Raw genomic sequence first — 907850 nt, 5'->3', positions numbered from 1 at the left:
CGGCACGTCGGGCGCGTGGGACTTGGCGATGAGGGCGTTCGTGTTGGCCGGGTTGCCCACCACGAGGACGCGGATGTCGTCGGCCGCGCCGGCGTTGATGGCTTCGCCCTGGGGCTTGAAGATGCCACCGTTGGCCTCGAGCAGGTCGCCGCGCTCCATGCCCTTGGTGCGGGGGCGGGCGCCGACGAGCAGGGCGATGTTGGTGCCGGAGAACGCCTGCTTGGGGTCGTCGAAGATGTCGATCCCGGAGAGGAGCGGGAAGGCGCCGTCGTCGAGCTCCATCGCGGTGCCCTCAGCCGCCTTGACCGCCTGCGGGATCTCGAGGAGCCGCAGCTTCACCGGGGTGTCCGGGCCGAGGAGCTGACCGGACGCGATGCGGAAGAGCAGCGCGTAGCCGATCTGGCCGGCCGCACCGGTGACGGTGACGTTGACAGGGGCTTGGGTCATAGCGGGTTCTCCAGCTTGAGACGACTATGGCTAGTACCGCGACTCTAGTACTCGCCGGTGCGTTCGTTCGGGTGCGTCCAGTCACTCTCCGGCGGGTGTCGTGACGTTGGCGGCGAGCCGGCCCAGGAGTGTGGCCAGGGTCGCGATTTCGTGGTCGGTGAGGCCGGTGCGCATGCGGTTGTCGTGGGCGACGGCGGCTTCGGCGAGGCGGTGGAAGGTGGTTTCGCCATGGTCGGTGAGTTCGACGTGGTGGACGCGGCGGTTTTCGGGGTCGCGGGTGCGGGTGAGCAGGCCGGCGGTTTCCATGCCGTTGAGGTGGTGGGTGAGGGTGGCGCCTTGGATGCCGACGGCGTCGGCGAGTTCGCGTTGGCTGGTGTGCTGGTGGGTTTTGAGGGCGATGAGGATCTGCCAGATGGGCTGGGAGCCGCCGACGGCGGCGAGGGCTTGGTCGAAGGCTTGTCCCGCGGCCTTGGCGGTGCGGGCGAGGACGACGCCGATGGGGGCGGTGGTTGGTCGGGGCACGGGGGCACCGTAGCGCAGATTGATCGATGACTAAGCGTTTGACATCTAACGATTAGAGTTCTAATGTTTGTCTCGTCAAGCTGCTCCACTGGCCACGGGAGGGATCATGGGCACCGCCGAAGAGATCATCGAGCTAGGGAACCGCTGGGTCGCCGCCGAAACGGCCGGGGACACCGCCACGCTCGCGGGGATGGCCACGCCTGACTTCACGCTGGTCGGCCCGTTGGGTTTCGTGCTGAACCGCGACCAGTGGCTGCAGCGCTACGAAGGCGGCGGGCTCGTCACGCGCCGGCTGGACTGGCGTGAGGTCGAGGTGCGTGAGCACGGTGACTCGGCGATCGCGGTCGGCGTGCACGACCAGGAGGCGACTCACCGGGGCAACGCGGTGGACGGCCGATTCCGTTCGACGCACGTGCTGGTGCGCGAGGACGGCCGGTGGTTGCTGGCGGGGATGCACCTGAGCCCGATCGGCGCGCCGCCGGCGTTCGCGCGTGGGGGTGCGTGATGGCGGAGCTGAACCACACGATCGTGTGGGCGACGGATCGGGACGCGTCGGCGGAGTTCCTCGCGGGCGTTCTGGGATTACCCGTGGGTGCCGAGACTGAGCCGTTCCTGCCGGTGGTGCTGGGCAATGGGGTGACGCTGGATTTCGCGCAGGCGAATGAGGTGGCCGGTCAGCATTACGCGTTCCTGGTGAGCGAGGCGGAGTTCGACGCCGCGCTGGCGCGGCTCACCGCTTCCGGCACCGCGATCTATGCCGATCCGTTTCATCGCACGGCGGGGATCAACGGGATGTTCGGCGGGCGCGGATGCTACTTCGACGATCCGGACGGGCACAACATGGAGCTGCTCACGAAGGCCGGTTAGCAGCGCCGGCTGGTGCGGGCTGGGTCGCGTCGACGTCGAATACGCGGCCCAGGGCGACGACGCCTTCGTCGAGGTGGCTGAAGCTGGAGACGACGGCGCGGGTTTCGGCGTCGTCGATGCGGTCGACGACGGGGGTGCCGTCGTCGCGGATGAGCTTGTCCGCAGGCGTGGTGTTGGGGTGGCGGACGGCTTCGCCGACGAGGTCGATGTTGGCGAGCACGCGGCCGGCGAAGAGGTCGAGGCGGTCGGCGACGGGTCCGTCGAGCTGGCCGGGCTGGGCGCGGGCGGCGACGTGGCGGGCGCGGAAGGCGATGGTTTCCAGGGTGGTGAGCACGTGCCAGCCGTAGTCGCGCCGTGCGCTGCGGAGGTTGATGGGGTGGGTGAGGGGCTCGATGGTTTTGCGGACCTGTTCGACGGCTCGGTCGAGGTCGCGGGACATCTCGATGATGTTCACGTTGTCACGGCCCGAGAGCAGGGTGCCGGCCGACTCGACGAACTCGTGGAGTTCGTCGAGCACGGTCGCGATGTCGTCGAGCATCACCGAGCGGGTGCGGACCGGGACGATGACCACGGCGGCGAGGAGGCCGGCCGCGGCGCCGACGGCGGTTTCGGCGACGCGGATCCAGAGGACTTGGATGCTGAAGGTGCCGAGCAGGCTGTAGAGCAGGCCGAGCATGCTGGTGACGAAGAAGGCCATGAGGAACTGCGAGACGCGGGACATGTAGACCATGCCGAAGACGCAGACCATGATCAGGGCCAGGATCGCGATGGTGTTGCCGCTGACGAGCAGGGCCAGTGCGACGCCGCCGACGATGCCGATGAGGGTGCCGCCGGTGCGGCGGACGCCTTTGACGAAGCGGGCGCCGGCGCTGGAGGTGCCGACGAAGACGACGAAGACGGTGAGCACGGCCCAGTACCAGCGCTGGTTGGAGATGAGCTGGCCGGCGAGGACGGCGAGCCCACCGCCGATCACGGCCTGGATGGCGCTGCGGGTCTGGTTGTCGTAGGCGAACGCCTTGGTGGGTTCGGGTTCGTCTTCTTCGTCGTCGAGGGAGTAGTCCACTGTGGCCTCGCGGCCGGCGACGCGCTGGGCGCGGTCGTCGGCGACGGCGAGCTCGGCGATGGCGCGGCGGACGCCGTCGCCGGGGTGGGCTTTTTCGTCGATGCGGCTGCCTTCCACGAGCATGCGGCTGTATTCGCCGGTCTCGCTGATCAGGGGCAGTTCGCGGGGGTCGCGTTCCATCAGGGAGCGGAACTTCGCCAGCCGGGCGACGAGGTCGTCGGCCACGCCTTCGGGCATCGGGTGGGAGCAGGTGCGCTGCACGGTGATGGTGAGCCACTGCACGGCGAGTTCGACCTCGATGGCGCGGCGGCGCAGGAGGTCGGCGTTGCGGGCGTCGACGACGTCGGGGGCGTTGTCTTCGATGAGCAGGACGGATTCGTGGAGGCGGGCCAGGGCGGTGCGGATCTGGCGGTTGCTGCGGTCGCTGCCGGAGGAGGCGATGTAGGCCTCGGTGGCGCGCACGGCGGCGGCGACGCGGGCGCGGAAGGCGCGGCGGATGCGGATGAACTCGGTTTCGGCGTTGCGGCGCAGCAGGACGAATCGCACGAGGGCGTTGGCGGCGACGCCGGTGGCCATGGCGATGAGCAGCTGCGGGGCCTGGGCAAGGTGGGCCTGCAGGAACATGGGGAAGAAGAACAGGAAGAACGACATGGAGCCCAGGGCGGTGCCGCGGGGGCCGAAGCGCTGCACGTAGACCGCGACGAAGATCAGCAGGACGAAGACGATGCTGTCGAGTGGCGGGTAGGCGGCGCCGATGGTGGCCAGGGTGATGGAGCAGGCGCCGACGACGATCGCGAGGCAGAGTGTGACGGCTTGGCCGCCGCTGGTGGGGTCGTTGACGGTGAACGCGCTCATCATCGCGGCGATGGCGGCGACCAGTGATGTGGTGAGCGGGAAGTGCAGGGGCTGCAGCGCGAGGATGGCGATGATGATGCCGAGCACGGCGGAGCCGGCCAGCCGGAGGCGGACGAGGCCGGGATCGGCTGCCGCCAGCCGGTCGAGGGTGGCGTCGCGGAGGTCGGCGATCATCGGGCGAGCAGCTCCCATTGGGCAAGGGTGACGCGGCGGCGGTTCGCCGCCGTGACACGCAGACGGTAGTGCTCGCAGGCGGCGGGGCGGTCGAGGACGAACGGGCGGGTTTGGCGGCGCCAGCGGAACAGCTCGTCGTCGCGGCGGTCGAGCACCGTCCAGTGGCGGGCGTCGGCGGAGCCTTCCAGCACCCACGCGGTGGGGTCGCCGTCGCGGCTGCCCGAGGTGAGCGTGTACATCGTGACTTCGCGGGGGGTGCCGTGCACGGAGAACTCGACCACGGGGGTGCGGGTGGTGAAGGTGGCTTCGGTGCTGCTGGTGTCGTCGACGAGGAGCGCGGCGGGACCGTCGGGGCTGTAGGCGGTGCCGACGAGGTCGGTCAATGGCTCGGGCCGCTTCGGTGTGACGGGTTCGGTGCCCCAGGTGCCGGGTTCGCTGCGCACGTCGAACTCCAGCACGGCGCCGCGGGCGAGCACCGCGTGGGAGATGCTCGCCGAGTGGTGGGGCCGGCCGTCGATGGTGAGGCCGTGGACGTAGGGCGTGTCCGCCGTGTCCCCTGAGCCGGCGGCGCCGGGGGCGCGGATCACGAGGTCGTGGCCGTTCTCCAGGTGCAGGGTCGCCTGGCGGAACAGCGGCGCGCATACCACGTAGCGCGGGCTGCCGACCGTGAGCGGGTACAGGCCGAGCGCCGCGAAGATGTACCAGGCGGACATCTCGCCGTTGTCCTCGTCGCCCGGGTAACCCTGGCCGAGCTCGCTGCCGAGGTAGAGGCGGCGCAGGACCTCGCGGACGGTGCGCTGCAGCTTGGCGGGCGCGCCGGCCAAGGCGTAGACGAACGGGATGTGGTGCGAGGGCTGGTTGGAGTGGCCGTACTGGCCCATTCGCACGTCGCGGGCTTCGGTCATTTCGTGGATGAGGCCGCCGTAGGAGCCGGGTTTGCGGCCGGTTTCGGGGGTGGTGAAGAACGTGTCGAGCTTGGCTTCGAGGCCGGCGGGGCCGCCGTGCAGCGCGGCGAGGCCGGGTCCGTCGTGGGGCACGGAGAACGCGGTGTTCCACGCGTTGGTCTCCACGAAGTCGCCGCCCCACGCTTCGGGGTCGTAGCCTCGTGCCGGGAAGTGGCGGCCGCCGTCGGGGGTGCGGCCCTGGAAGAACCCGATGCGCGGGTCGAAGTGGTGTACGTAGTGCTGGGCGCGCTGGCGCAGGTAGGCGGCGTTGTCGGCGCGGCGGCGCGCGCGGGGGCCTTCGCTTTCGCGGGCGAGCGCGTCGGCGAGGTTGGCGAGGCCGAAGTCGTTGAGGCAGCCTTCCAGCGCCCAGGACAGGCCTTCCTTCGTCGAGGTGGGGGTGTAGCCGAGGAACGGTGAGGTGTCGAGGCCTTTGCGGCCGACGCCGGCGCGCGGCGGGGCGACGGTCGCGTTTTTCAGGGCGGCGTCGTAGGCGGACTCGACGTCGAAGTTGCGCACGCCTTTGAGGTAGGCGTCGGCGAAGGCGACGTCGGAGCTGGTGCCGGTCATGAGGTCGGCGTAGCCGGGGGAGGACCAGCGGGCGATCCAGCCGCCTTCGCGGTACTGCTGCACGAAGCCGTCGATCATGCGGCCGCAGCGCTCGGGGGTGAGCAGCGCGTAGGCGGGCCAGGTGGTGCGGTAGGTGTCCCAGAAGCCGTTGTTGACATACAGCTCGCCGTCGACGATTTTCGCGCCGGTGCGCTTGCGGGTGCTGAACGCGCGGCCGCGGGCCACGGGGCTGGCGTGGCGGATGCCGTCGGGTGTGTTCTCGTGCGCGCGGTTCGGGTAGAGGTGGAGCCGGTAGAGGTTGGAGTAGAACGTGGTTAGCTCGTCCTCGCTCGCGCCTTCCAGCTCCACGCGGCCGAGCACGTCCTGCCACTTCTCCCGCGCGTGGTCGCGGACCTCGTCGAACGTGGTGCCGGCGGGGATCTCCAGCTCCAGGTTGCGCCGTGCCTGCGCGAGGCTGATCAGCGACGTCGCGATCCGCAGCGTCACCTCAGGCGCGGCGAACTCCAGGTGCCCGGCCACGCGGCGCCAGAACGGGCCGCGGCCCCCACCGGAGGCGGGCACGTCGGCCTGGGCGTAGACGAACATCCGCCGCGCGCCCGTGGACAGGCGGCTGCGCACCCACGTGTGCCCGGTGACGACTCCGGTCGACGGGTGCACCCGCAGGCCGCCGCGGTTGCGGGCGTTGTCGAAGACCACCCAGCCGGCGCCGTCGGGGAAGGTGAAGCGGAACATAGCCGCGTGGTCGGTGGGGGCGACCTCCGCCGTGACGCCGTTGCGGAACCGCACGCCATAGTGGTGTGGCCGGTCGGTCTCGTCGGCGTGGGCGAAGGTGAGCGCGCGGCGCCGGCGGTCGGTCTCGACGGGACCGGTGCCGGGCATGAGGTGGAAGGTGTGGCGGTCGCCCATCCATGGGCTCGGCTGGTGGCTCAGCGCGAACGCCTGCAGCGCCGGCTCGTTCGCCGCGGTGTTGTGCCGGTGGTAGGAGTAGAACCAGTCCAGCGACCGCGCGTCGGTGACGGGGGTCCAGAAGTTGAACCCGTGCGGCACGGCCGTGGCCGGGAACGTGTTGCCGCGCGAGAACCCGAAGCCGGAGTGCGAGCCACGGGTGGTGCGCACGTGGTCGACCGGGTCACCGGTGCGCGGGTGGTGCTCGCCGAGGCGCACGTCGTCGAGCCAGCCCTTGACGTCGCGTTCGCCCGGCGCGTCGGTGAGCAGCACGATCCGCCGGACCCGCCGCCCGGCGAACGCGCCCAGCGGCCGGCGCACGAGGTTCCACTGGTCGACCAGCAGCGTCTTCGCGTGGCCCTGCTCGGTGGCCGAGAAGCCGGCACGGCTGCCGTCGTCGAACTCCACGTCCAGCGCGACGAACGTGCTGCGGTAGGAGGGGACCTCCGCGTCCGACGCCGGGAAGACCACGTAGGACAGTGCACTGTGGGCGGTGACCTCGACGTCGGTCTCGAACAGCACCGTCCGCCCCACTCCGCTGTAGCGCAGCGCGCGCACGCCGGTGAACCCCACCCCCGGTTTCGCGGTGGGGGACCGGTCGGGCCCGCTGTCCACGCGGACACCGGAGGCGACCGGCTGCGGGTCACCCGCCTCGAACGATGAGAAGAACCCGGCCCTGGTCACGCGCACACGGTAGTCGCTGCGCCACGGGTCGGCCCGGCGTGGCCGGGCACCACTGATTCGGCGAATTGCCGGTCGACGTCTTCGAGTGCGCCGGATCAGGAATTCGAATTGACATTCCCGCTATTTTGTGGCGACCCGATTTCGCGAAGGCAGGCCACGAAATTCCTTTTCCGGCAACGGGATGGATGTCTCAATGCTCATCGGGCTATTTCCCGTTCGTGGACTTTTCGCGCGGCTATGGTCGGATTTCATGGAATGGATTTTTCACTCGGCCGAAGAGCTCGCGGCGGCCTTGCGGGCCGGCGAGGTCACCTCGGTGGAACTGACCGACGAGGCGATCTCCCGGATCGAACGGGACGACCCGGTACTCAACGCGATCTGCGTACCGGACTTCGACCGGGCGCGGGTCGCCGCGCACCGCGCCGACCAGGCACTGGCCCGCGGCGAGGACCGGCCCCTGCTCGGAATTCCGGTCACGGTCAAAGAGTCCTACGACATCGCCGGGCTGCCCACGACCTGGGGCCTGCCACAACACCGGGACCATGTGCCGGCCGAGGACGCGGTACAGGTGTCGCGGCTCAGGGCCGCCGGTGCGGTGGTGCTCGGAAAGACCAATGTGCCGCTGGGGCTGCGGGACGTGCAAACCTTCAACGAAATCCACGGCACCACCAACAACCCGTGGGCTCACGATCGCACGCCGGGTGGTTCCTCCGGCGGATCGGCGGCGGCACTGGCAGCCGGATTCGGCGCACTGTCCATCGGCTCCGACATCGCCGGTTCCCTGCGCACCCCCGCGCACTTCTGCGGCGTCTACGCACACAAGCCGACTCTCGGACTGGCGGCCGGCCGCGGCATGGTCGCGCCGTCCGCGCCGGCCCTGCCCGTCGACCTCGACCTCGCCGTCGTCGGACCGATGGCGCGCACCGCCCGCGACCTGGCGCTCCTGCTCGACGTCATGGCCGGACCCGATCCGCTGACGTTCGGTATGGCGCACACCTTGACGCTGCCGCCCGCCCGCCACGAGCGGCTCGGCGACTTCCGCGTCCTGGTCCTCGACGAGCATCCGCTCATCCCGACCGGGTCCGCGGTGCGGGCGGGCCTGAACCGGGTGACCGACGCGTTCGTCGACGGCGGCGCCCGCGTCGAACGGCACAGCCGCCTGCTGCCTGATCTGACCGAAGCCGCGATGATCTACACACAACTGCTGGTTTCGAGCTCCGTGGCCGGGCTTTCGGACGAGGCGTACGAGCAGCGGCTCGCAACGCGGCGTCGTGAAGAACAGAGCCTCGACGCGGCGCGGCTCCGCGGTCTGACCTCGACCCACCGCGAGTGGCTCGAGGCGGACAACCGGCGCGAACTCCACCGCCATCACTGGCGGCAGTTCTTCGCCGAGTTCGACGCCGTGGTGTGCCCGATCACGCCGACTCCCGCGTTCCCGCACGACCACAACCCCGATCTGCTGGAACGCCGGATCGACATCGACGGCGTCCGGTACCCGTACCTCGACCAGCTCGTCTGGGCCGGCCTGGCCACCATGCCCGGCCTGCCCGCCACGGCCATCCCCACGGGCCCGTCTCCGGAGGGCCTGCCGGTGGGGGTGCAGCTCATCGGCCCGATGTTCGAGGACCGCACCCCGCTGCGGCTGGCCGAACTGCTCGAAGCGAGGATCGGCGGCTTCCGGGCACCGAAGCAGGGCGGCCGCCCGGGCACGACGGCATGATCACCCACCGGCGAGCTCGCTGACCGGACCCGGGTAAGGGTGTGGCCCCGCAGGAAACCCTGCGGGGCCACACCGGCACCGGAACCGGACTACAGCTTCGCGCACTGCCCGGCGGCCGGGCCGCGGACGGTGTTGGCGAGGTCGTGGTCGGTCGGGGCGGGCGTGTTGCCCGTGCAGGCCAGCGGCCCGCCCACGGTGCTGCTGGTCAGCACCGGCCCGTGGTTGCCCGTGAAGGTCGCCGGGCCGCCGATGTCGGTCAGCTCGACCGAGACGGACCCGGTCGTGCCGGTGATCGCCACCGGGCCCGACACCTTCGTGCGGTTCAGCACGACCTGGCCCGCACCCGTCGCCGCGAGCGGACCCGAGATCGACCCGCCCCGCACCACCAGCGACGCGCCGGAGGACACGGTCACCGGACCCGACACCGTGGCGCCGTCGAGGCACACCGTGCCGCTCGACACCGTCAGCGGCCCCTTCTGCGCGCCCGTCAACGTCTTCGTGCACGACGCGTCCGGCCGGCCCAGCAGCTCGAACTCCGCCAGCGACGCCGGACCACCGGTGCTGTCGGTCACCGTGAGCCGGTAGTAGGCGTAGTGCGCCGGATTGGCCACCGCGAACGCCCGCGTCTGCTGCCGCCACGGGAACGTCTGACCGGTCTGCTGGTCGGCGACCGCCCACGTCTTCCCGTCGTAGGAACCCTCGAGCTGCCAGCTCTTCGGGTCACCCGCGCCCTTCGGCGAGGTCAGCGTGTAGTGCGTGACCGCCTCGTCCGTCGAGTTCAGCTGATACGTCACCGCGCCGGTCACCTTCGCCTCGGTGCGCGAGGAGTTGTCGATCAGCGCCGCCGCGCTCGAACCGTGCGAAGTGGACAGCGTGCCCTTGCCGGCGCCGGTCTCGTCGTGCAGCGGCGTCGGCACCGCGTCGCCCGTGGTGATCGACTTCGGCGCGTCGTTCGCACCCGAGCCCCAGGCCGAGGGGTTCGGGCCCATGTCGAAGTCGAGCGTCGCCCCGTGGGAGAGCACGTCCTGCGGCAGCGACGTCGACGTCCAGGCCTTGCCGTTGATCTTCAGGCCCTGCACGTAGACGTTCTTCGCCGAGTTCTTCGGCGCGTTGATCACCACGTCACCACCCGGCAGGTGCAGCGTCGCCTTGGTGAACAGCGGTGACCCGATCGCGTAGTCCGGGCTGCCCATCTGCAACGGGTAGAAACCCAGCGCGCCGAACACGTACCACGCGGACATCTCGCCGTTGTCCTCGTCGCCCGCGTAACCCTGGCCCAGCTCGCTGCCCGAGTACAGCCGCGAGAGCGCCTCACGCACCTTGGCCTGCGTCTTCGACGGCTGACCCGCGTAGTCGTACATGTAGAGCAGGTGGTGCGACGGCTGGTTCGAGCCCCCGTACTGGCCCATCCGCACGTCCCGCGCCTCGCGCATCTCGTGGATCACCGTGCCGTAGGACCCGGTCATCGTCGCGGTCTCCTGGTCGGCGAAGAACGCGTCGAGCTTCTGCGCCAGCTTGTCCTTCCCGCCGTAGAGGTTCGCCAGGCCCTGGCCGTCCTGCGGCACGGTGAACGCCATGCCCCAGCCGTCGGTCTCCGTGTAGTCGCCGCCCCACGCGCGCGGGTCGTACTGCGCCGCGGTCTTGGTGAACTTGCCGTTCGCGTCCTTGCCCTGGAAGAACCCGAGGCTCGGGTCGAACAGGTTCACGTACTGCTGCGCGCGGCTGGTGAAGTACTGGTAGTTCTCCAGGTACTCCGCCTTGCGCGGGTCGCTCGCCGGCGCTTCGTCGTAGAGCTTCTTCGACAGGTTCGCGATGCCGAAGTCGTTCACGTAGCCCTCGATCGCCCACGAGAAGCCCTCGCTGGCGGTGTTGGGCGTGTAGCCGAGGAAGATCGACTGGTCGAGTCCCTTGCGGCCCACCGCCGAGTTCGGCGGCGTCACCGTGGCGTTCTTCAGCGCCGCGTCGTAGGCCGACTTCACGTCGAAGTTCGTCACGCCCTTGAGGTAGGCGTCGGCGAACGCGACGTCGGAGCTCGTGCCCGTCATCAGGTCCGCGTAACCGGGGGAGGACCAGCGCGCGATCCAGCCCGAGTCGCGGTACTGCTGCACGAACCCGTCGACCATCTTCCCGGCCATGTCGGGCGTGAGCAGCGAATACGCCGGCCACGTGGTGCGGTAGGTGTCCCAGAACCCGTTGTTGACGTAGATCTGGCCGTCGACGATCTTCGACCCGGTCTGCGTCGCGGTGTCCGCGCCCGCCTTGGCGGCCACCGGGCTGGCGTACTTGTAGGCCGGGGCCTGCGGCGTCCCGGTGTTCTCGAACGCCTCGTTCGGGTAGAGGAACAGCCGGTAGAGGTTCGAGTACAGCGTCTCCAGCTGGTCCTTCGACGCGCCCTGCACCTCGATCACCCGCAGCTGCTTGTCCCACGCCTGCTGCGCCGCGTCCCGCACGGAGTCGAACGTGGCCGTCGGCGCGATCTCCTGCTCGAGGTTCTTCTTCGCCTGCTCCACGCTGATCAGCGACGTCGCGATCCGCATCGTCACCGTCTTGTCCGCGCCCGCGGCGAACCGCAGGTAGCCCGTGACGTTGTCGCGGCCCTGGCCGGTCAGCTTCGCCCCGGCGCTCACCGGCTTGTCGAAGCTCGCGTAGACGAACATCCGCCCCGCACCCGCCGACAGCCCGCTCTTCGCGTCCGAGTACCCGGTCAGCGTGCCCGCGGCCGGGTCGAGCGTGAGCCCGCCGGAGTTGTTGACGTTGTCGAAGATCAGGCTCGAGTCGTTGCCCGGGAAGGAGAACCGCATGACCGCTGCGTGGTCGGTCGGCGCGATCTCCGCCTTGATCCCGTTGTCGAACGTCACGCCGTAGTAGTGCGCCCGCGCGACCTCGTTGTCGTGGGAGAACGCCAGCGCCCGCGCGTCGCGGTTCGCGTCCGGCACCCCGGCCGCCGCCGACGGCATCACCTGGAAACTCTGCCGGTCACCCATCCACGGGCTCGGCTCGTGGCTCGCCGAGAACGCCTGCAGCTGCGGCCGGTTGTCCGCGTTGTTCTGCGTCGAGTAGTTGTACAGCCAGCTGTCCGAACCCGCGTCCGTGACCGGTGTCCAGAAGTTGAACCCGTGCGGCACCGCCGTGGCCGGGAAGTTGTTGCCCCGCGAGAACGTGCCGTTGGCCATCGTGCCGCGCGTGGTCAGCACGTTGTCGCTCGGCCGCTGGCTCACCGGCTGCGTCGGGGTCGCCGAGATCTTCACGTCGTCGAGCCAGCCCTGGAACGCGCCCGGCCCGTTCGGGTTGTCGTAGCCCACGAGGATCCGGTCGATCGTCTTGCCCGCCGCGACCGTCCCGACCGCCGAACGCACCAGGTTCCACTGGTTCGCGTAGAGGATCTTGCTCGCACCCTGGCCCTGCGGCGTGAGCGGGAACCCGTACTGGTCCGTCGCCCCCAGCCCCGACAGATACGTGCCGTCGGTGAACGCCAGGTCGATCGCGACGTTCGTGCTCGGGTACTTCAGGTCGTTGCCCGTGAGCTGCGGCTGCACCTTGTAGGACAGCTCGGTGGTCGGGACCACCGGCAGGTTCACGCCGAACACCTTGTTGTAGGAGTACCCGTGCCCGGCCGCGGTCTGCGTGCCGGCGTAGCGGAACGCCTTCTTGCCCGTGAAGCCCACGCGGTTCTTGTTCGTGTAGCCGCTGGTGGGCCCGGAGTCGACGAAGCTGCGCATGTTCGGCAACGGCGGCGGCGGGGCGTCGTCGTTGGCCAGCAGCAGCTCCGACATCTGCAGGATGTCGTCACCGTGGTTGCGGGTCACGTCGAGGCGGTAGTAGCGGTACGCCGCGCTCGGCGCCGCCAGCTTGTACTGGTGTTCCTGGAACCGCGCGTCGAACGACTGGCCCGACTGCTTGTCCAGGTCCGTCCACTGCTGCGCGTCGTTCGACCCCTGCAGCGTCCAGTCCTGCGGATCACGGCCGGGGAAGTCGTTGGCCGAGGTGAGCGCGTAGTGCGTGATCGCCACCGGCTCCGACAACGTCAGCTGCGCCCACGCCGTGGGCTCCCACGAAAGCCACTTCGTGTCCGTCGCGCCGTCGGCCAGGTTTGCCGAGACCTCACCACCGTCGGTGTTCTCGCTGCTCGCGCTCGCCTCGGTCACCTTGCCCCGGATGTCACCCGGGATCGTGGCCCCGTTCGCGCCGTTGACCCCCGAGGTCCGCGGCTGCCCCGCGGCATCGGTGTCAACGGTGTCCTGCCACGTCGGCTGCGGATCGGACGGCTCGAACGAGGACGAGAAATCCGGCGGAGGGGCGTCCGCCTCGGCGGTCGAGGTCGCCGGCACGGCGACCAATCCGGCCGCCGCCACGACCGCGACCAGCGCGGCGCGGACGGGTCTGGCGCTTCGGGGCATCGTTGCTCCCAGCTTGTCGGGGCGGGTCGGGCGCGCGCCCGCGCGGGAACCCTCCCGGCGGCGGCGCTACGGAAGGGAAACCCGTGTGTGACATCGATGTCAAGATCCGGCGGGCAAACCTGGCCGGAAACGGACAAGGCCGGACGTAGCCGCTGGCGCATCCGGCCTTGCGGCGCCGCCGGGGAGCGGTGCGCGGCCGGGTGGCGCTCCGGCCGCCGGCGCGTCAGAACCCGCGGAGCACCCCGTCTTCGTCCGCCGACGACGTGAACTCCTCCCAGTCCATGTTGGCCAGCGAGATGTTGTTCTCGATCGACCACAGGCGCTCCGCGATCACCCGCAGCCGCCCGTTCTCGTGCGGGCTCACCCGCACCACCAGCAACGGCAGCTCCGCCGACGCGAGCGCCGTGCGGTCCGCCAGGATTAGCAGCGCCCACTCCGGCGCCAGCGCGACCAGCTGGTCCGCGGTCGCGTCGCGGTACGCCGGGTCGTCGACCACGTGCAGATTCGGCAGGAAATCCTCTTCGGTCGGGGTCGTCACGGCGGTGCGGACCGCGTCCCACCCCGCCGGGTCGGCGAAGTCCGTGCGGATCAGCAGGCTGGTCTGGAGGTCGGGCAGTCGGTCCATGGTGATCAGTGAACCGCAGCCGCGCAGCCGAGCCGGCACCGTGGTCGGGCCGGATGCGCCACCCGGACTCACACCAGGGTGCGCGGCCGGGTGGCGCATCCGGAAATCCCGCACGCCGGATGCCCGCCGCCGGTATAAGGGGAGCATGCCCCCTGAAGCGATGGACCAGGCGGCGGCCGACGACGCCGCGCGTCGCCGTGCCGAGGCCGCGCTGGCCGAAGGCGACCCGACGGGGTGGTTCGAACCCCTCTACGCCGCGGCCGAAGCGGGGCAGGCCGTCGTGCCGTGGTACCGGGGCGAACCGGGTCCCGAGCTCGCGGCCTGGACGGCGGCGAACCCCGGCGAGGGACGCAGCGCGCTGGTCGTCGGCTGCGGCTTGGGCGACGACGCGGAACTGCTCGCCGACTCCGGCTACCGGACCTCGGCCTTCGACGTCTCACCCAGCGCGATCAAGGCCGTGCTCAACCGCTTCCCCGACACGCGCGTCTCCTACCGCACCGCCGACCTGCTCGACCCGCCCGCCGAATGGCACCACGCCTTCGACGTCGTCGTCGAGATCCTCACTGTGCAGTCCATGCCGAAGTCCGTGCGCGACGCGGCGATCGAGTCCGTGGCCGGTTTCCTCGCCCCCGGCGGCACGCTCGTGGTCGGCGCGTTCGCCGAGGAGAGCATCGACCTCGCGATCTGGGCCGGCCCGCCCTGGCCGCTCAACCGCGCCGAACTCGACTCCTTCGCCCGCGACGGCGTCAAACCGGTCTCCGTCGACCGCGTCCGCGACGGCAACCGCTGGTGGGCCACCTTCACCAGGCAGGCGTGAGATGAACCCGACCCTCGAACGCTGGTTCACCGAGCACGTTCCGGGCGTGCGTCCGGCCGACGTGCTGACCGCGCTGCTCATGGCGACCCAGCTCGGCCACGAAGTGCCGGAAGACGTGCTGGACGCGTGGGGCCGCGAGGTCGTGACCAGCCGCCGTGTCATCGACCAGTCCGAACCCGAGTTCATCAACCAGGCCCGCCGGCACGGCTGGTCCTGGGAACGCATCGCCGAACGCCTCGGCCTGCCCAGCGCCGAAGCCGCCGAACACCGCCAAGCCGTGCTCGAAGGGGAGCTCGACCGCACACACCCGCAGAACCTGCCTGGTGCCTGGCGCGCCTAGCGTTACGGTCCGTCTGTGCTCTCGTTTTGTGACTCTCCGTACATCAAGCCGCCACAATCGAGTCTTCTTACGCACTGACAGTGAATTCCGCGGCCATCCGTGACGCATGATCGAGCGAGACCCCTCGATCAACCCACCTGAGCCCCCGGGCTCGGGCGAAAGGTGCGCGGCACCCGTGTCCCACGTCCTCACCCGGCCCGAGCGTCGGCTCCTCCACAGCCGGTTCGCGGCACCCTTCGTCGCGGCGGCCCCGGACCCGATCCGGCCCTACCTGCGGCTCATGCGCGTCCAGGCCCCGATCGGAACCTGGCTCTGGCTGCTGCCCGGCAGGTGGACGCTGGCGCTCTCGCCACTCGAGGGCTGGGCACTGGTCGGGGACCTCGTGCTCTTCGGCCTCTCCGCGATCGCGATGCGCGCGTCGATCTGCACGGTCAACGACCTCGTCGACCGCGACATCGACGCCCAGGTCGAGCGCACCAAATCCCGCCCGCTGCCCTCGGGTGAGGTCAGCGTCGCCGCGGCGCTCGTGTTCGCCGCCGTCCAGCTGGTCATCACGCCGGCACTGCTCATCCCCACCGGGTGGCCCGCCGCGCTGGCCAGCTTCCCGCTTTTCGTCGTCTGCCCGTATGTCAAGCGCGGCACCAGCGTCCCGCAGGTGTGGCTGGGAATCACGACGGTCAACACCCTCACGATGAGCGTCCTGGCCCTGATGCGGGACCCGGAGCAGGCCCGCAAGCTCGCGACCGAACCGGAGGCGGTGCCGCGCGCGGTCGAGGAGCTGCTGCGCTACACCGCCGTGATCCACTTCGGGATGCGGCGCGTCGCCACCGAGGACCTGGACATCGCCGGCACCGTCATCCGCGCCGGCGAAGGCGTGATCTGCCCGCTGCAGTCCGCCAACCGCGACGAGACGGCCTTCCCCGACCCCGACGTGCTCGACCGGACCCGCGACGCCCGCAAGCACGTCGCGTTCGGGTTCGGGATCCACCAGTGCGTCGGCCAGCCGCTGGCCCGCGCTGAGCTGCGCGTGGCCCTGCCCGAGCTCTTCCGCCGGTTCCCCGACCTGCGCACCACCGTGCCGATGGACCGGATCGCTTTCCGCGACCGCGCGATCGTCTACGGCCCGGTGCGACTGCCGGTCACCGGCACCGCTCGGAGGTAGGGCGCGGCTAACAGGACTCCAGGAACCGCTTCAGCACCCGCGTCCCGAACCGCAGCCCTTCCACCGGCACCCGCTCGTCGACGCCGTGCGCCATCGCGCGGTACGGGAAACCTTCGGGCAGCGACAGGGGAGCGAAGCCGTAACACGCCATGCCCAGCTTGGAAAACGCCTTCGCGTCCGTGCCGCCACCCAGGCAGTACGGCACCACCACGGCGTCGGGATCCTCACCACGCAGCGCGGCGGCCATGGCGTCGAACCACGGCGAGTCCACCGGCGCCTGCACGGGCGGCTGGTGCGCCACGAACTCCCGCGTCACCCCGGGACCCAGCAGCGAGTCGAAGACCTCGAACAGCTCGTCCTCCGCGTCCGGCAGCACCCGCACGTCGACCTGGGCCGTCGCGGTCGACGGGATGACGTTCACCTTGTAGCCGGCGGACAGCATCGTCGGCGTGGTGCTGTTGCGGACGGTCGGCACGACCAGCGAACCCGCCGGACCCAGCCGCGTCACCGTCGCGTCCACCGCGGCACCCGAAGAAAGGTCGACCGGCACGCCCAACGCCGCACCCGTGCGGTCCAGGAACGCCCGCACGGTCGGGGTCAGCCGCACCGGCCAGCGGTGCCCGGCGATCCGGTGCAACGCGTCGGCGAGCATGGTCACGGCGTTCTCGTCGTTGGGCCGCGAACCGTGCCCCGCCCGGCCGCGCGCCGTGAGCTTCAGGTGCGCGGTGCCGCGCTCGGCTGTCCCGACCGGGTACAGCCGCACGGTCCGCCCGTCGGCCGCCGGCACGTGGTAGCTGTAGCCACCCGACTCGCTGATCGCCGCGACGCAACCCTCGAACAGCTCCGGGTGCCGCTCGACGAGCCAATGCGCCCCGAAGTCGCCCTTGTCCTCCTCGTCCGCCACGAACGCCAGCACCAGATCCCGGCGCGGCCGCAGCCCCGACGCGACGGCGGACAGCACCATCGCGCAGAAGTCCTTCATGTCCACCGCGCCCCGGCCCCACAGGAACCCGTCGCGCACCTCACCGGAAAACGGCGGCACCGACCAGTCCGCCGCGTCCGCCGGCACCACGTCCAGGTGCCCCTGCACCAGCAGCGCCGGCAACGCCGGATCGGCACCCGGGATCCGCGCGATCACGTTCGCCCGCCGCGGCGCCGACTCCACGATCTTCGCCGGAACCCCGTGCCGCCCCAGGAATTCCGCGACGTACTCCGCCGCCTCCCGCTCGCCCTCGGAGTCCCCGCCACCGCGGTTGGTCGTGTCGAACCGGATCAAGTCGGCACACAGCCCGACGGGATCAGCCAGGTCAGCCATAAATACCCTGCACCGCCCCCGCCGCGATGGCCGTGACCACCTTGAACGCCTTCATCGCCTCGGTCATGCTCGGCGCGTCGAACCCCACGCGGCGCGTGCCGATCTGCTCCACCGTCGGGATCACCGCCGTCGCCTGCGCCAGGTGGCTCGCGTCGAACTCCACCTCGATCCGGTGCCGCCCCGGCAGCCGCTCCACCTGCCCGGCCCGCACGCACGAGTCCAGCGCCGCCGCGGTCAGCAGCTCCGCCGTGCGCGCCGGCGGCAGGCAGATCGCCGCGTACCGGCTCACACATTCCTTCACCGGCACCAGCTCCGCCTCCGGAGCGTAGTCACGGGCGTCTTCGCACGCCTGGTCGTCACCGCTGACCAGCAGCACCGGCACGCCGTACTCCGCGGCCAGCGCCGCGTTGAGCCGGCCCTCGCTCGCGGGCACGTCGTCCAGCCACACCCCGGTGATCTGGTTCTCCAGGTACGTGTGCGACAGCACCCCGTCGAACCCGGCGCCCGCGTGGTAACCGAGGAACACCACACCGTCCACACCGGAATCGATGCCCTGCATCATCGACAACGGCTTGTGGCGGCCCGTGAGCATCCGCGCCCGCGGATCGAGCTCCTCCAGCAACAGGTTCCGCTGCGACGAATGCGCCTCGTTCACCAGGACGTCGGACGCGCCGGCCTCGAACAACCCCGCCAGCACCGCGTTGACGTCGCCGGTGAACAACCGCCGGAACCGCTGCCAGGGCTCGGTGCCGGGCACGACGTCGTCGGTCCACGTGACGCCCGTGGCGCCCTCCATGTCCGCCGAGACCATGATCCGCATGCGGGCACTCTAGTCATCCTACGTCCGGCCCGCGGCGGAACACCCGAGGTCACGCACGGTGACGACACCCCGCACATAACGATCGGACACGCACAGTTGTCGGAACATATTGCGCCCTTCCCTCGGTATGTGGTTACTTTTCGGCTCTGGGGCTAGACGATGGGGTGGTCTTCAAGTGCGGATCAAGCACGTTCGGCGCGGGGTGAACCGCGCCATCGCGGTTCTGGCCGCGGGAACCATGGCGATTCTGCCGCTGGCGGGCACCGCCGCGGCGCAGCAGCCGGCGCAGCCGAAGGTGCTGCGGGTGGCGCTCACGACCGGGATCGACCACCTGAACCCGTTCACGGCGTCGCTCGCGGCGTCGACGCAGGTCGGCCGATTCATCTACGAGTTCCTCACCATCCCGAGCGCGGACAAGGCCGAAGCCTCGCCCGCGCTCGCGGAGTCGTGGACGACCTCGCCCGACAAGCTCACCTGGACGTTCAAGATCCGCCAGGGCGTGAAGTGGTCCGACGGGCAGCCCGTCACCGCCAAGGACGCGGCGTACACGTTCAACCGCATGCTCACCGACGAGACCGCGCGCACCGCGAACGGCAACTACGTCACCAACTTCCAGAGCGTCGCCGCGCCGGACGACACGACACTCGTCATCAAGACCAAGGCCGTGCAGGCCACCATGGACCTGCTCGACGTGCCGATCGTGCCCGAGCACATCTGGGCGCAGATCAAGGACCTCAACGACCCGAAGACCGACGACCTGTCTGTGGTCGGCGTCAGTGACGGGCCGTACCAGCTCACCGAGTACAAGCAGAACGAGTACGTGAAGTTCACGGCCAACACCGCCTACTGGCGCGGCGCGCCCAAGGTCGACGAACTGCAGCTGCTCGTGTTCAAGGACGTCGAAGCCGCCGTCAACGCCCTCAAACAGGGCGAGGTCGACGTGATCAACCGGCTCACCCCGACCCAGTTCGACGCCCTCAAGGGCCAGCCGAACATCGCCACCAACCAGGCACCCGGGCGCCGCTACAACGAGATCAACATCAACTTCGGCGTCGAAGACGTGAACAACAAGCCCATCGGCAACGGTAACCCCGTGCTGAAGGACCTCGCTCTGCGCCAGGCCATCGCGCAGAGCATCGACACCAAGACCATCGTGGACAAAGTCATGGGCGGCTACGGCCAGCTCGGCGGCGGTGTCATCCCGCCGATCTACTCCGCCTACCACTGGGATCCCGCACCGGCCGAGGCCCGCAAGTTCGACCTCGCCGCCGCCAACAAGACCCTCGACGACGCCGGCTACCTCAAGGGCAACGACGGCATCCGCGTCGCCCCCGGTGGCGCGCGCCTCGAGCTGCGCCTGACCGGCCACGCCAACCGCGCGTTCGACCAGCGCACCGCGCAGTACGTCGCCGGCTGGCTGCAGCAGATCGGCATCTCGGTCAAGCAGGAACTCGTCTCCGACGAGGAGCTCAACGACCGCACCACCGCCGGCAACTACGACCTCGCGATCTCCGGCTACGCCACCAACCCCGACCCGGACTACGCGCTCGCGCTGCACACCTGCGCCGCGCGGCCCAACACCGAGGGCAAGGGCGCCACCACCGACACGTTCTTCTGCGACCCGGCCTACGACGGGTTCTACAAGCAGCAGCTCACCGACACCGACCCCGTCACCCGCGCCGGCTACGTCAAGCAGGCCCAGGCCCGCCTCTACAGCCAGGCCGTGAACGTGGTCCTCGACTACGACAACTCGCTCGAGGCCTACCGATCCGACAAGTTCTCCGGCTTCCAGACCCAGCCGCAGCCCCAGGGTTCGATCCTGGAGCAGACCGGCTACTGGGGCGTCTACGGCGCCGTCCCCGCGGGCACGCAGACCGCGGCCGCCGACGCCGGCGGCTCGAACACCGTGCTGTGGATCGTGCTCGGTGTCGTCGTGGTCGTCGTCCTCGTCGGCGGCGGGATCATGATCGGCCGGCGCGGCAAAGCCGCGGACGACCGGGAGTAGCACCTCTTGACGCAGTCACTCATCACCGACCAGGCCGCGGTTCTCGTCGACCCCGACGAGAACCGCGGCGGGACCGGGACCACCCGGTTCGTCCTCACCAAGATCGCCGAAGCCCTCGCCAGCATCCTCCTGGTGATCGTGCTCGGGTTCCTGCTGTTCCGGCTCCTGCCCGGCGACCCCGTCGCGTTCATGGTCCGCGAACGGCCCACCGACCCCGCCCAGATCGCCGAGCTGCGCGAACGCCTCGGCATCGACAAGCCCGTGCTCACCCAGTTCTGGGACTACTTCACCGGCCTGTTCCGCGGCGACTTCGGCGAGTCCTACATCGAACGCCGGCCCGTGCTCGACATGATCGGCGAGCGCCTCTGGCCCACCGTGCTCCTCGTCGGCAGCGCCACCGTGCTCGCCGTCGCGATCGGCCTGTGGCTCGGCATCCGCGCCGCGTGGAAGCGCAACAGCTTCTTCGACCGCGCCCAGACCGGCATCGCGCTCACCCTGTGGTCGGTCCCGCAGTTCTGGCTCGGCCTGCTGCTGCTCGTCGCCACCGGCGGCCTGTTCCCCAGCCGCGGCATGCACTCACCCGACGCCGCGCCTGGTGTCCTCCCGCAGACGCTGGACGTGCTGCACCACCTGGTCCTGCCGTGCGTGACCCTGCTCGTGGTCTTCTACGCGCAGTACATGCTGGTGATGCGCTCGTCGCTGCTGGGGGAGATGGACGCCGACTACCTCACCACCGCCCGCGCCAAAGGCCTGCGCGACGACCTCGTGCGCCGCCGCCACGCCGTGCCCAACGCGCTGCTGCCCACCGTGACCCTGGTGTTCATGCAGTTCGGCATGGTCGTCTCCGGCGCCGTCACCGTCGAGGCCGTGTTTTCCTGGCCCGGCCTCGGCCAGCTGACCTACGACGCCATCCACGGCCCCGATCTGCCCGTGCTGCAAGGCGTGCTCGTGGTCCTCGCGAGCGCGGTGGTCCTGATGAACCTGTTCGCGGAACTGCTCTACCGCGTACTCGACCCGAGGGTGCGCACCGCATGACCGCCTCCGCCTCCGCTCCCGCCGAAACACCGCGCGCCATCGCCTGGCGCCGTCGCCGCGCCGCGGTCGCCCGCACCTGGCACGAGTTCGCCACGCAGAAGGGAGCGCTCGCCGGGTTCTGCCTCCTCGCGCTCACGGTCGTCGTCGCGATCCTGCTGCCGCTGATCAGCGACTCCGACGGCCTCGACGTCACCAAGGCCACCGGCCGGCCGCTGAGCCCGCCCGACGGGCAGTTCTGGCTCGGCACCGACATCGACGGCCGCTCCGTGCTGCTCATGACGATCTGGGGCACCCGCCTCTCCCTGCTCGTCGGGTTCTCCGCGACCGTCCTCAGTGTCCTGATCGGCACGATCGTCGGCATCGCCGCCGCCCACTTCGGCGGCTGGATCTCAGCGATCCTGCTGCGGTTCACCGACTTTTTCCTGGTGCTGCCGTCGCTGATCCTCGCGATCGCGCTCTCGGCCGTGCTGCCCCAGGGCACCCGCACGATCATCCTCGCCATCGGCCTCACCGCCTGGCCCAGCACCGCCCGGCTCGTGCGGGCCCAGACCCTCACCATCGAAAGCCGCCCCTACATCGAACGCTCCCGCGCACTCGGCGGCGGCCACCTGCACGTGATCGGCCGCCACGTGCTGCCCGGCGTGCTGCCGCTCGTGCTCGCCAACACCACCCTCGTCGTCGGCAACGCCGTGATCGCCGACGCGACCCTGGCGTTCCTCGGTGTCGGCGACCCCAACGCGATCTCCTGGGGCGCCATGCTCGAGACCGCGCTCAACAGCGGAGCCGTGACCCGGGGCGCCTGGTGGAACCTCCTGCCACCCGGCATCGCGATCGTGCTCGTCGTGCTGTTCTTCACCCTGGTCGGCCGCGGGCTGGAGACGGTGCTGAACCCGAGGCTCAAAGGACAACGCTCGTGACCGCCCTGCTCGAACTCAAGAACCTCGGCGTCACCTACCGCACCGGCGGCGGCGAAGTCCCCGCTGTCCGCGGCGTCGACCTGCGCCTCGAAGCCGGCGGCACGCTCGGCGTGGCGGGGGAGTCCGGCTCGGGCAAGTCCACCGTCGCCATGAGCGTGCTTCGCCTGCTGCCCCGCAGCGCCACGGTGACCGGCGAGATCCTGCTCGACGGCGAAGACGTCACCACCATGCGCTGGGCCCGCCTGCGCGCCGTCCGCTGGGCCGAGGCGTCGGTCGTGTTCCAGGGCGCCATGCACGCGCTGAACCCCGTGCGCCGCATCGGCGAGCAGATCGCCGAACCCCTGCGCCTGCACCCGCCCGAGACCGGGGCGCTGAGCGAAACGCAGGTGAAAACCCGGGTCGCCGAACTCCTCGAACAAGTCGACCTGCCGCCCTCGCGCGCCGGCGCCTACCCCCACGAGCTGTCCGGCGGGCAGAAGCAGCGCGTGATGATCGCGATGGCGCTGGCCTGCTCACCGCGCCTGGTCATCGCCGACGAGCCGACCACCGCGCTCGACGTGATCGTGCAGGCCCAGGTACTGGCCCTGCTGTCGAAGCTCGTGGCCGAACAGGACATCGGGCTCGTCATGATCAGCCACGACCTGTCCGTGCTCGCCGCCACCTGCGACCGCATCGCCGTGATGTACGACGGGCAGCTCGTCGAGGAACGTCCCAGCGCCGAGCTCATGGCCGACCCGCACCACGAACACAGCCGTGCGCTCGCCGCCGCGTTCCCCACCGTCGGCGACCCCGTGTCCCGCTTCGCCCCGGCCACCGGCACGCCCCTCCCGCCGGAACCCGAGCACCGCGCCGGGCCCGGCGACACCCCGCTGCTCGAAGCCGAGAACCTCCACGTGAGCTTCCGCGACCGCACCGGCAAGCGCATCCACGCCGTCAACGGCGTCGACCTCGCCGTGCGCCGCGACGAGATCGTGGCCCTGGTCGGCCAGTCCGGCTCCGGCAAAACCACCCTCGCCCGCACGCTGCTCGGCCTGCAGAAAGCCGACTCCGGCGCGATCCGCCACGCCGGCAAACCCCTCCCCGCCGGCGGCGCCGCGCTGCGCGCCTACCGGCGCAAGGTCCAGCTCGTGCTGCAAGACCCCACCAGCGCGCTCAACCCCGCCCACACCGTCTACGAAGCCGTCGCGGAAGGCCCTCGCATCCACGGCCTGCCCGCCGAACGCGACACCGTGCTCAACGCCCTCGAAGCGGCGGAGCTGCGGCCCCCGGAGAAGTTCCTCGACCGCCTGCCCCACGAGCTCTCCGGCGGCCAGCGCCAGCGCGTGGTCATCGCCGGCGCGCTGGTGCTCGAACCCGCCGTGCTCGTGGCCGACGAACCCGTCGCCTCGCTCGACGCGTCCGTGCGCGGCGAAATCCTCGCCCTCCTGCTGCGGCTGCGCCGCGAGCTCGGCCTCGCCGGGCTCGTGATCACCCACGACCTGGGCCTGGCCTGGAACATCGCCGACCGCGTCGCCGTCATGTACCGGGGCGAGCTCGTCGAAACGGGCACCGTCGAACAGGTCCTGCTCGACCCCCAGCACGAGTACACCCGATCCCTGCTGGCCGCCCTGCCCGGCGGCACGGCCCAGCGCGCGACCACCGGCAGCTGAGCGTTCCGGGCCACCTCCGGAAAACCGACCCCAACCACCCACGGGCGGAAGATTCACCCGGACCGCGCGCCGGCCGCCCGAACAGGTGCGCGAAACCGCATCGGAGCGGGAGCCCGTGCGGTGAGGCGAAGATTCACCCGGTAATCTCCTGGATCGAAATGGCGACCACCACCGACTCCGCGCAGCCGTCCGCGATCAGCGCCCCGGACGCGCGATTCCTCACGCCCTCGCGGTTCCCGTACCGCACGATCGCGATGGGCACCATCGGAACCACGCTGCTCATGCTCGCCGCGCTCGGCGCCGGCGGGATCCTGATCCGCGACCCCGTCCTCGGCCACGGGCCCCTCTCGTGGATCCGCTACGGCCACGGCCGCGCGCTCGCCAACGCACTGCTCTACCTCGGCTTCGCCCTCGTCGTCTGGGCCTGGGTCCGCCTCGGCCGCTACGTGCTCGCCGGCCGCATCGGCAGCAAGCCCATCCTCGTCGCCGCCCTGTGCTGGATGGCGCCCCTGCTCGTGTCGCCGCCGCTGTTCACCCGCGACGTCTTCTCCTACCTCGGCCAGGGCGCGCAGCTGCTCTACGGGCTCGACCCGTACGCCAACGGCCCCGCCGAGCTCGACGTGCTCCCCAACGTGGTGCAGAACGTCCACCCGCTCTGGCAGACCACACCCGCCCCGTACGGGCCGCTGTTCCTGCTCATCTCCAAGGGCATCGTGTCCATCACGCAGGACAACATGATCGCCGGCGTGATCCTCACCCGCGTCGTGCTGCTCGTCGGCCTCGGCATGACCCTGTGGGCGCTCCCGCGGCTCGTGAAGCACCTCGGCGGCAAGCTCCCCGTGGCGCTGTGGCTCGCGGTCGCCAGCCCGATGATGGTCATCCACCTCTTCGGCGGCCCGCACAACGACCTCATGATGCTCGGCTTCCTCACTACCGGCGTCCTCGCCGCACTCGAGCGCAAGTACATCGTCGCCGTCGTGCTCGTCACCGTCGGCATGCTGATCAAACCGACCGCCGCCGTCGCCCTGCCCTTCCTCGTGTGGATGTGGGCCGCGAACATGACCGGCGAGTCGAAGGTCAAGAACTTCTTCAAGGCCGGCGCCGCGTCCGTCGGGCTCTTCCTGCCCGTGTTCGTCGCCGGCACCTGGGTCTCGCTGGGCTCGCTCAACCTCGGCTGGTGGTCGGGCCTCGCGGCGCCCCAGCTCATCGCCAACTGGCTCAACTTCCCGACCGGCATCGGCGAAGCCGTGTACAACCTCGTGCACCTCGTCGCCAACGTCCAGTCGTCGCCGTTCGTCACCGTCGCGCGCGCGATCGCCATGCTCGGCCTCGCGGCCTTCGGCATCCGCCAGTGGTGGCTCGCCCGCGAAGGCGGCGCCAAAGCCGTCTACCGCGCCGCGATCACCCTGCTCGCCGTCGCGATCCTCATGCCGCCGACCCTGCCCTGGTACCTCACCTGGGGTTTCGTGCTCATCTCCGCGTTCCCGTGGGAACGCCGCAACCTCTCCGCCGTGGTCGCCGTGTCGGTCTTCGTGACCCTCGTGTACTACCCGACGGGCGAACAGGCGCTGTACGACTGGTGGTTCATCGCGATCGTCGTGGTCGTGAGCCTCTACGCGGCGGCTTCCCTGCTGCGCCCGGACCCGCTGGGCCTCATCTCGGCGTGGCGGCGACCGCGGGAAGACAAGTTCCTCCCCGCGGCGCCTGCCGCTCCCGCCGCTTCCCAGGACTAAGGCCGCGCCAGCGCCTCGGCGAACACCGGGGCGACCTTTTTCAACACGGACTGGCCCGCCCTGTCGACCCAGTCCGTGTTCTTGAACACGAGCGACTCGGCACGGTCGCCCGTGCCGAGAACAAGCACGCAGATCCGCACCCCGATGCGTTCGGTCGGCGCTGCGCAGAACCCATACTGCGCATCCGCCACCTTCGGCGCCGGGAACTCGCTGACCGACTTGAAATCAAGGTCCTGCACCGTCACATGGCCACAGGCGAGCGCCTTCTTCACGCCATCCACGATCTGGGCACCGCTGTAACCGTCGTACTCGGCGACGAGCTGCGCGATTTGGCCGTCGCCCCCGCTCGAATAAGCCTGCGCACCCTGCTTGGCCTTCGCGTCCCAGGGTTGCGCCGCGCCGCAGGCGTTCACCAGCTGCAACGGAGTCCTCGGACCTATGACGTATTCGAGCGGTTCCCTCCACTCGTCCTGCCCGACCTTGGCGAGCTCGTCCTCGGTCGGTAGCAACCGTTCGAGAGTGGGCGGGTGAACCACCGATGACGGAGGCGCACTACTCGACACGGGTGGCGGCTTCGGCACCGCGCTCACCGGCGTCTGCGCCGCACCGGACGAACACCCCGCGACGATCACCGCGAGACCGGACACCACCGCTGTTTTCCACAAAATACGTCTGTGCACGCACCAAGATCGCCGATCACCGGGTGATCGTTAGCCGCCGTCGTCACACCGTTACGAGAACGACCAGCCGTGCCACGAGCGGACGGTCGTGAGGACCACCGCGTGTTCCGGCGGGTGCTCGGCGTACTGCGGGTACTTCGCCACCAGCCACGACACCGGCTCGGCTCGCGCGCCCGGATCCAGCACTCGCGCGACGCCGTCCGCGCGGGCCCACCACAGCTGGGACCAGTCGTCGGAGTAGGCGTCGACCAGGAAGGACACCGCCGGGTTCTCCGCGATGTTCGCCAGGCGGCGCAGCGCGGTTGTCGACTTGGGTTTGTGGTCGACGGCGAAGGCGACCGAATCGCCGGACACCGCGAACGTCACCGGGACCAAGTGCGGCACGCCGGCAGCCGAGGCCGTCGCCAGGCGGGCCACCCGGGCGTCCAGGAACCGGGTGCGGGCCTCGTCAGCGGAAAGCCGCATGATCAGTCCAGCGCGGGGGAGTCGAGGGTCAGCGTGCCCAGCTCCGTGTCCAGCGAAGCCCGTGCGCCCAGCGGGAGCGTCGGCGAGGACGCCACGTGGCCGAAGCCGAAGTCGCCCAGCACGGGGATGTCCAGGGGCGCCAGGCGGTCCAGCACCAGCGCCCGGATCTCGGCCGGGTCCCCGCACGCGGCCCACGAGCCCAGCACCACGCCCTGCGCGCCGGCGAACCAGCCCGCGCGCAGCAGCTGCGTCAGCATCCGGTCGATCCGGTACACGCTCTCGGTCACGTCCTCCAGCAGCACGATCCCGTCCGCGGCCGACGCCTGCTCCGCCGTGCCGAGCCCGGCCGCGAGCAGCGACAGGTTGCCGCCCACCAGCACGCCCGAAGCGCGGCCCGCCACGAGCACGTCGGCGGCCGGCGCGTGCAGCACGCGCGTGCGCTCCGGTTCGAACAGCGTGCGCCGCAGGTGCTCGGCCGCGGTCTCGTCGAACAGGACCGAAGCGGGCATCGGCGAGAACAGCGTGTCCAGGTCCAGGTGCGCGGCCACGGCTCGGTGCAGCGCCGTCACGTCGGACGACCCCGCGAGCACCTTCGGGCCGGCCGCTCGCAGCGCCGTCCAGTCGATCAGGTCCAGCATCCGCTGCGCGCCGTACCCGCCGCGGGCCGCGAGCACGCACGAGACCTCCGGGTCGAGCCACGCGGCCGTGAACTCGGCCGCCCGCATCTCGTCCGGCGCCGACAGGTAGCCCGACGTCGAGCCGTGCACCGCCTCGCCGACCCGCACCTTCACGCCCCAGCCACGCAGCACCGGCAGCGCCGCGTCGAGCAGGTCCGGCGCCACGGGACCGGACGGTGCCACCAGCGCCACCGTGTCCCCGGGCGCCAGCCGCGGTGGTCTCATCGGGACAGCTCCAGCTTCGGCACGTCCGGCGTCGCGAACCCGAACACCTGGCCGTAGAACGACAGCTCGGCCTCCAGCGCGGTCACGATCGTCTCGGCCCGCCGGAACCCGTGCTGCTCACCGGGGAACCGCAGGTAGGCGTGGTCGACGCCGCTGCCGGCCAGCCCGGCGACGAACCGGTCCGCCTGCTCCGGCGGGCAGATCTGGTCCTCCAGCCCCTGCAGGAACAGCACCGGCCCCGCCAGCGAACCCGCGTGCGTGATCGGCGAACGCTCCCGGTAGCGCTCCTCGGTCTGCGGGTACGGCCCGACCAGTCCCACCAGGTACTGCGACTCGAAGTCGTGCGTCTCCCCGCCGGCGCCGGTCCAGGTGGCGAGGTCCAGGATCGGGAACTTCACCGTCGCCGCCGCGTATGTGCGGGTCATCGTGATCGACGCCGCCGAGGTGAACCCGCCCGCGCTGCCGCCGCGGATCCCCAGCCGTGCGCCGTCGGCGGCGCCCTCGGCCACGAGCGCCTCGGCCACCGCCACGCAGTCGCCGACGTCCACTACACCCCACTGCTCGCGCAACCGCTCCCGGAACGCCCGGCCGTAACCGGTGGAGCCGCCGTAGTTCACGGCCACCACGCCGATGCCGCGGCTGGTGAAGTACGCGATCGTCAGGTCCAGCGCCGCGTCGCTGCGCCCGGTCGGCCCGCCGTGCACGTGGACCAGGAACGGCGGCTGCTCACCCTCGGGACCGGTGAAGTCCGGGTTCCGTGGCGGGAACACGAACGCCGGGATCCGCGAACCGTCCGCCGCGGTGAACACGCGCTCCTGCGGCACCGGCAGGTACTCCGCCGGCGGCAGGTCGGCCGGCTGCGGCGTCAGCGCCGTCCACGTGCCCGCCTCGAAATCCACGCGCACCACGGCGCTCTCGCGGTCCGCGCCCCCGGCGATCCCCACGACGCCACCCGGCACCGCGGCCAGCCCCGACGTCGACCACACGCTCAGCTCCGGCACCACCGGCGTCACCGAACCGGCGTGCTCGTCGAGCACCGCCAGCCCGTCCGGCGTGAGGACAGCGTGCCGCCCGCCGCCGAGCGGGGCGAACCAGCTCGGGCCGAGCTTCCACATCGCACCGCCGATCTCCTGCTCCACCGGCGCCAGGTTCACCACCGACCCGTCGAGCCCGACGCGATGCAGGTTCCACCAGCCATCCGGGTCCAGCAGCGCCAGCAGCCGGTCCGGCGTCTCCCACTCCAGCTGGCAGATCGCCACGTCGGCGCCACCGGCCAGCACGCGGGCCGCACCGAACACCCCGTCGCCGTCGACGGGCGCGACGAACAGCTCCGTGCCGTCCCACGGCATCGCCGGGTGGTCCCACGCGAGCCACGCGGCGTGCGCGCCGTCGGGCGAGAGCTGCGGAGCGGTGAAAAACCGGTGCCCCTCCACGAGCACCCGCTCGGCGCCGCCCGCGAGGGGGATCGCCACGAGCTCACGGGAGATGTCCGTGCGGTGTGGCCCGGTGCTGCGTTCGCGCACCGCCCACACCTCACCGGCGCGGCCCGCGCGGAGATCGCCGTACCGCACGCCCTGCGGCGCGGCCGGCTCCGCCGTCAGCGGCCTCACTTCACCGGCTACCGACGCGTACACCCGCTGATCGGCCCAATGGGTGAAAACCACGACGTCGCCGATCGCGACCCACGGGCGGCCGCCGTACTCGTGCACCCGGTTGCGCACGTTCCACGGCGCGGGCAGCACGTCCTCGACCCCGTCACCCGGCACCGCCCGCACTAGCGCGACACGGCCGCCTTCGGCCGGTCGGGCCTCGGCCCACCACAGTTCGTGACCCACGGTCGCCAGCCACTGCGCCCCACCTCCCGTGGCCGCCACGTCCGCCGCCGAAACGGGTGAGGTCCAGGTTCCGTATGCAGAGATCTGTGGCACCCGGAAAGCCTAACGGCGATCCGCTGCGTGTCCGCACCCGCACGCACCGCACCGAAATCCCGGTCAACCAGGGGCGGCGGATGCCGATCATGCGCCCGTGGCCTAGGGTCGGGGGTGCTATGTCTCGCGTAATCCACGTCTTCCGCAAGCCCGACCGGTTCGTTGCCGGAACGGTCGGCGAGCCCGGCGATCGCACGTTCTACCTCCAGGCGTCGGAAGATGTCAGGACGATCAGCGTGACGATCGAGAAACAGCAGGTCGTCGTCCTCGCCGAACGCCTCGGCTCCCTTCTCGAGGAGGTCGCCAGCCGCTTCGGCGCCGACGTGCCCACCGACGTACCCGACGACCAGCTCGACGTCGACCCCCTCACGGTCCCCGTCGAGGAGGAGTTCCGCGTCGGCACCATGGGCCTCGGCTGGGACGCCGACTCCAGTGCCGTCGTGATCGAGCTCCTCGCGATCACCGAGGGTGAGGTCGACGAAACGGTGGTCCTCGACGACACCGAAGAGGGCCCCGACGCCGTGCGCGTGTTCCTCACCCCGGTCGCCGCCCGCGGGTTCGCCGAGCGCGCCGACCGCGTGGTCAACGCCGGGCGCAAGCCCTGCCCGCTGTGCGGCGAGCCCCTCGACGCGACCGGGCACATCTGCCCGCGGCAGAACGGCTACCGCCGCGACGTCGACGTGGCCGAGGACTGAGGGCACCGGTGGCCAGCACCCCGCCGGAACCGACGGACCCCGCCGCGCGCGATTTCGTCACGCACGGCCGCATCGACGTCGAGGGCCGGCTCGTCGACGCCTCCAACGTCACCCTGTTCTGCGCGATCGAGCTCGACGGCGTCACCGGCCGCGTGGTCTACAAGCCGGTGTCGGGGGAGCGGCCGCTGTGGGACTTCCCCGACGGCACCCTCGCCGGCCGTGAGGTCGCGACCGCGATGATCGCCGACGCGTCCGGCCTCGGCGCCATTCCGCCCACCGTCCTGCGCGACGGCCCGTTCGGGCCCGGCATGGTCCAGCTGTGGGTGGAGACCTCCGAGGACGACGACGTCGTCGACGTCTGCGCGCCCGAGGAGGTCCCCGAAGGCTGGCGCACCGTGCTGCACGCCCACGACCGCCTCGGCGACCCGGCGGTCCTGGTACACGCCGACCACCCCGGGATGCGTGAGCTCGCCGTGCTCGACGTCATCGTGAACAACACCGACCGCAAGGGCGGGCACCTGCTCGCCGGCACCGACGGCCGCGTCTACGGTGTCGACCACGGCATCTGCCTGCACACCGACCCGAAGCTGCGGACCGTGCTGTGGGGCTGGATCGGCGAGCGTCTCGGGGACCAAACCGCGGAGAAGCTGCGCAAGCTGCGGTCCGACCTCGACGGCAAGCTCGGCGCCGACCTCGGTGAGCACATCACCACCTTCGAGGTCCGCGCGCTTTCCCAGCGCACCGACTTCCTGCTCGCCGAAGGTGTCTTCCCCGAACCCGGCGACGACTGGCGCGCGATTCCCTGGCCGCTCTTCTGAGCGACTCGCTGGACGCGGCGGCCCGCGCACGGCTCGTCGACCGGTTCGGCGCGGGCGTCGGCCCCTGGTGCGACGCGCTGCCCGAACTCGTCGCGCGCCTCGCGCAGCGCTGGAACCTCACGGTCCGGGAAGAGCGCCCGGGCAACACCGGCCGGACGCTGCTGTGCGACAGCCCTGATGGTCCCCGCGTCCTGAAGCTGTGCCCCGATCCCGGGATCGCCCAGGCCGAGGCCACGGCGCTGCAGGCGTGGGCCGGTCTGCCGCGGGTCGTGCAGCTGCTCGACACCGACCTCGGCGCGGGCGCGATCCTGCTCGAAGGCCTCGTGCCCGGCACCACCCTGACCGGCGCCGACGTCCCGTGGGACCAGGTCCGCGACCTGCTCGGCCGGCTCCACGGGGTCGCCGCGGACGGCCCGTTCCCGACCCAGCTCGAGCGCGTCCACACGATGTTCGACCTCGCTGAACGCCGCTTGCGCGGCAGCACCGCGGAAGCGCATCTGCCGGTGGACGTCCTGCACGCCGGGCGTACCTGCGCCGAAACCCTCGCCACGACCGGCCCGGTCGCCCTCGTCCACGGCGACCTGCACCCCGGCAACGTCCTCGACGCCGGCCCGGCCCGCGGCATCGTCGCGATCGACCCCCGCCCGTGCGTCGGCGACCCCGCCTTCGACGGCGTCGACTGGGCGTTCGTCCCGCTCGCCGACGGCGGCACGCTCGCCGACGGCCTCGCCGAGTTGCCCGACCCGGGCCGCACCCGCGCGTGGTGCGTCGCGCTCGCCCCGCTCATCGCGATGGGACCCCTGCGCCGCGCCGGTCCGACGTCCTTCACCGACTCGGTCCTCACCCTCTTGCGATAGGTGTGGCGCTCGTCACTGTCCGGCTCCGGGTTCAACCGTCACGACCTCGGGCCCGTGTCGCGGGATGCCGGGCGAGCACGCGCCGGCTCCCGCTGCCGAAGGACTGACATAACCGCAACGAAGGCTCCCGGCGCGATGACCCGCGAGATGCGCATGGTGCACACCGCGCTGCGCCGCGAGTTCGGCCTGATGCCGAAGCTGATCGCCGGCGTCGCCGAAGGGGACACGGCGCGCGCCGCGCTCGTCGCCGACCACCTCGAGCTCGTCGGCACGATCCTGCACCACCACCATCACGCCGAAGACCTCGAGATCTGGCCCCACCTGCTCGAACGCTGCCCCGCCGAAGTCGCGCCGCTCGTGTACGGCATGGAGCGCCACCACGAACGCATCGCGTTCCTGGCCGTCGACCTCACCGACGCTGTCGCGGCCTGGCGCGCCGAGCCGAACCCCGCACGCCGCGACGCCGTGCTGGCCGTGCTCGACCCGCTGATCACTGTGCTCTGCTAGCACCTGGGCGCGGAAGAGGACTACGTGCTCCCGCTCATCGAACAGCACATCACCGCCGCGGAGTGGGCACGATGGTCGCCCAGGGCGCGGCCGAACTCCCGCCCGAGAAGCTCCCGCTGGTGCTCGGGATCATGATGTACGAAGGCGACCCCGGCGCCGTGCAGGACGCCCTCGCCAACCTGCCCGCCGAAGCCCGCGACACCGTCGCCGAACTGGCGCCACGCCGGTACGCCGACGTGGCCGAAACCCTCTACGGCACCCGCACCCCGCCGAAGGAATCCACGCCCGCCCGCTGAACCGGCCCGGCACGCCCACTTGTCACGGCCACAGGAGCGGCACCGCCTTCTCCAGCGCCCAGCCGATGACCACGAACCAGCCGGCGATCCACACGAACGCCGGGATCGACGTGAGCTCCGCGAGGCCGGCCGCGTCGTCGGTGTGGTGGCGCAGGCCGTGGCGCACCCGGTTGGACACGAGCGCGCCCAGCCCGCCGATCTCGCTGGTGAGCAGCAGCCACGCCTCGCCGTACGCGACGGCGTTCTGCACCCACCCCGGTGCCGTCCGCCAGACGGTGAAGGTGACCATCCCGAGCGCGACGACCGCGACGAAGGTGATCAGGTCACGCGTGACCACCAGCACGAGCACCATCACCAGTGTGGTGAGCGCGAGGACGGCGGGCGCGTAGCCGTGGCGCAGCAACCCGGCGGCCCCGAGCCCGGCCAGCGACGGCATCGCGTACCCGGCCACGCTCGTCAAGGTCCGCGACCACGGCGACGGCGTCCACGACCACGTGGCGCCGCTGTCGGCGCTGGTGATCGCGATCCGGTACACCCCGCCGCCGGTGACGACGCTGGCGAGCGCGTGTCCGCCTTCGTGGAACACCGTCCCCAGCACGTTCGCACGTCCGATCAGCAGATCTTTCTCGCTCGCCAGGAACGCGAACGTTCCCGCCGACACCGCGGCCGCGAACAGGCCTGTCACCAGCACCATCCACTGTCCGGGCGCTTCGACCGTGCCGGTCAGCGACCCGAAGAAGCCCCCACCCGCCATGACCTCGACCTCCCCGGAGAACGGCAGGAACCCGAAGAATCGCACGTGGGTACGACATTTCCGGCCCACCGCGGCGTGGCCGGAGCTCGTCAAGGATTGTGACCCGACCGGCGTGGCGGCACGACGTGGACACCCGAACCGCACTACGGTGCTCGGCCGTGCGCTCACATTCGTACGACGACGTGCTGTCGGGTCCGCGCAAGCGGAAGATCCCCGAGATCCCGGCCGAACCCGGCCTGGTGGTCGAAGATCCGGCCAGCGGCTACTGCGGCGCGGTCGTGAAGATCGAGTACGGCAATGTCGTGCTCGAGGACGCCAAAGGTCGCCACCGCGTGTTCCCGCTCGGCCCGGCGGCGTTCCTGCTGGAGGGCAAGCCCGTCACGCTCGTGCCGGTCCGCAAGGCCGCCGCGCCCGTCAAGCGGGTGTCGGCGTCGGGGTCGGTGAAGGTGCAGGGCTTGCAGGCCCGCGTCGCGCGGGATTCCCGGATCTGGGTCGAGGGCAAGCACGATGCCGAGCTCGTCGAACGCGTGTGGGGCCACGACCTGCGCGTGGAAGGCGTGGTCGTGGAGCCGCTCGACGGCGTCGATGTGCTGGCCGAGAGGATCGAAGAGTTCGGCACCGGGCCCGGCCGCCGCCTCGGCGTGCTCGTCGACCACCTCGTCAAGGGCAGCAAGGAGTCACGGCTGGTCGCGCAGGTTCGCGATGAGCAGGTGCTCGTGACCGGTCACCCGTACGTGGACATCTGGCAGGCCGTGAAACCCGAGGCCGTCGGCATCCGCGCGTGGCCGGAGATCCCGCGCGGCACCGAGTGGAAGGTCGGCATCTGCGATGCGCTCGGCTGGGGCGAGACCTATGAGGGCTGGCAACGGGTCCTGGCCGCCGTGAGCAGTTTCCGCGACCTCGAGACGCCGCTCATCGGCGCCGTCGAACGCCTCATCGACTTCGTCACCGAGCCTGCTGAATGAGCCCGGAGTGAGCCCGGTATGCCCGGTTTCAAGCAAGGTCACGCGTCGGTCACGTCGAGTCACTTGCCCGGTGCGAACCGGCGCGATCTGAGAGCATGAGCCCATGGCAGTAGCGTTGATCTGGCTGATCATCGGCATCGTCCTGATGATCGCGGAAGTCATCTCCGGCGACTTCGTGTTGATCATGCTCGGCATCGCCGCGCTGCTCGGCGCCGGCTCCGAAGCGATCACCGGCAACATCTTCATCGACGTCGCGGTGTTCGCCGTCAGCTCCGTCGCACTGCTGGCACTGGCCCGCCCCGCGCTCAAGCGCCGCTTCCTCGCCGGCTCCCACACGCCCACGGGCACGGACGCGCTCATCGGCGCCCGCGCCGTCGTGGTGTCCACAGTGGATTACGACGCCGGGCAGGTGAAGATCGGGGGAGAGATCTGGTCAGCGCGCGCGGTGCACGAGTCACACCCGCCGATCGCGCCGGGCACCAGCGTCACCGTCGTCGAGATCTCCGGCGCCACCGCCGTGGTGGACATCGTGTCGTGATCGCGAGAACTCCGGAAAACGGTACTAGGTAAGGGGAAACGCTCTTGTCGACAATTGCGATCGTCGTGGTCGCGCTCCTGGTCTTGTTCGTCATCATCACGGTGGTCAAGGCGATCATGGTGGTGCCGCAGGCCCAGTCGGCGGTGATCGAGCGACTCGGCCGGTTCCGCACGGTCGCCTCGCCCGGCCTGACGTTCCTGGTGCCGTTCCTGGACAAGGTCCGCGCCCGGATCGACCTGCGCGAGCAGGTCGTCTCGTTCCCGCCGCAGCCGGTGATCACCGAGGACAACCTCACGGTCAACATCGACACCGTCGTGTACTTCCAGGTCACCGACTCGCGTGCCGCGGTGTACGAGATCTCCAACTACATCATCGGTGTCGAGCAGCTCACCACCACCACGCTCCGCAACGTGGTCGGCGGCATGAGCCTGGAGCAGACGCTGACCTCCCGCGATGCGATCAACAGCCAGCTGCGCGGCGTGCTCGACGAGGCCACCGGCCGCTGGGGCATCCGCGTCGCGCGGGTCGAGCTCAAGGCGATCGACCCGCCGCCGTCGATCCAGGACTCGATGGAGAAGCAGATGCGCGCCGACCGGGAGAAGCGCGCGATGATCCTCACCGCCGAAGGTCAGCGGGAGTCGTCGATCAAGACGGCGGAAGGCCAGAAGCAGAGCCAGATCCTCTCCGCGGAAGGCCAGAAGCAGGCCGCGATCCTCGCGGCCGAGGCCGAGCGGCAGTCCCGCATCCTGCGCGCGCAGGGTGAACGCGCCGCCCGCTACCTGCAGGCCCAGGGCCAGGCGAAGGCGATCGAGAAGGTTTTCGCCGCCATCAAGGCCGGCCGGCCGACGCCCGAGGTGCTCGCCTACCAGTACCTGCAAACCCTGCCCCAGATGGCGCAGGGCGACGCGAACAAGGTCTGGATGATCCCGAGCGACTACGGCAAGGCCCTCGAAGGCTTCGCCCGCGCGCTCGGCGCCCCCGGCGACGACGGCGTGTTCCGCTACGAGCCGCCGAAGGACGACACCCCCGAACGGCCCGACCTCGACGACGACGAGGTCGCCGGCTGGTTCGACACCTCGACCGACCCGAAGGTCGCCGAGGCCGTCGCCGCCGCGGAAGCCGTGGCGCGCAAGGAGGTGCCGAGCCCGCTCAACCCCGCGCCGCCGCGCCGCGCCCTCGGCGGAGCCACCCCGGCACCGGAAGCCGCGGCTCCGGCCGCACCGGCGGAGGAAGAGCCGGCCGCCCCGCCGGCCCCGGCCACGCCGCCGCAGCCCAGCACGCCGCCTCCGGGTGTCCAGCAGCAGAACCCGCCGTCGCTCCCGCAGCCGCAGCCCCCGACCACGCCGCCGGGTGGCCCGTACCAGGGCCCGCCGCAGCAGTTCGGCGGGCAGCAGGGTCAGGGCCCGGGCAGCGGGCCGTTCCCGCAGCAGGGCCCGTTCGGCGGACCCCAGGGCGGGCCGCCGCAGCAGCGCCGCTGACGCACCCCACGGACAAAGAGGGGGCGCTGCACCGGAATTCCGGTGCAGCGCCCCCTCTTTCGTTCCTAACGGCGGGCGTAGACGCTCACGTCGTCGATGTTCGCCTTCGACCGGTCGGGCAGCGCGATCACACACAGGATCGTGACCACCGCGGACAACACGATGTAGATCGACACCGAGTACGGCGTGCCGGTCAGGTGCAGCAGCCACGTCGCCAGCAGCGGCGCGGGACCGCCCGCGAACACCGACGCCAGCTGGTAACCGAGGCCGGCGCCGCCATAGCGCAGGTGCGTCGGGAAGCTCTCGCCGATCAGCGCGGCCTGCGGCCCGTACTGCATCGCGTGCGCGACCAGCGACACGATCACCGCCACGAAGATCAGCACATGCCCGCTGTGGCTCAGGACCGTGAAGTACGGGAACGCGATCACCGCCGTGAGCACGGAGCCGCTCAGATACACCCGTTTTCGGCCGATGCGGTCGGACAACTGGGAGAACACGGGGATCAGGACCAGCTCCGCCAACGCGCCGACGAGCACCGCGTTGAGGACGAAGGTCTTGCTGAACTCAGGGCGCTGCACCACATACACGAGCACGAAGCTGGTGAACAGGTAGAACGGCATTTGCTCGCTGAAGCGCAGACCGGCCGACAGCAGGATCTCCCGCCAGTGGTGGCGCACCGCGTCCTTCACCGGCGCCTTCGACGTCTTCTTGTTCGCCACGACCCCCGCGAACATCGGAGTTTCGAGGATCCGCAGCCGGATCACCAGGCCGATGACCACGAGCACCAGGCTCAGCAGGAACGGGATCCGCCAGCCCCACGAATCGAAGTCCTCCTGCGACAGCGTCGCCGACAGCAGCGTCATGCCACCGGTTCCGAGCACCAGGCCGACCGGCACGCCGACTTGCGCGAAACTCGCGAGCAGCCCGCGCCGGCGTTGGTCACCCCATTCCATCGCGAGCAGTACCGATCCGCTCCACTCACCACCGATCGCGATGCCCTGCACCAGGCGCAGCAGCACCAGGATGAGCGGCGCCGCGATCCCGATCGACGCGGTCCCCGGCAGCATCCCCACGAGAGCCGACGACAAGCCCATCAGCAGCAGCGTGACGATGAGCGTCGCCTTGCGCCCCAGGCGGTCGCCCCAGTGCCCGAAGATCGCCGCGCCGACCGGCCGTGCGGCGAAACCCACGGCGTAGGTCGCGAACGACTGCATCACGCCCGCGTAGCCGGTCGAGGCGGGGAAGAACAGGTGGGGGAAGACAAGTGCAGCGGCGGTGTTGTAGAGGAAGAAGTCGTACCACTCGATCGTCGTGCCGATCGACCCGGCGAGCGCCGCCCGCCGCACCTGCACTCGACGGTCTCCGGAGGACGCTGCGACTGACTTGGTGACTTCGTTGTCGCCTAGAACCATGATGCACACCTCTCGTGACGGGCGTCACTCAATAGTGTGAGGCACTTGCCCTGGTTCGGCGATTCCTGCCGAACGATGCGGGAAGCTCGTTTCGTCCCGTCACCCTTTGTGGTCGTATTTCGCCGAAAGCCACGGTCTGCGATTGTTCCGGAAAACTTCTCGACGGCATGTCGGGAACCTGCGAACGGCTCCGTCCCCGCAGCGAACACAGACCGAGCCGCACCGAGGAGACCCCCATGGACTGCAGCGAGATCACCGAGATCCTCAACCGCCCGCACAGCCAGGAGCTACTGGCGCGCGACCTGACCCGCCTGGCCTACGTCGCCCAGGACGGCACGCCGCGCAACGTGCCGATCGGGTTCGCCTGGAACGGCACCGAGATCGTCATGTGCACCACCAAGAACGCGCCGAAGCTCCCTTCGCTGCGCGCCAACCCGATGGTCGCGCTCACGATCGACACCGAGGTGCACCCGCCCAAGATCCTGCTCATCCGGGGCCGCGCCGAGCTCGACGTCGTCGACGGGATCCCCGAGGAGTACCTGCAGATGGATGGCTCCTACGAGATGACGGCCGAGCAGCGGGTGGAGTGGGAGGCCGAAATCCGCTCGCTCTACGACGGCATGGTCCGGATCGTCGTGACGCCGACCTGGGTGAAGCTCATCGACTTCGAGACCACCCTGCCCAGCGCTGTCGAAGAGCTGGTCAAGCAGCGCGCCGAGCGTCAGCAGGCCTGAAAGATTTCCGCCGCGGGATGTCGGGAATCCGCGAACGGCTGCGTCCCCGTACCGAACCCGGCCAGAATGGGCCGAATTACACCGAGGAGAACGACGATGGCCAAGTACCTGCTGCTCAAGCACTACCGCGGCGCGCCGGCCGCGGGCAACGACGTGCCGATGGACCAGTGGACCCCGGAGGAGGTCACGGCCCACGTGCAGTACCAGCGCGACTTCGCGGCCAAGCTCCAAAGCACCGGCGAGTTCGTGGACAGCCAGGCGCTCTCGCAGGAAGGCACGTGGGTCAGCTCCGGCGGCGAGGGCCGGCCGCCGGTCACCGACGGGCCGTTCGCGGAGACCAAGGACCTCATCGCCGGCTGGGTGATCATCGACGTCGAGTCCCACGAGCGCGCGGTCGAGCTCGCCGGCGAGCTGTCCGCGGCACCGGGTGCGGGCGGCAAGCCGGTCCAGGAGTGGCTCGAGGTGCGCCCGTTCTACGGCGAGTGCCCCGCCATCACCGAATGACGGCGCTGGTGGACGAAGCCCTGCTGCGGACCCTCACGCCGACGGTGATCGGGATCCTCGGCCGCCGCCGAGCCGATTTCGCGGCGGCCGAGGACGCGGTGCAGGAAGCCCTGGTGGAGGCCGTGCGCGTGTGGCCGGACAACCCGCCGCGCGACCCGAAGGGCTGGCTGGTCACCGTCGCCTGGCGCAAGTTCCTCGACGCCGCGCGCGCCGACTCCTCGCGCCGCAACCGCGAGCTGCGTGCGGACGAGGAGCCGGAACCGGGCCCGAGCGAGGCCGCGGACGACACGCTGCAGCTGTACTTCCTGTGCACGCACCCGTCGCTGACCCCGGCTTCGGCCGTCGCGCTCACGCTGCGCGCGGTCGGCGGGCTGACCACGCGGCAGATCGCGCAGGCCTACCTCGTGCCCGAGGCGACGATGGGCCAGCGCATCACCCGGGCCAAGAAGACTGTGGCGGGGGTGCGCCTGAACCAGGCCGGCGACGTCGGCACGGTTCTGCGGGTGCTGTACCTGGTCTTCAACGAGGGCTACTCGGGCGACGTCGACCTCGCCGCCGAGGCCATCCGGCTCACGCGCCAGCTGGCCGCCCGGATCGACCACGAGGAAGTGTCGGGCCTGCTCGCGCTCATGCTGCTCCACCACGCCCGCCGCCCGGCGCGGATCAGCCGCGACGGCCGGCTGGTCCCGCTGGCCGAGCAGGACCGCGGCCAGTGGGACACGGGCCTGATCGCCGAGGGCGTCGACATCCTGCAGGCGGCGCTGGCGCGCGACCGGCTGGGCGAGTTCCAGGCCCAGGCCGCGATCGCCGCGCTGCACGCCGACGCGCAGGCGGCCGAGGAGACCGACTGGGTCCAGATCGTCGAGTGGTACGACGAGCTGGTGCGCCTCACCGACAGCCCGGTGGCCCGGCTCAACCGGGCCGTCGCGGTCGGGGAGGCCGACGGTCCCCGCGCGGGCCTGGCCGCGCTCGCGGAGCTCGACCCCGCCCTGCCCCGCCACACCGCGGCTTCGGCGTACCTCCACGAACGCGACGGCGACCCGGCCACCGCGGCCCGGCTCTACGCCGAAGCCGCCGCGGCCGCACCCAACCTGGCCGAACGCGACCACCTCACCCGGCAGGCCGCGCGCCTCAATTCCCGGCTGCGCGAGTGAACCCGGCCGGGATCTCGTCGTAGCGCGCGGCGCTGTCCCGGGCCAGCTCGGTCGGCACGGGAGCCTCGTCGAACAGCCTGACGAACTCGCGCGCGTACCCGGTCGAGCCGGTCAGCTTCTTCTCGGCACCCTTCTCGACCACCTCGACCGAGCACACCCACCCTGGCGAAGCTCCCCGCGGGTTGACACGTAGGAATTCTCCTACCTATTGTTTCCGGCATGACCGTCTCCCGCATCCAGTTCGTCACCGTGCCGGTAGCAGACCAGGCGAAAGCCCGCGACTTCTACATCGAGAAGCTCGGGTTCGAGGTCGTCGTCGACCGCAACGGCCCGGCCGGCCGGTTCGTGATGGTGGCGCCGAAGGGCGCGCAGACCGGACTGGTGCTCGTCGACTACCCGATCTCCGGCGTCACGCTCACCGGCCCGCTGCACTTCCAGCTCGACACCACCGACCTCGACGCCGACGTGGTGACGTTGCGCGCCAACGGGATCGAGGTGCCCGAGCCACAGGCGATGCCGTGGGGACGGGCGACCTCGTTCCACGACCTCGACGGCAATGGTGTCGGCCTGCTGGAGCCCTCGGCCTTCGGCAACCGGCCGCGCTGAGCGGCGTGCCCGTCAACGACGACGTCTTCGCCGCGCTCGCCAACCCCGCGCGGCGCGAGGTGCTGCGGCTGCTGCTGGAAGGCCCGATGGCCGCCGGTGATCTGGCCGTGCGCTTCGACATGCGCCGGCCCAGCCTGTCGGAGCACCTGCGCGTGCTGCGCGAAGCCGGCCTGGTCACCGAGCAGCGCGCCGGGCGCAACCGCGTCTACTCCCTCGAAGCCGCGCCGCTGGAGGAAGTGACGACGTGGCTGCACCCGTTCGAGCAGTTCTGGCGCACCAAGCTCAGCAACCTGCGTGACCTGCTCGACGAGGAGGACCTGTGACCGAATCCGGGCCGGATCCCGAAGACCCGACGGCCGTGCACGTCGACCAGTTCCTGCCGCACCCCGCGCGCAAGGTCTGGCGCGCGCTCACCGAACCGGAGCTGCTGGAACGCTGGCTCACGATGCCCAACGACATCAAACCCGTGGTGGGACACCGGTTCGAGCTGCTGGCCCAGCCCGTGCCGGCGGCCGGGTTCGCTGGCGGGCCAGTGCAGTGCGAGGTGCTGGTGGCCGACCCCGAACGCGAGCTGAGCATCAAATGGGGTCCGAAGTGGACGGTCACGTGGCGGCTCGTGCCGGAGGGCACCGGCACTCGGCTGTTCCTCAGTCACGAGGGCTTCGACCCGGACGACGAGTTCGAGCGCGTGTCCCGCCGGATCATGGGCGGCGGCTGGCGCTCGCACGTGCCGCGAGCCCTGGAACGCGTGCTCAGCGCGCTGCCCGGCTGAACCCGGCTACGATCAGGCACCGTGACGGAGTCCAAACCGCTGCGCGCCGACGCCCGGCGCAACCGGGCCAAAGTGCTCGAAGCCGCGGAGACGGTGTTCGCGGCCAAAGGCACGGGCGCCCCGACCGAAGAGGTCGCCCGCGAGGCGGGCGTGGGCGTCGGCACGGTGTTCCGGCACTTCCCGACCAAGGAGGCACTGCTCGAAGCGGTGCTCTACGCGCGGCTGCACCGCTTCGTCGACGAGGCCGAGGCGGTCGTCGCGCAGGACTCAGCCGACCCCGGCGCCGCGTTCTTCACGTTCCTGACCAGCTGGATCGAGATGTCCAGCGCGAAGAACGCCTACTTCGAAGCCCTCAGCGCCGCCGGCGTCCACGTGCCGAAGGCCGGCTCGGACGTCGCCACCCGGTTGCTGGAGGCACTCGGGGTGCTGCTGCGGCGCGCGCAGGACGCCGACGCGGTGCGCGCCGACCTCGCTGTGGCCGAGCTGATCCCGGTGATCATCGGCACGGCCAAGGCCGCCGAGCACATCGGCGCCGACTGCGCGCTGCGCGACCGCGTGGTCGCGATCCTCTTCGACGGCCTGCGCCCGGCCCTGTCAGCTGCGCACGCGCCGCGCGTCGGTGCCTGATCCACGAGCGCCTGACTCGCGAGCGCTCGAGCCGAATGACTCCAGCATCGGGCGTTTCGGGCTCATCGTGTCGCCGGACGACTCGCCGCGCAGGCGGCGCTGCACCCACGGCCACGCGTGCTCGCGGCTCCAGCGCAGGTTCTCATCGCGGCGTTCACGGGCCGACAGGCGCGGCCGCGGGCCCAGCTCGGCCGAGGTGAGGTCGTGGGGGATCCCGAGCACACCGAGCACCGCGATCGCGATCTCGAGGTGGCCGCGGGAGTTGAGGTGCAGGCGGTCGGGTGCCCAGAGCCGCCGGTCGCGCAGCTGCCGCATCGACCACATGTCCACCAGCAGCGTGCCGTGGCGGGCGGCGATGCCGCGCACGTTCTCGTTGTAGATCGCGACGCGCCCGCGCATCTGCCGGAACAGCGCGTCCTCGACCCCGTCGACGCCGGTGAACAGCAACACCCGCGCACCGGTCCCGCGCAGCCGGGCGACGGCGAGCTCGTAGGAGTCGGTCAGCGCGTCGATGTCGACCTTCGGGCGCATCAGGTCGTTTCCGCCCGCGTAGAGCGTGACCAGGTCCGGTTCCATCGCGATCGCCGGCTCGACCTGCTCGGCGAGGACCTGGGACAGCAGCTTCCCCCGAATGGCGAGGTTGGCGTAGCGGAAGTCCGGCTCACGGCCGCCCAGCACCTCGGCGACGCGGTCGGCCCAGCCGCGCACGCCGTTCGGCGCGGCGGGATCATCGTCGCCGACACCTTCGGTGAAGGAATCGCCCAGGGATACCAAGCGGTTGGTCATAACGGGAAACCCTAATGCAGCCCGAAACGTCCCTTGATCGGCTCCGGTGTCACAGAGTGACGAGATTCGCTGAGATTTCTCCACGGATGGATGAACTTCTCGGGGTCTCCGTCCGTTGTTGCGAGTGTGAAGTCACGATCAGGTCACCGTCGCTCCCGGCACGGCGCGCTGGCACTCGCCATCGTCGCTGGTGCAGGCCTCGCCGGCGGCTACGTCACCGTCCAGAAGGGTTCGACAGCGTCCGCCGAGGGGCACGCCGACGCGGCCGAAGTCGCGCACACGCGGGCGGGCGCCGCCGGTCAGGGCTCGTCTGCCCAGCCGAACCCGGCGCCCAGCAGCACCGCGCCGGCGCTGCCGCCGAGCGTGATGCCGTTCAACGCGAAGCTCACGTCGAAAGACATCCCCGTCGAGGGCGGCGGCGTGCGCAGCGGGGGCTGCAGCGGTTCGCTGATCGCGCCGGACTGGATCATCACGGCCGGGCACTGTTTCCACGACCTCGACGGCACCCGCGCCGGCGGCGCGCCGCACTACCACATGACGGTGGCGGTCGGGAAGATCAACGACGAGGACCCGCGCGGGCACGTGGTGCAGGCCGTGGACGTGCGCCAGTCGCCGGTCAACGACCTCGCGCTGGTCAAGCTCAGCGCCCCGATCACCGACATCGCGCCGCTGACGCTGCCGACCGGTCCGCCGAAGGTCGGCGAGGACGTCGACTTCGTGGGCTGGGGTTCGCTCTCGGCCACCGTCGTCGCACCGGCCGACCACATGAAACGCGGCCACTTCGAGGTCAGCGAGATCCGCCACACCGAGCTCGACATGAGCCCCCGGGAGGCGCGCACCGTCGAGAACAGCCCGTGTCACGACGATTCGGGCTCACCGTTTTTCATCCCCGAGGGCGACCAGAAGGGCCGGCTCGTGGCGGTCGAGGACAACGGTCCGGACTGTCCCCAGCCCGGCGTGGAGACCACCGCGCGCGTGGACACGATCCTCGACTGGATCCACGAGCAGATGAGCTGAGTCAGGCGCTGAGCTGCCGGGCCCGGTGATCGGCGACGTTGACCCGCGTGCCGCACCGCGTCGAGCAGAAGCGGCGACGGCCGTTGCGCGAGGTGTCCACGAACGCGATCCCGCACCCTTCCCGCGCGCACAGGCCGAAGCGGTCGGGTGCTTCGCACACGAGGTGGGCGAGCCCGCCGGCCGAGTGCGCCTGCACGCGTTCCACCGCGCCCGCGTCTTCACTCGCGTAGTGCAGGTGCGGCGGTTTGCCGTCGTGGCCGGAGATGTGCGGGCGCACAGCCGCGGTGGCGAGCAGCCGGTTCACCAGCTCCACCTGGTCGCCGTTGCCGGCCGCGAAGACTTCACGCAGCCGCCGGCCCCAGCCGAGGATCCGGGCGCCTTCGTCGTCGGTGAGCCCGGTCAGTGTCATGCCGTGGGCGCGGCAGGTGTCCAGCACGTCGTCCGCCGAGACACTGTCGTCCTGGACCAGCGTGGCCAGCGCCGCGGCCACCTGAGCGCCGGAGCCGCCGTAAGGGTTGAAGTGCACTGACTCATTACAGCACGATCGGGGTATGGATGAGAACCGTTGCCCGCGTTGTGGCTGGCCGCTGGCCGAACTGCCCCCGTCCGCCGTCGTGCCCGCCTCGCGCGGCAGCCGGGCCGACTACGTCCGCTGCCTGTGCGGCAGCTGGGTCGCGCGGCTCGATGGCGTGGTGGTCGGCTCGACACGGCCGGCTACCAGTGGGCGGGCCGGCTGAGGCGCTCGGCGAGTCGGGTCGTGGCGTCGCCGCGGGCGGCGTTGACCTGCGACTGCGTGAGGAACAGGCACGCGGTGAGGTCCGCGCCGCGGACGTCGGCATCGCGCAGGTCCGCCCCGATCAGGTCGGCCTGGCGCAGATCGGCGCGGCGCAGGTCCGCCGCGATGAGGTAGGCGCCGCGCAGGTTCGCGCCCCGCAGGTCCGCGTTCGCGAGCTTGGCGCCCATGAGATCGGCGCCGCGGCGGTCCTTCTTCTTGCCCCGCACCCCGGCGCGCACGAGCCGGCTCGTGGCCTGCAGCAGCACGTCCACGCGGGTGCGCTGCTCGGCGACGTCCACTGTGAGCAGGGTGTCCGGATCGGTCAGCGTCAGCTGTCCGGTCTCGGCGAGCGCGGTGTCAAGGTCGGCGTGCAGCTCTTGCGTGACGTCGAGCGACCGGGCTTCGGTGAGGTACCAGAGCAGCTCGTGCAGCTGCCGCATCACGGGCAGTGCGGCGAACATCTGCTTCGCGCCACCCGGTTCGCTGCGCCAGTCGCGCCCGGCGAAGGTGATCTGCGAGATCTTCTGCCCGGCGCCGAAGCAGTCGTAGACGGTGCAGCCGGAGAACCCCTTGTCGCGCAAGCGGTCGTGGATGCCACAGCCGAACTCCGGCTCGAGGTTCGGGCACGGGTCCCCGGCCGCCTTGTCCATCGCGAAGTCCGCGGAACGAGTGAAGGTGAGGGCGACGCAGCACAGCCCGAAGCAGCTGCCGCAGTCGGCGGTGAGCGAATCGTGGTGGGGCAAGTGTTCTCCTGGCCGGCGGGGTTCCTCACCAGCGTATCGGCGCCGCACTTCCCGCTCGCCGCGGCGGCGAGGTGGTGTAGAGCCATTTGTGCCAGGGATCGGCGTCGGGGTCCGCGCCGGAGCGGACCACCGCCGCCATCATCGGGTGGTTGTCCACATCGACCAGGGACAGCACCTCCGCGAAGCCGCGCACGCGGGCGGCGCGGTAAGCCGCCAGCAGGAGTTGGTCCACGTAGCGGTGACCACGCTGCTCCGGCAGGACACCGATGAGCACGATCGTGCCCGCCCCTGGATCACCGTCCCGTTGGGCCAGGCCCACGAACCCGACCGGGACACCCCCGGTCGTCTCGGCGTACAGCCACGACTGGGCGTCCGCGGCGGAAGCGCTGTGATCCAGGAACGTGGTGGCCCACTGCTGGGGCTGGTGCCGGCCGAACACCAGGGCGTCGGTCCGGTCCAGGGTCTGGGCCACACACCGCCCGATCACGGATACGAACGCCTCCCGCCCGATCCTCGACATCGGCTCCAGTCGCAGTCCGACGGGCTCGAACAGCGCTTGGCCGGTATCGGCCCACCGGAAGCCCTCCTTCTCCTGGAACACCTCGAACCCGCACGCCTGCGCAACGTCACGGCGAGCGGCGTGGTCGGAGCTCACCGCAGCGTTGACCGGCAGGTAGACCGAGACTCCCCGCGGGGCCGAGTCCACCGCCGCGGTCACCGCGGCCCGCGCGGCACCCAACCCGCCCTCTGCCCAGGACAGCCGAGCCACCGCGTACTCGAGGGGCTCGCGCTCGAAGATCTCCGCCCGCCCCAACACCGCCGACGCCTGTTCCACACCGTCGCGCTCCACCACAAAACGCGCGATCGGCCTCAACGTCGATCCCGGACTGACCCGCGAGGGATCAAGTGCGACCCGGCGAACCTCGCTCACTGGACAACCCCCGTCTCCTGATACGCCGGCCAGAACTATCCACGATTCGGCGGCCGCCCCTGCCGTCAGGGCGCCCGGCCGGCCGGTTTATCCGGGGAAGTAGGCGGCGACCATGTCGAGGGCCGGTTCGACCAGGCGGGCGTTGCGGCCCGCCGCGGCCGCCGCGTGCAGCTCCTGGCGGCCGACGGCAGTGGCGAACGCCCGCGTGGTCAGCTCCTGCACAGCCAAGCTGGGGCAATACGCCCACGCCGACGGCTCGAAACCCGGCGCCGCCGGGAGAACAGCGGCTGGGACAGGGCCGGGTGGTCGCAGCGCCCCGGCCGCACGTCAGTCAGCGCTGGTGTCGTCGGGGAACCAGCTGGCGGCGACGAGGTCGACGGCACTGCGTTCCGGGGCGCGGGCGGCGTGGTCGTAGGTCTGCTGGGTGGTGTCGATGCTGCTGTGGCCGACGTCGGCCTGGACGTGAACCAGCTGGGCGCCCGCTTCGACGGCGGTGGTGACGTAGAAGTGGCGCAGCGCGTGCGGGTGCATGGCGCCGGCGATGGGTTCGAGGTCGGTGCCGCCCGTGGCGGTGATGCGGCGGAGCAGCTGCCAGATTGCCTGGCGTTGGTAGCGGTTGCCGGTGCGGGTCTGCAGCAAGGGCGACGGCGGGGCGTGGCGCGCCTGGGTGCGGCGTTCGACCGTGGTGTCGCGTGAAGCCGCTGCGGTGTCGCGGGCGGAGAGGTAGCTCATGAGCGCGTTCTCCGCCGGGACGCTGAGGTAGACCACGCGCGTCTTGCCACCCTTGCCGAGCACGCGCAGTGCGCGGCGGCCTCGGGTGACGTGCAGGTCGGAGCGGTCCAGCCCGCACAGTTCGCTCACGCGCAGCCCGAGCGTGAACAGCGCCACCACGGCCACCGCGCGCGCCGTGTCCAGCGGGCCGGCCCCGCGCCGGGGTGTGCCGGCGGCGGTGTAGAGGGCGCGGACCTGGCGCGTGGTGAGCGTGACGGTGCCGGACGTGCTGCTCGCGGCTGTGGCGAGGCCGAGCCGGCGGCGGTTGAGCGCGGCGGGATTTCCGGTGACGAGGCCGGTGTCTGCGAGGTAGCCGTAGAGCGCCTTGACGGTGGCGAGCATCCGGTCACGCGTCGCGGGGGCGGCGTCGGCGGTGGCGAGGGTGTCGAGCCAGCTCTTGACGTCGGCCGAGGTGGCGCCCATCGGGTCGAGGCCGCGGGTGGCGCACCAGCGGAACCAGTGGTGCGCGCGCAGGCGGCCGCGGGGTGCGGGCGGGGGAGCGGTGACCGACGCGGGGCTCGGGGTGAGCCGGAGTGCGTCGGCGTAGTGGAGGACGGCGGTTCGCCAGGCGTCGAGGTGCCGTCCCGGTTCGGCCCACTCGGCGAGGTCGGCCGCGGTGACAGGGAGGCCGAGTCCTTCAGCGTAGGTGCGGCGGGTGGCCTGGTTGCCGTAGCCGGCGAGCCACTCCGCGATCGCGTCGAGCAGCGCGGCGGGGTCTTCGACGCCCGGCCAGACGTCGTGGGCGGGCGGGAGGGGGTACCCAGTTTTCGAGCCGGTTTCGAGGCTCACGATCTCACTCACAGCTGCTGGTTCCGTCACTCTCCGTCGACCGATCATCGTCTCGAGCAGCTTAGCAACAAAAGCTCTGTTCTGTAGCTGACCTAGATATTGAGTTAGATAACTACAACATCAGTTATGGGTTAGATAACTCATCGGATAGGCTTCAGTGGTGACTGAAGGAGCTGCAATCGAGGACCGGACGACCGCGCTGTGCGGGTTCCGGCAGTGCCGGGCACCGTTGCCGCCGCCGGGACCGCGCGGGGGCCGGCCGTTCGAGTTCTGCCCGGACCGCCGCTGGCCCGGGGATCGCACGTGCAAGCAGCTCGCCGCCGCCGATCAGGCGCTGCGGGAAGCGCTGGGCGACTCGGTCTCACACGCCGGCCTGACGGACGCGGCCGCGGAGTTCGTCCGCGCCGCAACGGAACTGGGCGGGCCGCTGCAGACGCTGCGCAACGCCCTCGACAGCGTCGCCGCCCGCGCACAGGACGAGGTGACCTCCGCTCTCACCCGCGCCGAAAGCGCCGAAGCCCGCGCCACCGAAGCCGACGGCCTGCGCCAAGCCGCCGACGCCCGCGCGCTGGAAGCCGAACAAACCACCGCCGCCGCTCAGGCCCACGCCCAGGAACAGGCCGACCTGGCGAAAGCCGCCCAGGAAACGGCCGCGGCAGCGGTGAAGGCCCGCAAGACGGCCGAGCTCGACCAGGCCCGCGCGGAAGCCGCCGCCACCGCCGCGGCCGAACGCGCCGACCAGGCCACCACCGACACCCGTACTGAACGCATCCGCGCCGACGCCATGGCTGCGGAGCTCGCTCAACGCTCCGAGCAGCTCGCCGTCCGCACCACCGAACGCGACGCCGCGCTCACCGGCCTGGCTCAGGCCCGCGCACGCGAAGAGGAGGTCCGGCGGGACCTCACCGGCCGGCTGGACCAGGCCACCGAGGCGCTCACCACCACCCGGGCCACCGTCGGGGACCTGGAGCAACGTGTGGACGCTGCCCATCAGCGCCAGCGCACGGAATCGGCCGCGTCGGCCGAAACCCTCGCCGAGGAACGCCGCCGGTCGGCCGTCCTGGCCAGCCGGCTGGACGCGGCTCAGGAGCAGCTGACCCGGGCCGCGGAGCACCACGCCGGCCTGCGGTCCCGGCTCGAACGCGTGCACCGGCTCGCGCTGGCGACTCCCACCGAGAACACCGACCTGCGCGCGGATCTGCTCGCGGAACTACTCGATCTGCCCGGAGAAACCCCTCAACCGCGACCGTGAAGTTTCACCCACGCGCTGCTCGCCCACGGTGGGGTTCCGGTGTGCCGGCGTGGTGGCTGACGGCGTTGGACAGCCGGTTTCCCTTGAGCGGCCAAGGGAAAACGCGAGCCGCACGCCAGTCCCGCACCGCGGAAGCAGCCGCCCGGAAGACCCGGCGAAGTCCTCGCCGAGGTCTCCTGACGTGCGCGTTCGTGCCTTGCGGCCGCGACGACGCGCGCGGGACATTGGCCGCGGGGAATCGGACACGGCAGGGAGAACGTGATGACCGGACCGTCAGCACAGTCACAGACCGATCCGACCTTCTACCGCAGCCCCGGTGACGCGATCGCGGCGCCGCCGGAGAAGCTCGCGTATGTCGTGGCGTTCGACCGGACGGCCGCCAAACCGGATGCCCTGGCGACGGTCGATGTGGATCCCGACTCGGGTACCTACGGCAGCGTCGTCGGCTGGTCGGAGCTGCCGACCACCGGCGACGAGCTGCACCACTTCGGGTGGAACGCGTGCAGCAGCGCGTTCGCGCACACCGGACACGACACCGATGGCCTGCGCCGCCGGTTCCTGCTGCTGCCCGGGCTGCGTTCCTCGAACATCCACGTGTTCGACACCGAGCCCGACCCGCGGCAACCCGTGCTGCACAAGACGGTGACCGCGGCGGAGCTGGCCGAGAAGGCCGGGTACTCCCGTCCGCACACCTCCCACTGCGGGCCCGACGGGGTGTACCTGTCGTGCCTCGGCGCTGGGGAAGGCTCGGGCGGCCCGGGCGGCATCGCGCTGCTCGACCACGACACGTTCGACGTGGTCCGCGCGTGGGAGACCGATCGGGGGCCGCAGTACCTGGCCTACGACGCGTGGTGGCACCTCAACCGCAACACCCTGATCACAAGCGAGTGGGGCACGCCCTCGATGATCGAGGACGGGCTCAATCCCGAGCTGCTGCTGGCCCAGAAGTACGGGCACGCGCTGCACTTCTGGGACCTGGCCGAGGGCCGGCACCGCCAGCGCGTCGACCTCGGCGAGCAGTACCAGATCGTGCTCGAGCTGCGCCCGTCACACGATCCCGAGGCCACGTGGGGGTTCGCCGGCGTGGCGGTGTCCACTGAGGACCTGTCGGCATCGGTGTGGCGCTGGCACCTCGAGGGCGACACCTGGGTGGTGGACAAGGTGATCACCGTGCCCGCCGAGCCTGCGGATGCCGCGGACCTGCCGCCGGCGCTGCGGCCGTTCGGCGCCGTACCGCCGCTGATCTCCGACATCGGCCTCAGCGTGGACGATCAGTTCCTGTACGTGTCGTGCTGGGGCACCGGCGAGCTCAAGCAGTTCGACGTCAGCGACCCCGCTCGGCCCCGTGAAACCGGCTCGGTGCGCCTCGGTGGCATCACCGGGCGGGTTCCGCATCCGGCCGCGCCGTCGCTGCGGCTGGGGGGCGGTCCGCAAATGGTCGAGGTCAGCCGCGACGGTCGCCGGATCTACGTGACCAACTCGCTCTACGGCTCCTGGGACGACCAGTTCTACCCCGACGGCGTCGGGGCCTGGATGGCGAAGCTCGAGACCGATCCGGCCGCCGGCGGGGGCCTGCGCGTCGATGGGAAGTGCTTCCTGCACGGTGACGACTTCCGGGGCCTGCGCCCGCACCAGGTCCGGTTGTCGGGCGGCGACGCCTCGTCGGACTCGTACTGTTTCCGCTGACCGGAGCCCGCGACCGCCCGGCTTGGTCAGCCGGCGGTTTCCGTGAAGGGGGCGTTGCAGAGACTGCAGGTGATCGGCCCCAGCTCGAGGATCGACCGGGCCGCGCGGATGCGGCGCGGCTTGTCGCAGCTGCACACCGCGGCCACGTAGTTCGGCCCACCGCGGTGAGCACCGCGGCCGTCCACCGGTGCGATCACGACCGGTGCCGGGGTCGGCACGACGACATCGGGCTGGTCGGGATCCGTGGGCAGTGGCTCCGGAGCGTGAGCTCGGACCGCGACCTCCTGCTCCGTGTGCCGCCACACCGTCAGCGCCCGTTCGAGAACGCGCAGCGAATCCGCGTAAGCGGCGATCGTCGCGGGCAAGGCGGTGGTGGCCGACCAGCCGATCCGGTCCGCCTGCTCGGCCCGCACACCCAGCTCGTGGGCGAGCGCCGCGAACCGCTTGTTGTGGTAGCGCCCGTCGCTCACGTCCACGATGTCCCGGGTCGCGGCCAGGCCGTGCGCGGCTTCGTGCAACGTGGTGGCCAGGATGTCCGCGGCGGGGCGGCGCAGGCCTTCCGCACCGAGGAAGAACTCGGCGCGCGGATCCTCGCCGGGGCCGACGTGCCAGCGGGAGCGGGCGAAGTGACCGTGGATCTCGGTGGTGGTGCCCATCGTGCCGGACGCCAGGACGAGGATGGCTTCGGGCACGTCGGGGTGGCGGCGGCGGATTTCCACCCACAGCTGTTCCATCGCGTGCATGACGCGGGTCGTCGGGCCGAGCTCGGGGGTCACGCCGCGATCTTGCCGCTTAAGCGGTAATCGGGCCACCGAGGCCGTCGAGGACGCGGGCGAGACCGGCGTCGAACGCGGTGTCCGGGTCGGGGTGGGAGCCGAGGTCGACCGCGCGGGCGAGGGTGGGGTAGCGGCCGGTGGCCAGCATGCGCCGCAGGTAGGGGGCGGACGCGCGTTGCCACTGCGCTTCGTCCTGACCGGACTCGCGTTCGCGGCGCAGCTCGGTGATCTCGCTGCGCACGGCGCCGGTCACATAGGAGTGCACGGCGTGTACCGCGACGAGCGCGTCGTCGATGTCGCCTTCGTCCGCGGCGGCGAGCGACGCTTCGAGGTAGGCCAGCGCGTTCGGGCCGAGCCCCGAGCGGCCGCCGAGCAGGTCGGCGAACCATTCGTGCCGGTGTGCCGCCGTGCGGACCGCGTGGGCGAGTGCCCGCAGGCCCGCGCGACGGCCGGTGCTGGGCTCGGGTGCACCTGACGATGCGCGGAGCCGAGGACTGGTTCACGACCTCAGGCGTCGCGTTCGACGCCCCGGCGACGGCCAGGAAACAGCTGCAGGACCTCTACGCGGGCTGGGCCCCGGAGTTCCTGGAGCTGGTCGCCGCGGCTGAAGGCCCGATCACGCGGCTGCCGATCGCGGCGCTGCCCGCGGGCCTGAGGTGGAATCCGGTCCCGGGCTTGACACTGCTGGGCGACGCGGCGCACCTGATGCCGCCGTTTGCCGGTGCGGCCGCGAACCTGGCGATGCTCGACGGCGCCCGGCTCGCCTTGGCGCTCGCGTCGGGACAAGACGTGCGCGGTTTCGAGGAGGAGATGTTCGCCCGCGCCGCCGAGGAGGCGCGGGACTCTGCGGCGAACCTGGAGAAGTTCCTGTCGCCGCGCGGCGCCCAGGGGGTGCTGGAGCTGATGCGGTCCCTGGGCGCCGTGGACGTGTCAGCTCAGGTGCTTGATGACCTCGGCGAACGCGGCGAGGTGCGGTTCGAGCACGCTGATGTAGGTGGTGCCGAAGGTTTCGCGGTAGCGCTCGAGCCGCTCGGCGATCTCGCGCGGCGAGCCGGTGAGCACGCCGGGCAGCTGGGCGAGCTGCTCGTCGGGCAGGCCGCTGGCCTGGCGGGTGATGCCGAGGTCGAGCTCCTCGACGCTGTCGCCGACGGCCGCGACGAACAGGTTCAGCTCGATGTCGCCGAAGCGGTCGCCCGCGGCGTCACGCAGCACCTGCACGCGGTGGGCGAACGCGTCTTCCGGAGCGGTGCCGGGGGTGACGCCGGCCATGATCGAGAAGCTGAAGATGTCGGCTTCGCGGCCGCCGAGCGCCACCATGCGGTCGCCCGAGCCGGACAGCATGATCGGCGGCACGGGCGCACCCGTTTCTGCGGCGAGCAGTTCGCGCGTGGCCTTGAGCGTGGACTCCAGCTTGCGGATGCGCTCGCCGCCGGAGCCCATCGGTACGCCGGCGGCCTCGAACTCGTTCGGCATGTAGCCGGTGCCGAGGCCGAGCTCGAGCCGCCCGTCGGTGAGGCGCTGCACGTCGGCGACGTCGCGCGCGAGGTAGGCGGGGCTGAGGACACCGGCGTTGAGCACGTAGGTGCCCAGGCGGATGCTCGTGACATCGGCTGCCGCGACCAGCGCGGGGAACGGCGAGGCCAGGCCGAGGTGGTCGGGAACCTGGAGCACGTCGTAGCCGCGGTCCTGCACCTCACGGGCTCGGGCCCGCCAGTCCGTGCGGGAGCCGACGTTGAGCAGGGAGACCCCGAAGCGGAAGGGCTGGTTGGTCATGGGGGCGGATCCTTCGCATGCGGCGGCTCACACGTACGCCACGCTAGTCCCGTTCAACGCCATGATCGAGATCACGAGATTCCGGGGCCTTACCGGTGACGCGGGGCTCTCGCACGTGGTCGAGGACGCGCCCGAGCTGGTGGACGAACTGCTCGCGCTCGGTCGCGGGCAGGGGCGCGGTGAGCTCGTCCTGCACGTCGTCGAGGGTCCGGGTCATCGCGGCGAGGTGGGTACGCCCTTCGCCGGTGAGCGTGACGACGTTGCGGCGCCGGTCGGCCGGGTCGGGCGCGCGCAGCACCCGGCCGGCGACCTCGAGCTCGCCGACGGCTTCGACGACGTAGCTGCGGTCGATGCGGCAGCGCCGTCCGAGCGTGGCCTGGCTCGCGGGGCCGAACTCGTCGAGCGCGGCGAGCAGCGCGTAGTGGTAGCGGCGGTACCCGGCGGCGTCGAACGCCTCGCCCACCAGCCGCGTGACCTGCGTGGCGAGCTGGGTGACGAGCCAGCTGGGCCGGCTGCGCAACAGGGTGGGGACACGGTCGTCCGCCGGAGTGTCCATGGTGGAAGCGTAACAAGGATCGTTGGTTGCACCCACGATCATCTGGTGCCGCCGAGCTCACGAGTCCGTGTCCGTGATCCTTATCGGTGGCAACGCCGGAAGCGGAGAGGAGCGTCGCAGCGGGAGGCTGCTCCAGAGGGCGCCCGAGCCGTGGGAGGCGAGGGCGGTGATGACCGCCGGGGGAGACGGCGAGGCCGAAGCCCGTGGAGAGCTGGAAGCGGGCGAGGGCGCGGCCGAGGACGGGGCCGGGGTGAGGGCGGCGACGAGCGCGGTCGCGCTGCCGGCGTAGATGATCTCGCCGAGCGTGCAGACCACGGACACCGTGGCCGCCAGAAACCCAGAGGTAGGACGCGGCGAGTACCACGCCGGCGAGAGCGAGCACGGTCCGCCGGGAGAAGCGGGACAGCAGGACGGTGAGCGGAACCTGGAGGGTGACCACCAGCACGGTGTTGGCCACGAAGATGGCCGCCGACCAAACCGGGGATGCGTGCAGCTGTGTCACCAGGACCAGGGGAAGCGCGATTTCGGGGACGTTGAGGCAGAAGACGTAGACCACGTTGGCGGCGAGCAGCACGCGCATCCGAGGCCCGGGCCGCTCGGCCCGGGCCTCGGTCGGGGTGGCGGCCGGCTGCGCGCGGACGTGGACCGACCAGGCCAAGGCCGCCGCGGCGAAATAGGCGAGCCCGGTGACGGCTGCCAGCGCCTGCAACGCGGTGGTGCCGCCCGTCAGGCATGCGGTGGCGAGAAGTGCGCCCGCGCCCTCGCCGGCGTTGCGCAGCGCGCGGCCGCCCGCGAGCGCCGCGTCCCGCTCCCGGCCGTGGGAGACCGTGGCCACGAGGGCGGCGTGGGCGGCCGGCCAGGCCTGGTCGCCGATGCCGAGGAAGAGCGCCGCCGTCACGAACAGCCAGACCCCGCGGGGGCGGCCAGCAGCAGCGCCACTCCCAGCACTCGCACCAGCATCGACGCCGCCACGACTGTGCTGCGCGCGCCCCGGTCCAGCCATCGGCCGACGGCGGGCAGGTACACCAGACCCGCGACGGCGCCGACCGTCATGGCGATGCCGGTGACCGGCGGGGAGAGCCGAAGCACCGTCACGCCGTAGAGCAGCAGAAAGGGCCGCAGCAAGCCGGTGCCGAGCGCGTCCACGGCCAGGGCGACCGCGCAGCGCGGACCTCCGGAGGCACGGACGAGGGAGCCCGGCTGGATCTTGGTGGTGGTAACCATGGCACCACCGGTGCGTTCGGCCATCGGGATCGCCGCGTCGGTTGACGGACACCGTCAACCGACGCGGTCGCCGGCCGTCCGACCAGTGAGAATGAGGGGATACGTTGAGGATCGGCATCGGCGCCCTGCCGTCCGGGCGACTGCGGTTCGCTGCCTCCCCGCTCGCCGAGCTGACCGCGATGCTGCACGTGCTGGCCGAACCCGGGCATCACCCGCAGCTCGCCGGCTGGGCGGGCGACGTCTGGGCCGGGCTGCGGCCGGAGCTGGCCGAGCGGCTCAGGGCGGCGGAGTTCCTCTGGGCGTTCCTCACGGGCCGACTTCCTGGTCCCCGCGCGGCCGCGGCCGACCCTCGCCGAGGAGCTGGACGAGGTGGACCGGATCGAGGATGAAACCTATGTGACCGCCGCGCTCGTCACCACGTGCGGCAGCAACCGGGTCCATTTCTCCGCGCCGTCACCGCTCGCCGACGCGACGGCGCGCGAGCGGGCGCTGGAGCTGGCCCAGGCCCGCGGCGCGCTCCAAGAGGCCTTCGCGGAACGCCTGCTCGCGGACCCCGCAGCCGTGCGGGCGCGGGTGCGCCACACCCGCGAACAGTGCGCCGAGGCCTTCTTCGACGCCGCCTGGAGAGACGTCGCCGGGCAACTCGCCACCGACCTGCGCCTGAAGAGCGACCTGTTGAAGCGCCAGGGCCTCGGGGCGGCACTCGCGTCGGTCTCCAGCGCCGTCACCCTGGCCCCGGACGGCAGCTGCATCATCGTGGACAAACTGCAGGACAACGCGACCGCTGCCCGCGACACCGGGATCACCTTCCTCCCCAGCGTCTTCGGCCGGCCGCACCTGGTGGCGGTCCACGCGCCGGGTGGCAGCCGGTGGTGCAATACCTCGTCGCCGAGGCGAAGTCAGCGGAGCCGGTCTCGCCGGCAACGGTCACGCTGCGGCTCGAAGCACTCGCGCATCCGGTGCGGCTGCGGTTGCTGCGCACCCTGGCCCGTGGCCCGCACACCACCGGCGAACTGGCCCACGCCTGGGAACTTTCACCCCCCGAGGTTTCCCGCCACCTCGCCGTCCTGCGCCGCGCGGGCCTGCTCACGACCCGCAGGCACGGTCGTTACGTCCGCTACACCCTCAACCTGCCCGACCTGAGGACGCTGGGGGCCGACCTACTGGCGGCCGTGCTGCGCTGAGCGGCTTCGGGCCGGGGTGATCGCCGGGAGCGAACCGCGCACGCCGTGAGCGAACGGCGCCCCCACGACCTCGCCCGCGCTCCTACGTTCGGTGCGGACAGGATCTCGCGCCGAGTGAGGAGAAGACGATGACGCTGACGGTGGTTCCCGCGATGCACGCGGCGGGGCAGCAGGCGAACGAGTCGGTGTACGAGCAGTTGCTGCGCGACCGGATCGTGTTCCTGGGCACGGAGGTGACCGACGAGGTGGCGAACCGGATCACGGCGCAGCTGTTGCTGCTCGCCGCGGACGACTCCGAAAAGGACATCACCTTCTACCTCAACTCGCCAGGGGGTTCGGTCACGGCGGGGATGGCGATCTACGACACGATGCAGCTGGTGAAGCCGGACGTGGCCACGTGGGGGCTGGGATTCGTGGCGTCGATGGGGCAGTTCCTGCTCTCGTCGGGCACGCCGGGCAAGCGGCACCTGCTGCCGAACACGCGGATCGTGATGCACCAGCCGTCGGCGGGGATCTCGGGGGCGGCGACGGACATCGCGATCCAGGCCGAGGTGTTCGGGAAGATGAAGCGGCGGATCGCGGAGCTGACCGCGGCCCAGACGGGGCAGCCGGTGGAGCGCATCACCGCCGACGCCGACCGCGACCGGTGGTTCGACGCCGAGGAAGCGCTGGCCTACGGGTTCGTGGACCACATCGTGGGCGCGGAGCGGGTCGCCACCGCCTGAGCGGTGTGGACCGCCGCCGGTATCACCCTTGCCGTGTGGTGTCACGCCCCGGGCGCGCGGTGACGATGGTGACCGGAGCGGGCACGGGCCCGTCCGGTCGCCTTGTGGCACGGCTCGGGGAGGAGCACCTTGGTGATGCGGTCGTCGAAACGAGTCTCGTGTCGTAGACGGTTCGTGCTCGCGCTGATCGCGGGCGTGGTCGTCGCGGGCTGTTCGGCCCCGGCGGGGAAGCCGGCGAGCGTCCCGGCGACCGACGGTCCGGTGGCCCAGCAGCTGAAGGATTCGGTGAGTGACGCCGGAGCGGTCGTCCACCTCCAGGCGTTGCAGCGGATCGCCGACGAGAACGGCGGCAACCGGGCGTCGCCGGGCCCGGGTTACGACGCGAGCGTCGACTACGTGGCCGGTGTCCTGCGTGCTGCCGGTTACCAGGTGGCCACTCCCTTTTACGAGGGGTCCGGGCGGGGCACGATGCGCAACGTCATTGCCCAGACCCGCACCGGCAGCCCCGACCATGTGGTGATGGTCGGGGCTCATCTGGATTCGGTGCAGGACGGTCCGGGCATCGTCGACAACGGTTCCGGCGTCGCGGCGCTGCTGGAGATCGCCAAGCGCCTGGGTCCTTCGGCGGCGTTGCGCAACACGGTCCGGTTCGCGTTCTTCGGCTCCGAAGAGGACGGTTCCCAAGGCTCGAAGGCTTACGTGAACGGGCTTTCCACCGAGGGCCTCGGCAAGATCATGCTCTACCTCAACGTGGACATGATCGCTTCGCCGAACGGCGGTTACTTCGCACAGGGCGGGGTGGGTGACGACCCGTCCGCGTCGGGCCCGCCCGGTTCGGCCACCGTCGCCGGGGTCCTCGCCGGCCAGCTTCAGCAGACGGGGGTGGAGCCGGAGCTCATCGAGTTCGTCGGCGACGACGAATCGGCGTTCGTCGAAGCCGGCATCCCGTCGGGTGGCGCGGAAAACGGTGACCGCAAACGGAAGTCCGATGCGCAGGCCCAGGGTTGGGGCGGGTCGGCCGACGAGCGGTACGACCCGTGCTACCACCAGAGCTGCGATCGCCTCGACAACGTCAACCGGGTGGTGCTCAGCCATTACCTCGACGCGATCGCCGGGACCGTCGCCCACTTCGCGACGGCGGAGACCCCGAATCTCCGGTGACGCGGCCGGGGTCGTCGACCACGGGTGCGCTCGACGGCCCCGTGCTGAAACCGGCCGGCCCGCGGCTGGTGACCTTCGGCGACGTGGCCTGGGAAATCTCCACCTCGATCGGGCGTGATGTCCGCTATCGTCCGGTTTCGGCGGACGATAGCGGGTGGCTCGCGTCCGATCGAGGCGCGTGAAGTACGCGCGCTCGACGGCGGCGACGGGTGGCTGGGCGCGGTGGACCGCGCCGGCGGGGGAAGGGAGCACGTGATGTTCACGGTGTCCGGAGTGGTGCTGGTGGTCGCGATCGTCGCGGCGGGATTGATCGCGGGGTTGTTCTACTCCTACGCGGTGTCGGTGATGCCGGGCCTGGCGCGCGCGGACGACCACACGTTCGTGACGGCGATGCGCGAGATCAACATCGCGATCGTCAACGGCTGGTTCCTGCTCACGTTCCTCGGCGCGCCCCTGCTGGCGGCGGCCGCAGTGGTGCTGGACCTGGTGGCCGGAGGGCGCGGGGCGCTGCCGTGGCTGATCGCCGGGTTCGTGCTGCTGCTGGCGATGATCGTGATCACGGCCGTGAAGAACATTCCGATGAACAACGCGCTGGACCGTGGCACCTCGGCGCTCGCCGAGCTGCGGGCGCGGTTCGAGACGAGCTGGGTGCGGTGGAACCTGGTGCGCGCCTTCGTCTCGGCGGCCGGGTTTGCGTGCCTGCTCGGGGGGTGGCTGGCGCGCGGGACCGGCTGACGCGCTGCCCAAACCGGTCCCGCGCTGGTCAGTCGGCGAGGCGGAAGTACAGGTCGGTCTCCCACTTCGTGGCGTCGGGTTCCACGCGCGGGTCGGTGCGGTAGACCTCGAGGCGCCCGGTCCAGTGCTCGCCGTCGGCGCCCTGGGTGCGGTCCCAGCGCACGCCTTCGGCCGTACCCCAGCCGAGGACTTCGGCGGTGGCGGCGGCGAGTCCGTCGGGCGCGCCGTGGTGGGTGGCCATCACGTACTTCCCGCCGGGCACGACGTCGTTGAGGTACTCCTCGCCCAGCTCGACCGGCGCGGCGACCGGCACGCCGGCTTCCACTGTCAGGCTGGCCATGTCCGGCCCGAGCACGAGGTAGCGGAAGAACGGCGCGCCCGCCGGCGCGACCCCGCGTTCGGCGAGGGCACCGACGATGGCGGCGATGCGGTGCGCGACCTCGCGCAGCCCGTCGAAGCCGACAGTCGCGCGGTAGCCGACGTAGGGCTGGTCTTCGCGCTCCACAAGGGACGGCATGGGGTTCTCCTCGTGTCCGGGTCAGCCCAGCATCGGGCGGACTTCGATGGTGCCGTACGCGGCGGCGGGATGGCTGGAGGCGATCTCGACGGCCTCGTCGAGGTCGGCGCAGTCGATCATGACGAAGCCGCCGATCTGTTCCTTGCTCTCGGCGAACGGGCCGTCGGTCAGCAGGACGTCGCCGCCGCGCACCCGGACGGTGGTGGCGGTGGCGGGCGGGTGCAGGCCTCCGCCGCCGACGAGGATGCCGCGGGCGAGCAGGTCGTCGGACCAGCCGCCGCAGCCGGCGATCTTCTGCTCCTCGGTGGGCTCTTCTCCGGCGATCATGAGCAGGTAACGCATGAGCGGTCTCCTAGGCGTGGGTGAGGACTTCGGTCAGGCGGGTGGCGAAGGGGCCGGGTTCGCCGGCGAACCCGCCGTGGTCTCCGGGGAACTCCACGGCTTCCTGCCCGAGCGCGCGGGCCAGCTCGAGCCCGGAGGTGTGGGCGGGAGTGCCGGCCGCGGCCTTGCCGACGGCGACGATGAGGTGGGTGCCGGTGGCGCGCAGGGCGTCGAGGTCGGGTTCCCAGGCGCCGATGGCGGCCATGAGGTGGCCGAAGAAGAACGCGAAGTTGCCCTGCATCCGTTTGCCCTGTTCGATTTCCTCGGCCGACGGGTTCGCCGGTGGCGGCGGCACGTCGAAGCCGGACGCCGCCATGAACGCGCCGAGCGCGGCCTCGACGCCCTGCTCGCGGTAGAGCGCCGGGACGTCGGGGAAGTCGGCCAGCATCTCGCCGAGGTAGCGGCTGATCGGCGGCTCGTGCGCGACCAGGGTCGTCACCTCGCCCGGGTGCCGCCGGGCGTGCTCCAGCATGGTGATCGCTCCGCCGCTGTTGGCGAACACGTGCGCGGGCCCGCCGCCGAGCTCGGTGAGCAGGCGGTGCACGTCGCCGGCGTGCTCACCGACGATGTCGTCGCCGGCTTCGCCGGCGATCGGGCTGCGAGAGAGGCCGCGCGGGTCGAAGGTGACCACGGTGTAGCGGCCGGTCAGGTGCGGGCGCAGGCCGGTGAACGCCGTGGCGTCGGCAGGGCCGCCGGGCACGAGCAGCAGCACGGGGCCGTCGCCGTCGACGTCGTAGGTCAGCTCGGCGCCGGGTACACGCAGGGTCTTGGTGATCATCGCGGTCCTTCCGGTTCACGGGTCGGTTTGTCCAGCCGACGAACGGGCGGCGCCGGGACCGACACCTCCGCGCCGGAAATTTCGGCGAGCCTGCGCCGCAGGTAGCCGCGCTCGGCGTCGGTGCGCGCGAGGTCGAGCGCCTCGGTGTACGCGGTGTGGGCTTCGGCGGTGCGGCCGAGGCGGCGCAGGAAGTCGGCGCGGGTGGCGGGCAGCAGGTGGTAGCCGGCCAGCGTGCCGCGGGCGGTGAGCTCGTCGGCGAGTGCGAGGCCGGTTCCGGGCCCGAACGCCATCCCCGCGGCGACCGCGTGGTTCAGCTCCACGACGGGGGTGGGCAGGTGGCGGCGCAGCTCGCGGTAGAGGCCGGCGATCTGGGCCCAGTCCGTGTCGGCGGCACGCGCGGCCGTGGCGTGGCACGCGGCGATCGCGGCCTGCACCTGGTAGGGCCCGGGGTTGTGGCGGCGCAACGCGGCTTCCAGCAGGGTGGTGCCCTCGGTGATCGCGGCGGCGTCCCAGCGGCCGCGATCCTGTTCCTCCAGAGGCACCAGCTCCCCGTTGCCGGCGACGCGGGTGGCGCGGCGGGCGTGCTGCAGCAGCAGGAGCGCGAGCAGGCCGCTGGCCTCGGGTTCGTCGGGCATCAGGTGCGCGAGCACGCGGGCGAGGCGGATCGCTTCGGCGGCGAGGTCGGGCCGTTGCAGGTCGGGTCCGGCGCTGGCGGTGTAGCCCTCGTTGAACAGCAGGTACAGCACGCCGAGCACGGCCGCGGTGCGTTCGGGCAGCAGGTGCGCGGGCGGCACGCGGTACGGGATGCCGGCGCTGCGGATCTTGCGTTTCACCCGCACGAGCCGCTGCGACATCGTGGCCTCGGGCACGAGGAACGCGCGGGCGATCTCGGCGGTGCTGAGCCCGGCCAGGGTGCGCAACGCGAGCGCGACCTGTGCTTCGACGGCGAGCGCCGGGTGGCAGCAGGTGAAGATGAGGCGGAGGCGATCGTCGGGCACGGTTCCGTCGTCGGTCGGTGGTTCGTCGGGGACGATCATGCGCGCGGCCTCCCGGAGCTTGCCCGCTCCTACGGCGTCGCGGCGGATCCGGTCGACGGCTCGGTTGCGGGCGGCGGTGGTGAGCCAGGCCCCGGGTCGGGTTGGGATGCCGTCGCGCGGCCAGGTGCGCACGGCGAGGGTGAAGGCGTCCTGGGCGCACTCCTCGGCGAGGTCCCAGTCGCCGGTGACCCGGATGAGGGTGGCCACGACCAGCGACCACTCTTCCCGGAACGCCTGCGCGACGGCGGCCTCCACCGCGGCGTCCCGCCCGTGCTCCTCCACCCGTGCTCCCTCCGGTGCCGGCTCGTATCCGCTCGACGAGCGGGCATGAGCGAAACCGACACCCGGGTGCGAACCTAATCCGGGGGACCGACAGTCTCCAGGCCTTCAGCGGCGCTCGACGAGCAGCGTCACCCCGTCGAGGATGCGGGCGAGGCCGAAGCGGAAGTGGTGCTCGGGGTTGGACGCGGCGTCGTGCGCCTGCCCGGCGGCGGTGCCGACGCGGCTCGCGCGCGGGAAGTTCGCGCCGTCGGCGGCGGGGATTTCGGCGAGGACGGGCGCGCTGCGTTCCCACCACTCGGCGTCGGTCAGGCCGGTGCGGCGCGCGAGCCGGACGGCGTCGATCGAGCCGCGCGCGGTGCCCTGCACGAGCCCGATGACGAGGCCGACGACGGCGTCGAGCTCCAGTTCGTCGAGATCGAGGCCGTCGAGCGCGCTGAGTTCGCGTTCGTACTTGGCGAAGGTGTTGGGCCCGAGCGGCGGGCGGCCGGTGGTGATCTGCAGCAGCCAGGGGTGGCGGTGGTAGAGGCGCCACAGGTCCTCGGCCACGGCGGTGAGCGCGTCGCGCCAACCGGTCGAGGGCAGTTCCGCGGTGAGCTCGCCGTGGGCGCCGTCGAGCATCAGGTCGATCAGCTCGGCGTGTCCGGGCACGTAGGTGTAGAGCGACATCGGGGCGACCCCGAGCTCGTCGGCGACGCGGCGCATGGTCACCGCCTCGAGCCCGTCGGCGTCGGCCAGCCGCGTCGCGGTCGCGACGACGTCGGCCACGGTGAGCTTGGGCTTCGGCCCGCGCCGTGGGGGTCCGGGGACGCCCCAGAGCAGCTCGATCGTCCGCCGCGGGTCGCCGCCGCCGGTGTACTCCGTGCTCATCCGCGTCATTCTGCCCTGCATTTCCTCGTACGTCGTACAGAGTTCTGGTAATGTCGGCGGACGGCGGACGAGACCGACGGGAAGGGGAGTCGTGGGGAGCGCATCGCCGGGGGAGGCCGTCGTGGTCGAGCCGGGTTTCGTCGTGTTCTGGCACCCGGACGGCACCACACCGGCGGGACCGGGCGAGCTCGGTTCGCTCGACGTGGTGCTGCGAGACGGTCTGCGCACGGTTCCGGCGCGGCGGGTCCCGGTCGCCGACGCTGTCGAGCTGCTGCCCGAGGTTTCCGGCGACGCGTCGGCGGAGTTCTGGTCGGTCGCCGCGCAGGCGGGGATGCGCCTGGCCGGGGCCGGGTGGACGGGGCCGCTGGCGCCCGAGGAAGAACAGTGGCTGCGCCGGCTCGCCGACGCGATGCCGCCGCACGCCCACGCCACCCCGCTGCCCGGTGACCCGGCCCGGTTGCCCGAGCCGTTTCCCGTGCTACTGCGGTTCCTGCGTGACGTCGCCGGCCTCGCCGCCGCCACGCGGCTGTCGCTGCGGCTCGAATCGGACGACCTCGACGGCGGCCGGTTCCGCGCTGTGGTGCAGGTGCACCGCGACACCGTCGTCGACGCCGACGAACTGTGGCGGACGGGCGCCGAGGCGGTCCGCCACGAGGTGCTGCTCGTGTTGCGGCGCTGCGCCGAAGTGTGGCCGCCGCTCGCCCCGCTGCTGGCCGCGCCCGTGCCCGCGGAGGTGGCGCTGCTCGACGACGACATCCGCGAGCTGCTCGGTGCCGCCGCCGGCCGGCTGGCCGACCTGGGCGTCGCCGTCCACTGGCCCGCCGACCTGGCCGGGCTCACGGCTCGCGCGGTCGTCCGTCCTGGTGCCGCGCCGGACGACGTGCCGGCCTTCTTCGGCGGCGGCCGCGCGTTGGAGCTCGACTGGCAGCTCGCCCTCGGTGGCACCCAGCTCTCGGCGGCCGAGCTGGACGTGCTCGCGGAGGCGCACCGGCCCGTCGTACGGCTGCGGGACCGGTGGGTGCTGCTCGACCCGGCGTCGGCGAGCCGCGCCCGGGAGCGGGCGCTGAAACCCCTCGCGCCCGTCGACGCGCTGGCCGCCGCTCTGGCCGGCACGACCGAAGTGGACGGTGCCGAGGTCGAGCTCGTCACCGGCGGCTGGCTCGCCACGCTGCGGTCGCGGCTCGCCGAGCTACCGGGCCCGATGCCGCCTCCGGCAGGGTTGACGGCGAACCTGCGCGACTACCAGCTGCGCGGCCTGCACTGGCTCGACACCGTCACCTCCCTGGGCCTGGGCGGCTGCCTCGCCGACGACATGGGCCTGGGCAAGACGCTCACCCTCATCGCCCTGCACCTGCACCGCGCCACCGGCCCGACGCTGGTGGTGTGTCCGGCGTCGCTGCTGGGCACGTGGGAGGCCGAGATCCACCGCTTCGCCCCGGGCGTCGCCGTCCGGCGGTTCCACGGCGGCGCCCGCTCGCTCGACGACCTCGACGGCTTCGTGCTCACCACCTACGGCACGCTGCGCGCGGATCCGGCGCGGCTGGCCGCCGTGGCGTGGGACCTGGTGGTGGCCGACGAGGCCCAGCACGTGAAGAACCACCGTTCCGGCACGGCGAAAACGCTGCGCACGTTGCGCTCATCCGCCCGGGTGGCGCTCACGGGCACCCCGGTGGAGAACACGCTGTCCGAGCTGTGGGCGATCCTGGACTGGACCACGCCGGGCCTGCTCGGCACGCTCACGGACTTCCGTGCCCGCTGGGCGAAACCCGTCGAATCCGGTGCCGATCCCGCCGCGGCCGAGCGGCTTTCCCGGCTGCTGCGACCGTTCCTGCTACGGCGGCGCAAATCCGACCCGGGGATCGCGCCCGAGCTGCCCGCGAAGACCGAAACCGACCGGCCCGTGGCGCTGACCGCCGAGCAGGCCGCGCTGTACGAGGCGGCCGTGCGGGAACTGCTGGCCGAGGTCGGCGCGAGCGACGGGATGGCGCGCCGCGGCCGCATCGTCAAGCTGCTCACCACGCTCAAGCAGATCTGCAACCACCCCGCCCACTACCTGGCCGAAGGCGACGACGCGCCGCTGTCCGGCCGGTCCGGCAAGCTGGAGCTGCTGGACGAGCTGCTCGACACGATCCTCGCCGAAGACGGCGCGGTGCTCGTGTTCACCCAGTACGTGGTGATGGCGAGGCTGCTGCAACGCCACCTCGCGGGTCGTAAAATCCCCAGCCAGTTCCTGCACGGCGGCACCCCCGTTCCCCGGCGTGAAGAGCTGGTCCGCCGATTCCAGGACGGCGCCGTGCCGGTGTTCCTGCTGTCGCTGAAGGCGGCCGGGACGGGCCTCACGCTCACCCGCGCCGACCACGTGGTGCACTACGACCGCTGGTGGAACCCGGCCGTCGAGGACCAGGCGACCGACCGCGCCTACCGGATCGGGCAGAGGCGTCCGGTGCAGGTGCACCGGCTCGTTGCCGAGGGCACGGTCGAGGACCGGATCGCCGCGCTGCTGCGAGAGAAACGCGCGCTCGCCGACGCCGTGCTCGCCGGTGGGGAAGCGGCGTTCACCGAGCTGACGGACACCGAGCTCGCGGAGCTCGTGCAGCTGAGGAGACCGGCATGACCGACCGGGTCCAGGGGTTCCCGGCGTTCCCCGCGCGCGAAGGCCGCGGTCCGTTCGCGCGCACGTGGTGGGGCCGCGCGTGGCTGCGGGCGATGGAGGACACCGCCCTGGATCTGCGGCAGCTGCGGCGCGGCCGCCGGTACGCGGTCGCGGGCCTGGTCGGGCCGATCACCGTGAGCCCCGGCCGGATCGCCGCGACGGTGGACGACACCGACGGCGGCCCGTTCCGCACGAGCGTGCACCTGGCGGAACTGTCCACAGCAGACTGGGACCGGCTGCTCGGCCGAGCCGCCGACCGGGCCGGGAACCTCGCCGCGCTGCTCGACCGGCACCTGCCGCCCGAGCTGGCCGACGACGTGCCGCTGCTGCCGGGCATCGGCGATCTCGACCCGGAGTGCGACTGCCCCGGCTTCGAGCTGCCGTGCCGGCACGCGGCCGCGCTGTCGTTCCAGGTGTCGTGGCTGCTCGACGCCGACCCGTTCGTGCTGCTGCTCGCCCGCGGCCGCACCGAACGCGAGGTCCTCGACGAGCTCGGCCATCGCACCACCCGCCCCTCCGAGGGCATCCTGGCCGCCGACGCATACGCGCGGGTGGTGCCGCCCGTGCCGGATCTGGCCGACTTCACTCCCGTGCCGCGTTAGGCGTGGGTGCCGCCGTCGATGCGGATCTCCGTGCCGGTGATGAACTCGCCGTCGTCGGACGCCAGCATCGCCACGACGCCCGCGACCGACTCCGGGCGCCCGACCGGGTTGCCGACGGGCGTCGCGAGATCCGTCGGCAGGATCGGCAGGAGCTTGCCGAACAGTGCCCAGTCGACGTCCTGCGGCATCCAGGTGCCCGCGTTGTCGGTGATGCCGCTCTTCACGCTGCCCGGCGCGACGCTGACCGCGCGCACGCCCTGCTTGCTGTACTCCAGCGCCAGTGAGTGCGTGAACGCCTGGATCCCGCCCTTGCTCGCCGCATACGCCGCCATGTAGGGGTGGGCGAACGCCGCGGAGGTGGAACTGAAGTTGATCACCACGCTCTTCCCCGTGGCGATCAACGCAGGCAGCGCCTCGCGCGTGACCAGGAACGTACCGGTGAGGTTCACCGCGACGATCCGGTTCCAGAACTCCAGCGACGTCTCATGCGTGTGGGAGGCCTGCAGGATCCCGGCGGCGTTGACGAGCACGTCGAGCCCGCCGAGGTGCTCGACCGCGGCCGCGGTGCCCTTCACCACCGACTGCTCGTCGCCGACATCCATCACGAACGTCTCGAGGCGCGGGTCGCCGGCCAGCTCGGCGGTGCCCGCGATGGTCTCCGCGGACACGTCGGTGGCCACCACCCGCGCCCCCTCCTCCAGCAGACGCAACGTCGTGGCGCGGCCGATGCCGGAACCGGCACCCGTCACGAGGATCCGGCGACCGTGCAAGCGAGTCATCTTGCTCCGTAGTGTTGGCTTCGGCTGCGCCGAAGCGTGCGCGATCGCCTTTGAGCCGGTTTCCGGACAAAGCGGTCGGACCGGCCGGGGGGCCGATCGCACCGCTCTGTCCGGAAACCGGCGCGATCTCGCCGTTACGGTACCGAGTTCACCACTGCCTGCCACGGCGCAATTTCGCCAGTTCCGGCATCGACACGTGCCCGATCCGGTACCGCACGGGGTCTTCGTCCGGTGCGTCCTCGGCCCACAGGGTGTAGCGCACCAGCTCCCAGCCACGCGGGTCGATCACGAGTGCGGCGGAATGGACGCCGTCGCGCTGCGAGTGCTCCGACAGGTCGGCCAGCGCCGGCGTGATCACATCACCCGGAAGGACCTCGCGTGGCAGGGTTTCCGTGCGTTTGCCGGCCGCGCGAGGAGTCGTGCCGAACGCCGGCCCTTCCTCGAACGCGAGCACGGTCCAGTGCGGCACGGGCGGCCGGCCGAAGTCGTCGACGATCCCGCGGAACCCGCCTTCCCACAGGAAGACGTGCATGCCGGCCGGGTCGTGCCAAAGGTAGAAGGGGGAGTACTGGTTCAGCACCGAGCCGTCGACGCCGCGCTCACGCACCCCGTACGCCTTGAGCCCCAGCCCGCGGAACTCGTCCAGCAACGGCCCGCGCTCACGCACCCTGCGGTGGATGATCTGCATGCCGTAGTCGGCGGGCAGGGTGATCTCGTAGTGCATGGCGTGCACGGGTGACCTCCGATCGTCGAAGTCCACACTAGGAGGACGGGGCATGCCGGCGTACGGGTTTGTGGGAGCCGGGGAGATCACGGCAGCGATCGTCGAAGGACTCAGCGGTGAAGGGCTCAGCGGTGACGCGCCTGCGGTGTTCCTGTCGCCGCGCGGCCGGCAGGTCGGGCAGGAGCTGGCGACGCGGTTCCCGAACGTGGCTGTCTGCGCGAGCAACCAGGACGTGCTCGACGCGGCTTCGGCGATCGTCCTCGCGGTCCGGCCCGCCGCGGCCCGGGAAGTGGTGGCAGAGCTGGAGTTCCGGCCGGACCACGTGGTGCTCAGCGCCGTGGCGGGCGTGCCGCTGGCGACGCTGCGGGAGTGGACCGCACCGGCCGCGCGCGTCGTGCGGACCATTCCACTGCCACAGGCAGCCCGCCGGCAGAGCCGCACCGCGCTGTTCCCGGACCACCCCGTCGCCCGGGACCTGTTCGAGCCGCTCGGCGGGGTGAGCGTCCCGCCCGACGAGCCGACGCTCGACGCCTTCAGCACCGCGACCGCCACCTTCGCCGCGCACCTGGACTACCTGGCCACCATCGCGGGCTGGCTCGCCGGCCACGGCGTCGAACCCGGCGTCGCCGACGCCTACGTGACGCACTTGTTCGCACAACTGGGCCAGTCGCTGGGCACCGCGTCACTCACCGAGCTGACCGCGAAACACACCACACCGGGCGGGATCAACGAGCAGCTGATGACCGCGTTGCGCCACGACGACGTGCCCGGCTCGGTGCGCCACGCCCTCGACGCGGTCCTGGCCCGGCTGCGCGAATGACTCAGCTTTCCTTGCGCGCCAGCAGATAAGCCTGCGGCGTCTTCTCCCGCGGCCCCATCTCGCGGACCAGCCGCGCCTCCACCGTGAAACCAGCGTCGGTGAGCAGCCCGGCGATGAAGTCCGGGTCGAGCCGGTAGGCGTAGAGGGAGATGTCGTGACCGTAGCTGTGGGTGAGGTGCCGGCGCTCGGCGCCGACCTGGAACGCGGTCAGCAGCCGCCCGCCCGGCTCGACCACGCGGGCCAGCTCCGCGACCAGCACCGGCAGCTTTTCGGGCGGCGTGTGAATCAGCGAGTACCACGCGAGCGCACCCGCCAGCGACGCGTCGGCCAGCGGCAGCGCGGCCATCGACCCGACCTCGAACTCCAGCCCCGGATGCGCCTCGCGCGCGACCTCGACCATGCCGGGGGACAGGTCGATCCCGAACGCAGCCAGCCCCCGCCCCGCCAGGTACCCCGTGATCCGGCCCGGACCGCACCCCAGATCCCCGACGCGCGCGCCGACGCCGACGAGCTCGGCGAAGGTGTCGAGCATCGCGCGGTCCCACGGGCTCGCGGCGAGATCGTCCTTCAACAGGTCGGCGTAGGACACCGCGACGATGTCGTAGGCGGTGCGGGTGGCGGACACGAAGTCGGTTTCGGAGGCGGTCATGACCGTGGACGCTAGCGCGCCGACCGGCCCCGTGTCCGCCGTATGTCCACCAAACCCGGCGCCGCCTACACCCGCGCGCGGTCGATGATGGCCGAGGTGTCCGTACCCGCCGGCAACGTGCCGAACGCGAGACCCCAGTCACCGGCGAACCGCGACGCGCAGAACGCGTCGGCCACCGCCTGGTCACCATGGCGCACCAGCAAGGAACCCTGCAGCACCAACGCCATCGACTCCACCACACGCCGCGCGCGGAACTCCACGTCGTCCAGATCGGACAGGTCCTTCTTCAGCCGGCCCACGGCGTCGTCCAGCCGCGCGTCGGCACCCGCGGCCTGCTCGACCTCGGTGAAGAACGCCGCCACCGACTCCGGCTGACGGCCCATGGCGCGCAACGCGTCGAGCGCCGCCACGTTCCCCGAACCCTCCCAGATGGACATCAGCGGGGCCTCGCGGTAGAGCCGCGGCATCCCGGATTCCTCGACGTACCCGTTGCCACCGAAGCACTCCAGCGCCTCAGCCGCGTGCATCGGCGCCCGCTTGCACACCCAGTACTTCGTGACCGCCAGCCCGAGCCGCCGGAACGCCTGCTCCTGCGCGTCGTCCGGCCGGTCGCCCGCCGCCGCGAGCCGCATCGCCACCGTCGCGGCCGCGTCCGACTCCACCACGAGATCGGCCAGCACGTTCGCCATCAACGGCTGATCCACCAGCGCCTTGCCGAACGCGTGCCGATGCGTCGCGTGGTGCACCGCCCGCACCGCACCCAGCCGCATCCCCGACGCACTGCCGAGCGCGCAGTCGAGCCGCGTGTTGTTCACCATCTCGATGATCGTGCGGACCCCGCGCCCCTCCTCACCGACGAGCCAGCCCACCGCGTCCTCGTACTCGATCTCCGACGACGCGTTCGACCGGTTGCCCAGCTTGTCCTTCAGCCGCTGCAGCCGGATCGGGTTTCGGCTGCCGTCGGGCAGCGCGCGGGGGAGCAGGAAACACGACAGCCCGCCCGGCGCCTGCGCCAGCGTGAGGAACAGGTCCGACATCGGCGCGGAGGTGAACCACTTGTGGCCCATCAGCCGGTAGGAACCGTCGGCGACCGGGCGCGCGGTCGTGGTGTTGGCCCGCACGTCGGAGCCGCCCTGCTTCTCCGTCATCGACATGCCCGCGATCAGCCCGCGCTTCGTGCTCGGCTCCCGCAGCCCGAAGTCGTACTCCGTCGCCGCCAGCAGCGGCTCATACACCGCCGCCAGCTCCGGATTGGCCCGCAACGCCGGAACCGCCGCGTAGGTCATCGAAATCGGGCACGTGTGCCCGGCCTCCACCTGACCCCACACAAACAGCTTCGCCGCCCGCGCCGCGTGCGCCCCGGCCCGCTCGTCGCGCCACGGCGCGGCCTGCACCCCGTGCGACACGGCGACGCTCATCAGCTCGTGCCAGTACGGGTGGTACTCGACCTCGTCGATGCGGTTCCCGTACCGGTCGTGCGTGCGAAGCACCGGCTCGTTCTCGTTGACGATCCGGCCCCACTCCTGGGCCTGCTCACTCCCGGCGAGCCGGCCCAGCTCGTGGACCTCCTCGGCCGCCCAGCCCGCGTCCGCGCGGTCGAGCGCCTCGAGCAGCGCCGGATCCTGCGCGACGTCGTAGACCAACGGCGGCACCTGGTTGGTGACCTCATGCGTGGCGGACATCGGAACCTCCCAAAGACCGGACGACAAACGTCCGCAACTCGACGACATCACTCACCGCACCGCCTCGCAGCGGCCCGATCAACACCTCCGCCGCGGCACCCACTAGCGCCGCCGCGGTCAACACTGAATCCTGCGCGGGCAACGCACCCGAGGTCACCCCGGCGGCCACGTGCTCGGCCACCACATCCCGGAAAGCGCGCCGGAACTCCAGGCGCTCCGCGTCGATGAGCGCGTCCACCGGCTCGGCCAACAGCGCGTACGCCAGCCGCGGCGCCTTCAACGCGCGCGCCGCGAACGTCTCGAACACCGCCGCCACCCGCTCCGCCGGCTCACCCGGCCCCGCCGACGCCTCCCGCACCGCCTCGACCTCCCGCGTCACGACCTGGCGGAACACCCGCACGACCAGCTGGGCCTTGGTGGGGAAGTGGCGGTACACCGTGCCGACGGCAACCCCGGCCCGCTCCGCGACGGCCGCCACGGAACAGCCCGCGTAACCGTGCTCGGCCAGCTGCTCCACCGCCGCGGCGACGATCGAGTCGCGCAACGCGTCGAGCCGCTCCTGCACCTTCGGAGTCCTGCGGTAGGGCACGGCAAGAAGTGAACCATTGATTCATTACTTCAGTCAACCGCAGCGTTCACCCAGCTCACGGCTTCTCGATGAGCGCTGACCCCGTCGTGCAGCCCCGCGCCTGCAACGCCAGGAGAGCCGCCACCAGCCGATCGGCTCGCACGGCCCGGTCCTCGCAAAAAAGTGCTCAGCGGATGACCACTCATCCGTGCTTGGCTGGGACCCCGACAAACCGGACATCGCGAAAGGGACCAGCTCATGCTGCGAGGAATGGCCACCCTGAACTTCTCCGCCGACGACCTGCAGGCCGCCCAGGCCTGGTACACCGACATCCTCGGCACCGAGCCCTACTTCGCCCGCCCCGGCTACATCGAGTTCCGCCTCGGCGACCGCGAAGCCGAGCTCGGCATCATCGACCGCAACTACCTGCCCCCGGCCCCCGAGGGCCCCGCCGGCGCCGTCCTGTACTGGCACGTCGACGACCTCACCGGCGCCCTCGATCGCCTCCTGGCCCTCGGTGCCAAGGAACACGACGGCATCCGCGAGCGCGGCCACGGCTTCGTCACCGCCTCGGTCGTCGACCCGTTCGGCAACGTCCTCGGCATCATGTCCAACCCGCACTACCTCGAAATGCTCGCCACCGGCTGAGCCTTGCGGCCCGGGCACAGGGGAGTGGCTCAGGCACCCGGACAGCTTGTGGTCGAGGAACTCACCGATGTCCGACAGCTCGCGCCGGAACCCGAAGTTCTTCACCCCACCGAACGGCATCCGCGGCGAATCGAAGCAACACGAGTTACATCCGGTCCATTACGAGCGCGTTCGGCCACTGGCCGGAATCTCCGATACGCGCACCTGAATGGTGTGGGGAGCAGTGCCGATCCACCTTACTTGACATAATGTACATTATCGGCACTAGGCCGACCTGCAGAAGGAAGCTCGGAGAGGGGCTCCAGGAGGCGGATTCGAGCGGCTTGAGCACCGCAGACGAGAGAGCGTCCCGGGAAGCCTGCCAGGGTCACCGATCCGCGCCCGACTCAATCGCCCATCGCGGGACAGCTCCCGAGCAAGCCTCCAGGGCGTCATCAGGAGATCCAGAGGCTTCGGCAGAGAGATCCCCGAGTTCAAGGCTTCAAGGCTGCCCCGATACGCCCTCTAATTCGTCACCGTGACGAATTGAACGCGACTGGCAGGACATCGAAAGCGCGCAACCAACAAGCGCACTGGAGCAATCAACGGCAGCTCGGCCCTCGGCAAGCCGCCCCGGGCAGCCACGGGCAACCACTCGAACAGATGAACGATCCCTCGCCAACACCGCACAGCACAGCCAGAAACTCGCCAAACCGGCCATACGAGCCGAGGGCACGAAACCGAGGGAACCGTTGTCCCCCAAGGGGATTCAGCCCCTCCGCACCCACGTTTCATGCATAATCGCCATTATGCAGCATACCGGACCAGTATCCGGATGCCAGAACTGTCGGTGCTGTGCTGTACAAGATCCAGATGCTGGTTTCCGAGGCACAGCAAGCGTTCTTCGCGGCACGGCGGCCGCGCAAGGACTCGCCGCACACCACTGCCGCCTATCGTCGTGACCTGGCCGGGATCACCACTCTCCTGCTCCAGGAGCTCGGGTGCGCGCCCGAGGAGCTGGACGTCGGACATCTGACAGCGCCCGCGCTGCGGACGGCGTTCGGCGCGTTCGCCGACGGGCACGCGAAGAGCTCGGTGCTGCGGGCGTGGTCGACGTGGAACCAGTTCCTCACCTTCTGCGTATCCGACGGGCTGCTGGCGGGCAACCCGATGGGCGCGGTCGCCCGGCCCAAGACTCCCCCGCTGGTGCCGAAACCGTTGCGGGGTGAGGAAACTCCGGAGCGGTTGCTCGCGGCGGCGGCCGACGGTGCGCGGCGCGCGCGGGATCCGTGGCCGGAGCGCGACGTGCTGGTGCTGGCGCTCGGGCTGGTGGCGGGGTTGCGGGCGGCGGAGATGCGGGCGCTGACGCCGCGTTCGGTGGTGGGCCGTGACGGTGAGCTGCGGTTGCACGTGTCGGGCAAGGGCAGCCGGGACCGGTCGATCCCGGTGCAGCCGGTGCTGGCGAAGCTGATCGAGGACTACGGGAAGTCGTGCCGGCGGCGGTTTCCGCAGCTGCGATTCCCGGCGGCGGAGCCGTTGCTGCGCGATCGGGCGGGTGAGCCGATCGGGCGTGGGGCGCTGGAGTATCTGGTGAAGTCGTGTTACCGGTGGGCGGGGTTGCACGACCGGGTACCGGTGGGGGCGAACCTGCACGCGTTGCGGCATACGTTCGCGACACGCTTGGCGGAGGACGGGGCCACGGCGTCGGAGATCATGACGTTGCTGGGGCACGCGAGCCTGGCCACGAGCCAGAACTACATCGAGGCGACGGGGCGGGAGCAGCGGGCCGCGGCGGCGAGCAACCGGACGTACCGCGCGCTGGACGGGCTGGGCGCGGGCGAGGCGGGCTGAGGGTTCAGTGGGTGGCCATGTACTGCTCGCGGAGCACGTGTTTGCGGATCTTGCCGGAGCCGGTGAGGGGGAACTCGGTGACGAACTGCCACACCTTGGGTGTCTTGTGCGGCGCGAGGTGTTTGCGGACGTGGGCGAACAGCTCTTCCTCGCCGGCGTCGGCGCCGGGGCGCAGGAGCACGAAGGCGCCGACTTGTTCTCCCCATTCCGGGTCGGGGATGCCGACCACGGCGACGTCGGCGACGGCGGGGTGGTCGAGCAGGACGTGTTCGATCTCGCGGGGGTAGATGTTCTCTCCCCCGCGGATGATCATCTCTTTGACGCGGCCTTCGATGGTGAGGTAGCCGCGGTCGTCCATGCGGGCGAGGTCGCCGGTGTGGAGCCAGCCTTCGGGGTCGATGGCGGCGGCGGTTTCTTCGGGCATGGCGTGGTAGCCGGTCATCACGTGGTAGCCGCGGGTGCAGAGCTCGCCGGTCTCCCCGGTGGCGGCGGTTTCGCCGGTGAGGGGGTCGACGATCTTCACGGCGCAGGCGGGCAGGGCGCGGCCGAGGGTTTCGGCGCGGTCGTCGGCGCTGTCGGCGGGGGTGGTCATGGTGATGCCGGGCGAGGCTTCGGTCTGGGCGTAGATGATGGACATCGGCACGCCGAGGGTGGTTTCGATGCGGCGGACGAGGGCGGGTGGCACGGTGGCGCCGCCGCTGAGGGCGTAGCGGACGGAGCTGAGGTCGGTCTTGGGGAAATCGGGGTGGCCGAGCAGGGCGAGCAGCATGGTGGGCACGCCGCCGAAGACCACTCCCCTCTCCTGTTCGAGGAGGGCGAGCTGCAGCGCGGGGTCGAACCAGGGCATGAGGACCTGGGTGCCGAGGGTGGCGATCGGGGCGAGGGTGGCGAGCACGCAGCCGGCGGTGTGGAACAGGGGCATGGGGTTGACGAAGTTCTCGCCGGGTCGCATTTCCAGCGTGCGGGCGTAGGAGAGCCGGGCGTTGTTGGTGATGCCGCGGTGGTGCAGCACGGCGCCTTTGGGGGTGCCGGTGGTGCCGGAGGTGTACTGGATCTGGGCGGGGTCGCCGGGTTCGACGGTGGGCAGGGCCTGGGTGGGCAGCCCGGAGGCGCGGAAGGCGCGCCAGTCTTCGAACCGGATGGTCTCGCGCAGGTGGGGCAGGTCGGGGCGGACGTGGTCGAGGATGGCGGCCATGGGGGTGCCGCGGTATTCGCCGACGAGGAACACGCCGGAGGCGCCGGATTGGCCGAGGACGTGGCGGAGTTCGGCTTCTCGCAGGGCGGGGTTGACGGTGACGAGTGTCAGGCCGGCGAGGGCGGTGGCCATTTCGAGCAGGACCCATTCGGGGATGTTGTTGGCCCAGGCGGCCACGCGTTCGCCGGGTTCGAAGCGGCCGAGCAGGGCGCGGGCGGCGTCTTCGGCTTCGCCGAGGAGCTCGCCGTAGGTCCAGCGGCGGCGTGCTGCGGGGTCGGGCAGGCCTTCGACGAGGGCGGGTGCGTCTGGGGCTTGGTGGGCGGCTTCGCGGAGCAGGTCGCCGACGGTGAGTTCGCGGACGGCGTGGAGTTCGGTGGCGGGTGTGAACGCGGCCTTCGTCACGGGCGTCTCCCTCGCTCGGCCGGCGCGCGGCTTCGCTGCCGGCAGTCCCCCGGGGACATTCCGGACTCTAGTCCGCCCGGCGGGCCGGCGGAGCGGCTTGAATTCACGGCGGAGCCACTTGATTCACAGGGCAGGTGCGTGAAATCTCGGTGGGCCGGCTTGAATTCTCAGCGGAGCTGTTCGAGGTCCTTCGCGGCGTGCACGATTTCTTCGGCGAGGCGGCGCAGTTCGTCGGCGTCGGCGCCGTCGTGGGTGGCGGTGGCGATGTCCTCGGCGGCGCAGCGCAGCTGGAAGAGGCGGTCCTGCAGGGCGGCGATCTCGGTGTCGGAGAGCACGACGGCGTCTTCGGGCAGGCCGCTGCGTTGCAGGGCGGTGCGGCGTTCGTAGGCGCGCTGGCGGCAGGACTGGCCGCAGTAGCGGCGGCGCCGGCCGACGTTGCCGCCTTCGGGCAGGCGGCGGCCGCACCAGCCGCAGTGCTTGGGTGCGTTGTTGCGGCGTGGTACGACCAGTTCGTCGCCGGTCATCGGGTGCTCGGCCAGTTCCCTCACCCGCCAGACCCTAGCTGGCCATCGTGTTCTCATGCCGAGGCCATGCCGGTGGAGCACACTGTGGGGATGCGCCCACCGTTTCCGTACCTGGCCGATCCGCTCCCCCGTGCGTTCGCCCACCGTGGGTGGCATCTCGACGAGCTGGCGGGGATGGAGAACTCGCTGCCGGCGTTCAAGCGTGCGGTCGAGGAGGGGTACCGGTACGTCGAGACGGATGTGCACGCGACGTCGGACGGTGTGGTGGTGGTGCACCACGACGACACGCTGGACCGGACGACCGACGGTGGCGGGTCGATCGCGGCGCAGACGTGGGAGCAGCTGAAGGGGGTCAAGGTCGGCGGGCGGGCGACGTTGTCGCGGCTGGAGGACGTGCTGGAGGAGCTGCCGCTGGCGCGGTTCAACGTGGATGTGAAGGCGAACAGCGCGGTGGAGCCGTTCGTGCGGGTGCTGGAGCGCACGGGTGCGTTCGACCGGGTGGCGGCGGCGTCCTTTTCGGACTCGCGGCTGGCGCGGCTGCGGCGGTTGGCGGGGCCCAAGCTGTGCACGGCGATGGGGCCGCGGTCGGTGCTGATGGTGTGGGCCAATGGCTGGGTGCCGCCGTTGCCGCTGAGCCGGTTGGCGGGTGGGTTTCTGGCTCAGGTGCCGGTGAAGCAGGGGCCGTTGACGGTGGTGGACCGCTCGTTCGTGAAGGCGGCGGAGCGCGCGGGGTTCGAGGTCCACGTGTGGACGATCGATGAACCGGCGCAGATGCGGGAGCTGCTGGACCTGGGTGTGCACGGGCTGGTGACGGACCGGCCGGACCTGCTGCGCGACGTGCTCGTCGAGCGGGGTGCGTGGCAGCAGGCCGGCTGAGCCGCGGTTTTACCTGGGGCGTTTACCCTGCCACGCGGCCTTCCACGTGAGGGGGCCGAGGCGGCCGGAGTCCTTGATGCCGTTGGCGCGTTGCAGGCCGAGCACGGCGGTTTTGGTTTTGTCGTAGTAGCAGCCGGTGCCGGTGAAGCCGTAGCCGAAGGCGTTCATGCGGAGCTGGAACGTCTTGAGGGCGGGTGCGCAGTCCCCGTAGGCGTAGACGACGCCGGGCCAGGCGGGCATGGCGCCGGGGGGCGCGGGTGGGGTGGGCTGGGGCTTCGGGGGCGGCGGGGCGGGCAGGCCGGTGCCGCCCATGTAGGCGGATTCGTCGTAGGACGGGATGCGCTTGCTGCGGGCGTCGGCGTCGCCGGTGAGCTTGAGCATCCCGGCGCACTGCCAGGGCTGCCAGCCGCGCATCCGGTAGAGGTAGAGCGCGCGGTAGTCCTGTTCGCGCGGGCTGGCCTGGTCGGGGCGCCCTTGGCCGCCGACGCTGCGCCAGGTGGGCAGGTCGAACTGGTAGGCGCCGTAGTAGCCGTTGCCGGTGTTGATCGTGTAGCGGCCGCTGGCCTCGCACATGCGGAGCTTGGCCCAGGAGCTGGACGTGGGGTCCGCGGACGCGGCGCCGGCGACGGCGAGCTGCAGCCCCAGGACGGCGGCCGCGAGGAGCACGATCCTCACGGCACCGCGGTGAGCAGTGCGAACGCGGTTGGTCATGGGTGCACAGTAAGCACGCGACCCATTGACCACAAGAGTCACACCACGCTCACGAGTCTCACACAAAGCGGTAAAGAATCACGTGAGCGACACGCTTCGCGCGCCGTTTCGAGAGCCGTTCGGCCCAGTGCGGATGATCGGCGGGCGACAAACCGGACACGGTTTACCCGTTCGGCGGTGTCGCGCGCGGCCGCACCAGTAGTGTGCCGCCTGACCTGGAGATTCGCGACCGCGGAGGAGCCGTGGATGACGCTGGCCGAGACCCGTGACAAGAAGCGGGAACGGTGGGGCTGGTACTTCTACGACTGGGCCAACTCGCCCTTCTATTCGTCGGTGACGACCGTGTTCGGCGCGCTCTACATGAGCACTGTCGCGGCGGCGGACGCGAAGCAGAACATCACCCTTAACGGGGACAAGGCGTGCGTCGACGCGTCCGGTGTGGACGACAAGCTCCACAACTGCGACGTGTCGTTGTTCGGGCTGCATTTCCCGGCCGGTTCGACGTGGGGTTACCTGCTGTCGGTGGCGACGGTGGTGCAGGTGCTGGTGCTGCCGATCGCGGGCGCGGTGGCGGACCGCAGCCGGAACAAGCGGCGGATCCTGGGCTGGTTCGCGTGCCTGGGCGCGCTGGCGTCGGCGCTGATGTTCTTCATGGCCGGCTCGAATTGGCAGCTGGGTGCGGCGCTGTTCATCGTCGCGAACATCGGCTACGGCGGTTCGCTGGTCGTGTACTACTCGTTCCTGGTCGACATCGCCGAGCCCGACGAGCGTGACGACGTGTCCGCGAAGGGCTGGGCGTTCGGTTACCTGGGCGGCGGGCTCGCGCTCGCGTTGCAGCTGGCGTTCTACCTCAGCCGCGACGCGCTGGGCGTGGACACGGGTACCGCGGTGCGGATCTGCTTCCTGACCTCGGGCCTGTGGTGGACGGTCTTCACCATCCCGGTGCTGCGGGCGCTCCCCCGCGTCCACACGCCGGTGGCGGTGGAGCGTGGCGTGTCGGTGCTGCGGGCCGGGTTCCGGGAGCTGCGGCGGACGGTCGCGGAGGCGAAGGCGTTCCCGCTGACGCTGGCGTTCCTGGGCAGCTACCTGATCTTCGCCGACGGGATCTCCACGGTGGTGGCGGTGTCGGCGCAGTACGGGAAGGACGAGCTGCGCTTCTCCGACGAGGTGCTGATCGTCACGGTGCTGGTGATCCAGTTCCTCGCCTACGTGGGCGGGGTGCTGCACGGGCTCGTGGCGCGCCGGCTGGGTGCGAAGCGGACGATCCTGGGCAGCCTGGTGCTGTGGGTCGTGGTGCTGGCGGGCGCGTACTTCATCCAGCCGCAGCAGCCGCTGCAGTTCTACGCGGTCGCGGTGGGGATCGGGCTGGTGCTGGGCGGCACGAACGCGTTGTCGCGGTCGCTGTTCAGCCAGATGATCCCGGCCGGGAAGGACGCGCAGTACTACTCCCTCTACGTCGTGGGCGAGAAGGGCACGTCGTGGCTGGGTCCGCTGGTGTTCGCGGCCGTCGGGCAGGCGACGGGCTCGTTCCGGCTGGCGATCGTCGCGCTGGTGATCTTCTTCGTCCTCGGGTTCGTCTTCGTGGCGCTGGTGCCGGTGCGGCGGGCGATCGTGGCGGCCGGGAACCGTCCGCCCGCCGTGCTGTGAGCGGGCGGGCCGGGGCCGGATAGGGTCGATCGTCGTGACTGCCCTCGAAGAAGCCGTTCCCGACGATCCCACCGACGCGCTGTCCCCGGTCCCCGCCGCGCGCGCCCGGGGCGGCCGCCTGAAGTTCTGCTACGGCCCGATGGACTGCGGGAAGTCGACGCTGGCGCTGCAGATCGACCACAACCACGCGCGGCAGGGCCGGCGCGGGCTGGTGCTGGTGCGCCACGACCGGTCCGGGGCGCCCCAGATCAGCAGCCGGATCGGGATCACGCGCCGCGCCACGGAGGTCGGCACGCGCACGGACGTGCGGGACCTGGTGCGCGAGCGCTGGGCCGCCGGGCAGCACGTGGACTACATCATCGTCGACGAGGCGCAGTTCCTCTCCCCCGCGCAGGTCGACCAGCTGGCGGAACTGGCCGACGAGGCCGGCATCGACGTGTACTGCTTCGGTATCGCCACCGACTTCCGCAGCCGCCTGTTCCCGGGTGCGGGCCGGCTGTTCGAACTGGCCGACGAGCTGCAGCCGGTGCAGGTCGAGGTGCTGTGCTGGTGCGGCCTGCCGGGCCGGTTCAACGCGCGCGTGCGGGACGACGAAATACTCCGTGAGGGTGACACCGTTGTAGTAGCAGATACCGAACAGTCTGTAGTTGAATCTTCAGCTTCGGCACGTTCCGATGCTGAATCCACTACGGTCCGTTATCAGGTATTGTGCCGCCGACACTTCCGGTTGGGTGACTTGGGCCCCGCCACGGCCCACCACGGTCAGTTACGGTTGTCGTGAACGGAGCGCCAGTAGCCCAACTGGGGGATATCCGCACTTGGAAGGCGGTGTCTGCGTCACGCCGGAGCGCGAAACCTGTCCCAGTAGAGGAAGCTGATGCCGAAGGGTGACACAGCTCATCGTGAGCAACGACATGGTTACCGGGGAATCCCCCGGACGCCGCGTTCGTTGCATAGGGTGAGCAACACCCTGGCTCCACCCGGAGCTGACTGAAAGGACCCCATCATGGCCGACCGTGTTCTCCGTGGAAGCCGGCTGGGAGCGGTCAGCTACGAGACCGACCGCAATCACGACCTCGCTCCACGCCGCACCGTGCGCTACGCGTGCCCCAAGAACCACGAGTTCGAGGTGCCGTTCTCCGACGACGCCGAGATCCCGACCGTCTGGGAATGCCGCTTGCACGGCAGCGAGAGTGAGATCGTCGACGGCGGGCAGCCCGAGCAGAAGAAGACCAAGCCCCCCAGGACGCACTGGGACATGCTTCTGGAGCGCCGCTCCATTCCCGAGCTCGAGGACCTGCTGAACGAACGTCTCGCCGAGCTCAAGGGACGCCGGACCAGCCGGTCCGCGTGAGTCTCGGCCAGTAGCTGGCTACCACCCATCCCCCGATCGATCGGCCCCCGTGACCTCCCTCCACGGGGGCCTTTCGCATGTCCGGGGGCGGTTACTCCCGGGCACCATCCGCCTTGTCCCGAGGTCAAGGCGGATGGTGCCCTGATGACCCTTTCGCACACTTCACCGTGGTCGGGCATGGTGCCCGTCGACGACACCGCACTGTTCGTGACCGATACCCGCGGCCCCGGTCGTCCTGTTGTTTTCCTCAATGGCTCTTTCGCCGCCCAGCGGTCGTGGCGGCGCGTGATCGCCGAGCTCGGCCCCGGCTGGCGGCGCATCACCTACGACGAACGGGCGCGCGGCCGGTCGAAGCGCTCGGCGGACTACTCCTTCGAGGGGTGTCTTCGCGACGTCGACGCGGTTGTCGAGGCGACCGGGGTCGACCGGCCTCTCCTGGTCGGCTGTCCTACGGCGCCGCGCTCGCAGTGCACTGGGCCGATCGTCACCCGGACCGGGTCGCCGGCGCGGTCTCGCTCGACGGCGCAGTGCCGTGGGGGCACACCGGGGAGGAAGGCCGGGAGCAGATCCGGCGCATCTTCCGCAAGATGCGCCGGATCTGCCGCTCGCGCGTCCGTTCGGGCTGGCCGCGTCGATGAGTGCCGCTCAGCACGCCGAGGTCAACATTGAGATCAACGAAGTCTGCGCGGCCCTCGAACCGGTCCTGGACCGGCTGACCTGTCCGGTGCGCTACGTTCTCGCCACGGGCGCGAACCTCGGTGGCGGCGCGGAGGAGATGCGGGCCTCTCTCGATCCGGTCCCCAACCGGAACCCGAATCTGCGGGTCAGCGCGAAGGTCGGGAGCAACCACACGCAGATCCTGCGCAAGGACTTCCGGGCGGTCGCCGCCGCCGTGCGGGAGACCGCCGACGCGCACGGTCACCAGGTGCGCTGAGGCGATGACGGACGGGGTGACCATCGGCCAGGCAGCCGCGTTCGCCGGCATCACGATCAAAACGATGCGGCACTACCACAAGGTCGGCCTGGTCGACGAGCCCGCGCGCGACAGCTCGGGCTACCGGCGATACGGCTCGGCCGAGCTGTTGCGGCTGGTGCAGGTCCGGACGTTGGCCGCCGCCGGGATGCCGCTGGCCGACATCGGCCCGCTGCTCGACTCCGACGCCGCGTCGTTCGCCGCCGCCCTCGTCGACGTCGAGCAGCACCTCACCGAGCGGATCGCCGAGCTGACCGAGCGCCGGGACACGCTCCACCGGCTCGCCTCCGGCGACCGGACCCTGCTGCCCGACCGCGCCGTGGCCATGCTGGAGGGAATGCCCACCCTCGGCTTCACCCCCTACGATGTGCAGACCGCCGGGAGTCCTTCGTGCTCGCCAAGGCCCTGGTCCCCGAAGGTTTCGACGAACACCTCACCGACATCGAACACGCTCTGCAAGACCCGCGCTTCGTCGAACTGACCAGGCGCACCGTCGAGCTGGCCGGCTGGGAGCCCGACGACCCTCGCGTCGCCGAACTGGCTGCCGACCTCGCCGAGCACTACCTCGCCAACCGAGCGCAGCTGAGTATCGTGACCGGCCTGCAAGCGCGCACCGAAGCCGCGACCCGGTACCGGCTGGTCGCCCACCACCGCGAACAGCGCGAATCGGCAGCGGCCCGGCTGACGGCGCTCCTCGAAGCCCGACTCCTCGCCGCCGGCGTCCACATCCCCAGGCCAGGCGCGCGCTGAACCCTCACCCGATGTTCTGCGCGATCATCGGGCTTCCCGGGTACTGGCGCAGGTCAGTGGCGGCCGAGCAGACGCTTGACCTGCTCGAGCCGCCGCTTCACGCCCCACTCCGCGACACGGAAGAAGGCCTCGCGCATGATGTCGCCGCTCATCTTCGACTGGCCGATCTCGCGGTCGGTGAAGGTGATGGGGACCTCGACGATGTCGAAGCCCGCGTCGGCGGTGCGGCGGGTGAGGTCGATCTGGAAGCAGTAGCCGTGGGAGGCGATCTCGTCGAGCTCGAGCTTCTCCAGCACCGGGCGGCGGTAGGCGCGGAAGCCGGCCGTCATGTCGGAGACCTTGAGGCCCAGCGCGATGCGCGAGTACAGGTTCGCGCCGCGCGAGAGCAGCTGCCGGCTCAGCGGCCAGTTGACTGTGCTGCCGCCGGGTACGTAGCGCGAGCCGATGGACAGGTCGGTGTCCGCGACGGCGTCCAGGATCCGCGGCAGGTCCTCCGGGGCGTGCGAGCCGTCGGCGTCCATCTCGACGAACGTGGCGTAGCCCTGCGCCAGGCCCCAGCGGAACCCGGCGATGTAGGCCTTGCCCAGCCCGGCCTTCTCCCTGCGGTGGAGCACGTGGACGCGCTCGTCGGCGGCGGCCCGCTCGTCGGCGAGCTCACCAGTGCCGTCCGGGCTGCCGTCGTCGACGACGAGCGCGTGGACGTCCGGGAGTGCCTTGTGGAGCCGGTCCAGAACCGGGCCCAGGTTCTCCCGCTCGTTGTAGGTCGGGATCACCACCAGCACCGGCTCGATTCCTTCGGCCCCCCGCGGCGCCTGCGCCATCCGTCTCCTCCGAATCCGGCGGTTCAGCCCGCCGCGTCCCCTGATGTCGTGCCGGCGCTCGCGCGCCGAGTGCGAAAACGGAGTACGAACCCGCCGGCGACACCGGCGATCGCCAGTGCCAGCAGTCCGTACTCCGTCCACGCACCGAGTCGATCCGACAGCGTAGTCTGCGTCCGCAACGGCATGCGGCCGACCAGGGCGTCTGCGGTGAAAAGGCCGGTTGAGCTGGTGATCGTCCCGTCCGGGGCCACCAGGGCGCTCACGCCGGACGTCGCGGAGACCACAACAGCCCGGCTGTGCTCGACCGCGCGCAGCCGCGACATCGCCAGCTGCTGGTAGCTCATCTCCCCCGGCCCGTACCACGCGTTGTTGGTGGGCACGACGAGCAGTTCGCCGCCGTCGGCGGTCGCTTCGCGCGCGGGGTAGTCGAACGCGGTCTCGTAGCAGATGAACACGCCGACCTTGGTGCCCGCGACCGACAGGGCCGCGTTGCTGCCGTCGCCCGTGCGCATGTCGGCGGTGTCGTCGACGAACGGGGTGACCAGCCGCGCGATGTCGCGGGCGGGCACGTACTCGCCGAAGGGCACGAGCTGCTGCTTGGCGTAGCGCTGGCCCTGCCCGGTCTTCGGGTCCCACACGATCGCGGAGTTCTGGGCGGTGCCGTCGGGCAGCCGGTAGAGCGCGCCGATGATGGCGGGCACCCCGTAGGAGTTCACCATCTGGTCCACGGCCGGGTCGTCGCCGTCGACCGCGGTGGCGGTCTCGGGCCACACGAGCAGGTCGGGCTTGGGCACCTTGCCCGCTTGGATCTGCCCGAGCAGCTTCGCGCTCTCGGCGAGGTGGTTCTGGCGCAGCACGTCCCGCTGCCCTTCGAGCGCGATGCCGATGTCGGGCGCGTTGCCCTGCACGGCGGCAACGGTCAGCGAGCCGTCCTGTGCGCCGGTGGCGACCGTCGGCCACACGGCGAGCCCGGCGACGACCGGCAGGAACGTGAGCACCAGGGGCGCGATGAGCCGGCGGTCACGCAGCTTGCGCTGTTCCCACCAGCGGGCGGCCAGGGCGGCGAGTCCGAAGCCGCTGAGCACCACGGCGAGCCCGACGAGCGGCGCGCCGCCCACCGAGGCCAGCGACAGGTACGCACCTTCGGGCTGGCTGAACGCGACGCGGCCCCACGGGAAGCCGCCGAGCGGGAACCACGCCCGCGGCGTCTCCAGCGCGACGAACACCAGCGCCCCCCACAGCGGCGCGAGCGGCAGCCGGGACACGACGCGGATCAAGACCCCGGCGAGTCCGAAGTAGAGCGACAGCGCGCACGACAGGCCCAGCCACGGCCACGGCCCGAACTCGCGGCCGAGGAAGTCCTGCAGCCACACCAGCAACGCGAGGAAGAACGCCACGCCGTAGACGAAGCCGTAGCCGAACGCGCCGCGCAGCGACCGTCCACGAAGGACGAGCGCGAAGCCGGCGAACGCGATCGGCGCGAGCCACCACAGCGGTCTCGGCGCGAAGCTGAGGTAGTACAGGTAGCCCGTGGCGCCGGCGGCGACGAGCCGGACCAGCCACGCGCGGGAGAACCGCGGTCGTTTCCGCCGCTTGGAGGTCGTTTCGTGCGGAGCGCCCGGTTCGGGGTCCGCGACAGTCACTGCCACGCCCCGAACTCTAGGAGGCGGAGGTGAACTGGTCGTAGATGACCGTGCCCCCGCGCACCGTCCGCAGGCACTTCGGCAGCGGCGCGCCCGGGTCGAGGCGCGGCAGCGGCGGCACCCCGGAGCGCGGATCGGTGGACCAGCGCTGCACGCGGCTGTCGGCCGTGGCGACGACGAGGTCGGTCGCGTCCCAGATCGCGTAGTGCGCCGGCGCACCGGGCACGAGGCTGCCGGTCACCCCGTCGTTGACGCCGGCGGCGCGATGGCCCGCACGGGTGTGGGCGGTGAAGGCGGCGCGCGCCGAGAGCCGGGCGGCCGGAGTGTGGTGGTGCACGGCCGCGCGGACGGCGGCCCACGGGTCGAGTGCCGTCACCGGGGAGTCGGAGCCGAAGGCGAGCACCACCCCCTCGGCGGCCAGGGCGGCGAACGGGTTGAGCCCGGCGGCGCGGTCGGTGCCGAGGCGCTCGGCGTACATGCCCGCGTCGCCGCCCCAGGCGTCGTCGAACAGCGGCTGCGCCGAGGCGACCACTCCCCAGCCGGCGAGGGCGCGGGCTTGGTCGGCGGTGACCATCTCCAGGTGCTCGAGCCGGTGGTGGCGGGCGGCGAGCGCGCGCTGGCCCACCTCCTTCTCGGCGAGCCGGAAGCCTTCGACGACCTCCGCGACGGCCGCGTCGCCGATCACGTGGAACCCGGCCTGCAGCCCGGCCTCGGTGCACGCGGCGAGGTGCTCGCCGATGCCGGCGGCGTCGGCGTAGAGGGCGCCGGAGGTGCCCGGCTCGTCGGCGTACGGGCTGCTCAGCGCGGCGGTGTGGGAGCCGAGCGCGCCGTCGACGAACAGGTCGCCGGCCACGCCGTGCGCACCGAGGGTGCGGGCGGTGTCGAGGCCGCCGAGCTCGCCCCAGTAGCCGACGACCTCGGGCAGGCCGGGTTCGGCGGCGAGGGTGAGCAGTCCCGTGAAGTCGTCCTGGCCGGCGATGTCCGGGCCGCCGCACTCGTGCACGCCGACGATCCCGCGCGCGGCGGCCTCGGCGAGGAACGCGCGCTGCGCTGCGGTGCGCTGCTGCGGGGTGATCGCGGCGCGCGCGGCCGCGCGGACCTTGTGGTGGGCGTCGCGGGTGAGCGGTCCGTCGGCGGAGAAGCCTTCGCCGACGCGGGCTTCGGGGGCGAGGTCGATCAACGCGGTGGACACGAGCGCGGAGTGCACGTCGACGCGGCTGAGGTACACCGGCGTCGGGCCGGCGGCGGCGTCGAGCTCGGCGCGGCTGGGCAGGCGCGGGTCGGTCCAGGCCGACTCGTCCCAGCCGTGCGCGAGCAGCACCCGGCCCGGGGCGGTGGCGACGGTGGTGCGGACGGCGGCCAGCAGCTCGCCGGCGCCGCGCACGCGTGTGAGGTCGAGACCGGTCAGGTGCAGGCCGGTGGCGGTGGCGTGCACGTGGGCGTCGACGAACGCGGGGGCGACGAACGCGCCGTCGAGGTCGACCACCATCGCGTCCGGGTGCAGCGCGCGGGCGGGGGCGTCCTGGCCCACCCAGACCACGGTGCCGCCGGAGACGGCGAGCGCCGTCGCGTCGGGGGAAGACGGGGTGTAGATCCTGCCGCCGAGCAGGAGCGTCGTGCTGTCGTTCGTCACGGTGTCGAGTCTCCCCCGCGTCCCGTCCGCCGACCGCCCGGGGTCGGTTTTCCTCACTCCGCGTGAACACGATTTCGCCCCTATGAGCCAGGTCACCTGAACGGGCAGGCGGATCGGCACGTGCTTGGTCCGTGAGGGAGCGCCGCCGCCAGGTGGCCGCCGAAGGGGACGCGCGGTGCGGGTGACCGGCCGGGCGGGAGACAGGGGACTTCGATGCACCAGATCGTCGCGAGCCCGGTGACCGGGCTCATCCAGGCCGAAGACATCACCGACCTCGTCGCCGTGACCGAAGGCGAGGTGCTGCTGCCGGGCGAGCACGGGTACGCCGCCGAGTGCGCCGCCTTCAACTTCAACAACCCGCTCGAACCCGCGCTCGTCGTCGCCGCGGCGTCGGCAGCCGACGTGCAGAACGCCGTCCGGTTCGCGCGGCGCCGATCACTGCCCGTAGCGATCAAGGCCACGGCTCACCAGGTCGCGGTTCCGGCGCACGGCGCGGTGCTGATCACCACGAGCGGAATGACCGGCGTGACCGTCGACCCGCGCCGGCGCACCGCCCGCGTCGAGGCCGGTGCCCGCTGGCAGCAGGTCCTCGACGCCGCCGCCGAGCACGGGCTGGCACCGCTGGCCGGGTCCGCGCCGGGCGTCGGCGTCGTCGGCTACACGCTCGGCGGCGGCCTCAGCCCCGTGATCGGGCGGACCCGCGGCTACGCCGCCGACCACGTGCGGCTCATCGAAGTCGTGACCGCCGACGGCGCGCACCGGACCGTGACGGCCGAGACCGAGCGCGACCTGTTCTGGGCGCTGCGCGGCGGCAAGGGCAACTTCGGCGTGGTCACCGCGCTCGAATTCGACCTGTTCCCCGTGACCCGCTTCTACGGCGGCGGCCTCTACTACGCGGGCGAGGACCTCGCCGCGGTGCTGCACGCGTGGCGCCAGTGGGTGCCGCTGCTGCCGGAGGAGGCCACGACGTCGGTGATGGTGCAGCGGCTGCCGCCGGTACCCGAACTACCCGACGTGCTGCGCGGCGCGTTCGTGGTGCACCTGCGCTTCGCCCACCTCGGCTCGCCCGCCGACGCCGAACGGCTCCTCGCGCCACTGCGCGACGTCGCCCCGGTGCTGCTGGACCTGGTGGAGGACAAGCCGTTCAGCGCGATCGGCGAGATCCACCTCGACCCGGCCGACCCGCTCCCGTACTACGACCGCACCACCAGCCTGCGCGAGGTCACCGCCGAGACGATCGACACGCTCGTCGAGCTCACCGGACCGGACTCGGACTGTCCGCTGCTGGGTGTCGAGCTGCGTGCCCTGGGCGGCGCGCTGGACCGCGAGCCCGCGGCGCCGAACGCGGTGCCCGTGCGCGGGGTGCCGTTTCTGCTGTTCGCGCTCGGCGTCGGCGGCCCCGAACGCGCCGGGCAGCTGCGCGTGGCCCTCGACAACGTTGTCGGTGCGCTGGAGCCGTGGTCGGCCGAGCGGCAGTCGCCGAACTTCCTCTCGGTCGACGAGGGCTCGTCGGCCGCCGCGGTGCGCGCGATCTACGGGCCGGAGCGCTACGACCGGCTCGCCGCGGTGAAGCACGTCTACGACCCGGGCAACCTGTTCCGCGTGAACCACAACATCCGTCCGGCCGCCTGAGAACGCGTGCCGCAGCGGCCTCGACCGCTGCGGCACGAACAGTCACCGTGCAAGAAGATTTACGTCGTGAGAACGTTATGGCAGGATAATTTAACGCGTTCCCGACGAATTGAAGCACGAATGACTGGAGTACAGATGACTGCGATCCAGGAACCTGTGCCGCCTGCCGCCCACGACCAGCCGTACGAGTACGCCCGCACCGAGCTGGTGGAACCGGACTGGCGCCGCTTCCCCGGCTGGCACGACGTGACCGACGCGGAGTGGCGCGACGCCCAGTGGCAGCGGGTGCATTGCGTGCGCAATGTCAAGCAGCTGCGCGCGCTGATGGGTGATCTGCTCGAGGAGCGGTTCTACGAGGACCTGCTCGCCGACCAGCGGGAAATGGCCACGATGTCGATGCTGCTGCCCCCGCAGATGCTCAACACGATGGCCGCCTCCGCCGGCAGCGACCCGGTGAAGGTCACCGAGGCGTTCTACGCCGACCCGATCCGCCGCTACATGCTGCCCGTGCGCAGCGACCGCGACCTCGCGTGGCCCAGCCACCCGCACTCGGAGCGCGACTCGCTGCACGAGGCGGAGATGTGGGTCGCCGAGGGCCTCACGCACCGGTACCCGACCAAGGTGCTCGCGGAGATGATCTCGACGTGCCCCCAGTACTGCGGGCACTGCACGCGCATGGACCTCGTCGGGAACTCGACCGAGCAGGTCGAGAAGCACAAGCTCACGCTCAAGCCGGTCGACCGCCAGGACGCGATGATCGACTACCTCAAGCGCACCCCGGGCGTGCGTGACGTCGTGGTCTCCGGCGGGGATGTGGCCAACGTGCCGTGGCCGCAGCTCGAGTCGTTCCTCATGCGCCTGATGGACATCGAGACCGTCCGCGACATCCGCCTCGCCACCAAGGCACTCGCGGCGCTGCCGCAGCACTGGCTGCAGCCGAAGGTGACCGAAGGCCTCGAGCGCGTCGCCGTCACCGCCCAGCGGCGTGGGGTGAACCTCGCCATCCACACGCACGTCAACCACGCGCAGTCCGTGACGCCCCTGGTCGCCGAAGCCGCGCGGACGGCGTTGGAGGTCGGCGTGCGCGACGTGCGCAACCAGGGCGTGCTCATGCGCGGCGTCAACGCCACCCCCGCCGCACTGCTGGACCTGTGCCTCGCCCTGCAGGGCGAGGCGAACATCCTGCCGTACTACTTCTACATGTGCGACATGATCCCCAACGCCGAACACTGGCGCGTCGCCGTGTGGGAAGCCCAGGAACTGCAGCACGCGATCATGGGCTACCTGCCGGGGTATGCGACCCCGCGCATCGTGTGCGACGTGCCCTACGTCGGCAAGCGCTGGGTCCACCAGCTCGCCGACTACGACCGCGAGCGCGGCATCTCCTACTGGACGAAGAACTACCGCACCGGCATCGAGCACGCGGACCCGGAAGCGTTGCAGCGGCAGTATCCGTACTACGACCCGATTTCCACGCTGCCGGAGAGCGGGCGGAAGTGGTGGGCTGAGCAGAACGGCTGAGTTCTCCACGTTCTCGGAACCAGGTGAGCCCTGACCGCCCGAAATCGGGACTCACCTGGTTTCTCGGAAACCACCTGAAAAATCACACGTCTGCGCCCTTGCGCGTCATCGACGGCGACGAATGCCGACCGGTGAATCAACACGTTGCCGTACAGACAGACCCCGGCACCGCCAATACGCTCCCCCACGCGGCACGTTCACGCTCGGGGAGGGCAACGACATGCTCGATGCCAAGCAGCACCAGGGCAAGTTCGGAGAGGACTACGTCCGGGTGCTCGCCTCGGCCGCCGGGTTGCTCGTGCTGAAAGAAGATCTCGACGTCGACGGTATCGATCTCGGATTCCGTGCCACCGGGCAGTACGGAAAAGTCTTCTCGCCCACCATCGAGGCACAGATCAAGACATGGTCGGCCCCGCGGCAATCGTCGGGGAACTTGATCTACCGTGGCCTCAGCGAATGGCAATTCAACAAGCTCGCCGGACCCGACTTCTCGATCCCCCGGTTCCTCTTCGTGATCTGCGTCCCGTCCGACAGTGCCTCCTACGCCGCGTCCCTGACGGAGGGCGTGCTGTTACGCCACCTCGGCTACTTCGTCTCCCTGCACGCCGAACAGCCGATCGCGAACCCCGACAAGCACAAGAAACGCCCGGTCAAGGTTCCCACCGCCAACGTGCTGACCGCCACCACGCTGCGCCGGCTCACCGAGACTCGATCGGTCTGGTGAGCCACAGGTGCCAACGCCGCTGAACGTCGCCGACATCATCAGCTACCTCGCCCAGACGGGCTGGGAAGAACAGGATCCGCACGACCTGCGGGGAACGAGCACCTGGCACCACCCCGACGACTTCGAGGTATCAGTGCCCATCCGCGACGGCATGGGCGACGGCGAACGCAGGGTCCGCGAGATCCTCAGGTGCCTGGCGGAGGTGGAAGACCGCCCGATACCCGACGTCACGCAGGAAATCTCCCGTCCCGACCTGGACAAGCAGCTCTTCCGCACCTTCCCGGCCGAACACGACTCCGGTTATACCTCACTGGAATCCGGTCTTCAGGCGGTGAAGGGCGTACGTGACCTTCTCGCGACGGCGGCCCGGACAGCGCTGCAGGGACCGCACTTTGCGTTCGCCGGGCGGTCACCTGCCGCAGTCGGTGATCTCGTGCGGGCCGCGGAACTCGGGCCTGCCAGGGCGGGCAGCTACGTCATCGAAGTCCGGTTGGCGGCGAACGCGACGGCCCGGGCAACGCCGGAGGAGCAGTTTGACGGGCGAATGGTGCTCGTACAACTCCACGAAGCTGTCGCGGCGGCCCAGACCGCCGTGCTGACCGACCGGCCGGCCGCCTTCGACGAAGCCGTCACCGCCGGCGTCTCAGCCGATCTGTGCACCGCGTTGAGCGGCCTGTCCGGTTCCGGCGGCGAACCGTTCGAAGTCACGTTCCGGTGGGCTCGCGCTCGGCCTCACGACGCACCGACGTCGGCGCTGGCATTCCCCGCTCACGCGGAACCACTGTTGAAGGCGGCGGCAGCCAGGTTGCGCGGACTCAACGCGTCCGGCCCGGCCTCGGTCGCCGGGACCATCAGCGGGCTGCACGACGACGATGCCGGCGGCGACCGGTGGCGCATCAAGGTGGCCGGCACCCTGCGAACCGAACACGACCGCCAGTCACCCCGGAAATCGGTTTGGGTCCGTCTGCCCGACCAGAACACCTACGACCGCGCGATCGCCGCTCATCGCGAGCACCGCCAGGTCAGCGTGTCCGGCGAACTGTCCAGCACGACCGGCCGGGTGGAGCTGGTACCCGGCCGGGACCTCGAGATCTGAACCGATCCGAATCCGGAGGACGACCGTGGCAACCGAGATGACCGTACGCGACCAGGTTTCGCTGTTCACGCTGATGATGGTGGCGCGGCCGGTGACGAACCGGGAGCTGCGCGACCTCGCCGGCCTCGAGATCACCGCGGCCGTCCGCGCGCGGGCCAATCAGGAAGTCGAACTCATTTCGACCACGAAGCGCGGGGCGGTCAACACTCATCGGCTCACGGCAGAGGGCCGAAGCTGGTGTGAGTCGGCGCTCGCGGCCGGCCGCCCGGACGGTGCGAAGTTCCCCGCGGGCGCCCTCTACGCCGCGATGGAGACCGTCGGGCAATTCCTCGCGCGATCGGACATCAAGTTCGGCGAGTTCTTCAAGCCCGATCTCGAGGGCTGGATCCGCGCGGTGTACACGGAGCTGACGGTGCGCCGACCGCCGGGGAGCTGGGTCAAGCTATCGACGGTCCGCCCCTGGCTCGAAAACATCCCAAGGGAGGTGGTCGATGCCGAGCTCGATCGGATGATCGAGCAGCCCGACGTGCGGCTGATGGCCGAACTGAACCGGAAGTCGCTGACCGACGAGGAGAACGACGCAGCGGTTGACATCGGAGGACAGGCACGTCACCTGCTGAAGATCGAGGCAGAGTGAACGGGGAGCTGGAAGCCCTCAGCCGGCTGCACCTCGGCACGGCGCCGACGCAGGACGAGGTGTGGGACTCGGTCTCGCCATACCATGTCGAAAGCCTCCACCCCCACGTATCACGGCGGCTCCTCGCGGCGATGGCCGTAGTCAGCGACGATCGCGCTCCGACCGCGGCCGTGATCCAGGGCGAAACCGGGGCCGGGAAGACCCACCTGCTCAGCTGGACCCGTGAGGAGATCCAGAGCCGAGGCGGGTTCTTCTTCTACATCAAGCTCGTGAACGGCCACGACTTCTGGCGCAGCGCCACGGGCAGCCTGGTCGACAGCCTCTACCGCAAAGACGAGGGAGGACAGGAGCAACTGCTGCACCTGCTGCGCGAACTTTCGCGAGCGGCGGGGCTCGATGACGCGACGTGTGGCGCCGTCACTGGCGAACGCGACGTGACGCCTGCCGACCTCGACACCTTCATCGGTGGGATCCGCCGGCTGGACCGGCAAGTGGGCAACGAGGCTCGCGACACCGCTCGCGCGCTGGCACTGGTCGCTGCCGCACGGGACGATGCCGTGGCGGCCGGCACCTCGTACTTTGCGCTCAACGATGACGAGCTGGGCCAGCGCGCCGTGTGGGGTTTGCCTTCCGGCGCGACCCCGGCCCAGCGTGTGCTGCGCGATCTGACCCGGCTGTTCGCCCTCGTCGGCCCGTTGGTCTTCGCGTTTGACCAGCTCGACAACCTCGTGGCCGTGTCCGAGAGTTCGTCGCTCACCACGCCTTCGTCGGGCGAGCGCCGGGCCGCCAGGCGCCTGAGCGGGGACATCGCCGACGGGCTGATGGACCTTCGGGAAGAGACCCGCCGCACGCTGATGGTTGTCGCCTGCCAGCCGGACACCTGGCACAAGATCTCTCAAGCGGCCATGGGCTCGGCGCTGGACCGGTTCGATCTCCTTCCGGAACTCGGGGCGATCCCGGACAATGCAACGGCCGCCGCGATCGTCGCGAGCCGTCTGCGCGAGACCTACGCGTCGACTGGGTTCACCCCGCCGTGCCCGACTTTCCCAATCACCACGACCGCACTCGCGGAAGCGCCGCGGCGCTATACGGTCCGCCGGCTCCTGCAACGGGTGGCCCAGCACGTCAAGTCCTGCCTGGATTCCGGGCACGTGGTCGAACTGACCACGCTGAGTGACACGAAGGCGGCCGCCACTACGGTCAGCATCGCATCGGTCAGCGAGGACCGTTCCGGAGACGAAGCGCTTACCGAGCGGTTCGAGGCGCTGCGGAGCGAGGCGGATCCGGAGATGCCGCTCGACAAGGCAACCGAAGACCGGCTCATGCCTGGCCTGGTGAGCGCGGGGCTCAAGTGCTTGATGACCGAATTCGCGGTGGACGAATCCCGGTTTGTGGTCGAGGCCGGCTTCGGGCGCAGGGCCGCGCTGCACGCACAGTTGCGGCTCGTCCTCGACGAGGCAATCGAGAACGACGTCCGGTGGTCCTTCCGTGGCGTAGCCACAGGCAACGCTCTCTCCGCGCAGTCGCAGATGCGCAACGCGATGACCGAGGCCGGGCTCGAGCCAGGTGTGGTGAGCCGGCACCTGTCGCTGTTGCGCAACACCCGCTATCCATCGGGCCGCAAGACCGGGGAAATCAAGGCCGATTTCGAAGCCCGAGGGGGCCGGTCCGTCCCGATCAGCGGTGACGATCTGCGGACGTTGGCGGCATTGCGGCGGATGCTCGACGAGGGCATGCCGGGCTTCGGCGGATGGCTGCGACGGACACGGCCCGCCTCCCGGACCGAGGTGTTCTCCTCGCTCGTCGCCCAACTGCACCAGTATCTCGGCGATCCCGGCGGCACAATGAATCCGGAGGAGCCTCTCGAGGAGTCAGCTTCTCGGCATGCCGAGGACTTCGCGCCGACCATCACGTTCGGCACGAGCCGGCGAGGTGGTCGGTTCTTCGACGCTTCTCTGGAGCAGCTCCGGATGCACACAGTGGTGATCGGCGCTGCCGGTTCGGGGAAGACCGTGCTGCTGAAGCGGATCGTGGAGCAGTGTGCGCTGCGCGGCGTTTCGAGCATCGTCCTTGATCCGAACGACGATCTCGCCCGGCTCGGCGATCCCTGGCCGACATCGCCGCCGGCGTGGCACGAAGGCCAGGCTGCCGAAGCGGAGCGGTACTTCTCCAGCACCGAGGTGGTCGTGTGGACACCGGGCCTCATCCGTGGCCATCCGCTGTTCTTCAACCCCCTGCCCGACTTCGGTCCGGTCCTCGACGACGCGGACGACTTCAGAGGGCTGCTCACCTCGACGGTGAACACCCTCGCACCGCACGTCGGCATCCGCGGCGCCTCTGCCCGGGCCACCCAGCAGCGGGGCGTCCTGCGCCGCGCCCTCGTCCACTACGCCCGTGAGGGCGGACGAAACTTGAGGGGCCTCGTGGAACTGCTTGCCGAACCGCCGAGTGACATGGTGAACGCGCGGACCCGCAAGCTGGCCGACAGTATGGCGGACACACCCTCGAAGCCGCGCTCGACACGGACCCGCTCCTCGACGACTCGGGCCGGTCCGTCGACCCGGGTGTCCTCCTGACGCCGTCGCCGGGCAACCGGGCTCGGGTTTCGGTGATCAGCTTCGCCGGGCTGTCGGGCGACGCACCGACACAGTTCGTCAACCGCCTGCAGGCCGCCTTGTTCTCGTGGTTCAAGGCACACCCCGCCACGGGCGGCACGCTGGGCGGCCTGCTGATTCTCGACGAGGCGCAGAATTTCGTGCCGTCCGGTGCGTCCAACCCCAGCACTGACAGCACGGTGGACCTGATCCGTCAGGTCCGGAAGTATGGTCTGGGAATCGTGCTCGCGTCCCAAGCGCCGAAGGGAATCCACAACCAGGCGTTGGGGAACACGGCCAACCAGTTCGTCGGCAGGGTCACGGCGGCCGCCCAGGTGGAGGCCGTCAAGGCGATGGCAGCCGCGCGGAACTCGATCATCGGTGAGCCCGGTTCCCTCAGCCGCGGCAGCTTCTACGCCGCTGGCGAGGGAACCGCTTATGTCCGGATCGACGTACCCCTCTGCCTCAGCCACCACGACGGACCGCTGACCGAGGACGAGGTTGTCGAGCGTGCACGTCGCGCGCCCGACAACCTCTGAGTCCCGTCAGGCTCGGGTCACGGACGCGGATCCAGCCACCACCGCGCCTTGTAGATCTGCCCACCGTGCAGCTCCAGAGCGTGCTGCGGCCGGTACAGGTCCACCGTGTCGGTGCACCAGGGGCAGGCGTTGCCCGGCTGGATGGCCGAGGTCACGACCTGCCCGGTGACCGGGGCGTCGCCGATGCTCTTGACGTCGGGGCGGTCGATGGTGGCCTGGCCGGCGAAGTCCTTGGTGAACGTGTGGGCCGAGAGCGAGTACTGGAACACGCCAGCGACGGTGGTGACCCACAGGCGGTCGGCGTTGCCGCGGACCGGGTAGACGTCGTGGCCGTAGGAGGTGGGGCCGGCGGGCAGGGGCGTGTCCACGACCTTGCCCAGCGTCGGGGCCGCCGGGGTGCCGGCGACGTCGAGTCCGACGAGGTCGCCGTTGCCGACGGCCCAGAGCAGGCGCGTGGTGGGGTCGTAGTAGACGCCGTGGGCGCCGGGCAGGTCGAACTGGGCGTAGGTGGTGGAGCGGTTGCCCTGCGAAGCGGTGTAGACGCGGACGAAACCGCCGTTGCTGGCGGTCACCGCGACGTTCCCGTCGGGCAGCAGCTCGGCGCTGTGCGGGTTGTTCGAAGCGCCGACGTTCGCGGCCCAGTAGGAGCCGGTGCCCTGCGGGTAGGACACGACCGCGGCCAGGCCGTAGGAGTCGGTGGTGAGCAGGTACTGCTGGGTGCCGAGGTGGCGCAGCTGGGCCTCGTCGGGCAGTCCCCACGCGGTGGTCAGGTCCGCGAAGCCGTTGGCCGCCGTCGGTTTCCACGTCCACAGCGTCTTGGCCGCGCCGAAGGCGGCGTCGGTCGCGTCGAGGATGTCGATCTGGTCGAAGCCCTGCTCGGTGATCACGATCGGGGTGCCCGATCCCGCGGGTGCGGCGTCGGCCACCGACGGGACCGCGGCCACCAGTGCCACGACGGCCACCGCGGTTTCCACCATCGCCGCCACCGCCGAGAATCTGCGCATCCGTCCTCCTGGGTTCGCCGCGACCAGCACGCCAGAAGGCGACGCGATCGCCGAGATGGGTGTGACAAACCCACCCGATCATCGCGGGAAGAAGTGGTGTCGCCGCGTGCGCGAACACGGCATGAACACGAAGAGGAAGGTCCGGCTCACCTGTACGAGTGAGATCTCGAGGCCGGGGGACGGCGGGAAGGAAAACACACTCCCCCCGCCACTATCAACTTATAACGCAGCCCGGGGCTTGCGGCAAGACCCGGGTCATGCCGCACAATCGCGATCCTGAAGCTGCGACCTGCGAAAACGCGGCAGAAATGGTGAAGGGGATCTGTGTCGGCCGAGGGGTACGAACAGGAATTGCAGTCCGAGCGCGCGTACGTCGCCGGGCTTTACACGCGGCTCGACGGGGAACGGGCGCGGGTGAAGGGCGAGTACGAGGCGGCGCTGGGGGAAAACGGCGGGACGCCCATGGAGCGCGACGTCCGCGTGCGCGCGCTGGGCAGGGAGGTGCGAAGGCTGGACGTGGTGGACAACGGCCTGTGCTTCGGCCGCCTGGACGCGCTCGACGCCGACGTGTCCTACATCGGCCGCATCGGGTTGTTCGACGAGGAGGACGAGTACCGGCCCGTGCTGCTCGACTGGCGGGCGCCCGCGGCGCGCCCGTTCTACACCGCGACCGGGGCGAACCCGGAGAACGTGCGCCGGCGGCGCCAGTTCCACACGCGCGGGCGGCGGGTCATCGAGTTCACCGACGAGGTGCTCGGCCGGCCTGCCTCCGGCGAGCACAGTGACGCCGACGCCGACGACGCGGCGCTGCTGGCGGCCGTCAACGCGCCGCGCGGCGAGGGCATGCGCGACATCGTGGCGACGATCCAGGCCGAGCAGGACGAGATCATCCGGCTCGACCATCCCGGCGTGCTGGTGATCGAGGGCGGCCCGGGCACCGGGAAGACCGTGGTGGCGCTGCACCGCGTCGCCTACCTGCTCTACACGCAGCGCGAGCGGATGGAACGCCACGGCGCGCTGGTCGTCGGGCCGAACCCGGCGTTCCTGAACCACATCGGGCGCGTGCTGCCGTCGCTGGGCGAGACGGACGTGGTGTTCACGACCACCGGCGGTTTCGTGCCCGGCCTGCACGTGACCGCCGAGGATGGGCCGGAGGCGGCGCGGCTGAAGGGTGAGCTGAAGATCCTCGACGTGCTGGCCGCCGCGATCGCCGACCGGCAGCGGACGCCGGAGGAGCCGGTGCCGATCACGGTCGGCGACGTCACCGTGCGCATCGACGCCGAGACCGCGCAGTGGGCCGTCGAAGAGGCGCGCGCGAGCGGGCTGCCGCACAACGAGGCCCGCGACGTGTTCACCGAGATCGTCACCTACGTGCTCACCGAGCGAGCGATCAACCGCATCGGCCGCGGCTGGCTGGGCCGCGACGACCGCGAGGAACGTGACGACCTCAAGCGCACCCTCGTCAAGGACCTCGCCGGCAACCCGCGGTTCGTCGCCGCCGTCGACGAGCTGTGGCCCATCCTCACGCCGCAAGGCCTGCTGGCGTCGCTCTACGAGTCACCGGAGCGGCTGCGCGCGGCCGGCGCCGACGCGGCGCTGCTGCGTGAAGACGGCGAGGCCTGGACGGTGTCGGACGTGCCGCTGCTCGACGAGCTCGTCGACCTGCTGGGCCGCGACAAGGCCGCCGACGCCCGGGCCGAGCAGGCCGCCGAGCGGGAGCGCAGGACCCAGGCCGCCTACGCTGCCAACGTGCTCGACTCGCTCATCGAACGCGAGGACCTCAACGACGACGTCGGCCTGCTCGCCAAGGACCTGCTCTACGCCGAGGACCTCGCCGACCGGTTCACCGAACGCGACACCCGCGACCTCGTCGAACGCGCCGCCGCCGACCGCGACTGGACCTACCGCCACGTGGTGGTCGACGAGGCCCAGGAACTGTCCGAAATGGACTGGCGCGTGCTGATGCGCCGCTGCCCGGGCCGCTCCTTCACCGTCGTCGGCGACCTCGCGCAACGCCGCTCGGCAGCCGGGGCGACGTCGTGGGCCTCGATGCTGGAGCGCTACGTGAGCGACCGCTGGGTGTACCGCTCCCTCACGGTCAACTACCGCACGCCGGCGGAGATCATGAGCGTCGCGGCCGCGGTGCTCGCCGGGTTCGCCCCGGGGATCCGGCCACCGGAGTCGGTGCGCGCCAACGGGGTCCAGCCGTGGTCCCGGCCCGTCACCGAGGCCGAACTGCCCGCCGCGGTGGAGGAGTTCGCGCGGGAGGAGGCCGGGCGCGAGGGCACCAGCGTCGTCATCGGGCCCGCGGACGTGCCCGGCGCGGTGCCGGCCGCGGAGACGAAGGGGCTGGAGTTCGACTCCGTCCTGGTCGTCGACCCGGACCGCATCCTCGACGACGGCCCCCGCGGCGCCGCCGAGCTGTATGTGGCGCTCACCCGCGCGACGCAGCGCCTCGGCGTCCTGCACCGCGGCCCGTTGCCGGTGGCGCTGACGGGACTCACCGAACTGGCGGCGCCGGCTACGGCAGGACGTCAGCCGTAACCGATGATCAGCCCGGTCCGGTGGGCCGCGCCATCACCTGGTGTGGCCCACCGGCTAGCCAGGTGGACGTGGCGCGGCCTTCGGCGCCGCGATGCGCGCCACCCAGCGGACGATCTCGTTCTCGTCGTTGGTCGGGCCGATCGCACCCGGCTCTTCGACGCGGCGCAGTAGTTGCGGGAGCCGCTGACCGGAGCAGAAGATCACCGGCCCGTGGTAGAGGCCGCGCTCGCGGATGTAGGCCAGGTCGTCGACGCCCCTGAATGGGTCGCCGTCGCGGGTGAAGTCGGAGAGGACGACGTCGGGTTCACCATCACGCAGTGCCGCGGCGAAATCCGAGGTGCGGTCCGTCGCGGTCGTCACGGCGGCCCCGGCGTTCGACAGCCGCTCGATCACCCGGCGGTTGCTGACCGGGTTGTCGTCGATCCACAGCACTCGCAAGCCGGCGAGATCGACGTCGTCGCCGGTCGCCGTCAGGGGTTGCCGCGGTTGTGACCACGGCGCCAAGTACGCCGGCTCCGGCGGGGACAGCGCGGGGCCACCGGTCAGCGGCTTGCGCAGGAGCGGCCGGAACCGGTCCGAATTGACGGGCCCGTCGAGGCTTTCGAGCAGCGCGACGAAGTCGCGGTCCGCGACCAGCAACGGGAACTGGGCCGGCAGCTCGCGTTCCAGCTCGGCAAGCGACTCCGTGAGCGACCGCTGTGCGGGGTCGGGCGGCCGGAGTCGCTTGTCCGTGAACAGTTCCCGCCAGTCGTGGCGATCCTCGGCGTCGCCGTGCCGGACCTGCGCGCGGAACTCGTGGTAGCGCAGGAAGTCCCGGATCGGGTCCGCCTCACGCGGGTTGACCAGAATGCCGTAGAAGGCCGGGTAGAAGTGCTGCAGCAGCACGACCCGGACGAGGTTGGCGACGCCGAGCTCGTCCCACGACCGGTTCAGGTGGTACTCCAGCACGAAACTGTTGATGAGCCGCTTGATCCGCCGCGGGTTCCGCCGGAACGTTCGATGATCACGCTCTTCATCGACTCGTCGAACAGGCCCGCGGTTCGCGACATCTCCAGGTAACCGTCGACGAGCCGCAGCGCCGACGCGGTGCTCGGCGGCGGAATCCGGTAGTTGATCTGGATGATCTTCTCCAGGTACTCGACCGCGCCCGCCGGCTCGTCGTCGGCCGCCGCGCCTTGCACGGCCTTCCACAGCACCGCCTGGTCGCAGGCCAGCACGAACACGACACCCGGCACGTCGAGGTACAGCTTGGTCGCTTCGCACACCTCGACGATGCGCTCGGCCGCACAGCGGTCGAGGTCGTCGACGAACACCACCAACAGGCGGCGGTCGCCCGCTTGCGCACCCTTGGCCAACCAGGCCGCGAACAAGTCGCGCAGCACACCCTTCATCTGGTTGCGGGACCGGGCATCGAGCGAGAGCGCCCGCCAGATCTCGTCGACCAGCCGGCCGAGGCCGAACACGCTGCCCGACACCAGCGCGGCCGCACGCAGCACCCCCAGCAGGTGGGTCCGCCGCTGGATCGACCGCACGGCCCGCCGCACGAGGTTGCGATCGAAGCGCAGTAGCACGGACTTGATCAGGCCTTCGAGCGCGCTGGCCTGCCCCGACGTCCACGCGTTGAACCACACCACCGCTACCGCCGGCTCGGCGGCCAGCGTCGACTCCAGTTCGCGCATCAGGCTGCTCTTGCCCATGCCCCAGGCGGCATCCACGGCGAGCGCGAACGGCGCGGCGTCGCGCGATGCGACGATGAGGTCGGCGAGGCCGCGCGCGACCCGGGTCGTCTCCAGCAGGTCGGCGCCGTCGCCTTCGCGCAGCGGCGCGTCGTTGAGCACCACGAACCGGTCGACGCCCGGGCCGTGCGCGTCGAGGCTGTAGCCGTAGGCGTCGAACGCGGGCGTGGCCATGGCGTCTGTTCTAGACCATCACCTGGCCGCCGTACCACCAACAGGCCGGCCGGCAGCGAATACCCGACCGGCGCGCGTCCGGCCGTTACCGATCCGCCAGCAGCACTCCGACGGCCAGCTCGAAGACCTCCCGCAGCTGCCCGAACAGCGGCGGCCCGGTCGTCGGGTGATCTGGGCCGTGATGGACACCGCCACGCCGCCGCGGCCGTCCGGGGTGGCGGCGGTGAAACTGGGTGTAGCCGAGGGTGTTGCCGGTGTGGCCGTAGACGCGGCCGTAGCGGGTGTCGTAGCGGAAGAGGGCCAGGCCGGCTGCGTTCGTGCCCGGGCCGGAGGGTTCGGAGCCACCCGGGCGGACCGGAACCGGGCGTCGCGGGTCTTGTGGTCGATCAGGTCGCCGCCGACGTAGCCGCGGATGAAGCGCACGAGGTCGGCCGGGGCGGACACCATGCCGCCGGAGGCCCAGCTCCAGCCGGCCGCGACGGCGCTCGTCACGTCTTCGGGCGGGCCCGCGACGGTGGTGTCGTAGCCGTGCAGCGCCGGTTCGGGCAGGTCCGGACCACGCGGGAGGCTCGTATCGCGCAGGCCCAGCGGCTGCAACACGCGCTGCCGGAGCACGTCCTCGTACCGCCGGCCGGTGGCGGCCTCGCACATCAGCGCGACGAGGATGTTGTCGGAGTTCGAATACTCGTAGCGGCTGCCCGGGCGGAACAGCAAATCGGGATCGGTGGCGTACGACAGCAATTCCTGCGGCGGCGGCGGATCGTGCAGATCCGCGACCAGCGTGTCGCGGAACTCGGTGGTGCCGCTGAAATCGGGAATGCCGCTGGTGTGCCCGAGCAGCTGGCGCAACGTCACGGCCGACCACTCGCGGGGCATCCCGCGCGCCGTCCGGCCCACCGTGGTGTCGAGCGACAGCCGGCCGCTGCTCACGAGGGACAGCGCCGTCGCGCCGCTGAACGCCTTGGCCACGCTCGCGACCCGCATGCGGTCACCCGCGCGTGGGTCGCGGCGGGCACCGAGCTGGGGAACTCCGGCCGTGTAGAGGGAAGTGCCCGGCCCGCGGCCGATAGCGACGACGACCGCCGGCGGTCCGTGGGGGCTTTCGTGCAGCCGCCGGATCGCCGCGCGCAGCGAGTCCTCGACGCGGGGGCGCCCGGTGGCTGTGGCGGGGGCGGCTGTCCACACGGGACCGCCCGCCGCGGCGAGGGTGGCTTGGGCGAGAATCGCGCGCCGGGAGATCACCATCGCACCACGGTAACCGCGGGAAATGCGCGGCCCTAACGTTTCTTCGTCGCCCGGAAATCGGCACGGCGGAGAATCGTTCCCTCTTCCCCCGGTGCGCATTCCGCGCGTCCACGCCCCCGGCGGTGAATTACGGGCCGGGCCAGCGGTGCGCTTCCCCGCGCGCCGGCGGCCCGGACACCGCTCACGCCATCTCGGGCACGTTCAGGTGCGCGATGGCGAGGTCGAACTCGCGGACGTCGAGCCGTTCGGCGCCCGCTGCGGCCAGGGTGGCCGCGCGCAACGAATTGGCCTTCTCGGCGGTGCGGCCGAGCGCCTCGGCGCTGTCGTAGCCGATCGAGGCCACGCACCGGCCGCTCGTGCGGTCCACCAGCAGGCTCGCGCTGCAGAACCCGTCGAACTCGGCCAGCCCTGGCAGCGTGGTCATCTTGAACACGTCGATTACGGCGTCCACCTGCTCGGGCGCCACCTTCAGCCACGTGCCCCGCACCGCCGCGCCGGCACCGGAATGGTGATCACGGTGCAGCAGCGCGATCTCCCACTCCTCCACCTGCGGCGGCCCACCGAACATCTCCGCGACCTGCTCCCGCAACACGGTCATGGCCTGCGCGCTCTCGCGCATGAACTCGGCCGAGCGCCACGCCGTGGTCACGATCGTGCGGCTGTCCTCGCGGCCTACGAGCATCGACAGTCCCACGTTGCCCTCGGTGGCCAGCGCCGCGGGCATGACGATGTCGCGCACGTGCGCAACCGCGTCCTCCAGCGACGCCGGCTTCAGCTGGATCGTCGTGGTGCGAGCGAACACGATCCACCTCCCGCCGGTCGTGGCGGCGCCCCGGTGACGCCACCGGTCCTCTCACCCTCCCCCTGGGCGCGGCGGGTCACAACGCCGCGAATTTCACGGCGCACCCGGGTCAGAAAGCGGCGGTGCCGTTCGGCGTGCCGAGACCGGTCGGGCCGTCGTAGCCCGCCGGCGGTGCAGAGATACGAACCCCCACACGAGCCGTTGCTGCCGGAGGTCACATCGAACCGGCCATCGGGGCGCGCCGGCCGTGGCGGAGTTCCCGGCCAGCGCATACACCGCCGCGACGACGGGGGATAAGGGGAAATTCCACACCGCCATTCCCGGATGGCTCGCGTTAAAGGATTGGTCCAGACAACTGTTACCAAGGCGTGACGCGCGGGTCGCCGACCGGCGGCTACTTTGTTGTGACTTACAACAAATCTGTGTCTGTGAATCACCGACGGAGGTGTCACGGCGTGAACCGGACCTCGGACCGCAGCCTTCGATCCCCCAGCCTTCGGTCCCGCAGTCCCCGATCCCACGGCGCGCGATGGCGCAGGGCGCTCGCCACCGCCGCGCTGCTGGCGGGAGCCGGGCTGGTCGCCGCTCCCCCGGCCTCGGCCGCCGGCGACTACACGCAGGCCGTGGCGGCGGCCGGTGCACAGCAGGTGCAGCTCACCTTCACCCCGGTAAGCCCGGCGCGCTACGTCGACGTGCACTACACCGGCGGGCCCGGCGCCGGGCAGCAGAACGTGCGCATGAGCGAGGGCGGCGGCACCTGGCGCACCACCGTCGGCGGGCTCGGCAGCGGCAGCGTGCTCGACTACTGGTTCACCTACGAGAAGAACGGGCCTCAGTTCGACACCCCGCACTTCACGTTCACCCAGGGTGGCGGCACGCAGGCCGGCTGCCCGGCGCAGCCCGACGTGCCCGACTTCGGCCCCAACGTGCGGATCTTCGACCCGAGCATGTCCGCCGTGTCGATCCAGGCGCAGCTCGACGCCGACTTCAACGCCCAGAAGGACACGCAGACCGCCCAGTTCGCCGACCGCCGCGTGGCGCACCTGTTCAAGCCCGGCACCTATGCGGTGCACGACGACGTCGGCTTCTACACCTCCGTCGCCGGCCTCGGGCGCGACCCCGACGACGTGACGATCAACGGCGACGTCACCGTCGACGCGTTCAACGCCTCCGACCAGGGGGTGGCGCTGCAGAACTTCTGGCGCTCGGCCGAGAACATGGCCGTGAACCCGTCGGGTGGCAACGACCGGTGGGCCGTGGCGCAGGCCGCGCCGTTCCGCCGGATGGACATCCACGGTGGGCTGCAGCTCTACCCGGCCAGCTTTGGCTTCGCCAGCGGCGGCTACATGGCCGACACCCGCGTGTCCGGGCAGACCGCGTCGATCTCGCAGCAGCAGTGGTACACGCGCGATTCGGCGTTCGGCAGCTGGGACGGCGGTGTGTGGAACATGGTCTTCTCGGGCACCACCGGTGCACCGGCGAACACGTTCCCGAACCCGCCCGAGACGACGCTGGCCACCACGCCCGTCTCGCGCGATGTGCCCTACCTCTACCTCGACGGCGCGAACTACCGCGTGTTCCTGCCCGCCCTGCGCACCAACGCGTCGGGCCCGAGCTGGGCCGGCGGCTCCACGCCGGGGACGTCGCTGCCGATGAGCCAGTTCCGCGTGGTCAAGCCTGGTGACACCGCGGCGTCGGTCAACAGCTCGCTGGCCGCCGGCTGCAACCTGTTCTTCACCCCCGGCGTGTACCACCTCGACCAGACGCTGAACGTCACGCGCGCGGACACCGTCGTGCTCGGCATCGGCTACCCGACGCTGGTCCCCGACAACGGGGTCGACGCCATGCACGTCGCGGACGTCAACGGTGTGCGGGTGAAGGGCCTGCTGTTCGACGCCGGCACCACGAACTCACAGTCGTTGCTGACCGTCGGCACGGCCGGGTCGCACGTCGACCACGCGGCGGACCCGACGACGCTGCAGGACGTGTTCTTCCGCGTCGGCGGTGAGGTCGCGGGCAAGGCCACCACGAGCCTGGTCGTGAACAGCGACGACACGATCATCGACCACACGTGGGCCTGGCGCGCCGACCACGGCAACCCCGGCACGGTCGGCTGGACCACCAACACCGCCGACACCGGCCTGCTGGTCAACGGTGACGACGTGCTCGCGACCGGCCTGTTCGTGGAGCACTACCAGAAGTACCAGGTGATCTGGAACGGCCAGCGCGGACGGACGATCTTCTTCCAGAACGAGATGCCCTACGACGTGCCGGACCAGGCGTCGTGGAACGCGCCCTCGGGCGTTGCCGGGTACGCGGCCTACAAGGTCGCGGCGAATGTGACCTCGCACGAGGCGTGGGGACTGGGCAGCTACTGCTTCTTCGACCCCAACCCCGCCGTGTCGAGCTACCACGCGTTCGAGGTGCCGAACACGCCCGGCGTGCGGTTGCACAGCCTGCTCACGGTGTCGCTGAACACCCGGGGCAGCATCACGCACGTCGTCAACGAGACCGGCGCGGCGACTCCGTCCGGCACGGTGCCGGTGAACGTGGTCAGCTACCCGTAGCGGCGCGCGACGGGAACGAGGGCTCTTCGCCGGCGTCGCTCCGGCGAAGAGCCCTCTTCGTGTGCGAGTGTCGAAGTGCCCTTCGGCCGTTCGTGTAACGGGTGACGAGAGGGAAGGATCGAGCCATGAAGCAGTACCTGCTCAGCGTCTACCAGCCCGACGGACCCACGCCGCCGGCCGAACAGCTCGACACGATCGTGGATCGGCTGGACGCGCTCAACGCCGAGTTGAAGGCCGCCGGCGCGTGGGTGTTCTCCGGCGGCCTGCACGCCCCCGGCTCGGCGACGGTCGTGCGGGCCGAGGACGGTGACGTGCTCATGACCGACGGCCCGTTCACCGAGGGCAAGGAGCACCTGGGCGGGTTCACGATCGTGCGCGCGCCGGACCTCGACGCCGCGCTCGGCTGGGCCGGGCGGATCGCCGAGATCACCACGCTGCCGGTGGAGGTCCGGCCGTTCCAGGGCGAGGCCTGAGCGTGTCCACTGTGGACGCTCTGGACCGGGTGTTCCGCGCGGAGTACGGGCGGACCGTGGCGGTGCTGGTGAAGGTGTTCGGGGACGTCGACGTCGCCGAGGAAGCGGTGCAGGAGGCCTTCGCGGTGGCCGCGAGCCGCTGGCCGGCCGACGGACTGCCGCCGAGCCCCGCGGGCTGGCTCGTGACCACGGCTCGTCGCCGGGCACTGGATCGCCTGCGCCGCGAGGCCTCGCGCGCCGACCGGCACGCGCAAGCCGCCCTTCTGCACGCCGGCCCGGAACCGCTCGAGGAGGGCCCCGTGCGTGACGAACGGCTCCGCCTCATCTTCACCTGCTGCCACCCGGCCCTCGCCCCGCACGCCCGGGTCGCGCTCACCCTGCGGTTGCTCGGCGGTCTGACGACGGGCGAGATCGCACACGCGTTCCTCGTGCCGGAACCCACGATGGCGCAGCGCATCTCCCGCGCGAAAGCCAAGATCCGCGACGCCGGCATCCCGTACCGCGTCCCCGCCGACGCCGACCTGCCCGGCCGCCTCGGTGCCGTGCTGGCCGTGGTGTACCTGATCTTCACCGAGGGCCACACGGCGACGTCCGGTCCCTCGCTGGGCCGCCCCGACCTCGCGGCCGAGGCGATCCGGCTGGGCCGGGTACTGGCTTCGCTGATGCCCGACGAGCCTGAGGTGCTGGGGTTGCTGGCGCTGATGCTGCTGGTCGAATCGCGCCGTCCGGCTCGCACGGGTCCCGGCGGCGCGGTCGTGCTGCTGCCCGACCAGGACCGGGGCCGGTGGGATCGGGCCCTGGTTTCCGAGGGGCAGGACCTCGTGCGCCGCTGCCTGCGCCGTGACCGGCCCGGGCCCTACCAGCTGCAGGCCGCGATCAACGCCGTCCACAGCGACGCGGCCACCGCCGGGGAGACTGACTGGCGCCAGATCGTGCGACTCTATGACCACTTGCTGCTTTTGACGCCGACCCCGGTGGTGGCGCTGCACCGCGCGGTCGCCGTCGCGGAGGTCGACGGGCCGGAGGCGGCGCTGGCGCTGGTGGACTCCGTGGATCTGGACGGCTACCACCTGCTGCACGCTGTGCGGGCCGACCTGCTGGCGCGCGCGGGCCGGCGCGGCGAGGCGGTGGCCGCCTACGACCGGGCGGTGGAGCTCGCGGAGAACGCCGCCGAACGAGCCCTGCTGGCAGGCAAGCGAGCCACCCTCGTCGAGGAATAGCCCGCCGCGGACTGCCCCGCCAACGCTGACTGTGGTCGGCGCAGGTACAAGGGAGGCCGGAGCGCCGAGCGCCGAGCTCCGGCAGCGCGAGCCGGAATGACCACTTCGTCCGGCGGGAGCACGCCTGCGGACCGCTACGCGTGGCGGACCGCGTGCAGGGCGGCTCGGCGCCAGGCCGCCGCCGTCATCGGGGCCACGAGCGGGCGGGCGCCCGGCACCGTCATCGGGTACAGGTCGGCCGCCGCGACCGTGATGTCCCACGTCGGCAGCGCCAGTTGGTGGGCCCAGGTGGCCTCGACGATGGTGCGGATGGCCTCGTCGCCGCCGGTCGTCAACGCCGGGGCCAGGGCCGCGTCGGCGGCGGGTGTGAGGGTGCGGCCGGCGAGGAGGCGTTCGGCTTCGCGGCGCAGGCGGGTTTTCGCGGCGGGGACGGAGAGGTCGTGGGCGGGGCTGTCGGCGTAGACGTCGCGGGCGAGGTCGCGCACGAGGGCCTGGCGGTCGGCGCCGGCGAGGACCTGTTCGACGAGCTCGGCGCGGGCGTCGGGGGTGCAGTCGATGCCGAGGTCGCGCACCACGTCGGCGGGGTCGCCGGCGGGGTGGAGGACGTTGAGCAGCGCGTAGCGGCCGAGTTCGGTGCGCAGGCGGCCCGGTTCGCGGACGGCGGGGTCGCCGGGGCCGACGAGCTCGGTCAACCGGACCGGCACGGGCAGGTCCGCGAGCGGGCCCTGGTCCCCGGCGGGGGCGGCGACCAGCAGCAGCGAGTCGGTGCAGCCGGCGCAGTGGTCGGCGATGCGGCGCAGCTGCGGGGTGGCCGTGTTCCACTGGAAGTACCACAGCGCCCGCAGGGTCACCGGGGTGAGCCGCGCGCGGCGGGCGCCGACGACGCGGAAGCCGTTCTCCGCCAGCCAGTCCATTGTGGACATGATGCGGCGGGCGGCGATCGCGTCGGGTTTGAGCAGCAGGCCGTGGCCGCTCGCGAAGCGTCCGACGTCGCCGGTGAGGGCGCGCAGGTGCTCGAGCGACTCCTGGAAGTAGTGTCGGCCGCGTAGCGGGCGCGCTTGTCCGCGTCGCGGGTCAAGGCCTCGTGCGGCCGCTGTCCGTCCTTCTCGTGCCCGTTCATGGCATCCGCTCCCTTCCGGGTGGTGACCAATGTCCCAGTGCGCGACCGGGGAAAACCCCAAAGCCGGGCTCGCTCGCTAGACTCGGGCGGCGATGCGACGATTCCGGTGGTGGTGGGGAGCCCTGGTCCTCGCCTGCGTGGCTGTGCTCGCGGGCTTCTTCGCGTTCTCCGGCCCCGGGCTCAAACCCGGCCAGCCGCTGCCGCGCAAGGGGCCGCCCGGCACGGGCCCGCTGACGGTGGTGGCGATCGGCGACAGCACGGTGTCCGGTGAGGGCGCCGGCGACTACACCCCCGACACCGACGGCCGCAACGGCGACTGGTGCCACCGGTCGGTCAACGCGTTCGTGCAGAAGGTACGCATTCCGGACGTCACGGCGCGGGTGAACCTGGCGTGTTCGGGTGCGCCGGCGGAGCAGGTGTCGCTGGGTGGCGTGAAGCAGTGGGGTGAGCAGTCGCAGGCGCAGCAGCTGGCCGCGGTCGTGAAGAACCACCGGGTGGCCGCCGTGGTGATCGCGATCGGCGCCAACGACGACCCGAAGTTCTCCGCACAGGTGTCCGAGTGCTTCAAGGCGTGGTTCTCCGCGGGTGGGCCGTCGTGCAACGTGGCGCTGCAGAAGACGTGGCAGTCCAAAGTGGACGCGATGGTGCCGAAGGTGGTCAACGCCGTCGGCGATGTGAAGAAGGTGCTGGCGCAGGCGGGTTACGTGCCGGCCGACTACCAGCTCGTGCTGCAGTCCTATGCCACGCCCGTCGCCACGGACGTCCCGCCGGGATTGCAGAACCTCAACGGCTGCCCGTTCCGCACCGACGACCTGCTGTGGATCTCGACCACGGGCATCACCACGCTCTCGGCGGGCCTCAAGCAGGCCGCCGTGCAGTCCGGCGCGCGGTTCCTCGACCTGGCGCGCGCGGGTGAGCACCACGAGGCCTGCAGCGGCGGGGCGAACCCGGCTTCGGAGTGGTTCACGCGTCTGACGCTGCACCTGAACGATCTGGGCCAGACGGACCGGGCGCAGCACGCGCTGCAGGAGTCGTTCCACCCCAACGCCGCGGGGCACGCAGCGATCGCCGACTGCCTGTCGGAGTTCCTCGCCGGGCGCGACGGGAACGCCGCGTGCCTGTCCGGGCCCGACGGCAAGCTCCACGCCGTGCCCGAGGTCGCCGACCGCTGACCCGGCAGCGCTAGAGGTCGAGCGCGGCCCGCAGCGCGACGTCGATCTGTTCCTGTACTTCCTGGTCTATCTCGGCGATGCGCTCGTCGAACCACGGCCGGTACAGCCGCGTCAGGTTGAGCGTGGACACCCAGTACCGCGCGTCGACCGCGACGCCCAGGATGTCCTGCGGGTCGCGGTCGAGCAGTTCCGTGCCGAGCAGCCAGGGCCGCTCGGACTCGTTCACCCCGTCCGACGACAGGAGCACCACGGTGCGTTCCCGGGCCGGCTCGGTCGGGGGGTGGTACGTCCAGACCTCACCCCTGCGCACGCATGTCCTTTTCCGCCGCCGTCCGTTCCGCCTCGTCCGCCTCGGCCGCCGGCGCGGCCGGCACCTGCTGCGGCGTGTAGCCCGTGCGTACCGCCTCCCGCCGGGCCGCCTTGGACAACCAGGACGAGACCGAGATCCCGTGCGCTTTCGCAGCTCGTTCGGCGAACTCGAGCGCACCACTGTCGAGAGAGAGGGTGACCTTACGTGTTGCCATACCTTTTATCGTACCAGCGCTCGGGCTTGCAGGCGCCACAGCGAAATCACCTCCGCGGCCAGCCTTCCCCGCCGGGTTCGAGGTGACCGGCGAGGCCGTGCGGAAGTCACGCAGCATACGGGCTGCCGGGATCGTAGACGCCTTTCTCCAGGTCGGACACCGGCCGGCCGGGCAGCCACGGCGGGTTGCAGACGACGAGGTCCGCTCGCCCTCCGGGGTAGAGGCCGGGGCCGGGCACGTCGATCCGGCCGGCGAGGCCCAGCCGCGCGGCGTTGCTGCGGGCGCAGATCAGGGCACGGGGGTTGCTGTCGGTGGCCGTGACACGGGCGACGCCGCGGCGGGCGAGCACGGAGGCGAGAACGCCGGTGCCGGCGCCCAGGTCGAACGCGGTGCGTGTCCGCGCGGGCAGGGGCGCCTGGGCCACGAGGTCGACGTACTCGCTTCGAGGCGGGGAGAACACGCCGTAGTGGGGGTGGATGCGCGCGCCGAGCGCCGGGATGAGAACGCCGCGGCCGCGCCGCTGGTGTGCGCCGAGGACGCCGAGCAGCTCTCGCCCAGCGCGCACGCCCGGGCCGTTTGCGGCCCCGTACGCCTGGCGGCGAGCCTCCCGGATGTCCGGAGCGCGCGCAAGTCGAGGTGGTAGTCCGCGTCCACAGCGACGAGCACCTGGCTCAGCACGCGGGCGCGGTGCCGGCGCGCCTGGCGGTGGCGGTGGAAGGTCTCGGCTGGGTCGTTGAGGGAGGGCGGTGGTCGCCGGTCGAGGCGACGGCCCATGGCCGTGAGCAGGCGCCGGGCGTGAGGGAAGTCGCCGCGTCAGAGCAGGGCCGTGCCCTCGCCGGCGTGGCGGCAGGCGAGGGCGGCGGTGCAGCGGTTGTCGGCGGATACGAGCCGCGACGGCGGCTGGGTCGGGGGCATCTCGGGCTCCTCGTGATCGGACGTGCGGGTACACGACGAGCACTTCGGTGCACGAGCGAGAGAACCCCTGACCGGGCCGAGGGTTGAGAAAGCGGGGTGGATCCGGCTATCGCCTCGGCGCCGAAGTGCGCGAGGAGCGGTCGCCGAGCACCATGCCGAGTGTCACGAGGAGCCTTTCGCGAGAAGAGGGGCCAGCGTAGCGATCACGTGCCGCGGTGGGTGATCAGGCGGTCGCGACCGCCTGGATGGCCCGCAGGCGCCCATCGGCGAGGGCGCGGGCGAGGTTGGCCGCCTTCGTCAGTGAAGGCGGGGACGAAGGTGTGCAGGCCGAGCGGGTTCGGCGGTTGGGCGAGGAAGGCCTGCATGACGGTGGCTGCGGTGTCGGTGTGGTCGGTCCAGCGGCGGACGGTGAAGCCGGCCGACTCCACGGTGGCGCGCAGGTCGTCGGCGCTGATCAGGTGGCTGTGGGCGGGCCGGTCGGCCCACGGCAGGGGGTGGTCGAGCGGCCCGGGCGTGCCCGCGGTGATGTCCCAGATCGCCAGGCGCCCGCCCGGCGCGAGTACCCGGTGGGCTTCGTGGTAGAGCGCGGGCTTGTCGGCGACGTTCATCTGGACGTGCTGGCTGAACACCGCGGTGAACGCGGCGTCGGGGAAGGGCAGGCGGGTGACGTCACCGTGGTGCACGTCGATCCCGGTCAGGCCGACGAGCCCGTTGAGCCACTGGGCGGTCCGGCAGTACTCCTCGGTCAGGTCGACGGCGGTGACCCGGCAGCCTTAGCGGTCGGCGAGGAAGCGGGCCGTGCCGCCGATGCCGCTGCCCGCGTCGAGCACCGTGTCGGTCGCGGTCACTGCCGCCAGGTCGGCGAGGGCGCCCGTGGCGAGTCGGCCCATGGTGTGGAAGTCCTCGAGCCCGGCGAGGTCCGCGGGGGCCAGGTGGTCGAGGTCCTGGCCGGCGGCCACGAGTGCCTGCTCGATATTGGGCCGGGACAGGCCGGTGGAGTACTGGGTGTCGATTTCGGTCATGAGCACGCCTTTCACCCGGGACGCATTGGTATCTCCTAGATAGTATCTATAAGATAGCTTTTGTGGATGTCGAAAGCCGAACCCAGACCTACGGGCACTACTGCCTCATGGCGCAGACCCTCGACCAGCTCGGTGATCGGTGGACCCTGCTCGTCGTACGCGACCTGGTCCACGGGCCTCGCCGGTTCACCGACCTCGTGGACGTGCTCGCCGGCATCACGCCCACCACGCTCACCCGGCGGCTGCGCGAGCTGGAGCAGCGCGGAATCCTCGTCGCCGACCGTGAGCCGGGCCGGCGTGAGGTCTGGTACCGCCTGACGCCCGCCGGGCGAGACCTCGTCCCGACACTGGAGCAGCTCGCGCTCTGGGGCCTGCGCAACGCGGTGCGGCCACCCGGCCCCGCCGAGCCCACCCACCCGGAACACCTGCTGTGGGCGCTGCGAATCATGCTCGACGACGTCGGCGCCGTCATCGAACCCGCGCGCTGGCAGGTTCGCGTCGCCGGCGGGGAGAGCTTCGTGCTCGGGTTCGACGGTGAGCGCTGGACGCTGAGCCGCGGCGAGACCGAAGACCCGGCCGTGACCGTCACGACCACGCGGCCGGCGCTGGCGAAGTTCCTCACCGGCCCGCCCGCGGCCCGCGAGACCGAGTTCACCGACCTGTCGGTGGCCGGCGAGGACCGGGCCGTCCGCACGATGCTCGACTCGATCGCGGTGTTCCCGCTCGGCCCCGGCCGGCAGTGGCCGTGACTCCCCGGCCAGGCCACCGACGGGAGGTGGTGGTGCCCTCGCCGGGAAACGAAGGCACCACCACGATCCCTACAACGTCGGCGAACGCCCCTCGAACGGCGTCGACAGCACCACCGTCGTCCGGGTCGACACCTTCGCCGCTTCCCGGATCCGGCGCAGCAGGTCTTCCAGCCCGAGCGGCGAAGCGACCCGCACCAGCAGGATGTACGACTCGTCCCCCGCGACCGAGTAGCAGGACTCGATCTCCGTGATGTGCTGGATGCGCTGCGGGTAGTCGTCGGGAGCGGCCGGGTCGTTGGGGGTCAGCGAGATCAGCGCGGTGAGCGGGAGGCCGATCTGCTCGCCGTCGAGGCGGGCGGTGTAGCCGAGGATCACACCGCGCTGTTCCAGCCGTCGCACACGCTGGTGCACGGCCGACACGGACAGCCCGACGCGTTCGGCGAGGTCGGTGAAGCTGCGCCGGCCGTCGGCGGCGAGCTCCTGCACGATGGCCTGGTCGAGTGGCTCGAGGGGGCCGCTCATGCGTCGAGCACAACAAGATCGTGCGGCCGCGTGTTCACGGCCTCGACGCCGGTCTCGGTGACCACGACGATGTCTTCGATGCGGGCGCCCCAGCGGCCCGGCTGGTAGATGCCCGGCTCGACGCTGAACGCCATGCCCGGCTCCAGCGGCAGCGTGTTGCCGCCGATGATGTAGGGCTCCTCGTGCACGTCGAGGCCGATGCCGTGGCCGGTGCGGTGGATGAAGAACTCGCCGAAGCCGGCGGCGTCGATCACCTCGCGCGCGGCGGCGTCGATGGACTCGGCGGTGGCGCCGGGGCGCACGGCGTCGACCGCGGACTGCTGGGCCTGCTGCAGCACGGCGTAGGTCGAGGCCACGTCCGCGTCGCGCGGTTCGCCGACGGCATAGGTGCGGGTGGAGTCGGAGTTGTAGCCCTCGGGCAGCGGGCCGCCGATGTCGACCACGACCACGTCGCCGCGTGCGATCACGCGGTCGGAGACGTCGTGGTGGGGGCTGGCACCGTTGGGGCCGGAGCCGACGATCACGAAGTCGGCCACCGTGTGGCCCTCCTCGACGATCGCGGCGGCGATGTCGGCGCCCACCTCGGCCTCGGTGCGGCCGGCGCGCAGCCATTCGCCCACGCGGGCGTGCACGCGGTCGATCGCGGCACCCGCGGCGCGCAGCGCGGCGATCTCGGCGGCGTCCTTGCGCATCCGCAGCTCGCGCACGACCGGCCCGGCCAGCGTCTGCTCGGCGTCGCCGAGCGCGGCGCGCAGGGCGAGCACGTGCAGCGCCGGGGTGAAGTCGCTGACGGCGACGCGGCGGGCCTTGCCGAGCCGGTCGGCCACGAGCCGGTAGGCGTCGTCGCCGTCGACCCAGGTGAGGACCTCGACGCCGAGCTCGGCGGTGGGCACGTCGGCGTAGCCGGGGGCCTCCAGCTTGGGCACGACGAGCGCGGGCACGCCGTCGGCGGGCACCACGAGGGTAGTGAGGCGCTCGAACGAGCCACCCGCCTGGCCGAGCAGGTAGCGCAGGTCGGAGCCGGGGGCGATGAGCAGGGCGTCGGTGTCCGCGGCGGCGGCCGCTTTCGCTGCGCGGTCGAGGCGGGCGCGAAGCGCGGCGGCGTCCGGGGCGGGCGTGTGGAGGGATCGGCGCGACATGCGGCTGAGCCTAGTACCGGCGCGCGCGGGCGCCCGTCACCCGGGCGGGGCCGGAGTTTCGAACAGCGGCGGCAACCCCGTGAGCATCAACGCGGACCAGACCACATGGGTCAGCAGCGGCGCCTGAATGCCGCCGGTGGCGCGCCGTTGCAGCCCGAACAGCGTCCCCATCACGATCGACGCCAGCACCAGCGCCGGGTTGCGAGTGGCCACGGTGGACAGTGCGTAGACCGCCGTCGAGGTCGCCACCGGCGCGCGCGTCACGGAGCCTTGCAGGGCGCCGCGGAAGAAGACCTCCTCGGCGGCGCCGGTGATCAGCGTCGTCGCGTAGACGGCGGGCCCGGAACCGCGGTCGGCGTAGGCGAGCACCCCGGCGATCGCCCGCGACAACGGCGGGATGCGCCGGGCGACGAGCGCGGCGCCGTAGAACGCGCCGAACGCGCCGGCGGCGACCGCCACCGGCCCCGCGACCGGATGGCGCGAGGTGCCCCGCGGCGGTGGTCCCGCCGCCAGGCCGCCCGCTACCCAGGCGGCGGCGACGGCGCCCGTGCGCCCGTGGAAGCGGGCCGAACCCGGTGGCGTCGAGAGCGACCAGCCCAGCAGGCCGGTGCCGGCCGCGGTGACCAGCCCGAGCAGCGCGCGCCGCATCACGCCGCCCGCGCGCGTTCGGCCAGTGCCGCCAGAGCCGCGGAGTCGTAGTCCATGGGTTCGAACGGTACGACGGCGCGGATCGCGGGGTCGCGCACGACCACCTCGTTGGCCATGGAGTCGATGAGCGTGCGGCCGGTGGCCACGTCGACGTCGGTCACCAGCGCGAGCCAGTAGGACGACAGCCGCGGCGAGAGCAGCGGCACGGGCACGATCAGCGGGTTGCGGCCCTCGATACGGGCCAGCCGGCGGAGCATGTCCAGGTAGGCCAGCTGTTCGCTGCCGCCGATCTCGAAGGTGCGGCCTTCCGCGGCCGGCGAGTCGAGCACGCCGACGAGGTAGCGCACGACGTCGGTGATCGCGATCGGCTGGGCGCGGGTGGCGGCCCAGCGCGGAGTGATCATCGCGGGCAGGTGCTCCACGAGCTGGCGGGTGATCTCCCACGAGACGCCGCCGTGGCCGATCACGATGCCGGCGCGCAGCACGGTCACGGGCACGCCGGTGCCGGCGAGCAGGTACTCGACCTGGCGGCGGCTGCGCAGGTGGGCGGACAGGTCGTCGGAGTCGTCCCCGAGGCCGCCGAGGTAGACGATGCGGCCGGTGCCGGCGGTGCGCGCGGCGAGGGCGAACGCGCGGGCCGCGGCGGCGTCGCGGCGTTCGAAGTCGCGGGCGTCGAGGGCGTGCACCAGGTAGTAGGCCACGTCGACACCCGCGAGGGCCTTTTCCAGGGATCGGGTGTCCTCGACGTCGCCGTGCACGGCGCTCCCCGCGCCGCGGTAGGCGGCCGGCTCGCGGGTCATCGCCCGCACGTCATGGCCCCCTTCGGCCAGTGCTTCGGCGAGCCGGCTCCCGACGAACCCCGACGCCCCGGTGACGAGTACGCGCACGCCCCACTCCCCTTCTCCCCGTTTCCGGCAGGGGTACCCGGGACGCGGCGGTGGAAACCGGGCGGCGCGTCAGGCGGGGTACTGCGCGGGTGGACGTGGCAGGCTGGGCGCGTGACCGGACCACTCGCCCTCCTCGACTCCGCGAGCCTCTACTTCCGCTCGTACTACGCGCTGCCCGACTCGATGACCGCGCCCGACGGGACGCCGGTCAACGCCGTGCGCGGGTTCACCGACACGCTGGCGCGCATCCTCACCGACCGGCGCCCGGCACGGCTGGTGGCGTGCCTGGACGCGGACTGGCGGCCGAAGTTCCGCACCGACCTGCTGCCCAGCTACAAGGCGCACCGGGTCGCGGTGCCGGGACACGGCGAGGGTGAGGCCGACGTCGAAGAGGTGCCCGACACGCTCACGCCGCAGGTGCCGGTGATCCTCGACGTGCTGGCCGCGTTCGGGTTCGCCACGGCCGAGGCGGCGGGTTACGAGGCCGACGACGTGATCGGCGCGCTGGCCACCCACGAGCAGGACGCGCCGGTCGAGGTCATCACCGGCGACCGTGACCTGTTCCAGCTCGTGCGCGCGACGCCGACACCGACGTCGGTCGTGTACGTGGGCAAGGGCTGGGCGAAGGCCGAGGTGCTGGGGCAGGCCGAGATCGCCGAGCGCTACGGCGTGCCGGCCGACCATGCGGGCCCCGCCTACGCCGACATGTCCGCGTTGCGGGGTGACCCGTCCGACGGGCTGCCCGGCGTGGCCGGGATCGGCGAGAAGACCGCGGCGAAGCTCATCACGCAGTTCGGCTCGCTGGAGGAGCTGATCGTGGCTTCGCAGTCGGGCGACTCGCGGCTGCCGCTGAAGACGCGGCTGCGCCTCAAGGACGCCGCCGACTACCTCGCCGTGGCCCCGACCGTGGTGCGGGTGGCCGTGGACGCGCCGGTGGTGCAGTCCGGTTCGGACGCCGTGCCGGCGAGCCCCGCGGATCCGGACCGGGTCGCGGAGCTCGCCGAGCAGTGGAACCTCGGCCGCTCGGTCGAACGGTTGCTGGCGGCGCTGCCGAAGGCGTGAGCGCGGCTCAGAAGTACGTGCCACACCACGGCCGCGTGCCGGTGGCGAACAAGGTGTCGGCGCGGGCCGGCGCCGCCGGGTCGACCACGGTGATCCGGCCGGCCTGCGCGAGAGTCGAGGCACGCCACTCGCCGAGGTAGAGCATGGCGAGGGTGTCGGCGTCGAGGCGCAGGTCCGCGCCGGCGTCGGTGTGTCCGGCTCCGTCGGGGCCGACGCGGTAGCGCCCGCGGTTGGCCGGCAGCAGCCGATCGTCCACTTCGAACACGACGGGTTCGCCCGGGCCGTAGGTGCGGGCGGCGAGGGCGCCGGCGACGTCGACCAGCCGCAGCCACAGGTCGTCCTCGACTTCGGTGGTGCGCGCGCGGCGCGGGTCGGTGAGCAGCACGGAGAGGGGTTCGTCGACCGGTCGGAAGCGGCTGCTCACGGTGGCGACGAGGTCGATGGAGAGCAGGAACCGCCACAGCGCGGCGATGGCCTCCGGGTTCGCGCCCTGCAGGTCGCGGACTTCCAGCAGCACACCGCGTTCGGGATCGGCGGCGGTGGACTGGTCCACGCTCTTGAACATCGCGAACGCGTCGTCCTCGCCGTTCGGTCCGGTGTGGACGGCCACCCGGTACCCGCCTTCGCGGCTCAGGCGGCGGTTGAGGGCGATGGGCCACCAGAGGCTGGGGCGGGCGATCATGCCCGGCCGGTGCAGGCCGATCCGTTGGTACAGCGCGGGAAGCTGCGCGCGGGCCTCGCCGGTGTCGAGCAGCCGGACGGCACCGCCGGCTTCGGCGCCCTCGCGCAGCCGCGCGGGGTGGTCGATGCGGACGGTGGCTCCGGAGGTGGCGATGCCGTAGCCGAAGCGGCCGTAGATCACGGCCTCGCTGGCGTGCAGGCAGGCCAGCGAGGTGCCGCGTTCGGCGAGGTCGTTCAGCTGCGCGCTCATCAGTGCCGTGACGACGCCGCGGCGGGTCCAGTCGGCGCGCACGCCGACCCCGTCGACCGCGGCGGCGGGCAGGACCGCGCCGCCGGGGACGGCGATCGTGGTGGCGAAACCGCTGGTGATCCCGATTGGACGGTCGTCGGCGAACGCGCCGAACTTGCCGGGTGCGGCCCAGGAATCGCCGATCTGCGCCCACGTCTCGTCCGAAAGCTGGGGGCTGTGCAGTGCTTGCCCCAGCAGGTCGAAGGTGGGCCGGCGCTCGTCGTCGGTGATCGGGCGTACCACGAAGTCGGTCATGCCGCGATCCAACCAAGCCCGCGCCGCGGGTGCCACGCGTTTTACTTCCGCGGCGCCCCGGTCAGCGCGGGTGGACGAAGTGGTGCGCGACGCGGGAAGCGACGGCGACGGTGAAGCCGGGGAAGGTCGACAATCTGTCTTCGGCCTGCTGGGTCGTGCAGTGGGTGCCCGTGCCGTCCGTCCGCTGGCTGTTCGTGAGGGCACGGCGAGTGGCCGTCCGGGCGGGGGCTACTTCGGGGCGTCGACGCGGTAGTCGCCCGCGGTGCCGGTGACCGTGATGGGCACGTGTTTCTGCTCGCCCGCGATGTCGACGACGCACTGGAAGGTGGAGCCGTCGGTGACGGCCTGGCGGTCGGGGCAGCTGACCTCGCCGACGCCGTCGATCTTGTAGGTGTCGGCGAGGATCTTGGCGACGGCGGCGTCCATGGCCTTGGCGTCGAACACCCGACCGGGCCCGGTGGCCGACGCCGGCGTCGCGCCCGAGCTGCCCGCCGAGCTGTCGGAAGGCGTGGTGTCCGAAGGCGTGGTGGACGGTGTGACCGTGACGGTCTTGACGGGCGCGGCCGGGTCGGCCTTGGTCGAACAGCCGGTGGCGACCAGCAGTCCGAGGCCGCACAGACCCAGCACCAGCACGGCGCGCATTCCCGCTCCTGTCCCCCGATGCCCGGTTCAGGGCCCTTGGTCAAGGTCAGAAGAAAGTACCGCACCACGACGCGCGGCGCGTGCCGAACAAGGTGTCCACGTGCGACACCGCGGTGTCGTCGAGGACTTCGACGCGGCCGGTGCCGGCCAGGGCCGAGGCGCGCCACGCTCCGAAGTAGAGCATCGCGAGCGAGGTGACGTCGAGGCGCAGCGCGGGAGCGGCGTCGGTGCGGTGGGCGCCGTCGGGGCCGACGCGGTAGCGGCCGTCGTTGGCGGGCAGCAGCGGATCGGTCACTTCGAGGACGACCGGCTCGCCCGGGCCGTAGGTGCGGGCGGCGAGTGCGGCGGGCACGTCGATCACCCGCAACCACGTCTCGTCCTCGACGCCCTTGACCTTCACCGCGCGCGGGTCGGTGAAGAGCAGTTCGACGGGTTCGTCGAGCGGGCGGACGATCACGGAGATGTCGTCGACGAGGTCCACCGACAGCAGGAACCGCCACAGTCCGGCGAAGGCGGCGGGGTTGGTGTAGTGGAACTCGAACACGGTGAGTTTCTGCCGGTCGGCGTCGCCGCGTTCGACGTGGTAGACGAGGTAGCCGTCGACGCCGTCCGGGCCGCGGTGGACCGCGGTCTCGACGGGGCTGTCGGAGCGGCGGGCCTGGTTCTCGTTCATGGGCCAGTAGTGCGCGGGCCGGGTGATCATGCCGGGGCGGACGGTGCCGGTGGCGCCGTAGAGATCGGGCCAGTGCAGCACGGCCTGCTCGAGGCCGAACACGCTGACCTCGCCGCCGGCCGGTGCTTCCGGGCGTAGCCGCGCGTGGCGGCGATCGACGACGAGGTTGCGGCTCAGGGTCGAGACGCCGTAGCCGTAGCGGCCGTAGATCGCGCCTTCGGTGGCGTGCAGGGATGCCAGCACCACGCCGCGATCGGCAAAGTCCTGCAGCTGCGCGGTCTGCAGGGCGCTGAGCACGCCGCGGCGCGTGCGGCCGGCGCGGACACCGACGCCGGTCACGGCCGCGAGCGGCACGCGCGCGCCGCCGGGGAGGAGAACCTCGTGGTCGGCGGCGCGCACGGTGCCGATCAGCTCGGGGTCGAACGCGGCGAACACGCGCGACTCCTGCAGAGCCTCGCTGATCCGCTCCCACTCCTCGTCGCTGCCGGCCTTGACGTGCAGCGCGCTCCGGAACAGGTTCCAGGCCCCGCGCTGCTCGTCGGCGGAGGACAGGAGCCGTACGGTGTGGTCGCTCATGCCGGGATCATCCTGTGGCCCGCGGGGTGCGGGCCACCGATTTACGCGGCGTCACTTTTCACGCACGGTCACTGCGCCGGTCATGGGGCGGCGGGCGGCGAGACCTCGTAGTTGCCGTCGCTGCCCTTGACGGTGATCGGGACCTGCTGCGGTTTGCCGTTGATGGTCGCGGTGCACGTGAACTTCGTGCCGTCCTCGACCTTCTGCTCGGCCGGGCAGGTGACGCCGGTGACGCCTTCGATCTTGTAGGTGTCGGTGAGCAACTTCGCGACGTCGGTCTGCATCTGGGCGTTGTTGAAGACCTCGGTCTTGAAGAAGCCGGGGGCGACGAACCCGAGGATCGCGACCACGGCCACCACGACGATGAGCGCACCGATGCCGATGAACAGGCCGCGCTTGGACTTCGGTTCTTCACCGGGGTCGCCGACGGTCTGGGTGAGGGCGGTGGCCTGCCCGTAGTCGTACTGGTTGCCGGCGGGCTGGCCGTAGGGCTGCTGGGCCTGCGGGCCGGTCTGCGGCTGGCCGTACAGCGGCTGCTGCTGCGGGCCGCTCTGCGGGTATCCGCCGCCGGGCTGCTGCCCGTACTGCTGGGGCGGCTGCTGCCGGTTCGGGTCGTAGGGCTGCCCGTACTGCTGCGGGGGTGGCTGCTGGCCCCACTGGGGCTGCTGCGGCGACTGGGGCTGCTGCGGGGGCTGCTGCTGTGGGGGGTAGCCGCCGGGCTGCTGGCCGTACTGGGGCTGCTGCTGGGGCTGGACCCACTGCGTCGGCTGCGAGTCGTAGGGCTGCTGGGGCTGCTGGGGCTGCTGGCCGTACTGCTGCGGGTTGTAGGGCTGCTGTTGCTGCTCCTGCGGCCCGCTCGGCGGGTAGGCGCCGCCCGGCTGTTGCCCGTATTGCGGCTGCTGCCCGTACTGGGGCTGCTGCTGCGGGTCGTTGCCGCCATACGGCGTGCTCATCGTTCGCCTCCGCCTTGATTGCCTGGGGTAGTGATCTCCTCGGGAGAGGTCGCTGCCCACGATGTCGAGCGCGATCCAACCACAGGTCGGGGCCGAGCACACGCGTCCACGCGCACCCTGTCCGAGCGGTGACCTCGACCTGCCCGTGAACGCCCTGCGGCCGAGGCACGCTCTTCAGGCAATTCAGTCACGCCCCACCGGCCGCGACGACGCCGCGGCGCAGGGCGCGCACGGCTTCCGCGGCGGCGGCGCCGACCGGGTCGGCTTTGCCGAGGACGTCGCGGATCTGGTCGAGCAGGTCGATCACCTGGCGTGACCAGCGGACGAAGTCGCCGGCGGACAGTTCCTGGCCGTTGGTCTCGGCGGCGGTGAGGACCTTCTCGAGCGATTCGCCGCGGGCCCACCGGTACACCGGCCACGCGAAACCGGCGTCGGGTTCGCGGGTGCGGTCGAGGTGGTGGCGGCGTTCGTCCTCGGTGAGGTCGACCCACAGCTTCGTGGTCTCTTCCCAGGCTTTGGGCACGGCGCCGCCGGGCAGGCGCGGCTCCCCCGCCGTGTCGCGGCGGGCCTCGAACACGAGCGTGGAGACCACCGCGGCGAGCTCGGCCGCGCCGAGGCCTTCCCACACGCCGTGGCGGATGCACTCGGCGGCGAGCAGGTCGGACTCGCTGTAGAGGCGGGCGAGGCGGTGGCCGTGTTCGGTGACGCGGTCCTCGCCGGTGCCGGGGCCGAGGTAGCCGCGTTCGCCGAGCAGCGCGAGGATCCGGTCGAACGCGCGGGCCAGGGAGTGGGTGGTGGCGGCGACCTTGCGTTCGAGCTGCTCGGTTTCGGCCTGCAGGCGCTGGTAGCGCTCGACCCAGCGCAGGTTGGCCTCGCGTTCGGCCAGGCCGTGGCAGGGGTGGGCACGCAGGGCGCGCTGCAGGGCGTTGAGCTCGGCGTCGTCGCCCTGGCTGGTGCGGCGGCGCTGGCGCCCGGGCAGGGCGATGCCGGAGTCGCGCAAGGCCGAGGCGATGTCGCGGCGCGTCTTGGGCGAGCGCAGCTCGAGGTGCTTGGGCAGGCGGATGTGGCCGAGCGGCTCGACCGGGGCCGGGAAGTCGGCGACCGACAGGGGCCCGGACCAGCGGTCCTCGGTGACGACCACGGGCCGCGGCTCGCGGATCGGGTCCAGCCCGGGGTCGACGACCACGGCCAGCCCTGCGCGGCGTCCGGCGGGTACGGCGATGACGTCGCCCTTGCGCAGCTTCTCCAGCGATTCCGCGGTGCCGGCGCGGCGGGTGGCGGTGTTCTGCCGGGAAAGCGTCTTCTCGCGGGCGGAGATCTTGGCGCGCAGCTCGACGTATTCGAGCATCTCGTCGAACTCGCCGGTGACGGCCTTCGCGTAGCCCTTGAGGGCTTCCTTGTTGCGGTCGATGCGCCGGGAGGTGCCGACCACGGACCGGTCGGCCTGGAACTGGGCGAACGACTGTTCCAGCAACTCGCGCGCGGAGTCGGCGCCGACCTGGGCGACGAGGTTCACGGCCATGTTGTAGCCGGGCCGGAACGACGAGCGCAGCGGATACGTGCGCGTGGAGGCGAGGCCTGCGACCTGCTTGGGGTCGACGCCGGGCTGCCACGCGACCACGGCGTGGCCTTCGACGTCGATGCCGCGGCGCCCGGCGCGGCCGGTGAGCTGCGTGTACTCGCCGGGGGTGAGGTCGACGTGGGCTTCGCCGTTGTACTTGACCAGCCGTTCGAGCACCACGGTGCGGGCGGGCATGTTGATGCCCAGCGCGAGGGTCTCGGTGGCGAACACGGCCTTGACCAGGCCGCGGAGGAACAGTTCCTCGACGGTCTCCTTGAACGCGGGCAGCAGGCCCGCGTGGTGGCCGGCGAAGCCGCGTTCGAGCGCTTCGCGCCACTCCCAGTAGCCCAGCACGCTCAGGTCGCCCTCGGGCAGGTCGGCAGTGCGCTCGGCGACGATGCGGCGGATCTCCTCGACCTGCTCGGGTCCGTTGAGTCGCAGGCCGGAGCGCACGCATTGCGCGACGGCGGCGTCGCAGCCGGCGCGGGAGAAGATGAACACGATCGCGGGCAGCAGCCCGGCCGAGTCGAGACGTTCGACGACGTCGACGCGCGAGGGCGGGCGGAAGCGTTGCGGGCGGGGCGCGCCGCGGCGGCCTCCGCGGTTGCCGCGCATCGAGGCGGGGGCGAAGCGGCCGAGCTCTTCGGCGCGGCGCAGCAGGCCGGGGTTGATGCTGAGCTCGGCGTTCGGGTCGGCTTCGTCCTGGCCGGCGAACAGGTCCATCAGGCGGTTGCCGATGAGCATGTGCTGCCACAGTGGCACGGGCCGGTGCTCGTCGACGACGACGGTGGTGTCGCCGCGGACCTCGACGAGCCATTCGCCGAACTCCTCGGCGTTGCTCACGGTCGCGGACAGCCCGACGACGCGGACGTGTTCGGGCAGGTGGAGGATCACTTCCTCCCACACGGCGCCGCGGAAGCGGTCGGCGAGGTAGTGGACCTCGTCCATCACGACGTAGCCGAGCTCGGGGATGGCGGAGCTGCCGGCGTAGAGCATGTTGCGCAGCACCTCGGTGGTCATCACGACCACCTGCGCGTTGCCGTTGATGGAGGTGTCGCCGGTGAGCAGGCCGACGGCGTCGTTGCCGTAGCGGGCGACGAGGTCGGCGTACTTCTGGTTGGACAGCGCCTTGATGGGCGTGGTGTAGAAGCATTTGCGGCCTTCGGCGAGCGCCAGGTGCACGGCGAACTCGCCGACCACGGTCTTGCCGGCGCCGGTGGGCGCGCACACGAGCACGCCGTGGCCGTCTTCGAGGGCCTCGCAGCCGCGGATCTGGAAGTCGTCGAACTCGAACGACACCTCGCCGGCGAAACGCGTCAGCTGGGGGTACTTGGCGCGGCGGCGTGAGACCGCATAGGCCTCGGCCGGGGAAGGTGAAGGGCTAGTGGCCACGTGCCCAGGGTTCCACACGGCACCGACAGTCCGCACGCGGCGTGCCGACCGGTGTGTGGCCGTGCGGTTACGGGGCGACGACGGTGAGTGCGCCGGGCACGCAGGTGGCGGAGATGGGGGTGGTGCCTTGGGATTCGCCGTCGGCGTAGGCGGGCCAGCCGGAGGTCGCGCCGGTTTCGATGCTCAGCTTCCGGGTGCGCAGGGTGTGGACGGCAGGGTGCTCGAGGTGGGCGCCGGTGCGCAGGCCGGGTAGCAGGCGCAGCAGCTGCAGGCGGCCCGCGGCGCCGATGACGGTGACGTCGAAGAGCCCGTCGTCCGGGATCGCCTGGGGGCAGATGGGGACGCCGCCGCCGTAGTAGGGGGTGTTGCCGACGGCGACGAGGGTGGCGTCGAGCTCGAGGGTGCCGGCGTCGGTGTGGAGGCTGACGGGGCGGGGGCGGAAGGCGGCGAGCTCGGCGAGGATCGCCACGTCGTAGCGGCGGGGTCCGGCGGGCCAGCGGAGGTTGTTGGCGCGCGCGTTGACGGCGGCGTCGAAGCCGGAGCACAGGACGGTGGCGAACCAGGCACCCGCCGCCGCACCCCTCTCGACCCGGCCGAGGTCGAGGCGGCGGCGGGTGCCGGCTCGCAGGGCTTCGGCGAGGGTGTCGGCCGCGGTGAGGGCGTCGGGTGGGGTGCCGAGGGCGCGGGCGAAGTCGTTTCCGGTGCCGGAGGGGACGAGGCCGAGGGCGACCTCGTGCTCGGCGCAGAACTGCACGCCTTGGTGGGCCGCGCCGTCACCGCCGAGGACGATCAGCACGTCGAGGCCCTCGGCGTGGGCCGACCGCATGAGGGTGCGGGACTCGTCGACGTTGGTGGCGACGAGGACGTCGAGCCGGTCCACGGCCGGGCGCAGCCGGTCGGCCACCGTGTCCGCAATCCGGCCGGCGGCTCCGTGGCCGGAGGCCGGGTGCACGGCGAGTGCCGCGTTGAGCCCCATCCGGTGGCTTAGGTGATGTCGTCGGTCGAGTGGCTGCGCGGTGCGGTCGCGGGCTCGTCTTCCTCGACGGTGCTCGGCGTGTAGTCGAACGGCGCGGCCTCGTCGTCGGACAGTTTGTCCCAGCCCTCGTCCTGGCGGACCTTGTCGAGCTTGCGGTCGTGGAAGCGCGTGATCTGGATGGCGATCTCGAACAGCACGGTGAGTGCCGCGGCGAGGCCGAGCATCGAGAACGGGTCCGAGCCCGGGGTCGCGAACGCGGCGAACACGAACAGAGCGAACAGGATGCCGCGGCGCCAGCGTTTGAGCTGCTGGTATTTCACGACCCCGACCAGGTTGAGCATCACCACGATGAGCGGGAGCTCGAAGCTGACGCCGAAGATGACCAGCAGCGACAGGATGAACGAGATGTACTTGTCCGCCGTGAGGGCGGTGACGAACTGGTCCTGGCCGAAGCCGGCGAGCAGAGCCAGCGCGTGGGGCACGAGAAAGTAGGCGAGCACGGCGCCGGCGGCGAACAGGGCCGAGGCGAAGCCGACGAAGGTCAGCGCATACTTGCGTTCCTTCGAGTACAGGCCCGGGGCGATGAACGCCCAGAACTGGTAGAGCCAGAACGGGGAGAGCACCACGGCGCCCGCGGCGACACCGACCTTCAGGCGGACCATGAAGATCTCGAACGGCTGCGTCTGCAGGAGCCGGCAGCCGCCCATGTCTCCGCCGAACCGCTGCGAGGGGGGGATCGCGCAGTAGGGCCCGTTCATGATGTTGCCGAGCGACGGGATCGGGCCGAGGTGCTGTTCGAACCAGATCCAGCCGAAGATGCCGCCGATGACGATGAACAGCAGGGCGAACCCGAGCCGGCGCCGGAACTCGTAGACGTGCTCGATAAGCGTCATCGTGCCGTCGGGGTTTTTCCGGCGGCTGCGCTTACCCCGCTTGCCGGGGACCGCGCCTGTGCCGTTGGCGGCTTCCGCCACTGGTCGTTCCGTTCTCGTCGTAGCCCGCCGGAGCGCGCTGCGTGTTCAGCGCGCTCCGTGGACCAGGGACCGGGTGGTGAAGGGCCTCAGCTGGCGTTCTTCTGCGGCTGGTCGGCCGCCTGCTGCTTCTTGAGCTCGTCGAGCTGGCGCTGAAGGTCGGCGACCTGCGGGTCCTGCGGCGCCGGGGTGGCGGCCGGCGGGATCTGGCGGGTTTCGGCCTGCTCGGCCTCGTCGATCTTCTCGCCCGTGAGGTCCTTGGTCTCGGCCTTGAAGATCTTCATGGACTTGCCGATGGAGCGAGCCGCGTCGGGAAGCCTCTTGGCCCCGAACAGCAGAACCACGACGAGCACCAGGATGATGATGTGCCACGGCTGCAGCGCGTTCATGGCGGTGGCCTCCTTGTTTCTTTAGTCGTTGCCGATGTTACTGGTTTCCGGTGCGTCGCGGCGCTGCGCCACGGCCACGCGAAGTGCTGCGGACCGGGCGCGGAGGAGTCCGGTCCGGTCCTGGGTGTTCGTAGCCACCATGCTCAGGGTGCGGCGGAACTGGCGCAAGACTCTGATCGTCCGTACTGCCAGGAGAATCAGGACGAGCAGGCCCGCCGCGAGCACTACGTAAGTGGGCAGGTACGACACGTGGGTTACCTTAACGGCCGTAGGTTGACGGTAGGTGACGGGATCGGGCCACCGCGTCGGCCGCTCGTCGTCGAACCGCGTCAGCCAGTGTGACCGGGCTCTCCACCTGCGCGTCTCCGGCCAATCCGAGGACCAAACGGACCATCCAGGACTCGTCCGCATAGCGCATCCGGATGCGCAGCCGGCCACCGTCGAGCTCCGCGAGCTCTTCGCACGGGTAGTACTCCGCGACCCAGCGCGCGTCGGGTTCGAGCACGAGCTCGGCCTCGCACTGGTCGGGCCGCGCGGAGAACACGCCGTCGGACAGGTCGGTGGGCCGCGCGTGCGCCGGGGGCGCCGCGGGTTCGTCGAGCACGGTCAGCTCGTCGATGCGGTCGAGCCGGAACAGCCGCACGTCCTCGACGCGGCGGCACCAGGCTTCGAGGTAGCCGACGGCCTGCACGATGAGCAGCCGCATCGGGTCCACGGTGCGTTCGGTCATCTGGTCCTTGGACGCGGTGTAGTAGCGCATCCGCAGGGCCCGGCCGGCCTGCAGCGCGGCCGCGACCTCCTCACGCGTCTTCGCGGCGCGCTTGCCCTCGCGCACGCCGCCACCGACCACGACGCCGGCCGGCTGGGCCTGGCCCGCGGCGGCCTCGATCTTGGCGATCGAGCGGCGTACGGCGTCGCCGTCGACCACGCCGGGGGTGTCCGCGAGCGCGCGCAGGGCCACGAGCAGGGCGGTCGCCTCGCTGCCGGTGAGGCGCAGGGGGCGGCTCATGCCGGCGTCGTGGGTGACGACGATGGTGTCGCCTTCGAAGGACAGGTCGATGAGGTCGCCGGGGCCGTAGCCGGGCAGGCCGCACATCCACAACAGTTCGAGGTCCTTGCGCAGCTGGCGTGGCGTGACGTCGAAGTCGTGGGCGGCCTCGTCGACGCGCACCCCGGGGCGCGCGAGCAGGTAGGGCACGAGCGCGAGCAGGCGCGGCATGCGTTCGGTGGAGCCGCTCATCGGCCGCTCCCCCGCTCGGCGCGGGCGAGGACGGCTTCGAGGCGGTGCTGCACGGATTTGGCGAGCACGTCGGGTTCGAGCACGAGCACGTCGGGTCCCTGGGCGGCGATCCAGTCGGCGGCGGACTCGGGGAAGTACAGGCCGATCTCGATGAGATCGCCGTCGGTGCCGTCGATCGTGTCGCGGCCGACGATCTCGCCGCGGCGTCGCACGCCGGCGGCGCGTCCGTCCGCGACCCAGAGGCGGGCCGTGGTGACGGGGCTGGCTTCTTCGCTACCGCCGGTGACGGACACGAGCTGCAGCAGGTTCACGCCCTCGGGCCGCGTCACCGCGCCCGGTTCGCCGATCGGGGTCACTTTGCCGGTGACGCGGGAGAGCCGGAAGCAGCGGGTGGCGCCGCGGTCGCGGTCGTGCCCGACGACGTACCAGCGGGCGCGCCAGGAAACGACGCCCCACGGTTCGAGCTCGCGCATGCGGCGTTCCGGGGAACCGCTGCGGCGGTACTCGAAGCGCACGGCCTGGCCGCTCTGCACGGCGGCGAGCAGCGGCCCGAACGCCGGTTCGGCGCGCACGCGGGGCTCGATCACGGTGGGTGCCTGGTCGTCGACCTCGACGCCGGCGGCGCGCAGCTTCACGAGCGCGCCCTGGGCTTGCCCGGTCAGCTCGGGTGAGTCCCACAGGCGCACGGCGAGGCCGACGGCGGCCGCTTCGTCGGGGGCCAGGTCGATCTCGCCGAGCTCGTAGTCGCGGCGGGCGATGCGGTAGCCCTCGACGGGGTCGAAGGCGGAGTTGCGGCCGGTCTCCAGCGGAATGCCGAGCTCCCGCAGCTCCGTTTTGTCGCGTTCGAACGTGCGGAAGAAGGCCTCGTCGCTGGCCGCGTCGGCGTACCCGGGCACGATTCCACGGATCCGCTCGGCGGTGAGGTACTGCCGGGTGGACAGCAGGGCGAGCACGAGGTTGACCAGCCGTTCGGCGCGTGCGGTGGACACCCGTACAACCCTAGCTCTCCTCGTCCGCCCCGATCGTGAGGTTGCCCGAACGCGTCGCGGCCCTAGCCTGGAAGCATGGCTGAACGTGTACTGCTGGTGACCGGAGCGTCGCGAGGGATCGGGGCGGCGACGGCCAGGCGCGCGGTCGCGGCGGGGTTCCGGGTGACGCTCGTGGCGCGGAAAGCCGAGGCCGTGGCCCCGCTCGTGGCCGAGCTGGGCGGGGAAAACGCACTGGCGCTGGCCGCGGACGTCACCGACTGGCCGAGCGTGGCGGGCGCGGTCGAGGCGACGCTGGCGCGGTTCGGGCGGCTGGACGCGGCTTTCGCGAATGCCGGGATCGGCATGGGCGTGTCGTTCTTCGGCGACGGCGGCGCGGAGCCCGAGCAATGGCGGGATCTGGTGCTGACGAACGTCTACGGCCCCGCGATCACGGCGCGTGCGGTGCTGCCGGCGTTGGCGGACACGAGCGGTCATCTCGTGCTGACCGGTTCGATCGCCGGCCGGTACCCGCGCAAGGGGAGCCTGTATTCGGCGACGAAGTGGGCGGTGAGCGGGCTGGCGGCGGGGATCCGGGAGGAGGCCGTGGGAACCGGGGTTCGGGTGACGTTGGTGCAGCCCGGCATCACCGACACCGACATCCTCACCGACGAGCAGCGGCGCAAGCCGAAGCTCGAGGCCGACGACGTCGCCCGCGCGGTGCTTTACGCGCTGGAGCAGCCGCCGACGGTGGACGTCAACGAGATCATGGTGCGCCCGACCGGGCAGGTCCTCTAACGCTGCAGCCGGGCGACGCGGCCGCCGGTGCCACTGGCCCAGCAGGCGCCCAGCGGTGTGCAGTCGACGGTGTCGAAGCTGCCGGTGTCGAACCGCGTCCAGTGGCGGCCGCCGTCGGGGCTGAGGTCACTGCCGCCGGGGCCGACGGCGATCACCGAGCCGCCGAGCCACGCGAGCCCGGAGCGGTAGCCCGCGGGGTACTGCGCCGGGGTGCGCCAGGTGCGGCCGCGGTCACCGCTGAGCGCGACGGCCGGGCCGGGCGCGGTGGGGTTCGCGAAGTCCCCGCCGATCGCGACGCCTTGCCATGGGGTGCGGAACGCGAGTGCGAACACCCCGGCGGACGTGCTGCTGGGCAGCGGAGTGTCGGCGACGGTCCAGTGGTGCCCGGCGTCGCCGCTGTGCAGCACGCGGGCGCGGGCGCCGCCGCCCATCGCGAGCCACGCGTCGAACGGCCCCGAGGTGGCCACGCACTGGCCGCTCGCCGCGAAGCCCGCTTCACCGGGCAGCGCGGGCGGGAACGCACTGTCGGGGATCTGCCGCCAGGTGCGGCCGCCGTCCGCGGTGGCCTGCACGTGGAACTTCCCGTCGACGGGGTCGCTCATCGCGAGGCCGCGCCACGGGTCGAAGAAGGCGAGGCAGTCGTAGAACGCGGCCGGGTCGGGGTTGGCGAACGTCTGGCGCCAGTGTCGGCCGGCGTCGTCGGTGCGGTAGACCCGCGAGTCCCCGCCCGGGCCGATGGACAGCACCACGGCGTGGTCGGCGTCGAAGGCCTCGATGTCGCGGAACTCGAGCGCCTCCGTGCCGGACGGCCCGACGGGGCTCCAGGTGCGGCCGCCGTCCGTGGTGCGCAAGACGGTCCCCTGCGTGCCGCTGACCCACGCCACGCGCCCGCTGACGGCCGAAAGCCCCCGGAACTGCGCCGTGACCCCGGCCGGGGCGAGCTGCCACGACGGGAGCCGCTGAGCCGCGCCCGCCACCCCACCGGCCACCAGCGGCAGCACCGCACCCAGCAGAACCACCAACGCCCGCACGACCCGCATGCGGCCGATCTTGCCGCACCCGGACGGCGACTTTCGTCGGGAACACCGGAGGGGCCGTCCCGATGTGGGACGGCCCCTCCGGCGATACGTCTTACAGCGAGCTGATCAGGCGTTCCACCCGCTCGTCCACCGAGCGGAACGGGTCCTTGCACAGCACGGTGCGCTGGGCCTGGTCGTTGAGCTTGAGGTGGACCCAGTCGACGGTGAAGTCACGCCCGGCGGCCTGGGCGGCGGCGATGAAGTCGCCGCGCAGCTTCGCGCGGGTGGTCTGGGGCGGGGTGTCCTTGGCGGCTTCGATCTCGCCGTCGTCGGTGACCCGCTTGACCAGGCCCTTGCGCTGCAGCAGGTCGAAGATGCCCCGGCCGCGGCGGATGTCGTGGTAGGCGAGGTCGAGCTGCGCGATCCGCGGGCTGGACAGGTCCAGGTCGTGCTTCGCGCGGTAGCGCTCGACCAGGCGGTGCTTGATGGCCCAGTCGATCTCGGTGTCGATCTTGGCGAAGTCCTGCTGCTCGACGGCCTCGAGGGCGCGGCCCCACAGCTCGACCACACGCTCGTTGGCGGGGGTGGAGCCGTTCTCCTTGAGGTGCTGCACCGCGCGGGCGTAGTACTCGCGCTGGATGTCGAGCGCCGAGGCCTCGCGTCCGCCGGCGAGGCGGACCTGGCGGCGGCCGGTGAGATCGTGGCTGATCTCGCGGATCGCCCGGATCGGGTTGTCGAGGGTGAAGTCGCGGAACTGCACGCCCGCCTCGATCATCTCGAGCACCAGGTTCGCCGACCCGATCTTGAGCATCGTGGTGGGCTCGGCCATGTTCGAGTCGCCCACGATCACGTGCAGGCGCCGGTAGCGCTCGGCGTCGGCGTGGGGCTCGTCTCGGGTGTTGATGATGGGGCGCGAGCGCGTGGTGGCGCTGGAGACGCCCTCCCAGATGTGCTCCGCGCGCTGCGAGAGGCAGTACACGGCGCCGCGCGGGGTCTGCAGGACCTTGCCCGCGCCGCAGATGAGCTGGCGGGTCACGAGGAAGGGCAGCAGCACGTCGGCGATCCGGGAGAACTCACCGGCGCGCGTCACGAGGTAGTTCTCGTGGCAGCCGTAGGAGTTGCCCGCGGAGTCGGTGTTGTTCTTGAACAGGAAGATGTCGCCGCCGATGCCCTCGTCGGCCAGCCGGCGCTCGGCGTCGACCAGCAGGTCCTCGAGGATCCGCTCACCGGCTTTGTCGTGCGTGACCAGCTGCGTGAGGTCGTCGCACTCGGCCGTCGCGTACTCGGGGTGCGAGCCCACGTCGAGGTAGAGCCGGGAGCCGTTGGACAGGAAGACGTTCGACGAGCGTCCCCAGGACACGACCCGCCGGAAGAGATACCGCGCGACCTCGTCGGGCGAGAGCCTGCGCTGACCGTGGAAGGTGCACGTGACCCCGAACTCGGTCTCGATGCCAAAGATCCGCCGCTGCATCTCACCAGAGTAGGCGCTGCACCCCCTTGAGCGGTGCGCCGTTCGGGCGGCGACACGCGGTCGGTACGTTGCGGGTGGTGAGAAATCGCGCGAATCCGGCGACGGCGCAACGCAGCCCACGCCGCACGGAGAAGAGGTCGACGACGGTGTTGCACCAGCTCAGCCGCCCGTTCCGGAAGGTGGGGCGCACCGATCGGGCGCTGATCCGCCGTAGCGCGGCCCTGCCGAGGACCCGGGCCGACGATGTTCTCGGCGGGCTTTCGAAATCCGCGAACAAGTCGCGGCTGTGGTGGGTTGTGGCCGTCGCGCTGGCCGCCCGCAAGGGTGCGACGCGCCGGGGAGCGCTGCGCGGGATGGTCGCCATCGCCGGGGCGAGCGCGGCCGCGAACCTGCTCGGCAAGCCGCTGTTCCCCCGCCGGCGCCCAGCCGAGGACGAGGTGCCCGAGCACCGGCGGCTGCGCAAGCGGCCCACGTCCTCCTCGTTCCCCTCCGGCCACGCGGCCTCCGCGGCCGCGTTCGCCACGGCCGTCGCGATGGAGTCACCGAAGGCCGGGCTCGTCGTCGCGCCCCTGGCGGGCGCCGTGGCCTACTCACGGGTCCACACCGGTGTCCACTGGCCCAGCGACGTCGGCGCCGGCCTGGTGATCGGCGTCGGCGTCGCCGCGCTGACCCGGCACTGGTGGCCGCTGCACCCCGACCTGCCCGCCCGCACCGCGCACACGGCCGAAGCACCGGAGATGCGCGACGGCGAGGACATGCTGGCCCTGGTCAACCCGCACTCCGGCGTCGACGGCCAGGACCCGACCGAGGACGTCCGCTACGCCTGGCCCAAGGCGACGCTGCTCTACCCCGACCCGCACCAGGACCTGCGCGAACAGCTCGCCGCCGAGATCGACGCCCGCGGCGGCTCCGTGCGCGCGCTGGGCGTCGCGGGTGGTGACGGCACGGTCGCCGCGGTCGCGTCCGTGGCCGCCGAACGCGGCCTGCCGCTCGCGCTCATCCCCGCGGGCACGCTCAACCACTTCGCGCGTGACGTCGGCGTGCGGTCGATGCCCGACGCCGACGCGGCCACCGAGGCCGGCAACGCCGTCGGCATCGACCTGGGCGAGGTCGAGGTCCACGGCGCCGGCGAGCCGGAGCACCGCTGGTTCGTGAACACCGCGAGCCTCGGCGGCTACCCCGAGATGGTGCGGCTGCGCGAGAAGCTGCAACAGAAGCACCCGAAGTGGCCTTCGGCCGCGCTCGCGCTCGCCCGTGTGCTGCGCCGTGCGAAACCGCTGCCGATCCTACTCAACGACGAGCCCGCCGAGGTCTGGCTGATCTTCGTCGGCAACGGCACCTACTCCCCCAAGGGCTTCGCGCCGTCACGGCGCCCGGCTCTGGACACCGGCCTGCTCGACGTGCGCTACCTGCGGGCCGACCTGCCCTACTCCCGCGCCAGGTTCCTGCTCGCGATGGTGACCAACAGCCTCAACGCCAGCCACGTCTACCAGCAGCTGGACCTACCGGAACTGCGCGTGAAGCTGCTCGGCGGAAACCGCCGCGTGGCCACCGACGGCGAGGTCGGGCCACTCGGCAACGAGTTCACCTTCCGCGCCCGCCCCAGCGCCCTGACGATCTACCGCAACCCCGACAACCGGGTTTGAGCTGCGCTTTACCCGTTCACAAGCGAATCCACCGCGGCTCGTCCCTAGCGTGATCACGTCAGGTGCGGGCGGCCCTGTCCGCTTCCGTTCACGGCAGGGACTTTGTGCGTTTGTACGACGACCTCAACGACTCCGTCGGCGTCCTCGACGGCCACCCCGCCGCCATCGCCGCGAACACACCACGCCACTACCTGCCGACGATGACGTTCACCGCACCGATCTCCGCGCTCCTCGCAGCCGGCGCCGGTACCCCCACCGACGTCGCCACGGCCCACCGCATCGCCGACGCGCTCCACCGCCGCGGCCAGGAAGCTGTCGTCCACGCCGAACACGGCTTCAACCACACCTGGCACATCGCCCGCGCGACCCTGCCCTACCTCCTGGCCTTCGCCGACCAGAACTTCCGCAGCCCCACGCCGACCTCCTGAGAAGCGCCGAAAGCAGTGCCGTCAAAAGCACTGTGGGCCGCCCGGAAACCCGGACGGCCCACTCGCACAACCACGTCACTCCTTGGCGGAGCCACCGTCCGAGTCACCCTCGGCCGGCTTCTCGGCCTCGTCCTCCGCCGGCGGCTCGGGCAGCAACGCGTCCAGCGCCGCCCCCGTCAACCGGCGGAACGCCCGCCGCGGCCGCGCCCGGTCCAGCACCGCCACCTCGAGCTTGATCTGATCCGGCTGCGCCGCCCCGTTGCCGTTGCCCGACGCCGCGACCGTCGTCCGCAAGCCCTCGATCGCCGTCGCCAGCGCCGTCGCCAGATCGTGCTCCGGGTCGACGGTGTCCTTCAGCTTCGTGCTGATCGGCTCCGTCTGCCCACCCATCACCACGAACGGCGACTCGTCGAAGATCGACCCGTCGTAGGTCAGCCGGTACAGCTGGTCCTCCGACTGGTTCGCCCCGACCTCGGCGACACACACCTCCACCTCGAACGGCTTCAGCTGCTCGGTGAAGATGCTGCCCAGCGTCGCCGCGTAAGCGTTCGCCAGCGCCCGCGCACTCACGTCACGCCGGTCGTATTGGTAGCCCTTCAAGTCCGCGTGCCGGATCCCCGCCACCCGCAGGTTCTCGAACTCCGAGTACCGGCCCACCGCGGCGAACCCGATCCGGTCGTAGATCTCCGACACCTTGTGCAACGTCGCCGACGGGTTCTCCGCCACGAACAGCACCCCGCCGGAGTACTTCAGCACCACCACGCTCCGGCCGCGCGCAATGCCCTTGCGCGCCAGCTCGGAACGCTCCCGCATCAGCTGCTCGGGAGAGGCATACAACGGCATCGTCACGGTGTCGGCTCCACGTTCTCCGGTGTACCGGCGGTCGAAGGTTCAGCGTTCGGGAAAGTCACCGGCGATCAGCTCGGCCGGTGGTGCGTGCGCTCGGCGCGGCCGGCCACCACGGCCTCCGCCACCGCCGCCGTCTGCTCCGACGGCAGCTGCACCGCACCGGTCTCGGCGGTGATCGTGACGACGCTCGGGAAAATGCGCCGCACCAGGTCCGGCCCGCCACTCGCGGTGTCGTCGTCCGCGGCGTCGTACAACGCCTCCACGGCCGCCCGCACCGCCGCATCAACATCCGCGTCAGGGTCGTACAGCTTCTTCAGCGCCGACTTCGCGAACAGCGAACCCGAACCGACACCCGCATACCCGGCGTTCTCCTCGTAGCGCCCACCGGCGGCGTCGTACGAGATGATCCGGCCGGCGCGCTTCGCGTCCTCGGCCTCCAGGTCGTAGCCCACGAACAACGGCACCACGGCCAGGCCGGCCATCGCCATGTCCAGGTTGGCCTTCACCATCCCGGCCAGCTTGTTCGTCTTGCCGTCCAGCGACAGCGACACACCCTCGATCTTCTCGTAGTGCGCCAGCTCCACCGCGTACAACCGGACCATCTCCACGGCCAGACCCGCGGTACCCGCGATCCCCACCGCCGAGTACTCGTCCGTGACGTGCACCTTCTCGATGTCCCGGCTCGCGATCAGGTTCCCCGACGTCGCCCGCCGGTCACCCGCGATCAGCACACCCCCGGCGAACGTCAGCGCCACGATCGTCGTCCCGTGCGGCACCGCCAGCTCACCCACCCCGGACGACGGCACCCGCCGCGCCGGCAACAGCTCAGGCGCCTGCGCCCGCACGAAGTCCGCGAACGACGACGAAGCCGGCGAGAAGTACGAAGCAGGCAGGCCGGGTCCCGAAAAACCCGCCCGAGGGAAGGTGTTGTCCATACGTGCTCTTGGTTCCCATCTGTATCGGCTGAAGAAACAACGCTGAGGCCGCGTGCTGACACCGCGCCGAGGCGAAACCGTGCCAGAGCAGAACTCTGCCGTAGCAAACTCTGCCGCGCAGTATGTCGCCCCGCACCGCCGAACTCGTGCAGCGGCACGCCAACCGACAACCGCCCCCGGAAACCCGAGGGCGGCTACCGGCCGCGAACGACTACTCGCCGCCCTTCTGCACGTAGGCGCGAACGAAGTCCTCGGCGTTCTCCTCCAGCACGTCGTCGATCTCGTCGAGGATCGTGTCGACGTCCTCGCCGAGCTTCTCGCGCCGCTCCTGGCCCGCCGCTCCGGTGGCTTCGAACTCCTCGTCGGAGTCCCCACCGCCGTGCTTCTCGATCTTCTCCTGCGCCATATCGCCTCCCGGTGTGGCCGATGATTCCTAGCCTACCCAGCGGCCCCGACATTCGGGGCAACGCCGCGGTCCCGATCAGCCCCGTGCCGGTTCGGACTAGTCCGAACCGGTGATCGCCTCGACCAGCTCCTCGGCCGTCGCCGCCGCGTCCAGCAGCTTCCCGACGTGCGCCTTCGTGCCCCGCAGCGGCTCCAGCGTCGGGATCCGCACCAACGACTCCTTGCCCACGTCGAAGATGACCGAATCCCACGACGCGGCCGCGATCGACGTCGCGTACTTCTCCAACGCCCGCCCCCGGAAGTACGCCCGCGTGTCCGACGGCGGAGTCGTGATCGCCGCCTGGACCTCCTCCTCCGTGACCAGCCGCTTCATCGACCCACGCGTGACCAGCCGGTTGTACAGGCCCTTCGCCAGCCGCACATCCGAGTACTGCAGGTCCACCAGCCGCAACCGCGGCGCACCCCACGCCAGCTGATCCCGCTCCCGGTACCCCTCCAGCAGCCGCAGCTTCGCCGGCCAGTCCAACCGGTCCGCACACTCCTGCGGATCCCGCGCCAGCGCGTCGAGCACCTCGCCCCAGACCCGCAGAACCTCCTTCGACGCCTCGTCCGCACCCGTGCGCTCGAGGTTCGCCGACGCGATCTCGTGGTAAGCGAACTGCAGGTCAAGCCCCGAGAACTTCTTCCCGTTCGCCAGCTCGACCTTCACCTTCAATGTCGGGTCGTGGCTGATCTTGTGCACCGCCCGCACCGGCTCGTCCAGCTTCAGCTCGTCGAACCGGATCCCCGACTCGATGAGATCCAGGATCAGCGCCGTCGTACCCACCTTCAGGTAGGTCGAGTACTCCGACAGGTTCGCGTCACCGACGATGACGTGCAGCCGCCGGTACTTGTCCGCGTCCGCGTGCGGCTCGTCGCGCGTGTTGATGATCCCGCGCTTCAACGTCGTCTCCAGGCCGACCTCGACCTCGATGTAATCCGACCGCTGCGAAAGCTGGAAACCGGCCTCTTCGCTCTGCTGGCCGATTCCCACGCGTCCCGAACCCGTCACCACCTGCCGCGACACGAAAAACGGCGTCAACCCGGCGATGATCGCCGTGAACGGCGTCGACCGCGAACACAGGTAGTTCTCGTGCGTACCGTAGCTCGCACCCTTGCCGTCCACGTTGTTCTTGTACAGCTGCAACGGCGGCTGACCGGGCACGGACGCCGCCTTCAGCGCCGCCTCCTCCATCACCCGCTCACCGGCCTTGTCCCAGATCACCGCGTCCCGCGCGTTCGTGACCTCAGGCGCCGAGTACTCCGGGTGCGCGTGGTCCACATACAGGCGCGCACCGTTCGTCAGGATGACGTTCGCGGCGCCCAGGTCCTCCACGTCCGGGTCGTGCCCCGGCCCGCCCGGACCCGTCAGGTCGAACCCGCGCGCGTCGCGCAACGGCGACTCCACCTCGTAGTCCCACCGGGCCCGGCGAGCCCGCGGAATGTCAGCAGCCGCCGCGTAGGCGAGCACAACCTGAGTCGAGGTGAGCACCGGGTTCGCCGTGGCGTCCCCGGGCACGGCGATGCCGTACTCGACTTCGGTTCCCATGATCCGACGCATACCCACCACCCTACGGGGTAAGGCCGTGCGACGATGCCCCCATGCCAGGCAGTGACGAACTCGTTGCCCTCTATGACCGCGCCGGCCACGTCGTGGGCCAGGCACCCCGCTCCCGCGTCCGCGCCGAAGGACTGTGGCACGCCGCCGGCGTGGTGCTCGTCCGTTCGGGCGACGGCGAGTCCGTGTACGTCCACCTCCGCACCGCGGACAAGGACATCTTCCCGTCCACCTGGGACTGCTGGGCCGGCGGAGTCGTCGCCGCGGGCGAAACCCCCGCAGACTGCGCCCGCCGCGAGCTCGCCGAAGAGCTCGGCGTCCACGGAGTGGAACCGCGACCCTTGTTCACCAAGATCTACGACCAGGACACCGTCCGCTGCCACAACTTCGCCTACGAAGTCCGCTGGGACGGCCCTATCCAACACCAAGCCGAAGAGATCGTCGAAGGCCGCTGGCTCTCCCTGACCGAACTCCGCGCCTGGGTCGACGATCCCGAAAGCCCCTTCATCCCCGACGGCCGCGAAGGCATCCAGGAGTGGTTCCGCCGCTACGGCTGAGCAACCAGCTTCGCCACGATCCTCGGCAGCAACCGCTTCGCCGCGTCCGCCGCCCGCGCCGGCGTGCTCGCCGCCACACTCAACGCCGACACCAGCTCACCCGTCGCCAGCAGCACCGTGCAGGTCGACCCGTCGCACCACGCCCGCTGCTGCGAAACACCCGGCTGCGGCGGAATCTCGAGCACCTGACCGGCACAGTCCGCGGCAGACACCACATCCGCGCCCGACCCACCCGCGTACGCCGTCACCTCGTGCGTGATCCCCGAACCACTCGGATACACCCAGCTCGCCGACCGCCGCTCCCCCTGAGCCAGCCCCGACAGGCACCCCGACGCCTTGCCCGGCCCCGGCGCCACACCCTCCTCCGCAACGTCCTCATCGGACAGCAACGCCGCCGAAGCCGCCGCAGCGGCCAGGACCCGAGGATCGGGCGAAGGCGACGCGGAAGTGCTCGGCGGCGCGACATGCGGCGGAGTCACCGGCGCGGACGACGCCGCGTCGCTCACGGGTGTCGGGTCGTCGTAATACGTCTCGAGGTCATTGGGCCGGTTGCCGCACGCGGTCGTGAGCCCTGCCAGCGCGACCGCCGCCACCGCGAGCACCTGCCGATGACGCACCTGCCGCCCCTCCGGAAGATCCGAGAACCGCGGCCCACCCGCCGGGCCCGCGCTGCAGCGAGGGTAGTGCAGCCCCTCAGTCCCACCCGAGGTGGGACCGGTGCCGCCAGTACTCTTCCGGCTCCTCCGCCAGACCCGCCAGCTCGGCCACCTCGTCCGCGACCGGCGAAACCCGCGTGGCGGCCAGGTTCGACGCGAGCTGCACCGTGCTCGACGGCCCCACCAGAGCCGCCGAAACCCAGTCGTTCGCCAGCACCGCGGCCACCGCGACCGCGTCCGGACCCACGCCGTGCGCGGCGGCGATGCGCCTCAGTGGCTCCGGCGCCTCCACGACCAGACGCCCGTTGGCCAGCGTCTCCTTGACCAGCACCCGTTTCCCCGCCGCGTGCGCCTCGGCGAGCGCCCCGCCGACCGACGGCTCCAGGACGTTCCAAGTGGACTGCACCGACGAGAACACCGGCCGGCCCGCGGCTTCGAGCTCGAACGCGCGCCGCACGGCGTCCGCCTGCGCCGGCCCGGACGTGGAGAACCCGATCTCGACCCCCTGATCGGACAACCCCGCGAGCGCGTCGATCAGCGCCGCGTCGGAGAACAGTGGACTGTCCACAGTGAGCGAATGCACCTGGTACAGGTTCACGTGGTCGCCCAGCAACGCCCGCGTCTCGGCCCACTGCTCGGCGAACCGCGCCGCCGAGTGCTCCTTGACCTCGTGCACCGGCGCGTCGAGCCGCCACTCGCCGACGTAGCGGTAGCCCCACTTGCTCGACACCATCACGTCGGCGTGGCCGGTCTCCGCGAGCCAGCTCGCGAGGAAGTCCTCGGCCAGCCCGTAGGAACGCGCGACATCGACCCAGCGCACCCCCGCCGCGTAAGCCGCGTCGAGCACCTCGTGGGTCGCGGCGCGCATCGCCGGCACGTCCCGCGTCCCCGGCAGCTCCCGGCCCAGGTTGATGTACGCGGGCCGGCCGAGAGCGGCGAGCCCGACCGCGATGCGCTCCATTCGGTGTCCTTGTCTGTGCGGGTTTTGGATGGTGAGTGGAATGCGCTGCCGACCATGGATTTTTTGGAGGATGGCCATCTGTATAGGTCGTTATACAGTTTGTTTGTGTCGGAGGATGGCGAGCCATTGTCCGGAGTTCTGGGCTTGGCGGTGGAGTTTTTCCAGCCGCGCGGCGGGTGCCCGGACATAGCCTTTGCCGAAGACGGGGGCGATTTGGCGGAGGCTGGCGCCTTCCTCTCGGGCGGCGAGCAAGGCCCAGTCGGACGCGTCGGCGCAGGCGGCGGAGGCGCGGCGCAGCTCCCCCAGCAGGTCGATGAGGTCGTTGGCGTTCAGCTCCCCCGCCTGGACCGCGGCCGCGGTCGTCTCCAGCCAGGTGAGGACGTCGGCCTCGGTGATCGGGGCGCGCGGGCGCGGTGTGTCGTCGGTGCTCACAGCCCGGAAGTATAGGGCGTTATACACCAGAGTTCGGTGACATGGCCGAAAACCGCTGGCCTCGCGGCGTGGCGGACCGTTGACTCACCGGTGACGACAAGGAGGAGCATGGCCGAGAGGCTCGGTATCGGTGCGCGGTTCGTCGCACTGGCAGTGGTGTGGGGCGCGAGCTTCCTGTTCGGTGTTGTCTGCCCCGCCTCCGGCAGGGCGTGCGAGATCGCCTTCGAGCCGATCTCGCACGTGGAGTAGCTGAACCCCAGGCGGATGAGCAGGGTGAGCGTCGCATTTCGTCCAGTCTGGCCAGTATCTTCAACGCGACCACGCCATTGCTCACAATGGCAGATCGGCGCCCCGCGGGTGGTACCGCCTCACTCACACTGTCGAGTCGACCCATCAGCGAGATCGCGCCGGCAAGCCGGCTCAAAGGCGATCTCGCACGCCCCGGCGGAGCCGGGGCAGACAACACAGTGGCGTTCGGGCAGGCCGGCTTCGCGACGGTGCTGCTCTCTTACTGCTGGCGCCGGTGGTGGCGAGCCAGCCGATGCGCCTCAGCGCCGCCGTTGTCTTCAGCATGCTCGCGCTCGGCGTGCTGGCAACGGGGATCGCCTGCGTATGGAACACACGCGTAGTAGCGCCCTGAGGCGCCACCCACGCATCTTCGGTGACTTACCTCACACCGGTGGTCGGCGTGGTGCTCGGCGTCCTCGTCCTTAACGAGCCCATGCACTGGAACGAACCCGCAGGCGCCGCGCTCGTGGTGCTCTGAATCCTCGCCTCGCACGGGAAACTCGCGCCCCGTCGCGGTGTCGTGAAGGCCTGAGAAGAAAGCGTGGGGCCGCCGGCGAACCGGCGGCCCCACGCTTCGAACCGATTACAGGTACTGACCCGTGTTCGTGGCGGTGTCGATCGCCCGCCCCGAGTCCTGGTTCTTGCCGGTGACGAGCGTGCGGATGTAGACGATCCGCTCACCCTTCTTGCCGGAGATCCGGGCCCAGTCGTCCGGGTTCGTGGTGTTCGGCAGGTCCTCGTTCTCCGCGAACTCGTCGACGATCGCGTCCAGCAGGTGCTGCACGCGCAAGCCGGGCTGCTGGGTCTCCAGCACCGACTTGATCGCCGACTTCTTCGCCCGGTCCACGATGTTCTGGATCATCGCGCCCGAGTTGAAGTCGCGGAAGTACAGGACTTCCTTGTCCCCGTTGGCGTAGGTCACCTCGAGGAACCGGTTTTCGTCGCTCTCCTCGTACATGCGCTCGACGGTGTGCTGGATCATCGCGTCGAACGTGGCCTTCTGGTCCCCGCCGAACTCCGCCAGGTCGTCGGCGTGGATCGGCAGGCCTTCGGCCAGGTACTTGGAGAAGATGTCCTTCGCGCCTTCGGCGTCCGGACGCTCGATCTTGATCTTCACGTCGAGCCGGCCCGGCCGCAGGATCGCCGGGTCGATCATGTCCTCACGGTTGGAGGCGCCGATGACGATGACGTTCTCCAGCCCTTCCACACCGTCGATCTCCGACAGCAGCTGCGGCACGATCGTGGTCTCCACGTCGGAGGACACGCCCGAGCCACGGGTGCGGAAGATGGAGTCCATCTCGTCGAAGAACACGATGACGGGAGTGCCCTCGGAGGCCTTCTCCCGAGCCCGCTGGAAGATCAGGCGGATGGACCGCTCGGTCTCGCCGACGAACTTGTTGAGCAGCTCGGGGCCCTTGATGTTCAGGAAGTAGGACTTCCCGTCCGCCTTGTCGCCCCGTGCCTGCGCGACCTTCTTGGCCAGGGAGTTGGCCACCGCCTTGGCGATGAGCGTCTTCCCGCAGCCCGGAGGCCCGTAGAGCAGCACGCCCTTCGGCGGCCGCAGCTGGTACTCCTGGTAGAGATCGGCGTGCAGGAACGGCAGCTCCACCGCGTCGCGGATCTGCTCGATCTGCCTGCTCAGGCCACCGATGTCCTCGTAGCGGACGTCGGGCACCTCCTCCAGCACCAGGTCCTCGACCTCGGCCTTGGGCACCCGCTCGTACGCGTACCCGACCTTCGTGTCCACGAGCAGCGAGTCGCCCGGCTTGAGCGGCTGCTCGGCCAGCGGTTCGGAGAGCAGGACAACCCGCTCCTCGTCCGCGTGCCCCACCACGAGGGCACGGGGAATGCCGCCCTCGTCCTCGGGTGCGAGCACCTCACGCAGTGCGCACACCTCACCGGTGCGCTCGAAATCGCCGCCTTCGACAACGGTGAGTGCCTCGTTGAGACGCAACGCCTGACCACGGCGCAGCGACGAGATCTCCACGGCCGGCGACACCGAGACCCGCATCTTGCGGCCCGCGGTGAAGACGTCCACCGTGTTGTCCTCGTACGAGGTGACGAAGACCCCGTAGCCGCTCGGCGGCTGGGCCAGTCTGTCGACCTCCTCGCGCAGGGCAAGCAGCTGACCACGCGCCTCGCGCAGGGTCTCGACCAGTTTCGTGTTGCGCTCGGTGAGCTGGCTCACCCGTTCGGACGCCTCGGCGAGGCGCTGTTCGAGAACTCGGTTCTGCCGCGGCGAATCGGTGAGTTTGCGACGCAAGAGCGCCACTTCCTCCTCGAGAAAACGGATCTGCCGGGCTTGTTGCTCCGCCGTAAGCCCAGCTCCGCCTGTTGCTGAAGGGTCGGCCTCCTCGCGCCGACCTCCGGGAAGGTCATGATGCATCGGGCACCTCCTCGGAGTGCTTTTCATTCCACGGTACCGGCGATCACCGACAAGAAAAGGCCTTTCCGCATCACAAGATCGGCGCGTCGCGATTTCCGTACCCGCTCAGCACGGTCGTCACGGATGCGCAAGCGGCCGATTCGGTGCCCGGACACCGGAGGCCGTCACGCCGTGTTCCACCAGGCGGAAGCGAGCACGGTGCAGGTACCCCGCGGACCCTGCCGCCAACCCTGGTTTCGCCGGATTCCGGCCTGAGCGCACGGATCCCGGGCGGCCTGGCTAGCATCCCCCCGGGTTCACCTCACCCGGTGGCCAGGTCAGCACGCGAAGGAACGCTAGGGGGCAGCACACATGACCTACCCGCCGCAGCAGCCCGGTGGTCACGGCCAGCAGGGCGGTGGCTACGGAGGCTACGGGCAGCAGCCGAATCCCTACGGACAGTCCCCTCAGGGCCCAGGTCAGCCCCAGTCCGGCCCCCAGCAGCAGCCCGGCTACCCCGGCGCGCAGCCCTACGGCGGGCAGCCACAGCCGGGCACCTGGCCCCCGCAGGGCGGGTACCCGCAGTCCGGTCCGCAGCAGCAGCCGGGCTACCCGGCGCAGCAGCCCCCGCCCTTCGGGCAGCAAGATCCGTACGCCCAGCCGCCGCAGTTCGGGCAGCAAGATCCCTACCGGCAGCAGGACGGGCCCCAGCAGTACGGACAGCAAGATCCGTACCAGCAGGGCGGAACGCAGCAGTTCGGGCAGTCCGAGGGCTTCCAGCAGGGCGGTTTCGGCGATCAGTACGGCCAACCGGGTGGTTATCAGTCCTTCGGCGGCTACAACGAGCAGCCTCCGAGGAAAAAGAAGACCGGCCTGATCGTCGGGATCGCCGTCGGCGTGGTGGTCGTGGTGGGTGCCGCGATCGGTCTCGTGATCGGGCTTTCGGGTGACGACAACGACAAAACCGACATCGCGGCCCCGCCGCCGCCGGGTGTGACCAGCCAGGGTGGCGGCGCGCCGAACACCGGCGCGCCGACCCAGCCCGGCACGAGCACCGGTTCGACCCCGTCGACGGGGTCGGCCTCGGGCAGCAACTCCCCCGCGCCCGGCGGGAAGCAAAGCGCGCAGGAGCTGTTCCAGGCCGCCGCGACCGACTTCACCAGCGGCGACGGCTCGGCGCTGGCCGGGCTGGCGTGCCGCAGTATCTACAGCGGTGGCGCGGTGGACATCCCGAAGACCGACATCCAGCTCACGGGCGCCGCACAGGAGAACGGCGACACTGCGTCCGTGCGGTACAAGGCCACGCAGGGCACGAGGACGGCCAACGGGACGATGACCTCCAAGCGCGAGGCCGGCGTCTGGTGCCTGGTCGACGCCCAGGCGGACAAGCAGTGAGACCCCGGCGGTGAGTGGCAGACTCACCGCCGGGCTCGTCGTGCTCGGCGCTCTCGTGGCCGGCGCGGTGCTCGGTCTGGTTCTGGTCGCACCCGCCGGGCCCTCGGCGCCACCGCCCGCCGCGGCTTCGCCGCCGGCGAGCATTCCCACCGCTTCTTCGTCCGCGAGCGACGCGGACGTCGCCGCGACGAACGTGCTCGCCAACGCCATCGTCGACGCCATCAAGGGCGGTGACGCCACGGAGTTCGGCCGGCTCACGTGCGAACCGCAGACGTCCCAGGCGCTGGCCGAACTGCAGTCCCAGTGGGACGCGGCGGGACCGCTCACCGTGGCCCTGGCGGGGCCGCCGACCGTCGCCGGCGATTCGGCCGGCGTCACCGTGCAGGTGGCGGGCGCAGGCGGGCGCAAGGACACGCCGTTCCCGATGCACCGGGAAAACGGCCGGTGGTGCGTGCCGGGCTAGACCTCAGCCCTTGCCCTTCGCGGGCCGGCGCGACACGCGCGGCGACACCGTTCCGTCGGCAAGGCGGCGGGCGGTGAGCAGGAAAGCCGTGTGCGCCACCATCCGGTGGTCCGGCCGCACCGCGAGGCCGACGACGTGCCAGGGGCGCATCAGCGTCTCCCATGACTCCGGCTCGGTCCAGCACTGCTGGTCCCGCAACGACTCCGTCACGCGGGAAAGCTGTGTGACGGTCGCCACATACACCGTGAGCACGCCGCCCGGCACGAGGTGCGCGGCGACGTTCGGCAGCTGGTCCCACGGCGCGAGCATGTCGAGCACGACCCGGTCGACCTCACCGGTGTGCGTGGCCAGGTCGGCGACGGTGAGCGTCCAGTTGTCCGGCTTCTCGCCGAAGAACTTCACGACGTTGCGCTCGGCGTGTTCCGCGTGGTCGTCGCGGATCTCGTAGGAGGACACATGCCCGGCGGGGCCGACGGCGCGCAGCAGCGAGAGTGTCAGCGCGCCCGAGCCGGCGCCGGCTTCGAGCACGCGGGCGCCCGGGAAGATGTCGCCCCACATGACGATCTGCGACGCGTCCTTGGGGTAGATCACCTGGGCGCCACGCGGCATGGAGAGCACGTAATCCGGCAACAGGGGGCGCAGCGCGAGGTAGTTGCTGCCGCCGGCCGAGGTCACCACGGAGCCCTCGGGGAGCCCGATCAGCTCGTCGTGCGCGAGCGCGCCGCGGTGGGTGTGGTACTCCCCGCCCTCGGCGAGCGTGAGGGTGTAGTGCCGGCCCTTCGAGTCCGTCAACTGAACCCGGTCTCCTGCGCGAAACGGTCCGCTGACCGACAACTTCTTCCTCCACCTCACACGCGAAACGCTGGCGCCAGATCCTCGCAGGTCGTCCGCGCGGGTCGCCGGTCGGGTGCACTCTCAGTGAGCGCGGCGGCCGCGCACGAGCGCGGCCCGGAGGTCTTCGCGGCGCAGCACGCCGGCGGGGCGGCCCTCGTCGTCGACCACGAGGAACTGCCACGCGGGGGTTTCGCGCACTCGTTCGGCGATCTCCTCCCCCGGCTCCGAGGCCAGCAGCACCGTCTCGGCCCGGATCGGTTCGGCCGCGAGCTCCGCCGGGGCGTTCGGGTGCGTCCCCGCCAGCTGCTCGGCGGCCTGCTCGTCGAGCAGCCCCGCGGCAACCCCGTCGGCCCGCACGAGGACCACCCCGCGGCCGGCCGACGCGGCGAGCGCGTCGGACACCGGGCTTTCCGCGGGCAGCTGCAGAACAGGCCGGACCAGCTCGGTCAGCTCGAGGCCGTCGGGCCAGCTGCGCCGGGCCTCGGCCGCGAGCTCTCCGCGGGCACCCAGGATCACGAACCACGCCGTGACCACGCAGACACCGAGCCGCAGCCAGCGGTCCTCGCTCTGGGTCGCCAGGCCCCACAGCGCCCACACGATCAGGCCGGTCGCCACCACCGCGCCCCCGGCCACGGCCGCGCGCGTGCCCTTGGCGCGCATCCCCGTCGCGGCCCAGACGCCCGCGCGCACGAGGCGGCCGCCGTCGAGCGGCAGCCCGGGGAGCAGGTTGAACACGCCCACCGCCAAGTTCGCCACGGCGCACTCCGCGACCAGCAGCCACACGGCCCCGTCGGGCGGCACGGCGAGCATCAGCAGGGCACAGAACCCGCCCAGCACCAGCGACACCGCCGGCCCCGCCGCGGCCACCAACCCCTCCTGTCCGGGCCGGCGCGGCGTCCGCGCGACCTCGGACAGCCCACCGAGCAGGAACAACCGCAACCGGCGCACGGGAATCCCCAACCGCAGCGCCACGAGACAGTGCCCCAGCTCGTGCGCGAGCACCGACAGCCCCAGCAGCACCGCGAATGCGGCCGCCAGCAGCCACGACGTCGGCGTCGACGCGTCCGGCAGCAACCGCCCCACCAGCGGCGCGTACAGCACCACGATGATCAACGACCCGATCCACCACGACGGCGCCAGCAGCACCGGCACCCCGGCCACCCGGAACAGCAACAGCCCGCCGTCGCCGGGCGTGACGCGCCGGGACGGCCCGGCACCGTGCTGTCGGGTCGCGGCCATGCGCGCAAGAGTAAAGGGCGAAGTGTGGGAAGCGGGTGATCTGTGTCTTTGGCCCCGACTCCGTCGGGGCGTGCGAGATCGCCGCGAAGCCGGCTTCCCGATTGTGCGGTCGGATCGGCCGGGGGCCGATCGCACCGCACAATCGGGAAGCCGGCGCGATCTCGCTGGTGGGTCGCCTTCGCGGGGTGAGTTGGGTGGGAACGCGCGGTTGGTCGGGGGCCGGGCGAGGTGGGCTTGGTCGCGAGGTCGGGCTTGTCGGAGTTGGTCGCGAGACCGGGCGTGTCGGACATGTTCACGAGAGCAGACATGGCGGCCGTGGTCGCGAGAACCGCGCGTGTCGGACTCGGCTGCAAGAGCGGGCAGGCTCGGTCGCGAGACCGGGCGTGTCAGACATGTTCACGAGAGCAGACATGGCGGCCGTGGTCGCGAGAACCGCGCGTGTCGGACTCGGCTGCAAGAGCGGGCAGGCTCGGCCGCAAGAGCTGGCATGTCAGGTTTGGTCGCAAGACCGGGCGTAGCGGACCCGGTCGCGAAATCAGGCACGGCGGCCTCGATCGCGAGACCGGGCATGTCGAGCTCGGCCGCAAGAGCGGGCGGACTCGGTCGCGAGGTCTGGCGTGTCGGAGTTGGTCGCGAGGCCGGGCATGTCGAGCTCGGCCGCAAGAGCGGGCGGACTCGGTCGCGAGGTCTGGCGTGTCGGAGTTGGTCGCGAGGCCGGGCAGGTCGGATTTGGTCCGGCCGGGCACATCAGGCTTCGTCGCAAGGCCGAGCACGGCGCGCTTCGTCGCAAGGCCGGCCGAGTCAGCCTTGGTCCGGGCCGGGCACACCGGGTTCGATCCTGGGGCCGGGCGTGTCGGATCGCCACGCGGCCCGGGCGTGTCGGGGTTCGGCAGGAGGCCCGGCGTGGCGGACTCGGTCGCCGGACCGGGCGCATCGGAGTTGGTCGCGGCGCATGGCGAGCTTCGTTGATGGGTGAAAGCGGCACGCACTACGAACTCGGATCTACCTTTGGCCGCCCCCACAGCCAGCCGGATCGCTTCAAACCACTTCCACCGCGCGGCGACCACCTCGCGACCGCACCCTCCCTCCCTCCCATGGCCACCAGACAAAGGCGACCCGGCAGCGAGATCGCGCCGGTGTTTCGGCTGGGCGGTGCGATCGGCCCCCGGCCGATCCGACCGCCCAGTCGAAACACCGGCCTCGAGGCGATCTCGCACGCCTCGGCGGAGCCGAGGCAGACGACACAGCGGAGCCGGGGCAAAAGATTCTGTCGGTGCCCAGCGTTACGCTCTGGCCATGCCCGACACCGCTACGGTCACCACCCCACCGGGAACCGGTGACGCGCCCGTCCGCAGGCGGCCGGCGCTGTCGCCGTCACGTGCCAGCGATTTCAAACAGTGTCCGCTCCTCTACCGATTCCGGGCCGTCGACCGGCTGCCCGAGGTGCCCACGAAGGCCCAGGTGCGCGGGACGCTCGTGCACGCCGTGCTGGAACGGTTGTTCGGTCTGCCCGCGGGTGACCGCGTGGCGCCACGGGCGAAGGATCTGCTGGCGCCCACGTGGGCCGAGCTCTCCGCCGCGAGTCCGGAGTGGACCGAACTGTTCACGGATGCCGAGGCGGGCGAAACCGACAAATGGCTCGCTTCGGCGGAGAAGCTGCTCGACGCGTACTTCGAGCTGGAGGACCCGCGCCGGCTGGAGCCGGAGGCGTGTGAGCTGCACGTGGAGATCGAGCTGGGCTCGGGGGTGCTGCTGCGCGGGTACATCGACCGCGTCGACGTGGCGCCGACCGGCGAGATCCGCGTGGTGGACTACAAGACCGGGGCCGCGCCGCGTGAGATCGGCGAGGCCAAGGCGATGTTCCAGATGAAGTTCTACGCCGTGGTGCTGTGGCGGCTGCGCGGCGTCGTGCCGCGGCAGCTGAAGCTGATGTACCTCACCGACGGCCAGTCGCTCGCCTACACGCCCGACGAGGCCGAGCTGGTGCGGTTCGAGCGCACCCTGGAAGCCATCTGGCAGGCGATCCTGAAGGCCGGCAAGACCGGCGACTTCCGGCCCAACCCGGGCAAGCTGTGCTCGTGGTGCGACCACCAGGCGCACTGCCCGGAGTTCGGCGGCACCCCACCGGAATACCCCGGCTGGCCGGAACCCGACGCCGGCGAAGAGACCGCACTGGACCGGGCCGACTGATGGCCGACGCGTTCTACGTCCCCCTCGGTGACGAGCGGTATGCCGCGACCGAGCACACCAGCGGCCCCTGGGCACCCGGCGCGCAGCACTTCGGCCCGCCGTCGGCGCTGCTCGCGCGCGGGCTGGAGCGGCTCGAAGCGCCGCACCCGGCGCTCATCGCGCGCGTGACCATCGAGATCCTCGGGCCGGCGCCCGTCGCGGAGCTGGACCAGCGGTCGTGGATCGAGCGGCCCGGCCGGTCGGTCGAGCTGCTGCAGTCGGAGCTGTCCGCGGACGGCAAGCTGATCGCGCGGGCCAGCGCGTGGCGGATCGCGACCACCGACACGACGAGCGTCGCGACCGACGCCGGTCCCCTGCTTCCCTCGGCGGAGGTGGGCACGGAGACCACGTTCCCCGCAGACTGGCGCGGCGGTTACCTCAACGCCGTCGAGTGGCGGGCGGTGCGCGGCAGCATCTCGGCGCCGGGCCCGGCCGCCGTGTGGGGCCGGCAGCGGATCCCGCTCGTCGACGGAGAGGAGCCCACCGGGTTGCAGCGGCTGTTCGCGGTCGCGGACTCGGCCAACGGCGTGTCCCACTTCCTGCCCACCGCCGACTGGTGGTTCATCAACTCGGAGCTCACGGTCCACCTGCGCCGGGCGCCGGAGGGCGAGTGGATCGGGCTCGACGCAGTGACCCTGGTCGGGCCGCACGGCATCGGCACCGCCACGAGTACCCTGCACGACGGCTCCGGCCCGGTCGGCGCCGGTGCGCAGGCTCTGCTCGTCCGGCCGCGACAGGCCGGGGGCGGATAACCGCGCGCCCGCGCCCCGGATCCAATAGCCTTCGCGGAACGATCGACAAGGGAGCGCTCCGGCATGCAGATCACCTCGGTGGTCAACCAGAAAGGCGGGGTCGGCAAGACCTCACTCAGCGTGGGCGCGGCCGCGGCGCTGGCCGAACGCGGCCGGCGCGTGCTGCTGATCGACCTCGACCCGCAGGGACACGCCACCACCGAGATGCTCGGCCTGGCCGAGGCGTCCGGTGACGCACCCACGCTCGCGAAGGCGCTCACGAAGCTCTGGAAAGGCCCGATCGAGGAGCTCGCGGTGCCGCACCCGCGCAGCAACCTCGGCCGCGGCGGCGCGTTCGACGTGATCCCGACGTCGCCGGGCATGTTCGATCTGATCCGCCGGCTGGACTCGTTCCGCGTGCCGGGCTGGCAGCTCGCACGCGTGATCCAGTTCGCGAACTACGACCACGTGGTCATCGACTGCCCGCCCGCGCTCGACGTGCTCACCAACAACGCACTCGCGGCGTCGCACGGGATCCTGGTGCCGGTGCAGCCGGACAAAACGAGCATCCGTGCGCTGCGGCTGCTCGGCGACCAGGTGCGTTACGTGGAACAGACCACCGGCCGCACGCCCATCGCGTGGTACGGGATCGTGCCCGGGCTCTACCGCCGCCCGATCTCCCACTACGCGGCCGCGGCGCTGCAGGAGATGTACAGTTTCGGCATCCCGATGCTCTCGCACGTGCCGCTCGGCGTCGTGATGAACGAGGCCGCGGCCAACGGCGTGCCCGTCACCACGTACGCACCGGAAACCCTGCAGGCCCTGTCGTTCCGCGAGATCGCCGAAACCCTCGACGGCTACCTCGCCCAGAACCCCGGCCCGACCGAGGTCCCGGCCGACGACGAGTTCGTCTTCGAGGACTTCATCTCCGAGGTCGCGATGACCCGCAATGCCAACGACAACGGCGCCCGCAAAAAACTCTACGACCTAATGCCGAAACGCCCGAGCCGGCCGCGCTGAGGTCTCGGCTCCGCCTCGACTCGCGCTGTGTTTTCTGTCTCGGCTCCGCCGAGACGGCGAGATCGCCGCGAAGCCGGTGTCTCGAATGGACGGTGCGATCGGCCGGGGCCGATCGCACCGTCCATTCGAGACACCGGCGCGATCTCGCGGCGTGGTCGGCTGCAAAGCCTTGCTCCGGGACCAAAGTCGCTACGGGACGGACCGAAGTCGGCTCGGACCGGTCTGCCCGCCCTGGCGGAGCCGGGGCGGGCAGACCGCGGAAGCTACGACCGAACTACAACCGGCAGGAGCGGATGTCGGAGGCGAGGATCGCCTTGGCGCCGACCTCGGCGAGTTCGTCCATGATCTGGTTGACCTTCTTGCGCGGCACCATGGCGCGCACGGCGACCCAGTCCTCGTCGGCGAGCGGGGCGACCGTCGGCGACTCCAGGCCCGGGGTGATGGCGATGGCCTGCTCCAGCAGCGTGCGCCGGCAGTCGTAGTCGAGCATCATGTACTGCTGCGCGAACACGACTCCCCGCAGCCGCGCGGCCAGCTGGTTCTTCGCCTTCGCCGAGTCGCTGCCCGCGCGCTGCAGCAGTACGGCTTCCGACACGCAGATCGGGTCGCCGAAGGCCACCAGGTTGTGCTGGCGCAGGGAGCGGCCGGACTCGACCACGTCGGCGATCGCGTCGGCGACGCCGAGCTGGATCGAGATCTCGACGGCGCCGTCGAGGCGGATCACGTCGGCCTCGACGCCGTGACGCGCCAGGTCCTCGCGCACGAGCCGCGGGTACGAGGTCGCCAGGCGCTTGCCCTGCAGGTCGGCCGGCTTCCAGTCCTGGCCGGCCGGGGCGGCGTAGCGGAACGTGGATCCGCCGAAGCCGAGCGCGAGCATCTCGTCGACCGGCGCGCCCGAGTCGAGCGCGAGGTCGCGGCCGGTGATGCCGAGGTCGAGCTCGCCGGAGCCGACGTAGATCGCGATGTCCTTGGGGCGCAGGAAGAAGAACTCGACCTCGTTGACCGTGTCCAGCACGGTCAGGTCCTTCGAGTCATGTCGCTTGCGGTAGCCCGCCTCGGAAAGCATCTCGGCCGCCGCCGCGGCGAGGGCTCCCTTGTTAGGCACGGCAACACGCAGCATTTCGTTCTCTCCTCGATCTCCGGTGCGCGAACGCGTCACAGGTAGCGGTACACGTCCTCGGTCGAGATCCCCCGGCCGAGCATGAGCACCTGCACCCGGTACAGCAGTTGCGAGATCTCCTCCGCGAGGCGGTCGTCGGACTCGTGCTCGGCGGCGATCCACACCTCGCCGGCTTCTTCCAGCACCTTCTTGCCCTGTGCGTGCACCCCGTCGTCGAGGGCGACGACGGTGCCGGACCCGTCGGGACGGGTGCGGGCGCGCTCGGCAAGCTCCGCGAACAGCTCATCGAAGGTCTTCACGGTCTGCAGATCCTTCCATCCCGCACGGGCGGGCGCTGCCCCGGGTGACCCCGATGCCGCAGGAGTCACACTCGCGGCAGCAACGCGGCCAGCGTGGCAACGTCGACGCCCGCGAGCGACTCGCGGAACACCCGCCGCGGCCCCGCCGGGACCGCCACGTCGTTCGGGATCACGAGCACCGAGCAGCCGGCGCGCTCGGCCGACTCCGCACCCGGCGGCGAGTCCTCCACCGCGACGCACCGCTCCGGCGGCACGCCGAGCAGCTCGGCGGCCTTGAGGTAGGGCCTCGGGTGCGGCTTGTTCAGGCCGTCGACCTCGTCACCGCACACCGTGACGTCGAAGAACTCGCGGCCGATCGTCTGCAGCGCCAGCTCCGTCAGCGCGCGCTCGGTCGACGTGACCAGCGCCGACGGGATGCCGGCGGCCTTCACCGCGGCCAGCGCTTCGCGCGCGCCGGGGCGCCACGGCAGCGCGTCGTCGAACAGGCCCGCCGTGCGCCGGCGGATCCACGCACCGGTCTCGGCCACCGACTCCGGCGTGACCTCCTGCGCGGTGACCTCCAGCAGGTAGGTGGCCGTGGCGTCCATGTTGGACCCCACGAGCGTCATCCGCTGCTCCTCCGACAGCGTGCCGCCGAGCGCTTCCGCGCACTCGTACAGCGCGACATCCCAGAGCTTCTCGGAATCGACGAGCGTGCCGTCCATGTCCCACAGGACGGCGCCCAGTCCGTCCGAAGAGGACGGTGCAGTCACGGTTTTCTCCTTGTCGGTGCGTCGGCGGGTGGCCGGACGGACAGCCGCGGCACACCCGCGCGAATCCGCCCCGAAAGGGTGGGTTTGCGTCGCGCCGGCGGCGGCCCCGGACCGTCCACCGGGGGAACCGAGCACGACGGCGGGCCGGATCGTCTCCAGTATCCCATCCGCATCGCGCCGACGGGCGCGGGTGCGGCGCGCCGTCCACAAGGCGCTGAGCTGCGGCTCCCCGGCGTGTCCCGCACACCGGGACCCGTACGCCGCCGGCGGGCGGCGGTGGTGACGGCGCGCGGTCGGACATGCTGCACAGGTTACGGGCGAAGGGTCGTAGGCTGGGAAGGTGAGTGAGCCAGTCGACGAGACCCAGCGACCCGGAGACCCGGATCGCGCCCGCCCGGAATCGAAGCGCCCCCTGATGGTGGTGGCCTTCGAAGGCTGGAACGACGCTGGTGACGCGGCCAGCCGCGCGATCGAGCATCTGCAGCTCAACTGGGACGCCACCCCCCTGGCGGAGCTGGAGCCGGACGACTACTACGACTTCCAGGTCAGCAGGCCGACCATCAGCATGGTCGACGGCGTGACCAGGCAGGTGGAGTGGCCGACCACGCGCCTGTCCATCTGCCGGCCCGAGGGCCTCGACCGCGACGTGGTGCTGGTGCAGGGTCCCGAGCCGAACATGCGCTGGCGCGCGTTCTGCGCGGAGCTGCTGGAGCACATCATGCAGCTCGACGTGGACACGGTCGTCGCGCTCGGCGCTTTGCTGGCCGACACCGCGCACACGCGGCCCGTCCCGGTCACCGGGACCGCCTACGACAAGGACACCGCGAGCCGGTTCCGCCTCGAGCTGAACAACTACCAGGGGCCGACCGGGATCGTGGGCGTACTGCAGGACTACTGCGTGCAGGCCGGCATCCCCGCCGTGTCGATCTGGGCGGCCGTGCCGCACTACGTGTCGCACCCGCCGTCCCCCAAGGCGACCCTGGCGCTGCTGCACAAGCTCGAAGACGTCCTCGACGTCGAGATCCCGCTGGGCGCGCTGCCCGAGCAGGCCGAGGAGTGGCAGCGGACCGTCAGCGAGATGGCCGACGAGGACGAAGAGATCAGCGAGTACGTCCGCAGCCTCGAAGAGCGCGGCGACGCGGAAACCGACTTCACGATGGAGGAGGTGTCCGGCGACAAGATCGCGGCCGAGTTCGAGCGTTACCTGCGCCGGCGCCGCCCGGGCCAGGAAGGCGGCGGCTTCGGCCTCCGCTGACCAGCTTTTCAGCCGGAATGGCCCCTGCCGCACTCGCGGTGGGGGCCTTTCCCGTCTCAGGGCTCCGCTCAGCGACGCCAGCGGGCGGCGAACGCGCGGGCCGGGTTCGAGACGAGCATCGCCTGCACCACGTCTTCGCCCAAAGCTCGGACCAGCCGGGGCCGCAGCGTCGTGAGCAGGTACGGGATGCCGGGGCCGCCGCCGGAGGACAGCCGGGCCGCGGCGGTGGTCGTGTCGCCGCCGAGGAGCAGCTGGCCGGTGTGGCCGGAAGTCGCGAGCTCGAACAGCAGGTCGGTGACGCGCCAGTCGGTGGCGTGGTTGGCGCGCGACGGGCCGTCGAAGCCCAGGAAGACACCGGTGTCGGCGACCTCGCGCAGCACGCGCAGGTCGGGGTTGCGGTTGAGGTGGCCCAGGATCACGCGCGACGGCGGCACGGCCAGCTCACCGCACAGCAGGTCGGCGACCTCCCGGGCCGCGGTGCCCAGTTCCAGGTGCACGGCGATCGGCGCGCCCGTCTCCTGGTGGGCCTGCGCGGCGGCGACCATCGTCCAGCGGGCGTGCCGGTCGACGACGTGGAAGCCGCCCGCCACCTTGATCAGGCCCGCCCGGGGTCCGGTCCGCTCGGCGTCCGGGTCGTCGCCGGCCGGGATGCCGTCGAGCAGGTCGGCCACGAAGATCTCGGCCAGCCGGTCGGAGACGCGGTCGAGGACGTCGGCCGGGTAGTGCTCGGCGCGGTGGAAGCCCGTCGCGGCGACGACGTGCACGCCGGTCGCCTCCGAAAGCGCGGCCAGGTCGGCCGCGCGGCGGTTCAGGCCGAACGGCGTCCACTGGACCACCGTGCGCCCGCCCGCGGCCGCGAACGCGCGCAGCTCGGCCCCGGCGGCCGCCGCGTCGTCGAGCTCCTGCCCGGCGAGCTGCCGGGAGGCGAAGAACAGGTGGTCGTGCGCGTCGCACACTTCGAGCGACGAGGGCGCGACGTCACCGCGGACGGTGCGGACCCGGGGTTCCCCGGTCACGCGGTCAGCAGCTTCCGCAGCGGCACGGCTCCGCGGGCGCGGCGGCTCCACTCGCGCGGGTAGCCGAGCGACACCTCCTCGAACCGCACGCCGTCGGCCGACGTCGTGCGCGGGATGTGCAGGTGGCCGTACACGGCGAGCTCGGCGCGATAGCGCAGGTGCCAGTCCTCGGTCTCCGTGGTGCCGCACCACAGCGCGAAGTCCGGGTAGTGCAGCGGCGCGGTCGGGTGGCGGTGCAGCGGCCAGTGCGACACAAGGATCGTGCCGTGCTCGGCCGGGATGGCGTCGAGACGGTCGGTGCTGACCTTCAGACGCTCGGTGCACCAGGCCTGGCGGCTCGGGAACGGGTCGGGGTGCAGGAAGTACTCGTCGGTGCAGACGACACCGGCCTCGCGCGCCTGCGCGAGCACCTCCTCGATCGTCTTGCCTTCGGCGGCCGGCGTGCGCCAGCTGTAGTCGTAGAGCACGAACAGCGGCGCGATCGTCAGCGGCTTGGCGCCGTGGTCCCACACGGGGAACTCGTCCTCGGGGGTCAGCACGTCGATCTCCCGGCACTGCTCCACGAGGAACTCGTAGCGGGCCTGGCCGCGCAGCTGGGACTCGTCCTTCGGCGTGGTCCACAGCTCGTGGTTGCCCGGCACCCACACGACCTTGGCGAACCGCTCGCGCAGGGTGGCGAGCGTGTCGCGGATGACGGACGAGCGCTCGGCGACGTCACCGACCACGAGCAGCCAGTCTTCCGGCGAATCCGGCACGACGCGGTCGAGGATCGGCCCGTTGCCCTCGTGGGTCACGTGGAGGTCGCTGGTGGCGAAGAGAGACGGCACTCCTCCACCGTAGCCATTTCCCGACCGGCAGATCGCCAGAACCGCCCCTTACGCCACCCCAGCAGCACCAGTCCGGCCACGACGTAGACGCCGGCCTGCACGTCGAGCAGCACCGCCGGACCGGTCCCGGCCACCAGCGCCCCGGCGAGCAGCGACCCGAGGGCCTGCCCCGCCGCGACCACGGCGAACACCGTGCTCAGCACCCGCCCGGCGCGTTCGGGCGCCGCCACGCTCTGGACGTGGGCCAGCAGCCCGGCGCCTGCGACCACCGCGGGTCCGCCGGCCGCCGCGAACAGGCCCACGTAGACCCCGAGCGCGGTCGTGAGGGCTGCCGCGTTCCAGATCAACGCCGACACCAGCCCGGTCGCCAGCGAGCCCCACGCGAGCAGCGTCGCGCCCCCCACCCGCCGGGCGAGCGTCGCCACGGCGAAGCCCGCCGCGAGCCCGCCGATCGCCTGCACGCCGCGCAGCAGGCCGGCGTCGGCCTCGCTGCCGCGGAGCACATCCAGTACGAAGACCACGAACAGCACCAGGAACATCCCCTGGGCCACGGACACGAGCACCGTCGCGATCCCGGTGGCCCGCAGCCGCGGGTCCCGCGTGAGCTCCCGCAGCCCGGCCAGCCACGCGGTGACGACCGGTTCCCGGCGTGGCTCCCGGACCCGCGGCGCCACCGGTCCCGGAAACGGGCGCGCGAGCAGCACCGCCGCGACGGCCAGCGCGCCGAGGTACCCGAGCACCACGCGGTCCAGCCCGCCCCAGCCGAGCAGCACGCCGCCGGCCCAGCCCCCCGCGAGCCGGGCGACGCTGCCGTTCACGCTCATCAAGCCGTTGGCGCCGGTCACCTCGGCGACGCCGACCAGCTCCGGCACCAGCGCGTTGCGCGCCGGTTCGAACACCGACGCCAGCCCCGCCTGCGCGGCCATCACCAGGTACACGAGCGCGACGGGGATGCCGTCGCCGGCGAGCAGCGGCAATGCGACCACCGCCTGGCCGACACACACCACGGCGAGCACGACCCGGCGGTCCCACCGGTCCGCGACAACCCCGGCGACCGGGCTCAGCAGCACCGCCGGCAGCAGGCCGAGCACCACGCTGAGCGCCGTCGTCGCGGCCGAGCCGGTGGTCGCGAAGAGGAACACCGGCAGCGCGACCTGCAGCATCCACTCGGCGGACTCGCCGAAGAACGCCGCCAGCCAGAGCCGCACGAACGTGGGCACGCCCAGCAGCTGTCTCACGACACCGGCTCCCCGTCCGGCCCGAGCCGCAGAAATGAGCGCAGGCCGACGTGCACCGGCAGGGCGCCTTCCGGCGCGTCTTCGCGGATGGCACCGACGTAGGGGCGGACCAGCCCGTCGACCGCCTGCAGCAGCCGGTCGAGCTCCGCCGGCGTCACCTGCAGCGTGTACGAGCTGAAGCCACCGACGGCGCGCCAAGCCGGGTCGAGCGTTTCGAGGGAGTCGAGGAAGCGCCGCGTGAGGTCCTGTTCCTCCGCGAGCTGCGTACCCACCACGGCGAGCTGCGCCCGGTTGAGCGCCGGGTCGTCGCCCAGGTCGCCGAGGTCGAGGCCGACCTGCAGGGCGCGCCAGGGCCGCTCGCGCCCGTCGGTGGCGTCGGCGCGCTCCACGAGGCCGTGCTGTGCGAGCCGGCGCAGGTGCCAGCTGCAGTTGGACGCGGTGGAGCCGACGGCCTCGGCGCATTCGCTGGCCGTGCGGGGCCCGACGGCCATCAGGTGGTGCAGCAGCGCCGAACGCAGCGGGTGCGCCAGGGCGCGCAGCAGCTCGGCGTCGTCGACGCGTTTGCGCGGCGGCAGCTCGGCCATCTGTCCTCCGAATATCTGAAACAGTTACTTCGAAACTATCCTTTCAGAGTTGCAGCCGCCCGACCTGCCGTCAACGGGCTTCGCTACCATCACGGACAGTTACTGTGTCGTGCAGTCGTTGTCTCTGCCAGCCACTCCCGCGCCGAGGACGGTCTGTTGCCCCACCAGCGAGAACTCGCCACCGCCGCCGCACTGGCGCTCCCCCGGTTCGTGAGCGCAACGGTCCGCTTCCACACCGCGGTCGCCGACCGGCTCGGCGTGACCCCGGCTGAGCTGCACTGCCTGCAGCTCGTGCACAGCGGCGCCACCGACTCCCCGACGGAGCTGGCTCGGCTGCTCGGGATGACCACCGGCGCGTTCACGCGGATGCTCGACCGGATGGAGCGCGCCCGGCTCGTGGAACGCGTGCCCGACCCGGCGGACCGCCGGCGGCTGCGCGTGCGCGCGCTGCCCGACCGCATGGCGGAGCTGACCGAGCTCTACGCCCCGCTCGCCCAGCGATTCGGTGAGCGCCTGGCCGGGTTCGACCGCCGTCAGCTCACCGCGCTGGTGTCGTTCCTGACCGAGGGCGAGACGGCGGCCGACCTGGCCACGCGGCAGGTCGACAAGGCCGCGCGGCAGCCCCGCGAAATTCGGGGTTGACTAACCCTACTGGTGTTGCGTTAACCTCTCCTCATCATGGACAGCTGAGCCCAGCCCTTTTCCCGCACCGAGGCAGCTCCCGGTCGAGCCCCGCTCCCGCGAGCCACGAGTCCCGTCGGGGAATCCGCTGTACAGACCAGGGCCGGTGATCCCCCATGTCTTTGTCCCTCAAAGCCACCGACGTCGTGTTCGGCTACGGCGCCAGGACCGTCCTCGACGGCGTCTCCGTCACCGCGTCGGCCGGGCGCCGCCTCGGGCTCGTCGGCGAGAACGGCACCGGCAAGTCCACGCTGCTGCGGCTGCTCGCCGGCCTCGAACAGCCACGCTCGGGCGAGATCGTCCGCGGCGACGACGTCGGCTTCCTGGTGCAGGAGCTGCCGTTCCCGGCGTCGGCGACCTTCGGCGATGTCCTCGACCACGCGCTGGCCGACATTCGTTCGGCCACCGCACGGCTCGACGCGCTCACCACGGCGATGACCGACCGGCCCGACGACGCGAGCGCGCTCGACGAGTACGGGAGGCTCCTGGAGTGGGCGCAGGCCCACGACCTCTGGGACGCCGACCGCCGCGCCGAGCTGGTGTGCGACGGGCTCGGGCTCGGCGCGCTCGGGCGCGACCGGCGACTCGGCGAGATGTCGGGTGGGCAGCGGTCCCGGCTCGGAATGGCGGCACTGCTGATCCGCCGTCCCGCCACGATGTTGCTCGACGAGCCGACCAACCACCTCGACGACACCGCGATGGAGTTCCTGGAGCACCACCTCGTGGAGCTCTCCGGCATCGTCGTGCTGTCCTCGCACGACCGCGTGTTCCTCGACGCGGTGTGCACCGACATCGTCGACCTCGACCCGGCGCCGGCCGACCGGCTCGTCGGCGGGGCGACGCGCTACGGCGGTACCTACAGCGACTACCTCGACCAGAAGCGAGCCGAACGCGCGCGCTGGGAGCAGCGCTTCGCCGAGGAACAGGACGAGCTGAAGGAGCTGCGGGAGTCGGTCGTGATCACGGCGCGGCGGGTCGCGCACAACCGCGCGCAGCCCGACGGAGACAAGAACCTCTACAACTTCAAGGGAGGGCGGGTGCAGAAACAGGTGTCCCGCCGCGTCCGCAACGCTCAGCTGCGGCTCGACGAGCTCGAACACGACCAGGTGCGCAAACCGCCCGCACCGCTGCGGTTCCGGGCGCGGCTCACGGCCACCGCGTCAGGCGAAGGACCGGCGATCTCGGTGCGGAACCTGGACGTGCCGGGCCGGTTGACCCTCGACCGGCTCGACGTCAGCGGCACGGCGCGGCTGCTCGTGACCGGCGGCAACGGCGCGGGCAAGTCCACGCTCCTGTCAGTGCTGGCCGGCCGGCTGGCACCCGCAAGCGGGGCCGTCCACTTCGGACCCGGGCTGCGTGTGGGGTTGCTGGAGCAGGACGTGGTGTTCCCCGATCCGGAGCGCGTGGCCCACGAGGTCTACCGCGCCGAACTCGGGGATGACGCGCCGCCGTTGTCCCGCTTGGGTTTGCTGTCCTCACGGGACCTCGGCCGGCCCGTCGGCGAGCTGTCCGTGGGCCAGCGGCGGCGCCTCGCGCTCGCGGTGCTGCTCGCGGACCCGCCGGACGTGCTCCTGCTCGACGAGCCGACCAACCACATCTCTCTCACGCTGGCCGAAGAGCTCTTCGCCGCCCTCGACGACGCCCCGGGCGCCGTCGTCATTGCTTCTCATGATCGGTGGCTGCGCCGCCGCTGGCAGGGCGACCACCTGGAGCTAGCGGCCGTTGAAACCGCGGCCGTATAGGTCGTTATACACTAATGGGGCGCCCCGAGCTCGAACGCCCGGATCAAGGTGCCCCAGCTTCGGCGACCACAGCGCGAGATCGCGCGCGAAGCCGGGGCAGAAAATTCAGACGATGCCGAGGAGGGCGTCGACCGCGATGCGGATCAGGCCGGGCGCGGTGGCGTCACTACCGTCGCGGCGAAGGGCCGCGTCCGCCCACGCGTCGATGGCAGCCAGGGCCTTGGGGGTGTCGAGGTCGTCGGAGAGGTGGTCGCGCAGGCGTGCGAGGGTCTCCGTCGCGTCGGGACCCGCGGGCAGCGCCACGGCCTCACGCCAGCGGGCCAGGCGCTCCTGCGCTTCGACCAGCAGCGCGTCGGTCCACGGCCGGTCCTCGCGGTAGTGGCCGGCGAACAGCGCGAGCCGGATGGCCGAGGTGTCCACGCCGTCGGCGCGCAGCCGCGAGACGAACACCAGGTTCCCGCGCGACTTCGACATCTTCTCGCCGTCGAGACCGATCATCCCGGCGTGCACGTAGTGGCGCGCGAACGGGTGCTCCCCCGCCACGGCCTCGGCGTGCGCGGCGCTGTACTCGTGGTGCGGGAACCGCAGGTCCGAACCACCACCCTGCAGGTCGAACCCGAACCCGAGCCGGTTCACCGAGATCGCGCTGCACTCGATGTGCCAGCCCGGCCGCCCGGCACCCAGCTCCGACTCCCACGACGGCTCGCCTTCCCGCTCGACACGCCAGAGCAGCGCGTCGAGCGGGTGCCGTTTGCCCACGCGGTCGGGGTCACCCCCGCGCTCGGCGAAGAACTTCGCCATCGTCTCCTCGTCGTAGCGCGACTCGTACCCGAACCGGCCGCTCGCCGCGTGGTCGAAGTACACGTCCGGGTACTCCGCGTCGTCCACCCGATAGGCACTGCCGTTGGCCAGCAGCTTCGCTGCGACCTCCACGATCTCCGGGATCGCCGCCACCACGCTCACGAACTGCCGCGGCGGCAGCACGCGCAGCGCCTCCATGTCCTCGCGGAACAGCGCCGTCTCGCGCATCGCGAGCACCACCCAGTCGTCGGAGTCACGCTCGGCGCGCTCCAGCAGCGGGTCGTCGATGTCGGTCACGTTCTGCACGTAGTGGACCTCGTGCCCGTTGTCCCGCCAGATCCGGTTGACCAGGTCGAACGCCAGGTAGGTCGCCGCGTGGCCGAGGTGCGTGGCGTCGTAGGGCGTGATGCCGCAGACGTACATCCGGGCGGTGGCTCCCGGAGCCGTCGGGCGGATCTGCCCGGTCGACGTGTCGTGGAGCCGAAGCGGGCGAGGCGTGCCCGGCAACCGGGGCACGTCGACGGAGGACCAAGTCTGCATGACTCAACTGTAACGGGACAGACGGACTGTGTTTTCTGCCTCGGCTCCGCCGAGGCGTGCGAGATCGCCTCGAGGCCGGCGATCTCGCTGCCGGGTCGGCCACCTAGAGCTCTGCCATCCGCTGCTGCGTCTCGTAGCCGCACTCCCCCTCACGACGCTCAGCAGCGCGCGGCGTTGTGGCGATCGTCTCGAAGAGGAATCCGAGCTCCCGGTAGAACAGCACGCGCTGCAGCCGGTCGAGATCGGCTTCGCTCAAGCGCCGGTGGCGGTGCGCCAGCTCGGCGACAGCAGGCCGATCTCGTCGTAGCGGTGCAATGTGGGGCACGGTGATCCCCGCGAACGCGGCGACTTCGGTCACCCAGTAGCCCATCTCCCCCGCGTTTCCTGTCCCCGCCGACGATGGCGCCTTACGTCGCTTGAGGGTCAAGCACGAACAGCCGGGTCAGCATCCCAAGCGGTTCGGCGCCGCACATTCGCGGCGACACGGTGGGAAGACTCGTTGGTCTCGAACGCGCTGTAGAAGAGCATCCGCTCCCCTGGCGCGAACAACGCCGTCCACACCCGTACGACCACCGCCGCCAGGCCGCGGCCGCGGTGCGACCCCGCCGTCTGCACGCCGACCTCCGCGGCCTCGGCGGTGAGGCGGGCGCAGTGAGCCAGGCTCACGACCTGGCCTCCGTCGGCGAGAGCCGCCCAGGGGCCGCACTCACCGGCCAACAGCAGCTTCCAGCCGCCCGCTGTCCAGCGCTCGGGCGCGCAGGCCGGCGTAGTCCGCCCACGGGCGTGGGCGGCGCGGACGGGCCCAGGTCACCGCGCTCGCGCACGAGCGTCGGCCCCGCCGGAGCCACGGGCGCTTCCGCGGCCGCCGGCAGCAGCCAGCTCCGAGCCGCCGTCACGGCCGTCGGCCGGTCCGGCGCCTCGTGCCCGGCGATCAACTCCGAGCGCCCGTCGCAGGTCGTGATTACCGCGAACACCGTGCCCGCCGCGAGGCCGGTGTCGTCGCGGCCCCAGATCGCTTCCACTTCCAGACGCAGCTTCCCCAGCGTGTCCATGCCACCGCAGTCTGGCCAACACGGGCACTCACGCGCGCCGGATTCGCCCGCTCTCCAGAACCGACATCACCCCCCCGTTACCTTTTTCGTGGCTCTCGATCAGGGAGTTGTGGTCGCCGGGTTCGGCATGACTGACGCCCCCAGTCGTAGGCATGATCCGGGGGGTGGTGTCACCGGGCCTGGTGGCATCGAGGGACCGCTGATAGGGACACGGCCGCCGCAGGGTAGGTCTCGTCGTAACGTGGGTGCCGGCCATCGATGCCAGACCGGTGACCACGTCGCGGCGAACGAACGGCATGGTGGATGAGCAGCAGTTTCGGGGTGTTCCTCGGCCTGGATGTCGGCAAAGGTGGCCACCACGCGGTCGGCCTGGACCCGGACGGGAAGCGGCTGCATGACGGGCCGCTGCCCAACACCGAACCGAAGCTGCGGGCGCTGTTCGCCAAGCTCGCCCAGCACGGAACGCTGCTGGTCGTGGTCGACCAGCCGGCCACGATCGGGGCGCTGCCGGTCGCGGTCGCACGCGCGGCAGGGCATCAGGTGGCCTACCTGCCCGGACTGGCGATGCGCCGCATTGCCGATCTCTACCCGGGCCGGGCGAAGACCGATGCCCGGGACGCGTTCGTCATCGCCGATGCTGCCCGCTCGCTGCCGCACACGCTGCGGCCGGTCGACGTCGGCGACGACGCCTTGGCCGAGCTGGATGTGCTGGTCGGGTTCGATGACGACCTGGCCGGCGAGGCCACCCGCATCGCCAACCGGATCCGTGGTCTGCTCACCGGTATCCACCCCGCCCTCGAACGCGCCATCGGACCACGGATCAGCCACCCGGCCGTTCTGGAACTCCTCTCCCGCTGCGGCGGACCGGCCGGCATCGCCAAAGCGGGCCGCCGCAAACTCGCCGCGATCGCCAAAGTCCACGCACCCCGCATGGGCGACGCACTCGTCGACGCAATCATGACCGCTCTCGACGAGCAAACCGTCACCGTTCCAGGCACCGCAGCCGCAGACACCGTGCTGCCCCGGCTCGCGGACAGCCTGAAAACCGTGCTTCAGCAACGCAAAGCCGTCGCCGAGCAGGTCGAGGGGATACTCGATGCGCACCCTCTTGCCGGGGTCCTGATCTCGATGCCCGGCATCGGGGTCAGGACCGCAGCCCGCATCCTGCTGGAGATCGGTGACGCCTCGAACTTCAAGTCCTCCGGGCACTTGGCCGCCTACGCGGGCATCGCCCCTGTCACCCGCAGTTCTGGGTCTTCGATCAAGGGCGAACATCCCGCGCGAACCGGCAACCGCAAGCTCAAACGCGCCTTTTTCCTCGCCGCGTTCGCCGCCCTGGCAGACCCGACCAGCAGGACCTACTACGACCGCAAACGCGCCGAGGGCAAGAAACACAACGCAGCACTCATCTGCCTGGCCCGCCGCCGCTGCGACGTCCTCTACGCCATGCTGCGCAACGGCACCCACTACCGCCACCCCGAACCCGCTCCCACCACAACCGCGGCTTGACAACCACATAGGACACCCCCCGCGAATCGCCCGGCCCCCTCCCCACCTGATCTCCGAACGCAACCACAGCGCGAGATCGCGCCGGCTTCCGGATGGGGCGGTCGGATCGGCCCGGGGGCCGATCGCACCGCCCCATCCGGAAGCCGGCTCAAAGGCGATCTCGCACGCCCCGGCGAAGCCGGGGCCAAAAACACAGCCAGAGACTCAGCGCCTGGTGCGAAGGTAGTCGCCGACCACGGCGGCGCCCAGGCCGTCGAGGTCGGGGGCCACCACGCGGCCGCCGGAGCGGCGGGCGATGGTGTCCACGAACGCTTCCAGCCGGGGGTCCTCCCCGAGCCGGAACACCGTGACCGAGGCGCCCATCTTGGCGATCCGGTCCACTTCGGACAGTGTCTTGTAGATCGTGCGCGGGTCCGGCGGGTAGTCGAACACCGCTTCACCGTCGGGTTCGAGGTGGGCGGTCGGCTCGCCGTCGGTCACCATCAGCACCACGGGCTGCGCGTCGGGGTGGCGGCGCAGGTGCTGGCCGGCCAGCAGCAGCGCGTGGTGGGCGTTGGTGCCCTGCTCCCACGTGCCCTCCAGGCCCACCAGCTCCGGCAGGTCCACCTTCATCGCGTAGCGGCCGAAGGTGATCAGCTGCAGCGCGTCGTTGCGGAAGCGGGTGCTGATCAGCTGGTGCAGCGCGAGCGCGGTGCGCTTCATCGGCAGCCAGCGGTCCTCCTGCACCATCGACCACGACGTGTCGACCAGCAGCGCCACGGCCGCGCGCGACCGGTGCTCGGTCTCGACGACCTCCACGTCCTCGACGTCTAGTGTCACCGCGCGCGAGCCGAGCGACGTCGAGCGCAGCACCGCGTTGCGGACCGTGCGCGGCACGTCCCACGGCTGCATGTCCCCGAACCGCCACGGACGGCTCGAGCCCGTGGGCTCACCCGCGGCACCGGCGGACTCGGTCTCCCGGTCGCCCGTCTTGCCGCGCAGCGAGTTGACCACATCGGACAGTGCCGTCTCGCCCAGGCGCCGCAACGCCTTGGGCGACAGGCGGAGCGTGCCGTCGGCCGCGCGTTCGAACAGGCCCTGCCGACGCAGCTCACGCTCCAGTTCGGACAGTCGCCGCGCGTCGACACCGGCGTCGGGACCCAGCTGGCGCTGCAGCGCGTCCATGTCGATGTCCTCGAGCCGCGCGCCCGGGTAGGACTGGCCCAGCTGCTCGGCCAGCCCGTCGAGCTCCGCGAGGTCCTGCATCGCCTGTGCGCCCTCACCCAGGCCCAGCGGGTCCTGGCCGCGGAAGCGTTCCGAGCCCGCCCAGTCCTCCCCCGGCCGCAGCGCCTGCAGCGCGGCGTCCAGAGCGGACAGCTGCTGGGCGATGCGCGGGTCGCCGAACGCCTGCTGCGACAGCTCCGCCAGCTCGGCACGCTGCTCGGCCGACATCGAGTTCAGCATCCGCTGCGCCGCGGCCGCGCGTGCGGCCAGCGCGTCGATCAGCTCCTCGACGTTGCGCGGGTTCTCCGGGAAGAACTCGCCGTACCGGTTCATGAACTCCGCGAACCGCTCGTCGATGTCGTCGGCACCCTGCGCGTGGGCCTGCAGCAGCGCGTTGAGGTCGGACAGCATCTGGTTGACCTGCTCGACGTCCTCGGGCCCGGCGTTCTGCAGCGCCTGCTTCATGCCCTGGAACCGCGCGTCGAGCGCCTCGCGGCCGAGCAGGTCGCGGATCTGCTCGTACTTCTGCCGTCCCTCCGAAGAACGCCAGTCGTACTCGCTCAGCTCGCGCACGGCCGCGGCGGTGCCCGGCGGGAGGGCGTCGAGCTGCGCCTCGCGGAAGCGCGCCTCGTCGTCCGGGTCCGGAAACAGCTCACGGCGCTCGGCGGTCAGCGCCTCGCTCAGCAGCTGCTGCACCTCCTGCAGCGTGCCGTCGAGCCGATGACGGCGCTGGATCTCCGAACGCCGCTGCCACAGCCGCCGCGTGAGCTCGTCGAGCCCCGACGTGCGCTCGGTGCCGCGGCGCAGCAGCTCCTCCAGTGCCGAACGCGGCGACGCGCCGGCCATCACGTCGCGGCCGATCTCGTCGAGCGCATCGCGCAGGTCCGCCGGCGGCGCCAGCGGATCCGGCCCGTCGTGCCACGGGCCGTAGGAGTATCCCTCGGGAATGAGCGGCATTACTGGCCGTACACCGTGGTGTTCTCGTCGGAGTCCTTCGCCAGCCGCCGGGCGAGGAACAGCGACTCCAGGGCCAGCTCCACCGCGGCCGCGATACGACCGGCCGGCTCGTCGGAGGACACCCCGGCACGCTGGGCGACCTCGTGCAGCACCGGCAGCTCCGGCAGGGCGGCGAGCACGTCGCGGGCCGGCACGCGCTCGCCGGTGGCCACCAGGTGGCCGTCGGCGACGGCGTCGGACAGCGGACGCAGGTCCAGTCCAGCGAAGCGCTCGCGCGCGGTCTCCGCGACGGCCCGGCGCATCAGGTGCACGAGGTGCTCGACCTCGCGGCCCTCCTCACCAGGTTCGAACTCAATCTTCCCGCGCAGCACGGCGGGCACCGCTTCGAGGTCGACCGGCCGCGCGACGGCCGGGTCCTCCCCCGTGAGCGCCGCACGGCGCAGCGCCGCGGCGGCGACCGTTTCGGCGGCGGCCACGGCGAAACGCGCCGACACGCCGGAGCGCTGGTCGATCACCGGCGACTCGCGCAGGTTGCGCACGAACCGGGCCAGCACCTCCAGCAGCGGCTCGCCGACCTCGGCGACGAGGTGCGCCTCTTGCTTCACCACGGCGACTTCGGCTTCGACGTCGAGCGGGTAGTGCGTGCGGATCTCCGCGCCGAAGCGGTCCTTCAGCGGCGTGATGATGCGGCCGCGGTTGGTGTAGTCCTCGGGGTTGGCGGTGGCGACGAGCAGCACGTCCAACGGCAGCCGCAGCGTGTAGCCGCGGACCTGGATGTCGCGCTCCTCCATCACGTTGAGCAGCGCGACCTGGATGCGCTCGGCGAGGTCGGGCAGCTCGTTGATCGCCACGATGCCGCGGTGGGCGCGTGGGACGAGCCCGAAGTGGATCGTCTCCGGGTCGCCGAGGCTGCGGCCCTCGGCCACCTTCACCGGGTCGACGTCGCCGATGAGGTCACCGACGGACGTGTCCGGCGTCGCGAGCTTCTCGGTGTAGCGCTCGCTGCGGTGGCGCCACGCCACGGGCAGGTCGTCGCCCAGCTCCGCCGCGCGGCGGATCGAGGCGGGGGTGATCGGGTCGAGGGGGTGCTCGCCGAGCTCGGAGCCCTCGATGACGGGGGTCCACTCGTCGAGCAGGCCGGCGAGGGTGCGCAACAGGCGGGTCTTGCCCTGGCCTCGTTCGCCGAGCAGGACGACGTCGTGGCCGGCGAGCAGCGCGCGCTCGAGCTGCGGCAGGACGGTGCGGGAGAAGCCGACGATGCCGGGCCACGCGTCGCGGCCTTCCCGAAGGGCGGTCAGCAGATTGTCGTGGATCTCCTGCGCGATGGGGCGCGGGGTGTACCCGGCGGCGCGGAGCTCGCCCGCGGTACGGGGAAGTGAGTCTGGGACAACGGTCACGGCATCGACGCTACTTACCGTTTCGGCGTACGTCGACGTGGAGCGACTCCAGCGTGGGCGATCGTCCACGAAGGGCGGGCTACCGGTAAAATAGGGCGTCGTGTGCCGTCCCAGTGCGACCCTCGCCGTCTGGTCCTCCGCGTGGCTCAACGGAGCCGCCGCTTCCGACGATGTGCTCGACGCCCTCGCTGCCTGGGGCGAAGCGCACGACGTCGTCGCGGCCGACGCCCCCGCCGCCGAAGCCTTCGAGCTCCCGCTGGCGTTCCATCGCGCCGCCACCCCGGTCCAGCTGCTCATGGCGCTGCGCGCGCAGAGCGTGAAGATGGCGCAGCTCGTGCTCCCCGTGCCCGGCGACGTCCGCGGCCTCGGCGGGGGCGGGCCGTTCGCCGAAGCGGCGCTGCGCTGCGGTGACGCGGTGGTACTGACCGAGCTCGGCTTCGGTCTCGTGCCCGAGCCGATCGCGGAAGGCCTGATGCGCTGGACGGTCTACTCGGTGCCCACCCCGGTTCCGCTGGAGTACCAGTCGCTGCCCGACGCCGAACACGGGCTCACGGACGCGATCCGCGCCAGCGCGGGTGCGTTGCAGGCGCTGGACGTGGCCAGCGACCGCCCCGGCGTGCGCGCCGAGCTGTCGGCGCACCTGCGGTCGCGACCGCAGGTGGAGTGGCCGGCCGGCACACCCGCGCGGGCGCTGCGGGTGCTGCAGCGCGCGGAGGAGATCTCCGCGATCCTGGCGATCGCCCGCACCGACGACCCGGGTGGCGCGCTGTCCGCTTCGGCCGCCAGCCGTCGAGCCGAAGCGTTGCGGCCGTTGTCCGACGCCGTACGCACGGCTCGCACGGCGTCGGTCAACGAAGCGGTGCGGGTGTTCGCGGAGCAGACCGACCGGCAATCGTGAGGTTCTCCACGGTCAGCTGACCGCGAACGCGCACCCCGGCCTCAGCCGATAGCGAACAACGTGCTTTTTGCCCGCGTTGCCCGGTTTTCCCGGGCAACGCGGGCTCTTCAAGATCAGCGGGCGGGACGCTTCGCCGGCTCGCAGCACCCGACCGAGCAGGGCGCGCCGTTGACCGAGCAGCCGGCAGCCGAGAAGGGCGAGAGCTTGCGGGCCGGCGCGGCGGAAACGTGCTCCCGCACCAGTTCCACCACCAGCTCGGCGAAGCGCGGGTCCACGTCAGGCGTCGCGGCGCGGGCGAAGGCCATGCCGTGTTCGGCAGCGCGCTCGGCGGCTTCGTTGTCGAGGTCCCAGATCACCTCGAGGTGGTCCGAGACGAAGCCGATCGGGCTGACCACTACGGACTTCACGCCGTCGGCGTGCAGCGCGTCGAGGTGGTCGACGATGTCCGGCTCCAGCCACGGCACCTGCGGCGGCCCCGAGCGCGACTGCCAGACCACGTCGTACTCCGCGATGCCCGCCTCGGCGGCCACCAGCCGCGCCGCTTCGGCGATCTGGCGGGAGTAGCGCCGGCCCCCTTCGGCGGGCGGACCGGACGCGACGTCGGCGCTCACAGGCACGGAGTGCGCGGTGAAGACCGTGCGCGTGTCCGGGCGGTCGCCGAGGCGCGCGTGGGCGGCGCGCACCGCGTCGGCGATCGCGGTGACGAACAGCGGGTGGTCGAAGAACTGGCGCAGCTTCACGATCTCCGGCGCGTCGGGACCCACGGCTTCGCGGGCACGCACGATGTCCTCGTCGTACTGGCGGCACGCGGAGTAACCGCCGTAGGCGCTGGTGGGGAACGCGAGCACGCGCCGCACGCCGTCGGCCTTCATCCGCGCCACGGTGTCCTCCACCATGGGCTGCCAGTTGCGGTTGCCGAAGTACACCGGCAGGTCCAGGCCCTCGGCCGCCAGCTGCTTCTCGACGGCCGCGATGGCCGCGCGGTTGAGCCGGTTGATCGGCGACACCCCGCCGAAGTGCTGGTAGTGCTCGGCGACCTCCAGCAGCCGCTCGCGCGGCACCCCGCGGCCCCGGGTGACGTTCTCCAGGAACGGCATCACCTCGTCGGGCCCCTCCGGACCGCCGAACGAAAGCCATAACAACGCGTCGTAACCCACGGTTTCCATCTTGCCCCTGTGGCGGCGCCCACGACGGAGCGGGCTCATTGTGTACTGACCTATCCAAAACCTGGTACGGTGTCCTCATGCCCCGGCCACGCGAGTTCGACGAGACCGAAGCCCTCGAAGGCGCCATGAACGCCTTCTGGGCTCGCGGCTACGAGGCGACCTCGACACAGGACCTCTGCGCCGCGACCGGGCTGGGCCGTAGCAGCGTGTACAACACCTTCACCAGCAAGGAAATCCTGTTCCGGCGCGCGCTCGAGCACTACATCGAACTCGGCGTCCGTGGCCGGGCCGCCGTATTGGAACAAGCGGATGACGGTCTCGACGCGATCCGCCGGCTCCTGGCGTCGGTGATCGACGACGAGCTCACCCACGGCCGCCGCGGCTGCCTGGTGGTGAACACTGTCGCCGAGTTCGGCACCGGGGACCCCGAGATCACGGCGCGCGTACAGGCCGACACCGCCGCGCACCTGGCCTCGCTCGCCGAGTGCGCCCGCGTCGGCCAGGCCGACGGCAGCATCACCCGCGACCGGGATCCGCGTGACATTGCGGAGTTCGTGCACAGCACCGTGAGCGGGCTACGGCTGATGTCGCGCCGCGGCGCGGAACGCCCGGCCATGACGGCGGTCGCCGACATCGCCGTCGCCGCGCTCGCCCGTCGCTGACCCAAGCCACCTCAATCGCCATCCGCCATCGGCGTCGGTGTGTCATGAGCCAGTTTTGTAACACTCGATCCAAAAAGGAGAGACGAACCGTGCCCCTGGCCGTCTTCGTGCTCGGGCTCAGCATCTTCGCCCTCGGCACCTCGGAGTTCATGATCACCGGCCTGCTGCCCGGGATGGCGGCCGACCTCGGCGTCAGCATCCCCGACGCCGGCCTGCTCATCTCGGCGTTCGCCGTCGGCATGGTGGTCGGCGCGCCGCTGCTGGCCGTCGGCACGCTCAAGCTGCCCCGTCGCACGACCCTGCTCGCGCTACTCGTGGTGTTCGCGGGCTCGCACGTCGTCGGCGCGCTCGCACCGGGCTACCGCCTGCTCTTCGCGACCCGGATCGTGAGCGCCCTGGCCTGCGCCGGGTTCTGGGCCGTCGCCGCGGCGACCACCGTTTCGCTCGTCCCCGCCGCGCGCCGGGGCCGGGCGCTCGCGGTGCTGGTCGGCGGGCTGACCCTGGCGAACATCGCCGGTGTCCCCGCCGGCACCCTCCTCGGCCAGCACGCGGGCTGGCGCACCGCGTTCTGGGCGGTGGCGGCGCTGACCGTGGTGGCCGTCGTCGGTGTCCTCGCGTTCGTGCCGCGCACCGTCGCGGACTCCTCGGCCCTGCGGGTGCGGACCGAGCTGCAGGTCTTCCGCAACGGGCGCGTGTGGCTGGCGCTGGGCGTGATCGCGCTGACGCAGGCCATGGTCTTCGCGACGTTCAGCTACCTCGCGCCGTTGCTCACGACGACCGACGGCCTGCCGTCTTCGTGGGTCCCGCTCGTGCTGGTGCTCTTCGGCGCCGGTGCGCTGATCGGCATCCTCGCGGGTGGCAAGCTCGCCGACGCCCACCCGTTCTCGACGCTCTACGGCAGCCTGGGGCTGGCCGTCGTCGCGCTCGTCGCGCTGGCGGTCACCTCGGACCTGATGGTGGCCGTGATCGCGGTCCTCGTGCTCGGCGGCGCGGCCTTCGCGGCCAACCCGGCCCTCAACGTCCGCGCGTACTCGGTCGCGGGCGGATCGTCCACCCTGGTCGGCGCCAGCACCACGTCGGGCTTCAACGTCGGCAACACCGCGGGCCCGTGGGTCGGCGGCGTCGCGATCAACGCGGGTCTCGGCTTCCCGAGCGTCGCCTGGGTGAGCGTGGGGCTCGGCGGGCTGGCGCTGGCCGCCCTGACGTTCGCCGTGCGCCTGCAGCGGTCCGACGACGCGCGCGTTCCGGCGCTCTCCCCCGAAGAACCGGTGACCCAACCGGCCGCGCGGTGAAACGGCGAACGGCTCCTGCGAAAACTTCGCGGGAGCCGTTCGCCGTAAGGAAAGAACTCATATGCCGAGCGCGTGCACGCCGCCGTCGACCATGATCATCGAGCCGGTGGTGGCGGGCAGCCAGTCCGACAGCGCGACACAGACGGTCTTGGCCGTCGGGTCCGGGTCGGAGCTGTCCCAGCCGAGCGGGGCACGCTCGTTCCAGCCGTCTTCGAGCTCGTTGAAGCCCGGGATCGACTTCGCGGCCATCGTTTTCATCGGACCGGCGCTGACCAGGTTCACGCGGATGCCGCGCGGGCCGAGGTCCCGCGCGAGGTAGCGGTTCACCGACTCCAGGGCCGCCTTCGCGACGCCCATCCAGTTGTAGGCCGGCCACGCCACGCGCGCGTCGAAGTCCATGCCGACGATCGACGAGCCGCGCGAAAGCAGCGGCAGCGTCGCCACGGCCAGCGACTTGAACGAGAACGCCGACACGTCCACGGCGATCTTCACGTCGTCGCTCGGCGCGTCCAGGAACGGCGCGCCCAGGCAGGTCTGCGGGGCGAAGCCGATCGAGTGCAGCACGCCGTCGAGGCCGTCGACGTGCTCACGCACGCGGTCGGCCAGCGAGTCGAGGTGCTCGGAGTTCGTCACGTCCAGCTCGAGCACGGGCGCCGGCTTCGGGAGGCGCTTGGCGATCGTCTTCACCAGCGAGAGCCGGCCGAAGCCGGTGAGCACGACCTCAGCGCCCTCCTGCTGCGCGATCTTGGCCGCGTGGAACGCGAGCGAGGCGTCGGTGATGACGCCGGTGATCAGCAGCCGCTTGCCTTCGAGCAGTCCGGGCAAGGGGTTCCTCCAGTCTTGGGTGATATCGCTTGTGGTGGTCGCGGTAGTCGGGCAGGTCAGTGGCCGAGGCCGAGGCCACCGTCGACCGGCAGCACCGCGCCGTTGACGTAGGCGGCGTCGTCGGAGGCGAGGTAGCGCACGGCGGCGGCGATCTCGGCCGGCTCGGCGTAGCGGCCGGTGGGCACGTTGGCGAGGATCTCCTTCTTGCGGTCCTCGCCGAGCGCGTCGGTCATGTCGGTGCGCACGAAGCCGGGCGCGATCACGTTGGACGTGATGTTGCGCGAGCCGAGCTCCCGGGCGAGCGAGCGTGAGAAACCGACGAGGCCGGCCTTCGACGCGGCGTAGTTCGCCTGGCCCGCCGAGCCCGAGAGGCCGACGACCGACGAGATGAAGATGAACCGGCCCCAGCGGGCGCGCAGCATGCCGCGCGACGCACGCTTGGCGACCCGGAACGCGCCGGTGAGGTTCGCGTTCACCACGCGCTCGAACTGCTCCTCGCTCATGCGCATCAGGAGCGTGTCGTCGGTGAGCCCGGCGTTGGACACGAGCACCTCGACGGGGCCCTGGTGCTCCTCGACCAGCTTGAACGCGGCGTCGATCTGCTCGGCGTCCGTGACGTCGGCTTCTACCCCGAAGAGCCCTTCCGGCGCGCCGGAGCCGCGGTGGGTGACGGCCACCTGGTGGCCCTGCTCGGCGAGGTCCCGGGCGATCGCCAGACCGATACCCCGGTTGCCGCCGGTGACCAAGACCGACCGTCCCACTGCACGTCTCCCTCTGCTCGGTGTCCCTGTCGCGAACGCGTCGGGACGAGGCTATCGGCCGTGCGCGGCGTCGCCGCACCCGGCGCCACCTCCGCGACCGGGCCGGGCGCGGAAGTCCAGAGCGGAGGTTAGGGCGCGGCGCGCCGGTCCGTTTGCGCAGACCAGAGGGTTCCTACAAACCGGGGGAAGGCCGGGCGTGCGATCCGCACAAAACGTGATCAGGATCGCCGGTCCCCCGGCCCGCCGAAAAGGCCGGAACTCGCCTAAGGCCAGGTAAGGAACGGCGCCGCGACCTTGCCGCGCGCGTACTCCGGTGGTCACCGTGAGTCGCGACACAGGAGGTCAAGGATGACAACCCGGATCCCCACCCCGGCGACCCGCGAGGGCGAGCGCCGAGTCGTCGGCAACGTGCTGCGCGGCTCCATCGGCAATCTCGTCGAATGGTACGACTGGTACGCCTACTCGGCGTTCACGATCTACTTCGCCAAAGCGTTCTTCCCCGGCGGCGACGCGACAGCCCAGTTCCTGAACACCGCGGCCGTGTTCGCGGTCGGGTTCCTGATGCGCCCGCTCGGCGGGTGGATGCTCGGACGCTTCGCCGACCGGTTCGGGCGCCGCAGCGCGCTCGTGCTCTCGGTTTCGATGATGGCGTTCGGCTCACTGCTCATCGCGGCGACGCCGGGCTACGCGTCCATCGGTGTCGCGGCGCCGATCCTGCTCGTGCTCGCGCGGCTGCTGCAGGGCCTTTCCGTGGGGGGTGAGTACTCGACCTCGGCTACGTATCTGTCCGAAGTGGCCACTCCCGGCAAACGCGGGTTCTACTCCAGCTTCCAGTACGTGACGCTCGTCGGCGGGCAGCTGCTCGCGCTCGGGCTGCAGCTGATCCTGCAGAGCGTGCTCACCGAGGCGCAGATGGGCGACTGGGGCTGGCGCATCGCGTTCGTGGTCGGCGCCGTCGCGGCCGTGGTCGTGATGGCGCTGCGGCGCAGCATGGACGAGTCGGCCAGCTACGAGCGCGCAGCCGCGGAATCGCGTTCGGGCAAGCAGGCCGGCGAACGCGGCACGCTGCGCACGCTCGTGAAGTACCCGAAGGAGATCGCGCTCGTCGTCGGCCTCACGCTCGGCGGCACGGTCGCCTTCTACACCTACGCGACCTACACGCAGAAGTTCCTCGAGAACACCGCCGGCATCCCGCGCCGCACGGTGACGTGGATCCTGTTCATCGCGTTGCTCGTGTTCGCGCTCCTGCAGCCGGTGGCCGGGCGGCTGTCGGACCGGATCGGACGGCGGAAGCTGCTGATGTTCTTCGGCATCGCCGGCACCGTGCTCACCGTCCCGATCATGACGACCATGGCGCACACGAAGCAGCCGGTGTTCGCCTTCCTGCTACTGCTCGGCGCGCTCGTGATCGTCACGGGCTACACGTCCATCAACGCGATCGTGAAGGCCGAGCTGTTCCCCACGCGGATCCGCGCGCTCGGCGTCGGCCTGCCGTACGCGCTGACCGTGGCGATCTTCGGTGGCACGGCGGAGCTCATCGCGCAGGCGCTGAAGAAGGCGGGGCACGAGTCGCTGTTCTTCTGGTACGTCGCGGGCTGCATCCTCGTCTCGCTCATCGTGTACGGGACAATGCGCGAAACGTCGCGTTCGTCCGCCCTGGAACGTGACGAAGACTGAGCGGGAGGACGGCCGTGCGCGTGCTGCTCGTGGAGGACGACACCGGGGTCGCCGGTGCGCTCGCCGAGACGCTGCACGCGCGCGGCCACGCCGTGACCAGCGTCGGCCGCGGTGCCGACGCGCTGCACCGGCACCGTGAGGCCGACCTGCTGCTGCTCGACCTCGGCCTGCCGGACCTCAACGGGCTCGACGTGCTGCGCAAGATCCGCCAGGTCTCACCCGTGCCCGTGATCGTGCTGACCGCGCGCGGCGACGAGCGCTCCGTGGTCCGCGGCCTGCGCCTGGGTGCCGACGACTACCTCACGAAACCCGTGCGGCTGGCCGAACTGCTCGCCCGGATGGACGCCGTCGTCCGCCGGGCAGGCGTGCGCGACACCACGGCCGACGACGCCGTGGTGCGGCTCGAAGACGTCGAGATCGACCTCGGCGGGCGCCGGGTCCTCGTGGCGGGCCGGGACATCGGGCTGACGACGAAGGAATTCGCGGTGCTGGCCGTGCTCGCCACGCGACCGGGCACCGCCGTGAGCCGGCAGCAGCTGATGGACGAGGTGTGGGGCGACGCGTACCTCGCCATCTCGCGATCGCTGGACGTCCACATGACACAGCTGCGCGCCAAGCTCGACCGGCCGGGCCTGCTCACCACGATCCGCGGCTTCGGCTACCGGCTGGGCCGGGGCTGAGCGGTGCGCACCCGACTGCTCGTCGTGCTGGTCGCGCTCGCGCTGCTCGTGGTGGCCGCCTTCGCCGTGCCGCTGCTGGCGAGCACGGCGGAGCAGCGCACGCAGCAGCTGGTGATCTCCCGCAGCAGCGACGTCGACCGGTTCGGCGTGCTGGCGCAGCAGGCGGTCGACGCGCACGACCCGGCGGCGCTCGACGCCGAGGCTGAGCGGTACTCGGCGCTCTACGGCGAGGCCGTGGTGGTCGTCGACGCGCAGCGCGCCCCGCTGGTGCAGACGGGCGGGCTCACGGCCGCCGCGCCGGAGGTGCGCGCGCTCGTGGAGGCGACCATGCGCAACGAGCCGGCGCCGCGCGTCGAGCGGCTGAGCCCGTGGTCGGCCGGGCCGGTGCTGTTCGCGCGCCCGGTGGGTTCGGGCACGCGGGTGGCCGGCGTGGTGGTGCTGCGCGCTTCCGTGGCCGCGGCGGCCACCGACGTCGCCGCCCGCTGGAGCGCGATCGCGGCCGGGGCGCTGCTCGTGGCCGCCGTGTTCGTCCTGCTGGCGGTGTTGCTGGCCCGGTGGATGGTGCGGCCGCTGGTCGAGCTGGAGACGGGTGTGCTCGCCGTCGCGGGCGGCCACCGCGCGCAGGTGCCCGAGAGCTCCGGGCCGCGCGAGCTGCGGGCATTGGCGGCTTCGGTGAACCGCATGTCCGACGCCGTGGCCGAAGCCGCCGATCAGCAGCACCGGCTCGTCGCCGACACCTCCCACCAGCTGCGCAACCCGATGGCCGCGCTGCGGCTGCGCGTCGACTCGCTCGCCTGGGCCGAGGCCGAGCAACCGGCGTACCGCGCGATCGTCGCGGAGGTCGAGCGCCTCGAACGCATCCTCGACGGGCTCCTCGCGCTCGCCACCGCGGAGTCCACCGCCACCCGCATCGCCGCCGGCGCGGACGGCGCCGTCGGTGAACCGGCCGACCTCGCCGCCGTGATCGCCGAACGCGTCGACGCCTGGCGTCCCGCCGCCGACGACGCCGGCGCCACCCTGCTCCCCTGCCCCGGCCACGTCTCGCCAGTCCTCGTCCACACGCCCGAGGGCGAGCTCGCGCAGCTCCTCGACGTGCTCCTCGACAACGCCGTCCACCACGCCGGTCGCGGCGCCACCATCTCGGCCACGTGGGAGACCTCGCGGGGCGCCGCCACCGTCGTCGTCACCGACGACGGCCCCGGCCTGCCGGCCACCGACCTCGCCCGCGCGACGGACCGCTTCTGGCGCGCCGGCGGCGACGGCGCACCCCGAGGCACGGGCCTCGGTCTTGCCATCGCGCGCGAGCAAACCCGTGCCCGCGGCGGCACACTCGAACTGCGCGCCAACGCGCCGCGCGGGTTGCTGGTTCGCGTGACACTGCCGGCGGTGACGTCGTGACGATCACGCGCCGCACCGCGTTGCTGGGCGGACTGGGCGGGCTCGGCCTCGCACTGGCCGGGTGCGCGCCCGCGTATCGCGGCCCCGAGCGGTCTGTCACGATCGCCGCCGGCGAGCAGGGCGGGTTCTACCTGGCGTTCGCGGAGGTGCTCGCGGCCGAGGTGAGCCGGGCGGAGCCGCGGTTGCACTGCGCGGCCGTGCCGACCGAGGCGAGTGTCGCGAACGTCGAGCGCGTGCGCGACGGAACGGCCGATCTGGGACTGGTGCTCGCGGACGTCGCGCAGTCGGCGCTCGCGGGGCAGGCGCCGTTTCCCGCGCCGGTGCCGTTGCGGGCGCTGGGCCGAGTCTATGAGAACTACCTGCAGCTCGTGGTGCGCGCGGACGATCGCCTCGCGCGGCTGCGGGACCTGGCCGGCCGGCCGGTGTCCGTCGGCGCGGGCGGATCGGGCGCCGCGCAGCTGGGCGAGCGCGTGTTCGCCGCGGCCGGCGTGTCCGTGGTGGCGCAGCACCTGCCGCTGGCGGACGCCATCGCGGCGCTGGAGAGCCGCCGCATCGACGCGCTCCTGTGGTCGGGTGGCCTCCCCACCCCCGCCCTGGCCGAGCTCAACCGCACGACACCGCTGGCCCTGTTGCCGCTCGCGTCGGTGATCCCCGCGCTGCGCGCGAAGCACGGGCCGGTCTACGAACAGGTCCAGGTCCCCGCCGGCGCCTACGCGGGAGTCGGGGCGCCGGCGACGATCGGGGTCGCGAACCTGCTCGTCTGCGCCCCGCGGCTGCCCTCGGACGTGGCCGCCGCGGTGGTGCGGGTGCTCGCCGGCCGCGCGGCGGATCTGGTGCCGGCGCAGGCCGTCGGGACGCAGTTCCTCGATGTGCGCACGCTCATCGGCACCCAGCCGGTGCCGCTGCACCCCGGGGCCGCCGACACGTACCGGGCGCTCCACGGCTGATCCGCGCTCGCTAGATTGGTCGTGTGACCCCACCGTGCCGACCGCTGGTCGAGATGCCCTTGCGCGTGCGCTACCACGAGTGCGACGGCCAGGGGATCGTCTTCAACGCCCACTACCTGGCCTACGTCGACATGGCCTCCTTCGAGGTCGAGAAGGCGCTGTTCGGCTCGCACGAAGCGTTCCTGGCCACCGGGATCGACGTCGTGGTCGCGGAGTCGAACCTGCGCTACCGCGCGCCGTGCCGCTACGACGACGACCTCGTGGTGTCGGTGTTCCTCACGCACCTCGGGACCACGTCGATGATCTACGAGGCGGAGATCCGCCGCGGCGGCAAGCTCACCACCGAGGCGAAGATCCGCTACGTGTTCATCGACCCCGTGACCCTGCGCAAGACCGAGCCACCCGCCGCCGTGCGCGACGCCTATGCGGCCCACCTGCCCGCACCCACCGCTTCCTGACGTTTGCCCGAGGTCCGGCTATGTTCCGCGTACTCTTCTACCACCCCGAGATCCCGCCGAACACCGGCAACGCGATCCGGCTGGCCGCCAACACCGGCTGCGAGCTGCACCTGGTCGAACCACTGGGGTTCACGCTCGAGGACAAGCAGCTGCGCCGCGCCGGGCTCGACTACCACGACCTCGCGCGCGTCCGCGTGCACGCCGATCTCGCCGCCGCGTGGCACGCGTTGCTGCCGGCCAAGGTCTACGCGTTCAGCGCCAAGGCCACGCGCCTCTACACCGACGTGGCCTACGAACCCGGCGACGTGCTGCTGTTCGGACCGGAATCCGCCGGCCTGCCCGATGACGTGCAGCACTCGGCCGAGATCACCGACCGGGTGCGGCTGCCGATGGTGCCCACGAGCCGCTCGCTCAACCTGGCCAACACCGCGGCCATCACGATCTACGAAGCCTGGCGGCAGAACGGTTTCGGCCGGCCGCCAGGCTGAAGCCCGCTACGGGAGTCTCTGCCCGATCAGCAACGCGGCCGCCGCCCCGATCATCAGCACCAGGGTGCCGATCACGACCCACGGCTTGCTCGCGTCGGCGTTCTTGAGCTCGTAGCCGATCTGCTCGCCGAGGTCGGCGTAGACCTTCTTCAGCTCGTCGGCGCTCGCCGCCTTGTAGAAGTCGCCGCCGGACAGCCGCGCGATCTCCTTCAGCGAGTCGTCGTCCACCCGCACGTCCTGCGGTTTGCCCTCGATGTCGACCGAACCGTGGGTGGTGCCGAACGAGATCGACGAGATCGGCATCTGCGCCTGCTTCGCCGCCTGCGCCGCGGTGTACGCGCCGCGCGGGGCGTAGAGATCCTCCGGCACGGTCTGCTTGCCGTCGCTCATCAGCACGATGCGCGCGGGCGGCGGACCGTCGGCGCCGCCGACCACGGCCGAGAAGCTCTCGATCGACTGCATGGCCGCGAAGATGCCTTCACCGGTCGCGGTGGACTGCGCGAGCTTCAGGTTGTCGATCGCCTTGACCACGCCGGCGCGATCGGTGGTCGGGTTGACCAGCACGGTCGCGGTGCCGGCGAAGGAGATCAGCCCGAGGTTCACGCCCGGGGTCATGTTCTCGGCGAACTGCTTGGCCGCGTCCTGCGCCGCCTTCAGCCGGTTGGGCGCGACGTCGGTGGCTTCCATCGACAGCGACACGTCGATCACCAGCACGACCGTGGCGCGGTTGCGCGGCACCTTCTGCTCGGCCGTCGGCCCGGCCAGCGCCACGGTGAGCACCAGCAGCGAGAACACGATCAGCACCGCCGGCACGTGCCGGATCCAGCCCTGCGTCTTCGGCGCGATCTTGTCGAGCAGCTCCAGGTTCGCGAACCGCATCACGCGCTTGCGCCGCGCCCGCTGGGCGAGCACGTAGGCCACGGCGACGGCCGCCACCAGGATCAGCAGCAGGAACCACCACGGAGAAGTGAACCCGGCCAGGCTCATGCGACACCGCCCGACCAGCGGCGCTTGCGCGCGACCACGAACCGCACCATGTCCGCGATCCAGTCGGAGTCGGTGCGCAGCACCAGGTGCGCCGCACCCGCGCGGCGCAGCCCGGCCGCGACGTCCTGCCGGTGGGCGTGCGCCGCGGCGCCGAACTCCTTGCGCAGCAAGGCGGAAGCGTGCACTTCGCGCTGTTTCCCTGTCTCCGGGTCGGCCAGGACGACGGTGCCCACGTCGGGCAGGTCCACGTCGCGCGGGTCGAGGACTTCGATGGCGATGAGCTCGTGGTGCCCGCCGAGCGCGCGTAGCGGCCGCTGCCAGTCGGTGGGTCCCAGGAAGTCCGAGATCACCACGCCCAGACCGCGCCGCCGCGGCGGACGGCGAAGCTGCTCCAGCGCGTCGGCGAGGTCGCCTCGGACGCCCTCGGGCGCCCGAGGGGTCTCGGCCAGCCGCCGGATCAGGCCGCGCGCGTGGGCGAGCCCACCGCGCGCGGGGATTCGGGTCACGCCCTGGCCGTTGGACACGAGCGCGCCGATGCGGTTGCCGCCTCCGCCGGTGAGGTGGGCGACGGCGGCCGTCGCGCAGACCACCAGATCGCGTTTCTCGCACAGCGCGGTGCCGAAGTCGAGGCTCGCGGACATGTCCGCGACAACCCACGTCTCCAGCTCCCGGTCGGCCACCGTCTCGCGGATGTGCGGCGTGGTCGTGCGGGCCGTGACGGCCCAGTCCATCCGCCGCACGTCGTCGCCCGGCTGGTACGGCCGTGCCTCGCCCGGCTCGGAGCCGGGGCCCGGCACGAGGCCGAGGTGGTTGCCCTGCAGCAGGCCGTCGAGCCGGCGGCGGACATCGAGCTCCAGCGTGCGCAGCCCCGCCTCCAGGCGGTCGCCGCGCAGCACCGGGGGCGCCCACCCGGGACGCTGTTCCTTCTGCGCCTTCCCTGCCACGCCGACTACCTGACGGGCGCGCCCGCCGGCACCGGTCCGGCCCCGCCCTGCGGCCGGGCCGAGACCTGCGGCAGGGGCACCGTCTGCAGCACGCGGGTGATGATGTGGTCCACGGGCACGCCGTCGGCCAGCGCGTCGTAGGACAGGACGAGGCGGTGGCGCAGCACGTCGGGCACCACGTCGACGACGTCCTGCGGCAGCACGTAGTCGCGGCCGCGCACCAGCGCGAGCGCGCGGGCGGCGGCGATGATGCCGAGGCTCGCGCGCGGCGACGCGCCGTAGGAGACCCAGCCGGCGACGTCGGCGAGGCCGTGGTCGTTGGGCGTGCGGGTGGTGAGCACGAGGCGCACCACGTAGTCGACCAGCGCGTGGTGCACGAACACCTGCGACGCGACGCCCTGCAGGCGCACCAGCTCGCTGGGGCTGAGCACCTCGTGGGGCACCGGCGGCGTGACGCCCATCCGGTAGATGATCTCGCGCTCTTCCTCGGCGGTGGGGTACTCGACCACGATCTTGAACAGGAAGCGGTCGCGCTGCGCCTCGGGCAGCGGGTACACGCCCTCGTTCTCGATCGGGTTCTGCGTGGCGAGCACGAGGAACGGGTCGGGCATCGGGAAGGTCTGGCCACCGATCGACACGTGCCGCTCGGCCATCACCTCCAGCATCGCCGACTGCACCTTCGCCGGCGCGCGGTTGATCTCGTCGGCGAGGACGAAGTTGGCCACGACCGGGCCGAGCTCCACGTCGAAGCGCTCGGCGCCCTGGCGGTAGATGCGCGTGCCGAGGATGTCGGCCGGCACGAGGTCGGGCGTGAACTGCACCCGGGAGAACGACCCGCCGACCACCCGCGCGAAGGTCTCCACGGCCAGCGTCTTCGCGACACCGGGCACGCCTTCCAGCAGCAGGTGCCCCTTCGCCAGCAGCCCGACGAGCATGCGCTCCACCAGCCGGTCCTGGCCGACGATGATGCGCTTGACCTCGAACACGGTGCGTTCCAGCAACTGGGCGTCCCGCGCCGGCGTGCCGGGCTGCTGCCCGTTCCCGCCCTCGGCGTAGCCGGGCTCGGTCACTCTGCCTCCTGTGGTTCTGCTTTCTCCGGGCTCGCCCGCGACCGTACTGCTTCCCGGTGGTCGTAGTCCGCGCGGCACGCTGGCCCGTCACGGTAGCCAAGCGCATCAGCGGTGTGACAGCTGTGAAGACCGTGTCAGCGGTGCCGGCGCAGGTCGCGCGGCGTGTCGAAGTCGTCGCTTTCGCCCGATTCGGCGATCCCGGCGGGGCCTGGGTGTGCCACACGCCGCGCAGCCCGTCCCCCGCCGGGCTCGACGAATACGGCACCATCGGCGCACCGGCCGCGCCGAGCCGGCGGTCCACTGTGGATATCCCGCCGGGCTCCCGTTGGTCCACACCGGACAGTCGCCGGGCCGGCGAGCACGAACTCCCCACGCACACCACCCGCTCGCGCTAGCGTCTGCGCATGGACGATCCCCTGCTGGCCGCCTACGACACCGAGGTCCGCGCAGCCGAGCTCACGACCGCCGAGCCGGGCACGACCCTGCTGCGCGACGGACCCGTGGCCCGGATCGTCGGCGCGCGGCGCGGCCAGGTCGTGGGCTTGCCCGACCTCGGCGTGACCGGGGCGGCGCTGGCGGTGCTCATCGAGCGGCAGGTGCGGTTCTTCGGCGCACGCGGCGAGGTGTTCGAGTGGAAGACGCGCGCCCACGACCGTCCCGCCGAGCTGCCCGATCGGCTGCTCGCCGCCGGGTTCGCCGCGGAGGAGACGGAGACCGTGCTCATCGCACCGCTGTCCGCGATCGCCGCCTCCGCGCCGCCATCCTCGGACGCGCTGGTCCGCGAAGCCACCGGCGCAAGGGATCTGCGCCGGATCGCGGAGCTCACGGCCGCCGTGTTCGGCGGCGACGAGCAGGCCGTGGCGCGTGAGCTGCTCGCCCGTGCGAGCGAGGACCACGGCACGACCGTGCACGTCGTGGCCGAATCCGACGGGCGGCTCGTCTCCGCCGCACGCCTGGAGCTCGTGCCGGGCACCACGTTCGCGGGCCTCTGGGGCGGGGCGACCCTGCCGGAGTTCCGCGGCCGCGGGCTCTACCGCGCCCTCGTCGCACACCGGGTGGCCGCCGCGCGCAGCCGCGGGGTCCGGTACCTGCAGGTCGACGCGCTGCCGCCGAGCCGCCCGATTCTCGAGCGCCTCGGCTTCACCGCGGTGACCACGACGACGCCGTATGTACGCAATCCCGGTTGAGGTTTGTTTTTCTCCGTCCCGACAATCCCGCGTTTTCTTTTCACCATGCGTTTTTATCGAGTCGCCAATAGGGGTCCGGTGATCAACACCCGCTCACCTGCGACGCCACCGCCACCCGAACCGCGGCCGCCATCCACGGCGTTTTCCCGCGCCCGCTGGACGCCGAGAGCTTTCCGGCCACGTGCGGCACTTCACGGCCACGGGTTTCCTGCCACCACCGGACCGACGGCGCAACGACGAAGCACGGGGCGAGGAGGTGAATACCGCTCCGGAAGGGCGGGCGCTGGTTCAGCGCCGTGACCACCACGAGGCCTGGTGCCCTCGGGCCCGCTCGGCCTGGAGCTCGACCTCGGCGAGCCAGCCGAGGTACCAGGGGTCGAACGTCATCCGGCCGCGGCCATCGGCCCGCGGTCCGATTCCGCCGTCGGAGGCCTCGCAGTCGAACCACAGCGCGCCGCGGTCGGGGCCGGTCACCACGAGGAGGTCGTAGTGGCCGCAGCCCCGGTGGCAGAGCGGCAAGGTGCCGTGGGTGCCGGCCTCGTTGCTGGCATCGAGCGAGCGGGACAGCTCGGGCCATCGCTCCCGCGGGATCGTCGTGAAGTCCGGCCGTTCGGCGTGGTGGAAGAGCTCTCGGTGCGGGAACTCCGCCCGCGAGTCCACGCCGTCGCCACGCCGGTCGCCGACGGCGAACTCCCAGCGCCGGCCGGACCGGCGGAAGCCCAGCAGCCCGTAGCCCGGACCCGCCCCACTCGCGCCGACCTCCACGAGGAAGCTCCGGTACGGCTCGGGCAACGACGTGCCGAACTGCTCCTCGACTCCCTCAGCCTCGGGTTCGCGCAGCGGTGGAGCCAGCCGGAACCCGTGTGCGCTCGCGCCGAACACCGAGCGCGAGTCCCGCCGCTTCGCCAGCCGGCCGCGGACTCCGTCCCACGTCACGAGGGACGAGCGTAGGACCTCAGCCGATCAACCGAGTCGCATACGGCATGATCCCGCCGTAGCGCACCGCCGTCACCCGCACGTACGAGCCGGACTGCGGAGCCTCCACCATCTGCCCGCCGCCGAGGTACAGGGCGACGTGGTGGATGCCGCCCGAGCCGCCCCAGAAGAGCATGTCGCCGCGGCGCATCTGGGAAAGGGGGACACGGCGGCCGGAGGTGTACTGGTAGCCGCTGTAGTGCGGCAGGGCGCGCACGCCGGCGAAGGCGTAGATCATCAGGCCGGAGCAGTCGAAGCCGATCTTGCGGTAGTCGCCGTACATGTCGGCGACGCCGCCGTCGTGGATGCCGCGGGTGGGGCCGCTGCCGTTGCCGCCGCCCCAGGCGTACGGGCGGCCCAGCTGCGACAGCGCCCGGGCGATCACGGACTCGATCGACGAGCCCGCCCCGGGTGAAGGCCGGCCACCGCCACCGGAGGAGGGACGACCGCCGCCGCCCGAGGAGGCCAGTGCCGCCTGGCGGGCGCGTGCCTCGTCCTCACGCTGTTTCTGCGCGACCCAGTCCTGGTAGCGCTGGCGCTGGCCCTGCAGGCCGTTGACCTTGGACTGCGCCGCGTAGAGCTGCTGCTCCACCGAGCTCTTGCTCGCCTGCAGCTGCTGGTTCTGCGACGTCTGGGCCTGCTGCGCCTGCACGGCGTCGGCCTGGGCGGCGTCGGCGCCGCTCTTCGCCTGGCGCGCGGCTTCCTGCTTCTGCTGCGCGACGTCGAGGGCCTTGCGTGCGGCGGCGTCCTTGTTGGACTTGTCCGTCTGCGCCTGCTGGAGCCGGTCGAGAGCGTTGAGCCGCGAACCACCGATGGAGTCGAGGATCTGGGCGCGGGCCAGCAGGTCCTTGGGGCTGTCGGAGGTGAGGTACGCCGAGATGGAGCCGACCGTGCTGCCCTGCTCGAAGCTGGCCGCCGCGAACTCCTTGAGGTCCTGGCGCGCCTTCTCGATCGCGCCCGCCGCGGCGTCGGCCTGCGTGCGCGCGGACTTCGCGGCGTCCTCGGCCTGGCTCGCGGCGTCCTGCGCCGACTGCAGGTCGACCAGGGCCTTCATGGCCTGTTCCTGTTTCAGCTCGACGTCGTCCTGCAGCGAGCTGAGCTTCTGCTCGGCCTGTGCGAGCTGGTTGGTGAGCTTGCCGACTTCGCCGGCCTTCTCGTTGGCCGCGGCCTTCGACGAGTTCAGCTCGGAGTCGCTCGGGTTGGGCGGAGGCGGCGGCACCGCCAGGCCCGTGCCCGCTGCTCCGAACAGGACCACGAGGGCGAAGGAGCCGACAGTGAGACCACGCCGCAAGACCCGCCCACGCCGGACCACCACGACCAGCCACCTCCCGCTCACCAGCGCCTGCCAGCAGTGATCACACCGCGTGCCACTGCAGTCACACCACTATCACAAGCCTCAGGCGGAACTCACACACCGTAGACACCAATTCCCCTTATCGGGGGACCCTCGAGGTTCGGCGTGTCCGAATGGCCCAGCTCACTCCGCGTGCCGTCTTGAAGTGAATACAGGACACGCGTACTGTTTGGGGCGACGGACGAAGTGTGCCATCCCGATTCCGGTCCTACGGTGGGGGTGCGCAAGACTCGGTCGCGGTCTTCCCGAGGACCGCGAAACACACACCGAACTGACCCGGGGCCCGCACCCGCGACGGCGCGGGTCCCCGCCACTGGAGTTAGACGTGACTGCACCTGCCAGCAAGGACAGCTTCGGCGCCAAAGACACGCTGAAGGTCGGAGACAACTCGTACGAGGTCTTCCGCCTGAACAAGGTCGAAGGCGCCGAGCGCCTGCCCTACAGCCTGAAGATCCTGCTCGAGAACCTGCTGCGCACCGAGGACGGCGCGAACATCACCGCCGACCACATCCGCGCGCTCGGCAGCTGGGACCCCAGCGCCGACCCGTCCATCGAGATCCAGTTCACGCCCGCGCGCGTGATCATGCAGGACTTCACCGGCGTTCCCTGCGTCGTGGACCTCGCCACCATGCGCGAGGCCGTCACCGACCTCGGTGGCGACCCCGACAAGGTGAACCCGCTGGCGCCGGCCGAGCTGGTCATCGACCACTCCGTGATCATCGACGTGTTCGGCCGCGCCGACGCGTTCGAGCGCAACGTCGAGATCGAGTACGAGCGCAACCGCGAGCGCTACCAGTTCCTGCGCTGGGGCCAGGGCGCCTTCGACGAGTTCAAGGTCGTCCCGCCGGGCACCGGCATCGTGCACCAGGTCAACATCGAGCACCTCGCGCGCACGGTGATGTCCCGCAACGGCCAGGCCTACCCCGACTCCTGCGTCGGCACCGACTCGCACACCACGATGGTCAACGGCCTGGGCGTGCTGGGCTGGGGCGTCGGCGGCATCGAGGCCGAGGCCGCCATGCTGGGCCAGCCGGTGTCGATGCTCATCCCGCGCGTGGTCGGCTTCAAGCTGACCGGCGAGATCCCGACCGGCGTGACCGCCACCGACGTGGTGCTCACCATCACCGAGATGCTGCGCAAGCACGGGGTGGTCAGCAAGTTCGTCGAGTTCTACGGCGAGGGCGTGGCCTCGGTGCCGCTGGCCAATCGCGCCACCATCGGCAACATGAGCCCCGAGTTCGGCTCCACCGCGGCGATCTTCCCGATCGACGACGAGACCATGCGCTACCTCAAGCTCACCGGCCGCTCGGCCGAGCAGGTCGCGCTCGTCGAGGCCTACGCCAAGGAGCAGGGTCTCTGGCACGACGCGGCCCACGAGCCGGTCTACTCCGAGTACATCGAGCTGGACCTCTCCACGGTCGTCCCGTCGATCGCCGGCCCGAAGCGCCCGCAGGACCGCATCGAGCTCTCCGACGCGAAGTCCTCCTTCCGCAAGTCGGTCCACGACTACGTGGACGACGACCAGCGCACCCCGCACACCAAGGTCGACGAGGCTGTCGAGGAGTCCTTCCCGGCGAGTGACCCGGCTTCGCTCTCGTTCGCCGACGAGGACGCCGAGCCGGTCCATTCGGCCGCCAACGGCGCGGCGGGCCGCCCGTCGAAGCCGGTCACCGTGACCTCGGCCGAGCGCGGCGAGTTCGTGCTCGACCACGGCGCCGTGGTGATCGCCTCGATCACCTCGTGCACCAACACCTCGAACCCGTCGGTGATGCTGGGCGCGGCGCTGCTCGCGCGCAACGCGGTGGACAAGGGCCTCGCGGTCAAGCCGTGGGTCAAGACGTCGATGGCGCCGGGCTCGCAGGTCGTCACCGACTACTACAACAAGGCCGGCCTGTGGCCGTACCTGGAGAAGCTGGGCTACCACCTGGTCGGCTACGGCTGCACCACCTGCATCGGCAACTCCGGCCCGCTCTCGGACGAGATCTCGGCCGCGATCCAGGAGAACGACCTCACCGCCGTCTCGGTGCTTTCGGGCAACCGGAACTTCGAAGGCCGCATCAACCCCGACGTGAAGATGAACTACCTCGCGTCGCCGCCGCTGGTCATCGCCTACGCGCTGGCCGGCACGATGGACTTCGACTTCGAGCACCAGCCGCTGGGCGTCGATCAGGATGGCGCCGACGTCTTCTTGAAGGACATCTGGCCGACGCCGCAGGAGATCCAGGAGACCATCGACTCCTCGATCACGCAGGAGATGTTCACCAAGGACTACGCCGACGTCTTCGACGGCGGCGAGCGCTGGAAGGCGCTGCCCACCCCGGAGGGCAAGACCTTCGAGTGGGACTCCGAGTCCACCTACGTCCGCAAGCCCCCGTACTTCGAGGGCATGCAGGCCGAGCCGGCGCCGGTCACCGACATCTCCGGCGCGCGGGTACTGGCGAAGCTGGGCGACTCGGTCACCACCGACCACATCTCCCCCGCCGGCGCGATCAAGGCCGACACCCCGGCCGGCAAGTACCTCACCGAGCACGGCATCGAGCGCAAGGACTTCAACTCCTACGGCTCGCGCCGCGGCAACCACGAGGTCATGATCCGCGGCACCTTCGCCAACATCCGGCTGCGCAACCAGCTGCTGGACGACGTGCAGGGCGGCTACACGCGCGACTTCACCCAGGACGGCGCCCCGCAGGCGTTCATCTACGACGCCGCGCAGAACTACGCCGCGCAGGACATCCCGCTGGTCGTGCTGGGCGGAAAGGAGTACGGCTCGGGCTCGTCGCGTGACTGGGCGGCCAAGGGCACCTCGCTGCTGGGCGTGCGCGCGGTGATCACCGAGTCGTTCGAGCGCATCCACCGCTCGAACCTCATCGGCATGGGGGTCATCCCGCTGCAGTTCCCGGCCGGTGAGTCGGCCGCGTCGCTGAAGCTGGACGGCACGGAGACGTTCGACATCTCCGGCATCACCAAGCTCAACGACGGTGAGACCCCGCGCACAGTGCACGTCACGGCCACCAAGCAAGACGGCACCAAGGTGGAGTTCGAAGCCGACGTCCGCATCGACACCCCGGGCGAGGCGGACTACTACCGCAACGGCGGCATCCTGCAGTACGTGCTGCGGAAGATGACCAACGCCTGACCTGCCCAGAACACGCGCGAAGGCCGCTCCGGAGTTTCCGGGGCGGCCTTCGCCGTTGTTGAACCGGGTTACCGGACGACGGCGCCGGACTCAGGATCGAGCTTCAGCGGTTTCGCCTTCGGGTGGGAGAAGTCGAACATACCGGTGAGCGGCGCCGCCAGGGCGTCGAAGGAGCCGTCGCCGATGCGGCCGAGGTGCCAGTTGTCCTCGATGAACCGAAGCACCGACGTCTGGTCGGTCATCGTGTGGTCCACGTGGTTCACGCGGCTGTAGGGCGAGATCACGAGCAGCGGCAGGCGCGGGCCGTAACCGCAGCGGTCGGCGTACCCGCCGAGCCGCACGGGATGCGAGGTGCAGATCGCGGAGTCCTGAGCGGAGTCGTGGGAGCCGTTCACGATCTTCGAGGGCACGTGGTCGTACCAGCCGTCGGAGTCGTCGTAGGCGAGCACGATCGCGGTGTCCCGCCAGTGCGGCGACGCCTGGATCCGGTTGATCTCGGAGACCACGAACGCCTGCTCGTCGAGCGAGTCGGAGTAGCCGGCGTGTCCGTCCTGGTAGGACGGTGCCTTGAGGAAGCTCACCGCGGGCATGGTGCCGGCGCCCAACGCTTCGTCGAAGTCGCTCACGTCGTACTGGTGGTTGGCCCGGTCGGGCTGACCGACGGCATGCGGCGAGCTCGGCGGGAGGTGCTTCGCGTTCGCCGTCGACTCGTAGTACTGGAACGGCTCGTGGTGCGGGCTGTAGTCCACCACGGCCTGGTCGCCGACGTTCGCGTGCTGCGTGCCGCAGACCGCGTAGCCGCCGGCCGAGCCCGTGGGCTTGAAGCCACCCTCGAACCAACCCCACGTCACGTGCTTGGCGTTGAGCAAGTCACCGACGTTGCGCCCCTCGAAGGCACCGAGGTTGTCGGTCGCGGTGTGGTTCTTGTCGGAGCAGTCGTCGAACGCCGGGTCCGGGTCGGTGATCATCGTGCCGACACCGTGCTCGTCGGGCGAAGCCGCCGTGTTCGGGTCGACCTTCGGCTCCCCCGTGACCGAGTCCACGGGCTGCAGGCCGTGGGTCTGGCCGGAGATCAGGTTGATCGCCCCGGGGCTGGACGGGCCGAACACCGCGTCGAACGAGTTGTCGTTGAGCGCGTAGTGCTGGGCGTAGTTCCACATCGCGGTCACGGTGTTGCCGTCGAAGTAGTCCATGACCAGGCCGGGTTCACCGAACAGCACGGGCTGGCCCGTGCACTTGTCCTTCTCGGTGTTCTCGACGAACTTGTCCATCTTCCCGCCGTTGAAGGCGGCCTGTTCCTTGTTGTAGTCGTGGGCCTGGTCGCACGTGAGGGCCTGGTCGGGGTCGAGCCGCTTCGGGTTGTAGGCGTTGGGGTTGTCGGTGAGCAGCTTGTGGTCGAGCCCGTTGACATTCGGAGTGTGGGGCGCGGCGTGGAACGGCGTGCCGTTCTCGTTGGTGGCGTTCGGGTAGGTGCCGAAGTAGTGATCGAAGGCGATGTTCTCGCCGAAGATCACCACGACGTGCTTGATCGGCGTCGCGGTGGCGAAGCTCGCCGCGTCCACCGCTGCCTCCGGTACCGCCGGCGCCGCCGAACTGCTCGCGCACGCCGCCGCCAGCAGCGCCGCCGCGCCCAGCGCGCCCGCGGCGAGCGTGGTCCTGCTCCTGCTCCTGCCCACGACCTGCCCCTTCCCGCTCATCCCAGCAACACCCGGCCGTAGTGGTCGGCCGGGTCCGTCACGCCGGGGAGCAGGTAGAAGTACCCGCCCCCGAACGGCGAGACGTAGTCCGTGAGCGGCTCGCCTTCGAGCCGCTTCTGCACCGCCTCGAACTGCCGCTCGAGCTCGCGCTGATAACACGTGAACACCAGGCCCATGTCGAGGTTGCCGTTGGTGTCCACGCCGAGGTCGTAGTTCACCGCGCGGCGCAGGATCCGCTCGCCGTCGGTGCGCGGCGTGCGCGGGTCGGCGAGGCGGATGTGGCTCGTCAGCGGGATCACGGTGCCCACGGGGTCCTCGGCGTAGCGCGGCACGTCATGCTCCTGCCCGCCGTCGAGCGGGGCGCCGGTGTCGCGGCGACGGCCGATCATGCTCTCCTGCTCCGAGAGCGACACGCGGTCCCAGAACTCCACGAGCATCCGGATGAGCCGCACCACCTGGTAGCTACCGCCGTCGTCGGTCCACACCAGACGGTCCAGTTCGGACGGCTGCGGGTTGGCCGTGCCGTCCTTGAACCCCAGCAGGTTGCGCGGCGTGCCGGCCGGGCGCGGAGGCGAGGTGAACCCGTCGATCTTCCAGCGCACCTGCATGCCGCCACGAGTGGCACGGGTGATGTCGCGCAGCGCGTGCAGCACCGTGTCGGGCTCCGAGGCGCCGAGCACGAGGCTCAGGTCGCCGTGGCACCAGCGGTCTTCGAGGGCGTCGTCGGGGAAGACCGGCATCGGCTTGAGCTTCGCCGGCTTGCGAGCGGCCAGGCCGTAGCGGTCGTCGAACAGCGAGGAACCCACGCCGACGAGCACCGACAGCTCCCCCGCAGGCACCTCGGGTCCGAGTACTCCGGAGTCGGCGGGCGGGCCGGTGATGCCGAGTGCGGCCAGTGCGCCACCGGCGGTGAGGAACGCGGCGCGACCGGTCAGCTCGCGCAGCAGCTCCGTGAGCTCGTGGCGGTTCTGCGCGACCACGTCGAACGCCGCGACAATCGTGTGCCGCACCGGTTCGGCGAGCACCGCGGCCTGGCGCGGGCTGTGGAACGGCACCGGTCCGGGCTCCGCTGTGGACGCACCGCCGGCGAGCCCCATGAGCCCGGCTCCCGCCCCGGCGGCCGCGGCGCCGCGCAGGAACGTCCGCCGCCCGAGGGTCACGAGATCCTCCTCGGCTCCGCGATCGCGGCGATGGGCGCGAGCCGCTCGGTGAGCTCGGCGACGTCGGCGTTGATCTTCTCGCGCCGCGCGCGGTCGAGAGCGGTCAGCGCTTTCCCCTGCCCCGCGCGCAGGTCGCGCTCGGTGCGGTCGAGCCAGGCGTCGAGATCTTCGAGCCCGGAAAATCTCGTGGTGAGCAAGGGGCGCAGCACGTCGAGTACGGCGCGGGTGCCCGTGACGTTGGCCTGTGCCGTCGCGAGCGTGCTGCCGCTGCCGTAGTCGGTGCGGCCGGTGAGCTCGAACTGCAGGGTGTTCTCCATGATCTCGTGGGCGCGCAGGCCCAGGTCGTTCTGGTCGATCTGCGTGTCGCCGAACCCCGCGCGCAGGTCCTGGACGTCCGCGTCCAGCCGCGTGGCCACAGGCTCCAGCGCGGACAGGATTTCGTTGTGCCACAAGCCGTTCTCGAGCCGGTGAAAACCGGTGAACCCTGGATCGGGAACACCGCCGGCCAGACCCGCGGTCGTGCCGTTGATCGCGCCGTCGGCGTCACCGAACGCGTCGTAGGCCGCGCCGAGCCGCTCGTAGGTCAGGTGCGCCGTGAGCCACGCCCGCTCGGCCGCCGCCCGGTCTCCACTGTGGACGGTCCGCGTCAGCTGCGCGGTCTGTCCCGCGAGTGCGGTGAGCCCGTCGGCCACGTACGCGTGGTACTTCCTCAACGGCTCCAGCAGGTCCGCGTAGGTCACCGGCACCACCGCCGGTCCCGGGCGCTGTGCGCCGCCGCTGATCCGCACGGCCGGCCCGAGGAACGGCGTGCCGTCTTCCGGGGCGCACCGCAGCGCGTAGGCACCGCCGGCCAGGCTCACCGGCAGGGACCGGGTCGTGCCGGATCCCACTCCCTCCAGCTCCCCGAACACGGTCCCCGTGGCGGGATCGACGAGCTCGACCTCCATCGTGACCGCGGCGGTGTTGCGCACCCGCAACGTCTGCGGCCCAGGAGCCGGCGCCACCCAGCTCCCGCCGCAGTCCGACCGGGACACCGTGATCGGGCCGGTCTCGGCCGGCGCTCCGGAGCGTCGGGCCGGTCTCGGCCGGCGCTCCGGAGCGGCTGACAGCGATCACGATCCCGGCGGCGAGGACAACGAGAGCGGCCAACGCCGCCCCGCGCCAGGCGCCCCGATGCCGCACCGACAACTCCCCTCAGGTGAACTTCAGGCGAACACCTTCACGTATTCGCACACACCTGACAAGAGGGTTGTCCCGTTATGCCCGCTTTTCGGAGGGAAGGACACTCCGGTGGCCGTGTCCCCCCGAAGCCGGTCGCCCTACCGCCGGGACAAGACGAAGACCGGCAACGGCCGCCCGGCCGCGACGCGTTCCATCTCGTAGCCTGGCCAGAACGCGAGCAGCTCGGACCACATCCGGTCGTACTCCGCGCCTTCGAGCTCGCGGGCCTTGACCTCAACGACCTGCGCGCGGATCCCGACTGTCGCTTTGGGATCCGCGCGCAGGTTGTAGGTCCAGGCCGGGTTGTTCGGCCGGCCCCAGTTCGAGCCCGTGAGCACGAAGTCGTCGCCGTGCGGGAAGTACAGCAGGTTCGTGCTGCGTGGCAGCCCGCTCTTGCGCCCGGTCGTGGTCAGCCGCAGCGACGGCAGGCCCGCGATGCCGACCAGGCTCACCCGCCCGCCGAAGAAGCGGTGCAGCTTCTGATCGGTCCAGATGATGCCGCGCGAGAGCGTCATCACGAAGGGCCGGGTGCCGAGCTTGCGAGCGAAGGGCTCGAGGGGGTTACGCACGCACAGATCTTGCCAAACTCACCCCGAACCGCTCCTTCGAGTCCGTCCACCAGCGCTCGACGGCGAACCCGGCGGCGGCCAGCTCCGCCTCGACGCCGGTGCGCCGGAACTTCGCGGAGATCTCCGTGCGGATGTGCTCGCCCGCCGCGAAGTGCACCTGCAGGTCGGCGCCCGGGATGTCGACGGTGACCTCGCGCCGGGCGCGCAGCCACATCTCGATCCACTCGTCCTCGGCGTTCCAGTGCGAGACGTGTTCGAAGGCGTCGAGGTCGAAGTTCGCCCCCAGCTGGGAGTTGATGACCCGCAGCACGTTGCTGTTGAAGGCGGCGGTGACGCCGGCCGCGTCGTCGTAGGCGCGCTCCAGCGTCTCGCGGTCCTTCACCAGGTCGGTGCCCAGCAGCAGCCACTCGCCCTCGTCGAGCACCTCCCGCACCGAGTGCAGGAACATGGCGCGCTCGCCGGGCAGGAAGTTGCCGATCGTCCCGCCGAGGAACGCCACGACGCGCGGCGAGGTGCCCGGCAGGAGGTTCAGGTGCTGGGTGAAGTCGCCGACGACACCGCGTACCTCCAACTTCGGATAGTCCGCCGCGATCGCCTCGGCGGCTTCGGCCAGCGCCGACTCCGACACGTCCAGGGGCACGAACGACTCGAGCGTGCCGTGCTCGGTCAGCGCGTCGAGCAGCAGCCGCGTCTTCTCGCTCGACCCGGACCCCAACTCGACGAGCGTGTGCGCGTCGGTGAGCCGCGCGACGTCACCGGCTCGCGCCGCGAGCACCTCGCGCTCGCTGCGGGTCGGGTAGTACTCGGGCAGCTCGGTGATCTTCTCGAACAGCTCGCTGCCCTCGGCGTCGTAGAACCACTTGGGCGGCAACCACTTCTGCTCCGCCGTCAGGCCCGCTCGCACGTCCGCGCGAAGCTCGCCCGCGACGTCGCGGCGATGGCTTTCGAGATCCACTTCCGTCATGAGTTGGTGCTCCGATCCAGGGTCAGGGGAAGGAGTTCGACGCCGGCCGCGGTGACGCGCACGGCGTGATGGTCGGGAACGGGGGTCCAGGCCGGGTCCGGGTCGCACGGCTCGGACGCCAGCACCACACCACCGGCCGCGGACCGCACCGACAGCGCGTGCGTCCACGTGGTGCCGATCAGCGTGGTGCCGTCGGTCAGCAGGAAGTTCAGCCGGGAACCCGGGGCCGCGGCCTCGACCTCGGCGATCAGGTCGGTGACGGCGGCCAGCGGGTCGGCTCCGTCCCGGAGCCGCGCGCGCAGCAGCGCCCACAGCAGCGCCGCGTCGGTCGGCGCCTCGAGCGTGAGCAGCTCGGTGACGTCGAGGGACTTCGCCAGCCCGGCCATCGAACCGGGCCAGCCGCGGACCACGCCGTTGTGGCTGAACAGCCACCGCCCGTCGGTGAACGGCGCCGCGGCCGCCTCGGTCACCGGCATCCCGGTGGTGCCGTTGCGGACCGCGGCGACGAACGCCGTGGTCGAGACCGAGGCGGCCAGCGCGGGCAGCGTCTGTTCCGTCCACAGTGGAGACTGACGCCGGTAGCGCTGCGGCGCGCCACCGAGCTCGGGGTACCAGCCGAGGCCGAAGCCGTCGGCGTTGACCGAGCCGCCGCCGCGCATGTCGAGCGGTGCGTACGACTGTACGAGCAGCGCGTGGGGCGCGGCGAACATCAGCTCGGCAGGCGAAATGGGCGCGCCGAGGTACGCGAGGTGCCGGCACATGCCGTTCAGCTCACCTCGCCGGGCCGGGGGTCACGGGCGCAGCGGAAGCCGGAGAAGATCTGCCGCCGGATCGGGTAGTCCCAGTTGCGGAACGTGCCGCGGATCGCCGCCGAGTCGGTGCCGAACGAACCACCGCGCAGCACCTTGTGATCCGGGCCGAAGAACACCTCCGAGTACTCCCGGTACGGGAACGCCGCGAACCCCGGGTAGCCGTGGAAATCGGTGCTCGTCCACTCCCACACGTCGCCGATCAGCTGGTGCACGCCCAGCGGCGACGCCCCGGCCGGGTACGCGCCGGCCTCGGCCGCGCGCAGGTGGCGCTGCCCGAGGTTGGCGTGCTCGGCCGTCGGTTCCTCGTCGCCCCAGGGGAAACGCCGCGAACGGCCAGTCGCCGGGTCATGGCGCGCGGCCTTCTCCCACTCCGCCTCGGTGGGCAACCGCTTGCCCGCCCAGGCGGCGTAGGCCTCGGCCTCGTAGTACGACACGTGCACCACCGGCTCGTTCACCGGAACCGGCTCGTGGACGCCGAACCGCGTGCGCCACCAGCCGCTCGGCTCGCGGTGCCAGAAGCGCGGCGCCGTGATGCCGTGGTCGTGGCGGTAGGCCCAGCCGGGCTCGCTCCAGAACCGCCGCTCGTCGTAGCCGCCGGACTCGAGGAACTCGACGTAGGCCCCGCACGTGACCGCACCGGTGTCGAGGAAGTACGCCGGCACGTCGATCTCGTGGGCCGGGCGCTCGTTGTCCAGCGCCCACGGCTCGGCCGTGGTCCCCATGGTGAAGCGGCCGGCCGGCACGAAGACCTCGGCGGGCAGCCGGCCCGCCGACGCCGGCGGCTCCGGCGCGTGCAGCACCGGCTCGCCCTTGCGCAGCTGGTGGGTGGCCAGCATGGTCTCGTCGTGCTGCTGCTCGTGCTGGGTGATCATGCCGAACGCGAACGCGCTCTCGGTGAGCCGGCTGCCCTCCAGCGGCGCGGTCTCCAGCACGTCGAACGCCTTCTCGCGGACCTCGCGCACGTACGCGCGGGCCTCGGCCGGGCCGAGCAGCGGCAGGGCCGGCCGGTCGGCGCGCGCGTGCTGGAACGCGTCGTAGAGGTCGTCGATGTCCGGGCGCAGTGGCTCGCGCCCGCCCACGTCGCGGACCAGCCACAGCTCTTCCTGGCTGCCGATGTGCGCGAGGTCCCAGACCAGCGGCGACATGAGCTTCGAGTGCTGGCGGACCAGGTCCTCGTCGTCGACGGCGTCGGTGAGGACGACGCTGCGCGCCCGCGCCCGGGTGAGGGCCTCGGCCGCGTGGGCCCGCAGGTTCTGCGGGCTCAGCTCCAGTAGCGGGTTGTGCTCCGGGGTAACGCTCATCGCTCCTGACTCCTCGATCCGTTCACGCGTGTGCGCACGCTCTCGGTGATCTCCGTGATGGTTGCGGCCGGCAGGCCCGTGGTGGACAGCTCGGCGATGCCGAGCTCCACGAGCTTGCGCGCGACGGCGGCGATGGCCTCATCGGCCAGGCCCCGCGTCGCGGCATCGACCCAGCGGTCCGCCACCGGCGCGCACAAGCGGCGCACCTCGTCCACTGTGGACGGACGGGCGAGCAGGGCCGAGACGAGGGCGACCGGGGTCAGCCACTCGCCGGGCGGCTGGGCGTCGAGGTACCGGATCTCCAGGTACCCGTGGGGCCGCACCGGGGTGAACATCGTGGTGAGGTGGTAGTCGAGGTCCTCCGCCGTCGGACGGCGCAGCACCCCGGCCGCACCGCGGCCCTCGATCCAGTCGGCGAACGTGAACCCGTCCGGCGCGTCCCACGGCCGCTCGCCGCGGGGCAGCACCATCAACGGCGTGTCCATCATCCGCCGGCCCCAGTCGGCGGCGGGGTCCGGACCGGGCTCGGCCGAGCGGGTCCGCACCGGCTCGGTCTCGAGCACCGCGAGCCAGCGCGCGGACTCGAGGCCGGTGTCGCGGCCGGCGTGCACCCGGGAGTTGGCGAACGCGGCCAGCAGCGGCGGACCCATCACGTGGGCCGCCTCCCAGCGCGCCGCGACCTGGTCGGCTTCACCCGTGTCCACGCAGATCTGCAGCCCGGCGGTGCTGCACATCATGGTGATCCCGCCTTCGCCGATCGGCTCGAACCGGCGCTCCATCGCGGCGTAGCGAGGAGTGCGCAGGGCGCGCCGGGGCGGGCGGTGGGCGTCGATGCCCGACTCGCCGAGCACGAGTCCGTGCCGGGCCAGCAGGCTGACGAGATGGGAGAGGTCGGCCGAGACGGCTGCGTGCAGATCGGGCAGCGAGGCCTGAGGAAGAGCGGAGATCTCCACCTGGCACCCGGGCTCGAGACTCACGGGGGAGCCTGCCGGAAGCGGGGTGGCCGGACTGTCGGGGCGCAGTGTCCGCGGGGTGTGCGGGCCGAGCGCCGTGGCCAGGGCATCGGGATCGAGCGGGCGGGCCGGGTCCTCGGTGTGGTGCACCGTGAACTCCAGTTCCACGCCCAGCAGTCTCGGTGGGCCGTGCTTGAAACACACCGAGGCGACGTACGCCTCCCCGGCCGCGCGGTCCGAAAGCACCCGCGCGGTCAGGTTCGACGCACTTCCGGACTTCTCCGGAAAATCGTGCACCGCAGTCATCGTTCGCCGTCCGAGTCAAGGAGGTCCGCGGGGTGGGACCTCTCGGCTTCGGACGCTACACGGAGGGTCTGACAAAATCAGGTGCCCGCGAGCGCAGGCGAGAATCACAAGACTCTCGTAAGGACTCCTGACCTGGGAGTTTGTCCTGAAGTTCCCGCCCGTTGCTCCGTCCGGATGATCACGGCAGGGCAGGTTCGGTGCCCAATCCGAGCTCCGCGGCCGCGGACTGCACGGCCCCGATCACGAGGTGCAACGCCGGGCGCCGGATCTCCGTGCGCCGGTAGGCGATCGACACCGTGCGCAGCAGCGGCGTCGTCAGCGTGACCACGTCGATGCCCGGCGGCCGCAGCAGCCGCAGCCCGAGGTCCGACACGAGCGTGACCCCGAGGCCTGCGCCCACCATGGCCATGGCCGTGGACTGCTCCTCGACCTCGTGGTTGATCTTCGGGGAGAAGCCGTGGCGGTGGCACGCCATACGCATCGCCCGGCCGAAGTGCGACTTCGGGCTCGCGAGGATCCACGGGTGCTCGGCCAGCTCGTCGAGCGACACCGAGCCGGCGGGGAACGCGCCGGCGGGCACGGCCGCGTGCAGCCGTTCGATGGCCACCACCGCGCGTTCCAGCCCGTTGTCCCACCGCGTCGGCGCGTCGGAGTAGTCGATCACGAACGACAGGTCGAGCGTGCCGTCGCGCACCGCCTCGGCGGTGTCCTCGGGGGCCAGCTCGCGCGTCTTCAGCTGGATCCCCGGGTATTCGGCGGCGAGCGCGGTCAGCGCCGAAGGCAGCAGCCCGGACGCCACCGACGCCCACACCCCCGCGGTCAGGCGCGCGGACATCGAGCCCTGCGCCTCCTCGAGGGCGAGCGTCGCGCGCTCGACCGAGCCCAGGATCTCCTCGGCGTGCTCGGTGAGCAGCACGCCCAGCTCGGTGAGCTGGACGCGCCGGCCGAGTCGTTCGAACAACTTCGCACCCACGTCCCGTTCGAGCTGCGCCAGCTGCTGCGACACGGCCGAAGCCGTGTAGTGCAGCGACACCGCGGCAGCGGTGACCGTCCCCCGGCGCCGCAGCTCCCGGAGCATCCGCAGGCGGTGCAACGAAAGCTCCATACACGAACCCTAAACAACTTCGTGCAGCTTCGTTAACTGGACGCGAAGGGCCTTGCGACCGCACCCTCGAAAGCGACGGCCGACCCGGGCTGTCCAGACCCCCCTGGAGGTGAGTGGCCAGATGCTTCCGCAGAACGCCGAACCGTTGATGAGGCTGACGTGGACCGACCCCGTCACCGGCGCGCACGGCTACCTGGTCGTGCACAGCCTGGTGTCCGGCGTCGCCACGGGCGGCACGCGGATGCGGGCGGGCTGCACCATGGGCGAGGTCGAGGACCTCGCCCGCGGGATGGCGAACAAGACGGCCACGTTCAACCTCCCCGTCGGCGGCGCCAAGGGCGGCATCGACTTCGACCCCAAGGACCCCCAGGCCTTCGGCGTGCTCACGCGGTTCTGCGAGTTCCTGCGGCCGTGGCTCGACGCCAGCTGGGTTACCGCCGAAGACCTCGGCGTGCCGCAGCACCTCATCGACTCCGTCTTCGAGCAGCTCGGGCTGGAGCAGTCGTACCACGCCGCGATCCACCGGTCGGCCGATCCCGAGCGCACGCTGCGGCGGGTGCAGGCCGGGCTCAACGCCCCCGTGCCCGGTGGCCTGCTGCTGGGTGACGTGATCGGCGGCTACGGCGTGGCGCAGGCCTGCCTGGGCGCCGCCTCGGCGTGGGGCTGGGAGGCGGCCGAGACGACCGTCGCGATCCAGGGCATCGGCACCATGGGCGGCGGCGCCGCGTGGTACCTGCACGAAGCCGGCGTGAAGGTCGTCGCCGTGGCCGATGCCGCGGGCACGCTGTACGACCCCGAGGGCCTCGACGTGCCGGCGCTGCTCGACCTGCGCGACCGCTTCGGTGAGGTGGACCGCTCGCGGCTGCCCGAAGGCGTCCGCACGCTGCCGCGTGAGGCGGTCGTGGCGACCGACGCCGACATCCTCGTGCCGGCCGCGATCTCCTACGCGCTGCGCGTGGACAACGAGAACCTCGTGAAAGCCAAGGTCGTGGTGGAGGCCGCGAACGCGGCGACGACACCCGAAGCCGAGGCTTCGCTGTCCGCGCGCGGTGTCGCCGTGATCCCGGACTTCGTCGCGAACGCGGGTGCCGCCGCGTGGGCGTGGTGGCTGCTGCTGGGCGAGGTGGGCGCGGACCCGGCCGACTCGTTCCTGCGGCTGCGCACGGAGATGCAGGCGAAGGTGGCGCTGCTGCTCGCGGAGTGGCACCTCGACCGCGTGCCGCCGCGCGTGACCGGCCTGCAGTTGGCCGAGACCACTCGCGCCGCCCGGGCGGCCGAGGCGCAGGCGAACCAGGGGGCGCCTGCCCTTCTCATCCCGTAAGCCGCCGCCCCTCCGGACCGGGGGTCGCGCGGTGCCCCGGGACGGGGCGGGGCACCGCGCGGAACTTCCCGGTGTTCAAGCGCTTCAGGAAGCTGACGACCGGGCGAACCGGTCGAGGGCCCCGACGAGGACCTCGCTGATCGAGCCGGTGGCCGTCGTGTGCCCGGAGTCGCCGACGAGCAGGAGCTCCGCGTCCGGCAGCGCCCGTTCCAGCAGCCACGGCGTGCCGGCCAGGTTGCCGAGGTCGAGCGAGCCCTGGACCAGCGTCGCCGGGATCCCCGCGAGCCGGTCGGCGTCGCGCAGGATGGCGCCGTCCTCACTGAAGCAGCCGTTGGCGAAGTAGTGCGTGACGAGCCGCGCGAACGCCAGCCGGTAGGCGGGGTCGGTGAACCGCGACGCCGCCGGTTCGATGGAGAGCATCGCGTCTTCCCAGTCGCACCAACGGCGGGCGGCCGCTTCGTGGACGGCGGGGTCGGGATCCATGAGCAGCCGGTGGTAAGCCCGGGCGAGATCGCCGCCGCGCTCGGCCGCCGGCACGCCGTCGCGAAACTTCGCGAACGCCGCTGGGAAAACCGCGCCCAGACCACGCGTGAGCAGGTCCAGCTCGGCCTGCCGGTCGGTGGCCAAGCCGAGGAGCACGAGCTCGCTCACGCGCTCCGGGTGCCGCTCGGCGTAGAGCAGCGAGAGCGCCGAACCCAGGACCCGCCGAACAGCAGCCAGGTGTCGATGCCGAGCGTGGTTCGCAGCAGCTCCATGTCCGCGAGCAGGTGCGGGGTGGTGTTGGCCGACAGGTCGGCGACGGGCTCGCCCGCGTACGGCGTGCTGCGCCCGCAGCCGCGCTGGTCGAACAGCACCACGCGGTAGCGGGCGGGGTCGAAGAACCGCCGGTGCGCCGGCAGGCAGCCGCCGCCGGGGCCGCCGTGCACGACGAGGGCGGGCTTCCCGACGGGGTTGCCGCACTCCTCCCAGTACACGGAATGGCCGTCGCCGACGTCCAGCATTCCGGTGCGGTACGGGGAGATCTCGGGGTGAAGTCCAGGCACGGCACGTCCTTTTTCGACGGAGCCTTCCGGCAGTTCCTCGAGCAGGTCAGAGCAGGGCCGCGGCCAGCTCCCGGAGCGCGCCGCACAGCTGAGCGGGAGTGGCGGGGCCGAGGTGGATCACCGCGTCGGCGCCGGTGCCGACGGTGTGGCTGAGGTAGCGGCCCCAGTCGGTGTCGGCGTAGTGCAGGGGTTCGTCCACGCACAGGCGGCGACCGACATCGTCGCGCCGGGCCACGTACAGCTCGCCGCTGCCGTGGACCGGGCGCTGCACGAGGCTGAGGACGTCGGCGAGCTCGGGCTCCAGCGGGTACGCGTCCTCGCCGCGGCGCGCGGCGTCGGCCAGGTCGGAAACGCGGACCGAACGCGGGACTCCGCCGCCGGCGCCGACGGCCGGCAGCTGCTCCACGAGGGTCTCGACCAGTCGCTGACGGTCGATTTCCTGCACCCCCACGTGCTCGCCGTCGGACACGGCGAGCACCGCCTGCAGCCCGCTCGCGGCGACGAGCACGCCGTAGGTGCGCCCGCCCGTGGCGACCCAGCCGTAGTACTCCTCGGCCGGCCGCGACAGCAGCGGCAGCCAGTCCAGGAAGTCGACGGTGGCGCGCCCGCGCCGGTCGACGAGGCCCGCCACGGCGAGCGCCTCGTCGACCCGCTTGGCGGCCTCCTCGCGTTCGAGGTCCGACAGCCACACCGGTTCGGGGCGCAGCGTCACGTGCAACGAGCCGACCTGCTCGCGCTCGGCGAGCGCCGCGAGTGCCTCCAGCGGCACGTCGACCCGTCCGGCCACGGCCGTCACTCGCCGATGACCGGCGGGATCGTCCGCTGGTCGGTACCGAAGAGGGCGTCGGGATCGGGCTCGACGAGGAAGTCGGGACGGCGGTGCTCGGCGTCCTCCTCCTCTTCCCCGCGGCGGCCGGCGGCACCCGCGGGTCCCATCGCCGTCCCGCGGCTCGCCGAAGCACCACGTGCGGCCGCGGCTTCTTCGGCCGCGATGGCGTTGAGACCACCGACGCCCGACCGCGCACCGGCACCGCCCCGCAGCGCCCGGCCTTCAGCCGCGCCGGCTTCGCCGCCGGTACCGCCGCCGAACCGGCCGCCGGACGCGCCCCGTCCCGCCGTGCCTCCGGAATCGCCGCCGATGAGGCCGGCCGGGCCGGACGTCGGGGTCTGGCCGGGGTCGTTCGGGAGAAACGCCGTGCCGCCCCGGGTGGAGGTCGGGTCCGGCAGCGTCGAGGTGCCCGGCGGGACCACCGTGTTCGTGCCGCCGGTGCTGCTCTGCGTCGTGGTCGTGTCCGGCGGGTGGTGCGTACCGCCGGAGTCGCCCGTGCCGCCGGTTCCCCCGGTGCCACCCGTGCCACCCGTGTGGCCGGTGCCGGTGTGGCCACCCGTGATGACCTGATCGCCGGTGCCGTGGAACCCGGTGGCCGAGGTGTGCCCGCCCGTCCCGGTCCCCGTCGCCCCGCCCGTCGTCGTGCTCCCGAGCGAGCCCGGGATGCTCACGTGCCCCGGCGGCGCCGGCGTGGACAGCCGGATCGCCGCGCCGTCGGACTCCAGCGTGCCGTACTGCGTCGGCAGCACCGACTTCGTGCTCGTGGTGAGGCCGTTGTACTGGTCCATCACGCGCACGTTGGTGTCGTTGGCGGCGTTGTACTTGTTCAGCTTGTCCTGGTACGAGTTCTGGTCGTGGGCCGCCATGAACGGCCCCGCGATCGGGATCGCCGCCTTCAGCCCCGTCGTCCACGGGCTCGGCTTGTCCGGCTTCGGTGGCACCTCGACCACGGCGTGGCTCGAGTCCTCGAAGCTGCTCGCCTGCAGGTCCACCGACGCGTTGGTCATGTCGAGCGGGTCCGCCGTGTCCGCGAAGGCCTTCTCCAACGGCCCCGCGCCCGCGTTGGCGGCATCGGCGCCGTTGCCCGTCCAGGACTTCGCCATGCGGTCCTGGAGGTCCTTGATGCTCTGCGCCCGCTCCAGGTACGCCGACGACAGCTCCTGCACCTGCGTGGCCGCGGTCCGCAGCCCCGAAGTGTTGCCGTTTCTGAAGTTCTCGTAGATCTGCTTGCCGTCCACCTAAGCCCCCTTGAGTGTGCCGACGACGGCGCCCGCCACGGTTTCCGCGACCTGGCACGAATCCTGCTCGCCCTGATAGCCCTGAGCCGCCACGGTGACCGCAAGGTCGTCGGCGAGTCCGACCCAGAGGTTGCAGTTTCCGCGGGCCCTGCGGTCGCTGAGATCGCTGAACACCGCGGGGTAACCGGCCACCGAGGGAGCGGGGTCCACGAAGCCGAGTTGTCCCGCGTCCTTCGCGCGGTACACGCCGGCGAGGCCACCCATCCCCTGGTCACGGTTCCCCGTGCCGATGATGATCTGGACGCTGAGCCCTTCGGCACCGATCTGCCAGCCACAACCGGGCCCCGCCTCGGCGAACGGCCCGGTCACGGTCGCTTCGCCCTGCGCCGGATAACGCAGCGGGGCCAGCACACTCTCCGGCACGAGCGCACAAGGTTTGCCCAGGTACGCGGCCGGATCGAGCGGATCCGTCACCTTCGGCGCACGGGAGTCGGAGGCACTGCTCGGGCCGGCTCCGCGGTACCCGCGGTGGGTGTCGAACACCCGGCCGCCACCCCGACGGCCATGACCACGAGCGCGGCACACGCCGCCCTCGCGCTGGTTCCCCTCATCGTGCCTGGCCGAGCTCGGCGTTCGCCTGGTCGGTCGCCACGGTCTTGTCCTTGGCCGCCTTCAGCTTCGCGAGGTAGCCCTGCACGTACTGGCGCATCGAATCGTTCTGCTCCTGCAGCGCGCGCAACGAGTCGCCACCAGTGGTGGCGTAATCACTGCTGGCGGGGTCCTTCCCGGGAGCTTTCAGCGCCGTGACGATGTCCGCGATCTTGCGGCCGTCGGCCGTGATCTTCGTGAGCTGGTCTTCCCACAGCCCGATCACGGCATCGAGCTCGGCGGGCTCCATCTCGAAGGTGCCTCCGGCCCCACCCCCGCCGCCGTACACGGGGCCACGGCCGGAGACGTCGCCGAAGACGGTTTGGGCCGCGCGGCCCGCTTCGCCGATGATCAAGGCCCGTTCCTCTCCCCAGTCTCACTCACCGTGATGGCGCACAGCGTAGTCACCGGCCACGTCTGTGTCAGCAGAACGTGGCCGAGGTGAGACGAAGAAAGAAGCGACCCGGTTCCGGCGACTCCACGTCACAGTACGTACGTACGGATTGCGAGAACCCCGTCCCAGATGTCAGGATTCCAGGATGCCACGGGTCAGCCAGGATCACCTCGACGCACGCCGGCGCCAGATCCTCGACGGTTCGCGCGTGTGCTTCGCCCGGTACGGCTACGAGGGTGCCACAGTCCGCCGCCTCGAGGAGGCGACGGGTCTGTCCCGCGGAGCCATCTTCCACCACTTCCGCGACAAGGAGTCGCTGTTCCTCGCGCTTGCCGAGGACGACGCCGTGCGGATGGCCGACGTCGTGGCCGAACAGGGCCTGGTGCAGGTGATGCGCGAGCTGCTCTCCGGCGACAGCGAGCACCCCGCCGACTGGCTCGGTACGCGGCTCGAGGTGTCCCGGCGGCTGCGCACCGACCCGGAGTTCCGCGGCCGCTGGGCCGAGCGCTCCGAGCAGCTGACCACCGCGACGCGCGAACGGCTCATGCGCCAGCGCGGGGCAGGCAATCTGCGCGACGACGTGGACGTGGACGTGCTCACCGCGTTCCTCGAGCTCGTGCTCGAAGGTCTGGTCTCCCACCTCGCGATGGGACTGCCCGGCGACGACCTCGGCCCCGTCCTCGACCTGGTCGAGGAGACCGTCCGGCGCCACCGGCCCGGGACCACCCGATAGGCGCTCACACTGCGCCGCGGTCACTTTCGTGTTGAATGTGGCCGTGGAGATCCTCGACGCGCACGGACAGGCCCTCGCCCTCTTCGACCGGGCCGTGCACGAAATCGGACCCGGTGACTGGGCTCGCGGCACGCCCTGCGCCGACTGGTCCGTGCGCGACCTCGTGAACCACCTCGTCGTCGAACAGCTGTGGGTTCCGCCCCTGCTCGACGGCGCCACCCTCGACGACGTCGGCGACCGCTTCGACGGCGACCAGCTCGGAGACGACCCCGTCGCCGCCTGGGAGACGTCGGCGGCCACGGCGCGCGAAGCGTGGCTGGTGCCCGGCGTGCCGCAGCGCACCGTCCACGTCTCCTTCGGGCTGATCCCGGCCGAGGAGTACGGCTGGCAGATGTCCATCGACTTCGCCGTGCACGCCTGGGACCTCGCGATGGCACTCGACAAGCCGAACCCCATCCCGTCGGACCTGGCGGCCCGCCTGCTCGAGGTCGTGCGGCCGTGGGTCGACGACTGGCAGGGCATCGGCCTGTTCGAGCCGCCGGTCGCCGTCGGGCGGACCGCGAACGAGGCGACGAGGCTCGTGGCGCTCCTGGGCCGGCAGCCGCGCTGAGCCACACCGCTTCACCCGGCTCTCACCCGTCCGGCGTCCGGAGCACGTTAAGATTGTCGGCATCGTCGCAGTACAAGCCGATTCCCTGACTAGGAGTGACTCCACACGTGCGCGCCGCGCAATCGCCCGGTGACAGTACCGGGCCGGGTCGACAACCCGGCTGCCCGCTAGCCGCCCACTTCCCCGTCCCGGACGGTGCGGCATGACCCACGTCCTGCTCTCCGTGGCCGGTGTGCTGGTCTTCGTCCTCCTCACGATCGGCACCGGCCTCGCCGTCGCCGCCGAGTTCTCGCTGACCGCCCTCGAGCGCAGCACCGTCGACGCCGACGTGCGCCAGGTGGGCGACCGTCGCTCGCTCGCGGTGCAGAAGGCGCACCGCACGCTGAGCTTCCAGCTCTCGGGTGCCCAGGTCGCGATCACCCTCACCACGCTGATCACCGGTTACCTCGCCGAGCCGCTCATCGGCGAGCTCGTGCGGCCGATCTTCGACGCGGTGGGCGTGTCCGAGGCCGTCGCGGCCGGCGCGTCGATCGCCGTCGCGCTGGTGGTGGCCACGTTCCTGTCGATGATCCTCGGCGAGATGGTGCCGAAGAACATCGCGATCGCGCGCCCGCTGCGCACCGCCCGCGCCGTGACCGGCTACCACTCTCGGTTCTCCGCGCTGTTCCGCTGGCTCATCACGCTCATGAACAACAGCGCCAACTTCGTGGTGCGCAAGTTCGGCGTCGAGCCGCAGGAAGAGCTGCGGTCCGCGCGCTCGCCGCAGGAGCTCGGGTCGATCGTGCGCTCCAGCGCCGAGAGCGGGAAGCTCGACACTTCCACGGCGGAGCTGCTGGACCGCTCGCTGCGTTTCGGCGAGCGCACCGCCGACGAGCTCATGACCCCGCGCGTGCAGGTCGAGTCCCTGACCGTGGACGACACGATCAACGACCTCATCGAAATCTCGCGCCGCACGGGGTTCTCCCGTTTTCCGGTCTACCGCGAGGACCTCGACGACGTGCAGGGCGCTGTGCACGTGAAGCAGGCCTTCGCGGTGCCCGGCGACGATCGCGCCACCGTGCGCATCGGCTCGGTCATGCGCCCCGTGCCGACCGTGCCCGAGTCGCTCTCGGGCGACGACCTGCTCAACCGCCTGCGCGACTCCCGCTACCAGCTCGCCATCGTCGTCGACGAGTACGGCGGCACGGCCGGGCTGGTGACGCTGGAGGACGTGGTCGAGGAGATCATCGGCGACGTTCGCGACGAGCACGACGACCGCGAAGCCCCGGCGTCGCAGCAGGTCGGCTCCGACAGCTGGCTCGTGTCGGGCCAGCTGCGCGCCGACGAGGTCAGCGAGGTCACCGGCTTCCGCATGCCCGACGGCGACTACGAGACGATCGCCGGCCTGATCCTCGAACGCCTCGGCCGCATCCCCGCCGAGGGTGACGCCACCGTCGTCGACGGCTGGCGGCTCACCGTCACGAGCATGGACCGCCACCGCATCGCCGAGGTCGAGGTGCGGCCCGTGGAACCCGGTCCGGGCCAGAACGCCGACCAGGACCCGGGCGCCGCGCGGGAGAAGACCGCCGCGCCACACCAGGTCACCGAACGCGAGGTGGTCGCGTGAACGACTGGCTGAACATCGCCCTGGTCGTGGTGCTGCTGCTCGCCAACGCGTTTTTCGTCGGCGCCGAGTTCACGCTGATCTCCTCGCGCCGCGACCGCCTGGAAGCGTTGCTGGATCAGGGAAAGACGCGCGCGAAGATCGTGATCAACGCCAGCAAGCACGTGTCGCGGATGCTCGCGGGCGCGCAGCTGGGCATCACCATCTGCTCGCTGCTGCTCGGCCGGCTGGGCGAACCCGCCGTGGCGCACCGGCTTTCCGGGTTCTTCGACCTGTTCGGCCTGCCCCAGCAGCTGCTGCACCCGATCTCGTTCGCGATCGCGCTGGCGTTCATCACGATGCTCCACGTGCTGATCGGCGAGATGGTGCCGAAGAACCTCGCCATCGCCGAGCCCGAACGGCTCGCGCTCTGGCTGGTGCCCGCGCACGTCGCGTGGGTGAAGCTCGCGAGCCCCGTGATCTGGTTCCTCAACCTCGTCGCCAACGCGTTCCTGCACCTGGTGAAGGTGGAGCCGAAGGACGAGCTGGAGACGGCGTACACCTCCGACGAGCTGGCCGAGCTGCTCAGCGAGTCGCGGCGCGAGGGGCTGCTCGAACACTCGGAGCACCAACGGCTTTCGCAGACGTTGTCGTCGGTCGCGAAAACCGTGTCCGACGTGCTCGTGCCCACCGCGCAGCTGACCACCCTCCCTTGTGGACCGACGCTCGGCGACGTGGAACGCGCGGTGTCCGCGACCGGGTTCTCGCGGTTCCCGGTCTGCACCGACGACGGCATGCTCACCGGCTACATCCACGTGAAGGACGTGCTCGACCTCGTCGGCCAGAGCGCGAACACTAGCGTGCCGGACTCGAAGACCCGGCCGCTCACCGAGCTGCGCGCCGACGCGCGGCTCGACGTGGCGCTCTCGGCCATGCGCAAGGAGGGCAGCCACCTCGCGCGGGCGCTCGACGCCGCGGGCAAGGCGGTGGGTGTCGTGGCGCTGGAGGACCTCGTCGAGGAGTACGTGGGCACCGTGCGCGACGGCACGCACGTGACGGCATGACCGGCCCGCTCGTCCTCGCGGAACCGGACTGGCAAGCACGCCAGGCCGAGCACGTCGAGCGGATGCGGGCGTGGACGGTGCCACACCAGGAACGCCGGGCGCGGGGCGAGAAGCACCCCGTGCTCGACTTCCTGTTCACGTACTACTCGTACCGGCCCGGGCACCTCGAACGCTGGCAACCGGGCCCGGGTGTGGTTCTCGCGGGCCCGGCCGCGCGGCGCTTCCTCGACCGGCCGGCCTTCGTCGAGACGGCCGCCGGCGTGACGCTCGACCCGGCCGCCTTCACCGAACGCCGCGTCCGGACGGCTGAGTTCGTGTTGCGGCTGCTCGACGCCACGGCGAGCCGTTCCCCGCGGCTGAGCTGCTTCGGCCTGCACGAGTGGGCCATGGTCTACCGCGAGCCGGCGGACTCCGTGCGGCACTCGCAGGTGCCGCTGCGGCTCGGCTCGGCCGGCACCGACACGGTGGTCGAGTCGCTCGAGATCCGCTGCGGACACTACGACGCGTTCCGGTTCTTCACCGACCCGGCGCGGCCGCGCAACACCCTCGAGCCCGTCCGCGAGAACCAGGTCGAGCTGGAGCAGCCGGGCTGTCTCCACGCGAACATGGACCTCTTCAAGTGGGCCTACAAGCTCGACCCGTTCGTCCCGGCCGAGCTGGTGGCCGACTGCTTCGAGCTTGCCTCCGACGTCCGGGAGCTCGACATGCGGGCCAGCCCGTACGACCTTTTGGCCTACGGCTACTCTCCTGTGCGCATCGAGACGCCCGAAGGGCGGGCCGAGTACGCCCGCGCGCAAGGCGGCTTCGCGCGCCGGGCGGCGCCGCTGCGAGCTCGGCTCATCGCGCTCTGCCGTCACCTGCTCGGCGGAACCTGGTGAATTGTGTACAGACCGTGCAACTCTGAGTCACAATATTCACCCAGGGTCGCTGGCCTGTTAGGGTGATAACGGTTTGATTGCATAGCAGCGCGTGCGCGCACATCTCGAAAGGACAACGATGGGGCGACACACACTGGCCGAAGAGCCGGTGCCGCACCCTCTCGATCCGCCGAAGCGCCAGCAGGGCCGCAGCGAGACGACGGGCTCACACCGGATCGTCGCCGCGAAGGCTCCGCGCCGCCGGATCGCTGGTTGGCCCATCGCCTGTGCCGGGCTCGTCGTCCTGGTCGCGCTCGGCGTCTTCGGCTGGAACTGGGCCGACAGCGTGCTCAACAACCGCGCCGAGGCCCAGGCCGCCAGCTGTGGCGGGAACCGGACCACCGTCAGGCTCGTCGTGACCCCGCAGATCGCGAAGCCGGTCGAGGCCGCCGCGAGCCGCTGGGACGCCGATCTGACCCCGGTGCACGGTGCCTGCTTCCAGGTCGACGTCACGACCAAGCCGTCGTCGGTGGTCCTCGACGCGCTGACCGGCAAGACCGACCTCTCGACCATCGGCGGCCTGCCCGACGGCTGGATCCCCGAGTCGTCGTACTGGGTCACGCAGCTGACGAACGCCAAGCCCGAGCTCATCGGCTCGCCGGCGATGCCGATCGGCTCCGGCCCGCCCGCCGACTACCCGTTCGTGGGCCTCGCGGCGGCGTCCGTCGGCGACACGGCCACCGACGAGAACCAGCAGCGCGCCACGCAGAGCTTCCGCGCGTTCCTCAAGGAACCCGCCCAGCTGGCCGACTTCGCGGCCGCCGGTATCCGGGCGGCGTGACCCGCGTCAGCCGAAAACACCGAAACGGCCGGTCCCGAGAGTTTCCGGGCCGGCCGTTTCCGTACGCCAGGCGGCGCGGCTCAGCCGAAGGTATCGGGATCGGCGCCCGTGCGGGTGCCGTTGTCGAGCTCGGCCAGTGCCGCGAGGTCGTCGTCGGCGAGCTCGAAGTCGAACACGGCGAAGTTCTCGCGGATCCGCGCCGGCGTCGCCGACTTCGGGATGGCGATCGTGCCCATCTGCAGATGCCAACGCAGCACGAGCTGGGCGGGCGTCTTGCCGTACTTGGTCGCGAGCGCCGTGACCACGCGGTCGCCCAGCAGCCGGCCCCGTGCGAGCGGGCTCCAGGCCTCCGTGGCGATGCCGTGCTCGGCGTGGAAGGTGCGCAGCGGCAGCTGCTGCAGCCACGGGTGCAGCTCGACCTGGTTCACGGCCGGGACCACGTCGGTCTCGTCGAGCAGCCGGCTCAGGTGCGTGATGCCGAAGTTCGACACGCCGATGGCGCGCACCCGCCCGTCGCGGTAGAGCTGCTCCAGCGCCCGCCAGGTCTCCACGTAGCGGTCGCGGCGCGGCTGCGGCCAGTGGATGAGGAACAGGTCGATCTGCGCCAGCCCGAGCGCGGCAACGCTGTGGTCGAAGGCGCGCAGCGCGTTGTCGTACCCGTGCTGGTCGTTCCACAGCTTCGTGGTCACGAAGAACTCGTCCCGCGGCAGGCCCGAAGCGCGGATCGCTTCGCCGACCTCGGCCTCGTTGCCGTACATCGCGGCGGTGTCGATGCTGCGGTAACCCGCTTCGATCGCGGCGCCGATCACCTTCCCGGCCTGCGCGGCGCGGACCTGGTAGACGCCGAAGCCGAGCTGCGGGACGGTGACGGAGTTGTTCAGGGTGAGCAGGGGCGGGTTGGCCATGAAGGCGGATCCTCACTGCGGTGTCCTGGGGTGACCTCTCCCGATCCTTCCACTCCCGTGGCCCCTGGGCTCGTCACCCCGCCGCACGATCGGGTCAGGCACTCGCCCGGGCCCGCAGGTACTCGGCCGTTTCCGGGTTCGCCGGGTAGAAGGACTCGATGACCAGCTCGGCGACCGTGACGTCGAGCGGGGTGCCGAACGTCGCGACCGTGCTGAAGAACGTGAGCTCCGTGCCCCGGTGGAGGTAGCGCAGCGGGACGAAGATGTCGCCCGGTCCGGGCACCTCGACCTCGGGCACCGGCTGGTCGCACGGGTACTCCCGCAGTTCGGCCAGCAGCTCGGCGAGCCCGGCGTCGGCCGTCTGCTCGACCTGGCGGCGCAGGCGGCCCAGCAGGTGGGCCCGCCACTCCCCCAGATTCAGCACGTTCGGGGCCATGCCGTCGGGGTGCAGGGTCGCGCGCAGGACGTTCGCGGGCGGTGCCAGCAGGTCCGGCGCCACGCCCGCGACCAGCACGCCGAGGCTCGCGTTGGCGTCGACGAGGTTCCAGCCGCGGTCGACCACGGCCGCGGGGTACGGCTCGTGGCCGGTGAGCAGCTGGCGGACGGCGTCGCGCACGGCCGTCAGTTCCGGCGCGCCCAGCTCGGTCTCGCCGTACGCGGGGGCGTAGCCGGCGGCCAGCAGCAGGCGGTTGCGTTCGCGCAGCGGCACTTCGAGGTGCTCGCCGAGGCGCAGCACCATCTCGCGGCTCGGTTTCGAGCGGCCGGTTTCGACGAAGCTCAGGTGCCGGGTGGAGATGTCCGCGGCGATCGCGAGGTCGAGCTGGCTGATGCGGCGCCGGTCGCGCCACTCCCGCAGAAGCTCGCCGACCGCGCGCCGCGCAGGGGCTTTCACCGAAGTCGTCACGCCCCCGACGCTACGGGGCCGGCCGCGCTCAGGCCATTACCTCGCGGGTAATCGCCGGAGGCGGCGTGGGCCGGGTGGGGCCGTTACCTCCGGCGTAATCGACGAACCGCGCCCGGCGCAGCAGTCTTGGTGGCATCAGGACGGCGAACTCGTTGTCCGCCAAGCAAAGGGAGCTTCCCCGTGTCCGACGTGACGAGCACTGTCGAGCAGTACATCGCGATCTGGAACGAGACCGACGCCGAGCGCCGGCGCGCCCTCGTCGCCGAGGTTTTCACCCCCGACGCGTCCATGACCGATCCCCTGGGCTCGGTGACCGGCCACGACGGCATCGACGGGTTCATCGGCGGCGCGCAGGCGCAGTTCGCCGGGCTGACCTTCAGCCTGCCGAAGGCCCCCGACGCCCACCACGACCTGGCGCGGTTCCAGTGGTACCTCACGGCGCCGGGCGCCGACGAGCCGCTGGCCATCGGGTTCGACGTCGTCGAACTGACCGACGGCCGGATCGCCAAGGTGCACGGGTTCCTGGACAAGATCCCGGGCTGAGGTCGCGGGCGGGAGTGCGGCGGGCTCGCGATCGACCGGGTCCGCCGTTGCTCCACAGTGGACGACCGATGGGGCGTCGCTCACCGGAACGGCGTGTCCGCGGCGGGAAATCCGGCGGTCGCACGAGGTCCGGACCACTACGAAGGCCGCCGGGAAAGCTCGTGCTCCGGAGGTCTGAACCATCCGGCCCCGGCCCGGTGAGCACCGGGGCCGAGGTCCTCCCCACTCTGTCCGTACCCCGTGGGGCGCCTGAGAGTTTCACCCGCGTGGATACCCGGGTTTGCACCGTCGGCGGAACCGGCTGGTGGTGTCCAGCGGGCCCACTTTCCAGAGGCGTCTCGTCCGCGCGGTCCAGGGTGCCTGAGAGGTTCCGGGGAGGACTTGCTCCTTCGGCGCCGAGCTCGTGGATGCCGGCTCGGTCTCTCCCGCGCGGGTTCGTCGACCGCGCAGTCAGAATACCTTGTCCTCGCGGGCGGTGATCACCCGGTGCGGCGGGAGTTGCGGCGCTGGGTGAGCTCGTCCGGGACGACCGATTCGATCACGCCGCCGTCGGCGCGTTCGGCGGGGAACTCGTGGATCGTGCCGCTGATCTCCTGCATCGCACCGCTCACGGCGATGCCGAACACGCCCTGCCCGCCCTGGAGCAGATCCACGATCTCCTCCGGCGAGGTGCACTCGTACACCGTGGTGCCGTCCGAGAACAGGGTGACCTTCGCGAGGTCGCGCACGCCGCGCACGCGCAGGTGCTCCACCGCGACCCGGATGTTGTGCAGCGAGACCCCGGTGTCCAGCAGCCGCTTCACGACCTTCAGGACCAGGATGTCCTTGAACGAGTACAGCCGCTGCGAGCCCGAACCGTGCGCGGTGCGGATGCTCGGCGCGACCAGCTTCGTCCGGGCCCAGTAGTCGAGCTGGCGGTATGTGATCCCCGCGATCTGGCACGCGGCGGGGCCGCGGTAGCCGACGAGCTCATCCGGAAGGGAGGCGTCGGGGAACAGCTCACCCTGCTCGCCATCGGCGGCACGAACGGGCGGCCTCTCCGGACTACCAGCCTCGACCACGCAAGCCTCCCTTCGCCCGACCTGGCGGCCGGCGAACGACACCGGTCGAGCCCAGGAGCGGGATCGGCCGGGGAGAACCGCCACGATCGTGCTCCGGTCGGAGAATCACATCGTGGCGATTTACCGCCTTCGACGGTAAGGCCGCGCCGCGAGCCGGTCAACGCGACGCGCGGCGCACCTCAAGCTGGTCTTGAGGCTTTAGTCCGTTCGCCGTACGGTTTGACACTTTTTACTCAGCTGAGTAATTTATTACTCATGCGAGTAAACTTCGACACGCAAGCAGAGCTCGGGCTGAGCGTCACGGAGGCGACAACCCGGGCGCAGATCATCGCGGCGACCATCGCCACGATCGCCGAGCACGGCTACGCGCGCACCACGTTCGCCAAGATCAAGGAACGCGCGGGGCTGAGCAGCACGCGCATGATCTCCTACCACTTCACGAACAAGGCCGGGCTCATGCAGGCCGTGCCGAGCACGGTGTCCGAGACGAAGGCGATGTTCCTGCAGGAGCGCAGCAAGGGCCTCGACCCCGGCGACCGGCCGGGCAACCTGCGGGCCCACATCGAGACGTCGGTGGCGTTCCTGCGCGACTACCCGGAATGCGTCCGGGTGCTCGCGGAGCTCTCGGCGAACGCCGACGACGCGGACGGCTGGGCGATGACCTCGGTGCTCGTGGGCCAGCTGCGGGTGGGCGGCGTGCAGCGCCAGCTCAAGCAGGGGCAGGACGAGGGGGTGTTCGGCGAGTTCGCGCCGGAGGTGATGGCGATGTCGATCGCGCAGGCCATCGACGGGGTGGGGGCGGCCTACGCGGCCGACCCGTCGACCGACCTCGACCGCTACGGACGGGAAATCGCCGACCTCTTCGAGAGGGCGACTGCTCCGAAGCGGTGAACCGGGCGGGAACGTGGTGCGCGACCGCGTTCCCGCCACCGGCGGCTCAGGTGTCGGCGCCGCGGAAGTCTTCGGGGGACACGGAGTCGAGGAACTCGCGGAACTTCTCGACCTCGTCCTCCTGCTCGTCCGGGATGATCAGGCCCGCCTCCTCCAGCACCGCGTCCACGGCGTGGATGGGGACCCCGATCCGCAGCGCCAGGGCGACCGAGTCGCTGGGGCGCGCGGACACCCGGATGTCCCCGTCGAAGACGAGCTCGGCGAAGAAGGTGCCTTCCTTCAGGTCCGTGATCACGACCTGCTCCAGCTCGCGGCCGAGCGCCCCGATGACCTCTTTGAGGAGGTCGTGGGTCAGCGGCCGGGCGGGTCGTACTCCCTGCTGCTCCAAAGCGATGGCGGTGGCCTCGACCGAGCCGATCCAGATCGGCAGGTAGCGCTCGCCCTCGGTTTCCCGCAGCAACAAGATCGGCTGATTGGCGGGCAGCTCCACCCGCACACCGACGACGCGCATCTCGCTCATCGGGTTTCGCCTCCCTCTCGTGCACACGGGCTGCAGCGCTTGCGACGTACTCGCGCCGTTGGGTTCGACGCTACCCGTCATCCGGGCGCTGTGCTCGCTAGTGGTGGACATTCTCGGTTCGCTGCACCGCAAACCGTCTCTCACGGTACGGCATACGGTGCCGAACATTCAGTCATTGACATGTGACGCACACCGGTGTTCAGCCCGTTACGTCCGGTTCAACCACCGGTGACTCCCCGAATCCCCGCTTTCACGAGGAGCGTATGGAGCGTGACGGACAGCGCGGACAGCTCCCGGACCACCTCGTCGGCCCTCGCTTTCGCGTCCGCGTCACGGTGGCGATACACGGGGGTCACGATCTGCTCCAGCAGGCCGACTTCGCGGTCGGCCGCGGCGCGGAAGGCACGCAGATGTCTCGGCTCGATACCGAATTCGGTCATCGCCTTCACCGTGCGCGCGATCAGCACCGCGTCGGGGCCGAAGAAACCCGCCGCGCCCGGTCGCACGAGCCCGTACTGCTGCAGCTCGGTGAGCGTCGCGGCGGTGATGCCGGCTTGCGCCAGCAGCTCCTCCTGCGTCAGCCGGAGCTCGGGACCGGTCTCGAAGTCGTCGGCGTCGGGCAACCCGCCGGTGTCGGCCGGGTCGAGCGACACCAGCTTCCGGGGCAGGCGCGGAGCGGGCGCGGCGGGCTCCGCTCCGGAGTCCGCCGCGTCCAGCTGTTCCTTGATGACCTTGAGCGGGAGGTAGTGGTCCCGCTGCGCGGACAGCACGAAGCGAAGCCGCTCCACGTCCGCCGGGGCGAACTGCCGGTACCCCGAGGGCGTGCGGCCCGGCCGGACCAGGCCTTCCGCTTCGAGGAACCGGATTTTGGAAATGGTGACATCGGGGAAGTCGCCGCGCAGCTGCGCCAGGACCGCCCCGATGCTCAACCCGTCGCGCCGGGCCTCCGAACGACCGGGCTGCCCGGCCGCCGTCACTGTGCCCCCTGGCCCCCGTGCCCCGGGCCCGTCAGGAAGACGAGGCGGAACTTCCCGATCTGCACCTCGTCGCCGCCGGCCAGCACGGCCTGGTCGACCGGCTCGCGGTTGACGTAGGTGCCGTTCAGGCTGCCGACGTCGATCACCACGAACTCCCCGCCCTCACGCCGGAACTCGGCGTGCCGGCGGGAAACGGTGACGTCGTCGAGGAAGATGTCGCTGTCGGGGTGCCGGCCCGCGCTCGTGGTGTCGCGGTCCAGCAGGAAGCGCGAGCCCGCGTTGGGGCCCCGCTTCACGACCAGGAGGGCGGAACCCGGGGGCAGGGCGTCGACGCCCTGGACCGGTGCCTCGGCAGCCGGCGCGGACTCCTGGCCTTCGACATCGGCCAGGAAGTCGGCCCGGAAGACAGAGGTCCGCTCCGGAGACTGCTCCGGGGGAACGCCGGGCCCGTCGTTCGTGCTCACCTGAGCTCTCCTCTACACACAATGTTGCCTATGACCAAGAACGTGTAGCTGCCAACGTACCGTGCCTGATCGGTTCGGAACCCCGGGGCTCCCCCTTGCGCGGGCGGAACCCCCGGGCCAGGCCGAACCCACCTCAGCCGGTGATGAGCGCCTGGTACGCCTCGGCTTCGAGCAGGGCGTCGAGCCCCGCGGGGTCGTCGAGGCGGATCTCCACGAGCCAGCCCTCGCCGTACGGGTCGGAGTTGATCAGCTCGGGCGAATCGGAGACCGCGGCGTTCACCGCGACGATCTCGCCGTCGACCGGCGCGAACAGCTCCGAGACGCTCTTGGTGGACTCCACCTCGCCGAAGACGTCGCCCGCGTCGACGTGCTTGCCGACCTCGGGCAGGTCGACGAACACCACGTCGCCGAGCTGGTCCTGGGCGTACTCCGTGATGCCCACGCGGACCAGCGCACCCTCACGCGTGGCCACCCACTCGTGTTCCTCGGTGTAACGCAGCTCTTCTGGAGTGGTCAACGCCCCTCCCCTTTCTCGAACCGACTTCGTCGCGGGCAGTCTTCCATCACCGGCTGCGAAGCGCGCGCACCACCTGCACGACGTAGAGCGCGCCGGACCAGACGTAGAGCACCCCGCCCCAGACCATGAAGGCGTAGGCGATCGGCCGGGCCACCACGGCCACGGTCGAGCCGCCCTGCGTGAGCAGCAGGAACGGGAAGGCGTACATGAGCACGAAGGTCGCGCCCTTGCCGATGTAGGTCACCTCGGGCGGCGCGAACCCGCCGCGGCGCAGCACGAGCACGCAGACCGCGAGCACGACCTCGCGCAACACGAGCGGCACGACGACCCACCACGGGATGATGTCGCGGATGAGGAACGCGACGAGCGTCGCGAGAATGTAGAGCCGGTCGGCGGCGGGGTCGAGCAGCTGGCCCAGCCGCGACATCTGGTCGAGCCAGCGGGCGAGCTTGCCGTCGAGCCAGTCGGTCAGCGCCGAGAAGACGAGCAGCGCGAGCGCCCAGCCGTCCTCTTTCGGGCCGAGCAGCAGCCAGAGGAACACGGGCACGCCCGCGAGCCGCAGCAGCGACAGGAGGTTGGGGACGTTGAACGCCTGCCGCAGCAGGGAAGGCTCCGTCTTGGGCTCGGGGACCGTGGTCACTCGCTCAGCCTAGAGGTGCGGACCGGCACCGACGCCGGTGGTCACGCGGTCGGGTCGCGGGTTCGTGGCGCGCGACCCGACCGCGGAGCTGGGGTTGGAAAAGCGGCATGGAAGAGGGGTTGAAAAGCAAGGGGGAACGCAGCGAGCGGAAGCGCTGCCGGGCCTCGAAGCCGCGCGCTCTCGCACACGAGCTTCGAAGCGGTCGGCGGGAAACGGTACGGCGGCGGTCAGCCGGCGCGGCGGTGGCTCCAGCCGCGGCGCTGCAGCTCGGCGTTGCTGAGGCGCTCGGGGCGGCCGCGGTCGTCGTTGCCGACCCAGCGGGCGCGGCCGGCTCGGCCTTCGAGGACGTACGGGCGGCCGCAGCACCACACGACGCTGCAGGGCGTCGTGGGCGGCGTGGTGGGCCGCGCGGTCGGGTCGGTGAGGTCGGAGGCTGACGGGGTGCCGGGCTCGGTGGCCGTTTCGGTGGTCATGCTGTGCGGTGCTCTTGTCTCTCGGGGTCGGCGGGTGATCGGGGACGGGAACGCGCTGGGCGCTCCTCACGTATTTCGGTCCGAAGGCGGCGAACGTTAACGACCGCGGCGAAGATTCGTCCGATCGGTGAGGAAGGAATTCGCGCTGTATCAGTGCGTTAACACCAGCTTAACCGTCCACAATAGACTCGCCACTGGGGGAGCCCACCGAGGCGGAAGCCCCGGTTCCGGTAACCTCCGCCCGCCGCGCCGGGTGTCGGTGCGGGTCACAGCGCCGGCGGCGGGCCAGAATGCCGGAGAGGACCCCTGGCGAAAGGACCCCGGTGCCCCCGTCGAAGCCCGCCTGGCGGCCGCTGCTCGCGGCCTGGCTCGTACTGCCGGCGCTCGCCGCCTGTTCGGGCGAACCCGAGCCCCGCGCGGCGGTACCGCCACCACCCTCCGCGACCACGGCGCCGCCGACGACCTCGTCGACGCACCCGATTCCTCCCCCGCCTCCTGAAACCACGCAGGCGCCCCCGAGCACGCACCCGAAGGCCCCGAGCACCACCTCGGCGGTTCCGGGGTCCTGCGGCACCGTGACGGCCGCGAGCGGGCTGACCCTCTACGTGTTCGACAGCCGGGCCGGCGGGGTGCCCTGCGCCGAGGCGATGGCGCTCGTGCGCGACTTCCACGCGAAGATCGCCGGCCGGCAGGGCACGGGGTCCAACGACGCCGTGAACGACACCGTGTCGGGCTGGCTGTGCACCTCGGGCCCGCCGGCGGCGCAGGGCGGCACGACGTGCAGCAAGGGTGAGCAGACGGTGTTCGCGGCCGTCGTCCCCTCGGAGTGAGGCCGAAGGGACGACGGCCGCGCGACCTCAGGCCTTGAGGTCCGGGAAGTCGTCCTCGCGGTGCTCGCCTTCGGGCCGGGTGTTCTCGTGCTCGCGCCCGCGCAGCTCGACGCGGCGGATCTTGCCGGAGATCGTCTTCGGCAGCTCGGCGAACTCCAGGCGCCGGATCCGCTTGTACGGCGCGAGGTGCTCCCGCGCGTACGCCAGGATCGCGCGGGCGGTGGCCGCGGTGGGCTCGTGGCCCGCGGCCAGCACGACGTAGGCCTTGGGCACGGCGAGTCGGATCGGGTCCGGCGCGGGCACCACGGCGGCCTCCGCGACGGCTTCGTGCTCCAGCAGCACGCTCTCCAGCTCGAACGGCGAGATCCGGTAGTCCGACGCCTTGAACACGTCGTCGGTGCGCCCGACGTAGGTGAGGTAGCCGCGTTCGTCGATCGAACCGACATCACCCGTGTGGTAGTAGCCGTCGCGGAAGGCTTCCGAGGTGCGTTCGTCGTCGTCCGCGTAGCCCACCATCAGGCCGACCGGCCGGTGCGCGAGGTCGAGGCAGATCTCGCCCTCGGTGGCCCGCTCGCCCGTGACCGGGTCGACCAGCGCGACCACGAAGCCCGGCAGCGGCCGGCCCATCGAGCCGGGAACCACGGCCTGGCCGGGAGTGTTGGCGATCTGCACGCTGCTCTCGGTCTGGCCGAACCCGTCGCGGATGGTGACGCCCCAGGCCTTCTCGACCTGCTCGATCACCTCGGGGTTCAGCGGCTCGCCTGCGCCGACCACCTTCTGCGGCGGGGTTTTCAGCACCGTCAGGTCGGCCTGGATGAGCATGCGCCACACCGTGGGCGGCGCGCAGAAGCTCGTGACCCCGCAGCGGTCCATCTGCGCCATGAGCGCCGTGGCGTCGAAGCGCGTGTAGTTGTACAGGAACACCGTGGCCTCGGCGTTCCACGGCGCGAACACGTTGCTCCACGCGTGTTTCGCCCAGCCGGGCGAGGAGATGTTCAGGTGCACGTCGCCCGGCTCGAGGCCGATCCAGTACATTGTGGACAGATGCCCGACCGGGTAGGACACGTGCGTGTGCTGCACGAGCTTCGGTTTCGCCGTGGTGCCCGAGGTGAAGTACAGCAGCAGCGGGTCGCCCGCGGCCGTCACGCCTTCCGGGGTGAAGCCGGCCGGTTCGGCGTATGCGGTGGCGTAGGCGTGCCAGCCCTCCACCGGCTCGCCGACGGCGATGCGGGTGTAGTCCCCCGCCACGTCGACGAACTTCGGCGCGTCGGCCGAGCGCACGACCACGTGCTTGGCCTGGCCGCGCTCCACGCGGTCGGCGAGGTCGGCCGGCCCGAGCAGCGTCGAGGCCGGGATGATCACTGCGCCGAGCTTGGTCGCGGCGAGGATCGTCTCCCACAGCTCGCCCTGGTTGCCCAGCATGAGGATCAGCCGGTCGCCGCGCGAGACGCCGAGGCGGCGCAGCCACGTGGCGACCTGGTCGGAGCGGGCGGACATCTCCGGGTAGGTCCAGCGGTTCTCGGTACCGTCCTCCTCGACGATCCACAGCGCGTACCGCTGCGCGTTCGCCGGGTCGCGGGCCACCACGTCGAACCAGTCGAGCGCCCAGTTGAACTCCGCGGGCCGCGGCCACGCGAACTCCCGGACGGCGGTGTCGTAGTCCTCGCGGTGGGACTGGAGGTAGTCCCGCGCCTCCCGAAAGACCTGGTGGGCCTCGCCGGCCCGCTGGTTCCCCGAAGCGCCATTGCTCACGTCGTGCTCCCTCGTGCTCGCGTACGTGCCTGTTCTACTCGCCCTTGAACTCGGGCGCGCGGCGCTCCATGAACGCCTGCACCGCCTCGGCGAGGTCCTTGCTCGGGAGGAACGCGGAGTTCCACGCCGCGACGTACCGCAGGCCCTCGGCGACCTGGCGCTCGGTGTTGGCGGCGAGCACCTGCTTGGTGCCCTGCACGACGAGCGGCGGGTTCGCGGCGATGTCGGCGGCGAGCTTGCGCGCCTCGACCAGCAACGTCTCCTGGTCGGGGTAGACGTCGTTGACCAGGCCGATCTTCTCGGCCCGCGCGGCGTCGACGTCCTTGCCGGTCAGGGCGAGCTCGCGCACGTGGCCCTCACCGACGATCGTGGCCAGCCGCTGCAGGCTGCCGAGGTCGGCGACGATCGCGACCTTCACCTCGCGCACGCTGAACTTCGCGTCGGCGCTGGCGAGGCGCACATCGGCGGCGCTGATCACGTCGACGCCGCCGCCGATGCACCAGCCGGACACGGCGGCGATCACGGGCTTGCGGCACTCGGCGATCGAGCTCACGGACTCCTGCAGGCGGCGGACCTCGCGGTGGAAGTCCGTGCGCGGCCCGGCCAGCGCGTCGCCGGCGAGCATCGGGGCCCAGCCGCCCATCATCGCGGGCAGGTCGAGGCCGTAGGAGAAGTGCGCGCCGCTGCCGGTGAGCACGATCGCGCGCACGCGCGGGTCGGCGTCGAGGGCGGCGAAGACCAGCGGCAGCTCACGCCAGAAGTCGGGGCCCATGGCGTTGCCCTTCGCCGGGCCGAGCAGGGTGACTTCGGCGACGTGGCCGTCGAGGTCGACCTTCAGCGAGACGAGATCGGGCAGGGAGTCGGCAGGTGCGGTCATGCCTGTCATCTTGAACCATCCGGTTGACGCTGTGCCAATTCGGTCGCGGGATGCTTTCCTGGGATGGACACGAGAGATCGAAGCGGCCCTCGACCACGAGAGGAAGGTGGCGCATGAGCCCGGCCCCCGTTCTTGCCGTCGACGACCTGCCGGCGGAACCCCCGCCGGCGCGCCGCTCGCGCCCGATCGAGCTGTCCGGCTCGTTCACCTGCGACGGCCAGCGCCTGGCCTACACCGAGTACGGCTCGGGCGAGCGCGTCGTCGTGCTGATGCACGGCATCATGTTCACCCGCCGCATGCACGCGCCCCTGGCCCGCCGGCTCGCGCGCTCGGGCTTCCGCGTGATCACCCTCGACCTGCTGGGCCACGGCGAGTCCGACCGGCCGACCGAGTCGTGGCGCTACTCGATGCCCGCCTTCGGCGAGCAGGCCGTGGCGCTGCTCGACCACCTCGGCCTGGACGACGCCGTGCTGGGCGGCACGTCGCTCGGCGCGAACGTCGCGCTCGAGGTGGCGGTGGCGCAGCCGGCGCGGGCCCGCGGGCTGGTCGTGGAGATGCCGGTGCTGGACAACGCGATCGTCGCCGGGCTGCTGACGTTCGCCCCGCTGCTGTTCGCCGCGCGCTTCCTGCCGGTGACCGTGCGCGGCGTCGCGCTGGCGGCCAACCTCGTGCCGCACGGCAGCCAGTGGGTCGACGTCGTGACCGACACCCTGACCCAGCAGCCCGAACCGATGGCCGCGCTCCTGCACGGTGTGCTGTTCGGCCGGATCGCGCCGCCGAAGTCGGTCCGCCGGGCCATCACCACACCCGCGCTGGTGATCGGCCACGAAGGCGATCCGATCCACCCCTTCGGCGACGCCGACACCCTGGCCGCGGACATGCCACGCGCGGAGTTCGTCCAGGCGCGCAGCCCGGTCGAGCTCCGTTCCGATCCCAACCGCCTGACCGCGGCGATCACCGACTTCGCCGAGCGCTGCTACGAAAGCTGACTCACTTCGCGAGGCCGGCCACCGGGCCGAACACGATCACCGCCGGCGGCCGGACGCCCGCGGCGGCCGCTTCGTCGGCCACCTTCCCCAGCGTTGAGCGCAGCGTGCGCTGCGTGCGCATGGTGCCGTCTTCGACGATGGCGACCGGCGTGTCGGCGGGGCGGCCGCCGTCCAGCAGCGCCGACGCGAACTGGGGCAGGCGTTCGACGCCCATCATCAGCACGATGGTGCCGCGCAGGCCGGCCAGCAGGGACCAGTCGACCAGCGAGCGCGGGTCACCGGGGGCGACGTGGCCCGAGACGACCACGACCTCGTGGGCGACGCCGCGGTGGGTGACCGGCACGTCGGCGACGGCGGGGACCGCGAACGCGCTCGTGATGCCCGGGACCATCGTCACCGGCACACCCGCTTCGGCGCAGGCCAGCGCCTCTTCGAACCCGCGGCCGAACAAGTAGGGGTCGCCGCCCTTGAGCCGGACGACGAACTTGCCCTCCTTGGCCTTCTCGATCAGCGTGCTGTTGATCACGTCCTGGCTCGCGGCGCGGCCGTACGGGATCTTCGCCGCGTCGACGACTTCGACCTCCGGCGCGAGCTCGTCCAGCAGCTCGCGCGGCGCGAGGCGGTCGACGACCACCACGTCGGCGCGCGAGAGCAGCCGGCGGCCACGGACGGTGATCAGGTCCGGGTCGCCCGGCCCGCCGCCGACCAGGGCGACGCCCGGCAGTTCGGTGTCGCCGTCTCGTGGTGCGCGACCGTCGATGACCGTGCCGGCGTGCAGGGCGTCCAGGATGCTGTCGCGGACTGCGGCCGACCGCAGCGGCTCACCGCCGGACAGGACGCCGAAGAGCAGCCCGCCGTGGCGGCCGGAAGCCGGGGTCACAGCGCTGCCGGACTCCCCCTCGTCGGCGCGCACGCAGAACACCCGCTCGCGTTCGGCCTCGGCGCACACGGCGGCGTTGGTCTCGGGGTCGTCGGTGCAGGCGAGCGCGTACCAGGCGCCGGTGAGGTCGCCCTCGGCGTAGGGGCGCTCGTGCCAGACCAGCTCGCCCGCGTCGGCCATCGCGCTCACCGACGGGGTGGTGTGCGGCGAGACCAGCTCCACCCGCGCGCCCGCGCGGATGAGCCGCGGGAGGCGGCGCTGGGCGACCGAGCCGCCCCCGACCATCACGACGCGGCGGCCGGCGAGCTGGAGTCCGGAGAGGTAGTGCGGGTCGTCCATAGCCCGAAAGTCTGCCTGCCCGGCCCGCTCAGCGCTGCAGCAGGGCCAGCAGCCCGGTGTTGCCGAACATCGTCGCCGCCTCGACCGCGGACGGCGTGCCCGCGCGCGGATCGGCACCACCCGCCACCAGTGCCTTCACGACCTCGGGCTCGTCCTTGAACACGGCGCCGGCGAGCGGGCTCTGGCCCCGGTCGTTGACCCGGTCGGGATCCGCTCCGCGCGCGAGCAGCGCCGTCACCGTCTCCGCGTGCCCGTGGTAGGAGGCAAGCATCACCAGGGTGTCGCCGCGGTCGTTGGTGAGGTTCGCGGGGATGCCGGCGTCGACGTACGCGGCGAGGCGCTCCGTGTCGCCCTTACGCGCCATGGTGAACACGCGGGCCCACAGGTCGAGCTCCTCGTCCGACGGCGTCCCGGAAACCATGCGCCGAGTCTGGCACGCCGGCTCCCGGGACGCCGGGTGGTCGACCGGGCGTCAACCCCGCGCGGAGTTCGGGTACGGCAGCAGCGCCATCTCCCGCGCGTTCTTGATGGCCGAGGCCACCTGCTTCTGCTGCTTCGGCGTCAGCCCCGTCACGCGGCGGGCGCGGATCTTGCCGCGGTCGGAGATGAAGATCCGCAGCAGGTCGACGTCCTTCCAGTCGACGGCCGTGATCCCCCGGGTGCGCAACGGGTTCGCCCGCTTGCGGGGCGCGCGTTCGTGCTTGGGCATCCGGCTCACCAGCTCGACTTCGAGACGCCGGGGAGCTCGCCGTTGTGCGCCATCTGCCGCATGCGCACGCGCGACAGGCCGAACTTGCGCAGGTAGCCGCGCGGCCGGCCGTCGGCGGTGTCGCGGTTGCGGATGCGGGTGGTGCTCGCGTCGCGCGGCATGCGCTGCAGCGCCACCACCGCGTCGGCCTTGTCCTGCGCCGACGAGTGCGGCGAGGCGATCACGGCCTTGAGCGCCCGGCGCTTCTCGACGTAGCGGGCGGCGATCACCTTCCGCTGCTCGTTCTTCGCGATCTTCGACTTCTTCGCCATCAGCGCTCTTCCTTGAACTCGACGTGCTTGCGCGCCACGGGGTCGTACTTGCGCAGGACCATCCGGTCGGGGTCGTTGCGCCGGTTCTTCTTCGTCACGTACGTGTAGCCGGTGCCCGCGGTGGACCGCAGCTTGATGATCGGCCGGACGTCGGTGCTCTTCGCCATTTAGAGCTTCACCCCCTTCGCGGCCAGCTCCGCGACAACCGCGTCGATCCCGCGCTTGTCGATCGTCTTCATGCCCTTCGCCGACACCTTGAGCCGCACGGTCCGGCCGAGGCTCGGCACGGTGTAGCGGCGGGTCTGCAGGTTCGGCTCCCAGCGCCGTGACGTGCGGCGGTGCGAGTGCGAGACCTGCTTGCCGTAGCCCGGCTTTCTGCCGGTGACCTGGCACACGGCTGACACGGACCCTCCCGAGTTGATAGTGATATTCGTTTTCAATTACGCTCGCCACCGTACCCCGTCCCGTCGACTGGAGCTTCAGTGACCCCACACCCGCGTGTCCCGCTCGTGCTCGTCAGCGGGCTCGCCGCCGAAGGCAACGACGAGCTCGCCGAACTGCTGCGCCGCGCCGGCCCCGGCGTCGCCGTGGTCCACCACGACCTGCGGCAGATCGGCAGCGGCATCGTCCGCAGGCGGATCCGCCTCGGCCCCCGTGACCAGCTCACCGCGCTGGAACTGGCCCACGGCTGCGTGAACTGCACGCTGCGCGAAGACCTCCTACCGCTGCTGCGCCGGCTCGCCCGGCGGCCGGAGGTGGACCGGATCGTGCTGCGCCTCGACGAGGCCATGGAGCCCGAGCCGGTGAGCTGGGCCATCGCCAACGTGCTGGTCGGCGATCGGCCCGTGAGCGACGACGTCGAGATCGAGGCCGTGTTCACCACCGTCGACCGCGCCGCCTGGCTCGCCGACGCGTCCGGCGACGAGCTGCTCCTGGAACGCGGCCTGCTGGGCAGCCCCGAGGACGAGCGGACCGTCGCGCAGGTCGCGCTGGCCCAGGTGGAGTTCGCCGATGTGCTGGTGCTGGCCGGCGACGTGCCCGACGCCTGGTGCGCCGCGAAGACCGCGGCCGTGCTCGACCGCGTCGCACCCTCGGTCCCGCGCGTCGTGCTGAAGGGCGCGAACTCCGGCCTGCTGTTCGCCGCCGTCCCGCCGGAATCGCGCCGCGGCGAAGTCGTCGACCTGCACGGCGCGCTCCTGCGCGGCCAGCCGCCGCTGCACGCCGACTGCGGCATCGAGGTCCTCACCTTCACCTCGCAGCGGCCGTTCCACCCCGAGCGCCTCCACGAGGCGATCGACACGCTGCTGGGCGGCGTGATCCGCACTCGCGGCCGCGCGTGGGTCGCGAGCCAGCCCGACATCGCGTTCTGGCTCGAGTCGGCGGGCGGCGGCCTCGCGATCGGGCACGCCGGGCCGTGGCTGGCCTCGCCCGACGGCCCGGACTGGACCGACGTCTCCCCCGAACGCCGCACGCTCGCGTCGCTGCGCTGGCACCCGGTGCACGGCGACCGCGCACAGGAGCTCGTGGTGGTCACGGATCTGGTGGCGCCGAAGGAAATCGAGGACGCGCTCAACGCCGCGCTGCTCACCGACGCCGAGCTGGCCGAGGGAGAAGCTGCCTGGCGCAGCTACCCCGACCCGTTCGGTGAGTGGCACGAAGACCCGTGCGAGGCAACCGAAGACGACGCAGAAGACGAAGAGCGGCACGTCAACGCCGCCAACCGGAAGGAAGAACCGCAGTGAAACCCGGCATCCACCCCGACTACCACCCCGTGGTGTTCCGCGACTCGGCCACGGGCGACGCGTTCCTCACCCGCTCCACCGCGACGTCCGAGCGGACGATCGAGTGGAGCGACGGCCACACCTACCCGCTCGTGGTCGTGGACATCAGCTCGTGGTCGCACCCGTTCTGGACCGGCAACCAGCGGATCGTCGACTCCGCGGGCCAGGTCGAGAAGTTCCACCGCCGCTACGGCCGGCGCGAGAAGGGTGGTGCGCGCTGATGGCCGTGCCGAAGCGGAAGAAGTCCCGCAGCAACACCCGTTCGCGCCGTGCGCAGTGGAAGGCGGCGGTGCCCGACCTGGTGCCGATCACGGTGGACGGCGAGCGCAAGCTCGTGCCACGCCGCCTGATCAAGCACTTCCAGCGGCTCGACCGGTGAGCGTGCCCGTCACCGTCCTGTCGGGGTTCCTCGGCGCGGGCAAGACCACACTGCTCAACCACATCCTCGCCAACCGCGAAGGCCTGCGGGTGGCGGTGATCGTGAACGACATGAGCGAGGTCAACATCGACGCCGCGCTGGTACGCGACAGCGTGTCTCGCACCGAGGAGCGCCTGGTCGAGCTGACCAACGGGTGCATCTGCTGCACGCTGCGCGAGGACCTGCTCCACGAGGTCGCGCGCCTGACCGCGGACGGCCGGTTCGACCACCTGCTCATCGAGTCGAGCGGGATCTCCGAGCCGATGCCGGTCGCCGCCACGTTTTCCTTCCCCGGCGACGACGGCACGCCGGCGCTGTCCGGCGCCCGGCTGGACACGATGGTGACCGTGGTCGACGCCGTGAACTTCGGCCGTGAGCTGGCCGGCGGTGACGCCCTGGGCGAGCGCGGCCTCGACCAGTACGAGGGCGACGAGCGCACGGTCAGCGACCTGCTCGTGGACCAGGTCGAGTTCGCGGACGTGCTGCTGCTCAACAAGACCGACCTCGTCTCCCCCGCCGAGGCCGAGCGGCTGGCGGCGGCGCTGCGCCGGCTCAACCCGGGCGCCGACGTCGTGACTTCGGAGTTCGGGCGGGTGCCGCTCGGGCGCGTGTTCGGCACCGGCCGCCACGACCCGCTGCGCGCGCAGCAGGCTCCGGGCTGGGTCGCGGAGCTCAACGGCGACCACGTGCCGGAGACCGAGGAGTACGGCATCTCCAGCGTCGTGTTCCGCGCCACCCGGGCGTTCGACCCGGCGCCGCTGTGGGATTTCGTCACGACCCGCCTCGACTCGGGCGAGTTCGGCACCGTGCTGCGCTCCAAGGGGTTCTTCACGCTCGCGTCGCGACCGGGCGTGCTCGGCCTGTGGTCGCAGGCGGGCTCGGTGGCGCGGTTCGAACCGCAGGGCGTCGCCGCGGCGCCGCAGCAGGAGCTGGTCTTCATCGGCGTCGGGCTCGCCGGCGACGCGCTGCCGGCCGCGCTCGAGGCGTGCCTCACCGACGAACCGGTGACGGCGGATCCCTTCCCCGGGTGGGAGGCCGTGCACGTCCACTGAGGACAGACGTTTTCGAAGGCCGCGCGACCCGGGTCGCAGGTCGCGCGGCCTTCGTGTTCCCGGGAGTTCCTTGATCGTTCACCGCCCCGTGCGATCATGCTGTTCGGGCGGGTTCGACGTCGGAAACACCACGTCTGAACTGGGTGATTCGTTGGGATTAGGGGGGTTTCGCGAAGGTTGATCAACCCAGGTTTATCAGTCTAGGTTGATTAATGTGCCGGATCGGATCACCAAGGATCTCGTGGAGGCCGCTGCCGACCTGAGGGTCGCGCTCGGGCGGCTCGTGCGGCGGATGCGGCAGGGCTACGTGGCCGGCGAGGCCACGCTCTCGGAGAGCTCCGTGCTCTCACGGCTCGACCGCGACGGGCCCTCGACGCCCGGCTACCTGGCCGAGCAGGAGCGGGTGAAGCCGCAGGCCATGGGGGTGACCCTGGCCGGGCTCGTCGAACGCGGGCTCGTCAGCCGCAGCCCCGACGCCGCCGACGGCCGCCGCGTCCTGATGTCCGTGACCGCGACCGGCCGCAAACTCCTGACCGACCGGCGTTCCCTCAGCACCCAGCGCGTCGCCCAGGCCCTGGCCGGCGGCTTCACTGCCGAGGAGCGCCGCCGACTGCTCGAGGTGATCCCGTTGCTCGAACGCCTGGCGGACGAACTGTGACGACCACGGCCACCAGCCGCGGCGACCGATACAAGTGGGTCGCCCTCTCCAACACCACCCTCGGCGTGCTCATGTCGACCCTCGACGGGTCGATCGTGATCATCTCGCTGCCCGCCATCTTCCGCGGCATCGGGCTCGACCCGCTCGCGCCGGCCAACATCGGCTACCTGCTCTGGATGATCCTGGGCTACCTGCTGGTGTCCGCGGTCCTCGTGGTCACGCTCGGGCGGCTCGGCGACATGTTCGGCCGCGTGAAGATGTACAACGTCGGGTTCGTGATCTTCAGCGTCGCCTCGGTGGCGCTCTCGTTCGACCCGTTCCACGGCGGCCAGGGCGCACTGTGGCTGATCGGCTGGCGCATCGTCCAAGCCGTCGGCGGGTCGATGCTCACGGCCAACTCGGCCGCGATCCTCACCGACGCGTTCCCGCGCGAGCAGCGCGGCATGGCGCTGGGCATCAACCAGATCACTGCGCTGGCCGGGCAGTTCCTCGGCCTCGTCGTGGGCGGTCTGCTCGCCGAGATCGACTGGCGCGCGGTGTTCTGGGTGAGCGTGCCGTTCGGCATCCTCGGCACCGTGTGGTCGATCCGCAGCCTGCGCGAGATCGGCAAGCCGCGACGGGCGCGGGTCGACTGGGGCGGCAACGTCACCTTCGCGCTGGGCACCGGCGTGCTGCTCGCCGCGATCACCTACGGCATCCAGCCCTACGGCGATGCGCCCACCGGCTGGGGCAACCCGTGGGTGCTCGGCGGCATCGGCTCCGGGGTGCTTCTGCTCGTGGTGTTCGGGGTGATCGAGTCCCGGGTGAAGGACCCGATGTTCAAGCTCTCGCTGTTCCGGATCCGGGCGTTCAGCGCGGGCAACCTCGCGGCGCTGCTCACGGCGATCGCGCGCGGCGGCATGCAGTTCATGCTCATCATCTGGCTGCAGGGCATCTGGCTGCCCCTGCACGGCTACGAGTACGAGAGAACGCCGCTGTGGGCCGGGATCTACCTGCTGCCACTGACCGTCGGATTCCTCATCGCGGGCCCGGTGTCGGGGTACCTGTCCGACCGCTTCGGCGCGCGGCTGTTCTCGACCGGCGGGCTCGTGCTCGTCGCCGCTGCGTTCCTCGGCCTGCTGGCACTGCCCGTGGACTTCTCCTATCCCGCGTTCGCGGCGCTGCTGGTGCTCAGCGGGATCGGGCAGGGCATGTTCTCCGCGCCCAACACCTCGGCGATCATGAGCAGCGTCCCCGACCACCAGCGCGGGGTGGCCTCCGGCATGCGCTCGACGTTCCAGAACTCCGGCACGGCGCTGTCGATCGGCGTGTTCTTCTCCCTGATGATCGCGGGGCTGGCCGGTTCGCTGCCCGCCACGCTCACCGGCGGGCTGCAGGCCCACGGCGTGCCCGCCGACGTCGCGGCGAACGTTGCCCAATTGCCGCCCGTGAGCACGCTGTTCGCGGCGTTCCTCGGCAGCAACCCGGTGGCGCACCTGCTCGGCCCGGGTGTCCTTTCCGGACTGTCGCCGAGCGACTCGGCGGCGCTGACCGGCAAGGAGTTCTTCCCGCAGCTCATCTCCGGCCCGTTCCACAACGGGCTGGTCACCGTGTTCACGGCGGCCGCCGTGATGGCGCTCGTCGCGGGCCTCGCCTCGGTGTCGCGCGGCAAGCGCTACTTCCACCCTGACCTCGCCGCGCGCGCGGGCGAGCAACGCAGCACCCCGGACAAGGAGAACGGATGAACGACACGCTCACCGCGGGCACCGTCACGATCACCGGCCACGGCGGTGACGAGATCGAGGCGTACCTGGCGCGCCCGCTCGACCCCGCTCCGCGCGGCGGCGTCGTGGTGATCCACCACATGCCCGGCTACGACCCGGCCACCAAGGAGATCGTGCGCCGCTTCGCCGCCGAGGGTTTCGCGGCGCTGTGCCCGAACCTGTACTCGCGCGAGGCGCCGGGCGCGGCCCCGGACGACGCGGCCGCGACTGTCCGCGCCAACGGCGGCGTGCCCGACGAGCGCCTGGTCGGCGACGTCGAAGGCGCGGCCGCGTACCTCAAGGCCCTGGACGGCGCCAACGGCAAGATCGGCGTCATCGGCCACTGCTCCGGCGGCCGCCAGACGTTCCTCGTCGCGTGCTCTACCCAGGTCGACGCGGCCGTGGACTGCTACGGCGCGTTCGTGGTCAACGAGCCGCCGGCCGGCATGCCCGCGTCGATGAAGCCGTTGCTGGGCCTCGCGCCGCAGCTGTCGGCCCCGCTGCTCGGCCTCTTCGGCGCCGACGACCAGTACCCCGGGCCCGAGGAGACCGCGAAGCTCGCCGCCGAGCTCGACCGCCTCGGCAAGGAGCACGAGTTCCACACTTACGAAGGTGCCGGCCACGCCTTCTTCGCCGTCGACCGCCCGAGCTACCGGCCCGAGGCCGCCGTGGACGGCTGGGCCAAGATCCTCGACTTCTACGGCCGGCACCTCGCGGCCTGATCCCCGGAAGGACCTTTCCCATGTGCACCTACCTCACCGAGAAGTTCGCCGTGGAGGGCAGCGGCAAGAGCGCGACCGGCTGGCACAGCGTCAACGAAGCCACCGTGTACGTCGACCACCCGACGCACGCCCGCTTCGCCCACACCGTGAACATCGACTTCCGCAACCCGGCGATGGGCCCCGCCGCGCGCGTCGCACTGGAACTGACCGAAGAGGACGCACTCGCCCTCGCCGACGCGATCCACACCGCGCTGGCGTCCGCGCCGGCCGGGCTGGCTTCGCGCAACCAGTGAGCTCCGGCGCCCCCATGCGGCGTTGGGTGCGTTGAACGCACCCAACGCCGCATGGGGTGCGCTGGGCGCACCGAACGCCACGTCGGCGCGGTCGGGTCAGGGTGTGTAGAGCGCGCCCAGGAACTCCAGTAGCAGCCGCTCCCGCAGGGGTTCCGGCGCGGTGGCCAGCAGGGCGTTGATCGGCGCCATCCGTTCGGGCAGGCCGGCGTCGCCGACGAGGCCGGCGGCGGTGAGCAGGCCCGCGAACTGGTCCGCCGTCAGGGTTTCCGGGTCCAGGGCCGCCACGAACGCGGCCACGGCCGGGTCCACCGACGTCGGGCCGGCTTCGCGTGCCGCGGTGACCGAGGCGGTCAGGTCCGCGAGGAACTCGGTCTCGCTGCCGTGGTTCGCGGCCGTGATCGTGAGGTGCAGGTTCAGCGGCGAGCCGCCGTGGGCGAACTGCGGCTGCACGTACCAGCCGCGCACCTTCATCTCGTCCGCGACCGTGAACAGGTCGAACCCGTCGTCCGCCGTGCCAGTCTTGGTGAAGGCGATCAGTGTGGAATCCGGGTCACCCAGGATCCGCAGGCCCGGCTGGTTCTCGACGCCCGCGCGGATGCGGGTGACGGCCTCGCGCGTCACCTCCGCGAGGCGCAGGTAGCCGTCCTCGCCGAGGTGGTTCACCACGGCCCACGCGGCGGCCAGCGGACCGCCCGAGCGCGTGCTCTGCAGCGTCGGGTTGAGCATCGTGTAGCCCGGCCAGGCCGCGCTCGCGAAGTAGTGCGTGCGGCGCAGCTCGGCGTTCGCGTGCAGCAGCACGGAAACGCCCTTCGCGCAGTAGGCGTACTTGTGCAGGTCCACGGACATGCTCGTGACGCCCGGTACGCGGAAGTCGAACGGCGACACGTCCGCGCCGAGCTTCGCGAAGTACGGCAGCACCCAGCCGCCGATGCACGCGTCCACGTGCATGCGCACACCGCGGGCGGGCGCGGCGGCCGCGATCTCCGGGATCGGGTCGACCACGCCGTGGGCATACGAAGGCGCGCTCGCCACCACGAGCACCGTGGACTCGTCGATCGCCGCGGCCATGGCGTCCGGCACCGCGCGGAAGGTCTCCGCGTCCACCGGCACCACGATCTTGCGCAGCCCGAACAGGTGTGCCGCCTTGTGGAACGCGGCGTGCGCGGTGTCGGGCAGCACGATGCTCGGCGCGGTGATCCCCGGCCGGGCGTCCCGCGCGGCCAGCACCGCGAGCAGGCACGACTCCGTACCGCCGGACGTCACCGTGCCGACGGTTCCGGCAGAGCCGCCCAGGAGCCCGGCCGCGCGGCCGACGAGGTCGTTCTCCAGGCGCAGCAGGCTCGGGAAAGCCGTGGGGTCGAGGCCGTTGGCCGACGACGCGAGCGCGTGGGCGGCCGCCGCGATCTCGTCCACTTCGGACAGACCGCTGTCGTAGACGTAGGCGAGCGTGTGCCCGCCGTGCGTCGGCAGGTCGCCCGCGCGCAGCTGCCGCAGCTCGGCCAGGATGTCGGTCACCGCTGCGGCTCCACCGGCCGCGGCTCGAGCACCTTGCGGCGCAGCAGCGGGATCGCCAGCGCGATGAGCACGGCGGGCAGCACCGAGGAGCCCACGGTGATGGCCGTGATCGCCGAGGACGGCTGCGCGGCTGTCGCGTCGGTGCTCGACACGTAGCCGCCGGCCTGCAGCACCAGCCCGAACAGGCCCGGGCCGAGCGCCAGCCCCAGCGTCTCCGACGCCGTCCACACGCCGGCCGTGATGCCCGCGCGGGTCTCGCCGGTGCGTTCCTCCTCGGCGCTGATGAGGTCGGGCAGGATCGCGAGCGGGAACACGGAGATCCCCGCGTACCCGATGCCCGCGAGCGCCACGAACACCATCGTCATCGCGAACGGGATGTCCCTGGCGAAGAGGATCCCGAGGAGCCCGACGGTGAACGAGACCGTCGCGATGCGGAAGCCCACGAGCTTGCCCCAGCGCTCGCCCAGCCGCGGCCACAGCGGCATCGTGATCAGCGCCGGGCCGACGAAGCCCACGAACAGCACCGTGCGGTAGCTCGGGTCGCCCAGCACGTGCTCGGCGAAGTACGGGATCGCGGCGAGCACCGTGCCGATGCCCAGCGCCTGGATGAAGTACGAGCCCATCAGCCAGCAGAACGGGCGCCACTGCGCGATCGTGCGGATCAGCTGCTTGAAGCTCACGGCGTTGGGCCGCAGCGAGCCGACGGGCGCGCCGCGCAGACCGAAGTAGACACCCAGGGTGGCGAGCAGGATGATCACGGCCATCACGAGGCCCATCACCCGGTAACCGGCCACGCCTTCGAGGATGTCGGTGATCGCCGGGGCCGCGCCGCCGGACACGAGGATCGCCACGGCCAGCACGCCGATGCGCACGCTGGTGAGCTTCGTGCGCTCCTCGGCCGAGTCCGTGAGCTCCGCCGGCAATGCGTTGAACGGCACCTGGAAGAACGCGTACGCGGTGGCACACAGGAAGAACACGATCACCACGTACGTCGCGTCGATCGCGGGCTTGCCGAACCCGGGGTGCGCGAACAACGCCGCGAACAGGATCGCGACGCCGATGCCGCCGCCGAGCAGGAACCGCCGGCGGCTGCCGGTCCTCACGAGGTCGGCGTCGGACAGCCGGCCGGCGATCGGGTTGAACACCACGTCCCACGCCTTCGGCACGAACACGATCACGCCGGCCGCGGCGGCGGGCACCGCCATCGTGTCCGTGAGGTAGGGCAGGAGAAGCAGTCCGGGCACCGTACCGAACGATCCGGTGACGAACGAGCCGAGCGAGTAACGGAAACGCGTCCGGCGGGGCAGCGGCGCCAAGGGTCCTCCTCGAGGGCGGTCCGACGAACGCAATGCCTAGTGGATCTTCGCCGTTCCCCGGTAGTGGTCGGGGGGAATCGTGCCACCGTCGTAATGCACCGCGCGTACCGGGCCGACCTCGCCCCGTGCCCTGCTCACGACAGGGCTTCGGCCACCTTCGTCAGCGATCCCGCGTCGCCGCGCAGCAGCAGCGTCGTGACCACTGTGTCCTCCCAGGCAGCGAGCTCCTCGCGGATCTTCGCGGCCGGGCCGACGAGCGAGGTGTCCTCCACGAGCGACGTCGGGATCGCGGCGACGGCTTCGTCCTTGCGCCCGGCGAGATAGAGCTCCTGCACCTTGTCGGCCACCTCCTCGTAACCCAGGCGTGCGAACACGTCGTGGTGGAAGTTCACGGCCTTGGCGCCCATGCCGCCGATGTACAACGCGAGCGCCGGCTTGATCCAGCCGGCCGCCTCCTCCACGTCGTCGTGGACGATCACCGGCACCGACGCGGGCACCTCGAAGTCCTCGGGCTTGCGCCGGGCCCCCGGCCGGGCGAACCCCTCGGCGAGGGCGTTGCGGTAGAACGCGTCGGCCTTGGGCGAGAAGAACAGCGGCAGCCAGCCGTCGCAGATCTCGGCCGACAGCGCGACGTTCTTGGGGCCTTCGGCCGCGAGGTAGATCGGGAGGTCGGCGCGCAGCGGGTGCACGGTCGGCTTGAGCGGCTTGCCCAGCCCCGCGCCGCCGTTGAGCGGCAGCTGGTAGAACTGCCCGTCCAACGTCACGGGCGCCTCGCGCGCCAGCACCTGGCGGATGATCTCCACGTACTCGCGCGTGCGGGCGAGCGGCTTCGGGTACGGCTGGCCGTACCAGCCCTCCACCACCTGCGGGCCCGACGCGCCGAGCCCGAGCACGAACCGGCCGCCCGAGAGGTGGTCGAGCGTCAGCGCCGTCATCGCCGTGGCGGTGGGCGTGCGCGCGGACATCTGCACGATGTTGGTCCCGAGCTTCACGCGGCGGGTCGACGCGCCGGCCCAGGCGAGCGGGGTGAACGCGTCGGAGCCGTAGGCCTCCGCCGACCACACCGAGTCGAACCCGAGGCGCTCGGCCTCGAGCACGGCCTCCAGCGCGCCCGGTGTTGGGCCGCTCCCCCAGTACCCGAGGTGGTAACCCAGCTTCATGCGGCCCTCCGTGCGTCAGATGTTCGGCGAGTAGTGCTCCGGCTTGCCACGTTCCCCCACGGGCGGCAGGTTCCTCCGTGGAGTCTCGACCACGGGCGCGTCCGCGGCCACCGCACCCCTCGCCCGGCGCCAGCCGGCGCGCGCCCGCGGGTGGTAGCGGCGGTCGTGCGGGACGAGGGAGAACACGGCGTTGATCGCGCGACCCACGAACCGGTGGCGCCGTTCGTCGCGGGCGGTCCAGGTGAAGCCGAGCAGCTCGCGGATCTCCCGGTCGTACAGCCCGACCGTGAGCCAGACGAACTGTCGCGCGATCACCGTCGAGACCGGCCGCCACAGCAGGTCGGGCAGCCACGGCAGGAATGGCGGTTTCGCGATGCCCCGCAGATCCAGGACGTCGCGCGTGGCCTTGTTGTCCTCCAGCACCTCGGCGCACATGTGCTTCCAGTACCGCCGGAAGTCCTCCCAGGACTCGGGTACCGGGCGCATCGTCAGGTCGTACATGCGCCACCAGCGCACGTGTTCGTCGAACAACCTGCGCTTCTCCTCTTCGCCGATGCCGCCCATGAAGTGATCGGCGATGAGGATCGTGCTGACGAAGAACGTGGAGTGCGCCCAGTAGAAGGTATCCGGATCCAGCGCGTGGTAGCGGCGGCCTTTCGCGTCGACGCCCTTGATGCGGTTGTGGTAACCGCGCACCTCCAGCGCCGTCCGGTGGGCGCGCGGGCCGTCGTAGACCACGCCGCCGATCGGGTAGAGCGAGCGGAACAGCCGTTGCCAGCGTTCCTCGAAGAACCGCGAGCGCTGCTCGACGCCGGCGCCGAGACCCGGGTGCATGTTCTGCATCGACCCGGCCCACAGGGCGATCAGCAGCCCGCGCCAGTCGCCGAAGTAGCGCCACGTGAGCGAGTCCGGTCCGAGCGGTTCGGGTTCCTCCCCCGGCATGGCGGCTCCCCTGTCGCTGACGTCAATGAACTGACTACGCCTGTTGTCAGGTTAGGATGTGACAACAGGCGTGGTCAACTACGGGAGTGGATATGCCGGGCCGCACGTGGGCGGGCACGACGCTGGACGATCGGAAGGCGGCGCGGCGGGACCAGCTGGTCGCCGCGGGCCTCGACCTGCTCGGCACCGAGGGCTCCGCGGCCGTGAGCGTGCGCGCGGTCTGCCGCCAGGCCCACCTGACCGAGCGCTATTTCTACGAGAGCTTCGCCGACCGCGAGGAGCTTGTCGCGGCCGTGTACGAGCACGTCGGCGAGCGGGCGCGCCAGGCTCTGGTCGACGCGATCCGCGACGCACCCGGCCCACGGCAGCGGGCGGAACGCGCGGTGCGAGCGTTCGTGGCTCTCATGGTCGACGACCCGCGCCAGGGCCGTGTGCTGCTGCTCGCGCCCCTGACCGATCCCGCACTGACCCGCCGCGGCCTGCATCTGCTGCCGGCGTTCGCGGCACTCGTCGGCGAACAGCTCTCACACGGTGACGAGACCGACCGGCAACTGGTGTCGATCGGGCTGGTCGGCGCGCTGAGCAACGTGTTCATCGCCTACCTCGACGGCACGCTGCGGGTGAGCCGGGAACGGCTCGTGGGCCACTGCGTCCGGCTGGTGCTCGGGGCGGACGAGTTCGACCACTGAGCTCATCGGTCCGAGCCGCGTTGCGCCGCAGCCGCAACGCGATATCGGTGATCATGTCCTCCTGGCCGCCGACGCGGCAGAGGATCTCGCGCGCCGGCACGCCGCGGCGCTGCGCCAGTTCCTCGCGAGCAGGTCCGTGCCGACGTCACCGGGGCCGATGATCGCGGCCGGCACCTTGCGTTCCGCCATGTTTTCCGACGGTCCCCGCCGCGGCGGCGCACACTCAACTCGTGCGTACCACTGCCCGGAACGGCGGCGAGGGCCTCGTCGCCTCACGTGTCGCGGCGATCCTGGCCGCGTTCCGCCCGGGCGACGACACGGTCGGCGTGTCGGAGCTGGCGCGGCGGACGGGGCTCGCGAAGACGACCGTGCACCGCCTGACCCGGCACCTCCGCGACACCGGCCTGCTCGAACCCGACGGCACCGCGCTGCGGCTCGGGCTGCGGCTGTCCGAGATCGGCCAGCTCGCGATCCGGCGCCGCGGGCTGGTCGAGGCCGCCCGGCCGTCGCTGGCCGACCTGCCAGAGGCCACGCGCAACACCGTGCACCTCGACGTGCTGCGGGGTCCCGACGCCCCCGACGTGCCGTCCCGCATCGGCGGCCGATTCCCGGCTCACGCCACCGGCGTCGGCAAGGCCATCCTCGCGTTCTCGCCGGAACCGTTGGTGGCGCAGGTGATCGACGCCGGTCTCCCCCGCGTCAGCCGGCGCACCATCACCGCGCCCGGGTTTGCTGCGCCGCCAGCTCGCGCGCGTCCACACCGAGGGCGTGGCGTTCGAACGCGAGGAGTCCGGCGTCGGAGTGGTCTGCGCCGCGAGCCCGCTGCTCGACGCCGCGGGCACGGCGGTCGCGGCAATCTCCATCACCGGCTGGGCGACCCGGATGTGCACGGAGCGTGTCGCCCCGGCGGTGCGCACGGCCGCGCTCGCGTTGTCGCGTTCGTTTGTCCAGACCTGAGCAGTCGGAAAAATTCCTGCCGCACAACGGGTTACGCGAGGGTTAGGCCGTTCGGATGACCTCTGAGGCGCAGGCCTGGTCTCGTGATTCTCCGTAACTACGATCGTCCGGATGGCCCAGCAGAGCTGGGGGATCACGTTCCCGGACCGGTCCCCTGCGCCGATCTCCAGGATCCGCGGCGATCCCGCCGCGGCGGCCGGAACCCGCCTGCTGTCGCTCGATCTCGTACTGGGCCTGCTCGCCCTCGCCGGCGGCCTGCGCGTGGTCTACCTCACCGCCACGACACCGCCGCTGCCCGGGGAAGCCACGACCGTCGCCCACACCTACGCACTCGGCCACCTCACGGCGTCCGGTGGTTCGACCACGGCCGGCGTGAGCCCGTTCGGGCAGCTCCAGCTCGCCGGGTACACGATGCTTTCCCACGCCTTCGACCGCGCGGCGACGCCGGCCGCCGCGGTGCGCGAGGCGATGGTCGTCGCCGCGGTGGTGACGACGGTGCTGCTGTGGCTGCTCGCCCGCCGGCTCGGTCTGCCCCGCTGGGCGGGCCTGGTCGCCGCCGTGCTGCTCGCCGTGTCGCCGCTGGCGATCGGGCTGCAGCACGTCGTGGTCGTCGAGCACCTCGCGGTGATGTGGGCGCTGGCCGGGCTGTGCCTCGTCGCGTCACCGGCCGAGGACCACAGTGGACCTGCGCGCCACCCGCTCGGCCAGGATCTGCTCGGCGCCGGCTGCCTGCTGGCCGCCGTACTGACCTCACCGCTCACGCTGCTGCTCCTGCCCGCCGCGGGCTGGCTGCTGCTGCGCCGTTCCGCGGCGCGGGCCGGACTCGTCGCCGTCGTGGTGAACCTCGGTCTGGGCCTCGCCTTCGGCCCGCTGGCGGCGTGGGCACGCCCCGCCCTCGCCACCGGAGGGGAGCTGGGCCTGCCGAGGTGGCTGGTGTTCGATCCGGCGCTCACGGCGGTGTCGGTGCTCGCGTTGATCGCCGGCCTGTTCGTCGCGACGGTGCGCCCGCTCGCGGTGTCCGGCCTCCTCCCGGCCGGTCTGCTCGCGGTCCCCGGCGTGCCGGCCACCGCGGTGCTGGCTCTGCTGCTGCCTCTCACGCCGCTGGTCGCGGCCGGGGTGGCGCACGCCGTGGTCGCGGCACACCACGAACCGCAGCACCCCCGCGCGCCCGCGTGGCCCGGGGCCGGGGTCGCCGTGGGCGTGGTGGTCCTGACCGCGGCGTTCGGGCTGAGCTGGGCCCACGGGTTCAGCGCGCTGGGTCCCGGGCCCGCGAGCCCGGACCCGGCGGTCGAGGCCCGCACCTGGTTGCAGGCCAACGCGGCGGGCTCCCGTGTGCTCGTCGACGACGCCACCTGGACCACGCTGGCCGCCGGCGGCTGGCCGACCGGGCTGCTCGTCACCGCGGCCGGCGCGAACCCGCCACCCGGCTGGGCCGCGCTCACCCCGCCGGCACTGGCCCGGTCGTCCACAGTGGACTCCCCCGACGCGGCCGCGGTGTTCGGCAGCGGCGCGGGACAGGTCACCGTCGCCCGGCTCGGGCCGCCCGTGCTCACGCCGGACGAGAACGGCGAGAAGACCGCGCGGGCCCACGCGGGCGCCGCGCTCACCAGGTCCGGACGCGTCGACTGCGTCCCGGAAACGCGTGCCGTGCTCAGCCGGGGTGATCTCGATCCCCGGCTGATCTCGACGCTGGCGGCGTTCGCGTCGCAGCAGCCGGTGCGAGTGGCGGCGTTCCCGCCCGTGCCCGGCGAGGACGCGGCGGGGCAGCCGCGCCGGCAGGTGCTCGTCACCGGCGCCGACGACGCGGCCACCCGCTTCTACGCCGGGCAGCGTGCCGTGTTCCGCCCGGCCTCGGTCGAGCGGACAGCCGGCGGCGTGCTCGTCACCTACCCGCCGTTCGCCCCGTCCGGCCTGCTCACCTCCTTCACCGCACCCTGATCCTCCGAAAGGTCCCCTCCGATGCGCCTTCGAACCCTCCTGAGACCCACCGGTTTCCTCGCGGCCGCCGGGCTGCTGCTGTTCACGACCACTCCCCCCGCGAGCGCGGCCGCCGGCCCCGGACCCGGCGTCGGGTGGATCCGGGTGGGGCACCTCTCGCCGGGTGTGCCGCCGGTCGACATCTACTTCGCGCCGTTCGGACAACCCCAGAAGGTGGTGATCCGCAAGGCGGGCTACGGCGCCGTCACGCCGTACTCGTCCCTGGACCCGGGCCAGTACACGCTCTCGATGCGGCCCGCCGACGCCGCGCCGACGACCGCGCCCGCTCTGAGCGCCACGATCTCCGTGAAGCCGCGGAACGCCTACTCGCTGCTGGTGTTCGAGAACGGTCCGGACGGGACGCTGCACGGCAGTCTCGTGACCGACGACCTCACCGCACCAGGCGCGGGCAAGGGCCGCGTGCGCGTGGTCGAGGGGTCGGCGACACCCGCACCGGTGACCGTCGGCGGCCCGGGCGGCACGGCACTGGCCACGAACGCGGCCTACGGCGACACCACGCCGTACGCCGAAGTGCCGGAGGGCACTGTCCCGGTACAGCTGACGAGCGGCACCGTCAAGACGACCGCCGACGTCCCCGTGGCGGCCGGCTCGTCGACCACGTTGCTCGTGACGCAGGACAACGGCACGCTGAAGGCGACCCCGATCTCCGACGGCGCCGACTTGCCGAACCCGCCGAAGCTCGGCGTCGAAACCGGGGGCGGCGGCACAGCCTCCGGCGGCGACCACTCCGAACCGTGGTTCGCGGGCGGTGTCGGGCTTTTCCTGCTCGTACTGGTGCTCACGCCGCTGGTCCGGCGGATTCGGGAAGGCCGTGCGCGCTGACCTGATCCGGGGGTGCTGCGCGGTCGCGCTGGTCTGCGCCGCGTGCACGCCGGCACCGTCCACAGTGGTCCCCGCGACGACACCCGTCTCCACTCCCGTCGCGACAGCCACCGAACCGGGCGGCAGCGTCGGGCCGCTGCCGCCCGCGGCGGACGTGAGCCCGGTCCGCCTGACGATCCCGGCGATCGGGATCGACGCGCGCGGGCTGGTCCCGCTCGCGCTCGGCCCGGCGCACGAACTGCAGGCGCCGGCGAGCTTCGCCGACGTCGGCTGGTACGCCGCCGGCCCGGCACCGGGTGATCCAGGGCCGGCGGTGATCGCCGCCCACGTGGACTCCCGGTCCGGCCCGGCGCCGTTCTTCCGCCTGCGCGAGCTTCGGCCCGGCGACGAGGTCCGCGTCGAACGTTCCGACGGCGGCGCCGCCCGTTTCGTCGTCGACGCCGTGCAGCGTTACCCGAAGGACGCCTTCCCGACCGACGCCGTGTACGGTCCCGCCCCGGGCGCGGCGTTGCGCCTGATCACCTGCGGTGGCGCGTTCGACGCCGCCGCCCGGTCCTATCGCGACAACGTGGTGGTCTACGCCTCGACCCGCTGGACCTGACCTACTGGGCCGCCACACTCCGCTGCGCGAGCTCGTCGGCGAACCGCAGCACGGGCTCGTCGGCCAGGAGACCGCGCCGGGCCAGCGCCGGGCGCACGCCCTCGCCGAACCAGTACGCCTCCTCCAGGTGCGGGTAGCCGGACAGCACGAACTCCGAAACGCCCACCGCGTGGTACTCCTCGATGAGGTCGGCGATCTCCTCGTGGCTGCCGACCAGCGCCGTGCCCGCGCCACCGCGCACGAGGCCGATGCCGGCCCACAGGTGCGGGTGGATCTCGAGCCCGCGCGCACCCGCGTCGAGACGGCCGCCGTGGAGGGCGACCATGCGACGCTGCCCCTCCGACTCACTCGCGGCGAGTTGCGCCTGCGCTTGCGCGACCTGCGTGGGGTCGAGCGCGTCGAGCAGGCGCTGCGCTTCGGCCCACGCCTGCGCCGACGTGTCGCGCGCGATGGTGTGCAGCCGGACGCCGAACCGGACGGTCCGCCCTTCGGCCGCCGCCAGCGCGCGCACCTTGCCGATCTTCTCCGCCACCTGTGCGGGCGGCTCGCCCCACGTCAGGTAGACGTCGGCGTGGCGCGCGGCCACCGGCAGCGCCGCGGGCGAGGAGCCGCCGAAATACAGCGGTGGCACGGGCTCGGGCGCGGCCAGCGTCGTCGCACCCGCGACTTCCAGGTGCTCGCCGGAGAAGTCGAACGGGCGGCCCGACCACACTCCGCGCACGATCGTGAGGAACTCGTCGGTGCGGGCGTAGCGGGCGTCGTGGTCGTGCCAGTCGCCGAAGCGGCGCTGCTCCACTGCGTCGCCGCCGGTCACGATGTTGAGCAGCACGCGCCCCGACGACAAGCGCTGGAACGTGCCGGCCATCTGCGCGGCCAGCGTCGGCGAGATGACCCCGGGCCGGAACGCGACGAGGAACTTCAGCCGGCGCGTCTCGCGGATCAGCGCGGCCGCGGTGAGCCACGCGTCCTCGCACCACGTGCCGGTGGGCGTGAGCACGCCTTCGAACCCGAGCTGCTCGGCCGCCCGGGCGATCTGGGCGAGGTAGTCCACGTCCGCCGGTCGCTGCGCGGCTCGACCCAGGGATTTGTTGGCGTGGAAGCGTTCCACGATCGTGCGGCCGTCGCCGCTCGTCGGCAGGAACCAGTGCAGTTTCAGGCTCATCCGTTGCTCCTCACGGCTTCGATGTCGGGCCCGTAGCGGCGGTCGGCGAACGCCGCGAAGTCGACCTTCCCGGGCAGGGTGCCGTCTTCGGTAAACGCGTCGGCCAGCTGCTGCTCCGACGCGACGACCGAATCGTCGAGCGGGATCGGCTCGTCGCGGCCGGCGGACACTGCCTTCTCCGCCACCGCGGGCTCCAGGCCCGTCTCGGCGGCCCACGCATTCGCCCACACGTCGCGGTGGGTGTTCGCCCACAGCTGTGCCTTGACCACCCGTTTCACGAAGTCCTGGATGGCGGAGTTGCGTCCCGCGTCGGCGAGGGCGGCGGTGCTCGCGGTTTCGAACGCGAGCCCGTTGGAGCTGCCGCGGCCGTCGGAGAGCACGCGGGCGTGCGCGTCGAGCTGCGCCTGGGCCGTGTAGGGGTCCCAGATCGCCCACGCGTCCACCTGATGCTGGGTGAAGGCCGCGTAGGCCTCGGACGGCTGCAGGAACGACAGCTTCACGTCCTTGGTGGACATTCCCGCGCGCTTGAGGGTGTTCAGCAGCTGCCCGTGGGCGGAGCTGCCCTTCGACACCTCGATCGTCTTGTCCCGCAAGGAAGCCACGTCCTTCAGTGGCGAGTCCGGCGGCACGAGGACGGCCTCGCGCTCGACGTTGCTCTTCGCGACGCTGACCACCGAGATCTTCGCCTTGGCCGCGGCCGCGAAGATGGGCGGCGTGTTGCCGACGCGGCCGATGTCGATCGCACCGGCCGAGGCCGCCTCCAGCAGCGGTGGACCGGAGGTGAACGTGGACCATTCGATGCGGTAGGGCACGTCGGACAGCAGGTTCGCCGCCGTGAGCAGCGACTTCACGCCGCCCTTCTGGTCGCCGACGCGCAGCGTCACCTTCGCCAGGTCGGCCGCCGAGACGGGAGCGGGCACGGGCGCGGGGCCGGTCGCCGCCCCGGAGGGTGAGCAGGCGGTGAGCCCGCCGAGCAACAGCACCGCGGCTGCGGCGGAACGGGCGGCGTTAAGCAGATGCACCTTCGGTCACTCCCAGGTCGGCCAGCACGCGTGAGCGCACGTCGGCGTGGTCGGTGGCCGTCCGCGGCCGCGGGTGGCCGAGGACGTGTTCGGAGACGATGCAGCCCTCGTCGAGGACCAGCACGCGGTCGGCGAGCAGCAGGGCCTCGTCGACGTCGTGGGTCACGAGCAGCACCGCGGGCTCGTGCGTGCGCCAAAGCCGTTCGACGAGCCGGTGCATCGCGAGGCGGGTCAGGGCGTCGAGCGCGCCGAACGGTTCGTCGAGCAGCAGCAGGTCCGGCTCGCGCACCAGCGCGCGGGCGAGCGAAACCCGTTGTGCTTCACCGCCGGACAAAGTCAGCGGCCAGTCGTCCTCGTGCTCGGACAGGCGCACCTCTTCCAGCGCCTGCTCGGCGACGCGGCGGTCGCGCGAGCGGCTCTCGCCGTCGCGGCGCAGGCCGAGCACGACGTTGCGCCAGACCTTGCGCCACGGCAGCAGGCGCGGCTGCTGGAACGCGACCGACACGGTGCCTTCGACCCGCGCGGTGCCCTCGATCTCCGTGTCGAGCCCGGCGAGCACACGCAGCAGCGTCGACTTGCCCGAGCCGCTTCGGCCCAGCAGCGCCACGAACTCGCCGCAGCCGATCTCGAGCTCCAGTCCATCGAGGACGGTCCGCTCACCGAACCGCTTCGTCAGGTCGCGCACCGCGACCACCGGTGTCACGGGGCCAGCCATCGCAGCGCCCTCCTCTCCAGAAGCCGCACCAGCGCGTCGGTCGCGAGGCCGAGGATCGCGTAGACGATCAGGCCGACCACCACCACATCGGTGCGCAGGAACTCACGGGCGTTGTTGATCAGGTAACCCAGGCCGGCGTCGGCGTTCACGGTCTCGCCGACGATCAGCGCCAGCCATGCCAGCCCCAGCGACTGCCGCAACCCCACCAGCGCCTGCGGCAGCGCGCCGGGCAGGATCACGTGCCACAGCCGTTCACCGCGGGTGAAGCCCAGCGCCCGCGCGGCTTCGACCAGCCGGGCGTCGGCCGTGCGGATTCCCGAGTGGACGTTCAGGTAGAGCGGGAACGCGACCCCGAGGGCCACGAGCACGATCTTCGTCTCCTCGCCGATCCCGAACCACAGGATGAACAACGGGATCAGCCCGAGGAACGGCAGCGTCCGCAGCATCTGCACGGGCGGGTCGACCAGCGCCTCGCCCCAGCGCGACAGCCCGGCGACGATCCCGAGCAGCACGCCGGCGACGGCGCCGATCGCGAACCCCGCCCCGACCCGGCCGAGCGACACGACAAAAGCGTTGCCCAGCTCACCGGTGCGGGCGAGGTCGAACGCGCTGGTCAGCACCGTCCACGGGGCGCTGAGCTTCTCCGGTGGCAGCACGCCGGTGGAGCTCGCGAGCTGCCACGCGGCCACGAGCACGACCGGGCTGATCCAGCGGCGCAGGGAAACCCGGCGTGATGCGGGCCGCTGAGCCGGCCTGGGTGGACCAGTGGCTTCGGGTTTTCGGGCGCGCGTCAGCACACCCGTGGTGGAAATCGACACGGATTTCTCCCGGGTCCGGGTTTTTGCTACGGGGAAAGGGAAACGCGTCAGCGCGAACAGCAGATCGCGCTCGCCTGCTGCCGGAGATCGACGTGCAGGCGGCTCACGAGCAGCGCGCCGAGGTTCATGCCCCGAGCTTCACCCGATCCGGCGGACCGCGTCAACAAACCCCGCGCCCGCTCCCAGGCACTGGTACTCCGGCGGCTCTTGTGCCACGTGTGCCGCCCCGCACGGCGCGGGATTTCCGAGGAGTGGGACGGAGTCAGGCGCCGAACATCCGGTGCCACTCGTCGAGCGAGCGGGGCCGGAACACGAAGTTCGTGTCCTTCACGTGCGACAGCGCGGCCGACGGCTCGGCCGAGTACTGATGGCCCGGGTAGACGACGGGGTCGCCGGGCAGTGTCGCGAGCGACTGGAGGCTGCGGTAGATCGCGTCGGCGTCGCCGCCGGGGAAGTCGGTGCGGCCACAGCCCTCGAGGAACAGCGTGTCGCCCGAGACGAGGCGGTCGCCGACGAGGAAGCACTGGCTGCCCGGCGTGTGGCCGGGCGTGTGCAGGAGCCGGATGTCGACCGCGCCGACGCTGAGCACGTCGTCGTGGTCGTGCGCACGCAGGTCGGTGCCGGACACACCGGTGACGCGGCGGACCCACTCGGTCTCTTCGGTGTTGACGTGGATCGGCACCTGCTGGATCGCGAGCAGCTCGGCGATACCGGGCAGCGAGAAGCCCATCATGTCGCCGCCGACGTGGTCGGGGTGGTGGTGCGTGGCGAGCACGCCGACCAGGCGCATCCCGTCGTCCTGGAGCACCTGCACCAGGTCGCCCACCGCGTAGGCCGGATCGACGATCACGGCCTCACCCGACTCGCGGTCGCCGATCAGATAGGCGAAGTTGACCATCTGCGTCGCGACCGGGTCCCCGACCGCGAAATCCCGGCCGGCGAGCAGTTGGCGGAAGTACAGCTGGTCTGCCATGGGCGCAGCCTATCGGCTCACTCCTCCACCTCGCCGTCCGCCGGCTCGCGCAGCGCGTCGAGGTGCCCGACGTGGCGCGCGATCTCCTGCACCACGTGGGCCAGCACCCACGGCACGGTGAAGTCCCCACCGCGGCGCATCCGGTCCTCGGGCGTGAGACCCGCCGGCGCCGCTCAGCGGGGCCGGGCCAGGCGCCTCGACCTTCGAACTCGTGTTCGACATCGCGGGCTGCGTACAACCCGGGTCATGCCATGCTGGCACCATGACCGGCCACAACGACGACCTTCCGGTGTTGGTCATCGACGGATCCCGTTTCTCCGACTTCGCGGGTTTCGCGCGCGAGTTCTCCCGGCTGCTCGACGGCTACCGCTGGCGAGGGGGACTCGACGCGTTCAACGACGTGCTCCGGGGCGGCTTCGGCACGCCCGACGGCGACTGGGTCCTGCGCTGGCTCGACTCGCGGCTGTCCCGGGCCGCGCTCGGTCACGAGGCGACGGTCCTCCGGCTGACCGAGCTGCTCCTGACCTGCCACCCGTCGAACCGGCCCTCGATCGAGGCCAGGATCGCCGCCGCGCGGCGTGGTGAGGGCCCGACCCTGTTCGACGAGATCGTCGACATCATCCGCATCCACGGCCCCGGCGGTCGCGAAGCCGAGGACGGCGTCCTGCTCGAGCTGGCCTGACCGGCCCCGGCGGACCGCTCCTCCGCCGGGGGAACGGCCTGACCTCCGCCGCCCCGCCCGGAATAGGGTGACGGTCATGGTGTGGGGACTGCTGTGTGCGCTGCTCTCGGCCGTGGCGTACGGCGTCGCTTCGGTGATGCAGGCCGTGGCGGCGAAGGCGACGCCCGACGCGGGCGCGGGAGTCGACCCGCGGTTGCTGCTGCGGGTGCTGCGGCAGTGGAAGTACGTGGCCGGCTTGGGGCTGGACGTGCTCGGGTTCGTCGCGCAGATCGCCGCCCTGCACGTGTTGCCGTTGTTCGTCGTGCAGGCCACGCAGGCGGCGAGCCTGGCCGTGACGGCCGTGGCCGCGCGGGTGTTCGGCGTGCGGCTCGGGGCGCGCGAGTGGGCGGCCGTCGTGGTGGTCTGCGCGGGCCTCGCGTTGCTGGGTTCTTCGGCGCAGAGCGAAGGTTCCGAGCAGGTGGGCCTGGGCTTCCGGCTGGCGCTGGCGGGCGCCGTGGTGGTGCTCGGGCTGGCCGGGATCGCGGCGGGCAAGGCCGGACGCCGCGTCCGCACGCCGGCGCTGGGGCTGATCGCCGGGCTGTGCTTCGGGCTGGTCGCGGTGGCGGGCCGGATCATCCCGAGCCTCGCCCCGCTCGACCTGCTCACCGACCCGGCGCTCTACATCCTCGCGGTGTCGGGCGGCATGGCGATGCTGTTTTACGCCACGGCGTTGCAGCGCGGCAGCGTGACCACGTCGACCGCGATGATGGTGCTCGGCGAGACCGTGCTGCCCTCGCTCATCGGCGTCGTGCTGCTCGGCGACCGCACGCGGCCCGGCTTCGTGGTCGTGGCCGTCGCCGGGTTCGTGCTCGCGGTCACCGCGGCCCTCGCGCTCGCCCGGTTCGGCGAGCCGGCGCCGATCGAGCAGCCCGTCTGAGCCGCTGATCCTCAGCCGCGGTTGCGCCGCCACTGGTTCGACAGCAGCCACATCAGGTAGAGACCGCCGATCGCGCCGGTCGCGATGCCGACCGGAAGGCCTTCCTCGCCGAACACCAGGCGCGTCACGAGGTCACTGGCCACGAGCAACAGTGCGCCCATCAGGGCCGAGGACACCAGCGCCGGTTTCGCCGAGCGCGCCAGCCGTTTGGCCAGCTGCGGCGCGGCGAGCGCGACGAACGCGATGGGTCCCGTCGCGGCGGTGGCGACCGCGCACAGTGTCACGGCCACCGCGAGCAGCACCGCACGGCTGCGCTCCACCGGCACGCCGAGGCCCTTGGCCGAGTCGTCGCCCATCTCCAGCAGCGCGAGCCGCCGGCCGTAGCCGAACGCGAGCGGCAGCAGCACCACCACGGCGATCGCGACCGGCCAGATCTCGTCCCAGCCCCGGCCGTTGAGGCCGCCGACGAGCCACGCCTGCGCGGCGTACGCGTCCTGCAGCGAAGCCCGCGTGATCAGGTACGAGTTCGCGGCCGTGAGCATGGCGGCGACCCCGATGCCGACCAGGATCATCCTGAACCCCTGCAGCCCGCGCCGGTAGGCGAGCAGCCCGACGGCCAGCGCCGTGAGCACCCCGCCGACGAGCGCGCCGAGCGCCACCTCTCCGGAACCGCCGTGCGCCAGCACGATCACGAGCAGCGCGCCGGTCGCCGAGCCCTCGGTGAAGCCGATGACGTCCGGGCTGCCGAGCGGGTTGCCGGACAGGCTCTGCAACACGCCACCGCTCACCGCGAGCGCCGCACCGACCAGGATCGCGAGCAGCAGCCGCGGCAGCCGCAGCGTGGTCACGATGAACTCCGTGCCCGCGTCGCCGAAGCCGAAGAGCGTCTTCACGACGTCGAGCACCGACAGCGGGTAGTCGCCCGTCGTCATGCTCACAGCGCTCAGCACGAACAGCACCACGGCGAGCACGATGCCCACCACCAACGCGCGCGGCGTCACCCGCAGCGAAACCCGCCGCACCCGGACGGGACGTTCGTCGATCGCGGTCACAGGCGCGCCAGCTTCCGGCGCCGGCACAGCGCGATGAACACCGGCGCGCCGAGGAACGCCGTCACGATGCCCACCTGCAGCTCCTCCGGCGGGTTGAGGATGCGGCCGATCACGTCGGACCCGATCAGCAGCACCGGCGACAGGATCATCGAGTACGGCAGTACCCACCGCTGGTCCGGACCCACGAGAATGCGCACGGCCTGCGGCACCGCCAGCCCGATGAACGCGATCGGCCCGATGGCCGCCGTGGAAGCCCCGCACAGCAGGGTGACCGCGATCGCGCCCAGGACCCGCGTGCGGCCGATGTGCGCGCCGAGCGCCTTGCCGGTCTGCTCGCCCAGCGCGAGCACGTTCAGCGGCCGCGCGAGCAGCAGCGCGAGCACGATGCCGATGACGATGAACGGCGACACCTGCACCAGCACGTCCGCGCGCCGGCCGCTGAGCGAGCCGACGTTCCAGAACCTGAACTGGTTGAACGTGTCGGGGTCGATGAGGAGCACCGCGCCGATGTAGGCCTGCAGCACCGCGGTGAGGGCCGCGCCCGACATCACGAGCCGGTCGGGCGTCGCCCCGCCGCGGCCCGCGGTGCCGAGCAGGTAGACCACCACCGAAGCGACCGCGGCGCCGAGGAACGCGAACCACACGTAACCGAGCACGGTCGTGACGCCGGTGAACGCGATGGCCGAGACCACCGCGGCGGCCGCTCCGTTGTTCACGCCGAGCAGACCCGGGTCGGCGAGCGGGTTGCGGGTGAGCGCCTGCATCACCGCGCCGGCGAGCCCGAGAGCGGCGCCGACGAGGGCGCCGAGCAAGGTCCGCGGCAGCCGCTGGTCGTGGATGATGACCGCGTCGGCGCTGCCGTCGTTGTGCCAGAGCACCGACCAGGTCGAGCCGAACGGGATGCTCTTCGAGCCCACCCAGAGGCTCACGAGCATGATCAGCACGAGCAGCGCGACGGCACACACCAGCCCGCCGCCGCGCAGGGCCCGGGCCCGCCCCCGATGCGCGGGTGGCCCCGCCGCCACGGGTGGGCTGACGCTGACGACCACCGACACCTCCTGGGGACCGGGCACTCCGTCGCGGGCGATTCTTAGACTAGCCTTACCTATCATTGTGCGGGGCGGGCGGCACGCTGAGCAGGTGGAGCGAAAGGGAGGGTGCCGGTGACGACGGCTGCAGCGACGACCGGACGGGATGTGCTGCGGCGCGCGGTCTCCGGACAGCGGGGGGCCGTGACGCTGTCGTCGATCCTGGCCGCCGCGCACCAGGGCGGCGAAGCACTGGTACCTGTGGTGATCGGCGTGGTCATCGATCACGCGGTGGCCGACAGCTCCGTGCTCACGCTGCTCACCTGGCTGGGGGTGCTGGCGGTGGTGTTCCTGGTGCTGTCCTACAGCTACCGCTTCGGGGCGCGGGCCGCGGAACGCGCGGCCGAGCGCGCCGCGCACGACATCCGGCTCTCGCTCTCACGGCGCGTGCTGCATTCGCGCGGCGGCACCGAAACCGGCGCGCTCGCGGGTGAGCTGGCCAGCATCGGGACCTCGGACGCGCGGCGCGTCGGGATGATCAACGCGACGCTGCCGTTCGGGATCTCGGCGCTGGCGGGCCTCGTGGTCAGCGCGGTCGCGCTGCTGCGGATGTCGGTACCGCTCGGCCTGCTGGTGCTGCTCGGCACTCCCCCGCTGCTGTTGCTCGCGCACCTGATCGGCAAGCCGCTGGAGAAGCGCAGCGAGGTCGAACAGGAGCGCGCGGCGCACGCTTCGGGTGTCGCGGCCGATCTGGTGGCGGGGCTGCGGGTGCTCAAGGGCATCGGCGCGGAACCGGCCGCCGTCGACCGGTATCGCCGCACCAGCCGGGATTCGCTGCTGGCCACCGTGCGCGCCGCTCGCGCGCAGGCGTGGCACAACGGCGCACTGCTCGCGTTGACGGGCATCTTCATCGCACTGGTGGCGCTCGTCGGCGGGAACCTGGCGGCGAACGGCGACATCAGCGTCGGCGACCTCGTCGCGGCGGTCGGGCTCGCGCAGTTCCTGCAGACCCCGTTCTCGATCTTCGCGTGGGTCAACGGCCAGTTCGCGCAGGCCCGCGCGTCGGCCGGGCGCGTCGCGACCGTGCTCGACTCCCCGCTCGCCGTGCCCGAGGGCAGCGCCTCGCTGCCGGCGCCGGCCGCGGGCGGGGTCGAGCTTTCCCGTGTGACGCACGGAAAGCTGCGGGAGCTGGACCTGTCCGTGCCCGCCGGCCAGCTGCTGGGGGTCGTCACCGTCGACCCGGCGACGGCCACCGACCTGCTCGACTGCCTGGGCCGCTTCACCGATCCCGGCACGGGCACGGTGCGCGTCGACGCGGTCGACCTGTCCACTGTGGACCCGGATCGGGTCCGGGAGGTGGTGCTCGTGGCCGCGCACGACGCCGATCTGTTCGAAGGAACCCTGGAGGAGAACGTGCGAGCGGGTGGTCCGGCGGTGCCGGACGGAGTGCTGGCGGCCGCGGCCGCCGACGAGGTCGCGAGCACGCTGCCGTCGGGCACGGCCACAGCCGTCACCGAACGGGGGCGCTCGCTCTCGGGCGGGCAACGACAACGCGTGGCACTCGCGCGGGCGCTGGCGGCGGACACGCCGGTGCTCGTGCTGCACGACCCGACCACCGCCGTCGACACGGTGACCGAAGCCCGGATCGCCGAAGGCATCGCGGAACTGCGCTGCGGCCGCACCACGATCGTGGTGACGACCAGCCCGGCCCTGCTCGCGGCCACCGACCGCGTGGTGCTGCTCGACGAAGGGCGGGTGGTCGCCGAAGGTGAGCACGCCGGCCTCGTGCGCGAGCGCGCCGACTACCGCGCGGCGGTGCTCTCGTGAGCGCCCGCGAACTGCTCCCGACCGCGGACGGGCACCGCATCCGCGCGGTGCTGGGTGAACTGCTGCGCCGCTCGAAAGCACGCGCCGCCGGGTCGTTCGCCTTCGTCGTGGCCGCCACGGCCGTCGGCCTGCTCACCGCGCCGCTGCTGGGCCGCGTCGTCGACATCGTCGCGCAGCACCGCCCGGCCACGGACCTCGTGACGCCGGTCGTGGAGCTCGTCCTCGTGGCGGTCGTGTCGGCCATCGCCACCGCCATCGGAACCTCGATGCTCGCGCGCCTGGGCGAGACGATGCTGGCGGATCTGCGCGAGCGGTTCGTCGACCGCGCCCTGGGCCTGCCGCTGGAACAGGTGGAGAAGGCCGGTTCCGGCGACCTCACCACCCGCGTGACCAACGACGTGTCGGTCGTCGCAGAGGCCGTGCGCGAGGCGTTGCCGGAGCTGGGCCGGTCGGTGCTCACGATCGTGCTGACGCTCGTGAGCATGGCCGTGCTCGACTGGCGATTCCTCCTCGCGGCCCTGCTCGCCGTGCCGATCCAGCTGCACACCGTGCGCTGGTACGTCCGGCAGGCGAAGCCGCTCTACGCCGCGCAGCGGGCCGCGGTCGGTGCACAGCAACAACAGTTGCTCGACACGATCGGCGGCGCCAAGACCGTGCGGGCGTTCCGGCTGGCCGACGAGCACGTGGAGCGCGTGCGGCAGCGTTCGGACGGCGCGGTCGAGCTGGCGCTGCGCGGGATCCGGCTGGTCACGCGGTTCTTCGGCCGGCTGAACCTCGCGGAGTTCATCGGACTCTCCGCCGTGCTCGCGGCGGGTTACCTGCTCGTGGGCGCGAACCTCGCGACGGTCGGTGTCGCCACCGCGGCGGCGCTGTACTTCCACAGCCTGTTCGGCCCGATCAACACGGCGCTCGCGCTCGTCGACGACGCCCAGGCGGCCGCGGCGAGCCTCGCGCGGCTGATCGGCGTGGCCGACCTGCCGGCGCCGGTCGAACCACGGCAGCCGGCCCGGCCGGTCGACTCGTCGGTGAAGGCCGGCGCGCTGCGGCACTCCTATGTGGACGGTCACCCGGTGCTGCGCGAGGTGGACCTCGACCTGGCGCCCGGCGAACGCGTCGCGCTGGTCGGCGCGAGCGGCGCGGGCAAGACGACGCTGGCCAAGCTCATCGCCGGCATCCACCAGCCGGGCTCGGGTTCGGTCTCGCTCGGCGGCGTGCCGCTCGCGGAGCTCGGCCCGGCCCAGACCCGCCGCACCGTCGCGCTGATCAGCCAGGAGGTCCACGTCTTCAGCGGCACGCTCGCCGACGACCTGCGGCTGGCGCGGCCCGAAGCGTCCGAAGAGGACCTGCGCGCGGCGCTCGGCACGGTCGGCGCGCTGGAGTGGACCGAGGCGCTGCCGGAAGGCCTGGACACCGTTGTCGGCGACGGCGGGCACCAGCTCACCGTCACGCAGGCGCAGCAGCTCGCGCTCGTGCGGCTCGTGCTGGCCGATCCGCCGGTGGCGATCCTCGACGAGGCCACGGCCGAAGCGGGCAGCGCGGGCGCGAAGACGCTGGAAGCGGCCGCGGCGGCGGCGCTGCAGGGGCGGACCGGGCTCGTGGTGGCCCACCGGCTCACGCAGGCGGCGGCGTCGGACCGGATCGTGGTACTCGACGCGGGCGCGGTCATGGAGACGGGTACGCACGACGAACTGGTCGCCGCGGGCGGCCGGTACGCGACGTTGTGGGCCGCGTGGTCGGGGACACGCCGGGTGGACGACGTGGTAATGGAGTGAGGCTCACCGCAGTGGACGTGGTTGCATCGGCCGGGCGGTCTGACTTAGGTTAGGCAAACCTGATTAATCGAGAGCGACCGCAAAGGACCGCCGATGGCCCGCTTCTCCCTCCTGTCCGCCGCGCGCGGGCGCGCCCGGACCGCCGGGGCGCTCGCCGCGGCGATCGTGCTCGCCGGCGCGCTCACGGCGTGCGGCTCCGACACCCCCGCGGCGCCGGGCTCGACCGGCGCGTCCGGCACCACGGACCCCGGCGCGTTCCCGGTCACCATCGACCACAAGTACGGCTCGACGACGATCGAGAAGGCGCCGCAGCGCATCGTCACCGTCGGCCTGACCGAGCAGGACTCGCTGCTCGCCCTCGGCGTCGTGCCCGTCGGCACCACCGACTGGCTCGGCAACTTCCCCGGCGCCATCGCGCCGTGGGGCAAGGCGAAGCTCGGCAACGCTCCCCTGCCCACCGTCCTGAAGGACTCCGACGGGCCGCAGTTCGAGAAGATCGCCGCGCTGAAGCCGGACCTCATCATCGGCCTGTACTCCGCGCTCACGCAGGAGCAGTACACCACCCTGTCGAAGATCGCGCCGACGATCGCGCAGCCCAAGCAGTACAACGACTACGGCATCCCGTGGCAGGAGACGACCAAGACGGTCGGCAAGGCCGTGGGCAAGGCCAAGGAAGCCGACGCGCTCGTGGCCGGCGTCGAGGACCAGTTCGCCAAGGCCCGCGCCGCGCATCCCGAGTTCGCGGGCAAGAGCGCCCTGATGGCCACCCAGTACGACGGCTACTTCGTCTACGGCAGCGAGGACCCACGCTCGCGCATCCTGACTTCGCTCGGCTTCAAGCTGCCCCCGAACCTCGACCAGCTCATCGGCGACAAGTTCGGCGCGAACATCAGCGCGGAACGCACCGACCTGCTCAACGTCGACGCCCAGGTCTGGATCGTCGACACCATCCCGGGCGGCCAGGCGACCCTGGCGAAGGACAAGCTGTACTCCGGCCTGAACGTCGCGAAGCAGAAGCGCGAGGTCTTCATCGAGGACCCGAGCACCTACGGCAGCGCCACGTCGTTCGTCAGCGTGCTCAGCCTGCCCTACACGCTCGAGCGGATGGTCCCCCAGCTCACCGCCGCCGTCGACGGCAACCCGGCCACGGACGTCCAGCCCGCGGCCTGATCCCCCACGCACGCCACAACGCCCGGCCGGGAGACGTCCTCCGGCCGGGCGTTGTTGTCTGCATCCTGCCCCAATGTGGCGTTCGGAGCGCTCAACGCAACCAATGTGGCGTTCGGTGCGCTCAACGCAACCAACGCCGCATTGGGGTGCCGGCCGGACGGCGCGAGACGTCAGGAATCCATGGCCTCGATGAGCGACTTCGGCCGCAGGTCGGTCCAGTTCTGTTCCACGTAGTCGAGGCACGGCTGGCGGGCGTCGGGGCCGAAGGCGGTGGTCCAGCCGGCCGGGACGGCCACGAACTCGGGCCACAGGCTGTGCTGGCCCTCGTCGTTGACGAGCACGAGGTAGGTGCCGTCGGGGTTCTCGAAGGGGTTCGTCATGGTGCTTTCCTTTCTCACTTCTCGTCTTCGGCGTGGCGCACCAGGGCGCCCAGCGCGCGGAACCACGTTTCGGCCAGGTCGCGCACCCGCTCTTCAGGCGCGAGGGCCTCGGGCCACGACCAGTAGGCCGCCAGTGCGGGGCCGCCGGGCCGGTCTTCCACCAGCGCGTTGACGGTCAGCGCGTGGGAGACGCGCTTGCCGGGGTCGGCGCCGAGGTCGGCGGCGTCGCCCTCGGGGGCATACTCCCAGTCGCCCTCGTCGGCGTGACCGAAGCGTCCCATGTAGTTGAACTCGATCTCCGGCGCGGGCAGCGCCGCGAGCTCGGGCCTGGTCACGGGGTTCAGGTGCCGCAGCAGCCCGAAGCCCGTGCCCGCCACGGGGGCGGCGTCCAGTTCGGCCCGCACGCGCTCCAGTGCCGTGCGCGCCGCCGGGCCGTCCGCCAGCGCGTCGGCGAGGTCGAGCTCGCCGAGGTCGAGGCAGACGGGCACGACGCTGGTGAACCAGCCGACCGTGCGCGACAGGTCGTCACCACCGGCGAGCTCGTCCTCGCGGCCGTGGCCCTCGAGGTCGACGAGCGTCGCCGTGCCCTCGCCCGCACCGTGGCGGCGGCGCCAGTCGGCCACCGCGAGCGCGAGGCCGGTGAGCAGCACGTCGTTCACCGCCGCCCCCAGTGCCGCCGGAACGCGGCCCAGCAGGGGGCCCGTCACCGCCGCCGGCAAGGTCAGCGACAGTGCCGCCAGCCCGGACTCGACGTCCGCCTCCGGATCACGCGAACGCAGCAGCGGCAACGGATCGCCACCCGCGAGCACCGACCGCCACCGGTCCAGCTCCGCCTCGCGAGCCGGCTCCACCGCGCGCGCCGCGAGCTCCTCGGACCACCGCCGGAACGACACGTCCACCGGCGGCAGCTCCGGCTTCCGCCCGGCGGCCACGGCCTCCCACGCCGCCGCGAAGTCGGGCAGCAGCACTCGCCACGACACCCCGTCGATCACGAGGTGGTGCACCAGCACCAGCAGCCGGCCCCGCTCCGGCCCGGCGTCGAACCACGTCGCCCGCAGCATCGCCCCGGCATCCGGGTCGAGCCGCGCCCGCGTGGCCAGGGCCTCCGCCGCGATCACGCGTGCCAGCTCCGCACCCGCGAGGCCGCGAACGTCCACTCGCGACACCCAGCCGCGCACGTCCACCGGCTCGGGCACCCGCAGCGCCCACCGCACGGGTTCCCGGTCGAGCCGCGCCCGCAGCATCGGGTGCCGGTCGACGACGGCCCGCAGCACGGCCGTGAGGCGGTCGCTCGTGACCTCGGCCGGCGTGATCAGCAGCGCCGCCTGGTGGTACCCGGCGATCGGCCCGCCCAGCTCCCGCATCGCGTGCATGATCGGCGTCAGCCCGACGGTGCCGGTGCCGTCGTCGGACACCGGCTTCGCCACGCCGGCCTCAGTGGCCACCGTCGCGAGCGCCGCCACCGTGCGGTGCCGGAAGATGTCGCGCGGCGAGATCCGCAGCCCACCCGCGCGCACACGGGCCACCAGCTGCATGGCGACGATGCTGTCGCCGCCCAGAGCGAAGAAGTCGTCGTCGACGCCGAAGCCCGGCACACCGAGCACCTCGCCGACCATCGCGCACAGCTCGCGCTCCCGGTCCGTCGACGGCGCGCGGCCGCCGATCTGGGCCGAGAAGTCCGGTGCCGGCAGAGCCGCGCGGTCGAGTTTCCCGTTGGCCAGCACCGGAAGCCGCTCCAGCACCACGAACGCCGCCGGGACCAGGTGATCGGGCAGCGCCGAGACGGCGTGGCGCCGCAGCTCGGGCGCGTCCACCGGCGCCGCCGGCACCACATACGCCACGAGCTGCTTCACCCGCGCCTCGCGCACCACGACCACCGACTGCGCCACGGCCGGATGCCGGTCGAGTGCCGCCTCGATCTCCGCGGGCTCCACGCGGAAGCCGCGGATCTTCACCTGGTCGTCGGCGCGGCCGCCGAAGTCGAGCCGGCCGTCGGGCGTCCACCGCGCGAGGTCACCCGTGCGGTACATGCGCGTGCCCGGCTCGCCGTACGGGTCGGCCACGAACCGCTCGGCCGTGAGCGCCGACCGGCCGAGGTAGCCCCGCGCCGAGCCGCGACCGGCGAGGTACAGCTCCCCGGTCACGCCCGGCGGCACGGGCCGCAACGAGCCGTCCAGCACGTAGGCGCGGGTGTTGGCCACCGGCCGGCCCACGAGCGGCCGTTCGCTGTCCGCGATCCGCGCGACCAGCGCGTCCACAGTGGACTCCGTCGGCCCGTAGAGGTTGAACGCCTCGGTGCCCACCAGCTCGGCCAGCCGCCGCCAGAGCGCATCCGGCACCGCCTCGCCGCCGACGCCGACCACGGCCAACGGGCACCGGTCACCCTCGACGAGCCCGGCGTCGGCCAGCTGCGTGAACAGCGACGGCGTGACCTCGATGAAGTCGAGGCCCTCGCGCCGGATCAGCTCGGCGAGCTGCTCCGGGTCGCGGCGCACCTCGTCGGGCACGACGTGCACGGCGTGGCCGTCGAGCAGCCACAGCTGCGGCTGCCACGACGCGTCGAACGAGAACGACCACGCGTGACCCACCCGCAGGTGCTCGCGCCCGGTGCGCGCCACGGCCGGCCGGTGCAGCGTCGCCCGGTGGCTGTGGAAAAGGTTCACCAGCCCCGCGTGCGGCACCACGACACCCTTCGGCGTGCCCGTCGAACCGGACGTGTAGATCACATACGCCGGGTTCCCGGGCCGCAGCGGGCGTAGCCGGTCGGCGTCCGTCAGGTCCGCTTCGGACACTTCGGCCGCCAGGAGATCCGGCAGCAGCACGGTGTCGCCGAACTCGGGCAGAACCCCTCGGACCTCTTCGACGGTGACCAGCAGCACGGGCCGGGCGTCGGCCAGCATCGCGGCGAGCCGTTCGGCCGGGTAGTCCGGGTCGAGCGGCAGGTAGCCCGCGCCGGCCTTGTGCACGGCGAGGATCGCCAGCAGGACGTCGGCCGACCTCGGCAACGCCAGCGCCACCAGCGTCTCCGGCCCGGCACCGCGCTGGACCAGAGCCCGCGCGAGCCGGTTGGCCCGCGCGTTCAGCTCCGCATACGTCCACTTCGCCCCGCCGACGACCGCGACGGCGTCGGGCGAGCGCCGCACCTGTGCCTCGAACAGCCCGGCGACGGTCGACGGCTCCACCGCGAGCACGTCGTCGTTCCACTCGTGAAGAATCCGCCGTGACAGCGCGGCCGGCAGCACCTCGACCGTCCCCGCCGGACAGTCCACTTCGGACGCCATCGCGCCCAGCAGCAGTTCCATGCCGGAAAGCAGGCGCTCGGCGTCCTCGTCGGTGAACAGATCCGCGCGGTACTCGGCGGTGAGCCGGAGCCGCTCGGCCGGTTCGACGGCCCACGTCAGCGGGTAGTGCGTCGAGTCGCGGTGGTCGACGATCGTCGCCTGCAGCCCGTCGTCGGGGTCGTCCTCGGCGCCGGGATAGCTCTCGAACACTACGAGCGTGTCGAACAGCTCACCCAGCCCGGCCTCGCGCTGGATGTCGGCCAGGCCGACGTGCTGGTGCGGCAGGAGCGCGGACTGCTCCTCCTGCACGCGCTCCAGCAGCGTCGACAGCGGTTCGGCCGGATCGTGGCGCACGCGCACCGGCACGGTGTTGATGAACAGCCCGAGCATCCGCTCCACGCCGGGCAGCTCGGGCGGCCGGCCCGCGACCGTCGCGCCGAACACCACGTCGGTGCGCCCGGTCAGCGACCCGAGCAGCAGGCCCCACGCCGTCTGGACGAGCGTGTTCACCGTGAGCCCCCGCTCGCGCGCCAGCTCCGTCAGCTCGGCGGTTGCTTCGAGGGGCAGTTCGAGCGTCCGCTGCTTCGGCAACGCGGGCACGCGATCCGGGTCCACGGGCGCGAGCGGCGTCGGCTCGGCCAGCCCGGCGAGCGAGTCGCGCCACGCCGCCTTGGCCGTGGCCTCGTCCTGGTCCCGCAGCCAGCCCAGGTAACCGCGGTACGGCAGCGCGGGCGGCAGCTCCCGACCGGCGTGCAGCGCGGACAGCTCGGCCAGCAGCTGCGGCACGGACCAGCCGTCGAGCAGCAGGTGCTGGTGCGACACGACGAGCCGGTGATTCCCGTCGGCGAAGCGCACGAGCAGGAACCGCAGCAGCGGCCCGGCGGTGACGTCGAACCGGCGGCGCTCGCGCGCGAGCTCAGCGTCGAGATCATCGTCGGTCGCCTCCCGCCACTCGGGTTCTGCCGAGCGTGCGACGAGCGCGACCGGGCGCCCGGAGGCGAGGTAGCGGTAGCTCGTGCGCAGGTTCGGGTGCCGGACCAGCAGATCACGCGCCGCCTGCCGCAGCCGGGACGGGTCGAGCGGGCCGGCGAGGTCGGACCCGAACTGCACCGTGTAGACGTCCGGGCCCTCGGTGTCGGCCGTGGCCAGGAACAGCAGACCCGACTGCAGCGGCGTGAGCGGCCAGACCTCCGCCGCGCCGGGTGCGGTCGCCTGCAGCTCCGCGCGTTCCGCGTCGGTCAGGTCCAGCAGCGGCCGGCCGCCCTGCGACGACGGCGTGGCCGGCACCTCTCCCGCGACCTCGGCGAGCCCGGTGACCGTGCGGTGGCGGAAGACGTCCCGCGCGCCGAGCAGCAGACCGGCGGCCCGGGCGCGGGCCACGAGCTGCATCGCGACGATGCTGTCGCCGCCGAGACGGAAGAAGTCGTCCCGCACGCCGACGCGCGGCAGCCCCAGCACACCGGCCACCAGCTCCGCGAGCACTTCCTCGCGGGGCGTGGCCGGAGCATCCTCGCCGGCCTCGAACTTCGGTGCGGGCAGCGCGCGGCGGTCCAGCTTGCCGCTCGGGGTGAGCGGCAGCTCGGCCAGCGGCACGACGGCGGCCGGGACCATGTGCTCGGGCAGAGTTTTCCCGACGTGGTCGAGGAGATCGTCCGTGGCCCCGCTCGCGACGACGTAGGCGACGAGCTGCCGTCCTTCGTGGACGATCACGCGCGCCTGCGCGACGGCCGGGTGCGTGCCCAGCGCGGCCTCGATCTCGCCGAGTTCCACGCGGAAGCCGCGGATCTTGACCTGGTCGTCGGCGCGGCCGAGGAACTCGAGCTCCCCGTCCGCCGTCCAGCGGGTGAGGTCGCCGGTGCGGTACATCCGCTCGCCGGGGACGCCGAGCGGGTTCGCGACGAACCGTTCCGCCGTCAGGCCCGGACGCGCGTGGTAACCACGGGCCAGCTGCACTCCGGACAGGTACAGCTCCCCCGGCACACCCGGCGGCACCGGCCGCAGGCGCGCGTCGAGGACGTGGGTGCGGGTGTTCCACACCGGACGTCCGATCGGGACCCGGCCCGACGGCGCCACCCGCGCGGGCGCCGCGGTGACGTCGACCGACGCCTCCGTGGGCCCGTAGAGGTTGTGCAGTTCGGCGTCGAGGTCGAACCTCGCGACGAGGTCGGCGGGCAGGGCCTCACCGCTGCACAGCACGCGCCGCAGGGTCGGACACGCGCGGGCACCCGGCTCGCCGAGGAACACCTCCAGCATCGACGGGACGAAGTGGACAGTCGTCACCCGCTCGTCCCGGATCAGCCGGGCCAGGTACGCGGGGTCCTTGTGGCCTTCCGGCTTCGCCACGACCAGCGTCGCGCCCGTGAGGAGCGGCCAGAAGAACTCCCACACCGACACGTCGAAACTCGACGGCGTCTTCTGCAGCACCCGGTCATCCGCAGTCAAACCGTACTCGTCCTGCATCCACAGCAGCCGGTTCACGATCCCCGCCTGCGGAACCACCACACCCTTCGGCCGCCCGGTCGAACCCGACGTGTAGATCACGTACGCAGGCGCGTCCGGTGCAACCGTCAGACCGAGATTCGTGCTGCCGTACCCGGACACGTCGACCGGCCTGTCGAGCACCACGGCGGGCGCCGCGTCGGCGAGCATGAACTCTCGGCGCTCGGCCGGATAGTCCGGGTCGAGCGGCAAGTAGGCCGCACCCGCCTTGTGGATCGCGTAGAGGGACACCACGAGATCCAGCGACCGCGGCAGCGACACCGCCACCACGGACTCCGGCCCGGCGCCCTGGTCGCGCAGCCACCGGGCGAGCTGATTGGCCCGAGCATTCAGCTCCGCGTACGACAGCGACGCGTCTTCGAACACCACTGCGGCGACATCCGGCGTCCGCGCGACCTGCGCCTCGAACAGCGCTGGCAAGGTCGTCGGGAACACGTCGTGATCCGTGACATTCCACGTCTCCACCAGCGCGGATTCGGCGTCCGACCGCACGTCGAGCGAGCCGACCGGCACCGAGGGATCGGCGGCGACCTGCTCCAGCACCCGCACCAGGCGGGTCGCGAACGACTCCGCGGTCGCGCGGTCGAACAGGTCCGCGCTGTACTCCACCGCACCGGCGATCGCGCCGCCCGGCTGCTCCAGGAAGCCGAACTCGAGGTCGAACTTCGCGACGTCCTGCGTCACGTCCTCGCGCACGACCTCCAGGCCCGCCAGCCGCGGCGGGTCCGCGCCCTCCGGCAGGTACACGACCATGGTCTGGAACAGCGGGTGCCGCGCCAGGGAACGCTCCGGGTCCGCCACCTCGACCACCCGGTCGAACGGCAGGTCCTGGTGCGAGAACGCGGCCAGGTCCGTCGCCCGCACCCGGCGCAGCAGCTCGCCGAACGCCGGATCGCCCGCCAGATCCGTGCGCAGGACCAGCGAGTTCACGAAGAACCCGACCAGGTCCGTGAGCCGCTCGTCCGTGCGCCCGGACACGGGCGCGCCCAGCGGGATGTCGGTGCCGGCGCCCAAGCGGTGCAGCAGCGTGGCGACCGCGGTCTGGCTGAGCATGAACATGCTGGTGTCGTGCTCGATCGCCAGTTCGCGCAGCCGCGCCGTGAGCCCGGCCGGCACTTCGAACGTCACCGTGCCGCCGCGGTGGCTGGACTCCGCGGGTCGCGGCCGGTCGGCGGGCAGGTCCAGCTCCTCCGGCAACCCGGCGAGCGCGCCGCGCCAGAACGAGGTCTGGCTCTCCTGCTCGCCGTCGAGCAGGGACTGGTGCCACAACGCGTAGTCCGCGTACTGCACCGGCAGCGGCGTCCGCTCGGGAGCGACGCCGCCGAGCCGCGCGCGGTAGGCCGTCGCGAGGTCGGCCAGCAACGGGCCTTCCGACCACTCGTCGGTGACCACGTGGTGCAGCAGCACGAGCAGCACGTGCTCGTCGTCGGCCACGGTGAGCACGCGCACACGCACCGGTGGGGCCTCGTCGAGCCGGAACGGGACGTCCACTTCGGACCGGATCCGCGCCTCGGCGTCGGTCACGCGCTCGGCCGCGAAGTCGAGCGGCGCGCCGGGAAGGATCCGCTGCGCCGGGACGCCGTCGTGCTCCTCGAAGACCGTGCGCAGCACCTCGTGCCGGGTGACGACGTCGCCGAACGCCGCCCGCAGCGCCGCGAGGTCCAGTTCACCCCGTAGCCGCCACGCGGTGGGCAGCGAGTACGTCGAGGTCGGGCCTTCCAGCCGGTAGAGGAACCACAGCCGCTGCTGGGCTGCCGACAACGGCAGCACCTCAGGCCGTTCCCCCGCCACCAGTTCGGGGCGGTCACCGGACGGCGCGGTCAGCCGCTCGGCCAGCGACGCGACCGTCGGTGCCTCGAAGACGTCCCGCACGCTGACCTCGGCACCGGCCGCCCGGATCCGCGAGACCAGCCGCATGACCAGCAGCGAATGACCGCCGAGGGCGAAGAAGTCGTCGTCGATCGACGGCGCCGGCACGCCGAGCACCGCCGCGAACAGGTCCCGCAGCTCGCGTTCCCGGTCGGACCGCGGTTCACGACCGCCGGTCGTCGTGAACTCCGGGTCCGGCAGGGCGGCGCGATCCAGCTTGCCGCTGGGGGCCAAGGGGAACTCCTCCAGCGGCACGACCACGGCCGGGACCAGGTGTTCCGGCAGGGTTCTCGCCAGCTCGGCCCGCACGTCACCCGGTGCGCCGGTGACGTAGGCGACGAGCCGCTCGTCCCGCGCCACCACGACGGCACCGGTGACCCCGTCGAGCGTGGTGAGAGCCGCCTCGATCTCGCCGAGCTCGACGCGGAAGCCGCGAACCTTCACCTGGTGGTCGACGCGGCCGAGGAACTCGAGCACCCCGCCGTCGGTCCACCGCGCGAGGTCGCCCGTGCGATACATCCGCTCCCCCGGCGGACCGAACGGGTTCGCCACGAACCGTTCCGCCGTCAGCCCCGGCCGCGCGAGGTACCCCCGCGCGAGCTGCACGCCGGACAGGTAAAGCTCGCCCGGCACTCCCGGGGGCACGGGCCGCAGGCGCGCGTCGAGCACGTGGGTGCCGGTGTTCCAGATCGGGCGGCCCAGCGGGACTCCCGGGCCGTCGAACGGACCGGCCGCCCGGAACGCCGTCACATCGACGGACGCCTCGGTCGGCCCGTACAAGTTGTGCAGCTCGGCCGGGAGCAGCTCGGCGAACCGCGTCGCGACGTCGGACGGCAACGCCTCACCACTGCACAGCACCCCTCGCAGCCCGGCGCACCCCGCTGCTTCCTCCAGGAACAACCGCAGCATCGACGGGACGAAGTGGACAGTCGTCACCCGCTCGTCCCGGATCAGCCGGGCCAGGTACGCGGGGTCCTTGTGGCCTTCCGGCTTCGCCACGACCAGCGTCGCGCCCGTGAGGAGCGGCCAGAAGAACTCCCACACCGACACGTCGAAACTCGACGGCGTCTTCTGCAGCACCCGGTCATCCGCAGTCAAACCGTACTCGTCCTGCATCCACAGCAGCCGGTTCACGATCCCCGCCTGCGGAACCACCACACCCTTCGGCCGCCCGGTCGAACCCGACGTGTAGATCACGTACGCGGGCGCGCTCGGCGACACCCGCACGCCGAGATCCGCCGGGTCGTACCCACTGACGTCGACCGGACCGTCCAGCACCACGGCCGGGGCCGCGTCCGCGAGCATGAACTCGCGCCGCTCCGCCGGGTAGTCCGGGTCCAGCGGCAGATACGCCGCCCCCGCCTTGTGGATCGCGTACAACGCCACCACCAGGTCCAGCGACCGCGGCAACGACACCGCCACCACCGCTTCGGGTCCCGCACCCCGCTCCCGAAGCCACCGCGCCAGCCGGTTCGCCCGCTCGTTGAGCTCCGCGTAGGACAGAGCCGCACCTTCGAACACCACGGCCGGGGCATCCGGCGTCCGCGCCACTTGAGCCTCGAACAGCTCCGGCAGCGTCGCCACCGGCACGTCGTGGGCAGTCGCGTTCCAGGACTCCAGGCACGCCAGCTCTCCGTCGGCCACAACGTCGAGCGCAGCCACCGCGACCGACGGCTCGGCCGCCGCCTGCGCCAGCAAGGAGCCCAGCCGGGCGAGCAGCCGACACGCCGACTCCGCCGTCCAGCGGTCCGCCGCGTATTCGAGCATCAGCGTGAGCGGCCCCGCACCGGCCTCGTCGACGAGCGTGAAGTGCAGGTCGAACTTGGCCGTCGCGTGCCCGGGTTCGAGCCACGTCGTGGGCAACCTGAGCACGTCGGGGTCGCCGTCGGGCCGGTAGTGGTAGCCGACCATGACCTGGAACAGCGGATTCCGGCCGGGCACCCGCGGCGGGTTCAACGCCTCCACCACGCGCTCGAAGGGCACGTCCTGGTGCGAGAACGCGACCAGGTCCGCGGCCTTCACGCGCTCCAGCAGCTCACGGAACGTCGGCTCGCCACTCACGTCCGTGCGCAGCACCAGCGTGTTGACGAAGAACCCGACCAGGCCGTCGACGGCCGCGTCGGTGCGGCCCGCGATGGGCGCGCCCAGCGGCACATCGTCGCCCGCGCCCACCCGGTGCAGCAGCGCCGCGACGGCCGACTGCAGCACCATGAACAAGCTCGCCCCGGCCTCCGCCGACAACGAGCGCACGGCTTCGGCGAGCGCGCCGTCGAGCGGCAGCCGGACCTTGCCGCCCCGGCCGCTCGGCTGCGCGGGACGCGGCCGATCCGCCGGCAACGGGATCTCGTCGGGCAACCCGCGCAGCACGCCGACCCAGTACGCCAGCTGTCCAGGCTCCGCATCAGCGAGGAAGTCCCGCTGCCACAAGGCGAAGTCCGCGTACTGCACGGGCAGCGGAGTCCACTCGGGAGCCGCCCCGAGCAACCGGGCCTCGTATGCGGTGCCCAGATCCGTGAGGAACGGCCGGTCGGACCATTCGTCCGTCGCGCCGTGGTGCAGCAGCATGGCCACGACATGATCGTCGTCGCCGGCTCGCAGCACGTCGATCCGCACCGGCAGCTCCCGCGCCAGGTCGAAGCGCCGCTCGGCCAGCTCCGCGACGCGAGTGTCCACCTCGGACTCGGCGCACTCCAGCACGGAGAACGGGATCTCCGGCGAGTCAAGAATGGACTGGTGCGGCTCACCCTCGTGCTCGGCCAGCACGGTACGCAGCACCTCGTGGCGCGCCAGCACGTCCCCGAACGCGAGCCGCAGCGCCGCCACATCCAGGCGACCGCGCACCCGCACGAACAGCGGGTACGTGTACGCCGCCGCGGTGGTGTCCATGCGGTCGAGCACCCACATCCGCTGCTGCGCGAACGACAACGGGATCCGCTCCGGCCGCTCGCGCGGCACGACGGCCGGCCTCGCCGGCACACCCTTGCCCGCTCGGGCGGCCAGCTCCGCGACGGTCGGCGCCTCGAACAGGTCCTTGATCGCCAGCTCGGCGCCGAGCTCGGTGCGAGCGCGGCTGATCAGGCGCGTGGCCAGCAGCGAATGCCCGCCGAGGTCGAAGAACGACTCCGCCACGCCCACGCGCTCGAGGCCCAGGACCTCCGCGAACAGCTCGCAGAGCACCTCTTCCTCGGGTGACGCCGCCGGCCGGCTCTCCGCCAGCGACACAGCGGGTTCGGCGTCGGGCAGGGCGCGCACGTTGAGCTTGCCGTTGTCGGTCAGAGGCAGGCTGCCGAGCGTCACGAACGCGGCCGGGACCATGTAGTCGGGCAGCTGCCGCTTCAGCTCGTCACGCAGCACCTGCACCAGCTCGGCGCTGCCGCGGGCGGCGGTCGGGCTGTTCGCGAACCGCGTGAGGTTGGTGCCGGTCGCCGCGGGCACGTAGAGGCCCGAGACCGGCACGTCCGCGCGGACGAACACGGCGTCGAACACCCCGTCGACGCCGGTCGACCACGTCGTGTGCACAGCGAAGCCCGAACTCTCGCCAAGGCGGTGGACCGCTTCGGGTTCGACGCCGTCACCGGCGCCGTGGAAGCGATCCAGCACGTCGAGCAGCGGCGCGCCTGCGTCGAGCGCCCGCATCGCGGCGAACTCCGCCGCGAGCCGAGCGTCCGGGATCCGGCTGACCCGCAGTTGGTCGCCGGTCAGCCGGCTCTCCAGCTCGGCGAGCGAGCCGACCTCGTCCCACAGCACGCGCGGCGCCTGCGCCACCGGCACTTCACCGGTGGCGTCCTTGGTGAGGACGACGTCGTAGCGATAGCGGCTCAGCTCGTTGTGCAGTTCGGCCCGCTTCACGCGGATCCGCGCGCCGACACCGGGCAGCTTGTGCGCGAGCGCGGTGAAGTAGTCCGGGTCGAGCAGGAGCTCCTTCTCCAGCGCCGCACCGCGTTCGATCGCGCGGCGCAGCTGGGCGACGTCGGACGTCGCGTCGGCGCGCGTCAGCTGGATGGCGGTGTGGAACGAGCGCGCGAGCCGCAGGTTGCGCACGTCGCCGACGAACAGCGAACCACCGGGCGCGAGCAGGTCCAGCGCCGTGCTCAGCACCTGCGTGAGGTAGTCGACGCTCGGGAAGTACTGGACCACGGAGTTGATCACGACGGTGTCGAAGTGCCCGCGTGGCAGGTCGCCGAACTCGTGCGCCGGCTGCGCCCGCAGCGTGACCTTGGCGGCCAGCTCCGCGTCGTGTTCCAGCTCACGCGTCAGCTTCCCGATCACCGGGGCGGCGAGGTCCGTGCCCCAGTACTCCTCGGCGTGCGGCGCGAGCTGCCCCATCAGCAGGCCGGTGCCGACGCCGATCTCCAGGATCCGCCGCGGCGCCAGCTCCCCGATGCGCGTGACGGTGGCGGCGCGCCACTCCCGCATGTGCGCCAATGGAATCGGCGTGCCGTCGTAGCTGGAGTCCCAGCCGGCGAAGTCCTCGGTGAACAACGCGGTCGGGATCTCGGTGTACTCGTCGAAGTAGATCTGCTGCCACTCACCGACCTGGTCGGCTTCGGCGGCGTCGCGCTCGTCGCCGCTGAGCTCGGCCGGCACGACGTAGCCGACGAGCCGCTGCAGCCCCGGCGCCGACGGGTCCGGCCGCGCGATCACGGCCGCCTGCGCGACCTGCGGATGCCGCGCCAGCGCCGTCTCGATCTCGCCCAGCTCCACGCGGTAGCCGCGGATCTTCACCTGGTCGTCGGTGCGGCCGAGGAAGTCGAGGTTCCCGTCGGGGCGGCGGCGCACGAGGTCACCCGTGCGGTACATGCGCGCGCCGGGCGCGCCGAAGGGATCCGCGACGAACCGCTCCGCGGTGAGCCCCGGCCGCCCGAGGTACCCGCGGGCCAGGCCGGTGCCGGCGATGTAGAGCTCGCCCGGCACGCCGTCGGGCACGGGTCGCAGCCAGTTGTCCACGATGTACGCGCGGGTGTTCCAGATGGGCTTGCCGACGGTCGGGGTGTCGCTGTCGGTCGTGCCGCCGCCGAGGGTGTTGATCGTGTACTCGGTGGGGCCGTAGAGGTTGTAGCCGTAGACGCCTTCGGTGTCGCGCAGGCGGTTCCAGACCGATTCGGACACGGCCTCGCCACCGAGCAGCACCAGCGCGGGCCGGTGGCTCGCAGTGTCCTCGTCTAGTGGGCCCTCGTCTAGTGGGCCCCCGTCGAGCAGGCCTTCCTCGATGAGCAGGTACGCGTAGGTCGGCGTCACGTTCACCACGTCGACGCGGTGCCGGTTGCAGTACGCCACGAGCGCGCGGGCGTCGCGGCGCAGCTCTTCGTCGCACACGTGCACCTCGTGGCCCTCGACGAGCCACAACAGTTCTTCCCACGACATGTCGAAGGCGAACGACACGGTGTGCGCGATCCGCAGGCGCCGCCCGCCGGCCGACGCGATGGCCGGCCCGAAGATCGCCTCCTGGTGGTTGAGCTGCATGTTCGTCAGGCCGCGATACGGCGTGACCACACCCTTCGGCTTCCGCGTGGAACCGGAGGTGTAGATGACGTACGCGGGGTGTTCCAGGCGGTCCGCGCGGTCGCGGCTGAAGAGCGGGCGCTCGACGTCTGCCGGCTCGCCGCCGGACAACGCCGCGAGTTCGGCTTTCGTTTCGTCGTTGTCGACCAGCACCCGCGGCAGATCCTCGGGCAGGTCCCGCGCGACGGCGGTGGTCGTGACCAGGCACAGCGGACCGGCGTCGTCGAGCATCAGCGCGAGGCGGTCGGCCGGGTAGTCGAGTTCGAGGGGCAGGTACGCCGCGCCCGTGCGCAGGACGGCGAACAGCGCCACGACCATGTCGATCGAGCGCGGCAACCCCAGCGCGATCACGCGTTCCGGCTCGGCGCCCCGGGAAAGCAGCAGCCGGGCCATGCGGTTCACGGCTTCGTCCAGCTGCGCGTAGGTCAGCGTCTGCTCGCCGAAGACGAGGGCGGTGGTTTCCGGCGTGCTCGTGGCCTGGGCGGCGAGCAGGTCGGCGATGGTGTCCCGCGCCATCGGGTGCTCGGTGGCCGCCCAGATCTCCGCCAGCTCCGCTCGGCGGTCGGCCGACACCGTCTCCAGCGCGCCGACGGGTGCGGTCAGGTCGCCCACGAGCTGCTCGACGAGCCCGGTGAAGCGGCCCAGCAGCACGGCGGCCTCGTCCGCCGCGATCACGTCGTCGCGGTAGGACAGCGTCACGCGCATCGACTGCCCGGGCGTGACCACGAGCGTCAACGGGTAGTGCGTGGCGTCGACGTTCACGAGGTTCGTGATGCCGTGGCGGTGGCGCAGGCCGGCGTAGCGTTCGTCGCCGTCCGCTCCGCGGAGCACGAACAGCGTGTCGAACAGCACGCGGTGGCCGGCCTCGCGCTGGAGCACACCGAGGCTCATGAACTCGTACGGCGTGAGGTCCATGCGCTCGGACTGGATGCGGCGCAGCAGGTCGAGCACCGGCTCTTCCGGCACGAGCCGCACGCGCGTGGGCACGGTGTTGAGGAACAAGCCGATCGTGGTCTCGATGTCCGGCACCGCGGCGGGGCGCCCGGCGACGGCGGCGCCGAACACCACGTCCTGGCGGCCGACCATCGTGGACAGCACGAGCGCCCACGCGGCGTTGAGCACGGAGTTCACGGTGAGACCGTGGCGGCGGGCCTCGTCGCGCAGGCGGTCGGTCAGCTGGGGCGTCAGGTGCGCGTCGAGGTTGACCGGTGTGACGGGCTCCAGCCCTTGCGTGTCGGGGCCGATCAGCGTCGGCTCGCTCAAGCCGGACAACGCGGAGCGCCACGCCGCCGTGGCTTCCTCGACGTCCTGGCGCGACAGCCACTGCAGGTAGTCCACATAGGACCCGCCGGCCGGCTGTTCGCCGCCCTCGTAGTGCGCGAAGAGCTGCTCGATCAACAGCCACGCGGACCAGCCGTCCCACAGCAGCAGGTGCCGGTTGAGCACCACGCGGTCGCGTTCGGCGCCGAGGCGCACGAGCGTGATCCGGAACAGCGGCGGGTGCCCGAGGTCGAACCGGCTCGTCCGGTCGCGCTCCATCAGCTCGGCCAGCTGCCGCTCACGGTCCGCTTCGGACAGGTCGCGCAGGTCCACTTCGGTCACCGGCGGCGGGAAACCGGCCGTGACGAACTGCACCGGCCCGCGCAGGCCTTCGCTGGTGAAACCCGCGTGCAGGCTCGGCGTGCGGTCCATCAGCGCCGCGCACGCGGCCCGCAGGCGGTCGGCGTCGAGGTGCCGGTCGAGGTCGATGGCCTCCTGGATCGTGTAGATGTCGATGCGCGACTGGTCGTAGCTGGAGTGGAAGAAGAGGCCTTCCTGCAACGGCGAGAGCGGCCAGATGTCCGACAGCGGCAGCGGGCTCAGCCGTTCGACGTGCTCGATCTCGTCCTGCGCCAGCTCGATCAGCGCGAGGTCGGAAGTGGTCAGCCCGGTCGCGGCGACGTCCGTCGCGGCGAGGTCGGCCAGCGCGGCGACCACGCGGTCGACGAAGTCCGGCGTGGCACCGGCGAAGGTGAGCGCCAGCACCGGCCCGTCCGGCGTGTCCTCGCGGACCGCGCCGATGCGCAACGCGTGCGCGCCGGCGGGTGCGCCCGGGCCGGCCGCGAAGCCCCAGTCCTGCGTGCCGAACGGCACGTGGCTCGCGTACCGCAGCAGCACGTCGGCGCGGGCGAGCTGGGCGAACAACGGCGCGGCCTGCGGGTTGAGGTAACGCAGCAGGCCGTAGCCGAGGGCGTCGGGGGCCGCGCGGACAAGGTCCTTGACCTGCTTGAGGTCCGTCGCCGTGAGCCGCACCGGGCGCGCGGTGTGCAGCGCGCCCACCGCGTCGGGCGTCCCTTCAGGACGGTCGAGCACATCGACGATCAGCTCACCGCCGGCTTGGGCGAGCGCCGTCAGCAGCACGTCGGTCACGTCGCCACGCACCGACGCCGGCAGCTGCTCGACGAGGGCCCGGCTCTGGTCGGCGGAGAACCGCACGGTGCGTTCGGTCTGTGTGCCGGGGACGGGGACCGTCGCGGCGCCCGGCGCGAGGGTCGCGGCCCAGTGCTCCAGGTCCGCCAGCAGCTCCGGTGCCTGCGCCCGCTCGGTGACGGCGCGGGCGTGGGTGCGCAGCGAGGTTTCCACCGCGGCGAACACCGGCGTGCGCCCGGCTTGCACCGCCGTCCACGCAGTGGCGAGGTCGGCCGCGATCGTGCGCCACGACGGCGCGTCGACCAGCAGCGGGTGGGCGGTGAGCAGGAGCCGGTCGCCGGACCTGACGGCCCGCAGCAGGATCCCGGCGTCCGGATCGAACTCGGCCGTGTTGTTCTCGGCCGTGTTGTTCTCGGCCGTGTTGTTCTCGGCGAGCAGCACTTCGGCGGCGTCGACGGCGCCGGCCGGGCGGGTTTCGAGCGACCACAGCACGGACGCGACTCGGCTGCGCTTGAGCCGCAGCCCGTCGTGGTGGTCGAGCACCGCCTGCAGCGCCGCCGCAAGGCTTTCGGTGTCCGCGCCGGCGGGCAGACGCAGCCGGATCGACTCGGCGCCGCTGTCGCCGAGGTCGCGCAGACGGTGGACCTCGGGCAGCAGCGGCACGTCGCCGACCCCGTCCGGATCGGGTACCGGCCCCTGCGCCACGGGCACACCACCGAGTGCCGCGAGCGCGGCGGGCGTGCGGTGGGTGAACACGTCCTTCGGGCTCAGGTCGAACCCGGCCCGGCGGGCGCGGCTCGACACGCTGATCGACGTGACGCTGTCGCCGCCCAGCAGGAAGAAGTCGCCGTCGGCGCCGACCTCGGCCAGCCCGAGCACTTCGGCGAAGATCGCCGCCAGCGCCGACCCGCGGTCGTCGCCGCGCTGTACCGCAGCCGCGGCCGCGGGGACGGCCGGTGCGGGCAGGGCGCGAGTGTCGAGCTTGCCGCTCGGGGTCAGCGGGAACTCGTCGAGCACCACGAGGGCGTTCGGCACCATCGTCGCGGGCAACGCCGCGGTCAGCGCGGCGCGCAGCTCGTCGGGGTCCGCGGCGCCCGCCGCGTAACCGACCAGGGCGCCGTCTCGCACGACGACCGCGGCCGCGCGGACGCCGGGCTGCGCCGCGAGCACGGCCTCGATCTCGCCCAATTCGATGCGGTTGCCGCGGATCTTCACCTGCCGGTCGGTGCGGCCCAGGTACTCGAGCTCGCCGTCGGCGCGGCGCTGCACGAGGTCGCCGGTGCGGTACATCCGCGCGCCGGGTTCGCCGAACGGATCGGCCACGAACCGTTCGGCCGTCAGCGCGGACTGCCCGTGGTAGCCCCGCGCGAGCTGCACGCCCGCGAGGTAGAGCTCCCCCGCCACGCCGTCGGGCACCGGGCGCAGGCACGGGTCCAGCACGAGCAGGCGCGTGTTCCACACCGGACGTCCGATGGGGACAGTCGCTTCCGGACCGTCGCGGAACTGGAAGTACGACACGTCCACGGCTGCCTCGGTCGGGCCGTACAGGTTGTGCAGCGGCACCCCCGTCAGCCGCCGCCAGCGGGACGCGGCCTCGCCGGGCAGCGCTTCGCCACTGGTGAACACACGACGCAGCGATGCGACCCAGCGCGGGGCGTCGGTGACCTCCTCGACGGAGAGGAACGCGGCCAGCATCGACGGCACGAAGTGCAGCGTCGTCACGCCGTGGGTGCGGATCACGTCGGCGAGGTACGCCGGGTCGCGGTGGCCGTCGGGCCGCGCGAACACCACGGCCGCGCCCTCGCGCAGCGCCCAGAAGAACTCCCACACGGACACGTCGAAGCTCGAAGGTGTCTTCTGCAGCACGCGGTCGTCGGCACCCAGCCGGTACTCGTGCTGCATCCACGCGAGCCGGTTGACGATCGCGCGGTGCGTGACCACGACACCCTTGGGCCGGCCGGTCGAACCGGACGTGTAGATCAGGTAGGCAGCGTCGTCGACGCTCGCCACCCGGGTGGGCCGATCGGCCACGTCCGGACCGTCGAGGGGCACCTGCTCCAGGCCGGCCGGAACCCGCGCGGCCGTCCCCGCTTCGGTGACCACCAACGCGGCGCCGGAGGACGCAAGCATGTACTCCAGCCGTTCGGCCGGGTAGTCGAGATCCAGCGGCAGGTAGGCCGCGCCGGACTTCAGCACGCCCAGCAGCGCCACCATCAGCTCGGCCGACCGCGGCAGCGCCACGGCGACCACCGACCCGGGCCCCGCACCACGGGCTCGCAGCCGCCGGGCCAGTACCGCGGCCCGCGCAGCGAGGTCCCCATAGGACAGCCGCTCGTCCTCGAACAGCACGGCCGTCGCGTCCGGAGTCTCGGCCGCGTGCCGCTCGAACGCCGAGAGCAGCGTCTGCTCCGGCACGGAAACCGCCGTCGCGTTCAGCTCCCCCAGCAGCTCCAGCTCCGCGGCCGAGACGAGGTCGACGTGCGCCACCGGCGCGTCCGGGGCCGCGGCGAACGCTTCGAGCACTCGCACGAACCGTTCCGTGAGCTGCTCGGCCGCCCGCGCGTCGAGGCGGGCCGCGTCGAACTTGAGGCCGAACTGCAGCGTCTCGCCCGGCGTGGCGATGAGCGCGACCGGGTAGTGCACGGCGTCCACGACCTCCACGCCGGTCACGCGCAGTGCACTCGCGTCGTCGTTCTCGCGCGGGTAGTTCTCGACCACGACAAGCGTGTCGAACAGCTCCTCCTGGCCCACGCCGGCGATCCGTTGCAGTTCGGCGAGGCCGAGGTGCTGGTGGTCCAGCAGCGCGGCCTGCTCGTCCTGCAGCCGTCGCAGCAGCCTGGCAACGGTGTCGGCCCCGGTCCAGCGAACCCGCACGGGCAAGGTGTTGATGTACAGGCCGACGGCGTCCTCGATGCCCGCGACACCGGGGTCGCGGCCCGACACGGTGCTGCCGAAGACCAGGTCCCCGCGGCCGGTCAGGCGGCCGAGCAGCAGGCCCCACGCGCCGTGCAGCACGGTGCCGAGCGTGAGCCCGTGCTGGCGCGCGAACGCGCCCACCCGGGCGGTGATCGCCGCGTCGACGGCGAAGTGCACGCGCGACGGACGTCGTGGCGCCACCCCGGCGGGTGTGGTCACCAGGCGCGTCGGTTCTTCGATGCCCGCGAGCGCCGTCCGCCACGCCTGCCGCGCCGCGTCGTGGTCGCGCGCGGCCAGCCGCCGCAGGTGTGCGGTGCGCGAGGCGGGCTCGGGCCGAAGCGGTTCGGTTGCGCCGTAACGGGCGAGGATCTCGCGCACCATCACGGCGACCGACCAGCCGTCGGCCACGATGTGGTGGAAGGTCAGGGCGAGCCGCTCGCGCCCGACGAGCGTGGCGCGCAGCAGCGGCGGCCGGTCGAGGGCGAAGCGGCGGTCGCGGTCGGCGGCCAGGGCGTCGGCGGCGGCTTCGGGCGAGATCTCCCGCCATGGCAGCTCGGCGTGCGCCGCCACGACCTGGACCACGCGGCTGTCGTCGAGCTGGCGGAAACCCGACCGCAGCGACGCATGGCGGTCGAGGAGGTTCTGCACGGCGCGACGCAGCGTCGGCGGGTCCACCGGCCCGGCGAGGTCGAAGATCTCCTGGACGGTGTAGACGTCGTCGTCCTCGAACGCGGCGTGGAAGAAGAATCCTTGCTGCAACGGGGTCACCGGCAGCACCTCGGCGTGCGAGCCGAGGGCGGCCGAGTCCGCTTCGGACAGCTCCAGCAGCGGCTCAGCCGAATCGTCGGCTGTGGTCACTTCGCCGGCGCACGCGGCGAGCGCCTCGGCGGTGCGGTGCTGGAAAACCTGCCGGGGTGTGATGGCGAGGCCGTGGCGGGCGGCGCCGAGCACGAGCCGGATCGACGTGATGCTGTCGCCGCCGAGCGCGAAGAAGTCGTCGTCAGCGCCGGCCGAGGGCACACCGAGCACGTCGGCCATCACGGTGCACAACGCGACCTCGCGCGGCGTTCGCGGCGAGCGGCCCTGCGCCAGCGCTCCGAAGTCGGGCAGGGGCAGCGCGGCGCGGTCGAGCTTGCCGTTGGTCATGATCGGCAGGCGGTCCAGCGGCACGAACGCCGAGGGCACCATGTAGTGCGGCAACGCCTCTTCGACCCGGGTACGCAGGTCCTTCATCAGCGACGCCGGGTCCCGGTAGACCACCGGCACGTTGGCCAGCCGCCCGTCGGTCGCACCGGTGTACGTCGCCACCGGCTCCTCGCGCGACAGCACGAGGTCGAACGCCGTCGCCGTCTCCCCGGACCACGTGGCCGCCGCGCGGTAGCCGGCCGCGCCGGCCAGCTCGACCAGCACGTCCGGGTCCATGGCCGCGCCGGGAGCGGGCGCCGGCTCCCGCCGAGCGCCAGCAACGCCGTGAGGTCCGGGATGAGCCGCTCGTTCGGGATTCCAGTGACTCGGAGGTCCACCGGCTCGAGCTCGCCGAGGTGAGCCGCGAAGGTGCCGGACGAGCCCAGCTCGGCCCACGGCACCGCCGGGACTTCGCGCGGGGCCGCGGGTTCCGTCCGCAGCACGAGGTCGTAGCGGTACCGGCTCAGCTCGTTCTCGTACGTCGCACGCTTCAGCCGGACGTCGGCCTCGGTGAACGCGGCGATCCGCGCGGGCAGCGCGGCGAAGAAGCCCGGGTCGAGCACCAGCTCGTCCTCACGAGCCACGGCCGCATCGACCGCCGCCGGCGTCGCGTCCCCCTGCGCCGCAGCGATGCCCGCGCGCAGCACGCGCTGCAGGCTCAGGTTCCGCACGTCACCCACGAAGACCGAGCCACCGGGCGCGAGCAGGCCCGTGAGCTGCCGCAGCACGTCGACGAGGTATTCGGCGCTCGGGAAGTACTGCACCACCGAGTTGATCACCACGGTGTCGAAGTGCCCGGCCGGCAGGTCGCCCAGCTCGTGCGCCGGCCGCGCCCGCAGGTGCACCTTGCCCGCCAGCTCCGGCCGGTCCGCGACGCGGCTTTCCAGCAGCCGCACCACTTCCTCGGACAGGTCCAGCGCCCAGTACTCGTCGGTGCCCGCCGCGAGCTTCGACAGCAGCAGCCCGCTGCCCACGCCGAGCTCCAGCACGCGCCGCGGCCGCAACGCCCGGATCGAGTCCACAGTGGAACCCCGCCACGCGCGCATGTCGCCCAGCGGCAGCGGTTCGCCGTCGTAGCTGGAGTTCCACCCCGTGAAGCCCTCGTCGAACGGGTCGCGGTCGGCGACCGAGTAGAGCAGCTCGTGCACGTCCTTCCAGCGGCCGACCTGCGCGGCCTCCCGCGCCGGGTCCCGGTCGGCGCCGGGCGCGTGCTCCGGCACCACGTACGCGACCAGCCGCCGGTCGCCTGGCTTGACCTCGCGCGGCACCACGGCTACGCGCGCGACGCCGTCGTGCGCTGCGATCACCGACTCGATCTCACCCGGTTCGACGCGGAAACCGCGGATCTTGACCTGGTGGTCGGCGCGACCCAGGAAGTCGAGGTTCCCGTCGGCGCGCCAGCGCACGCGGTCCCCCGTGCGGTACATGCGCTCGCCCGGCCCGGCGAACGGGTCGGCCACGAACCGCTCGGCCGTGAGCCCGGCGCGGCCGACGTACCCGCGAGCGAGCCCGCGGCCGCCCACGTACAGCTCGCCCTCCACGCCCGGAGGCACGGGGTTGAGCGCGGTGTCCAGCACGTAGCAGCGGGTGTTGGAGTCGGGCCGCCCGATCGGGATCGGCCCGGTCCAGTCCGCTTGCGAGAGCCACAGCGTGGAGTTCACCGTCGCTTCGGTGAGCCCGTACGCGGCGACCACACGCAGGTCCTTCGCCCAGCGCGCGATCAGCTCGGGCGGCACGGTTTCGGTGCCGACGATGAGCACCGCGCCCTTCGGCAGCTCGCAGTCGGCCGGCAGCGCGGCCACCAGCGAGGGCGGCAGGATCATGTGCGTGGCGGCGTTGTCCGCGATGTAGCCGGTCAGCTCGACGCCCGCGACGCGCCGGTGCGAGGGCACCACGATCACCCGTCCGCCCACGCACAGCGACATCACCAGGTCCCACACCGTCACGTCGAACCCGGCCGACGCGAACTGCACGACCCGGCTCTCGGGCGTGATCCCGATGCGCTCGGTGGCCGTGGCGATCAGGCTGCCGATGCCGTCGTGCGAAAGCACCACGCCCTTGGGCTTGCCGGTGGAACCGGAGGTGTAGATGACGTACGCGGCGCGGTCGAGCCGCAGCCCGCCGAGGTCCACGGGCCCGCCGTCGAGCTCGGCGAGCTCCGCGCGCACGGCGGGATCGTCGAGCAGCACGACGTCTTCGACCACGGGCAGCTGGTCCGCGGATTCGGCGACCGACAGGACGATGCGCGCGCCCGAGTCCGTCAGCAGGTACGCCAGGCGGTCCTCGGGCAGGTCGAGGTCCAGCGGCAGATACGCGGCGCCCGCCTTGAGCACGCCCAGCAGGCCCACGACCAGGTCGATCGAGCGCGGCAGCGCCACCGCGACCACGTCCTCGGCCCGCACCCCGCGGCCGTTGAGCAGGCGCGCCAGGCGGTTCGCGGCGGCGTCGAGCGCGGCGTAGGTGAGCATCTCGCCCTCGCACACCACGGCGACGGCGTCCGGCTGCCGCGCGACGACGCGGGCGAACGCCTCAGGCCAGGTCAGTTCCGGCGACTCGGCGGGCGAGGTCGCAAAGTCGGTGAGCACGAGCTGCCGTTCGCGTTCGGTGAGCAGGTCGATCGCCGCGATCGGGCGGTCGGCGTGCGCGGCCATGGCGTCGAGCACGGTGAGGAACCGGCGTTCGTGCTCGGCGAGTGTCTCGGGCGGGCCGGCGGCGGCGAACTCCAGCCGCAGCCCGCCGCCCGCACCGGCGTCGTGGGCGGTCACGGCGAGGTCGGTCACGGGGCCGAGCGCGACGCTGTGCACCGTGGCCGCGGCTTCGCCGAACGCGACCGAGACCTCCAGCAGGAAGTTGAGGCTCAGCCCGGTGAGCTCATGCATCCCGCCGGTCAGGTTCTCCTCGCGCGCGAGGTCCTCACCCCGGTAGCGGCCGTGGTCGAGCAGGTCCGCGACCTCGCTGGTGACCGCCGCGACCAGCTCGGCCGGCGTCGTCGAGGGCCGCGCGGAAACTCGCAGCGGCAAGAGGTTCGAGAGCATCCCGGGCCGCTCGCGCAGCGCGGCGTCGGCCCGCGCCGCGACGGGCAGGCCGAGCACGAGGTCCTCGGCGCCGGTCACGCGGTGCGCGTAGGCGGCCAGCGCCGCGATCACCACGCGCGACAGCCGGGTGCCGTGGTTTCCGGCGAACTTCCGCACCGCGTCGGCGCGGGCGGCCGGCAGCGTGACCGATCGCCGCACCACCGCACCGTCGCCGCCGGCCAGCCGCACCGGATCGGGCCGGCCGGCGAGCTTTTCGCGCCAGTACCGGCGATCCGCTTCGTACGCGGCCGATTCCCGGTACTCGCGGTCGGCCGTCAGGAGCGGCTCGACACTCCAGTCCACAGCGGACGCGGCACCGTCGTAAAGCTCCGCGGCCCGGCGGGTGAGCACCGCTTGGCCGTACGCGTCCGTCACCAGGTGGTGGAACGTCTGCGCCCACCACACGCGGTCCGGTCCCAGCAGCAGCACCGCGTGCGCGGTCAACGGCCCGCGCGCGAGGTCGACCGGCTCCGCCAGCGCCACCCGCAGCCACGCGTGCGCCGCCGTCTCGGGATCGGGCTCGCCGGACAGGTCCACCACGGGCACCTCGGCCGCCCACGCCGCCGGGTTCTGCCGCGGCACGCCCGTCTCGTCGGCCTCGGCCGTCACGTGCAGCCCCTCGGCTTCGCCGACCGCCTGGCGCACCGCGTCCGCGAGCCGCGTCAGGTCGACGCGGCCGCGCACGTCGGCGTACCAGCCGATGCGGTACGCCGGGTCCGCCGGGGCGAGCGACTGCGCGAAGAAGACCCCGGCCTGCGCCGCGGTCAAAGGGGAACCGGGCACGACGCCGGTCATCTGGGAGCCTCCACCGTTGACTGAAGCTGGACTGACTGGGCGCCGCGCCGTCAGCGCGTACCGCTCACCGCATACTCGGGCAGGTGCGCCACGGCGGCCCGTCGATCCACAATGGACTGCAGGATCTCGCCGACGCGCACCGCGGTGTTGGACAGCAGCGACGACGTGATGCCGTGCGTGTGCTCGGTGCCGCCCTGCAGGTAGAGCCCGCCGCGCACGGCCGTGTCGGTGGTGACGCGGTAGTCGCGTTCCACGCGCAGCCGGCCCTCGGCGTCCCGCCGGCAACCGGCGGCCAGCTCGCCGAGCAGTGGCGTCGGGTCCGCCGGCAGGTACCCGGTGGCGTAGACGACCGCGTCGGCGTCGAGCACCGCGCGTTCGCCGGTGGTCAGCGACTCGACGGTCGCGCGCACGTGGGTGCCGTGGTCGGTCACGTCCACGGGCCGGGAGACGTTGAACAGCCGCAGCCGCTCCACGCCGAGCACCTTCTCCTGGTACACGCGGCGGTAGAGCTCGTCGATCAGGTCGAGGTCGACCGCGGAGTAGTTGGTGGCGCCGTGGTAGCGCATGAGGCGGTCCTTCACGGGCTCACTGGCGCCGTAGAAGTGGTCGACCGCCTCGGGGTCGAAGATCCGGTTGGCGAACGAGCTGTCGTCGGCCGGGCTGTAGCCGTAGCGCGCGAAGACCGCGCAGACCTCGGCGTGCGGGAACTCGCCGTGCAGCAGGGCCGCGACCTCGGCCGCGCTCTGGCCCGCGCCGACCACCACGAACCGCTTCGGCTCGCTGTCGCGCAACCGTTCCACCCGCGGCAGCAGCTGGCTGTTGTGCCAGATCCGCTCACCGCCGGTGACGCCCTCGGGCAGGTTGGGCCGCAATCCCGTGCCCAGCACGAGGTTGCGCGCGCGCAGCTCCACGATCTCGTCGCCGGACTTCGCGCGGACGTCGAAGAAGACCACCTCTTCGCCGTCGCGGACCGGTTCGACCGACAGCACCTCGGTGCTGTAGGACACGACGTCGTCGACCTTGGCCGCCGCCCACTCGAAGTAGTCGTGGAACTCGATCCGCAGCGGGAAGAGGTTCTTGTGGTTGATGAAGTCGATCAGCCGGCCCTTGGCGTGCAGGTAGTTCAGGAAGCTGAACCCGCTCGTCGGGTTGCGCATGGTCGCGAGGTCCTTGAGGAACGAGACCTGCATCGTGGCGCTGTCGATCAACATCCCGCGGTGCCAGCCGAACCGCGGCTGGCACTCGAGGAAGTGCGCGGTGACCGTGTCACCGGACCCGGGCGCGGCATTGTGCTCGGTCAGCGCGATCGCGAGGGCGAGGTTCGATGGTCCGAACCCCACCCCGACGACGTCGTACACCGGCACCTGGCCATCGACCACTGCTCGTGACATGAAAGTCCCCTAGCGCGGCACTGCCGCATCTCGGTTCGGCTCAGCTCCCACAACACTCAGTTCCACTACGCAAGAAGCTCAGGGAACCCTAACCTAACTTAGGACAGGCTCAGCTAGTACCTTGTGGGTGATGTTCGTCCCCTCGACCGCGAAAGGGATTCGCCGATGCGCGTGGCCATGTTCGGCTACCAGACCTGGGGGCACCGCACACTGCGGGCCCTCATCGACGCTGGTCACGAGGTCGTCCTCGTGGTCACGCACCCGAAGAGCGACCACGCGTACGAGAAGATCTGGGACGATTCGGTGGCCGAACTGGCCGAGGCCAACGGAATCCGGGCCCTGCTGCGCAACCGCCCCGACGACGCCGAGCTGCTGACCGAGCTGAAGGCCGCGGAGCCGGAGCTGATCGTCGCGAACAACTGGCGGACCTGGCTGCCGCCGGAGATCTTCGACCTGCCGACGCACGGCACGCTCAACGTCCACGACTCGCTGCTGCCCGCGTACGCCGGGTTCTCGCCGCTGATCTGGGCGCTGGTCAACGGCGAACCCGAGGTCGGCGTGACCGCTCACCTGATGAACGCCGAACTCGACGCCGGCGACATCGTGGTGCAGCGCGCGGTGCCGGTCGGCCCGAAGGACACGACCACGGATCTGTTCCACCGCACGGTGGATCTCATCGAGCCGATCGTCGCCGAGGCGCTCTCACTCATCGAAACGGGCACCGTCGTGCCGATCGCGCAGGACCGGTCCAAGGCGAGCTTCTTCCACAAACGCGCGCCGCGCGACAGTCTCATCGACTGGACGTGGCCCGCTCCGGACATCGAACGGCTGGTGCGCGCGCAGTCCGCCCCGTATCCCAACGCGTTCGCCTACCACCGCGGCCGTCCGCTGCGGATCGTGCGCGCGTCGGTGTCGGCCGGGCACTACGGCGGCACGCCGGGCCGCATCTTCATCAAGGAGGGCGACGGCGTGGTGATCGTCGCCGGTCCCGAGGCGCGGCGCGGGCACTCCCCCGGGCTACTGGTGGAGCGCGTGCGCACGGAGGACGGCACGGAGCTGGCGGCAGCGGACTACTTCACGACGATGGGCGGGTACCTCACCGATCGGCCATGATTTTGCCGATCGGCTGAAACTTCCGGGTGCCCGAGTTTGTCGGTGCGCCGGGTTACGGTGGCCGCAACCGTGACCCGGCCTATCCGCGCCGGGCCCGACCGCTGGAGGAACCCGACATGGCCACCCCGATGTCTGCCGAGCGGTCCCGCGCCTTCCTCGCGGAAGGCAACCGCAGCGCCATTTTCGTCACCGTCCGTGCCGACGGCCGCCCGCACGCCGTCCCCGTCTGGTTCGCCGCCGACGGCGAAGACCTGCTGGTCAGCATTACCCAGGACAGTGTGAAAGGCCGCGCGATCGCCGCCTCGGCCGAGGTCGCGCTCACGGTGCACGACGACGTGGCGCCCTACAGCTTCGTCTCGGTGAACGGGACGGCCGAGATCGTCACCGACCCTGCCCGCGTGCGCAGTGGTTCGGAGCTCATCGCACGCCGCTACCTGCCCGCCGAAAGCGTGGACCAGTTCGTCGGCTACGCCACCTCGCCGGGCAAGGTCCTCGTGGTGGTCCATCCGACGCACACCACGGGGGTCGACGCCGTGGCCGGCTGACGCGTCCCGATCAGCGAAACTCAGTGGTTTCGCCATGCGCCGCAAGCGTCCCGTCGATCGGGAACCCCCACCGCCAGGGTCGCGGTGTCACGAGCTTCCCGCCGGAAGCCGTGGCCGGCCGGCGCGTCAGGACTCGGTGACTTTCCCGTCCGCCACTTCGAAGCGCCGGGTGACCGAGACCGCGTCGAGCATGCGGCGGTCGTGGGTCACGAGCAGCAGCGTGCCGGGGTAACGGTCCAGAGCGGACTCGAGCTGTTCGATCGCGGGCAGGTCGAGGTGGTTGGTCGGCTCGTCGAGCACGAGCAGGTTCACCCCGCGCGCCTGCAGCAACGCGAGGGCGGCGCGCGTGCGCTCGCCCGGCGAGAGCGTGGCCGCGGGGCGCAGCACGTGCGCGGCTTTGAGGCCGAACTTCGCGAGCAGCGTGCGGACCTCGGCGTCGGGCAGTTCCGGAACCTCGCGCGCGAACGCGTCGGCGAGCGGGACGTCGTCGAGGAACAACTGACGCGCCTGGTCGACCTCGCCGACGACGACGCCGGGGCCGAGCGCGGCGCTGCCCTCGTCGAGCGGCAGCCGGCCGAGCAGGGCCGCCAGCAGCGTGGACTTGCCCGCGCCGTTGGCACCCGTGATCGCGACCTTGTCCGCCCAGTCCACCTGGAGGTCGACGGGACCGAGCGTGAAGGGACCGCGGTGCACGACGGCGCCACGGAGCGTGGCGACGACCGCGCCGGCGCGCGGGGCCGCCGCGATCTCCATGCGCAGTTCCCACTCCTTGCGCGGCTCGTCCACCGCCTCCAGGCGCTCGATCATGCGCTCGGTCTGGCGCGCCTTCGACGCCTGCTTCTCCGTGGCCTCGCTGCGGAACTTGCGGCCGACCTTGTCGTTGTCGGTCTGCTTGCGCCGCGCGTTCTTGACGCCCTTCTCCATCCACGAGCGCTGCATCTGCCCGCGCGCCTCCAGCGCCGAGCGGGTGGAGGCGTACTCCTCGTAGTCCTCGCGCGCGTGGCGCCGCGCGACGGCGCGTTCCTCCAAATAGGACTCGTAGCCGCCGCCGAACGTGTTCACCTGCTGCTGCGCGAGATCCAGCTCCAGGACGCGGTCCACGGTGCGCGCGAGGAACTCGCGATCGTGGCTCACGAGCACCGTGCCGGCGCGCAGGCCGGTGACGAACCGCTCGAGGCGGCCGAGGCCGTCGAGGTCGAGGTCGTTGGTGGGCTCGTCGAGCAGGAAGATGTCGTACCGGCTCAGCAGCAGCGACGCGAGCCCGGCACGCGCGGCCTGTCCACCCGAGAGCGAGACCATCGGCTGGTCGAGGTCCACGGCCAGCCCCAGCTCCGCGGCCACCTCACCAGCGCGGTCGTCGAGGTCGGCGCCACCGAGGGCGAGCCAGCGGTCGAGCGCCGTGCCGTACGTGTCGTCGGCGCCGGCGGCACCTTCGGTCAGCGCTTCAGTGGCGGCGTCGAGCTCACGCTGCGCTTCGGCGACCCCGGTGCGGCGCGCGAGGAACTGCCGGACCGACTCCCCCGGCCGCCGCTCGGGCTCCTGCGGGAGGTGACCGACGGTGGCCGTCGGCGGGTTCAGCCGGACCTCCCCCGACTCGGGCGGCTGCAGGCCCGCGAGGGTGCGCAGCAGCGTGGACTTGCCGGCGCCGTTGACGCCGACCAGCCCGACGACGTCGCCGGGAGCGACGACCAGGTCGAGGCCGGAGAACAGGATGCGGTCGCCGTGGCCGGAGGCCAGGCCCTTCGCGACGAGTGTTGCGCTCATTTCCCGGCTGATTCTACGGGTGCCGTCTTTCGCGGCGGACGTGCTCCCAGTGTGTCGAGTGTCGTCCCCGTCACGCATGGGGAAAGTTGCGCTGGTCAGAGCCCATATCGGAAAGCCGTATCCCCCAGACCCGGCTTTCTGTCCCCCGGGAGCCAAGATCAGCGAGTAATCTCCCGGTCTCGTGACCCACGCGAAGATCCTTCAGGCCCGGTCGGCGGAGGAGAAGCTGGCTCGGTTCAACCGCCGAGCAGCAGCCTCCGTCGACATCCATCCGCTGCGCCGGTTGCGCCCAGTTCGTTTCGCCGGGAGGTAGTAGTGGCTTCCATCGAACCCCGCGTCGAACGCGGTCGCGGCGCCAACGCCGTCCCTCGAACCGTGTACCGCGTCGTCTGGTACGACCCGCACACGCGCAGCAAGGAGCGGATGAAGTTCGACGACGAGGAAAAGGCCGGTCGCTTCAAGGACCTGCTGGAACGCTGCGGCCACCGACTCGACCGCGCAGCCGAGGTCATGGCGGACATCGAGAGCCAAGCTCCCCTACTCTCGGCCGTCATCGAACGCCACGTCGGCGAGGTCACCGGCGTGCAGCAACGCACCCGCGACAGCTATCGCAGCATCACCCGTTTGCACATCAACCCGCACCTCGGCCACAAGCCGATCGACAAGATCGAGCGCTCCGATATCAAGAACTGGCTCAACAAGCTCGAAGCGAACGGGCTCTCCTCCAAGTCGATCTCCAATATCCACGCGTTCCTGTCCGGGGTTTTCAAGGTCGCCGTGAGGGAGTGGAAACTGATCGACGAGAACCCGTGCAAGGGCATCCGGCTCCCGTCCAGCTCTCTGCCGTTCGAGGCCACGTTCCTCACCTACGGCGAGTTCAACATCCTTCTCAGCCACGTACCTGACTTCTTCAAGCCGCTGTGTCACACACTCGCCCGCACCGGCCTGCGCTGGGGTGAGCTCGTCGCGCTCCAAGTCGGTGACGTCGACCTGCTCGCGCCAACCCCGTACATCCGAGTGACCAAAGCCAGGAAACGCGTGCCAGGTGGCTTCATCGTCGGCCCGCCGAAGACGCGACGGTCCCGCCGGACCGTTTCGCTGCCACCATCGCTTGTGGAGATCCTCGTTCCCCTGGTTGCCAACCGCCCCGCCGATGCGCCGCTCTTCACGGGAGTGCGCGGCGGCACGCTCTGGCACAGCGCCTTCGCCGAAAGGGTCTGGCAGCCGGCCGTCGCCGCGGCCACCGCAACCCACGACAACGACGATCACCCCATCCCAGCCGAGCACCGGATCGGCAAGACACCGCGGATCCACGACCTTCGGCACACACACGCGTCGTGGATGATCGCCGAGGGCGTCGACCTCATGACCGTGCAGCGACGCTTGGGGCACGAGTCGATCACCACCACCGTCGACCGTTACGGCCACCTCGTGCCCGACCAGCTCGTCAAGGCGGCGCTGGCGGCCGAGAAGTCGTTCCTGGCCGAGCTTGCCGCGATGCCCAACGCCGAGGATCCAATGGAGTTCACCATCGTTTAAGCCGTTGCCGGCCGGTCAACGCCGCGCCCCGGGGAAGCTGGGTGGGGTGCTCACCGGCCGGCGGCGACGCAATCCTCCCCCAATCCTCCCCCTAGCCTCCGCGTGACACGCCCTACCCGCAGAGCGGCGCTCGCCCCATCATCGGTGTCGAGAGCTACACGGCCCGGCTTCGCGAACTCCCAAACACACCAGGCCGGGCCGCCAGCTCGACCGGACACCAGCGACACACGAAGGGACCGCACGTGCAGGCGTGGGGTGGGGTGTTCAACTCCCAGCTCCACCGAGTCCAACGAGTGAACCAGCAACGGCTCCACGCCGGCGAGCGCACGTTCGCGCTGTCGGACTGCGGAGTTGCGTGCGTGCGGGTGCTTTCTGCCATCGCGCGCCCGCTGTGTCCGGCGTGCTGGCCGGACGGTCGACCAGCTCCTCGGCCGCTCCCGCCGCCAGAGCTACTCGCCCGGGTGCTGGAAGGGCTCTACCGCCTGTAAACGGCTGAGATGAGAAGGAGGCTGAACGGTGATTGTGGTGCCTGCCAAGGGTTTCGACTTCACTCGTTCGGCCCTTGGTTGTGTGGTCAGTTGCTGGCCACGCTAGAAGATCCACGTTGCGTCGAGGGGGTGAAACGCATGGCAGCTGAGGTTGACGATCTGGTGTTCGCAGTCGAGGAACTGGCGTCGGTGCACGATCGCACCGAGTTCCAGACCTCCGACGGGGCTCAGGGTGACAGCGGCGAAAGCCGGGACGGGTAACACGAATCGGGCCGGGGGCTTCGCGATCGATGACGTCGCGAGCCCCCGGCTTCTTGTCCAGCAACAGTCTCAGTGCAAGGGGGATACTGATGGATCACCTGCTCGTGGACGGCGTCGAGAAAGCGCTTGGCTGGTCGGGACCAACACAGCTCGGGAAGGCGTTCGCTCGTGGCCAGTTGCCAGATCCGGCGGTGTGCGACCGGTTGCTGACGCCTCACCGGCTGCTGGATATCGCGATGCGGCGCAGCCTGTCGCCGCCACAGTTTCGATGTCTGCAAGCTGGGCACGAGCTGCACCCGCGCGAGTACATCGCCACCACCCGAACCCGCCGTGGGCAGGCAATCCCGATGGTCGATATGGACCGCCTCGGCCGGCTCATCGAATCCGGGGCGACCGTCGTGCTGGACACGACCGACACCTTCGACCCGACGATGGAGGTCGCGTGCCGAGCGCTGCAGTGGTGGGCGGGCGAGTTGGTGCAGGTCAACACCTACCTGACCACGAAGGACGCCGCCGGGTTCGATCTGCATTGGGACGACCATGACGTGCTGGTAGTGCAGGTAGCCGGTGAGAAGAGCTGGGAGGTACGCGGCACGTCACGGGTGGCGCCAATGTTCCGCGATGCCGAACCGAACACCGAACCCAGCGATGAGACCGTGTGGGCAGGCACGATGACCGCGGGCGACGTGATGCACATCCCGCGCGGGTACTGGCACCAGGCCACCCGCACCGACCGCACCGGCGAGGCCGGTTCGGGGTTTTCGCTGCACGTGACGTTCGGGTTCGTGCAGCGCGCCGGCGTGGATTGGGTTTCGTGGCTGGCCGACCAGGCCCGTGAGCAGGAGCTGTTTCGCCATGATCTCGAGCACGACGACGGCCCCAGTGGGCAGGCCGCCACACTGGCCGGCGCCGTGGCAGAGCTCGCCGGAAAGCTTCCTCCCGCGGAGTTCCTCACCGCACGCCGTCGCCAGCAGCGTCCACGTCGGCACTTGTCGACGTTCGCGACCTTCGGCCCGCCGGAGCAGGTCGTCTGCGTGGCTGAGTTCCCGCCCGAGATCGTCACCGCCGACGACGGCAGCGTGACCGTGCTGGCCGCTGGGCGGCGGATCCGGTTCGCAGCGAAGGCGCTGCCTGTGGTGCGGCGGCTCTGCTCGGGCAACCCCGTCCCGGTTGCAGACGTGGCGGCCGAGACTGGGATCGATGCGGCCCGGATCGCCGAGATTTTGTTGCGGGAGAACGTATGCGCCGAAGTGGGTCCGGACTTGTCCTCGGGCTACACCGGTCTCGTCACGACCGGCTGATCCTCGAACATGCCCTTGCCCGGGGTGTGGTGGCTCTAGACACCGCCTACAACTACCGCGGGTTCACCTCGCACCGCCGACTATCCGCCGTCGCATCGGACCTGCTCGACGAGTTCGACGTATCGACCAAGGTCGGGTTCTTTCCCGGCGACGGGGACGTACCAGTGCACAGCTTGGACACGGTACGGCTGTGCGACGCCATCGACGAGTCGGCCAACACGCTCGGTGTCGTGCCGGAAGTGGTGCTCCTGCACAACCCGGAACGTTCGATGCCTGGCAACGACCGGGCCGCCGAGCTTGACCAGCTCACGGCGGCCTGTCTCGTGCTCGATGGAGCGGTCACGTCCGGGCTTTGCCGGTCGTGGGGATGGTCGTCGTGGGATCCCCGGGCGTTGGCTGCCGCACTGCCCGATGCCGCAGCCGCCAGCCCTATCCCTGCCCCTCGGGTGCTAATGGTGCGGGCGGGGTTGCTGGTCGGGGCGGACGTCCTCGACGCCGGCGAGCACCTGGCCACGATGTTCGGCCTCGACACCGCGGCACGGTGGGGCATGAGCCCATTCGGTGGCGAAGTCGAACGCGCGGTGTGGGACAGGATCGACCCGCGGAGTTTCCTTGGGGCACACCAGCAAGCAAGCGTCGCACAAGCCTTGCTGCGGTTGGCGTTCGATCTGCCACAGGTTGGACGGATCGCGTTAGGAACCGACAACCCCGATCACCTCGACGACGCGATCACCGCGACCAGTCTCGCCGTCGATGAGGTGAGAACGGAGCGCTACCGCGTTCTACTTCGCGGGGCGAAGGTCAGGACTGTAAGTCCGTGAGCAGCTTGTCTGCGATAGCACGGGCGGGTTCCAGCAGTGGACCGGCGTAGTCGGACGGAGCGCCCACGATCCCGGCGGCGAAAAACAGCATCATCAACTGCCCGTCACGGCTGTCCAGATCCGCCTTCCGCAGGTCACGCACTTGCTCGGCCAGACCGGGCACTGCCAGCGACGCCGCCCACAGCATCGCCGCGTCCAGACCACGCGGCGCAAGGCCCCAGTCTTCCCAATCCAGGATCCAGCACGCGGGGCCGGTGAGGTTCGCCCACGAGAAGTCCGCGTGCGCGGGCGTCCACTGGGCGATCGTGGTGTCGATGCCGGGACCGAACACCGCGTGGATCTCCTCGTCCACCCGGGTCTGGCTGATCGGCTCGGTGTGCAGCGTCGCGACCCGTGTGGTTTCGGCGGCGGCAAGCGCGTTGAGCGAGGCATCCAGCGTGGCCCACCACGCGTCCTGAAGCTGCGGGTCAACCGTGAGGATGCCCCCGGGCTTGATCGGCGCGGCAGTGACAAGCTCGGTCTCATCAGCGCGCCACATCAGCCCGTTCTGCGGCTCCGCCCACGTGATGGCGGCGTGCCACATCGGCTTCGCAATGCCGGTCACCAGGCCGGCGGCTTCGGGGCCGTTGAAGTCCTGGCCAGCCATCTTGTCCAGCCGCCGCGCCTCGATCCGGACCCACGTGCCGCGGTCGGTGGCCGCACCGATCGAGCGGCGCTTCCGTACCTCACTCGCATGGTTCAGGCGCACATCCAGCGCGTGCTCGACCCTTTGCAGGACGTCGTCACGGGAGTGGGTACGCAGATCCACCGCCGCAGCGACTGCTGGGCGCGTGCCAACCACCTCGACCGTGGACACCCGTTCCCCCTCGTGGTCACTCGTTCCGTGCGCATCAACGGTAGCGGTCTAACCACGAATATGGCGAGGACAGTCGGGTGCGACCGGCCCGATGATCTGTTGGTCTGCACGGTAGATGAAATTGTCAGTGGTTGTCGTTAGCGTGCGGGCCGAAATCCTGCAGCCAAGCCAGGGGGACGCATGAACAAGCCGGTGAGGACAGCAACCGCTGACCTGCACATGAGTTATGGGCACTTCGTCATCAGGGACGTGAGCGCGGACTTGCCCGCCCCACGCCTTGCCCGCGCTGACGGTCTCGTGGGGACGGATTTCGTCAACGGCGCGGTTGTCCTCACCGGCATCCATACGGGTCCGGTCACCGTGACCGTGCAGCTGCTCGACACCGCACCCGACTCGGTCGACCTCGACGGTTGGGACGAAGTCGGCGAGGTGTCGGTGGATTCGGAGTACGGAGAACTCATCGTCCACGGCATTATGAACGATCCGCCGGATTTCCCCGAGCTGGCCCACGCGGGCCCCGGCACCTACCGGGTCCGCGTGCATGCCCGCGGCCGCGACACCGCCCCCGATCGCAGCGTCATGGAGCCCGTGGAGGACTACCTGCTCTCCGTTTGGCCGGCAGAGGAAGCACCTGGGACCGTCTACAAACAGTCGGACAAGCGCGGACAGGAATACCGGACCCAGGGGTAGCCACGACCGTGACGCTCGACGGCGAGCTGAGGCAGTTCAGAATTCGCGGACTCGCAGCAGTAACGCCGTCACCGCAGGCCCCTACCTGCGAAAACTACCGTTCGTAGACCATCAGAGTTACCGTCTGATATCAGCGCGGGAGCTGGGGCCGGCCGACGGTGGTGGCGAGCGATGGCGAAGCGGATCGACGTTGACGTTCACGGGATGCCGTACCCCAACCCGCCGATGCTGGCCGTTGAAGGCGAGCTACCGACCGGGCCGGGCTGGTCTATGGAGTGGAAATGGGACGGCTTCCGCTGCTGCCTGCGGGTTGGCCCGAATGGAATCACCAAGCTGACCAGCCGCAACGGCAATGACCTCACACGTTCCTTCCCGGACCTCGACGGAATCTTCGCCGATACCCTCGGCGGCCGAGTGGGGGTGCTCGATGGGGAGATCGTGGTACTCAACGAAACCGGCCGGCCAGACTTCGGCCTGCTCCAGCTGCGTCACCAGCTCCGACCCCGACGTGAGCTACTGCAGCGCCACCCGGCCGCATTTTACGCCTTCGACCTGCTCATGCTCGGCCGGGAGATGCTGTTGCACGAGCCCTACGAGCGACGCCGTGAGCTGCTGGTCGGTCTGGGGCCATTCGCTACGGCGCGCACGGTGATCACCCCAGCGTATCGCGACGTGGATCCGCAACGGCTACTCGAGGTCGCGCGGGAGCACCATCTCGAAGGACTTGTGGCGAAGCGGGTGACATCGCACTACCTTCCCGGTCGGCGCTCGCGGGACTGGATCAAGCGGCCCCTGATCAACACTCTGGACGTCGTGGTGTGTGGGTGGCGGCCTGGCCGTGGCAGCCGCGCGCACATGGTCGGCAGTCTGGTTCTGGGCGCGCGAGAGAAGGGCGGCCGGTTGCGGCTGGTCGGGGACGTCGGCAGCGGCTTTACCCGGCACACCCTCGATGACCTGGAGCGGTTGCTCTCCCGCATCGGCCGTCCGGACAGCCCCTTCACGGAGCACGTGCCGGCCGAATACGCGCGCGAGACGCGGTGGGTCGAGCCGCTCATCGTGGGCGAGGTGGCGTTCCGGTCTTGGACACGTGAGGGCCGGATGCGGCACGTGTCGTGGCGGGGGTTCCGGGGTGTTGCGCAGTGACCGCCGACCTGAGCTAGAGTCGAACGGGTGTTCGAAGCCACTCGACCGCGGCGGTCAGGCGCGAACAGCGAATTCGGTCCCGAGGACCTGCCGGTTCGCCCTGCTCTCTGGCACGAGCTGAAGCCCGCCGGCGGTCTCGTCATCCATCCGCCGAGCTACTGCCCACGCCGGCACGCAGTCTCCGAGCAAGGCTCCTTCTCGTGGATCACCGCACTCCGCTTGCATTCCCTCCACTGCCAAACCTGCCGCAGCGAAGGCCACCCGGATCACGTGTGGGCCGTCAAGGATCCCGCGTGAGAGCAGGCCACTCCCGACGAAGCGGATGGTGCCGGCCTTGAGCTCGTCGCCACACCGCCCACTGCCACGGCGTCCGGCCGGATCGAACTCCACGTCACTGGCCACGTCGTCGGCGTGGCGACGATGACCATCTGCGACCGGGACCGAACCGGCGTCCTCGAACACGTACACGTCGAACCCGAATACCGGCGCCGCGGCTACGGACGGATCCTCGCGTGGGCAGCGTTCAGCCGCTACGACTGGTCCACCGAAGGCCCGCGTTGGACTCGTGCCGACCGACGGGTTCGTGCACTGGCCGCGATGCGCCGCGGCGAGGGCTACACGTGGACGACGCTCGCCGTCGCCGACACGGACGAAGCCCGCGGGTTCGCCAAATCGCTGCAATTACCGCAGGCCGGCGCGCCGATGTACTGCGAACACCGCTCGTCGACGTAGCTCTCCGCGATGCAGCTTCACGTGACGAGGAGCGGGGCGACGAAGATTCGGACCGCGTTGGCAACCGGATCCGTGGCGTCGGCCGCGGCGCAGCACTTTCCCCGATCCACAGGTTTAAGCATTGCTCCGTCGGCTACACACCGGGAATAACGGCCTCGACCAAGGCGACTGAGCTGATCGCCTCCGTCGCCGACAGTCGCGACCGTTACGACGACAAGACCGTGATCGAAGGCGCTCTAGCCACCAAAGAAAAGGAAACCACCATGGATCAGCACGAAATCGAAGACCGCGTCCATTCTGTAGAAGCTGCACAGGCCACCCAGGCCGCGACGTTGGCCGGAGCGCAGGCTACGCAGGCCGCCACGCAAGCAGGGACCACCGCCACCAACGCCGCGATGCATGCAGGTCTGCTAACCACCATGGCAGCGGGAAGCGTCAGCCTGATTGTGGGGATCTTCCTGGGCATGGCCATTCGCGACGCACGTAAGTGACATCGCTGGATTCGATCGGACCGCATCCGCTTCATGGCAGGTTGCGGTCTGATTGGCGAACGTCGATATCCTTGCCGACACCGTCAACCGAACCACGCTTGCCCGTGCGAACCGGCAGCAGGTCCTCGATCAACGTCCGCTGATCGTCAGAGAGCAACTGAAATCGCGACACACAACAGCATCCCAGCTCTACGGCCTCGACGTTTGTCAGAGACGCCCTAGTCGTCGTCTTCGTTGTCAGGCGGTTCGTCTCCGCCGTCTCCCATACGGTCGCCGTTGTCGTTGATCCACCAGCCCATCAGGTCCTCCTGGCAAGTTGAGATAATGCGACGCACCCCGGGCAGTTGCGCGACGACTTGGCGCTTTGAGAGGGCTCGTCGTAGCTCGCCACGGAAGTGCCAGCGCCGGCGAACGCGGTTCGCTCGGTGCACCGCGGGACCTGCACGTGTGTGCTGGAGTCCGCCAGGTCGGCCGCGAAGTAGTGGTGGAACTGGTCGTCGCTGATGCAGAACAGGCGGCGGTACTGCACTTCGTCGACTTCCCGGGCGGGCAGCTCTCCCGCGATGCATGCGCTCACAGGTCCACCCTGCCCTGATCGACACGGACCGTGAAGTGCGCATCACCGGGCAGTTACCGGGAGGACAGGGGGAGGATAGCTCGTAGATCAAAAGGTGTCCCATGGTCACGACCGGTGCCAGACTGTGTGCGCAGACACACCGGGGAGTTGCCGTCATGCCTGAGCCGAACGACCACCTGAGGCGCGCCCGCGAGCGCATCGAGTCCCCCAACGCCACAGGTCATCCCCTGTCGCGGCAGGAACTCGCCGACCTCATCACCCAGTGGCTCTACAAGAACGGCGACCAAAACGCGGTGATCGACGCCAACTACATCGGCAAGCTGGAACTCGGCAACATCGGCTGGCCACAAAACACTCTCCGCCGTCAAGCCTTCCGGGAAGTGCTGGGAGCGGGATCCGATGCGGAGCTTGGGTTTCGACGACCGCGACGTTCGCGATCTACCGTTGACGACGTGGACCGCAAACAGTTCCTCCAGGCCGCTGCGGGAGTCGCCGCCAGCGCCGCGATCGGTCAGCCACGGCTGGCCGACCTGATCACCCCGACGCAGCCGACGCCTGTACCGACGACCATCGGCATGGCCGACGTCGACGAGGTACGGACCGCGGCCACCGCCTTCGGCAGCTGGGACGCGATCTACGGCGGCGGGCTCGTCCGCGAGGCCGTGACCGCGCAGCTTCAGCACTGCGTAGAACTGCTCAACGCCCGCGCCTCGGAGAAGGTCCGGGCCGACATGTTCGGCGCCGTGGGCTACCTCGCGCACGTCACCGCGTTCATGGCGTTCGACGCCTACGCCCACGACGATGCCCGCCGCATGTTCCGGTTCGCGCTCTCGTGCGCCGAAGAGGGCGACGACTGGCACCTACGAGCCAAGGTGCTGTCGTCGATGGCGCGGCAGGCAATCTGGTGCGGCGACCCGGACCAGGGGCTGACGTTCACGGAGCTGGCGCTGGTGCGCTCGGATCGGCTCACCCCGACTGAACGGGCGATGCTGCACACCGGACGTGCGCGGGCGCTGGCGAAGCTCCGCCGGGTCGAGGACACCGCGGCGGCCGTCGGCGTCGCCGATTCGGAATTCAGCCACGCCCGACCCGAGAACGATCCGCCCTGGATGGCGTACTACGACTCCGCCCAGCACGCCGGCGACACCGGTCATGCCCTGTGGGACACCGCGATGCACGGCCATTTCGTCGGGGAAGCCCGCGCGCGGCTGGCGTTCGCGGTCGCCGGTCACGACGACCGGTACAAACGGTCGAAGGCGATCAGCCAAACCAAGCTCGCATCCCTGGTGATGACCACAGGCGACCCGACCGAGGCTGCGACAGCGGGAATGCAGGCACTGGAGTGGTCCGGGGCGATCCGGTCGAAGCGCGCGGCCGACGACATGCGGGAGCTGCGTCGGGTTGGTGAGCGGCACAAGAACGTCGCCGAGGTCGCCGAGCTTCGTTCGCGCATCGGCGCCGCGGTGGTCCCACTGTGAACGAAACCGAAAGCCGCGCGATCCTCTCGATCGCGGCCACCGACCTGGACCTCGACGCCGGCGGGGCCAAGGTGATCCGGCTTGGTGAGAACCACCTGTACCGGCTCCCCGAAGGGATCGTGGCGCGTATCGGGCGACGCGGCCAGTCCGCCGCCGCCGCGAACGAGGTTGCCGTGGCTCGCTGGCTCCAGCGCTCCGGGGTCCCGGCGGTTCGGGTCGTACCCGGTCTCGAGCAGCCGATGACGATCGCCGAGAGCCCGGTGACGTTCTGGGAGGAGCTGCCGCCGCACGAGGCGGGAACCGTGGCGGACGTGGCCGGCCTGCTGCGGCAGTTGCACAAGCTGGCCCCGCCGTCTGAGTTCACGCTGCCGACGTTGGCGCCGTTCGTCCGGCTCGACGAGCGGATCGACGCGGCGACGACGATCAGCGACGACGACCGTGCGTGGTTGCACCAGCGGCTGGCCGAGCTGCAAGACGCGTATGTGAACCTCCCCGAGGGGCTGCCGGCGTGCGTGGTGCACGGCGATGCGTGGCGGGGCAACGTCGCGCGGACCGCCGACGGGCGGGTGTTCCTGCTCGACTTCGAGCGCTGCTCTTTCGGGCCGCCGGAGTGGGACCTTGTGTCGACGGCTGTGTCCCGGGTGACGACGGGATGGCTCGGCGACGGCGAGTGGGCCGCGTACTGCGACGCCTATGGGCTCGACGTGACCAGGTGGGCCGGCTTCGAGGTGTTGCGGGACATCCGTGAGCTGCGGATGACGCTGATGGCGATTCAGGTCGCGGCGGGCAATCCGGAGCGGTACAGCGAGCAGGCGGCGCACCGGTTGGCATGCCTGCGAGGTTTGCGCGGTGAGCGTCCCTGGGCGGACTGGACGGCCGTGCCGTAGATCAACCCCGCGTGCCCACATGGCTACCCTGGGTTCATGTCTGAATCGATTGAGTACGGCGCCGACTTCAACCACCCGTTCGACGCCGTGTACACCGCCATGACCGCCAAGGACTCCATCCAGAAGGTCGTCGACCAGTTCGGCGACGGTGGCGCGAAGCTGCTCGACTACTCCGGCGACGCCAACAACCTCACCTACAAGGCCGAGGTGACCATCAAGAGCGACAGCCTGCCGTGGCTCGCACGCCACCTGCACCCGGGCGACCTGGTGGTCACCCTGACGCAGAAGTGGGTCAAGACCAGTGCGGGCGCAGCGGCCGGCACGGTGTCGGCGGCGTTGTCCGACCAGGACGGCGACCCGGTCAGCGCGAACACCTCGCTCCAGGCAAACGGCGATCACACTAGCTGGCTGGTGAAGGGCACAGTGGCAGTGGATGGCTTGATGGGCGGGAAGGTCGCGAAGCTGATCGCCGATCAGGTTCATGACTTGCTCGGCAGCGAAGCGGGATACCTTCAGCTGTTGTTGAACTCGGCCAACTGACTGGGTTGCACAACCTCTCCCGGCCTGCGTATAGTCTGATATTCCCATGACAGACATCCACGACAAGCTCCGTGAGGCCGGGAGAGGAATCCAGCGCGCCCACACCGAACAGGACTCCGCCATCGACAGTGCCCGCGCTGTGGCCTTCGATGCATTCGATGCTGGCCTGCGCTACTCCGAAGTGGCCGAAGCACTCGGCGACACTGATAGCCCACTGGTGCTCAAGTGGGAGTTGGAGCACGCGAAGGCGTCGGTTGACGCAGCCAAGCGGCACATCAAGTTGATCGACGATGAGGTACGCGACCTCAAGAAGCAGACCGCGGCCAGCATCGGCACGAAGGAAGCCGCTGAACTGTTCGGCATTGACCGGGTCAGCGCCTGGCGTCTCGCCAAGGACGTGAAGCCCACAGAGTTGACGCTCGACCAGGCCAAGGAGGACTTTGCCTCGCTCCAGCAGGAGAAGGCTGATGCCGAGCGTGAGCACGAGGAGAAGATGGGCGCGTTCCGCGATCTCCTCAACGAGCACATCGCCCGAGGTGTCGAAAAGATCCAGATCACCGATCTGCTCGGTGTGAATCGGATGACACTGGAAGTGTGGCTGGGCTTGCGTGACTGGAACCCGAGCCGTCAGGCGAAGAAGCCCCGCAGCAGGAAGACTCCCCAAAGCTGACCGCAACTCGAACGCAACTGCCGAGCACAATGTGATCCACTCCGCCCACGAACGGAGTATTGACCTTCGCAGATCACGTTAGGCACAGTGGTACCTGTTCGGGCAGGCTAACTCCCCCTCAGCGTAACCGAACAAACGCACAGCAAGGCCCCGGCAACCCCCTCAAAGTCGCCGGGGCCTTGTTGCGTTCACTTGCCGCGATGCCTGCCGTGGGGCACAACCCCGGCCGAAACATCGATCATCCCGCCCCCGGGCTGCTGCCGGGCCGGGTTGCGCTGCGCCGGATGCCGACGCGGAGGGACCCGAACACCCGGTTGCGCCGGCGGCGTGCGCCTGGGCCCCACATCCTGCGGATGAACAGCGTCGGCAACACCGCCAGCAACACCCCCCACAACACCGCCGACAGCGTCACCCACAGCACCGCAACCGCGCCCACAGCGCCGCCAACCTGCTTCGTCGCACCATCCACCGTTCCCTTCACCACGTCCGCTGCGACGTGGGGGACGTCGATGAAGCCGGCCGCGAGCTTCGCGATCGCCAGCTTCGGCGCGTACACCCCCGCCGCGGTCATCAGCACCGCCACGATCGCCGCGGCGACCTCGGCCGGCAGGTGCACGCCGAGCTGCCCGAGGCCCCACACGAGGATCAGGGAGATCGAGCCGGCGAACCCCGTGCCCGCCGCCGCGGATCCGGTCGCGACGTGCTGTGTGGCCGTCTGGGCGTCGAGCACCCGCATCGTCCGTTCGCTCACGTCACCCTCCGGCCAGTTTCGCCCACGTCTGCGGCCCCACGACGCCGTCCACGGCGAGCCCGGCGCGTTTCTGGAACTCGCGCACGACAGCGGCGGTCGCCGGCCCGTACTGGCCATCGACGGCGAGCTTCGAGTACGCCGGGTAGAGCTTGTTGAGCAGGTTCTGGAGGTAGGTGACGTCCGCTCCGCTGCTACCAGCGTCAAGCGTCGCGCGCGCCACACCAGCAGGCCCGCCAGCGCCGTCAAGGGCAGCCCAAGTGGCAGGGCCCACGACTCCGTCTGCGGCGAGCCCGTGGCGCTGCTGGAACTTCTTGACAGCGGCCAGGGTTTCACCTCCGAATACCCCGTCTTCGGTGACTCCGACCGCGCGCTGAACGGCCTTGACCTGGTCTCCCTTGTCGCCATTCTGGACAGTCGGACGGGATTCAGATCCGCCGCTTTTCAACCGGGCGGCGGCCTCCGCGACCGCCTTGTCATCGCCGGAGATCTCGAAGTGCATCTCGTCGGTGGTGGGCAGGTCCCACTCCCCGCCCCACGTGACGACCCCGCCGACCTCGTCGAGGATCTTCCGGATCTCGGCGACCTGCGCGGGCGTGAAGGTGCCTTGCTTGCCCTGCGGGTGGTGTGGGGCGTTGAAGTCGAGCGCGGTGCCGGAGGCGTGGTTGCTGACTGTTTGCGAGCCGCGGATCGGCCGGTAGTAGTAGCCCCAGCAGGCATCCGCGTCGAGTGGCTCGACCCGGGCGTGGAACTGGTTCGCCACGTACTCCAGCACGGTGCGCACGTCACCGTCCTTCACCCCGCCGGGGAACTGGGCGTTGTTGACCGACAAGGCGCAGATGCCGATCTCGCCGCGGTCCTCAGTGGCCGGCCACCCGTTTTGCGACGTTGCCATCAGTCCGCCCCCTCACCTTCGCTGTCGTCCGCCCGGACGGCTTTTTTTATGCGGGTCACGTCCCGCTCGACGATGTCGAGACGTTCCCGCAGCGTCCGCCCACCCTTGGGTTTCAGCTGGTCCTCAATGTCCTCAAGTCTTCGCTCGTGCACGTCCATCCGGTCGAGCATCCCGGGGATCTCCAGGTCCTTGTCCCCGAGCCACTGGGTCACGACCGTGTTGACCCGCCGGAAGAACCGGCCGGCCTTGGCGAGCGTCTGCCACGTGACACCAGCGGCCAGCAGACCCGAGGACGTGTACACGGCGATGTCGAATACACCAGTCGTCAACCGAATCCCCTCCTCAGTCCGCGACCGGCAGCGCGAGGTAGTGCAGCGTGTTGACCGGCATCTTGAAGATGTTCACCGGGCTCGACGCGAACGACGGGGTGGAGAACCACCAGGCATTGCGCATGAAGAACGTCTCCCCCGGCTGCACCACGTCGTCGTAGACCTTCGACCAGAACGACGTGGTCTTCTCGATGTTCGTGCCGGCCGGCAACGACTGGTGCCACCGCTCCCGGAAGTACGAGTGGTCATCCGACGGGAACGCAGCCGCCGGGTCGCCGGTCTTGCTGCTGGCCATGGTGACGCCGATGTTCCAGTCGTTGCCCGGAACCTGCCGCAGGTAGATCACCGGCGCGACGGTCCAGAACGTGATGTGCTGCGCCCGGCACGACACGTTCTTGTAGGCGATGCTGGCCGAGGTCATGATCAGCGACCAGTCCGCAACCTTCCCCAGCGGCGGGGCGACTGTCCACCCGCCGAAGTCCGCCCGGCCACGCTTCGCGCCGAGGGCGGCCCAGTCAATCCCGAGTGAGCCACCCTCGACCTTGAAGCCACATCCGTTCACGCAGACGCTGGGCACTACTCCCCCTCCCCGTCATCGTCGTCGGGCAGGTTCAGACCGGGCAGGAGCGTGTTCAGCGCCGAGGCGGGCAGCCCGAGCTTGGTGAGCTTCTCGAGCACCGTCTTGCGCGCCGCGTCGAGCCTCTCCAGCTCCTTGCGGGCCTCGGCGTCCGAACCCGCGGTCAACGCGTCGAGCGCCTTCTGCGCCGCGGCCATCCCGGCGTCGTAGACCTGCTGGGTGACCTCTGTGGCGCCGGCGGGCAGGATCAGCTCCTGCCCGGCCGGGAGGTCGAGCTTCGCGAAGGCGGGCTTGCCGTCCTGCTCGGTGTAGCGGTAGTAGTGCGTAGCCATCTGGTTCCCCTGGGTTGTTACGCCGGGCCGAGGTACAGCGCGGACAACCGCGTGTTCGTTCGGCCGGGCATGGTCGTGCGGGTCGCGCCGGACTCCTGCTGGAAGTACAGGGCGAGCACGTCGCCCTTCTTCAGGACCAGCGAGTCGGTCCAGGTGATCCCGGGCGAGATGTTCGCCGTCGGGAACTCGACTGGCGGGGCAACCGAAACGCGTGCGTCCACGGACGCATCGCCGGCCTTGCCGAGCCACGCGAACAGGCGCGTCACGGGCGCGGGCACGTCGACACGCACCAGCATCGAGAACACAAAGGCGCCGTCCCACGGGATCTCGATCCCCGGCCCGAACAGCGGGCCGTCGTCGATCGCGTCCCAGTTGATCGCCGTGGGTGTCCCGTCGGGGATCTCCTGGGCTTTCGTCTGGTACAGCAGGTGCCACGACATCGGGGCCGCGGCGGTGCCGTCCTGGACGAACAGGCCGTCTTCCCGGGTCGTGAGCGCGTTCCCGGCGTCCTTGGACAAGCGCACGTCGCCGGACACCACCGCGGGGTCCTGGCCCTGCGTGGACAGGTCCAGCGTGGTCGTGTCCTTGACGTCGACAGCCGGCCCGGTGTGGGCGAGGCTCACCGTGTACGGGTTGGTGATGGGGGTGCCGTCGCCAGTGACGACGACACCCTCACCAGCCGTCACGGCGCACGTGCAGGCAAGGTTCTGCCCGCTGTTGCAGCCGCAGCGAGGCATCTACTCGCCCTCGCCCTCTCCGGCACCGTCCTCGAAGGTCTCGGTGTCGTTCACGGATGCGGTCACGGTCACCGCCCCCGCTTCTTCGGCGCCGGGCCGTCCTCGCCGCCGCCTTCGCCCTCGCCGTCGCCGAAGTCGTCCGGCTCGCTCTGCGGCTTGACCGGCTTGTCCTCGGGCGGGTCGGGGATCTTCGACAGCTCCTCGATCTTCTTCGGGTCCGTGACTTCCTTCCAGTCGTCACCGAGCTTGAAGTCCGGCAGCCACACGACCGGCGTCGAGATCGTGACGGTCTGGCCCTTGTCGTTCTGGAACACGCGCGGCGTGCCGTGCATGAGCTTGTCGAACACGTCCGCGGCAAGCTCGATGATGTCCTTCGGGATGTCCTTGATGCCCTTGGGCAGGAACACCGGCCGGCCGAGCTTGTCGACCAGGTTCTCGATGAAGTCGATCGGGTTACTCATCAGTTGCCTCCCCAGGCGGTGACACGGTGCCGAGCCTGGAACAGGGTCGACTTCCCGTCGTACAGGTAGACCGCCAGATACGCGCCCATGGTCATCGTGACCTTGCCGCCGGGCGGGATGGTGAACGTGACGGGCTCGTGCGCGCCCATCGAGTCCCACATACGCGGCCCGTTCTCGACGTTGTGGTCCTCGAACTGCTGGTGCGACTCGACGTCCATCGTCACGTCGCCCTCGATGTGCAGGCGAGTGCCCATGACGGTCTTGACGTTGCCGTTGAAGATGCGGAACTGGCAGTGCTCCAGCTGGTTGTCCACCACGACGTGCATCGGCAGGACCGGGCTCGGGTTCACGAACTCCAGCGGCGGGGCCTCGGCGATCTTGTGCCCCGTGCCGTCGACCGGGACGTTGAACGTCGAGATGTCCACCTCGTCGGTGATCGAGGTGAGGGCGATCTCGGCGGTCTGGAAGAACTTCTCCGGCACGAACAGACCGTTGTCCTGCGCCTTGAGCGCGTTGCCCTTGTCGGGCGAGACGATCACGTCGGCGGTGACGGTGCCGTCCTTGACGGTGGTCGTCGCGGTCGGGGTCTTCCCGCCCTGCAGCGGTGCGCCCCCGTCGCCGCCGCCCGCCGGGGCGGGGACGAACAGGCCATCGTCGTTGGCCTTCAGGACGTTGCCGTCGGCCGCGGAGATCTTCGTGTCGCCGGTGACCTTGTTGCCGTCCACGGTCGTCTTGATCGTGGGCGTCTCGCCGCCAGTGACCGGGGCAGCGTCGCCGCCGCCGGCAGCGGGGGCAACGTACAGGCCGCCGTCGCCGTCGACGGAGAGCGTGTTGCCGTCCTTCGGGGACACCTTGACGTCGGCGGTGACCTTGCCGGCGTCCACGGTCGTCTTCGCCGTCTGGGTCTCGCCACCGGCGATGTCCGACGGGCCACCGTCGCCACCGGCCGGGACGTACAGGCCGTCCGGTTCGGCGGTGATGGCGTTGCCGTCCTTCTTGGACACCTTCGCTTCGGGCGTGACGGTGAACGTGCTGCCGTCGGCGTCGACCTTGTTCACCGCAGTGGGCGACTCGCCGCCCTTGACGGTGGCCGCCGGGCCACCACCGGTGCCGGCAGGGACGAACAGACCGCCGTCGTCGCCGAGGGCGATGGTGTTGCCGTCGTCGCCGGACAGCTTCGCCTCGAAGACGCCGTTCTTCGGGTCGTAGGTGAGGCCGTCGCCGGCCGAGACGCACTTGCGCATCTCGTCGCAGTCGACCGCGCCGCCGCCGTCGCCAGCGGGCACGTACAGGCCGCCGGCACGGACTTCGAGCGCGTTGCCGTCCTCGTCCGAGAGCTTGACGTCGGTCGTGACCACGCCGTCCTTGACGGTGTCGGCCGCGGTCTCGGTCTCACCGCCCTTGAGCGTGGGAGCGTCGCCCTCGCCCGAGCCGGTGCCGCCGACGCCGCCGCCGAAGCTGACGATGTACGGGTCTTCCCAGGTGCCCGAACCGGTCAGATCCGCGCCAGGGCCCGCCTCGATGCGGGTCTCCGAGCCGTCGGCCGAACGGCAGTCTTCCTTGCGGACAAGGAGACCGTCACCGGCGACGGAGAGAAGGTTCTCAGGGTGCTTGGAGATCTTGACGTCGGTGGTGACCACGCCACCAGCCGAAACGATGTCCTTCGCGGACGGCGTTTCACCGCCCTCGACGTTCACCGGCTTGCCGTCGCCGCATCCGCAGCCGCAGCCGTTATTGCCCAGGTATGCCATGGGACGTTTGAGCCTTTCGGTTCGGGTTCCCCCACCCGATGCCGCCCATGACTATGCGTAGATCGTACTTGGCCGGTGGCCGGCTACAGGCCCTGCCACTCGGAGTCGACGACATATCCGAGAGCCGCGGTCAGCTGCGCGAGCGCGGCGGCCAGCGGACGCCACTCCTGCGCGAGCCGGGTCATCTGCTGGCTCTGGTACGTCGGGTCCGGGCCGCGGTCCTTGATCGCGACCATGACGGTGTCGACGGCGTTGTTGATCACGTCGAGGTTGCTCGCCCCGATGTCGGTGCCACCCATGTTGTGTCCCCTCTCTTACTGTGCTGGCGGTGTGCCAGCAAGCTCTACTTCGGTGCCCGTCTCCGGGTGGGAGAGCACCACGCGCCCATCCGTCGTCTGCTGCAACAGCCAGCCGCCGAGCGAGTACGACCGCGCCGCTTCCAGGCGCCGGATCTGGTCCTGCATCCGCTGCAACAGCGCGTCGAACGTCTGCGGGGAACGCCCCAGCGAGCTACCCAACGCCACCACTCCCCGTCAGCTGCTCGGACAACGCGGTCCCCGGCGCCAACGTGACCGCGCCCCGTTCCCCCTGGTCCGGGCTCACCGTCACGTCGAGCTTGGTGAGCACGAGGTTCTGGTTGACCTCGCGGCACGTAGCCGACGACCACACCGGCACCTCCGTGCCCGGCACGAGCTCGTCGATGTCGACCGGCGCGTCCGGGGCAAGCTGCACCCCGTCCGGGACGGAGATCACCAGCGGCGGCCACCGGTTGGTGTCCACTTGGGCCTGAGCGAGCGTCTGCGCGTCGAACTGGGTAGTGACGGTCTGGTCCTGGTAGATCTGCTCCAGCAGCCCGTAGTACGGGTCTGTGCCCCCGGCAGTGGCGGTCACGGTCTGGCCGGCCACGTAGGCGCGGGTCACCGCCGACAGCCCGTCCTCGACGACGGTCAGCTCATCCATGAAGTCCTTGTCTTGCAGCATCGCCGTCCGGCTCAGCGGCTTCGGACCGAACAGCACCAGGCGCCGGCCGAGGAACGTCGCGTTCAGCGGGCCGCGCGTGAGGTTGCGCAGCTCCGCGCCCACCATCGACTGCAACGCCTTGAAATCGCGGGAGCCGTACACGCCGCTGGGGATGGCTTCGAGGAACGCGAGGATGCAGGTTTCGTCGTCGAAGTCGCCATCGGGGTGGGTGAGGCCGTGCTCGATCAGCTTCACGGCGATGTCGGTCAGGTCGCCGGTGAGGGTCATGTCCGCGCGTACGGCGCGGAAGTCCAGCCACGCCCACCGGTCGCGAGCGGCGATGGTGGTCTCGCCCGCACCGAACACCGGGCGCACGATCGGCCCGGACCACACCTGCCGGTTGTTGCGCCAGATCACCAGCTCGTGGCGCCACGAACGCATGTTTGTCAGCAGGTCGCAGCAGGAGCCGGCGCGGCCGACGGTGACCAACGCGGACGAGTAGGTGTCTAGGGCCCGCCCCCACGACAGGGCGGTGATGTCGTCGAGGTCGACGAGCTTCTGCCCCTCGCAGCGGTCGTAGATCGCGGCCTTGTGGTCGCCGCATCCAAGTTCGGCCATCACAGCTCCCTCGTGATGGTCGAGATGGTCAGGCTCGCCAGCGGGTCGATGTAGGTGGTGTCGACGTCGGCGCAGATGGTGTGCTTGACGCCGCAGGACAGGGTGATGTGCTCAAGCGGGCCGCCGCCGGACCCGTACACCTGGGTCGAGGCGTTGGTTTGCACGAACCCCGGGCACCGCAGCGTCGACTTCCCGGTGACGCCGTCGATGGTGAGGTAGCTGTTCGCCGGGACGTAGGTGATGTAGTACGTGCCCAGCGCCGCGCACTCGTCCAGCTCCGCGGCGGTCTTGTCCTGCGGGTTCTGCCACACCCGGACCGACAGGTTCCGCAAAGGGGCTTCCCCGGAATACACCTCAATCCGCAGCGCCGAATCGAGCCACGCGGGGACCTTGTTCGAAGGGATGTCGATGCACTGGCGCACGACCGTGAGCGGCAGACACACGCACGCCGCCGACGCGGCCGGCAGCCGCGGCGGAGGCGGAGGCGGCGGGCACAGCTCGTCGGCGACGCACCCGCGCAACGGCACGTTGCTGCCGGGCAGGCAGTCGGGATTGGCTGGGTCACACTCGTCGAGGTCGTTCCAGGTGATGTTGCAGACCGCGTCGTCGGTGGGCAGCGGCCACGGCTGGGCTTCGACCACCGACATGGGCTGGCGCCACATGTACGGGTCCGTCGAGATCTGGAACGTCACCTGATAGACCGGCCGCGCGCCTTCGAGACACATGCCCTGGTGGAACCCGGGCGCCACGGCGACGACGTCTGGGCCAGACACCAGCGCCGAGTTCTTCAGCGTGCGCAACTGGACGTCGGTGTCGTACACGGGGTCGCAATCGTCCTCCCCGCCGCCTTCACCCTCCCCGTGCTCGCCTTCACCCTCGCCGCGGCAGCCGATCTGACTGGGGCAGCACGCGAGGAAACACAGGTCGTCGCCGTTGCAGCCGGCGCACTGCGAGCCGAGCAGCGCCGAGCGCAACCACACCAGCCCGTAGTCCGCGCCGCACTCGTCCTGCGCGAACAGCCAGCCAGTGACGGTGAGGGTCTTGTCCTTGGCGCGCAGGCACCCGCGCACGGCGCCGTCGCCGATGCGTTGGGTGATGGTGCGCTCGATGGGGGTGTTGTACAGCCCGTCGATCTTCTCGATCCACAGGCCGGCGAACCCTGTCGAGCGCGGGTCGCTCTCGTCGTACCAGGGCGCCGGGTCGAGCTCCGGTGTCGTGTACGGGGCGTCGTCGATCGCGTCCGGCAGCGTGTCGCAGAAGCACTGCCCTTGGAGGGTGCCGCCCGCGCCGCTGTCGACGAGATAGGACGCCGTTCTGGTGTTGTTGGCGATCTCGTTGCCAGCGAAGGTCAGATAGGTCTCCAGCACTGCTCTACACCACCCCTGCGGCTGCGACGTCGAGCCGCGCCTTCATCAACGCGACCGTCGCGTGTGGATCCGTCGCCGCGGTCTGCACGTGGAACACCGGCGCGAAGGTGGTGGATCGACTGTTCAGCACCGACGTACCCACCCGCCCAGGGCCACCACCCACACCAGGCAACCCAGCCACCAGCGAGCCCGTGTCGGCACGGCCGCCGCCGAGCCGGGGCATCGGCAGACCCCCGGCCATCTGCCCGTTCATGCCGCGCAACGCGGTGCGCCCCAGGCTCTTCGACGCAGCCATGACGTGCCGCGCGTGCTGGTCCATGCCGAGCACGAGACCTTCGCCGATGGAGTGGCCGATCTTCGCCATCTCCTTACTCGGGCTGTTGATCCTCAGCACGCCGGAGATCGCACCGATGATGCTCGAGCCGATCGAACGCACCTTCCCGAGCAGGCCGCCGAGCGCACCGGTGATGCCGCGTCCGAGGCCCTCGACCACGTCGCGCCCGGCCTGCACGAGCAGGGCGCCGAGGTTTCCGAGCGCGGAACGGATCCGTCCCGGGATCGAGGCGGCCACACCGGCCACTGTGGACAGTGCGTTGCGCACGGAATTTGGCAGCAGGTTCCATGCTGTGTCCCAGAGAGAACGCACCGCGGCGACGCCACGATCGATCAGGCCGCGGACAAACGAAATCCCGTTCGTCACGAACCCCGAGATCGCGCTCCACGCCTTCGAGACGGTGTCTCCGATCGACGACCAGGTGCTGTTCCATCCGGCGATCACGTTCGAGAAACCGGTGATCAGGCCGGTGATGAAGGTCACGGCAGCCGACATCGCGCCGACGGCGCCGTTGATGATCGGCGACAGCGCCTGCCACGCAGCCATGAAGAGCTTCAGGACCGGGATCGCGTTCGAGGCGATGAAATTCGCCAGCAGCGGCAGGGTTGCCGTTGCCAGTTGCGCCAGCGGCGGCACCAGCGGAAGCACGGAGTTCAGGACCATGACGATGGCCTGGCCGAGCTGCTGCCACACCGGCGCTAGGGCCGCGGTGACCTGCTGGAGCGGCGGGAGCAGCTGCTGCGCGACCTGCGCCAGCGGCGGCACCAGCGCCTCGATGATCGACGTCAGCGGCTGGAGGATGTCCACGCCGAGCTGAAGCAGCGGCCCCAGCAGCGGCGTCACCGCCGTGAGCAGCTGCCCGGCCGAGACCACGAGCCGGCTCAAGATCGCCGCTACCTGCGGCAGGATCGGCGCCAGGGTCGAGGCGAACACCGACGCGAACTGCCCCAGCACCGGGCCCAGGGACGCCAGCACCTGCCCCAGGGAGCCGCCGAGGACCCCGACGAGCTGCCCCAGCGGGCCGAGAGCCGGCGCGATTCCGCGCAGCGCCAGCGCGAGACCTGCCCCGAGAGCCTGGATCCCGGGTGATGCGGCCTGCAACGCCGCGCCGAGCGACTGGATCACAGGCACCAGCGCGGGCCCGAGGGTCTGCACGAGGTCCGACGCCGCCGGCGCGAGCACGGTGCCGATGACCTTGGCGATCTCGATGATGACCGGCATCGCCGCGGCGGCAGCAGCTCGGATCGAGGTGAAGAACGACCCGAGGGCCGCCTGTCCGGACACCGACGCAAACGCCGCGTTGACCTGTCGGAGTCCTTCGAGCAGGCCGCCGAAGAGGCCCCCGCCGCTGGCGGACCCGGCTTTGAAGATCGAACCGATGATCCCGCCGACCTGCGCGGCGAGGTCGCCGAGTTGTCGCAGCGCGCCGAGTGCGCCTTCGATGAAGGTCTGAAGTTGTCCGGTCTCGCGCGCGGTCGCGATGAAGGCGCCGAACCGCTGTGCGGCCCCAGCCAGCCCCGCGGCCAGCGCGGGCAGAAACCCCGACCCGACCGTGGCGAGGTCTCCGAACGCGGAGATCACCGGCGCGATCGCTGGGACGAGGGCGTCGGCTGCGCGGGCGATGTTGTTGAACAGGGCGGTGAAGTTGCCGGTGTTCGCCTGCTGGCTGAGTCCCTGGAACAGCGCCTGAAACTGGTGGTTGAGGCTCGTGGCGACGCGGCTCAACCCAGACGTCAGCTGGGGAAGCAGCACCTTCGACACGCGAGTGATCTGCTGGTCGATCCCCGCGAACAGGTTCTGCTGGACGGCGGTGCGGATCGAGGTCAGCGCGGGCCGCAACGCGAGGAACGATTGGACGGCGGAGCGTGCCGAGGGGGCGAGCTTGGCGAGGGCCTGGGCGAGCTTGTCGGCGTCGCCGGTCATGCCCGCCTTAAGCGCGTCGCCGACGCCGCTGAAGCCGACGGCGAGCGTTGCGGCGGCGACTCCGGCGGCGGCGAGGGCAGCGGGAAGCAGCGCGATCGCTCCGGAGGCCTGCGCGACCACTCCGACCAGCGCTCCGAGGCCGGTGCCGAGCACTGAGATTGCGCCGGTGAGGGCGGTGACGGTGGCGTTGGTGCGGAGGAACGACGCGGCGAAGGAGGCGATGCGGCCGGCTCCGCTGCCGATCGCGCGGCCGAGCCGGTCGGAGAAGCTACGGCCGGCGTTGTCGCCGCTCTTGGCGAACGACTTCTCCAGGTCCTTGCCGATGTCCTCTGCTGGGCGGCGGACGGCGGTACGCAGGCGTGAGGAGATGTCGTTGACGTTGAGTTCGACATCGACCCGAACACTGCCCAGGTTCGGTGTGGTCACTACTCCCCTTCACAACCGCCGCAACTGCACGCCGACATGGAAAGTCGGCGTTGCGCCGGTTGCGCCCCCCAGCGCAACCAACCACAACTGTACCGATCAAGATCTTTCTACTTCGACAAGGACGGCTGCTGAGTCATGGCAGCCATGAACGCCTGTCCATCGGCCTCGGCGGTGGACCAGAAATCGTCTCGGTCCCGGCTCGCCTGCGCCGCGATCGGCTGGTTCAGCTGCGACTCGATCCGGAAGCGGTCTTTCTCTTCCTGCGCGGAGGACATCAGCACCGAGTAGGCGACGTTCAGCGCCCGATCCATGGGCAGGCCGAAGAAGTCGATCCCTTGCAGCAGCAACGTCCCGTCAAGCTCATCCCAAGTCGTCGCAACCCACGCGATCAGGCGGATTGCGACGTGGTAGGGCGGCCCGACAGCTCCTCGACGGCCCACTCGATCACCGGTGTGAGTTCGTCGATGGCCAGCTTCCCGGTGCGGATCTTCGCCGTCAGCGCCCGGTAGGTGTCCTCGGTAAACATCGCCTGCAACATCTCGAGGAACGCCGACGTCAGCTTGACGTTGTCCTTGGCGTCCTCGGCCTGCGCGAACTCGGCAGACAGCACCGCCAATGCGTCCCCGGAGGTTTCACCGTTGATGTGGTAGATCGTCGAATCGCCGGTGAGCTTGAACGGTACGTCGGCCTTCTTCTTGCTCGACCCGGCCCGCCGCGCCGCCACCTTGAATGTCTTCACTGCCATGGTTCCCCTTCTCTACTTTCCGCCCGAGGGCTTCTTGCCCGTGACCAGCTGTACGGCGCGCGTCAGGAATGGCCGGCCCCGCACCGCCCGGACACGCTTGGCGAAGATCCATTTCCCCGACTTGTCCTTCCAGGCCAGGAACTTCTTCCGCCGCGGCACGATGGGGCCGTGGCCCTCGTGCACGATGCGGGCGTATCGGGCGCTGAACCGGATCCGCGCGTCGATGCGCGGGTACTTCGGCCGCATCTCTACCGAGCCGGACTGCCGCAGCCGGCCGGTGTCGACCGGTGCGAGCTGTGCCGCGACGCTCTGGACGGTGCTGCCGATCCGCACCATCTGCCGGTACGTCGTCGTCGACGTCCGCGTAAGTCCTGCCGGACCCGCGCGACGGTTCAGCCCCGCCTCCCCCCTCCCGGGGCTGAACGAGGTCGCATCAGTCCCAACACCCGAGCGGGACTGATGCGACCTCCACAAACGCGACACCCAGCCCCGTTCACTCCGCGCCGCGCGGACTGAACTGGCCTTTGCGAAACACGGCGCCCCGAGAAACACAACGGCCCACCACCCGAAGCAGGGCGGTGGGCCGTTCTACGTGACCGCCGGCCTACCCCAGCGCCTTCGCGAACGTGTCGACGGACCCTTCATCGAGCCCCGCAACTCCCCACAACACCGGGGCGTCCCCCGTCCGCGTCGGCCCAACGGCCTGATACTGCTTCACCCACGCGTCCCTCTGCGTCGCATCGGTGAACACCGCGACGAACACCAGGCCATCCCCAACCTGGCATCGCGCCGCGCCCGCGGTTCCGTCCTTCGCGGCCGGCGCCGTCGTGCAGCCAGCCTTCTCGAGCATCGTCTTCAGCTCGGCGAGGTGATCCCCGTCGGCCGGCGCGGACGGTGCGGCACTCGTCGTCGATGCGGGTGCGCCCGACGAGGCAGGCGCACCCGGCAGACCCGGCACAGGCAGACCGGGCAGCGACGACGGGACAGGCAACTGCGGGACACTCGGCAGCCCCGGCAGGCTCGGCAACGACGAGCTACACGCGGAGAGCGCGACACACGCCCCGACGACCAGGGCCAGACGAACGAACCTCACGCGCCATATTGAACACGGCCCACAGTGGACACCCACCACCGGAGCACTCCTCCTCGCCGGGGTTCCCGTACGGGGCAAGCGTTTCCCAAGATCACGACCAACGAAAAGACCCCCGCACCCCGTTGCACTGGGGTACGGGGGCCTCGACCTCCGGGACAGACAGCTCTGCTACTGGTTGCGAGCGACGTCCCACGCCGCCTGCCCAGGGTGCTCAAGCCGCTGCCAGTCATCCGCGTGGATCCGGTCGAAGTCGGACTGAGACTCCCGCAGGTTCGCGGCGAAGTCGTTCGCCACCCCGTGGAACTTGTCGAGGGCATCGGCCATCGCCGGCTCCAGCCGCACGGAACCCTTGCCGGCCTCAGCGACTCGCTTCATGTACTCGCCGTAGCTCTCGGTGGCCGTGGCTGCGTCCCCGAGCGTCCGGTGAAGCTCCTTCGCGGACTCGAAGTGCTCCACGGGCGCGCTGGCGGCCTCGACGAAGCCGGAGAAACGACCTGCGGAACCGCCGGTGCTGGTTCCGGTGGCGTCGGCGGTGCGGACGACGCGGTGCTTGCCGGTGGGGGCCATGGTTTCTCCTGTTGCTCCTGCGGAATTGGTGTCGTTTGGCCTGTTGACCATGTTATCAGGATGGTCCGACTTTGTTGCGTCGTCGGTTTGTCCATGTTTTCCGGTGTTTTGTTCGAGCTTGTCGATGTCGCGGAGTGCCTTGGCGGTGGGCTGGTGTTGGCGGGCTGGGTCGCCGTTTGTCCACTTGGGCTGGCGGGGCTTGTGGAGGTTGCGGAGTTTGTCTGCGACGTCGCCGAGGTTGCGGGTGTTGTTCGGGCTGGTCGGGTTCTTCTTGCCGCCGGTGGTGTTGTTGCCTCGTCCCTTGGTGTTGCGTCCGGTGCTGTTGGTGCGGTTGCGGCCGAGGCCGCCGAAGAGGCCTTTGCCGCCGTTCCGGCCACCGCCGCCGCTGGCGCGGCCGGTGGTGCGGCCGGTGGCGCGTCCGGTGCCTCGTCCGGTGGTGCCGCCACGTCCTTTCGTGCCGGCGGTGCGTCCCATGAGCCCTCCGAGGCCGTCGGCGCGGCTCTTGCTGCTCTTGCTGCCGGTGGCGCGGCCCTTGGGTGCGCCGCTGCCGGGTCGGGAGCTGCTCTTGGTGCTTCCGGCCGGGCGGGGGTTGGCGGTGCGCTTGGAGCGGAGCTGGGAGGCGATGCCGCCGCCTCGGGAGCGCTGCATCGCGGCGGCTGCGGCGCGGCGAGTGCCGAGGCCGGTCTTCTTGCCGCCACCACGGCCGCCGCCACCGAACATGCGGGACAGGGAGCCCCCGGCGCGTCCGCGTGAGCCACCGATGCCGCCGCCCTTGCCGCCGCGTCCGACGAGGCCGGAGAGCCCACCGCCGCGACGCGAACCACCGCCGCCACCGCTGGTGGTGCGCGTGGTGCGGGTGCTGCCGGAGCGGGAGCCGAGGATCCTGCCGCGCTCGCGTCCGCCCTTGGAGCGGTCGGCGGCCTTGCCCAGCGCGTTCGCAGCCTTGCGGAGGCCGAGGCGGGCGGAGATGCCGGGGCCGAACTTCTTGACGGCGTAGGTGCCGCCGACGGTTCCGGCGGTGATGGCTCCGGCGGCGAGGAGCCCGGTGGGGCCGAACTGGGTGCCGATGGTGGCGCCCCCGGCGACGGTGGCGGGGACAGCGACGGCGAGCGCGCGCGGGGACTTCCAGATCTTCGGCTTGGCCGGAGCGGGCTTGTCCGGGGTGGGGATCTTCGGATCGGGCTTGGTGTTCTTGCTGTTGGCGCCGGTGCTGGTGGTGTCGGCCATCGGGTTCCTTGGGGGCGTGGTGGTGCTCCTGGGTTACTGCTGCGGGTAGGTGTACTGGGCGGGCTGCTGCTGGACGGGCTGCTGGGCGGGCTGGGGCTGGGAGTTGAAGGCGTAGCGGGCGTAGCGGCCGGTGACGAAGTCGGCGGCGGCACGGGCGTCCTTGAGTGCGTCGAGGACGGTCTTGCGGTCGTTGTCGTCTTCGCCGTCGTGGCCGGCGCCGTCGTCGATGGCGGGCTTGCCGTCGATCTCGGGGAGGTATTCGTCGAGGTTGTTGACCAGCTGGTCGAAGAGGTTGGCGAAGTTGACCCACGCGGCAAGGGCCTTGTGCGGGGTCATGGGCGTGGGCTGGGTCATGGGGTTGCTGGTTCCTTCGTGGTGTGGGAGGTGAGCGGCGGGGCGGGTATCGGGAGCCCGCCCCGCTGGTGCTCTGCTCTCGCGTGTGTTGGTGGTGGGTGTCGCTGTCGGGGGGCTTTAAGCGGCACTGATAGTGACTATACACTGCCGATCGGACTTTGCGCAACATACCGCAACAGAGCTACCACACCATCATCACCCTGACACTGCGGATCGCCGACTATTACGTGCAGCTCATCGACACTGCACGCATGAGAAAGGCCCGCACCCCCCACCAGGGATGCGGGCCCACTTCACAGCTCCACCAGCTATAGCTGTCCCCACGCGGACGAACCCGAAACGCCACGTCCGCGCTCACTGGAACGCACCGCAACTCTACCGTTCCTGCCGCAACCGCCGCACTCGGCCGGGGGCTCGCCGGCTGCGGTCAGCGCGGGGCTTGCACCAGGCCGGCGCCGACGTCGCGAGACGGCGCCTCCAGCCGGCGCGCGAACCCTTGCAACCGCGCCCACAGCTCCCACCCGCGTGCCCCGGTCGCCTGCGCCAGCAATGCCGCGACCCCGGCGACGTGCGGTGTCGCCATCGACGTGCCCGACAGCGTCCGGTACCCGCCGATCCACGCCGAGAACACGTCCACGCCGGGTGCGGCGACATCCACGGCGCCGCCGGACAGGTTCACCGTCATGTTCGAGAACGGTGCCACCGTGTCGTCCTGCCCGATCGCGCCCACGGCGAGCACGCTCGGGCAGTTCGCCGGATGGCCCACCGGAGCGGCGAGGCCCTTCATGCGGTCCGAGTCGTTCCCAGCGGCGGCGACGATCAGCGTCCCCGCCCGCAGCGCCCGGGCGGCGACTTGCTCGAACACCACGGAGTAGAACTCGTCCGGCCGCACCGGCGACCCGAGGGAGATCGACACGACGGCGCACTTGTGCCGCACCGCCCACGCGATCGCCGACAGCACCGCACCGTCCTGCCCCTCGCCGGCCTTGTCGACGGTCTTGGCGACGTACAGGTTCGCCTCCGGCGCGACCCCGTAGCCGGGGAACACCTCGAGCGTCCGGGGTCCGGTCGCGATGCCGGCGCAGTGGGTGCCGTGGCCGATGACGTCCTGCGTTGTCTCGTCGGCCACGAACGACTGTGCGATCCCGAGCTTGTGGACGAAGTCGGGGTGTTCCATGTCGATTCCGGTGTCCAGTACGGCCAGCCGCACACCTTTTCCGGTCGCGCGCGTTGCGGCGGCGCCGACGGCCTGCAACCCCCAGGTGAAGGGCAGGTGCGGTACCTGGAACTCGCCGCTGTCCTCCCCCGCCCCGGTCGCCGGCGGCGTAACCGGCCGCACCCGCAGGGTGCGTTCCGGTTCGACGTATGCGATTGGCCCCGGTTCCCGGGCGCCGCGGGCGAGCGCGGCGGCCTGATCGGGGTCGGCGTTGACCACGGCGACGTCCAGATCGGACAGGTAGAACCCGCGTGACGCCCGATAGGAGCGGCGGGCGGTGATCGGGCCGGACACGTCGGCGTCGTTGCCGACGCGAATTCCGGCCCGCTGGTGTAACTCACGGATCCCGTCGACCCCGGCGTACGGGTGCATCAGCACCAGATGCCGAGCTGGCACGGCAGGAGCAGGTGTTTTCCCCTCACGACTCACCGGGTCAGTATCGGTTGCGCTCGGTTGCGCCCCGCAGGCGGGCGCGCACACAGGGTCAGCGGGGGGTCAGCATCTCGGGGTGCACCGTGACGACGTTGATCGACAGCGACGCGGCCACCTGCTCGCCGGCGGATGCATTGACGAGGATGGTTCGCCGTGGTCCCGCGCTCGACACGATCCGCGCGTCGATGTCGACTGGTGTGCCGGCCTGAACGAACCGGTGTGCCTCGAACACCAACCGTCCCTTCGGGACCCACCGCATCATCGGCCGGTGCGTGGTGGCCTCGATCAGGCGGCTCGTGGCGTCAGCCATCGCCGTGCCGAGCACCGCGACCGGCAGCGCCGGGTAGCCCGGGAAGTGCCCGGCACAGTCCGCCGGGGTTGCGGTGACGGTCGCGGTGAGCGACTGGGCACCGACGTTCACGCTGGTCAGCTCCAGTCCCTGCGCGTAGGGACTAGTACTGCAACGGCAGTTGGTGGTGTTGTGGTAGATCATCCTGGTGGTGGTCGATGCGGTGATGTCTCAGCTGGACCGGGTGCATGAGCGGATCGCGGACCTGCCCGTCCGGGCGTGGCGGCGGTTGTCGGTCGGTGCCGGCGCGCACGAATATGACTGGGCACGGGTCCCGATCCGGATTGGCTGGCAGGCCGGGCGCGGGCACTGGCTGCTTGCCCGCCGCTCACTCTCGGCTCCGACCGAGATCGCCGACTACGTCTGCTACGGCCCCCGCCGGTTCACCCTGTTGGATCTGGCTTGGATCGCCGGGGCCCGATGGCGGATCGAGGAGTGTTTCCAGCAGGCCAAAAACGAAGCCGGGTTGGATCACTACCAGGTCCGGTCTTGGCGGGCGTGGTATGCCCACATCACCCTGTCGATGCTCGCCCACGCCTGGCTCGCCGTATTCAAATCCCTTGCCGTGAAAGGGGAACTGGTGTCGACGGGCCAGGCATGATCGGGTTTACGCTACCGGAGATCCGACGCCTGCTCACCAAACTCATCCTGCGTGTCGCTGACGCAGTCGACCATGTCTGGTCCTGGTCACGCTGGCACCGCCGACGACAACACCAAGCCCGCCTCAGCCACTACAAACGCCGCGGCTACCCACTCACCTAACTGCGGTTGCGGTACTAGCCCGCGCGTACTGGAACTTCAGTCGCGCCCATAGGCACGTCGCGCAACACCTGCGACCGCGGGAGCATGCAGTTCTGCCTCGGCCTTAATGTCGGCAATCGTCTGCGCAGCAAGAACCTTACGCCAGGCCAGCTCGGCGCGGTGCATTGATGTGTTCACAGCGCAGGCGTAGCGGAACGAGCGTGCTGGAATGTTCGCACCCATGCCCTGCTTGCGGATCTCCGTGCACTGGAAGACCGGTTCGGGTCCCTCGATCGCGACCACCACATCCATCAGAGTGATCTTGTCAGCGGGTCGCGCCAACCGGAATCCCCCTCGCGCACCAGGCAACGACTCAAGGAGGCCCGCTTTGACGAGGGCCTGCAGCTGCTTGTTTAGATATGCCTGGGGCAACTCGTAGCTGGCCGCCAGGCGCGCCGTTGAAACTGGCTCACCGTCGTCCACCCAGGCGAGCGACAGGAGCACATGCGCCGCCCACTCGACCCCCTGGTTCATCCGCATAACCCCGAACCTAAACATCCCGGATAACTCATGTCAAGGTTCGAGCGGACGCCGACACTCCACATCGTAAGAAGAGATCCATACCGATCCATCTCGAGGCCGGAGCCTGCTGGGTTCAGCATCGCTACTCAAAGGTCATGAGCCCATGCCACCTTCGCGAAGGTCCATTCAGCTCGCTGCCGCGTTAGCCCACCGGAGCTTCGGGCGGCTGCAATACACCGGCGAGCGACGTCTCATGCCTCGGGGGGATTCGGTCGACGAGCATCACGAGACGTCGCCTGGGAGCGCCGCTCCGCACTGCCCGATGACGATCGACCGGAGGGGGTGTGCGGGCAAAGACGCCCTCACGGCCAGGAGCTCGATCAGTTTGGTGGCTGCAGCATCGCGACCTCAGGCCGGGTCGAGCACGAAGTCGTCGCGGACCTGATCGCTGCCGTCTTCGTTTGGGGTCACGTCGAGGGATAAGCGCGTCGTTGACTGCCGTGGCGATTTCGTCTTCGACGCGCGAATTCGCGCACTACCTCGGAGACGCCGACGGTGACGGCAAGCGCGCCACTGTCAATGTCGTCGATCGGTCTGAAAACCTGGCCGTGCTCCCGGAGGATCGCGTTGGCATTGGCAGGAAGCGCAGCAATCAGCGACACTCGCGTCGCAGGACTCCGGCCACCAGCCCGAACTCCCGGACTGGTGGTCGGAGAAGCCCGACGTCGAAGATCTCCTCCGGCAGTGCCTGCACCTGGTCGGGGGCAGCATCTCTGCCTTGAGGACCAGTTCGATTCCTGGAAAGTCCCGCAGCGGCACCCGGGCAATCAGGGCAGCAGCTCGTACGTGGCCGCTCCCGCGAACCCAATCGCCACCCGGCCGACGTCACCGTTGGCGATCCCGGACGGCATCCACGGCTGCAGTCCTCATCGAGGCGAGCACGGCCCTGGCCTGCTCGAGGTACCGTAGGCCCGCCACCGTAGGTTGCACCTACCGTGCGTGTGGTGCGGACCAATAGTTGGATGACAAGCCCGTCCCGAGCAGTTTGAACTGTTGCGACAACGCAGGTTGTGCGACGTGCAGCGGATCAGCATGCCCTACCGAAGCGGCACTATTCGGTGACGGCTATGAAATGCCGGAGATGCCGCGACTCCGTCTGGATGACAATCGACGACTGGCCCCTGATCCAGGATCAGCTGGCTTGTGCACCGGCCACCTCCGCTTTCGGCCCCGCCTGGTTCAGCAACTCCGCGGGGTCGTCCACCGGCGGATAGATCCACTGTTCGTTGATCGCGTGCTTGAGTTCCTTCGCAGCGTGCCCGGTCATCTGCACGTCGCGGTCCCAGCCCGATGTCACCACCGCGCCCGCCGGTCCCAAAGAAAGGCAGGTGGAGTAGGGGGCCGTCTCGAACCGCACGAGTTCCTCGCCGAGAAGATCGGCAGCCGCGTTGTGCCCTGCGAACCTTCCTTGCGGGAGTGCGTGCTGGCAGCTCTGCATGACGACCCGCCCTTCCGCAGGGGAAACAGCTGCCGCGGTGTCCCCTGCGGCATACACGTCCCGAAGTCCACGCACCCGCAGATACTCATCCACATCGAGTCGGCCGAGTCGATCCTTGTCTCCCGGGATGAACGAAGTGAGCGGACTGGCCGTCATGCCCGCTGTCCACACCACGGTGGCAGCTGGAACCGCTGTCCCGTCGGACAGTCGAACCTTGTCCGGCGCGACCTCTTCGACGCTGACCCCGAGCCGCACCTCGACATCGAGTTCCGCCAGGGCCTTCTGAATCGCCGGGCGGGGTCCCTCGCCGAGTTCAGGACCAATGGCGTCCTGCCGTTCGACAAGCACGACCCGGACCTGATCGGTCGGCGCCAGGTCCTTCAGCCTGGCAACGAGCTCGGTCGCGATCTCCAACCCGGTGAATCCCGCGCCGACGACCACTGCGGTGAACTGACCTGGCTCGGCCGCGCGTTCCGGAAGGCGACGCAGATGAGCATCCAGTGTGGCCGCGCCGGCCAGAGTGTCGATGTCGAAGAGGTGCTCGGCGCCGGGCAAACCGGGCCGGACGACCTGGCTGCCCGACGCGAGCACCAGTCGGTCGTAGCCCAGCTTGGATGTGGTGCCATCGCGCCGAATTGCGGTGACCATCCGTGCGCCGGTGTCGATATCGGTCACCGTGCCGGCAACCCGACGGACGCCGATCGGCCCGAGCACCCGGTCCAGCGGCACCCGCATGCGGTCGGGATCAGCTTCGTAGAGCCGCGGCCGGATGACCAGATCGTCACCGGCGCTGATCACCGTGACTCGCAACTCCTCTTCAACCAGCCCCCGTTCCTGGCGCAACTTGGCCGCGCTCGCCGCGCTCCACACTCCCGCGAACCCGCCACCCACAATAAGGACATTCTTCATCCAGGTTTTCCTTCCATACGTCTCGAGCAAAGCACGAGATGAACCACCCCCAGACACGGTCGCCATAGTGGACTCTATTGAACGTGGATATTTACTGTCAAGATTCTGGCCCTTGTCGACAGGGCGACACAACTCTCTGGATCGGCCCCCTGAAGCCCAGGACGTTGAGCAGGTGCCAGGACTTCCAGCAGTTCGGAACCCCTGGACCTGGCCACCTGGACGAGCCAATCCGCGCGGCGCTGCGCATCATACGCACGCACCCAGGCAACGAGCTGAGAGCGGACGGTGTCGCCCGAGACGTGCGGCTGGACTGGGCCCGGCTGCCGGTCCGGATCAGCTGACGCCCCCCGACGTCACCGTCGTCGCCGACCACGTCTGGACCTGGTCCCGCTTCCGCCGCCGACAACAACACCAAGCCCGCGCCGGCCACGACAAAAGACGCAGCACCCGCTCATCCAACTGCCGTTGCAGTACTAGAACCGGTTTCAGTCCCGGTGTCGGGTTGTGCATGTGCAAACATCCGCTCGGACACCGGCGCCTTGAGCACGTCGTTGGAGAGGGAGAACGCCGCGAGCGCGACGCCGCCGGCGCGCAGAAGCCCTGCGGCGGTCGCCTTCCTCGACGTGGGGAGTGCGGCCGTAACGCGTCCGGTGAGCGCTCCCTCGCGGCGGGCGTCATCGGGGGCGAGGGACGCGGCGGCACACAACCCGAGAATGGCCATGTGCCGCCCCGCCTCGCCCAAAGCAATCGGCGACACCACCCCGGTCACCAGCTGCTCGACAGGGAGCTCGCAGGTCGCGGTGCCGGGTTCGTCGATCCGGAGACCACGCAGCGCGTAGTAGGGCTTGCGGACACAGATGCGGGGAAAGGTGGCTGCCTCGGCAGTCAGGGTTTCGGTCACGTGGTCCGAAGGTTCCACAACCCGGTTGCGGTTTCAGCCGCCGTGTGGGGCTCTGGGTTGCGCCACTGGGTGAAACCGGATGTTGCGGAACGCAACTTGTCGTCACCGGCCGGGCGCGGGCGGGGAACCGCGGAGGACGCCAGGTACTCGGCGATGGCGTCCTCCGGGTCCATGTGCGCCCGCGGCGGCTGTACCCACTTCCCGCCGGTCATTCCTTCGCCATGCTCTTGAACATCGCCTGGTTGCGGTAGTCCGCCACCGTCACCGGCACACCGGACTGGCCCTTGCGCTGCTTCGCCAGGATGATGTCCACCTCGCCCGTGCGCGCCTCGTCGTACTTCCCGGCGTCGTGCAGCAGGAAGATCACGTCGGCGTCCTGCTCGATCTGGCCCGAGCCGCGCAGATCGGACGACTGCGGCACGCCGCCGGTGCGTTCCTCGGCCTTACGGTTGAGCTGGGCGACGGCGATGATGATGCACTCGAACTCGTTCGCCATCTGCTTCAGCGCCGTGGTGACCTCGCCGATGGCCTGGTCCTCACGGTCTCGACGGGGCAGGTCCATCAGCTGGATGTAGTCGACGACGGCCAGGCCGGGGTTCCCCCACTGGTGGCGCATCTGTGACAGCGTCGAGCGGATGTGCGCCAAGCTGATGTGCGGGGTGTCGTCATAGAACAGCAGCGACCCTTCCGCCTCGTACTTGGCTGCGGCCTTGACGAGCTTGTGGCGTTGGAAGTCATCCAAATCCACCTTGCCCTCGGCCGAGCCGAGCGGCACCCCGGCCAGCGCCGCAAGGTCACGCTCGTAGAGCTGGCGGCGGGTCATCTCGAGCGAGAAGAACACGACCGGCAACGACTTGTCGAAGACGTAGTGGCGGGCGATCTGCGCAGCGAAGACGCTCTTGCCGACACCGGAGCGGGCGCCGACGACGACCAGGCCACCGACGTTGACGTTGAGCAGCTCGTCGACGTCGATCAGGCCCGTGGTCATCGCCGACGGCGACTGCTGGCCCCACGTATCGAGGATGTCGGTCAGCAGCCACGAGTCGTCCGACACCGACTTCAACGAATCCGCCGCCGAGCCGGCGACCTCCTGCATGAACGCCGCGTACGCGGTATCGGTCGCCTGTTGCAGCCGCTCGGGATCGCCGATCGCGAACTGCCGCACCCGCTCCGCGAACTGGAACGCCGCGCGCCGATCCGCCGCGCCCTTGACGATCTCGGCGTAGTAGGTGGCGTTCGTCGCCGTCGTCACCCGCGCGAACAGGGTGTGCAGGTAGTGGCCCTCGATCTTGCCGAGCAGCCCGACCCGCTGCAGCTCGCCCATGACCATCACCGGGTCGATGCCGGTCTCCCCGGCCTGCTCCAGGCGCACAATGGCGCTGAAGATCGCCTGGTGCGCGCCGGAGAACATGTGCTCCGCGGAGATGATCCGCTGAACCTCGGAGATCGCCGCCGAGTTCATCGGCACCGACTCGCCGCTGCTGGCCTTGCGGCTCCAGGCGCTCATCATCGCGCCCAATACGACCTGCTCGGCCTCGCGCTCAGCTTCGTTCGGCATCCACCCCTCCGGGTCGACACTCGACCCGTCCTGTGCGATGCTCTCTTCCGGTGTCACGGTTTGAATGGTTCCTTTCCGTGGTATCGCGTGTGTTCGCTGCCCCCGCCTAGCTCTGACCAGCTGGGCGGGGGCGCTTTTCGTATCAGGGCAAACGCTTCTGCTGCGGGTTGTTCGGGTGGCAGATGCACATCACACGCTCCTCGGTCTCCTGGTTCGTGTGATAGCGGAACCGCGGGTTCTTCGCGGCGCGGTCGTCCGGCCATTCCGAGCCACACTTCCCGCACCACTCCGGCAGGCTCCGCGCTGCCCGGTGCGCCCGCACAATCCGCGTGACGTCGGCCGGCATCATGAACTGTCGCGTCTCGGCGTAGTGCGTGTGGACCGCCTCGATCGCCTCATCGAACGACCAGCCCGCCCGCCGGGACGCTTCGCTCCACGCGAAGATCGAACCTTCACCGGCGTTGCGGTTGTCGTAGGCCGTCAGCAGCGCCATCACCCGCGCTGCCTCATGCGTGGACATCATCCGACGTCACCGCCGACGATCTGGCGCGGCTGGTGACCGGGCAACACGTGCACGGTCGTGTCGCCCGAGGAGAGCGAGCTCATGTCCGCGCCGCCGAGCGCGAGCAGGCGAGCGATCTTCTCGTCCTGCGTCGGCTTGCCGCCGTTGACGACCCGCAACCCGGGACGCTTCGCCTCAAGCCGCAGCCGGTCGTACTGGGCGCGGAGCTTCGGCATCGACATGATGTTCGACCGCCAAAACTCGTGGTCCTGGCACCAGTCGATCGCCGTGTGCACCTGCTCCGCAGTGCGACCGTCCGCATCCAGCAGCAGCCGGGCGGCGTCGCGCCATGCCTTCGTGATCGTGGGCCGCTTCGACCCGTGATCCTCGATTCGCTTCGCGAGGTGCTCGCACAGCCGCTCGACGTCGTCCCTGCCATCGTTCAAGTCCCGGACCGAGGGCATCGACGCCGTGCTCGCGCTTTGGCGCGAGGACGTTTCTTCTTGTTGTTTAGTACCTGTTGTATACCCTTTTTGGGTGTCACGTTTCCCCTGGTCAGACGGTGTGTCCGTCTCGGAAAACCAGGTAGGTGACCCGGAAAACTGGGTATCCTGCCCGGAATCCCGGGTACCCGGAAAACCAGGTACCTCCCCGTTCGGGTCAGGGGTACTCGGTTTTCCAGGTACCTCTCCGTCGTGCTCGATCGCACGCAACTTCGCGTAGCTGTTGCGCCATCCCTCGTAGCCGTCCTTGTCGGCCGGGAAGTCGTTGATGCGGTACCGCAGCATCCCGCCCGAGCGAGCGCCGTCGAGTGCCTCGATCAGCCCCAGGTCCTTGAGCTTGCGCAGTCCTTCCTCCACAACGGAGCGGCCGGCTTCGCGACCGTTCACGCCGGGCACGAGCTTGCGGATCTGCTCGATCGACAAGCGTCGGACGGGCGCGCGCTTCTCCGAGCACAGCGACCGCAGCACGAGGTACAGGCGCAGGGTGGAGTGCGGGATGTCCGGGTTCAGGACGATCCAGTCGTGGACCATGGTCCAGTACCAGCCGCCGTTGTCGGGGCCTTCGATCTCGATGTCGTCGGTCATTTCTCCACCTCCCTTGCGCCTAGCCGAAGCGCCGCGGCGCGCACTACATCGATTGGGTTCTGGTTGTCGTCGAATCGGAACCACTCGCCACGGAGTCGGTTCTTCCGGAACTTCTGGTGGAGCTGGAACTCCGTGTTGAGCTTCGCGTGTGCGTGCCACAGCACCTTGAGGTCTTCAGGAGATGCGTTCCGGAGGGACTGGAGTCGCTTTGTGACGTCGGTCGAGAACCCGATCTTGACGGTTTGGCTACCGGCAGCGCCAACGACGTACACGTACCCGACCTTGTCGCCATCCTGTCGGCCAGCCTTCTCGACGGCAGGTTTGGCACTCGGGTCGCACGTGGTGCAGAACTTGTCGCGCCCCGATGCGACCCTCTGGCAGGCCTGCTCGGTGGTGTACAGCAGCAGTTTCGCGTGCATGTGGACGTAGTCGGAGGCTACGTAGGTCTTCAAGTTGCCCAGACAGTTCCTGTCCAGCCGGTGCAGCTTGCCGCTGTCCCATGCGCCCCACTGGTATTCGCTGCTTGTCAGCCGCCGCTTCTGCTCGTCGAACTCACGTTGGCGGTGCCACGACCATCCGGGAAAGCGCCTGGTCATCGCTGCTTCATCGTTCGTGTTCATGGTTGCTAACTCCCCGTGGCTTGGTGTCAGTTGGCGGTGCGGCCGTCGGCGTAGCGGGGGGTGAGCGGGAGGTCGCCGCGGCGGATCTTCTTGCGTCCGCTCGGAACGGGGACGTAGGGGATGACGTTGTTGGCGATCCAGGTTTCGACGGTCTGGCGGCTGACGCCGTAGAGCTTGGCGACGTCGGTGGGGGTCAGGAGGACGTCGGGGTCGCCGTTGGTAGTGGTTCGTGCGCTCATAGAAACTGACTATACATCATGAGTTGCGCAACTTGTCAAAACCACGCGCAACACGATCAAGCGCAAAGGTGCCCCTGACCTGCTACGTTGTCACCGAATGTGACCGCTACGCCACCACAACGGAGCACAACGTGACACCCTCCCCGGGCCGGATCCGCGCCCACGCCGTCGCCGCTTACGTCGAGCGCAGGCACCAGTACCGCACCGAGCTGGAAGCCATCGTGCGGATCGCGTCGGAGCTGGATGTCTCGATCGCGCGCCTGGCGCTGTGGGTCTACAGCCATCTCAAGACCGCGAACTGACCAGGGAGACAAGTCCTTGCGCCGAACCGTCTTCACCCTCGCCACAGTCGCCGCGTGCCTCGCGTGTGCCGCGCCGGCCGCCAGTGCCGCCACCACGACCGCGGCCGCTTCTGCGACGTGCGACGGCCTCACGACCGTCGACTACTCCCCCGGTATCCACGACTGGGTGGGCGACACGACGACGCGTGTCGAGACTGACCTGTCGTGCAACGCGGCCGACCCGGGCGCCTACTCGGTGTCGACGGTGTCCACCTCCGCCGGGAACACGTCGTGTCTGGACCCTGGTGACGTCACTGGCGCGCGTTACTGGGTTGTGTGGGGTGATGGGACCACCAGCGAGCTGGAAACGCCTGGGGCCGCGACCGCCCGCGGTATCGGTGGTGTCGCGGTCGAGACGGGCATGGTGCTCGACGGCAGGTTCGCCGGGCACTCCTACTCGCTGACGCTCAACTTCGCCCCGTACGACGCCCAGGAGTGCAACTCACCGGGCGGGCTGACGCGTGCGATGGGCGCGGCGTCGCTCGTCATCGCCTGAGCCCGCTCCACACGGCCAAACTCAGCGACACCTTCCACACGATCGCCGACGCCGCGTGGGGCCGTGAACGACCTCAGTTCACGGCCCCACGCAGGGTCAAAGCGCGTCTTGCAGCGCGTACCTTCTTACTGTTCGGTAGCGTCAGGTCGTTCTGCGCGGACGAGTTCACCCGTTGCTTGGCGGATGAACACCTCAGCTGTTTGACCGAACGACCATGACAACGCCTCTTCGAGCGTGGCGGCATCGAACATGTCCAGAAATTCACCGTCGGGCTGCTCGGACCAAGCTGCGGTCCACGCCCTACGCCTGCCTGGCGGCAGGATAGTCACGTACCCAGCCACGCGGGCCCGACGGGCAGGACCATCTGGTGGCATGCCGGCGCGTGCCACACTGGGGCTCAGTGGCGTGTAGGCACCACCCCGTTGCTCTTCTCGGAAGAACCGCTGACGAGGTGCTTCGTGACTGTTCACCGCTGCATCCTACTGCCCGCGAACCGCGCCCGTCCGGGGTGAAAGTGGGACTGATCAGTCGCCCGACAGAGGCGTGTCAGGTAAATCATTGGTTTGCGCGGTGTGGAAGCGGTACAGCGGATCGCCATCGAGACTGTAGACCACGGGACTCTTGACGATAAGCCAGATATTCGTGTCTGGGTATTGCGGAATATAGAAGCTGAACTGGTTCCACTGGGACTTGCAGGCACCATTCCCCCAGTAGCTGTTATATCCGTTTGGCTCCCAGAAAGCTGCTTTGTTCGCTGGTACGTCTCCGGCCGTGTAGAAGCCGTGCGTTCCGCTTATTTCTGACCCCGATTGGCCGCCACACGCGTCAGTTAGCAGGCCTTCAAGTACTAAGCCTTGGACCGGAAATGTCGCGTTGAAGGCAACAGGCTTCGAAGTGAAGTTGCTTCCCACCAGCGTCCACTCGATGTCATAGTTGAGCGTGCCGATGATGTCGTCATCTGCGCCGACGGTGGTCCACATCTCAAAGTAGCCCTGGAAGTCATCAAGGATCGTCCAACACGCCGTCCCGTGCGCACCGTCTCCCGGGAAGCACCACCGGTCACGATAAGGCGGCGGATCAGGTGGTGCCAACTTAGTTCTCGTGACACTGTCAGGCTGTTGCGACAGGCAGACCCACAGGCCCTTCCTCTGCGAAATGGGAAGCGAGCACTGGGTCGACTTACTTCCGGTTAGGTCGAAGACGATTTTGTGGGTCGTAGTTCGATCAACCAGGGAACTATCATTTGTTTCCGCCGTTGAGCTGCTCACCCCCAGGGTAGCCAATGCAGTCGTGAAGGCAAGGCATGAGATTACCTGAATGATAGATCTTCGAAAACGCATTGCAGCGTCGCTCCAAGAGGCCGGTTTCAAATTGCGATTGAGCCGTTACATGTTATTGCTAAGCAACTAGTGCGTCAACGTGCATACCACTCAGCGGGGCACACCGGCAGCGCCTTCACCGCAGTTGTGGATGATGTTTCTAGCGTGATACCCCTCCCGGGGTGCGGAACTCGACAAGTATTGAGTCGCGAGATGCGAAATTGGAAAATCGATCTGAATTTTGGTCTTCGCGGCGCACGAGGTCTGAACCACTGCGATCTCAGGGCCGCCGCGTGCCCGATCGCTGGTAGCCGGCGTTGAGCGCGATCAGCAGGTCGCGAGCCGCGTCGAGCACGCCGGCGCCGCGGAGTTCGTCGACCTGGCCCGGACGTGGTCCGCGCCGACCCCGGCCTGCTGGTCATCGACCTGACCGGCTGGCAGTGCGGTCCGGCACCGCACTGCCAGCCGGTCACACGCTGCGCGGGCAGGTTGTCAGGAATCCCCAATTTGGCGGTACCAGCCTATCAGGGATATGGATACGTTTTACTTCCTGCTTAATTAACGTTGGGGGTCAACTTAATGTCAGTAGTGAAGCGCTCAGTGCAACTGATTTTTGGCGTGTTATTGGCACTCTTGCTCATCGAGCCCGGTCAGGCCGGAGCAGCACCAGCGACCCAGCACTTCATGGCCGATGCCTCGGCGGCAGGCCTCAGCCATGCTCAGGTCGATTGGCTGCAGCGTGCCGTAGATACCTACCTGTCCAAAACGGAAGGCAAGCAGACCAGTCCAAACACCATCGACCTCAACGGTACTGGGGAGGTTCAAATCGCCCTACCAGGAGAGCAACACCCCCGCGATTTCGCGCACCCCGGCAGCAGACTCCCCGACCCCTGCGCCGGAGGGACCGCGCTCGGGTACGTCTGCGCCTACAGCGACGCATGGGGCGCCGGATCCATTGTTGCCGGCTACTACTGCAATCAGAACTATTACTTGAACCAAGATATTTTCTGGAACACTTTCACCGGTTCATGGGGCAGCAATCAGTACGGCGGCGCCCAGGGAGCCTTCTTCACGCCCGACGGTCACGTCGCGGACTGGATTCCCGAGCAGGGCAATAACCAGAACTATTCCTGGGTTGACCACCAGGTCAAATCCTTCATCCCCTGCGGGCTATAGCAGGCTGTGCACAGCCAGTACGGCACTAATAGCTGAACGATTCACCGGCTCCACGTGGGCGCAGGCCGATCGGCCTGCGCCCACCCCTTTCGCTGGCCCCTCCGTCTCAGGGCTGTCGTGTGCCGGGCCGCTGATAACCGGTGTTGAGCGCGATCAGCAGGTCCCGGGCTGCGTCGAGCACGCCGGCGCTGCGGAGTTCGTCGACCTGGCCCGGGTGGATCACCGCGACAGCGTCCTCGGACAGCCGGCCGGGAGCGCACTTGAAGCACGTCGGCTTGACCTCGCCGGAGTCGACGCGGGCCACCATTGAGCTGCTGACCCACAGGCCAGTGCCGCAGCTGGCGCACGGCCGCGCCGCGACGGGAATCCTCGGGTTGGCCCCCACGCCTTCGCACAACAGGGTGTACGTGTCGGTCACTGCTTACTCCGATCTTGGCCTGTCCATGGCAGCGTGATTCCGTCGCCGTGTTCGCGCAGCAGCACGTGCAGATGGGTGTGCTGGATGGTTTGGGTCGCGGCCGGCCCGGCGCTGGTGATGATGTTGAAGTCCATGCCCATCTCGGCGGCCAGCTCTGCGGCGAAACGCATCGCCACGGCGGCGCCGTCGGGGTCGGCACCCACGTTCGCGGCGTGGCGGCGCGGGACGACCAGGATGTGCCGGCCGAGGGCGACAGGGTTGAGCGGCTCGAAAGCCACAGCCCACTTGTCGTGCCGGCCGAAGGCGCCCTGCTCGATCCGTTGGCAGAACACGCAGTCGCTCACGCCGCGCACCTCACGAGGACAGTCGCGCGAGCTGAGCGCGGTTCCCGCTGATCCACGGCTGCAATGACAGGATGGCGAGCATGGATGACCTGTTCGATGAACTCCGCCACCTCGTGCGCCACCCGGTTCGAGCCAACGTCGAGATCGCGCGAGCCGTGGCCGACACCGAACTTGGGCGCGCATGCGTCACGCTCGTGCGCCACCCGATCCGCACGCTGCGAACCACCTTTGGCCTGATCCTCGATGACATCGGGCGCGGACTGAGGTAGCCCGTTCACGCGGCGAACCTCAGCAGGTGCGCCATGGTGAAGTCGCCGTCCTCGCCGGCCAACGTCGGCTTCCACGACGGACGGACTGAGAACGGGTCGGCGCGCAGCAGGCCGATGATGGTCTCGGCGACGATCCGGCCGCCGACCGGGCCGAGGTGCCGGCCGTCGGCCAGAAGCTCCGCCTCGCGCAGGACGTACCACAGCAGCGGGCACGGCCCGTCGAACCCGAGCTGCTCGTCGGTGAGCGGCTCGACCGCCATCGCGCGGGCGATGTCCTGCCCGCTGGGGAGCTGGTGCACCTCCGAGCGGCACAGGTCCCTCATCGCCATCGACGACATCGGCTTGGACAGCGCGTCGAGCTTCGCGCCAGGCACCGACGACACCGGCAGCTCGAGGATCGGCCCGGACATCGTCGTGCCGATGAGCCGTTCGTACTGCGGTTCGTGGTCGGGGTCGACGTGGAAGAAGTACCGCCAGTCGATCGCGTGCTCCGGTTTCACGGGCCCGCCGCGCAGGTCCACGCGTTCCATGCCTGGCACGTCCGGGGCGGTGCTGAACATCGGGAACGTGTGGCCGTCGTTGACCTGGTATTCGCTGCGGATCACGGCGTGGGCGTAGCGGAACGCGCCGGTGGCGAACTCGACCGGGATGAAGGAGTGCCGGCCGGGCTTGTAGTGGCGGGGCCCGTTGGTGAACACTTCGTCGACGAGGTCCGCGCCGCATACGAGCGGCAGGTACTCGTGCAGCACGATCCACTGGTAGTGCCACACCACGATCCGCTGCGCCTGCTCGAACAGCCGGTTCCAGTACGCGTCGGTGCGCAGGAGCCCGCCGAGCGACGCGTTGGGATCCGCGGTGGCGCCGTCGTTCCCCGGGAACGCGGTGAGCTGGTCCGACGCGGTGGTGGTGATCTTCCCGGCAGCCAGGGCGTCGACGACAGCGTTGTGGAACCGCATGAACCCGAGGTGCAGCTGCGCCAGCGGCATGTTGTTGTCGTCGCGCGGGTCCGGGGAGATGATCGCCCCGTCCAGGCCGCGGGGCATGTCGTGGCCGCCGTCGGGGATCAGGAATTTCGTGCGGTGGTCGGCCTTGGCGTATAGGGCCGGCATGACGCCGGGCCCGCCGCCGTACACGTGGTCCAGGTCCAGCCGGGGCGATCGGAACGACGTGAGGCCCTCGGGGAGGATCGCGTGGTCCGGCATCGGAGTCATGTCCGCGGCGATGTCGTGCGTGACGAACTGGCCGAACACCGCGAACCCGGCCGGCACGTTCGTGTTGTCCTGAGCGGTTGTGGTTGGGCCGCCGTCCATCTTCCCGCCCGGCAGGCCCAGCTTCTCGGCCTCGCGGACGCCGCGCGGTGTTGCCGGGGTGAGCCGGGGGAACATGCGGTTGTACATGGCGGCCGGCTGGTCGTTGAACTGGCTGACCCCGGCAGCCACCGATACAGCAGTCATCCCGAAAACCCCTCGAAACTCGTAACGAAACGCACCGCAACTGTATGCGGTGAGTGACTGCGAGTTTCGCAGCGATGCCAACGGAGTAGTTTGTGTACCCGATCCGGGTGACCCCATGACGGCCTGCGGCCGAAGGGGGCTCGCCCCGGTTACACAACGAAGCGCGGCGCCTGACGGTCGCCTGGCTCGGGTTGGGAGCAACTGCTGATCATTGGGAAGACGGTGCCGGAATCGACCTGACCACTTCTGCTTCTTTTTTGCAGACGCGGCCAGGTCGACTCGCGCAGGCCCGCTTTCAAGAGCAGGCTAGTAGCAAAAGAAGAATCACGACACAAGGAAAGACTTACGCTTCTTTTGGACTAATCAATGTCCGGATTGATTTACGACTAACGTAACACGTCGTAACGGAAGTTCACTAGGGTCACCAGGGAAGGGCTGGGGCAAACCGCGTGAGACACTACCCCTCCTACCGCGGATACCATCGGGCCGAAAACCAACGCACCATTGCTGCAAGTCAGCACTACCTGCTGGGTTCCACTCGATTCGAAGCATTGGGAAGAGCCGCCCACGGCACCGGCGTCTCTGTTAACGACGCAGTTTGCGTTTGGCGACGCTGAAGCTGACTCTTGTATAACGAAGGAACATCCTGCCGCTAGGGTCAATGCGCAGGAAACGGTCACAATTGATCTTTTCACGTACATCTCCTCGATCTACTGAAATCGGAATTCCCCTTCGAGGGAAGATCATGTCAGTAATCCGAGGCGTGATTTACCGCCAACAGGGCGACGCGTAGAGTACTAGTCTCTTACCGAATGTGGTCGATAGCTGCCCGAATAGCGTCCGAATTCGGAAAAACTGGCGGATTGTGTATATAACGGACTCGGCCGTCGGCGGTAACCAAGTAGGACGAAGGCAAGAGAGCCACAGCGAGCTTCTCTCGAACCGGGCCGGTCGCACCTTCGCCGTCGAACACAGACGGCAAATGCACTCCCAGGCCCTGAAGGAGAGCAAGGCCGTCAGCTTCCGAGCCGGCCACCTCCACAAGCAGTACCTGCACAGAGTGTTGCTCGGTTGCGTATTTGGCTAGTACGGGCAACTCCGTCTTGCATGGTTGACACCACGGCGCCCAAACGTTGATGAGGGTGTCGCGCCCCGCGATCGCCTGGCCTAGTTCAACTCGACTGCCGTCGCCGAGGCAGGTAGTGAGCACACCTTCAAGTTTGTGAACGTCCTGCCCGTCGCCCGAGGGGCATTCTGCAAGCGAGGTCGCCGCACGCAAGGCGGATAGATTCTCCGTGGAGCCGGCACCTTCATCTGTGCTCGCCTTCCGTGGCAACACTGCGATGATGGTCGCGATGACTAATAGCCCTACCGTGAGTGCTACTTTGGTGATAGTGCTCACACTCACCTCCGGTGTGGTAACCCTTCGCGAGAGGGAGCTTAGTACGGTAGCCGAAATGGGTGATCTGGTGGCATGCCAGCGACGACTTTGCGCTGTCCAAGGATGATTGGCGCGGGATCCTCACACGCGAGCGTCCTGCCCCGGTGCGCCTGCCTGGACCTGAGTCGCCTGGTCCAGGCAGGCGCGGGGGCTACTTGGCCCGATATTCCATGTCGGCGAGCGCGCGGACAAGCTTCACGATCTGCTGCGGCTCGATCAGCTCGCTGATCAAGTCGGTCTGCGCCGCCTCGGTGCGCTCGTCGAACTCGCAGGCGACGATGAGATACATGCCGCTGGGGAACCGGCCGCGGAGGTTGAGCCGCACACGGGGGTCGCGCTTCTTCCACTTGCCGGATGTGGCGTCGATCGGGTCCATGAGGTCGAGCCACCGCGCGAGGGTCTGAGCCTTCGTCGGCGACGTCGGTTCGAGCACAACCAGCGCCGTCTCGCGGTCGCTGCCCGGCGAAAGAATTGTGACGCGGGCGGGCCCGAGGGTGGCCTTGTCGATGGCTGCCGTCAGCTGTGCCTCGTCGCCGGTGGTGTCGATGCGGATGGTCATGGTGGCTGGTTCCTTTCTTGGCGGTCGCGTGCCGACGGTCAGAGCCGTGACGAGTAGGCGTCGGCGGACGAGATGCCGGCCTGGATGGTGCTCTGCATCCCGGTGATGCCGTTCAGCGCTTCCGCGAGCAGGCCGTGGGCCTGGTTGATCTCGTGCTGCTGGCTGCCCTGCGTTGCCTGCGACAGCGACAGCTGGGCCTCTTCGAGGGCCATCGCAGCCTGCTGCAAGGCGGCGATGCCCGCGGACGCCTTCTCGTTCGCGACAGCGATGCCAGCGCGGACCTCTTCAACTCCGGCCATGGTGTGGTTCCTTTCGTGCGTCGTGTGTTGTGTTGCGTTAGCCCTCGGGTGGGGCTAGATCAGGGATTCCTGCACGGGCCGGACCGGCACGTACGGCCATTCGGTGGGGACGTCCCGGACGATGCCCATCCCCTGAACGCGGGCGGCGAACTGATGCGCCTGCTCCCGGTAGGCGGCGGTCTGGCGTGCCTGGAGTTCCGGCAGCGGCATCGCGGCGAGCTTCGGGAAGCGGGACGCCATCCGGTAGGCGAGCCGGGCGGCGGCGAGGCAGTCACCGTTGCTGGTGTGGGCGTCCTCGTCCGACAGGTCGACGCCGTAGTGCGCGCACACCGCCGCGAGCTTGCGTGACCCGGTGCGGCGCGGGTCGATCAGCCGGTCCAGCACCAGCGGGTCGATGAAGTACGGCGTCAGCTGGTCTCGGGCGCACAGCTCGAACAGCGTCGGCACCCCGTGGCGGCGGCACTCGCGGTCGAGCATGGTCAGGTCGAACGGGGCGTTGTAGATGACGATCGGGGCGCCGTCGGCGATGTGGTCGGCCAGCAGTGCCGCGAGCACCCGCACCGCCTCGCCTGCGGGGATCCCTTCCCGCTGTGCCTGCTCGGTGGTGATGCCGTGGATCTTCGTGGCCTGCTCGGGGATCGGCACGCCCAGGTTCACCAGCAGCGTCGTGTCGCTGGCCTGCGCCCCCGGGCTGTACCGCCAGACGGTGCCGGTCACGATCAGATCGTCCGTCGGCTTCGGGCCGGTCGACTCCAGATCGAACGCCGCCAGCGGGCCCTTGTGCCAGCTCATCAGCGCTCCTCCAGCGTCGGCACCGCGAACAGGCCTCGGTTGTCTCGACGAGGTGCTGTTCCGCCACTGGTCTTCCGCGGCGTGGCGCGCTTCCGCGGTTCAGTCGCCAGGACACGCAGCCTCGGCGTGGTCGGAGCCGCCGGTTCACGCTCGGGCATCGCCTTCCAGCTGGAGTCGAACGTGCGCCACAGGTGCGGCCAGTCGATTTCGGGGAAGTGCCGGGCGAGCTTGCCGCCGGTGTTCGCGTACGGACGCGGCCCGCCGATCTCCGGTTTGGCCGCGCGGTTCTCCTGGTGAGTTCGGTCGAACCACTCGCCGTGCTTCGAGCACGCCTCAATCCGGTGCCGTTCACCCGTGGCCCAGTCCGTGACCAGGGCGAATCGGTTCGCTTTGTGCCCGCAACGCGGCTTCCGGGGTGTCGGTGCCCCGCACTTCCCGATCGGGGCCGGCGGCTTGTACCGGCGGGCGTCGCGCCACAGCAGGGTGCGGAGCTGACCGACATGCCACGGCCGCGCCGAGCTCGCGCCAAACGCGAGGTTCTGGATGTTCTCGAGCGTGAGCCGCTCGTACACCCCGGCGTCGATGATCGCGGCCATCGCGACCCCAACGGCGAGCAGCTCGCCGGTCAACTCCGGATCGGACGCCATCTGCTGCACGCGCCGACCGAGGGCCGCCAACTGTTCCGGCTCCCGCGCGGTCACGAGACCACCGCCCGCACGCGGCCGCCGGCCAGCTCGGGAAGCACGAGCGTGTCCCAGTCACGCGGGCGCCACAGCCGCCAGCAACCGTCGCCGATCGCGTCGCGCCACTCCGTCTGTTCCGGGCTCAACCGCCCCGTGTCGGATTTCAACTCCGCCCACAGGACTACCCCGTTCCGGGCGAGGAGCAGGTCCGGTGAGCCGTTGTCGCCCTGCACGGGAGTGGAGTACTTGCCGGACTGGCGCATGGCTTTGCGGAAGTGCACCACCATCCAGCCGTAAGCCTTCGCGGTCTTCATCACCCGGTCCTGGAACTGGTCCTCGGTCATGGGCGCGATCCGGTTGCGCGCGTTCTTCGCCGGCGCCGCGGGTTTGCGGCCCCGCGCGTACACGACCTTCGACGCCATCAGCAGCCACCGCCCAACGCGGCGAACACCGCGTCCCACCCGTAGTGGTCGGACTCTGCTCCAGCGGGGACGATGTCGTGCGACCGGTCGAGCAGCTCCTGAAGCCGGCGCCGCGGCAGGATCAGCTCGACGTGCGTGGCGAGCGCGACCCGCTTGATCACCGAGACCCGTCCGGGCATTCCCCCGGTCGGGCACACGTGCACCATGCCGAGCCCGGCCGGCTCGGTCATGCCCTCGACCAGCAGCTCCCGCGAGATCTCCCATCGGCGGTAGGTGCCGTCGCGGATGACTTCCAGTTCCACGATGTACGGGTTTGACGCGAGGTAGCTCAGGTCGATCGAGCAACCGCCCATGCACTCGAAGCGTCGCCCAAGGGTGTGGTGGTGTTCGTGTCCTCGGAAGCTCACGAACGCGCCGTGCGCCGTCATGCGGCCTCCTCATCCCAGACACGGGTGACGCCGCCGTCGTCGTGCAGCAGGTACTTGCCGGGGCCGACGTAGTTGACGTTGTGCATCAGCACCGGCACGTCGGCCGGTTCGCCCGGGTGCTCGACCAGCCAGCCGTGAACGACAGCTCGGGCCCGGTTGCGTTCGATCGCCAGGTGGCAGGGCACGCACACGTGCAGGAGGCACGAGAGCAGGTGGGAGGTCTTGAGCATCGTTCCGCCGCTGCCGCGGGGCTTGCGGTGGTGGGCCTGGACGGCTTCGGTCTCGTTGCACCGCTCGCACCGGCCTTGCGAACGCTGGCGGAGCGCGCGGCGGGTTGCGTCGGTGATCTGGGTGGCGGTCACCGAACCACCGCCAGCAGCACGGCCGAGACGGCGAGCGCTAGCCAGTGCAGGGCCTGATCGGCGGCGTACATGCCGTTGAGGCCGCCGATGTTGAGATTCGCGAACTTGGGCGAACCCGTGTTCTCGAGCAGCCACCGCACCGGCCAGCGCCGGTCAAGCGGGGCGTGGGTTGCGGCCGACCACGCGAGCGCGAGGACCACGCCCAGCACGGACCAGTGCAACGGGAGAACGAGCCAGGCGAGCAGGCCCAGCACGACCAGCGTCACGTGGTACCTGGCGACGTGGGCCAGGATCGCCGGCCACCCCTGGTGCGGGTTCGCGCCGGCCGCGACCTCGTCCGGCGTGGGAGCGGCTTTGTTGTCGGCCTGCGAGTCGGTCTGGCCGGTGACGTGGTCGGCGAGGTTGTGCGCAACGAGCAGGATGAACCCGCTCGCCGCGAATGTCGCCAGGGTTGCCGTGTCGTCCACGGTCATTCGGTTCCTCCGTGGTTTTCGTAGAAGGCGCAGGCGGGCCAGAAGCTGCGGCAGTCGGACGCGTCGGAGTGCGTCATGAGCAGCGGGGTGCGGGTGCACTTGGGGTAGTTCCCGGCTCCAGCGTGGACGGGGCGACGGAAGCGGCAGGTGCCGCAGCGAAGGCCTGGGGCGTCGCGGTCGTCGTGGGGTGCGGCGTCGAGGTGCAACTTCAGCGCGCTGCGCAGGACGGCGGTGAGCGGGTGTAGACGTGCGGCGGCCAGTTGCGAGTTCCGCTGGGTTCGCCTGGCGCCGGGGGTGAGAGGTTCGGGTTCGACTGGCGTGAGCGCCGGGAACATGTCGATCTGGTCGGGGTCCTGGGGGTGTTCGTCGGGTGGGGCGGCAGCGGTGTTGCTGCCGCCCCGCGCCTGGTTAGACGAGCTGCGTTGGGTTCGGGTGGTCACTGTGCTGGGTGCGTCCACGTGGCTGATTGGGTGACTGTGGCGCGAGATCACCTCCATCCGTTGACTATACATACGTTGCGCAACTTAGCGCAACAGAGTCACACATCAACGCCCTTCTGGCGCAGCAGAGACCGCGTGTTCGCCACCGTCCGCTGGTCACCCGGGGAGTTGCCGAACACGACCCTGTCCGTTCCGTCCGGCGACAACAGCGCCCAGTGCTTGCCGCCCTTCCGCAACTCCCAGCCCTGCCGCTGAGCTGCAGCGATCAGAGGATGGAGGTCCTTGTGGATCCCTCGCGGCGTGCTCACGCAGCACCGCCGTGCGATAGCGAGCAGCCGAACTTGTCGGCCCACTGCTGGGCCAGCTCGACGGCGCGGGACTGCGCCGCATCGACGTCGAGCATCTCCATCGCCTTACCGCCACGGCAGAGTATGACCTGAAACCCAGCCCGACTCGGGTGCACTTCGATCGACAAACGCTTGCAAGTCTTGTTGATGGGCATGACGAATCACCTCACGATGAATTGGATGGCTACTAATACGAACTCGCCGACGACGAGCCAGACGAAAAAACGGCGCGAGAAAACCTCAACGCGATCAAGAAACACGGCAATACGGCGCCGCACAACGAAAGCCCCCTCGTTGAACCCTTACGAGTTCAACCCCATTCAAATCCGGCGGACCGGCCACACCTTCCGGCCCGCCGGACCCCTCACAACACGAGAGAAACGAGTCCCTCGACCAACGAACCGATTACGAACACGACGACCAGGATCACGCCCACTGTCGTCGCCCACTCGCCGACGTCCACGAGCACGTCACCGAGGTCACGCGGCCGGGCCTTCACCGGCGTCCCCTTCCAGCTCCTCGCCGCCGGAGACGTCGATGATCCGCGGCATCAGCTGCGTGTCCTCCGGGCCAGGAACGAACAGCGGCGGAGCCTGAACGGTCGCCTCACCAACGACAACCGGCACCACCGGCGCCTCCGATGCAGCCTCATCCTCAGCCTCACTCCCACCCTCTCCTTCTCCGTCGCCCAAGTGATCCGTGACGTAGGCCGGCGGCGCGTACCACCAATCCGGCGCATACCCGAACTCGGCGACAATGTCACCGAAAATTGTGTCTTGGTCATCGATTGCCGTGACCGGCCGATCCGACAGAGAGTGGTACTTCCGGCGCTCCGTCTCCTCGAAGTATCGCGACATCAGCCACACCACGTCCTCCCCGAACGCGCGCAGCTCGTCATCGCTGATGTCGTGCAATTTGGACGCCGCGATCATGAAAGCCTCGGCCGGGCCCTTCAGGTTCGGTGCATTCACGGTGACTCCCTCTGGTAGTGCTGAACCGAATGAGAGGTGGGCCCGGCCACGCACCGGGCCCACCGAAACCGCTATTCGCCTTCGCCGTCCTCGTAGGACGAACCCCACGCCCCCTCGGCCGGAGCGCCCGCCGCGACCGGCGCCTCGGCCTGCCCACTCGGCTCCTCGACCAGCTCGGCGTCAATCACGTCGCTCGTGATCTCGTCGATGCTCGCGCCCAGGTCGCGCCGTACCGACTCGTCGGCGGTGATCGCGCGCGCCAGCCCGGTCGCCATCGGCAGGAACGTCGCCAGACGCCGGATGCAGGTCTTCTTCGCCATGGCGTCGTAGTCGGTGTCCCACGGCGACTTGCGCCCGGCCTTCACCGACGCCGAGCGCTGCCGATACTTCTCGACGTCATCCGGGGACAGCACCACGGAGACGTGGCCGCCGTTCTTGAACGACGCGACCGCGTAGTAACAGCGCACCTCGCCGCGGTTCGACAGCGCCGGCTCGTGCACGAGCTTCGGCTCCGCGCCCTTCTGGTAAATGAACCCGTCGTTCTCGTGGACCACGTCGGCGTCGATGTGGCGGATCTGGCCGGAGTTCCAGGCCAGCTTGATCATGCCCTGATAGCCGACGATGAACTGGCACTCTTTGCCGTAGGGCACGAGGTAGGCCTCACCCAGCGGGCCGGGCTCCAGCCCGAGCTGCGCCGAGGTCATCAGCGCGCCCAGGATTGAGGTCGGGTCGCACCGCATTAGGGCGGGCGTCTTCTTGATGACGGTCAGCGCAACCCGGGTGAACCGCTCCGGGTCGAGCGCGGTGCCGGTCAGGGCACGGCCGATCTCGGTCTTCTGCTTGTCGATCAGGTCGCGCCACGGGTCCTTCGCCTTGACGACCTGCCCCCCGCCGTTGTTCGCGTCCTTTCGCTGGGCGATGGCGTTGCGTGCGGTTTCGTTGCTCACTCGTGGTTCCTTTCAGGGGTTGTGGTGCTGTTCGCATAGGTCAGGCGGCGCGAGGCGGGTTTCTCAGTGACGACAGCGGCGTAGACCTCGGGGAAGTCCTCGGAGAGGATGTCCAACAGCTCCGGATCGACCTTCCGGGTCGGCTTGGACGAGGCTTTGAACGTCGCGACCTTGTCCTCACCCACCCAGGCGGTCTCCGCGTCGCCGATGGCGACCCGCATCCGGTTGTCGATCTGCTGCTTCTTCTCCGTCAGGTCCTTGATCTGCTCGACCAGCTCGACGCGGTGGGCGATGTCTTTCAGCCACTCCAGGCCGAGTTCCACCGTGGAGCCCGGTTCGTAGCGGGTGATCGCGAGCATCGAGCTGGTGTCGTCGTTGCCGTCGACCTCGGGCATGACGTCGTCGACGACCTTCTGCCAGAACTCGGCGCCGAGTTCTAGAAGGTCGCCGATCATGTCGTCGTCGCGTTCGATGTCCTTCTCGATGTAGGTGTGCGTGTCGACCAGGGCACAGATGTACGTGCGCGGCGCCCCAGTGACCCACATCGCCCACTGGCACTGTGCGACATAGGAGACAGGGACCTCCTCGCCGTTCCAGTCACTCAGGGCACGATGGTTCGCGGTCTTGGCCTCGATGACGGCAGCGAGCGAGCCATCGGAGTTCCAGGCGAGGGAGTCGACGTTGACGCGCTGCCACTCGGCCTCGACGCGGGCGTAGGTGCCGGCGCCGGGGGTTACGCCGTACTCGGGGTGCCGTTCGGCGAACTCGGAGACGAGGACGGGTTCGAGCTTGTGGCCCCAGTGGAAGCGGCGGCGCGCGTCGTCGTCGAGCAGCTCTTCAGGGTCGATGCGGCCGGTCTTGAGCATCCACAGCTGGAACGGGGTGCCCCACTTCGCGATCCCGATGGCTTGGGCGATGTCGGACCCGCCGATGCCTTTGAGGCGTTCGGCGAGCCAAACGTCTTCGGGGGCACCGGCGGGAAGCACGACCCGCGCGAGGTTGGGATCGATTTGGTACGGGGTCACGCCGCCGCCTTGTCGTTCTCGGTCTGGTGGCGGGGGTAGAGGCTGATCTCGACCTTGGGGTCTCGGTCGCCGAAGTGGGCGCCCTTGATGACGTACTCGATGCAGGGCACGCAGCTGTGGTGGACGTCCTCGTTGCCGTCGTAGTCGTCGACGTAGATGTTGGTGGAGCAGTCCGTGTAGTCCAGGTTGCACCAGGTGCAGGGCTCGCCGTGGTGGTCGGAGGGCTTCTGGATGAAGGTGGTGGTGTGGTTCACGGTGTGCTCCTTGTTGTCGCTCGCTGTTGTATTCGACTATACAGTCCGACAACACAACAGGGCAACACTCGTTGCGCAACCCGTCGGAACCTGACCCGGTCGGGTCATGACGCCTACGGAGCGCGAGTCGCCACAACGTCGGCGCCCACACAACGTCAGCCACACCACGACAATCCCACTTCTACCTGCTGAACTGCGGTTCGAGTGAAGGCATGCGCCCCGAGACGCGTTGCGCCCGGCCAGCGCTGGGCGAGCACGAGGACGGTCGCGCGAAACCTTGCCAAGGTTGCGCCACGAGACGCAACTTGTCACAACTCAGGACCCGAACCCTCGATTACTTAGGGTTCCTAAGCGCCGCGGGGTTCTCGCAACAACCGCGTACCCGACCGGGTTCTGAATCGTGAAAGAGGAACTGTAGGTGGGCCGTGTTCAGTTCCAGCCAGTACGCTACGCCCGCATGGGCGAACTTGACTGGGAGAACCTCTCTCACCACATGGGCGAACGCCGCGTGGACCTCGAACTGCAATGGAAAGACGTCGAGAAGGCGGCCGGTATCTCAGGCACCCTCCGACGGCGCATCATGTCGGGCCAGGCGCAGGGTGTCACAGCCCCGACTGCACGAGGCTTCGAGCAAGCATTGAAGTGGAAGCGCGGCAGCGTCCAAGAGGTCCTCAACGGCGGAGAGCCGTCTCCCCTTGAAGGTCAGAACCAATCTCGGCCGGCTCCCTCCGGAGCGCCGCCATCGCGGACGTCGTCGCAGACTGTCGAAGGAAGATCACACGAGCGGGTTACTGCTCCCCCAGGAGAGTCCGAGCTCGCGATTATTGAGCGCTGGTCAAGCCGGGTAGGTCAGACCTTTACCCATGCCGACCTCGGTCGGTTGATTACCGACATCTTCGAGGCAAGGGGACGGGTAGCTGCCAACGGCGCTGCGGATCACTCGTCCGAGGGTGGGGATTTGGGCGATTTCGCGGAGTAGCTCTACCGCGCGTAGTTCACTACTGGCCGGTACGTTGCTGGGTGCAAGTTGATCTTTTCGATTACCAGTTGGCGACGTATCGTTCTGCAAGCGAACTAAACCGGAACTCTTCGAGGGGAGCAGGGGTGCGGACACTCGGCACTCTTCTCGCCGCATCGACCATGACTGTTGTTGCTGCGATCTACATCATCGACCGCCGAATTGGTGCCCTACTGGACAGTAAGGCAGAGGCTGTCACAGTGCGCAGATTGCGGAAGGACGTGGAAGCCCTCCGAGACGAAAGACGGACCCGCGCAACAGTGTCCTGACCAGCAAAAACAAAAACCCCCGGCAGCCCTGAACCTCGGCTACCGGGGGTTTTTGTTTCCTACAAGAAGTTGATAGTCAAGCATTCAGGATTTCTTTGTCCGATTTACTGTCCGGGGCTTCACCGCGCCGAACAGAGCGTGCGGGTCATGCTTTGACTCAGGCTTCTGGCGCTGCATTTCCTCATGCATCTTCATGATCTCCTGCACGTGCGCAGCAGTGAGTCGGATCGCGTTCTTGGCCATCCGCAAACAAGGGTAACGCCCGGCACGGACGCCGTCGCGCAGCCAGCGATCCGACTCCATGCTGAACATGCCGGCCACCTCCTTCGGCGTGTACGCGACGAGAGGCGCCGGCTCGGTTGTGGTCACAAGCGCAACCTTACCAAACTTTGTCGCAACTCTGCATAACCGAGCAGAACGACATCCGATGTCTCCAGACGCAGTCAAACATCGCCAGTGGCACGGCCTCCGATGATCCCGACGTCGGCAGCGGAACTGGGCGACGTGGGCGAACGATGTCCCCCGAGTCTGTCCCCCCAGGGGATTCAGGGCCGTATTGGAGCGCTCGGAAGCGAGTCGAATCGAACGGTTCTGAACGGGTGACCTGGGGCGACACGCCGATGACCTGGCCTGAGTATGCAGTGTCGTCCCGGTCACTCATCGTGGGTAGCCTGGGCGGGTTACGAACCACGGAGCAGTGAGGTCGGTGAAAGCGATGGCGGAACCCGCCACGTCGGTCACGCTCGGCCAGCGCGCGAAGCAGCGGGAACCCCGCTCGGCGGCACCGCGGCCGACGGTCAGCAGGCGCCGGGAGGTCAGCCACGCGAGTGCCCGGTCCCTGCTGATGACCGTGCTGGGCGAGTACGTGCTGCCCCGCGACCGTCCCGTGTGGACGTCCATGCTCGTCGAAGCGCTGGGCATGCTCGACATCGAGGAGAAGTCGGCGCGCCAGGCACTCGCGCGCTCGGCCGCCGAGGGCTGGCTGGTGTCCGAGCGGGTCGGGCGGCGCGTGCGCTGGTCGCTCACGCCGCCGGGCCGCCGGTTGCTCACCGAAGGCGCGGAGCGGATCTACGCGTTCGGGCGCGAGGCCGTCGCGTGGGAGGGCCGCTGGCTGATGCTGATCGTGTCGGTGCCCGAGGCCAAGCGCGACCTGCGCCACCGGCTGCGCACACGTCTGACCTGGGCCGGGTTCGGCTCGCCCGTGGCCGGCGTGTGGGTGAGCCCCGACCCGAGCCGGCAGCACGAAGCGCAGCAGATCGTGGCGGAGCTGCAGCTCGACGCCCAGGCGATGTCGTTCACGGCCGCGTACGGCGAGGTCGGCGAGCAGGAGAGCATGGTCGAGCGGTCGTGGGACCTCTCGGAGCTGACCGACCGCTACGAGGATTTCATCGACCGCTTCACCGGCCTGCGCCCAGCGGGCGACCCGGCCGTGCTGCGCGCGCAGACCGAGCTGGTGCACGAATGGCGGCGCTTCCCGTTCCTCGACCCGCGGCTGCCGGCCGAGCTGTTGCCCGCCGAGTGGAGCGGGCGCAAGGCGAGCGAGCTGTTCCACCGCAAGCACGTGGAATGGCGGCCCGCGGCCCAGGCGTACTGGGACAAACTGCTGGACAACGAGGAGAACGCGTGACCCGGCTCGACCGCGAAGACGGCCTGGCGGTGCTGACGATCGACGCGCCGCCGCTCAACCTCTACACCGCTTCGCTGCAACGCGACTTGCTCGAAGCCATCGCCGCCTTGGAAGACCGGCCGGCTCGGGCGTTGCTCATCCGGGCGCAGGGCCGCGTGGTCAGCGGTGGCGTGGACGTCGCCCTGTTCGACGCCCAGGGCTCACCGGCCGAGGCGAAGGTGTTCTTCGACGAGCTGCTCACGGTGCCCGACCGCATCGCCGCGCTGCCGTTCCCCACGGTGTTCGCCGCTCACGGCCTGTGCCTCACATGGGCGTTCGAAGTGGCAGTGGCCTGTGACCTGCTGCTGGCCGCTTCGCGCGCGAAGTTCGGGCTCGTGGAGAAGGTGGTGGGCCTGACACCGACGATGGGTGGCACCCAGCGCCTCGCCGCCCGTGCCGGAGTGGCCCGCGCCAAGGAGTTCGTGTTCACCGGCGACACCTACTCGGCCGAGACGCTCGAACGCTGGAACGTGGTGAACCGCGTGCTGCCCGACGAGGGCTTCGACGCCGCGGCGCGCGAGTTCACCGCGCGCCTCGCCGCCGGCCCCACGCGCGCGCACGCCGCCACCAAACGGATCTTGGCGCACTTCGAGCACGGCGGTGTGCCCGAGGCGAACGCCCACGTCACCTCGATCGCGGCGGAGCTGTTCGACACCGAGGACCTGCGGGGCGCGGTGAAGTCGTTCCTCGCCGAAGGGCCCGGCAAGGCGAGCTTCACCGGCCGCTGAGGCCTCAGCGCGGCAGCTGCCCCACACGGTCGACGATCCCGTAGCCGACGACGGCGCCCTGAGTGGTGCCGAGGTAGGTGTAGGTCTTCGGGTCGAAGACCAGGGTCACGCCGTGGCCGGGCCAGGTGATGCCGACGCCCGGGCGGCCGGCCCCGTCGGTGACGTGGTCCACGGCCTGCAACCCGGGAACTTTCGCGGCGGCGTCGAACAGCGCGGCTTTGGTCTCGGGCCGCAGGTGGGCCTCGCCGACGAGCGCCTCCACGTCCTTGCCCATGGCGTTCTCGTCGCCGGCGTCGCCGCTGTGGTTCTTGTTCAGGTAGCCGAACATCTCGTCGGCGGTGGTCGGCAGGTCGGTGCGGTACGCCGGCATCACGGCGAACGGCTCCTCGGTACCGTTCGCGGCCGGGTTGTTGGCGCCCTGAACGCGGTACTTGCCGTCGACACACGCCGGCAAGGTGAGAGTCTGGCCGTCCTGCTTCACGTAGCCATCGTGCTTGCCGTCGGCGGAGATCCAGGCCTCGCGGTCGCTGTACGCGTACTGCGTCTTGACGTAGACGAACTGGTCGGGCCGCGGCGGGGTGTCGGGCAGCTTCAGTGCCTCGGCAGCGGCGCCGTGCAGCACGCGCACGGGGTCGGCGACCGCTCGCGGCGGGGTCAGCGGTCCGTCGCCGGTGGGCGCGAACGAAACGACGGCGGTGATGGCCGCCGCGAGCCCCACCGTCGCGGCACCGGCCTGCCAGAGGCGTTTCCCGGTCTTGCGGCGAGGCTCACTCGCCGCAGCCGCGAGCAGGGGGGCGCGGGCGGCGCCCAGCTCGGCCAGGTCAGGCAGCGGGACGTCGGCCGCGCCGATCGCGGACCAGCTGCAGCTCATCCATGGGACGGAACCTCCTTCACGTCGGGGTGTTCGGCGCCACCGAGGGCGGCGCGCAACTGGCGGCGGGCGCGGTTGAGCCGGGACCGCACGGTCCCGACGGGGATTCCCAGCGCCTGGGCCACCTCCTCGTAGGCCAGCTGCTCGGCGGCGATGAGCAGCACGACGTCGCGGTCTTTGGCGTTGAGGGCCGCCGGCGCCGCGCCGAGCTCCGGCCCGCGCGCCTGGGCGCTGACCTGGGCCGCCACGCGGTCGGCGTGCCCGTCGACCGCGGCCTGCGGGCCGACGGCGTGCAGCAGGCGATACTGGCGCACCTCGTCGCGACGGTGGCGGCTCACGATGTTGGTCGCGATGCCGTAGAGCCACGGCCGCGCGTCGGGCCACGCGCCGTCGTAGTGGGCCCGTTTGTCGAACGCGACCAGGAACGTGTCCGCCAGCGCGTCGTCGGCCACGTCCCGGCCCAGCCGCCGCACGAGGTAGCGGTGGATGTGCGGCGCGTGCCGGTCGAAGATGGCGGCAAACAAGTCGGGCTCGGCCACGGACCGGCCGATCACCCCCGCGTCGTCCATCGATCACCCCTTCTCGGATGCAGTGTCACGGGTTATCCGCAGACGCCGCCATTCGAGTTCATTCAGCGGGCTGACGGACTGCCGGCGGCACCGGTCTGGCCACGTCCACCCAGCCGGGCATGCTCGTGAGCTGTCCGCAACTGTCGTGCGCGCCAAGGTGAACGCGTGCGCGCAGCCGTGAAGTGCGGGTCGTGCTGCAACCGCACAACGACTGCACCGACGAACGCGAAGACGCCATCGCCGCCCGGCCTGGTACCTCACTCGGGACGCGCGCTACGCGCAGAAGTCCATCTCGCTCATGGACTTACAGCAACCCCGCACCGCGAATCGTGCACCCGGGACGTCTGGTCTGGTTGGGCTGGTGGACGCCAAACCCTGGCAACACAGGTCGCCGCACGGTCTCAGTTCGGGTGCCGTGCCGGAAATGAAAAAAGCCACGTCCACCTACGTGAACGTGGCCGATCCGGTCGGGCTGACAGGATTCGAACCTGCGACCCCTTGACCCCCAGTCAAGTGCGCTACCAAACTGCGCCACAGCCCGGACCCGTGCTCCCCGGAGGTGCTCCGTGAAGCGCGATGTGAGTACTGTAGCGGGTCGCGATCGGGGGGTTTCAGGGAGGCCCACATTTAGGCCCTGACCTGCGGGAACCCCGACAACAGAGGGTGACGTCTCGAGCAGGCTTCGGGCCGTAGGTGAAGGCCGCGCCGTCTTCAGGAAAGGCAGATCGAGTTGACCACTGCAAACGTCATCCGGCTTGACCAGCTCGCCGCGGCGGCCGAGAGGCTTTTCGAGCACGTCAGGGAGGTCCACGGAGACACGGTGGAGGTAGATGCCGACTACTTCTGGGCCATCCCGCCCGACGCGCTCTACGACGTCTACCAGAAGCCCCAAGAGCTCACCGTCGGTCAGTTGTCGGAGTGCGAACAGCATGTCCGGCAGTTGCTGGAGGGCGAGCGGCCTCCTCTTGCCCACCACCTGGTCTGGCTCAGCGACCTGCTGCGCGCCGTGGGGCACACGGTAGCTGGGTGAACAGACCTCGTCGCCGCTCGAAGGGGGCAGGTCAAGGCCTTCCCCTACGATCGCGGCGTGGCCAGTGGACCAGTCGAGCGCGCGCGGCTTCTGCGCGAAACGTGCGAGTTCATCCTCGGCCGTGGTGTGGTCGATCTGTCGTTGAGTGAGCTCGCGCGGGGCATCGGGTCGAACAAATCGGATGTTGCTGTACCACTTCGGGTCGCTCGATGGGTTGCTCGCTGCCGCGGTGGACGAGATTCTCGGCGGAACCGCGCTGCTCGATCGGCTCGGCGAGCTGCTCACCGCGGAGGGGACGCAGGCCGAGAGGGTTGCCGCGGCGTGGCGGCACCTTGCGGATCCGGCTCGGCTGCCGCATCTGCAGTTGTTCTTCGCGAGGTTCGGTATGGCGGCCGACGTGCCGGGCCGGCATCCGGAGTTCCTCGCGCAGACGCGCGGTCGGTGGGTCGAGGTCGTGGCGGGCGCCCTTCGGGGTGATGCCGCCGTCGTGCGACCCGAGGACACCGCTGTGGCGATCGTTGCGTTGTGGCGGGGACTGCAGATGTTGCTCATTTGCGGTACGCCGCCGGCCGAGGTCGACGCGGCGCATGAGCGGGCCGTCGCGGCGCTGTTGCCCGCGTAGGCACACTTCCGCCAGAAGTGAATCGGTCAGTTCACTTTGTCGAACACTCGGAGGGACGCTTGACCGCGCGGCCCAAGGCCGAGCTGCACGTCCACCTCGAAGGCACGCTCGAGCCCGAGGACATGGTTCGGTTCGCCGCCCGCAATGGCGTGGAGCTGCCGTGGCAGGGACCCGAAGAGCTGCGGGCCGCGTACTCGTTCACCGGGTTGGAGAACTTCCTGTCGGTGTACTTCCAGGGCTGCCAGGTGCTGTGCATACGCGAGGATTTCCGCGAACTGACGGTCGCGTACCTTCAGCGCGCCGCCGGCCAGGGCGTTCGGCGTGCGGAGATGCTGTTCGGGCCGCAGGCGTTCCTCGACCGCGGCATCGCGATCGGCGACCAGATCGGTGGGATCGTCGACGGGATCGACGAAGCCCGCGAAACACACGGCATCGACGGCGCGCTCCTCGTCAGCGCGCATCGGCATCGCAGTGAGGACGACGCGCTGGAGCTGCTCGAGCTGGTCCGGCCGTGGCGGGACCGGGTCGTCGGGGTCGGCCTCGGCGGTGCCGAGCGGGGGAACCCGCCATCGAAGTTCGCGCGCTACTTCGACGCCGCCCGTGCGGACGGTTACCGCACCACGTGCCACGCCGGAGAGGAGGGGCCGGCCGCCTACGTCGCCGCGGCGCTGGACGAGTGCCACGTCGAGCGCATCGACCACGGCTACGCGGCGGCCACGAACCCGGACCTCGTCGCCCGGCTCGCCGACGACCAGGTGACGCTGACGATGTGCCCACTCTCGAACCTGCGCCTCCATGTGACGGACGACCTCACGACGTACCCGGTGAAGCGGCTGCTCGACGCCGGCGTCCCGGTGACCGTCAACTCCGACGACCCGGCGTATTTCGGAGGCTACGTCAACGAGAACTACGCGGCCGTCACCGATGCGCTCGGCCTGACCGAAGCCGAGGTGAAAACCCTGGTGCGCAACAGCTTCAGTGGCTCGTTCGCGCACCCCGACGAGCTTCGGGGTGCGCTCGAGGAACTGTCGGACTAACGCGGCCGGCGATCAACCGGACGGCTACTCGCGCATGAGCATCGCCTCGGCCTCGCGCGCCTGGTCGACGTAGGGTTCGCCGCTGACGTCGATCACGACGCGTTTGATGGTGCCGCCGGTGAAGCGGTGGGGGCGTTCTCCGCGGTAGTCGTCGGTGACGGCGGCGCCGCTGTCGCGGCCGACGCACAGGCCCTCGCCGGCGAGCTCGAACGCGCCGGGTTGTGTCTTGATGCGGCCTTCGCCGACCTTGTGGTCGCCGTGGTAGAGGGACAGCACGCCGGTCGCGACGCCAGGTGGGTCCTCGCCCTCCTTGTCGAAGGCGGCCGAGAGGAGCAGGTTCTCACCCGACGGGAGTTCCTCGGTGCCGTCGATCTTCTGCTCCAGCATGCCGACGAAGTTGTAGACGTAGTGCAGGCGGTTGTCCTTGACGTAGAGCGCGTGCCCGCCGAACCGCGCGCCGTGTGCGAACAGCACGCCCTCGGCGTCCTTGCCCGGAATGTCCACAAGGGACCCGATGGCGTAGGACCGGTTGCGGATGTTGACCGCCTGTTGTTCGGGTACGTCGGCGACGTCCGCGTAGTAGACGTACCGGTTGCGGGCCGCGGACAGCTGCGGCCGCGGCGTGTTGAGGATTTCCAGTGGTGACCGGTCGTCGAGGGGGAACGCGCCGTTGGCGGTGGCCTCGGTGAACCAGAGATCGGTCAGCTCCTTGAGCTTGTCGGGGTGTTCCGCCGCGAGGTCGTGTACCTCGGAACGGTCGACGTCGGTGTGGTAGAGCTGCCACACGTCGTCGTCGAAGTTGCTCCAGCCGCTGATCGTGGGGTGCGTCGTCACGGCCTTCCAGCCGTCGTGCCAGATCCCGCGAGAGCCGAGCATCGAGTAGAACTGGGTGGATCTGGCGGACTGCGCCGACGGATCTTCGAAGCTGTAGCGCATGCTCACCCCGTCGAGGCGGCTCTGTCGGTGTCCCTTGATCGTCTCCGGCACCTGCACGCCCAGGCAGTCGAGCACGGTGGGCACCAGATCGACGGCGTGGTGGTACTGGTGGCGGGTCTCGCCGCCGTGCCCGAGTACCGAGGGCCAGGAGATGATGCACGGGTCGGCGGTGCCGCCGTTGAACTCGTAGCGCTTCCACATCTTGAACGGCGTGTTGAAGGCCATCGCCCAGCCGTTCGCGTAGTGGTTGTAGGTCTTCGGGCCGCCCAGCTCGTCGAGCATCGCGAGGTTGGCGTCGAGGTCGTCGGGGATGCCGTTGAACAGCTTGTTCTCGTTCACCGATCCGTTCGGGCCGCCTTCGCCGCTCGCGCCGTTGTCGGAGACCAGGATGACCAGCGTGTTGTCCCGTTGCCCGGTCTCCTCCAGGTGGTCGAGGAGCCGGCCGATGTGGTGGTCGGCGTGGGCGAGGAACCCCGCGTAGACCTCGGCCATCCGCGCGAAGAGCCGCTTTTCCCGATCGGACAGGGAGTCCCACGGCTTCGTGTAGTCCAGCGGAGGGAACGGCTGCCCGTCCGGGCCCTGGCGGGTCTCGGGCGTGCCGATCGGGTTGATCGGCGGCAGCTCGGTGTCGGCCGGCACGATGCCGAACTCCTTCTGCCGCGCCAGCACGGATTCCCGTAGTGCGTCGTATCCCATGTCGAAGCGGCCCCGGAACCGTTCGATCCACTCGCGCGGCGCGTGGTGCGGGGCGTGGCACGCCCCCGGCGCGTAGTAGAGGAAAAACGGCTTGTCCGGCGCGATCGCCTTGGCGTCCTTGATGAATTCGATCGCCTTGTCGGTGATGTCGTCGGTGAAGTGGTAACCCTCCTCGGGCGTCTTCAATTGGTCCACGGGGTGGTTGTCGTACACGAGGTCGGGGTACCACTGGTTCGTCTCGGCGCCGAGGAACCCGTAGAACCGCTGGAAACCACGGCCGGTCGGCCAGTTCCGCCGCGTCGCGGCGAGGTTCATCTCGTCGGTCGGGCACAGGTGCCACTTGCCGACGCTGTAGGTGTTCCAGCCCTGCTCCTCGAGGATCTCGGAGATCATGCCGTTTTCCGGCGGGATGGTGCCGTTGGCGTTCGGGAAACCGATCGCCGCCTCGGTGATGCACGCCATCGCGTTGCGAGTGTGGTTGCGGCCGGTGAGCAGGCAGGACCGGGTCGGTGAGCACAGCGCGGTGGTGTGCCATTGTGTGAACCGCACGCCGTCGGCCGCGATGCGGTCGATGTTCGGGGTGTCGATGACACCGCCGTAACAGCTCATCGCGGAGTACCCGACGTCGTCGAGAACCATGTAGACCACGTTCGGCGCGCCCTCGGCCGCCTGTGGTGGCTCGAACGGTGCCCAGTCGGGCACTGAGTCGCGGATGTCGACGTTGATCTTGCCCTGGAACGAATTGCTCATGTCACTCCTCAGCTCGCGCGACGGCGCCCGGCTTCACGTGCCCCATCCGACCTCGCACGACGGCGACCGGCCTCACCTGCGCCAGGTGAACATCGCAGGTGCCGGGCTCACGCGAGCGCGCCGACGCCCTTGCCGACCAGAACCGCGCCGATGACGAGCAGGAGGACCGCCATCACGACGGCGTTGTTGTGTTCCAGCCAAGCCCGCAACGAAGTCAGCGCCGGCGTCATGCGTTTCCTCGCCACGAGATAGCCGACGACGGGAACGAGCACGGTCGAAGCCGCGACGACGGTGTAGACCGCCACCGCGACCACGTTCTCGGCGACGGACAGGCCACCGCCAGCGACCACGGCACCGGCGGCCACCGCCATCGCGAGGTTCTTGGGGTTGACCGCCGAGAGCAGGAAGCCGAGTCCGACGGCCTTCAGGGGGGTGAACCGGTCGATCGTCGCCATCCAGGTGGGCAGCTCGGCCTGCGTGCCGGGCTTCGGCCTGGCGCGCCACTGTCCGAACGCGAGCGCCAAGCATCCGACCCCGAGCAGCAGGAGGATGCCGGCCGTGACGGTCGACGGGCCGGTGCCCTCCCCCGTTCCCGTTGCCACACCGAGGACCAGCGCGACCACGGTGGTGGTGACGACGATTCCGGCGACCCACCCGAGCAGGTACCCGACGCTCGCTCCGCCGGCCCGTGGTGCGAGCAGCATCAGGATGACCGCGATGATGGGCACGGGCGAGATCGCGATGCCGACGGCGAACGGCAGCAGGTCGCCGATGACCCCGTTCACGGTGCCCTCGGCAGACCGAGCGCGGGCCCGGTGTCAGACCGGAATGCCGGTTCCGGGCCGGCGAGAGTTGTCATTCGCGAACCCTGGGCGCGCGACGCGGGTGATCGCGTCACCCCTGGCGAGCGAGAAGTCCCGCGCAGGTCACCCGGGAAGGGTGATGACGCGCGGTCCGGGCCGCTGGGAACGTGTGCCGACGTCGCGCACAGCAGGCAGGGGCACAGATGGCCACCGCGCACACGGGGCAGGGACGTCGGCAGGCCGTGGCCGCGAAGCCCGGCCCGACCACGGACATGGTGTGGATCGGCGGGCGCACGTTCGCGATGGGCTCCGACGAGCACTACCCGGAGGAGGCCCCGGTCCACGACGTGACCGTCGGCGGGTTCTGGATCGACCCCACCGCGGTGCGCAACCGCGACTTCGAGCGCTTCGTCCGGGCCACGGGCCACGTCACGCTCGCCGAGCGCGCACCCGATCCGGCGGACTATCCGGACGCCCTGCCCGAGCTCCTCGTGCCGGCATCGTCGGTGTTCGTCGCACCGCGGCACGCGATCGACGTGCGCGACGCCTACCACTGGTGGAGCTCCGTGCCCGGTGCGGACTGGCGGCACCCGGCCGGCCCGGGCAGCTCGATCCGCAAGCGACCCGATCATCCCGTGGTACACCTGGCCTGGGAAGACGCCGAGGCCTACGCACGCTGGGTGGGCAAGGACATCCCCACCGAGGCGGAGTGGGAGCTCGCCGCGCGGGGCGGGCTCGAGCGCGCCACCTATGCGTGGGGCGAAGAGCTCGCCCCCGGCGGCAGGTGGATGGCCAACACCTGGCAGGGCCGGTTCCCGTACACGAACACCGGCGCCGACGGTTACCTGGACACCGCGCCGGTCGGGCGCTACCCGCCGAACGGCCACGGCCTCCACGACATGATCGGCAACGTGTGGGAGTGGACCTCGGATTGGTACTCCACGCACGACGCCCGGCCCGGTTCGTGCTGTGGCCCGAGCCCGCGAGACCGCAGCATCGGACGCGGTGAACGCGTCCCGCGCAAGGTGATCAAGGGCGGCTCGTACCTGTGCGCGCCGGACTACTGCCGCCGCTACCGCCCAGCCGCCCGCATGGCGCAACCCATCGACACCGCCACCTGCCACGTCGGCCTCCGCTGCGTGGTCCGGCCCTGACCCTCGGAAGGAGAGCTGTCCCGTGCTGACCACCTGGCGCGACGGCGCCGCGAAGAAGGCCATCACCGAGTTCGTCGAGCAGGCAGCGGAGGTGCCGGCTGACGAACGGGTGGCCGCATTCGACAACGACGGCACGCTCTGGTGCGAGAAACCGGCCCCGATCCAACTGGACTTCATCCTCCGCCGCCTCGTTGCCGTGGCCGACGAGTCGCCCGAACTGCGCTCGCGCCAGCCCTGGAAAGCCGCGTACGAGAACGACCTGGCCTGGTTCGAGGCCGTGGTCGCCGCACACTACGCCGGGGACGACACCCAGCTCCCCGCACTCGCCGCCGGGATACTGGAGGCCTATTCCGGCGTCGGCGTCGAGGACTTCGAAGCCCAGGCCAACGAGTTCCTCACCACCACGCAGCACCCCACGTTGCGCAGGCCGTACGTGCAGTGCGCCTACGCGCCGATGGTCGAGCTGCTGGCCTACCTGCGGGACAACGGTTTCACTACGTACATCGCGTCCGGCGGCGGCCGCGACTTCATGCGGCCCATCAGCCAAGCGGTTTACGGCGTGCCGCGCGAGCAGGTCATCGGCAGCACCGCGACACTGTCCTATGAGGACGACGAACACGGCGGAACCATCCGCCACCAGCCCGTGCTGGACTACCTCGACGACGGCCCGGAGAAGCCCATCCGCATCTGGAGCCGCACCGGGCGCCGGCCGCTGCTGGCCGCGGGCAACGCCAACGGCGACGTCCCCATGCTCCGTTTCACCCACCACACCGGCAAACCGACCCTGCGCCTCCTCGTCCTGCACGACGACCCCGACCGCGAGTTCGCCTACACCACCGGCGCCGAACAGGCACTCGACCAGGCCCACCGCGACGGCTGGACGGTCATCAGCATCCGCGATGACTGGCACACCGTGTTCTGAGTCATCGCCGGTGAGCCGCTTGCCCGTTCATCGCGGGTGTGTCAGTCGACTAGCCGAGCACCCGAACGCGGCTCGGATCGGGCCAGTCCGCAGGCGGACGGTCGAAATACACGTACTCGAGGTAGCTCAGCCTGCCGTCGTCGGCGAAGAGGATCACTTCACCTGGGGCCTCCTCGCCGGCGGGCAGCACCTCGAGTTCCGACGGCACGAGCCGCGAAGCCACCCGGGCGATCGGCGCGGAGTCACTCGTGAGCAGGTCCACCGAGGGGCAGCCACAGCCGCAGCGCCCGACGACGACGGCGGACCTCGATTGTTCACGCAGCTCCGGCGCACCGACGAAGTCGGACGAGAGCAAGAGGTCGAGCATCAGCCGTTCCTGGCCGGTGAGCGGCCTCGGAGGATCGGTCTCCACCGGTTGAGCGTGCCCTATCCGGCGGGCTGCGTTCAACCGAGATTGGGTGCCGCCGGTCGAGTGAAGAACGCGCGCCGATGATCTCGCGGCGCGCGGCGTCATTCCCCCACGGACACCCGATCGCCGCCGCGCACCAGCCGGATCGGGCCGTCGAAGGCGGAAGCCGCGGTGGCGTGCAAGTTCGAGAGCCACGAAGCGTCGCCGCAAGCGAAGTGGGTCAACGCCAGCGAACGGGCGGTCTCGACGAGGTAGCCCGAACTGGCTTGGCCGTCGGCCGGCATTCCGGACCGGCAGCCGAGGACGGTGAGGTGCATGGTCGCATTCCGATCGACTGGGGTTCGTTGGGCTTCCGCGCAGCATGACCGGTCCGGACCACTGGGACAGCCCGGCGCGGGAAAGAGCTACCGCACGATTGGCACTGCCTATCGAGCACCACTCACACGTCGAAGACCAACCGCGGCGAACGGGACCGGGAGACGCAGATCATCATCGACTTGCCCGACGCACGTTCCTCCTCCGTCAGCACCGAATCCCGGTGCTCGACCTCGCCGTCCAGCACAGGCGTCTCGCACGTGCCGTACGTACCCTCGCGGCACGACCACGGCACGCCGACGCCGGCGAGGTCGAGCGCGTCCAGGATCGGCTCCGTCTCCCCCCACCGAGACCGTCTGCCCCGACAGCGAGGCGAAGACCTCGAACGACTCGGCCGGTCCGAAGTCGACCGAGCGCGGGTGGAAGCGCTCGATCCGCAACCGGCCCACCGGGCACAGCTTCACGACGGCCGCGAGCAGCGGCTCCGGCCCGCAGCAGTACACGACGTGACCCGCGGTCACGATGGCCGTCAGCGGCAGCAGGCCGTGCTCTTTCTCTCGGCAGCACGCGGACCCGGTCGCCGTACGCGCCCAGCTCCTGCAGGGACGCCATCCGCGAGCGCCGCCGGCCGCCGTAGTACAGCGTCCACTCGGTCCCCTCAGCCGTGGCCGCGCAGAGCATCGGCAGCAGTGGCGTGATGCCGATGCCGCCGGCCACGAACGAGTAAGCGGGCGCCGGGACCAGCTCGAAGTTGTTGCGCGGGTCGCTCACCCGCACCGACGCACCGGGCTCGAGCGGGTCGTGCAGGTACTAGGAGCGGCCCCGGCCCGGATCCTCGCGCAGCACCGCGATGCGCCAGAGGTCCCGCGAGGCCGGGTCGCCGCACAGCGAGTACTGCCGCGTGACGCCCGGGCGTACCTCGACGTCGATGTGCGCGCCCGGTGTCCACGCCGGCAGCCCGTCGCCGCTCAGCGCGAGCGACACCACGTCCTCGGCCTCCGTGGTCCTGGCCGTCACCCGTACCTGCCGCACGTGTCCTCCTCCGCTTCGTGATGCGTCCAGAGTGGGCACCCCGCGCGGGCTAGAGGGCCTCCTTCGCCGATTTCGACTCGCCTGATCGGAAATTGCAATAGACTCGCTCCGGCCCGGATCGGGGCACCGATTCTGTTTCGCAATGGCCCGATAAAAAACGCTGATAACACCGTCGCCGAAAACGACCGACAACCGCCGCCGAGAACGAATAACACCGTTCAGAGGCCATACAAAAGCGCAAACAGCCTTCCCCACCGTTCATCCTCCGGACATTCCGGCATGCTGCAATTCGCCGGCATCAGCGAGGAGATCGAAGGGAAATTTGGTGGGCCACATCCGGATTCGGGGAGCAACCAAGCGTTTCGGTGCCGTGACCGCGGTCGACGGGGTGACGCTGGACATCGCCGACGGCGAGTTCCTAGTGCTGCTCGGGCCGAGCGGGTGCGGCAAGTCCACGCTGCTGCGCGCCTTCGCCGGGCTGGCCCCGCTCACGGCCGGGCAGCTCGAGCTCGACGGGCGCGACATCACCCACACCCCGCCACGCGAGCGCGACCTGGCGATGGTGTTCCAGAGCTACGCGCTCTACCCGCACCTGTCGGTGGAGCGCAACATCGGCTTCCCGCTGCGCGCCCGGCGCGAGTCCCGCAAGGACGTGCAGCGCAAGGTCGGCGAGGTCGCCGCGTCGCTGGAGCTGTCCGAGCTCCTGCAGCGCCGCCCGCGTGAGCTTTCGGGCGGGCAGCGCCAGCGCGTCGCCCTCGGGCGGGCGCTCGTGCGCGACCCCGGCGCGTTCCTGCTCGACGAACCACTGTCCAACCTGGACGCGAAGCTGCGGGCCTCCACCCGCTACGAGCTCGTGGAGCTGCACCGCCGGCTGGGCACCACGTTCGTCTACGTCACCCACGACCAGGTGGAGGCAATGACGATGGCCACCCGCATCGCGATCCTCAACCAGGGCCGGCTCGAACAGGTCGGTACCCCGGCCGAGGTCTACGACGAGCCGGCGTCCGCGTTCGTCGCCGGGTTCCTCGGGTCCCCGCCGATGAACCTCTTCCCCGCCACCGTCGTCTCGCGCGGCGGCGAGCTCGTCGCGGTCGCGCCCGGGCTCGAAGTCCCGCTCGGCCATCGCGGCGAGCTGACCGACACCGAGGTCGTCCTCGGCATCCGTCCCGAGCACCTGCGCCCGCACGGCCCTCGGCCCGCTCTGCACGGTGTCGTGCAGCTGCTGGAGAACCTCGGCGGCGAGGAGATCGCCCACCTCACCGTCGGCTCCGCGCGCCTGTGCCTGCGCGGCCCCCGTCCACTCGGCCTCGAGCCCGGCGACGAGGTCGGGCTCGCCACCGAACCCGCCCACGTCCACGTGTTCCACCACACCACCGGCCGTCGCCTGCGCTGGCAGGACGACCACGCCGACGCCGCCCTCCCCTCCGAAGAAACCGAACAAGGAGTTCCCGCATGAGAGTCCCCCGTTCCCGCGCCGGCGGCCTGCTCGCGCTGGCCGCGCTGCTGGGCGTGTCGGCGTGCGGCGTCGGCACGCCGACCGCCTCGCAACCGTCCACTGTGGCCCAGGCCCCGCAGCTGGCCCCCGGCCAGCAGGTCTCGATCGTGTTCGAGAGCTACAACTTCGGCCTCGCCGGCACCTGGACCGACACGTTCAACGAGCTCATCGGCCAGTTCGAGAAGAAGTTCCCGAACATCAAGGTCACGCCGCAGAAGCCCAACGGCAGCGACCCGAACCCGGCCCACAACTCCACCTCCAGCGTGCAGACCGAGATCGCCGCCGGCAACCCGCCGGACGTCGCGCAGCTCGGCTTCGACACCCTCGCCTTCGCCTCGGGCCAGCTCGGCGCGCAGCCGCTCGACGACCTGTTCGGCAAGAGCGAGGTCGACTCCGAGTTCGGCGGGCAGTTCCCCTACGCGAACGCCATTCGCGCCATCGGCAACGTCGACGGCAAGACCTACGGTGTGCCGTTCGTGCTCTCCACGCCGGTGCTCTATTACAACGCCGCGCTGTTCAAGCAAGCCGGCCTGAACCCGGACAAGCCGCCGAAGACGTGGGCTGAGGTCCAGCAGGACGGCGCCAAGATCAAGCAGGCCACCGGCAAGGACGGCGCCTACGCCGACTGTCTCGTGCGCTCGGCGAGCGACTGGTGTTTCCAGAGCCTCGTGCGCTCGGCCGGCGGCCGAGTGCTGTCGCAGGACCGCAAGCAGCTGACCTACGACCAGGCGCCGACCGTGCAGGCCGTGAAGCAGATGCAGGACATGGTCACCTCGGGTGCCATGCCGAAGCTCAGCCAGGTGCAGGCCACCGCCGCGTTCCCGCGTGGCGACCTCGGCATGATGCTGGAGAGCAGCGCCGCGCAGGGCGGCTATCTCAAGGGCGCCCAGGGGGCCGGCTGGGAGCTGCGCGCCGCGCCGATGCCCAGCTTCGCGGACAAGCCGACCGTGCCGACCAACTCCGGTGCCGCGCTGTACGTCTTCTCCAAGGACCCGGTCAAGCAGCGCGCCGCGTGGGAGCTCATCAAGTTCCTGACCAGCCCGCAGGCGTACGACGTGATCACCAGCAAGATCGGCTACCTGCCGCTGCGCCTCGGCCTGCTCGACGACCCGGCCCACCTCAAGCCGTGGGCGGACAAGAACCCGATGATCAAGCCCAACGTGGCGCAGCTACAGCACGTGGAGCCGTGGGTCGCCTTCCCGGGCACCAACTTCCAGCAGATCCGGGACACGATGATGGACGCCGTCGAGAAGTCGGTGTTCCAGGGCGCGGACCCGCAGTCGTCGCTCACCGCCGCGGCGAAGCAGACCGCCGCGCTCCTGCCCGGCGGCGGCAAGTGAGGCCCGCGCCGCCCGAGCTGACCCTGATCCAGCTGAGCGATCCGCACATCTGCGCCGACGGCGCGCTCCTGCACGGGGCCGTCGACACCTTCGCCACGCTGGACACCGCGCTCGGGACGATCCGGTCGTCCCGGGCGCGGGTCCACGGCCTGCTGCTCACCGGCGACCTGGCCAACGAGGGCAAGCCCGAGTCGTACCGCAGGCTCGCCTCGGCGCTGGTCCCGGCAGCGGCCGAGCTCGGCGCGGAAGTCGTGTACGCCATGGGCAACCACGACGAGCGCGCCGCGTTCCGCCGGGAGCTGCTGCCCGGGTCGCCGGATCCGATGGCCCCGGTGGACTCGGTGCACTGGATCGAAGGCGTCCGGGTCGTCGTGCTGGACAGCAGCACACCGGCCCGGCCCGACGGGCGGCTCGAGCCCGCCCAGCTGGAGTGGCTGCGCGACGAGCTGGCGAGCCCGGCCCCGCGCGGCACGCTCCTGGTCGTGCACCACCCGCCGCTCCCCTCGCCCGTGCCGTCGGCGCACCTGCTCCGGCTGCACAACGCGGACGAGCTGGCGGCGGCGCTGGCCGGCACGGACGTGCGGATGATCGTCACCGGCCACGCCCACCACACCGGCTGCGGGTCGCTGGCCGGGATCCCGGTGTGGGTCGGGCCCGCGCTGGCGTATCGGTCGGACCCGCTCCCGCCGCCGGGGCGGATGCGCGGGCGCGTGGGCGCGGGGATCAGCCGCATCGACCTGATCGACGGGACGTTCGTCGCCACGGCGGTCGAGCTCGGCGACGCGCCGGTGGTGTACGACGAGGACAAGGAGGAACGCGTGCGCTACGCCCTGGACAAGTTCTTCAAGGACGAGTGAGCGATGTTCGTCGAAATCCCGGCGCCCGTGGTGGTGGTCCCGTCGCGCGTGGCCCGGCCGGCCCTTGCGCGGCGGCTGCTGCGCGGGGCGCCGCCGTACCTCTACCTCCTGCCGGCGCTGGCCCTGCTGGTGATCTGGACCTACCGGCCGCTCGTGCAGACAGCGCAGCTGTCGTTCTTCTCCTGGAACCTGCTGCCCACGCAGCCGGCGACTCCGGTGGGGTTGGACAACTACGTTCGGCTGTTCCAGCTGCCCGCCGTCGGCCAGTCGGCGCTGCGGACCCTGGAGGTGATCGGGGGCCTGATCCCGTTCACGCTCCTGGTCCCCGTGCTCGTCGGTCTGCTCGGGCAGCGCGTGCGGGGCCGGGCGCGGGCGGTGTACCAGGCGCTCGTGTTCGCTCCGCTGCTGGTCGCGCCGGTCGCGAGCGCGACCGTGTGGGAGTGGCTGCTCGAACCGTCGGGCGGCGCGGTGAACCGCGTGCTGGGCACGCACGTGAACTGGCTGCACGACATCACGTGGGCGCAGCCCGCGATCATCCTCGTGACCGGGTGGCACCTGATCGGGTTCGCGGTGCTCGTGGTGTCGGCGGGGCTGTCGAACATCAACAGCGACTACACCGAGGCGGCCATGATCGACGGCGCCTCCCGCGGCCAGATCACCCGCTGGATCACGCTGCCGCTGCTGTCGCCGACGCTCGTGTTCCTGGCGCTGATGACGGCGCTGCTGTCGGCGCAGTGGACCTTCCCGCTGATCGACACGATCACGCAGGGCGGCCCGTCGGGCGCCACCACGAACGTCTACTACCTGTTGTGGGACTACAGCTTCCACACCTTCGACGCCGGGCTCGGCACGGCGGCGGGAATGGTGCTGTTCGTGGTGTTCGGCATCGTCGCCGCGGGGCTGGTGCTGCTCAGCGAGAAACTGTCCGTCCACGACGACTGAGGAGGCGTCCATGGTGGATTTCGTTCCGGGTGCGAGCTCGCGTCTGCGGGCCCTGCCCGGGCACCTGGCGCTCGGCGCGCTGGGCGTGCTGTGCGTGTTCCCGATCTACTGGCTCTACGCTACCTCACTGCGCCGGCCCGACCAGGTGCTGTCGCTCTCGCCGATCCCGTGGCCGCTGTCGCTCGGCAACTACGCCGAGGCGATCCAGCTGGTCGACATCCCGCAGCTGCTGATCAACACGACGCTGGTGGCACTGCTGACGGCGCTGGGCCAGCTGCTCACCGGGCTGCTGGCGGCATATGCGTTCGCCGGGTGGAACTTCCCGCTCAAGCGGCTGTGCTACCTGCTGTTCGTGGGCACCTGGCTCGTGCCGTTCCAGGTGACGATGCTGCCCAACTATGTGCTGCTGCTGCAGCTGGGCCTGCTCAACACCCTCGGCGGCGTGGTCGTACCGAACCTTTGCTCGGCCCTGGGTGTGATCCTGCTGCGCCAGCACCTCGACGGCTTCCCCAAGGAGCTCCTGGAAGCGGCCAAGATGGACGGTCGCTCCTCCTGGCGTACCTTGTGGACGGTCGTGGTGCCCAACCTGCGCGCCCCGCTGGCCGCCCTGGCGATCCTGCTGTTCGTCACGGCCTGGAATGAGTACTTCTGGCCCGCGATGGTGCTGCAGCGCAGCAACGACGTGCTGCAGCTCGGGCTGCGCAGCTTCATGATCAGCGAGGGCGGCCAGGGCACGTACTGGGGACCGCTGATGGCGGTGGCCGGCCTGGCCTGCCTGCCGATCTTCGCGCTGTATCTGGTGTTGCGCCGTCACATCGTGAACGCGTTCGTGCGGTCCGGGCTGAAGTGACACGCGGCGAACTCGCTGGACGAGCGCACCGGCGGCAGCGGTGTCGTCGGCCCGGTCGTCATGATCTGATCGACTTGTGTGCCGGCGGACTGGAGAACGGGCCGGCGGCGTCGAGACATTCCAGAAACGAATCCCGCAGCCGATCGTCCTGATCGTCACGCCACACCGCGTAAAGGTCGACGGCGGGCACCGGATCGTAGAGCGGAACCGCGACCGTCCGCGCGCCACCCGCGACGGCACCGGCGAGCATCGCCCGCGAGATGGACGCGAAACCCACGAGGGATCGCGCCGTCACCAGGATTTCGGTCGTAGCCGGGTGATCGATCTCGTGCACGACGTCGAGCCCGATGCCTGCCTCGTCGGCGGCCCGGACGATCGCGTCGTACATGGCCGGGCACAGCTCCCGTTCGAACAGCACGCACGGCTGACCGGCCAGCTCGGCGAAGGGCACTCCGGGGCGCCCGGCCCACTTGTGCCGCTGCCGCACGACGGCGACAAGCGAAAGCCGCATCAAACGCCGGTAGCGGAACTTCGCCGTGGCCGGGCGGCCGTAGACCAGCGCCACGTCGAGCGCGCCGCGCTCGAGCGCCTGGAGCTGCGGCCCGGTCCGCTTCTCCTCCAGTACGACGGCCACGTCGGGGCGGTCGGCCTGCATCTTCTCCATGACCGACGGCAGCACGTGCTGCGCCGCGGGGAAGTTGTAGCCGACGCGGATCGTGCCGGAGCGACCGGCGGCCGCCTTGCGGGCGGGTCGCCCGGCCTGCTCGACCAGGCGCACGAGCTCACGCGCCTCGACCTCGAACGCCTGCCCCGCCCGAGTCAGGTGGACCTCGTGGGTCGTCCGCGCGACCAGTTCCACGCCGAGGGTGCACTCGAGACGTTGCAGCTGCTGGCTCAGTGATGGCTGCGTGAGGTGCAGCCTCAGGGCGGCGCGGCCGAAGTGCAACTCGTCCGCGATCGCCAGGAAGGCCAGCACGTGCCGGTACTCCATCACCACCTCCGCGACCCGTGGTGAGTCATCTTCGCCCGCCAAGGCGAACACGCCGTGAACGGACCTCGAACCCGGGCGCGGCATGACGAACCTCAAGGGAGCCGGAGCCGGCCGCAAGCGATTCGGCAAGTTCCTCGCGTGAGGCTCACGCGATGCGCGCCTCCTCCCGCGCGGGCGCCTCGAACGGCCCGGCAGCCTCCAGGCAGTCGAGGAACGCGGTGCGCGGCCCGTGGGGCCCGTCGCCCTCGCGCCAGACGGCGTAGAGGTCGATCATCGGGACCGGGTCGTAGAGCTGGACCCACGTCGGGCGCACGCCACCGGCGGTCCCGATGCCGAAGATGCCGCGCGACACCGACGCGAAGCCGACCAGCGGCTTGACCGAGACGAGGATGCCCGTCGCCACCGGGTCGTCGACCACGTGCGCGACACTGAGCCGCACACTCGCGCGCTCGGCCGCGGTCATGATCGCGTCGTACATCGCCGGGCACTTGTCGCGGGAGAACAGGATGCACGCCTGCCGGGCGAGCTCGGCGAACGGCACGCCCGGGCGGCCGGCCCAGCGGTGCCCCTGCCCGACGATGGCGATCATCGGGAGGCTCATCAGCCGCCGGTGGCGGAAGTCGCTGGTGACGGGGTGCCCGTAGACGAGCGCGACGTCGAGCTCCCCCTCCGCCAGGGCGGTGAGCTGCGCCCCGGTGCGCTTCTCCTCCAGCTTGACCGACAGCTGCGGGTGCTGCGTGTGCATCATCGCCATCGTCGCCGGCAGAATGTGCCGCCCGGCCGGGAAGTTGTAGCCGACGCGGACCGTTCCCGTCCGCCCCGCGGCGGCCTCGCGGGCCGAGTCGGCCGCCTTCTGCGCCTGCGCCATGATCGCGCGGGCGTCCACCTCGAACGCCCGCCCGGCCGAGGTCAGCCGCACCTCGTGCGACGTCCGGTCCACGAGCTGGACCTCCAGCGTCCGCTCGAGCCGCTGCAGCTGCTGGCTCAAGGACGGTTGCGTCCGGTGCAACCGCGCCGCCGCCCGCCCGAAGTGCAGCTCCTCGGCGACGGCGAGAAAGCCCTCCAGATGCCTGAACTCCATTTCCAGCCTCCGCACGGTGGTGGTCGCCAGCGTCGTCCACTCGTGAGAACGGGCGGTGAACCTCCGTTGCAGGCCGCAAGACACCCGGATTAGCTGCTGGTGCCACGGCCGGGCTCATCCGGCCCGTCGACACCGAAGTCCACCGTGGACCATTCACTCAGAGGCTCTCGGTGAAGAAGGCCGACAGCTTGTCCACCGCTGGGGCCACGTACTGCTCTTTGTCGTAGAGGTCGACGTGGCTCGCGCCCTCCACGTGGTGCAGCTCCTTGGGGCCGGTGGCCCTCTGGAAGGCCTCGATGCTCATCCACGCGGTGACCGCGCGCGTCCCCACGATCATCAGGAGCGGCCGCGAGCCGATGAGCGGCACGGCGGCGAAAGTGTCGAACGTGGCGAACTTGTCGATGCTGGTCCAGTCGAAGAACTCGGCCGAGCGCAGGTGGTGGCCGCGCGCGGTGCGGTAGTACTCGAAGCCCTCCGCGCCGTGCTCCCCGCCGAGAGCGCGGGCCTGTTCGACGGTCTCGGGGAACAGCGTGAGCGGCGCGGGCTTCTCACCGGCAGCGGTCGCGGTGCGGGCCTGGGCCGCGGCGCCCAGCATGCCTTCGAACACGGCTGGGTCCTGCGTGCCGTCGGCGCCGAAGCGGAACTGGCGGTGCATGTCGACGGCGCTGACGGTGGCCACCGCTTTCACGCGGCGGTCGCTGCCGGTGGCCGAGAGCACGTAGGCGCCGGACGCGCAGATGCCGAGCTCGCCGATGCGCTCGGCGTCCACTTCGGAACGGGTGGTCAGGAACGACACGGCGGCCTTGAAGTCCTCGACGCGCTGGGCCGGGTCTTCCAGGCCACGCGGCTCGCCGCCGCTCTCGCCCTGGTAGGCGGCGTCGAACGCCAGCGTCACGAACCCGCGTTCGGCCAGGCGCGCCGCGTAGAGGCCGGCGGCCTGCTCCTTCACCCCGCTGGCGGGGTGACCGACGACCACGGCCGCGCTCGGGCCACCGGCCTCGGCCGGGAGGTGGAGGTGGCCGGCGAGCCGGACGCCGGCGCTGTCGAAGGTGACGTCGATCTTCGGCACGGGATGCTCCCTGGGGAAACTGTGCCCGGCGGGGTGCCGGGGCCTGGCTCCACAATCCGGCCGGACCGAGGAGACCAACAGAGACAGGTTTCCGGGTGGCTAAGATCCTGGCCCTCTTGCCCGCAGCCGGCCGGGCGCAGAATGAACGCATGACCACTCCGTCCGGCCCCGCGCGGCTCGGCGACTTCCTCAAGGCGCGCCGCGCCCAGCTGACCCCTCGCGACGTCGGGCTGGCCGAGAGCGGCGCCCGCCGCAAGGTCGCGGGGCTGCGCCGCACCGAGGTCGCCCAGCTGGCGGCCATCAGCGTCGAGTACTACACCCGGCTGGAACAGGGCCGCGTGCAGGCGTCGGCGACGGTCCTGGCCACGCTCGCCCGCGCGCTGCTGCTGGACGACGACCAGCAGACCTACCTCTACGACCTCGCCGGCAAGGCTGACGCCCGCCCGCGCCGGCGCCGCACCGGGCAGCACATGCGGCCCGCCATCCGGCGGCTGCTCGACCAGCTCACCGAGACCCCGGCGATCGTGCTCGGCAAACGCCTCGACATCCTGGGCTGGAACACGGCCGCGACCGCCCTGTACGTCGACTTCGCGCAGATCGCGCCCGCGCGGCGCAACTACGTGCACCTCCTGTTCACCGAGCCGGCGTTGCGCGACCTGCACCCGCACTGGCAGCGCGACGCGCGCATCGCCGTGTCCGCCCTGCGCATGGAGGCGGCCACCGATCCCGACGACCCGGAGCTGGCCCGCCTCGTCGGCGAGCTTTCCGTGCAGAGCGTGGACTTCCGCACATGTTGGGCCGAGCACCGCGTCACCAGCGCGGGCTTCGGCACCAAGAACTACCGGCACCCGCTCGTCGGTGACCTCACGCTGGACTGCGACACCTGGCTCAGCCCCGATGACTCCGGCCAGCGCCTGATGGTCCTCACCGCCGAGCCTGGCACCCCTTCGCGAGACGCCCTGGACATCCTGCTGTCCTGGAACGCTGAGCACTCGGCGGCCGAGCGGTGACGTGGACCGCTTCGGGAACTGGCCGCGCTTTCGGCTTCGGAGTCGCTGGAGCTCAGCGCCGGACCCGGCGACGCCTGGGTGGAAGTCGGTTTCGTCCTCGTCGACGGGATGCTGTTCGTCCGCGCGTTCCGCGGTCGGCGCTCCCAGTGGTTCCAAGCCGCCGCCGACCACCGCCGGGGCCGCATCCGGGGCGGGACGCTGAGCCGCGCTGTCGCGTTCGCCGCGGACGGCGGGCACTCGGCCGAGATCGACGAGGCGTACCAGGTCAAGTACGGAGCCGCTGCCCTCATCGTCAACGCCGAGGCGCGAGCCGCGACGCTCCGGATCAGCCCGGCGGAGGAACCGGCCGGTCACTCCACTGTGGAGGGACGCGGCCGGCACCTCAGCACGTGAGGCTGCGCGCGAGGACGTCCTTGCGCACCTTGCCCATCGCGGTGCGCGGCAGCTCCGGCACCAGCTCCAGGCGGGTGGGCCAGTACCACTCCGTCATGCCGAGCGCGCCGAGGTGCGCGCGCAGGTCGGTGAGTGTCGGCGGCTCGGCCGCGGCCACGGCCACGACGACCGCCGCAGGCAGTTCGCCACCCGTATCGTCCGGGTAGCCGACGAGCGCGACGTCGCGCACGGCCGGGTGCGCCAGCAGCGCGGACTCCACGTCGGCGGCCGGGATCATGAGCACGCCGCCGATGCGGTCGGCGTCGCGGCCCAGGAGGCGGATGCCGCCGCGGCCGTCGGGGATCGCGAGGTCACCGGTGTCGTACCAGCCGTCGTCGTGGTCGGCCAGCACGGTGAGCTCACCGGTGTCGCGGCCGACGGTGGCCAGGCAGACGGTGGCGCCGCGGACGTAGAGCCGGCCCGGCCGTTCCGCGGTGATTTCCCCCAGGTCGGACCGCAGATCGAGTTCGCTGTCCCGGGAGATCCGGCCGACGCTGTGCAGTGCCCAGTCCGGCGGGTCGTCGGCGCGCATGAGAGTGCCGCCGGACTCGGTCATGCCCCAGCACGTGCGCAGCGGCACGCCCAGGACGCGGGCGACGTCGGCGACGAGGACGGCGGGAGTCGCGGTGCCGAGCGTGGTCACCGTCCGCAGCCGGCCGGGCCGCGCGTACGGCAGCAGCTGGGTCAGGAACACCGGCGCGATCAACAGCTGCGTCACGGCGGTCTCTTCGAGGTACGCGCCGATGACCTCGGGTTCCCAGCGGTCCGCGACGACCCCGCAGCCACCCGTGAGCAGCGGGCGCATGAGGCAGTAGAAGATGCCACCGGTGTGCGTGAGGGAGTGCGGAGTGAAGAACCGCTCGGCCGGTCCCTGGTCGTCGGCCGTGAGGTGCGCGGCGGCGGTCGCGTACTCGGTGTTGAGCGTGTGCAGCGCGCCCTTCGGCCGGCCGGTGGTGCCGGAGGTGAACAACACCAGGCAGACCTGGTCGGGATCCGGCCGGGCGTCGTCGAGGGCGACGGCGTGCCGCGTTTCCCACGGTTGTTCGAAGTGCCGCGTGAAATCGACCTCGTCCGCCGCGACCCGCGAGCCCAGCACGACCCGGTGCCGCAGTTTCGGCAGCCGCGGGGCCAGCTCCGTCAAAGCCGCCGCGTGGTCGTAGCCGTCCCAGACGTCGGCCGTCACGCACACCGACGCGCCGACCCGGGCGAGCACGCGCTCCAGCTCACGCGACCGGATCGTCGGCATCACGGGCGCCACCAGTGCGCCGACCCGGAAGCAGGCCAGCAGCAACGGATTGACCTGCCACACGTTCGGCAGCTGTACGGCCACGACCTGCCCCGGCCCCACGCCCAGCTCGGTCAGCGCCCCGGCGTAGCGCTCGACGGACCGCGCGTACTCGCGATAGGTCAGCCGGGTCGTTTCGCCGGTCGCCGTCCGAAGCGCGATGAGGGCGGTCGCGTCCGGCGTCTCGTCGCGCCACCGCACGAGGTCCTGCAGCGGATTTCCTTCCCGCCAGAAGCCTTCCGCGCGAAAGCGGTCCACAACGGATGGTGGCGGCCGGAGGCTGAACACCGTCGTCCCCGGTCCGGGCGTGAACACGTCGGTGATGGCCGGCCCCTTCGGCTCGCAGGCGGTGAACGGCACGACCACCCTAGAGCCGCACGCCCACCCGGCCGAGGCCCGGCCGGGCAGATTTCCCGGCCGACCGGGCAACGCAAATCGCGCTCCGCGCGTATACCTCTCGAACCGAGGGGGAACCGATGACCGACCCGACCGAAGCCGAGGTCAAGGCGGCCGGCCGATGGCTGGCGAAACACGACGTCCCGGCGAGCCGGCTCACGCCGTTACTCGTCCGGCGGCTCGGCGTGCGCGCGGGCGCGCGACCCGGGCCGACGTGGACCGGGATGCTCGCCGGACTGCTGCTGATCGCGTTCGGCTCGTTCGCGGTGCAGTTCCTGTCACTGCTGCCCGGCGTCGACCACGACGACCTGCCCGAAGGCCGTGCCGCCTTCTGCCTCTTCGCCGGGCTGCAGCTCCTCCTCTGGTTGCCGGTGCGGTGGGCCGACCGGCGCACCGCGGCCTGGCTCGGCTCGACCGCACCCGCGCCGCGACCTTCGTGGCGCGGGGTGCTCAACGGGTGGTTCGTCGCGGCCCTGGTGATCACGTTCGGTGGTGGCGCGGCCTTGGCGGTGGCGATGGTCCTCTCGTCCGGCAGTGTCTGGGCACTGCTGTGGCTCGGGCTGCTGGCGCTGGGCACGGTCGTGGTGGCGGCAGTGCTGATCGGCGTGCTGACCCGGCCGGTGCTCGCCGACGACGAGCTCTCCCGCTCCGTCGACGGGATCCTCCGCCGCACCGAGACCTTCCTCGCGCTGCCGGCGTTCTACGCGTTGCCGGTACTCGCCGACCTCGCCACGACCAACCGCCAGCCGCCCGGGTTCGCGCCGTGGCTGATCGCGTACGTCGTGGTCGCCGTCGGTGTGCAGGCGGCAGGGCTGGTCCAGCACCGGCGCCGGGGCCGGCTAACGGTGACGGCCTGAAGCGACGGCGGGTGTCTCGGAGCGGAAGCTGCGCCCGAGCTGCTCGCCGAGGCCGAAGTAGTGGCGGAAGTTGTAGATCAGCGGGCTCCACTTCGCGGGATCCACGTGCTGCGTGCCGGGCACGACCAGCTCCGGCGCGGAGTGCACCCGCAGCACGTCGGCTTCGATGACGACGAACCCGGCGCGCTCGCGGACGGCCGCCGCGCGGGCTTCCAGCTGCAGCGGGCATTCGGCGATGCGCGGCGGCCGGACCAGCTCGGCCGGTTGCGACCGCAGACCGGCCGCGGCTCGTACCGGAAGCGGTCGCGTTTGTGCTCGGGCACCGGGTCCGCGCCCGTCAGCGGGGCGAGGCGCTCCACCGCGGCCCACTGGCCGGGGCCGGGCAGGTTGAGCACGAGGTCGGGACGCGAGCCGAGGTTGCGCGCGCCGTGGCCGCTGCGGGCCAAGCCGAGCACCACGACCTCACCGAGCGCCCAGGCCGACGACATCGGCGTGATGTTCGGGGAGCCGTCGGCGTTATCCGTGGTCAGCAAGGCGACCGGCGTGCCGAAATACAGGATGCAGGGGGCAATCGCGACATGATCGTTCACGAGCGCCCACGCTAGGCGCGCCGCGCTTCGGTCCCGGCCGAAGCGACCGGCCGGCTCAGAACTCCTCGGCGATCGAGGACCAGAACCGCAGTGCCGCTCGTTCCATCTCCAACCCCAGCCGCAGCGGGATCATGCGGCGCGCGTACGTCGGCTCGGAACCGAAGCGACGCTGCATGTCCTCGTACACCGAGATGCGTTCCTCGTGCTGCTTGATCTGCTCCCGCGCGAGGTTCACGATGTTGCCGGAGTCGCCCAGCTCGTTGAAGAACAGCTTCATCTCGGCGATGTCGCGCATCTCGAAGTGCTCGTGCGTGGGCGCGGCGAGCCACGCGCGCACGGCTTCGCGACCCTCGTCGGTGAGGCTGTAGACCTTGCGGCGCCGCCCGGTCTGCTCCGTCTCGACCTCCAGCAGCCCCATGCGCTCCAGCCGCTCCGGCTCCGAGTACAGCTGCGCGTGGGGGAAGGACCAGAAGTACCCCACCGAGTGGCCGACGGCGCGCTTGAGGTCGTACGGCGTGGACGGGCCACGCAGCCCGATCGTCCCCAGCACGACGTAGGAAGTCGTGCTCAACCGTCCGCTTGACATGCCCTCGACCCTACCGTAATTTCGCCCACAGTCCGAAACAGACGATACGATTCGGATTATCGATCTCCGGGAGTGCGACGATGGACTTGGTGAGATCGTTCCGCTGGACGGCGGAGCGCTATCCGCATCGCCGGGCCGTGGGCGGCCGGCACCCGATGACCTACGCGCAATGGGACGAACGCACCGACCGCCTCGCCGGCGCGCTGACGCGGCTGGGCGTGCGCCCCGGTGACCACGTCGCCCTCCTTCTCGCTGGTGGCGAGCCCTTGGCGAGCCTGCACCTCGCCGTGCAGAAGACCGGCGCGATCTCCGTTCCGCTGTCCACCCGCTTCAGTGCCGACGACGTGGGCTACTGCCTGCGCGACTGCTCCCCCGCGCTGCTGATCACCGACAGCACCACCGACCCGACCGTCGCCGGTATCGCCGAGCTGCCGGTCCGAGCGCACTCCGGAGCGGCGCTGGATGCACCCGAGCGAGTGACGCCGCTGGCCCGGCTGCTGGACTCCCCCGCGCCGAAGCACCAGCCGGCCGAAGGTGACACGAGCGTCATGCTCTACACGTCCGGCACCACCGGCCGGCCGAAAGGCGTGCCCCGCCGCCACTCCGCCGAGCACGCGGCCGCGGTGGCGCACCTGATCCAGACCCAGCACCGCACCGGCGAGGTCGCGCTCGGCGTGATGCCGATGTTCCACACGATGGGCATGCGCGCGCTGCTGGCCAGCATCGTCGCGGCGGGCACCTGGGTGCCGCAGGAGAAGTTCGACGCCGAGGAGTCGCTGGAGCTCATCACCGAAGAGGACGTGAGCGCGCTCTACCTGGTGCCTACCGCGTACTGGTCGCTGGTCCACACCGGACGGTTGGCGGAGGCGAAGTCCGTGCGCCGCCTCGCCTACGCGGGCGCGTCGATGACGCCGGCCCTCGCCGAGCGGCTCGACGCCGAACTGAGCCCGGAGGTCTTCGTCAACCACTTCGGCAGCACGGAGATCTACACCTTCACGATCGGGCCCGACGTGCGCCGCAAACCGGGTTGCGCCGGCCGTGCCGGGGTCTTCTCCCGCGTCCGCTTGGTCAGCCCGGCCGAGGGCGCGTCCCCGGACGACGTCGTGGCGCCGGGCGAACCGGGCCAGGTGGCGGTGTCGCTCGAGAGCCCGGAGGCGTTCAGCGGGTACTGGCACCGCCCCGACGCCGACGCGAAGTCGTTGCGCGCCGGCTGGTACTTCACCGGCGATCTCGCGACCGAGGACGAGGACGGCGACCTGTGGGTCGCGGGCCGCGTGGACGACATGATCAACTCCGGCGGCGAGAACATCTACCCCGAGGACATCGAAGACGCCCTCGTGCGCTGCCCGGCCGTGGCCGAGATCGTGGTCGCCGGGCTCCCCGACGACCGCTGGGGCAGCGCGGTCACCGCCTTCGTCGTGCCCTCGGCCGGGCACCGGCCTGAGGAAACGCTGGCACAGCTGGAGTCCTACGCCCGCGAACACTCGGGGCTGCCGTCGCTGAAACGGCCCAAGCGTTACCTGGCCGTGGCCGGCATCCCCAAGTCGGCCGTCGGCAAGATCCTGCGCCGCGAGCTGACCGCGGGCCACTACCGCCAGCTGGCGCAGCTCGTGCCGGGCGGGGAGCGCGCATGACGGCGGCCCGCATCGAAGACGTCCCCTTGCTGTGCGGCAAAGGGAAGTTCCTCGACGACCTCGACCCGATGCGCGGCTCGCTCGTCGCGGCGGTCGTGCGCAGCCCGCACCCGCACGCGCGCATCCGGTCCGTCGAGCTGTCGCGTGCCCGCGCCCACCCCGGCGTCGCGGTGGTCCTCGGGCCGGACGACGTGCTCGCGGCACTGAAGCCGTTCCCGCTCTCGCTCAAGACGCCGATTCGCTACTACCCCACCGGGACCGACAAGGTGCGGTTCGTCGGCGAGCCCGTGGCCGTCGTCGTCGCGACCGACCGCTACACGGCCGAGGACGCGGCGGAACTGGTCGAAGTGGACTACGAGCCGTTGCCGCCCGTGGTCGACTCCACGCGCGCGATCGCCGAGGACGCACCGCTGCTGCACGAGGAGCTCGGCAGCAACGTCGCCACCGACCGCACGTTCAGCTTCGGCTCGGTCGACGAGATCTTCGCCGGCGCCGCCCACGTGGTGACCGGCGAATACCGGTTCCCGCGCTACACCTCGGCCCCCATGGAGTGCTACTCGGTCGTCGCGGAGTGGCTGGAGGACGTCGACGGACCCGGCGTCACCGCCTGGGCCAACTTCCACGGGCCGTTCTCCATGGTGCCGGTGCTCGCGGCGGGCCTCGGGCTGCCGACGTCGCGGGTGCGGCTGCGCGTGCCCGCGGACATCGGCGGCAGCTTCGGCATCAAGTCGGGCATCTATCCCTACGTCGCGCTGATGGCCTTGGCCAGCAAGCACTGCGGCCGGCCGGTGCGCTGGACCGAGGACCGGGTGGAGCACCTGCTGTCGAGCTCGGCCGGGTCGGACCGGTGGATGCGGTTCGAGGCCGCCGTCGACGCCGACGGCAAAGTCGAGGCCCTGCGCGCGGACCTCGTCGACAACGTCGGCGCGTACCTGCGCCCGCCCGAGCCCAGCACGCTCTACCGCTGCTTCGGCAACATCACCGGCGCGTACGGCATCGGCGCGGTGGCGATCCGGGCCCGGGCGGTGGTCACGAACAAGACGCCCACCGGCCTCAACCGCGGCTTCGGCGGCCAGCAGCTCTACTTCGGGCTCGAGCGGATCATGGACCGCGTCGCCCGTGAGCTCGACCTCGACCCGGCGGAGATCCGGCGGCGCAACCTGATCCAGGCCGGCGCGTTCCCGTACCACACGCCCAGCGGCGGCGTGTACGACTCGGGCGACTACCCGCGGGCCTTCGAGCTGGCCCTGCGCAACGCCGACTACGAGAAACTGCGGGAGCGTCAGCGCCAGGCCCGGAAAGCCGGCGAGTACTTCGGCATCGGCATGGCGACGATCGTCGACCCCTCGGCGACCAACATCGGCTACGTCGGCCTAGCCACGCCGGCCGAGCAGCGCGCGACCGGGCGCGGGAAGTCGGGCAGCACGGAACACGTCCGGATCAGCGTCGACCCGCAGGGCGTGGTGTCGGTGCTGCTGGGCACCGTGCCCCAAGGCCAGGGACACGCCACGGTCGCGCGTCAGCTCGTGGCGCAGCGGCTGGGGCTGCCGCAGGAGTCCGTGCGGCCGGTGGTCGAGATGGACACGGCCACCACACCGTGGACCATCACCTCCGGCAGCTACTCCTCACGCTTCGCTCCCTTGCTCACCAGCGCGCTCGTCGCCGCGGCCGACAAGATCGCCGAGACGATCCGGGCGGCGGCCGGGGTGCTGCTCGACACGGACCCCGCCGGGCTGGAGCTCGCCGACGGGTTCGTGCGCAAACGCGACGCGCCCGAGGAGCGGGTGGCGTTCCGGCACGCCGCCGGACTGGTGCACTGGGACCCCGGGTCGCTGCCGGAAGGGGTGCCGGCACGGCTCTACGAGGAGGCCGCGTTCAACCCGCCCCAGGCCAAGGCACCGTCCACAGGGGACCAGATCAACTCCAGCCTGTGTTACGGCTTCGTCGCCGAGCTGGTCGCGGTGCGCATCGACCCGGTGACCCTCGCCGTGGAGGTCGAACTGGTGTCCACAGTGCACGACGCCGGCACGATCCTGAACCCGAAGCTGCTGGAAGGCCAGGTGCACGGGGCTCTCGCGCACGCGCTCGGCGGCGCGCTCTACGAGGAGCTCCGCTACGCCGATTCGGGCCAGCCCACGTCGGCGACCTTCATGGATTACTTCTGCCCCACCAGCGCGGAGGCCAGCTACCCGCTGATCAGCGACCACCTCGAGACGCCCTCGCCGTTCACCACGCTCGGCGCGAAGGGCTGCGGCGAGGGCTCGAGCATGAGCCTGCCGGTGGCGATCGCCAACGCGGTCACCGACGCGCTCGGCGTCGAGGTCACGACCCTGCCCCTGCACGGCAACGTCGTGCACGAACTACTGGAAAGGAAGGCCTGATGGCGCTCACCGGAGGCGAGATCCGGCTCGGCCGCACCCACGACGGCCAGGTCGCCGAGCTGACGCTCTCCCACGGCCGCTTCACGATCATCACGTGGGAGATGCGGCAGCGGATGGCGGAGCTGTTCGCCGAGATCGACGCCGACGACGACGTGCGCGTGGTGGTGCTGAAGTCCGACGGCGAGCACTTCTCCTCGGGCGGCGACATCCCCGGCTTCATGGAGGTCGAGCCGGTCGACTTCACCGACCTCGGCCACAACGTCACCGCGCCCTCGCGCAGCAGGAAGATCGTGGTCGCGGCCGTCGACGGCTACTGCTTCGGCGTGGGCCTGGAGCTCGTGCTGTCCACGGACATCCGGCTGGCCACGCCGCGCAGCCGGTTCGCGTTGCCCGAGATGAAGCTCGGCATGATCCCCGGCAGCGGCGGCACGCAGCGGCTCGCGCGGCTGATCGGCCTGTCGCGCGCCAAGTTCCACATCCTCACCGCCGAGCGGATCACCGGAGAACAGGCCCTCGACTGGGGCCTGGTGGCCAAGCTCGCGGCCGACCGCGACGAGCTGTACGCGGAGACGGACAAGGTCGTCGAGACGCTGCTCGGCTACTCACCGATGGCCGCGCGCACCGCCAAGGAAGTGCTCGACAAGGGCGTCGACGGGCCGCTCTACACCGGCATCGAGCTGGAACGCAAAGCGTATGCGATGCTGCGCGCGAGCCACGACTTCGCCGAAGGTGTGGCGGCGTTCATCGAGAAGCGGCCCGCGAAGTTCCAGGGGCGCTGAGCCGTGAAAGCCGCACCGTTCGCCTACGTCCGGCCCGCGACGCTCGACGACGCCGTCGCCGAGCTCGTGCGCAGCGCCGGCGAGGGCAAGGTGCTCGCGGGCGGCCAGTCGCTGGTGCCGATCCTGGCGATGCGGCTGGCCCGTCCGTCCACTGTGGTCGACATCGGGGCACTGTCCGAATTGGACTTCGTGCGCCGCGAGGGAAACGAGCTCGTAGTCGGGGCCCTGGTACGCCAGCGGACGCTCGAAGGCCACCCGCTCGCCGCGGAAGTGCCCCTGCTGCTCCTGGCGCTGCCGTGGATCGGGCACCGTGAGCTGCGCAGCCGGGGCACGGTGTGCGGCAGCATCGCGCACGCCGACCCCGCCGCCGAGCTGCCCGCCGTGGCTTGCTGCCTCGGCGCGTCGCTCGAGATCGCCGGTCCGGCCGGCCGGCGCACCGTGGCGGCGGCCGAGTTCTTCCACGGCGCCATGGCCACCTCGGTCGGCGCCGAGGACGTGCTGGCCGCGGTACGCTTCCCCGTGGCCGGCTCGGGTGAGGGCTTCGGGTTCGCCGAGATCGCGCGCCGGCACGGGGATTTCGCGCTGGCCGGGGTGGCCACGCGGTTCCGGGCCGGCGACGGGGAAGCCGTGCTGACCGCGTTCGGGGTGTCGGACCGGCCGGTCACGCGCGACGTCACCGGTCTCGGCGACGACGAGGTGGCCGACCTGGCCCGCGGCCTCGTGGACACCGCGGGCGACACCCACGGCTCGCGCGAGTACCGGCAGCGGCTCGTGGCGGCGTTGGCCGTGCGTGAGCTGGCCCGGGCCCGACGAGCGGCGGAAGGAGGATCGGCATGACCTCCCCGCCGCCACTGCCACGCCCGGTCCGCGCGGAAGCCGGCGAGCCCCTCGACGTGACGATGACCGTGAACGGCACCGAGGTGTCGCTGTCACTGCCCGCGCGCGTGACGCTCGCCGACGCGCTGCGCGACCACCTCGGCCTCACCGGCACGCACCTGGGCTGCGAGCACGGCGTGTGCGGGATGTGCACGGTGCTGGTCAACGGCTCCGCCGCCCGCGCGTGCCTGCTGTTCGCCTGCCAGCTCGACGGCGCGGACATCGTGACGGTCGAGGGCCTCGGCCGCCCCGACGACCTGCACCCGTTGCAGGAGGCGTTCGGCGCGCACCACGCGCTGCAGTGCGGGTTCTGCACGCCGGGGTTCCTGCTCAGCTCCTACGACCTGCTGGCGCACAAGCCGGACGTCGCCGAGGAAGACCTGCCCGTGGAGCTGTCCGGCGTGCTGTGCCGCTGCACCGGGTACCGCAACATCCTCTCGGCGGTGTCCGAAGTGGCCGGTGCGCACCGCGACGGGATCCCTGGGCCGCGCAACTGCGGCCGGCACGTGCTGATGGGCCACACCGCGGCCGAGCCCGGCGCCAAGTCCGCGCCCGAACCGGTGGGTGTCCGGGAGATCGAGCTGCCGCAAGGGGATCCGACGTTCACCGTCGAGGTCACCCAGGAGCTCACCGCGTCGCTGGAGAAGACGTGGGCTGTGCTGGACGACATCGACCTCGTCGCCGCGTGCCTGCCCGGGGCGGAGCTCACCGAGCACCTCGGCGACGAGAAGTACCGCGGCCGGGCGCGGGTCTCCGTCGGGCCGATCCGGCTGTCGTTCGTGGGGCTGGCGCAGGTCACCGAACGCGACGCGGCGGCGCACCGCCTGCGGGTGATCGGCCAGGGCGAGGACGCCGGGGGCGGGCGCACCCAGGCCGACATCCTCCTCGTCGCGGAGGAAGCCGGCGCCGGGACGCGACTGCGGGCGACCGCGCAGGTGTACCTGACCGGCCGGATCGCGCAGTTCGGCCGGGCGCTGGCCGGCGACGTCAGCCGGCGCATGTTCGAGCAGTTCGCCGCGGCCGTGGAGGAGACCGCGGTGTCCGGGGTGCGCACGACGGCAAGGAAGCCGCCGGGCGCACTGGCCCTCCTCGCAGCCACTCTCGTGGCGAAAGCCCGGGAATGGGGCCGGCGCCTGCGCCGGGCCGAGCACAACCCACCCACACATCCGAAAGGGACTCAACGATGAGTTCGACCGCCCCGATCGACAAGATCCTGAGCGACGCCGTCGACGCCGGCGATGTGCCCAACGTCGTGGCCATCGCCGCCGACGACAACGGCATCATCTACGAAGGCGCCGCAGGCCCGCGCGCCGCCGGCAGCGCCGACCCGGCGTCCGCGGACACGCACTTCCGCATCATGTCGATGACCAAGATGGTCACGACCACCGCCGCGTTGAAGCTGGCCGACCAAGGACAGCTCGACCTCGACGCGCCCGTGGAGCGGTACCGGCCCGAGTTCGCCGAGATGAAGGTGCTCGAGGGCTTCGACGGTGACCAGCCCAGGCTGCGGGCGCCGGCGTCGCAGGCGACCGTGCGGCAGCTGATGACGCACACGTCGGGCCTGAGCTACTGGTTCTGGAACGCCGACATCGTGAAGTGGGAGAAGGCCACCGGCATCCCGAACGTGCTGTCGGGCCAGAAGATCGTGCTGACCGCGCCGATGATCGCCGACCCCGGGACCAAGGTCGAGTACGGCACCAACACCGACTGGCTGGGCCAGGTGGTCGAGGCCGTCGCGGGCGTGACGCTCGACGTGTTCTTCAAGGAGCACATCACCGGGCCGCTGGGGATGACCGAGACGTCGTTCGCCCCGACCGGCTCGCAGCGCGCCAACCTGGCCCCGGTGCACGTCCTGGGCGAGGACGGCAAGTGGCTGGCCACCGACATCAACATCCCCGAGCAGCCCGAGTACTGGGCCGGCGGCCACGGCCTGTACTCCACGCCACGCGACTACCTCAAGTTCCAGCGGATGCTGCTGGGCGGCGGCACGCTCGACGGCACCAAGGTGCTGGAACGCTCCACTGTGGACGCCGCGTTCACCAACCAGATCGGCGACCTGGACTTCCCGGCGCGCATCCCGACCGCGGACCCGACGTCGTCGTACGACTTCGCCGCCGGGCCCGGCAACAAGTGGGGGCTGGGGCTCGTCGTCAACAGCGAGCAGCGGCCGGGCATGCGCGCCGCCGGCAGCGGGACGTGGGCCGGGCTGTGCAACTCGTTCTTCTGGGTCGACCCGGTGAACCGGGTGACGGGCGCGATCTACAGCCAGTCGCTGCCGTTCGTGCCGCCGCCGTTCATCAAGCTCTACGAGAACTTCGAGCGGGCGCTGTACGCGACGCGCTAGGTCCTCAAGCGGCGACTTCCCCGGCCGGGTGCCGCGACCATCCGGCCGGAGTCGTCGGATTTCTCGCTCAGGCGGCCAGCGCCAGCCCGCCGTCCACCGCGAGGACCTGACCGGTGAGCCACGCCGCGTGCGAGTCGGCCAGCCGGACGATCCACGCGGCCACGTCGGCCGGCTGACCACGGCGGCCCAGCGGGATGCGCTCGGCCTCGGCCGCCTTGACGCGGTCGACCTCCTCCGGCGAGAGGCCCGCCGACGCCAGCGCTTCGCTCTCTGTCGGTCCCGGAGCGACCGCGTTCACGCGCACTCCGTCGGGCGCCAGCTCGAGCGCCCAGCTGCGGGTGAGGGATTCGACGGCCGCTTTCGACGCGCCGTAGTGGGCCGCGCCGGCCAGCGGGCGGTGGCCGAAGGTGCTGGAGACGTTGACGATCGCGCCCCGGCTTTCCCGCAACGGCTTCAGCGCGGCCCTCGCGAGCAGGCTCGGCGCGACGACGTTGACGGCGAACAGGCGCTCGACCCCCTCGGCGGAGGTGTCGGCCAGCGGCATCCCGGTGAAGATGCCGGCATTGTTGACCAGGACGTCGAGCCGGCCCCAGCGGCGGAGCGCCGAGTCCACAACGGACTCCGCGGCCCCGGTTTCCGCCAGGTCGGCCGCGTGGATCACGATCGCCGGGTGCCGGGCGGCGGTTTCGGCGAGGGCTTCGGCCCGCCGTCCGACGCCGAGGACTTTCGCCCCCGCGTGCGCGAACGCCTCCGCACTCGCGCGGCCGATGCCCGATCCGGCACCGGTGACGATCACGACGTGTCCGGACAGGTCGCTCGACGTCGGGTCCACGGGCTTGCTCCTTCGTTCGATGTTCTGCGAACGTCGAACGTAGCACGTTGTTCGGCCGTCGTAGAATGACGGTCGGCACTCCCTCTGACGAACGGATCCGCATGAGGCACCCGACGCCCCCGCCGGCGCCCGAGGACATGACGCTGGCCGAGGTGCTCACCGCGTTGAGCGACTCCGTCCGCCTCGGCCTGGTGCGCCAGCTCGCCGACGGCGCCGAACGCAAGTGGGGCGACCTGCGCGCGCCCGTCGCCAAGTCCACGCTCAGCCACCACCTCAAGACCCTTCGCGGCGCCGGCGTCACCGAAACCCGCGAAGACGGCACCCGCTGCTTCGTCACCCTCCGTCGCGAGGCGCTCGACCAGCGGTTCCCCGGCCTCCTGGACGCCGTGTTGAAAGCCGCCGACGAGGAGCAGATCGGCGAGGCGCCCGCGCTCGACAGGACCGTCTCGCGCCCCTAGCCTGACTAGAGCGATCGCTCTAGTGGGAGGCGCCATGCCGACGATCGAACTGTCCGCCGGGCCGATCGACTACGTCGACACCGGCGGCACCGGGCCCGTGGTCGTGTTCACCCACGGCTTTCCGATGAACGAGACGCAGTGGCGCAAGGTCTTGCCCCGGTTGGACGGCTATCGCTGTGTCCTGCCGACGCTCCCCCTCGGCGCCCACCGCACACCGATGCGCCGCGACGCGGACCTCTCCCAGCGCGGCCAGGCGCTACTGCTCGGCGAGTTCCTGGAGCGCCTCGGCCTCACCGACGTCACCCTCGTCCTCAACGACTGGGGTGGCCCGCAATTCCTCGTGTCCGAAGGCCGCGCGGACCGCGTCGGCCGGCTGGTGCTCATCGCGTGCGAAGCATTCGACAACTTCTGGCCGCCACCCGCCCGGCCGCCGGCGCGGCTCGCCAAAGTGCCCGGCGGCGCCTGGATCCTCATGCGCCTGCTGCGCACGAAGTTCTTCCGCCACAACGAAAAGAGCTACGGCGCCCTCGCCAAGCACGGTATCCCCGATGCCGTGCTCGACGACTGGTTCGCCCCGGCCACCCGCGACCGCGCCATCCGCCGCGACCTCGCCAAGTTCGCCGTCTCCACCCCGGGCCGCGACGTCCTGCTGCGCTGGACCGCGCGACTCTCGGACTTCGACCGGCCGGTGCTCGTCGTGTGGGCACCGGAGGACCGCATGATGCCGGCCTCCCACGGCCGCCGCCTGGCGGAACTCTTCCCGGCCGGCCGGCTCGTCGAAATCGCCGACTCGTGGACCCTCGTCTCGGAAGACCAGCCGGACCGCCTGGCCGAAGTACTGCGGGAGTTCCTGCCCGCGGCGGCCTGAACCGCTACTGCTGATACGGAGGACGCGGCTGCTGGTACCCCGGCGGCGGGGATTGCTGAAACCCCTGCTGCGGCTGGAACCCCTGCTGCGGCTGGTACCGGGGCTGCTCCTGGTATCCCTGCTGCTGGTATCCAGGCGCCGGCGGGAATCCCGCCGGCGGAGCGAAGCCGGGCTGCTGCTCGGACACCGGCTGGGAAACCGGGCCGGGACCCTGGTTGGCCCGTCGCCGGATCGCGACGACCAGCCGCCAACCGCACGCGGCCGCGATCCCCACGCCGATCCCGAACGCGACCCACCGGCCGCCACCCTCGAACGTCTTGTCGTCCTCGATCGACTCCTGCAACTTCTCCTCGTAAGTCTCACTCGACGTCACGCCGTACTGGGTCCGTTCACAGGTCTGCCCCGGCCGCATCTCATCACTGCCGCACAGCACCTTGCCCGACGACCCGGTACCGAACAGGCCGATCGCCATCAACCCCAGCCCGCACAGCAAACCGACAGACCACCACACCACGCTCTTCATTCATCCCCCTCCGTGCATATCGGATAGCGGGGCATATCAGACCACAAATCGAACTGTGACGCACAGGCTTCCGACGTAACTTTCGAAAGAAAGAACCCACCCGGGTGGCGGGGGCGACTTCCGCGGGGCTGCGGCGCTGACGAACGAGCCATGATCCCGCCCGCGTCCGTTTCGATCCTCGCGCACCGGGTAGGCCGCGAAGGAACGAAACGAGACGAAGGGAGTCCCATGAGCACCATCACCGAGTTCGTGGACGTGCACGCGCCGGTCTCCGCCGCGTACAACCAGTGGACGCAGTTCGAGTCGTTCCCGCGCTTCATGGACGGAGTGGAGGAAGTGCGCCAGGTCGACGACACGCACACGCACTGGAAGATCGCCATGGGCGGGGTCACGCGGGAGTTCGACGCGACGATCACCGAGCAGCACCCCGACGAGCGCGTGGCGTGGGCGTCGGACTCCGGGCCGAAGCACGCGGGCGTGATCACGTTCCACCGGCTCGACGACAAGACCACCCGGGTGACGGCCCAGATGGACCTCGACCCCGACGGCTTCGCCGAGGCCGCCGCCGACAAGCTCGGCATCCTCGACCGGCGGGTCAAGGAGGACATGCAGCGGTTCAAGACGTTCATCGAGCACCGCGACGGGCGCGAAACCGGCGCCTGGCGCGGCGACGTCGCTCCCCCGCCGCAGCACTGACCCGGTTTCACCGCCCGTGCGCGGGGTAACCGGCAGGCAGGAAGGGAGCCACCCATGACTGCCGACGAGAAGCAGCTGGACGAGCAGCTCGAAGAAGTGCGCCACGCGATCAGCGAGGCGAAGGACGCCGCCCAGGAAGCCCGCGATTCGCGCCCTGATCCAATGGGCGACGGTTCCGGGGCGGCGGATTCCGGCCGGCGGCAGGAGGAAACACCATGAACGACCCGGAAAAGCACGAAGAACGCGACGACCCCTACGGCGAGTCCGCCGAGGAGCAGCGCGAGACCGTCCGCGGCGAGCAAGGCACCTCGCGGGACCCGCACGACGACACCGACCCGCAGTCGGGCTCCTGACGGGTTTGACCCACAGCGCCCCGGGTATCCGCCGCTCACGAGCGAAGGAGGAGCCGTGCCTCAGGAAACCTGGAGCGACAAGCGCGAGCGTCAGTACGAGCACATCAAGTCGTCACAGAAAGACCGCGGAGCCAGTACCTCCCGGGCCGAGGAGATCGCCGCCCGCACCGTGAACAAGAACCGCGCCCGTTCCGGCGAGTCCCGCACCGCCAGCAAGACCTCGATCCGCGACAAGAGCCCGCAACAGCGCGGCGGGGAACGCAGCGGCCGGGGCCTCGGCCCGGGCGGGCCGACCAAGGACCAGCTCTACAACGAGGCCAAGCAGCGCAACATCAAGGGCCGCTCGAGCATGACGAAGAAGGAACTGCAGAAGGCCCTGGGCCGCTGACGGACGGCCCGGGCCCGATCCCGTCGGCAGCCCCCTGCCGACGGGTTCGGCTCGTCTGCTGTGGACCCCTGTCCCGACGAGGGAGGCACCCTTGAGCAGCCGGCTGATCGCCGTCGCCATCGACTGCCGCAACGCCGAGGCACTGGCCGAGTTCTGGCGCGAGGCCTTGGACTACCCGGCCACCGAACGCTGGACCGACCGCCACGGGCTGACCTACATCGAGCTCAAGGCGCCCGGCCGGGCGTCGCTGCTGTTCCAGCCGGTACCCGAGGGCAAGACCGTCAAGAACCGGCTGCACCTCGATGTCGCGCCCGGCACCATCGAGCAGCGCGACGAGGTCGAACGCCTCGTCACCCTCGGCGCGAAGATCCTCGACGACCCGGCCGACGAGCACTGGATCGTCCTGGCCGACCCCGAGGGCAACGAATTCTGTGTCCTGCCCAGGCACTGAGCCCGGGCGGTTGACCCGATTCGGAGTGGGTACCCGACAGGGCGAAACGCTGGGAGCACGAACATGAGCACCGACGACCTCGCCTCCGTCCTCACCGAGGACCACCTGGTGTTGAGCCGGATCTGCACGGAACTGGAGACCGACCACACCAGCCCGGAGAACCGCCGGGAAGTGGCCGATCACCTCATCGCGCAGCTCGTGCGGCACGAGGTGGCCGAGGAGCCGCACCTGCCGCTCGGCCCCGCCCTGTGCGGTGTCGACGATCTGATGCGCCGGCTCGAAGGCCTGGGACCGCAGGAGGCGCGGTTCGAGCGTTTGCTGGCGACGTTGATCCACGCCGTGCGGCAGCACCTGCGTGAGGCCGGCCCCGCGGTCACCGGGCTGCGCAATCGCTGCCCGGCCGACCGGTTGAAGGAGCTCGGCCAGGAGGTCCTGAAAGCGCGGCAGGCCGCGGACTCGCTGCCCCACCCGGCGATCGCCGACCGCACACCCCCGGACGCGCTGCTGCGGACGGGGCCGGGGTTCGTCGACCGCGTGCGGGCGGCGCTGACCGCCGTCCGCTGAGGCGCACCACCGGAGGAGCCCGCGAATGACCACAGTGGACGACGTACTGGCCGAGTACGGCACCACCCACGCTGAGCAGGCCGGCATCAAGCTCGCCGACAAGCCCCAGCCGCTCTACCAGCTTCTCGTCCTGACCACGCTGATGTCGGCGCGCATCGGTTCCGACATCGCCGTGGCCGCGGCGAAGGAGCTGTGGCGGGCGGGCTGGCGGACCCCGAAGGCCATGCGCGGCTCCGAGTGGACCGACCGCGTCCACGCGCTGGGACGCGGCCGGTACGTGCGCTACGACGAGAGCACCGCCCGCTACCTCGTGGACAGCGCGGAGTTCCTGCACGAGCGCTATCGGGACGACCTGCGCAACCTCGCCGAAGCCGCCGAAGGCTCGCCGGAACGTCTGGAGAAGCTGCTCACGGAGTTCCCCCGCATCGGCCCGACCGGCGCGCAGATCTTCTGCGAGGAGGTCCAGGCCGTGTGGCCGTGGGTGCGCCCCTACTTCGACAAGCGGGCGCTGGCCGGTGCGAAGAAGGCCGGGCTGCCGGCCGATCCCGAAAAGCTCGCGGGCCTGGTGGCCGGTGCCGACGTGGCCCGTCTCGCCGCTGCCCTCGTGCAGGTGAACGTTCACGCGAAGCGCTGAGAACCGATCACGGGTCCACAGTGGAGTCGGCGACCGCGGTGTGGGCCAGTGCCGCGACCGTCTCCTCGAGGCCACGCTGGATCTCGTCGCCGGAGCCCTCGCGGACGCTGCTCAACGTCACCTCCACGCGGCTGGCCGCGGGTCCGGCCGCATCGATCGAGAGGGTGCCGTGGTAGTCGTCGGGGCCTTCGGCGCCCCAGGACAGGGTGCGGGTGCCTTCGTCCACCTTGAGCCAGGCATCGCCTTCGACGTGCCGGCCGTGGACCTCGGCCTCGACGTGGACGGTGTCACCCCCTTCGGGGTGCGCCGATTGCATCCCGGAGAAATAGTGCGGCAGGTTGTGGGGTTCGCGCAGGTACGCGAACAGCTCGTCGGCGGGCAGTTCCACCGTAGCGCTGTGGCGGTAGTCGGTCATGGGAACACCTCCTGGCCCGCCGGGTACCCGCGGGCCGCCGGGCCAACCACCGCCGGTCAGTCGCCGCGCGCCTGCGCCAGCCGCTCGCGTTGCGGGACCACGACGTACTTCGGGTCCTGCGCCGAGGCCACCCCCGCCTGGTAGACGCCGAACCGCGTGCACAGGCCGGCCGCGAGGTAGGCCGCACCGCTCGCCACCGCCGCCACCTTGCTGCGCCGGGCCGCGAGGGACAACGCGGCACCGGCGGCCGTCAGACCGCGGGCCGCCTTCATCAGCTTGCCCGCGCGGCCCGTCCGGTACGGCTCCGACACGATCCCGAGGCCGTGTTCCAGGTGCCGCGCCACCGCCAGCTCCGCCACGGCGCCGACGAGACCCGCGCGCACCACCGGCCCGAGCTCGGCGGACGGCGCCGCCAGCAACGCCGCCCCCGCGCCGCTCGTCACCGCGCTCCCCGCGAACAGCACCGGCAGGTGCCGCCGTGCCTCGTGCCACGACGGCGTGGCGGTGTCGGCGAGCAGCACCGCGGTGTAGGTGCACATCGCCGGCCCCAGCACACCCGCCGCGGCGCCCGCGAGCTTGCCGACCGGGCGCAGCAGGCCGGTTTCCGCGGAACCGGCCGACACCGCGGCCAGCCCCGAGAACGGCGCCAGGATCCACGAACCCACCGAAAGCGGCGAGGTCGGCTTGAGCACCCTCAGCATGTGCAGGAACCGCTCCGGCCGGCCGAGGTCGTGGATCAGCGCGACGACACTCGCGCTCGCGCCGGCCGCCGCGACCAGGCGGCCGACACGCGCGAGGCCGGGCCGGCCGGTGAGCGTCGCCAGGCTCGCCATCGTCGCGGACGAGCCTGCGGCCCCGCCGAGGAACAGGTACAGCGGCACGTCCGGCTGCTTCCACGCCGGTTCCTTCAGGATCGGCCGCCCGTAGTACGAGGTGAACTCGACCGGGTCGACCATCGTCGGTTCGCGGCGCGGGCTCATCGGCGCCGCCCCAGGAACGAGACTACGAGCGTGCCCGCCACGCCGAGCGCCGCGGCCGCCGCGCGTTTCCACATCTGCGGCAGGTGCTTCGTCGGCACGACGGGGTCGGGCGGGAAGCCGTAGACCTCCGGTTCGTCCAGCAGCAGGAAAAACGCGCCGTCGCCGCCGACGCCGTCGTCCGGGTCGCGACCGTAGAGCCGGGCCTCGGGCACACCGGAGCCGTGCAGGTCCCGCACCCGCTCGTCGGCGCGCTCGCGCAGCTCGTCGAGCACGCCGAACTGGATCGAGTCCGTGGGACACGCCTTGGCGCACGCCGGTTCCAGCCCGGCACCGAGCCGGTCGTAACAGAGGGTGCACTTGAACGCGCGGCCGTCGCTCTCGCGCCGCTCGATCACCCCGTACGGGCAGGCGGGCACGCAGTAGCCGCAGCCGTTGCAGATGTCCTGCTGCACCACCACGGTGCCGAACTCGGTGCGGAACAACGCCCCCGTCGGGCACACGTCGAGACAGCCGGCGTTGGTGCAGTGCTTGCAGACATCGCTCGACATCAGCCAGCGCACGCCGGGTTCTTCGCCGTCCTGCGCCGGCGCACCCACCGCCGGCATCCCGAGATCCACCGCGGGCGGCGCCGGTGGCACGGGTTGCACTTCCTGCTCCACGAACGCGACGTGCCGCCACGTGTTCGCCCCGAGGTCGCCGGTGTTGTCGTACGACGTGCCGAGCAGGTCGAGGTCCCGGCCGGGCACCTCGTTCCACTCCTTGCACGCCACCTCGCACGCCTTGCAGCCGATGCACACCGAGGTGTCGGTGAAGAACCCCATCCGCGGTTGCGTGCCGTATTCAGCCATCCGCCCTCCTGCGGTACTCCTGCACGAAGTCCAGCAACGCCGGTCCTCGCGGGCGCCGGCCGGGCACGATGTCGCACGTGGCCGCCTTCGCCTCCTGGATGTGCACGTTCGGGTCCATCACCACGCTGAGCAGGTCGTTGGCCGCGTCGCCGCGGGAAAGCCCGTTCGGCCCCCAGTGGTAGGGCAGCCCGACCTGGTGGATCGTGCGGCCGCGCACCTTCAGCGGTTTCATGCGCGCCGTGACCAGCACCCGCGCCTCGATCGCCGTCCGGGCCGAGACGATCGTGGCCCAGCCCCCGTTCTCCAGCCCGCGCTCGGCCGCCAGCTCCGGGGAGACCTCGCAGAAGAACTCCGGCTGCAGCTCCGCCAGATACGGCAGCGTGCGGCTCATCCCGCCCGCGGTGTGGTGCTCGGTGAGCCGGTAGGTCGTGAACACGTACGGGAACACCGTGCTCCGGGCCGGGTTGTACGGGTTCGACGGCGTGACCAGCGTCTGGCGCGCCGGGTTGTCCTGCTGGGCGTACAGCGGATTGTCCACAGGGGACTCGAACGGTTCGTAGTGCGTGGGCAGCGGCCCGTCGGTGAGCCCGGCGGGCACGTAGAGCCAAGCGCGCCCGTCGGTCTGCATGATGAACGGGTCGGCACCACCGATCGCGTCCTGCGCCTTGGCGCCTTCGGGCGGGACGTAGTCCGGACGCTTGGTCGCCTCGAAATCGGCGACGTCGGGCCCGGCCCAGCGGCCCTGCTCCTCGTCCCAGTAGACATACTTCTTGCGTTCGCTCCACGGTTTCCCGGCCGGATCGGCCGACGCGCGGTTGTAGAGGATGCGCCGGTTCGCCGGCCACGCCCACGCCCATTCACTCGCCACCCAGTCCTGTTCGGACCCGGGCTTGCGGTCCGCGGCGTGGTTGTGGCCGTCGGCGCGCACGCCGCAGTAGATCCAGCAGCCGCAGGCGGTGGACCCGTCGGCCTTGAGCTGCGTGTACGCCGACAGCGGACCTTTGGGGCCGTGGCCGTTGATCTCCGCCAGCACGGACTCGGCCGAGGGGTCGTCGAGCGGCCCTTCCGTCGGGTAGCTCCAGGTCAGCTCCTGCACCGGCAGGTCCCGCGGATCCGTGCTCTCGGCCAGCTTCTCGCGGATGCGCCGGCCGAGGTGGTAGTAGAACCACAGGTCACTGCGCGCCTCCCCGGGCGGCTCCACGGCCTTGTGGTGCCACTGCAGCAGCCGCTGCGTGTTGGTGAAACTGCCGTCCTTCTCGGTGTGCGCGGCAGCGGGCAGGAAGAACACCTCGGTGCCGATCTCGGTGCTCGCCAGCTCACCGGTCTCGATCTCCGGCCCGTCCTTCCAGAACGTCGCCGACTCGATCATCTGCAGGTCACGCACCACGAGCCAGTCGAGGTTCGCCAGCCCGAGCCGTTGCATCTTCCCGTTGGCCGAGCCGACGGCGGGGTTCTCGCCGACGAGGAAGTAGCCCTTGCACGTGCCCTCGATCTGGTTGCGCACCGTCGCGTACGTGCCGTGGTCGCCGGTCAGGCGCGGCAGGTGGCCGAAGCGGAAGTCGTTGTGCGGCTGGGCGGCGTCGCCCCAGTACGCCTTGAGCAGGCTCACCATGTAGGCGTCCATGTTGCCCCAGAAACCGGTGGCGCCGGCGTCGGTGGCGACGTAGTCGGCGAGCCCGAAATGCTGGTGCGCGTGGGGCATCGGCAGGTAGCCGGGCAGGATGTTGAACAGCGTCGGGATGTCCGTGGAGCCCTGGATGCTCGCGTGCCCGCGCAGCGCCAGGATCCCGCCGCCAGGGCGGCCGATGTTGCCCAGCAGCGTCTGCAGGATCGACGCGGTGCGGATGTACTGCGCGCCGACCGTGTGTTGCGTCCAACCCACCGAGTACACCCACGCCGTGGTGCGCTCACGACCGGAGTTCTTCGTGACCGCCTCGGCGATCTCCAGGAACTGCGGCACCGGGATGCCGCAGATGTCCGCCACGACCTCCGGCGTGTAGCGCGAGAAGTGGCGCGTGAGGACCTGGTACACGCAGCGTGGGTGCTGCAGCGTCTCGTCCGTGCGAGGTTTCCCGCCCACCGCGGCGCCGCCGCTGCCGTAGGACTCGGCGCGCGCTGAGCTCTGGTGGCCCTCCCCGCCGTGGTGCTGCTCGCCCGGCAGCTCGGCCTCACCGCTGCCCGCTGCCGGCAGGGTGTCGACGCCCTCGTAGGCCCAGGTGGACACGTCGTACTGGTTGTTCTCGGCGTCGTAGCCGGAGAACACACCGTCGAGGTCTTCGGTGTCGCGGAAATCCTCACGCAGGATCGCGGCGGCGTTGGTGTAGGCCAGCACGTACTCGCGGAAGTCGAGCTCGTGGTCCAGGACGTACTTGATCAGGCCGCCGAGGAACGCGATGTCCGAGCCCGCGCGCAGCGCCGCGTGGGTGTGCGCGACCGCGCTCGTGCGCGTGAACCGCGGGTCGACGTGGATGATCTTCGCCCCGCGGGCCTTCGCCTCCATCACCCACTGGAACCCCACGGGGTGGGCCTCCGCCATGTTGGAGCCCTGGATCACGATGCAGTCGGCGTTGACCAGGTCCTGCTGGAACGTCGTGGCGCCTCCACGACCGAAGGAGGTCCCCAGACCGGGAACCGTGGCGGAGTGTCAAATACGGGCCTGGTTCTCGATCTGGAGCGCGCCGAGCGCGGTGTAGAGCTTCTTCATCAGGTAGTTCTCTTCGTTGTCCAGCGTCGCGCCGCCGAGGCTGGCGAACCCGAGGGTGCGCTTGAGCGGCACACCGTTGGCGTCGGATTCCTCCCACGTCTCGGCGCGCGTGCGCAGGACCCGCTCGGCGATCATCTCCATCGCCTCGTCGAGCGGCAGGCGCTCCCAATCGGTGCCGTACGGGCGCCGGTAGAGCACTTCGGTGACCCGGCTCGGGCTCGTCACGAGCTGTTTGCTGGCCGAGCCCTTGGGGCACAGGCGGCCGCGCGAGATGGGCGAGTCGGGGTCGCCCTCGATCTGGGTGACGCGCTCGTCCTTGACGTAGACCTTCTGCCCGCAGCCGACCGCGCAGTACGGGCACACCGACTTCACGACGCGGTCCGCGTCCTGGGTGCGCGCGTGCCAGGCCTCGGAGCCGCCGGACTTCGCCGCGGCACCACGAGCCAGCCGGTCGGGACCGGTCAGCTGCCGGTACACGGGCCAGCCCTCGATCCACCGCCGGACACCCATGCTCGTCAACCTAATCCCTTCGCGCCCTCGGCGCAGGTTGCTCACCCGTGCGGGGTGCGGCTACCCCCGGACGGCCGAACCCGGTCACCGCACCCGGCGGGTGCCGTCGCCGAGGGGCTCGGTGACGCCCGCCGCGTCGAGGCGTTCGAGCAGCGGCACCATGACCCGGCGGGTCGTGTCGAGGGCGCGACGGGCGTCGGCGACCGTGAACGGCTGGGCGACGCTCGTCAGGACCTCCGCGGCCCGTTCCTCCGTGCCCGGGGCGACGTAGACGCCCTCGGCCAGCAGCGTGAGGCGGCCGTGGCGGACGGCGGCGGCGAGTTCCCGCCGGCCCAGCCCCAGCTCACGGAGGTGATCGGTCTCGGGGGCGCGGAAGGGGTGCTCGGCGAACTTCTTGTCCAGTTCGGCGACGGCCTCCGCGACGCGCGGCTCGAGGCCGGTGCCGGGCAGGCGCACCAGCCCGGTACGGGTTTCGAGACCGGTGAGCAACGGCGGCAAGAGCTCCGGCGCGGGCAGCTCCAGCCGTTGCCGCAGGGTCTCTTCCGGCATGCCCGCCGCAACGGGATGCTCCCGGGTCCAGGCGGCGACCTCCTCGCGGACCACCGCTTTGAGGTGGGCGAGCCGGGCGGGATCCACCAGCCACTCACCCACCTGCTCGCCCGCCGGCGCGAAACCCATCGCCCGGAACTCCGTCGCCTTGACGAAACCTCGCCGTTCCAGATGGGCCGGCGCCGGCTCGCGGGTCAGCTCGTCGCCTCGGGCGCGAGCGGCGCCCCGGCGCCTCAGCTCGGGCGGCCGGACGTCGAGCACCTCGACCCCGGCGGGGATGAGGTGCGCGCCCGGGTCGCGGACCAGGCCCCGGTCGCCGACGCGCAGGGGCAGCGGAGTCCGCAGCGTCAGCCGTGCGGTGTCCGTCCCGAGTGGACGGACCCGCGCCGGCACGGCCGCGGTGCCCAGGTGCAGCACCAGCGACTGGTGCAGGTCTGCGGACCGGGTACCGCGCAGGCGGACGTCCACTTCGGTCGTCGTCAGCCACGCTCCGGGAGTGAGCAGAGCGTGGCCGCGCCGGGCCTGCTCGCGGGCGACCCCGCGCAGGTTCAACGCCACCCGCGCGACGCCGGCGACTCGGTCGCGCGGCTCCCCCAGCGCCTCGATCCCCCTGACCGTGACGGCGGCACCTTCGAGGTCCAGCTCGTCGCCGGTCGTGATCGTGCCCGCGGCGAGGGTCCCGGTCACGACCGTGCCCACGCCGCGGATCGTGAACGCCCGGTCGAGCCACAGGCGCACGTCGGCGTCGGCGTCCGGGGCCGGCAACCCGGCGACGAGCTCACCGAGTGCGGCCCGCAGTTCGTCGAACCCGGCGCCGGTCGTGCCGCTGACCGCGACCGAGGGCACCGGACCCAGCGAGGTCGCGGAGATCTCGTGCAGCGCCGCCGCGGTGGCGGGCCCCGGGCCGGCGCGGTCCGCCTTGGTCACCACGAGCAGCCCGCGGTCCACGCCGAACGCGTCGAGCGCGGCGAGGTGCTCGGCCGACTGCGGTTTCCAGCCCTCGTCGGCCGCGACCACGAACACCACGGCGGGCACCGGTCCGGCACCGGCGAGCATGGTGGGGACGAACCGCTCGTGGCCGGGCACGTCGACGAACGCCACTTCCTCGTCGCCGATCCGCGTCCACGCGAAGCCGAGGTCGATCGTGAGGCCGCGGCGGCGTTCCTCCGCCCAGCGGTCGGGTTCCATCCCGGTGAGCCGCCGCACCAGCGTGGACTTGCCGTGGTCCACGTGGCCGGCGGTGGCGATCACCCGCACCGGCGCACCGCGGCCGCGATCGTGGCGTCGTCGCCGGGCGGGACGGTCCGCAGGTCCAGCAGGCAGCGGTCGCGGACCACGCGGCCGACAACGGGTGGCTGCCCGGCCCGCAGCGCTTCGCCGTAGTGCGCGGGCAACGAGACGGCCACACTCGGCAGCTCGACCCCGGGTGCTCCCCCGCCCCCGACGGCGGCCGCCGACTCGACGACCTCGGCGGCCACTCCGGCCGCACGCAGCGTCGCGCAGAGCTCGTCCGCGCGGCCGCGCAACTCCGGCAGCGGGATCCGCAGCGCTTCCCGCACCGGGGGCAGCGGGCCGCGCAAGGTCGCCTCGAGTGCCGCCAGCGTCAGCTTGTCCACGCGCAGCGCCCGCGCCGCCGGGTGCCGGCGCAGCCGCTCCACCAGCGCCGCGTCGCCGAGCAAGAGGCCGGCCTGCGGGCCGCCGAGGAGCTTGTCGCCGCTCGCGGTGACCAGGTGCGCGCCCTGGGCGAGGACCGTGGCCGCGTCGGGTTCGTCCGGCAGCAGGGGGTGCGGCGCGAGCAGCCCGGAGCCGATGTCGACGACCAGCGGCACGCCGAGCCCGGCCAGGTCCGCCACGGAGGCCTCCGCCGTGAAGCCGGTGACGCGGTAGTTCGACGGATGGACCTTGAGCACGAACCCGGTCCCGGGGCCGATCGCGCCGGCGTAGTCGGCCAGGTGCGTGCGGTTCGTCGTCCCGACCTCGCGCAGCCGCGCGCCGGTCGAGGCCAGCAGGTCGGGGATCCGGAAACCGTCACCGATCTCGACGAGCTCGCCGCGGCTGACCACGATCTCGCGGCCCGGCGCCAGCGCCAGCGCGCACAGCAGCAGCGCGGCGGCGTTGTTGTTCACCACGTGCACGCCGCCGGCCGCCGGGACCTCGTCGGCCAGGGCCGCGAGCGCACCGCGGCCCCGGCGGGCGCGCCGGCCGGTGGTCAGGTCGAACTCGACGTCCGTGGCCCCCGCTGCCGCGGCGACCGCGTCCACCGCCGCCCGTGACAACGGCGCCCGGCCAAGGTTGGTGTGCACCACGACACCGGTGGCGTTGACGACCGGCCGCAGTGAAGTGGCGTGCCCGGGCAGGTGGGCGAGGACGTCGTCCACGATCGCCTCGGGCGTGAGCAGGCCCTCGCGAACCCGTTGCTGCGCGGCGGTGACGACGGACTTCACCAGGTCACGACCGAGCGGCTCGGCGGCCTTGGCGATGCGGGGGTCGGCGAGCAGCGCGTCGGTGCGGGGCACGGCCCGGCGCGGATCGGTCACCCGCGGCGCTCCCGGCGGAGGCGGACGGGAATCGAACCCGCCGGCGACAGCGTCTGCCGCCCGACGGTTTTGAAGACCGCGCCGGCCACCAGGCCGGAGACGCCTCCCTGGAGCATGCCGCCATCCTGCCAAGGTCGCGGCGCGTCCGCAGCCCGGGCACGATGGGGCGCGTGGAATACCGGCTGACGCAATTCGCCCACGGCGGCGGTTGTGCGTGCAAGATCCCTCCCGGCGAGCTCGAGGACGTGGTCCGCGGCCTCACCGGCAAGTCCCCCGTCAACTCGCCCGGCGAGCTGCTGGTCGGCCTCGACGACGGCGACGACGCGGCCGCGGTGCGCATCTCCGGCGGCACGGCCCTCATCGCGACAACCGACTTTTTCACCCCCGTTGTCGACGACCCGTACGACTGGGGCCGCATCGCCGCCGCCAACGCGCTGTCCGACGTGTACGCGATGGGCGGCACTCCCGTGGTCGCCGTGAACCTGCTCGGCTGGCCGCGCGGGGTGCTGCCGTTCGAGCTCGCCACGGAGGTCCTGCGCGGCGGCCTCGACGTCTGCGGCCCGGCCGGCTGCCACCTCGCGGGCGGGCACAGCGTCGACGACCCCGAGCCCAAGTACGGCCTCGCCGTGACCGGCATCGCCGACCCGGGCCGCTTGCTGCGCAACGACTCCGGCCGACCGGGCGTGCCGCTCACGCTGACGAAGCCGCTCGGCGTCGGCGTGCTCAACTCCCGCCACAAGGCGACGGGCGAACGCTTCGACCACGCCGTCGCCACCATGACCACGCTCAACGCCGACGCCTCCCGCGCCGCTCTCGCCGCCGGCGCCACCTGCGCGACCGACGTCACCGGCTTCGGCCTGCTCGGCCACCTCCACAAGCTCGCCCGCGCGAGCCACGTCACCGCCCGCCTCGACCCGGCCGCCGTCCCGTACCTCGACGGCGCCCGCGAAGCCCTCGCCGCCGGCCACGTCAGCGGCGGCACGCGCCGCAACCTCGACTGGGTCCGCCCCCACACCGACCTCTCCCGCGTGTCCGAGGACGAAGCCCTGCTCCTGGCCGACGCCCAGACCTCGGGCGGCCTCCTGATCGCCGGTGACGTCCCCGGCTACCCGGTGATCGGCGAACTCGTGCCGGCCGGCGAGCACACCGTCGTCGTCGGCTGACTCGGCGCGCCCGCCCGGCAAGACCGCTCGCTCGTGAGCCGACGTTCGGCGTGCCGCTCGGCCAGGAGGATCCCGCCGGATGAAGATCCGTTCCGCGGGGTACCCCGTACGGAGACACCGGCGAACGAAGGAGGCGCGAATGTCCTTTCCGGACCATCCCGCACTGGCCCGCCACCTCGAAGGCGTGACCTACCCGTGTGGCCGCGCGGAGCTGCTCCGGCACGCCAGCGCGGCCGGGTGCGGCGACGACGTGCTGGGGCCGCTCGGCGGCCTGCCTCGCGACGACCGCTACGACGACCTCGACAGTGTCTTCTCGGCGCTCGACGCGATCCGCGCCCGCTGAAGGTTGAGCCGCTGCGAGAGCGGGAACCCGGGGATCACCCGGCGGCCCGCGCCGGAGCGCGAAGCGACGATGGAGGTGCTGTGGTGACCGAAGAGGTGCAGCCGATTCCGCCGAAGGAACGCTCGTTCGGCGAGCTGGTCTCCGACCTCAGCGACCAGGTGAAACGGCTGGTGCGCGATGAGGTCCGGCTCGGGGTTATCGAGCTGAAGCAGAAGAGCACGCGGATGGGAGTGGGTGCCGGGTTGTTCGGCGCTGCCGGGCTCGTCGCGTTGTTCGGTGCGGGGGCGTTGGTGGCCGCCGCGATCATGGCGCTCGCGCTGGTGCTGCCCGGATGGGCGTCGGCACTGGTCGTCGCGGGCGCGTTGTTCGTCGTCGCCGGGATCTCGGCGCTCGTCGGGCGGACCCAGATCAAGAACGCGACGCCGCCGGTGCCGCGGGAAGCCATCGAGGGCGTCCGCGAGGACGTCGAGGTCGTGCGGCAGGAGGTGCGATCGTGAACCGCGAGTTCCCGGAGACCCCGGACGAGGTCCGCATCGACCGCGACGCCACGCGTGCCGAGCTGGCGCAGACGCTGGAGACCCTCGAGCAGAAGCTCGACGTGCGCCCGAAGATCAAGCAGGGCATCGACGACCGGCTCGACCAGGCCGAGGCGAAGGTGGGCACGGTCGTCGGCGAACCGACGGCCGCGAAGTTCCGCCACGGCGCCGACACCGTGCGCGCCAACCCGGTCCCGGTCTTCGCGAGCCTGCTGGGCCTGATCGTCGTGCTGCGGCTCATCCTGCGCCGGCGCTCGCACGAAGACTGAGCGCGACGCTGCCGATCACGGGCCCCGCGGATGTTTGCCCGCGTGCACACCGCGGTACCCGGGCGGCATGACCACAACCGTTGCGGACTACGTGTTGCAGAGGCTGCGCGAATGGGACGTCGAGCAGGTGTTCGGCTATCCCGGAGACGGGATCAACGGCCTCGTCACCGCATTCGGCGCCGCGGGGAACGAGCCGCGGTTCGTGCAGGCGCGGCACGAGGAGATGGCGGCGTTCGAGGCCGTCGGGTACGCGAAGTTCAGCGGACGCGTCGGCGTGTGCGTGGCGACGTCCGGGCCCGGCGCGATCCACCTGCTCAACGGCCTCTACGACGCCAAGCTCGACCACGTGCCCGTGGTGGCGATCGTGGGCCAGACCGCGCGCAGCGCGATGGGCGGCAGCTACCAGCAAGAAGTCGACCTGCAGTCGTTGTTCAAGGACGTCGCGAGCGAGTACCTCGTCGAGGTCAACGTGCCGGAGCAGCTGCCCAACGCGCTCGACCGCGCCATCCGCACCGCGCTCGCGCAGCGGGCTCCCACCGCCTTGATCATCCCGGCGGACGTGCAGGAGCTGCCGTACTCGCCGCCCGGGCACGAGTTCAAGCACGTGCCCTCCAGCCCGCCCGGCCACCCGCGCGCGAAGGTCGTGCCGCCGGACGAGGAGCTGACGCGGGCGGCCGAGGTGCTCAACGCCGGCGAAAAGGTCGCGATCCTGCTCGGCCAGGGCGCACGCAACGCCGTGACCGAGGTCCGCGAGGTCGCCGAGCTGACGGGCGCGGGCGTGGCGAAAGCCTTGCTGGGCAAGGACGTGCTGCCCGACGACCTGCCGTACGTCACCGGCGCGATCGGCCTGCTGGGCACGCGCCCGAGCTACGAGCTCATGCACGACTGCGACACCCTGCTGATCGTCGGCTCCGGCTTCCCGTACAGCCAGTTCCTGCCGCCGTTCGGGCAGGCGCGCGCCGTGCAGATCGACCTCGACGCGCGGTTCCTGGGCCTGCGCTACCCCACCGAGGTCACCCTTCTCGGCGATGCCAAGTCCACTTTGGAGCGGCTCCTCCCCTTGCTGGAGCGCAAGACCGAACGCGCGTGGCGTGAACGGATCGAGAAGAACGTGACCGAGTGGACGGACACCGTCACCCGGCAGGCCATGCTGGCGGCGGACCCGATCAACCCGATGCGGATCGTCCACGAGCTGTCCGAGCGGATCCCGGAAGACGCCATCGTCACCGCCGACTCCGGCTCGACGGCGAACTGGTACGCCCGCAACCTGCGCATCCGCGGCCGGATCCGCGCCTCGCTGTCGGGGACGCTGGCGACGATGGGCCCGGGGGTGCCGTACGCGATCGGCGCCAAGTTCGCGCACCCCGACCGCCCGGTCATCGCGCTCGTGGGCGACGGGGCCATGCAGATGAACGGCATGGCCGAGCTGCTCACCCTCGCGCGCTACCGCGAGCTGTGGCCCGACCAGCGGTGCGTGATCTGCGTCTTCCACAACGGTGACCTCAACCAGGTCACGTGGGAGCTGCGTGCGATGGGCGGCGCGCCCAAGTTCGGGCCGTCGCAGTCGCTGCCCGAAGTGTCCTATGCGGACTTCGCCCGCGGCATCGGGCTGGGCGGCATCGCGGTCGACGATCCCGAGCGGCTCGGCGACGCCTGGACCACGGCGCTCAACGCCGACGTCCCCACCGTCCTCGACGTGCGGTGCGACCCGGAGGTGCCGCCGATCCCGCCGCACGCCACGTTCGAGCAGATCAAGTCCATGACCGAATCGGTGCTCAAGGGCGATCCCCACGCGTGGCACCTGGTCGCCCAGGGCCTCAAGACGAAGGTCCAGGAGCTCCTGCCGACGCGCACCTGATCCCGGGCACCAGAAAGGAGTCCCTTGTGGACACGCACGACCTGCGCCCCCTGACGACAGCGAGCGGACCGTTCGCCTCGGTCCACTTCGACCAGTCACACGACACCGAGGACGCGGCGAAGCAGCTTCGGCTGCGGCTCAAGGAGATCAACGGGGCGCTGTCCGAACAGGACGCCGACCCGGCGACGGTCGCCGCGATCGTCGACGCGATCGAAGCCGCTCCCCCGGCCGTCGGCCCGGCCGGGCGGAGCCTGATCGCCGCGCACGGCGAGATCGTGGCCGACCGCCGGCTCGCCGCGCCGCCCGCCGCGCAGGAGGCGCGGTACTCGGACCTGCCGTACTTCCTGCCGGTGGTGACGCACGCCGAGGACGCACCCGAGCACCTGGTGGTTTTCGTCGACCGCCACGGCGCGGACGTCGAGGTGCACCACCCCGACGGCACGGTGCGCGAGGAAACCGTGCAGGGCCCCGAGGACGACGTGCACAAGGTCCGCGGCGGCGGTCCCGGGCACCGGAACCTGCAGCACCGCACCGAGGAAGCCGTGCGGCACAACCTGGAGGACGTCGCCTCCTCGGTGGCCAAGACGGTCGAACGGACCGGCGCCCGCCTGGTCGTGCTGGCCGGCGAGGTGCAGGCCCGCGCCGAGCTGCTGGGCCTGCTGCCGGAGCCCGTGCGCGCGATCACCGAGGAGACCGACGCCGGGGGCCGCGCGGCCGGTGCCGACCGCGCCGAGCTGGACGAGCACGTCCACGAGCTGCTGGCCGGCCGCCACCTCGCCGAGCTGGACGATCTCGCCGACCGCTTCCGCGCGGAGGTCGGGCGCGGTTCCGGCCTCGCCGTCAGCGGCCTCGAGGCCGTCACAGCGGCGCTGTCCGAGGCCAATGTCGCCACGCTGCTCGTCGGCGACCCCGGCGACGCCGAGGTGCTGACCGGCCGCGAACCCACCCAGGTCGGCGTCGCCGCGCCTCGGCTGGCCGCCCTCGGCGCGCCCCAAGCGGCGCCACACCGCGCCGACGAGGCCCTCCCCTACGCCGCCGTGGCCGTCGGCGCCGACGTCGTGGTGATGGACGAGCGCCTCGACCTGCCCGGCGGGTTCGCCGCCCTGCTGCGCCACCCGTGACCCCCGGGCGGTGCGGGCACGCGGCGGGGTGTGCCCGCGCCGCCCGGACACCAGGCAGGACGAAGGGCCGGCCGGACACGTCGTTCCGGCCGGCCCTTCGCTGCGTCTCAATCCTCCTTCGCCGCCCCCGCCACCGCGCCCGCGACGGCGTCCACCACGCCGTCGTCGAAGACCGTGGGCACGATGCGCTGCGGGGTGAGGTCGTCGGCGACGACGTCGGCGAGAGCGCGGGCCGCGGCGAGGAGCATGCGGCTGGTGACGCGGGGCGCGCCGGAGTCCAGCAGGCCGCGGAAGACGCCCGGGAACACCAGCACGTTGTTGATCTGGTTCGGGTGGTCGCTGCGGCCGGTCGCCACGATCTCCGCGTGTTTGCCCGCGAGGTCCGGGTCGATCTCGGGGTCCGGGTTGGCCAGCGCGAACACGATCGCGCGCTCGGCCATCGCGGCGATGTCGTCTTCGCCGAGCAGGCCGCCGGCGCTGACGCCGATGAAGACGTCGGCGCCGGAGAGCGCGTCGCGCAGGCTGCCCTCGACGGCGCTGTCGCGGTTGGTGTTCTCGGCGAGCCAGCGCTTCTCGCCGACGAGGTCGCGGCCGGGGTGCAGCACGCCTTGGCTGTCGCAGACGGCGATGCGCTCGTAGCCGGCCTCGCGCAGCAGCCGGGCCGTGGCGCTGCCCGCCGCGCCCGCGCCGGAGATCACCACGGACGTGCCGGCGGGCTCGCGGTCGGTCAGCTTCATCGCGTTGTGCAGCGCGGCGAGCACGACGACCGCGGTGCCGTGCTGGTCGTCGTGGAAGACGGGGATGTCGAGCTCGTCGTGCAGGCGGCGCTCGACGGTGAAACACCTCGGCGCGGCGATGTCCTCGAGGTTGATCGCCCCGAACGAGGTCGCGAGGTCCTTCACGGTGCGCACCAGGTCGTCCGGGTCCCGGCTGACCGGGCAGATCGGCCACGCGTCGACGTCGGCGAACCGCTTCAGCAGCGCCGCCTTGCCCTCCATCACGGGCAGCGCGGCGGCCGGGCCGCGGTCGCCGAGGCCGAGCAGCGCCGAACCGTCGGACACGATTGCGACCGAGTTGGCCTTCACGGTCTCGCGCATCAACGCGGACGGGTCGTCGGCCACCCGCTCGGCCACCTCGGCGACCCCGGGCGTGTACTCCTTCGCCAGGTCCTCGGGTCCGTCGAGGCGGACCCTGGTCGAGATCTCCACTTTTCCACGGCTACAGCTCATGCCGGCCGGATACCCCGTGCGGCCACCGGGAAATCTGCCGGCTTTTCACCGGCGGCTACTCCCGCAGAGCCGGCAACAGCTCCTTCTCCGCGAAAGCCAGGAACTCCTCCTGCCGGTCGCCACCGATCTGGATCAACGCCAGATCCGTGAACCCCGAGTCCGCGAACTGCCGCACCGCTTCCCGAATCGGCCCGACCTCCGGACCACACGGAATCCCCGCGGCCACGTCGTCCTGGCGCACGAACTGCGTCGCGCCGGCGAACCCGGCCGGCCCCGGCAGCTCCGAGTTGACCTTCCACCCACCGCTGAACCAGCGGAACTGGTCGTGCGCCCGCCGGACGGCCACGTCGCGATCCGGATCCCAGCACACGGGCAGCTGGGCGACCTTGCGCGTCGGCGGGCCGAGGCGGGTGGCGTCCCACTCGCCGCACAGCGCCGGGTCGGGCTCGACCGCGATCATCACGTCCGCCTGCGCCGCGAACCGGTGCACGGACTGCTTGCCGGACACGGCGATCCCGATCGGCACGCGCGTCGGCGAGAGGTCCCACAGCTTCGCGGAGTCCACCCGGAAGTGCTTGCCCTCGTAGTTGAACGACCCGCCGTCGAACAGACCGCCGATGATCTGCACGGCCTCGGCGAGCATGTCGTGGCGCACGTTCACCGGCGGCCAGCCCTGCCCGGCGACGTGCTCGTTGAGGTTCTCCCCCGCGCCGAGGCCGAGGGTGAACCGATCGTCGGACAGCAGCTGGATCGTCGCGGCCTTCTGCGCGACGACGGCCGGGTGGTACCGCATCGTCGGGCAGGTCACGAACGTCATCAGATCCACCCGTTCGGTCACCTGGCTCACGGCGCCGAGCACGCTCCAGGCGTACGGCGCGTGCCCCTGCTCCGCGAGCCAGGGCGAGTAGTGGTCGCTGCAGACCTCGAAGTCGAAGCCCGCCCGCTCCGCCCCGGCCGCGTGGGCGACCAGCTCCTTCGGCCCGGCCTGCTCGGTCATCAACGTGTAGCCGATGCGCATGCGGTGTCCCCCGCTCGGTCGCGTCGTGGCGAACCGCCTCCGGTCCACCCTTCCTGCGCCCGGGGTTGCCCGTTCCGCGCCGGGTGAAACCGGCCGCCCTCCCCGAAGCACGGAGACGAACCGGTACGACTGCGCGAACCAGTCCTACAGGCTGGAGAGGTGCTTGAGCGAGAAGTACGGGTCCTCCAGCCCCCACACGATCAGGGTGGGCACCCGGTAGACGAACTCCGAGGTGTCCTCCGGCGCGGGTGCGCCGCAGGGCGGACCCGGGTACCCCATTGTAGTAGCTGAGCATCCCGTGCATCGGCGACTCCGCCAGGTACGCCGCGATCCGCCCGCCAGACTGGATCCCGGATGGTGCGCACCACGTAGTCGATGTCCTTGTCCTCGCCCTCTTCGTAGGCGAGGCACGGAATCGTGTACTCGGGCTCCTGCACACGATCCGTGACTGGGGTTCCTGGCACGCGCGCACCGACCCCGAGAACATCATGACGTTCCACCACAGCTGCGGTGCCGTGCTGCGGCCGGAAGTGTGCTGCGCGGAGTGCGGCGAAGCGCTCACCCCGGAAGGCGTCACCGGCGAACGCGATCTCCACCGCTCGGATCTCGCCGCGCCGCACGAACCGCCTAGTCACCCTCGATCTCGCCGTCGCCCCGATCGCGCCGCCCTCTGGATCGCGCTTTCACCCGGTTCGCCGTCACCCGGCGTGGCGCGCTGCAGGGGCGATTCGCGGGGTGATCTGCGAAGCTGCCTTCCATGGCTTCCCGGACGAGTTCTCCCTGGTTGCGCTGGACGACGATCGCCCCGGCGGTCGCGGTGGTCGTGCTGGCGGCGACATGGGGGCGGGTGCTCGGGACGGTGCCGGTGATCATCGTCGCGGTGGTGCTGGCGGCCGCGGTGCTCGCGGCGGTGCACCACGCGGAGGTGGTGGCGCACCGCGTCGGCGAGCCGTTCGGGTCACTCGTGCTGGCGGTGGCCGTCACGGTGATCGAGGTGGCGCTCATCGTCACGCTCATGATCTCCGGTGGCCCGAAAACGGCTTCACTCGCACGCGACACGGTGTTCGCGGCCGTGATGATCACGTGCAACGGCATCCTCGGCCTGTCACTGCTGGTCGGCGCGTGGCGGCGCAAGACGACGGTGTTCAACGCCGAGGGCACCGGCTCCGCGCTGGCCACCGTCGCGACGCTCGCCACCCTGAGCCTCGTCCTGCCCACGTTCACGACTTCCCGCAGCGGCCCCGAGTTCTCCCCCGGGCAGCTGGGGTTCGCCGCCCTCGCGTCGCTGATCCTCTACGGGCTTTTCGTGGTCACGCAGACCGTGCGCCACCGTGACTTCTTCCTGCCGATCGACGACAAGGGCGCCGTGGTCGAAGAGGATTCCCACGCCAAGCCGACGACCACCCGCACCGCGCTGTTCAGTCTCGGCTTGCTGCTGGTGGCGCTCGTGGCGGTGGTCGGGCTGGCCAAAGTGGAGTCACCGGCAATCGAGGCCGGCGTGGCGGCGCTGGGGTTCCCGCAGTCGTTCGTCGGCGTGGTGATCGCGCTGCTCGTGCTCCTGCCCGAGACGCTCGCCGCCACCAACGCGGCGCGGCGCGATCGCATGCAGGTGAGCCTGAACCTCGCGCTGGGTTCGGCGATGGCCAGCATCGGGCTCACGATCCCGGCGATCGCGCTCGCGTCGATCTGGCTCAGCGGGCCGTTGCTGCTGGGCCTGGACCCCACGCAGATCGTGCTGCTGGTGATCACCGTCGTGGTCGGCGGCCTCACCGTGGTGCCGGGCCGCGCGACGCGGCTGCAGGGCGGCGTCCACCTCGTGCTGTTCGCGGCGTTCGTGTTCCTCGCCGCCAGTCCCTAGGCCACTGTCGAGCCGGGCCACGCTCGTTCGTCCTCGGGGTGCAAGGACCTCGTGGAAAGGACGGACGATGGACACTTTGGCGTTGTACCGGCAGGCGCAGGACGAGTTCGACGCGATGCTCGCCGTGGTGCCGGCCGAGCGCTGGGAAACGCGCTCGACGTGCCCCGAGTGGTCGGTGCGCGACCTCGCGGGCCACGCGGTCTGGGGCCAGCACCAGCTGCGCGCCTGGGCCACCGGCGAGGACTACGCCGACCGCTCCGGCGCACCGGGTTCGCCCCACCCCGCGCCGATCGCGGGCGACGACCCGCTCACGACCTGGCGGAAAGCCCGTGCTGCCTGCCTCGCGGCGCTGACCCCCGAGGCGCTGACGCGGAACACCACGATCCCAGGCCTCGGCGAAGTGCCGGTCGCCGCGGTGGTGAGCCTGCTGACCACCGATCTGGTGGCCCACGCGTGGGACATCGGCCACACGCTGGGCGCCGACGTGCGCCTCGACCCCGGCACGGTCACAGCCGCCTTCGACTGGGCCCGCGCGCACGCCGTGCGCGCCCCCGGCTTCTTCGGCCCGGAACTCACCCCGCCGCCCGGCTCCGACGACCAGACGCGGATGCTGGCTTTCCTCGGCCGGGCGGCCTGGGAGCCGGTCGCCGCGTGACGCCCGCCGGTGGGTGTGTCCGCTGTGGACACACCCACCGGCTCGCTCTCGGGGATTCTGGCGCATTTCGAGCCGGGTCGAAGAGCTGGCCGAGCCGTTCGGCAACCCGCTTGGCCAGCAGATCGAGTAGGCGGTGCACCGGCCCGCGCCGGGTCAATCCCCGAGCGCCTTCCGGCCGCGGTCGAACGCGGCCAGTGCCGCGCCGACCGCGGCCGCGACCGTGACCTCGAAGACCTCTTCCTCGGTGTGGCCCGCGGCCAGCAGCGCGGCGACGTCCGCATCGGTCACCCGGTAGGACGCCGTGCGGACGGTGTCGGCGTAGGTCTGCCACGGTTCGGCCACCGAATCGCCCGCGACGAGCGCCGCGCGCAGGGCCCGGTCGGTGCCGCCGCGCGCTTCGACCACCACGTGGCGGAGGTCTTCGACGACGTCGCCGTGGTCGGTCTTCGTGCCGCCGGAGAGCAGGAAGCCGGGGAAGCGGTACCCGAAGCGGTGCAGCGACCGGGTGCCGCTCTCCAGCTGGCCGTCGCGCAGCTCGAAGCCGAACGCGTTGGCCAGGCGGTTGACCACGTCCCACACCAGGTTCACGCGCAGCGCCTCCAGCACGGCCGGCGCGGGCACATCGGCGACCAGCGACGCGTCGGGCTCGCCGCCCGGCCGCGAAACGGTGTCGAGGAAGGCGCGGACCGCCCGCAGTTCCGGGCGGGCGGACGCCGGTTCGTCCGGGTCCAGGGCACCCTCGCCGGCGATGCGCGTGAGCTCCGCGTGGGTGACGATGCAGAACGGGCACTCGTGCAGCTTGGCCGTGCCCATCGCCAGGTACTCGCGTTCGCCGGCCGTCCAGAACGACGGGCCGCGCATGGCCGGCGCCGTGAGGTCCAGCAGCGCGCGGGTCATGAACTCCGGCCGGTACAGCAGCGTCCGCACGATGTCGGGACTGTCCACTCGGGACATCGCGGACGTGGCCGAGAGGAACAGCTTCGCGCGACGGCGGTGGCCGCGCTCCAGAATAGACAGTCTCACGGTGTCTCCCCAGGAGTGTGTGAGTCGAGGTCGAGCAGGCGGCGGGCGAGGAACCGCCGGTCCGCCGGCGTGTGGGCGAGCTCGTGGGCGCGCCGGTAGGCGGTGGCCGCTTCGGCGCGCCGGTCGAGGCGGCGCAGGAGGTCGGCGCGCGCGGCGTGCATCAGGTGGTACTGCTCGAGACCGTCGATGCGGTCGATCAGCGCGAGCCCGTCGGCCGGGCCCTGCGCCATGGCGACCGCCACGGCTTGGTTCAGTGCCACGACGGGCGAAGGCGTGAGCTCCAGCAGCCGTGTGTAGAGGCCCGCGATGCCCGCCCAGTCGGTGAGTTCGGCCGACGGCGCCTGCGCGTGCAGCGCGGCGATCGCAGCCTGCACCTGGTACGGCCCGGGCTCGCCGTGACGCAGCGCGCGGTCCAGCAGCCCGAGGGCTTCCGCGATCTCGCCGCGGTCCCACCGCGTCCGGTTCTGGTCTTCCAGCAGCACCACGTCACCTTCGTTGTCGTGCCGCGCCGCCGCGCGCGAATCGTGCAGCAGCAGCACGGCGACGAGGCCGAGTGCCTCCGGTTCGTCCGGCATCAGCGTGGCCACGAGCTTGGCGAGCCGGATCGCCTCCTGACGCAGCGCGGTGTGCTCGGGCGAGCCGGCCGCGGCGGTGTAGCCCTGGGTGAAAATCAGGTACACCACAGCGAGCACACCGGCGAGCCGTTCGGGCAGCAGATGATCAGGCGGAACTTCGAGCGTGATGCCGGCGTCGCGGATCTTGCGTTTGGCCCGGACCAGCCGCTGCGCCAGCGTGGCTTCGCCGATGAGGAAGGTCCGTGCGATCTGCCCGGCCGTCAGTCCGACCACGGCCTGCAGCGTCAGCACGACGCGCGCCGGCTCGGCGAGCGCCGGGTGGCAGCAGGTGAAGATCAGGCTCAGCCGTTCGTCGCCCACCTCGAGCAGGCGCCGATCGGAGAAGTCGGACATCGGCACCTCCTCCGGCTCGACCCCGATCACCGCGAGCTTCTCCCGGCCCAGGCGGGCGCGGCGCAGGCGGTCGATCGCGTTGTTGCGCGCCGCCGTGAGCAGCCACGCGACCGGGTCGTCGGGCACGGCAGCCCACTTGCGCAGGGCGAGTGCGCACGCCTCCTGCAACGCGTCCTCCGCGAGCTCGAAGTCGCCGAGCACGCGGATCAGCGCGGCGAGCATCCGCGCGCGGTCCGCGCGGTATACCCGCTCCACTGCGGCGGCGGCCGGCTCACTCAGCAGGGGCCGCCGCGTCGACCGGCGCGTGGCTCACACCCGGGATCCCGACGACCGGTCGTACTTCGATCGACCCTTCCTCCGCCATCGGGCACAGCGCGGCGAGCTCGAGGGCTTCGTCGAGGTTGCGGCAGTCGAACAGGTAGAACCCGCCGAGGTGCTCGTGGGTCTCCGCGAACGGGCCGTCGGTGATCAACGTGCGCCCGTCGCGCACGCTCACGGTCGTCGCCGTCGACTCCGGCTGCAGCGGCTTGCCCTCCACCCACACGCCGCGGCGCCGGCACTCGTCGGCGAACGCGTTCACCCGCGCCACCGCCTCTTCGAACCCGGGATCGCCCGGTTCGGGGCGTACACAGTTGTAGATCAGCAGCATGTACTGCACGTGTCCTCCGCCTCATCTGGTCCAGCTCGTCCGAAGAGGATGACGAACAGCCCGACCGTAACTCGACACGGCGCGGCGAGCGTGGCGAAAGTTTCTTCGGGCCGGGTCAGCCGAGCAGCGACGGGTGCGGCTCGGGAGGCGCGCCCAGCTCGTCGCGGCGGCTGACCGGGGCGGTGCCGTCCACGTCGGTGACCCCGAGCCGCGCGCCGAGCTCCGCGCCGATGAGCGTGCGGCCCGAGTAGGCCATCAGGTGGGGCGACGCGTAGAGCGCGGCGATCACGCGGCCGGTGAACTGCGGGGACTCGCGCGGAACGGCGGTCCGGGCCGCCGGCCGGAGCGTCGCGAGGTGGGCCTCGGCGCGTTCGGTGCGCAGGCCGCCCATCCAGATCGAGACGGCGGCGACGTGGTGGGGGCGCAGGTCCTTCGCCAGGTCCGCCGCCATCTTGTCCGCGCCCGCTTTCTGCGCGCCGTAGGCCGGGCCCTGGTGGTAGGAGACGGCGCCGTAGTGACCGGTGTGGACGATCAGACCGCGGCCGTTGGCCAGCAGCAGCGGCGCGGCGTGGTGGGCGGCGACGAAGTGCGAACGCAGGCCGACGGTGATCAGGTCGGCCGCCTCGATCGGGTTGGCCCAGAACCCGCCGGGCCGCATCGGCTCAGCGACCTTCGCGGCGTTGTTCACGAGGATGTCGAGCCGGCCGCGCTCTCGTGCGACGCGGGCGAACAGGGCGGCGACGGCCTCATCGTCGGCGTGGTCCACGACCACGGGCACGCCGGTGCCGCCGGCCTCGTCGATCAGGGCCGCGGTGTCGGCGACCGTGCCGCCGTGGGGCGAGTCGCCGGGTTTCGCGCTGCGGCCGGTGACATAGACCGTGGCGCCGGTCGCGCCCAGCGCCAGGGCGATGCCTTTGCCGGCGCCGCGGCTCGCGCCGGTGACCACGGCGATCACGGGAGCCATGGGATCTCCTCTCCATCCGGACATCGTGTCCGTTTCCTGCCACCGACGATATGGACACGACGTCCGGTTGTCACGGTGATAGCGGACACGGTGTCCGGATATACTCGGGACGTGACCAGTCCGGCCAAACGCCAGCGCGCCGATGCGCGCCGGAACTACGACGTGCTCCTCGAAGCCGCGAAGGACGTCTTCGCCCGCCTGGGCACGGACGCGCCGCTGGAGATCGTCGCGCAGGAGGCGGGAGTCGGGCGCGGCACGCTGTACCGGCATTTCCCGTCGCGTGAGCACGTGTTCGCCGCGATCATGCGCGACAGCGCGGAGCTGCTCGACGCGCGCGCTCGCGAACTGCTCGACGCGCCCGACGGCGCCACCCGGCTCCCGGAGTGGCTGCGGCTCTACGACCGGGCCGCCACCGAGTACCCGGGCATGAGCGGGCACGTCGGCGACGGGCTGGCCGACGACGGCTCCCCCGTCGCCGCCACGTGCGCTCCGATGAAGGCGAGCTTCGCCGCGTTGCTCGACCGCGCCCGCGCCGAGGGCCACGTGCGGCCCGACGTGACGGCGACGCAGGTGCTCACCCTCGTCGGCGCCCTGCCGAAGGACCCGGCGACGGGCCGCACCGCCGAGCCCTACCTCGACGTCGTCCTGGCAGGGCTTCGCATCACCACGTGACGGGCAGCTCGTACACGCCGTACACGGAACCGTTGTGCTTGAACGGAATCTCGTCCAGGTCGGCCGCGAGGGCGAGCGTGGGGACGCGCCAGTAGAGCGTGTTGTAGACGACCTGGAGCTCCACGCGCGCGAGCGGCTGCCCGAGGCATTGGTGCACGCCGAACCCGAACGCCACGTGCCGGCGCGAGTCCGGGCGGCGCACGTCGAGCCCGTCGGGGTCGGGGAACACGCTCTCGTCGCGGTTGGCGATGTCGTTGGCCATGATCAGGCCCTCGCCCGCGCGGATCGTCTCGCCGGCGATCTCGATGTCCTCGATCGCCACGCGGCGGCGGCCGTTGTGCGTGATCGTGAGGTAGCGCAGCAGTTCCTCGACCGCGCCGGCGATCACGGCCGGGTCGTCGGTCTCCCGGACCAGGGCGAGCTGGTCCGGGTGGCGCAGCAGGGTCAGCGTGCCGAGCGCGATCATGTTGGCCGTGGTCTCGTGGCCCGCGATCAGCAGCAGCACGCCCATCTGCGCGGCCTCGGCGCGCGTGAGCTCCCCGGCCTCGACGCGGTCGGCGAGCCCGGACAGCAGATCGTCCTGCCTGCGGGCGAGCTTCTCCCCCATGAGGTCGTCGAGGTACCCCAGCAGCGCGCGGTGCCCGGCAGTGCGTTCGGCCGGATCGGCGTCGCGCTTGATGATGACCTTGCTGTTGGTCTGGAAGAAGTCGTGGTCGCGGTAGGGCACGCCGAGCAGCTCGCAGATCACCAGCGAGGGCACCGGCAGCGCGAACGCCTCCACGAGGTCCACCGGGTTCGGCCCCGCGAGCATCGCGTCGAGCGAGTCGTCCACGATCTTCTGCACGGCCGGCCGCAGCGCCTCGATCCGTCGCACCGTGAACGGCGCCGTGACCATCCGGCGCAACCGCGCGTGCTCCGGGTTGTCCATCAGGATGAAACTGATGGACAACCCACCGGGCGGCAGCGGCGCGGGGCTCGGGTAACCCGGCCGCGTGATGTCCGCGCTCACCCGTGCGTCGGCGAGGAGCGCCCGCTGGTCCGCGTACCGCGTCACCAGCCACGGAGTGCTGCCGTCCCACAGCCGCACCCGCGCCAGCGGCCCCGCCTCCTGCAGCTCGCGCGCCCGCGGCGGCGGGTCGAACGGGCACCCGGCCGCCCGGGCCATCGGGAACTCGGGCACCTCGTCGGCGCCCGGGGTGGCCTGGTCCAGCGTGCTCGTCATGCGTCCTCCGCGGCGGGGTGGGCGTTTGTCGGTCTGAAGTGGACGGTGGTGGAGTGGCCGGCCGGGTGCGCTTGCCGCTTGCCCGCGTTGTCTCCGGCAGACGGGCGCGAGCGTCAGCGGGCATCGGTGGTGGGGGCGAGCCAGAGGCCGACGATGGCGTCGACGAGGCCCGTGCCGGCGCTGCACCAGTCGGGACGCGGGGTGGGGGCGGCTTCGGCGAGGGCGCGTTCGCGTTCGGCGCAGGTGTGGACCATCAGCAGGCGCGCCATGGCGTCGCGTTCGGCGCGGGCGGCGGGGGTCAGGTGGGGCAGACAGGTGTCGAGGCCGTGGAGGATGCGGTGCAGCGCCGGGGCGCTCAGCGCCTCCTCGATCATGATCCCGCGCAGTGCGGGGTCGGTCATGACCTGCGCGGCGAAGCGCGCGAACCACGTCGGGGCACGCAGGGCCGCCAGGTGGTCGGTGGCCGGCCGCACCAGGCACTCGACCCAGTCGCGCACGCCGGCGTCGCCGGGGACCCGCGCGACCATCCGCGTCCGGATCGCCTCGATGCCCTCGGCGTGCTTGTGGGCGATCGCGCGGACGAGGTCGGCTTTCGCGCCGAAGTGGTAGCCCACGGCGGCGTTGTTGCCCTGCCCCGCGGCCTCGCTGATCTGCCGGTTCGACACCGCGTACACGCCGTGCTCGGCGAACAGCCGCTCGGCCGTGGCGAGGATCCGCTCCCGCGTCGTCTCCGCGCGGATCGCCTTCCCGGTCACTCCGGCCACCGTTGCTCCTCCCCGCGTCGCACCTGCGGTTCGTGATCAGTCAACCGGACCTTCGCAAGTTAAGTCAAGCGCTTGAATTTAAACCAGGCTGCGCGGCACGTGGAACGGGGAGTCCTGCGGGGCACGCCGCGATGTCGTGGGTCGCCGCACCGAACAGCACCGCGGCCCGGTCGAAGCCGACCGTCGGGTAGGACCGCAGGAGCCACGTGGTCAGATCCCACGCCACGTCGTGCACCGCACGAGGTGAGCGGCCAATCGCGCAGGCGGCCAGTGAAGTCAGCAGCCGCGCGGCTTCCGGTGGCAGCGTCCGGACGGGTGGGTCGCCGCGTTCGGCCAGAGCGCGGTGACGCGCGTCGGTGGCCACGAAAACAGGGTAATCCGGGGCGCTGAAGCCGATTCCCAGCGGAGTAGCGTCACCGTGCGCGACAACCAGCACGACAGGGAGGATCCGGCGTGACGCCGATCGACGCCACCTTCAGCCTCGTCGACCACCACGGCGCGGCCGTGACCGAGCAGGACTACCGCGGCAAGTGGGTCACGGTCTTCTTCGGCTTCACCCACTGCCGCATGGTGTGCCCGCGGGCGCTCGGCCGCCTCACGGCCGCGCTGGACGAGCTGGGTCCGACGGCCGACAAGATCCAGCCGCTGTACATCACCGTCGACCCGGAGCGTGACAGTCCCGAGGTGATGCGCGCCTACCTCGAAGGCGACCACCCGCGTTTCACCGGCCTCACCGGCACGCCGGAGCAGATCGAGCGGGCCAAGCGCGCCTTCCGCGTTTTCGCGCGCCGCAAGGACGATCCCGGGGACCCCGACGGCTACGCGGTGCCGCACACCGCCATCACCTACGTGCTGGACCCCGAGGGCGCCTACGCGACGCACCTCACCGACGGCCTCGACGACAAGAAGTACACCGAACGGCTGCGCGAAGCCGTGGTCTGAAACGCTGAGACCAGTTGCCGGGGCCACCTCGTGAGCAGGCCCCGGCAACCGGAAGTCAGCTCAGCTTCGCCGGCACGTTGTACGCCTCCACCGACAGCCGCGGGGACTTCACGGACCGCCGCGGCGCGACCGTGACCGTGCGGGACTCCCCTGGCAGCAACCAGAAGTAGTTGTCGCCGTAGATCGTCGGCAGCACGCGGTCCTTGCCGTTGTTCTCGCGCAGCGACAGCCGCACCATCGCGGCCACGGTCTTGCCCGTGTTGCGGATAGTCGCGGTGTAACCGCCCTTGCCCGCCGAGCGAAGGCTCGTCGACAGCTGCGTGCGCCCCAGCTGGTTGAGCGCGCGCATCGCGGTGTCCGCCTGGTAGCGCCAGTACGTGTTCTCCGAGACGACGGCGCCGTGGGCATCCGTCATGGTCAGGCGCAGCAGGTGCAGCGCCGGCAGGTCCGCGCCGAACGGCACCGTGAACGCGGCCGTGCCCGAGATCGGGGCCACGTCGACCTTCTGCGTCTGCGCGGCGCCCAGCGGCTTGCCGTCGAGGCCGTGCAACTGCGCGGTGACGGTCATGCCGCTCAACGCGTTGGGCGTGTGGTTGATCGCCCGCACCTGCCAGGTCGTGAGGTCCGCCTGCACGTGCCGCGACTCGCAGCCCTTGCGGGAGCCGTAGTAGCTGCCGTTCACGTCGAGGTCGTAGTCGTAGGTCTGCCACACCGTGCTGTGCCAGGCCGGGTGCGACATCCACAGCAGCACGCCGGTGGCATCGTTCCACAGCTTCGAGTTCCACGCCTCGAAGATCGCGCGCATGCTCTCGAAGTTCACGAACTGCGCCTTGCGGCAGAACTCCGCCAGGCTCGACGAGGGCGCGAGCCGCGCGTCGATCGCCGCGAGGTAGGTCTGCGGCGACTGGTTGCCCTGCGTGGACCAGTCGTGCAGGAACCACGGCGCGCCGATCGGCCAGCCCGCGTCGCCGTCGCCGACGAGGTTGCGCATGCTCTCCACCACGGACACCGTCGGGATGCCGATCTCGCTCCAGAAGCCGGCCTTGCCGCCGGTCGCCTCACCCGTGAAGTACTGCTTCGGGTCGAGCCAGCGGTAGGGGCCGTCGCCGGTGATCACGCCGCCCGCGGAGTTGCTCTGGTACAGCAGGTCCGTGTTCTCCGTGACGATCGAGCGCAGCGCCTGGTCGATCACCGACGGCGGGCTGCCCTCGTTGCAGCCGAACCACACCGCGACCGACGGGTGGGAGCGGTAGCGCAGCACGGTGTCCTTGGCCTGGGCCAGGAAGATGTCGTGGTTGGCCGGGTCGGTGGAGAACCCGTCCCAGAACTCCGTCCACACGAGGATGCCGTAGCGGTCGCACGCCTCGAACAGCTCTTCGCGGTAGGACGAGCCGATCCAGTTGCGCAGCATGGTGAAGTTCATGTCGCGGTGCATCGCGACGACGTTGTCCACGCGCTCCGGCGGCATCCGGCGCAGCAGCTCGTCCCAGCCCCAGCTGCCGCCGCGGCAGAACACCTTGACGCCGTTGACGATGAACGTCAGCGGCTTCGGCGAGTTGTCCACGGCCAGCGCGTCGGTCCACGTCTCGCCGTCCTGCGACACCTGCACGCGGAACGTCATCGCGTACGAGTATTCCCAGTGCAGCGCCACCCGGTCGAAGGTGACCGGGCTGCCGAAGTCGACCTGCAGCCACTGGTTGTCGCTCCACGCCGAACCCCAGCGAGTGGTCCGGTCGCCGTCGACGGCGTGGTCCGGGGTCATGGTGGGGTTGTCGTCTTCCGTGGTCGACGCGGTGGCCGGCTTGCCGAGCGCGAGGTCGGTGTCCGGGTGCGCGCTGTCGAGCACCGACATCTCGTAGACCGAGAAACCCCAGCCGGCGGACCGCTTGTCGCACTGCAGCCGCAGGTAGCGGGCGGTTTGCGCCGGGAAGTCGACGGTCTGGTCCGCGGCCCCGTCGATGGGCGTCACCGGCTGGTCGTAGGTGTAGGTGATCTGGCGGATGCCGAACTTGAGGCTCTTGCGGTCGCTCACCGCGGAGCCGATGGCGGCGGTCACGGTGAGGTCGTGCAGGGTGGCGTCGCCGTAGCCGTTGGGCCACCACAGCTTCGGGTTCTTGATCCGCAGCTGACCGAACGCCGACGGCGCGAACACCGCCGCGCCCTCCTCACCCGGGGCGACGGTGACGGTGCTGGACACCGAGATGCCGTCGAACGCCGCGGTGACCTTCACGCGCTGGGCCACCGAACCGGCGTTGCGGACGGGGACCGTGATGGTCACCTCGGCGACGTCGGTCGCGGGCAGGTTCGGCAGCTTGGTGTCCACGCGGGCGTCGCCCACCACGATCGCGCCGGTCGAGCGCAGCCGGACGTGGTTCCAGATGCCGGACGCGCGGTCGCGCACCGCGGGCATCCAGTCCCAGCCGGACACCGCGACGAGCGTGGGCGAGTTGGCGAACATCGTGCCGCCCGCGTCCACGAAGGACTGGCCGGCCGGACCCTTGTCGCCGGGGCTGCCGGGGAACGGCATCGGCGCGATCTTCACCGCGACGTTCTGGTCGCCGGTGCGGCGCAGCGCGGCCGTGACGTCGAGAGCGGCGCGGCCGAACGGGTGCGCCAGGTTGCCGACGTGGGCGCCGTTGAGCCAGATGTCGGCCTCGTGGTTGACGCCGTCGAACTCGAGCCACACGTGCCGGCCTGAGGAGGTGTCGAGGCCACGCGGCACGGAGAACGTGCGGCGGTACCACCAGGAGTGCCGTGACAGGGCTTCCGGGATGTGCATGTTGCCCATGCCCTTGGCCGGGTCGGGCAGCTGGCCCTGCTCGACGAGCGAGCCGAGCACGGTGCCCGGCACCGACGCCGGCAGCCAGCCGCGCGTGTCGACCGAGTTGCCGGACAGGACGGCGCCGTCGGTGCTCGGCGCCCAGTCCTGCATGGTGAGGACCCAGCCTGACTCCAACGGCACGGAGCCGTCGGCGGCCACCGCCAGCGCCGGCGGGTTGTCGTGCCCGCGCACGGGGAACGACGTCCAGCCGCGCACGGCCGGGCGACTGTCGCGCGTAGCGCCGTAGACCTGAAACCCGTTGAGCCCCAACGGGTTCGTGGTCGAGCCGGCGGAGCTCGCGAGACGGACCCAGCGCGCGGTGACGGCCGGCTTCAACGGGATGGTCACCACACCGCCGGTGCCCTGCGCGGTGCTGTGGACGGTCCGCCAGGACTTGCCGTCCTGGGAGACGTCGAGGTCGAACACGGTGGCGTAGCTCGACTGGACCTCGGTGCCCTTCGTGTTGCTGCGCGAGGCGGTCGGGTCGAACGCCGGGTCCCCCGGGCGGGCCTCGAACGTGAGCACCACGGAATCGACCTGGCAGCGCCCCTGCAAGTCCACGATGATCCACTGCGAGCCGCCCGAGGCCGCGCGCCAGCCGGAGCCCTGCACGCCGACCTGCGCGAGGCCGTCGACCGCGAACTCGGCGGGGGTGGCCGCGTAGTCGGTGGAGGACACCTGCACGGGGCGGAACAGGGCCAGATCGGTCGAGCTGTGCCCGTCCGGCACCGCCGGGGACGTGGGCGCCGCCGAGGCTACGCCGGGCAGCACCGCCGTCAGGCCGAACCCGGCCAGCAACCCGGTACCGGCGGTCAGCACGCCCCGGCGCGACAGTGCCGAATCCGCGCCCGGCGCGCCGCTCTGGTCCAACGTCATGGGATCTCCCGCTCTCGAGGCAAATCCCGTCCACGTGACGCGGGGACCGCAGGCGTCGACGTCGACGGGTGACAACGTTGCCAGGAAGCTTCCCGGCCGTTCACCCGACCGTCAAGAAGACAAGAGAGACAGGAATGGACCGCGCTGACATCGATGTCGGAAGCTGAGAGGGTGCCGGTCGTTCCGAGCCGCGGGGAAAGCCGAGGGGCCCGGTTTGTCCGGCCGGGCGCATCCGGATGGAGCGGACGCGCCCGGCCGGACGGGTCAGCGCACGAGCACCGCGTCGCCGATCGGCCGCTCACCCGTGGCGTCCGACGGATGGTTCACGAGCTGTCCCCCGACGGCCATGGCGGTGGAGCCGCCGCCGTCGAGGTTGAGCGCGTCCACCGCGCCGAGGCTGCGCATGAGCTGCGCACCCTCCTCGATCGTCACGCCTTCGCTGACGCCGGGCTGACGGCCGTCGACGGTCACGAGCAGCAGGCGGCCCTGTGCGTCGAGCCCGGCCATCGTGCGCGGCTGGCGCTGCTCGGCCCAGGCGTACCCGAACGACAGGTCCTTCGGGTCGAGCACGCCTTCGGTGGCGGCGTCGATGGCCTGGCGGCCGTGGCGCAGCAGGACCGGCGCCGCGCTGACGATGCCGTCGCCCGCGCGGAGGTCGAGCGGCCGGCCCGACGCGGTGCGCACGTGCTCGTCGACGGTCAGCCTGCGGCCGGCCACAGCGTGGGCGGCGAGCCAGCCGGCGGCCGGACCGATGCCCTGCACCGCGGAACCGCCGGCGGGCACCGCGCCACCGCGCGCGCCCACGGTGAGCACGCGGCCGTTGCGATCGAGCGTGACCTGCGTGCCCGCGCCGGTCGGCAGGGCGGCGCCGAACTCGGCGGTGAAGAGCACGAGGTCGTCGGCGGTGGTGCAGGTGAAGTCCTGCCGCGGTTTCGTGGTCGGCGTCAGGCCGGGCCGGCCGCAGTCGCGCACGACACCGGGCTTGCGGTTCACGCCTCCGACCGCGTGGGCCGCCGCGCCGGAGCGCAGCGTCACCGTGGACGTCAGGTTCTCGATGGACACGTCGCCGCGGTGGCCGAGGACCAGCGCCGCGCGGGCGCCGGACGACTGCGACTCGAGGTGGCCGTCGTACGCGGCGAGCCCGGCCGGCACGCCCTGGAAGCCGTCGGCGTCGGCGGTCACGAAGAACCCGCCGTTGACGGCCACGAGCGCGCCCGTCTTCGCGGCGATCGACGACGTGGTCTCGCGCTGCGCCACCGTGCCGTCGTGGGTCGCCTCGATGCTGCCGCGGAACCGGCCGCGGTCGATCACGGCGACGTGCACGCGTTCGGCGTCGGGCGCCTGGTCGGCGTCGTAGCCGGTCCACTCCGCCACGGCACTGAACCCGGCCGCCTTGAGCGTGGCCGCGGCCGCGGTGGCCGCCGCCTGCGTCGGGTACGAGCCGGTACGCACGCGCACGCCCTCGACTCCGTGCGGGGTGTCGGAGAAGCCGGGCCAGCGCACGGTGTCCTGCCGCGCCGGATAGCCCGCCGCCGCCAGCTTGGCGGCGGTGTCGCGCGCCCAGGCCGCCGTGCCCAGCTCGGCGGTCGTCGCCGCGCCGGTGAGGACGTTCTTGGCCGGCGCGGTGATCGTGACCGTCCAGAACGGAGGGTGGGCCGTGCGGCTCAGCACCCCGGTGCGCACGGTGACGCCCGGCGCGACCGCGTCGGTGGTCCAGGTGTAGCCGGCGGGACCGGGCACCGAAGCGTCGGCGGCCGGCGTGAGAACCGCCGCCGCCCCTGCGACGACGACGGCTGCCGCGAACACGCGCCGAGCGCGTGACGAGGTGAACACTGTGGGTTTCTCCCTTGCCTCAAGCGGATCCGGGTGAGTCCACCCGGCGCGATCGACCCGGACCTGTCCGGCGGCTGGAGGCGCGGTGAACCTCTGCCGAACCGGATACGTACGTACTTTGTCCGTAGGACTTCCGATGTGCGGGCCGGGCCGGGCGGCGACTCTGGAAGAGCAAGAAGCACCACCGACACGGAGGTCCTCCCGATGGCGATCGACTCCCTTCGCCAGCCGTGCCCGGTCTGCTTCCGGTCCACCGTCCTCATCAGTCACTGGTGGGGCCGGCAGTGGACGCACGTGGGTACCTGGCGCCCCGGCTGCGAGCCGGCCGGGCGTGACCGGGAAGCGTTGCACTCCCCCGCACCGGACACCAGACCGCCCGCATCGGATCTGGCTGCCTGAAAGAAAAAGCGCCCCCCGCGGAAAGGAGGTCCTCACTCTCCCCCCGATCGAGTGAGCCGACCCGCTGGACCCCGTACCACGGAGCAACGACGTGGCGCGGGGTTCGGTGCTGCCCGGGTAAAACGGACCAACCTGACATCGGCCGCCACGAGACGTACTCTCACACCAACTCGTGGAGGTGGTCTCGATGGGGACGCTGCCCGCGGAGCTGACCAGCTTCATCGGCCGGCAGCGGGAACTGGTCGAGATCCGCAGGCTCCTCTCCGCGGGGCGCCTCGTCACGCTCACAGGAGCCGGCGGCGTCGGCAAGACCCGGCTCGCCGTGCGCGTCGCCGACCAGGTGGCGCACACGTTCCCCGACGACGTCTGGTTGATCGAGCTGGGCGACCTTCACGATCCCTCGCTGGTCGCCCAGACCGTCGGCGCGGCGTTCGGAATCCGCGACGCCGACGAGGACCCGCCGGGGCGGCTCGCCGACTACCTGCGCGACAAGAGCCCGTTGCTGGTGCTCGACAACTGCGAGCACCTCGCCGAAGCGTGCGCACGGCTCGCGCGCAACCTCCTCGCCGGCGCGCCGGACCTGCGGATCCTGGCCACCAGCCGGCATGTGCTCGGCATCGAGGGCGAACGGGTGTACTCCGTGGCACCGCTCGCCGTGCCCGAGGTCCACGACCTCGCCGACGCCATCGGGCTCGACGCGGTCACGCTGTTCACCGAACGCGCCACCGCCATCTCCAGCGGGTTCGCCCTCGACAGCGGCAACTGGGCCACCGTCGTCGAAGTGTGCCGCCGGCTCGACGGGCTGCCGCTGGCGATCGAACTGGCCGCCGTGTGGCTGCGCACCCTGGCGATCGACGAGCTGCTCGACCGGCTCGACGACACCTTCCAGCTGCTGAGCCCCAACCCGGTCGCGCCGCCGCGCCAGAAATCGCTGATGGGCACGATCGACTGGAGCTACCTGTTGTGCACGCCGCGTCAGCGGACGTTGTGGAGCCGCCTTTCGGTGTTCGCCGGCGGGTTCCACCTCGCCGCAGCCGAGGAGGTGTGCTCAGGCGATGGCATCGAGTCCGGCGACGTGCTCGGCCTCGTGGCGGCGCTCGTGGACAAGTCCCTCGTGCAGACCGGGGCCGACCGGGCGCCGACGCGCTTTCGCCTGTTGCAGACGATCCGCGAGTACGGCCGGCAGAAGCTGGCCGAAGAAGGGGACGAAGCCGCGCTGCGCGACCGGTACAGCGATTACTTCCACCGCCTGGCCGGGCGCGCACAGCAGGACTGGGACACGGCCGCGGACCAGGTCCAGGTCTACGCGACGGTGCTGCGCGACCACGCCAACCTGCGCAACGCGCTCGACCACGACCTGAGCACGCCCGGCCGGCACGCGGCCGGCCTCGACCTCGTGGTGACCCTGCACTTCTTCTGGCTGCAATGCGGGCACCTCACCGAAGGACGGCTGTGGCTCGCGCGGGCTCTGGGGGTGAACACCGAGCCGAGCCGCGACCGCGCGCGAGCGATGTGGATCAGCGCGTACGCCGCGTGCCTGATGGGCGAGCCCGCCGCCGCACTGCCGCTCATCCGCGAGGCCGAGGAGTGGGGCCGCAGCAACGGCGACGAGGTCGTGCTCGGGTACACGGAGATGCTGACTGCCGCGTGCCAGTTCCTCCAGGGTGATTTCGGTACTGCCACCGCGTCGTTCAGCGAGGCGAACGCCCGGTTCGCCGCGATCCCCGGCTACACCAGCATCAAGGCGCTGAGCCTGGGCACGGTCGCGCAGTCCGAAGCGTGGGGCGGTGACCCGGCGACGGCCGTGGCGGTCGCGGAGGACGGCCTGGCCGCGTGCGACTCGACCGGCGAGCTCCGGGCGCGCGCGCACCTGCTCTACTCGCGCTCGCTCGCGCAGTGGATGCTCGGCGAGCACGACGCAGCGGAAACGGGGCTGCTGCGCGGATTGCGCACGGCGCGCCTGTTCAACGACATCCTCAGCGCGGCGCTGTCCGTGGAACTGTTGTCGTGGATCGCCGCCTCGACCGGCCGGACCGAGCTCGCCGCCGAGCGCCTCGGGGTGGCGCACCGCGTGTGGCCGCTCGTCGGCGGCAAGCCGATGCTCGGGCTGCGCCGCATGCTCGACCAGCACGACACCTGCGAACGCGAAGTCCGGGAAGCCCTGGGTGATGCGCGCTTTCGCACGGCGTTCAAGCGCGGCGCCGAGGCGTCGACCGGGTTCGAGGCCGCGCTCGCCCACCTGCTCGGGGAAAACGTCGCCCCTCCCGCGCCGGTCGCGCCCGTCCGGGACACGTCGGAGCCGGAGCTCACGAGCCGCGAGTTCGAGGTGGCCGAGCTCGTCGCCGAGGGGCTGACGAACAAGGAGATCGCGCAACGGCTGGTGATCAGTCGCCGGACGGTGGAGTCCCATGTGGACCACATCCTCGGCAAGCTGGGCTTCAGCTCGCGCGGCCGGATCCCGGCGTGGCTCGCGCAACGGCGCGGCTGAGCTTCACCGCTCGGGCAGCCGGGACTCGATGCCGTCCAGGAGGGAGCTCAGACCGAGGTCGAACTGGATGTCGCGAGGCGGGCCTGCCAGGTTCGTGAGCCACGTGGTGAGCGTCGTGTTCAGCGTGCACTTCTCTACGGCGATCCGCAGGCATTTTCGTCCTTTATGGACGCTTCGCGCGCGATGATGGCCGCGTACGGGGGCCCAAACCGATCGTGGCGGGTGAGCACGGCAGGCCGGCACCGTTCGAATTCCCGGAGCTGGAACCCGTGATGCAGCAAGCGTTCCTGAGTGCGTTCGCCGAAGCGCCCGCCACGCAGAGCACCGGTGAGCTACAGGAGCGCGCCGCGATGCGGTCGCTGTACGCGCGGATGGCCGCGCTGCCCCCGCGGCTGCGGATGTTCCTCGATGGCTGCCCGCCCGAGCTCGACGCGCTGCGCGACCGGATCGGCTGCCGGCAGCTCGTGGTGCGGACGGTGCTGGCGCTCGCGTCGGTGATCCGGCGCACGGCGTACTGGAACCTCGCGCCGGAGGTGCCCGGGCCCGTCGACCCGCTGCAGCTGATGCACCTGCTGTTCGGGAAGCTGCCACTGCTGGGTTACCGCGGCCGGTCGCTGGAGGTGCGGCGGCCGACGGCGGACACGTTTTCGCTGGTCGCCGAGCAGTTCGCGGGCGCCGAGCGAGTGTCGCGAATGGACGCCGACGTGTCCGCCTACGCGTCGACGCCTTCGGTGCGCCCGTCCCCGTGCGTCTCGAAGGCGGCTCGGTGGGGCTCGACGTGTCGCGCAGGCCGGTGTTCGTCAGCGGGCGTGACGCGGGAACTACGATGCGCTGGTGGAACTGCGCCAGCTGCGGTACTTCGTCGCCGTCGCCGAGGAGATGAACTTCGGGCGGGCCGCGCAACGGCTGCACATCGCCGGACCGTCGCTCTCCCAGCAGATCAAGGCGCTCGAGCGCGACCTGGGCGTGCGGCTGTTCGACCGGGACCGCCGGTCGGTGGCGCTGACCGCGATCGGCGAGTCGCTGCTGCCGGGTGCCCGCGCGCTGCTCCAGCAGGCGGACGACCTTCGCCGCCACGCCACCGGGCTGTCGAGTACCGCGGCCGTGCGCCTCGGCTACGTGAACTGGCGGCCCGCCGACCTCGTCGAACGCACCGCCGGCGTCGCCCGCGTACAGGTCGATGCGTGGGTGCTGCCGTCGCACGCGCAGGCCGGGCGCGTCGCCGACGGGAGCATCGACCTGGCTATCTGCTGGGTGCAGACACCCGACCTCGCCGACCAGGACCTCGCCGCGCGGCTGCTCGGCGCCGACCATCTCTATGCCGTGTCCACCGGCACCGACACCTCGCCCGTGGCGGCGAAGGACCTGCTGGTGCTGGTCGACTCCGACACGCTCAGCTGGTCGTCGTGGAACCTCTACGCCGGCCAGTTCGCCCGCGACACCGGCGCCACCGTCGTGCAGACCGACGACGGCGGCATCACCGGCCCCGCGTTCTTCGAGCACGTCCGCCGCCTGCGCCGGCCCGTGGTCAACTCGCCGAAGGGCCAAACCACTCCCCTGCCGCCGGACCTGGTGCGCCGCCCCATCGTCTCCCCGACGCCGTGCTGGACCTGGTCGCTCGTCACCCGCCACGACGACACCCGCGCGTCCGTGCGCGCCGTCGTCGACGCGCTGACCGCGGACCTCGGCACCTTCGGCCTCGACGACTCCACCTGGCTGCCCGCGACCGACCCGTACTCCCGGCGCACCGCCGACCCGGTGTGAGCCGCGGCCTCCGACGGACGAGCGACCCGGTCGTGGCACCCGCGGGCCGGCGCGGGCGGCCGCCGGTCGGCGAGCCGCGCCGCATCGGCCTCTGGCGCGCCGACACCCGCGGAAGGCGTCACCTCAGCGGACTGGCTGCGCGCCCGTGGCGAAGCGGGCCGAAGCGGCGAGCAGAGCGTCCAGCGCGGCCCGGATGCCGCTGTGGTCCTCCTCGCCCGCGCGGCAGATTGCGACGATCGTGCGCGACAACGCCGGGCGGGTGCTCAGGATGCGCACCCCGGCCGGCGGGGTGCCGCGGGCGAGGCGCGGCACGAGCGCCGCGCCGGCATTGCCGGCGACCAGGGCCAGCTGGGTCGGATAGCCGCCGACGGTGCAGCTGATCTTCGGCTGCAGCTGTTGCGCCCGGAGGACGTGGACGAGCCATTCGTAGCAGCCCGAGCCGGCGGTCCAGGCGATCCACGGCACGTCGTCGACCTCGGCCAGGTCGACGGCGCGGCGGTGCGCGAGGCGGTGGGTGCCGGGAAGGGCGAGGTCGGCGACGTCGGAAAAGAGCGCGGTCGCGGTGACCGTCGGCGGGAGCACCGTGGGGCGGTCCGCCCAGCTCTCGACGACGGCGATGTCGAGGTCGCCCGCCACGACCTGGGGCAGGGTCTGCTCGGCCTCGCCCTCACGCAGGGTCACCTCGAGGCGCGGGTGCTGGGCGGCGAGCGTCGCGAGAGCCGGCGGCAGGAGGGCGTGGATCGTCGTCGGAATCGCGCCGAGGCGCAGCGGGCCCAGCACGTCCTCGTTCAGCAGCTCCAGATCCGACCGCGCCTGCGCGACCTGGGCCAGGATCCGGCCGGCGTGCCCGGCGAGCACCTGGCCCGCGCGGGTGAGCCGCACGCCGCGGCCGCGGGGTTCGAGCAGCGCCTGGCCGGCCTCGCGTTCCAGCTTCGCGAGCTGCTGCGACACCCCGGACGGCGTGACATGCAGCGACGCGGCTGCCGCGGCCACCGAGCCGTGCTGGGCGACCGCGTGCAGCGCGCGCATCCGATCCAGGCTGAACACGGTAGTGATGCTACCGAATTCCGCTCAGGAACATTCGCTTGTCCTTGACAGTTGCGCACCGCAGGCTTGAGGGGTGACCACGACCGAGCTCCCGTCCCGTCCTCCGGTGGCCGGGCCGATCACCGTTCTCACCGAACGGATCGACCCGCGCCTGCTCGCGGCAGCCGGCAGTCTCTGCATCGCGTTGTCGTCGGTGTTCATCAAGGTCTCGGGTACGAGCGGCTCCACGAGCTCGTTCTGGCGGTGCCTGCTCTCGATTCCCGTGCTGGCCGCGCTCGCGTTCTGGGAGTGGCGGCGCACGGGCGTGCGGCCGAAGATCCTGTTCCCGATGCTGGGCGGGATCGGTCTCGGCCTCGACTTCGTGCTGTGGGGCGAGTCGATCCCCCGCGTGGGCGCCGGGATCGCGACCGTGCTGCTCGGCGTGCAGGTCGTGATCGTGCCGCTGCTGGCGTTGCTGTTCCTCTCCGAACGCCCCGGCCGCCGCTTCCTGCTCACAGCACCGGCGCTGCTCGTCGGGATCGTGCTCAGCGGCGGGTTCCTCGGCAAGAGCGCCGTCGGCTCCAACCCGCTCAGCGGCGCGCTCCTCGCGCTGGCCGCGGGCGCCGGCTACTCGTGCTACCTGCTGTTCATCCGGCTCAGCAGCGGCCCGTCCACGCAGATCCGGTCACTGCTGCTGGCGACGCTCTCGGCCGGCGCCGTCGCCGTCGCGCTCGGCGTGCCCACCCACCGGCTCGACTTCACGCCGGGATGGCCTGCGTTCGGCTGGCTCGTGGCGCTCGCGCTCGTGGGCCAGGTCGTCGGCTGGCTGCTCATCGCCGCCGGGCTGCCACGGATGACGTCCGCGACGGGCTCGGTCCTGATGCTGCTGCAGCCGATCGGCGCCGTGGTCTACGGCATCGTGCTGCTCGGCGAGGAGCCGACGGTGCTGCAGCTGGCCGGCTGCGCCGTCGTCGTGCTGGCGGTGTGTTTCGCCGGCCGCGCGCCGCGGGAGGTCAGCCCTGCGGGAACGCCAGCCCCACCGACGCGAGGATCGCGCCCACGAGCTCGCGCGCCTCGTCGCGACGGAACTCGATGACGTCCGGCGCGCCCAGCAGTTCCTCTGCGAGCTGCTCCACCGGCCACGTCACCACGGTGCCGTGCCGCGCGAGCAGCACCCCGACGTCGCGGATCCGGTAGAGGTCGCCGACGTCGAGCCACGCGTAGAGCAGCAGCTGCCACAACCAGCGGCCGACGCGCTCCGGATCACGGACGCCGACCACGGTCTTCACGTCGAGCAGCGTCGCGGTGCCGTCGCCGATCCCGCCGGCCGGGTCGATCGCGCCCAGCAGCACGTCCCCGTCGGCCCAGCCGGGCACGATCGTGGGCCCGGCGATGCCGAGCTGCGCGCCGTCCGGTGGGTTCCCGCCCATCCGGCGCAGCTCCCACAGGGCACCGCGGTCGTGCAGCCGCTTGGCGATTTCCGCCAGCTCCGCGACCTGGCCGTCCGTCGCCAGCCGGCGCAGTGCGTCGACGCTCGCGCCGCCGCCGTCGACGACCCGCGCCAGCCGCTGGTCGATCCCGCCCGAGCGGTAGACGTCCTCGCACGCCGAGAGCACGAAGTTCGTCCGCGCCAGGCCGGCCTCCACGCCCGGCGCGCCCAGCGTTCCCGGTGGTGCGTACCGGTCCTGGTATGCGCGGGCGCGGTCGAAGAACTCCGCCCACGCCTCGGCGACGCCGGGCAGCGGCTCGGCCACCGCGCCGCCGAGCCGGTCGCCGAGATCCAGCCACGTCGTCGCGGCGGGACGCACGCCGAGCGCGCGGGCACGGAAGTCGGCCGGCAACCCGCGGTGCGTCGGGTACTCGGCAGCCTGCGCGTGCGCCCACTTCCCGGTGGCCCACTGCGCACCGACGAGCCCGAGCAGCGCGTAGTAGGGCGGCGCCGGCTGAACGAGATCGGCCACGCGCTGGCCGAACGCGCCCCCGACCTCGGCCCAGTGACGGCGCGGGACATCGCGGGCGGCCGGGCGGACCGGCCGCACGTCCTGCACCGCCGCCTCGACCCGGGCCGCCACGGCGGGCGTGCCGGTGAGCACCCGGGCGCACCAGGACGTGAGGACGCTCGCCGGGTCGGCCAGCTCCGAAGTCAGCGACACGCGGTCATCCCGCGAGTGCCTGGCCTTCGCGGAAGAACGCGAGGAGGTCGGGGACCTCCCGCACCGGGTGCGCGGCGCCGAACGGCGCGTTCCAGAACTCGCCCTCGCGCGGCTCGTGCGGGCCGACGTAGGCGTACGGCTCGGACAGGTACCCGTCGCCGGGCGAGACGCCGTAGTTGACCGCGCCGAGCGTGATCGCGACGTCGAAGTGTTCCGGCCACAGCACCGGGGTCTCGTCCGGCGCGAACTCCCGCAGCGCCCGGTCGCCCGCGACGAAGGCGGACAGCAGGATGGCCACCGCTTCGGCGTCGAGCTCGATCGTCTCGTCGGCGCGCACGGACGGTCCGTCGGAGTAGACGTCGGCGAGGCCGCTCGGCTCCACCCCGATCGACGCCGCCACCTCGCGGTAGGTCCGGCCGGGCAGCTCGACAGCCCCGGTCGGTGTCCGCAGCCGGGTTCCTTCCACCACCAGGTCGGGCTCGGCGATCGTCGCGAACCCCTCGCCCGCCACGCGCAGCTCGATGCGCTCGGACGTGCGGAACTGTGGTCCGGCCAGCAGCAGCTCGGCCACGCCGTGCAGGGATCGTCTGGTCGTCGTCATCGCCGTCATGCCCCGATCCTGCCCTTCACCTGCCCGGCGGGCGAACCGGACACCCAGTACAGTCGCCGCGTGATCAAGAAGGCAGTCTCCGCGGCGGTCGTACTCGCCGCAGTCCTCGGTCTCGTCGCCTGCACCAACCCCACCGGGAAGTCGTGGGCCATCAGCTACGAGGTCACCGGCAGCGGGACCACGAGCGGGATCACCTACTCGCAGTCGGTCGACCGCTACCAGGACGACTCGACGCAGCACCAGCTCACCGGCCCGCTCGGGCTGCCGTGGAAGCAGGACGTGATCATCAGCGCCGGCCGCGACGCCTCGGTCACCGCCACGCCGACCGGCAACGCCACGCTGACGTGCCGGATCCTGCTGGACAAGCAGAGGGAGCTCGCGAAGGCGACATCGCCGGCGCCCGGCAAGCCGGTGACGTGCAGCAAGACCACGGACAGCTGAGCCGGCGTCGCTGATCAGCGACGCCGGGACCGGTCCCGCCCGGGTGTGGTGGTCTTGGCCGGTTCCTGCCGACGTCCACCGGAAAGCGCCCCGCGGGGGTTTGCTCGGCGGACGTTCCCGAGAGGTGGTGCCCGCCGTGTCCGACCCGAGCCCCTTCGAGCCGCCGGCTCAGCAGTACCGGTACGACGACGAAGACATCCGCCACGCCATCTCCTCGGCGCGGTGGGCGATGGCCGCCCAGGCGACGCTCTACTTCGCGCTGTCGGTGCTCGTCTGGGTCCTCGTGACGAGCCTCGACGATACCGACGGCTTGGGTGGCGTCCTCGCGCTGGCCGCACTCGACGCCGCGCTGGCCGTGGCGGTCGTGGTCTGTGCGGTGCTGCTCGGCCGCCGCCGGCCCGCGGCGTGGTGGACGACGTTCGGCATCGAGCTCGGGTTCGGGCTGATCCTTCTGGTGGGCGGTATCGTCACCCTGCTCTCGGACGCAGGCGGCGGCGCCGCGCCGGTGGGCCTCTTCCTGTGGCTGCTCCTGGCGCAGGCCGTGCTGCGGCCACTGCAGCGGCCCGAGGTGAAGGCGGCGTTCGGGCTGCGCGTCAAGGACGCGGAATGGCAGCGGGCGGCGCGGCGGAAGCGGCGCTGAGGGGCGTCGGGAGCCTCGCCCGGAACCGCTTCAGCACAGGAACTTCGCGACGGTCTCGGTGAAGGCCGCCGCGTCGTCGATCCACGGGTAGTGGCTCGTACCGTGCTGGGTCACGGTGTGTGCGTCAGGGAAGAGCCCCGCGATGGCGGCGGCGACGCCGGGCGGGGTGATCCAGTCGAGCTCGCCCGCGAGCACGAGCACCGGGGCCGTGACCGCGGCCAGTTCGGCCCGCGTGCGTGGTGGATCAAAGGCGCCTTCGGCGCTGTAGCCGCGGGCGGCGCGGGCGTTGCGCTGGGCGGATTCGGTGGCGTGGTGGACTTTCGCGGTGTCGTCCCAGCGGCCGTAGTACAGCGGGGCGAGGGCGGCCCAGGCGGCGCTCGTGGCGCGGCCGGCGGCGATTTCTTCGTAGGCCGCCGCGACGGCCGCGTGCCAGGGTTCCGCGGCCCGGCGCGCGATCGACCCGCGGCGCTGGTCGGGTGTCTGTTCGAAGGCGACGGACCGGGCGCTCGGCGTGATCAGCGTGAGCCGGCCGATGCGCTCGGGCCGCGCGGCGGCGTACCGCATGGCCAGGCTCGCGCCCGCGGAGTGGCTGAGCAGGTCGAGCGTTTCGAGGCCGAGGTGCTCGCGCAGGGCCTCGACGTCGCCGACCTGACGGTCGCAGCGGTAGGTGTCCGGGTCTTCGGGCTCCGCGGACGCGCCCGTGCCGCGCAGGTCGAGCACGAGCAGGCTGCGGTACGCGGCCAGTCCCCCGAGGTCGCCGAGATAGGCCGCGGCGCGCATCGGGCCGCCCGGCAGGCAGACGACGGGTGTGCCGGAACCGAACACGCGGTAGGCGAGGGTGGTCCCGTCCGGCGCGGCGAAGGTCGGCATGCGCGGATCTTGGCACCGCCGGGTGAGCGACGGCAAATTCGGTGGTCGGGCCGGGGTTCGCGCCGTAGCGTGCGCGTCGGCATCGAGCACGCAGGAGCGGAACAGTGACCACGACCTACCACGGGGAAGCCGATGAGCGCTTCGGAGCCGTCGCCGACGCGTTCGCGCGGAACTTCGCCGAGTTCCCCGAACTGGGCGCCGCGGTCACGGTGTTCGTGGGCGGCCGCAAGGTCGTGGAACTGTGGGGCGGCGTCGCCGACGAGGCCACGGGACGCGCGTGGGAACGCGACACCGTGGTGCCGGTTTTCTCCTGTGCCAAGGCGATCGTGAGCCTGTGCGCGCATCTGCTGGCGCAGGAGGGGAAGCTGGACCTCGACGCGCCGGTCAGCCGGTACTGGCCCGAGTTCGCGGCGGAGGGCACAGAGGACATCACGCCGCGGATGGTGCTCGGGCACCGCGCGGGGCTGCCGGTGCTCGACAAGACCGTGCCGTTCGAGGAGATCGCGCGATGGACTCCGGTGATCCGCGCGATCGAGGAGCAGAAACCGTTGTGGGAGCCGGGAACCACGTACGCCTACCACGGTCACGTGTTCGGGTTCCTGCTCGGCGAGCTCGTGCGGCGGCTCACCGGGCTGACGCCGGGCGCGTACTTCCGTTCGGCGGTCGGCGAGCCGTTCGGGCTGCGCACGTGGCTCGGGTTGCCCGCGGCCGAGATGGCCGCGCGCGCCCGGCTGGTGGAAGCCGAGGGCCGTGCGCCCATGCCGCCGCCCGAGCACATCCTCACCCGGATCGTCACGATGAACGGCGCGCTAGCGTTCCCGGGCCTCGGCGAACCGCACGGCTGGAACGACCCGGCGCTGCTGGGCATGGAGCTCCCGGGCGCGGGGGCGACCGCCTCGGCGAGCGGGCTCGCCGGCCTGTACGCGGCCGCGGTCACCGGCCTCAACGGTCGGCCCCGGCTGCTGTCCCCGGCGACCGTGACCGACGCCATCCGCGAAGTCTCCTCCGGCCCGGACTGGTTCGGCTTCGACGCGGGCGCCCGCTGGGGCTCCGGCTTCCTGCTCGACTCGGCGTTTCGCCCGATGCTCGGCCCGCGCAGCTTCGGCAACGACGGCGCCGGCGGCCAATTCTCCTTCGCCGACGACGAGCACACCGTGGGCTTCGCCTACGTCGCCAACCGCATGATCGGCCACGGCGACGCGCGGGCCACCAACCTGGTCACCGCGCTGCGCGAGTGCTTGGCGTGACTGGGTTTCGCGGCTGACCGTCCACATCGGACACTGCCGATGGCCGGCGTGGCCTTGCTCAGAGCGAGTCGCAGGTCGCCGAATGCGGCAGGGTCAGCGCGGACCGGGCAAAGCACCCGTCGCCGCGAATTCGAGGCGCTTGGCGACCGAGACAGTCTGGTCGGCGAAGCGTTCGTAGAAGCGGGTGAGCAGCGTGGCGGCGACGGCGGTGCGCTGGCCGTGCGTCCAATTCGCGGAGGTGATGGTGGCGAGCACGCGGGCGTGGAGGGCGTCGACGGTTTCGTCGGAGCGGCTGAGCTCCGCATAGCCGCCCTCGACGCCGCCGCCGCGGATGAACTGGGTGAGGCGGTCAGCCATGCGAGCGGTGACGTCGCCCAGTTCGGCGAAGACGGGCTCCAGATCGGCGGGCACGGTGCGCTCCGGGTGGCTGCGCCGGGCGGTGCTGGCGATGTGGGCGGCCAGGTCGCCCATCCGCTCGATCTTCTCGGCGCAGTACACCACCGCGAGCACGCCACGCAGGTCGCCGGCGACCGGGGCTTGCAGGGCGAGCAGCGAGTACGCCTCTTCCTCGCACTCCGCGCGCTGGCCGTCGAGGTCGGAGTCGGCGCCGATCACCTGCTCGGCGAGCGCGAGGTCCGCGGTCAGCAACGCGCGGGTCGCGGACCGCATCGCCGCGGCCGCGGCGTCACCCATTCCGGCGAGCCGTTCGTCGAGCCGGTCGAGGTCGTCCTTGAAACCTTCGCGCATGAAGCGCGACTCTACCGAGGTCCCGCAGACCTCGCTGTGTCGGCCAGTCCCTCGACGTGCTCGAGGTCCACGGGCTCGGACGTGTGACCGCCCTCGTGGCCGCCGGGCACGCGGCACACCGCGCCGTCTTCGGCGAGCGCGCCGCACTCCGCACGGGCCTCCAGCACGCGCCGGCCCGGCCACCAGCGCAACCACCACTTCGGGCCGCCGGGCCCGGCACCGCGGACGCCCGCGACGTGCTCGTGGCCGTGTCCTGCTTCGAGCTCGCAGTACAACGACGAGGACGCCCCGCGGACCGCAACGCTCCGCAGGACCGATCGTTCCCGCCCGGACAGCTCCAGTGGCTCCAGGCACAGCGCGCGATCCGCCATGACCGTAGAGCGTAGGCGCATTCGCCCGCGCCCACTTCCCGACCCTGGTCCACCGGCGCGTCGTACCTGGTCACAGGCCGGGAAACCCTTGCGCTGAACCGAATTCCACTGGCGTCCGTGATGGGCGGTGAGCCGGGCGGATGATCCGGCACCTCGAGAAAGGGTTCGTGTCCCATGCGCGTCACCACCGTGGCCACCGTCGTCTCCTTCGCCGCGCTCGCCGTGTCCCTCACCGCGTGCAGCGGCTCGACGAGTGGGTCGGCCTCGCCCGACCCGCTCGTCGCCCGCAACGCCACGGCGTCGGCCACCGCGCCCGCCACGGTTCCGGCCCCGCCGCGGGCCCCGTCGACATCTGCGAAACCGCCTGTTCAGAAGGCCATTTCGGCCGAGACGTTCCACGCGGAGCTCACCCTGCAGCCCGACCAGAACGTCGCCCTCCTGACGCTCGAGAACCGCGGCAAGACCACCGTGACGCTCAACGGCTGGCCGAAGCTGCGGTTCCTCGGCGCCGACGGCTCACCGCTCGGCTTCCCGATCCACGACGTCGAGATCCCGGGCGCGGCCACCCCCGTCACGCTCAAGCCCGGCACGACCGCGTTCGCCGGCGTGAAGTGGACGCTCGGCGACAAGGCCGACTCCGACGCGTTCGTGGCGAGCAACTTCGAGGCGACGCCGCCCGGCGCCACGGGTACCACGAACATCGACCTCATCGGTCTCGACGGGCAAACCGTTCAGGTGCCCCAGTTCCCGATCAAGTCCGTGGAGGTCGGCACACTGCAGCCCGCCGCGCAGGGCGTGCTCGTCTTCTGAGTCCGCAAAGGACGTTCAACCGGGCGACGCCACGAGCAGCTCCAGCGCCGTGCCCACCGACGCCAGCGAAGCGTCGTCGCGCGAAGCCAGTGCGACGACAAAAGCCCCTTGCAGCAACGCGAGCACGGCGTCGGCGAGCAGCTCGGCCGGCTGGTCCGCCCGCACGTCACCACGCCGTTGCCCTCGGCGCAGCAGCTCGGCGATCCGTCCTTTCCAGACACCCAGGTCCTCGGCCAGCTGTGCGCGGAACGCGTCGTGTTCCGCGCACAGCTCCGTGGCGAGCTTGCCCGCCAGACAGGCGTCCCGGTGCCCGGACGCGATGAACCGCTCGGCCATCGCCCGGAAGTATCCCGACAGCACAGCAGGGGTGGTCAGGTCCGCGCGGCCGCCCCACTCGCCGAGCTGGTCGAGCTGGAACTGCACGTATCTCGCGAGCACCTGCTTCGCGAAGCCTTCCTTCGAGCCGAAGTGGTGGTAAAACGAGCCCTTCGGCACACCGGCGCCCTCGAGGATCGCGTCGATCGTGGTGCCGTGGAAACCGTGGACGTAGAGCCGGCGCATGCCCTCGCGCAGCAGCTTCTCCCGGTGCGGGATCGTCGTCGACGCAGTCATCTGCACCTTTCCGCATCGGCCGGACTCGGGCCACGCGGAGCGTAGCGCCGGGCGCCGGGCCGGTCCAGCCGGCGCCGCGGGACTACGTGCGCAACCCCGCGACCAGCAGCGCCACCAGGCGGCGCGCGTCGTAGCAGTGGTCGTTCTCCGCGCCGATGCACAGGTTGCCGACGCCGCGCATCAGCTCGTAGGCCTCGACGTCGCCGCGGATCTCCCCGGCCTCGGCCGCCGCGGTGAGCAGTTGCGCGCACACCGGCACCAGGCGGTCGAGGAACAACGAGTGCAGCGCCTCGAACCCGGCCTGGTCGGACTGCATCGCACCGGCCAGCCCGTGCTTGGTGACGAGGAAGTCGACGAACAGCTCGATCCAGCGCCCCAGCGCGGCGTGCGGCGTCGGGCTGCTCTCGAGCAGCTCCGGCCCGGCCTCCGCGCACGCCTCGATCTGGTGCCGGTACACGGCGACGATCAGCTCCGCCCGCGTCGGGAAGTGGCGGTAGATCGTGCCCATCCCGACCCCGGCCTTCGCCGCGATGTCGCGCACCGGCGCGTCGACCCCGGACTCGACGAACACCGCCGCCGCCGCGGCCAGCAGCGACTCCTCGTTGCGCCGCGCGTCCGCCCGCTTCGTCCGCGCGACGGGCTCCTCGTTCACCACAGCTCTCCTCATCGACCTGAACGGAACAGTGTTCCGCCTGTCCATGATGCCACGCGACCGCCGGCAGCCGGCTCAGTGCGGCCGCGGCGCGGCCTGGAGGCTCCCCGCCGGCAGCCGGTCGACGCCCCAGCTACGTTCGACATACCCCACGATCCGCTCGACGTCCTCGGCCGGCACCTTCTCCGGCTCGCCGTGTTCGAGCGGGTCGACGTGGAAGATGTAGAGCCGCGACGCGAACTGGCCGAACGGCAGCGACGCCTCGCCGAAGCGTTCGCCGTTGCCTGCGGTGGAGACGACCACGCCGTCGCCCCAGTCCTGGCCGCTGTCGTTGTTGGGGTTGAAGAAATACACGCGCATCACGTCGTGCGGGTCGGGCGCGACGCGCAAGATCGTGATCGCGTGCCAGCCGACGTAGCGGGCCGCGCTGTCGGTGACGGCGACGCCGGCCGGCTGCGGGTGGATCAGCGGCTGGTCACCGTTGTAGGCCGGGTGGTAGCTGGCGTGGAAGGCGCGCAGGAACTCGTCGAGGTCGATGAGGTTCCCGGTGGCGACGTCGACGTTGATGCGGAAGCCGCGGAACGCCCACCAGCCGTGGAACTCGGGGTTGACCCAGCGGTGCGGGTCGCCCGGCCGGTCGGCGCAGCGCCGGCCCATCTCGGCGTAGATGCGGTCGAGGTGGGGCACCACGAGCAGCGACACCGGGTCGAGGTCCACCGGCAGCGTGCGCGCGACGCCGCCCTCGCTCTCGCGCGACGAGATCGGCTGGCCCTCGAAGTGCATGGTGACCTCGTCGTCGCGGGCCGCCCAGACCACCATCTGCAGCAGGTAGTCCGGGTCGTTTCCCGCCCACATCGACAGCGCGCGAGCCGACTGGCAGGTCGGGTTGTCCCCCTGCCCGACGCCCAGCGGCAGGCCGAGCATCGAGAGCACGCCGGCGGTCAGGCGCGCCTTCGCGTCGGGCGCGGGGCCGAACACGGCCGTGAGCCGCTCGCGCGCGGCCGGGCCGAGAGTCAGTGACAGCTGGCGCCACAACGCGGGCACCACGGGCGGCTCGTGCAGGATGCCGCGGTCTAGCAGCAGCGCGAGGCCGTAGACGCACTGGGCGGTCTCCGGGTGCACGGCCTCTTCGATGAGCTGGTGCACGAGGTCGCGGTAGCGCAGCAGGCAGTTGCGGCCGGTGTCGGACAGCCCGAGCGCCTCCGCGACGAGGTAGTCGCCCTCGTTGCGCACGAACCGCAGCAGCTGGGCGTGGTACGGCGAAACCAGCCCGGTGTCGTGCATCGCCCGGGCGAAGCCGGACGCCTCGTACTGCAGGCCGCCGGCGTCCATCGCCTCGAGCCGCGAGCGGAAGATGTCGAAGCCCGGGTCCTCCCGGCACGCCTCGGTGGTGCCGAACAGGCTCGTGATGAGCCGGTCGAGCCCCTGCCCGGAGTTCGGACCCAGGTCGACCTCGGGGTCGCCCCGGTAGACGGAGATCCGCGTGATCAGCGACTGCACCTGTTCGACCTGGATCGGGCGCTGGCGCAGGATCCGCCAGATCTCCTCGACGAGCTTGTCGAGCACGCTCGCGTAGCCGATCCCGTCGGCGAGGTGGCGGAACAGCTCGCGGATGAGCTGCGCGGTGCGGCCCTCGTGTGCCCGCTCGGCCTCGGTGGGCGGGGTGAACAGCAGCTCCAGGTTCATCGCGAGCACCTGGGAGAGGAACCCACGGGCGTCCTCGGCGGACAGCGTCGGGTGGGTGTACTCCCCCAGCGCGACGGCGAGCATGCGCAGCTCGCTCGCCGCCTCGATCACGACAGTGTCCGCTTCCCCGCTGTGCAGCCCTGGGCCGACCAGCGCCGGCAGCAGGATCTCCGGCGAGGCCCAGTCGGTGCCCAGGTACAGCCCGGCTTCGTCCAGCGCTTGCGCGCGGGCCTGCACGGCGGCGGCCCCGCCGGGCTGCAGCAGCACGCGCCGCAGGGCCTCCAGCACCCGCCGCAGCTTCGCGTGCTTCCCGAATTCGCGCGTCTCGGCCATGGCCTGGACGGCGTCGTCGAGCGAAGCCACCCGTTTGGCGAGGGTGGTCCCACCCGTGGCGTCGGCGTTCGGATTCACTGGTGTTACCCCGGTCGGCTCTCCCGTCTGGTTCTCAGACGTAGAAGTCGAGCTCTTCCTGCTTCTTCAGCGTTTCGCGCATCCGGTAGGCGTCGTCACCGAAGAAGTACAGCAGTCCCCAGTGGGTGCCGAAGGCGGTCCGCTTGGTCACCGTCTCCTCCAGCGGCGCCGACAGGTCGTGGGACTCGTAGTAGTCGTCGTCCTCGGTCTCTTCCGGGATCCGCAGGTCGCTGACTACCCGCCGCCGAGGGTAGACCCCGAAGCACCCGGCGACGCCGGACGCGTCGACGACCTCGCGCGGAAAGAACGCGTCGATCTCCTCCTCCGTCGTCTTCGGGTCGAACGCGAGCGCCAGCGCCTGGTAGGCGTTGAAGCCGTAGGCGCGTTCGAGCAGCTCGAAAACCTTGAAGCCCGGCGGGCGGTAGGCGACCTCGCCGAAGTACATCTCGCCGTCGCTGGTCACGAAGTACTCGGGGTGCACGAACCCGAACTCGATGTCGAAGGTCTTCACGAGCTTCTCGATCTGCTCGGTGATCTGCGGCCGGTAGCGCTCCAGCTCCGGTGTCGCGGGCACGAACACCGAGTACCCGAGCGTGACGTACTCGGAGATGTTGAGGAACTTGATCTTCCCGCCGTGGATCCACGCCTCGACGGCGAACTCCCAGCCGTCGAGGTGGGATTCCATGAGGACGGGGAACTCCTCCTCCGGGATCATGTCGATCTCGTCGGGGGTGCGGATCACGCGGTGGCCGAGGCAGCCGGCCTTGTCGAACGCCTTGAGGTGGATCGGGTCGTTGGGGTCGCCGTCGAGCTTGAGCAGCGTCTGGTTGACGCGCTTGAGGAAGCGCACCACGTCTTCACGCGCGTGGGCCTCCTCGAAGATGCCGACGCGGATCCCGCCCAGCTGCGCGCGGCGCTTCATCAAAGCCTTGTCCCGCAACAACATCGCCTGACCGAACAGGCGCGGGTTGTCCATCAGCACGGAGTTGATCGCGCCGGCCCACTCCACCGTCTCCTCGAACAGCGGGATGGCGACGTCGACCCCTTCCTGCTTCAGGGTTTCGGCGATCTCCATCGAGCGGTCGTTGAGTCTCTCGAAGTTCCACGGCAGGTAAGGGATGTCGTGCTCGGCGCAGTACTCCTCCGCCCAGTCGGGCGCGACCACCACGTAGCGGCGGTCGAAGCGGTCGAGCGCCTCGACCGCGTTGAGACTCCAGCCGAGCACGGCCAGGTATCCTTTGTCGGGATTCTTGGTGACCGGTGCGGGCTGGGCCATGGGACCGCTCCTTTGTTCGGCGCGTACGTGGGGTAGGACGGGGTCTGTACCTCCACGGTCCCAGATGTCCGCTACCCCCGCCGATCGAGCGGGCCGCGTGTCCTTTGTGGATGATGTCGGTCCGACCGTCCGATGAGATCCAGGTCACGTCCGGTCCGCTCGCCGCGCCACCCGTTCGGGTGCCTGCCATCCTGTGCGCTCAAGAACGCGCGGTTCGCGCCGGAGCTCGACGCCGCACCGCGGCCGGGAGGACAGTCATGGGAATCATCAGCTGGATCGTGCTGGGCCTGATCGCGGGCCTGATCGCGAAGGCGCTCATGCCGGGCAAGGACCCCGGCGGCTGCATCATCACGATCCTGCTCGGCATCGGCGGCGCGTTCGTGGGCGGCTGGGTCGGCAAGACGATCTTCCACGTGCAGCTCGGTACGTTCTTCGACCTGCGCACGTGGGGCCTGGCCATCCTCGGCGCGCTGATCATCCTCGTCGCCTACCGGATGATCTTCCACCGCAGCCGGGACTGACCGGCGGCGGGGCGGCTCCGTTATCTCGAGTTGTTTCGAGAGCCGCCCCGCCGGTGTGTCACTTCACGCGTTCCAGCAGCGCGAACAGGTTCTCCCAGTGCCGCTTCTCGCCGGCCTCGTCGTAGGCCGCCGTGTCGGTCATGGTGTACCCGTGAGTCGCGCCCTCGTAGACCTCCGAGCGGTAGGTGACCCCGGCCTCGTCGAGCGCGGCCTCCAGCGTCTTGATCTGCTCGGCCGACATCGAGTGGTCCTGGTCGGCGTGCCCGAAGTACACCTCGCCGGTGATCGAGCCGACGCCCAGGTGCGCGCTGTCGGGCCCGTCCGTGACCACCCCGCCCGCGTGGAACGCCGCGATCGCCTTGACCCGCTCGGGGAACGCCTCGATCACGCGCAGCGCGTTCGTGCCGCCCATGCAGTAGCCCGTGATCACGACCGGCCCCTGGGCGACACCTTCCTGCGCCGCGAAGAAGTCGAGGTACTTCTCCGCGTCACGCTGGATCGCGTTGTCCGTGCCGAGGCCCTGGATCAGCGGCATGATCTTGCCGAAGATCTCGCCCCGCTTGTCCGGATCGGTCAGCCCCGAGAGGTCGATCTGCGACGACCCGCCGCGGTAGAGCAGGTTCGGGGCGAGCACGGCGTAACCCGCCTCCGCGATGCGGTCCGCCATCTCCTCGATCCGCGGCCGCAACCCGAACGCGTCCATGAACAGCAGCACCCCGGGGTGCGGACCGCCATCGGGAACGACCAGGTACGAGTCGGCGACCCCGTCTGCGGCCGGGACGTCCACCTTCTCCTTGCGCATGACACTCCTGTCGATCAGCTTGCTGGCTCTCGATCGTCAACCTAGTACCCCGCGCACGACCGAGGTGACGACGGCGTCCGCGTAGGTGTGGTCGAGCGGGCGGCGGCCGGTGAGGAGGCGGTAGTGCAGGGGCGCGAACACCAGGTCCAGCAGCAGGTCCACGTCGACGTCCGGGCCGGCGACCTCACGCACCGCGGCGCGCACGGGGGCGCGGCGGGGCTCGAACCAGTGCTCCTCGAGGCGGGCGGCGAGGTCGGGGTCCTGCTGCGCGGCGCCGAGCAGGCCGGTGAAGACGCGGCCCAGCACCGTGTCCACGTAGAGGTCGGCGAAGTGGCGCGCATGGGCACGCAGCAGTCCTTCGGCGGTGGTGGCGCGCGTGGTGACCGGGTTGGCGCGGGCACGGTCGAGGAAGGCTTCGAGCACCACGGCGGCTTTGCCGGTCCACCAGCGGTACACGGTGCGCTTGCCGACTCCGGCGCGCGCGACGATGGCGTCGACGCTGACCGCGGCCCAGCCGCCGGCGGCGGTGAGGTCCCAGGCCGCGTCGAGGATCGCGCGGTGGACCTGGGGGTTGCGGCGGGTGCTCTCAGGCATCGCGTACCGTCCACGCGTCGGCCACGCGCCGGTTGACCTCGGTGATCGGGCCGACGAGGTCTTCGTACGGTTCGTCCCACGGATCCTTGAGGCCCCAGCCGCGCTGGGGGTTTTCGACGTAGGCGCACCAGTGCCAGCCGAGGCACCAGTCCAGCGCGGCGAACGCATCGGCGGTGCGGACGTAACCGGCGGCGCGGTCGGCCTGGTCTCGCATGCTGCCGGTGCGGTGCGGGCTCAGGCGGGTCGGGCACCAGTTGCCGGTGTCGGCGACGAGCACCGGCAGGCCGGTCCTCGTGTGCCAGCGTTCGAGCGTCTCCAGCGCCGTGTCGAGCGCGCCCGGGCCCGGGAAGGTCTGCACTGACAGGACGTCGACGTGCTTCGCGGCCGCGTCGAGGACTTCGTCCGGCGCGCCCGCTTTGGTGCCGAAGCGGTCGCCGAGGATCAGGTGGTCCGGGTCGTGGCGGCGGATCGCGGCGGTGGCGGTGGCGTAGTAGGCCTCGGCGGTTTCGGCGAGCGGACCGGGCCAGCCCGCGCCCGTCGGGTGGCGGGCCCAGGCCGGCCCGTCGACGAGGAAATACCCGAGGAGCAACGGATCCTCCGGCCGGCACAGCGTGCGCGCCAGGTGGTCGCAGTACTCGGCGAACGCGGGCGCGCGCGGGTCGCGGTAGGCCGGATGCCCGTTCCACGACTCGATCTCCGCGACCCGCAACGCCTGCACGTACGGCAACCCGGCTCGGGCGACATCCGCGCCCGGCAGGTCCTCCGCGTGCCCCAGGTCGACCACCGTGCCGGTCACGCCGAGCCCGGTGCCGCTGATGTACTCCGCCGTCGAGCCCACCGTCGTGAACCCCCAGGCGCGCAGGTCCGCGCCCAGGCCGTCGCGAACCCACTTCTCGCGCGAGCCGCCGTAGCGCGTGCCCCAGATGTCCTGGTTGTGCGGGTATCGGAGGTTCGTGTCGTGCGCGTGCGCGACCCTGATCGACGGAAACGGCTCGCCGTCCGGCCGGATGAACGTCCACCGCCCGCGGCGGGCCACTGTGAAGAACGCCATGGATTGAGGATACGAACCGGTTCGTCTCCCCTGTGGTTTGGGGGTCACCCGCCTGCGTGAGCGGAGGGACCGGCCTGGTCCAGGGCGCGCCGGGCAGGCACCCACACTCGTTCGAAATCGGCACCGGAGACCTTGACGACCTGATCGGACTTGCCCCAGCCGCGTACGTCCCCCTCGGCCAGCACGCCGTACTGGCGCTCGTACGCCTGCATGTCACCAGGGGCGCCGTGGTCGCGGATGTGCAGGACCTCGTTGAGGGTCGCCGCTGTCACCGGCCGCCGGTCAGGACCTTGAAGCTCGACGTACCGGACAGCTCATCCGATGCGAATACAGGGTGGTTCGCACCTTCCAACGATCCTGTGCTGCCCGACCTGCGCACGCTGCGGATACGCGTTGCAGCGAACCACGCCGCAGCGTCGGCGCGCCACAAAGGACGCTCCCCGAGCCGTCACTACTTCGGTGGATGAGCTGCGGCGATGCACCGAAACTCGCAAAAGGGCAGGGCGCAGCCAAAACGTCCTTCCTGGACAGTGGATCGGTAGTCCGCCACGTTGGCCGTGAGCGGCCCGATCGGCCAGTTCGGCGGCAAGTTCGGACGCGAATGCCGCCCGCGTTGCGCCATGGGGGCGCTAGATTCGGGCGTGTGTGCAGGTTGATCGTCCTGTTGGTTTTGCTCGGGCTGGTGTCGGCGGGGTGCTCCCGGTCAGTGGTGCCCGACCAGGGGCCGACGGTGGCCCCGGCGGGGTACTCGCTGCCCAAGGGGGCCGAACAGGTGGCCAGTCCGGGGATGGATCCGGACCTCACGGTCGAGCTGCCGGTGGGCGGTCTGGTCAAGCTGGACGACGACACTGCCCAGCGCGCCCTGGACGCTCAGATCTGGTCGGTGCTCCGGCTGGCCCAGGTGTACGGCAAGACCGCGATCTACCAGGCAGTCGCGCCGGGCAAAGTGGCCTTGGTGATCGCCGCGCACGGCTACCCGTGCCCACCGCGCGCGGTGGACTGCGACGTGGACACCAAGGGGCCGTTGAAGCTCCTGGTGGTCGTTACCCCGACCTAGTGGCTCGTCAAGCAACGTTGATCATGTAATCGGGTTCTCGGAGGGGTGAGTTGATCGCGAAATGAGTCTTCGGTCGAGCACGCGCGTTGCGCCGGCGGACATAACCGGCGATGGCCGTGTTCTGCTCGGCGTGAGTGCGGCGCCACCGCCTCACCCGCACATGATGCTCCGCCCAGGTCCCGACCGTTCCCAAGGCCGGCCAGCAGACGAATACACAGGCCTGCCAGCAGCCTCTCAGCGGTGCGGGGACGCTACGTGGTCGCTGCCGAACTAGACGTTGAGGAAGGCGGCGACATCTGAGTTGAAGACTCGAAGGTCCTCGCCTGGGGTGAGGTGAACCCGGACGGTGGCTGTCCAGACCGCGGGATCTTCCTCGGTCGGCTCGGGAAAGCGCAGAGTCCAGGACAACCAGATCAAGCGTCCGCTGTGGGACGCTCGTAGCTCGAGATCACCCCGAAACGACGCCCAGATCCGCTCGTCGGTCCATCCGCGAAAGTCGTTGCCGAGGCTCTGGACGAAGCTGTCGAGGCCGTCACCGTTGAGTGTCTCCACCTCCAGGGACGCTGACAGGCCAGGAGCCTCAACGCGGGCGCCGAACAAGCCCAATGCGTCGTCGTGTGGTCGTCTGCACCGCTCAAGCTTGACGAAAGTGCCAGCAGGCAGTCGCGCAGGGATCGTCACCTGGGGTCCAGTCTGCTCAACCACGGCAGGATGCTCTCACCTGCGCCAGAAGCCGCGGTCGGCGGGCGAGGCCCAGCTCATCGATGCTGCACAACTGACTGTCGTGCGCGATGTAGCACGTATGTACATCAAGCGCCGACTGTCTGCCGTTAGAGCGGCCGGTTACGAGCCCACCGCGTCGTCGCCGAAGAACCGGCCGCGCTCGCACCGTTCGTTGATCTGCATGTTCTCAGCCCTGCTGGCTGCTCCTCGAGTGCTCCCGAGATGACGCTCCGGGAACGTGCGAGGCGTTTGACCAGGTCCCACTGGATACGAACTGACCGAAGGTTCGCTCGTCAGCGTGGCCTTCGGCTTGCCGGGAGCCGATCCGGTCGAGCGACCCGACAAACTCGTTCAGGTCACAGAGCACCTCGACGAAGTCGTCTAGCGGCACCCGGAGCGCGCGATACGGTGCATCCACCCGGCCAGCATGAGGGGCGTTTCGCTCCCGCGACCAGTCGGCACGCTTGCAATCGGCGGTGGGCTGCATCGGAACCGCTCCGCACTGGTCGCGACGCGAATACACGACGTTCGAATACGAGACCCTGCCAGCAACGAACGGGTCACCCGCCTGCGTGAGCGGAGCAGCGGGCCACCACCGCCGCTGCCACGATCACCGCCATGAGGTGGAACGGCGTGGCCTGGGCCGCGGGTGTACTGGTGGGCATCGGGCTCGCGGCGGGGGCCGGGGTGTGGGTGCACTCCGCCGAGCGCACGGCCGGGGACACGTGGCACTCCACCGGCACCGACGAGCCCGACCGGATCGACGTGAACGCCACCGTGCAGAAGGTCGACGCCGTCGCGCGGGAGGTGACGTTGCGGGTGCTCGTGGTGCCGCGCGGGCGGCTCGGCGAGGACGACGGGGTCGCGCCGGCGAGCGACCTCACGTTGCTGAACTCCTCGAGCCTGCGCGGGGACCAGACGTTCCCCGCCCACGAGCGCATCGCGAGCGCCGACCTGCCGATCGCACTGACGGGCGGCGCGATCACCGACTACCCGTTCGACGGCTACGAGAGCCACATCCAGTTCGCCGCCGTGCAGGACGGCAAGCCGGTGCCGGTGCTGCTCACCGTGGACAAGGTCGACAGCCTGTTCGGCCTCGCGGTGACCGGCTCCGACAGCTCCGGCGGCCTCGACATCCGGCTCACCCGCGCGACGAGCGTGCTCGTGTTCGCGCTGTTCATGATGTTCGCGATGTGGGCGATCGCCGTCGCGGTGGCGCTCGGTGCGCGCCACCTCATCGTGCGGCGGCGCGGGCTGGTGTGGCCGGCGTTCGGATTCATGGCCGCGTCGCTGTTCGCGCTGGCGTCCTTCCGCAACGCCGCTCCGGGCTCGCCGCCGATCGGCACGCTGCTGGACTACACGGCGTTCCTGTGGGCCGAGCTGACCGTGGCGCTGAGTGTGTTCGCGTCGGTGGTCGCCGGCGCCGTCATGGAACGAGCGAATCGCACCGGATAGCGCGGAGGTGTCGATTTCGCGGGCTCCCGGGAGTCGTCCCTGCGACGACCCGATGACGAGGGAGCCCACCGTGATCACCCCGAACCTGGCCTGGCAGCTGGAGCACCAGACGCGCCGCGACCACCGCGACGCCGACGAACGCCTCGGCCGCCTGGCGGCATTTCTCACTCGGCGGCGCCGGCGGACGAGTGTCCGTGCGACGATCCGGGGCGAGCACCGACCCCAGGGAGCGCGCACATGGCCCGGCACCACCTCGACCCGACCCGTGAAACCACGATCGACGTCTTCAACCGGGACACCGAGCCCGTCCTGACCGTCGACCCCGGGGACACGGTCGTGGTCGGATCGCTGGACTGCCACGGGTTCCTGGAACGCCAGCGCACGCCCGGCGAGCAGCGGCCGCGGATGATCGACCCGAGCCGCGGCCACTGCCTCACCGGACCGATCGCCGTGCGCGGCGCGGAGCCGGGCACCGTCCTCGCCGTGCACCTGGACGACCTGCGGCCCGGCGACTGGGGCTGGACCGTGTCGGCGTCGAAGGACAACTGGCTCACGCGGAAGCTCGGCGTCGCCGGCGGCCCGCCCGGACGGCTGCTGTGGGAGCTCGACGCCGGTGAGCGCACCGGCACCAACGACCGCGGCCAGACCGTGGCGCTGGCGCCGTTCCTCGGGGTGATCGGCCTGCCGCCGGCCGAACCGGGCGACCACTCCACCGTGCCGCCGCGACCCGAAGGCGGCGGCAACATCGACTGCCGCGAGCTCGTGGCGGGCTCGACGCTGTACCTGCCCGTGACGGTCCCCGGCGCGCGGCTGCTCGCCGGCGACGGGCACGCGGCCCAGGGCGACGGCGAGGTCGGCGGCACGGCGATCGAGTGCCCGATGACCACCGAGCTCACGCTCGACCTCACCACCGACCGGCCCGTGCCCGGCATCCACGCCGAGACGCCCGCCGGGCGCGTCACGTTCGGCTTCCACACCGACCTCAACGAAGCCACCGCCGAGGCACTCGGCGCGATGCTCACCTGGCTGCAGAAGCTCTACGACCTCGACCGCCCCACCGCCCTGGCGCTCGCGAGCCCGGTGGTCGACCTGCGCGTCACCCAGGTCGCCAACCAAACGTGGGGCGTGCACGCGGTACTCCCCGCCGACGCGATCCGCTGACGATCCGGCGAAGTCTGCCTTCGCGGCCATCCGGGTCTGCCCGCGGCGCGCACTGGTCTGGTCCATCCGTGACCCAGGTGCGATCACACCTTAATTCGAGGCGAGAAATAACGGACTTCCGTAGGGTCCGGACCTCTTGACGCCATCCTCTTTGTCCGGTCAGGATCGCCAAGGCCCGCTTTGGGCCCGTCCCCGCCGCCCTCCGCAGAACGGACTGTCGATGGCCAGAAGATCCCCCGGGTGGTCCCGGGCCCGAAGGACCACGTTCGCCGCACTCGCGAGCCTCACCCTGCTGGGCGGCGTCGCGAACGCGGCGCCCGCCCCCGCCAAGCCGGCCACACCGGCCGCGGCGCAGCCCGAGATCGGGCAGCCCGCGCTCGACAAGAACGGCTGCGCGCGCATCGAGAACACGCTGCCGACCCTCTCGGACTGGCCGAAGGTCGACAGCAGGATGCGGAAGAACCCGCAAGACGAGGCGCGCATCGCGAAGATCCTCTCCGGCATGACGCTGGAGGAGAAGGTCGGGCAGATGACGCAGCCCGAGATCAACGCGATCACCCCCGACGAGGTCAAGCAGTACGCCATCGGCTCGGTGCTCAACGGCGGCGGTTCGTGGCCCGGCGGCAACAAGCACGCCACGCAGCAGGACTGGCTGAACCTCGCCGACGCGTACTGGAGCGCGTCGAAGACCAGCCGCACGAAGATCCCCGTGATCTGGGGCATCGACGCCGTGCACGGCAACAACAACGTCTACGGCGCCACCGTCTTCCCGCAGAACATCGCGCTCGGCGCCGCCCACGATTCGTGCCTGGTCCGAGACGTCGAGAACGCCACCGCGCGCCAGATCCGCGCCACCGGCCAGGACTGGGCCTTCGCGCCCACGCTCGCCGTCGTGCAGGACGATCGCTGGGGCCGCACGTACGAGGGCTTCTCCGAGGACCCGCGCATCACGCGCGCCTACGGCTACGAGGCCATCAACGGCCTGCAGGACGGCGCCACCAAGCGCATCACCTACAACGGCGTGATCGCCACCGCCAAGCACTTCATCGGCGACGGCGGCACGATCAAGGGCCAGGACCAGGGCGTGAACCCCTCGTCCGAGGCCGACATGATCAACATCCACGGCCAGGGTTACTACGGCGCGCTCGCCGCCGGCACCCAGACCGTGATGGTGTCGTTCAACAGCTGGACCAACGCCGACCTCGGGATCAACGAGGGCAAGCTGCACGGCAGCGACAAGGCGCTGAACCAGATCCTCAAGGGCAAGATGGGCTTCGACGGCCTCGTCGTGTCGGACTGGAACGGCATCGGCCAGGTGCCCGGCTGCACCAACGCGAGCTGCCCGCAGGCGATCAACGCCGGCGTCGACGTCGTGATGGTGCCCGCCGACTGGAAGGCGTTCATCACCAACACCGTCGCGCAGGTCAACGACGGCCAGATCCCGATGGCGCGCATCGACGACGCCGTGACCCGCATCCTGCGCGTGAAGCTGCGCGCCGGCATCCTCGACGAACAGAAGCCGTCGGACCGCTCGTACGCCAACTCCGACGAGGCGCTCACGGACAAGTGGCTCGCCCGCGACGCCGTGCGCGAGTCGCAGACGCTGCTGAAGAACAACGGCAACGTGCTGCCGCTCAAGCCGAAGTCGAAGGTGCTGGTGGTCGGCAAGAGCGCCGACAGCATCCAGAACCAGACCGGCGGCTGGACGCTGTCGTGGCAGGGCACGGGCAACACCAACGCCGACTTCCCCAACGCCACCTCGATCCTGGGCGGGCTCAAGGAAGACCTCGGCGACGCCAACGTCACCTTCAGCGAAAAGGGCGACGTCGACCCGACCGGTTACGACGCCGTGATCGCCGTGATCGGCGAGACGCCGTACGCCGAGGGCGTGGGCGACCTGCAGCGCAAGTCACTGGAAGCCGCGAAGCTCTACCCCGAGGACCTCGCCGTGCTCGACAAGGTGAGCGGCAAGGGTGTCCCGGTCGTCACCGCCTACGTCGGCGGCCGTCCGCTGTACCTGAACAAGGAGATCAACCGCTCCGACGCGTTCGTGGCGGCCTGGCTGCCCGGCACCGAAGGCGGCGGCGTCGCGGACATGATGGTCAAGGGCAAGGACGGCACGGGGTACCAGGGCAAGCTGTCCTACTCGTGGCCCAAGAGCGCGTGCCAGACGCCGCTCAACCCGTGGAGCCCGGACTACGACCCGCTGTTCGCGCTGGGCTACGGCCTCAAGACCGGCCAGCGCGCCAGCGTGGCGAAGCTCGACGAGACCGAGGGCCCGACGACCTGCGGGTCGACCGGCGGCGGGGGCACCGCGACCGAGGATCTGTCGATCTTCGACCGCACGGACATCGCGCCGTACAAGAGCTACATCGGTTCGGCCTCGAACTGGGGCGGCACCGAGATCGGCCCCGACGGCACCGCGGAGCACCCGGAGATCACCGTGACCCCGGCCGACGTCAACGTGCAGGCCGACGGCCTCAAGACGACGTGGACCGGCACGGGTGCGGCGCAGCTGTACCTGCAGAGTCCCGCGACGAGCGACCTGCGCGGGTATCCCAACGCGGACGGGGCGCTCGAGTTCGACGTGATCGTGAACTCGCCACCGGTGAACCGCACCGTGGTGAGCATGCACTGCGTCTACCCGTGTTTCTCGGAGGTCAACGCCACCAAGCTGTTCACGGACCTGCCGGCGGGGAGCAAGTCGACGGTGAAGATCCCGCTGTCGTGCTTCGCGAACGGGCTCGACTTCGAGAACGTCAACACGCCGTTCCTGGTCTACACCGACGGCCCGTTCTCGGCGTCGTTCGCGAACGTGAGGTGGTCGCCTGGCGGAGCGAAAGATCCGGACGCGCTGAAGTGTTCGGATCTGACGTGAGGTGATTTTCGGGGCGCCCGCGAGACTTTTCCCGCGGGCGCCCCTTTTTTGGTCAGGTGGCCAGCTCGAGAATGCGTTCTTCGGCCTGGGCCAGGGATTTCTCCGCCAGGTCCGCCAGCCCGGCCAGCGCCGGGATGTCGCCGACGCGCGTCAGCTCCGCGTGCACGAACGCGAGATTTCCGGGGCCGACGCCCAGGTTCGTGAGGTAGGCCCGCAAGTACGGTTCCTGGAAGTCGTACCCCTCGCGCGGAGTGCCCGGGCCGTACGCGCCGCCGCGTGCGGTGATCACCACGAACCTGGTGGCGCCCAGGGCGTTCGCGAACACGCCGGGGAACGTCACGCGGTCGATCCACGCCTTCAGCGCGGCGGGCACGGAGAAGTTGTACATCGGCACGCCCAGCAGCACAGTCCCGGCTTCGCGCAGCTCCGTTACCAGCGGCAGAGTCAGTGCCCATTCGCGGCGTTCACCTTCGTCGACGGCGAGCGCGGCGATGTCGTCCCGGGGCACGGTTCCCCGGCGTTCGACGCGGCGGCCGAGACGGGCGTAGGGCTCCCGGATCGGCGGCACGGGGTCGGCGGCCAGGTCGCGGTGGCGCACCTCGCCCCGCCAGTGCCGCACGAACAGCGAGGTCAGCCGCCGCGTCACGGACTCCGCGCCGTCGGCGCTCGAGTCGATGCGCAGCAGAGGCGCTAGCATGTCGGTCATCCGGTTCCTCTCCTCGGGTCCAGCGGGTCGGCCTCACTCACCCACCTCGACGCACCACGAAGAGGAAAGGTGACCGATGCCCGAAACCCTCGCGGCCCGGTTCGAAGCGGAACGGCCCCGCCTGCGCGCGCTCGCGCGGCGGATGCTCGGCTCGGCGGCCGAAGCCGACGACGCCGTGCAGGAATCCTGGCTGCGGCTGGCGTCGGCGTCCGGGATCGACAACCTCGCGGCGTGGCTGACCACCGTCGTGTCGCGGATCTGCCTCGACGTGCTGCGGGCACGGCGGGAGACGCCGTTCGAGCAGGTCCCGGACCACGGCGTGGCGGGTCCCGAAGAGGACCTCGCGCTCGCCGACGAGGTCGGCCGGGCCCTGCTCGTGGTGCTGGCGACGCTCGCGCCCGCCGAGCGCGTGGCGTTCGTGCTGCACGACTTGTTCTCGGTGCCGTTCGACGCCGTCGGCCCGATCCTGGACCGCACGCCCGCGACGACGAAGAAACTCGCGAGCCGCGCGCGGCTGCGGGTGCGCGGCACTCCCGCGGCCGGCTCCGACCTCGGTGCGCACCGGAAGGTCGTGGAGGCGTTCCTGGCCGCGGCCCGCGGCGGTGATCTCACCACCTTGCTCGAACTGCTGGCCCCCGACATCGTCCGGCACGCGGACGCGGCCGCGTTGCCGCCGGGCACCGCCGCCGTCCTCCGCGGGGCCGACGCCGTCGCGCGCGGCACCACCGCCTTCGCCGACCGCGCGCGCCTCGCGGAGCCGGCCCTGGTGGACGGCACGGTCGGGCTGGTGCTGGCGCCTTACGGCCGGCTGACGGGCGTGCTCAAGGTGACGGTGACGGTGGGACGTGTCGCCGCGTACGAGGTGATCGCGGATCCGGCCCGGCTGGGGAAGGTGGAGATCGCCGTCCTCGCCTGATCTTTTTCGGGCGCCGTGCCGGATATTCGCGCTCATCGGCCGCCGTATAGGTCGTTATACACACCGGTAACCCTAGGGAAACGGCCAGGAGTTCGTGGCGCACACGCGGTGGTCGGCCGGCACCGCGCCATGGTCGCCGCCCGGGACGTTGTTGAGGCGGGCGACGTAGTCGTCGGCGACGCCGAAGGTCTGCTGCATCATCACGGGCGCCGGCCGGCCCGGGCCGCCGCAGCCGACGTGGGAGTGGCCCAGCGCGTGGCCGACCTCGTGGTTGATCGCGTACTGCCGGTAGGCGGTCATGTTCGCCCCGTAGGCCTTCGCGCCGCGAACCCAGCGGGAGAGGTTGATCATAACGCGCCGCATGCTGCGGCGGAAGCAGGAAGCCTCGTAGGAGATGGAAAACCCGCAGGCGTCGGCGCGGTGCGTGGTGTCGGGGGTGGAGAGGCTGACGCGGAAGTCCGGGTGGGGGTCGCTCGCGTCCACGCGCTGCAGCGCGACCTTGCCGTCGGCGGTCCAGCTTTTCGGGTCGGACAGGATGCCCTGCACGGCGGCCGCGAAGCTGTCGTCACCGGCGTAGCTCGCCGGGTCGATGCCGTCCTCGACCTCGACCGTGTAGCGGTAGAGGCGGCCGGTGCCGATCTTCGGTCCGGAGCCGGGGATCACGTGCCACTTGCGCTGGCCGGTCTGCGTGTACGGGCCGCCGGCGGGCAAGTCCGCCGTGGGGATGTTCGGATCGGCCGGCTTCGCCGGGTTCTCGGGAACCCCCGGCTCGGCGGAGTCCACGGAGGACTCCACGCGGGCCGGTGCCGGCCCCGGCGCGGGCGGTTGCGCAGCCGTCGACGGGGCCGCGGTGGTGGCGGTGTCGACCAGCACGAGCACGGTGAGCACGACCATGACCGGCAGCGCGTAGACGCGCCAGCCGTACGTGCGCAGGAAACCTTTCTTCCTGTTCGCGGATCTCCGCTCCGGCAACGGTTTCCACGACGCACGCAGCGGTTCCCGCGCCCGCGTTTCATCCTGCGCCACGTACTTCCCCAGCTCTCCGGTGACATTTCCTCCCGTTCCGACGGGCGGGAGGGGCGAAAGGTTGAGACCAAGCGGCGCGGGTCACGGGCGGTGACCCCGACTTTCGTCGGTTCCCGACGGCCGGGCTGTTGATCATGCTGGGGACGTGTCTGCGCAGCACCCCGGCTCGTTCGCGGTCACGCTCGATGCCGCGATCGAAGACTCCGGGCTTTCCCTCGACCGGGTCCGCCACCACCTCGCCACCCGAGGCGTGACGCTCTCGCGCTCCGCGCTGTCCTACTGGCGCCGAGGCCGCTCCCAGCCCGAGCGCGAGACGTCGCTCAACGCCGTGACGCAGCTCGAAGCCGTGCTGGAGCTCTCCCCCGGCTCACTCACCTCGCTGCTCGGCCCCCGCGCGCCGCGCGGGCGCTGGCTCGGCCACCCGCCCGACCGCGTGGAGCGCCGCCGGTTGTGGCCGGACCTGCGGCCGCTCACCGTGGAGCTCAAACCACCGCCGGACGAGCAGCTCGCGTTCTGGTCGGTGCACGACCGCGTGGCCGTCGACGACGACGGGTGCGAGCGGGCCCTGCACGTGCGGGTCGTCGCGGAGGCCACGATGGACGGCGTCGACCGCATGATGACCTACCACCAGGCCGACGGCCCGCTGCCCGCCGAACCTCGTTACCAGGGCGTGCGGTTCGCGCGCGTCGGACGGGTGCGGGTCGACCGCCGGACCGGCATGACGGCCGGTGAGCTGCTGCTCGACCGTGTGCTCGCGGCCGGGGAGGTCACGGCCGTCGAGTACGAGATCCTGCTGCCGCCCGGCACCCCGACGCAGGGAGTACGGCCGGCGCTTCACGCGGCCGGTGCGCGAGCACGTGTGCCAGGTGCAGTTCGGCCTGCGGCTGCCGCGGCAGGTCCGCTCGTTCGAACGCCGCGGCCCCGACGGGCCCCGCCGCACCGGCGATCCGCTGCGCGTCGGCACGACCCACGCCGTCACCTTCGCCACCCGCGACGCGCGGCCCGGCATTCACGGCGCGTGCTGGACGTGGTGACGCCAATTCTGTGAACACGAACCACCGACCTGCGGATCCGCGGCCACGATGGCCAGGTGTCCACTTGAACCTGGAACGTGCCGTGGAGCGCCGGTTATTTTCCGCCCGCCCCCACCTTCCCCCGGAAAGGCAGGCCATGCGGCGACTTCCCCGGATCCTGACCACCCTGGCGGCCGCGGCCGTCCTCACCGCCACTGGCACGGTCACCGCGACCGCCGCGTCGGCAGCACCGCTGACCATGGCCGCGCAGTTCGGCACCGTCGCGCCTTCGGTCAAGGTCAACCTCATCGGCGACAACTACCCCGCCAAGTGGCGCAACATCCGCCAGGACTCGGTCCTCGACGACTGGAACATGTGGAACCGCGAGTGCGTCTCGTGGGCCTCCTACACCGTCGCCGCCCACGGTGTGAACACCCGCAACTACAGCGACGCCAAGTACTGGGACGACAACGCCCGCAGCAACGGCTACCCCGTCGACAACACGCCAACCCCGGGCTCCATCGCCCAGACCGACGCGGGCCGCTACGGCCACGTCGCCGTCGTCGACAGCGTCCACGGCTCCACCGTCACGGTCGAGGACTACAACTGGGCCGGCGACGGCCACTACCTCGTCCACGACCTCGACAAAGGCGAGTTCCGCTACATCCGCTTCTACAACTGAGCCACACCGAACCCTCGGCCGGACGGCGCCTTCCCGCCGTCCGGCCGAGTCCACGAGATGGCCGAGCCCGTGAGCGTGCCGGGCACTTGGCGTCGGTTCAGCTCACCTGCGGGCGGTGACCCCGTTCCTGGTGCGGCACTTCCTGCCCGCCGGCAGGCGCGGTCGGCTTGGGCAGCTGCGCCACCTCGTACTGGGCCAGGTTGTACTGCCCCTGGGTGCCGGGGAGGGCCGGCGCGTGCTTGGTCGCGTCGTGGAAGCGGAAGACCGAGGTCAGGTCGCCGACGGTGCGGCGGCGCCAGTCGCTGATGTTCGGCTCGGCGACACCGGTCACCTTCTCCAGCAGGCGCAGCTGCGAGGTGTGGTCGAACAGCTCCGAGCTCACCCAGCCGCCGGCGGTCCACGGCGAGACGACGATGCACGGCACGCGGTAGCCGAGCCCCGTCGGCAGGCCGCCGCCCTTGACGCCGCTGGGCGAGGTGGCGGAGACGAACTCGCCGGGCGTGCCCGGGCGCGGGGTCGGCGGCAGGACGTGGTCGAACAAGCCGTCGTTCTCGTCGTAGGACAGGATGAACACCGTCTTGGCCCAGACCTCCGGGTTGGCGGCGATCGCGTCGATCTTGCCGGCGACGAACTGGGCTCCCGCGGCCGGCAGGTTGGCCGGGTGCTCGTCCATCGCGCTGGGCGGCAGGAGCCAGCTCACGGTGGGCAGCTGGTCGTGCAGCGCGTCGTACTCGAACTGGCCCAGGGGCGACGGGGCGATCGCCTGGTCGTAGAGGGGCGAACCCGGCTGCGCGTCGGCGTACTGCTTGATCGCGTTGAACGGCGGCAGCCCGGTCGCGCCGCCCGGCGAGTGGTAGACCTTCCAGCTGACGCCCGCTTCCGTGAGCCGCTCCGGGTAGGTCTTGAACGTGAAGTGCCCGTTCGGCACGTTGCCCGTCTCCAGGGACGGGCCGCCGAACTTGCCGTCCGCGTCGATGGTGCCGGCCAGCCACATGTAGCGGTTGGGCCAGGTCGGGCCGAGGACCGAGCAGTGGTAGGCGTCGCAGATGGTGAACGCGTCCGCGAGCGCGTACTGGAACGGGATGTCCTCGCGCGTGAAGTAGCCCATCGTGTAAGGACCCTTGGTGGCGCCGTCGGCCGCGAGGTGGGCGGGCAGCCAGTTGTCCATCTTCCCGTTGTTCCACGCCTGGTGCTGCACGCTCCACGCGTGGCTCGTCGACGGGATCGCCTGCGCCGCGCTGATCTTCGTGTTCAGCCGGTACGGCAGCAGGTAGCCGTCCGGGTGCCCCGGGTCGGGCTGGTGGAACACCGAACGCCCGCCCGGCAGGCGCAGCGCATGCGGGTCGTCGAAGCCGCGCACACCGGACAGTGTGCCGAAGTAGTGGTCGAAGCTGCGGTTCTCCTGCATCAGCAGCACGACGTGCTCGATGTCGCGCAGGTGCCCGCCGGACGGCGGCGGGGACGCGAGCGCGCTGCGGACGTTCGGTGGCAGCACGGACGCGGCGGCGGCCAGGCCCCCGGCGGCGGCAGCGCCGAACAACCTGCGGCGGGTCAGACCGGTTCTGTCGTTCTCCGGGGCGTCGGTCATCGAAATCCTTCCGGCTTCGGGCACGGTGGGAGCTCCGACAGGCTTCCGGCCGCGGTTGAGCCCCGGGGGTTCCCGCCGGTGGCCACCGGTTGAACTTCGGCTGAACCCCTGCGCCGGCGGGTGATTTGTCCCTTCCCACCGGCGCGTCCGTCCACAACGGACGCCGTCAGTTCCCGCCTGCCCGCTCCAGGTACTCCAGCGTGCCGCGTGGGCCCAGCTTCACGCCGGGCGCGAGGTCGACCGGTTCCGGCGTCACGGGGGCCGTCTGCAGGTCGAAATGCCGCGGCCCGGCCACGTCGAGCTCCAGTGTCGTCGTGAAGTCGGCGACCAGCTCGGGTTTCGCGGGGTCGGTCCCCCTCCCCGGGTGCCGCCGCCACCCGGTGGCCACCGTTCGCTCGACCGCGACGGCTTCGATCGCCACCCGCCCGCCGAGCGCGTCGGCGAGTCCTGCTGGAGGAACGGCACCTCACTCGGGCGCAGCGCGGATCCACCTCAGCCAGTCGGTGATGAGCCGCACCCTCACGCGCCTGCGCGCCACGGTCGGCGACGAGCTCTTCATGCGCACGGCCGGGGGTTTCGAGCCGACCCCATGCACACCTGGCTGCCGAACCTGGTCCTCGACGCCACCCTCCAGCTCACGGATCTCGACGAGCGGGGCTGACCCCGGCCGTCACTCGGTGCGGGTCGCGGTGTCCCCCTCCGCCGTCACCTCCAGCGGCGCGTCCGGCGCCGGATCGCGGTTGACGACCGTGATGGCGACCGCGCCGATGGCCGCGACGACGGCGAAGAGGTAGAAGCCCCACGGGTAGGCCAGCCCGGCCGTGAGCAGGAAGCCGGTGACGAGCGGACCGGAGATCGCGCCGAAGCGGCCGATGCCACTCGCCGCGCCCAGCGCCGTGCCGCGCGCGGCGGCCGGGTAGACGCGGGCGACGTAGACGTATACGAGCACCTGCGCGCTGAAGGTGAAGATCCCCGCGAGCAGCACGCCGACGTACACGCTGAAGCCGGGCAGCTTGATGCTCAGCAACGCGAGGAACACGGCCGCCGCGGTGAACCAGACGATGGTGGAACGCCGGTAACCCAGGCGGTCGGCCACGCGGCCGCCGATCAGCAGGCCGATCACGGCACCGACGTTGAGCACCAACAATAGGGCGAGCGCCGCGCCGAGCTCGTAACCGGCCTCCCGCATGATCTGCGGCAGCCAGGTGTTGAGGCCGTACACGAGCAGCAGCCCCATGAACGACGTGACCCAGAACGCGATGGTCGCGCGGCCGTAGCCGTGGCGGAACAGGATGCCGATCGGGTTGCGCTCGCGCGGCGGCCGCGCCGCGCGGGTGCCGCGCGCCTTGAGGAACTCGGCCGACTCCGGCAGGAACTTCACCATCAGCGGAACGAGGATCACCGCCGGCGCGGCGCCGATCACGAACATCCACTCCCAGCCGTACCGCTCCACCACGAGGATGCCGAGCAGCGCCGTGAGCACCGCCCCCACGTGGTAGCCGGTCATGAGCACCGTGGTGGAGCTGCCGCCGCGGCCCACCCGCGCGTATTCGGTGATCAGCGCGAGCGCGGTCGGCAGCACGCCACCGAGGCCGAGCCCGGCGAGGAAGCGCAGCAGCCCGAACAGCCAGGGGCCGTCGACCACCGCGCACAGCAAGGTGAACACCGAGAAGCTCGTGACCGTGAGCAGCATCGTGCCGCGTCGGCCGAACAGGTCACTCACGGGGCCGATGGCGAGCGCGCCCACGGCCACGCCGAGGAGGCCGACCACGGAGATCAGCGAGGCCGAGTTGGGGTCCAGGCCCCAGCTCGGCACCTTGAGCAGTGCGGGCAGCACCACACCCAGCACCACGAGGTCGAAGCCTTCGAGCGCCACCGCCGTCCAGCAGAGCGGGGCGACCCAGCGCGCGTACCGGGCCCGGGGGTCGATCGGGGAGGAGGCCGTCATGTCATCACCTGCGTCGTCGGAGGGGGCTGGGGAAACGGTGCGTCAGAAGGGATACTGCGGGAGATCACCGCGCACGGTGACCCATTGCGTCTCGGTGAACGCCTCCAGGTTGGCCCGAGCGCCACCGTGGCGGGAGCCCGTGCCCGAATCGCCGACCCCGCCGAACGGCGCGAGCGCCTCGTCGTTCACGGTCTGGTCGTTGATGTGCACGAGCCCGGACGGGATCCGCTCGGCGAGCGCGAGTCCTCTCGTGACGTCCCGGGTCAGGATGCCCAGTGACAGCCCGTATTCGGTACCGCCGGCCAGGCGGACCGCCTCGTCCACTGTGGAGAACGGTACGACCGGGGCCACCGGCCCGAAGATCTCCTGGGCGTAGGCCGGCGCGGTGAGCGGGACATCGGTGAGCACCGTCGGGCTGTAGAAGAGGCCTTCGAACGTGCCGCCGGTGGCGAGCTTCGCACCCGCGTCGACGCTGCTCGTCACGATCTCGTGGATGCGGTCACGCTGCCCGGCGTCGATGATCGGGCCCACGGCGACGTCGGCCCGCGCCGGGTCGCCCACGGGCAAGCGGGCGGCGTGCTCGGCGAGCGCGGCCGCGTAGTCCGCGGCGATCTTCTCCGCGACCAGGTGGCGGCTGGTGGCCATGCAGATCTGCCCGGAGTGGTTGAACGAGCCGAAGGCGCCGACCGACACGGTCTGTTCCACGTCGACGTCGTCGAGCACCACGAGCGCCGAGTTCCCGCCCAGTTCCAGGTGGACGCGCTTGAGCCGCTCCCCCGCCGCCGCGGCGATCTGCCGGCCCGCGCGCGTGGAGCCGGTGAACGCGATGACGCGTACCAGCGGGTCCGCCACGAAAGCACCGCCGACGTCGGCCCCGCCCGGCAGGAGGTGGAACAGGCCTTCCGGCAGGCCCGCTTCCTCGAAGATCCGGGCGAGCACCACCCCGCCGCACACGGCCGTGCGCGGATCGGGCTTCATCAGCACGGCGTTGCCCAGCGCCAGCGCGGGCGCGATCGCGCGGATCGAGAGGATGATCGGCGCGTTGAACGGCGAGATCACGCCGACGACCCCGGCCGGGACCCGCCGCGCCATCGACAGCCGCGGCTGGTTGGAGCGCAGCAGCTCGCCGTACGGGTGGGCGGCCAGCGCCGCGGCTTCGTGGCACTCCTCGGCCGCGACCGCGCCCGTCTGGAACCGCGCGAACGGCCGGGTGGCCCCGGACTCGCGCACGAGCCACTCGTCGATCTCGTCGGCGTGGTCTTCGAACAACCGCGCCGCGCGGCGCAGCACCCTGGCCCGCTGGTCATAGGGCAGCGCGGCCCACTCCTGCTGCGCGCGCCGCGCGGTCTCGGCCGCCTGCGGCACGTCGGCGGCGGACGCGGCGCCGACGCGCGCGAGCACCTGCCCCGTCGCCGGTTCCACGGAGTCGTACTCGCCGCCGGAGCCGGGCACCCAGCCGCCGGAGAAGATCCGGCCCTGCCAACGGACCGCGCCGAGCAGCGGACCGGCCGGGGCGCTCACCGTGCCACCGCCACGTCGAGCACGAGCGGCCGGGTGGCCTGCGCCAGCGCGGGAAGTACTTCGTCCAAAACGGACTCCAGTTCCTCGTGGGTCTCGACCCGCCGGGCGGGACACCCGAGCGAGCGCGCCAGACCGCTCACGCTGATCTCGTCGAACGCGGGCCACGGCGCGGCGCCGGGGGTGGCCGACCCTTCGCCGTGCCGGGCGGCCAGCTCGTCCATGATCGCGTACCGGCCGTTGGCGAGCACCACGACGAGCACGCCCGCGCCGTAGTGGGCGGCGCTCCACAGCGCCTGGATCGCGTACAGCGACGAGCCGTCGCCGACGACCGCGACCACCGGACGGTCCGGGCGGGCCATTCGCACGCCGATCGCCGCGGGCACGGCGAAACCGAGGCCGCCCATGGCGGCGCTGAGAAAACCGAGCGGCGCGCGGGCGGGCACGAGCGCGTGCAGCAATGGCCGGCTCGACGGGGTTTCCTCCACGAGCACCACGTCGCGCGGGATCCGCCGGGCCAGTGCGGCGAACACGTGCTCCGGGGCCAACCCGGCGGTGGGCCGCCCGGGCAGGTCGATCGTGCGCCCCGGCGGTTCTGCGGGCACCGGACGGGCCGGCACCCGCCGCGCGAGCGGACCGCACACGGCGGCGGGCCGCGCGAGCACGGCGAGGTCGGCCGGGCTGCGGTGGGCCTCGTCGGGATCGTCGGTGACGACGGCGGTCCGGGTGCCCGGGCCGATCAGCCGGCCGGGTTCACGCGGGTACTGGCGGAACACCGGCGCGCCCACGGCGAGCACGGCGTCGTGGCCGGCGAGCACTTTGCGCAGCTCCGCGCGGCCCGCGGGCAGGTGCCCGGCGAACTGCGGGTGGTCCTGCGGGAACCCGGCGCGGGCGCCGAACGCCTCCTGCCACACCGGACATTGCAGCCGCTGTGCGAGCGCCTCCAGCGCGTGCCACGACTCCGCGTCGTCGGCGCCGGCCCCGACCACGAGCACCGGTTTTTCCGCCTCCGCCAGGAAGTTCTCGAGTTCGGCGACTACCTCCGGCTCCACCGCAGTGGTCCGGACCAGCCGCGCCGGCGCGGGCAGCGGTTCGTCGTCGTCAGCCGGGGCGAGCCAGTCGTCCATCGGCACGATCACCAGCGCGGGGCCGCGATGGTCGCGGGCCTCGTGCCACGCGCGGGCCAGCGCGCCCGGCACGTCCTGCGGCCGCGGCGGTTCCCCGACCCACACGGGGGCGGGCCCGGCGACGTCGTCGAGCCGGTGGCCCGCGAGGAAGGGCTCCAGCGCGAGGTGACGGCGGTCCTGCTGCCCGACGAGCACGACCAGCGGCGCCCGGTTGACGCGCGCGGTCGCCAGCGCGCCCACGGCGTTGCCCAGGCCCGCCGTGGTGTGCAGGATCGCGACCGCCGGCCGGTCGGCGGCGAGCGCCCAGCCCGTGGCCATCCCGACCACCGAGCCCTCGTGCAGCGCCAGCACGAACTCGAAGTCGCCCGGCAGGTCGGTGAGCAGCGTGATCTCGGTCGAGCCGGGGTTGGCGAACAACGTCGTCGCGCCGTAGCGGCGCAGGACGTCGAACGCGGCGTCTCGGACGGTGGCGGGCAAGGGACCTCCCTGGCGTGGCTGGCTCAGGAGTGTCCGGTACGTCCGGCCGCAGCGCCCACCCCCGCTCTCACTGGACGGAAAACTTCAGCCGATCCGGATCGCGCGGGACACGCCGAGCGCGGCCATCCGGACGACCGGGATCAGCGGCGAAAGGTTCGGCGTGCTGCTGGGCACGACCACGGAGATGGCGGCGATGACCTCGTCGGCGAGCCCGCGCACCGGCGCGGCGACCGACGACGCGCCTTCGGTCATCTCGTCGCGCGAGATGCTGAAGCCGGAGCGCCGGATCTCGGCGAGCACGCCGCGCAGCTGCGCGGGATCGGTGATGGTGCCGCTGGCGCGGCGGTCCAAGCCGGCCGACACCACCTCGTCCAAGCACTCGGCGGGCGCATGCGCGAGCAGCACCTTGCCCGGCCCCGTCGCGTGCAGCGGCAGCCGCTTCCCGACGCGGGAAGTGACGACCACGTCCGGGTGCGCCTCGAGCTTTTCGAGGTAGAGCGCACGGCCCTCGTCGAGCACCACGAGGTGCACGACCTCGTGCGTCACCTGCAGCAGGTCCTGCAGGAACGGCAGCGCGACGTCGCGCAGCTCCCGCCCGCTCGGCGCCTGCGAGCCGAGCTGCCACAGCCGCAGGCCGATGCGGTAGCGGCCGCGCCCCGTGCGTTCGAGCGCGCCCCAGCCGACGAGCTCCGCGAGCAGCCGATACACCGTGGCGGGCGCGAACCCGGTGGCCCGCGCGATCTCGCCGTGCGTCTGCTCGGGGCGGCCGTCGAGGAACGAATCCAGGATCGCGAACGCACGGCTGAGCACCGTGCGCCCGGGTTCGGCAGCGTTGCCGGCGATCGCGCGCCTCCCTGACCTCGGGGATACCGAGTCGCCCATCATCCGCCGGTGGCGCGGCGGAGGCAAGCGCAAGTGGCCCCGGACCTGAGTGGAAAAGCCCGGTTCGGCGCCTTCCCGACCCACGTCCCGACCGCAGCCGGCGATGCGGCGTACCCACTCTCGACGTCGCCGGGGCCGGGCGCCACCGACCGGCCCCTCGCGGTGGTCGAGTGGTCTCGACCACGGCCCGTGCCGTCTCGATACAGGGCGTGACGGACGCAGCCATCGGAGTCCGATGTGGACGGTTCGCGAGCGTCGCGCGCGCATCGCCACACACGGGGATCTACGGTGCCAGGCACCACAACCGGCGCCAGGTTTGTGTGGTCCCGCCGGATACCGTGCGCGGTGGTCCGGTCCTACGGTCTCGGCATGCGTACGCGGCGGCTCCCCCTCGTCCTCGCCGGTCTGCTCGCCGGCACGGTCCTCGCGGCCCCGGCGGCGACCGCGGCCCGGTGCGCGCCAGTCCCCGTTCCCGGTGCGGCACACCAGGAACAGGCGTGTCTCACCGACCTGACCACCACCGGCACCCGCGCCACCGGACACACCGTCCAGGCGGACTGGGCGGGCCTGACCTCGGCCGCGCTGCCCGCGCCCAGCGGCGTGCCCGGCGTTCAGGTCGACGGCTACTTCCCCGACCCGTCGACGACCAACACCAACCACGGCTGGAACCACGACGCGCAGTTCGTGCTGCGCTTGCCGGACCACTGGAACGGCGGGCTCGTGGTCTCCGGCTCCCCCGGCACGCGCCGCCAGTACGCCAACGACCGCGCGATCGGCGATCAGGTGCTCGCCGCCGGGTACGCGTTCGCCGCGACGGACAAGGGCAACACCGGCGCGGACTTCTACACCGACGGCCGGAATCCCGGTGACGCGCTCGCCGAGTGGAACGACCGCGTCACCCAGCTGACCGTCGCCGCGAAGCTCGCCGCCGCGCGGCACTACGGCCACCCGCCGGCGCGCACCATCGCGGCCGGGCTCTCCAACGGCGGTTACCTCGTGCGCTGGCAGCTGGAGAACCGGCCGTGGCTCTACGACGGCGGGGTCGACTGGGAGGGCACGCTCTGGACGTCCGACGGACCGAACCTGCTGACGTTCCTGCCGCCCGCCCTGCGGAACTACCCTGCCTACGCGGCCGGCGATCCCCAGGCACACCAAGCGATCCTGGCGGCGGGTTTCGCGCCGGGCTCGGAGTTCCTCTGGCCCTACCACGACCAGGTTTACTGGGACCTGACCCAGCGCACCTACCGCGCCGAGGTCGATCCCGGCTTCGACGGTACCCTCGCGGCCGGGATTCCCTTCTGCGCCGGCGGAACCCCGGGGTGCGACGCCGACTACGAATACGCGGCCCGGCCCGCCGCCGTACACCGGGCGGTCGCCGAGGTCGCGCTCACCGGGCGGATCGGCCGGCCGCTGATCACCCTGCACGGCACGCTCGACAGCCTCCTGCCGATCAGCCGCGATTCCGACGTCTACGACCGGATGGTCGAGCGCGCCGGCCGCGAGGCGCTGCACCGCTACTACCGCATCCAGGACGGCAACCACGTCGACGGGCTGGTCGACACGTTCCCGGACCGGCTCCGGCCGATCGCCCCGTGTTTCCGCACGGCGTTCACCGCGCTCGCCGGCTGGCTGCGCGGGGTGCGGCCGCCGGCCTCGGCGACGGTGGCCCGCCCTGCGGGTGCGACTCCCGCGGAGCTGGCCACCGCCTGCTCACTCTGACCGGGCGCCAGGAGCCTCAGGACTCCTTGCGGCGCAAGCCGTACCCGGCCTTCATCAGCAGCAGCAGCACCGTGCCGAGGATCAGCGGCTGTTGCAGGATCAGCTGCACCACCTGCGGCAGCACCTTCATCGTCGCGGGCGGCACGAACAGCCCGCCGATCGCGGTGATGAACGGGAAGCCCGCGAGCATGAGATTGTCGCGGGACCAGTGCACCCCCGAGAGGGTGTCGATGGCGCTCGCGAACAACACTCCGAACAGGACGGTGCCGGCCGCGGCGAGCACCGGCAGCGGCACGGCCTGCAGCAGGTGGTCGAACGGGCCGAGGCCGCCCAGCACGAGCAGGATGACGCCGGTCGCCAGCGTCACGTAGCGGGAGCCGACCTTCGTGACGCGCAGCAAGCCGATGTTGTCCGGGTAGGCCAGCGTGGACATGCCGCCGAAGACCGCGCCGACGGTGCTGCCCAGGACCTCGCCGAACACGCCCTGCGAGACGCGGTAGCCGGACAGCTCCTGGCGGCCCCAGCCGGCGACGATGTCGTAGGTCGCGATGCTCTCCGCGATCGCCGGGAACAACGTGATGAAGAAGATCAGCACGAGCTCACCGTCGACCGAGAAGCCGAACGGGAAGATCCGCGGCACCGTGAAGCCCACGTTGTGCACCACACCGGCGAAGTGCGTCGGTTCGAAGATCGCGTACACGACCGTGCCGACGATCACCGCGACCAGCACGGCACCGCGGCGCAGGATGGTTCCCTTGGGCAGCAACGTGAGCAGGATGACGACCAGTGCCGTGACCAAGCCCGACACCAGGTTCATGCCAGGGAACCCGGGGCTGCCCGGCGTGCCCAGCACGTTGGGCAACGCCGTGCTGGTGAGCTGGGTGGCGAGGATCAGCACCAGCACGCCGCAGATGATCGGGTCGCGCACGAACTTCGACAGGTACGTGACCAGCCCGTACTTCTTGATCGGGATCGCCAGCACGCACCAGATCAGCCCGGCCACGACCATCGAGCCGAACGCGGCGCCCAGTCCGCCCTTGCCGTGGCCCACGGCCAGCAGCGCGGCCAGCGAACCCGCGTACGGGCCCTGCACGATCGGCAGTCGCAGCAGGAACACCGACTGCAGGATCACCACGAGCCCGGACGTCATGAACGTGACGCCGTAGAGGTAGGCCGTGTCGGTGGCCGACAGCTTGAACGCGGTGCCGATCAGGGCGGGGAAGATCAGCAGCCCGGCCATGCCGAGGATGTTCTGGACCCCGAGCCCGATCGAGCTCGACACCTTGACCTTGTCGTCGATCCCGATGTCGAAGATCGGCGCGGGCTCGGTTTCGGGGGTGGCAGCAGCAGCCGTGGCGGCGGCGGTGACGGCCATGGAGGTAGCTCCAAGCGATGACGGACGGCTGTGGCGGCCATCGAGCGGGGGACGGGGAGCGGAGGGTGGATCGGTCGAACGGGTCAGGCTTCGGCGGACTTGCGCAGGCGCGCGGCCCACCTTTCGAGGTAGCCGGCGAGCACGATGCGGATCAGCACCGACGCCTTCATCGGCGGTGCTTCGTCGAACTGGGGAGCGGGACGGGGCGGGGTCGCGGTCGCCGTGGCGGTCGCGGCGGGTGCCGCTCCCGCCGTGGCGGGAGCGGCCGAGCCGTTGACCGCCGGCGCGGGAGCGGCGGCCACGGCCGGGGCTTCTTCCCCGGCCTCGATCCGCTGCCGCACCCGCGAAGCCAGCTCGCCGACCATCCGCCCGGACACATCCGACATGATGCCCCGGCCGAACTGCGCGAGCTTGCCGGAGATGGTCAGGTCGGTCTCGAGCGCGACGTGCGCTCCGCCTTCGGCCGGCGTCACGCGCATGGTCGCCTTGGCTTTCGCCGTGCCGGCGCCGCGGGTGTCCTTGCCGTCGGCCACCAGCACGGCCACGCGGGTGGCGCCGTCCTTCTCCACGATCTTCGCGACGCCCTGGTAGGCGGCCGTGACCGGGCCGACCTTGATCTTCACCTTGCCGCGGTAGGAGTCGTCGCCCAGGTCCTCCACGAGCTCGGCGCCCGGGAAGCAGGCGGCGACGTTGTGCGCGTCCTGGAGGAAGGTGAAAACCTCGTCCGGGTCGGCGGCGACGTCGAAGGAGTTTTCGATGAGCATCTGGCGCCTTTCAGTCCTGGTCGGCGCTGGTCGACTCAGCGCGGTGAATGGCGTCGACGATGCGCGCCGGGGTGATCGGCGCGCGTGTCACGCGGGCCCGCAGCGGCCGCAGCGCGTCCTCCACGGCGTTCGCGATGGTGGCGGGCGCCGGGATCGTGCCGCCCTCCCCCGCGCCCTTCACCCCGAGCGGGTTGAGCGGGCTGGGGGTCTGGATGTGGAACAGCTCGACCGGCGGTACCTCGGTGGCCGACACGAGCGCGTAGTCGAGGTAACTCGTGGCCTGCGGCTGGCCTTCGACGTCGTACACCGGCTCCTCGTACATCGCATTGCCGATGCCGTGGGCGAAGCCGCCGAGCACCTGGCCGTCGACGAGCAGCGGGTTGATCACGTTGCCGCAGTCGTGGCCGATCACGTACTTGAGGATCTCGATCTCGCCGGTCTCCGGGTCGACCTCCACGAGCGCGGCGTGCGCGCCACTGGCGTACGCGGCGCGCTCCGGCGAGAAGTAGCTGGAGGTCTCGATGCCGGCCTTGATGCCGCGCGGCATCGTGATGCCGTGCTTGCCGATGTTCGCCGTCTGCGCGAGCTGTTGCAGGGAAACGGACTTCTCCAGGTCCCCGCCCAGGCAGGCCTTGTCGCCGACGAAGTCCACTTCGGACGCGTCGCAGCCGAGCAGCACAGCCGCGGTGTCGATCAGCCGCTCGCGCATCTGCTTCGCCGCGTCCATCACCGCCGGCCCGCAGGTGGCCGTGATGCGCGAGGCGAACGTGCCCTGTCCGAACGGGATCCGGCTCGTGTCGCCGGTCTTGACCTCGATGTAGTCCATGTCGAGCCCGATGCCGTCGGCGGCGATCTGCGCGTAGACGGTCTCATAGCCCTGGCCCTGCCCCGCCGCCGCGAGCGTGACGAGGATGCGGCCCTTGTTGGTCAGCCGGATCTTCGCGCCCTCGTACGGGCCGAGGCCACAGCCCTCGATGTACACCGAGAGCCCGATGCCGACGTAGCGGCCTTCCTCGCGCAGCTTGGCCTGCCGCTCGCGCGCCTCGGTGTAGCCGATGCGCTCGAGCGTGCCTTCCAGCAGCGTCGGGAAGTCCCCGCTGTCGTAGGTGAGCGGGCTGCCGTCGCGGAACATGATGCCGACCTTGTACGGGAACTCGTCGGCCTGGATCAGGTTGCGGCGCCGCACGTCCGCCGGGTCGAGCCCGAGGTGCTCGGCGATCCGGTCGATCATCCGTTCCATCACGAACACCGCCTGCGGGCGGCCCGCGCCGCGCACCGACGAGGTCGGGACCATGTTCGTGTAGCACGCGCGCAGCTCGATCTCGATGTTCGGCACGTGGTAGGGGCCGGGCACGGTCGAGGTGGTGATCGACGGGACCTGCAGGCCCGCGCAGTAGGCGCCTTGGTCGTGCTCGATCACGTCCTTGACCGCGAGCAGCAGCCCGTTGTCGTCGAACCCGACGTCGACGCGGTGGGTCTGCGAGCGCTCCATCATCGAGGTGACCATGTTCTCCTGGCGGTCCTCGACCCACTTCACCGCGCGGCCCAGCTTCATCGCGACCCACGGGATCACGACCTCTTCGCCGTAGAACTGCGCCTTCGGGCCGAAGCCACCGCCGACGTCCGCCGGCGCGATCACGCGGATGTCGTCCTCGGCCATCTCGTAGATGACCGACAGCTGCTGGCGCGCGTAGTGCGGAGCCTGCGTGGTGTCCCAGATGGTGACCTGCCCGGTCGCCATCTCGAACCGCGCCGCCACACCGCGCGTCTCCATCGAGTGGCCGCCGCCGCGCATCACGAAGAACTCTTCGGACAGCACGTTCGGTGCCTCCGCAAGCGCCTTCGCCGCGTCGCCCGCGCTCTGGGTGAGCAGCACGGCGACGTTGCTCTCGTCGCCGGAGTGGGCCAGCGGGCCGTTCTCCTGCAACGCAACGGCCGTGGAGGCGACCGCGGGCAGCACCTCGAAGTCGACCTCGATGAGCTCCAGCGCGTCCTCGGCGATGTACCGCGACTCGGCGACCACGACGGCAAGCGGCTCGCCGACGTAGTGCAGTTCCTGCGGCGGCATCGGCAGGCGCGGGTAGTCGCGCAGCTGCGGGTGCTGCACCTTCGGCGCCAGCGGCTTCTGGATCTCCATCAGGTCGGCGCCGGAGAACACCGCGACCACGCCGGGCAGCGTGAGCGCCTCGGTGGCGTCGAAGGAGAGGATCTTCGCGTGGGCGTGGGGCGAGCGCAGGAACGCGGCCGCGAGCGCGTCGGGCAGGTCGAGGTCGTCGAGGTAACCGCCGTGACCGGTCAGCAGGCGCTCGTCCTCGCGGCGCTCCACGCGCCGGCCGATCATCGTGCCTTCGGGGACCAGGGTGTCGCTCATGCGTTGCCTTCCTTTCCGGCCGAGGCTTCAAGCACGGACTTCACGAGGCCGGTGTAGCCGGTGCAGCGGCAGATGTTGCCGGACAGCACCTCGCGGGCCTGCTCCTCGGTCGTCACGCTCTCTTCGCGCAGCGCGGCCGTGACACTCATCAGGAAGCCGGGCGTGCAGAAACCGCACTGCAACGCGTGGTTGCGTTTGAACGCGCACTGCAGCGGCGACAGCTCGCCGTCTTCGGCCAGCCCCTCGACGGTTTCGACCTGGGCGCCGTCGGCCTGCACGGCGAGCATGAGGCACGAGCGCGTGGCCGCGCCGTCGACGATCACCGTGCACGCGCCGCACACGCCGTGCTCGCAGCCGAGGTGCGTGCCGGTGAGGCGCAGCTTCTCGCGCAGGAAGTCGGCGAGCGTCATCCGCGGGTCGACGACGGCCTCGTACTCGCGGCCGTTGACCGTGCAACCCACGGTGTGCGTCTCGTCCTGGGTGCGGGTGGGGAACTCCGTCGCGTGGTCACGCACGGCTGGCCTCCAGCTTTCCTCGGATGTCGGCGAGCGCGCGCTTGACCAGGACGCCGGTGAGGCGGCTGCGGTACTCGGCGCTCGCGTGGATGTCCCCGGTCGGGTCGACCTGCGCGCGGGCGGCGGCCTCGACGTCGGGCCACAGGTCCTCGTTCAGGGACGCGCCCGTCACCAGCGCCTCGACGTCGGTGAGCCGGTGCGGGGTGGGGGCGACGCCCGCCGCGGCGACACGGCACGTGGTGACCACGCCCGCGGCGTCGACCTCGCACACCGCGGCCACACCGGCGAGCGCGAAGTCGCCGCGCCGCGTCGCGAACTCGCGGAACGACGAGAACTGGTTCACCGGCGGACGCGGCACGCTGACCTGCAGCAGCAGCTCGTCGGGTTCGAGCGAAGTGGTGAGGTGGAAGAGGAAGAACTCCTCCGCCGGCACCTCGCGCACCCCGCGCGACGAAGCGATCGTGAACGTCGCGTCGAGCACCGAGAGCACGCTCGGCAGCTCCGCCGCCGGGTCGGCGTGGGCGAGGCTGCCGCAGATCGTGCCGCGATTGCGGATCTGCGGGTGCGCGACCTGCGCCAACGCTTCGGTGAGCACCGGCAGCAGCCGGGCAGCTTCTTCAGATCGTTCAACCCGGCGCTGGCGCACGAGCAGCGGGATCGTGATCCGCGTGTCGCCGAACGTCGGCTCGGCGTACTCGGCGCCGAGGCGGTTCACGTCGACCAGGTGCTCGAAGCGCGCCAGGCGGAAGTTGAGCATCGGCATCAGGCTCTGGCCGCCGGCCAGCACCTTCGCGTCGTCGCCGTAGACCTGCAGCGCCGCGAGCGCCTCGTCGAGGCTGCGGGGCGAGTGGTAGGTGAACCTGCCGGGTTTCATGCGGTCTCCGTGCCGGTCGTGCCGGTCTTGAGGTGCGCCCGCACGCGCTCGGCGAGCGCGGGCCGTTCGATCAGGGACATGTGCCGCAGGCCGGTCTGGACCTCCAGGTCGGCACCGGGGATGCCGTCGGCCAGCGCGGCCGCCATCTCCGGCGGCGTCGCGTAGTCGTGCTCCCCGACGAGCACGAGCGTGCTCGCGGTGACCGACGGCAGCAGCGAGCGGGAGTCCATCTCGCCCATCGCGATCGAGGCAGCGGCGTGCGCCTCGCTGTTGGTACGCAGGAAGATCTTCACGATCCGGTCGGCCTCGTTCGGGTTCGCCTCGCGGAACTCCGGGGAGAACCAGCGGTCCAGCTGGAACGCGACCTGCTTCGAGCGCGGCACGGACACGGCCTTCTCCGCGCGCTCGGCCCACACCTGCGGCGCGTCGTCGCCGTAGTACGCCGTGGTGTCGGCGAGCACGAGCGAACGCACCCGGGCTGGGAACCGGCCGGCGAAGTTCACGCCGACGCTGCCGCCCATCGACAAGCCCAGCAGCGACACGGTCTCGAGTCCGAGTGCGTCGAGCGCGGCGCCGAGGTCGTCGGCCAGGTCGGCGATGGAGAACGGCTTGCCGTCCCACGAGGACTCGCCGTGGCCGCGCAGGTCGAACGCGAACACCTGGAATTCGTCGGCGAGCGCTTCGGCCAGCGGCGTCCACAGCTCGCCGGAGGTGGCGAGCGGGTGCAGCAGCACCACGGGCTCGCCCGCGCCCCAGCGGCGGACCGCCAGCGGGCCCGCGGTCGAGGTGGACGGAATCATGCGGGCCTCCGGAAGATCTTCTCGGCGTTGGTGCGCAGGATGGCCTCGGTGTCGCTTTCGGACAGTCCGGCGTCCAGCACGGTGTGCACGGGGCGCGGGTCGCCCAGCGCGAACGGGTAGTCGCTGCCCAGCACCACGTGGTCGGAGCCGACGAGCCCGGTGAGGAAGCGGATGGCGGGCGCGGACAGCGCGACGGTGTCGTAGACGAAGTCGCGCAGGTAGTCCGACGGCTTGTCCCGCTCCAGCTCCCCGGCGAACGCCTCCTTGGTGCGGTAGCCGCCGTCGAGCCGGCTCGCCTGGTACGGCAGGAACCCGCCGCCGTGCACGAGGATCAGCTTGAGACCGGGGTGGCGGTCGAGCAGGCCGTGGAGGATCAGCTCGGTCACGGCGACGGTGTTGTCGATCAGCCGGCCGTGGACGTTGCCCATGGTGCCGAGCGTGGCGAGCTCACCCGAGGGCCCGTACGTGGGCGGGTGCAGCACCACCGGGATCTCCTCGCGCGCGGCGACCGTCCACAGTGGCTCGAAATTCTCCTCGTGCGGCGCCGAGCCGGTGAGCGGGTCGGTGCTCAGCATGACGCCGGTGAACTCCGGGCGCTTCCACACCTCCAGCAGGTCGGCGGCGGCCTGCTCGCCGTCGTCGGTGGCCACGGACGCCAGCGCGGTCGTGCCGCCGCCCAGCTCGGCCACGGACTCGGCCATCGCGTCGTTGACCGTGCGGGCCCAGTCGCGCGCGGCCGGCGGTTCGAGGAACGCCGACTGGATGTCCATCCACGGCGAGATGACCTGGGTGGCCACCCCCGTCTGCCCGCGCCAGCCGGCCCGCGGGCCGGTCTCGTTCATCCGCGCGCCGATCGGGCGGGTCTCGCCCATGCCGGGCACGTCGACGACCCAGCCCTTCTCCGTGCGCCGGGCGCTGAAGCCGCACGCGGGCGCCTTCTCGAGCGCCGCGAGCAGCGACGGCGGGACGATGTGCGCGTGCGTGTCGAGAACCGGGTAGGGGACGATCTCGTCGCTGTCCGTCCGACTCACCTCTCAGTGCCGAAGACCACGTGTGGGAAAACTCGCTGGTGCTCGACGCTAGGTGGCCAGGACAGGGGCAACCAGCGCGCTTTGCTGTCGGCCCCGGTAAGCAGTTCTTACAGCGGCCCCCTCGCGCGAGCAGTGCCCGGCGTGATGCGATGACCGCAGCCCGGCACCACAACCGGGTGACAGCGAAAGGCGGGTGCCCGTTGACGGGGACAGGACTTCCGCGGCGCAATGTCGTCGTGGCCATCACCGGGGCGAGCGGTGCGTGTTACGGCGTGCGCATTCTGCAACTGCTCCGCGAGCGCCCGGACTTCTCGACGCACCTCATCCTGTCGAAGGCCGGGATCGTGACGCTGCGCCACGAGTGCGACCTGTCCGCCGAGGACGTGCGTGAACTGGCCGACGTCACGCACCGGCCGGGCGAGATCGGCGCGACCATCGCGTCGGGCTCGTTCCCCGTGGAGGCCATGGTGGTGGCTCCGTGCTCGATCAAGACGCTCTCGGCCATCGCCACCGGCTACACCGACGACCTGGTCGCCCGCGCCGCCGACGTGTGCCTCAAGGAGGGCCGGCCGCTGCTGCTGATGGTGCGCGAGACGCCGCTGCACCTCGGGCACCTCAAGTCGATGACCGCCGCCGCCGAAGCGGGCGCCATCATCGCGCCCCCGGTCCCGGCCTTCTATTCTCGACCCGAGACGATCGACGACCTGGTGGACTTCACCGCCCGCCGCGTGCTCGCCAGGGTGGGCCTGTGGGAGCTCGCTCCCCCGGCGTGGGACGGTGACGTGACCAGGCGCAAAGACGCTCTCACCCACGGTGGCTGACGGCGGGACCGCGCGAACGGCCGGGAAAGGACTCGAGTGCTCGAAGCTCGGCGACTGCAGATCTTTTCGGCGGTGGCCGAACGCGGCTCGTTCACCGCGGCCGCCGAAGCCCTGTTCATGACCCATTCCGCCGTGTCGCAGCAGATGGCACTGCTGGAACGGCAGCTGGGCGTGCCGTTGATGATCCGCGGCCCGCGCGGCATCGCGCTCACCGACTCCGGGCGCATCCTCGCGGAGCGCAGCACGGGCCTGCTCGGCACGATCGCGAACATCGAGCAGGAGATGGCCGACCTCAAGGCGCAGCAGTCCTACGTGCGCCTCGGCGCGTTCCCGACCGCCGGTGCGGACCTCATTCCGCGGGTGGTGCGCACGTACCAGGAGCGCTACCCGGACACGAAGATCGTGCTGCGCTCGGCCCACGCGTCCGACATGCCCGCGAACCTGCGCGACGGCTCGATCCACCTCGGCCTGGCCTGGGACTACGACTTCGACCCGCGCTCGGTGCCCGCCGACATCGAGTGGATCCACCTGGCCGACGACCCGCTGTGCGTGCTCGTGCCGGTGGACCACCCCGTGGCCGGCGAGTCCGAAGTGGAGCTGCGCGAGCTCGCGGGCGAGAGCTGGGTAGTGCGCAGCCACCGCCCGCCGTACGACGAGGCGTTCACGACGCTGTGCCGGCTCGCCGGGTTCGAAGCGGACATCGGCTTCGCCACGGAGGACTACCTGTCGGCGCAGGGCCTGGTGGCGGCGGGCGTCGGCATCAGCGCGGCGCCGCGGCTCGCGCTGGTGGCGCTGCGGCCCGACGTCGTCGCCGTGGACATCGCCGGTCCCGCGCCGCGCCGGCGCATCGCGGCCGTCCGGCTGCTCAACGCGAGCCACCCCCCGGCCGCCCAGCAGATGCTCGACGTGCTGCGCGCGGCCACGACCCCCGAGGAGACCCCGTGACCGTGCCGGACGAAACCGGCGACCGGCCCGGCACCGACGTCCTGCGCCGCATTCTGCGCGACGGGCGCACCGAGATCTCGCTCGTGGACCGCATCGTCGAGGACCTCGCGGTGCAGATCATCGACGGCCGCCTGCCGCCGGGTGCCGACGTGAACTCCGTCGAGCTCGCCCGCCGCTACACCAGCAGCCGCACGCCCGTGCGCGAAGCGCTGCTGACGCTGCAGCGCGAAGGCCTCGTGGACATCCCCGCCCGCCGGCGCCCCCGCGTAGCCCCGGTGACGCTGAGCCAGGCGCGTGAGATGTACGAGATCCGCGCGAGCCTGCACGGCCTGGTCAGCGAGCTGATCGTGCGCAACGCCCCCGACAGCGCGCTCGACGTGCTGGACAAGTGGCAGGCCCACCTGCGCGACGACGCCGAACGCGGCGACGTGGACGACTACTTCTGGCACAACGTCACCTTCCGCCAGGCCGAGGCGGAGGTCGCGGGCAACCACCAGCTCACCCGCCTGCTCGGCTCCCTGGGCCTGCGCACGCTCCAGCTGCGCCACGTGAGCCTCTCGCTGCCCGGCCGCCTCACCCGCTCCGTGGACGACCACGAGCGGCTCCTGGAGGCCTACCGCGACCGCGACGCCCCGCTGGCCGTGGCGCTCACGAAGTCCATCATCACGGCCGGGCTGCAGGCGATCGAGGAGTCCGGCTGGTCCGGCCTGCAGGTCGAGCGCTCCCCCGGCCCCCTCGACTCCTGACTCCCGCCCGTCCGCCCTGTATGGTGCGCCACGGCCACGGAGCCGGAGGTTCCGGGCGAGGCCGAGCCGGCCGGACGCGGGTGACCGGCGCCTGTGCGCGGGTCGGGGCCTCGCGCGCACAGACGGCGGTTACGCGCGCCCGGCCGGGAAGCCAGGCAACCAACGCGACCGAGCCAACCAGGGCCTACACCTGACCGGACCGTTCGATCGCCCGGTAACCCCGCAGCACCAGCGAACGGCTGACCGCGGCGGCGAGCGGCGCGTCGCGGTCGGCGTAGGCGTTGACGAGGCGCTCGTGGTCGGCGACCGAGTGCAGCAGCCGGCCCGGCAGCGACAGGCTCAGGTGCCGGAAGCGGTGCATCTGCAGGCCCAGCGAGCTCAGCCGCCGCTGCAGCTCGCCGTTCTGCGAGAGGCTCGCCTCGGCGTTGCGGAACCCGACGTTGTGCCAGAAGTAGCCGTGGACGTCGCCGCGTTCGGCGTCGTCGGCCAGCACCTTCTGCCAGCCGCGCAGGCCGTCGATCTCCTCGTCCGTGGCGCGAGCGACCACGAGCTCGCTGACCAGCCCGTAGAGGCTGCCCCGGATCTCGTAGATCTCCCGCACCTGCCGCATGTCCACCGGCGAGACGTACGGCCGCCGCCGCGGCGGCACGATCACCAGCGACTCCCGTTCCAGCAGGAGCAGCGCCTCCCGCACCGGGGTGCGGGAGGTGCTGAACCGCCGGGCCAGCTCGGCCGAGTTGACCTCGTGGCCGGGCCGGAGCCTGCCCTCCACGATGCTCGTGGCGAGCTCGCGGAAGATCGTGAACGCGAGCGACGAGTCGCCGTCGGACCCGCGCAACGCGCTGAACAACAGCTCCTTCCGCAGGTCCTCGACGCCCGCGTCGGTCACTAGCCGAGCACCTCGGGCCAGCGCCTGGTCACCGAAGCGACCAGGTCCTCGGTCGACTCGGCCACCGCCGGGAAGTCCGCGAGCCGCTCGAACGGCCGGCACGCGTCGATCACCGCGCGGCTGTTGAACGCGATCTCGCCCGGCAGCGTCAGCGGGTCGACGCGGCTACCCCACGTCCGCTTCATGACCTCGATGTCGAGCTCGGGGTTGGTGCGCCCGCACATCGCCCACACGACCTCGCCGAGGTCGCGCGGGTTCACGTCGTGGTCCACCACCACCGTGAAGCGGTTCATGTACGCGGCGTTCGGCAGCTGCGCCGTGAGGTACGCGGCCTGGCGCGCGTGCCCCGGGTACTTCTGCTCGATCGCCACGATCAGCAGCGAACGCCCACCACCGGCCTCGTGCGCCCACACCCCGCGCACGCCGGGCAGCCCGGTCTTGCGCAGCGAGTCGGTGATGATCGCGGACTTCATCACGGTGCGCATGTACGAGTAGTCGTGCGGCGGCTTGCCCGGAGGCGCCCCGAGCAGGATCGGGTCGTCGCGGTAGTAGACCTTCTCGATGTCGATCGCGAGGATCGGGTCCTTCGACCCGGAGTAGTACCCGGTCCACTCGCCGAACGGCCCCTCCGGGCGCGTGTCGGCCGGGCGCACCCAGCCCTCGATCGCGATCTCCGCGTCGTGCGGCAGCGGCAGCCCCGTGGCCAGGCCCGCGATCGTGCGCACCGGTGAGCCGGTCATGGCCCCGACGTAGTCGTACTCCGACACGTCGCCGGGCACCTCGACGCCCGCCGCCACCAGGTAGGCCGGGTGGTGGCCGAGCGACGCGGCGATGGGCGCGCGGCCCTCGGCCTCGAACCAGCGGCGCAGGTGCTGCGCGCCGTGTTTGCCCGCCTCGATGTTCACGGTCGCCGAGCGGCCCTCGTCCTGCACCTGCATGCGGTAGGCGCCGAGGTTGATCCGGCCGGTGTCGTAGTCGCGCGTGACCACGGCGCAGCCCGTGCCGATGTAGCGCCCGCCGTCACCCTCGTGCCAGCGCGGCACGGGGAACTTCAGCAGGTCCGGCTTGTCGTCCACATGGGACAGCAGCGGGCCGTCGGTCACCGTGACCGCGCGGAACTCGGCGGCGTTGGCCGCCCACTGGCCCGGCTTGACCGCGAGGGTCTCCATGAGGTCCTCGTCGGTGTTGTCCCAGCCGAGACCGAGCACGGAGCCGAGCAGCCGCGGGTTGCTGACCGAACCGGACAGCACGCGCGAGCCCGCGGAGTAGTCCTTGATGGAGTCGAACAGCATCGCCTTCGGCTTGCTGCGCCGGTAGTTGACCTGCGAGAGCGCGCCGATCTCCAGCTCCCAGTGGGCGCCCTCGATCGGCTGGACCTCGCCTTCGCGCTCGGCTTCGGCGAGCCAGCGCCGCAGGTCGGGACCGGTGTCGTTCATGCTGCTCCTCGTCGCGTGTCGGCCTGGAAGTACTCGGTGGCCGCTCGGGCGGTGATCACGTCGGCGTACTTCTGGTTGAGGTCGAACAGGCTCACCCAGTGCGACGCCTCGAACCGGTCGAAGCACAGGTCGCCGACCACGCCCACGCGATACCCGCGACTGCACGCGTCGACCACGGTCGAGCGCACGCAGCCGCTGGTGGCCTCACCGACCACGAGCAGCGTGTCGTAGCCCCCCGCCCGGAGGATGGTGTCGAGCGGGGTCTCGAAAAAGCAGCTCGGTCCGATCTTCTGCAGCACGATGTCACCGTCGGCCGGGGCCACCTCGGCGACGATGGCGTTGCCGTCCACCGCGCGTGGCTTCGGCGCGAGCGCCGGAGCCGGTTTGCGGTTCCACCGCCCGTATTCCGGTGGTGTGGCGTGGAAGTACGCCACGCGCACGCCGGCGTCGCGAGCCGCCCGCAGGAACGGTGCGGTGCGGTCGACGACCTCCCAGCCGGCGTCCCCGCACGAGCTGGGCCAGTCCGCGACCGACTCCACGATGCCGGCGCGCGGCAGGCCGAGCGCGGCGTAGTAGAGGTCGACGGCGACCACGAGCGGGCGCGAGCCGAGGCCGAACGGCGCCTGCTTCGCCCACGACGTGGCCGAAAGTACAGCTCGGTCGCGCTCGGTCAGGTAAGGCGCCCAACCGTCCTCGAACACGGCGTCGGCGGTCTTCGGCACGGTCATGCCGCCGCCAGCGTGCTGTCGATGTACTTCGTGACGTCCGCGGGCGGAGTCGACTTCGCGTTGTGCGCCGCTTCGTCGAACGCCTGCTTGATCACCTTGGGGTCCACCTCCGGGGTCTGCGACCACACGGTGAGGAAGAAGTCGTACGCGTAGTTGGCCAGGTCGTCGCTCTGCACCCCGCTGTACTTCTTGATCGCCTTCACGGTCTCGGGCTTGTGCGAGCGCAGGTACTGCAACGACTCGGCTTCAGCGGCGTAGAACCGCTTCACCGCTTCGCGGTTGTTCTGGAGGAACTTGCTCTGCACGGTGTACGCGCCGAGCGGGAACTGCAGGTCAGCCAGCGAAGCCAGGCGGTGTGCGCCCTTCTCCCGGCTCTGCGTGCCGTTCGGCGGCTGGGTCAGCAGCGCGGAGACCGCACCGCTGCCGAGCGCCGCGACCTCGGCGGGCACGCTCTTCACGAACACCGCCTGCACGTCCTCGCGCTTCATGCCGTTGGCCTCGAGCAGGTCCGTCAGCCCGAAGTCGCTCTGCGACCCCGGCGAGGAGATCGCGACCTTCTTGCCCTTGAGGTCCTTGATCGTCTTGACGTCGGGGCTGGCCCACATCTCGAGGTTGTAGTGCGGCTCGGACATCGCGACGTACTTGAGGTCGGAGCCCTTCATGATCGCGGCGGCGGAGTCCGCCGCGACGCCGACCCCGATGTTCACGCTGTTGCTCGACAGCGCGGCCACGAGCTGCGAGCTGTCGTTGAGCCGGTTGAGCGTGACCTTGAGGCCGTGCTTGGCGAAAATGCCTTCGTCCTGCGCCACGTACAGGTCGGAGTAACCCGCGCCCAGCGCGGTGTAGCCGATGGTGATCGGCAGGGCTCCGTTGGCGTCGGCCTTGACGGGGGCGGTGCCGACGCCCTTGCCGGCACAGCCGGTGAGGACGAGCGCCAGCGCCGCGGCGGTCGCGACCGCCGAGATGATCTTCTTGTTCACTGCGAACCTGCCCAGTGGGTGAAGCGGCGTTCGATCATCCGCACGGCGCCGTTGAGCAGCAGTGCGACGACGGCGAGGATGACGATGCCGGCCATGGCGTTGTCCATGTTGAAGTTCGAGGTCTGGGTCTGGACGAAGTACCCGAGGCCCTGGCTCGCGAGGAACAGCTCCGCGACGATCGCGCCGACCAGCGCGCGGCCGACCGCGAGGCGCACACCGGCGAGGATGTACGGCAGCGTCGCGGGCAGCGCGATGGCGTAGAAGAACCGCAGCCGCGGCGTGCAGAACACCGTGGCCACGCGGGTGTAGTCGCTGTCGAGGTTCCGCACGCCCGCGGTGATGTTGATGATGAGCGGCAGGATCGCGGCCCAGATGATCACCAGGATGCGCGAGACGTCGCCGATGCCGAACCAGAAGATGATGATCGGCAGGAACATCACGTACGGCACGGAGTAGAGGATGTTGACCATCGGCTCGGTCATGTCGTGCAGGATCTTGCTGCGGCCCAGCACGAGCCCGACCGGGATGCCGACCACGAACGTGATCAGCAGGCCCCACAGGAGCTCGAGACCGGTCGCGCCGAGCGCGGGCCAGATGTCGCCCGAGCCGAACAGGTCGATCTCGGACCCGACGATGCGCGTCGGGCTGCTGCTGAAGGAGACGTCCACGAGCCCGGTGGCGGTGCACACCTGCCACAGCACCAGAACGATGACGAGCCCGGCCGCGCCGAGCAGGCCGCTACGCCTGCGCTGTACCCAGGCGGACAGTCCCCTGGACTGCGCTGCCGCGGCCGGCCCGGGCGTGCTCGGCGGCCTGGTCAGAGTTGACGCCGTTGTCATGGTTCCTCGCTGAGTCTTCCGAAGCTGCGGATTCCGGGGCAGGGGCTGGGGTTTCGGTCTTCTCGGCCGGCTTGTGGTGCAGCGCCTCGAGGATCTGGTCGCCGTAGGCGAGGAACTCGGAGCTGCGCCGCCAGGCCGCGTCCCGCGGGCGGGGCGCGTCGATCTTGACCTCGAGGGCGACCCGGGCCGGGGACGGGGAGAACACGAGCACGCGGTCGGCCAGCAGCACCGCCTCGTTCACATCGTGGGTCACGAACATCGCGGTCTTCTTGGCGCTGACGGTGTCCGCCTGCCAGATGCGCAGGAGCTCGTCCTGCAGGTTCTCGCGCGTCTGCGCGTCGAGCGCACCGAAGGGCTCGTCGAGCAGCAGCAGGGTGGGGTCGGTGGCCAGGGCCCGCGCGAGGTTCACACGCTGCTTCATGCCGCCGGACAGCTCGTGCGGGTACTTGCCGGCGACGTGGGACAGGCCCACGATCTCCAGCAGCTCCTCGGCCCGGGCGCGGACCTCCCGCGTGAGCCGGCCCTGCACCTGCGGTCCGAAGAGGACGTTGTCCAGCACCGTCCGCCACGGGTAGAGCGAGGCGTGCTGGAACACCAGCGATCGTTCGGGGCCGGGTCCCTTGACGGCCTTGCCGCCCACCTCGAGCGCACCGCCGGCGACCGGGACCAGCCCGGCGACGGCTTCGAGGAACGTGGTCTTGCCGCACCCGCTGGGTCCGACGATGACCACGAACTCCTCGTCCATGATCTGGAGGTTGAGGTCGAGGACCGCCGTGGAGAACGCGTTGCCGCGCCGGGCCTTGTGGCCCAGCAACAGGTCACGCGCGTCCAGACATACATTCGACGAGGTCATCGGCCGACCGCCACCCCAACCGGTCGGACTTCTGGGTTGCTCACTACTGCTCCTCCTTGCTGATGGCTGCACTGCTATTCGCAAGGTGTCGACACTTCGGGAGAGTCTCTGCCCCAGCCCAGGCTGTGTCAAGGGTCGCAGTGAGACGATCGCCATGATCGAGCGAGAAAAAGATCTTCCCCAGCAAGGAAAATTCCTGGTCACGCAAGCGAAGCGGCTCGTCGATTCCCCTCGGTACGGATCGGCCCGTTATCGAGGTGTCATTGGCGGCGAGGCTTCAACTGTCGACACTAGCCACTTCGTTCGACTGCCAGCGGGCCGCGCGCAGCAGCGCGACGGCCGTGGCGAAGGCGCCTTCGAGGTCGTGGACGAGGCCGCCGAGCACGTCGTCGATCCCGCGCAGCCCGGCGCGCTCGATGAGGGTCTTCTCGTTCGTGACCCACTCGCCCCGCGCGGCGAGCACGGCGTGCGCGGTCTGCAGCGCCGCGATGCCGACCGACGCCGCGGTCTCGGTGGTGTGCCCGCGCTCGACGTGCGCGCTCTTCGCGTAGCCGAGCGTCTGCTCCGCCGAGGCGCGCCAGAACTCCGGCGCGCTCTCCTGCAGCGCCGGCGGGTACTCCGGGCGCGGCAGGGTGCCGCGCAGCACCTTGTTGATCGCCAGCTCGGCTACGACGAGGTAGCTCGGGATGCCGGCGAGGTGGAACGCGAGCGGCTCCCAGTGGAACCGCCCGGCCCGCGCCTCGGCCACCTCGTGCTCCACGGAATCCAGGTCGCGGTAGTGGACGTCGACGCGCCGGCCGTCGATCGTGAGCCACGCGCCGCCGTTGAACACGCCGCCGCCCCACTCGCCGAGCTCCGACACCTCGCCGGGGTAGCCGAGCGCGCGCAGGTCGCCGGGGTCGAACGCGCCGCGGTAATAGACCGCCACGTCCCAGTCGCTGTCCGGGCCGGCGCTGCCCTGGGCGCGTGACCCGCCCAGCGCGACCGCCTCGACCCCGGGCAGCGCACCCAGCACGTCGGCCACCTGGTCGGCAAACATTTTCCCGTTGTTGTCCGGCATCGTCCGAACATGCCATGAACTCGGCGGATGATCGTTACGATTTCGCCACTTTCCGCACTCGACCTGGGGGTCCCCACACATGCACCGCTTCCGCGCGCCCGTGGCGCTCGCCGCGGCCGCCACCGCGTTCGCGCTGGTCGCCGCACCCGCGACCGCGGCCGCCACGCCGTTCACCTCGACGATCTTCAAGGCCACCCACAACAGCTACTCCGGCGATGTGGACGGCGCGAAGGGCTCGATCACCTACCAGCTCGACCACGGCGTCCGCTTCGTCGAGTTCGACATCCACGACAACGGCTACGCCACCACCCACGACTACGGCGTCGGGCACGGCAGTCCGGGCGACCTCGTGGACCACGCCGGCAACCCCGCGTCGAACAACCTGCGCGACTGGCTCGCCGTGGTGAACACCTGGTCGGCCGCGCACCCGACGGCCGCGCCGATCGTGGTGATGCTCGACCTCAAGGACGACCTCACCGACAACCCGTCGTTCGCCGCCGGCAACCTCGGCGCGGTGAACCACGAGCTGCAGACCGCGTTCGGCCCGCGATTGCTGCTCGCCAAGGACTACCCGGCCGGCGCGACGACGGACTCCCTGCGCGGCAAGGTGCTCACGCTCCTCTCGGGCGAGAGCGGCACGCGCGCCGAGTACCGCCGCGACGTCGGCTACCACCCGGCGGTGGCGATCAACGGCCGCGGCCAGGTCGTGGAGGTGCACGACTCCGGCGCCGGCGCGCTCTGGTACTGGACCGGCACGTACGGTGCCGACGGCCTCGTGTCGTGGAACCGCCACGGCCGCTACGACAGCGGCCAGACCCCCGCGCTCGCGCTCGACGACTCGGGCCGGCTCGTGGAGGTCCACCAGTCGCAGACCGCTGCCACGCTCTGGTCCCACACGGCGAAGCTCGGCGCCGACGGCGAGCTGACCTGGTCGGCGAGCCAGAAGTACGACAACGGCGTGTCCCCCACCGTCGCCTTCACCGGCACCGGCGTGCGCGAGATCCACCGCAGCCAGACCTCGAGCCAGAACTGGCAGTGGCAGGGCGCGCTCGACGCGTCCGGCGCCGTGACCTGGAGCGGCAACGCGAAGACGTCGGACGCGCTGTTCCCCAAGGCGACCGGCACGGCGGGCACCCGCCGGGTGACCGTGTCGACCGGTGCCGACGGCCCGACGCCCGCCCAGACCCTGCGGTATGCCACCGACCGCGTCAGCGGCGAGCGCGTGCGCTACCCGCAGCTCGCGTTCGACGAGTACCAGAAGGGCGACCCGGCCGAGCTGCAGCAGGACGCGCTGTTCTACGGCGCCCCCGCCACGGAGTCGGCGTTCATCACTTCGGCCCGCCAGAGCGGGCACCTGGTCCGCGGCTGGGACTTCGACTCGGCGGGCCTGGCCACGAACCCGCCGGCGAACTACGCGGCGACCAACCACCCGTGGGGCGCGTGGTACCAGACACTGGCCTCGGGCGCGGCCCAGTAGAGGGGCGCAGTAGCCGGACCCCGTCACCCGGACACGGCACGCGCGCGACGGGCCGGGCTCCCGCACCCCGACGGTGGGAGCCCGACCCTGTCCCCGCAAGTGCCCGCGCCGATCACTGTCCCTGGCCGCCGTTTCGGCTCGCCGTGACCGGCGCCGCACCACGTTTCCGGTGTCACCCGGTGGTCCGCGCCCAGCGGGAAGTCAGTGCGGTAACGCCACCTGGTGCGTCGCCACCGGACGCGGAACATCCCGTGCCGCAGTCCGTTCCGGCCGTTCCGCCGTGCTTTGGGCTCTCGCCGGGACCCGCGTGCAGTGCCGCTCGAACCGCTCCATCAACACGGCGGCGACCATCAGGACCACGGGTGTACCCAACGCGAACCACATGCAGTCTGTGGTACCCAGCCGCGCCGCGACCGAACCGGCTTCTGCCCCGTCCGGGGGATTCGCGTTGCCGGGCACGGAAACCGGCGTTCACGCTGCCGATCTTCGCCGTCCGGGTCATGATCGACAGGTGAGCGGGCGGCCAGCAGCGAACTTCGGCATCTGGTTCTTCGGCGCGCTGGGCGGGATCCTGTGGGGCTACGACACAGGGGTCATCTCCGGCGCGTTGCTCTACATCGGCCGCGACATCCCGTTGAGCCCCATCGTGCAGGGCATGGTCGTCTCCGGGCTGCTGGCCGGGTCGATGGCGGGCGCGGGCCTCGCGGGCCGGCTGGCCGACTCGCTGGGCCGGCGCCGGATGATCCTCGGCTCCGGGGTGGTGTTCATCGTCGGCACGGTCGGCGCGGCCTTGTCGGGTGCGGCGCCGATGCTCGTGGCTTTCCGGTTCGTGATGGGCATCGGCGTGGGGATCGCGTCGGTGGTGGTGCCGATGTAGCTGTCGGAGCTGGCGCCGAAGGAGGTGCGCGGCAAGCTCACCTCGTTGATGCAGCTGCTGGTCACCGTCGGGATCCTGGTCGCCTACATCGCCGACTACGCCCTGTCGGGCTGGGGCGCGTGGCGATGGATGATCGGGCTGGGCGTGGTGCCGGCCGTGCTGCTCGTCGCCGGCATCTACACGCAACCCGAGAGCCCGCGCTGGCTCGCGGTCAACAAGCACGACGAACGCACGGCCCGCACGGTGCTCACGCGGTTGCGCGGCAGCGAGGACGCGGCCGACGCCGAGCTGGCCGACATCCGCGACGGCGCCCGCGACGAGGCCGAACGCGCGGAACCGTTGCGGCTGCGGATGCTCACGGGCGGACGGCCGCGGAAGGTGTTCACGGTCGGGATGCTGCTCGTGTTCTTCCAGAACTTCGTGGGCATCAACACGATCATCTACTACGCGCCCACCCTGCTGACCAACGTCGGGTTCGGCTCGTCCGGCGCGATCCTCGCCAACGTGGGCATCGGCGCCGTGAACATGCTCATGACGCTGCCCGCGATGCGACTGATCGACCGCGCGGGCCGGCGGCCGCTGCTGCTCGTGGGCGCGCTCGGCATGTGCGCGGCGATGGTGCTGCTGGCCGTGGTCAACCTCGGCGGGATGACGAAGGGACCGCTGCTGCTCGGCCTGACGCTGGCCGGGATCGCCGTGTACGTCGCGTCGTTCTCGGTGTCGTGGGGCCCGGTGCAGTGGGTCGCGCTGCCGGAGCTGTTCCCGTTGCGGATCCGCGCGGCGGCCGTGAGCGTCTGCGTGGTCTTCAACTGGTTGTTCAACCTCGCGGTCGCGCTCGTGTTCCCGCCGCTGCTGGACGCCTTCGGGGCCGGGCTCAACTTCCTGTTCTTCGCGGTCATGACCGCGCTCGCGTTCGTGTTCGTGTGGCGGCTGATGCCGGAGACGAAGGGCCGCAGCCTCGAGGACCTCGAACGCGACCTCGTGGGTGCGTAAGCTGATCGGGTGCGGACACGACCGACCCTGACCTGGACCGGCACGGGTGAACCGCTCCCGCGCACCGGAAGTGTCGCCGAGGTGGCCGAGGTCGTCTCCCGCGGCCGCGTGGTGGTGCTGAGCGGGGCGGGGATCTCCACCGAGTCCGGCATTCCCGACTACCGCGGCGAGTCCGGCAGCCTGCGCCGGCACACCCCGATGACCTACGACGAGTTCACGAGCAGCATCGAGGGCCGCCGCCGCTACTGGGCCCGCAGCCACCTCGGCTGGCGCACCATCGCGCGGGCCGAACCCAACTCCGGGCACCACGCCGTCGCGACCCTGCGCGAAGCCGGCCTGCTGTCCGGCGTGATCACGCAGAACGTCGACGGCCTGCACCGCGCGGCGGGCACGCGCGGTGTGGTGGAGCTGCACGGCAACCTCGACCGCGTGATCTGCCTCGGCTGCCGCCGCACCACGCCGCGCGAAGAGCTCCACGACCGCCTGCGCGCGGCCAACCCGGACTTCGGCGGCACCGCCACCCGCATCAACCCGGACGGCGACGTCGACCTCGCCGAGGAAGCCGTGCGCACGTTCACGCTCGTCGACTGCACCGCGTGCGCCGGCGTGCTGAAGCCCGACGTGGTGTTCTTCGGCGAGAACGTGCCACGCGCCCGGGTCGAGCGCTGTTACCGCCTGGTCGACGAGGCTTCGGCGGTGCTCGTCCTCGGCTCGTCGCTCACAGTCATGTCCGGCCTGCGCTTCGTCCGCCACGCCGCGAAAACCGGCAAGCCCGTCCTCATCGTCAACCGCGGCCAGACCCGCGGCGACGCCCACGCACAGGTCCGCGTCGACCTGCCGCTGGGCGAGGCGCTGACCGACCTGATCGATCTCGTCGAACTCGTCGGCGGACCCGCGCGCCTCGCCTGACGCGGGCCTACCGCAGTCCGTGCCGGTTCGCGGTGGTACCCGGTCGAACCCGGCACGGGAGTAAGCGGCATCTTCGCCCGGCCCTCAGCGGAACGCGGCGACGGAGTCCGCCACCCACTCGCCGAACGTCCGGGCCGGGCGGCCCAGCACCCGCCGCACGTCGGGGCTCACCCGGCGTTCCGCGGGCAGCGGGGAACCCAGCACTCCCAGCGTCGCCTCGACGATGGGCGCCGGCATGAACTCCAGCATCCGCGCGCGAGCCTCGTCCGGCGTCTGCTCGACGAACCGGACGGGCTCGCCGAGCGCGGTGCCGATGACCGCCGCCCGCTCGCGCGGGGTCAGCGCTTCGGGGCCGGTCACGTCGTACTCGGCGCCGTCGTGCGAGTCGTCCAGCAGTGCCGCGGCGGCGACCGCCGCGATGTCCGCCGGGTCGACGAACGGGAGCGCCACATCGCCGAAGGGGGCTTCGACGAGCCGCGAAGCCCGGACCGAAGGAGCCCACCCCAGTGTGTTGGTGGTGAACCCGCTCGGCCGCAGGATCGCCGCCGCAGGCACCGCCGAGCGAACAGCCTGTTCGTACGCCGCGAAAAACGCATAAGCCTCGGGCCGCGTGGCCGCGCCCTGCGAGGACAGCAGCACCAGCCGCCGCACTCCCCCGGCCTTCGCGACGTCGGCCAGCTCCGCCGGAGCCGGACCGCCCGGGAAGAGGAACAGCGCGTCCGCCCCGGCCACCACCTCGCGCAGGGACTCCGGCGCGGCCAGGTCCGCGACCTGGTGCGCCACGCCCTCGGGCAGGCCGGCCGGCGCCGTCCGCGACACCGCCGTCACCGGCGCCCCCGCCGCCGCCAGCGCCGCCACCAGCGGACGGCCGATGTTGCCCGTCGCCCCCGTCACCACGATCATCTTCGCGCTCCGTTCCTTACGATCCACAGTGGTCACGAAGGTGCCGTGCGCGTCCCCCGGCCGGAAGGACGCACCTTTAAGTAAGCTCACGACATGGAGGAATGGACGCAGTTCGCGGGCCGGTCGACCCGTGACGGGTATGAGGTGTTTCACACCGACTGCCCGGCGCGGACGGTGCTCGACCACGTCACCAGCCGTTGGGGCGTGTGGGTGCTGATCGCCTTGCGGGACCGGGAACTGCGGTTCTTCGAGCTCCGCCGCGGCATCGAAGGCGTGAGCGAGAAGATGCTGGCGCAGACCCTGCGCACCCTCGTGCGCGACGGCCTCGTGTGGCGCCGGGTCGAGCCCACCACGCCGCCGCAGGTCAGCTACGGCCTCACGCCGCTCGGCCGCGGCACCGGCGACCAGCTTTCGACGCTCTTCTCCTGGCTGCGCGACCACGCGGTCGAAATCCTCGCCACGCAGTCCGGGTACGACGAGTCCGGCGGCCGGCAGAGCGCGTAGGCATGGCGGAGGAAGAACCCGGGGGCACGGCTGTCCCGAGGACCGGTCACGCCCGGCGCACGTTCCTGTTCGGCGCCGGCGCGGCCATCGCGGCCTCGGGCGCGCTCTCGGCCGCGTTGCACCACCCCGAGCCGGTGGAAGCGACGGGCGGGTTCGGTGCCGACTGGCTGTTCGGCCCGTTCGTGCCCGGCTGCACCGAAGTGGACTTCGACGACCGGTCCATGACGCTCGTGTCGGTGCCCCACTGCGTCACGCCGCTGTCGTGGGACGGCTGGCACCCGAACGACTGGCAGCACCTGTGGGTGTACCGCCAGCACTTCTTCGTGCCGCCGCAGCTGCGCAAGAATCGCGCGTTCCTGCGGTTCGACGGGGTGCTCAGCGCCACCACCGTGTTCCTCAACGGCCGACGGGTCGCCTCGCAGAGCGGCGGATACCTGCCGCTCACCTGCGAGGTCACCGGGCTGCTCACCGACTCCGACAACGTGCTCGCCGTGGCCGTCGACGGCCGCTGGCAGCAGGACACTCCCCCGGACCTGCCCGAGTACCCGAACCCGACGGCCATCGACTTCTACCAGCCCGCCGGCATCTACCGCACGGTCAACCTCTACGGCACCCCGCAGGCCTACCTGTCCGATGTGTACGCCCAGCAGATCGCCGTGCTCACGCCGAACCGCGCGGTGGTGGTGCACTGCACCGTCGATGCGGCGAAGGCGGTGAAGGGGCCCGTGCGGCTCACGGCGACGCTGAGCCAGGCCGGCACCGAGATCGCCACCGCGGCCACCGACGTCACGGGACTGCGCAAGGGCGAGACGAACACCACCGTCACACTCCAAGGCCTCGACGCGGTGAAGCTGTGGGACGTCGACGAGCCGGCGATGTGCGACGTCCTGGTCACGCTCTCGGTCGCGGGGCGCAAGGTCCACACCTACCCGGTGCGCACCGGGCTGCGCGACGCCCAGTTCACTGTGGACGGTTTCCGCCTCAACGGCCGCCCGCTCAAGCTCTTCGGGCTCAACCGCCACCAGTGGTACCCGTTCGTCGGCGGTGCGATGCCCGAGCGCGTGCAGCGGCGCGACGCCGAGATCCTCAAGAACGAGCTCAACGTCAACATGGTGCGCTGCTCGCACTATCCGCAGTCGCCCGCGTTCCTCGACGCGTGCGACGAGCTCGGCATCCTCGTCTGGGAGGAGCTGCCCGGCTGGGACCACGTGGGCGACACCGCGTGGCAGGAGCTCGCGGTGCGCGACGTGCACGACATGATCGTGCGCGACCGCAACCACCCGTCGATCATCGTGTGGGGCACGCGCGTGAACGAGACGCTGGGCCAATACACGCTCTACGGCAAGACCGACCAGCTGGCCGCCGAGCTCGACCCGATGCGGCCGTGCACCGGGGCGGTCGCCGGGCAGAAGGGCTACGTCTCGCCGCTGTACCCGGTGAAGGAGAACGGCGGGGTCTTCTCGTTCAACGACTACAGCCGCCCGCCCTCGCGCAACGCGCCGCCGACATTGCGTCCGCCGCGCCGGGGCGTGCCATACCTGGTGAGCGAAGCCGTGGGCACCCTCGTGGGCGCGCCGTACTTCCGGCGTACCGACGCCGCCGACGTGCAGCGGGAGCAGAGCATGCTGCACGCGTGGGTGCACGAACACGCCGCGGCCGACCCGCGCTACTGCGGGCTGATCGCGTGGTGCGGCTTCGACTACCCGTCCGGCTGGTACCACTCGCTGCGCGGGGTGAAGTACCCCGGCGTGGTCGATTTCTTCCGGATTCCCAAGCTGGGCGCGGGTTTCTACCGCGCGCAACGGGCCCCGTCGCGCGGTGCGGTGATCGAGCCCGCGTTCTACTGGGACTTCGGTCCCGGCTCTCCGCGCGGCGGACCCGGTCGCAACGCGCTGATCTGGTCGAACTGCGACCAGCTCGTGGTCACCGTCGCGGGCCGGCGACCGGTCACCGTGCAGCCCGACCACGCGCGGTTCCCGCATCTGAAGCACCCGCCGTTCCTGGTGAACCTCACCGTGACCGGGAAGGCCCGCCCGGACCTGACGATCGAGGGCCGGGTGAAGGGGCAGACGGTGCTGCGCCGCAGGTTCAGCGCCGACCCGGAGTTCGACACGCTGGCCGTGACCGCCGACGACGGCGCCATCACCGCCGACGGCCAGGACACCACGCGCGTCACGCTCCGGTCCGTGGACCGCTACGGCGCACCGCGCCCGCACGCGCGCGGGGTGCTCAGCGTCGCGGTCGACGGGCCGGGAGTCCTGATCGGCGACCAGTTCCTGGACTTCGGCGCCCTCGGCGGCGCGGCGGCGGTGTGGATCCGCTCGATGCGCGACACGCCCGGGACGATCACCGTGACCGCGTCGCATCCGTTTCTGGACACGGGATCGGCCACGATCTCCGCGGTCTGAGCCACTCGCCGGACGCGGGTACGATCGCACACGGACGCCGGAGTGACACGAGAACGCCGGGAGGCGGCATGGCGCGGACGTTGACCCACACGGATCCGGCCGAGGTGACGTTGCAGCAGGCGCTCGACGCGCTGACCGATCCGGTGCGCCGCACGATCCTGCGCGAGCTCTCGGACGGGCCGGACTTCTCGCGCGCGTGCGGCACCTTCGACCTGCCGGTGTCGAAAGCGACGGCGAGCCACCACTTCGCGGTGCTGCGCTCCACCGGGCTGCTCGAACAGCTCGACCGCGGACCGCGCCGCTACAACCGGCTGCGGCGCTCCGAGTTCGACGCGCGCTTCCCCGGCCTGCTGGACCTCGTGCTCACCGAGCCCTGATCCCCGACCGTGGACGGTCCGTCCACTTCGGACTCGTCAGTCGCGGGCCAGGCCGTCGAGCCACTTCAGCAGCAGCTGCGTCTCCTCGGTGCCGAGGGTGGTGTCCTCGGTGCGCAGGAGGGCGGCGAGCTGCAGGGCCGCGGTGGGCAGCGGAGTCGTCGAGCTCTCGGTCTCCTCGGTGCCGTTCTCGGGAGTGAGCAGACTGTCGTGCACGGCGTCGCGCACGCGCCGCGACAGCTCGGGATCGGTGTAGACGTCCGGCTGGGTGACCATGTTGAGCGCCACCCCGATGTTCGCCGACATCACGCGCTGCGCGGCGGCGTCCGGGTCGACGCGCAGCCGGCCGATGGCGGCGCAGCGCACGAGCACCTCCTTCAGCAGCCGCAAAGCTTCCTGCGCGGCGCTGGGGATCTCGGTGAAGGCCGGGGAGTACATCAGCCGGTAGACGGCCGGGTGCTCCCGCGCGAACGCGATGTGGGTGTCCCAGCCGTTCTTGAGGTCGGCGATCGGGTCGGCCGACGGCTCGGCCGCGCGCTTGGTGGCCAGGTAGCGGTCGAACCCGTGGTCCACGACGGCCGAGAGCAGGCCGTTCTTGTCGCCGAACAGGCGGTACAGCATCGGCGCGCCGACCCCGACCGCCTCGCACACGGCGCGCGTGGAGATGTCGCGGTCGGGCGAGGCGTCGAGCAGCTTCTCGGCGGCCTCCAGCATCTGGGTGCGGATGTCCATGCACCCAGTGTAGCTCAGATATCCCGATAACGTAGCACTGTTACGCACATCATAGCGCCGCTACGGACTATCTCTATCACTGATCCCCATCAACAACGGAGCGGCACGGGCCGCACCCCCGTCAGGAGTGCGGCCCGGCGCGGTCACCAGGTGACCGGCACGCTCGAAACCCCACCCGTGAGGCGGTTGGAGCGGACGTCGAGGTCGTCGACGTCCACGGCCAGGCGCAGGTTCGGGAAGCGGCGGAACAGCTCGCTGAACACCACGCGCAGCTCGGTGCGCGCCAGGCTCGCACCGATGCAGAAGAACCCGCCGTAGCCGAAAGCGATGTGGGAGTTGGGTTTGCGGTCGGCGTCGAACTCCTCGGGGTCGGCGAACACGCTCGCGTCGCGGTTGGCCGACGAGGTCGAGATCATCACGGCGTCGCCGCGCTGGATCGCGACGCCGCCGAGCTCGACATCCTCGTGGGCGTAGCGCAACAGGCCCAAGCCACCCGGCGCGGACATCCGCAGGATCTCCTCGACCGTGGCGTGCACGCGGCCCTCGGGGTCGGCGGCCAGCGCGTCGCGGCGCGCGAGGTCGGTGAGCAGGAACAGCACGCCGAGGTCGATGCGGTTCGACGTGGTCTCGTGGCCGGCGAAGAGCAGGCCCGCGCCCAGCCGGGCGAGGTCGTCGTCGGTGAACGTCGGGTCGTCGGCCTGCGCGGCGACGAGGTCGGACACGACGTCCTGTGCCGGCTCCGCGCGCTTTTTGTCGGCCAGCTCGCCCATGTAGGCGGCGAATTCGTCCATCGCGAGCTTCGCGTCGCCGCCGCTGTCGAGCACACCGATGCGGTCGGACAGGTCGCGGAACTTGTCGCGGTCGGCGTACGGCACGCCGAGCAGCTCGCAGATCACCAGCACCGGCAGGGGGAACGACAGGAAGTCATGCAGGTTCACGGGTTCGCCGCCCGCGGCGTCGTGCGCGGCTTCGAGCTCGTCGAGGCACCGGTCAGCGAGCTCCTGGATGTGCTCGCCGAGCTTGCGCATCCGGTTGGCCGAGAACGCCGGCACCAGCAGGCGCCGCAGCCGCGCGTGCTCGGCGTGCTCGGTTTCGTAGTCGCCCTGCGGCCCGCTCAGCACCGCGGCATCGGACACCGCCGAGGCCTCCTCCGGCTTCGGGTGCGAACGGCCGAAGCGCGGGTCGGCGAACACCGCGCGGGCCTCCTCGAACCGCGTCACGAGCCAGGCCGGGTCGCCGGCCGGCGTGGTCACGCGCGCGATGGGGTCTTCCCGGCGCAGAACCTGGTACAGCGGCGCGATCTCGAGCACGTTGGGCCGGTCGAACGGCAGCCGTGGCGCACGCTCGGTGGTGGTCATCGGATCTCCTCCTCGGGTGACGGTTTCCGGGCCCGCGCACGCACCGTCGCGAGCCAGCTCAGTTCCTGCTCGGCGCGGCGGCCGACCTCGGCCAGCACCAGCCGGCTCCACGGGTCCTCCTGCGCCTCGGCGAGCTTCCCCAGCCGCTCGCCCTGAGCGGCGAGCGCGGTTTCCCGCGCGTCGAGCACCCGCAGCCGTTCCACGGGCTCGAGCCAGCCGAACCCGGCGAGCCGGGAGAGGAACTCGGTCGAGTCGCCGGCCAGGTCCGGCGGCAGGTCCGCGAGCAGGTCGTGCAGCAGCTCGCGGCCGACGTCGGTGATCGTGTAGACGTGCCGCGGCGGCTTGCCCTCCTGCGTCTCGGCGCTGCGCGTGACAGCGCCGGCTTCGGCGAAGCGGCGCAGCGCCGGGTAGAGCGAGTTGTTGGACAGCGCCCGGCCGCTCGACTCCTCGACCTTCCGGCGCAGTTCGTAGCCGTGCATGGGCTGCCTGGCGAGGCTCGCGAGCAGCAGGACGTCGATCCACATTTAGGTCACCGTAACCTAGGTCATGGTGACCTAGCAACGGCCGAACCGGTGGATCCGCCGGAAAATCCCCGTCAAGCGTGCAGCACGGCGGCGCCGGCGAACCGGCCCGCGGCGAGGTCCGCGAGAGCCTCGTCCGCGCGGCCCAGTGCATACGGACGCGTGGTCACTTCGAGGTGGTGGCGGCCCGCGAAGGCGAGGAACTCCCGGGCGTCGGCCCGCGTGTTGGCCGTGACGCTGCGCAGCTGCCGCTCCTGGAACAGGTGCCGCTGGTAGTTCAGCCCGGGCACGTCGGACAGGTGAATGCCCGCGATCGCGAGCGTGCCGCCGCGGTCCAGCGCGGCCAGCGCGACGGGCACCAGCCCGCCGGCGGGGGCGAACAGGATCGCCGAGTCAAGCGGCTCGGGCGGCGGCTCCTCCCCCGCCGAAGCGGCCCCGAGGTCGAGCGCGAGCCGCTGCGCCGCGCGGCTGCGCGTGACCACGTGGACGGTCGCGCCCCGCGCGAGGGCCACCTGCGTGGCGAGGTGCGCGCTGCCGCCGAAGCCGTACACACCGAGGCGACCGCCTTCGGGCACTTCGGCCCGCAGCAGCGCGCGGTAGCCGATGAGCCCAGCGCACAGCAGCGGCGCGAGCTCGTCGTCGCGGTAGCCGGCGGGCAGGTGATGGGCGTAGTCCGCCGGGACCACGGCGTACTCCGCGTAGCCGCCGTCGGCGTCCCAGCCCGTGTAGCGCGATGCGGGGCAGAGGTTTTCCTTGCCCCGCAAGCAGAACTGGCACGTGCCGCACGTGTGGCGCAGCCAGGCGATCCCGACGCGATCACCGATCGCGAAGGCATCCCCTGGGTTTTCACCCAGGGCGAGGACCTCGCCGACCACCTCGTGCCCCGGTGTCACCGCCGGCCGGTACACCGGCAGATCCCCTTCCGCGACGTGGAGATCCGTGCGGCACACGCCGCACACGAACACCCGCACGAGCAGTTCACCGGGCGCCGGTTCGGGCACCGGTCCGCTCGCGGGCGTCAGCGGCCCGGTGCCGATCGGCCCCGGCGCCGTGACGCGCCACGACCGCATCGTGGCCGGCAGTCCCGCCATCGCCGCTCCTTCGTCCGGGAACCCGAACGTACCGCGCGCGGTGCGGGGCGGCGGGCTCTCCGCCGCCCCGCGCCACCCGGTCGGTCAGCGGCCGCTCCACTGGAAGGTGACGGTGGCGCCGGCGCCCACGGTCGCGTCGAACGAGCGGTCACCGGAGACGACGGTGAACGTCTGCTCGGTCTTCGCGGTGTTCAGCGCGACCACGGTGGTCGAGCGGTCGGGGTTGGTGAACGCGACCGCCTCGATCGGCGTGCTGCTGCCGCTGGTGTAGACCACGGACGACGCGATGTGCACCGAGCCCGGCGGCACGAACTTCGAGAAGTGCTCGATGTCGCGGTACTGGTCGTTGTAGGTCACGGCCTTCGTCTGCGAGTTCACCGTGATGGTGCCGTTGCAGGTGCCGCAGCCGCCCAGGTGCGGGCCGTGGTTCTCGTCGAGCGCGATGTTCCAGTCGATGGAGCTGCGGCCCCAGTTCTGCATCACGCCGAGGATCGTGGACGAGTCTCCGCCCTCGCACTCGGTCATGAAGATGTCCTTGCCGGGAAACGAAGCCTTCAACGGCGTCTGAGCGTCGGACGAACCGTAGTAGCAGTGGTAGGCGGTGCCGGCCATCCACTTCGCGGCCGGGGTGGACAGCAGGTCGTACGGGTACTCCGGCTGCGGGTCCTCCCCCGCCCGCTGGTGCGAGGCGATGTCGCCGGGGTGCTCACTCCAGTTGTGGTCGAAGCCGAGGATCTTCGTGTCGAGCCCGGCGGCGCGGATGGCCGGGCCGAGGGCCTCGATGACCTTCGCCTCCTGCTGCCACGGCAGATCGGTGCCCGGGTAGTTCTTGCGCTCCAGCGCCTGCGGCTCGTTCTGCACGGTCAGGTAGTCCACGTGCACGCCGGCCTTGCGGTAGGCCTGCAGGAACTTCACGAGGTACAGCGCGTAGGCGCGGTAGATCTTCGGCGAGTCGATGAGCTTGCCGTCGATCATCGAGCCGGACGTCTTCATCCAGCCCGGCATGCTCCAGGGGCTCGCGACGATCTCCAGCTGTGGGTTCAGCTTCTTCGCCTGGCGCACGAGCGGGAGGATCTGCGTCTCGTCGTGGGCGATGGAGAAGTGCTTCAGGTCGTAGTCGGTCTGCCCGGCCGGCAGGTCGTCGTAGCTGTAGTCCTGGCCGACGGCGAAGTCCGACGCACCGATGGGCTGGCGCAGGAAGCTGATGCCCGCGCCGGCGCGCGGGTCGAAGAGGTTCTTCATGACTTCGTCGCGGTTGCCCGGCGTGAGGCCGTAGAGCACCTGGGCCGAGGAGTCGGTGATGGCCGCGCCGAAGCCGGACACGGTCTGGAACTTCACGTTCGGATCGATGCGGACCGTCGTGGGCGCCGCGGCGGCCGGGCTCTGCCAGCTCAGCTGCGTGTCGACGGGCGTGGTGTCACCGGGGTTGGTGAGCCACTCGTGGACGGTCCGCGACACGGCGGCCGGCGCCTGAGCCGACGGCACCTGGGCGGCGGGCGCGATCTCGGGCCCGGAGGCGGCGGTCGCCGACCCGGCCGCCACGGTCACGGCGGCCGCCGCGGCCGTCACCGAACACAGCACTCTTCGCAAGCGCGGCATGCAGATTCCTTCGTTTCACGGGGAAAACCCAGCGGACACGGCACCTGATCGGCACCGTGGGGAACCCGTGCCCGCGTTGGCGGCCGCGACCGGGGTCCGCACCGACACAACCAAACCGCGGGCGCGATGACAAGATCCCCGCTTCGGTTTCCCATCGTTGGGGCGGTTTGTCCGCCCGTCCGGCCACTTCTCGTGCCGCTGACCGGCAACCGCCCGGGCGCGTTCCCGTTGCCGGGTAAGGCAATTCAGCCCGCTGACGAGGACTCGTTACGGTGTCCCGATTCCCTTCATGTGAGGAAACCCGCCGATGAGCTCCCTTCGCCACGGCCTTTACCTGCCGCCGTTCGGACCGTTCGGCGACCCGGCGGCCCTGGTCGAGCTCGCCGTGCGGGCCGAGGCCGCCGGCTGGGACGGGGTGTTCCTGTGGGACCACGTCGTGCCCGGCGCGCCGCCGATCGCTGACCCGTGGACCACGCTCGCCGCGATCGCCCAGGCGACCAGCACGATCCTGCTCGGCCCGATGGTCACGCCCCCGGCGCGGCGCCGCCCGTGGGTGCTCGCTCGCCAGGCCTCGACCGTCAGCCGGCTCTCGGGCGGACGGCTCGTCCTCGGCACCGGCCTCGGCTCCGACGAAACCGGCGACTTCAGCCGCTTCGGCGAACCCCTCGGCCCCCGCTCGGCGAAGTTCGACGAGGCCTTGGCGATCGTCCGCGCCGTCTGGTCGGGCACCGAGGTGCACCACCGCGGCGACCACTTCCACGTCGACCTCGACGCCGCTGCTCCCGAACCCCACCCCATCCCCGTCTGGACCGCGATGTCCACCGACCACCCGCGCGTCCTCGCCCGCGCCACCACGAGCGACGGCATCTTCCCCCTCGCCGGCCCCCACCCGCCGGCACCGGAGGAGCTGTCCCGCCTGGTCACCGCCACGCGCCCGGCCGACCGCCCCTTCGACGTCGCCGTGGCCGGCAACGCCAGCCCCGCCTGGAACCACCCCCCGACGATCGACCTCGACGCACTGACCGCGGCGGGCATGACGTGGTGGCTGGAGTCGCTCATCCACTTCGACCCCCTCGACCTCTCGATGGAGGTCGTCGACGCCGGGCCGCCGCTGCCCTGACGCCTCGGATCACACCCCGCCGGACGCGTCCAGGCGCCTGGCACCGGAGACCCCGGCCGCAGTCATGACGAGCGCGCAGCCGTCGACCCCGGCGCACCGACCAAAGCCGACCCAACCGACCCCCCGACCTCTCGCTGGCGGTCGTCGACACCGGACTACCGCGGCCGAACCCCGACACGGAACCCGGCACCGGAGACCGCCCGCAGCTGCGACGAGCCCCCGGCCGGCGACCCCGGCGTACTCACCACACCCGCCCGACCGCCCCCTCGACCGCTCCCTCACCCGTCGTCGACGCCGGGCCGCCACGCCGGTGACGCCCCGGACTGCCTGGCGCGGCCGCAGCTGTTAGGTTCGGACGAACCACGGTTGAGCACCCAGCCGTCACCAGACCGTGTCCGGCCGCAGGTCGGGCGCCGGGCCTGCTGCCGGCGGTTGCCCGGCGGGCCCGTGACCGCGGAGGGAACCCGTTGTGACCGACGATCTCAGAGCGGCCGGCGCGCGGCGCCTGCCCACGCTCGACATCAGCACCACGACCGCCGCCGGCACGACGGTGGTCACCGCCGCCGGGGAGATCGACACCGCGGTGTCGGACGCGCTGCGCGCCCGGCTGGTCGCGGCCCTGGAAGGCCGCCCCGGCGTGCTCGTCGTGGATCTGTCCGAAGTGCCGTTCTGCGACTCCAGCGGCCTTTCGGTGCTGATCGACGTCCGGGGCCGCGCGACCGAGGCCGGGATCCCGTTCCGCATCGTGACCCAGCAGCGCGGGCTGCTGCGGCCAATCGAATTGCTGCACCTCGACTCGGTGCTGGAGATCCACCCGAGCCTGGAGTCAGCCACGGGAACCGTCTCCTCGTCGTAGTGCGAGGCCCCGGCGGTGGGCCTAATGTCCTCACATGAACGATCTGCCGCGATTTCCCGAGGATTCCAACCCACCCCCGTCCTCCAGTGAGCCCCCACGTCCGGCCGTGCCGAACACCATCGCGGTCGCGTTCTGGGCGTTCGTCGTCTCGACCGTGATCGGCATCGTCGGCGCCCTGTTGCTGTTCGGGCAGAAGGACGAGCTCATCGACGCCGCCCGGCGCACCAACCCGAACCTCAGCCAGGCCCAGCTCGACCAGGGCGCGAACATCGCGCTCATCGTTGCGGTCGTGATCGCGATCGTCATCGCGCTGCTGTACCTGCTGTTCGCGGTGAAGCTGCGAGCCGGCCGCAACTGGGCGCGGATCGTGCTGACCGTGCTCACGGCGCTGCAGGTCCTGTCGCTCATCACGGGCAGCGGCGGCACCTGGCTGAGCTACCTCTCGGCGCTGGCGGCCGTGATCGGCGTCGTGTTCTCGTTCCTCGGCGACTCCAACGCCTACATCGCGGCGGGCCGGCCGGTTCGGCGGTAACCACTCCGGCGGCGGCTGGCGACTCTAGTGCACGTGCACTACTCTGGAACTCGGTTGAGCCACCAGCCGCCGCGATTTCACCGCGCTCCGGGAGCGTTGGCACCGATCGGCGTGGATGCCCGAGCTCCGGCCGCTTCGGCCGTCACCCGGGTGCGCGGCCTACGAGAGGCGGGCCGCCATGAGCGCCCTACGCCGCACGAAAGCTCCTTCCGCCAGGGTCGGCCGCGTCGACCCGAAACGCCTGCTCGACCTGCACGTCCACCGGCCCGTTCCCGGTGCTTCCGTGGTGGAGGTGGTCGGCGAGGTCGACCTCTGCACCGCACCCCACCTCGCCGAAGTCGTCGAAGCCCGCATCCGCAGCACGGTCGGCGTGGTGATCATCGATCTCAGCCGCACAACGTTCCTCGCCGTCGCCGGCCTCAAGGTCCTGCGCCGCATGCAACTGCTGGCGCAGCTTCTCGACACCGACTTCTACGTCGACCCCGGTGACTCGCACCCCGCGCGCCGGCTGCTGCAGCTGATGCCGCTCGGCTGCGAACGCCCGGGCGCCGCCGCGGGCCTCTCGCCCGTCGACGTCCCCGGCCAGCGGCGGCTCACCACCTGAGGCGCACCCCGCGAAACCCGTGCGCCGGTGGCAAGATCACCACGGGGACCACGACCGCGGACTCCGGGAGAGCACGATGCGCATCGGTTTCACCCTGCCCCAGTTCGGCCCGTTCGCCGGAGACGGCTCGGGCGTCACCCGCTTCGCCCGGCGCGCCGAGGAGCTCGGCGTCGCGAGCCTCTGGGTCGGCGACCGCCTGCTCGCACCGGTGCACCCGAAGGTCGGGTACGGCGGCTCCGACGCGATCCCGGCGGAGTTCGCCGTGCGGCTCGACCCGTTCGCGCTGCTGGCCGCTGCGGCCGCGGTCACCGAACGGGTGCGGCTCGGCACCAACGTGCTCAACGCGCCCTGGTACCCGCCCGCCCTGCTGGCGCGCTCGCTCACCACGATCGACGCGCTCAGCGGCGGCCGCCTGGTCCCGGGGCTCGGCACGGGCTGGTCTCCCGAGGAGTACGAGGCCGTGAACGTGCCGATGACCGAACGCGGCGCGCGGCTCGACGAATGCCTCGACGCCCTCGAAGCGCTGTGGACGACCGATCCCGCCGAGTACCGCGGCCGGCACTGGACCGTGCCCGAGACCCACGACTCGTTCAAGCCGGTCCGCACGCCGCCGGTGTACCTCGCCGGGTACGCGCCGGCCGCGATGCGCCGGATCGCGCGGCGGGCGGCGGGCTGGCTGCCGGTGGTCACCCCGCCGGCCGAGTACGACCCGGCGACCGCGATCGTCGCGCCGCTGGCCCATCTGCGGCAGCTGGCCGCCGAAGCCGGCCGGGACCCCGCGGAGCTGGGCGCGATCCTGCGCATCTATCCGCGGGCCTGCGCCGGCGTGGCCGACGTGGTCACGGCCATCGAACGCACCGCCGAGGACACCGACCTCCGCGACGTGTTCGTGGACCTCACCTTCACCGCGCGCAGCACCGACCACGCGCTGGAGCTCGTGGAGACGATCCTGGGGCGGACTTCCCCCGAGCCCGCGTGACGCGTTCACCCTCCGTTGGTTGCCCGCCGGGGTCCGGAGTGCCGAAGATGTCGGGATGATCGAGCGCCACCACCACCGGCACGAGTCCGACGAGAACGACGGACTCGCCGAAGCCGCCCGGCACGCCGGCTTCGACCTCGGGACCGACGTCGCCCAGCCGGTGGCCGCGCGCGAGCACAACGCCTTCGACGCGGAGGTCGACCTCGGCGTGGACGGTGAGCCGCCGCAGCTGCGCGGCTGAGCGAAGATCCTCCCCGGACACGAGGATGGCCCCCGACCGGAGCCAGGTCGGGGGCCATCGTCTCGGGGCCGGTGCGCTGTGCCCGCCTCTCGGCGGTTCGCACGACGCGACGCCGGCCGGATGCCTGAGACAGCCGGACGGAGCACCGCTTCGACGAGGGGTGAGCCCGGCGGACACGAAGCGCATCGGCCGACTCGTTCAACATCACGAGCGGCGATCGCTATTCCCGCTCAGGCGGGCCCGGTTCCGGGGTCGCGGAAGTCGTCGGGGCTGACCTCGTCGAGCAGGTCGCGGAACTGGCGGATCTCGTCCTCGGTGCCCACACCCGGCTCCCCGCCGAGCGCTTCGGCCGGGTCCTCGCCACCGGCCACCGTCACGTCCACCGCGGCCTCGGCGAGGACAGCCTCGGCGACGTCGATGGGTGCGTGGGCGCGCAGCCCCACCGCGATCGCGTCGCTGGGCCGCGCCGAGACGCGCGCGCCGTCCGAGAGCACCAGGTCGGCGTGGAAGATGCTGTCGCGCAGCTCGGTGACCTCGACGCTCGTCACGTGCCTCCCGAACGCCGACACCACCTCGAGGATGAGCTCGACCGTGCCCGGCCGGGCCGAGGTCACCTGCTCCTGCGCGGCGGCCAGTTCCTGCGCCTCCGGCGCGCCGATGGTGATGGCCAGCCAGCGGCGCTGCCCCGTCTCCTCGCGCAGCAGCACCACCGGCGCCACCTCCTGGGCGACGACGGCGAGACCCTGGACCCGCACTTGCACCATGTGGTTCACCCGCTTCCGGACTGAGTCCCCCTCAGGGACATACCCAGTGTCGCGCGCGGGCACGCGTACCCGCGCGGGGCGGGGTCAGGTAAAACTGGACACGGCGGCCACGAACTCGGCCGCCACGTCGTAGAGCTTGCGGTTTCCGTCCTGCGAACGCTTCACGAGCCGTTGGAACGCCTCTTCGGCGGTGATGCGGTGGGCGGCCATCAGGATGCCTTTGGCCTGGTCGATCACGGATCGCGTCTCCAGCGCGCGATTGAGCTGCGCCACCAGCTCCTGCGCGTCGAAGTAGCGCCGCGCGCTGCGCAGGCCGAACACCACCGTGGCGGTGTAGAGCTCCAGGATTTTCACCTCGAGGTCGCTGAACCCGTGTTCGCCGAACCCGAACAGGTTCATCGCGCCGCTCATGTCGCCGTCGACGGTGAGCGGGGCGGCGAGGAAGCTCGCCACGCCGAGCTCGTCGGCGGCCGACGCGAACTGCGGCCACTGGTCGGCCACCGCCCCGACCCCGACCCGCACGGGCGCGCCGGTCTCGGCCGCGCGCAGGCACGGCCCGTCGCCGATGCGGTACTGCTCGCGGTCGAAGTTCACCGCGCGCTGGTCGGTGCTGGCGACGGTCTCCGCGACCCCGTCGCGCACCAACGTGATGCTGGCCATGTCCGCCCCTGCCACCACACCGACCACGTGCTCGCAGACCGCCTGCAGCATCTGGCCGAGATCGAGTTCCTGGTGGTCGAGCATCGCGGTCAGCGACTCCATCGCCACGGTGACTTCGTCAAGCCGCGCGGATAGCCGTTCCTGGCCGCCGGTCATGTCTCCCGGGCCCCTTCTCTTGTGTGCTTGAAGGGCGCAGCTGACCAGGCAAGACCCGGGCGCGCGCCACCACTGGCCGCTAGCGCTTTAACGGGTCCGCGGGCGACATTACTGCATCCCGATCACCTGTCCGACACGCGGTGCCGCTCCCCCGCACCGCCCGGTTCGTGAAACAACCGAGGTGTCGAAGCGGGACCGAGTGGGTAACCGGGGCCCATGGAGAACGAAGCAGCCGGCAGCTCGCCGAGCCACGGGATGCCGGCGGTCGACCACCTGCTCGACGAGGTGATCGAGCTGCGTCTGCCCGCCGAGACCGGGCAGATCCCGCTCGTGCGAATGCTGGCCCAGGCCGTGGCCGCGCGCGCCGACTACGGCCTCGACGCGATCGCCGACGCGAAGATGGCCGTGGACGAGGCCTGCGCGCAGCTCGTGGAGCTCGCCGACCTCGGTGAGACGATGACGTGCCGGTTCCGCGTGGCACCCGAGGGCATCGCGATCACCGTGGAGACCCCCACCGGCCATGCGCGGCTGCCGAGCGAGCACAGCTTCGGCTGGCATGTGCTCACGACGCTGGCCACCGCCGTGTCGGTCACCAGCACCCCGGCTCCCCGCGCCGTCGGTCACACCCTGGCGATCCACCTCGAGCTGGGTCCGGGGACGGCCAGGTGAACCAGCAGCCGATCACCCGGCGCCGTGACGAATACGCCCACACGGTGCCGCTGTTCGAAGAGTTCGCCGCCCTCGACGCGGACGATCCGCGCCGCCCGCGTCTGCGCGAACAGCTCGTGACGGAGTTCCTCCCGGTCGCCGAGCACATCGCCACGCGCTTCACCGGCCGCGGCGAGCCCCGCGAAGACCTCGTGCAGGTGGGCCGCATCGGGCTGATCAACGCGATCGACCGGTTCACCCCGGACCGCGGCCCGGACTTCCTGTCCTTCGCCGTGCCCACGATCATGGGTGAGATCCGCCGCCACTTCCGTGACACGGGATGGTCCGTGCGCGTACCGCGTCGGCTGAAGGAACTGCACCTGTCGCTGAGCCACGGCTCGAGCGCGTTGTCGCAGACCCTCGGCCGCGCACCCACTCCGACGGAGCTCGCGGAGCATTTGGGGCTCGACGTCGCCGAAGTGCACGAAGGTCTGATCGCCGGCAACGCCTACCAGACGCTGTCGGTCGACAAGCCCGTGCACGACGACGCGGAAGCCCTGTCGCTCGCGGACACTCTCGGCGAGGAAGACGCGGAACTCGAGCACATCGAAAACCACGAGGCACTGGAACCGCTGCTGCGCGACCTGCCCCCACGCGAACGCGCGATCCTCGTGATGCGCTTCTTCGGCGGTCTCACGCAAACGCAGATCGCCGACCGTGTGGGCATTTCCCAGATGCACGTCTCGCGCCTGCTGTCGCAGACCCTGGAACAACTTCGCGGAAAACTCACCGCCGACCCGCAAGCACGGCAATAATCGAAATCTTTTCACCGAACACACCGGAAATCGCCACACGGCAACGGAAATCTCGGCTTTCACGGCAGTGGCTCCCGTTACGGAAATGCGATTTCTTCACCCGCCGGAGCGACCCCATTGTCCGCCCCTTCGTCTTCTGCGAGGATTCATTCCCGTCCACGACGAAGGAGTGTCCGGTGGCTTCGATCCTCAACCCGTACATCAGCTTCCGCGACGACGCCCGGCAGGCGATGGAGTTCTACCGGGACGTGTTCGGCGGGACGCTGACCGTGAACACGTTCGGTGAGTCCGGCATGCCGGACTCACCAGCGGCGAACAACATCATGCACGCTCAGCTGGAGACCGAGAACGGGTTCACGTTGATGGGGGCCGACACGCCGCCGGGCATGGACCACAACCCCGGCACCAACATCTCGGTGAGCCTCAGCGGCGACGACGGCGACCAGCTGCGCGGTTACTGGGCCAAGCTCTCCGACGGCGGCAATGTCGCGGTGCCGCTGGAAAAGCAGATGTGGGGCGACGAGTTCGGCATGTGCGTCGACAAGTTCGGCATCGGCTGGATGGTCAACATCACGCAGCCGCAGGGCTGAGGCCCACCCGGCCGGCGGCACGCGGGTCGCCGCCCGCCGCCGCCGGGTGACCGCCGCGTGTCCGGGCAGCCGTACAGCAACACAGCCGTACAGGGAGGAGACGTGATGCGGGTCGTGATCGTCGGGGGCGGGTTCGCCGGGTACAACGCGGCCAAGCGGCTGCGCAGGACCGCGGGCGACGACGTGGAAGTGGTGGTGGTCAACCCCACCGACTACTTCCTCTACCTGCCCCTGCTGCCGGAGGTCGCGGCCGGGCTGCTCGACCCGCGCAACATCACCGTCTCGATCCCGGGCACGCTGCGCGGCGTGCGGCTCGCGCTCGGCACGGTGACCACTGTGGACTTCGACGCGCACACGGTGAGCTACACCGATCCCGAGGACCGCGACCACGAGCTGTCCTACGACCGGCTCGTGCTCGCCGCCGGCAGCGTGAACAAGCTGCTGCCGATCCCCGGCGTCGCCGAGATCGCCCACGGCTTCCGCGGGGTGCCGGAGGCGCTCTACCTGCGCGACCACATCACCCGTCAGATCGAGCTCGCCGCCGCGGCCGACGACCCTGAGGAACGCACGGCTCGCTGCACGTTCGTGGTCGTGGGCGCCGGCTACACCGGCACCGAGGTCGCGGTGCAGGGCCCGGCGTTCACCGACGCGCTCGTCGCGCGCCACCCCGAGCTCACGGGACAGCCGGTGCGCTGGCTGCTGCTCGACATCGCCGACCGGGTGCTGCCCGAGCTGTCGCCGCGGCTGGGCCGGACCGCCGACGCGGTGCTGCGCGAGCGCGGCGTCGAGGTGCTGACGAAGACGTCGGTGAAGGACGCCACCGCCGCCGCCGTCACGCTCACCACGGGAGAACGCGTCCCGACCCGGTCGCTCGTGTGGTGCGTCGGGGTGCGGCCCGACCCACTCGTCGCCGACGTCGGCCTGCCCACAGCCAAGGGCCGCGTCGTCGTGACCGCGCAGCTCGGCGTGCCGGGCTACCCGGACGTGTTCGCGTGCGGCGACGTCGCGGCCGTACCCGACCTGACGCGGCCCGGTGAGTACACGGCCATGACCGCGCAGCACGCGGAACGCCAGGGCAAGCTCGCGGGGGCCAACGTCGCCGCGTCACTCGGGTACGGCCGCCCCGGCACCTACCGCCACCACGACCTCGGGTTCGTGGTCGACCTGGGCGCGGGCCGCGCGGCGGCCAACCCGTTGCACGTGCCACTGAAAGGCTGGCCCGCGAAGATCGTGACCCGCGCGTACCACCTGCTGGCGATGCCGGGCAACCGCCTGCGCACCGTCACCGGCTGGGCGCTCGCGACGGTGAGCCGGCGCCCGACCGTCCAACTGGGACTGGTCCGAGGCTCTTCCGTGCCGCTCGACACGGATTCCCCGGAAGTACCGCACCGCCGACCCTGAGTCCATAGTGGACTGATCAGGCTTTCACCTCGACCGACGCGCCCACCGCCAGCCCGGCGAAGAACACCTCCGAGTCCGCGTCGGTCAGGTGGATGCAGCCGTGGGAGGGCTTGTCCAACGGCCCGGCGTGGAACGCGATCCCGCCGGCCGCGAAGAACACCGAGTTGGGCATCGAGTCGCCGTACTCGCTGCTGGTGTGCACCTTGTCCTTCCACGCCACCTTGAAGCTGCCCACGGGCGTCGGCCGGCTCGCGTCGCCCGGCTCCATCGCGACCGGGCCGTGCACGACCACGCCGTCCTTGAGCAGCCACGCGAGCCGCAGCGACAGGCTCGCGCACGCGCCGGTCCCGACCGAGCACGGCGGGGGCGGCGGCGGTGGAGTGGTCGACGTGGGTGTGATCTCGGTGGTGGTGGTGGGCGCGAGGCTCGAGGTATCGGCCAGCGGCGTCGGGGTGGTCGCCGCCTGCGGTGCGGCGCACGCCGTCAGCGCGGCCGCGACGGCCACGAGCACACCCGTCGCGAAGGTCTTCGCCTGCATCGGCAACTCCTGTCGTCCGGTCCACCGTGATCAACGGGCGAGCGGGCGGGAAAGTTGAGTCCGTGACCGCAGACACTACCGGCGCGAAATGTTGACGCGTCAGCAAAGCCTGGTAGGTTCGACGCCAGGATCTCGCGAGGAAGTGGACATGGAACTCGGTATCTACAGCTTCGGCGACCGGACGCCCGATCCGGTGACCGGTGAACAGGTGTCGGTGGCGCAGCGGCTCGCCGAGACGGTGGAGCGCATCAAGCTCGCCGACGAGCTCGGGCTCGGGTTCTACGGCCTGGGCGAGCACCACCTGGAGCACTACGCCATCTCGAACCCCGCCACCGTGCTGGCCGCGGCGGCGAGCGTCACCGAGCACATCACGCTCGCGAGCGCGGTCACGGTGCTCTCCACCGAGGACCCGGTGCGCGTATACCAGCAGTTCACCACGCTCGACCAGCTCAGCCGCGGCCGGGCGGAGTTGCTCGCCGGGCGCGGGTCGTTCACCGAGTCGTTCCCGCTCTTCGGCGCCGACCTCGGCGACTACGACGAGCTGTACGAGGAGAAGCTCGCCCTCCTGCTGCGCATCGACCGCGAGGACCCGATCACCTGGTCGGGCCGCTTCCGCCCGCCGCTGAACGACGCGCACATCTACCCTCGCCCGTACGGCCGGCGCCTGCGCATCTCCGTCGGCACCGGCGGCAATCCGGAGTCCTCGATCCGCGCCGGGCTGCTCGGCCTGCCCGTGGTCTACGCCGTGATCGGCGGCGAGCCGGAGCGTTTCGCGCCGCTCGTGGACCTCTATCGCCGCGCCGCCGCGGCCGGTGAGCACGCCGAGGACGAGCACGACGTGACCATGGGCGCCATCGGGTTCGTCGCCGAGCGCTCCCAGGACGCCAAGGAAACCTTCTACCCGTACTGGCTCGAGACGATGAAGTGGGGCGCGCGCTCGCGTGGCTGGGCCGTGCCCACGCGCCGCGAGTACGACCAGTACACCGAGGGCGCCCGCGCGCTGTTCGTCGGCAGCCCGAACGAGGTCGCGGAGCGCATCATCAGCGTCGGCAAGCTGACCGGCGCCGACCGCTACGCCATGCAGATGGACTGGTCGGGCGTGCCGCACGCGAAGGTGATGAAGGCGATCGAACTGCTGGGCACCGAGGTGCTCCCGCAGATCCGCAAGGAGTTCGACTGACGCCCGGGCCCGCGTGGAGCCTCAGCAGAACTGCTTCGCCCCGCCGGCCAGCCGCGCCGCCCGCTCCACGGCCACGTGCAGCAGATCGGTTGGGGAACAACACGTTTCCACCAGACCGGCGACGAGTGCCGCCTCCGGCGTGAACGTGCGCTCGCCCGAACGGACCGTGCGCCACACCGGGCCCGCGTGGCGGCGCAGCACCGCCTCGACGGCGGGCGGCACGTGCGCGGCCGCGCCGAGCCCGAGCCGCCCCTGCGCCATCACGCGCAGGTCGGCGGCCGCCGCCAAGGCGTAGCCGGCACCCAGCGCGTCTCCGCCGATCGCGGCGACGACCGGGCTCGGGTGGTTCGCGATGGTGAGCACGGCCCGCTCCAGCCGGTCCGCCGCGCCGGCGAAGCCGCGGGCGAACACGTCGTGCCCGCCGGTGAGGACGACCGCGTACGAGCCGCCGATGTAGCCCAGCGCGGCGGTGATCCGGTCCAGAGTCTCGGGAACCATGCTCCCGCAAGGGTTCTCGTGCATCCGGACCACCGCGACGCCGTGGTCGTGCTCCAGGTCGATCATGCGCCGTCCTCCCCGCACCCGATCGCTTCGCCCCACGTGAGACGGCTCACGACGGGATGTCGATGCCGTAGTCGCGGATCTTGCGGTAGATCGTGGCCCGCGACATGCCGAGGGAGTGGGCCGCGCGGGACTTGTTCCCGTCGGCGTCGAGGAGGCTGCGCACGATCGCGTCGCGCTCCAGCGACTCCAGCGGGTTGAGCACGCGCTTGACGACCGTCCGGCACTCCGGCGGCAGGTCCTCGGGCTCGATCACGCCCGCGCGGCGAGTGTGCACGACCTTGCGCAGCACCTGCCGCAGCTGCGCGGCGTTGCCCGGCCACTCGTTGCGCAGCAGCAGCTGCAGCGCGGCCGGCGAGCAGTGCAGCAGCGGGCCCTTGCCCAGCTGCGCGAGCAGGAACGGCACGAGCACACGCACGTCCTCGATGTGGTGGCGCAGCGGCGGCACGGTGACCGACGTCGGGAAGTGGCGCATCAGGTCGGTGTCGAGGCCGTCCTGCTCACCCTCCGACACCGTCGCGACGCCCCACACGCGGGCGTCGAGCCGCGCGTCGTCCAGCACCGCGGCCAGCGCCCGCTGCTCCTCCTGCGAAAGCTTGTCCAGGTGGCGGAACACTACCGTGCCCGGGCCTTTGAGCAGCGCCCGCCGCACCGGAGCCTCCCACTCCCCCGCCTTGATGCCGTCGAGCTCCACGACCTCGCACGGCGCGCTCGCCGTCGAGCCGGAGTGCGCGGCGCGGGCCACGGCGAGCTTGCCGCTGCCGGGTTCACCCTCGACCACGGTCCACTTCCGGTCGCGCGCGAAGCGGCCGACCGAGTGACACGCCCGCACCCACAACGCGCCCGTGCCGACGATGCCGGGCAGTACAGGCTGGCGCGTGTCGATGCGCGCGGACACGACCTCGGGCTCCTGCAGCAACCGGGCCCGCACGACGCCGCCGGCCGGGCCGACGTCGCTCGAGACCGGGGTGTAGGACAGCCGCGCGCGGGCACCGCTGGGCAGGTCCATCGACAGCGAGCGGTCCGACTGCGAGCTCAGCGCCTCCACGGCGCGGGCCAGCAGCGCGGCCTGGTCCTCGGGCACGAGCAGCTGGCGGGCGTGGTCGTTGAGCATCACGAGGTCGTTGTTGACCGCGAGCACGATCCCCTGCCCGCGCCGGCACGCCCGCAGGTACGCCGAGAAGAGGCTCAGCTCGCGCAGGCCGACCTGGTTGGTCAGCTCCGTCTCGATGTCGTGCGCGGTCGCCTTCGCCAAGGCCAGCAGCAGCGGGCCGGCGTCCTTCTTCCAGCACGTGAGATCCAGCAGCCCGAGGACCTGGCCCGAGATCGGGTGGCGGATGGGCACGCCGGCGCACGCGAGCGTGTCGAGGTTCTCCGCGTAGTGCTCGTGACCGAACACCGCGGTCGCCTGCCTGCCTTCGAGGGCCGTGCCGATCCCGTTCGTGCCCACGAACTCCTCGGCGTAGCTGAACCCGCGCGCGAGCTGCACCCCGTCGAGGTACCGCTCGAGGGCGCGGTCTTCGGTCCGGCGGTCGAGCACCAGCGCCTGGTCGTCGGTGAGCACCACGCTCACCGCGAGGTCGCTGAGCTTGTCCTCCAGCGCGTCGAGCACCGCGCCCGCGCTCTGCAGCAGCGGCGTCTCGAGATTGGGATCGGCCACGTACGGAGTTTTCACTTGGTCAGCGGCCACCCGGTGCGTCCGGGACCGCCACCACGAAGCGAGGATCGTCTTGCGGACGCTTTCCGCGTCGACCTCCTCCGTGGACAAGAACTGCTCCCTGGCGTTCGCCAGCCTGTCCGGCGACGAAATGGAGGCGCCTGCGTCGGTCAAAGCCTCACCTCCCGGCAGAAGGGCGTCGTGCGCCCCGGCCAGGCACACGACGTCGTGTGCCAGTCACCATAACGGCAGCGCCGACCACTGCCTGTCTCATATTGAGACCACCATCACAGGGTACTCGCGGTGTCATTCCCTGCATCCGGACGGCGACGTGCGAGCTGCATCCGGTGCCCGGCGGCCAGGCGGCCGGGGACCGGATCACCACCCGCGAGCGGCGCGAACCAAGCCGAGCCAGGAACTGCCGACGACCGATCAGGTGGAGGTACACGGCGTGAGTCGACAAAGTCTGAGCAAGGCCCACAAGAAGATCACGGAACTGTCGTGGGAACCGACCTTCGCGACCCCCGCGAAGCGCTTCGGGACCGACTACAAGTTCGACAAGGCCCCCAAGAAGGACCCGCTCAAGCAAATCCTTCGGTCCTACTTCCCGATGGAGGAGGAAAAGGACAACCGCGTGTTCGGCGCCATGGACGGCGCCATCCGCGGCAACATGTTCCGCCAGGTCCAGGAACGCTGGATGGAGTGGCAGAAGCTGTTCCTGTCCATCATCCCGTTCCCGGAGATCTCGGCCGCCCGCGCGATGCCGATGGCGATCGACGCGGTGCCGAACCCCGAGGTGCACAACGGCCTCGCGGTGCAGATGATCGACGAGGTCCGTCACTCGACGATCCAGATGAACCTCAAGCGCCTCTACATGAACCACTACATCGACCCCGCCGGGTTCGACATCACGGAGAAGGCGTTCTCGAACAACTACGCCGGCACCATCGGCCGGCAGTTCGGCGAGGGCTTCATCACCGGTGACGCGATCACCGCGGCCAACATCTACCTCACGGTGGTGGCCGAGACCGCGTTCACGAACACCCTGTTCGTCGCCATGCCCTCGGAGGCGGCGGCCAACGGCGACTACCTGCTGCCCACGGTGTTCCACTCCGTGCAGTCCGACGAGTCCCGCCACATCAGCAACGGCTACTCCATCCTGCTGATGGCGCTGGCGGACGAGGACAACCGGCAGCTGCTCGAGCGCGACCTGCGCTACGCGTGGTGGAACAACCACTGCGTGGTCGACGCGGCCATCGGCACCTTCATCGAGTACGGCACGAAGGACCGCCGCAAGGACCGCGACAGCTACGCGGAGATGTGGCGTCGCTGGATCTACGACGACTACTACCGCAGCTACCTCATCCCGCTCGAGAAGTACGGCCTGAAGATCCCCCACGACCTCGTCGAAGAGGCGTGGAACCGGATCATCAACAAGCACTACGTGCACCGCGTGGCGCAGTTCTTCGCCACCGGGTGGCCGGTGAACTACTGGCGCATCGACCCGATGACCGACACCGACTTCGAGTGGTTCGAGTCGAAGTACCCGGGTTGGTACAACCAGTTCGGCAAGTGGTGGGAGGCGTACAACCGCCTGCGCTACCCGGGCAAGAACAAGCCGATCGCGTTCGAGAACGTGGGCTACGAGTACCCGCACCGCTGCTGGACCTGCATGGTCCCCGCCCTCATCCGCGAGGACATGGTGACCGAGAAGGTCGACGGCCAGTGGCGCACCTACTGCTCGGAGACCTGCGCCTGGACCGACACCACGGCGTTCCGCGGCGAGTACGAGGGCCGCGAAACCCCGAACATGGGCCGGCTCACGGGCAAGCGCGAGTGGGAGACGCTCTACGACGGCATGGACCTCGCCGACATCATCTCCGACCTCGGCTACGTCCGCGACGACGGGAAGACCCTGATCCCGCAGCCGCACCTCGACCTCGACGACCCGAAGAAGCTGTGGACTCTCAACGACGTCCGCGGGATCACCTTCGGCAGCCCGAACATCGCGCTCAACAAGATGTCGGACGCCGAGCGCGAGGCGCACATCGCCGCGTACAAGGCGAACCCGAACGTCACGGTGGCCTGAGGCCGCACCCCGAAACGGTTCCCGCCGGGGTTCCCGGGTTCGATTCCCGGGTGCCCCGGTGGGTGCCCCCATCCCCAGGAGCGGTGTCCATGGGCGACAAGCACAAGATCCGGTTCGAACCGGTCGGCATCGACATCGAGGCCGACGAGGACGAGACCATCCTCGATGCGGCCTTCCGGCAGGGCGTCATGCTCATGCACGGCTGCAAGGAGGGGCAGTGCTCGGCGTGCAAGTCCTTCTTGCTCGAGGGCGACCTGCAGATGGACCGGTACTCCACGTTCGCGTTGGCCGACTACGAAAGCGAGGAAGGGTTCGTCCTGCTCTGCCGAGGGCACGCGTACTCCGACCTCGAGATCGAGCTGACCAACTACGACGAGGACATGATCCGGTCCGGCCTGCCGGTCGTCACGGCGGGAACCACGGTGGAGTCCATCACCGAGCTGACCCACGACATCTCGCTCGTCCGCCTGAAGGTGGACGAGGACGCGGGCATCCGGTTCCACCCGGGGCAGTACGTGGACATCAAGATCCCGGGCACGGACGAGCACCGTTCGTTCTCCATGGCCAACGTCACGGTGGCCGGCGGGATCCTCGAGTTCATCATCAAGCGCTACCCCGGTGGCAAGTTCTCGGCACTGCTCGAAGGATCCCTGTCCGCCGGCGACCCGCTGGAGGTGACCGGGCCGTACGGCGCGTTCACGCTGCGGGTCAGTTCCGACCGGCGGCTGGTCTTCGTCGGCGGCGGGGCCGGGATGTCCCCATCCTGGCGCTGCTGCGGCAGATGGCGGAAAGCGGCAACGAGCGGGAAGTCGTGTACTACTACGGCGCCCGCACCGAGCGGGACCTCTTCCACCTCGAAGAGATGGAAGAGCTCGCCCGGCAGCTGCCGAAGTTCCAGTTCGTGCCGTGCCTGTCCGACACCGCTCCCGAAGGCTGGCCGGGTGACGGCGAAGGCGAAACCGGGCTCGTGACCCAAGTGCTCGAACGGCGGGAGGACAACATCGCCGAATGCGACGTGTACCTGTGCGGCCCGCCGCCGATGATCGACGCGGCCCTGCCACTGCTCGAAAGCCTGGGTGTGCCGTCAGATCAGGTCTTCTACGACAAGTTCACGATCACGGCCGCGGCGGAGGACTGACCCCGCGAGCCGATCCCACCCGAAGCAGGCCACCACACACAGAGAGGTGTGCTCATGGTCAGTACGGAAAAGCCCCAGCAGAGCTTCCCGAAGCCGGAGTTCACGGGCGCCGAAGCCGGGCTGCTGGACTTCCCGAGCTCGAAGAGCCGAAGCTACAACTACTTCAAGCCACGCAAGATGCGCGCGACGATGTACGAGGACGTGACCTTCGACGTCCAGCCCGACCCCGAGCGGCACCTCTCGCAGGGCTGGATCTACGGCTTCGCGGACGGCCCCGGCGGCTACCCGAAGGAGTGGACGGAGCTCAAGTCCGGCAACTGGCACCAGTTCCTCGACCCCAACGAGGAGTGGGAACAGACGATCTTCCGGAACAACTCCAACGTCGTCCGGCAGATCCAGCTCAACCTCGAGAACGCGAAGAAGGCCGGCGCCTACCAGAACTGGGCGCCGAGCTGGAGCAAGTTCGTGGAACGGCATCTGGGTGCGTGGATGCACGCCGAGCACGGGCTCGGTATGCACGTGTTCTGCTCAGAGCAGCGTTCGGCGCCGACGAACATGATCAACAACGCGATCGCCGTGAACACCGCGCACAAGCTGCGTTTCGCTCAGGACCTCGCCCTCTACAATCTGGACCTGGCCGAGTCGGGGATCGACTTCGACGGCGCGGTGCACCGTTCGGTGTGGCACGAGGACCCGGCGTGGCAGGGCGTGCGTGAGAACGTCGAGCGCCTCACGGCGATCGGCGACTGGGCCGAGTCGCTGTTCGCCGCCAACGTGGTGTTCGAGTCCCTGGTGGGTGAGCTCTTCCGCAGCCACCTGGTGATGCAGGTGGCCGCCCGCAACGGCGACTACGTCACGCCGACGGTGGTCGGCGCCGGCGAGCACGACTACGGGCGGGACCGCTCCTACACGCGGGCCCTGTTCAGCATGCTCACCAGCGACGCCGAGCACTCCGCGCACAACAAGCGGGTACTCACGTCGTGGCTCGAGAAGTGGGTGCCGGCGTCCGCTGCGGCCGCCCGCACGCTGCAGCCGATCTGGTCGCAGCCGCAGGAGAAGGCCGTGACCTTCGCCCAGTCCTGGGACCGCTCGTTGACCAGCCTGCGCAGCTTCCTGTCCGACATCTCGCTCGACGAACCGAAAGGGCTGCTTTCATGACCGCGAGCAGGCAGTTTAGCGTCGACCGCACCGCGTCGAACATGTGCGGCGTCACCCTGATGAACAACCAGAACGGCTACGTCGTGGCTGAGGTCATGCGCAGCAAGCCGGGCATCACGGTGGCGGAGTACCCGTCCATGATCCGCCTGGACGGCACGAACAAGATCGTCTTCAACTGGGACGAGATCTCCGAGGCGATCGGCTTCGACTTCGGCCAGACGGACTTCGAGGAGATCATGTCGACCCACTACGGGCGCATGGTCCACCTCGACGACGAGACGGTCCTGTTCGCCAACCCGGAGGACGCCGCGGAGTACATCGATTTCGATCTCGAACCGGTCGAGTAGCCCGCGCACGAGCACCGGTTCGCGCCGAGGGGGGCCGGGCCGGGACGGAGCACACCCGTCCCGGCTCCGGCCCCCGGGGCGCCCTTCCGCGAAAGGACTCCCATGTACCGCAAGGACGGCGAGAGTTACTTCATCGTCGACAGCCACGTGCACTTCTGGGACGGCTCGCCCGCCAACCAGGCCAACCGGTACGGCAAGGGCTTCATCGAGTGCTTCTACGACCACCACCGCACTCTCAGCCCCGCCGAGTGGCTGTGGTCGCTGGAAAAGTTCGGCAAGTACTCCGAGGAGACGCTGATCGACGACCTGTTCACGACGGGCTACGTGGACAAGGCCATCTTCCAGCCGACCTACCTCACCGAGTTCTACGTCAACGGGTTCAACACGACCGAGCAGGACGGGGCCGTCGCGGAGAACAACCCCGGGAAGTTCATCGTCAACGGCGCCTTCGACCCTCGCGACGGCGAGGCCGGGCTGGACAAGCTCGAAGCGCTGGCCGAGCGGTGGGACCTCAAGGGCGTGAAGCTGTACACGGCGGAGTGGAAGGGCGAGTCCAAGGGCTGGCAGCTGTCGGACCCGTGGTCCTACCGGTACCTGGAGAAGTGCGAGCAGCTGGGGATCCGCAACGTCCACGTCCACAAAGGACCGTCGATCGACCGGAGCGAGCGGGGCTCGGCCGATGTCGCCGATGTCGCCGACATCGACGACGCGGCCGGCGCGTTCCCGAACCTGAACTTCGTGGTCGAGCACGTGGGCCTGCCCCGGTTCGAGGACTTCTGCTGGATCGCCACGCGGGAACCCAACGTCTACGCCTGCCTCGCGGTGGCGATGCCGTTCATCCACACGCGACCGCGCTACTTCGCGCAGGTCGTGGGCGAGCTGCTGTACTGGCTCGGGGAGAACCGCATCACCTTCGCCAGCGACTACGCGATCTGGCAGCCGAAGTGGCTCGTCGAGTCCTTCGTGGACTTCGAGTTCCCCGAGGACATGCAGGGCGACTACGGCACGCTGACCACCGACGCGAAAAAGAAGATCCTCGGCCTCAACGCCGCGCAGCTCTACGACCTGGAAGTGCCCGCGGAGGTGACCGCCGGGATGGCCGGTGCCCGCGCGGCCTCGGCCACGGGCTCGAAGGTCCCGGCATGACCGCGGCGACGGCGGAGACGCTGACCAGCAGAGTGTGGCGCGCCCTGGCCGACGTCGTGGACCCCGAGTTCCACGAGCCGATCACGGACCTGGGGTTCGTCGCCGGCGTCCACGTGCGCCTGCACAACGACCGCGGGCACTCGGTTTCGGTGCGGCTGCGGCTGCCCGTGTACTTCTGCGCGCCCAACTTCGCGTACCTGATGGTGGCCGACGCGCACGACGCGGTGTTGCGGCTGCCGAGCGTCGACACGGTCGACATCGTGCTGGAGGGCCGTTGCGCCGGCGAGGAGGTCACCGCCGCCAGCTTCGGCGGCCCGGTGCCCGAACAGGTCGGCGGCGAGCTCGCCGAGCTCCCGCCGGGGTTCCGGCGCGAGGCGCACCTGGCCTGCATGGAGCGGGCCGTGCGCAAGCTGGTGGACGAGGGCTGGCAGGTCGACGCGCACCAGACCCGCGAGCGCGAGAGCCTGCTGCGGTTCGCCAAGGGCGTGCGGGTGTCCATCGAGGACAGCGCGAAGCCGCGATACTACCGGACCGGCGACGAGGTGCGAGAGGAGGTACCGTCGTGAAAGCAGTGCAGCTGCGCGGTTACGACCGCACCCCCGAGCTCGTCGAGGTACCCGACGCCCATGTGCGGGATCCGCTCGACGTGGTGGTCAGGATCGGCGGCGCCGGCGTGTGCCGCACGGATCTGCACATCATCGAGGGCCAGTGGGCGGAGAAGTCGGGCGTCACGCTGCCCTACACGCTCGGCCACGAGAACGCGGGCTGGGTCGCGGAGATCGGCGAGGGTGTCACGTCGGTGTCCGTGGGCGACCCGGTGATCCTGCACCCGCTCGCCACGTGCGGTCTGTGCAAGGCGTGCCGTGCGGGCGACGACGTCCACTGTGTACAGTCGGCGTTCCCGGGCATCGACCGCGACGGCGGCTACGCGGAATACCTGCGCACCAACGCGCGGGCTGTGGTAAAGCTGGACTCCTCGCTCGAACCGGCGGCCGTGGCGGCGCTGGCCGACGCGGGGCTCACCGCGTACCACGCCGCCCGCAAGGCGGTGGCCCACCTGCACCCGGGTAAGCGCGTGGTGTCGATCGGCGCGGGCGGGCTGGGCCACATCGGCATCCAGGTGCTGAAGGCGATCAGCCCCGCCGAGCTGATCGTGGTCGACCGGTCGGCCGACGCGCTGAAGCTCGCGGGCAAGCTCGGTGCCGACCACCTCGTGGTGGCCGACGGCTCGGAAGCCCAGGCGGTGCTCGAGCTCACCGGCGGCGAAGGCGCGGAAGCCGTCGTCGACTTCGTGGGCGAGGGCGGCGCGATCGAGGCCGGCGTGCGCATGCTGCGGCGCGCCGGGAACTACTACGTGGTCGGCTACGGCGGGACGCTGGCGGTGCCGACCATCGACATCATCTCCACCGAAATCAACTTCGTCGGCAACCTCGTCGGGTCCTATTCGGACCTCGCCGAGCTCATGGTGCTGGCGGCGCGAGGAAAAGTCGCGCTGCACACCAGCACGTACGCCCTGACCGACTTCGAGAAGGCGCTCGACGATCTGGACCGCGGCCTCGTCCGCGGTCGCGCGATCCTCGTGCCCTGACCGCCGGCAGGTTCAGCCGCGACCACGACCTCCGTACGGAAAGGACAGACATGGCCAAGGACTTGCGGTTCAACGTCGAAGCACGCCAGCTGCTGGAGTCGGGCGTGAACGCGCTCGCCGACGCGGTGAAGGTGACGCTCGGCCCCAAGGGACGCAACGCCGTGATCGAGAAGCTCACCGGAGCCCCGACGATCACGAACGACGGCGTCACCATCGCCAAGGAGATCCAGCTGCGCAACCCGTTCGCCAACATGGGCGCGCAGCTGGTGAAGGAGGTGGCGATGAAGACCAACGGCGTGGCAGGCGACGGCACGACCACCGCCACCGTGCTGGCGCAGGCGATCGTGCGCGAAGGCCTGCGTGCCGTCGACGAGGGTGCCAACCCGCAGCTGCTCAAGAGCGGCATCCAGAAGGCGGTGCAGCGCGTGGTCGAGGTGCTGCAGACCGGCGCCCGCGAGGTGACCGAGGCGGGCGACCTCGCGCACGTCGCGACGCTTTCGGCCAACAACGACCCGGAGATCGGCGACATCATCGCCGAGGCGATGGGCCGCGTCGGGCTCGGCGGTGTGGTCACCGTCGAAGAGTCGCCGGCGTTCGGGCTGCAGGTGAACTTCGTGGACGGCATGGAGTTCGACAACGGTTACATCTCGCCGTACATGGCCACCGACAAGGACCGCATGGAGACGGTGTTCGAGGACCCGTACATCCTGCTCACCAACGAGAAGATCTCGAAAGTGCAGACGCTGATGCCGGTCCTGGAGCAGGTGACCCGCACGCAGAAGCCGCTGGTGATCATCTCGGAGAACGTGGACGGCCCCGCACTGGGCATGCTCGTGGCGAACAACGTGCACAACACGTTCCGCTCGGTCGTGGTGCGAGCGCCGGGCTTCGGACACCGGCGACTCGCCGAGCTGTCGGACCTCGGCGTGTTCACCGGCGGCGAGGTCGTGACCGGCGACGCGGGGCAGAGCATCGACGCGGTGCGCCTCGAGCAGCTGGGCCGCTGCCGTCGCATCACCATCACCGAAGGCAGCACCACCATCGTCGGCGGTGCGGGCGCCGACACCGCGGTGTCGGCACGGATCGAGCAGATCAAGCGGGAGCTGGAGCGCGCCGAGAACGAGCACGACCAGGACAGCCTGCAGGCGCGGATCGCACGGCTCTCGGGCAGCGTCGCGGTGATCCACGTCGGGGCGGCCACCGAGGTCGAGCTGCGGGAGAAGCAGCACCGCGTCGAGGACTCGCTGTCGGCCACGCGCGCCGCCATCGAGGAGGGCATCGTCGCCGGCGGCGGCACGGCGCTGGTGCAGGCCCGCGCCGAGGTGGACAGCCTCGAGCTGACCGGCGACGCCGCCGTGGGCCGCGATATCGTCCGGCGCGCGCTGGTCGAGCCCCTGCGCTGGATCGCCATCAACGCCGGCTACGACGGCGACGAGGTCTTGGCCGCCGTTGGCTCGTCCGCTCCGGGGCACGGCTTCAACGCCCTCACCGGCGAGTACGGCGACATGTTCGACGCGGGTGTCATCGATCCCCTCAAGGTGACCCGCTCGGCGCTGCAAAGCGCGGCTTCCATCGCGGCTCTGCTGCTGACCACCGAGACGCTCGTGGTGGAGGAGATCATCCAGAACCCGGGCGCCATCATCGCTCCCGGCTTCGGCGACCTCGCCGAGGGCATGGTGCGGCCTTCCAACATCTACTGAGCTGCCGGCCGGGCGCTGCTTGCTCGACGGGACCGGGGCGCGGAACCGGTTTCGGTCCCGTCGAGCGAGCGGCATCTTGCCAGGGTGGCCGGCAAGTGGGCTGGTTGATCGGCTGGTTGATCGGCAAGGTGCCAGTTCTTTGGCAACAAGCCGCAGGCGGGTGGTTGGACGCCACGGCACGCCGGCGATCCGGTGGCAAGGTGCCAAAACCAGCGGCATCCCGCCACCTGGTCAGGCATCTGCCACAGGCCATGGCATCCCGCCACACCGACCGGCAACCGCCCACACCGCATCGCCAGTTGCCGGAATGACGTGGCAGCCAGCTACGCCAACGGCAAGACGCCACGGCAACGGAAAGACGCACGGCAAGAACCAGTCGCCACTGCCACGGCATCTGGCCAAGCCAACGGCAAATCGCCACGGCAGGGGCCAGGCGCCTTGGCAAATTGCCACAGGAACCGCAAGTAGCCGTGGCAACGGCAAGACGCCACGGCAAGAGCGAGACGCCGTGGCAAGCGACCGGCGGAACGGCAAGGTGCCACAGCCCGTGGCAAGCGGACAGCCGGACAAGTCGGCAACCAGGGCAATCTGCCTCCGCGATGGCAGGTTGCCAGAACCAATGGCAAGTGAGGCAGCCGTGGCAACGGCAGCCGGGGTGAAGCACACGGCCCCGGCGAACCCGGACTCGGTTCCCGGCGCGGGACGCCCGCCGGGGGCCGCGGCCGGTCGTGAGTACGGGTGGTCGCGGCGCCCGGCTCACGCCCGGTCACGAGGCAGCGTGGCCTCGTGCACCGTCTGTGCCCTGTTCGGAGGACCGCATGATCTTCATCGTCGTCAAGTTCACCGTCCGGCCCGAGCGGAGCGAGGACTGGCTCGGCCTGGTCGACGACTTCACCCTCGCCACCCGGCGCGAGCCCGGGAACCTGTTCTTCGAATGGTCGCGCAGCGTCGACGTGCCCCACCAGTTCGTGCTGGTCGAGGCCTTCGCCGACGCCGACGCCGGCCGCGCGCACGTGAAATCGCCGCACTTCGCGGACGCGATGGCGTGGATGTCCGGCGTCATCGCCCGCACCCCGGAGATCGTCAGCCTGGACGCCCCCGGCGCCGGCTGGAGCCCGATGGGCGAGCTCCGCATCGACTGACCGCTCCCACCACAAGGCCGGACGGGTCCGGACCCCCGCGAAGGGTCCGGACCCGTCCGGCCGCATCACCCGAGAAGTCGCCCGAGAAATCGCCCGGGACACCACCGGGGAAATTCACCCGGGCACGCCGTCAGCGCTTTCTGCCCCGCCGGTGCCGCGTCGCGCGGGTGAGGATCCAGGCCAGTGAGACGACCATCCCGCCCACCGCCAGGCCCCAGGCGGTGACGTCCACGGCGGGCACCCACCTGACCTCCGAGCCGCGGATGACGAACGCACCGATCGGGCGCGCGAAGAGCCCGAAACCGACGCCTTCCTTGTCCGGCGCCTCCTGCCCGCCGCCCCCGCCGCCGGTCACCATGGCGGCCGGGATGACAACGATGCCATCCTTCTCGACCGGGTCGCTGTAGACGCGTTGCGCCGTGTACAGCTCCGCCGTGGACGCGGTGATGTCCTTGAGTCCCATGTGGTCACTCCTTCGTCGAGTCGCTGCCGGTCACGATCCTCGTCGATTACAACGTCCGGGTGAAGTCCCTGGCCACCACGGCTCACGTTGTTAGCGTGGACGCCGCTGACTCGACGGACGGTGGGGACATGACAGCATCCGTACAGGAGCGGACCGGCACACCACGAAGAACGACCGAAGGAGTGAAACCGTTGTCCCGCAAGGAAGAACCAGGTTTGGCGCTGAGCATCGCGCTCACGACGGCGCTGGGTTTCGCCTGGGCGGCCGAGGTGGGCGTCGGCGTCGGGGTGAGCATCGGAAACCTCGTGACCGGCAACGCGCGCAAGCCGCTCCCCCGCTGAAAAACCCGAAGAGACCACGAAAATACCAGCATCACCACGAAAACCGCACCGAAGGAGCGGCAGATGCTGATCGTCGCCGGGTATCTCGTCGTCGACCCCGGCCGCCGCGACGCCTATCTCGCGGGCTGCATGAGTGTGGTCGAGCAGGCCCGTACCGCACCCGGCTGCCTCGGCTTCTCCCTCACCGCGGACCTGCTCGACGCCGGCCGCATCGACGTATTCGAGCGCTGGGAGTCGCGGGGGGCCGTCGAGGCGTTCCGCGGCAGCGGCCCGAGCGACGAGCAGAACGCCGAGATCCTCGCCGCCGAAGTGGCCGAGTACGACGTCACCGGTGTCCGCGAACTGACCTGACCTGACCGCAACGGCTAAGACCAGATCGTCACGTACACCGGCGGCCGGAAGCGCGACGGCGGCACCCCGCTGCCCGGCGCGCGCATCACGTGCATCGCCGCCGGCGTCGTCAGGAAGTGCCGCAACGAGTTCGCAGCACCAGTGCGGCGGTCGGTCGGCAGGGTGGTCACGTACCAGCACGTCGACATCGGCGTGTGGCGCGTCGGCACCACCGCCAGCTCGCGGCGCCGCAGCTGCGGCGCCACCAGGTGCTCCAGCGCCACCGACACGCCGCTCCCGCCGGCCGCCGCCGACCACGCGGCCGTCTGGTTCGGGAAGACCTGGATCGCGTCGTCGGGCACGCCGAGCCGGGCCAGCAGGCGACCGGTGTCGCTGCCCGGGTCGGCGCCCGCCGGGTCGAGCAGCCACGGCCAGTGGGCCGGGCTGCCCTGGTGGCGGCAGTGCGGCGAGCCGACCACCACGAGCGACGCGCGGAAGATCGGCGTGCAGTCGAGGTCTCCGCCGTCGCCGGTCACGTCGGGGCCCAGCGCCACGTCGGCCAGCCGGTTAGTGATGAGCACGGGCAGCTCGGCCGTGCGCGCGAGCCCGGACGAGGCGTCGATGGCGTTGCCCGATCTTCGCGTGAAGGCCTCCAGCAGCGGGTTGGCCACGAACTCCGCGATCTCGCTGGTCACCGCCAGCTGCAAGCGCGCCGCGACCCCGTTGGCCTGGCGCACCGCGGCGTCGGCCTCCGCGCCGAGCGCCACCATCTGCGACGCGATGGGCAGCAGCCGGCTGCCGCCCGCGGTGAGTGTCATGCCGCCGGAGCGTTTGATGACCAGTTTGTCGCCGTGGTGCTGGCGCAGCGCGGCCAACGCCTGGGACACCGCGGGCTCGCTCACGCCGAGCGCCTTCGCGGCGTCGGTGACCGACCCCAGCCTTGCCACCAGGACGAACGCGTTGAGCTGGCCCAGTGTCATGGTCAAATACTCTCGGTAACCCCGGATCCTGGAGAATACTCCTTAAGCAAAGGGTTAATCCAGCGCTGCGCGACCACGCCCGCGGTGTTGACTCGCCCCCATGGACGACGAAGCGCTGCAAGTCCTGCGCGAGGTCTGGCGCGCCCGTGGCCAGGACGCCGACGAGCTGGAGGCGGCCTGCGGGCCCCAGCGTTCGTGCAAGAACATGTCGGCCGTGGGGTTCGACGGGCTCGCCGAGAACGGTGGCCTGCACACGGCATGGCACGACCAGCTCGCCCGCGAGGGGAAGCTGAAGCCCGGCACGAGCACGGTGCGTGACCTCGTGCTCGGCGCGGGCGAGCAGTAGCGGGATGGCCGAGCCGGACACCGTCGCGGGGCTCACCGCCGCCCTGCGCGACGGCGCGTATCTCGCCGACCGTGGCCTCGCCACGGCGCTGCTGGTCGGGCTGCGGCTGCACCGGCCCGTGCTGCTCGAGGGCGAGGTCGGCGTCGGCAAGACCGAGGTCGCGAAGACGCTCGCCAGAGTGCTCGGCCGCCGCCTCATCCGGCTGCAGTGCTACGAGGGCATCGACACCGCCCAGGCCCTCTACGAATGGGACTACGCCCGCCAGCTGCTGCGCATCCGCGCACTGCAGGACCACCAGGCCGAGTCCGGCGAGGTGGTGGAGCAGCTGTTCGGGCCCGAGTTCCTCGTCGAACGGCCGCTGCTGGCCGCCGTCCGCGCGGGTGCCGGCGCCGTGCTGCTCGTGGACGAGATCGACCGCGCCGACGACGAGTTCGAAGCCTTCCTGCTCGAGCTGCTGTCCGACTTCCAGGTCACCGTGCCCGAGATCGGCACCATCGTCGCGCCCAGCCCGCCGCTGGTGGTACTCACCTCCAACCGCACCCGCGAGCTGCACGACGCGCTCAAGCGCCGCTGCCTCTACCACTGGCTCGGCTACCCGGGCGCGGACCGTGAGCTGGAGATCGTGCTCGTGCGCGAGCCCGGCGTCGAGGAGGCCTTGGCGCGCCAGGTCGTGGCCGCCGTGCGCCGGCTGCGGGAGCTCGACCTCGCCAAGCCGCCCGGGGTCGCCGAGACCATCGACTGGGCCCGCATGCTGCGCTTCCTCGGTGAGGACAGACTCGACGAACGCTCCGCCGGCGACACGCTCGGCGCCGTCGTGAAGGACCGCGACGACCTCGACGTGGTGCGTGCGCACCTCGCGGAACTCGCGTCCGGTGGCTGAGTTCGCCCGGGTGCTGGTGGGCTTCGCGCGAGCGCTGCGCGAAGCCGGCCTTCCCGTGGGCACCGGCGACGCGCTCGGCTGCTGCCGCGCGATGACCGTCCTCGACACCACCGACCTCGCCGACCTTTACTGGGGCGGCCGCGCCACGCTGCTGAAGCGCCACGAAGACCTCCCCCGCTACGACGAGACGTTCCGTCGCTACTTCCTCGGCGCCGGTGAACCGCCGACCGCGCTGCTCACGATCCTCGCCGAGTCGGGCGTCGACGCCACGCTGGCGCTGCCCGAACCCGAACGCACCGGCGACGAGCAGGAGACCGACACGCTGCTCGGGCTCACCGCGTCCGATGTGGACAGTCTGAAACGGAAGTCCTTCGGCACCTGCACGCCCGAGGAGCTCGCCGCGATCCGCCGCATCATGGCCCGGCTTCGGCTCACCCCGCCGAGACGCCGCACGCGCCGCACGCGGCCCGCGCGCAAGGGCCGCGAACCGGACCTGCGCCGCACGGTCCGCGACTCGCTGCGGACGTTCGGCGAACCCCGTGCGCTGCGCTACCGCGAACGCCGCGTGCGGCTGCGGCCGCTGATCCTCGTCCTCGACGTCTCCGGCTCGATGGCCGGCTACTCCCGCACGCTCCTGCAGTTCGCCTACTCCGCGCGCCGCGCCGCCGCGAAGGTCGAGGTGTTCTGCTTCGGCACCCGCCTCACGCGGATCACCGACCAGCTGAGCACCCGCGACGCCGACGAAGCCCTGGCGCGAGCGGCCGAAGCCGTGGTCGACTGGGAGGGCGGCACCCGCATCGGCGCCGCGCTCGACGAGTTCGTGCGCACCTTCGGCCGGCGCGGCCGGTGCCGCGGCGGAGTGGTCGTGATCTGCTCCGACGGGTTCGACCGCGGTGACCCGGACGTGCTGGCCAAGGCGGTGGAGCGGCTGTCTCGGCTGTGCCACCTGCTGGTGTGGACGAACCCGCACGGCGGCGCCCTCGGCCCAGCGCCGCTCGGGATGAGGATCGCCGCGCCGTACGTGGACCTGCTGGTGGCGGGCCACGACCTGCGCAGCCTGGAGGAGCTCGCGGCAGCGTTGCCGCGAGCTCGGTGAGGAGCACCGGCGATGCGGTGGAGCGTGGGGATCGAAGCGGACGGCGAACGCGTCTTCACGCGCGAGGAGATCGTGCGACTGGCCGACGCGGTGGCGGCCTCGGGCGGGATCGCGAGCGGGATCGGCACCACGAGCTACGGCGCGCGCCTGCTCGTCGAGGCACCCGACCGCGAGAAGGCCATCACGCTCGCCACGGCGGAGTTCCGCCGGGCGGCGAAGGCGGCCGGGCTGCCGTCGTTGCCGGTCGGGCGGGTCGAGGCCGTGGGCGAGGACGAGTGATCCGCCTCGGCCCCGCTTCGGGGTACCCGTTCGAGGGCCCTCGCCTGCTCGGCGGGTGGGCGCCGCCCGCCGTCGCCGCGGTGTACGCCGTGCTCTACCGCCCCGAGCCGGAAGGGCGGCCCGATCGCTACGCGGTGATCTATGTCGACCACGCCGGCGACCTGTCCCGGGCGAACCTGCCCTTCCGCCACCCGCGCGCGCAGTGCTGGATCGCCCGCGCGGGCTCGCGGTGGAAGGTGCACATCTGCACCTACGAGGTCCCGGGCGGCCTGCCCGCGCACCGCGAGCAGATCGTCCGCGAGCTCACCGCCGTCTACCGCCCGCGCTGCAACGAAGCCCAGTTCGAGCACACCTGGCACGAGAACTGGATCGGCCACGAACGTTAGCGCGGGCCGAAGCCCACCGCGTCGTGCAGCCGCGAGCGCCGCGTGCCCGATGCCGGGCGCGCGGGCGGGCGCTCCTCCGTCGGCGGTGAATAGGTCGCGCCCACCACGATCTGCTCCGCCATCCCGTACAGCAGCGGCAACGCGCCGGCCACGACCCCGCCCGTGCGGTTGATGTGCGAGACGCCCGGCACGATCGCCTCCGCGTGGGTGTTGATGCGCCGCACGGTGTCCGCGCAGTCCTCGAGATTCGTCGCGACGCGCGCGAGCAGGCCGCCGACCCAGAACAGGTACACCGCGAGGCCGGCGATGAGCAGGGCGATGTCGACGACGGTCAGCACGACCAGGGTGGTGGTCACGACTTCACCTTTCCGAGCACCCGTCCGAGGAACAGGTGGTGCTGCAGGCCTTCGGCGAGCACGGCGTCGACTCGCGTGGCCGTGACGGGGACAAGCGCGGTATCCGCCGTGTTCGCCTCGGTGCCGTGCAACGTGTCACGGATGCCCGCGACCCGGCGGTCGATCACCTTCACGTAGCGGATGAGCAGGCTCAGCAACGCCACGACCACGAGGATCACCACGATCCCGGCGGCGATGGCGATCCACCACAACGTCTCGTCCTGTGTGGACATCCGGATCAGCCTCCCAGCCGTTCACGGCCGCGTCGCAGGCCGGCGACGATGACCTCGGCGTGGTCGATGGTGGTGCGCAGCTCGGCCAGCGGCGCGGTGTTGCGTTCGGCGGCCTTGAGCTCGTCGTGGATGAGTGGCGCGGCCTCGCCGATGGAGCGCGCGAGCACCAGGATCGGCACCACGAGCGCCACCACGACCAGCACGACAGCGGCCCCGATCGAAAACCCGATGATCCAGCCCGTGGTCACGGTTCGCCTCCTTCGGCGTTCACACCGACTCGCAGAAGTCGCGCACCGGCTTGAGATTCGCGTTCACCGAGCCCAGCGCGGCGGGCACGGGTGCGGTCTCCTGCGCGATCACGCGCACGCCGCCCAGCACGCTGCCGAGCGTGCGGCGGACGTGGCGCAGGTGCAGGATCACGCGGAGCAGGCCGACGGCGGCGAACAGGATGATCAGCGCACTGACGGCCAGGGTGGCCCAGGCGGCGGCAGGCATGGCGGACCTCCTTTCAGCCCAGCAGTTTCGCGACGCTGCCGGCGTACCGGGTCGCGCCGACGGCCACTTCGCCGATGGTGCGGTCGGTGCGCGCGAGCGCCTCCGGGACGGGTTCGAGCTGCCCCGCGAGGCGCACGCCGCCCACGAGGATGTCGTCGGCCGCGGCGCGGATCCGCTCGACGGCGGCCAGCACGCGGTTGAGCAGGGCGACGACCACGGGCAGCACCACGAACAGCAGCACGGCGTTGCCGATCCACCACAGGACCACGGTTGCCTCCTCAGGCCGGGGTGCTCGGATAGGACGCGAAGAACCGGCGGAACACGCGTTTCAGCGCCATGAGCGTCGCCTGCAGGCCGATGGTGAAGCCACGGGCCGGGGCCGCCGCGTGACGCGCCGCCGCCGTCTCCCCGCGTTCGGCGCGCGCGATGGCGGCCTGCAGGTTGGTGGCGAACTCGCGCATCAGCACCGAGGAGACGTCGGCGATCATGCCGCGCCCGTACTGCGCGGCGGCGCCGGAGACCTGCAGGTCCTGGTCGACGTCGACGCGCGTACCCGAAGCGGCGCGGGCCAGCTTCGCCGTGACGATCATGGCCGCCTGGCCCCGGCCGCGCTCGTCGGCGCCGCTCGCGTCGACCACGATCCGCCGGGCCTCGTCGTCGCGTTCGGTGATGGCGGCGACGCCGTCGAAGCGCAGCGACACCGGTCCCATCCGGATGCTCACGCGGCCGCGGTAGCGCTCGTCGCCGAGGTCCTCGGTCAGCTCGGCGCCGGGCAGGCACGTCGCCACGACCGGGACGTCGGCGAAGAACCGCCAGACCTTGTCCACGGGCTGCGCGACCTCGAACTGGTTGCGGATCAGCATCGGCTCTCCTTCTTGGCGTACGCGCCGGGGTCGCGCAGGAACGCCACGCGGCAGCTGGCGCAGCAGAAGCTGTACTCGCGGCCCTCGAACGCCACCGGGTCGTCGACCGCCACGGTCATGCCGCACACGGGGTCGACAGTCGTCGCCGAGTCCGGCTCGGCAGCGCAGGCCGGCCCGGGCGGCACTCCGCGGGCCGCCCGGATCCGCACGAGCTCGGCCAGGATCGCCACGGCGATCTCCCGGTGCGACACGCTGCCGAGGTCCAGCCCGGCCGGCACCTGCACGCGGTCCAGCTCGTCGGCCGCCACCCCGCGGTCGGCGAGGTAACCGAGCACGCTCGCCCCGCGGCGGCGTGAACCGACGAGCCCGACGTACGCCGGTCGTGCGGCCAGCGCCCGTTCCACCGACTCCTCGTCGTGGTGGCCCTGCGTCGCCACGACCACGAAGGACCTCTCGATCACCACGTCCAGCTCGGTGTGTCCGACGAGCTGCGCGTGCCAGCCGAGCGAACCCGCCAGCTCCACCAGTGTGTGGGCCATCGGCGAGCGTCCGACCACCACCAGGTGCGGTACGGGCCGCACCGGCTCGATGTACACCTCCAGGGCACCCTCGCTCTGGCACGAGATCGGCACCACCGTCATGCCCTCGGGCACCGCCGCGCCGAACTGCTCCGGCGAACCGAGCAGCAGCAACCGCGGGGTGCCTTCGACGAGCGCCTGCTGGGCCTCACGGATCACCGTCGGCTCGGCACACGCGCCGCCGATCCACCCGCGCAGCTCGCCCTCGGCCGTGATGATCGCGCGGCAGCCCTGCTTGCCCGACGACGGACCCTGGCGCCACACCACGGTCGCGAGCGCGAACGCCTCACCGCGGCGGGCCAGCTCGCCGGCGTGGGCTAGGAAGTCCCAGCCGTCAGGTGAGTGCATCGTGGACAGTTCAGGCATCTCAGGCACCTCAGTCGTCCGTCCGCACCGGCGGCGCGCCGGACACGTCGTGGTGCTGTGTGAGGGCTTCCCATACGCGGTCGGGCAGCAGCGGCATGTCGATGTTGCGCACGCCGGTGTCGTCGAGCGCGTCCATCACCGCGTTCACGAACGCCGCCGGCCCGCCGACCGCGGCGCACTCCCCCACGCCCTTGGCGCCGATCGGGTGGTGCGGCGACGGCGTGACGACCTCGCTGTGCAGCTCGAAGCCCGGCGTCTCCCACGCGGTGGGCAGCAGGTAGTCCATGTAGTTGGAGCCGACGCAGTTGCCCTCGGCGTCGAAGGTGATGAACTGCATGTTCGCCATCGCGTAGGCCTCGGTGAGCCCGCCCATGATCTGACCCTCGACGATCATCGGGTTGATGCGCACGCCGCAGTCGTCCACGGCCACCGTGTTGAGCACGTCCCACACACCGGTTTCGGGATCGACCTCGACGGTGACGATGTAGACCGCGAAGGGCCAGGTCAGGTTCGGCGGGTCGTAGTAGGCGTGGTTCTCCAGACCGGGCTCCATGCCGTCGGGCATGTTGCCGTACGCCGCCATCGCGCACTCCTGGATCGTCACGCCGTGCTCGGGCACCCCGCGCACGGAGAACCGGCCGAGCTCCCACTCCAGGTCCTCTTCGGACACTTCGAGCAGGTGTGCCGCGAGCTTGCGCGCCTTGGCGCGGATCTTGCGCGACACCATGGAGATCGCCGCGCCCGCGACCGGTGTGCTGCGCGAGGCGTAGGTGCCCATGCCGAACGGCGCGGTGTCGGTGTCGCCCTCCTCGACCGTGACGTCGTCGGCCGGGATGCCCAGCTCGTGGCTCACGATCTGGGCCCACGTCGTCTCGTGGCCCTGCCCCTGGCTCTTCGCCCCGACCCGCAGCAGCGCCTTGCCGGTCATGTGCACGCGCAGCTCGGCCGAGTCGAACATCTTGATGCCGAGGATGTCGTACTCGCGGCTGTTGCCGGCGCCCAGCGGTTCGGTCATCGTGGAGATCCCGATGCCCAGGCGCCGCCCGCGTCGGCGCGCTTCTTCCTTCTGCCGCAGGAAGTCCTCGTAACCCACGGCTTTCAGCCCCACGTCGAGACACGCCTCGGGCTGGCCGGAGTCCACGAGGAACCCGAACGGCGTGCGGTACGGGAACGCGTCGGCGCGCACGAAGTTGCGCCGCCGGAACTCCGCCGGGTCCAGCCCCAGGTCCTTCGCGGCCTGGTGGACCATGCGCTCCTGGAAGAACATCGCCTCGGTGACGCGGAACGAGCAGCGGTAGGCGACGCCGCCGGGCGCCTTGTTGGTGTAGGTGCCGCGCGCGGTGAGGTGCGCGGCGGGGACGTTGTAGCAGGCGAACGTCGAGTGCAGCAGCCCGATCTTGAACTTGCTGGGCTGCGCGTCGGCGAAGAACGCGCCGTGGTCGGCCTCGGCGTGCATGCGGACGCCGAGGATCTTGCCGTCGGCACGCAGCGCCAGCTCGCCGTCGAGGTACATGTCGCGCGCGAACCCGGTGGAGATCAGGTTGCCGGTCTTGTCCTCGATCCACTTCACGGGCCGTTCCAGCAGGATGGAGCACAGGATCGAGCACACGTAGCCGGGGTACACGGGCACCTTGTTGCCGAAACCGCCGCCGATGTCCGGCGAGATGATGCGGATCAGGTGCTCGGGCAGTTCGGCCACCATCGCCACGGCGGCGCGGATGATGTGCGGCGCCTGCGTGGTCATGTACACGGTGAGCTTCCCCGTCGCGCGGTCGAAGTCCGCAACGGAGCCGCAGCACTCGATCGGCGAGGGGTGCGAACGCGGGTAGTGCAGCCGCAGTTTCGAGACCACGGCGGCGTGCTCGAACGCCGCGTCGGTGCCGGCCTGGTCGCCGACTTCCCAGCGGTAGACCACGTTGTCGGCCTGGCCCGCCTTGTCGTCGCGGATCAGCGGCGCACCCTCGGCCACGGCCTGCTCGGGGTTCACGATCACCGGCAGCGGTTCGTACTCGACGTCGATGGCCTCGCACGCGTCCTTGGCGATGTAGGGGTCGTCGGCGACGACGCACGCGACTTCCTGGCCCTGGAAGCGCACCTTGTCGGTGGCGAGCACGGCCTGGGTGTCGTAGGAGAGGGTGGGCATCCACGCGAGGTTGCGGGTGGCGGCCATCTCGCCGGTGAGCACGAGCCGCACCCCCGGGATCTCCCACGCCCGGCTGGTGTCGATCGACTTGATCCGCGCGTGCGCGAGCGGGCTGCGCAGGATCTCCATGTGCAGCATGCCCGGCAGCACGATGTCGTCGGTGTAGTTCCCGCGCCCGCGGATGAACCGGTTGTCCTCCACGCGCTTGCGGCTGACGCCGAGCCCGCCGATCTTGTTCTCGTCCAACGCCTGCGACACGTCGAACCTCCTATTCGGACCGTAGCTTGGCGGCGGCCCACAGCACCGACTTCACGATGTTCTGGTAACCCGTGCAGCGGCACAGGTTCCCCGACAGCGCCCAGCGGACGTCCTCTTCGGACGGATCCGGGTTCTCGTCGAGCAGGGCCTTGGCCGAGAGCATCATCCCCGGCGTGCAGAAGCCGCACTGCAGGCCGTGTTCCTCGCGGTAGCCCTCCTGCAGCGGGTGCAGCTCGCTCGCCGTGGCGAGCCCCTCGACGGTGGTGACCTCGTGCCCGTCGGCCTGCACCGCGAGCATCGTGCACGACTTCACCGCGCGACCGTCGACGAGCACGGTGCACGCGCCGCAGTTGGTCGTGTCGCAGCCCAGGTGCGTGCCGGTGAGGCGCAGGCCCTGGCGCAGCAGGTGCGCGAGCAGCAACCGCGGTTCGCACTCCACCACGCGGCGCTCGCCGTTGACCGTGATGGTGATCCGGCGGATCGGGACGTCGCCGGTGGCTTCCTCGTGGATCTCGTGGACGGTCGTCATGCCGCTTCCTCCCCGGTGCGGCCCAGCGCGCGCACCACGAACGTGCGCACCAGGTGCCGCTTGAACTCGGCCGTGCCGCGGTGGTCGGTCTTCGGGCGCGCCGCCGCGGCGGCCAGGTCCGCGGCCTCCGCCACGCGGTCGGGCGTCAGGGCACCGCCCACGAGCGCGTGCTCGGCGTCAGTGGCTTCGATCGTCGAGCCGCCGACGCCGGTGAGGGCGATACCGGCGCGGGTGACCATGTCCGCCTGCGTCTCCACCGCCACCGCGACCCCGACGGTGGCGAAGTCGCCGACGCGGCGTTCCAGCTTGAGGTAACCGCCCGCGGGCGTGCCGCGGGGCGCGGGAATGACGGCCTCCACGGCGATCTCGTCGGGCGCCAGCGCGTTCTGGAACGGGCCGAGCACGAAGTCGCGCGCGGCGATCGTTCGCCGGCCCGCGGGTCCTTCCGCGACGATCGCCCCGTCGAGCGCCAGCACCACCGAAGCCCAGTCGCCCTGGGGATCGGCGTGGCACAACGAACCGACGAGCGTGCCGCGGTTGCGCACGATGGGGTCGGCGATCAGCGGAGCCGCCGCGGCCATCGTCGGCTGCACGGCCTTGAGCAGCTGCGAGCGTTCGAGGTCGGCGTGCCGGCACAGCGCGCCGACGTGGAGGTTGCCCTCGGCGTCGAGCTCGTGGTGGGCCAGGCCGGGAACGTTGTTGATGTCGACGACGAGCCCGGGCGCGGCGAAGCGGAGTTTCATCAGCGGGACCAGGCTCTGTCCGCCGGCGAGGACCTTGGCCTCGTCGCCGGTGCGCAGCAGGTCGAGCGCCTCGGCCAGGGAACGGGGTGCTTCGTAGCGGAACCGGGACGGGTACACGCCGGCCCCTCAGGCTTTCTCGGGAGGTTCGGCCACGGCCGTGGGCAGTGTGTCCTCTTCGGGGTCCTGGCGCGGCCGTTGGTGCGGTGGCCAGGGCCCGGCGACCGGACGGCCCGCCACCTTCAGGAAGTCCACGAGGTCGGGCCACGCCCACACGGTCGGGCTCGGGCCCTGCTTCGGTGCGTCCTCGACGAGCTCGAACAGCCGGGGGTTGCCGCGGCTGTGCCCGTCGGACTCGATCCGCATGACGCGCACCTGCTTCCGCCGTTGGTCAGCTGTCGTGATGCTCCACCCGGACCAGGGGCGCGACAATGCGCGATTAACCGTTTCCTTAACCCCGCCCCGAACTGGGCGGAACCGGTCTCCATACGGATTAGGCCATCGGTTAATTCGCTGTTGCGGAGGACTGGCGCGGCGGGGACGATCGACCGTCATGCAGGTGCCGGCGCAGTTCGAGTACGAGCGGGCCACGAGCGTCGAGCACGCGCTGGCGCTGCTGGCCAAGTACGGCCCGGAAAGCCGCGTGATCGCGGGCGGGCACAGCCTGATCCCGATGATGAAGCTGCGCCTGGCCCGGCCCGAAGCGCTGGTGGACGTCAACGAACTCACCGAACTGTCCGGGATCGAGGTCTCCGGCGGCGAGCTGCGCATCGGCGCACTCGTGCGGCACGCGGAGCTGCTCGCCTCCGCCGAGGCCGGCGCGTTGTTCCCGATCCTGGCCGATGCCGAGAGGGTGATCGCCGACCCGATCGTGCGCAACCGCGGCACGATCGGGGGTTCCCTGTGCCAGGCGGATCCGTCGGAGGACCTGTCGGCCGCGTTCACCGCGGTGCGGGCGAACGCCGTGATCCGCGGTGAGGAGGGCACGCGAACCGTGCCCGTGCGCGAGTTTTTCACCGGGCCCTACAGCACGGTCGTCGGTCCGGCCGAGCTGCTCGTGGAGCTGCGGCTGCCGATCCGCGAGGGCAGCGGGAGCGCGTACGCGAAGGTCGGCCGACGGGCGGGCGACTGGGCGGTGGCGGCCGCCGGGGCGGAGCTCGCGCTCGAAGGCGCCGACGTCGCCGAAGCCGGCATCGGGCTCACCGCGGTCGGCGCGCCGCGGTTCGTGGCGGCCGAGGCCGAGGACTTCCTGCGCGGTGGCGCCGCTTCGGCGGAACGCTTCGAGAAGGCCGGGTTCATCGCGGCCGGGCACTGCGCCCCCGCCGCCGACCAGCGCGGACCGGTGGACTACAAGCGCCACCTCGTCGCCACGCTCACCACCCGGGCGCTGCACCGGGCGGCGGAACGGGCCGGAGGCTGACGGGCGTGGACATCACGGTGACGGTCAACGGCGAACCCCACCGCCGCACGGTCGAGCCGCGCCTGCTGCTCGTGCACCTCCTGCGCGACGACCTCGGGCTCACCGGCACGCACTGGGGCTGTGACACCTCCAACTGCGGCACCTGCGTCGTGTGGCTCGACGACCTCCCGGTGAAGTCGTGCACGGTGCTGGCCGTGATGGCCGACGGCAAGCAGGTGCGCACCGTCGAGGACCTCGGCCACGGTGCGGAGCTCGACCCCGTGCAGCAGGGTTTCGTGGCGTGCCACGGGATCCAGTGCGGGTTCTGCACCCCGGGCATGCTGATGACGGCGCGCTGGCTGCTCGACCACGACCCGGATCCGAGCGAGGACGTGATCCGCGAAGCGATCTCCGGGCAGCTGTGCCGCTGCACCGGTTACGAGAACATCGTCCGTTCGATCCGGTGGGCGGCCGTGCACCCGGACGGGGAGCCCTCATGACCTACGGTTCGTTGCCCCGCAAGGAAGACGCGCGCTTCGTGCGCGGGCGCGGCACGTTCGTCGACGACCTCGTGCTGCCCGGGATGCTGCACGGCGCGATCCTGCGCAGCCCGCACGCCCACGCGCGCCTGGTGTCGGTGGACACCAGCGCGGCCGAGGCGCACCCCAAGGTTCGCGCCGTGCTCACCGGGAAGGATCTGGCCGAGCGCGGGATGGCGTGGATGCCGACGCTCTCGCACGACGTGCATGCCGTGCTCGCCACCGACAAGGTCCGCTTCCAGGGCCAGGAGATCGCGTTCGTCGTCGCCGAAGATCGTTACGCGGCAAGGGATGCGCTGGAGCTGATCGACGTCGAGTACGAGCCGCTGCCGGTGGTCGTCGACGCGCCGGCCGCGCTCGCCGCCGGTGCCGCCGTGATCCGCGACGACCTCGGCAAGGCCGACAACCACGTGTTCGACTGGTCCTCCGGCGACGAAGCGGCCACCGAAGCCGCGTTCGCGAAGGCCGATGTGGTGGCCCGGCAGGACATGCTCTACCCCCGCGTGCACCCGGCGCCGCTGGAAACGTGCGGTGCCGTCGCCGACATCGACGCGATCACCGGCAAGCTCACGGTGTGGGCCACCGCGCAGGCGCCGCACGCGCACCGGATCCTGTACTCGCGGATCACGGGCCTGCCGGAGCACCGGATCCGCATCGTCGCCCCCGACATCGGCGGCGGCTTCGGCAACAAGGTCGGGATGTACCCCGGTTACCTGTGCGCGGTGGTGGGCTCCATGGTCACCGGGCGGCCGGTGAAGTGGACCGAGGACCGCTCGGAAAACCTGATGAGCACGTCGTTCGCCCGCGACTACCACATGAGCGGCGAGATCGCGGCCACGAGCGACGGCCGGTTGCTGGGGCTGCGCGTGCGCGTGCTCGCCGACCACGGCGCGTTCAACGGCACCGCGCAGCCGGCGAAGTTCCCCGCCGGGTTCTTCCACGTGTTCACCGGCTCCTACGACCTGCCGGCCGCGTTCTGCTCGGTCACCGGCGTGTACACCAACAAGGCGCCCGGCGGCGTCGCGTACGCGTGCTCGTTCCGGATCACCGAAGCCGTGTACGTGGTCGAGCGGATGATGGACGTGCTCGCGCGCGAGCTGGGCCTGGATCCGGCCGAGCTGCGCATGCGCAACCTGCTGCGGCCCGAGCAGTTCCCGTACACCTGCGCCACCGGCTGGCAGTACGACTCGGGCGACTACCCGCGCGCGCTGACGCTGCTGAAGGAGATCGCCGGCTACGACGGGCTGCGCCGGGAACAGGCCGGGAAACGCGCTCGTGGCGAGCTGATGGGCCTCGGCCTGAGCTTCTTCACCGAGGCCGTGGGCGCCGGGCCGCGCGAGCACATGGACATCCTCGGCTTCGGCATGGCCGACGGCGCCGAGCTGCGCGTGCACCCGTCCGGCTCGGCCGTGTTGCGGCTCTCGTGCATGTCGCAGGGCCAGGGCCACGAGACGACGTTCGCGCAGCTCGTGTCGGCCGAGCTCGGCATCCCGCCCGACGAGGTCGAGGTCGTGCAGGGCGACACCGACCGCACGCCGTTCGGTCTCGGCACCTACGGCTCCCGCTCGACACCGGTGTCGGGCGCGGCCGCCGTCACGGTGGCGCGGAAGGTGCGCGAACGCGCGCGGCAGGTCGCGTCGGCGATGCTCGAGGTGAGCCCCGACGACCTCGAGTGGGAACGCGGACGCTGGTTCGTGCGCGGTGTCCCCGGGCGCGGGCACACGATCCGCGAGATCGCGCTGGCCGCGCACTCCGACCTGGCGCTGCCCGAAGGTGTGGAAGGGCAGCTCGACGCGAGCACCGTGTACAGCCCGCCGAACCTGACGTACCCCTTCGGCGCGTACCTGTGCGTGGTCGACGTCGACGCGGACACCGGCCAGGTGCGCGTGCGCCGCTTCATCGCCGTGGACGACTGCGGCGTGCGGATCAACCCGATGATCGTCGCGGGCCAGGTGCACCGGGGTCTCGCCGACGGCATCGGCATGGCGCTGATGGAGCTCATGGCCTTCGACACCGACGGCAACCACCTGGGCGGCTCCTTCATGGACTACCTGCTGCCCACTGCGCTGGAGTGCCCGTCCTGGGAGCTCGGCGAGACCGTGACGCCCTCACCGCACCACCCCATCGGCGCGAAGGGCATCGGCGAGTCCGCCACCGTCGGCTCGCCGGCGGCCGTGGTCAACGCGGTGGTCGACGCCCTGGCGCCGTTCGGCGTGCGCCACGCCGACATGCCGCTGACCCCGGCCGCGGTCTGGCGGGCCATGCGCGGCACGCCGCTGCGGGCCGACCTGGCGATCTCCTGAGCGGGATGAACCGGCGGGGCCGCGGATCCGTATTCGCAGTGAGGAACGCGGAAAGGAATCGCCATGACCCCGACGCCGCTCAACGGCCGGGCACTCACGCTGTTGCGCGCCGTCGCGGCGGGCCGCGCCGAGCTCGGCGCCGGCAGCGAGCCCGACCTGCGGATCGACGGCCTGCTCTGCTCCGTCCAGCCCACCGCGCACGCGCTCACGCACGCCGGGCTCGTCCGGCCCGTCCGGGCGGTCGCGCCCGGGCAGTGGGTGCCGGCCGAGCTCACGGCGGCCGGGGCGCAGGTGCTGGAGCTGGACTCCGCAGCCTGAGCCACTGTGCGGCGCGCGCGTCGTCGATCTCAGCCTGTTGTGACCGGTGAGCGCGGAAACGCGAGCACCGCACCGAGACTGATCAGCGCGACCGCCACCATGTACAGCGACACCGACAGCGACGTGCCGGTCGACGTCTGCAGGGCCGTCGCGATCAGGGGCGCGAAACCGCCGCCCAGCACCGCACCCACGGCGTACGCGAACGACGCGCCGCTGTAGCGGTAGCGCGGTTCGAACAGCTCCGCGAACAAGGCCGACTGCGGCCCGTAGGTCGCGCCCAGACCGAGGTTCAGCACGACCACCGCGACGCCGAGCAGCCACGGCTGGCGGGTGTCGACGAGCAGGAAGAACGGGATCGACCACACCACGAGCAGCACCGAACCCACGAGGTACACCCGTTTTCGCCCGACGCGGTCCGACCAGATCGCGCCCGCGATGATGCTCACGAGCCACACGACACTGCCGACGATGATCTCCACCAGCATCGTGGTGCTGCTCAGCTTGAGCACGGAAGTGCCGTAGGACAACAGGTACGCGAAGAAGACGTAGCCCAGCGCGGTGTTGGCGATGAAGCTCAGCGCCGCCACGGTGACCTCACGCGGGCGCCGGCGCAGCACGTCGACGATCGGCACGCGGCTGCGTTCGCCGGTCTGCCGCAGCTGCGCGAACACCGGGCTTTCGGCCACCCGCAGGCGGATCACCAGGCCCACGACCACCAGCACGAGACTGACCAGGAACGGCACCCGCCAGCCCCACGACCGGAAGGCCTCCGGCGACAGCGAGCTCGTCACCGCGAAGAACACCAGCTGCGCGATGATCAGCCCGGCGGGCACGCCGATCTGGGAGAACGAGCCGTAGCGCCCGCGCCGCCCCGGGGGCGCGTGTTCGACGGCCATCAGGGCCGCGCCGCCCCACTCGCCGCCGGCCGAGATGCCCTGCAGCACGCGCAGCACCACCAGCAGCACGGGCGCGAGCACGCCGGCCTGCGCGAACGTCGGCAGCACCCCGACCGCGGCCGTCGCGAGCCCCATCAGGACGAGCGACGCGACCAGCATCGCCTTGCGCCCGACCCGGTCGCCGAAGTGGCCCCACACGATCCCGCCCAGCGGCCGCGCGACGAAGCCCACGCCGAGCGTCGCGAACGCCGCCAGCGTGCCCGACGCCGGTGAGAGCGAGGGGAAGAACAGCTTGTTGAACACCAGCGCGGTGGCGGTGCTGTAGATGAAGTAGTCGTACCACTCGATCGTCGTGCCGATCGCGCTCGCCACCGCGACGCGGCGCACCTGCTCGCCGCGCACCAGGACCTGCTCAGCCATCCCGTCCTCTCCCTGTTGATCAACCCGAGCATAGTCCGCGCAGGTCGAGGGGGAAACGGCCAAGAGTCGCCCGGGTGTCCGTCTGTCCCGTCAGTTCTTCCCCATCCGCACCAGCGACCCCAGCGAGGCGTCCGGCAGGTAGGCGCGCGCGAGTCCGACGCCGATCCGCGGCAGGTCGGCTTCCTCGCGGTAGGCGAGGTACATCGGCACGTAGCGGGGTTTGAACTTCGTCTTGAACGCGTGCAGCGAGCGGAACCCGTAGTAGGGCTCCATCGCTCCGCCGAACGAGTCGAGGAGCCGTTCGAGCGGCGCGGCGGGCGGGGCCTCCGGGGCGCGGGCCAACGGGGCGCCCGAGAGCGAGACGAACTTCGCGCCCTCGGTCCGGAACGCCTGGCAGGACGAGGCGATGAGGAACTCCACCACGGGCCGGAACCCGTCGCCGCGGCGACGCATCACGTCGAGCGTCCAGCCTTCGACCTGCCCGGCACCGCCGTACACGGGCAGCCACGACGTGACGCCCTGCACCACGCCGTCGGCGTCGACCGCCAGGCCGACGCGCACGCGCGGGTCCAGCGCCTCGTCCACGCCGCCGAGCGTGAAGCCCATCTCGGGCATCCCCTTGTCCCCCACCCATTCCTCGGAGATCGCGCGGACCTGCGCGACGAGCGACCACGGCTCGTCGGCCAGCGTCACCAGGCGGAAGGTGACGCCCTCCTTCACCGCGCGATTGAGCGCCGAGCGCACGTTCTGCCACGCCTTCCCGCGGAACTCCAGGTTCTCGAGGTCGACGAGGGTGTCCTCGGCGACCTGCACGCGGGCCCAGCCGAGCGAGTCCGTGACGACGGTGGTCTCCTCCGTGACGGAGAACAGACACGGCACCAGCCCGGAGTTGTCGCACAGCTCGGCGAACGCCCGGATCGTGCCCGCGGTGTCGGGGCCGATCGGGTCGCCGAGGGCGATGGCGACGCCGGCGTGGCGGCGGTAGGCGAGGTAGGACTCGCCGTCGGGGCCGAAGAAGTGGGAGTTCTCCGGCCAGAGCGTCATCCAGGACAGCGTGCCGCCGCCGTGGCGCTGCAGGAGTTCGGTGGCGCCGTCGACGTCGCGGGAGCCGAGCGCGCGGCGCCGTTTCCGCCGCGAGGGCACGCGGAACGCCCCGCGCGCCGCGATGAGCAGCGTCAGCATGGCGCCCCAGAGCACGGCGTCGGCGATGAGGAACGACGCGTTTTCGATCGTGTAGGCCAGGCCGAAGATCTCCGCGACGACCACGACCACGGCGATCACGACGCCGAGCGCCACGATCAGCGACGCGAGTGCGACCGCCCACCGCCACGCCGCGCGTTTGCCGCGCCGCAGGCCGTTGATCATCAACGCGATCACCACGAGCACGATCGCCAGCTCGGGCACCGAATCGGCCTGGCCCGCCGTGGAGCCGAGCGGGCTGACCCCGGGCGCGATGCGCACCACGACCTGCACCGCGCCCGCGATGACGAGGCCGGTGACCGCGAGCAGCCGCCACTCCCGCCGCGTCGGGCGGCCCGTGGACCGGAGGCGTTTCGGCCCGGCGAGGCGGCGCGCGAGCGGCAGCGTGAGGCCGACGGCGAGCAGGTGTTCCAGGTCGGCGAGCGTGCCGATGTAGAGGATGGACACCCCGACGTACACGCACAGCAGCGCACGCAAGCGCAGCCGCCACGGCGAGCGGATGGTCGCGCTCACCACCGCGACCACGGCGAGCGCCCCCGCGGAGAACCCGACGTCGGTGCGCCCGGCGAGCTGCGTCGCCCACTCCCAGCCGGTGCCGCGCAGCGCGAGCAGGATCAGCGCGGCGCCGAGGGTGGCGGCCAGCTGCGCCCCGACGGCGATCGTGGCGGTCCGGCGGGTGCCCAGCCGCGCTTCGGCCGGGCCGACGAGCAGGGCGAACCCGCCGGCCACCAGGAGGTAGAAGAGCGGGTTCAGCGCGAAGAACGGTCCGATGAGGAACGTCCACCAGCGGCCGTCGAGGAGCGAGGGCAGGCCGTAGGACACCTGCGGGAACCACTCGCGCGTCTCGACGGCGCTCCACAGCGTGCCCGTCGCCAGGCCGAGCGCGACCATGGCGACGACGACGGCTGTGGTGAACGGGGCACGTCGCCACAGCACCAGCGCGATCGACCGTGCACGGGTGAGGAACTCGGGGGTTTTCGCGTGCTCGACGGTCGCGGTGTGTTCTGCCATGGTGGCCGGCCCGGTCCGCGGTCTCAGTACAGCGGCGGGGTCGGCGTGGTCGGCTGCGGCGCCCGGCTGCGGGGCCGGCCCATCACGAGCGCGACGATGGCGGCCACGACCAGGACCAGCCCGCCGATGAAGAACCCGAGCGCGTAGCCGAACAGGCCCGGCAGGTTCAGGTCGACGCCGAGGCGGGAGTTCACGCCGGGCGTGCCATCGGCGTTCATCACGACCGCGCGGTAGTCGCCGTCGGTGATCTGCCACGTCACGTCGGTCGCGCCGGAGGCGACCCAGAACGGCTGGGTGGCCGGCGGGGCCGCCAGCGCCGTGCCGTCGCGGCGGACCGCGTCGAGCGCGAACGGGTCGAGGTCGAAGTTGCGCGCCTGCTCGATCGCGACGCCGGTCAGGTACCGGTCGACGTCCGCGGCGGGCCCGATCGCGATGAACAGGCCGGAGGCGTTGCCGCCCGTCGCGTGGACGGTGACCGACGGCTCCCCGAGCGCCCGCGTGACCCTCCCGGTGTCGGTGATCTGCGCCGTGTCGGTGACGATGGCCGCGGTCGGTGTCGTCACGTCGTGCTCCCCCGACTTCAGCGACCCACCGGACCCGAAGATCAGCAACAGCACCCCGCCCCCGATGGCCAGGCACACCCCGATCACGAGCACGACCACCGAGATCACGATCACGGCGATCCGCGCCGGACTGCGGCGCGGCGGATAGGTGTAAGTCATCGGTGCCTCCCCGGCTCGAAGACAGGTCTCGGCAGACGATCCCCGGCCCCACCGACCTTCGGGTGTCCATTGTGGTCGGTGGGTGACCAAAACGGGCCACGCGACGGAAACTCACCCTTCGGACCCGCTGCGCGCCACTTCCACGCACGACGCGCCCCCGGGCTTCGCGGGGCACACCCCGGCCCGGCGACCGAGGACCGTCGTCGCAGCACGAATCGGATGGTAACCCCGCTTTCGGGCACCTCCGACCGGCTCGGGACCGGGCCGCTGCCGGCTTCCCCGGCCCGGCGCAGCGTGGCACCACGGGGCCGGTCTCTTCAGCGGCGGCTGCGCGCGGGCGTTGCGCACGTCGCCGTTCTGGCCGTCTTCGTGGCGGCCGATGCTGCTGCCGTTGGCGCCGGCGCGTTCGGTGATCCGGCCTGGCTTGGGCGGGCGCGGTTCCGGAATTCTCTTGTGGTGAAACGGTTCGGCGGCGCTCAGCAGCTTCGGCCACCAGTCCCGTTCGGCCAGGCGACGACAACCCCTGCCGTGCGCCCAACCGGGCTGTTTGACGCCGCGGTGATTCTGGCGGGCTTCGGACCGGGCCCCGATCACGTGCGGCCGCAGTGCTGCCGAGGACCTCTTGCGATGATCGACTGCCGACGGTGAAAAGTGCATCCGCAACCGGGTGCGTCAACTCCAGCCGAACGTCGTGCGGCGGCCCGCGTTCAGTGCGACACGCCCCCCAAGGTGGTCGTCCCCCGGGGTCGCGCCCGTCACTCCACCCTCAGCGCGCACACCGAACGAAGAGCACACCCGGGATTCGTCGGAATCACCCGGCCGGCCGGTCCCGACGTGGCCGAATCGCGCTCCCGCCCTACACCGACGGAACTTCCACCTCACCCGGCACCCGATCCGGCCTCAACCCCCGCCAAGCCGTGTGTCGGAGCCGCTGATCGCCCGGAGTCAGGCGGCGGTACACGACCTCGCCGACAAGCGAAGGTGCCAGCCAATGCGCCCCCCGGGCCCGGTCGCGGGGCACCACGTTGGCGAACGGGCTCACCGACCGCTCCAACGGCGCCAGGGTCTCCCGCAGCTCCACCAGCATCTGCTCCGTGAAGCCAGTCCCCACATCACCCAGGTACAGCAGATCACCCGAAACCGGGTCGTGCGCACCAAGCAGTAGCGCACCAAGAGTGGACGCACGACGCCCCTGACCCGGCCGCCAGCCCCCGAGCACAACTTCCGTGGTCCGGATCAACGGGTGCTTCAACCACTCCGGACTCCGCCGCCCCGGGTGGTACTTCGAAGCTCGCGCCTTGACCACCAGGCCTTCGAGCATCATCTTCTGCGCCACGTCCAGCAGGTCCTGCGGCGACATCCCCTGCGCCGACAAGTCCGTGTGGGAGTACGACGGGGTGATGGCCAGCAGGCGACGGTCCGGCACCTCAAGGGTCTCGAGGACGCCACGGCGTTCGTCATAGGTGGCGTCCAAGAGTGAATCACCGCCGAGCGACAGCACGTCGAACACGAAGAACGACACCGCGCGCGCCGAGGTGTCGTGGTTCTGCAGCAGGCCGAAGTCGGGGTGGCCCTGCTCGTCCAGGGCCACGATCTCGCCGTCGAGCACCGCGGGCCGGCCGTCCAGCGCGTCGCCGAACGCGCCCAGCAACTCGGGGAAACGGCCGGTGAAGTCGTTGTTGTTGCGGCTCGTCAGCACGGTGGTGCCGTCGGGGGCGACGCGCATGATGGAGCGGTAGCCGTCCCACTTGAACTCATACGCGTAGTCCGGGCTGTCGCGCAGGAGGCCGCCGTCGGGGGTCGCGAGCATGGGCTCGATCGGGGCCGGCACGCGCGACCGCTCAGCACCGCCTGCCATGCCGGCCTCCCGCCTCGGACGTCCCGCTCGTCCCACCGTAGGGCGAACCGAGCGGAAACGTCCACAGTGGTCACCCGCCGTGGGTGCTGCCGCTCTGGTAGTCGGTGTAGGTGTAGGGGTTGTCGAGGACCTTCGCCTCGGGCACGTCGGGGTTCATCCCCTGCGCCCAGGCCTCGTCGCCCAGCTGTGCGCGCAGGTGCTCGACCGTCGCGTCCACCGTGCGGCGCACCGCCGCCAGGTCGACGTCCACGAGGCGGCCGTCGCGCTTCACCAGGCGGCCGTTCACCAGCACGGTGTGCACATCGCCGCGCTGGGCCTGGAACGCGATGTGGCCGTGGGGGTTGATCAGGGGGAACGACACGGGCGAGTGATCGTTTTTCACCAGCACGAGGTCGGCCTTCTTGCCGACCTCGACGCTGCCGAGTTCCGCCTCACGCCCGAGCGCCCGGGCGCCGCCGCGGGTGGCCCACTCCACGACCTGGTCGGCGCGCAGCGCCGCGTGCGTGACGGTGTCGCCCTTCGCGTGGGCCTCCAGGTGCTCGCGGGACCGGTCGGCACCCAGCGTGGTGCGCATGGCCGAAAAGAGGTCACCGCTCCACCACACGGACGTGTCCATCGACAGCGACACCGGGATGCCGTGCGAACGCAGTGCCCAGGAGGGCGGGTAGCCCTGGCCCGCGCTCTGCTCGCTCTCGGTCGACACCGACACCGAACCGCCGGTCGCGGCGATGCGGTGGTAGGAGTCGGCCGAGAGCGAGGCGCCGTGCACGTAGATCGTCTCGGGCGTCATGAAGCCGTGGTCGTGCATGAGGCGGATGCCGTCGTCGCCCGTCGCGCCCCACACGCCCGCGTGCGTGGTCACGGGCACGCCGAGCTCGCGCGCGACCTCGAACGCGGGCTTCTCTGGGAACGCCGGGTCGCCGGTCACGTCGAACGCGAGCTGGAAGCCGAGCATCGGGTCGCCCGTCATGCGGCGCGCCACGAACTCGCGGAACTCCGGCGTGGCGGTCCAGTGCGCCGGCGCGTCCTGGATGTTGCCGTACGCCAGCACGAACCGGCCCGGCACGGCCTGCAGCGCGTCGACGGCCGCGTCGGCGTGCTCGGTCGTCTGCAGTCCGTGCGACCAGTCCACTGTGGTCGTCACGCCGGCGTCGAGCGCTTCCCAGGCGGACAACAGGTTGCCCGCGTAGACGTCGGCCGGGCGGAAGGTCTTGCCGTGTTCGAGGTAGTACCAGACGAAGTACTGCGTCAGCGTCCAGTCGGCGCCGTAGCCGCGCATCGCCGTCTGCCACATGTGCCGGTGCGTGTCGATCATGCCGGGCATCACGATGCCGCCGGTCGCGTCGATCTCCACGGTGCCTTCGGGCACGGCCAGCTCCGGGCCGACGGCGGTGATCGTGTCGCCGGTGACCAGCACGTCGTGCCCGGGCAACACGCGGCGGGTGGCGTCGACGGTCAGCACGGTGCCGCCGCGCAGGACGACCGGACGGCCGGTGGGCTCGCTCATGGCTGCCTCTCTTCCACGCCGGAGCCCCACGGACCCCTGACGCGTACAATCGTCCGCTTGGCGGACAACCAGTGGGGTGCAGACACTTTTGCGCACCGCGGAGCCCCTGTCAATGCCCGGCCCGGCCCCGGTGCCGCGCGAGGCCGGGCCGCACTGTCCGTCTCGCGGACAGCGAGCGGATACGCTTCGCGGGACGCAGTGCCCGCCAGGCCGTGAGGAGGTCGTGCCATGCCACGAGAGGGAACCGGTCCGGACTTCATCGAGGCGCTCGCCCGCGGGCTCGAAGTGATCGCCGCCTTCCGGCCCAACCAGCCGGTGATGACGCTCGCCGAGGTCGCGACCGCCACGAAACTGGCCCGCCCCACCGCGCGGCGGATCCTGCTGACGCTCGAAGAGCTCGGCTACGTGCGCGCGGCCGAGCGTGGTTACGCCCTCACGCCCCGCGTGCTCGAGCTCGGCGTCGCCTACGTGCGGTCGATGGGCCTGTGGGACATCGCGCGCCCGCACCTGGAGAAGCTCGTCGCGCAGACCAACGAGTCCTGCTCGATCGCCCAGCTCGACGGTTCCGACATCGTCTACGTGGCCCGGGTTTCGGTGCCGAAGATCGTGTCGCTGGCCGTGCAGATCGGCACCCGGTTCCCGGCGCTGCCGACGTCTCTGGGCAAGGTCCTGCTCGCGGCCCTGTCACCCGAGGAGCTCGAGACCACACTCGCCGAGCCGACGCGCTCCGGGCTCGTGCCGCGGTGGCAGCCCGGCCACGCCGAACGCGACGCCGAGCTGCGTGAGGTGCGCGCCCGCGGCTGGGCACTGACCGACGAGCAGCTCACCCTCGGGATCCGCTCGGTCGCGGCGCCGCTGCGCGACGGGGCCGGGCGCGTGATCGCGAGCGTGAACGTCAACTGCCACGCCGCCGAGACCCCGGTCGACCGGCTCGTCGGCCATCACCTGCCGCTGCTGCTGCAGGCCGCGGGTGACATCAGCGCGGACTTCGCGCGCCTGCAGGACGTGCCCCACACCGCCGCCGCGGCTGCGCCGGCGGTGTCCTGACCCGCGCTTGACCGGCGCGCCGCACTGGCGCAGACTCTCGGTTGGACGACTCGGACGGACAATGGTCCGTCTGACGGACACAGAGAGAGGCGAAGCATGGAAGACTCCCCGGCGGGAGCGGGCACCGGACCGCTGTCGGGGCTGCTGGTGGCGGACTTCTCCCGGGTGCTGGCCGGCCCGTACGCCACGATGCTGCTCGCCGACCTCGGCGCCGAAGTCGTGAAGGTCGAGGGCCCGCAGGGCGACGAGACCCGCACCTGGATGCCGCCGGTGCGCGGCGAGACCTCCACCTACTACCTGGGCGTGAACCGCGGCAAGCGCTCGATCGCCCTCGACCTGCGCGACGAGGCCGACGCGCAGGTCGGGCGCGAGCTCGCCGCCCGCGCCGACGTGCTCATCGAGAACTTCAAGCCCGGCGGCCTGGCCAAGTACGGCCTCGACTACGAGACCGTCCGCGCCCTCAACCCCGGCCTCGTCTACGCGTCGATCACCGGCTTCGGCTCCGGCGCCGGCAGCCACGTGCCCGGCTACGACCTCATGGTCCAGGCGATCTCCGGCCTGATGAGCCTCACCGGCGACCCCGCCGGGCCGCCGTACCGCGCCGGCATCTCCGTGTTCGACGTGATGGCCGGCAACCACGCCGTGATCGGCATCCTCGCCGCGCTGCGCCACCGCGACGCGACCGGCGCCGGCCAGCTCGTGGAGGTCAACCTGCTGTCCTCGGCGCTCACCGGGCTGGTGAACCACAGCTCCGCCTACGTCGCCGGCGGCGTGGTCCCCTACCGGATGGGCAACGCGCACCCCAGCGTCTTCCCGTACGAGCCGCTGCCGACCGCCGACGACGACCTCATCGTCGCCGCGGCCAACGACGGCCAGTTCCGCAAACTGTGCAACGTGCTCGCCATCCCCGAGATCGCCGAAGACCCGCGTTTCTCGCACAACGCCGACCGCACCCGCAACCGCGAAGAGCTGCGCCCGATCCTCGTCGAGCGCCTGGCCGCCCGCAGCGCCGTCGACTGGTTCGAGGCTCTCACGGCGGTGGGGGTGCCGTGCGGCCCGATCTCCACGATCGACGGCGGCTTCGCGATGGCCGAACGGTTCGGGCTCGACCCCGTGGTCGAGGTCGGCGAAGGCGACCGCGCGGTGCCCACCACGCGCCATCCGTTGCGGCTTTCCGCGACCCCGGCGTCCTACCGGCTGCCGCCGCCCGAGCTCGACGAGCACGGCACCGAACTGCGCGCCTGGCTGAGCACCCCGCGCAGTGATTCCCCGCGCAGTGGCCCCCAGGGAAAGGACGACGCGTGAACGAGCCGGTGTACGAGACGGCGCTCGGGGCGTCGTCGCTCGACAAGATCACCTTGCTCGGCCAGGACCTGGCCCACGACGTGATGGGCAAGGTCGGTTTCGGCGAGCTGTCGTTCTGGCTCGCGACGCAGCGCCGGCCGACACCGGGCGAGACCCGCGTGTTCGAGGCTGTGCTCGCGGCTCTGGCCGACCACGGCTTCACCCCGACTGCGATCGTCACGCGCCTGACCTACCTGTCCGCGCCCGACTCGATCCAGGGCGCGCTCGCCGCCGGTCTGCTCGGCGGAGGTTCGCGCTTCCTCGGCGTCACCGAAGACTGCGGCCGCTTCCTCCACGAGGTCCTCGCCTCCGCCGGCGACCTCCCCACCGACGACGCCGGCTGGGACGCGCTCGCCCTCGAAACCGTGCGCGCGAAACGGAAAGCCCGCGAGTTCATCCCCGGGCTCGGGCACCACGTGCACAAGCAGGGCGACCCGCGCACGCCGCGGCTGCTGGAGATCGCCGCCGAGGAAGGGCTCGTCGGCCCGCACCTGGCGCTGTTCACCGCCATCGGCCGCGTGCACCCGCAGGTGCTCGGCAAAACGCTGCCGCTCAACGGCGCGGGCGTCTGCGGCGCCGCGCTTGCCGACCTCGGGCTGCCGCTGGAGCTGCTGCGCGGGTTCGCCCTGCTAGCCCGCACGGCCGGGCTGATCGGCCAGCTCGCCGAAGAGCTGCGCCACCCCGTGGGGAACGACATCTTCCTCGCGGTGGACCTGAACAACCGGCCCGTCGAGCCGGACCCGTACACGCCCTGACCCGCGGAAACCGGCCGAGGAGAGGACGCCCATGGAGCTCGTCACCGAGGACAACATCACGGAGCTGGCCGCGCGGCGGTGGGGCACCGCGCACGACCCTCGCACGAAGGAGCTGATGACCGCGCTCGTGCGGCACCTGCACGACTTCGCGCGCGAAGTGCGGCTCACCGAGCCAGAGTGGATGGCCGCGATCCAGTGGCTCACCAGGACGGGCCAGATCAGCGACGAGAAGCGCGAGGAGTTCATCCTCGCCTCCGACGTGCTCGGCCTGAGCATGCTCGTCGTGCAGATGAACCATGCCTTCGAGAAGGACGCCACGCCGGCCACGGTGCTCGGCCCGTTCCACATCGACGGCTCTCCCGAGCTGGACTTCGGCGGCGACATGTCCGACGGCGTCGAGGGCGCCCCGCTCTACGTCAGCGGCACCGTCCGCTCCCTCGACGGCTCCCCCGTCGCCGGCGCGCTGCTCGACGTGTGGCAGGCGGACGCCGACGGCTCGTACGAGTCGCAGCTGCCGGAGGTCGACGAGGCCCGGCTGCGCGCGAAGTACATCACTCGCGCCGACGGCACCTACTGCGTGCGCACGATCGCCCCGAAGGGGTACTCGGTCCCGATGGACGGTCCGGTCGGCGACCTGATCTCGCGCACCGACATCAGCCACTACCGTCCGGCCCACGTGCACTTCCTCGTGAACGCCGCCGGCCACGAGCCGCTGATCACGCACCTGTTCCAGGAGGGCGCCCAGTACCTCGACAGCGACGTCGTGTTCGGCACCAAGCAGGAGCTCGTGGTCACCTTCGAGCCCCACGAGCCGGGCCCGACGCCCGACGGCGGCGAGTCGGCCGTGCCGTGGGTCGAGGCGCGCTACGACTTCGTCCTGCAGCCCGTCGGCTGAGTCCGGGAATCCCGAGAATCCCGGCAGCAGAGACAGCGAGAGACAGCAGAGACAGCAGAAGGCCCCCAGCGCTCACGAATCGCTGGGGGCCTTCGCATGCGCGGTCAGCGCCCGAGCTGCTCCAGCAAGGCCGGCCACGCGGCGGCGCGAACGTCGAGTTCGCCACCGTGGCGGTCCTTCGTGTCCCGGATGCCGACCGACTCGATGCCCACGGCGACCTCGACGCATTGCCCTTCACTGCTCGAATACGACGAGGTGCGCCACCGCCGGGTCTCGCTCACGTTCTACCCGCCTTGGTGCTCGGTTCGGATGGTCTCCATCAGGCTAGTCGAATCCTCGAAGCTCAACGCTGTCGCCTGGAGCGCCTCCCAGGCCGACTCGTACCGGTCCACGTCGCGAGTCTCCTCCAGGTACGAGCCACCGGCGAGGGTGTCGAGGTAGACATACGTAGCCCGGTCGGCAAGATCGAGCAGCGTGAAGGGCGTCCCCATCGCCGGGTGGCCGCTCATGTCGGTCGGGAGTACCTGCACGCGGATGCCGGGCGAGTTGGCGGCCGAGATCAGCGCAGCCAGCTGGTCCGCCATCACGCCGCGACCGCCGACGGGGCGCCGCAGCGCCATCTCGTCGAGGATCACCCACATCCGCAGGTCTCGGGACCGGGCACTCTCCTGGAGTTCGGTTCGGACCTTGAGCCGCTGCTGGATCGTCTCCTCACTCGCGTCCGGAAGGCCGAGGCGCAGAACGGCTTCGGTGTATCCACGGGTCTGGAGCGCACCCGGCACGATGCCTTCCTCGAACTCGCGGATGCGCACCGCATCGGCCTGCATTTCGATGTAATCGGTCAGCCTGCCGAGCGCATCATCGGAGTAAGCGGCCCACCACCCGCGCTGCTTGGAGCTTCGCGCGAGCTGCACGAGCGCATCCGTGGTCTGCTGGTCCGCCCCGTAGACCTGGGCGAGCCGGTAGGTGTCGTCGCCGTTGACCATGTGCCGCAGCGTTTCGATCCGGCTGAGCTTGGCTTCGGAGAATCCCGCCGCCTCGGCAGCGTCCACAATGGTCAGCCCCGCTTCGGTGCGCAGCCGGCGAAGCGCCGACACCAGGCGCCGACGGCGAAGGGAAGGCGGGTTGGGCACGATCATGCTCCTTTCGAGTGAGGCGAGAGTGTAAATGTTGCACTCTCGCCTCACCTACCTCAAGGTGTAGTCCCGTGCACACATGACGTGTTCGGGGAGGGTGAGCGATGACAATAGCGTCCGATGAGGTGGCCGGCGAGCTATCACCGGCGATGATCGAGCGCGGCCTGTTCGCCGTGCATTTCTGGGCGGGAGACACCCGCAACCACCGGTACCTGCGCGCTCAGCTGGAAGACCGGGAACAGGACACCTTCAGCCCCGGCTGCACGCGGGACGGCGTCGTCATTCCCACGCGGTGGGCGTTCCGCTCCGAGCTGTCGCAGGAACTCGGCGACGACCGTGACAAGGCACGCGACTGCCGCGCCTGCTTCCGGCAGGCACGATGACCGCGTTGGTCCAGCGGTCGGCCCTCGATCAACTCGACGTCGTCGCCGCGCGGCTGGAGGAGATCCGCCTCGCCGAGGGTCTCTCCCTGCGGGAAGCGGGCCGGATCCTCGGCGTGCTCGCCGGGAACATCCACTCGTTCCGGACGCGGGCCCGCACCAGCCGGACCCTGCCGATCCTCGACGCCTACGCCCGCCGGCTCGGCTACCGCCTGCACGTGGTCCTGGTCGAAGACGACCCCGGACAACGCCGCCCGCCCTGGCGCGAGCGCATGCCCCACGGCGACAACCCCGGAGACGCCCAGGCGATGTCCGAGCTGTGGCAGCTCGTCGGGCACCTGCACACCCTGCGCCGGAAAGCCGGGCTGACCCGCGGCGAGGTCGCCGAAACCCTCGGCATCAGCCCACTCACCCTGTGGCGCTTGGAAAACCACCCCGGAGCAGCCGACGCGGCCTTCACCAACGTCCTGCTCTACGCCCGCTTCTACGGCTACACCGTGCAATTCCACGTCGCCGCGCCGCTGGAGGTGACGGCGATGGGCAAATGGATGCGTGACGACGGCTCAGTGATCTACGACGGCAACCCCGAAACCGGCGACGACGAAGACCACCTTCCCGACGAATGATCTCCCGGACACCGCGTTCTGACCCCGACCAGGCGCGGCGGCCGGGTTCCCACTCCCGCCTCGGGCGGGCTGAGCCGAAGCCCCCAGGGACTCACGAGCCTGGGGGCTTCGTGCTGCAGCGATGCCTGCCGCTGGTTTGCCTGCCGCTGGTTTGCCTGCCGCTGGTTTGCCTGCCGCACGGGCCGGGAAGACCTAGGCTCGTGCTGGGGACGGCCCGCGCGGCCGCACCGCGACGAGGAGAAGGGACGGCTCTGCCCATGGCGATCGCCACCATCAACCCCGCGACCGGGGAGACGGTCAAGACGTTCACCGAGCTGACCGAGGCCGAGGTCCGGGACCGGATCGGGATCGCGCACGACCGGTGGCAGACCTACCGGCGCACCACGTTCGCCGAGCGCGCCGCGCTGCTGCACGCCACCGCCGACCTCCTGGAGAAGGAGGCCGACGACGTCGCGCGGATGATGACGACCGAGATGGGCAAGACACTCGCCTCGGCCCGCGCGGAGGCGCTGAAATCGGCCAAGGGCATGCGCTACTACGCCGATCACGCCGAAGAGTTCCTTGCCGACGAGCCGCTGCCGGACCCATCGGTGGTCGGCGCGTCGCGGGCGCTCGGCCGCTACCAGCCGCTCGGGGTGGTGTTGGCCGTGATGCCGTGGAACTTCCCGCTGTGGCAGGTGATGCGCTTCGCCGCGCCCGCGCTGATGGCGGGCAACGTCGGGCTGCTCAAGCACGCGTCCAACGTGCCGCAGTGCGCCCTGTACCTCGAAGACGTGTTCCGCCGCGGCGGATTCGAAGAAGGCTGCTTCCAGACGCTGCTGGTCTCCTCGCGCCAGGTGGAGCCGATCCTGCGCGACGCGCGCGTCGCCGCCGCCACGCTCACCGGCAGCGAGCCGGCCGGGCGTTCGGTGGCCGCGATCTGCGGTGACGAGGTGAAGCACACCGTGCTGGAGCTGGGCGGCAGCGACCCGTTCGTGGTCATGCCCTCGGCCGACCTCGACCGCGCGGCCGAGACCGCCGTGACGGCGCGGACGCAGAACAACGGCCAGTCGTGCATCGCGGCCAAGCGCTTCATCGTACACACCGACGTCTACGACGAATTCGCCCGGAAGTTCGTGGAGCGGATGCGCGCGCTGACCGTGGGCGATCCGTTCGACGACAACACCAAGGTCGGGCCGCTGGCCACGGAACAGGGCCGCGCCGACGTCGAGGAACTGGTGGACGAGGCCGTTTCCGCGGGCGCCACCGTGCTGTGCGGCGGGCAGCGGCCGGACGGTCGGGGCTGGTTCTACCCGCCGACGGTGATCACCGACATCACGCGTGAGATGCGCATCTTCACCGAAGAGGTGTTCGGCCCGGTCGCCTCGCTCTACCGCGTGACGGACCTCGACGAGGCGCTGGAGATCGCCAACGCGACGTCGTTCGGCCTCGGGTCCAACGCCTGGACCGAGGACGCCGAAGAGATCGAGCGGTTCATCGACGACCTCGACGCCGGGCAGGTGTTCATCAACGGCATGACGGTGTCGTACCCGGAGCTGCCGTTCGGCGGGGTGAAGCGCTCGGGTTACGGCCGCGAGCTGTCGTCGCACGGTATCCGGGAGTTCTGCAACCTCAAGACGGTCTGGGTCGGCTGACGCGCGGTGGCCCGGGCGTCAGAGCACGCCCGGGTACGCCCCGCCGTCGATGAGCAGGCTCTGGCCGGTGACGAACCCGGCCTGCGCCGAGCACAGGTAGGCGCAGGCCGCGCCGAACTCCGCGGGCTCCCCGAACCGGCCGGCGGGGATCGACGCGCGCTGCCCGTCCGCGACGACCTCCGGCGTCACCCCCGCGTTCGCGGCCGCCGCTTCCTGACCTGAACGCAGGCGTCGGGTGTCGAACGAGCCGGGCAGCAGGAAGTTGATCGTCACGTTGGCGTGCGCCACGGACCGGGCGACGCCGGCGAGGAACCCGGTGAGGCCCGCCCGCGCGCCGCTGGAGAGGTCGAGGCCGGCGAGCGGCATCTTGACCGAGCCGGACGTGATGTTCACGATCCGGCCGAACCGGCGCTCCACCATGCCGTCGACGACCTGCTGCACCAGCCGGATCGGCGCGGCCATGTTGGCGCGCACGCCGGCGAACAGCGCGTCTTCGTCGACCTCGCGGAAGTCGCGGAACGGCGGGCCGCCGTTGTTGTTCACCAGGATGTCGACTCCTCCCGCGGCCGCGAGCAGGGCGTCCTGCACAGCGTGGTCGCCGAGGTCGCCCGCCACGGGCACCACGGTGGCGCCGGTTTCCGCCGCGAGCTCCGCGGCCGCGGCGCGCGTCGTGCCCTCCGAGCGCCCGTTGACGACGACGGTGCAGCCCGCCCGGGCGAGCTCCACCGCGCAGGCCCGCCCGAGGCCCTGGGTCGACGCGCACACCACGGCCGTGCGGCCGGCGATTCCGAGATCCACGAGCCTGCTCCCTGTCGAGTCACCGGAAAGTCCGCTGTGGACCCTACCCGGCGATCTCGCAGAGCACTTCGCCCTGGGCGCGGCTGTCGCCGACCGCGACCGCGAGCCCCGTGACCACACCGGATTTGTGCGCCTTCACCGGGTTCTCCATCTTCATCGCCTCCACCACGGCGATGAGGTCTCCGGCCTCGACGGTAACGCCCTCGGCCACGGCGAGCTTCACGACCGTGCCCTGCATCGGCGTCGTCACCGCGTCGCCGGACACGGCCGTCGCGCGGGGACCGAGCGCCACGGCCGCGGAAGCCGCGCGGATCTCGTCGGCCCGGTTGCCCACTTCGGACAGACCGGGCAACGAAACCCGCAGGGCGCGGCCGCCGACGGAGATCGACACCTTGCCGTCGTCGGCAGGCTCGGCGGAATACTCGGGCAGGGTGTTGGCGAAGTCCTCCTCGATCCAGCGCGTGTGGACGGTGAACCCGTCCTCGGCCGTGAACGCCGGGTCGCGCACCACGGCGCGGTGGAACGGCACCACGGTCGCGAGGCCCTCCACCACCAGCTCGGCCAGTGCCCGGCGGCTGCGCGCCAGCGCCGTCGCGCGGTCGGGCCCGGAGACGATCAGCTTGGCCAGCATGGAGTCGAACTGTCCACCGACGACGCTGCCGGCCTCGACACCGGAGTCCAGCCGGATGCCGGGCCCTTCGGGCACGTCGAAGCGGACGACCGTGCCGGGCATCGGGAGGAAGCCGCGGCCCGGGTCCTCGCCGTTGATGCGGAACTCGAACGCGTGCCCGCGCGGTTCGGGATCGGTCATGGTCAGGCGCTCGCCGCGGGCGATGCGGAACTGCTCCAGCACGAGATCGAGGCCGGTCGTCTCCTCGGTCACGGGGTGCTCCACCTGCAGGCGGGTGTTGACCTCGAGGAACGAGATCGTGCCGTCGGTGCCCACGAGGTATTCGACGGTGCCCGCGCCGAGGTATCCCGCCGCCGAGCAGATCTGCTTGGCCGACGAGTGGATCAGCTCGCGCTGCTCGGCGCTCAGGAAGGGAGCCGGGGCTTCCTCGACGAGCTTCTGGTGGCGGCGCTGCAGGGAACAGTCGCGCGTGCCGGCCACGACGACCGTGCCGTGCGCGTCGGCGAGCACCTGGGCTTCCACGTGCCGCGGGTGGTCGAGGTAACGCTCGACGAAGCACTCACCACGGCCGAACGCCGCGACGGCTTCGCGCGTGGCGGAGTCGAACAGCTCGGGGATCTCTTCGAGCGTGCGCGCGACCTTGAGCCCGCGGCCCCCGCCGCCGAACGCCGCCTTGATCGCCACCGGCAGCCCGTGCTCGCGCGCGAACGCCACGACCTCGTGGGCCGACGCCACCGGCTCCTCCGTGCCCGGCACCAGCGGCGCACCGACGGACCGGGCGATCTTGCGCGCGGTCACCTTGTCACCGAGGTCGCGGATCGCCTGCGGGCCCGGGCCGATCCACACCAGACCGGCGTCGAGCACGGCCTGGGCGAACTCGGCGTTCTCCGAGAGGAATCCGTAGCCGGGGTGCACGGCGTCGGCGCCGCTGACCTTGGCGACGTCGAGGATCTTGTCGATGTCCAAATAGGACTCGGCGGCCGTGCTGCCGTGCAGCGCGTAGGCCTCGTCGGCGAGCCGGGTGTGCGGTGCCCGGGCGTCCGGATCGGCGTAGACGGCGACCGAGGCCAGCCCGGCGTCGCGCGCGGCGCGGATCACACGGACCGCGATCTCACCCCGATTCGCGACCAGCACCTTCTGGAACTCAGACACGGGAAACTCCCCTCTCCCGGATCCCCGGGAGGACCTCGGCGGCGAACAAGTCGATCGCGCGGTCGTGATCGGCGCACGCCGGGGCGAAGATCACGCTCTCCGCACCCGCTTCGGCGTACTCCGCGAGCCGCTCACGCACGCGCGCCGGCGTGCCGAACAGCAGGTAGCGGTCGGCGTAGCCCTCGAAATCCTGGCTGTACAGCTCGCTCACGGACGACACCGCCTCGCGGCGGGCCCGGTCACCATCAGTGTCCACAGTGGACCACAGGTACACGCCGCCGCGCACGTCTTGCGGCCGGCGGCCGTTCTCGCCGGCCAGCTCCCGCACCTGCTCGAGACTGTCGGCGAACTGCCGGGGCGTGACCAGGTAGGGCAGCCACCCGTCACCGTAGCGCGCGGCCCGGCGCATCGCCGCCCGCCGCCGGCCGCCCACCCACACCGGCGGCCGGTGGTCGGGCACGGGCTGCAGCTCCTGGTCCTCGATCGTGGTGAACTCGCCGCGGAAGGTCACCCGTCCCCCGGCGAGCAGCCGCTGCAGCACCTCCAGGGCCTCGTCGGTCCGGCGCCCGCGCTCCGCGAGCGGCACTCCGACGGCCTGGAACTCCGGCGGATGCTCCCCACCCACGCCGACACCCAGCTCGAACCGCCCGCGCGACACAGTCGCCAACGTCGCGACGAGCTTCGCCGCCAGCGCCGCCGGGTACACCGGCAGGATCGTCAGCGCGCTCAGCAGCCCGATCCGCTCGGTCGCCCCCGCCGCCGCGGCCAGCCCGACGAACGCGTTGGTGATCGGCCCGTGGAAGAACACGTGCTCGCCACAACAGAAGAAGTCGAACCCGGCCTCCTCCGCCCGCCGCGCGACTCCCGGGATCTCCGCCGCATCCGCCCCGGGCGGAAACATCAGCCCGACGCGCATCAGCTCTCCCCCGGCACGCGCGCCAGTACGGTGCGCGCCATGCGGACGTGGACGTCGTCGACCATCTCGCCGTCCACGACGGCGACGCCGGAGTCGGCGGCGGCCAGAACGGCGCGCGCGTGGGCGATCTCCTCCGGGGCGGGGGTGAAGACCTCGTGCGCCAGCTCGACCTGACGCGGGTGCACGCAGATCTTGCCGGTGTAGCCGATCGCGCGGCCCTGCTGGGCGTCGGCGCGGAAGCGGTCGTCGTCGCGAATGGACACGACGGCCTGGTCCACGGTGGACACGGCGCACAGGTGGGCGGCCAGCTGCACCTCGCTGCGGGCGTACAAGACCTCGTCACCCCGGGCGGTGCGGACGCCGCCGATGTCGGCGATGTAGTCCTCCGCTCCGAAGTAGACGGAGTCGACACCCGCGCGCAGCAGTTCGCGGCAGAAGGCCACGCCGCGCACGGTTTCCATCCCGGCGATCACCGGCACGTCCGCGCCGACCCGCGCGCGGACCGCGTCGATCTCCTCGCGCCGCTCGTACTTGGGCAGCACCACGCCGACACCGCTCAGCGAAGCCACCGCGGCCAGGTCGTCCGCGAACCACGGCGAGGTGATCGGGTTGACCCGCACCAGCACCGTCGTGGCCGGCCCGGCGTCGAAGTCCGCCAGCGCGGTCACAGTCGTCGCCCGCGCTTCGGCCTTCTGCGCGGCAGGCACGGCGTCCTCGAGGTCGACCACGGCCGCGTCGGGCGCGATCGCCGGGATCTTGGCGATCATCGAGGCTTTCGAGCCCGGCATGAACAGCAGGCTGCGGGGCACCAGTCCCTCCGACATCAAAGCTCCCTCACACCGGGCTGATCAGGTGATGACGACGGTGGCCCGAACGTTCCCAGCTCTGCGCCGCACGCAGCCGGCCCAGCAGCTCGGCTCGCAGTGCCGCCGGCTTCACCACCGTGTCGACGTGCAGCTCACCGGCCAGCCGCAGCAGCGTGAAGTCCGCCGCCTGCTCGGCCACGCGCGCCTGCACGAACGCCTCACGCTCGGCCGGGTCCTCGATCGCCGCGATCTTGTTGGCGTACACCGCGTTCGCCGACGCCTCGGGCGACATGGTGCCGATCGTCGCGGTCGGCAGCGCGATGGTGGCGCGCGGCTCGAAGCCCGGCGCGCACATCGCGTAAAAGCCGGCCGCGTAGGCCTTGCGCAGCACCACGCTGAACTTCGGCACCTCGGCACTCGCCATGGCCGCGACCATCTTCGCGCCGTGCCGGATGATCCCCTGCCGCTCCACCGCGACGCCGACCATGAAGCCCGGCACGTCCTGCAGGAACACCAGCGGCACGTTGTACGCGTCGCACATCGAGATGAACCGCGCCGCCTTGTCGGCCGAGTCCACGAAGATCGCGCCGCTGCGCACCGACGGCTGGTTCGCGACGAACCCGACGGTCTGCCCGCCCAGGCGCGCGAACCCCGTCACCATCTCCTCGGCCCACGCGGACTTGATCTCGAAGAAGCTCCCGGCGTCCACCAGCCGCAGGATCACGTCGCGCACGTCGTAGGCCGTGTTGGGGTCCTCCGGGATCAGGCCCTCGGGCCAGTCCGGGATCTCCGGCGCCACGGCCTCGGCGCGCGCGGGAGCCGAGCGCCAGTCGTCGGGCAGGTACGACAGCAGCAGCCGCGCCGCCGCGATCACCTGCCAGTCCTCGTCGAAGACCTCGTCGCCGCAGCCGGAAACGGTGGCGTGCATGGTCGCGCCGCCCATTTCCTCCAGCGTGGTGCGCTCGCCGGTCACCTTCTCCGCGACGCGCGGCGAGGCCAGGTACATCGACGCGTTGCCCGCGACCATGCCCACCCAGTCGGTGAACGCCGGCATGTACGCGCCGCCCGCGGCCGAAGGCCCGTGCAGGCAGCAGATCTGCGGCACCCGCCCGGAAAGCTTCACCTGCAGCTGGAAGATCCGCGACGCCCCGCGCCGCCCGGAGAAGAACCCGAGCTGGTCGGTCAGGCGCCCGCCCGCGGAGTCCACGAGGTAGAACACCGGCAGCAGGTCCCGGTCGGCGCGCTCCAGGATGCGCACCTGCTTCTCACACGTCAGCTCGCCCCACGAGCCGGCCTTCACCGAGAAGTCGTGCGCGATCACGGCGACCGGCCGGCCCTCGACCGTGCCGACACCGGTGAGCACGCCGTCGGCGGGCAGCCCGTCGCCCGACGCGTCGGCGAGCAGGCCGTCCTCGACCCAGCTGCCCGGGTCGAGCAGCAGCGCGATCCGTTCCCGCACCGGGAGCTTGTTCGGCCAGCGGCTCGCGTCGCCGCCCGCCAGCGCGACCTCTTCGGCCTTCTCGAGCTCGGCCGTCACCTCGCTCATCGCGCCGCCTCCTCCGTGACCACCAGGGTCTTCAGCGATGCCGCGAGCACGGTTTCGCCCCGCTGGTTGAGGATCCGGAACGCCGAGGTCACCACGCCCCGGCCGTCGTCGCGCGGGGTCAGCTCGGTGACCTCGGTCTCGACGTGGATCGTGTCGCCCACGCGCACCGGCGTGACGAACCGCAGCCGGTCGATGCCGTAGAACGCCTTCATCGCCTCGGGCCAGAACGTGACCAGGCCCAGCGCGACCGACAGCGACAACGCGCCGTGCGCCACGCGCCCGCCGAACACCGGGTCGGCCCCGAAGTACTCGGCGTCGGTGTGCGCGGGGTGCCAGTCGCCGGTGAACATGGCGAACTGCACGATGTCGGTCTCGGTGATCGTGCGCGCCCGGCTGACGTGGGTGTCCCCCACCTTGATCCGGTCGAAGTACTCGGTGATCACGCGGCATCCCCCTCCGGCCGGCGGTGCATCAGGCCCGTGCGCTTGGCCCGGCACACCAGTTCGCCGCGCTGGTTGTAGGCGCGGTGCTCGAACACGACGATCCCGGCGCGCGGGCGCGACTTCGACGCCCGGGCCTCCACGACCTCGCTCTCCACGCGGATCGTGTCGCCGGCGAACACCGGCTTCGGGAACTCCACGTCGGACATCCCGAGCTGCGCGACGATCGTGCCCAGCGTGAGCTCATACACCGAGAGCCCGACCACCAGCGCGATCGTGAACATGCTGTTCACCAGCGGCTTGCCGAACTCGCTGCGCGAGGCGTAGTCGGCGTCGAGGTGCATCGGCGCCGGGTTCATCGTCATGGTCGTGAACAGCACGTTGTCGGTCTCGGTCACGGTGCGCCGCGTCGCGTGCTGCACCACGGTGCCGACTTCCAGCTGTTCGAACCACCGGCCCGAAACCGGGCGATCGGTGTCTGTGCTCATGGGGTTACCTTTCCGTGCCGGGCCACCGGCGATCTTGATCAGAGACTGCCGAACCGCGGTGCTCTCCGCTCGGCGAACGCGGCCAGCCCCTCCCTCGCGGTGGGTCCGGCCAGGTGCGCGAGCAACGTCTCCCGCTCCGCGGTGATCGCGGCGGCGGGTTCGTCGGCGAGCGCCTTGCGGTGCAGGCGTTTCATGCCGCGCAACGCGTCGGGCGCGTGCCGGGCCAGGCGCGCGACGAGCACCTCGACGGCGTCGTCGAGCTCGGCCGCGGGTACCGCGCTGCTCACGAGGCCGAACCCCGCCGCGGTGGCGCCGTCGACGATTTCGCCGGTGTAGAGCAGCCGGCGGGCGATCGCCGGGGCGACGGCGTGGGTCAGACGCACCGAACCGCCGGCGCCCGGCAGCAGCCCGTACTCGAGGTGCCGGTCACCGATCTGCGCGGTCTCGCTGACCACGGCGAGGTCGCAGGCCAGCATGATCTCGCAGCCGCCCGCCACCGCGTAGCCGTCGATCACGCACACGGACACGAACGGCGCGGCTTCCAGCCGGTCGAGCGTCACCCCGATGGCGGTGATGTACTCGCGCACCGCGGGCGGATCGTCGAGCACCGAACGCAGGAACTTCAGCTCCGCACCGGCCGACAACGTCCCGCCCCGCCCGCGCACCACGACCACCGAGCAGTCACCGGCGGCCGTGATCGCCTTGTCCAGTCCGGCGATCACCTCCGGGCTGAGCGCGTTGCGCGTGGCCTCCTGGTCGATCGTGATCCGGCCCACCGGACCGTCCACACTGAACTCGACGGCCTCACTTCCTGATGACAATGCCCGCCGCCTCCCGGTCCCACAGCTCGCCGACGCGGTCCGCGGCGGCGGTCTTCAGCTTGTACTTCTCGATCTTCTCGCTCGGCGTCTTCGGCAGGCCGTCGATCAACTCCAGGTAGCGCGGCACCATGAAGTACGGCATGCGCTCGTCGCAGAACGCGATGATCTCCTCGTAGGTGGCGCTCGCGCCCTCTTCGAGCACGACGTACACCATGAGGTCGTCCTCACCCAGCTCCGAAGCCACCGGCACCGCGGCGGCCTCGAGGATCGCCGGGTGCTTGCAGACGATGGTCTCCACCTCGTAGGCGGAGATGTTCTCGCCGCGGCGGCGGATCGCTTCCTTCTTGCGGTCGGAGAAGAACAGGTACCCGTCTTCGTCCAGCCAGCCGCGGTCGCCGGTGTGGAACCACAGGTCGCGCGTGGCGCCGACGGTGGCCTCGGGCATCTTGTAGTACTCCAGCATGGTCATGCCGGGTTCGTTGGGGCGCAGCCGGATCTCGCCGACCTCACCCGTGGGCACGGCGCGGCCCTCGTCGTCGACGATCTGCACGCTCATGTCCGGGCGCACGCGGCCGGCCGAAGGCACCTTCTCCGGCGAGTCGTCGGGGCTGAACACGGTGACCGCGCAGTTCTCGGTCATGGCGTACACCGACGTCACGCGCGTGCCGTAGCGCTCGAGGAAACCCTGGGCCAGCTCGCGGGAATTCGGCACCATCATGCAGATCCGCACGTGGTGGTCGCGGTCGCGCTCCGAGGGCGGCTGCTGCCAGATGATGTTCGCCATCGCGCCGAGGCAGTTGAACACCGTCGCCTTCGACTCGCGGATCTGCGACCAGAACCGGCTGGCCGAGAAATGCGGGTAGAGCGCCACCGACGCTTCCGCCCACAGCGCGGCGTAGACGGTGTACCAGATCGCGTTGCCGTGGAAGACCGGCAGGCACGTGTAGAGCACGTCGTCCTGGCGGTAGGAGTTGAGCGACGCCATTTGGTGACCCACGGCGTGGCCCTGCGCCTGCGGGCAGATCGCGCCCTTCGACGGGCCCGTGGTGCCGGAGGTGTAGAGGATCAGGTGCGGGTCGTTCCAGCGCACGGGTTCGACCAGCTGCGGCGGCTCGGGTGAGGCCTGGCCGAGGTCTGCGAGGTCGTGGGTGGTGACCCCGTCGAGCGCGGCCAGCTGCGCCGGGTCGGAGCCGAGCCCCAGCACCGTGCGTACGGCCGGCACCTCGGGCAGCACGGCGGCGACGCGCGCGAGCAGGTCGCCGGCCACGCACACGGCCGTGGAGTCGGACTGGTCGAGGAAGTACCGCAGCAGCTCGCCCTTGGCGGCGGTGTTGAGCGGCACCGCCACGGCGCCGAGCTTGCCCAGGCCCCAGAGCGTCCACAGGAACTCCGGGCCGTTGGGCATCATCATCGCCACGTGGTCGCCCCGGCTGATGCCGAGCGCGGCGAACCCGTTGGCGTAGCGGTTGGTCATCTCGTCGAGGTCGCGGTAGGTGAAGGTGCGCCCCGCCCAGTGCAGGAACGGGCGGTCGCCGACACGGGCGGCTTTGTCGGCGAGGATGTGCGCGGTGGTCCTCTGGTCGATCTCGTAGTAGCGCATCGGCGGGCTGCCTCCAAGTCTCGCCTCCGGACGCTAACCGTACGGGCGCGATCGGTCAACAAACAGTTGTTGCACCCGGTTTGCCCATCGACTCGTCACTCGCCGTAGTGTCTAATGGGCGGGTGTCCGAACGAGCCACCGACTACGTCACGCCCATCGTCGAGATCGCCGCGAGCCTGTTCGCCCGAAAGGGCTACCACGGGACTTCGATGCGCGACATCGGCCGGGAGGTCGGCGTGCACGCCGGAAGCCTCTACGTGCACATCCAGGGCAAAGAGGACCTGCTCGAGGCGATCGTGCACAGCATCATGGAGCGCTCCGAGCGCGACATGGAGGAAATCCTCGCCGCCGGCGGCACCGCCACCGAGCAGCTGCGCCAGGTCGCCGCGCGCGACCTCAAGCTCATCGGCGAGAACAAGGAGTTCGCCACCGTCTTCTTCCACGAGTGGCGCAACCTCAGCGAACCGCGCCAGCAAGCCGTGATCGCCAGCCGTGACCGCTGGGAAACGGGGCTGCGCAGCATCATCACCCAAGGCATCGAGGCCGGCGAGTTCCGCGAAGCCGACCCGCGCATCGCCGGCATCGCGCTCACGAGCATCCTGAATTGGGCGTATGTCTGGTATTCCCCCGACGGATCGCTCACCACGGACGAGCTCGCGGACCGTTTCGCCGACCTGTTGATCGAAGGCCTGCGCGCACACTGAACCGGGCCTGTGGCCACGGTCTCGCCCGGCGCGCGCCCCGGCTCGCGGACCTATGATCGCGGCATGCTCGAACTTTCGCCGGACCAGCTGCTGTCCACCACACGCGCGGTGCGCAAGCGCCTCGACTTCACCCGCGACGTGCCCGACGACCTCATCCGCGAGTGCGTCACCCTCGCTCTGCAGGCCCCGGCCGGCTCCAACGTCGTCACGGCCCGCTTCGTGGTCGTGCGTGACGAAGCCAAGCGCCGCGCCATCGGCGAGATCTACGGCGCCATCTACGCCGGCTACAAGGCCTCCCCCGGCTACCCGGGCAAGAACACCGGTGAGACCGAACGCGACCGGGTGCAGTCCCGGGTGGCCTCCTCGGCCGACTACCTGGGCGAGCACATGGGCGAAGCGCCGGTGCTCGTGCTGGCCTGCAACGAAGGCACCGACCGTGCGTCCGCCACGGCGGGCATGTCCAACGTCCTGCCCGCCACCTGGAGCTTCATGCTGGCCGCGCGCGCCCGCGGTCTCGGCACGGCGTGGACGTCCATGCACGTGGTCCGGGAACGGGAGGTCGCGGACCTCCTCGGGATCCCCTACGAGACCGTCGCGCAGGCCGTGCTGACCCCGCTGGCGTACACGAAGGGCACGGACTTCCGCCCGGCGTCGCGGCCCGCGCCGGACGAGGTCACGCACTGGGACAAGTGGTAATCGGGCCGAGCCTGCAGGACCAACCGGGTCCGGCTGCCACGAACGCCCCGCAGCCGGACCCGCTTTTCCGACACCACGGGCGGTGGGTCCGGCCAGCCCGTGGTGTTTCGCGATCTTGCCGTCGTCCCCGGAGTTCCGCCGCCGGGGCGCAGATCCAAGTCGTGCCGGAGGCGAGCGCGAGGATCGCCGCCTCCGGCACGTCGCGATGGCGCTGCCGGATCTCGGCCCGGAGCCGTTCCCTCGCGTGCACGACGTGGATGGTCGGGCCGAGATCGCCGAACTCCTTGCGACCATGTCCCGCGTGAGCGGGAACGCGGCGCGGGAGTGCCGGTTACCGGGTGGCGTCAGTCGACGTCCATCGCGTTCTCCTGGTTCTCGCGTGCACGCTCGAGCCGGTCGCGCAGCTCCTGCCGGGAGATACCCAGCCGCTGGGCCATGGCTTCCTCCTGGCGCTGGGCTGCGTAGTCCTCCGCCTTCTGACCGGGCGCCGGCCGATCGGTCCGGTTGGCTTCGGCCGCGTCGTGCGCGTCGTCGTACTGCTTCGCCCTGGCCTCGTCCGCCGGGGTCCGGTGGTCGAAGGTCCGTTCGACGGCCGCGTCCTCCTCGGCCCGGGTCGGGTACTGCCCGGATCGCGCGGTGTCCCGCGCCAGGTGCATTTCCGCGACGTCCGCCCTGTCCGGGCCGGGGGTGTGAGCGAAGCCGCCTTGCCGGTCGCTGTATTCCAGCGGCCGGTCCCGCATGTGGTCGACCATGCGGTGGTAGGAGTCGTCGGCGATCTTGCCCTGGGTGGTGCCCGCGGTCGGCCGGAAGCTGTCCCTTTCGGGCGCGTTTTCCATCACCGGCAGCCTCTTCGGTTCGTTCGGCGTGGTCCCCTTGTCCACATAGGCCGGGTTCGGCTCAGTCTTTTGGTTGAAGCGCGGTTCGTCCGGAGTGTCGTCGTAACTCTTCCAGTTCGGGTTTTTCTCGAGAACCGGTTTCATGTGCTGGTTGGCGTAGGTCAGCTGGTTCAGCTGGACCGCGTCGCTCGGCCGCCCGCCGCTCACCGCGTTGTCGAGTGATTCGCGGTAGCCCCTGGCGTCGAGCCCCGAGCCGTCCTGCTCGACCCGGTTACCGGTGCCGATGTTGTCCCGGTGCGCCTGGTAGGACTCCTGGTAGGCGGGTGCGTCGTCCTCGATCCGCTTGGCGTCGGCGGACGCGCCACGCTTGAAATCAGGTGCGAGCGCGTGGTAGCCGATCGGGTGTTCGGACTGGTGGGTGTGGTCGCCGGAGAGCTGCTTCTTGCTGTGGGGCCAGGACGGGTCCTTGCTGATGTCGTCGAAGTACTTGTGGTTCAGCCGTTTCACCTCCGCGGCCGTCTTGCCGTAGGTGCCGTCCGGTTGGACCCGCGGCGGGTTGGGCTTCTTCCCGTACGGCGACTGGTTCTGCTGCGCGGCCTTCTTTTTCGCCGCGGCGCACGGAGTCGCCTTCGGCATCAAACCCAGCGGGTCGGCCAGCGCGGTCGGGTTGAGCACGTACGCCTGGGAGTCCGGGCCCGGATCGAGGCCGAGCGGGTCGTGCGAGAGGTACCGTCCGGTCTCCGGGTCGTAGTACCGGTTGACGTTGTAGTGCAGCCCGGTTTCCGCGTCGTGGTACTGGCCGGGGAAGCGCAGCGGGGTCGTCGCGCCGCCCGGGGCGGAGAGGACCTTGCCCCACAACGTGGCCTGGCGGTGCCAGGCCACCTCGCCGCGCTCGTCGACGAGTTCGCTGGGCGCGCCGACGAGGTCGGTGACGATCGCGTGGAACCGCTCGTCCGCGGTGCCGAGGACGCGTTCGGTCTGGGCGAGCGCACGGCCGGTGCCGGGCGAGAATTCCCACACGGTCGCGATCTGCGGCCTGCCGGGTCCACTGTGGACCTGTTCGGCGAGGGTGGCACCGTCCCAGGCGAACTGGACCTGTTCGGTGATCCGGCCGTCGGCGGCGAGCCGTTGCTTGGCGACGCGGCGCCCGAGAGCGTCGTAGCGGTAGCGCCAGTGCTCGCCGTTCGGGGTGACGACCGTGGTCAGGCGGCTTTCGGCGTTCCACCGGAACTGCCATTGCGGGCCGCCGGGCCCGGTCGCGCGCACCGTGGTGCGGCCTTCGGGGTCGTGGGCGAAGCGCAGCGCGCCTGCCGACGCCAGGAGCGTGCCGCGGTACTCCCGGGGACCGGCGGACGGTGCGCTGGGAGTCTGCGCCTGGGCGATGGCGCCGGACGGGTGGTAGGCGTAGCTTTCCTGCCAGCCGTGACCGGCGACGGAGCGGACCCGGCCGGTGCGGTCGACGTCGAACGTCCGCGGGCCGGACAGCGCATCGGCGACCGAGCTGAGGTAGCCGTCGGCGAGGTAGCCGTATTCGCGATGCTGCGTCGTCCGCGCGCCCGTGTTCACGCTCTGCGCGGTGAGGCGGTCGCCGGAGTCCCAGCTCTGGTGCAGTTCCGCCGCACCCAGGCGGCGGACGCGCTCGCGGCCGGCCAGGTCGTGGTCGAACCGGATCGTGCGGCTCCCGGCGTGCAGCGCCGCCACGGTGCCCGCCGGACCGTAGTCGAAGCGGGATTCGGCGCCGGACGGTGTGCGCCGCAGCCCGCGGCGGCCCAGCGCGTCGTACTCTGAGCGCACCGGACGACCGTCGACGGTTTCCGTCACCACCCGCCCGAGTGCGTCGTAGGCGAAGGTGACTTCGGCGTCGGCGTTGCGGGCGACAACGAGCCGGCCGGCGGCGTCGTACGCGAAGGTCGCGACGTCGCCGCCGGTCGTGCGTCGCACGACGCGGCCCATCGCGTCGCGTTGCAGCTGGGTGGTCTCACCTGCACCGTTGGTACGGGCGACGACATCGCCGGCCGCGTCGTAGCGGTAGGTGAGCGTGCGGCCGTTGAAGTCGGTCTCGCGGACCAGGTTGCCGGCGGCGTCGTAGTCGTAGCGCCACACGAGGCCTTGCTCGTTGGTCATCGAGACCAGCCGCAGCTCGGTGTCGTAGGCGTACTCGATGCGCTGCCCGTCCGGGCCGATCTCCGCGACGGGCAGGTCGAACTGTGCGTACTCGGTGCGGGTCCGGTTGCCGCGCGGATCGCTGCGGTCCTGAGTGTTGCCGACCGCGGCGTCCTGCCACTGCCAGGTCGCGCCGTCCGGGCCGATCTCCTCGGCCGGCTCGTCGCCGCCGGCCCAGCGATACTGGGTGACGGCGCCGACCTGGTCGGTGACGGAGGTGGTGCGGCCGAGGTCGTCGTAGGTGTAGCGCACGACGGCGCCTTCCTCGTCGACGACGGTCAGCGGCCGGCCGGCGGGGTCGGACTCGATGTGAGTGGCGCCGCCGAGCGCGTCGGTGATCAGCGCGAGGTTGCCGCGTTCGTCGTAGCCGAAGGTGGTCCGTGCGCCGAGCGGGTCGACGATGGCGGCGGCCTTGCCGCGCGTGTCGTACTCGTACCGCCAGGTGGCCCCGTCCGGGCCGATCGCGGCGGACGGGCGGCCGAGCTCGTTGTACTCGGTCAGCGAGCGCGTGCCGTCTGGGGCGGTGACGGCCGTAACGCGACCGGCCTCGTCACGTTCCCAGCGAGTCTGGCGGCCCAGCGGGTCGGTGCGGGTGAGCAGCCGGCCGTGTTCGTCGTACCGGAACGTCGTGGTGTGGCCGAGCGGGTCGGTCTCGGCGATAACGTCGAGCCGGTCGTCGAGGTGGAATCGCCGCACAGCTCCGAGCGAGTCGGTGACGGTGGTGACGAGGCGCTCGCGGTCGTACTCGATGGCACAGTCGAGGTAGCCGTCGGTGCCGGTCGCGCGCACGACGCGGCCCGCGCTGTCGAATCCGTAGCCGTACCAACGGCCGTTGACGTCGTCCCACCGGATGATGCGGCCGTCGGCATCGTAGGTGAAACGCGTGGGCGTGCCCGCTTGGTCGACGATCTCGATGAGCCGGCCGCGCGCGTCGTAGGAGTAGGCGGCCAGCACGGTGCCGTCCTGGGCGCGCAGCGCGGTGATCCGGCCGTCGGTGCTGTCGAACAGCACGCTGGTGCCGGAGGAGTGGACCATCGCGACGGGCACGCCTATTTCGTCGCGGACCACCTCGATCCGGTTGCCGTCGCCGTCGCCGATCATCGCGAGCGGGCAGACGCCGGACCCGTTGTCGGTGAAGAACAGGGACTGCGCCTGGTCGTCATCGGTCACGAGGTAGCCGCCCTCGAACCGGGAGAGCGACCGGGCGGGGCCGGCGACGGGCAGCACAGGGTCGTCGGCCGGGACGGGATAGGTCTGGATACTGCCGTCGGCCAGCGCGACATGCAGGCCGTCGTCTCCCGCCTCGATCCGCTGGTCCACTGTGGACGCCCAGGTTGGACCGAAGAACCGGCCGGCACGGTAGGACGACAGGTGCGTGCGTGAAACCTCCAGCGGCAGCGCGCCGGGCACTGTCAAGTCGGTCTGGGTGAGCATCATCCAGCCGGTGGCGACGTCGATCGGGTCACCGCAGTCGATGCGGTCCTTGACCGGGGTGCTGTTCTCGTGCGGATCGGCGTTGCTGTCCTTGAGGCTCTTCGTGCCGGACGTGCCGGTGCTGTCGTCCTTGGGCAGGCCGCGACTCCCGCCGCCGGACGTGGGCACTTCCCCGGCGGCGCCGGTACCGTCTGGCGACCCGGACGCGTGGGTCGCGTCGTCCCCCGCCTTCGAGCCGGCCGGCGGCGCGCTGTCCTTCGACCCGCCACCGGTGTAGCCGGACGCCTTCGTTCCTTCGTCGGCGCCGCCGGCTTTGCCGGCCGGGGGCGTGTAGTCCTTCGAGCCGCCGCCGCTGTACCCCGACGCCGTCGTTCCCTCGTCCGCACCACCGGCCTTGCCGGCCGGGGGCGTGTAGTCCTTCGAGCCGCCGCCGCTGTACCCCGACGCCGTCGTTCCCTCGTCCGCACCACCGGCCTTGCCGGCCGGGGGCGTGTAGTCCTTCGGGTTGCCCTCGTACCCGGATGCCTTCGTACCGCCGCTGTCGGCACCCTTCGAGCCCGGCGGGGGCGTGTAGTCCTTCGGCGTGCCCTCATAACCGGACGCCTTCGTGCCCCCGCCGCCGGCGCCACCGGTTGATTTGACCGGCGGCGGCTCCGGGGTGCCACTGAGGGCCTTCGTCTTCGGCGGCGCCGCGACCTTCCCGCCCTTGATCCCCTTGAGGCCCTTGCCCACGTCCGCGAACAGCTCACCGGTGTTCTTCAGCATCGGAGCCAGCGCCTTGAGCGCCTTCACCACGGCCGTGACCAGCTTGGCGATCTGAGTGGCGGTCTTCGCGACGTTCTCGACCACCTCTTCGATCACCCAGGTCAGCCCGATCCCGAGGGTCGCGATCACCTGCAGCGCCCAGCTGATCATGTGCCCGATCAGCTGCGAGATGATGTCGCGCACCAGCGTCCGCACGGCGGCCACGATCTCGCCGCCCTTCTGCACCCCCGCGGCCGCGCCCTCGCACCCCTTCGCCGCCGCCTGCAATGAATTACTCAAGTCCTGGGCGCGCGCGCGGTACGCATCGGCCGCCGATCCTGTCCAGGACTGCAGATCCGCGTTCACCGCGTCGATCAAATCTGAGGCGACCGCACCCAGCTCTTTCGAAACGTTTCCCAACGTCTCCGACTGCGCCTTGATCTGATCCGCGTTACCCGTCAGCCCATTGAGAGCTTCCTTCAACGGCCCCACGTGCTCCAGCAACCACCCCACCCCGGCCGCCAGAGCCGCGCCGAACGGGTCCATCGCCACCGAAAGCATTTCCAGTCCAGTGCCGACGGCGCCCATCGCGGTCGCCGCCCAGTCACCGGACTCGATTCCCTCGGCAAGACCATTCGCCGACTCCAACAGCGAAATGCCCGAATACGCCTTCGTCGAATCCTGCGTCTGCGCGATCAATGGGTTACTCATGTGCGCAGCCCTCCCGTTCTGCGATGGAACCACCGTTCGCGCTGATTTGTTCGCGAACAATTTTGGCAAAGTTCACTGGGAACGAATCCGGTGCCGGATCGGACACGGCACCGCAAAAGAACAGTCGGAAATGAATGCGGACGCATTCGAGCCAGTGGTGCTGTTTCGTGCCGCGACGAAAGGGCAACGAAACAGCACCACTGTCACCAGGGGTTGTTGTCCTGCTCGTCCGGGTCGATGCCACCCCGGCGGCGCGGGGCCGCCGGGCCTGCCGGGCCCGGCGGAGCGGCGGGCGGCGGCGGGGTCGCGGCGCCACCGGCCGACGGCGCGGGCGGCACCGGCGGCGGGGTCGGGGCCGGGGGCTCCGGCTCGCCCGGGCCGTCTTCGGGCTGGTCGAGGTCCGGGAAGCGGCTGCGGAGGCTGCCGAGCAGCGCGGAGCGGGTGTCCTGGTCCTCGTCGCCGAGATTCTCGGTCATGACCTCGGCCACGCGCTGGGTGATGCCCGACTGCGCGCGCCGCATGGTGTCCAGCACCATGCGCGCCAGCTCCTCCTGCGGCATGGTCCGCGTCTTGGACCCGAAGACCAGGTCGGACACGACCCCGTCGGCGCCGACGGTGACCTTGACGGTGCCGTCGGGGCTCGACGCCGTGAGGCGCAGCCGTTCGGTCTCCTGCTGGGCAGCCGCGTAACGCTCGGCCTTGCGGGCGAAGCCCGCCGCCCACTCGTCCATCCGCCGGATCGCCTCGTCGGGGTCCCTGATCAGGTCACCCAACCCTCCCGCACTGGTCATGGTGTTCGTACTCCTCGATCTGCCTGCTGCTGAACTGTTCGGGTGGCGCCGGGCGTAAAGTCGCCCGGCGCCACGGTGGCACCGGCTATTCGGTGACCGTGCCGATCCGGAACGACGACGGGTTCACCACGGGCTCGTCAGGCACCGTCGTGCCGATGCGCGGCGACAGCGGCGCCTGCAGCGGCTCGCTCGGCACGGTCGTGCCCACGCGGTACGACGGGCGCTCGGCCTCCAGCGGCTCCGTGGCCTCCCTCGGCACCGTGGTGCCGATGCGGGGCGACAGCGGCGCCTGCAGCGGCTCGCTCGGGACCGTCGTGCCGATGCGCGGCGACAGCGGTTCGCTGCCCGACGAGTAGCCGTCCGAGCCCCCACTGGTGAGGCCTGCCGCGTCGTCGCTGTTGGCCAGCTGGTTGAGGAACGGCTGTGCCTCCTGGGAGTCGCCGTCCAGGTACGCCTGCGCCGTGGTGCGGACGTTGTCCGCCGTGGTCTGCATGCCCTCGGCCGCGGCGCTCACCGCGTCCTTCGCCTGCTGCCCCGTCGGATTCACGATCGGCGGGAGAAACGCGCACAGCAAGCCGTAGGCCTCGTCGCTCAACGCGTAGTCCGCCGCCTGCACGGCGTTGTTCAGCCGGTCCACTAGCCCGTCGAGGTGGCTGGCGTGCGCCGTCAGCTCGTCGGGTTCGACGTCGAAGCCTCCGCTGGTCATCCCCGCCTCACTTCCAGTCCTTGTTCTTCCAGTCGCCGATCACCGGCGGCGCGACGACCTCGTCCGGAGCGAAGAAGCTCGGATCGTCCGACTCCACGTAGTCGGCGATCTTGTGCTCCTTGTCCTCCGGGCCCTTGCCGCCCTTCTGGCCGGCACCCATGCCGCCCATGCCCGGCGAACCGGCCGCGCCCTTGGCGCCCGCCTGTGCGCCACCGCCTCGCGCGGCCAGCTCCTCCTCGGCCGCCGCGGCACCGGAACCGGCACCCGCGCCCGCCACCGAGCCCGCGCCACCGAGGCCCGCGCCCTTGATGCCGGCGCCACCACCGATGCCGCCGATCCCGCCACCGGCACCACCGCCACCGCCACCGAGGCGGCTGCTGATGCTCTCGCCGTTGATACCGCCACCACGGCCGATGGTCGGGATCTTGCCCGATCCGCCGCCGATGCCCCCACCGGAGCCGCCCAGGCCACCGCCGCCGATGCCCGTGCCGGGGTTGAACGGCGGCGGGGTGAAGCCCGTGCCGGAACCCGAGCCGCCGCCCAGGCCACCGCCACCGGCACCGCCGCCCGGGTTGAACGGGGGCGGGTTGAAGCCGCCGCCACCCACCCCGGCACCGCCGGGACCGTCGGGCACGTTCAGCGGCGGGGGCGTGAAGCCCGAGGTCTTCGTGGTCTCGTCGTTCGGCAGGCCGGAGCCGCCGCCGAGACCGCCACCGCCCAGGCCACCGCCACCGACGCCGCCCGGACCGTCTGGGACGTTGAGCGGAGGCGGGTTGAAACCACCGCCACCACCCGCACCGCCACCGGCTCCGCTCCCGGAGCCACCGCCGAGGCCACCGCCACCGACGCCGCCCGGGCCGTCGGGCACGTTGAGCGGAGGCGGGTTGAAGCCGCCACCGGCGCCTCCTCCGGCACCGCCACCCGCGGTGCCGCCGGCACCGCCATCGGCGCCACCCGCGCCACCGCCGGCACCACCGATCGGCAGCCCGTCGGGACCGATGGGCCGGCCGTCCGGGCCGATCGGCAGGCCGTCGGGGCCGACCGGAAGACCCTGGCTTCCGGCACCGCCACCGCCGGCACCACCCGCGCCGCCACCGTTCGCGGCGGTCGAGCCCGGAAGCTTCGGCGGCGCCGAGAACGCCGGCGTCACGACGGCCGCGCCGATCGTGTGGTCGTACTGCGTCATCAGCTGCGCCGCCTGCTGGCGCGCGGCCTGCTGCTCGGTGAAGGTCGCCATCGCCTTGGACGCCTGCGCGGCGTACTCGGTCGGGTCCTTGATCTGCTGCAGCTGTGAGTTGGCCTGCTGCACGTCGAACTGGACCGGCGGGTTCGCGGCCATCGCGATCTGCGTCTCGTTCAGCGCCTGCGAGTGGATCTCCTGCTGGCGCCCGGTCAGGGTCGCGCCCTGGGCGGTGGTGCCGAGCCACTTGCCGACGTTCGCGAGGTGCTCGCGCGCCGCGTCGCCGCCGGCACCCTGCCAGTTGCTCGTGCTCGCGTTGATCGCGTTCGCGAGGTTCTCCTGGTGCGTGGCCAACTCGTTGCCGACGCGCACCCACTCCTCCGACGACTCGGCCACGGTGGCCGAGTTCGCCTGCTGGGTGATGGCCTGCTGCATCTGCTCGTGCGTCGCCTGCGACCAGTCGGTGTAGGGCGCGCCGTCGTTCTGGCGCAGCTGGATACCGTCGTGGAGCCCGGACTTCGCGTCCACGAGCCGCTGCTCGTAGAGCTCCTGGATCTTCTGGTTGCGCACCTTCGGGTCGACGACGGGGCCGAGCCAGCCCTGGGCGATCTCGTCGTCGATCTCCTTGGTCGCCTCGGCGCGGATCTGGTCACCGGAGGCGACGTCGTCCGGTTTGACCGGGCCGACGAAGTACTTCGACGACGAGTCGGCCGTCACGTCGTAGTAAGGGCTGTGCGGGTTGTAGTCCGGTGACGACGGGTCTGAGACCGCCGAGGTGGACGGGTCGGTTGTCGTGGCCACGTGATCCTCCTCAGGTCAGTTCGTCGACGGGGAGACGCTTGATCGTGTCGCGCGTTCCGGTTTCGGTGTTGCTGTAGTTCTGCTTCGCCAGCTTGATCGCCTCGACGTACGTCGGGAACTCGTCGCGCGCCGCCTGCAGCTGCGTGAGCAGGCCCTGGCCGTCGCTGGCGGTGTTGAGCATGTGGGTGGACACCCAGCGACCGGTCGAGGTGGACGACATGGCCGGGGCCGTGCCCAGCTTCTGCAAAGCGTCCCACCGGGCCTGAAGGGTGTCGATCACACCTTCGAGCGCCTCGATCATCTGGTTGCCGGTGGTGTCGTCCACCGCGAAACTGCCGGTCTGCGCCAATCGCTTCAGCTCGGTCCCGGACAACTGCTGCGTCATTTCACGCGCAGTCGCCTTCGCCGGGGTCGCTTCGTCGGCCACCGGATCTCCCTCCTCTTGGTGCGCGCGCGTCAGTAGACGGCGGCGATGGCGTTCTGCACGGCGCGGGCCACCTCGGACCGCCCTGCGGGGACGTACTTCGCGCTCAGTTCACCGGCCTCGCCGGTGGTGGTGTGGATCAGGTAGCGGCCGTCCTGGGTGTCGAGCCAGCTGAGCGGGTCGGCCGCGCGCAGCTCGCCGTGGCGGCCCCAGCCGGTGACGGTGACGTGGCCACCGCCGAGACGCGGCGCGGCCATGACGCGCTCGAGCACCTCGGTGCTGCCGGGCGTCGGCGTCACGCGCGGGTCGGTGCGGCTGGGCCGCACGGTCCCACGGACCTCGATCATCCCGAACGCGTCCGTCTCTTCCTCGTCTTCGGCCGCCTCGGCCATGCGCCGTGCGGTCATCGCGGACACGGCGCGCGTCGCCTGCCGGTTCACCGTGTGGGCGCCGGTCGTCGCGGCGCGCGCCGGGGGCAGCACGCCGGTGACGACGTCGACGAGGTCCTCGTCGGCGAAGAGGGAGAACAGCAGTTCGTCGGTGCGCGGGTTCTGCGTGATCCCGACCGCCTGCCTGCCGTCACTGAGGGCGAGCACCGCGATGTCGGCGCCGACGCCGTCGACCCCGGCCACCGCGACGGAGACGCGCGGCCGGGCGAGGAGCCCGAACGCCGTCCGCACGCCGGGGCTGAGCTCACCGTGGGTGGAGAGCCGCTTGTCCTCCATCGCCCGGTAGACCTGGGTCGCCACGCGGACGAACCGGACGGGATCCGAAGGCACCGTGCCGATTCGCAACGGGTACTGGCGGATGTCACCGCCGGTTGCCTGGCTGACCACAAGAGCTTCGAAGACGTCGAGAACGAACTCGAACCTGTCCGCCATACCCGAGAGCTTCCTTCCCCACGGCGGGTCGTGCACGGCGCTGAGCCGCGGTCTGGACGCCTGCGCCGAAAGGGGCGCAGATGTCACTGTTCGGAGCGTAGCAGTCCTGGTGTGGCGGGAAATCACCACTCGAACCGGTGCCCGAAAGACCATCCGTCCGTGTCAACCCGGGCACGGCCTTCGCGCCCTTCCGCACCCATCACGTGGCCCGGAGCCGATTCGGTTCACCTCGGTCGGGAAAAAGTTCGCGGACTTCTCGCGGGGCGCCGAAACGGGGTCGGTTCGGGTTCGTTCGGGAGGCTCAGCCCAGCTTCGACTGGTACACGCGCAGGTTCAGCCGGACCAGTTCCAGCAGTGGTACGGACACCCCGAGCGAGTGCGCACGATCCACGAGGTCGCCGAAGATCTGCTCGCCCTCCACCGGCAGCCCGGCCGTGAGGTCGCGGTAGAGCGAGGGCGCGCGCGGGGAACCGACCTCGGTCACCGAACCGCGAGCGTTCTCCAGGGCGGCCGCTTCCAGCGGGTGCCCGGTGGCGGCCGCGACCGCCGCGCACTCGGCGACCACGGCCTCGGCGAACGCGATCCCGCCCGGCTGCGCGGCGACGTCGCCGACGGTGCCGCGCATGAGCGAGGTCACGGCCCCGATCGAGGCGATGAAAACCCACTTCGCCCACATGGCCGCCGTGATGTCCGAGGACAGCGCCGTGTCGAAGCCCGCGCCCGAGAGCAGTTCATGCGCCTCGGCGAGCCCCGCCGGCGCCGGCCCGGTGCGGGCGCCGTAGGTCAGCGACTGGAGGTCGAACAGGCGGCGGATGTCGCCGGCACCGTCCACAGTGGTCATCACGATCGCGACACCGCCGAGCACCCGCTCCTCGCCGAAGCGGGCCACGAGCGCGTCGAGGTGGCGCAAGCCGTTGAGCACCGGCAGTACGAGGGTGTCCGGCCCGACCGCCGGCGTCATGTCCTCGATCGCCTGCTCGAGCCCGGCGGCCTTGACCGTGAACAGCACGAGGTCATACGGCTCGGTGAGCTCGCCGGCGCGGACGAGCTTCGGCGTGAGCACTGTCTCCTCGCCGAGCCCGGTGATCCGCAGGCCGCGTTCCATCAACGCCGCCGCGCGCCCGGGGCGCACCAGGAAGGTCACGTCACGGCCGGCCTGCACCAGCCGGCCACCGAAGAACCCACCGGTCGCGCCGGCACCCACCACCAGGATTCGCTTCGCGCTCGCCACCCGTCCGACAGTAGGCCCCTGACTTTCCTAGGACAAGTCAGGGTCGGCGCTCTCACACCTCGGGCTTCGGAGGGGTCTTGGGCACGGCCTTCGGGTCAGACGCCGACGACGCCGTCGACACCCTCGCGCAGGAAGTCGGCGTGGCCGTTGTGCCGGGCGTACTCGTGGATCAGGTGCAGCATGACCAGCCGCAGGGAGACGTCCTCGCCCCACCGCGCGTTGTATGCGACGACGTCGAGCGACTCGGCGGCCGCCTCGATCCGCCGCGAGTGCGCCACCTCGGCCTGCCACGCGGCGAAGACCTCGGCCCGCGTGCCGTCGGTGGCGTCGTAGGCGACCTGGTAGTCACCGTCGGCCGACCATACGAGCGGCACGTCCTCACCGTCGATCACCCGGCGGAACCAGGCTCGCTCGACCTCGGCCAGGTGCCGCACGAGCCCCAGCAGCGACAACGTCGAGGGCGGCATCGCCTGCCGGCGCAGCTGCTCGTCGGAGAGGCCGTCGCACTTCATCGCCAGCGTCGCGCGGTGGAAGTCGAGAAACGCGCGCAGCATCTCCCGCTCCCCCGCGATCGCCGGCGGCCCGATCCGTTCCGTCGCCACGGCTCCCCCTTCACCCGCCGGCACGTCCGGGCTCAGGCTACCGGCGCGCCGAGGTGCGCGAGCAGGGCCGCGACCTTCTCGTCGAGCTCGCGGCCGACGGCCGTCACCGCCGGATTCCCGAAGCTGCCGAAACGGCTGCTCGGGAGGTCGACGCTGAACCACGTGGCGCCGTCGCCGTCCTCGTGGATCGTGGTGCGCAGTGGCGCGTAGAGCATCACGCCGGGCTCGTGGACGAACATCCGCTGGGCGATCGTGTGGTTGCCCATCAGGTACTCCGTGCACGGGCGCGCGGGTGCGGCGAGGCTCATGAGCGCGCCGACGTCGGTCTCCCAGTACCGCAGGAACCCCCACGGCGCGCTCACGTCGGCGGCTGACCGGACCTCCGTCCAGCTCGAGCCGTCGGCCACAAGCGGCGCCAGTTCTTCTCCGGCAGCTTCGGCACGGCCTCTTCGTACCGCGCGCGGAACTGCGCGAACGGCGCCGCCACGGGTACCTCCAGCCGCACGGCCTCGTCCGCGACCCGGCGTACGGACATGGCTTCTCCCGTTCCCTGTGGACTGTCTACTGTGGATTTCCACGGCGGCGGATCTCGAGGAACACAAGCGGGGCCAGCACCAGGCAGCACCCGCCCACCACGGCCGCGACGAGCACGGTGGCCGCGGACAGCCCGTGCGCGAGCGAGAGCAGGCCGACACCGATCACCGGGCCGCCGAGACCGAGGTAGCTGACCACGAAGTAGCTGCCGATCACCGCGCCGCGCTCGGCGGGCGGCGTCACGACCGTGAGCTCGGCCAGCGCGCCGGTGAAGACCAGTCCGTGGCCGGTCCCCGTGCCGAGCATCGCCGGCACCACGAGCCACGCGACGCCGGCCTCGTTCGCCACGACCAGCAGCGCCAGGCCCGCGGCGAGCACGACGAGCCCGATCGCCTGCCCGGCCGTGGGTGCGAGCTTGCCCGCGCCGAACTGGACGAACCCGGACGTGGCGATCATCAGGGTGAGCGCGCCCGCCGCGACCGCGAGATTGGCCGAGCCGAGCAGGCCCGACACGAGCGAGGGCACGACAGCGGAGAACATCCCGAGCACCGCCCACGCCAGGAACGAGCACGCGCCGGCGATCAGGAACGTGCGCCGGACCACGGGCGGCACGCCGAGCCGCGGCTGCCTCCAGCGCTTCGCTACCGAGCCCGCCGCGCGGGGGGTCCGAACCACGAGCAGCACCACCAGGGCGACGGCCACGGCGTGGACAAGGAACGACAGCTGCCGCGGCAGCGGGCCGTACTGCGCGAGCAGCCCACCGGCCAGCGGGCCGAGGGCGAGCCCGAACGTGACGCACGCCGTGGCGGTGCGCGAGGCCCGGCGCTGGCCGCGCGCGTCCTGCCCCGCGCTGTCGTTCAGCATCGCCTGCGCCGCCGCGGCGCCGGCACCCATGCCGAGCCCCTGCAGGACGCGGGCCAGGAACAGCCAGCCCGTGCCGGTGGCGAGCACGAAGACCAGGTCGCCGGCGAGGAACGCGACAAGACCGCACAGCATGAGCGGCCGGCGCCCGACGACGTCGGACAGCGGCCCGGCCACCAGCAACGCCGGCACGATCACCGCCACCGCGACCGCGTAGAGCAAGGTCTGGATCAGCGCGGAGAAGCCGAAAGTGCTGCGCAGCAACGCATACAGCGCACTCGGCAGGTTGTTGCCGACGTACAGCGCGGCCAGCGTCGCCGCACCGGCGGCGAACGCCCCGCGCGCGGCGGACACGGGCACCTCCGCCAGACCTGGCTGCGACATGACCGCACGGTAGAACGTTGACTTGCTCCGCACAAGTCAGCTCCGGACTACGGGACCGCCGAAGCGACGTCCCGCGAGTACGGGACGTCGCTGGGAAACAGGTTCAGCTCACGGGTTCGGCGAGCGGCACGGGTTCGGGCGAGCGCCACGGCCGGTACCAGCGCATGTCCTCGCGGTGCATCGGTTCGCCGCATTCGTCGCACAGCGTGCCGGGGCGCGTGCGCGCACCGCAGGCGCCGTGGACGATCAGCATGCGCTCGGCGGGCGGGTCGGGCGTGGTGTGCTCGTCGCCCCACTCGGCGAGGGACAGCAGCACCGGCAGCGCATCTGCGCCCGCCTTCGTGAGGCGGTACTCGTGGCGGGTGCGGCCGCCGTCGCGGTACGGCACGCGCGCGAGCAGCCCCGCCTCGGTGAGTTTGGTGAGCCGGGTCGTCAGCACGTTGTCGGCGATGCCGAGCTCGTCGCGGAACTCGTCGAAGCGCGTGGTGCCTGTGGTGGCGTTGCGCAGAATCAGCAGCGTCCACGGTTCGCCGAGAACGTCGACCGCCCGGGCGATCGGGCACGCGTGCCCGGACCACTGGATGCGTCGGACCATCACCGCTCCCTTCCTTGCGCCGCACCGGGTTTGCTGCCTTTCGCGGTACGAGCCGTCACCGACCGTAGCATGCGAGGAGCGGCGCTGAGCCTTTCGGCCGAACACAGCGGCTTCACAGCAACACACAGGAAACAGACAGGTGTAAACCGCTGCAATTCCGGGGTTCCGCGGCGTTGTCCCGGTATGGCAAGACGGCTGAGATGGACGCTCGCCGCCGCGGGCCTCACCGCGACGGTCCTCACGACGGCGGTCGTCGTCACGGCGAGTACGCGGCACATGACGACGATGCCCGCGGCGCAGACGCTGCCGCCGCCTTCGTCCTCCCCCGCGTCGCCGACCACAAGCGAACCGCCGGCCTCGTCGACGACACCGACCACCCCGACGCCTCCCCTGCCCGCCCCCTCGGCGGTAGCCGACGACGTGATCGACGCGGTGACCGCCGCGTCGAAGGGCACGAAGGTCGGGCTCACGGTCTACGACACGAAGACGGGCGAAACCCTCGCGCTCGCCGACCCCGAGACCCCGTACTACACGGCTTCCGTGGTGAAGTTGCTCATCGCGCTCGACTCGCTGTACGACGACGGCACTTGGCAGGTCCCCGCCGGCGACACCGCCGACGAGCTCACCGACATGATCTCCGGCAGCAACGACGGCATCGCCGACAAGCTGTGGGAAGCCGACGGCGGGACCGCGATCGTCGGGCGGATGGCCGACCTCATCGGGCTTTCCCACACGGTCGAACCGACGGACCCGGGCCAGTGGGGCATGACGAAGATGAGCCCCGACGACGTGGTCACCACCTACCGCTACCTCACCGACACCGTCCCCGACGCCACGGCGCAGCCGTTGCTCACCGCGATGGCCGACGCGCGCCAGCCCGCCGACGACGGCTACCCGCAGTACTTCGGCATCCCCGACGGTCTGCCCGGCGCGACGTGGGAGATCAAGCAGGGCTGGATGATCCTGCACTCGGCGCTCGTGCTCAACACCACCGGGATCGTCGACTCCCGCTACGTCGTGGTGCTCCTGACGCAGCAGCCGGCCGCCACGTCGTCGGCGAAGGGCCGCGCCGCGGTGACCGCGGGGATCAAGGCGCTGGCTCCGGCACTGGCGGCCTGGACCGCGGGCTGACCGCCCACGCGCGGGTTTCTGCGAAAACCCTCAACGGGTCTGGACCTGTCGGGCCCGGTCGATGTCCGGGCCCCGGTACAGCCGCTCCGGAATGGACGCCAGTGTCGACTCGTGCACCTGTGAGCCCAAGCCGTAGAGCTTCTGGAAGCTCATGATCAGCGGGCGCCACGCGTCGGGGTCCACGTGGTCTTCGGTGCCGGGCAGGCGGATGTCGTCGTGGACGAAGACGCGCTGGACGCGGACCTCCAGGCCCACGACGGAGCCGTCCTGCGCCTCGTCGTCGGCGGCGAAGGGATGGGTGGCCTCGAGGACGGCCTCCATGGCCACCGGGCACTCCGCGACGCGCGGCGGCGCGACCGTCTCGGACGGCACCGCGGTGAGGCCCGCACGGGCGAACTTGTCGGCGACGTGGAAGTAGCCGCGCTGCTGCTTGCCCGGCGGCACCGGGTCCGAACCCGTGGTGAGCGCGAGCCGATCGACGGCCGCGGCGAGGGCGGAAGAAGGCAGATTCAGCACGCACTCGCGCGTGCGCCGCAGATTCTGCGTGGTCTTCGACCGCGCGCCCAGGCCGAGCATGGCTCGCCAGCCCAGCCAGAACGCCGAGGACATCGGGGCGAGGTTCGCCGAACCGTCCTCATTGGTCGTGGAGATCAGCACCACGGGGGTGCCGAAGTACAGGATTCCGGGCTCGATGGCCGTGTGCAAGGGAAACGTCGTGTTCACGTCCCCCAGTCTGCGCACGCCGGGCGCCCGCGGCTGGCGGGAAACGGACGTCACGATCACGCCCGTTCCCCACCGGCCGGCTGGTTCAGGCGATGCCCGCCGCCAGCAGCGCCCGTCGCGTCAGCACGCGCGCCAGGTGCCGGCGGTACTCCGCCGACGCATGGGGCTCGTCGGGCGGCGAGGTGTCCTCGGCGGCGAGCGCCGCGGCCTCGTCGGCCGAAGCGCCCTCCGCCAAGGCTTTCTCCGTCGCCGCGGCCCGCAGCGGGGTGCCGCCGAGGTTGATCAGCCCCACGGACTTGCCCACCACCGCGACACCCACGATCGCCCAGTCGATGGCGCGGCGCGTGAACTTCTCGAAGCCCCAGCCGAGCCCGGCCTGGCTGGGCAGGCGGATCTCGGTCAGCAGCTCGTCCGGTTCCAGCGGTGTGGTGAACGGGCCCAGGAAGAACTCCGCGGCCGGGATGCGCCGCTCCCCGCCGGGCCGCGCGCGACGAGCACGCCGTCGGACGCGAGGATCACCGCGGGCAGGTCGGCGGCCGAGTCGGCGTGCACGAGCGAACCGCCGAGCGTGCCGCGGTGGCGCACCTGCGGATCGCCGACGGCACCGGACGCGTGCGCGACGAGCGGCGCGTGCTCGGCGAGCACCGGATCGCCTTCGAGGTCGTGGTAGCGCGACAGCGCGCCGATCACCACCTCGTCCCCATCGAGCCGCACGAACTTCAGCTCGTCGAGCGGCGCGATGTCCACGACGATCTCGGGCGCGGCGAACCGCAGTTTCATCAGCGGCAGCAGCGAATGCCCGCCGGCGAGCAGCTTCGCGTCCTCGCCGTGCTCGGCCAGCAGTGCGAGTGCCTCGTCCACAGTGGACGCGCGGCGGTAGGAGAACTCGGCGGGAATCACCGGTCCACCTCCGCACCCGAAGCCTCGACCACGGCGCTCACGATGTTGTGGTAACCCGTGCAGCGGCACAGGTTCCCTTCGAGCGCTTCCCGGACCTCGCGCCGCGACGGCCGCGGGTTCTCCTTCAGCAGCGACACCGACGCCATCATCATCCCCGGCGTGCAGAACCCGCACTGGAGCCCGTGCTGCTCGCGGAAAGCGCGCTGCACGGGGTGCAGCTCGCCGTCGTCGCCGGCCAGACCCTCCACTGTGGTCACTTCGTGGCCGTCGGCCTGCGCGGCCAGCACCGTGCACGACTTCACCGACTCACCGTCGAACAGGACCGTGCAGGCGCCGCACGACGTGGTGTCGCAGCCGATGTTCGTGCCGGTGAGCCCGACGGTGTCGCGCAGGTAGTGCACCAGCAACGTCCGGTCCGGCACCTCGCCGGCCGTGGTCCGGCCGTTCACCTCGATGGAGACCCGCACGTCAGTTCGCCTTCCTCACGTCGTTCAGGGCCGCCCAGACCCGCATCGGGGTGGTCGGCATGTCCAGGTGCCGCACGCCGAGGTGGGCGAGCGCGTCGACCACCGCGTTGTGCACCGCCGGCGTCGACCCGATCGTCGCGGCCTCGCCGATCCCCTTGACCCCCAGCAGGTTCCGTGTCGTGGGCGTCGCCATGTCCACGAGCTCGAAGTCGGGCAGCTCGGTCGCGGTCACAAACGAGTAGTCCGCGAGCGTGGCCGTGGTCGGGTTGCCGTCTTCGTCGTAGTTCACGACCTCCAGCAGCGCCTGGGCAATGCCCTGGCCGAGCCCGCCGTGGCGCTGGCCGCGGAAGGTCAGCGGGTTCACCACCGGCCCGGCGTCGTCGACCGCGACCAGCCGCCGCACCTCGACCTTGCCCGTCTCCGTGTCGACCTCGACCACGGCGAGGTGCGCGCCGAACGGGAACGTCGGCTTGCCGTCGCCGAACCACACATCGGCCGACAGCGCCGTGCGCTCGGCCGAGGACACGATCCGCGCCCAGTCGAGCGTGGTACTCGACGGGGCGCCGCGCACCTGCCAGACCCCGCGTTCGGTGTCGAGCTCCAGATCCTCCGGCGCGGCCTCGAGCAGGTCGGCCGCGAGCTCGCGAGCCTGGGCGATCACCTCGTCGGCCGCCTGCCGGATCGCCGAGCCGCCCAGCTGCAACGACCGCGAGCCGAAGGTGCCGACCGCGCGCGGGACCTCGTCGGTGTCGCCGTGCTTCACGGTGATCTTCGCCAGCGGCACGCCGAGCTGGTCGGACAGCAGCATCGCCAGCGACGTCGCGAGCCCCTGGCCGTGCGGCGAGCTGCCCGTGTACGCAGTGACCGAACCGTCTTCGTGGATGTCGACGCGGCCGCTCTCGCCGTTCGCATCGCCGCCGGTGATCTCGACGTAGGCCGCGATACCGAGGCCCAGCGCCACCGGGTCGCCCGCGGCGCGGCGCAGCTCCTGCTCCGCGCGCAGTTCGGCGTAGCCCGCGGCCTCGAGCGCCTTGTCCAGCGCCGCCGCGTACTCGCCCGTGTCGTAGTCCCCGCCGGTCGGCGTGGTGTACGGGAACTCCTCCGGGCGGATGAAGTTGACCCGCCGCACCTCGGCGGGATCCATCCCGATCTCCGCGGCGAACAGGTCCATCGCGCGCTCGACCGCGGCCGTCGCCTCGGGCCGGCCCGCGCCGCGGTAGGCCGCGATGGGCGTGGTGTTGGTGACCACGCAGCGGCTGCGCGTCTGCACCACCGGGAAGCGGTACACACCGGGCGCCATCATCTCGGTCAGCGTGGGCAGGAACATCGCGCGCGGGTAGGCGCCGCTGTCCTGCACGACGTCGATCCGGTACGCGAGCACCGTCCCGTCGCGCTTCCCACCGATGGTCACGGTGTTCTGCTGCGCCCGGCCGTGGGTCATCGCCGTGAGGTTCTCGCTGCGCGACTCGGTCCACCGCACCGGCCGCCCGACGGCACGCGCGGCCCAGCCGAGCAGGCTCGCCTCGGGGTCGGCGCCGATCTTGGCGCCGAAGCCGCCACCGACGTCCGGCGCGATCACGCGCACCCGGTCCTCGTCGAGCCCCAGCGCACCCGCCACGGTGGTCCGGGCGATCTGGGCGTTCTGCGTGGACAGCCACAGCGTCAGCCGCCCGTCCTCGCCCCACGCGGCCGAACCGCCGCGCACTTCGAGCGACGCCGGGGCCACTCGTGGGTTGAGGATCGTCTGCGTGACCACGGCGTCGCAGTCCGCGAACGCCGCGTCGTCGAACTCCTCGGCGCCGTTCACCTGCATGACGTTGCCGGTGACACCGCCACCGGGGAACAGCTCGGTTTCGCCGGACAGCGCGGCGTCGATGCTCGCCACCGCGTCCAGCGGGTCGTAGTCCACGTCGACCAGCTCCGCCGCGTCGGCCAGCTGGTAGCGCTCTTCGGTGAGCACCAGCGCGACGGGTTCGCCGACGTAACGCACGACGTCCGTGGCGAGGAACGGTTCGGTGACGGGTCCGGTGGGGAGAGGCGCGAGGTCGAGGTCCGCCGCCGTGAAAACGCCGACGACTCCCGGTGCCTGCTTCGCCTCTTCGGTGTCGATGCCGGAGATGCGCGCGTGGGCGATCGGGCTGCGCACGAAGACCGCGTGGACCGCGCCGGTGAGCGCCGCCTCCCGCAAGTCGTCGACGTACGTTCCGCCCGAGGTGATCAGCTTCTCGTCCTCGACGCGCACCACGCGGGTGCCGACAATGCTCATCTGGCCTCCTGCTCGGGTACCCCGCCGATCATGCCCCCTGGGGTGCCCGCGCGTCAGCCTGACCCGGCAACGAATCCGCTGCGATCAGCCGGCGTAGGCCTCCCGCGCGAGTACCACCGCGAGCACGAGCCCGCCGATCGCGATCGCGATCCGCAGCGGGGCCGCGGGCAGGTACCGCACGAGGATCGAACCGAGCCACGAACCCGCTACCGAACCCAGGCACACGGCGAGCGCCGCGGGCCAGAGCACCCGGCCGGTGAACGCGAAGACGGCCGCGGCGATCAGGTTCGCCGTGCCCGTGGCGATGTTCTTCGCCGCGTTCGTGCGGGCCAGCGGCTGTGTCCACACAGTGGTGAGCAGCGCGAGCATCAGCACGCCGGCCGCGGCACCGAAGTAGCCGCCGTAGACGCCCACGAGGAACGCCGCCACGCCGGTGACCGGGCCGATGCCGTGGCGCTCCGTGCCTTCCGCCAACCGGCGCAACCACGGACCCGCCAACAGGAGCACCGACGCGCCGCCGATCAGCCACGGGACCACCGCGGTGAACGCGCCCGACGGCGTCAGCAGCAGCACGAGCCCGCCGCAACCGCCGCCGGCCGTGGTGATGAGGCACAGCGGCAGCAGGCGGCGCCACTGTCCCTTCAGCTCGGGCCGCGCGCCGGCGGCCGCGCCCGCGGTGGTGCCGAGCATCGCGACGGTGTTGGTCATGTTCGCGACCACCGGCGGCATCCCCGCCGCGAGCAGCGCGGGGTACGACACGAGCGAGGCCAGTCCGGCGGTGGCGCCGACGAGCCCGGCGCCCGCTCCGGCGAGCAGCAGGAGGACGAACTCGCCCGCGTCGATGATCACGCCCGCCATCAGAACACGCGCTCCCGCGCTGCCGTATAGGTTGTTATACAAGTCACGTCCGGTTGAACGAACACCGCCGAACGGACGCCCGGCGACCGTCGGACAGGCGAGTACGTTGAGGACAAGGCAACCCGCCCGGTGCTCGGATTCCCTTGGAGGACCGATGCGCGTCACGATCGCGGAGGTCGCCCGCCGTGCGCGGGTGAGCAAGACCACCGTGTCCCGGGTGCTCAACAACAAGTCCGACGTGGACGCCGCCACCGCCGTGCGCGTGCGCGAAGTCATCGCCGCGACGGGCTACATCCCGAGCGCCGGGGCCGTCGGCCTGGCGAAGGGCCGGACCCGGCTGGTCGGCGTACTCGTCCCGGGGCTCTCGCCGGCGGGCGTCGGTGAGGTGTTGCAGGGAGTGGCCGACGTCGTCGAGGAGAGTGACCACGGCCTGCTCCTGAGCACCGCCGCCCGGGGCGCGGACTCGCTGGCGCGCTTCACCCACCAGGTGCGGGCGCACGCGTTCGACGGGCTGCTGCTGCTCGACCCGCCACCCGCCGTCACGGACAACGACGCGCTGCGCGACTCCGACCTGCCTGTGGTGGTGGTCGACGGGGCACGCTCCGTGTTCCCTTCCGTGACCGGCGACGACGCCGCGGGAGCCGCCGCGGTGGCCCGGCACTTCCTCGCGCGCGGCCGGCGCCGCGTCGCCGTGGTGACGGGCCCCGGCGAAGACGCGGCCGCCCGGCTCGCCGGATTCCGGTCCGTACTCGAAGAAGCCGGTTCATCGCTCACCGGGGACGCCGTCACCGAGACGGTTTCCACCGCGGGTGGCGGCCGCTCGGCCGTGCGGCAGCTCGTCGCCTCGGGCCTCGCGTTCGACGCCGTGTTCGCCTGTGACGACGTGGTGGCCGCCGGTGTCCTCACCGGACTGCGCGAAGCCGGCCGCACCGTGCCTGAGGACGTCGTCGTGGCCGGGTTCGGCGACCTGCCGCTCGCGGTGTTCACGCAGCCGCCGCTCACGACCGTGCGCCGGCCGCTGCGCGCCCTCGGGGAAACCGCGGCTCGCCGCCTGCTCGGTAAGCTGACCGGAGACACGCCGCTCGACGGCATGACCGTGCTGCCGACCGAGCTGGTGGTGCGGGAATCGGCACCCTGAGCCGCGCGACGGTCCGATGTGGATGATTCAGCTGGCGAGGCCGGCGTGGCCGAACCCGGCGGGCAGCACGAGGCTGTGGCCGGTGTGCTCGACCTTCGCCCGCAGGTACCGGACGTTGGTCTCCGTCGCGAACACCCCCGTGCGCACGCGGTCGCGCACGTCGAGACCGTGGGCGGTCAGCTGCGCGGCCTTGTCGGGGTTGTTCGACAGCAGGTCGAGTCGGCGCACGCCGAGCGCGGTGAGCATCTGCGCGGCGGCGGTGTAGTCGCGCGCGTCCTCGGGCAGGCCGAGCGCGGCGTTGGCCTCGTAGGTGTCGAGCCCGCCGTCCTGCAGTGCGTAGGCGTCGAGCTTGTTGTACAGGCCGATGCCGCGGCCTTCCTGGCGCAGGTAGAGCAGGTAGCCGCCGGCCTCGGAGATCCGGGCGACCGACTCGCGTAGCTGTGGGCCGCAGTCGCAGCGGGCCGAGCCGAAGACGTCGCCGGTCAGGCACTCGGAGTGCATGCGCACGAGCGGCACCGGGCCCGGCTCGCCGAGCACGAACGCGAGGTGCTCAAGCCCGTCGGCGAGCCCGTGGAACGTCACGGCCTCCGCGTCGACGGCGAGGTCGTCGCCCAGCCGCAGCGGGATCCGCACCCGCGTACGCACCTCCGCCACCGTCGCCATCGGCTGCTCCGTTCTCCCAGGTGGTTCAAATTCGAACCACGACTTGATCGACCCTACAACATGGTTCAAATTCGAACAACCTGCGTTACCATGGGTGCATGGCCGACCCCCGATGGCTCACGGATCGCCAGCTGAAGACCTGGCAGGCCTTCCTGGCGGTGAGCGCACAGCTCAACCGTCGCGTCGAACAGCAGCTTCGCGACGACGCGGGGCTTTCGCACCCACAGTACGAAGTTCTGGCGCGCCTCGCCGCCGCCGGCGGCGCCCTGCGCATGACGGAGCTGGCCGGCGCGGCGCTCACGTCCAAGAGCGGGCTGAGCTACCAGGTCGGCCAGCTCGAGAAGACGGGGCTCGTCGGGCGCCGCTCGTGCGAGTCCGACGACCGCGGCGTGATCGCGTTCCTGACCGATCTCGGCTGGTCACAGCTTCGCGAGGCGGCCGCCGGACACGCCGCGCTCGTCGGTGAGCTGCTCGTCGACGCGCTGACGACCGAGCAGTTCGGCGCGTTCAGCACCGTGCTCGACACCCTGGAGTCCCGGCTGCGCGGCGCCGACCGGCCGCAGCGGACCGCGGTGTGACGCTCGGCACCCCGAGCTAGGAGCCGACTGTCCTCTGTGTCCAGTCGGGCACGCGCGGTTGCGGCACGGGTTCGGCGGTCAGCAAGGCCAGGTCCGGCGGCACGAGCACGGCCGCGGCGAGCAGCGCGCCGAACAACAGGCCGTCGCCGCTCGCCGAGTGGAACCGGGCCCGCACGCCGTCGAGCGCGGCTCGCACGCCCAGCGGCGTCCAGTCGCCGCCGGGGTCCAGCATCGCAAGCTGAGCCGCCGCCCGTTCCGGCGGCACCGGCCGCGGTCGCGCCTCCCAGCGCAGGAAGCCCTGGCCGACCACGGTGAGCGCCAGCCGTTCTCGCGCGTCGAGCGATCCGTCCGGCGCCGGTGGCACGTCGGGCCTGCCGTCGGCGACGTGCACCTCCAGCACGTGCTCCCGCCCGCGCGAGCCGTGCACGAACAACGGCAGGTACCCCGCGGGCAGCGCGACCGGCGCCGCGCCGGTGAACAGCAGCCGCGATTCGGGCAGCCGCAACGGGACCTTGCCCGTCGCCCGCACCCACCAGCGGTCGCGGTGGTGCTCCAGCACGCCGTGGCGGCGGCTCACCCGCCGGTCGTCCTCCCCGACCGGCACCGAGACCTCCGCGGTATTGCGCCCGAACGTCACCGGGCCCGGCACCGAGGGCGGCACCAGCACTCCCCCGGCGAACCCGAGCACGGCCAGCGTGCCGGGCGGTGACGCGAAGCCCCGCGCCAGGCTCGGATGCCCGGCGGGCAGTGCCCGCATCCCCTCACCCGTCGTCACGACGTCCCCCACCCGCTCCCGGCGCGAAGCCTGCCCCAACGCGCGCCGCGAGGCTAACCGGGCGGCGCCGGGACCCCTCCCGGAGCGGTTTCGTCGGGTGGTTCGAGCAACGCGAGGTCCGGCGGCACCAGCGAAGTGGACAGCAGGAGCTCCTTCACGAGGTTGTCGTTGAGGGAGTTGCCCACCGGCTCACCGACCTCTTCGCGCGTGAGGCCCGCGACGCCGGCGCGCGCCAGCCGCGCCCGCACGGCGACCACGAGGTGCTCCACCCGCTTGGGCGTCCAGCGGCTGCCGGGCGCCAGCTCCGCGAGCTGCTCGGCGACCTGCCGCCACGCCATCGGCTGCGGGTACGGCTGTTGCAGCAGATAACGCTGCGCCAGCGAGACGAGCACGAGCCGCTCTTCGGGACTCAGCCGCCACATGCGCGGCGGCTCGGTCACATCCTGCGCCCGCGACTCCGGCCGGCGTCCGTCCGCACCCGACACGTACAGCTCCAGCAGGTGCTCGCGGTCGGCCGAACCACGCACGAACACCGCCGTGTAGCCCTCCGCGAGCGGCACGGGCTCCTCTTCGGGGAACAACAGGCGCGAGCCGGGCAGGCGGATCGGCAGCCGCCCGGTGTTGTGCATCCACCACGCGTCGCGCCGGCGCACGAGGAAACCCTGTTTGCGGCTGACTTTCCGGTCGTCCTCCCCCACGCACACGTGGACGTCCTCGCGGTTGCGTCCGAAGAGGACTTCCCGGCCGTCGCGGGGCGGCATGCGCACACCGCCGGTCACGGCCAGCGCGAAGATCGTGCCCGGGGCCGCGGGCGGCACCCCGTAGGCGAGGCTGCCGTGGTCGGCGCCGAGGGACTCGGCCTGCCCGCCGGATCGCAGCGCGGTCATGCCTGCGGCAGCTTCGCGACGACATCGCCGGCCAGCGACGCGGCCGGGGCGCAGAGGTCCTGCGACGGCGGGCCGCCGTGGACCACCACCTTGATCTGCTCCACCGCGGCCTCCCCGTGTGCGTCGGTGTAGTTCCGGTACACCAGCAGCGCCTGGCACGTGTTGGCGGCGAAGTCGTCGGTCGCGAGGTACGCGTCTTGGCCGGAAACCTTGGTGAGCTGGCCCGAGTCGCTGTCCGGCGGCTGGTCGCGGTCGAAGATCACCGTGACCGCGCGGTCCGACGCCGAGCTGTCCCAGTCACAGGTCCAGTTCCCGTAGCCCGGCACCATCCGCACCGACGCCGCGAGGCCCGCGGTGCTGCCGAGCGAGGCGGGGCTCAGCAGCGAACACGCGTCCACCTTGGACAGGGATCCGGCCGGGACCGGCGAGGTCCGTGCCGGCACTCCGGCGACGGCGAGCACCTTCGTCGCCGACGTGACCGCGACGTCGGCGGGCCGGCACGTGTCGAGGTTGTCACCGTCGTCGTCGGAGACGGTCACACGCACGAGGTACTTGTCCTGCAGCTGGATCAGGCGCACGCAGGCGCCGTCCTGCGCGGGGTCGCCGAACACGTCGAACGGGCCGGAGCGCGAGCGCTGCCCCTCCGGCGCGGCGCCGTCGGACGGCCGGTCCTCCAGCTCGACCTTCACGTCGGCCTGCAGATCGTCGGCCCGCTTGAGGATCACGTCGCAGCGGTCGAAGTTGCCGTAGTCGGGATCGACCTCGGGATCGCCGAACGGGCGCAGCGGCACCGAGTCGACGAGCCCGCACGGATCGGCCGAGCGCGGGTCCTGGCCGATGCCGAGCTTCGCCGGAGCAGCGGGCACCTTCGAAGCCGCGGCCGGGGTCCGCGGCTTGCCGCTGTCCGGCAGCAGGATCAGGGCCACCCCGGCGAGCACCACGACGGCGGCGACCGCGCCCGCAATCACGAATCGCCGCCGGCGACCGTCGGGACGGCGGCGCAGCGGCGGCGCGGGAGGCAGCCCGCCCACGCTGCCGGCCAGCAGGTCGTGCGCGGCGGCCGCGGTGGGCCGGTCTTCGGGAGCCGTCCGCAGCAGCGCGGCGAGCACGGGCTCGAGATCACCGGCCTTGCGCGCCGGCGGGACCGCGCCCTCGGCCGCGCGCCGGATCGTCGCGTACTCGTTGCCGCCGCCGAAGGGCGGAGTGCCCTCGACGGCGGAGAACAGAGTGGCGCCCAAGGAGAAAACGTCGGACGCAGCGGTGGGCGGGTGCCCCTGCGCGACCTCCGGTGCCAGGTAACCGGGGGTGCCGCCGATGTGCGGGGAGTCGGTGACCGTCTCGTCCGTGCGGACCGAGCGCGAGATGCCGAAGTCGGTGAGCTTGGCGCGGCCGTCGTCGGTGATCAGGACGTTGCCGGGCTTCACGTCGCGGTGGGCCACGCCGCCCTCGTGCACCGCGGCGAGCGCGCCCGCGACCTGCACGCCGATCTCGGCGACCGTGCGCACGGGCAGGCTGCCCTCGGCGGCGAGGACCTCGGCCAGGCTGCGCGAGCGCACGTACTCCATCACGAGCCACAGCTCGTCGCCCTCAGCGACGACGTCGAAGAAGGTCACCACGTTCGGGTGCTGCACGCCGGCGGCGAGCCGGGCTTCGCGACGCAGGGTGCGGCCGCTGACCGCATCGGAGAGCCGGGCCTGCTTGAGCGCCACCTCGCGGTCGAGCTGCTCGTCGTGCGCACGCCAGACCACGCCCATGCCCCCGGTGCCGATCCGCTCGAGCAGTCGATAGCGCTGCGCGATCAGCTGGCCACCCTGCACCGACGCTCCCCTCGGCGTGGTCGGACCTCTGTGAGGTAACTCCCAGTAACGATACTGCATCACGTCCGGTGGCAGGAAGCGGCCCGGATCGGGACCACTCCCCCGCCGCCCGCCTACGGTCCGGTCCCGAACGAACACTCTCACGAACCGGAGGCAACCCGATGAAGGGCACGACACTCGTCCGGCTGGCCGCGCTCGCCGTCGTCCTGGCGGGTGTGTGCGCACCCGCCTCGGCCGCCGCGTTGCCCGCCGCGGGCCGGCTGAAGATCACCGAGGGCGGCACGCCGGAGCACCCCAGGGTGCACTCCGGCGCCGGACGGCAGGTCTCCGGCATCGACGTCGAAACCGACTGGGTGGTGGTGGACGGCTTCACCCTCACCAAGCCGTCCGCGCCCGGCGTCGAGCTCGACGGGAACCACGTGACCCTGCAGAACACCACCATCACCGACCCCCACGGCGGCGACGGCGACGGCATCGGACAACCGCTGCGAGAAGGTCGACAACATGTGCCTGATGGCCGAGGGCCCGAACGACGGTGAGGGCGACGGGAAGGGCCACACGACCGACTTCGTGATCAGGACAACTACTGCGAGACCCTCGAGGCGTCGCAGACGCTGATGTTCGAGGACGTCCAGGGCGTCACCATCACCGGCAACACCTTCGCCGCCGGTCCGGACCACGCGATCGGGCTCGCGATCGGCTCCACCGGCGCCCACGTCGAGGGCAACCACGTCGACCCGTCCAGCCACTGCGAGGTCGGGATCGACAAATCGTCCCGTGAAGGCTGTGTCGGCCCCGAGCCGGCCTGTGCGCCGTGACCTCGGTGCCGGTTCCGTTGCGCGGCAACGGGAACCGAGAAGCGCTGCGCTGCGTGAGCACCGGAGTCACCCGTCCGGCGGATCAAGCGTCCACAGTGGACGCGGAAACCGACACGGTGGTCCAGGATTCGACGTATAGATCGTTATACGGATGGGTGCGGCCGGGTTAATCCGCCGGAGAGCGCCCGGATCGGCGATTCGATCACGGTGGCCGGGGGTATCTGGCGGACGTGACGGCAGGCGCGCCGCCGAAGGAGACCTCCATGCTCAGTCACCACGAACGCAGCGAGCTGGACAAGATCGAACGCTGGTTCGAGTTGAGCGATCCGGAACTGGCGGCGGCGCTCTCGCGGGGCAAGCCGGCTTCGAACCGCCGCCTGCTCACCCTCTTCGCGGTGCTCTTCGACGTCTCGGCCGTCGCGTTCCTCGTGACCGGGCTCGTCACCACGAGCCCCGCCTTCACGCTGTGCGCACTGCTCGCCGCCGGCGGCGGGGTGGCGCTGCACATCGTGCGCGGGCACGGCCGCTCCTGACGCTAGGGCGACGAGCTGCGCGGCGGGCGTGCGCTCGCCCGGGTCCGCACCGCACACTGGTGCGGTGTCCGCCTGGGTCCTGCACGTCGATCTCGACCAGTTCATCGCCGCGGTCGAGATCGCGCGACGGCCCGAGCTGCGCGGCCGGCCGGTGGTCGTGGGCGGCAACGGCGACCCCGCCGAGCGCGCCGTGGTGGCCACCGCGTCCTACGAGGCGCGCGAGTTCGGCGTGCAGTCCGGCATGCCGCTGCGGCTGGCCGCCAAACGCTGCCCCGACGCGGTGTTCCTGGCCACCGACGCGCCCGCGTACCAGGAGGTGTCCGACCGCGTCATGGCGCGGCTGCGCGAGCTGCCGGTGGTGGTCGAGGTGCTCGGGTGGGACGAAGCGTTCCTCGGCCTCGACACCGAGAACATCACTGCCGAGAACGGGGGCACCGACGACCCCGAGGCGTTCGCGGCCGAGGTCCGCCGCGCGGTCGAGGACGAGACCGGGCTTTCGTGCTCGGTCGGCATCGGCGACAACAAGCTGCGCGCCAAGCTCGCCACCGGGTTCGCGAAACCCGCCGGGATCTTCCGCCTCACGCGGGAGAACTGGTGGGCCGTGATGGCCGAGCTGCCCACCGACGCGCTGTGGGGCATCGGGCGCAAGACGGCCAAGAAGCTCGCCGCAGCGGGGTTCACCACCGTGCTGCAGCTGGCGGGCGCCGACGCGGACGACCTCGCCGCGCGCTTCGGCCCGCGCCTCGGCCCGTGGTACCGGGTGCTGGCGGGCGGGATCGGCGACGCCGAGGTCACCGCCACCCCGTACGTCGCGCGCTCCCGCAGCCGCGAGACCACGTTCCAGCAGGATCTCACCGATCCCGCGCGCATCGCGGAAGAAATCGACGCCCTCGCCGTGCGGGTCGCCCGCGACGTCGTGGCCGAAGGCCACCCGGCGGCGCGCGTCGCGGTGAAGGTGCGCTTCGCGCCGTTCCACACTCACACCCACAGCATCACGCTGCCGGAACCGACGTCGGACGCCGCGGCAATCGGGCGCGCCGCGCGCGAGGTGCTCGGGATGTTCACGCTCGGCCGGCCGGTCCGCCTGCTCGGCGTGCGCGCGGAGTTCCCTCACCCGCCCGCGTGATCGGACGGCAGGTGCGCGTTTGGCGGCGCCGGTCGGCGGGGTAATCGGCACTCCCGGCACACGAGTGAGGTGAGGCATGTCCGAAAACAGCGTCCCCGCGACCGGTTCCGACGACCGGTTCGGCGGGCTGGGCGGCGGGTTCCGGGACCTCACGCGGTCGCTGCTGGAGGTCACGACCGTCGGGGGCGTGCTGCAGCAGCTGGTGACGGCGGCGGTCCGGGTGATCCCGGTGGCGAGCGTCGTCAGCATCACGCTGCGCTCGCCCGACGGGCTGTTCTACACCCCCATCGAGACCGACGCGGTCGCCGCCGAGCTCGACCAGGTGCAGTACCGCACGGGTGAGGGCCCCTGCCTCGACGCGGCCCGCCCGGACGGCCCTGCGCACGCGGAGAGCCAGGACCTCGCCCACGAACCCAAGTGGCCGAAGTTCGGGCCGGCCGCGGCCGAACGCGGCATGGGCTCGATGCTCGCCATCGCGTTGCTGCCCGACGCCCGCGAGCCGCAGCTGTCCGGTGCGCTCAACGTCTACGCGCGCGAGACCGGCGCGCTCACGCCCGCCGATCGCGACCTCGCGCTGCTGCTGGCCACCCACGGATCGCTGGCGCTGGCGACGACCAATGCCGTGACGGCCGCGGACCTCCAGCGGGCCCACCTGCGCAAGGCCATCGACTCGCGCGACGTGATCGGCCAGGCGAAGGGCATCCTGATGCAGCGGCGCGGCATCTCGGCCGACGAGGCGTTCGACATCCTGCGCCGCACGTCACAGGATCTCAACGTGAAGCTCGCCGTGCTGGCCGAGACCCTGGCCACCCGCCACACCGAGCTCGACCTGCCCGGTCCGCGCGCTTGACAGCCTCCGGCCGGCCTTGCCATGGTGGAAACCGGTAGAACGAACCGTGCGCCGTCAGGGCGCACTCCGGGCCGAGAGGCGCTGCGACGGAAGCCGCGAGGTTTCCGCCACGCTCGGCCCGCGAGTTCCGGACAAGGGCGCCTCCTGCGAAGGAGGTGCCTTTTTTGTCGTCCCAGCTGTTGTCGACCCGGACGTCGCCGACCCGGACGTCGCCGGCACAGGTGTTGCCACCGAAGGAAAAGCCGGTGGACGGCCCCCGCGCCTCCTGAACCCTGCCGGGTGAGCCCGGTGCTGCCGAATGCGGTGGTGCCGCGATTCCCCGTGCCCTGAAACAGAAACCACACCGAATGGGAGCAGAACCTCAATGAGCCCGAAACTTCAGAACGTCGGCGGACTCGAGTTCGCGGTGGCCGACCTGGCGCTCGCCGAGGCCGGGCGGACGCAGCTGCGCCTGGCCGAGCACGAGATGCCCGGCCTGATGTCCATCCGGCGCGAGTTCGCCGGCGCGCAGCCGCTGAAGGGCGCCCGCATCGCCGGCTCGCTGCACATGACCGTGCAGACCGCCGTGCTGATCGAGACCCTCGTAGCGCTCGGCGCCGACGTGCGCTGGGTATCCTGCAACATCTTCTCCACCCAGGACGAGGCCGCGGCCGCCGTCGTCGTCGGTCCGAACGGGACCGCCGAACGGCCCGAGGGCACCCCGGTGTTCGCGTGGAAGGGCGAGACGCTCGACGAGTACTGGTGGTGCACCGACCGGCTCTTCCGGTTCGCCGACGGGCAGGGCCCCAACATGATCCTGGACGACGGTGGCGACGCGACACTGCTCGTCCACAAGGGAGTCGAGTTCGAGGCCGCGGGCGCCGTGCCGGCCGCCACGGACGCCGACGCCGAGGAGTACGCGATCGTCCTGCGCACGCTCACCGAGAGCCTCGCCGCCGACCCGAAGCGATTTACGCGCATCGCGGGCGAGGTCCGCGGCGTGACCGAGGAGACCACCAACGGTGTCAAACGGCTCTACAAGCTGGCAACCGAGGGCACGCTGCTGTTCCCGGCGATGAACGTGAACGACTCGGTGACGAAGTCCAAGTTCGACAACAAGTACGGCATCCGCCACTCGATGGTCGACGGCCTCAACCGCGCCACCGACGTGATGATCGGCGGCAAGCTCGCGGTCGTCTGCGGTTACGGCGATGTCGGCAAGGGCGCCGTCGAGGCGCTGCGCGGCCAGGGCGCGCGCGTGGTGGTCACGGAGATCGACCCGATCTGCGCGCTGCAGGCGGCGATGGAGGGCCTCGACGTGGTCGAGCTGGACGACGTCGTGGAGCGCGGCGACATCTTCCTCACCACCACCGGCAACTTCGGCATCATCTCCGCCGCGCAGATGGCCCGGATGAAGCACAACGCGATCGTCGCGAACGTCGGCCACTTCGACAACGAGATCGACATGGCCGGCCTCGCCAAGGTGCCCGGCATCCGCAAGCTGGAGATCAAGCCGCAGGTGCACGAGTGGGCCTTCCCCGCGGCCGACGGGCGCCCGGCGCACTCGATCATCGTGCTGTCCGAGGGCCGGCTAATGAACCTCGGCAACGCCACCGGGCACCCGTCGTTCGTGATGTCGAACTCGTTCGCGAACCAGGCGATCGCGCAGATCGAGCTGTTCACCAAACCCGGCGAGTACCCGGTGGGCGTGCACCGCCTGCCGAAGCTGCTCGACGAGAAGGTGGCGCGGCTGCACCTCGACGCACTCGGCGTGAAGCTGACGAAGCTCACGAAGGAGCAGGCGGAGTACCTCGGCGTGGACGCGGCCGGCCCGTTCAAGCTGGAGCACTACCGCTACTGAGCCCCGGGCCGCCCCGGCGGAGACCGGAGGCCGGAAATAAGGGGTCCTCCGGCTCCGAGGGGGAGGGAGAGCCGAAGGACCTCGTTAGTGTTAGCACATCGCCAAGCCGGTGTACACAGCTGCATACACGATTGGGTAAGGATCGGGGGCGGAGGGGAAACCCTCGGCGGAAAGCGTGAAGGCCTCGTTCCCCGGGGTTCCGGGGAACGAGGCCTTCACGGTCACTGGGCCGCGGGAGGGCTCAGGAAGCTTGCCGAAGCTCCGCCTCCACCTCGACGGCGAGCGTGCAGGAGCACTCCGCGTCGACGGTGTGGCAGTCGATGATCAGGGCGTGGCGGACGCGATCGAGGTCCGCGCAGCTCTCGTCCGTGCACTCGGCGAACCCGCCGTCCGGGTGAACCACCAGGGTGCCGTGACAGTGGTCGATCCCGCTGGTGCAGAACGCGCACTCCATGCTCAGGCCGCCTTCCGCTCTCGTGTTCTCTTGCTCTCGAACCCGGCTCGTACCAGACCGGACAGCTTCTTGGTACCACCGGTGAGCGCCAGAGTCTGACATACGGACGGCGTGTCGCCGCACCCGGTCCGGTGATCTCGGACCGGCGGGGATTTCCGCGGCTCGGCGGGAAAAGCTCGTTCAGGCGCTCTTCGGCCGACGAGTCCGCGGGGCGGCCTTCTTGGCCGGCTTCTCCTCGTCCGGCGCCGCCTTGCGCGAGCGCGACGAGGTGCTCTTGGCCGGCGCCGCGGAGCGCGACTTGCGGGCTTCGGAGACGCTCGCCTCCAGCGCCGCCATGAGGTCGACCACGTCGGCTTTCGCCCCCACCGCACCGGTTTTCGTCGTCTCGTTGCCCGAGACCTTGGCCTCGATCACGGATTCGAGCGCCTCGCGGTAGCCGTCGGTGTACTTTTCGGACTCGAACACCGGTTCCGACAGCGAATCGATCAGCGAGCCGGCCATGGTCAGCTCCTGCGGGCGCACCTGGGGCGGATCCTCGCGCAGGAACGGGAAATCGGGCGTGCGCACCTCGTCGGGCCAGAGCATCGTGGTCATCACGAGCACATCGGACACCACGCGCAGCAGCGCCAGGCTCTCGCGCTGGCGCACGGCGACCTTGGCGATCGCCACGTGGCTGGCCTTGTGCAGCGCGTCGCGCAGCACCACGTACGGCTTGACGGCGTTCTTCTGCGGCTCGAGGTAGTAGGTCTTGTCGAACTGGATCGGGTCGATCGACTCGAGCGGCACGAACTCCAGCACGTCGATCGTGCGCTGCGTGGCCAGCGGCAGGTCGGCCAGGTCGGCGTCGGTGATCACGACCATCTCGCCGTCGGGCAGCTCGTAGCCCTTGGCGATCTCGGCGTAGGGCACTTCCTGCCCGTCGACCGTGCAGAAACGCTTGTACTGGATGCGGCCGCCGTCGGACTCGTGCACCTGGCGCAGCGAGACGTTCTTGTTCTCCGTGGCCGCGTACAGCTGGATCGGGATGCTGACCAGCCCGAACGAGACCGAGCCCTTCCACATCGACCGCATGCGCGCTCCTCCGCCGTCCGCCGGTGCTCCACTCACGCTCGGTAACAACCGTAGCCCGGATCGTCCGATCCCGACAGTCCCGCCGGTCGGCGCGGCTCCCGACCGGCCCAGCCTGACCTGCGACGACCCGTCGGAGCCGGTCACCCGGGGTAGCGACTCCCCAAGGACCCGCATCACGCAAAAGTGCGGGGCACGCAGATTATTGCGTGCCCCGCACTTTTGCTACGCTGGTCCGCATGACCTCCGAACCCGCGGCGCCTGTGCTCGGGCTGCGCGAACGCAAGAAGCTGGCGGCCCGGCAGGCACTCGGTGCCGCGGCGCTGCGACTCGCGCTCGAGCGCGGCCTGGACCAGCTGCGGGTCGAGGACATCGCGAGCGAGGTCGGCGTGTCGCCGCGCACGTTCAACAACTACTTCTCCAGCAAGGAGGAGGCGGTCTGCTCGTTCATCGTCGCGCAGCAGGAGCGCGTGCGGGAGGCGCTGCGGGCCCGGCCGGCCCACGAACCGCTGTGGGAGGCCGTGATCAACGCGGCGGTGGACCAGGCCTCGCGCGACGGCGCGCCCCGGCGTGAGGACGTGCGCCGCATGCGCGAGATGATGCACAACGCCGGGCTGTTCGCGGAAATGCTGCGCGCGCACGCCACCGTTGAGCGCGTGCTGGCCGAAGCGGTCACCGAACGGGCGGGCAGCACCGCAAATCCGTTGCACGCGAGGATGCTCGCGGGGATCGTACAAGGCGCTTCCCGCATCGCGTTCCACACGTGGCTGACCTCCGGGCCGGACGCGGAGTTCCTGCCCACGTTCGTGGACCTGCTGCGGGAGGCATCCGCGGGCATGCCCACCCTGACCGCGGCCGCGGCGCGCGCCACCGCACCATGAACCACCCGAACCGTCCAAAACAGACACATCACCACAGAACACCACCCTGGGGGAGAACCGACCCGTGCTGATCCGCCTGTTGCGCAGTCATCTGCGCCCCTACAAGACGACCATCTGGCTGGTCGTCGTCCTGCAGTTGATACAGACGCTCGCGGCGCTGTACCTGCCGACGCTCAACGCCGACATCGTCGACAACGGGCTCGTGAAGGGCGACACCGGCTACATCATGCGGATCGGCGGCGTGATGCTGCTGGTCACGCTGGTGCAGATCGCCGGCTCGATCGGCGCCGTCTACTTCGGCGCGCGCACCGCCATGTCACTGGGCCGCGACGTGCGCGGCTCGGTGTTCCACCGGGTCCAGGACTTCTCCGCCCGCGAGGTCGGCCAGTTCGGCACGCCCTCTCTCATCACCCGCACCACCAACGACGTGCAGCAGGTCCAGATGCTCGTGCTGATGACGCTGACGCTGATGGTGTCGGCGCCGATCATGTGCGTCGGCGGCATCGTCCTGGCGTTGAACCAGGACGTGCCGCTCTCGTCCCTGCTGCTGGTGATCGTGCCGGTGCTGGGCGTCGCCGTCGGCCTGATCATCGCCCGCATGCGCCCGGCGTTCCGGCTCATGCAGGCGCGCATCGACAAGATCAACCAGGTGATGCGCGAGCAGATCATGGGCATCCGCGTGATCCGCGCGTTCGTGCGCGACAAGCGCGAGCGCGAACGCTTCGGCCAGGCCAACGACGAGCTGTTCACCGTGTCGCTGCGGGTCGGCCGGCTGATGGCGCTGATGTTCCCCACCGTGATGCTGGTGGTCAACGTCTCGAGCGTCGCCGTGCTGTGGTTCGGCGGGCACCGCATCGAGAGCGGCTCGATGCAGATCGGCGCGCTCACCGCGTTCCTGGCCTACCTGCTGCAGATCCTCATGTCGGTCATGATGGCCACGTTCATGTTCATGATGGTGCCGCGCGCCGAGGTGAGCGCCGAGCGCATCTCCGAGGTCCTCGACACCGAGTCGAGTGTCCGCCCGCCGCTGAAGCCGGTCTCCCTCGGCCGCGTGCACGGCGTGCTGGAGCTGACCGGGGTCGAGTTCTGTTACCCCGGCGCGGAGAAGGCGGTGCTGCGCGACATCTCGCTGAGCGCGCGCCCCGGTGAGACCACCGCCGTGATCGGCAGCACCGGCAGCGGCAAGACCACGCTGCTCAACCTGATCCCCCGGCTCATGGACGCCACCGCCGGCACCGTCCGCGTGGACGGCGTCGACGTGCGCGAGCTCGACCCGGCCGTGCTCGCCTCGGCCGTCGGGATGGTGCCACAGAAGCCGTACCTGTTCGCGGGCACGGTGGCGAGCAACCTGCGTTACGGCAACCCGGACGCGACCGACGAGGAGCTCTGGCACGCGCTGGAAGTGGCGCAGGGCAAGGACTTCGTGCGGAAGATGCCCGAAGGGCTCGACTCCCCGATCGCCCAGGGCGGCACGAACGTCTCGGGCGGGCAGCGCCAGCGGCTCGCCATCGCGCGGATGCTGGTGCACAAACCGGAGATCTACCTGTTCGACGACTCGTTCAGCGCACTGGACTACGCGACCGACGCGGCGCTGCGCCGTGCGCTGACCGACGAGACCCGCGAGGCGACGGTCGTCATCGTCGCGCAGCGCGTGAGCACCATCCGGGGCGCCGATCGCATCATCGTCCTCGACGACGGGCGCGTCGTCGGCTCCGGAACCCACCACGAACTGATGGACGGCAACGAAACGTATCGCGAGATCGTGCTTTCGCAGCTGACCGAGCAGGAGGCGGCGTGAGTACACAATGGCGGACGCTTACTCACGACGCCGACCGGGTGCGGGTGCCCCGCATGACACAGGAGGCGGCGTGAGCGAGGAAGAGGGCACCACGGGAGCCGTCGCGACGGAGGTCGGCGAACGGCCGACGGCGGCGCGCAACAAGAACGTCGCGCCGGCCGCGGGGCCGGGGCGGTTCATGGCCGGCGGCATGCCGCCGGAGAAGGCGATGGACTTCAAGGGGTCGCTGGCCCGGCTCCTGCGCCTGCTGCGGCCGCAGCGCGCGGCGTTGGTCGGAGTGCTGGTGCTCGGCACGGTGAGCGTCGCGCTGACGGTGATCGGGCCGAAGATCCTCGCGCGCGCCACCGACCTGATCTTCGCGGGTGTGATCGGCAAGGGCCTGCCCGCCGGCGTCACGAAGGACGCGGTGGTCGCCGGCCTGCGGGCGCAGGGCAACACCACGCTCGCGGACATCTTCGCGCGGGCCGACATCGTGCCGGGCCAGGGCATCGACTTCACGGCCGTGGGCCAGGTGCTGCTGATCGTGCTGGCGCTGTACGTGATCGCGTCGTTCTTCGGCCTGATCCAGGCGCGCCTGACGACGAGCCTCGTGCAGGGCGCAGTGTACGCGCTACGCCGCGAGGTGGAGGAGAAGCTGGCGCGGCTGCCGCTGCGCTACTTCGACCGCCAGCCGCGCGGCGAGGTGCTCAGCCGCGTCACCAACGACATCGACAACCTCGCGCAGTCGCTGCAGCAGACGCTCTCGCAGATCGTCACTTCGGTGCTGACGGTGATCGGCGTGCTGGTGATGATGTTCCTGATCTCGCCGCTGCTCGCGATCATCGCGCTGCTGACCGTGCCCGCGTCGGTGTTCATCGCGGCCAAGATCGGCAAGCGCGCGCAGCCGCAGTTCATCAAGCAGTGGGCCACGACGGGGAAGCTCAACGCGCACATCGAGGAGATGTACACCGGTCACTCGCTGGTGAAGGTCTTCGGCCGCCGCGACGAGGCCGAAGCGATGTTCCGCGAGCAGAACGACACGCTGTACAACGCGAGCTTCCGGGCGCAGTTCATCTCCGGCACGATCCAGCCGGCGATGATGTTCATCGGCAACCTGAACTACGTGCTGGTGGCCGTGATCGGCGCGCTGCGTGTGGCCTCGGGCAGCCTGACGCTGGGCGACGTGCAGGCGTTCATCCAGTACTCGCGCCAGTTCAGCCAGCCGGTGACGCAGATCGCGAGCATGGCGAACCTGCTGCAGTCGGGTGTCGCCTCGGCCGAGCGGGTGTTCGCGCTGCTCGACGCGAAGGAGCAGGAGCCCGAGCCGGCGGACCCGCAGCGCCCGGCCGTGGTCCACGGCAAGGTCGAGTTCCACGACGTGTCCTTCCGCTACCTCGAGGACACGCCGCTGATCGAGGACCTCTCGCTCACGGTGGAGCCGGGCCAGACGGTCGCGATCGTCGGCCCCACCGGCGCCGGCAAGACCACGCTGGTCAACCTGCTGATGCGGTTCTACGAGATCGACAGCGGGCGCATCACGCTCGACGGCGTGGACATCGCGAAGATGGACCGTGAGGAGCTGCGCGACAAGACCGGCATGGTGCTTCAGGACGCGTGGCTGTTCGGCGGCACCATCGAGGAGAACATCGCCTACGGCGCCGACGACGTGACCCACGACGAGGTCGTGGCAGCGGCCACGGCGACGTATGTGGACCGCTTCGTGCGCACGCTGCCCGACGGCTACGCCACGGTGATCGACGACGAGGGCGGCACGGTCAGCGCCGGCGAGAAGCAGCTGATCACGGTGGCGCGGGCGTTCCTCGCGAAACCGGCCATCCTCATCCTCGACGAGGCGACCAGCTCCGTGGACACGCGCACGGAGGTGCTCATCCAGCGCGCAATGAACTCACTGCGCGAGGGCCGCACGAGCTTCGTGATCGCCCACCGCCTGTCCACGATCCGCGACGCCGACGTGATCCTGGTGATGGAGTCAGGCCGCATCGTGGAGCAGGGCGACCACGAAACCCTGCTGCACGCGGGCGGCGCGTACTCCCGCCTGTACGCGGCGCAGTTCGCCGAGGCGATGGCCGAGACGGACTGAGCCGCCGGACGTGATCCGGGGCGGTGCCGCAGGTTTTCACCGGCGGTGCCGCCCCGGACCCGGTTCAGGGAACCCGGTTCACGGCCGCGGCACGTTGCGCAGGTTGGACTTCGCCAGCTGCAGCATCTTGCCGACGCCGCCACCGAGGACGGTGCGGCTCGCGGCGAGCGCGAAGCCGCGCACCTGGGCGGCGGTGACGTTCGGCGGGATCGAGAGCGCGTTGGGATCGGTGACGACGTCGAGCACCGCCGGCCCATCGTGGTCGAGGATCTCGCGGATGGCCTCGCGCACGTCGGCCGGCTTCTCGACGCGGCGCGAGTGCAGGCCGGCCGCGCGGGCGATGGCGGCGAAGTCGACCGACTCGTGGTCGGTCTCGAACTCGGGCAGGCCGTCCACCAGCATCTCGAGCTTCACCATGCCGAGCGAGGAGTTGTTGAACACCACGGCTTTCACCGGCAGCGCGTGGGTCTTCAGCGTGAGCAGCTCCCCCAGCAGCATCGCCAGCCCACCGTCGCCGCACATCGCGACGACCTGGCGCCCGGGCGCGGCCGCCTGCGCGCCGATCGCGTGCGGCAGGGCGTTGGCCATGCTGCCGTGCACGAACGAGCCGATCAGCCGGCGCCGGCCGTTGGGCGTGACGTAGCGGGCCGCCCACACGTTGCCCATGCCGGTGTCCACGGTGAACACCGCGTCGTCGGCCGCCTCCTCGTCGAGGAGGTCGGCGACGTACTCCGGGTGCAGCGGCACGCGTTGCGCGACGTCGCTGGTGTACGCGTCGACCACGCGCTGCAGGCTGCGTTCGTGCTTGTGCAGCATGCTGTGCAGGAACGAGCGGTCCTCCCGCCTCCGAAGCTGCGGCAGGGCGGCGCGGATCGTGGCGCCGACGTCGCCCAGCACCCCGAACTCCAGTACCGAGCGACGGCCGACGCGGGCGGCGTCGATGTCCACCTGCACGGTGTTGCGCTGCGGCAGGAACGTGTCGTACGGAAAGTCGGTGCCGAGCAGCAGCACGAGGTCGGCCTCGTGCATCGCGTCGTAGCAGGAGCCGTAGCCGAGCAACCCGCTCATGCCGACGTCGAACGGGTTGTCGTACTGCACGAACTCCTTGCCCCGCAGGGAATGCCCGACGGGCGCGCCGATCGTGTCGGCGAGTGCCATGAGGTCGTCGTGGGCGTCGCGGCAGCCCGCGCCGGCCATGATCATCACCTTCTCGGCGCGGTTGATCCGCTCCACGAGCCGCTCGACGTCGGCCGCGGCGGGCACGATCGCCGGCGGAGTGCCCAGCGGCGCGGACACGCCGGTCGGGTTCGCGGTGTGCTCGGCCGCGATGTCGCCGGGCAGCACCAGCACGGCCGCGCCCCGCCGGCCCACGGCGTTCTGCACCGCGATCCGCGCGAGCCGCGGCATCTGCTCGGGGCTGCTCACCAGCTCGCAGTAGTGCGAGCACTCCGCGAACAGCTGCTGCGGGTGCGTCTCCTGGAAGAAGCCGGTGCCGATCTGCGTCGACGGGATGTGCGACGCGAGCGCGAGCACCGGCGCGCCGGAGCGGTGGGCGTCGTAGATCCCTTGCAGCAGGTGCAAGTTGCCCGGACCGGCGCTGCCCGCGCACACTGCGAGCTCTCCGGTCAGCTGCGCCTCGGCGGCCGCGGCGAACGCGCCGGCCTCTTCGTTGCGCACGTACACCCAGTCGATCCCGCCGCGGGCCGAGCCGCCGGTGCGGCGCACGGCGTCGACCACGGGGTTGAGGCTGTCCCCCACCACTCCGTAGATGCGGCGCACGCCGGACTGCACGAGTACGTCGACCAGCTGGTCGGCCACGGTCGCCATGAACGGTCCTTTCCCTCGGTTCCCCGGCAGTCTCGCACCTCCCGGTGAACGTCGCTCGCCCTTGACAACTATTCTTGTCAATGACACGGTGGGCCTCCCGTGAGGTGAGGAGGAACCGGTCATGACCCACGAGTTCGACGTAACCAAGCAGGTCCGTCTGCCCGCGTCCCCGGAGGCCGTGTGGGACGCCGTGGCCACGGGGCCGGGCATCGACTCGTGGTTCATGGGCAAGCACGAGGTCGACGCGCAGGCCCGGCGCATCCGCTTCGCGATGGGGGAGTTCACCAGCGAAGCCGAAATCACCACGTGGGAGCCGCCACGGCGCTTCGCCTACCGCGCCACACCGGCTCCCGACGGCAGCTTCGACGCGTTCGAGTTCCTCGTGGAGGCGGCCGACGGGGGCACGTCGGTGCTGCGCTTCATCCACCACGGCTTCACCGCACAGGACTGGGGCGAGGAGTACCACGAGGGCTTCAGCCGCGGCTGGGACATGTACCTCCACACGCTCGGCCAGCTCCTGCAGTTCCTCCCCGGCCGCCGCGCGCGGTTCGTGATCGCCAGTGGGCCGGAATCGTCGGCTTCGCCCGAAGCCTGGGTGAAGGTTGTTCGGGCACTGGGTCTGCTCGAACCACCCCGGACCGGGCAGCCGGTGCGGTTCACGGTCGACGGCGTCGGGCCTGTCGAAGGGGTCCTCGACTACACGACCCCGCACTACGCGGGCATCCGCACCCCGGACGCGCTCTACCGTTTCCACGAGCGGTCGGGCCTGGGGATGCCGATCGCGATCGGGCACCACCTGTTCGCCGGCGACGCCGACGTCGAGCAGGAAGGCAAGGCCTGGCAGGCGTGGCTGGAGCGCGTGCTGGCGTGAGCGGGCGCTAAGGTGGGCGCACCCGAGGGGACGGGGGTGCCACTCCTGCGATGGCGGACGAACTCGCCGAACGCCGGCGCCGACGCGCACTCGGCCAGGCTTCCGAACCGGTCCTCGAACACCCAGTCGACCAGCACCCTGTCGAGCCACACCCCGTCGAAAACAGTGGCGTGTTCGTGGTCCAGGAACACCGCGCGTCGCAGCTGCACTGGGATTTCCGCCTCGAACGCGGCGGGGTGCTCACGTCGTGGACCGTCCCCCGTGGCCTGCCCCGCTCCCCCGGCCGCGGGCGCCTCGCCATCCGCATCGACGACCAGCCGGTGGCCTACGCGGACTTCGAAGGCGAGATCCCGGCCGGCGAGTACGGCGCCGGGACGGTCGAGATGTGGGACCGAGGCCGCTACGAAACCGTGCACTGGCACGAGCACCGCATCGAGTTCGTGCTGCACGGCGAACGGCTGCGAGGCCGCTACGAGCTCGACCGCGGCGGTGCCGGGGCGGACGGCTGGCGGCTGCGCCGTCTCGACCCCGCCGAGCCCGGTCACGAGGACACGCCGCGGTTCCTCGCGCCGATGCCCGCCCGGCCGGGACGCATGCCTTCCACCACCGAGGACCACGACTGGGCGTACGAGTTCGCATGGCCGGGGCGTCGCACGCTCGTGCGCGCCGGCGGCGCTCGCGTGACGGCCGTCGACGAGACCGGCGCCGAGGTGACGGCGCGCTACCCGGAGCTGCGCGGTCTGGCCGCTCAGCTGGGGTCCACGGAAGCGTTGCTGGACGGGCAGATCGTGGTGTTCGCCGCGGGCCGGCCGGACCCGGAAGGGCTGCGCCGCCGTGCGGAGGCCGACCCCGAAACGGCGCGCCGGCTCGGGGACCGGCATCCCGCGTTCTACCTAGTCTCCGACGTGCTGCACCTCGACGGCCGCTCTCGGCTCGACCTGCCCTACGTCGAACGTCGCGCACTGCTCGACGACCTGGGCCTCGCCGGCGACCACTGGCACGTGCCGCCGACTCACCTCGGCGACGGGGGCGCGGTCGCGCGCGCGAGCCGCGACCACGACCTGCCCGGCCTGCTCGCGAAACGCCGGAGCAGCCCGTATCGGCCGGGCCGGGCGAACACGGACTGGCTGTTCGTGGCGTCCCCGGACGTGCGCCGGGTGCTCATCGCGGGCTGGCGCCCGGGCGGCGGCCGACGGGCCGGAACGTTCGGGTCACTGCTGCTGGCCGTGCCCGACGGCGCCGGCCTGCGCTACGCGGGCAGCGTCGGAGTCGGCTTCTCCCAGGAGGAACTCGGCTCGCTCGCCGCGGCGCTCGCGGAACTGGAACAACCGCGGCCGCCGTTCGCCGCCGTGCCGGACCACCCCGACGCGCGCTGGGTGCGGCCCGTGCTCGCCGCGGAGGTCGTGCACGGGCCGAAGTCCGCGCCGCGCTGGCGCGGGTTGCTCAGCGAGCCCGGGTAGCGGGTCGGCGCAGGCACAGCGCGATGCCGGCCAGCAGCACGACGGCGCCGGCGATGATGTTGCCCGCCAGCGCGCCCGCCGACGGCGCGGTCTCGTCGCCGTAGCGCAGGACCAGCGGTGACACCGCGGCCCAGACGCCGAGCACCGGCAGGACCCACGTGAGGGCCTGCGGGCGCGTGGTGCGCGCTCGCACCGCGGCGAGCACGATGATCGCCAGACCGGCCACCGTGTTGCTGATCGCGAGCTCGGCCACGCCGCCGAACCGCGCCAGCCACGGGCCGATGATCAAGTACAGACCGGCCAGCACGGCCAGCCCCGCGGCGCCGCCGACCAGTGCGCCGACGGCACCGTTCGCGCCGGTGCGTTCGGTCGTGGTGGACATCCCGGATCACCTCGCCGTAGTCGGGTTCCCTTGATCGGGTTCACCGGTGGAGTACCCACGAACGGCGGGGCTCGCACGGGTCCCGGGTGATCTCCACCCGTTCGGCGGCCGCTCAGGCGCGGGCGGCCGCGCAGGCGTCCACGAGCCGCGGCCGCACGTCCAGCGCCTGGGCGGCGCCCGTGACGTCGAAGACCCGCAGCACGAGACGCCCGGTCGCGACCACGGACAACGCGGGGCGCGTGCGGCTCGTTTCCTCCAGCACACGCAGGCCGGCGCAGCTGAGGAACCCGACACGGGAGAGGTCGACCACGAGCTTCTTCCCCACCACGCACGCTTCGGCCAGCACCGTCCGGAAGTCGCCGACCGAGGCGGCGTCGATCTCGCCCGCGGCGGTGACGAGCACGAGGTCGTCGTCGCGGACGGTGGTCAGCAGGGTGAGGCCGGAATCCCCTCGGCGCTGGGGCATTGGCCTGACGGTACGCGCTCCGCGGACGCGGTCAACCCCCGTGCGGCGCACAGGTGGGCGACCTCACCGATCACCCAGGGTGACGTTAGAGGTACGAAACAGTCATCGGTACTGCTCGGCCGGGCCGGGAACTGCCCATCGCCCTCAGTGGTGGGCAGTCCCCGGCCGGCCGCGCGGCCGGTGCGGACGGAGGTCCGATCAGCCGCCGGTGGTGTAGTAGGTGATGTCCCAGTGGTTGCCCTCGTCGCAGTAGAGGTTGCTGGAGGGGGCCTGCCACTGCGGGTACCCGTCGCCGCGGAGACCGATGTAGGAGAAGTTGTTCTTGATGTAGCCGTCGATGCAGCTGTTGTGCGAGATGTCCACCTTGTAGCCGTTGTAGTGGCTGTAGGTGCCCGAGGCGTGGCCGACCTCGGTGCCGCCGGTGATGTTGATCGCGCAGCCGCTGGCGCGCTTGAGCGTGATCACGCCGCTGACGGTCGTCTGGTTGATCTGTTCGAACGACGTGCAGGTGGAGTTCGACCGCGTGGTGCACCCGCCGCTGGACGAGTGCGTGACACCCGCCGCCGACAGCTGCGACGCCGCTTGGGACTGCGTCAGCTTGGTGACGGCGGGCGCGGCCGAAGCCGGGGCCGTGCCGAGCACCGTCATGGCCGCCGCGGCAGCCAGTCCGACGGCCGCCTTGGGCAGCACCGGAGGAACGCGCATGACTTGCCTCCTCGTGGGGACTTACGACGAGGGAAGCCAAGTGCGCGGCTCCATACGAACGCCAAACGCCGGTGTCGCCGCGACGCCGAGGCGGGCGTCAGATCCTGATCTTCGCCAAGACTTCACGAGCTCGGTCGCCGGCGGGTGAATCACTCGAAGCGGCGTTGAGCTCCTGCAACGCGCGCAGCTCCCACAGCGGGAAGCCGAGCTCGCGGAAGACGTCCGCGGCGCCGGCGAGAGCCCTGGGTGCTTCGCCCGCGCCGGCCTGCAGTTTGCCGAGGCTCAGCAGCGCGTATCCGGTGCCGCGGCGGTCCTGCAGATCGCGGAACACGGCCATGGCGTGGCGCAGGTGCTGCTGCGCTCCCGCCGGATCCGCCGCACGCAGGCGGGTCTCGGCGAGGCTGCGGTGGGTGTAGGCCGCCGCGTGCCGGTGCCCGATCTGCTCGAACAGGTCGAGCGACCGCGAGAGGCAGCGTTCGCCCTCGGCGACCTCGCCGGCGTCGGTGTGCAGGTCGCCGAGGCTGCGCAGGACGTGGGCCTCCCAGTGGCGTTCGCGGGTGCGGACGGCGCCGCCGAGCGCGCCCGTCAGCAGGTCGGCGGCGCGGTCGGTGCGGCCGTGGCGGCGCAGTACGTCGGCGTAGCGCTTGGCGACCTGGTCGTGCCAGCGGCCGGCGCCGTCGCCGGCGAGCAGCAGGGCGGCTTCGAAGCTCTCGACGGCCCGACGGAGGTCGCCGAGGTCTTCCGAGAGGCCGCCGAACTGCGCGGCCGCGATGGCCTGGCCCCGCACGTCGCCGCACGCGCGCAGGAGTGCCAGGGCTTCGCGCAGCTCTTCGACGGCGATCTCGGCCCGGCCGGCGTCGGCGTCGAGGTCGGCCAGCGCGACCAGGGCGGCGCCCCGGGCGCGCGGGTCACCGAGGGCCTTGAAGCGGGTGCCGGCCATGGCGAAGTAGGTGCGGGCCTGGCGTGAGCGGCCGAGCTGCCAGTGGACGGAGGCGAGGGTGAAGAGCTTGCCCGCCTCGGCCGGGCGGTCGCCGAGGCGGCGGGCCGCGGCGAGGCCGACGACCGAGACCGCCCGCGCGGAGCGGCCGAGCCACGAGGTGCCGGCCAGGCCCGCGCACGCGTCGGAGAGGCGCGCGGCCAGTGCGTGCCAGTGGTGGCGGCCGGCGAGCCGGGCGGCCGTGGCGACGAGTTCGGTTTCCCGGCGTCGCCAGGCGTCGGGGTCGGCGGTGGCCAGGCGGGCCGCGGTGGGGTCCGGCTGGGTGAACGGGGGTCCGGCCGGATCGAAACCCTTGTCCAGTGCGGAAAGCACGCGTTCGGCGAGGGCCAGGACGGCTTCGAGGGTGCGTTTGATCGCGGCCGGGTCGGGTTCGCCGGGCAGCCGGGCGAGACCGAGGCTGACGAAGCGCGGGACGGCGTGGCGGCCGTGGTCGTCGGCGCCCAGCAGGTGGGTGTCGGCGAGGGTTTCGAGGCGGTCGCGGGCTTCGGCGGGGCGGACGGCGAGCAGCGCGGCGGCGCACCAGTCGGGCACGGGGCCGCGGAACAAGCCGAGCAGGCGCAGGAGATCGCGGTCTTCCGTCGGGCAGTCGCGCAGGGCCGGGAGGATGGCCGCGCGGACGCTGACGTCGCCGGCGGCGAGCTCGTCGAGGGCGCGGCGGTCGTCGCCGACGCGGGTGGCGAGATCCGCGATCCGGAGGTGGGGCCGGGTGGCCAGCCGCAGCCCGGCGATGCGCACCGCGAGGGGAAGCCCGGCGCAGCGCGCGACCACTTCGTCGGCGGCGGCGGGCTCGGCCGCGATCCGTGCTTCGCCGGCGACGGCGGTGAGCAGCGCTTGCGCGTCCACAGTGGACAGTTCGCCGACGGGAACGGGCCTTGCCGCCACCAGTCCTGGCAACGACCGCCGCGCCGTCACGAGGACGCCGCAGCCGGAGCCGCTCGGCAGCAGCGGGCGGACCTGGGCTTCGGTGCGCGCGTTTTCGAGCAGGACGAGGAGGCGCCGGTCGACGGTGTGGCCGCGCCAGGCGGCGACGAGGGCGGTGAGGTCGCCGGTGAGCTCGGCCGTGGCGGCGCCGAGTGCGCGCAGGAACGCGACGAGGACGTCACGGGGTTCGGTGGTGGCGAGGTCGGCCACGAGCTGCCCGTCGGGGAAACGCCGCCGCGCCCGCCACGCGGCCTGCGCGGCGAGCGCGCTCTTGCCCGCCCCGGCGGCGCCGTGGACCACGACCGGCGCGGGCGCGCGCAGATGCCGCCCGACGGAGGCCAGTTCCGTTGCGCGGCCCGTGAAGTCGGGCACGGGTGCGGGCAGCTGCGCGGGTGGGCCGCCGGCCGTCCACTCCGTGCCGGCGATGCGGCGGTACAGCGCGTCGAGCTCCGGCCCCGGCACCACGCCGGCCTCGTCCCACAGCGCGCGGCGCGTGCGGCGCAGCACGTCGAGCGCGGCGTCGCGACGGCCCAGCCCCGCCAGCGCCGCGGCGAGGCGGCCGGCGAGCCGTTCGTCGGCGGGCCGCGCGGCCACCACGGGGGCGAGCCGGTGCACCACCGCCTGCCCGTCGCCCTCGGCGAGCTGCAGCTCCACCAGCTGCAGCAGGACCGTCCGGCGGCGGTCCTCCAGCCACACCTCGTGCGCCTCGACGAGCGGTCCCGTCGCGATGTCGCAGAACGCCCCACCGCGCCAGCACGCGAGGGCGCGCGTCAGCAACTCCTGCTTCGCCCGGGCGTCCTCCGCCCCCAACCCGGCCGACGCCAGCGCGACGAACTCCGCCGCGTCGAGCTCCCCCTCGGCGACGCGGAGCGCGTACCCCCCGCGGCCCCGACCTGAGCCGTTGCGCGGGGTCGTCCGCGGCCAACCCCGGCGACAAGGCCTTCCTCAACTTCGACACCGTCACCTGCACGATCGCCGCCGCACTCGGCGGCGCTCCGTCGGGCCACAGCTCGTCGACGATCGTCGCCCGCCCGAGCACCTCGTTGGGCCGCGCGAGCAACAACGCGAGCAACCGCCGCGGCTGCGCTGCCGACGGCAACGCGACGGTCGCCGCCAGCGGACCGAGGACCTGGAACCGCACCGCAAGCTCCCCACGGCCGCACGTGACCTGATCGAGCGACCCGAAAGTACCTGCGCCACCCTCCGCTCCCGGACGTTCGCGCGGCCCTCACCCGGATGGCCCACCCCGTTGGAAGGGTGCCCGGGACCGGGCTGGTGCGAACGGTCCCTTCACTCCGGCCCGCGCCTGCACCCGGGCGGGTGCGCGGCTCGTGGCGCGCTCGGCGTGGGCAACGAGGCGCGACCCGTCCCGCCGCGCTCATTCCTCTCGCGCCGCGGCACCGCCGCCCGGCGAGCCAACGCCCCAACGCGACCGGCATGACCGGTCCCCTCGTAGCGGCGTCCCGGCTCAGGCGTACGACTCGTGCGGCGCGCTCGGCGTACGCAGCGCAGCGCGAACAATCCCGCCGCGCTCGTTCCTGAACGCAGCCGGGCAGGCTGGGTCATGGACTACGTGACTCGGTCGGCCGACCTGGCTCAGCGCGAGCGGTCCCGCCGCGCTCGACCCATCGCTCAACGAGCGGTCCGCTCGCCGAACGCGACGCGACACCCACCCGGCCAGCGCGGCCCGGCGACAGCGGTCCCGCCGTGCGCACTCCTCCCGTGCCGTGCCCCTGGCCTCGAGCGAACTGGCGCCGACAGAGCGCCCCACCCCACCAACGGCTGCGGCGCGAGCGGTCCATTCGGCCGCCATCCCGGCTCAAGGCGTGAGCGGCCCTCGGCGCGACCGGTCCTCTCGCACCGGCGGTCCCGGCTCAGGCGTGCGCGAGCAGCTTCGCCTTCAGATCCGGCCGGTCGGCCAGAACGTGCTCGCCCAGGGCGTGCTCCAGCAACGGCTTCAACGCACCGTGCGGCGCGGTCGACCAGTCGAGCGGGCCAAACGGGGGCTCCGGGTCGTATTCGATGCCGAACTGGACGGTCCGGGCGACGTCGGGGCCGGCGAGCCGCTCGACGAGGTGCAGGGCCAGGTCGATGCCCGCCGAGACGCCCGCGGCGGTGATCACGGGGCCGGCGTCGACCCAGCGGCGGGCGACCGGAGTCGCGCCGAAGGCGCGCAGCAGGTCGCGGAACATCCAGTGGGTGGTGGCCTCGCGGCCGTCGAGCAGGCCGGCCTCGCCGAGGAGCAGGGCGCCCGTGCAGACGGACGTCATGAGTTCGGCCGTGCGAGCGGTCGTGGCCAGGTAGTCGATCAGCGGCCGGTTCGCGAGCGCCTCCAGGGTCGGCGCGGAGCCGCCCGGGACGAGGACGCCGTAGGGCTCGCGGACGTCGGCGAAGGTGTGGCTGGGCGCGATCCGCAGGGGCGTGTCGGTGCCGATCGGGTCGAGGGTCTCGCCCACGACCACCACGCGGAAGTCCTGATCCGCCGTGGCGAACGCGCTCAGCACCTGGAGCGGGCCCACGAGGTCGAGCACCGTGAGGCCGGGGTAGAGGACAAAGGCGAACGTCTTCTCGGTCATGCGTCCCACCGTGCCCCCGTGGGCGCGCGAGCAGGAGGGCGATGTCCGTAATCCTGCGAACCGCGTCGATCGGCCTGCTGACCTGCTAACGTTCGATCATGCCGGGGCCAGAACGGCAGGTCGTGATCGTCGGGTACCCCGACGCCGAGCTGCTCGACATCGCGTGCGTGTCCGACGCGCTCGACGCCGCCAACCGGCTCGGCGCGCGCCCGGGCTACGCCCTGCGGCTGGCCACTGTGGACGGACACCCGTTCCGCTGCCAGTCCGGCATCACGCTGACGCCCCACGTGCGCCTCGACCAGGTTTCGGGGCCGCTGCACACGATCGTCGTCTCGGGTGGCCTCGGCCACCGCGCGGCGGCGGGCGACGAACGCCTGCTCGAACACGTCCGCCGGCTCTCCCGCGACAGCACACGCACGGCGTCGGTCTGCACCGGCGCCACCGTGCTCGCCGCCGCCGGGCTGCTGAGCGGCCGCCGCGCGACCACGCACTGGGCGTACGCGGCGCAGCTCGCCGCGAAGTACCCGTCGGTGACCGTGGACCCGGTGCCGCTGTTCATCCGCCACGGCGACGTCTACACCTCCGCCGGCGTCACCAGCGGGCTCGACCTCGCGCTGGCGTTCGTCGAGGAGGACCACGGCCCGACGCTCGCCCGCGAAGCCGCCCGCGCCCTCGTAACGTACCTGCAGCGGCCCGGCAACCAGGCTCAGGTGAGCATGTTCCTGTCCGGCCCGCCGCCCGAGCACCGGCAGGTGCGCGACCTCACCGCGTTCGTCGCCGAACACCTGGGCGAAGACCTGGGCACACCCGTGCTGGCCCGGCAGGCGGGAATCAGCACCCGCCAGCTCACGCGCCTGTTCGACGCGCACCTCGGCACCACGCCCGGCAAGTACGTGCGCACCGTCCGCGCCGAACACGCCGCCCGCCTCCTCGCGGGTACCGACCTGCCGCTGGCCGCCATCGCCCGCCGCTGCGGCTTCGGCTCCACCGAGACGCTGCGCCAGGCCTTCCTCGACCACTTCGACACCCCGCCGTCCGCCTACCGCCGAGTGCACCTGCGCCAGTCCCTCGGCTGAGCGAAACGCCGGATACGACCGGGTCGTCCCCACCCGGTACGGGTGACGGCCACGGCCGGAGTGCAGGATGTGCGCCGTGGCACCGCCCGACTACCCCGACGAGGTCGACGACACCGCCGACACCGGCCCCATCCGCCGCGTCGCCGACGGCCCCCCTGCTCCTCCGGTTTCCGCAGCCCGGCCGCGCCTCCCCCGAACGGTCGACGAACCCGCCTGGCCCGGAGCGGAAGAGCCGGTGCGCCGAGCCACGCCCCGTTCCGGCGACAACCCCGCCGGCCGCCGCACGGGCGAAACCCCCCTGCCACCACGCCGCTCCGGCGACACTCCCCCTCCGGCCGGCCGCCGCTCCGGCGACACGCCCCCGCCGGCGAGCCGCCGCACGGGCGAAACCCCGCAGGCCGGCCAAACCGGGCAAGCTCCGCTGCCTTCGCGCCACGCCGACGGGCCGCCATCACCCGCCGGCCGCCGCACCGGCGAAACGTCGCGACACACCGGCGAAACCCCGATCCCCCCACGCCGCCGCGGCGAAACCCCTCCGCCGGCCCGCCGCCGGGATCTCCAACCATCGCGCCGTGCCGGCGAAACTCCGCTGCCGCCCGCACGCCAAGCCGAAGGACAAGGTCGCCGCACCGGCGCCACGCCTCCGCCCGCAGGCCGTCGCCCCCGCACCGCTGTGAGCCCGGACGAAGCGCCGGAACCCGCCGACACCCCCGAACCGCCCGCACGCAAGGGCCTGCGCGCCGCCCTCACCGCGCAAGCATCCGGCCACGGGCATGGGCACGGACATGGCCACGGCCCGGCCGCCCCCGCCTCCACCCGCGTCCGCAAGCTGCTCATGTGGCTGCTCGTCCCGCTCGCCCTGGCGACGGTCGTGGGCATGATCGTGCTGTACCCGTGGGGCAAGGCGGCGCCGACGAGTGTGGTGCCGCAGGGCACGCCGGTGCAGGCGTCGATCACGGCGACCGCCACGGGGCCGTGCCTCGCGAACGGCCAGGTGCAGGTGGGCGCGGACACCGATCCCGACCAGAAGCCGTGCCTCACCGTCGATCTGACGATGACCGACGGCCCGGGCAAGGGGAAACCGCTGCGGCTCATCGTGCCGATCGAGCCGAGCACGCCGCGCTTCTCCACCGGCGACGACGTGGTCCTCGCCTACAACGGCGGCAACGCCACCGACCCGGCGTCGTTCCAGCTCGTCGACTTCCAGCGCGGCACGCCGCTCGTGCTGCTGGCCGCGCTGTTCGCCCTCGCCGTGCTGGTGCTCGGCCGCTGGCAGGGGCTCGCGGCGCTCGTCGCGCTGGTGCTGAGCTTCGTGGTGATCGTGCTGTTCGTGCTCCCCTCGATCCTCGCCGGCGAGAACCCGCTGCTGGTCGCGATCGCGGGCGCCGGGGCGATCATGTTCGTGGCGCTGTACCTGACCCACGGGCTGTCGGCGAGAACGTCGGTCGCGGTGCTCGGCACGCTGGTCAGCCTCGCGCTGATCGGCGTTCTGTCGGCGATCTTCTCCGTCGGCGCCTCCCTCACCGGCCTCGACGACAGCACCTCCACCCTGATCGGCTCGCTCGGCCACGGCATCGACGCGCGTGGCCTGCTGCTCGCCGGCATCGTGATCGGCGCGCTCGGTGTGCTCGACGACGTGACGGTGACGCAGACCAGCGCCGTCTGGGAGCTGCGGCGCGCGAACCCGGCGCTGGGCTGGCGGGAGCTCTACCGTTCGGGTCTGCGCATCGGCCGCGACCACGTCGGCTCGGCCGTGAACACCCTCGTGATGGCCTACGCCGGTGCCGCGCTGCCGGTGCTGCTCTACTCGTCGATCTCCGGTGTCGGGCTCGGCGCGCTGCTCGGCAGCGAGGACATCGCGTCGGAGATCATCCGTACGCTCGCAGGGTCCGTGGGCATCGTCGCGGCGGTCCCGGTGACGACGATCCTGGCGGCGCTGATCGCCGCGCGCGAGCCCGTCGACCACCTCGTGAGCACCACGAACACCCCCTAGTCACACCAGCAACACGAGCGAACCCCGGCCGGAACCGGACCCGGTGGCTGCGGTACGAAGTCCGCGACCGAGGCGAGTACATCCGTACCCGAGGAGGGGTCGTGTTCTCAGCCGTACTGGCGGGACCGCAGGTCACCGTGCACCTGGTCCGGCGGTTGTTCGCGGCCGTGCTGGAAGCGGCCGAGGCCGTCCCGCGGATCGCGAGCGCGCTCGACGACGTGCGGGCGACGCTGCGCCACCTCGAGCGCCTGCTCGCCTACGTCGCCGAAGAGCTGCCGGACCTCGCCGACCAGGTGGAGCAGATCCGCGCGCGCGTCGACGGCATTGAGCAGGTCTCGAAGGACCCGGTCACTCCAGCGTCGCGACGAAGCGGCTGACGGCCTCCATCGGGAACCGCTGGATGTAGCGCCCGGCCGGGGCAGCCGATGCGAGGCGGTACAGCGGCCGCTCGGCCACGGCGTCGCCACGCGCTTCCGACCGCAGCTCCGCCACCAGCAGCTCGGAGAACACCAGCCCGTTGGCCTCGGTGTTGTTCAGCAGCGCGTCGGCGACCCGGCGCAGCTGCAGCGCGCCCAGCTCGCGCCCGCCCGTGCCGGCGAACACCGCGAGGTCGACCTTCACGGTTTTGCGCCGTTTTCCCGCGTTCACGAGCAGGCTCACGGTGCGGGTGCCGCGCACGTCGCCGATCACGATGTCGAGCCGCTCCGCCTCGACGAGCCCGATGCGGCGGATGCCCCACGTGCGCACGACCAGCGTCGTGCCTTCCAGCCAGATCCGGCGGCGCAGCGTGTACAACACGATGTACAGCAAGGGAATCGCCACGACCACCGCGACGATCAGCCCGACCAGCTGCCCGCCGATCAAGCCCGCGATGCCACCGAACGCCGCGGCCACGATCACCGGGCCGATGAACCCGGACCACGCGCGCCGGCGCGTGAGCTTCGCGTCCTCGGCGAACAGCGGCAGCCGTTCCGGTGTGCCTTTGGCGCCGTCCTGCTCGGTCATGCCCGTCACGCCTCCGCCGCCGTGAGCGCGGGGTTGGTCGCGCGTTCGCGCCCGATGGTCGTGGCGGGCCCGTGGCCCGGCAGCACGACAGTGTCGTCGGGCAGGGTCAGCAGCTTCGTGCGCAACGATCTCTCCAGTTCGGCGCCGGAGCCGTCGGAGCGCCCGATCGACCCGGCGAACAACGTGTCCCCCGTGAGCACCAGCCTGCCACCTTCGCTCGCGTTCACGGCGAAGGCGACCGAGCCCGGCGTGTGGCCGGGCAGGGCCACGACATCGAGCGCCAGACCCGCCAGTTCGAGCGGGCCTTCGGCCAGTGGCACCGCCGGTCCCGCGAACCATTCGCGGTCGGCCGGGTGCAGGTGCAGCGGGAGGTCGTGGCCGGCCGCGCCGGCGACGTGGTCGGGGTGACCGTGGGTGGCGAGCAGCGCGACCGGTGTCAGCCCGTGCTCGGCCAGCGCGGCCGCGAGCGGCTCCGCGGACTCCTGCCCGGGGTCGACCACCACGCACTCGCCACCGGGTGCCGGGGCGAGCAGGTAGCAGTTCGCACGCAGCGGCCCGGCGGCGAACCCGACGACGAGCACCAAACCCCTCCTGTCCCGACGTCGGCGAAGCGGCGCCGATCACGATCGGATCGAGACTAGCGGCCCCTGTACACAGTCCTCACAGGCTGTGCCCATACACTGCCGCTACCTCAGACGTGTGACATCGAGCCTGAACTGGAGGGCGGGTGGCGACCAACCAGCAGCGCCGTGAAGCCGCTAAGCGGAAACTCGAGCGGCAGATCGAGCGTCGGCGGGACCGGGCCAAGCGACGCAAGATCGTGGGCGCTGGAGTGGTCGGCGGTGTTGTCCTCATCGTGGCCGGGGTAGTCGTGTGGGTCGTGAACAGCGGCGGTGGCGACGACACCACCGCGGCCGCCACCCCGCCGCCGTCGAGCTCGGCCCCGCCGGTGCCGACTGTCGGCCAGATCCCGACGCAGCGCACCGCGCTGCCGACGCGGCCGAAGGCCCTGCCGAACCCGACCACGTGCGCGTACCCGGCCGACACGCAGAGCGCGCCGCCGCCGAAGAAGACCACCGCGCCGGACGGCAAGAGCGTGTCCTCGCAGGGCAAGGTCGACATCACGATGAAGACCACCGTCGGCGACATCCCGATCACGCTCGACCGCGCGCTCGCACCGTGCACCGTCGAAGCCTTCGTGAGCCTGGCGAAGCAGGGCTTCTACACCGACACGATCTGCCACCGCCTCGGCGTCACCGACCTGCAGATGCTGCAGTGCGGCGACCCGAACGCCAAGGGCGACGTGACGACCGACGGCACCGGCGGCCCCGGCTTCACCATCCCGGACGAGTTCATCGACGGCGAGAAGTACGGCCGCGGCATCCTCGCCATGGCCAACACGGGCCGGCCGAACTCGGGCGGCAGCCAGTTCTTCATGGTCTACGGCACCGCCGAGCTACCCCCGAACTACACCATCTTCGGCAGCATCTCCGACGACGGCCTCAAGGTCCTCGACGCGATCGCCAAGACGGGCATCGGCACCGTCGGCCAGGACGGCGCGACCGGTGAGCCGAAGAAGCAGGTCAAGTTCACGGCCGTGAACGTCGCGGCCTGAGTGTCTTTCCCGAGCGAGCTGAACGGCGCCGAACCCGGCGCCGTTCAGCTCGCTCGCGTTCTGGGCGGCTACAGCCACTTCACCGCGATGCAGGTCCGCGACGGCCGGGTCCGCGGCCTCGACCTGCACCTCACGCGGCTGGCCTCGAGCACCCGGCTGCTGTTCGGCAGCGAACTCGACCTCGATTGAGTCCGTGGCTACGTCCGCAAGCTCGTGGCCGGACAGGGCGCACTGTCCGTGCGCGTGCTCGTCTCTTCCCGCTCCAGTGAAGAAGCTACCGTCATGGAGCCCGAAATCCTCGTGCGCACCGGCCCCCCGCACGAACACGTCGCCGACCCGATCCGGTTGAGGTCGGTATCGACCACAGTGGACACCTCAGGGAAGCGTTCGTCCAGAACCTCGGGTTCCTCGAAGACGACATAGTGGTGTGGCCCCAAAGCAGCGGTTATTCCAGGCATCACCTGCCTGCTGCCAAAGGAACGACAGGCCGCCGCCTTGATCGCGCGAAGGTGACCTCGGCCGGCCCGTCGCGTCCGTCGATGATGTGGTGCTGCGCAACGATCCGGTGGCCGCGCGGCTGCTCACCGAGGCGTACGAAAGCGCGCCCTGGGACGAGATCTGAGCCGCGCCCTCAGCGGTGCGTGAACTTCGGCGGTCGGCGGTTCAGGAACGCGTCGACGCCCTCCGCGTAGTCCTCGCCGTGCAGCGCGGTGAGGCGGATGGCATCCACTTCGTCGTCTGGCGTCCGCTGTCCTGCAACGATCTTCTCGATGATGCGGTTCATGCCGCGGATCGAGGCCTGCGAGCGAGAGCACAGGGTGTCCACGAAGGCCGCGGTGGCCGCGGTGAGGCCTTCGGCGGCGTGGAGGTCGTTGACGAGGCCGATCTCGCGCGCGCGGACGGCGTCGATGAGCTCGCCGGACAGCAGGAGGTACTTGGCGTTCGCGGGGCCGACGAGGGAGACCAGCAGGCGGGTCGAGTCGAAGTGGAAGACGATGCCGAGCTTGGCGGGCGTGATGCCGAAGCGCGCGTCTTCCGAGGCGAAGCGGAAGTCGCACGCTACTGAAAGCTGGCAGCCGCCGCCGATGCAGTTGCCCTGGATCATGGCGACGGACGGTTTGCGCATCGAGGTCAGGGCGGCCACGGCGCCGTCGACGGCTTTGTCGTAGGTGGCCGCACCGTCGGCGGTGGAGCGCAGGTCGCGGAACTCGCTGATGTCGGCGCCGGCCGAGAAGTGCTTGCCCGCGCCCGTGAGCACGAGGACCTTGAGCGCCGGGTCGGCCTCGACCTCGGCCACGACGTCCGGAATCGCCGACCACATCCCGTAGGTGATGGCGTTCATCTTCTCCGGCCGGGCGAACGTCAACCGCGCGACTTCGCCGTCGCGCGTGAACTCGAATCCGTCGGTCATGCCAGCACCTTAACGGGATCGCCCTGAGCGAAACCCGCGTCTGTGACCAGCTCCCCGCGTTAGCGTGGCTCCCATGGGGATGATCGAGGTCGACGGCGTGCGCTTCGGCTACGACGAGGCCGGCGAAGGCTCAGCCGTGGTGCTCCTGCACGCCGGGCTCGCCGACCGGCGCATGTGGGACCACCAGTTCGCGGCGCTGGCGCAACACCACCGCGTGATCCGCTACGACCGCCGCGGCCACGGCGACTCGCACGCGGCCGAGGGCACCGTCTCCCACCACCGCGACCTGCTCGCGCTCATGTCCGCGCTCGGCGTCGACCGGGCCGCGCTCGCCGGCTCGTCGATGGGCGGCGCCTACGCACTCGACGCCGCGCTGACCGCGCCCGAGCGCGTCACCCGGGTCGCGCTCGTCGGCGCCGGGCTGTCCGGGCACGAGTGGCCCGAGCCGATGGCGTCGGACAGCCGCGAAGCCATGCTCGCCGCGGTGCCGCTCGAAAAGCTCGAGCGCTACCTCGACCACACCGCCGAACGCGTCGACGAGGCGGACGTCCGGGCGATCGCCGACGCCAACGTCCGTTACCTCGTCGTCGGTCCACATCGGACACCCGACGAGGTCGACCAGGACTTCTACGCCCGCGCCCTCGAAATGTGCGAGAACGTGTACCGCCGGGCGTGGACTGATCCGAAGTGGACGGAGGACGTCCCCGACACCCGCCACCGCCTCGCCGAGATCACCGCACCCACCCTGGTGATCATCGGCCTCGAAGACGGCTCAGGCCTGCTGAAGCTGGCTGACAGGTTCGAGCACGAAATCCCCGGTGCGACCCGGCTCGACCTGCCCGACACGGGGCACCTGCCCCCGATGGAGCGCCCCGCCGAAGTGACCGAGGCGCTCCGCTCGTGGCTCGCGGATCAGGAAGCCGACGTGACCCGGTAGACGTCGTACACACCCTCGACGCCCCGCACCACCTTCAGCACGTGACCGAGGTGCTTCGGGTCGCCCATCTCGAACGAGAACCGGCTCACGGCCACGCGGTCGCGCGAGGTCGTGACCGACGCCGAGAGGATGTTGACCTTCTCGTCGGCCAGGACCTTGGTGACGTCGGACAGCAGCCGGTGCCGGTCGAGCGCCTCGACCTGGATGGCCACCAGGAACACCGAAGAGGACGACGGCGCCCACTCCACCTCGACCAGCCGCTCGGGCTGCGTGCGCAGGTCATCGGCGTTGGTGCAGTCCGTGCGGTGCACGCTCACGCCGCCGCCGCGCGTGACGAACCCGAGGATCTCGTCACCCGGCACCGGGGTGCAGCAACGGGCGAGCTTGGCCCACACGTCGCTGGCGCCCTTCACGATCACGCCGACGTCGTTGGACCCGCGCCGCCGCGTGACGGTGGACGGCGTGGCCCGCTCAGCGAGCTCCTCCTCCGCCTCGTCGACGCCGCCGATGAGCGCGACCAGCCGCTGCACCACGTGCTTCGCGCTGGTGTGGCCCTCCCCCACGGCCGCGTACAGCGAGGAGATGTCGCCGTGGCGCAGCTCCTTGGCGACCGAGCCCATGGACTCCGCCGAGACGAGCCGCTGGATGGGCAGCCCGACCTTGCGGATCTCCTTGGTGATCGCCTCCTTGCCCGCGTCGATCGCCTCGTCGCGGCGCTCCTTCGCGAACCACTGGCGGATCTTCGCGCGCGCCTTCGGCGACCCGGCGAACTGCAGCCAGTCGCGGCTCGGGCCCGCGTTCTCCGCCTTCGAGGTGAAGATCTCGACGTTCTCGCCGTTCTCCAGCTTGCGCTCGAGAGCCACGAGACGCCCGTTCACGCGGGCGCCGATGCAGCGGTGACCCACCTCGGTGTGCACGGCGTAGGCGAAGTCGACCGGCGTCGAATCCGCCGGCAGCGTGATCACGTCGCCCTTCGGCGTGAACACGAAGATCTCGCGCGCGGCCAGCTCGTAGCGCAGCGATTCGAGGAAGTCACCCGGATCGGCGGCCTCGCGCTGCCAGTCGAGCAGCTGGCGCATCCACGCGATCTCGTCGACGTCCACCGAGTTGCCGCTGTGGGTGCCCTTGGTTTCCTTGTAGCGCCAGTGCGCGGCGATGCCGTACTCGGCGGTGCGGTGCATCTCGTAAGTGCGGATCTGCACCTCGAGCGGCTTGCCGTCCGGCCCGATCACGGTGGTGTGCAGCGACTGGTACACGCCGAAGCGCGGCTGGGCGATGTAGTCCTTGAACCGGCCGGGCACGGGCTGCCACAGCGCGTGGACGACACCCATGGCGGCGTAGCAGTCGCGCACGTCCTCCACGAGGATCCGTACGCCCACCAGGTCGTGGATGTCGTCGAGGTCGCGCCCGCGCACGATCATCTTCTGGTGGATCGAGTAGTAGTGCTTCGGCCGGCCCTCGACCTTCGCGGTGATCCGCGACGACACGAGGTTGCTCGTGAGGTCGGCGATCACCTTGCGCAGGTAGGTATCGCGCGAAGGCGCGCGGTCGGCGACCAGGCGCACGATCTCGTCGTACTTCTTCGGCTGCAGGATCGCGAACGCGAGGTCTTCGAGCTCCCACTTCACCGTCGCCATGCCCAGGCGGTGGGCCAGCGGGGCGAGCACCTCCAGGGTCTCGCGGGCCTTGCGGGCCTGCTTCTCGGGCGGGAGGAAGCGCATGGTGCGCATGTTGTGCAGCCGGTCGGCCAGCTTGATGACCAGCACCCGCGGGTCCTTCGCCATGGCGATGACCATCTTGCGGATCGTCTCGGCCTCGGCCGACATGCCGAGCTTGACCTTGTCCAGCTTGGTGACGCCGTCGACGAGCTCACCGACCTTGTCGCCGAAGTCGGCCTTCAGCTGGTCGAGTGAGAAGCCCGTGTCCTCCACGGTGTCGTGCAGCAGCGCCGCGACGAGCGTGGTGGTGTCCATGCCCAGCTCGGCCAGGATCGTGGCCACGGCGAGCGGGTGCGTGATGTACGGGTCGCCGGACTTGCGCCGCTGGTCGCGGTGCAGCTCCTCGGCGACGTCGTAGGCGCGCTGCAGCAGCGCGAGGTCCGCGTTGGGGTGCAGCTCGCGGTGGATCACGGCGAGCGGCTCGAGCACCTGCTTCACGGGCGCGGCGCGCTGGGCCGTGATGCGGCGGGCCAGACGGGCTCGCACCCGGCGGGTCGCCGACGGATTGGGCGCGGCCCCGTTCGCCTTCGGCGGCGGCACCGACTGCGCACCGCGCGCACCGGAGCCATCCTTCGCGGGCACCGGCTTGGCGGGCACCGCGGCGTCGAGCTCTTGGCTCACCCGCACCTCCTGCTGCTCGTGCGGCCTTCGAACCCTCAGGGTAGCCGTTCGGCCGCGTGGCCTCGCCGCCTACGCCCGATCGGCAGACGGCGCGCCGCCGAGCACCGGCGGAGCCACACTCTTTTCAACGCCGCGCCGGCGCCCCGGCTTCCCGGCCGTTCGCGCTGGTGACGCGGGGTCAGACGACCTGCAGCGCCTCGATCCGGCGGCCCGCCAGCACACCACGACCGCCCAGCGCCGCGAGCTCCAGCACCACCGACACGCCGTCGACCACGGCGCCGGCGCCTTCGAGCAGCTTGGCCGTCGCGGCGACCGTGCCACCGGTGGCGAGGACGTCGTCGATCACGCCGACACGCTGGCCGGGGTGCACGACGCCCGCCGGCAGCTCCACGCCCGCCGTGCCGTACTCGAGCGCGTAGTCGACCCGGCCCGCCACCGACGGAAGCTTGCCGGGCTTGCGAATGAGCACCACGCCGAGGCCGCGGGCGTACCCGACGGCCGCGGCGAGGAGGAACCCGCGGGCCTCGACGCCGGCCAGCAGCTCAACCCCGGGGCTGAGCGTGCCGGCCAGTGCGTCGACGACCGTGGCGAACCCGGGGCCGTCCGCGAAGAGCGGGCTCAGGTCGCGGAACAGCACGCCGGGCTCGGGAAAGTCCGGCACCTCGGCGATCAGGCCGAGGGCCTTCTCCAGCTCCATCCGGCTCAGCGCTTCCGCTTCGCCGACGACACGCCGCCACCGGCGCGGCGCGGCTTGTTCTGCGGGCGCGCCTTCGGGGTGCGGGCCGGGACGCCGGCCGCCGCGGCCATCGCCTTCTCCTTGCGGAGCTCGGCGGCCAGGGCGGCGTCGTCCGTCGCGTCGAAGTCCTCGCCCTCGGCCTCGCGAGCGGCGGCCTTGGCCCGGCGGGCCGCGACGCGCTGCGCCTGCTGCTGGTACTTCGGCTCACGCATCTTGAAGTCCACCAGCAGCGGCGTCGCGAGCGCGACCGACGACAGCACGCCGACCAGGGTGCCCGTGAGCTGCACGAGCGCCAGGTCCTGCAGCGTGCCCGAGCCGAGCAGGATGTAGCCGACGACGAGCAAGCCCAGGATCGGCAGCAGAGCGATGAACGCGGTGTTGAAAGACCGCATCAGCGTCTGGTTCAGCGCCAGGTTGGCCGCCTCGGCGTACGTGCGGCGGGTGAGGCCGAGCAGGCCGCGCGTGTTCTCGCGGACCTTGTCGAACACCACCACCGTGTCGTACAGCGAGAACCCGAGGATCGTCAGCAGGCCGATCACCGTCGCCGGCGTGACCTCGAAGCCGACCAGCGAGTAGACGCCCGCCGTGACCACGATGTCGTGGATCAGCGAGATCAGCGCCGCCGCGGCCATCCGCGTATCGAAGTAGATCGCCAGGAAGATCACCACGGCGACGAGGAAGACCGCGAGCGCGATCAGCGCCTGCCTCGAGATCTCCCCGCCCCACGACGCGCTCACCGCACTGTCGCTGATGGCCTGCGCGCTCGGCTGGCCGTTGGTGCCCTCCGGCGCCAGGTCGGTGAAAAGCTGCTGCTTCACCTTCGTGACCTGGTCGACCGGCAGTGCTTCGGAGCGGATCTGGATCGTCTTCGCGTTGCCGGTGCCGACGCTCTGGGTCTCCGACGGCTGCTTGCCCAGCGCCTTGGTGAACGACTCGGTCACCTGCGAAGTGGTGATCTCGCCGTGCGCACCGCGGGCGGGCAGCTGGATCTGCGTGCCGCCCTCGAACTCGATGCCGAAGTTGAAGCTGCGGATGAACATCGAGCCGATGCAGATGAGCACCAGCGCTGCGAAGAAGATGTACCAGCGCTTGCGCGCGCCGACGATGTCGAACGCGCCCGTGCCGACGTAGAGCCGGTGGAAGACGCTTTCCTTCTTGCCGGACGGGGTGGCCTTTCCGGCGCCCGCCTCGGCGTCCGTGCCCAGGTCTTCGACGCCCACGTCAGGCCTCCTTCACGTTCGTGCGGCCGACGGCGGGGCGGGCGGACTTGCGCTCCGAGGCCAGGCGCTGGACGGCACCGAGGCCGAGGTTGCGGGGGTTGGACAGGAACGCCGACTTCGACGTGGACACCATCGCCACCAGCGGGTGCGTGACGAGGTAGACCACCACGAGGTCGAGCACCGTCGACATGCCGAGGGTGAACGCGAAGCCCTGCACGTCGCCGACCGCGATCACGTACAGGATCGCCGCGGCCAGGAAGCTGACCGCGTCGGATGCCAGGATCGTGCGCCGGGCACGGGCCCAGCCGCGCGGCACCGCGGAGCGGAACGTGCGCCCTTCCCGGATCTCGTCCTTGAGCCGTTCGAAGTAGATGACGAACGAGTCGGCCGTGATACCGATGGCGATGATCAGGCCGGCGATGCCGGCGAGGTCGAGCGTGTACCCGATCCACCGGCCGAGCAGCACCAGCACCGCGTAGATCAGCAGGCCGGACAGCGCCAGCGACAGGATCGTGAGGATGCCGAGCAGGCGGTAGTAGATCAGGCAGTAGATGAAGACCACGATCAGGCCGATCGCGCCGGCCAGCAGGCCCGCCTGCAGCGAGGCGGAACCGAGCGTCGCCGACACGGTGGTGGCGTCGGACGAGTCGAACGACAGCGGCAGCGAGCCGTACTTCAGGACGTCGGCGAGGTTCTTCGCGTCGGCCTGCGTGAACTGGCCGGTGATCTGCGTGTTGCCGCCGAGGATGGCGCCCTGGATGGTCGGCGCGGACACGACCTGCGTGTCCAGCACGAACGCGGCCTGCTGGTTGACGTTGGCCGCGGTGAAGTCACCCCAGGTCTTGCTGCCGGAGCCGTTGAACGTCAGGTCGACAACCCATTGGCCACGCTGCTGGTCGTAGCCCGAGGTAGCCGAGGAGATCTCGGTGCCGGGCAGGAACTGCGGGCCGAGCACGTACTTCGTCGCGTCCTTGTCGCCACAGGCGACCAGCGGCTTGTCCGAAAGGTCGTTGCCCTCGAGCGGGTCGGCGACATTCGGCGCGCAGGTGAGCGACGCCAGGGCGGCCTGCTGCGCGGCCTGCGCCTTCGCCTGGTCGTCCGAGGCCAGGTCCGGGTTCTGCCGGATCGCCTGCGCCTGCTGGATCGGCGTCTGCGCCTGGCCGCCGGCCGGCGGCGTGTTGGAGGCCGGCGGGGCCGACGGCGTGGTGCTCGGCGGCTGCTGGGCCGGCGCACCGGCCGCGCCACCGCCGCCGTTCGGCGTGCCCGACGGCGCGCCCGTGGCGGACGGCGGAGCCGAGGGCGCACCGGAAGACGGCGGTGTGGAGGGGGTGCCCGAAGCCGGCGGGGCGGCCGGGTTGCCCGAGGCGGGCGGGGCGACCGGGGCGTTCGGCTGCGAGGTGATCACCTTGCGGAAGCCGAGCTTCGCGGTCTGGCCGAGGGACTTCGCCTGGTCACCCTGCGCGCCCGGGACCGTGATGACAACGTTGTTTCCGTCGAGCACGACCTCCGTGCCGGCGACACCGATGCCGTTCACGCGGGTTTCGATGATCTGGCGCGCCTGGTTCAGCGAGTCTCGCGTGGGCTGGCCGCCGTCGGGCGTCCGCGCGGTGAGCGTGACCCGGGTGCCGCCCTGCAGGTCGATGCCGAGCTTCGGCGTGGGCTTGCCGCCGCCGGTGAAGAACACCAGGGCGTAGAGCACGACCACGATCAGGGCAAAGAAGGCGAGATAGCGTCCCGGGCGGAGATGCCCGGCCGATGGTGCCACGGTGCTTCGGTCTCCTCGGACTGGGTGGACCCCAACTGGTTCGGTGAGCGAGCCGGGACGGTGCTCCCGGCGCGCTGCTGGGCATGACTATGGCGGCGGACACGCACGCAGCACCGAGACAGTACTCGGTGCTGCGTGAGCCCTGCGTTCGCCCGTACCGACTTTCGTCGGCTACGCGCGTGTCACTGCCCGGGGAAGAAGCAGGTCACTTCTTACCGTGCTCCAGCGGGGGCGCGATCTGCGCACCGGACTTCTCGCCCTCGTCCTCGATGGACTCCTGGGCGGGCGCCTCGGCGCTGGTCGAGGCGACGCCGCCGACGGTGTCGTCGGAGTCCGCTTCCACCTCGGTCTCGTCGGTCTCGACGGCCGGCTGCACCTTCTCGCGGACCGCGATGCGCAGCCACGTGGTGACGACGCCCGGGGCGATCTCGATGTCGATCGTGTCGTCGCCGGAAGCGTCGGCGACGGTGCCGTAGAGGCCCGAGGTGGTCATCACGCGATCGCCGGGGGCGATGCTCTTCTGCAGGTCCTGCTGGGCTGCCTGCTGCTTCTTCTGCTTGCGGGTACCGAGGACGAGCGGCACGGCCACCACGACCAGCAGCAGCAACGGCAGCAGTAAGTTGTTCATGACTCTCCATTCGACGGACGTCGCGTCGTCGGTGCTTACGTCCGGTTTTGACGGATGTGCTGTCTTCGAGTGTGCCAGGTGCTCGCAAAATCGCCAGCACCCACCGTCCGTTGCGCTCCCGCCGGCCGGTGTCCGACGTCCCCGTCAGCCCTGGTTCAGCTCTGGTCGAACAACGAGGGACCGCCCTGGTCCGACCGCCCTGCTTCAGGTGGCGCCACCAGGCCGAGGTGCTCCCACGCCGCCGCGGTCGCGACCCGGCCACGCGGAGTCCGGGCGAGCATACCCGCGCGGACCAGGTAGGGCTCGCACACCTCTTCCACCGTGGTCGCCTCTTCACCGACGGCGACGGCGAGCGTCGAGATGCCCACCGGTCCCCCGCCGAACGAGCGGGTCAGCGCGGTGAGCACAGCCCGGTCCAGCCGGTCGAGGCCCAGTTCGTCCACGTCGTAGACCTTCAGCGCCGCCCGGACGACGTCCCTGGTCACGTTTCCGTCGGCGCGGACCTCGGCGTAGTCGCGGACGCGGCGCAGCAGGCGGTTCGCGATCCGGGGCGTGCCGCGCGAGCGGCCGGCGATCTCCGAGCAGCCGTCGCGGTCGATGGGGATGTCGAGGATCGTCGCGGCGCGGCGCACCACGAGTTCCAATTCGGCATCGGAGTAGAACTCCATCTGCCCGGTGAAGCCGAAGCGGTCGCGCAGCGGCCCGGTGAGCGAACCGGAGCGCGTGGTTGCCCCGACCAGCGTGAACGGCGCGATCTCGAGGGGGATGCTGGTCGCGCCGGGACCCTTGCCGACCACGACGTCGACGCGGAAGTCCTCCATCGCGAGGTACAGCATCTCCTCGGCGGGCCGGGCGATGCGGTGGATCTCGTCGATGAACAGCACGTCGCCGGCGGCGAGGTTCGACAGCATCGCGGCCAGGTCGCCGGCGCGTTCCAGCGCCGGACCGGACGTGATGCGGATGGCCGCGCCGAGCTCGGCGGCCACGATCATCGCCATGCTCGTCTTGCCGAGGCCGGGCGGACCGGACAGCAGCACGTGGTCGGGCGGCACGCCGCGGCGGCGGGCGCTCTCCAGCACCAGCTCCAGCTGCTCGCGCACGCGGGGCTGGCCCACGAACTCGTCGAGCTTGCGCGGGCGCAGCGTCGTCTCGACCTCGCGTTCGCCGTTTTGCGAGAGCGCGGAGAGGGTCTCGTCGGAGTCGCCGCTCGTTTCGAACTCCGTCACTTCGTGCTCCACCGGCTACCGCTTGCGCCCGAGGGTGGCCAGCGCCGAGCGCAGCACCGTCGCGGTGGTGTGCCCGTCGCCCTCGGCCAGCACGCGGTCCACCGCCTGCTCGGCCTGCTTGGCCGGGAAACCCAGTCCGGCCAACGCTTCCACCACCTCGGCGCGCAGCGCACCGGGCGCGGACACGGCCGGCACCTCGCCGGTGCCGCCGAGCGCGGTGACCTTGTCGCGCAGCTCGAGGCTGAGCCGCTCGGCGCCCTTGCGGCCGATGCCGGGCACCTGCGTGAGCACGGTGATATTGCCTTCCACGAGCGCGGCGCGCAGCTTGTCGGGCTCCAGCACGGCGAGCGTGGCGAGCGCGAGCCGCGGGCCGATGCCCGACACGGTCTGCAGCAGGCCGAACAGCTCGCGCGCGTCTTCGTCGGCGAACCCGAACAGCGTCAGCGAGTCCTCGCGCACGACCAGCGCGGTGTGCAGCCGCACCTGCTCGCCGCGGCGCAGCGTCGCGAGCGTCGCCGGGGTGGCCTGCACGGCGAAGCCCACGCCGCCGACCTCGACCACGGCGTGGTCCAGGCCGACCGACAGCACTTCACCGCGTACGGAGGAGATCATCGGGGTGCTCCAGTGTCGTCCAGCTTGCTCGGGGTCCGGCGGACCGCCCGCCGCACCGGGGTGCGGGTGGCGGCGCCCGCCTGTTTCGCGGCGGCCGCCAGCTTGGCCTTGTGCGCGCGGGCCAGCTCGGCCGCGCGCGCCTCGGCCTCGGCGAGGCGGACGCGCATCGGCTCGCGCCAGAGGTGGCAGATGGCCAGCGCCAGCGCGTCGGCCGCGTCGGCGGGGTGCGGCTTCACCTCGAGGTTGAGCAGGCGCATCACCATACCGGTGACCTGCGCCTTGTCCGCGCGGCCCGACCCGGTGACCGCGGCCTTGACCTCGCTCGGGGTGTGGAACACGACTGGCAGGCCGCGCCGGGCCGCGGCCAGCGCGACGACGCCGCCCGCCTGCGCGGTGCCCATGGCCGTGCGCACGTTGTGCTGCGCGAACACGCGCTCGACGGCGATCGCCTCGGGCTTGTAGCGGTCCAGCCAGACCTCGACCTCGTCGGCGATGCCGAGCAGCCGGTGGGCCAGATCGTCCTCCGGCGGGGTGCGCACGACGCCGACGGCCACCGCGCGGACGACCCGGCCCTTGCCACCGTCGACCACGCCGAGACCGCACCTGGTCAGACCGGGGTCGACCCCGAGCACCCGCACACCTTCTCCTTCGCCCGCGCGAACATCCGTTCGAGGTGCAGGCTACTGGGCGGGGGCGCGGCAGGATGGTCGCCATGCCGCAGCCGCCGGAATTCATCCGCCACCTGGGTCTGTCGCCGTTGCCCGTCGAAGGCGGGCTCTTCGCGCAGAGCTGGCGTTCCGAAGCCGGGTCCGCGATCTATTACCTGCTGGTGGCGCCGCAGTTCTCGGCGCCGCACCGGCTGGACCGCGTCGAAGTCTTCGCGCACCACGCCGGGGCGCCGGCGCGGATGCTGCTCCTGCACGCGGACGGCACCGTCACGCGGCCGGTGCTGGGCACCGACGTCACCGCGGGCGAACGGCCGCAGGTCGTGGTGCCCGCCGGCACGTGGCAGGCGACGGTACCGCTGGGCGAGTGGTCTTTGCTCGGCACCGTGGTGGTGCCGCCCTACACCGACGACTGCGTGGAGTTCGCCGACGTCGACACGCTCGCCGCGCGGTTTCCGGCCGCGGCAGCGGATCTCAGGGCCTTGCCGCGGTGATCAGGGGCCGGTGATCAGGGGCCGTCGACGCCGGGGGTCCAGCTTTCGGGCACACCGCTTTCGGTGAGCACCGGCTGCCATTCGGCGAAGCCGTCGGGAGCCGTGTCCTGCCAGGGGAAGTGCCCGTCGGCCGTGGCGACGACCACCTGCAGCGCCGGGAAGTCGCCGTCGGGGTAGACGAGGAACGCCGACCCGAAGTACTCCGGGTAGTGGCCCTTGGCGACGCGTTCGAAAACGACGGCGCTGCCCTGGAAGAAGTCGTCGTAGCGCTTGCCGACCTCGAAGATCTCGCCGTTGGCCGCGCGGTCGACGTACGCGTCGAGCAGGATCGGGCCCAGGTCGCCGGGCAGGCCGACGACCACGACCTCGGGCACGTTGTGCAGTGCCCACGCGCAGGCGGTGAAGCAGAAGCCGGCGCCCTGATCGTCCTGCGGCACCGCGATGACCGCGTTGCCCCGTTCCTTCGCCTGGGACTCGATCCAGTCGATCAGGCGCTGCTCTTCGGCGGTGAGGGCTGAGGTCGTCACGGCGGCCATTGTGCCGGAAGCACGCGGCTGAGCCCAGTACCGACGGCCGCGAATTTCCGGCCACAGCAAGGAATCCGACTACGCTCCGCTGATCGAATGAGAAACGGCCCCGGCCGGACGCGGATTCTCCCGCACCCGACCGGGGCCGTTCGCCGGCACGCTCTACTCTCCGTGTGCCGCCGAAATTCCTTGCCGTGGCGGGAAAACCCCGCCATGGGCCGACATCAGTCGACCGACGCCATGACCTCATCCGAGACATCGAAGTTCGCGTACACGTTCTGCACGTCGTCGCAGTCCTCGAGCGCGTCGATCAGCTTGAAGACCTTCTTCGCGCCGTCGACGTCCAGCGGCACCGAGACCGTCGGGAGGAACGTGAGCTCCGCCGACTCGTACTCGAACCCGGCCTCCTGCAGCGCCTTGCGCACCGGCACCAGGTCGCCGCCCTCGGAGACGATCTCGAAGCTCTCGTCGAGGTCGTTGACCTCCTCGGCGCCCGCGTCGAGCACGGCCATGAGCACGTCGTCCTCGCTCGTGTCGCCCTTGGGCATGATCACGACGCCCTTGCGGTTGAACATGTAGGCGACGGAGCCCGGGTCGGCCAGCGAGCCGTTGTTGCGCGTGAGCGCGGTCCGGACCTCCATGGCGGCGCGGTTCTTGTTGTCGGTGAGGCACTCGATCAGCACCGCCACGCCGTTGGGCCCGTAGCCCTCGTACGTGATGTTCTGCCAGTCGGCACCACCGGCCTCTTCACCGGCGCCGCGCTTGCGCGCGCGCTCGATGTTGTCCTGCGGGACCGAGTTCTTCTTCGCCTTCTGGATGGCGTCGTAGAGGGTGGGGTTGCCGTCGGGGTCCCCACCGCCGGTGCCGGTGCGGGCGGCCACCTCGATGTTCTTGATCAGCCGGGCGAAGAGCTTGCCACGCTTCGCGTCGAGGTTGGCCTTCTTGTGCTTCGTCGTGGCCCACTTGGAGTGGCCGCTCATCTTTCCTCCATTTGTTCCGCGTGCCCCCGACTCGCGTCGCGCGCACGCCGCAATCCCTGCTCAGGCTTCTCGCACGAGCTCGACGAACAACCGGTGCACCCGCTCGTCCCCGGTGATCTCCGGGTGGAACGCCGTGGCCAGCACCGACCCCTGCCGGACGGCGACGATCCTAGCCTCGGGCTCGCCGACCGCGGGATCTTCGGGCATTGAGTCTCCTGGCACGAGCGCCGCCGGCACGGTGGCCAGCACCTCGACCCCCGCACCCGCCTTCTCGACCCACGGGGCCCGGATGAAGACCGCGTGCACGGGCCCGCCTCCGACACCCGCGAAGTCGAGGTCCACCTCGAACGAGTCGACCTGCCGGCCGAACGCGTTGCGCCGGACGACCACGTCGAGCCCGCCGAGCTGCTGCTGGTCCGGGCGTCCATCGAGCGCCTGGCGCGCCAGCAGGATCAGCCCGGCGCACGAGCCGAAGGCGGGCATCCCGTCCGCGATCCGCGCCCGCAGCGGCTCGAGCAGCTCGAAGCTCTCCAGCAGCCGCGACATGGTGGTGGACTCCCCGCCGGGGAGCACCAGGCCGTCCACTTCGGACAGTTCCGCCTCGCGGCGCACGGGCACGGCGTGCGCGCCCGCGCGCTCCAGCATCGCGACGTGCTCGCGCACGGCACCCTGCAGGGCGAGCACACCGATCGTCGGCCGTGCTCCCGAAGCTGTCGCCACCCGACCTCCCGAAAGACGTTCTGCTCAGCTTAGGGGGACGCCTCGCGGGCCTTCCGGCCAGGTCAGCGGGCGGTCGGCCGGCTGTCACCCACCCGAGGGACCGGGCCGGCCGCCGGACTCCGGCGCCGGCGAGTGGCCTTCCCGAAATGCTGCCGAGTGGCCACCTCGAGGGGGATCTTGCCGGAGGTTACGACACCCGCAGGCCGGACAACGACGGGAATCCACGTGGTCGCCCCCACCGGTACCTCCAGGATACCCCGCCGGCGCCGGTGCAGGTCAGCGTCGATCCGGCGGCACGTGACGCGGCCGACACCGCCGGGCGGCGACCGGATCCGCAGGTGGTGGCCACCCGGAAAGTGGACTGCCGAGATAGCCGCGCACTGGCCTGGTTCACCGGTCCACCGCGCCCCTACGCTCGAAAGCGCAGGAGTTTCGTCCCGAGAAAGGCCCCGAGGTGTCCGAGCAGCAGACCACCCCCGAACCCCAGTCCGTCACCGGCACCGCCAAGGTCAAGCGCGGCATGGCGGAGATGCTCAAGGGCGGCGTGATCATGGACGTGGTCACCGCCGAGCAGGCGAAGATCGCCGAGGACGCCGGCGCGGTCGCGGTGATGGCGCTCGAGCGCGTGCCCGCCGACATCCGCGCCCAGGGCGGCGTCGCGCGCATGAGCGACCCGGACCTGATCGACGGCATCATCGAGACCGTCTCGATCCCGGTCATGGCGAAGGCCCGCATCGGCCACTTCGTCGAGGCACAGGTGCTGCAGTCGCTCGGCGTCGACTACATCGACGAGTCCGAGGTGCTCACGCCCGCCGACTACGCCAACCACATCGACAAGTGGGCCTTCACCGTCCCCTTCGTCTGCGGTGCGACCAACCTGGGCGAGGCGCTGCGCCGGATCACCGAGGGCGCGGCGATGATCCGCTCCAAGGGCGAGGCCGGCACCGGTGACGTCTCCAACGCCACCACGCACATGCGCCAGATCCGCGCGGAGATCCGCAAGCTGTCCTCGCTGCCCGAAGACGAGCTGTTCGTCGCGGCGAAGGAGCTGCAGGCACCGTACGAGCTGGTCAAGGAGGTCGCGCAGAACGGCAAACTGCCGGTAGTGCTCTTCACCGCGGGCGGCATCGCGACCCCGGCCGACGCGGCGATGATGATGCAGCTCGGCGCCGAGGGCGTGTTCGTGGGCTCGGGCATCTTCAAGTCCGGCAACCCCGCGCAGCGCGCCGAGGCCATCGTCAAGGCGACGACGTTCTACGACGACCCCGACGTGCTGGCCAAGGTCTCGCGCGGCCTTGGCGAGGCGATGGTGGGCATCAACGTCGAGGAGCTGCCGGAGCCGCACCGCCTCGCCGAGCGCGGCTGGTAGACCCCCGGGGGTCACCCCCGGTTTTTCACGAGTACTGCTTCTCACGAGTACTCGGAGATCTCCACCCCGAACGTGCCGGGCTCCAGTGCCTCGAAGATGTGCGGCACGTCCCCGGGATAGCAGATGTAGTCGCCGGGCAGCAGCTCGACCGGGTCGTCGCGCACGCCGACGCGGGCCCGCCCGGCGCAGATCACGATGTGCTCGACCACGCCGTTCATGTGCGGGTCCGACCTGCGCGGAGTGCCCGGCTCCGCGCGGATCACGTACATGTCCCGGCGCGCCGAAGGCGGGCACGCGGACAGCAGCGTGCACGCGTAGTCGGCGTGCTCGGCGAACACCGTCGGCCCCTTGCCCGCGCGAATCACGCGGACCTGGGGCCGTTCGGGTTCCACGAGCCGGGAGAACGGCACGTCGAGCGCCACGCCGAGGGCCCACAACGTCTCCACGCTCGGGTTGCCCGAGCCGGACTCCAGCTGCGAGAGCGTCGACTTCGCCAGGCCGGCGCGGCGAGCGACCTCGGTGAGCGACAGGCCCGCGCGAGTGCGCTCGCGCCGCAGCGACGCGGCGATGATCTCCAGCGGCGCGCCATTGGTCTCCTGCGACATCCGTGTTCGCTCCATCAGTCTTTCCGTTCGCCTTGACGAACACCCGGTCCTGTGTTCAGCATAAGACACTATGCGTTCGATTTGGCGAACACTCGACCGGGAGCTGACCCGGGACATCGCGCTCGTCTGTGTGGCCGACGGCCTCGTGGGCGTCTCCTACGGCGCCATCGCGGTGAGCTCGGGCTTCCCGCTGTGGGCTCCGATGCTGATGTCGCTGCTGGTCTTCGCCGGCGCGTCGCAGTTCATGCTGGTGGGCATCATCGCCGGCGGCGGCAACCCGCTGGCCGCCGTGGTCGCGGGCCTGCTGGTGAACGCGCGGCACCTGCCGTTCGGCTTCGCGATCGGCGACGTGTTCGGCTCGAAGTGGGCCGCCCGCATCGCCGGCAGCCACCTGATGATCGACGAGTCGGTGGCCTTCGCACTGGCCCAGCGGGATTCCGGGCGCCGTCGCGCCGCCTACTGGGCGTGCGGCGCGGGCCTGTTCGTCTCGTGGAACGCCGGCTGCCTCGCGGGCGCCTTCGCGGGCACCGCGATCAGCGACACCGCCGCGTTCGGGTTGGACGCCGCGTTCCCGGCCGTGCTGCTGGCCCTCGTGCTGCCGTCGTTGCGCGACCGCGCCACCCGGCTGCCCGTCGCCGTGGGCGTGGTCGTCGCTCTGGTGGCGACCCCGTTCCTGCCCGCGGGCCTCCCGGTGCTGCTGGCGCTGGCCGGCGTGCTCGTCGGCGTCGTGGCCAAGGAACCGACGACACTGGAAGGAGCCCACTGATGGACGGCGTCGACCTCCTGATCGCCACCGCGGTCCTCGCGGCCGGCACCTTCGCCTTCCGCTGCGCCGGGCCGGTGCTGCGCACGCGGGTGCGCCTCTCCCCTCGCGCCCAGCGGCTAATGGCGCTCTCGGCCGTCGTCCTGCTGGCCGCGCTGGTCGCGACGAGTGTGCTGACGGAAGGGCATGCGTTCGCCGGCATCGCCCGGCCGGCCGGCGTGCTGGTCGGCGGGGTGCTCGCGTGGCGCAAGGCCCCGTTCGTGGCCGTGGTCGTGGCCGCCGCGGCGACGGCGGCGTTGCTGCGGCTGGCCGGGGTGCCTTGAGCCCGTCAGCCGGCTGCCGCGGTCACCACGGCGTCTGCGGCGACCGTGCGGGAGTGCACGCCGTCGGGGGCCGTGGCGACCAAGCCGGCGCTGCACAGGAGCTGCAGGTGCTTCGCGACGACGCCCTCCTTCAGGCCCGTGCGGCGCGCCAGCTCGCTGACGTCCGCCGGCGTGGTCAGTGAAGTGAGGAGCGCGCTGCGACTGCGGCCGAGCACCCCGCGCAGGGCCGCCGACGACGAGGTACCGCCCGTTTCCCACAGGCCGGCGACCCCGCGGGCCGGGTAACGCAGCACGGGCTGGCGGCCCGCGTGGGTCCGCGAGATCACGCGCGGCCAGACGAACACCGACGGCGCCAGCACGAGCCCGTGGCCGTGCGGCGCGCCCGCGGCGGGCACGAGGCGCTGGGCGACGATCAGCGCGCCCTCGGCCCAGTGGACGGCGGGCGCGAGGTCGTGGAACAGGTCCTCCGCCGCGCCGGCGGCAAGCAGGCGCGAGCGGTGCAGCACATCGCCTTCCAACAGGGCCCGCATGCGCGGCCACGCGGGCGCCAGCGCCACCGCCCAGTACCGCTCCATCAGCCCCGCGAGCCGGTCGAGCCCCGCCTCCGGGTCGCGGTGCAGGCGGGTCAGCGCGGCCGAGCGCGGCGGTTCCATCGCCTCCAGCTCGCGCCGCACCGCGCGCGGGGCGACGTCGCGCAGGTCCGCGAGCTCGTCGGCCAGCTGTGGCACCGGCGAAGCCGGCGTGGGCGTGAGGAACCGCGGCACCGAGCGGCCGGCCACGAGATCGGCGAGCGGCGAGACGTCGATCCCCGCTTCGGCCAGCGCGCCCGACGCCTTGCGCACCCACGGCAGGTGCAGCGCGTGCTCCCCCGGCCGGGCCAGTACCCGGACGCTCGCCACGATTTCCCACAACGGGGAGAACGCGAGCCTCGTTCGCGCGAGTTCGTCCGCCGACCACGCCAGCTCCAGCACGTTCCTCCTCCTCGAAAAACGGCAATCGGAGAAGTGTAAAACGATCCGTTGTGGACAGTCAGGCCGGGGTTACCCCTTGGGGGAAGGCGAACACGCGGTCCGGGTCGTAGCGCCGCGCGAGGGCACGCAGCCGGGGCAGGTTCCCGCCGTAATAGGCCTGACCCCAGTCGGGCATTTCCGGATCGAGGTAGTTGACGTAACCGGTGGTGCCGAATTCCGGCCCGAGCCCGTCGCGAATTCGCCCGATCGCGCGCCGCGCCGCGGTTTCGGTCGCGTGCTCCAGCCCGTGGATGAACTGGAAGCTCGCGAGCGCCCGGCGGTGCGGGAAAGCAGAGTCACCACGCGCGATCGCGCCGCCACCACCGTCCACGATCGTGTAAGAATCCGGGTCCTCGCTCAGCAGCTCGAGGACCGCGGCCGGATCCTTCGCCGGGCGCATCAGCATCCGCGAGGTCGCCACGTACGCCGCGGTCCCGATCTTGCCGGCGCCGCCGCCCCAGCCGGGGCCGCACGCCGAACCCGCGAGGTCCGTGCAGGCGGCGAAGTACCGCATCGCGCCGAGGAAATCGGTCTCCGGCTCCTCACGCTTCTGCGGTGCCGCGCCCACCCGGCGGACGAAGTCGTCGAGGATCGGCTTCAGCCGGCTGCGCGGACCCACGAAGCAGCCGCCGAAGTTCGCTGCCGTGGCGCCGAGCCCGAGGTCGGACCAGAGCTCGTCGGGCATCCGCGGCTGCCAGTCCTGCCACTCGGCGAGCAGCGTCGCGGTCGTCTCGGGCGGGAACTGCAGACTGAACGACGTGAGATTCGGCGCCTCGGCGGTCCGGAAGGTGAACGACGTGACGATGCCGAAGTTGCCGCCCCCACCGCCGCGCAACGCCCAGAACAGGTCCGCGTACTGGTGCGCCGACACGGTGCGCGCCACGCCGTCGGCCGTCACGACCCGCGCCGACTCGAGCTGGTCGCACGTGAGCCCGAGCTTGCGGCCCAGCACGCCGACTCCCCCGCCGAGCGTCAGCCCGGCGATGCCGACCGTCGGGCACGTGCCCGCCGCCAGCGCCCGCCCCGCGGACCCCAGCGCCTGGTACACCGGACCCAGCCGCGCGCCCGCACCCACCACGGCCCGTCCGTGGCCGAGGACCCGGATCCCGTCGAGCCGCCCGACGTCCACCACCAGGCCGCCGTCCACAGTGGAGTACCCGACGTAGCTGTGCCCGCCCGAGCGTGCGGCCACCGGGATGCCGTGCTGCGCCGCGAAGTCCACGCACGCCTGCACGTCCGCCTCGCGCCCGCAACGGGCGATCGCCGCCGGGTGGTGGTCGTACAGCGTGAAATAGCCGTGGCGAGCGGCCTCGTACCCCGCGTCGCCGGGCACCAGCAACGCCCCCGAAAGCCGCCGCCGAAGGGCCGCCCACCGGCCCGGCGCGGTGTCCGGAGTGGTGGCCCCCAGGCCCGCCGCCACCGGTACCGCCGCCCCGGACACCCGCAGGAACGTGCGCCTGCTGATCGTCATCCCGCTCCCCCGTCACCCGGCCCGAGGCCGGAACCCACCGGGAAGCAAACGCGTGGTCCCCCCGGCCCTGCCTTGCCCTGGCCAGGGTAGCGGGTGTGTGATCGAGGACACATCGCGTACACCAGCCGTTCGCCGAGGAGTCGCCATGGCCGACAAACAGAGCAGGAGTACCGACACCGGGGCCGCCGTCGCTGTGGCCGACCCCGCCCAGGTACGCAACGTCGTGCTAGTGGGGCCCTCGGGGTCCGGGAAGACCACGCTGACCGAGGCGTTGCTCGCGGCGTCGGGCACGGTCCAGCGCGCCGGCTCGGTCGTCGAGGGCACCACAGTGTGCGACCACGACCCGGCCGCCGTGCGCCAGCAGCGGTCCGTCGGGCTGTCGGTGGCGCCCGTGCTGCACCAGGGCCACAAGATCAACCTCATCGACACCCCGGGATACGCCGATTTCGTCGGCGAACTGCGCGCGGGGCTGCGCGCCGCCGACGCCGCGCTGTTCGTGGTGTGCGCGGCCGAAGGCGTCGATGCCGCGACGGTCGCCGTGTGGGAGGAGTGCGCGTCGGTCGGGATGCCCCGGGCCGTGATCGTCTCCCGCCTCGACCACCACCGGGCCGACGCGCTCGCGGAGATCGCCGCCTGTCAGGCCGCGTTCGGCGCGGGCGTGCTGCCGCTTTACCTGCCGGCCCGCGACGGGCTGGTCGGCCTCATCACCCAGCGCTACTTCGACTACTCCGCCGGCTACCCGCCGCGGATCGGCGAACCCGATCCGGCCGACCTCGCCGGGCTGGAGGAGGCCCGCAACGAGCTCATCGAGGGCATCATCGCCGAGAGCGAGGACGAGACCCTCATGGAGCGTTACCTCGGCGGCGAGGAGATCTCCGAGGACACGCTCATCGCCGACCTCGAGACAGCGGTGGCGCGCGGGTCGTTCCACCCCGTCATCCCCGTGTGCGCCACCAGCGGCATCGGGCTCGCGGAGGTGCTCGACGGGATCGTGCGCGCGTTCCCGTCGCCGCTGGAACACACGCCGCCGGGCGTCACGACTCCCGACGGCGGCCCGCACGGCGACCTGACGGCCGACCCAGAGGGGCCGCTCGCCGCGGAGGTCGTGCGCACGGCCGCGGACTCCTACGTCGGCCGCGTGTCGCTCGTCCGAGTGTTCTCGGGAACGCTGCGGCCGGAGAACGCGGTGCACGTGTCCGGCCACGGCCTCGCCGAGCGGGGGCACGAGGACCACGACGCCGACGAACGCGTGGCCCACCTGTACTCGCCGCTCGGCTCCTCGCTGCGCGAAGTTCCCTACTGCGTGGCAGGCGATCTGTGCGCGCTGACCAAGGTCGGCTCGGCCGAAACGGGCGACACCGTCTCGTCGCCGGACGACCCGCTGGTGATGAAACCGTGGCGCATGCCCGAGCCGCTCCTGCCGGTCGCCATCATCGCGAAGACCCGCAGCGACGAGGACACGCTCTCCCGCAACCTTTCGCGCCTCGTGGCCGGCGACCCGACGCTGCGGCTCGACCGCAACGCCGAAACCGGCCAGCTCGTGCTCTGGTGCATGGGCGAGGCGCACGCCGACGTCGTCCTGTCCCGGCTGCGCGCCGGCGGCGCCGACGTCGACACCGAACCGGTGCGCATCAGCCTGCGCGCCACCTTCAGCAGGCCCGCCCGCGGGCACGGCCGCCACGTGAAGCAGTCCGGCGGCCACGGCCAGTTCGCCGTGTGCGACATCGAAGTGGAACCGTTGCCGCGTGGCAGCGGTTTCGAGTTCGTGGACAAGGTCGTCGGCGGCTCGGTGCCGCACCAGTTCATCCCGAGTGTCGAGAAGGGCGTACGCGCGCAGCTCAAGCGCGGGCTCGCGGACGGGCACCCGGTCGTCGACGTGCGAGTGACGCTCGTGGACGGCAAGGCCCACAGCGTCGACTCGTCGGACGCGGCGTTCCAGACCGCCGGGGCGCTCGCCCTGCGGGAAGCCGCCGCCGCCAGCCGGATCGCCTTGCTGGAACCCCTGGACGCCGTCGCCATCACGCTCCCGGACGAGCACCTGGGCACCGTCCTCGGGGATCTGTCGTCACGGCGCGGGCGGGTCCTCGGCACCGAGTCGGGCGAGGGCGGCCGGACGGTCATCAATGCCGAGGTGCCCGCAGCGGAACTCCTGCGGTATGCGATCGACCTGCGCTCGCTGACGTCGGGCACGGCCACGTTCACCCGCGTCCACGCCCGGTTCGAACCACTGCCGGAAGGAGCGGCGGTGCCCATGTGAGCGCGGTGCCGGTCTGAACGCGGGGCTCAGAACTCGAAGCCGCCCGGCTTGTCGTTGCGGTCGGCGAGGAGGCCGGCCAGCACGGCAACGGCGATCTCCGCCGGCTTGCGCGAGCCGATGTTCAGCCCCACCGGGCGGTGCACCCGCGCGATGTCCACTGCCGGCACGCCCAGAGCCGTCAGCGCCGACACGTGCGGCCCTTCGTGCCGCGGGTTGCCCAGCACACCGATCCAGCGGGCGTCCTGCGCGAGCGCGTCGCGCAGCACCGGGCCCAGCTCGGTGCGGTGGTGGTCCGTCACCACGACGTCCGCGGTCTTGTCGACCGACGGCATCGCGGTGCGGATGTCGCACGCGGACCGCACGTCGGTGGCGCGCGCGGCGTCCGGCTCGAACAGCACGGTGTGGTAGCCCAGGTCGGCGGCGTAGGTCAGCAGGTACCGGGCCACCGGCGACGCGAACACGGCGACCAGGGTCCGCGCGTCGGGGTTCGCTTCGGGAGCACCGTGGGCGACGGCGCAGGCATCCGGTTCGACGGTCATGCGCCTAAGTCTGCCACCGTCACCCGGAATTCCGGTCACACGTCAGGTTCGGCGAACTCGAAGTACTCCGGCAGCGGCGCCGTCCCGGCGAGCCTGAAGTACCGCACTTTCCGCCGGCGCCGCAGCGCGAGCGTGTCGCGCACGGCGTCGTTGTGCACGCGGCGAGCGATGACCACGCGGTGCTCGGCGTCGGTGAGCTCCTCGGCCAGCACGGGAGGCAGCGTCGTCCGGTCGATGGCCCCGAGGCGCAGAGTCAGCTCGTTTTCGTCGGCTTCGCGTTCGGCGCGGGACGCGCGTTCGGCCCGCTCGGCCGCGGCGTGCAGCCCGGGGCCGGTGCCGTCCAGCAGGGCCGCGACGGCCCGAGCGACCACCGCGCGCCGCGCCAGCGCCGCGTCGAGCGCGGCCCAGCCGGCGTCCATGCGCACGTGGAGGCGGTCGAGGCGGTTGGCCGTCGCGACGAGGAAAAGCCCGCCCAGCACCACGATCGCGGCCAGCAAGGGGATCAGCCACGCGAGCCAGGTCACCGCGCGAACTCCCGTTCCGCCGGGGCGACCAGCCTCGGGTCGGCGGCGATCGCGGTCTCGTACACGCGCAGCACCTGGGTGACGACGACCGACCAGTCGTACGCCATCACGTGTTCCCCCGCCGCCGCGGCCAGCGACGCGCGCCGCGCCGGGTCGCCGAGCAGCTCGCGCAGGCCGTCGGCGAGCGCGCCGGCGTCGCCGGTCGCCGCGAGCTGCCCGGCCTTGCCGTCGTCGAGCACGCGGCGGAACGAGTCGAGCCCGCTGGCCAGCACCGGCGTGCCCGAGGCCATGGCCTCGGTGAGGATCATGCCGAAGCTCTCGCCGCCGGTGTTCGGCGCGCAGTACACGTCGACGCTGCGCAACGCGCGCGCCTTCGTGGCGTCGTCGACCTGGCCGAGCAGCTCGACGTGCGGCCACAGCTCGGGGCCGGCCATGCGCCGGAGCTGGTCCGGGTCGCCGCGGCCGACCACGAGCAACCTCAGGTCCTCGAACTCGGGCAGCAGCCGCCGCGACGCCTCCAGCAGCACGTCCATGCCCTTGCGGGGTTCGGTGAACCGGCCGACGAACCCGACCGTGCCGCCCGCGCGCGGGTAGCCCTCCAGCGGCATGGCGCGGGCGAAGAACTCGGCGTCGACACCGTTGGGGATCTCCACGGCGTCGCCCCCGGCGTGCTCGACCTGTACCCGGCGGGCCAGCGCCGACACCGCGATGCGCGCGGTGATCTTCTCCAGCAGCGGCCGCAGCACGGGCTGGAAAGCCGCGAGCGTGCGCGAGCGGGTGGTCGCCGTGTGGAAGGTCGCGACGATCGGCCCGTCGGCCACCTTCAGGGCGAGCAGCGACAGGCTGGGCGCGGCCGGTTCGTGCAGGTGCAGCACGTCGAACCCGTTCTCGCGGATCCAGCGCCGCACCCGCGCGTAGGAGACGGGGCCGAACTGCAGCCGCGCGACCGAGCCGTTGTACGGGATGCCGAGCGCCTTGCCCGCGGGGTGCACGAAGTCGGGCAGCACCGCGTCCTCGTCGGCCGGCGCCAGCACGGACACGTGGTGCCCCCGCGCGATGAGCGCCCGCGCGAGGTCGATCACGTGGCCCTGCACCCCACCCGGCACGTCGAACGAGTAGGGGCACACGATCCCGATCTTCAGCCCGCCCGCCACCGGCTCAGCCCACTTCTTCGAGGCTGGCGCGCTCGCCGGCCTCGAGGTCGGCGAGCCAGATCTTCTGCAGCATGTGCCAGTCGGCCGGGTGCGCCGCGATGTCGCCGGCGAACGCATCGGCCAGCGCCTGAGTGGCCGCGGGCACCTCGGCGCGCGCGGTGACGCGGATGCGCGGATGCACGCGGACCTGCCAGCCGTCCTCGCTGAACCACGAGCCGACGGGCAGCAGCGCGGCCCCGGTCGTGGCGGCGAGCCGCGCCGGGCCCGCGGGCATGCGCGTGCGCTCGCCGAAGAACCGCACGGGGACCCCGCTCGAAGTGAGGTCGCGGTCGCCGACGAGACACACGACCTTGTTCTCCCGCAGGCGTTTCAGCAGCAAGCGCATCGCCGCGCTGTCGCCGGTGAGCGGCACGATCTCGAACCCGAGCGACTCGCGGTAGGCCACGAACCGGTTGAACAGCGACTCGGGCTTCAGTCGTTCGACGACCGTGGTGAACCCGCCGAGCCGGTCGGCCAGCCACACTCCGATCGCGTCCCAGTTTCCGCTGTGCGGCAGCGCGATCACCGCGCCGTTGCCCTCGGCGAGGGCGGCGTCGATGTTCTCGACTCCCGTGATCGCCGCGCCGACCTTGGAGATCACCTCGGCGCGGTCCATCGACGGGAGCCGGAACGTCTCGTACCAGTACCGTGAGTACGACCGCATGGCCCGGCGGACGAGCTCGTCGAGCTCCGGCTCGTCGGCCTGCGGCACGACCCGCGCGAGGTTGGCGCGCAGCTGCCGCACGCCTCCGCCGCCGCGGCGGGTGGCGAGGTCGGCGCCCAGCGCGAACACCGCCGTCCCGATCGGCCCGGGCATCCGGCGGGCGAGCTGCCAGCCCGCCGTGTAGCCGAACTCGCCGAGCCGCTGGGACAGCGCGCTCACGGCTGCGCCCCGCCCGTCTGCACGTCGCCGGTCGTGGCCTGCTCGGCCGGAGCGGTAGCGGCTTGCTCGGCCTGCTCGGCGTGCGTGGCCTGCTGGGCTTTCTCGGCCACGGCTCGCGCGGCCTTCGCGACGGCGGCACCGCGCTGCAGCAGCGTGATCACCGACAGCACGGCGAGCAGCCAGAGCGTGATCTCCACCGTGTAGGGCACGCCGAGACCGTGCAGGCCGGTGCCGACGAGCGCGATGATCAGCCGCTCGGCCCGCTCGACGAGGCCGCCGTCGGCTTCGAGGCCCGACGCGTCGGCACGGGCCTTCACGTAGGAGATGACCTGGGCGAGCACCAGGCAGATCAGGGCGGCCGCGGCCGCGCGGTTGTTGTGGTCGACCACGAAGCACCACCACGCGATGGCGGCGAACAGCGCGCCGTCCACCAGGCGGTCGCACGTCGCGTCGAGGACGGCTCCGAACGGGGTGCCGTAACCGCGGGCCCTGGCCATCGCGCCGTCGAGGAGGTCCAGCATGGCGAACCCCCACACGGTGAAGGTTCCCCACAGCAGGAGCCCCTGCGGGAAGAAGACCAGCGCGCACGCCACGGCACCCGCGGTGCCGATCACGGTCATCGCGTTCGGAGTCAGTCCGGCACGGACCAGCGTCCGACCGATCGGATCGGTGACGCGGGAGACTGAGGCACGGGCGAAAATATTGAGCATCTCGTCTTCTGGTGCACCTGGCTCGGGGGTGGGTTGGCCACGAAAGCCTATCGACCCGCCGTCACGGGGCCGACGTCCCGCCCCGCGACCCGCCGGGCGATCAGCCTGATTTCGGCAGTTCGACGACCGGGGCCACGAATTCGCCCGCCTCCTCGGCCGCGATCGCGGCCGCGCACTGGCGCCGCAGACCGCCGAGGATCGCCGAGCTGATCTCGCCCAGCTGCTGCGCCTGCTCCGGCGTCAGCCGGTCGAAGAGGCTCTCGCGCACGGCCTCGACATGGCCGGGGGCAGCGGCTTCGAGCGCCGCGAACCCGGCGTCGGTGAGCACCGCCCACGCGCCGCGCTTGTCGGTGGGGCACGACTCGCGCCGCACCCAGCCCTTGCTCTCCAGGCGCGCTACGGCGTGGGACAGGCGGCTGCGCGAGGAGCCGCGCGCTTCGGCGAGCTCGCTCATCCGCAGCCGGCGGCCGTCGGCCTCCGACAGCGCGACCAGGACCTCGTAATAGGTGTGCGGCATGCCCGAGTCGTGTTGCAGCTGGCCTTCGAGGTGCGCCTGCAACAGCGCGGCGGCCTGGGAGAAGTCACGCCAGACGCGTTGCTCGTCTTCGGAAAGCCAGCGAGGTTCGGACATACGTCCATGTTACCCCTGATTGAGTGCTCAACTACCGCGCCGGTACACTCCCGCGCCCCGTGGTCTTCACCACGCGTCCGCCAGGAGTTTCCTCGTCTCGCCGAGCAGCTGCGGCAGCACCTTCGTGTGCCCGATCACCGGCATGAAGTTGGCGTCGCCGCCCCAGCGCGGCACGAGGTGCTGGTGCAGGTGCGCCGCGATGCCCGCGCCGGCGATCACGCCCTGGTTCATGCCGATGTTGAACCCGTGCGCCGCCGACACCGCCCGCACCACGCGCATCGCGTGCTGCGTGAACTCGGCCAGCTCGCGCGTCTCGGCCTCGGTCAGGTCGGTGTAGTCGGCCACGTGACGGTAGGGCACCACCATGAGGTGACCGGGGTTGTACGGGTACAGGTTCAGCACCGCGTACACCGTCTCGCCGCGCGCCAGGATCAGCGCCGCCTCGTCGTCGAGGCTCGGGATACGGCAGAACGGGCAGCCGTCCGGCTCGTCGTCGTCCGGCTTCTCCTGCCCCTTGATGTAGGCCATCCGGTGGGGGGTCCACAGCCGTTGCAGCGCGTCCGGGACCCCCACTCCGTCCTGCTCGACGATCTCGGGACCGTCCGCGTCGCTCACCGCAGGATCTTCTCCACGGCCTCCGCGCTCGGCGAGGCGTTCTCGCGGCCGGCCACCCACTCGGCGATGGCCTCGACGGCGGTGTCCACGGACACGCCGTTGATCTGGCCGCCGTCGCGGAAGCGGAACGACACCGCGCCCGCCTCGGCGTCCTTCGCGCCCGCCAGGAGCAGGAACGGCACCTTCTGCGTGGTGTGCGTGCGGATCTTCTTCTGCATGCGGTCGTCGCTCGCGTCGATCTCGGCCCGGATCCCCTTGGCGCGCAACGCCTTCTGCACGCCGTCGAGGAACTCGACCTGGTCGGCGGTGATCGGGATGCCCACGACCTGCACCGGCGAGAGCCACGCGGGGAACGCGCCGGCGTAGTGCTCGGTCAGCACGCCGAAGAACCGCTCGATCGAGCCGAACAGCGCGCGGTGGATCATCACCGGGCGCTGGCGCGAGCCGTCGGACGCGGTGTACTCGAGGTTGAAGCGCTTGTTCTGGTTGAAGTCCAGCTGGATCGTGGACATCTGCCAGGTGCGGCCGATGGCGTCCTTCGCCTGCACGGAGATCTTCGGGCCGTAGAACGCGGCGCCGCCCGGGTCGGGCACGAGCTCGAGGCCGGAGTCGACCGCGGCCTGGCGCAGCGTCTCCGTGGCCTCTTCCCACTCCCAGTCCTCGCCGATGAACTTCTCGGAGTCACCGCGGGTGGACAGCTCGAGGTAGAAGTCCGACAGCCCGTAGTCGGCCAGCAGGTCGAGCACGAACTTCAGCAGCGAGCGCAGCTCGCCCGGCATCTGCTCCTTGGTGCAGTAGATGTGCGAGTCGTCCATCGTCAGGCCGCGCACGCGGGTGAGGCCGTGGACCACACCGGACTTCTCGTAGCGGTACACCGTGCCGAACTCGAACAGCCGCAGCGGCAGCTCCCGGTACGACCGCCCTCGCGAGCGGTAGATCAGGTTGTGCATCGGGCAGTTCATGGCCTTGAGGTAGTAGTCCTCGTCGTCGAACTTGACCGGCGGGAACATCGTGTCGGCGTAGTAGGGCAGGTGGCCGGAGGTGTGGAACAGCTCGCCCTTGGAGATGTGCGGCGTGTTCACGAACTCGTAGCCGGCCTCCTCGTGGCGGCGGCGCGAGTAGTTCTCCAGCTCGCGGCGGATGATGCCGCCCTTCGGGTGGAACACCGGCAGGCCGGAGCCGATCTCCTCCGGGAAGGAGAACAGGTCGAGCTCGGCGCCGAGGCGGCGGTGGTCGCGGCGCTCGGCCTCGGCGATGCGCTCGAGGTAGGCGTCCTGCGCCTCACTCGACTCCCACGCCGTGCCGTAGATCCGCTGCAGCTGCGGGTTCTTCTCGCTGCCGCGCCAGTAGGCGGCGGCCACACGGGTGAGCTTGAACGCGGGGATGAACTTGGTGGTGGGCACGTGCGGGCCGCGGCAGAGGTCGCTCCACACGCGCTCCTTGGTGCGCGGGTCGAGGTTGTCGTAGATCGTCAGCTCGCCGCCGCCGACCTCCATGACCTCGTCGGTGTCCACTTCGGACTTGAGGTCGACCAGCTCGAGCTTGAACGGCTCGTTCGACAGCTCCTTCTTGGCCTCGTCGACGGAGTCGAACACGCGGCGGGAGAACTGCTGGGCACCCTTCACGATCTGCTTCATGCGCTTCTCCAGCGCCTGCAGGTCTTCCGGGGTGAAGGGCTTGTCGACGGCGAAGTCGTAGTAGAAGCCGTCCTTGACCGGCGGCCCGATGCCGAGCTTCGCGTCGGGGAACTCCTGCTGCACGGCCTGGGCCAGCACGTGGGCGGCCGAGTGGCGGATCACGCTGCGGCCGTCCTCGGTGTCGGCCGCGACGGGCTCCACCTCGACGTCGGCCTCCGGCGCCCACGCGAGGTCGCGCAGCTTGCCCTCGGCGTCGCGCACCACGACGATCGTGTCCGGGCCCTTGGTCGGCAGCCCGGCCTCGCGGACCGCGGCTCCCGCCGTAGTGCCCGCCGGGACCACCACGCGCTCGGCGGGGACGGCGGCGGCTGACGGCGGATGCGACACGATCGGCTCCTTCTGGGGCAAGTGACGAGGATGACTCCGGTCGATGCTAGTCGTCGGCTCGCGGGCGCCTCACGCGTGTCGGCGCTAACCGCGGCGGCTCCCCCGGGCTCGGCTCTCCGCACCACGGAAGCGGCCGCCGACCGGGTGGTCGGCGGCCGCGGGACGGGCCTTCGCGGCGCGCGGCTCAGTAGGCGCCCTGGCCGGCGACGACGGCTCGGAAGGTCTTCCAAAGGATCACCAGGTCGAGCGCCAGCGACCAGTCCTCCACGTAACGCAGGTCCAGCCGGATGCTGTCGGCCCACGACAGGTCGCTGCGGCCGCTGACCTGCCACAGCCCGGTGAGGCCGGGCTTCACGAGCAGCCGGCGGCGAGCGTCGGGCGCGTACTGCCGCGTCTCCTCGGGCAGCGGCGGCCGCGGGCCGACGAGCGACATGCGCCCGGAGAGCACGTTGAACAGCTGGGGCAGCTCGTCGAGCGAGTAGCGGCGCAGCAGCCCGCCGACGCGGGTCACCCGCGGGTCGCGCTTCATCTTGAACAGCGGCCCGGCGCCTTCGTTGTCGACTTCGAGGTTCTGGCGGATCTTGTCGGCGTCCGGGACCATCGTGCGGAACTTGAGCATCGTGAAGTTCTCGCCGTCCTTGCCGACGCGGCGCTGCTTGTAGATGACCGGGCCGCGGTCGCCGAGTTTCACGGCGACCGCGATCGCCAGCAGCAGCGGGGAGAACAGCGTCAGCAGGAACGCCGCGCCACAGCGGTCGACGGCCTCCTTCACGAGCCGCCGGCCACCGGTGAACCGCGGCGCCGTGACCCGCAGCAGCGGCATGCCGAGCACACCCGAGACGTTGAGTCGCGGCCCCGCGACCTCCATCAGCACCGGCGCCACGACCAGTTCCGCCGCAGTGCCTTCGAGGTCCCACGCGAGGCGCTGCAGCCGCTTCGGGGTCCAGTACTGGTCCGCGGTGATGGCGACGACGCGGTAGCCGCCGCGGCGCACGTGGCGGGAGAGCTCCTCGAGCCGGCCGACCACGGGCACGCCGTCGATCTCGCCGCTGCCGGAGCCGGCACCCCCGCCGTCGACCGTGCAGACCGCTTCCACCCGCCAGCCGACGTGCGCCTCGGTCTTCGTGCGGGCGATGAGGTCGGCCACCGTCCCGGGGCTGCCGGCCGCCATCACGGGCAGCAGGCACAGGCCGCGGCGGCGCCGGCGGTGCAGGACCTGGCGCAGGAGGTACCGCTGGGGGAAGGCGAAGAGCGCGATCACGGGCACCACGATGAACACCCACGGCTGCACGTCGAGCGCGCGGAAGAGCAGGCCGCCGAGCGCCACGAGCACGGCGGCGGCGATGAGGCCGCGGCCGAGCGTCCGGTACTCCTCGGGACCTTCGCCGAGCACGCGCGGGCTCCACGCACGACTGACGGGCAGCGCGCACAGCACCGCCAGAGCCGTGCCGAACGCGTGCATGTCCTGCGGCGCCACGCGGTCGATCACGAAGGCGCTGACGCCGATCACCACGAAGGCGGCGACGATGTCACTGGCGATGACCCAGGCGCGGTAACGCTTCTCCCACGAAGCGGGATGCGATTTCGCCGTGGCCGACTCGACGGACGCGGGCCGGGTCGCGTTCGAGGCCTGCGCAGTGTGCGCAGTCGCGGTCTTCACGGTCCTCGCGCCGGCGGGTGCCGGAATCCCGGGGATCTCCGGCATCGCCTGGAGGTCGATGTGCCTCGGCGGTTCACTGACCGTGGATGTGGGCCGCACCAACTCTTCCATCAGACCTCCCAGGCGCATGGTTCGAAGGCCTCCGCCGGCACGCTGCGTGAACAGGTTTGATCTCGGAGCGTAATCATGACCCGTACCCCGATTCAGCCACCAATGGAGCGACACACGCCAAGGTATCGGCCGCTATCCGGGACTCGTTACAAGGATTTCCAGCCACATCCTGCGGCTCTTTCCCGCAAATGAATGGCTTGAAGATAACAGGATGATGACAATGAGTAATAAGTGGCAACCTACGGATAACTACGGAATGTAGTCGATGTCCCACCGCTCTCCGCAGCCAGGCCGGCGCCTCCCGGCCACGGGGATGTTCCACTGTGGACACTCCGATCCGGACGCGTCCACAGTGGATTTCCCCGGAGGCTCGGAGGATCGGACCGCACCGGGGGTGACATTCTGCTTCAGGGTGTCACGGCGTCGGGTTTTCGTCACACGCGAAGGCCCGACGGGCCCCCATACTCCCCCGGGTCCGCGGCCGGCGGGTCGATCACGCCGTGCTCCCACCTCGGAATCGCCGCGTTCACCCGTCTTGCCGAACCGGGTCTGCCGACGCCAGAGGCCACTGGGGCACCTCGGAAGCGCGGCAAGTTCACCGGAACGGCCGCGCGCCGGACGGAAACCTTCGAACGTCGGCGGATCCCGCGGCCGGCCCCGACCGGAGCTGCGGCGAACTGCATGCGGCCGTTCGGGTGGCCCGAACTCCGACGTGATCGAGAAAGTGCTCAGGATCACACTTCGACTGCCTGATCGAGTCGTCGTGCCACAGAAACGACGCGGACCGTACGGCAAAGGTCAGCTGTCCGCGCGCGACCTGCAAATTGCAGGTCAGGAAGCCGGGCCAGGACTGTTGCGGAGCCGTGATCGACCGGGTCGGGAGCCTATCTCCCAGCCGCCCCGCCGGGCCGAGCCACCGCGACGTGCTGACCTGCGAAGAGTCTTGCGCGGAAAACAGTCGAGGCTCCGGATCGTGGGATCCGGAGCCTCGATGTGGTGGGCGATACTGGGATCGAACCAGTGACCTCTTCGGTGTGAACGAAGCGCTCTCCCCCTGAGCTAATCGCCCGCTCGTGGAGTGAGGACAACTCTACAACACGACTTTCGAGGGCCTGCAAACGGGTGGTTGGCGATGACCACCCTCCGTCCACCAGCGAATACGGAGCGAACAACCCCGAGCTAGCCGGGGTTGTGCCGCGGTGGGGCCGCTCGCGCCCGGCTTCGACATCCGTGCGACGGTGCTATCGCGCGGCGGTCGAACCGCGCAGTATGTACGTGTGGCTGCCCAGCGGGCGCCCGCGGAAGGCTGCGCGGCGCGGGCGACGAAGGACGGAACGGTGCTGCCGACCACGTACGGGTGATCTCCGGAGAACTCGCGACGGAATCGGCTTTCCGGAGCGTCTCATCGTCGTCCTCGGTCGTCCGGGCCGGGAAGGGAGACGAAGGGTAGGACGATGCGCAACGATCACGTGACGCTCCGCTCGACGGCGGTCTTCGACCTGCTGGCGCCGCGGACTCCGGCGGTTCCGGTCAAGGTTGAACTGCGCTACGACACTCGCGACCCCTACGCGGTCGTCGCCGCCTTCCGCACCGGCCGCGCGGGCTGGGTCGAGTGGGTCTACGCCCGCGACCTCCTCGCCGACGGCCTCCTCGCCGACGCCGGCGACGGCGACGTGCGGATCCGCCCCTCCGTCGAAGACCCGGAGTCCGTGCTCATCGAGCTCAACTCCCCCTCCGGGCACGCCATGTTCGAGGCCTCCGCCCAGGAGCTCGCCGACTTCCTCGACCGCACGTACGACGTGGTGCTCCCCGGCAACGAACACCTGTGGGTCGACGTCGACGACGCCCTGACCCACCTCATCCCCAACGATCTCGCCTGATCACAGCCTCGCAACCGGCAGATGGCCCCCCGGTGACGGGGCAGTTTTCAGGGTCCGATATGGTTCTCCCACACCACGGCGACGGGGTGCCGGGCCACCGGCCAGGCATTCGGAACCCGCGGAGAGTGCGGACGTAGCGCAGCTGGTAGCGCATCACCTTGCCAAGGTGAGGGTCGCGGGTTCGAATCCCGTCGTCCGCTCGAAAGGCTCTTCGAGGCCTTGCACGGTGGAGTGGCCGAGAGGCGAGGCAACGGCCTGCAAAGCCGTGTACACGGGTTCGAATCCCGTCTCCACCTCGCGCGATTAGCTCAGCGGGAGAGCGCTTCCCTGACACGGAAGAGGTCACTGGTTCAATCCCAGTATCGCGCACCAGCTGAAACCGCAGGTCAGAAGCCCTGTCCCTCCCCGGAGGGGCGGGGCTTCAGTCGTCAGATGGCGATGAAATGGCGATGGGCCCAGAACCGGGGTCGAGGCCCCGCCGGGACCTGAGGTGCGGGAACCAGGACACCAGCTTGGCCCGTTCCCCCGGATACAACGAAGCCAGCGACCGCAGCCATCGCTCCTCCAACGCGTCCAGGATCTCGTTCACCATCGCCGGGGTCACATGGTCATAGACCCCGGGCGACGCCCTTCATCTTCTGCCCCAGCCGGGCGCGGCGCGCCACCTCCGGGATTCCCGTCCTCGGTCAACCACGTGGCGTGCGTGTGCCGACCCTCGTGGAAGGTGAACGTCGGCAGGATCGGCGGTCGCCGCTCCCCCGCCCCGGCATCGTCGATCTCGACCCCGTCCCACGCCGGCCGCCAGAACCGGATCCGGAAATTAGACCGCCGCCAGGGGTGCCCTTCCGGTGTGGACAACACAAAGGGGTGCCGATGGCTGTCCATCAGCTCCTCGTACAACACCGCGATCCCGGGCGGCAGCGCCACGAAGCGAGTACCCGCCGGTGTTTTCGTCCGCCCCTTCTTCGGCCGGGCGTTCCCGCGCCGTGCCGGAGGCCGCTGTCGACCCGGCGAGTGATCGCGATCACTCTTTAGGCCGCCCTTGTAGACCTTCCCGCCAATCTCCTTCAGCGGCGTCCGAATCTCGATACCCCGCCGCTCGGAGTCGTACTCATGCCGCTGCTGCCCGACAAGTTCACCCATCGGGCTCCGGAGTAGAAGTCCATCAGACACAGAACGAACCCCGACGCCCCGAGCCCGGTCTCGTAGAGCCGCATCGCGGCCCGCAGCGCCTGAGCCGGCGACGCCACCAACCGCTCGGTCTCGAACTCACCACCGGTCACACGGACACCGCTACACGGGTTCGCCGGGATCATCCGCGCCCGCTTGGCGCGATTGAGGATGGTTGAGAACAAGGCAAAGTACGACGACACCGACGACTCGGCGTAGTCCTCGTGCAACTCTGAAAGCCACCGCCTCACCAAGGCCGGGGACCTGCACCGGATCTGTGTCCAAGGCGTGGTCGACGCCGTCAAGGCTCCCATGGGGTGCGGGCAGAACCCGCGACTGGAGCAGGTCGTGCGGACGTTTTTCGATAGCGTGTTCGTGCCGACCATTCTTGGCACCATCACGAAGCGGCACAACGAGCGGTTGTTCGAGCGCAGTGCGGTCGCCGCCGGCGCCTGCATCGCGCAGTCCTGGCCGGAACTCTTCCCAGCCAACCTCGGCTTCGAGGAACGAGCCGGACTTCGAGGCCAGGATCGGCGACCTATACCTGCGGCGGGCGGCGGCATTCGTCGCTTCGACCTCGGTCACGTTGGCGTGGATCCTGACGGCGATGTTCTCAGACAGTCCAGTGGCACTGCGCGGCCGCGTGCCGCGCCAGGAACTGGGCGAACTGGACTCGCAGTGGATCGCGCTGGAATGCCTTCGCCTGTGGCCGCCGTCCTGGCGACTGCGGCGAACCGTGCTGAGCGATCAGGAAATCGGACCAGTGTCGGTGTTGGCCGGTGAGGAGGTCCACGTTTTCTTGTACGCGGTCGGGCGGCACCCGGATGTCTGGACCGATCCGCACGCGTTCAAACCCGAACGCTGGCAAGGCAGATCGCCGCGAGAGCTCCTGTCATTCGGCGCCGGTCCGGGATCATGCGTCGGTGCGCGATTTGCCGTCGAGTGGCTCACGACCGCGGTGTCCATGCTGCGCGCGGAACGTCTGCGGGTCACCCGGATCGGTCGGTACCCCCACGCCACCACTAGTTTTTCCCCGCCGATTTCGCAGCTGAGCCAGATCTGACGAAGCAAGAGGTCACCCTGTGGAACTCCGCTTTCTGACCACAGTGCCTCGCGTAACGGATCCCGCGTCGGCCGCTCACGCCGCGCTCAAGGTGACGCGATGGGCAGACGAATCGGACCTCGACGGAGTGCTGCTGTTCACGGGGGCGGGCGCGGTGCTCGACCCGTGGGTCGGGGCGACCGCGATCGCCGCCGCTTCCCAGCGCCTTGTGCCCATGGTCGCCATCAACCCGCTGTACACCCACCCCTTCGCGGCAGCCCGATCGATGCTGTCCATCGCGGAGCTCTACCAGCGCCAGGTGGACCTGAACCTGATCACTGGAGCGGCGGTGAGCGAGCTGCCCGCGGTCTGCGACGGTCTCGACCACCGCGAGCAAGGACCTGTCGCACCTGCCCCGGCATCGCAACGGCTGGGCGGTGCCGACTCTCCCCACGCCCGCGGCCGCGCCACCTCCGCCCGCCTGACCAGGCCGTCCTTCACGTTCTGGGCTGGTCCAGGAAACCAGGACATCACCCGGACACCGGCGCGCCACCGCGCGTCCTGCTTTACTCCCGCACAGTCCCGGAAGCCGGCTTTGCGTTCGTAGCGGATGGTGAGTCGGCGGTAGCTGAACAGCCAGGCGATGGCCCGTTCGATCACCCACCGATGTTTGCCGAGTTTGTCGGCGGATTCGATGCCCTTCACGACCTGACTCGGGCGGAATCACCCCGTCCGCGCGAACGGCCACCGTCGGCCGATCGCGACGTGGAGGATCACCGCCAGGCCGATGGCGTTGAGCGTGACGTGGCCGACCCAGTCGATCGCCGATCCGCGATCCCAGTGCAGCGAGTCGGCCAATGCCAGCAGAATCAGGTGCAGCGCCGCCGCGACGGCCAGAGAGAACAGCAGAGACACGGCGCGTTCCTGTGGCTGGGACCACCGCGCCGGCAGGGCGTCCTCGAACAACATGCCGATGATGAGGCCCCCGGCGATGAACGATCCCGCCACCGCGGAAAGGGTGGGCGTGGACACCCCGGCCCCCTCCGCCAGGGCCAGGTAGGTCAGGATTCCGCCACCGATCGTGACGGCATTCCCGCTCACGAGGCGCACCCATTGCCGCCGGATCCGGCAGAACGGGAAGCCCCGCCACACGACGAAGAGCCACACCTGCCAGACCCCGACAAGGGTGAGTACGGCACCCAGCTGTCCGCCCGTGAGCAACCCGCGCCCCTCCCCCTGGAACGGTTTTCCGCCGAGCAGCAGCACGAACAGCACGATCGCGATCAGCCAGGCCAGCACCACCGCGCACGCCCCGGCGGGGATCGGCTTGAGGTAGCGGCGCAACGGCCAGCCCTCGGTCACCAGGGTCAGCTGGAGCGTCGCGACGAACGCCGCACCGGCGATCGGCATCGTCGCGGGGAACGTGCTCAGCTCGAGGATTTCCGGTGACGGGTCGAAGATCGCGGCGAAGGACACGTGCCCCACGACGGCCTGGCCGAGCACGGTCAGCGCGATCGCGGCCAGCACCACGAGCACCGTGTCCGCCCACCCCGCCCAGTTGGGCCCCAGCCGCGTGCCCGGCCAGTCCTCCCACCAGAACGCGATCATCGCGACCACCGGCAGCGAGAAGGTGACCAGCGGCGAGAGCACCAGCAGAGACGGCTCCGCACCGCCTGCCCCGACGGCGAGCAGGACCGCCACTGGGACCACCAGCAGCAGTCCTGCCACGCCGAGCCCAGGTTGCCGTGACCAGCGCGAAGACCCCGGCCCGGCCGGGTCAGCCCGCCGGTGGCGTTCGGATCGGCTGATCGTCGGGCGGTCGGAGAGTCCTCGCTCGTTCGCCTTCGTCGTCACGACCAGCTGTCCGCCGGGTCCATTACCAGCTCGGCCGTGATCGGGAGTTCGCGGATGCGGTGCCCGGTCGCGTTGAACACGGCGTTGCCGATCGCGGCCGCGACACCGACCTGACCGACTTCGCCGACGCCCTTCACGCCGAGCGTGTTGACGACGTCGTCGGCGACGTCTACGAACTCGACCTCCACTTCGGGCGCGTCGGCGTTGACCGGAACCAGGTACTCGCCGAGGTTCCCGGCGCCCCACCGGCCGCCGCGCGGGTCCATGCGGTTGCCCTCGAGGAGCGCCTGACCCATACCCCACAGCATGCCGCCGATCAGCTGGCTGCGGGCCAGCTTGGCGTTCAGCACCCGGCCGGGCGCGAAGGCGCCCACCAGCCGGCGCACCCGGACGAGACCGAGGTCGGGGTCGACTGCGACCTCGGCGAACTGCGCGCCGAAGGTGAGCAGGCCGTGGGGCGTGTCCAGCGGCGGTGGCGACCAACTGCCCAGTGCCTCCACTTCGGACAGCCGGTGCCGCTGCATGACGTCGCCGTAGTTCTCGCCCTTCGCGATGTCGTCGCGCAGCTGCATGCGCCCGCCGACGACGTCGACGTTCGCCGGGTCCGCGCCGTGCAGCGGCGAGGCCTCATCGGACACCGCGAGCTCGATCAGCTGCTGCCGCAGGTTGGTCGCCGCGTCGTGCACTGCAGCGCTGATCATGCCCGCCCCCGCCGAGCCGACCGCGGAACTGACGTTGGGCAGATCGGTGTCACCACTGTGGAACCGCATGTCCGCCAGGGGGATGCTCAGCGCGTCGGCACCGACCTGGGTCATCGCCGTGAGCACACCGGTGCCGAACTCCTGGGTCCCGGCTTCGACCACCGCGCTGCCGTCGGCGTAGAGGCGGGCCCTGGCCCGCTGCGTCGGCATGAACAGCGGCACGGGGTAGGCGGCCGAGGCCATCCCGGTGCCGATGAGCCAGGTGCCGTCCCTGCGACTGCGCGGGGTGCGGCTCGTCTTCGACCAGCCGAACTTCTCCGCGCCGAGCCGCAGGCACTCGGGCAACCCGTCGCTCGACCACGGGTTGCCGCGGTCGTCGACGTCGGTGTGGTTGCGCAGCCGCAGTTCGACCGGGTCGATGCCGAGCTCCACGGACAGCTCGTCCATCGCGGTCTCGAGGGTGAACGAACCGGCGGCCTCACCCGGGCCCCGGGTGAACGTCGGGGTCAGCGTGTTGCCGCGGATCAGGTGGTGCACGCCGCGGAAGTTCGTGCACTGGTACAGCTGGGAGGAGACCCCGGTCGCGGGCTCGGCCCACTCGTCGAACGGTGACGAGATCGACAGCTTGTGGTGCTCCAGCGCGGTGATCCGGCCGTCGCTGGTCGCGCCGAGCGACAGGGTCTGCTCCTGCTCCTCGCGGTGCCCGTTCGACGTGTAGGTCTGCGGGCGCGTGAGCACGAGCTTCACCGGGCGCCCGACGTGGCGGGCCGCCATCACCGAGAGGGTCACGTGCGGCCACACCATGGCCTTCGAGCCGAACCCGCCTCCCACGAAGTTGGCGATCACGCGGACGTGGGACAGGGGCAGGCCCAGCAGATGCGCGACCGTGAGCTGGCTGGCCCGAATGCCCTGCGTGGAGTCGTAGATGGTCACCTGGTCGCCGTCCCACACCGCTGTCGTCGCCGGCGGCTCGAGGGCGTTGTGGTGGTTGGCCGCGAACCGGAACTCCAGGTCGAGCCGGACGTCGGCCTCTTCGAGCGCGGCGTCCACGTCGCCCCGCTCGTTGCGGGCCGGCATGAGGCCGCCGAAGAGGCGCTCGACCTCATACGCCTTGTCCCGGCCCTCGTCGATGGTCGTCGTCGACGGCGTGCGCTCGTAGCGGACCCGCAGGTTCGCGGCGGCGTGCTGCGCGCGTTCGTGGGAGTCGGCGACGACGACCGCCACCGGCTGCCCGAAGTAGTGCACCTGGTCGTCCTGCATCGGGAAGAAGCTGGCGCCCGGGGCGGGACCGCCGACCAGCGACGGCAGCAGCTGCGGCTGCCCCACGATCTTGCCGAGGTTCTCATGGGTCAGCACCGCGAGCACGCCATCGGTTTCGGTGAGAGGTTCGATCTCCGCGACGCGGCCGCTCGGGATCGTGGCGCCGACGATCACCGCGTAGGACATGTCGGGCAGCACGATCTCCGCGGAGTACCGCGCGGCCCCAGTCACCTTCGCCGGTCCCTCCACACGGGACACCGGCCTGCCGATCGCTTGGCTCATCGTGCTTCTCCCGGGAGCAGGGTGGTCAGGCCGCGGACCACGGCGCGCTTGGCGAGCTCGGCCTTGAACGCGTTGTCCCGGCGCAGTGACGCGCCGCTTAGCTCCGCGGCCGCGGCCTCGATGAACTTCTCGCGCGTGGCCGGGGCGCCGATCAGCACCTCTTCGGCACGCCGCGCCCGCCACGGGCGGGTGGCGATGCCGCCGATGCCGAGACGTACGTCGCGCACGACCCCGTCCTCGACCTCTACGGCGGCGGCGATCGATACGAGCGCGAACTCGTATGACTGCCTGTCGCGGAACTTCAGGTAAACCGAGTTCCGGGCGATCGGCAGCGCCGGCAGGTCGACGGCCACGATCAGCTCACCGTGCGCGAGCGGGTGCTCGATGTGAGGGCTGGTACCGGGCTCGAGGTAGAAGTCGTCGATCGGGATCGTCCGCGCGCCATCCGGCCCGATGGTGTGGACCACTGCGTCGAATGCGACCAGTGCCACCGCCACGTCGGACGGGTGGGTCGCGATGCAGTGCTCGCTCGTGCCCATGATCGCGTGTCCGCGGTGGATGCCTTCCAGCGCGGAGCAGCCGGAGCCAGGCTCCCGCTTGTTGCACGGGGACATGTTGTCGCGGAAGTACGTGCACCGCGTGCGCTGGCACAGGTTGCCACCGATGGAGGCCATGTTGCGCAGCTGCTCCGAAGCACCCAGCAGCAGCGCCTGGGACGCCGCGGGGTAACGCTCCTCCACCACAGAGTGGCGGGCGACGTCGGTCATCCGGGCAAGCGCGCCGATCCGGAGCCCACCGTCGGGCTGCTGCTCGATGTCGGCGAGCGGAAGGGCGTTGATGTCGACCAGCAGGTCGGGGCCGGTGACGCCCAGCCGCACGAGGTCGATCTCGGTCGTCCCACCGGCGAGGAAAGCGCTGTTCTCGTTGGCAGCCGCGGTCGCGACCGCGGTCTCCACGTCGAACGCCCGGGTGTAGGAAAGCGGACGCACGTTATCCCTCCCGCTGCTGGTCGCGGACGTCGCGGATGGCCGCCCGGATGTTCGGGTACGCGGCGCAGCGGCAGATGTTGCCGCTCATGTACTCGGAGATGGACTCGTCGTCCTCGGCGTTGCCCTCTTCGATGAGCTTGATCGCCGACATGACCTGCCCGGCCGTGCAGTACCCGCACTGGAACGCGTCGCGATCGATGAACGCCTGCTGCATCGGGTGCAGCTCGCCCTCCCGGGCGACGCCTTCGATCGTCGTGATTTCGCGGCCTTCGCACGTGACGGCGAGTGTGAGGCACCCCAGCACGCGGCGGCCGTCGACCCACACGGTGCAGGCACCGCAGGTGCCCTGGTCGCAACCCTTCTTGGACCCGGTCAGCCACAGGTGCTCTCGCAGCGCGTCGAGCAGGCTGACCCGAGGTTCAAGCTCGAAGGCGTAGTCACGGCCGTTCACGGTCAGGATCACGGGCTCCGCGGCGGGCCCGCGGGCCTGTGTGGGCTCTTCCCGGGCCGGTCTGGCGGCCGGTACCTCGAGGTCCACGAAGAACTCCTCAGCGATTGAATTCGGTCAACGGTTGTCGGTCCTGCTCGAAGCAGAGTCGAAGCCATCGTCGTCGGACGAATCGGCGTGGTCCATCGCACGGACGTGCGATATGAAAGCCCGGTCGTGGGGTGCGCACGGAGTGATCTCCGCACGACGTCAAGTGTCGAGCGCGTTGACGATTTTCGCCAGCTCACGGCGGGAGTTGATATTCAATTTCGTGAACGCGCTACGTACGTGTGAACTCACGGTGTGCGGCGAAAGGGTCAGACGAGCCGCGGCCTCACGGTTCGTCGCGCCCTCCGCGATCAGGCGGACGACCTTGAGCTCCGCGCTCGTCAGGCTCTCCCACCCGGTGTCAGGGCGGTCGCGGGTGACCACCCGGCGGGCGGCGCCTTTCGCGGCGAGCACCCGGCCGACCCGGCGCGCATCGGCGGCGGCGTCGTGTTCGAGGTACGTGTCGAAGGCCGCGCTGAGCTGGGCGACCGCCCCGCGCTCGTCGTGCTCACCCAGCGCGCGTCCGACGTCCTCGGCCGCGGAGGCGAACAGCAGCGGCCGTTCCGTTCCTTCGAGCAGACGCGCGGCGTCGGCCAGCACCCGCGGATCCGCCGTCAGCAGACCCTGCACGTGGGCGGCGACGCCCTCGAACACCCGGATCCCCGGGCTCTCCCGGTACGGCAGAGTGGCCGCTTCGGCCGCGCGCTCGGCTGCTGACGGGTCGCGTGCAGCCAGCGCGGTCCGCACGACGCGGACGTGGTAACCGAAGTCCTGCGGCAGCAGCGGGGGCGTGGCGGGCAACGGATCGTCGCTGATGAGCCGGAGCGCCTTTGCGGGGTCGCCTCGACGCACTTCGCGTTCCGCCAGCACCCGTCGGGCCAGTCGCCGGACGTTCGGGGACGCGTCACCGGGCACGCGCCGGGCTGCGGCGACCACGCGCCGCGCCAGCTCGGTGTCACCCTGGTGGACGTAGAGCGACGTCCATGCCGACAGCCGGACGATGGCGGCGTAGCCCCCGGTGATCTCGTCAGTGTCCGCGGTGTCGGGGGCACCGGGGGCGAACTCGTCGCGCACCTCGCACAGCCGGCCGGCGGCGAGGGAGAGCAGCCCGTCGAACCCCGCCCAGGCGTCCACGATCGCTGCGGCGGACACGTGCCGAGCCCGGCTCACGGCACCCTTGAGCGCACTCCGCGCGTCGGCCACGCGGCCGGACACGGCGAGCAGGTGCGCGCGGTGGAAGGGGACGATCTCCTGCCAGTCGGCGTAGGGTGCGCCTCGCACCTGCTCGGCCACCGCCTCGACGCGGTTCAACGCCGTGGTGATCCGGCCGTACGCGCTGTCGGCTGCGGTGAGGGCGAGTTCGGCCAGCGCCCGCGACTGCAGGTCGTCGCAGAGCCTGACCTCGGCGGCACTCTTCTCCGCTTCCTCGGGCCGGCCACTCATCGCGAGGTTGTAGGCGAGCCACGCCTGGTGGCGGGCACGCAACACCGGCGGCAGGGCCGGCAGTTCGAGGGCCAGCAGGTTGTCGCGCAGCCGGTCACCGGTTGGTCGGGTGTACATGCTCGCGAGGCTCAGCCGCACCTCCGCCTCCGGCACCGCGGGCAACGCACCGGCCAGCTCGGAGTCGCCGAGCTCGCGGGCCTCGTCCGACCGGCCCGCGCGGTGCAACAGGTGCACGGCGTCGGTCACGAGCGACGAGCGCGCCGGGTCGTGCGGCGGCAGCAGGCGCAGCGCCCGGACGCTCAGCTCAGCCGCGCTCTGGGAATCGGAAGCCGCGATGACGTCGGCGGCCTGGCGGACCAGTGCGACGGCTTCGCGATCACCTACTTCGGCGCTGTCGACCATCCGCAGCGCGATCTCGGTGGGCGCCGCCCCGGTCGCGAGCAGCACACCGGTCACCTCCCGCTGCAGCGCGCGGTGCAATGAGCGCGGGGTGGCTGCGATCAGCGCCTGACGGAACAGACCGTGGCGGAACCGCAGCTGGTCGTCGTCCTCGACGAGAAGGTCGGCGTCGAATGCTTCGGCGATGATTTCGATCAGCTCCGACGGACGCTGATCCAGCGTCGCGGCCCAGTGCGCGACCGAGAACCGGCGCGGGAGCACCGCGGCAACGCGAACCGCGCGCTGCGCTGCGGCGGACAGCCGGTTCAGCCGCAGCTCCATCAGCTGCATGACCCGGCGGGGCGGCGCATCCGCGCGGACCATCACCTGACCGTCGACCGTGTGCAGGCGCTGTTCTTCCTGCAGGCCGTGCACGAGCGCCGCCACCACGGCGGGGTTCCCGTCCGCCTGCTCGGTCAGCTCGAGCAACACCTTTCCCGCGGGTCCGCTCACGAGGTCGAAGAGAAGCTGGGCCACGGCCGGACCGGGCAGTGCGCCGAGCTGCACGCGCCGCGCGCCGGTGGCCTCCAGCCACGCCAGCGTCTCCGCCACGAGCGGTGGGGCCCAGCCGGTGCTCACGGCGAGCACCCAGAGCACGGGCGACGACCGGAGACCGTCGACGAGGCGCCGAAGACCCGCCAGCGTCTCGGAGTGGGCCCACTGCAGATCGTCGATCACCACCGTCAGCGGACCGTCGGCCGCCGCGGCCTCGATCGCCTCCGCGACTTTCTGTAGAGCCCACTCCGGTGAGCCGGGCGTCGCGACGAGCCGCCGGGCGAGCCGTTCGCCGAGCACCGGCTCCTCGCCCTCGGCGAGCGCGGAGAGCAACGCCGCGAACGGACAGGTCTGCTGCCCCTCGAGTGCCGTCCCGGCGACAGCCCGGACGCCGGAACGGCCGGCCCGCGCGCTGACCTCGCGCAGCAGCCGGCTCTTCCCGACTCCGGGCGGTCCCTCGAACACGAGTACGGCACTACCGCCGCGCCGCAGCGCCGAGAACGACGCCTCGACGGCCGCGAGCTCGGGTTCGCGGCCGCGGGTGTGCGGCGTCGGGCCGTCGGAACCGGGTGTGCTCACGGGAACCGCCGACCCCCTCGTCGCTTTTCCGCCGTGCGGTGCGGTTCCATGTCTTACTTCCCCTTCACCGATACCGCCGATACTTGACAGCCTTGTCGAAGACGTTCATGAGCCCGCACCGACCTTGGAGCCCGGGACCACGTCCGCTCGGCGTCGGACGGCCGGCTCCCGGGAGACTGAGCCAAGTCACTGAGCTCCGGGTGCCACGCGAAGACCGGCGAGCTGCCAGACGTCCGCGCGCTGCACAAGTTCACACAGGCTAGCTATCGGCCCAGGCCATCTCAAGGACGACGGCACGCGTGGTGACGTTCGGGCAAGCACCTGTTCCGACTCTGCGCACCCGAAACGGCGGATGCCGGGATCACCCGAATCGGGCCGGGACGACTCTCCCCGCTGTCCGGGCTACCGTTGCGGCCGTGTCCAGCCGCAACGATCCGTCCTGTTCAGCTCGTCGGCGAACAGCCTAAAGCCGCGATTACTGGGACATCCACGAAAACTCGGCCGGTCTCGTCAACGAACGGCGCCGCGTGACCTACTGGCACAAGAACGGTCCAGGAGAAAAGCCCAGCCTTCGGCGGTTGAAGTGGAGACATCCCGAGATATCGGCCGAACTGGCGGTCACCATGGTCCCCGGTCCTCGACGCGCACCGACGCGCCTATCGGTCGGTGATCGCCCTCGGGGCGGTTGAGCTCGCCATTCGGGCGAGCCGAGCGCTCGAAGGCGCTGTCGAACGAGTCCACTGGCGCACCCTCGACGGCCACATCGAATTCGACCGGCGCGGCGGGCCATTGGCACACGAGTCGTACGCGCGCTGATCGCTTTCGCGGAGAAGCCCGACACCGGCACCGTCGATCCCGGTCAGCTTTCGCCCGGTCTAGACCTGGTCGATGACCTCAACGCCGTGTGGATCCACGACGTCCGGGTGTGCTTCCGGCCGTACAGGCCGATCGTTGCTACCCTCGCCCGCCCCAAGATGTGGGCCGAGATCTCGCCCCGGCGAGCTCACGACAGCGCTTCAGGCCAAGACGAGCCGGCGCAGGTCACGCCGCCGGCGCGGCTGGCGCCCCGGCCCTACGCGGTGCTCACTGGTTCTCGCGCTCCTCAGCGTCTTCCACGGTGTTGTGGCCGACGCGAGGGCGTGCGGCTTGTCAACCTTCATGGCGAGCCCGCCGACGGGCCGGAAGCCGCCGCTCTCGTTTCGACCAGCGCGGCGAGCAGCTGGTGCAGCTTGTCGGCGATGGTCACGGCGGTGCGGACGCGGTGCCCGGAGGGGTCCGGCGAGTCAGCCACCCGGCCCCGCGCGGGCCTCGTGGACAGTCACCCGGTTGGGGCTCGCGGCGGCGGGGTATCTCCCGGCCATGATCACTCGCGCGGAGGACGCCCACCGCTGTTGTACGGCGCTCGGCCATTGCAGCAGCCCCCCTTAGCTGGGCCGAAACCACACGACCATCTGAAACCGTGTCTGACCGTGTCTTGGTCCAGGTGGTGACCGCGGACCGAGGAGAACCCGAGAGAGGTACCGATGAACTTCCCCACCGAACTGGCCGCAACCGACGGGGCGCACATCGCCGCGGCCGTGGGAATCGGGGCGCTGTGCCTGATCCCCTTGATCTTTTTCGTGGCCGCGCTCGTCAGCATCCTCCGTAGCCCGCTGACCGGCGGCATGAGACTCGTCTGGATCGTGTTCGCGTTCTGCGCACCGTTTCTCGGACCACTGCTGTGGTTCCTGGCGGGCCGGCGCACCGCCGAAGCCGAGGGGCCCGCCGCATCAGCAGGATGATCCCGGTGGGCCGGGCGTCGGCCCCGCCCGCCGCCCGCGGTGGACAGACACACCCGGCGGGGGCATGGCAACGACACGGGCCACGGTCCGACACGCGTACGCCGCCCCACCGGCGTCCGGGGCCCTGCCGGTCAAGCATCAGCCGGCGGCTCCGCCTCCACGGGCGGTGGAGCGGCGTACGCGGAAGGGCTGGGCCCGAACCGGAATACGCCAGGAACCTGCCGCGACAGAAATTGGTCCTCGACTTCCGCGTCGTCGTCCCCGGGGCACCGGCGGGCAGGTTGAGCTACGCGCACATCGCGCCGCTCGCGACGGCGAACGACAGCAAGGCCGGCCGTGTAGGACGTCGCCGAGGGCGTACAGCGACGCGTCCCGCTTGAGGTGGCTGCGGACGAGGTCCTGGCCGTGCGAGAGGACCTCGATGCCGAGCCGTCCGCTGAAGGGCATGGTCCGGTGGAACAGTTGCGTGCCCTCGGAATCGGTCATGCCTCGCAGTCGACTTCAGCCGGCTGTGGCGCGTCGATGACCTCCGGAATAATCAACCGAGCGGGTTGGTGAGCAGCAGCTCCGTGTTGTGGTCGCCGACCGAGCCTACGCGGCTCAGGTCGACGTGGACGTCGTTGTAGGACAGCTCGCGGTACAGGGCGGCAAGCGCTTGTGGGTTCCGCGCTGAATAGTCCACGGCATACGGCGCCTCGGCCTCGATGAGCGTGGTGAAGATCGAGAGCGTGCCGTCGCCGTTGTCCACCAGCTCGAGCACGCGCGCGTGCTGCGGGAAGTCGACGTGGGAGGCGGTGTTGATTTCCCAAAAGCCCTGCGCGGGCGTTTAACCAGGATGCGGCGTGATCTTGTTGCGGTGCGTGTGACCGTTGACCCAGGCGAGCACGTTCGGGAACCGGTTGAACAGCGCCACGAACGCGTCGCCGTCGAGCCGGGGCTCCAGCGGGTGGCGCGAGTCTGGTGCGGGATTGCCCATGGTGTCGCTCGTGTGGTGGCTGAAGAGCACGAACAGCTCGTCGGTGACGTGGTGCGTGATCCTACGGCCAAAGAAGTCGTAGTACGTCGACGAGCCGCGCGCGAGCAACGCCTCAAGCCAGTTGTACTGGCCGAGCCCGATCGAGCCGTCGACGAACCCGCCGAGCGTGGTCGTGTCGAGGCTGACACCGGTGATGCCGGGCGCGATGCGGAAGGTGTAGTACACGTCGCGGCCGTCGGCGTTGTTGTCGGTGAACCCGTGGCCCGCCGGGCCGGGGCCGGTGTTGCGGGTCTCGAGGTGGGCTCGCACGAACTCCGCGGTGGTGAACGGCCGGCGGCGTGCGTCGGGGGTGACCTCGCGCAGGATCGTCCCGGGAGCGCTCAGCACCTCGGTCATCGGCACGCTGGTGCGGTTGCCGATCGCCGTAACGATCTTCTTCGGTGGACTTCACGAAATTCATGTTCTCTCCCGATAATTATCCCATGCCCTTACGAGCACTCTGTGCGCGACCGGATCCGCTGTATTACTTGGTGCGTGTTCTCCGCGGTCGGCAGCCCCGAACCGCAGTCGAGGTACTGCCGGACCTCGGTCTGGCTCGCGATGAAACGGCAGACGCGGATGAGGAACGCGCGGTTCTCGACCGCGAGGTCGACCACGTCAGGCATGGCCGCGGTCAGTTCCCGCACGACTTGCCGGTCCACTTCGTAGTTGTCCTTGCCACCCAGCAGCGCGTCGTACACCCTCGCGACGGTCCTCGACGGCACCCTGATCCCCACCACCCGCGTCGCGGCGACCACGATCACAACCACAGGCACCAACCGCGGGACGACGGTGCACCTGTGGTACTCCGGCAAACACCGCAGTTTCGGCGGCAACGTGCGATTCCTGACCAGCGCAGACGGATTCCCGCTCCGGACCTCACCCGCGCTGGCCGGCTCCCGCAACGACCTCTCCGCCGCCCGCGACCTCGGCATCGTCGGCGCCCTGACCGCCTCGCCCAGCCAGGGCCTACCGACGCTGGCCGACCGGGCCTACCAACGCCGCCGGGATCGGGATCTGGACACCGTTCAAGAAACCCGCAGGCCAACCCCCGCTTGCCCCCGACCCACAAACATTCAACCTGCTGCACAGCCGACTCCGCTGCCTCGGCGAACGCGCCGCCGCCACCCTCAAAACCCGCTGGTCAACCCTGCGACGGATCACCCTCGGCCCCCCAACGCATCGGCAGCATCGTCCAAGCAGCACTCGTCCTCACCCACCACGAACACCACGGCCGCTACTGAGAAAACCTCATTCCGACCGAACGCGTACTCCGGGATCACCAGCACGTCCGACCCCACGTGAACTCCCCGGTGATGTAGACGACCGGGATCGTGTTCCGCGCGTCCAGCGCGACGAACTCGCGGTCGGCGATCAGCCCGGTCTCCTCGGCGGTCTCCCGCCGAGCGGCCTGCACCGGAGACTCACCCGCTTCGCCACCGCCGGCGACACCCCGCTAATAGCACCAGGACCTAAAACGCAGCACGGCCATCCGGCCCGTAACTCCGGGCGCTCCGGCGGCGTCCCCTGCTGCGGCGCACCACACACCACCCGAGTCATTCCCTGACGTTCTCGATGAGGATCGGCGGTCGCCGGTCGTGCCACGGAGCGGCGGCTTCGAAGGCAGCTGAGGCTCGCAGCACCAGGGCGTCGTCCATGCGGCGGCCCACGATCTGCAGACCGACGGGGAGTCCTTCCTCGGTGAAGCCGGCCGGCACGGTCGCGGCGGGCTGGCCGGTGAAGTTGAAGGGGAACGTGAACGAGAGCCAGGAGAACGCTTCGATCTCGCGACCGTCGATCGAGGCGGGCCCCTGCAGGCCGTGCTCGAACGCCGTCACGGGAACCGTCGGGGTCAGCAGCAGGTCGTACTCGCGGAAGAAGCGCCAAGACGCGTTGTAGACGGCCTTGCGGCGCATCACGGCGGTGGTGAGCTGCTCGGCGGTCCAGTCGGCGCGGAGAACTTCGGCGAGGTGGGGAGACATGCGGTCGCCGAGGTCCTCGGCCATCCGCCGCAGGCCGGCGAGATCGCTCTCGCAGAGGATCATCGGCAGGAGTGCGTCGTAGGGGTCCTCCCAGCCGGGATCAGCGCGCTCGACGGAGCAGCCCAAATCGCGCTCGAACACCGCGGCGGCTTGATCCACGACCGCGCGCACGGCGGGATCCACTGGCGCGTAGCCGAAGTCCGGGCTGTAGGCGACCCGCAAGCCGCGCAGGTCACCGTCGGCGGCGCGCAGCCAATCGACGTCGTCGGAGCGGATGCTCAGCCTGTCGCGCTCGTCGTAGCCGGCGATCACCGACAGCACCAGGGCCGCGTCGGCGACGGTCCGGGTCAGTGGCCCGATGTGCTCGAGCGACTCCCAGCTCGACACACCGGGGTAGCGTTCGTCCTTCGTGCCCGGATACAGCGGCACGCGGCCCATGGTCGGCTTGAAGCCGTAGACACCGCAAAAGCTCGCGGGGATCCTGATCGAGCCGCCACCGTCACTGCCGAGCGAGAACGGGCCGACGCCGGCGGCCACCGCCGCGCCGCTTCCGGCGGAGGACCCGCCGGAGGTTCGTTCCGGGTTCCACGGGTTCCTGGTGGGTTCGGCGAGCGGGGTCTGACCGGTTCCGGAAAAGCCGAACTCGGGCACTTGCGTCTTGCCGAGCACGACGGCGCCGGCCGCGGTGATCCGCTCCACCACCACGTCGTCCTCGTCCGGGACGAAGTCGGCGTAGGCCTGCGAGCCGGAGGCGGTGCGGATGTCGCGAGTGCAGATCAGGTCCTTGATCCCGGTGGGCACTCCGGCGAGAGGTCCCACTTCCCGACCGGCGGCGAGGTCGGCCTCGACCTGTTTCGCCTGCTCCCGGGCTTGATCAGCGGCCACGGTGGCGAACATGTTCAGCTTCGGTTCGAGCCGGTCGAGGCGTGCCAGCACCGCGTCGAGCGCCTCCACCGGAGAGATTTCCTTGGCGGCGATCCGCCTTGCCAGGGTGACCGTGTCCAGTTCGCAGATCTGATCGCTCGCACTCATCGATTCAGCCTCCTGCAGCAAGAGCCGTCTCCGGGTCGTCGGCCGATTCTTCTACGGATACGCGACGGATGTACAGGCTTTCGTTGAAGTTGACGCCTGGATCGATGCCGGCGCGTCAGCTCGCGCGCTCGTGAAGGCGCCGCACGAAGTCGATGCCGAGTTCTTCGATCTCGTCGATCACGTACGGGTGCCCCTGGGGATCGAGGGTGAAAGCCAGGTCCCACAACGCACCCGTCACCTCGATGTGCAACGTGTGGCCGAACATCTCCCCTGGACGGCGCGCATAGCGGGACATCGCCTGGTGGTTGCGGTCGGCGAGGACCCGTCTGTAGTGGGAGTGGATTTCCTGCACCTTCTCGGAGGCGCGCCGGTCGAACCAGAGCTCTCGCAGGCCAGGACGTTGTGCAAAGAAAGCCCGGTACGCCACCATCTTGCGCTTGTTGAACGAGGCGTAGTCCTGACCTTCGGAGGCAGCCTCCACCTCGTCGAGAACCGCGAGGAGGTCGTGCATGTACGCGTCGGCGACCGCGGCCACCAGGGAGTCGAGGTCTTCGAAGTAGCGATACATCGACCCGGGTGACGTCCCGGCCGCACCGGCGATGGCGCGGACGTTCACGTCGGGGCCGTGCGGGCCTTGGGAATCGATGATCGCCGACGCGGCCGACAGGATCTGCGCCCTGTTCTTGCGTCCTCGCGCCTGGGGTGGCAGTGGCAGTTCCCAGGTACGAGGCGGTGGTCCTTCCGCGGGCGCCGGGTGGTGCGCGCCGGGATCTTTAAGGCCCGTCGCGTCGGATGGAGGAAAAGTGATACCCATCCGCCGCCACAGAAAACGTTCGGACACTTCGCGAATCTCGGCGATCACGCGCGGGTCCCCGTCCGGGTCGGACTGGAAAGCGATTTCCCACAGGATTCCGGTGATCTCGATCCAGGTTTGATACGCCAGGAGGTCGTGCGGCTTGGTCGAGTACTGGTGCATTCCCGCGCGCAGAATCTTGGCCAGGTCGGCCCGGAAGTAGCGATGGATCTCGACGACCTTTTCCGACGCTTTCCGGTCGAACCACATCTCGCGCAGGCCGGGTCGCGCCGCGAAGAAGTCGTGATAGATGGTGAAAATGGTGTCCAGCAGTCCACTCGGGGATTCGGTCGGACGGGACACTCCGGCCTCGACGGCCGAGCTGAGCTCACTGCCGTACTGGGTGGCCACCGCGGCGACGATCGCGTCCACGTCGGGGAAGTAGTGGTAGATCGACGCCACGGGCGTGTCGGCGGCTTCGGCGATCCCGCGCAGCGTCAGCGGCCGGCGGCCCGAAGAGTGCGCCGAATCGATCAAGAGAGCCGTCGCGCGCACGATCTGCAAGTGCCGCGTCCGTCCTCGTTCCCGGGGCGGGAGGGCAACGTTCGCGGGGCTCAGTGGCGAGTTCTCGGGGGCTGGCGACACCGTCCTGACGCTACAGCCGCGGACCCGGACGGTCGACCTGCCGGGGGGCAGACCTGCCGGAAAGACGTGCTTGACAGGCGTCGAGATCAAGTGCGTAAATACCAAAGCTGAACGATGTTCGAGTACCTGCCTCGGGTCGGTCCGGGGACTTCCGTTCGTGCGTTCCGTGTACGCGGCGCGCCTCAAAGTCGAGGAGAAGCGATGCTCAGCTCGAGTGACAACGAGCTACTCACCAAGGTCGGACCGGGAACCCCGATGGGGTCGATGATGCGCGAGTACTGGATGCCCGCGCTGGTGTCCACCGAGTTGCCCGCGCCCGACTGCGACCCGGTCCGGGTTCTCCTGCTGGGCGAACGCTTCATCGCGTTCCGCGACAGCTCCGGATCGGTGGGAATGCTGGCGGCGCAGTGCCCGCACCGTGGCGCCTCCTTGTTCTTCGGGCGCAATGAAGAGGGCGGCCTGAGGTGCGTTTACCACGGCTGGAAGTTCGACGTTTCGGGCCAGTGCCTCGACATGCCGAACGAGCCGGTCGAGAGCAATTTCAAGGACAAGGTCCGGGCCAGGTCCGTGCCGGTTGTCGAGCGAGGTGGACTGGTGTGGGCCTACCTCGGCTCACAGGACGAGCCGCCGCCGTTGCCCGCGTTGGAATTCTTCGACGACGGGCCGAGTGCGACGAAGTCGGTGAACGTCTTCCAGATCAAGTGCAACTGGCTCCAGGCTCTCGAGGGCGACATCGACACGAGCCATTTCGGATTCCTGCACGTCGGCCACTTGAACAACGATGCTGCACCCGAGGGGACCTTCCTTCGCCACATGCTGGAGGACCGGGCTCCGAGGTACAAAGTGGTCGACACCGAATTCGGCTCGTCCTATGGTGCTTATCGACCTGCCGGGAACGATCAAGAGACCTACTGGCGCATCGCCCACTACTTGTTCCCGTTCTACACCATGATCCCCACCGGGCTTCTCGGCAGCTCCAAGACCGTCACCGCACGGGTCCCCCTCGATGACGAGCACACCATGGTCTACCTGGCCACAGCGGACGAGGTGCCGAGCGATCTCGCGATCGGCGCCGAGACGTACGAGAATCTCAAGCTCCTGCCGAACACGACCGACTGGCACGGCCGTTTCCGCTCCGCTCGTACGCTCGACAACGACTACGACATCGACCGCGATGCCCAGCGCAGTGGGCGGAGCTTCACCGGCCTCGACAGCGTGCCGCTCGAGGACCGGGCGATGACCGAGAGCATGGGAGGCGTCCTGGACCGCCGCCATGAACACCTCGGCAGCTCCGACGTGATGGTCATCCGCGTCCGGCGGAGGATCCTGCGAGCTCTGCGCACCTTCGTCGACAGCGGCGAACTTCCCCCCGGCGCCAACGAACCCGACCTCTACCGGCAGCGCTCCGGCGGGGTCGTGCTGCCGACAGGCGCCGACTGGCTCACCGCGACGCAAGGGCTCCGTGACGGCACCGAGAAGCCGACGACCGATCCCGCGCTGGCCGCCGGTGTCTGAGCCGAGCCAAGCCGCCGGCCGCGCCTCTGGCGACGGCGCCCTCGAGCGCGCACTGTCCATTCCGTACATGATGGATGTGTCCACTCGCGAGTCCGAAAGCGGCGAGTGGGTCTGCCGCCTTGAATACCCGGAGCTGGACGGGTGTGTCGCCGAGAGCAGGGAAGCTCTCGACGCCCACGACCAGCTCGAAAGGCGGCGCGAGCAATGGCTGCGGCATCGGGTGGAGACTAATCGGGAAATTCCGATTCCGCGTCCGTCTCTGAGGTCCTGAACGGATCGACGGTACGCCGCGCGGAACATCATTGAATTATTTCACGCCCGCGGCGAATCATCGGCTTGCCGAAGCAAAGTCGCTTTCGGCGCCCACGATCAGATCGAAACCCGGTGCGAGCAATGGTTGCAGCATCGGGCGAAGACTCACCACGAAGATCCGGCACCGCGTCCGTCGCCGAGTTCCTGAAAAGAACGACGGTTCCCGCGCGAGGTTGGCAAGAAGTGTTTCACCCTCGAATCCCACCGCACCAATGGAGGTACGGTCATGATCGAAGCTTCGGCTGAGTCGAAAGATTCGACTTTGCGCCAGAGAAAGGTGAGCACCGCGCGGGTACTTGCGGCCGCGATGCTCGGCACGACGATAGAATGGTACGACTTCTTCATCTACGGCACCGCCGCTGCCCTGATCTTCTCGCAGGTCTTCTTCCCGAGCAGCGATCCGGCGACGGGCACGCTCACCGCGTTCGCCGCCTTCGGCGCGGGATTCATCATGCGCCCGCTCGGCGCGGTGATCATCGGACATCTCGGCGACAAGTACGGACGTCGCCCGATGCTCGTGGCGACGGTCCTGCTCATGGGAGGCGCCACCGTCGCGATCGGCATCCTGCCGTCCTACGCGGCGATCGGCATCTGGGCGCCTTCACTGCTCGTGCTGCTTCGACTGCTCCAGGGCTTCGCCGCCGGCGGCGAGTGGGGCGGCGCCACACTGATGGCCATCGAGCACGCACCGCGACACCGTCGCACGTTCTACGGCGCCTTCACCCAGGCGGCCGTTCCCGTCGCCTATCTCCTCTCGGCAGCGATGTTCTTCGTCCTCCAAGGCGCGCTCGACCGCCAAGCGCTTCTCTCCTGGGGCTGGCGAATCCCGTTCTTGCTCAGCATCGTGGTGGTGGCCATCGCGATCGTCGTGCGCTCGGGCGTGCCCGAGAGTCCGGAGTTCGCAGCCAAGAGCAAGAGGCCGGAACGCCCGCCGCTGCTTCAGGTGCTGACCAGGTACCCCCGCTCGGTCGCGCTGACGATCGGTCTGACGATCGTGACGAGCACGGATTTCTACCTCGGCCAGGTGTTCCTGCTGTCCTACGCCACTACGCACGCCGGAGTACCGGCATCGTCGATGCTGCTGGTGACGATCATGGGTTCGGCCGTCAACGCCGGAATGACTTTCGTGGCGGCCCGGGTGGCCGACCGGGTCGGCAACCGAGCGGTTTTCTACGTCGGACTCATCGGGCTGGCTGTCCTTGCCTTCCCGACCTACCTGATCGTCAACACCGGGTCCTTCGCGGCGATCCTCGCCGTGCGCATGCTCGGCAACGCCTTCAACGCCGCGGCATACGCTCCGATCGCCTCGATCCTCGCCGCCACCTTCAGCGTCAAGGTGCGCTACACCGGGATTTCGCTGAGCTACCAGGTGGCAGCGGTCCTCGGCGGCGGGTTCGCGCCGTTCATCGCACAGGCTTTGCTGACTGCGACCGGATCCTGGATGGCCGTGGCCGGATACTCCGTCACCTTGTGCCTGATCAGCTTCGCCTCCATGAGCCTGCTCGGCAAGGCAGCAAAGGAGAATCGCGAGCAGGCCACGCTGCCCGCCGTGGTCTGAACCGACCGTCGCGAGATCCGGCGGGCGGGCGGTGCTCCCGCTCGCCCGCCCGGTCGACCGTCCTTCCGATTCGGACAGCGACGGCGGCCCGCACCTCGCCGCGGACAACGGTAAATCGTCTTCTCACCCTGAAAGGATGCTCGTGCCGCTCTCCTCGTCCAGCATCGAAACAGTTGCCGGTGGCACCGGCGTCTTCCCGAGCGAATTCAGCGTCGTTCGCCGCCGGAGCGTGGCCGATGCGGTGATGACGCTCGATCTCGCGCCACCGGCGGGGACGCCGCTGCCGCAGTGGTCGGCGGGCGCGCACATCGACGTGGACATTCCTCAAGCCGGGCTGACACGCCAGTACTCCCTGTGTGGACCGCCCGGCGCCGATTTTCTGCGCATCGCCGTCCTTCGGGAGCCCGAGTCGCGAGGCGGGTCGTCCTGGTTGCACAGCCACGTGGCCGAAGGAGAGACGCTTCGGATCAGTGGTCTGCGGAACAATTTCGCATTCGCCGTCAGCGGTCCGGTGGTGTTCGTCGCCGGGGGGATCGGGATCACGCCGATCCGGGCCATGATCGAGGAGGCGCGTTCTCGCGGCGTGCAATGGGAACTGCACTACGCGGGGCGCAGCGCTGAGAGCATGGCGTTCGTCGCCGAGCTCACCGCCCTCTACGGCGACCGCGTGACCCTCTATTCGTCGGGAACCCGGCGGCTCGACGTCCCAGGGCTGCTTCAGCGGCTGTCCCCGGGCACCTCCGTCTACGCCTGCGGTCCTTCCCGTCTGCTGTGCGCGATCGAGAATGCCGCACCGACGCACGTTCCGGTGAGGACGGAACGGTTCGCCGCCGACGACATCGACACGTCTCAGGACGAGGCGTTCGAGGTCAGGTGTGCGAGGTCGGGTGTCCGGCGGACCGTTCCCGCCGGTGAAAGCATTCTGGTTGCTCTTCGCGACGCGGGTGTCCGGCAGGTGTCCCAGTGCGAGGAGGGTGTCTGCGGCTCCTGCGAGACCACTGTCCTCGAGGGCGTCCCCGACCATCGCGACATACTCCTGACCGACGAGGAACGCGCCGAGAACAACGTGATGATGATCTGTGTTTCCCGAGCGAAGACGTCACATCTGACACTGGATCTCTAGGCGGTGACGAACCTTGGGGCCGGACCCGAACCTGAAGTCCACAAAGGAGTCGAGGTTGAACACGCTCTTCACCCCGTACCCGCTGCGGTCGCTGACGATCCCGAACCGGATCTGGATGTCGGCGATGTGCCAGTACAGCGCGGCGCCCGACGGCGAGCAGGTCGGCGTTCCGACGGATTGGCACTTCGCCCACCTCGCCGCGCGCGCCGCGGGTGGTACCGGATTGATCCTCACCGAGGGCACGGCGGTCAGCCTGGAGGGCCGGATCAGCCCGTACGACCTCGGCATCTGGAACCGCACGCAGGTCGACGCTTTCCGTCGCATCACGGCCTTCCTGAAGTCCCAGAGCACGGTCGCCGGGATCCAGCTGGCGCACGCCGGCCGGAAGGCTTGCGTGGAGCGCCCCTGGGTCGACGGCGGACGCCGCCTCGCACCGGGCGAACCGCACAGCTGGACGCCGGTCGGCCCCAGTGCGATCCCGTTCAGCGATTCCTCGACCGTCCCCGAGGCTCTGACCCGGGCGCGGATCGGCGAGATCGTCCAGGAGTTCGCGGCGGCTGCGGAACGTGCCCTGGAAGCCGGGTTCGAGGTGGTGGAGATCCAAGGCGCGCACGGTTATCTGATCCACCAGTTCCTCTCGCCGTTCAGCAACCACCGCACCGATGAGTACGGTGGTTCGTTCGAGGGCCGGACGCGGTTCGCCCGGGAGGTTGTCGACGCCGTTCGGCGGGTGTGGCCGGAGGACCTGCCGGTGTTCTTCCGCATCTCCGCCACAGACTGGCTCACCGAGAACCCCGACGACGACCGCGAGGGCTGGACCGCCGACGACACCGTCCGCTTCGCCAAGGAACTGCCGGCGCACGGCGTCGACCTGATGGACGTCTCCACCGGAGCCAACGTGCCCGATGCGAAGATCGTCCGGGGTCCTGGTTACCAGGTGCCGTTCGCCAAGCGCGTCCGCACCGAGGCCGGGATGCCGGTCGCCGCCGTCGGATTGATCACCCAGGCCGGGCAGGCCCAGGAGATCATCACCTCGGGCAAGGCCGACGCGGTTCTGCTCGCCCGCGAGCTGCTGCGCGACCCGTACTGGGCGCGCCGAGCCGCGACCGAGCTCGGGGGCGAGGTCCGGACGCCGGTCCAGTACAACCGCGCACGACCGTGACGCCCTTGCCGACGCCGGACGGTGCCGCTTGCGCTCGCCGTCGTTTCGAGCGATCCCGTGTGCCCGGCTCGACGACTGGCTCGTGCTGGTGCGCCAGGAAGCACCCGCGGTCGTATCCCCAGCGACCGGCGGTGTCGGGCTCCATCGCGACTTCGGGTTGCCGGCCTTTGTCTGCCAGCACGACGTCGGCGGCTTGAAGGTCGACCCGCCCATGTCATGAACGCTGCCACGACGCCGTTCTGCCGCCGATGGTCCTGGTCGCGGGCTGCGCGCGCCGACTCGCCAACCCGATCTTCGCCACCTGCGGCGAGCACATCCCGAAGATGAGGTCGGCGTGGCGCAGCGGCACTACAGCGACTTCTCGACGCCCCGATCTGATCCGCACCACGAAGGAGCACCGCGATGACCGTCATCTCCGATCACGCACAAGACCCCGGTGCGCGCGCGACCGGAAAACCCACAGACCTAGAAGCCCCAACCGCCAACCCGCTGGCGGGTAACCCGGGAGTCGTGGGCATCCCCACCGTCATCGCAGGCGCCATCGGCCTCGGCCTGATCAACATCGGCGCGCTGCCCGGCGGTGCCTCCGGCGCCACGCTTGCCATCCTCAGCACCTGCACCGCCATGGGGCTGTTGATCACCACCGTCTGGGCCGCAGCCCTCGGGCAGAACGCATCCGCCAGCCTGTTCGCCGTGTTCTTCGGGTTCTACGCCAGCTACGCCGCCCTCACGCTGAGCCTGGCCCACGGCTGGTTCGGCACCTCCGTCGTTTCCGCCACCGACGCCCAGGTCGCCTGGCTGTTGTCCTGGTTGATCACCATCGTCATGCTCACGCTCGTGACCCTGCGCCTGCCGTCGAGCTTCACCCTCCTCCTCGGCTTGGTGGACATCGCCCTCGCCCTGCTCCTCGCCGGCACCATGACCGGCGCCACCAGCCTCACCCGCGCGGGCGGCGCCGTCGTCTTCGCCTTCGTCGCGGTTTCCGTCTACCTCTACGCCGATCTCATGTCCACCGAAACCGGCGGCCGCGGGCTTCCTCTCGGCCGCCCTCTACTCACTCGCTGACACCCGGCGTGGGCCGGTGAAGCGCCCGATTGCTTCCGCAATCTTCTGCGCCGCGGCGCTGGTTCTCGGGCTCACGGGGGTCCACCCGGTCGGAGTTGCCCCGTACCTCAGCTATCCATTGTGGACGATGGGTTGGGTCCGGCGAGCGGCAGTTCCGCACGCAGGCTGGTTCCTTCTCCGGGCGGGCTCGCGGCCTCGGGCAGCTCGTCCAGCGCCCCGGCGGCTTGGCTGGCAAGCTCGCCGAGCTCGGCGGCCAGTTCGGCGAGTTCCGTCGGCACCACCGCCTGTGCCGCGCGTAGCCGCAACGCGAGCGTAACCAGCCGCTGCCAGGCGCCGTCGTGAAGGTCCCGCTCGATGCGCGCGCCTGGTCGGCCGCCGTCAAGTCGCGTTGGTCGAGCGGCTGACCGGCACCTGAGCTCAGGCGGAAAGCCCGGGCAGTGCCGGGGCTTTCCGCTCGTCGAGTGCGTTACTTGGTGGTGGCGTCGACCGCGCTGAGGATGATGTCGGTGACCTTGTCGGGCCGCGAGACCAGCACGGCGTGCGAGGCTCCCGGCACGACGACCGTGTGCGCGTGGGCGCGCTTGGCCATCCACTCCTGCGCCGCCGGCGGGATGTTCTTGTCGCCGGTCGGGATCAAGCTCCACGAGGGGATGTTCTTCCATGCACCCGGGCCAGAGGCGCCGTTCAGGCCCACCGCAGCGATCGGTCGCTGCTCGACGGCCATCAGGCGCGCCTGCGCCGACGGGACGTCGGCCGCGAACTGCTTCGGGAACAGGTCTTGCTTCACGTAGAGGTCGGTCTCGCCGCCAGGAAGGGCGACCTGCTGAAGTGTGTCACCCAGCGTGCTGCCCGGGAACTTCGCGGACAGCTCAGCCGCGGACTCGCCCTGGTCGGGAAGGAAGGCCGCGATGTAGACGAGCGCCTGCACCTTCGGGTCGTTCAGCGCCGCGGCACTGATCACCGAGCCGCCGTAGGAGTGCCCGACCAACACGACCGGGCCGTCGACGCTGTCCACCAACGCCTTGATGTAGGCCCCGTCGGACGCGACACCACGCAGCGGGTTGGCGGCCGCGATCACGGGGTAGCCGAGCCGCTCGAGCCGCTCGACCTCACCGTTCCAGCTCGACGCGTCGGCGAACGCCCCGTGCACCAGCACGATCGTCGGCTTCACCTTGTGGCTCCCGTGCTGTGGCGTCCCCTGCCCCTGCGACGCCGCCGACGACGGCACGGCGGCGAACACCGCGGCCGCGGCCAGCGCCATCGTCGCGGCGACGATCTTCGTGAGGCGGGTACGTGTGCGCAATCTGACTCCTCGGAAGTCGGGCTTCTTGCTTACTTCTGAAGGGTACAACTTAATTGCGTACAATCAGTTGCCCTTGAGGCAACAGGGCCCAAAGGGCACGAACGCGGCACTTCCGTCTTCCCGAGCCCGAGAGCGACCAGCCATCTCTGCGCCGGATCGCGTTTCGACAACGCAGTCGCCGAGTCACTCTTCGCCACAACGAGGCCGACCGAACCGCTGTTCGATCGACTCGAAGACGTAGGTGTACACGTCCCGCTGCCACGCCGGTAGGTCCTGCCATTCGGCGACGTACTCCGGCTTGGGCTCGGTGAGGTGGCGCAGCACCTGCGCCATCCAGCACAGCGCGACGAAGCTGCCCTTCTGCGCGCGAGTCAGATTTAGTGCCCCGCCTTCGCCGGCTTCGAGGAAGGCGACGGTCTGGTCGAAGACCGCATTGGCGGCTTCCTGCTGCCATCGCGGGGTTGCCGACTAGCCGTTCAGGTAGCAGGCGTCCGGCTCGCCGAGAAAGTACTTCCGGATTCCTTCGACCCAGCTCTCCCGGTACACGCGCCCCCGGTCGTTCATGCCTGTCCCACCAGGGCCCAGTCGTCGGTGAGGGCCTGCGTCCGATGGCCGAACCGGTCACGGAACCAGCTGGTCATCGCCGTGTTATGCGCGTCGATCAGAGCGGGATCGGCCGGCGGTTCGGCCGCCGGCAGCACCACGGCGGCCAGAGGCCTCAGCGAAGCACCCCGGGCGACTTTGGCCGCGTAGCTGGAAAACGCGAGCCGGTAGCGGCGCACGCCGTGCTCCTGCGCCCAGGCCACGGCCTCGTAGAACACCAGCGTGAAGTACTGGAACCCTCGCCCGACGTGCTCATAGCCGAACCCGACGAAGAGCCCGTACAGCTCGTCCCGGTACCGGTAGAAGACCGCGCCGGCGACCGTCCGGCCGTCCCGTTCGCAGACGCATGCGACCGCGCCGTCCAGCAGTCCGGCGGTTCGCTGAGCGGTAAAGAACTCGACCAGGCTTTCGCTGTCCGTTTTTGAGCCGTACCGCTCTCGGGTCTGGGCGATCAGCGGAACGATCTCGGCGACGACGTCCTCGGTCATCGGGAACCACTTCGCCACGTTTCCCTCACTCTGGAAGATCCGCTGCTCTCGGCGCCATTCCTTGCGGTCCTTGTGCCGGGCTCCGGCGAACTGTGGCCCCGCTCCCGCCGGGGGAACGGCGATCGTCGCGTCCGCGCTGTGCAGCACCACGCTCACGTCCGGCCGGGCTCCCGCCAGCTCCAGCGCCGTCGACAGCGGGGTGTACGGCATCACGACCGCACCGAGGCCGCTGTCGTACGCGACCACGCGAGCCCGGTCGAGCAGCGCGGCCATCGTTTCCCGCCGGCCAGGCCCGCCGGTGCACAAGAGGTCGTTGAACACCGGCCGCCGCGCGCCGAGCCACAGCACCTCGTGGCGCCACGGTCCCGGCAGATCCGCCCGGAACTTCAGCGGCGTCACCAGTGCCCCGGGCTCGTCACCGGTGCCGCGCCACGTGGCGACACCGCCGGTGACGGCGCCCTGCGAGGTCGCGAGCAGCACCGGCGCCTCGCCCCGGGTCCGCTCGAGTGATGACAGCCACTGGTGGCTGTTGAAGAAATTGTCGTTGCCGACCAGTTCGTCCCACGAACGCCGGTCGACCTTGCCGATGGAGTCAACTACCAGCGTGTCCATGGTCCTTTTTCCCTTCCCGGGAAAGGGCGAGCACGAGCGCTTTCGCGTCGACGGCGTGCCGCCGCGCCCCGGTTCCCTGCTGGGCGTTACGAGTGTCGAACAGCCAGCACTCGTCGATGGTGATCGCGTACACCATGCGCGGTTTCACCGGCCCGAAGCCGGTGAGCGGCACCTCCCACTGCTGCCGAACGAGTGGGTCCGGGAACGCGCTCTCGTAGAACTGGCTGCGCTTGTCATCGAGGTCCTCCGGGCCCGCCGGCCTGCACCGGCCGACGATCTGCACACCCGAGATGGTGGTGAGGTCCACCGCCCGGTGGATCGCGACGGCGACCTCCCGGCGCGCCTCGACGTCGGTCGAATGGCGTGCCTCCGGGGGCGAGCAGAACAGCAGTTCGCCGCACCGGCCCACCGCGTAGTTCACCGTTGCGATCCACGGTCCGGCGGTCGCCAGGGCGAGATAGCGGGATTCCGCGATCAACTCCCGCGACGCGCTGATCGGCTCCGAAGCGTCCACTTCGAGTCCTTGCTCTTCGTGCGCGGGAGTTCCAGCCGGGCCCACTGCTTGTCCAGCGCTCGCGTGAACTCTTGGATTTCGTCGACGGAATGCGCGGCCGTGAGGCTCACCCGCAATCGCTCCGTCCCGGTCGGCACACTCGGCGCGTTGACCGGCTGGACGTAGATCGAGTGGTCCGCCAGCAGCGCTTGGGAAAGCCGCCGACAGCGTTCGGGTCGCCCACGAGAATGGGCTGGATGTGGGTCCCGCTGTTCATAGGTGGGATGCCGTGGTCAGTCAGCAACCCGGCGAGCAGCCGGACGTTGGCCCGCAGTGCCTTCCGTTCGATGTCCGACGACCGGAAGTGCCGGACCGACGCCAGCGCTGTCGCCACGACGGCGGGCGAGCTGGAGATCGTGAAGATGAACGCGGGTGCGTGGGAACGAATGGTGTCCATCACGGCCGTCGGTCCGACCACGTAGCCACCCGACACTCCGTAGGCCTTGCCCAAGCTTCCCTGCACGAGCGTGAACGCGTCCGCCAGCCCGAGGTCGGCCGCGACACCGGCGCCCTGCGGACCCCACGCGCCCACCGCGTGCACCTCGTCGAGGTAGGTCAGCGCGCCGTGCCGGTCCGCCACCGCGGCGATCTCCCGCAGGGGCGCCACGTCGCCTTCCATCGAGAAGAGCGACTCGGTGACCACAATCTTCGGCACCTCGGGCTCGAACTCGGCCAGCAGTTCGTCCAGGTGCTGCGGGTCGTTGTGGCGGAAGATCCGCTTCTCCCGGCCGCTCGACCGGATGCCCTGGATGATCGACGCGTGGTTCAGTTCATCGGAGAAGATCACGCAACCGGGAAACAGCTTGCCCAGAATGCCCAGCGACGACTCATTCGCGGCGTAACCCGACGTGAAGACGAGACCCGCCTCCTCGGCGTGCAGGTCGGCGACCTCCCGCTCCAGCGCAACGTGGTGCGGTGTCGTGCCGCCGATGTTGCGCGAGCCACCGGACCCGACACCGGACTCCCAGGCCACGGTGGTGAAGGTGGTCACCAGATCGGGGTTCTGTGCCGCGGCCAGGTAGTCGCACCCGCACCAGACCGTGATCGGCCGGTCCTCGGTGAGCCCGTCGGCCAGCGGGAAGGCGCTCCGCTTTCGCTTCAGCGGCACGAAATTCCGATAGAGACCGTCGCTTTGCAGGGCGTCGACGTGATCGGTGAAGAATCGATCGAAGTCGAACATCGTTCTCACACAACCCCTTCGATCAGGCTGACGTCACAGCGAGTTCCCGTCACGCCCCGCCAGGTCAGGCCTGCCGCCTCGAAGATCCCGCGGAACTCGTCCTCGGTCCGTTCCCGGCCCTGGTTCGTCACGAAGGTCTGAACGTCGAGCAGCTTGCCGAACGCGGATCGCGGGGTGTCGCCGATCACCCTCTCCATCGAGATGATCCGGGCTCCCGGCTCGGCGTTCGCGGCGCAGTTCATCACGATCTTGCTCGCCACGTCGTCTTCGAACAGCCGCGGCCGCAACTGACCGAGCTGCTCATCGAGGTCGACTGGTCGTCGACGACGCCATTGCGGCGGTGTCGCTGGGCTGAACGGCCCACCTCGTTGCGTACGTAGTTTCTCCGTAGGACTCCCGATGTGCGGACGGCCAGTAAGAAGCAACACTTCAGGGGTACGAAGCGAAACCGACACGGAGGTCCCTCCCGATGGCGATCGACTCTCTTCGCCAGCAGTGCCCGGTCTGCTTCCGGTCCACCGTCCTCATCAGTCACTGGTGGGGCCGGCAGTGGACGCACGTGGGTACCTGGCGCCCCGGCTGCGAGATGGCCGGACGCGACCGGGAAACACTGCGCTTCCCCGCACCGGACACCAGACCACCTGCACGGGATCTGGCCGCCTGAACGAAACTCTCCGCCACCGCGGAAAGGAGATGCTCACTCTCCCGCCGACCGACCGAGTGAGCGCCTCCGCCGAACCCCGTACGCGCGCCTCCGCCGCGGTACGGGGTTCGGTGCCGTCCGGATAAATACGACAACCGCTGGATCCGGCTCGCCCTGGCCCACGTCGAGTCCACGCCGGGGACCGGTTCGACCACCACGTCGTGCACCTGCCGCAGGTGGCGATTGCGATGCTCGTCAACGACCGCGACGAGGTGCTCTATCGGCCGATCATCGGGCTGCAGATCGGCATCAACCGCATCCTCGAGCATCTCGGCGCCGCCCCGGTGACCGATGCGACCAGCCCACCCAGCGTCACGGCACATCCACCCACTGCTCCATAGGCCAGCGTCAGACCGACGACAGGGAGTCATAAATCCGTTACCGTCAGCCCCACCATCCAAGCCGACGGACGACGGCCAACCAGCTTCGGACCGCGGAACTTTTGTCGCCCTTAAATCGCCCCTACTCAAAGGTAGCAAAAAGCCCAGGCCTGTGACCTCACCTTTACTCCCCTGCTTGGACTCGAACCAAGAAACCTCCGGTTAACAGCGACGGGCGGACATCCTGCTCGAACGGAGTTGATCAGTCGAGCGGACCACCTGAGAAGCCACGCCTAAGACATTCGCGGTTCCCTACACTGCCGCCGCGTCCTTCGGGGCACCGACCAAGCATGCGACACCAGCGCGGTTCGGCGTGTCACAGGGACCAACCGGTTGCTGTAGCCGTTGCAGGTGCTGGGAAGTTCGTCGGCGGCGGACAACCCCGAGAGGGCGTGTTGATCGACCCGACGCACGACTTCGGGAAGAACACCTGGCACAGCATCGACTGCTCCGGCACACCCGTGACCTGGTGGGCGCCGGCTGGCCGGTCCGCATGGCCTTGTCGAACAAGGACTTCATCGGCGAAACGCTCGACGTGGAACTGCAAGAGCGGATCGACGGAACACTGGCGGCCACCGCGCTCGCCGCGAGCGCAGGTGCCGGCATGTTCCGCGTCCACGAAGTCAAACGAAACCGGCACGTACTCGAGATGGTCGCGACCGTCGAAGGCTCCCGGACACCCGCAGGGTGCGTCCATGGCCTCGCCTGAGCAGCGCGAGGCATCGTGCCGTGCGGGCGTCCGCGGTGTCAGGACCGACGGTCAGCCGATCGCGTTGATGCGGCGCCGGGCGCGTTCGGTGTGGTACCTCAACAGAAGCGCACCGTCCATCGGTACCGCTGAGGCCAGCCACAACGGACAAGGCACCGCCGGCCCGGCGGACAGGATCCGCGGCCCACCGGCGGACGCGGCGAGCAAGGGCGAGATCGTCAGGCACACCGCGTCCACCCGATCGGCGGCCAGCACCCCGCGAACAGCCCCGGCCCGCCGTCACAGGCCACGCGCCACCAGCCACGCGCACCCAACTCCGCCAACCCGGCGGCCAGATCGACTCGCTTCTCGCCGGACAGCACCACGTCGGCGCCGGCAGCTCGGTACGCGTCCACCTGCCGATTGGACAACACGTCACCACCACGGTGGGCTCCAGCGTTTCGGTCAGCACCGCCGCCAGGGGGTCGAGGCTCTCTCCGCTGGTCACCACCGCGATCGGCGGCACCGGCGGCATACTCCAGGCCGTGCGGCGAACGCGTCGCTTCGCCGTATCCCGCACCCCCCGATACCCCTCGGCGATCGCCGTGCCCGCGCCGACCGACACCACATCGGCTCGGTCCCGGATCAGGTCGTAAACCCCTTGTCCGCCGGATGCGTGAGCCCGCCGCAACGGCCTTGTACCGTGGCCGCGCCGTCCACGCTTGCCACGAAATTCATCCGAACCCACGGCCCGGTCAAATCCGGGGGGAGGCATGGCTGTTTGCCACGATGTCCGGCAAGGCGGACACATCGGCCGGATGATCGCGGTCTGTTTCTGTCATCGCGGCATCCCGTCGCGTGCAGGCTGCCGCGTGGCCTGTGGCCGATCAGCCCGGTCCCGCTCAGGCTCCCTTGACCATCCAAGGCGATAGCATTTGCACTGTCTTGCAATGGACCCGTGCTTCCCGACCCCCAACCGCTGTGCGAGGGGTCCGCACCGACCAACAGCGGACTCGACGGCTTCCGCTGGCCGGATCCGATCCACTCCTTCTCGCAGAAGCACCATGACTCCCGGGCAGCAAGGGCTGTTCGGGAGCCATGGTGATCTGGTTCAGACCTCGACGTAGATCTCGTCGTCCTCGATCGCGACGGGGTAGGTCAAGACGGGTTCCTCCGCCGGTAGGCCGCTGACCTCGCCCGTCCGGACGTTGAAGCGGGAGCCATGCGCCGGACACTCGACCTCCTCGCCGTCCAGGTCGCCATCGGACAGTTCAATCCACTCGTGGCTGCAGATGTCGCTCAGCGCGAACACTTCGCCGGACTCGAGCCGCGCCAAGCAGATCTGCTTACCGTCGGCCGTCACGGCCTTGAGCGGATTCCCTTGCAGGTCCGCAAGCTTGGCGACCAAGCACTTTGCCATCGTCGTACCTCGTTGTCGATGTGGTGGATCCTGTTCAGACTGTGGCGGGTTCGTAGCCTGCCGGCAAGGTCACTGACTTCAGTTCGAGAAAGGTCTCGAGCCCCTCAACGGCGCGCTCGGCGCCCAGCCCCGAGTGCTTGCGCCCCGCGAACGGCCCGCCGCCGCCGGCCGGCGGCCCGCCGTTGACCTGGACGGTTCCGGTAACGATCTGGGAGGCCACCTCGATCGCTTCCTCCGGGTCGGTCGCGAAGACCGCGCCGCCCAGGCCGTATTTGCTGTCGTTGGCGATGGCGACTGCCTCGGCCTTGTCCGAGTAGGTGATGACGGACAGAACGGGACCGAAGATCTCCTCCTGGGCGATCTCCATCCGGTTGTCCACGTCGACGAAGACGGTGGGCTCGAAATACCACCCGGTGGGCCGATCGGCGGGACGGCCACCACCGAGGACGACCTTAGCGCCCTCGGCCTTACCGGAAGCGACAAACCTTTCGACGTTGTCGAGCTGACGCTTCGCGGCGAGAGGACCGAAGTCGGTTTCGGGGTCGTGGGGGTCACCGAGCTTCAGCGACGAAATGTGGTCGACGAGCTGCTCCACGATCCGGTCTTGGTCGTCCTCGTGGACGATCACCCGGTTGGTGGAGACGCAAATCTGACCGCTGTTGCGCAAGGAGCCCCCGACGAGTGAGGGGATGTAGTCCGTCATATCGGTGCCGGGCAGGATGATCGCTGCCGACTTGCCGCCGAGTTCGAGAGTCACCGCGCGGAACTGGCCGGCGCAGGCCTTGGCGATCGCGTGGCCGCCGCCCGTGCTGCCGGTAAAGGTGACGTGGTCGATGCCTGGGTGGCCGACGAGGTAGGCGCCGGCCGGCACGCCGCCATTGACGATGCTGAGGACGCCCTCGGGTAAACCAGCCTCAATCGCTGCCTCGCCCAGCAGATACGCCGACAGCGGCGATTCGGGCGCGGGCTTGACGATGATCGGGCAGCCCATCAGCAGTGACGGGAAGATCTTGGAGACTTCGACCGCGATGGGAGAGTTCCACGGAGTGACACCTGCAACCACGCCGATCGGCTCGCGCAGCACGAGGACCTTGCCGATGGCACCGTCGCGGACCTCACGGAAGTCGACCTTCTTCGCATCGGCGAGGTAGCGCTCGAGCGAGGGGCGAATGCCGTTAATGTTCTCGACGGCGAACTTGTAAACCATGCCCATCTCGTCGATCTGCAGCTGCAGCACCTGCTCACGGCGGGCTTCGATGGCGTCTGCGAACCGGCGCAGGTGGTCGCCGCGCTCGGCCAGGCTCATTCGTGGCCAGGGCCCGTCGTCGAAGGCGACGCGGGCTGCTGAAACGGCGGCATCGATCTCTTCGGTGATCGCGACCGGGACGCGCCCCACTACTTGCTCGGTCGCCGGGGAGACGACCTCGAGGGCCTCCCCGCCGCGAGCCGACACCCACCGGCCACCGATGAAGTGATCATCGCGTTCGAACATGGTCGCAGCCTTTCACTGAGGTCACAGGCATGTCAACAATGTCGTTGACAAGGATTGGATCAAGCCGCACGGAGTGACTTCAACAGTGCCCCCAGGGCATCCAGGTCAATTCCGTAGTAGCCGAGCGGAACGTTGAAGTGAGTCACGCCGAGCGGCACCAGACGCGTGGCACGGGCGATCGCCCGCTCGGTCAGGTCCTCGACGGAGCCGGCGGCGTTCCAGTCCGACGTCTGGGTCAGCGAAGCCCGGATCCCGACAGTGGACGGGTCACGGCCGTACTTCTCGCACGCCACGCGGATCGCCTCGACCGACGCCGCGATCTCCGCGTCGCCGGCCCCCTCGCGGGCGAGCCAGCCCTGCGAAAGGGTCGCGACACGGCGCGCCGTCGGCTTGCTGCAGGCATTACCGCCCCACCACACCGGAACACCGCCGGGCGTTACCGGGGACGGCTCACAGATCACGTCCTTGAACTGGATCCACCGCCCGTCGAACGAGGACAGCCCAGGGGACCACAGCCGGCGGCAGGCACGGATCGTCTCTTCCGTCCGGGCGGCGCGCTCTTCGGCGGGGATGCCCATCTGCTCGAACTCGGCCACATTCCAGCCGCCGCCCACACCGAGCATGAACCGGCCGTCGGAGATGACGTCCAATGTGGACGCCTGACGGGCCAGCACCGCAAAGGTGTGCGCGGCGGCGAGCAGGATGCCGGAGATCATCTTGATCCGGGTGGTCTTCGCCGCGATCGCACCGAACATCACCAGTGTGTCCGAGCGATCGGAGTGCTGCTCGGTACGGCTGTGCTCGAAGTTGCCGGCCCCGCCCGGGTGGTCCATCTCCGCGGCGTACAGGATGTGCTCGCCGTCCATGACATCGTCGAAACCGAGCTTTTCGAACTCGACCACCAGGTCCGGTATCTCACGCAGGGATCCGGCGTACGCCGGGACGAGTCCGGGCAGCTTCACGCCGAAGGATGCTTCCACGGTGCCAATGTTCCTTCCGATCGGCTGCCAGGTTCTCGGTGAGTTGCTGTGCCACGCCCGCGACCAGCGCCTTGGCCGACGGGCCGCCGCCTACGTTCAGCGTCGTGCCCGTCACTCGCCCACCGCCTGGGTCGCGCCAGTGATCAGGACGACCTTCCCGTCCAGGTCTCCCATCAATAGATGGAGTGAGCCGGACCGAGCAGGCCGATCTCGGCCACCTGACCGCTGATCAGGCCGCGGTCGAGGACGAGGTAGAGCATGGTCCGTGCGACGTCATCCGCTTCGAGGAAACGGACGCCGTTGAGGCCGTAGTTCAGGTCGTCCAACCGCTTGCGGAACTGCTCCTCGGTGACCGGCTTCGGCAGGTCGGGGCAGAAGATGTCGTAGGTCGGCTGGTTGAAGAACAGGTCGGTGTCGACGGCGCCGGGGCAGATCGCGTTGACCGTGATGCCGGTGTCGGCGAGCTCGAGAGCGGCGGACTTCACCAGGCCGATGACACCCCACTTCGCGGCGATGTAATGGGCCAGGTTGGGGGCGGTCGCGCGGGCGCCCATCGACGAGGTCGCGATGATGCGACCCCACCCTTGCTTCTTCATGTGCGGGATGGCCGCGCGGATCGCCTTGAAGATGCCGGTCAGATTCGTGTCGACGATCGTGTTCCAGGACTCGTCCGTGGTGTTCTCAACCGTCGAGAAGTCCAAGATGCCGTGGTTGGCGAGCAGGATGTCCAACCGCCCGAACTCGGTGATCGTGCTCTGAACGGCCGCGTTGATCTCGTCGGTATTGCGCGCATTGACCTGTAGTCCGAGCGCCCGGACGCCGAACTCCTCGACGAGCTTGACTGTCGTGGCCAGCTGGTCGGGGGTCGCCATCGGGTAGCCGACGATCGGGACGTCTTCCGCTATATCGGTGACTACTACGTCCGCCCCCTCGGCGGCCAACGCGAGCGCGTGGGCGCGACCTTGGCCGCGCGCGCCGCCGGTGATGAAGGCGACCTTGCCGTCGAGCTGACCCATGATGACTCCTTTGTCATTGTCTGCGGAAGGACTTCAGGCGATACGCCAGCGGACGGTCGAGACGCCGCCGACTTCGAGGAACTCTGCGTCGACACGATCCCCCACCTTCGGCGGCTTCTTGCCCTCGACCAGACGGCCGACGAGGTACGGGCCTTCGTCCAGCTGCACCATCGCGACGGTGTACGGGATCTGGTCTTTCAGCGAGCGGGAAAAGGCTCGGTGGTAGACCACGAAGCTCCAGATCGTCCCGGCCGGAGCGACCTCGACCCAGGTGGTATCCCTGCTGCGGCACTCGGGGCAACCGGAGAGCGGCGGCCAACGCAGCGCGTCACAGCTGTTGCAGTGTTGGACAACCAGGCGGCCCTCCGCGGCCGCCTGGAAGAACGGCTCCGCAACGGGGTGGTCCACCGGGGACGGCGACTCACTCATGCGACCCTCCTGGCTCGCGAAACCGCGATGAGCATTCGCTACGACATTTCATGATCCGACGCTCGCGTTGGTCGACAGGATGGATGCGGCGGCCTTGACGAAGCCGTGGCTGGACAGGTACATCGCCGTCTCCGGGGCTTCCAGTTGTCGCTCGCCTGCCTGACCTCGAAGCTGCCGGACCGCCTCGACCAGGTGCATCCAGCCCCAGGTGTAGCTCTCGGAGAGCTGCCCGCCGTGGGTGTTCAGCGGCAGGTCGCCGCCGGGCAAGGTATGCCCCTCTGCAAGGAATGGGCCGCCTTCGCCCAGGTCGCAGAAGCCGTAGTACTCCAGCATCTGCAACGTCCAGAGCGCGGTCGGGTCCTGGATGTAGAGTGCGTCGATGTCGGCCGGGCCCATACCGGTGTTGGCCCAGATGTCCCGTGCCGCGTCCTTGAGCCAGGGCCGCATCAGGTTCTCGGGGTTGTGTTCGCCGCGGACGCCGGCGTGCTCGGCGATGCCCGAGATGTAGACGGGCTTGGTGGGCAGGTCCGCGGCCCGCTCGGCCGTCGTGACGACGAACGCCACGCCGCCGTCGGAGATCATCGTGACGTCCGAGCGGCGCAGCGGCTCGACCATGTACTTCTCGGCCAGATAGTCGTCCATGCTCAGTGGCTTGCGGAAGATCGCGTTCGGGTTCTTCCGCGCCCACTCACGCTGGCCGACCGCGAGCATGCCGAACTGCTCGTCCGTCGTGCCGTAGATGGCCTTGTGCCGCTGCAGGGCCAGCCCGGCCCTCCCAGCAATGTGGACCAGCCCGGCAGCGCTGGCCATGTCAGCGCCGTACATCGGCCTGCCGAAGTCGAACTTGCGGCTGCGGGCATTGGCCCCGTAGGTGAGCAGCACCGTGTTGCAGAGCCCGGCGCCGATCGCGGCGACGGCCAGGTGCAGCGAGAAATTGCACGTCCCGTAGTCCAGGGACTGCACGTAGGGAAGGTTGAGCCCGAGCAACTGTCCGACGGTGACGTCGTTGCCGTTGCCCTGGACGGACTTGCAGGCGATCAGCCCGTCCAGGTCGGCGAACGTCAGGCCGGAGTCCTCGACCGCGTTGATCGCGGCATCCACCGCGATCTCCTCGACCGACTGACCCGGCAGCTCCCCCTGCACAGTGTGCCCGAGACCGACGATGGCGAACTTGCCGGCGATGGGGTTAGGCATGGAGCGCTTCAGACTTCGATCTTGTAGAGCTTCGCCGCGTTGTCCTGCACGATCTTGCGGATCACGGCAGGGTCGAGACCCTTCAGCTTCTCCTCCGACCGGGTCACCGGGTTCGGGTACAGGCTCGTCGGGTGCGGGAAGTCGGTCTCCCACAGCACGTTGTCCGCACCGATGCGGTCAAGAAGCGCCAGTGGCCCCGCATCCTCGAACCAGAACGTGCCGTAGACACCCTTCTGGAACAGCTCCTTCGCCGGCGGCAGCGGCGGGGGTTCGACGCCCGGGAACTCCTCGCGGTACTCGTAGTCGATGCGCTCGAGGACGTAGGGAATCCAGCCGATGCCCGACTCGACCGACACCCAGTTCAGCTTCGGGTACCTGATCAACACGTCACTGGCGCAGAGGTTCGCCACGAACCGCGAGTTCGACAGCTCGGTCTGGATGGAGCGGACCGGCTTGCCCGCGCGCTCCGGCAGCGAAGGCCACGCGGCCCCGCCCTGCTCGCCCTTCCAGTTGCGGGCGCCGATGTGGATGTTGATCGGCAGCTCCAGGTCCGACAGCACCTCGTACAGGGGGTACCAGTGCTCGGTTCCCAGGTCGGGCAAGCCACCCAGGTGCGGCTCGCCGGCCATCAGGACCCCGGTGAGGCCGATGTCCTTGGCGCGCTTGGCCTCGGCAATGGACTGCTGGATGTCCCAGAACGGCAGCATCGCCTGCGGCAGCAGTCGCTCCGACCCTTCGGCCTGCCAATCGCGCATCGCGTCGTTGTAGATCTGGCAGATCACGTACGACAGCTCGCGATCCAGGCCCTGCACCATGGCGGGAGCCGCGAAACCCATGATGTTCGGGTACACGATCTGTGCGTAGATACCCATCTCGTCGAGCAGCTCGACACGCGGCTTGGCCTCGGTCGCGGCGGCGTGGACGTCCTCCTTGCGTCCGCCGATCTGGTTACCGGCCAATTCCATGTCGGCGCCGTAGTACGGGATCTTCTCGCCGTTCTTGCGGACGAACGCGATGCTGTTGTCCCTGCTGAGCTTCTGGTGGCCGTCAACGAACCAATAGCTGACGCCATCTTCGTCCGCATGACATTGGGGGACGCGGTCCTTGTACTTGGCTGGCGCACGCGAGGTCCACGTATCACCGGCTTCGGTAATATGCGAGTCCGCATCAATTAGCTTGAGGCTCGCAAAGGGGCCGCTTTCACGCGGCTTGTATGTCATCAGCAATTCGCCTTTCCCGTACAGAGTGGCTCGCTTGGCGACGCTACGCCTGAGAGCCGATGGGTGTCAACGTTTTCGTTGACACCCACGTCAGCCCGGCCGTATCTTGGCTTTCATGACTGATCAAGCGGCGCGGAAGGCTCTGGGAGAGGTCACTTCAGACCTGTTCAAGGCCGCGATGGGTTCGGTATGCACACCGGTCGCTGTCGTGACCGTGTTCGACGGAGCCCGCCCCCACGGCACGACCGTGAGCGCCTTCTCATCCCTCTCGCTCGCGCCACCGATGGTACTGGTCGCTCTCGACGAGAAATCCGACCTGCTGGCGGTGCTGCGCAGCTCGTCTCGGTTCGGGATCAACATTCTCTCGCATGCCCAGGACGACCTCGCGGGCCGGTTCGCGACCAAGGGCGGCGACAAGTTCGACGGCGTCTCGTGGATGGCGCGCGCCGGTGCCCCGCACATCCTGCAATCGGCGTGCTGGTTCTCTTGCGAGGTCGCGCAGCTGGTACCGGGCGGCGACCACACGATCGTGCTGGGCAACGTGCTGGAAACCGACTACGACGACCACGCGCCACTGACCTATTACCGCCGCTCGTTCGGCACCCACTCTGTGCTGCACGAGCAGGCGTCATGAAGGTGATCGTCGACGGCGCCGCGGGCACCGTCACAGCCGAGGACACCGACACCCTGAACGAGCTGTCCGTGGTGATGCGTTCGGCCGATGCCGAACTGGCCGGAAAGGTGCTGGAGAACTACGGCCGCGTGGACGGCACGCACGCCTGGTTGGACATCGAGGCCCTCAAGACCTTCGCGCCATTGCCACACAGCCACACCTGGGACGCGCGGTTCGCCAAAGCGATGGCGTACGCCGCGAGCAACGGCTGGACGGACGAGACAGGCAGGTTTGTCCGCGCTCACCTCGACGAACGCGAGGCATGATGTCCGCAGTCACCCGCGCGCTCGCCGAGTTCGCCCATTCCGCGCCGAGCGGCAGCGCGTCTCCGCGCGCCGCCGAGGTGGTGCGGCACGCTGCCCTGGACCTGTTCGGGGTCATCGTGGCCGGCGCCTCCGAGGAAGCCGGACAGCTCGCACTCGACTACGCCCGCTCGCAGGGCGGCGCTGGCGCCGCGACGGTGTTCGGCGGGCGCACGCGGCTCAGCCCGTCGCTCGCGGCACTGGTCAACGGCACCGCCGGGCATGCCCTGGACTACGACGACATCGGCCTGGGGGCAGGGCACGTCAGCGTCGCGATCCTGCCGGCCGTCTGGGCGGTAGCCGAGCAAACGCAGGCTGACGGCGCGGCGTTCACCGACGCGCTGGTCGTGGCCTACGAGATCGCCCACCGGCTCACCACCATGTACCACGACACCCGTCTCGGCCCTTACGCGGCCGGCTACCACAAGCCGTCGGTGTACTCCAGCCTCGGAGCCGCTGCCGGATGCGCGCGGCTGCTGGGCATCTCCCCCGACGCCGTGGCGCACGCGCTCGGAATCGCCGCGTCGCAGGCCGGCGGCCTGCGCGCCAACTTCGGGACGATGACCAAGCCGCTGCACGCGGGCATCGCCAACCGAACGGGTATCGAAGCCGCACTGCTCGCCCGCTCAGGCTTCACCGCGAGTCCCGAGATCCTCGAACAGCGTTTCGGCTGGCACGACGTGATCTGCCGTGGCGAGGGCGACCTGGACGTGGTGCTGGACGGGCTGCACTCGGTCGGTTTGTCCAGCCCGTACGCCATCGAGGAGGGCATGACGTTCAAGGCCTACCCATGCTGCGGCGCCAACCATTACGCGATCGACGGCGTGCGCAACGTTCTCCGTGAGGCCAGGCTGGCCGAGCCGGACGTCGCGTCCTTGGACGTCTGGATCGAGCAGCGCAACCTCAACGACGTGCTCGTCTACCCTTGGGCCCGCACCCCCCTGGAGGGCAAGTTCTCGCTCGCCTACAACGTAACGGCTGCCCTGGTCGACGGCACGGTCACCGTCGAGACCTTCACCGACGAGGCGCTCGCGCGGCTGAAGCCGTACCGCGACCGGGTCAGCGTGCACCCCACGACTGACCTGCCGCAGAACGGCGCCCGGATCAAGCTCGTCACCACCGACGGACGAACGATCGAACACGAGCAGATGACGCTGCGCGGCAGTGTCAGCGACCCGATGGCCTGGGGCGAACTGGAGGCCAAGTTCCGCGCCAACGTCCGGGGGAAGCTGTCCGGCGACGCCGCATCCGAAGCCGTCGACCGCATCGCCGCCCTCCAGGACCAAACGGATCTCACGCAGATCGGCACACTCCTGCTCGGTTGAGCTGAGTCCGACACGGCGGCGTTGACCGCAGCAGTGCTCGAGCAATGGGCGTCCGCGCAGTCGCCGATGAAGATTTCGGGGTGCGCACGGGTTCACCCCTGACGCGTCGAAGGAGGCCTCGAGAGGGATCTTGGCCCGCGCGCGTGCTCGAATGTTAGGCTGGCGATTGCATACTGAATTCCGATTCACATCCAGCATCGGCAGCCGCCGACGGAGGTAGCGTCACATGCCGAAGAGTGGGATCGATGCCCGCCGCCAGGCCGCCCTCAAGGAGGGTAACGCCGCGTATCTCGCGCGGCGGGAAGAGATCATCCGCGCTGCGGCGGATGTGTTCCGGCTACGGGGGTACGAGGCCACCACACTGCTCGAGGTCGCGAAGAGCCTGGGCACCGATCGGGCCTCCCTCTACTACTACGTCGGCAGCAAAGAGGAACTCCTCCAAGAGATTGTCCGCAACGCGCTTCAGAACGTTCTCGAAGCGGCCGAGACAATCAAGCGAAGCCGGGCGAGCGCACCGGAGAAGCTCAAGGCGCTCATCGCCTCGATGGTCGACAACTACGCCGAGAACTATCCGTACATGAGCATCTACACCCAGGATCTGGGGCGGATTGCACGCCAGGACAGCGATTGGGCCACCGACGTCATCGAACGCACTCGACGCTACGAGGCCGTGGTGCACGCCGTTTTGGCCAAAGGTCAGCGGGACGGCACAGTGCGGAGCGACGTGCCGGTCGATCTCGTCAGCCTCTCACTGTTCGGCATGATCAACTGGATGCATCGCTGGCACCGTCCCGACTCCCAGTTCAGCGCCGATCAGATCGCCGAGTCGTTCACCAAGATCTTCCTCGAGGGCTCGGTGACGAATCAGGGTGCAGACGCCCGAGGAGGGGCCTCGAAGTCCGCGTGAGCCGGCACCGAGCGCCCAGGCCGGTTTGTCCGTTCTTGTTGCCGACCGCACCATTGCACGATTGCACGAGGTCCTGGCCGATCGAGCGCCGCCCGTGACGGCGGTCGCCGTCACCTCACCATGCCCCGCAAGGCTCGCAACAGCCGACGGATCCCGGACTTCGCTGGGCGAGCCCGAATATCGATAATCACGGCCCCTGACCGGCGCCACAGCGCGACGTCGCGCACGAGGTCATCGCTGTCGTGCACGACGCTTCGCGGACCGACCCCGAACTCCCGGCAGACCATCTTGGCCCGCTCGGCGAGCGCACGCCGGTGGTCGCGCAGCACCTCCCACGTCACTTCTGAAACCGGGCTGCCCTCGTCCCCCGGCACCAGGGACCACCAGGGAGGCGTGAGTTCGATCAACACGACGACTCGGTGCGAGGCAGACGTTCTTTCGACAGAAGCGCACACCTCATTCAAGTCCGACCAGGCGGCTTCGGTGTCGTCGATCACGACGCACGTGGTCCCGCGGCCGCTCGATCCCGTGGGGGATTGTTCGGCACCACCAGAGGTGATCTCCACAAGGACTCCCGGTTCCTCTTCCCGGACAACGGCGTTGTCCGTATCCGGCTCAATGCCTGTGACGGCCGAGGCATCGCGCCGTCGATACGCGGCGTTCAGCTGCTGCAGTCAAACGGGTAGGGCCCGGCCGCCCGGCACTAGTCGACTTTCCACAACCTCTTGAACTGGTCGGCATAGTCCAGCGGAACGTCGTACGAGTCCAATGGCTTGCCAATGTTGTTCTTCGTCAGGAGGATCGGTGTGGCACTGTGATCCCCCTCCGGAATCGGCAACCCCATCGCGAAACGGATCGCCTCGTCGATATCCTGCCAACCACCCATCACGAACGGGCTGTTGACTGTGGCGAGCTGTGTTCCATTGAGGACGTTCGCTTGATCGACGGAGTTTCCCTTCCCCCCGAGGATCTTGAACTTCTCGTCAAGGTTGGCACCCCGCAGCGCCTGCGGCAGTTGGCTGATGAACTGACTGTTGACGGAGACGATGTATTTGATGTCCGGCTCGGTCTTGACCTTCGAGATGATCGCCGAATTCAACTGTCCGCCCAGCAGCTGCGCGAGCGTCACGTTCAGCACCGAGGTGCTGCACGCGGGGCAGAGCCGGCCCACCTCGGAGTTGAAGGTGTCGACGACCGGCGTGTAAACCGGGTAGTCCGGCACGGTCACCATCAACGCCTTCGAACCGGCACCGTTGTCGTCTGCGACGTACGTGGCGGCCAGGAGCTTCCCGAGCGATGCCTCGTCGTTCTCGAACGCGCGCCCGGGGATGACGGCGTCACCGGTCGGCGTCGTCGGCAGCGATGAGGGGATGATCGCCACACCCGCCGCTTTGTACTGCGGTTGGACCGTCCTCCACAACTCCTGAGGCAAGCCGGTGAACGACACTGCGACGGGGTGGTACTGCAGCGCAGTACGCATCGCCGTGACCAGGGTCGCGGGATCCGACTGCTTCCAGTTGAGCGTCTTGACGTTCCACCCGATCGCGGCGGCAGCAGCCCGAACCCCGTTGCCTTGAAGCGGGCACGTGGCCTGATCACACTGCAGGAACACAAACGTTTTGCCGGACGGCGGTTTCGCCGGCAGTGTCTCCGTGACCGGTATCGCGGTCGGGAACTTCTGCGCCTTCTGCACGATGTCCTTGGCTTCGGCCAAACCCGCGGCCGACGCCGCACCGTTCGCCGATCTGCCACCACTGCTACCCGCCGGATCAGCCGACGAACTGCAGCCCGTCACGAACAAGGCGAGCGCCATTCCCGCCGCAGCACCCAGCCACCGTTTGCTTCGCATTCCGTGCACTCCTCAAATCAGGATGAGACGCGGCCCATCGGCCGCAACACCAGAATTGACAGTCGGTCAGCCCTTGCGCTGATCAAGCGACGAGGCCGGTTCCGCTTTGCGGTGCCGAATCCGGTTCAGCACAGTGAGGTTGTTCATAGTCGATGTCGCCGAGCCTTGTCAACGTTTGAGTTGAAGACTGCGACCAAGGCGGATCGCTACCCGGTCCGGGCCTGCTCCACATCGAGCTTCATCTGTGCCACGAGCGCATCGACGCCGTCGAATCGCACCATGCCCCGCAGCCGGCGATCGAACTCGAGACCGACCCGGCGGCCGTAGAGGTCCTGGTTCCAGTCCAGGATGTGCGCCTCGACGCGCCGCTGCTTGACGTCGAACGTCGGGTTCGTCCCGACCGAGATCGCGGCCGCTCCCAACGGAACCGACTCGTCGGCCTGCCCCCACTCGTCCAAGAACACCGCGCGACCGGCGTACACGCCATCCGCCGGAACAGCGGCGAAGCGGTCGAACGACAAGTTGGCGGTGGGGAAGCCCAGCGTCCGGCCACGGTGATCTCCGTGCTCGATGACGCCGTCGACGCGGTGTGCTCGCCCGAGCGCGTCCCTTGCCAGGGCGACATCTCCGGCCTCGATGCACGAGCGCAGGAAGGTCGAACTGATCAGCCGAGGCCCGCTCAAGGCATCGTCGACACCCACGAGATCGGCGGCGGTCATGGTGAACCCGAACCGATCGGCGAGTTCGGCCAGCGCAGCCACCGATCCGGACGCGCGGTGCCCGAACCGGAAGTTCGAGCCGACGACGACCTCGGCGATGTGCAGCCGCTCGACGAGCACCTGCCGGACGAAGTCGGTAGGGCCGAGCTGGGCAACGCCTGCGTCGAACGGCACCACCCTGAAGTGGTCGATGCCCAGTTCGGTGGCCAGCTCGGCGCGGCGAGCGATCGTGGTCAGCACCGCTGGGTGCGCGCCGGGACGGATCAGCTCCGCCGGGTGCGGGTCGAAGGTGAGCATCACGCTGGAGAGCCCGAGCCGTCGGGCCGAGGCGACCGTGCGTTTGACGATCTCGGTGTGTCCACGATGGACACCGTCGAAAGTACCGACGGTGACGACGCAGCGCCCCAGTTGCGGCAGGTCGCCGCGCAGATCGGGTCTCAGCTCAGAACCGGGGCGGGCGCGACGAGGCCGAACCGGCACGTCTCGCCAGTCGACGTCCGGCACGCCGCGCTGGGCGACGGCCCGGCTGACGGAGCCGTCGTAACGCTGCGACTCGGACTCGGCGGCTTCCTGCACGATGCGCAGCTGCTCGGGCAACGAGTTGCCGCAGAGCTGGTGGACAAGCCGCCGAGTGGCCGCGATGGCGTCGGCGTCACCGAGCAGCAGATCGGCGACCTTGGCCTCGACGGTGGCATCGAGCACCTCCCGCTCGACGACCTCGTTGACGAGGTTCATGCGAGCGGCCTCATCGGCGCCGAAGCGACGCCCGGTGAGGAGCAGGTCGAGGCCTGCCGCCTTGCCGATGCGACCCAGGCAAGCCGCGGCAGCCGGCCCGGCGACCAGACCGAAGCGCACTTCCGGTAATCCGAAGACGGCGTCGGTGGTGGCGATGCTGATATCGGCCGCCGCCGCGATGGCCAGGCCCGCGCCGAACGCGGCGCCGTTGACTCGAGCCACGACGGGCACCCGCGATTCGTGGATCCGAGTGAGGACCGACCCGAGCAGTGCGGTGGTCCGTTCGATCGTGGCCGGATCACCGAGTTCGGCGCGGTCGGCGCCGGAGGAGAACACCGTCCCGGCTCCCGTGAACACGATCAGCCTGACTGACGAGTCCCCGGCCACCTGAGACAGAGCCCGGTCAATGTCCTCCAAGAGCGCCACACTCAGTGCGTTGCGGGTCGGGGCGTCGTCGACCGTGTAGGTGACGACACCCCGACCGTCCCACGCGAGCCGGGACGACGCGTTCTCGATCACGTGGATCAGACCCACGTACCGTCGGCGGCCTTGGTCGAGAAGCGCGGGAAGATCTTATCCGCGAAGGTCTGCAACTGTTCTTCGTTCTCCTCCGGGTCGAGGTGACCCTGGCCGAACTGCAGCCACATCTCGTTGAACCCGAGCTTCTCCTGAGCGTGCTCGATCTGCCGGGAGACCTCGTCCACATCGCCGATCAGGCAGTTGGCGTAGCCCTGGCCGAACGGCAGGAAGAAGGTGTTCCAGTACCAGTCGTGCTCGGCCTTGATTTCCGCCAGACGCGACTTGTCGTTGCCGAGCATCAGCACCCCGCCCCACGCCGCCGCGTCCTCACGCTTGACGTCGCGCCCGGCTTCCTCAGCCGTCTTCATGTAGCGGCCCCAGAGCGCCTCGCAGAACTCCATCTGGTTGGCCATGACAATGGGCTTGCCGCCTTCGCGCGCCCACATGTCGATAGTGCGCATGCTGTGTGCGAACGCGCCGTACAGTGGCGGATGCGGGTCCTGGTAGCACTTCGGCGCGATGCCGATCTCGTGGACCATGCCGTCGGCACCCATGCCCTTGCCGAACTTCTCGTACGCCGGGTGACCGGTCAGGCCGCTCTCCGGTGGGAACTGCCAGTACTTGCCCTCGTAGCTGAAGGTGTCGCTGGTCCATGCCTTCTTCACGATCTTCACGCACTCTTCGAAGATCTCGCGATTCATCGTGTCGACGTCGTCGCGACTCTTGGCCAGTTCCGGGGTCGTCGCATTCGCGCCGCGAACCGTGGCGTACGAACCGACCCAGCGGCTCTGGTAGCCGCGGGTGAAGCCGACCTGGAGACGACCCTTCAGCATGTGGTCGAGCGTGGCGATCTCTTCCGCCGCGCGGACCGGGTTGTGCGTGGTCAGTACGTATCCGAGCGTCGAGACCTTCATCCGCTTCGAGTGCAGGCCGACGAAAAGGCTGAACATGCCGGGGTGGTTCGTGATCTCGAACCCCTCGATCTGCAAGTGGTGCTCATTGTGGCCGTAGCTGGCGTAGCCCAGCTCGTCCGCGAGACCGACGTAGCCACGGATTTCCTCCAGGAATCGCTGGTACAGCTCCTTGTTCTGACCGGCCATGCCCTGCTCGATCTCATGCTTGCGGCCGATCATGCCCGGCTGGATCAGGTGGAACTTCATCGACTGCCTCCGTAGCAACAGATCCCATGAGTGACTGTCCGTAGCATGACGCAGTGCGATTCGGCTGTCAACACGACTGTTGAGACGCCGCACAGCGGCCTGCCGGTCGTCTACACACACGTTGACTGACGGGTCAACGTGCGCGTATATTCTTGCCGTGTTCACCTTGCCCAGAGGCGTCGTCGACGCCTGGATCAATCCCAACATCTTTCCGCCGGACCCGGCAAAGGACGTCGGCTACCTCTTTCCCGGCCTGGCCGAGCGCCTGACGCGCGGGACGTCACTCGAACAACTCGTCGACGAGATGGACGCTGCCGGCGTCGCCAAAGGAATCCTGTGCTCGGGCTACTCCGGCGACGGCGACCGCGAGTGGAACACCGCCGCGCGGGACAAGTTTCCCGACCGGTTCGCCCTGTCGCACGTCGTCGACCCACGCGAAGGCATCAAGTCCGTCCGCCTGGTCGAGGACCTCGCCCGGGACGGACATGTCCTCATTCGCGTGCTGGGCTTGCAAACCCGGCTTTACTACAACGACGCCGCACTGTACCCGATCTACGCCAAATGCATCGAGCTGGGACTTCCGGTCGGGCTCAACGTCGGCTTCCCCGGCCCCCAAGTGCCCAGCAAGTACCAGGACCCGCTGCCGATCGACGACGTGGCCGAGTTCTTCCCCGAGTTGCGGATCGTCTTGCAGCACGGTGGCGAGCCATGGGTCGACACCTGCATCAAGCTGATGGTCAAATGGCCGAACATCTCGTACATGACGTCAGCGATAGCACCCAAGCACCTCCCCCAGCAGGTCATCCACTACGCGAACACCCGCGGTACCGACCGCGTGATGTGGGCCAGCGATTACCCGCTGCTCACCCACGAACGCTGCCTGCGGGAAGCGCGCGACCTTCCGTTTCGCTCCCAAGAACACTTCGACAAATTCGTCGCTCACAACGCGCAGCACTTCTTCTTCGGCTCCTGACTCCCACGCAATCCTGGTGACGTCATGCAGGTAACGCTCGAGCGTCGTTTCGAGGCCACTACCGGTGAATCGACTGGTCGCACATCACGCTGAACCAGCTGCGCGGTCGGACGGGATTCGGTTGGAACACGTCACAGTGCCCGATGATAGGCTCACACCGGTCAACTCACGTGTTTAAAGGGGTAGGAAAATGGCCAAGAGCGGCATCGACGCACGGCGGAAGGCGGCGTTCGAGGAGCGCAACGCGAGTTACGTCGCCCGGCGCGACGAGATCATCCGCACCGCCGCGCACGTGTTCCGTGAGCGTGGCTACGAATCGGCCACTCTTCGAGATGTCGCCACCGTCCTCGACACTGACCGCGCTTCGCTGTACTACTACGTCGGCAGCAAGGAAGAACTGCTGCAGGAGATCGTCCGCGCCGCCATCGGCCGAGACATCGAGGCCGCCGAGGCAGTCCTGCGCAGCGAGGTCGGGACTCCCGAGAAGATCCGCGCCCTGATCAGGGCAATGGTGACCTCCTACGCCGACAACTACCCCCACATGAACGTGTACATGGAGGACCTGGGCCGCATCGCGCGTCAGGACAGCGAATGGTCGGTCGGGATCATCGAACACCTCCGCACGTACGAATCGCTGGTGCACACGATCCTCGCTCGAGGCCACAGCGACGGTACTCTGCGCGACGACCTGCCCATCGAACTCTGCGCACTAGCCCTGTTCGGCATGGTCAACTGGATGCACCGCTGGTACCGCCCCACGCTCAAGTGGAGCACGGAGAAGATCGCCGAGACCTTCACCGAGATGTACCTGGGTGGGTACTGCGTGCGCCCTTAGGGTGGCCGGGCCGGCTGAACCTAGCGCTCGGAGACCGAGACACCGCGGAGCCATCGCCGCATTCCCGTCGGGTCGCCACAGATCGCGTGCGCAGGTCACCTCCACGTCGCACACCGGTTGGAGCTGTCGGGCCACCTACTGCTGGACAAGTGAGCTCGTGAGTGGCGAAAGCGGTTCTCGCCGGTTTCGCCATCACGATTCCTCAGGCGGTGAGTTTCGGCAGGACTTCCTTGCCGAACACGTCCAGGAACTGGTCCTGGTTGCGGCCCACGTTGTGGATGTAGATGCGGTTGAACCCGGCGTCGATGTACTTCTGCAGCGCCGCCCGGTGCTCGTCCGGGTCCGACGAGACGACCATGCGGCCCTCGAAGTCCTCCCGGCGCACGAGCTTGGCCATCTGCGCGAAGTCGAACGGTGAACGCACGTCGGCCTTCGGGAACTTCATGCCGCCGTTGGGCCACTGGTCCATCGCGTTGGCCCACGCGGTCTCGTCGTCCTCGGCCCAGGACAGGTGCACCTGCAGCAGCTTCGGCATCTCGTCGCCGTTCTTCCCGGCCTTCTTCGCTCCGGCGTTGAAGTTGTCCAGGATCCCGCCCAGCTTCTCGATCGAGGCGCCCGGCGTGATCAGCCCGTCGGCCAGCTCCCCGGTCTTGCGCGAGGTGTACGGCCCGGCCGACGCGATGTAGACCGGCGGCGGCGTCTCGGGCAGGGTCCACAGGCGCGTGGTGTGCAGCTTGAAGAACTCGCCGTTGTGCTTGACGTCCTTGCCGGTGAACAGCTTCCGGATCACTTCCAGCGCCTCGAACATCCGCCGCACGCGTTCGGGCGCCTCGGGCCAGTAACCGCCGATGATGTGCTCGTTGAGCGCCTCACCCGACCCGATCCCCAGCCACGTGCGGCCCGGATAGGTCGCCTCCAGCGTCGCCGCGGCCTGCGCCACCATCGCCGGGTGCAACCGGAACGACGGGCACGTCACCCCGGGACCCAGGTCACCGGTGGTGTTCTCCGCCAGCGACGCCAGCATGCTCCACACGAACGACGACTCACCCTGCTGCGGAACCCACGGCTGGAAGTGGTCCGCCGCCATCTGCCCCGAGAAGCCCCGCTCCTCGCCCGCCTTCGCCAACCGAATCGACTCCCGCGGCGAAAACTGCTCCAACGCAGCCGCAAGACCGATCTGCACGTCACTCACGCGTTTCCGCTCCTTCACCGGTACTTTTCGACGACCTTCACGCCGACCAAGGGTATTGACTTCACGATTGACAGGTAAAATAGTGGGCAATCGCCGCAATTCAACCCGACGACAGCGAGGTCACGCACGTGCACGTTTTGGATTCGTTCCGGCTGGACGGGCGCGTCGTCGTCGTCACGGGCGCAACGTCGGGCCTCGGGGTCGGTTTCGCACGGGCTATCGCCGAAGCCGGCGGGGCGGTCGTGCTGGCGGGGCGCCGTGCCGACCGCCTCGACAAGGTCGCGACCGAACTGGCGGAACAGGGCGCCCTGGTAACCGCGAAACCCACCGACGTCGCCAACGAGTGGCAGTGCGCCGACCTCGTCACGTTTGCGATGGAGCAGTTCGGGCGAGTCGACGGACTCGTCAACAATGCCGGCGTCGGCGAGGCCGTCCCGGCCAGCAAGACGACGCCTGAACATTTCCGCAGCGTCATCGACATCAACCTGAACGGCGTGTTCTGGATGGCCCAAGCCTGCGCCAAGGTCATGCGCCCGGGCTCGTCCATAGTGAACGTGTCGAGCGTGCTCGGCCTCATCGCGCCGCGCTTCCCGCAGGCTGCCTACGCCGCGAGCAAAGCCGGGGTCATCGGGATGACCCGTGACCTGGCCTCGCAATGGTCCGCCCGCAAGGGAATTCGGGTCAACGCGTTGTGCCCGGGCTACTTCCTCACCGAGATGACCGAGACCGGCGCGGACCAGCTGGAGACAAACGTCGTCGCCAACAGCATGCTGGCCCGCTTCGGCGATCAAGACGAACTCGACCCGGCTGTCATCTACCTGCTCAGCCCTGCGTCGTCCTACACCACCGGCACCACGCTGGTCGTCGACGGTGGCATGGCCGCACTGTGATCTCAGCGGCCGGAGTACCGCGGCGGCCGCTTACCCAGGTAGGAATCGATGGCCTCGCGGTAATCTTCCGTCATCGCGGTGAGCACCTGCTGCCGGTTCTCGAACTGGATCACGTCCTGCAGCGAGGCCGACTGCAGAGCCACCGAGAGCCCCACCTTGGTCAGCTCGGTCTGCAGCGGCGGATTCTGCTTGATCTTCTCGGCGATGGCCAGGGCCTTGGCGGTCAGCTGGTCTCCCGGGACGACGTCGGTGACCAAGCCCATCGACAATGCCTCGTTCGCGTCGAATCGGCGGGCGGTGTACATCAGCTCCTGGGCACGGCCGAAACCCACGATGCGCGGCAGCAGCCACGAGACGCCGAGGTCACACGCGCTCACCCCGGCACGCAGGAAGGCCGCGGAGAACACCGCCCCCTCGGCCGCGATGCGGATGTCGCACGCCGCCGCGTAGGAAATACCCGCACCGGCGCACGGGCCATTGATCGCCGCGATGATCGGGATCTTCACTTCGCGCAGCCGGGTCACCATGGTGGCGACCTCAGCCTGGCGCACGAGCAGACCGCGAGGCGCGCCCAGCTTCTCCAACCGGGTGTCGTCGCCGTAGCCGTTGAGGTCGAAGCCGGCGCAGAAGGCACGGCCGGCCCCGGTCAGGACGACGACCCGAGCCTCGGCGTCCTGGTCGACCCGGTCCATGACGTCCAGGAAGTCCTTCGCCAGCTCCCAGGTCAGCGCATTCAGCGCAGCCGGCCGGTTGAAAGTGATCTGCAGGACGCCTTCGTCAATCGTCGTCAACTCGACCGTGCCCATGTACGCACTCCTCAGGCAGTACTGTTAACGTTGGTGTTGATTGGCCCGGGTCAGCAGTCTGCCACAAGAACCCTCGAGGCACCATGGGAGCGGTGATGCCGGTGACGCCTGAACTTCGAGACTGGCTGAGCGCACGCTTGGGGACTTCAGGCCCCTTCGAAGTGACGCCGATCAGCGGTGGCCACTCCAACGTGACCGCACTGCTCAGTTCTCCGGACGGGCAGTGGATCCTCCGCCGCCCGCCGGTGACGGCGATCTCGGCGACGGCGAACAACCTCGGCCGCGAGTATCGCGTCTTGTCCGCGCTGGCAGGTGCGGACGTACCGGTACCGCAAGCGCTCGCATTCGCCGATGCGGAGGAGGTGGACGGACGCTCGGTGCTCGTGATGTCGGCGGTGTCCGGAAGCCCGCTGACGGACTCCTGGCCCGCCGGCTGGCCGTCTTCAGCGGGAATCCGGGACGTCGGCTTCGTTACCGTCGACGCGCTCGCCGCGTTGCATCGCGTGGATGTGGACGCTGTCGGCCTGGCGAACTTCGGCCGCCCGGTGAACTACCTCGAGCGGCAGGTCCGCCGATGGCGCGGGCAGTACGAGCGGAACAGGGTGCGCGACCTGCCTCAGTTCGGCTTCCTCGGCCGGTGGCTGGAGGCGAACCGGCCCGAGGAGACTGCTCCGGCGATCGTGCACGGCGACTTCCATCTGGACAACTGCCTCATCGAACCAGGACCGCCCGTACGGGTGTCCGCGATCATCGACTGGGAGCTGGCCACGATCGGCGACCCGCTCGTAGACCTCGGCCTCTTGCTGGCCCTGTGGGGGCCCGAGCGGGCTACCCCCATCGCGATGCCAAAGGTGCAGGCACTGACCCGAGTTCCGGGCGCTCCGTCCCGCGGGGAGCTGGCCGGCCGGTACGCGACGTTGACGGGCCGCCCGACAACCGCGTTGCGTTGGTACATGGTGCTGGCGCTGTTCAAGCTGGCCGCCATCGTGGAAGGCGCGTATGCCCGCTTCGTCAACGGCTTGGCCGACGATCCGTGGGCCGAATCCCTCGGCGAGGACGTACCGCGCCTCCTCGCCGACGCCGCGCTCCACGTCGTCTGACCACGGAGATCAGGCCGGCGCAACCGGACTCAGCGGGGCCGAACTTCGGCGTAGGGAGCGGGTGTGCCGACAGTGGGTGCGGTGGTGCGGAAGACCGTGCCGCCGGCCGGATTCGGGTAGTCCTCGTTGTCCCCGGTGAGGATGTACAACTCGGCCAGACCGGCACCGCCGAACGCCAGCGTGGTGGTGAGGGCGTGCGGCGACGCGATCTCGGCGATCTTCACACCCGCCGCCGACCACCCGACGACACAGCCGGCGCCGGCCATCGCAACCCACACCGACCCGTCAGCGGCGACCGCGAGCCCGTCGGGGACCGCGTCGTATTCGGAAGTGTCGACGAACAGCTCCCGCGAGGCGGCGATGCCCGCCGCGGCGTCGGCGAGCGCGAACTTCCACACCAGGCACCGGCCCGAGTCCACCGAGTACAACGCGGTGTCGGACGGGTCGGCGTGGACGCCGTTGGCGATTCGCAAATCCTCAGTGAGCACTGAGACGGTGCCGTCGAGATCGATCAGGTAGAACCGGCCGGCGTCCCGGACGTCGGTCCTCGGCATCGATCCGCAGAAGATCCGGCCGCGCCCATCGGCTCCGAGGTCGTTGAAGAAGAACTCGTCCTCGCGCGGCTCCAGCAGCACGACCGTCGAATCACCCGACTTGTGCGAGATGTTGCGGCCGCTGATCACGAAGCCACCGTCGGCGTGCGCGACCAGCCCGCCGATCGCCTTGCGGTGCGGGATCACCGTCTCGGGCTCGGAGCTCCCCGGCGCGAACCGGTAGACGCCTCCTCGCGTCATGTCCGAGAAGACCAGTCCGTGTTCGGGATACCAGCGGGCCGCCTCCGTGAGCCCGTACCCGCCGCGCAGCGCGACGAAGTGGTTCAAGCCGGTCACTACAGCCCCATTTCCGCTGCGGAATCGCGCAGCTGCTCGCGGTGTTCGGGTGCGGCGATCGCGATCACGCGCTCGACCCGCTCCCCCGCGGATGCGCCGCGCAGTTCGGCAACGCCGTGCTCGGTGGTGATCACGTCGACGTCGGTTGCGAGCGCGGTGACGGTCTCGACGCGGGGAACGATCCGGCTGCGCCCTTTACGCGTCGAGGAAGGCAGCGCCACGATCGAGCGGCCGCCGGGTGCGCGCACAGACGAGCGCAGGAAATCGACGCCGCCGCCGGTCGCGCCGACGTACCGCCCGCCGGCCGTCTCGCTGTTGATCTGCCCGAACAAGTCCACTTCGAGCGCGGCGTTCACGCACACGAAGTTCGACAGCTCCTGGATCCGGGCCGGATCGTGAGTCTGACCGATCGAGACGATCCGCAGGTTCTTCTCCTCGGCCGCCAGCGCCAGCGCTTGGTGCGAACCGAGAATCGACCCGGCCACCGCCAACCCGTTGTCCACGTCCTTGGCCCGCCCGGTGATGATGCCGTCGCGCATCATCTCGAGCATGGTGTCGCCGACCATGCCCGAGTGGATGCCGAGGTCACGACGGTCGGCTACGGCTTGCAGGACAGCCTCGCTCAACTTGCCGATACCGACCTGGAGGCAGCTCCCGTCGCGCACGTACCGCGCGACATTCGCCGCGATCACCCGTTCCAGGCTGGACGGGTCGGCGCGGGGGTACTCGGGCAGCGCCCGGTGCGTGCGGATCGAATACGCCACCTGGTCAAGGTGCACCCGGGTGTCGCCCGGCACCACCGGCACATTGTCGTTGATCTCGGCGAGAACGACCCGCGCCGAAGAAATGGCGTGCCACGCGTAGTCGGAAGTGACTCCGAGGCTGCACCACCCGTCGGCATCGGGCGGACTGAGCAGGACGAGCGCGACGTCGACCTTCAACGGCCCTTCGGACAGGAGCCACGGCAACTGGGACATGTGCGCCGGGACGATCTGCATGCGCCCCTCGCCGATCAGCTGCGTGTTCGCCGCCATCCCGACCGTCGACACCATGCCGATCCGGGCCGGAACGCGGGTCAGCACACCGGTGACGCTCATTCCCACGAACAACCGCACTCCGGGCAGCGCATCGGCGTGGTGCAACAACTCGTCCACCAGCACCGTGGGCTCACCCAGCACTTGCTCGACGGCGATCGTGTCACCGGGACAGAGGTACGTCAGGATCTCAGGCACGCTCATCGGTTTCGAGTCTCGCAACGGCTCCGAAGGTTGTCAACACACGTGTTGGACACTTACGCTCGACCGATGTTCCGGTTCGAGGAAGTCCCCTCCTGGACCACACCGGCGGTCCTCGCCGAGGTGTCCGCCGCGCATCCCGATCGCACTTTCGTCATCGCCGAGGACGGCGAACTGCGCTACGGCGAGATGGCCGAACTGGTCGCGAACGTCGCCGTCGGCTTCGCCGCCCGGGGACTGGCGCCGGGCGAACGCGTCGGCGTCCTGCTGACCAACGGCATTCGCTGGTGTGCCTCCTACCTCGCGGCGCACGCCGCCGGGCTGACCGTCGTGCCCCTCAACACGTGGTACCGCTCCGATGAGCTCAGAGTCGTGGCCGAGCGGGCAGAACTGCGCGCGGTCATCACTCAGGACCGGATCTTCGGCCGGAACGGACGCGACCTCGTGTCGGGCGTCGCGGCCGCTGGAACGCCGATCCTGACCTGGAACCGCGGCACCGCCACTCCGGACGGAATACCCGAGGTGACCGTCGCCGACCCGCTCGCCGCGCTCCGGGCGGCACCCACCATCGAAGCCGCCGACGCCCTTGTCCTGTTCACCAGTGGTAGCACGGCCGAGCCGAAGGCAGTCCGCCTGACCCAGGGCGGCGTGGTCCGCACCGCGCACGCCATCGGCGAGCGGCAGGGCGTCACCGGCTCCGACAGGCTCTGGTTCGGCTCACCGCTCTTCTTCGTGTACGGCTGCTCCAACGCCCTGCCGAACGCACTCACCCACGCCGCCACCCTGTGCGTGCAGGAGAAGTTCGACGCGGCGGCCGCGCTGGCTTTCATCGAACGCCACCGGTGCACCGTCTACTATGGAATCGGCCCGATCACGCGGTCGCTGGCCGCTCATCCCGATCTCGCCGCGCGCGACATCAGCAGACTGCGCACCGGCACCGCCAACGCCACCCCCGAAGACCTCCGCCTGGCGATCGAGGTGCTCGGCGTCCGCGAGGTGTGCAATGCCTACGGCCTCACCGAAGGCCACGGCCACTCCACGATCACCCACCACACGGACCCGCCGCAGCTTCGTATGCTCAGCCAGGGCACCGCGCTGCCGACGCAGGAACTGCGCATCGTCGTCGACGGAGCGCCCGTGGGCCCGGGCGAACCCGGCGAGATCCAGATCCGCGGCCTGATTTCGCCCGGCTACCTGGACGACGGCGATCGCACCGCGCAGGGTTTCGCCGCAGACGGCTGGTTCCGCACGGGCGACCTCGGCAAGCTCGACGTCGACGGCCGCCTCACCTACCTCGGCCGGAGCCACGAGCTGATGAAGGTCAACGGCATCAACGTCTCGCCGCTGGAAATCGAACGCGTCCTCGTGGAGCACGACGACGTCGATCAGGCTTTCGTCTTCGGTCTTCCCACGCCGGAGGGCGACGAGACCGTGGCCTGCGTGCTCGTCAGCACCGCCGCACACGACGATCTGGCCGATCGGGTCCGGACCTGGCTGCGCACGCGCATCGCCGGCTACAAGGTCCCCAGCACCATCAAGGTGACGACAGCCGATCAGCTGCCCCTGACCGCCACGGGGAAAGTTTCGAAGCGGTCGATGAAGGAGCAGCTGAGCGGCTGAGTCATTTCAGGAGCTTGCGGTTGACCTTGCCGGTCGGGGTCATCGGCAACGCGTCTTTGAACTCGACGACGCGCGGCTTTTTGTACGAGGCGAGGGTCTCGCCGACGTACCGGCTCACCTGGTCCTCGGTGAGCGACGAACCGGTCGCGCGGACCACGAAAGCCTTGACGACCTCGCCCCACTGCTCGTCCGGCGCGCCGACCACCGCGACTTCGGCGATCTCCGGGTGGTCGCCCAGGCACCGCTCGACCTCGCTGGGGAAGATGTTCTCGCCCCCGGAGATGATCAGGCTCTTGAGACGGTCGACTATGTAGAAGAAGCCTTCCTCGTCCCAGGTCACGCCGTCACCGGTGTGGATCCAGCCGTTTCTCACGAGCCCGGCGGTCTCTTCCGGCTTGTTCCAGTAGCCGATCATGTTGTTGGGACCGCGGTGGCAGAGTTCGCCCATGGTCTTGCCGTCGCGGGGGACGGGCCGGCCGGTCTCCAGGTCGAGGACCGCCAAAGTGGACAGCAGCGCGGAGTTTCCGCACGAGCGGAACAGTTCCGGTTTCTCCCCCGACAGCGCGCGGCGGTGCGCCTCGGGGCCCAGGTAGGTGCCGGGACCGAACTCCGTCATCCCCCACGTCTGCATCAGGTCGGCCTTGAACAGCTCTCCGGCCCTGCGGATCGTGTCGGCACCCATGGGCGCACCGCCGTATTCGACGATCCGGACCGTCGAGGGAGGGTCGACGTCCTTCTCCGCCTCCGCGACCAACCGGGGCAGCATGGCCCCGATCGCCATGAAGGCGGTAACCCCCTCCTGCCGGATCAGCTCGAGCATCCCGTCGGTCTGGAAATTCGTGACCACCACGGGGCGCCCGCAGAGCAGGTAGGCGAACGCCATGTAGCCCACGACGTGGAACAGCTGTCCCAGCATCAGGTAGATGTCGTCCTCGGCGACCCGGGTGCCGGCCAGGTAGTCGAGCGTGCAAGCGCCGTAGCTGTACTGCGAGTGCACGGCACTCTTCGGGATGCCACTCGTACCACCGGTGGAGATCGCGAGGTACGGTTCGAACAGCAGGGACTTCGGGTCCGGGAGACGCCGCCTGACATCGGCGATCCGCGGTCGCACCCGCGCGAGCAGCTCTTCGTACTCACTGTCCTTGCCGGTGGACCATTCGATCCAGACCGTGTCCACCTGGGTGCGGATCTCAGCGACGACGTCCGCGAACTCAGCCTCGTAGAACACGACCGCCGGCGCCGCGTCGAGCAGTGCCTCGGCGACCTGCGCCGGCGAGAACCGCCAGTTGAGTGGAAACAGCAGCGCCCCCACCCGTGCCGCCGCGATGTAGAGCTCGACGAGTTCGATGGAGTTGCGCGACAAGGCCGCGATGCGGCCGCCTCGCTTGAACCCGAGTAGTTCGAAGAGAGAACCAGCCAGCAGGTCCGTGCGATCAGCGAGCTGGCCGTAGGTCCGGGTGACGCCCGAGACCGGGTCGATCAGCGCCGGCTGGGTCGTGTTGCGCGCCGCGAACATCTCCGGCATGTTTGCGATATTGAACATCGAGGTACGCCCTTTGCCCCGGGGAGAGATTCCTAAGCCTGGCCGAACGCCGGCAGGACTTCCTTGCCGAAGAGGCGCAACGCGTCCATCGTGTGCTCGTGCGGCATGTCCTTGTACTGGACGAACAGCAGCAGCCGGTCGACGCCCATCGTCTCGTACTTCTTCGCCAGCTGGATGCACCGCTCCGGGTCGCCGACCAGGATCATTTCCTTGCGCTCCAAGTGGTCGTAGGTGAACTTGTCGTAGTCCACCCCGACGAAGCGCTCGTAGTAATCGTACGAGCTGCCTTCCTTGATCTCCGGCAGCAGCGAGCAGAGCAGCTCGATCTGGTCGTGCTGGTATTGCATGACGCCCTTTTCGGCCCGCTCCCGCGCCAGCTCGTTCGTCTCGGCGCAGTGCGCCATCGTGAAAACAGCAGTCTGGTTGTTGACGAACTTGCCGATCGGGTCGGCGGTCTTGATCCGCTCGCGGTACTTGGCGATGCGGTCGCCGACCTCCCTGAAGTCCAAAGCGAGGGTGAACGACAGCAGTCCCAGGCCCAGTGCGCCGGCCACCTCGTGGGATTCGGGGCTGGTGCAGGACATCCACAGAGGCGGGTGCGGGTCCTGCAGCGGCTTGGGCACCATCGGCCGCGGCACCTGATTGAAGTACTTGCCTTCATGCTCCACGGTGTGGTTGGTCCACGCCTTGATGATGAGTTCCAGGGACTCACGCCACATCTCGCGCGTCTCGGATGGATCAATCCCGAAGCCGCCGAGCTCCGCGGCGGTGGCGGACCGACCGCTGCCGAACTCGAGCCGGCCTTGCGAAAGCAGGTCCAGCGTCGCGGCCTGCTCAGCCGCCCGGATCGGGTGGTTGTACGGGTAAGGCAGCAGACGCACGCCATGGCCGATGCGCATCGTGGTGGTGTTGGCTGCGGCCCAGCTCAGCAGGACTTCGGGGGCGGATGCGTGGGAGAACGACTCGAGGAAGTGGTGCTCGACCGACCAGAGCGACTTGAAGCCCACCGACTCGGCAAACTTGATTTGTTCCTGCATCTGCAGGAACGCCGTCGATTCATCCTCCCGCGAGATCCCGACGGGCATCTGCCATTCGTAGAGGAGTCCGAATTCCACGTAGATCTCCATGTTCAATTCGAAGCGATGCGTCATCACCGCGGGTCAAGGACCATCACAGCCTGCCCGTCGGATCATCCTCTGTCAACCATCGTGTTGATACGACGCGAGAGGCCTGTCAGGTCGAGATCAACGCGTTGCGGACAACCAGTGTTGACGCTCGGTGAGCACGGTCTGCCGCCGACAAGGTCGCGCCCCGCCGCGTCGAACCCGCGTGATCCACGATCGTTCGGGCTTGCTTTCGCGGATTTCCGGGGCCGACGAATCCTCCTCGCAAACCCAGCGCCTGCGCATCGACCATCGCCATGTCTCGCACCGCGGCGGACGATTTCTCGCACCGCGGTGGAGTGGAAACCACGCTCGTGAAACCGGTTCCTCCTGGCGTCGGCGGCGCACCGCGGGCACTGAGCCGTTTCGACGATCGGGGACGGGATTCGCGTGATCCAGGCCTCAGCCACCCGCTCGCAGTCAGTGGAACCCTTGACAGCCAACGAGTTATCTAACGATCGTTAAAGCGACGTGGACACCGACGACCACATCCAGGGAGGAATGGACCATGACCAACGCGGTGATCGTGGATGCCGTGCGCACCCCATCGGGCAAGGGAAAGCCGGGCGGCCAGCTTTCCGGCTTGCACCCCACCGACTTGCTGTCCGGGGTGTTACGCGCATTGGTCGAACGCAACGGGCTGGACCCCGTCCTGATCGACGACGTGATCGTGGGCTGCGTGGGGCAGGCCGGTGAGCAGGCGATGAACATCGGGCGCAACGCGGTGCTGGGCGCCGGGTTACCCGAATCGATTCCGGCCACCACGATCGACAGGCAGTGCGGGTCAAGCCAGCAGGCCGCGCACTTCGCCGCCCAGGGCGTCATCGCCGGCGCCTACGACATCGTCATCGCCTGCGGCGTCGAGTCGATGAGCCGCGTGCCGATGGGAACCGCGACGCTGGGCGCGGACGCATTCGGACCGGGCGTGGCTGCCCGCTACCCCGAGGGGCTGGTCAACCAGGGCGTCGCAGCGGAAATCATCGCCGGCCGGTGGAAACTGGACCGCGCCGCGCTGGACGAGTTCTCCGCCCGTTCGCACACCCGCGCCGCCGCAACGGCGGCGGCGGGCGGGTTCGACAACGAGATCGTGCCGATCACCGCCGAGAATGTCACCGCCACCACGGATGAGACCGTCCGGGCCACCACCACCGTCGACGGCCTCGCCGGGCTGAAACCGGCCTTCCAGGACGCCGATTCGGGTGCGCGCTTCCCCGAGATCGACTGGAAGATCACCCCCGGCAACTCCTCCCCGCTGACCGACGGCGCCTCCGCTGTTCTGATCATGAACGAGGACGCGGCAGCCGCGCTGAACCTGCGTCCGCGGGCCCGCTTCCACAGCTTCGCGGTCACCGGCAGCGACCCGCTGCTCATGCTCACCGGCGTCATCCCGGCCACTCAGAAGGTTCTCGCCCGCTCCGGTCTGTCACTGGACGGGATCGATGCCTACGAGGTCAATGAAGCCTTCGCCCCCGTCCCGCTGGTCTGGCAGTACGAATTCGGCGCCGACCCCGAGCGCCTGAACCCGCGCGGCGGGGCGATCGCACTGGGCCACCCGCTCGGCGCCTCCGGCACCCGGTTGCTGACCACCCTGCTCAACCACCTCGAAGCCACCGGCGGCCGGTACGGCCTGCAGACCATGTGCGAGGGCGGCGGCATGGCCAACGCCACCATCATCGAACGCATCTAGGAGTCGTTGTGCGACGTGAGCTGTTCAGCCCGGACCACGACACCTACCGTGCGATGGTCCGGGAGTTCGTGACCCGTGAGGTCGCGCCGAACCTACAGCGCTGGGACACCGACCGGCTCATCGCCCGCGACGTGTGGCACGCCGCGGGCGAGCAGGGGGTCATCGGCCTCGGCGTCCCGGAAGAGTTCGGCGGCGCCGGGCAGCCGGACTTCCGGTACCGCCTCGTCGTCACCGAGGAACTGGCCCGCGCCGGCGCGAACTCGCTCAACTCGAGCTTCGCGCTGCAGGACGACATCGTGATGCCCTACATAGCCGACCTGGGCACGTCCGAGCAGACCAACCGCTGGCTTCCCGGTATGGCGGCCGGGGAGCTGATCGGCGCCATAGCCATGACCGAGCCAGGCGCCGGCAGCGACCTGCGCGGCGTGCGGACCACGGCCGTGCGCGACGGCGACGAGTGGGTGATCAACGGGCAGAAGACCTTCATCACCAGTGGCGTCAACGCCGACTTCGTCATTGTCGTCGCCCGCACGAACCCCGGCGCGGGCTCGAAGGGGTTCAGCCTGATCGTCGTCGAGACCGGGACTCCGGGGTTCACCCGAGGTCGCAAGCTGGACAAGGTCGGGCTGCACGCCCAGGACACCGCCGAACTGTACTTCAGTGATGTCCGGGTACCGGGATCCAATCTGGTGGGCACCGAGGGCGGCGGCTTCGTGCACCTGATGGATCGCCTCCCCCGCGAACGGATGTCGATCGCGGCGAGCGCGATCTCCAGTGCGCAGGCCGTTTTCGACGACACCACCCGGTACTGCTTCGAGCGCACGGCCTTCGGCAAACCGATCGGAGACTTCCAGAACACCCGTTTCACCCTCGCCGAGATCACCACCGAACTCGACGTGACCCGTGCCTACCTCGACAACGCCGTGCTCGCGCTCAATGCCGGAACCCTGACCGCGGTCGACGCGGCCAAGGCGAAGTGGTGGGCCACCGAACTGCAGAAACGAGTCGTCGACCGGTGCGTGCAGCTGCACGGCGGCTACGGCTACATGCTCGAATACCCCGTCGCGCGCGCCTTCATCGACTCGCGCATCCAGACCATCTACGGGGGCACCACCGAGATCATGAAGGAGATCATCGGCCGCGACATCGCCGCATCACTGAGCAGCTGACGCTCTTCCCCTGCATCGGGCGATGCGCCGCCTTGCTCGACAACCAGTCCCACGTCGAAGGAATCGCACCGTTTCGGAATGGGTGCCCACACCTCTCCGGCGCTCGGCCGCGCGCGACCTGTCCGCGCTGGCCGCGGTACGTCACACGATCGCGAAGACATGAAAGAGATGCAGCCATGAGTGACAGTGTCCTGACGGATTTCACGGACGGGATCGCCCAGATCACCATCAACCGGCCCGAGGCCCGCAACGCCGTCGACCGCTCGGTCGCCGAGGGGATCGCCGCGGCAATCGACGAATTCGAATCGCGCCCCGACCTGACGGTCGCCATCCTGACCGGCGCGGGCGGCACCTTCTGCGCCGGCATGGACCTGAAGGCGTTCACCCGCGGCGAACTGCCCACGATTCCCGGCCGCGGATTCGGCGGCCTCACCGAGCGACCGCCGGCCAAGCCGCTGATCGCCGCCGTCGAAGGCTGGGCGCTGGCGGGCGGCTGCGAACTCGCTCTCAGCGCCGACCTCATCGTGGCGGCGCGGGATGCCAAGTTCGGGCTGCCCGAAGTCACGCGCGGCCTCGTTGCCGCCGCCGGTCGGCTCCTGCGCCTGCCCAAGCCGAATCCCTTACCAGCTCGCCATGGAGATCGCCCTCACCGGCGACCCCGTCACCGCGGAACTCGCCCATCAGCACGGCCTCGTCACTACGCTCGCCGATCCCGGCAATGCCCTCGAGGACGCACGTGAACTCGCGGCCCGGATCTCCGCGAACGGACCACTCGCGGTCCGCGCAACCAAGCAGATCATCGCCGCAAGCACCGCGTGGACCGACGACAACGCCTTCGCCCGGCAAGCCCATATCACCGCGACCGTCTTCGACTCCGCAGACGCACAGGAACGCGCCAGCGCCTTCGCCGAAAAGCGCTCCCCGGTCTGGCGCGGAATCTGACCCGGGCGCACAAGGCGGTCCGACCGCAACCACCTCCGCCTCTTCCCGATTCTCCTGGCGAGAAGGAGGAATCCTCGATCGGACGGCGCTGACCTGCGACAGCCGATCACCATCAGGATGCAGCTGCACGACTGAATGGGGCGGCGGCTTCATTCCCGGTCCGACACTCGGCAGGGGACACTCACAATTTGTCAACACTCAGGTTGACAGAGTCGGATCGCACAAATACGCTCAGGTGGTGTTCGATCGGAATGAACACTTTCTCTCGGGCGAGCGGACGCCGGCGACCGAGCCCGGCGTCGATCGTGGTGTGGCGGCTGGCTCGAAATCCGCCACGCCGACCACGTCCCCTCGGCGGATCGGCGAAATCGAAGCCTCGTACGAGTTCGCGGTCGAGAACGAAACCCAGACAGCAAAGTGAGAATCGAATGACTGCGAGTACCCGCCCGGTCCGCGTGGCGGTTGTCGGTGCAGGACCGGCCGGCCTCTTCGCCGCCGATGCACTCGTGGGCCAGGCCGACGTCGCCGTCGATGTCGACCTGATCGAGAGACTGCCCACTCCGTACGGGCTGGTTCGCTACGGGGTCGCACCCGACCATCCCACCATCAAGTCGGTCATCCACACACTCCAAGGGATCCTGGAGCACCCGCGGATCCGGTTCATCGGCGCAATCGAGTTCGGCCGAGACGTTCTTCGTGAAGATCTGCTCGAGTGCTACGACGCCGTGGTCTACACGACGGGTGCGCAGATCGACCGCCGCCTGGGCATCCCGGGAGAGGACCTGCTCGGGAGCATCTCGGCCACCGAGTTCGTCTCCTGGTACAACGGCCATCCCGACTTCGAACGCGGACACTCGCTCGACGGCGAATCGGTGGCCGTGATCGGTGCGGGAAACGTCGCGCTGGACGTCAGCCGGATCCTGGTCAGGCCCTGCGAACACCTCGCCCGCACCGACGTCCCGGTGCCCGTGCTCGCCCGGCTGGGTGAGAACCGGGCCCGCGAGGTGCACGTCATCGGTCGTCGCGGTCCCGAGCACGCGAAGTTCGCCAGCAAGGAACTCCGCGAGCTCGACGTGGTCACCGAGATCGACCGCGTCGTCCGCCCCGCCGATCTGGCGGGCGCCGATGAACCGGGTCTGGACCGCCGAGCCCGAGCCAACCTCGACGTCCTGCAGAAATGGAGTACCCAGCCACCACGGGCGAACGCGCGCAAGGTGCAGTTTCGCTTCTTCCGGAAACCGGTCGAGATCATCGGGCGCACCCGCGTCGAAGCCCTGCGCCTGGAGCGGCTCACCGTCGACGGGTCCGGAGCCGCCGCGGGTACCGGGGAATTCGAGACGATTCCGGTGCAGCTGGTCGTACGGGCCGTCGGCTACCGCAGCGCCGCCCTCCCGGGCGTGCCGTTCGACGACGACGCCGGGGTGATACCCAACGATGCCGGTCGGATCGTCGACGGCACGGGTGCGCCGCTCCCGGGTGAATACGTCGCCGGTTGGGTGAAGCGGGGCGCCACGGGAGTCATCGGCACCAACAAGTCCGACGCTCGCGAGACCGTCTCCGCGCTGCTGGAGGACTTGGCCAAGACAGACTCGAACCGTCCCGCCGGACGACGGATCGAGGATGCGCTCGCGGCCGGATCGGCCCGGTGGATCGACTACACGGGTTGGCGGCGGATCGACGAAGCGGAGCTCGGCCGCGGGGCGAGCGAAGGGCGCGTTCGCAGCAAGATCCCGGACTGGGCCTCGCTCAACGACATCGCGCTGCGCGCAACCACCGAACCCTGACAAGCTGAGAGGGATTCTCCCGGATGACCTACGTTATCGCGCAACCGTGCACCGATGTGATGGACAAGAGCTGCATCGAGGAATGCCCGGTCGACTGCATCTACGAGGGTGAGCGCGCGCTCTACATCAATCCCGTCGAGTGCGTCCAATGTGGCGCCTGCGAGCCGGCCTGCCCGATGGAGGCCGTCTACCACAAGGACGACCTGCCGGCCGAATTCCTGCCGGCGCTGGAGAGCAACGCGGCGTTCTTCCAGCTTCCCCTGGCGGGCAGGACGGAGCCGCTCGGAAACCCGGGTGGGGCCGCGCGTGTGGGCCCGGTGGGCGCCGACAGTGAATTCGTCGCCGGCCTGCCATCCAAGGCCGAAGGCTAGGCCGCTCGGCCGGCGCCGGCGGTCCGAGACCGCCGGCGCCTTCGCACTACCAAGTCAAACGCCCGATACGAGACATGTGCTAAGGCGGTTCGACCATGACCGTGGATGGATACGCGTCCCTGCTATTGCGCCTCACCCTCGGCGTGATCATGGCTGCGCACGGATACAACCACCTGTGGGGGCCGGGTGGAGTCGAGGGCACCGCACGCTGGTTCGCCGGAATCGGTCTGCGTCCGGCCCGCGCCCACGCGGTGGTCAGCGGAGTTCTCGAACTGGCAGCAGGTCTCGGCCTGCTGGTGGGTTTCGTGACGCCGCTGTGCGTGGCCGCGGTGGTCGGGGTGTCGACTGTCGCGGGAGTGACCGTCCATCGGAAACACGGCTTCTTCGTCTTCAAGGACGGCTACGAGTACGTCTTGACACTCGCGCTCGCCGCCGTCGCGCTGGCCCTGCTGGGCTCCGGGACACTGTCGGTCGACCACGTGCTGAGGTTGCGTTTCACCGCGTGGTGGGGAGGCGGTGCTGCCCTGCTCGGCGTTCTCGGCGCCGGTGCCCTGCTGGCCGCCGGCTGGCGGCCCAGTGCACCCGAAGAGCCCGCCGCCGGGAACGTCGGAGCAACCGCGGTGCAGGAAGGCGAATAGCCGGCACGGACCACGGTTCCCAGCCGTCCCGCTGGTGTTTCGGAGTGTCCCGGTCCTGGCGATCCCGCTCCGGCTGTTCAACCCAAACCCGCTTGTCGGCGCAGACCCGCGCCGACAAGCGGGTGTTCCTGTGCCCCATTACCGGCAATGATGATCCGGGTGAAATCAGCGACAAGACGCCCACTCGCATCTGCAGCTTGGCATTCGTGCTCAGCGAAGCATCAGGGTGGGTGCAGAGAGGGTGGGTCCCGCGCGGACTACCGTGACGCAGGGTGCGGGTAGGTCTCGTCGAGATCGCCGAGCCGGTGGCCCATGCGGCGGGCCTTCGCGAGCAGGTAGGCCGCGCTGTGCAGCGTGGCCGGAATGCGCAACGGGATGACATCGTCGACCGCGATGCCCGCGTCCTGCAGCGCGGCGATCTTGACCGGGTTGTTGGTCAGCAGCCACACCCGGGTCAGGCCGAGGTCTTGCAGTATGACGATCGACTGGTCGTAGGTGCGCGAGTCGGCGGACAGGCCGAGTTCCAGGTTGGCGTCGACGGTGTCGCGGCCGCGATCCTGAAGCGCGTACGCGCGCAACTTGTTCAGCAAGCCGATCCCGCGGCCTTCGTGTCCGCCGATGTACAGCACGACGCCGGCGCCCTCGCGGGCGATCGTCTGGAACGATTTCTCCAGCTGCTGGCCGCAATCGCAGCGCAGCGAGCCGATGACGTCGCCGGTGAGGCACTCCGAGTGCAACCGGACGAGCGGAGCTTGCCGCGCCGCCACGTCGCCCAGGACGAGCGCGAGGTGCTCGGCTCCGGTGACCATGTCGCGGTAGCCGATGGCCCGCCAGAGGCCGGTTTCGGTCGGCAGGGTGGTCTCAACGACCCGCTTCACGGAGCCGCGCACAGACTGTTCCGGCTCGACCACCCGCAGAGGCTCGTTCGTGCGACGGTAAGCGGCGAGTTGTTCGATGCTGACCAGGACGAGCCCGTGTTTCGCGGCGAACTCGCGGACAGCCGAGCCGGTGAGCGTCGTGCCGTCGTCGGCGAGGATCTCACAGATGGCGGCCGCGGGCGCGCGGCCCGCGAGGCGGGCCAGGTCGACGGAGGCTTCGGTGTGTCCCCGCCGAACCAGGACACCTCCCTCGGCATAACGCAACGGGAAGATGTGCCCTGGCGTCCGCAGCTGGGTCGCGGTCGTCGCGTGGTCGGCCAGCGCCCGGACGGTCGCCGAGCGGTCCCCGGCGCTGATGCCGGTGCTGCCGGGGACCTCGAGATCCACGGAGATGGTGAAGCGCGTGCCGAGTGGGTCATTGCCCTCGGGCACCATGTCCCGCAGGCCGAGGGCGTCCAGGCGGCGGCTTTCCATCGGTGCGCAGACCAGACCCCGCCCGTGGGTGACCATGAAGTTCATGATCTCCACGGTCATCGCGTCGGCTGCGACGACGAGATCTGCCTCGTTCTCGCGGTCGTCATCGTCGGTGACGACGACGACCGCGCCGCGAGCGATTGCCGCGATCGCGGCCTCCACACCCTGGATGTCGTCTCCCTGGACCATGCAATCAACATATACGTTGACTGATCGAGACGCAACCAGACTCATCGACCTCACAACCGCCAGGCGGCGACCGCATCGCCCAGAACGTCGAGTGTGTCGAACAGCGAATCGTCGTGCGGTACGTCCACGGCCAGCTCCGTCGCCCCGCCGGCCACGCATCGATCCCAGCGCCGCTGCGACACGCCGGGTCCCAGAAACGGGACGATCTCCAGCGCTGAAGGGTCGCGCCCGGCGGTCGCGACCGCGTCCCGCACCGCGCCGACGCCCTCCTCCAGCGCCCGCGGCCCGAGCGGGATCCAACCGTCGCCGTACTCGGCGACGTGGCTGCACAGCGTGCGCGACGGACTGCCGCCGAGGAGCACGGGCAGCGGCCGTTGAACGGGCTTGGGCCAGGACCAGGAGGGCCGGAACGAAACATGGGGCCCGGCGAAGGAAGCGACTTCGTCCTCCCAGAGCCGGCGCATGGCGAGGACGTGCTCCCGCGTCCGGGACCGCCGCCGCGCCGGATCCACACCGTGGTCGGCCATCTCCTCGACGTTCCAGCCGTAGCCGGCGCCGACCACGACGCGGCCCCCGGACTGCTGGTCGAGCGTGGCCAGGGCGCGCGCAGTCACCATCGGATCGCGTTGCGCGGGCAGCAACACCCCCGTTCCGACCCTGATGCGCCGGGTGACGGCGGCTGCCAGCGCCAGGCCGGTGACCGGGTCGAGGTTGCGTTTGTACCGCTCGGGCAGGTCGCCGCCCGTCGGATACGGAACGCTCCGCGACACCGGCATGTGGGTGTGGTCCGGCAGCCACAACCCGTCCAGCCCGCGCTCCTCGACCGCCCGCGCGACGTCCACGAGCGGTGGACCGGCATCGGTCGCCACGACCGTCACGCTGAACCGCATCGCCTTCATCCCGTGGCGGAGGCGGCAAACGGGTCCTCGTCGACGGAGGCCGGCCGCAGCGAGGGCGTATCCAGCCCACGCACCAACAGGTCCGCGAACAGTGCGGGACGGCTCAGAAAGGGCGAGTGCGATGTGTTGATCGTCAGGGGTTGCACGCCCAGGCGGCGTGCCTGCAGGCGGGAGGGGCGGGGCGGGAACGACCGGTCCTGCAGGCAGACCACATAGCTGCGGGGCAGGTCCGCGGCGGCCAGGTTGGGCAGCTGAATCGGCTCGATCACCGGCGCGAGGGGCTGCGGGGTCAGTCTCGCAGTGGCCCAATCGACGATATCGTCGTCGCAGTCACCGTAGAAGGTCTCGCGCGCGCCCTCCTTGTCCCAGTAGAAGGCCAAACCGTCTTCGGTGAATTTCATGGACCGCTCGGCGGCCGACTCCTCCTCATCCTGCGCAGCGGCAGTTCCGCCCACGGTCGGCGACGTGGACTGGTACGACAGTGGCTTGCCCTCGACCGGCAGCGGACCGGCGACCAAACACAGGTGCCCGACGAGATCCGGGCGGGCGTCGGCGGCGACGGCGACTACGGCAGACCCCATCGAGTGTCCGACAAGCACATCCCCGCTCTCCATCATGTCGATGACCGCGTCACGGTAGCCGGCGATCGAGGCGGGTTCTCCACTCCGTTCTCCCGCGCCGGGCAGGTCGATTGCGACGGCCTCGTGACCGAGCTTGACCAGCTCGGGGATCAGCAGTTCCCAGCACCACGCACCGTGCGCCGCGCCGTGCACCAAGACGAACCTCATTGTTGCCTCCCAGGTATGGACGTCAGTTCCCGACCTGCGAGTGCCGCGGAACCGAAGATCGATCTCAGAAATACAGCTCGCCACCTCACGACCATCGACGTCGAAGACGTGATCGATGGGAAGCGGGAGCGAGCGTGCACGTCAGGCCGGGTCGCTGATGCGAAAAGCCACCGGCTAGCCGGCAACGTTGACCGGCACCCCTGGCACGGGAAGCGGGAACCGCGCCGTCAGTGCGCCGTCGGCAATGAGGTTCTGGCCATTGATGTAGGACGAATGCCGCGAGGCCAGGAAGACGACGGCGTTGGCGATCTCCTCGGGTCGGCCAGTCCGGGCGGCCGGGTGCGGCTCGTGAAGACGGTCGGATCGGCAGTGGCGATGACCCCGCAGGAGACCAGATTCATCCGGATGCCCTTTTCGCCGTACTCGACCGAAACCGACTTCGCGAAATTCGCGAGGCCGGCCTTGGCCGCACCGTAGGCGGTGGCGTAGGGGCTGGCCACGGTGCCGGAGATCGAGCCGATGCTGACGATGGAGCCCGTGGTTGCCTGATCGAGGAAGACCCGGACGGCGGCGCGGGCAAAGCGCATGACGTGAGGTTCAGGTCCATCATCAGCTGCCACTGGTCGTCGGTGACCTCCGCCAGCGGGGTCCAGGACGTGAACAGCGAATAGCCGCCGACGACCGTGACCAACGAGTCCAGGCCACCGAGCCGGCCGACCGCCTCCGTCATCAACCGTTCGACGTCGGCCGGATTGCGGACGTCGCCGACCAGCCCGAGCGCCTTTCCGCCGGTCGCCCTGATGTCCTGCACGGCCTCGGCGACGCAGTCGGGGTCGATGTCGATGAGGACGACCCGCGCCCCGGCCGTGGCAACCCCTTTGCCGATCGCGCGGCCATTGCCCATCCCCCCGCCTCCGACCACGACGACGCGGTCGCCGTCAAGCAGTTGTCCTGCCTGCAATGGTGTTCCCTTCGAACGTGAGCCGACTCCCCGCATCGGCCGATCAGCCGGAGACGAGTTCCTCGGCCGGCTCGTCCTCGGCGGCCTTGAGGCGGTTCTCGACCGCCGCCCGCTCGATGCGCCTGGCCCGGATCCGCGGGGAAAGCGACGCGAAGCCGACGGCCACGATGAGCGAGATGCCGTTGAACATGTCACCCAGCCACTGCACGCCGGTGACGTACTGCAAGCCCTGGATGCCGATCGCCAGGACGTACACCGCGATCACCGTGCCCCAGATGTTGAACCGGCCCGGCTTGAGCTGGGTCGACCCGAGGAACGCCGCCGCGAAGGCCGGAAGCAACAGTGCCGTGCCGAAGGTCAGCGATGGTCCGGAGAGCGAGCAGTACAGCACCCCGGCGACGCCACACAGCGCCGAGGAGACGATCAGCGAGAACCAGATGTGGTTTTCGACCTTGACCCCCGAGAGCCGGGCCGCGTCGGGATTACCACCGATGGCGTAGAGCCTGCGGCCCAATGGGGTGTGGCCGAGGAGCCACCAGAAGAACAGTGCGATCACGAGCAAGTACACGATGATCACCTGGAAGCCGCCGACCTCGGTCTGGGTGAGCTCGGCCCAGCCCGGGGTAGTCGGCGGCAGCGGCTGAGTCTGGTTCGAGACGATCACTTGGACGGCGCCGATGACGGTCCCCGTGCCGAGGGTCGCGATGAACGAGCCGACCCGGAGTTTCACGACGATGAAGGCGTTGACCACACCGACGAGCACGGAGACACCGACCGCCAGGGCAATCGACTCCCACATGCCCCAGCCGCTGCGCTCTTGCTGGATCGCCACGATGACCGCAGAGAGGTTGACGACCGCACCGATCGAGAGGTCGAAAACACCGGCGGAGAGAGGCACGATGAGGGCGATCGCCATGATCGCGACGATGGCCTGGGCCGAGGCGATCGACTGAACGGTCGACATCGTGAGGAACAGGTCCGGCGTCCAGATGCCGAACGTGATGATGAAGATCGCGCCGAGGTAGAGGGCGCTGAAGCGGTCCAGACCGAGTCGGCTCATTTCCGGGCCTCCCCGGCGGTCCCGAACGCGGTGTGAGACAGGTTGACCACTGTCTTGTCCTTTCCCCTGAGCGTTCCGACGATCCGCCCGTGCCGCATGACCAGAATGCGATGGCAGACCGAGATGAGCTCCTCGGTGTCGGAGGAACTGATGACCGCGCAGGCGCCGCCGTCGGTGGCGGCCGCCAGGATCTGCTTGTGAAGCTCGGCCTTGGCGGCGATGTCGACGCCCTGAGTGGGCTCGTCGAGGAGCAGCACGCGCGGTTCTGTGCGCATCCACTTCCCGAAGAGAATCTTCTGCTGGTTGCCGCCGCTGAACGCGGACAGCGTGCGATCGGCATCGTCGCCGGGGCGGACCGAGAACCGCTCGAACCAGCGCATCACCTCGGCGTGCTCGCCCCGGCGGGAGATCTTCGGGAACTTCCAGTGCTTCGTCAGGTCCACGAGCATCAGGTTCTCGCGCGCCGAGGAGTCCGCGATCGAGCCTCGGATCTTGCGATCCGGTGGCACGTACGCAACGCCGTCTTTGATGGACAGGTCCGGACGCTCCGCCTTGATCTCCGAGCCGCCGACGCGCACAGACCCGGTCACGCGCGGTAGCTCGCCGAAAACTGTGGCCAGAATGGACTCACGGCCCGAGCCGGTGATGCCGGCGATGCCCACGACCTCGCCCCGCTTCACCTCGAACGACACGCGGTCCAGCTCCGCCGAACTGAGCGAGTCGACCGCGAGCAGCACCGGAGCGTCGACCGTCGGGGCGTTGTGCGAGGAAATGTCGACGTCGTCCAGGGCGTCGCCCACGAGCAAGTCGACGAGCGAGCGCCGGTCCAGCTCCTTCACGTCGCGGGTGGCGACCTTGTGCCCGTCGCGCAGGACTGTTGCCGTGTCGGCGACCTCGAGCACTTCGTCGACACGGTGGCTGACGTAGATCACCGCGACGCCCGCCCGAGCCACCGCACGGACGATGTCCAGTAACTGTGCGACTTCCTTCTGGGGGAGTCGTGCAGTCGGCTCGTCCAGCACCAGCAACTTCGGCTCGGCACCGTCGTCCGACCGCAGTGCCCGGGCCACCGCGACGGCGGTCTGCTCAGCGGGCGAGAGGGTCTCCAACCGGCGCTTCGGATCGATGTCGACGCCGGCGCGGGCCAGATCGGCCATGGCTGCCTGCCGATTCGCCCGGCCGCTGATGGTGCCGAAGACCGTCCGGTACGAGCCACCGGCACAGAGGTTGTCGAGGACGGTTTCCGTCCTGATGAGACCCAGGTCTTGGTGGACGAACCGGCAACCGAGGTCGTGCGCCGACTTCACTGACCCGAGGGTCAGGCTCTCACCGCAGACCTCGACGCTGCCTGTGTCGGCAACGTGGTAGCCGGACAACGACTTGATGAAGGTGGACTTGCCTGAGCCGTTCTCCCCCAGCAACGCGTGGATCTCGCCTTGGCGGATGTCGAGGTCGAGGGGCCAGAGCGCCTGGGTGGATCCGAACGCCTTGCTCAGATTCCGCACCGACAGCGTCGGCTGCCCGCCGACGTCGGCTACGGCTTCAGCCGCTTCGGACTGGCGCGGTACCAGTCGGGACACTGTGGACTCCGCGTTCGCATTCGACACAGTACGGACCATCCTCACGTCGTTGTGTGGTTTACGAGGTCTCACTGAGCCACCGATTCAACGGGCTGCTGAATTCTGGTGTTCACAAAGTCAACTTCTCGTTGACTACAATCTTTCGGTCGAATTGCAGACGCATTTCGAGTTCCCGTGATCGACGGTCCGCGGGTGATCATGTGCCGTGAGAACGAGTCGTCATGACGGTTGGCGCCGGACGAGTTGTGTGCGGCGCGTGGCTGATAACGCTCCTTGTGAAAATAGGCGGCCCGCCGACCTGCGTCAACCCCGATGTTGACGAATGGGTGGCACGCCTTCGGCCGACACGGCCAAGTGCAAGGGATGGGGCCTTGCCACCCTTGTTGCGGGCCGGATCGTCCTCATCGGCGCCGGAGACGAGCACCGGCGATCAAATGCGCGATACGGGCCGTGCGGGATGGTCCCGACATCACGGCGACTGACCGGACTGGCGCGCACGACAACCGAAGCGGCACCCGGAAGGCACAACCTGGCACCCCACCACCGATCACGAACGAGCGCACCAGCCCGGCACCACCTTCTTCGCAGTCCACCGCACTTCAGCTCGTCAGGGCGGCGATCTCGCCGATCGTGTGGTTCTCCAGGTCCATCACGATGTCCACGATCCGGTCGGCCTTGCTGCCGCCCAGTCGTTGCGCGGTGTTCTTGAACATCGCGATGCGCTCGTCGAGCGTGTAGCTGGTGTCCTCGAGGCTGCCGACCACCTTGGTGATCACCCGACCGTCGGCCAAGGTGGCCTTGACCGTCTGGTCGGCGAACCCGCGGACGCTCTCGCCCTCGGTGACGGTGACGGTGACCCGCTTGCGAGCTTCGACGTAACGGGGGTCGCGGGCTGCCTGGTCGTCGAACGCGTCGGTGTACGGCAGCTCGGGAATGCCACCGACCAGCAGACCGGCGACCCCCTGCCGAATGCTGAACTTGGCCTGCTCCCCGCTGACCGGCTCGCGGTACGGCGCGATGCGGTCGGCCCACGGCGGGACGATCAGCTCGACGTGCGCGATGTCATCCGGGCCGATGTCGTTCTCCCGCATCAGCTCGATGGTTCCGTAGATCGTCTGGTGTGTGAGGCCGCAGGAACCATAACGCTTCGGCGCGATTCCGACGGTCTGGACGAAAAACCGCTCGCCCAGGCCCTCGAGGAGCTTCGCCTCGTCGTACGGCCGGGCGCCGTCGACGCCCGCATACTGAACGCCCCACGAGTGGGCGCCGTCGAGGAAGTCGACGCAGCTGGTGAAGCCACGACCGGCCATCTGCGCGGCGAAGACCCCGGAGCGGATGGGAACGCCCGCCTCGTGCACGTGTGCCATCGAGCCGCAGCCGCGGGTGCTGCCGTTGCCCAGCGGCAGCGCGGCGCCGAGAGCGTTCTGTAGCTGGTCGACATCGAGGCCGAGCAGGCGGCCGCCGGTGACGGCCGCGGCGGCGGGACCGACGAGCGAAATGCCCATGAAACCGCGATCGCAGGCGCCGATGCCGGACATGCCCAGACGCCCCTGCATCTCGATGCCCGCGACGACCGCGGTGAGGTAGTCGCGGCCGGAGGAGTTCTTGTAGTCACCGACGGTGAGACCGGCGACGATCGGCGGGACGAGCCCGGAACCCGGCACCGTGCCGTACGACTCGAGCTCATCGGCATGGGCAAGCGATCCGTTCACATACGCGGCCTCGGCGACGGAGGTTTTGAAGCCACCCCCGAAGATCTGGGCCTCCCGCTTCGCCCCGAGTTCGCGGGCATACCCGACCAGCATCCGGCTCACCGGCTGGGCGTGCGCGAGCACCATGTGACCGATGGCTTCGAGGGTGAAGATCTTGACGATCTCCGCGACGCCGTCCGAGAGATCGTCGTAACGGAGACCGAACAGGTACTCCGAGATCCGGCGGGTGATGGTGTTCCGCTCGACATCCAAAACGGGGGCAGCCATGGTCTTCCTTCGCCTCGTCCGGCACACGTCAGTGATCAGGCACGCTAGTCCGCACCTCCCAGTGCGTCAACACTCGTGTTGCATCCTGCGGCGACAGTGCGCACAAGGCTATCTACACGCGCGTTGACTGACCTTTTCCATGCTTGTACCGTGACTGCCATGGTGACGGACACTGGTGTGCTGCAAGGGCTTCGGGTCGTGGAGATCGCGGACGAACAGGCCGCGCACGCCGGCCTTTCGCTCGCGAGCCTGGGCGCCTCGGTCGTCAAGGTGGAGCCGACGGCCGGCAGTTCGACCCGACGGATCGGCCCGTTCTTCGGCGACACGCCTGATCCGGAAAGGTCGATCTTCTTCTGGCAGCACAACCGCGGCAAGCAGTCGATCGTGCTCGATCCGGCCTCGGCTGCCGACGTGGAGACACTGCAGGAGCTGATCGCACGGGCGGACGTCCTGCTGGTGTCGGGCTGGGACTACGCGGTGTACTCGTCGCTGCCCGGGCTCGACAAGGACGCACTGCTGGCCGCGAACCCGCGACTGGTGATCGCCCGGATGACGCCGTTCGGCGACGACGGGCCATGGCCGGCTTCCGCGCCAACGACCTCGTTCACCTGGCCCTCGGCGGCCCGGTGATGAACTGCGGGTATGACCCGCGACCCGACGGCTTTTACGACCTGCCGCCGATCGCCCCCGCGCAGTGGAACTCGTACCTGATCGCCGGCGAGCAGCTCCTGATCGGCATCCTCGCCGCGGTCTTGCACCAAGCCCGTACCGGTGAGGGTCAGTACGTCTCCTGCGCCGTGCACGAGGCGGTCGCCAAGAGCACCGAGCTCGACCTCATGAACTGGGTCATGCGGCGCAGCCCGCTGAACCGGCAGACCTGCCGGCACGCGGCCGAGAAGGTTTCCTCGGTCGTGACGGTCGCCCAGACCAAGGACGGCCGCTACCTGATCACCGTCCCCATGGGTGCCAAGAACGAGGCGCAGATCATCGACTACCTCGCCGCGCAGGGGGTGGCGAGTGATCTCGGTGATGGCGCCGCCGACACCGGCAAGCGGGACATCCCCGGCAGCAACGCCGTCGGCGAGCGCACCACGCGGGTTCTCGAGCTGGTCGAACGGTACGTCCGCAAGCACAGCTACGACAACCTTCCATGGCTGGAGATGCAGGAGGCCGGCATCGTCTGCTCGCCGATCCGGCGGCCGCACGAGAACGCGCTGGACCCGCACTGGCAGTCCCGCGGCACCTTCGCGGAAATCGAGCACCCGGAACTCGGCCGCTCGTTCACGTACGCGGTCAGCAAGTGGATCTCGACGGGCCCCGACTTCGTGGCCGGACGACGGGCGCCGCTGCTGGGCGAGGACACCGAGGCGGTCAAGGCCTCGCTGATCACATCCGATGTCCCGGCGATGACCAGACCGCGCCACGCCGCGCCCGTTCCGACCCTGCTGTCGGTACACAAGAAGCCGATGCCGCTGGCCGGTGTGCGGATCTTCGACTTCAGCTGGTTCCTCGCTTCCGCGGGCGGTACCCGCTTCCTCGCCGCGCTCGGCGCCGAGGTGATCAAAGTGGAGTGGAAGGCCAACCCCGACACTCGGATGGCCGCGATGGCGCCTGAGGGTGGACGCGCCGCCCGCGAGGCGGCAGTGGGACCCTTGCGCGGCGTGACCGACCCCGACATGGGCGGACAGTTCAACAACAAGAACCCCGGCAAGCGTGGGCTCTCGCTCAACGTGCGGCATCCCGAGGGGCTGGCGATCGCCAAGCGCCTCATCGCGATGTCGGACATCGTGGCCGAGGGCTTCTCCCCCGGTGTCCTGGACCGCTGGGGCCTGGGCTGGGACGAACTGCGGAAGATCAAGCCCGACATCATCTACGCGCAGCAGTCCGGAATGGGCACCGCCGGCACCTACGGACGGCTGCGCGCGGTCGGCCCGATCGCCGGCGCCCTCGCGGGAGTCACCGAGATGTCCGGCTTGCCGAACCCGGCCATGCCCGCCGGGTGGGGCTACTCCTACCTGGACTGGATCGGCGCGTACAGCTTCTCCACCGCGATGCTGTCGGCGCTTCTGTACCGGGAGCGCACCGGCGAGGGGCAATGGATCGACGCCTCGCAGACCGAGTCGGGCATCTACATCGCCGGCGGCGCGATCCTGGAGTGGTCCGCCCTCGGGCGCGGCTGGTCGCGCAGCGGCAACCATTCGCCGCAGCGTTCCGCCGCTCCGCACGCGATTTACCGCACCGCCGGCGACGATCGATGGATCGCGATCGCCTGCACCACGGACGCCGAATGGCAGTCGCTCGCCGCGCTCATCGATGCGGACTGGACTGCCGAGTTTTCGACACTCGCGGCTCGCCTGGAACACCAAGAAACGCTGGACCGCCGCATCGAGGCCTGGACCCGCCTGCAGGACGGGTACGCGCTGATGACGCAGCTGCAGTCCCGCGGCATTCCCGCCGGTGTCTGCCAGACCGCCGGCGACCGGGTCGAGCAGGACCCGCAGCTGGCCCACCTGCAGTGGCTCACCGAGGTCGAAGGCACCAAGATCGGCCGCTGGCCGCTCGCCGAGTTTCCGGTGAAGCTGGCCTCGACGCCGGCTCACATCGGCGGCTCCATCAACCGAGGCGCCCCCTGCTACGGCGAGGACAACGAGTGGGTGCTCGGTGAACTGCTCGGCATGGACAAGCGCCGGATCGCCCACCTCGCCGAGGACGGGGTCATCTAGCGCGCGTCGACGATGGTGTGGTCCGGGTGATCACGGCTCGGAGGACGACGGCAGGAGTAACTCGCGGTCGTCGACGAATCGGGTCGGTTCCGGGGCTGCTGTGCGTCGAGAAGTCGGGCACAGCATTCTGCTCAGACGCTGATGTGCGATCCCGCGCCTGGAAGCGCGAGCTCTGACGCGCGCGGAGCTGACTCCGCGCGCGTCAGGCCCGACGGTCCGCAGACAAGGACCGAAACGAGCTCCGGGAAAAAACAGTTGGCCGAGCAACTTGCGGACCGCGCCCACATAGTCTGGTGTTCCGCGACCGGTTCGGCGGCAATTCGACCGGCCGGCCAACACGGCGGTAAAGGACGGCACACTCTGGGCAGAACGGTCCGATCATCAACCAGACCGGCCTCGCCGGCCGGGGACCTCGAGCGTCGACCGCGTCACTCGGTTTCCGGGAAATGGCAAGCGACGAAGTGGTCTTCACCGAGCCGCCTCAGGGGCGGCTCCTCCGTAGCGCATTTCGCTTCGGCGTACGCGCAGCGGGTGCGGAAACGGCACCCGGACGGCGGACGCAGCGCCGAGGGAACCTCGCCGGTGTGGCCTTCAGCAGTCGGGACGGTGGACCGCGAACCGTCCACCTCGTGCAGTGCGTCGAGCAGGGTTCGGGTGTAGTGGTGGCGTGGGCGTCGCAGCACGGAGCCGACCTCGCCGATCTCCACGATCTTGCCGAGGTACATCACCGCGACCCGGTCGCTGATCGCGCGCACCACGTGCAGGTCGTGCGAGATGAAGACCAGCGACAGCCCGTCGTCGGCGCGCATGCTTTCCAGGAGGTTGAGCACCTGCCCCTGAACCGAGACGTCGAGCGACGCGACCGGTTCGTCACAGATGATCAGGTGCGGCCGCAGCACCATCGCGCGCGCGATGGCGATGCGCTGGCACTGTCCGCCGGAGAATTCGTGCGGTCGCCGGTCGCCGGCGGTGGCGGGGTCCAGACCGACTCGGTCGAGTGCCTCGTCGACGCGGCGCCCGATCTCGGCGCGATCGACACCGCGGATCACCAGGCCCTCACCGACGATGTCCCGCACCCGCCGGCGCGGGTTGAGCGCGGACGTCGGGTCCTGGAAGATCGTCTGGAGCCTAGCGCGCACGTCACGCAGCTCGGCGTCGGCGGCGCGCGTCAGGTCGTGGCCCGCGAACCGCACGGTGCCGGACGTCGGCCTCGGCAGCTGCAGCACCGCCCGCCCGGTGGACGACTTGCCGCATCCCGACTCGCCGACGAGCCCGAGCGTCTCCCCCTCCTCGACATCGAAGCTCACGTCGCTGACAGCCTCGAGCACGCCGTCCAGGACCTTGAACCGCTGGACGAGATGCTCGGCGCTCAGCAGCGCGCCCGGGCGAAGATGTTCCACGGTCGTCATCTGAGGTCACCATTCACGGGGTGGATACAGCGGTGGGCCTGCCTGGAGTTCCCGGTGTCCTGGCGCAGGGGCGGAGTCGACTCCCGGCATTCGTCGCCGACCGCGAGGCAGCGCGGGCCGAACGGGCAGCCGGCAACGGCGCCCGGCAGCGGAGGCGCACCCGGGATGGTGCGGAACTCGCCGTGCCGCGGGTGATCGCGGCGGATGATCGACTCGACCAACGCGGCGCTGTAGCGATGCCGGTGCCGGGTGAAGAACAGCTCGGTCGGCGCACGCTCCACCAGCCGCCCGCCGTACATCACGAAGACGTCGTCGGTGCGCCCGGCGATCACACCGAGGTCGTGGCTGATCAGCACCAGCGCCATGTCTCGTTCCCGCTGGATTTCCCCCAGCAGGTCGAGGATCTGCTTCTGCACCGTCACGTCGAGCGCGGTGGTGGCCTCGTCGGCGAACAGGATCTCGGGGTCGCAGGACAGCGCGGCCGCGATGGTGACCCGCTGGCGCATTCCGCCGGACAGCTGGTGCGGATACTGTCGCAACTTCTGGTCAGGGTCGGGGATACCGACCTTGACGAGCAGGTCCACCGCGCGTGCCCGCGCCGCCGCGCGGTCGAGACCGAGGTGGAAGCGCATCGGCTCGGTCAGCTGCCTTCCGATGCGCACCACCGGGTTCAGCGCGGTCATCGGGTCCTGAAAGACCACGGCCATCCGCGTGCCGAGCAGGCGGCGCTGCAAGTGGCGGCCCGGCGAGGTGATGTCCTCCCCCGCCAGCCGTGCACTCCCGGTGACCCGTGCCCCTGGCGGGGCGAGCCCGAGCACGGCACGGGTCAGCATCGACTTCCCCGAGCCGGACTCGCCCACGATGCCGATGGTCCGGCCGGCGCCCACCGACAGCGAGACGCCGTCGAGCACCGCACGCCATTCCCCGCGCACCGGCAGCGAACAGCCCAGGTCGTCGATCTCGAGCAGGTCCGCACTCACCGCTTGTAGCCGATCTGGTCCCAGAACGGCGTGCAGCCGAGCTCGAAAGTCTGCACCCCGGTCACCTTGTCGGTGAAGAGCACCCCGAGTTCGGTGGCCTGCGTCGGCAGCGTCGGCAGGTCGTGGGCGTAGTGCTGGAGGAAGGTCTCGTAGTCCCGCTTGCGCCGGTTCTCCTCCGTCGTAGTCACCGCGTCGGCGAGCGCCGCGTCGACGTCCGGGTTGGAGTAGAGCGGGTAGTTCAGCACCCCGCCGGTCGCGAACGTCGACTGGGTCACCGGATACGGGTTGAGGAAGAACGTCGCGCCGGTGGTCATCTGGAAGTTGCTCTGGCGGTAGCTCTGGATCCGCTCGGCACCGGACTGCGTGTCGATGTTCATGGTGACGTTGCGGAAGGTCGCGAGCCTGCTCTGGACGAACTGGGCCAGCTTGACGTCCTCGGCACCCGACGTCGTGACGTAAGTGAAGTCGACCCGCTTGCTCTCCACCGCGAGCTGATCGAACAGCTGCTGCGCCTTGGCCTTGTCCGGCGCCGGGTAGTCGTACTTCGAGTCGTAATAGGGAGAATCGGTGGCGAACAGGTTCTTCGGCGGCTGCACGAGACCGTGGTAGACAACCTTGGCCAGCTCGCTCAGATCCAGCGCGTAGGCCACGGCCTGCCGAGCGCGCCGGTCGTCGAACGGCGCCCGCCGGGTGTTGAAGAACAGCCCGTCACCACCGTTGACCGCCGTCTTCACGGACTGCAGGCCCGCCTTCTCGCCGGCGGCGAGCGTGCTCGTGTGCTGCACCTCGAACAGCTGCGCCTCACCGGACAACAGCACGTTCGTGGCCTGCTGCGGGTCCTCGACGACCTTCAGCGTCACCGAGTCGAGATGCGGCAAACCCCGTTGCCAGTATTGGGGGTTGCGCGCGAAGCTCATGTGGTCGCCCTTGACCCATTCCTGAAGGACGAACGGGCCGGCGCCCACCGGGTGCTGGCCGAAGTCCTTGCCCTCCTTCTGCACCGCGGTCGGTGAGGGCACGAGCGAGAAGCTCTGGGAGACGACCTGGTCGAACTGCGCGTTGGGCGAAGGCAGCGTGACCTTCAGGGTCAGCGGATCGATCACAGTGGTCTTGAGGTCCTTCGCCGCGGTGTACTGCGTCGAGTGGTTCGCCTCGACCGCGTCACGGTCGATGGTGAACTTCACCGCCGCCGCGTCGTAAGACGTGCCGTCGCTGAACTTCACCCCGGGGCGGATCTTGATCGTCCACTCCGTCTTGCCGGCATTCGGCGTAATACTCTCCGCGATGCGGGGCACCACCTTGCCGGTCGTGTCCGTGTAGGCGAGCAGGTCGAAGATCGCTTGGGTGCGGAAGGTGTCGTTGGTCGACTGCACGTAGGTGATGAGCGGGTCCATGGTGGTCGTCTCGTACTGCGCGACGAACGTCATGGAACCGCCGTTCGCAGCGACGCCGGTGGGGCCGTTCCCGCCCGTTCCAGCGGACGGGGCGCACGCGGTGATGCTCGCGGCCGAAACGACACCGACGGCGATTCCCGCGAGCACACGAACTGCTGCCGAAGCTCTGCTCATGGTTCCTCTTTTCGGACGTCTGTCCTTTGTGGCTACAGCGCGGAGTCCTTGAGCACGAACCGGCGTTGCAGCCCGTCGCCCACGACATTCAGTGCGAAGACGGTGAGGAATATCGCGAGGCACGGCGCAAACACCGGCCACGGGGAGAACGCGATATCGCTCTTCGCCCCCGCGATCATTCCTCCCCAGCTCGGCGTTGGAGGCGGTACGCCAAGCCCGAGGAAGCTCAGTGATCCTTCGGCGACGATCATCGACGCCATCACGACCACCGCGTAGGCCAGTACCGGCGGGAGCAGCCCGGGAAGGACCTCGCGGAACAGCACCCGGCGGTGGCTCGCGCCCATCGCGTGCGCGGCAAGTACGTACTCCCGTGTCATCACGGCGAGCGCGTTGGCCTTCGCCAGCCGCGCGAACGTCGGGATGTTGAGCAATGCCAGGCTGAACACCAGCGTCGGCAGGCTCGGCCTGACCGCCGCCGCGATGGCGAGTAGGAACACCAGGGGCGGAATTGCGAGCACGGTGTTCGCGAGAATGTCGACCACGGTGCCGACAACGCCTTTGAAGTAGGCCGCGATCAGGCCGAGCAGGCAGCCCACGGCGAGCCCTGCGAGCGTCGCGATCACGCCGACGGCGAGCGAAATCCGGCCACCGAAGGCCAGCCGGGACAGGATGCTCCTGCCGAGGACGTCGGTGCCGAGCAGTTGCCCGCCCAGGCTCGGGAGCTGTCCACTGTCGCCCACGGGCGTCGCGACGCTGGCCAGTGGAAGGACGCCGGCGAAGATCGCGAAGAACAAGACGATGCCCAGCCAGAACGACGCCAGCACGAGGATGGCTCGCGGACGCCGCTTGCGTTGGCGTCGCACCCGGTCCGGCGCGGTGGTGGCCGCCTCCACCGAAGGAACCGACAAGGCGACAATGCTTTTCTCTGATCTCGTCATGCCCGGCTCCCGGCTGCGACACGCGGGTCGAGGATGCCGAAAGCGAGATCGACCAGCAGGTTGATGACGATGTAGAGCAACGCGACGAAAACCACGATGCCTTGAATCGTGGGGATGTCCTTGCTGTAGATCGACTGCGCGGCGAGTGCGCCGAGTCCCGGTAGCGAGAAGATGGTCTCGACGATGATCGTGCCGCCCAGCAGCCGGCCGAAGGAAATCCCGGCCACGGTGAGAATCGAGAACAGCGACGGCCGCAGGGCGTGCCGGAACAGGATGTACCAGCGGGGCAGACCGCGTGCCCGCGCATTGAGGATGAAGTTCTCCTGCAACGTCGCCACGATGTCGGCACGCAGCAGGCGGTGGAAGACCGGGATCTCGGCGACAGCCAGCACCAGCGCGGGCAGCACGGCATGCCGCAGGTTCTCGTACGCGTCCTGCGACACCGGAACCCAGCCGAGGGGCGGAAAAACACCCGTCGTGGTGGCGAAGTAGGTCAGCACGACCGCGACCACGAACGGCGGGACGGACATCACTCCGGCGGAGACTCCGGTCGCGATCCGGTCGAACGGGCCCGGGTGCGACGCGGTGTAGATCGACAGCGGAACGGCGACCACCACCGCGCACACCAGGGCCATGACCGCCAGCTGAAAGGTCACCGGCAGCCGTTGGGTGATCTCCTGCCACACCGGAACGCGGCTGCCGATTGACTTGCCGAGGTCACCGCCGAGCGCGTGCCCGAGCCAGTCGAAGTAGCGGACGATCAGCGGCCGGTCGAGCCCGAGCTGCTGGTTGACCGCGGCGATGTCCTGCGGCCTCGCCCGGTCCCCGAGAATCGCGACCGCCGGGTCGCCGGGCATGAGGTCGGTCAGCGCGGTCGCCGCCAGCGGAACGAGAAGGAGCACCGGAATCGCCGGCCAGATCCGTCGGAGAAGATTCTTGGTTCGAGTGTTCACACGACCCACCGAATGCTCTGCCCGGCCACTCTGCCGAGATCACGGCGAGAACCGTAACCGGCCACGGCACACGAGTCAATACTCGCGTTGACAAGAATTAACGATGACGTTGACGGATGAAAAGCGCGGCTGGACGGACCATGGCCCGTCCCGTCCGTCGCTTACCAGGCCGATGGCGACGGCTTGTGGACATCCTTGTGCGGGACCCCTCCCGGTTGGGTTCCCGCAGCGGTGTCTCCAACTACGCGCCGACCTCATCGGCGACCGCGCGTAGCGCGGCCGGGTCGAGGTGGACGGTCTCGAGCGCGTTCCTGCCCGCATCCTCGGCCGGCACGTGCGCGAGCGTCGAGCGCGTCACAACTCCATCCGTCCGATCCCGCCGTCGACGGTGATCTTCGTTCCGTGCGGTTCGCTCAGCTCCGCCATCCGGTCCAGCACCGCACGACCGCTCGACCCGCTCGCCACGGCCGGGAAGCCCGTCGAGGCTCGGCTCGCGCGGCTCCACGTCATCGGGTGCAGGTCGATCGCCCTCACCCGGTGCGTGGCGGAGTCGACCTCGCAGACCGGCAGGACGAACCCTGGCCGGTGGTCGTTTCCCTCGAGCGGGCTGAGCACGGTCTTGCCGCTGATGGTGGTGTCTCGCGCGCCGAATGCGTCGAGCAGTCCGGCGTCGAACGATCGGACGCGGGGATCATTGCCCCAGCGGGTGTAGAAGTCGTGCGGCTGCGGTTCGCGGCGGCCCAGCCGGAACAGCGGGCCGGGGTCGTAGAGCACCGGCACGCCTTGGTACATCTCGATCCCGCGCATCGGCGCGTGCGAACCCTGGACGAGGACGAGCGCGGCCCCCGCCTCCACGGCGGCGTGGGCGTATTCGCGAGCGAACGCCGGTGTGCTCGACATCCGCCCGTCCGCACCGTCCCAGGCCTGGACATGCAGGTGCGCCAGGACGAAATCCGCGACCGAAGCCGCGTGACGAAGCGACTCGAGGTTGCCGGTGAGATCGTCGGGATCGCACACCGTGGACGAGATCTCCTGGCCGGCCACGACCCGGAACCGCCGGATGGAGTTGTGCAGGCCGGGCGGGTGCACGACGAACTCGTCGCCGTCACGGACGATCCAGAGGCCCAGCTCACCCATGACAGCGCACAACCGTTCGGCGGTCGCCGGGCCGACGACATCGAGATAGCGCAACGGGTTCACGCCCGGGCGCCCGACCGCGTCGGTCCTTGCCGCGCCCGCCCGCGCGAACGAGGGGAACGACGAGGTCGCCGACACGAGCGCGACGCGTCCCGCGGCGGTGTCGGCGAACGCGGGTGCGCGCGCGGTGGCGAGATCCGCGCCGGTACCGGCATGCGAGAGCCCGCGTGCGTCGAGCGCCTCGATCGTGGAGCGCAGCCCGCCGTAGGAGTAGTCGAGCGCGTGATTCGACGCCGTGGAGACGAGATCCACGCCCAGCGCCCGCAACTCGTCCGCGATCGCCGTCGGCCCGCGCATCCAGCTGAGCGCGCCTTCCGCGGCGGGGAACACGTCCGCCGCACCGAAGTCGTGCAGCGGGATCTCCAGGCGCGCGTGCGTGACGTCCGCGCCTCGCAACACGTCGAGGGCCGCGACGACCTCCGGCTCTCGGCACACCGACACGCGCGTGTTCATGATGACGTCGCCAGTGACCGCGAGCCGGTACATCGTAATCACCTACTCGGGGAAGTTGCCGCAATCGACGATGAGTGTCAGGCCGGTCGACCGCACCGGTCCCAGTGCGAATGGGCCTGCCAACCGGGAGGCCCATTCGACGTCGGCCCGTGCTTCGCCTCAGCGGTCAACGACGACCCAGTACTTGACGTAGCGGGGGATGTCCTCACTCAAGTACTTGCTCATGTCCTTCTTCAGGCCGACCGGCGGGTTGTCCGGGTCCGGGCGGACGCCCACAGCCATCAGCTTGCGCAGCAGCTCGACGTGCGCGCCACCGTTGCCGTCGTTACCGACGACCACCCGCAGGCCATAGCACTGGTGCGCCCCGAGACCGAAGCCCACGCCGTAACGCGGGGTGCCGTCCGCCGGAGTCGGCCGGTTCGGGTTGAAGTCATTCGCGTCGTCGCCGAAGATCGCGGTGTCCCGGTTGGCCAAGACGTACTCAATGTGCAGTTCCTGGTTCGGGTGGATCGGCGTGCCGTCCGAGAGGGAGTTCTCCTCCAGCGCCAGCCGGGTCTGATACGGCGCGAACGGGGCTCGCATGCGGATGATCTCCTGCAGGGAGTGCAGCAGGAAAGTCGAGTTTGTCTTGCGCTCGAGGTCGTCGGGGTGGTCGACGAACCAGCGCTGAAGCAGGTCGATGCTTTGGATGATCGACTGAGTGCTGGTACCGACCGAAGCGGCGAACAGCAGCGTCGATTCGACGATCAGCTTGTCCTCGTCCGTCCACTCTGGAGCCAGGCCGGCGGCGGCCATCTTGAGCAGGCTGTCCGGGACGTCTGTCTCCGCGATCTCACCGGTCTCGATGCGTCGACGCTGCTCTTTGTGCCACTCCAACGACGGCTTGAAGAACTCCTCGACGTAGCGCGCCTTGGCTTCCAGGGCCTGCTTGTTTACCGCGTCGCGGTCCTCGAGATAGCCGGAACTGGTCCCCGCGGCGATTGGGCCCGCGAAGGAGACCATCCGAGCGATTCGCTCGTCGGTGTCCAAACCGATCAAGCCGATGAGCTTGGCTGTGAAGTGGATGAAGACCCGCTCGAGGAACTCGACCAACTCGAACCGGTACTTGCCGTCGACGTCGGGCTCGGCGAGACGCAGCGCGAGCAGCCGGTCGGCCTCGGGCAACACGATGTCCTCGCGGATTCCGGAAAGCGCGTCGGCCCGGACCAGCGGGTTCAGCAGTTTGCGCCGCAACCGGTGCGATTCGCCCTCGACGTACATCATGGAGGCGCCGAGGAACTCACTGACGTTGATCTCGCCGTTGACCGGATCTTCCTTGTAGTTCGCGAACAAATACGGGTCATGGGTCACAGCCGTCCTGGACCGCAGCAACTTCGCAATGTCCTGAATGGTGCTGGCCCGCGCGAACGGGCACTGCGAACCGTCCACGTCCTGCGAACCCTCCACCGGCTTCGGGGCCTGCGTCATGGGGACATCTCCTCAAGTACTAGGTAGTCGTCGACTCGCGCCCACACCTACATTCGCACTCGCCACAAGCAGTGTCAACTGTTACGTTGATAGCCGTGAACGCGTCAGTGAAAGGTCCTGTTGTCGTCGTCGGAGCGGGCCTTGCCGGAAGCCGCACGTGCCTCGAACTACGCAAGCTCGGTTACGAGGGACGAATTGTCCTGCTCGGCGAGGAACCCTCCCTGCCGTACGACCGCCCGCCACTGTCCAAGGCGGTCATCGCGGGCAAACGCGAGTCCAAGCCGCTCAAGGCGGACTACGAAGGAGTCGGGATCGAGCTTCGTCTGCAGACCCGCGTCGAATCGGTCGATCTCGCTGAACGCGAGGTCGTCACGGCCGACGGGCCGGTCGCGTTCGACAACCTCGTCGTCGCCACCGGCGCCGCGCCCCTGCACTTGCCTGGGACGGGGGAGCAACTGACCCTGCGCACCGACTCGGACGCCGCAGCACTTCGTGATCGTCTGACCGAGGGCGCCCGCGTGGTCGTGATCGGGGCGTCGTGGATCGGTGCCGAGGTCGCACACGCCGCCCTGCAAAAGGGCTGCGCTGTCGCCGGACTGGAGTTCCACCCCGCTCCCCTCGCCCAGGCCCTCGGCGCCGCAATCGGCAGCCGCTTCGCCGGCTGGTGGAACGGTGCGACGCTTCGTACCTCCGTCCGCGTCGTCGCCGTCGAGCCGGATGGCGTGCATCTGGAGGGCGGCGAGGTGATCCCGGCTGACGTCGTGGTCACCGGCATCGGCGTCCGCCCTGCCACTGCTTGGTTGCGCGGCTCCGGCCTCGAGCTGCTGCCGGCCGTCGCCGTGAACGAGCGGCTGCAGACCTCCGACCCGAACGTGTACGCGCTGGGCGACGCGGCCGCCTGGTGGTCGCCGCGCTTCAAGTGTCGGATGGACGTGCAGCACTGGGACGACGCTTTCACCGCGCCCGCCGTGGTCGCGAGCGGCATCGTGCACGGCGATGCCTCCGAACTCGTGCATGACCCGGTCCCGTACTTCTGGAGCGATCAGTTCGGGCACCGCATCGAGTATGTCGGCCACCACGGCCCGTCGGACACCGTGTCGATCGACGACGGCTATGAGCGGGGCTGGACGGCACAGTGGTCCGACGCGGACGGACGACTCACCGCCGCTCTCGGCGTGGACCAGTCCAAGCTCGTCGCCGCCTGGCGCAAGGAAATGCTCACACCGCAGACGACCGGCGCCTGACCCCCGCTCCACGTGCCGGGCCGGCACGTGGAGCGGGGAAACCCGGGAACCTCACCGATCACCGGCTCCACGAACGCCACTGGGGGCGACACGTCTGCGTTCGCACCGCCCGTAGTGGTCGACGTCGAGCCACAGCGTGACCGACCACTCCGCGCCGTCACGGGCCACCCGGTAGGGCAGCCCCAGTTCGGAGAAGACCTAGATGACCTTCGCGTTTTCGGCGAGCACCTCCGCGATGAACCGCTCGATCCCCGCGGCGCGCGCCGTCGCGACGAGGTGTTCCAGCAACAAGGTCGCGATCCCGTGTGCCCGGTGGGTGCCGTCGACGACCAGGGCGATCTCGGCCTCCGCCGAGCCGGCATGCCGTTCGTAGTGGGCCACCCCCGCGAGGTCTCCCTCAAGGAAACACCCCAGCCCCGCATGAGTGTCGCCGGGCTCCCCCGCGATCCGGTTCGCCAAACTGTCCATCGCGGACGGCATGGGGCCGAAGAACCGGAAATAGCGGTCGCGTTCGTCGAGGCGGGTGTGCAGCGCCAGCACGGCATCCGCATCCGCCGGACGCAGCGTCCGGACGAGACCGACCTCGCCGTCGGCCAGCAGCACCCTGACAGGTGGATCTGCGGTCATGGCTCTCCTCGTGCACAGCGGTGATGGGCGCGGCCACGACCACGCCCACCACACGCGGCCTTCAGGCCTTGTCGACGTGGATCTTGATCTGCTTCTCGTGCGGCTGCGCGGCCAGCGGCATGGTGATCTCGAGGATGCCGTCGGCGTACTTGGCGTTCATCTTCGTAGCCTCGGCCCCCGCCGGGAGCGGCACGGTCCGGCTGAACTTCCCGTAGTAGAACTCGCTGTGCCCCCCGCCCGGGATGTGCTCGGCGAACGGCCAAGGCTGGTCCAGCCAGGCGGCGATGTTCGGCAGCGCCATCCGGGAACCAGGCAGCAGTCCAGTCATGCTCAAGCCTCTCCTCGTTTTCGGTTTCACGGCCAGGAAACTCTTGTGTGCCGCGTCGGCGACGCGGCCGGACTGCCTGAAGGCGAAGGACGAAGGCCCCCGACGAGCTGACCGGCGGCGGTGGGGACCCGCGCCGGCTCAGCGCCGCCGGGGTCCAACCGGAACGGCGGGTACTCGTCGGTCAGCAGCGCGACGTACGCGGCGACGCGCAGCGCCCACCGATCCGTCCCGAGCACGACGTCGAACACCCGCCAGCTCCAGCGCAGAACGCCCACCGTGAACTCGAACAGCGACCGCGAATACCGGGCCGTCACCAGGACCGCGGCAAAGGCCCAGATCCTCATGACGAGGTAGGCCTGCCACAGGAACGCCGGCACGATGCCGTGCGGGATGAGCAGCACCCACTTCACGAGCCACAGCCGGCGGGACAGCGGCAGTTCCAGCTCCGCCTCGACCCGGACCGGATACGGGGCGGTCATCGCTCGCGCTGCTCACCCGCGGGCACCGCGGCCAGTTCACCGGCGATGGTCCGGGCCCAGGCGCGGATCACCGGCCAATCGCGGTTGTCCCCGTCCTCCACCCGCAGGGCGGTGACCACCGCCCGCTCGGGGAAGCGCAGCCGCGCCCGTTCGATTCGGCCCCCGAAGAGCCGGTGCTCGCGGGCCGCGGTGGCGACCAGGACGTCGGAAACGTCAACGGGGTCCTCACCGGGCCGCGTCTGCTGTCCCACCGGCCCGCTCGAGAAGAGCCACACGGGGAGGCATCTCAACTCGTCCTGGTGCTCGTGTGCGAGCCGCCGGGCGCTGTCGAGCCAGTGCCCGAGGTAGACGGCGCTGCCCAGCAGCGCCGCGTCATACCCCGCGAATGACGTGACGTGCTCGGCGTCGCGCACTTCGGCCTGCGCCGCGACACCGGTTTGCTCGAGCGTCATCGTGGCCGTGGCGGCAATCTGCTCGGCGATCTCCCTGGTGGCCCCGTGCCGGGTCGCCACCGCGACGAGAATCCTCATGGCGGAACGCCTTTCGGTCGAGAACACCCACGGTGCCCGCTCGTGCGCCCGGCACGGGAGAGCAGGAAGTCCCCTCGCGTGGTGACGAAATCGGCTCCGGCCACACCTTCCGCTCCTAGCGGACGCGGGAAACACCGCTCCAGTCTGGAACTCCAAGCCAGTCCGCAGGAGGCACCATGACCCAGGACCAGCCGCAAGTACCCGAACTGCTCGGTGACGGCTTCGCGCCGCACCCGCAGTTCACGCTCGTGCGCCACACCGTCGTCGACGCACCGATCAAGGAAACCTATGCCGCGGCTCGCAACCTCGACCTGACTGATATCCACAGTGGCCTTTTCACGACGGCCGAACGGCTACGCGAGCTGCCCGCGCGCTGGCGCGGCCGCCGGCACGGTCCGCCACGACAGCCGACCCGCCTGACCGTCGACGATCTCGACAGCGGATCGGATTGGGCCCTGCTCGGTGAGCACCCCGGCACCGAGTTCGCCGTCGGCGTGGCAGGCAAATTCTGGCGTCCCCTCATCGCCTGGCGGCGCGTCGAGCCGGAGGAGTTCGCGGACTTCGCCGAACCGGGGTACGGGAAGCTCGTGATCACCTTCGGGGTCCGCCCGTATGGTGCCCACCGCAGTCTGCTGACGATCGACACGCGCGTACAGCTGACCGACCCGCAGAGCTGGCTGAAGTTCCGCCGGTACTGGCGGGTGGCCCGCCCGTTCACTCAGGCCGCCCACACGACGCTCCTGCGCACGATCTCCCAAGGTGCGCGCGAACGCAGCCTCGCCGCTTACAGCCGCACAGACTGAACTCACCACTCGAGCTTGTTCCCGCCCCGCCATCGGGAACCAGCTCGAGCTCGCCCGTCATGCTCCGGGCTCGGGTGCCGACTCCGGCACCACGTCCTTCTCGTTCTCGTCGCTTGCGCGCCGCTCGGCGGCCTGCAGGTAGCGGCGGATTGCTGTGCTGCGCCGGCCGCGCTCGGCGACGTCGCGGCGCGCGTCTCCCTCGATCCGCGCCTTTCCTTCTCGTCCACGGGGCACCTCCTGGCCTTGGCTGATCGGGTGATGACACCCGCGACGTTCCCACTCGGCCGCATCGCCGGCATCCGGATCGGTGCCCATTGGTCCGTGCTGATCATCGCGGGGCTGCTGGCGTATCTGCTTGCGACGAACGTGTTCCCAGCCGGTGCGCCGGGCACGCGGCCACCGCTGTGCTGGTCGGCCGCGGCCGTGTGCGCGGTCGTGTTCCTCGCGTCCCTGCTCGTGCACGAGCTCTGTCACGCCTTCACCGCGAGGCGGTGCGGCCTGAAAGCCGAGCGCATCACGCTCTGGCTGCTGGGCGGCGCAGCCGAGCTTCCCGAGGAACCGCGGACGCCCCGGGCCGCGCTGCTCGTGGCCGCGGCCGGCCCCGCCGCGAGCGTGGCCCTCGCCGGTTTTCCTGGGTATGGCCGTACTCGCGGCGGGGGCGTTGCCGCCGGTGGTCGTCGTGGCGCTCACCTGGCTCGGCTGGACGAACGCGGTGCTAGCGGTTTCAATTTGCTACCGGGTACGCCGCTTGACGGCGGCCGTGTCACCGAAGCCGTCGCTTGGAAGGTCACCGGCGATCATGACCGGGCACGACGAATCGCCGGCCGGGGCGGGCAGCTCCTGGCGGCCGTTCTCGTCGGAGGCGGGATGTGGGTGTTCCTGGTGACGGGTTCGTTCGAAGGCCTGTGGCTTGTGGTCATCGGCTGGTTCTTGATGTTCGCGGCGCGCAACGAACTCGTCGCGGCACCGTCACGGGAAGCGCTCTCCCGGATCCGGCTGGCCGACATCATGACAACTTCCCCCGTGACCGCTCCCGGCTGGTACACGGTGCAGGGTTTCCTCGATCTCGCGGCGGAGCTACCCTTCCGCACCTTTCCCGTGGTGTCCTTCGACGGACAGCCGGTCGGGGTCGTCAGCCTCGGGCAGCTCGCCCGCGTGCCGGAAACCACCCGCACGTCCACCCGGCTCGAGTCGGTGTGCACGAAGCCCACCGCATGCTTCGCCGGACCACCGGAAACGCCCCTGATGGAAGTGCTCGGCAGGACTGCGTTGCGGCCGGGACAGGACCTCGTACTCGTCGTCGACCACGGCGTACTCGCCGGGGTCGTCGCGCCGGGTGACCTCGCACGCGCGGTCGAACTCGCCGCGCTCGGAGCCCGCGTACGCCGGCCCGCCGAGTCCTGACCGCTCACGAAACGGGCAGCGTGAAGAACGCTTCCTCCTCCTGCGTGAAATGCAGGGTCAGCACCGCGTCAAGGCCGTAGAGCGTCGCGCGGAGGTCGTCGACCTGGTCGGGCTGGATCATCTCCGGCGACTCCCGCAGGTGCCGGTCGAGCCGGCGGGCGAGGCGGGCTATCTCGGTGTGAGTGCGGCTCATCGTCACCGTGCCCTCCACGCCACCGAGCGGTCCCGCCAACGCCGGGTACAGCTCGTGCTCAATCGGCCATCTTGACCTGGTGCGCACCCCCACCTCAGGGCACTCGCTATGACTCCACAACTGGGCGTCGCGGTGGGGTTCGGCGCGTCCGGAGTCGCCGCCGCGCTCCGACGGGCTCGCGACACTCCTTGAATCGCGCGCGGCGCGCACGACCGGGCGGCAGACGCGCCGCGGGGTGGCTGGATACGGCGTCGGTCTGACGGTCGACTTCCTCGGCTGGGTCATGACAGTGGTCGCCCTGCGGTTCTTGCCGGTTTTCGCCGGGCAAGCCGTGCTCGGCACCCAGATCGCGATCGCGGCCATGCTGGTCCGCCACGCCTTCCAGACCTCCGTGTCGGCGTGCGACCTCGTCGGATCGGCTGCGTAGTCGGTGGCCTCGGCTTGGTCGCCGCGGGTGCGACAACCCGGACGGGCCCGGTCGCGCCCGACCCGGTGGTGCTCGGTGTGCTTGCCGCGCTCGCCGCGGGCCTCGCGGCCGCCGCGCTGACGGCAACGACGTCCGAAGGCGCGGTTCCGTGCGCCGTCGTAGCGGGGCTGGTCTACGGCAGCTCGCGGGTGGCGGTCCGCGCTCTCCTTCAGATCCGAGCCATCACTCTGCTGGTGCTCTGGCGACAGCCATTGGCGTACCTCGTGATGGTGTTCACCGCGCTCCGCATCGCCATGTACGCGACGTCGCTGCGCCGCACCACCCCATCGGTGCCCAGTGCGGTCACCACCGTGACCGGTGTCGTCTTCCCTGGTGCTGGCGTTGTTGCTACTCGGCGACCGCATCCGCCCCGGGTGGTGGTGGCTGTCCGGGGCTGGGCCTCGCCCTGGCCGTCACCGGGGTGACCGCAGTGGTGCACGACCAAAACACCACCGGAACCTGGACCGAGAGCCGGACCGTCCGCTGAGCGGGCTCAGGCTCGGCCGGGCCGCGTACGCCGGGCTGCGGCCAGGCTCGCGCCCCACGCTCGAGCTCGGGCCCGTTCTCCCTCGACAAGCCGGGTTTTGCTCCCTGCCGTCTCGACGAAGAAGCTCGCCGGCGGAACCACCGGCGCGTGGCCGAGCCGGCGCAAGACCTTCGCCACCGCTCGCGCCGCCGACCCGGTGAGCCACCGCGGTTTGGCGAGCCGAGTCTCGAAGACGGCCGTGTCCAATCCGGGGGGGAGTATCTGGAACGTGGCCAGCCACTCGCGCATCCCCGGTTCGTGCGTCCGGGTCCCCTCCGGCGTCTGCTCGGCCGCAGCCTTGCGCGTGGCCGGCCGGCTCAAGCCGTGAACGTGCGTCGGCGCACCCACGACAAGCAGGTCGTGGCCCGCCAGGTCGTGGGGTGCCGTGTCCACCGGCACGACATCGGCTGCACCGAGCCCCTCGGCCACAGCACGGGCAAGCTCCTCGGTGGTACCGAACATCGATTCGTACACGATCACCTCGCGCATCCCGACCTCCCGTCAGCGCTCGAGCCGCACCGGCTCGTGGGTCACGCCCTCGATGTCGCCGGCGGCCACCTCCAGAAGCCGGTGTGCCAGCTCGCTCAAGGCCCGCGCCGCCGCGAGTTCGTCGCCGATCTCAGGCACGTCGCGATCCGACGGGTTGAGGCGCGCGGTGCCCTCGGCGTCGAGTGTCTTGGCGGCACCAGTGGTCAACCGAGCCCGAGCGTGCGTGGATCCCTCCTCCTCGCTGAGGAACAGGTCGACGTGCCACTGCTTGCTGTGCATCACTGTCTCCTCTTCTTGCCGTGATCGGCGCTGTCGAGCCATCGCGAGTGCGTGATCATGCTCGTCGCGAACGCGTCCGGCCATGTCGGCCGTCCGGTTCTCCAGCGCGGCCGGCGGCACTGGGCTCGCCCGCCGTGCCGTCCGCGCGCAGCGCGCAAACCCTGTCCATCTCCGCCAAGTCGTTCGCATCCCCAAGCTACGAGTAGTCTCGACCGAATCCGGAGAGTCGCACGGCCTTCGTCGTGACGACCATGGTCACTGCTGCGCGGCTGCAGAGGACTTTCGTCTCTGGTCGCCGACTGCCAAGTGCGGTTCACCCTCCACGAGCCGCGAGCCGACTGCGGTAGCGCCCTGTGCGAGCATCGATCCGCACCGAAGCAAAGCGGCTCAGGAATGAGCCTTCTTCGCCAACTCCGCGTACCACTCCTGCTGCCACTTCCCGGCGCGATAACGGTTCAGCGCGAACACGGAGATCCCGTAGGCCACCGCCAGCGCCAAGCATGTGACGAAGTAGAGCCCGACTGCGGCGGCTGCCGAGTTGACCACCGCGCCCGCAGAAGACGTCGGCGGAGCGACGACGGTCCCGGAGCTGTTCACCCAGATCGGTACCACGTCGCCGCGGTGTGTGCCTGCGTTCGCGTTCACCTGTCCGAGGTGGCGCACTCCATCGCGACCAAACCACATCGCGTCGGTCGGCATCGGACTGCCGACTTCCCCGCTGCGGCCCCCGACAGAGACCGGCGGCCCATCTGCGAGGAGCGTCGCGGTCGCCGAACGGTTTTCGGCGAGCTCCCGGGCGGACTGCGCCTTCTGCGCGGCGTAGACCGCCGAGCCGGCCGCTGCGGAGAACGGGATCGCGGCCAGCGCCACCAGGATCGTCACAAGCACCAGGGCGGCTTGCACCCGGTCGGAGGTCCGCGCCACCGAGCCGTGCCCGGGGACGAGCAGGTGCCACCACCGCAACAAGCGGTTCGCCGACGAGTTCATGTCCCTCACCCCTCCTTGCTGCGCAATGGATTTCCCCCCAGCATGGGCCGCACACCGGCCAGGTCGAAGAGGCCGTGTACCCGCGGCGGCGGGCCGCCGGTCCCCGCCACCCCACCGCATTGCCCCTCAGATGAGGGCCAAAGACCCTTGGCCTCTCGTCGACGCGACCGGCAGGGTCGGATCAGGAAGAAACGGAGCCCGCCATGCAGACGCGCGACATCATGACCACCCCGGTGATCGCGGTGACCCCGTCCGCCTCACTCGCGGAGGCCGCAGGTGTGATGACCGAACACGGCTTCACCACGCTCCCGGTCGTCGACCAGGCCGGCAAACTGATCGGGCTCGTCAGCGAGGTCGATCTCGTGCAGGCCGGCTTTCCCAGCGACTCCACGGCCACCGGTGATCCCGACACGGGCGCGATGCTGGGCCGCCACCGGACGGTCGCGACTGTCATGCGCACCCCCGGCTTGGCTGTGCCAGGAGGTCTCGATCCGGCCGAACTCGCCCATCGCATGACCGATGCGGGCGTGCGCGCACTACCCGTGGTGGACAACGGAATCCTGGTCGGCATGGTGACGTTCCGAGACGTGCTCCGTGCTGTGCCCGCCACCGGAAACTCCTGACGACGGTCCGCCCATCGGCGCGTCCGGCGTCGCGCTCACCGTCGTCACGTCGGTTGCCGGCCTGCGCGCCGTCATCCGGGTTGGGAGGCCGTGGCCGATGCGCAACAGGGTGTGCGGCTGCCCGATCCCGCGGAAGAGCTCCAGCAGTGGCCCGCGGGTTGCCTTCGTTTCGAAGGGCTGGGACACGAAGGATGTGGCCAGGCCATCGGCTGTCGCGGTCAGCAGGACTCGCTGCAGGACGAGACCGGCACGCACGTCCGCGGCCGTGCCGTGATCAGGCGTCAAGACGACGGCCACCAAAGCGTCTTGCTCGAACGACCGCGACGGGATGGTGGGATTCTGGTGCGAGGCCCGCAGGGGCAACGCACCCGGCAAGTCCGGCTGTGGTCCGAACGCGACCGTCGGCACGCCGTCGGAGCTCTCCGGCTCCCGGCCGGTCCACCGGGCCGACTCGGCCTGGAACGCCGCGTCGGTGGCCTGTTCGGCTTCCGCGCGCCGGACGAGCGCGGCCACCTTCGCGTAGCGGCTCGAGGTGTCGAGAAACTCCAGCAGGCCACCCTCGGCCAGCGCCGCCGACCTGAGCCGGACGCGTGCCACAGTCGAGACTGGCTGCGTGGAAAACGGGCGGCGGTTGGTGTGCCGGCGGAAGATGGCCTCAGCCAGGCGCCGGTCCGCCGGAGCCGGATGCACGTTCCCGTCGAACCGGACCACTGCGAGGAGATCATATTCGGCCGGGTCCGGCAGGATCCGCAGCGCAGCGCCGTACCCGTTGCTCCGCAACATGAGGACGAGGTTGTACACAGCCGCGCCGCACGACAGCCGTGCCTCACGCCGGGCCGGATCCGCGACCGTCAGCACCCGGCTCCGGTCGAGCCACACCTCGATCCGCGGCCCATCCACGACGAACCGCCACGGCTGGGTGTTGTGCGGCGACGGGGCGCGCACTGCCGCCGCCAGCGCTTGTTCGGCTGCGGAGGGGAAGGCGGTGCTCTTCAGGTGCTCCGGTTCGGGTCGTCGGGTTCGGTCCGCGGACCGGGAAAGTCGTCCGGCAGCAGGTCGGCGAGGGGACGTCGAGGCGACGGAGGCACCGGCACGGCCGGGTGGCCGAACCGGAAGATCGCCTGCGGCACACCGGGCAGGTCGAGCCGTTCGGCGAGCAGCTCGCGGAAGCCGCGCAGGTGCAACGCCTGGGTGAGTACCGAGCCCGCCAGACCGCGTGCGGTGGCTTCCAGCCAGGCCCGTTCTACAGCAGCGCCTGCGGCCAGGTGCTGATGCCTGGTGTCCCCGTCGGTGCAGAACACCAGAAGCCGCTCCGCCTCGAGGTGTTCGGTCAGCCGCGCGTCGTCGGGCACCGGCGTGTCCCACCGCACGAGGCCCGCGGCCGGCAGGGGTTCATCGCTCAGCGCCGCTTCAGGCACACCGTCTTCGGCGCCCAGTGCGTGGAGGCCGAACGTGCGCGCGGTCCACGAGTGCAGCTCGCGTTGGTACGCCGGGTCGGCGCGGAAGACGCGCGTGGCAAAGCCCAGCATCTCGCCCAGCGCGTCGAGGTGCCCGGGCTCGATCACCTGGACGTCCGCCTCGGTACCAGCCGCCGTCACAGCCGTGGAGTCCACTTCGGACACTGCCTCGGTCCTGAATCTCCGGCGGTGGCTCCTGCGGCGCCCGATGGCGTGGTAGCGCGCCAGGTCCGAGGCGTCCGGGCTCGCCCCGGGGACGGCGTGAACGGTGGCCACGACCGTGCCTTCGGACGGAAACGACGTCGTGTCGCACCGCCGGAGCACCCGCGCCGCCAGCTGAAGGTGCGCGAGCGCCGCGCCGCAGGACAAGAACCGGTCGCGATCCTCCGGGTCGTGTGCGGGCAGCCTGAGAGCTGTGCGCTCGACCAGGTCGACGTCGGATTTGCGGACGCGCAGCCGCCACGGCTGGGTGTTGTGGACGGACGGGGCCTGGCTCACCGCGCGGGCGAGCACCGTGATCTCAGAAGGGGCCAGGGCCACCGTCGACGGCGAGGTCGTCATCTTCACTCCTGCTCCCGGAGACGGGTACTCCGGCGCATCCCATGCTCACCGCGGCCGACTCCCCCCGCAGGGGCCCAAAGTCCCGGCCCGGGCGGCGGACGGCCCTAGCCGCCGGTTGCGCCGTTCACCGACGCTCGACCCGTACCCGAGGAAAGGCGAACCCGATGAGTTCCGCGACCCCGGCCACCGGCCGCTTCATGGACGACCGGGACACTGCGGAGCCGGTCGACGAGCATCCCGACGGCGATGTCGCTGACCTCGGTGTCGAGGCCCACGACCTCGACCGGCTTGGTCATCACCGACTCCACGAGCAGACCCGGCCCGACCGGCTCGCCCGTCAACACCCCGCTGAGGGCGTCCGACTCCGTGAAAAGACCGAGGACTCGATTATTGTCATCGACCACGGGCAGCGCGGCGATGCCGTGCCCGGTCAGCAACGCGATCGCTTCCCGCACCGAAGTAGCGGGCCCGACCCGCACCACCGGGCGGCTCATGATGTCCCGTGCGCGCACGAGGTCCCTCCTCCGACTCAGTGGACGACCGCGACTGGACAAGCCGCTTGCGCGACCAGCCGGTTTCCGGTCGAGCCGAAGAGCCCGCCGGATACGGGGCCCCGGCCACGGGTGCCGATGACGATCAGCTGTGCATCGTCGAACCCCATGAGGGCCCGCGAAGCGGAGCGGTCGCGGATCAGCCGGCTCCGCACCTGCACCTCGGGGTACTTTCTCGCCAAGGTGCCGACCAGCCGGCGAAGCTCCTCTTCTTCGCTCTGCGACTCCGCTTCGACGATCTCCTCTTCGTCCATGAGTCCCTCGTGCCACGCGTGCGCGGCGATCACCGGCACACCCCGGCTCAGAGCGGCCTCGAAGGCGAACTGGAGCGCGCAGTCGTCCTCGTTGACGCCGGCGACCACCGGGCCGTCCGGATTCACCCGCCCGCGCACCACTACCACCGGACAGTGAGCACCCGCGGCCACCCGGAGCGCGACCGAACCGATGGCGACCCCGCGCAATCCACCAATGCCGTGCGAGCCGACGACGACGAGCGAGGCTTCCGCAGAGTGCTCGATCAGCAAGTCGGCGGCGAGGCCGAGGCGCAACAAGTACTCCGTCCTGACGCCCGGCGCCGTCTCTTCCGCGACCTGCGCGGCCCGCCGCATCCAGCGGTGGGCCCGCTCGAGTAGCAGGGGGACTTCCGGCGACCGTTGCCGTGCGGTGAGGTCCGCCGTCTCGAACAGCCCGGCGTGAAACAGCTGCAGCGCGCAACCGCGACGCGCGGCTTCCTCCGCCGCCCACCGGACGGCGGCCAGCGCCACCTCCGATTCGTCGACTCCCGCCACCACAGGTGGGCGGGCTACCCTTCCGATCACGTCCTGCCTCCGTTCCCCGCCTGCGGTTCCGGCGGTGATCCCACGGTCTCCTGGTGGCGACCAGACCAGTCAGGGGCCGAAGTCCCTTCCCCATGGGACGAAAGCGCGGAATCCTTCAGCAACGTGGCCGAGTAGTCGGGTACCTCACGCTGCAGGCGCCGGTCGGTGCGGGGTGTAACCACTGTCGCGTGTCCTGGGCGGCAGCGTCAGGCCTCCCGCAGGACAGCGGGGGTAGGGGCACGCGCAAGCAGGTCGCGATCATGTTGATCCGCCCGCGCCGCTGCTGGGCGCTGTCGACGACGTACCACGGCGCCTCGGGGATACCGGTGTGCACGGCCATGCCGTTCTTCACCGGCGAGAGCAGGCGTCCGACTTCGAAACCTAGAACCGGTACTTCCGCAGCAGGTTGTCTGCGCCGACCAACAATCGCCAGGGCGAGTTCGGTGTGCCCGCGGGGGCGCAGCCGATCGTCGTAGCCGCTGGCGGCCAGGGCCTGACGGCGCACGGAGTCGGCGGAAGACGTCCCGGGACACGCGACGTCCCACCCCGTCCGGACAACCTGGCGATTCCTCGGCGACGGCAACCCGAGGCGGCGGGGCCGAAGCCACCCCTGCGGGGAGCAACCCGAGCTTGCGACCTGCGGTAGCGCCCGTTTTCCCTGGTCAAGCCACGCGTCGCACTTCCCTGACACGGAAGAGGTCACTGGTTCAATCCCAGTATCGCGCACCAGCTGAAACCGCAGGTCAGAAGCCCTGTCCCTCCCCGGAGGGGGGCTTCAGTCGTCAGATCGCGATGATCCGGCGATGGCCCCGGACCCGGGCCCGATCGCCCGTCGAGACCGTAAGTGCGGGAACCACGACACCAGCTTCGCTCGCTCCCCCGCGTACAGCGAAGCCAGCGACCGCAGCCACCGCTCGTCCAGCGCGTCCAGGATCTGGTTCACCATCGCCGGGGTCACATGGTCATAGACCCGCGCGACGCCCTCATCTTCTGCCCCAGACGCGCACGCCGCGCCACCTCAGGGATCTTGTCCTCGGTCAGCCACGTGCTGTGCGTGTGCCGGCCCTCGTGGACGGTGAAGGTAGACAGGAGCGGTGGCCGCCGCTCCCCCGCACCTGAGTCGTCGAGATCGACGCCGTCCCAGGCCGGGCGCCAGAACCGGATCCGGAAGTTCGACCGGCGCCACGAACGCCCTTCCGGCGTACTGAGCACGAGGGGATCGCGGTGGCTGTCCATCAGCTCCTCGTAGAGCACCGCGATCCCGCACGGCAGCGCTTCGAACCGAGTCCCCCAGGAGTCTTGGTTCGCCCTTCTTCGGACGGGCGTTGCCACGCCTCGTCGGCGGCCGCGAGCGCCCATCCGAGCGTGATCAGCACTCTTCCGGCCTCCCTTGTAGGCCTTCCCCCCGACTTCCTTCAGCGGTGTCCGGATTTCGATCCCGCGGCGCTCCGAGTCGTACTCGTGCCGCTGCTAATCGCTGCGCACGTATGAACAATTCGCGCGATCGTCGCTCCCGATCTTGGTGTCGCCCGTGGCCAATGTGACCCCGCCTACCCGGTGCATGACTCGACCTCGTAGACCGCGAAATTCGTGACCTTCCACGAACCGTCCACGGCCTTCGTCACCAAGTCCTCGATCCGCCGGCGCCCGCCGGGACCGTCGTCGGCGCGTTGGCCGTTGTCCGACCGGTACTTCAGCCAATTCGTTGAGTTCCCGCAGTCCGAGCCGGTGACCGACGTCGGCGTGTCTTGCGGAGTCGCCGACACCGCTTCGGGTCCTGGTGGATGGCGCTCGGCTGGGCGCACGTCGCCGCGGCGTTGCTGACGGCGTTGATCCTGGCGCCGGTGCTGATCGCCGTGCCTCGCCCGCATCAACGTGGTGCGGATGGCAAAGCGCTGCTGTCCTTCGGGCCGCGCCTTCTTGCCGGCGCGCTGGGCACCGTGCTGATCAGCAGCAGCCCATCAAAGGTTCGACAGCTCGGGTCGAAGACTCAGCTCTCCGCATGAGCCTGCCGTCGGAACCGGCTGCAAGGCCTGTGGGTGCGAGACGTCCGGAGTCAGCTGACGGGGTTGCGGCGTTCGAGGAAGACGGTGTCGTGCCATTGGCCGTCGCGTTGGGCGATGCGTTCGCGCACACCGACAGTGCGGTAGCCGGCGGAGTGGTGGAGGGCAAGGCCGGCGCGGTTGTCGGTGAAGACCGACGTTTGCAGCGTCCAGATGCCGGCGTCGTCCGCGGCCATGACTTGCTTACGCAGCAAGGCTTTTCCAATGCCGCGGCCGCGGTGGCTCGCGGCGACATAGACGGAGGTTTCGGCCACCCCGGCGTAGCAGTCCCGCGAGGATACGGGGCTGGCGGCGGTCCAGCCGACGACCTGGCCGTCGGCTTCGGCGATCCAGCGGTGGTCGGGCAGCCATTTCGCGTCGAGGCTGGCGCGGGTGGGGACGGTGGTTTCGAAGGTAGCGATGCCGGTAGTGATTCCTTCGCCGTAGATGCGACGAACGGCGGCCCAGTCACCGGGTTCCAAGGCGCGGACGGTGACATCGGCGGGCACGTCGTCCGGGCAGCACGGGCGGGGGCCAAGCAGGCCCATGACGGCGTCGGCGGCGTGCGGGAGGCCGGAGCAGCAGGCTTCGTTGACGGTGACGACGGTGGCGGTGCCGACCTTCTCCAGGTGCACGAACCCGACGTCGGCGAGTTTGCGCACGTGGTGGGATGTGGTGGATTGGCTGGTGCCGAGGATCTCGGTCAGCGCACCGATCGTGAGGCCGCGCGGCGTGGTCGCGACGGCGTGCAGGAGCCGGACGCGCACGGGCTCGGCCAGGCAGGCGAACCACTCGGCATAAGTGGCAGCGTCCGTGGTGGGCAGGACCTGGGCCTGAGGCAGCGCGATCGGCATGCCGCCAGTATATCGATCCGAATCGATGGTTGCATCCATCGATTTCGGTCGATACTCTCCAAACCTAGTTAATCGAGCAGGATCGATGGAGGGTGTTGGGGATGGGCGAGTACCCGGTCTTGGTCGTCGGTGGGGGCCCGGTGGGGCTGGCGGCGGCAGCCCAGCTGCTGGAGCGGGGGCTGGAGCCGCTGGTCCTGGAGCGCGGAGAGCGCGCCGGCGCGGCGGTTGCGGAGTGGAACCACGTCCGGTTGTTCTCGTCGTGGTCGGAGCTGGTGGACTCGGCAGCTGGGCGGTTGTTGGAGCCGAGGGGCTGGGTTCGCCCAGACGGGAGCGGGTATCCGACCGGCCGGGAGTGGGCCGAGTCGTACCTGCAGCCACTGGCGGACGTCCTCGGTGACCGGGTCCAGTTCCGCTCGGAGGTCGTCGGCGTCGCGCGGCGTGGGCGGGACCGGGTGGTGGACAGCGGCCGGGCCGAGGAGCCGTTCTCGGTACACGTGCGCGCCGCGGACGGGGGTGAGTGGCGGGTGCTGGCGCGGGCCGTGATCGACGCGTCCGGCACGTGGGGTGGCGTGAACCCGCTCGGCGGTGAGGGGCTGCCTGCGACCGGGGAGCACGCGGCAGCAGACCGGATTGCCTACCGTGTGCCCGATCTGGCCGACCCGGCGATGCGGGTGCGGTACGCGGGCGCGCACATCGTGGTGGCCGGCAGCGGGCATTCGGCGCTCACCGCGCTGGTGGCGCTGGCCGCGCTCGCCGAGGAGAACGCGGGCACGCGGGTCAGCTGGGTTTTGCGCCGCGGCGGGATCGGGAACACCTTCGGCGGCGGCGAGGCCGACCAGCTCCCGGCGCGCGGTGCGTTGGGGTTGCGCGCGAGGGCCGCGGTGGAGGCCGGGCTGATCACCGTGGTGACCGGGTTCCGCACCGAGGCGGTCGAGCGCGACTCCGCCGGAAGGTTGACGCTGGTGTCCTCGGCCGGGCAACGGCTGGAGGAGGTAGACGAGGTGGTGACCTTGACCGGGTTCCGTCCGCAGCTGGAGTGGCTCTCAGAGATCCGGCTGGAGCTGGACCCGACGTTGCAGGCGCCGGTGCGGCTGGCGGCGCTGGTCGATCCGAACGTGCACTCGTGCGGCACGGTCTACCCGCACGGGGCGAAGGAGCTACGGCACCCCGAGCAGGACTTCTACCTGGCCGGGATGAAGAGCTACGGGCGGGCGCCGACGTTCCTCGCGCAGACCGGCTACGAGCAGGTCCGCAGCATCGCCGCCGAGCTGGCCGGCGACCACGCGGCGGCCGAGCGGGTGGAGCTGATCCTGGCCGAGACCGGGGTCTGCGGTGGTGCCGGGCTGTTCGACGAGGCCGGGCCCGGGACTGCGGGGGGTGGGTGTTGCGCGCCGGCCGAGCCGGAGGTCCTCACGCTGTCAGCGCCTCCTCACGCCGAGAACTGATCAGCGTGGCGGACACGACGTCGGCGCAGCCTGCGACGCTTCCGGCGTCCGGGCTGCGCCGGGTCCTGGCAGTCCTGTGCGTCACGGAGATCACCAGCTGGGGCATCCTGTACTACGCGTTCCCGGTGCTGGCACCGGACATCAGCCGGGACACGGGGTGGCCCGCCCCGGCGGTGATCGCCGCGCTCTCGGGGGCGCAGCTGGTGTCGGCCCTAGCCGGGATCGCGGTCGGGCGGTGGCTGGATCGGCGGGGTCCGCGGACGGTGATGACCGCGGGATCGCTGCTGGCGGTGCCGGCGGTGGTGCTGATCGCGACCGCGCAGAACCTGGGGTGGTTCATCGCCGCGTGGGCGCTGGCGGGCCTGGCGATGAGCGCGGTGCTCTACCCGCCCGCATTCGCCGCCTTGACTCGTTGGTACGGGCCGCGGCGGGTGTCGGCGTTGACTGTTCTGACTCTCGCCGCGGGGCTGGCCAGCACCGTGTTCGCCCCGCTGACGGCGCTGCTGGCGGCGCACCTGGGCTGGCGCCACACGTACCTCGTGCTATTGGTGATCCTGGCGGTGATCACGGTTCCCGGGCACCTCTGGGGGTTGCGCGGGCCCTGGCCGCAGGTGGAGCACTACGCCGACGCACACGAGCACATGGATCCGTCGACAGTCGCGCGCAGCGGGGCGTTCCGCACGCTGGTGGTGGCGCTGAGCCTGGCGACGTTCTCCGTGTTCGCGGTTGTGGTCAACCTGGTGCCGCTGCTGACCGAACGCGGTGTCGGCGCGGGCACGGCCGCGGTCGCGCTCGGCCTCGGCGGCGCCGGGCAGGTCCTGGGCCGGCTCGGCTACGCCACCCTGACCCGGCGCACCAGCGTGCGGACCCGCACGGCATTGATCCTGCTCGCCACCTCGCTCACCACCGCCCTGCTGAGCGTGCTCACCTCGACCGCGGCCCTGATCGCGGCGGCGGTCATCGCCGGGATGGCGCGCGGGGTGTTCACCCTGTTGCAGGCCACCGCGATCACCGACCGCTGGGGCGCCGCGCACTACGGCCGGCTCAACGGGCTGCTCTCGGCACCGATGACCATCACCATGGCGCTTGCTCCGTTCGCCGGCGCCGGCCTCGCCTCCCTCTTCGGCGGCTACACCCCCGCGTTCCTCGTCCTCGCCGCGGTCAACGTCGCCGCAGCCGTGCTGGCCTTCGCGGCCAACCCCATCCGGAGAGCCTCGTGACCGACGCGCACGCGATCGTCATCGGCGGCGGCCAAGCCGGCCTCGCCGCCGCCCACGCCCTGCTCACCCACGGCCTGCGCCCCGTGTTGCTGGACGCCGGGGCCGAACCGGTCGGGTCGTGGCCGCGCTGATACGACATCCTCACCCTGCTTGCCCCGGCCCGCCACAGCAGCCTGCCCGGTCTCCCCTTCCCCGGCGACCCCGACCACTACCCGCACTGCGACGAGGTCGTGGACTACTTGCGCCGCTACGCCGCGCGCCTCGACGCCGACATCCGGACCCGCCACCGGGTCACCACCGTTGCCCGCGATGGCGACGGCTTCACGGTGCGGGCCGGCAACGGCGCCACGTTTGCCGCACCGGCGGTGATCGCCGCCACCGGCGGGTTCAGCCGGCCGCACCGGCCCGCTCTGCCCGGGCTCGGCCGCTTCACCGGCACCGTCCTGCACTCGGCCGAGTACCGCACTCCGGAACCGTTCGCGGGACAGCGCGTGATCGTGGTCGGCGCCGGCAACTCCGCGGTGCAGATCGCGGCCGAGCTCGCCGCCCACGCCACCGTCACCGTCGCCACGCGCGCGCTCGTCCGCTTCGCGCCGCAACGCCCCCTCGGGCGCGACGTGCATTTCTGGTCGGCCGCACATTTCTGGTCGGCCGCAGTCGGGTCCGATCACCTGCCGATCGGGCACCTGCTGCGGACGAAACCGGCATCCCCCGTTGTCGACGCCGGGGTGTGCCGGGCTGCGATCGTCGCGGGCCGTCCTGATCAACGGCGTATGTTCACCCACGTCGAGGGCAACACCGGGCACTGGACGGACGGGCGTACCGACGAGGCCGACACCATCATCTTCGCGACCGGATTCCGCCCGAACGTGTCCTATCTGGACGGTACTGGCGCGCTCAAAGACGGGCAGCCCAGGCAGTCGCGGGGCCTGTCCACGACCGTGCCGGGCCTGGGCTACGCCGGGCTGGAATGGCAACGCCGCTTCGCCTCCGCCACCCTGCGCGGCGTCGAGGGAGACGCCGCCTACGTCGTCACCAGGCTGGCCACCACGATGTCACCCGTGCGTCGGCGGTGCTGCCAGCCGATCGGCTAACACGTTCAGCGCCTCACTCCGGGGCCGGTAATGGATCGACGTGCCGCGGCGCTCGGCGTCGTCGACCAGGCCGGCTTCGCGCAGCAGTTTCAGGTGGTGCGAGATCGTCGGCCCGGAGACTTGGAATGCTGCGGCCAGATCGCTCACGCGCGCGCCGTCGTCGCTGGTGCAGATCAGCGAGAGCAGCCGCAGCCGGACCGGGTCGCCCAAAGCCTTGAACCCCGTCGCCAGATCCGCGGCATCCTCAGCCGACAACGGCGCCTCCGCCAACGGCGCGCAGCAGGCGCCGGGCGGAGGCGTCGAGTCGGGCACGAGGTGATCTTCGCAAACGCAGGTCAGTCGCCGTGCTGCTGGGTCCACGCATGCGTTGCGACCTGCACCGCGTCGTAGGGGCTCCCCAGGGGCGGGGTGTAGGAGAGGTCGAGATCTTCGACGTATCGGTGGCAACCCGAAATTCTCCGTCCACTGTGGATAGCGCGGTGGCGGTGGTGGAGCGGCGCACTGGGATCGCGTAGCGCTTTTCGTAGGCCGCCAAGTAGTCCACGACGTGCGCGGCATCCGGGTACTCGGGCCCGGGCTGGGACGGCATGGGCCAGCCCGGCAGGGAACTGAACCGGGCCGGAGCGGACAGCCGCAGCGCCTCCCACGCATGCGACCACGCGCCACCCGGAGTGGGCCGGGCGTGGAGGACGAGGAAACTCAGCTCGGCGGAGGTGGTAACCGGCGGCGAGCCCAGTTTGCCCGCCGCCGATCACCACGACATCTGCGCTGCTCAGTTCGGCGCGTCGACGGCCTTGTCGGCCCAGCGCTTGCGCAGCCACAGGCTCACGTAGACCAGCCCAACGAGGACAGGCACCTCGATCAGCGGCCCGACCACCCCGGCCAGCGCCTGCCCGGACGTCACGCCGAACACTCCGATCGCCACGGCGATGGCGAGTTCGAAGTTGTTGCCCGCCGCGGTGAACGCCAGCGTCGTCGTGCGCGAGTAGGACAGCCCGGAGGCCTTGCCCAGCAGATAGCCGCCGCTCCACATGATCGCGAAGTAGACCAGCAACGGCAGCGCGATCCGCGCGACGTCCAGCGGCCGAGAGGTGATGTTGTCACCCTGCAACGCGAACAGCATGACGATGGTGAACAGCAGCCCGTACAGCGCGACCGGCCCGACCTTGGGCAGGTACTTGCTCTCGTACCAGGCGCGACCCTTGGTGCGTTCCCCGATCCGGCGCGAGAGGTAGCCCGCCACGAGCGGGATGCCGAGGAAGATCACCACCGACAGCGCGATCTCCCACGGGGAGAAGCTGATGCTCTGGCTTTGCAGGCCCAGCCAGCCGGGCAGCACGTCGAGATAGAACCAGCCCAGCACCCCGAACATGATCACCTGGAACACCGAGTTCAACGCGACCAGTACCGCGGCGGCTTCGCGGTCGCCGCAGGCGAGGTCGTTCCAGATGATCACCATGGCGATACAGCGGGCGAGCCCGACGATGATCAGCCCGGTGCGGTACTCGGGCAGGTCCGGCAGCAGCAGCCACGCCAGTGCGAACATCAGCGCCGGCCCGAGAATCCAGTTCATCAGCAGCGAGAGCACCATCGTGCGCTTGTCGCGGGTGACGGTGTCGAGCTTGTCGTAGCGGACCTTGGCCAGAACCGGGTACATCATCAGCAGCAGTCCGAGCGCGATCGGCAGCGACACCTGCCCGATCTTCACCGCGTCCAACACGCCCTGCAGCCCGGGCACCACGCTGCCCAGGAGCAGCCCGAGCGCCATCGCGGCGATGATCCACACCGGCAGGAACCGGTCCAGGAAGGACAGTTTGCGCAGAACGTCGGCGTCGGCCGGAGTCGCGGTCTTGTCGGCGGTCTGGGTCACGAGCCGGTCCTCCTGGCAGCGTTCGGGGGCGTCGGGGCAGCGCGGGGGTCACGCATCGAGCAGCTCGGCGAGCAGGCCACGGATCCGCCGGTCGATCTCGTCCCGGATCGGGCGCACCGCGTCCACGCCTTGGCCGGCCGGGTCGTCCAGGGGCCAGTCCTCGTAGCGCTTGCCCGGGAACACCGGGCACGTGTCTCCGCAGCCCATGGTGATCACCACGTCCGACGACTCGACGTCGTCGGTGGACAGCTTGGTCGGCACCTCGGTGGCGATGTCCAACCCCCACTCCGCCAGGGCTTGCGCGGCCGCCGGGTTGACTTTGTCCGCCGGCTCCGAGCCCGCCGAGCGGACCGCGACCCGGCCCAGGGCGTGGTGCTGCAACAACGCCGCCGCCATCTGTGAACGACCGGCGTTGTGCACACACACGAACAACACTTCGGGCACTCGGGTCACCGTGGATTTCCTTTCAGGATCAGGGAATGTCATGAAGACAGCTCGCCGAGCAGTCCGCGCACGCGGGCCTCGAGCTCGTCGCCCGCGATCCTGCAACCGCTCCCGCGCGAACGTCCCGCGCAACCGGTCGGCCAGCTCGTCCACGATGCGCTCGAGCTGGGCGTCCGCCTCGTGCACGGGCAGGCCCCGCGAAGGCTGCACCATGACGCTCTCCTTGGATTGACTTATCTCGATCCAAGTGAACGCGATTGGATCGAACTTTGTCAATCCACGAGGTATGGTCAGAGGGGAGACACACACGACACGACGGGAGGGCGCATGACGGTCGAGCACCAGCACAGGACCCCGGTCCGGGTCACCCTCCTGCTCGCCGAACCCGCCGCCGTCGTCACCGACACCGACGCCACCGACGCGGCCAAGCTCTTCAAAGCCCTCGCCGACCCCCTGCGCATCCGACTCGTGTCCCTCATCCGCCACTCACCCGGCGGCGAAGCCTGTTTCTGCGACCTCGCCGAAGAGTTCGACATGCCCCAGCCGACGCTGAGCCACCACCTGCGCGTCCTCGTCTCCGCCGGCATCCTCACCCGCGAACGCCGAGGCACCTGGAGCTGGTACAGCCTCGTCCCTGAGCCACTGGAAAGCCTGCAGAAGCTGCTGCAAGCCGGCGGGCCACTCGTCGACCGCCTCGCCCCCGTCGACAACGCCGGGCGCGAAAACCGCTGCTGACACCGCAGCCGTTAGAGGCGTGCCAGCGGCCGGCCCGTTGCACCGCCTGCCCGGCAGCAACGTCGAGCGGGCTCGCGCCAGCCGGCGCTTGGCGAACTCTCGTACGGGCTTCCGCTCGCTGCAGCGTCGGCACCACGCGTATTTCTGTGCCACGGCTTCGGCGTTGGCGGTCACTCGTCGAGATCGTTCTCATCAGCGTTGGCGATCGGATTGTCGTGCAAACAGGCGAACAGGTAACAGGGCTTTGAGGGCACAGACATGTGCTCTTTATGTGCCGACGATGTGCCACTCTTGTCAAGCTTGGGAGGAGCACTAAGCCTTGAAGGGCGACATCGAGACCTACCCCGAGGGCGGCCAGTGGAAGAACAAGGTCGAGGGCAGCAGTCGCCCACACCCACGACCCGAAGGACGCCGCCGCCTCCCAGGGCCGCGCCGGGAAAACCTCGGGCGTCAACCTGCGCCGCGACAGTGACGTGGTGGCGCTCACCGCTCCGGCGAATTCGACGTGCTCACTACGCCCCAGCTGCAGGTCGCGATCCGCGAAGCGCTCCGCGATGCCCCGACAGTGCTGGTACTCGATCTGACCGAGGTCGCGTTCTTCTCCTCAGCCGCGATCCGCGCAGTCATCGAGGCCCGCGACGCCACCGGCGACCACATCGAGCTGCGGCTTGCGGGCGGGCACTACCTCGCCCGCACCCTAGCTGATGTCCCCAGCCGGCGAATCCGACCCGGCCGCGAACCATGAGCTGCGGGCCTGCCGGCCCGCCACCGTCGATACGTCACCGTTTTACGGCACGAGATGGCCGGCTGGGTCAGAGCCCACCAGCTGACCGGTGATCTCGCCGCCGACGTCGAGCCGGCGACCTACGAGTCGTGCGAACTACCGTACGGCCGTTGCGAAGCGCCTTTGTAGCCCTCCGCGGCCTCACCGGGATCCGGGCCGATTTCCTCGCCCCGACGGGTGGTGCTGTCGCCGGCGCCGAACGGCGAGCCAGGCTCCATGTCCGTGTCCGAGAGGGTACCGCCGGGTGAGTAGTCGCGGTGGGGGTCGGGCTCGTGGTCCGGCTTTTCGCGGGCTTTCCTGGCGCCCTCGGCGGCGGCCGCGCCCTCGGTGCCGATGTCCTCAGACCAACCGTGCTGGTCTTCCTGGCCGGCCATGACGCGCTCCTTTCGGCCGGAATGGGTGCGGCCCGAGCGGGCCGTATTCCCGACGCGTACCCGGCTCGGAGGCAACCAAACGCCCGGCAATTTCAGGGCGATGCAGACGACCCTCGATCACTCCTCCCGCCCGCGCCAAGAGTGCTGTCGCTGACAGGCGACAGAGCCGGCCGCTAGCGGCTGCCGGGGCCCTTGGCTCCACCACCTTTCTCCTCGCCCTTGTCCTTGCCTTTCTCCTGATGGTCCTTCGCGTCCTCGGCGTGCGGTCGATCGTGAGCGTGCGGTGTGCCCGCTCCGGCTCGCGGCGCGGGCGCCAGCCCGGCCGGCACGGGCCCAGCGGCGTGCTGCGGTGTACCCGCCGTGGCGGTCGGCACGGTTGGCGCGGCAGGCGCAGACGACGACGGTGTCGGAGGCGACGCAGCCACAGGCACGCGTTCCGGCGTGGGGCCTGTGGCGTCCGGCCCCGTGAACACCGCTGCGAGCACCGCCGCGACGATCGCGGCCGCAACACCGCCCCCCGACATGGCCAGTGCTCGTCGACGCCACGGAGAGGGCGTTGCCGGGATCCCGCCGGCGGCCACGGTGGCCGTCGGGTGGCGCAGCATCTGCAAGGCTTCTTCTGCGGTGGGCCGACGCCCGGGTTCGCGGGCAGTCATCCGCTCCAGGACGGGCGCGAGCGGGGCGGGCAGCCCGGGAGGAACGCGCGGAGGCCGGTGCAGCCGCGCCATCGCCGACTCAGCGATCGTGCCGGGGTACTCGAGCGCTGCGGTCAGGCACTCCAGCAGGATCAGGCCCAGTGCGTAGATGTCGGCGGCGGGCCCGGCCGATTCACCGAGAATCTGCTCCGGCGCGAGGTACGCAGCCGTGCCCGTCACCATGCCGGTGCCGGTGATGCGGGTCGCGTCGAGCTCGTGCGCGATGCCGAAATCGCCGATCAGCGGACCGTCGCGCCCGAGCAGGATGTTCGCGGGCTTGAGATCTCGGTGCACGACGCCTTGAGCGTGGACGTACGCCAGCGCCTCGACGAGGTGGACGGCCAGGCGGGTCACCTGCTCGGCGGGCAGCGCCCCGGCGAGCAGGCGTTCGGCAAGATTCTCACCGTCGACCAGCTGCATCACCAGGAACGGCCGGCCATCGTCGGTACCGCTGTCCAGCAACGCCACCACGTGCGGATGGTCAATACTCGCCTGGACAGTCTTCTCGCGCAGCCGCCGCATCTGCTCGACCGCGACGACGTTTCGCTCGTACACCTTGACCGCGACGTCTCGACCAAGCCGACGGTCGAAAGCCCGGTAAACACGCGCCGTCCCGCCACGGCCGATCAACCGCTCCACGTCGTACCGACCGCCGATCGAGACCGATGCATCGTCGCGAGGCCCAGCGGGAAACATGTCAGCGCTTCCCAGTGACAACCTCGGAGAGGTGGCGTCGACGCCGCCCGCTCGCTCGTCCGCCATCGGCAGGTACCCCCGTCTCTTGGTCGCCAATAGCTACCCCGCAGGCACGACCGGGCAAACGGCAAATTGGCAACGCCTCTGCTGCGCGCCGACACCGCCTGCTCGCGACGGGGCATCCGGTTCACCGCCGCGCAAACGGGTAGCCGAGTCCTCATGGACGGGGCGGGGACGACGATCGGGGTCGAGGAGGAGTTCCTCCTCGTCAATCCGCGCACGGGCCGGACGGCACCGTGCGCGGACCGCGTGCTGGCACGCTGCGGGTACCACGGCAAGCTGCCGGAAGGCGCGATCGTGCAACGGGAGCTGCGCCCGACGCAGCTGGAGCTGGCCTCCGGCGTCTGCGCTAGTGCCGAGGAGCTGCGGGTCCAGCTGACCACCGGGCGCCGGTTGCTGGCCCAGGCCGCGGCCGCGGAAGACTGCGCGCTCGTCTCGTCCGGCACGCCCGTGTCGCTACCGGGCCGTGGGGCGCAGCCGGAGCCGCAGGGCCGATACGCGGAGATCCACGAGGCCTACGGCCCCCTCGCCGCCGACTACGAAGCTTGCGGCTGCCACGTGCACGTCGGCGTCGACGACCCGGACACGGCCGTCGCGGTGGTGAACCACCTCGGCCCCTGGTTGCCGGTGCTGCTGGCGCTGTCGGCCAACTCGCCGTTCGCCGACGGCCGCGACACCGGCTACCACAGCTGGCGCATGGTGCTGCAGACCCGCTTCCCCGGTTCCGGCGTCGCTCCACACTTCCGCAGCCACGCCGAGTACCAAAGCACGGTGGACACGCTCGTGACGTGCGGGGCGCTCGTAGACCGCAACCAGAGCTTCTGGCTGGCCCGGCCATCACCACGGCTGCCGACGGTGGAACTGCGCGTGGCCGACGCCGCCGCGACCGTCGACGGCGCGGTACTGCAGGCCGTGCTGTCCCGCGCCCTCGTGCGGACCGCGCTGGCCGCCCTGGAGCGCGGGATCGAAGGACCGCGCCTGTCGCCGCAAGTGTGTGCCGCAGCCGTCTGGGCCGCCGCGCGCCACGGCCTCACCGGGCCCCTGGTGGATCCCCGGCTCGAGCGGCAGCGCCCGGCCGCCGACCTCGTCGACGACCTGCTCACGCACACCGCCGGCGCGCTCGAGGAAGCCGGCGACCGCGCCCTCGCCGAATCGCTGGCCGGCCGACTGCTCGTCGACGGCACGGGGTCGGCCGCGCAGCGCTCCGCGGCGACCGGCGGGCTGCGCGCTGTGGTGCAGCTCCTCGAGGAGCGCACCGTGCCCGTCTCGGGGCATGAACCGGCCGCCGCGGGGTAACCCTCCGGCCATGACGACTCTGCAGTCCGCCGCCCTCCCCACGGCCCGTGGGCCGTTGTCGGCCGCCGTCTCCGAGACCCTGTCCGCTCCCCCGCCAGGGCGCACGCTTTCGGTCGACGCGATCGCGGACGCCGACCCGTTCGGCGACGACCTGCAGCTGGCCCTGCACCTGTGTTACGAGCTGCACTATCAAGGCCTGCCAGGCGTCGACGCCTGCTGGGAGTGGGACCCCGAGCTGCTGCGGCTGCGGGCCGCGCTGGAAGAGCGCTTCCTGAGCGCGTTGCGCGCAGCGGCGCCCGGTGGCGACGACGTCGACAACGAGTTCGCCACGCTACTGGTCGAGCCGATCGACGCGGCCGGCGTTTCCCACTACCTGCGTGACGAGGGCGAGTGGTGGCAGGTGCGGGAGCTGTTCGCCCACCGCTCGATTTACCACCTCAAGGAAGCCGATCCGCACGCGTGGGTCATCCCGCGGCTGCGGGGCCGGGCCAAGGCGGCGCTCGTGGCCGTGGAGTTCGACGAGTACGGCGGCGGCCGCCCGGAGTACGTCCACTCGCGCCTGTTCGCCGACCTGCTGCGCGGCGCCGGACTCCCCGACGACTACCTGGCACTGCTGGACCACGTGCCCGCGCCGATGCTGGCGATCGTCAACGCGATGTCGCTGTTCGGGCTTCACCGCGCGCTGCGGGGCGCGCTCGTCGGCCACTTCGCCGCTGCGGAGGTCACCACCGCGCCTTCGGCGCAGCGCATGGTGCAGGCGCTCACCCGGCTCGGCGCGGCCGCGGAGTGCAAGTTCTTCTACACCGAGCACATCGAAGCCGACGCGGTACACGAACAGGTGATGCGCCACGACGTCGTCGACGACCTGCTCGATCAGGAACCGGCGCTCGCAGCAGACGTTGTGTTCGGTGTGCAGGCTACGAACCACCTCGAGGACCACCTCGGCGAGCATCTGCTGGGGTGCTGGCGCGCCGGGCGGTCCTCATTGCGTCAGCCGTTGCCTTGAGCGCGGACCCGCTTGCGGTGGCTGGTGTCGCACAGCGGGAAGCACTTGCTGCGTCGGCAGGTGCACACGGCCACAAGGAATCGGTCGGAGCGCACGACGTCGCCTTCGGGCGTCTGCAGCTCCACCGGTCCTTCGATCAGCAGCGGCCCACCCGGGACCATCCGCACCCGCCGGCGGTTCCGCCCCTCACCGGTCGGCACGGAGCACCACCAGTTCCTCCTCGCGCACCCGCGGGGCCACGAAGCCGGACTGCTCGAGGAAGTCCGTCCGTCTGGAAAGGACCGGTCCGAACGGGACCATCGCCCGGGCGACGACCCGTGGACGCAGCCCCGCGGCAGCGAGCAGGCGAGCCGAGCGGTCCACCCCCGACATCACCGACTGCACCAGCAACAGGAACCCTCCGGGCGCAACGAGTGCTGGGGCGCCCTCGCACAACGGGTCCAGCACCGCGCGTCCGTCGGCTCCGGCGTCACACCGGCGGTCGGGCCGCGCCCGTTCCGGCGACACCGGCACGTACGGCGGATTGGTCACGACGACGTCGTAGGGACCGCCGGCCGCAGCGGCGAGGAGGTCGCCGTGGCGCACGCGCACCGGTAGCCGGCGCAGGGCCGCGTTCACCCGCGCCGACGCCAGCGCCCGCCGCGAAAGGTCCACGGCCAGCACGGTTTCCGCTCCCGCCCGGGCGAGTGCGATGGCAAGCGCGCCCGTGCCGGTGCACAAGTCGAGCGCGCGGACGCCGGCGGGCACCCCGGCCCGGCGCACCGCGGACGCCAGCAGGCACGTGTCGGCTTGCGGACGGTAGACGCCGGGCAGGCGGAGCAGGCCGCGCGCGGGCAGTGCCGACCCGGCAGGGAACGCGGGCAGCATCTCCCGCAGGGTCGTGGCGCCGAAGGCGTTCTCGTTCGCTTCTGCCGCGGGTACGGTCGTCATCAGGGCCTCCTCGGCGTCGGGGTCACAGCCGATTACCCGTCGAACGACCGGGCAAACTTCGCGCTGTCGGGCCGAAACCGGCTTTCGACCCGGCACGAGCGGATGCGCCGGGGCATGGCGACTCCGCCCTTCCCGCTCTCGCGGCCGCCGGACTCGTGCCAGTGCCACCGGATTCCGGCCGGCACACCGGAAAGCTGCTTCGTCCCAGCGCCACAGCCGCAACCTGCGCCGGGTGCTCTGTCTCCCCGACCGGATCAGCGTCATCCGAGGGAGACCCGATCGCGTCCTCTACCTCACCAGCGCGGCCGAGGACGCCGAAACGCCCAAGCCGTCATCGCCCTCGCCCGCCGACGAGTCGATGTGCTCCGGACACCGCTGCAACGACCTGATCGAAAGTCCGTCCGACAGCCTGTTGGCTCGCCCGGTGATCGACTTGCCGCGGTTGAACTCCCGGGGCCGGGGGCCCGGCCGCGATCGAGCACGACGAGCGGCCGGCAACCGGGCGCGGCAGTACCTGCGCGGTGCAACTCGGTAGTGCGACCGGATTGCCGCTCCGCGTCCGCGTGTTCGCGCCTCGGAGCTCGCCTGGTCGCCCGGCCGTACCAGTTGGCATCGGCGGGCGGGATCGGGTCAGCGGGCCTCGATCACCGTCTTGAACTCCGCCGCGGCGCGCTCGACCTTCCGCTCCGGGTCCGCCAGCAAGGACGCCACCGCCTCGCCGAGCTTGCCGGCCGGTGGCTCGTAGTCCAAGGAGATCTCCACGCCGGTCCGGCCGTTGCCCTTGTCGTCGAAGCGGACGACACCGGAGTTCTTCACGTCCGGGTCGGCGTCGTCGACCGTGGTCCAGGCGATCTTGCGCGGAGGCGCGTCCTCGGAGATGCGGGCCTCCCACTCGACCGTGGTGCCGACAGGCCCGGCCACGATCCAGCGGGTCCGCAAGGCGTCTCCGTCCACGGCTTCGACGGACTTGACGTCCGAGAACACCTGCGGCAAACGCGTCAACGGACGCCACCAGTCATAACATGCCTGCGCAGGGGCCTCGACCTCGACGTAGTGCGCGACAGCAGCCACCATGACCTCCTCGATCGTTCGGGGAACCGGGCCCGGTCGGCCTCGGCGGAACTCACCGCTTACCCGGCCCGGCCCACACCGCAAACGACCCAGGCGAGTGGGCCATGCCATCCGGCGGAGGTTTCGGACCGCGGACGCCGGGTACGAGTAGGCAACGTCCCTGGAAGAACGGAGCGGCTCGTGGTCGAAGTGACACGCACCTTTACCGTCGCGACCGGACCGCGCGAGGTGGTGGAGTACCTCAAGGATTTCGGCAACGCCACCGATTGGGATCCCGGGACGCAGTCGTGTGAACGCCTCGGCAGCGGGCCGGTCGCGGTCGGTGCCCGCTGGCACAACGTCTCCAAGATCGCCGGCGTGGAAACCGAACTCACCTACGAGCTGACCCGACTCGAGCCCCGCCGGGGGTCTTCAGCGGCAGCAACGACACCGCCACCACGGCCGACGACATCAGCGTCGCTGCGGCCGACGGCGGTGCCACCCTGACCTACCACGCCACGATCGAGTTCCACGGCGCCGCGAAACTCGCCACACCGATCGCCAAAGCGGTGTTCGAAAAAGTCGGCAACGACACCGAAAACAGCCTCGTCCGCATCTTCGGCGCTCCACCCGACCGGCGCGGCTGAGCCGGTACAGACGCCGCGGCGCGCCCGCCGGTTTCAGCCGACGGGCGCGCCGGCTGTCGGCCCGGAGGCCCGGGCGAATCTTGTTCGGGTGGTGTACCGCTGTCCGCCCCGACTTCTCGCTGCGAACCAGACACCGCGGCGCTCCCGGCGACGCCTTTACCTTCCGGCGGGAGGCTTCGGTGTCCGAGGTGATCGCACCCTCGACCGTGCCCACCGAACTCTCGTTGCCCGCGTCCTACCGAACCGGGTCGCCCTTTTCGGATGTTCGCCATGCCGTGGGCAACCCGTTCGCCGGGGCATCACACGGGGCAGCGGAGTGTCAGGAATTCGCGCGCAGGGACTCGGCGGCTTGGGTGATCAGCTCCTGTAGCCGGACCCCGCGCCCCACGTCCAGCTCGTGGGAGCGACCTGCCCGGACGGCGGCCGCGAACTCGGCGCGCAGGATCGGCCAGGCTTCGGTGTGGTCGATCGCGGCCGTGTCGTAGGCCAGAGTCCCGTCCGGGCCGAACAGTTCGACGGTGGTGCGGACGCGGTCGAGCCCGATCACGCCGGAGAGCGAGGCCTGGCTGACCGCGCCGCTCTCGTGCTCGCAGGTGAGCTCGATCCACCGGGTCGAGTCGCCCGCCGCGCGGATCGTGGCGATGGGGCCGAGCGTGGTTTCGAGCAGGTCAAGCAAGTGCGGGCCGAGGTCGGGCAGGGCGCCGAACTGGAGGCGCCAGCCTGTGGCCAGGTCGCCGCCCAGGAACGCGCCGTGCAGGTAACACGAGCGGGCGCCGACGGCGTTGAACGCCGTGGCCCGTTCGAGGAACCGGCGGGTTTCGGGGAGGTACCGCTTGGTGAGGACCAGCTGGCTCACCACCCCGGCGGCCTCGATGGTTTCGGCGAGTTCTCGCGCGGCCGGCAGGGTCAGCGCCACGGGCTTCTCCAGCAGCACCGCCTTGCCGGCTCGGGCCGCCCGGCGAGCCAGGTCGGCCTGGATGTCCGGGCGCACGGCGAAGGCGACGGCCTCGCACGCGTCGAGCAGTTCGTCGAAGTCGGCAGTCCCCTTCGCGCCGTACGCGCCCGCGAGCTCGGCCGCGGCCTCGGCCCGGCGCGCGTAGACGGCGGTGAGCGTGGTTTCCGGTCCGGCGGCGAATGTCGGGGCGTGCATGGTGTGCGCCCACGGTCCCGCGCCGACCAGTCCGACGCGGACGGGTTCGCCGGTCACGACGCTCCTTCCCGGGCCAGCCGCTCGTCGACCGCCGCCGGGGCGTACGCGGCGTCGAGCACCATCGCCTGCGCGCCGTGGAGGCCGGCGAGGTCCCCGAGACTGCTGCTGGTCACTTGCAGGTGCCGCGTCGCCCGCGGCAGCGCTTTCTGGTATATGACCTCGCGGACGCCGGTGACGAAGTGCGTGTCGGCGAGGTCGCCGGCGATCACGAGCACCTCGGGGTTCACCATGCACACGACTGTGGTCAGCACCTCGCCGACGAGCCGGCCGGCCTCGCGGGCGAGCTCGACGGCCTCGGGCCGTCCGGCGGCGAGGTGGGCGGCCAGCTCGCGGCTCGACCGCGTCGGCACGCCGCGTTCGGTGAGCCGGCGCGCCAGCGCACCCCCGCTCGCCACGGCGGCGAGACACCCGCGGGAGCCGCACATGCAGACCGCGTCGTCGTGCCCGGGCAGGCGGATGTGCCCGATGTCGCCGGCCCCGCCGTCGACGCCGCGCAGCAGCCCGCCGTTGAACACCAGCCCGGACCCGATCCCGGCCGACACCTTGACGAGGACCAGCGGCGAGGATTCCGGGTACTGCTGGGTGTGCTCCCCCAGCGCCATGATGTTCGCGTCATTGTCCACCAGGACCGGAACGGCCCAGCGACCGGCGAGGTGGTCGGCGATCGGGTAGCCGTCCCAGCCCGGCATGATCGGCGGCTGGCGCACGGTCCCGGTCTCGAACTCGACCGGCCCCGGCACCCCGACACCGATGCCCCGCACGTGCCCAGGGGGCCGGCCCGTCTGCTCGAGCAGCGCGCGAAACCGGGCGTCGAGCGCGTCGAGGACCGGAACCGGTCCGGTGGCCACCTCGAGGGCGATCCGCTCCTCGGCCAGCCGGCGGCCGTCGAGGTCGACAACGGCGAGGCGGGCGTCTGCGGTGTCGAGGTCGGCTACGAGCACCACCCCGTCGTCGGTGAACTCGAGCAGCACCGACGGGCGGCCGCCGGTCGAGTCCTCGGTGCCGTGGGAACGCAGGTAACCGCAGTCGAACAATGGCTTCAGGCGCTGCTGCACGGTCGAGCGCGACAGCCCCGTGTGCTGTTGCAGATCGGCGCGCGTGCGCGCTTTCCCCGTGCGGACCAGCCAGAGCAGGTAGCCGGACGACATCGTCACCGGTGCAACTGTAGTGATCTCCTACCCCTTTTCCGCGCCACTGGTCAGGCCTTCGGCCAGCAGCCGCTCCGCCGCGAAGAACAAGATCACGATCGGGATCGTGAGCACCACCGATCCCGCCATCAGCACCGTCTTCGGCACCTCGAGGCCCCCGGCCAGCTGCGACAGGCCCAGCGACACCGTCCACTTCGAGCGGTCTTCGACCAGGAACAGCAAGGCGAAGAGGAACTCGTTCCACGCGATCATGAAGACGTACAGACCAGTGGCCACGATCGACGGCGCCGCCAGTGGCAGCGTCACCCGCCACAGGGTTCCGAGCCGGCCGTTGCCGTCGATCGCGGCCGCTTCCTCGATGCTCTCGGGGATGGTGCTGAGGTAGTTGCGGAGCATGTAGATCGACACAGGCAGTGCCTGAGCCACGTACACCACCAGGAGCCCCACCAGAGAGTCGCGCAGGCCCGCCTTGCTGAAGATCACGAACAGCGGGATCGCCAGAAGGATAGACGGAAACAGGTAGACCGCCAAGAACAGGAAGTGCACCTGCTTCCGCCCGGCGAAGCGCAGCCGGCTCGCCGCGTACGCCCCCGGCAGCGAAAGCGCCAGGGTGACGATGACGGTGCCCAGTGCCACCAGCGCCGAGTTGCCGAGCAGTTCCAGCAGCCCGTCTCCCCCGGAGGCCACCGACTTGAGCACCGTCGTGTAGGTAGTGACGGTGAAGTCCGACAGCTTCGGCAGGATGTCGCCCGGGTGCTGCAGCAGCGAATCCTGCGACCGCACCGAAAGCAGCACCATGTAGTAGAAGGGGAACAGGGTCGCGATCGCGAGGATCACGATCGTGACCCAGCGCAGCACCCCGAACAGCCGGGTTTCGAACGTCATCCGGTTCACGCGCGATCCTCCGGGGCGAAGAACTTGAGGTAGATGACCAGGAACACGACCAGCACCACCGCGAGCACCAGCGCCTGCGCGGCCGCGCCGCCGATGTCGAACTGCGCGGTGAGGAAGTCGTACACCCGCACGCTCAGCACGTCGGTGCCCGCGCCGCCTCCGGTGAGCAGGTAGACGTCGTCGAACTTGTTGAAGGTGAGAATGAACCGCAGCACCGACAGCAGAGCCAGCACCGGGTACAGCTGCGGGAGCAGGATGTGGCGGAACCGCTGCGTCGGGGTCACGCCGTCGACGAGGGCGGCTTCCTCCAGTTCCTTCGGCACGGCTTGCAGACGGGCGATGAGGAACAGGAACGTGAAGGGGAAGTAGCGCCAGCCCTCGAACGCGATCACCACGAGCAGCGCCAGCGGCAGGTGCACGTGCCAGCCGAAGAGCGAGATCGTCGAGGTCTCCTGGCTGAGGAACGCCACGGGTTTGTCCCAGCCGAAGAAGCTCTTGCCCCATGCGTTCACCACGCCGAACTGGGGGCTGAGCATGATTTCCCAGACGAAGGTCGCGGCCACCACCGGCGAGACGTACGGCAGCAGCATCGCACTGCGCAGGAACGCCCGGCCCCGGAACGGTTTGCGCAGCGCGAGCGCCGCGACCAGCCCGAGCGCCAGCGACAGCACCGTGCCACCGATGGTGTAGACCAGCGTCGTGCCGAGCGAGCTCCACATGTCCGCGGAGCCGAGCACCTTGGCGAAGTTCTGCAGCGTGAACCGGCCGAAGATGCCTTCGCGTTGCAACGTCGCCAAACGCAGTCGCTGGAACGCCAGCACGATCGTCCACACCACGGGCAGGACCACGACCACCAGCACGATGATCAGGGTCGGGGAGAGCAGGGCCAGACCGGCCCTGCTCTCCTGCTGCCGCAGGGTGAGCGCTCGCCGCCGTGGGGGCCGGCCGGGCGGCTCCGCGGGGGCAGGCCGGTTCCGGACGGTGTGCGCCGAGGTCATCCGCGTTTCCCTACTTCAGTGATTTCTGGATGTCCTGGACCGCGGCGGTCGCCTGCTTGGCGGCGCCGGCTGGGTCCACGGTGCCGCCGGACATGGCGCTGACGGCCTTGGGCACGGGCAGCTCGGCCAGCGTTGCGCCGGCCAGCCCGCCCTGCCCCTGCTGGATGCCCCACTGCTGGAAGCTGTCCAGGCTGCTCTGCAACGACTGGATCACCTCCGCCGGGTACACCGCGGACAACGGCTTCTTGGTGTCGGTCCCGACCGGCAGGCTCGCCCACTCCTTGGTGAACTTGCCGGGTTCGGTGGCGGTGCCGGTACGCGCGGGGATCTTGCCCTGCGGCGCGAGCCCGAGCCAGCCGCCGTACCCCTGGTCCAGCATGTAGCTGACGAACTTCTGCGCGTTCGCGGAGCGGTCTCCCTGCGTGATCACCCAGGAGCCGAGCTCACCGAAGTTCTGCGCGGCCGAGCCGTCGGGGCCCTTGAGGGCCGTGACGAACCCGGTGTTCTTCGCGAGGAACGACGGATCGGCCTGGCACTGCGGGCAGCTGGGCGCGGCGTCCTTCTGCAGCCCGGCCAGCTGCGGCAGCAGGTAGGACGACCAGACGGTCATCGCGGCCTTGCCGGCGAAGTAGGTCGCCCGGGTGGAGTCGACGTTCTGGGCGCCGGGCACGGAGTAGTCGTGCACGAGGTCGTTGTAGAGCGAGAAGGTGTGGACGCACGCGGGGCTGTCCAGCGTCACCTTCCCCGACTGGTCCACCAGCTGGCAGCCGTTGCCGAGCGCGAAGTCCTCGAACGTCTGCTGTGTGAACGCGTCACCGGGGTCGGTCGCGATCGAGATGCCCGCGACCTCCGGCGAGTTCAGCTTCTGCGCCGCCTGGCGGATCTTGTCGAACGTGTCGGGCGCCGGAAGGCCCGCTTTGGCGAAGAGGTCCTTGCGGTAGACCAGCATCTGCGGCCAGCCGTCGGACGGCACCGCGAGCTGCTTGCCTCCGCTGACGTCCATCTGCAGCGCACGGGCCGAGAAGGTGTTCGCGCCCAGGGTCTTGACCACCGACGCCGCGGCGTCGGTGTCGACGAGGTCGTTCACGGCCATCTCGTTGACGCCCGTGAGCGATAGCCCACCGACGGCATCGGGCAGGTTGCCCGCGGCCGCGGCCGAGGTGACCAGCTGGCTGAACTGGTCCTCGTCCAGGCCGACGATCTTCACTTTCACGCCGCTCTGTGCGGTGAACTGGTCGGCGATCCGCTGTGCCGCGGCGACTCGGTCTGACTGGTTTTCCATGCTCCAGACAGTGAGCGTGCCATCGCCACTGTCGTCGGAGCCGGAACCGCAGGCGGTCAGGGCGCCACCGGCCACCACCACGGCCGCCACCGCGGCGGCCGATCGGACCGGGACTCTCGTCCGCCCTCTTGCTGAAGACATCGGTGCTCCTTTGCGTCGTGCCTGGCGACGATCACAGCACCAGTTAGGCGTTAAAGCAAGACAAGTTATGTAGATTTTCTGGCATAAGTGGGGTAGCTTCTGCTCGGCGGATAGCCATAAATGATCGACAAGGTGGTCGGAGGAGGCCCTGGTGGGCACGGTGGTTCAGTTCGTAGGCCCTCGCCGGGTCGAGGTGGTCGAAACACAGCGGGAAGAGCTGGGACCCGGGTCGGTGCGGGTGCGCACCCTGTACTCCGGGATCTCGGCCGGCACCGAGCTGACGGCCTACCGCGGCACCAACCCGTACCTCACCCGCGTCTGGGACGACCAGCGACGGCTGTTCGTCGAGGGGGACGTGAGCCAGACCTATCCGGTCGTGGGCTGGGGTTACTCCGAGGTGGGCGAGGTCGTCGAGGTCTCCCCCGACGTCGCCGGCACGCAGGGGGTGCCGGCCGTGGGCGAGGTGGTGTGGGGAATCTGGGGCCACCGCAGCGAAGCGGTCGTCCCGGCCGCCAAGCTCGCCGACCACGTCGTGCCGGCGGGGCTGGACCCGCTCGCGGCGTCGTTCGCGCGCGTGGGTGCGGTGGCGCTGAACGGCGTACTCGGCGCCGACGTCCACCTCGGCGAGACCGTGGCGGTGTTCGGCCAGGGCGTGATCGGCCTGCTCGCGACGCGAATGGCCACACTCAACGGCGGCCGGGTCATCGCGTGCGACGCCATCGGCTCCCGGCTCGCGATCGCGCAGGAGTTCGGCGCGGTCGAGACGGTGGACGTCACCACCGCCAGTGCCGCGGAACGGGTCCGCGCGACGACCGGTGGCCACGGCGCCGACGTCGCGATCGAGCTCAGCGGCACCTACCGCGCACTGCACGAAGCCGTCCGGGCGGTCGGCGTCGGCGGGCGCGTGGTCGCCGCCGGCTTCTACCAGGGCGACGGCACCGCCCTGCGGCTCGGTGAGGAGTTCCACCACAACCGCGTCGAAATCGTCGCCTCGCAGATCGGCGGGGTGCCGTGGCGGCTCGCGGGCCGCTGGGACCAGGACCGGATGAACCGCACCTTCCTGCGGCTCGCGGCCGACGGGGTGGTCGACCCGGTCCGGCTCGTCACCCACCGCGTGCGGGTCGGCGAGGTCGAACGGGCCTACGAATTGCTCGACGAACGCCCGGCCGAAGCCCTGCAAGTCGTCCTCGACTACACGGAGAACTGATGTTGAAACTCGCCTGCCAGGAACAGATGCTGCCCGGCGACACTCTCGAAGAGAAGTGGGAGTTCGCCACCTCGGCCGGGTACGACGCCATCGAGCTGCGCGGCAAGAAGGACTTCGCGCTGCAGCAGCGCCTGCCGGAGCTGCACCGCGCCGCGCGCAACGGCGTGGTCATGCGCACCGTGTGCGTCGACATGCTGCACTTCTTCGGCGCCTTCGACCCCGACCTGCGCGCCGACGCGATCAAGCAGATGCGCTCGCAGCTCTCGGTGACCGCCGAGCTGGGCGGGATCGGGGCGATGACCCCGGCGTCCTACGGCATGTTCTCGCGTCGGCTGCCGCCGTTCGAGCCGCCGCGCTCCGAAGAGGAAGACCGCGAGGTTCTCCTGGCCGGTCTCACGGAACTCGGCGAGCACGCGAAGGCCGAGGGGGTGCTCTTGCTACTGGAACCGTTGAATCGCTACGAGGACCACATGGTCAACCGCCTCGAGCAGGCGGCCTCGCTGATCGACGAGGTGGGCCTGGACTCCGTGCGCATCGGCGCGGACACCTACCACATGAACATCGAGGAAGACGACCCCGCGGACTCGCTCGTGCGGTTCGCGCGCTACCTCGGCCACGTGCAGGTCAGCGACTCGAACCGGCTCCAGCCCGGTGCCGGCCACCTCGACTGGCCGGCGGTGCTCGGCGCGCTCGCCGCCATCGGCTACGAGGGTGACCTGGCGCTGGAAAGCCGGCTGCGAGGGGAACCCGCGGACGCGGTGGCCTCCGTGCCACCGTTCCTGCGACGGCTCGCATGACCGACGACCTCGCCCGGCGGGCGCGGCGGATCCTGCTCGCCAACTGGCGCCGCGGGTTCACCGTGCCCGCCCAGGGCCTGTACCCGCACCAGTGGAGCTGGGACTCGGCGTTCATCGCGCTGGGGCTGCGGCACCTGTCGGCCGTGCGGGCGCAACGGGAACTGGAGTCCCTCTTCGGCGCGCAATGGGCCGACGGGCGCGTGCCGCAGATCGTGTTCAATCCCGCGGTGCCTGCCGACGCCTACTTTCCCGGGCCCGACTTCTGGGGCCCGGGCGCGCGGCACGCCGAGACCGGGCTCGTGACCTCGGGACTCGTGCAGCCGCCGGTCCACGCGCTCGCCGCGTGGGAGGTGCACCGCGCGGACCCCGTCACCTCGGAGCGCCGCGGGTTCCTGCGGCGCCTCTACCCGCGGCTGCGGCGCTGGCACGACTACCTGCTCGACCGTCGAGACCTCGGCGGAAGCGGGCTGGTGTGCGTGATCCACCCGTGGGAGTCCGGTTTGGACAACAGCCCGAGCTGGGACGAGCCGCTCGGGCGCGTGCTGCCGGTCTCCGCCGCGACGTTCGTCCGGCGCGACCTCGGGCACACCGGGGCGGGCGAACGGCCCACCGACCTCGACTACGGCCGCTACGTGCGACTGGCCGCGGACTACCGCGACGCGGGCTTCGCCGACACGCTCGGCGGAGCCGCCTTCGCGGTGGAAGACCCGCTGACGAACGCATTGCTGTCGGCGGGCGAAACGGCACTCGCGGCGATGGCCGGCGAACTGGGCGCCGACCCGGCTCCGCACCACGAGCGGGCGGCCGCGCTCACGTCGTCGCTGATGGATCTGCTGTACGACCCGGGAGAGGGCCTGTTCTTCGCCCGCGACGCGCACACGAAATCGTTGCTGCGCAAGCGGACGGTCGGCGGCCTCGTCCCGTTGATCGTGCCCGGTCTGCCGGTGGTCGAGGAACTCCTCAAGACCGCGCGCGGCGAACACTTCCGTCTCGGTGAGCTGAGCCCGATCCCGAGCTACGACCTCACCGCCCCGGACTTCGAACCGGCGCGCTACTGGCGCGGCCCGTCCTGGTTCAACACCGGGTGGCTGATCTGGCACGGCCTGCGCGGGCAGCGGCACGCGCAGCTCGCGGGCCGCCTGCGCGACGGCATGCTCGACGCGATCCGGCTCGCCGGCTTCCGCGAGTACGTCGACCCCCTCAGCGGCACCGGACACGGCAGCGACGACTTCAGCTGGACGGCCGCGGTCGCGATCGACCTCCTCGAAGCACCCGCGGCCGGTGGGCGGGCCGCATGAGCGCGCACACCCTCGTGCGGGGCACGACCTTCCTGATCACCGGCGACGCGGCCAACGCCACGGCGGGAACCGAAGGCTTCTACCTCGACGACACCAGGCACCTTTCACACTGGGAATTCTCAGCCGGCGGTGCCGCCTTGCGCGTGCTGAACGAGAGCCGCGACCGGCACTCGACAAGCACGATCCTCACTCCGGCGACGGCGCGACACGACGACCCCGGCTACACCGTGTTCCGTGACCAGGCGCTCGGCGCCGGCACGCTCGTCGAGCATATCCGCGTGCGCAGCCACCTCGCGGTGCCCGGCACGGTGACGGTGTCGTTCCGGTTCGCGGCCGACTTCGCCGACCAGTTCGAGCTGCGCGGCACCGGACACTACGAGCGGCCGGGAAAGCATTCGTCCATCACTCGGGCACACGGCGAGGTGCTACTCGCCTACGAGCGCGCAGACTATCGCAAGTGGACAGTCCTGCGCGCCTCGGCCGAGCCTGTCGTCGCCGACGGGCAGATCGGCTGGACGCTCGAGCTCCCGCCGCACGGCGAGGTGTCGTTGCGCGTCGAGGTGCTCGCCGGAGAAGGCGAGCCCGTGCCGGATCCAGGTGCGCACCCCGCGGTGTTCGCCGATGTCGTACGAGAAGCCCAGGCGGACACCGAGGAGTTCCTCGCCGGTGTGACCGTGCCGGCGTGGCCCGAGCTGCGTTCCGCCGTCGAGGCAGGGCTCGCCGATCTGGCGAACCTGCGCTTGCCGGCGCCGGGCCGTCCGGACCTGCGCATCCCCGGCGCGGGCGTGCCGTGGTTCCTGACACTGTTCGGCCGCGACAGCCTGATCACGTCGATCTCGGCGCTGCCGTACTCGCCGGACCTCGCGGCCCACACCCTGCGCGCGCTCGCGGCGGTTCAGGGCCAGGTTCTCGATCCGGCCCGGATCGAAGAACCGGGCAAGATCGTGCACGAGGTGCGACGGGGCGAGCTGAGCCGCTTCGGGCAGGTGCCCTACGGGCAGTACTACGGAACCGTCGACGCCACCCCGCTTTTCCTCGTGCTTCTCGGCCGCCACCGGCGCGTCGCGGGCAACGGCGTGGCCATCGAGCTGGAGGCCGCGGCGCGAGCGGCCGTCGACTGGATGTTCGGCCACGGCGGCTTGGCCGAGCACGGCTACCTCGTGTATCACACGGACGGTCCCGGACTGGTCCACCAGTGCTGGAAGGACTCGGCGCGCTCGATCTGCTTCGCCAACGGCGAGCTCGCGACGGGCCCGATCGCGGTGTCGGAGGCGCAGGGCTACGCCTACGAAGCCCTGGTGTCGACCGCGGAGCTGGCCCGCGACGTCTGGCACGACCCGGCGTTCGCCGACCGGCTACTCGCCCGCGCGGCCCGCCTGCGGTCCGACTTCGAGACCGAATTCTGGCTACCGGGCGAGGATTTCGTCGCGCTGGCCCTCGACGGCCGGCGCCGCCGGGTCGACGCACTGGCGTCCAACGCCGGACACGTGCTGTGGTCGGGAATCCTGCCGGCCGGGCGCGCGCAGCAGGTAGGACACCGCCTGACCGAGCCTGCGTTCTTCTCCGGCTGGGGCGTGCGGACACTCGCGGCGGGACAAATACCGTACCACCCGGTCTCCTATCACAACGGCGGTGTGTGGCCCCACGACACGGCGATCGCCGTGGCCGGCCTCGCCCGGGCCGGACTCACCGCCGAAGCCACCTACCTCGCCGAAGGCCTCCTCGCTGCGGCCGCACGACAGCCCGGTAACCGCCTGCCCGAAGTGATGACCGGCTACGCGCGCAGCGAAATCCCGCGCCCGGTGCGGTATCCGCACTCGGCCTCCCCGCAGGCGTGGGCGGCGGCGGCCCCGTTGCTGATCGCCACGGCGCTGGGTTCATCCGAAGAGGACAGTGCTTGGTCGTGAGCCTCCCGGCGTGATGCCCGTTGCAAGTCTCCGGCCGCCCTTCGGTGCAAGTTGCGCAAGAAGGGCCGCTGGCCAGACTCGTACCTGTCCAGCCGCACGTCGTTCACGTACACCTCGGACGTGCACCACACCCAGGTGCGAGTCTGGCTGCGGGTCGATCCCTCGTCGCGCTCGACGGTCACGACCCACTTCGTCTCAACAGCCGGCGGGCAAAAATCGTCGGTAACCAAGGCGTACCACTTGTGTACGTCCCACTTGTGTACGTCGCCGGTGTGTACGTCGCCGGTGGCAGCAAGTCGGCATCCTCGTGGCGTGTTCAGTCCGGTGTCCGCGGAGAGCGTGACCGGCTCGGCTCGTCGTGCCCGTCGCCGTGGTTCAGTGCGTACGTCACCCGCGCGGCATGCCAGCCGGGGCCGTATCGAACAGCCGGCGTGAGCGCGTGTGGACTCTGCGTGGCGGCACCGCGTTGCTGGGCCGAACGGCGCATTTCCATGCTGCGCCCGGTGGACGGCAATTCTGCGCCGTTTGCGCAATGGTCTTACGGGCAAGTCAAATAGCACGTGCATAAGTTCGGGCGTTCTGTCGATCAGCGCGCAGGCCAGGCCTCTTTTTCACGGGAAAGCTACTCGCCAGTACCAATTAAATGATCTTCGGAACTGCTTCCGTGAACTGTCCTATCCCTGCCCGGTAAGGGAGAAATTTGTTTTCCTTGATCGCGTTTTCATCCCCCTCGAAGCGGGTAGCTGAGTTGGGTGACGCAGCCAAAATCCCTGTTCGCCTTCCTTTCGGGGGGCATGCGGGTTGGTCGCGTGGAACTCGCTGCCGCAAGAGTCAGGAGGAGTGAATGAAAGCAAGAACGCGGATGGCGCTCGGCGTCGCGGCCGGTTACATGCTGGGGCGCACGAAGAAGATGCGCTTGGCGTTGATGATCGCAGCCGCCGGTGCCACCGGCCGGTCCGGGGTGTCGCCGACGAAACTCGTCCAAAGTGGTCTCAAGCAGTTGAGTTCATCGGCCGAGGTCGGGCAGCTGACCTCGCTGGCGCGCGACGAACTGCTCACCGCGGCGAAGTCCGCTGCGGTGACGGCGGCCAGTGGGAAGATCGAAGCGCTCAGCGGACGTCTCCAGGACGGCGGCGGGCTCACGCGCAGCAAGAAGTCTCGCGGCAATGCCGAGGACGAGCCCGAAGACGAAGCCGAAGTCGTGGATGAGGACGAAGACCAGGAGGAACCCGAGCCCGCGAAGCCCCGGCGACGGCGTGCGTCGAGCCGCAAGGCCAGCGAGGACGAAGACGAGGGCGAGAGCGTCGAACGGCCTCCGCGGCGGCGATCGTCTAGCCGGCGTTCGGCCGCGTCGTCCGAGGACGACGACGAAGGTTCGAGCGGCACGCGCACCGCGACCCGGCGTTCGCCCGTCCGCCGGGCGAGGAGGTGACCGTGGTGACGAAGACCTTGAAGAACACCACCGGCAAGGTGACGGACACGGCCGGCAAAGCGACCGGCAAGGCCACCGGCGCCGTCTCGAAGGCGACCGGCGGCGACACGAGTGAGCTGACCGACGCCCTGCGGGGCCTGGGGCAGGCCGCGATGGGCCGCGCGACGAGTGCGGTCATTAAGCGGATCACGTCCACCGCCGGGCGGCTGACCGACTTCGCCGACGGCGGTAGTGGCGGACTGCTCGAAGCGGCCACCGGCGGCAAGCCGAGCGTGAAGGGCAAGGCGATGATGGGCGCCGTCAAGGGCGGCCTTTCCGGTATCGCGGAGAAGGCGAAGAACGCCTTCGGCGGCGGCGGTGGGGGTGGGGGTGGCGGCAAAGGCGCCAAGATCAAGCTCACCAATATTGTCGAGGAGATCGACATCGGCGCGCCGATCAACCTCGTGTACGACCAGTGGACCCGGTTCACCGACTTCCCGGCGTTCATGAAGAAGGTCAACAACGTCGAACAGGTCAGCGACGAGAAGACCGAGTGGAAGGCGCAGGTTTTCTGGTCGCACCGCACCTGGGAGGCCAGCATCCTGGAGCAGGTGCCGTTTGAGCGGATCGTCTGGCGTTCCAAGGGAGCCAAGGGCCACGTCGATGGCGCGGTGACGTTCCACGAGCTCACGCCCGACCTCACCAAGGTCGTGCTGGTCCTCGCCTACCACCCCCAGGGCCTGTTCGAGCGCACCGGCAACATCTGGCGGGCCCAGGGCCGCCGGGCGCGGCTGGAGCTCAAGCACTTCCGCCGCCACGTGATGACCGAAGACCTGCTCAACCCCGACGACATCGAGGGCTGGCACGGCGAGATCCACGACGGGCAGGTCGTCGAGCAGGAGGACGAGGACACCGACCGCGACGAAAGCGCCCCCGACCAGGACGAGGAGGCCGCCGACACCGGTTCCGAGCAGGACGAGGACGTGGAGTCCGAGGAGGAGCCTGAGGAAGAGTCCGAAGAGGAGCCGGAGGAAGAGGAGCCCGAAGACAGCGACGAGACCACGGAAGACACCGACGAGGAGCCCGAAGAAGAGCGGCCGCGCCGTGGCCGTGCCCGTGCGGGCGCCGGCAGAAGTCGAGGGAGCAAGCGATGACGACAGCCATACAGCCCTCCGGTGGGGGCGGTGGCCTCGACCGGCCGTCCTCGAGCAGCCTCGCCGACGTGATCGACACGATCCTGGACAAGGGTCTCGTGATCGACGCCTACGTGCGGGTGTCCCTGGTGGGCATCGAGCTGCTGACCATCGACGCCCGGATCGTGGTGGCCAGCGTCGACACCTACCTGCGGTTCGCGGAAGCGGTCAACCGCCTGGACATCTCGGGCACCGAGCAGAAGGGCCTGCCCGACCTTTTGGAGGACGTGACCTCCGGCGGCGCCAAGGCCAAGACCCGCGGTGCGCTCGACGCAGCCGGCGACAAGCTGCGCGGCATCCTCGGCGACGACGAGGACGAGGACGAGGACGAGGAAGAACCCGTGAGCCGCGGCCGGAAAGGACGGTGAGGCCGGTGGCCGCCGAAGCAGACACCGGAACCGAGATCGGGACCGAGACAGCGATCTACGTCTACGGCATCCTGCCCGCTGACGTCGAGATCGACGACGACGCACGCGGAGTGGGAGATCCACCTGCCGAGGTGACCACAGTGCACAGTGGCCCGATCGCCGCGCTCGTCAGCGAAATCCCGCGGGACGCACCACTGGGCCGGCCCGAGGACTTGTCCGCGCACGCGAGTCTGCTCGACTCCGCGGCCGCCGAGGTCCCGGTGCTGCCGCTGCGCTTCGGCGCGGTGGTCGCGGACGAGCGGGCAGTGGTCGACGAGCTGCTCGACGCGAACCGCGACGACTTCACCGCCGCGTTGGAACAGCTGGAGGGCATGGCGGAGTACGTCGTGCGGGCGCGCTACGACGAGCAGGCCATCCTGCGGGAGATCCTGTCCGAGAACGACCGCATGGCCCAGCTGGCGGAGGCGATCCGGGGCAAGCCCGAGGACGCCACCCGCAACGAGCGCATGGCACTGGGCGAACAGATCACCCAGGCGATCGAGGCCAAGCGCGCGGTCGACACGCAACTGGTGGCCGACGCGCTGACCGAGCTGGTCGCGGAGTTCGCGCCGCGGCAGCCGACCCACGACGAGGAAGCAGTGCACTTGGCCGTGCTGGCCGAGACCGACCGGCAGGACGACCTCGAAGCCGCCATCGGCGAGCTCGCGACGGAATGGGACGGCCGCGTCGCGGTCCGCCTGCTCGGCCCACTCGCAGCGTACGACTTCGTCGTCACACGGACGCCGGAGTAAGGCGATGGGTCTGTTGTCGGGAATCGTCGGCCTGCCGCTGGCACCGGTGCGCGGGGTCCTCGCCCTGGGCGAGCTGATCCGGCGACGGGTCGACGAAGAACTGCACGACCCGGCGTCGGTCCGGCGTGAGCTGGAGGCGGCGGAGCAGGCGCGGGCCGCCGGCGAGATCTCAGCCGAAGAAGAAGCCGAGGCGCAGCAACGGGCCTTGAGCCGGCTCACCGCCTCCCCGCCGAGCCGGCCCGTGCGCCGAAGTGACGAAAGGAAGAGGTGACGGCCGATGGCCATCGCGAAAGGTGAAGGCCGGGCCCCATCGGCCCGCCGTCGATCAGAGCGCGACGGGCTGGTCGCCTCGACCGCGGCCGCCGCGGCGGTGCGTCAGCTGGCCGAGCTGATCACCAACGAACCCGTGGGCGTCACGTCGATCGAACCGGTCGAAGACGGCTGGATCGTGGAGGTCGAGGTGATCGAGGAACACCGCATCCCCTCGTCAGCCGACATCCTGGCGCTGTACGAAATCGAGCTGGACGCCGAAGGCGACCTGCTCGCGTTCCACCGCACGAGGCGCTACGCCCGCGGAAAGTCCGGCACCGGCAACGAGGGGAGCTGAGAGATGGAATCGGGACAACCGGCCACCCGGTCCCAGGGCGGCCTCGGGGCGCCAAGCGGCCAGTCCTCGAACCTCGGCGACATCCTCGAGCGGGTCCTGGACAAGGGACTCGTCATCGCCGGCGACATCCAAGTCAACCTGCTCGACATCGAACTGCTGACGATCAAGCTGCGGCTCGTGATCGCCTCGCTGGAAACCGCCCGCGAGGTCGGCATCAACTGGTGGGAGAACGATCCATGGCTCACCGGCGACAACGGAAAACTGCAGAACGAGAACCGGCAGCTACGAGCGCGCATCACCGAACTGGAATCGGGGCGTTCGCCGAAGTCCATCGAGGACGGTGGCGGCGACGGGGACGAGGAGGACGATGACCGGGAATGACGAGACCGGTGTCTGGCTGTACGCCGTGACCCGCGCGAACGCGCCGAGGCTACTGGACGGGCTGAGCGGGGTCACTGCCGAGGCACCGCGCGTCATCGAGGCCGGTGCGCTGGCCGCAGTGGCCGGGGACGTGCCGTTGAGCTCCTTCGGCGAGGAAGCCTTGCGGCACAACCTGGAGGACCTCGACTGGCTGGCCACCGTGGCTCGAGCGCACGACACGCTGATCGCGACGCTCGTCGACAGGGGCCCGTGGTGCCGATCCGCCTCGCGACGGTGTACCACGACGACGCTTCGGTGCGGGCGGCGGTCGAGGAGCGGGCCGACGACTTCGAGCGCACGCTCGAGCACGTCTCGGGACGCATCGAATGGGGCGTGAAGGCGTTCCTCGAAGCCGAACCGGAACAAGCGCCGGCCGCGACACCGGGCAAGGGCGCCGGCATGGCGTACCTGGCGCGCCGGCGGACCGCGCTGGCGTCGCGCGAAAACCGCCAGCAGCAAGCAGCCGACGAGGTGAACCGCATCCACACGACGCTGGCCGAGCTGGCGAAGGACGCGTGCACTCACCCCCCACAGAGCCGGACGCTGGCCGGAGAGGACGGGCCAATGGTCCTCAACGGCGCCTACCTCGTCGACAGCGCGCACACCGCGCGGTTCGCCGAGGCGGTCGAAGCCTGCGGTCGGGACAGCGAGCTGCTTTCCGTGCGACTGACCGGGCCGTGGCCGCCGTACTCGTTCTCTTCACTGGAGGGATCATGACCTTGCCGGCGCGTGCCGGGAACCGCAACGTCGCCCTGATCGACCTGCTCGACCGCGTACTCGCGGGCGGGGTCGTGGTGAGCGGCGAAATCACCCTGTCGATCGCCGACGTCGATCTCGTGCACGTCTCCCTGCGCACCCTGATCACGTCGATCACGGCATTGCAGGCCCCTCATGAATAACGAGCAGGAGAACCGGATCAACGCCGACCCCGAGACCGCGGAACGCAGCCTCGTCAGCCTGGTGCTCACAGTGGTCGAACTACTGCGCCAGCTCATGGAGCGCCAAGCGCTGCGCCGAGTCGACCACGGAGACCTGGACGACGACAAAGTCGAAGAGATCGGACAGACGCTGATGTACCTCGATCTGCGCATGGACGAATTGTGCGATCACTTCGGGCTGGACCGCCGCGAACTGAACCTCGATCTCGGACCGCTGGGGTCTCTGCTTCCCGACGAATAGCGGCGCCCGCTCACGCTCCCCCTCTGGTCCCCGCTCATCGACATTCGCCGACCGGCGCGTGGCCACCGGACAAGGCTCAGGCTCATCACCGGAAACAGCATGATCGTGTGCCGCGCTTTGGCGGCCGCGCCGGCTCGCGCCCACTCGGGACATCTGTCAGACCCCTCTGGGCGGGAGTCCGGAGCGTGAGGTAAGTAGAGCACGTCAAGAGCGGGTGACAGAGAGGTTCGGCCACTAGCTTCGGGCTCCTGCCCGATGTTTTCCGGTTGTTGGTTTTGCCGATCTGCCGCGCGGCCGCGTTCTGGGCGGCGGCCCTCAACCTCGCGAACACCGAGGAATGGGCGGATGCTCGCTGGCGCACCCTCGACACGCAGACACGTTCGGCCACGCGCTCGGCCGCATGTCCAGCGAATCGCTCGCGGAGGAATACTCCAGACTGCAAATCGACGTCCGCTTCGGCTGGGACCTCCAGCCATCCGAAGCGGACGTCGTCGTTCTCGCCGACCCGGACAGCGTCCACTTCTGCGTCGAAGACCTGAGCAGGGCGTGCCCTTCCCCGACTCGACACGATCGACGCGGCGTCCACACCGGGCCCGGCGCCACGCAGTCGATCCGGAGGCCGCGGCCGGCCAGGGCCTGAGCCATCGCCATCGTCCACGCATGGACCGCACCCTTGGTCGCGGAGTAGTCGATGAGGGATTTGTTGCCGCGCAAGCCGTTGGCCGAGCCGCTCCCCGCCGGCGATCAGCGCCTTGAGCCCGGTCCACTACCCGCGGTCCTCGTAGTCCGCCATCGTGTCCCGAGGCCGGGGTCCATCTCCTCGGTCAGCTCAGGCGGCTCTTGCTGCTGCGGCGGACGCAGTCGATCTTCGGCCATCGGTGCTCCTGTGCGTATCGGTTCGTTCGGGCCGAATACCCGGCGCCCCCAGCACCGAACTGGGCCAGATTGCTCAGGAAGGCGCCTGCCGTTCCTCGACGGGTGGAGGGGGCGGGCCCTGGCATCCGGGTGCCGGGTCAGCGGCAGAAGCAGCAGGGCCGGCGTTTCCGCGATGCGTTCCAGGTGCCGCAGCATGATTCCCTCGCGCAGTGCGCACGGGCAGACCTCGACGGACAGGGCCCCCTCGGCGCCGAGCACGCCGGCTTGCCGAGCGCGCGAGCGCGAAATGCCGCGGAGGTGAGGGCGGTCGGCCGCCGTCGCCTCGGTGAGCTGCGGGATCCGTTCCCGCAGGGCCGCGACCGTGAGCTCCCGGGTCACGAACGGCCCCTTGCGCTGCGCCGCGGCACCGGACGGCCGGGCCAGCTGCTTGACTGTCTTGGACGCGGCGACGGCCCGGCGCGGCGGGCCTTCCCACCGCACCCGGCCGAGGACTTCGGACAGCGTGTCCTGCACATGCCGGCGCAGCCGCTTCACCTGTTTGCTCGTCGGCGGATCGGCGGATCGGCGGTGAGGAACTCCCGTGTGAGCCTGCCCGCGCCCAGCGGGAGCGAGATCGCCAGCTCGGGTTCCACATCCCGGCCGAGCACCAGCTCCATCGACCCGCCGCCGATGTCGATCAGCAGCAGCCGCCCGGCCGACCAGCCGAACCAGCGGCGCACAGCGAAATATGTCAGCCGCGCTCCTCCTCACCGGAGAGGAACTGGGGCCGGATCCCGGATGCCGCCTCGATCCGGTCGATGACCTCGTCAACGTTCGTCGCATCGCGCACCGCCGCCGTGACGAACGGGTAGAGGTGGTCGACGCCGAGCCGCACCGCCTGGTCCACAGCGCGAGTCACGCGATCGTCGCGCGTTCGATCCCAGTCTCGCTCAGCGCGCCGTCGTGGTGCAGTTCTTCGGCGAGCAGCGTCGGTTCCTTCACCGCGTGCGCCGGCAGCGGCGGGGCCCCGGGGAACACGTCCACCCCCTGCAGCTGGGCCGAATTCGACCCGATGTCCAGCACAGCGAGTTTCACTCGGGCCGGCGGGTTTTCGTGTCGGATCACCGGGTAGTCCCAGCGGGCGGCTTCGTACGCCGTCTCGTCCTGAAGGAGGCTTCATGCACCCGCAGCCCGAACGACACACAGTCCTCGAGGACGGCACGGAGCCCAGGCGGGCCACAGCACGCCGCGAACCTGGCCCGAGCCCCACCGAGACTGCCGTGCATTACCGGCTGCGGGCGAAATTCGCCGCCACCCAGCCGTGGATCCGGCGGCTACTGGGCGAACGCAACGGCCTCCGGCTGGACACCGACGGCCTGCGGGTGCGACTCGGCCCCTGGGTGGTCACGACTCCCTTGAGCAATCTGGCGGGCGCCGAAACAACCGGCCCGTTCAACGCTCTGCGCGGCCTCGGCGCCCGCCTCTCACTCGCCGACCACGGCCTCACACTCGGCACGACGAGCCAGCACGCTGTCTGCATCCGGTTCCACAGGCCGATTCCCGGCATCGACCCATGGGTCCTCGTCCGCCACCCCTCCCTGACCGCGACCGTCGCCGAGCCGGAGCTGGTCGCCGCGGCCATCAACCGGATCGCCGGGCGGGAGTGACCTGCCACGCGCATACGCGCCGATATCCGGCCGCCCGGCTGCCAGTCCGTACGCGAACCCGGGCATCCCAGCCCTGAGGCTTTCGCTTCCGTACGAGGCGGCGTCGGAACCGGTTGCGATCCCGCAGTTCCTGTCCCAGGAGCAATACAACCAGCTGGTCACCATGCACGGCACCATCATGTTGCTGCTGTACGCGACCCCCATCGTGTTCGGCTTCGCCTACTACATCCTGCCGCTGCAGATCGGATAGCCCGACGTCGCCTTCCCCCCGGCGTCGGCGCCGACCTGTGGATCACGGGGCTGATCGTCTCCGGGCTCGGGACGATCCTCGGGGCGGTCAACAGGACCACCACTATCGTCTGCCTGCGCGCCCCGGGCATGACGATGTGGTGGATGCCGCTGCTCACCTGGAACCGGCCGAGGACGCTGCCCTGGCACAGCAGGCATCGCCCGCACCGTGAGCCGACCGCACTCGAAGAATCCACATCGGACATCGGGCTATCCGATCAAGCCGCCATGTGCAGCGTGTCCCCTTCGTCCAGGACCGATTCGGCGTCAGCGAGGACTTCGTCGATCGCGCGCAGCTGGGCTTGGGTCCGGCGAACAGCGTCCTCGGCTTCGGCACGCATGGCCGCTGCGCGGTGCTGAGCCACCAGGACGAGGTCGTCGGCTTCCGACTGCGCCAAGGCGAGCAAGCGGCTCACCTTCGCACCGACCGCGGCCGGATCCGCCGGGGCGCGGCAGAGGCGGTCGAGCTGACCACGCAGCGCGGTGATCTCCGTGCGAGCCTGCGCGAGCCGGGTGGCGAGGAATTCGGCCTGGGACTGCGCGGCGTCCCGGTCCAGGGCGAGCAGGCGCAGGTCCTCGTGCAGCTCGGCGAGCCGTTCGTCCACTTGCTCGCGGTCGTAGCCGCGCAACGTGAGCGCGAAGCTCTCCGGCAGGGGCAACGTGGTCACGGCTTCCGCCTCCCGTCGAGCAGACCGGCCAGTTCCTCGGGCCGTCCGGCGGCCCGGAGGCGGGGCGGATCGGGCGTGCCGACCGTGTGGTCGTCGGCCAGCACGGCTTCGGTGAACCGGGCCACCCGCTCCGGCGGCGGTGCGACGGTGCCGTCGAGGTATCGGACGACGATGAGGTCTTCCCCGGAGTGGGTCTCGATGGCGGCGGCCCAGCCATGCTCCTCGTCCCACAGCAGCGCGAAATCGCGGTCGGGGTAGGCCGGGTGCCGCTGGTCGAGCGCGAGGTAGGCCGACAGCGGCGAGGCGTGGTCCAGCGTGCACGACTCGAGACCGATGCCGAGTTCGGCTGTCACGGCTCGCAGGTACGCGGTCAAGGCGGGTGCCGCGGGGTGGTGGCCGGTCGGGATGTCGATCGATGCGGTCACGGGAACTGGGATCCTTTCTCGTGCGGGAGGGCCGGGCCAAACGCCTGGCCCGGCCCTCGCGGTCTGCAATGACGTCGTCAGGAAGTGAGCTCTTTACGGTCCGCACCGGAGGAGACCGTGATCCGGCGCGGCTGGGCGGTTTCGGCGACCGGGATGCGCACGGTCAGCACACCTGCCTCGTACGCGGCGGAGATCCGGGTCGTGTCGAGCCCATCGCCCAGCAGCAGCTGCCGGGAGAACACGCCATACGGCCGCTCTGAGACCTGCAGCCGCGCGTCGTCACCGGTGGGCAGCGGACGCCGCTCGGCCTTGACGGTCAGGACGTTGCGTTCGACTTCGAGCTCGACCGCCTCGGGATCGACACCCGGGAGGTCGAAGCAGGCCACGAACTCGTCGCCGGCACGGTAGGCGTCCATCGGCATCGCGGCGGGCCGCGACCACGTCCCGGGCGACCCGCTTCCCAGCAGCTGCTGCGTGAGCCGGTCGAACTCGCGGAACGGATCAGTGCGCATCAACATCGGTTCCACCTCCTGCAGTCGTATCGGACTTGTCAACGCGCAGAACTGTTCTAACATGTCATCGAGACGTTGACAAGCAGTAAGTCATCGGAAGGTTGACATGGACGAAGCGGGTGTCCTGGCCCTCGTCGGCCAAGCCGTCACGGACGTCCGTGCCGGCGGCGCGGACGCCGAGCAGCTGCTCGCGGCGCTCAGCGCGCTGCACGCACTGCGGGCGAGCCTCGCCGAGTGGGAGCCGGAGCTCATCACCGCGGCACGCGTGGCCGGCGTGAGCTGGGCGGCGCTGGCACCGTCGCTCGGCGTCACGAGCCGGCAAGCAGCCGAGCGGCGTTACCTGCGGCTGCAGCCCTCCGCCACCGGAGAAGCCACCGGTGAGGGCCGCATCGACGCGCAGCGCGACCGCCGAGCCGGCGACCGCGCGGTGTCGGAATGGGCACGGCGCAACGCCGTGGTCCTGCGCCGGCTCGCCGCGCACGTCACCGCGGCCCAAGGCATGTCCGCCGCGGGCCGGCGAGCCGCGGCCGGTGTCGAGCGAGCCCTGGCCGCCGACGACGCGTCGGCACTGCTCGAACCGCTCGCCGCGACGCGCCGCCACCTCGTGGCCGGGCACGCCGACCTCGCCGACCGCGTCGTCGATATCGGCGCGGAGAGCAGCCGGGTGCGAGACCAGGCGATCTCCGATCGCCGACGCCGGACCACCGGCGGCGTGCCGGACGGAGGAAGCACTCCCGGACCAGCGGAGTGACCACCGGCCGCGGCGACGAGCCACCCACACTGCTCACGTACGGCTTCGGCTGCGGCAAGAACCGGTGGCGTCGCGTCATTCCGGAGCCTGCGCGGCCGAGGCGCCGTGGCCGGGCAGGTGTGAAAACCGCGGCAGCCGGTCAGCGACCGGCGCCGCGGCCCATCGCCCAGCTTCGTGCGCGCCCCGCCCGCGACCGGGCCCCTTACCTCGTGCATGACCGCATCGGCGACCCACGCAAGCAGCCCGTCGACGACAACGAGCGGTTCGTTGCCAGGAGTGGTCTCCAGCCCCGCGCGGACTGCGCGTACAAGTAACACCCAGCGCCGCAACTACTGTCCTGAATGGATGACGGAGCCGGGAAGCGCGGTCAGGAACTCGGTTCCACCCGTACACCTTTGTGGTGGGTGCGGTAGTCCTCGTGGCTGACGAGGGAGCCGAGCTCGTCGCGCACGCGGTGGGCAACGCGGCGGGCCTTCGCCATGTGCCGCCCCGTCTTCACGGCTGTCGTGCGATCTTTGAACGTGTTCGATGCGCGCCGGTAGCCGTCGATCTTGTTCTTCCACAAGCCGTTTTCGTGGAACGTCTCGACATCGCCGTCCATGAGACGGGCCTCCTCCCTTAATCCGGTGGGGCCTGGATACCCTTTGCCGACCGCGTCACACGCGCATGGGTCGAGAAACTGCGTTCGGGCAGCGGAGAAGTACACCGACCAGCACGTGCCGGCCCGGCCTGCTGAAGGGGCCAGCCGACCGGGGTGTGTCGGCCGGCCCCTTCAGTGCCGCTGGGATCAGGCGAGGTCGAACCGGTCGAGTTCCATGACCTTGGTCCGGGCCGCGACAAAGTCGGCCACAAGCTTTTCCTGGGCGTCCTGGCTGGCGTAGGCCTCGGCGAGGGCGCACAGCTGGGAGTTGGTGCCAAAGACGAGGTCGACCGCGGTGGCGGTCCACTTCAGCTCGTCGGTAGGAGTCGCGAATCTCGTAGACGTTCTCGCCGGACTCCGATGCCTTCCACCGGGTGCCGAACGCAGGTAGTTGCGGAAGCCGTCGGCGCGCGGCTCAAGAACAACGAAGGACTCGACATCGGTCTGGCCCTGGGGGCGTCGGTGCGGCGCGGGCGGAACGGCACGGTCACCTCGATGCCCGCGTCGCGCGCCGCCATCTCGACGGCGGCCGAGCCGGCCAGCACGATCAGGTCGGCGAGCGAGACCTTCGCGCCGCCGCCCTCGTTGAACTCCTGCTGGATGCCCTCGAGTTCTCCACGACCTGCGTGACGTGCGCGAGCTGCTCGGGCTGGTTGACCTCCCAGGTGCGCTGCGGGTCGAGGCCGACGCGGGCGCCGTTGGCACCGTCGCGCTTGTCGGTGGAGCGGAAGCCCAAGCGGTCGTGACCAGCTGGGCGTCGTGAGGTCGGAGTCGAGGGCCTTCGCCTTGAGGGCCACGATGTCGGCCGTCGCCCGCGAGCTCGTGGGCGACGGCCGACATGAGGTCTTGCCACAGCTGAGTTGCCGGGATCTACGACCCCAGGAAGCGGGTCGTGCCATGGCGGGGACCCCGATGGGCCTCGTCGGCCCGGTAACACGAGTACACGTGGCGCGCGAGCCGGAGCCCGCGCACCGACGAGTGCAACGCGATGCGCTGGACCAGCCCCACCAGCTTCGGCCACGCTCCTCTTCGGATGCGGATCGACGGTGTGTGCCACTGGTGCAGCGCTCAGGCGGCGGGCTGCAGCAGGATCTTCTGCGCGCCCTCGAGCTTCTTCTGAAAGATGTCGTACGCCCGCGGCGCGTCGGCCAGTGGCAGCTTGTGCGTGGCGAAACCCTCGACCCCGAGCGGATCACCGTCAGCGGTGAGGACCGGCATGATGTCGTCGATCCAATGCCGCACGTTGGCCTGGCCCATGCGCAGCTGGATCTGCTTGTCGAACAGCTCCATCATCGGCAGCGGGTCGACCATCCCGCCGTACACACCCGAGAGTGAGATCGTGCCGCCACGACGCACGCTGTCGATCGCGGCGTACAACACGCTCAGACGGTCGATACCCGCCTTCTCGGTGATCTTCGCGCCGACCTGCTGCGGCAACAGGGCGACGAGGCTCTGCGCCAATCGGCCGATCGGCGCGCCATGAGCCTCCATGCCCACGGCATCGATCACCGCGTCCGCGCCCCGCCCACCGGTGAGCTGCCGGATCGACTCGGCAATGTCCTTGTGGTCGCGGACGTCAAGGACAGTGGCGCCGTGCGAACGCGCTCGCGCGAGCCGCTCCGGTACGAGGTCGACACCGATCACCTCGCCGGCCCCGCGGTGCCGCGCGATACGGCAGGCCATCTGCCCGATCGGCCCCAGCCCGAACACCACGACCGAACCGCCGCCGGGCACGTCCGCGTACTCGACGGCCTGCCACGCCGTCGGGACCACGTCGGACAGGTAGACGAACCGCTCGTCCGGCGGGCCGTCCGGGACCTTGATCGGCCCGTACTGGGCCTGCGGCACCCTCAGGTACTCCGCCTGCCCGCCCGGCACCCGGCCGTAGAGCTTGGTGTACCCGAGCAGCGACGCGCCCTTACCCTGGCTGGTCACCTGCGTCGTCTCGCACTGCGACTGCAGGCCACGTTCGCACATCCAGCAATGGCCGCACGAAATGTTGAAGGGGACCACCACACGGTCACCGGGCTTGATCCCGGTCACCGCCGCGCCGACCTCCTCCACCACGCCCATCGGCTCGTGCCCCAGGATGTCGCCCTCGGTCATGAAGGCACCGAGCACCTCGTACAGGTGCAGATCCGACCCGCAGATCCCGGTGGACGTGATCCGCACGATCGCGTCCGTCGGCTCCTCGAGCCTCGGGTCGGGCACGGTGTCCACGCGGACGTCGCGCTTACCGTGCCAGGTCACTGCCTTCATCGCGCTCCCTTTCACCATGGAAAAAGCCAACTGGTTCCCGGATTTCCTGACCACCGGCGAAGCAAACGCGATTCACCTGTCCGGAACCGGCTCGTGTCGGCTGCTCAGGCTGTCGCGCTGTGCAGCTTCAGAGAGCCTCTCGACGGTCTTGTTGTCGTCGTTCAGCAGCACGATCGCATCGGCGGCGGGCCCCCTGTCGGCGTGCGGTGTGAGCAGGCCGAGGGCGATCATGCCGATGCCGAGACCGAGGTGGAGCCAGTTGTCCGCGTTGTTGAACGGGGCGAAGTTGGCGTCGCTGCCGTGGTCGATGAGCCATCTGGTCGTAGTCGGTCGTGACGCCGGGGATGACCCGCTGATCCTGGTGGGCCAGACGAGCGGTTCCGTCATACCGAGGGCTCGCGATGGTTATCTCCCCTCGGGGCGGGCACTCGGGCGGATCCGCGGCCGCAGATGGCCGGTTGCCACGTCAGAGAAAGAGGTTGGCTCGATGTTCCGACACACGAAGCTCCTGCAGTTCGAAGCGAAGCCCGAGAAGCCGGACCCCGTGTACGCGCACAAGCTGCAGGAGCTCATCGGCGGCGCGTTCGGCGAGATGACCGTGACCATGCAGTACCTGTTCCAGGGCTGGAACTGCCGCGTCGAAGGCAAGTACAAGGATCTGATCATGGACACGGCGACCGAGGAGATCGGCCACGTCGAAATGCTCGCCACAATGGTCGCCCGGCTCCTGGAAGGCGCACCTGCCACGGCGACCGCCGAGTCGGTGAAGGACCCGGTGATGGCCGCGGTGATCGGGGGGATGGATCCGCAGCAGGCCATCGTCGCCGGGGGCGGCGCATTGCCCGCCGACAGCAACGGCACACCGTGGAACGGCAAGTACATCGTGGCGTCGGGCAACCTGCTGGCCGATTTCCGCGCCAACGCCGCCGCCGAAGCCCAAGGCCGGTTGCAGACCGCGCGGCTCTACACCATGACCGACGACCCCGGCGTCAAAGCCATGCTGCAGTTCAACCTCGCCCGCGACACCGTCCACCAGAAACAGTGGCTGGCCGCGATCGAGGAGCTCAAGGCCGACGGCCTGGAAGGAGACATCGCCCCGAACGCACTGTTCGACGAGGAGAACCAGGAGCACAACAACACCGTCTGGCACCTGTCCGACGGCCCCGACGGCGCCAAGGCCGGCTGGACCTTCAACGAAGAATCCATCGAATACCTCATGGACCCCAAACCCCTCGGCGGCCCTGGCACCGCGCCCAAGCCCGACCCCGCGCTCTTCGGCACCTACGCACCCCTGCAGAACGCCAAAGGCACGGTGAAAGGCAAGGCGAAGTCCGCCAAGAACAAGGCCAAGTGATCGCCCACGGCGGCCCGGCGCCCAGCCGGGCCGCCCACCGAACACGGTGTGTCCGAGTGGGCCCGGCGCGATGTTGTGATCCTGCGCCAGCTCGCGGTGCGCGTAACCGCGGCATGTCCGCCGCCGGCCGACGACCCACGACGAGCGTCGCGCAGCCCCTGCCGAGGACGGCCCAGCTGGAACCGCCGCTCGGCGTCACCTCGTGCCGGCCACGTCGGTGAGGCCGGCGTGGAGAGGGCCGGGTGCGAGACCAGGCGGTCTCCAACCGCCAACGCATGGCCACTGGCCAAATTCCGCTGGCGACGTGGTGGACGGTGCGAGCAATCCCGGAACGAAGGGGGTCGCCGGCCACGGCGCTGAGCCGACCGCGCTGCTCGCGCACGGCTTCGGCCGTGGCAACGACCGGTGACATCTCATTGCTCCGGGAGCCGGAACGGCGTGACCGCGTGGTGCTGTTCGACTGCCTCGGCTCACGCAAGGTCGGACTTGCCGCAGGTATCCCTCGGTCGAGGACGCTGTCACCCGGCACGGGTGAGGGCCGCGGCAGCCGGTCAGCGGCCGGCGCGCCGGTCCATCGGCCCCCACTCGCGCGAGCCCTGCTCGTCGACCAGGCGGCGAGCCTCGCGCAGAACTGTTTCGGTGACCCAGGCGAGCGGCTCGACAGCGACGACCAGCGGTTCGTTGTCGGGCCCGCGGGCGATCTCCCGGCCCCGCAACACACAGGGCCGCACGCCAGGGCCACGCCGGTCACGCAGGTGCTCGTCGTCGCAGAGCCGGCGCGCCAGCCACAACCGCACCGAGCGGTCCCGCCACCACGCCTCCCTCCGCAGCGGGTTGGCCGACAGCCCCGGCAACTGGATCCCCGCAAGACCGTCCAGACTCGTCTGCGCCCGCTCCCCCTCCGCGAGGTCGGTCTCGGGTCCCTGCGACCAGCGAACATACAGGTCATCGCCGCCCTCGGCCTCGAACAACCGGGCCAGGCCCGCGAGGTCGTTCACCGTGGGCAACTGCGTGCCGGTGCGTGCGCAGCCAGTCATGCGCGCCCATTACCCGTCCGCGGCCCGCCCAAACCAGGGGGTTCGCCGGATCACAGACCGGGTACGGGAACGACATGCGCGACGGAACCGAACACCCCGATATCGCCCGGCCCACCACACCCGACCCCGGCCGCACCGACGACGACACCCTGTACGACCCCGGCGAGGGCCGACCGCCCGAAGACGTCGACGACGCCGAGGACGCCGGCCAGCGCGTGATCGGCGAGCAACGCGAACGCCGGCGGGAGTGATCGACGACCGCACTCATTCCCGTGCGGTCGCTTCGACCACGGCGGCCCCTCGGCCCGCGTCTGTCGCCTTCGTATCGCGTGGCGGCAGGAACGGCTCGCCTTCACCGGGGCCGCCGTCCGCTTCGAGCCGGCGGCCGCGTGCCAGCTCGGCATCGAGTTCGGGACCGAGCGGTACAGCGATGGTGGAGATCCACAGCCACACCAGAAACACGATGGCCGAGGTGAGCGGCCCGTAGTCTTGTGTACGAACGGAAGTCGGCCACGTAGAGCGCGAAGCCCGGCGACGCCGGCACCCACAGCGCGACAGCGACCAGCCCGCACGGCGTGAACCATCGGACACTCGGCTGCCACACGTTGAACCCAGCCCAGCAGAGCAACGCGAACACGAGGCTCACGAGCACCGCGATCAGCACCACCAGACCAAGGAAGCTGGACTGCACCCCGTAGTACGCGAGGGCCGCGGCCCGGTCGGTGCTGTTGTCCCTCCCGAACTGCCTGACCGTCCACCTGAGCACCATCCACCAGGACCCGCGGACAGCTTCGTCGGCCCTTCCGGCTCTGGTCGCCGTCCGTTCACCGGAACCACCTCCTGCTCGGACGTTTACCGGCGCGAGCCGCGGGAACCACGAGCGCACGGGCGGCGCCAGACCGGCCCGTATTTCAGTCACCACGGTAATGTTCGAGAGGAACCGCTTATGGCTACCGGAGAGACCGGCTTCGACGACGTCACGTACGACCTGGTGTCTGTGCAGTACCACTCGTTGAAAGCCGGACACGATTACGGCCAGTACGTGCGCGACGCCGACAACGCCGAGCGTCAGGATATCGCCGACTTCTTTCGCCGCGTGATGGAAGAGGACTCCGCCCGGGCGAAGCAGTGCCACGAGTTCATCAAGGAACTCTCGGGAAGCTCCCAATCGGGTGCGGCGGTTACCTGACGAAGTCATGCCGGGAGGCGCCGGCCTCCGGCACCTCCCGGCGCACCAGCCAGCGTCCGAGGCCCAGACCCGGCCCGGCGGCCGGCCCGGGCTTCGGCCCGGCCGCAGCCGGAGTGCCGCTGCAGGGCTGGATCACGGCGAGACCGAGGCGCAACGGACTCCCGCGACATGCCCGAACGTGACGCCTCTGCCGACCGGCGGCCACGCCCCGGCCCGGGAGCCCCACGGCTGGTCGTGCTCGTCGTCGGCGTCGTCTACCTCGTGCTGGGTGTGCTCGGCATCTTCGTGCCGGGCAACTTCGGTTCGACCGGCTCCGGTCCGTTCACCAGTCACCAGCCCCAGTACACACTGTGGATCTTCAGTGTCGGCCCGCTGCTGAACGTCATGCGCATCCTCATCGGAGCGCTCGGACTCCTCGCCGCCCGCAGCAGCAGTGGGACTGCGATCTTCTCCTTCGCCGCCACCATCTGGTTGGCCGGCGTCAGCACCTACAGCATCCTCGTTCTGACGCTCGGCACCGGCGACCGGCTCAACGTCAATTGGGCCACCGCGATCCTGCACCTGGCCACCATGGTCGTCACCGCCGTAGTCGCTACACTCGGCATGCGCGGCCGACCCCGGCGGGAGAAGTCCGCCGCGCGGATCTCCGGCACGAGTGCCGAACGACGATCGGGCCCGAAGTAGACCGTCCGAAGAAGGCGTGACCAAAGGATCGCACCCGTCCCGGTTCGGTCACACTGGGCAAACGTTCGGCGCACTCTGGGCTTAGTTCCGAAGCCCCGCCCCCGATGCCGGTCAAGGCGGCCCGCTCAGGGCCGGCGACCGACGCCGGTCGCCAGCTCGTGAGCGCGCTGCCCGTCCGGCGCCAGCGGCGCGGTGTCCGCGCCCGCTCCCGCGCGCAGCCCCGCCAGGAACTCCGCCACCGTCTCCGCCGCGGTGTAGCGCGGCTGCCAGTCCAGTTCGGAACGCGCCCGGCCAGTGTCCATCACGGGCAGGTGCAGCACCGCCTCGAACAGCCCGGGAGTGGCCGGCACGAGGTGCAGCCGCCACGCGGCGCCGAGAGCGTGCTTGACCAGCCCGGCCGGCACGGGCACCAGCCGCGCGCCCAGCTGCTCCGCGAGGAACGGCATGTCCACCACCGGCTCGGTCGCAACGTTGAACGATCCCGAGACCGGGCGGAGCACGCAGCGGCGGATCGCGTCGGCGAGGTCGATGCTGTGCACCACCTGCATCCGCAAGCCGGGAATGCCCGGCAGAACCGGCACCAGTGACGGACGCATCAGGCTGCCCGGCACGAACGGACCGCCGAACAGCCTCCGCTGCTCCGACGCGGCCGCCCGCTGAAAGACGAATCCGGGGCGCACGCGCACCACGCGGACGTCCGGGTGTCGTTGCTCGAAGTTGTCCAGGCACCGCTCCACGTAGGCCTTTTCCCGCGGATAGGCCGCGCCCGGCCAGCCATGGGTCGGCCAATCCTCGGCGACCGGGCGATCATGGGCCGCCGGAGAGTAGGCGCCGACCGACGAGGAATACACCAGCTTCGGTACGCCCGCCTCGGCCACCGCGTCGAAAACCCGCAAGGACCCGAGCACGTTGGCCCGCCAAGTGACCTCGGGCCGCCGCGTGGGCTGGAAGAGCCAGGCCAGGTGCACCACCGCATCGGCCTGACGCAGGATGGGGACCAGGTCGTCCCTCGCGACATCGGCCTGGACGAACTCCGCCTTCGTGGCACCGGGGCCGGCCCGGCGGCGACCTAGCCCGACTATCGTGCCGACCGTCGGGTCCGCGTCGAGGGCGTCCACCACGCTGGTCCCGATGTTCCCGGTCGCACCGGTGACGACGATCCGCTGAGTAGTCATGCCACGCGGTTACCCGCCCGGGCATGGTCGTAACTAGGCACGGTGCAGCAGTTCCATCGACCGCTGGTCTGTCAGATTGTCCTTCTGCCAGACCGGGAAGCGCCCTCGCGTCCCCATGAGTCGCCAGGGACGCAGCCAACTTCAGTTGCCTGACGGCCCGGTGGTCAGGCCTCGTCGATCGCCGACAGTGTCGCGAGCGGAAGCAGCCCCATCGCCCGCCGAACCTGGCGGGCTTCGCCGGCGTGCACGGTGAAGCGCACACCGAGTTCGCTGGCCAAAAGGTGAGCGCGTTCCAACGCGCGCAACCCGGCTGTGCCGAGGAACGTCACCGCAGAAATGTCGAGCAGCACCGCGCGCACGGCGCTGCGCAGCCGCGCGTCAAGCAGCTCCCGGAGCCTTGGCGCCGAGACCGCGTCCAGATCACCGGCCACACGGACCATGACGAGGTCGCGATCCGGGCGTTCGACGGAGAGGCGGAGTGGTTCCACGCCGATGGATCGGGTCGACAAGGGTCCGGCGGAACCATTGAGGATAGTGGTCAAGGTGGCCTGCTTTCTTCGCCCACCGGGTTTCAACGCTGAAGGCGAGATCACGACCACGCGTCAGCTCGTGCCGGTGCGCAAGGAGATCACGGGCACGGCCCGCTGTTGGACCGCTGCCGGTCACCATAACCCGTGCCGCGACGGCCGACAAGGGCCCGATACGCCACCGGGTAGGTCCACAAAGGACTTCGAGGCCGCGACGAGACCATCGCTCACGGTAAGGATGACGTCTCGCAGCGCACAAGGCTTTTCTGGAGGTACCTCGCCGGCCACGGTGGTCCGCCACATCCGGCCGGCGAACAATTCCACGGTGAGGCGAATGATCCTCCGCCTGCGAAGCGGGGAGCAGCAGAGCAGGGATCCCGTGAGGTTCACCCGCACTCGTCGCGCACCGGGCACGTCCTTGACGACTGTGTGCCGCGCGTTCGCCTCCGCGCGGGTCGAGCCCATCTGGTGTCTATAGGCACCCCTGGGCACGCGCCGAGCGCACGGCGAGCGGAGCGCCCCGAGAGCATGCGGCAGAGGGGTTCTGCCAGTAGCCTCGAATTCGTGCTCAGGCTGGGTTTTCCGGTTATCGGTGTTTCCGACCTGCCGCGTGCGGTCACGTTCTGGACGGCGGCCCTGAACCTTACGGAGACCGGAGAACGGGCAAGTGCTCGCTGGCGCGCCCTCGACCACTCGGACGGGTCCGGCCATGCGCTCGGCCTTATGTACAGCGAATCGCCCGTGGAGGAATACCCTCGGCTGCATCTCGACCTCCTGGTCGACACTTCAGAGGAGCAGCTAGCCGAGATTTCGCGACCGGTCGAGCTGGGCGCACACCAGGTCGACTGGAACAACTATCCATCCGAAGCGGACTTCGTCGTCCTCGCCGACCCGGACGGCAACCGCTTCTGCGTCGTCGACCTGAGCAAAGCTCCCTCAGGCAGCTGAACAGGCTTCGCGGCACCGAAAGAAATACGCTGTCACGGTGATCCCCGGGATCGCCGCATCCACCTGCTCCGGATGGCACATTGGCCGCCACACGCCATCTCCCGTGCGCACGGCTCCGCGGCTCCACACCGGGCGGAACGTGTCCGCGCTGCGGCTGCCCCTGGACGCGTGACAGCGCAGGAAGACGCCGACCTGGGCGCCGAGTGCCTTACCGCTCGCCAGGTCAACGGAACTCCGGCAGCACGTGCTCCCCCCAGCCCCGGAAGAACCCGTCGTGATCGGGACCGATCTGCTGGACGTAGACGTCGTCCGCCCCGGCCTCGACATACTGGCGTACCCGATCGAGGTGCGCCTTCGGATCGTCCCCGCAGACGATCGCTTCACGGACGTCGTCGCGCGGCACCAGCTTCGTGGCAGCCTCGAAGTCCTGTGGCCTCGGCAAAACCTGGCCCAGCTGGCCGGGCAGGACGTCATTGGCCCACAGGCGATGCGCTTCGTCGAGCGCCACGTCGGCGTCCGGACCCCACGCGACCTTCATCCCCGCCTGCACCGGCTTGTCGCCACCGCCGGCCTCTCGGAAGGTGCGGATCAGGTCCGCATCCGGGAGCACCGTGCAATAGCCGTCCCCGATCCGCCCGGCGAGCTGGGTGGCTTGCGGCCCGAACCCGGACACGTAGATCGGCACTGGCTCGTCCGGCACTGTGTAGATCCGCGCCTCCTGCACCTGGTAATAGGTCCCCTGATAGCTCACCTGCTCACCGCGCGCGCCCGCCGAGTGCAACAGCCTGATGACCCCGACCGCCTCTTCGAGCATGGCCAGCCGCTCTCCCGCCGACGGCCACGGGTCGCCGAGGATGTGTTCGTTCAGGGCCTCCCCGGACCCGACGCCGAGTACGAAGCCGCCGTCCAGCTGAACGGCGGCGGTCGCTGCGGCCTGCGCGATCACCGCGGGGTGGATTCGCACGGTCGGACACGTCACGGCGGTGGTCACCGGTAGCGACACCGCTTCCGACAAGGCCCCGATCACCGACCAAACGAACGGACTCTGGCCCTGCCGGTCGTGCCACGGGTGAAAATGATCCGAGATCCACAACCGCTCGAACCCCGCGCGTTCCGCCGCGCGTGCCTGGGCCACGAGTTCTCGCGGGCCGTACTGCTCGCAGGAAAGGAAGTAGCCGATCGATGTCATGACCGGCGGGTACCCCTTCCTCACCCGGACACACGCTGTGCGAGCAGCCTGAGCGGTCAGTCGTACGAGAGGGCCTCCACCAGCACACGATCGTCATCGCTACCACCTCGCCGTCGTTGGTTGTCAACCCGGCTACTTGCGGCGGCACCACCGAAACCCGGCATGTGACGACTCGATCTCGGCGGTGCTTCACCTATGCCGCCCTTGGCGGCGTCTTGGACTGCGGCGTAGTCGCGTTCGTTCTGGTCAGCGTAGGCGTCGGCGAACTCGGCGATCGCCTGGGCGAACTTGGCGGAGCCGCCGAGGTAGGCGGCCAGCGCGACGCGGTCACCGGTGCCGGTGTGCGCCCGGGCCAGAGGCCACCCGCACAGCTGGGCGTAGATCGTCAAGCCCTTGGGGCGCAGCCGGCCGATCGCGCAGTCCGGGCCTCGGCCCGCGACGGGAGAACGCGGTGCCGAGCAGTCGTCGGTGAAAAGCGTGATCGCGCGTGGTACGGCTTCTCATCCTCTCCAGGTGGTGCAACCGGCGACCGGAGGCCGCCATCGTGGGGGCCGCTCCGGCGGTCGAGCCGGTGGCCTTGGAAAGGCGTCGTCGCGATTGGCCGGCACTGGATCGTGGCCGGTGCGCGTTCGCGATCCGTGCTTGCGGCGGCGAGAACGACCTCGGCGACGTGCGCACTCTGCCCGACACCGACGTCGGCCGCACGAGGAGGCAGTGCGTTGGCCAAGACGAAGACCAGGCGAGAGTCCCGAGCCGGCAAGTCTGTTCTGCTCACCCTGGCGACAGGGCAGTTCGTCATGGCCCTGGACACCACCGTGATGAACACCGCGATCGCGACCGTCGCCAAGGACCTGGGCACGACCGTCACCGGCATCCAGACGGCGATCACGCTCTACACGCTGGTGATGGCCTCGCTCATGATCACCGGCGGGAAGCTGGGCGAGATGCTCGGCCGCAAGCGCGCGTTCTCGATCGGCTGCGTGGTGTACGCATGCGGGTCACTGACCACGGCCTTGGCGCCGAACCTCGTCGTGCTCATCATCGGCTGGTCGTTCCTGGAAGGCCTGGGAGCGGTGCTCATCATGCCGGCGATCGTGGCGCTCGTGGCATCGAACTTCGGCAAACCCGAGCGTCCCAGAGCCTACGGACTGGTCGCGGCAGCGGGCGCCATCGCCGCCGCATTGGGCCCGGTGATCGGCGGCGCGTTCACGACCTACGCGTCGTGGCGCTGGGTCTTCGCCGGCGAGGTGCTGATCGTGCTGGTGATCCTGGTCCTGGTCAGGCGCGTCAACGACACGCCGGCCGAAGAAGGGACCCGGCTCGACCTCGGCGGCACCGCGATGTCCGCGCTGGGGCTCGGGATGATCGTGCTCGGTGTCCTGGTCTCCGGCAGCTGGGGTTTCGTCCAGCCGAAGCCCGGCGCCCCGACGTGGCTCGGACTTTCGCCGGGGATCTGGCTTGTGCTCGCGGGCGGCGTGATGTCCGCCGCCTTCCTCGCGTGGGAGAAGCGGCGTGTCACGCGGCACGAGAGCGGGCTCGTCGACCCGGCCCTGCTGCGTGTCCGCCAGCTGCGCAGCGGTGTCGGCTCGTTCCTGTTCATGTTCCTCGTGCAGGCCGGCGTCTTCTTCACCATCCCGCTGTTCCTGTCCGTCGCGCTCGGGCTGTCGGCGGTGGAGACCGGAATCCGGCTGCTGCCCCTGTCGCTGATGCTGCTGCTGTTCGCGGTAGGCATCCCGAAGCTGCGGCCCGACGCCTCGCCGCGGCGGGTCGTCAGACTCGGGTTCGTGGCCGTCTTCGCGGGCATCGTGCTCCTGGTCGTGCTGCTCGACGTCAGTGCCGGGCCCAAGATCATCACCTGGCCGCTGCTGCTCACCGGTGCGGGCCTGGGCGCGCTCGCGTCACAGCTGGGCAGCGTCACGGTGTCGTCCGTGCCCGACGAGATGAGCGGCCAGGTGGGCGGCCTGCAGAACACCGGAACCCAGCTCGGCGCGTCGATCGGCACCGCGCTGGCAGGCGCTGTCGTGATCTCCGCTCTGACCGCGTCCTTCTTCGCCGGCATTCAGGACAACCCGGACGTGCCTGCCGATCTCGCGTCACAAGCGCAGACACAGCTCTCCAGCGGGGTTCCAATCCTGTCCGACAACCAGTTGAGAGTCACCCTGGACAACGCGGACGTCCCTCCGGCGACGGCCGACGCGGTCGTGGCGACCAACGCCCAGAGCCGCATCGCGGGGCTGCGGTCGGCGCTGGCGGTACTGGCGATGCTCACGCTGCTGGCACTCGTCGCCACCGGCGGCATCCCCAGGGAACAGCCCGGTGCTCGCCCGAAACCGACCCCTCCGCCCGGGTAGCGCAAACTCTTCAAGCAGAGGGCCGTCACCGGCCCCGGGCACGCCGACTTCGTCCTCCTGGCCGCTGTCGAGGCCGGCGCGATGCCCGCCGACGACGCCGAACCCGAAGCGAGTAGTGGTGGCACGAACCCGGCCCCACCATCCGCGCGGACTCCTACACCACATCGATCCGCACTCCCGAGTGTCGATGCCCAGGGTGCGCGCGAACCGGTGGGTTCTCGGCGCGCGAGGAGGAGTCATCGCAGCGGTCGATGGTCGCGACCGGGCACTGGAAGAGCGGATGGGAGGCCTTCGTCCGGCTGGTCGGGATGGTGGTGAGCTGCGTCAGCATGTGAGTGCGGCTGACCGTGTTCGCGGTCGCGCTCGCACAACGGCTGAAGAAGCGCCGGAGGCAGCAGAAGGGACCGCGGACTACCACGCGAACGCCGAGGCCCGGACCTACAGCGCAGGCCCACTTTGATCTTGTCACGTGATCCCCGCTTGGCGGCGGAGTGGGGGTGCGGTGGTGGACCCATCAGGCGCAGCTGCTCGTCCGGGGTGGCGGGCAAGATCGGGGCGGGGACACGGGGTTCTGGCCTGCGGTAACAGCGCAGACAGCCAGGGCGGCCGGGGTGAGCACGATGCGCCGCGCCGGTGCAAGTGGTAGGCCAGTTCGCCGGTGGCCGTCTCGGTCTCGGTGACCTCTTCCTTCGCCAGTCGCACCCGTTCGACCGGCACGGCCTCGGTCTCCACGACCGGCCGCTCGCCGTGCAGGGCCATCTCGTGCTCTTCCTCGGAAATGGCCGGGCCGTCGAGAGCGGCGCCAGCGTCTTCCTCATCGCCACCGCGGTCGCCGGAGCGATCGGCGGGCTGGTGCACCGCACCATGGGCGACACCCCGACGGGGAGGGTCGTCCGGACCCTCGTGCCGGCCATGATCAGGGGATCGCCGTGTTCATGACCGCACCCAGCTGGGGGTCTCGCCGCCCGGGAACAGTCCGGCACGGTCGCGGCCGATCTGGCGACCGGCAAGTGGCCGAACGGGACCCGGTGTCCGCTGATCAGCGGACACCGTGCGAGAGGTGCTCGGTCAGCTCACGGCACCGAGCCGCTGGGCGAGCAGCTTCTTGCCCTGCTCCGCACCTTTCCGACTTTCCTCCTGTGCACGGCGGAAGAAGGCGGCCAACTCGCGGTCGCCCGTGCGGTCGGCGTCGGCGATATAGGATTCCATCCGCAAGGCGTTGCTCAGGCACGCCTCTACGAACCAGATGATGTTGTAATCCTTGTCCTGCGTACCTGTGACCTGATCGGTTTCGCTGCTGGCCACGATTCCTCCTCGGGTTTCGTTTCCGATGGCCTCAAATCTCGACTACCCGGATTCCGTCACTCGACACCTCGAACCGTCGGGCTCACGCGGTGGATGTCCGGTGGTGGCCGCACCGCCGGGCGGTACCGGACGCGCCCAGAGGGACGAAACGGGTTGTAACAGCGGAAAACAATGGCGAGGGCGGCAGCCCTGCCGCGAACACTCACGACACAAAGACCGCACCAGCCCAGGCTGATCCATGCCCGACACGAGGGTGAACATCCCGAGTCCCGACAGGTGGTGCGCCGTAGCGGCAGGTGCGAGACGATCGGGTCATGCAGGCATCCGTTCCCCACCCCGCGCCAGGCGCGGGCGAGACGAGCGTCAGCCTGCGCCGCGAGGGTTCCGCTGTGGTGCTCACCGCACGCGGCGAATTCGACGCGCTCACCACGCCCCAGCTTCAGGCCGCGATCCACGAGGCACTGAAGACCGCTCCCGACGTGCTGGTGATCGACCTGACTGCGGTCGACTTCTTCGCCTCGATGGCGCTCGCGGCCCTGTCCGAGGGACGCCAAGCTGCCGGCGAGCGCACAAGTCTGCGCCTGGCGGTCGAGCGCTACCTGGACCGCACCCTGCGGTTGGTCGGCCTCGACCAGCGGTTCGCCCTGTATTCGTCAGCGGCCGAGGCGCTGGCCGCTGACCAAGCCTGATCAGCTCGGCGCGACACAGGGCGGGTGTGTACCTGGGCCGGGCGCGGGTATGCCGCAGGCAGGGCCCCACTGGCCCGATCACGACCGCGTGAGGTGGTGTCCATGTCTCCGACCGGCAACCGTGCCACGGCAGAGAACTCCGAGTTGTGGACGCGCCGACCCGCTTTCACCGACGACGTGACTCTCATGCGGAATGCCCTGGCTGACTGGATCAGCGCCCACGGCCTGACGGGGGTTCTCGCCCACGACGTCGAGCTGGCCACCTACGAGGCGCTGATCAACACGGCGAGCCACGCCTACTCCGCCGGCGTCGCCGGCACCGTCGAGTTGCATGCCCACCACCAGGATGACCTGATCCGGATCACGGTCACCGACCACGGCCGCTGGCAACCACCCACCACAGACCCCGGCCAGCTGCGCGGACGAGGCCTCACCCTCATCCGCGCTCTCGCCGACCACACCATCCTCGCCCCCACCGACGTGGGCACCACCGTGACCATGACCTGGTACCTGACACTGCCCGAGACTCTCGACACGAGCTGACCCGAGCAGCCGACCGGTCTTTCCGCAGGCCGGCGAGCCGGGGCTGGGGACTCGGCGCACCAGCCACAGCCGGCGCCTCTCTGTGAACGTCGCCGGCTCGACCGTGATGACCACGCCGGTTCGGGGGTTGCGATGATCAGCCGGTATTACAGCCCCCGAGCGCCGGGCTTGCCATCGTCGGTGACGAAGGTGGCGACGGTGTACAGCGGCGCGTCCGCGTTCAAGACGGTGTCGGACACTCGGAAGTCGGCCCGCCACTGGTGTGGCGTGATCTCGACGCGAGATGTAGCCGCCGTTGGTCGTTCTGGAACATCATGTGCGGGTTGTCCGAGGTTGGGCCGTACACGGTTGTCGGGTTCGCGTCGCCACCGCTGCTGATGAAGTGCCGAGGTACTCGGTCGCCAGCGTCGGTGAGTTCGGGTCAGTGAAGGAATCCGATGGGCACCGAGAACCGCATCTGCCCGACGGCCGAGCGCGCCACACAGGGGAACCGTCGCGGGCCGTGGATCAGCTGGCTACCGACCCGGCATGGGACATCACCCGCCACACGACCAGCGGTGACTGGGTCACAGCGGAATGGCGAGGCGGTGACCGGCTCGTCGACCACGTCCGCGGGACCGGGTTCACCGCCCTGACTTAGGCGAAGACGCGCACGAAGTACGAGCTGATGCGCTCGGCCGCGGCGCGCACTACGAACGCCCGGGTGGTGAACGACCTCGGCAGCAGTTTGCCCTTCAGATTCCGCAACGCGGCGGTCATCCGCCTCCGACCGGCCAGAAACAAAGCCAGGGACGATGGAGGGCGACAACCGAAAGGTGGTCGTCTTCCGCTTATGCACGCCGCTAGGGCGGAGCTGAGCCGCTCAGCCTGCGTATCGGCGTCTGATCGACGGTCAGCGTGTCGGCTCCCCGACCGGGTCCACCTAGCGGGTCCCCCTCTTCGCCGGCCCCGACATGGACACCCGTTGTCTGCGAGCTAGTTGTCCCGTCGAGCCCGTGATCTTCCCCTCGCCGCGCGCGGTTTCCCTGCCTGAGCTCGCGGGTACCCGGAGCTGCTGCCTCCACTGGTGGAGGCGACGACGTCAGGAGATCGCTCGATGGTCGCTCTGTTCGGAATCTGCTCGTGGTGTGGCTCGTGTGCGTTCTGATCGGCATCGCAGTGCAGGGTCTGGTCTGGCTCCTGATCCTGGGCGTCGTGCTGTTCGTCGCGTTCGCGGCGATCGGCTTCGTCAAGCGCAAGAGCCTTGGGCACCGCTGACGATCCCCCACCGGCCACAATGGCCGGCGAGCCATATTTTCCTTCTGTATCAGGAGATTTCATGCGTCTGCCCAGTCCTCGCGGTCCGTCGAGTTCCGCGGTCATCACCCGTCTCCTGGCCGAGCCGGACGACACGGAGGCCATAGCGGTACCGGCTGGCGCCGACGTGCCGGTGTGCCACGACGAAGACCTGCAGCTCACGCTGTGGATCTGTTATGAGCTGAGCTATCGCGGCTTCGACGAGGTCGATGCCGCCTGGGAGCACGCTCCCTTCGTCACGGGTATGCGACGGCAGCTCGAACGAAGATGGGTGGCCGGGTTGCACGAGCTCGTCCCTCCGGCTCCGGTACGGCCGGACGCGGTGCCGCAGGCGTTGGCCGACCTCGTGCGGGCGGACGAAGGGCCGCCCGTGGCGAAGTTCCTGCAGCGGCGCGCTTCCGAGGAGCAGTTCCGGGAGTTCGTGGCGCAGCGCTCGGTCTACCACCTCAAGGAGGCCGATCCCCACAGCTGGGCCATTCCCCGGCTCTCCGGAGCTACCAAGGCAGCACTGGTCGAGATCCAGGCCGACGAGTACGGGCAGGGCCGGCTCGCCCGGATGCACTCAGAGCTCTTCCGGGTCACCATGCGCTCGCTGGGGCTGGACGACGGCTACGGCCACTACGTCGACCGCGTCCCGGCGGTGACGCTGGCGGTCAGCAACCTCATGTCCCTGTTCGGGTTTCACCGCCGCTGGCTGGGCGCGGCGCTCGGGCACCTGGCGGCATTCGAGATGACCTCATCGTTGCCGAACCGCCGCTACGGCAACGGATTGCGGCGCCTGGGCCGGGACGCGGCCGCGACGCGGTTCTACGACGAGCACGTCGAGGCCGACGCCGTGCACGAACAGATCGCCGCCCACGACCTGTGTGGCACGTACGCCCGCGAGAACCCGGCGGCCGCAGGCGACGTCCTCTTCGGCGCGGCCTGCGCGCTGGCGATGGAGGCGGAGTTCGGCCGGATGCTGCTCACGCGGTGGGACCAGGACCGCTCGTCCCTGCGCCCGGCGTCGGGGTCAGCGCCCGCCGGCGGGCGCGCGGAAGCCGCGGATCTTGTGGGTGCCGTCGCAGAACGGTTTGACCGCCGAGAGTCCGCATCGGCACAGCGCGACGGTGCTTCGGCCGGGGTCGATGAGCTCGCCGTCCGGTGAGCGGAGTTCGAAGGGACCGCGGACCAGCAACGGCCCGTTTTCGTACGGGGTGATGGTCGCGGCTTCCGTGGCGTCGTCGTTCACCGGTCCCGGATACCCCGACCGCGGCTCGCTCACACCGACCGTCCCGCCCCGGTCCCTCGCGTTCGACCCCAGCCCCGAGCCAGTCCGGCTCGCCGGACAGCCGGTCGCCGATCACTCGCTCCAGGCACTGGTGGCACCACTTCCCTGATTCTCGTTCAGCGGACTGTGCCGCTGGATACTTGGTGGGTCGCCGACAACATGGGGTGGCTGCCGATGACGGACGAGCGAGCGACGGCGTCACCGCTCCTCGGTTCTCCCTCGGTGGCGACGTTGTGCCCTGGGATGATCCAGACCAGCGTCTGGCCTTGACCGTCGGACGCTACGAGGTCGAGCACCTGATCGGCAGCGGAGGTACCGCGCGGGTCTACCGGGATCGCCTGCTCGCCGGGCCCTTGCCGGCCGCAGAAGTGTCCGAGCTGGGGGTCCGCCTCACCGAGTCGCTGGCACACCTGCACAACCGGCGCGTCGTGCACCGGGACCTCAAGCCCGCCAACATCCTGCTCGGCCCCGACGGCCCGCTGATCGGCGATTTCGGCATCGCCCACGAACTCGACTCGACTCACATCACTGGCACCGGTTTTGTGACCGGCACGGCCGCTACCTCGCACCGGAGCAGATCACCGGTGAACCGTCGGCGGCCGGTCCGGGCGACGCCTGTGCAGATCATCCCCGCGCCCTCGCCGGCGACGCCCGCAAAGTCACCTGCAACGGCGATCGCTGGACCGCCACCAGCAGCGCCAGGCCCGGCCTCACTGCCCGGCCCTGGCGCCCTCACGGCAACCGAGACAGCAAGGCTGCCAATCCAGCCGACAAAGCCAAGGGGAAACCCAAGAACAAGGGCAAGGGCCACGTCCACCCCTAGCACCGCGCCCGTCGACCTGAGATGCGCCCTTGACGAGGTCGCTGTCATCGGATCTCTGAAGGTCGTCGACGCCGGGGTTGCAGACCCTGGTGGGCAGGAACGTCTCGCTCATGCCGAAAAGGCCGGTGTTGACGGTGACCCGCCGGCACGACCTTGTCGATCTTCTGACCGGCCGTATCGTGATTTTCCGACCCAGGAAGCGAAAACCGGAGAGTTATGTCAATCGGCTACTTCCTCGTAGTGACGGGCCTGGCTTTCGCCACCGATTATCCGGCGGTGTAGACGAGAGACACGTTGTCGCCGTAATTTCCTGCCGCCACCACTGCAACCTGGTTAATGACCTGCGGCTAGCACACACGTTGAGCGGTACACACTTCCTTCTTCGATCTTGCCCATATTCCCGTTGGAACCGGTTCACGAAATAAGTTCGCCGATGACGTTGGTATCCGGTCAATCGCAGTCCTCCGTTCGTTGTGGCCCTGCGAGTTTGGTGCCGAATAATCCGGGTATGCGCAGGTCGTAAGACGCGAATCGAGCTCCGGCCGGTCTCGTCGTGCGCAGCGCACAGCACGAGCCATCCAGCCTGTGACATCTCACCAAGATTCTCGGACATGCGGACAACGAACGACGGAGTATCTCCCTGACCAGCCCGGAACCGCGCGGGTGCCCACCAACCCACTGCACGAACCCGGCGAATTCACCGATGCCCGGAAACCACAAACACGATCATGGTCGACCTGGCGACCCCAGACAAATTTTCCTCTGAACAAGCCTCTTCATCGATCAGCGATGAGCCCTAGTGCTCTCCGAAGGGATAGATCAATGGATACTGGTTTCAACATCCTGCAAAGTCTGCAGAGCGCGTTCACCACATTCGTGGGCTACCTGCCTCAGGTGATCGGCGCGCTTCTCGTGCTGCTGATCGGCTTCATCATCGCCAAACTGCTGGACAAGGCCATCACCAAAGGCCTGAAGAAGGCGAAGGTCGACGACAAGCTGAAGACCGGCGGCGGCGCGAACTACGTGGAGAAGTTCTCTCCCCAGGGCAGCCCCTCCAAGCTCGTCGGCATGGTCGTGTTCTGGGTGATCATGTTCTTCGTGATCTCCTCGGCCATCGGGACGCTGGGAATTCCGGCGCTGACCGGGTTCATGAACCAGGTGCTGAGCTACCTGCCCAACGTCCTCGCCGCGCTGCTGATCTTCATCGTCGCGGCCGCAGTCGCCGGCGCGGTCGCCGGGCTGGTGCACCGCACCATGGGCGAGACGCCGACGGGCAAGATCGTTGGCACCCTGGTGCCGGCCATGATCATGGGCATCGCCGTGTTCATGATCCTCACCCAGCTGGGCATCTCGCCGGTGATCGTCACGATCACCTACGTCGCCCTGGTCGGCGCCGCAGCGCTGGCCGCGGCACTGGCCTTCGGCATCGGCGGCCGCGACGCCGCCGCGAAACTGGTCAACTCCGGATACGAGAAAGCCAAGGAGCAGAACGACACCATCAAGTCCGACCTGGCGATCGGCAAACAGCGCGCCGCCCAGGACGCCGCCGACACCAAGCACAAGGCCGAGCAGAAGATGAGCGGCCAGGAGCAGAGCGCACCCCCCGCCCAGTCACCGCCCACGCCCGCCACCGGGCGGGCGTACCGGCCGTGACACCTCGTGGATCGGCGCCACTGAGACGCGACCGGAGTGTCCTGCCCGCTGATCCACAGCACCGCATCCGCGAAGCGAGCATGGCTGCGGCCATGGCTCCACCCGCAAGGTCGCCTCATTGCGGGAACGACAACGCACCGAAGGAGATCACCATGAGCATGAACCCCGAGGGCGCCCGCCACGGGCGCCTCGACCCCGGCGTTGCGCCACCCGCCAACACCGCGCAGGTCACGTCATCCCCGCAGAACACACCGTCCGTCGCAGACTCGCCGCCGCCCGTGGCACGGCAGGAGGAAGGCCCGGGTCGCGGGGAGGTGGTGGAGCGGCAGCGGGACCGCTTCGGTGGGATCAAGTGGGGCGCCGCGTTCTTCGGATGGCTCACCGCCACCGGCACCGCACTGATCCTGACCGCGCTCGCCGCCGCGGCCGGGACCGCGTTCGGCCTGGCCACCAACCCCGCCGACGCAGAGCAAGCGGCCAACCAAGCCGCGCAAAATCCCGCCGTCGTGCAGACCGCCACCGTCGTCTCCGCGATCGTGGTGCTGGTCGTCCTCCTGATCGGCCACTACTGCGGCGGGTACGTCGCCGGACGAATGGCCCGCTTCAACGGGGTCAAGCAAGGCATCGCCGTGTGGGTGTGGTCGATCGTCATCGCGGTCATCGTCGCGATCATGGCCGCGGTCGGCGGCAGCCAGTTCAACATCCTGGCCCGCCTCAACGGACTGCCCCGACTCCCGATCGACGAAGGCACCCTGACCGTCGTCGGCATCATCACCACGCTCGTCGCCCTGGCCGCCGCGCTCATCGGGGCCATCCTCGGCGGACTGGCCGGGATGCGCTACCACCGCAAGATCGACCGGATCGGCTTCCAGCAGTAGTCCCGCGCCGCCGGCCCCGTTCGAAGCAGATTCCTGACAAGGAGGAGAAAGTCATGTCGACACGCACACCTTCACCCACTTCCACCGGACGCTCGTCCGCCCAGCTGGCCGCCGGCATCGTCGCCGGCGTTTTCCTACTGGTCGGCATCCTCGGATTCATCCCCGGCGTCACGACCGACTACGACCAGATGGGCTTCGCCGGCCACGGATCGATGGCCATGCTCTTCGGCGTGTTCATGGTCTCCACCCTGCACAACATCGTGCACCTGCTCTTCGGCGTCGTCGGCCTGGCCTGCGCCCGCACCTCACGCGCGGCCCGGCTGTACCTGCTCGTCGGAGGAGTCGTGTACCTCGTGCTGTGGCTCTACGGTCTGCTCATCGACCACGGCAGCGACGCCAACTTCGTCCCGTTCAACAACGCGGACAACTGGCTCCACCTCGGTCTCGGCATCGGCATGATCGCCCTCGGCCTGCTCACCGGCCACGAAGCACGCGACGCCGCCACGCCAACCGCCACCGGGGGGCCCGGCGCCGGCTAGCAACCACACAACGCTTGGTTCCTGGGTGGCGGCGGTAGTGACCGGCGCGCAGGGGAAGCGTTCAACTGACAAGGAGAAGATTTTCGTGGTGGAGAACAACGAGGACGTCATCGAGCTGCTGCAGCGGCAGCACCGGGAGATCCGCGAGCTGTTCACCCAGCTGCAGACGGCGGAGGACGGCCAGCGGCGGAAAGTGTTCCGCCGCCTCGTACGGCTCCTGGCGGCGCACGAGACAGCGGAGGAAGAAGTGGTGCACCCGGAGATCCGCGACCTCGAACCAGCGGCCGAGTCCGTGGTCGAGGCACGGCTGGGTGAGGAGCACCGCGCCAAGGAACTGCTGACCACCCTGGAAAAGATGGGTCCGGACGCCGACGGATTCGACACCCTGCTGGTCCAGCTCCGAGACGACGTGTTGGCGCACGCCGAACACGAAGAACGCGAGGAGTTCCCGATGCTGCGTGCCCACCGGCCTCCGGAGCGGCTGCGGGCGATGGCGGCGACCGTGCGGCTCGCCGAGGCTGTGGCCCCGACCCGGCCGCACCCCGGTACGGAGAGCGCGAAAGCCAACCTCCTGCTGGGACCACCCGCCGCGATCATCGACCGGGCACGCGACGCCATCCGCGCCGCACTCAGAAAGTGAGCGGCGGTGCTACACGAAGAACCGCACGACGACGACGTCATTGCCGGCCCGGAGGAGTTCGAGGAAGAACCCAGGATGGACCCGGCACCCCAGGAGCGCCCAGGAGGTGGATGAGTATCAGGAGCAACCTGAAAATCACGGGCCCTGGTGCATCGAAACCACGTCCAGGCCCCGGAGGCGGAACAGGGTCAGCACCGTGCAAACGCTCTTCGTTGGTGAGGTGGCAGTAGATGATCGTCTCGGATGGGGCGGTCGCGACTTCCAGCTCGCCGAAGTCGAGGACGGTGTGGGCGGCTCGGTCGGACAGGTAGCCGGAGACTCGGAACACGTAGGTGGTCTGCGACACGCGACGCCTCCCGTCTAGCCTCTCGCCGCCAGCCTCTCGCCGCCACGGTCGCGCCCGCGGCCGCGCGCGTCCTCGGCCGTGCCTGATGAGTTCGTGTTCGGGCGCGGGGGCGTGCGCCTGCTTGACGCTCAGCGCGCCGTCAAGTTCCCCGCCACCGTGTCCCCAGACGCGCAAGGCGGCCCCACGGCAGCTGCGTGTCCGCAGGGCTACCTGCGGACACGCCGCTCCCAGGCCTCACGGTGGCCCTCGGCGCGTCACCCTGGGGCCCACCCGATCATCCCCGCCGGAAACACGCCGAATGGTGGATGGGTGCCACACACGGGCAGCAGCGTGAACGTCCGGGAGGCACCCTCGAGTGTTATCCACGGAGCACCGCCTGCGTAGCGTCGCGCGCTGCGGGCCCGGGGCCCCGGGTCACCGGGCCCGCCTGCCGATCTTCGGGCGCACGTTGAACTGGGTGAGTCGCAGCCCGCGCCAGCTGTCCAAGCAGTGGTGACCCGGCGTCCTTCGCTGCTGTGCCCGAGACGCAGCCACGCAGCGACGGTCAGCGGGCCTGGCTCGACACCTGCTTCGCCCTGAGCAGGACATCGTCCCACGGGTCACGAAGGCGCGATCGCGTTCCGGGCACACCGTGCAGAGCACGCTTGACCGGGCAAGAGACATGGTGGACGCCGTCATCTCAGGTCGGTCTCGGACGATTGACTGCGTGAGCTCATGGCCGCCCGGCGTGAGCGGAGTCAGCGCTGGTCGAGCTGGGCGCGCAGGTCGTGGATCGTGTTCTCGGCGTCGGCGAGCTGGTCTTGCAGGCCGATGATGCGGGCGGCGGCGGTGAGGGTGCGGCCTTCGTCGAGTTGTTCGCGCAGCCGGATCACCTGGGTGAGCTGGCGGCGGGAGTAGCGGCGATGGCCGCCGTCCGAGCGCTGTGGGTGCACCAGGTCCGCGGCGTCGAGGCTACGCAGGAACGCTTCCTGCGCACCCAGCATCTTCGCGGCCTGCCCGGTGGTGAAGGCCGGGTAGTCGTGGTCGTCGAGGTTGCCCAGATCAGCCACGCACACCTCCTTGACGGGTCGTCACGCACGCCAGCCGCTCCAGATTATCTAGTGCGGACACTTGACACAATTTGCAGTTCGCGCTATAGAAATGGATGAGCGGTGCATGACCTGGTGTCGAACACGACGATGTTGCCGGGGAGTGATCGATGATGCCGGACACCACCCGCCGCGAGGCGGTGACCAGCGGGTTCGCCGAGCTGGTTTACGCCGATCCAGTGTGGCTGCGCGCAGAGTTCGACGCGATCATGACCGCCAATTTCGAAGGTTTCCCTCCGTCCCCAGCGAGGCCCCGGCCTGGATCCTCAGGTCCGCGGCGATCCGACCGCGCACCCCGCGCCCTCGCCAGTGGTGACCGGTCGGTCGGTGTGGTGCCGGCGATGCGAGGTCGGCATCGGCAGCGTTCCCCTCCGTGGCCCGGTGCGCTCCTGGGGTCAGCGTTACGACGGTGATTTCGAAAGGCAGGTGGTGCCTGCACACCTGGAGTCCGCCCGGCTGTTGTCCTTTCGCCCAGCGGGGATGCCTGCTTCGACAGACGGCCGAGGAGACCTGACTGTGGTCCCGGCCCGGCGTCTCGTGGCGCACACCTCGCGGCACCCCCGGCTCGGCGTACGGCAGCCGGGACAGGCCCCAGGTGATCGAAGGATCGATTGCACACACAGCATTCTCGAGAGGTGTTTCCCACCGAACTGGTTCCGGCCCCGCCGCCCGCGTTGCGGCGGGAGCCGGATCTCGACGACGACACGAAAACCAGCACTCATCTCCGCAAAAGCAGGGTGGCGTACAGGTTTGACCAGCCGCCTCCGGTTCCCAGCACGCCGGTGGCGGTGCACAGGGAAGGAGCAAAGGAGGGATGGTCATGTTGATGCGGACCGACCCGTTCCGGGAGCTGGACCGGCTGACCCAGCAGTTCTTCGGCGCCAACGGCACCACATCGCACCCGGCGGTGATGCCGATGGATGCCTACCGGTCCGGCAACGAGTACGTCGTGCAGTTCGACCTGCCCGGTGTCGCGCCGGACTCCATCGACTTGGGCGTGGAGCGCAACGTGCTCACCGTCAAAGCCGAACGCACGCCGGCCTACGACGAGGGCACCGAGGTCCAGGTGTCCGAGCGGCCACGCGGGGTGTTCTCCCGTCAGCTGTTCCTGGGTGACACCCTCGATGCGAACAACATCGCAGCGCACCACGAGGCGGGTGTGTTGACGCTGCGGATGCCGATCGCCGAACAGGCCAAGCCACGCAAGATCGCCATCAGCGGCGAGAGCGAGTCCAAGCAGATCAACGCCTGAGCGTCTCGGACCCCTGGCTCGGCGTTGTGGCCCCCGCCCGCGCAGCATCGAACGCTGCCGGGCGGGGCCAGCGTCTACCTCGCCCACCCCGTGCCAGGTCGAGCACAGCATGAGGAAAGCGGAACCGATGGGTAGCACCCGACGCCGACCGGTCACGATCGCCACCACGCCGGCCACCACGGCCCGTGACCTTCGGCGCGCAGTCCGCGCGGCCGACCCGGCCAAGACCCCTGGTCTGGCACAGCTGCGTGACGCCGGCTGGCAGCTGACCCAGCTCACCGGCGAGCTGACCGATCTGGTGACCCTCCTGGCCGAACACACCGGCCACCACACCCAACGTCCCGAGCAGGTTCGCCAGGCCGACAGCGCGCCGGACACCGCACACCTGGCCTCCGCATGCCGGGAACTGGCCACCCTGCGCCGCGCCCTCGACACCGCCCACAGCGCGGCGCACGATTACTACACCGAGATCAGCCAGCTCAACCCAGCTGTGCCCGGTTCGCTCCGGTCCTCGCCATGAACTCCTCTCACCCCACAGGCCTGCCCGACCCCTACGCGGTACTCGGCGTGGCTCCCGGCGCCAGCACCGCCGAGGTCACCGCCGCCTACCGGCACGCCGTGCGTGACTGCCACCCCGACGCACCACACCCGGACCGCGAACGACTCGCGGCCGTGATCACCGCCTACCGCCACCTCCGCGACCACCTCGCGCGGCAACCCACCGAACCGCACCGGCCCTCCACACCAGACCGCGACATCCACGTGCGCGTGCACCCCCGCACCACACCGCCACAACCAGACGTGCGCGCCGGCCCCGTCCACCGCCACCCTCACCGACAAAGCTGGTGACCGCGGAGCTTCGGTTTGGGCACCGCCGTGCGCGATCGCGGCGTGGATGACGAACACGCGGCCGTTCTGCTCGTTCTCGTCGCCGAACGCGTCCGTCTCGGTCGAGACGAGCCGACCCACAAAAGATTTTGTAACACCATGGCGGCAGTGCCCCGCACTGAGACGACAATCGTGGACACGCGGCGCGGCGGCAGGGCGCGCGGCGGACCCACCGGCAGGATTTCTCCCCTAACCTGCCGGTGGGCCGCATTACGCGAGTGTCGCCCCGACGCCGCGAGGCCGGCGTTCGGCTGGCCGATGAGGGACACGGTGCGGACATGCGCGAGAGCTTTCACGAAGAGCTGAACCGTCTCAGCGCACAGCTCGGGCTGATGTGCGCGCTCGCGGCCGACGCGATCCGCCGGGCAAGCAGATCACTGCTGACCGCAGACCTGGACCTCGCCGAGCAGGTGATAGCTACCGACGCCGAGATCGACTGGGCCCGCGCGGACTGCGAGTCGCACGCCCAGGCCCTGCTGGCCCTCCAAGCGCCCAAGGCACACGACCTGCGGACCATCCTGGCCGCGATCTACTGCGCCGAACGGCTCGAGCGGATGGGCGACCTGGCCGCGCACATCGCCGGCATCGCCCGCTTCGCCCACCCCCACCACGCCGTGCCCGCCCAGCTCGAATACGGCTTCGCCGAGATGGCCGACGCCGCCGCCGGCATGGCGGACCGGCTCGCCGAGCTGATCGAGCGCCAGTGCCCGTGCGGATTCGCCGACCTCGCCGACATCGACCAGACCATCGACACCATGCACGCCCACGTCCTCACCGTGATCACCAGCGACCAGTGGCCTCACGGCGTCCAGACAGCCATCAATCTCGCCCTGCTCGCCCGGTTCTACGAACGCTTCGGCGACCACGCCGTCGCCGTAGCAAACCGACTGGGCTTCGCCGCCACCGGCGAACTTCCCTTCCACACCCACACCTGACTCGGCACCACGTCAGCCCGCGGTCTGAGCCTCATTCCTTGATCAAGGACGTAGTGTTCTTAGCCCGGATAAGCACGGGCCGGGGAGCGGAGCGGGACGACAACCGAATTCGAGCTTGGAACAATCGGTGGTTGGCCCGGTTGTACTGGTGGCAGAACCACGGGCACTGGGTTGGCTCTCGCGGCGATCCTCGCGGTGATCACCACTGTCGTCGTTCTCGCGATCCACCTGCTGTGACTGAAACGCCACCAGCGAAGTCAGCCCGCGTCGCTCCGGCAGGCAGTAGGAGGAAATGCCCCGAGTGCGAGACTGATCATAACTTCGACCAGTACCCACAGCTCGTCGCCCGGATCAGGCTGGAGCACATGGGGTCGCCGCCCCGGCTGGCTTCGTGGTCGGCGCCATTGTGCTGATGGTTCCGCGGTTTCGACCGACTGGACGTACGTCTTGCAGCGGCGGCCACTGCCAGTATTCGACCATATCCGAGAGGTAACCCTACCGGGCTGGGAGTGCGCCCTCGGTCGGCGGTGTTGCAGACTGCCTCCGGGGCCAAGAATTGCTGGGGTGAAACAAATTCTGAGGCAGAGGAGCCGCCAGAACATGTCCACGCCGGTCGTCGATGTGCGGGATTCCCTGATGCCCAGAGCTCCGTCCTCGTACCCGCATGAGAACCCATGGGATGCGGTGTGGCCACTCGCGGAGGGACGCACCGCCTGTGTGTTTGACGGTTCGCCGGATCGACCGGCGATCCCCGCCGATGGATTCGGAATGGGGAAGACCTATTCGTACGCGCTCTTCGGCGACCGGGAGGACGTTTTCGTCTCCGCGATGCGGGAGAACGGCTTCGGCCCCGTCCTCCTCGGCTACGACGAACGGTCCGCGTCCATTCTGGACAATGCCAAGGCCGAGCCATGAGCAGCGAGCGCTTCGCCACTGTACTCAGGGCTCACGTCGAGACCTGGCGGCCTTACACCCTCGCTTTTCCCGGCCTGGTGGGGCTGGGCGGGGCTGTCATCGGAGAACCCCGCCACGGTGTCGCGACGGCCGTGAGCGGTCCCCTGCTTGCCTGGCTTGGCGCCCACTATCTCGGGGACTACCTCGACCGGCATCTGGACGCTCTGGCCAAGCCGCAAAGGCCCATCCCCTCAGGCCGGCTCGCCCCTCGAGCCGCACTGGTGTCCGCAGTCGCCTGCTTCGTCGGATTTTGGCTGGTCTCCCTGCTGACTGCCCTGCCGCTGGCCTGGCCGGCGGCAGGAATCACCCTCGGTGTCGTCTTGTACAGCGGCGCCTTCAAGGCGCGTGGCCTTGCGGGCAATCTGGTACGCGGCCTGCTCACCGCGATGGCCTTCGTTTACGGAACGATGACCTCCGCCGGTGCCACAACCTGGCAGATCATCTTTTTCGCCGCGATGTTCTGGGCCCACGACGCCGCCACCAACCTCATCGGAGCGCTGCGGGATGTCGACGGCGACAGGGCCGGCGGTTACGACACATTTCCCGTCCGCAGAGGTGCCTCAGCGGCCCTCCAGGTGGCGGCCTGCCTCTACGGCTTCGCCATCATTGCGGCCATCGCTGCGGCTATCGGAACACGCGAGGGTCTGAGTACCTATGCACTGCTTGTCGGGGCCGCCTGCTGCCTGGGGGTGCACGCCCTGGACATCATCCGGTTCGCGCCGCGCCCCCTTCCCGCGCCGACCGCCTTGCGATCCCACGAGGTCTTCGTCATCGAACGCATCCTCATCACGGCGGCCACAATCTCCTTGGGGCTCGGTCCGTGGATCACGGCAGCCCTGCTCACCCCGATCGTGATCGTCAGCTTCCTGCTCCAAAAGCTCCTGAGACGTCACCATGAGATCTCCCCACCAGACTCTTCGATCAGCGCCGCCGCGCCGTAGATCACTTCCGCCCGATCGGCCCCCGCCCCGAGCCAGGGAGCCAGACCGTGGCCGATATCCGCGAGACAGTCGGATATCTCATACGAGGACGACGGATGAATGCACGGAAGGCCGCGCGCTCCGCCCGCCCGAACTCATCGAGATACCACCCTGGAAAATAACATACCCGCGAGGAGAAACAATTGGCACCGATCACCTGCCCGGGCAACACCAGCAACGATCCCAGCCACCTTATCAACTTCGTAGACAAGAACTGCGTTCCCTACACCGGCTTCGAACTCTTCTTGTTCGTGTCCGGATGTCTCCTCTGGGTATTTGCCTACGGACTGCTCATCCGCAACAGCCACCGCAAAAAATACATCGAACTACCCGCCATCGCGATCTGCAGCGACCTCGCCTGGGAAATCACCTGGGCAGCCTTCTACACCACAGACATGGGCCTGGTCCCCGCCATCATCTACAAGAGCTGGCTGTTCCTCGACCTGTTCATCTTCTGGCTCCTGCTCAGGCACGGACGAAAGCAGACCGGCAACCCTGTTTTCAAACGGCTTTTCACTCCGCTGTGCTTCATCGCCGTCCCGATCTTCACGGTAATCTACAGCTCGTTCGTCCACGGCGGATACGACACCCCGGTCGGAGCGACCTCCGCCTACATGGCACAGCAATTCATCAGCGTTTTCTGCATCCTACTCCTACTGAGCTCCACCACCGCCGAGAACTTCTCGACACACTTTGCATGGCTCCGAAGCCTCGGCACCGCCCTGGTCGCCGTGTTCTTCTTCTTCCACTACACCGGCAACTACTTCCTGAACACACTCGGAACTCTGTCGATGATCCTGGACGGAATATTCCTCTACCTCCTCTGGAAAGCCCGAAAGGCGCATAAACTAGGTATTAGTCCGTCTGCGTTCTTGAGTCAACGAGTTGGCTAGACGACCACACCGAGAGACCACATGCAACTCCACCTAAAGGCCATACAAAAGATCACACTGGCTGCGCCTTCGATAATGAGCCGATGGGGGCGCTAGCCCGACTCCTTCGTCAGCATATTCATCTGAAAACAGATGGAGATCTCCCATGACCTTCAACCGGACACAGCGAGCACTGGTCGCGTCCGTGCTTCACGGCCCTCGCCTCCTCGACTCGCCCGAATCTCGGGTTCGCATGATTGTTGTGTCTATCTTCGATCTAGCAGGATCGAACCCTGGCGCAATTCAGGCACGATTGGTCCCTGATGTCGCTCAGGCTATCCGCGAGACACTTCCTACCGACCTCAAGTTTGAAATATTTGCCCATGCTCAGGCAGCAGCGATAATTGGAGGCGCAATGGCCTGGCTGAGCACCGAACCACAGGTCGAGCAGCGCCTCGTGGTCGAGCTCATAGCCGAAACGCTGTCCACCGGCGTTCGAACTGCATCCAAGATCAGCTAGCAACCTTGTGCGTGCACTAGCCCTCCAGCCACTTTGCGACAGGGCGAGCGTAAGCAGTTGATGTACATGTCGTTGACGAATGCATCGTTCATACCCCGACCACCAGCGTCTAAGGGATGTCTCGTAACCCGGTGCTGGGCCGGCGGGGCCGGTAGTCGATCATGTTGGTGTGGTGCAGGTGATCACAGCGTCGCGGCCGGAGTGGATTGCCCCGTTCACCGGGCTGGAGCCGGGTCAGTTCCGCAAGCTCGTGCGGCTGGTCGCGAAGCGAGGCGGGGACGAGATCGCTGACGGCCGGCCCGGTCGGCAGTGGGCACTGCCGCTGGCCGATCGCGTGTTGCTGGTCGCAACGTAGTGGCGGACGAACCTGACGATGCGCCAGATCGGGCCGTTGTTCGGGGTGTCGCATTCGGCGGCGCACCGGGGGAAGCGACACGATCGGTCCGCTGCTGGCCCTGGCCCCGGTCCGCAAACGCCGGGTGGATGCGGTCGCGATCGTGGACGGCACACTGGTGCCTACCCGGGATCACCGGCTGGCGACACCGTCGAAGAACTACCGGTACTCAGGCGTTCGTGCAGGTCGCGATCGACGCCGAGACCCGGCTGGTCATCGCGACCGGTGACCCGCAGCCGGGCAACCGCAACGACTGCACCGTCTACCGCGCCTCGGGCATGGCCGAGCAACTCGCCGGTCGGCCGGTGATGGCCGACGGCGGCTATCAAGGCAACCCGGCGGTCGTCATGCCCTACCGCAAACCTCGCGACGGCAGCGAACTCCCGGACTGGAAAGAGAATCTCAACGCCACCCACCGCAAGGTCCGCGCTCGCGTCGAACACGTCCTGGCCCGGATGAAGAACTTCAAGATCCTCCGCGACTACCGCCGCGCCGCCAGCACGCTCGCCGACACGGTGTCCGGAATCACGCACCTGCACAACGTCCTCCTCGAAGCCTGACGCAACACCAGCCCCACCAACCACGCTCTCAGTTACGAGACATCCCTTAGACGGGTGCAATTCGCAAACTCGATGGAGTCATGGGAGGACGAGAAACGTCGCTACTGGTGAGCAGCATCAAAAATGGTTCTCCCGCATCTCCTCGCCGGAGCCGAGCAGCGGCCTGCGAATACGAATTCTTTTAGCAGAACGCCAATATGACGGCCCGCAAGCGTCACGCTACCCGATGGGATTACCGGAACCAACGTTCGGATTCCATCAGGTGATTGCGGTTCACGACGCTCGGGTTGCCGGTTGCGCGAAACGTGGGAACAACGCACACGGACGCGTGATCACCACTGCGATGTCAGAATTCCCGGGCCAACCAGAACTATACTTTCGAGGACCTGGGCCCGTTGTGACCGTGCAACGCGACGTGGGCTCCCGTGTGATACCCGCGCTGCCGTGCACTGCGCGGGTGCCGTCGATTCCTTGTCGTGTTCGTGACCTTGAGGACCTGTTCGCACAGGAGAGCAGCCATGCCAAGTTCATCATCGACCGCAGTGCCGGTCATCCCGACTCTCTGGGCGCCGTTTCCCTCGGCGATCAACCCTGGCCAAGAACGCGCCGCCCGAGCGAACGTCGACTGGCTGGACCGACACCGGATCTGCGCGAGCCCTCGGGAGCAAGCGTGGATACGGGCGAGCTGCCCGGAAGGGCTCGCCGCGCGCGGCTATCCCCTCGCTGAACCGGAACGACTCCGCTGGGCCACCGACTTCGTATCGCTGCTGTTCGCCATCGACGACTCGTACTGCGACGAGGGCCCGCTCGTGAACCACCCCGCGGACCTCTGCCGGATCGTGACCCAGCTCCAATGGGTCGTGAACACACCACACGCCCGCATCGCCGACCTCACCCCCATCGCGTCCGGGTTACGCGACCTCCGCCTTCGCCTCGACGAGCTGGCCCACCCCGTGCAGGTCGCGCGCTGGGTCGCCACCATGCGGACGTACCTGCTGACCCAGACCTGGCTGGCCCACAACCGATCGGCCGGAGTGGTGCCCTCACTGAACGACTACCTCCTGGTCCGAACCGAATCCGGAGGGATCAAACCCTTCACTGCCATCCACGACGTCATGGGCGGCTACGTGCTCCCCGAGCGCGACTGGACCAGCTCCCCTGTCACGATCTACGCCGAAGCATTCGACCTCATCATCTGCGCCGAAAACGACCTGGTGTCCTACTACAAGGAGGCCGTGACCGGCACGAGTGATCGGCAGAACTTCGTCGACATCGTGATGGCCGAGCGCGGATGTGCCATCGAAGAAGCTGTGGCGGAGGTGGTGCTCCTGCACGATCGGACCATGCGCCTGTACCTCACGTTGCGGACGCAGATCGAAGCACACGCCGGCACCGAACTGCGGCGTTGGCTCGACACCAGCGACGCGTGGCTGCGAGGCGAACACGAATGGTCCCTGGAAGCCCGCCGATACACGGGCCGCAACGGCGTCCGCCGGCCTGCCCACCACGCTAGCCGACACGCCCACCACGGACTCCGACCTGAACCAGCCCTATCCCGCCGAGCCCATCTCCTGGTGGAACGTGCTCGACGGCTGACGCAATCGGACAGGAATCCCCCAAAGTAGACAGATTGCGCCTTCCCCACCCACCTTGCCTTTCTGTGTGCGGCCGGCCACGGGTCAAGCTCGAGTCTCCAGACTGTGGACAAGACCGACGCTGCAGAGCCCACCGGACGGATGTCCCCCATGGTGGTGATCGGAGTGGCGCCCCGGCATCCCGCGGCATCTCGCCGGTAGCCTTCGCCCATGATCTGGGTGCGCACCGTGCTGACCACACTCGCCCTGGTCACGGTGACCTGGCTCGGCGTCGTGCTGGACGTGTTCCACCGCAGCGGCGGCACTCTTCTGGTCTGGATCAGCGCTGCGCTGATCCTCGTGCTCCCGCCGATCCTGGCACGTGCCGGGTGGATCGCCGTGCTGGGCGCCTTCGTCGCCGGCCTCCACCTCGTGATGATCTTCATGACCGGGTTCTCCGCGGTCGACGGTCTTGTCCTGGAGACGCGTGGCGTGCGGGTGCAGGCGACCGCAACCGGCTACACCGACAGCTGGACCGCAGAGCAGTTCACGCCCCCGTCCAAGTACACGAAGAACGCGCTGGTCGTCGTCACACCCGACGGGCAGCGTGGCATCGTCGCCGTGGGCGGCGACAAACCGGGCACGGCTGTCGACGTGGTCGTCGACCCGGCGGCGGCGGTGGACCTGCATCGACCCGATGAGATCGACTTCGGCGTGTGCATCGGCGTCGCCGTCGTCGACCTGCTGATGATCTTCGGATTCGTCCACTACGCAGCCCGGTCGCGGTCCAAACCTCGCCGTTCATCCTGGGAGGTACCAGCGACCACGGAGTAGGGTCACGGTCGGGCTGGTCGGCGAACTGGCCGGAGGCGCGTCGCGAGCTGTCCCCGGCCGTCCGCGTAGTTGCCATCACTTTTCCCGCCTCCCATGTAGACCTTCCCACCTCAGCTGCGCTCCGTAGCGCAAACCGACAAGTCAATTCACGGTCCGATGATCGCCGAGTTTTCCTCAGGCACGCGGTCTCGAACCTTGAACACGAGCGCTTCGAGGGCCAAGGCGTAGCCGTGCCAGCCGGCGCCTGTGAGGTACACCGCGGCCGAGGGAGCGAAAATGTCGTCGCGCTCCTTGCCGTCGAGGGCGTGCCACTGGGAAATGTGCACGACGGCGAACGGACGATCGGTGTCCCGGATGGCGTCGAGGAGCGAGTAGGCCACCGGGGTCAGCCCGGCCGGGTTGATCACGATCGCGTCGACCGCGTCGCGGTGGGTGTGGATCCAGTCGACGAGGTCGCCTTCGTGGTTCGACTGGAAGTGGACGGCCGTGGCGCCCCACCGCGCCGCGGCCCGGTCGACGTCGGCGGTGATCTCGGCGAGCGTGGTGGTCCCGTACTTCTCCGGCCTGCGCTCCCCCAGCAGGTTGAGGTTCGGACCGTGGAGGACGGCGAGGTGCATCAACGTCCTTTCTCAGCGATAGGTCGGCAGGATCGAGGTCGGCATCGGGCCCTCGTTGCGCCGGCCGGAGTTCGTTTCCTCCCAGGCGTGCGCGAGGATGCCGACGCTGCGGCTCAGGACGAACAGGCCTCGCGCGAGCTCCGGCGGGAACCCGAGCTCGGCGTAGATCACCGCGGTGGCTCCGTCGATGTTCATCGGCACGGGCTTGCGACGCCCTCGGTTCAGTTCCGTCTCAACCGCCCGGGCAGCCGCCACGTGCCTGCCCTCGACGGTACCCGCCGACACCGCCTCGTCGACGAGGCCGAGCAGCGGGTCGCGCCGGGGATCGACAGGGTGGAAACGGTGACCGAACCCAGGCAGGTACGGGTCGCGCGCACGGTACTCGGCGACCACTTCCGTCGTCGCAGCGTCGAGAGCCGCGCCTGCCGACTCCCGCGCCACGATGTCGGACAGCAGTTCCACGCACTGCTGTCCGGCGCCACCGTGGGAGTCGCCGAGGGCGTTGACGCCGGACGCGATGGCGTTGTTCATGCCGACGCCGCACGTGGCCGTCATCCTGGCGATGGCGATGGAAGGTGCCTGCGGGCCGTGGTCGACCGAGGCGACCATCGCCGCCTCCAGCAGTGCGGCCTCGGCGGTGGTCGGGCTGCTGCCGCGGACCATCAGCCAGATCGTGGACACCAGGCCGCGGTGGCCGATCAGTTCCTGCACCGGGATTCCCCGGAGCTCGACCACGCCGGGCTCCATCCGGCAGATGCCGTTGGCCCACCAGTCGGCGACATCGTCCACAGTGGCCTGTCGAGGCGTGACCGTCATGTCAGTCCCTTTCGGTCCGGCTGAGCGACACCTGGTCGGGAATCGGCCGGGTCGGCGACGGAATGCCGGTGTCCCGCCAGCGCCGGACGAGTTCGGCGGCTTCGTCGTTGTGTTCCCCGAGCCGCGGTGGCGCGCTGGTCGGCCGGAGTGGTTCGCCGTCGACGAGCACGCCGTTGCCGCTCGTGCGCAACGTCCGTCCCGGCTCACCCGGAAAGCCGATTTCGGTGAAGAACCCGCGGTGCGCGAGCTGCTCCGACCGCAGCGCCTGCGGCACCGTGAGGATGCGTGCGGCGGGCACGCCGGCAGCCGACAGCTCGGTCTCCCACTCCTGCGCGCTCCGAAGCCGCAGCGCCCGGTTGAGCTCGTCGTTGAGCTCGGCGCGGTGGCGTTTGCGGTCTTCGCGGTCGGCGAACCGCGGATCCGTCATCAGCTCCGGTCGTCCCACCAGGCCGCACAGCGTCGCGAACTGCTCCTGCCGGTTCGCGGCGATGTTGAGGGGACCGTCGGCGGCGAAGAACGTTCCCGACGGCGCGGCCGTCGCGTTCTCGCGGCCCATCGGTTCCGGCGGGATTCCGCTGATCACGTAGTTGGACACCACCCAGCCCATCGCGGAGATGGACGCCTCGAGCATCGACAGGTCCAGGAAACAGCCCTCACCGGAGCGCTCGCGACCGACCAATGCCGACGAGATGGACAGCGCCGCCATCAGGCCGCCCACGGTGTCCGACACGGGGAAGCCGACTCGCAGGGGGGCGGTGTCCTCCGTGCCGGTGACGCTCATCATCCCCGACAGGCCCTGGATGATCTGGTCGTAGGCGGGCGCCTGGCTCAACGGCCCGGACTGCCCGAACCCTGAGATCGCGCAGTAGACGAGCCGTCCGTTCAGCTGCCGCAACCGGTCCCAGCCGAAGCCCAGCCGCTTGAGGACCCCGGCCCGGTAGTTCTCCAGGAGGACGTCGGCGCCCCGGACGAGGTCCTCGAACAGCGCGCGCTGCGCCGCGTCCTTCAGGTTCAGCTCGATCGACTTCTTGCCGGCGTTCTGCGCCAGGAACGAGGCGCCGAGACCCGCCCGGTTGAGCTCCGCATCCGGTCCCAGGTTCCTCGCCAGGTCCCCGGATCCGGGGACCTCGACCTTCACCACCTCGGCACCGAAGAGCATCAGCTGGTAGCTGCAGTACGGACCGGCGAGAACATTCGTCAGGTCCAGAACGCGGATGCCGCGAAGCGGTCTCCTCTGCATTCCCTCTCCTTGTGCGCCGGCCGCATCAGTGCGGACGGCACGTCGTGTCGGGCCGGCTTCACCCGGCGAAGGGATGGGCGAACCCCCGCTCCGCCATGCGCGCGGCAACAGATTTGAGATCGTCGACGAACTCGGAAATACGATCGTCGGGAAAACGCACGGTCGGCCCGCTCAGCGACAACGCCGCCACGACAGTTCCCGTCGAACTGACAATCGGAACCGCCACCGCCGAAAGACCGGCTTCACGCTCGCCGTGGCTGAACGCGAAACCCTGCTCGGCGGTCTCCGCCACCGATGCCTGCAACGCAGACACGTGCTCGACTCCATAGGGCGAGCTGCGGGCGATCCGCGTCAACAGGGCGGCGGAGGCGTCGCGCAGCAGCACCTTCGACGACGCACCCGCCCACAGGGGAAGCTCGTCTCCGACGCGCACGACGTGCCGCAGCGATTGAGGACTTTCTTGCTGAGCAACACAAACGCGGTAAATATCCCGCAAGACGTAGAGGTTGACGGTCTCCCGCTGACGATCCCCCAGCTCGCGCATCAGCTGCTTGGTTTCCGCAGGAAGCTCCCAGCTCTGTTTGGCCAGATGCGCCCAGCGCCAGAGACCCGGCCCCGCCATGTACCCCTTGGGCGTCGCCCACAGAAGACCATTCTGCTCGAGGGTCTGCGCCAAGCGGATCACCGTCGTCTTGGCCAGACCGGTTTCCTTCACGATGTCGGAGATCGACACCGTGGGCTGAGTTTCCGTCAGCAGCGCCAGAATGTCCAGTGCCCGTTGGACACTGCGCACGCCCTGCGACTCGCCACCTTCCTGCGACGAGTTTTCCGTCTGATCGACGGCTTCGTCGGCACCGGCCCGCTTCATGACCAACTCTCCCCTTGCCCATTGTCGTAATCGTTTTGCCCAGCATCCTCGGGTTTCGACCCGGATTTCGAACCGGGTGGCCGCCCTGGGCCGGTTCGTAACTTCTTCGGCTCGAAGTCTTGCCAGCGCCTGTCGCCAACCGTACGTTACACGGAGTCCGCAGAGTGGTCCAGATGTACCGTTTGATGGTTCACAAGGGAGTGTGGCGGTGCTGCAGGAGATTCTCGAATCCTCGACATCCGATGAGGCGATGGAGGCCGCCGCGTTCGTCGGCGGCAAGTGGACACGCGACGGACCGCCGGCCGACCGGATCGGCCCGTACGTCCGCAGAGTGGTGACGAAGTCCTACCCCGCGTCGGAATCCCAGGTGGCCGAAGCTCTGGCCTACGCCGCGGAGAACGCGCCCGTCGTCGGGCGCCTCGCACCGGCGACCCGGGCCGCGATCCTCGAACGAGCGGCACGGTCGGCGATCGAGCACCGGGACGCGATCGCCCGCCTGATCGCGCTGGAGCTCGGCAAACCGCTCAAGGACGGCCGGGGCGAGCTCGACCGTGTGGCGGACACGTTCGCCGTGTGCGCCAACGAAACCCGGCACATCGGCGGCGACATGCTCCCGGTGTCGGGCTGGGACCGCGGCGTCGGCAACACCGCCATGACCTTCCGGGCGCCCGCCGGCGTCGCGCTGGCGATCACACCGTTCAACGCCCCGGCGAACCTGCTGGCCCACAAGCTCGGCGCGTCGTTCGCGGCCGGCAACACCACGATCGTGAAGGCGCCGCCCCAGGCCCCCGCCACGACAGCCGCGATCGTGGCCCTGCTCCTCGACGCCGGCATGCCCGTCGAGGCGGTCCAGCTCCTGCACGGCGGCGGCAAGGTCGGCGCCGCGCTGTGCGCGGGCGAAGCCGTCGCCGTCATCAGCTTCACCGGCAGCGCGGAGACCGGCGCCGCGGTCGCGCGAGCAGCCGGCGCGAAACGCCTGGTGCTGGAGCTCGGCGGCAACGCCGCCACCTTGGTCTGCGCGGACGCCGACATCACGCACGCCGCCCGGACCTGCGCCCGCACCGGGTACAGCAACTCCGGGCAGAGCTGCATCTCCGTGCAACGGGTCTACGTCCACCGAAGCCGCTTCGACGACTTCCTGGCCGCCTTCCGCGACGAGGTCGCCCAGCTCAAGGTCGGAGATCCACTCGACCCCGCTACCGACGTCGGCGCGATGGTCGACGACCAAGCCGCCGCACGCGTGGAGCAGTGGGCCGCCGACGCGAGCCTCGGCGGGGCGCGGGTCCTGCTCGGCGGCACCCGCGACGGCGCCACGCTGCTCCCGACCATCGTGGCCGATCCGCCCGCCGACGCCGACGTCGTGGTCAAGGAAGTCTTCGGCGCCCTCGTCGCCGTCCTGCCGTTCGACGACCTGGACGACGTCATCCGCGCCTGCAACGCGAGCCGGTTCGGCCTGCAGGCCGGGATCTTCACCCACGACATCCGCACGATCTTCACCGCGTGGCGCGAGCTGCAGGTCGGCGGGCTGGTCGTGAACGGCTCGTCGAACTACCGGCTCGACCACATTCCCTTCGGCGGTGTCAAAGACTCGGGCTTCGGCCGGGAGTCACCCGCGCACATGATCGACGACTACACCGTCGTGAAAACCCTGATCCTGCGCGGCACGTCGATCTGGGGCGAGCAGTGACCGAGACCCGAGACCCGAGGAGCGAAGCCCCCATGACCGCACCCGCCCCGACGACGACCGCAGCGGAAGCACTCGTCCGGCAGCTGGAGTCCTACGGCGTCGAGTACGTCTTCGGCCTGTGCGGCCACACCAACATCGCCTTCCTGGACGCGCTCGGCCGCAGCAGCATCGAATTCGTCATGGCCCGGCACGAACAAGCGGCCGCCCACGCCGCCGACGGATACGCCCGCGTCTCTGGCAAACCCGGAGTCCTGCTCGTGCACGCGGGGCCCGGCATGATGAACGCGGTGACCGGTGTGGCGACGGCCGCGCTCGACTCCGTCCCGCTCATCACGATCTCCGGCGACGTCCCGTCGTACTACCACGGCCGCCACCCCCACCAGGAGGTGAACCTCCACGCCGACGCCGACCAGACCGCCATCTACCGCCCGTTCGTCAAGCGGGCCTGGCACGTCCACCGCGCCGAAGACCTGACCAGGTTCACCGAGCGCGCTTTCTGGACCGTGACGTCCGGCCGCAAAGGCGCGGTCCTGCTCAACGTCCCGATGGACCTGTTCTCCCGCCAGGTCCGCGTAGTGGACTACCCGCTGGTCGAGCAGGTCGCGACGCCGGCGTTGAGCGACGCGGACGCCGCCCGGATCGCCGAGCTGCTCGTCAACGCGAAGCGTCCGCTGATCTACCTCGGCGGCGGTCTGCGCGGGCCGGCCGGGCGAGCGGCGCTGCTCGACCTCGCGGAGCACCTCGACATCCCCGTCGCCCACTCGCTGATGGCCAAGGGCACACTTCCCGACCGGCACCCGCTGGTCATGGGCATGACCGGCTTCTGGGGCCTGGAGCTCACGAACGACTACACCCGCGACACCGACCTCGTGCTCGCGCTGGCGACCCGCTTCGCCGAGACCGATGCCAGCTCGTGGGACTCCGACTACACCTGGCGGTTCCCGCCGGCACAGCTGATCCAGATCGACATCGACGCCGCCGAGATCGGCCGGAACTACCCCGTCGCCGTCGGAGCCGTCGCCGACGTCAACCACGCGGTTCCGGCGATCACCGAAGCGGTGCGGGCCCTCGCTCCCGAGCGGGTCTCCCGGCCCGGCTTGCGGGAGACCATCACCACCGCACGGACGACCCTGTTCGAGTCGAGCCAGGAGCGCGGCCGCAGCGACGACTTCCCCCTCCGGCCGGAACGCATCCTCGAGGACCTCCGGACCGTCCTGCCGTCCGACGCCGTCCTCGTCACCGACGTCGGGTGGAACAAGAACGGCGTGGCCCAGTGCTACGAACTGCCCGAGGACGGCCGGTTCATCACCCCCGGCGGAGCGTCCACAATGGGCTTCGGACCGGCGGCCGCGGTCGGCGTGCAGATCGCCGCTCCCGACCGGGTCGTCGTCGCCCTGGTGGGCGACGGTGGGATGAGCGCGCAGCTGCCCGCGATTCCGCTGGCCGTCGAGCAGGGCCTGCCCGTGATCTTCGTCGTGATGAACAACCGTGCCCACGGCACCATCGCGGACCTGCAGGCCGGGAACTTCGGGCAGAGCTTCGGCTGCGAGTTCCTCGACCGCGACGGCAACCCCGCGTCCCCCGACTTCGCCGCGCTCGGCCGTTCATGCGGCGCCGCCGGATACCTGGTCGAGACCCCGGAGGGCCTCGGCGAAGCACTCCGCGACGCGGTCGCGCGCCGCCGGCCGGCGGTCCTCGACGTCCCGATGGTCAACGAGCCGGTGCCGACCCCGGGGCACTGGAACATCAAGGACATCTACCAGGGCGTCTTCGAATAACTCCGCACTCCTGACACAACGAGGTGGCATTCATGATCCGATTCCGACGCGGACGCGTGGTGGCGTCCGCTCTGGCGGTACTGGCGGTGGGCGTCGGCAGCGCCTGCAGCGCTCCCGGCGGCTCGTCGAATTCGAGCGCGTCGACGAGCGGCCCCATCAAGATGGCGGTCGTCAACGCCCAGAGCGGCCAGCTCAGCTCGCTGGGCGCCTGGGAGTACAAGGGCGCGAAGCTCGCCGTCGACCAGTGGAACGCCAACGGCGGGATCAACGGCAGGAAGATCCAGCTCGACGTGTTCGACGACACCGGCGATCCCACGACCGGCACCAACCTCGCCCGCAAGATCGCCAGCGAGGGCTACGTCGCGATGATCGGCACCGCCGAGAGCGCGGTCACCGTCGCCATGGCACCCGTTCTCCAGCAGGCGAAGATCCCCAGCATCACCTCCGGGCAGTCCCCCTCGATCACCGCCGTGAAAAGCCCGTTCCAGTTCCTCAACGGCCCGACCAGCACCACGTACGACGAGACCCTGGCCAAGTACCTCGTCGACCAGAAGAACCTGAAGAACATCGCGTTCATCAGCAACAACGGTTCCTACGGCAAGGGCGAGCACGACGCCTTCGGGAAAGCACTGGCCGACCGCGGGATCAAGCCGGTCGACGACCAGGTGGTGACCACCGACCAGAAGGACTTCAGCGCGGCACTGACCTCCATCCGCCAGAAGAACCCGCAGGTTTTGTTCGTCGGCACCGAAGAGGTCGAAGCCGGCCTCATCGTCAAACAGGCCCGCGAACTCGGGCTCAGCGCCACTGTGGCCGGCGCGGCACCCATGGGAACGACCGTCTACCTCCAGACCGCCGGCGCGGCCAACGCCGAGGGGACCGTGGTGAGCAGCCCCTACCTCAGCAACGACACCAGTGACGCTTCCCGCTCCTTCGCGCAGGCCTACAAGGCGGCCTACAACGAGGAGGCCGAACTGCACGGCGCGAAATCCTTCGACGGCACGAACATTTTCCTCACCGCGATGAAGAACAGCAACGCCGCGACCGGTCAGGCACTGGCCGACGCGATCCGGTCGACCAAGTACCCGGGCCTGCTCGGCACGTTCACCTTCGACGAGACCGGCGTCGGCATCCACGCCACCTCGATCGGTGTCATCACCAGCGGGAAACTGATCGCCACCGCCACCAGCTGATCCTGCGGGGGCCGCGCCGGGCGCGCGGCCCCCGTCTGTGAAAGGACTTTTCATGCAAGTCTTTCTCCAGACGCTCGTCGGCGGGCTCAGCTTCGGCGCTGTCTACGCCCTCGTCGCCATGGGCTTCTCGATCGTCTACCGCACCATGGGCCTGGTGAACTTCGCGCACGGCCAGGTCGTGATGGTCGGCGCCTACGCCGCATCGACCTTCTACATGTCCTCCCGGCTGCCGTTCGTCCTCGCCATCATCGTCGCCATGGTCGTCACCGGCCTCATCGCGCTGGTGATGGAACGGGTGCTGCGTCCGTTGGAGAACAAGGACTTCGACCTGATGCTGATCGGCACGATCGGCTTCGGCGTCGTGCTGGAGTCGCTCGCCACCATCATCTGGGGCGCGACCGGCCGCGCCGTTCCCACGCCCGTGGGGTCCCAGCCTCTCGACGTCTTCGGCGTCCGCATCCGCACCTACAGCCTCGTCGTCCTCGGCATCGCCGCGGTCGCCACCGTGCTCCTGCTGCTCTTCCTGCAGCGGACCAAACGCGGTGCCGCCATGCAGGCCGTCGCCATGGACCACGAAGCGGCCACCGCGGTCGGCATCCACGTCGGACGCAGCAACGCCATCGCCTTCGCGATCGGCGCCGGGCTCGCCGCGCTCGCCGGCGGTCTCGTCGGCCCGCTGCTGTACGTGAGCCCCACCCTGGGCGGAACCCTGGGCATCAAGGGCTTCGCCGCCGCCATCCTCGGCGGGTTCGGCAACATCACCGGCGCGATCGTCGGGGGGCTGGCCATCGGCATCCTGGACTCCTTCGCCGCCGGCTGGTTCCAGGGCTACTCGGATCTGGTGGTGTTCCTCGTGTTCACCGTGATCGTCATGGTCAAACCGACCGGCCTGTTCGGCGAGCGGACGGTGACGCGGGCATGAACCTCCTCATGCGCAACCGCGGCCTGACCGCACGGATCGGCGGCATCGCCGCGCTGGCCGTCCTCGCCTGGCTCCTGCCCTACGGGCTCGACGGCTACGGCATCCACGTCGTCAACATCGCGATCGTGTTCGCCCTGCTGGCGGTCGGCATGGGCATCGCCATGGGTGTCGCCGGGCAGATCAACCTCGCACAGATCGCGTTCTTCGGCGTCGGCTCCTACGCCCTCGCCATCTTCACCACCGCCTCCGGGCTCGGGTTCTGGGTCTCCGCGGTGCTAGCCGTGATCGCGACCGCGGCCGCGGGTCTGGTCGTCGGGATCCCCGCACTGCGCGTGCAGTCGCACTACCTCGGCATCGTGACGCTGGGACTCGCCCTGGCGTTCACGAACTGGGTGACCAACGCACAGATCGCCGGCGGGGCCTCAGGCATCAACGGCATCCCGGTGCCGCCGCTGTTCGGCATCGACCTGACCAACGAGTACCTCTACTACTACGTCGAACTCGTCGTGTTCGCGCTCGCCGTGGCGTTCGCCGTGTTCGTCGTGCGCACCGCGCTCGGCCGGCGCCTGCGGGCCATGCGCGACGACTCCGTGGCCGCCGGCGCGGTCGGGGCACCCGTCCCCGTGCTGCGGATGACCGCCTTCCTCGTCTCGAGCGTCTACGGCGGTGTCGCCGGCGTGCTCTACGCGGGCCTGATCCGCTACATCGCGCCCGAGACCTTCAGCGTCGCCAACATGTTCCTGCTACTGGCGATGGTCATCATCGGCGGCAGGCAGAGCATCCCCGGCTGCATCGTCGGGGCGATCGTCCTGTCCCTGGTCCGGGAGGCGCTCACCGACTTCTCGGTCTACGCGCAGCTCGGCTACGGCGCGGTCGTGGTGCTCATGGTCGTCTTCGCGCCCGCGGGGCTGGCCGGTGTGCCCACCCTGATCCGCCGGCTGCTGCGTCGGCGCAAGCCGGCCGACCGGGCGGTGCTCGGGCCGTTCCGGCCCTATCCCCCCGCGGACGGGCACCGGCACGGGGTGCCGCTCGAGATCTCCGGGATCAGCAAGCAGTTCCGCGGTCTCAAGGCGCTCAAGGGCGTGTCGCTGTCCGTCGCGGCGGGTGAGATCCGCGGGATCGTCGGCCCCAACGGCTCGGGCAAGACCACTCTGTTCAACGTGATCAGCGGGCTCTACACCGCTTCGTCGGGCACCGCGGCCATCGGAGCACTCACCCTCACCGGCCGACGGCCCCACCAGCTGTCCCGCTCCGGCCTTTCCCGGACGTTCCAGAACCTGCGGCTGTTCGGCCAGCTCACCGTCGAGGAGAACCTGCTGGTCGCCCTGGACCGCTCGTCGATGCGGTCGTTCTGGCACTACGTGCTCTGGCCGGTCGGCGTCTGGCGTTCGGAACGCACCCTCCGCCGGGAGGCTCGCGACTTGCTGTCCCGGTTCGGCCTCGACGACTTCGCCGACGCGGCACCCCGTTCCCTCCCGTACGGGATCCAGCGCCGGGTGGAACTGGCCCGGGCCATGGCAGCCGACCCGAAGGTACTCCTGCTCGACGAGCCGGCCGCGGGCCTCAACGGCCAGGAAGTGGGCCAGCTCAAGGAGATCGTCCGGTCCATTCGCGACAGTGGCGTGACCGTGGTCCTGATCGAGCACAACATGGGCCTGGTCATGTCGCTGTGCGACCGCGTCACCGTGCTCGCCGGCGGCGACGTGATCGCCGAGGGCACCCCCGCCGAAGTCGCGATCCGGCCCGAGGTCATCGAGGCCTACCTCGGCGACTCGTTCAGCGCCGCCGAGGTCGCCCACGCAGTGGAAACAGAGGTCATGCCGTGAAGACCGACCAAAGCGGACAACACCAGGAGGCCGGTCACGGCCCCGCCGGGGACCTGCGCGTGGAGAACCTCTGCGTGCGCTACGGCGGGGTCCAGGCCGTCAGCTCGGTCGGGTTCACGGTCGGCGCGGGCCGGTGCGTGGGCATCATCGGGGCCAACGGCGCCGGCAAGACCTCGACCTTGAAGGCGCTCATGGGTCTCGTCCCCCGGTCCGTGGACGGGCTGTGGCTCGGCGACCAGGACCTGACGAAGGTCAAGCCCAAGGACATCGTGCGCCACGGCATCGGCTACGTCCCGGAAGGCCGGCACGTGTTCGCCGGTCTCACCGTGGAGAAGAACCTCCTGCTCGGCGCGTACCTGCGCTCGTGGCGGGGCCGGACCCGGCAGGTCCTGCAGGAGGTGTACGAGATGTTCCCCGTGCTCGGCGAGATGCAGCACCGGCTCGCCGGTGCGCTGTCGGGGGGCCAGCAGCAGATGCTCGCCATCGGCCGGGCCCTGATGTCCGAACCGCGGCTGGTGCTGCTGGACGAGCCGTCGATGGGGTTGTCCCCCAAGCTCGTCGAGGAGGTCCTCGCGAGCCTGCAGCGCCTGTCCGAGGCCGGCCTGGGGCTGCTGCTCGTCGAGCAGAACGCGAAGCTCACCTTCGAGGCCACCGAGACGTGCCTGGTCATGGAGAACGGCAAGGTGGCCATGACCGGCAGCTCCGCCGACCTCAGCCACGACCCGCTGGTCCGCCGGATCTACCTCGGGCTCTGACAAGATCACCCCCACGAGAGAGGGCCCCGGCTTCGACGAAGCCGGGGCCCTCACTCGTGATCAGCGGCAGAACGGTGCCGCGCCCGCCGCGGACTTGATCCCGCCGACGATCAGCGACTGGAAGTAGCGCGCCCCGTCGGAGGTGCTCGTGTTCGTGAACGCCCAGTCCTCGTGGCCCAGCGTCGTCACCCAGGACCGGCCCCCGTCGTAGTACTGGCACCAGGCCACCGGGTGGTTGGCACCGTGCCCGGGGTGCCCCATCGAGCCCGTCACGCCCTGCGCGAGGCTCGACTCGTCCACCTTCGCCAGGAAGCGGACGTTGCTCGGGAAGGGATCCAGGTTGTACCACTCGTCGGTGAAGGCCCAGCGATTCGGCAGGTTCTTCGTCGAGACGTCGTTGCGCTCCACCGTCTGCACGGTGCCGGCCTGCGCGGGGCCGTGGTCGTAGTAGTTGGTACCGCCGAGCAGGCCTTCGTACCAGGGCCAGTTGTACTCGGTGCCGAAGGCGTTGTGGATGGCCACGAAACCGCCGCCGCCCCGGATGTACTGGCGCAGCGAGGTTTGCGCCGAGTCGTCGAGCGCGTCCCGGCTGGTGCTGAGGAAGATCACGGCGTTGTACTTGAACAGCGTGTTCGGGCTCGCCAGCTGGGTGACGTCCTCGGTCCAGTCGACCGCGAACCCGTTTTGCTGCCCGAGCTTCACCAGCGCCTTCTGCGCGACGTTGGCGTCGGCCAGCGGCGGGTTGAGACCGGGGCCGAGCGCAGGGCCGAGGTTGGCGTGGCGCGGTCCCGCGGTGCGCGAGTAAACCAGCACCTTGATGCCCTTGGAGAGGTCGAAGTTGCCCCAGTTGTGGTAGCAGCCGGAGTCGAGTCCGCGGCACACACCGTACTGGGGATCACCCAGCTGCTGCGCACCTGTCCTGCCACCGCCGTCGTGTGCCGACGCGGGCATCCCGTAGGCCAGCACCGTCGCGAGTGCGGCGGCGGATGCGCTCGCCAGAGCTGTCAGCACCGTTGCCGAACGTCTCTTCATGGTTCTCCATCCTGTTCTGGACACAGTGGACCTGCCTTCGAAGCCGGCAGGGGAATCGGATCAGAACTCGAGCAGTTGCCCGTCGAACGCCACCGAGGCGTTCACCTCCGCCAGCGCGGACATCTCGGGCGCGTCCGGAAGCACCAGCGGATTGGTGTTGTTGAGGTGGGTGAACAGATACCGGGGCCCGGGATGCTCGGCCAGGAACGGCAAAACGTCGGTGATCGCCAGGTGCCCCATTCCCGAAGCCGGACGTCCGGGCCCCATCTCCTCCTCGGTGAGGAACGTGCCGTCGAGCGCGACGACGTCCGCGCTTTCGATCGCCCTGCCGAACTCGCCGGTCCACGCGGCGAGACCCGGCGCGTAGACGAAGACTCGGGTACCGGGGCCGGAATCGAAGCGGCACGCGCCGACCCACTCCTCCCCCAGCGGCGTCGTGCCCGCGTACCTCGGCCTCTTGCTGCTCAGCACGGACAAGGTGACGCGGAGCCCGCCTTCGAGCTCCACCGGTGTTCCGGGCGCGAGGTGACGCTCCCGAAGCCGGGTGTACGAGCCGACCGTGGTCTCGATCGAAAACCCGGATCGCAGTGCGTTGTGGACGGTCGCGGTGGCGTAGACGTCCAAAACCTCGGCTTCGCGGAGGGTGAGCAGCCCGAGGGTGTGGTCGAGCTCGGCGCTGGTGAACACCACCCCACGGACCGGCGAGACGCGCGATCCGGCGGCCGGTGCCAGCTCCGGCGTCGCGAGCAGTTGCGTCCGCAGGTCCGGCGAGGCGTTGACGAGGTACCACGACACGCCGTCACCGCTGACAGCCAGGCAATCCTGCGTGCGCGAGACGCCGTCGCGACGTGCCCGCACACACGTCGCGCAGCCGCAGTTCCATTGCGGGGCACCACCTCCCGCCGCCGTGCCGAGGAAGCGGACCTTCATCGCATCCGCCGGGGTACGGCCGAGTCCGGACCGGGGTTCTCGACCTGATCGAGCACCACCTGGTGGTACTTCGAGAGGTCGCAGACCGGGTCGGTCGCCGCGGCGTCTCCGGTGACCTGGTACGCCTGGCAGCGACAGCCGCCGAAGTCGACTTCCTTGAGTACGCAGCCCCGGCAGGGATCCGGCATCCAGTCAGTGCCGCGGAACCGGCGGAACGCCGGCGAGTCGTACCAGATCGAGGCCAGCGCTTCGGTACGGACCGAGGGCACCTGGAGGTCCGGCAAGGTCTCCGCCGCCAGGCACGGCAGCACCCCGCCGACGGGGTTCACCACGAGCTGGCGCGAGCCCCAGCCGTAGTTGCACGGCTTGGGCCGGGGGCTGTAGTAGTCGGCCGCGACGTGCACGATCTCAAGCCCGGCCCCGAAGCGGGCCCGCGCGTCGGCGACGTCGGCGGCGGCACGCTCCACCTGCTCCCGGCTGGGCAGCAGGGCGCCGCGGTTGCGCAGGGCCCAGCCGTAGAACTGGGTGTGCGCCAGCTCCAGCCGATCCGCGCCGAGGTCCACCGCGAGTGCGGCGATGCCCGGGATCCGGCCGACGTTCCCCTTGTGCAGCACCACGTTGATCGTCAACGGCAGTCCGGCTTCACGCACGGCCGCGGCGACGGCGAGCTTGCGCTCGTGCGCCCGGCGGCCGGCGATCGCGTTCGCCGGTGCGGCTTCCGCGTCCTGCAAGGACAGCTGGAAGTGGTCCAGCCCCGCCTCGGCGAGCTGCCCGATCCGCACGGCGTTCAGCGAGACGCCGCTGGTGACCAGGTTGAGGTAGAACCCGAGGTCGTGGCCCGTCGCCACCAGCTCGACCAGGTCCTTGCGGAGACCGGGTTCCCCTCCCGACAGGTGCAGCTGCAGCACACCGAGTGCCCTCGCCTGCGCGAACACGTCCTGCCAGCCGGCGGTGTCGAGCTCGTCGCGGTAGTCGCCCAGGTTCAGCGGGTTGGCGCAGTAGAGGCACTGCAGCGGACACCGGTAGGTCAGCTCCGCGAGCAGCCCGAGGGGCGCCGGTGACCGCGGTGGTGCCGCTGTCGCCGGCGCTCCGGCGGACAGCGGATGCACCTCGCGGACGTCCGGACCGGTGCCCACCAACCCGCGGGTCTCGAGGTCGGCCAGCGCTCGCACCACCGAGCCGGCCGTGACGCCGGAGTACCGCTCGCCCAAGGTCGCCACGATCTCGGCCACGGTGCGCCGGGTGTCGCAGAGCTCGACCACGGCGGCGGCCGTATCGTTGAGCACCAGAACCCCTTCGGGGAACAGGAGAACCCGCCGCTGCCGCACCGGGTCGAGCTCCAGGCGCACTCCCGGGCGAATCCCGGGCCTGCTGCCGGTGTCCAGCGTCATGAGCACCTCGCGTAGTCCACCGCGTCGAGCACGCTCCACAGGACGTCGCACTTGAACGACAGCGCCCGGATCGCGGCTTCCTGTTCCGCACGGGTGCGGCAATGCGTCAGCACCAGCTCGAGAGTGAACGCGCTGTCGTCGCGAGCGGCCGGAATGCGCCGGTCGAAATACGCGAACCCCTCGGGCTCGATCCAGCCGTAGTGGCGGCGCCACGCGTCCATGCGGTCGCTCATGTGGTCCGGGGAGAACAGCTCTGTCAGCGCGGCCGCCACGCTTTCCTTCCACGGCCGGGTGCGGCAGAAGTCGAGGTAGCCGTCGACCGCGAACCGCACCCCGGGCAGTACGTGCCGTCCGTCGAGCACCTCCGCCCTGCCCAGCCCCACCGCTTCCGCCAGCCGCAGCCACTCGTGCATGCCACCTTCGTGCTCGTGCTCCCCGTCGTGGAACACGATGCGGCCCACCCACGCGCGGCGGACCTCGGGCAGCGGGCAGTTCGCGACGATCGCCGCGTTCTTGCGCGACAGGCACTTCTGGTAATACCAGCGGTTCGCCACCCAGCGGCGCAGGTCCGCCGGCTCGCAGCCCCCGTCGTGCAGCCGAAGGTGGAACGGGTGGTGCGCCCAGTAGCGTTTGGACAGACCGAGCAGGGCGTCGGTGAACTCCGCCCTGGTCAGCGGGCGTTCCACGGCCCGCTCTCAAGCGCGTAGGCCGTCACCTCCGGCCGCGTTTCGTATCCCTCCAGCACCGGGTCGGTCCACGTGGGCAGGACGGACTCGACGAGCTTGGTGCTGGGCGTTTCCGGTACAGCGGACATGGCTTCGCTCCTCTTCACAACAGTGGGACGGAGAAACCAACAGGTCCATTTAGCGGACCGATTGGCCCACCTAGCGCTCCGGACAGTACCTCCTGGACCCAAGGTCGAACAAGAGGCGACTTGGCCGCCGCGCAGTCTTGTGGACCACTCCGGAAGCCTTTAAGCTCAACCGACCAATGGACTTGATGGACCACTAGGTGGACCACGACATTCGAGTTGAGTCACTCCTCGCAGCGCTTTTCCTCAATGAAGAGAGGGCAATCGATGGATCGACGCAGATTCCTGTCCGGTGCGGCGACAACGGCCGGCGCGGCTGTGGTGGGCACGGTGCTAGGCACGTCACCGGCCTCGGCGGGGGTCCCGGACACGCCGAGGCAACCGGATGCGTTCGGTGCCACCGGAGCGGATTTCCCGAAGGTCGGCGGGAACCTCGCCAACCAGAACCACTCACCGCTCAAGCAGATCAACCGCCGCACCCTCGACCGGCTCGGCGGCGCCTGGCACGTGAACCTCGAGGGCGGCGACACCTCCCGCGCGCAGCAGAGCACGATCGTCGCGCAGGACGGCGTGCTCTACGTCCAGACCACCCAGCAGAACGTGTTCGCCGTCGACGGAAAGACCGGCGCCATCCGGTGGAAGTCGAACGTCGGCTCCGAGACCACCAACATGCGCGGCGTCGCGCTCGGCCAGGGCAAGGTCTTCTCGACCTCGGGCGCGAACATCGTATATGCCCTACACCAGAAAACGGGCGCGGTGGTATGGAAGCGCGAGCTGCTGACCGAAGACCCGACCCAGGGCACTCCGGAGGAATGCGACCCAGCCAACGGGCAGTGCGGCGGCGCGACCGGGACGCTCGCGGGCGCCATCGTCTACTGGGACGGGCTCATCTACGTCGGAATGCAGGGCAGCACCGCCGGCGCGCGCGGTCGCGCGTACGCCCTCGACGCCGCGACCGGGAAGATCGCCTGGACGTTCTGGTCCGTGCCGGGCCCCGGCGAGTTCGGCAACGACACCTGGGAAGGCGAAAGCTGGAAGACCGGCGGAGCCGTGCCGTGGATCCACCCCGCCGTCGACCCCGACCTCGGGCTCGTCTACTGGACCTTCGGCAACCCCTACCCGCGCACCAACGGATCCACCCGCGGCGGCGACAACCTCTTCGCCAACTCGCTCGTGGCCATCGACGCCAAGACGGGCAAGCGGCGCTGGCACTTCCAGTCGGTGCACCACGACATCTGGGACTACGACAACGTGATGGCGCCGGTGCTGATCGACCTGCGCATCGACGGGAAACTGCGCAAGGTCGTCGTCTACGGCTCCAAAGTCGGGATGTACTACATCCTCGACCGCACCAACGGAAAGCCCGTGCAAGGCGTCGAAGAGCGCCCCGTGCCGCAGGACCCGCGGCACAAGACCTCGCCGACCCAGCCGTTCCCGAAGGGCGACCCGTTCGTCCCCCAGGAACCCCGGCTCGACAACTCGACCCGGCCGGTGCCGTTCTATCCCAACGGCGGGCTCTTCGCGACGCACTGGGACCGTGCCACCATCATCTTCCCGGGCGCGGGCGGCGGCGCCGACTGGTCGCACGTCTCGTTCAACCCCGCTACCGGCTACGTCTACGTCGGCTACGGACTCGTCAACTCCGCTTACTCCAACACCACCGGCGGCCGGGTCAACACCGCCCGCCCCTACGGCGAGTACTTCGCGGGCGGCCTCGCGGCGATCGACCCCCGCACGAACAAACTGGTGTGGAGCAAGGACAGCGAGTGGTCGCTGGCGCACGGCAACGGCATCCTCACCACCGCGGGCGGCGTGATGTTCCAGGGCGGCCCCGACGGCGTGCTGCTCGGCATGGACGACACCGACGCCAGGGAACTGTGGCGATTCCAATGTGGAGCGGGCGTGCACACCAGCCCCGTCACCTACGAAATCGACGGGCAGCAGTACCTCGCCGTGTTCGCCGGCGGCAACGGCCTGCCCTACCCCGACATCCCGAAAGGTGACCACCTGTGGGCGTTCAAGCTCGGCGGGCGGGTCGCCCCCGCCGCCGCGCCCACTCCCCCGTCCAAGCGCAACCAGATCCGCACGGCGGCGGTCACCGCCGCGGCGGCCGGCTACACCGTCACGCTCGGCCGGATCTGGGACGCCGGCGCGGGCACGCCGGGAGCACAGGAGAACACGGTGGCGCAAAACGCGATGTCACCGCAGAACCTGACCGTCCCGGTCGGCACCGAGATCACCTTCGTCAACCCGGTGGGCAATGCCACCGCACACGGTGCGGTCTCGTTCTTCGAGTACGAGTTCGACAGCGGGACCCTCATGCCTGGCCAGTCCTTCAAGCACACGTTCGCGAAGAAGGGCGAGTACTTCTACAACGACCCGATCTACCCGCAGAACACCGGCAAGATCGTCGTGACCTGATCGTTCCGCCGCGGTCTCCCGGGAACACCTCAGTTCTCCGGGAGACCGCACCATCGATCGGAAGGAACCGGACCGTGCCCGACGGCGAATGGGACCACGAGGTCGACCTGCTCGTCCTCGGCTCCGGCGCGGCCGGGCTGAGTGCGGCGGTGGTCGGCGCCGAGGAAGGGCTTTCCGTCCTGGTGCTGGAAAAGACCGAGTGGCTGGGCGGCACCACCGCCCGTTCCGCCGGCACGGCCTGGATTCCGGGGCACCGCTTCCAGGACGATCCCGCCGCCGACACCGCCGCCGCGGCGACCTACCTGGACGCGCTGGTCGGCGACCGCGCCGCACGCGAGCTGCGGGAAACGTATCTCGCGCACGGGCCCGCCGCGATCGACCACTTGGACCGGATCGGCGTGCGGTTCCGGCACTCCAGGACCGTCGTCGACTACCACCCCGAAATCGCCGGATCGGGAATCGGCCGCGCGCTCGAACCACACTCGTTCGACGGACGGCGTCTCGGCAAGCGCGCCTTCGCCCGCGTCCGCCGCCCGATCCCCGAGTTCGCGCTCTTCCGCGGCACGCTCATGGTCCGCCGCCCCGAAGTCGATCAACTCCTCGGCATCTTCGACGGCTCGATGCGGGGCACGGCCCTCGCGCTGCGCCTCGGGTTCCGGTGGGCGGCGGACCTGCTCCGCTACCCCCGCGGCACCCGGTTGGTCATGGGCAACGCCCTCGTCGCGAGCCTGTACCACCAGCTACTGCGGCGCTCCGGCGACGTCTGGTTCACCGCCCGCACCAGCGACCTCGTCACCGACGACGCCGGCCGCGTCGTCGGAGCGGCCGTCCTGCATCGCGGCCGGACGACCCGGATCACCGCCCGCCGCGGAGTCGTCCTGGCCGGCGGTGGGTTCTCCGCCGGCCAGGAACTCCGAGCCGAACACCTGCCGCGGCCGACCCCGCAGTTCACCCCCGCCGCCGAGGGCGCCACCGGCGACACCTTCGCCCTCGCCCGGGCCGTCGGCGGCGTCCTCGGCGAATCCCACGACGACAACGCCCTGTGGTTTCCCAGCTCCCTCGGCCGTCGCCACGACGGTTCGACCGTGGTGTTCCCGCACATCTGGGACCGGGCCAAACCCGGCGTCCTCGCCGTCAACGCCGCCGGCCGCAGGTTCGTCGACGAATCCGTGTCCTACCACCGCTTCACCCGCGCGATGTACGACTCGCACAAGTCCGTGCCGAGCATCCCGGCCTGGCTCGTGCTCGACTCCCGGGCCCTCTCCCGGTACGGGCTCGGCATGATCCGGCCGCATCTGCCCAAGGCGGTGCTCAGGCGGTACGCCAGGGCCGGCTACCTGCGCACCGCCGACACGGTCCGGGATCTCGCCGCCACGATCGGCGTCGACCCCGACGGCCTCGAGCGCACCGTCGCGGCCGCCAACCGGCACGCCCGAACCGGCGTCGACGACGAGTTCGGCAAGGGCCGGAGCCCCTTCGGGCACCAGCTCGGCGACCCCGGCCACGCACCCAACGTCAACCTCGGTCCTGTCGCGGTGGCCCCGTTCCACGCGATCGAGGTGGTCCCCACCCCCTTGGCCACGGCGCTGGGACTGCGGACCGATCCCGATGCCCGGGTCCTCGACCGTCACGGGGATCCGATCCCGGGCCTCTACGCCTGCGGCAACGACGCGGACTCGGTCATGGCGTCGGAATACCCCGGCGCGGGTTGCCAGGTGGGCGCGGGCCTGATCTTCGGTTGTCTCGCTGCCCGCCATGCCGCGAGGTAGCCGCCCTTCACCGACGACCTGCTGCCGGGCGCGGTCACGCACGCGGCCGCGCGGGCCCGGTCGACTCCCGGATCTTCAAGTGCGACGGGAGCGAGAACCGGGGCGCACGCACGGTGATTTCCGGCTGCGTCACCAGGATCTCCACGGCTTTGCGGCCGGCCTCGTCGAGGGGGCCCGTGAGCGTGGTGAGCGGCGGAGCGCAGAAGTCGGCGCCGAAGATGTCGTCGAAGCCGACCACGCTGATGTCGCCGGGCACGGTGAGGCCACGGTCGCCGAACCGCCGCAATGCCCCGATCGCGAGCAGGTCGTTGTGGGCGATCACCGCAGTGGCGGCGGTTCCGATGGCCGCGTCGGCAGCCGCGGGCCCGCCCGCCATCGACGGCGGGAACGGGCCGAGGCGCGTCGCCGCGATGCCGAGCGACTTCGCGGCGTCCCGGATGACGGCCCAGCGCTGGGCCCCGGACCACGATTCCCGCGGCCCGCTGAGGAACACGAGCGCGCGGTGCCCGAGCGAGTGCAAGTGCTCGACGATCTGCCGCGGGCCGTCGACGTGGTCGGTGACGACGCTCGTGACGTCCTCGGTCTGACGGTTGATCAGCACCAGCGGTTTCGTGGCCGCGTAGGCGCGCAACTCCGCCGGCGGCAGCCGGCTCGCGGCGAGGATCAGCCCGTCGACGGACGCGTGAATCCGGTCCACCACCGTCCGTTCGGTCTGCGGAGACTGCTGCGTATCGCCCAGCAGCAACGTGAACCCCGCCGTCGAGGCCTGCCGTTCCGCTCCGCGCACCAGGGCGAAGAAGTGCGGGTTGGTGATGTCGGAGACGACCAGCCCGAGCGTCGAGGTCCGGCCCGACTCCAACGCCCGCGCCACGGGGTTCGGGCGATACCCGAGTTCCGCCGCGACCCGCAGCACGTGTTCGCGCGTGCCGGCGTTCACGCGTCCGGGTTTGGTGAACGCCCGCGACACCGTCGAGGGCGCGACCCCGGCGGCGCGGGCGACGTCGGTCAGCGTCGCCGGCCGGGGACGGCTCCCGACGCCGGTGGGCTCGGTCGGCTCTCGCACGGTCATCGGAAGGGCTCCTGTCTGTTCCAGGCGCCACCGTAGCCACGGTTGGCAAAATCTGGCAAACGCTTGCCGCACTCGAACGGGCCTCTTACGTTCCCAAGGCAACGGACCGCGGAAACCGTGCAGGACAACCGAAGCACCCACAGAGAGGAGCCCCGCGATGGTCGACGACGCCCCGGGGGCCACTGCACCCCCGCTGTTCGAGCGCACCCCGAAGAAGGCCGCGGTCGCCGCCTGGATCGGCAGTGCGCTGGAGTACTACGACTTCTTCGTCTACGCCTCCGCCGCCGCCCTCGTCTTTCCCCATGTGTTCTTCCCCCAAGGCAACACGACCGCCGCTGTGCTGGCTTCACTCGCGACCTTCGGCGTCGGATACCTCGCCCGGCCCGTCGGCTCGTTCTTCATGGGGCACCTCGGCGATCGCCTGGGGCGCAAGAAGGTGATGGTCGCGAGCCTGCTGCTGATGGGGACCTCGACGTTCCTCGTCGGCTGCCTGCCCGGTTACGGACAGATCGGCGTCGCCGCACCCGCACTGCTGGTGCTGCTCCGGCTGCTGCAGGGCTTCTCGGCGTCCGGCGAGCAGGCCGGCGCGAACTCCATGTCCTTCGAGCACGCACCCGACGACCGCCGCGCCTTCGTCACCAGCTGGACGCTCGGCGGCTCGCAGGCCGGTCAGGTCGTGGCGAGCGCGGTGTTCATCCCGCTGGCCGCGGGCCTCGACGACGCCGCGCTGTACTCGTGGGGCTGGCGCATCCCGTTTCTCGTGTCCGCCGTGATGGTCGTGCTGGGCTTCCTGATCCGGCGACGGCTCGACGAAACCCCGTTGTTCACCGAAGAAGTCGAGCGCGGCGACGTGCGCCGGCTGCCGGTGGCCGAGCTGTTCCGCCACCACAGCCGGCAGGTCGTGCGGGTGTTCTTCGCCGCTCTCATCGCCAACATCGGCACCATCTTCGCGGTCTTCGCGCTCGCGTTCGCCACGGACGACGTGTACGGGATCGGCATGTCGAAGACCGTCCTGCTCTGGGTCACCGCGGGCGGCAACGCACTCGCCGTCGTCACTGTGCCGCTGCTCGCGCTGGTGTCGGACCGGCACGGCCGCAAGCCGATGTTCGTCGGCGGCATCGCGGGCTGCGCGGTGCTGACGGCAGCGTTCCTGTGGTCGATCTCCACGGCCGACGTCGCCCTGGTCGCCGTGACCGGCGTCCTGCTGCTCGGTGTTGCGTTCTCCGCGACCCTCGCGGTGTGGCCGGCCACGTACGCCGAGATGTTCCCCACCGGCGTCCGGCTGTCGGGCATGGCGATCGGCACCCAGTTCGGCTTCGCGACCGCCGGCCTCACGCCCCTGATCACCGCGAGCATCGCCGGGCACGCACCGTCCGGGTGGATACCCGTGTCGATCTACACCTGTGTGATCTGCCTGGTGTCGGCGATCGCGGTGCTCGTGGGCAAGGAGACCTACCGGATCCCGACCGCGCAGCTCGGCGCGCGGCGCACAACCGCCACGGCCGTCCCGGCCGAGCGGTGACGGGTACAGAAGGAGTGAGCGTGGAGAAAATCGCGATCGTGACCGGCGCCGGCGGCGGCCTGGGGTCGGTGATCGCACGAGAACTGGCAGCCGACGGGTACCGGCTCGTGCTGGCCGACCGCGACGCGGCCGCCGCGGAAGCCGCCGCGACGACTGTCGAGGGATCGCCCGTAGTGGTGCCCGCGGACCTCACCGACGCCGGTGAGGCGCAGCGGCTCGTCGACGAGGTGGCGCGGCGGTTCGGCCGCCTCGACGTGGTGGTCAACAGTGCCGGGATCGAACGCGTGCATCCCCTCGAGACCACTCCCGAACCGGACTGGGATGCGACGATGGACGTCAACGTCAAAGCCCCGATGCTGCTCTGCCGGGCCGCGGTCCCGCTCTGGTGTGAGCAGGGGTCCGGCAGCGTCGTGAACATCAGCTCCCGCGCGTGGCTCGGTGGTTCGGCCAACACGTCGTACGCGAGTTCGAAAGCCGCGCTGGTGGGCTTGACCGTGTCGATGGCCGTCGAGCTCGGCCCGCTCGGGGTACGGGCGAACGCGGTCGCGCCCAGTTTCGTCCGCACGCCCTTCAACCAGCAGCGCACCGACATCGCCGACCTGGACCGGATGATCGAGCGCTACACGGCGTTCACGCCGCTGCGCAGGCTCATCGAGCCGATCGACGTCGCGAACGCCGTGGTGTTCCTCGCGTCGGACCGCGCCCGCAACATCACCGGCGAGGTGCTCCACGTCTGCGCGGGCGCGCAGTTGCCGCCCATCCCCTGATGCCACCCAAGGAGAACCCCATGCACGTGCTCGTGCTCCAAGGCCCGAACCTCAACCGGCTCGGCAAGCGCGACCCCCGCTTCTACGGCACCCACCCGCTCACCGAGGTCACCTCGCAGATCGACACCCGGGCCGGCGAGCTCGGCGTGAAGGTCGACCACGTCCAAGCCAACTGCGAGGGCCGGCTCATCGACTGGCTACAGGAACACCAAGACGACGCCGACGCGATCATCTGCAACCCCGCCGGGCTCACGAACTACGGCCTGTCCTTGCGCGACGCCCTTTCCGACACCGGACTGGACCTCGCGATCGTGCACCTGTCCAACCCGCTCGGACGCGAACCCTGGCGACGCGAAGACGTCTTCGCCGAGATCGCGGACCTCTACCTTGCCGGCGCCGGCTGGCACGGCTACGTCATGGCGCTAGACGGCCTCCACGTTCGCGCGGCGGACCGGACGTGAGCCCCGCACTGGTGGCGAGCCACGTCACGCTCTCGGGCGCCGGGTTCACCGAACCGGCCCGCTTCTCCCTGGCCGATCGCTGCGCCGCCGCGGTCGGCGCCGGGTTCACCGGAATCGGCCTGAACACCAACGATCTCTCCACGAGCTCGGCGCTGGATCCGATCCGCCGGCACGGATTGGAACTCGTCGAGATCGAGTTCCTGTCCGGCTGGGCCCTCGGCACCGACCCGGCCGCGGTCGCCTCGACCGAACAACGCGCCTTCGCCCTCGCCGATCAGGTCGGCGCACGCCACCTCTCGGCCGGTGAATACCACCCGGGCCCCCTGGACTTCGCTCGCGCCGCCGCGGCCTTGCGCGAACGCTGCGCACGAGCCGCCGTCCACGGGCTGCGCATCGCCGTGGAGCCGTTCCCGTGGTCGGCCATCCGCGACGTGCCCACCGCGCTGCACCTGCTGGAACTCACCGACGCACCCAACGCAGGCCTCCTTCTGGACACCTGGCACTTCTTCACCGCCGGCGGCCGCATTCCGGACCTCGCGCGGATCCCCCCGGAGCTCATCGTCGCCGTCCAGCTCAACGACGGCCCCTCCACCGTCCCCGGCGACCTGCTCACCGTCTCCCGCAACACCCGACTGCTCCCCGGGGACGGCACGTTCGACCTCCGTTCGGTGATCCGCGCTCTCTCCGAGTCCGGGTACGACGGCGTCTACACCGCGGAGATCGGCAATCCCGCCTTCCGCACCTTGCCGGTCGAAGATGCGGCTCGCCTCGCGTACGGGAGGGTCGCGGAGCTGTTCGAATGATCACGGCACCTCGTCGCGAACCCTGACAGGACACTTTCCGGTTTCTACTGCTGATGCGGCCCACGCGGCGATTGGTATCCCGGCGGTGGCGGAAATCCCGGCTGCTGCTGAAATCCCGGCTGCTGCGGAAAGTCCTGTTGTCCCGGAACTCCCTGCGGCGGGTATCCCGGCGACGGCGCGAATTCGGGCTGCTGGCCGGAGGAAGTCCTCGCGCTCGCGGTCGTCGCGGCAGAGCGTGAAGATCTCCTCGAACTGGTCGACCACCATCACGGTGTCCGCTGAGCCGGTCAAAACCCGTTCGAGCTCCGCGAGCGGGTGCGCCCCGGGCGGGAACGACCGTGGCGCCAGCGGGCCGCGTTCCGCCAGCGCCGGGACGACGCCCGCGCGCAGCAACGACGTCTTGCCCGAGCCAGACGGGCCGAACACCGCCGTGAAGCGCCGCTCGCCGACCCTGCGGACCACTTCCGCGACGAGCGCTTCACGGCCGAAGAAACGATCGGAATCGCCCTCTCGGAACCCGCTCAACCCGACATACGGTGCGTCGGCGAGGTCGTCTCGACTCGATCCTTCTTCGGCGGCGAGAGCAGCCGCCAGCTTGTGCCAGCGCTCCTCCCACTGCGCGGGGTCACCACCGCACGCGCGGACATAAGCGAGCGTCACCTCGAAACTCGGCAGCCGCCGGCCACCGGCGGCGTCGGACAGGGTCGTCGAGGAGAAGCGCGCCTTCCTGGCCGGCTCCCGATACGGTGGGCGACCGGCTTCCTCCCTCAACCGGCGCAAGTCCGCGGCGAAATCCGACAGCTCGGACCCGTCCTCGTCCAACGGCCGCTCCGCACGAGGCATCCCCTGCTCCACCCCTCCCGACGAACCCGGCTGATGATCAGCAAAGTACCGGATCAGCGCCGGGCGAAAGCCGACACCGGCCGTGTCCCGGCGGGCGCGTCGAATCGGGCGGAGCTGCCGGCCACCACCTCTATCCGTCCACTATGGACAATATCTCGGCACGAACCGCGGTCAGCACAGCTTCCACAGCCGCTCGGGGTTGTCGATCTCCGACGGGACGTTCCCAGCACCATCTCGCCGCTCTTGACGACGTACGTGTAGTCCGACACGGCCAGGGATTGGCGCACGTTCTGCTCGACCAGCAACACCGACAGACCTTCGTCGACCAGGTTCCGCAGGACTCTCAGGACCTGTTCGACGATCACCGGGGCGAGTCCGACGGACGGCTCGTCGAGCAGCAGGAGCTTCGGCCGGCTGAGGTGCTCGCGAGATGCTCACCATCTGCCGCTGGCCGCCGGACAGCTTGCCCGCCGGTTCGTTCAGCCGGGTGGCCAGGGCGGGGAACTTCTCCAGCGTAGGAGCGAAGTCCTCATCGGACCGTGATTTCGTGCCGGAGGCCCAAAAACCCAGACGGAGGTTTCGCGCACGGACAACAGTGAGAACACGCCGACGCCTTGCGGCACCATGGCGATCCCGCGCCGCGCGAGGTCGGTCGGGCCGCTGCCTCGGCAGGGCTCGCCGTCCGGAGGTCGGCTCGTCGCTCCGCCTCGTCGTCGTTCAGCACCCACGGCATGCGTTTGGCCGGATCGCCGAAGCTCATGCAGCCCAGCGCGATGCGGCTGACCTTCAGCCCGGACGCTCCCAGACGGGTGTACTCCACGGTGTTGTGTCCTTTTCTTCGTGTGCGAGCCCTTGCGAGCTCTGAGGGATGGCAGCGAAACGTTCGAGGTCCCTGGTCTCACCCTTGTCCGTATCCGACGCGCGTGGCAGGGCGGGCCGTTCCGGGTAATGACAGGGCCCCCCAACGCCGGCGACCGGGCGGGGCGACCACCACCGCGGGCTTCCACTGCTGTCCGGCCAGACCTGGTCGGTCCGCCGGCCGATCCAGGACACGGATCAGCCGCCAGGCCCCGATGTCACGACAGCTCGCCTGCGGGGAGCGCGGCGAGCGCCTTCTCGATGGCGTCCACCACGTCGAGCGGGGTGTGACTGAGAGGATCGCGCAGCGAACGCCCCGGCGTCCAGCGCGTCGTGCGGCGGAACGCAGCGGCTCGATCGGGATCGATCGCGCTGATCGCCCCCAAAACGGCGTGGTAGGCCTCGACGTCGTCGACGATGGTGGCCAGGTCGCTGTCGAGCCCGAGTTCGGGGCGGGTTCGGCGTGGCCTGGGGTGGTGCTCGGTCCAGGTGTGAGTGCCACTGCCGACTTCGTGTTCCGCGCCGGAGGGCAACCTGATGAGGGCGCGGGTGTTGGCGGGCACCTCGATGTCGAACCGCACCACCTCGCCGTCCCGACGCCAGGCCGATGACGCGCGCCCGTACGGCGTCTCGTGCCAGGCCGACGCGTCGTCCAGGAAGTCGAGCGGGGTCGGCGCGACGCGGATACGCCGATACCCGGGCTCCAACGGTGCCAAGCCGGCGACGACGCGATGCAGCCAATCCGCGACGGCACCGAGCGCGTAGTGGTTGAAGGACGTCATCTGACCCGGGTTGATCGAGCCGTCCTCCAGCATGGAGTCCCACCGCTCCCAGATCGTGGTGGCACCCATGGTGACGGGATAAAGCCAGGACGGGCTCTCCGTTTGGGCGAGCAGACGTGCCGCGGTGTCCACGTGGCCGGTCACGGTCAACGCGTCGCAGATGATCGGGGTGCCCACGAAACCCGTCGCGATGTGGTAGCCGTACGCCCGCACGAGGTGGCGTAGCCGCTCTCCCATCGCGGCTTTCCGCTCGCCCTCCACGAGACCGAATGCGATCGCGACGGCGTAGGCCGTCGGCGCGTCGGACATCATGCGGCCCGCTGCCGTGGTGTAGGTGGCGCGGAACCCCTCGCCGACGCGCGAGGCCAGTTCGCTGTAGCGGCCTGCGTCCTCGGCGTTGCCCACGGCTTCGGCCGCCCGCGCGGTGAGCTCGGCCGAGCGGAAGTAGTAGGCCGTGGCGACCAGCCCGGGATCCGTCTTGGCGCGGCCAGGCTGGTCCGGTGGGGCGTCCGGGTCGAGCCAGTCGCCGAACTGGACACCGTTCTCCCACAAGGGACTTCCTCCGGTGCGCGCGGTGACCGTGTCCACCCAGGACTTCATGGCGTCGAAGGAGCCGGACAGCGCACCGTGGTCGCCGAAGCGTTCACCGAGGACGGTCGGCACCACGGTGATCGCGTCACCCCACGCGGCTACCGGTTCCAGCTGGCCCGGCACCTGGGGGATCACCGCGGGGACCACCATCGGGACCACGCCGCCGGCCGCCTTCTGCTCCAAGCGCACGTCCTCGAGCCAGGACTGCAGGAACGCGTTGCAATCGAAGAGGAACGATGCTGTCGGTGCGAAGACCTGGATGTCTCCGGTCCACCCGAGCCGCTCGTCTCGCTGGGGGCAGTCCGTCGGAATCGAGAGGAAGTTGCCGCGCATCCCCCACACGACATTCTCGTGGAGCCGGTTCAGCAGGGCGTGCGAGGTCGAGAAGCCACCGGTGCGCGGCATGTCCGTGTGGACCACCGAGGCGGAGATCGCGGACGGCGAGAATTCGCCCGGCCAGTCGTGGATCTCGACGTACCGGAACCCGTGGAATGTCCACTTCGGCTCCCACGTCTCCTCGCCACCGCCGCGGAGGGTGTACCGGTCGGTGGCGGCGGCGTTGCGGAGTGGCCGCGTTCCGAGCTCACCGTGCTCGAGCACTTCGGCGTGGCGCAGGGTGATGGTGTGTCCCCGAGGGCCGGTGACGGCGATCCTGACCCATCCGACCAGGTTCTGGCCGAAGTCGAGCACGGTGTTGCCGGCCGGCGTGGTGAGGACCTGCGCCACCTCCCTGCGCTCGATCACGCGCACGGGCGGGCTCGTCCGGGGCTCCGGCCGCACATCCGGAACGTCGACCAGCACCACCGGGCTCCAGGTGTCGTCCGCCCCGGGGCTCGCCCACTCCGGCTCGCGCAGCCGCGCGTCGTAGGTCTCGCCCTGGTAGATACTCGCCGCCACAACGGGTCCGAACGACCACCGCCAATTCTCGTCCGTGATCACCGTGTCGGCAGTGCCGTCTTCGTACTCGATCACCAGCTGAGCCGCCGCCGCCGGACTGCCTTCGTAGAACCGCCGCGCGCGATCGCGGAACCCGAACGCCTCGGTGTACCAGCCACCGGCCAGCTCGATCCCGACGGTGTTGGCCCCCTGCCGGAGGTGTGCGGTCACGTCGGTGACGTCGAACAGCAGCCGCCACTGGTAGCTCGTCCAGCCTGGTTTCAGCACCGCGTCGTCGACCGCGGCCCCGTTGAGGCGGACGTCGTAGGCTCCGAAGGCCGTCGCATAGAGGAAAGCCCGCCGGACCGGACCACGCACCTCGAACGTCGTTCGCAGCAGGTGTGGTTGGTCCGAGCCGGACCCGACGAACCGGGCACACCACTCGGAGGAACCGAGGAACCCCGCCGTCACCTCGGTCGGCGCACTCCACGGCGACACCGACCCGTCGGTTCCCCACACCCGCACTCGAACACCTGCGGTCTCGCGCTGCTGCAACGGCGCGAACGGCCACGCGATGAAGACCGATTCGTCACCCTCGATCCTCCCGACCGTGCGCGCCGTGCCGAGGGTGAGCTCAACCTCCGCGCTCGCCTGGACCCAGTTGTCCGTGCCGGCGACCGTCGTCCACGACAGCCGCGGGGACGCGGTCGCGACGAACGGTTCGGCGGACAAGCCGATGCGCGGAGCGTTGACAGTGACGGGAGCGTCACTCGTCATCAAAGAGCCTCCTTGGCGGTGAGCGTGCTGGTCTTGGACGGCGAAGCCGGCGCTGGGCCGGAACCGGTGCGCAACCGGCGGATGATGAGCGTTCCGACGAGGCCGGACACCAGCGCGAAGACAGCCAGCAGGTAGTACAGGCCGGCCGGGCTCCACGCGATCAGCGCGGGCGTGACGAGCGCGAAGGCCGCGGCGATGAATCGGGCGATCGCGATCGTGAAGCCCTGCACCGTCGCGCGGGCGTTGACCGGGAACGACTCCTGGGTCCAGATCTTGTAGAGCGCTTCGCCCACAAAGGGAAACGAAACGTTGTACAGCACCAAAGCGGCGATCATCGCCGGCAGCACGACGCCGCCGGTGAAGGCGATCAGGAGCTGGCAGGCGAGGAAGACCACCACGCCCGCGGCGAAGAACCGGCTGCGCCACTTCGTGTCCGCGATGCGGGTGAACACGATCGTGCCGACGAGGCCGACCAGCGTGGTGCCGAACGACAGTCCTGTCGCGACCGTCTGCGTCGTACCGCCGACGGTGACGAGGAAGTAGGTCTTGAACGACCCGAAGGTGTTGGCCACCAAGGTGAAGAACAGGTAGAAGAGCGCGGTCAGCGCGATCAGCAGGAGCGAAGTCCGGTTGCGCAGCAGGGCTTTGAGCGGCAAGGCCTTGTCGGGATCCATGCCGGCCGTGGTGTACCGGACCTGCGCCTCCTGCTCGAGCCGGCGGAAGGGCGGGTAGAACGAGCGGAACACGAACGTGGCCACTGCCAGCACGGCGAGGATGCCGAAGATCAGGCTGATGCCGGGCACACCCAGGCCGGACACGGCGAAGCCCAGCAGGGTCGCGATCACGACGCCGATCGTCCACATGACGTGGGTGAAGGCGATGAGACGGCCCTGCGTTCCTTCGGGAGCCCGCTCGGAGAGCACGGCGAGCGAGGTCGGCAGATCGGCGCCGGCCGCGATACCCAGGACGATCACGCCCGTCACGAGCACGGGTGCGCTGGGGGCCAGCGCCACGGTCACGGCCGCGGCCGCGTACAACAGGATCGTCAGCGAGAACATCCGGCCGCGACCCACGAGGTCGGCCAGGCGCCCACCGGCCAGTGAGCCGACGGCGATGAACAGCGTCAACGCCGAGCCGAGCACGCCGACGGTCCACACATCGAGCTCGAACGCCTTCTTCCACAGCGCCAGGCCCAAACCCACCGAGATGATCGCCCCGGAGTCCAGCAGCGACGCCATTCCCGCGGCGACCGCGAGCATCCAGTGTCTGCTTTGCAGCACGGCGGTTCCCGCGGCGGTGTTCTCGGCCATGAGGTCTCCTTCTTCGTCGAAGCAGCACGCCGGTGGTTATACGTTTTACCTTGGCGCGGGAGGCATCACACCACATGAGCTCTGGGTATCGTCAAGACTTGCGAGCGCGGGAGGTAAAACGATTCAATAACGCGAGTGCCAGGCGGCCAGCAGGCGGACATCACTGCGGGACGGTGGACGCCCGCACGACCAGCTCGGGTGAGAACTCGATCTGCGGCCGGGGCAGAGCGCCGGACGCGTTGCCGGCGGAGTTCAGCGCGTCGATCTCGGAGAAGAGCAAGTCAGCCGCGGCGGTCCCCAGCTCCCCTTGCGGAGTGCTGATCGTGGTCAGCGGCACGATCGTGGACCGGGCGAACTCGATGTCGTCATAGCCGACCACGGCGATGTCGGCCGGCACGCGGACGACCTTCGCCGCCACGAAGGCCTGCACGACGCCGATGGCCAGCAGGTCGTTGGCGCAGAACAACGCGTCGGGGCGTTCCGTGGCCGGGCGTCGCACGAGCGCCTCCGCACAGGCGATCCCGGCTTCGACCGAGCGCTCCGGCACCGGGATCACCTCGAGCGTGACACCGGGCGCCGCATGGACGGCGGACAGAGCGCCGTTGAGCCGGTCGGCGACCTGCTTGAGCTCGAGTGACGAGGAGACGAAGCCGATGCGCTTGCGTCCCTGCTCGATCAGGTGCGCGGCGGCCAGCCGGCCGCCCGCGACGTGGTCGATCGACACCGACGCCTGAGCCGGGGATTCTGCCCTGCGCGCGCTGAGCACGCTCGCGATGCCGATGGCGCGCATGCGGGCCAGCTCGGCCTCCACGTTGCCCACGGGGGCGATGATCACGCCGCTCACCTGCTGCTTCGCGAACAGCTGCAGGTAGCTGCGCTCGCGCTGCTCGGACCCGGTGTCGTTGGCCATCAGCATGTACATGCCCTCGGCCGACACCCGCTGCTCGATGGCGGCGGCGATCTCCGGGGTGGTAGCGCCGGCGAGCTCGAACGCGATGTAACCGATGACCGGGCTGACGCCGGTCCGCAGTGTGCGCGCGGCGTCATTGGGTACGAAGCCGAGCGCGTCGACCGCCTGCCGGATCCGCTGCCGCGTGCCCTCGGAGAGCTTCCGCGGCCGGTGGAAGTAGTTCGAGACCGAGGCCGGGGACACCCTTGCCAGCTCCGCGACGTCACGAATGGTGATCCTGTTCAGCCGACTGTTCCTCTCCCCGCACGAGCTTCAAGTCCATGTTAGTGCAGGTGCGGGTGATGCCGGCTCGCCCCGCACCACGCCGGCCGGACCGCGCGTGCGTCCGGATCCGGACAAATCCTTGCTCCTCATCCGGAGGGTCCTCAAGATTTCTCCTGTCCGCCCTCGCCAGGGCGCGGCTCGTTCGCATCGTCCCCACCGATCCCTCTGCTCAACGGGGAGAAAGAGGCAGTCGAATTGAAACGATTCACAAGAGTGAGAACGTCGTCGCTTTGCCGATGGGCCGCCGTCGGAGTCCTCGCCGCCGTCACCCCCGCGCTCGTCGCCACCCCTGGTCAGGCGTATGCGACCGGCTTCCACACCGAGGGTGCATCGAGCCTGAACACCTCCGCTTGGAAGTCCTACGTCCTCGGCCCGTCGACGCCTGACGTCCACCCGGTCCAGGCCGAGGGCCGCGGTGATGTCGCCCATCCGCAGTCCCTGCTGAAGTCGCACGGACCCGCGACGACGCTCACGACCAAGGCGGGGAGCGCGCCGGCGTCCATCCTGCTCGACTTCGGCAAGGAGGTCGGCGGGACGCCGTACCTCGATCTCACGAAGGTCACCGGCTCCCCCACCCTGACCCTGGTCACCTCCGAGGCGCGGCAGTACATCCGCACGCCTGCCGCGACGACCGTGTCCGCCGCGGCGGCCGGCGGGGCCACCCAGGTCACCCTGGCTTCAGCGGCAAACCTCGAGGTCGGCAACACGATCACCTTCACCGCGGCCGGTGGCAAGCCCGTCACCCGCACGATCACGGACTTCGACAGCACAGCCCGGACCGTGACCGTCAAACCCGCGCTGCCGACGGATCTGGTCGCGGGCGCCACCGCCTCCACGTCGCCGGGGGCACCGAGCTCCGACGAGTCCCGCGGCCTCGCCGGTGTCGGCGGTCCGGACACCTTCCAGCCCACCGGGGCGGGACGGCTCACGGGTGGTTTCCACGGTGGCTTCAGGTTCGCCCTGCTCACCGTCTCCTCCCCCGGCAGTGTCAGCCTCTCCTCCCTCGGCGTGAACTTCCAGGCGTTCCGCGCGACGCCCGCCGGCTACCAGGGCTGGTTCCTCTCCAGCGACGACCAGCTGAACCGCATGTGGTACTCCGGCGCGTACACGCTGCAGATGAACATGAAGGCGCCCGGGCTCAACAGCCTTCCCGACGCCCGCATCTACGACGGCGCCAAGCGCGACCGCAGCGTCTGGACCGGTGACCTGCTCGTCCAGATCCCCACGCTGCTGACGAGCCTCGGCACTGCCGGGGCGCCGTACGTGAAGTCGTCACTCGACACGCTGCTGGCCACGCAGCGCGCGGACGGCGCGTTCCCCGGCTCACCGGACTTCTCGAAGCGCACCTCGCCCGCGGGTTCGCCCCTGTTCTACTCGAACAACTACTCCGGGTACGGGGCTCGGGCGTTCATCGACTACTTCCGCTATACCGGGGACACGGCCTACATCGCCGCGGCGCTTCCCGCGCTGCGCAAGGAACTCGCCTACAACAACACGTTCCTCACGGCCGACAACCTCGTGGTCTCCAACGACCGCGACTACTGGCAGGCGAGCCAGACCGGCGAAGTCACCAAGTACAGCATCGACTACTACATCCTCCTCAGGGAAATGGCGTGGCTCGAGCGCTCCGCCGGTTCCGCCCTCGCCGATGCCGATGACGCGAAGGCGGACGCCATCAAGACCGCGGTCATGGGCAAGCTGTGGAACCCGACGCTGGGCGCGTATGGCCAGAGCAGCGCCAAGCCCGACGTCCTCGTCGAAGACGCCAACGCCCTGGCGCTGCAGTACGGCTTCGTTCCCGCGGGCAAGGAAGCGGGCGTCCTCGCCGCCATGAAGACACTGTGGACGCCGTACGGCGCAATCATGGGCCCCGGGCTTCAGGATCCGACCGGGCACACCATCGAGCCGTTCGCCAACGGGATGGAGACGGCCGGCCGGTTCGCCGCCGGTGACACCGCCGGCGCGCTGGACCTCATGCGCCGCACGTGGGGACCGATGATCGACAAGAAGAACCCCCTCTACACCGGCGCGTTCTGGGAGTTCAAGAACAGCGCCGGCGGCGTCAACCGCGCGACGGCCAGCCTCGCGCACGGATGGGCCGCGTCGCCGTCCGTGCAGCTGACCGAGCAGCTTCTCGGTGTGACCGCCGTGAGTGCCGGTTACCAGTCCTGGAGCATCGCCCCACGCCCCGGGACCGTTCGCTGGGCGAGCGGTGCCGTCCCGACCGCCTACGGGACCATCAAGACCGAGTGGACCTCCGACGCGAAGTCCGGCCGGTTCACGCTCACCGCGCAGACTCCCGCGCACACCACCGGAACCATCACGGTTCCGGTCGGCCGCAATTCGGTGATCACCGTCAACGGCCGCGCTGCCAAGGACTTCGGCTCCCGGGCGAAGACGTCCGGCGGCTACGTGGTCCTCACCGTGCCCGGTGGCACATACCAGATCACGGTGACGCAGCACTGATCAACCCTTCCCCATCGGGGCGGGCCGTTGCGGAGGAGAACCTCCACAACGGCCCGCCCCATGTCGAACCCACTGCACCAATGGAGGTGTGAAGTGTCGTTGTTCGCAAAACCACCGAGACGAACATCGTCTTTGCTGACCATCGGCGTGTCCGCGGTGACCGCAGCCGCGCTGGTGGCTCTCGCGCCCACCGGAACCGCCCAGACCGACCTGCGCAGTACGGCGCAAGTGGCCACCCAGCTGTTGCAGGGAACTGACAGCCTTCAGCCGCTGGCGGGCGGCCTCTCCCCCGCCCAGTTCGCTCACCCCGAAACGCGGTTCAAGCCGGCGATGCGGTGGTGGTGGCAGAAGCCGCTGGACGACGCCGAAGCCCTGCGAGAGCTGCAAGTGGTCGCCGACGCCGGGTTCGGCGAGGTCGAAATCGCGTTCTCCTCCGGAGCTTGGGCCACTGACGACCAGCGCGCGATCCTCGGCCACGTGCTGGACAAGGCAGCGCAGCTCGGCATCAAGGCGTCGATGACGATGGGCGCCGCGTGGCCGGTGCAGACCCCGGGCACCGGCGTGGGCAGTGGGTTCGCGTCGCAGGAGCTTCAGTACGGCCGGGCTCACGTCACCGGCGGGCAGAGCTTCTCCGGGCCGGTGCCTCCCGCGATCGACGCCGCCCAGCAGACTCAGCCCGCGCGGCTGGTCGCGGTCACCGCGGCTCGCGTGGTGACCGCCGGGCCCGACGTCACGACGCCCGGCCAGCCGCCGGCGAAGTCGACCGTGCTGGATCCCCAGTCCCTCACCGACCTCACCGCCCAGGTGAAGAACGGCGCCCTCACGTGGCAGGCCCCGGCTTCGGGTAACTGGGAGCTGTTCGCGTTCTGGTCGCGTGAGAACAAGGGGAACTACACCAACCCCTTCGACGCCGACGCCTCGCGAAAGGCGACGCAGGACCTCGACCAGATCCAGATCGGCAAGGACAACGCGCCGAAGCTGAAGAAGTCCGGTGCGGACCTGTTCGAGGACTCGCTCGAACTGCACGCGACCTCCATCTTCTGGACCCCGAAGATGGCGAGCGAATTCCGCGGCCGCCGCGGCTACGACATGGCCAAGTACCTGCCGCTGATGTTCGTGCAGGGCGAGTCGGACTTCCCAGTCCCGCCCAAGGAACCGACACCGGATTTCTCCCTCACCGACGGCTCGGCGAGCAAGGTCCGCCACGACTACTACGAGACGCTCACCGATCTGTACGTCGCCGATCACCTCAAGGTGTTCCAGGACTGGGCGAAGCAGTACGGCATGCAGTACAAGGCCCAGGCCGCGTATCTGCAGGACCTCGAACCGATCCGCAGCTTCCGCTCGTTGCAGAGCTTCGGGGGGAGGTCGGAGACCGAATCCCTCGACGCCGGTGAGAACCTGCCGATCTCGCCCGACGATCCCGCCTGGCGCAACTCGCTGGCGTTCCAGCAGACGATCGCGTCCGGTGTGCACCAGGGGGGCGGTGACCTGCTGAGCGTGGAGCTCGGCGCGTTCTTCAAACCGGCGTACAGCATGAACCTCGACGACTACCGGGACCTGATGGGCAAGGAGTGGGCCGCGGGCGTGTCCCAGCCGTTCATCCACGGCTTCGCCCTCCAGGCTCCCGACGCCGCGTGGCCGGGCACAACGCGCTTCAACGAATCCGTCACCGACAGCTGGAACGACAAGACCTTCCCCCAGTGGTCGAGCTGGTCGGCGTTGAACAGCTACTTCGCACGTGGCACCAGCGTTCTCGAGACCGGAACGGCGAAGACCGACGTCGCGGTCTACAGCGACTCCTTCCTGTCTCCGCGCGGGCACCAGTCTCCGTTCGACGCGCAGCGGCTCGAAGAACAGGGCTTCTCCGTCGAGTACCTCGACCCGCAAGGCCTGGCTCAGGATGCTCGGCCGGACCACGGTGAGCTGTTCGCCGGCACCAGCGGCTACCGCGCCCTGGTGATCGATCAGCGGTCGATCACCCGCGACGCGTCGGCCGCAATCCTGCGGGCCGCGAAGGCCGGCGTCCGCGTCGTGTTCGTGGGTGCTCTCCCCGACCACGACACGACGTACTCCACCGGCGCCAAGGGCGACGCGGAAGTCAAGAACAACGTGGCGGCGACGCTGAAGCTGCCGTCGGCGACCAAGGTGGCGACCCAGAACGACGTCGCCGGCGCGCTGAAGCGGCTCAATCTCGCCCCGCGGGTCGCCTCCGGTGGCACTCAGATCCTGTCGCAGTGGCGGGAAGTCAAGGGCGGCGCGTACGTCTACCTCTACAACCCGTCCGACCACCCGGTGACGTTCAGCCCGTCCTTCGGTGTCCAGGGTGTCCCGGCGGAGATGAGCCTCTGGGACGGGTCGATCTCGCCGATCGCCCAGTACGCCAGCGGCGGCGGGCGCACGACGGTTCCGCTGACCTTGCAGGGCGGACGGAGCGAGGTCGTCGCGATCAACACGAACGCCAAGCCGGCGGTCCACGTCACGGGAAACCAGCCCGAGGACGGGTACTTCCTGGTCAGCAACGGAAAGATCGTCTTCCGGGCGACGGAATCCGGCGGTCAGACCTTCCAGCTGTCCAACGGCCGCAAGACCGACCTCAACGCCGAAGTCCGCACGGACGACGACCGGCCGCTGCCCGGGATTCCGTCCAGCCGTCCGTCCACCATCGATCAGTGGACCCCGTGGTCGCTGACGGTCAAGACGCAGACCCCGACCGGCGGCGCGACCGTGTCGATCCCGAACGGGCTGGGTGATTCGCAGTTCCAGCAGTTCCGGCTCAAGGACTGGCGCGACATCACGCAGCTGAATGGTGAATCCGGCGTCGGGACCTACACCGCGAACACCACCCTGCCCGACGGGTGGCACACGAACGCCGCCGAAGGCGTGCAGCTGAACCTCGGCCACGTCGACGGAACCGCCGACATCACGGTCAACGGCAAGCTCGTCGGCACGCAGATCACCGACGGCCGGAAGTGGGACATCACCCGCTGGCTGCACCCCGGCACCAACACCATCCAGATCGCGGTGCACACGACGCTGCGCAATGCGGTGTCGAAGTACAACCAGAAGTCGACGGCCAGCCAGCCTTATGGGCTTCGCGGGCCGGTGACACTCACGCCCTACCAGGATTACGTCGTGTACAACGGCAAGTAGCCCACGAAACAGAAGCGGTGCCGAGGAAGTTCCTCGGCACCGCTTCTGTTTGCTCGGACGGTCAGGACACCGTGATGCGGCCGCGGAGCGGGAGGTCCGCCGACGAGGTGCCCACGCCGACGCTGTAATTGCCCGGAACCACGGTCCACCCGGTGCTCGGGCTCAGCCAGACCGCGAGTTCGTCGCGCGGGACGTCGAGCGTCACGGTCGTGCTCTGGCCCGGCTTGAGGGTGACCTTGCCGAACGCCTTGAGCTGCTGCGCCGGCTCTTGCGCCGCGTCGGGTGCCGCGACGTAGAGCTGGACGACCTCCGAACCGGCCCGCCGGCCGGTGTTGGTGACCGTCGCCTGGGCCCGGAGTCCGCCCCCGGTGCGGGAAAGACGCAGGTTGCCCAGGCGGAAGGTGGTGTAGGACAGGCCGAAGCCGAAGGGGAAGAGGGGCTTCTCGCCGGAGTGCTGGTACCAGCGGTAGCCGATCGCCAGGCCTTCGTCGTAGTACACCTGGACACCGTCACCAGGAAACTCGACAGTCGTCTTGGCGGGCCCCTGCTGATCGGAGGCCGGGAACGTCTCCGGCAGGCGACCACCCGGCTCTTCGTCGCCGAACAGCATGGCAGCCAGCGCGTTGCCCTGCTCCTGGCCGGCGTACCAGTTCGCGATGACGCCCTTGACGCTGCCCAGCCACGGCATCAGGACCGCGCCGGAGGTGTTGAGCACGACCACAGTGTTCGGGTTCGCCTTCGCGACCGCGGCCACGAGCTCGTTCTGGTCCGCGGGCAGGGCGAGCGTCGAGCGGTCCATGCCCTCGCTGGTCAGGTCGGCGAGCACCACCACCGCCACCTCGGCCGCGCGGGCGGCGTCGGCCGCCGCCTGGTGGAGCTTGTCGTAGCCGGCCTGGGAGCCGAGTACCAGCGACGTGCGCGGCGCGCGGCCCCCGGCGGGAGCGGCCGACACGTAGGTGACCTCGAGGGTGTGGCTCCCCGCTGTCAGGGTGACCAGGCCGTTCTGGACGGCTTCGCGGCCGGGCAGTGCGGTGAGCACCTTCTTGCCGTCGATGCTCAGCGTGGTCACCCCGCCGACGCTGAGGCTGAAGCGGTAACCCCCGGCTTCGGCGGCGTTGAAGGTGCCGGTGTACCGCGCGGACCAGCCGTCCGTCTGAGCCGCGACCGCCGCCGGAGTCGCGGTGACGTTCAGGGCGGCGATGGTCTCGGTTCCCAGCGGGTCACCGGTCAGGTCGGTGGACGTGTAGTACGTGGCCTTGAGACCGGAGCCGAACGCCGCCGCGGGCACGGTCGGCAGCGCGGCGATGCCGAGAGTGCCCTGCGCGTAGGTGACCGGGATGGACCCGGCCCGCGCGCGAATCCCGGCCAACGGCGTCACGACCGTGCCGTTCGGGTTGACGCTGCCGGAGCCGCCGCCGTGGGTCTGCGCGCCGGCGTCGGCGGCGTTGCCGATGACCGCGATGCTGCGGGGCCGGGCCAGCGGCAGCACACCGTTGTTCTTCAGCAGCACGCTGCCTTCGACGCCGATGCGCCGCGCCAGCGTGAGGTGCGCCGGCGTGGAGACCACGGTGTCGACGACGGTCGCCGGGTCCGGCAACGGGTGGTCGAACAACCCGACGCGGATCATCGCCGTGAGGACCTGAGTCACCATGGTGTCGAGCTGCGCCTCGCTGACGCTGCCGTTCTGCACGGCGGCCTTGAGCGCGTCGCCGAGGTAGGTGCCGCCGGGCATTTCCGTGTCCGAGCCGGCCTTGGCGGTCTGGACCGTGCTGTGTGTGCCGCCCCAGTCCGACATGACCATGCCGTCGAAGCCCCACGCGTCGCGCAACGCGTCCTGGACGTTGATCCGGTTCTCGTGGGCCCAGGTGCCGTTGACCTTGTTGTACGACGTCATGACGGCGCCGACCTGGCCCTGCTGCACGGCGGCCCGGAACCCCGGGTAGTAGATCTCCTGCAGCGCGCGAGCCGACACGACCACGTCGATCGAGTTGCGCAGGATCTCCTGGTTGTTGGCGGCGAAGTGCTTCACCGTCGAGATGACGTGGTTGGTCTGGATGCCGCGGATGGTGGCGGCCGCCAGCTGCCCGTTCAGAAAGGGGTCTTCGGTGTAGGTCTCGAACGAGCGCCCCCAGTGCGGCAGGCGGAGGATGTTGATGCACGGTGCCAGCGCGATGTTGTGCCCTTTGGCCGCCTGCTCGGCGCCGTAGGCCTTCCCGTAGTCGGTCGCGGTGGCGGGGTTCCAGGTGGCGGCCAGGGCCTTGGAGTCCGGCCACTGAGTGACGCCGGTGGACCCGTTCCCGACGCCGCTCGGCCCGTCCGCCAGCCGCAGCGCCGGGATGCCGAGCCGGTCGTTGGCGGGGATGTGACCGGTGAAGCCCTTCGTGGCCGGAATCCCATGACAGTAGGCGATCTTCTCGTCGAGGGTCATCTTGGACACGAGCTGCCGGGCCTTCTTCACGGCCGCCTGCGCCTGTGCCGACGGGGGCGGGGGCGTCGTGAGGGGGCCGGCTGGGAGTGCGGCCGCGGGGTCGGCCGCCGCCAGACCGGCGGGGGTCACCGCCACGACACCGGCGGCGGCGACCCCCGCTCCGGACCACTTCAGCATCGAACGACGGGTGACGTCCATCGATTGTCTCCTTCGGGGTGGGGTTTCCAGGGAGAGGTGTGTCCGATGTGGCCGGTCGGCCACATCGGACACAGCCGATCAGTTCGTCGCGGTGAACGTGTACTGGCCGGCACCGACGGTGTAGACAGCTTCGGTGACGCGGCGGGCCCCCGGCCCGGAGGCCTGGACGTTGCGTCCGGCCGCGGCCGGGACGTGCACGGTGGCGCTCGCCCCCGGCGGAACCGTCACCTGGAGCCGGAACCCGTGCGCGGACTTCGTCCACGTGCTGCTGACCGTGCCGTTCGGGGTCTGGTAGCTGCCCTCGGCGTGGGTCAGGCCGCCGACGATCGCGGGCGCGATGGTGAGGTCGCGGTAGCCGACCGAACCGTCCGTCTGCTGGATGCCGGCGAGTCCGCGGATGAACCACGCGTCCACGGCGCCGAGAAAGTGGTGGTTCTGCGAGCCGCCACCGTCCAGGCTCTCCGACAGCGTCGTGTGGCCGCTGGCGATCAAGTACCCATAGCCGGGCGAGGTCGGGTTGACGACCATGTCGTAGATGACGTCGTCACGGTTCCCGGCCTCGAGCGCCCGGAAGAGCGGTCCGAGTGCGACCGAGCCGGTCGTGATGTGGTTGCCCGCCTTGCGCACCGACGCGACGAGGCGATCGAGCACCGCGGTGCGGTCGGCCGGGGCGACCAATCCGGCGTCGAGGGCCATGGCGTTGGAGGCTTCGCTGTCGCTGCCGTAGTAGACGCCCGTCGCGTCGACGTGGCGGAAGCGCGTGCCGAACTCCGTGGCGAGCTGGGCGGCCAGGGCGGTGTACTTGGTGTGGTCGGCGGTCTTGCCGAGGACCTGGGCAACACCGGCCATGTCGCTCGCCGCCGTGTAGTAGCCGGCGAGGATGGCCAGCTGCATCGGCGTGGTGTTGTCCGTCGCCGACCAGTCGCCGAGCCCGGGGATGTCACCGTTGTTGGCGGCCTTGTTCTTCGCCTCGTAGTCGAGCCAGGCCACCATGTTGTCGTAGGAGGTGGCCATCGTCCGGGTGTCGCCGTAGGTGAGGTAGAGCTGCCACGGGATGCGGATGACGGCGCCGCCCCAGTTGACTTCGTCGAGGAACTCGATGGTGCCCTGGGGCTTCGTCTGCGTGGTCGGTGCGACGCGGTGGAACTCCGGGGCGATGTTGGCGATCAAGCCCGGCGACACGTCACCCGGCTGCCGCTGCGCGGTGACCATGTTGCGCACGAGCTGGGGCTCGAAGGCCGACATGTCGTAGTCGGTGAGCAGGGCGTCGAGATTCTGCAGGTTGTCGCCGGTGTACGGGCCCTTCTCGCGGTCCGGGCAGTCGGTCATGACCGACATCATGTTGCTCTGGATCGCGCGCTCGGTGATCGTGTGGATCTGGTTGAGCACGTCGCTGGACGAGGTGAAGTCACTCGCGCTCGGGTTCGCCGCGTGGATGACGTCCATGGTCACGGTGTCCTTGGCCGGCGCCGTGCGCAGACCACTCACCTGCAGGTAGCGGAAGCCGCTGTAGGTGAACTGCGGGTGCCATGTTTCCTTGCCGTGCCCGGAAAGCGTGTACCGGTAGGCGATCTGGCTCCCCGGTTTCGCGCCGGTGCTGGCGATGTCCAAGGTGCCGTCGGCGGCGAGGTTCTCCGCCGGGATCATCGTCACGGTGTCGCCCGCTCGCCCGGAGACCGAGACGCTGGGCCAGCCGGAGCGGTTGGCCCCGAAGTCGAGGATGTACGAGCCGTCGGCCAGCTTGCGGATGCTGGTCGGCCGCACGGTCTGTGCGACGGTGACCGGCGGGCGCGGATTGGCGCGCAACGGTGTGGTGTCGCGCGGCGTCGTGGCTTGGGTGAGCGTGACCGGGCTCGCCTGCTGCCAGCCCGCGTTGGTCAGCGCGGCGGCCGAAGTCAGTGACTCGCTCGCTCGGCGGGCGTCGTACTCCTCTCCGCTCCACCACGACGAGAAGGTGGTCGGGCCGAGCGCGGTCCGCCAAGTGCCGTCGCTGGAGACGACCTCCCGGTGCCCGTCCTGGTAGGTGATCTCGAGCTGGGCGATGACCTTCGGTTCCCCGTACACGGTGTACTGCTCCAGGGTGCCGCCGAAGAAGTACCGCCCGGGAGTCTTCACGCGCTGGTAGGTGCCGCTACCGGTCTGCATGCCGATCGTGTTCGTACCCGACCGGAGTGCCCTCGTGAGGTCGTAGGTCCGGTAGTCGACCTCGGCGGAGTACGTGGTCTGGCCTGGTTCGAGCACGGCGTCGCCGACCGGCCGGCCGTTGATGGTCGCGGCGTACATGCCGAGCCCGGTGGTGTAGAGGCGGGCCTGCTTGACCGCACCGTGCACAGCGAACGCCTTGCCGAACACGGGCAGCGGAGTCTCCTTCCCGTCCGGCTGGGTGCAGTCGTACGACGGGTTCTCGATCCAGCGCGCCGACCAGTCGGAGGCGGACAACAGCCCCATCTCCCAGCTCGACGGATCACTCCAGGTCGAGACTCGCCCCGTGGTGTCCCACGTGCGAACCTGCCAGCTCACGTGGTCGCGGGAGTGCAGAGCCGGGCCTGCGTACGGGATGTTCGAGGTGCCCGTGGAACGGACTTTCCCGCTGTCCCACAGGTCGCGTTTCCCGTGCTGGGACGGTGACTCGAGGGTCGCGCGGATCTCGTAGGCCACCTGGCCCGCCGAGTCTTTCCCCGGCAGCCAGCTGAGCAGCGGTTTGTCGGCGTCGATCCCGATCGGGTCGGCGAGGTTCTCGGTCTTGAGCGAGGTCGGCTTCGCCGAGCTGCTCGGTGCGGCGGCAGCGGTTGCCGATCCGGACACGGCCAGCAATGCGACGGCGAGGAGCGTGAGGACAGGGCGCCGGCGGTTCATCGGAAGTCCTTTCAGCCGGAAATGGGGGCGGGCGGGTTCGCGCGCTGCGGCGCTACGCACGGTTCACGATCCGGACCGGCCCCAGCAGGCCCGCCGGCTTGAGTTCGGTGCCGGCGGCGATGTTCTTCAGCGGCGGCTGCACGTACGCGATCGGCGTTGCTCCGGGCTGCTGGTCACCGACCAGCCGGTTGAACCAGCTGTTGGTGACCTTCACCTGCAGGGTGTTCCGGCCACCGCGAAGCGCACCGGTGATGTCGAGCCGGTACGGGGCCCGCCACGCGATTCCCGCGTCGGCACCGTTGATGGTGACCTGGGCGATGTCGTGCACCTCCCCCAGATCGAGGATCACGCGACCACCCAGCTTGGCCCACTCCGCCGGCGCGTCGAACGTCGTCGAATACGTGGCGGTGCCGGAGAAGTACCGGATCCCCGGGTCGCTCTCCTGCGTGAAGGACCGGAGGTACGCGAAGTTCGCCTTGGCGGGCGCGCCCCGATCGGCGGGGAAGTCGACCTGCCACGCACCGGCGATCGCGCCGATCTGCCGGTCCGCGGTCACCGCGACAGTCTTCGACCCGGGCTTGCCGTGCGAGACGACGAGGAAGATCGAGTCCGCGGGTCCGAGGTCGACGGTCAGCTGAGTGGCGCCGCTGGTGGCGTCGAACGTGATGGGTGCCGTCTGGCCCGACACCGGATCCCAGGTTTCCACGGCGCTTCCGGCGGAACGCAGCGTCAGCGGAATCGTGGTGCGCACGTTGCGGCGGTTGACGATGAAGTAGATGTCCGCCGAGTCGGTGCGGCGATGCGTCAGCCACAGGGGTTCGTTGGCGGTCAACGGATCCATGGCATCGAGCCGGAAGGTCCAGTCAGGCGTGACCCCGAGCTCGGCGAGCGCCTCGGCCGCGGTGACGCCGCTGAAAACACGACCGGCGCCGACGACGCGATCGCGCTCCTCGCCGTCGCCCCACAACCGCGTGGCCAGCTTCTGGAACTCCGCGTCGTCGTCCGCCAGGCTCGGCGACCCGAGCGGTTTCGGCCCGGCGATCGCCGCGCCGGCGTCCACGAACCCGGCGAGCTTGCGCAGCACCGCCAGCGTGATCCGCTGGGCATCGCCGCCGAGCTGGAGCAGCGCGTACGCCTGGCCGGAGCGGGTGACGATCCGCCTGTCGCGCACCGACATCTCGTTCAGGATGACCGTGCCGTTCACGAAGTCGTAGTCGTACCCGATCGGCTGGTCGGTCTGCCGGAAGGTGCGGCCCCACACGCCGGTCGCGGGGGCTTCCTGTCCGTAGAAGTACGCGACGTCGGCGACGTGCGTGCCTCGTGACAGCAGCCAGCTGCACCGCGACAGGTACGTCGTCCACGGCTTCGCCACCTCGGCCCAGGTCTCGAGCCGGGTGAAGAACGACCCGATGCCGTTCAGCGTCACGCCGGGACCGCGGTCGAGCGGCTGGTGCACGGAGGTGTGGATCATGAACCGGGTGGCACCCTGGGCGAGCATCTCGTCGGCCAGGGGCTTGAGATCCTTCGGGGTGAAGCCCTGCGGGGTGAAGGTGAATGCCTCGACCGCGGCCTGCGGCCGGCCGTAGATGTGCGCGACCGACGCGGCGCCACGCGTGTCGACCCGATAGGTCTCGAACGACTGGTCCCCCGGCGCGAACGCCTCCCCCGACGCGCCCATGGGGAAGTCCGCGTACTGCCGCATCTCCATGTCGTCGCCGAACCAGCCGCGTTTGTCCTCTTGCGCCTCGGCATAGGTGCGTTGAATGCCGCGTTTGTGCGCTTCGGCCGGGATGATCTGGTAATGGTTCTGGGCCAGCAGCTCGTTCAGCGTCCGCCGCCAGTCCCACAGGAACTTGTCGGCGTCCGCGGCGCTGTCGACCGGCACGCCGGTGAGCACCGGCAGGTGCGGAGCGGGGTCGTAGCCGCGGCGCTTGCGGAACTCGTCCAGCAGCGATTCGGTCCAGTTCTGGTATCCCGCTTCGTAACTGTCGTTGAGCAGGCCGGTCAGGCCGCGGCGACCGAACAGGTCCTTGCCGGCGGCGTCGGTGAGCATGTCGAGGTAGGTGTTGAGGTACTTGCGCACGCGGCCGGCGTCGAGCTTGTCGACCTCCAAGCCGGTGGCCGCGGTCGACGCCGGGCCGTTCTGGTGACCGGTGAGGCTGTATCCGAGGCGGACCACGACCCACGTACCGCCCGGCGCCCGCCAGTTCAGCGTCCCGTCCGGTGCCATCCGGCCGGTGAGGTCGACGACGTCGGACCGCCGGACCGCCGGACCGCCGCCCTGTGAAGGGGTGGCCACGTGGTAGTAGTTCGCGGTCTGCCCGAACCCGGCCTTCACCTCGAACTCGTGCACGGTCGCGACGGTGCGCAGGATCAAGCTCGCCAAGGCGATCGGAGCCGACGACGGCGCGGTGGAGCTCTGGCCGAACACGACCTTGAAGTACTTCGCCGTGGTCTGCGGGACGAACAGCGTGCGCTGCACCCCGCTGTACACGCCCTGCGCCAGCAGCGTCCACTGCCGGCCATCACGGCTGCTGTAGACCTGCGCCGACGGCCCGTACTCGACGACATCGTTCCACCCGCTGAACGCGGCGCCCGCGGCGATCGTGACACCGGTGACCGCGACCGGGCGCTGGTATTCGAAACGCACCCATGTGCCGGCCCCTCCCGCCGCGGGCAGGTACTGAGCGTCGGCGACCGAAGCGTTCGACAGCTTGGCTACGTCCAGCGGGACACCCTGGTCGCCGTTCGACGTCGGGGTCGCCTTCGGGTCGGCCTGCAGTCCGCTGGCGAAGACCTTGGGTGCGAGAGCCGCTTGGTTCTGGGTTCCGTTCGGGACGCGGTAGGCGAACACGCGCGCGTCCCGGTAGAAGGCAGGCAACGGAGTGGGGGTGGACGAGGCCGCCGCGGAATCCGCGAACTGGCCGGCAACCGCGGGCGGTTGCGGCAGCTTCACCTGACCCCGTCCGCCCGCGACCCACGTCTCGGTCCACACGTACTTCTTCATCGCGTCTTCGGCCGTCACCCAGGGTCCGCCGGTCTCCGACCACCCCGGAGAACAAGCCACGTCGGCCTCGAGGCCCAGCCGGTCGGCCTGCTGCATCGCGTAGCGGAAAGCCGACTTCCAGCCGTCGGACATGTACGGCAACGGATTCGGCACGACCACGGGCACCCGCCCCGCGCCGTCGAAGTTCACCATCCCGCCGATCCCGGCGCGTTTGAACCACTCCAGGTCGGCCTTGATGCCCTCCTGGGTGATGTTCTGGTTCATCCAGTGCCACCACACCCGGGGCAGGACTTCCGCGGGCGGCGTTCTGAACCCGCCGAGCACGTCCGAACCGTCCATGGCCGAGGCGAGCCGCGGGAGGGCCAGGTGCGCCGGCTCGGCTCCGCCGGCTCGGGCGACGCTCAGCCCTGCCGCGGATTCCAGCTCTCCCGCTGCCTCCGCCGCGGTGCCCGGCAATGCCGCGGTACCCGCCGCGCCGAGCGCCACCACGGCCGCGCCACGCAGAAACCCTCGCCTGCTCGTTGACATCACTGTCCTCGTTTCGTTGAGCTGAAACGATTCATGCGAATCTAGACCTGACTGAACGCCGCCGGCAATCCTGCGAAAGTTCCGAGTTTCGCTTGCACGCCACCAAGTAAGCGACGGAAACCGGGTGCTGGGCGCACGAAAGCATCACCCCGCCGCTTGCCTGAGCAAAGCGGTATCGGGGTGTCGCGATGGTGCTGCCGTGCGCTACAAACCAGGCTGCGGTGCCGACCAGTCCCAGGAACCCGTGGGACGGGGAGGCGCCCGGTGGAGGCCGGATCTATGGCGCACAGAGACTCCTGGGAGGCCGGAGGGGTACAGCCTGAATTCGTCTATGAATCGTTTTACCTCACGGGGACATTACGAGGGTTTCCCTTGGCGGACAAGAGCTTGTCCGGATTCGGTCAGTCGCGGGGTCGGCGACGGTCAGACGAGGCCGCGCCGCGCGGCCCACACCACGGCTTGAATGGGAGTGGCGAAACCGAGGCGGTCACAGATCGAGCGCATCCGCCGGCGAACGGTGCGGTCGGACAGCTCCAGCCGGCGAGCGATGATGTCCAGTGGCAGGCCTTCAGCGAAGAGCGCAAGCAAGTCGAGCTCCTCGCGCTCGAGCGTGGCGTTCACCGGATCACCGCCCTCTGCCACTCCGCGACGACAACGTGCGAGGTCCCCGTCCGCCCGAGCCCGCCGGCTGAGGCGTCTCGCTCGGATCCTGGCGCGTCATCGCTACCTCCGGATTGAAAGGTTTCACCAATCCTGGCGGTGTGACGCTACTATGGGCCCGCGAGGCTCGTCAACGAGTGACAAGATCACGCGCGCAGGGTTGTGCTGCCGAGCCAGATGTGACTTATGACGTTTCAATACCCACGGCGCCTGACTGGCCACCGGCCGCCCCGCAGGCAACGCGCGAGCTAGTCGAATCCCGACAAGCCGCGGTCGTCGGCAAGACGCCGTCTGGTCGAGTCCAGCGCGAACGTGACGGCCCCGACGACCTCGGCGCGCGTCCCCAAAGACGAGCGCAACAGCCGCAGACCATCGGTGATCGCCGGCTGCGCGTACCGCCGCACGCTTTCCCCGACGGCATCGACGAGGACGTCACCGGCGGCGCTGACGAGGCCACCGAGGACGACCGCCCCGGGGTTGAGGCTGGCGCACAGGTCGGCGATCGCCCGGCCCAAAGTCCGCCCGGCGTCGGACACGATCCGGCACGCCAGGGGTTCCCCGTCGCGCACGAGCTGAACGACCCCGTCGAGAGTCAAGGGTTCGCTGCGGGTGGGCTGCAGCAGCTCGATGATGCGCCGGCCCGAGGCGAGCGTGTCGAGGCAACCACGACTGCCGCACCAGCACAGGGCACCGTCCTCGTCGACCAGGACGTGACCGATCTCGCCGGCGATCCCGGCGGCGCCCTTGTAGAGCTTCCCGTTGAGCACGAGCCCGGCGCCGATGCCGCTGGACACCTTCACGTAGAGGACGTCGTCGATTCCGCTCGCGACGCCTTCCCACGCTTCGGCGAGGGCGCCGAGGTTCGCGTTGTTCTCGAGCCAGACCGGCATGCCGATGCGTTCTTCGAGTTCGGTCGCCGGGACCACACCCGCCCAGTTGTTGAGGACGCGGCCAAGGGTGATGCTCCCCGTCGCGCGGTTGACCGGGGCGGGCAGCCCGACGACCACCTGCCGGACGACCTCCCGGTCGATCCCCGCCTCGGCGGTCAGCTCACTGACCAGCTTGGCGGCCGCGGACAGCGACTCGGCGGCGAAGTCGTCGACCTGCATGAGCACTTGCTGCTCGGCGAGGATCCGGCCTGACAGGTCGGCCAGCGCGGCTCGGATGTGGGTCCGGCCGAAATCGACGCCGACCACCGCGTCGGCGGTCTTGGCGAGCCGCAGGAGTCCGGGCGGCCTGCCGCTGTGCGAACCACGGGTGTCCGGATCGGGCACGTCCTCGACCACGGTGCCGTCGGCGACCAGATCGCTCACGACCGCCCACACCGACGTCCGGGAACGCCCGGTGACCTCGCGCAGGCGAGCTCGGCTCATCGCGCCGTAGCGGCTCAGCGCGTAGAGGACGTGCTCCCTCTGCGACGGGCTCGGTGCCGGGCCGGATGCCCGGGACGGTCCGTTGGTCACCTGTCCACCCCCATTGGCTTCCCCGATCTTCCAGCGTATCCGCGACGCGGATGGATTGGTCACGTGTTCGCCGTGGCTGCCGTCCGTTCGAACACCCCGCGCACTCGCGCCCACTGCTCGAACTCCGCGAGGTTGTCCACGGTGATCACCTGCGGCTGAAGTCGCCGCTGGTTTCCCTCGAGGCCCACCGGGGCGAAGCCCAGCAGCGTCAGTGCGTCCGCGGTCCCGAGACGAGCGGCGAGGGCGATCGCGGCGGCCGCGTAGTAGCCGAAGTAGTACTCACGGATCCAGATGCTCGCGAAAACGGATCCGCGCCGGATCGCGGCCGCGGTCTCGGGCAGCATGTCGTTGCCGACGATCGCGACCTCGCCGGCCCGCCCGGCGTCTTCCACGGCCGCGGCCTGGACGGCCGCGTGGTACCCGTAGACGCCGTAGCAACCGGCGACATCCGGGTACTCCGCCAGCAGCCTGCGGACGTTCGCGGCAGCGACGTCGATGTGTTCGCCGTCGTCGTCACCGCCGACGACCTCGATGCCGGCTTCGGCCATCGCCTCGCGGAACCCACGCAGTTTCCCCGCGGCACCATGAGCGCCGGTGGAGCCGGTCTGCGCGAGAACACGCGCGCCGGCCGGCACTCGCTGTGCGAGCAAGCGACCGGCCTGGCGGCCCAGCTCGACCGGCGTCGGCATGCCGACGTACAGCGCCCGCCCGCAGCCGGGGGCGTCGAGGTCGAACGTCACGACCGGCACCCCGGCACCGGTCGCCTCGCCGACCACGGTGTCGAAGGCCGACTCACGGGTCGCGACGAAAGCCAACCCGTCCACGCCGTTCGCGAGGTGGCGCCGCATCGCCTCCACCTGGTCGTCGACCGATTCGTACTCGGGGGCCTCGAAGACCACGTCGAGTCCCCAGCGTTCGGCGGCGTCGCGCCAGCCGGCGTTGACCATGTCCCAGTACGGTCCGCGGTTCTTCTCGATCACCGCGATCGTCAGCCTGCGGTTCCACCCGCCGGCTCGGTCAGGCGTATTCATAGCGCACCGCGGTCGATTCCAGGTCGACGCCCAACGCCGACTCCGAGCCGATTCCCAGACCCGGCCGGTCGCTCACGTTCGCCACGCCGTCGACGATCGTCACGCCGCCCGAGCTCACGAAGTCCTGTTCGAACAGCGTGTGGCACGCGACGCCCGTGTAGAGCGGATTGCGCGAAGCCACCGCGAGATGGGCGACGGCGGTGTTCGCCACCTTCATCTCGTTGATCTCGTCGACGATGTAGTCGATGTTGTGCGCCTCGGCGACCCGGATCATCTGCTGGCACTTCTGGACGCCGCCGACGCGGCTGATCTTCAGGCTGACGATGTCGGCGGCTTCGGACTCGATCACTCGATTGAGGTCGGCCACGGTGCGGATGCCGTCGTCGGCCATGACCGGGAAGCGCGTCGATCGCCGGATCTTCGCGAGGCCGCTGAAGTCGTTGGCCAGCACCGGTTGCTCGAGGATGACCTTCTGGTGCAGCGGCACCTCCTTCTCCAGAACCTCGGCGATGAGGAGCGTCTGGTTGACCGACCATGCCTGGTTCGCGTCCAGGCTCAGCGTCGCGAGATCCCCGATCACCGGCAGCAGGGACCGGACGATGTCGAGGTCGTATTCGGTGTCGCCGCTCATCTTCTGCTTGAAGAACCGGTAGCCCTGCGACATCAGCCGGGCCATGTCGCTGGCGGTGTCCTCGTAGGTGGCCGGCGTGATGTGGGTGGGCACGCCGTCGTGCATCCGGCCACCGAGAAGCTGGTACATCGGAATGCCGAGGATCTTGCCGGCCAGGTCGTGCAGGGCGATGTCGATGCCGGCCTTCGCCGCGACATTGCCGGCCGGCGAGTAGCGGTCCATCAGCGTGTTCGCTTTGGTCAGCTGCAAGGGGTCGAGGCCGACGAGACCCGGCTTGAGCAGGTCGATCCCACCCAGCGTCGAGGGCGCCGTCTCGCCGTAGAGCCCGGGACAGTGGGCGGCTTCGCCGATGCCCACGACGCCTTCGTCCGTGTGGATCTGCACGATGACGTTGACCTGGGTCTCGTCCTTGACGTAGTACCGCTTGTCCTTCATGTACTCGGGCCGGTAGTCGGCGCGGACGGCGGTGCCGGTGATGTCGGTGATCTTCAAGTGGTCCTCCCTGGAATTGCCGCTGGAGTTCGCCGGGTGTGCGATCAGGTGGTCGCGCGCCGGCGGGAAATCGAGTCGACGATCACTGCCGCGACGAGCACGGCGCCGATCACCATGTACTGCAGATCGGACACGAGGTTGAGCAGGTACATGCCGTTGTAGATCGACCCGATCACGAGCCATCCGATGACCGCCGACCACGCGCTGCCCCGGCCGCCGAACAGGCTGGTGCCGCCGATGACCGCAGCGGCGATCGAGTACAGCAGCAGCGTGCTTCCCCCGAGGTCCTGCGAGGCGGCACCGACGTAGGAAGCGGACAGCACGCCTCCCGCCGCGGCCATCGCTCCGGAGATGGCGAACACGGAAACGCGGATCCGGTCGACGTTGATGCCGGCGCGACGTGCTGCTTCGGCGTTCCCGCCGACGGCGCGCACGCGCTGGCCGTATCGGGTCTGGGTGATCAAAACCCAGAAGAAGACCGCGAGCACCAGGAAGATGATCAGCGCCAAGGGAACCCCGACCGCTCGGTTGAGCTCCCAGACCACCACGAAAAGCACGACTGCGAGACCGACCACCTGGATCACCAGCAGGCCCAGTGGTGGTGCACTCACGCCGGAGCGCACGTGCCGTCGCCGGCTGATCAGCCCCAGCACCAGGAAGCACACCACCGCGACCGTGGCGAGCGCGTAGCCGGCCACCGGTGCGAGGCTGCGGCCCTCCAGCTGAGAGATGGTGCCGCCGAAGGGAAACAGGATCGTGCCGGTTTTGCCGAGGAACCGCAGTTGCAGACCGAGGAACAGCAGCAGGCCCCCGAGCGTCACGATGAACGACGGGACGTTGAGCCGTGTCCGGATGAACCCTTGCAGGGCGCCGAGCACTCCCCCGGCCGCGACAGTAGCCACGATCCCCAGGAAAGGGTTCCAGCCGTTGTTCTGAACGAGGACGGCGAGGATGGCCGCGCCGAGGCCGCAGACCGAGCCGATGGACAGGTCGACCTCGCCGATCAACAGAACCATGACCACGCCCAGTGAAATCACACCACCGTAGGAGATCTGGCGCGCGAGGTTGTGCACGTTGTCGTCGGAGAGGAACCGGTTGTTGATGAGCTGGAAGACGATCCAGATCAAGATGAGGCCGAGGTAGACCGACAGGCTTCCCACGTCACCCTTGCGGATCTGCTTCACCCTGGATCGGACGAGCTCCCCCAGCGTCGGCGCGGCTGGCTCGAGCGGGGCCGGCTCTGACGTTGCGGTCGTCGTCTCGGCTTGTGGGAGTTCTTCCACTGTCCTTTCCGGACTCATGCGAGGTCACCTCCGGTGGTGATGCCGTGCAGCTCCCGGCCGGTGCCGAGATCCGAGGACGAGGTCAGGCCGGTGATCGCGGAGACCACCTGCTCATGGGTGGCCTCCGAGGTGGAGAACTCCCCCGCGTTGCGGCCCAGCCGGAGCACGCAGATGCGATCGGCGACGGCGAACACGTCGGCTAGGTTGTGGCTGATCACGACGACGCCGAGGCCGCGCGCCTTCAACCGCCTGAGCAGCTGGAGCACCTGCGCGGTCTGGGCCACTCCCAGGGCCGCCGTCGGCTCGTCCAGGAGCACGACCTTCGGCTCGCCGAGGATCGCTCGCGCGATGGCGACAGCCTGGCGCTGCCCGCCCGAGAGATCCTCGACCCGAGCCAGCACGTTCGGGATCCGCGCGCCGAGACCGGCCAACAGGGCTCGCGCCTGCTTCGCCATGTCGATCTTGTCGAGCAACCGGGCCGTTCGGCCGGGACCCATCAGCAACTGCTCCCGGCCGAGGAAGAGGTTGGCGACGACGTCGAGGTTGTCGCACAGAGCCAGATCCTGGTAGACCGTCGCGATCCCGAGCTTGGCCGCGTCCTGCGGTGTCGCCACCGTCACGGGGCTGCCTTCGAAGGTGATCTGCGCGGAGTCCGCTGGCGACACCCCGGCGATCGCTTTGATCAGCGTGCTCTTACCGGCCCCGTTGTCGCCGACCAGTGCGACAATCTCCCCCGCCCGAGCCTCGAACGCCACGTCCTGCAGAGCGTGCACGGCACCATAGGACTTCTCGGCGTGCGCCAGAGAAAGCAGGACCCTGCCCTGCCCGTTTTCGTGTTCCGTTGTCACAGCTGCTTCCTTCACCCTGTGATGCCGGCCCGAGCACACGCGTCGGCCGCGCCGCCCCCGCACACCTCGGCCGACGTCGCGAACCCGTCGGCGATCACCGTCGACTTGATGTTGTCGACGGTGACGGCGATCGGCGGCAGGAGCTGCGTCGGCACGTCGTCGCCGGTCGCGTTCTTCACCATCGGCGCCGGCGGCACTGGCTTGCCGTGGGCGAGGAGGATGGCGACCTTGGCCGCCGCGTTCGTCTCGGCCTTGAGGTTCTTGTACGTGGTCATGTACTGGGTGCCCAGGACGATGCGCTGCAGACCCTCGTCGGTCGCGTCGAGTCCGGTCACCGGCGGGATGGGCGAGATGTTCGCCTGCCGCATCGCGGTGACCGCCGCGCCCGCCAGGGTGTCGTTCGCCGCGTAGACACCGACGATGTCGTGCGCACCGATCTTCGCGACCGCCTGGGTCATCTCCGTGGTGGCGTTGGTCGGCGACCACCCGTCGGTGTCGTACTCCGCGGCGATCTTGTACCCGGACTTGTCGAAGACCTCGTGGGCGCCTTGCTTGAAGAACGCTCCGGTCGTGTCCGGCGCCCCGTTGATCATGACGATGTTGCCGGAGCTGTGGCCGGCCGCCTGCATCGCCTTGATCATGGCGTTCGCTTGCGTCTTGCCGACCTCGACGTTGTCGAACCCCGTGCGGTACGCCAGCGGACCACCGGCGGTCCGGTCGTAGGCGACGGTCGGCACGCCCTTGGCCTTCGCCTCCTGCACGATCGCGGCCGAACTGTTCACGTTTGCCGGGTCGAGCACGAGCACCTGCGCACCCTGCGCCAGCGCAGACTCAGCTTGCTGCTGCTGCTTGTCCGCCGCGTTCGCGGCGTTGAAGTACAGCACCTTGCAGCTGGAATCCTGGGCCTTCACGGCATCGAGGAACAACGGGTGATCTTTTGCCTCGTAGCGCGGCGTTGTGTTCTCCGGCAACAAGAACGCGATCGTGCACCCACCCTCGCTCGACCGCGACGGCTGCACCTCGGCGGCACACGCCGACGCGCTCACCGCAACGGTCAACGCCATCAACACCGTGGACAAGCAGGCTCTCTTCATTGACAGCTCCTCTGGCTGGCGCATGCTCTGCTCCGGGGGAATTGCGCGTCGATTCGTGCGCGGCCCTGCTCGCCGGACAGTTTCATCAGCCGAGGCGAGTTCTGTCAACAACAGAACATAATTTTCCGGATTTGCCCGCATTTTCGCCGCTTTTATGTTCAAACGATCACGCGATTAAACATAAGAGAGGAAGTCTGGACTCGGGTGCGTCGATGCCAGAGCGGATGTTGCCCGAAGCGGCGCAGGCCCGGCTACTCGAGGCAGGTACGGGTGCCACCACGCAGGCGCCGCAGGATCGAGGCATCCATCACAGACACGACGAACAGCGCCAACTCCGCACGGACCGGATCATGGCGATCATTTGCCGTGAGTACCGCCGGACCTGGTCGTGCTCACCGCGGCGCAGCGGGCGAAAAGCAGCGACGACACGATCAGTACACAGTGGCCTGACCACGTCGAATACGGCCTGCCGAACTCGCCCACGGCAAGAAGGCTCGGCCACGCTTAAGGCGTCGGCATTGCGTCATGCTTTGCGAGGCGATCACCGCCGGCGCGATTCTGCGGTGCGGGTACTGCGATGCAGGCTTCGAGATGGCCAGCCCGACTTGCCCCACCGCACCAGCCGCGCCGGGCCGCCCGATCACAGACCCGTCGGCGTCTACTTGCCTCGTGCTGGTCGCGCCGGCACCGTGCAAGATCAACCCCTCTACGGGGTGCCGGCACGTCATCGATCAGTTACCAACGCCGGGCGACGTGATGTCCTGCACCAACTGCCGACCGACGCACCCGCTGCAAAACTGCGGGGTTTTATCGCCCTCAAATCGCCCCTACCCATGGTCAGCAAAAAGCCCAGGCCTGTGACCTGGGCTTTGCTCCCCCACGTGGGCTCGAACCAAGAACCCTGCGGGTTGCTGTAGTACGAGCCGAGAGCCCAATCTTCTTCACCGTCGATATTGTTGGACCAACTAAAGGTAGTCCAACAATAACGACCCCGGTTGGGCGGATTTTTGCTGCGCTAGTCCGCGTCGTGGATCGTGGTGGTGTAGGTGTCGATCGAACCGCCCGCGTCGTACTGCGTCAACACCACACCGTCTGTGGTGGGCGTGGCGAGGATCTCGTTGGCGTTGCCGCCGCCGATCTTCGTCGGGTAGCCGTTGAGGATCGCGTGGTCCGGGTCTTTGAGGTCGATGAGGTCGAACCCGCCGTGGGACTGGATGCCCTCGGAGGCGCCGGAGCAGAGCATCTTCTCGTAGGGCACGTACTGGCAGTCCTGGTAGCCGACGTAGTCCGAGGGGTTCTGCCAGGTGCCGACGAGCTTGCCCTTCAGGGTCCACTCATAGAAGGTCCGCGAGTCCCAGCTCTGGCCCACCAGGGTCTTCTTCACCGGGTCGTAGATGACGCCGCCGACGTGGTCGTAGCCGACCGTGAAGAGAGTCTCGACCTGGTAAGTCTTGATGTTGATCCGCAGGATGTCGGCCGAGCTGTGCGCCGAGTCGACCGCGAGCGGGACGTAGGCGTAGTCGCCATAGACCTCGAAGCCGCCGGCGTGGGTGCGGGCGCCGTCGACGAAGGCGATGTCCTTGATGAGGGTGCCGGCCTTGTCGAGGATGACGAGGTGACCGTCATTGGCAGTGTGGTCGTAGACCGAGATGTAGTAGCGGCCGTTGTAGTACTTGAAGCCCTCCTGCTCGTAGTCGACGCCGGCGGGCTGCCAGGTCTGCGGGATGGAGCCGGACTTGGTCCAGACGGTGTTCTGGTTGACCTGCTCGAAGGCTGCCACCAGCGGAGCGTCGCGGTGGTCGGCGCCCGGGGTCTTGACGTTGCCCTTCGGGGGCTGCGCGGCCGGGCCGGCCTGGATCTGGATCGGAGCCGGGTCGCTCAGGGTCGCGGCGAAAGCGGTGGTGGCGATGCCGGCCACGGCGAGGGCGGCGCCCGCGATCACAGCGAGGCGCGTGCGATTGCGGTGGCGCGAGCTCGAGCGCTCGGCAGTGGACCCGACGGGGAGGATTCTCATAGGTCGACGCTGTCGGAAGCGTCTGGCCGGATCGTAAAGATGGACGGACCGGATCGCGAACCTTGCCTAAACCTGGACCCACCGATTGATGAGTATCGATCAAGCAGCCGTCACCCAGCTCGAATTCCGCCAACGGCAGCGGTTGGGCAGCATGCGCAACGACAACCACTACGCCGCCCGACCTGCACAGAGGCGACATTTTCGGCAAACACACCGTTTGGGTCTAGGTGTACTTCTCAAGGCAAGGGCGATCTTTCTCGGCCGCCACTCGCTCAACCAACTCGCGCGCGCGGTTTCGGCGGCGCTGGACTCACTCTGCTTGCCAGGCCAGCTCGAGCACGTCTTCACACTTCTGCCGGCGGCCCTCCGCGGCGAGCTCGAGTTCGGGACCACGGCCCGGCCGACGTCTGTTCGCCGCCGCTGAACGCGCGCACTCGAGGCTAGCCGGGGCCGAGTGCCGGGCCGGCGGCGTACGTCGCTGTCAGCCGCGAGGCGCCAACCACTACCGGCCCGTCAACTGGCGGAGCGTCGTCACCGGACGCTCCGGCCGGAACGCGACTTTCACGGTCAGCCTCGACGGCGTACACGAGCCGGAGACCGCGGCGGCGCTCCCGCGCCATCCGTGCGGCCCATCGCAGCACCGTGATTGACGCCTCGGATCCCTCGACTCCGACAACCAGGTCGGTGGACAGGCTTGTCATTCTGCATCGCGCCTTGGGCCGGCCTTCCGCACGCTGACCGCCTCGATAACTGTGAAAGAGGGCCAGCCGGACCGCATACCGAGGACTTTCGTCAACGAGTACCGGCGGGCCGCTGCGGCGCGGTGGCCGCCGCTCCGGCAACCGCGTCTGCACGGGCTCGCCGCGAAGTCCGAGCCTCCGAGGACCCCACCGCTACCCGCCTACGAGCGGCCGGACGGATTTGCGGTATCGATGGTGAGCCCCGTGCGGTGCAGCTTGTGCCAGGGCAGCGGCGCACCGGCCAGTGCGGTCACCACCGACTGCACGACGACGAGGTACATCAGCTGCCGGTACACGAACTGCTGCAACGGCAACAGCAGCAGCGAACGCACGCGCTCACCGTCGAGCCGGAACGCGATCACCGCGGGAATCGCTTGCAACGCAAGGAAAATCAGCCAATACCCGCCGACAGTGAGCCAGTCGCTGGTCAGGATCCCGAAGAGCGCCGCGGCATCCACCAACGGCGCCAGTACCGGCAGCAGCACCTGGAACAGCAGCAGATACGGCAACCCGCGCCGGCCCAGCCGGCCGGCGGCGCCCCGTTCGAGCACGGCGCGGCGGTGCTTCCACACCGCCTGCAAAGTCCCGTAGCACCATCGGTACCGCTGCTTCCACAGTTGCCCGAGCGTGGCCGGCGCCTCGGTCCAGGCACGCGCCTCCTGCTCGTAGACGACGCGCCAGCCGTCGCGTTCCATGGCCATGGTCAGATCGGTGTCCTCGGCCAGCGTGTCGACGGGAATACCGCCGAGCCGCATCACCGCGGACCGGCGAAACGCGCCGATCGCCCCCGGAACAGTGGGCATGCACTCCAGCACGTCGTAGAGCCGGCGGTCCAGGTTGAACCCGATGACGTACTCGATGTGCTGCCACTGCCCGAGCAGGCTGCGACGATTGCCTACTTTCGCGTTGCCGGACACCGCCCCGACCCCGGGATCGGCGAAGTGCTGGACCAACGTGCGCACCGTGCCGGGTTCCAGCACCGTGTCGCCGTCGACGAGCACCACCAGCTCCGTGCGCGCCGCGGCGATCCCGGTGTTGAGCGCGGCCGCCTTCCCCGCGTTCGCCTGCCGGGTCAACCGGACGCGCCGGGATACGTACTTCTCGACCAGCTCGGCAGTGCCGTCGGTCGATCCATCGTCGACGACGATCACCGTGACACGGTGGTCGGAGGCGAGCACCGAACGGATCGTGGCTTCGATCCCGGCCCGCTCGTTGTAGGCGGGGATGATGACGGTCGCCGGTGCGGTGACGGGGCGGAGTTTCGTTCTTCGCCGCCGCCGGACGTGCACCGTGGTGGTGATCAGCATGACCACGGTGCGCAGCGCGGCGAGCACACTGGCGACGATCAGCAGCGCGACCAGCAAATCCGCGACGACGTTACTGGCCTGCACGGCCCCGATCAGCAGCCAGCCGGCCGCTATTTGGCCGAGACCTGCGGGGGCACCGGCCGAGGCGAGGCCAACCGCGTCGCTCACCGTACCCAGCCGCCACCCCTGTGCCTGCAACGCCGGGATCAGCCGATCCAGCGCCGCCACGGTCTGCGAACGGTCACCGCCCGCGTCGTGCATCAACAGGACGGTTCCCCGATCGTCCTTCGGGGTCGAGTTCGCGACGACCGCGGCGGCCCCGGGCCGTTGCCAGTCTTCGGAGTCGGTGTCGGAGAGCACGGCGAACTTGCCGGCGGCGCCGATCCGCTGGATCGAACGCCAGGCCGGGTCGTCGACCGACGCGGGGGTGGCGGAGTACGGCGGACGGACCAGCGCCGGGGACACCCCGGCCGCACCGGCCACAGCGAGATCGGTGAAGCGCAGCTCGAGCTGAGTGCGCAGGTCTCCCACCGTGCGGAGATCGACGTGCGTGGCCGTGTGGTTGCCGATGTCGTGGCCGTGGGCCGCGATGTCTCGCACCAGCCCCGGGTACTCGGCCGCGTGCGCGCCGGTGACGAAGAAGGTGGCCTTGACGTGGTAGCGGTCGAGGACAGCGAGAATCGCCGGAGTCCAGGTCGGGTCGGGCCCGTCGTCGAAGGTCAGGGCGAGTGTCTTGTCCGTGGGACGCCGCACGACGGGCGCGCCGTTGCGGGCATCGATCAGCGAGCCGCCGGTCCGCACGCTGTCGGGCACGCTCGCCGTGGTCGACTGGGGAGCGGTCTCGTCGCTGTGGAACCCACCCAGAACCACGGCGTGCAGCGCGAGCAGGCCGACGACGGCCGCCAGCACCGAGATCAACAGGAACCAGTGCGCGCGCGGAGCCGGGTCGGGTCTCCGGTGCCGGTGACGGCTGGTGGCCATCAGGGCCGCGGCTTCTTGGTGACATCGGACTTACCCGGGGGCGTTTCCGGGGCGCGGGAATTGCGGTGCTCGACGCCCGGAACCGGTTTCGAAGTCGTGGCAGGCGGCAGCGCGGCGGTCGTGGTCGTGGATTGCTCCTCGGCCTCGACCGGACCGCCGCCGTCGCTCGTCGGCGTGGTCGCACCGCCGGTTTCCGGTGCCGGGCGGCCGTCGGTCACCGTGCTCTGATCGGGTCGGTCCGAGGGCGTCGTCGCGACGTCGGTGGGCCGAGGACCGAGCGGCGTGATCGGTATCAGCAGCGGCGACGGAACGGGAGCACCGAGCAACGCGGCGACCAGAACCGCGACGTAGCCGATGGTGAGGACACCGCCGCCGAGTGCCACCCGCCGAAAGATCTTCCGCCGCCGTCCCGTGGCATCCACGAACACCGGCGGCTCCGCTGCCGTGTCGGCAGCATCGTCGTCCACGAGATCGACCGGGTCGCGCATGTTTCACTCCATCGGCGGGGACGCCACCTAAACACACCACGATCGGTGAGCGAAGCCCGATCCGCATTCACGCATTCGATGTCACACCACCGCTCACGACCAACCCGACCGCCATCTGAGACAGCGCGACTTCAGCGGCGGCCCGCCCACGCGGTGCGAGAAGCGCAGCGGAACGCCGCACGGACGTGTCCCCTCTGCCGGCATCGTCGAAGGGACCGGCGTCTTCGTGTCCGCGCATCCGGCGGGGCACCCGGGGCTGAACGAGACGAGTCGTTCGGCAACGACGGGTACGCGCCGTCCAATTCGGTGTCCATCGGCGCGACGACCTCACCCAGATGGCACATAACCCCAGCTCTACCATGGTAAATCAACGCACATTGATGTATTGTCCACGGATGGACACTGCTCGCCGGACTCCGGGTGCGCCGAGGTTCCTCCACCTCGCCGGGGAGCAGCTGCGCTGGGATCTGCTGCGGGCGCTGGCCCACAGCGACCACCGGGTCGGTGACCTGATCACCGCGGTGGGCCAGCCCCAAAGCCTGGTGTCCTACCACTTGCGCAAGCTGCGCTCTGGCGGCCTGGTCACCGGGCGTCGCAGCTCCGCCGATGGCCGCGACACCTACTACCGCCTCGACCTCGACCGATGCGCGGAACTGCTCGCCGATACCGGGCAGGGCCTGCACCCGGCCTTGGCACTCGTCCCGCCCACGCCGCCCGCCGCGGGATCGATGCGGGGCCGAGTGCTGTTCCTGTGCACCGGAAACAGTGCCCGCTCACAAATGGCCGAAGCGCTCCTGCGCCGGCGCGCGCCCCACGTCGAGATCGCGAGCGCGGGCAGCCACCCGAAACCGCTGCACCCCAACGCGATCGCGGTGATGCGCGAACAGGGCATTGACCTTTCCGGGCACCACAGCAAACACATCGACGAGTTCACCGGGCAACGTTTCGACTACGTCATCAGCCTCTGCGACAAGGTCCGAGAAGTGTGCCCTGAGTTCCCCGGCCATCCCGACCTCGTGCACTGGAGCATGCCCGACCCCTCCGCGGCAGGCGATACCCCCGAGGCCAGCTACCCCGCGTTCGCCCGCACGGCCGACGAACTGTCGACGCGGATCGGATTCCTGCTGCCGAACTTGACCCGCACCCACCTGACGGAGACACGACGATCATGACCGACGAGCACGCACACGTCCGCTATCTGGTCGACGACGTTCAAGCCGCCGTCGACTTCTACACCACCCACCTTGGGTTCACGCTGCTCTCGTCGGCGGTCCCGGCCTTCGCCGACGTCGTGCGCGGGCCGTTGCGGCTGCTGCTGTCCGGGCCGGCAAGTTCGGCCGGACGGGCCATGCCGGACGGAGCCGTCCCCGGGGCCGGGGGCTGGAACCGGATCCACCTCGTCGTCGACGACCTGGACATCGAGGTCACCCGGCTGCGCGAAGCCGGAGTCCGTTTGCGCAACGACATCGTCACCGGGCCCGGCGGACGGCAGATCCTGCTGATCGACCCCGCCGGCAACCTCGTCGAACTTTTCCAGCCACGCCGGTGATATTCGCCGAGCACAAGCCGATTCGGCGCACCAACCGTGACCGGGCACGAAAGGACAAACGGTGACGCCACCGACACCGCAGCTGGCGCGGCGACTGGGAACTCGAGACGCCGTGATCATCGGCCTCGGATCGATGATCGGCGCCGGAGTGTTCGCCGCCTTCGGTCCCGCCGCGAAAGTCGCCGGGACGGGGCTGCTGATCGGCCTGGCGATCGCGGCGATCCTCGCCTATTGCAACGCCACCGCCTCCGCCCAGCTCGCCGCGACCTACCCGACCTCGGGCGGAACCTACATCTACGGCCGCGAACAACTCGGGCACTGGTGGGGCTTCACCGCCGGCTGGGGATTCGTCGCCGGAAAAACCGCCTCATGCGCCGCAATGGCCCTGACCTTCGCGACCTACGCCGTCCCCGGTCCCTGGTGGGCGCAACGGCTCGTCGCCGTCGCGGGCGTGCTCGGCCTCGCCGCGCTCAACTACCGCGGCATCACCAGAACCGCCGCCCTCACCCGCGTCCTCGTCACCGCCACCCTGCTCGCGCTCGCCGCGATCGTCGTCGGCATCGCCGTCGGCGGGCACGCCAGCACCACCAACCTCGGCGGCTGGCAGGCACTGGGTACGGGCGGTGTCTACGGGACACTGCAAGCCGCCGGGTTGCTGTTCTTCGCCTTCGCCGGCTACGCCCGGATCGCCACCATGAGCGAAGAGGTCCGCGACCCGCGGCGCACCATTCCCCGGGCCATCCCGATCGCCCTGGGCATCACCGTGGTCATCTACGTCCTCATCGGGGGTTCCGCGCTACTCGCCGCCGGTCCCGACCGGCTGGCCGCCGCCGCAGCCCCCCTGACCGAGGCCGTCACCGACGCCGGCGCCCCCGGGCTTGCCCCGGTCGTACGGATCGGTGGAGCGCTGGCCAGCCTCGGCGCGCTACTGGCGCTGATCGCCGGCATCGGCCGGACCAGTCTCGCGATGGCGCGCAACCACGACCTGCCCCGCTGGCTGGCCGCAGTCCATCCCCGCTACCAGGTGCCCCACCACGCCGAAACCGCGCTCGCCGTCATCGTCAGCGTCCTCGTGCTCACCACCGACCTGCGCTCCGTGATCGGGTTCTCCTCGTTCGGCGTCCTGGTCTACTACTTGATCGCCAACCTCTCGGCCGCGAGCCAACCAGCCGAGCACCGTCGCTGGCCTCGCGCACTCAACATCGTCGGAGCCGCCGGGTGCGTTGTGCTCGTCGCGACCCTGCCCCCGCCGTCCGTCATCACCGGCGTGGTGATGTTCGCCCTGGGGCTTGCCGGCCGTTGGTCCGTGCGGCGTGTACGCAAGCGACCCGCATCGTCAGCCGGGTAGCTCCTCAAGTCGCCGGCGACAGGCACGGACCTCAGGCAAGCCGCCGGGGGATTCATTGGATCTGCCTCGGACGACACAGTCTGCGAAGGGCAGCACAAGCCGGCGGCCCCGCTCGGAGCGCGCTCCCCGGCGTCGTTCGGCTGCCTGGACCCAACCGCCCTACCCCGCTTGGACTCGAACCAAGAACCCTCCCCAGATCCGGAGTTGAGCCCGCGCCGAGACCGCAGGTGCGGCGACCACGGCACCAGCTTCACCCGCTCCCCCGGATACAACGCCACCCGGGACCGCAGCCAGCGCTCCTCCAGCGCGTCCAGGATCTGGTTCACCATCGCCGGGCTCACGTGGTGGCGCTGACCGGTCGGCGCGGCATATCGGGCGAGGTGAGCTCTCCAGGAGCGGCCCGGACTACCCCGCAGCAAGAAGCTGCGTCGATTCGAGCTGACTGCCACAATCGCGGAGATGACCCATGAGGACGCGCCGGCACCGAGCCGCGCCCGGCGGGTCCCGCTGTTCGCCGGGATCCTGCCGATCCGGCGGCGTGCCCTGGGTTCCGACGCGCTGGCCGGTGTCACCCTGGCCGCGCTGGCCGTCCCCGAGGTGCTCGGTTACGCCAAGATCGCCGGGATGCCGCCGGTCACCGGCCTGTACACGATGCTCGCGCCGGTTGTGCTGTTCGCGTTGTTCGGCGCGTCCCGGCACCTGGTGGTCGGCGCGGACTCGGCGACCGCGGCGATCCTCGCGGCCGGTCTGGCCACCTTGGCCGCCCCCGCCTCTGCCGCCTACGTCCGGCTCGCCGGGACGGCCGCGTTGCTGGTCGGCGCGATGCTGCTGCTGGCCCGGCTGATCCGGCTCGGCTTCCTGGCCAACTTCCTGTCGCGCACGGTCCTGGTCGGCTTTCTGACCGGCGTCGGCATCCAGGTCGCGGCGGGCCAACTGCCCGACATGCTCGGCGTGCACGCCGGCGACAGCCAGACCGTGCCGAAGCTGATCAACCTCGTCCGCGCGCTCGGCCACACCGACACCGCGACCGCATTGGTGTCCGCTGCGGTGGTCGTCGTGGTCGTCGGCGTCCGCCTCGTGGCGAAGAAAGTGCCGGGCGGGTTGATCGCCGTCATCGGCGCGATCGTGGTCAGCAAGCTCGTCGACCTGTCCGCGCACGGGGTCGCCGTGCTGGGCTCGGTTCCGCAGGGCATCCCACACTTCGCGCTGCCCACCTTCGACCTGCACGATATGTCCACGTTGCTCGGCACCGCGGTGTCGATGTTCGTGGTGATCCTCGCCCAGAGTTCCGCGACCTCGCGCGCCTACGCCATCCGCTACGAGGAAACCGTCGACGAAGACGCCGACCTGGTCGGCCTCGGCACTGCGAACGTGGCCGTGGCGTTCACCGGCACCTTCGTCGTCAACGGCAGCCCCACCAAGACGCAGATCGTGGACACCGCGGGCGGCCGCAGCCAGATCGCTCCCCTGGCCGCCGGGGTGATCGCCGTGGTGGTGCTCGTTTTTCTGACCGGTCCGCTGGGCGCGCTGCCGCTGGCGGCGCTGGCAACCGTGGTGTTCCTGATCGGCGTCGACCTGATCGACATCGCCGGGATGCGCCGCATCTTCCAGGTTCGACGCGCGGAATTCGTGGTGGCTTCGCTGACCGCGGCCGCCGTGGTCTTCACCGGCGTCGAACAGGGCGTCGTGCTGGCCATCATCGTGTCCGTCGTCGATCACCTGCGGCACAGCTACCGTCCGCACAGCGGCGTTCTGGTCAAATCACCGGCAGGCCACTGGCAACCCGAAGCTGTCACGCCCGGCCGCCGCACGACCGAAGGCATGATCGTCTACCGCTTCGGCAGCAGCCTGTATTTCGCCAACGCCATGCGGTTGAGCACCGACGTGACCACCCTGCTCGCCGACGGCCGCACCGTGACCTGGTTCTGTCTCGACTGCGCTGCCGTCGGCGACGTCGACTACACCTCGGCCGGCGTCCTGTCCACGGTCGCCAAACGCCTGGGCACGCACGGCACCCGCCTCGTGCTCTCCGGCGTCCTGCCCGAAGTCCGCGCGCAACTGGACCGGTACGGACTGACCCGAACGATCGGCGTCGACAGCTACTTCGACACCGCGGGCGCCGCTCTGGACGCGTTCGACAATCGAAAGGCCTGACACATGACCACCGTGACCTGGCTCGACGAGCCCCAACACCACGACTACCCGGCTGCCGCCTCCTATCTCACCCTGATCGCAGGCACCGACCTCGTCGACCGCCTCATCGAAGAGCTGCGCGACGCCCGCAACGCGGCCTTCTTCAAGGCCAAGGACATCCTGCGCGCCGCGGGCCTGGCACTGCTACCGGCCGACGACCCGCACGTGAGTTCCGATCTGCGCAAAATCCATGACCACAAGGATCTCTCGCCGATCCTGCTGGTGCGCGGCGACCTGCGCCTCGGTATCACCTTGGAGATCGCTGACGGCTATCACCGGGTGTGCGCGAGCTACCACACCGACGAGAACACCGACATCCCCTGCCGAATAGCGTCGGCCGCCTGACCGCGATTCGCGAATCACGAGGCGAGTGATCATGGCCGGGTTGCCACGTTCACCATTTCCTGACTTCGGCAGCGCCGGCGCGCATCGCACACGATCCTCGGCTCGACGACCGGAAAAACGAAGCCACGCAAGGGTTTCTCGCCCGGGTAACCGTGATCGCCCGGGGGTCAGCCCGGGCCAGCACGTCCCGGCGGCGTACAACCAGGGGACCTACACACCGGGACGGACCGCGCGGACCTACGACGCGCTCGTGCGCCGGTGCGGCGAACTGCTCGAACTCGGCGAGACCGTCATCCTCGACGCGTCCTGGGCTTCGGCCGACCAGCGGACCGAGATCGCCGAGGAAGCGGCCCGCACCGGCAGCCGCCTCATCGCTCTTCACTGCGTCGCGCCCACGGTGGTTCGCAAGCACCGCAACCTGGCCGTCGCGATCCAGGACGCCTCAAGGCAGCATCTCAGGGACCCTGCCTACCGAACGGAGCTGGCAGCGTGGAGCGGACGCCGCGCCGCGCCCGACGGTGTCCCCTCGCGCAGCACACCACCCCCCGACGACACCCCGGGCGCACTCCCGTCGCGCCACTTCGCGGATCCCGACCTCGCCGAGGCGCCGGCCAGCGGCGAGGACGACGAGACGCTCCTGCCCGTCCTGGCCACCGCATCCGACGACCGCATGTCACGGCTGCGTGCCGGCGAGGCGACGAGTGCCGTGCTGCTGGCCGCGACCTCGACGACGTGCTGACCCCGCTCGATGTCGCCGACCTGCCGGACGGCGCCGGCTACCCATGGCGCTGACCGACCGAGACGGAGGACAACATGCCTTACTGGCACTACGGCACCGGAGGAGGCTGGCTCGGCCCCCTACTCGTGGTGATCGTGCTGCTCGTCCTGCTGGCGGCCACCGGAGTGATCACGGCACGGCTCGTCGGGCGCGGTACCCAGCACAAGGCGGACGACGACAGCGCCGTGGACATCCTGCGCGAGCGCTTCGCTCGGGGCGAAATCGACCAGGACGAATACGAGCGGCGTCGCGCCGCGCTCAAGCGCTGAGCCGGCCGGGATCGACGAAGGCCACCGTGAGCTGCCGTTCCGGGCCCTCACGATCGTCTCATTCGCGATCGTCGCTGGGCCGGCGCCGTCGTGGGAGGAGTTCGTCGCCGCGGTGACCGCGCAGCTGCGCCGGGTGCCGTGCTTCCGGCACAAGGTCCGCAGCGTGCGCGTCCTCGTCGGGGCTCACGGAACCGCCTTCCTTTACGGACCGTCAAGACGCGCTTGAGTCCGGAAGCCCTTGGAGTTCCACGCTGGGTGAGGTGTTACTGAAGTTTGGTTCCGTCCGGTATCCGGGACTTGGCGGGATCGGTGAACTCGGAACGAGCGACGAATGAGAAGTCGGTTCACCTTCGTGTGAGGGGTCGAAATCGGGCCGGAACAGGTGTAGGCAGGAGTCGCGGTGGGTCGTGGAGGTGTCGGATGGACACTGGTGGGCTGCCGGGGCGGCGTTCGTCCGCGCAGGTTGCCGTACTGAGCGAGACCGCGCGCACGCGCGTCTGCCGGGTGTCCCTCGGGAAGCGGACCGTGGTGTGCAAGCAGCCGCTGGGCCCGGACGCGTCCAAGCGGCTGCGGCACGAGCGCGCGATGCTGGAACGGCTGCGCGGGGTTTCGAATGTCGCGCAGCTGCTGGACTCGCCACGCTATGCGGGGTCGATCGTGCTGGCGGACGCCGGCGGCCGAAGCCTGGCCGGACGGGCGGAGCCACTTCCCGTCGACGTCCTGCTCGGAGTCGGGCTCGGGGTGGCCCGAGCCGTGGCGGCGATGCACCGGCGCGGGATTTTGCACCGCGACATCAACCCCGCGAACATCGTGCTCTCCCCGGACGGCACCGCGTGCTTGCTCGACTTCGCGCTGGCCTCCTCCCTCACCGACCCCGCTCCCCCCTCCCCCGGCCGCAGCGCCATCGTCGGGACACTGGCCTACCTCGCGCCCGAGCAAACCAGGCGGACCGGCCGTCCGGTGGATCAACGCAGCGACCTCTACGCCGTGGGCGCCACGCTCTACGAGCTGGCGACGGGCGCGCCGCCGTTCGGCTCCGGGGACCCGCTGCGCCTGGTCCACGACCACCTGGCCCGGGTGCCGGCACCCCCGGTCGAGGTGAACCCGGCCCTGCCGGCCCCGCTGTCCGCGATCATCCTGCACCTGCTGGAAAAGGAGCCGGACAACCGCTACCAGACCGCGGAGGGAGTCATCCACGACCTGGAACGGTTACGCGATGCCCAGGCCGGGCGCGACAAGGAACCGATGCGGATCGGGCACCACGACTTCCCGCGCTGGCCCGTCGCCCCGGCACGGCTGGTGGGGCGCGACACCGAGGTGGCCGCGTTGCAGGCGGCGTTCGAGGATGCGCTGGCGGGCCGTTGCCCAGGCGTACTGATCAGCGGCGCGGCCGGAGTCGGCAAAACGGCCCTGGTCAACGAGCTACGGCCGACGGTCACCAGCCGGGGCGGCTGGTTCCTGGCCGGCAAGTTCGACCAATACCGGCGCGACCTGGAATTCGACGGGGTTTTCCAGGCGTTCCGCTCGCTGGGCCAGCTGCTGCTGGCCCAGCCGGAGAGCGAGCTGACCCAACTCCGGCAACGGATCACCGACGCGGTCGGCCCGAACGCGGGCCTCGCTACCGCGGTGGTGCCGGAGTTCGCCGCCCTGCTCGACGTGCCGCCCGATCCCGGCGACCCGCTCACCGCGCAATCGCGGGCACAGCACAACAGCGTTCAGATCCTGCGCGCGGTCGCCTCGCCGGAACGACCGGTGGTGCTGTTCCTCGACGACCTGCACTGGGCCGGCCGCGGCCCGCTCGGATTCGTCGACCTCCTACTCGACGACGACGCGATACCCGGTCTGTTGCTGGTGGGCGTGCACCGGGACGACGGGGACTCGGCACAGCCACCGACGCTGTCGCGATCACGCGACCGGGCCGGCGTGCCGTACCTGCGGCTGGAGAACCTGCCCACCCCAGGCCTGATCACCCTGGTCGGTGACATGCTGCACGCCGACGCAGCGGCGGCGGCGGGCCTGGTCGAGGTGATCGCGCCACGCACGTCCGGCAACCCCTACGAAACCGTGCAGCTGCTCACCGCACTGGCTCGCCACGGCGTCCTCACCGCGACCTCCGCGGGATGGCAGTGGGACCCCGCGGCGGTGCGCGCCCACCTGGGCCCGGCGGAGGGCGGCGACCTGCTGACGTTGCGGATCCAAGCCCTGCCGCCGCCGTCGCGGCAGCTGGTAGAGGCGATGGCCTGCGTGGGTGGGCGGGTCGAGACGGAGGTGCTGCAGACCGCCGCCGGCGAGCCGGCGGACGTGGTGGCACAGCACCTGATCCCGCCGACCGACGAGGGTCTCCTCGTGCTGGAGCGAGGTGCCGTGCGGTTCCACCACGACCGCATCCGCGAGGCCATCCTGCGTGGGCTCAGCCCCCAGCGGCGAAGCGCGTTGCAACTGGCCATGGCACGACGGCTGGCCGGAGCGCCTGACCTGTTCGCGGTCGCCGCCGAGCAGTACCTGCCGGTGCTCGACGCGGTCGAGGACCTCGTGGAGCGGCGAGAGGTGACCGACCTGCTCCAGCGCGCGGCCGGCCAGGCCACGCTGATCGGCAATCACGCGCTGGTGAACGCGCTCCTGCTGGCCGCGTTGCGGGTGGTCGACCCCGCGGAGACCGCCGTGGCGCTCGAGCTGCGCACGACCCGGCTGGGGGCGCTGTTCAGCCTGGGCCGCCTGGTGGAGGTCGACGAGGAGTACCGGGAGATCGAGCAGCTCTGCCCGAGCACACCGGACCGCCCGGGCGCGACCGCGATTCACGTGCGCAGCCTCAGCTATCAGGCCCGGTTCGGGGAGGCGATCAGCCTGAGCCTGCAGTCGCTGCGAGAGTGCGGGCTCGACGTCCCGTCGGCGGAGCGGCTCCCCGCCGAACTCGACCGGAGGTTCGCCCTCCTGCACCACTGGCTGGATCACAGCGACCCCGCCGACGACCTGGCCCGGCCGGACCTCACCGACTCCGTGCTCCTGGCTGCGACCGACGTGCTCGATGCGGCGTTCCTGGCGGCCTACTTCGCCGCCGATTTCACCTGGGTCGCGTGGCTCGGGCTGGAAGGCTTGCGGATCTGGATCGAGCACGGCCCCGGCCCCACCTTGCTCGGGCCCGCCGGCGCCGCCGCCTACTGCGCCGTGTCGCAGCGCGGCGACTACGTCGGCGGATACCGGGCGTCACGGCGTCTACTGGCGTGGGCCGAGGCTCGCGGCGCCGAGCCCGGCATGTCGCGGGCGCGCCACAGGTCCGCCCTCTTCAGTTGCTGGCTGGAGCCGATCGAGAACGGAGTCCACGAGGCTCAGTGGGCCCGGGAGGGGCTGATCGCCGGGGGCGACCTGGCGAACGCCGGCTACACCTACCTGTTGACAGTGCGGTCCCTGGCGGACTGCGCCCCCTCACTGGAAAGCCTCGTCAACGAGGTCGACAGTGGACTGAACTTCGTGCACCGGACCGGCAACGAGCAGACCGGACAGGTGCTCGAGACATACCGGTGGCTGGCCGACGTGCTCCGCGGCGACAGTCCTGCCGACCCGATCACCCTCGACCGGTTCACCGACAACCCACTCGCGCTTCTCCACGCGTATCTCGCCCGCGCGATCGCCGCCGCCGTCTCGGGGGATCTGGCCGGGTTGGCCCGAGAGAGTGCGGCGGGAATGCGGCTGCTCCCGGTTGCCGCCGGCTTCTACCCCACCGCCGTGGTCCGCGCGCTGCACGGGCTGGCTCTCGCCGAGCGGGCCCGCTCGGCCGACGGCGACGAACGCGCCGCGCTGCTGTCCGAACTGGACGAGGTGACGAGCTGGCTGGCCGCCCGGGCCTCGGACGCCCCGGACAACTTCCTGCACCTGGTGCGGTGGCTGGAGGCCGAGCGGGCCTGGGCAGCGGGTGATGTGCACGCCGCAGAGCTGGCATTCGACACGGCCCGCAGCGAGGTCTCCCGCCGCGCCCGGCCCTGGCACCGGGCGTTGATCACCGAGCGCGCCGCGCGCTTCCACCTGGCCCGCGGCCTGGACCACGCCGGCCGCGAACTGCTCGCCCAGGCCCGCCGGCACTACGCCGCCTGGGGCGCGAGCGCCAAGGTCACCCAACTCGACTGGGCCTACCCCACCCTGCGACGACACTTCGAGGCGAGCCTCGGGTTCGCCGTGGACCAGCCCGGTGAGCTGCTGAATCAACCCGGCACCATCACCACGGGCACCCTCGACCTGCTCGGCATTCTCTCCGCGTCCCAAGCACTGAGTTCCGAGACCAGCATCGAGCGCCTGCACGCGCGCGTCGTCGAGGTGCTCAGCACGATGACCGGGGCCACCGGCGTCCGCCTGCTGCTGTGGAGCGACGAGCAGCAGGACTGGCTGCTACCCGAACCCACGAGGACGGTCACCGAGCAGGAATTCACGGCGCCGAGGTCGGTGCTGCGCTACCTCCGCCGGACCGAGGCACCGCTCGTGGTCGACGACGTCACCCACGACGAACGCTTCGCCCACGACCCGTGCTTCACCGACCTCCAAGGCTGCTCGCTACTCGCCGTACCCATCCTCAGCCGTGGCACCCTACGAGCCGCGCTGCTGCTGGAAAACCGCCTGATCCGCGGCGCGTTCACCACCAACCGGCTCGACGCCGTCAAACTCATCGCCGGCCAACTCGCCGTCTCCCTCGACAACGCCCACTTGTACACCCAGCTCACCGCCTCACGAGCCCGCATCGTCACCGCCGCTGACCAAGCACGCCGACGCATCGAACGCGACCTGCACGACGGTGCCCAGCAACGCCTGGTCGCCCTCGCCCTGCGGCTGCGCGCGATCCAAGCCGAAATGCCACCGGAAATCTGCCACCTCACCACCGAACTCGACACCCTCGCCACAGAAACCACCGGCGTGCTCGACGAGCTACGCGAAATCGCCCACGGCCTCCACCCCGGCATGCTGGCCATCGGCGGACTCGCGCCGGCCGTACGCGCGCTGGCCCGGCGCTCGCCGATCCCGGTCGAACTCGACCTGCACCCGCTGCCACCCCTACCCGAACCCATCGAGGTCAGCGCCTACTTCATCATCGCCGAAGCCCTGACCAACACCGCCAAACACGCACACGCAACCTCAGTCACCGTCACCATCAACCCCGACCACCCCAACGGCGTCCTGCACATCGCAGTCCGCGACGACGGTGTCGGCGGCGCCCACTTCACCCAAGGCACCGGGCTACTCGGCCTCAAAGACCGCGCCGAAGCCATCGGCGGCCGACTCCACCTCCAAAGCCCACCCGGCGCTGGCACCAGCCTGCACCTGGAGCTTCCCCTCTCGGGACCGCACCAGTGATCACCCCGACCGACCGGCCCGCCACACATGGATCCGCCAAGTACCGCGAGGCCGAGCGGTGCGGCGTTTCGCTAGCCAGGCAAGACCGGACGCCAGGCGTCTCACTGTGGGGTACTCCGCGGGCGCGGAGGTGGAGTCACGCCGACTTCGCTTCACACCAGCGCAAGAGCGCGCAAATCATCCGCGTACTTCTGGATCAGCTCCTTGGTGACGTGCGGGATGTCGCCCCGTGACGCGATCTTGGCGTCGCGTACAGCCTTCCGGAACTCCTCGGCCGGAGCGATCCCGCCTCGCACGGGTTCCGTCGGCCGTTCGTACGAGTGCAGGAGGGGCAGCAGCGTGTTGCGTCGCTGGGGTTCCGGCAGTTTCCGCAGCGCGTCGCCGAACTGACGAAACCACTCCGAGTAGTCCTGGAGCCGATCGATGCGGTGACCTGTTTCGGTCAGCCAGTCCACGAAGGTGTCGAGCGAAATGCCGTCGTCGTGGGGATTGAGCACGTGGTACGTGTGGTAACCCTGCGTGTTTCGGGTGCCGATGGTGTTGACGGCTTCGGCGGTGAAGTCGACGGGAAGCCCGTCGTAGTGTGCCGTCGGCGGCCGGCCGTGCTCGCTGCGGTAGAAGGTTTTCGGCGCGATCCCCGTGGTGATCACGCTCAGGAGCAACCGCGTGAACAGGTCTGGCACGTTGACCTGGCCTACGTAGCGGCTGTGCGTGAGAATCATGTCGGATCGGAACACGGCCACAGGCAACCCGCATGTCTCGTGCGCTTCTCGCAGTAGTACTTCGCCGGCCCATTTGCTGGTCGAATAGCCGCTTGCGTAGCCGTCGCCGCGGTGCCGGACGGGGCTGAGCCGCCGGATGTCGCGGGTCTCGGCCAAGGTGCCGGGATCGATCTGGTCCGCGATGCCGATGGTCGACAGGTAGGTGAACGGCTTCAGTTTCGCGGTGACCGCCAGCCGGATCAGCTCGGCCGTGCCGACGACGTTCGGGCCGAACAATTGCTCGTACGGGAGCACGTGGTTGACCAGCGCACCGACGTGCATGATCGCGTCGACCTCTTCGGCGAGGCGTGACCATGTCTGCCTCGCGATCCCGAGTTCGGGACTTCCCAGGTCGCCGGCGATCACTTCGAGGTGGTTTTCGGCGAGTGCGCGGTAGTGGCGGAGGAGTTCGGTGTCGCCGTTGTCGAATGCCTTGTCGAGACGGTCACGTGCCGCGGCATCGTCTGTGGCACGCACGAGACAGATCAGCTTCCCGCCCCGCTCGGCAAGGCGTTCGAGCCAGTCGAGGCACATGAACCGGCCGAGGAACCCGGTGGCGCCGGTCAGCAGCACACACGTCGGTTCTCCGCCCGGCTGGGCCAGTCGTTTCGCCGCGGCCAAGGTTTCCGCGTCCAGGAACTCGTCGAGTTTGAGGTCGCTCGCCCGTACCTCGGCAGCCCCCCGCCCATGCACGGAATCGAAGCTCGGAAGCTGCCCGGTGGAGTCACGCTGGGTTTCGATGTGCTGGGCGATCGCCTGCAGGTCGTTGGCGGGGCTGATGACGACGCCGACCGGCACCTCGATGCCGAAGACGTCCCGCAGGAGGTTGGAGAACGTCAGCGCGGACAGGGAATCCCCGCCGAGGTCGGTGAAGTGCGTTTCAGGACTGAGGTCCGTGCTGTCGCAGCCGAGCAGCGCCTGCACCGCACGGGTGACCGTTTCGTACACGGGTTGATCGGCACCGCCCGCGCGCAGTGCGCGCAGTTCGTCGTTCTGGCCGCGTTCGATGTCTTCGTACAGCTGCTCCAACTGGTCACCGTAGCGTTCTCGCAGGCGCGGTCGCAGCTGTTTCCTGATGTCGGACAGCAACCCGTTCTCGATGCTGAACGGTTCGGTCTCGATGAGGAAATCGCGGGGAACCTCGTACGGTTCCAGACCGGTCTCCTTGGTCGTCGCCTGCAACGCTTCGGTGAGCATGGCCTTGAGGGCGTCGGATCCGCCTGCTTCCCGCTGGGCTTTGCGCGTCGGCACGATCACCGCGAGCAGGTACGGTCGCCGGCTGCTGCCGTAGACGTAGATCTGGTGGATGGCGGGGTTTGCCGCGAACACGGACTCCACTGTGGACAGCGTGACGAATTCGCCTTGCGACAGTTTCTGCACGTTGTTGCGACGGTCCACGTACACCAGCTGATCAGCGCCGGTCTCGGCCATGATGTCGCCAGTGTGGTAGAACCCGTCGTCGTCGAACACGGAGGCGGTGACGTCGGGCCGCCGATAGTAGCCGGGGAAGATCGGGTCGGTCTTGACCAGAAGCTCGCCCCGCGGGTAGGGGCGGTCGGTGCGGCGGTAGCCGAGTTCGGGAACGTCGGCCAGCTTGTACTCGGTCACCGGGGGCCGCTGGATCCGGCCGTCCATCAGCACCAGGCCGAATTCGGTGGCGCCGTATGCTTCGTGCAGCGTGACGCCGAGCACGGATTCGGCGAACGCCTTCGCCTCGGCCGAGGTCGGGGCACTTCCCACCATGGCGTGCAGCAGCCGGTCGCCGAGGAAGTGCCGACGGATGTCCGCCTTGACGACGACGTCGAGTTCGGCCGCGTCGGCGAACTCATCACGACGCCGGTCACGCTCGGCCTGGTACTCCTGGAAAAGCATGTCGAGAACGCGCGGAACCATCATCAACGCAGTGGGCCGCGCCATCCCCATGTCCTCGAACAGGGTGGACAGGTCACTTTTCGCCGTGAAGTAGTTGATTCCGCCGCGCCCGAAGGTGTCGACGATCGTCGCCCGGCCGAACATGTGGCTCATCGGCATGAAATTGACCGTGATCGCCGGTTCGTCGTCGGCACCGCCCAGGGCACCGGCCCACCACCGTCGTACCAGGCTTTCCGGGTACATCGCACCTTTCGGCGTACCGGTGCTGCCGGACGTGTAGACCACCAGGCTCAGCGGATCTTGACCGGGATCCGGCACGTGCAGCGGAGCGCCACGCAGCGTGCGTCCGCGCTCGACGACTGCCTCGAGCGTCTCGATCGAGCGGCCGGCACGGTCGAGTTCCGCCTCGGCGGACTCGAGTTCCTCCCGCTCGTCGTCGACTTCCGAGTGGTGATCGAACACCAGGATCGCCCGCACCGACTCCACCGACAACGCCACCTCGACCGCTTTACCCAGATAGGCAGGGCTCGTGGCCAGCAACCGGGGCTCGGTTTCCTCGACGATCGCCCGTAGGTGGGCCACGGAAGCGGTGGGCTGGAGCGGCACGGAAACCACGCCCAGGCAGAGGCCGGCGAGGTCCAAGGTCGCGTAGTCCGCGCTCGTGAACCCGATCGTGGCGACGAAGTCCCTTGCGCGCAGGCCACGCGCCGACCATTCCGATGCGATCGCCTTGGCCCGTGCCCACAGTTCGCCGTAGCTGCGAGTCGCGAACTCAGGCAACAGACGACGCGACCGGCGGCCCGAAACCGGGTCCGTGACCAGCACCGACCGGCGCTCACGCACCGCCGGTCGCTCGGCATACGCGCGCATCGCAAGTTCGACGATCCGCGCGAGCGGCAGTCCGGGTTCGGCCATCGCCGCCTGCACCGACCGATCCGGTATCGCGGCCATGAACTCGGGGTCTGTTTCACGCAGCCGGGCCTTCCGCCGCTGCGCCTGGTCCTCCTCGCCGGTCGACGTTTTCACTCCTACCACCGCCTTCTTTGTCAAGATCCACACGAGAGGTCGAACCTCGCCGTCACACAATCTTTACTGTACTGACAAGTAATCTAATTGGCGCGCGCGTAGCGTGTGATGATGGCCTCACGGACCGTAGCCGTCAGTGGGATTGACTGGCCTGAAGGCGCTGGTCAGGACGGGATCTGGCTACCCCAGTCCGTGAGTGAGAGAGGGCCACAACAGCTCCACGCTCTCCCGGTCGCGGTCCGTCGACATCCGCACCCGGTACAGGCTGTCCACGAACCGGACCCCGTAGATCATCATCGCCACGTGTTCGGTGTTCACGTCCGGCCGGATTTCACCGCGCTCTTTCATCGCCTCGAGCAGTTCGGCGATGGCCCTGGCGCGGGGCTGGACGACGTGTTCTTCGAGGAGCTGCAGCAGTTCCGGCACGCGGTTGCTTTCTGCGAGCAGCGCGGTGTACAGCTGCCGGTTCTCGCGGTCCTCGGCCGGCTCGATCCTGCGCAACAGCCGCAACAGCCGTTCCTTCGGCGGCAAGTCGTTCCAGCCCTCCGGCGTCGGTTCGAGAGACCGCTTGAACGTGGAGCGGACAGCGGCGACCACCAGTGCCTGTTTTGTCGGCCAGCGCAGGTACAACGTCGGCCGGGTCGTGCCGGCGTCGGCGGCGATCTTGGCCAGGGACATGCCGGTGTAGCCGTCCTCGACCAGCCGTCGGATCGTCGCCTTGAGCACCGCCTCTTCCACGCCGGGCGTGCGTGGCCGCCCCATCGACGGCCGTCGACCGGGCACATCCGCCATCGCCACTCCCCCTTCAGTGACCACGAAGTATAGAAGCGCGACGGACACCCGCTCCACGAGAGCGAGCCGACTCATGTTGACACCCCACCACCCCACATTGAACCCACAGCGCCAACGAGCGACAGCCGACAGGCGTGGTCCCTCTGGACGGCACCCTTGTAGAGCTCCCCACCAATCTCCTTCAGCGGTGAACGAACCCCGAGCCCCATCTCGTAAAGCCGCATCGCAGCCCGCGGCGCCTGAGCCGGCGACGCCGCCAACCGCTCGGTGTCGAACGCACCACCGGTCACGCGGACGCCGCTACCCGGGTTCGCCAGGATCATCTGCGCACGCTTGGCGCGATTGAGGACGGTCGAGAACATGGAGGAGAACGACCGACATCGTTCCGTCTCGGCCGAGGCGTAGGGCCGAGACCCGTTCGAAGAGCGACCCGCCCCGTCGAAGAACACCTTCGGCCGGTGACCGTCCGACGGTCCCGGTGGTGGGCGCGACCCCCAAAACGACGCGCCCGCCACCGGGTCTCCCCCGGCGTTCCCCCTCGTTCGCCGTGTCCCCAGAGTCGCCGACGCCGTCCTCGTTTCGTCCTCGCTTCGACATCTGCGGCTCCGACCTGCGCGTTTCGGATCGGGCGCCGGGCGCTAGCCTTGAGACCGAGGGGGTATGTGCATGAGGTTCCGGATTCTCGGGACGCTGGAAGTGCGGGCGTACGGGGACCGGGTCGTCCTGGTGAGCCCGCGTCAGCAGCGGGCGCTCGCCGCCCTTCTGCTCAGTCCCAACTCGGTCGTGCCGGTGGAGCGCATGATCGAAGCGCTGTGGGAGGACGAGCCACCGACGACGGCGGTGAAGCAGGTGCGCAACTGTGTTTCCGCGCTGCGAGCCCGGCTCGGTGAGATCGGCGGGGTGATCGTCACCGACGGGCCCGGGTACCGCCTGCGGACCGACGCCGACGACCTCGACTCGCTCCGGTTCCGCCGCCACGTCGCGACGGCGCGGGGGCTCGCCGGGCAGGTGAAGCTCGTCGACGCCGTCGAGGAGATCCGCGGCGCGCTCGCCCTCTGGCGCGGCCCGGCGCTCGACGGGCTGCGGACGACCACGCTGGCCGGCCGGGCCGCGCTGCTCGACGAACTGCGCGCCGACGCCGTCGAGCTCTGCGCGGAATGGCAGCTGCGGCTCGGCGAAACGGGCGAGGTGGTCCGCGAGCTGACCGCGTTCTGCGGTGAACACCCGTTGCGCGAATCGTCCCACCTGTTACTGATGCGCGCGCTCGCGGAGGAAGGCCGCTACGCCGAGGCCTCGAAGCTGTTCCACGGCCTGCGCCGGCGGCTGGCCGACGAGCTCGGCGTAGACCCGAACCCGGACCTGCGCCGGCTCCACGAGCAGATCCTGGCCGACGCCACGCCCACCGCCGCAGTTGCCGTCGCCCCCGTCCTCGAGCCCGAGCCGGAATCCCCGCCGGATCACCACTTCGGCCGTGCGGTCACGGAGCTGGCCGAAGCCGTCACGTGGCAGTGGCGGGCCGAAGCCGAGCTGCGTTCACTGCACCGGCCGCAGCCGATCACCCTGCGGTGGTCGGCCGGCGCGCGACCGGGGAAGCCGGCTCTGCGGGGCGACCTCGACGACATCGCGGAGACCTACTCGGAGCTGCCCGTGCGGCAGCTGGTCGTGCTCGGCGATCCCGGCTCCGGAAAGTCGGTACTCGCCCTGGTGCTGACGCTGGAGCTGCTGCGCACCCGGACCCCGGGCGCCCCGGTACCGGTCCTGCTGTCGCTGGCTTCGTGGGACCCGCGGCGCGAACACCTCGATCGGTGGCTGGCGGCGCGGCTCGCCGACAACCACCCGGCCCTGCTCAACGCCCGCGAGTACGGGCCCGACGCGCCCACCCGGCTCGTCCTCGGCGGCCACGTGGTCCCCGTCCTCGACGGACTCGACGAGATGCCGGCCGACTTGCGCGTCGCGGCGCTCGACGCGCTGGACCAGACCATGGCCGTGGGCCGCTCGCTGGTCCTGACCTGCCGCTCCGCCGAGTACGAGCAAGTGACGCGTGAATCCGGCACGGTGATGAGCTCGGCCACCGTGGTGCGGCTCGAACCCGTCAGCCGCCAGGAGGCGATCACCTACCTCTCCGCGAGGGAACGCGCCGGGTCCGACCGCTGGCGTCCCGTGGCCGAGCGGCTGCGCCGGGACCCCGACGGACCGTTGGGGCGCGTGCTGCGGACGCCGTTGATGGTCGACCTCGCGCGAATCGTCTACGGCCGCCCCGGCGAGGATCCCGCGGAGTTGCTCGCCGCGGAAGACGCGGCGGCGCTGGAAGCTCAGTTGCTCGATTCGTTCCTCCCCCACGCCTACGCGCAGGTGCCACAGCCGCCGGGGCGGAACCCGAAGACCAGCCCGTCCGGGCGGTACACGGCAGCACAGGCGAACCGCTGGCTGGGTTTTCTGGCCCGGCACCTCGAGCGGGCACGCAGCCGCGACCTGGCCTGGTGGCAGCTCCACCGGACGGTTCCCGCCGGGACCCGGGCCGGACTGGTCGGTGTGCTGATCGCGCTGTTCTTCCTCGCCACCGGCTGGTTGTCCGACGGGCCGGCGCTGGCCACGATCTACGCCCTCTCGTTCGGCGGCGCCGGTTACCTGACCCACCGCTTCGGGCGTCCGCCGGAGCCCCTGCGCACCGAACTGCGTTTCGCCGGCGCCGCGGGCAAGTTCGCCGGCCGGTTCGCGGTCGGCGCCGTGGTGGGCGTCCTGCTCGGGCTGGGCTGGTCGCTGCCCCCCGGGCTGGTCGTCTTCCTGGCGCTCGTGTTCGGCGTGGTGTTCGCGGTGCACGTGTGGCTCGCGAAACCCGTCGACGCCAGCCGCGTGTCGAGCCCGACGACGATCCTGCGCAACGAACGGACTGGTGCGATCGCGCTGTCGGTCTCCTTCCTGGTGTCCGGGGGGCTGTTCGACGGGATCGCGTTCGCGTTCACCGCTCAGACGCGGTTTCTGCCGGTGCTGGGCGGCCGGTTCGACCTGGCGCTCGCGATCGCCGGCGGGCTGGCGGGAGCGTTGTTCGGGTTCTTCATGGCCCGTGGCGTCGCCGCTGTGTGTTACGGCCTCGCCGGCGCGATCGCCGGTGGCCAGGTGTTCCCTCCGGCGATGGACCCGGTGCTGCCGTTCGTGGTCGGCGTGTGTTTCGGCGGGGGCATCGGCCTGGCGGTGCTGGTGACGCGCGCCTGGGGGAACCACTTCGTCCACCACCTCTGGCTCGCCGCGACCGGCCGGCTTCCCTGGCGGCTCATGCACTTCCTCGACGACGCCCACCGCCGCGGTGTCCTGCGGCAAGCCGGCGGCGTCTACCAGTTCCGCCACGCCCGCGTGCAGGAGCGGCTGGCGAAGGCCGAGCACGACCGGTAGATCCCTCCGGCGGTTGTACATCGGGACGCGGGTGGCGCAGAGTGCGTAGCTGACGAACCATGGGCCAGGAGGTGTCATGACCGGCGAGGAAATCGTGCTCGGTCCCCTACCGAAGGGGATCACGCTCGCCCAGGAGAGCATGCGCGGCAAGGTGTGGAACGTGCTCGGGCACACCTACTCGATGAAGGCGGCCAGCGAATCGAGCTTCGCGTTCGAGACCCTCGACCCGCCCGGAACCGGCGTCCCGCCGCACGTGCACCCGACGCAGGACGAGCACATCTACATTTTGGAAGGCGTGTTCACCCTCTACCTCGACGGCGCGTGGGAAACCGCAGGCCCCGGCGACACGGTCCGGATGCCCAAGGGCCTGCCCCACGCGTACTACAACCGCAGCGAAGGCATCACCCGCGGGCTGTTCTGGGTGAGCCCGGCCGGGCGGCTCGCCGAACTGTTCGACAAGCTGCACGACCTCGAGGACCCGGCCGAGGTCGTCCGGGTGTCGGCGCTGCACGACGTCGACTTCCTGCCGCCCGGTTCGGTGGAGGGCGCCTGAACCTTCACTTGTTCACCTGCTGCTGCGAGCCCCCCGAAGCCTGCGCGTAGCCGGTGACGATCGCCTCGAGCGTCGCCGCGTCGATCACGTCTTCGAGGCGGGAAAAGCCGTCCGGAGCACGACGTTCGACCTCGTCGATCACGTTCTCCGGCCCGCCCTGGCGGTTGCGGAGCACGATCTCGCCGGTGGCCGCGAGGCGATCGGCCTCGTACGCCGCGAGGGCCTCGGCGGGATCGGCGTGACGCGCCAGGTTGTGGCCGAGACTGGTGGCGTCGAGGATCGCTTGGCCGGCGCCGTTGGAACCCATCGGGTACATCGGATGTGCGGCGTCGCCCAGCAGCGTCACGCGCCCGTGCGACCAGGCGGGCAACGGATCCCTGTCGCACATCGGGAACTCGAAGATCTCCTCGGTGGCCTCGACCAGCGCGACGTGGTCGACCACCGGCGACCGGAACCGCCCGAGGTAGCGGCCCAACTCCGCCCGGTCACCGGGTTTGGCCCAGTCCTGCCGCTCCGGCGGGGCAGCACCGGTCTGCCCGGTGCGGATGCAGACGGCCCAGTTGGTGAGCCGGGTGCCCGTGCTCAGGCCCGGGGCGATCGGGTAGATCACCAGCTTTGCCGCAGTGCCGCCGGCGACGATCATCGACCGTCCGCCGTCGAACTCCGGCCAGTCGGTGGCGCCGCGCCACATCATGACGCCGTTCCAGCGGGGCGGGCCCTCCGCCGGGAACAGCAGCGAGCGCACAGCCGAGTGGATTCCGTCGGCCGCCACCAGGACGTCGCCGGGAACCGTGATCTCCGTGCCGCTTCGCCGGTCGGCGAAATGCGCGCGGACGCCGTGGGCGTCCTGGTCGAACCCGACCAGCCGATGCTCGGTCTGCACCGCGTCGGGGCCGAGCCGGTCCCAGACCGCGCGCAGCAACACGCCCTGCAGCCGGCCCCGGTGCAGGCAGAACTGGGGAAGCGTGAAGCCCGCGTCGAGCCCGCACGGCCGGCGCAGGATCACCTGCCCGAGCCGGTGGGTGTAGAACAGCTCGCGGGTGCGGATCCCGACTTCGTCCAGCGCGTCGAGCAGCCCCAGCGCCGCGAGCTCCTTGACCGCGTGGGGCAAGGCGTTGATCCCTACACCCAGCCCGGTGCCCCGCTCGCTCTGCTCGTGGACGACGCACTCGATGCCCTCGTGGTGCAGCCGCAACGCCGCGGTCAGTCCCCCGATCCCCGCTCCGACGATGACGACCTTCACGGCCACCTCCTCTGATCCGACCTCGAGAGCCAGCATCACGGAGACGGGAGATCCGCACCACCCCCCGAGCGGTGGTCGAGCGACCACGGTGGCGCGGACGCATCCCCGGGACCGAAGCTCGATGATCCTGGCCATCAATCGGCCATTGGATTGAGATTGATCATCGCTGAGCCATTCGAGCAGGGAGACGCGAGTGGTCGGGCCGGCGAGGACAGGACGGCCGGTGCCGGCGAACGAGATCGCTACGACACCTGCCGCAGCGATCCGTCATCGGCGAGGTAGACGATCTGCCCGGCAGCGTCCTGGACGACGGAGCCGGTGATCCCCGTGAGTTCGGCACCTCGCGCGGTACGGCACACCGGCTGCGCGAAGGCGATGCAGGCCGTCCCGCCCGACGGTGCCATGAACACGTCACCCAGCTGCCGGTAGGAACTGCGCCACAGGGATTGCGAACCGCTTTGCCGGGCAACCCATTCGCTGCGAGGTGCGCCGTTCACCGTGCCCAATGATCCGGTGACGGTCCAGTCTCCGGCCAGGGCGCACGCCCCGGCGTGGGTGAGCGTCGACGCCGTCCGGTGGAGCCGGCCGCTCGGTACTTCCACCACGACGTCCTCGTCGCCGGCGATCAGCACCCTGTCACCGGAGGCGGCGATGCACGCTGCCGTCGCCGTCGTGGGGAACTGCCGGACCAGGTTCCAGGCACCGCCCGGTCGGGTCGAGATCACGCTGGCCCGGCCGTCGTCGATGATCACCACCGAGTCTCCGGCCGGGTCGGTCTTGACGATGGCGGCGGAGGTCCGCAGCCGCAGCACGATCTCCTTCCCGTCGTGGCGCGCGACCAACTCGACGGCGGCTGCCCGGTTCCGGAGGAACAACGCGGATTCCGGCCGCCAGCGGAAGACCCGCAGCGGCAGGCCCGGTTCGTTCGCCTCCGAGGCCCAAGTGTCGACCGCGCGTCCCTGCTCGTCGGCGAACTCGACACGCGAACCGGCGGGCGCCGCCGGGTCCTGAATCAGCAGCGCGACGCGCGGGCAGCGGCCGAAGCACGTGACGTCCAGCAGCTGCCCGGGAGCCAGCTCTTTCTTCCACTTCTCGGACAGCTGCTGACCCGCTCTGGTGAACCCGATCAGGTGCCGGCCCGCCGAGTCGTAAGCGACCGCACCGTGTTCATCCACCTGCAGGAGAGTGGGGCGCGTTTCGTCCTGGGGTTCTCGGCGCTGGCTGTTGTGACCGCAACCGGCGGTCACAACAGCCAGCAGCGCAACCAGAACAGCCGTCACGGAGGCGCGGTTACCTCGAGAGGCGTTGCCGACGGTTGCCACCATTGTTCCTTCGGGTTCCGCTAGAACTTGCTCGAACCGGTGCAGCTGGGATCACCGGAAAGGCTTTCGTCGAAGGTGAACTTGAAGTTCACCACGTTGATCGTGTTGCGTGGACGGAGATAGTCGGCAGTGGTGAGCGTGCCCAGTGTCCCGTCGGACTTGCCGTTCCCGGTCGAGAAGTTCTTGCTCGGGGCGAACGCGTTGTCCGTGTAGTAAACGTCGGAATGGTTGCCGTACCGGATTCCCTGCCCCATGAAGATCCGGTAGTCGACCCCGGTCACCAGCCACGAAGAGGTGCCCGACGCGGAGTAGTACGTGTACAGGTAGCCCTTGTCGTCGTACGCCGTGGATCCGGTCGCACAGGAAAATGTCTTTGTGGCCGCTTCCGCCGGTGAGGCCGCGAAGCCCACCGCCGCAATTGCTCCCACCACTGCTGAAACCGCGGTCAATCGAGTGAGTTTCTTCAAAATCCGAACCCCCTGCGTCATTTTCTCGGGCGAAAAGAATCTCTTTACTCCCGATTTGCATCGTGGCACTCGGGGAGACCCACCAACAAGTGCACGATCCGGGTGACACTTCCAGCCAGAGTGTCACACCGCGTCATCTCACCTGGGGCCGGTGGTCGGTTGTGGTGATGGCGCACTCCGATCGAGTCAAGTTTCCCCGACGCTGAACCGCCATCGCAGAGGTGATCTACGCTGAAGCGTTTGGCCTGACCTCAGTTCCTCGCTGTGCGCCCGTAAAAGCACAGGCAGCGGGGTGGTGGCACGGCACCCGCCACCAGCCAGGCGACGGCGATAAGTCTTCTGGGCAAGAGCATGCCCCGAGCCGGTCGGACCACTGCTCGACGAATCGTCACGAAGGGCCGCCTTCAGCACATTTCGCCCAAGGCTCGCACGACGGTCAGGGGGTTGACGATGCTGAATACGGCAGCGTATTCATGAGTGTATTCACTGCGAGCGAGGAGGCCGGGATGCCGGAGACGCCCTCTCGGACTCGCGCGATGTCGCTGGCCGAGCGGGCCGTGCTCGCCCTGCGGGAGCTGGTCCATGACGGCGTGCTGCTGCCCGGTCAGCCGATCCGGCAGGCCGCGGTCGCGCAGCAGCTCGGTATCAGCCGCGTGCCGGTGCGGGAGGCGCTGAAGAACCTCGAGGCCGAAGGTCTCGTCGAACCCTCCCCCAGCGGCGGGTTCGTGGTGGCGCGGCTGTCCGCGGACGAGCTGAGCCAGATCTACCTGATGCGGCGGCTACTGGAGACGGAGTTGCTGCGCCAAATCACCTCGGTGCCCGAGTCCGAGCTGGCGGAGCTCACCGCGCTCAACCACCGGATGGCCGAGCTGATCGACAACCCCTCCCGCGAGCTCAGGCACCTCAACCGGGACTTCCATTTCCGGATCTTCCGGTTGTCCGGCCTGACCCACATCGTGGCCGAAACGGCGCGGCTGTGGGACAAGACCACGCCCTACCGGCTGGTCTACAGCACCGAGCGCGCCGCACGAGTGCGCATTGTGGACGATCACGACAAGCTCATCGGCGCGCTGCGGCGCGGCGATGTCGAAGGGTTGATCCAGTTCATGGACGACCATCGGGGCACCGGCGAGCAGAACGTCGTCTCGGTGCTCTCCCACCCCCACCGGTAGCGCCCCTGGAAAACCGTGACACCGGCGGGCACGCCGGTGTGCCCCGTCCTGCCCTGGGTGCGCCACGACGTGTGCAAGGAGGCACCGTCATGACCTCTGCCCGTCCTCGGTCCGCGCAACTCGCCCCGCCCGCCGGCCGCAGCAGCACCGGTTACGTGACCTTCGTGGTCCTGCTGGCCTTTCTCGCTTGGGCCCTGGTGTCGATGGACAACGTGATGCTCGGCGTCGCCGTGCCCGCGCTGGCCCCGGCCCTGCATCTGTCACTGTCCACAATGGAGTACCTGGTCGGCGTGTTCTCGTTCGTCACGTTCGCCGCCCCCGTGCTCGCCGGGCGGCTGATCGACCGGATCGGGCGCCGGGCGAACTTCCAGCTTTCCCTGGTCGGCACCGGAATCTTCGGTGGCCTCACCGCGTTGGTGGCCAACGCGTGGCAGTTCATCGTGGTGCGGCTGCTGGTTTCGACCTCCTACGGGCTCACCGAGCCGGTGATCAACACCCTCGTCGCCGAGGAGGCGCCACGGCACCGGCGCGGCGTGCTGATGGGGTTCGTGCAAGCCGGTTATCCGCTCGGCGCCGGGATCGCGGGCACGATCGCCGCGGTGCTGCTGCCCACGCACGGCTGGCGGCCACTGTTCTACCTCGCCTTCGCCCCGTTGCTGCTCGTGCTCGCGGCCGGCTGGTTCCTGCGGGACTCCGCCCGGTTCAAGCAGGTCAAGGCCGCGTCCGAGCAGCGCGCGATCGAGCACCGGCCCGGCTGGCGCAAGCTGTTCACGCCCGAGCAGCGCCGGCAGACGATCGTCACCAGCGTGTTCGGGTTCTGCATCAACGGCGGGATCGGGTTGATCATCGGCGTGGTCACCACCTACCTGGTGCACGTCGACCACCTTTCCCTCGGTGCGGCCGCCTTCCTGTTCGGCCTGAGCAACTGGGTCGCGCTCGGCAGCCAGATTCTCGTGGGGTGGCTCGCCGACTACCTGCCGTCGAAGTGGCTGATGACCGGGTACTCGGTGCTGGCCGCGGCGGCGCTCGCGCTGCTCGCGATCCCCGGCCTGTCCTTCACCACCGCGACCGTGAGCCTGGTGGCGTTCGGGTTCTTCGGCAACGGCACGTTCGGCTGCTACACCCGCTACACCACCGAGTCCTACCCGACCGAGCTGCGCGGCACCGGGACCTCGTTCTCTCTGGGCTGCTCGTTCCTGACGCTGTCGTTCATGCCGATCATCGGCGGCGCGCTCATCGACTCGGCGATGCCGACCGCGATTCCGCTGATCTCCGCGGCGCTGGTGCTGATCGGCGCCGGGGTGATGGCCTGCGGCAAGAGTTTCGCGCCGCGACGCGACCTCGATGAGCTGTCCCCCTCGAAGCTGCTGTCCGACTAGGAGGAGTTCGCATGGCCGACCTGGAGTACACGAAATCCGACGGCATCGGCACGATCCTGCTGAACCGGCCGCATCGCAAAAACGCCTTCACGCACGAGATGATCGACCAGTGGGCGCAGATCCTCGTCGAGGCCCGCACGGACCCCGACGTCCGCGTGATCGTGCTGACCGGCGCGGGCGACGCGTTCTGCTCGGGCGTGGACCTGTCGTCGATGTCGGGTGAACGCGCGACCCCGTTGCAGCGCAAGACCCAGCTGAGTGAACGCATCCACCGCATCCCGTTCGCGCTGGAGGACCTGGACAAGCCGGTGATCGCGGGAATCAACGGCGTGGCGGTCGGCGCGGGCATGGACATGGCGCTGATGTGCGACCTGCGGATCATCGCCAGGTCGGCGCGGCTGTCGGAGGGTTACATCCGAGTCGGACTGGTGCCGGGAGACGGCGGCTGCTACTACCTGCCGCGGCTGGTGGGCCAGGCCAAGGCGCTGGAGCTGTTGCTGACCGGCGACTTCATCGACGCCGAGGAGGCCGCGCGCCTGGGCATCGCCAACCACGTGGTCGACGACGACGAGCTGCCGTCGGCGGTGCACACACTCGCCCGCAAGCTCGCCGACGCTCCGCCGATCGCGGTGCGCACCATCAAACGGGCCGTCTACCAGTCGGCGCGCAGCGACCTGCGCACCGCGCTGGACCTCATCTCGTCGCACATGGCCGTCGTGACGTCCACACAGGACTCGGCCGAGGCGCTCGCCGCGTTCCGCGAGAAGCGCTCCGGTGTTTATCTCGGCCGCTGAGCAGAAAGGATTTCCCTTGCCGTTCCAAGGTTTCGACCTGCCGGAAGACCTCAAGATGCTGTCGGACACGATCGCCGAGTTCGTTCGCGGTGAAATCGTGCCCGCCGAGTCGGCCGTGTCGGGCGACGAGCGCGCGATCCCGGCCGAGCAGCTGGCGGTGTTGCAGAAGAAGGCGCGAGACGCCGGATTCTGGTGCCTGGAAGCGCCGAAGGAATTCGGTGGCGGCGGGCTGAGCACGTTCGAGGGCACGGTGCTGACCGAGCAGATGGCCAAGCACCGCTACAGCTTCCCGTCCCCGGGCGGCGGTGTGTTCGGGATCGAGCCGCCGGTGGTGCTGTACAAGGGCAGCCCGCACCAGATCGAGAAGTACGTGGTGCCCACGATCGAAAACTCCTGGTCCGCCTTCACCGCGATCAGCGAGCCGACGGGCGGCTCGGACCCCGCCCGCGCGATCCGCACCACCGCGACGCGCGACGGCGACACCTACCGCATCAACGGACGCAAGCTCTGGACCACCGGCGCGGACTCCGCCCGCTACGGCATCGTCTACGCCCGCACCGACCGCGCCGCCGGGCGCAAGGGAATCAGCGCGCTCATCGTCGACGGCGGCACCCCGGGGATGAACGTCACCGGCGTGCCCGTGCTGCGCGATCACTGGACCACCGAAGTGCGCTTCGACGACGTGGTCGTGCCCGCGGAGAACCTCGTCGGCGAGGAAGGCCAGGGATTCGGGCTGGCGCAACAGTGGCTGGTGCGGGGCAGGCTGCGCTACGCGGCGCAGGCCGTGGGCGTCGCCGAGGAAGCGGTGCGCATCGCGACCGAGTGGGCGAAGTCCCGCGAAACGTTCGGCGCGCTACTGGCGACCCGCCAGGCTGTGCAGTTCGCCATCGCCGACGCGCGAGTGCGGATCAACGCCGCCCGCCACCTGACCTGGGAGGCGGCCTGGGAGGCCGACCAAGGCCGCGACGCGCGGACGAAGGCGTCGATCGCCAAGCTCTACGGCACCGAGACCGGGTTCGCCGTGGTGGACGCGATGATGCAGATCCTGGGCGGCATGGGCATGACCAAGGACTTGCCGCTGGAGCACTGGTTCCGCGGGCTGCGGGTGGCCAGGGTCGTGGAGGGGCCAAGTGAGATCCACCGGTTCCTCATCGCGCGCGACATCCTCGGCGGTGCCGCCCTGGGGCGCACCTCGTGACCGCGATCGAGAACTCGCCAGGAGACCTGGGCCCGCTGCTGAGCCCGGCCTCGGTCGCGATCATCGGCGCGTCGGCGACTCCGGACATCATTTCCGGCCTGCCGCAACGGATCCTGGCCCAGCACGGCTACCCCGGCGCGGTGTACCCGGTGAACCCCCGCTATGACGCCATCGACGGTCTGCGCTGCTACCCCGGCATCGAGGCGGTCCCGGGACCGGTGGACGTCGCGCTGGTCGTGGTGAACGCCGAACGCGTCAACGGCGTCGTCGCCGAGTGCGGGCGCGCGGGCGTGCCGTTCGTGGTGATCATCAGCTCCGGGTTCGCCGAGCAGTCCGACGGCGGGCAGCGCCAGCGCGAGCTGCGCGCGCTGTGCGACCGGTTCCCGGACATGCGGGTGCTGGGACCGAACGCCGAGGGGACGATGAACGTCGTCGACACGATCCCGCTCGGGTTCAGCCCGACGATCAACTACGACCGCGGGCTCGACCGGCTGATCGCCGGCGACGTCGCGGTGGTCGCCCAGAGCGGCGGACTGGGGTTCGCGTTGTTCAACGACGGCCTCGGGCGCGGGCTCGGGTTCAGCCACGTGGTCAGCACCGGCAACGAGGTCGACCTGGACCTGGCCGACGTCGCCGCCCACCTGGTGGACGACCCGGCGACGCGGGTGCTGCTGCTGTTCGTCGAAGGCCTGGCCGCCCCGGAACGGCTGGCGAAGATCGGGCTGGCCGCACGGGCCCGGGGCAAACTCGTGATCTTGGCGAAGGTCGGCGGCACCGCCGCCGGGCGCCGCGCCGCGCTCGCCCACACCGCGCACGACCCGGGCGACGCGGCCGAATTCGCCCGGGCGGTGCGCGAAGGCGGGATCGTGCCGGCCGCCGACCAGGAAGAGCTGGTGGACCTGGCCATGGTGTTCTCGCGGACGCGGGCCCCGGCGGGCCGCCGGATCGGGGTGGTGACGACCTCGGGCGGGGCGGGCACCTGGCTCGCCGACGACCTGGTCCTGGCGGGCCTGGACCTGCCCGTGCTCAGCGACAGCCTGCAGACCCGGCTGCGGGCACTGATCCCGGCCTACGGCAGCCCGGTGAACCCCGTGGACACCACCGCCCAGGTGCTCAGCCGCGGCGGGGTGTCCCCGGTGCTGCGCCTGCTCGCCGACAGCGGCGATGTCGACGTGCTGGTTCTGGTCGCCACCCTCGCCGACGCCAAGCAGCTCGAACGGGAGGCCGAGGAACTGACCGCGCTGGCGGCTCGGGTGCCGCTGGTGGTCTACAGCTACACCCGTCCCTCCCCTCGCAGCATGCAGCTGGCCGAGGAGCTCGGGATCGCGTGTTTCACCAGCGGCCGCCGGACCGCCGCGGCGGTGGCCGCGCTGACCCGCGCGTTCACCGCCGGAGGTTGAGCTGTCTTCGCGTGCGCGAGGCGGCCGACTGCTTCGGCCGCCTCGCACACACCGCGCCGTCCCGACCCATCCGGACAACCTGGCGATTCGGCGGCGACGGCGATCCGAGGTAATGGCCGTGGACCGGGCGATGCCCTTCATCCTGCTTGGCACCGCCCGCCGGCAGTTCGCCGGCGCCAATGGTCTTTCGATTGCCAGGGTGGGAATCCCACCCGACAACCGGCGCCGGTCTCCGACCGTGCCATTGCGGACCGTACAGCTCGTCCGCGTTGCAGAACCGGCACTCGCCACCTCGAGGTCAGGGCAGAAGACGAAATCCGTCCACAATGTCCTCTGGTCAGGAAATCGTCGTCGACCGGCTGAGCGACTCCCACGTGGTGACATCGGCCAGCAGTGCCTCGTGGTGCTGGTGCAGGCCGTCGAGCGCGTCTTCTCCGAGGAGGAAGTGCAACGGCGGGTTCTCGGATTCGAGGACCTTGACGATCGCCGCGGCGCCCTTGGCCGGGTCGTTGGGCTCCTGGCCCACGACGCTCTTGACCATCTTCCGCAGCTCGCCCGAGGTCGCGTGGTACGCGGGGTTCTCGGGGGTCCACTGCAGACTGGTGCTGAACTGGGTGCGGAACATCCCCGGTTCCACCACCACGACCCGGATGCCGAGAGGGGTCAGTTCGAGCGACAGCGCCTCGCCCAGAGACTTGAGCGCGTGCTTGGTGGCGTTGTAGCCGCTCAGGCCCGGGAAGGTGATCAGCCCACCGATGGAGCTCATGACCACGATCGTGCCGTTCCCCTGCTCGCGCATCACGGGGAGGACGGCCTGAGTCAGCTCCACCGCACCGAAGTAGTTGACGTCGAACATGCTGCGCAAGTACTCGACCGGGGTTTCCTCGACGGCACCGATCACGCTGACCCCGGCGTTGTTGACCAGCACGTCGATGCGGCCGAACACGGCCAGCGTCGCCTCGACCGCGGCCCGGATGGACGCCGGGTCCGTGACGTCCATCGCCGCCGTGCTGACCCGGTCGCCCCCGGCCGCAGCCAGGTCGGCGAGAGTCTCCGGACGGCGCGCGGTGGCCATCACGCGGTCACCAGCGGCCAGCGCGGCCCGCACGAGCTCCCGGCCGAAGCCGCTCGAGCAGCCCGAGATCAGCCAGACGCGCCCCGGTGTTTCGTTCGTCATTCCCATGCCTTTCGCGTTCGTGTTTACCGAGGTCAATGGTCGTCTCGAGCTGCCCGCTCCGTCCAACACCGGTTACCTGTCGTAGTTGTAGGCTTTTCCTGTGACCCCTGATCTTCGGCAGCTGAGGTACTTCGTCGCTGTCGCGGAGGAGTCCAGCTACACACGCGCGGCCGAGCAGCTCATGATCAGCCAGCAGTCGCTGTCGCAGCAGATCACCTTGCTGGAACGCATGCTGGGCGTGAAGCTCTTCGACCGCGACACCCGCGGCACCCGCCTGACCGCGGTCGGCGCGCTGTTCCTCCCCGAAGCCCGCGCGGTGCTCACCCGGGCAGACGAAGCGTTCGATCTGGTGGCCCGGGCCACGCGCGGCGAGGTCGGCCGCCTGTGCCTCGCCTTTCTCGCGACCACCACGAACTACCTGCTGCCGCCAGTGGTGCGCGCGGTCCGGCAACGGCTCCCCGAGCTCCGGCTGACCACAGAGGAAACGACGATCGCCCTGTTGGTCGAGGGGTTACGCAAAGGTCGCTACGACGTCGCGTTCACCCGGCCGCCGCTTGTCGACGGCCTGGAATCGCGCACGCTCGTGAGCGAACCGGTGTGCGCGGTCCTGCCCGAAGATCACCCGCTGGCCGGCCGCGCCGAACTGGCTCTCGCCGAGCTGGCCGGCGAACGCTGGGTCCTGACCCCGCGCAGCTCCTGGGAACCGTGGCACCAGGCGTTCGACAGCTCCTTCCGGACAGCCGGATTCACCCCCGACGTGGTCCACCGGGACGCGAGCGTGCAGGCGCTGCTCGGCCTCGTCGCCGCCGGAGTGGGGATCACGCGGCTCGCCCGGTCGGCGAGCAGCCTGCGCCGCTCGGGTGTGGTCTTCGTGCCGATCACCGGAGAGCTCGTCTCCACCGAAATGGTCTGGCTGGCGGGCAACGACTCCGCCGCGCTCCACGCGCTGCTGGACGTCGTCACCGACATCGCCCTCTCGACCGACTTCACCGAAGCCGGCTGACGCGCTGGAGGCAGCCGCGCGGCAGCCGGGGCGGAAGTGTCGCCGTCCGCGGCGTGGGCACCCAAGATCAGGCGGCGGCCCGTTCGCGGATCTCCACCGCCTTCTCGAGCATCTTCCCCGTGCTGGTGAACCAGTCCTGCAGGTTCAGATCCACGATGAGCTCGTCCGCGCCGGCCTCTTCGGCCGTGTGGATATCCTCCACGATCTGGTCGAGCGTGCCGACGAACGCCGATCGGTCGGGTCCGGCCGGACGGTCGGTGAAGGTGACGTTGCCCACCACGACCAGCTCCATCCGGCTCGCGTCGCGGCCGTACCCAGTGGCCATGTCCCGGATGCGGTCCCAGTCCGCGCGCAAGGCCGCGGCTCCGGCCGGCCCGGGTGTGGTCAGCAGCGGCAGCCAGCCGTCCGCACGCTGGGCGATGCGCTGCAGGGCCGTGGAACTGGAACTGCGGCCCAGGTTGCTGGCACCGCCGGCGAGCATCACCGGGATCTTCGACGCGGGCTTCGGCAGGACCGAGGCCTTGTCGATGATGACCCGAGGACTCCGGATGCTCACCGGATCCGGTCCCCACACCGCGTCGAAGACGTCCAGCATCTCGTCGAGGAACCGCCCGCGATCCCCCCGGGTGGCGCCTGTGGCCCGCAGCACGTCACTGGACCAACCGGCGCCCAAGCCCGCGATGACGCGGCCGCCGCTGATCTGATCGACCGTGGCCAGCGCCTTCGCCAGCGGCACGGGGGTGTGGAGAGCCGCGATCAGCACGGCCGTACCGAGCCGTACCTTCTCGGTCACCACCGCCGCGGCCGTGAGAACCGCCAGCGGATCGGCGGTCTGGCGCCCGCTTTCCGGCCACGGCACGTTCGGCGGCGCATACGGTTCGAGCGGTGTCTCCGGGAACAACAACTGTTCGTAGGTCCACAAGCTCGCGTATCCGGCCGCTTCGGCCGTTCTGGCGGCTTCGACCACGTCGTGTTGCAGGTCCACTCCCAGCCGCTGAGGCAGCCGCAGTCCGAGTTTCATTCAAAGCTCCGCTGTAGTCGTGTCCGGTCCCCTACTGCGAGTCTGAACACTCACATCGATGTGAAGGTCAAGGTAGGCTGGAACACATGAAAATCGGAGAGCTCGCTGAGCGCACCGGCGTCTCTCGTCGGTTGCTGCGCTACTACGAGGAGCAGGGCCTGCTCATGCCCACCCGCTCCCCCAACGGTTACCGTGAGTACGGAGAGCCGCACGTGGACGTCGTGCAGCAGATCAAGGGACTGCTCGACGCCGGCCTCCCGACCCGCATCATCCAGCAGCTCCTGCCGTGCCTGGACCAGCCGCACACCATCTACGCGCCCTTCGTCACACCCGAAATGATCACCACACTGCAGCACGAACAAGCCCGACTCTCCGAACGCATCGAATTCCTCACCCGCAACCGGGACGCCATCGCCGGCTACCTCGAAACCGTTCTCAGCGTCACGTCTGAGAACACCGCGAGCATGACCGCATCGTGAACTGACGCAGCGGCCTTGAAAAAGTCCCGCTCGACGCACGGCTCAGGTCAGGCGATGGCCGCATAGGCGCTCACGTGCTCGATGTGCATCCGCACGAGCAGCATGCCGGGGACGCTGTTGCGTTCGCCGAACTCGCGCGCACGGTCCTCACCCATGTATCGCGCCGCGATGCTCGTCGCCCAGGTGCGCAACTGTCCGGGGTCCTCGCAGATGTCCGTGTGTCCCCAGAGGACAGCGTGGGAGTAGGGAGCCACCTCGTCGTCGACGCAGACCGCGGCCCGTCCGTCGCGGATGAGGTCGTGGGCTTTCACCGTCACGTTCTCCGTGGTGAACACGAGATCATCGCCGTCCAGGAGGAACCACACGGGGGCGATGTGCGGGGCCCCGTCCGCCCGCACGGTGGCCACCTTGCCCGTGCGGGTGCCTTCCCCGACGAAGGCTTTCCACTCGTTCTCTTCCATTTCGGTCATGCCGATCAGCATCCGTCCGGGCTGCGGCGGACGCAATGCTGCCGACGGGTTGCAACGGCCTTGACCTGCGAAAACGCGTGATGTGGAGGATCCGGGCCGCGCACGGCCGAGGACAGCGGACCTCAGGTGGAACTGTGGCGTCCACAATGGACTTCCACAACGCGGACGCGGCAGTGGAAACCATTTTTTTCGCGACGCCGCGATTTCCTCCCCGGCGCTCGGCGTCGCGCCCGGACACCGAGGTCACCTCGCGAAACGTCCCACTCGACCCCAAGCGCCATAAACTGGTCCTCCGCGGCAGCGCCCCGGCGCCGTCGGGCAACCGCGGCCCGAACTTGTGGACGGAGGCGATCAGGTGCTGCTGGGTCGCCACCGTGAGTGCGCAACGCTCGACAAGCTGGTCGGAGCCGTCCGTGCGGGGCAGGGCCGTGCGCTGCTGCTGGTCGGCGAAGCCGGGGCCGGTAAGACCGCGCTGCTGCGGTACGTCGCCGCGCACGCCGCGGAGTGCCGGGTGTTGCGCACGGCCGGCGTCGAGGCCGAGATGGAACTGCCGTTCGCCGGGTTGCACCAGCTGTGCGTGCCCCTGTTGGACAGGCTGGACAGGCTGCCGGCCCCACAGCGTCAAGCGTTGAGCACTGCCTTCGGCCTGACCGCGGGTTCGGCGCCGGACCGGCTCCTCGTCGGGCTGGCCGTGCTGAGCCTGCTGGCCGACGCCGGCGCCGAGCGTCCGCTGGTGTGCCTGGTCGACGACCTGCAGTGGCTCGATCACGCTTCGGCTCAGGCGCTGGCGATAGCGGCGCGCAGGCTGTTCGCCGAATCCGTGGGCTTGGTCTTCGCGACGCGAGAACGGGTGCCGGCTGCCGTGTTGATCGGCGTCGCCGAGCTGCCGGTCCTGGGACTGCCCGCCGGGGACGCCCGGGCCCTGTTGCGGACGGCGCTGCCGGGACCGGTGGACGAACGCGTGGTGGAGCAGATCGTCACGGACGCCGGGGGAAATCCGCTGGCGTTGCTGGAGTTGCCGCGGCGCATGCCGCCCTCGGAACTCGCCGGCGGCTTCGGTCTGCCCGCCGCCCGGGATTCACCGGGCCGGATCGAGGCGAGTTTCCAGGAACGGGTCGCGCGGCTGCCGGAAGCGTCCCGATGGCTGCTGCTGGTCGCGGCGGCCGACCCGCTCGGCGACGCGGTGCTGGTGTGGAGTGCCGCCGAACTGCTGGGGGTGGGGGTCGACGCGGCCGCCCCCGCCGTGTCGGCGGGCCTCGTCGAATTCGGCGCACGGGTGGGGTTCCGGCACCCGCTCGTGCGCTCGGCGGTCTACGACAGCGCCACAGAGCAGCAACGGCAGCGTGCACACCAGGCGCTGGCGGAGTGCACGAACCCCGACTCCGATCCGGACCGCAGGGTGTGGCACCGCGCCCGGGCCGTCGCCGGGCCGGACGAGGAGGTGGCGGCCGAGCTGGCCCGGTCGGCGACCCGCGCGCAGGCCCGAGGCGGCCTTCCCGCCGCCGCGGCATTCCTGGCTCGTGCGGTCGAGCTCACCCGCGACCCGGTGAGCCGGGCGGAGCGAGCGCTCGCCGCCGCGCGGTTCGCGTTCGACGCGGGCGCGCCCGAGATGGCGCTCGGCCTGTTGTCGGTGGCGCAGGCGGGCCGCCTCGACGACCGGCACCACGCGAAGGTCAACCTGCTCCGAGCCGAGGTGGCGTTCGCGGTCAGCCGGGGCGCGGAAGCGCCCATGCTGCTGCTCAAGACCGCTCAACAGCTGGAGTCGTTCGACACGCGCCTGGCCAGGGACACCTATCTGCAGGCCCTGTCGGCGGCGCGGTTCGCGCTCCACCTCGCGGTCGGCGGCAACGTGGTGGAGGTGGCGGAAGCGGCCCGGCGCGCCCCCTCCCGAAGGGCCCGCCCACCCCGGCGGACCTGCTCCTCGACGGCCTGGCCGCCCGCGACACCGGTGAGCTCGCCGCCGGTAGCGAACTGCTGAAACGGGCCTTGCGGGCGTTCTGCGACGAGGCCGACGCCGGCGTGGAGGAGCTGCGCTGGCTGTGGCTGGCCGGCACCACCGCGCCCGACCTGTGGGACTACCGAAGCTGGGAGCGGCTCGCGACGCACCACGTCGAGCAGGCCCGTGCCGCCGGGGCGCTCACCACGCTTCCGCTGGCCGTGACCTCGCGCGTGGCGGTGCATGTGGTCCTGGGCGAGCTGGCCGAGGCAGCCGCGCTGGTCGGCGAGATCGACGTCCTGGCCGAGGCGATCGGCGTCGGCCTCGCGCCGTACGGAGCGGTCATGCTCGCCGCCTGGCAGGGCCGCGAGGAAGAGACTTCGGCGATGGTCGCAGCCACCCGCGCCGAGGTGCTGGCTCGCGGTGAGGGCGCCGGGGCGCAGATCTACGCGTGGGCGGAGGCGCTGCTGGGCAACAGCCTGGGCCGTTACGCCGACGCGGTGGCCGCGACCGACCTCGTGGAGCAGGAACAGCTGCTGGTCGGAGCGGGCCTCTGGATGATGGCCGAACGCGTCGAAGCGACGGCCCGGAACGGGCAGCCGGATGAGGCCGCGCAGGCGTTCCGGCGGCTTTCCGCGCACACCCGGGTCAGCGGCACGGAATGGGCACTCGGCATCGAGGCCCGGTGCCGGGCGCTGGTCACCGAAGGCTCGGTCGCGGAGGACAACTACGTGGAGTCCGTCGAACGGCTCGGCCGGTCACGCGTGCGCGGGGAACTGGCGAGAGCCCACCTGCTGTACGGCGAGTGGCTGCGCCGGAACCGGCGGCGGCAGGCGGCGCGCGAGCAGCTGCGGACCGCGCACGACCTGTTCACGGAAATGGGGATGGACGCGTTCGCGCGCCGGGCGCAGCGGGAACTGCTGCCGGGCGGGGAACTGCCGCGCCGCCACGCCGCCGAAGGAGGTGCCGAGCTCACCGCGCAGGAAGTCCAGATCGCTTGGCTGGTCCGGGAAGGCCTGTCGAACGCCGAGATCGGGACGCGGCTGTTCCTCAGTCCGCGCACGGTGGAATGGCACCTGGGCAAGATGTTCGGCAAGCTCGGCATCACCTCGCGCAAGCAGCTGCGCACCCTGCCGAGGCCCGCCTGTCCCGGGCCCGTCCGAGGGCCGACCGGGGTGACTCCCGGGTCCGAGGACGGCAGTCCGGGATCACGCTGAGGGCATGACCTCCACGCCCAAGCTACGCATGGCGCCGCGGACCTCCGCGCCGGACGCCACCGAGATCACCACGGCACTCGTCGTGAACGGCGAAGCGCGGGTGGTGGTCGCCGACTCGCGCGTCACGCTGCTCGACGCCCTGCGCGACCGGCTGCACCTCACCGGCACCAAAAAAGGCTGCGACCAGGGCGCGTGCGGCGCGTGCACAGTGCTCGCCGACGGGCACCGGGTGCTTTCGTGCCTGACGCTGGTCGCACAATGCGAAGGCCGTGAGGTGACCACCATCGAGGGGCTGTCGCGCGACGGAAGTCCGCACCCGATGCAGGAGGCGTTCGTGCGGCACGACGCTTTCCAGTGCGGCTACTGCACACCCGGCCAGATCATGTCGGCCGTGGCGCTGCTGGCCGAGGGCCGCGCGAGGACCGACGAGGACATTCGCGAGTTCATGAGCGGGAACCTCTGCCGCTGTGCCGCGTACCCGAACATCGTGGCCGCGATTCGGGAAGTGGCGGACACGGGAGGTACCGATGCGCTTGTTTGAGTACGTGCGGACGTCCGAGGTGGCCGACGCACTGGCGGCGTCGGCGGGCACCGGCGCCGCCTATCTCGCCGGCGGCACCACCCAGGTCGACCTGATGAAGGACGGTGTCCTCGCACCCGAGCGGCTGGTCGACATCACCCGGCTGCCGCTGCGCGGGGTCCTGGGTACCGGGAGCTCGTTGCACGTCGGCGCGCTGACCACGATGGAGGAGCTGGCCGCGGATCCGCTGGTCACGCACCGGCTGCCCATGGTGCGCGAGGCGCTCCTGCTCGGGGCCTCCGTGCAGTTGCGGAACATGGCCACGATCGGCGGCAACCTCCTGCAGCGCACACGTTGCCGGTATTTCCGTGACCCGGCGGTCGCCACCTGCAACAAACGCACGCCGGGGTCCGGCTGCGCCGCCGTCGCCGGACCGGCCCGGATGCACGCGATCCTCGGCGTGAGCGAGCGGTGCATCGCGCTGCACGCGTCCGACCTCGCCGTGGCCCTCGTGGCGCTGGACGCCCTGGTGCACCTCGAAGGCGCCGGGGGAACACGGACGGTGCCGCTCACGGAGTTCTACCTGGAGGCGGGCACGACGCCGGACGTGGAAACCGTGCTGGCCCCTGGCGAGCTGATCACGGAGGTCGAGATCCCGTTGTTGCCGGAGACCACGCGCTCGGGCTATCTGAAGGTTCGGGACCGGGTGTCCTACGAGTTCGCCCTCGTTTCGGTGGCGGCGGCACTCGAGATCGAGGACGGGGTCGTGAGTACGGCACGGATCGGCCTCGGCGGTGTCGGTTCGAAGCCATGGCGGGCCCTGGCGGCCGAGGACGTGCTGCGGGGCGCGCCGCCGACCGCGGCGAACTTCCGCGACGCCGCGGCGGCTGCGCTCGCGGGAGCGTGGACCGTGCCGGGCACCACGTTCAAGGTCGAGCTGGCTCAACGGGCACTGGTCCGGCAGCTCCAGACCGTATCGGAGATCTCCCGATGACCACCTTCCAGACACTGCCGTTCATCGGCACCGGACTGAGCCGGGTCGACGGGCCCCGCAAGGTCAGCGGCCAGGCGCTCTACTCGTCGGACTTCAGTGCGGCCGGCCAGGCGCACGCCGCCCTCGTGCGGAGCACCATCGCGGCCGGACGAATCACCGCGATCGACGCGTCCGTCGCCGAATCGGCACCCGGGGTCGTGAAGGTGTTCAGCCACCTGAGCACACCCCCGCTGGCGCGGGGACCGATGACTCCGCTGGGCGCGTCGCCGCCGGCCCCGATGCAGGACGATCGCGTGCTGCACCACGCCCAGCATGTCGCACTCGTCGTGGCCGAGACCCGCGAACAGGCCGATGCGGCCGCGGCGCTGGTCCGCGTCGAGTACGCGGCGGCCGAACCGGTCCTCGACCCGGACGATCCGCGCGCGGTCACCGTCGACAACCCGTGGGGCCTGGACCACGAGCGCGGTGACCTCGTGGCGGGTCTGGCCGCGGCGCACGTGACGGTCGAGGCCGAATACTCCACGTCGGACAACACCAACAACCCCCTCGGCCTGTTCGCCACCCTCGCCGAGTGGGACGGCGACCGGCTCACGGTGCACGACTCGACGCAGTGGCCGTCGATGGTGCAGGAGACGCTCGCAGCGGTCTTCGGCCTGCCCGAGGAGTCGGTGCGGGTGCTCAGCCCGTTCGTCGGCGGCGGATTCGGTGCCGGTCTGCGGGCGTGGCCGCACGTGATCCTCGCCGCGATGGCGGCGCGGGAACTGGGCCGCCCGGTGAAGATCGTGCTGACGCGGCCGCAGATGTTCACTTCGGTCGGCCACCGACCCAAGGGCGTCCAGCGGGTACGGCTCGGCGCGAGCGCCGACGGCCGTCTGCTCGCGCTGGAGCACCGCAGCCGCTCGCTGCTGGCCGTCGATGACGACGACTACGAACCCTTCGCGGCGGGCTCGGCCGCGGCCTACGCCTGCCCGAACATCCGCACCTGGGACCAGCAGGTGCGCGTGAACATCCCGGCCCCGGTCTCGATGCGAGCACCGGCGGAGGCACAGGGGAACTTCGCGCTCGAATCGGCGATGGACGAACTGGCGCTGGCCCTCCGCATGGACCCGCTGGACCTGCGCCTGCGCAACTACGCCGACACGCACCCCGGGCTGGGCCTGCCGTGGTCGGGCAAGGCGCTGCGGGAGTGCTACACCGTGGGCGCCGAGCGGTTCGGGTGGTCCCGGCGCCCGGCCGAGCCGCGAACCCTGCGCGACGGGCACTGGCTCGTCGGCCAGGGCATGGCGGGCGTGAGCTACCCGTGGTACCAGGCGCCGTGCCGAGCCCGGGCGACAGTGGCGGCCGACGGGCGGGCCACCGTCAGCAGCGCGGCCATCGACATCGGCACCGGGACCTACACGGTGATGACCCAGCTCTCGGCGGAACTGCTCGGCTTGCCCCCGGAGCGAGTGCGCTTCGACCTCGGTGACTCGGACCTGCCGAAGGCACCTCAGGCCGGCGGGTCCGGGCTCACCGG

The 907850-nt window shown here is 70.4% G+C and carries 881 protein-coding genes, 6 tRNA genes, 30 pseudogenes and 1 riboswitch (2 of these 918 cut by a window edge); of the genes and pseudogenes, 399 read left to right on the top strand and 518 right to left on the bottom strand.

Going from position 1 to position 907850, the window contains the following annotated elements; genetic code table 11:
• On the bottom strand, window positions 1-447 hold the beginning of the coding sequence (locus QRX50_RS33115) for a malate dehydrogenase (RefSeq protein WP_220240662.1). The gene continues 543 nt to the left of window position 1, outside the view; the window shows 447 of its 990 coding nt (coding positions 1-447); it begins with the start codon at window positions 445-447; the stop codon falls past the left edge of the window.
• A gap of 81 nt (window positions 448-528) precedes the next feature.
• A complete protein-coding gene (locus tag QRX50_RS33110) occupies window positions 529-969 on the bottom strand; it encodes a MarR family winged helix-turn-helix transcriptional regulator (RefSeq protein WP_285967037.1) in 441 nt (146 codons plus the stop codon).
• A 106-nt stretch (window positions 970-1075) separates the two neighbouring features.
• On the opposite strand from QRX50_RS33110, the gene QRX50_RS33105 reads away from it, so the two are divergent.
• Together QRX50_RS33105 and QRX50_RS33100 are read left to right on the top strand one after the other, a co-directional pair.
• Window positions 1076-1474 (top strand): nuclear transport factor 2 family protein, encoded by a 399-nt coding sequence (locus tag QRX50_RS33105; RefSeq protein ID WP_285967036.1) that lies wholly within the window; start codon window positions 1076-1078, stop codon window positions 1472-1474.
• A complete protein-coding gene (locus QRX50_RS33100; RefSeq protein WP_353074017.1) occupies window positions 1474-1836 on the top strand; it encodes a VOC family protein in 363 nt (120 codons plus the stop codon). Before QRX50_RS33105 ends, QRX50_RS33100 begins: the two co-directional genes overlap by 1 nt.
• Here the strand turns inward: QRX50_RS33100 and QRX50_RS33095 are convergent.
• Window positions 1820-3928 carry an FUSC family protein gene (locus QRX50_RS33095; RefSeq protein ID WP_285967034.1) on the bottom strand — a complete coding sequence of 703 codons (2109 nt, stop codon included), beginning with the start codon at window positions 3926-3928 and terminating at the stop codon, window positions 1820-1822. The genes QRX50_RS33100 and QRX50_RS33095 overlap by 17 nt on opposite strands.
• Window positions 3925-7068, bottom strand: a complete 3144-nt coding sequence (locus QRX50_RS33090) for a GH92 family glycosyl hydrolase (protein ID WP_285967033.1) — start codon at window positions 7066-7068, stop codon at window positions 3925-3927. The genes QRX50_RS33095 and QRX50_RS33090 overlap by 4 nt, the downstream gene beginning before the upstream one ends.
• A 250-nt stretch (window positions 7069-7318) precedes the next feature.
• Here QRX50_RS33090 and QRX50_RS33085 point away from each other — a divergent pair, with 250 nt between their 5' ends.
• Window positions 7319-8788 (top strand): amidase, encoded by a 1470-nt coding sequence (locus QRX50_RS33085; RefSeq protein WP_285967032.1) that lies wholly within the window; start codon window positions 7319-7321, stop codon window positions 8786-8788.
• An 89-nt stretch (window positions 8789-8877) separates the two neighbouring features.
• Here the strand turns inward: QRX50_RS33085 and QRX50_RS33080 are convergent, their stop codons facing one another.
• Both QRX50_RS33080 and QRX50_RS33075 read right to left on the bottom strand, forming a co-directional pair.
• Entirely contained in the window at window positions 8878-13185 is a 4308-nt protein-coding gene (locus QRX50_RS33080; RefSeq protein ID WP_285967031.1) for a GH92 family glycosyl hydrolase, read from the bottom strand.
• Window positions 13186-13408: 223 nt separating this feature from the next.
• On the bottom strand, window positions 13409-13810 hold the full coding sequence (locus QRX50_RS33075) for a DUF6924 domain-containing protein (RefSeq protein WP_285967030.1): 402 nt from the start codon (window positions 13808-13810) through the stop codon (window positions 13409-13411).
• A 145-nt stretch (window positions 13811-13955) separates the two neighbouring features.
• On the opposite strand from QRX50_RS33075, the gene QRX50_RS33070 reads away from it, so the two are divergent.
• From QRX50_RS33070 to QRX50_RS33060, 3 genes are all read left to right on the top strand, one after another.
• Window positions 13956-14627 (top strand): class I SAM-dependent methyltransferase, encoded by a 672-nt coding sequence (locus QRX50_RS33070; protein ID WP_285967029.1) that lies wholly within the window; start codon window positions 13956-13958, stop codon window positions 14625-14627.
• 1 nt (window position 14628) lies between these two features.
• Complete coding sequence (locus QRX50_RS33065; protein ID WP_285967028.1) at window positions 14629-14967, top strand: hypothetical protein; 339 nt, start codon at window positions 14629-14631, stop codon at window positions 14965-14967.
• A 175-nt stretch (window positions 14968-15142) separates the two neighbouring features.
• The gene (locus QRX50_RS33060) at window positions 15143-16129 is read left to right on the top strand and encodes a cytochrome P450 (RefSeq protein WP_285967027.1); all 987 of its coding nucleotides are present in this window, start codon (window positions 15143-15145) and stop codon (window positions 16127-16129) included.
• A gap of 7 nt (window positions 16130-16136) precedes the next feature.
• On the opposite strand, the gene QRX50_RS33055 is transcribed toward QRX50_RS33060, so the two are convergent.
• The gene (locus QRX50_RS33055) at window positions 16137-17444 is read right to left on the bottom strand and encodes a M20/M25/M40 family metallo-hydrolase (protein ID WP_285967026.1); all 1308 of its coding nucleotides are present in this window, start codon (window positions 17442-17444) and stop codon (window positions 16137-16139) included.
• Window positions 17437-18264 (bottom strand): M55 family metallopeptidase, encoded by an 828-nt coding sequence (locus QRX50_RS33050; RefSeq protein ID WP_285967025.1) that lies wholly within the window; start codon window positions 18262-18264, stop codon window positions 17437-17439. Before QRX50_RS33050 ends, QRX50_RS33055 begins: the two co-directional genes overlap by 8 nt.
• A gap of 238 nt (window positions 18265-18502) precedes the next feature.
• On the opposite strand from QRX50_RS33050, the gene QRX50_RS33045 reads away from it, so the two are divergent.
• The 5 genes from QRX50_RS33045 (at window position 18503) to mptB (ending at window position 25603) form a co-directional block, all read left to right on the top strand.
• Complete coding sequence (locus tag QRX50_RS33045) at window positions 18503-20269, top strand: ABC transporter substrate-binding protein (protein WP_285974634.1); 1767 nt, start codon at window positions 18503-18505, stop codon at window positions 20267-20269.
• Window positions 20270-20275: 6 nt separating this feature from the next.
• Window positions 20276-21304 carry an ABC transporter permease gene (locus QRX50_RS33040; protein WP_285967024.1) on the top strand — a complete coding sequence of 343 codons (1029 nt, stop codon included), beginning with the start codon at window positions 20276-20278 and terminating at the stop codon, window positions 21302-21304.
• Window positions 21301-22221: an ABC transporter permease gene (locus QRX50_RS33035; RefSeq protein ID WP_285967023.1), complete on the top strand. Its 921-nt coding sequence runs from the start codon at window positions 21301-21303 to the stop codon at window positions 22219-22221. Before QRX50_RS33040 ends, QRX50_RS33035 begins: the two co-directional genes overlap by 4 nt.
• Window positions 22218-23870 carry a nickel ABC transporter ATP-binding protein NikE gene (gene nikE / locus QRX50_RS33030; RefSeq protein ID WP_285967022.1) on the top strand — a complete coding sequence of 551 codons (1653 nt, stop codon included), beginning with the start codon at window positions 22218-22220 and terminating at the stop codon, window positions 23868-23870. The genes QRX50_RS33035 and nikE overlap by 4 nt, the downstream gene beginning before the upstream one ends.
• A gap of 158 nt (window positions 23871-24028) precedes the next feature.
• Entirely contained in the window at window positions 24029-25603 is a 1575-nt protein-coding gene (mptB, locus tag QRX50_RS33025; protein ID WP_285967021.1) for a polyprenol phosphomannose-dependent alpha 1,6 mannosyltransferase MptB, read from the top strand.
• Here mptB and QRX50_RS33020 read toward each other — a convergent pair.
• The 4 genes from QRX50_RS33020 to QRX50_RS33005 all read right to left on the bottom strand — a co-directional run bounded on the left by QRX50_RS33020 (window position 25600) and on the right by QRX50_RS33005 (window position 29578).
• The gene (locus QRX50_RS33020; protein WP_285967020.1) at window positions 25600-26253 is read right to left on the bottom strand and encodes a hypothetical protein; all 654 of its coding nucleotides are present in this window, start codon (window positions 26251-26253) and stop codon (window positions 25600-25602) included. The two genes, mptB and QRX50_RS33020, sit on opposite strands and share 4 nt — an antisense overlap.
• A gap of 81 nt (window positions 26254-26334) precedes the next feature.
• The gene (locus tag QRX50_RS33015) at window positions 26335-26748 is read right to left on the bottom strand and encodes a TIGR03668 family PPOX class F420-dependent oxidoreductase (protein ID WP_285967019.1); all 414 of its coding nucleotides are present in this window, start codon (window positions 26746-26748) and stop codon (window positions 26335-26337) included.
• A gap of 2 nt (window positions 26749-26750) precedes the next feature.
• Complete coding sequence (locus tag QRX50_RS33010; RefSeq protein ID WP_285967018.1) at window positions 26751-27650, bottom strand: S66 peptidase family protein; 900 nt, start codon at window positions 27648-27650, stop codon at window positions 26751-26753.
• The gene (locus tag QRX50_RS33005) at window positions 27647-29578 is read right to left on the bottom strand and encodes a prolyl oligopeptidase family serine peptidase (RefSeq protein ID WP_285967017.1); all 1932 of its coding nucleotides are present in this window, start codon (window positions 29576-29578) and stop codon (window positions 27647-27649) included. The genes QRX50_RS33010 and QRX50_RS33005 overlap by 4 nt, the downstream gene beginning before the upstream one ends.
• A 119-nt stretch (window positions 29579-29697) precedes the next feature.
• Between QRX50_RS33005 and QRX50_RS33000 the strand changes: the two genes are divergently transcribed.
• The 5 genes from QRX50_RS33000 (at window position 29698) to QRX50_RS32980 (ending at window position 32751) form a co-directional block, all read left to right on the top strand.
• Window positions 29698-30273, top strand: a complete 576-nt coding sequence (locus tag QRX50_RS33000; RefSeq protein WP_285967016.1) for a DUF3090 domain-containing protein — start codon at window positions 29698-29700, stop codon at window positions 30271-30273.
• Between the two features lie 8 nt (window positions 30274-30281).
• Window positions 30282-31091, top strand: a complete 810-nt coding sequence (locus tag QRX50_RS32995) for an SCO1664 family protein (protein WP_285967015.1) — start codon at window positions 30282-30284, stop codon at window positions 31089-31091.
• Entirely contained in the window at window positions 31076-31948 is an 873-nt protein-coding gene (locus tag QRX50_RS32990; RefSeq protein ID WP_285974633.1) for a phosphotransferase, read from the top strand. Before QRX50_RS32995 ends, QRX50_RS32990 begins: the two co-directional genes overlap by 16 nt.
• Before the next feature lie 135 nt (window positions 31949-32083).
• Window positions 32084-32455: a hemerythrin domain-containing protein gene (locus QRX50_RS32985; protein WP_285967014.1), complete on the top strand. Its 372-nt coding sequence runs from the start codon at window positions 32084-32086 to the stop codon at window positions 32453-32455.
• A 71-nt stretch (window positions 32456-32526) separates the two neighbouring features.
• Complete coding sequence (locus QRX50_RS32980) at window positions 32527-32751, top strand: hypothetical protein (protein ID WP_285967013.1); 225 nt, start codon at window positions 32527-32529, stop codon at window positions 32749-32751.
• A 22-nt stretch (window positions 32752-32773) separates the two neighbouring features.
• On the opposite strand, the gene QRX50_RS32975 is transcribed toward QRX50_RS32980, so the two are convergent.
• Window positions 32774-33550, bottom strand: a complete 777-nt coding sequence (locus QRX50_RS32975) for a M50 family metallopeptidase (protein ID WP_285967012.1) — start codon at window positions 33548-33550, stop codon at window positions 32774-32776.
• 113 nt (window positions 33551-33663) lie between these two features.
• Here QRX50_RS32975 and QRX50_RS32970 point away from each other — a divergent pair, with 113 nt between their 5' ends.
• From QRX50_RS32970 to QRX50_RS32960, 3 genes are all read left to right on the top strand, one after another.
• Complete coding sequence (locus QRX50_RS32970) at window positions 33664-34470, top strand: DUF3097 domain-containing protein (protein ID WP_285967011.1); 807 nt, start codon at window positions 33664-33666, stop codon at window positions 34468-34470.
• A gap of 103 nt (window positions 34471-34573) precedes the next feature.
• Window positions 34574-35008: an NfeD family protein gene (locus tag QRX50_RS32965; protein ID WP_285967010.1), complete on the top strand. Its 435-nt coding sequence runs from the start codon at window positions 34574-34576 to the stop codon at window positions 35006-35008.
• A gap of 116 nt (window positions 35009-35124) precedes the next feature.
• Complete coding sequence (locus QRX50_RS32960) at window positions 35125-36486, top strand: SPFH domain-containing protein (protein ID WP_434533370.1); 1362 nt, start codon at window positions 35125-35127, stop codon at window positions 36484-36486.
• Between the two features lie 65 nt (window positions 36487-36551).
• On the opposite strand, the gene QRX50_RS32955 is transcribed toward QRX50_RS32960, so the two are convergent.
• Entirely contained in the window at window positions 36552-37898 is a 1347-nt protein-coding gene (locus QRX50_RS32955; protein ID WP_285967009.1) for an MFS transporter, read from the bottom strand.
• Window positions 37899-38134: 236 nt separating this feature from the next.
• On the opposite strand from QRX50_RS32955, the gene QRX50_RS32950 reads away from it, so the two are divergent.
• The 3 genes from QRX50_RS32950 (at window position 38135) to QRX50_RS32940 (ending at window position 40290) form a co-directional block, all read left to right on the top strand.
• Window positions 38135-38632, top strand: coding sequence for a pyridoxamine 5'-phosphate oxidase family protein (locus QRX50_RS32950; RefSeq protein ID WP_285967008.1), 498 nt, complete (start codon window positions 38135-38137; stop codon window positions 38630-38632).
• Between the two features lie 96 nt (window positions 38633-38728).
• Window positions 38729-39136 carry a YciI family protein gene (locus QRX50_RS32945; RefSeq protein ID WP_285967007.1) on the top strand — a complete coding sequence of 136 codons (408 nt, stop codon included), beginning with the start codon at window positions 38729-38731 and terminating at the stop codon, window positions 39134-39136.
• Window positions 39133-40290, top strand: a complete 1158-nt coding sequence (locus tag QRX50_RS32940; protein ID WP_285967006.1) for an RNA polymerase sigma factor — start codon at window positions 39133-39135, stop codon at window positions 40288-40290. The genes QRX50_RS32945 and QRX50_RS32940 overlap by 4 nt, the downstream gene beginning before the upstream one ends.
• On the opposite strand, the gene QRX50_RS32935 is transcribed toward QRX50_RS32940, so the two are convergent.
• Window positions 40268-40447, bottom strand: coding sequence for a hypothetical protein (locus tag QRX50_RS32935; protein ID WP_285967005.1), 180 nt, complete (start codon window positions 40445-40447; stop codon window positions 40268-40270). The genes QRX50_RS32940 and QRX50_RS32935 overlap by 23 nt on opposite strands.
• A 62-nt stretch (window positions 40448-40509) precedes the next feature.
• Here QRX50_RS32935 and QRX50_RS32930 point away from each other — a divergent pair, with 62 nt between their 5' ends.
• Genes QRX50_RS32930 through QRX50_RS32915 form a run of 4 tightly spaced genes read left to right on the top strand, consistent with a single transcriptional unit; the run spans window position 40510 to window position 42295 of the window.
• Complete coding sequence (locus QRX50_RS32930; protein ID WP_285967004.1) at window positions 40510-40896, top strand: VOC family protein; 387 nt, start codon at window positions 40510-40512, stop codon at window positions 40894-40896.
• Window positions 40897-40901: 5 nt separating this feature from the next.
• Entirely contained in the window at window positions 40902-41219 is a 318-nt protein-coding gene (locus QRX50_RS32925) for a metalloregulator ArsR/SmtB family transcription factor (protein ID WP_285967003.1), read from the top strand.
• Window positions 41216-41668: an SRPBCC family protein gene (locus QRX50_RS32920; protein ID WP_285967002.1), complete on the top strand. Its 453-nt coding sequence runs from the start codon at window positions 41216-41218 to the stop codon at window positions 41666-41668. Before QRX50_RS32925 ends, QRX50_RS32920 begins: the two co-directional genes overlap by 4 nt.
• Window positions 41669-41689: 21 nt before the next feature.
• Entirely contained in the window at window positions 41690-42295 is a 606-nt protein-coding gene (locus QRX50_RS32915; RefSeq protein ID WP_285967001.1) for a TetR/AcrR family transcriptional regulator, read from the top strand.
• Here the strand turns inward: QRX50_RS32915 and QRX50_RS32910 are convergent.
• Window positions 42263-43081 (bottom strand): SGNH/GDSL hydrolase family protein, encoded by an 819-nt coding sequence (locus QRX50_RS32910; RefSeq protein ID WP_285967000.1) that lies wholly within the window; start codon window positions 43079-43081, stop codon window positions 42263-42265. The two genes, QRX50_RS32915 and QRX50_RS32910, sit on opposite strands and share 33 nt — an antisense overlap.
• A gap of 126 nt (window positions 43082-43207) precedes the next feature.
• Between QRX50_RS32910 and QRX50_RS32905 the strand changes: the two genes are divergently transcribed.
• The gene (locus QRX50_RS32905) at window positions 43208-44098 is read left to right on the top strand and encodes a S1 family peptidase (protein WP_285966999.1); all 891 of its coding nucleotides are present in this window, start codon (window positions 43208-43210) and stop codon (window positions 44096-44098) included.
• Window position 44099: 1 nt separating this feature from the next.
• Here QRX50_RS32905 and QRX50_RS32900 read toward each other — a convergent pair whose 3' ends face one another.
• On the bottom strand, window positions 44100-44624 hold the full coding sequence (locus QRX50_RS32900; RefSeq protein ID WP_285966998.1) for a CGNR zinc finger domain-containing protein: 525 nt from the start codon (window positions 44622-44624) through the stop codon (window positions 44100-44102).
• A gap of 25 nt (window positions 44625-44649) precedes the next feature.
• Between QRX50_RS32900 and QRX50_RS32895 the strand changes: the two genes are divergently transcribed.
• Window positions 44650-44835: a hypothetical protein gene (locus tag QRX50_RS32895; RefSeq protein ID WP_285966997.1), complete on the top strand. Its 186-nt coding sequence runs from the start codon at window positions 44650-44652 to the stop codon at window positions 44833-44835.
• Here QRX50_RS32895 and QRX50_RS32890 read toward each other — a convergent pair.
• From QRX50_RS32890 to QRX50_RS32875, 4 genes are all read right to left on the bottom strand, one after another.
• Window positions 44813-45616, bottom strand: coding sequence for a pentapeptide repeat-containing protein (locus QRX50_RS32890; protein ID WP_285966996.1), 804 nt, complete (start codon window positions 45614-45616; stop codon window positions 44813-44815). The two genes, QRX50_RS32895 and QRX50_RS32890, sit on opposite strands and share 23 nt — an antisense overlap.
• A gap of 25 nt (window positions 45617-45641) precedes the next feature.
• Window positions 45642-46490 carry a GNAT family N-acetyltransferase gene (locus tag QRX50_RS32885; protein WP_285966995.1) on the bottom strand — a complete coding sequence of 283 codons (849 nt, stop codon included), beginning with the start codon at window positions 46488-46490 and terminating at the stop codon, window positions 45642-45644.
• A 144-nt stretch (window positions 46491-46634) separates the two neighbouring features.
• The gene (locus QRX50_RS32880; RefSeq protein WP_285966994.1) at window positions 46635-46775 is read right to left on the bottom strand and encodes a hypothetical protein; all 141 of its coding nucleotides are present in this window, start codon (window positions 46773-46775) and stop codon (window positions 46635-46637) included.
• A 99-nt stretch (window positions 46776-46874) separates the two neighbouring features.
• Entirely contained in the window at window positions 46875-48119 is a 1245-nt protein-coding gene (locus QRX50_RS32875; RefSeq protein WP_285966993.1) for a tyrosine-type recombinase/integrase, read from the bottom strand.
• Window positions 48120-48267: 148 nt separating this feature from the next.
• Between QRX50_RS32875 and QRX50_RS32870 the strand changes: the two genes are divergently transcribed.
• Complete coding sequence (locus QRX50_RS32870) at window positions 48268-49359, top strand: coiled-coil domain-containing protein (RefSeq protein ID WP_285966992.1); 1092 nt, start codon at window positions 48268-48270, stop codon at window positions 49357-49359.
• 261 nt (window positions 49360-49620) lie between these two features.
• Window positions 49621-51045 carry a selenium-binding protein SBP56-related protein gene (locus QRX50_RS32865; RefSeq protein ID WP_285966991.1) on the top strand — a complete coding sequence of 475 codons (1425 nt, stop codon included), beginning with the start codon at window positions 49621-49623 and terminating at the stop codon, window positions 51043-51045.
• 26 nt (window positions 51046-51071) lie between these two features.
• Here the strand turns inward: QRX50_RS32865 and QRX50_RS32860 are convergent, their stop codons facing one another.
• Window positions 51072-51821, bottom strand: a complete 750-nt coding sequence (locus QRX50_RS32860; protein ID WP_285966990.1) for a hypothetical protein — start codon at window positions 51819-51821, stop codon at window positions 51072-51074.
• Between the two features lie 16 nt (window positions 51822-51837).
• The gene (locus QRX50_RS32855) at window positions 51838-52257 is read right to left on the bottom strand and encodes a TetR/AcrR family transcriptional regulator C-terminal domain-containing protein (protein WP_285974631.1); all 420 of its coding nucleotides are present in this window, start codon (window positions 52255-52257) and stop codon (window positions 51838-51840) included.
• Window positions 52258-52298: 41 nt separating this feature from the next.
• Here QRX50_RS32855 and QRX50_RS49850 point away from each other — a divergent pair.
• Window positions 52299-52553 (top strand): annotated as a pseudogene (locus QRX50_RS49850) (FAD-dependent oxidoreductase); the annotation flags it as partial.
• Between the two features lie 198 nt (window positions 52554-52751).
• Here the strand turns inward: QRX50_RS49850 and QRX50_RS32850 are convergent.
• The 4 genes and pseudogenes from QRX50_RS32850 to QRX50_RS32840 form a co-directional block, all read right to left on the bottom strand.
• The gene (locus QRX50_RS32850) at window positions 52752-53594 is read right to left on the bottom strand and encodes a TIGR03621 family F420-dependent LLM class oxidoreductase (protein WP_285966989.1); all 843 of its coding nucleotides are present in this window, start codon (window positions 53592-53594) and stop codon (window positions 52752-52754) included.
• A gap of 43 nt (window positions 53595-53637) precedes the next feature.
• Window positions 53638-54150 (bottom strand): MarR family winged helix-turn-helix transcriptional regulator, encoded by a 513-nt coding sequence (locus QRX50_RS32845; protein WP_285966988.1) that lies wholly within the window; start codon window positions 54148-54150, stop codon window positions 53638-53640.
• Window positions 54151-54550: 400 nt separating this feature from the next.
• Window positions 54551-55153: pseudogene (locus QRX50_RS49845) on the bottom strand (MFS transporter); the annotation flags it as partial.
• Window positions 55045-55374 carry an MFS transporter gene (locus tag QRX50_RS32840; RefSeq protein ID WP_285966987.1) on the bottom strand — a complete coding sequence of 110 codons (330 nt, stop codon included), beginning with the start codon at window positions 55372-55374 and terminating at the stop codon, window positions 55045-55047. The pseudogene QRX50_RS49845 and the gene QRX50_RS32840, both read right to left, overlap by 109 nt.
• Before the next feature lie 104 nt (window positions 55375-55478).
• On the opposite strand from QRX50_RS32840, the gene QRX50_RS32835 reads away from it, so the two are divergent.
• The 6 genes and pseudogenes from QRX50_RS32835 (at window position 55479) to QRX50_RS32810 (ending at window position 59179) form a co-directional block, all read left to right on the top strand.
• Window positions 55479-55763 carry a DUF5937 family protein gene (locus tag QRX50_RS32835; protein WP_285966986.1) on the top strand — a complete coding sequence of 95 codons (285 nt, stop codon included), beginning with the start codon at window positions 55479-55481 and terminating at the stop codon, window positions 55761-55763.
• Window positions 55744-56175, top strand: a pseudogene (locus QRX50_RS49840) (DUF5937 family protein); the annotation flags it as partial. The gene QRX50_RS32835 and the pseudogene QRX50_RS49840, both read left to right, overlap by 20 nt.
• 68 nt (window positions 56176-56243) lie before the next feature.
• Complete coding sequence (locus tag QRX50_RS32825) at window positions 56244-56558, top strand: ArsR/SmtB family transcription factor (RefSeq protein ID WP_285966984.1); 315 nt, start codon at window positions 56244-56246, stop codon at window positions 56556-56558.
• A 128-nt stretch (window positions 56559-56686) separates the two neighbouring features.
• Window positions 56687-57283 (top strand): ClpP family protease, encoded by a 597-nt coding sequence (locus tag QRX50_RS32820; RefSeq protein ID WP_285966983.1) that lies wholly within the window; start codon window positions 56687-56689, stop codon window positions 57281-57283.
• A 174-nt stretch (window positions 57284-57457) separates the two neighbouring features.
• Window positions 57458-58444 (top strand): M20/M25/M40 family metallo-hydrolase, encoded by a 987-nt coding sequence (locus QRX50_RS32815; RefSeq protein WP_285966982.1) that lies wholly within the window; start codon window positions 57458-57460, stop codon window positions 58442-58444.
• A gap of 255 nt (window positions 58445-58699) precedes the next feature.
• Complete coding sequence (locus QRX50_RS32810; RefSeq protein ID WP_285974630.1) at window positions 58700-59179, top strand: anthrone oxygenase family protein; 480 nt, start codon at window positions 58700-58702, stop codon at window positions 59177-59179.
• Between the two features lie 28 nt (window positions 59180-59207).
• Here the strand turns inward: QRX50_RS32810 and QRX50_RS32805 are convergent, their stop codons facing one another.
• The 5 genes from QRX50_RS32805 to QRX50_RS32785 all read right to left on the bottom strand — a co-directional run bounded on the left by QRX50_RS32805 (window position 59208) and on the right by QRX50_RS32785 (window position 63050).
• Window positions 59208-59696, bottom strand: a complete 489-nt coding sequence (locus QRX50_RS32805; protein WP_285966981.1) for a GyrI-like domain-containing protein — start codon at window positions 59694-59696, stop codon at window positions 59208-59210.
• 21 nt (window positions 59697-59717) lie between these two features.
• Window positions 59718-60038: a YciI family protein gene (locus QRX50_RS32800; protein ID WP_285966980.1), complete on the bottom strand. Its 321-nt coding sequence runs from the start codon at window positions 60036-60038 to the stop codon at window positions 59718-59720.
• Between the two features lie 10 nt (window positions 60039-60048).
• On the bottom strand, window positions 60049-60855 hold the full coding sequence (locus tag QRX50_RS32795; protein ID WP_285966979.1) for an alpha/beta fold hydrolase: 807 nt from the start codon (window positions 60853-60855) through the stop codon (window positions 60049-60051).
• Window positions 60852-62174: an RNA polymerase sigma factor gene (locus QRX50_RS32790; RefSeq protein ID WP_285966978.1), complete on the bottom strand. Its 1323-nt coding sequence runs from the start codon at window positions 62172-62174 to the stop codon at window positions 60852-60854. The genes QRX50_RS32795 and QRX50_RS32790 overlap by 4 nt, the downstream gene beginning before the upstream one ends.
• A gap of 105 nt (window positions 62175-62279) precedes the next feature.
• On the bottom strand, window positions 62280-63050 hold the full coding sequence (locus tag QRX50_RS32785; RefSeq protein WP_285966977.1) for a TetR/AcrR family transcriptional regulator C-terminal domain-containing protein: 771 nt from the start codon (window positions 63048-63050) through the stop codon (window positions 62280-62282).
• A gap of 259 nt (window positions 63051-63309) precedes the next feature.
• Here QRX50_RS32785 and QRX50_RS32780 point away from each other — a divergent pair, with 259 nt between their 5' ends.
• Window positions 63310-65655, top strand: a complete 2346-nt coding sequence (locus QRX50_RS32780) for a DEAD/DEAH box helicase (protein WP_434533369.1) — start codon at window positions 63310-63312, stop codon at window positions 65653-65655.
• Window positions 65652-66296, top strand: coding sequence for an SWIM zinc finger family protein (locus tag QRX50_RS32775; RefSeq protein WP_285966975.1), 645 nt, complete (start codon window positions 65652-65654; stop codon window positions 66294-66296). The genes QRX50_RS32780 and QRX50_RS32775 overlap by 4 nt, the downstream gene beginning before the upstream one ends.
• Here QRX50_RS32775 and QRX50_RS32770 read toward each other — a convergent pair.
• Both QRX50_RS32770 and QRX50_RS32765 read right to left on the bottom strand, forming a co-directional pair.
• Complete coding sequence (locus tag QRX50_RS32770) at window positions 66293-67075, bottom strand: SDR family NAD(P)-dependent oxidoreductase (RefSeq protein ID WP_285966974.1); 783 nt, start codon at window positions 67073-67075, stop codon at window positions 66293-66295. The genes QRX50_RS32775 and QRX50_RS32770 overlap by 4 nt on opposite strands.
• 148 nt (window positions 67076-67223) lie before the next feature.
• Complete coding sequence (locus QRX50_RS32765) at window positions 67224-67835, bottom strand: DUF4865 family protein (RefSeq protein ID WP_285966973.1); 612 nt, start codon at window positions 67833-67835, stop codon at window positions 67224-67226.
• A gap of 16 nt (window positions 67836-67851) precedes the next feature.
• Here QRX50_RS32765 and QRX50_RS32760 point away from each other — a divergent pair, with 16 nt between their 5' ends.
• The gene (locus QRX50_RS32760; RefSeq protein WP_285966972.1) at window positions 67852-68619 is read left to right on the top strand and encodes an NAD(P)-binding domain-containing protein; all 768 of its coding nucleotides are present in this window, start codon (window positions 67852-67854) and stop codon (window positions 68617-68619) included.
• A gap of 1 nt (window position 68620) precedes the next feature.
• Here the strand turns inward: QRX50_RS32760 and QRX50_RS32755 are convergent, their stop codons facing one another.
• The 3 genes from QRX50_RS32755 to QRX50_RS32745 form a co-directional block, all read right to left on the bottom strand.
• A complete protein-coding gene (locus tag QRX50_RS32755) occupies window positions 68621-69268 on the bottom strand; it encodes a class I SAM-dependent methyltransferase (protein ID WP_285966971.1) in 648 nt (215 codons plus the stop codon).
• Between the two features lie 65 nt (window positions 69269-69333).
• Complete coding sequence (locus tag QRX50_RS32750) at window positions 69334-70950, bottom strand: acyl-CoA dehydrogenase family protein (RefSeq protein WP_285966970.1); 1617 nt, start codon at window positions 70948-70950, stop codon at window positions 69334-69336.
• Complete coding sequence (locus QRX50_RS32745; RefSeq protein ID WP_285966969.1) at window positions 70934-71539, bottom strand: TetR/AcrR family transcriptional regulator; 606 nt, start codon at window positions 71537-71539, stop codon at window positions 70934-70936. The genes QRX50_RS32750 and QRX50_RS32745 overlap by 17 nt, the downstream gene beginning before the upstream one ends.
• Window positions 71540-71776: 237 nt before the next feature.
• Between QRX50_RS32745 and QRX50_RS32740 the strand changes: the two genes are divergently transcribed.
• Together QRX50_RS32740 and QRX50_RS32735 are read left to right on the top strand one after the other, a co-directional pair.
• A complete protein-coding gene (locus QRX50_RS32740; protein ID WP_285966968.1) occupies window positions 71777-72166 on the top strand; it encodes a VOC family protein in 390 nt (129 codons plus the stop codon).
• Between the two features lie 834 nt (window positions 72167-73000).
• Window positions 73001-73996 carry a tyrosine-type recombinase/integrase gene (locus QRX50_RS32735; protein ID WP_285966967.1) on the top strand — a complete coding sequence of 332 codons (996 nt, stop codon included), beginning with the start codon at window positions 73001-73003 and terminating at the stop codon, window positions 73994-73996.
• Between the two features lie 4 nt (window positions 73997-74000).
• Here QRX50_RS32735 and QRX50_RS32730 read toward each other — a convergent pair whose 3' ends face one another.
• Together QRX50_RS32730 and QRX50_RS32725 are read right to left on the bottom strand one after the other, a co-directional pair.
• On the bottom strand, window positions 74001-75593 hold the full coding sequence (locus QRX50_RS32730; RefSeq protein WP_285966966.1) for an AMP-binding protein: 1593 nt from the start codon (window positions 75591-75593) through the stop codon (window positions 74001-74003).
• Window positions 75594-75760: 167 nt separating this feature from the next.
• Complete coding sequence (locus QRX50_RS32725) at window positions 75761-76117, bottom strand: hypothetical protein (protein ID WP_285974629.1); 357 nt, start codon at window positions 76115-76117, stop codon at window positions 75761-75763.
• 90 nt (window positions 76118-76207) lie between these two features.
• On the opposite strand from QRX50_RS32725, the gene QRX50_RS32720 reads away from it, so the two are divergent.
• Window positions 76208-76993: a glycerophosphodiester phosphodiesterase family protein gene (locus QRX50_RS32720; protein ID WP_285966965.1), complete on the top strand. Its 786-nt coding sequence runs from the start codon at window positions 76208-76210 to the stop codon at window positions 76991-76993.
• Window positions 76994-77002: 9 nt separating this feature from the next.
• Here QRX50_RS32720 and QRX50_RS32715 read toward each other — a convergent pair whose 3' ends face one another.
• The gene (locus QRX50_RS32715) at window positions 77003-77704 is read right to left on the bottom strand and encodes a transglycosylase family protein (protein WP_285966964.1); all 702 of its coding nucleotides are present in this window, start codon (window positions 77702-77704) and stop codon (window positions 77003-77005) included.
• 246 nt (window positions 77705-77950) lie between these two features.
• Here QRX50_RS32715 and QRX50_RS32710 point away from each other — a divergent pair, with 246 nt between their 5' ends.
• The 7 genes and pseudogenes from QRX50_RS32710 to QRX50_RS32685 all read left to right on the top strand — a co-directional run bounded on the left by QRX50_RS32710 (window position 77951) and on the right by QRX50_RS32685 (window position 82428).
• Window positions 77951-79351 (top strand): MFS transporter, encoded by a 1401-nt coding sequence (locus tag QRX50_RS32710; protein ID WP_285966963.1) that lies wholly within the window; start codon window positions 77951-77953, stop codon window positions 79349-79351.
• 34 nt (window positions 79352-79385) lie between these two features.
• The gene (locus tag QRX50_RS32705) at window positions 79386-80132 is read left to right on the top strand and encodes a thymidine kinase (protein WP_285966962.1); all 747 of its coding nucleotides are present in this window, start codon (window positions 79386-79388) and stop codon (window positions 80130-80132) included.
• A gap of 225 nt (window positions 80133-80357) precedes the next feature.
• Window positions 80358-80705 (top strand): RNA polymerase-binding protein RbpA, encoded by a 348-nt coding sequence (locus tag QRX50_RS32700; protein WP_091613651.1) that lies wholly within the window; start codon window positions 80358-80360, stop codon window positions 80703-80705.
• A 144-nt stretch (window positions 80706-80849) separates the two neighbouring features.
• A pseudogene (locus QRX50_RS49835) lies at window positions 80850-81092 on the top strand (alpha/beta fold hydrolase); the annotation flags it as partial.
• A gap of 145 nt (window positions 81093-81237) precedes the next feature.
• The gene (locus tag QRX50_RS32695; protein ID WP_285966961.1) at window positions 81238-81639 is read left to right on the top strand and encodes a hypothetical protein; all 402 of its coding nucleotides are present in this window, start codon (window positions 81238-81240) and stop codon (window positions 81637-81639) included.
• 4 nt (window positions 81640-81643) lie between these two features.
• Window positions 81644-82159, top strand: a complete 516-nt coding sequence (locus tag QRX50_RS32690; RefSeq protein WP_285966960.1) for a MerR family transcriptional regulator — start codon at window positions 81644-81646, stop codon at window positions 82157-82159.
• Window positions 82069-82428 carry a hypothetical protein gene (locus QRX50_RS32685; RefSeq protein ID WP_285966959.1) on the top strand — a complete coding sequence of 120 codons (360 nt, stop codon included), beginning with the start codon at window positions 82069-82071 and terminating at the stop codon, window positions 82426-82428. The genes QRX50_RS32690 and QRX50_RS32685 overlap by 91 nt, the downstream gene beginning before the upstream one ends.
• 53 nt (window positions 82429-82481) lie before the next feature.
• On the opposite strand, the gene QRX50_RS32680 is transcribed toward QRX50_RS32685, so the two are convergent.
• The 3 genes from QRX50_RS32680 to QRX50_RS32670 are packed head-to-tail and all read right to left on the bottom strand — an operon-like array spanning window position 82482 to window position 86525.
• Window positions 82482-83249, bottom strand: a complete 768-nt coding sequence (locus QRX50_RS32680; RefSeq protein ID WP_285966958.1) for a polyprenol monophosphomannose synthase — start codon at window positions 83247-83249, stop codon at window positions 82482-82484.
• 23 nt (window positions 83250-83272) lie between these two features.
• Complete coding sequence (lnt, locus tag QRX50_RS32675) at window positions 83273-84898, bottom strand: apolipoprotein N-acyltransferase (RefSeq protein WP_285966957.1); 1626 nt, start codon at window positions 84896-84898, stop codon at window positions 83273-83275.
• A gap of 10 nt (window positions 84899-84908) precedes the next feature.
• Window positions 84909-86525: an amidohydrolase gene (locus QRX50_RS32670; protein ID WP_285966956.1), complete on the bottom strand. Its 1617-nt coding sequence runs from the start codon at window positions 86523-86525 to the stop codon at window positions 84909-84911.
• 213 nt (window positions 86526-86738) lie between these two features.
• On the opposite strand from QRX50_RS32670, the gene QRX50_RS32665 reads away from it, so the two are divergent.
• The 7 genes from QRX50_RS32665 to QRX50_RS32635 all read left to right on the top strand — a co-directional run bounded on the left by QRX50_RS32665 (window position 86739) and on the right by QRX50_RS32635 (window position 95268).
• A complete protein-coding gene (locus tag QRX50_RS32665) occupies window positions 86739-88157 on the top strand; it encodes an FAD-binding oxidoreductase (protein WP_285966955.1) in 1419 nt (472 codons plus the stop codon).
• A gap of 135 nt (window positions 88158-88292) precedes the next feature.
• Window positions 88293-89678 carry a KamA family radical SAM protein gene (locus QRX50_RS32660; RefSeq protein WP_285966954.1) on the top strand — a complete coding sequence of 462 codons (1386 nt, stop codon included), beginning with the start codon at window positions 88293-88295 and terminating at the stop codon, window positions 89676-89678.
• 220 nt (window positions 89679-89898) lie between these two features.
• Entirely contained in the window at window positions 89899-90402 is a 504-nt protein-coding gene (locus QRX50_RS32655; RefSeq protein WP_285966953.1) for a DUF4365 domain-containing protein, read from the top strand.
• A 133-nt stretch (window positions 90403-90535) separates the two neighbouring features.
• Window positions 90536-91498 carry a hypothetical protein gene (locus QRX50_RS32650; RefSeq protein ID WP_285966952.1) on the top strand — a complete coding sequence of 321 codons (963 nt, stop codon included), beginning with the start codon at window positions 90536-90538 and terminating at the stop codon, window positions 91496-91498.
• Window positions 91499-91523: 25 nt separating this feature from the next.
• Window positions 91524-92135, top strand: a complete 612-nt coding sequence (locus QRX50_RS32645) for a hypothetical protein (RefSeq protein WP_285966951.1) — start codon at window positions 91524-91526, stop codon at window positions 92133-92135.
• Window positions 92132-94711: an AAA family ATPase gene (locus QRX50_RS32640; RefSeq protein ID WP_285966950.1), complete on the top strand. Its 2580-nt coding sequence runs from the start codon at window positions 92132-92134 to the stop codon at window positions 94709-94711. The genes QRX50_RS32645 and QRX50_RS32640 overlap by 4 nt, the downstream gene beginning before the upstream one ends.
• A gap of 32 nt (window positions 94712-94743) precedes the next feature.
• Window positions 94744-95268 carry an ATP-binding protein gene (locus tag QRX50_RS32635; protein ID WP_285966949.1) on the top strand — a complete coding sequence of 175 codons (525 nt, stop codon included), beginning with the start codon at window positions 94744-94746 and terminating at the stop codon, window positions 95266-95268.
• Between the two features lie 17 nt (window positions 95269-95285).
• On the opposite strand, the gene QRX50_RS32630 is transcribed toward QRX50_RS32635, so the two are convergent.
• Window positions 95286-96272 (bottom strand): DUF6528 family protein, encoded by a 987-nt coding sequence (locus tag QRX50_RS32630; RefSeq protein WP_285966948.1) that lies wholly within the window; start codon window positions 96270-96272, stop codon window positions 95286-95288.
• Between the two features lie 324 nt (window positions 96273-96596).
• On the opposite strand from QRX50_RS32630, the gene helR reads away from it, so the two are divergent.
• Window positions 96597-98816, top strand: coding sequence for an RNA polymerase recycling motor ATPase HelR (helR, locus tag QRX50_RS32625; protein ID WP_285966947.1), 2220 nt, complete (start codon window positions 96597-96599; stop codon window positions 98814-98816).
• A 54-nt stretch (window positions 98817-98870) separates the two neighbouring features.
• On the opposite strand, the gene QRX50_RS32620 is transcribed toward helR, so the two are convergent.
• The 4 genes from QRX50_RS32620 to QRX50_RS32605 all read right to left on the bottom strand — a co-directional run bounded on the left by QRX50_RS32620 (window position 98871) and on the right by QRX50_RS32605 (window position 102773).
• A complete protein-coding gene (locus QRX50_RS32620) occupies window positions 98871-99764 on the bottom strand; it encodes a response regulator (RefSeq protein ID WP_285966946.1) in 894 nt (297 codons plus the stop codon).
• A complete protein-coding gene (locus tag QRX50_RS32615; RefSeq protein WP_285966945.1) occupies window positions 99746-100726 on the bottom strand; it encodes a KAP family P-loop NTPase fold protein in 981 nt (326 codons plus the stop codon). Before QRX50_RS32615 ends, QRX50_RS32620 begins: the two co-directional genes overlap by 19 nt.
• Before the next feature lie 18 nt (window positions 100727-100744).
• A complete protein-coding gene (locus tag QRX50_RS32610; RefSeq protein WP_285966944.1) occupies window positions 100745-101971 on the bottom strand; it encodes a serine hydrolase domain-containing protein in 1227 nt (408 codons plus the stop codon).
• A 181-nt stretch (window positions 101972-102152) separates the two neighbouring features.
• Window positions 102153-102773, bottom strand: a complete 621-nt coding sequence (locus tag QRX50_RS32605; RefSeq protein WP_285966943.1) for a hypothetical protein — start codon at window positions 102771-102773, stop codon at window positions 102153-102155.
• Window positions 102774-103228: 455 nt separating this feature from the next.
• On the opposite strand from QRX50_RS32605, the gene QRX50_RS32600 reads away from it, so the two are divergent.
• The 3 genes from QRX50_RS32600 (at window position 103229) to QRX50_RS32590 (ending at window position 107033) form a co-directional block, all read left to right on the top strand.
• A complete protein-coding gene (locus QRX50_RS32600) occupies window positions 103229-105340 on the top strand; it encodes a pectate lyase-like domain-containing protein (protein ID WP_434533165.1) in 2112 nt (703 codons plus the stop codon).
• A 125-nt stretch (window positions 105341-105465) separates the two neighbouring features.
• Window positions 105466-105813 (top strand): YciI family protein, encoded by a 348-nt coding sequence (locus tag QRX50_RS32595; protein ID WP_285966942.1) that lies wholly within the window; start codon window positions 105466-105468, stop codon window positions 105811-105813.
• An 11-nt stretch (window positions 105814-105824) separates the two neighbouring features.
• Window positions 105825-107033 carry an RNA polymerase sigma factor gene (locus QRX50_RS32590; protein WP_434533164.1) on the top strand — a complete coding sequence of 403 codons (1209 nt, stop codon included), beginning with the start codon at window positions 105825-105827 and terminating at the stop codon, window positions 107031-107033.
• Window positions 107034-107167: 134 nt separating this feature from the next.
• On the opposite strand, the gene QRX50_RS32585 is transcribed toward QRX50_RS32590, so the two are convergent.
• Window positions 107168-107947, bottom strand: coding sequence for a hypothetical protein (locus QRX50_RS32585; RefSeq protein WP_285966941.1), 780 nt, complete (start codon window positions 107945-107947; stop codon window positions 107168-107170).
• A 298-nt stretch (window positions 107948-108245) separates the two neighbouring features.
• Here QRX50_RS32585 and QRX50_RS32580 point away from each other — a divergent pair, with 298 nt between their 5' ends.
• Complete coding sequence (locus QRX50_RS32580; protein WP_285966940.1) at window positions 108246-109325, top strand: GDSL-type esterase/lipase family protein; 1080 nt, start codon at window positions 108246-108248, stop codon at window positions 109323-109325.
• Window positions 109326-109335: 10 nt separating this feature from the next.
• Here the strand turns inward: QRX50_RS32580 and QRX50_RS32575 are convergent, their stop codons facing one another.
• The 5 genes from QRX50_RS32575 to QRX50_RS32555 all read right to left on the bottom strand — a co-directional run bounded on the left by QRX50_RS32575 (window position 109336) and on the right by QRX50_RS32555 (window position 111786).
• Window positions 109336-109635 carry a hypothetical protein gene (locus QRX50_RS32575; RefSeq protein ID WP_220240755.1) on the bottom strand — a complete coding sequence of 100 codons (300 nt, stop codon included), beginning with the start codon at window positions 109633-109635 and terminating at the stop codon, window positions 109336-109338.
• Entirely contained in the window at window positions 109622-109849 is a 228-nt protein-coding gene (locus QRX50_RS32570) for a hypothetical protein (protein ID WP_285966939.1), read from the bottom strand. Before QRX50_RS32570 ends, QRX50_RS32575 begins: the two co-directional genes overlap by 14 nt.
• A gap of 106 nt (window positions 109850-109955) precedes the next feature.
• Entirely contained in the window at window positions 109956-110414 is a 459-nt protein-coding gene (locus tag QRX50_RS32565) for a class I SAM-dependent methyltransferase (RefSeq protein ID WP_285966938.1), read from the bottom strand.
• Between the two features lie 553 nt (window positions 110415-110967).
• Window positions 110968-111513, bottom strand: coding sequence for a class I SAM-dependent methyltransferase (locus QRX50_RS32560; RefSeq protein WP_285974626.1), 546 nt, complete (start codon window positions 111511-111513; stop codon window positions 110968-110970).
• 24 nt (window positions 111514-111537) lie between these two features.
• Window positions 111538-111786: a hypothetical protein gene (locus QRX50_RS32555; RefSeq protein WP_285966937.1), complete on the bottom strand. Its 249-nt coding sequence runs from the start codon at window positions 111784-111786 to the stop codon at window positions 111538-111540.
• A gap of 62 nt (window positions 111787-111848) precedes the next feature.
• Between QRX50_RS32555 and QRX50_RS32550 the strand changes: the two genes are divergently transcribed.
• Complete coding sequence (locus QRX50_RS32550; protein WP_285966936.1) at window positions 111849-112535, top strand: winged helix-turn-helix transcriptional regulator; 687 nt, start codon at window positions 111849-111851, stop codon at window positions 112533-112535.
• Between the two features lie 69 nt (window positions 112536-112604).
• Here QRX50_RS32550 and QRX50_RS32545 read toward each other — a convergent pair whose 3' ends face one another.
• From QRX50_RS32545 to QRX50_RS32530, 4 genes are read right to left on the bottom strand one after another with little or no spacing between them, the layout of a single operon-like run.
• Window positions 112605-113057, bottom strand: coding sequence for an Lrp/AsnC family transcriptional regulator (locus QRX50_RS32545; protein WP_009078207.1), 453 nt, complete (start codon window positions 113055-113057; stop codon window positions 112605-112607).
• On the bottom strand, window positions 113054-114196 hold the full coding sequence (locus QRX50_RS32540) for a M24 family metallopeptidase (protein WP_285966935.1): 1143 nt from the start codon (window positions 114194-114196) through the stop codon (window positions 113054-113056). The genes QRX50_RS32545 and QRX50_RS32540 overlap by 4 nt, the downstream gene beginning before the upstream one ends.
• Before the next feature lie 36 nt (window positions 114197-114232).
• Complete coding sequence (locus tag QRX50_RS32535; RefSeq protein ID WP_285966934.1) at window positions 114233-114844, bottom strand: CPBP family intramembrane glutamic endopeptidase; 612 nt, start codon at window positions 114842-114844, stop codon at window positions 114233-114235.
• Window positions 114844-115731, bottom strand: a complete 888-nt coding sequence (locus QRX50_RS32530) for an NAD(P)H-binding protein (RefSeq protein WP_285966933.1) — start codon at window positions 115729-115731, stop codon at window positions 114844-114846. Before QRX50_RS32530 ends, QRX50_RS32535 begins: the two co-directional genes overlap by 1 nt.
• A 111-nt stretch (window positions 115732-115842) precedes the next feature.
• On the opposite strand from QRX50_RS32530, the gene QRX50_RS32525 reads away from it, so the two are divergent.
• Window positions 115843-116793 (top strand): 5'-3' exonuclease, encoded by a 951-nt coding sequence (locus QRX50_RS32525; RefSeq protein WP_285966932.1) that lies wholly within the window; start codon window positions 115843-115845, stop codon window positions 116791-116793.
• Between the two features lie 7 nt (window positions 116794-116800).
• Here QRX50_RS32525 and QRX50_RS32520 read toward each other — a convergent pair whose 3' ends face one another.
• The 11 genes from QRX50_RS32520 to QRX50_RS32470 all read right to left on the bottom strand — a co-directional run bounded on the left by QRX50_RS32520 (window position 116801) and on the right by QRX50_RS32470 (window position 128380).
• Window positions 116801-118018 (bottom strand): GNAT family N-acetyltransferase, encoded by a 1218-nt coding sequence (locus tag QRX50_RS32520; RefSeq protein ID WP_285966931.1) that lies wholly within the window; start codon window positions 118016-118018, stop codon window positions 116801-116803.
• Window positions 118019-118246: 228 nt separating this feature from the next.
• Window positions 118247-118660 carry a DUF4333 domain-containing protein gene (locus tag QRX50_RS32515; protein ID WP_285966930.1) on the bottom strand — a complete coding sequence of 138 codons (414 nt, stop codon included), beginning with the start codon at window positions 118658-118660 and terminating at the stop codon, window positions 118247-118249.
• A 46-nt stretch (window positions 118661-118706) separates the two neighbouring features.
• Complete coding sequence (locus QRX50_RS32510) at window positions 118707-119909, bottom strand: GNAT family N-acetyltransferase (RefSeq protein WP_285966929.1); 1203 nt, start codon at window positions 119907-119909, stop codon at window positions 118707-118709.
• A gap of 80 nt (window positions 119910-119989) precedes the next feature.
• Window positions 119990-120862, bottom strand: a complete 873-nt coding sequence (locus QRX50_RS32505) for a DUF4333 domain-containing protein (RefSeq protein ID WP_285966928.1) — start codon at window positions 120860-120862, stop codon at window positions 119990-119992.
• Window positions 120863-121049: 187 nt separating this feature from the next.
• Window positions 121050-123815, bottom strand: coding sequence for a DEAD/DEAH box helicase (locus QRX50_RS32500; protein ID WP_285966927.1), 2766 nt, complete (start codon window positions 123813-123815; stop codon window positions 121050-121052).
• A gap of 67 nt (window positions 123816-123882) precedes the next feature.
• Complete coding sequence (locus QRX50_RS32495) at window positions 123883-124791, bottom strand: diacylglycerol/lipid kinase family protein (protein ID WP_285966926.1); 909 nt, start codon at window positions 124789-124791, stop codon at window positions 123883-123885.
• Window positions 124792-124799: 8 nt separating this feature from the next.
• Window positions 124800-125765: a twin-arginine translocase subunit TatC gene (gene tatC, locus QRX50_RS32490; protein WP_285966925.1), complete on the bottom strand. Its 966-nt coding sequence runs from the start codon at window positions 125763-125765 to the stop codon at window positions 124800-124802.
• Window positions 125766-125851: 86 nt separating this feature from the next.
• Window positions 125852-126151 (bottom strand): Sec-independent protein translocase subunit TatA, encoded by a 300-nt coding sequence (tatA, locus tag QRX50_RS32485; RefSeq protein WP_285966924.1) that lies wholly within the window; start codon window positions 126149-126151, stop codon window positions 125852-125854.
• Window positions 126152-126172: 21 nt separating this feature from the next.
• On the bottom strand, window positions 126173-126400 hold the full coding sequence (locus tag QRX50_RS32480) for a bacteriophage holin (RefSeq protein WP_285966923.1): 228 nt from the start codon (window positions 126398-126400) through the stop codon (window positions 126173-126175).
• Between the two features lie 10 nt (window positions 126401-126410).
• Complete coding sequence (locus tag QRX50_RS32475) at window positions 126411-127391, bottom strand: helix-turn-helix transcriptional regulator (RefSeq protein WP_285966922.1); 981 nt, start codon at window positions 127389-127391, stop codon at window positions 126411-126413.
• Window positions 127388-128380, bottom strand: a complete 993-nt coding sequence (locus tag QRX50_RS32470) for a helix-turn-helix transcriptional regulator (protein ID WP_285966921.1) — start codon at window positions 128378-128380, stop codon at window positions 127388-127390. Before QRX50_RS32470 ends, QRX50_RS32475 begins: the two co-directional genes overlap by 4 nt.
• 75 nt (window positions 128381-128455) lie before the next feature.
• Between QRX50_RS32470 and QRX50_RS32465 the strand changes: the two genes are divergently transcribed.
• The gene (locus QRX50_RS32465) at window positions 128456-129154 is read left to right on the top strand and encodes an SDR family oxidoreductase (RefSeq protein ID WP_285966920.1); all 699 of its coding nucleotides are present in this window, start codon (window positions 128456-128458) and stop codon (window positions 129152-129154) included.
• On the opposite strand, the gene QRX50_RS32460 is transcribed toward QRX50_RS32465, so the two are convergent.
• Window positions 129151-130194: a WD40/YVTN/BNR-like repeat-containing protein gene (locus QRX50_RS32460; protein ID WP_434533163.1), complete on the bottom strand. Its 1044-nt coding sequence runs from the start codon at window positions 130192-130194 to the stop codon at window positions 129151-129153. The genes QRX50_RS32465 and QRX50_RS32460 overlap by 4 nt on opposite strands.
• Window positions 130195-130285: 91 nt before the next feature.
• Complete coding sequence (pafA, locus tag QRX50_RS32455) at window positions 130286-131644, bottom strand: Pup--protein ligase (protein WP_285966919.1); 1359 nt, start codon at window positions 131642-131644, stop codon at window positions 130286-130288.
• A 146-nt stretch (window positions 131645-131790) separates the two neighbouring features.
• Here pafA and QRX50_RS32450 point away from each other — a divergent pair, with 146 nt between their 5' ends.
• Both QRX50_RS32450 and QRX50_RS32445 read left to right on the top strand, forming a co-directional pair.
• On the top strand, window positions 131791-133290 hold the full coding sequence (locus QRX50_RS32450; RefSeq protein ID WP_285966918.1) for a bifunctional phosphatase PAP2/diacylglycerol kinase family protein: 1500 nt from the start codon (window positions 131791-131793) through the stop codon (window positions 133288-133290).
• A gap of 104 nt (window positions 133291-133394) precedes the next feature.
• On the top strand, window positions 133395-133718 hold the full coding sequence (locus tag QRX50_RS32445; RefSeq protein WP_285966917.1) for a hypothetical protein: 324 nt from the start codon (window positions 133395-133397) through the stop codon (window positions 133716-133718).
• A 75-nt stretch (window positions 133719-133793) separates the two neighbouring features.
• On the opposite strand, the gene prcA is transcribed toward QRX50_RS32445, so the two are convergent.
• The 4 genes from prcA to dop form a co-directional block, all read right to left on the bottom strand.
• Window positions 133794-134567, bottom strand: coding sequence for a proteasome subunit alpha (gene prcA, locus QRX50_RS32440; RefSeq protein ID WP_285966916.1), 774 nt, complete (start codon window positions 134565-134567; stop codon window positions 133794-133796).
• A gap of 68 nt (window positions 134568-134635) precedes the next feature.
• Window positions 134636-135502, bottom strand: coding sequence for a proteasome subunit beta (gene prcB, locus QRX50_RS32435; protein ID WP_285966915.1), 867 nt, complete (start codon window positions 135500-135502; stop codon window positions 134636-134638).
• Between the two features lie 211 nt (window positions 135503-135713).
• A complete protein-coding gene (locus tag QRX50_RS32430; protein WP_220240779.1) occupies window positions 135714-135908 on the bottom strand; it encodes a ubiquitin-like protein Pup in 195 nt (64 codons plus the stop codon).
• Between the two features lie 96 nt (window positions 135909-136004).
• Window positions 136005-137507: a depupylase/deamidase Dop gene (gene dop / locus QRX50_RS32425; protein WP_285966914.1), complete on the bottom strand. Its 1503-nt coding sequence runs from the start codon at window positions 137505-137507 to the stop codon at window positions 136005-136007.
• Between the two features lie 41 nt (window positions 137508-137548).
• On the opposite strand from dop, the gene QRX50_RS32420 reads away from it, so the two are divergent.
• Window positions 137549-138061: an NUDIX hydrolase gene (locus QRX50_RS32420; RefSeq protein ID WP_285966913.1), complete on the top strand. Its 513-nt coding sequence runs from the start codon at window positions 137549-137551 to the stop codon at window positions 138059-138061.
• Here QRX50_RS32420 and QRX50_RS32415 read toward each other — a convergent pair.
• The 3 genes from QRX50_RS32415 to QRX50_RS32405 all read right to left on the bottom strand — a co-directional run bounded on the left by QRX50_RS32415 (window position 138052) and on the right by QRX50_RS32405 (window position 140110).
• Window positions 138052-138678: a hypothetical protein gene (locus QRX50_RS32415; protein ID WP_285966912.1), complete on the bottom strand. Its 627-nt coding sequence runs from the start codon at window positions 138676-138678 to the stop codon at window positions 138052-138054. The two genes, QRX50_RS32420 and QRX50_RS32415, sit on opposite strands and share 10 nt — an antisense overlap.
• A gap of 76 nt (window positions 138679-138754) precedes the next feature.
• Window positions 138755-139678 (bottom strand): aldo/keto reductase, encoded by a 924-nt coding sequence (locus QRX50_RS32410; protein WP_285966911.1) that lies wholly within the window; start codon window positions 139676-139678, stop codon window positions 138755-138757.
• 90 nt (window positions 139679-139768) lie between these two features.
• Window positions 139769-140110, bottom strand: coding sequence for a hypothetical protein (locus QRX50_RS32405; protein ID WP_220240784.1), 342 nt, complete (start codon window positions 140108-140110; stop codon window positions 139769-139771).
• Between the two features lie 108 nt (window positions 140111-140218).
• On the opposite strand from QRX50_RS32405, the gene QRX50_RS32400 reads away from it, so the two are divergent.
• Entirely contained in the window at window positions 140219-140359 is a 141-nt protein-coding gene (locus QRX50_RS32400) for a hypothetical protein (RefSeq protein ID WP_285966910.1), read from the top strand.
• 412 nt (window positions 140360-140771) lie between these two features.
• Entirely contained in the window at window positions 140772-140876 is a 105-nt protein-coding gene (locus QRX50_RS49830; RefSeq protein ID WP_353074015.1) for a hypothetical protein, read from the top strand.
• Between the two features lie 105 nt (window positions 140877-140981).
• Here QRX50_RS49830 and arc read toward each other — a convergent pair whose 3' ends face one another.
• Window positions 140982-142784 (bottom strand): proteasome ATPase, encoded by a 1803-nt coding sequence (arc, locus tag QRX50_RS32395; RefSeq protein WP_285966909.1) that lies wholly within the window; start codon window positions 142782-142784, stop codon window positions 140982-140984.
• Window positions 142785-143135: 351 nt separating this feature from the next.
• Between arc and QRX50_RS32390 the strand changes: the two genes are divergently transcribed.
• Window positions 143136-144158, top strand: a complete 1023-nt coding sequence (locus QRX50_RS32390) for a chromosomal replication initiator protein DnaA (protein WP_285966908.1) — start codon at window positions 143136-143138, stop codon at window positions 144156-144158.
• 10 nt (window positions 144159-144168) lie between these two features.
• Entirely contained in the window at window positions 144169-144621 is a 453-nt protein-coding gene (locus QRX50_RS32385; protein WP_285966907.1) for a hypothetical protein, read from the top strand.
• Window positions 144622-144624: 3 nt separating this feature from the next.
• Here QRX50_RS32385 and QRX50_RS32380 read toward each other — a convergent pair whose 3' ends face one another.
• Window positions 144625-145455, bottom strand: coding sequence for a tRNA (adenine-N1)-methyltransferase (locus QRX50_RS32380; protein ID WP_285966906.1), 831 nt, complete (start codon window positions 145453-145455; stop codon window positions 144625-144627).
• Between the two features lie 81 nt (window positions 145456-145536).
• A complete protein-coding gene (locus QRX50_RS32375; RefSeq protein WP_285966905.1) occupies window positions 145537-146694 on the bottom strand; it encodes a M50 family metallopeptidase in 1158 nt (385 codons plus the stop codon).
• 1296 nt (window positions 146695-147990) lie between these two features.
• On the opposite strand from QRX50_RS32375, the gene QRX50_RS32370 reads away from it, so the two are divergent.
• The 3 genes from QRX50_RS32370 to QRX50_RS32360 all read left to right on the top strand — a co-directional run bounded on the left by QRX50_RS32370 (window position 147991) and on the right by QRX50_RS32360 (window position 150674).
• On the top strand, window positions 147991-148884 hold the full coding sequence (locus tag QRX50_RS32370; protein WP_285966904.1) for a RecB family exonuclease: 894 nt from the start codon (window positions 147991-147993) through the stop codon (window positions 148882-148884).
• Complete coding sequence (locus QRX50_RS32365) at window positions 148884-149675, top strand: thioesterase family protein (protein WP_285966903.1); 792 nt, start codon at window positions 148884-148886, stop codon at window positions 149673-149675. Before QRX50_RS32370 ends, QRX50_RS32365 begins: the two co-directional genes overlap by 1 nt.
• 63 nt (window positions 149676-149738) lie before the next feature.
• Window positions 149739-150674: a ParA family protein gene (locus tag QRX50_RS32360; protein ID WP_285966902.1), complete on the top strand. Its 936-nt coding sequence runs from the start codon at window positions 149739-149741 to the stop codon at window positions 150672-150674.
• A 274-nt stretch (window positions 150675-150948) separates the two neighbouring features.
• Here the strand turns inward: QRX50_RS32360 and hisG are convergent, their stop codons facing one another.
• From hisG to QRX50_RS32345, 3 genes are all read right to left on the bottom strand, one after another.
• Window positions 150949-151794: an ATP phosphoribosyltransferase gene (hisG, locus tag QRX50_RS32355; RefSeq protein ID WP_285966901.1), complete on the bottom strand. Its 846-nt coding sequence runs from the start codon at window positions 151792-151794 to the stop codon at window positions 150949-150951.
• A 35-nt stretch (window positions 151795-151829) separates the two neighbouring features.
• Window positions 151830-152093, bottom strand: a complete 264-nt coding sequence (locus tag QRX50_RS32350) for a phosphoribosyl-ATP diphosphatase (RefSeq protein ID WP_184778231.1) — start codon at window positions 152091-152093, stop codon at window positions 151830-151832.
• A gap of 65 nt (window positions 152094-152158) precedes the next feature.
• The gene (locus tag QRX50_RS32345; RefSeq protein WP_285974624.1) at window positions 152159-152797 is read right to left on the bottom strand and encodes an HAD family hydrolase; all 639 of its coding nucleotides are present in this window, start codon (window positions 152795-152797) and stop codon (window positions 152159-152161) included.
• 388 nt (window positions 152798-153185) lie between these two features.
• Between QRX50_RS32345 and QRX50_RS32340 the strand changes: the two genes are divergently transcribed.
• Entirely contained in the window at window positions 153186-154100 is a 915-nt protein-coding gene (locus tag QRX50_RS32340; protein ID WP_285966900.1) for a PAC2 family protein, read from the top strand.
• Between the two features lie 68 nt (window positions 154101-154168).
• Here QRX50_RS32340 and QRX50_RS32335 read toward each other — a convergent pair whose 3' ends face one another.
• From QRX50_RS32335 to QRX50_RS32320, 4 genes are read right to left on the bottom strand one after another with little or no spacing between them, the layout of a single operon-like run.
• On the bottom strand, window positions 154169-155116 hold the full coding sequence (locus QRX50_RS32335; RefSeq protein WP_285966899.1) for a phosphotriesterase family protein: 948 nt from the start codon (window positions 155114-155116) through the stop codon (window positions 154169-154171).
• Window positions 155113-155943 carry a metallophosphoesterase family protein gene (locus tag QRX50_RS32330; RefSeq protein WP_285966898.1) on the bottom strand — a complete coding sequence of 277 codons (831 nt, stop codon included), beginning with the start codon at window positions 155941-155943 and terminating at the stop codon, window positions 155113-155115. Before QRX50_RS32330 ends, QRX50_RS32335 begins: the two co-directional genes overlap by 4 nt.
• A complete protein-coding gene (locus QRX50_RS32325; protein WP_285966897.1) occupies window positions 155907-157181 on the bottom strand; it encodes an MFS transporter in 1275 nt (424 codons plus the stop codon). Before QRX50_RS32325 ends, QRX50_RS32330 begins: the two co-directional genes overlap by 37 nt.
• Window positions 157178-157765 (bottom strand): ArsR/SmtB family transcription factor, encoded by a 588-nt coding sequence (locus QRX50_RS32320; protein ID WP_285966896.1) that lies wholly within the window; start codon window positions 157763-157765, stop codon window positions 157178-157180. Before QRX50_RS32320 ends, QRX50_RS32325 begins: the two co-directional genes overlap by 4 nt.
• A 156-nt stretch (window positions 157766-157921) precedes the next feature.
• On the opposite strand from QRX50_RS32320, the gene QRX50_RS32315 reads away from it, so the two are divergent.
• Together QRX50_RS32315 and QRX50_RS32310 are read left to right on the top strand one after the other, a co-directional pair.
• Window positions 157922-158407, top strand: a complete 486-nt coding sequence (locus QRX50_RS32315; protein WP_285966895.1) for a MarR family winged helix-turn-helix transcriptional regulator — start codon at window positions 157922-157924, stop codon at window positions 158405-158407.
• Window positions 158408-158562: 155 nt separating this feature from the next.
• Window positions 158563-160188: an ABC-F family ATP-binding cassette domain-containing protein gene (locus QRX50_RS32310; protein WP_285966894.1), complete on the top strand. Its 1626-nt coding sequence runs from the start codon at window positions 158563-158565 to the stop codon at window positions 160186-160188.
• Between the two features lie 105 nt (window positions 160189-160293).
• Here the strand turns inward: QRX50_RS32310 and mshC are convergent, their stop codons facing one another.
• From mshC to QRX50_RS32290, 4 genes are all read right to left on the bottom strand, one after another.
• Window positions 160294-161529 carry a cysteine--1-D-myo-inosityl 2-amino-2-deoxy-alpha-D-glucopyranoside ligase gene (gene mshC / locus QRX50_RS32305; RefSeq protein ID WP_285966893.1) on the bottom strand — a complete coding sequence of 412 codons (1236 nt, stop codon included), beginning with the start codon at window positions 161527-161529 and terminating at the stop codon, window positions 160294-160296.
• Window positions 161530-161632: 103 nt separating this feature from the next.
• Window positions 161633-161887 carry a MerR family transcriptional regulator gene (locus QRX50_RS32300; RefSeq protein ID WP_434533162.1) on the bottom strand — a complete coding sequence of 85 codons (255 nt, stop codon included), beginning with the start codon at window positions 161885-161887 and terminating at the stop codon, window positions 161633-161635.
• A 65-nt stretch (window positions 161888-161952) separates the two neighbouring features.
• Complete coding sequence (locus tag QRX50_RS32295) at window positions 161953-162195, bottom strand: hypothetical protein (RefSeq protein WP_285966892.1); 243 nt, start codon at window positions 162193-162195, stop codon at window positions 161953-161955.
• Window positions 162192-162581 carry a hypothetical protein gene (locus tag QRX50_RS32290; RefSeq protein ID WP_285966891.1) on the bottom strand — a complete coding sequence of 130 codons (390 nt, stop codon included), beginning with the start codon at window positions 162579-162581 and terminating at the stop codon, window positions 162192-162194. Before QRX50_RS32290 ends, QRX50_RS32295 begins: the two co-directional genes overlap by 4 nt.
• A 303-nt stretch (window positions 162582-162884) precedes the next feature.
• Between QRX50_RS32290 and QRX50_RS32285 the strand changes: the two genes are divergently transcribed.
• A complete protein-coding gene (locus QRX50_RS32285) occupies window positions 162885-164090 on the top strand; it encodes an IS110 family RNA-guided transposase (RefSeq protein ID WP_285966890.1) in 1206 nt (401 codons plus the stop codon).
• Window positions 164091-164294: 204 nt separating this feature from the next.
• On the opposite strand, the gene QRX50_RS32280 is transcribed toward QRX50_RS32285, so the two are convergent.
• Together QRX50_RS32280 and QRX50_RS32275 are read right to left on the bottom strand one after the other, a co-directional pair.
• Entirely contained in the window at window positions 164295-166250 is a 1956-nt protein-coding gene (locus QRX50_RS32280; protein ID WP_285966889.1) for a vWA domain-containing protein, read from the bottom strand.
• The gene (locus QRX50_RS32275; protein ID WP_285966888.1) at window positions 166250-167647 is read right to left on the bottom strand and encodes an ATP-binding protein; all 1398 of its coding nucleotides are present in this window, start codon (window positions 167645-167647) and stop codon (window positions 166250-166252) included. Before QRX50_RS32275 ends, QRX50_RS32280 begins: the two co-directional genes overlap by 1 nt.
• 100 nt (window positions 167648-167747) lie before the next feature.
• Between QRX50_RS32275 and QRX50_RS32270 the strand changes: the two genes are divergently transcribed.
• Entirely contained in the window at window positions 167748-168545 is a 798-nt protein-coding gene (locus QRX50_RS32270) for an Rv1486c family protein (RefSeq protein ID WP_285966887.1), read from the top strand.
• 113 nt (window positions 168546-168658) lie between these two features.
• On the opposite strand, the gene QRX50_RS32265 is transcribed toward QRX50_RS32270, so the two are convergent.
• Window positions 168659-169702, bottom strand: coding sequence for a ferrochelatase (locus tag QRX50_RS32265; RefSeq protein ID WP_285974623.1), 1044 nt, complete (start codon window positions 169700-169702; stop codon window positions 168659-168661).
• A gap of 86 nt (window positions 169703-169788) precedes the next feature.
• Between QRX50_RS32265 and QRX50_RS32260 the strand changes: the two genes are divergently transcribed.
• Together QRX50_RS32260 and QRX50_RS32255 are read left to right on the top strand one after the other, a co-directional pair.
• Window positions 169789-170373 (top strand): TetR/AcrR family transcriptional regulator, encoded by a 585-nt coding sequence (locus QRX50_RS32260; protein WP_285966886.1) that lies wholly within the window; start codon window positions 169789-169791, stop codon window positions 170371-170373.
• Window positions 170374-170462: 89 nt separating this feature from the next.
• Entirely contained in the window at window positions 170463-171665 is a 1203-nt protein-coding gene (locus tag QRX50_RS32255; RefSeq protein WP_285966885.1) for a Cmx/CmrA family chloramphenicol efflux MFS transporter, read from the top strand.
• 57 nt (window positions 171666-171722) lie between these two features.
• Here QRX50_RS32255 and fabI read toward each other — a convergent pair whose 3' ends face one another.
• Together fabI and fabG are read right to left on the bottom strand one after the other, a co-directional pair.
• Window positions 171723-172490 (bottom strand): enoyl-ACP reductase FabI, encoded by a 768-nt coding sequence (gene fabI, locus QRX50_RS32250; protein WP_285966884.1) that lies wholly within the window; start codon window positions 172488-172490, stop codon window positions 171723-171725.
• A 56-nt stretch (window positions 172491-172546) separates the two neighbouring features.
• Window positions 172547-173251 carry a beta-ketoacyl-ACP reductase gene (gene fabG / locus QRX50_RS32245; RefSeq protein WP_285966883.1) on the bottom strand — a complete coding sequence of 235 codons (705 nt, stop codon included), beginning with the start codon at window positions 173249-173251 and terminating at the stop codon, window positions 172547-172549.
• A 348-nt stretch (window positions 173252-173599) separates the two neighbouring features.
• Between fabG and QRX50_RS32240 the strand changes: the two genes are divergently transcribed.
• From QRX50_RS32240 to QRX50_RS32215, 6 genes are read left to right on the top strand one after another with little or no spacing between them, the layout of a single operon-like run.
• Window positions 173600-174928: an MFS transporter gene (locus QRX50_RS32240; RefSeq protein ID WP_285966882.1), complete on the top strand. Its 1329-nt coding sequence runs from the start codon at window positions 173600-173602 to the stop codon at window positions 174926-174928.
• Between the two features lie 14 nt (window positions 174929-174942).
• Window positions 174943-175608, top strand: coding sequence for a response regulator transcription factor (locus QRX50_RS32235; RefSeq protein ID WP_285966881.1), 666 nt, complete (start codon window positions 174943-174945; stop codon window positions 175606-175608).
• A 3-nt stretch (window positions 175609-175611) separates the two neighbouring features.
• A complete protein-coding gene (locus tag QRX50_RS32230) occupies window positions 175612-177006 on the top strand; it encodes a sensor histidine kinase (RefSeq protein WP_285966880.1) in 1395 nt (464 codons plus the stop codon).
• Window positions 177003-177953 carry a TAXI family TRAP transporter solute-binding subunit gene (locus QRX50_RS32225; protein WP_285966879.1) on the top strand — a complete coding sequence of 317 codons (951 nt, stop codon included), beginning with the start codon at window positions 177003-177005 and terminating at the stop codon, window positions 177951-177953. The genes QRX50_RS32230 and QRX50_RS32225 overlap by 4 nt, the downstream gene beginning before the upstream one ends.
• A gap of 23 nt (window positions 177954-177976) precedes the next feature.
• Window positions 177977-178411: an acyl-CoA thioesterase gene (locus tag QRX50_RS32220; protein WP_285966878.1), complete on the top strand. Its 435-nt coding sequence runs from the start codon at window positions 177977-177979 to the stop codon at window positions 178409-178411.
• A 20-nt stretch (window positions 178412-178431) separates the two neighbouring features.
• Window positions 178432-178899 (top strand): tRNA (cytidine(34)-2'-O)-methyltransferase, encoded by a 468-nt coding sequence (locus QRX50_RS32215; RefSeq protein ID WP_285966877.1) that lies wholly within the window; start codon window positions 178432-178434, stop codon window positions 178897-178899.
• 6 nt (window positions 178900-178905) lie between these two features.
• On the opposite strand, the gene QRX50_RS32210 is transcribed toward QRX50_RS32215, so the two are convergent.
• Genes QRX50_RS32210 through QRX50_RS32200 form a run of 3 tightly spaced genes read right to left on the bottom strand, consistent with a single transcriptional unit; the run spans window position 178906 to window position 181900 of the window.
• Entirely contained in the window at window positions 178906-179886 is a 981-nt protein-coding gene (locus QRX50_RS32210; RefSeq protein ID WP_285966876.1) for a VWA domain-containing protein, read from the bottom strand.
• A complete protein-coding gene (locus QRX50_RS32205) occupies window positions 179883-180830 on the bottom strand; it encodes a DUF58 domain-containing protein (RefSeq protein ID WP_285966875.1) in 948 nt (315 codons plus the stop codon). Before QRX50_RS32205 ends, QRX50_RS32210 begins: the two co-directional genes overlap by 4 nt.
• Window positions 180831-180835: 5 nt before the next feature.
• The gene (locus QRX50_RS32200; protein WP_285966874.1) at window positions 180836-181900 is read right to left on the bottom strand and encodes an AAA family ATPase; all 1065 of its coding nucleotides are present in this window, start codon (window positions 181898-181900) and stop codon (window positions 180836-180838) included.
• Window positions 181901-182022: 122 nt separating this feature from the next.
• On the opposite strand from QRX50_RS32200, the gene QRX50_RS32195 reads away from it, so the two are divergent.
• Window positions 182023-182295, top strand: a complete 273-nt coding sequence (locus QRX50_RS32195; protein WP_285966873.1) for a hypothetical protein — start codon at window positions 182023-182025, stop codon at window positions 182293-182295.
• Window positions 182296-182304: 9 nt separating this feature from the next.
• Window positions 182305-183087 carry a GNAT family N-acetyltransferase gene (locus QRX50_RS32190; protein WP_285966872.1) on the top strand — a complete coding sequence of 261 codons (783 nt, stop codon included), beginning with the start codon at window positions 182305-182307 and terminating at the stop codon, window positions 183085-183087.
• Between the two features lie 288 nt (window positions 183088-183375).
• Here QRX50_RS32190 and QRX50_RS32185 read toward each other — a convergent pair whose 3' ends face one another.
• Together QRX50_RS32185 and QRX50_RS32180 are read right to left on the bottom strand one after the other, a co-directional pair.
• Window positions 183376-184023 (bottom strand): SMI1/KNR4 family protein, encoded by a 648-nt coding sequence (locus tag QRX50_RS32185; RefSeq protein ID WP_285966871.1) that lies wholly within the window; start codon window positions 184021-184023, stop codon window positions 183376-183378.
• Between the two features lie 19 nt (window positions 184024-184042).
• Window positions 184043-185374 carry an NlpC/P60 family protein gene (locus QRX50_RS32180; protein WP_285974622.1) on the bottom strand — a complete coding sequence of 444 codons (1332 nt, stop codon included), beginning with the start codon at window positions 185372-185374 and terminating at the stop codon, window positions 184043-184045.
• A gap of 367 nt (window positions 185375-185741) precedes the next feature.
• On the opposite strand from QRX50_RS32180, the gene QRX50_RS32175 reads away from it, so the two are divergent.
• Window positions 185742-188552, top strand: a complete 2811-nt coding sequence (locus QRX50_RS32175; protein ID WP_285966870.1) for an aconitate hydratase — start codon at window positions 185742-185744, stop codon at window positions 188550-188552.
• A 68-nt stretch (window positions 188553-188620) separates the two neighbouring features.
• Here QRX50_RS32175 and QRX50_RS32170 read toward each other — a convergent pair whose 3' ends face one another.
• From QRX50_RS32170 to QRX50_RS32130, 9 genes are all read right to left on the bottom strand, one after another.
• Complete coding sequence (locus tag QRX50_RS32170) at window positions 188621-190228, bottom strand: phospholipase C (protein ID WP_285966869.1); 1608 nt, start codon at window positions 190226-190228, stop codon at window positions 188621-188623.
• A gap of 17 nt (window positions 190229-190245) precedes the next feature.
• Window positions 190246-191409 (bottom strand): Dyp-type peroxidase, encoded by a 1164-nt coding sequence (locus QRX50_RS32165; protein ID WP_285966868.1) that lies wholly within the window; start codon window positions 191407-191409, stop codon window positions 190246-190248.
• Window positions 191406-192413, bottom strand: a complete 1008-nt coding sequence (locus tag QRX50_RS32160; RefSeq protein ID WP_285966867.1) for an EfeM/EfeO family lipoprotein — start codon at window positions 192411-192413, stop codon at window positions 191406-191408. Before QRX50_RS32160 ends, QRX50_RS32165 begins: the two co-directional genes overlap by 4 nt.
• Window positions 192414-192728: 315 nt before the next feature.
• Window positions 192729-193199 (bottom strand): nitroreductase family deazaflavin-dependent oxidoreductase, encoded by a 471-nt coding sequence (locus QRX50_RS32155; protein WP_285966866.1) that lies wholly within the window; start codon window positions 193197-193199, stop codon window positions 192729-192731.
• Window positions 193192-194163 (bottom strand): L-histidine N(alpha)-methyltransferase, encoded by a 972-nt coding sequence (gene egtD / locus QRX50_RS32150; RefSeq protein WP_285966865.1) that lies wholly within the window; start codon window positions 194161-194163, stop codon window positions 193192-193194. The genes QRX50_RS32155 and egtD overlap by 8 nt, the downstream gene beginning before the upstream one ends.
• Window positions 194160-194924: an ergothioneine biosynthesis protein EgtC gene (egtC, locus tag QRX50_RS32145; RefSeq protein WP_285966864.1), complete on the bottom strand. Its 765-nt coding sequence runs from the start codon at window positions 194922-194924 to the stop codon at window positions 194160-194162. The genes egtD and egtC overlap by 4 nt, the downstream gene beginning before the upstream one ends.
• 5 nt (window positions 194925-194929) lie before the next feature.
• Window positions 194930-196276: an ergothioneine biosynthesis protein EgtB gene (egtB, locus tag QRX50_RS32140; RefSeq protein ID WP_285966863.1), complete on the bottom strand. Its 1347-nt coding sequence runs from the start codon at window positions 196274-196276 to the stop codon at window positions 194930-194932.
• On the bottom strand, window positions 196273-197535 hold the full coding sequence (locus QRX50_RS32135) for a glutamate-cysteine ligase family protein (protein ID WP_285966862.1): 1263 nt from the start codon (window positions 197533-197535) through the stop codon (window positions 196273-196275). Before QRX50_RS32135 ends, egtB begins: the two co-directional genes overlap by 4 nt.
• Window positions 197536-197713: 178 nt before the next feature.
• Entirely contained in the window at window positions 197714-198640 is a 927-nt protein-coding gene (locus QRX50_RS32130) for a LysR family transcriptional regulator (RefSeq protein ID WP_285966861.1), read from the bottom strand.
• A 121-nt stretch (window positions 198641-198761) separates the two neighbouring features.
• On the opposite strand from QRX50_RS32130, the gene QRX50_RS32125 reads away from it, so the two are divergent.
• Complete coding sequence (locus QRX50_RS32125; RefSeq protein WP_285966860.1) at window positions 198762-199961, top strand: Glu/Leu/Phe/Val dehydrogenase dimerization domain-containing protein; 1200 nt, start codon at window positions 198762-198764, stop codon at window positions 199959-199961.
• Window positions 199962-200045: 84 nt separating this feature from the next.
• Here QRX50_RS32125 and pip read toward each other — a convergent pair.
• From pip to QRX50_RS32100, 5 genes and pseudogenes are all read right to left on the bottom strand, one after another.
• A pseudogene (gene pip, locus QRX50_RS32120) lies at window positions 200046-200962 on the bottom strand (prolyl aminopeptidase).
• An 88-nt stretch (window positions 200963-201050) separates the two neighbouring features.
• On the bottom strand, window positions 201051-201800 hold the full coding sequence (locus QRX50_RS32115) for an ESX secretion-associated protein EspG (protein ID WP_285966859.1): 750 nt from the start codon (window positions 201798-201800) through the stop codon (window positions 201051-201053).
• Entirely contained in the window at window positions 201797-203071 is a 1275-nt protein-coding gene (locus tag QRX50_RS32110; RefSeq protein ID WP_285966858.1) for a hypothetical protein, read from the bottom strand. The genes QRX50_RS32115 and QRX50_RS32110 overlap by 4 nt, the downstream gene beginning before the upstream one ends.
• On the bottom strand, window positions 203072-203614 hold the full coding sequence (locus QRX50_RS32105) for a DUF3558 domain-containing protein (protein WP_285966857.1): 543 nt from the start codon (window positions 203612-203614) through the stop codon (window positions 203072-203074).
• 64 nt (window positions 203615-203678) lie between these two features.
• A complete protein-coding gene (locus QRX50_RS32100) occupies window positions 203679-204074 on the bottom strand; it encodes a hypothetical protein (protein WP_285966856.1) in 396 nt (131 codons plus the stop codon).
• A 184-nt stretch (window positions 204075-204258) separates the two neighbouring features.
• On the opposite strand from QRX50_RS32100, the gene QRX50_RS32095 reads away from it, so the two are divergent.
• From QRX50_RS32095 to QRX50_RS32070, 6 genes are all read left to right on the top strand, one after another.
• Complete coding sequence (locus QRX50_RS32095) at window positions 204259-204846, top strand: TetR/AcrR family transcriptional regulator (protein WP_285966855.1); 588 nt, start codon at window positions 204259-204261, stop codon at window positions 204844-204846.
• A gap of 28 nt (window positions 204847-204874) precedes the next feature.
• The gene (locus QRX50_RS32090; RefSeq protein WP_285966854.1) at window positions 204875-205456 is read left to right on the top strand and encodes a TIGR03086 family metal-binding protein; all 582 of its coding nucleotides are present in this window, start codon (window positions 204875-204877) and stop codon (window positions 205454-205456) included.
• Between the two features lie 202 nt (window positions 205457-205658).
• Window positions 205659-207062 carry a hemolysin family protein gene (locus QRX50_RS32085; protein ID WP_285966853.1) on the top strand — a complete coding sequence of 468 codons (1404 nt, stop codon included), beginning with the start codon at window positions 205659-205661 and terminating at the stop codon, window positions 207060-207062.
• Window positions 207059-208102 (top strand): hemolysin family protein, encoded by a 1044-nt coding sequence (locus QRX50_RS32080; RefSeq protein WP_285966852.1) that lies wholly within the window; start codon window positions 207059-207061, stop codon window positions 208100-208102. Before QRX50_RS32085 ends, QRX50_RS32080 begins: the two co-directional genes overlap by 4 nt.
• Window positions 208099-208980, top strand: a complete 882-nt coding sequence (locus QRX50_RS32075) for a 3-methyladenine DNA glycosylase (protein ID WP_285966851.1) — start codon at window positions 208099-208101, stop codon at window positions 208978-208980. Before QRX50_RS32080 ends, QRX50_RS32075 begins: the two co-directional genes overlap by 4 nt.
• A 118-nt stretch (window positions 208981-209098) precedes the next feature.
• Window positions 209099-209800 carry a hypothetical protein gene (locus QRX50_RS32070; protein WP_285966850.1) on the top strand — a complete coding sequence of 234 codons (702 nt, stop codon included), beginning with the start codon at window positions 209099-209101 and terminating at the stop codon, window positions 209798-209800.
• 80 nt (window positions 209801-209880) lie between these two features.
• Here the strand turns inward: QRX50_RS32070 and QRX50_RS32065 are convergent, their stop codons facing one another.
• Both QRX50_RS32065 and QRX50_RS32060 read right to left on the bottom strand, forming a co-directional pair.
• Window positions 209881-210705 (bottom strand): aldo/keto reductase, encoded by an 825-nt coding sequence (locus tag QRX50_RS32065; protein WP_285966849.1) that lies wholly within the window; start codon window positions 210703-210705, stop codon window positions 209881-209883.
• Window positions 210706-210799: 94 nt separating this feature from the next.
• Window positions 210800-211609, bottom strand: coding sequence for a helix-turn-helix domain-containing protein (locus QRX50_RS32060; RefSeq protein ID WP_285966848.1), 810 nt, complete (start codon window positions 211607-211609; stop codon window positions 210800-210802).
• A 180-nt stretch (window positions 211610-211789) separates the two neighbouring features.
• On the opposite strand from QRX50_RS32060, the gene QRX50_RS32055 reads away from it, so the two are divergent.
• Entirely contained in the window at window positions 211790-212152 is a 363-nt protein-coding gene (locus tag QRX50_RS32055; RefSeq protein WP_285966847.1) for a nuclear transport factor 2 family protein, read from the top strand.
• Between the two features lie 337 nt (window positions 212153-212489).
• Window positions 212490-212590: riboswitch (glycine riboswitch) on the bottom strand.
• Window positions 212591-212631: 41 nt separating this feature from the next.
• On the opposite strand, the gene QRX50_RS32050 is transcribed toward QRX50_RS32055, so the two are convergent.
• Complete coding sequence (locus QRX50_RS32050; RefSeq protein WP_285966846.1) at window positions 212632-213213, bottom strand: MerR family transcriptional regulator; 582 nt, start codon at window positions 213211-213213, stop codon at window positions 212632-212634.
• A gap of 255 nt (window positions 213214-213468) precedes the next feature.
• Between QRX50_RS32050 and QRX50_RS32045 the strand changes: the two genes are divergently transcribed.
• Complete coding sequence (locus QRX50_RS32045) at window positions 213469-214104, top strand: TetR/AcrR family transcriptional regulator (protein ID WP_285966845.1); 636 nt, start codon at window positions 213469-213471, stop codon at window positions 214102-214104.
• Window positions 214105-214150: 46 nt separating this feature from the next.
• Here QRX50_RS32045 and QRX50_RS32040 read toward each other — a convergent pair whose 3' ends face one another.
• The 6 genes from QRX50_RS32040 to QRX50_RS32015 all read right to left on the bottom strand — a co-directional run bounded on the left by QRX50_RS32040 (window position 214151) and on the right by QRX50_RS32015 (window position 217695).
• Window positions 214151-214624 (bottom strand): bifunctional nuclease family protein, encoded by a 474-nt coding sequence (locus QRX50_RS32040; protein WP_009078856.1) that lies wholly within the window; start codon window positions 214622-214624, stop codon window positions 214151-214153.
• Window positions 214625-214842: 218 nt separating this feature from the next.
• Window positions 214843-215601, bottom strand: a complete 759-nt coding sequence (gene ftsR / locus QRX50_RS32035) for a transcriptional regulator FtsR (protein WP_285966844.1) — start codon at window positions 215599-215601, stop codon at window positions 214843-214845.
• Complete coding sequence (gene garA, locus QRX50_RS32030) at window positions 215598-216065, bottom strand: glycogen accumulation regulator GarA (protein WP_033287853.1); 468 nt, start codon at window positions 216063-216065, stop codon at window positions 215598-215600. Before garA ends, ftsR begins: the two co-directional genes overlap by 4 nt.
• Before the next feature lie 133 nt (window positions 216066-216198).
• Window positions 216199-216582 carry a glycine cleavage system protein GcvH gene (gene gcvH, locus QRX50_RS32025; protein ID WP_285966843.1) on the bottom strand — a complete coding sequence of 128 codons (384 nt, stop codon included), beginning with the start codon at window positions 216580-216582 and terminating at the stop codon, window positions 216199-216201.
• A gap of 46 nt (window positions 216583-216628) precedes the next feature.
• Complete coding sequence (clsA, locus tag QRX50_RS32020; protein ID WP_285966842.1) at window positions 216629-217222, bottom strand: cardiolipin synthase ClsA; 594 nt, start codon at window positions 217220-217222, stop codon at window positions 216629-216631.
• 227 nt (window positions 217223-217449) lie between these two features.
• Window positions 217450-217695, bottom strand: a complete 246-nt coding sequence (locus QRX50_RS32015; RefSeq protein ID WP_285966841.1) for a hypothetical protein — start codon at window positions 217693-217695, stop codon at window positions 217450-217452.
• 323 nt (window positions 217696-218018) lie between these two features.
• Between QRX50_RS32015 and QRX50_RS32010 the strand changes: the two genes are divergently transcribed.
• Window positions 218019-218525: a hypothetical protein gene (locus QRX50_RS32010; RefSeq protein ID WP_285966840.1), complete on the top strand. Its 507-nt coding sequence runs from the start codon at window positions 218019-218021 to the stop codon at window positions 218523-218525.
• 27 nt (window positions 218526-218552) lie between these two features.
• Here the strand turns inward: QRX50_RS32010 and QRX50_RS32005 are convergent, their stop codons facing one another.
• Both QRX50_RS32005 and QRX50_RS32000 read right to left on the bottom strand, forming a co-directional pair.
• The gene (locus tag QRX50_RS32005; protein WP_285966839.1) at window positions 218553-220277 is read right to left on the bottom strand and encodes an AMP-binding protein; all 1725 of its coding nucleotides are present in this window, start codon (window positions 220275-220277) and stop codon (window positions 218553-218555) included.
• 34 nt (window positions 220278-220311) lie between these two features.
• Entirely contained in the window at window positions 220312-221154 is an 843-nt protein-coding gene (locus tag QRX50_RS32000) for a crotonase/enoyl-CoA hydratase family protein (protein WP_285966838.1), read from the bottom strand.
• Window positions 221155-221267: 113 nt separating this feature from the next.
• Between QRX50_RS32000 and QRX50_RS31995 the strand changes: the two genes are divergently transcribed.
• On the top strand, window positions 221268-222143 hold the full coding sequence (locus tag QRX50_RS31995) for an alpha/beta fold hydrolase (protein WP_285966837.1): 876 nt from the start codon (window positions 221268-221270) through the stop codon (window positions 222141-222143).
• A gap of 1 nt (window position 222144) precedes the next feature.
• On the opposite strand, the gene cobA is transcribed toward QRX50_RS31995, so the two are convergent.
• From cobA to rpmB, 6 genes are read right to left on the bottom strand one after another with little or no spacing between them, the layout of a single operon-like run.
• Complete coding sequence (gene cobA, locus QRX50_RS31990) at window positions 222145-223362, bottom strand: uroporphyrinogen-III C-methyltransferase (RefSeq protein WP_285966836.1); 1218 nt, start codon at window positions 223360-223362, stop codon at window positions 222145-222147.
• A gap of 28 nt (window positions 223363-223390) precedes the next feature.
• Complete coding sequence (locus tag QRX50_RS31985) at window positions 223391-223783, bottom strand: ankyrin repeat domain-containing protein (protein WP_285966835.1); 393 nt, start codon at window positions 223781-223783, stop codon at window positions 223391-223393.
• Window positions 223784-223834: 51 nt separating this feature from the next.
• Window positions 223835-224071, bottom strand: a complete 237-nt coding sequence (rpsR, locus tag QRX50_RS31980; protein ID WP_285966834.1) for a 30S ribosomal protein S18 — start codon at window positions 224069-224071, stop codon at window positions 223835-223837.
• Between the two features lie 5 nt (window positions 224072-224076).
• Window positions 224077-224382 (bottom strand): 30S ribosomal protein S14, encoded by a 306-nt coding sequence (gene rpsN / locus QRX50_RS31975; RefSeq protein ID WP_285966833.1) that lies wholly within the window; start codon window positions 224380-224382, stop codon window positions 224077-224079.
• Window positions 224382-224549 (bottom strand): 50S ribosomal protein L33, encoded by a 168-nt coding sequence (rpmG, locus tag QRX50_RS31970; RefSeq protein WP_003091682.1) that lies wholly within the window; start codon window positions 224547-224549, stop codon window positions 224382-224384. Before rpmG ends, rpsN begins: the two co-directional genes overlap by 1 nt.
• Window positions 224550-224786 (bottom strand): 50S ribosomal protein L28, encoded by a 237-nt coding sequence (rpmB, locus tag QRX50_RS31965; RefSeq protein WP_285966832.1) that lies wholly within the window; start codon window positions 224784-224786, stop codon window positions 224550-224552.
• 78 nt (window positions 224787-224864) lie between these two features.
• Here rpmB and mrf point away from each other — a divergent pair, with 78 nt between their 5' ends.
• The 8 genes from mrf (at window position 224865) to QRX50_RS31925 (ending at window position 231048) form a co-directional block, all read left to right on the top strand.
• On the top strand, window positions 224865-226124 hold the full coding sequence (gene mrf / locus QRX50_RS31960; protein ID WP_285966831.1) for a ribosome hibernation factor-recruiting GTPase MRF: 1260 nt from the start codon (window positions 224865-224867) through the stop codon (window positions 226122-226124).
• Window positions 226121-226384 carry a type B 50S ribosomal protein L31 gene (locus QRX50_RS31955; RefSeq protein WP_285966830.1) on the top strand — a complete coding sequence of 88 codons (264 nt, stop codon included), beginning with the start codon at window positions 226121-226123 and terminating at the stop codon, window positions 226382-226384. Before mrf ends, QRX50_RS31955 begins: the two co-directional genes overlap by 4 nt.
• Window positions 226384-226542: a 50S ribosomal protein L32 gene (gene rpmF, locus QRX50_RS31950; protein WP_285966829.1), complete on the top strand. Its 159-nt coding sequence runs from the start codon at window positions 226384-226386 to the stop codon at window positions 226540-226542. Before QRX50_RS31955 ends, rpmF begins: the two co-directional genes overlap by 1 nt.
• Window positions 226539-227633, top strand: coding sequence for a GTP-binding protein (locus QRX50_RS31945; RefSeq protein WP_285966828.1), 1095 nt, complete (start codon window positions 226539-226541; stop codon window positions 227631-227633). The genes rpmF and QRX50_RS31945 overlap by 4 nt, the downstream gene beginning before the upstream one ends.
• Window positions 227634-227847: 214 nt before the next feature.
• Window positions 227848-228291, top strand: a complete 444-nt coding sequence (locus tag QRX50_RS31940; protein WP_285966827.1) for a MarR family winged helix-turn-helix transcriptional regulator — start codon at window positions 227848-227850, stop codon at window positions 228289-228291.
• Window positions 228292-228362: 71 nt separating this feature from the next.
• Complete coding sequence (locus QRX50_RS31935) at window positions 228363-230015, top strand: MFS transporter (protein ID WP_285974621.1); 1653 nt, start codon at window positions 228363-228365, stop codon at window positions 230013-230015.
• The gene (locus QRX50_RS31930; protein WP_285966826.1) at window positions 230012-230755 is read left to right on the top strand and encodes a dienelactone hydrolase family protein; all 744 of its coding nucleotides are present in this window, start codon (window positions 230012-230014) and stop codon (window positions 230753-230755) included. The genes QRX50_RS31935 and QRX50_RS31930 overlap by 4 nt, the downstream gene beginning before the upstream one ends.
• Window positions 230756-230775: 20 nt before the next feature.
• The gene (locus tag QRX50_RS31925) at window positions 230776-231048 is read left to right on the top strand and encodes a DUF6295 family protein (RefSeq protein WP_220240918.1); all 273 of its coding nucleotides are present in this window, start codon (window positions 230776-230778) and stop codon (window positions 231046-231048) included.
• Window positions 231049-231144: 96 nt separating this feature from the next.
• On the opposite strand, the gene QRX50_RS31920 is transcribed toward QRX50_RS31925, so the two are convergent.
• The 4 genes from QRX50_RS31920 to QRX50_RS31905 all read right to left on the bottom strand — a co-directional run bounded on the left by QRX50_RS31920 (window position 231145) and on the right by QRX50_RS31905 (window position 235981).
• Window positions 231145-232563 carry a pyridoxal phosphate-dependent decarboxylase family protein gene (locus tag QRX50_RS31920; protein ID WP_285966825.1) on the bottom strand — a complete coding sequence of 473 codons (1419 nt, stop codon included), beginning with the start codon at window positions 232561-232563 and terminating at the stop codon, window positions 231145-231147.
• Complete coding sequence (locus QRX50_RS31915; RefSeq protein ID WP_285966824.1) at window positions 232560-233879, bottom strand: MFS transporter; 1320 nt, start codon at window positions 233877-233879, stop codon at window positions 232560-232562. Before QRX50_RS31915 ends, QRX50_RS31920 begins: the two co-directional genes overlap by 4 nt.
• Before the next feature lie 134 nt (window positions 233880-234013).
• A complete protein-coding gene (locus tag QRX50_RS31910) occupies window positions 234014-235039 on the bottom strand; it encodes an LLM class F420-dependent oxidoreductase (protein WP_285966823.1) in 1026 nt (341 codons plus the stop codon).
• 15 nt (window positions 235040-235054) lie between these two features.
• The gene (locus tag QRX50_RS31905) at window positions 235055-235981 is read right to left on the bottom strand and encodes an oxygenase MpaB family protein (RefSeq protein ID WP_285966822.1); all 927 of its coding nucleotides are present in this window, start codon (window positions 235979-235981) and stop codon (window positions 235055-235057) included.
• Window positions 235982-236073: 92 nt separating this feature from the next.
• Between QRX50_RS31905 and QRX50_RS31900 the strand changes: the two genes are divergently transcribed.
• The 5 genes and pseudogenes from QRX50_RS31900 to QRX50_RS31880 all read left to right on the top strand — a co-directional run bounded on the left by QRX50_RS31900 (window position 236074) and on the right by QRX50_RS31880 (window position 241048).
• Window positions 236074-236670 (top strand): TetR/AcrR family transcriptional regulator, encoded by a 597-nt coding sequence (locus QRX50_RS31900; RefSeq protein ID WP_285966821.1) that lies wholly within the window; start codon window positions 236074-236076, stop codon window positions 236668-236670.
• Between the two features lie 230 nt (window positions 236671-236900).
• A pseudogene (locus tag QRX50_RS31895) lies at window positions 236901-237627 on the top strand (IclR family transcriptional regulator).
• Window positions 237628-237738: 111 nt separating this feature from the next.
• The gene (locus QRX50_RS31890; RefSeq protein WP_285966820.1) at window positions 237739-239565 is read left to right on the top strand and encodes a glycosyl transferase; all 1827 of its coding nucleotides are present in this window, start codon (window positions 237739-237741) and stop codon (window positions 239563-239565) included.
• A gap of 21 nt (window positions 239566-239586) precedes the next feature.
• Entirely contained in the window at window positions 239587-240447 is an 861-nt protein-coding gene (locus QRX50_RS31885; RefSeq protein ID WP_285966819.1) for a DUF4397 domain-containing protein, read from the top strand.
• Window positions 240437-241048 carry a class F sortase gene (locus QRX50_RS31880; RefSeq protein WP_285966818.1) on the top strand — a complete coding sequence of 204 codons (612 nt, stop codon included), beginning with the start codon at window positions 240437-240439 and terminating at the stop codon, window positions 241046-241048. Before QRX50_RS31885 ends, QRX50_RS31880 begins: the two co-directional genes overlap by 11 nt.
• Window position 241049: 1 nt before the next feature.
• Here QRX50_RS31880 and QRX50_RS31875 read toward each other — a convergent pair whose 3' ends face one another.
• The 6 genes from QRX50_RS31875 to QRX50_RS31850 all read right to left on the bottom strand — a co-directional run bounded on the left by QRX50_RS31875 (window position 241050) and on the right by QRX50_RS31850 (window position 245878).
• Complete coding sequence (locus tag QRX50_RS31875) at window positions 241050-242210, bottom strand: LLM class flavin-dependent oxidoreductase (RefSeq protein WP_285966817.1); 1161 nt, start codon at window positions 242208-242210, stop codon at window positions 241050-241052.
• A complete protein-coding gene (locus QRX50_RS31870; RefSeq protein ID WP_434533161.1) occupies window positions 242207-243232 on the bottom strand; it encodes an ABC transporter substrate-binding protein in 1026 nt (341 codons plus the stop codon). Before QRX50_RS31870 ends, QRX50_RS31875 begins: the two co-directional genes overlap by 4 nt.
• Window positions 243219-243947: an ABC transporter ATP-binding protein gene (locus QRX50_RS31865; protein ID WP_285966816.1), complete on the bottom strand. Its 729-nt coding sequence runs from the start codon at window positions 243945-243947 to the stop codon at window positions 243219-243221. Before QRX50_RS31865 ends, QRX50_RS31870 begins: the two co-directional genes overlap by 14 nt.
• A complete protein-coding gene (locus QRX50_RS31860; RefSeq protein WP_285966815.1) occupies window positions 243932-244765 on the bottom strand; it encodes an ABC transporter permease in 834 nt (277 codons plus the stop codon). Before QRX50_RS31860 ends, QRX50_RS31865 begins: the two co-directional genes overlap by 16 nt.
• A gap of 262 nt (window positions 244766-245027) precedes the next feature.
• Window positions 245028-245738 (bottom strand): MBL fold metallo-hydrolase, encoded by a 711-nt coding sequence (locus QRX50_RS31855; protein WP_285966814.1) that lies wholly within the window; start codon window positions 245736-245738, stop codon window positions 245028-245030.
• A gap of 17 nt (window positions 245739-245755) precedes the next feature.
• Entirely contained in the window at window positions 245756-245878 is a 123-nt protein-coding gene (locus QRX50_RS31850) for a mycothiol transferase (RefSeq protein ID WP_434533160.1), read from the bottom strand.
• A 122-nt stretch (window positions 245879-246000) separates the two neighbouring features.
• On the opposite strand from QRX50_RS31850, the gene QRX50_RS31845 reads away from it, so the two are divergent.
• Window positions 246001-246420: a barstar family protein gene (locus QRX50_RS31845; RefSeq protein WP_285966813.1), complete on the top strand. Its 420-nt coding sequence runs from the start codon at window positions 246001-246003 to the stop codon at window positions 246418-246420.
• Window positions 246421-246496: 76 nt separating this feature from the next.
• A complete protein-coding gene (locus tag QRX50_RS31840; protein ID WP_285966812.1) occupies window positions 246497-247336 on the top strand; it encodes a DMT family transporter in 840 nt (279 codons plus the stop codon).
• A gap of 11 nt (window positions 247337-247347) precedes the next feature.
• On the opposite strand, the gene QRX50_RS31835 is transcribed toward QRX50_RS31840, so the two are convergent.
• Entirely contained in the window at window positions 247348-248388 is a 1041-nt protein-coding gene (locus QRX50_RS31835) for a FecCD family ABC transporter permease (protein ID WP_285966811.1), read from the bottom strand.
• Window positions 248385-249443 (bottom strand): FecCD family ABC transporter permease, encoded by a 1059-nt coding sequence (locus QRX50_RS31830; protein ID WP_434533368.1) that lies wholly within the window; start codon window positions 249441-249443, stop codon window positions 248385-248387. The genes QRX50_RS31835 and QRX50_RS31830 overlap by 4 nt, the downstream gene beginning before the upstream one ends.
• A gap of 108 nt (window positions 249444-249551) precedes the next feature.
• On the opposite strand from QRX50_RS31830, the gene QRX50_RS31825 reads away from it, so the two are divergent.
• From QRX50_RS31825 to QRX50_RS31815, 3 genes are all read left to right on the top strand, one after another.
• Window positions 249552-251243: an ABC transporter ATP-binding protein gene (locus QRX50_RS31825; RefSeq protein WP_285966809.1), complete on the top strand. Its 1692-nt coding sequence runs from the start codon at window positions 249552-249554 to the stop codon at window positions 251241-251243.
• Window positions 251240-253015: an ABC transporter ATP-binding protein gene (locus QRX50_RS31820; protein ID WP_285966808.1), complete on the top strand. Its 1776-nt coding sequence runs from the start codon at window positions 251240-251242 to the stop codon at window positions 253013-253015. The genes QRX50_RS31825 and QRX50_RS31820 overlap by 4 nt, the downstream gene beginning before the upstream one ends.
• A 93-nt stretch (window positions 253016-253108) precedes the next feature.
• A complete protein-coding gene (locus QRX50_RS31815; RefSeq protein WP_285966807.1) occupies window positions 253109-254185 on the top strand; it encodes an iron-siderophore ABC transporter substrate-binding protein in 1077 nt (358 codons plus the stop codon).
• 170 nt (window positions 254186-254355) lie between these two features.
• Here the strand turns inward: QRX50_RS31815 and QRX50_RS31810 are convergent, their stop codons facing one another.
• The 4 genes and pseudogenes from QRX50_RS31810 to QRX50_RS31795 all read right to left on the bottom strand — a co-directional run bounded on the left by QRX50_RS31810 (window position 254356) and on the right by QRX50_RS31795 (window position 279486).
• Complete coding sequence (locus QRX50_RS31810) at window positions 254356-254565, bottom strand: MbtH family protein (protein ID WP_285966806.1); 210 nt, start codon at window positions 254563-254565, stop codon at window positions 254356-254358.
• Window positions 254566-254579: 14 nt separating this feature from the next.
• Window positions 254580-274463 (bottom strand): non-ribosomal peptide synthase/polyketide synthase, encoded by a 19884-nt coding sequence (locus QRX50_RS31805; protein WP_285966805.1) that lies wholly within the window; start codon window positions 274461-274463, stop codon window positions 254580-254582.
• 485 nt (window positions 274464-274948) lie between these two features.
• Window positions 274949-278095 (bottom strand): annotated as a pseudogene (locus QRX50_RS31800) (amino acid adenylation domain-containing protein); the annotation flags it as partial.
• Window positions 278096-278145: 50 nt separating this feature from the next.
• Window positions 278146-279486: a lysine N(6)-hydroxylase/L-ornithine N(5)-oxygenase family protein gene (locus QRX50_RS31795; protein ID WP_285966804.1), complete on the bottom strand. Its 1341-nt coding sequence runs from the start codon at window positions 279484-279486 to the stop codon at window positions 278146-278148.
• A gap of 165 nt (window positions 279487-279651) precedes the next feature.
• On the opposite strand from QRX50_RS31795, the gene QRX50_RS31790 reads away from it, so the two are divergent.
• The gene (locus QRX50_RS31790) at window positions 279652-280599 is read left to right on the top strand and encodes a methionyl-tRNA formyltransferase (protein WP_285966803.1); all 948 of its coding nucleotides are present in this window, start codon (window positions 279652-279654) and stop codon (window positions 280597-280599) included.
• A gap of 116 nt (window positions 280600-280715) precedes the next feature.
• Entirely contained in the window at window positions 280716-281144 is a 429-nt protein-coding gene (locus tag QRX50_RS31785) for a PPOX class F420-dependent oxidoreductase (protein ID WP_285966802.1), read from the top strand.
• Window positions 281145-281270: 126 nt separating this feature from the next.
• On the opposite strand, the gene QRX50_RS31780 is transcribed toward QRX50_RS31785, so the two are convergent.
• Complete coding sequence (locus QRX50_RS31780; RefSeq protein ID WP_285966801.1) at window positions 281271-282908, bottom strand: ABC-F family ATP-binding cassette domain-containing protein; 1638 nt, start codon at window positions 282906-282908, stop codon at window positions 281271-281273.
• A 423-nt stretch (window positions 282909-283331) separates the two neighbouring features.
• On the opposite strand from QRX50_RS31780, the gene QRX50_RS31775 reads away from it, so the two are divergent.
• The 4 genes from QRX50_RS31775 (at window position 283332) to QRX50_RS31760 (ending at window position 287318) form a co-directional block, all read left to right on the top strand.
• A complete protein-coding gene (locus QRX50_RS31775; protein WP_285966800.1) occupies window positions 283332-284447 on the top strand; it encodes a tyrosine-type recombinase/integrase in 1116 nt (371 codons plus the stop codon).
• Between the two features lie 626 nt (window positions 284448-285073).
• Window positions 285074-285196: a hypothetical protein gene (locus tag QRX50_RS31770; RefSeq protein ID WP_285966799.1), complete on the top strand. Its 123-nt coding sequence runs from the start codon at window positions 285074-285076 to the stop codon at window positions 285194-285196.
• Between the two features lie 89 nt (window positions 285197-285285).
• Complete coding sequence (locus tag QRX50_RS31765; protein ID WP_285966798.1) at window positions 285286-286497, top strand: JmjC domain-containing protein; 1212 nt, start codon at window positions 285286-285288, stop codon at window positions 286495-286497.
• Window positions 286498-286526: 29 nt separating this feature from the next.
• Window positions 286527-287318 carry an aldo/keto reductase gene (locus QRX50_RS31760; RefSeq protein ID WP_285966797.1) on the top strand — a complete coding sequence of 264 codons (792 nt, stop codon included), beginning with the start codon at window positions 286527-286529 and terminating at the stop codon, window positions 287316-287318.
• On the opposite strand, the gene QRX50_RS31755 is transcribed toward QRX50_RS31760, so the two are convergent.
• On the bottom strand, window positions 287299-288174 hold the full coding sequence (locus QRX50_RS31755; protein ID WP_285966796.1) for a hypothetical protein: 876 nt from the start codon (window positions 288172-288174) through the stop codon (window positions 287299-287301). The two genes, QRX50_RS31760 and QRX50_RS31755, sit on opposite strands and share 20 nt — an antisense overlap.
• A 180-nt stretch (window positions 288175-288354) precedes the next feature.
• Between QRX50_RS31755 and QRX50_RS31750 the strand changes: the two genes are divergently transcribed.
• The 4 genes from QRX50_RS31750 (at window position 288355) to QRX50_RS31735 (ending at window position 291230) form a co-directional block, all read left to right on the top strand.
• Entirely contained in the window at window positions 288355-288864 is a 510-nt protein-coding gene (locus tag QRX50_RS31750; RefSeq protein ID WP_285966795.1) for a hypothetical protein, read from the top strand.
• A gap of 171 nt (window positions 288865-289035) precedes the next feature.
• The gene (gene ligD, locus QRX50_RS31745; RefSeq protein WP_285966794.1) at window positions 289036-290007 is read left to right on the top strand and encodes a non-homologous end-joining DNA ligase; all 972 of its coding nucleotides are present in this window, start codon (window positions 289036-289038) and stop codon (window positions 290005-290007) included.
• Window positions 290008-290427: 420 nt separating this feature from the next.
• The gene (locus QRX50_RS31740) at window positions 290428-290739 is read left to right on the top strand and encodes a GNAT family N-acetyltransferase (protein ID WP_285974619.1); all 312 of its coding nucleotides are present in this window, start codon (window positions 290428-290430) and stop codon (window positions 290737-290739) included.
• A gap of 221 nt (window positions 290740-290960) precedes the next feature.
• A complete protein-coding gene (locus QRX50_RS31735; protein ID WP_285966793.1) occupies window positions 290961-291230 on the top strand; it encodes a hypothetical protein in 270 nt (89 codons plus the stop codon).
• Between the two features lie 298 nt (window positions 291231-291528).
• Here the strand turns inward: QRX50_RS31735 and QRX50_RS31730 are convergent, their stop codons facing one another.
• Window positions 291529-291807, bottom strand: coding sequence for a hypothetical protein (locus tag QRX50_RS31730; protein ID WP_285966792.1), 279 nt, complete (start codon window positions 291805-291807; stop codon window positions 291529-291531).
• Between the two features lie 101 nt (window positions 291808-291908).
• On the opposite strand from QRX50_RS31730, the gene QRX50_RS31725 reads away from it, so the two are divergent.
• From QRX50_RS31725 to QRX50_RS31710, 4 genes are read left to right on the top strand one after another with little or no spacing between them, the layout of a single operon-like run.
• The gene (locus QRX50_RS31725; RefSeq protein ID WP_285966791.1) at window positions 291909-293285 is read left to right on the top strand and encodes an NsdA family TPR-like regulatory protein; all 1377 of its coding nucleotides are present in this window, start codon (window positions 291909-291911) and stop codon (window positions 293283-293285) included.
• Window positions 293282-294172 carry a phosphotransferase family protein gene (locus QRX50_RS31720; RefSeq protein ID WP_285966790.1) on the top strand — a complete coding sequence of 297 codons (891 nt, stop codon included), beginning with the start codon at window positions 293282-293284 and terminating at the stop codon, window positions 294170-294172. The genes QRX50_RS31725 and QRX50_RS31720 overlap by 4 nt, the downstream gene beginning before the upstream one ends.
• A gap of 36 nt (window positions 294173-294208) precedes the next feature.
• Complete coding sequence (locus QRX50_RS31715) at window positions 294209-294712, top strand: DUF2505 domain-containing protein (protein WP_285966789.1); 504 nt, start codon at window positions 294209-294211, stop codon at window positions 294710-294712.
• Between the two features lie 46 nt (window positions 294713-294758).
• Entirely contained in the window at window positions 294759-295382 is a 624-nt protein-coding gene (locus QRX50_RS31710; RefSeq protein WP_285966788.1) for a hypothetical protein, read from the top strand.
• Between the two features lie 238 nt (window positions 295383-295620).
• Here the strand turns inward: QRX50_RS31710 and QRX50_RS31705 are convergent, their stop codons facing one another.
• The 21 genes from QRX50_RS31705 to QRX50_RS31605 form a co-directional block, all read right to left on the bottom strand.
• Window positions 295621-296133 (bottom strand): hypothetical protein, encoded by a 513-nt coding sequence (locus tag QRX50_RS31705; protein ID WP_285966787.1) that lies wholly within the window; start codon window positions 296131-296133, stop codon window positions 295621-295623.
• 1 nt (window position 296134) lies between these two features.
• Entirely contained in the window at window positions 296135-297025 is an 891-nt protein-coding gene (locus tag QRX50_RS31700; RefSeq protein WP_285966786.1) for a peptidoglycan-binding protein, read from the bottom strand.
• Window positions 297025-297354, bottom strand: coding sequence for a hypothetical protein (locus tag QRX50_RS31695; RefSeq protein ID WP_285966785.1), 330 nt, complete (start codon window positions 297352-297354; stop codon window positions 297025-297027). Before QRX50_RS31695 ends, QRX50_RS31700 begins: the two co-directional genes overlap by 1 nt.
• Before the next feature lie 13 nt (window positions 297355-297367).
• Window positions 297368-297931, bottom strand: coding sequence for a hypothetical protein (locus QRX50_RS31690; RefSeq protein ID WP_285966784.1), 564 nt, complete (start codon window positions 297929-297931; stop codon window positions 297368-297370).
• Window positions 297931-298263, bottom strand: coding sequence for a hypothetical protein (locus QRX50_RS31685; protein WP_285966783.1), 333 nt, complete (start codon window positions 298261-298263; stop codon window positions 297931-297933). The genes QRX50_RS31690 and QRX50_RS31685 overlap by 1 nt, the downstream gene beginning before the upstream one ends.
• Window positions 298264-298280: 17 nt before the next feature.
• A complete protein-coding gene (locus QRX50_RS31680) occupies window positions 298281-298949 on the bottom strand; it encodes a hypothetical protein (protein ID WP_285966782.1) in 669 nt (222 codons plus the stop codon).
• Window positions 298950-299068: 119 nt separating this feature from the next.
• Complete coding sequence (locus QRX50_RS31675; RefSeq protein WP_285966781.1) at window positions 299069-299461, bottom strand: hypothetical protein; 393 nt, start codon at window positions 299459-299461, stop codon at window positions 299069-299071.
• Complete coding sequence (locus QRX50_RS31670) at window positions 299461-301212, bottom strand: hypothetical protein (protein ID WP_285966780.1); 1752 nt, start codon at window positions 301210-301212, stop codon at window positions 299461-299463. Before QRX50_RS31670 ends, QRX50_RS31675 begins: the two co-directional genes overlap by 1 nt.
• Before the next feature lie 83 nt (window positions 301213-301295).
• On the bottom strand, window positions 301296-301511 hold the full coding sequence (locus QRX50_RS31665) for a hypothetical protein (protein WP_220238671.1): 216 nt from the start codon (window positions 301509-301511) through the stop codon (window positions 301296-301298).
• A gap of 15 nt (window positions 301512-301526) precedes the next feature.
• Complete coding sequence (locus QRX50_RS31660) at window positions 301527-301730, bottom strand: hypothetical protein (RefSeq protein WP_285966779.1); 204 nt, start codon at window positions 301728-301730, stop codon at window positions 301527-301529.
• Window positions 301723-302790: a hypothetical protein gene (locus QRX50_RS31655; protein ID WP_285966778.1), complete on the bottom strand. Its 1068-nt coding sequence runs from the start codon at window positions 302788-302790 to the stop codon at window positions 301723-301725. Before QRX50_RS31655 ends, QRX50_RS31660 begins: the two co-directional genes overlap by 8 nt.
• The gene (locus QRX50_RS31650) at window positions 302790-304157 is read right to left on the bottom strand and encodes a hypothetical protein (RefSeq protein ID WP_285966777.1); all 1368 of its coding nucleotides are present in this window, start codon (window positions 304155-304157) and stop codon (window positions 302790-302792) included. Before QRX50_RS31650 ends, QRX50_RS31655 begins: the two co-directional genes overlap by 1 nt.
• 4 nt (window positions 304158-304161) lie before the next feature.
• Window positions 304162-306840 carry a phage tail protein gene (locus QRX50_RS31645; protein WP_285966776.1) on the bottom strand — a complete coding sequence of 893 codons (2679 nt, stop codon included), beginning with the start codon at window positions 306838-306840 and terminating at the stop codon, window positions 304162-304164.
• 107 nt (window positions 306841-306947) lie between these two features.
• Entirely contained in the window at window positions 306948-307187 is a 240-nt protein-coding gene (locus tag QRX50_RS31640; protein ID WP_285966775.1) for a hypothetical protein, read from the bottom strand.
• A gap of 41 nt (window positions 307188-307228) precedes the next feature.
• Window positions 307229-307585: a hypothetical protein gene (locus tag QRX50_RS31635; RefSeq protein ID WP_285966774.1), complete on the bottom strand. Its 357-nt coding sequence runs from the start codon at window positions 307583-307585 to the stop codon at window positions 307229-307231.
• Between the two features lie 12 nt (window positions 307586-307597).
• Entirely contained in the window at window positions 307598-307921 is a 324-nt protein-coding gene (locus tag QRX50_RS31630; RefSeq protein ID WP_285966773.1) for a hypothetical protein, read from the bottom strand.
• Between the two features lie 268 nt (window positions 307922-308189).
• Window positions 308190-308678, bottom strand: coding sequence for a hypothetical protein (locus tag QRX50_RS31625; RefSeq protein WP_285966772.1), 489 nt, complete (start codon window positions 308676-308678; stop codon window positions 308190-308192).
• A gap of 168 nt (window positions 308679-308846) precedes the next feature.
• A complete protein-coding gene (locus QRX50_RS31620) occupies window positions 308847-310472 on the bottom strand; it encodes a hypothetical protein (protein WP_285966771.1) in 1626 nt (541 codons plus the stop codon).
• A 33-nt stretch (window positions 310473-310505) separates the two neighbouring features.
• Window positions 310506-310826, bottom strand: a complete 321-nt coding sequence (locus QRX50_RS31615; protein ID WP_285966770.1) for a hypothetical protein — start codon at window positions 310824-310826, stop codon at window positions 310506-310508.
• 427 nt (window positions 310827-311253) lie between these two features.
• Window positions 311254-312438 carry a S8 family serine peptidase gene (locus QRX50_RS31610; protein WP_285966769.1) on the bottom strand — a complete coding sequence of 395 codons (1185 nt, stop codon included), beginning with the start codon at window positions 312436-312438 and terminating at the stop codon, window positions 311254-311256.
• 88 nt (window positions 312439-312526) lie between these two features.
• Window positions 312527-312967, bottom strand: a complete 441-nt coding sequence (locus tag QRX50_RS31605) for a hotdog family protein (protein ID WP_285966768.1) — start codon at window positions 312965-312967, stop codon at window positions 312527-312529.
• A 37-nt stretch (window positions 312968-313004) separates the two neighbouring features.
• On the opposite strand from QRX50_RS31605, the pseudogene QRX50_RS31600 reads away from it, so the two are divergent.
• Window positions 313005-313424, top strand: a pseudogene (locus tag QRX50_RS31600) (transposase family protein); the annotation flags it as partial.
• Between the two features lie 197 nt (window positions 313425-313621).
• On the opposite strand, the gene QRX50_RS31595 reads toward QRX50_RS31600, so the two are convergent.
• The 8 genes from QRX50_RS31595 to QRX50_RS31560 all read right to left on the bottom strand — a co-directional run bounded on the left by QRX50_RS31595 (window position 313622) and on the right by QRX50_RS31560 (window position 321401).
• The gene (locus QRX50_RS31595) at window positions 313622-314104 is read right to left on the bottom strand and encodes an RrF2 family transcriptional regulator (RefSeq protein ID WP_285966767.1); all 483 of its coding nucleotides are present in this window, start codon (window positions 314102-314104) and stop codon (window positions 313622-313624) included.
• A 1174-nt stretch (window positions 314105-315278) separates the two neighbouring features.
• Window positions 315279-316493 carry an NAD(P)/FAD-dependent oxidoreductase gene (locus QRX50_RS31590; RefSeq protein WP_285966766.1) on the bottom strand — a complete coding sequence of 405 codons (1215 nt, stop codon included), beginning with the start codon at window positions 316491-316493 and terminating at the stop codon, window positions 315279-315281.
• A 451-nt stretch (window positions 316494-316944) separates the two neighbouring features.
• Window positions 316945-317394: a hypothetical protein gene (locus QRX50_RS31585; RefSeq protein ID WP_285966765.1), complete on the bottom strand. Its 450-nt coding sequence runs from the start codon at window positions 317392-317394 to the stop codon at window positions 316945-316947.
• 208 nt (window positions 317395-317602) lie between these two features.
• Window positions 317603-318952 carry a replicative DNA helicase gene (locus QRX50_RS31580; protein WP_285966764.1) on the bottom strand — a complete coding sequence of 450 codons (1350 nt, stop codon included), beginning with the start codon at window positions 318950-318952 and terminating at the stop codon, window positions 317603-317605.
• Between the two features lie 142 nt (window positions 318953-319094).
• Window positions 319095-319475, bottom strand: a complete 381-nt coding sequence (locus QRX50_RS31575; protein WP_285966763.1) for a hypothetical protein — start codon at window positions 319473-319475, stop codon at window positions 319095-319097.
• Entirely contained in the window at window positions 319472-320542 is a 1071-nt protein-coding gene (locus tag QRX50_RS31570) for a phage replication protein O (protein WP_285966762.1), read from the bottom strand. Before QRX50_RS31570 ends, QRX50_RS31575 begins: the two co-directional genes overlap by 4 nt.
• Entirely contained in the window at window positions 320539-321162 is a 624-nt protein-coding gene (locus tag QRX50_RS31565; RefSeq protein ID WP_285966761.1) for a GIY-YIG nuclease family protein, read from the bottom strand. The genes QRX50_RS31570 and QRX50_RS31565 overlap by 4 nt, the downstream gene beginning before the upstream one ends.
• 26 nt (window positions 321163-321188) lie before the next feature.
• On the bottom strand, window positions 321189-321401 hold the full coding sequence (locus tag QRX50_RS31560) for a helix-turn-helix domain-containing protein (protein WP_285966760.1): 213 nt from the start codon (window positions 321399-321401) through the stop codon (window positions 321189-321191).
• Window positions 321402-321532: 131 nt separating this feature from the next.
• Between QRX50_RS31560 and QRX50_RS31555 the strand changes: the two genes are divergently transcribed.
• On the top strand, window positions 321533-321703 hold the full coding sequence (locus QRX50_RS31555) for a hypothetical protein (protein WP_285966759.1): 171 nt from the start codon (window positions 321533-321535) through the stop codon (window positions 321701-321703).
• Between the two features lie 16 nt (window positions 321704-321719).
• Entirely contained in the window at window positions 321720-322238 is a 519-nt protein-coding gene (locus tag QRX50_RS31550; RefSeq protein ID WP_285966758.1) for a hypothetical protein, read from the top strand.
• A 524-nt stretch (window positions 322239-322762) separates the two neighbouring features.
• Here the strand turns inward: QRX50_RS31550 and QRX50_RS31545 are convergent.
• Complete coding sequence (locus QRX50_RS31545; protein ID WP_285966757.1) at window positions 322763-323218, bottom strand: hypothetical protein; 456 nt, start codon at window positions 323216-323218, stop codon at window positions 322763-322765.
• 927 nt (window positions 323219-324145) lie between these two features.
• On the opposite strand from QRX50_RS31545, the gene QRX50_RS31540 reads away from it, so the two are divergent.
• Window positions 324146-324733: a hypothetical protein gene (locus QRX50_RS31540; protein WP_285966756.1), complete on the top strand. Its 588-nt coding sequence runs from the start codon at window positions 324146-324148 to the stop codon at window positions 324731-324733.
• A gap of 106 nt (window positions 324734-324839) precedes the next feature.
• On the opposite strand, the gene QRX50_RS31535 is transcribed toward QRX50_RS31540, so the two are convergent.
• Together QRX50_RS31535 and QRX50_RS31530 are read right to left on the bottom strand one after the other, a co-directional pair.
• The gene (locus tag QRX50_RS31535; protein ID WP_285966755.1) at window positions 324840-325151 is read right to left on the bottom strand and encodes a hypothetical protein; all 312 of its coding nucleotides are present in this window, start codon (window positions 325149-325151) and stop codon (window positions 324840-324842) included.
• Window positions 325148-325495 (bottom strand): HIT family protein, encoded by a 348-nt coding sequence (locus QRX50_RS31530; protein ID WP_285966754.1) that lies wholly within the window; start codon window positions 325493-325495, stop codon window positions 325148-325150. The genes QRX50_RS31535 and QRX50_RS31530 overlap by 4 nt, the downstream gene beginning before the upstream one ends.
• An 80-nt stretch (window positions 325496-325575) precedes the next feature.
• Between QRX50_RS31530 and QRX50_RS31525 the strand changes: the two genes are divergently transcribed.
• Window positions 325576-325764: a hypothetical protein gene (locus QRX50_RS31525; RefSeq protein WP_285966753.1), complete on the top strand. Its 189-nt coding sequence runs from the start codon at window positions 325576-325578 to the stop codon at window positions 325762-325764.
• Window positions 325765-325769: 5 nt separating this feature from the next.
• On the opposite strand, the gene QRX50_RS31520 is transcribed toward QRX50_RS31525, so the two are convergent.
• The 18 genes from QRX50_RS31520 to QRX50_RS31435 all read right to left on the bottom strand — a co-directional run bounded on the left by QRX50_RS31520 (window position 325770) and on the right by QRX50_RS31435 (window position 336661).
• Complete coding sequence (locus QRX50_RS31520) at window positions 325770-327218, bottom strand: peroxidase family protein (protein WP_285966752.1); 1449 nt, start codon at window positions 327216-327218, stop codon at window positions 325770-325772.
• A gap of 805 nt (window positions 327219-328023) precedes the next feature.
• Window positions 328024-328620, bottom strand: a complete 597-nt coding sequence (locus tag QRX50_RS31515) for a TlpA family protein disulfide reductase (protein ID WP_285966751.1) — start codon at window positions 328618-328620, stop codon at window positions 328024-328026.
• Window positions 328621-328810: 190 nt separating this feature from the next.
• Complete coding sequence (locus QRX50_RS31510) at window positions 328811-329218, bottom strand: hypothetical protein (RefSeq protein ID WP_285966750.1); 408 nt, start codon at window positions 329216-329218, stop codon at window positions 328811-328813.
• Between the two features lie 38 nt (window positions 329219-329256).
• On the bottom strand, window positions 329257-329517 hold the full coding sequence (locus QRX50_RS31505; protein ID WP_285966749.1) for a hypothetical protein: 261 nt from the start codon (window positions 329515-329517) through the stop codon (window positions 329257-329259).
• 54 nt (window positions 329518-329571) lie between these two features.
• On the bottom strand, window positions 329572-330309 hold the full coding sequence (locus tag QRX50_RS31500; protein ID WP_285966748.1) for an exonuclease domain-containing protein: 738 nt from the start codon (window positions 330307-330309) through the stop codon (window positions 329572-329574).
• On the bottom strand, window positions 330309-331010 hold the full coding sequence (locus QRX50_RS31495; RefSeq protein WP_285966747.1) for a hypothetical protein: 702 nt from the start codon (window positions 331008-331010) through the stop codon (window positions 330309-330311). The genes QRX50_RS31500 and QRX50_RS31495 overlap by 1 nt, the downstream gene beginning before the upstream one ends.
• Window positions 331007-331414: a VRR-NUC domain-containing protein gene (locus tag QRX50_RS31490; RefSeq protein ID WP_285966746.1), complete on the bottom strand. Its 408-nt coding sequence runs from the start codon at window positions 331412-331414 to the stop codon at window positions 331007-331009. The genes QRX50_RS31495 and QRX50_RS31490 overlap by 4 nt, the downstream gene beginning before the upstream one ends.
• On the bottom strand, window positions 331414-331842 hold the full coding sequence (locus tag QRX50_RS31485; protein ID WP_285966745.1) for an SsgA family sporulation/cell division regulator: 429 nt from the start codon (window positions 331840-331842) through the stop codon (window positions 331414-331416). The genes QRX50_RS31490 and QRX50_RS31485 overlap by 1 nt, the downstream gene beginning before the upstream one ends.
• Window positions 331839-332204 (bottom strand): HNH endonuclease, encoded by a 366-nt coding sequence (locus tag QRX50_RS31480; RefSeq protein ID WP_285966744.1) that lies wholly within the window; start codon window positions 332202-332204, stop codon window positions 331839-331841. Before QRX50_RS31480 ends, QRX50_RS31485 begins: the two co-directional genes overlap by 4 nt.
• Window positions 332201-332677 (bottom strand): hypothetical protein, encoded by a 477-nt coding sequence (locus QRX50_RS31475; RefSeq protein ID WP_285966743.1) that lies wholly within the window; start codon window positions 332675-332677, stop codon window positions 332201-332203. The genes QRX50_RS31480 and QRX50_RS31475 overlap by 4 nt, the downstream gene beginning before the upstream one ends.
• Window positions 332674-333174, bottom strand: coding sequence for a hypothetical protein (locus QRX50_RS31470; RefSeq protein ID WP_285966742.1), 501 nt, complete (start codon window positions 333172-333174; stop codon window positions 332674-332676). Before QRX50_RS31470 ends, QRX50_RS31475 begins: the two co-directional genes overlap by 4 nt.
• 41 nt (window positions 333175-333215) lie before the next feature.
• Complete coding sequence (locus tag QRX50_RS31465) at window positions 333216-333425, bottom strand: hypothetical protein (RefSeq protein ID WP_285966741.1); 210 nt, start codon at window positions 333423-333425, stop codon at window positions 333216-333218.
• On the bottom strand, window positions 333422-333619 hold the full coding sequence (locus QRX50_RS31460) for a hypothetical protein (protein ID WP_285966740.1): 198 nt from the start codon (window positions 333617-333619) through the stop codon (window positions 333422-333424). Before QRX50_RS31460 ends, QRX50_RS31465 begins: the two co-directional genes overlap by 4 nt.
• A gap of 209 nt (window positions 333620-333828) precedes the next feature.
• The gene (locus QRX50_RS31455) at window positions 333829-333963 is read right to left on the bottom strand and encodes a hypothetical protein (protein ID WP_285966739.1); all 135 of its coding nucleotides are present in this window, start codon (window positions 333961-333963) and stop codon (window positions 333829-333831) included.
• Window positions 333944-334435 (bottom strand): hypothetical protein, encoded by a 492-nt coding sequence (locus QRX50_RS31450; protein WP_285966738.1) that lies wholly within the window; start codon window positions 334433-334435, stop codon window positions 333944-333946. Before QRX50_RS31450 ends, QRX50_RS31455 begins: the two co-directional genes overlap by 20 nt.
• A gap of 71 nt (window positions 334436-334506) precedes the next feature.
• The gene (locus tag QRX50_RS31445; protein ID WP_285966737.1) at window positions 334507-335382 is read right to left on the bottom strand and encodes a recombinase RecT; all 876 of its coding nucleotides are present in this window, start codon (window positions 335380-335382) and stop codon (window positions 334507-334509) included.
• On the bottom strand, window positions 335379-336407 hold the full coding sequence (locus tag QRX50_RS31440; RefSeq protein WP_285966736.1) for a YqaJ viral recombinase family nuclease: 1029 nt from the start codon (window positions 336405-336407) through the stop codon (window positions 335379-335381). Before QRX50_RS31440 ends, QRX50_RS31445 begins: the two co-directional genes overlap by 4 nt.
• A complete protein-coding gene (locus tag QRX50_RS31435; protein ID WP_285966735.1) occupies window positions 336404-336661 on the bottom strand; it encodes a hypothetical protein in 258 nt (85 codons plus the stop codon). The genes QRX50_RS31440 and QRX50_RS31435 overlap by 4 nt, the downstream gene beginning before the upstream one ends.
• 457 nt (window positions 336662-337118) lie before the next feature.
• Between QRX50_RS31435 and QRX50_RS31430 the strand changes: the two genes are divergently transcribed.
• Window positions 337119-337640 (top strand): hypothetical protein, encoded by a 522-nt coding sequence (locus QRX50_RS31430; protein WP_285966734.1) that lies wholly within the window; start codon window positions 337119-337121, stop codon window positions 337638-337640.
• A 392-nt stretch (window positions 337641-338032) separates the two neighbouring features.
• On the opposite strand, the gene QRX50_RS31425 is transcribed toward QRX50_RS31430, so the two are convergent.
• On the bottom strand, window positions 338033-338317 hold the full coding sequence (locus QRX50_RS31425; RefSeq protein ID WP_285966733.1) for a hypothetical protein: 285 nt from the start codon (window positions 338315-338317) through the stop codon (window positions 338033-338035).
• A gap of 475 nt (window positions 338318-338792) precedes the next feature.
• Here QRX50_RS31425 and QRX50_RS31420 point away from each other — a divergent pair, with 475 nt between their 5' ends.
• Together QRX50_RS31420 and QRX50_RS31415 are read left to right on the top strand one after the other, a co-directional pair.
• Window positions 338793-339575: a PaaX family transcriptional regulator gene (locus QRX50_RS31420; protein ID WP_285974618.1), complete on the top strand. Its 783-nt coding sequence runs from the start codon at window positions 338793-338795 to the stop codon at window positions 339573-339575.
• Window positions 339572-340342, top strand: coding sequence for an enoyl-CoA hydratase/isomerase family protein (locus QRX50_RS31415; protein ID WP_285966732.1), 771 nt, complete (start codon window positions 339572-339574; stop codon window positions 340340-340342). The genes QRX50_RS31420 and QRX50_RS31415 overlap by 4 nt, the downstream gene beginning before the upstream one ends.
• A 4-nt stretch (window positions 340343-340346) precedes the next feature.
• Here the strand turns inward: QRX50_RS31415 and QRX50_RS31410 are convergent, their stop codons facing one another.
• From QRX50_RS31410 to QRX50_RS31400, 3 genes are all read right to left on the bottom strand, one after another.
• Window positions 340347-341213: a CU044_5270 family protein gene (locus tag QRX50_RS31410; RefSeq protein ID WP_285966731.1), complete on the bottom strand. Its 867-nt coding sequence runs from the start codon at window positions 341211-341213 to the stop codon at window positions 340347-340349.
• Entirely contained in the window at window positions 341210-341782 is a 573-nt protein-coding gene (locus QRX50_RS31405) for an RNA polymerase sigma factor (protein ID WP_285966730.1), read from the bottom strand. Before QRX50_RS31405 ends, QRX50_RS31410 begins: the two co-directional genes overlap by 4 nt.
• Before the next feature lie 467 nt (window positions 341783-342249).
• A tRNA-Pro gene (locus tag QRX50_RS31400) sits at window positions 342250-342323 on the bottom strand.
• A gap of 189 nt (window positions 342324-342512) precedes the next feature.
• On the opposite strand from QRX50_RS31400, the gene QRX50_RS31395 reads away from it, so the two are divergent.
• The 3 genes from QRX50_RS31395 (at window position 342513) to QRX50_RS31385 (ending at window position 344471) form a co-directional block, all read left to right on the top strand.
• On the top strand, window positions 342513-342812 hold the full coding sequence (locus QRX50_RS31395) for a hypothetical protein (protein ID WP_285966729.1): 300 nt from the start codon (window positions 342513-342515) through the stop codon (window positions 342810-342812).
• 229 nt (window positions 342813-343041) lie between these two features.
• Complete coding sequence (locus tag QRX50_RS31390) at window positions 343042-343434, top strand: hypothetical protein (RefSeq protein WP_285966728.1); 393 nt, start codon at window positions 343042-343044, stop codon at window positions 343432-343434.
• Window positions 343435-343493: 59 nt separating this feature from the next.
• Entirely contained in the window at window positions 343494-344471 is a 978-nt protein-coding gene (locus QRX50_RS31385) for an adenosine deaminase (RefSeq protein ID WP_285966727.1), read from the top strand.
• Window positions 344472-344495: 24 nt separating this feature from the next.
• On the opposite strand, the gene QRX50_RS31380 is transcribed toward QRX50_RS31385, so the two are convergent.
• Both QRX50_RS31380 and QRX50_RS31375 read right to left on the bottom strand, forming a co-directional pair.
• Entirely contained in the window at window positions 344496-346853 is a 2358-nt protein-coding gene (locus QRX50_RS31380) for an arylsulfatase (RefSeq protein ID WP_285966726.1), read from the bottom strand.
• A gap of 107 nt (window positions 346854-346960) precedes the next feature.
• Entirely contained in the window at window positions 346961-347638 is a 678-nt protein-coding gene (locus QRX50_RS31375; protein WP_285966725.1) for a GAP family protein, read from the bottom strand.
• A 221-nt stretch (window positions 347639-347859) separates the two neighbouring features.
• On the opposite strand from QRX50_RS31375, the gene QRX50_RS31370 reads away from it, so the two are divergent.
• Window positions 347860-348810 (top strand): formylglycine-generating enzyme family protein, encoded by a 951-nt coding sequence (locus tag QRX50_RS31370; protein WP_285966724.1) that lies wholly within the window; start codon window positions 347860-347862, stop codon window positions 348808-348810.
• Between the two features lie 22 nt (window positions 348811-348832).
• Window positions 348833-349732 carry an HAD family hydrolase gene (locus tag QRX50_RS31365; RefSeq protein WP_285966723.1) on the top strand — a complete coding sequence of 300 codons (900 nt, stop codon included), beginning with the start codon at window positions 348833-348835 and terminating at the stop codon, window positions 349730-349732.
• 49 nt (window positions 349733-349781) lie between these two features.
• Here the strand turns inward: QRX50_RS31365 and QRX50_RS31360 are convergent, their stop codons facing one another.
• The 3 genes and pseudogenes from QRX50_RS31360 to QRX50_RS50455 all read right to left on the bottom strand — a co-directional run bounded on the left by QRX50_RS31360 (window position 349782) and on the right by QRX50_RS50455 (window position 351488).
• On the bottom strand, window positions 349782-350144 hold the full coding sequence (locus QRX50_RS31360) for a hypothetical protein (protein ID WP_285966722.1): 363 nt from the start codon (window positions 350142-350144) through the stop codon (window positions 349782-349784).
• A gap of 98 nt (window positions 350145-350242) precedes the next feature.
• Window positions 350243-350458, bottom strand: a complete 216-nt coding sequence (locus QRX50_RS31355; protein WP_285966721.1) for an MBL fold metallo-hydrolase — start codon at window positions 350456-350458, stop codon at window positions 350243-350245.
• Between the two features lie 122 nt (window positions 350459-350580).
• Window positions 350581-351488 (bottom strand): annotated as a pseudogene (locus tag QRX50_RS50455) (PDR/VanB family oxidoreductase).
• A 325-nt stretch (window positions 351489-351813) separates the two neighbouring features.
• On the opposite strand from QRX50_RS50455, the gene QRX50_RS31345 reads away from it, so the two are divergent.
• Genes QRX50_RS31345 through QRX50_RS31325 form a run of 5 tightly spaced genes read left to right on the top strand, consistent with a single transcriptional unit; the run spans window position 351814 to window position 356972 of the window.
• A complete protein-coding gene (locus tag QRX50_RS31345) occupies window positions 351814-352944 on the top strand; it encodes an ABC transporter ATP-binding protein (RefSeq protein ID WP_285966720.1) in 1131 nt (376 codons plus the stop codon).
• Window positions 352941-354323, top strand: a complete 1383-nt coding sequence (locus QRX50_RS31340; protein ID WP_285966719.1) for an ABC transporter substrate-binding protein — start codon at window positions 352941-352943, stop codon at window positions 354321-354323. The genes QRX50_RS31345 and QRX50_RS31340 overlap by 4 nt, the downstream gene beginning before the upstream one ends.
• The gene (locus QRX50_RS31335) at window positions 354320-355180 is read left to right on the top strand and encodes a metallophosphoesterase (protein WP_285966718.1); all 861 of its coding nucleotides are present in this window, start codon (window positions 354320-354322) and stop codon (window positions 355178-355180) included. The genes QRX50_RS31340 and QRX50_RS31335 overlap by 4 nt, the downstream gene beginning before the upstream one ends.
• A 3-nt stretch (window positions 355181-355183) precedes the next feature.
• Window positions 355184-356122 carry a carbohydrate ABC transporter permease gene (locus QRX50_RS31330; RefSeq protein ID WP_285966717.1) on the top strand — a complete coding sequence of 313 codons (939 nt, stop codon included), beginning with the start codon at window positions 355184-355186 and terminating at the stop codon, window positions 356120-356122.
• A gap of 10 nt (window positions 356123-356132) precedes the next feature.
• Entirely contained in the window at window positions 356133-356972 is an 840-nt protein-coding gene (locus QRX50_RS31325; protein ID WP_285966716.1) for a carbohydrate ABC transporter permease, read from the top strand.
• A gap of 58 nt (window positions 356973-357030) precedes the next feature.
• On the opposite strand, the gene QRX50_RS31320 is transcribed toward QRX50_RS31325, so the two are convergent.
• The 3 genes from QRX50_RS31320 to QRX50_RS31310 form a co-directional block, all read right to left on the bottom strand.
• The gene (locus QRX50_RS31320) at window positions 357031-357963 is read right to left on the bottom strand and encodes a LysR family transcriptional regulator (protein ID WP_285966715.1); all 933 of its coding nucleotides are present in this window, start codon (window positions 357961-357963) and stop codon (window positions 357031-357033) included.
• 145 nt (window positions 357964-358108) lie between these two features.
• Window positions 358109-359044: a LysR family transcriptional regulator gene (locus QRX50_RS31315; protein ID WP_285966714.1), complete on the bottom strand. Its 936-nt coding sequence runs from the start codon at window positions 359042-359044 to the stop codon at window positions 358109-358111.
• A gap of 157 nt (window positions 359045-359201) precedes the next feature.
• Window positions 359202-360113 (bottom strand): alpha/beta hydrolase, encoded by a 912-nt coding sequence (locus QRX50_RS31310; protein ID WP_285966713.1) that lies wholly within the window; start codon window positions 360111-360113, stop codon window positions 359202-359204.
• Window positions 360114-360262: 149 nt separating this feature from the next.
• Here QRX50_RS31310 and QRX50_RS31305 point away from each other — a divergent pair, with 149 nt between their 5' ends.
• The gene (locus QRX50_RS31305; RefSeq protein ID WP_285966712.1) at window positions 360263-361123 is read left to right on the top strand and encodes a helix-turn-helix domain-containing protein; all 861 of its coding nucleotides are present in this window, start codon (window positions 360263-360265) and stop codon (window positions 361121-361123) included.
• 18 nt (window positions 361124-361141) lie between these two features.
• Window positions 361142-361516 (top strand): DUF2255 family protein, encoded by a 375-nt coding sequence (locus tag QRX50_RS31300; RefSeq protein WP_285974617.1) that lies wholly within the window; start codon window positions 361142-361144, stop codon window positions 361514-361516.
• Here QRX50_RS31300 and QRX50_RS31295 read toward each other — a convergent pair.
• Window positions 361506-363200 (bottom strand): AMP-binding protein, encoded by a 1695-nt coding sequence (locus QRX50_RS31295; RefSeq protein WP_285966711.1) that lies wholly within the window; start codon window positions 363198-363200, stop codon window positions 361506-361508. The two genes, QRX50_RS31300 and QRX50_RS31295, sit on opposite strands and share 11 nt — an antisense overlap.
• A gap of 116 nt (window positions 363201-363316) precedes the next feature.
• On the opposite strand from QRX50_RS31295, the gene QRX50_RS31290 reads away from it, so the two are divergent.
• Window positions 363317-364093 carry a hypothetical protein gene (locus QRX50_RS31290; protein WP_285966710.1) on the top strand — a complete coding sequence of 259 codons (777 nt, stop codon included), beginning with the start codon at window positions 363317-363319 and terminating at the stop codon, window positions 364091-364093.
• Between the two features lie 77 nt (window positions 364094-364170).
• Here QRX50_RS31290 and QRX50_RS31285 read toward each other — a convergent pair whose 3' ends face one another.
• Complete coding sequence (locus QRX50_RS31285; protein WP_285966709.1) at window positions 364171-364683, bottom strand: hypothetical protein; 513 nt, start codon at window positions 364681-364683, stop codon at window positions 364171-364173.
• A 55-nt stretch (window positions 364684-364738) separates the two neighbouring features.
• A complete protein-coding gene (locus QRX50_RS31280) occupies window positions 364739-365269 on the bottom strand; it encodes a PadR family transcriptional regulator (RefSeq protein WP_285966708.1) in 531 nt (176 codons plus the stop codon).
• Window positions 365270-365349: 80 nt separating this feature from the next.
• Here QRX50_RS31280 and QRX50_RS31275 point away from each other — a divergent pair, with 80 nt between their 5' ends.
• From QRX50_RS31275 to QRX50_RS31250, 6 genes are read left to right on the top strand one after another with little or no spacing between them, the layout of a single operon-like run.
• Window positions 365350-366903 (top strand): AMP-binding protein, encoded by a 1554-nt coding sequence (locus tag QRX50_RS31275; protein WP_285966707.1) that lies wholly within the window; start codon window positions 365350-365352, stop codon window positions 366901-366903.
• Window positions 366900-369284 (top strand): xanthine dehydrogenase family protein molybdopterin-binding subunit, encoded by a 2385-nt coding sequence (locus QRX50_RS31270; protein WP_285966706.1) that lies wholly within the window; start codon window positions 366900-366902, stop codon window positions 369282-369284. Before QRX50_RS31275 ends, QRX50_RS31270 begins: the two co-directional genes overlap by 4 nt.
• On the top strand, window positions 369284-370063 hold the full coding sequence (locus QRX50_RS31265) for an enoyl-CoA hydratase/isomerase family protein (RefSeq protein ID WP_285966705.1): 780 nt from the start codon (window positions 369284-369286) through the stop codon (window positions 370061-370063). The genes QRX50_RS31270 and QRX50_RS31265 overlap by 1 nt, the downstream gene beginning before the upstream one ends.
• Before the next feature lie 3 nt (window positions 370064-370066).
• Window positions 370067-370900, top strand: a complete 834-nt coding sequence (locus QRX50_RS31260; protein WP_285966704.1) for an FAD binding domain-containing protein — start codon at window positions 370067-370069, stop codon at window positions 370898-370900.
• A complete protein-coding gene (locus QRX50_RS31255; RefSeq protein ID WP_285966703.1) occupies window positions 370897-372126 on the top strand; it encodes a xanthine dehydrogenase family Fe-S subunit in 1230 nt (409 codons plus the stop codon). The genes QRX50_RS31260 and QRX50_RS31255 overlap by 4 nt, the downstream gene beginning before the upstream one ends.
• The gene (locus QRX50_RS31250; protein ID WP_285966702.1) at window positions 372123-373283 is read left to right on the top strand and encodes a serine hydrolase domain-containing protein; all 1161 of its coding nucleotides are present in this window, start codon (window positions 372123-372125) and stop codon (window positions 373281-373283) included. The genes QRX50_RS31255 and QRX50_RS31250 overlap by 4 nt, the downstream gene beginning before the upstream one ends.
• 67 nt (window positions 373284-373350) lie before the next feature.
• Here the strand turns inward: QRX50_RS31250 and QRX50_RS31245 are convergent, their stop codons facing one another.
• Window positions 373351-374115, bottom strand: coding sequence for an SDR family NAD(P)-dependent oxidoreductase (locus QRX50_RS31245; protein ID WP_285966701.1), 765 nt, complete (start codon window positions 374113-374115; stop codon window positions 373351-373353).
• Between the two features lie 101 nt (window positions 374116-374216).
• Between QRX50_RS31245 and QRX50_RS31240 the strand changes: the two genes are divergently transcribed.
• A complete protein-coding gene (locus QRX50_RS31240) occupies window positions 374217-374573 on the top strand; it encodes an ArsR/SmtB family transcription factor (protein ID WP_285966700.1) in 357 nt (118 codons plus the stop codon).
• A 34-nt stretch (window positions 374574-374607) separates the two neighbouring features.
• Window positions 374608-375441, top strand: a complete 834-nt coding sequence (locus QRX50_RS31235) for an alpha/beta fold hydrolase (RefSeq protein WP_285966699.1) — start codon at window positions 374608-374610, stop codon at window positions 375439-375441.
• A 4-nt stretch (window positions 375442-375445) separates the two neighbouring features.
• Here QRX50_RS31235 and QRX50_RS31230 read toward each other — a convergent pair whose 3' ends face one another.
• A complete protein-coding gene (locus QRX50_RS31230; RefSeq protein WP_285966698.1) occupies window positions 375446-375964 on the bottom strand; it encodes a hypothetical protein in 519 nt (172 codons plus the stop codon).
• Window positions 375965-376192: 228 nt separating this feature from the next.
• Here QRX50_RS31230 and QRX50_RS31225 point away from each other — a divergent pair, with 228 nt between their 5' ends.
• From QRX50_RS31225 to QRX50_RS31195, 7 genes are all read left to right on the top strand, one after another.
• Window positions 376193-376660, top strand: coding sequence for an SRPBCC family protein (locus tag QRX50_RS31225; RefSeq protein ID WP_285966697.1), 468 nt, complete (start codon window positions 376193-376195; stop codon window positions 376658-376660).
• A gap of 54 nt (window positions 376661-376714) precedes the next feature.
• On the top strand, window positions 376715-376879 hold the full coding sequence (locus tag QRX50_RS31220) for a hypothetical protein (RefSeq protein WP_285966696.1): 165 nt from the start codon (window positions 376715-376717) through the stop codon (window positions 376877-376879).
• Window positions 376876-377013 carry a hypothetical protein gene (locus tag QRX50_RS31215; RefSeq protein WP_285966695.1) on the top strand — a complete coding sequence of 46 codons (138 nt, stop codon included), beginning with the start codon at window positions 376876-376878 and terminating at the stop codon, window positions 377011-377013. The genes QRX50_RS31220 and QRX50_RS31215 overlap by 4 nt, the downstream gene beginning before the upstream one ends.
• A gap of 55 nt (window positions 377014-377068) precedes the next feature.
• Window positions 377069-377401, top strand: a complete 333-nt coding sequence (locus QRX50_RS31210) for a plasmid stabilization protein (protein WP_285966694.1) — start codon at window positions 377069-377071, stop codon at window positions 377399-377401.
• A 91-nt stretch (window positions 377402-377492) separates the two neighbouring features.
• On the top strand, window positions 377493-377852 hold the full coding sequence (locus QRX50_RS31205) for a VOC family protein (protein ID WP_285966693.1): 360 nt from the start codon (window positions 377493-377495) through the stop codon (window positions 377850-377852).
• A gap of 63 nt (window positions 377853-377915) precedes the next feature.
• Window positions 377916-378416, top strand: coding sequence for a hemerythrin domain-containing protein (locus tag QRX50_RS31200; RefSeq protein ID WP_285966692.1), 501 nt, complete (start codon window positions 377916-377918; stop codon window positions 378414-378416).
• 25 nt (window positions 378417-378441) lie between these two features.
• A complete protein-coding gene (locus tag QRX50_RS31195) occupies window positions 378442-379050 on the top strand; it encodes an endonuclease (RefSeq protein ID WP_285966691.1) in 609 nt (202 codons plus the stop codon).
• Window positions 379051-379057: 7 nt separating this feature from the next.
• On the opposite strand, the gene QRX50_RS31190 is transcribed toward QRX50_RS31195, so the two are convergent.
• From QRX50_RS31190 to QRX50_RS31160, 7 genes are all read right to left on the bottom strand, one after another.
• On the bottom strand, window positions 379058-379465 hold the full coding sequence (locus tag QRX50_RS31190; RefSeq protein WP_285966690.1) for an SRPBCC family protein: 408 nt from the start codon (window positions 379463-379465) through the stop codon (window positions 379058-379060).
• A 56-nt stretch (window positions 379466-379521) separates the two neighbouring features.
• Window positions 379522-380445 carry an NrfD/PsrC family molybdoenzyme membrane anchor subunit gene (nrfD, locus tag QRX50_RS31185; RefSeq protein ID WP_285966689.1) on the bottom strand — a complete coding sequence of 308 codons (924 nt, stop codon included), beginning with the start codon at window positions 380443-380445 and terminating at the stop codon, window positions 379522-379524.
• Entirely contained in the window at window positions 380442-381293 is an 852-nt protein-coding gene (locus QRX50_RS31180) for a 4Fe-4S dicluster domain-containing protein (protein ID WP_285966688.1), read from the bottom strand. The genes nrfD and QRX50_RS31180 overlap by 4 nt, the downstream gene beginning before the upstream one ends.
• Window positions 381286-384507: a formate dehydrogenase gene (gene fdh, locus QRX50_RS31175; protein WP_285966687.1), complete on the bottom strand. Its 3222-nt coding sequence runs from the start codon at window positions 384505-384507 to the stop codon at window positions 381286-381288. Before fdh ends, QRX50_RS31180 begins: the two co-directional genes overlap by 8 nt.
• 84 nt (window positions 384508-384591) lie before the next feature.
• Window positions 384592-386313, bottom strand: coding sequence for a selenocysteine-specific translation elongation factor (gene selB, locus QRX50_RS31170; RefSeq protein ID WP_285966686.1), 1722 nt, complete (start codon window positions 386311-386313; stop codon window positions 384592-384594).
• On the bottom strand, window positions 386304-387593 hold the full coding sequence (gene selA / locus QRX50_RS31165; RefSeq protein WP_285966685.1) for an L-seryl-tRNA(Sec) selenium transferase: 1290 nt from the start codon (window positions 387591-387593) through the stop codon (window positions 386304-386306). Before selA ends, selB begins: the two co-directional genes overlap by 10 nt.
• 15 nt (window positions 387594-387608) lie before the next feature.
• A tRNA-Sec gene (locus tag QRX50_RS31160) sits at window positions 387609-387700 on the bottom strand.
• A gap of 63 nt (window positions 387701-387763) precedes the next feature.
• Between QRX50_RS31160 and selD the strand changes: the two genes are divergently transcribed.
• The 6 genes from selD (at window position 387764) to QRX50_RS31130 (ending at window position 392883) form a co-directional block, all read left to right on the top strand.
• On the top strand, window positions 387764-388756 hold the full coding sequence (selD, locus tag QRX50_RS31155; RefSeq protein ID WP_285966684.1) for a selenide, water dikinase SelD: 993 nt from the start codon (window positions 387764-387766) through the stop codon (window positions 388754-388756).
• 139 nt (window positions 388757-388895) lie between these two features.
• On the top strand, window positions 388896-389099 hold the full coding sequence (locus QRX50_RS31150; RefSeq protein ID WP_285966683.1) for a DUF2795 domain-containing protein: 204 nt from the start codon (window positions 388896-388898) through the stop codon (window positions 389097-389099).
• 83 nt (window positions 389100-389182) lie between these two features.
• Entirely contained in the window at window positions 389183-389596 is a 414-nt protein-coding gene (locus tag QRX50_RS31145; protein ID WP_285966682.1) for a phage holin family protein, read from the top strand.
• Window positions 389593-389904 (top strand): DUF3618 domain-containing protein, encoded by a 312-nt coding sequence (locus tag QRX50_RS31140; protein ID WP_285966681.1) that lies wholly within the window; start codon window positions 389593-389595, stop codon window positions 389902-389904. The genes QRX50_RS31145 and QRX50_RS31140 overlap by 4 nt, the downstream gene beginning before the upstream one ends.
• 67 nt (window positions 389905-389971) lie before the next feature.
• Complete coding sequence (locus QRX50_RS31135) at window positions 389972-391762, top strand: thiamine pyrophosphate-requiring protein (RefSeq protein ID WP_285966680.1); 1791 nt, start codon at window positions 389972-389974, stop codon at window positions 391760-391762.
• 26 nt (window positions 391763-391788) lie between these two features.
• Window positions 391789-392883 (top strand): Rv2629 family ribosome hibernation factor, encoded by a 1095-nt coding sequence (locus QRX50_RS31130; protein ID WP_285966679.1) that lies wholly within the window; start codon window positions 391789-391791, stop codon window positions 392881-392883.
• Between the two features lie 107 nt (window positions 392884-392990).
• Here the strand turns inward: QRX50_RS31130 and QRX50_RS31125 are convergent, their stop codons facing one another.
• The 3 genes from QRX50_RS31125 to QRX50_RS31115 all read right to left on the bottom strand — a co-directional run bounded on the left by QRX50_RS31125 (window position 392991) and on the right by QRX50_RS31115 (window position 395409).
• Complete coding sequence (locus QRX50_RS31125; RefSeq protein WP_285966678.1) at window positions 392991-394112, bottom strand: NAD(P)-dependent malic enzyme; 1122 nt, start codon at window positions 394110-394112, stop codon at window positions 392991-392993.
• 55 nt (window positions 394113-394167) lie between these two features.
• Window positions 394168-395130: a TIGR03557 family F420-dependent LLM class oxidoreductase gene (locus QRX50_RS31120; RefSeq protein ID WP_285966677.1), complete on the bottom strand. Its 963-nt coding sequence runs from the start codon at window positions 395128-395130 to the stop codon at window positions 394168-394170.
• Between the two features lie 144 nt (window positions 395131-395274).
• Window positions 395275-395409, bottom strand: coding sequence for a hypothetical protein (locus tag QRX50_RS31115; RefSeq protein WP_285966676.1), 135 nt, complete (start codon window positions 395407-395409; stop codon window positions 395275-395277).
• Window positions 395410-395887: 478 nt separating this feature from the next.
• Here QRX50_RS31115 and QRX50_RS31110 point away from each other — a divergent pair, with 478 nt between their 5' ends.
• Both QRX50_RS31110 and QRX50_RS31105 read left to right on the top strand, forming a co-directional pair.
• Window positions 395888-396988, top strand: coding sequence for a calcium:cation antiporter (locus tag QRX50_RS31110; protein ID WP_285966675.1), 1101 nt, complete (start codon window positions 395888-395890; stop codon window positions 396986-396988).
• A gap of 67 nt (window positions 396989-397055) precedes the next feature.
• Window positions 397056-397643 (top strand): TIGR03086 family metal-binding protein, encoded by a 588-nt coding sequence (locus QRX50_RS31105; protein WP_285966674.1) that lies wholly within the window; start codon window positions 397056-397058, stop codon window positions 397641-397643.
• Between the two features lie 153 nt (window positions 397644-397796).
• Here the strand turns inward: QRX50_RS31105 and QRX50_RS31100 are convergent, their stop codons facing one another.
• The 4 genes from QRX50_RS31100 to QRX50_RS31085 form a co-directional block, all read right to left on the bottom strand.
• On the bottom strand, window positions 397797-398666 hold the full coding sequence (locus tag QRX50_RS31100; RefSeq protein ID WP_285966673.1) for a carboxymuconolactone decarboxylase family protein: 870 nt from the start codon (window positions 398664-398666) through the stop codon (window positions 397797-397799).
• Window positions 398663-399856 (bottom strand): RNA polymerase sigma factor, encoded by a 1194-nt coding sequence (locus QRX50_RS31095; protein ID WP_285974616.1) that lies wholly within the window; start codon window positions 399854-399856, stop codon window positions 398663-398665. Before QRX50_RS31095 ends, QRX50_RS31100 begins: the two co-directional genes overlap by 4 nt.
• Window positions 399857-399905: 49 nt before the next feature.
• Entirely contained in the window at window positions 399906-400292 is a 387-nt protein-coding gene (locus QRX50_RS31090) for a YciI family protein (protein ID WP_353074011.1), read from the bottom strand.
• A gap of 106 nt (window positions 400293-400398) precedes the next feature.
• Complete coding sequence (locus tag QRX50_RS31085) at window positions 400399-401247, bottom strand: SDR family NAD(P)-dependent oxidoreductase (RefSeq protein ID WP_285966672.1); 849 nt, start codon at window positions 401245-401247, stop codon at window positions 400399-400401.
• A 111-nt stretch (window positions 401248-401358) separates the two neighbouring features.
• Here QRX50_RS31085 and QRX50_RS31080 point away from each other — a divergent pair, with 111 nt between their 5' ends.
• Complete coding sequence (locus QRX50_RS31080) at window positions 401359-401919, top strand: TetR/AcrR family transcriptional regulator (RefSeq protein WP_285966671.1); 561 nt, start codon at window positions 401359-401361, stop codon at window positions 401917-401919.
• On the opposite strand, the gene QRX50_RS31075 is transcribed toward QRX50_RS31080, so the two are convergent.
• The 3 genes from QRX50_RS31075 to QRX50_RS31065 form a co-directional block, all read right to left on the bottom strand.
• A complete protein-coding gene (locus tag QRX50_RS31075; protein ID WP_285966670.1) occupies window positions 401909-403141 on the bottom strand; it encodes a cytochrome P450 in 1233 nt (410 codons plus the stop codon). The two genes, QRX50_RS31080 and QRX50_RS31075, sit on opposite strands and share 11 nt — an antisense overlap.
• Window positions 403142-403254: 113 nt before the next feature.
• A complete protein-coding gene (locus tag QRX50_RS31070) occupies window positions 403255-403896 on the bottom strand; it encodes a TetR/AcrR family transcriptional regulator (protein WP_285974614.1) in 642 nt (213 codons plus the stop codon).
• A gap of 73 nt (window positions 403897-403969) precedes the next feature.
• A complete protein-coding gene (locus tag QRX50_RS31065; protein ID WP_285966669.1) occupies window positions 403970-404269 on the bottom strand; it encodes a hypothetical protein in 300 nt (99 codons plus the stop codon).
• An 89-nt stretch (window positions 404270-404358) separates the two neighbouring features.
• Here QRX50_RS31065 and QRX50_RS31060 point away from each other — a divergent pair, with 89 nt between their 5' ends.
• The gene (locus QRX50_RS31060; protein WP_285966668.1) at window positions 404359-404847 is read left to right on the top strand and encodes an SCO family protein; all 489 of its coding nucleotides are present in this window, start codon (window positions 404359-404361) and stop codon (window positions 404845-404847) included.
• Between the two features lie 55 nt (window positions 404848-404902).
• Here QRX50_RS31060 and QRX50_RS31055 read toward each other — a convergent pair whose 3' ends face one another.
• On the bottom strand, window positions 404903-408544 hold the full coding sequence (locus QRX50_RS31055) for a discoidin domain-containing protein (protein WP_285966667.1): 3642 nt from the start codon (window positions 408542-408544) through the stop codon (window positions 404903-404905).
• A gap of 264 nt (window positions 408545-408808) precedes the next feature.
• Window positions 408809-410377 (bottom strand): phosphodiester glycosidase family protein, encoded by a 1569-nt coding sequence (locus tag QRX50_RS31050; protein WP_285966666.1) that lies wholly within the window; start codon window positions 410375-410377, stop codon window positions 408809-408811.
• A gap of 586 nt (window positions 410378-410963) precedes the next feature.
• Between QRX50_RS31050 and QRX50_RS31045 the strand changes: the two genes are divergently transcribed.
• Together QRX50_RS31045 and QRX50_RS31040 are read left to right on the top strand one after the other, a co-directional pair.
• The gene (locus QRX50_RS31045) at window positions 410964-413264 is read left to right on the top strand and encodes an ATP-binding protein (RefSeq protein WP_285966665.1); all 2301 of its coding nucleotides are present in this window, start codon (window positions 410964-410966) and stop codon (window positions 413262-413264) included.
• Window positions 413265-414098: 834 nt separating this feature from the next.
• Complete coding sequence (locus tag QRX50_RS31040; RefSeq protein ID WP_285966664.1) at window positions 414099-415028, top strand: LysR family transcriptional regulator; 930 nt, start codon at window positions 414099-414101, stop codon at window positions 415026-415028.
• A gap of 123 nt (window positions 415029-415151) precedes the next feature.
• Here QRX50_RS31040 and QRX50_RS31035 read toward each other — a convergent pair whose 3' ends face one another.
• Window positions 415152-416075 carry a LysR family transcriptional regulator gene (locus QRX50_RS31035; RefSeq protein ID WP_285966663.1) on the bottom strand — a complete coding sequence of 308 codons (924 nt, stop codon included), beginning with the start codon at window positions 416073-416075 and terminating at the stop codon, window positions 415152-415154.
• A gap of 73 nt (window positions 416076-416148) precedes the next feature.
• Between QRX50_RS31035 and QRX50_RS31030 the strand changes: the two genes are divergently transcribed.
• Window positions 416149-417150 carry a DMT family transporter gene (locus QRX50_RS31030; protein ID WP_285966662.1) on the top strand — a complete coding sequence of 334 codons (1002 nt, stop codon included), beginning with the start codon at window positions 416149-416151 and terminating at the stop codon, window positions 417148-417150.
• Here the strand turns inward: QRX50_RS31030 and QRX50_RS31025 are convergent.
• Complete coding sequence (locus tag QRX50_RS31025; RefSeq protein WP_285966661.1) at window positions 417068-418207, bottom strand: hypothetical protein; 1140 nt, start codon at window positions 418205-418207, stop codon at window positions 417068-417070. The genes QRX50_RS31030 and QRX50_RS31025 overlap by 83 nt on opposite strands.
• Before the next feature lie 4 nt (window positions 418208-418211).
• Complete coding sequence (locus QRX50_RS31020) at window positions 418212-418817, bottom strand: hypothetical protein (RefSeq protein WP_285966660.1); 606 nt, start codon at window positions 418815-418817, stop codon at window positions 418212-418214.
• Between the two features lie 60 nt (window positions 418818-418877).
• Here QRX50_RS31020 and QRX50_RS31015 point away from each other — a divergent pair, with 60 nt between their 5' ends.
• Complete coding sequence (locus QRX50_RS31015; protein WP_285966659.1) at window positions 418878-419258, top strand: hypothetical protein; 381 nt, start codon at window positions 418878-418880, stop codon at window positions 419256-419258.
• Between the two features lie 136 nt (window positions 419259-419394).
• Window positions 419395-419898, top strand: coding sequence for a hypothetical protein (locus QRX50_RS31010; RefSeq protein ID WP_285966658.1), 504 nt, complete (start codon window positions 419395-419397; stop codon window positions 419896-419898).
• Window positions 419899-419928: 30 nt separating this feature from the next.
• Here the strand turns inward: QRX50_RS31010 and QRX50_RS31005 are convergent, their stop codons facing one another.
• Complete coding sequence (locus QRX50_RS31005; RefSeq protein WP_285966657.1) at window positions 419929-420768, bottom strand: alpha/beta fold hydrolase; 840 nt, start codon at window positions 420766-420768, stop codon at window positions 419929-419931.
• Window positions 420769-420872: 104 nt separating this feature from the next.
• On the opposite strand from QRX50_RS31005, the gene QRX50_RS31000 reads away from it, so the two are divergent.
• A complete protein-coding gene (locus tag QRX50_RS31000; RefSeq protein WP_285966656.1) occupies window positions 420873-422015 on the top strand; it encodes a serine hydrolase domain-containing protein in 1143 nt (380 codons plus the stop codon).
• A 93-nt stretch (window positions 422016-422108) separates the two neighbouring features.
• Here the strand turns inward: QRX50_RS31000 and QRX50_RS30995 are convergent, their stop codons facing one another.
• Window positions 422109-422762 carry a phosphate signaling complex PhoU family protein gene (locus tag QRX50_RS30995; protein ID WP_285966655.1) on the bottom strand — a complete coding sequence of 218 codons (654 nt, stop codon included), beginning with the start codon at window positions 422760-422762 and terminating at the stop codon, window positions 422109-422111.
• Window positions 422763-422773: 11 nt separating this feature from the next.
• Window positions 422774-423133, bottom strand: a complete 360-nt coding sequence (locus QRX50_RS30990; protein WP_285966654.1) for a hypothetical protein — start codon at window positions 423131-423133, stop codon at window positions 422774-422776.
• A gap of 174 nt (window positions 423134-423307) precedes the next feature.
• On the opposite strand from QRX50_RS30990, the gene QRX50_RS30985 reads away from it, so the two are divergent.
• Window positions 423308-423943, top strand: a complete 636-nt coding sequence (locus QRX50_RS30985; RefSeq protein WP_285966653.1) for a DUF4232 domain-containing protein — start codon at window positions 423308-423310, stop codon at window positions 423941-423943.
• A 15-nt stretch (window positions 423944-423958) separates the two neighbouring features.
• Here the strand turns inward: QRX50_RS30985 and QRX50_RS30980 are convergent, their stop codons facing one another.
• The 4 genes from QRX50_RS30980 to QRX50_RS30965 form a co-directional block, all read right to left on the bottom strand.
• Window positions 423959-424555 carry a TetR/AcrR family transcriptional regulator gene (locus QRX50_RS30980; RefSeq protein WP_285966652.1) on the bottom strand — a complete coding sequence of 199 codons (597 nt, stop codon included), beginning with the start codon at window positions 424553-424555 and terminating at the stop codon, window positions 423959-423961.
• Between the two features lie 82 nt (window positions 424556-424637).
• Entirely contained in the window at window positions 424638-425207 is a 570-nt protein-coding gene (locus QRX50_RS30975) for a TetR/AcrR family transcriptional regulator (RefSeq protein ID WP_285966651.1), read from the bottom strand.
• Window positions 425208-425282: 75 nt separating this feature from the next.
• Window positions 425283-427304 carry a hypothetical protein gene (locus QRX50_RS30970; protein WP_285966650.1) on the bottom strand — a complete coding sequence of 674 codons (2022 nt, stop codon included), beginning with the start codon at window positions 427302-427304 and terminating at the stop codon, window positions 425283-425285.
• A 34-nt stretch (window positions 427305-427338) separates the two neighbouring features.
• A complete protein-coding gene (locus QRX50_RS30965) occupies window positions 427339-428580 on the bottom strand; it encodes an ATP-grasp domain-containing protein (protein ID WP_285966649.1) in 1242 nt (413 codons plus the stop codon).
• Between the two features lie 257 nt (window positions 428581-428837).
• Between QRX50_RS30965 and QRX50_RS30960 the strand changes: the two genes are divergently transcribed.
• On the top strand, window positions 428838-429101 hold the full coding sequence (locus QRX50_RS30960) for a GlsB/YeaQ/YmgE family stress response membrane protein (RefSeq protein ID WP_285966648.1): 264 nt from the start codon (window positions 428838-428840) through the stop codon (window positions 429099-429101).
• Window positions 429102-429159: 58 nt separating this feature from the next.
• Here QRX50_RS30960 and QRX50_RS30955 read toward each other — a convergent pair whose 3' ends face one another.
• The 4 genes from QRX50_RS30955 to QRX50_RS30940 are packed head-to-tail and all read right to left on the bottom strand — an operon-like array spanning window position 429160 to window position 431820.
• Window positions 429160-429903: a dienelactone hydrolase family protein gene (locus tag QRX50_RS30955; protein ID WP_285966647.1), complete on the bottom strand. Its 744-nt coding sequence runs from the start codon at window positions 429901-429903 to the stop codon at window positions 429160-429162.
• Window positions 429904-429939: 36 nt separating this feature from the next.
• A complete protein-coding gene (locus tag QRX50_RS30950) occupies window positions 429940-430497 on the bottom strand; it encodes a TetR/AcrR family transcriptional regulator (protein ID WP_285966646.1) in 558 nt (185 codons plus the stop codon).
• The gene (locus QRX50_RS30945; RefSeq protein WP_285966645.1) at window positions 430490-431548 is read right to left on the bottom strand and encodes an agarase; all 1059 of its coding nucleotides are present in this window, start codon (window positions 431546-431548) and stop codon (window positions 430490-430492) included. The genes QRX50_RS30950 and QRX50_RS30945 overlap by 8 nt, the downstream gene beginning before the upstream one ends.
• Window positions 431549-431592: 44 nt before the next feature.
• Complete coding sequence (locus QRX50_RS30940) at window positions 431593-431820, bottom strand: hypothetical protein (RefSeq protein WP_285966644.1); 228 nt, start codon at window positions 431818-431820, stop codon at window positions 431593-431595.
• Between the two features lie 371 nt (window positions 431821-432191).
• Here QRX50_RS30940 and QRX50_RS30935 point away from each other — a divergent pair, with 371 nt between their 5' ends.
• Window positions 432192-432605, top strand: coding sequence for a hypothetical protein (locus tag QRX50_RS30935; RefSeq protein WP_285966643.1), 414 nt, complete (start codon window positions 432192-432194; stop codon window positions 432603-432605).
• A 270-nt stretch (window positions 432606-432875) separates the two neighbouring features.
• Here QRX50_RS30935 and QRX50_RS30930 read toward each other — a convergent pair whose 3' ends face one another.
• Entirely contained in the window at window positions 432876-433286 is a 411-nt protein-coding gene (locus QRX50_RS30930; protein ID WP_285974613.1) for a DUF6228 family protein, read from the bottom strand.
• Window positions 433287-433946: 660 nt separating this feature from the next.
• On the opposite strand from QRX50_RS30930, the gene QRX50_RS30925 reads away from it, so the two are divergent.
• The 3 genes from QRX50_RS30925 (at window position 433947) to QRX50_RS30915 (ending at window position 438822) form a co-directional block, all read left to right on the top strand.
• A complete protein-coding gene (locus QRX50_RS30925) occupies window positions 433947-434783 on the top strand; it encodes a DUF4436 family protein (RefSeq protein WP_285966642.1) in 837 nt (278 codons plus the stop codon).
• A 237-nt stretch (window positions 434784-435020) separates the two neighbouring features.
• A complete protein-coding gene (locus tag QRX50_RS30920; RefSeq protein ID WP_285966641.1) occupies window positions 435021-435944 on the top strand; it encodes an acetamidase/formamidase family protein in 924 nt (307 codons plus the stop codon).
• A gap of 220 nt (window positions 435945-436164) precedes the next feature.
• Window positions 436165-438822, top strand: coding sequence for a glycoside hydrolase family 3 protein (locus QRX50_RS30915; RefSeq protein WP_285966640.1), 2658 nt, complete (start codon window positions 436165-436167; stop codon window positions 438820-438822).
• 52 nt (window positions 438823-438874) lie between these two features.
• Here QRX50_RS30915 and QRX50_RS30910 read toward each other — a convergent pair whose 3' ends face one another.
• On the bottom strand, window positions 438875-439528 hold the full coding sequence (locus tag QRX50_RS30910) for an FMN-dependent NADH-azoreductase (RefSeq protein ID WP_285966639.1): 654 nt from the start codon (window positions 439526-439528) through the stop codon (window positions 438875-438877).
• Between the two features lie 76 nt (window positions 439529-439604).
• Between QRX50_RS30910 and QRX50_RS30905 the strand changes: the two genes are divergently transcribed.
• Complete coding sequence (locus QRX50_RS30905; RefSeq protein ID WP_285966638.1) at window positions 439605-440444, top strand: sigma-70 family RNA polymerase sigma factor; 840 nt, start codon at window positions 439605-439607, stop codon at window positions 440442-440444.
• 72 nt (window positions 440445-440516) lie between these two features.
• Here QRX50_RS30905 and QRX50_RS30900 read toward each other — a convergent pair whose 3' ends face one another.
• Window positions 440517-441470, bottom strand: a complete 954-nt coding sequence (locus tag QRX50_RS30900; RefSeq protein WP_285966637.1) for a DUF3152 domain-containing protein — start codon at window positions 441468-441470, stop codon at window positions 440517-440519.
• A gap of 145 nt (window positions 441471-441615) precedes the next feature.
• On the opposite strand from QRX50_RS30900, the gene QRX50_RS30895 reads away from it, so the two are divergent.
• Window positions 441616-442518 carry an XRE family transcriptional regulator gene (locus QRX50_RS30895; RefSeq protein ID WP_285966636.1) on the top strand — a complete coding sequence of 301 codons (903 nt, stop codon included), beginning with the start codon at window positions 441616-441618 and terminating at the stop codon, window positions 442516-442518.
• 122 nt (window positions 442519-442640) lie between these two features.
• Window positions 442641-443165, top strand: coding sequence for a CHAP domain-containing protein (locus QRX50_RS30890; protein WP_285966635.1), 525 nt, complete (start codon window positions 442641-442643; stop codon window positions 443163-443165).
• A 97-nt stretch (window positions 443166-443262) separates the two neighbouring features.
• Here QRX50_RS30890 and QRX50_RS30885 read toward each other — a convergent pair whose 3' ends face one another.
• From QRX50_RS30885 to QRX50_RS30860, 6 genes are all read right to left on the bottom strand, one after another.
• On the bottom strand, window positions 443263-444753 hold the full coding sequence (locus QRX50_RS30885) for an alkaline phosphatase family protein (RefSeq protein ID WP_285966634.1): 1491 nt from the start codon (window positions 444751-444753) through the stop codon (window positions 443263-443265).
• A 166-nt stretch (window positions 444754-444919) separates the two neighbouring features.
• Window positions 444920-445174: a hypothetical protein gene (locus QRX50_RS30880; protein WP_285966633.1), complete on the bottom strand. Its 255-nt coding sequence runs from the start codon at window positions 445172-445174 to the stop codon at window positions 444920-444922.
• Between the two features lie 249 nt (window positions 445175-445423).
• The gene (locus tag QRX50_RS30875; protein ID WP_285966632.1) at window positions 445424-446701 is read right to left on the bottom strand and encodes an MFS transporter; all 1278 of its coding nucleotides are present in this window, start codon (window positions 446699-446701) and stop codon (window positions 445424-445426) included.
• Window positions 446702-446743: 42 nt separating this feature from the next.
• Window positions 446744-448222 carry an aldehyde dehydrogenase family protein gene (locus QRX50_RS30870; RefSeq protein ID WP_285966631.1) on the bottom strand — a complete coding sequence of 493 codons (1479 nt, stop codon included), beginning with the start codon at window positions 448220-448222 and terminating at the stop codon, window positions 446744-446746.
• On the bottom strand, window positions 448219-449823 hold the full coding sequence (locus tag QRX50_RS30865) for a thiamine pyrophosphate-dependent enzyme (protein WP_285966630.1): 1605 nt from the start codon (window positions 449821-449823) through the stop codon (window positions 448219-448221). The genes QRX50_RS30870 and QRX50_RS30865 overlap by 4 nt, the downstream gene beginning before the upstream one ends.
• A gap of 84 nt (window positions 449824-449907) precedes the next feature.
• Entirely contained in the window at window positions 449908-450633 is a 726-nt protein-coding gene (locus QRX50_RS30860; protein WP_285966629.1) for an IclR family transcriptional regulator, read from the bottom strand.
• A 441-nt stretch (window positions 450634-451074) separates the two neighbouring features.
• Here QRX50_RS30860 and QRX50_RS30855 point away from each other — a divergent pair, with 441 nt between their 5' ends.
• On the top strand, window positions 451075-452424 hold the full coding sequence (locus tag QRX50_RS30855) for a 3-hydroxybutyrate oligomer hydrolase family protein (RefSeq protein ID WP_285966628.1): 1350 nt from the start codon (window positions 451075-451077) through the stop codon (window positions 452422-452424).
• A gap of 16 nt (window positions 452425-452440) precedes the next feature.
• On the opposite strand, the gene QRX50_RS30850 is transcribed toward QRX50_RS30855, so the two are convergent.
• The 7 genes from QRX50_RS30850 to QRX50_RS30820 all read right to left on the bottom strand — a co-directional run bounded on the left by QRX50_RS30850 (window position 452441) and on the right by QRX50_RS30820 (window position 460154).
• Window positions 452441-453799, bottom strand: coding sequence for a uracil-xanthine permease family protein (locus QRX50_RS30850; protein WP_285966627.1), 1359 nt, complete (start codon window positions 453797-453799; stop codon window positions 452441-452443).
• Window positions 453800-453882: 83 nt separating this feature from the next.
• On the bottom strand, window positions 453883-454563 hold the full coding sequence (locus QRX50_RS30845; protein WP_285966626.1) for an SRPBCC family protein: 681 nt from the start codon (window positions 454561-454563) through the stop codon (window positions 453883-453885).
• A gap of 10 nt (window positions 454564-454573) precedes the next feature.
• Entirely contained in the window at window positions 454574-456934 is a 2361-nt protein-coding gene (locus tag QRX50_RS30840) for a xanthine dehydrogenase family protein molybdopterin-binding subunit (protein WP_285966625.1), read from the bottom strand.
• Entirely contained in the window at window positions 456931-457449 is a 519-nt protein-coding gene (locus tag QRX50_RS30835; RefSeq protein WP_434533159.1) for a (2Fe-2S)-binding protein, read from the bottom strand. The genes QRX50_RS30840 and QRX50_RS30835 overlap by 4 nt, the downstream gene beginning before the upstream one ends.
• Entirely contained in the window at window positions 457442-458323 is an 882-nt protein-coding gene (locus QRX50_RS30830; protein WP_285966624.1) for an FAD binding domain-containing protein, read from the bottom strand. Before QRX50_RS30830 ends, QRX50_RS30835 begins: the two co-directional genes overlap by 8 nt.
• Entirely contained in the window at window positions 458320-459123 is an 804-nt protein-coding gene (locus QRX50_RS30825) for an alpha/beta fold hydrolase (RefSeq protein WP_285966623.1), read from the bottom strand. Before QRX50_RS30825 ends, QRX50_RS30830 begins: the two co-directional genes overlap by 4 nt.
• Window positions 459120-460154 (bottom strand): amidohydrolase family protein, encoded by a 1035-nt coding sequence (locus tag QRX50_RS30820; protein WP_285966622.1) that lies wholly within the window; start codon window positions 460152-460154, stop codon window positions 459120-459122. Before QRX50_RS30820 ends, QRX50_RS30825 begins: the two co-directional genes overlap by 4 nt.
• Window positions 460155-460330: 176 nt before the next feature.
• Between QRX50_RS30820 and QRX50_RS30815 the strand changes: the two genes are divergently transcribed.
• From QRX50_RS30815 to QRX50_RS30805, 3 genes are read left to right on the top strand one after another with little or no spacing between them, the layout of a single operon-like run.
• Window positions 460331-460975, top strand: coding sequence for a UbiX family flavin prenyltransferase (locus QRX50_RS30815; protein ID WP_491700782.1), 645 nt, complete (start codon window positions 460331-460333; stop codon window positions 460973-460975).
• A gap of 36 nt (window positions 460976-461011) precedes the next feature.
• Complete coding sequence (locus QRX50_RS30810) at window positions 461012-461920, top strand: LysR family transcriptional regulator (RefSeq protein ID WP_285966620.1); 909 nt, start codon at window positions 461012-461014, stop codon at window positions 461918-461920.
• Entirely contained in the window at window positions 461917-462666 is a 750-nt protein-coding gene (locus QRX50_RS30805; RefSeq protein ID WP_285966619.1) for a GntR family transcriptional regulator, read from the top strand. The genes QRX50_RS30810 and QRX50_RS30805 overlap by 4 nt, the downstream gene beginning before the upstream one ends.
• 184 nt (window positions 462667-462850) lie before the next feature.
• Here the strand turns inward: QRX50_RS30805 and QRX50_RS30800 are convergent, their stop codons facing one another.
• The 7 genes from QRX50_RS30800 to QRX50_RS30770 form a co-directional block, all read right to left on the bottom strand.
• Window positions 462851-463555 carry a GntR family transcriptional regulator gene (locus QRX50_RS30800; protein ID WP_285966618.1) on the bottom strand — a complete coding sequence of 235 codons (705 nt, stop codon included), beginning with the start codon at window positions 463553-463555 and terminating at the stop codon, window positions 462851-462853.
• A complete protein-coding gene (locus tag QRX50_RS30795) occupies window positions 463555-464991 on the bottom strand; it encodes a UbiD family decarboxylase (RefSeq protein ID WP_285966617.1) in 1437 nt (478 codons plus the stop codon). The genes QRX50_RS30800 and QRX50_RS30795 overlap by 1 nt, the downstream gene beginning before the upstream one ends.
• Window positions 464988-465719 (bottom strand): cysteine hydrolase family protein, encoded by a 732-nt coding sequence (locus tag QRX50_RS30790; RefSeq protein WP_285966616.1) that lies wholly within the window; start codon window positions 465717-465719, stop codon window positions 464988-464990. Before QRX50_RS30790 ends, QRX50_RS30795 begins: the two co-directional genes overlap by 4 nt.
• Complete coding sequence (locus tag QRX50_RS30785) at window positions 465716-466699, bottom strand: ABC transporter substrate-binding protein (RefSeq protein WP_285966615.1); 984 nt, start codon at window positions 466697-466699, stop codon at window positions 465716-465718. The genes QRX50_RS30790 and QRX50_RS30785 overlap by 4 nt, the downstream gene beginning before the upstream one ends.
• Window positions 466696-467400, bottom strand: a complete 705-nt coding sequence (locus QRX50_RS30780) for an ABC transporter permease (RefSeq protein WP_285966614.1) — start codon at window positions 467398-467400, stop codon at window positions 466696-466698. Before QRX50_RS30780 ends, QRX50_RS30785 begins: the two co-directional genes overlap by 4 nt.
• Window positions 467401-467437: 37 nt before the next feature.
• Window positions 467438-468391, bottom strand: coding sequence for an ABC transporter ATP-binding protein (locus tag QRX50_RS30775; protein ID WP_285966613.1), 954 nt, complete (start codon window positions 468389-468391; stop codon window positions 467438-467440).
• A gap of 277 nt (window positions 468392-468668) precedes the next feature.
• Window positions 468669-469451, bottom strand: coding sequence for a nucleotidyltransferase domain-containing protein (locus QRX50_RS30770; RefSeq protein ID WP_285966612.1), 783 nt, complete (start codon window positions 469449-469451; stop codon window positions 468669-468671).
• Between the two features lie 79 nt (window positions 469452-469530).
• Between QRX50_RS30770 and QRX50_RS30765 the strand changes: the two genes are divergently transcribed.
• The 3 genes and pseudogenes from QRX50_RS30765 to QRX50_RS30755 all read left to right on the top strand — a co-directional run bounded on the left by QRX50_RS30765 (window position 469531) and on the right by QRX50_RS30755 (window position 473707).
• Complete coding sequence (locus tag QRX50_RS30765) at window positions 469531-470928, top strand: PI-PLC domain-containing protein (protein ID WP_285966611.1); 1398 nt, start codon at window positions 469531-469533, stop codon at window positions 470926-470928.
• Window positions 470929-471310: 382 nt separating this feature from the next.
• Window positions 471311-472798, top strand: a pseudogene (locus tag QRX50_RS30760) (sugar porter family MFS transporter).
• A gap of 9 nt (window positions 472799-472807) precedes the next feature.
• A complete protein-coding gene (locus QRX50_RS30755; RefSeq protein ID WP_285966610.1) occupies window positions 472808-473707 on the top strand; it encodes an NAD-dependent protein deacetylase in 900 nt (299 codons plus the stop codon).
• Window positions 473708-473791: 84 nt separating this feature from the next.
• Here the strand turns inward: QRX50_RS30755 and QRX50_RS30750 are convergent, their stop codons facing one another.
• Window positions 473792-474610, bottom strand: a complete 819-nt coding sequence (locus QRX50_RS30750; RefSeq protein WP_285966609.1) for an NAD(P)H-binding protein — start codon at window positions 474608-474610, stop codon at window positions 473792-473794.
• A gap of 93 nt (window positions 474611-474703) precedes the next feature.
• Here QRX50_RS30750 and QRX50_RS30745 point away from each other — a divergent pair, with 93 nt between their 5' ends.
• The 3 genes from QRX50_RS30745 (at window position 474704) to QRX50_RS30735 (ending at window position 477899) form a co-directional block, all read left to right on the top strand.
• A complete protein-coding gene (locus QRX50_RS30745) occupies window positions 474704-475114 on the top strand; it encodes a winged helix-turn-helix transcriptional regulator (RefSeq protein ID WP_285966608.1) in 411 nt (136 codons plus the stop codon).
• 2 nt (window positions 475115-475116) lie between these two features.
• Window positions 475117-477522, top strand: coding sequence for a glycoside hydrolase family 2 protein (locus QRX50_RS30740; protein ID WP_285966607.1), 2406 nt, complete (start codon window positions 475117-475119; stop codon window positions 477520-477522).
• A 68-nt stretch (window positions 477523-477590) separates the two neighbouring features.
• Window positions 477591-477899 carry an ArsR/SmtB family transcription factor gene (locus tag QRX50_RS30735; RefSeq protein ID WP_220241202.1) on the top strand — a complete coding sequence of 103 codons (309 nt, stop codon included), beginning with the start codon at window positions 477591-477593 and terminating at the stop codon, window positions 477897-477899.
• A gap of 36 nt (window positions 477900-477935) precedes the next feature.
• Here QRX50_RS30735 and QRX50_RS30730 read toward each other — a convergent pair whose 3' ends face one another.
• The 5 genes from QRX50_RS30730 to QRX50_RS30710 form a co-directional block, all read right to left on the bottom strand.
• Window positions 477936-478628 (bottom strand): TetR/AcrR family transcriptional regulator, encoded by a 693-nt coding sequence (locus tag QRX50_RS30730; protein WP_285966606.1) that lies wholly within the window; start codon window positions 478626-478628, stop codon window positions 477936-477938.
• A 143-nt stretch (window positions 478629-478771) separates the two neighbouring features.
• Window positions 478772-479986, bottom strand: a complete 1215-nt coding sequence (locus QRX50_RS30725; RefSeq protein ID WP_285966605.1) for a cytochrome P450 — start codon at window positions 479984-479986, stop codon at window positions 478772-478774.
• The gene (locus QRX50_RS30720) at window positions 479983-480510 is read right to left on the bottom strand and encodes a PadR family transcriptional regulator (RefSeq protein ID WP_285966604.1); all 528 of its coding nucleotides are present in this window, start codon (window positions 480508-480510) and stop codon (window positions 479983-479985) included. The genes QRX50_RS30725 and QRX50_RS30720 overlap by 4 nt, the downstream gene beginning before the upstream one ends.
• A 71-nt stretch (window positions 480511-480581) precedes the next feature.
• Window positions 480582-481577 (bottom strand): zinc-binding alcohol dehydrogenase family protein, encoded by a 996-nt coding sequence (locus QRX50_RS30715; protein WP_285974611.1) that lies wholly within the window; start codon window positions 481575-481577, stop codon window positions 480582-480584.
• 105 nt (window positions 481578-481682) lie between these two features.
• Window positions 481683-483197: a glycoside hydrolase family 30 protein gene (locus QRX50_RS30710; RefSeq protein WP_285966603.1), complete on the bottom strand. Its 1515-nt coding sequence runs from the start codon at window positions 483195-483197 to the stop codon at window positions 481683-481685.
• A gap of 307 nt (window positions 483198-483504) precedes the next feature.
• Here QRX50_RS30710 and QRX50_RS30705 point away from each other — a divergent pair, with 307 nt between their 5' ends.
• The 6 genes from QRX50_RS30705 to QRX50_RS30680 all read left to right on the top strand — a co-directional run bounded on the left by QRX50_RS30705 (window position 483505) and on the right by QRX50_RS30680 (window position 487529).
• Window positions 483505-484317, top strand: a complete 813-nt coding sequence (locus QRX50_RS30705) for an LLM class flavin-dependent oxidoreductase (RefSeq protein ID WP_285966602.1) — start codon at window positions 483505-483507, stop codon at window positions 484315-484317.
• A gap of 469 nt (window positions 484318-484786) precedes the next feature.
• On the top strand, window positions 484787-485173 hold the full coding sequence (locus tag QRX50_RS30700) for an STAS domain-containing protein (RefSeq protein WP_285966601.1): 387 nt from the start codon (window positions 484787-484789) through the stop codon (window positions 485171-485173).
• 34 nt (window positions 485174-485207) lie between these two features.
• Window positions 485208-485705 (top strand): hypothetical protein, encoded by a 498-nt coding sequence (locus tag QRX50_RS30695; RefSeq protein WP_285966600.1) that lies wholly within the window; start codon window positions 485208-485210, stop codon window positions 485703-485705.
• A 178-nt stretch (window positions 485706-485883) separates the two neighbouring features.
• Window positions 485884-486309 carry an STAS domain-containing protein gene (locus QRX50_RS30690; protein WP_285966599.1) on the top strand — a complete coding sequence of 142 codons (426 nt, stop codon included), beginning with the start codon at window positions 485884-485886 and terminating at the stop codon, window positions 486307-486309.
• A gap of 76 nt (window positions 486310-486385) precedes the next feature.
• A complete protein-coding gene (locus QRX50_RS30685) occupies window positions 486386-487288 on the top strand; it encodes a TIGR03619 family F420-dependent LLM class oxidoreductase (protein WP_285966598.1) in 903 nt (300 codons plus the stop codon).
• Between the two features lie 55 nt (window positions 487289-487343).
• A complete protein-coding gene (locus tag QRX50_RS30680) occupies window positions 487344-487529 on the top strand; it encodes a hypothetical protein (RefSeq protein WP_285966597.1) in 186 nt (61 codons plus the stop codon).
• 230 nt (window positions 487530-487759) lie between these two features.
• On the opposite strand, the gene QRX50_RS30675 is transcribed toward QRX50_RS30680, so the two are convergent.
• Together QRX50_RS30675 and QRX50_RS30670 are read right to left on the bottom strand one after the other, a co-directional pair.
• The gene (locus QRX50_RS30675) at window positions 487760-488293 is read right to left on the bottom strand and encodes a bifunctional nuclease family protein (RefSeq protein WP_285966596.1); all 534 of its coding nucleotides are present in this window, start codon (window positions 488291-488293) and stop codon (window positions 487760-487762) included.
• A gap of 84 nt (window positions 488294-488377) precedes the next feature.
• The gene (locus QRX50_RS30670) at window positions 488378-489109 is read right to left on the bottom strand and encodes an ANTAR domain-containing response regulator (RefSeq protein ID WP_285966595.1); all 732 of its coding nucleotides are present in this window, start codon (window positions 489107-489109) and stop codon (window positions 488378-488380) included.
• A gap of 216 nt (window positions 489110-489325) precedes the next feature.
• Between QRX50_RS30670 and QRX50_RS30665 the strand changes: the two genes are divergently transcribed.
• The 4 genes from QRX50_RS30665 to QRX50_RS30650 all read left to right on the top strand — a co-directional run bounded on the left by QRX50_RS30665 (window position 489326) and on the right by QRX50_RS30650 (window position 492563).
• Window positions 489326-489778: an ATP-binding protein gene (locus tag QRX50_RS30665; protein WP_285966594.1), complete on the top strand. Its 453-nt coding sequence runs from the start codon at window positions 489326-489328 to the stop codon at window positions 489776-489778.
• Window positions 489775-490572 carry a SigB/SigF/SigG family RNA polymerase sigma factor gene (locus QRX50_RS30660; protein ID WP_285966593.1) on the top strand — a complete coding sequence of 266 codons (798 nt, stop codon included), beginning with the start codon at window positions 489775-489777 and terminating at the stop codon, window positions 490570-490572. Before QRX50_RS30665 ends, QRX50_RS30660 begins: the two co-directional genes overlap by 4 nt.
• 176 nt (window positions 490573-490748) lie before the next feature.
• Complete coding sequence (locus tag QRX50_RS30655; RefSeq protein ID WP_285966592.1) at window positions 490749-491162, top strand: VOC family protein; 414 nt, start codon at window positions 490749-490751, stop codon at window positions 491160-491162.
• Between the two features lie 105 nt (window positions 491163-491267).
• On the top strand, window positions 491268-492563 hold the full coding sequence (locus tag QRX50_RS30650) for an NAD(P)/FAD-dependent oxidoreductase (RefSeq protein ID WP_285966591.1): 1296 nt from the start codon (window positions 491268-491270) through the stop codon (window positions 492561-492563).
• 16 nt (window positions 492564-492579) lie between these two features.
• Here the strand turns inward: QRX50_RS30650 and QRX50_RS30645 are convergent, their stop codons facing one another.
• Window positions 492580-493101 carry a L,D-transpeptidase gene (locus QRX50_RS30645; RefSeq protein WP_285966590.1) on the bottom strand — a complete coding sequence of 174 codons (522 nt, stop codon included), beginning with the start codon at window positions 493099-493101 and terminating at the stop codon, window positions 492580-492582.
• A gap of 148 nt (window positions 493102-493249) precedes the next feature.
• On the opposite strand from QRX50_RS30645, the gene QRX50_RS30640 reads away from it, so the two are divergent.
• Complete coding sequence (locus QRX50_RS30640) at window positions 493250-494281, top strand: LLM class flavin-dependent oxidoreductase (RefSeq protein WP_285966589.1); 1032 nt, start codon at window positions 493250-493252, stop codon at window positions 494279-494281.
• Window positions 494282-494302: 21 nt separating this feature from the next.
• On the opposite strand, the gene QRX50_RS30635 is transcribed toward QRX50_RS30640, so the two are convergent.
• Together QRX50_RS30635 and QRX50_RS30630 are read right to left on the bottom strand one after the other, a co-directional pair.
• The gene (locus tag QRX50_RS30635) at window positions 494303-494845 is read right to left on the bottom strand and encodes an enoyl-CoA hydratase-related protein (protein ID WP_285966588.1); all 543 of its coding nucleotides are present in this window, start codon (window positions 494843-494845) and stop codon (window positions 494303-494305) included.
• Between the two features lie 46 nt (window positions 494846-494891).
• The gene (locus tag QRX50_RS30630; RefSeq protein WP_285966587.1) at window positions 494892-496610 is read right to left on the bottom strand and encodes a sigma-54-dependent Fis family transcriptional regulator; all 1719 of its coding nucleotides are present in this window, start codon (window positions 496608-496610) and stop codon (window positions 494892-494894) included.
• A gap of 340 nt (window positions 496611-496950) precedes the next feature.
• Between QRX50_RS30630 and QRX50_RS30625 the strand changes: the two genes are divergently transcribed.
• The 9 genes and pseudogenes from QRX50_RS30625 (at window position 496951) to QRX50_RS30585 (ending at window position 506807) form a co-directional block, all read left to right on the top strand.
• On the top strand, window positions 496951-498588 hold the full coding sequence (locus QRX50_RS30625; protein WP_285966586.1) for an aromatic/alkene/methane monooxygenase hydroxylase/oxygenase subunit alpha: 1638 nt from the start codon (window positions 496951-496953) through the stop codon (window positions 498586-498588).
• 89 nt (window positions 498589-498677) lie between these two features.
• A pseudogene (locus tag QRX50_RS30620) lies at window positions 498678-499726 on the top strand (FAD-binding oxidoreductase).
• A gap of 54 nt (window positions 499727-499780) precedes the next feature.
• Window positions 499781-500884: an aromatic/alkene monooxygenase hydroxylase subunit beta gene (locus QRX50_RS30615; protein ID WP_285966585.1), complete on the top strand. Its 1104-nt coding sequence runs from the start codon at window positions 499781-499783 to the stop codon at window positions 500882-500884.
• On the top strand, window positions 500881-501231 hold the full coding sequence (gene mimD / locus QRX50_RS30610) for a propane 2-monooxygenase effector subunit MimD (RefSeq protein ID WP_220241241.1): 351 nt from the start codon (window positions 500881-500883) through the stop codon (window positions 501229-501231). The genes QRX50_RS30615 and mimD overlap by 4 nt, the downstream gene beginning before the upstream one ends.
• Before the next feature lie 102 nt (window positions 501232-501333).
• Window positions 501334-502377, top strand: a complete 1044-nt coding sequence (locus tag QRX50_RS30605; protein ID WP_285966584.1) for an amidohydrolase family protein — start codon at window positions 501334-501336, stop codon at window positions 502375-502377.
• Entirely contained in the window at window positions 502374-502943 is a 570-nt protein-coding gene (locus QRX50_RS30600) for an iron-sulfur cluster assembly protein (RefSeq protein WP_285966583.1), read from the top strand. The genes QRX50_RS30605 and QRX50_RS30600 overlap by 4 nt, the downstream gene beginning before the upstream one ends.
• Window positions 502940-503965 carry an NAD(P)-dependent alcohol dehydrogenase gene (locus QRX50_RS30595; RefSeq protein WP_285966582.1) on the top strand — a complete coding sequence of 342 codons (1026 nt, stop codon included), beginning with the start codon at window positions 502940-502942 and terminating at the stop codon, window positions 503963-503965. The genes QRX50_RS30600 and QRX50_RS30595 overlap by 4 nt, the downstream gene beginning before the upstream one ends.
• 50 nt (window positions 503966-504015) lie before the next feature.
• Window positions 504016-505665, top strand: coding sequence for a chaperonin GroEL (gene groL / locus QRX50_RS30590; protein WP_285966581.1), 1650 nt, complete (start codon window positions 504016-504018; stop codon window positions 505663-505665).
• A gap of 818 nt (window positions 505666-506483) precedes the next feature.
• Window positions 506484-506807, top strand: coding sequence for a putative quinol monooxygenase (locus QRX50_RS30585; RefSeq protein WP_285966580.1), 324 nt, complete (start codon window positions 506484-506486; stop codon window positions 506805-506807).
• Between the two features lie 130 nt (window positions 506808-506937).
• Here QRX50_RS30585 and QRX50_RS30580 read toward each other — a convergent pair whose 3' ends face one another.
• Window positions 506938-507270: a hypothetical protein gene (locus tag QRX50_RS30580; RefSeq protein ID WP_285966579.1), complete on the bottom strand. Its 333-nt coding sequence runs from the start codon at window positions 507268-507270 to the stop codon at window positions 506938-506940.
• 191 nt (window positions 507271-507461) lie between these two features.
• Here QRX50_RS30580 and QRX50_RS30575 point away from each other — a divergent pair, with 191 nt between their 5' ends.
• On the top strand, window positions 507462-507611 hold the full coding sequence (locus tag QRX50_RS30575) for a hypothetical protein (protein ID WP_285966578.1): 150 nt from the start codon (window positions 507462-507464) through the stop codon (window positions 507609-507611).
• A 63-nt stretch (window positions 507612-507674) separates the two neighbouring features.
• Complete coding sequence (locus QRX50_RS30570) at window positions 507675-507962, top strand: putative quinol monooxygenase (RefSeq protein WP_285966577.1); 288 nt, start codon at window positions 507675-507677, stop codon at window positions 507960-507962.
• Window positions 507963-507976: 14 nt separating this feature from the next.
• Here the strand turns inward: QRX50_RS30570 and QRX50_RS30565 are convergent, their stop codons facing one another.
• Window positions 507977-508921 carry a LysR family transcriptional regulator gene (locus QRX50_RS30565; RefSeq protein WP_285966576.1) on the bottom strand — a complete coding sequence of 315 codons (945 nt, stop codon included), beginning with the start codon at window positions 508919-508921 and terminating at the stop codon, window positions 507977-507979.
• 100 nt (window positions 508922-509021) lie between these two features.
• Between QRX50_RS30565 and QRX50_RS30560 the strand changes: the two genes are divergently transcribed.
• Genes QRX50_RS30560 through QRX50_RS30540 form a run of 5 tightly spaced genes read left to right on the top strand, consistent with a single transcriptional unit; the run spans window position 509022 to window position 511908 of the window.
• Window positions 509022-509267, top strand: coding sequence for a hypothetical protein (locus QRX50_RS30560; RefSeq protein ID WP_285966575.1), 246 nt, complete (start codon window positions 509022-509024; stop codon window positions 509265-509267).
• A 4-nt stretch (window positions 509268-509271) separates the two neighbouring features.
• Window positions 509272-510147: an AAA family ATPase gene (locus tag QRX50_RS30555; protein WP_285966574.1), complete on the top strand. Its 876-nt coding sequence runs from the start codon at window positions 509272-509274 to the stop codon at window positions 510145-510147.
• Window positions 510140-511243: a vWA domain-containing protein gene (locus QRX50_RS30550; protein ID WP_285966573.1), complete on the top strand. Its 1104-nt coding sequence runs from the start codon at window positions 510140-510142 to the stop codon at window positions 511241-511243. Before QRX50_RS30555 ends, QRX50_RS30550 begins: the two co-directional genes overlap by 8 nt.
• Window positions 511244-511255: 12 nt before the next feature.
• Window positions 511256-511522: a hypothetical protein gene (locus QRX50_RS30545; RefSeq protein ID WP_285966572.1), complete on the top strand. Its 267-nt coding sequence runs from the start codon at window positions 511256-511258 to the stop codon at window positions 511520-511522.
• Window positions 511519-511908 (top strand): hypothetical protein, encoded by a 390-nt coding sequence (locus QRX50_RS30540; protein WP_285966571.1) that lies wholly within the window; start codon window positions 511519-511521, stop codon window positions 511906-511908. The genes QRX50_RS30545 and QRX50_RS30540 overlap by 4 nt, the downstream gene beginning before the upstream one ends.
• Here QRX50_RS30540 and QRX50_RS30535 read toward each other — a convergent pair.
• From QRX50_RS30535 to QRX50_RS30485, 11 genes are read right to left on the bottom strand one after another with little or no spacing between them, the layout of a single operon-like run.
• Window positions 511905-512264, bottom strand: a complete 360-nt coding sequence (locus QRX50_RS30535; protein WP_285966570.1) for a hypothetical protein — start codon at window positions 512262-512264, stop codon at window positions 511905-511907. The two genes, QRX50_RS30540 and QRX50_RS30535, sit on opposite strands and share 4 nt — an antisense overlap.
• Window positions 512261-512536 carry a hypothetical protein gene (locus tag QRX50_RS30530; RefSeq protein WP_285966569.1) on the bottom strand — a complete coding sequence of 92 codons (276 nt, stop codon included), beginning with the start codon at window positions 512534-512536 and terminating at the stop codon, window positions 512261-512263. Before QRX50_RS30530 ends, QRX50_RS30535 begins: the two co-directional genes overlap by 4 nt.
• 5 nt (window positions 512537-512541) lie before the next feature.
• Window positions 512542-512784, bottom strand: a complete 243-nt coding sequence (locus QRX50_RS30525) for a hypothetical protein (protein WP_285966568.1) — start codon at window positions 512782-512784, stop codon at window positions 512542-512544.
• Between the two features lie 19 nt (window positions 512785-512803).
• Complete coding sequence (locus QRX50_RS30520; RefSeq protein WP_285966567.1) at window positions 512804-513031, bottom strand: hypothetical protein; 228 nt, start codon at window positions 513029-513031, stop codon at window positions 512804-512806.
• A 13-nt stretch (window positions 513032-513044) separates the two neighbouring features.
• On the bottom strand, window positions 513045-513299 hold the full coding sequence (locus tag QRX50_RS30515; RefSeq protein ID WP_285966566.1) for a hypothetical protein: 255 nt from the start codon (window positions 513297-513299) through the stop codon (window positions 513045-513047).
• A 10-nt stretch (window positions 513300-513309) separates the two neighbouring features.
• A complete protein-coding gene (locus QRX50_RS30510; protein ID WP_285966565.1) occupies window positions 513310-513894 on the bottom strand; it encodes an SRPBCC family protein in 585 nt (194 codons plus the stop codon).
• Window positions 513888-514838, bottom strand: a complete 951-nt coding sequence (locus tag QRX50_RS30505) for an XdhC family protein (RefSeq protein WP_285966564.1) — start codon at window positions 514836-514838, stop codon at window positions 513888-513890. Before QRX50_RS30505 ends, QRX50_RS30510 begins: the two co-directional genes overlap by 7 nt.
• Before the next feature lie 10 nt (window positions 514839-514848).
• Complete coding sequence (locus QRX50_RS30500; protein WP_285966563.1) at window positions 514849-517239, bottom strand: aerobic carbon-monoxide dehydrogenase large subunit; 2391 nt, start codon at window positions 517237-517239, stop codon at window positions 514849-514851.
• A 10-nt stretch (window positions 517240-517249) separates the two neighbouring features.
• Window positions 517250-517768, bottom strand: a complete 519-nt coding sequence (locus tag QRX50_RS30495; RefSeq protein ID WP_285966562.1) for a (2Fe-2S)-binding protein — start codon at window positions 517766-517768, stop codon at window positions 517250-517252.
• On the bottom strand, window positions 517765-518628 hold the full coding sequence (locus QRX50_RS30490) for an FAD binding domain-containing protein (protein WP_285966561.1): 864 nt from the start codon (window positions 518626-518628) through the stop codon (window positions 517765-517767). Before QRX50_RS30490 ends, QRX50_RS30495 begins: the two co-directional genes overlap by 4 nt.
• A 9-nt stretch (window positions 518629-518637) precedes the next feature.
• A complete protein-coding gene (locus QRX50_RS30485; RefSeq protein ID WP_285966560.1) occupies window positions 518638-518874 on the bottom strand; it encodes a hypothetical protein in 237 nt (78 codons plus the stop codon).
• A 187-nt stretch (window positions 518875-519061) separates the two neighbouring features.
• Between QRX50_RS30485 and QRX50_RS30480 the strand changes: the two genes are divergently transcribed.
• From QRX50_RS30480 to QRX50_RS30465, 4 genes are all read left to right on the top strand, one after another.
• Entirely contained in the window at window positions 519062-519928 is an 867-nt protein-coding gene (locus QRX50_RS30480) for an FAD binding domain-containing protein (protein WP_285966559.1), read from the top strand.
• Between the two features lie 5 nt (window positions 519929-519933).
• Window positions 519934-520407 (top strand): (2Fe-2S)-binding protein, encoded by a 474-nt coding sequence (locus tag QRX50_RS30475; RefSeq protein ID WP_285966558.1) that lies wholly within the window; start codon window positions 519934-519936, stop codon window positions 520405-520407.
• Window positions 520404-522749 (top strand): aerobic carbon-monoxide dehydrogenase large subunit, encoded by a 2346-nt coding sequence (locus tag QRX50_RS30470; RefSeq protein WP_285966557.1) that lies wholly within the window; start codon window positions 520404-520406, stop codon window positions 522747-522749. The genes QRX50_RS30475 and QRX50_RS30470 overlap by 4 nt, the downstream gene beginning before the upstream one ends.
• A 63-nt stretch (window positions 522750-522812) precedes the next feature.
• Window positions 522813-523067 carry a hypothetical protein gene (locus QRX50_RS30465; protein WP_285966556.1) on the top strand — a complete coding sequence of 85 codons (255 nt, stop codon included), beginning with the start codon at window positions 522813-522815 and terminating at the stop codon, window positions 523065-523067.
• A 29-nt stretch (window positions 523068-523096) separates the two neighbouring features.
• Here the strand turns inward: QRX50_RS30465 and QRX50_RS30460 are convergent, their stop codons facing one another.
• The 5 genes from QRX50_RS30460 to QRX50_RS30440 all read right to left on the bottom strand — a co-directional run bounded on the left by QRX50_RS30460 (window position 523097) and on the right by QRX50_RS30440 (window position 530681).
• Window positions 523097-524383 (bottom strand): MFS transporter, encoded by a 1287-nt coding sequence (locus tag QRX50_RS30460; RefSeq protein ID WP_285966555.1) that lies wholly within the window; start codon window positions 524381-524383, stop codon window positions 523097-523099.
• A 90-nt stretch (window positions 524384-524473) separates the two neighbouring features.
• Window positions 524474-526594 carry a bifunctional lysylphosphatidylglycerol flippase/synthetase MprF gene (locus QRX50_RS30455; protein ID WP_285966554.1) on the bottom strand — a complete coding sequence of 707 codons (2121 nt, stop codon included), beginning with the start codon at window positions 526592-526594 and terminating at the stop codon, window positions 524474-524476.
• A 23-nt stretch (window positions 526595-526617) separates the two neighbouring features.
• A complete protein-coding gene (locus QRX50_RS30450) occupies window positions 526618-527316 on the bottom strand; it encodes a hypothetical protein (RefSeq protein ID WP_285966553.1) in 699 nt (232 codons plus the stop codon).
• An 856-nt stretch (window positions 527317-528172) separates the two neighbouring features.
• Window positions 528173-529174, bottom strand: a complete 1002-nt coding sequence (ligD, locus tag QRX50_RS30445) for a non-homologous end-joining DNA ligase (RefSeq protein ID WP_285966552.1) — start codon at window positions 529172-529174, stop codon at window positions 528173-528175.
• A 70-nt stretch (window positions 529175-529244) separates the two neighbouring features.
• The gene (locus QRX50_RS30440; RefSeq protein ID WP_285966551.1) at window positions 529245-530681 is read right to left on the bottom strand and encodes an amidohydrolase family protein; all 1437 of its coding nucleotides are present in this window, start codon (window positions 530679-530681) and stop codon (window positions 529245-529247) included.
• 228 nt (window positions 530682-530909) lie between these two features.
• On the opposite strand from QRX50_RS30440, the gene QRX50_RS30435 reads away from it, so the two are divergent.
• The 4 genes from QRX50_RS30435 to QRX50_RS30420 all read left to right on the top strand — a co-directional run bounded on the left by QRX50_RS30435 (window position 530910) and on the right by QRX50_RS30420 (window position 534722).
• On the top strand, window positions 530910-531728 hold the full coding sequence (locus tag QRX50_RS30435; RefSeq protein ID WP_285966550.1) for an IclR family transcriptional regulator domain-containing protein: 819 nt from the start codon (window positions 530910-530912) through the stop codon (window positions 531726-531728).
• A 96-nt stretch (window positions 531729-531824) separates the two neighbouring features.
• On the top strand, window positions 531825-533033 hold the full coding sequence (locus QRX50_RS30430) for a CaiB/BaiF CoA transferase family protein (protein WP_285966549.1): 1209 nt from the start codon (window positions 531825-531827) through the stop codon (window positions 533031-533033).
• A complete protein-coding gene (locus tag QRX50_RS30425) occupies window positions 533030-533827 on the top strand; it encodes a citryl-CoA lyase (RefSeq protein WP_285966548.1) in 798 nt (265 codons plus the stop codon). The genes QRX50_RS30430 and QRX50_RS30425 overlap by 4 nt, the downstream gene beginning before the upstream one ends.
• Window positions 533828-533858: 31 nt before the next feature.
• The gene (locus QRX50_RS30420) at window positions 533859-534722 is read left to right on the top strand and encodes a dioxygenase family protein (RefSeq protein WP_285966547.1); all 864 of its coding nucleotides are present in this window, start codon (window positions 533859-533861) and stop codon (window positions 534720-534722) included.
• 104 nt (window positions 534723-534826) lie between these two features.
• Here the strand turns inward: QRX50_RS30420 and QRX50_RS30415 are convergent, their stop codons facing one another.
• Window positions 534827-535003 (bottom strand): DUF397 domain-containing protein, encoded by a 177-nt coding sequence (locus tag QRX50_RS30415; protein ID WP_285966546.1) that lies wholly within the window; start codon window positions 535001-535003, stop codon window positions 534827-534829.
• Between the two features lie 3 nt (window positions 535004-535006).
• Complete coding sequence (locus QRX50_RS30410) at window positions 535007-535861, bottom strand: helix-turn-helix domain-containing protein (RefSeq protein WP_285966545.1); 855 nt, start codon at window positions 535859-535861, stop codon at window positions 535007-535009.
• A gap of 101 nt (window positions 535862-535962) precedes the next feature.
• Here QRX50_RS30410 and QRX50_RS30405 point away from each other — a divergent pair, with 101 nt between their 5' ends.
• The 3 genes from QRX50_RS30405 to QRX50_RS30395 all read left to right on the top strand — a co-directional run bounded on the left by QRX50_RS30405 (window position 535963) and on the right by QRX50_RS30395 (window position 538498).
• A complete protein-coding gene (locus QRX50_RS30405) occupies window positions 535963-536241 on the top strand; it encodes a hypothetical protein (RefSeq protein WP_285966544.1) in 279 nt (92 codons plus the stop codon).
• Entirely contained in the window at window positions 536238-536864 is a 627-nt protein-coding gene (locus QRX50_RS30400; protein ID WP_285966543.1) for a helix-turn-helix domain-containing protein, read from the top strand. Before QRX50_RS30405 ends, QRX50_RS30400 begins: the two co-directional genes overlap by 4 nt.
• Before the next feature lie 257 nt (window positions 536865-537121).
• Complete coding sequence (locus QRX50_RS30395; RefSeq protein ID WP_285966542.1) at window positions 537122-538498, top strand: NADP-dependent succinic semialdehyde dehydrogenase; 1377 nt, start codon at window positions 537122-537124, stop codon at window positions 538496-538498.
• An 18-nt stretch (window positions 538499-538516) separates the two neighbouring features.
• Here the strand turns inward: QRX50_RS30395 and QRX50_RS30390 are convergent, their stop codons facing one another.
• From QRX50_RS30390 to QRX50_RS30350, 9 genes are read right to left on the bottom strand one after another with little or no spacing between them, the layout of a single operon-like run.
• Window positions 538517-539296 carry an SDR family NAD(P)-dependent oxidoreductase gene (locus tag QRX50_RS30390; protein WP_285966541.1) on the bottom strand — a complete coding sequence of 260 codons (780 nt, stop codon included), beginning with the start codon at window positions 539294-539296 and terminating at the stop codon, window positions 538517-538519.
• Window positions 539297-539339: 43 nt separating this feature from the next.
• Window positions 539340-541079, bottom strand: a complete 1740-nt coding sequence (locus QRX50_RS30385; protein ID WP_285966540.1) for an acetyl-CoA carboxylase biotin carboxylase subunit — start codon at window positions 541077-541079, stop codon at window positions 539340-539342.
• Window positions 541072-541995 carry an LLM class flavin-dependent oxidoreductase gene (locus QRX50_RS30380; protein ID WP_285966539.1) on the bottom strand — a complete coding sequence of 308 codons (924 nt, stop codon included), beginning with the start codon at window positions 541993-541995 and terminating at the stop codon, window positions 541072-541074. Before QRX50_RS30380 ends, QRX50_RS30385 begins: the two co-directional genes overlap by 8 nt.
• Window positions 541995-542819, bottom strand: coding sequence for an HpcH/HpaI aldolase/citrate lyase family protein (locus tag QRX50_RS30375; protein WP_285966538.1), 825 nt, complete (start codon window positions 542817-542819; stop codon window positions 541995-541997). The genes QRX50_RS30380 and QRX50_RS30375 overlap by 1 nt, the downstream gene beginning before the upstream one ends.
• A 10-nt stretch (window positions 542820-542829) precedes the next feature.
• On the bottom strand, window positions 542830-544347 hold the full coding sequence (locus QRX50_RS30370; protein ID WP_285966537.1) for an acyl-CoA carboxylase subunit beta: 1518 nt from the start codon (window positions 544345-544347) through the stop codon (window positions 542830-542832).
• The gene (locus tag QRX50_RS30365; RefSeq protein ID WP_285966536.1) at window positions 544344-544790 is read right to left on the bottom strand and encodes a MaoC/PaaZ C-terminal domain-containing protein; all 447 of its coding nucleotides are present in this window, start codon (window positions 544788-544790) and stop codon (window positions 544344-544346) included. Before QRX50_RS30365 ends, QRX50_RS30370 begins: the two co-directional genes overlap by 4 nt.
• On the bottom strand, window positions 544787-545275 hold the full coding sequence (locus tag QRX50_RS30360) for a MaoC family dehydratase (RefSeq protein ID WP_285966535.1): 489 nt from the start codon (window positions 545273-545275) through the stop codon (window positions 544787-544789). Before QRX50_RS30360 ends, QRX50_RS30365 begins: the two co-directional genes overlap by 4 nt.
• Window positions 545276-545313: 38 nt before the next feature.
• Window positions 545314-546063 (bottom strand): enoyl-CoA hydratase/isomerase family protein, encoded by a 750-nt coding sequence (locus tag QRX50_RS30355; RefSeq protein ID WP_285966534.1) that lies wholly within the window; start codon window positions 546061-546063, stop codon window positions 545314-545316.
• A 16-nt stretch (window positions 546064-546079) separates the two neighbouring features.
• Entirely contained in the window at window positions 546080-547696 is a 1617-nt protein-coding gene (locus tag QRX50_RS30350; RefSeq protein ID WP_285966533.1) for an ATP-dependent acyl-CoA ligase, read from the bottom strand.
• Between the two features lie 122 nt (window positions 547697-547818).
• Between QRX50_RS30350 and QRX50_RS30345 the strand changes: the two genes are divergently transcribed.
• Both QRX50_RS30345 and QRX50_RS30340 read left to right on the top strand, forming a co-directional pair.
• Window positions 547819-548400, top strand: a complete 582-nt coding sequence (locus tag QRX50_RS30345; RefSeq protein WP_285966532.1) for a TetR/AcrR family transcriptional regulator — start codon at window positions 547819-547821, stop codon at window positions 548398-548400.
• Window positions 548401-548463: 63 nt separating this feature from the next.
• Complete coding sequence (locus tag QRX50_RS30340; protein WP_285966531.1) at window positions 548464-549096, top strand: nitroreductase family protein; 633 nt, start codon at window positions 548464-548466, stop codon at window positions 549094-549096.
• 344 nt (window positions 549097-549440) lie between these two features.
• Here QRX50_RS30340 and QRX50_RS30335 read toward each other — a convergent pair whose 3' ends face one another.
• The 12 genes and pseudogenes from QRX50_RS30335 to QRX50_RS30280 all read right to left on the bottom strand — a co-directional run bounded on the left by QRX50_RS30335 (window position 549441) and on the right by QRX50_RS30280 (window position 563974).
• On the bottom strand, window positions 549441-554984 hold the full coding sequence (locus QRX50_RS30335; protein ID WP_285966530.1) for an RHS repeat-associated core domain-containing protein: 5544 nt from the start codon (window positions 554982-554984) through the stop codon (window positions 549441-549443).
• A 203-nt stretch (window positions 554985-555187) separates the two neighbouring features.
• Window positions 555188-555775: a YbaB/EbfC family nucleoid-associated protein gene (locus tag QRX50_RS30330; RefSeq protein WP_285966529.1), complete on the bottom strand. Its 588-nt coding sequence runs from the start codon at window positions 555773-555775 to the stop codon at window positions 555188-555190.
• Window positions 555776-556190: 415 nt separating this feature from the next.
• Window positions 556191-556481 (bottom strand): annotated as a pseudogene (locus tag QRX50_RS30325) (type VII secretion target); the annotation flags it as partial.
• A gap of 7 nt (window positions 556482-556488) precedes the next feature.
• Window positions 556489-558462 carry a hypothetical protein gene (locus tag QRX50_RS30320; RefSeq protein WP_285966528.1) on the bottom strand — a complete coding sequence of 658 codons (1974 nt, stop codon included), beginning with the start codon at window positions 558460-558462 and terminating at the stop codon, window positions 556489-556491.
• Window positions 558463-558472: 10 nt separating this feature from the next.
• Window positions 558473-558889: a hypothetical protein gene (locus tag QRX50_RS30315; protein WP_434533158.1), complete on the bottom strand. Its 417-nt coding sequence runs from the start codon at window positions 558887-558889 to the stop codon at window positions 558473-558475.
• 29 nt (window positions 558890-558918) lie between these two features.
• Window positions 558919-559767 (bottom strand): ESX secretion-associated protein EspG, encoded by an 849-nt coding sequence (locus QRX50_RS30310; protein ID WP_285966527.1) that lies wholly within the window; start codon window positions 559765-559767, stop codon window positions 558919-558921.
• Between the two features lie 301 nt (window positions 559768-560068).
• Window positions 560069-560998: a 2-dehydropantoate 2-reductase gene (locus QRX50_RS30305; protein ID WP_285966526.1), complete on the bottom strand. Its 930-nt coding sequence runs from the start codon at window positions 560996-560998 to the stop codon at window positions 560069-560071.
• Window positions 560999-561093: 95 nt separating this feature from the next.
• Complete coding sequence (locus QRX50_RS30300) at window positions 561094-561600, bottom strand: DinB family protein (RefSeq protein WP_285966525.1); 507 nt, start codon at window positions 561598-561600, stop codon at window positions 561094-561096.
• A gap of 32 nt (window positions 561601-561632) precedes the next feature.
• The gene (locus QRX50_RS30295; RefSeq protein WP_285966524.1) at window positions 561633-561962 is read right to left on the bottom strand and encodes a DUF302 domain-containing protein; all 330 of its coding nucleotides are present in this window, start codon (window positions 561960-561962) and stop codon (window positions 561633-561635) included.
• Entirely contained in the window at window positions 561959-562135 is a 177-nt protein-coding gene (locus tag QRX50_RS30290; RefSeq protein WP_285966523.1) for a hypothetical protein, read from the bottom strand. The genes QRX50_RS30295 and QRX50_RS30290 overlap by 4 nt, the downstream gene beginning before the upstream one ends.
• A 26-nt stretch (window positions 562136-562161) precedes the next feature.
• Complete coding sequence (locus QRX50_RS30285; protein ID WP_285966522.1) at window positions 562162-563379, bottom strand: MFS transporter; 1218 nt, start codon at window positions 563377-563379, stop codon at window positions 562162-562164.
• 103 nt (window positions 563380-563482) lie between these two features.
• On the bottom strand, window positions 563483-563974 hold the full coding sequence (locus QRX50_RS30280) for a winged helix-turn-helix transcriptional regulator (RefSeq protein ID WP_285966521.1): 492 nt from the start codon (window positions 563972-563974) through the stop codon (window positions 563483-563485).
• A gap of 183 nt (window positions 563975-564157) precedes the next feature.
• Between QRX50_RS30280 and QRX50_RS30275 the strand changes: the two genes are divergently transcribed.
• A complete protein-coding gene (locus QRX50_RS30275; protein WP_285966520.1) occupies window positions 564158-565105 on the top strand; it encodes a serine hydrolase in 948 nt (315 codons plus the stop codon).
• 30 nt (window positions 565106-565135) lie between these two features.
• On the opposite strand, the gene QRX50_RS30270 is transcribed toward QRX50_RS30275, so the two are convergent.
• The 5 genes and pseudogenes from QRX50_RS30270 to QRX50_RS30250 all read right to left on the bottom strand — a co-directional run bounded on the left by QRX50_RS30270 (window position 565136) and on the right by QRX50_RS30250 (window position 570319).
• Window positions 565136-565828, bottom strand: a complete 693-nt coding sequence (locus QRX50_RS30270) for a flavin reductase family protein (protein WP_285974609.1) — start codon at window positions 565826-565828, stop codon at window positions 565136-565138.
• Window positions 565829-565913: 85 nt separating this feature from the next.
• A pseudogene (locus tag QRX50_RS30265) lies at window positions 565914-566728 on the bottom strand (FAD binding domain-containing protein).
• Entirely contained in the window at window positions 566725-567195 is a 471-nt protein-coding gene (locus tag QRX50_RS30260) for a (2Fe-2S)-binding protein (RefSeq protein WP_285966519.1), read from the bottom strand. The pseudogene QRX50_RS30265 and the gene QRX50_RS30260 overlap by 4 nt, the downstream one beginning before the upstream one ends.
• Before the next feature lies 1 nt (window position 567196).
• A complete protein-coding gene (locus QRX50_RS30255) occupies window positions 567197-569461 on the bottom strand; it encodes a xanthine dehydrogenase family protein molybdopterin-binding subunit (protein WP_285966518.1) in 2265 nt (754 codons plus the stop codon).
• A gap of 84 nt (window positions 569462-569545) precedes the next feature.
• Window positions 569546-570319, bottom strand: a complete 774-nt coding sequence (locus QRX50_RS30250) for a sulfite exporter TauE/SafE family protein (protein ID WP_434533157.1) — start codon at window positions 570317-570319, stop codon at window positions 569546-569548.
• 154 nt (window positions 570320-570473) lie between these two features.
• Between QRX50_RS30250 and QRX50_RS30245 the strand changes: the two genes are divergently transcribed.
• The gene (locus QRX50_RS30245) at window positions 570474-571457 is read left to right on the top strand and encodes a LacI family DNA-binding transcriptional regulator (RefSeq protein ID WP_285966517.1); all 984 of its coding nucleotides are present in this window, start codon (window positions 570474-570476) and stop codon (window positions 571455-571457) included.
• 27 nt (window positions 571458-571484) lie between these two features.
• Here the strand turns inward: QRX50_RS30245 and QRX50_RS30240 are convergent, their stop codons facing one another.
• Window positions 571485-572120, bottom strand: coding sequence for a GTP cyclohydrolase II (locus tag QRX50_RS30240; protein WP_285966516.1), 636 nt, complete (start codon window positions 572118-572120; stop codon window positions 571485-571487).
• Between the two features lie 98 nt (window positions 572121-572218).
• On the opposite strand from QRX50_RS30240, the gene QRX50_RS30235 reads away from it, so the two are divergent.
• Window positions 572219-572698: a MarR family winged helix-turn-helix transcriptional regulator gene (locus QRX50_RS30235; protein WP_285966515.1), complete on the top strand. Its 480-nt coding sequence runs from the start codon at window positions 572219-572221 to the stop codon at window positions 572696-572698.
• Between the two features lie 16 nt (window positions 572699-572714).
• On the opposite strand, the gene QRX50_RS30230 is transcribed toward QRX50_RS30235, so the two are convergent.
• The 3 genes from QRX50_RS30230 to QRX50_RS30220 are packed head-to-tail and all read right to left on the bottom strand — an operon-like array spanning window position 572715 to window position 576177.
• Entirely contained in the window at window positions 572715-573473 is a 759-nt protein-coding gene (locus QRX50_RS30230) for an FHA domain-containing protein (RefSeq protein ID WP_285966514.1), read from the bottom strand.
• A 53-nt stretch (window positions 573474-573526) separates the two neighbouring features.
• The gene (locus tag QRX50_RS30225) at window positions 573527-574360 is read right to left on the bottom strand and encodes an FHA domain-containing protein (protein WP_285966513.1); all 834 of its coding nucleotides are present in this window, start codon (window positions 574358-574360) and stop codon (window positions 573527-573529) included.
• Window positions 574357-576177 carry a serine/threonine-protein kinase gene (locus QRX50_RS30220; RefSeq protein ID WP_285966512.1) on the bottom strand — a complete coding sequence of 607 codons (1821 nt, stop codon included), beginning with the start codon at window positions 576175-576177 and terminating at the stop codon, window positions 574357-574359. The genes QRX50_RS30225 and QRX50_RS30220 overlap by 4 nt, the downstream gene beginning before the upstream one ends.
• A gap of 161 nt (window positions 576178-576338) precedes the next feature.
• Here QRX50_RS30220 and QRX50_RS30215 point away from each other — a divergent pair, with 161 nt between their 5' ends.
• From QRX50_RS30215 to ahcY, 6 genes are all read left to right on the top strand, one after another.
• Entirely contained in the window at window positions 576339-576716 is a 378-nt protein-coding gene (locus QRX50_RS30215; protein WP_285966511.1) for a hypothetical protein, read from the top strand.
• A 78-nt stretch (window positions 576717-576794) separates the two neighbouring features.
• Window positions 576795-576995, top strand: coding sequence for a hypothetical protein (locus QRX50_RS30210; RefSeq protein WP_285966510.1), 201 nt, complete (start codon window positions 576795-576797; stop codon window positions 576993-576995).
• A 263-nt stretch (window positions 576996-577258) separates the two neighbouring features.
• Complete coding sequence (locus QRX50_RS30205) at window positions 577259-577528, top strand: DUF3040 domain-containing protein (RefSeq protein WP_285966509.1); 270 nt, start codon at window positions 577259-577261, stop codon at window positions 577526-577528.
• A gap of 64 nt (window positions 577529-577592) precedes the next feature.
• The gene (locus QRX50_RS30200; RefSeq protein WP_285966508.1) at window positions 577593-578654 is read left to right on the top strand and encodes a DNA polymerase IV; all 1062 of its coding nucleotides are present in this window, start codon (window positions 577593-577595) and stop codon (window positions 578652-578654) included.
• A gap of 76 nt (window positions 578655-578730) precedes the next feature.
• A complete protein-coding gene (locus QRX50_RS30195; protein WP_285966507.1) occupies window positions 578731-579504 on the top strand; it encodes a GAF and ANTAR domain-containing protein in 774 nt (257 codons plus the stop codon).
• 364 nt (window positions 579505-579868) lie between these two features.
• Window positions 579869-581344, top strand: a complete 1476-nt coding sequence (gene ahcY, locus QRX50_RS30190; RefSeq protein WP_285966506.1) for an adenosylhomocysteinase — start codon at window positions 579869-579871, stop codon at window positions 581342-581344.
• Window positions 581345-581585: 241 nt separating this feature from the next.
• Here ahcY and QRX50_RS30185 read toward each other — a convergent pair whose 3' ends face one another.
• Both QRX50_RS30185 and ku read right to left on the bottom strand, forming a co-directional pair.
• Complete coding sequence (locus QRX50_RS30185; protein WP_285966505.1) at window positions 581586-581798, bottom strand: hypothetical protein; 213 nt, start codon at window positions 581796-581798, stop codon at window positions 581586-581588.
• Window positions 581799-581978: 180 nt separating this feature from the next.
• Entirely contained in the window at window positions 581979-582869 is an 891-nt protein-coding gene (ku, locus tag QRX50_RS30180) for a non-homologous end joining protein Ku (RefSeq protein ID WP_285966504.1), read from the bottom strand.
• 236 nt (window positions 582870-583105) lie between these two features.
• Here ku and QRX50_RS30175 point away from each other — a divergent pair, with 236 nt between their 5' ends.
• The 3 genes from QRX50_RS30175 (at window position 583106) to QRX50_RS30165 (ending at window position 587625) form a co-directional block, all read left to right on the top strand.
• Window positions 583106-583747 carry a TetR/AcrR family transcriptional regulator gene (locus tag QRX50_RS30175; RefSeq protein ID WP_285966503.1) on the top strand — a complete coding sequence of 214 codons (642 nt, stop codon included), beginning with the start codon at window positions 583106-583108 and terminating at the stop codon, window positions 583745-583747.
• Window positions 583748-583811: 64 nt separating this feature from the next.
• Window positions 583812-585545 (top strand): ABC transporter ATP-binding protein, encoded by a 1734-nt coding sequence (locus QRX50_RS30170; RefSeq protein WP_285966502.1) that lies wholly within the window; start codon window positions 583812-583814, stop codon window positions 585543-585545.
• A gap of 178 nt (window positions 585546-585723) precedes the next feature.
• On the top strand, window positions 585724-587625 hold the full coding sequence (locus tag QRX50_RS30165) for an ABC transporter ATP-binding protein (protein ID WP_434533367.1): 1902 nt from the start codon (window positions 585724-585726) through the stop codon (window positions 587623-587625).
• Between the two features lie 78 nt (window positions 587626-587703).
• Here QRX50_RS30165 and QRX50_RS30160 read toward each other — a convergent pair whose 3' ends face one another.
• Window positions 587704-589452 carry a pyruvate dehydrogenase gene (locus QRX50_RS30160; RefSeq protein WP_285966501.1) on the bottom strand — a complete coding sequence of 583 codons (1749 nt, stop codon included), beginning with the start codon at window positions 589450-589452 and terminating at the stop codon, window positions 587704-587706.
• A gap of 121 nt (window positions 589453-589573) precedes the next feature.
• On the opposite strand from QRX50_RS30160, the gene QRX50_RS30155 reads away from it, so the two are divergent.
• Together QRX50_RS30155 and QRX50_RS30150 are read left to right on the top strand one after the other, a co-directional pair.
• A complete protein-coding gene (locus tag QRX50_RS30155) occupies window positions 589574-590323 on the top strand; it encodes an SRPBCC family protein (RefSeq protein WP_285966500.1) in 750 nt (249 codons plus the stop codon).
• A gap of 50 nt (window positions 590324-590373) precedes the next feature.
• A complete protein-coding gene (locus tag QRX50_RS30150) occupies window positions 590374-591783 on the top strand; it encodes a DNA polymerase ligase N-terminal domain-containing protein (RefSeq protein ID WP_285966499.1) in 1410 nt (469 codons plus the stop codon).
• Here the strand turns inward: QRX50_RS30150 and QRX50_RS30145 are convergent.
• From QRX50_RS30145 to QRX50_RS30120, 6 genes and pseudogenes are all read right to left on the bottom strand, one after another.
• Complete coding sequence (locus QRX50_RS30145) at window positions 591767-592165, bottom strand: SPW repeat protein (RefSeq protein ID WP_285966498.1); 399 nt, start codon at window positions 592163-592165, stop codon at window positions 591767-591769. The two genes, QRX50_RS30150 and QRX50_RS30145, sit on opposite strands and share 17 nt — an antisense overlap.
• A 112-nt stretch (window positions 592166-592277) precedes the next feature.
• Window positions 592278-592631, bottom strand: a complete 354-nt coding sequence (locus QRX50_RS30140) for an STAS domain-containing protein (RefSeq protein WP_285966497.1) — start codon at window positions 592629-592631, stop codon at window positions 592278-592280.
• Window positions 592632-592829: 198 nt separating this feature from the next.
• On the bottom strand, window positions 592830-593336 hold the full coding sequence (locus QRX50_RS30135) for a hypothetical protein (RefSeq protein WP_285966496.1): 507 nt from the start codon (window positions 593334-593336) through the stop codon (window positions 592830-592832).
• Between the two features lie 97 nt (window positions 593337-593433).
• On the bottom strand, window positions 593434-596064 hold the full coding sequence (locus QRX50_RS30130) for a BTAD domain-containing putative transcriptional regulator (RefSeq protein WP_285966495.1): 2631 nt from the start codon (window positions 596062-596064) through the stop codon (window positions 593434-593436).
• Between the two features lie 178 nt (window positions 596065-596242).
• A pseudogene (locus QRX50_RS30125) lies at window positions 596243-596293 on the bottom strand (hypothetical protein); the annotation flags it as partial.
• A gap of 835 nt (window positions 596294-597128) precedes the next feature.
• A complete protein-coding gene (locus QRX50_RS30120) occupies window positions 597129-597830 on the bottom strand; it encodes a DJ-1/PfpI family protein (protein ID WP_285966494.1) in 702 nt (233 codons plus the stop codon).
• A gap of 98 nt (window positions 597831-597928) precedes the next feature.
• Here QRX50_RS30120 and QRX50_RS30115 point away from each other — a divergent pair, with 98 nt between their 5' ends.
• The 3 genes from QRX50_RS30115 to QRX50_RS30105 all read left to right on the top strand — a co-directional run bounded on the left by QRX50_RS30115 (window position 597929) and on the right by QRX50_RS30105 (window position 601276).
• Window positions 597929-598906 (top strand): GlxA family transcriptional regulator, encoded by a 978-nt coding sequence (locus QRX50_RS30115; RefSeq protein WP_285966493.1) that lies wholly within the window; start codon window positions 597929-597931, stop codon window positions 598904-598906.
• A gap of 673 nt (window positions 598907-599579) precedes the next feature.
• Window positions 599580-600899, top strand: a complete 1320-nt coding sequence (locus QRX50_RS30110; RefSeq protein ID WP_434533156.1) for a YibE/F family protein — start codon at window positions 599580-599582, stop codon at window positions 600897-600899.
• A 101-nt stretch (window positions 600900-601000) separates the two neighbouring features.
• Entirely contained in the window at window positions 601001-601276 is a 276-nt protein-coding gene (locus QRX50_RS30105; RefSeq protein ID WP_285966492.1) for a hypothetical protein, read from the top strand.
• Here the strand turns inward: QRX50_RS30105 and QRX50_RS30100 are convergent.
• Window positions 601248-601904 carry a hypothetical protein gene (locus QRX50_RS30100; protein ID WP_285966491.1) on the bottom strand — a complete coding sequence of 219 codons (657 nt, stop codon included), beginning with the start codon at window positions 601902-601904 and terminating at the stop codon, window positions 601248-601250. The genes QRX50_RS30105 and QRX50_RS30100 overlap by 29 nt on opposite strands.
• Window positions 601905-601909: 5 nt before the next feature.
• Window positions 601910-602485 (bottom strand): MBL fold metallo-hydrolase, encoded by a 576-nt coding sequence (locus QRX50_RS30095; protein ID WP_285966490.1) that lies wholly within the window; start codon window positions 602483-602485, stop codon window positions 601910-601912.
• Between the two features lie 146 nt (window positions 602486-602631).
• On the opposite strand from QRX50_RS30095, the gene QRX50_RS30090 reads away from it, so the two are divergent.
• A complete protein-coding gene (locus QRX50_RS30090) occupies window positions 602632-603519 on the top strand; it encodes a peptidylprolyl isomerase (RefSeq protein WP_285966489.1) in 888 nt (295 codons plus the stop codon).
• Window positions 603520-603708, top strand: a complete 189-nt coding sequence (locus QRX50_RS30085) for an aminotransferase class IV (RefSeq protein WP_285966488.1) — start codon at window positions 603520-603522, stop codon at window positions 603706-603708.
• A gap of 442 nt (window positions 603709-604150) precedes the next feature.
• On the opposite strand, the gene QRX50_RS30080 is transcribed toward QRX50_RS30085, so the two are convergent.
• Entirely contained in the window at window positions 604151-604930 is a 780-nt protein-coding gene (locus tag QRX50_RS30080) for an enoyl-CoA hydratase/isomerase family protein (RefSeq protein WP_285966487.1), read from the bottom strand.
• Window positions 604931-605003: 73 nt separating this feature from the next.
• On the opposite strand from QRX50_RS30080, the gene QRX50_RS30075 reads away from it, so the two are divergent.
• Window positions 605004-605867 (top strand): alpha/beta fold hydrolase, encoded by an 864-nt coding sequence (locus QRX50_RS30075; protein ID WP_285966486.1) that lies wholly within the window; start codon window positions 605004-605006, stop codon window positions 605865-605867.
• Here QRX50_RS30075 and QRX50_RS30070 read toward each other — a convergent pair.
• The 8 genes from QRX50_RS30070 to ruvC all read right to left on the bottom strand — a co-directional run bounded on the left by QRX50_RS30070 (window position 605843) and on the right by ruvC (window position 615031).
• Entirely contained in the window at window positions 605843-608206 is a 2364-nt protein-coding gene (locus QRX50_RS30070) for a RelA/SpoT family protein (RefSeq protein WP_285966485.1), read from the bottom strand. The genes QRX50_RS30075 and QRX50_RS30070 overlap by 25 nt on opposite strands.
• 178 nt (window positions 608207-608384) lie before the next feature.
• Entirely contained in the window at window positions 608385-608903 is a 519-nt protein-coding gene (locus QRX50_RS30065) for an adenine phosphoribosyltransferase (RefSeq protein WP_285966484.1), read from the bottom strand.
• Window positions 608904-608908: 5 nt separating this feature from the next.
• Window positions 608909-610162: a protein translocase subunit SecF gene (gene secF, locus QRX50_RS30060; protein ID WP_285966483.1), complete on the bottom strand. Its 1254-nt coding sequence runs from the start codon at window positions 610160-610162 to the stop codon at window positions 608909-608911.
• 1 nt (window position 610163) lies between these two features.
• Window positions 610164-611927, bottom strand: coding sequence for a protein translocase subunit SecD (gene secD, locus QRX50_RS30055; protein WP_285966482.1), 1764 nt, complete (start codon window positions 611925-611927; stop codon window positions 610164-610166).
• Window positions 611928-612132: 205 nt separating this feature from the next.
• Window positions 612133-612555 (bottom strand): preprotein translocase subunit YajC, encoded by a 423-nt coding sequence (gene yajC, locus QRX50_RS30050; protein ID WP_285966481.1) that lies wholly within the window; start codon window positions 612553-612555, stop codon window positions 612133-612135.
• Between the two features lie 155 nt (window positions 612556-612710).
• Window positions 612711-613793: a Holliday junction branch migration DNA helicase RuvB gene (gene ruvB, locus QRX50_RS30045; protein WP_285966480.1), complete on the bottom strand. Its 1083-nt coding sequence runs from the start codon at window positions 613791-613793 to the stop codon at window positions 612711-612713.
• A gap of 3 nt (window positions 613794-613796) precedes the next feature.
• A complete protein-coding gene (gene ruvA / locus QRX50_RS30040; RefSeq protein ID WP_285966479.1) occupies window positions 613797-614393 on the bottom strand; it encodes a Holliday junction branch migration protein RuvA in 597 nt (198 codons plus the stop codon).
• On the bottom strand, window positions 614390-615031 hold the full coding sequence (ruvC, locus tag QRX50_RS30035; RefSeq protein WP_285966478.1) for a crossover junction endodeoxyribonuclease RuvC: 642 nt from the start codon (window positions 615029-615031) through the stop codon (window positions 614390-614392). The genes ruvA and ruvC overlap by 4 nt, the downstream gene beginning before the upstream one ends.
• Before the next feature lie 74 nt (window positions 615032-615105).
• Between ruvC and QRX50_RS30030 the strand changes: the two genes are divergently transcribed.
• Window positions 615106-615552 carry a cupin domain-containing protein gene (locus tag QRX50_RS30030; protein ID WP_285966477.1) on the top strand — a complete coding sequence of 149 codons (447 nt, stop codon included), beginning with the start codon at window positions 615106-615108 and terminating at the stop codon, window positions 615550-615552.
• Window positions 615553-615566: 14 nt separating this feature from the next.
• On the opposite strand, the gene QRX50_RS30025 is transcribed toward QRX50_RS30030, so the two are convergent.
• From QRX50_RS30025 to pdxT, 3 genes are all read right to left on the bottom strand, one after another.
• Window positions 615567-616088 carry a DUF4262 domain-containing protein gene (locus QRX50_RS30025; RefSeq protein ID WP_285966476.1) on the bottom strand — a complete coding sequence of 174 codons (522 nt, stop codon included), beginning with the start codon at window positions 616086-616088 and terminating at the stop codon, window positions 615567-615569.
• A gap of 215 nt (window positions 616089-616303) precedes the next feature.
• Window positions 616304-617059: a YebC/PmpR family DNA-binding transcriptional regulator gene (locus QRX50_RS30020; protein WP_285966475.1), complete on the bottom strand. Its 756-nt coding sequence runs from the start codon at window positions 617057-617059 to the stop codon at window positions 616304-616306.
• Between the two features lie 60 nt (window positions 617060-617119).
• Entirely contained in the window at window positions 617120-617779 is a 660-nt protein-coding gene (gene pdxT / locus QRX50_RS30015; protein ID WP_285966474.1) for a pyridoxal 5'-phosphate synthase glutaminase subunit PdxT, read from the bottom strand.
• Window positions 617780-618299: 520 nt separating this feature from the next.
• Here pdxT and pdxS point away from each other — a divergent pair.
• A complete protein-coding gene (pdxS, locus tag QRX50_RS30010) occupies window positions 618300-619148 on the top strand; it encodes a pyridoxal 5'-phosphate synthase lyase subunit PdxS (RefSeq protein WP_285974605.1) in 849 nt (282 codons plus the stop codon).
• A gap of 41 nt (window positions 619149-619189) precedes the next feature.
• On the opposite strand, the gene QRX50_RS30005 is transcribed toward pdxS, so the two are convergent.
• Window positions 619190-619753 (bottom strand): helix-turn-helix domain-containing protein, encoded by a 564-nt coding sequence (locus QRX50_RS30005; RefSeq protein ID WP_285974604.1) that lies wholly within the window; start codon window positions 619751-619753, stop codon window positions 619190-619192.
• 70 nt (window positions 619754-619823) lie between these two features.
• On the opposite strand from QRX50_RS30005, the gene QRX50_RS30000 reads away from it, so the two are divergent.
• Window positions 619824-620519 (top strand): AzlC family ABC transporter permease, encoded by a 696-nt coding sequence (locus QRX50_RS30000; protein ID WP_285966473.1) that lies wholly within the window; start codon window positions 619824-619826, stop codon window positions 620517-620519.
• A complete protein-coding gene (locus tag QRX50_RS29995) occupies window positions 620519-620839 on the top strand; it encodes an AzlD domain-containing protein (protein WP_285966472.1) in 321 nt (106 codons plus the stop codon). The genes QRX50_RS30000 and QRX50_RS29995 overlap by 1 nt, the downstream gene beginning before the upstream one ends.
• Before the next feature lie 5 nt (window positions 620840-620844).
• Here the strand turns inward: QRX50_RS29995 and QRX50_RS29990 are convergent, their stop codons facing one another.
• A complete protein-coding gene (locus QRX50_RS29990; RefSeq protein ID WP_285966471.1) occupies window positions 620845-621810 on the bottom strand; it encodes a DUF5937 family protein in 966 nt (321 codons plus the stop codon).
• Between the two features lie 58 nt (window positions 621811-621868).
• On the bottom strand, window positions 621869-623320 hold the full coding sequence (locus tag QRX50_RS29985; protein ID WP_285966470.1) for an FAD-binding oxidoreductase: 1452 nt from the start codon (window positions 623318-623320) through the stop codon (window positions 621869-621871).
• 145 nt (window positions 623321-623465) lie between these two features.
• Here QRX50_RS29985 and QRX50_RS29980 point away from each other — a divergent pair, with 145 nt between their 5' ends.
• The gene (locus tag QRX50_RS29980; RefSeq protein ID WP_285966469.1) at window positions 623466-625577 is read left to right on the top strand and encodes an elongation factor G-like protein EF-G2; all 2112 of its coding nucleotides are present in this window, start codon (window positions 623466-623468) and stop codon (window positions 625575-625577) included.
• 26 nt (window positions 625578-625603) lie between these two features.
• On the opposite strand, the gene QRX50_RS29975 is transcribed toward QRX50_RS29980, so the two are convergent.
• From QRX50_RS29975 to QRX50_RS29930, 10 genes and pseudogenes are all read right to left on the bottom strand, one after another.
• Complete coding sequence (locus QRX50_RS29975; protein ID WP_285966468.1) at window positions 625604-626116, bottom strand: XdhC family protein; 513 nt, start codon at window positions 626114-626116, stop codon at window positions 625604-625606.
• Window positions 626117-626151: 35 nt separating this feature from the next.
• A complete protein-coding gene (locus QRX50_RS29970; RefSeq protein ID WP_285966467.1) occupies window positions 626152-626640 on the bottom strand; it encodes an NUDIX hydrolase in 489 nt (162 codons plus the stop codon).
• Window positions 626637-627782 (bottom strand): glycosyltransferase family 4 protein, encoded by a 1146-nt coding sequence (locus QRX50_RS29965; RefSeq protein WP_285974603.1) that lies wholly within the window; start codon window positions 627780-627782, stop codon window positions 626637-626639. Before QRX50_RS29965 ends, QRX50_RS29970 begins: the two co-directional genes overlap by 4 nt.
• A gap of 16 nt (window positions 627783-627798) precedes the next feature.
• On the bottom strand, window positions 627799-628716 hold the full coding sequence (locus QRX50_RS29960; protein WP_285966466.1) for a phosphatidylinositol mannoside acyltransferase: 918 nt from the start codon (window positions 628714-628716) through the stop codon (window positions 627799-627801).
• Window positions 628717-628826: 110 nt separating this feature from the next.
• Window positions 628827-629426: pseudogene (pgsA, locus tag QRX50_RS29955) on the bottom strand (phosphatidylinositol phosphate synthase); the annotation flags it as partial.
• Window positions 629427-629526: 100 nt separating this feature from the next.
• Window positions 629527-630057: a MarR family winged helix-turn-helix transcriptional regulator gene (locus tag QRX50_RS29950; RefSeq protein WP_285966465.1), complete on the bottom strand. Its 531-nt coding sequence runs from the start codon at window positions 630055-630057 to the stop codon at window positions 629527-629529.
• A gap of 66 nt (window positions 630058-630123) precedes the next feature.
• Window positions 630124-630672, bottom strand: a complete 549-nt coding sequence (locus tag QRX50_RS29945) for an HIT family protein (RefSeq protein WP_285966464.1) — start codon at window positions 630670-630672, stop codon at window positions 630124-630126.
• Window positions 630669-632696 carry a threonine--tRNA ligase gene (gene thrS, locus QRX50_RS29940; protein WP_285966463.1) on the bottom strand — a complete coding sequence of 676 codons (2028 nt, stop codon included), beginning with the start codon at window positions 632694-632696 and terminating at the stop codon, window positions 630669-630671. The genes QRX50_RS29945 and thrS overlap by 4 nt, the downstream gene beginning before the upstream one ends.
• Window positions 632697-632880: 184 nt before the next feature.
• A complete protein-coding gene (locus tag QRX50_RS29935; RefSeq protein ID WP_285966462.1) occupies window positions 632881-634467 on the bottom strand; it encodes a sugar transferase in 1587 nt (528 codons plus the stop codon).
• 994 nt (window positions 634468-635461) lie between these two features.
• A tRNA-Val gene (locus tag QRX50_RS29930) sits at window positions 635462-635536 on the bottom strand.
• Window positions 635537-635921: 385 nt separating this feature from the next.
• Between QRX50_RS29930 and QRX50_RS29925 the strand changes: the two genes are divergently transcribed.
• The 4 genes from QRX50_RS29925 to QRX50_RS29910 all read left to right on the top strand — a co-directional run bounded on the left by QRX50_RS29925 (window position 635922) and on the right by QRX50_RS29910 (window position 636719).
• A complete protein-coding gene (locus QRX50_RS29925) occupies window positions 635922-636347 on the top strand; it encodes an SsgA family sporulation/cell division regulator (protein ID WP_005159130.1) in 426 nt (141 codons plus the stop codon).
• 127 nt (window positions 636348-636474) lie between these two features.
• A tRNA-Gly gene (locus QRX50_RS29920) sits at window positions 636475-636547 on the top strand.
• A gap of 25 nt (window positions 636548-636572) precedes the next feature.
• Window positions 636573-636643: transfer RNA gene (locus QRX50_RS29915), tRNA-Cys, on the top strand.
• Between the two features lies 1 nt (window position 636644).
• Window positions 636645-636719, top strand: a tRNA-Val gene (locus QRX50_RS29910).
• Window positions 636720-636947: 228 nt separating this feature from the next.
• On the opposite strand, the gene QRX50_RS29905 is transcribed toward QRX50_RS29910, so the two are convergent.
• Together QRX50_RS29905 and QRX50_RS29900 are read right to left on the bottom strand one after the other, a co-directional pair.
• A complete protein-coding gene (locus QRX50_RS29905; protein WP_285966461.1) occupies window positions 636948-637490 on the bottom strand; it encodes a site-specific integrase in 543 nt (180 codons plus the stop codon).
• A 150-nt stretch (window positions 637491-637640) separates the two neighbouring features.
• On the bottom strand, window positions 637641-638102 hold the full coding sequence (locus QRX50_RS29900; protein WP_285966460.1) for a hypothetical protein: 462 nt from the start codon (window positions 638100-638102) through the stop codon (window positions 637641-637643).
• 1 nt (window position 638103) lies between these two features.
• Here QRX50_RS29900 and QRX50_RS29895 point away from each other — a divergent pair, with 1 nt between their 5' ends.
• Entirely contained in the window at window positions 638104-638580 is a 477-nt protein-coding gene (locus tag QRX50_RS29895; protein WP_285966459.1) for a cytochrome P450, read from the top strand.
• A 19-nt stretch (window positions 638581-638599) separates the two neighbouring features.
• Window positions 638600-639166 (top strand): LLM class flavin-dependent oxidoreductase, encoded by a 567-nt coding sequence (locus tag QRX50_RS29890; protein ID WP_353074010.1) that lies wholly within the window; start codon window positions 638600-638602, stop codon window positions 639164-639166.
• Here the strand turns inward: QRX50_RS29890 and QRX50_RS29885 are convergent.
• From QRX50_RS29885 to QRX50_RS29855, 7 genes and pseudogenes are all read right to left on the bottom strand, one after another.
• Window positions 639151-639261 (bottom strand): annotated as a pseudogene (locus tag QRX50_RS29885) (IS5/IS1182 family transposase); the annotation flags it as partial. The gene QRX50_RS29890 and the pseudogene QRX50_RS29885 sit on opposite strands and share 16 nt — an antisense overlap.
• Before the next feature lie 21 nt (window positions 639262-639282).
• Complete coding sequence (locus tag QRX50_RS29880; protein WP_285966457.1) at window positions 639283-640287, bottom strand: hypothetical protein; 1005 nt, start codon at window positions 640285-640287, stop codon at window positions 639283-639285.
• A gap of 122 nt (window positions 640288-640409) precedes the next feature.
• Entirely contained in the window at window positions 640410-642656 is a 2247-nt protein-coding gene (locus QRX50_RS29875; protein ID WP_285966456.1) for a xanthine dehydrogenase family protein molybdopterin-binding subunit, read from the bottom strand.
• Window positions 642653-643645: an FAD binding domain-containing protein gene (locus QRX50_RS29870; protein ID WP_285966455.1), complete on the bottom strand. Its 993-nt coding sequence runs from the start codon at window positions 643643-643645 to the stop codon at window positions 642653-642655. The genes QRX50_RS29875 and QRX50_RS29870 overlap by 4 nt, the downstream gene beginning before the upstream one ends.
• Window position 643646: 1 nt before the next feature.
• The gene (locus QRX50_RS29865) at window positions 643647-644183 is read right to left on the bottom strand and encodes a (2Fe-2S)-binding protein (protein ID WP_434533155.1); all 537 of its coding nucleotides are present in this window, start codon (window positions 644181-644183) and stop codon (window positions 643647-643649) included.
• A 159-nt stretch (window positions 644184-644342) separates the two neighbouring features.
• A complete protein-coding gene (locus QRX50_RS29860) occupies window positions 644343-647135 on the bottom strand; it encodes a helix-turn-helix transcriptional regulator (RefSeq protein WP_285966454.1) in 2793 nt (930 codons plus the stop codon).
• 1156 nt (window positions 647136-648291) lie between these two features.
• Window positions 648292-648426 carry a hypothetical protein gene (locus QRX50_RS29855; RefSeq protein ID WP_285966453.1) on the bottom strand — a complete coding sequence of 45 codons (135 nt, stop codon included), beginning with the start codon at window positions 648424-648426 and terminating at the stop codon, window positions 648292-648294.
• Window positions 648427-648658: 232 nt separating this feature from the next.
• Between QRX50_RS29855 and QRX50_RS29850 the strand changes: the two genes are divergently transcribed.
• Entirely contained in the window at window positions 648659-648916 is a 258-nt protein-coding gene (locus tag QRX50_RS29850; protein WP_285966452.1) for a PLD nuclease N-terminal domain-containing protein, read from the top strand.
• Between the two features lie 538 nt (window positions 648917-649454).
• Here QRX50_RS29850 and QRX50_RS29845 read toward each other — a convergent pair.
• Both QRX50_RS29845 and QRX50_RS29840 read right to left on the bottom strand, forming a co-directional pair.
• A pseudogene (locus QRX50_RS29845) lies at window positions 649455-650330 on the bottom strand (TIGR03767 family metallophosphoesterase); the annotation flags it as partial.
• Between the two features lie 74 nt (window positions 650331-650404).
• Window positions 650405-650692 (bottom strand): annotated as a pseudogene (locus tag QRX50_RS29840) (SAM-dependent methyltransferase); the annotation flags it as partial.
• On the opposite strand from QRX50_RS29840, the gene QRX50_RS49815 reads away from it, so the two are divergent.
• Window positions 650601-651236, top strand: coding sequence for a transposase family protein (locus QRX50_RS49815; protein ID WP_353074009.1), 636 nt, complete (start codon window positions 650601-650603; stop codon window positions 651234-651236). The pseudogene QRX50_RS29840 and the gene QRX50_RS49815 sit on opposite strands and share 92 nt — an antisense overlap.
• Here QRX50_RS49815 and QRX50_RS29835 read toward each other — a convergent pair.
• The 3 genes from QRX50_RS29835 to QRX50_RS29825 all read right to left on the bottom strand — a co-directional run bounded on the left by QRX50_RS29835 (window position 651211) and on the right by QRX50_RS29825 (window position 654170).
• Window positions 651211-651348: an NUDIX hydrolase gene (locus QRX50_RS29835; RefSeq protein WP_285966451.1), complete on the bottom strand. Its 138-nt coding sequence runs from the start codon at window positions 651346-651348 to the stop codon at window positions 651211-651213. The genes QRX50_RS49815 and QRX50_RS29835 overlap by 26 nt on opposite strands.
• 139 nt (window positions 651349-651487) lie before the next feature.
• A complete protein-coding gene (locus tag QRX50_RS29830) occupies window positions 651488-652945 on the bottom strand; it encodes an amidase (protein ID WP_285966450.1) in 1458 nt (485 codons plus the stop codon).
• Window positions 652946-653060: 115 nt separating this feature from the next.
• A complete protein-coding gene (locus QRX50_RS29825) occupies window positions 653061-654170 on the bottom strand; it encodes a TetR family transcriptional regulator (RefSeq protein ID WP_285966449.1) in 1110 nt (369 codons plus the stop codon).
• A 414-nt stretch (window positions 654171-654584) separates the two neighbouring features.
• On the opposite strand from QRX50_RS29825, the gene QRX50_RS29820 reads away from it, so the two are divergent.
• The 5 genes from QRX50_RS29820 to QRX50_RS29800 all read left to right on the top strand — a co-directional run bounded on the left by QRX50_RS29820 (window position 654585) and on the right by QRX50_RS29800 (window position 661118).
• Window positions 654585-655898 carry a Rieske 2Fe-2S domain-containing protein gene (locus tag QRX50_RS29820; RefSeq protein ID WP_285966448.1) on the top strand — a complete coding sequence of 438 codons (1314 nt, stop codon included), beginning with the start codon at window positions 654585-654587 and terminating at the stop codon, window positions 655896-655898.
• A 538-nt stretch (window positions 655899-656436) separates the two neighbouring features.
• Window positions 656437-657768: an MFS transporter gene (locus QRX50_RS29815; RefSeq protein ID WP_285966447.1), complete on the top strand. Its 1332-nt coding sequence runs from the start codon at window positions 656437-656439 to the stop codon at window positions 657766-657768.
• Window positions 657769-657904: 136 nt separating this feature from the next.
• A complete protein-coding gene (locus QRX50_RS29810; RefSeq protein WP_285966446.1) occupies window positions 657905-658891 on the top strand; it encodes a PDR/VanB family oxidoreductase in 987 nt (328 codons plus the stop codon).
• Between the two features lie 55 nt (window positions 658892-658946).
• On the top strand, window positions 658947-660053 hold the full coding sequence (locus QRX50_RS29805; RefSeq protein WP_285966445.1) for an NADH:flavin oxidoreductase/NADH oxidase: 1107 nt from the start codon (window positions 658947-658949) through the stop codon (window positions 660051-660053).
• A 402-nt stretch (window positions 660054-660455) separates the two neighbouring features.
• Window positions 660456-661118 carry a GPR1/FUN34/YaaH family transporter gene (locus QRX50_RS29800; protein WP_285966444.1) on the top strand — a complete coding sequence of 221 codons (663 nt, stop codon included), beginning with the start codon at window positions 660456-660458 and terminating at the stop codon, window positions 661116-661118.
• 107 nt (window positions 661119-661225) lie between these two features.
• On the opposite strand, the gene QRX50_RS29795 is transcribed toward QRX50_RS29800, so the two are convergent.
• From QRX50_RS29795 to QRX50_RS29765, 7 genes and pseudogenes are all read right to left on the bottom strand, one after another.
• Window positions 661226-661423, bottom strand: coding sequence for a hypothetical protein (locus QRX50_RS29795; protein WP_285966443.1), 198 nt, complete (start codon window positions 661421-661423; stop codon window positions 661226-661228).
• A gap of 161 nt (window positions 661424-661584) precedes the next feature.
• Window positions 661585-662421, bottom strand: coding sequence for an alpha/beta fold hydrolase (locus QRX50_RS29790; RefSeq protein WP_434533154.1), 837 nt, complete (start codon window positions 662419-662421; stop codon window positions 661585-661587).
• A 183-nt stretch (window positions 662422-662604) separates the two neighbouring features.
• On the bottom strand, window positions 662605-662754 hold the full coding sequence (locus QRX50_RS29785; protein WP_285966442.1) for a hypothetical protein: 150 nt from the start codon (window positions 662752-662754) through the stop codon (window positions 662605-662607).
• Window positions 662755-662981: 227 nt separating this feature from the next.
• Entirely contained in the window at window positions 662982-664124 is a 1143-nt protein-coding gene (locus QRX50_RS29780) for a GNAT family N-acetyltransferase (protein ID WP_285966441.1), read from the bottom strand.
• Window positions 664105-664638 carry a hypothetical protein gene (locus QRX50_RS29775; protein WP_285966440.1) on the bottom strand — a complete coding sequence of 178 codons (534 nt, stop codon included), beginning with the start codon at window positions 664636-664638 and terminating at the stop codon, window positions 664105-664107. Before QRX50_RS29775 ends, QRX50_RS29780 begins: the two co-directional genes overlap by 20 nt.
• A pseudogene (hemA, locus tag QRX50_RS29770) lies at window positions 664599-665857 on the bottom strand (5-aminolevulinate synthase). The gene QRX50_RS29775 and the pseudogene hemA overlap by 40 nt, the downstream one beginning before the upstream one ends.
• Before the next feature lie 5 nt (window positions 665858-665862).
• Window positions 665863-666312, bottom strand: coding sequence for a methyltransferase (locus tag QRX50_RS29765; protein WP_285966439.1), 450 nt, complete (start codon window positions 666310-666312; stop codon window positions 665863-665865).
• A gap of 409 nt (window positions 666313-666721) precedes the next feature.
• On the opposite strand from QRX50_RS29765, the gene QRX50_RS29760 reads away from it, so the two are divergent.
• Both QRX50_RS29760 and QRX50_RS29755 read left to right on the top strand, forming a co-directional pair.
• Complete coding sequence (locus QRX50_RS29760) at window positions 666722-666901, top strand: hypothetical protein (protein ID WP_285966438.1); 180 nt, start codon at window positions 666722-666724, stop codon at window positions 666899-666901.
• A gap of 386 nt (window positions 666902-667287) precedes the next feature.
• Window positions 667288-667649, top strand: a pseudogene (locus tag QRX50_RS29755) (dihydropteroate synthase); the annotation flags it as partial.
• 218 nt (window positions 667650-667867) lie between these two features.
• Here QRX50_RS29755 and QRX50_RS29750 read toward each other — a convergent pair.
• The 8 genes from QRX50_RS29750 to QRX50_RS29715 all read right to left on the bottom strand — a co-directional run bounded on the left by QRX50_RS29750 (window position 667868) and on the right by QRX50_RS29715 (window position 675379).
• The gene (locus tag QRX50_RS29750; RefSeq protein ID WP_285966437.1) at window positions 667868-668044 is read right to left on the bottom strand and encodes a hypothetical protein; all 177 of its coding nucleotides are present in this window, start codon (window positions 668042-668044) and stop codon (window positions 667868-667870) included.
• A 695-nt stretch (window positions 668045-668739) separates the two neighbouring features.
• Window positions 668740-669048 (bottom strand): Rieske (2Fe-2S) protein, encoded by a 309-nt coding sequence (locus QRX50_RS29745; RefSeq protein ID WP_285966436.1) that lies wholly within the window; start codon window positions 669046-669048, stop codon window positions 668740-668742.
• A gap of 34 nt (window positions 669049-669082) precedes the next feature.
• Window positions 669083-670540, bottom strand: coding sequence for an aldehyde dehydrogenase (locus QRX50_RS29740; RefSeq protein ID WP_285966435.1), 1458 nt, complete (start codon window positions 670538-670540; stop codon window positions 669083-669085).
• A 59-nt stretch (window positions 670541-670599) separates the two neighbouring features.
• On the bottom strand, window positions 670600-671520 hold the full coding sequence (locus QRX50_RS29735; protein WP_285966434.1) for a TIGR03619 family F420-dependent LLM class oxidoreductase: 921 nt from the start codon (window positions 671518-671520) through the stop codon (window positions 670600-670602).
• Window positions 671521-671693: 173 nt separating this feature from the next.
• The gene (locus QRX50_RS29730) at window positions 671694-672536 is read right to left on the bottom strand and encodes a mycofactocin-coupled SDR family oxidoreductase (protein ID WP_285966433.1); all 843 of its coding nucleotides are present in this window, start codon (window positions 672534-672536) and stop codon (window positions 671694-671696) included.
• Window positions 672537-672569: 33 nt separating this feature from the next.
• Window positions 672570-672965: a Zn-ribbon domain-containing OB-fold protein gene (locus tag QRX50_RS29725; protein WP_285966432.1), complete on the bottom strand. Its 396-nt coding sequence runs from the start codon at window positions 672963-672965 to the stop codon at window positions 672570-672572.
• A 48-nt stretch (window positions 672966-673013) separates the two neighbouring features.
• The gene (locus QRX50_RS29720; protein WP_285966431.1) at window positions 673014-674108 is read right to left on the bottom strand and encodes a thiolase C-terminal domain-containing protein; all 1095 of its coding nucleotides are present in this window, start codon (window positions 674106-674108) and stop codon (window positions 673014-673016) included.
• Window positions 674109-674167: 59 nt separating this feature from the next.
• Entirely contained in the window at window positions 674168-675379 is a 1212-nt protein-coding gene (locus QRX50_RS29715) for an amidohydrolase family protein (RefSeq protein ID WP_285966430.1), read from the bottom strand.
• A gap of 115 nt (window positions 675380-675494) precedes the next feature.
• Between QRX50_RS29715 and QRX50_RS29710 the strand changes: the two genes are divergently transcribed.
• The 4 genes from QRX50_RS29710 (at window position 675495) to QRX50_RS29695 (ending at window position 678586) form a co-directional block, all read left to right on the top strand.
• Entirely contained in the window at window positions 675495-676013 is a 519-nt protein-coding gene (locus QRX50_RS29710) for a flavin reductase family protein (protein ID WP_285966429.1), read from the top strand.
• Window positions 676010-676318 (top strand): hypothetical protein, encoded by a 309-nt coding sequence (locus QRX50_RS29705; protein ID WP_285966428.1) that lies wholly within the window; start codon window positions 676010-676012, stop codon window positions 676316-676318. Before QRX50_RS29710 ends, QRX50_RS29705 begins: the two co-directional genes overlap by 4 nt.
• The gene (locus QRX50_RS29700; protein ID WP_285966427.1) at window positions 676315-677679 is read left to right on the top strand and encodes an MmgE/PrpD family protein; all 1365 of its coding nucleotides are present in this window, start codon (window positions 676315-676317) and stop codon (window positions 677677-677679) included. Before QRX50_RS29705 ends, QRX50_RS29700 begins: the two co-directional genes overlap by 4 nt.
• Window positions 677680-677905: 226 nt before the next feature.
• Window positions 677906-678586 (top strand): TetR/AcrR family transcriptional regulator, encoded by a 681-nt coding sequence (locus QRX50_RS29695; RefSeq protein WP_285966426.1) that lies wholly within the window; start codon window positions 677906-677908, stop codon window positions 678584-678586.
• 110 nt (window positions 678587-678696) lie between these two features.
• Here QRX50_RS29695 and QRX50_RS29690 read toward each other — a convergent pair whose 3' ends face one another.
• The 4 genes from QRX50_RS29690 to QRX50_RS29670 all read right to left on the bottom strand — a co-directional run bounded on the left by QRX50_RS29690 (window position 678697) and on the right by QRX50_RS29670 (window position 683661).
• Window positions 678697-679083 (bottom strand): hypothetical protein, encoded by a 387-nt coding sequence (locus tag QRX50_RS29690; RefSeq protein ID WP_285966425.1) that lies wholly within the window; start codon window positions 679081-679083, stop codon window positions 678697-678699.
• A gap of 206 nt (window positions 679084-679289) precedes the next feature.
• Window positions 679290-680435: a sugar ABC transporter substrate-binding protein gene (locus QRX50_RS29685; protein ID WP_285966424.1), complete on the bottom strand. Its 1146-nt coding sequence runs from the start codon at window positions 680433-680435 to the stop codon at window positions 679290-679292.
• A 206-nt stretch (window positions 680436-680641) separates the two neighbouring features.
• The gene (locus tag QRX50_RS49810) at window positions 680642-682423 is read right to left on the bottom strand and encodes a bifunctional riboflavin kinase/FAD synthetase (RefSeq protein ID WP_353074008.1); all 1782 of its coding nucleotides are present in this window, start codon (window positions 682421-682423) and stop codon (window positions 680642-680644) included.
• The gene (locus tag QRX50_RS29670; protein WP_285966423.1) at window positions 682414-683661 is read right to left on the bottom strand and encodes an LLM class flavin-dependent oxidoreductase; all 1248 of its coding nucleotides are present in this window, start codon (window positions 683659-683661) and stop codon (window positions 682414-682416) included. Before QRX50_RS29670 ends, QRX50_RS49810 begins: the two co-directional genes overlap by 10 nt.
• 64 nt (window positions 683662-683725) lie before the next feature.
• Between QRX50_RS29670 and QRX50_RS29665 the strand changes: the two genes are divergently transcribed.
• Complete coding sequence (locus QRX50_RS29665; RefSeq protein ID WP_285966422.1) at window positions 683726-684541, top strand: amidohydrolase family protein; 816 nt, start codon at window positions 683726-683728, stop codon at window positions 684539-684541.
• 190 nt (window positions 684542-684731) lie between these two features.
• Entirely contained in the window at window positions 684732-685376 is a 645-nt protein-coding gene (locus QRX50_RS29660; protein WP_285966421.1) for a TetR/AcrR family transcriptional regulator, read from the top strand.
• 202 nt (window positions 685377-685578) lie between these two features.
• Here the strand turns inward: QRX50_RS29660 and QRX50_RS29655 are convergent, their stop codons facing one another.
• Window positions 685579-686568 carry a TIGR03557 family F420-dependent LLM class oxidoreductase gene (locus QRX50_RS29655; protein WP_285966420.1) on the bottom strand — a complete coding sequence of 330 codons (990 nt, stop codon included), beginning with the start codon at window positions 686566-686568 and terminating at the stop codon, window positions 685579-685581.
• Window positions 686569-686696: 128 nt separating this feature from the next.
• Between QRX50_RS29655 and QRX50_RS29650 the strand changes: the two genes are divergently transcribed.
• Window positions 686697-687458 (top strand): SDR family NAD(P)-dependent oxidoreductase, encoded by a 762-nt coding sequence (locus QRX50_RS29650; protein WP_285966419.1) that lies wholly within the window; start codon window positions 686697-686699, stop codon window positions 687456-687458.
• Between the two features lie 2 nt (window positions 687459-687460).
• Here QRX50_RS29650 and QRX50_RS29645 read toward each other — a convergent pair whose 3' ends face one another.
• Window positions 687461-688264 (bottom strand): enoyl-CoA hydratase/isomerase family protein, encoded by an 804-nt coding sequence (locus QRX50_RS29645; protein ID WP_285966418.1) that lies wholly within the window; start codon window positions 688262-688264, stop codon window positions 687461-687463.
• A gap of 191 nt (window positions 688265-688455) precedes the next feature.
• Here QRX50_RS29645 and QRX50_RS29640 point away from each other — a divergent pair, with 191 nt between their 5' ends.
• Entirely contained in the window at window positions 688456-689364 is a 909-nt protein-coding gene (locus tag QRX50_RS29640; protein WP_285966417.1) for a phosphotransferase family protein, read from the top strand.
• A 29-nt stretch (window positions 689365-689393) separates the two neighbouring features.
• Here QRX50_RS29640 and QRX50_RS29635 read toward each other — a convergent pair whose 3' ends face one another.
• Together QRX50_RS29635 and QRX50_RS29630 are read right to left on the bottom strand one after the other, a co-directional pair.
• Complete coding sequence (locus QRX50_RS29635; protein WP_285966416.1) at window positions 689394-690254, bottom strand: SMP-30/gluconolactonase/LRE family protein; 861 nt, start codon at window positions 690252-690254, stop codon at window positions 689394-689396.
• Window positions 690254-691492: an acetyl-CoA hydrolase/transferase family protein gene (locus QRX50_RS29630; protein WP_285966415.1), complete on the bottom strand. Its 1239-nt coding sequence runs from the start codon at window positions 691490-691492 to the stop codon at window positions 690254-690256. Before QRX50_RS29630 ends, QRX50_RS29635 begins: the two co-directional genes overlap by 1 nt.
• Window positions 691493-691558: 66 nt before the next feature.
• Between QRX50_RS29630 and QRX50_RS29625 the strand changes: the two genes are divergently transcribed.
• Complete coding sequence (locus QRX50_RS29625; RefSeq protein ID WP_285966414.1) at window positions 691559-693109, top strand: class I adenylate-forming enzyme family protein; 1551 nt, start codon at window positions 691559-691561, stop codon at window positions 693107-693109.
• Between the two features lies 1 nt (window position 693110).
• On the opposite strand, the gene QRX50_RS29620 is transcribed toward QRX50_RS29625, so the two are convergent.
• Both QRX50_RS29620 and QRX50_RS29615 read right to left on the bottom strand, forming a co-directional pair.
• Window positions 693111-694634: a class I adenylate-forming enzyme family protein gene (locus QRX50_RS29620; RefSeq protein ID WP_285966413.1), complete on the bottom strand. Its 1524-nt coding sequence runs from the start codon at window positions 694632-694634 to the stop codon at window positions 693111-693113.
• 50 nt (window positions 694635-694684) lie between these two features.
• The gene (locus QRX50_RS29615; RefSeq protein ID WP_285966412.1) at window positions 694685-695767 is read right to left on the bottom strand and encodes an LLM class flavin-dependent oxidoreductase; all 1083 of its coding nucleotides are present in this window, start codon (window positions 695765-695767) and stop codon (window positions 694685-694687) included.
• A 556-nt stretch (window positions 695768-696323) separates the two neighbouring features.
• On the opposite strand from QRX50_RS29615, the gene QRX50_RS29610 reads away from it, so the two are divergent.
• From QRX50_RS29610 to QRX50_RS29580, 7 genes and pseudogenes are all read left to right on the top strand, one after another.
• Complete coding sequence (locus QRX50_RS29610) at window positions 696324-697502, top strand: thiolase family protein (protein ID WP_285966411.1); 1179 nt, start codon at window positions 696324-696326, stop codon at window positions 697500-697502.
• Between the two features lie 8 nt (window positions 697503-697510).
• Window positions 697511-698671 carry an acyl-CoA dehydrogenase family protein gene (locus QRX50_RS29605; protein ID WP_285966410.1) on the top strand — a complete coding sequence of 387 codons (1161 nt, stop codon included), beginning with the start codon at window positions 697511-697513 and terminating at the stop codon, window positions 698669-698671.
• Window positions 698672-698847: 176 nt separating this feature from the next.
• Window positions 698848-699613 (top strand): annotated as a pseudogene (locus tag QRX50_RS29600) (crotonase/enoyl-CoA hydratase family protein).
• 238 nt (window positions 699614-699851) lie between these two features.
• Entirely contained in the window at window positions 699852-700034 is a 183-nt protein-coding gene (locus QRX50_RS29595; RefSeq protein WP_285966409.1) for a hypothetical protein, read from the top strand.
• A 7-nt stretch (window positions 700035-700041) separates the two neighbouring features.
• A complete protein-coding gene (locus tag QRX50_RS29590; protein ID WP_285966408.1) occupies window positions 700042-701397 on the top strand; it encodes an FAD-dependent oxidoreductase in 1356 nt (451 codons plus the stop codon).
• Window positions 701398-701420: 23 nt separating this feature from the next.
• Entirely contained in the window at window positions 701421-701768 is a 348-nt protein-coding gene (gene fdxA, locus QRX50_RS29585) for a ferredoxin (RefSeq protein ID WP_285966407.1), read from the top strand.
• A 95-nt stretch (window positions 701769-701863) separates the two neighbouring features.
• On the top strand, window positions 701864-702406 hold the full coding sequence (locus QRX50_RS29580; protein WP_285966406.1) for a DoxX family protein: 543 nt from the start codon (window positions 701864-701866) through the stop codon (window positions 702404-702406).
• Between the two features lie 257 nt (window positions 702407-702663).
• Here QRX50_RS29580 and ribB read toward each other — a convergent pair whose 3' ends face one another.
• The 8 genes and pseudogenes from ribB to QRX50_RS29545 form a co-directional block, all read right to left on the bottom strand.
• Window positions 702664-703947, bottom strand: coding sequence for a 3,4-dihydroxy-2-butanone-4-phosphate synthase (gene ribB / locus QRX50_RS29575; RefSeq protein ID WP_285966405.1), 1284 nt, complete (start codon window positions 703945-703947; stop codon window positions 702664-702666).
• A 50-nt stretch (window positions 703948-703997) separates the two neighbouring features.
• Complete coding sequence (locus QRX50_RS29570; RefSeq protein WP_285966404.1) at window positions 703998-704837, bottom strand: LLM class F420-dependent oxidoreductase; 840 nt, start codon at window positions 704835-704837, stop codon at window positions 703998-704000.
• A 5-nt stretch (window positions 704838-704842) separates the two neighbouring features.
• A complete protein-coding gene (locus tag QRX50_RS29565) occupies window positions 704843-705634 on the bottom strand; it encodes an alpha/beta fold hydrolase (protein ID WP_285966403.1) in 792 nt (263 codons plus the stop codon).
• Between the two features lie 174 nt (window positions 705635-705808).
• Complete coding sequence (locus tag QRX50_RS49805; RefSeq protein WP_353074174.1) at window positions 705809-705943, bottom strand: hypothetical protein; 135 nt, start codon at window positions 705941-705943, stop codon at window positions 705809-705811.
• 116 nt (window positions 705944-706059) lie between these two features.
• Window positions 706060-706538: pseudogene (locus tag QRX50_RS29560) on the bottom strand (SDR family NAD(P)-dependent oxidoreductase); the annotation flags it as partial.
• A 100-nt stretch (window positions 706539-706638) separates the two neighbouring features.
• The gene (locus QRX50_RS29555) at window positions 706639-707655 is read right to left on the bottom strand and encodes an ABC transporter permease (protein WP_285966402.1); all 1017 of its coding nucleotides are present in this window, start codon (window positions 707653-707655) and stop codon (window positions 706639-706641) included.
• Window positions 707652-709235, bottom strand: a complete 1584-nt coding sequence (locus tag QRX50_RS29550; protein WP_285966401.1) for a sugar ABC transporter ATP-binding protein — start codon at window positions 709233-709235, stop codon at window positions 707652-707654. The genes QRX50_RS29555 and QRX50_RS29550 overlap by 4 nt, the downstream gene beginning before the upstream one ends.
• A 599-nt stretch (window positions 709236-709834) precedes the next feature.
• Window positions 709835-711214, bottom strand: coding sequence for an MmgE/PrpD family protein (locus QRX50_RS29545; RefSeq protein WP_285966400.1), 1380 nt, complete (start codon window positions 711212-711214; stop codon window positions 709835-709837).
• Between the two features lie 159 nt (window positions 711215-711373).
• Here QRX50_RS29545 and QRX50_RS29540 point away from each other — a divergent pair, with 159 nt between their 5' ends.
• The gene (locus tag QRX50_RS29540; protein ID WP_285966399.1) at window positions 711374-711844 is read left to right on the top strand and encodes a CoA transferase; all 471 of its coding nucleotides are present in this window, start codon (window positions 711374-711376) and stop codon (window positions 711842-711844) included.
• Complete coding sequence (locus QRX50_RS29535) at window positions 711790-713937, top strand: CaiB/BaiF CoA-transferase family protein (protein ID WP_285966398.1); 2148 nt, start codon at window positions 711790-711792, stop codon at window positions 713935-713937. Before QRX50_RS29540 ends, QRX50_RS29535 begins: the two co-directional genes overlap by 55 nt.
• Window positions 713938-714365: 428 nt before the next feature.
• Here the strand turns inward: QRX50_RS29535 and QRX50_RS29530 are convergent, their stop codons facing one another.
• The 7 genes from QRX50_RS29530 to QRX50_RS29500 form a co-directional block, all read right to left on the bottom strand.
• Window positions 714366-715346, bottom strand: a complete 981-nt coding sequence (locus tag QRX50_RS29530) for an ABC transporter ATP-binding protein (RefSeq protein ID WP_285966397.1) — start codon at window positions 715344-715346, stop codon at window positions 714366-714368.
• Window positions 715343-716326, bottom strand: a complete 984-nt coding sequence (locus QRX50_RS29525; protein WP_285966396.1) for an ABC transporter ATP-binding protein — start codon at window positions 716324-716326, stop codon at window positions 715343-715345. The genes QRX50_RS29530 and QRX50_RS29525 overlap by 4 nt, the downstream gene beginning before the upstream one ends.
• Window positions 716323-717894, bottom strand: coding sequence for an ABC transporter substrate-binding protein (locus QRX50_RS29520; protein ID WP_285966395.1), 1572 nt, complete (start codon window positions 717892-717894; stop codon window positions 716323-716325). Before QRX50_RS29520 ends, QRX50_RS29525 begins: the two co-directional genes overlap by 4 nt.
• A 32-nt stretch (window positions 717895-717926) precedes the next feature.
• Window positions 717927-718832, bottom strand: coding sequence for an ABC transporter permease (locus QRX50_RS29515; protein WP_285966394.1), 906 nt, complete (start codon window positions 718830-718832; stop codon window positions 717927-717929).
• The gene (locus QRX50_RS29510) at window positions 718829-719734 is read right to left on the bottom strand and encodes an ABC transporter permease (protein ID WP_285966393.1); all 906 of its coding nucleotides are present in this window, start codon (window positions 719732-719734) and stop codon (window positions 718829-718831) included. The genes QRX50_RS29515 and QRX50_RS29510 overlap by 4 nt, the downstream gene beginning before the upstream one ends.
• Before the next feature lie 405 nt (window positions 719735-720139).
• Complete coding sequence (locus QRX50_RS29505; RefSeq protein WP_285966392.1) at window positions 720140-721468, bottom strand: CapA family protein; 1329 nt, start codon at window positions 721466-721468, stop codon at window positions 720140-720142.
• Window positions 721469-721594: 126 nt separating this feature from the next.
• Window positions 721595-722902 carry a cytochrome P450 gene (locus QRX50_RS29500; RefSeq protein ID WP_285966391.1) on the bottom strand — a complete coding sequence of 436 codons (1308 nt, stop codon included), beginning with the start codon at window positions 722900-722902 and terminating at the stop codon, window positions 721595-721597.
• Between the two features lie 95 nt (window positions 722903-722997).
• On the opposite strand from QRX50_RS29500, the gene QRX50_RS29495 reads away from it, so the two are divergent.
• Entirely contained in the window at window positions 722998-724146 is a 1149-nt protein-coding gene (locus tag QRX50_RS29495; RefSeq protein WP_285966390.1) for an NAD(P)/FAD-dependent oxidoreductase, read from the top strand.
• 198 nt (window positions 724147-724344) lie between these two features.
• On the opposite strand, the gene QRX50_RS29490 is transcribed toward QRX50_RS29495, so the two are convergent.
• The 4 genes from QRX50_RS29490 to QRX50_RS29475 all read right to left on the bottom strand — a co-directional run bounded on the left by QRX50_RS29490 (window position 724345) and on the right by QRX50_RS29475 (window position 726110).
• Window positions 724345-724749 carry a GNAT family N-acetyltransferase gene (locus QRX50_RS29490; protein WP_285966389.1) on the bottom strand — a complete coding sequence of 135 codons (405 nt, stop codon included), beginning with the start codon at window positions 724747-724749 and terminating at the stop codon, window positions 724345-724347.
• Window positions 724750-724834: 85 nt separating this feature from the next.
• Window positions 724835-725101: an Hsp20/alpha crystallin family protein gene (locus tag QRX50_RS29485; protein WP_285966388.1), complete on the bottom strand. Its 267-nt coding sequence runs from the start codon at window positions 725099-725101 to the stop codon at window positions 724835-724837.
• Window positions 725102-725127: 26 nt separating this feature from the next.
• Window positions 725128-725580 carry a hypothetical protein gene (locus QRX50_RS29480; protein ID WP_353074006.1) on the bottom strand — a complete coding sequence of 151 codons (453 nt, stop codon included), beginning with the start codon at window positions 725578-725580 and terminating at the stop codon, window positions 725128-725130.
• Window positions 725577-726110: a flavodoxin domain-containing protein gene (locus QRX50_RS29475; protein ID WP_285966387.1), complete on the bottom strand. Its 534-nt coding sequence runs from the start codon at window positions 726108-726110 to the stop codon at window positions 725577-725579. The genes QRX50_RS29480 and QRX50_RS29475 overlap by 4 nt, the downstream gene beginning before the upstream one ends.
• Window positions 726111-726286: 176 nt before the next feature.
• Here QRX50_RS29475 and QRX50_RS29470 point away from each other — a divergent pair, with 176 nt between their 5' ends.
• Entirely contained in the window at window positions 726287-726913 is a 627-nt protein-coding gene (locus QRX50_RS29470; RefSeq protein WP_285966386.1) for a hypothetical protein, read from the top strand.
• A gap of 57 nt (window positions 726914-726970) precedes the next feature.
• On the opposite strand, the gene QRX50_RS29465 is transcribed toward QRX50_RS29470, so the two are convergent.
• Window positions 726971-727147, bottom strand: a complete 177-nt coding sequence (locus QRX50_RS29465) for a hypothetical protein (RefSeq protein ID WP_285966385.1) — start codon at window positions 727145-727147, stop codon at window positions 726971-726973.
• 24 nt (window positions 727148-727171) lie between these two features.
• On the opposite strand from QRX50_RS29465, the gene QRX50_RS29460 reads away from it, so the two are divergent.
• Window positions 727172-728317, top strand: a complete 1146-nt coding sequence (locus tag QRX50_RS29460) for a site-2 protease family protein (RefSeq protein WP_285966384.1) — start codon at window positions 727172-727174, stop codon at window positions 728315-728317.
• A gap of 4 nt (window positions 728318-728321) precedes the next feature.
• On the opposite strand, the pseudogene QRX50_RS29455 reads toward QRX50_RS29460, so the two are convergent.
• Window positions 728322-728570, bottom strand: a pseudogene (locus QRX50_RS29455) (hemerythrin domain-containing protein); the annotation flags it as partial.
• A 175-nt stretch (window positions 728571-728745) separates the two neighbouring features.
• Between QRX50_RS29455 and QRX50_RS29450 the strand changes: the two are divergent.
• Both QRX50_RS29450 and QRX50_RS29445 read left to right on the top strand, forming a co-directional pair.
• Complete coding sequence (locus QRX50_RS29450) at window positions 728746-728937, top strand: hypothetical protein (RefSeq protein WP_285966383.1); 192 nt, start codon at window positions 728746-728748, stop codon at window positions 728935-728937.
• A gap of 77 nt (window positions 728938-729014) precedes the next feature.
• Window positions 729015-729401, top strand: a complete 387-nt coding sequence (locus QRX50_RS29445) for a hypothetical protein (protein ID WP_285966382.1) — start codon at window positions 729015-729017, stop codon at window positions 729399-729401.
• Between the two features lie 68 nt (window positions 729402-729469).
• Here QRX50_RS29445 and QRX50_RS29440 read toward each other — a convergent pair whose 3' ends face one another.
• The 3 genes from QRX50_RS29440 to QRX50_RS29430 all read right to left on the bottom strand — a co-directional run bounded on the left by QRX50_RS29440 (window position 729470) and on the right by QRX50_RS29430 (window position 731257).
• Window positions 729470-729991, bottom strand: coding sequence for a flavodoxin family protein (locus QRX50_RS29440; RefSeq protein ID WP_285966381.1), 522 nt, complete (start codon window positions 729989-729991; stop codon window positions 729470-729472).
• A gap of 12 nt (window positions 729992-730003) precedes the next feature.
• Window positions 730004-730270 (bottom strand): DUF1876 domain-containing protein, encoded by a 267-nt coding sequence (locus tag QRX50_RS29435; protein ID WP_285966380.1) that lies wholly within the window; start codon window positions 730268-730270, stop codon window positions 730004-730006.
• A 387-nt stretch (window positions 730271-730657) separates the two neighbouring features.
• A complete protein-coding gene (locus QRX50_RS29430; RefSeq protein ID WP_285966379.1) occupies window positions 730658-731257 on the bottom strand; it encodes an Rv1733c family protein in 600 nt (199 codons plus the stop codon).
• 203 nt (window positions 731258-731460) lie between these two features.
• On the opposite strand from QRX50_RS29430, the gene QRX50_RS29425 reads away from it, so the two are divergent.
• Window positions 731461-731880 (top strand): CBS domain-containing protein, encoded by a 420-nt coding sequence (locus QRX50_RS29425; RefSeq protein WP_285966378.1) that lies wholly within the window; start codon window positions 731461-731463, stop codon window positions 731878-731880.
• On the opposite strand, the gene QRX50_RS29420 is transcribed toward QRX50_RS29425, so the two are convergent.
• The 5 genes from QRX50_RS29420 to QRX50_RS29400 form a co-directional block, all read right to left on the bottom strand.
• Window positions 731794-732825 carry an Acg family FMN-binding oxidoreductase gene (locus QRX50_RS29420; protein WP_285966377.1) on the bottom strand — a complete coding sequence of 344 codons (1032 nt, stop codon included), beginning with the start codon at window positions 732823-732825 and terminating at the stop codon, window positions 731794-731796. The genes QRX50_RS29425 and QRX50_RS29420 overlap by 87 nt on opposite strands.
• A gap of 47 nt (window positions 732826-732872) precedes the next feature.
• Window positions 732873-733898 (bottom strand): Acg family FMN-binding oxidoreductase, encoded by a 1026-nt coding sequence (locus QRX50_RS29415; protein WP_285966376.1) that lies wholly within the window; start codon window positions 733896-733898, stop codon window positions 732873-732875.
• Between the two features lie 104 nt (window positions 733899-734002).
• The gene (locus QRX50_RS29410) at window positions 734003-734410 is read right to left on the bottom strand and encodes a CBS domain-containing protein (protein ID WP_285966375.1); all 408 of its coding nucleotides are present in this window, start codon (window positions 734408-734410) and stop codon (window positions 734003-734005) included.
• A gap of 17 nt (window positions 734411-734427) precedes the next feature.
• Window positions 734428-735213, bottom strand: a complete 786-nt coding sequence (locus QRX50_RS29405; protein ID WP_285966374.1) for a universal stress protein — start codon at window positions 735211-735213, stop codon at window positions 734428-734430.
• A gap of 1008 nt (window positions 735214-736221) precedes the next feature.
• The gene (locus QRX50_RS29400) at window positions 736222-736599 is read right to left on the bottom strand and encodes a hypothetical protein (protein WP_285966373.1); all 378 of its coding nucleotides are present in this window, start codon (window positions 736597-736599) and stop codon (window positions 736222-736224) included.
• Window positions 736600-737051: 452 nt separating this feature from the next.
• Here QRX50_RS29400 and QRX50_RS29395 point away from each other — a divergent pair, with 452 nt between their 5' ends.
• Window positions 737052-737273: a hypothetical protein gene (locus QRX50_RS29395; protein ID WP_285966372.1), complete on the top strand. Its 222-nt coding sequence runs from the start codon at window positions 737052-737054 to the stop codon at window positions 737271-737273.
• A gap of 50 nt (window positions 737274-737323) precedes the next feature.
• Here the strand turns inward: QRX50_RS29395 and QRX50_RS29390 are convergent, their stop codons facing one another.
• Window positions 737324-738202, bottom strand: coding sequence for a helix-turn-helix domain-containing GNAT family N-acetyltransferase (locus QRX50_RS29390; RefSeq protein WP_434533153.1), 879 nt, complete (start codon window positions 738200-738202; stop codon window positions 737324-737326).
• A 62-nt stretch (window positions 738203-738264) separates the two neighbouring features.
• On the opposite strand from QRX50_RS29390, the gene QRX50_RS29385 reads away from it, so the two are divergent.
• Genes QRX50_RS29385 through QRX50_RS29375 form a run of 4 tightly spaced genes read left to right on the top strand, consistent with a single transcriptional unit; the run spans window position 738265 to window position 741922 of the window.
• Window positions 738265-739608 carry an FAD-dependent oxidoreductase gene (locus QRX50_RS29385; RefSeq protein ID WP_285966371.1) on the top strand — a complete coding sequence of 448 codons (1344 nt, stop codon included), beginning with the start codon at window positions 738265-738267 and terminating at the stop codon, window positions 739606-739608.
• A 5-nt stretch (window positions 739609-739613) separates the two neighbouring features.
• Window positions 739614-740828 (top strand): MFS transporter, encoded by a 1215-nt coding sequence (locus QRX50_RS29380; RefSeq protein ID WP_285966370.1) that lies wholly within the window; start codon window positions 739614-739616, stop codon window positions 740826-740828.
• On the top strand, window positions 740825-740959 hold the full coding sequence (locus QRX50_RS49800) for an NAD(P)-binding protein (protein WP_353074005.1): 135 nt from the start codon (window positions 740825-740827) through the stop codon (window positions 740957-740959). Before QRX50_RS29380 ends, QRX50_RS49800 begins: the two co-directional genes overlap by 4 nt.
• A 6-nt stretch (window positions 740960-740965) precedes the next feature.
• The gene (locus QRX50_RS29375; protein WP_353074173.1) at window positions 740966-741922 is read left to right on the top strand and encodes a flavin-containing monooxygenase; all 957 of its coding nucleotides are present in this window, start codon (window positions 740966-740968) and stop codon (window positions 741920-741922) included.
• On the opposite strand, the gene QRX50_RS29370 is transcribed toward QRX50_RS29375, so the two are convergent.
• The 3 genes from QRX50_RS29370 to QRX50_RS29360 all read right to left on the bottom strand — a co-directional run bounded on the left by QRX50_RS29370 (window position 741884) and on the right by QRX50_RS29360 (window position 744245).
• The gene (locus QRX50_RS29370; protein WP_285966369.1) at window positions 741884-742234 is read right to left on the bottom strand and encodes an ArsR/SmtB family transcription factor; all 351 of its coding nucleotides are present in this window, start codon (window positions 742232-742234) and stop codon (window positions 741884-741886) included. The genes QRX50_RS29375 and QRX50_RS29370 overlap by 39 nt on opposite strands.
• 460 nt (window positions 742235-742694) lie before the next feature.
• Complete coding sequence (arsB, locus tag QRX50_RS29365) at window positions 742695-743792, bottom strand: ACR3 family arsenite efflux transporter (RefSeq protein ID WP_285966368.1); 1098 nt, start codon at window positions 743790-743792, stop codon at window positions 742695-742697.
• Between the two features lie 48 nt (window positions 743793-743840).
• On the bottom strand, window positions 743841-744245 hold the full coding sequence (locus QRX50_RS29360; protein ID WP_285974598.1) for an arsenate reductase ArsC: 405 nt from the start codon (window positions 744243-744245) through the stop codon (window positions 743841-743843).
• A gap of 318 nt (window positions 744246-744563) precedes the next feature.
• Here QRX50_RS29360 and QRX50_RS29355 point away from each other — a divergent pair, with 318 nt between their 5' ends.
• The gene (locus QRX50_RS29355) at window positions 744564-744971 is read left to right on the top strand and encodes an ArsR/SmtB family transcription factor (protein ID WP_285966367.1); all 408 of its coding nucleotides are present in this window, start codon (window positions 744564-744566) and stop codon (window positions 744969-744971) included.
• Between the two features lie 505 nt (window positions 744972-745476).
• Entirely contained in the window at window positions 745477-745716 is a 240-nt protein-coding gene (locus QRX50_RS29350; RefSeq protein ID WP_285966366.1) for an STAS domain-containing protein, read from the top strand.
• Window positions 745717-745835: 119 nt separating this feature from the next.
• Here the strand turns inward: QRX50_RS29350 and QRX50_RS29345 are convergent, their stop codons facing one another.
• A complete protein-coding gene (locus tag QRX50_RS29345; RefSeq protein WP_285966365.1) occupies window positions 745836-746129 on the bottom strand; it encodes a hypothetical protein in 294 nt (97 codons plus the stop codon).
• 173 nt (window positions 746130-746302) lie between these two features.
• Window positions 746303-747586 (bottom strand): serine/threonine-protein kinase, encoded by a 1284-nt coding sequence (locus QRX50_RS29340; protein WP_285966364.1) that lies wholly within the window; start codon window positions 747584-747586, stop codon window positions 746303-746305.
• Window positions 747587-747739: 153 nt separating this feature from the next.
• Here QRX50_RS29340 and QRX50_RS29335 point away from each other — a divergent pair, with 153 nt between their 5' ends.
• Both QRX50_RS29335 and QRX50_RS29330 read left to right on the top strand, forming a co-directional pair.
• Window positions 747740-748876 (top strand): carboxylate-amine ligase, encoded by a 1137-nt coding sequence (locus tag QRX50_RS29335; protein ID WP_285966363.1) that lies wholly within the window; start codon window positions 747740-747742, stop codon window positions 748874-748876.
• A 10-nt stretch (window positions 748877-748886) separates the two neighbouring features.
• Window positions 748887-749882 (top strand): iron-containing redox enzyme family protein, encoded by a 996-nt coding sequence (locus QRX50_RS29330; protein ID WP_285966362.1) that lies wholly within the window; start codon window positions 748887-748889, stop codon window positions 749880-749882.
• On the opposite strand, the gene QRX50_RS29325 is transcribed toward QRX50_RS29330, so the two are convergent.
• The 3 genes from QRX50_RS29325 to QRX50_RS29315 all read right to left on the bottom strand — a co-directional run bounded on the left by QRX50_RS29325 (window position 749867) and on the right by QRX50_RS29315 (window position 751886).
• A complete protein-coding gene (locus QRX50_RS29325) occupies window positions 749867-750082 on the bottom strand; it encodes a CDGSH iron-sulfur domain-containing protein (RefSeq protein WP_285966361.1) in 216 nt (71 codons plus the stop codon). The genes QRX50_RS29330 and QRX50_RS29325 overlap by 16 nt on opposite strands.
• Entirely contained in the window at window positions 750069-750749 is a 681-nt protein-coding gene (locus QRX50_RS29320; RefSeq protein WP_285974597.1) for a methyltransferase, read from the bottom strand. The genes QRX50_RS29325 and QRX50_RS29320 overlap by 14 nt, the downstream gene beginning before the upstream one ends.
• A gap of 693 nt (window positions 750750-751442) precedes the next feature.
• A complete protein-coding gene (locus QRX50_RS29315; RefSeq protein ID WP_285966360.1) occupies window positions 751443-751886 on the bottom strand; it encodes an SRPBCC family protein in 444 nt (147 codons plus the stop codon).
• A 177-nt stretch (window positions 751887-752063) separates the two neighbouring features.
• On the opposite strand from QRX50_RS29315, the gene QRX50_RS29310 reads away from it, so the two are divergent.
• On the top strand, window positions 752064-752369 hold the full coding sequence (locus tag QRX50_RS29310; protein ID WP_285966359.1) for an SRPBCC family protein: 306 nt from the start codon (window positions 752064-752066) through the stop codon (window positions 752367-752369).
• On the opposite strand, the gene QRX50_RS50450 is transcribed toward QRX50_RS29310, so the two are convergent.
• The 6 genes from QRX50_RS50450 to QRX50_RS29280 form a co-directional block, all read right to left on the bottom strand.
• A complete protein-coding gene (locus QRX50_RS50450) occupies window positions 752334-752723 on the bottom strand; it encodes a hypervirulence associated TUDOR domain-containing protein (RefSeq protein WP_434533152.1) in 390 nt (129 codons plus the stop codon). The genes QRX50_RS29310 and QRX50_RS50450 overlap by 36 nt on opposite strands.
• 105 nt (window positions 752724-752828) lie before the next feature.
• Window positions 752829-753716 carry a Gfo/Idh/MocA family protein gene (locus QRX50_RS29300; protein ID WP_285966358.1) on the bottom strand — a complete coding sequence of 296 codons (888 nt, stop codon included), beginning with the start codon at window positions 753714-753716 and terminating at the stop codon, window positions 752829-752831.
• Window positions 753713-754867 carry an ROK family transcriptional regulator gene (locus tag QRX50_RS29295; protein ID WP_285974596.1) on the bottom strand — a complete coding sequence of 385 codons (1155 nt, stop codon included), beginning with the start codon at window positions 754865-754867 and terminating at the stop codon, window positions 753713-753715. The genes QRX50_RS29300 and QRX50_RS29295 overlap by 4 nt, the downstream gene beginning before the upstream one ends.
• A 27-nt stretch (window positions 754868-754894) precedes the next feature.
• Window positions 754895-755752: a carbohydrate ABC transporter permease gene (locus QRX50_RS29290; protein WP_285966357.1), complete on the bottom strand. Its 858-nt coding sequence runs from the start codon at window positions 755750-755752 to the stop codon at window positions 754895-754897.
• A 5-nt stretch (window positions 755753-755757) separates the two neighbouring features.
• Complete coding sequence (locus QRX50_RS29285; protein ID WP_285966356.1) at window positions 755758-756759, bottom strand: carbohydrate ABC transporter permease; 1002 nt, start codon at window positions 756757-756759, stop codon at window positions 755758-755760.
• 10 nt (window positions 756760-756769) lie between these two features.
• Entirely contained in the window at window positions 756770-758182 is a 1413-nt protein-coding gene (locus QRX50_RS29280; protein WP_285966355.1) for an ABC transporter substrate-binding protein, read from the bottom strand.
• 151 nt (window positions 758183-758333) lie between these two features.
• On the opposite strand from QRX50_RS29280, the gene QRX50_RS29275 reads away from it, so the two are divergent.
• From QRX50_RS29275 to QRX50_RS29205, 14 genes and pseudogenes are all read left to right on the top strand, one after another.
• Window positions 758334-759389 carry a zinc-dependent alcohol dehydrogenase gene (locus QRX50_RS29275; protein WP_285966354.1) on the top strand — a complete coding sequence of 352 codons (1056 nt, stop codon included), beginning with the start codon at window positions 758334-758336 and terminating at the stop codon, window positions 759387-759389.
• Window positions 759389-760186, top strand: coding sequence for a sugar phosphate isomerase/epimerase family protein (locus QRX50_RS29270; protein WP_285966353.1), 798 nt, complete (start codon window positions 759389-759391; stop codon window positions 760184-760186). The genes QRX50_RS29275 and QRX50_RS29270 overlap by 1 nt, the downstream gene beginning before the upstream one ends.
• Window positions 760183-761484 (top strand): MGH1-like glycoside hydrolase domain-containing protein, encoded by a 1302-nt coding sequence (locus QRX50_RS29265; protein ID WP_285966352.1) that lies wholly within the window; start codon window positions 760183-760185, stop codon window positions 761482-761484. The genes QRX50_RS29270 and QRX50_RS29265 overlap by 4 nt, the downstream gene beginning before the upstream one ends.
• Window positions 761481-763391 (top strand): amylo-alpha-1,6-glucosidase, encoded by a 1911-nt coding sequence (locus tag QRX50_RS29260; RefSeq protein ID WP_285966351.1) that lies wholly within the window; start codon window positions 761481-761483, stop codon window positions 763389-763391. Before QRX50_RS29265 ends, QRX50_RS29260 begins: the two co-directional genes overlap by 4 nt.
• Window positions 763392-764235: 844 nt before the next feature.
• On the top strand, window positions 764236-764823 hold the full coding sequence (locus QRX50_RS29255; protein WP_285966350.1) for a hypothetical protein: 588 nt from the start codon (window positions 764236-764238) through the stop codon (window positions 764821-764823).
• A 5-nt stretch (window positions 764824-764828) separates the two neighbouring features.
• Entirely contained in the window at window positions 764829-765956 is a 1128-nt protein-coding gene (locus QRX50_RS29250) for an SRPBCC family protein (RefSeq protein ID WP_285966349.1), read from the top strand.
• Window positions 765953-766363 carry a gas vesicle protein GvpJ gene (gene gvpJ / locus QRX50_RS29245; protein ID WP_285965897.1) on the top strand — a complete coding sequence of 137 codons (411 nt, stop codon included), beginning with the start codon at window positions 765953-765955 and terminating at the stop codon, window positions 766361-766363. Before QRX50_RS29250 ends, gvpJ begins: the two co-directional genes overlap by 4 nt.
• A 5-nt stretch (window positions 766364-766368) precedes the next feature.
• Entirely contained in the window at window positions 766369-767154 is a 786-nt protein-coding gene (locus QRX50_RS29240; protein WP_285965896.1) for a GvpL/GvpF family gas vesicle protein, read from the top strand.
• A gap of 4 nt (window positions 767155-767158) precedes the next feature.
• Entirely contained in the window at window positions 767159-767425 is a 267-nt protein-coding gene (locus QRX50_RS29235; protein WP_285966348.1) for a gas vesicle protein GvpG, read from the top strand.
• 6 nt (window positions 767426-767431) lie between these two features.
• On the top strand, window positions 767432-767761 hold the full coding sequence (locus QRX50_RS29230; protein WP_285965894.1) for a gas vesicle protein GvpO: 330 nt from the start codon (window positions 767432-767434) through the stop codon (window positions 767759-767761).
• A 3-nt stretch (window positions 767762-767764) separates the two neighbouring features.
• Window positions 767765-768142: a gas vesicle protein gene (locus QRX50_RS29225; RefSeq protein ID WP_285966347.1), complete on the top strand. Its 378-nt coding sequence runs from the start codon at window positions 767765-767767 to the stop codon at window positions 768140-768142.
• Window positions 768129-768898 (top strand): annotated as a pseudogene (locus QRX50_RS49795) (GvpL/GvpF family gas vesicle protein). The gene QRX50_RS29225 and the pseudogene QRX50_RS49795 overlap by 14 nt, the downstream one beginning before the upstream one ends.
• Entirely contained in the window at window positions 768895-769080 is a 186-nt protein-coding gene (locus QRX50_RS29210; RefSeq protein WP_285965891.1) for a gas vesicle protein, read from the top strand. The pseudogene QRX50_RS49795 and the gene QRX50_RS29210 overlap by 4 nt, the downstream one beginning before the upstream one ends.
• Entirely contained in the window at window positions 769073-769360 is a 288-nt protein-coding gene (locus QRX50_RS29205; RefSeq protein WP_285965890.1) for a gas vesicle protein K, read from the top strand. Before QRX50_RS29210 ends, QRX50_RS29205 begins: the two co-directional genes overlap by 8 nt.
• 546 nt (window positions 769361-769906) lie before the next feature.
• On the opposite strand, the pseudogene QRX50_RS50445 reads toward QRX50_RS29205, so the two are convergent.
• From QRX50_RS50445 to QRX50_RS29180, 5 genes and pseudogenes are all read right to left on the bottom strand, one after another.
• Window positions 769907-770092: pseudogene (locus QRX50_RS50445) on the bottom strand (SDR family NAD(P)-dependent oxidoreductase); the annotation flags it as partial.
• A gap of 12 nt (window positions 770093-770104) precedes the next feature.
• Window positions 770105-770770 carry a Ppx/GppA phosphatase family protein gene (locus QRX50_RS29195; RefSeq protein WP_285966345.1) on the bottom strand — a complete coding sequence of 222 codons (666 nt, stop codon included), beginning with the start codon at window positions 770768-770770 and terminating at the stop codon, window positions 770105-770107.
• Window positions 770767-770955, bottom strand: a complete 189-nt coding sequence (locus QRX50_RS29190; RefSeq protein WP_285966344.1) for a Ppx/GppA phosphatase family protein — start codon at window positions 770953-770955, stop codon at window positions 770767-770769. The genes QRX50_RS29195 and QRX50_RS29190 overlap by 4 nt, the downstream gene beginning before the upstream one ends.
• Before the next feature lie 11 nt (window positions 770956-770966).
• Window positions 770967-771122 carry a hypothetical protein gene (locus tag QRX50_RS29185; protein ID WP_285966343.1) on the bottom strand — a complete coding sequence of 52 codons (156 nt, stop codon included), beginning with the start codon at window positions 771120-771122 and terminating at the stop codon, window positions 770967-770969.
• Window positions 771123-771130: 8 nt separating this feature from the next.
• The gene (locus tag QRX50_RS29180; protein WP_285966342.1) at window positions 771131-771340 is read right to left on the bottom strand and encodes a hypothetical protein; all 210 of its coding nucleotides are present in this window, start codon (window positions 771338-771340) and stop codon (window positions 771131-771133) included.
• A 53-nt stretch (window positions 771341-771393) separates the two neighbouring features.
• On the opposite strand from QRX50_RS29180, the gene QRX50_RS29175 reads away from it, so the two are divergent.
• Entirely contained in the window at window positions 771394-771882 is a 489-nt protein-coding gene (locus QRX50_RS29175; protein ID WP_285966341.1) for a hypothetical protein, read from the top strand.
• Between the two features lie 112 nt (window positions 771883-771994).
• Window positions 771995-772296 (top strand): annotated as a pseudogene (locus QRX50_RS29170) (cbb3-type cytochrome c oxidase subunit I); the annotation flags it as partial.
• A 92-nt stretch (window positions 772297-772388) separates the two neighbouring features.
• On the opposite strand, the gene QRX50_RS29165 reads toward QRX50_RS29170, so the two are convergent.
• The 3 genes from QRX50_RS29165 to QRX50_RS29155 form a co-directional block, all read right to left on the bottom strand.
• Window positions 772389-772838, bottom strand: coding sequence for a hypothetical protein (locus QRX50_RS29165; RefSeq protein ID WP_285966340.1), 450 nt, complete (start codon window positions 772836-772838; stop codon window positions 772389-772391).
• On the bottom strand, window positions 772835-773263 hold the full coding sequence (locus QRX50_RS29160) for a DUF6292 family protein (protein ID WP_285966339.1): 429 nt from the start codon (window positions 773261-773263) through the stop codon (window positions 772835-772837). The genes QRX50_RS29165 and QRX50_RS29160 overlap by 4 nt, the downstream gene beginning before the upstream one ends.
• Before the next feature lie 77 nt (window positions 773264-773340).
• Window positions 773341-773781, bottom strand: coding sequence for an Hsp20/alpha crystallin family protein (locus QRX50_RS29155; protein ID WP_285966338.1), 441 nt, complete (start codon window positions 773779-773781; stop codon window positions 773341-773343).
• Window positions 773782-773881: 100 nt separating this feature from the next.
• Between QRX50_RS29155 and QRX50_RS29150 the strand changes: the two genes are divergently transcribed.
• A complete protein-coding gene (locus tag QRX50_RS29150; RefSeq protein ID WP_285966337.1) occupies window positions 773882-774526 on the top strand; it encodes an HSP18 transcriptional regulator in 645 nt (214 codons plus the stop codon).
• A 367-nt stretch (window positions 774527-774893) separates the two neighbouring features.
• On the opposite strand, the gene QRX50_RS29145 is transcribed toward QRX50_RS29150, so the two are convergent.
• The 5 genes and pseudogenes from QRX50_RS29145 to QRX50_RS29130 form a co-directional block, all read right to left on the bottom strand.
• Window positions 774894-775127: a DUF2188 domain-containing protein gene (locus tag QRX50_RS29145; RefSeq protein WP_285966336.1), complete on the bottom strand. Its 234-nt coding sequence runs from the start codon at window positions 775125-775127 to the stop codon at window positions 774894-774896.
• A 347-nt stretch (window positions 775128-775474) separates the two neighbouring features.
• Window positions 775475-775768 (bottom strand): peroxidase family protein, encoded by a 294-nt coding sequence (locus tag QRX50_RS49790; protein ID WP_353074172.1) that lies wholly within the window; start codon window positions 775766-775768, stop codon window positions 775475-775477.
• Window positions 775714-775902, bottom strand: coding sequence for a hypothetical protein (locus QRX50_RS49785; protein ID WP_353074202.1), 189 nt, complete (start codon window positions 775900-775902; stop codon window positions 775714-775716). The genes QRX50_RS49790 and QRX50_RS49785 overlap by 55 nt, the downstream gene beginning before the upstream one ends.
• 332 nt (window positions 775903-776234) lie before the next feature.
• Entirely contained in the window at window positions 776235-777425 is a 1191-nt protein-coding gene (locus QRX50_RS29135) for a zinc-dependent alcohol dehydrogenase (RefSeq protein WP_285966335.1), read from the bottom strand.
• Between the two features lie 189 nt (window positions 777426-777614).
• Window positions 777615-777737, bottom strand: a pseudogene (locus tag QRX50_RS29130) (DUF4383 domain-containing protein); the annotation flags it as partial.
• Between the two features lie 175 nt (window positions 777738-777912).
• Here QRX50_RS29130 and QRX50_RS29125 point away from each other — a divergent pair.
• The gene (locus QRX50_RS29125) at window positions 777913-778779 is read left to right on the top strand and encodes a manganese catalase (RefSeq protein ID WP_285966334.1); all 867 of its coding nucleotides are present in this window, start codon (window positions 777913-777915) and stop codon (window positions 778777-778779) included.
• Window positions 778780-779330: 551 nt separating this feature from the next.
• Here QRX50_RS29125 and QRX50_RS29120 read toward each other — a convergent pair.
• On the bottom strand, window positions 779331-779816 hold the full coding sequence (locus tag QRX50_RS29120; RefSeq protein ID WP_285966333.1) for a DUF6098 family protein: 486 nt from the start codon (window positions 779814-779816) through the stop codon (window positions 779331-779333).
• Window positions 779817-779890: 74 nt separating this feature from the next.
• Between QRX50_RS29120 and QRX50_RS29115 the strand changes: the two genes are divergently transcribed.
• Window positions 779891-780067, top strand: coding sequence for a hypothetical protein (locus QRX50_RS29115; RefSeq protein ID WP_285966332.1), 177 nt, complete (start codon window positions 779891-779893; stop codon window positions 780065-780067).
• A gap of 13 nt (window positions 780068-780080) precedes the next feature.
• Here QRX50_RS29115 and QRX50_RS29110 read toward each other — a convergent pair whose 3' ends face one another.
• Window positions 780081-780269 carry a hypothetical protein gene (locus QRX50_RS29110; RefSeq protein WP_285966331.1) on the bottom strand — a complete coding sequence of 63 codons (189 nt, stop codon included), beginning with the start codon at window positions 780267-780269 and terminating at the stop codon, window positions 780081-780083.
• 493 nt (window positions 780270-780762) lie between these two features.
• On the opposite strand from QRX50_RS29110, the gene QRX50_RS29105 reads away from it, so the two are divergent.
• Window positions 780763-781005, top strand: a complete 243-nt coding sequence (locus tag QRX50_RS29105) for an acyl carrier protein (RefSeq protein ID WP_285966330.1) — start codon at window positions 780763-780765, stop codon at window positions 781003-781005.
• Between the two features lie 168 nt (window positions 781006-781173).
• Window positions 781174-781689, top strand: a complete 516-nt coding sequence (locus QRX50_RS29100; RefSeq protein ID WP_285966329.1) for a DUF4383 domain-containing protein — start codon at window positions 781174-781176, stop codon at window positions 781687-781689.
• Window positions 781690-781814: 125 nt separating this feature from the next.
• Here the strand turns inward: QRX50_RS29100 and QRX50_RS29095 are convergent, their stop codons facing one another.
• Together QRX50_RS29095 and QRX50_RS29090 are read right to left on the bottom strand one after the other, a co-directional pair.
• Window positions 781815-782864, bottom strand: coding sequence for an NAD-dependent epimerase/dehydratase family protein (locus QRX50_RS29095; RefSeq protein ID WP_285966328.1), 1050 nt, complete (start codon window positions 782862-782864; stop codon window positions 781815-781817).
• Between the two features lie 164 nt (window positions 782865-783028).
• Window positions 783029-783463, bottom strand: coding sequence for an STAS domain-containing protein (locus QRX50_RS29090; protein WP_285966327.1), 435 nt, complete (start codon window positions 783461-783463; stop codon window positions 783029-783031).
• 492 nt (window positions 783464-783955) lie between these two features.
• Here QRX50_RS29090 and QRX50_RS29085 point away from each other — a divergent pair, with 492 nt between their 5' ends.
• A complete protein-coding gene (locus tag QRX50_RS29085) occupies window positions 783956-784339 on the top strand; it encodes a VOC family protein (protein WP_285966326.1) in 384 nt (127 codons plus the stop codon).
• Between the two features lie 223 nt (window positions 784340-784562).
• Here the strand turns inward: QRX50_RS29085 and QRX50_RS29080 are convergent, their stop codons facing one another.
• Window positions 784563-785474 (bottom strand): TIGR03557 family F420-dependent LLM class oxidoreductase, encoded by a 912-nt coding sequence (locus tag QRX50_RS29080; RefSeq protein WP_285966325.1) that lies wholly within the window; start codon window positions 785472-785474, stop codon window positions 784563-784565.
• A 110-nt stretch (window positions 785475-785584) separates the two neighbouring features.
• Window positions 785585-785917 carry a DUF2252 family protein gene (locus QRX50_RS29075; protein ID WP_285966324.1) on the bottom strand — a complete coding sequence of 111 codons (333 nt, stop codon included), beginning with the start codon at window positions 785915-785917 and terminating at the stop codon, window positions 785585-785587.
• 330 nt (window positions 785918-786247) lie between these two features.
• Here QRX50_RS29075 and QRX50_RS29070 point away from each other — a divergent pair, with 330 nt between their 5' ends.
• Window positions 786248-787879: an MFS transporter gene (locus tag QRX50_RS29070; RefSeq protein WP_285966323.1), complete on the top strand. Its 1632-nt coding sequence runs from the start codon at window positions 786248-786250 to the stop codon at window positions 787877-787879.
• 465 nt (window positions 787880-788344) lie between these two features.
• Here QRX50_RS29070 and QRX50_RS29065 read toward each other — a convergent pair whose 3' ends face one another.
• Window positions 788345-788638 carry a DUF2382 domain-containing protein gene (locus QRX50_RS29065; protein WP_285974594.1) on the bottom strand — a complete coding sequence of 98 codons (294 nt, stop codon included), beginning with the start codon at window positions 788636-788638 and terminating at the stop codon, window positions 788345-788347.
• Between the two features lie 309 nt (window positions 788639-788947).
• Window positions 788948-789184 (bottom strand): hypothetical protein, encoded by a 237-nt coding sequence (locus QRX50_RS29060; RefSeq protein ID WP_285966322.1) that lies wholly within the window; start codon window positions 789182-789184, stop codon window positions 788948-788950.
• A gap of 314 nt (window positions 789185-789498) precedes the next feature.
• On the opposite strand from QRX50_RS29060, the gene QRX50_RS29055 reads away from it, so the two are divergent.
• The 3 genes from QRX50_RS29055 to QRX50_RS29045 all read left to right on the top strand — a co-directional run bounded on the left by QRX50_RS29055 (window position 789499) and on the right by QRX50_RS29045 (window position 791056).
• Complete coding sequence (locus tag QRX50_RS29055) at window positions 789499-789873, top strand: STAS domain-containing protein (protein WP_285966321.1); 375 nt, start codon at window positions 789499-789501, stop codon at window positions 789871-789873.
• 186 nt (window positions 789874-790059) lie between these two features.
• On the top strand, window positions 790060-790416 hold the full coding sequence (locus QRX50_RS29050) for an ATP-binding protein (protein ID WP_285966320.1): 357 nt from the start codon (window positions 790060-790062) through the stop codon (window positions 790414-790416).
• A gap of 502 nt (window positions 790417-790918) precedes the next feature.
• Complete coding sequence (locus QRX50_RS29045; RefSeq protein WP_285966319.1) at window positions 790919-791056, top strand: hypothetical protein; 138 nt, start codon at window positions 790919-790921, stop codon at window positions 791054-791056.
• Here the strand turns inward: QRX50_RS29045 and QRX50_RS29040 are convergent.
• Entirely contained in the window at window positions 791053-791175 is a 123-nt protein-coding gene (locus QRX50_RS29040) for a hypothetical protein (RefSeq protein WP_285966318.1), read from the bottom strand. The two genes, QRX50_RS29045 and QRX50_RS29040, sit on opposite strands and share 4 nt — an antisense overlap.
• Window positions 791176-791550: 375 nt before the next feature.
• Between QRX50_RS29040 and QRX50_RS29035 the strand changes: the two genes are divergently transcribed.
• On the top strand, window positions 791551-791673 hold the full coding sequence (locus QRX50_RS29035) for a hypothetical protein (protein WP_285966317.1): 123 nt from the start codon (window positions 791551-791553) through the stop codon (window positions 791671-791673).
• Window positions 791674-791734: 61 nt separating this feature from the next.
• Window positions 791735-792859 (top strand): iron-containing redox enzyme family protein, encoded by a 1125-nt coding sequence (locus QRX50_RS49780; protein ID WP_353074004.1) that lies wholly within the window; start codon window positions 791735-791737, stop codon window positions 792857-792859.
• Here QRX50_RS49780 and QRX50_RS49775 read toward each other — a convergent pair.
• A pseudogene (locus tag QRX50_RS49775) lies at window positions 792821-792943 on the bottom strand (hypothetical protein); the annotation flags it as partial. The gene QRX50_RS49780 and the pseudogene QRX50_RS49775 sit on opposite strands and share 39 nt — an antisense overlap.
• A 155-nt stretch (window positions 792944-793098) precedes the next feature.
• Window positions 793099-793488 (bottom strand): hypothetical protein, encoded by a 390-nt coding sequence (locus QRX50_RS29020; RefSeq protein ID WP_285974780.1) that lies wholly within the window; start codon window positions 793486-793488, stop codon window positions 793099-793101.
• Here QRX50_RS29020 and QRX50_RS29015 point away from each other — a divergent pair.
• The 5 genes from QRX50_RS29015 to QRX50_RS28995 all read left to right on the top strand — a co-directional run bounded on the left by QRX50_RS29015 (window position 793384) and on the right by QRX50_RS28995 (window position 797515).
• Window positions 793384-794046 carry a protein kinase domain-containing protein gene (locus QRX50_RS29015; protein ID WP_285974592.1) on the top strand — a complete coding sequence of 221 codons (663 nt, stop codon included), beginning with the start codon at window positions 793384-793386 and terminating at the stop codon, window positions 794044-794046. The two genes, QRX50_RS29020 and QRX50_RS29015, sit on opposite strands and share 105 nt — an antisense overlap.
• A 581-nt stretch (window positions 794047-794627) precedes the next feature.
• The gene (locus tag QRX50_RS29010; protein WP_285966316.1) at window positions 794628-795458 is read left to right on the top strand and encodes a mechanosensitive ion channel family protein; all 831 of its coding nucleotides are present in this window, start codon (window positions 794628-794630) and stop codon (window positions 795456-795458) included.
• A gap of 152 nt (window positions 795459-795610) precedes the next feature.
• Window positions 795611-796336, top strand: coding sequence for a hypothetical protein (locus QRX50_RS29005; protein ID WP_285966315.1), 726 nt, complete (start codon window positions 795611-795613; stop codon window positions 796334-796336).
• Window positions 796337-796389: 53 nt separating this feature from the next.
• Window positions 796390-796875: a DUF4383 domain-containing protein gene (locus QRX50_RS29000; protein ID WP_285966314.1), complete on the top strand. Its 486-nt coding sequence runs from the start codon at window positions 796390-796392 to the stop codon at window positions 796873-796875.
• An 85-nt stretch (window positions 796876-796960) separates the two neighbouring features.
• The gene (locus QRX50_RS28995) at window positions 796961-797515 is read left to right on the top strand and encodes a hemerythrin domain-containing protein (protein ID WP_285966313.1); all 555 of its coding nucleotides are present in this window, start codon (window positions 796961-796963) and stop codon (window positions 797513-797515) included.
• Between the two features lie 37 nt (window positions 797516-797552).
• Here QRX50_RS28995 and QRX50_RS50605 read toward each other — a convergent pair whose 3' ends face one another.
• Together QRX50_RS50605 and QRX50_RS28990 are read right to left on the bottom strand one after the other, a co-directional pair.
• Window positions 797553-797843 carry a DUF8691 family protein gene (locus tag QRX50_RS50605; protein WP_491700793.1) on the bottom strand — a complete coding sequence of 97 codons (291 nt, stop codon included), beginning with the start codon at window positions 797841-797843 and terminating at the stop codon, window positions 797553-797555.
• A gap of 755 nt (window positions 797844-798598) precedes the next feature.
• A complete protein-coding gene (locus tag QRX50_RS28990; RefSeq protein WP_285966312.1) occupies window positions 798599-798910 on the bottom strand; it encodes a MerR family transcriptional regulator in 312 nt (103 codons plus the stop codon).
• A gap of 859 nt (window positions 798911-799769) precedes the next feature.
• Between QRX50_RS28990 and QRX50_RS28985 the strand changes: the two genes are divergently transcribed.
• The 11 genes and pseudogenes from QRX50_RS28985 (at window position 799770) to QRX50_RS28935 (ending at window position 808712) form a co-directional block, all read left to right on the top strand.
• Entirely contained in the window at window positions 799770-800201 is a 432-nt protein-coding gene (locus tag QRX50_RS28985; RefSeq protein ID WP_285966311.1) for an Hsp20/alpha crystallin family protein, read from the top strand.
• Window positions 800202-800328: 127 nt separating this feature from the next.
• A complete protein-coding gene (locus QRX50_RS28980; protein WP_285966310.1) occupies window positions 800329-800721 on the top strand; it encodes a hypothetical protein in 393 nt (130 codons plus the stop codon).
• The gene (locus QRX50_RS28975; RefSeq protein WP_285966309.1) at window positions 800718-801050 is read left to right on the top strand and encodes a J domain-containing protein; all 333 of its coding nucleotides are present in this window, start codon (window positions 800718-800720) and stop codon (window positions 801048-801050) included. Before QRX50_RS28980 ends, QRX50_RS28975 begins: the two co-directional genes overlap by 4 nt.
• A 317-nt stretch (window positions 801051-801367) precedes the next feature.
• Window positions 801368-802024 (top strand): phosphate signaling complex protein PhoU, encoded by a 657-nt coding sequence (gene phoU, locus QRX50_RS28970; RefSeq protein ID WP_285966308.1) that lies wholly within the window; start codon window positions 801368-801370, stop codon window positions 802022-802024.
• 768 nt (window positions 802025-802792) lie between these two features.
• Window positions 802793-802939 (top strand): hypothetical protein, encoded by a 147-nt coding sequence (locus tag QRX50_RS28965; RefSeq protein ID WP_285966307.1) that lies wholly within the window; start codon window positions 802793-802795, stop codon window positions 802937-802939.
• Entirely contained in the window at window positions 802936-803919 is a 984-nt protein-coding gene (locus tag QRX50_RS28960; RefSeq protein ID WP_285966306.1) for a UbiA family prenyltransferase, read from the top strand. Before QRX50_RS28965 ends, QRX50_RS28960 begins: the two co-directional genes overlap by 4 nt.
• Window positions 803920-804101: 182 nt before the next feature.
• Window positions 804102-804851 carry a transmembrane-type terpene cyclase gene (locus QRX50_RS28955; RefSeq protein WP_285966305.1) on the top strand — a complete coding sequence of 250 codons (750 nt, stop codon included), beginning with the start codon at window positions 804102-804104 and terminating at the stop codon, window positions 804849-804851.
• Between the two features lie 145 nt (window positions 804852-804996).
• Window positions 804997-805350 carry a hypothetical protein gene (locus QRX50_RS28950; protein WP_285966304.1) on the top strand — a complete coding sequence of 118 codons (354 nt, stop codon included), beginning with the start codon at window positions 804997-804999 and terminating at the stop codon, window positions 805348-805350.
• A gap of 172 nt (window positions 805351-805522) precedes the next feature.
• A pseudogene (locus QRX50_RS28945) lies at window positions 805523-806304 on the top strand (transposase family protein).
• Window positions 806305-806822: 518 nt separating this feature from the next.
• Window positions 806823-807929 (top strand): terpene synthase family protein, encoded by a 1107-nt coding sequence (locus QRX50_RS28940; RefSeq protein WP_285966303.1) that lies wholly within the window; start codon window positions 806823-806825, stop codon window positions 807927-807929.
• Between the two features lie 180 nt (window positions 807930-808109).
• Complete coding sequence (locus QRX50_RS28935) at window positions 808110-808712, top strand: hypothetical protein (protein ID WP_285966302.1); 603 nt, start codon at window positions 808110-808112, stop codon at window positions 808710-808712.
• A 146-nt stretch (window positions 808713-808858) separates the two neighbouring features.
• On the opposite strand, the gene QRX50_RS28930 is transcribed toward QRX50_RS28935, so the two are convergent.
• The 4 genes from QRX50_RS28930 to QRX50_RS28915 are packed head-to-tail and all read right to left on the bottom strand — an operon-like array spanning window position 808859 to window position 812253.
• Window positions 808859-809329, bottom strand: coding sequence for a type II 3-dehydroquinate dehydratase (locus QRX50_RS28930; RefSeq protein WP_285966301.1), 471 nt, complete (start codon window positions 809327-809329; stop codon window positions 808859-808861).
• Between the two features lie 12 nt (window positions 809330-809341).
• On the bottom strand, window positions 809342-810145 hold the full coding sequence (locus QRX50_RS28925; RefSeq protein ID WP_285966300.1) for a citryl-CoA lyase: 804 nt from the start codon (window positions 810143-810145) through the stop codon (window positions 809342-809344).
• A gap of 1 nt (window position 810146) precedes the next feature.
• Window positions 810147-811385 (bottom strand): CaiB/BaiF CoA transferase family protein, encoded by a 1239-nt coding sequence (locus QRX50_RS28920; protein WP_285966299.1) that lies wholly within the window; start codon window positions 811383-811385, stop codon window positions 810147-810149.
• 58 nt (window positions 811386-811443) lie between these two features.
• The gene (locus QRX50_RS28915; RefSeq protein ID WP_285966298.1) at window positions 811444-812253 is read right to left on the bottom strand and encodes an IclR family transcriptional regulator; all 810 of its coding nucleotides are present in this window, start codon (window positions 812251-812253) and stop codon (window positions 811444-811446) included.
• A 208-nt stretch (window positions 812254-812461) separates the two neighbouring features.
• Between QRX50_RS28915 and QRX50_RS28910 the strand changes: the two genes are divergently transcribed.
• Genes QRX50_RS28910 through QRX50_RS28885 form a run of 6 tightly spaced genes read left to right on the top strand, consistent with a single transcriptional unit; the run spans window position 812462 to window position 820414 of the window.
• Window positions 812462-813940: an aldehyde dehydrogenase family protein gene (locus QRX50_RS28910; RefSeq protein ID WP_285966297.1), complete on the top strand. Its 1479-nt coding sequence runs from the start codon at window positions 812462-812464 to the stop codon at window positions 813938-813940.
• Between the two features lie 32 nt (window positions 813941-813972).
• Window positions 813973-815718, top strand: a complete 1746-nt coding sequence (locus QRX50_RS28905) for a thiamine pyrophosphate-binding protein (protein ID WP_285966296.1) — start codon at window positions 813973-813975, stop codon at window positions 815716-815718.
• Between the two features lie 32 nt (window positions 815719-815750).
• Entirely contained in the window at window positions 815751-816911 is a 1161-nt protein-coding gene (locus tag QRX50_RS28900; RefSeq protein ID WP_285966295.1) for an ABC transporter substrate-binding protein, read from the top strand.
• A 52-nt stretch (window positions 816912-816963) separates the two neighbouring features.
• Window positions 816964-817833, top strand: coding sequence for a branched-chain amino acid ABC transporter permease (locus tag QRX50_RS28895; protein WP_285966294.1), 870 nt, complete (start codon window positions 816964-816966; stop codon window positions 817831-817833).
• Window positions 817830-819659 (top strand): branched-chain amino acid ABC transporter ATP-binding protein/permease, encoded by a 1830-nt coding sequence (locus QRX50_RS28890; protein ID WP_285966293.1) that lies wholly within the window; start codon window positions 817830-817832, stop codon window positions 819657-819659. The genes QRX50_RS28895 and QRX50_RS28890 overlap by 4 nt, the downstream gene beginning before the upstream one ends.
• On the top strand, window positions 819656-820414 hold the full coding sequence (locus tag QRX50_RS28885) for an ABC transporter ATP-binding protein (RefSeq protein WP_285966292.1): 759 nt from the start codon (window positions 819656-819658) through the stop codon (window positions 820412-820414). Before QRX50_RS28890 ends, QRX50_RS28885 begins: the two co-directional genes overlap by 4 nt.
• A 60-nt stretch (window positions 820415-820474) precedes the next feature.
• Here QRX50_RS28885 and QRX50_RS28880 read toward each other — a convergent pair whose 3' ends face one another.
• The 5 genes from QRX50_RS28880 to QRX50_RS28860 are packed head-to-tail and all read right to left on the bottom strand — an operon-like array spanning window position 820475 to window position 824581.
• Complete coding sequence (locus tag QRX50_RS28880; protein ID WP_285966291.1) at window positions 820475-821446, bottom strand: ThuA domain-containing protein; 972 nt, start codon at window positions 821444-821446, stop codon at window positions 820475-820477.
• Window positions 821447-821506: 60 nt separating this feature from the next.
• A complete protein-coding gene (gene pqqB / locus QRX50_RS28875) occupies window positions 821507-822376 on the bottom strand; it encodes a pyrroloquinoline quinone biosynthesis protein PqqB (RefSeq protein ID WP_285966290.1) in 870 nt (289 codons plus the stop codon).
• Complete coding sequence (gene pqqE, locus QRX50_RS28870) at window positions 822373-823767, bottom strand: pyrroloquinoline quinone biosynthesis protein PqqE (RefSeq protein ID WP_285966289.1); 1395 nt, start codon at window positions 823765-823767, stop codon at window positions 822373-822375. Before pqqE ends, pqqB begins: the two co-directional genes overlap by 4 nt.
• Window positions 823764-824453, bottom strand: coding sequence for a pyrroloquinoline-quinone synthase PqqC (gene pqqC / locus QRX50_RS28865; protein WP_285966288.1), 690 nt, complete (start codon window positions 824451-824453; stop codon window positions 823764-823766). The genes pqqE and pqqC overlap by 4 nt, the downstream gene beginning before the upstream one ends.
• A complete protein-coding gene (locus QRX50_RS28860) occupies window positions 824438-824581 on the bottom strand; it encodes a hypothetical protein (RefSeq protein ID WP_220239742.1) in 144 nt (47 codons plus the stop codon). Before QRX50_RS28860 ends, pqqC begins: the two co-directional genes overlap by 16 nt.
• 264 nt (window positions 824582-824845) lie before the next feature.
• On the opposite strand from QRX50_RS28860, the gene QRX50_RS28855 reads away from it, so the two are divergent.
• Both QRX50_RS28855 and QRX50_RS28850 read left to right on the top strand, forming a co-directional pair.
• Window positions 824846-826999, top strand: a complete 2154-nt coding sequence (locus QRX50_RS28855) for an outer membrane protein assembly factor BamB family protein (protein ID WP_285966287.1) — start codon at window positions 824846-824848, stop codon at window positions 826997-826999.
• A gap of 74 nt (window positions 827000-827073) precedes the next feature.
• The gene (locus QRX50_RS28850) at window positions 827074-828768 is read left to right on the top strand and encodes an FAD-dependent oxidoreductase (protein ID WP_285966286.1); all 1695 of its coding nucleotides are present in this window, start codon (window positions 827074-827076) and stop codon (window positions 828766-828768) included.
• A gap of 34 nt (window positions 828769-828802) precedes the next feature.
• On the opposite strand, the gene QRX50_RS28845 is transcribed toward QRX50_RS28850, so the two are convergent.
• Complete coding sequence (locus QRX50_RS28845) at window positions 828803-829837, bottom strand: LacI family DNA-binding transcriptional regulator (protein ID WP_285966285.1); 1035 nt, start codon at window positions 829835-829837, stop codon at window positions 828803-828805.
• Window positions 829838-829994: 157 nt separating this feature from the next.
• Here QRX50_RS28845 and QRX50_RS28840 point away from each other — a divergent pair, with 157 nt between their 5' ends.
• From QRX50_RS28840 to QRX50_RS28825, 4 genes are read left to right on the top strand one after another with little or no spacing between them, the layout of a single operon-like run.
• On the top strand, window positions 829995-831359 hold the full coding sequence (locus tag QRX50_RS28840; RefSeq protein ID WP_285966284.1) for an MFS transporter: 1365 nt from the start codon (window positions 829995-829997) through the stop codon (window positions 831357-831359).
• A 20-nt stretch (window positions 831360-831379) separates the two neighbouring features.
• Window positions 831380-832126, top strand: a complete 747-nt coding sequence (locus tag QRX50_RS28835) for an SDR family NAD(P)-dependent oxidoreductase (protein ID WP_285966283.1) — start codon at window positions 831380-831382, stop codon at window positions 832124-832126.
• 20 nt (window positions 832127-832146) lie between these two features.
• Window positions 832147-832587 carry a type II 3-dehydroquinate dehydratase gene (locus QRX50_RS28830; protein ID WP_285966282.1) on the top strand — a complete coding sequence of 147 codons (441 nt, stop codon included), beginning with the start codon at window positions 832147-832149 and terminating at the stop codon, window positions 832585-832587.
• A complete protein-coding gene (locus tag QRX50_RS28825; protein ID WP_285966281.1) occupies window positions 832584-833390 on the top strand; it encodes a sugar phosphate isomerase/epimerase family protein in 807 nt (268 codons plus the stop codon). Before QRX50_RS28830 ends, QRX50_RS28825 begins: the two co-directional genes overlap by 4 nt.
• On the opposite strand, the gene QRX50_RS28820 is transcribed toward QRX50_RS28825, so the two are convergent.
• From QRX50_RS28820 to QRX50_RS28800, 5 genes are all read right to left on the bottom strand, one after another.
• Window positions 833391-834233 (bottom strand): nSTAND1 domain-containing NTPase, encoded by an 843-nt coding sequence (locus QRX50_RS28820; protein WP_285966280.1) that lies wholly within the window; start codon window positions 834231-834233, stop codon window positions 833391-833393.
• 53 nt (window positions 834234-834286) lie between these two features.
• Window positions 834287-834598, bottom strand: coding sequence for a P-loop NTPase family protein (locus QRX50_RS28815; protein WP_285966279.1), 312 nt, complete (start codon window positions 834596-834598; stop codon window positions 834287-834289).
• Between the two features lie 711 nt (window positions 834599-835309).
• Window positions 835310-838117 (bottom strand): alpha-L-rhamnosidase, encoded by a 2808-nt coding sequence (locus QRX50_RS28810; protein ID WP_285966278.1) that lies wholly within the window; start codon window positions 838115-838117, stop codon window positions 835310-835312.
• On the bottom strand, window positions 838117-839427 hold the full coding sequence (locus tag QRX50_RS28805) for an MFS transporter (RefSeq protein WP_285966277.1): 1311 nt from the start codon (window positions 839425-839427) through the stop codon (window positions 838117-838119). The genes QRX50_RS28810 and QRX50_RS28805 overlap by 1 nt, the downstream gene beginning before the upstream one ends.
• Before the next feature lie 160 nt (window positions 839428-839587).
• The gene (locus tag QRX50_RS28800; protein ID WP_285966276.1) at window positions 839588-840580 is read right to left on the bottom strand and encodes a LacI family DNA-binding transcriptional regulator; all 993 of its coding nucleotides are present in this window, start codon (window positions 840578-840580) and stop codon (window positions 839588-839590) included.
• A gap of 294 nt (window positions 840581-840874) precedes the next feature.
• Here QRX50_RS28800 and QRX50_RS28795 point away from each other — a divergent pair, with 294 nt between their 5' ends.
• Both QRX50_RS28795 and QRX50_RS28790 read left to right on the top strand, forming a co-directional pair.
• Entirely contained in the window at window positions 840875-843127 is a 2253-nt protein-coding gene (locus tag QRX50_RS28795; RefSeq protein ID WP_285966275.1) for an alpha-L-rhamnosidase C-terminal domain-containing protein, read from the top strand.
• Between the two features lie 147 nt (window positions 843128-843274).
• A complete protein-coding gene (locus QRX50_RS28790) occupies window positions 843275-846280 on the top strand; it encodes a glycosyl hydrolase (protein WP_285966274.1) in 3006 nt (1001 codons plus the stop codon).
• 61 nt (window positions 846281-846341) lie between these two features.
• Here the strand turns inward: QRX50_RS28790 and QRX50_RS28785 are convergent, their stop codons facing one another.
• The 13 genes from QRX50_RS28785 to QRX50_RS28725 form a co-directional block, all read right to left on the bottom strand.
• Entirely contained in the window at window positions 846342-848906 is a 2565-nt protein-coding gene (locus QRX50_RS28785) for a glycoside hydrolase family 3 C-terminal domain-containing protein (protein ID WP_285966273.1), read from the bottom strand.
• Window positions 848907-848984: 78 nt separating this feature from the next.
• Window positions 848985-851762 carry an alpha-L-rhamnosidase gene (locus QRX50_RS28780; protein ID WP_285966272.1) on the bottom strand — a complete coding sequence of 926 codons (2778 nt, stop codon included), beginning with the start codon at window positions 851760-851762 and terminating at the stop codon, window positions 848985-848987.
• Between the two features lie 52 nt (window positions 851763-851814).
• Window positions 851815-855297: a glycosyl hydrolase gene (locus QRX50_RS28775; RefSeq protein ID WP_285966271.1), complete on the bottom strand. Its 3483-nt coding sequence runs from the start codon at window positions 855295-855297 to the stop codon at window positions 851815-851817.
• A 423-nt stretch (window positions 855298-855720) separates the two neighbouring features.
• Window positions 855721-855918 carry a LuxR C-terminal-related transcriptional regulator gene (locus QRX50_RS28770; protein WP_285966270.1) on the bottom strand — a complete coding sequence of 66 codons (198 nt, stop codon included), beginning with the start codon at window positions 855916-855918 and terminating at the stop codon, window positions 855721-855723.
• Window positions 855919-856205: 287 nt separating this feature from the next.
• Window positions 856206-857420 (bottom strand): ROK family protein, encoded by a 1215-nt coding sequence (locus QRX50_RS28765; protein ID WP_285966269.1) that lies wholly within the window; start codon window positions 857418-857420, stop codon window positions 856206-856208.
• Between the two features lie 59 nt (window positions 857421-857479).
• Entirely contained in the window at window positions 857480-858451 is a 972-nt protein-coding gene (locus tag QRX50_RS28760; protein ID WP_285966268.1) for a substrate-binding domain-containing protein, read from the bottom strand.
• Complete coding sequence (locus QRX50_RS28755; protein WP_285966267.1) at window positions 858438-859574, bottom strand: mandelate racemase/muconate lactonizing enzyme family protein; 1137 nt, start codon at window positions 859572-859574, stop codon at window positions 858438-858440. The genes QRX50_RS28760 and QRX50_RS28755 overlap by 14 nt, the downstream gene beginning before the upstream one ends.
• 44 nt (window positions 859575-859618) lie before the next feature.
• On the bottom strand, window positions 859619-860875 hold the full coding sequence (locus QRX50_RS28750; protein ID WP_285966266.1) for a sugar ABC transporter permease: 1257 nt from the start codon (window positions 860873-860875) through the stop codon (window positions 859619-859621).
• Window positions 860872-861705 (bottom strand): ATP-binding cassette domain-containing protein, encoded by an 834-nt coding sequence (locus QRX50_RS28745; protein ID WP_285966265.1) that lies wholly within the window; start codon window positions 861703-861705, stop codon window positions 860872-860874. Before QRX50_RS28745 ends, QRX50_RS28750 begins: the two co-directional genes overlap by 4 nt.
• An 11-nt stretch (window positions 861706-861716) precedes the next feature.
• The gene (locus QRX50_RS28740; RefSeq protein ID WP_285966264.1) at window positions 861717-862799 is read right to left on the bottom strand and encodes a substrate-binding domain-containing protein; all 1083 of its coding nucleotides are present in this window, start codon (window positions 862797-862799) and stop codon (window positions 861717-861719) included.
• A gap of 1015 nt (window positions 862800-863814) precedes the next feature.
• On the bottom strand, window positions 863815-864813 hold the full coding sequence (locus QRX50_RS28735) for a DUF6454 family protein (RefSeq protein ID WP_285966263.1): 999 nt from the start codon (window positions 864811-864813) through the stop codon (window positions 863815-863817).
• A gap of 901 nt (window positions 864814-865714) precedes the next feature.
• The gene (locus tag QRX50_RS28730; RefSeq protein ID WP_285966262.1) at window positions 865715-867841 is read right to left on the bottom strand and encodes a bifunctional polysaccharide deacetylase/glycosyltransferase family 2 protein; all 2127 of its coding nucleotides are present in this window, start codon (window positions 867839-867841) and stop codon (window positions 865715-865717) included.
• On the bottom strand, window positions 867841-868329 hold the full coding sequence (locus QRX50_RS28725; protein ID WP_285966261.1) for a hypothetical protein: 489 nt from the start codon (window positions 868327-868329) through the stop codon (window positions 867841-867843). The genes QRX50_RS28730 and QRX50_RS28725 overlap by 1 nt, the downstream gene beginning before the upstream one ends.
• Window positions 868330-868724: 395 nt before the next feature.
• On the opposite strand from QRX50_RS28725, the gene QRX50_RS28720 reads away from it, so the two are divergent.
• From QRX50_RS28720 to QRX50_RS28685, 8 genes and pseudogenes are all read left to right on the top strand, one after another.
• Complete coding sequence (locus QRX50_RS28720) at window positions 868725-869501, top strand: arsenate reductase/protein-tyrosine-phosphatase family protein (protein WP_285966260.1); 777 nt, start codon at window positions 868725-868727, stop codon at window positions 869499-869501.
• The gene (locus tag QRX50_RS28715) at window positions 869498-869878 is read left to right on the top strand and encodes a VOC family protein (RefSeq protein ID WP_285966259.1); all 381 of its coding nucleotides are present in this window, start codon (window positions 869498-869500) and stop codon (window positions 869876-869878) included. Before QRX50_RS28720 ends, QRX50_RS28715 begins: the two co-directional genes overlap by 4 nt.
• Window positions 869879-870011: 133 nt before the next feature.
• Window positions 870012-871226 (top strand): APC family permease, encoded by a 1215-nt coding sequence (locus QRX50_RS28710; RefSeq protein WP_285974591.1) that lies wholly within the window; start codon window positions 870012-870014, stop codon window positions 871224-871226.
• Between the two features lie 459 nt (window positions 871227-871685).
• On the top strand, window positions 871686-873380 hold the full coding sequence (locus tag QRX50_RS28705; protein ID WP_285966258.1) for a SulP family inorganic anion transporter: 1695 nt from the start codon (window positions 871686-871688) through the stop codon (window positions 873378-873380).
• Between the two features lie 3 nt (window positions 873381-873383).
• Complete coding sequence (locus QRX50_RS28700) at window positions 873384-873764, top strand: hypothetical protein (RefSeq protein WP_285966257.1); 381 nt, start codon at window positions 873384-873386, stop codon at window positions 873762-873764.
• Between the two features lie 31 nt (window positions 873765-873795).
• Window positions 873796-874491 (top strand): annotated as a pseudogene (locus QRX50_RS49770) (P-loop nucleotide/nucleoside kinase family protein); the annotation flags it as partial.
• A gap of 86 nt (window positions 874492-874577) precedes the next feature.
• The gene (locus tag QRX50_RS28690) at window positions 874578-874811 is read left to right on the top strand and encodes an SHOCT domain-containing protein (RefSeq protein WP_285966256.1); all 234 of its coding nucleotides are present in this window, start codon (window positions 874578-874580) and stop codon (window positions 874809-874811) included.
• Between the two features lie 420 nt (window positions 874812-875231).
• Entirely contained in the window at window positions 875232-880148 is a 4917-nt protein-coding gene (locus QRX50_RS28685) for an AAA family ATPase (protein ID WP_285966255.1), read from the top strand.
• 152 nt (window positions 880149-880300) lie between these two features.
• On the opposite strand, the gene car is transcribed toward QRX50_RS28685, so the two are convergent.
• The 3 genes from car to QRX50_RS28670 all read right to left on the bottom strand — a co-directional run bounded on the left by car (window position 880301) and on the right by QRX50_RS28670 (window position 884961).
• Window positions 880301-883807, bottom strand: coding sequence for a carboxylic acid reductase (car, locus tag QRX50_RS28680; RefSeq protein ID WP_285966254.1), 3507 nt, complete (start codon window positions 883805-883807; stop codon window positions 880301-880303).
• 180 nt (window positions 883808-883987) lie between these two features.
• Window positions 883988-884674 (bottom strand): TetR/AcrR family transcriptional regulator, encoded by a 687-nt coding sequence (locus QRX50_RS28675; protein ID WP_285966253.1) that lies wholly within the window; start codon window positions 884672-884674, stop codon window positions 883988-883990.
• Window positions 884671-884961 (bottom strand): hypothetical protein, encoded by a 291-nt coding sequence (locus QRX50_RS28670; RefSeq protein WP_285966252.1) that lies wholly within the window; start codon window positions 884959-884961, stop codon window positions 884671-884673. Before QRX50_RS28670 ends, QRX50_RS28675 begins: the two co-directional genes overlap by 4 nt.
• Before the next feature lie 304 nt (window positions 884962-885265).
• Between QRX50_RS28670 and QRX50_RS28665 the strand changes: the two genes are divergently transcribed.
• On the top strand, window positions 885266-887989 hold the full coding sequence (locus tag QRX50_RS28665; RefSeq protein WP_285966251.1) for a BTAD domain-containing putative transcriptional regulator: 2724 nt from the start codon (window positions 885266-885268) through the stop codon (window positions 887987-887989).
• A gap of 76 nt (window positions 887990-888065) precedes the next feature.
• Window positions 888066-888542, top strand: coding sequence for a cupin domain-containing protein (locus QRX50_RS28660; protein ID WP_285966250.1), 477 nt, complete (start codon window positions 888066-888068; stop codon window positions 888540-888542).
• A 4-nt stretch (window positions 888543-888546) separates the two neighbouring features.
• Here the strand turns inward: QRX50_RS28660 and QRX50_RS28655 are convergent, their stop codons facing one another.
• The 3 genes from QRX50_RS28655 to QRX50_RS28645 form a co-directional block, all read right to left on the bottom strand.
• Window positions 888547-889785 (bottom strand): flavin-dependent oxidoreductase, encoded by a 1239-nt coding sequence (locus QRX50_RS28655; RefSeq protein WP_285966249.1) that lies wholly within the window; start codon window positions 889783-889785, stop codon window positions 888547-888549.
• Between the two features lie 242 nt (window positions 889786-890027).
• The gene (locus QRX50_RS28650; RefSeq protein ID WP_285966248.1) at window positions 890028-890960 is read right to left on the bottom strand and encodes a hypothetical protein; all 933 of its coding nucleotides are present in this window, start codon (window positions 890958-890960) and stop codon (window positions 890028-890030) included.
• Between the two features lie 167 nt (window positions 890961-891127).
• A complete protein-coding gene (locus tag QRX50_RS28645) occupies window positions 891128-891538 on the bottom strand; it encodes a hypothetical protein (RefSeq protein WP_285966247.1) in 411 nt (136 codons plus the stop codon).
• A 542-nt stretch (window positions 891539-892080) separates the two neighbouring features.
• Here QRX50_RS28645 and QRX50_RS28640 point away from each other — a divergent pair.
• The 5 genes from QRX50_RS28640 to QRX50_RS28620 all read left to right on the top strand — a co-directional run bounded on the left by QRX50_RS28640 (window position 892081) and on the right by QRX50_RS28620 (window position 897517).
• Window positions 892081-892746, top strand: a complete 666-nt coding sequence (locus QRX50_RS28640) for a GntR family transcriptional regulator (RefSeq protein WP_285966246.1) — start codon at window positions 892081-892083, stop codon at window positions 892744-892746.
• Window positions 892747-892835: 89 nt separating this feature from the next.
• The gene (locus tag QRX50_RS28635; RefSeq protein WP_285966245.1) at window positions 892836-894125 is read left to right on the top strand and encodes an MFS transporter; all 1290 of its coding nucleotides are present in this window, start codon (window positions 892836-892838) and stop codon (window positions 894123-894125) included.
• An 11-nt stretch (window positions 894126-894136) separates the two neighbouring features.
• Window positions 894137-894919, top strand: coding sequence for an enoyl-CoA hydratase/isomerase family protein (locus QRX50_RS28630; protein ID WP_285966244.1), 783 nt, complete (start codon window positions 894137-894139; stop codon window positions 894917-894919).
• 16 nt (window positions 894920-894935) lie between these two features.
• Window positions 894936-896117, top strand: coding sequence for an acyl-CoA dehydrogenase family protein (locus QRX50_RS28625; protein WP_285966243.1), 1182 nt, complete (start codon window positions 894936-894938; stop codon window positions 896115-896117).
• On the top strand, window positions 896114-897517 hold the full coding sequence (locus tag QRX50_RS28620) for a CoA-binding protein (protein WP_285966242.1): 1404 nt from the start codon (window positions 896114-896116) through the stop codon (window positions 897515-897517). The genes QRX50_RS28625 and QRX50_RS28620 overlap by 4 nt, the downstream gene beginning before the upstream one ends.
• Before the next feature lie 337 nt (window positions 897518-897854).
• On the opposite strand, the gene QRX50_RS28615 is transcribed toward QRX50_RS28620, so the two are convergent.
• Window positions 897855-898694 carry an oxidoreductase gene (locus QRX50_RS28615; RefSeq protein ID WP_285966241.1) on the bottom strand — a complete coding sequence of 280 codons (840 nt, stop codon included), beginning with the start codon at window positions 898692-898694 and terminating at the stop codon, window positions 897855-897857.
• 100 nt (window positions 898695-898794) lie between these two features.
• Here QRX50_RS28615 and QRX50_RS28610 point away from each other — a divergent pair, with 100 nt between their 5' ends.
• Window positions 898795-899697 (top strand): LysR family transcriptional regulator, encoded by a 903-nt coding sequence (locus QRX50_RS28610; RefSeq protein ID WP_285966240.1) that lies wholly within the window; start codon window positions 898795-898797, stop codon window positions 899695-899697.
• Between the two features lie 67 nt (window positions 899698-899764).
• Here QRX50_RS28610 and QRX50_RS28605 read toward each other — a convergent pair whose 3' ends face one another.
• Window positions 899765-900718, bottom strand: coding sequence for a TIGR03619 family F420-dependent LLM class oxidoreductase (locus tag QRX50_RS28605; RefSeq protein ID WP_285966239.1), 954 nt, complete (start codon window positions 900716-900718; stop codon window positions 899765-899767).
• 86 nt (window positions 900719-900804) lie between these two features.
• Here QRX50_RS28605 and QRX50_RS28600 point away from each other — a divergent pair, with 86 nt between their 5' ends.
• Window positions 900805-901197: a MerR family transcriptional regulator gene (locus tag QRX50_RS28600; protein ID WP_285966238.1), complete on the top strand. Its 393-nt coding sequence runs from the start codon at window positions 900805-900807 to the stop codon at window positions 901195-901197.
• 47 nt (window positions 901198-901244) lie between these two features.
• Here QRX50_RS28600 and QRX50_RS28595 read toward each other — a convergent pair whose 3' ends face one another.
• Window positions 901245-901667 carry a PPOX class F420-dependent oxidoreductase gene (locus QRX50_RS28595; RefSeq protein ID WP_285966237.1) on the bottom strand — a complete coding sequence of 141 codons (423 nt, stop codon included), beginning with the start codon at window positions 901665-901667 and terminating at the stop codon, window positions 901245-901247.
• Window positions 901668-902022: 355 nt separating this feature from the next.
• Between QRX50_RS28595 and QRX50_RS49765 the strand changes: the two genes are divergently transcribed.
• The 5 genes in view from QRX50_RS49765 to QRX50_RS28575 are tightly spaced (at most 8 nt apart) and all read left to right on the top strand, a layout consistent with a single transcriptional unit that may run on beyond the window.
• Complete coding sequence (locus tag QRX50_RS49765; protein WP_353074003.1) at window positions 902023-903645, top strand: AAA family ATPase; 1623 nt, start codon at window positions 902023-902025, stop codon at window positions 903643-903645.
• A gap of 8 nt (window positions 903646-903653) precedes the next feature.
• Window positions 903654-904820, top strand: coding sequence for a helix-turn-helix transcriptional regulator (locus QRX50_RS49760; protein ID WP_353074002.1), 1167 nt, complete (start codon window positions 903654-903656; stop codon window positions 904818-904820).
• Window positions 904821-904824: 4 nt separating this feature from the next.
• Entirely contained in the window at window positions 904825-905361 is a 537-nt protein-coding gene (locus tag QRX50_RS28585) for a (2Fe-2S)-binding protein (RefSeq protein ID WP_285966236.1), read from the top strand.
• Window positions 905348-906334 (top strand): FAD binding domain-containing protein, encoded by a 987-nt coding sequence (locus QRX50_RS28580; RefSeq protein WP_285966235.1) that lies wholly within the window; start codon window positions 905348-905350, stop codon window positions 906332-906334. The genes QRX50_RS28585 and QRX50_RS28580 overlap by 14 nt, the downstream gene beginning before the upstream one ends.
• On the top strand, window positions 906331-907850 hold the 5' portion of the coding sequence (locus QRX50_RS28575) for a xanthine dehydrogenase family protein molybdopterin-binding subunit (RefSeq protein WP_285966234.1). The gene runs 688 nt beyond the window's last position; 1520 of the gene's 2208 nt are visible here — the first part of the coding sequence; it begins with the start codon at window positions 906331-906333; its stop codon lies off the right edge, out of view. The genes QRX50_RS28580 and QRX50_RS28575 overlap by 4 nt, the downstream gene beginning before the upstream one ends.

It is taken from the genome of Amycolatopsis sp. 2-15 (assembly GCF_030285625.1).
Lineage (GTDB): Bacteria > Actinomycetota > Actinomycetes > Mycobacteriales > Pseudonocardiaceae > Amycolatopsis > Amycolatopsis carbonis.
The sequence above is the reverse complement of the archived record's forward strand: the minus strand, read 5'-3'. Positions and strand labels throughout refer to the sequence as shown.

What these genes read in the sequence shown, in the direction of transcription:
- QRX50_RS33105 (WP_285967036.1), top strand. Translation starts at nt 1,076, where the DNA reads ATGGGCACCGCCGAAGAGATCATCGAGCTAGGGAACCGCTGGGTCGCC.
- QRX50_RS33100 (WP_353074017.1), top strand. Translation starts at nt 1,474, where the DNA reads ATGGCGGAGCTGAACCACACGATCGTGTGGGCGACGGATCGGGACGCG.
- QRX50_RS33095 (WP_285967034.1), bottom strand. Translation starts at nt 3,928, where the DNA reads ATGATCGCCGACCTCCGCGACGCCACCCTCGACCGGCTGGCGGCAGCC.
- QRX50_RS33085 (WP_285967032.1), top strand. Translation starts at nt 7,319, where the DNA reads ATGGAATGGATTTTTCACTCGGCCGAAGAGCTCGCGGCGGCCTTGCGG.
- QRX50_RS33080 (WP_285967031.1), bottom strand. Translation starts at nt 13,185, where the DNA reads ATGCCCCGAAGCGCCAGACCCGTCCGCGCCGCGCTGGTCGCGGTCGTG.
- QRX50_RS33075 (WP_285967030.1), bottom strand. Translation starts at nt 13,810, where the DNA reads ATGGACCGACTGCCCGACCTCCAGACCAGCCTGCTGATCCGCACGGAC.
- QRX50_RS33070 (WP_285967029.1), top strand. Translation starts at nt 13,956, where the DNA reads ATGCCCCCTGAAGCGATGGACCAGGCGGCGGCCGACGACGCCGCGCGT.
- QRX50_RS33065 (WP_285967028.1), top strand. Translation starts at nt 14,629, where the DNA reads ATGAACCCGACCCTCGAACGCTGGTTCACCGAGCACGTTCCGGGCGTG.
- QRX50_RS33055 (WP_285967026.1), bottom strand. Translation starts at nt 17,444, where the DNA reads ATGGCTGACCTGGCTGATCCCGTCGGGCTGTGTGCCGACTTGATCCGG.
- QRX50_RS33050 (WP_285967025.1), bottom strand. Translation starts at nt 18,264, where the DNA reads ATGCGGATCATGGTCTCGGCGGACATGGAGGGCGCCACGGGCGTCACG.
- QRX50_RS33045 (WP_285974634.1), top strand. Translation starts at nt 18,503, where the DNA reads ATGGCGATTCTGCCGCTGGCGGGCACCGCCGCGGCGCAGCAGCCGGCG.
- QRX50_RS33035 (WP_285967023.1), top strand. Translation starts at nt 21,301, where the DNA reads ATGACCGCCTCCGCCTCCGCTCCCGCCGAAACACCGCGCGCCATCGCC.
- mptB (WP_285967021.1), top strand. Translation starts at nt 24,029, where the DNA reads ATGGCGACCACCACCGACTCCGCGCAGCCGTCCGCGATCAGCGCCCCG.
- QRX50_RS33015 (WP_285967019.1), bottom strand. Translation starts at nt 26,748, where the DNA reads ATGCGGCTTTCCGCTGACGAGGCCCGCACCCGGTTCCTGGACGCCCGG.
- QRX50_RS33010 (WP_285967018.1), bottom strand. Translation starts at nt 27,650, where the DNA reads ATGAGACCACCGCGGCTGGCGCCCGGGGACACGGTGGCGCTGGTGGCA.
- QRX50_RS33000 (WP_285967016.1), top strand. Translation starts at nt 29,698, where the DNA reads ATGTCTCGCGTAATCCACGTCTTCCGCAAGCCCGACCGGTTCGTTGCC.
- QRX50_RS32985 (WP_285967014.1), top strand. Translation starts at nt 32,084, where the DNA reads ATGACCCGCGAGATGCGCATGGTGCACACCGCGCTGCGCCGCGAGTTC.
- QRX50_RS32980 (WP_285967013.1), top strand. Translation starts at nt 32,527, where the DNA reads ATGGTCGCCCAGGGCGCGGCCGAACTCCCGCCCGAGAAGCTCCCGCTG.
- QRX50_RS32965 (WP_285967010.1), top strand. Translation starts at nt 34,574, where the DNA reads ATGGCAGTAGCGTTGATCTGGCTGATCATCGGCATCGTCCTGATGATC.
- QRX50_RS32960 (WP_434533370.1), top strand. Translation starts at nt 35,125, where the DNA reads ATGGTGGTGCCGCAGGCCCAGTCGGCGGTGATCGAGCGACTCGGCCGG.
- QRX50_RS32955 (WP_285967009.1), bottom strand. Translation starts at nt 37,898, where the DNA reads ATGGTTCTAGGCGACAACGAAGTCACCAAGTCAGTCGCAGCGTCCTCC.
- QRX50_RS32950 (WP_285967008.1), top strand. Translation starts at nt 38,135, where the DNA reads ATGGACTGCAGCGAGATCACCGAGATCCTCAACCGCCCGCACAGCCAG.
- QRX50_RS32945 (WP_285967007.1), top strand. Translation starts at nt 38,729, where the DNA reads ATGGCCAAGTACCTGCTGCTCAAGCACTACCGCGGCGCGCCGGCCGCG.
- QRX50_RS32940 (WP_285967006.1), top strand. Translation starts at nt 39,133, where the DNA reads ATGACGGCGCTGGTGGACGAAGCCCTGCTGCGGACCCTCACGCCGACG.
- QRX50_RS32930 (WP_285967004.1), top strand. Translation starts at nt 40,510, where the DNA reads ATGACCGTCTCCCGCATCCAGTTCGTCACCGTGCCGGTAGCAGACCAG.
- QRX50_RS32910 (WP_285967000.1), bottom strand. Translation starts at nt 43,081, where the DNA reads ATGACCAACCGCTTGGTATCCCTGGGCGATTCCTTCACCGAAGGTGTC.
- QRX50_RS32895 (WP_285966997.1), top strand. Translation starts at nt 44,650, where the DNA reads ATGGATGAGAACCGTTGCCCGCGTTGTGGCTGGCCGCTGGCCGAACTG.
- QRX50_RS32865 (WP_285966991.1), top strand. Translation starts at nt 49,621, where the DNA reads ATGACCGGACCGTCAGCACAGTCACAGACCGATCCGACCTTCTACCGC.
- QRX50_RS32850 (WP_285966989.1), bottom strand. Translation starts at nt 53,594, where the DNA reads ATGACCAACCAGCCCTTCCGCTTCGGGGTCTCCCTGCTCAACGTCGGC.
- QRX50_RS32845 (WP_285966988.1), bottom strand. Translation starts at nt 54,150, where the DNA reads ATGGACACTCCGGCGGACGACCGTGTCCCCACCCTGTTGCGCAGCCGG.
- QRX50_RS32840 (WP_285966987.1), bottom strand. Translation starts at nt 55,374, where the DNA reads ATGGTTACCACCACCAAGATCCAGCCGGGCTCCCTCGTCCGTGCCTCC.
- QRX50_RS32820 (WP_285966983.1), top strand. Translation starts at nt 56,687, where the DNA reads ATGACGCTGACGGTGGTTCCCGCGATGCACGCGGCGGGGCAGCAGGCG.
- QRX50_RS32810 (WP_285974630.1), top strand. Translation starts at nt 58,700, where the DNA reads ATGTTCACGGTGTCCGGAGTGGTGCTGGTGGTCGCGATCGTCGCGGCG.
- QRX50_RS32805 (WP_285966981.1), bottom strand. Translation starts at nt 59,696, where the DNA reads ATGCCGTCCCTTGTGGAGCGCGAAGACCAGCCCTACGTCGGCTACCGC.
- QRX50_RS32800 (WP_285966980.1), bottom strand. Translation starts at nt 60,038, where the DNA reads ATGCGTTACCTGCTCATGATCGCCGGAGAAGAGCCCACCGAGGAGCAG.
- QRX50_RS32795 (WP_285966979.1), bottom strand. Translation starts at nt 60,855, where the DNA reads ATGATCACCAAGACCCTGCGTGTACCCGGCGCCGAGCTGACCTACGAC.
- QRX50_RS32785 (WP_285966977.1), bottom strand. Translation starts at nt 63,050, where the DNA reads ATGACGCGGATGAGCACGGAGTACACCGGCGGCGGCGACCCGCGGCGG.
- QRX50_RS32775 (WP_285966975.1), top strand. Translation starts at nt 65,652, where the DNA reads ATGACCGACCGGGTCCAGGGGTTCCCGGCGTTCCCCGCGCGCGAAGGC.
- QRX50_RS32770 (WP_285966974.1), bottom strand. Translation starts at nt 67,075, where the DNA reads ATGACTCGCTTGCACGGTCGCCGGATCCTCGTGACGGGTGCCGGTTCC.
- QRX50_RS32760 (WP_285966972.1), top strand. Translation starts at nt 67,852, where the DNA reads ATGCCGGCGTACGGGTTTGTGGGAGCCGGGGAGATCACGGCAGCGATC.
- QRX50_RS32755 (WP_285966971.1), bottom strand. Translation starts at nt 69,268, where the DNA reads ATGACCGCCTCCGAAACCGACTTCGTGTCCGCCACCCGCACCGCCTAC.
- QRX50_RS32750 (WP_285966970.1), bottom strand. Translation starts at nt 70,950, where the DNA reads ATGTCCGCCACGCATGAGGTCACCAACCAGGTGCCGCCGTTGGTCTAC.
- QRX50_RS32740 (WP_285966968.1), top strand. Translation starts at nt 71,777, where the DNA reads ATGCTGCGAGGAATGGCCACCCTGAACTTCTCCGCCGACGACCTGCAG.
- QRX50_RS32725 (WP_285974629.1), bottom strand. Translation starts at nt 76,117, where the DNA reads ATGACCGGCGACGAACTGGTCGTACCACGCCGCAACAACGCACCCAAG.
- QRX50_RS32720 (WP_285966965.1), top strand. Translation starts at nt 76,208, where the DNA reads ATGCGCCCACCGTTTCCGTACCTGGCCGATCCGCTCCCCCGTGCGTTC.
- QRX50_RS32715 (WP_285966964.1), bottom strand. Translation starts at nt 77,704, where the DNA reads ATGACCAACCGCGTTCGCACTGCTCACCGCGGTGCCGTGAGGATCGTG.
- QRX50_RS32710 (WP_285966963.1), top strand. Translation starts at nt 77,951, where the DNA reads ATGACGCTGGCCGAGACCCGTGACAAGAAGCGGGAACGGTGGGGCTGG.
- QRX50_RS32700 (WP_091613651.1), top strand. Translation starts at nt 80,358, where the DNA reads ATGGCCGACCGTGTTCTCCGTGGAAGCCGGCTGGGAGCGGTCAGCTAC.
- QRX50_RS32690 (WP_285966960.1), top strand. Translation starts at nt 81,644, where the DNA reads ATGACGGACGGGGTGACCATCGGCCAGGCAGCCGCGTTCGCCGGCATC.
- QRX50_RS32680 (WP_285966958.1), bottom strand. Translation starts at nt 83,249, where the DNA reads ATGGCGCAGGCGCCGCGGGGGGCCGAAGGAATCGAGCCGGTGCTGGTG.
- QRX50_RS32665 (WP_285966955.1), top strand. Translation starts at nt 86,739, where the DNA reads ATGCACCAGATCGTCGCGAGCCCGGTGACCGGGCTCATCCAGGCCGAA.
- QRX50_RS32660 (WP_285966954.1), top strand. Translation starts at nt 88,293, where the DNA reads ATGACTGCGATCCAGGAACCTGTGCCGCCTGCCGCCCACGACCAGCCG.
- QRX50_RS32655 (WP_285966953.1), top strand. Translation starts at nt 89,899, where the DNA reads ATGCTCGATGCCAAGCAGCACCAGGGCAAGTTCGGAGAGGACTACGTC.
- QRX50_RS32630 (WP_285966948.1), bottom strand. Translation starts at nt 96,272, where the DNA reads ATGCGCAGATTCTCGGCGGTGGCGGCGATGGTGGAAACCGCGGTGGCC.
- QRX50_RS32615 (WP_285966945.1), bottom strand. Translation starts at nt 100,726, where the DNA reads ATGGCCACGCCCGCGTTCGACGCCTACGGCTACAGCCTCGACGCGCAC.
- QRX50_RS32610 (WP_285966944.1), bottom strand. Translation starts at nt 101,971, where the DNA reads ATGGTGATCTCCCGGCGCGCGATTCTCGCCCAAGCCACCCTCGCCGCG.
- QRX50_RS32595 (WP_285966942.1), top strand. Translation starts at nt 105,466, where the DNA reads ATGAAGCAGTACCTGCTCAGCGTCTACCAGCCCGACGGACCCACGCCG.
- QRX50_RS32585 (WP_285966941.1), bottom strand. Translation starts at nt 107,947, where the DNA reads ATGGACTGGCTGGCGGAGAACGGCTTCCGCGTCGTCGGCGCCCGCCGC.
- QRX50_RS32580 (WP_285966940.1), top strand. Translation starts at nt 108,246, where the DNA reads ATGCGACGATTCCGGTGGTGGTGGGGAGCCCTGGTCCTCGCCTGCGTG.
- QRX50_RS32570 (WP_285966939.1), bottom strand. Translation starts at nt 109,849, where the DNA reads ATGGCAACACGTAAGGTCACCCTCTCTCTCGACAGTGGTGCGCTCGAG.
- QRX50_RS32555 (WP_285966937.1), bottom strand. Translation starts at nt 111,786, where the DNA reads ATGACCGAAATCGACACCCAGTACTCCACCGGCCTGTCCCGGCCCAAT.
- QRX50_RS32545 (WP_009078207.1), bottom strand. Translation starts at nt 113,057, where the DNA reads ATGAGCGGCCCCCTCGAGCCACTCGACCAGGCCATCGTGCAGGAGCTC.
- QRX50_RS32540 (WP_285966935.1), bottom strand. Translation starts at nt 114,196, where the DNA reads ATGTCGCGCCGATCCCTCCACACGCCCGCCCCGGACGCCGCCGCGCTT.
- QRX50_RS32535 (WP_285966934.1), bottom strand. Translation starts at nt 114,844, where the DNA reads ATGCGGCGCGCGCTGCTCGGGCTGGTCACCGCGGCCGGCACCGGCCTG.
- QRX50_RS32520 (WP_285966931.1), bottom strand. Translation starts at nt 118,018, where the DNA reads ATGACCGACTTCGTGGTACGCCCGATCACCGACGACGAGCGCCGGCCC.
- QRX50_RS32515 (WP_285966930.1), bottom strand. Translation starts at nt 118,660, where the DNA reads ATGCGCGCCGTGCTGGTGCTGGGTCTGTGCGGCCTCGGACTGCTGGTC.
- QRX50_RS32510 (WP_285966929.1), bottom strand. Translation starts at nt 119,909, where the DNA reads ATGAGCGACCACACCGTACGGCTCCTGTCCTCCGCCGACGAGCAGCGC.
- QRX50_RS32505 (WP_285966928.1), bottom strand. Translation starts at nt 120,862, where the DNA reads ATGAGCACGCCGTATGGCGGCAACGACCCGCAGCAGCAGCCCCAGTAC.
- QRX50_RS32495 (WP_285966926.1), bottom strand. Translation starts at nt 124,791, where the DNA reads ATGGGGCTCAACGCGGCACTCGCCGTGCACCCGGCCTCCGGCCACGGA.
- tatA (WP_285966924.1), bottom strand. Translation starts at nt 126,151, where the DNA reads ATGAACGCGCTGCAGCCGTGGCACATCATCATCCTGGTGCTCGTCGTG.
- QRX50_RS32475 (WP_285966922.1), bottom strand. Translation starts at nt 127,391, where the DNA reads ATGAGCGGCTCCACCGAACGCATGCCGCGCCTGCTCGCGCTCGTGCCC.
- QRX50_RS32465 (WP_285966920.1), top strand. Translation starts at nt 128,456, where the DNA reads ATGGCTGAACGTGTACTGCTGGTGACCGGAGCGTCGCGAGGGATCGGG.
- QRX50_RS32460 (WP_434533163.1), bottom strand. Translation starts at nt 130,194, where the DNA reads ATGCGGGTCGTGCGGGCGTTGGTGGTTCTGCTGGGTGCGGTGCTGCCG.
- pafA (WP_285966919.1), bottom strand. Translation starts at nt 131,644, where the DNA reads ATGCAGCGGCGGATCTTTGGCATCGAGACCGAGTTCGGGGTCACGTGC.
- prcB (WP_285966915.1), bottom strand. Translation starts at nt 135,502, where the DNA reads ATGGACAACACCTTCCCTCGGGCGGGTTTTTCGGGACCCGGCCTGCCT.
- QRX50_RS32430 (WP_220240779.1), bottom strand. Translation starts at nt 135,908, where the DNA reads ATGGCGCAGGAGAAGATCGAGAAGCACGGCGGTGGGGACTCCGACGAG.
- dop (WP_285966914.1), bottom strand. Translation starts at nt 137,507, where the DNA reads ATGCGTCGGATCATGGGAACCGAAGTCGAGTACGGCATCGCCGTGCCC.
- QRX50_RS32420 (WP_285966913.1), top strand. Translation starts at nt 137,549, where the DNA reads ATGCCAGGCAGTGACGAACTCGTTGCCCTCTATGACCGCGCCGGCCAC.
- QRX50_RS32410 (WP_285966911.1), bottom strand. Translation starts at nt 139,678, where the DNA reads ATGGAGCGCATCGCGGTCGGGCTCGCCGCTCTCGGCCGGCCCGCGTAC.
- QRX50_RS32400 (WP_285966910.1), top strand. Translation starts at nt 140,219, where the DNA reads ATGGCCGAGAGGCTCGGTATCGGTGCGCGGTTCGTCGCACTGGCAGTG.
- arc (WP_285966909.1), bottom strand. Translation starts at nt 142,784, where the DNA reads ATGCATCATGACCTTCCCGGAGGTCGGCGCGAGGAGGCCGACCCTTCA.
- QRX50_RS32390 (WP_285966908.1), top strand. Translation starts at nt 143,136, where the DNA reads ATGACCTACCCGCCGCAGCAGCCCGGTGGTCACGGCCAGCAGGGCGGT.
- QRX50_RS32375 (WP_285966905.1), bottom strand. Translation starts at nt 146,694, where the DNA reads ATGGCCGCGACCCGACAGCACGGTGCCGGGCCGTCCCGGCGCGTCACG.
- QRX50_RS32370 (WP_285966904.1), top strand. Translation starts at nt 147,991, where the DNA reads ATGCCCGACACCGCTACGGTCACCACCCCACCGGGAACCGGTGACGCG.
- QRX50_RS32365 (WP_285966903.1), top strand. Translation starts at nt 148,884, where the DNA reads ATGGCCGACGCGTTCTACGTCCCCCTCGGTGACGAGCGGTATGCCGCG.
- QRX50_RS32360 (WP_285966902.1), top strand. Translation starts at nt 149,739, where the DNA reads ATGCAGATCACCTCGGTGGTCAACCAGAAAGGCGGGGTCGGCAAGACC.
- hisG (WP_285966901.1), bottom strand. Translation starts at nt 151,794, where the DNA reads ATGCTGCGTGTTGCCGTGCCTAACAAGGGAGCCCTCGCCGCGGCGGCG.
- QRX50_RS32345 (WP_285974624.1), bottom strand. Translation starts at nt 152,797, where the DNA reads ATGGACGGCACGCTCGTCGATTCCGAGAAGCTCTGGGATGTCGCGCTG.
- QRX50_RS32320 (WP_285966896.1), bottom strand. Translation starts at nt 157,765, where the DNA reads ATGGCCGAGCTGCCGCCGCGCAAACGCGTCGACGACGCCGAGCTGCTG.
- QRX50_RS32310 (WP_285966894.1), top strand. Translation starts at nt 158,563, where the DNA reads ATGTCTTTGTCCCTCAAAGCCACCGACGTCGTGTTCGGCTACGGCGCC.
- mshC (WP_285966893.1), bottom strand. Translation starts at nt 161,529, where the DNA reads ATGCAGACTTGGTCCTCCGTCGACGTGCCCCGGTTGCCGGGCACGCCT.
- QRX50_RS32290 (WP_285966891.1), bottom strand. Translation starts at nt 162,581, where the DNA reads ATGGACACGCTGGGGAAGCTGCGTCTGGAAGTGGAAGCGATCTGGGGC.
- QRX50_RS32285 (WP_285966890.1), top strand. Translation starts at nt 162,885, where the DNA reads ATGAGCAGCAGTTTCGGGGTGTTCCTCGGCCTGGATGTCGGCAAAGGT.
- QRX50_RS32280 (WP_285966889.1), bottom strand. Translation starts at nt 166,250, where the DNA reads ATGCCGCTCATTCCCGAGGGATACTCCTACGGCCCGTGGCACGACGGG.
- QRX50_RS32260 (WP_285966886.1), top strand. Translation starts at nt 169,789, where the DNA reads ATGCCCCGGCCACGCGAGTTCGACGAGACCGAAGCCCTCGAAGGCGCC.
- QRX50_RS32240 (WP_285966882.1), top strand. Translation starts at nt 173,600, where the DNA reads ATGACAACCCGGATCCCCACCCCGGCGACCCGCGAGGGCGAGCGCCGA.
- QRX50_RS32215 (WP_285966877.1), top strand. Translation starts at nt 178,432, where the DNA reads ATGTTCCGCGTACTCTTCTACCACCCCGAGATCCCGCCGAACACCGGC.
- QRX50_RS32210 (WP_285966876.1), bottom strand. Translation starts at nt 179,886, where the DNA reads ATGAGCCTGGCCGGGTTCACTTCTCCGTGGTGGTTCCTGCTGCTGATC.
- QRX50_RS32190 (WP_285966872.1), top strand. Translation starts at nt 182,305, where the DNA reads ATGGACGATCCCCTGCTGGCCGCCTACGACACCGAGGTCCGCGCAGCC.
- egtD (WP_285966865.1), bottom strand. Translation starts at nt 194,163, where the DNA reads ATGACGGAAGTGGATCTCGAAAGCCATCGCCGCGACGTCGCGGGCGAG.
- egtC (WP_285966864.1), bottom strand. Translation starts at nt 194,924, where the DNA reads ATGTGCCGGCACCTCGCGTACCTCGGCGCGCCCATTTCGCCTGCCGAG.
- egtB (WP_285966863.1), bottom strand. Translation starts at nt 196,276, where the DNA reads ATGAGCGTTACCCCGGAGCACAACCCGCTACTGGAGCTGAGCCCGCAG.
- QRX50_RS32135 (WP_285966862.1), bottom strand. Translation starts at nt 197,535, where the DNA reads ATGACTGCGGTGCACGATTTTCCGGAGAAGTCCGGAAGTGCGTCGAAC.
- QRX50_RS32130 (WP_285966861.1), bottom strand. Translation starts at nt 198,640, where the DNA reads ATGGAGCTTTCGTTGCACCGCCTGCGGATGCTCCGGGAGCTGCGGCGC.
- QRX50_RS32125 (WP_285966860.1), top strand. Translation starts at nt 198,762, where the DNA reads ATGCTTCCGCAGAACGCCGAACCGTTGATGAGGCTGACGTGGACCGAC.
- QRX50_RS32095 (WP_285966855.1), top strand. Translation starts at nt 204,259, where the DNA reads ATGCCACGGGTCAGCCAGGATCACCTCGACGCACGCCGGCGCCAGATC.
- QRX50_RS32085 (WP_285966853.1), top strand. Translation starts at nt 205,659, where the DNA reads ATGACCCACGTCCTGCTCTCCGTGGCCGGTGTGCTGGTCTTCGTCCTC.
- QRX50_RS32075 (WP_285966851.1), top strand. Translation starts at nt 208,099, where the DNA reads ATGACCGGCCCGCTCGTCCTCGCGGAACCGGACTGGCAAGCACGCCAG.
- QRX50_RS32070 (WP_285966850.1), top strand. Translation starts at nt 209,099, where the DNA reads ATGGGGCGACACACACTGGCCGAAGAGCCGGTGCCGCACCCTCTCGAT.
- QRX50_RS32065 (WP_285966849.1), bottom strand. Translation starts at nt 210,705, where the DNA reads ATGGCCAACCCGCCCCTGCTCACCCTGAACAACTCCGTCACCGTCCCG.
- QRX50_RS32045 (WP_285966845.1), top strand. Translation starts at nt 213,469, where the DNA reads ATGCGAGTAAACTTCGACACGCAAGCAGAGCTCGGGCTGAGCGTCACG.
- QRX50_RS32040 (WP_009078856.1), bottom strand. Translation starts at nt 214,624, where the DNA reads ATGAGCGAGATGCGCGTCGTCGGTGTGCGGGTGGAGCTGCCCGCCAAT.
- QRX50_RS32015 (WP_285966841.1), bottom strand. Translation starts at nt 217,695, where the DNA reads ATGACCACCGAAACGGCCACCGAGCCCGGCACCCCGTCAGCCTCCGAC.
- QRX50_RS32000 (WP_285966838.1), bottom strand. Translation starts at nt 221,154, where the DNA reads ATGACCGCACCTGCCGACTCCCTGCCCGATCTCGTCTCGCTGAAGGTC.
- QRX50_RS31995 (WP_285966837.1), top strand. Translation starts at nt 221,268, where the DNA reads ATGAGCCCGGCCCCCGTTCTTGCCGTCGACGACCTGCCGGCGGAACCC.
- cobA (WP_285966836.1), bottom strand. Translation starts at nt 223,362, where the DNA reads ATGGACGACCCGCACTACCTCTCCGGACTCCAGCTCGCCGGCCGCCGC.
- QRX50_RS31985 (WP_285966835.1), bottom strand. Translation starts at nt 223,783, where the DNA reads ATGGTTTCCGGGACGCCGTCGGACGAGGAGCTCGACCTGTGGGCCCGC.
- rpsR (WP_285966834.1), bottom strand. Translation starts at nt 224,071, where the DNA reads ATGCCCAAGCACGAACGCGCGCCCCGCAAGCGGGCGAACCCGTTGCGC.
- rpsN (WP_285966833.1), bottom strand. Translation starts at nt 224,382, where the DNA reads ATGGCGAAGAAGTCGAAGATCGCGAAGAACGAGCAGCGGAAGGTGATC.
- rpmG (WP_003091682.1), bottom strand. Translation starts at nt 224,549, where the DNA reads ATGGCGAAGAGCACCGACGTCCGGCCGATCATCAAGCTGCGGTCCACC.
- rpmF (WP_285966829.1), top strand. Translation starts at nt 226,384, where the DNA reads ATGGCCGTGCCGAAGCGGAAGAAGTCCCGCAGCAACACCCGTTCGCGC.
- QRX50_RS31935 (WP_285974621.1), top strand. Translation starts at nt 228,363, where the DNA reads ATGTCGACCCTCGACGGGTCGATCGTGATCATCTCGCTGCCCGCCATC.
- QRX50_RS31930 (WP_285966826.1), top strand. Translation starts at nt 230,012, where the DNA reads ATGAACGACACGCTCACCGCGGGCACCGTCACGATCACCGGCCACGGC.
- QRX50_RS31925 (WP_220240918.1), top strand. Translation starts at nt 230,776, where the DNA reads ATGTGCACCTACCTCACCGAGAAGTTCGCCGTGGAGGGCAGCGGCAAG.
- QRX50_RS31910 (WP_285966823.1), bottom strand. Translation starts at nt 235,039, where the DNA reads ATGAAGCTGGGTTACCACCTCGGGTACTGGGGGAGCGGCCCAACACCG.
- QRX50_RS31905 (WP_285966822.1), bottom strand. Translation starts at nt 235,981, where the DNA reads ATGCCGGGGGAGGAACCCGAACCGCTCGGACCGGACTCGCTCACGTGG.
- QRX50_RS31900 (WP_285966821.1), top strand. Translation starts at nt 236,074, where the DNA reads ATGCCGGGCCGCACGTGGGCGGGCACGACGCTGGACGATCGGAAGGCG.
- QRX50_RS31890 (WP_285966820.1), top strand. Translation starts at nt 237,739, where the DNA reads ATGGCCCAGCAGAGCTGGGGGATCACGTTCCCGGACCGGTCCCCTGCG.
- QRX50_RS31885 (WP_285966819.1), top strand. Translation starts at nt 239,587, where the DNA reads ATGCGCCTTCGAACCCTCCTGAGACCCACCGGTTTCCTCGCGGCCGCC.
- QRX50_RS31875 (WP_285966817.1), bottom strand. Translation starts at nt 242,210, where the DNA reads ATGAGCCTGAAACTGCACTGGTTCCTGCCGACGAGCGGCGACGGCCGC.
- QRX50_RS31865 (WP_285966816.1), bottom strand. Translation starts at nt 243,947, where the DNA reads ATGGCTGGCCCCGTGACACCGGTGGTCGCGGTGCGCGACCTGACGAAG.
- QRX50_RS31855 (WP_285966814.1), bottom strand. Translation starts at nt 245,738, where the DNA reads ATGGCAGACCAGCTGTACTTCCGCCAACTGCTCGCCGGCCGGGATTTC.
- QRX50_RS31850 (WP_434533160.1), bottom strand. Translation starts at nt 245,878, where the DNA reads ATGCGCCGCGGTGGGGACTTCACCGTGCCGTGGGTGCTGGCCCACGTG.
- QRX50_RS31845 (WP_285966813.1), top strand. Translation starts at nt 246,001, where the DNA reads ATGACCGGCCACAACGACGACCTTCCGGTGTTGGTCATCGACGGATCC.
- QRX50_RS31840 (WP_285966812.1), top strand. Translation starts at nt 246,497, where the DNA reads ATGGTGTGGGGACTGCTGTGTGCGCTGCTCTCGGCCGTGGCGTACGGC.
- QRX50_RS31815 (WP_285966807.1), top strand. Translation starts at nt 253,109, where the DNA reads ATGGCCCGCTTCTCCCTCCTGTCCGCCGCGCGCGGGCGCGCCCGGACC.
- QRX50_RS31810 (WP_285966806.1), bottom strand. Translation starts at nt 254,565, where the DNA reads ATGACGAACCCCTTCGAGAACCCCGACGGCACCTACCTCGTGCTCGTC.
- QRX50_RS31805 (WP_285966805.1), bottom strand. Translation starts at nt 274,463, where the DNA reads ATGGACCCGGACGTGCTGGTCGAGCTGGCCGGCGCGGCCGGCTACCGC.
- QRX50_RS31795 (WP_285966804.1), bottom strand. Translation starts at nt 279,486, where the DNA reads ATGTCACGAGCAGTGGTCGATGGCCAGGTGCCGGTGTACGACGTCGTC.
- QRX50_RS31790 (WP_285966803.1), top strand. Translation starts at nt 279,652, where the DNA reads ATGCGCGTGGCCATGTTCGGCTACCAGACCTGGGGGCACCGCACACTG.
- QRX50_RS31785 (WP_285966802.1), top strand. Translation starts at nt 280,716, where the DNA reads ATGGCCACCCCGATGTCTGCCGAGCGGTCCCGCGCCTTCCTCGCGGAA.
- QRX50_RS31780 (WP_285966801.1), bottom strand. Translation starts at nt 282,908, where the DNA reads ATGAGCGCAACACTCGTCGCGAAGGGCCTGGCCTCCGGCCACGGCGAC.
- QRX50_RS31775 (WP_285966800.1), top strand. Translation starts at nt 283,332, where the DNA reads ATGAAGTTCGACGACGAGGAAAAGGCCGGTCGCTTCAAGGACCTGCTG.
- QRX50_RS31770 (WP_285966799.1), top strand. Translation starts at nt 285,074, where the DNA reads ATGGCAGCTGAGGTTGACGATCTGGTGTTCGCAGTCGAGGAACTGGCG.
- QRX50_RS31765 (WP_285966798.1), top strand. Translation starts at nt 285,286, where the DNA reads ATGGATCACCTGCTCGTGGACGGCGTCGAGAAAGCGCTTGGCTGGTCG.
- QRX50_RS31750 (WP_285966795.1), top strand. Translation starts at nt 288,355, where the DNA reads ATGAACAAGCCGGTGAGGACAGCAACCGCTGACCTGCACATGAGTTAT.
- ligD (WP_285966794.1), top strand. Translation starts at nt 289,036, where the DNA reads ATGGCGAAGCGGATCGACGTTGACGTTCACGGGATGCCGTACCCCAAC.
- QRX50_RS31740 (WP_285974619.1), top strand. Translation starts at nt 290,428, where the DNA reads ATGACCATCTGCGACCGGGACCGAACCGGCGTCCTCGAACACGTACAC.
- QRX50_RS31725 (WP_285966791.1), top strand. Translation starts at nt 291,909, where the DNA reads ATGGTCACGACCGGTGCCAGACTGTGTGCGCAGACACACCGGGGAGTT.
- QRX50_RS31715 (WP_285966789.1), top strand. Translation starts at nt 294,209, where the DNA reads ATGTCTGAATCGATTGAGTACGGCGCCGACTTCAACCACCCGTTCGAC.
- QRX50_RS31710 (WP_285966788.1), top strand. Translation starts at nt 294,759, where the DNA reads ATGACAGACATCCACGACAAGCTCCGTGAGGCCGGGAGAGGAATCCAG.
- QRX50_RS31700 (WP_285966786.1), bottom strand. Translation starts at nt 297,025, where the DNA reads ATGGCAACGTCGCAAAACGGGTGGCCGGCCACTGAGGACCGCGGCGAG.
- QRX50_RS31685 (WP_285966783.1), bottom strand. Translation starts at nt 298,263, where the DNA reads ATGGCTACGCACTACTACCGCTACACCGAGCAGGACGGCAAGCCCGCC.
- QRX50_RS31675 (WP_285966781.1), bottom strand. Translation starts at nt 299,461, where the DNA reads ATGAGTAACCCGATCGACTTCATCGAGAACCTGGTCGACAAGCTCGGC.
- QRX50_RS31670 (WP_285966780.1), bottom strand. Translation starts at nt 301,212, where the DNA reads ATGGCATACCTGGGCAATAACGGCTGCGGCTGCGGATGCGGCGACGGC.
- QRX50_RS31665 (WP_220238671.1), bottom strand. Translation starts at nt 301,511, where the DNA reads ATGGGTGGCACCGACATCGGGGCGAGCAACCTCGACGTGATCAACAAC.
- QRX50_RS31655 (WP_285966778.1), bottom strand. Translation starts at nt 302,790, where the DNA reads ATGGCCGAACTTGGATGCGGCGACCACAAGGCCGCGATCTACGACCGC.
- QRX50_RS31635 (WP_285966774.1), bottom strand. Translation starts at nt 307,585, where the DNA reads ATGGCAGTGAAGACATTCAAGGTGGCGGCGCGGCGGGCCGGGTCGAGC.
- QRX50_RS31630 (WP_285966773.1), bottom strand. Translation starts at nt 307,921, where the DNA reads ATGGTGCGGATCGGCAGCACCGTCCAGAGCGTCGCGGCACAGCTCGCA.
- QRX50_RS31620 (WP_285966771.1), bottom strand. Translation starts at nt 310,472, where the DNA reads ATGGCCGACACCACCAGCACCGGCGCCAACAGCAAGAACACCAAGCCC.
- QRX50_RS31615 (WP_285966770.1), bottom strand. Translation starts at nt 310,826, where the DNA reads ATGACCCAGCCCACGCCCATGACCCCGCACAAGGCCCTTGCCGCGTGG.
- QRX50_RS31605 (WP_285966768.1), bottom strand. Translation starts at nt 312,967, where the DNA reads ATGATCTACCACAACACCACCAACTGCCGTTGCAGTACTAGTCCCTAC.
- QRX50_RS31595 (WP_285966767.1), bottom strand. Translation starts at nt 314,104, where the DNA reads ATGCGGATGAACCAGGGGGTCGAGTGGGCGGCGCATGTGCTCCTGTCG.
- QRX50_RS31590 (WP_285966766.1), bottom strand. Translation starts at nt 316,493, where the DNA reads ATGAAGAATGTCCTTATTGTGGGTGGCGGGTTCGCGGGAGTGTGGAGC.
- QRX50_RS31580 (WP_285966764.1), bottom strand. Translation starts at nt 318,952, where the DNA reads ATGCCGAACGAAGCTGAGCGCGAGGCCGAGCAGGTCGTATTGGGCGCG.
- QRX50_RS31575 (WP_285966763.1), bottom strand. Translation starts at nt 319,475, where the DNA reads ATGATGTCCACGCATGAGGCAGCGCGGGTGATGGCGCTGCTGACGGCC.
- QRX50_RS31570 (WP_285966762.1), bottom strand. Translation starts at nt 320,542, where the DNA reads ATGACCGACGACATCGAGATCGAAGGCCCCGACAACGGCGGCTGGTAC.
- QRX50_RS31565 (WP_285966761.1), bottom strand. Translation starts at nt 321,162, where the DNA reads ATGAACACGAACGATGAAGCAGCGATGACCAGGCGCTTTCCCGGATGG.
- QRX50_RS31560 (WP_285966760.1), bottom strand. Translation starts at nt 321,401, where the DNA reads ATGAGCGCACGAACCACTACCAACGGCGACCCCGACGTCCTCCTGACC.
- QRX50_RS31545 (WP_285966757.1), bottom strand. Translation starts at nt 323,218, where the DNA reads ATGTGGACCACCGTCGGCGCAGATGACGACATCATCGGCACGCTCAAC.
- QRX50_RS31525 (WP_285966753.1), top strand. Translation starts at nt 325,576, where the DNA reads ATGGATGACCTGTTCGATGAACTCCGCCACCTCGTGCGCCACCCGGTT.
- QRX50_RS31520 (WP_285966752.1), bottom strand. Translation starts at nt 327,218, where the DNA reads ATGACTGCTGTATCGGTGGCTGCCGGGGTCAGCCAGTTCAACGACCAG.
- QRX50_RS31510 (WP_285966750.1), bottom strand. Translation starts at nt 329,218, where the DNA reads ATGACCATCCGCATCGACACCACCGGCGACGAGGCACAGCTGACGGCA.
- QRX50_RS31505 (WP_285966749.1), bottom strand. Translation starts at nt 329,517, where the DNA reads ATGGCCGGAGTTGAAGAGGTCCGCGCTGGCATCGCTGTCGCGAACGAG.
- QRX50_RS31500 (WP_285966748.1), bottom strand. Translation starts at nt 330,309, where the DNA reads ATGAGCTGGCACAAGGGCCCGCTGGCGGCGTTCGATCTGGAGTCGACC.
- QRX50_RS31490 (WP_285966746.1), bottom strand. Translation starts at nt 331,414, where the DNA reads ATGGCGTCGAAGGTCGTGTACGCGCGGGGCCGCAAACCCGCGGCGCCG.
- QRX50_RS31485 (WP_285966745.1), bottom strand. Translation starts at nt 331,842, where the DNA reads ATGACGGCGCACGGCGCGTTCGTGAGCTTCCGAGGACACGAACACCAC.
- QRX50_RS31475 (WP_285966743.1), bottom strand. Translation starts at nt 332,677, where the DNA reads ATGACCGTGGACGACACGGCAACCCTGGCGACATTCGCGGCGAGCGGG.
- QRX50_RS31470 (WP_285966742.1), bottom strand. Translation starts at nt 333,174, where the DNA reads ATGGAGGTGATCTCGCGCCACAGTCACCCAATCAGCCACGTGGACGCA.
- QRX50_RS31460 (WP_285966740.1), bottom strand. Translation starts at nt 333,619, where the DNA reads ATGCCCATCAACAAGACTTGCAAGCGTTTGTCGATCGAAGTGCACCCG.
- QRX50_RS31430 (WP_285966734.1), top strand. Translation starts at nt 337,119, where the DNA reads ATGGGCGAACTTGACTGGGAGAACCTCTCTCACCACATGGGCGAACGC.
- QRX50_RS31420 (WP_285974618.1), top strand. Translation starts at nt 338,793, where the DNA reads ATGACCGTGCTGGGCGAGTACGTGCTGCCCCGCGACCGTCCCGTGTGG.
- QRX50_RS31410 (WP_285966731.1), bottom strand. Translation starts at nt 341,213, where the DNA reads ATGAGCTGCAGCTGGTCCGCGATCGGCGCGGCCGACGTCCCGCTGCCT.
- QRX50_RS31405 (WP_285966730.1), bottom strand. Translation starts at nt 341,782, where the DNA reads ATGGACGACGCGGGGGTGATCGGCCGGTCCGTGGCCGAGCCCGACTTG.
- QRX50_RS31380 (WP_285966726.1), bottom strand. Translation starts at nt 346,853, where the DNA reads ATGAGCAATTCGTTCCAGGGCAAGATCAACGTCGACATCCGCGACTCA.
- QRX50_RS31370 (WP_285966724.1), top strand. Translation starts at nt 347,860, where the DNA reads ATGGCCACCGCGCACACGGGGCAGGGACGTCGGCAGGCCGTGGCCGCG.
- QRX50_RS31355 (WP_285966721.1), bottom strand. Translation starts at nt 350,458, where the DNA reads ATGCACCTCACCGTCCTCGGCTGCCGGTCCGGAATGCCGGCCGACGGC.
- QRX50_RS31340 (WP_285966719.1), top strand. Translation starts at nt 352,941, where the DNA reads ATGAGAGTCCCCCGTTCCCGCGCCGGCGGCCTGCTCGCGCTGGCCGCG.
- QRX50_RS31330 (WP_285966717.1), top strand. Translation starts at nt 355,184, where the DNA reads ATGTTCGTCGAAATCCCGGCGCCCGTGGTGGTGGTCCCGTCGCGCGTG.
- QRX50_RS31325 (WP_285966716.1), top strand. Translation starts at nt 356,133, where the DNA reads ATGGTGGATTTCGTTCCGGGTGCGAGCTCGCGTCTGCGGGCCCTGCCC.
- QRX50_RS31320 (WP_285966715.1), bottom strand. Translation starts at nt 357,963, where the DNA reads ATGGAGTACCGGCACGTGCTGGCCTTCCTGGCGATCGCGGACGAGTTG.
- QRX50_RS31315 (WP_285966714.1), bottom strand. Translation starts at nt 359,044, where the DNA reads ATGGAGTTCAGGCATCTGGAGGGCTTTCTCGCCGTCGCCGAGGAGCTG.
- QRX50_RS31305 (WP_285966712.1), top strand. Translation starts at nt 360,263, where the DNA reads ATGACCACTCCGTCCGGCCCCGCGCGGCTCGGCGACTTCCTCAAGGCG.
- QRX50_RS31290 (WP_285966710.1), top strand. Translation starts at nt 363,317, where the DNA reads ATGACCGACCCGACCGAAGCCGAGGTCAAGGCGGCCGGCCGATGGCTG.
- QRX50_RS31280 (WP_285966708.1), bottom strand. Translation starts at nt 365,269, where the DNA reads ATGTCAAGCGGACGGTTGAGCACGACTTCCTACGTCGTGCTGGGGACG.
- QRX50_RS31275 (WP_285966707.1), top strand. Translation starts at nt 365,350, where the DNA reads ATGGACTTGGTGAGATCGTTCCGCTGGACGGCGGAGCGCTATCCGCAT.
- QRX50_RS31270 (WP_285966706.1), top strand. Translation starts at nt 366,900, where the DNA reads ATGACGGCGGCCCGCATCGAAGACGTCCCCTTGCTGTGCGGCAAAGGG.
- QRX50_RS31265 (WP_285966705.1), top strand. Translation starts at nt 369,284, where the DNA reads ATGGCGCTCACCGGAGGCGAGATCCGGCTCGGCCGCACCCACGACGGC.
- QRX50_RS31255 (WP_285966703.1), top strand. Translation starts at nt 370,897, where the DNA reads ATGACCTCCCCGCCGCCACTGCCACGCCCGGTCCGCGCGGAAGCCGGC.
- QRX50_RS31250 (WP_285966702.1), top strand. Translation starts at nt 372,123, where the DNA reads ATGAGTTCGACCGCCCCGATCGACAAGATCCTGAGCGACGCCGTCGAC.
- QRX50_RS31240 (WP_285966700.1), top strand. Translation starts at nt 374,217, where the DNA reads ATGAGGCACCCGACGCCCCCGCCGGCGCCCGAGGACATGACGCTGGCC.
- QRX50_RS31235 (WP_285966699.1), top strand. Translation starts at nt 374,608, where the DNA reads ATGCCGACGATCGAACTGTCCGCCGGGCCGATCGACTACGTCGACACC.
- QRX50_RS31230 (WP_285966698.1), bottom strand. Translation starts at nt 375,964, where the DNA reads ATGAAGAGCGTGGTGTGGTGGTCTGTCGGTTTGCTGTGCGGGCTGGGG.
- QRX50_RS31225 (WP_285966697.1), top strand. Translation starts at nt 376,193, where the DNA reads ATGAGCACCATCACCGAGTTCGTGGACGTGCACGCGCCGGTCTCCGCC.
- QRX50_RS31220 (WP_285966696.1), top strand. Translation starts at nt 376,715, where the DNA reads ATGACTGCCGACGAGAAGCAGCTGGACGAGCAGCTCGAAGAAGTGCGC.
- QRX50_RS31215 (WP_285966695.1), top strand. Translation starts at nt 376,876, where the DNA reads ATGAACGACCCGGAAAAGCACGAAGAACGCGACGACCCCTACGGCGAG.
- QRX50_RS31200 (WP_285966692.1), top strand. Translation starts at nt 377,916, where the DNA reads ATGAGCACCGACGACCTCGCCTCCGTCCTCACCGAGGACCACCTGGTG.
- QRX50_RS31195 (WP_285966691.1), top strand. Translation starts at nt 378,442, where the DNA reads ATGACCACAGTGGACGACGTACTGGCCGAGTACGGCACCACCCACGCT.
- QRX50_RS31190 (WP_285966690.1), bottom strand. Translation starts at nt 379,465, where the DNA reads ATGACCGACTACCGCCACAGCGCTACGGTGGAACTGCCCGCCGACGAG.
- nrfD (WP_285966689.1), bottom strand. Translation starts at nt 380,445, where the DNA reads ATGAGCCCGCGCCGCGAACCGACGATGGTCGACCCGGTCGAGTTCACC.
- QRX50_RS31180 (WP_285966688.1), bottom strand. Translation starts at nt 381,293, where the DNA reads ATGGCTGAATACGGCACGCAACCGCGGATGGGGTTCTTCACCGACACC.
- QRX50_RS31150 (WP_285966683.1), top strand. Translation starts at nt 388,896, where the DNA reads ATGTCCTTTCCGGACCATCCCGCACTGGCCCGCCACCTCGAAGGCGTG.
- QRX50_RS31135 (WP_285966680.1), top strand. Translation starts at nt 389,972, where the DNA reads ATGACCACAACCGTTGCGGACTACGTGTTGCAGAGGCTGCGCGAATGG.
- QRX50_RS31125 (WP_285966678.1), bottom strand. Translation starts at nt 394,112, where the DNA reads ATGAGCTGTAGCCGTGGAAAAGTGGAGATCTCGACCAGGGTCCGCCTC.
- QRX50_RS31120 (WP_285966677.1), bottom strand. Translation starts at nt 395,130, where the DNA reads ATGCGCATCGGCTACACGTTGATGACCGAGCAGGCCGGGCCGAAGGAG.
- QRX50_RS31115 (WP_285966676.1), bottom strand. Translation starts at nt 395,409, where the DNA reads ATGGGGTACCCGGGTCCGCCCTGCGGCGCACCCGCGCCGGAGGACACC.
- QRX50_RS31110 (WP_285966675.1), top strand. Translation starts at nt 395,888, where the DNA reads ATGGCTTCCCGGACGAGTTCTCCCTGGTTGCGCTGGACGACGATCGCC.
- QRX50_RS31105 (WP_285966674.1), top strand. Translation starts at nt 397,056, where the DNA reads ATGGACACTTTGGCGTTGTACCGGCAGGCGCAGGACGAGTTCGACGCG.
- QRX50_RS31095 (WP_285974616.1), bottom strand. Translation starts at nt 399,856, where the DNA reads ATGCTCGCCGCGCTGATCCGCGTGCTCGGCGACTTCGAGCTCGCGGAG.
- QRX50_RS31085 (WP_285966672.1), bottom strand. Translation starts at nt 401,247, where the DNA reads ATGGCTCCCGTGATCGCCGTGGTCACCGGCGCGAGCCGCGGCGCCGGC.
- QRX50_RS31075 (WP_285966670.1), bottom strand. Translation starts at nt 403,141, where the DNA reads ATGACGAGCACGCTGGACCAGGCCACCCCGGGCGCCGACGAGGTGCCC.
- QRX50_RS31055 (WP_285966667.1), bottom strand. Translation starts at nt 408,544, where the DNA reads ATGACGTTGGACCAGAGCGGCGCGCCGGGCGCGGATTCGGCACTGTCG.
- QRX50_RS31045 (WP_285966665.1), top strand. Translation starts at nt 410,964, where the DNA reads ATGGGGACGCTGCCCGCGGAGCTGACCAGCTTCATCGGCCGGCAGCGG.
- QRX50_RS31020 (WP_285966660.1), bottom strand. Translation starts at nt 418,817, where the DNA reads ATGACGGCGATGACGACGACCAGACGATCCCTGCACGGCGTGGCCGAG.
- QRX50_RS31005 (WP_285966657.1), bottom strand. Translation starts at nt 420,768, where the DNA reads ATGCCGACCTTCGCCGCGCCGGACGGGACCACCCTCGCCTACCGCGTG.
- QRX50_RS30995 (WP_285966655.1), bottom strand. Translation starts at nt 422,762, where the DNA reads ATGCGCGAAGGTTTCAAGGACGACCTCGACCGGCTCGACGAACGGCTC.
- QRX50_RS30990 (WP_285966654.1), bottom strand. Translation starts at nt 423,133, where the DNA reads ATGGCGGATCGCGCGCTGTGCCTGGAGCCACTGGAGCTGTCCGGGCGG.
- QRX50_RS30985 (WP_285966653.1), top strand. Translation starts at nt 423,308, where the DNA reads ATGCGCGTCACCACCGTGGCCACCGTCGTCTCCTTCGCCGCGCTCGCC.
- QRX50_RS30980 (WP_285966652.1), bottom strand. Translation starts at nt 424,555, where the DNA reads ATGACTGCGTCGACGACGATCCCGCACCGGGAGAAGCTGCTGCGCGAG.
- QRX50_RS30965 (WP_285966649.1), bottom strand. Translation starts at nt 428,580, where the DNA reads ATGGCCCAGCCCGCACCGGTCACCAAGAATCCCGACAAAGGATACCTG.
- QRX50_RS30960 (WP_285966648.1), top strand. Translation starts at nt 428,838, where the DNA reads ATGGGAATCATCAGCTGGATCGTGCTGGGCCTGATCGCGGGCCTGATC.
- QRX50_RS30955 (WP_285966647.1), bottom strand. Translation starts at nt 429,903, where the DNA reads ATGCGCAAGGAGAAGGTGGACGTCCCGGCCGCAGACGGGGTCGCCGAC.
- QRX50_RS30950 (WP_285966646.1), bottom strand. Translation starts at nt 430,497, where the DNA reads ATGCCTGAGAGCACCCGCCGCAACCCCCAGGTCCACCGCGCGATCCTC.
- QRX50_RS30945 (WP_285966645.1), bottom strand. Translation starts at nt 431,548, where the DNA reads ATGGCGTTCTTCACAGTGGCCCGCCGCGGGCGGTGGACGTTCATCCGG.
- QRX50_RS30925 (WP_285966642.1), top strand. Translation starts at nt 433,947, where the DNA reads ATGAGGTGGAACGGCGTGGCCTGGGCCGCGGGTGTACTGGTGGGCATC.
- QRX50_RS30920 (WP_285966641.1), top strand. Translation starts at nt 435,021, where the DNA reads ATGGCCCGGCACCACCTCGACCCGACCCGTGAAACCACGATCGACGTC.
- QRX50_RS30915 (WP_285966640.1), top strand. Translation starts at nt 436,165, where the DNA reads ATGGCCAGAAGATCCCCCGGGTGGTCCCGGGCCCGAAGGACCACGTTC.
- QRX50_RS30910 (WP_285966639.1), bottom strand. Translation starts at nt 439,528, where the DNA reads ATGACCGACATGCTAGCGCCTCTGCTGCGCATCGACTCGAGCGCCGAC.
- QRX50_RS30905 (WP_285966638.1), top strand. Translation starts at nt 439,605, where the DNA reads ATGCCCGAAACCCTCGCGGCCCGGTTCGAAGCGGAACGGCCCCGCCTG.
- QRX50_RS30890 (WP_285966635.1), top strand. Translation starts at nt 442,641, where the DNA reads ATGCGGCGACTTCCCCGGATCCTGACCACCCTGGCGGCCGCGGCCGTC.
- QRX50_RS30885 (WP_285966634.1), bottom strand. Translation starts at nt 444,753, where the DNA reads ATGACCGACGCCCCGGAGAACGACAGAACCGGTCTGACCCGCCGCAGG.
- QRX50_RS30875 (WP_285966632.1), bottom strand. Translation starts at nt 446,701, where the DNA reads ATGACGGCCTCCTCCCCGATCGACCCCCGGGCCCGGTACGCGCGCTGG.
- QRX50_RS30855 (WP_285966628.1), top strand. Translation starts at nt 451,075, where the DNA reads ATGCGTACGCGGCGGCTCCCCCTCGTCCTCGCCGGTCTGCTCGCCGGC.
- QRX50_RS30850 (WP_285966627.1), bottom strand. Translation starts at nt 453,799, where the DNA reads ATGGCCGTCACCGCCGCCGCCACGGCTGCTGCTGCCACCCCCGAAACC.
- QRX50_RS30845 (WP_285966626.1), bottom strand. Translation starts at nt 454,563, where the DNA reads ATGCTCATCGAAAACTCCTTCGACGTCGCCGCCGACCCGGACGAGGTT.
- QRX50_RS30840 (WP_285966625.1), bottom strand. Translation starts at nt 456,934, where the DNA reads ATGAGCGACACCCTGGTCCCCGAAGGCACGATGATCGGCCGGCGCGTG.
- QRX50_RS30830 (WP_285966624.1), bottom strand. Translation starts at nt 458,323, where the DNA reads ATGAAACCCGGCAGGTTCACCTACCACTCGCCCCGCAGCCTCGACGAG.
- QRX50_RS30825 (WP_285966623.1), bottom strand. Translation starts at nt 459,123, where the DNA reads ATGATTCCGTCCACCTCGACCGCGGGCCCGCTGGCGGTCCGCCGCTGG.
- QRX50_RS30795 (WP_285966617.1), bottom strand. Translation starts at nt 464,991, where the DNA reads ATGAACGACACCGGTCCCGACCTGCGGCGCTGGCTCGCCGAAGCCGAG.
- QRX50_RS30790 (WP_285966616.1), bottom strand. Translation starts at nt 465,719, where the DNA reads ATGACCGTGCCGAAGACCGCCGACGCCGTGTTCGAGGACGGTTGGGCG.
- QRX50_RS30775 (WP_285966613.1), bottom strand. Translation starts at nt 468,391, where the DNA reads ATGACCTCGTCGAATGTATGTCTGGACGCGCGTGACCTGTTGCTGGGC.
- QRX50_RS30770 (WP_285966612.1), bottom strand. Translation starts at nt 469,451, where the DNA reads ATGCCGGACAACAACGGGAAAATGTTTGCCGACCAGGTGGCCGACGTG.
- QRX50_RS30765 (WP_285966611.1), top strand. Translation starts at nt 469,531, where the DNA reads ATGCACCGCTTCCGCGCGCCCGTGGCGCTCGCCGCGGCCGCCACCGCG.
- QRX50_RS30750 (WP_285966609.1), bottom strand. Translation starts at nt 474,610, where the DNA reads ATGATCGTGGTGACGGGGGCGACGGGCAACATCGGCCGTCCGCTGGTG.
- QRX50_RS30745 (WP_285966608.1), top strand. Translation starts at nt 474,704, where the DNA reads ATGGAGGAATGGACGCAGTTCGCGGGCCGGTCGACCCGTGACGGGTAT.
- QRX50_RS30740 (WP_285966607.1), top strand. Translation starts at nt 475,117, where the DNA reads ATGGCGGAGGAAGAACCCGGGGGCACGGCTGTCCCGAGGACCGGTCAC.
- QRX50_RS30735 (WP_220241202.1), top strand. Translation starts at nt 477,591, where the DNA reads ATGGCGCGGACGTTGACCCACACGGATCCGGCCGAGGTGACGTTGCAG.
- QRX50_RS30730 (WP_285966606.1), bottom strand. Translation starts at nt 478,628, where the DNA reads ATGGACATCCGCACCCAGATGCTGGAGGCCGCCGAGAAGCTGCTCGAC.
- QRX50_RS30725 (WP_285966605.1), bottom strand. Translation starts at nt 479,986, where the DNA reads ATGACCACCACCGAGCGTGCGCCACGGCTGCCGTTCGACCGGCCCAAC.
- QRX50_RS30720 (WP_285966604.1), bottom strand. Translation starts at nt 480,510, where the DNA reads ATGTGGATCGACGTCCTGCTGCTCGCGAGCCTCGCCAGGCAGCCCATG.
- QRX50_RS30715 (WP_285974611.1), bottom strand. Translation starts at nt 481,577, where the DNA reads ATGCGGTCGTGGCGCGTCACGGCGCCGGGGCCGATCGGCACCGGGCCG.
- QRX50_RS30710 (WP_285966603.1), bottom strand. Translation starts at nt 483,197, where the DNA reads ATGCCGCGCTTGCGAAGAGTGCTGTGTTCGGTGACGGCCGCGGCGGCC.
- QRX50_RS30705 (WP_285966602.1), top strand. Translation starts at nt 483,505, where the DNA reads ATGAGCTCCCTTCGCCACGGCCTTTACCTGCCGCCGTTCGGACCGTTC.
- QRX50_RS30695 (WP_285966600.1), top strand. Translation starts at nt 485,208, where the DNA reads ATGAACGATCTGCCGCGATTTCCCGAGGATTCCAACCCACCCCCGTCC.
- QRX50_RS30690 (WP_285966599.1), top strand. Translation starts at nt 485,884, where the DNA reads ATGAGCGCCCTACGCCGCACGAAAGCTCCTTCCGCCAGGGTCGGCCGC.
- QRX50_RS30685 (WP_285966598.1), top strand. Translation starts at nt 486,386, where the DNA reads ATGCGCATCGGTTTCACCCTGCCCCAGTTCGGCCCGTTCGCCGGAGAC.
- QRX50_RS30680 (WP_285966597.1), top strand. Translation starts at nt 487,344, where the DNA reads ATGATCGAGCGCCACCACCACCGGCACGAGTCCGACGAGAACGACGGA.
- QRX50_RS30675 (WP_285966596.1), bottom strand. Translation starts at nt 488,293, where the DNA reads ATGGTGCAAGTGCGGGTCCAGGGTCTCGCCGTCGTCGCCCAGGAGGTG.
- QRX50_RS30670 (WP_285966595.1), bottom strand. Translation starts at nt 489,109, where the DNA reads ATGACCGGCGGCCAGGAACGGCTATCCGCGCGGCTTGACGAAGTCACC.
- QRX50_RS30665 (WP_285966594.1), top strand. Translation starts at nt 489,326, where the DNA reads ATGGAGAACGAAGCAGCCGGCAGCTCGCCGAGCCACGGGATGCCGGCG.
- QRX50_RS30650 (WP_285966591.1), top strand. Translation starts at nt 491,268, where the DNA reads ATGCGGGTCGTGATCGTCGGGGGCGGGTTCGCCGGGTACAACGCGGCC.
- QRX50_RS30645 (WP_285966590.1), bottom strand. Translation starts at nt 493,101, where the DNA reads ATGCAGGCGAAGACCTTCGCGACGGGTGTGCTCGTGGCCGTCGCGGCC.
- QRX50_RS30640 (WP_285966589.1), top strand. Translation starts at nt 493,250, where the DNA reads ATGGAACTCGGTATCTACAGCTTCGGCGACCGGACGCCCGATCCGGTG.
- QRX50_RS30635 (WP_285966588.1), bottom strand. Translation starts at nt 494,845, where the DNA reads ATGATCGACCTGGAGCACGACCACGGCGTCGCGGTGGTCCGGATGCAC.
- QRX50_RS30615 (WP_285966585.1), top strand. Translation starts at nt 499,781, where the DNA reads ATGGTCAGTACGGAAAAGCCCCAGCAGAGCTTCCCGAAGCCGGAGTTC.
- mimD (WP_220241241.1), top strand. Translation starts at nt 500,881, where the DNA reads ATGACCGCGAGCAGGCAGTTTAGCGTCGACCGCACCGCGTCGAACATG.
- QRX50_RS30605 (WP_285966584.1), top strand. Translation starts at nt 501,334, where the DNA reads ATGTACCGCAAGGACGGCGAGAGTTACTTCATCGTCGACAGCCACGTG.
- QRX50_RS30600 (WP_285966583.1), top strand. Translation starts at nt 502,374, where the DNA reads ATGACCGCGGCGACGGCGGAGACGCTGACCAGCAGAGTGTGGCGCGCC.
- groL (WP_285966581.1), top strand. Translation starts at nt 504,016, where the DNA reads ATGGCCAAGGACTTGCGGTTCAACGTCGAAGCACGCCAGCTGCTGGAG.
- QRX50_RS30585 (WP_285966580.1), top strand. Translation starts at nt 506,484, where the DNA reads ATGATCTTCATCGTCGTCAAGTTCACCGTCCGGCCCGAGCGGAGCGAG.
- QRX50_RS30580 (WP_285966579.1), bottom strand. Translation starts at nt 507,270, where the DNA reads ATGGGACTCAAGGACATCACCGCGTCCACGGCGGAGCTGTACACGGCG.
- QRX50_RS30570 (WP_285966577.1), top strand. Translation starts at nt 507,675, where the DNA reads ATGCTGATCGTCGCCGGGTATCTCGTCGTCGACCCCGGCCGCCGCGAC.
- QRX50_RS30565 (WP_285966576.1), bottom strand. Translation starts at nt 508,921, where the DNA reads ATGACACTGGGCCAGCTCAACGCGTTCGTCCTGGTGGCAAGGCTGGGG.
- QRX50_RS30560 (WP_285966575.1), top strand. Translation starts at nt 509,022, where the DNA reads ATGGACGACGAAGCGCTGCAAGTCCTGCGCGAGGTCTGGCGCGCCCGT.
- QRX50_RS30555 (WP_285966574.1), top strand. Translation starts at nt 509,272, where the DNA reads ATGGCCGAGCCGGACACCGTCGCGGGGCTCACCGCCGCCCTGCGCGAC.
- QRX50_RS30545 (WP_285966572.1), top strand. Translation starts at nt 511,256, where the DNA reads ATGCGGTGGAGCGTGGGGATCGAAGCGGACGGCGAACGCGTCTTCACG.
- QRX50_RS30530 (WP_285966569.1), bottom strand. Translation starts at nt 512,536, where the DNA reads ATGTCCACACAGGACGAGACGTTGTGGTGGATCGCCATCGCCGCCGGG.
- QRX50_RS30520 (WP_285966567.1), bottom strand. Translation starts at nt 513,031, where the DNA reads ATGCCTGCCGCCGCCTGGGCCACCCTGGCCGTCAGTGCGCTGATCATC.
- QRX50_RS30510 (WP_285966565.1), bottom strand. Translation starts at nt 513,894, where the DNA reads ATGCTGATCCGCAACCAGTTCGAGGTCGCGCAGCCCGTGGACAAGGTC.
- QRX50_RS30505 (WP_285966564.1), bottom strand. Translation starts at nt 514,838, where the DNA reads ATGCCTGAACTGTCCACGATGCACTCACCTGACGGCTGGGACTTCCTA.
- QRX50_RS30495 (WP_285966562.1), bottom strand. Translation starts at nt 517,768, where the DNA reads ATGACGACCGTCCACGAGATCCACGAGGAAGCCACCGGCGACGTCCCG.
- QRX50_RS30485 (WP_285966560.1), bottom strand. Translation starts at nt 518,874, where the DNA reads ATGCGGATCGAGTCCGACGGGCACAGCCGCGGCAACCCCCGGCTGTTC.
- QRX50_RS30480 (WP_285966559.1), top strand. Translation starts at nt 519,062, where the DNA reads ATGCAGGTGCCGGCGCAGTTCGAGTACGAGCGGGCCACGAGCGTCGAG.
- QRX50_RS30470 (WP_285966557.1), top strand. Translation starts at nt 520,404, where the DNA reads ATGACCTACGGTTCGTTGCCCCGCAAGGAAGACGCGCGCTTCGTGCGC.
- QRX50_RS30465 (WP_285966556.1), top strand. Translation starts at nt 522,813, where the DNA reads ATGACCCCGACGCCGCTCAACGGCCGGGCACTCACGCTGTTGCGCGCC.
- QRX50_RS30460 (WP_285966555.1), bottom strand. Translation starts at nt 524,383, where the DNA reads ATGGCTGAGCAGGTCCTGGTGCGCGGCGAGCAGGTGCGCCGCGTCGCG.
- QRX50_RS30455 (WP_285966554.1), bottom strand. Translation starts at nt 526,594, where the DNA reads ATGGCAGAACACACCGCGACCGTCGAGCACGCGAAAACCCCCGAGTTC.
- QRX50_RS30450 (WP_285966553.1), bottom strand. Translation starts at nt 527,316, where the DNA reads ATGACTTACACCTATCCGCCGCGCCGCAGTCCGGCGCGGATCGCCGTG.
- ligD (WP_285966552.1), bottom strand. Translation starts at nt 529,174, where the DNA reads ATGGCAGGCGGTGCTGAGCGGTCGCGCGTGCCGGCCCCGATCGAGCCC.
- QRX50_RS30440 (WP_285966551.1), bottom strand. Translation starts at nt 530,681, where the DNA reads ATGAGCGAGCCCACCGGCCGTCCGGTCGTCCTGCGCGGCGGCACCGTG.
- QRX50_RS30435 (WP_285966550.1), top strand. Translation starts at nt 530,910, where the DNA reads ATGCCACGAGAGGGAACCGGTCCGGACTTCATCGAGGCGCTCGCCCGC.
- QRX50_RS30430 (WP_285966549.1), top strand. Translation starts at nt 531,825, where the DNA reads ATGGAAGACTCCCCGGCGGGAGCGGGCACCGGACCGCTGTCGGGGCTG.
- QRX50_RS30420 (WP_285966547.1), top strand. Translation starts at nt 533,859, where the DNA reads ATGGAGCTCGTCACCGAGGACAACATCACGGAGCTGGCCGCGCGGCGG.
- QRX50_RS30410 (WP_285966545.1), bottom strand. Translation starts at nt 535,861, where the DNA reads ATGATCGTGCCCAACCCGCCTTCCCTTCGCCGTCGGCGCCTGGTGTCG.
- QRX50_RS30405 (WP_285966544.1), top strand. Translation starts at nt 535,963, where the DNA reads ATGACAATAGCGTCCGATGAGGTGGCCGGCGAGCTATCACCGGCGATG.
- QRX50_RS30400 (WP_285966543.1), top strand. Translation starts at nt 536,238, where the DNA reads ATGACCGCGTTGGTCCAGCGGTCGGCCCTCGATCAACTCGACGTCGTC.
- QRX50_RS30395 (WP_285966542.1), top strand. Translation starts at nt 537,122, where the DNA reads ATGGCGATCGCCACCATCAACCCCGCGACCGGGGAGACGGTCAAGACG.
- QRX50_RS30380 (WP_285966539.1), bottom strand. Translation starts at nt 541,995, where the DNA reads ATGCGCGTCGGGCTGATGTTTCCGCCCGGGGCGGATGCGGCGGAGATC.
- QRX50_RS30375 (WP_285966538.1), bottom strand. Translation starts at nt 542,819, where the DNA reads ATGTCGGAGGGACTGGTGCCCCGCAGCCTGCTGTTCATGCCGGGCTCG.
- QRX50_RS30370 (WP_285966537.1), bottom strand. Translation starts at nt 544,347, where the DNA reads ATGAGCGAGGTGACGGCCGAGCTCGAGAAGGCCGAAGAGGTCGCGCTG.
- QRX50_RS30360 (WP_285966535.1), bottom strand. Translation starts at nt 545,275, where the DNA reads ATGAGCACAGACACCGATCGCCCGGTTTCGGGCCGGTGGTTCGAACAG.
- QRX50_RS30350 (WP_285966533.1), bottom strand. Translation starts at nt 547,696, where the DNA reads ATGCGCTACTACGAGATCGACCAGAGGACCACCGCGCACATCCTCGCC.
- QRX50_RS30340 (WP_285966531.1), top strand. Translation starts at nt 548,464, where the DNA reads ATGCTCGAACTTTCGCCGGACCAGCTGCTGTCCACCACACGCGCGGTG.
- QRX50_RS30335 (WP_285966530.1), bottom strand. Translation starts at nt 554,984, where the DNA reads ATGAGTAACCCATTGATCGCGCAGACGCAGGATTCGACGAAGGCGTAT.
- QRX50_RS30330 (WP_285966529.1), bottom strand. Translation starts at nt 555,775, where the DNA reads ATGACCAGTGCGGGAGGGTTGGGTGACCTGATCAGGGACCCCGACGAG.
- QRX50_RS30310 (WP_285966527.1), bottom strand. Translation starts at nt 559,767, where the DNA reads ATGGCGGACAGGTTCGAGTTCGTTCTCGACGTCTTCGAAGCTCTTGTG.
- QRX50_RS30290 (WP_285966523.1), bottom strand. Translation starts at nt 562,135, where the DNA reads ATGTCCGTACGCCGGGTCGCGGACGAGGCCGTGCGGCTGGAGGTACCC.
- QRX50_RS30285 (WP_285966522.1), bottom strand. Translation starts at nt 563,379, where the DNA reads ATGTCGCAGCCAGGTCTGGCGGAGGTGCCCGTGTCCGCCGCGCGCGGG.
- QRX50_RS30280 (WP_285966521.1), bottom strand. Translation starts at nt 563,974, where the DNA reads ATGGTCCGACGCATCCAGTGGTCCGGGCACGCGTGCCCGATCGCCCGG.
- QRX50_RS30275 (WP_285966520.1), top strand. Translation starts at nt 564,158, where the DNA reads ATGGCAAGACGGCTGAGATGGACGCTCGCCGCCGCGGGCCTCACCGCG.
- QRX50_RS30255 (WP_285966518.1), bottom strand. Translation starts at nt 569,461, where the DNA reads ATGAGCATTGTCGGCACCCGCGTGGTGCGCGTCGAGGACGAGAAGCTG.
- QRX50_RS30250 (WP_434533157.1), bottom strand. Translation starts at nt 570,319, where the DNA reads ATGGCGGGCGTGATCATCGACGCGGGCGAGTTCGTCCTCCTGCTGCTC.
- QRX50_RS30245 (WP_285966517.1), top strand. Translation starts at nt 570,474, where the DNA reads ATGCGCGTCACGATCGCGGAGGTCGCCCGCCGTGCGCGGGTGAGCAAG.
- QRX50_RS30240 (WP_285966516.1), bottom strand. Translation starts at nt 572,120, where the DNA reads ATGGCGACGGTGGCGGAGGTGCGTACGCGGGTGCGGATCCCGCTGCGG.
- QRX50_RS30235 (WP_285966515.1), top strand. Translation starts at nt 572,219, where the DNA reads ATGGCCGACCCCCGATGGCTCACGGATCGCCAGCTGAAGACCTGGCAG.
- QRX50_RS30225 (WP_285966513.1), bottom strand. Translation starts at nt 574,360, where the DNA reads ATGACCGCGCTGCGATCCGGCGGGCAGGCCGAGTCCCTCGGCGCCGAC.
- QRX50_RS30215 (WP_285966511.1), top strand. Translation starts at nt 576,339, where the DNA reads ATGAAGGGCACGACACTCGTCCGGCTGGCCGCGCTCGCCGTCGTCCTG.
- QRX50_RS30210 (WP_285966510.1), top strand. Translation starts at nt 576,795, where the DNA reads ATGTTCGAGGACGTCCAGGGCGTCACCATCACCGGCAACACCTTCGCC.
- QRX50_RS30205 (WP_285966509.1), top strand. Translation starts at nt 577,259, where the DNA reads ATGCTCAGTCACCACGAACGCAGCGAGCTGGACAAGATCGAACGCTGG.
- QRX50_RS30195 (WP_285966507.1), top strand. Translation starts at nt 578,731, where the DNA reads ATGTCCGAAAACAGCGTCCCCGCGACCGGTTCCGACGACCGGTTCGGC.
- ahcY (WP_285966506.1), top strand. Translation starts at nt 579,869, where the DNA reads ATGAGCCCGAAACTTCAGAACGTCGGCGGACTCGAGTTCGCGGTGGCC.
- QRX50_RS30185 (WP_285966505.1), bottom strand. Translation starts at nt 581,798, where the DNA reads ATGGAGTGCGCGTTCTGCACCAGCGGGATCGACCACTGTCACGGCACC.
- ku (WP_285966504.1), bottom strand. Translation starts at nt 582,869, where the DNA reads ATGCGGTCGATGTGGAAGGGCTCGGTCTCGTTCGGGCTGGTCAGCATC.
- QRX50_RS30175 (WP_285966503.1), top strand. Translation starts at nt 583,106, where the DNA reads ATGACCTCCGAACCCGCGGCGCCTGTGCTCGGGCTGCGCGAACGCAAG.
- QRX50_RS30165 (WP_434533367.1), top strand. Translation starts at nt 585,724, where the DNA reads ATGGCCGGCGGCATGCCGCCGGAGAAGGCGATGGACTTCAAGGGGTCG.
- QRX50_RS30160 (WP_285966501.1), bottom strand. Translation starts at nt 589,452, where the DNA reads ATGGCGACCGTGGCCGACCAGCTGGTCGACGTACTCGTGCAGTCCGGC.
- QRX50_RS30155 (WP_285966500.1), top strand. Translation starts at nt 589,574, where the DNA reads ATGACCCACGAGTTCGACGTAACCAAGCAGGTCCGTCTGCCCGCGTCC.
- QRX50_RS30150 (WP_285966499.1), top strand. Translation starts at nt 590,374, where the DNA reads ATGGCGGACGAACTCGCCGAACGCCGGCGCCGACGCGCACTCGGCCAG.
- QRX50_RS30145 (WP_285966498.1), bottom strand. Translation starts at nt 592,165, where the DNA reads ATGTCCACCACGACCGAACGCACCGGCGCGAACGGTGCCGTCGGCGCA.
- QRX50_RS30140 (WP_285966497.1), bottom strand. Translation starts at nt 592,631, where the DNA reads ATGCCCCAGCGCCGAGGGGATTCCGGCCTCACCCTGCTGACCACCGTC.
- QRX50_RS30135 (WP_285966496.1), bottom strand. Translation starts at nt 593,336, where the DNA reads ATGCGCGTTCCTCCGGTGCTGCCCAAGGCGGCCGTCGGACTGGCTGCC.
- QRX50_RS30120 (WP_285966494.1), bottom strand. Translation starts at nt 597,830, where the DNA reads ATGACCGAGAAGACGTTCGCCTTTGTCCTCTACCCCGGCCTCACGGTG.
- QRX50_RS30115 (WP_285966493.1), top strand. Translation starts at nt 597,929, where the DNA reads ATGCCGGGGCCAGAACGGCAGGTCGTGATCGTCGGGTACCCCGACGCC.
- QRX50_RS30100 (WP_285966491.1), bottom strand. Translation starts at nt 601,904, where the DNA reads ATGACCGAGCAGGACGGCGCCAAAGGCACACCGGAACGGCTGCCGCTG.
- QRX50_RS30080 (WP_285966487.1), bottom strand. Translation starts at nt 604,930, where the DNA reads ATGACCGACGGATTCGAGTTCACGCGCGACGGCGAAGTCGCGCGGTTG.
- QRX50_RS30075 (WP_285966486.1), top strand. Translation starts at nt 605,004, where the DNA reads ATGGGGATGATCGAGGTCGACGGCGTGCGCTTCGGCTACGACGAGGCC.
- QRX50_RS30065 (WP_285966484.1), bottom strand. Translation starts at nt 608,903, where the DNA reads ATGGAGCTGGAGAAGGCCCTCGGCCTGATCGCCGAGGTGCCGGACTTT.
- yajC (WP_285966481.1), bottom strand. Translation starts at nt 612,555, where the DNA reads ATGAACAACTTACTGCTGCCGTTGCTGCTGCTGGTCGTGGTGGCCGTG.
- ruvA (WP_285966479.1), bottom strand. Translation starts at nt 614,393, where the DNA reads ATGATCTCCTCCGTACGCGGTGAAGTGCTGTCGGTCGGCCTGGACCAC.
- QRX50_RS30030 (WP_285966477.1), top strand. Translation starts at nt 615,106, where the DNA reads ATGCCGCAGCCGCCGGAATTCATCCGCCACCTGGGTCTGTCGCCGTTG.
- QRX50_RS30025 (WP_285966476.1), bottom strand. Translation starts at nt 616,088, where the DNA reads ATGGCCGCCGTGACGACCTCAGCCCTCACCGCCGAAGAGCAGCGCCTG.
- QRX50_RS30020 (WP_285966475.1), bottom strand. Translation starts at nt 617,059, where the DNA reads ATGAGCGGCCACTCCAAGTGGGCCACGACGAAGCACAAGAAGGCCAAC.
- pdxS (WP_285974605.1), top strand. Translation starts at nt 618,300, where the DNA reads ATGGCGGAGATGCTCAAGGGCGGCGTGATCATGGACGTGGTCACCGCC.
- QRX50_RS30005 (WP_285974604.1), bottom strand. Translation starts at nt 619,753, where the DNA reads ATGTCGCAGGAGACCAATGGCGCGCCGCTGGAGATCATCGCCGCGTCG.
- QRX50_RS30000 (WP_285966473.1), top strand. Translation starts at nt 619,824, where the DNA reads ATGCGTTCGATTTGGCGAACACTCGACCGGGAGCTGACCCGGGACATC.
- QRX50_RS29995 (WP_285966472.1), top strand. Translation starts at nt 620,519, where the DNA reads ATGGACGGCGTCGACCTCCTGATCGCCACCGCGGTCCTCGCGGCCGGC.
- QRX50_RS29985 (WP_285966470.1), bottom strand. Translation starts at nt 623,320, where the DNA reads ATGACGATCAGCAGGCGCACGTTCCTGCGGGTGTCCGGGGCGGCGGTA.
- QRX50_RS29980 (WP_285966469.1), top strand. Translation starts at nt 623,466, where the DNA reads ATGGCCGACAAACAGAGCAGGAGTACCGACACCGGGGCCGCCGTCGCT.
- QRX50_RS29975 (WP_285966468.1), bottom strand. Translation starts at nt 626,116, where the DNA reads ATGACCGTCGAACCGGATGCCTGCGCCGTCGCCCACGGTGCTCCCGAA.
- QRX50_RS29950 (WP_285966465.1), bottom strand. Translation starts at nt 630,057, where the DNA reads ATGTCCGAACCTCGCTGGCTTTCCGAAGACGAGCAACGCGTCTGGCGT.
- QRX50_RS29935 (WP_285966462.1), bottom strand. Translation starts at nt 634,467, where the DNA reads ATGGAAGAGTTGGTGCGGCCCACATCCACGGTCAGTGAACCGCCGAGG.
- QRX50_RS29925 (WP_005159130.1), top strand. Translation starts at nt 635,922, where the DNA reads ATGCGCAACGATCACGTGACGCTCCGCTCGACGGCGGTCTTCGACCTG.
- QRX50_RS29905 (WP_285966461.1), bottom strand. Translation starts at nt 637,490, where the DNA reads ATGGGTGAACTTGTCGGGCAGCAGCGGCATGAGTACGACTCCGAGCGG.
- QRX50_RS29875 (WP_285966456.1), bottom strand. Translation starts at nt 642,656, where the DNA reads ATGAGCCAAGCGATCGGCAGGCCGGTGTCCCGTGTGGAGGGACCGGCG.
- QRX50_RS29850 (WP_285966452.1), top strand. Translation starts at nt 648,659, where the DNA reads ATGAACTTCCCCACCGAACTGGCCGCAACCGACGGGGCGCACATCGCC.
- QRX50_RS29830 (WP_285966450.1), bottom strand. Translation starts at nt 652,945, where the DNA reads ATGAGTGCGAGCGATCAGATCTGCGAACTGGACACGGTCACCCTGGCA.
- QRX50_RS29820 (WP_285966448.1), top strand. Translation starts at nt 654,585, where the DNA reads ATGCTCAGCTCGAGTGACAACGAGCTACTCACCAAGGTCGGACCGGGA.
- QRX50_RS29815 (WP_285966447.1), top strand. Translation starts at nt 656,437, where the DNA reads ATGATCGAAGCTTCGGCTGAGTCGAAAGATTCGACTTTGCGCCAGAGA.
- QRX50_RS29810 (WP_285966446.1), top strand. Translation starts at nt 657,905, where the DNA reads ATGCTCGTGCCGCTCTCCTCGTCCAGCATCGAAACAGTTGCCGGTGGC.
- QRX50_RS29800 (WP_285966444.1), top strand. Translation starts at nt 660,456, where the DNA reads ATGACCGTCATCTCCGATCACGCACAAGACCCCGGTGCGCGCGCGACC.
- QRX50_RS29785 (WP_285966442.1), bottom strand. Translation starts at nt 662,754, where the DNA reads ATGGCGCAGGTGCTGCGCCACCTCACCGAGCCCAAGCCGGAGTACGTC.
- QRX50_RS29780 (WP_285966441.1), bottom strand. Translation starts at nt 664,124, where the DNA reads ATGGACACGCTGGTAGTTGACTCCATCGGCAAGGTCGACCGGCGTTCG.
- QRX50_RS29745 (WP_285966436.1), bottom strand. Translation starts at nt 669,048, where the DNA reads ATGGCAAAGTGCTTGGTCGCCAAGCTTGCGGACCTGCAAGGGAATCCG.
- QRX50_RS29740 (WP_285966435.1), bottom strand. Translation starts at nt 670,540, where the DNA reads ATGTTCGAACGCGATGATCACTTCATCGGTGGCCGGTGGGTGTCGGCT.
- QRX50_RS29730 (WP_285966433.1), bottom strand. Translation starts at nt 672,536, where the DNA reads ATGGGTCAGCTCGACGGCAAGGTCGCCTTCATCACCGGCGGCGCGCGC.
- QRX50_RS29725 (WP_285966432.1), bottom strand. Translation starts at nt 672,965, where the DNA reads ATGAGTGAGTCGCCGTCCCCGGTGGACCACCCCGTTGCGGAGCCGTTC.
- QRX50_RS29715 (WP_285966430.1), bottom strand. Translation starts at nt 675,379, where the DNA reads ATGACATACAAGCCGCGTGAAAGCGGCCCCTTTGCGAGCCTCAAGCTA.
- QRX50_RS29710 (WP_285966429.1), top strand. Translation starts at nt 675,495, where the DNA reads ATGACTGATCAAGCGGCGCGGAAGGCTCTGGGAGAGGTCACTTCAGAC.
- QRX50_RS29705 (WP_285966428.1), top strand. Translation starts at nt 676,010, where the DNA reads ATGAAGGTGATCGTCGACGGCGCCGCGGGCACCGTCACAGCCGAGGAC.
- QRX50_RS29700 (WP_285966427.1), top strand. Translation starts at nt 676,315, where the DNA reads ATGATGTCCGCAGTCACCCGCGCGCTCGCCGAGTTCGCCCATTCCGCG.
- QRX50_RS29695 (WP_285966426.1), top strand. Translation starts at nt 677,906, where the DNA reads ATGCCGAAGAGTGGGATCGATGCCCGCCGCCAGGCCGCCCTCAAGGAG.
- QRX50_RS29685 (WP_285966424.1), bottom strand. Translation starts at nt 680,435, where the DNA reads ATGCGAAGCAAACGGTGGCTGGGTGCTGCGGCGGGAATGGCGCTCGCC.
- QRX50_RS29660 (WP_285966421.1), top strand. Translation starts at nt 684,732, where the DNA reads ATGGCCAAGAGCGGCATCGACGCACGGCGGAAGGCGGCGTTCGAGGAG.
- QRX50_RS29645 (WP_285966418.1), bottom strand. Translation starts at nt 688,264, where the DNA reads ATGGGCACGGTCGAGTTGACGACGATTGACGAAGGCGTCCTGCAGATC.
- QRX50_RS29630 (WP_285966415.1), bottom strand. Translation starts at nt 691,492, where the DNA reads ATGAGCGTGCCTGAGATCCTGACGTACCTCTGTCCCGGTGACACGATC.
- QRX50_RS29625 (WP_285966414.1), top strand. Translation starts at nt 691,559, where the DNA reads ATGTTCCGGTTCGAGGAAGTCCCCTCCTGGACCACACCGGCGGTCCTC.
- QRX50_RS29620 (WP_285966413.1), bottom strand. Translation starts at nt 694,634, where the DNA reads ATGCCGGAGATGTTCGCGGCGCGCAACACGACCCAGCCGGCGCTGATC.
- QRX50_RS29610 (WP_285966411.1), top strand. Translation starts at nt 696,324, where the DNA reads ATGACCAACGCGGTGATCGTGGATGCCGTGCGCACCCCATCGGGCAAG.
- QRX50_RS29590 (WP_285966408.1), top strand. Translation starts at nt 700,042, where the DNA reads ATGACTGCGAGTACCCGCCCGGTCCGCGTGGCGGTTGTCGGTGCAGGA.
- fdxA (WP_285966407.1), top strand. Translation starts at nt 701,421, where the DNA reads ATGACCTACGTTATCGCGCAACCGTGCACCGATGTGATGGACAAGAGC.
- QRX50_RS29580 (WP_285966406.1), top strand. Translation starts at nt 701,864, where the DNA reads ATGACCGTGGATGGATACGCGTCCCTGCTATTGCGCCTCACCCTCGGC.
- ribB (WP_285966405.1), bottom strand. Translation starts at nt 703,947, where the DNA reads ATGGTCCAGGGAGACGACATCCAGGGTGTGGAGGCCGCGATCGCGGCA.
- QRX50_RS29570 (WP_285966404.1), bottom strand. Translation starts at nt 704,837, where the DNA reads ATGCGGTTCAGCGTGACGGTCGTGGCGACCGATGCCGGTCCACCGCTC.
- QRX50_RS29565 (WP_285966403.1), bottom strand. Translation starts at nt 705,634, where the DNA reads ATGAGGTTCGTCTTGGTGCACGGCGCGGCGCACGGTGCGTGGTGCTGG.
- QRX50_RS29555 (WP_285966402.1), bottom strand. Translation starts at nt 707,655, where the DNA reads ATGAGCCGACTCGGTCTGGACCGCTTCAGCGCCCTCTACCTCGGCGCG.
- QRX50_RS29545 (WP_285966400.1), bottom strand. Translation starts at nt 711,214, where the DNA reads ATGGCTGCCCCCGTTTTGGATGTCGAGCGGAACACCATCACCCGCCGG.
- QRX50_RS29540 (WP_285966399.1), top strand. Translation starts at nt 711,374, where the DNA reads ATGGTGACGGACACTGGTGTGCTGCAAGGGCTTCGGGTCGTGGAGATC.
- QRX50_RS29535 (WP_285966398.1), top strand. Translation starts at nt 711,790, where the DNA reads ATGGCCGGCTTCCGCGCCAACGACCTCGTTCACCTGGCCCTCGGCGGC.
- QRX50_RS29530 (WP_285966397.1), bottom strand. Translation starts at nt 715,346, where the DNA reads ATGACGACCGTGGAACATCTTCGCCCGGGCGCGCTGCTGAGCGCCGAG.
- QRX50_RS29520 (WP_285966395.1), bottom strand. Translation starts at nt 717,894, where the DNA reads ATGAGCAGAGCTTCGGCAGCAGTTCGTGTGCTCGCGGGAATCGCCGTC.
- QRX50_RS29515 (WP_285966394.1), bottom strand. Translation starts at nt 718,832, where the DNA reads ATGACGAGATCAGAGAAAAGCATTGTCGCCTTGTCGGTTCCTTCGGTG.
- QRX50_RS29505 (WP_285966392.1), bottom strand. Translation starts at nt 721,468, where the DNA reads ATGTACCGGCTCGCGGTCACTGGCGACGTCATCATGAACACGCGCGTG.
- QRX50_RS29500 (WP_285966391.1), bottom strand. Translation starts at nt 722,902, where the DNA reads ATGACGCAGGCCCCGAAGCCGGTGGAGGGTTCGCAGGACGTGGACGGT.
- QRX50_RS29485 (WP_285966388.1), bottom strand. Translation starts at nt 725,101, where the DNA reads ATGACTGGACTGCTGCCTGGTTCCCGGATGGCGCTGCCGAACATCGCC.
- QRX50_RS29480 (WP_353074006.1), bottom strand. Translation starts at nt 725,580, where the DNA reads ATGACCGCCCCGTATCCGGTCCGGGTCGAGGCGGAGCTGGAACTGCCG.
- QRX50_RS29475 (WP_285966387.1), bottom strand. Translation starts at nt 726,110, where the DNA reads ATGAGGATTCTCGTCGCGGTGGCGACCCGGCACGGGGCCACCAGGGAG.
- QRX50_RS29470 (WP_285966386.1), top strand. Translation starts at nt 726,287, where the DNA reads ATGACCCAGGACCAGCCGCAAGTACCCGAACTGCTCGGTGACGGCTTC.
- QRX50_RS29460 (WP_285966384.1), top strand. Translation starts at nt 727,172, where the DNA reads ATGACACCCGCGACGTTCCCACTCGGCCGCATCGCCGGCATCCGGATC.
- QRX50_RS29440 (WP_285966381.1), bottom strand. Translation starts at nt 729,991, where the DNA reads ATGCGCGAGGTGATCGTGTACGAATCGATGTTCGGTACCACCGAGGAG.
- QRX50_RS29435 (WP_285966380.1), bottom strand. Translation starts at nt 730,270, where the DNA reads ATGCACAGCAAGCAGTGGCACGTCGACCTGTTCCTCAGCGAGGAGGAG.
- QRX50_RS29430 (WP_285966379.1), bottom strand. Translation starts at nt 731,257, where the DNA reads ATGAACTCGTCGGCGAACCGCTTGTTGCGGTGGTGGCACCTGCTCGTC.
- QRX50_RS29425 (WP_285966378.1), top strand. Translation starts at nt 731,461, where the DNA reads ATGCAGACGCGCGACATCATGACCACCCCGGTGATCGCGGTGACCCCG.
- QRX50_RS29415 (WP_285966376.1), bottom strand. Translation starts at nt 733,898, where the DNA reads ATGACGACCTCGCCGTCGACGGTGGCCCTGGCCCCTTCTGAGATCACG.
- QRX50_RS29395 (WP_285966372.1), top strand. Translation starts at nt 737,052, where the DNA reads ATGGCGCTCGGCTGGGCGCACGTCGCCGCGGCGTTGCTGACGGCGTTG.
- QRX50_RS29390 (WP_434533153.1), bottom strand. Translation starts at nt 738,202, where the DNA reads ATGGATGCAACCATCGATTCGGATCGATATACTGGCGGCATGCCGATC.
- QRX50_RS29385 (WP_285966371.1), top strand. Translation starts at nt 738,265, where the DNA reads ATGGGCGAGTACCCGGTCTTGGTCGTCGGTGGGGGCCCGGTGGGGCTG.
- QRX50_RS29355 (WP_285966367.1), top strand. Translation starts at nt 744,564, where the DNA reads ATGACGGTCGAGCACCAGCACAGGACCCCGGTCCGGGTCACCCTCCTG.
- QRX50_RS29345 (WP_285966365.1), bottom strand. Translation starts at nt 746,129, where the DNA reads ATGGCCGGCCAGGAAGACCAGCACGGTTGGTCTGAGGACATCGGCACC.
- QRX50_RS29340 (WP_285966364.1), bottom strand. Translation starts at nt 747,586, where the DNA reads ATGGCGGACGAGCGAGCGGGCGGCGTCGACGCCACCTCTCCGAGGTTG.
- QRX50_RS29335 (WP_285966363.1), top strand. Translation starts at nt 747,740, where the DNA reads ATGGACGGGGCGGGGACGACGATCGGGGTCGAGGAGGAGTTCCTCCTC.
- QRX50_RS29330 (WP_285966362.1), top strand. Translation starts at nt 748,887, where the DNA reads ATGACGACTCTGCAGTCCGCCGCCCTCCCCACGGCCCGTGGGCCGTTG.
- QRX50_RS29320 (WP_285974597.1), bottom strand. Translation starts at nt 750,749, where the DNA reads ATGCTGCCCGCGTTCCCTGCCGGGTCGGCACTGCCCGCGCGCGGCCTG.
- QRX50_RS29315 (WP_285966360.1), bottom strand. Translation starts at nt 751,886, where the DNA reads ATGGTGGCTGCTGTCGCGCACTACGTCGAGGTCGAGGCCCCTGCGCAG.
- QRX50_RS29295 (WP_285974596.1), bottom strand. Translation starts at nt 754,867, where the DNA reads ATGTCGTCCGGCTACCTGCTCTGGCTGGTCCGCACGGGGAAAGCGCGC.
- QRX50_RS29290 (WP_285966357.1), bottom strand. Translation starts at nt 755,752, where the DNA reads ATGACGTTCGAAACCCGGCTGTTCGGGGTGCTGCGCTGGGTCACGATC.
- QRX50_RS29285 (WP_285966356.1), bottom strand. Translation starts at nt 756,759, where the DNA reads ATGACCTCGGCGCACACCGTCCGGAACCGGCCTGCCCCCGCGGAGCCG.
- QRX50_RS29280 (WP_285966355.1), bottom strand. Translation starts at nt 758,182, where the DNA reads ATGTCTTCAGCAAGAGGGCGGACGAGAGTCCCGGTCCGATCGGCCGCC.
- QRX50_RS29270 (WP_285966353.1), top strand. Translation starts at nt 759,389, where the DNA reads ATGTTGAAACTCGCCTGCCAGGAACAGATGCTGCCCGGCGACACTCTC.
- QRX50_RS29265 (WP_285966352.1), top strand. Translation starts at nt 760,183, where the DNA reads ATGACCGACGACCTCGCCCGGCGGGCGCGGCGGATCCTGCTCGCCAAC.
- QRX50_RS29260 (WP_285966351.1), top strand. Translation starts at nt 761,481, where the DNA reads ATGAGCGCGCACACCCTCGTGCGGGGCACGACCTTCCTGATCACCGGC.
- QRX50_RS29255 (WP_285966350.1), top strand. Translation starts at nt 764,236, where the DNA reads ATGAAAGCAAGAACGCGGATGGCGCTCGGCGTCGCGGCCGGTTACATG.
- gvpJ (WP_285965897.1), top strand. Translation starts at nt 765,953, where the DNA reads ATGACGACAGCCATACAGCCCTCCGGTGGGGGCGGTGGCCTCGACCGG.
- QRX50_RS29235 (WP_285966348.1), top strand. Translation starts at nt 767,159, where the DNA reads ATGGGTCTGTTGTCGGGAATCGTCGGCCTGCCGCTGGCACCGGTGCGC.
- QRX50_RS29230 (WP_285965894.1), top strand. Translation starts at nt 767,432, where the DNA reads ATGGCCATCGCGAAAGGTGAAGGCCGGGCCCCATCGGCCCGCCGTCGA.
- QRX50_RS29225 (WP_285966347.1), top strand. Translation starts at nt 767,765, where the DNA reads ATGGAATCGGGACAACCGGCCACCCGGTCCCAGGGCGGCCTCGGGGCG.
- QRX50_RS29210 (WP_285965891.1), top strand. Translation starts at nt 768,895, where the DNA reads ATGACCTTGCCGGCGCGTGCCGGGAACCGCAACGTCGCCCTGATCGAC.
- QRX50_RS29205 (WP_285965890.1), top strand. Translation starts at nt 769,073, where the DNA reads ATGAATAACGAGCAGGAGAACCGGATCAACGCCGACCCCGAGACCGCG.
- QRX50_RS29175 (WP_285966341.1), top strand. Translation starts at nt 771,394, where the DNA reads ATGCACCCGCAGCCCGAACGACACACAGTCCTCGAGGACGGCACGGAG.
- QRX50_RS29155 (WP_285966338.1), bottom strand. Translation starts at nt 773,781, where the DNA reads ATGTTGATGCGCACTGATCCGTTCCGCGAGTTCGACCGGCTCACGCAG.
- QRX50_RS29150 (WP_285966337.1), top strand. Translation starts at nt 773,882, where the DNA reads ATGGACGAAGCGGGTGTCCTGGCCCTCGTCGGCCAAGCCGTCACGGAC.
- QRX50_RS29145 (WP_285966336.1), bottom strand. Translation starts at nt 775,127, where the DNA reads ATGGACGGCGATGTCGAGACGTTCCACGAAAACGGCTTGTGGAAGAAC.
- QRX50_RS29135 (WP_285966335.1), bottom strand. Translation starts at nt 777,425, where the DNA reads ATGAAGGCAGTGACCTGGCACGGTAAGCGCGACGTCCGCGTGGACACC.
- QRX50_RS29125 (WP_285966334.1), top strand. Translation starts at nt 777,913, where the DNA reads ATGTTCCGACACACGAAGCTCCTGCAGTTCGAAGCGAAGCCCGAGAAG.
- QRX50_RS29120 (WP_285966333.1), bottom strand. Translation starts at nt 779,816, where the DNA reads ATGACTGGCTGCGCACGCACCGGCACGCAGTTGCCCACGGTGAACGAC.
- QRX50_RS29115 (WP_285966332.1), top strand. Translation starts at nt 779,891, where the DNA reads ATGCGCGACGGAACCGAACACCCCGATATCGCCCGGCCCACCACACCC.
- QRX50_RS29105 (WP_285966330.1), top strand. Translation starts at nt 780,763, where the DNA reads ATGGCTACCGGAGAGACCGGCTTCGACGACGTCACGTACGACCTGGTG.
- QRX50_RS29100 (WP_285966329.1), top strand. Translation starts at nt 781,174, where the DNA reads ATGCCCGAACGTGACGCCTCTGCCGACCGGCGGCCACGCCCCGGCCCG.
- QRX50_RS29095 (WP_285966328.1), bottom strand. Translation starts at nt 782,864, where the DNA reads ATGACTACTCAGCGGATCGTCGTCACCGGTGCGACCGGGAACATCGGG.
- QRX50_RS29065 (WP_285974594.1), bottom strand. Translation starts at nt 788,638, where the DNA reads ATGGCCCTGCACGGCGAGCGGCCGGTCGTGGAGACCGAGGCCGTGCCG.
- QRX50_RS29055 (WP_285966321.1), top strand. Translation starts at nt 789,499, where the DNA reads ATGCAGGCATCCGTTCCCCACCCCGCGCCAGGCGCGGGCGAGACGAGC.
- QRX50_RS29050 (WP_285966320.1), top strand. Translation starts at nt 790,060, where the DNA reads ATGCGGAATGCCCTGGCTGACTGGATCAGCGCCCACGGCCTGACGGGG.
- QRX50_RS29040 (WP_285966318.1), bottom strand. Translation starts at nt 791,175, where the DNA reads ATGACCGCCGCGTTGCGGAATCTGAAGGGCAAACTGCTGCCGAGGTCG.
- QRX50_RS49780 (WP_353074004.1), top strand. Translation starts at nt 791,735, where the DNA reads ATGCGTCTGCCCAGTCCTCGCGGTCCGTCGAGTTCCGCGGTCATCACC.
- QRX50_RS29010 (WP_285966316.1), top strand. Translation starts at nt 794,628, where the DNA reads ATGGATACTGGTTTCAACATCCTGCAAAGTCTGCAGAGCGCGTTCACC.
- QRX50_RS29005 (WP_285966315.1), top strand. Translation starts at nt 795,611, where the DNA reads ATGAGCATGAACCCCGAGGGCGCCCGCCACGGGCGCCTCGACCCCGGC.
- QRX50_RS29000 (WP_285966314.1), top strand. Translation starts at nt 796,390, where the DNA reads ATGTCGACACGCACACCTTCACCCACTTCCACCGGACGCTCGTCCGCC.
- QRX50_RS28985 (WP_285966311.1), top strand. Translation starts at nt 799,770, where the DNA reads ATGTTGATGCGGACCGACCCGTTCCGGGAGCTGGACCGGCTGACCCAG.
- QRX50_RS28980 (WP_285966310.1), top strand. Translation starts at nt 800,329, where the DNA reads ATGGGTAGCACCCGACGCCGACCGGTCACGATCGCCACCACGCCGGCC.
- QRX50_RS28975 (WP_285966309.1), top strand. Translation starts at nt 800,718, where the DNA reads ATGAACTCCTCTCACCCCACAGGCCTGCCCGACCCCTACGCGGTACTC.
- phoU (WP_285966308.1), top strand. Translation starts at nt 801,368, where the DNA reads ATGCGCGAGAGCTTTCACGAAGAGCTGAACCGTCTCAGCGCACAGCTC.
- QRX50_RS28965 (WP_285966307.1), top strand. Translation starts at nt 802,793, where the DNA reads ATGGGGAAGACCTATTCGTACGCGCTCTTCGGCGACCGGGAGGACGTT.
- QRX50_RS28960 (WP_285966306.1), top strand. Translation starts at nt 802,936, where the DNA reads ATGAGCAGCGAGCGCTTCGCCACTGTACTCAGGGCTCACGTCGAGACC.
- QRX50_RS28950 (WP_285966304.1), top strand. Translation starts at nt 804,997, where the DNA reads ATGACCTTCAACCGGACACAGCGAGCACTGGTCGCGTCCGTGCTTCAC.
- QRX50_RS28940 (WP_285966303.1), top strand. Translation starts at nt 806,823, where the DNA reads ATGCCAAGTTCATCATCGACCGCAGTGCCGGTCATCCCGACTCTCTGG.
- QRX50_RS28935 (WP_285966302.1), top strand. Translation starts at nt 808,110, where the DNA reads ATGATCTGGGTGCGCACCGTGCTGACCACACTCGCCCTGGTCACGGTG.
- QRX50_RS28930 (WP_285966301.1), bottom strand. Translation starts at nt 809,329, where the DNA reads ATGCACCTCGCCGTCCTCCACGGTCCGAACCTCAACCTGCTGGGGGAG.
- QRX50_RS28925 (WP_285966300.1), bottom strand. Translation starts at nt 810,145, where the DNA reads ATGACGGTCACGCCTCGACAGGCCACTGTGGACGATGTCGCCGACTGG.
- QRX50_RS28920 (WP_285966299.1), bottom strand. Translation starts at nt 811,385, where the DNA reads ATGCAGAGGAGACCGCTTCGCGGCATCCGCGTTCTGGACCTGACGAAT.
- QRX50_RS28915 (WP_285966298.1), bottom strand. Translation starts at nt 812,253, where the DNA reads ATGAAGCGGGCCGGTGCCGACGAAGCCGTCGATCAGACGGAAAACTCG.
- QRX50_RS28905 (WP_285966296.1), top strand. Translation starts at nt 813,973, where the DNA reads ATGACCGCACCCGCCCCGACGACGACCGCAGCGGAAGCACTCGTCCGG.
- QRX50_RS28900 (WP_285966295.1), top strand. Translation starts at nt 815,751, where the DNA reads ATGATCCGATTCCGACGCGGACGCGTGGTGGCGTCCGCTCTGGCGGTA.
- QRX50_RS28895 (WP_285966294.1), top strand. Translation starts at nt 816,964, where the DNA reads ATGCAAGTCTTTCTCCAGACGCTCGTCGGCGGGCTCAGCTTCGGCGCT.
- QRX50_RS28890 (WP_285966293.1), top strand. Translation starts at nt 817,830, where the DNA reads ATGAACCTCCTCATGCGCAACCGCGGCCTGACCGCACGGATCGGCGGC.
- QRX50_RS28880 (WP_285966291.1), bottom strand. Translation starts at nt 821,446, where the DNA reads ATGAAGAGACGTTCGGCAACGGTGCTGACAGCTCTGGCGAGCGCATCC.
- pqqB (WP_285966290.1), bottom strand. Translation starts at nt 822,376, where the DNA reads ATGAAGGTCCGCTTCCTCGGCACGGCGGCGGGAGGTGGTGCCCCGCAA.
- pqqE (WP_285966289.1), bottom strand. Translation starts at nt 823,767, where the DNA reads ATGACGCTGGACACCGGCAGCAGGCCCGGGATTCGCCCGGGAGTGCGC.
- QRX50_RS28860 (WP_220239742.1), bottom strand. Translation starts at nt 824,581, where the DNA reads ATGTCCGCTGTACCGGAAACGCCCAGCACCAAGCTCGTCGAGTCCGTC.
- QRX50_RS28855 (WP_285966287.1), top strand. Translation starts at nt 824,846, where the DNA reads ATGGATCGACGCAGATTCCTGTCCGGTGCGGCGACAACGGCCGGCGCG.
- QRX50_RS28845 (WP_285966285.1), bottom strand. Translation starts at nt 829,837, where the DNA reads ATGACCGTGCGAGAGCCGACCGAGCCCACCGGCGTCGGGAGCCGTCCC.
- QRX50_RS28840 (WP_285966284.1), top strand. Translation starts at nt 829,995, where the DNA reads ATGGTCGACGACGCCCCGGGGGCCACTGCACCCCCGCTGTTCGAGCGC.
- QRX50_RS28830 (WP_285966282.1), top strand. Translation starts at nt 832,147, where the DNA reads ATGCACGTGCTCGTGCTCCAAGGCCCGAACCTCAACCGGCTCGGCAAG.
- QRX50_RS28820 (WP_285966280.1), bottom strand. Translation starts at nt 834,233, where the DNA reads ATGCCTCGTGCGGAGCGGCCGTTGGACGAGGACGGGTCCGAGCTGTCG.
- QRX50_RS28810 (WP_285966278.1), bottom strand. Translation starts at nt 838,117, where the DNA reads ATGACGAGTGACGCTCCCGTCACTGTCAACGCTCCGCGCATCGGCTTG.
- QRX50_RS28805 (WP_285966277.1), bottom strand. Translation starts at nt 839,427, where the DNA reads ATGGCCGAGAACACCGCCGCGGGAACCGCCGTGCTGCAAAGCAGACAC.
- QRX50_RS28785 (WP_285966273.1), bottom strand. Translation starts at nt 848,906, where the DNA reads ATGGACGTCACCCGTCGTTCGATGCTGAAGTGGTCCGGAGCGGGGGTC.
- QRX50_RS28780 (WP_285966272.1), bottom strand. Translation starts at nt 851,762, where the DNA reads ATGAACCGCCGGCGCCCTGTCCTCACGCTCCTCGCCGTCGCATTGCTG.
- QRX50_RS28775 (WP_285966271.1), bottom strand. Translation starts at nt 855,297, where the DNA reads ATGTCAACGAGCAGGCGAGGGTTTCTGCGTGGCGCGGCCGTGGTGGCG.
- QRX50_RS28760 (WP_285966268.1), bottom strand. Translation starts at nt 858,451, where the DNA reads ATGAATACGCCTGACCGAGCCGGCGGGTGGAACCGCAGGCTGACGATC.
- QRX50_RS28750 (WP_285966266.1), bottom strand. Translation starts at nt 860,875, where the DNA reads ATGAGTCCGGAAAGGACAGTGGAAGAACTCCCACAAGCCGAGACGACG.
- QRX50_RS28740 (WP_285966264.1), bottom strand. Translation starts at nt 862,799, where the DNA reads ATGAAGAGAGCCTGCTTGTCCACGGTGTTGATGGCGTTGACCGTTGCG.
- QRX50_RS28735 (WP_285966263.1), bottom strand. Translation starts at nt 864,813, where the DNA reads ATGAGAATCCTCCCCGTCGGGTCCACTGCCGAGCGCTCGAGCTCGCGC.
- QRX50_RS28730 (WP_285966262.1), bottom strand. Translation starts at nt 867,841, where the DNA reads ATGGCCACCAGCCGTCACCGGCACCGGAGACCCGACCCGGCTCCGCGC.
- QRX50_RS28725 (WP_285966261.1), bottom strand. Translation starts at nt 868,329, where the DNA reads ATGCGCGACCCGGTCGATCTCGTGGACGACGATGCTGCCGACACGGCA.
- QRX50_RS28720 (WP_285966260.1), top strand. Translation starts at nt 868,725, where the DNA reads ATGGACACTGCTCGCCGGACTCCGGGTGCGCCGAGGTTCCTCCACCTC.
- QRX50_RS28715 (WP_285966259.1), top strand. Translation starts at nt 869,498, where the DNA reads ATGACCGACGAGCACGCACACGTCCGCTATCTGGTCGACGACGTTCAA.
- QRX50_RS28710 (WP_285974591.1), top strand. Translation starts at nt 870,012, where the DNA reads ATGATCGGCGCCGGAGTGTTCGCCGCCTTCGGTCCCGCCGCGAAAGTC.
- QRX50_RS28705 (WP_285966258.1), top strand. Translation starts at nt 871,686, where the DNA reads ATGACCCATGAGGACGCGCCGGCACCGAGCCGCGCCCGGCGGGTCCCG.
- QRX50_RS28700 (WP_285966257.1), top strand. Translation starts at nt 873,384, where the DNA reads ATGACCACCGTGACCTGGCTCGACGAGCCCCAACACCACGACTACCCG.
- QRX50_RS28690 (WP_285966256.1), top strand. Translation starts at nt 874,578, where the DNA reads ATGCCTTACTGGCACTACGGCACCGGAGGAGGCTGGCTCGGCCCCCTA.
- QRX50_RS28685 (WP_285966255.1), top strand. Translation starts at nt 875,232, where the DNA reads ATGGACACTGGTGGGCTGCCGGGGCGGCGTTCGTCCGCGCAGGTTGCC.
- QRX50_RS28675 (WP_285966253.1), bottom strand. Translation starts at nt 884,674, where the DNA reads ATGAGTCGGCTCGCTCTCGTGGAGCGGGTGTCCGTCGCGCTTCTATAC.
- QRX50_RS28670 (WP_285966252.1), bottom strand. Translation starts at nt 884,961, where the DNA reads ATGTTCTCGACCGTCCTCAATCGCGCCAAGCGTGCGCAGATGATCCTG.
- QRX50_RS28665 (WP_285966251.1), top strand. Translation starts at nt 885,266, where the DNA reads ATGAGGTTCCGGATTCTCGGGACGCTGGAAGTGCGGGCGTACGGGGAC.
- QRX50_RS28660 (WP_285966250.1), top strand. Translation starts at nt 888,066, where the DNA reads ATGACCGGCGAGGAAATCGTGCTCGGTCCCCTACCGAAGGGGATCACG.
- QRX50_RS28640 (WP_285966246.1), top strand. Translation starts at nt 892,081, where the DNA reads ATGCCGGAGACGCCCTCTCGGACTCGCGCGATGTCGCTGGCCGAGCGG.
- QRX50_RS28635 (WP_285966245.1), top strand. Translation starts at nt 892,836, where the DNA reads ATGACCTCTGCCCGTCCTCGGTCCGCGCAACTCGCCCCGCCCGCCGGC.
- QRX50_RS28630 (WP_285966244.1), top strand. Translation starts at nt 894,137, where the DNA reads ATGGCCGACCTGGAGTACACGAAATCCGACGGCATCGGCACGATCCTG.
- QRX50_RS28615 (WP_285966241.1), bottom strand. Translation starts at nt 898,694, where the DNA reads ATGACGAACGAAACACCGGGGCGCGTCTGGCTGATCTCGGGCTGCTCG.
- QRX50_RS28605 (WP_285966239.1), bottom strand. Translation starts at nt 900,718, where the DNA reads ATGAAACTCGGACTGCGGCTGCCTCAGCGGCTGGGAGTGGACCTGCAA.
- QRX50_RS28600 (WP_285966238.1), top strand. Translation starts at nt 900,805, where the DNA reads ATGAAAATCGGAGAGCTCGCTGAGCGCACCGGCGTCTCTCGTCGGTTG.
- QRX50_RS28595 (WP_285966237.1), bottom strand. Translation starts at nt 901,667, where the DNA reads ATGACCGAAATGGAAGAGAACGAGTGGAAAGCCTTCGTCGGGGAAGGC.
- QRX50_RS28585 (WP_285966236.1), top strand. Translation starts at nt 904,825, where the DNA reads ATGACCTCCACGCCCAAGCTACGCATGGCGCCGCGGACCTCCGCGCCG.
- QRX50_RS28580 (WP_285966235.1), top strand. Translation starts at nt 905,348, where the DNA reads ATGCGCTTGTTTGAGTACGTGCGGACGTCCGAGGTGGCCGACGCACTG.